Source organism: Pleomorphomonas sp. T1.2MG-36 (genome assembly GCF_950100655.1).
In the GTDB taxonomy this organism is placed as follows: Bacteria; Pseudomonadota; Alphaproteobacteria; order Rhizobiales; family Pleomorphomonadaceae; genus Pleomorphomonas.
In genome coordinates this window covers 113,838-1,022,254 of record NZ_CATNLY010000001.1, presented here as the reverse complement: position 1 = coordinate 1,022,254, position 908,417 = coordinate 113,838, and the positions used below count along the sequence as shown (strand labels likewise).

Genomic DNA, 908,417 nt, shown 5'->3' with positions numbered 1-908,417 from the left:
CATCGCCATCATCCGCGTGAACCGCGAGGTGCCGCTCAAGACCGATACCCGCGCCATGCTGTCCTACCAGGGGCTGACCGGCGCGGCGACGCTTCAGCTGGAGGGCGGCTCGCGCAACGCGCCAGGGGTGTTCGATGTGGCGCCCGACGGCATGCCGACCATGCTGGGCGAGATTTCGCCGTTCCAGGACATTCTCGAAAGTGCCCGCAACGTGCTGACGCGCGCCGACAGCGCCATGGCGGCGATCGACGATTTCGTGACCGAGAACGGCCCCGCCTTCAATCGTACCGTCAACAACGTCGAGAAGTTCTCGGCGGCGCTCGCCGACAATTCCGACAACATTTCCAAGGCGATGGGGTCGATCTCGTCGGCGGCCGACTCCATCGGCGACATCTCGCGCGACCTCAAGGGCGCGGCGGCGCAGGTGACGCGTATCCTCAACGCCGTCGACCCCACCCGGGTGACGGAGATTACCGAACGGCTTACCGATTCGTCCGAACGGCTGACCGCCGTTCTGGAGCGCGCCAAGGTCATCGCCGACGGCATCGATCCGGCGGCCGTCAACAGCGTGGTCAACAACATCGCCGACGCCGCAAAGACGCTCGACGAGACGGTGGCCCAGGCCAAGGCCATCCTGACGGCGGTCGATCCGCAGGAGGTCGACCGTCTGGTGGCAAGCATCACCGCCACGTCCGACGAGTTGCGCGCCACCGCCGCGCGGGCCGACGAACTGCTGGCGGCGGTCGATACCGAGAAGGTGCGCTCGGTGGTGTCGGCGGTCGACACGGCGTCGCAGAACATCGCGGCGGCGTCCGGCTCGCTCGGCATGGTGGTCGACGACGCGCGCCAGACGCTGGGCGCGGCACGAGGCGTCGTCGAGGCGGTCGATCCGGCGAAGGTGCGCTCGACGGTGACCGACGTCAGCGACTTCGCCGCCATGCTCAAGGGCTACAAGCCGCAGCTCGATGCCATCATGGCCGATGTCAACCGCGCGTCGGCCAGCCTTGCCAATCTCGGCAATACCATCGATGCCCGCACGCCCGACGTCGATCGCATCGTCCGTGATACACGCACGCTTGCCGAGCAACTGAACGGCATCGCCGCGCGCGCCGACGGCGTTCTCCAGAAGGTGGACGGCTACGTCACCGGCGACGGGCAAGGGCTGGTCGCCGAGGCGACGGCGGCGGCGAAGTCGATCCGCGAAATTGCCGACAAGCTGAATGAGCAGGTGGGGCCGATCACCGCCAATGTGTCGAGGTTCTCCAGCCGAGGGCTCGACAGCGTGGTGGCGCTGGCCGATCAGGGACGACAGGCGCTGGCGAGGCTTGACCGGGTGCTGCAAGGCGTCGAAAAGAATCCGCAGCAGTTCATCTTCGGCGGGCCGGGCGTGCCCCAGTACGCACCGCGCCGGTAGAAAAGGATCTTGGTTCGCAACGGCTTTCGCTCTTGCGCGTTGTTTCTCACGCTTATGGCTTCTCCGAAAAGGCCGTAGCGTATCGGGCAGATGCTCTAGGAGGCTATGTTGGTTTCAGCTCATCCGGGACGGCGAATGGTTTCCGCCGCGGCGCTCTGCCTGGCGTTCGCGCTCGCCGGCTGTTCGACGCTTGGCCTGGCAAGCACGCCCAAGCCCGACGACATCTATGATCTTGCCGCGCCCACGGCCTTCGACGGCGCGACCAAGCGGTCTTCGGCCCAGCTTCTCGTGCCGCTGCCGAGCGCCAGCGATGCGCTCGCCTCGGAGCAAATTGCCGTGCGTTCCCATGGCGGATCGATCTCGTACCTGCCGGGCGTGTCCTGGTCGGACGAGCTGCCGCCGCTGGTTCAGACGATCATGGTCCGGGCCTTCGAGAACTCCGGCCGGATCAAGGCGGTCGGCAAGCCGGGCGAGAGCCTGGCCATCGACGATCAGGTGATCGTCGACATTCGCGCCTTCGAGCTGGACGTCACCGGCTCGCCGATGGCGCGCGTCACCCTGGGCGTCAAGCTGCTGGACGAGCGGACCGGCAAGGTGCGGGCGAACCGCGTCTTCGACGTCACCCGTCCCGCGTCCTCCGACCGCCCGAAGGACGCCATCGCGGCGATCGATCAGGCCACTTCCGCGGCTGTGGCCGACGTGGTGGTCTGGACGGCGTCGGCGCTGTAGTCCGGTTCTTCTGTCTCTTCACCAGCGCAAAACGCGTCGGCCGAGCAGGAAGCCCGTCGCCGTCACCATGGATATGGCGATGGTGTACCAGGTCGCCACGAACAGCGGGCTGTCGTCGGGGCAGTGCCAGGCATAGATGGCGGCCGCGATGCCGCCGGCCGAAAGGCCCGCCAACGCGCCGGCCAGCCCAGGGTTTTCCGGAGCGCCCTGGCGGACGGAGTAGAGCAGGGCGGCGAGGGGTGCCGCTGCAAGGGTGGGCACGAAGACGAGGCAGAAACTCCAGTGCTGCCCTTTCAGGCTCGGCTCCCAGGCGCCTTGCGGCAGGACGATCAGCTCGGTCGCGATGCCGCCCAGCAGGAGCAGGAGCGGCCAGAGAAGCGAAAGGCCCGCCGAGCGCAGGGAGATCCCCGGCTTGCCGATCAGGAAGGCCAGGCGCGTCGAGGTGAGCGCCAGCAGCAGGGTGAGGCCGAGCTTGAACTGGACGCGCGGCGTCCCGATGGCGTCGGCCATGTTGTCCCGAACGCCATAGGTCGATAGCAGCAAGCCGGTGGAGACCGCCAAGCCGATCGCCAGCGCGATCAGGAACACGTGTGCGAAGCGGACGCGTACCTTCGCATCCTTCGCCAGCAGTTCGATCAGGTCATCCGTTTGCACGTCCGTCGCTCCGATAGAGGGCGGCCAGCCCTTTCAACGCCCGATGCAGTGCCACCCGTACGGCGCCTTCCGTCATTTGCAGTCGCTCGGCCGTTTCGCGAATGCCGGCACCGCCGAGCGAGATGGATCGCACGATCTCGCGCTGTGGGTTCCGCAGGCCGTCGACCAGGCGATCGACATCGATCTGCTCGGTCGCTTCTGCCTGGGGTATGGATTCAAGGGTTTCCATCACGTCATCGATCGGAATGCTGACGTGGCGGCCGCGCCGACGCAGGCTGTCGATCAGCTTGTTGCGCACGATGGACGACAACCATGGACCGACGGGGCGTGAGACGTCCCAGGTTCCGCGCTTCAGGTGAACGGCCAGCAGGACCTCCTGCACCACGTCTTCAACCTCGCTCGGCGGGGCGCCGTACTGATCGCATCGGCGTCGGGCGACCGACCGGAGATAGGGCGTCACGGCCTTCAGGAAGCGGTGATAGGCCAGCGTGTCGCCGGCCATCGCCGCACTCATCCAGGCCGCCCATTCCTCTTCCCGGGCCGAATGGTTCATCCGCCATGTTCCCCCGCGCGGACCGGTATCGTCTTTGTCGACGTCTTCTGGCCGCCTTTGGACCGACACGGAGATACCGGGGCCAGATGAACGCATCGGCGGGCAAAAGGCAAGGGAACCGGGGCGTTGTCCTTGCCCTGTCGAGCCGGAGGGAGAAAGCGGCAAGACGGGGTCGGCTCCGGTCACGATCGACGAGCGCTCAGGCGGGCGATCCTCGCGATCGCCCTGTCGAGCGAGAGGCGTCCGGGTCCGTGGCGCATGAGGGCAAGCGCCATCGCAGCCCAGGTGAGATGGATCGGCCAGCCATCGGGAACCGTGGCCTGGATGACGGCCGTCATCAACATGAGGCCGAGAGCGGCGAAGCGAGTGCCCAGCCCAAGAACGAGCAGCACCGGAAGGACGACCTCGCCGCCGCCGGACAGGAACGCCATCGCTTCCGGCGCCGGGAAGGGGTAGGGACCTCCCGGCAGGTGCAACATGAACTCCTGGCCGAACAGATAGACCGCCGTTTCGTTCAGTTGCAGGAAGCCCTCCCATTTCAGAATGCCGGACCGCCAGAAGGGCACGGCGAGAGCGAGGCGGAGGATGGCCGGCACGATATCCGGCTGCGCCATCCTGCCGACGACACCATCGGCCGATGCCACGAGCGTCGCGAAGGAAAAACGGGCGTCTTGGCGCGGCATTGATTCAGGCAGGCTCGACATCGGAGACCTCCGTCTCGGCGCGGGAGAAGGCGCCGGCGGCGATCATCTCGCAGATGGCGCCGGACAGATCGAAGGCGGGGTCGGCTGCGAGGGCCGCGTCGGCGGCGGCTGCCAGGCTCTCTCCACCCAGCAGCGCGTTGAGGAACGCGAGATTGCCGGAGGGGAGGAGACGAATGGTCACCTCGTCGTCGAGCCGCGTGATCAACCCGCCCTCGGGCCGATCCTCCACACGACAGACGGGGCCGGCGCTCCGATTTGCCGCGAAGATGGTGACGGCCGGATGGACCGAGGAGATCAGCCGCGTCGCCGGATGCGGGGTGAAGACCAGCCCGTCCAGCTTCTCGGGCGGCACGTTCGACAGCGTCTCGGCCTTGAGGGTGGGGGCGTCGGCGGCGTGATAGCTGTCGAGCCACAAACGCTCGATCCGCGCCACGTCCGAAAGCCAGGGCATGTCCGCCGCATGGTCGTAGCAGTCGATGAAATCCGGAAAGGCTCGCCCGTATTCGAACAGCAGCGGTGAGGCGGGAGGTGTCTCCCGCACATGGAAGCGGGCCATGGCGCGGAAGAAATCCGACCCCGTGATGCGCTCGACCGCCGGAAAGATCGAGGCCAGGGCGTCGATCAGGCTGACGGTGACGTTGTTGCGATAGACGTTGTAGCGCGCCTCGGCTCGTTTGCCGCGTGGTCCCGTTACCAGTGTGGGAACAGACCTGCCGGGGGCAAGCAGCGCGGCCGAGAACGGCCCGGCGTAGTCGATCCCGAAGTCGGGCCCGTTGGGCTGGAGTGGGAGGATGTCAGCCGAACGCATGGGACGGCTCTCCTTGGGCATGGCGATCAAGGATGGCTTGCGCGGCACTCGCCTCGGCGCGCAGTACGGGCCACGCGGGAATCTGGCTGTCCCACTCGATCAGCGTGGGGATTGGACCCCGGCGGGCAATCACGAGCTCGTAGAGGCGCCAGACGGCGTCGGCGACCGGTCCGTCGTGGCTGTCGATCAGCAGCAGGTCGCCCTCGTCGTCTTCCTGCTCGGCATGACCGGCCAGATGGATTTCGCCGACCTGCGACAGCGGGAAGTCGCCGAGGTAGTTGAGTGCCGAAAAGCCGTGGTTGGTGGCCGAGACGAAGACGTTGTTGATGTCGAGGAGCAGACCGCAGCCGGTTCGCCGCGAGATCTCCCGGATGAACTCGGTTTCGCTCATCGAGGAGGCCGCGAACAGCACGTAGGTCGAAGGGTTCTCCAAGAGGATCGTACGGCCGATCGCGGTCTGCATTTCATCGACATGGTCGCAGACGCGGGACAGCGTCGCGCTTGTGTAGGGCAGCGGCAGCAGGTCGTTCAGATAGGTGCCGAGGTGGGTAGACCAGGCCAGATGCTCGGAGACCAGCGCCGGCTCGTATCGGTCGACGAGGCGCCGGAAGCGGGCGAGGTGCTCCCTGTCGAGCGGCTGCGGCCCGCCGAGCGACATGCAGACGCCGTGCAGCGAGAGGGGATGATCCCGTCGTACCCTTTCGAGCGCCCGATGCGGAGGCCCGCCGCTACCCATGTAGTTCTCGGCATGCACTTCGAAGAAGCCTTGGGAGGCGGTCTCCGCGATGATGACCGGGAGGTGTTCCGGCTTGAAGCTCGTTCCTGCCTGTCCGGCCGGAGAAAATGCCGGAAAGCGGAGCGGGGCATCAGCCTTTGTGGAAGAGCCGGTCATCCTTTCGATCGTGGCCATTGCCATCTCCGCTTTCCGGAATCTCGTGCCGGGCGGCGGGCAAATGCCGCCGCCTTGTCGTGTCTGCGGAGGCTAGATGTCGCGGTCGAGCGGCATGAGCGAGCCGTGGCGGCCGCCCGGCAGCTCCAGCGAGGCGCAGGTGCCGCCCTGCACGAACTTCCAGGCGTTGCCCTGGAAGTCCATCATCGACGTTCCCTGGCAGGTGGTTCCCGGACCGGCGGCGCAGTCATTCTGGCCCTTGAGCGCCACGCCGTAGCACTTCTCCTTGTGGGCGGCGGTCGCAGCGTCGGCCTCGGCCTGGGTCAGGGGACTTGCGCTCGCCAGGGTGGCGAGGGCCGAGGTGATCGCGCCGGCAAGAAGGGTCGTGGTGATCGAAGCCTTCAGCATCCGTGTTCTCCGTAGTTCGACGTGCGCCATTGTCGGGGCACATCCGGTACTCGGAGGCGGAGGGCGTTTTGTTACAGAGGACGCGATCACGAACGCGTGATCGATCGTTGGGCCGGCCGGAAATGGAAAAGGGCGCCGCGTGGCGCCCTTTCGCATGTTGCTCTGTCCTCAGGCTCAGGCGAGCTTGCCGCTGGCGTGGGCCAGGAGCGTGTAGACCTTGCCGGTATCGGAGTTCAGGTAGTTCTCGGCGAGGCGGCCGTTCGGGTCCTTCTGGACGGCTTCCTCGTAGAGCGCGCTGAAGTGGTCGATGTAGCGGTCGACCGCCTCGCGGAAGTCGGCCTCGCGGCCGTAGCGGCGGCGAACCTCGTCGAAGGTCTGCTGGCCCTGCAGCGTGTAGACGCGACGCGTGAACACGTTGCTGTCGCCGCGCCGGTAACGGTCCCAAAGATCCGCATAGGAGTCGGGATCGATCGACCGGGCGATGTCCGAGCTCAGCGAGCCCAGGCCATCGAGCGGGTTGCCGCTCTTGCTGCCACGATCGGACGACGGCAGGCGAGGCGAGGGGGTCTCCTCGTCGTTGACGCGACGCAGCAGGTCGGAAATCCAGCCGCTGGACCGCTCGCCACGGTCCTCGGCGGCGGGCTGCCGCGTCGGCTCCTGGCGCCGCTCGGCGACGGCCGGGCGGGGAGGCTGGTTGGCCGGCTGGCGGCTGAAGGCACGCGGCTCGGACGGCTGCTGGCTGGGCTGCGACGGCTTCTGAGCCGGCAGGCTGCGGTGCGACGACGCCTGAGCCGATGCCTGGGCACGAACCGGCATGTCGGCTGCGGCCTCACCGGGCAGCTGGCGCGAAACGATCTCGGAGAGTTCGTTCAGGGCGCGGATCTGCTCGCTGACGACGCGGCGCATGGCGGCGGTGTGCTGGCTGGTCTCCTCCGGCAGGTCGAGGACGCCGCGGCTCAGATCCTCGCGGATCTGTTCCAGCTCCCGGCCGACGGCGCGGGTGGCCTTGCGCATTTCCTCGGTGGCGCCGGCGAAGCGGTCGACCGCCGAGCCGATGGACGTGTTGATCTCGGAGATCAGCTCGCCGCGCACCCGCTCGATGGTGACCTGCGTCTTGCGGCCTTCCTCTTCGGCGTTGACCGACAACTGCTCGAGCTGCTGGGTGACGCCGTTCATGGCCGTCTCGGCATTGCGGGCCAGCTGGTAGCCGACGTCGCGGGCGCGGCGCTCGGCGTTGGACAGCGTGTCCTGGATCTGGCCGGCGATGGACTGCAGGCTTTCGGACATCGTCTCGGTCCGCTCCTGCAGCGTGGAGACCACGCCGTCGAGTGCCGAGAGGCGATCGCCGATGACGCCCTGGAGCGTACCGCCGACCGACGACAGCGCGCGGGCCGACGACTGCAGGTCGCCGGTCTGCTCGGAGAGCGAGGAGGCGATGGTGCCGATATCGGCCAGCACCGTGCGCGACACTTCGCGCAGCACCTCGGTCGTTTCGGCGACGGTGGTGCTGGAGGCCGTGGTGTCGGCGACGACGCGGTCGAGAGCCAGGCGAAGGTCGCCGGTCTGCTGTTCCAGGCCGCGCTCGATGCGCGACAGGTTGCCCGCCGCCTGATCGACGAGGCTGCGGAGGCTCCGGTTGGCGCCGTCCACCTGTTCCAGCACGGCGATGACGTCGGTCTTGACGCGCGTCGTGGTGTCGTCGAGCGACTGCAGGACGTCGCGGCCCTGGTCGTCGAAGGTGGCCATCAGCGACAGCGTCGCCTGCTTCAGCGCATCCGCCGCGTCGTTGCCGCGCTGGGTGATGGCACGGCTGACGCCCTCGCCACCCTTGGCCAGCGCCGCCAGAACGTCGCCCGCCGCGTTGCGGACCATGCTGGCAACTTCCTCGCCACGGCTGCCGACGGCCTCGTCGAGGGCGCGGGTTCCGGAGAGGAAGGCGTTGGCAAGGTCGCCGCCGCGGCCGTCCACCAGATCGGCCAGCTCGGCCATGCGGCGGGTCACGACGTCGACCACCTTCTCGGCGCGGCTGTCCATGGCGTCGGCGGCGGCCTCGGTGCGGGCATTGAGCACCGTTTCGAGATCGCGCGTCGCGTCGGTGAGGCGCTCGGTGGCGGCGGCGATGGCCGCTGCCAGGATCTCGCTCGACCGTTCGGTCTCGCCGGCGATGCGGCCGGTGACCGCTTCGGCCGAGCCGATGAGGTTGGAGCGGGCACGGGCGGTCTCTTCCGACAGACGGTCGGTGACCTCGTCGATGGCGCCGATCAGGCCGGCACGCGCCTTCTCGCTTTCCGCCGCCATGCGGCCGGTGACGTCGTCGACCGAGCCGATGATGGTGTCGCGGACGCGCTCGCTCTCGCCGACGAGGCGGCCTTCGACGGCGGTGATCGCCTCGTAGACGTTCTCGCGCGCCTTCTGGCTCTCGTTGGAGAGCACGTCGGACAGGGTGGTGATGAGCTCGTTGAGGGTGCCGTGCGTTTCGTCGCGCAGGCTGGCGAGCCGATCCTCGGCGCCGGCCAGCGACTGGCTGACGGCGAGCGAGGTGTTCTCGCCCTCGGCGGCAAGGCGCATCGCGGCGCCGTCGATGGCGGTGACCACGACGCTGCGGACCTGCTCGCTCTCGCCGGCAAGGCGCTCGGACATGCCTTCCAGCACGCCGGCAACAACGTCGCGAGCCCGAACGGAGCCGCTTTCCATCTCGTGGGCGATGGCGTCCATGGCCTCGGTGACGATGGCCTTGGCCCGGTCGGCCTCGACGCGCAGCTTGTCGGTGGCCGCTTCCACGGACCCGGTGAGGTCCTCACGGGCACGGGCGCTTTCCTTCTGCAGCACGGAGGCGGCATTGATGAGGGCGCGGGCCAGTTCCTCGCGAGCCGTCTCGGTCTGGCTGCCGAGCATGTCGACGATGGAGGCGAGGCGCTGGGTGAGCGACACTTCCAGCGAGTTGGCGCGGCTGTCGAGCGTCTCGGCAACCTCGAACACCTTGGAGCCGAGCGACACGTTGATCTCGGCCACCTTGTCGGCCAGCGTCTCGGTGAACTCCTCGGTCTTGCGCTGCAGCGAGCGACCGACGGCGTCGAGGCGGCCTTCGATGGCGTCGACCATTTCCGACTGGCCGGCCGAGAAGGCCTGGGCCAGATCGCGGGTGCGGGCCATCAGCGTTTCGGTGATCTGGCGGGCACGACCGTCGAGGGCGTGGTCGATCAGCTCGATGCGGTTGTCGAGGGTGCCGGTCAGCGAGTCCGCCTTGTCGGCGAAGGTGCGGGTGGCATCCTCAAGGCGCTTGCCGACGCTGCCGTCGAAGGCGGACAGCTGGACTTCCAGCGCGGCGCCGAAGCTGCCGGCGCGACCTTCCAGCGACGAGAGCACCGCCTGGGTACGGCCATCGAGCGTCTCGACGAGGGAGCCGGAGCGCTTGTCGAACTCGGAACCCAGCCGTTCGACGCGCTCGTCGATGAGGCTGGTGATGGCGCCGGAGCGGCCGCTGAGCGTCGTCTCAAGGGCATTGGTGCCCTCGGCGAGGGCGTTCTGGATGGTGAGGGTACGCTCGGCGAGCGCCGCTTCGATGCGGGCGATCTGCTCTTCAAGCGAGCCGTCGAGCATCGACGTGCGGCTGACGAGGCTTTCCACCAGCTCGGCGGCGCGGCCGTTGATGATCTCGTCGAGCACGCGGATGCGCTCGGCGAAGCTCACCGACATGCTGTCCGAACGGTCGTCCAGCAGGTTGGCGATCTGGCTGCCGGCGGCAAGGATGGTCTCGGCGACGCGCTCGCCACGGGCGTTGACGGCACGGGCGATCTCGGCGCCGATGGTCGACAGGCGCTCGGAGAACAGGCTGCCGCTGTCGGCGAGCAGCGTCTCCACCGACAGCGTGGCGCCGTCGATGATGCCGCGGATCGACGTGGTGCGGTCGTCCATCATGCGGGCGACTTCCTGGCCGGACGCGGCGATGCGGTCGGCAAGGTCGTAACCGTTGACGTTGATCGCCGTGTGGACGGCCTCACCGGTGGTCGCCAGCTTGTTGACGAGGTCGGTGCCGCGCTCGGTGATCGTCGTGGTGATCAGGTTGCCGGTCTGGTCGAGGCGGTCGGTGATCTCGCCGCCACGGATCGACAGGTCGAGCAGCACGCCCTCGGAAGTGGAGCGCAGCGTCTCGTTGATGGTGCTGATCTTCTCGGCCATCGCCTTGGAGGCTTCGTCCGTGGTGCGGGCAACCTGCTCGCTGACGGCGAAGGCGCGCTGGGAGATGTCCTCGGCGAAGGTCTGGCCGGAGCGGGCCAGCGTCTCGTCGATCTCGCGAGTGCGCAGCGTGAGGTTTTCCTCGAGGGCGGCGACGGTGGTGTCGATCGAGAAGATGATGGCGTCGCTGCGGTCGCGCAGCAGCGTCTCAAGCGAACCGGTGCGGCTCTCCAGGGTGGAGGCGATCTCCTGCGACCGTTCGGTCAGCACCCTGTCGAGATTGTCGGTGCGGGTGAGGAGCTGCGTTTCCATGACCGACGTCGAGGTGGCGACGGTCGAAACGAGTTCGTTGACGCGGTGGCCGATGGTGCGGTCGAAGTTGGCCGACTGCTCGGCCAGCGTGGCGCCGAACAGTTCGGCGCGCGTCGCCAGCGTCTCGGCCAGCTCGTTGGTGCGGCCGGAGATCGTCTGGTCGATCAACTGGGTCTTGTCGGTCAGCTCGGCGCTGAGTTCGCTGGTGCGCGCCTCGATGGTGCTGGCGAGCTGGGCGGAACGCAGGGCGAGCGTGCTCTCCAGGGCCTCGCTCTTTTCGGAGAGCGCGGTGGAGAACTCGGCGGTGCGGCTTTCCAGCGTGGCGCCGATCTCCTCGGCCTTCTCGCCGAGGGTCTTGCCGAGCTCGAAGGTGCGGACCGACAGCGTCGACGACAGTTCGTCGGAGCGGGCGGCGATGGAGGAGACGATTTCCTCGGTCCGGGCAGACAGCGTAAAGGCGATGTCGGCGGTACGGTCGGTGAGCGTCGACGACAGCTCCTCGGACCGGGCGGCCAGGGTCGAAACCAGCTCCTCGGTGCGCGAGGCCAGCGTGAAGGCCAGCTCGCCGGTGCCGTCGCTGAGGGCGGACGACAGATCGGCGGCGCGGGTGGCGATGGTCGAGACGAGTTCGTCGGAGCGCTTGGCGAGCTCGCTGCCGAGCTGTTCGGTTTCCTTGCCGATGGCGGAGGTAAGGCGGCCACCTTCCTCGGTGATGGTGCGCGTCAGCGCCTCGCTGCGGGTGGCGATCGCCTCGTTGATGGCGGTGCCGGTCTCGGCAAGGCCGCCGATCAGGCTCTCGCGCTCGGAGCCCAGCGTCGACAGGAAGTCGGCGCCGCGCTTGGCCACGGTCTCGGTGACGGAGTTGCCGGCGGCCTCGAAGGCCAGGGCCAGCTCTTCGGCCTTGGAGCCGAAGGTGCGCGTGACGTTGCGGCCGGTCTCGTCGATGCGGTTGGTGAGGAGATCGCCGGCGGTGCGCAGCTCCTCGGAGAGATTCTGGTGGGCGCCGGAAATGGCAACGCGCGCCTTCTCGGCATTGGCGATGACGCTTTCGCGCTGGTTGACGAGTTCCTCGACGAGGCTGCGGATGCGCAGTTCGTTCTCGGCGTAGGAGCGTTCGAGCGAGGAGACCTCGTTGTGGACCAGCACCTCAAGCTCGCTGGCGCGGGCGAGGGCGCGCTCGATGCCGTCGCCCATGGCGGCGACCTCGCGGCGGATGGCCTGACCAACGGTGACGACATTCTCCTTGGCCGACAGCTCGGGCTCGGCGAGCTTGATGGCGACTTCGGTGAGCGAACGGGCTGCGAGACGGAGATCCTGAGCGCGCCAGATCATGGTGGCGATGGCGAAGAACAGCACCACCGGCGCGACGATGCCGCCGATGAGGGCGAAGCCGTCGGGGCGGGCGAACAGGGCTGTGGGATCGGCCAGGATCGTGAAGTCGCCAAAGGCGGCGCGTGCGACGTAGAAGCCGCCGGCCACCCAGATGACCGAGGCGAGGAGAGCGATCCAGAAGGGGGCAGCCGACGGCCGGCGCTGCATCTGGTAGAGCAGCGTCGAAACAGACCGGCGGTCGTCATTGGCCGGGGCGCGGCCGGGGCGCGCAGAGGTGCGCGGCGCATCGGCCGGATCGGCAAGCGCCTGCCGCTGGGCGGCATCAGAGCTGTCGGGGAAGGTATCCTGGTCTGGCGATCTTTGTGCATCGGCCGAGACGCCGAAGTCGATCTTCAGGGCCTCCTCGACGGCGGAGAGTGCGGCATCATCCGCCGGGTTCGATGCCTTGGTGCTTTTTACCATGATACCCTCATGTCCGCATACTTGAAGCCGGACGGTATCGGAAGCGCACTCCCGGTTGCCGTCCCGGTCGAACCATGCCCTCGCCTGGCCTAGGCGAGACACATGAACTCGGGCTTTCCCGACCGCCATGTGCCTGCAGAACAGACAGCAATGGCTACGCCGGCCGAGGAATGCCTATTAAACGTAATGGCACAACAGGCCCTTCCGGACAAGGAAAGCTCCCCTGGCGGCCGGTATTGTTAACAAGCCGCTAATAGGCGTCGAACATTGTTATTCATCTTCCGGTTGTTATTTCCGAACCCGAGGGCGGATGTTCAAGAAGCCGACGATCCCTCGCCGTTGGTTCGCATGCCGGCGTCCGAAGTGGCGAAGATGCCGGGCAGACACAGTCAAGACGCTAGGCTATCGAGTTGAATATTGGCTTAAAACATATGGTTACCGACCCTGTCGCCCGCTGTCGCGATCTCGGCCATCCCTCGGGCGGGGGTCGGCTCCGGACCTCTCGGGCAAGCGACCATGCTTCACGGCGGCAACAGGCGTGGATTGCATCGGACGAATTAACCATATCTTCAGAATTCCGGCCGCTCCTCGGAGCAGGCGGGGCAACTTCGCGTCCCGCCCGGTACCCGTGCGGAGGCGCGGACGGCCCTCTTTGACGGCAATGAGGCGACAGCGATGAACGACGACGAGCGGACGGCCGGCTCTCCCATCGACCTGCGGCACCTTGCCGAACAGACCTTCGGCAACGCCGATCTCGAAGCCGAAGTGCTGCGTCTCTTCCTCAAGCAAAGTCGCGACTGCCTGGACCGGCTTTCGGCGGAACCCGACGCTCGGGTCGCGCATCTTCTGCTCGGCTCGGCGCGCGGCATCGGGGCGAGGGCGGTGGCCGAGGCGGCGTCGGCGCTTGAGGCCGCCCTGTTGCGCGGCACCGACGGCGGTTCCGATCTGGCCCGGCTGAGGGAGGCGGTTGCCGCCGCCACCGCCTTTATCGAGATGCGTCTCGGCGGCAGGGGTTGACGGCGGCCGACGCTGCTATATGTGCAGATACCAATGGAGCGAACGTGAGATCCGACCACGGGCGGGCCCTGGCCACCGATCGGGTATCGAGTTCGAATACGACGGTGAAACAGTAACTTGCCGATGGTTTCCGGTCTTTGCCTTTCGCACCCGCTGTCGCCGGGGGGCGGGGCGGCGAAGTCGGGCCATTGGCCGGAAGGGCCGCGCCCCGCAGCAACAGGTTTCCATGCCCAAGATCAGCTACATCTCCCATGACGGCAGCCGCTACGAAGTGGAGGCCGAGGTCGGCACCACGGTGATGGAAAATGCCGTCAAGAATCTCGTTCCCGGCATCGAGGCAGAGTGCGGCGGCGCCTGCTCCTGCGCCACCTGCCATGTTTATGTCGACGAGGCCTGGGTGGCCGCCACCGGCGAACCCGAGCCGATGGAGGAAGACATGCTGGACTTTGCCGCCGACCCCAGGCCGACGTCGCGCCTGTCCTGCCAGATCAAGGTGAGGGACGATCTCGACGGACTGGTGGTACATATCCCGGCGCGGCAGGCCTGAATGGCGCCGAGGCGCGCCGTTATCCTTAATTCCTAGTTTAGATTGCTTCCAGCCGGCCGCCGGCATTAAAGATGAGTTCCCCCACGGACTTTGCCCGTCGGGTTGTCGCCGCAGCGTGGCCGGACCGGTTCCGGCATGCCGGCAGCGAACTGGAGCGTCGCCATGCGCATGAAGGCACTCGACGGCTGGAGAGGAATCGGCGCGCTCGCCGTCTGTTTCATCCATCTGCAGCTCAACGGTTTCCTGACGTCGGCGCCCTCGCTCGACTCCTGGATTCTGGCGGTCGACTTCTTCTTCGTTCTCTCCGGCTTCGTCATGGCCCGCGTCTATGCCGACGATCTCATCGACGGTCAGCGGGTCGCGGTGTTCGTGGTGCGGCGCCTCGGCCGACTGTGGCCGCTGCATGTCTTCATGCTGGCGCTGTTCATCGTCGTCGAGCTGGCGAAGCTGGCGCTCCAGCGCGAAACCGGCTTCTCCTCGGAGCATGCCGCCTTCACCGGCCCCCGAAATCCCTACGATATCCTGCCGATCGCCCTGTTCCTGCAGACGGCCCGCCTGGGTCCCGAACTGACCTGGAACTTCCCGAGCTGGAGCATTTCGGCCGAAGTCTGGGCCTATGCCGTTTTCGCGCTGGTAGCCATCCGCACCGCCGGGCGTCCGGGCCGACGAGTGCTCGTCGCCGGGGCCATCGCGGTCGTCGCCTGGCTGGTCCTCTTCGTCGACGTCACCGGACGCGGCATGCTCAGCACCGACGTGTTCGGCATCGTCCGCTGCCTTCTCGGCTTCTTCACCGGCGTCGTCGCCGAATGGCTGCACCGGCGGGGAACGCTCTCTACCCTTGCCGGCGGGAAGGCCGAAATCCCGACGGTGCTGGCCGCCATCGCTTTGCTGTGGGTCGCAGCCTCGCTACCGGCCGCGCACTATGCCGCGCCGCTGGTGTTCTTTGCCCTGGTGTTCGCCCATGCCAGCGATCGCGGCCCGCTGTCGCGCCTGATGTCGACCACGCCGATGCAATGGCTCGGGCGTCTGTCCTACTCGATCTACCTGACCCACCTGTTCCTCGTCGCCTATGTCGTGCCGCGCCTGTCGCAGACGGTCAGCCAGTTCCTGCCAGACTCCGTGGCGTTGCGCGAGGCGGCGGTCGGGGCGATCTACATCGCCTGGGTGCTAGCGCTGTCGGCGGTGACGTGGCGGTTCATCGAGCTGCCCGGCCAGCGCCTGGCGGCAAGGATCGCCAAGCGCATCGGCGGGTCTCAGACGTTGAGCAGCAAGTACTCGCGCTCCCAGCTCGAAATGACCCGGTTGTAAAGCCTGAGCTCGAGCTGCTTGACGTCGATATAGGCCTCGACGAAACGGGAGCCCAGCACGGCCTTCAGCCGCTCGCACTCGCCGAGTTCGATGAGCGCGTCCGACAGGTGGATGGGTAGCGTCACACCCAGCGTCTTGGCGTCGACGGTCACCGCCTCATCAGGCTCCAGCTTGTCCTCAAGGCCGATCAGGCCGCAGGCCAGCGTCGTCGCCATGGCGATGTAGGGGTTGCTGTCGGCGCCGATCACCCGGTTCTCGACGCGGCGGGATTCCGGCCCGGAGTCCGGCACGCGCAGGCCGCATGTCCGGTTGTCGCGGCCCCAGTGGACGTTGATCGGCGCGTCGCTTTCCAGGCGAATGCGGCGGTAGCTGTTCACGTTGGGGCAGAACAGGCTCATGGACTTCGGCACGTAGCGCTGCAGGCCGCCGATATAGTGGCCCAGCTTCTCGGTGTCCGTGCCGTCGGGGTTGGCGAAGATGTTGCCGCCATCGCCGACGCGCACCACCGACTGGTGGATGTGGGTGGCCGAGCCCGGCATCTCCTGGTGCGGCATGGCCATGAAGGTGGCGACCATGCCGAACTTGCGGGCGGCGAGACGGGCGGTTCGCTTGAACAGGAAAGTCTGGTCGGCGAGCTCGATCGGATCGCCGTGGCGGAAGTTCATTTCGAGCTGGGCCGGCCCGGCCTCGTGCGCCATGGTGGCGATCTCGATGCGCGAGGCCTCGCAATAATCGTACATCTGGTTGACGACGTGGTCGTAGTCGTTGGCGTGCTCGATGCCATAGGCTTGGCTGCCGCTCTCCTTGCGGCCGGAAAGGCCGATCGGCACTTCGAGCGGCAGGTCTGGGTCGTCGTTCTGGCCGGTCAGGTAGAACTCGACCTCCGGCGCCACCACCGGGCGGATGCCATGGGCGGCATAGAGTTCGGTGACGTGGCGCAGCACCGAGCGCGGCGCGAAGTCGACGAGGCGCCCGTCGGCGAAGTAACAGTCGCAGATCACCTGGGCGGTCGGCTCGTCATACCAGGGCACGAGGCGCAGGGTGGCAAGGTCGGGAATGCAGCGGACGTCCCGGTCGAGCGGGTTGACGATCTTGCTTTCGACGGCGCTGTCGCCGGTCACCGCCTGGAAGAACACGAACTCCGGCAGGCGCACGCCGGCGTCGATGATGCGGATGAAATCCTCACGCGGCACGATCTTGCCGCGCATGATGCCGTTCATGTCCGGGATGATGCACTCGACCTCGGTGATGCGACGGTCTCGGAGCCAGTGGATGGCGTCGGCCTGGTTGGAAAATCGCGGCGCAACGTCTGAAGAGGTGGGCATGAAGCAATCCTCGACGACCCGGACCGACCGGATTCGCAGGCCCCATGGGGCAGCGGATCGTCGAGGCCGCGTCGGCAGCCCGGAATCAGGTTAGAATGATTGGACATTACGCCAAGTCCGGCGAGATGGGAGTCCCGGAGGCCGCCAATGCCACGCCTTTTTCTTCTCCGACACGCCAAGTCGCCGCCGTCCGTGCCCGGCCAGAAGGACTTCGACCGGCCGCTCGCCGCACGGGGCAGGGCGGCGGCGACGGCGGTCGGTCGCCACATGGCCGACCAGGGATACTTGCCCGACCTCGTGCTCTGCTCGCCTTCGGCACGGACGCGCGAGACGCTCGACGGGGTGAGGCCGTTCCTGCCGGGCCTCGCTGCCACCTATGTCCGCGACCTCTACGAGGCCTCGCTCGGCGCCATGCTCAAGGCGATCGCTGCCCACGCCGATGCGGCCGAGCGGCTTCTGGTGGTGGGCCACAATCCCTCGATCCACAGGCTGGCTGAGACGCTGCCGGGGGAGGGCGATCCCGCCTTGCTGGCAGGCCTCTCGGCGCGGTTTCCGACCGCCTCGCTCGCCGTGATCGAGTTCTCCGGCGCCTGGGCCGATCTTGCTGCGGGGGACGGGCGGCTGGTCTCCTTTGTCACGCCGGCCGATCTTGGTGGTCCTGACGGCGACTAAGCCATTGTTCTGGTGCGGCCCGTGCCTACATAGAGGCGCGGCGCCTTTCGCGCCGGACGAGGTTCGACGAAGTCGTGAGCTTCACCACGCTTTCCGACGAAGCGCGCATCGCGCTCGACAACATGGCCGATTTCGCCTGGAGCCTCGGCTCGCCGTCGCTGAGGCTCGGCGTCACCGGACTTTCACGCGCCGGCAAAACCGTGTTCATCACGGCGCTGATCCACAACCTGATCCACGGTGGCCGGCTGCCGATGTTCGAGCCGTGGCGGGCGGGGCGTCTTCTCGGCTCCGACATCCGGCCGCAGCTCCATCCCGACGTTCCGACCTTCGATTACCGCGGCCATGTGCGCAAGCTGACCGATGCGCGGGTCTGGCCGGACTCGACGCGCCAGATTTCCGAGCTGCGGTTGACCATCGCCTACGAGAGTGCCACTTTCCTCGGACGGTCGCTGGGGCGCGGCAAGCTCGATCTCGACATCGTCGACTATCCCGGCGAATGGCTCCTGGACCTGCCGCTGCTCTCCAAGACCTACCGGGCCTTCTGCTCCGAGACGCTGGAGCGGGCGCGCGAGCCGCGCCGCAACGCCATCGCTGCCGACTGGCTCACCCATACCTCGGGCATCGACCCCATGGGACCGGCCGACGACGAGGTCGCCGGGCGCCTGCACGAGCTGTTCTCGGCCTATCTCGGCGCGGCGCGCGGCGGCAGCCTGTCGCTATCCATGGTGCCGCCGGGCCGCTTCCTGATGCCGGGCGATCTGGCCGGCTCGCCGGCGCTGACCTTCGCACCTCTCGACCTTCCGGAGACCGGCGAGGCGCCGCGCGACAGCCTCTGGGCGCTGATGGAAAGCCGCTTCGAAGCCTACAAGGACGTGGTCGTCCGGCCGTTCTTCCGCACGCATTTCGCCCGTCTCGACCGGCAGGTGGTGCTGGTCGACGTGCTGGCGGCGCTGAACGGCGGGCGCGAGGCGCTGATCGACCTCGAAGTGGCGCTCGGTGAGATCCTGGCCTGCTTTCGTCCCGGACACTCGTCCTGGCTGGGACAGGTGCTGACGCGCCGCATCGACCGCATCCTGTTCGCCGCCACCAAGGCCGACCATCTTCACCACGCCAGCCACGACCGCCTGGAGCTGATCCTCCGCCGCCTGACCGACCGGGCAATCGCCCGCGCATCGTTTTCTGGCGCCGAGGTGGATGTGAAGGCGCTCGCCGCCGTGCGGGCGACGCGCGAGGCGACGGTGCGGCGCAACGGCGAGAGCCTGCCCTGCATTCTCGGTGTGCCGCAGGAGGGCGAGCTTCTCGACGACCATCTTTACGACGGCAAGGAAGAAATTGCCCTGTTCCCCGGCGATCTTCCGGAGAACCCGCAGGCGCTGTTCCATGCGCCGGAGCCCGACGAGCCGGCCTTCGACGCGCTGCGCTTCCTGCGCTTCCGGCCGCCGCCGGTGGAGGTGACGGCAGAGGGCGTCAGCCTGTCGCTGCCGCATATCCGCCTCGACCGCGCCCTCGATTTCCTGATCGGAGACCGCCTGGCATGACGCGCCGTCCCACCGCCTTCGATCTCGGGGCTGACGACGTCAGCCATGTCCGTCCCGGCGAGGTTCCGCCGTCGGATGCCGCCGTCATCGTCGAGGAAATGGCGGAGACCGAGGATCTGCCCGTTCCGCTGCCGCCTGTCCGTCGGCGCTTTGCCTGGTCGCGGCTGTTTTTCTGCGCCGTGGCCGGCATCCTGTCGCTGGCCATCGGTCTCTGGCTCGACCAACTGGTCCGCGACCTGTTCGCCCGTGAAGACTGGCTCGGCTGGCTGGCGATCGGCCTGATCGTGCTTGCCGGTCTCGCCGTGGTCGCCATCGCCACCCGCGAGATCTCGGGCCTGATCTGGCTGAGGCGCATCGATCGCATGCGGACGCGCGCCGACCTCGCCGCCGTCCGTGACGATCGTCCGGAGGCCGAGGCGGTGGTGGGCGAACTGATGGCGCTCTACGCCGATCGGCCCGATCTGGCGCCCGGCCGCCGGGCCACCGAGGCGCGTGTCGAGGACGTCATCGACGGCCGCGACCGGCTCGTGCTGGCCGAGGCCGACCTTCTCGCCCCGCTGGACGCGGCGGCTCGTCGGCTGGTGTCGGACGCCGCCGCCCGCGTGTCGGTGGTGACGGCGGTATCGCCGCGCGCCGCCATCGACGTCATTTTCGTGGTGGTAGCGACGCTCGGCCTGATCCGCCGGCTCGCGGCGCTCTATGGCGGCCGGCCCGGCTTCATGGGGCTGGCGCGGCTGACCCGGCTGGTCCTCACCCATCTCGCGGTGACCGGCTCGATCGCCGTGGGCGACGGTCTCGCCCAGCAACTGATCGGCCATGGCCTTGCCGCCAAGCTGTCGGCGCGCCTCGGCGAAGGGGTGATCAACGGCCTGCTCACCGCCCGCGTCGGCGTCGCCGCCATCGACGTCTGCCGTCCCTTGCCGTTCCTCGAACGGCGGCGCCCCCAGATCTCCGAGATCATGGCCGGTATCCGTGGGCCGAGTGCCAAATAATGCCGGGTGACAGGTTCGGCCCGGCAGGATTTGCCCGGTGCGCCGAACCTTGCCGGCGCGTTAACCACTCGTTCACCAAGCCCAAGCGCCTGTTTCCTGAAAACAAACGGAAAACTAGAGGAGCCCGTTTGGCACGCCCGTTGCCCTTAGGTCTGTAGCGGCCACTCGTCCGGCCGACCGCGTTGCAGATCGTAAGGAAAACGAGCATGGGTATCCTGACCGCAATGAACTCGGCCGTCGGTGGCCTCGGAGCGCAGTCCTTCGCCCTCGAGAACATCTCGGGCAATATCGCCAACGCCTCGACAACCGGCTTCAAGCGCAAGGATACAAGCTTCGGCGACCTGGTGCGTTCCAACACCTCCAACGCCGCCCGCGTCACCTCCGGCGGCGTCACCGCCACTTCGCGTTCCACCATCACGCTCGACGGCGACATCCAGGGGTCCAAGGTCGACACCCACATGGCGATCAACGGCACCGGTTTCTTCTGCGTGTCGGCCGATCCGCTCGATGGCAGCCTGGGCGCCCGTTACACCCGCGCCGGCGATTTCGAGCAGTATTACGACTCGCGCAACGGGGCGACCTATCTTCGCAACGGTTCCGGCTACTCGCTGATGGGGCAGACCATCGACCAGACGACCGGCAAGCCGATCGGCGACAAGACGGTCATCACCATCGACAAGACCTCGCAGAGCGCCAAGGCGACGGAGAAAATCACCTACAAGCTGAACCTGCCGACGGAGCCGTCGACGACGTCCAAGGCCTTGGTCTATCCGGCCGCGTCGGTGGCGAACATCGCCGGCGGTACCGTGCCGAAGTCCGAAGTCAGCACCTTCATGGACAATTCGATCGCCGGCGGATCGAGGACCATCTACGACGCGCAGGGTACGCCGTCGATCGTTCAGCTCCGCTGGGTGAAGGTCTCCGAAGCCAGCGACGGCCGTAGCGAGTGGGGCCTCTTCTACCGCACCGCCGAAAACCCCGCGCTTGCCACCGACCCTGCTTGGCAGCAGATCAAGACGTCGGCGACGCAATACGTGGCCCCGGCGCTTCCCAGCGTGCTCGCCGGCGGCGCCTTCTTCTTCGACAACAAGGGCGCGCAGATCGACAACACGTCGGCCATCAATCTCGGCACGATCCAAATCGAGGGCAAGGACTTCTCCGGCATCACCATGGACCTCGCCGCCACCGAGTACGCCGACAAGAACGGGCAGGCGACCACCAACCAGCTGACGCAGGACGGCTACGCCACCGGCGAGTTCGAGGGCGTGTCGATCGACGATAACAGCGGCGTCATGAGCTACAACTACTCGAACGGCCAGACGGTCAAGAAGTGGTCGATCCCGATCGTCGCCTTCAACGGCGCGAGCTACCTGAAGGCCGAAGACGGCAGCGCCTATACCGAGACCATTCGAAGCGGCGGCCCCATCGACATCAATGGCGCGCTGTCGAGCTCGGCTCTCGAGGCGTCCAACGTCGACATCTCCGAAGAGTTCACCAAGCTGATCGTCACCCAGCAGGCGTTCTCGGCCAACTCCAAGGTCATCACCACCGCCGACCAGATGATGCAGAGCATCTTGCAGATCATCCGCTGATGCCTTCGGCGGCCGCCGCGCTCACCGCGTGACGGCCGCTTCCCCAGTTCGCGACCATCGTCGATTGCGAGACGGTAATGGCTGTATCGAGTGCCCTTTCCACGGCTCTGTCCGGCATCAGGACGACCCAGCAGCAGCTGGGCGTGACGTCGGCCAATATCGCCAACGCCAAGAGCCCCGGCTACAGCCGCCAGACGATGTCGTCGACGGCGCAGGTCTCCAACTCGCGCGTTTACGGCGTCGAGGCGAACCAGGTCACGCGCGAGATCAACCTTCTCGTGCAGAAGCAGTGGCGGGTGTCGACGGCCAATTCCGCCTATGCCGATACGCGCGTCACCGCGCTGTCGGCGCTCGACAACTATTGGGGCGCTCCCAACAGCACGAGCTCGCTGAATTCGGTCTACAGCGGCTTCACCACCACGCTTCAGAAGTTGGCGACCACGCCCGGCGACACGGCGATCCAGGGCAGCGCGGTGTCCGCCGCACAGAACCTCGTCTCCCGCCTCAATCAACTGTCGGGCGACGTCCAGTCGCTGCGCCAGGAGGCGGAGTCCAACATCTCCGACGCCGTCAACCGCGTGAACTCGCTGCTGCAGACCATCTCAGAGCTGGACAAGCAGATCGTCGCCGTCGGCGCTGGTGGCGTGAACAGCACCGCCGGTCTGCAGGACAAGCGGGACGCCGCCATCGACGAGCTGTCCGAGTACATGGACATCCGCGTCTCCGACCAGACGGGCGGTTCCGTCACCATCTCATTGACGGACGGCACCCAGCTCTACGACGACGTGCCGGTGACGCTGAGCTTCGACCAGCAAGGCGTGGTCGATGCCTCGCGTTCCTACTCGACCGACGACAGCAAGCGTTCGCTCGGCACCGTCACCGTGAGCGCCGGTCCTGGCGCCGGCATCGATCTGTTCAAGAACGGGTCGATCCGCTCGGGCAAGATCGCCGCCTACAAGGAGCTGCGCGACGAGACTCTGGTCGACGCTCAGGCGCAGCTCGACACTATCGCCGCGACCCTGTCGAAGGCCACCTCGACGCGTCAGGCGTCGGGAACGACGGTGAGCGCCGCCGGCACGGCCGGCTACACGCTGGATGTCTCGGGCCTCACCGAGGGCAATACCGTCAAGGTCGACTATGTCGACGCCTCCGGCGCCAAGGGGTCCATCACCTTCGTCGCCTACAAGGGCGGTACGGCGCCCGGCAACGGCTTCACGCCCGACCCCAACGACACCGTCGTCGGTCTGGACCTGTCGAGCGGCACCGACATCGGCGCCCAGATCGCCTCGGCGCTCAACTTCGCGACCGGCGGCACCGATTTCTCCGGTTCGGCGCTGCCTGCGCCGCCGGCCGCCCCGACCTCGGTCACCATCAACGCGACCACGGTGCCGGCCAGCCACGGCAGCATCACCGGCGTTACCGGCGAGATCTCCTCGCCTACTGAGCAGTCGGGCTATCAGGAATTCCCGCTGTTCATCGATGGCTCCACCGGCAAGCCCTACACCGGCCTCACCAACGGCGCCGATACGATCACCGGCCTTGCCGCCCGCCTCTCGGTCAATCCCAAGGTGGTGGCCGACCCGTCGCTGACGGTGAAGTACAGCGGCAGCACGATGTCGGGCGACGGCACGCGGCCGCAGGCCATCCTCGATGCGCTCGACAGTCGCGTCTATTCCTTTTCCGCCTCGATCGGCATCGGCTCCACGTCGACCCCGTTCAGGGGAACGTTCGAAGGGCTGTTGTCGCAGGTCGTCAACACCCAGGGCGCCCTCGTCGACGATGCGCAGAATGTCGCCAACGGCCAGAAGGTCGTCACCTCCAACCTCAAGGAACGCTACGACAACAGCCGCGCCGTCGATCTCGACACCGAGCTGATGTCGCTCATTCAGCTTCAGAACTCCTATTCGGCCAACGCCCGGGTGCTCTCCGTGGCGCAGGAGCTGATGGACGTCCTGATGAACACGTTCAAGTAGTCGGCCGAACGCCGCACAAACACGGGTAGGATGCCATGTCGATCAACAGCGTGCTCGTCAGCCCCAACATGTCGCTCCTGTCGACCATGCGGGAGCAGCTCGAGGACATGCAGCGCCAGCTCGCCACCGGGCAGAAGGCCGCGACCTATGGCACGATGGGCGCCGGGCGCACGCAGTCGATCACCTTTCGCTCGAAGATTTCCGAGATCAGCGGCTACCTGCAGAACACCGACGTTCTGAACATGCGCATCTCGCTGCTCGACAAGGCGATGAGCCGCCTGGAGGACATTCCCAGCGAAGCGTCGGCCGCCATCGATCCCAACACCTACAACATCGACTCCACCGGCACCACGACGGGACAGAAAGGCGCCAAGATCGCCCTCAACGAGGTGATCGGCCTGCTGAACTCCGAAGCCGACGGCCGCTATCTGATGTCGGGCAAGACCACCGACACCAAGCCGGTGGCCAGCATGAACGAGATGCTCTACGGCACCGGCAACAAGTACGGGCTGCAGAAGGTCGTTGCCGAGCGTTACACGGCCGACATGGGCACCGGCAAGCTCGGCCGACTCGAGCTCGACAACCCTGCGGGCACGCCGGACACCGTGACGATCACCCGCCAGGGCACGCCGCCCTCCGCCGAGTTCGGCTACAAGATCGCCTCCGCGTCGGCATCGACGACCAATACCTCCCACATCGAGGTGACGAAGGCGACGGGTTTGGACAGTGCCGGCAAGACCGTCAACACCTCCTATAACGTCAAGTTCGGCACCGACCTGCAGGCCGGCGACAGCGTTTCTCTGGAGCTTGAGAACCCCGACGGCACCAAGTCGACCGTCAAGTTGACGGCGACGCTGACCAGCCCTCCCGGCGAGGGCCAGTTCACCATCGCCCAGACGGCTGGCCCGACGCCGACCGTCGATCCCGATGCGACTGCGGCCAACTTCAAGGCCCGGCTGAACGACAGCCTGACGACCGAGACGAAGACCACCTTCCAGGCGGCTTCGATGATGCGGGCGTCCGAGACCTTCTTCGACACGGCCAGCGGCGGCAAGCCGCAGCGGGTCAACGCCGACCCCACTGACAACAACCTGTTGGCCACCGCCACCGGTCTGCGCGACGGCACGGACGTCGATACGGTCGAGTGGTACACCGGCTACAACGCGACGATCGATCCCAACGACAGCGCCACCTCGCCGCGCAACGACGTGACGGCGCGCGTCGACAGCAACATCAACGTCGGTTACGGCGTCCGCGCCAACGAGGCCGCCTATGCCAACATGGTGCGCTCGCTCGCGGTGATGACCGTTGCCGAGTTCGATCCGACGGCCGGCACGTTGGGCGACACCAAGGCTGCCACCGACGCCGAGCGGCAGCAGAACCTCAAGGTGGAAAAAGCCCGATATTCGGCGCTGGCCTCGCGCGTCGACGGCGTCCTCGCCTTCGCCGACGGCAGCCAGAAGCCGACCGACATCCACACGGAAGTGGCCGTGTCCGGCAATGTCGCCAAAAGCGCGGCCGAGCGGCAGACCAACTCCAAGACGACGCTCGAGGTGATGCTGAGCGGCGTCGAAGGCATCAACAAGGAAGAGCTGACGGCGCAGATCCTGACGCTGCAGACCCGCATGAACGCCAGCTACACCACCACGATGATGCTCAACAGCCTCAGCCTGCTCAACTACATGAAGTAGGCGAAGGCGCCGGCCCGAACGACAAAGCCGCCGACCAGGTCATGACAACCTGGTCGGCGGCTTGTTTTCGAGGCCTGCTGCGGCGCGCGAACGCCTTACTTCTTTTCGTCGGCCGTCGCCGCGTTCAGCGCGGCAAAGATCTTCTTTTCGTGCTCGATCAGGGCCCGGGCTTCCTTCAGCGCCTTGTAGAGCTGGTCGGCGATGATGTGATTGCTGATCCGCGTCACGTAGGGGATGGTGCTCGGCGCCGCCTGGATGATGTCCTGGACGAGAGTGAAATAGTCGTCCTGGAACTTGGAAATCTCCTTCGACAGGTACATGAGCTGCACCGCAAGATAGATCCGCTTGGCCGGCGTGTCGGCGGAGCTGACCGTCAGGATATCCTTCTCACGCAGGATCGGGGCGTTGCCTTCGATGTAAAGGCGCGTGCGCTGGTCGTCGTTGGTGATCATCGACTCGCCGATGATGATGCGCTCGCCGGGCTTCAGTTCAACCTTGAGGGTCATCTCTTCGCAATCCTGTCAGGAGGTCAGCTGTTTCCGCCGCCGAGCAGGCGGAGAATGCCGTTGTCGGCCGTCTGGGTGATCGAGAACGAACTGATGGCCAGCTGTTGCTGCGTGCTCAGCGCCAGCAAGGTGGCCGCTTCCTCGTCCTTGTCGGAGGCGCGCATCGATTCCGCCGTGGCGCCGAGAATGCTGGAGAAGCTTCCGAGGTAGGCGGAACGGCTGTTCAGCATCGTCAGGCCGATGCCGATGTTGGTCGCGTGCTTCTCGGTGGCATGGCGCGCGTCGGTGACGGTCTGCTGCGCCGCCTCGGCGTCGGTGCGCTTCACCCACGCCGACGCCGTGCCCGTGGACAGATCGGCATAGGGCGAGGTCTTGTCGATGGCGAAGGCGGCCGACGTGGAGTCGACCTTGATGGCGCCCGACGCCTGGAGCGAAGCGCTGAGGCCGGCAGAGGGGATGTTGAAGGCGTTCGTGAGATCGTCCACCGTGGTGCCACTGGCGACCGTCAGCGAGTGGACGGTGTTGCCCTGGCGGATGGAGATGACGTCGCCCACCTTGTATTGGCCGGTCGCGGTCAATTGGGTGGAGCCGACCGCCGGCGTCATGCCCACCATCAGCGGAGCGGTCGATCCGGAGGGCGGTGAGCCGGCCGAGTTCACGGTGTCGGCGGCGCGGGTGATGTCGATCGTCATCTTGTCCGCCGCTTCGACGTTCAGCACGCCGTCGCTGCCCAGTGTGGCACGAAGTCCCTTGTCGGCCTGGGAAAAGGCGGTGACCAGATCGCCCGCGGTGGTGCTGGCCGTGACCTTCAGCATGCTGACGATATTGCCGTCCGCGTCCTTGACGGAGATCTCGTCGCCGACGGCGTAATCGGGCGACTCCACCAGCTTGCTGGTGGTGTTCAGCGGCTTGGCGGGCGATCCGCCGTCGGTCAGCTTGGTCTCGTAGGTGGCGAGCTTGCCTTCGTCGAGTTTCTTGAGACCGAGCGTATTGAGGAGATCGGTGAAGTCCACCGCCTCGATGGTGACGGACTCGTTCTGGTCGGAGGACAGATAGAGCGTGAGATCGTTGCCGTCGCCGAGCAGCAGGTTCTTGCCGTTGTAGGAAGCGTCCTTGGCGGTGTCGACGATCTTGTCGAGAAGGCCGTTGTATTCCTTGACGAGGTCGGCCCGCTCGAACGCGCTCTTGCTGGCTGCGGCCCGCGTGACCACGCCCTTCATCGTCTTGATGGTGTCGGTGATCGACGTCATGCCGTTGTCGGCGGCCTTGATGACGCCGAGGCCCTGGTCGAGGCGCTCGAGAAACTGGTCGAGCGTCGAGGCGTGCAGCGACAGGCTCTTGGCCGACATGTAGGTGCTGGGGTCGTCGAGCGCCGTCTGAACCTTGACGCCGGTGTTCAGACGCTGGCTGGCCGCGGCGGATTGGTCGTTCACCCAGTTCAGTGTCGCGACGGTGCTGCGCAGCGATTTCGTCAGGGAAATGTCGACCATGCGCGTGTCTTTCTCGGAGGCCTCAGAAGGCGGCTCGTTGCATTTTGAGAATCATACCGTCCAATTCGTTAAAAATACCTGTTCGCGAGGCGATGAAAAGACCGGAACACCCCGAAATATCGGCCAAATTCCGCATCTTGCCTCGTTAACCTTTCGGCTGGGCGGCGATGGGGCGCCCTTCCGACCAAAGTCGTGTTCGTACGGATTCCGACGGCCAAGATCGCATTTGAACCAACGCGTTAACGGCTCGGCAACACCTGTTCGCTAGGGTCGGCCCACTTCCTCAGAAAGGGGAAGATGAGTTCACCCAAGGAATGGGATGTAAAAATGTCCAATATCAACTTGACCGCCGCCGTTCGCCAGAACCTGCTCTCGCTGCAGAGCACCGCTTCGATGATGGCGAAGACGCAGAACACGCTGTCTACCGGCAACAAGGTCAACTCCGCCCTCGACAATCCCTCGAACTTCTTCACGGCGTCCTCGCTGAATTCGCGCGCCAGCGACCTCGGCAACCTGATGGACTCGATGAAGAGCGGCATCAAGACGATCGAAGCGGCTGACAATGGCCTGACCTCGATCACCAAGACTCTTGAGTCGATGCAGTCGACGCTGCGCCAGGCCCGTCAGGACAAGTCCTTCGAGACCGCCTCCTACACGCTGACCAGCACCACCGACAAGACTGCCAAGATCAGCTTCACCGGCGGCGCCTTCGGCACCGGCGCTGGCTCCATCAAGCTGGCGACCGATTCCGCGACAGCCGTGAAGGCGTCGGCAGCGTTCACGGGTACGCAGGATGCTTTGGTTAAGGCAGCAGTTACCGAAACCAAGGCTCAGCAGACCAGTGCTACCGCCATCACGGAAACCGGTGGTGTCACAGGGTACACCAACAAGTCGTTCGACATCGAGTACGGTGGCAAGAAGGTAACCATCACCACCAAGGCTTCGGATTTTGCCGACGCGACTGACGCCACCGCAGCTGAGGTGAGGACCGCGATTCAGAAGGGTATCGACGCTTCCGATCTGAAGGGAAAGATCACCGTTGGAGGCACGACTACAGCTCTTGAGCTGAATGCCACGTCTGCCGAAGACGCGACGATCAAGGTGACGGACGCGGGCAATGTGTTCTTCGCTGCGGCGGATCAACTTGCCGGTGCCGCGACCAACAAGGCAGGCTCTGATGGGAAGCTTGACTTTAACGTGAGCGGTGTCGCCGTTTCTCTGTCCGCGACTGATTTCGCCGGCGCAACGCCCAAGCTTGACGAGGCCATCAGTGCCATCAACGTTCAGCTCGGTAACGCTGGCTCAAAGTTCAAGGCGGTGGACGCACTTGACGCCTCTGGCGCCAAGACGGGCAAGCTGCAGATCCAGGCTGATAGCACGAGCGCTGGGGATCTGAAGATCACTGGCGAGGGCGCGAAGACCCTGTTCGGTGCGGCCAGCAACACGGCCATCGTCAGTGGAACTGATGATATCAACGTTCATCTTGCCAAGACGGTTGATGATCTCGTGAACGAGATCAACAACAGCTCGACCCTGTCCACGAAGGTCAAGGCGTCGAACGACAGCGGCAAGCTTCGCTTCCAGAACCTGTCGACGCAGGATCTGAAGATGGACGGCATCAGTTCGTCGGGTGTTATCGACGCTTCTTCGTCCGGTCAGGCGACGATCAAGGGCAACACCGTCCGTACCGATCTGGCCAAGCAGTTCAACGAACTGCGCGACCAGCTCGACAAGTTGGCCGATGACGCCTCGTTCAACGGTATCAACCTGCTGCGCGGCGACAAGCTGACTATCACCTTCAACGAGACCGCGACGTCGTCGATCGCCATCCTCGCCAAGGACGGCAAGTCGGTCGACTCGACCTCGCTGGGTGTGCCGACCACGGTGGAAGCCAAGGATCTGGACTCCGACGACACCATCGACGGCGTCCTCAACAAGGTGAAGGGCGCTCTGAACAGCGTTCGGTCGCAGTCTTCGGCCTTCGGCTCGAACCTGTCGGTCGTCGAGAACCGTCAGAACTTCACCACCTCTATGATGAATACCCTGCAGACGGGCGCCGGCAACCTGACGCTCGCCGACATGAACGAGGAAGCTGCGAACATGGTTTCGCTGCAGACCCGCCAGTCCCTGGCGACCTCCTCGCTCTCCATGGCAAACCAGGCCAACCAGAACGTGCTTCAGCTTCTCCGCTGAGGCCAGGTTCGGTCGAATCAGACGACAAACGTTGGGGCGGGCCAGAAGGCCCGCCCCTTCTCCATTTCCGCCGCCGTGTTGCGGCTCGGGAGAGTCCTCTCCCAATTTCTTAATGAATTGCTCCCGTCCCAAGAGCGGGACTCCGTGGTCCAACCGCCACCCCTGGCCGGATTCCTCTTCGGCGCTGAAGGTAATTTCCCCGTAAAAACATATCGATGGTCCCGTTTGCGCCCGAGCTGGTCACGCTCGGCCGCCTGAGTGCGCCATTGCAGGACATGTTAACCGCGCCTCCGCAGGTCAGTTGGCTGGCGGGCCTTGGGTTTGCGCGGATTAACAAGAGTTTATCGGGATTAATCCCGCTCTGTTGCAAAACGCCAATGAGAAACTTTTTGTTAACCATGTCGGGTGTTAACTCCCATGTGAAAGGCACCGCCGTGTCCTCCACGTATGGAAGGTCGACGGTCAGGTCCGGTTCGATTTCGGGGTGAAAGAGACCCGTAAGCCCAAGGAAGTGGGACGCAGAAATGACCGACATCAATCTGACCAAGGCAGTCCGCCAGAATCTTCTGTCTCTGCAAAACACCGCCAAGATGATGGCGACGACGCAGAATCGCCTCGCGACTGGCAACAAGGTCAACACGGCCCTCGACAACCCGACCAACTTCTTCACCGCGTCGTCGCTCAATGCGCGTGCCGGCGAACTCGACTCGCTGCTCGACTCGATGAACAACGGCGTGAAGACGCTGGAAGCGGCCGACAACGGCCTGACGTCGATCACCAAGACGCTGGAATCGATGCAGTCGACATTGCGTCAGGCGCGCCAGGACAAGTCGTTCGAGACCGCCTCGTACACGCTCGGCAACATCACGGACACAGCGGCCAAGATCAGCTTCTCCGGCGGTGCGTTCGGGACGAGCGGCGCTGGAAGCGTCAAGTTGATGACCGACTCGGCCCAGGCGCTGTCGACCTCGGACACGATGGACAATTTCAAGGGCATTCTCACCGAGTCGAAGGCGACGGTTACCGGCGGTGTCGTGCTCACGGGTGCCGACCTGACCGCCGCGCAGGGCAAGTCGGTCACCATCAAGTATGGCGACGACACCCTGACCTATACGACGGGTGCCGCGCTGGCTGACAGCCAGGCCGTCGCCGATGAAATGAATGCGAAGATCGCGGCCGATACCAAGCTGAAGGGTAAGCTTGCTGTCACTGTGACCGGCAACAAGCTTGTCGTTACCGCCGCATCGAACGAAGACAAGACGCTGACCCTGACCGGTGCCGAGGTGTTCGGAGCAACGGCAGCCCAGGATGTCACCAAGGCGCTCGGCTCGGACGGCAAGACGGCCTTCAATATCAATGGCGTCGATGTGTCCATCGGGCAGTCCGATCTCGCGAACACGACGTGGTCGTCGGCTGCCGAGATCACGGCGAACGTCGATGCGCTGGCGGCGAAGATCAACGTGCAGCTTGGCAATGCAGGCTCGAAGTTCAAGGTCAAGAATGTCGCCGACTCGCTGAAGTTCGAGGCGATCAGCACGAGCGCCGGTACGCTCAAGATCACGGGGCAGGGCGCTGTCGATCTGTTCGGTGCCTCGGCGGCATCGGTTGGTGCGACAGGTGCCGAAGATCCGTCGATCCATCTTGCCAAGACCACCGACGACCTCGTCAACGAGATCAACAGCAATTCTTCGCTGTCCTCGAAGATCAAGGCGTCCAACGATAACGGCAAGCTGCGCATTCAGAACCTGTCGACGCAGACGCTGGATATCGACGGCGTCAGCTCCTCCGGTCTGATCGACGCGGTTTCGACGACTGCCGCCTCGATCGGCGGCAACAAGGTTCGCGCCGATCTGGCGGGACAGTTCAACGAACTGCGTGACCAGCTCGACAAGATCGCCGACGACGCCTCGTTCAACGGCATCAACATCCTGCGCGGCGACAAGCTGACCATCACCTTCAACGAGACGGGTACCTCGGCGATCGACATCGTCGCCAAGGACGGCAAGTCGGTCGACTCCAACAGCCTCGGCGTGCCGACCACGGTTCTGCAAGAGGATCTCGATGCCGACACCAACATCGACGCCATTCTGGGCAAGGTGAAGGTGGCTTTGAACTCGGTTCGGTCGCAGGCGTCGACCTTCGGCTCCAACCTCTCGGTGGTGGAAAACCGTCAGAACTTCACCAAGAACATGATGAACACCCTGCAGGGTGGTGCCAGCAACCTGACTCTGGCCGACATGAACGAAGAGGCGGCCAACATGGTTGCGTTGCAGACCCGCCAGTCGCTCGCGACCTCCTCGCTCTCCATGGCCAACCAGGCCGACCAGAACGTGCTTCAGCTTCTCCGCTGATGCCAACGCCCTGAGAAGGGCACGAGTCATGCAAGGGCGGGCCGTAAGGTCCGCCTTTTTCTTTTGCTGGTTGCAACAATGCTTTCATTGCTTCTGGACAGAAGCGCATTTGAGAGTTGTTAACTTCGCTTGATTGTATTTTCCTTAAGGGAAACCAGTTGTTAACCGTGACGGGTGTCTATTCGTGACGATGGAGGACCTAGCGTTGGCCGGGTCTCCGAATATCAAAACGCGACGAACGATGCCGCCCAGCATGAAGGCCGATGGCGTTTCATGGCGGGGGGAGCGATAACAAGCTCAGGCCATTGGGTTAGGAAACACCGGGGAGTGTTTGTTCGATGAACGGTTATGGAGCGTCGGCGTACCAGCGGGTCCAGACGACATTGGGACCGCGCGAGCTGGAAGCGCACCTGCTGCTGAAAGCGGCGGCGCAGTTGCAGTCGTTCAAGGACAATTGGTCTTACGAGGAAGAGGCTGTCGCGGAGGCCTTGACGCTCAACCGCAAGCTCTGGACCATTCTCGGCACGTCGGCGACCGACGAGAGCAATCCGCTGCCGACGCAGATCAAGGAAAACGTCGCCAATCTCACCGTCTTCGTCCTGAAGCGCACGCTGGAGATCATGGAGGATCCGTCGCCCGAGAAGCTGTCGGCACTGATCTCCATCAACCGCTCGCTGGCGCAGGGGCTGCGTGGGCAGGCCGACGAGGAATAGGCGGCCAAATGGCCGTCGGAATTGAAAAAGGCGCCCTGGAGGCGCCTTTTGCCATTTGAAGGGGTGCTCGATCCCAGGTCTGCCGGAGCGCCGGTCAGGCGACGGTGCTTGCCGTCGATTTCGTCGGACCGCGTGCCGCCTCGGTCCAGGCGTTGATCATCGCCCTGAGGCGCAGGCGGCTCTCGTCGGGAATCTGGTCGACGACGTCTCCCGTCGTCTTGTCGATCTGACGATAGACGATGATGTCGGCGTCCTTGTCCCGGGTGACCGTGGAGCGCAGATTTTGAGAGTTGCCGGACGACTGGTTGGTGCCGCCGCGCGGGTCGTTGCCGACGCGAGCCGTTTCCTCGGTCCTGGCGACAGCCGATCCGACCGGTAGGTCGGTGCTTGCCGCCTGTTCCGCCGCCGCCGGCGCTCTCGGCACCGGCGCGGTCATGCCGGGTATCACCGGTCTCACGCTGCCGATATCCATGACCTACGTCCTTTCGTGCGAATCCCATGGGGTTCGCCTAGCAAGGACGCTAACATCGAAAATTAAAGGCGGCGTTTAAGAAATAGGTAAAGTTTTATCGATCCGGCGGTTTCCGCAGGTTTCAAGATGGTCAAGTTGTCTGGGAGAGTACGGGCTGTCGCTCCTCCGGCCGGTTCAGATAAGGGCCCAAGTCTTAACAAAGAGCGAAGGAACCGGAGGCGCGGCCATGGAAAGATTGACAATCCGCAACAACGCTTAGAAAGGCTCCGCCGCCCCGTCAGTGCACGGCGCACGGCGTCCTTTTCAGCGGGCCTGTGGACTGGCGCGCAAGCCCGCCAGGGTGACCGATCAGAGGCTACGGTTGATGGCAACGCCGCGTGCGCTGACGGCATAGGCGGCCTGAGCGTGGCCGCCACGGCCGTAGATCGCGGGTGTTTCGGTCCGCCCCACCTCGTTTGCCACCGTGCGCAGAATGTCCTCGGCGACGTCGCGGGCGGTGTCGAGCACGGCGAGGTTGATCTGCACCTCGGAGCGGAACAGCTCGTGGCGCTTCAGAAGCGCTGCCGTCTCGATCGGCACGTAGGCCTTGAGCGTCTCGATCTCGTCGCGGGCGGCAAGCATCAGCCGCGTGTAGAGAGCGGCCTTCTCTTCCTTGTCCATGGCGAGTTCGCCGGCTTGCCGAAGCTTGCCGTCCTTGACTAGCGCCGTTTCCTGGCGGAGCAGCACGAGCAGGTCTTCCATGGCGTTGCCGAGCTTCTCGACCAGCTTGCCGGCGATTTCCGGGCTCGTAACGAGTTTCGGGCGGTTGTCTTGCAGCGCTAGGCTCATCCGACGTGCCCTTCCTGTATCTTGATCAGTTGCGCGGCGATGCCGTCGGCAATGCCGATGCCGCCCTTCTTGACGAAATCCTTGGCGTACTGGTCGACCAGCATGTCGCGCCAGGTCTCGTTGGAGTTGTTGGAGGTGCCGGTCAGCGGATCGACGGACACGTCCTTGAACATGGCCTTGAAGGCGTCGGCGACGTAGACGGACTCGAAATCGGCAGCGACTTCGTGGGCCTTCTTGGCCACGGCGCTTCGGTCCATGCCGGCATAAGCCTTCGATGCGAAGGCGGAGGCGACGGAGGTGAGGCCATTGGTTTCCATCACATCACCTCCACGTCGGCCTGCAGCGCGCCGGCCGCCTTGATCGCCTGTAGGATGGAGATCAGGTCGCGCGGGCCGAGGCCGAGCGCGTTGAGCCCGTCGACCAGCTCCTGCAACGTCACGCCGGAGCGGACGACGGCGAGCTGATGTTCCTTGCCGTCGGCGACCTGGATCTGGGTGCTCGGCGTCACGGTGGTCTGTCCGTTCGACAGCGCGGCGGGCTGCGACACCTGCGGGCTTTCGGTGATCATCACCGTCAGGTTGCCCTGGGCGACGGCCACCGTCGACACACGCACTTCCTGTCCCATGACGATGATGCCGGTCGCCTCGTCGACCACCACCTTGGCCGGCAGGTCCGGCTCGACGATCAGCTGTTCGACGTCGGTGAGGAGATCGACGATGTTGCCGCGAAACTTCGGCGGCATCGATAGGCGAACGGTCGAAGGATCGGTGGGCTCGGCCACCGGCGCCCCATAGAGATCGTTGATGGCGAGCGCGATGCGACGCGAAGTGGTGAAGTCGGGGTTGCGCAGCGACAGGCGGACGGAGCCGAGATCGGCGAGCTTGAACGGCAGTTCGCGCTCGATGACGGCGCCGTTGCTGATGCGGCCCTGTGTCGGGACGCCGCGGGAAATCTTCGCCGCTTCCCCCTGGATGTCGAAGCCGCCGACGGCGATGGCGCCCTGGCCTATGGCGTAGACTTCTCCATCGGCGCCCATCAGGGGCGTGACGAGGAGCTGGCCGCCCTGCAGGTTCTTGGCATCGCCGAGCGCGCTGACCGACACGTCGATGGCCGTACCCTGGGCCGCGAAGGCCGGCAACTTGGCGGTGACCATGACGGCGGCCGTATTGGCGGTGCGCATGGTGGAGTCGCGCACGTTGACGCCGAGGCGTTCGAGCATCGCCTGCAGGCTTTGCTTGGTGAAGGGCGAGTTATTGAGGCTGTCGCCAGTGCCTTGAAGGCCGACGACGAGGCCGTAGCCGATCAGCTGGTTCTCGCGAACGCCCTCGACGTTGACGATATCCTTGATGCGCGAGGCGGCCATCGCCGCTTCGGCGCTCATCAGTACGAGCATGAGGGCGCCCAGTGCGCCGAGAATCTTAAACCGCATTGTCATCATCCCCGTGTTTCCCGACACGGCTTCCCGACCTTGAATTCGCAATCGCCGTGCCAAACTCGCTACGGCGAAGGCGGTTTATAACCTATTGAAAGAAGGCCTGTATTTTGGTCCGACGCGAATGGTGGGGTATGGGTGGTGTTTTCGGACCGGCATTTCTTGCCGGGTCGGCGGGGAAGCGGTAACCTTGTCGGGTCGAAACTGCCGGGTCAGCTTCAGAGGACGATCGATGCGCATTCAGGGTCCGAACCGCCTCGGGGGCGTCTCCTCGGGATCGTCGACGAAACGAACCGATGGGTCGGGGTTCGCGCTACCGTCGGAGCCCGAAGGTGGTGCGCCGAAAACGGCCACCGCCACGGCGACCCACGCGTTGGCCGGCCTCGATGCGCTGATCGCCTTGCAGGCGGTCGATGCCGACGCGCCGCGCAAGAAGCGGAAGGCGGTGAAGCGGGGGCGCGACCTCCTGGATCGGCTCGACGAGATTCGTATCGGGCTGCTTTCCGGGCAGCTCTCGGGGGAGGCGATCGCTCGCATCCTGAGCCTTCTCGACGAGACCGAGGCGACCGGCGATCCGCGTCTCGACGAGCTGATGGAGGACATCGCGCTCCGGGCCGAAGTGGAGCTCGCCAAGCTCGGTTACTTCCGCGGCTGAGGCTCGAACTGGCTGTTTCTGGCGATAAATACGGCTTAATCGATTGATATGTATTGGTAAACGCCAGCCCTACAAGGTTTGGTGATTTTCTCGCATTTGCCGTTGTCGGGCGGAGGTCGGATGGCTATATTCCGCCCGCCTTCGTGGTGTGTGAGGACCGTCGATGTCGATTGAGCTTGCGGATGACTACCGGCCGTCCGACGACGAGCCGTTCATGAATGATCGCCAGCGCGAATACTTCAGGCGCAAACTGCTTCAGTGGAAGGAGGACATCCTGCGCGAGAGCAAGGAGACCCTCCAGAACCTTCAGAACGAGAACACCAACCTTCCCGATATTGCCGACCGGGCATCGTCGGAAACAGACAGGTCGATCGAGCTCCGGGCGCGCGACCGCCAGCGCAAGCTTATCTCCAAGATCGAGGCGGCCATCAAGCGGATCGAGGATGGCTCCTATGGCTACTGCGAGGAGACCGGCGAGCCAATCTCGCTGAAACGCCTCGACGCCCGCCCGATCGCCACGCTGTCGATCGAGGCGCAGGAGCGGCACGAGCGGCGCGAAAAGGTCTATCGCGACGAGTGACGGCCGTTGGCTTCTGTGGAACATGACGAAGGGGCGTCCTCGCGGATGCCCCTTTTTCGTTTGCCGTCGCTGTCGGGACGGCATCGGTGCTTGAATGAATAGCGTCCCCTGGGCGCGACCTCCACGATGACTTGGGAAGGGAGGTCGCGCCGCTTGGGGAAAGCCGGCCCGGACTTGGGGAAGGGGCCGGCGGGATCGCCTGGGGCCAATTGGGGAGCGGCCCTTCGGCGATACGGCTCGCTTGGGATGCTTGGGGAGCGCGAGCCGATCGATGTGCCGTCAGAACGGCAGGAGGATGTCGAGGACCTGCTGGCCGGTGCGCGGCTGCTGCACGTCGGAGATCTGGCCCCGGCCACCGTAGGAAATGCGGGCCTCGGCGATCTTGGTGCTCTCGATGGTGTTGTCGGCGGCGATATCCTCGGGCCGCACGACGCCCGCCACCACCAGTTCGCGGATCTCGTAGTTGACGCGCACTTCCTGGCGTCCCTCAATGACGAGGTTGCCGTTGGGAAGGAGCTGGGTCACCACGGCGGCGACGTTGGTCGACAGCTTCTCGGAACGATCGATCGAGCCGGTTCCCTTGTAGGCGGAAGCCCCCTTGGTGGACGCGATGTCGCTGGCCGCCATGCCGGAGGGCATGACGATGTTGTCGATGGCGGTGCCGAGCGCGCCGCCGACTCCGGTGGAGTCGCTCGACGTGCGCGAGCGTTCCGACGAGTTGTCGAAGGCGGCCTTGTCGGAGATCGAGACCTTGATGGTCAGGATGTCGCCGACGTTGCGGGCGCGCTGATCCTTGAAGAAGGTGCGCGAGCCGGACTGCCACAGCGAGTTGGGGCTATAGGCGATGGGCTGCACGGTGGGCATCGGCATCTGCACGGGCTTGTAGCCGGGCTGCGCAGTGGGGTTCTCGATGGCGGTCAGCTTGGGAGTCTGGCCGACCTGGGACAGGCGGTCCATGGTGCTGCCGCAGGCGGAAAGGCCGATGCCGAGGAGGGCGGTGGCAAGGACGGTGGACAAACGCATCTGATGATCCTCGGTTTGGCTCAGTTCATGGCCGTCTTGACGGCGGCCGGGCCGCTCGACGCGGTGACCTCGACGGTGCCGGCGGCCGTGACGACGCCTTGAATGGTGCGCTTGGACTGCTCGTTGAGCACGGAGACGATGTCCCCCTTGGCGCCGTCGCCGAGGGCGCGGCCGCGTGCCGAAAGGGTCAGACCCGGGCGCGAGTACTGCAAGGTGACGAGGTCGCCGCGCAGGATGATGCGGGGCTGCTCGATGTCGGCCGTGGCGATCACCTCGCCGGCCCGGAGCGGACGCTTGGCCGCCATGTCAATGACTTCGTCGGTATCGATCACCGCCGAACCCGGAACCCGCCGCTTGTCGATGCGGACGGTCGTGACGTCGGACGCATGGATGACGGCGCGGCGATCGATCGGGCGGTTCAGCACCGGAACGGCCATGGTTTCGACGGCGCGGCCGGCCAGCGCGACCGAACGCGTGCCGTCGCCGATATCGACGGCGACGGTGGCGTTGAAGCGGCCCGATCCCGGCTGAAGGACGAAGCCGGCGAGGGTGGCGGGCGTCGTTGCGGTCGCTGCGGCGACGATCGGGGCAACGGTCTCGTCGATGGTGACGTCGACATTCTCGATGGCCGCGCCCAGGCGGGCGGCGGCGGCCTCGGCAACAAGGGTCTTGAGGGTGTCGGTCTCGACCGTGACGGCGCGGCGAAGGACGCTGACGCTCGTGAAGGTCGGCAGGCGGTCGACGGCGAGGCCGGCCGCGACGGCGGCCTTGACGGCCTCGTTGGCCGGCAGGGCGCCGGTGACGCCGAGGTCGGGCGCCCGGAACACGGCGCGCCCCGCAAGGTCGCCCGCCCCGTCGAACAGGTCGCCGAGCGTGACGATGGCGCCGTCGATCTCGACGCGCGACCGCAGTTCGGCCGCCGACGCCTGATGGGTGGCGATGAAACCGGCGGCGAGCGTCGCAAGCGCGGCGGCGAGGACGATCCGGAGGAAGAGAGCGCGCATCATGGTCCTGCCTCACTTGCCCAGGTTGGATGTCGTCTGCGACATCTCGTCGGCGGCCGAGATGATGCGGGAGTTCATTTCGTAGGCCCGCTGGGCGGAGATGAGCGAGGAAAGCTCGTTGACCGCCTCGACGTTGGAGGATTCGAGGTAGCTCTGCAGAAGGGTGCCGTAGCCGGCGTCGCCGGGATTGCCGGTCTGGGCGGCGCCACTCGATGCCGTCTCGAGGAACAGGTTGTCACCCATCGGCTCGAGGCCGTTCTTGTTGACGAAGCGGGCAAGCTCGATCTGGCCGAGCACCGTCGCGGTGGTGGCGGTGCCGATCTTGGCCTGCACCTGGCCAGTGTTGGAAATGCTGAGGTCGCTGGCGTTCTGCGGCACGGTGATGGCCGGCTGCACGGTGTAGCCGTCGGCGGTGACCAGCGTGCCGGTGGAATCGAGCTCGAAGGAGCCGTCGCGGGTGTAGGCCGTCCGGCCGTCGGGCAGGGTGATCTGGAAGAAGCCCTCGCCGCGGATGGCGAGATCCTTGTCATTGCCGGTGGCTTCGGGGTCGCCCTGGGTCATGTTGCGCGGCGTGGCGACGATGCGAACGCCCGAGCCGAGCTGCACGCCGGCCGGCACCTGCGTTCCGGCGTCCGACGTGGTGGAGCCCTGGCGGCGCAGGGTCTGATAGAGCAGATCCTGGAAGTTGGCGCGCTGGCTCTTGTAGCCGGTGGTGCGCATGTTGGCGATGTTGTTGGAGATGACCGAGACGTTGGTCTCCTGGGCCTTCATGCCGGTTGCGGCGATGGTCAGGGCTTTCATGTGCGGTCGCTCCCGGATCAGGCGTTGACGGAGCCGAGGCGTTCGATCGCCCTGGCACTGAGGTCGTTTTGCTGTTTCACCATGTTGGAGATGCGCTCGTAGGCGCGCTGGACGTCCAGCATGGCGGTGAGTTCCTCGACGCCCGAGACGTTGGACTTCTCGAGGGCGCCCTGACGGACGCGGATGAAAGCCGGAGCCTGGGGCGCCGCGCTGGCCGAGTAGAGATTGTCGCCCTCCTTGGAGAGCACCGTGGTGTCGGGGAAGGCGGCGATGCGGAGTTTGCCCTTCAGCCCGGCGCTGGAAGAGATCGTGCCGTCGCGGGCGATGGCGATATTGGTTTCCTCGCTGCCGAAGACGATCTCGCCGCCATCGCCGAGAACCGGCTTGCCGTCGGCGGTGACGAGACGACCGGTGTTGTCGACGGCGAAGTCGCCTGCGCGGGTGTAGCGCTCGCCGGCCGGCGTATTGATGACGAAAAAGCTGTTGTCGGCTTCGATCGCCACATCGAGGTCGTTGCCGGTCATCTCGATCGATCCGGCCGAGAAGTCGTGCACGGTGGCCAGCTCGCGGACGAAGCGGTTATCGCGGTCGCGGCGAGGAAAAAGCGTTGCCGACGCCTTCGGCATCGTCGTTTCCTCGAAGTCGAGCGAAACGCGCTTGAAGCCGGCGGTGTCCATGTTGGCCACGTTGTTGGCGATGACGTCCAGCTTGCGTCTCAACGCAACCTGACCCGACAGCGCCACCAGAGTTGCATTCTGCATGGCAAATCGTTCCCAAGTCCCAATCGGACGGCGTCACGCTCCCCAGCGTCGCTGCCCGAGATCTCTATCGCAGGGAACGTGCCAACTTCGTAATCATGAAATATCAACTGGTTAGGTAAAAGTTCGCGGTGGTCTCGCATGGCGTTTCTTGCCGGCCGGCAGGTCCAGGGTGGCAATTTCTGCCGAGGCGTTAACCAATTATCAACCAATCGTTAACTATCCTGAAGGTCAATGAAAGGGCTGTGGGCTCCGGCAAAGAATCGTTGTTGCTGTGAAGGGGCCGACCCATAGCTTTGAGGTGGAGGCGCTCGGCTTCCCCCGATTCCGGAGCAGGCGCCGAAGGCCATGGCCAAGACCCCGAAAGCAGATGGCGAACAGGAAGGCGGCGAGGCCAGTGGCGGCTCTTCGAAGAAGAAGCTGATCATCATTGGCGGCGCAGCCGTGGCGGTGCTTCTGGTCGGTGGCGGCGCGGCCTTCTTTCTGATGGGGGGCACGCCGGCCACGCCGGCGGTGAGCGATGTCGCCGCCGTCGAGGCCGCGTCTCAGCCGCACGCCTACTACTACGACCTGCCGATGATGATCCTCAATCTGTCGACGGCCGACGAACGGCCGACCTTCGTCAAGATGGAGATCGCGCTCGAGGTCAGCGACGACAAGATGCTGGAGGTGATCAAGCCCAACCTGCCGCGCGTGCTCGACGCCTTCCAGACCTACATGCGCGAGCTCAGGGCCTCCGATCTGCAGGGCTCGGCCGGTCTGTTCCGCCTGAAGGAAGAGCTGCAGCGGCGCGTCAACATCGCGGTCTATCCGGCCCGTGTCGACGACGTGCTCTTCAAGAACGTCATCGTGCAATAAGGATGTCGAGCATGGCTGACGACGACGATCTTTCGGCGGACTGGGGTGCGGCTCTGGCAGAACAGCGGGCCGACAGCGGCGACGACATGGACGATCTCGCGGCCGAATGGGGCGCCGCGCTCGAAGAGCAGGGCGTCGAGAACGCCGACGCCGTGGCCGCCCAGTGGGCGGCGATGATCGACGACAACGACGCCGAGCTCGATGCGTCGAGCCGTGGCGCCGACCGCGTGCTGAACCAGGAGGAAATCGACAACCTCCTCGGCTTCAACGTCGAGGATCACGTTTCCAACGACCAGAGCGGCATTCGGTCGCTGGTCAACTCCGCGCTCGTTTCCTACGAGCGCCTGCCGATGCTGGAAATCGTCTTCGACCGCTTCGTGCGGGAAACGACGACGACGCTCCGCAACTTCACGTCCGACAACGTCGAAGTGTCGCTCGACGGCATCTCGTCGGTGCGCTTCGGCGACTATCTCAATTCCATTCCGCTGCCGGCCATCCTGGCCGTGGTCAAGGCCGAGCAGTGGGACAACTACGGCCTGATGACGGTCGACTCGTCGCTCATCTACTCGATCATCGACGTGCTGCTCGGCGGTGGCCGCGGCACCTCGGCGATCCGTGTCGAGGGACGGCCGTACACGACGATCGAGATGAACCTCGTTCGCCGCATGATCGACCTCCTGCTGGCCGACTGCGAGAAGGCCTTCGCGCCGCTCACCCAGATCAACTTCACGCTGGAGCGCCTCGAGACCAATCCGCGCTTCGCGCCGATCTCGCGGCCGGCCAATGCCTGTATCCTGATCCAGTTCCGCGTCGACATGGAAGATCGCGGCGGCATTGTCGAGATGCTGCTGCCGTATGCCACCATCGAGCCCATCCGCAACCTTCTGTTGCAGATGATCATGGGCGAGAAGTTCGGCCGCGACAACATCTGGGAAGGCCACCTCGCCACCGAGATCTACAACGCCGACATTGAGGTCGACGCCGTTCTGGTCGAGGAGGAGCTGCCGCTGTCCATGGTGATGGACCTCGAAGTGGGGCAGACGCTGCTGTTCGGCGTGTCGCCGGAGGACCCGGTGGCCATCAAGTGCGGCGACGTCCATATCACCTCGGGCAATATCGGCCGGCTCGGCGACAAGGTATCGGTCAAGATCAACAGGAATCTGAGGCGCCCGCGCATGACGCTGGCCGCTTTCGAGCGCGCGGTTCAGAAGGAGATGCAAAACACATGATTTCGGGCCTCAATCTCGGCGTGGCGATTGAGATCGTCGTTGCCATCCTTCTCGCGCTCACCATCGTCTACTGCGCCATCCTCAACCGCCGCCTGACGCGTCTCAGGGCCGACGAGGAAGTGCTGCGCGCCACGATTTCCGAGCTGATCACCGCCACCGAGATTGCCGAGCGGGCCATCTTGGGTCTCAAGGCGACGGCCTCCGAGTGCGAACGGGCTGTGGGCGGGCGCATGCTGGCCGCCGAGACGCTGCTGGGCGACCTCGACCAGAGGCTTACCGCCGGCAACGAGATCGTGAAGCGCATCGGCGCCATCGTCGGCGCGGCGCGTAGCAGCACGGTGGCGCCGATGAACGAGATCGAGGTCGAGCCGATGGCGCGCGAGAGCACGGCGCGCAATCTCAAGGCGGCGGCCGAAGCGGCGGCGGAACGTTTGTCGGCGCTGCGGCGCGGCAAGCGGGAGGCAGCTGCGTGAAGAAAATCCGCCTGCTCCCGCTGGTGCTGATTGCCGTCACGGCGTTGCTCGCCGTGAAGGTGCTCGGCTTCATCATGGGGGTGGAGCCACTCGAAGTCGGACCCCGTTCGGCGGTTGCCTCCGGCGGCGAGGCACCGGCGGGGCACGGCGAGGCGGCCCCGGAGGCGAGCGCCGCGCCGGATACGTCGGCCGTCGATCGCCTGACGACGCCGATCGACCTTGCCGATGAATACAAGAAGCTGAAAGCCGAGCAGGAAAAGGGCAGTGGGCACGGCGAAGCGCCAGCGGCAGGACATGGCGAGGCGCCAGCGGCTGCCGGACATGACGCGGCCCCGGCCGATGGCGCCGCTCATGGGGATGCAGCGGCGACCGATGCCGGGCACGGAGCACCGGCCGATGCGAAGCCCGCCGACGCCGGGAAGGACACGCCTCCTCCAGCCACCGGAACTGAAGCCGCTCCCGCCGGTCACGACGCGGCACCGGCGGCCGATGCCGGCCACGGAGCGCCCGCCGCTGGCGGTGCCGATGCTGCTCCCGCCGCCGCGGCCGAGCATGGTGCGCCGGCCGCCGAACATGGGGCGCCGGCCGAGGGCGGACATGGCGGCGCCAAGGCGCCGACCGACGTCTATACCGAACGCCCCAAGGAGTACTCGCCGCCGATCGGATCGTCGGAGCGGGCCATCCTCGAAGGTCTTGCCGCCCGGCGGGATGATCTCGACAAGCGTGCGCATGACCTCGATCTCCGGGCCAAATTGCTGGAGGCGACGGAACAGCGCCTCAACGAACGGTTGAATCAGCTTCAGTCCATCGAATCCCAGCTCGGCGTGGCCGGCGGGGGTGGGGCACCGGCGGCGAATCCGGCGGCTTCCGGCCCGGCGTCGTCGCCTCCGGCCGGAGGTGCTCCGGCGTCGGGAGCCGCGCCCGGCGCGCCGGCGGCGGCCGGTGCGGCTCCTGCCATGAACGAGCAAATGGCGGCGCTCGTTTCGCTTTACGAAGGGATGAAGCCCAAGGCTGCCGCCGCCGTGTTCGACAAGCTCGACACCGGCACGCTGCTCGAACTGGCCGGCCACATGAATCCGCGCAAGCTGTCGCCGATCCTCGCCGCCATGGATCCGGACAAGGCCAGCCGGATCACCAGCCTCATGGTCGGGGCGCAACAGGCCCAGAAGCGCGTGGTCGTCCAGGTGGAGCAGGTGGCGCCGACGCTCGGCCCGGCGCCGGGCGACGGTGCCCCCGCCGACGCTTCGCAACTGCCGCAGATCATGCCGGCGCCCTGAGGGTTGCCAAGGCAGTGGAGCGAGCTCCATTTCCCTGAAAATCCGGTCGTTTTCGGGGCGGAAGTAACCGCAAATTAAGCGCATGTCTCCTAGGCTTCCCGGAGCGCCGGTGTGTTTCGGCGCCATCGGGGTGTGTTCATGCGTTGTGCCCGGTTGCTGCGTGAGGCTGCGTTGCGTATTCGGTCGTCGGTCCGTCATGTGGCCGTCGCCGCTGCGCTCTGCCTTGCGACGATCGGCGCGCCGGACATGACCATGGCGCAGGCGACGACGCCACAGACGACCGCCGAACCGGTCAACGTCGACTTCAGGTCCGGCCCCGACTTCGGCCGCATGGTTCTGACCTTTCCCAACCTCAACCTTCTGCCGCCGCACAAGGTGACGTCGGACAGCGGCGTGTTGGTGATCCAGTTCGACCAGCCGGTCTCCCTCAACGCCGAGGCGGCGGTGACGCGGCTTGCCAATTACGTGCTGATCGTGCGTACCGATCCCGACGGCCTCGGCGTCCGCATGGCGCTGGCCCGCTCGGTGAAGGTCAACGTGATGGAGGCCGGGCCGCAGCTGTTCGTGGACTTCCTGCCCGCCACCTGGAAGGGCGAGCCGCCGCGCCTGCCGGACGAGGTGGTGGCGGCGCTGGCCATGAAGGCCGACGAGATGGCCAAGGCCGCCGCGGCGGCGCAGAAGCTCATTGCGGAAACCGAAAAGCCCATTCGGGTCGATGTCACGGCTGCGAAGGCACCCACCTTCAGCCGCCTGAACTTCAAGTGGAACGTGCCGTTTGACGTCGACTTCCGGCGCACCGATCTCGGCGTAGATCTGCGGTTCAACCGGGTGGGAATGCCCGATCTTTCGATGATCCGTTCCGACCCGCCGCCGTTCGTCAACGACATCACCGCGGAGCAGGGCGAACAGGGCTTGGTCGTCCACATCCTCACCGACAGCGTTGCGGACGTCCGCGCCTACAAGGACGACGACAGCTATGTCGTCGATGTGCGCGGCCCGGACAACCCGGCCACGATGACCCCGCTCGATCGCGCCTTGCAGGCGGCGGTCGCACCGTTGCCAGCCGTTCCCGCTGGCGCCACGCAGGCCGTGAGCGCGGGCGGTCACGATGCGCCGGCTGCCGTACCTGCCGCCCCGGTTGCGGATCCCGCCGCTCCGGCGGCGTCGGTGGCCGATCATGCCGCTCCCGCTGCGGATCCTGCCGCGCCGCACGCCGATCCTTCGTCGACCATTGCAGCCCCCGATGCGCCGACCACCGCGCATGACGTCGCCGCCGTTGCCAAACCGGACGCGACTCCCGAGCATCCGGCCCCGATCGCGGAGAGTGCCATCGCCGCCCCGCAGCAGCCCGACGCCCAGCCTGCGACGGCACCGGCGCGGCCGGTGGTGGTCGCATCGGCCGACAAGCCGCGCACCGACCTTGCCGAGCTGCCGGAGAACGCGGTGGCGCGGGCTCTGGTCGATGGCGTCATCCGCGTCGAGTCCGAGCGGGTCGGCCAGGCAGTCCACATCACCTTTCCCTACAAGAAGGAAGTCGGCGCGGCGCTGTTCATGCGCGACAGCACCCTCTGGCTGGTGTTTGACGACGCGGCGCCGATCGATGCGGCCACGTTGCAGGATGCGTTCGTCGGGTTCGCCCGCAGCATCGAGCCGACCACGCTCGATGGCGCCCAGCTCATCCGCGTCGACATGATCGACCGCTACGTGTCGACCATGAGTCCCGACGGTCCCAAGTGGGTGATGACGATCGGCGAACTGGTGACCGACCCGACCCGGCCGCTGTCGATCGGCCGGCAGGTCCATCCGGATGGATCGAAGTCGCTCGACATACCCTTCGGCCCGGTCTCCCGCATTCACAGGCTGACCGATCCGAGCAGCGAGGACACGGTCATCGTGGTGACCGGCAAAGGGCAGGCGCGCGGCCTCGTCAAGCCGCACTCGTTCACCGAACTGGACGCACTCGCCTCGATCCACGGCCTTGCGCTTCTGCCCAAGGTCGACGACCTGGCAGTGACCTCCGACGGCATCCTGGTGTCCATCGGCCGGCCCGGAGGGCTGGCGGTGTCGACGCTCGCCGAGGAAAAGAAAGCGACGCTGTTCGATCTGCCGGCCGCGCTCGGTTCCTCGGTCGCCCGAAAGGCGGCCGTCATCGATTTCGGGGATGCCCGCAACGTCGATCCCGGCGGCTACTGGCAGGCTCGTCACAAGCTGATGACCGACGTCACCCAGGCGCGCGATCTGCCCGAACGCGTCGATCGCTGGTACAAGGCGGCGACCTTTGCGCTGGCCCAGGGTCTCGGACCGGAGACCACCGGCATTCTGGATCTGATCGGCAAGCTGGCGCCGGAAGAGACCGTGTCGGACCGCATGGCCGCGTTGAGGGCGGGCGGCGAGTACTTCACCTATCGGCCCGAGCAGACGCTGAAGCAGCTGGATCGCCGCGAGTTTGCCGACAGTCCTGACGCATCGGTGTGGAAGGCCATGGCGCTCAGCGATCTCGGCCGTCACGACGAGGCGGCAGCGGAGTTCGCCAAGGGCGACGCCGTGATCGGCGCCTATCCGCCGGTCATCCAGCGGCGCTACGCCTTGAGCCACATCGCGTCGGCCATCGACCTCAAGGACTACACCACGGCGCGCGACCTCCTGGCGAGGCTCGACCCGAACAGCGTCAGCGCCGGTGAGCATGCCCGCCTCGATCTTCTCAATGCCCTGGCGCGCGACGCGGCCGGCCACGCCATGGATGCCGTGACGCTGTTGTCGAACATCGTGCGGGAGGACAAGGGACCGGTTGCCGCCGAGGCCACCTATCGCCTCGTGCAGTTGCAGCGGCGCGAAGGCCTGATCACCCTGGCCCAGGCCATCGACCGGCTGGAACAGCTGGCCGTCAGCTGGCGCGGCGACGAGTTGGAGCTCAAGACGCTGCGGTTGCTCGGTCAGTACTCGATCGAGAACGGCGACTATCGCCGCGCCTTCGAGGTGATGCGCGTTGCCGAGCAGGTGAACCCGAACTCCACGACCTCCCGTCAGATGACGGAAGAGATGCAGGTGGCCTTCTCTCAAGTCTTCCTGGACAACAAGAATTCCAACCTCAGCCCGGTCCAGGCGTTGTCGCTCTATTACGACTATCGCGAGCTGACGCCGAGCGGACGGCGGGGCGACGCCATGGTGCGCAAGCTGGCCGATCGCCTCGTCGGGGTCGATCTTCTGCCGCAGGCTGCCTCGTTGCTGGAGTACCAGGTGAAGAACCGCCTGCGTGGCGCCGCCCGCGCCCAGGTGGCCGCCGATCTCGCCCTCGTCTATCTGCTCGACGATCGGCCGGACAAGGCGATGTTCACGCTGTCGACCACGCGACAGGCTTCACTCCCGGTGGCGATCGAACGGCAACGGCGCACCGTCGAGGCCAAGGCCATGGCCGAGTCGGGCAATCCCGACGGAGCACTCGAAGTGCTGGCGCCGCTTGACGGCGTCGAGATAGGACGTCTCAAGGCGGATATTCTCTGGTCGGCCGACCGCTATGCCGATGCTGGAACGGCTTACGAACGCACCTTGGGCGGCCGCTGGACCGACGCCATGCCGCTCAGCGACAGCGAGCAACTGGCCGTGCTCAAGGCGGGCATCGCCTACACTCTGGCCGGCGACCGCATGAGCGTCGACCGCCTCCGGTCGAAATACACCGAGAAGATGGCGCCAACGGCCAACGGCTCGGCGTTCGATGCGGTGACCGGCCCGATCGTGGCAAGCGGCAGCGATTTCCAGAGCATCGTCAAGTCGATCGCCGACGCCGACACCATGAAGAGCTTCCTCGCCGATTACAGAAAGCGCTATCTCGACGTCGGAAACGGCGATAAGCCGGACATGGTTACGTCTCCCGACGGCACTGCGCCGAAGCCTCCCGAGTCCAACGCGTCGGTGGACGCTGGCGGCGCGACCAGCGCAGGCTGAAGGTCAGGACGCGTGCCTCGGGTTCAGCCGACGTAACTTCGAACGAGGCTGCCGGCGAGCATCGCCCAGCCGTCGACCAGCACGAAGAAGATCAGCTTGAACGGCAGCGACACCACCTGTGGCGGCAGCATCATCATGCCCATGGCCATCAGGATCGACGCCACCACCATGTCGATGATCAGGAAGGGCAGGTAGATCAGGAAGCCGATCTCGAAGGCGCGGCGCAGCTCGGAGATCATGAAGGCGGGGATGATGATCCGGGTTTCCAAATCTTCCTGGCTTTCCGGCTGTGGCAGGCCGGCGAGGTCGACGAACAGGCGCAGGTCGGATTCACGGGCGTGAGCCAACATGAAGGCCCGCATCGGCTGCATGGTGCGGGTGAAGCCCTCGGTCAGCTCGATCTGGTTGTTCACCACCGGCTCTATGCCGTTGGTGTAGGCTTCCTGGAAGGTCGGAGCCATGATGAAGGCGGTGAGGAACAGCGCCAGCGAAATCATCACCGCGTTCGGAGGAGCGGTTTGCAGGCCGATGGCCGATCTCAGCAGAGACAGCACGACGACGATTCGCGTGAACGACGTCATCATCACGACGATCGACGGCGCAAGGCTGAGAACGGTGAGCAGACCGACGAGCTGAACCGCGCGTTCGGTCAGTGTCGATCCTTGACCGAGCGAGATGCTGACGTCCTGGGCGAGAGCCAGGCCGGACGAAAGGCCCAGCCACATGAGGCCGAGGAGAAGCGGACCAAGGAGGATGAGGACCCGCCGGACGCCGCCACGGCGGCCGCGTGCAACCGCCATCGCCTCCTGATTGTCCGTTCCGTCGTCGCCGGTCGTCATCGCGTCTATCCGAGAGGATCGGTGCAACGGCGCCCGATCACGGCCGGACGCGAATCATCCGGCTTCTCGCGACACTGTCGCCCCGGCCGGCGACCGGCTCAAGGCGACAGGCAATGAAAGCGGAGACGCGATCAGCGTTTTCCCTTGGAATCGCCGGCCAGATCGTCGAGCAGACGGGCCATCTCGTCTTCCAGCGAGGAGAACTCGGTGCTGTTGCGGACGTCCTCTTCAGGCATCTCGACCGGCTTGTCGGCCGCCCGGGGCGCGACCACCGGTTCCGGGGCCACGGACGGCTCTGGCGTCGGCTCGACCGCCCGGGGCTCGGCGACATGCGGCCTGAGCAGCGAGCGGGCGGGGGCGGCTGGCGCCAAGGGCTCGCGAACCGGCGTCGGCTCGCGGCTGATCACGGGCTCGCGCGGCACCGTCGGTTCACGGGCGACCACCGGTTCGCGCGGCGCGATCGGACGCGGCGTCTGAGTCGCCCGCGGCCGAAGCCACGCCGACGCGGCGGCGGCAACCGGCTTCGGCGGCTCGGTCCTGGGTTTCGGCTCCGGCGCGACGGGCTGCTCGGCCGCCTCGATCTTCATTTCCGCGATCTCGCTTTTCAGCGCCTCGTCGAGCTGGCGGGCGAGATCGTCGAAGCCGGGGCCTTCGTCGGTGGAGGAACTGGGCTCGTCGGCGGGAACGACGCGCAGGGGTTCAGCCTTGCGCTCCGCCTGTGGCGCCTCGTGCGCGGGTTCGGCGCGATCCGCCGTCTGAGCGTCGGACACGATGGGCGAAATGGGGGCGATGGTCGGCTCGACGCGGTGGGCTTCCGGCGGGATGTAGGGCGATGCCGGCGCGCTGCGGGCGGCCTCCGGCGTCCGGGGCTGGACGCGGTTGAGGCGGGCCTGGATCGACGTGGCCTTCGGATGCTCGCCGGCCACATGCGAGGGGAAGGCGGGACGGACGGGCTCGACGGCGGCAGGCTGCCTGGGAATCGGCACGGGACGGGCGGCGGCGGGCGCTTCGACCATTGGCGAGACGGGAGCGGTCGCCATGGCGGGCGTATCGGCGGCGGCGGGCTCGGCATCCTCGGCCGTGGTCGCTGCATGGGCCGCCGGCCGGGCGGTCCGTCCCAGGCTGCCGACCGGAACGCCCCTGATGATGGTCGGCTCGACGACGAGGTCGTTGCCGCCTCCCACCAAAATCAGGTGCTCGACGCCATCGCGGCGCACCAGCAGCAGGCGCCGGCGTTGGTCAAGGGCGATCTGCTCGACGATCGTCAGCCGGTTATGGCGGCTCCGACCGATCGACAGCTGGCCGCCAACGGCGTAGTTGCGGAGGACCCAGCGGAGCAGCAGGAGCAACCCGGCTACCACCACGAGGGCCAGGGCGTAGCGCACGACGGTTGCTCCCGTGGCACCAAACCAAGTTACCAGCAAATCCTGCATCTCACTTTTCCACTCAAGACCTGTTTCGTTGAAGGTGCCAGTTCGTCAAGTCGATAGCCGGTTTATCTCGAAATGGGAAATTATTCGGAAACGTCTTCCGTTGCCGCTCGCTTCATTCCGCTTGGCTCCGACACCTCTCCGATCACCAGGGCGTTGCAGAGCGCAACCATAGGCCCATTAGGCACTTTTTCCCAGCTATCAGCCAAATCGGGCGTTTTTCAAGTCTCTCTGAGGGTAGAAGAAAGGATTGTTAACCATTCATTAACCCTGAACTCGGCAAATATTGCCTACGGTTTTCAAGTTGCGAATCCTTGTGACGGGCCGCGACTTTCAGGGTGCCGCTCCCCATGCGGTGTATCAGGCGGCCGGCTTGGGCGCCAATTGCGGTGAGTTCTTTCGATGTCGATGACCGATCTGCCGGTCTTGCAGGCCCTGAAAGGGAAACTGCGTTTCCACGAGACGCGGCAGAAGGTGCTTGCGGAGAACGTGGCCAACGCCGAAACGCCGGGCTACAGGGCGCGCGACATCAAGGCTCCCGACTTCTTCCGCATGGCGGTGGAAGGCGAGCGGGACGAAGGCGTGTCCACCGTGCTGACCAGCCCGATGCACATCGCAGGGCCCCTGATCGACAACAGCACGCCGTTCCGGCCCGAAAAGGTCGGCGGCTACGAGGTGACGCCGGACGGAAACGCCGTGTCGCTCGAAGACCAGATGATGAAGGTCACCGGCAACCAGATGGACTTCCAGACGGTGACGTCGCTCTACCAGCGCAGCATCGGCCTGCTGAAGACCGCCGTCGGCAAGAGATGAGGTGAGGCCATGGACTTCCTGAAAACGCTGATGATCTCCTCCGCCGGCCTCAAGGTTCAGACCGGCCGGATGCGCATCATCGCCGAGAACGTCGCCAACGCCGATTCGGTCGCATCGACCCCCGGCGGCGATCCCTACCGGCGCCAGATCCCTACGGTGACCTCGAAGTTTGACAAGGAACTCGGCGCCGAGATGGTGCGCCTCGGCAAGGTGGTTCCCGACCGCTCGGACTTCGAGCTGAAATACGAGCCGAACAGCCCGGCCGCCGACACCAGCGGCAACGTCAAGTATCCCAACGTGTCGCCGCTCATCGAGATGGTCGACATGCAGAGCGCCCAGCGCACCTACGAGGCCAACCTCAACGTGGTTTCGTCGACGCGCGCCATGCTCCAGAAGACCATCGACATCCTGCGCGGCTGATCGCGGCCGCCTTTCGTTTCACCGCAAATCCCGATGCAAGGCCGCGACGCGCCTTTGCCGGAATCGTCCTAGGAGGATCATCGCCATGGCGCTCACCACCACCGCGCTCAGTGCCAGCAATGTGTATGGCGCCATGTCGAGGCTGGCGAATCGCGGTCAGGCGGGGCAGGCTAGCGACGCGGTTGCCGGGGCGGCCGGGGTGACCTCGCCCGATTTCGGGAGCATGCTGCGCGATCAGGTGCGCGACGTGGTCGATCAGGGCAACGCCTCGGAAGCCAAGCAGGCGAGCTACATGGCCGGCAAGGGCAACATCATCGATGTCGTCACGGCCGTGTCGGAAGCGGAGGTGGCGCTCGATACCATGGTGTCGGTGCGCGACAAGGTGATCTCGGCCTACGAGGAAATCATGCGCATGGCGATCTGATGCCGGCGCGGTTGGAGCGGACGAATGGGTGGCGCTGAGGTTCTGGACCTGGCCCGGACCGCCATCTGGGTGACCATCAAGATCGCGGCGCCGGTGATGTTGGCCGGCCTCGCGGTCGGTTTCGTCGTGTCGCTGTTCCAGGCCCTGACGCAGATCCAGGAACAGACGCTGGCCTTCATTCCGAAGATTCTGTCCATCTTCATCGTGCTGATGCTGACGCTGCCCTTCATGGCGGATTCGCTCAACAGCTTCATGGCGACGATCAGCGAGTGGATCATCCGGGGATGATCATCCGCATCCTCCCAGACGTGACGGTGCTGTTCCTCCTGCTGTTCGCCCGCATCGGCGCGCTGTGCATGCTGATGCCCGGAATCGGCGAACCGACGATCTCCTCGCGTGCCCGTCTCACCTTCGCGCTGCTTCTCACGGCCGTCTTCTACCCGATCCTGTCGAACCGGCTGCCCGCCGGCCTGGCCAACGACATGAACCGGCTGATCTTCGCGCTCATCGCCGAGGTGATCATCGGCGTCGCCATCGGACTGACCGCCCGTCTACTGATGAGCGTGATCCAGACGGCCGGCACCGCCATCGCCTCCGACATCGGCCTCGGCTTTGCCCAGAGCATCGATCCCACCATGGGCCAGCAGGGCGCCATCATCTCGTCCTTCCTGTCGGTGACGGCGGTGACGATCATCTTCGTCACCGACCTTCACCACGTAGCGCTCGCCGGCATCGCCGGCAGCTACACCATGTTTCCGCCCGGCGAGATGGTGCCGGTCGGCGACTTCAAGGATGCCGCCATCCTGACCATCGCCGAGTCCTTCAAGACGGCGTTGCAGATCGCCGCGCCCTTCATGGTGTTTGCGTTGGTCTACAACCTCGGTCTCGGCGTGCTGCAGAAGCTGATGCCGCAGTTCCAGGTCTATTTCCTGGCAATGCCTCTCACCATCATGATCGGCCTTGCCATCCTCGCTTCGCTGGTCGTCACCATCCTCGGCCTCTACCGCTCCTTCATGGAGACCGGTCTGATGCGCCTCGTTCCCACCTGAGGGCAGCGCCATGGCCGGTTCGGACGACGACAGCGACAAAACAGAAGAACCAACACAACGAAAACTCGAGCAGGCGCACGAGCAGGGCGACGTCATCAAGAGCACGGAGGTGGGCACGTTCTTCGGGCTCGTCGCCGTGACCGCCGTCATCGGGCTCACCGGAACCGCGATGACCGGCGCGCTGCTGTCGCCCTTGCGCGGGCTGATCGAGCATGCCGCCGAGATTGCGGTCGACGGCGGCGGTCTCCGCCGGCTCTATCTTGCGATCGTCGGCGGCTTTCTGCTGGCACTGGCCTTTCCGCTGGTGCTGATGGCGCTCGGCGGCATCATCGGCAATCTCGCCCAGCATCGCATGGTCGTCTCGTGGAAATCGCTGGAGCCACGGCTCGACAAGGTGTCGCCGCTCGGCGGTCTGAAACGGATGTTCTCGCCGGAGAGTCTCGCCAACTTCGTCAAGGGCCTTCTTAAGGTGGCGGTGCTCGGCACGGTGATGACCATGGTGCTGTGGCCGGAGCGCGATCGGCTCGACGCGCTCGTTACCATCGACATCGCCCGCACGCTGTCGGTGGCGAAATCGCTGGCGCTCCGCATGCTCGGCTTCATGCTGGCGCTGATGTTCCTGATCGCCGCCGCCGACTATTTCTGGTCGCGCTACCGCTACATGCATCGCCAGCGCATGTCGTTGCAGGAGGTCAAGGACGAGCACAAGCAGACCGAAGGCGATCCGCACATCAAGGGTCGCATCCGCTCGTTGCGCATGCAGCGGGCGCGGCAGCGCATGATGCAGAAGGTGCCGGACGCGACGGTGGTCGTCACCAACCCGACGCACTATGCCGTGGCGCTCAAGTATGACGACACGACACCGGCGCCGATCTGCGTCGCCAAGGGCGTCGACGAGGTGGCGCTGCGCATCCGCGAGATGGCGAAGACGGCCGAGGTGCCGATCGTCGAGAACCCGCCGCTCGCCCGCGCGCTCTACGCCAGCGTCGACCTCGACGAGGCCATCCCCGAGCAGCATTACAAGGCCGTGGCGCAGGTGGTGGGTTACGTGCTGAATCTCAAGAAGAAGCCGAGTTGGCGGTCCTGATGGTGGCAAGCGTGGCGCGGGTGGGCCTCAAAAGCTGGTATCATCGGCCCGGATTGGCGAAAAGGCGCAAGTCGGCGTTTGCCTCGTCACGGGCGATTGCTAAAGATCATGGCGTGAACAGACGATTCCCGGCGGTCGCGGCGACCCATTCGGCGCGGTACTGGCAGGCGGGCAGGGCAAGAGCAGCATGAACGAAACCGAGTCGTCGGCACCTTCCGTCGAAACGCCGATCGTCGACCGTTCCGAGCGCGGCGGCAACGTTGGGCTGGTGATCGCGCTGGCGCTGGCGCTGGTGGCCGCCGCGGCGGTGTTCGCGGTGCTCGACCGGGCGGCGGCCGAACCCTACGTGCTGGGCCTTCTCGGGCTCTTGGCGGTGATCGGCGTCTTCTCGCTGTTCGCCATCGCCATCGGCCTCGTGCGCCTCTCCTCGCGCAACGACGGGCAGGTGCAGCTCGCCAAGCGCTTCCTCGACACCATGACCGACGGCGTCTGCGTCACCGACGGCGACGGCCGCATCGTCTATGCCAACGCCACCTATGGCCGGCTGATCCGCGCCGAATCGGCCATCGACGTCCGCACCGTCGAGCGGGTGTTCTCGGGCGATCCCGACACCGCCGACGTGATCTTCCGTCTGGCCCAGGCCTCGCGAGAGGGGCGGCGGGCGATGGAGGAACTGCGCGTCGCCCATCCGCTCGGCCGCATCGATGGCCCGGCCCGCTGGTACCGCATCCGCGTGCGGCCGCTCAACGGCCTGTCCCAACCGCTCAATGTCTGGCAGGTGGCCGACATCACGCGCGACCGCGACGAGCAGGAGAACAGCTTCCAGGCGCTGCAGCGGGCGGTGAACTTCCTCGACCACGCGCCGGCGGGCTTCCTGTCGGCCAACGCGCTCGGCCGCGTCGTCTACATGAACGCCACGCTGACCGACTGGCTCGGCTACGACCTCACCGAGTTCGAGGCGGGCGCCATGCAGCTCAAGGAAATCGTCGTCGGCGACGGCGTGGCTCTGCTCGACGGCATTCGCGGCGCCTCCGGCGAGGTGAAGACGGGCATCGTCGACCTCGACATGGTCAAGCGCAACGGCCAGATCCTGCCGGTCCGCATCATCCACCGCGTGCCGGTGGGCAGCGACGGCGCGGTGGGCGACAGCCGCACGCTGGTGCTGAACCGGTCGCCCGGCGAGGACGTGTCGGAATCTTTGCGTGCCGCCGAGGTGCGCTTCACCCGCTTCTTCAACAACACGCCGGCCGCCATCGCCTCCATCGACAAGGAAGGCCGCATCGGCCGCAACAACGCGCCGTTCATGCGCCTGTTTGGGTCTTCGGTCCGGCCGGATCCGTCGGCGCCACGCGGCCGCCTGACTGATGTCATCGCCGAACGCGACCGCAAGGCGATTTCCGAGGCGATCGTTTCGGCCGTGAACGGGCAGGGCAACATCTCGGGCATCGACGTGTCGCTGGCCGGCGAGGGCGAGCGCTCCGCCCGCTTCTACGTGTCGACGGTCGAGGAGGGCGCCGGCGACGGCGAGGTGGCCATCGTCTATGCGCTGGAGACCACCGAGCAGCGGGCGCTGGAGGCGCAGTTCGCGCAAGGCCAGAAGATGCAGGCGGTCGGTCAGCTGGCCGGCGGCGTGGCGCACGACTTCAACAACGTGCTGACCGCCATCATCGGCTTCTCCGATCTGTTGCTCAACAACCACCGCCCCACCGATCCGTCCTTCCAGGACATCATGAACATCAAGCAGAACGCCAACCGCGCCGCCGGTCTCGTCCGGCAGCTCCTGGCCTTCTCGCGCCGACAGACTCTCCGGCCGCAGGTGCTCGTGCTGTCCGACGTCCTGGCCGAGCTGTCGAACCTGCTGAGCCGCCTGCTCGGCGAGAAGGTGCAGCTCAAGGTCAACAACGGCCGCGACGTGTGGCCGGTGATGGCCGACCTCAACCAGTTCGAGCAGGTGGTCATCAACCTCGCGGTCAACGCCCGCGACGCCATGACCAGGGCCGGCAAACTGGAGATCCGCACCTCCAACGTCACGGCCGACGAGTGCGCCCGGTCCTATCCCTTCAAGGGCATGCCGGCTGCCGACTACGTGCACATCGAGGTGGAAGACAACGGCTCGGGCATGACGCCGGAGATCATGGAAAAGATCTTCGATCCGTTCTTCTCGACCAAGGAAGTGGGCAAGGGCACCGGCCTTGGCCTCTCCACCGTCTACGGCATCGTCAAGCAGACAGGCGGCTACATCTATCCGGTGTCGGAAGTGGGCGTCGGCACCACCTTCCACATCTTCCTGCCGCGCCACGAGGCGCCGGCCGATGCGGTGCCGAAGAAGAACGTCGAAGCGACGCCGATCGCCGATCTCACCGGCAGCGCGACGATCCTGCTGGTCGAGGACGAGGAGGCGGTGCGCGCCTTCGCCGCTCGCGCGCTGGCCTCGCGCGGCTACACCGTGCACGAGGCGTCGACCGGCGCCGAGGCGCTGGAGGTGATGGCCGACGTCGGCGGCAAGATCGATCTGGTGGTGTCCGACGTGGTGATGCCGGAGATGGACGGGCCGTCCCTGCTCCGGGAGCTGCGCAAGACCCAGCCCGATCTCAAGATCATCTTCGTGTCGGGCTATGCCGAGGACGCCTTCAAGAAGAACCTGCCGGAAAACGAGCAGTTCAACTTCCTGCCCAAGCCGTTCTCGCTGAAGCAGTTGGCGACGACGGTGAAGGAAACGCTGGCCGAGTAATCCAGGCGGGGCTCCGCCTGATCTTGACGATGCAGTGTCTCCGGGGCTGGGCGAACCAGCCCCGAAGCGTTTCCTAGAGCATCATCCGACCGGAGTGAAACGAGGATCGACAAGATGATGCTTCACAAACAAGAGCTTGTAGCGCCGATCTGATTCAATCAGATCGAATGGCGCGTCCAAAGGTCAGCTCTTCAGCGCCTTGGCGATGTCGGCGGCGAGGCGGACGTTGTTCATGACCAGAGCGATGTTGGTCTTGAGCGACGAACCGGCGGTGCGCTCGAACATGTCGGCGAGCAGGTAGGGCGTCACTTCCTTGGCGGCTATGCCGGCTGCCTTGGCCGAGGCCAGGGACGCGGCGATGAAGCCCTGCATGCGAACGGCCGGGATCTCGTCGGTCTCCGGCACCGGGTTGGCGATCAGCATGCCGCCGTCGATGCCGATCAGTTTGCGCGCCTTCTGGAAGGCGGCGATCTCGGCGGCCGAGTCGAGCCGGAGCGGAGCCTTGAGGCCCGAGCCGCGCGACCAGAAGGCCGGGAACTCGTCGGTGCCATAGCCGACCACCGGAACGCCCTTGGTTTCAAGAACTTCCAGCGTCTTCGGCAGGTCGAGGATGGCCTTTGCGCCGGCAGCGACGACGATCACCGACGTGCGGCCGAGTTCCTCGAGGTCGGCGGAGATGTCGAAGCTCTCCTCGGCGCCCTGGTGGACGCCGCCGATGCCGCCGGTGCCGAACACCTCGATGCCGGCCAACTGGGCGCAGATCATCGTGGCGGCGACGGTGGTCGAACCGGGACGGCCGGTGGAGATCGCGAAGGCTAGGTCGGCGCGGGACAGCTTCATGACGCCGGTCATGCTGCCCAGCTTGTCGAGCGTTTCGGCGTCGAGGCCGATGCGGATCTTGCCATCCAGAACGGCAATGGTGGCCGGCGTGGCGCCGCGGCTGCGGATCTCGGCCTCAACGGCGCGCGCCGTCTCCACGTTGTCCGGATAGGGCATGCCGTGGGTGATGATGGTGGACTCGAGCGCGACGACCGGCTTGCCGGATGCGATCGCAGCTTCGACTTCAGGCGAATAGACGAGTGGCAGGGATGCCATCATGCCTCCGAATGTGGCCGCACGACTAGGCCACGGAGCGGGCACGCACGTCGGCGGCGAGTGATGGATCTCCGAGCCGAACTCTATACGACAAGAGGGCCGTCTTGCGAAAGAGGGAAGACGCAACATCCGGCAAAAAGCGGAAATCGCCCTGATCTTTCAAAGGGGAGTCTCGCGCGCACGCCTTTCCGAGGTCGCGCGTCGTCGCATTTTCCGGGCTTTCTGAGGGGCGCGCTCCGTCGCGCGGTTCGACATCGGTGGGCTACAGGGCCAATCCCTCGTCGTCGAACAGTCTGAGACGAGAGGCGTCGCAGCCGAGCGTCAACCGGGATCCGAGGCTGGCGGGGTGCGCGGCGTCCACCCGGGCGACCACGAGATGGCCGGAGGCCGTTTCGAGCTCGAGGAACGATTGGTCGCCCAGCCGTTCGACCAGGCGGACGGTCGCGGAAATCCTGAACTCCCCGTCATCCACCGCAAGGTGTTCGGGCCGGAATCCCAGCGTCGCTCGCGAGCCCATCCGTGTCGATGCCGTTGCAACCACCGGAACCTTGACGTCGCCGGTGTCGGGGCTCGAAAACAGCGCATAGTCCGTTTCGACGGCCGCGATCTCGCCCTCGATGAAGTTCATCTTCGGCGACCCGATGAAGCCGGCGACGAACAGATTGCGCGGGCGCTCGTAGAGTTCGATGGGGGTGCCGATCTGCTGCACGACGCCGCCGTTGAGCACGACGATCCGGTCGGCGAGCGTCATGGCTTCCACCTGGTCGTGCGTCACGTAGATCATGGTCGAGCCCAACTGGCTGTGCAGCTTGGCGATCTCGCGGCGCATGGAGACGCGCAGCGCGGCGTCGAGGTTGCTGAGCGGCTCGTCGAACAGGAACACCTTGGGGTGGCGGACGATGGCACGGCCGATCGCGACCCGCTGGCGTTGCCCGCCGGAGAGCTGGTAGGGGCGGCGTTCGAGCAGCTCTTCCATCTTCAGGATGCGTGCCGCCTCGTGGATGCGGACGTCGATCTCGCTCTTTCCCATGCCGGACAGCTTGAGGCCGAAAGCCATGTTGCCGTATGCGGTCTTGTGGGGATAGAGCGCGTAGGACTGGAACACCATGGCAATGCCGCGCTCCCGGGGCGCGTCGTCATTGCAGCGCGTTCCGTCGATCAGGATGTCGCCGGCGGATATCTCCTCAAGGCCGGCTATCATCCGCAGAAGCGTCGACTTGCCGCAGCCGGACGGCCCGACGAAGACAACGAACTCGCCATCGGCGATTGAAAGATCGATCCCCCGGATCACACCGACTGCGCCATAGGACTTGGTCACGTCCTTCAGTTCGACAGTTGCCATCGTCATTCCCGCTCTTTGGCTTGTTTTGGACGGTCCCAGCCGGCAGAACCGGCTGGGGCCATGTCGTGATCCTGGATTCACTTGCTGGAGCGGCCGCTTGTCGCCAAGGCCGCTCCAACCCGATCACTGGAGTGCTTCAGGCCTTGCCGCTCATGCGGTCCTTGAAGAAGTCCAGGTGCTTTTCCTGAGCCTTCAGCATCTTCTCGCGGTAGACGCCGTAGATGATGTCCGTGTCGAGCAGCGTGACGCCGGCGATGGTCGGTGAGGCGAAGGTCGGCAGCTCGATGCCCTTGTCGGCAAGCTTGACGGCGGTGCGCGAAACCAGCTCGTGCATCATCATCATGGCCAGGACCGTGGAGGAGCCGGACACCGGCCGCGACCAGCCCTTCACCTGAACGATGGCGTCCTCGATCGGCGCGCCGGTGTCGATGACGATGTCCGCGGCGTCGGCAAGGCGCTTGCCGGACGAGTGGGTCGCCGGCTTGTCGAGGTTCTGCTTGGCGGTGATAGCCACCACCGTGAGACCGCGCTTTTTGGCGTAAAGGGCGGTGTCGATGCCGGAGGAGTTGCGGCCGCTGTGACCGAAAATGACGATGGAGTCACCGGGGTTGAGCGGCTGGTGGTCGAGGAACTTCTCGGCATAGTTTTCGGTGCGCTCAAGCCAGAGCAGTTCGCGAACGCCGCCAGCGCCGAGCACGTTGTGCCACATCACGCGTGGGTCCGTCAGCGGGTTGAAGCCGACGTAGGAGCCGTAGCGCGGGAAGGTTTCCTGGCAGGGGAGCACCGAGTGGCCGGAACCGAACAGGTGAACGAGACCCTCCTTGGCGAGAGAGGTGGACAGCGCGGTCGCGGCGGCCTCGAAGGCCGGCTCGTTGGTGGCGGCGGTTTCCTCGGCGATTTTGACCAGGCGGGAGATATAGAGGCTCGACATGGTTGACCTTTCCTTGGGGTACTGAGTTGTGGACGGCAGGTGCCGGCCGTGGGGTGCTAGAGATAGAGTTTGGACCGGATCTCGTAGCGGTCGCCGCGCATGGTGGAGACGGCGAATTCAAAGGGGCCGTTGACGTCATAGGTGACGCGCTCGACGACAAAGGCGGGACTGCCGGACGGGACGCCCAGAAGCTCGGCGTCGCCTTCGAGCACGCTGCCGACGCGGTAGGCTTCCCGTGCTTCCTTGGGCAGGATGCCGTAGCGGCTGCGCAACGCCTCGTAGAGCGAGGTGAGTTGCGGCGAGAGCTCGACCAGTCCGGGCACCAGAGATGTCGGCAGGTGTGCCGTCTGGATGCCGATCGGTGCCCCGTTGCCGAGGCGCAGGCGACGAAGCCGCACCACCGGTTCGCCGAGCTTGATCTCGAGGGCGTCGGCGATCGTCTCGTCGGCCTCGGTGGTGTCGGCTTCCAGAAGGCGCGAGCTGCCGGCCAGGCCGAGCGAGGCCATTTCCTGCGTGAAGCTCGTCAGGCCCCGCACCCCGGCGATGACCGTGGATGACCGGACGAAGGTCCCACGGCCATGCTCGCGGCGCAGCAGGCCGGATTCTTCGATGTTTCTCAGCGCATGCCGGACGGTGATGCGGCTGACACCGAGCATCGACGACAATCGCTCCTCGTTCGGAAGCTGCGTCTCTTCCGGCCAGGTGCCATTGGCGATGAGGGCCCGCAAGGCCTGTTCGGCCTGATGCCAGAGCGGCTCGGGTCGATTGCGGTCGGGCAGAGTGACGAGGCCAAGATTAGACATGGTCGATTTTCCAAAGGGGGCTGCCAGCCGCCGCGACGGCGGCACCGGCAAGGACGGCGCCGGGTCCGAAGTGACCGACGGCGATAGGGATGGAACGAAGATGCGGCGGCAACTGACGCGTCAGGGCGGCGCGAGTCAGGGGAGCGAGAACATCGAAGGCCGACGCGACGCCGCCGGTGATCAATATCACGGCGGGGTCGAGCAGGGCGACGGCGCCGACAAGGCAGGTGCCGAGCGCGGCGGCGGGTTCTTCGAGCCGCTTGAGCGCATCGGCTTGCCCGGCCCGGGCGGCGGCAATCAGCTCCGCACCCGTTTTGAGACCCACGGAGCAAGCGAGACGGTCGAGGGCGCGGCCGGCGGCATGGCGTTCCAGCCAGCCGCTGCGGTCGTCGCCTGCGTCGTCCCGGTCGGCCGACGCCCAGCCGAAGGAGGCGGCGCTGCCGCCGCTGCCGCGCAGCACCCGGCCGCCGGAGAGCACGGCCGAACCGATGCCGGTGCCGATGGCGATCAGTATGGCATCGGAGAGGCCGGCGGCGGCGCCGGCCGTGGCTTCGGCGACTAGGGCCATATGGGCGTCGTTGCCGAGCGCGACCGGTTGCCCTGGGAAGAGCGCGGCAAGGTCTTGGCCGTCGAGATAGGGCAGGTTGGGCACCCAACGGCAGAGCGTGCCGTTGGCAAGGCCCGGGATGGCGATCCCCAGACCGTCGGGGCGGTAAGCCTCGATCTGCGTATCGACGAAGGCTCGGAACGCGCGGAGGTCGGACGGCGCGGCGCCACTGGCCACCACTTCCGTCTCGCAGGGGCGATCGGCGTCGGCAATGCCGACGCGGATGTTGGTGCCGCCGATATCGATGGCGAGAACGCGGCTCATCCCTTCACCCCCGACGAGACGATGCTGTCGACGAAGAAGCGTTGCAACAGCAGGAACATGACGAGGGGAGGCAGCACCGCCATCGTCGCCCCGGCCATGACGAGACCGGTGTTCATCGCACCCCGGTTGTAGCTCAAGAGGCGTGAGAGCGAGAGGACGATCGGGTAGTTGTCGACCTGCCCCTGCAGGACCGTGAGCGGCCACAGGTAGGTGTTCCAGTGATAGACGAAAGCGAACAGGGCGAGGGCGGCGATGGCCGGAACCACGGCCGGGGCCACCACCGTGAAGACGATTCTGAGTTCGGACGCGCCATCGACGCGGGCGGCATCGATCAAATCGTCGGGCACGCCGGCAATGAACTGCCGCATCAGGAAGACGCCGAAGGCGTTGGCGAGATTGGGGACGATGACGCCGGCGAGGCTTGCGTTGAGCCCGATGGAGCCCACGAGCCGGTAAAGCGGAATGAGCGTGACGATCGGCGGCAGGAACATGGTGGCGATCACCGCCGCGAATAGCAGGTCGCGCCCCTTGAAGCGGTACTTGGCGAAGGCGTAGCCCGCCATCAGCGACGTGATCAGGATGCCGAGCGTGGCGGTGGTGGCGATGACTGCCGAGTTCCAGAAGGATCGGCCGGCGTTGATGACGTCCGCCACCTCGCCATAGGCCTGGAAGTTCACCGATCCCGGGATCCAGACCGGCGGCACCTGCATGCTCTCGGCCGGCGTCTTGAAGCTCGACAACACCATCCAGACCAGAGGGAAGGCGGAGACCGCGGCCACCAGGACGATGCCGGCGACGAGCAGCGCGTCGAGCGGTTTGGCCTTGGATGTCCGGAAGAGTCGGCCCTTGCGAACGCTGCTCATTTGTCGTCGTCTCCCCTGCGTGCGAAGGCGAACAGCGCGACGATCACCACGATCAGCGCCAGCATCAGCATGACGGCCATGGCGGAGCCGAGCCCCCCTTGCGCCCGTTCGATGCCGACGCGACGAATGTAGTAGGTGAGCACGTTGGTGGAGTTCGCCGGTCCTCCCTGGGTGATGAGCGCGACCGGCTCGAACACCTGCACGGCGTTGATGACGGCGATGACCGCGCTGAACAACAGCGTGCGGCGCAGGAGAGGCAGCGTCACGCCGAAGAAGGACTGCACCGGATTGGCGCCGTCGATGCGCGCCGCCTCGTAAAGCGAGGTGGGAATCTGGGTGAGACCGGCGATGACGAGCACGGTGAAGTAGCCGACCTGCTGCCAGACATTGAGCAAAACGATGGAGCCGAGCGCGGTATCGGGCGACGACAGCCACAGCTGGCGGTCGAAACCGAACCAGCCCAGTATCTGGTTGAGCGGCCCTTCGTTGGGCGAGTAGAGCTTCGACCATACGAGGGCAACGGCGATCATCGGCACCATGTAGGTCGAGAAGAGAATGGTCCGGAGCACATGGCCGCCGGCAACCCGGGTCTGGTAGACCATCAGGCCGAGCGCGACCGACAGCGGCAGGATCACGATCACCGACAAGCCCGTGTAGAAAGCGGTGTTCCAGAAGGCTTGGCGGAAATCCCGGCCGACCGACAGTGGGCCGAGAAGGTCGGTGTAGTTCTGAAAGCCGACGAATCTGGCGGAGCCGAACCCGGTCTGGGTCGACCAGGCCTGAAACGACAGCCAGATCGTCAGCAGCATCGGCAGGAAAATGAAGACGCCGACGAGACTGACGGCTGGGGCCAGCATCACAAGTATCGGGGTGCGAGGCGAATGGGTCATGGCCGACTTGATCTGGAGGGGCAGCAGGGTCCGGATCCGGCGGGCTTGGAGCCCGCCGGACCTGAATGCGGACGAGCGGTCGTTGTTTTTATTGGGCGGCGCGTTCCAGGATCGATACGCTGTCAGCCTGGGCGTTGGCCTGCGCCTCCTCGGCGGAAAGGCGGCCGTACTGAATGCCTTCGATGACCTGCTGCAGCGCTTCGGAGAACTCCTGGCCGCCAAGGACCACCGGGAATGCCTTGGCATCCGCCAACGTCTTGACGTATCCGGACAGGAACTCGCGATCGAGGTCCTTGGCGTGAGCGGCGACATCCGAGGTGCGCGACGGCAGGATTCCCATCGAGAGCAGGATATCCGACATGGCCGAGGCGCCATCCTTGCCGGAGGCCGGACCATTCAGCCAGGACAGGAACTTCCAGGCGGCTTCCCGCTGCTCGGCCGAGGCGCCGGTGTTGACCACGGTCAGCCAGGAGTAGGAGATCGAGCGGGCCTTGTCGCCATCCGGGCCGACGGGAATCGGCGCGGTGCCGATGTCGGAGAACTTGTCGCCGAGGCCACCCTTCAGCGCGCTCTCCCACCAGTTGGCCATGATGATCATGCCGGTGTTGCCGGAAACGAAGTTGTCGAGGAACGGGCCGGTGGTATTTGCATCGGCGGTGCCCATCGCCGGATCGGTGTAGCCCTTCTTGATGAAGTCCTCGTACAGTTTGAACGTGTTGGCGGCCGCCTTGCTGTCGAGGGTCGGCTTGCCGTCGACGATGAGGTCGCCGCCATTGGACACCAGCAGCGACGCGAACGGATGAACGACACCCGCCGCCCAGGAATTGATCATGCCGAAGCCTTGCCGGCTGATGCGGTTCCCGTCCTTCTTGGTCAGTTTCGCAGCCGCTGCCTCGAACTCGGCCCATGTCGCCGGCGGCGCGGTGATGCCGGCCTCGGCGAGCAGCTTCTTGTTGTAGTTGAGGGCGTAGACGTCGATCTCGTTGGGGTAGCCGAAGTACTTGCCGCCGACCGAGGCGGCCGAGGCGACGCCCGCCGGCCAGTCGCTGCCAATTTCCTTGGCATTGGCTTCGGGGGCCGGCTCGATGAGCTTGTCGCGCGCCAGCTCGGGCAGCCACAGATCATAGATCGAGGCGATGGTCGGGCTTTCCGCCGAGCTGCCCTGGGACCGGATGGTCGTCAGAAGGTCGCCGAACGGAACGGCGCGCACGGTGATGGTGACATCGGGATTGGCCGCCGTGAACTCCTTGGCGGCGGCCTCCAGTTTTGCGACGGTCTCCGGCGACCAATGGGTCAGGTAGGAGATGGCGGTCGGCGCCGCCAGGGCCGAACCGCTCAGAAGCGCGGTGGCGATCAGTGCCGAAACGAAAGAGATACCATGAGACGTTTTCATTTTTTGCCCTCCGGAAAGCTCGTCTCCGGCCCCACGCCCTCTGGGCGCTTCTTCGTTTCAGGCTTCGGAATGGCAACCACCGGGCTGGTGCCGCGTGCGTCGATTCCGCTGAAAACGAAGTGAACGCTTGCTTTTCGTGGAGGTCGGTACGAGACCCCTTGGCTCTTTGGCCTCGAAAAGGTTATAACAACATAATCACAAATGCAATGGAGACCGTTGATGATCAATTCCGGCGAGTTGGCAGGGCAGATTCTGACGCCCGGCGGCTTTGTGAGCGGCCGCATTCTCTGGCGCGACGGGCTCGTCGAGCGGATCGAGAAAATGCACGGAGCGCCTGAGGCTTACGTGTTGCCGGGCTTCGTCGATCTCCATTGCCACGGCGGCGGCGGCGCGGATGTGATGAACGGTGGCGAGGCTGTCCGAACCGTGGCGGCCACGCACGCGGCGACCGGTACGACGTCGTTCCTGGCCACCACGATGACGGCGCCTGTTCCCGATATCGAGTTGGCTCTCGCGGCTGCGGAGAGGGTGAGGAAGGCTCCGGCGCGGGGCGAGGCGACGGTTCTGGGCGTCCACCTCGAAGGACCGTTCATTTCGCCGCAGCGGCTCGGCGCCCAGCCGGCCAATGCCATACCCGGCAGCATCGAGCTGATGCGGCGCTTCCTGGATCTGGCGGCCATCCGGGTCGTGACCGTCGCCACCGAGGCCGATCGGGATGGCGCGTTCATCCGCTACCTTGTCGAGGCCGGCGTCAGGGCTCAGCTCGGCCATTCCCTGGCCGACTACGAGACCGCGGCCGAGGCGATCCGCTGCGGTTGCCGCTCGGTCACCCATCTCTTCAACGCCATGAGCCCCTTGCTGCACCGCGCGCCCGGCATCGTCGGAGCGGCGCTCGCTCATCTCGACTACGCGGAGCTGATTCCCGATCTGCTGCACGTCCATCCCGGTGCGATCCGGGCCGCGTTGCGCGCCATCCCCAACGTCTATGCGGTGACCGATGCGACACCGGCCACGGGAATGCCCGACGGCGCCTACAAGCTGGGATCCCAACCCGTCTTCAAGTGCGATAACGGCGTTCGTCTGGCCGACGGCACCCTTGCCGGCTCATGCCTGACCATGGTCGAGGCTTTTCGGAATCTGGTGTCTATCGGGCTGACGATCGAAGAGGCGTCCCGCCGCACATCGACCTTCGCTGCCGACTACATTGGGGAAGCCAGCCGGGGCAGGTTGGTCCCGGGGGGCGCTGCCGACATGGTCGTGATCGAAACGAACCTGTCCTTGGCCGATGTGTTTGTGGGCGGGGCCGCCATTTCGTGACGCGGGCCCGCGCGTGAGTCTAGGCCCCGGCCGTCGCCACGGCCGAGGCGACTACGTCCTCCGGCAGGCTGCGCAAGGCGCCGGCGGTGGCCAGCGCGGCGCGGGCTGCCGCCATGCCGACTTCGACGGCGGCAAAGAGCGGAGCTCCTGCGGCCAGCGCCAGCAGGATGCCGGCTGTCTGGGCGTCGCCGACGCCGGTGACGTCGACCACCTCGGTCGGCCGAGGCATTATCTCGGTGATGCGGCCTTCGTCGAGGATGGCGAGCGGCTTCGAGCCGCCGGTGATCACGGCCCGCCGTGCGCCGGCCTTGGCGAGCCGCTCGGCCGCCTCGATCGGCCGGCTCACCGGATGGCCGACCAGAAGCTCCGCCGACGGGAGATTGCAGATGAAGAGCGCGCCGGAGGCGACGAGAGGCTTGAGGCGCGGTGCCTTGGCCCTCGATATGGCATCCATCACCAGCCTCTCGCCATGGGTGTCGGCGAGCCGCCGAAGTTCGGCCGGAGCAAGGTTGGCATCGGCGAAAACCAGGGCGCTGTCGTTGCCGAACGCCGCGGGTGGCAGGATGAAGCCGTCGTAAAGGCCCAGATCGGAGATGGCCGAGACGAGCTCGCCGGTTTCGTCGTGGATGGCGAGGTAGGTGCCCGTTCGGCCCGCTCCGTCGACCACCATCGCGCCGGTATCGATTTCGGCCAAGGCGAGTTCGGCTATGAGTTCGCGGCCGGCCGAGTCGTCGCCGACCACCGACACGAAGCGACAGGGCGCGCCGGCCCTCCCGAGCAGCACCGCCACATTGCGCGCCACGCCGCCGGGGCGACGGGTTACGATGCCTGGGCATGAGGTTGCCGGTTCGTAGACGACGCCGGCGCGGCCGAGCACATCCTGATGGCAGCCGCCGATCACCAGAAGCGGTCGGAAGGTCGTGTTTCGATTCCCCGTACCCAGCGTTTTTCTCCCTGTTTTCCGACACCTTGGCTCCGCCGGAACACGAGGGGAACGAAATCAGACTTGTTTTTTTCTGTCAAGGACATATATGGCGCTTGTTCGTGAGAACAAATCATGTACATTACCGGTGAATTTGAAATCTAGGTACGGCCGTGAAATAAGGAGCGGAGCTAGTGTCGCAGAATTCACTTCGCCTCGTGGAAGGAACCTCCATGGACAAGACCAAGGCGCTTGACGCCGCCCTGTCGCAGATCGAACGGGCCTTCGGCAAGGGATCCATCATGCGCCTCGGCAAGGGCCAGGTGGTGGAAGTGGAGACCGTGCCGACCGGCTCGCTCGGCCTCGATATCGCGCTCGGTATCGGCGGCCTGCCGAAGGGCCGTATCGTCGAGATCTACGGACCCGAATCGTCGGGCAAGACGACGCTGGCGCTGCACACGGTGGCCGAAGCTCAGAAGCGCGGCGGCGTCTGCGCCTTCATCGACGCCGAGCACGCGCTCGATCCGGTCTATGCCCGCAAGCTGGGCGTCAACCTCGACGACCTTCTGATCTCGCAGCCCGATGCCGGCGAGCAGGCGCTCGAGATTACCGATACGCTGGTTCGCTCCGGCGCCATCGACGTGCTGGTGATCGACTCGGTGGCGGCGCTGACGCCGCGTGCCGAACTCGAGGGCGAGATGGGCGATCAGTTGCCGGGCCTGCAAGCCCGCCTGATGAGCCAGGCGCTGCGCAAGCTGACGGCGTCGGTTTCCAAGTCGAAGACCATGGTGATCTTCATCAACCAGATCCGCATGAAGATCGGCGTGATGTTTGGCAGCCCGGAAACGACGACCGGCGGCAACGCCCTGAAGTTCTATTCCTCGGTGCGTCTCGACATTCGCCGCATCGGCGCGCTGAAGAACCGCGAGGAGATCGTCGGCAACCAGACCCGCGTCAAGGTGGTCAAGAACAAGCTGGCGCCGCCGTTCCGCGAGGTCGAGTTCGACATTCTCTACGGCGAAGGCGTTTCCAAGGTCGGCGAACTGGTCGACCTGGGCGTCAAGGCCGGCATTGTCGAGAAGTCCGGCGCCTGGTTCTCCTACAACAGCCAGCGCCTCGGCCAGGGCCGCGAGAACGCCAAGCAGTTCCTGCGCGACAACGAAGCCCTCGCCACGGAGATCGAGGCGGCCATCCGTCAGAATGCCGGCGTCATCGCCGACTCCATCCTGAAGGGTGCGCCTGAGGATGACGCCGAGGGAACGGCGCCTGACGCCGAGTGATGCCGAAAGGCCCGGCCTTGCTCCCTGTTCGGGCGTGAGGCCGGTGGCCGTTCGGCGCAGGTACCAGAGGTCCTCCATGCAACTTCGCAATCCGGCCGGCGTGCATGCGCCGGTCGCCGCCTATAGCCATCAGATCGAAGTCTCGCCGGGTGCTCGCTGGCTGGTTCTGTCCGGCCAGATCGGCCTCGGCCCCGATGGCGTGCCGCCATCCGATCCGGTGGGGCAGATCGAGGTGGCGCTCGACAACGTTCGTCGCAATCTCGAAGCGGCCGGCATGGGCGTGGGCGATCTCGTCAAGCTGACGTTCTTCCTTGTCGGCGACATTGACGCCGAGCGTCGGAAGCGGGCGCTGGATGCATTCCTCGGTGATCATCGCCCCTGCATGACGCTGCTTTACGTGTCGGCGCTGGCCGCGCCCGCTCTCAAGGTGGAGATCGACGCCTGGGCGGCGCGGGAAGCTCCGGCGGGCTGACGGGGCCGGCGGCTGGAAAGCAGCGCGCCACGGCGGAATATCCTTGTCGTCCACGGGGCGCCGCCGCTGGACAGGCGCATGGCCGGCGGCTAAATAACGCTTTGCCTTGCTTGGAACCGATGACGTCGGAGCCGGTCTGGCCTGCGCGTCCTTCCCTCCGAAAGGCTGCCCCCTGAGCCGCCATCCGGATTGCCGAGACGAAACCCGCCGGCCGGTCCCCTTTTCGCTGTCATTCGATGCAGGGCTTTGGTTGCGGGAGCGTGCGAGCGGCTCGCGGAGATGGGGTTCGGGCGGATCGGCTGCGCGTGTTGCGCGGTGCCGCCCTAGCGCAGGCAGGCGGATCGTCATGAGTGGTGTGAACGAGATCAGGAAGACCTTCGTCGACTATTTCGGCAGGAACGGTCACGAGGTGGTGTCGTCGAGCCCGCTGGTGCCGCGCAACGATCCAACCCTGATGTTCACCAACGCCGGCATGGTGCAGTTCAAGAACGTCTTCACCGGCCTGGAGAAGCGCCCCTACAGCCGCGCCACCACTTCGCAGAAGTGCGTCCGCGCCGGCGGCAAGCACAACGACCTCGACAACGTCGGCTATACCGCCCGCCATCACACCTTCTTCGAGATGCTGGGCAACTTCTCGTTCGGCGACTACTTCAAGGACCGGGCGATCGAGCTGGCCTGGAACCTCATCACCAAGGAATTCGGGCTGCCGAAGGACAAGCTTCTGGTCACCGTCTATTCCGAGGACGAGGAAGCTGCGACCTACTGGAAGAAGATTGCCGGTCTTTCCGAGGATCGCATCATTCGCATTCCCACCTCGGACAACTTCTGGGCCATGGGCGACACCGGTCCTTGCGGCCCCTGCTCGGAAATCTTCTACGATCACGGCGACCATGTCTGGGGCGGCCCTCCGGGCTCGGCCGAGGAAGACGGCGACCGCTTCATCGAGATCTGGAACCTCGTGTTCATGCAATACGAGCAGATCTCCAAGGACGAGCGCGTCAATCTGCCGCGGCCGTCGATCGACACCGGCATGGGACTCGAGCGCATCGCGGCCGTGCTGCAGGGCGTTCACAACAACTATGACATCGATCTGTTCCAGGCGCTGATCCGCGCTTCGGTCGAGGCGACCGGCGTTGCCGCCGAAGGCGGCCAGCTCGCCTCGCATCGAATCATCGCCGACCACTTGCGCGCCTCCAGCTTCCTGGTGGCCGATGGCGTGCTGCCGTCCAACGAAGGGCGCGGCTACGTGCTCCGACGCATCATGCGCCGGGCCATGCGTCATGCCCATCTGCTCGGCGCCCAGGATCCGCTGCTGCACCGCCTGGTTCCGGCGCTGGTGCGCGAGATGGGCCAGGCCTATCCCGAGCTCGTTCGTGCCGAGGCGCTGATCACCGAGACGCTGAAGCTCGAGGAAAGCCGCTTCCGTCGTACACTGGCGCGCGGCCTGGGGTTGCTTGACGAGGCGACCGGCGGTCTGGCGCAGGGCGGCAGCCTCGACGGTGAGACGGCCTTCAAGCTCTACGACACCTACGGCTTCCCGCTGGACCTGACGCAGGATGCGCTGAAAGCGCGGGGTATCTCGGTGGATACCGACGGCTTCGCCGCCGCCATGGAGCGCCAGAAGGCCGAAGCGCGCGCCAACTGGGCGGGCTCGGGCGAAGCGGCGACGGAAACGGTCTGGTTCGGACTTCGCGAGAAGGTCGGCGCCACCGAGTTCCTCGGATACGACACCGAGAAGGCCGAGGGCGTGGTGATGGCTCTCGTCAAGGACGGCAAGGAGGTCGCCGACCTCAAGGCCGGCGAGACGGGCTCGCTCATCGTCAACCAGACGCCGTTCTACGGCGAGTCGGGCGGTCAGGTCGGCGATTCCGGCGTGATCTCAGGTGCGGGCTTCCGTCTGGCCGTGACCGACGTGCTGAAGAAGGCCGACGGCCTGTTCGTGCATCAGGTGAGGGTCGAGGAAGGCACGGTGAAGGTTGGCGAGCCGGTCGAGCTGACGGTCGACCATGGCCGTCGGTCGCGCATCCGTGCCAATCATTCGGCGACCCATCTCCTGCACGCGGCGCTTCGCTCCGTGCTGGGCAAGCACGCGGCGCAGAAGGGCTCGCTGGTATCGCCCGATCGCCTGCGCTTCGACTTCTCGCATCCGAAGCCGATGGACGAGAAAGAGCTGGCCGAGGTCAGCCGTCTCGCCAATGCCATCGTGTTGCAGGACGACCCGGTGACGACCCGCCTGATGGGGCAGGAAGAGGCGATCGCCGAGGGCGCCATGGCGCTGTTCGGCGAGAAATACGGCGACGAAGTGCGTGTGGTCACCATGGGCACGGCGATCGAGGGCGAGAGGGCCGGCAAGACCTACTCGACCGAGCTCTGCGGCGGCACGCATGTGTCGCGCACCGGCGAGATCGGTCTCGTCCACATCGTGGCTGAAAGCGCGGTGGCGTCCGGCGTCCGGCGTATCGAGGCGCTGACCGGCGATGGCGCCCGCGCCTATTTCGAGGATCAGGAAAAGACGGTCCGCAACGTTGCCCGCGAGCTGAAGGTGCCCGTCGGCGACGTCGTCGATCGCGTGGCGGCGCTGGTCGAGGAACGGCGCAAGCTGGAGCGCGAACTCTCCGAGGTTCGGCGCAAGCTTGCCATGGGTGGTGGGGCCGCGTCCGACGAGGTGGTCGAGATCGCCGGCATCAAGTTCCTGGGTCGCGTGGCCGAGGGTGTCAGCCCGAAGGACCTGAAGGGCCTCGTCGACGAGGGCAAGGCCAAGCTCGGTTCGGGCGTGGTGGCGCTGGTCGGCGTGTCCGAGGACGGCAAGGCGGGCGTGGTGGTCGGCGTGACGGCGGATCTCACGGCGCGCTTCTCGGCCGTCGATCTGGTTCGCGTGGCGTCCGAGACCCTTGGCGGAAAGGGCGGCGGTGGTCGTCCCGACATGGCGCAGGCCGGTGGTCCGGATGGCGCCAAGGCGGCCGAGGCGCTCGATGCCGTCAAGAAGGCGCTGGCCGGCTGAAACCAGCCGATAGTCCGATAGAAAGCACGCCCGTCCGAGCTGTGGCTCGGGCGGGCGTTCGTCATGGCGGGGACCGCTTCAGATCTGTTCGATCTTGCGGGCCGTCTCGTCGAGCAGTTCGGCCAGCGCATCGATCTGCTCGGGCGTCAGCGCGGCGCTCTGCATTTTCAGGCGCATGGCCAGGCGCATGTTCTCGACGGCGCGGAAGAGGCGCGGATCGCGCTCGTGGCGGCGGTCCGCATTGGCTTCGGCAAAGCGGGCGAGCACGGCGTCGATGGCGGCGCGGTTCTCTTCCACCGTGGCGCGACCGGCGTCGGTGACCGCGTAGAGCTTCTTGTTGCCCTCCGAGCTCGCGACTTCGATCTGACCGGTCTCCTCGAGCAGCGTCAGCGTCGGGTAGATGACGCCGGCGCTCGGCGCATAGGCGCCGCCGGTGCGGTCCTCGATCTCCTTGATGATCTCATAGCCGTGTCGCGGCTGTTCGGCGATCAACGCCAGGACGACGAGACGCAGCACGCCGTTGTCGAAGAAGCGTCCGCGGCCGAACGGGCCACCACGATGACCGGGACCGGGGCGCTCGGGCCGTTCGCCGCGCTCGCCCCAGAGAGACCGACCGAAGGGACCGCGGCCGCCGGTGGGGCGATGATCGTCATGGTCGGGGATGTCGTCGTGGAAATGGAATTTGTGATGCATAGATAGCTCCTGTTATCTCTCGATGCGTTTAGATATATCTAAAACAGGTCGAATTACAAGAGGCCATGCGTGCGATTTCGGCATTGCCCGTGAGTTTCCGGCCCGAGACGGTCTTCATCCGCCGGAGAGTTAGCTGTAAGTAACTGAAAATATTCTGTATTTAAGGAAATGTCGGGTGAGGTAAGGCGTCGGATGATGCGCGGCGGTCTTAACGCACCTGCGCCCTCGGCCCGGATTGGGCTATATCTAATCGGTCTCTGACTGTGGCATCGGCGATGCGCCGACCCACCGACAGCATATGGCTGGAGGAAGCAAAGTGAGTGTTGGTTCGGCCTTGGTCATCGATGAAATGGACGGCGCGGAACGCGAAGCGATCATCTCGCTTTGGGAGCGTTGCGGCCTGACGCGGCCGTGGAATGATCCGATCGCGGATGTGGCATTGGCGGAGAGGACCGAGAGCGCCACCGTTCTCGTGGCGCGGCGGGATGGACGCATCGTCGGTGCGGCGATGACCGGCCACGACGGCCATCGCGGCGCGCTCTATTATCTCGGTGTCGATCCCGACGAGAGGCGCGGCGGCGTCGGTCGAGCCCTGGTGGAAGCGGCGGAGGCTTGGTGTCGCGTGCGCGGCGCTCCGAAGCTCAATCTCCTTGTCCGCAACGAGAACCAAGCGGTTCTCGCCTTCTACAAGGCGCTGGGTTATCTGCCGACCGACAGCATCTCGCTTTATCGCACGCTCGATCCGGAACGTGCCGAACGCGAGCGGGCGGAGAAGGCGGCTTGGGCGGCAAGCCGCTGACGGTGGGAATAAGTTGCCGTGCCGACTAAAGTCTAATCGAGGCGATATTCTTTTCAAGTCTTTGAAGTGAACTGGACATTTGCATTTGTGACAGAACTTCCAGCTTCGCTACCAGCAGAATTGAAAAGGTTTCACGTGTTACTACGACTAAGTAGAAATAGACTGAGTTGCAAGATTTAAACATGATAGATTCGTACTGGAATAAAAACACAGCGTGACGGTTCGTTCCGGCCCCGCGGCGGGGGAGGGCGAGTCGAGTGTCGGAGGCCGATACATGCTTGCGCTTGAGTTGGTGCTCGTGCTGGTCGTGGCCGGCCTGATCGTCGGAACGCAGTTCCGGCTGATTGCCATGGCCCCGCTGGCCTTTGCCGCCTGTGTCTGCGCCTTCCTGGAGGCCATGACCCTGGGCGCCTCCGGCTCGCGCGTGGCTCTCCATATCGCCGAGGCCGCCATCTTCTTCGAGATCGCCTACGCCGTCGGTGCCACGCTGGTTCACCTCCGGCTGCCGTCGCTCTTCCTGCGCCGCCGCGTCTGAGACGCTTTCCGGGGGCTGTTGGAAGACTACAGGCTCTGCGTTGATGCTGCCAAATATTGGCAGCATGATGTCGTATGCGTGCTCTATCGCAATCGTGCGAGGAGACACCCATGGTCACGCCCACCTATTATCTGCTGCATGTCGCCGATCCGGAAACGAGCGGCGGCTTCTATCGCGAGCTGTTCGGAACGGCTCCGGTCGAGTCGTCGCCGACCTTCGTGCTGTTCGTTCTTGAGGGGGGAATCAAGGTCGGCCTATGGTCCAAGGACACGGTGGAGCCGGCCACGGGAGGGGCGCCGGGCGCCCTTGAGATCGGCATTGCCATGAAGGCGCCCGCCGACGTCGATGCGTTTCACGAGCGTTGGGTTGCGCGCGGGCTGCCGGTTTTCCAATCGCCCGTCGATCTGGACTTCGGTCGCAGTGTCATGCTGGCCGATCCCGATGGGCATCGCATCCGCATATTCGCCGTGACGGCCTGACAAGGGCAGGGTACCCGCCGGTTCCGGCCGGCGGGCTCCATTTGCCCAGTCCCTCATGGCAATCCCGAGCATTCGCCGGGCGGCCGGATACCCGCATCCCAGCTGGCGACTACCCGGCGCTCAGCTGTTGTCTTCGGTAGGGGCGTCCGGGCCGTTCTTCTTGATGGATTCAATGGCGTTGATGGCCGAGGCCTTGGACTTGTAGCCTTCCGTCCAGAAGATGGTTTCGCCATTGTACTTGAAGTAGGCGACGTACTCGTCGGCCTTGTTCTTCTTGATTTCGAACTTGTGCGCCACGTTAGCCTCTCCAGATGGAGGGTGCCGCGCTTGGCGGCGAACCCTTGCCGAAACCCGGGGCGCGTCTCGTCGATCGGGCCGGTCCGACCCGGGCGACGGGAGCCCCGAGACGAACGCTGCCGAAGCCGTCCGGGATGACCTTGCACGCTCTCGAAGCAACGTTTGTCCGAAGTGACGGTATTTCCAGCCGGCGGGAATGTCACCGCCAACTCAAGGCGGCCGGGTTGGCCGTCCCTCATCAATAGGTCTAGTCAAACGGAAGGCGGCGGACCGTTTCCGATCCGCCGCCTCATGTTTCCCGGTCCTGATCAGCCTATCACCACTTGGCCATTTCGGCTTCGAGGTTGGAGGCGACCTTCTCAAGGAAGCCGGTGGTCGACAGCCACTTCTGGTCCGGCCCGATCAAGAGGGCGAGATCCTTGGTCATGAAGCCGCTTTCGACGGTATCGACGCAGACCTTTTCCAGCGTGTCGGCGAACTTGGCGAGGTCGGTGTTGCTGTCGAGCTTGGCGCGGTGGGCGAGGCCGCGCGTCCAGGCGAAGATCGAGGCGATGGAGTTGGTCGAGGTCTCCTTGCCCTTCTGGTGCTCGCGATAGTGACGGGTGACCGTGCCGTGGGCTGCCTCGGCTTCCACCGTCTTGCCGTCCGGCGTCAGCAGCACGGAGGTCATCAGGCCGAGCGAGCCGAAGCCCTGCGCCACGGTGTCGGACTGCACGTCGCCGTCGTAGTTCTTGCAGGCCCAGATGTAACCGCCGGACCACTTCAGCGACGAGGCGACCATGTCGTCGATCAGGCGGTGCTCGTAGGTGATGCCCAGTTTGTCGAACTCGGCCTTGAACTCGGCGTCGAACACCTCCTGGAAGAGGTCCTTGAAGCGGCCGTCATAGGCCTTGAGGATGGTGTTCTTGGTCGACAGGTAGACCGGCCACTTGCGCAGCAGGCCGTAATTGAACGAAGCGCGGGCGAAGTCGCGGATCGACTCGTCGAGATTGTACATGGCGAGCGCCACGCCGGATCCGGGGGCCTTGAACACTTCCTTCTCGATCACCGCGCCGTCTTCGCCGACGAACTTGATGGAGAGCGTACCCTTGGTGGGGAACTTGAAGTCGGTCGCCTTGTACTGGTCGCCGAAGGCGTGACGGCCGACGACGATCGGCTGCGTCCAGCCGGGCACGAGGCGCGGCACGTTCTTGCAGATGATCGGCTCGCGGAAGATGACGCCGCCAAGGATGTTGCGGATGGTGCCGTTGGGCGACTTCCACATTTCCTTGAGGTTGAACTCCGTGACGCGCGCCTCGTCGGGCGTGATGGTGGCGCACTTGATGCCGACGCCGTGCTTCTTGATGGCGTGGGCGGCGTCGATGGTCACTTGGTCGGCGGTGGCGTCACGGTTCTCGACGGAGAGGTCGTAATATTCGATGTCGATATCGAGATAGGGCAGGATCAGCTTGTCCTTGATCAACTGCCAAATGATGCGGGTCATCTCGTCGCCGTCGAGATCGACGACCGGGTTCGCAACCTTGATCTTCGCCATAGTGGGGTGACCTTCCGAACGTGTGGCCGGGCCTTGGGGCCGGTTCGTGCGCCTGCCGATACGCAAACGCACGGATGAACCGCCTGTAGCATGGCGTCGTCGCCGAGGCCAGTCCGGCCGCTTCGCTTTTGGGCGTACGCTAACGTAAACGTAAGGTCTCAGGACGGGAGGGTGACGACGACGGGGCCGTTGCGGGTCGCGACGATGGTATGCTCGAACTGCACCGTTGGCGCGCGCGGCTCGGAGTAGAGCGTCCACTCGTCGTCGCCGTCCTCGGCCCATTCGGCGCCCAGCGACAGGAAGGGCTCCACGGTGAAGACGAGGCCGTCGGTGATGATGCGCCGTTCGCGCGGATCGGGCCAGGTGGCGATGTCCGACGGTTCCTCGTGCAGCGACCGGCCGACGCCGTGGCTGCCGAGGTTGCGGACCAGCGTATAGCCGTTCTTGCGGGCGAAGGCGCCGACGGCGCGTCCGACGCCGGCCAGCGGCTTGCCGGGCGCCACGGCGCCGATGCCGGCCCACATGGCGCGACGACCGTCCCGGCAGAGCTTGTCCAGCTTGGCCGGTACGGGGGCTACGGCGAAGGAGGCGCCGCTGTCGGCGAAGAACCCGTCCTTGGAGGCGGAGACGTCGAGGTTGATGAGATCGCCGACCTTCAGCACCCGGTCGCCGGGGATGCCGTGGGCGATCTCCTCGCTGACCGAGATGCAGGCGATGCCGGGAAAGCCGTAGCTCTCCTTCGGGGCCGGGATGGCGCCGGCTTCGTCGAGAACGCGGCCGGCGATCTCGTCGAGTTCGGCCGTGGTGATGCCGGGGCGAACGGCCGTGGCCATGGCGGCGATGGCGTCGGCCACGACGCGGCCGATCGCCTTGAGGCCGTCGAGTTCGTCTTCGTTGGTGATGGTCATGTCGACTTTCTTGTCGCCCTCGGGCGCTTACTTGTGTTTGCCGATCCAGGTCGCGAAGGCGGCGAGGAAGCCGGAGAGGAAGGCCTTGGTGTCATCGTTGGTGAGCTTGCCGTCCTGGTCCAGGAGATCGCCCACCTTGGAGACATAGGCTTCGGGCTGCTGCATGACCGGCATGTCCAGGAAAACCAACGGCTGGCGAAGGTGATGGTTGGCGCCGAACGCGCCCAGCATGCCCGGCGAGACGCTGACGATGGCGGTGGGCTTGCCCTTCCATACGCTGTGTCCGTAGGGGCGGGAGCCGACGTCGAGGGCATTCTTGAGCGAGCCGGGAACCGACCGGTTGTATTCGGGTGTGACAAACAGGACGGCGTCGGCGGAAACGGCCTCGCCTCGAAATCTGGTCCAGGCGGCCGGCGGCGCATCGCCATCGAGATCCGGATTGTAGAGCGGCAGATCACCGATCTCGATGATGCGAAGCGCCAGCTTGTCTCCGGCAAGCGTCGCGAGATTGTCGGCCACCGCTCGCGAGAAAGAACCCTTGCGCAGACTGCCAACCAGAACAGCGACGTCATAGGCCATGCTTCTCTCCTTTGTCCGGGGAAACTGAGGCCCTTGTTATAGGGGATTTGCCGGAGTGCTGTCCATGCACTCGATTTTTGCGGCCAAATTGATTCTGACGTCAAAATTTCCTGTCATAATCTTATAGATCAGCAAAAAGTGTTGACATATCGGATCTTGTCGGGATTGTATGCGGCATGGATGAGATTGATCGTCAAATCGTGATGTGCCTCGGCGACGACGCGCGTCGGTCCCTGGCCGATATCGGCGGAGAGGTTGGCCTGTCGACCTCGGCCGTCAACGAACGCATTCGGCGCCTCGTCGCCGGGGGCGTGATCCGCCGCTTCACCGTCGATGCCGACGCGGGGGCGATGGGCCTGGGCATTGCCGCGTTCGTCTTCATCGGGCTGGCGGCGGACGCCGACGAAACGGTGTTCAGGGCGGTTGCCGTCGACCATCCCTCCATCGTCGAGTGCCAGCACGTCACCGGCGGTTGGAACTATCTCGTCAAGATCCGCGTGGCGTCGCTCGCCGGTGTCGAGGCCTTCCTCGACGATCTCAAGCGACGCCGGCTGATCGCCCGCAGCGAAACGATGATCGCCCTTTCGACCGTCGTCGAACCTCCCTTCCGTCCTCGTGGAGAGAGACCGTGAGCCTTCTGTTGTTTGCCGCCAAGGGGTTTGCCCTCGGTTTCGCCGTCGCCGCCCCTCTCGGTCCCATCGGGGCGCTGTGCATCAACAGGACGCTGCAACGCGGCTTCTGGGTCGGCCTGTCCGGTGGGCTCGGCACGGCGCTTGCCGATGCGGTCTATGGCGCCCTGGCCGCGCTAGGCTTTGCCGCCTTCTCGGCTTTTCTCGTCACGATCGACGGGCCGATGCGCCTTGTCGGCGGCCTCGCCATGATCTGGCTTGGCTGGCAGGGCATGCGGCCGAAGCCGCCGCGTCCAGCGGCGGAGATCGGCGCCCGCGATCTTCTCGGCACCATTGGCGCCACCTTTCTGCTCACCATCTCCAATCCGGCGACCATACTGTCCTTCGCGCTGTTCTTTGCCGGATTGGGCCTCGCTTCGACGGCCGACACCGCGTCTGCCATTGTGGTGGTCGCGGGCGTGTTCACCGGCTCGCTGGCCTGGTGGATCATCCTGACGGGCGGCGTGGCGCTGGTGCGCCACAAGGTCAGCGACCGGTTCGCCCTGTTGGTGGGGCGGCTGTCCGGCGCCCTGATCATCGTCTTCGGCCTTCTGGCGATCGGGTCCTTCGTCGCCGGTCTGCTGCGCTAATTCCTCGATCGCTCGCGCATGCTTCTGAGGCAGGCGTCGACGAAGACGCGCAGCTTCGGCTGCATCCGGCTCGACTTGGGATAATAGAGGTAGAGCGCATCCTGCGCCGGCGCGAACGTGTCGAGGCAGGTTTCAAGGCGTCCGTCGGCAAGCTCGCGACGCGCCGTCTGCGATGACGAGTAGGCAAGGCCGAGGCCGGCCACCGCCATGGCACGCAGCAGGGCGGAGTCGTCCGACGTCATCTGCCCGGGCGGGTCGATGGTGACGGCGACACCCTCCCGCTCGAACTCCCACCGATAGAGGTCGCCGCTGTCGGGCAGGCGGAAGCGCAGGCAGTCGTGATGGGCGAGGTCGTCGGGCGTCGCCGGCCGTCCGTGCGCGGCGAAATAGGCCGGCGAACCGACGACGACCCACGAGAACGGTGGCGTGACGCGAACCGTCAGCATGTCCTGATCGATGAACTCGCCGATGCGGATGCCGGCGTCGAACCCGCCGCCGACGAGGTCGTGGCGCTTGGTGTCGGTGATCACCTCGACGGCTATGTCCGGATATGCCGCCAGGAACGCCGGAAGCATCGGCGCCAGCACTTCGCGGGCGGCGATGCTGTGGACGAGCAGCCTGAGCGTTCCCGACGGCCGGGTGCTGAGATTGGCGAGCGTGTCGAGCGAGCCGGCGATGGCCTCGGCGGCTGGTCGGACCTCGGCAAGAAACCGCTCTCCGGCTTCGGTGAGGGCGACATGGCGAGTGGTGCGATGGAGAAGCGGCAGGCCGATCCGCCGCTCCAGCGTCTGTACCGCCTGGCTGACGGCGCCCGGCGTGACGCCGAGTTCGCGGGCGGCGGCGCGGAAACTGCCGCGCCGGACGACGGTGAGAAACTCGCTGATGCCGTCGAAAAGGTCGGTTCGGGCCATGGCGCCTTCCAGAATCGATGCTGCCGGCTCGCCCAAGCGTGATTTGGCGAACCCGGCCTCCGGATGCATAATAGCAGCCGTAATAGCTGGTGATTGTATAGATCAGCTAATCAGCCTGTGCCATGGGGCATGGCTATTCCGCCCGCTTGCGACACCCTATGTTTTCGGTGGGCGCCAGGGCCGCTTTCGCCGTGCCGCGTCGCCCGCCGCGCGCTTCGGCGCCGACAGTTTTTCGTTCCTCAATTCCATTCTTCAAGGTGATGACATGCGCTACAACACGCTTGGTGGCACTGGCCTCCTCGTTTCCGAGATCTGCCTGGGCACCATGACCTTCGGCGGCCAGGGCTTCTGGACCGCAATCGGTTCGCTCGACCAGTCGGTCGCCGACCGCATCGTCGCCGGCGCTCTCGACAAGGGCGTCAATTTCATCGACACCGCCGACGTCTATTCCGAAGGCCTGTCGGAACAGATCACCGGCACGGCGATCCGCAACTCCGGCCGCTCCCGTTCGGACGTGGTGCTGGCCACCAAGGTGTTCGGCTCGGTCGGCAAGGGCGTCAACGATCGCGGCGCCTCGCGCGGCCATATCATGGATGGCGTCAAGGCCAGCCTGAAGCGGCTCGGCACCGACTATATCGACCTCTACCAGATCCACGGCACCGATCCGGTGACGCCGATCGAGGAGACGGTGAGGGCGCTCGACGACCTCGTTCGTGAGGGCCTCATCCGCTATGTCGGCGTTTCCAACTGGCCGGCCTGGCGCATCATGAAGGCGCTTGGCATCGCCGATCGGCTCGGCCTCGACCGTATCGCCAGCCTGCAGGCCTATTACACCATCGCCGGCCGCGACTTGGAGCGCGAGATCGCTCCGTTGCTTCTGTCGGAAAAGGTCGGGTTGATGGTGTGGAGTCCGCTGGCCGGCGGTCTCCTGTCCGGCAAGTACAACCGCGACGGCTCGGGCGAGGGGCGCCGCGCCAACTTCGACTTCCCGCCGGTCAACAAGGACCGGGCTTTCGACGCCATCGACGTGATGGCGGAGATCGCCAGGGACAAGGGGGTGTCGGTGGCCCGGATCGCGCTTGCCTATGTGCTGCACAAGCCGTTCGTCTCCTCGGTGATCATCGGCGCCAAGTCGGTCGAGCAGCTCGACGACAACATCGCCGCCAGCGAGGTGGTGCTGTCGGCCGATGAGCTTTCCCGTCTCGATGCGGTTTCGGCGTTGCCGGCCGAGTATCCCGGCTGGATGCTGGAGCGGCAGGGCGCCGAGCGGGCAGCGACGGTCGCCAAACCGCGCTGAACGATGCCGCGGGTGGCGCGCTGAGCGCCACCTGCGTTCCGAACCGGCCCTGTTCGGGGATTTCTCCCCTTTTCTTGACCGGCGCGATATGCCAAACCCGCGCCAAAAGCGGGATAGGCGAGATCATGTCGGACGACACAGCGGCCGGTCGCGGGCCGGCCATCATCCTCTGCGAGCCGCAGATGGGCGAGAACATCGGCGCGGCGGCGCGTGCCATGGCCAACTTCGGGCTGTCCGATCTCCGGATCGTCGCCCCGCGCGACGGTTGGCCCAACGAGAAGGCCGAGGCCAACGCCGCCAAGGCGACGCACATCATCCACGCCGCGCGCGTTTATGATCGGCTGGAGGATGCCATCGCCGATCTCTCCTTCGTCTATGCCACGACGGCGCGCGATCGCGACGTCACCAAGGCGGTGCGTGGGCCGGTGTACGCAGCAAAGCACATGCGGCACCTGGAAGGGCAGGGCGCGGCGGTGGGGCTGCTGTTCGGCCGCGAGCGCTGGGGTCTCAACAACGACGAGGTGGCGCTCGCCGACGAGATCCTGACGCTGCCGGTGGTGCCGGAGTATGCGTCCCTCAACATTGCCCAGGCGGTGCTGGTGGTGGCCTACGAATGGCGCAAGGCCGGCTTCGAGGATCCCGACAGCGCGCTGCCATTTGCCGCGTCCGACCGCTCGCCGCCGGCCGGCAAGGCGGAACTGCTCGGCCTGTTCGATCATTTGGAGTCGGTGCTCGACGAGCGGCACTTCTTCCATCCGCCCGAGAAGCGGCCGACGATGATCCACAATCTCCGCGCCATCTTCCAGCGCCAGCAGCTGACGCAACAGGAGATCAGGACGCTTCGCGGCATCATCACCTGCCTCGACGGCAAGAACCATCGGCCGAAGAAGCGGATCGTCGACGACGGCGAGGTCTAGTCGCAATCCTTCGTTAACCCTGGTGGTCCGAGGATGGAGACGTTCGGCCCGATGTCGCCGCATTCGGCTGCCAAGGCTGGATGAACGGGGCAGGCTCTAGGAAAATCCATGCGCATCCTGGTGTTCGACAGTGGCGTCGGCGGTCTTTCGGTCGCCCGCGAAATCGGCAAGGCGCTGCCGGAGGCCGGCATGGATTATGTCGCCGACCTCGCCGTCTTCCCCTATGGGGCGCTGGAGCCGGATGTCCTGGTCGACCGAGTCGTGTCGTTGATGGACGAGGCGCTCTCCGTGCTCGACCCGGCAGCGCTGGTGATCGCCTGCAACACGGCCTCGACCCTGGTGTTGCCGCCGCTGCGCGCCCGATTCAAACTGCCGATCGTCGGAACGGTGCCAGCGGTGAAGCCGGCGGCGGAGCACAGCCGGTCGCGGCTGGCTTCCGTGCTGGCGACGCCGGGCACGGTGAAGCGCGACTATACGCACGACCTCATCGACACCTTCGGCGGCGACTGCCGTTTCACCCTCGTCGGTTCCAAGGTGCTGGCCGGGCTCGTCGAGCGGCAGTTCTCAGGTGAAACCGTCACCGACGCCGAGCTTCTCGCGGAAATCGGGCCCTGCTTCGTGGAGGAGGGCGGCAGGCGTACCGACGCGGTGGTGCTCGCCTGTACTCATTACCCGCTGGTGCTCGATCGGCTGAAGGCGCTGGCGCCCTGGCCCGTGGAATGGATCGATCCCGCCCCGGCCATTGCCCGGCGCGTGGCGACGGTGACGGCGGGTGCCGGCCCGTCGCGCGACGAAGGGGCGCCGCATCGTTTCTTCTCGACCGGTCGCCGGCCGGCCCAGGCCATGCTCGAGAACTTTGGCTTTGAGGAAGGCACGGGGCTTTTCGGCGCCGTGACGGAAAAAGGCGTCGATGGCGGCTTGAAAGCCGGCAAAGCCGCGCTTTCAGTTTGACAGCGGCCACCCACTCGACTATTCAGCCCTCAACCCGCCGGTTCCTTGGTAACGAGGAGCCGGCGTGGCCGTTCACGTGTCCCGTGGGGAACCTGCCGCGCGCAGTGTTTCCCTGTCGGTTTCGGGTGGTCTTCGGACCGCAACGGAACAGAGGAGGGCGCGCGTCCTGAATGAACACTGACAAAAAGCGGGATACGCGATGTCTAAGCGCCATAGTGCAAAGTACAAGATCGACCGCCGCATGGGCGAGAACCTCTGGGGTCGCCCGAAGAGCCCGGTCAACAAGCGTGAATACGGCCCCGGCCAGCATGGCCAGCGCCGCAAGGGCAAGACCTCGGACTACGGTCTGCAGCTGCGCGCCAAGCAGAAGCTGAAGGGTTACTACGGTGACCTCAGCGAGAAGCAGTTCTACAAGATTTACGAAGAGGCCGTCCGCCTGCGTGGCGACACCTCGGAAGCGCTGATCGGCCTGCTCGAGAGCCGTCTCGACGCCGTCGTCTACCGCGCCAAGTTCGTGCCGACTCCGTTCGCGGCTCGTCAGTTCGTCAACCACGGCCATGTCACCGTCAACGGCCGCAAGGTCAACGTCGGTTCGTACCGCTGCAAGATCGGCGACGTGATCGAAGTTCGCCAGAAGTCCAAGGAACTGGCTCTGGTTCTCGAGTCGGTCGAGCTCGCCGAGCGCGATACGCCCGACTATATCGAGGTCGATACCGCCAAGAAGGTCGCCAAGCTGGTCCGCGTGCCGGGCCTGGCCGACGTTCCCTACGCCGTCAAGATGGAGCCGAACCTGGTCGTCGAGTATTACTCGCGCTGATAGGGTTCCGAAGCTTCGGACATGTGGAAAGGCCGCCCCGCAGGGCGGCCTTTTTGCCGTTCAGTGGCCGAGATCCGCATAGACGGCGCGGAAGATGTCCTTCGGGAAGGCGCCGTTGCAGCCTTCGACGGCGGTGTTGGTGAAGCTGACGATCGTGAGGCCGGTTTCCGGATCGACGTACCACTGATTGCCGTAAATGCCGCCCCAGGCCCAGGTGCCGGGCTTGCATGGCATCTTCTGCAAGGAAGGGTCGCGGTAGATCGACCAGCCGTGCGAGTAGCCCTGGCCCGACGGCGCCGGATCGAGGTCCACCGTGCGCGCCTCGGTGAGGAGCGCCATGGAGGCCGCGGAGAGAATCGGCGCACCGCCCTTGCGCATGGCCTCAAGGAAGGTCAGGAAGTCCTCGGCCGAGCCGATCATGCCGGCGCCGCCGGACGGGAAGGCCGTCTCGTCGAAGGCGCGCCCGGACCAGAACTCCACGAAGCCCTCGCCATCCTTGACGCGTTCGATCTCGCCCATCCGGGTCGGTGGCGTGCCATCGGCATAGGCGACGGCGAGGCGACTCGGATCCAGCGGTCGGAAGGCCGTGTCGGCCATGCCGAGGGGATCGGTGACGTAAGCCTTGACGATCTCCTGTAACGAGCGTCCTTCGGCCGCCTCCATGACGGCGCCCAGCACGTCGATGGCGACAGAATAGCGCCAGCCCGTTCCGGGCGGGAAGGCGAGGGGGAGGGCGGAGATGCGGGCGACGTTCTCGGCAAGGTCGAAGTCGGAGGGGCCAGTGCCGCCGGACGCCGGCTTGCCGTTGCCAATGTCGAGGTCATAGCTGAGGCCCGACGTGTGGGTCATCAGATGAGAAATGGTGATGGTCGGCGCGCTGCCGTCGGCAAGACGGGGCCTGAAATCGGGCAGGTAATGCGTCACGGGATCGTCGAGGCGGAACTTGCCGGCTTCCACCATGGCCAATGCCGCCACCGAAACCATCGGCTTGCTGACGGATGCCAGGCGAAAGAGGGTGCGAGACCTCATCGGCCTGTCGGCCTCGCGATCGAGAAAGCCGGCCTGTCGGCTGTAGACGAGCTCACCCTTCAGCTTGATCAATATGTTGGCGCCGACGATGGTCCGCCCGATGGCATTGTCGACGACGGTGTCTAGCCTGGAAAACTGCCCCGTTCTGCCCACTTCGCTCTCTCCCTGGAATTGCTCGCGGCAAACGCCGCCGCCCTGCGGCTGCGGTTTGCATCCTAATTTTTCGCATGTCCGGTTTTGGCAGGAGACTGGCGAGTCGGGCTATACCTGCCATGAGGTGGTCCATCACGCTGTGATAGGTTACCATATTGACACGTTACTAAATTGGAACATATTATATCCCCATGGCTGACGTTTTCGATGCCCTCGCCAGTGCGCACCGTCGCCAACTGCTGGACGCCCTCAGGCAGCGGGACGGCCGGACGTTGGGCGAGCTCGAAGGCTGTCTGCCACTGTCACGCTTCGCGGTGATGAAGCATCTCGGCGTCCTTGAGGAAGCCGGGCTGGTGGTCACCCGCAAGGTCGGGCGCGAGAAGTTCCACTATCTCAACCCGGTTCCCATTCAGGACGTGAGCGATCGCTGGATCTCGCGCTACGCCTCGCCGTTTGCGCGCGGTCTCGCCGACCTCAAGGGCGGATTTCAGCAGGGGATAGCCAAAATGAATACTGTGACGGTCAAGCCGAAGCACGTTTACGAGCTTTTCATCGACGCCTCGCCCGAGGCGGTATGGGCGGTTCTCACCGACGATGAGAAGACGCCGCTCTGGCAGCACTTCAACATGACCTCGCGCACCGAGTGGCGTGTCGGCGGCAAGATCGAGTTCCTGTTGGGGGGACATGCGATGATCGTCGGCGAGCTGCTTGAGCTGACGCCGCCCAAGCGCCTGTCCCACAGCTTTGCCGCGCGCTGGTCGGAAGACGTGGCGGGAGACCCGCCATCGCGTGTCACCTGGGAGCTGGAGCCGGCCGGCGTCGGAGCCACGAAACTGACGCTGGTGCATGACGACTTCGGTGGCGATACGACCACCAGCCGCATGGTGTCGGCCGGCTGGGTCGAGGCGATCTCGCGCCTGAAGACGCTGGTGGAAACGGGTCGAAGCTTCGACATGCCGGGGCGGCCGGGCGCCTGAGCGACGCAAAAAGGGCCGCCCCGACTGGGACGGCCCGATGCCTTAGGGAGCAAAACGCTCCGGACTTAGTTGGCGAACACCACCGTGTTCTTGAACTGCGGCTCGTTATCGCGGGCCGCCGGGTCGAAGGTCGTTACGATCCGCGCGCCTTCCGAACCATGGGTACCGATCATGGCGCCCGAGTTCAGGTTCTGCTCGACCGCCGCGTAGCGGTCGGCGTCAGCCTTGGCGGCGGCAGCGTTGGCCGGGTTCTCGATAACCACGGCGCTCTTGAACTGCGGGTCGTTGTCACGGGCGGCCGGGTCGAAGGTCGTCACGACCCTCGCAGCTTCCGAACCATGGGTGCCGATCACGGCGCCGGACTTCAGGGTCTGCTCGGCGGCGGCGTAACGGGCAGCGTCGGCCTTGGCAGCAGCGGCGTTGGCGCCACCGTCATTGAAGAACGTGTTGAGGAACTGCGGGTCGTTGTCGCGGGCGGCCGGGTCGAAGGTCACGCCGGCGGCGCTGGCGATGGAGGGGACCAGAGCGGCGGCGAGGGCGGCGGTGAGAAGGAACTTGGTGTTCATGATGTCTACTCCAATTGGGGTGGTCTTCTGTCGAAGGCCGTCTTCCATGTCTTGGCAGCGGGGAGGTCTTGTTCGCTGCCGATGACCCTCATTTGGAGCTTGACCGTTCACGTTCAAACCGGTCGCCGCTGACGTATGCGAGCGATCCAGTTGAACGAAAGTCGCGAAAAAGTGTCTACGGAGTTGAACGTATTCGGAGGATCGGGAAAAACCCTCGGTCTCCTGCGGGAAACCGGGCCGAGATTGGTCATGTCGGGTCTCCGGCAATGTGAACATGGCCAGGGAGCGATCACGAAAGCCCCAGCGTTTTGCGCGAAAATTTCTTCGATGGACGGCTAAAAACCGGCTTTCCTGGCGCTTGAAGGCTGTCCGTGGCGGGCTTTAGGCTCTTGCGACAAACGAAAAGCCCCCGTCGACGCAGCGACGAGGGCTTTCCAAAACGCATCGGCAGTGGCCTGACCTTACTCCGCGGCCGCCTCGTTGACGGCGATACCGGCCTCCTTCAGGTGAGCCTGAAGCTCCTGCTTCTGGAACATCTCACGGACGATGTCGCAGCCGCCGACGAATTCGCCCTTCACGTAGAGCTGCGGCAGCGTCGGCCAGTTGGAATAGGCCTTGATGCCATCGCGCAGTTCGGGGTTGTCCAGCACGTTGACGCCCTTGAACGGCACGCCGAGGTAGCCGAGGATCTGCACGACCTGCCCGGAGAAGCCGCACTGTGGAAAGTCCGGCGTGCCCTTCATGAACAGGACGATATCGTTGCTCTTCACTTCGTTGTCGATGAACGACTTGATGTCAGCCATGGGTCTACCTCGGTCGATCGGATTCAAGGTCCGAATTGGAAGCATTCAAAGTTAAGGCGCGCTGGTCTGAAGTGCAAGGGCATGCAGCTCGCCACCCATTTTTCCTTTGAGTGCGTCGTAAACGAGTTGATGCTGCTTGACCCGCGACAGGCCGCGGAAGGCTTCCGATACGACGATGGCCGAATAATGATCGCCGTCTCCGGCAAGATCGCGGATTTCGACGCTGGCGTCCGGCAGCGCTTCCTTGATCATCGCCTCGATGTCTCTTGCCTGCATGGCCATGTCGAGCATCCTTCTTCTCGTTGCCGGCCGGGAGTCGCCCGGCACCCTTCGATCAGATGGCATCATCCGGTCAAAAAGGAAATGCTCCGGGCTGACACCTTCGAGCATATTCCGCAGATCCGGATCGGCCGTGCTTACGCCTTGCCGCCCATGAAGGCCGGGAACCAGCCATCATAAGCCGCCTTGAGATCGGCGATGGACGCCTTGCCGGCGGGGCCGAAGTCGACCGCGTCGCCGCCCACCGTTCCGACCCGCTCGACGCTGACGCCGGCCTTGGCGGCGTCGGCCAGGATGGCGGCGCTGTCGCCAGGCTTCACGGCGATCAGGTAGCGGGCCTGATCCTCGGCGAACGCGGCCACGTGCGGCGCTAGGCCGCCAAGCGCGACGCTGACGCCGCGCCGGCCGGCCATGGCCATTTCGGCCAGCGCCACGGCAAGGCCGCCGTCGGAAAGGTCGTGACAGGTAGAAACGCGGCCGGAGGCGATGAGACCACGCACGAAGTCGCCGTGCTTCTTTTCAAGCGCAAGGTCGACCGGCGGCGGCGTGCCTTCCTCGCGGCCGTGCAGATCGCGCAGATAGACGGATTGGCCGAGGTGGCTGCCGTGGCCGCCGATGAGAAGAACCTCGTCGCCATCGGCCTTGAAGGCGATGGTGGCCATCTTCGTCACGTCCGGCAAGAGGCCGACGCCGACGATGGTGGGGGAGGGCAGGATGCCTTCGCCGTTGGTCTCGTTGTAGAGCGACACGTTGCCCGAGACGATCGGGAAGTTCAGCGCCCGGCAGGCCTCGGCGATGCCCTGAAGCGCCCGCACGAACTGGCCCATGGCCTCGGGCTTCTCCGGGTTGCCGAAGTTGAGATTGTCGGTCAGCGCGATCGGGTCGCCGCCGACGGCGGTGACGTTGCGCCAGCTCTCGGCCACGGCCTGCTTGCCGCCCTCGAACGGATCGGCGTCGCAGTAGCGCGGCGTCACGTCGGCCGACATGGCGAGCGCCTTGTTCTTGCCTTCGATGCGGACGACACCGGCGTCGCCGCCGGGGATCTGCGCCGAGTTGCCCAGGACGAGGCAGTCGTACTGCTCGTAGACCCAGGCACGCGACGACTGGTCCGGTGCGCCCATCAGGCGGACGAGCGCGGCGCCGACGTCGTTGACGGCCGGAATGGCATCGGCCGAGAGCGGCGCCGCCTTCCTGGGCTCGACCCAGGGACGGTCGTATTCGGGGGCTTCGTCGCCCAGTTCCTTGATCGGCAGGTCGGCCACTTCCTTGCCCTGCCAGATGATGCGGAAGCGCAGGTCGTCGGTGGTCTCGCCGCAAACGGCGAAGTCGAGCTCCCACTTGCGGAAGACGGCCTCGGCCTCCTTCTCCTTGGAGGGCTCCAGCACCATCAGCATGCGCTCCTGGCTTTCGGAGAGCATCATCTCGTAGGGCGTCATGTCCTCTTCGCGCTGCGGCACGCGGTCGAGGTCGAGGCGGATGCCGAGGTTGCCCTTGGCGCCCATTTCAACGGCCGAGCAGGTGAGGCCGGCGGCGCCCATGTCCTGGATTGCGACGACGGCGCCGGTCTTCATCAGCTCGAGGCAGGCTTCCAGCAGGCGCTTCTCGGTGAAGGGGTCGCCGACCTGCACGGTCGGACGCTTCTCCTCGATGGTGTCGTCGAACTCCGCCGAGGCCATGGTGGCGCCACCGACGCCGTCGCGGCCGGTCTTGGCGCCGAGATAGACGACAGGCAGGCCGACGCCCTTGGCCTCCGAAAGGAAGATGCCGTCGCGCCGGGCGATGCCCAGGGCGAAGGCGTTGACGAGGCAGTTGCCATTGTAGCGGGCATGGAAGCGGACTTCGCCGCCGATGGTCGGAACGCCGAAGGAATTGCCGTAGCCGCCGACACCGGCGACCACACCGGCGACGAGATGGCGGGTCTTGGGATGATCCGGCTCGCCGAAGGACAGCGAGTTCATGGCGGCGATCGGCCGCGCGCCCATGGTGAACACGTCGCGCAGGATGCCGCCGACGCCCGTCGTCGCGCCCTGATAGGGCTCGATGTAGGACGGGTGGTTGTGGCTCTCCATCTTGAAGATGGCAACGTCGCCGTCGCCGATGTCGATCACGCCGGCATTCTCGCCCGGGCCGATGACGACCTTGTCGCCCTTGGTCGGCAGCGTCTTCAGCCACTTCTTGGACGACTTGTAGGAGCAGTGCTCGTTCCACATGGCCGAGAAGATGCCGAGTTCCGTCAAGGTCGGCTTGCGCCCGATCAGACGGAGGATGCGCTCATACTCGTCGGGCTTGAGCCCATGGCGGGCGATGAGGTCGGGCGTGATGTCGATATCGTTCTGGAACACGGGCAAACCCCCTGGAGACCGGGCCGGCGGTTGGGGCAGGGGATAGAACGACTGGCGCAAAACCGCAAGAAAGCGGCGGCACAAAAAACAGGGTGTCGGCTATTTTTCAGGCGCGAACGGTGGCCGTCCTCAGATTGATGCCATGGTCTTGGTGTTGACGACCCTGATGGTCTCGACCGGCGGGTCCTGCCTGGGCGGCGCAGGGCGCAGCGCGGCGGCCGGCGGCTGCGGCGGCAGGGTCGGCGAACGCAGGTCGGCAAGCCCGGTGCGCTGCACGTAAAGCGTATCGAGGGCGCAGAATTCCCGCACGAAGTCGAGTACCGCCGCCGCCGACATGGTCGTCGGGTTGATGTCGACCGTCGGGCTGTATTTCAGATAGAGGCGCTCGGCGTCGATGGTTCGGCCGGCGTAGCCGACGGCCCAGCCCTCGAACACCCGCTTGTCGATGGTGGTGATGGCGAGAACCGTCAGATCTTCGATGCGAGGGTCTTCGAACAGCAGCCGCAGGCGCTTCGAGACCTGCTCGCGCGCGCCTTCGATGGCCTCCATCATGTACTTCTCGTTGAAGACCAAGCCGCCGGTCAGTCCGGAAGCTGGGCTATACTCACTTGCCGCCGCCAGGATGCTTTTGATCATCCCGGCAGACTCACCGATTTTGACGTTGGTGCGACCGTAGAACACCAGGCGAGACAGCATGGCAGAACGCTCCGGCCAATGTTGATCCAGTTAACACAGATGCCCGTTCGTGACAGACAAATGGTTACCGAAGCCGGCCGTGCGGAAAAAACGGAACGCTATCTGCTTTTTGGGAAAAGTAGAGGTTAATCGGCTCGCAATAACTGTCAATGTGCACAATCACAACCGATGGTGCACCGACCGCGTCAGGCAGCGATGGAGGTGACGACGCTCTCGAACAGACCGCGACCGTCGAGACCGCCGTGCAGGGCTTCGATCAGATTTTCGGGGTGCGGCATCATGCCCAGCACGTTGCCGGCGTCGTTGAGGATGCCGGCGATATCGTTGATCGAGCCGTTGGGATTCGTGCCGTCGGCGTAGCGGAAGGCCACGCGGCCCTCGCCCTCGAGGCGCGCCAGGGTTTCCGGGTCGGCAAAATAGTTGCCGTCGTGATGAGCCACCGGGCAGCGGATCACCTGGCCCTTGGCGTAGGCGCGGGTGAAGTCGGTGTCGTTGTTGGTAACCTCGAGCTTCACTTCCTTGCAGACGAAGCGAAGGTGGGCGTTGCGCATCAGCGCGCCGGGCAGAAGGCCCGCCTCGGTGAGGATCTGGAAGCCGTTGCAGACGCCGAGGACGCGAACGCCCGCCTTGGCCTTCCTCGCCACGTCCAACATGGCCGGCGAGCGGGCGGCGATGGCGCCGCAACGCAGATAGTCGCCGTAGGAGAAGCCGCCGGGCAGAACGATCAGGTCGACATCCGGCAGCGTCGCGTCCTGATGCCAGACGACGGTCGGCTGGATGCCGGTGACCGAGTGCAGGGCCTTGACCATGTCGTGGTCGCGGTTGGAGCCGGGAAAGAGGACGACGGCCGAGCGCATATCGTGTTCTCCTCGAAAGGTCAGGGCATCAGGAACAGGACGGCAAGGGTGGCGGCAACGATGGGAACGCCGATGAAGATCGCCGCCTTGATCAGCATGAAACGAATGATCCGGCGCGTATCGTCGGAGCCGTCGGTCATGCTGGCTTCAGCCGAGAACGGCGATGTCGTAGTTCTCGATGACGGTGTTGGCGAGCAGCTTCTCGCACATGTCGGCGACCGTGGCGCGAGCCTTGTCCGGGTCGGTCTCGGCCAGGGCCAGATCGACGATCTTGCCCTGGCGGGCGCCGTCGATGCCGGCAAACCCGAGGCCGCGCAACGCGCCCTCGATCGCCTTGCCCTGCGGGTCGAGAACGCCCGCCTTGAGGGTGATGGTGACGCGCACTTTCATGGCCGTATCCCGAAAATGAAGAACGCCGGGGGAATAACCCGGCGTTCTCGGATTCACAAGTCGGTTTTCGCGGCGTCCCAGCCTTTGGTGGCGCCGCTTTGCGCAGCGCCTGTCTTCATTTCACCAGCGTCGGGCCGGACGGGCGCGTCTGCTCGGACTCGTTGAGGATGCCGAGGCGGCGGGCGACTTCGGTGTAGCTCTCGACGAGACCGCCCATGTCCTTGCGGAAGCGATCCTTGTCGAGGCGATCTCCGGTGGCGATGTCCCACAGGCGGCAGCTGTCGGGGCTGATCTCGTCGGCAACGACGATGCGCATCATGTCGCCTTCCCAGAGGCGGCCGCATTCCATCTTGAAGTCGACGAGACGGATGCCGACGCCGAGGAACAGACCGGCCAGGAAGTCGTTGACGCGGATGGCCAGCGCCATGATGTCGTCGATTTCCTGCGGCGAGGCCCAGCCGAAGGCGGTGATGTGCTCTTCGGAGACCATCGGGTCCTTGAGCTCGTCGCTCTTGAAATAGAACTCGATGATCGAACGCGGCAGCTGCGTGCCCTCTTCGATCCCGAGTCGCGTGGCGATCGAGCCCGCCGCGACGTTGCGCACCACCACCTCAAGCGGAATGATCTCCACCTCGCGGATCAACTGCTCGCGCATGTTGAGCCGACGGATGAAATGGGTGGGAATGCCCATGTTGTTGAGATGGGTGAAGAGATATTCCGAAATCCGGTTGTTCAGAACACCCTTGCCGTCGATGATTTCGTGCTTCTTGGCATTGAACGCCGTAGCGTCGTCCTTGAAGTGTTGAATCAACGTACCCGGCTCGGGACCTTCGTACAGGATCTTGGCCTTACCTTCGTAGATACGCCGGCGGCGGTTCATGGGGATATACCGTGGTCTGTTGATGAAATCCATGAGGCCGGGGCTCCGGGTCCGATGTACAAAATGGCCCGCTTGACGCCTCGGCGGGAATTCAGCATGCGATCCCACGACGATCGGAGCGCGACGCCCTCTCAGCGTGGAAACATTCTAAGCACAGAAAGCGGGCGAACTGACGTCCGCCCGCTCCCTCGCCTGAAGGGCACACTATCCGATCGGGTTGCGGATAACAATCCCGTCGTGCTGCAATTTCGCGTAGTGGTCATTCCTTAATTTTTGCGACCCTCTGCCGACTTCCGGCCAAGTTGATCACGGCGGTGTGAAAGCTTATATTCAATTCAAGGAGAGTGTTTGAGCTTCTCCCTGCTAGAGAAAGGAGGTTCGGATGTCCGCCACATGGAGCCGAAGCCTACCTTTGTCGGGCGAGAGCGGCCACAACGGCACCATCGCAGTCTTCGACAACCGCGAAAAAGCCTTCGAGATCAAGTTCGCTCTCGATGAGGAGCTGAGGTTCCGCGCCACGGCGCGGCGCAACAAGCTCATCGGGCTGTGGGCGGCGGGCAAATTGGGGATGGGCGAGCCGGAGGCGGCCGACTATGCTCGCTCGGTCGTCTTTGCGGATCTCACTCGGGTCGGTGGTCGCGACATCTCCGCCAAGCTGGCGGCCGACCTTGCCGATGCCGGCGTTCCCGTGACGGATGACGAGATACAGACGGCGATGCGCGATTTCATGACGCGCGCCGAACTCGAGATCAGGACCGAAGCCTGATCCGTCCGAAAGGGAGATGATGGAACGTCCATCCTTGCGCGCCGCTCTTGCCGGCGCTCGTCCGCTCAGGGTCGGCTGGTCGTGCCTGCCCGATCCGCTGGCCGCCGAGACCATGGCTCGGGCCGGTTTCGAAGCGGTGCTGATCGATCTGCAGCATGGCGTGATCGACATGGGCGTGGCGCCGGCCATGCTCGCCGCCATTCGTGCTGCCGGTGATTACGCGCTGGCGCGCATTCCCGTCGGCGAATACCAGTCGGCTTCGCGACTGCTCGACTGGGGCGCCGAGATGGTCGTGGCGCCGATGATCGAGACGGTGGAGGACGCCCGCGCCTTCGTGTCCTTCATGAAATATCCGCCGGACGGCCAGCGGTCCTACGGGCCGGCCCGTGCCGTTCAACTGTCGGGCCTGTCGGCCGATGCCTATCGGACGTCGGCCAATGGCTCGACGCTCGCCGTGGTGATGATCGAAACGCGGTCGGCGCTCGCCAACCTCGATGCCATCCTGGCGGTGCCGGGCATCGACGGCGTGTTCGTCGGCCCCTACGATCTGTCCATCGCGCTGTCGCCCGATGGCGAGCCGGGGCTCGACCGGCCGGACACGATCGCCGCCATGGAACGCGTGGTGCGGCAGGCCAAGGCCGCCAACAAGGTGTGCGGAGCGTTCGGCGCCAATGCGGCGCTGGTGCGACGCTACCTCGGGCTCGGCTTCACCTTTGCCACGCTGTCGACCGACATGGACCTCATCGCCGCCGCCACCAAGGCGGCGATCGCCGAAGTGGAAGGCAGCTGAACGGACGTCAAGCGCCGCGGCGCCGATCAGGGCGTCGCGGGCGCGCCGACCCGCTTCAGGAGCATCGCGAAGCGCGTCAGCCCCTCCGGCCACGGGCCGTAGCCGGTCTCGCCATTGATGTGGCCGGCAAATCCTGCGTCGACGAAATCAGATCCCCAGGCGGCGGCGTACTCGTCGGCCCGCTCGAAGGCGCAATAGGGATCGTCCCGGCTCGCGATCAGCATCGACGGGAAGGGCAGGGGATCGGTGGAGAGGCCGGCGAAGCTGGCAATCTCCGGAGTCTCCAGCCGGTCCACGTCGGGCAGTCCGACCAGAAAGGCGGCGGCCACCTTGCGTCCGACATAGGGGGCGGCATGGATCACCGTGGCGACGCCGAGCGAGTGGGCGACGAGCACCACCGGCCGGCTCGCCTTGCCGACGGCGATGCCGAGGGCGGACACCCAGGCGTCGCGCTCGGGCTTGGTCCAGTCGCGCTGGGCGACGCGGCGCGCTGTCGGCAGGCGCTTTTCCCAGCGGGATTGCCAATGGTCGGGGCCGGAGTTGTTCCAGCCGGGAACGATGAGGATGTCGCATTCTGAGGTCTTCATGGTGCGACCTTGAATGGCTTTCGGGCGGATTGCAAGGCAAGCCGTTTCGCCACCGTCCTGCAACTTCATCTTCTGAGTCCGCTGCCGTTCCGTGTTGAAGCTCATGTGGAGATTCAATGCGATCCTCTGTGTTTTCAATTGGTTATCAGTAGATCCTTCGTCTGGGTAAGGCTCCTGTCGCCGTTGTGACGGTGATTCATCCGGCTCCCTGATGTTCCGATTCAACTTGAGCCGAGGGCATCCCGCCGATGCTGTTGACAGTCTCGTAAGTTATGGCTTACGGTAAGTAATGGCTAACATGAACTCCGCGCTGCTCGCCCTTGCCGATCCCACCCGTCGTTCGGTGTTCGAGCGCGTTGCTCGGGCTCCCGCCGCGGTCGGCGATATCGCCAGGGGACTGCCGGTATCTCGCCCGGCCGTGTCGCAGCATCTCAAGGTGCTGAAGGAGGCCGGATTGGTGTTGGACCATGCCGATGGCGCACGGCGCATCTATCGCATCGATCCCAGGGGGCTCGGCCCGCTCAGGGCTTGGCTCGATCAGTTCTGGGGCGTGGCTCTCGACGCCTTCGCCGCCGATCTCGAAGCGCAAGCACAGGATGAGAAGGATGACGACCATGACTGACACGATCGTTGCCGCACCCGTTCGCCGCTCGGTGACCGTCAGGGCGGAGCCGGCACGCGCCTTCCAGGCCTTCGTCGGGAACATCGGCCGCTGGTGGCCGCGGAGTCACGCCATTGGCGGCAAGCCGCTCGTCGATGCCGTGTTGGAACCGAAGGCTGGCGGTCGCTGGTATGAGGTGAGCGAGGATGGGTCGACCTGCGACTGGGGCAAGGTTCTGGCCTACGAGCCGCCGGGGCGTCTCGTTCTTGCCTGGCAGATCGATGCCGACTGGAGGTACGATCCCGATCTCATTACCGAGGTCGAGGTGCTGTTCATCGCCGATGGCGCCAATACCCGCGTCGAGCTTGAGCACCGAAACATCGAGCGCTTCGGATCAAAGGCGGCGGCTGTGGCCGAAATGATCGGCTCCGACGGCGGCTGGCCGCTCATCCTCGGGCTTTATGCGGAGAGCGCCGCGGCCTGAGCTCGCTATGGAAGAAAGCCCCGGATGACCGGGGCTTTCGGTGGGGTTACTCGCCGAACACGCGGGCGAAGATCGTTTCGACGTGCTTCAAGTGATAGTCGAGGTCGAACTTGTCGCGGATCTCCTCCTCGGAGAGCGCGGCGCGCACTTCCGAGTCCTTCAGGAGTTCCGTGAGGAAGTCGACGTTGGAGCTGCCGCCGTGGTGGTAGCTTTCCCAGACCTTCATGGCGTTGCGCTGGACGAGGCGGTAGGCATCCTCGCGCGACACGCCGGCTTGCGTCAGCGCCAGCAGGATGCGCTGGGAATGCACGAGGCCGCCGAGGCGGTCCATGTTGGCGACCATCCGTTCCGGATAGACCAGGAGCTTGTCGACGACGCTGGTAAGGCGGGCGAGGGCGAAGTCGAGCGTGATGGTGGCATCCGGGCCGATGTAGCGCTCGACCGAGGAGTGGGAAATGTCGCGCTCGTGCCAGAGGGCGACGTTCTCCAGCGCGGGCGTCACGGCGGCGCGGACGACGCGGGCAAGGCCCGTGAGGTTCTCGGTCAGCACCGGGTTGCGCTTGTGCGGCATGGCCGACGAGCCCTTCTGGCCGGGCGAGAAATACTCCTCGGCTTCCAGCACCTCGGTCCGCTGCAGGTGGCGGATCTCGATGGCGAGGCGCTCGATCGACGAGGCGACGACGCCCAGCGTCGCAAAGAACATGGCGTGGCGGTCGCGCGGGATGACCTGTGTCGACACCGGCTCGGGACGCAGGCCAAGGGCCTCGGCGACGTGAATCTCGACGCGCGGATCGATATTGGCGAAGGTGCCGACGGCGCCGGAAATGGCGCAGGTGGAAATCTCCTCGCGGGCGGCGACGAGGCGGGCGCGGCAGCGGTCGAACTCGGCGTAGGCCTCAGCCATCTTGAGGCCGAAGGTGACCGGCTCGGCGTGGATGCCGTGGCTGCGGCCGATGCAGACGGTGCGCTTGTGTTCCTTGGCGCGGCGCTTCAGCGCGGCGAGCAGCGCATCGACATCGGCGATCAGCAGATCGGCGGCGCGCTTCAGCTGAATGTTGAAGCAGGTGTCGAGCACGTCCGACGAGGTCAGGCCCTGATGGACGAAGCGGCTGTCGGGCCCGACGAACTCGGCGAGATGGGTGAGAAAGGCGATGACGTCGTGCTTGGTGACACGCTCGATTTCGTCGATGCGGTCGACGTCGAATGTCGCCGCGCCGCCCTTTTCCCAGATGGTCTTGGCCGCGTCCTTCGGCACCACGCCGATGGCGGCGAGAGCGTCGGTGGCATGAGCCTCGATCTCGAACCAGATACGGAACTTGGTTTCCTGGCTCCAGATGGCGGTCATCTCGGGGCGGGCGTAGCGCGGGATCATGGCTCGACCTTTTCAACGAAGGGGATGGCGCGCGGTTTAGCAGGAAGGGCGAGGGTGCTCAACCGGCGTCGCAACTCCGGGCGCGATCCGGCATTCCGGGGACTCATGAACTGAGTCCGAACTCTGGGTTAAGTCTCTGATCTGAAATATATATCTGCCGCCGGCTCAGGCTTCGCCGTAATGCCGGTCGTGGTAGATCAGCACTTCCTTGGCGCCGGTGGAATCGCGCGGCTTGGTCAATGTGGCGACCACCGTGCCGAAGTAGACGGTATGCGAGCCGACGTCCTGGAACGACAGGAGGCGGCAATCGAGCGCCATGATGGCGTCCGTCAGGATGGGCGAGCCGGTGGAAAGCGCGGTCCAGTCGCCGTGCTTGAATCGATCGTCTAGGTGAAGGCCGGTTCGGCCGGCAAAAATGTTGGCCAGTGTCACTGCATCTTTAGGTAGCAGATTGACCGAGAACTGGGCATTCTCCTGCATCAGCCTGTTCTGAGGGCTCTTGCGGTTGAGGCAGACCAGAATGGTTGGCGGATCGTCGGACACGGACGCGACGGCGGTGGCCGTAAAACCGGCCTTTCCGGCCGGTCCTGCGGTGGTCACGATGTTGACGCCCGACGGCAGGCGCGCAATGGCATTGCGGAATGCCTCGCCGGTGGCTGGCTGCAGGGCGTCCGTGGCGCTTTCCTGCCCAGAAATGTCGCGACCGGCTGTGCTGTCGGTGGCCATCGTTGCCTCTCGCTAAGCGAATCCGTTGATCTGCCTACGCTTATCACGAACGGAGCGGCTGTCAGACCCCCATAATGCGGTCACGCCAAAAACGGCAAACTTCTTGCATGGGGTCGTCGGGGCGCGGGTGGAACTTTGAGCGAGCCTTTTCGGAGATTACGCGTAAATCACCGAGAATGGTTCGTCTTATGGTGAAATTCGCTGGTTGCCGGCGTAAAACACCGGCTTTTTCTTCGCGAAGGGGGATTCCACACGCAATGCCAAGGGGCTCGGTTGTCTTGATCGATCGATCCTGTTAATGGAATCCATAACGCCCACAAATGAAGCAGCCTGGAAAATGCTGCCACGGAGGGCGTCTGCAGGGGGTCTCAGTTTCATGGAAGTTTTCGTCCAGCAGGTGATCAATGGGATCACGATCGGATCGCTGTACGGTCTGATCGCCATTGGTTACACCATGGTTTTCGGCATCATCGGCATGGTGAATTTCGCCCATGGCGATGTGTTCATGGTGTCTGCCTTCTTCGCTCTCATCTTTCTCCTGGTGCTGACCTCGTGGTTCGGCATCGCTTCGATGACATTGGCGCTCATTCTCGTCATGGTCGTGGCGATGGTGCTCACGGGCTTGCTCGTCTGGGCGATCGAGCGGGTGGCCTATGCGCCGCTCAGGGGGTCGTTCCGCCTGGCGCCGCTCATCTCGGCCATCGGCATGTCGATCGTGCTGTCCAACTTCATCCAGGTTGCCCAGGGGCCGCGCAACAAGCCGATCCCGCCGGTCACCCGTGAGGTCTACACACTGTGGGAAGGGGCCAACGGCTATCCGGTCAACATTTCGCTGAAGCAGATCATCATCTGGGTGGTGACGGCGCTGTTGCTCGCCGCGTTCTGGTACGTGGTGCAGAAGACGGCCCTCGGCCGGGCGCAACGCGCCTGCGAGCAGGACCGCAAGATGGCGTCTCTTCTCGGCGTCAACGTCGACCGCACCATCTCGCTGACCTTCGTCATCGGCGCGGCGCTGGCCGCCGTCGCGGGCACGCTGTTCCTGATGTACTACGGCGTCGTGGTGTTTTCCGACGGCTTCACGCCGGGCGTCAAAGCCTTCACGGCGGCGGTTCTCGGCGGCATCGGCTCGCTGCCGGGCGCGGTTCTCGGCGGGCTGCTGATCGGCCTCATCGAGACGCTGTGGGGCCAGTATGTGTCGGCGGACTATCAGAACGTCGCCGCCTTCTCGATCCTGGTCATCGTGCTGATCTTCATGCCGCAGGGCCTGCTCGGGCGTCCGGAAGTCGAGAAGGTCTGATCATGAATTCAGCTGTGAAGTCTAAGGACAGGGCGGGCATCGATTTCGGCCGCGCCCTCAAGGACGGCGTGATCATCGGCATCATCGCCTTCGCCCTGCTCGGGCCTCTGGTCGGCCTCAAGACCGACCAGAACATGGCCAACGAACTGATCCTGCAGAACAGGCTCGGCCTTGCCGCCATATTGTCGGTGATCGTCGGCGTCGGCAGGTTCCTGCTGTCGGCCTTCATCTATCCGTGGATCGCCGCTCGCGGCAATCGCAGCAAGGCGGCGGTGACGCTGGCCGAACTCGAGGCGCGGGCCAGGGTCACCCGGGGGCTTTCCATCACCGGTCTGATCTTCCTGTTCGTCTACCCGATCCTGATCATCTCGCTGTTCGGCGTCCAGGGCTCGATCAAGTGGGTCGACAACTACGGCGTCCAGATCCTGATCTACGTGATGCTGGGCTGGGGCCTCAACATCGTCATCGGCCTCGCCGGCCTGCTCGATCTCGGCTACGTCGCGTTCTACGCCGTCGGCGCCTACTCCTATGCGCTGCTCGCCATCAATTTCCATCTGAGCTTCTGGGTGCTGCTGCCGGTGGCCGGCATTCTCGCCGCCTTCTGGGGCATCATCCTCGGTTTCCCGGTGCTCCGGCTCCGAGGCGACTATCTCGCCATCGTCACGCTGGCCTTCGGCGAGATCATTCGTCTGGTGCTGATCAACTGGAAGGACTTCTCCGGCGGCTCGGCGGGCATCTCGTCGATCCCGAAGGTGACGATGTTCGGCATCTACTCCTTCGACATGAGCGCCACCAACAGCTTCGTCAAGGCGTTCCATCTGGCGCCTTCGTCGGCCTACTACAAGGTGTTCCTGTACTACCTCATCCTGCTCCTGGCGCTGCTCACCGCCTTCATCACCCTCAGGCTTCGCCGCCTGCCGATCGGTCGTGCCTGGGAGGCGCTGCGCGAGGATGAGGTGGCCTGCCGGTCGCTCGGCATCAACACCACCAACACGAAGCTGACGGCGTTCGCCATCGGCGCCATGTTCGGTGGCTTCGCCGGGTCCTTCTTCGCCGCCCGCCAGGGCTTCGTCTCGCCGGAATCCTTCATCTTCATGGAATCGGCCGTCATCGTCGCCATCGTCGTGCTGGGCGGCATGGGGTCGATGATCGGCGTTGCGCTGGCGGCGGTGGCCATGATCGGCGGCACCGAGCTTTTGCGCGAACTCGACTTCCTGAAGCTGGTGTTCGGCAAGGACTTCAACCCCGACCAGTACCGCATGCTGCTGTTCGGCCTCGCCATGGTGATCATCATGGTGTGGAAACCGAGAGGCTTCGTCTCAGCCCGTCAGCCAACCGCCTTCCTGTTCAAGCGGAAATCGGTTTCAGGCGATCTCGTGAAGGAAGGCCACGGCTGACATGACCACCTCTCATCGGAACTGGGACAGCGACCCTGTCCTCACCGTCGAGCATCTGACCATGCGGTTCGGCGGTCTCGTGGCGGTGAACGACCTCAGCTTCTCCGTCGGCCGTGGCGACATCACGGCGCTGATCGGCCCCAACGGCGCCGGCAAGACGACGGTGTTCAACTGCATCACCGGCTTCTACAAGCCGACCACCGGCATGATGTCGATGCGGACGCGGGACGGATCGTTGCATCTTCTCGAGCGGCTGCCCGACTTCATCGTCGCCCGCAAGGCGAAAGTGGCTCGCACCTTCCAGAACATCCGCCTGTTCTCGGGCATGACGCTTCTGGAAAACCTGCTGGTCGCCCAGCACAATCCGCTGATGATCGCCTCGGGCATGACCATCCTCGGCGTGCTCGGCATCGGCGGCTACAAGATCAGGGAAAGGGAAGCGATCGAACGGGCTCGCTACTGGCTCGACAAGATCGGTCTGCTCTCCCGCGCCGACGATCCGGCCGGCGATCTGCCTTACGGCGCGCAACGCCGCCTGGAGATCGCCCGTGCCATGTGCACCGGTCCGGATCTTCTCTGCCTCGACGAGCCCGCCGCCGGCCTCAACCCGCGCGAGTCGGCCGAGCTCAACGCGCTGCTCCTGTCGATCCGCAAGGACGACGGCACGTCGATCCTGCTCATCGAACACGACATGTCGGTGGTGATGGGCATCTCCGACCATGTCGTCGTGCTCGAATACGGCACCAAGATCGCTGACGGTACGCCCACCGAAACGCGGAACGATCCGCGCGTCATCGCCGCCTATCTCGGCGTCGATGACGAAGAGGTGGAAGGGATCGAGCATCAGCTCGACGAAGCGACCGGCAACGAAGGGGGCAGGGCATGAGCGCCACGGAAACCAAGCCCCTGCTGACGGTCAGGGGGGTCAAGACCTACTACGGCAACATCATCGCGCTGAAGGGTGTCGACGTCGACGTTCATCAGGGCGAGATCGTCACGCTGATCGGCGCCAACGGCGCCGGCAAGTCGACGCTGATGATGACCATCTGCGGCAACCCGAGGGCGCGCGAGGGATCGATCGTCTACGACGGGCAGGACATCACCCGCCTGCCGACGCACGAGATCGCCCGCCTCCGGATCGCCCAGTCGCCCGAAGGGCGGCGCATCTTCCCGCGCATGACGGTGCTCGAGAACCTGCAGATGGGCGCGTCGATCGACAATATGGAGTTCTTCGACACCGACATCCAGTACATGTTCGACCTGTTCCCGCGCCTCAAGGAACGCCTCAACCAGCGCGGCGGCACGTTGTCGGGCGGCGAGCAGCAGATGCTGGCCATCGCCCGCGCGCTGATGGCGCGTCCGAAGCTCCTGATGCTCGACGAGCCGTCGCTCGGCCTGGCGCCGCTGATCGTCAAGCAGATCTTCGACGCCATCCGTGAGCTCAACCGGCGCGACGGCCTCACGGTGTTCCTGGTCGAGCAGAACGCCTTCCACGCGCTGAAGCTCGCCCACCGCGGCTATGTGATGGTCAATGGCGTCATCACCATGAGCGGTTCCGGCCGTGAGCTTCTGGAGAACCCCGAGGTGCGCGCCGCGTATCTCGAGGGTGGTGCCCACTGAACATGATCGAGTTTGTCGCACGGGGAAAACCGGCGTCCGCCGTCCCCTGACAAGCTTCAAGGAGAACCACAATGCAGGGCATCCTCTACGAGGAAGCATCGAGCCTCACCTTCGTCTTCGTGACGTTGCTGCTGGGCGGTCTCGGTGCCTGGATGACCGGTCGCGCCTGCGCCAAGACATGGCGACCCCGGACGATCATGGCGATCTATGTCGCCATCCTCTCCGTCGGCATCCGCTTCATCCATTTCTCGATCTTCAGCGGCACGCTTCTGTCGCTGCACTATTACGTCGTCGATGCGATCGTGCTCGAAGCCATCGCCTTCGCCGGATTCCAGTTTACGCGGGCGCGCCAAATGGCTACGCAGTACTACTGGCTGTACGAGTTGACCGGTCCTTTCTCGTGGAAGGGGCGCGGTTGAGCCGAAACGACGGGGCCGAGGTTGGTTTTCAACCAAGGCCAGGCGTTCCGGGCGGTGGCCGATCATGGAGCAGGGGTTTTCTCCGTCGGTCGCCGCTTTGATACCCAGGGGTTCGGGCTAGAACCCACCAGACTTCCAGTGACAGAATAATGGGAGACCACAACATGAAGAAGTTCCTCCTGTCCGGCGTCGTGTTTGCTGCTGGCCTCGCCTTCGCCGGCGCTGCCTCGGCCGACGTCATCATCGGCGTCGCCGGTCCGCTGACCGGTCCGAACGCCGCCTTCGGCTCGCAGCTCCAGAAGGGCGCGGAGCAGGCGGCCGCCGACATCAACGCCGCCGGCGGCATCAATGGCGAGAAGGTGGTGGTCGAGCTCGGCGACGACGTGTCGGACCCCAAGCAGGGCGTCTCGGTCGCCAACAAGTTCGTGGGTGACGGCGTCAAGTTCGTGGTCGGCCACTTCAACTCGTCGGTGTCGATCCCCGCGTCGGAAGTCTATGCCGAGAACGGCATCTTCCAGGTGACGCCGGCCTCCACCAATCCGAGCTTCACCGAGCGCGGCCTCTGGAACACCTTCCGCGTCTGCGGCCGTGACGACCAGCAGGGCGCCGTCGCCGGCAAGTACATCGCCGAGAAGCTCGCCGGCAAGAAGGTGGCCGTGCTGCACGACAAGACCACCTATGGCCAGGGCCTCGCCGACGAGACCAAGAAGGCGCTCAACGCCGCCGGCGTCACCGAAGCCCTCTATGAAGGCGTCAACGTCGGCGACAAGGACTTCTCGGCCCTCATCTCCAAGATGAAGGAAGCCGGCGTCGAGGTCATCTACTGGGGCGGCCTGCACACCGAAGGCGGCCTGATCGCCCGCCAGTCGTCGGAAGCCGGCCTCAAGGCGACCATGATGTCGGGTGACGGCATCGCCTCCGACGAGTTCGCCGCCATCGGCGGTCCGGCCGTCGAGGGGACGCTGATGACCTTCGGCCCCGACCCGCGCCAGAACCCGGCCGCCACGGAAGCCGTGAAGAAGTTCCGTGACGCTGGCTTCGAGCCCGAGGCCTACACGCTCTACAGCTACGCCGCCGTGCAGATCATCGCCGCCGGTGCCAAGGCGGCCGGCTCGACCGATCCGCAGGCTGTGGCCGATGCCGTCCACAAGGGTGAGAAGATCTCCACCGTCATCGGCGATCTCGCCTATGACGAGAAGGGCGACCGCAAGGACGCCGACTACACCGTGTACCAGTGGTACAAGGCCGACGACGGCAAGATCACCTACAAGATGCTGCCGTAAGTCGCTGTCCGGCTGCTTCGGCGGCCGGGCATGGCGATCCTTCATCGAGCGCCGCCGGATCACTCCGGCGGCGTTTCGTTTTTGCGGCCAAGCTGCTATTGCATGATGACGAGGTGGACGGCAGAGGGCGTCGGTTGGTCATGGCGGGTATCTGGGGCGGCATTTGTCGGGCGTGTCTGCCGGTCGTGGCCCTGGCGGCCTTGCTGTCGTCGGCGCGGGCCGATGTGGTGATCGGCATCGCCGGTCCGATGGGCGGCAGCTTCGCCGACGTCGGGCGCGACATCAAAGCCGGCGTCGAGATCGCCGTGGCCGCAGCCAACGCGCGCGGCGGCATTGGCGGCGAAAAGATCGTCACCGTCTCCGTCGACGACAAGTGCGAGGCGGAGACCGGTACCGCCGTCGCCAACCAGTTGATCGGCAAGGGCGTGCGGGCGGTCATCGGTCACGCCTGCACGGCGGCGGCGCTGCCGGCCGCCCGCGTCTACGCCAACGGCGGCGTACTGTTCCTGTCGCCGGTTGCCACCAACCCGCGCTTCACCGACGAGAGGGCCGGCGCCGGGGTGTTTCGTCTGGCCATCCGGTCCGACCGCGAGGGACGGGCGATCGCCGACTATCTCAAGGACAAGTTCAAGGGCAAGCGCGTCGCCTTCGTCCACGACGGCAGCGTGTACGGCCAGGGGCTCGTCGAGCAGGCGGCCAAGCTGTTCGCGGATGGCGGCGGCGCCGTTGCCATGACGGAAAGCTTCACCCCCGGCGAGAAGAGCCAGAACAACCTGATCGGCAAGATCCAGGATGCGGCGGTGTCGGCGGTGGTGATGGGCGCCCTGCAGGCCGACGCGGCGGTGATCGCCGGAGAGGTGCGCGCGCGCGGCCTCGATGCGGCGCTCATCGGCAACGAGGCGTTGGCGCTCTCGGAGTTCAAGGCGCTGGCCGGCGCGGCCGCCGAAGGCACCGTGTTCTTCCTGCCGACCGTCGACAAGTCGCGACCGGAGGCGGTGGGTCTCCTGCTGTCGCTTGAGGAACGGCAGCTGATGCCGACCGACACCGTCTTCACCGCCCATGCCGCGGCGGAAGCGGCGATCGCGGCGCTCGGCAAGAGCGACGATCTCGGCGCGGCGGCGGATTTCCTGCGCAAGAGCGGCGCCGACACCGTGCTCGGCAAGGTCACCTTCGACGACAAGGGCGACTGGAGCGCGGCGGCCTATCTGCCCCGGATCTGGCGGGGCGACGCCTTCGCGCCGCTGCCCTGACGGAGCTCTCGGCCATCGAGTCGTCTCGGGGTGGCCGGCCGCCATGCATGGCTTTCACTGGCGTTTGCCGCCGGCAACTGGTACTGTCAATCCGACGACAAACGAGCATGCGTGCCGCTCGAGCCCCCGCGTCGCTCCCTGAAAGAGAGCGTGCGGATGAGCAGCCGGATCGCCCCGAAATGGGCGCCGGCTCCTGGATCGCGGCGCGCCGGAGTACTCTCAGTGGGTGACGCGGGCGACCAAAGCGACCGCGCAGACCCCACACGAGGACGTGCCGACCCCGCGGCCAACGCGGGGGAAGGGGCGTCCGGTGTCCTGTCGAAGCGAGCGGCGCGACGCCGCCGCAAGCGTCGGTCCGGTTCGGGCTCGGCGGGCGACAGGACCTCGGTGGGACATGCGCCAACATCGGGCGACAAGCAGCCGGAGCGGGCGACCGCGCAACCGGCGCGTAGCGATTCGCCCGCCGAGAAGGTTTCTTCCCCAGACAAGCCGGACGCGCCGACCGCGCGGTCGCGCGAGGAAGGTGCCCGGCGTCGGCGTCGGCGCAGCCCCTCGAAGGGGGCCTTGCGCGGCGTGCGAAAGCCCGGCCGGGAGGATGGCCGCCCCGAAGAGGGGCGAACCCGCGAGGGCGATCGCCGGAAGGGCGGCGAGCGGCATGCCGAACCCGGTGAGGCGCGGCCAGCCATCGCCGCAGGCCACCACGGCCACGGCTCGCACGGACGCGATGGTCGCCGCGGTCTGCCGGCGACCGGGCCGCTCTATGCGGCGCTCGATCTTGGCACCAACAATTGCCGCCTCCTGGTGGCCGAACCGCAGGATCGCGGTTTCCGCGTCGTCGACGCCTATTCGCGCATCGTCCGGCTCGGCGAGGGCATCGGCCGGACCGGCCGCCTCTCCGAGGCGGCGATGGATCGCGCGGTCGAAGCGCTCGCCGTCTGCCGGGGCAAGCTGGCCGACCTCAGGGTCCGCCGCATGCGGCTGATCGCCACCGAGGCCTGCCGGCTGGCCGAGAACGGTCCGCTGTTCCTCGAACGGGTGCGCCGCGAGACCGGCCTCAACCTCGAAATCGTCAGCCGCGAAACCGAGGCTCGACTTGCCGTTGCCGGTTGCGCCACGCTGATCGACCAGCGCTCGCAGGGCGTGCTGCTGTTCGACATCGGCGGCGGTTCGTCGGAACTGGTCTGGCTCGATCTCAGGCGGCGTGGCGAAGCGCGCGGCTTCGCCCTCACGCGGTTCATCAAGAGCTGGACGTCGTTGCCGGTCGGTGTCGTGACGCTCAGCGAGCGGCATGGCGGCCACATGGTGACGCCCGAAGTCTATCGCGACATGGTCGAGGAGGTGGAGGGTCTTCTCGAAGATTTCGAGGGGATGGAAGGCGCCGCCGAACTGGTGGCCTCGGGCGCGGCTCACATGCTGGGCACATCCGGCACGGTGACGACGCTCGCCGGCATCCACCTCGGGCTCAAACGCTACGATCGCCGCCGCGTGGACGGCGTCTGGCTCGATGGCGACGAGGTGGACGACATGATCAACCGGCTGATAGGCATGGGCTACGATCAGCGCGTCGCCAACCCCTGCATCGGGTCCGATCGGGCCGATCTGGTGCTGGCCGGCTGCGCCATTCTGGAGGCTATCCGCCGCAAGTGGCCCTGCCAGCGGCTCCGCGTCGCCGATCGCGGCTTGCGCGAGGGCATTCTGGTCGAACTCATGGCTCGTGACGGCGTCTGGCGCCGCCGGCCTCAGCCCGCAAGGACGGAAGCGCATGTCTGACAAGGGAAAATCCGGTGGGGACAAGCCGGCCGGGCCGGACAAGTCCAAGGGCCCAGACAAGCCCAAAGGCAAAGGGCGAGCCGATACCGGCCTCAAGGTCAAGGTGAAGACGGCGCGCGGCCGCACCGCATCGTCGGTGCGCTGGCTGCAGCGCCAGCTCAACGATCCCTATGTGGTCAAGGCGCGCAAGGAGGGCTGGCGCTCGCGCGCCGCCTTCAAGCTGATCGAGATCGACGAGAAGTACCACCTCCTGAAGCCGGGCAACCGGGTGGTCGATCTCGGCGCCGCGCCGGGCGGCTGGTGCCAAGTGGCGGCCAAGAAGACGGGATCGACGCCGGGCAATCCGCTGGTGGTCGGCATCGACTATCTCGAAATGGATGGCGTGCCGGGCGTGGCGCTGCTGCAGAAGGACTTTCTCGACGAGGATGCGCCCGAGGCGCTGATGGCCGCTCTCGGCGGTCACACGCCCGACGTGGTGCTGTCGGACATGGCGGCGCCGACCACCGGCCACCACAAGACCGACCATCTTCGCACCACCTACCTCTGCGAGGTGGCGGTCGCCTTCGCCGTCGACGTGCTCCGGCCGGGCGGCGCCTTCGTCGCCAAGGTGTTCCGTGGCGGCACCGAGAATGAGCTCCTGGCCACGCTGAAGCAGAATTTCGCGCAGGTCTTCCATTTCAAGCCGCCATCCTCGCGGCAGGAAAGCGTGGAGATGTATGTGGTCGCCAAGGGCTTCAAGGGACGGTCTTCCGCCGAGACGGAGGTGGATGAGGACGCGCAGCCGTGAGCTGCGCCCCTCCCGGCGATGACGGCGATGGTTGGGACCGGATCCCCGACGAGCCGGATGGCTCAATCCGGGCGACGCCGACCGATCCCAGGAAATTGCGCGAGAAGCTGCGCCGCTCGGGCTTTGCCTATCTCCAGCGCTATTCGGCCTCGGAGGCGCACTTCTTCGAACTGATGGAGAAGAAGCTCCGGCGGTGGGAGGCGGCGGGCTATGTGGCGCTCGGCGAAGCCAGCGTCGCTGGCCTCGTGGGGGATCTGACCTCGGAGTTCCGCGAACTGGGCCTTCTCGACGATGCGGGGTTCGCCGCCTCGCGCGTCGCTTCGGCCCGGCGCAAGGGGGCGTCGCGCCTCAAGATCGCTCTTGGTCTTCGGGCCAAGGGCGTCGACGGCAATCTGGCGCGGACGGCCATCGAGGAAGAAGGCACCGACGAGATGGTGGCGGCTCTCCGTTTCTGCCGGCGGCGGCGGATCGGCCCGTGGCGCCGGGGCGAGCGGCCGGATCGGGACGGTCTCAACCGCGAGATCGCCATCTTGGCCCGGCAGGGTTTTGCCACTCAGCTCGGACGTGCCGTCGTGCTACTGTCGCTTGAAGAAGCCGAGGACAAGCTCGGCGCGATTTGAGACTGTCGTCGATGGAATGGGTGTCGGAAGCGCTGTTGATCGGCCTTCGCCCGCATGGGGAAACCAGCGCGGTGATCGAGGTGATGACGCCCGACTTCGGCCGTCATCTCGGCCTCGTCAAGGGCGCCCGTTCCAGACGCCTTCAGCCGGTTCTCCAGACGGGAAACTCGTTGCTGGTCAATTGGCGAGCGCGGCTCGAAACGCATCTCGGCCTGTTCTCCGTCGAGTTGTCGGAGGCGCGGGCGGCGCGGTTGATGGAAAGTGCATCCGGTGTGTTCGGCGTGCAGATCGTCGCCGGCCACTTGAGGCTCCTGGCCGAGCGCGAGGCGCATCCCGGCCTCTACCGGGCGGCGATCGCGCTGCTCGATCATCTCGACGGCCCGCTGCAATCGGCGGCGCTGATCGCCCGCTTCGAGCTGATGCTGCTCGACGAACTGGGCTTCGGGCTCGATCTCTCCTGCTGCGCCGCCACGGGGCGGACCGAGGATCTTCGCTTCGTCAGCCCCAAGTCGGCCCGCGCCGTTTCAGGTGAAGCCGGTGCGCCCTATGCCGATCGCCTGCTGAGGCTGCCCGCCTTCCTGCTGCCGGACGGGGCGGAAACGCCGGACGCCGCCGACGTGGTGGCGGCGCTGAAGCTCACGGGCTTCTTCCTCGACCGGCATGTCGCCGGCCCCCGGGCGATCGATCTGCCGTCGGCGCGAGCCCAGATGCTCGGCAAGCTCGAAGCCGAACGGCGGGAAAGCTCTCCGAATCCCGCCTGATCGGTTCAGGCTACGGCCGACAGAAACAACGCTTCGCGGCGCACCGTGCCGTCGGCGTTGCGGGGAATCTCCGGCACCGACACCAGCGCCGTCGGGCGATCGAGCTTGCCGGCTTCTTCGCCCTCGAGCCAGATCAGCAGCTCGGTCAAGGACGGCCGTTCGCCGCTTTTCGGCACCACGGCGAGGCCGAGGCGGTGGCCCACCGGGCCGGCCTCGATCGGGAAGACGGCCGCATCCTCGACGCCGGGATGGCGCGAGAACAGGGCATCGAGCCGCTTCGGCGATATGGTGATGCCGGCGACGCCGATGGTTTCGCCGAGCGTGCCGGTGATCATCAGGCGTCCGTCGCGTTCCTCGGCGGCGAGGCCGGTGCGCAGGAAGCCATCCGAGGTCACGCCGAGCAGGGCGCTGCGCCGGCCGGATTGCGGTTCGGGCCAGGGTGCGTCGGGAATGAGGGCTCCGCCGAGCAACAGTTCGCCGTCGTCCGCCTTGCGGCTGCGTGCGCCGGCCTTCGCCTTGATCCTGGCCTCGAACAGCACCGGCGCCGCGCTGAGGCCGCCCATGTGCGCCGCGCCCGCTGGGAGGGCCATCGTGCCTCCGGCAGCGTCGCGCGAACGCGGGATGAGGCAGAGACCGCCGAGCGTCAGGAGATCGACGGTGCGAGCCGTCGGGGCAGGGGCGAGACCGGGCCCGACGCCGACCGCCGAGAAGGCGAGGGGACGGTCTAGGCAGGCGGCGAGGGGGGCGGCCATCACCTCCGGCAGCACGATCCGGTCGGCGCCGACGCTTTCCACCGCCTCTGCGAGGCCGGCGAGCGACGTGCCGTGGTGGAATGCGACATGGCCGCCGGACATCAGCGCCGTGGCGATCGAGCCGGCCACCGAGGCCAGGCTGGCCGGATGCATGGTGGAGAGCACCGTTTCCGGCGCCACGACGCCCGCCTCGAGGATGTGTCCGGTGGCGACGGCCACCAGTTGGTTGTGGCTGAAGGGAACGATCAGCAGTTCGTCGTCGGGCGTCCGCGCCATGGAGAGCAGAGCCACGTGGTCGGCCGCCTCGCCGCGCCGCGCCACCTCCGGCGGCTCGCCCAGCGCATCGAGGTCGGCAAGCACTTCGGAGAGGTCGATCAACCCGTCCGGCTGGCCGTCGCCGACGGCGAAGACGAAGCGGATCGCGAAGGTGTCGGCGGCAACGTCGCGCACCAGTTCGCCCGACGGCTCGTTCTCGATCTCCGAGGCGGTGACCATGGCCTTGATCGACGCCGCCTCGATGGCCGCCTCGATCTCCGACTTGGTCCAGTAGACCGGCAGCGGCGCCACCACGAGCCCGGCCTTCAGCGCGGCGAACAAAACGATGGCCGCGTCGGCGCACGGCGGCAGATGGATGCCGAGCACCATGTCCGGCCGCAGGCCGACGGCGGCGAAAAAGGCGGCGAGACCATTGATGCGCTTTTCCGCCTCGGCGAAGCTGTATTTGGCGGACAGGCCGGGCACTGCGCCGACGCCGACATCCTCGAAGACGATCGTCTCGGGCGCCGCGACGGCGGTGCGACGCAGCAGTTCGACGAGCGTCACGTTGCTCCAGACACCGGAGGCGACGTAGGCTTCGGCTCGTTGTTCGGACGTCAGGATCATCGCGCGTTTCCCTGTAAGCGCTGGGTTCCGTTAGGTGGCGTCAGGACTTGGCGTCCGCCCACCAGGCGGACGGCTGAATGCCGGTCAGCGCCGTCGTCTCCGGCCGGTGGACACGCGTCCAGCGAGCGACCAGATCCTCGGGCAGGTGATAGAGCGGTATGCAGTAGAGGCCGGAGATCAGCAGGCGGTCGAGGGCCCGGACGGCCGCCTCGAACTCGGCGCGCCCGGTGGCGGCGAGAAGGGCGTCAATCATCGCGTCGATCGCCTGGCTCGACGCCCCGGCGTAGTTGAAGGTGCCTTCGGTGACCGCCGCCTTCTGCGACCAACGGTTCATCTGTTCGTTGCCGGGCGACAGCGACGCCGTCCAGATCATCTGCAACATGTCGAAGTCGAAGGATTTCTGACGGTCGTAATACTGCGTCGAATCGACGAGCCGCACCGACATGTCGATGCCGACCAGCTTGAGCGTCGCCTGATAGGAGAGGGCGAGACGCTCCTCGTCGGGCACCTTGGCCATGAACTCGAAGGCGAACTGCCGGCCGCCGGCGTCGACCAGCCGTCGTCCGTCGAGCTTCCAGCCAGCCTCGACGAGGAGATCGAGGGCGGCGCGCAGCGCCTTGCGGTCGCGGCCCGAACCGTCGCTGACCGGGGGCGCATAAGTGCCGGCCATGACGTCGGGCCTCACCTGGTCCTCATAGGGGGCGAGCAGCGCCTTCTCGGCGTCCGAAGCGGGAACGCCGAGCGCCGACAGGCTTGACCCCTCGAAGTAGGAGCCGCTTCTGGCGTAGGCGCCGTAATAGAGCGTCCGGTTGACCGCCTCGAAGTCGAACAGCAGCGTTAGCGCTTCGCGCACGCGGGCGTCCTTGAAGATCTCCCGGCGCGTGTTGAACACGAAACCGGTCATTCCCTTGGGCGAACCGTTGGCAATCTTCTCCAGGGCGACGCGACCATCCTTGGCGGCGGGGAAATCGTAGGCCTTGGCCCAATGGCCGGGGTCGCTGTCGATGTAGAGATCGAAGGCGCCGGACTTGAAGGCCTCGAAATAGGCGGTGCCGTCCTTGAAGTACTCGATGCGGATCTCGTCGAAGTTGTCGAGGCCGCGCTTGACGGGCAACTCCCGCCCCCAATAGTCGGGGTTGCGCTTCAGGACCACCTGGCGTCCCTCGTCGACGCCCGCCACCTGATAGGGGCCGGAGCCCAGCATCGGCTTCATCGACGACTGATCGAAGGTTTCCGGATCGATGGCGTGACGGGGCAGGATCGGGGTGTAGCCGCCGATGAGCAGCGGCAGTTCGCGGTCGGCGCCATCGGCGAAGGAGAAGCGCAGGGTGCGTTCGCCGACACGATCGACCGACACCACCTTGTCGAAGCGGCGCTTGTAGACGGGGCGCCCCTTGGTCTTCAGAAGATCGACGGTGAACAGCACGTCGTCGACGGTCACCGGCTGGCCGTCGGCAAAGGTGGCGGCCGCGTTGAGCGTGAACTCGACCCAGCTGCGGTCCGCTGGCATTTCGACGCCTTCGGCAAGAAGACCGTAGAGCGAGAAGGCCTCGTCGGCCGAACGATAGAGCAGCGTGTCCCAGACGTTGTTGCCGTAGAGCACGTCCGACAGGCCGCGAGGTGCGTTGCCCTTGACGATGAAGGGATTGAGACTGTCGAACGAGCCGGGGAAGCCGAGTGCAAAGATGCCGCCCTTCGGGGCGGCCGGGTCGGCGTAGGGAAGATGATCGAACCCGACCGGAAGAGCGGGCTCGCCGTGCATGGCGATGCCGTGGGCCGGCGCGGCGCGGGCCGGCAGCGACATGAGAAGGGCGGCGCTCGCAGTGCCAACACAGAAGACGCGGCGAGTGATGACGCCAGACATGAACCAGGCTCCGTTCGGAAGCGAATCTTTCCGAGACGTTAACACGTCCATCCTGTCCGGACCGATGATTTTTGGCCTGCGCAGTGCGCGGTCCACCGTCGAACCGCTCGGCGGAGCAGGGTTTTTTCGTCTGGAGCCGCCGGGCCACCGTGTTGCCTAAATTTGCCGTCATCGGGTTCTCCGACTTCCGGGCAGCGGGCGAGGTGCGCCCCGCGTGCCGCAGGGGAGAGACAAAGTCACCATCGGCAGGCTTCCTGGGGTTCGGATTGCGCGAAGCGCTGTTGACAAGTCGATCGAAATCAGACGATCGGTAGCGCCACAGATGTGTGCCTCCGGATCGACGCATGCAAAGGATTGGGCGAATGGCAACAGTTAACTCCTTCAGGACTCTGAGCTGCGTGGCGGCACTGCTTTTGTCGGCGACGGCCGCTCTGGCTCAAGACAAGCCGGCCGCTCCGGCCGATGCTCCCGCCGCCAGCGATGCAGCGGCTCCCGCAGCGGCTGCCGACAACCCCTGGAACAAGCTCTGTGGCGAGGATGCGCGCACCAAGAAGCAGGTCTGCTTCACCGTCCGCGAGTTGCGCACCGACAGCGGTCAGTTCCTGGCTTCCGCCGGCGTGCGTGAAGTCGACGGCGAGACGCGCAAGATCCTTCTGGTCCAGACGCCGGTTGCCATGCTGCTTCAGCCGGGTATCCGCGTTCAGGTCGATCAGAACACCCAGGTGCCGGGCAAGTACACCATCTGCATGCCCAACGCCTGCTTCGCCGAGATCCCGATCACCGACGACTTCACGGCGTCGATGAAGAAGGGCAAGGACCTGATCGTCACCACGCAGAATCAGCAGGCCAAGGCGCTGAACTTCCCGATCTCGCTCAGTGGCTTCACCGCGTCCTACGAAGGGCCGGCGATCGACACGGCGGCGCTGCAGCGCCAGCGCGAGCAGCTCGCCTCCGAGGTGCAGCGCAAGGCCAAGGAAGCCCAGCAGAAGCTGCTCGACGCGCAGAACGCCGCCTCCGGCGCCGCTACCAAGCCCTGATCAAGGCTTTCTTGAATTGAATGAAGCCCGGCGGGTCTCCCAGCCGGGCTTTTTCTTTATCTCAGTGGCGGTTTCTCAGGCGACGCGGAGCGCCTGCCGAACGCCCGCCGCGTAGGCCGGATCGACCCTTTCGAAGTGGCCGAGCTGGCGCTCGACGATTTCCAGCGGTACGCCGGCCATGGCGGCGGCGATGTTCTGGAAGAGGCGCTGCCGCTGTCCTTCGTCGAACAGACGGAACAGGGCGGCGGCCTGCGAGTAGTCGTCGTTGCCGGCACGGTGGTCGTAACGGTCGGCATCGCCGGAGATGCGGAGCGGCGGCTCGCGGTACTCCGGCGCCTCGCGCGGCCCGCCGAAGCTGTTGGGCTCGTAATAGGCGTCCGGATTCGCCTTGTTGGGCATGAAGTTCATGGCGCCGTCCTTGTGGTAGTGGTGGACGGGGCATTTCGGTGCGTTGACGGGCAGCGCCTCGTAGTGGGTGCCGAGCCGGTAACGGTGGGCGTCGGCATAGGAAAAGATGCGGGCCTGCAGCATCTTGTCGGGCGAGAAGCCGATGCCGGGCACGATGTTGGACGGCGAGAAGGCGGCCTGCTCGATTTCGGCGAAATAGTTGCCGGCGTTGCGATTGAGCTCGAAGGTGCCGACCTCGATCAGCGGGTAGTCGGCATGCGGCCACACCTTGGTGAGGTCGAACGGGTTGTAGGGCGTCGTCTCGGCGTCGAGTTCCGGCATGATCTGCACGAAGAACTTCCAGCGCGGATAGTCACCCGCCTCGATGGCGCCGAACAGGTCTTCCTGGGTCGACTCGCGCGTGCGGCCGACCACCTCGGCCGCCTCGGCGTTGGTGTAGTGGCGATGGCCCTGCATGGTCTTGAAGTGGAACTTCACCCAGAAGCGCTCGCCAGCCCCGTTGATGAAGGAGTAGGTGTGCGAGCCGAAGCCGTCGATATGGCGGACGTCTGTCGGCAGGCCGCGGTCGGAGAACAGGATCGTCACCTGGTGCAGGCTCTCCGGCGACAGCGACCAGAAGTCCCACATGGCGGTGGGCGAGCGCAGGTTGGTGCGCGGGTGCCGCTTCTGGGTGTGGATGAAGTCGGGGAACTTCAGCGGGTCGCGAACGAAGAACACAGGCGTGTTGTTGCCGACGATGTCCCAGTTGCCCTCCTCGGTGTAGAACTTCAGGGCGAAGCCGCGCACGTCGCGCTCGGCATCGGCGGCGCCGAGTTCGCCGGCCACTGTCGAGAAGCGCAGAAGCAGCGGCGTCTTCTTGCCGACGTCGGAAAACACCTTGGCGCGGGTGTAGCGCGTGATGTCGTGCGTCACCGTTAGTTCGCCGAAAGCGCCCCAACCTTTGGCATGCACGACGCGCTCGGGGATGCGCTCGCGATTCTGATGGGCGAGCTTCTCGATGAGCTGCCAGTCCTGCATCAGCACCGGGCCGCGCGAACCGGCGGTGAGCGAGTTCTGGTTGTCGGAGATGGGAGCGCCGGCGGTGGTGGTCTGGATCGGTCTGTCGGTCATGGCGGGTCTTCCTGACGGAGGTGGCATTGTGTTTCGTGCCACCGACATGACGGCATTTTCTGGAATCATTCCAATTGCTTTGTCCGGCCAGGCTGATAGGATTTTCCTATGAGGATCACCCTGCGCCAGTTGCGCTATCTCGATGCGCTCGCCGCCGAAGGTCATTTCGGCCGGGCCGCCGACCGGGTGGCGGTCAGCCAGCCGGCGCTGTCGGCGCAGATCCGCGAGCTTGAGGAGGCGCTGGGCTGCCAACTGGTCGAGCGTGCCTCCACCGGAGCCCGACTGACGGCGGCCGGTGTCACGGTCGTCGAACGCGGCCGGCGCATTCTCGCCGAGGTCGGCGACCTCGAAGCCTTTGCCCGTATCGCCGCCGATCCCAAGGCAGGCTCTTTGCGGCTCGGCATCATTCCGTCGATCGGTCCCTATCTGCTGCCAAAGCTGCTGCCGGCTCTGACCGAGGTCTTTCCTGACCTGAAGGTCAGTGTGCGCGAGACAGTGACGGCCACACTGGTGGGCGAGTTGCAGGATGGCGGTCTCGATCTCGTCATCGCCAGCCTGCCGCTTGGCGATCCGTCGTTCTCGGAAATGCCGGTGTTCACCGATGCCTTCCTGCTGGCGATGCCGGCGGCGGGACCGCTGTCGCTCGGCGTCTTCGACAGCGCCGCCGACATCCCGACCGAGGCGCTGCTGCTACTGGAAGACGGCCACTGCCTGCGCGACCAGACGCTTGCCTCCTGCGGCGCGCTCGACGCCCGGCGACTGACGCGGGCGGGCGTCACCTCGCTTGCCACCATCCTGCAACTGGTGGCGGCCGGGCAGGGGATCACGCTTCTGCCGGAACTGTTCCTCGCCGCGACGCCGCTCGACGCCGGCCGAGTGCGTCTCCGCCGTTTCCATGCCCCCGAGCCGCATCGCACCGTCGGTCTCGCCTGGCGTAAAAGCAGCCCCTTCTCGGAGCTGTGCGCTCAGATCGCCGGCCTGATTGCTGGCATGAAGCCGGCGATCGTCGGCCTGCCGAGGTGATCGGAAGCCTTCCCGGACTGACGCGCGACGAACCTTCGATTTCCTTATCGGGCAAGGATTTCCGCCGTCTCACAGCCGTTGCCGCGCTTGCCCCGATGCCGTCCCGTCGCTATAAGCGCGCCTGACCAGAGCTCCGGTACCGACCGGACCCCGGCCTTGCAGCCAACCACAGAGGGGCAGACTTCCATGGCGATCGAACGTACCTTCTCGATGATCAAGCCCGACGCGACCCGTCGCAACCTCACCGGCGCCATCACCGCCAAGCTCGAGGCGGCCGGCCTGCGCGTCGTCGCGTCCAAGCGCGTGTGGATGAGCCGCAAAGAGGCCGAAGGCTTCTATGCCGTTCACAAGGGCAAGCCCTTCTATGACGAACTCGTCGACTTCATGTCGTCGGCCCCGACCGTCGTGCAGGTGCTCGAAGGCGAGAACGCCATTGCCAAGAACCGCGAAGTGATGGGCGCCACCAACCCGGAGAAGGCTGCCGAGGGCACCATCCGCAAGGAGTTCGCGCTGTCCATGGGCGAGAACTCGGTGCATGGCTCCGACGCTCCGGAAACGGCGGCCCAGGAAATCGCCTACTGGTTCTCCGGGACCGAAATCGTCGGCTGACGCGTTTTTCGCAATCCAATCGAAAAATAAACGGGCGCCCTCATACGGCGCCCTTTTTTACGCCCGGGCATCGTTTAGAAAACGTTGCCGCCGTAAACCAAATTTTCTTCATTCCATGGCAAGCCTCAAGCTCGGAAGAGGAGTTACTACGTTCTAGCGAGTTGTTGTCGTAGGGTTTTTCGCTTCATGATCGATCCGACGGATCAAGGTACCTATGTGCGTCTCGACGCTTTACGCGTCGGAGTTGTCGACGACAGCGCCTATTTTCGCAAACTTGCGGAAACGATGCTGGGCGCTTTCGGCGTCCGCGTCATTTTGCAGGCCGCCACCGAGGCGGAGGCTTTGACCTTGGTCATGACGCAGGCGCCGGACGTCCTGTTGCTCGACTGGAACCTCGGAACGGCCGGCAATGGCGCCGCTTTGCTCGATCTTCTGCGCCGCCACCCCGACGAACGGGTCTCGACGCTCGCCGTGGTGATGGTCACCGCCTATGCCGACAAGCGCCGCATGCTGGCAGCGGTGGAGCTCGGCGCCAACGACGTGCTGGTCAAACCGCTGTCGGCGCGCCGCCTTTACGAACGGCTTGCCGAGCTGTCGTCCGCGCGGCAGCTTTATGCCCGGCGCGGCAATCGTCTGGTTCCGGCGGTGCCGCCGGCCAAGGTCATTCACGACGGTCCGAGCGAGATCATTCACGTGCGTTCGCCCCTTCGCGGCAGGACGCTTCGCTGATCCTGGTTGCCGTCGCCAGGGCTTTCTGGCTAAATCACGGGCATCATGACAAAATCCTTTCGCACCCTGAAGCTCGCGCTTGCCCAGGCCAACCCGGTGATGGGCGACATTTTCGGCAATCTCGACAAGGCGCGCCACGCCCGTGCCGAGGCGGTCCGGCTCGGCGCCGACCTTCTGGTCCTGCCCGAGCTCTACATCGTCGGCTACACGCCCGAGGATCTGGTGCTGAAGCCGGCCGTGCAGCGCGACTGCCGTCGGGCAATCGAGCAATTCGCCGCCGATACGGCCGATGGCGGACCGGCGGTACTGATCGGCACGCCCTGGCTGGACGACGAGGGAGCCCTGCGCAACGCGGCCGTCCTGCTTGACGGCGGTGCCATCGCCGCCCTGCGCTTCAAGGCCGACCTGCCCAATTATTCGGTCTTCGACGAGAAGCGGGTGTTCCAGCCGGGTCCGCTGCCGATGCCTGTGACCTTCCGCGGCATCCGCCTCGGCCTGCCGGTCTGCGAGGACATCTGGAAGCCCGAGGTCGTCGAGCACCTGTCGGAAACCGGGGCCGAGCTCCTGATCGTCATCAACGGCTCGCCCTACCGCTGGACGGTGACCGGCGAGCGCCTGGGCATCGCCACCGCGCGGGTCGTGGAGAGCGGCCTGCCCATGGTCTATCTCAATACCGTCGGCGGCCAGGACGAACTGGTGTTCGACGGCGCCAGCTTCGGTCTCAATCCCGATCGCGAGCTGGCCTGCCGCTTGCCGGCCTTCGCCGAGACGATGGCGCTGGTCACCCTTGCCGAGGGCGAGGAGGGCTGGCGGATCATGCCCGGCGATGTCGCGCCCTATCCGGACGTTCAGGCGGCCAACTGGCTCGCCTGCGTCATCGGCCTACGCGACTATGTCGAGAAGAACCGCTTCCCCGGCGTGGTGCTCGGCCTGTCCGGCGGCATCGATTCGGCCGTCGTGGCGGCCATGGCCGTCGACGCCTTCGGCGCCGACAAGGTCCGCTGCCTGATGCTGCCCTATCGCTATACGTCGGCCGACAGCCTTGAGGACGCGGCGAAATGCGCTGCCTTGCTCGGCGTCCATTACGACGTCGTCGCCATCGCCGATCCGGTCGAGGGCTTCCTCAAGTCGCTCGGGCCGCTGTTCGAGGGCACCAAGGCCGACACCACCGAGGAAAACCTTCAGTCGCGCGCGCGTGGCACCATCCTGATGGCCGTCTCCAACAAGTTCGGCTCGATGGTGCTGACCACCGGCAACAAGAGCGAGATGTCGGTTGGCTATTGCACGCTCTACGGCGACATGAACGGCGGCTTCAACCCGATCAAGGACCTCTACAAGATGCAGGTCTACGGGTTGGCCGAGTGGCGCAATGCCCATCGTCCGGACGGTCTCAAGGGGCCGGAGGGCGAGGTGATCCCCGTGCGCATCATCACTAAGGCACCGACGGCTGAACTGCGCGAGAATCAGACCGACCAGGACAGCCTGCCGCCCTATCCGGTGCTTGACGGCATCCTCAACGGCCTCGTCGAGGAGGAAAAGACGGTGGCCGAACTGATCGCCGCCGGCTTTGAGGAGGCGACGGTGCGCCGCGTCGAGCATCTGCTCTACATCGCCGAGTACAAGCGGCGGCAGGCGGCGCCCGGTGTGAAGATCACAACCAAGAACTTCGGCCGCGACCGCCGCTATCCCATCACCAACCGGTTCAGGGATCGGGGGTAGGGGGCGTTCCGGGACTCACGTCAAAGTTTACCCGGGACCCCATGTTTTGAGAGGCGCGACGGCGAGACTTGTGGCAGTCTCGCCCGGACCCACGCGCTGCCGGTAGGGGCGTGGAGGATGGCCGGGTCGACCGGCGGAAACGAGCATTGCGCGGCAGGAGCGAGCCATGCCAGAGGAGCCTATTCTCCCGATAGACGATCCGCGCCTCAAGGAGCCCTCCGCTCCGGTCGAGGCATTCGATGACGACTTGCGGGCGCTGGCCGACCGCATGTTCGGTATCATGGACCGGGCGGTCGGCGCCGGGCTCGCCGCCATCCAGATCGGCGTGCCGCTCCGGCTGATCGTCATCGACGTCGATGACGATGCCGGCGTTCGCCGGCGTTTGGCGCTTGCCAATCCCGAGATCGTCTATGCGTCGCGAGAGACGCGGGTTGGCGAGGAAGGGTGCCTGTCGATGCCCGACTATGGCATTCCGGTCGAGCGGTCCACACGCGTCCGCGTGCGCTACAGCGACCTCTTCGGTCGGGAGCGCACCATCGATGGCGATGGAAATCTCGCCGTCTGCCTGCAACACGAGGTCGACCACACCAACGGCATCATCTTCACCGACCGGGTGTCGACGCTCCGGCGCGGCCGGGCACAGTCGCGTTTCGCCAAGGTGCGCCGGCGCGTCGCCTGATCACTTGTAGGGCGGCGTCGGGATTGCCCGGTAGGCGGCGCGCAGGGCGGCGCTCCAGCGTTCGCGCAGGTCGTGGAAATAGGGCTCGCCCGGCTCGATGCGGTGCAGGATGTCGTGGGCGATGGCATCGCGCTTGACGGTGACCAGATCGATCGGCATGCCAACGCCGAGGTTCGAGCGCATGGTCGAATCCATCGAGATCAGGCCGAGCTTCACCGCTTCGATGAGGTCGGAGGCGAAGGTGATGGCGCGGTCGAGCACCGGCTTGCCGTACTTGTGCTCGCCGATCTGCAGGAAGGGCGTGTCTTCCGTCGCCTCGATGAAGTTGCCCTGCCGGTAGACCATGAACAGGCGGAGGCGCCCCTTGGCCACCTGGCCGCCCACCAGCATGGTCACCTCGAAGCCGGCGTTGGACTGTTCCAGCGCCTCGCCGTCGATGCGGTAGACCTCGCGCACGGCGCGGCCGACCAGTTGCGCCGTCTTGAACATTGAGGGCGTCGTCCAGATGGTTTCCGTCTGGCCGGTTTCCTTGTTCTCGATGCCTTCGTTGAGGAAGGACAGGACCGCCTGGGTGATGGCGAGATTGCCGGCGGTGGCCACCGCGATCATGCGGTCGCCCGGCTTCTCGAAGATGTGCAGCTTCTTGTACTGGGAGACGTTGTCGAGACCGGCGTTGGTGCGCGTGTCCGCGATCATCGTCAGGCCTTCCTTGACGAGGATGCCGACGCAGTAGGTCATCTGGATCTCCCGATGCGGACAGAATTCGGTTCTGTTTAGATCATCGGTTTGCGATTCCAAAGCGTCATTTGTGCAAGGACGCCCGGCGGCAGGCGCGGTGTCATCTGGCGGGGAGGGGAAAAGAAAAGACCGGATATCCATGGGATACCCGGCCTGAAGTCTGCGATCGCCCGCACGGACAACGCGGGAGCCGATCGTTTTGGCGGGAACCGCCGAAGCACCACCGTCGCAGGAGGAGTGACTGATCCGCGGCGACGAAGACGAACGGACGCCGCGCGACCAGCGACCGCCATCCCTTGAACAACCAAGCAAGGCCCGGAGACGATGCGATACCATCTGGAAGCGCTTCGGCGGCAGCAATTCGCGTCCGCGCATCCTTGTTGCAAATGATTATCATTTCTACCGTCCGTCCCGCTGTCGGGCAATCCGGGAAAATGCGGGGGAGGGATAGAATCTTGACATTGAATGTCCGGAAATAAAGGAGCGGGCGCGGCACCCATTTCAGGATGCCGCGCCCGCCCGATAGTCGGCCGTTTGGCTTAGCCGTAGTAGGCCGCGGTGTAGAGCGCCTTGACGTCGGTCACCGAGGGCGTGCCCGGGTTGGTCAGCGTGCACGGGTCGGCGAAGGCGTTCTCGCTCATGCGGTTCAGCACCTTCTTGAACTTGGTCTCGTCGAAGTCGACCTCGTCGCAGTCCTTGAAGGTGGTGGGGATGGCCAGCTTCTTGTTGAGGTCGCGGATCGCCTGGGCCAGATCCTTGATGCCGAGCACCCGCTCCACATAGGCGTACTTGTCGGTGAACTGCCGGTTGAAGTCGATGATGTAGGGCAGCATGATCGCGTTGGCGAGGCCATGGGTCACGCCGAACTCACCGCCGATCTTATGGGCCATCGAGTGCACGAGGCCGAGCGAGGCATTGGTGAAGGCCATGCCGGCCAGCGCCGAGGCGTTGTGCATGTTGAAGCGGGCCGTCTTGTCGGTCGGCGTGGTGAAGGCCTTCTCGAGGTTCTCCAGCACCAGCTTGATGGCTTCCACCGCATAGGGGTCGGTGAAGGACGTGGCGGCGATGGAGGCGACGGCCTCGACGGCGTGGCACATGACGTCCATGCCGGTGTTGGCGGTGACGTTGGCCGGCATGACCATCGGCAGGGCCGGGTCGAGGATGGCGATGTCAGGCACCATGTCGGCGGCGACGATCGGGTACTTGATGTGGTTCTGGGTGTCGGTGATCACCGAGAAGGCCGTGATCTCGGAGGCGGTGCCGGACGTCGAGGGAATGGCGACGAAACGCGCCTTGTTCCTGAGCGGCGGCATGGCGCCGACCGGGATGATGTCCTCGAAGGTGAGGTTCGGATGCTCGTAGAAGCACCACATCACCTTGGCGGCGTCGAGCGCCGAGCCGCCACCGATGGCGACGATCCAGTCCGGCTCGAACGCCTGCATGGCCTTGGCGCCGCGCCAGACGGTCTCGACCGACGGGTTGGGCTCGACGCCGTCGATGACGATGGATTCGATGCCGCCCTTCTTCAGGATCTCGATCGCCTGATCGAGAAAGCCGAAGCGCTTCATGGAGCTGCCGCCGGTGACCAGAGCCGCCTTCTTGCCCTTGAGGTCGGCGAGCTTGGAGAGCGAGCCCTCGCCGTAAATGATGGTGCGGGGGATGGAGAAGTTCATGACGGTCATCTCAGTCTCCTTGTCGGAACGAGGGGAGGGCTCGTCCGGACATGGGGGTCCGGTCCGTCTCCACGAGGGGGACGGTTGAGGCGGGCTCTCTGTTGCGAGGTCTGGCGCGGGGCCGGGAGGTCGACCGCCGCAGGAGGGTTATTTCCTGACGACTAGATCAGACTTTGGTCGCAGAAAGACAAGCCAACTAAAAACGTTTAAGTCTTTGGTTCGGTGATATAAACGGTTTATATGTACAATATAATCATCTTTACTGTGAGGGAAAATACGAAGTCTTTGGTGGAGACTGGACGCGCTGAAAGATGCCTGCGCCGAACGTGGTCGGTCGGTTCGCTTTTCACACAAGGAATGTAGAGACCGATTGGTGCGGACGGCGGGGATCGAACCCGCATGACCGAGGCCGAGGGATTTTAAGTCCCTTGCGTCTACCAGTTTCGCCACGTCCGCATTGCTCGGCGATATTGCTGGCCGAAGCGGACGGGTCAAGCCCTGATAGCAACGGATGGAGGCGGAGCGGCGCTTCGCGTCGGCAATCGGAAGCGCCGCTTCGGGATAAGTTTCTCAGCCGCACATCTTGACGGGCGGCTTGGTCTTGCCGTCGAGCACCGACAGACGAACGCTGGCGGTGCCGGAGCTGACCATGCCGAGTTCGGTGGCCGCGCCGCGCGCGAGGTCGATCACCCGCCCCTTGATGAACGGGCCGCGATCATTGATGCGCACCACCACGGTGCGACCGTTTCGGAGGTTTTCGACCTCCACGAGGGTACCGAAAGGCAGGGTGCGGTGGGCGGCTGTGCGAGCCCCCGGGTTCATGCGTTCGCCGCTCGCGGTGCGGCCGTGTTCGGCGTACCAGGACGCCTTGCCGCATTGAGCCAGCGCGGGCGCTGCCTGGTGAAAAAACGCGACCGCCATGGCGGCCGTGAAAAAAGCGCATCTCGCGCTTGTTTTGAATTGCATGCAGTCAATCCTGTTTGAACCGCGTTGGCAGCGCGGACAAGCCTCCATAGGGACCACCGAAGGTTACCGGCGATCAGCGACGGAGGCTCAAAACAGGGAAAAATGCGGCGAGAATCAGGCCGCGCCAATTTGGGCCGGACAACCGCAAATGGGTACATCCGACCTAAACTTTGGCGAATCAGTTATTTACATGGTGAATAAAATTTTGGCAGATCAGTCGTTGCCCTGACGGGAAATCGGCGGCTGGAAGGCAAAACCCAGGTCCCAGGGGAAGTAGATCCACGTGTCCTGGCTGACTTCGGTGATGAAGGTATCGACCAGCGGCCGGCCCTTGGGCTTAGCGTAGACGGTGGCGAAATGTGCCTTCGGCAGCATGTCGCGCACCATGCGGGCGGTCTTGCCGGTGTCGACGAGGTCGTCGATGATCAGCACACCGGCGCCTTCGCCGCCGTCGAGGCTGACGACGTCGGGGCTGACCTCCTTGATGATCTGCAGTTCGCCCTGCGACGTATAGTCGTGATAGGAGGCGATGCCGACCGTCTCGATGACGCGGATGTTGAGTTCGCGCGCCACGATGGCCGCCGGCACCAGGCCGCCGCGCGTGATGCAGACGATGGCCTTCCAGGTGCCAAGGCCGGCGAGCCGCCAGGCAAGCGCCCGGGCGTCGCGATGGAACTGATCCCAGGAGACCGGGAACGCCTTGGGAGCGAGCGGTTGGGCGTCTTGCGGAGACATGGTGCGATCCTCATCCTGATCGTGCGTAGGGCTTTCTCAAATGCCTGTTTCGCGTCCGTTTCAATAGTCTGTGAGAGTGCTATCCCCGGCTTTGTCGCGGGTGATGGTCGCCAGCATCGCTTCCACCGCCGCCGTGGCGGCTGCAAGGGCCATCGGATCGCGCGAGCGGATCACCAGCTTGGTCGAGAAGTTGCGGGCCGCCAGGATCGGATAGCTGCCGATGGAGACCAGCGGATGGGCCTTGGCCACCTCGCCGAGCGCCGAGCCGATCACGCCCTCGCCGAACGGACAGTCGACGGTGACCGACTGCACCGGGACGCCGCCGACCAGCTCCTTTTCGACGTTGAGCAGCATCGCCTGCATGATCTTGGGCACACCGGCCATGACGAACACGTTGCCGATGTGGAAGCCCGGCGCCTTGGAAACGGGGTTGTCGATCAGCGTCGCGCCCACCGGGACGCGAGCCATGCGCAGACGCGCCTCGGTCAGCTCTTCCGGCGTCACATAGTGCTGACGCAGGATCTCGACGGCGTCGGGGTGATGCTCGATGGCCACGCCGAACGCCTTGGCCACCGCGTCGGCGGTTATGTCGTCGTGGGTCGGGCCGATGCCGCCGGTGGTGAAGACGTAAGTGTAGGCCGTCCTCAGCTCGTCGAGGGCGGCCACGATGCGATCCTGCTCGTCGGGAACGACGCGGACTTCCCTGAGGTCGATGCCGATTTCGGTAAGGAAGGCGGCGATGTGGCCGGAGTTGCTGTCGCGGGTGCGGCCGGAAAGGATCTCGTCGCCGATGACGAGAACGGCGGCGGTCGGGGACTGATTTGTCATGGATGTCTGCGCCTTTGGAATCGCTGTTTCCGTTTGTCGGGGATTCCCGTCGCGGAGACAATCGCGAACATTACGCGGAATTAAAGTTTGGGCGTCGTGTTCGCCGCCGGATTGACGCAATCGAGCAAGATAAGGCGCCCATTGCAGGGCCGTCCGCCCGGCTTTTGTCCTTCTCAGGTCCATCATGCCCGCCGCATTGCCCTCGGAGTCCGCCGCCATCCCCGCCGTTCACGTCCATCGCCTTGCGCGGCTGAAGCCGTTTATCGTCGCGGTGGTCGCGCTTCTCATCGTCGGGCTGTCGGTTCTGGCGCTGTCCCGCCTGCTGTCGAACGTCGTCTACGACGATCTGATCGAAGCCATCGACGACACCCCGTGGTCGCGCATCGGGCTGGCCCTTATGTTCACGGCCGGCAGTTTTCTGGCGCTGTCCATCTACGATGTGCATGCGCTTCGGTTCGCCGGGGCTCGGCTGCCCTATCGGCTGGTGGCGCTGGCAAGCTTCTGCGCCTATGCCGTCGGCAACATCGCCGGCTTCGGCCCGCTGACCGGCGGGTCCGTCCGCTATCGCTTCTATTCGCCGTTTGGCCTTGAGCCCGAAGCGATCGCCAAGGTGGTGGCCTATGTCGCCGCCGCCTTCGGTTTCGGCCTCGCCTTCGTGGCGGGCCTCGGGCTGACCATCGCCGGGCCGGACCTCGCCTCTCTGATCGGCATGTCCGGCGCCACGGTGCGCGGCATCGGTCTTCTGGCGTTGGCCGGCGTCGGTGCGGTGCTGCTGCTTGCCGCCCTGCGACGCGGCAGGGTGACGGTGTTCGGCCGCGCCGTGGCGCTGCCCGACGTCCGCGACGTCATCTCGCAGCTCCTTGCCACGTCGGTGGATGTCATCTGCGCCGCCGCCGTGCTGTACGTTCTGCTGCCCGATGGCGACGTTTCCTTCCTGGTGGTGCTCGCCGTGTTCTCGGTGGCGGTCGGCGCCGGCGTGCTCAGCCATCTGCCGGGCGGCGTCGGCATATTCGAGACCATCGTCGTCGGTGCGCTCGGTACCCGGCTGCCGATCGATGGCGTGATCTCGGCGCTGCTCATCTACCGCATCGTCTACTATGTGGTTCCGCTCGTGGTGGCGGTGGTGGCGATGATCGTCAGCGAGGCCCGCCGGGCCACCATGGCGAGCCCCGCGCTGATGGCGGCAGTGTCCGGCATCGCCCCGGTCATGCTCGGCACCCTTGCGATGGTGCTCGGCGCCATGCTGGTGTTTTCAGGCGTGACCCCGCCGGCCGATACCCGTCTCGACCTGATGTCGTCCTTCTTTCCGCTGCCGCTGGTCGAGGGCGCCCATTTCGTTGGCTCGGTGATCGGCGTCTTCCTGCTGGTGGCTGGGCGCGGTCTCGTTCATCGGCTCGACGGTGCGTGGTGGCTGACGCTGTCGCTGACGGCCCTGTCGATCCCGCTGGGGCTTCTCAAGGCGCTGGCCGTCGGCGAAGCGATCCTGATGGCGATCCTGATCGTCGGGCTGGTGTCCAGCCGGCATCTCTACAATCGTCCGGCGTCGCTGCTGCACGACCGGCTCAGTCCGGCCTGGTGGCTCTGCATCGCCTCGATCCTGGCGCTCGCCCTTGGCATCCTGTTCTTCGTCTACAAGGAAGTGCCCTACAGCCACGATCTCTGGTGGCAGTTCGAGATGTCGGCCGCCGCGCCGCGCTCGTTGCGCGCCGCCGTCGGCATCGGGCTCGCCACCGCCGCCGTCGCCACCTGGTTGTTGATCCGGCCGCCGTCCGGCCGCATCGAGCCGGCCAACTCGGACGACCTTGCCCGCGCCGTCGCCATCCTGGCGAGTGCCGGCCATGCGTCGGCCAACCTCGTGCGGATGGGCGACAAGAACCTGATGTTCTCCGACGACGGCGCAGCCTTCCTGATGTACGCCAAGCGCGGCCGCTCATGGATATCGCTCGGCGATCCGGTCGGCCCCGAGGCGGGGCAGCGCGAGCTTGCCTGGCGCTTCATCGAGATGGCCCGCGCCCATGGCGGCCGTGCCGTGTTCTACCAGGTGCCGGCGGAAAGCCTGTCGCTTTACGCCGATGCCGGTCTTTCCGCCTTCAAGCTCGGCGAGGAAGCCGTTGTCGATCTCGCCGCCTTCGACATCAAGGGCACCCGGCGCGGCAACCTGCGCAACGCCATCAACAAGGCCGAGCGCGACGGCATCGTGTTCGAGGTGGTGCCGCCGGAGGCGGTGCCGGCGATCATGGACGAGCTCGTCGCCGTGTCGGCGAGCTGGCTGAAGGCACGCAAGGCACGCGAAAAGACCTTCTCGCTCGGTGCCTTCGAGACCGACTACGTGGCGTCGCAGCCGGTGGCGGTGCTGAAGCGGGTAGGGCGCATCTTCGCCTTTGCGACGCTGATGGTCTCCGGCGATGGCCAGGAGGCGGCCATCGACCTGATGCGGTTCACGCCGAAGTCGCCCAACGGCACCATGGAACTGCTGTTCACCCGCGTTCTCCTGCACTTCAAGGCGGCAGGTTTTCGCGATTTCAGCCTTGGCATGGCGCCGCTCGCGGGCCTGTCCGACAGCCCGATGGCGCCGCTCTGGCACAAGCTTGGCCGCGCCGCCTTCGAGCATGGCAACGCCTTCTACAACTTTCATGGCCTGCGCGCCTTCAAGACCAAGTTCGATCCGGTCTGGCGGCAGCGTTATATGGCGGTGGCCGGCGGTCTCAATCCGCTTCTGGCGCTTGCCGACGTGACGTTCATCATCTCCGGCGGCCTCAAGGGAGCCGTTTCCAAATGAAGCGACTGATATTGTTCGTCATGGTCGGCATCCTCACGGTCGCCGGCCTCGCGACGGGTGCCTTCCTCTACCTCTTCCCGCATCTGCCGGCCGAACGGACGGATACGCTCGGCATCGCCGAGGTGATCGTGCCGCGCACCGAGCCGACCGGTCTCGTCTACCTGCTGTCGGGTGGCGAGGGATATGGCTTCTGGGACCGCGTGAAGGCCCGTCGCTATGCGGCGAGCGGCGCCGTCGTCGTCGGTATCGACACGCCGGCCACCTTCGCCAAGGCGGAAAAGCTTCCCGACGACTGCGTCTACTTCGTTTCCGACATGGAGCAGGTCAGCCAGAACATCCAGCGCGTGCTGGACGTCGACAGCTACCATTCTCCGATGATTGCCGGCTCCGGCCTGGGCGGCACCTTCGCCCTGGCGCTGGCCGCCCAGTCGCCGGACGCGACGATCGGCCGCACCATCGCCGTCGATCCGCACGCTGCGCTGCCGCTGCGCAAGGAGCTGTGCAGCGAGGCACGGCACGTCAAGGCCGCCGACGGCAACGGATGGGTCTACGAGCTGCAGAAGGGGCACCTTCCCGACCCCATCGACGTCTACATGACCCGCAACGCCGATCCGGTGGGCGCCGCGCACGTGGACGAACTGATCGGCTCGGGGTTTGCCATCGCCACCGCCAAGAGCGTCAAGGGCCCCGGCCGGACGCTCGACGGCGCGCTGCTGGAGCAACTCACCAGCGCGGACGACAGCGGTTCGCCGCTTGCCGGCATTCCGATCACCCTGGTGCCCGCCGTTCCCAAGCATGACACGCTGGCGATCATTTACTCCGGCGACGGCGGCTGGCGCGACATCGACGCCGAGATCGGCGGCTATCTCGCCAAGGCGGGCGTGCCGGTCGTCGGCATCGACTCGCTGCGCTACTTCTGGAACGACGTGGATCCCGCCGACGCCGCCGGCGACCTTGCAAAGGTGATCGATACCTATGCCAAGAAGTGGAACGTCCACAAGGTGGCGCTCGTCGGCTACTCGTTCGGCGCCGATGCGCTGCCGGCGATCTATGAGGCGTTGCCCGACGACCGCAAGGCCAGCGTCGATCTCGTCTCGTTGCTCGCCTACACCGGAGCCCGCCAGTTCGAGATCCAGGTCTCCGGCATCCTCGGCGGCAAGACCGACCCGAACGGGCCATCGACGCTGCCGGACCTCCTGAAGGTCGAACCTGCCAAGGTGCAGTGCATCTACGGCAGCGAAGACGACGAGACCGCCTGCACCCGCCTGCCGAAGGACAAGGGCTTCAGCCTGCTGGTCCATCCCGGCGGTCATCACTTCAACGACGACTACAAGCCGGTGGCCAGGGACATCCTCGACCACATCGCACCGTCGGCCTCCGCGTCGACGGAGGTGGAGGCGCAGGCCGCGCCTTGACGGCGGTCTTGGGAACGGCGAACAAGGCGCCATGCTTTTTCCCGTTCCCCTGGTGCCCGGCCGCCTTGTCCGTCGTTACAAGCGCTTCCTCGCCGACTGTCGTCTCGACGACGGCGAGGAAGTGACGGCTCATGTCGCCAACTCGGGTTCGATGCTCGGGCTCGCGACACCCGGCGCCCGTGTCTATCTCGCCCGTTCGAACGATCCGAAGCGCAAGCTCGCCTGGAGCTGGCAACTCGTTGAGGTGGACGGCGTGCTGGTCGGCATCGATACCGGCCTGTCCAACCGCATCGTCGCCGAGGCGATCGTGGCGGGACAGGTGCCGGCGCTGGTCGGCTATGGGACGCTGCGGCGAGAGGTGGCCTACGGCACGCGAAGCCGCGTCGATATGCTGCTCGAAGGCGAGGGGCGCCCGCCCTGCTATGTCGAGGTGAAGTCGGTCACCCTGTCGCGCCGTTCAGGCGTCGCGGAGTTTCCCGACGCCGTCACCGCACGCGGCGCCAAGCATCTTGGCGAACTTGCCGCCATGGTCGGCGCGGGTGCCCGGGCCGTGCTTCTCTACCTGATCCAGCGCGGCGACTGCGACCGCTTCGAGATCGCCGCCGATATCGACCCCGTCTATGCCGAAGCGGCGGCCACGGCGCGCGCCGCCGGCGTGGAGATGCTTGCTGTTCATGCCGATGTCACCCCGAGGGGAATCGAAATCCGGAGCGATTTCTGACAGAATGCGCTGTGAGCATGTACTTCTCGCGGCGCTTGGGTATATGACGACGAAAACGCGAAGCCGCACGGCTTCCAATGCCAGATACAGGTTGGTTGATCCGATGATCAATTACGTCGACGCGGCGGTCGCTCCGCTGCGCAACACCGGAGACATTCGCCTTTACAACGCTGCCGACTTCGACGGCATGCGCAAGGCCTGCCAGTTGACGGCGTCCTGCCTCGACGAGCTCGTCGATTTCGTCAAGCCCGGCGTCACCACGCAGGCGATCGACGACTTCGTCTATGGCTATGGCCGCGACCATGGCGCCCTGCCGGCCACCATCTACTATCGCGGCTACACCAAGTCGGTCTGCACCTCGATCAACCACGTGGTCTGCCACGGCATTCCCGACGAGAAGCCGCTGCGCGAAGGCGAGATCGTCAACATCGACGTCACCTTCATCGTCGACGGCTGGCACGGCGATTCTTCGCGCATGTATGGCGTCGGCGCCATCAAGCGCGCCGCCGAGCGGCTGATCGAAGTGACGCATGAATCGCTCATGCGCGGCATCGCAGCCGTCCGTCCGGGCAACACCACCGGCGACATCGGCGAGGCCATCCAGCGTTATGTCGAGGGCGAGCGCTGCTCGGTGGTGCGCGACTTCTGCGGCCACGGCGTCGGCAAGTTGTTCCACGACACCCCGAACATCCTGCACTATGGCCGCAAGGGCGAGGGACCCGTGCTGAAGCCGGGCATGATCTTCACCATCGAACCGATGGTCAATCTCGGCCGGCCGCATGTGAAGGTTCTGTCCGACGGCTGGACCGCCGTGACGCGCGACCGTTCGCTGTCGGCCCAGTTCGAGCACGCCGTCGGCGTGACCGATACCGGCTGCGAGATCTTCACGCTGTCGCCGAAGGGCCTGTTCAAGCCGCCGCTGATGGTGGCCTGAGCCGCCCTAGCTACTGGCATCCCTGCAATTTCGGCCGCAAAATCGGTTCCCGTTTTTGCTGAAACTGCCTTAGAACCCGGCGGCCATCGGGCAGCCGGGGTTGGCGCAGGCCGACGGATTGCAAGCCGGCTCGGCCGCGAAGGCCGCCTTGGCGGCGCCGAGGCTGGGCGCCATCAGCGCCTTCTCCACCCGCGCGGTGCCGCAGGCGGGGCAGGCATAGTCGGCCTTTCTGGCCTCCCAGTCGGCATTGCCGCCGAACCAGTCGTCGAAGTCGTGGCCGCAGGCGGCGCAGTGCAGGTTGTAGTGGATCATGGCGGGCCGTGGTCTCTCCTGAGATTGGCGATAGGTCGCCGCGACGGGCGATCCTGTCAAGCGCAGAAGCCCGGATTGCCTTCGGAAAAGCCGCAAGGCCGCCACAGGTCGGTCTTCGCGCCATCGCAATCCTCGGGCAGGATCGCCGCCATCGGATGCAACCGTGTCTCGGGGGAGATCAACGTGAAATCGATGCCGCTTGCCGCTGTGCTTTTTGCTGGCGTGTCGCCCTTTGCCTTCGCAACGACGGCGTTTTCCGCCGACAAGGTGGGCTCCGTCCTGTTGTCGTCGGGCGGTCTTGCCGAGATCGTCCGCACCGTCGACCTTGCCGATGGAGAGAATCGTCTGACGCTGGAGATTCCGGCCGATCAGGCCGACGACGTATTGAAAAGCCTCCTCGTCAGCGACCCCGGCGGCGCCATCGTTTCGGTGACCCTGGATGGCGCCAACTCCGTGTCCGAGGCCTTCAAGCGTCTGCCGCTGAAGCGCGAGGACCTCGCGTCCACCGCGACAATTGCCGCCGCCATGACCGGCTATGCCGCGACGATCGACGACGGCGCCGGGCGCAAGGCGAGCGGTGTCATCCTGGGCGTCGGCAAGGTCCCTCGCGCCACCGAGGGACAACCGATCGAACTGCCGGCGGTGACGCTGCGCCAGGATGACGGCAGCTTTGCCGAGGTGCTGCTTGGACCGGGCGCCAGCATCGTCTTTGCCGACAAGGACTTGCAGCGTCGGATCGACGCGGCGATCTCGGCGGTCGGCGCGGCGGCCGACACCAATTTCCGGACGCTTTCCATCGAAACGATGGGGAAGGGCGCTCGCACGGTTCGGCTCTCCTACGTGGTGGCGGCGCCGGTGTGGAAAGCAGCTTATCGCATCGTTCCGGCGGAGGGCGGCAAGTCGCGCGTCCAGGGATGGGCGGTGCTTGAAAACGGCAGCGGCGATGACTGGTCCGACGTGCAGCTGACGCTGTCCTCGGCCAACCCGGTGGCGCTCCGGCAGCGGCTTGTCGACATGTACTGGCGCGAGCGGCGCGAGGTGCCGCTGCTGTTGCCCGGCGGACCGGTCGATCTGCTGGTCGACGGGGCCGCTGCCGGTGGCGCTTTCAACGCGGCGGAAACGGAGTCCATGGCGGATTTGCCGGGCGAGGCGCCGCCCGACATGATGGCGATGCGGGCGCAGGCCATGCCGGCTCCGGCCGCGCCGTCGCGTGGGCAGGAGATGGTGTCCGTCGAGGGTGATATCGGCGTCTCGTTCACGCTGCCGCAGCCGGTCACGCTGAAGGCCGGAGCGACGCTGACGGTGCCGATCATCGATGCGGATCTCGACGCCGATGTGGTCTCGCTCTGGCGCGATGGCAGTGGCAGCGCGCCGCAGGCGGCCGTGTTCCTCTCGAACACCACCGGCAAGAGCGTGCCGCCCGGCATCTTCACCGTCTATGGCAAGAACGGATATCTCGGCGATGCGCAGGTGGCCGGCATTCCGCCGGGCGAGAAGCGTTTTGCCGCCTTCGCCGCCGATCCGAAGACGCGCATCATCAGCGAGCGGGACAGCAGGGAAACCATCGTCGGCCTTTCCGCGCGCGACGGCGTGCTGAACGTGAAGAAATCGCTCGCCTGGACGACCGTCTATCATGTCGCAGCACCGAAGGAGGAAGCGCGCGCCGTGATGATCGACCACGCGCGCATCGGCGGAACCGAGGTGATGAGCGATGGCGAGGTGGTATCCAGCGAGCCCGAGCGGCTGCGTCTACGGACCGACGTCGCCGCTGGTGCGACGAAGGATATTAGGGTGACGGAGACCCGTATCGACGCGGAGGCGGTCCATCTCTCCGATGCCCCTTCCGACACGCTGCTCTTCTATGCCTCGACCCGTGGCGCCGATCCGGCGATCATGGAAAAGCTGAAGGCGATCGCCGCCATCAAGACGCGGGTCGCCGATGCCGAACGTGGTATCGAGCGTGCCGAGCGGACCGTCGCGCGTCAGGCCGACGAGCAGGAGCGCATCCGCGCCAACCTCGCGGCCCTGCCGGAGACCTCGGACAGCGCCAAGTCCTATATCGCCAAGCTCGCGCGGAGCGAAAAGGCGATCGAGGAGGCCGAAGCCGAACGGACGGCTGAGCAAGCCAAAGCGGACCGGGAGAGAAAAGCCCTCGACGCGGCGATCGCCGCCTTCTGACAACGACAAAAAGGCCCGGTCCGTCCGGGCCTTTTCTCTGTCTCGCCGCTTAGGCTTGACGGCTGATCAGGCGGCCGTCCTCGGCAAACAGGTGGCAGAGCGTCGCGTCGAGACCCAGGCGGTGCGTGTTGCCGGGCATGGTGGCGACATTGCCGGGGATGGCGATGTTGAGCGTCAGGCCGTTCTCCGTCTCGCAGTTGACGATGGTTTGATCGCCATGCCGCTCGACGAACCCGACCTTGACGACGATGCCCCCCTCGGCGACGTCGAACCGGAGATCGTTGGGCCGGATTCCGAGCTTGAGGGGTGCGCCCTTGGTCACGGCCGTGTCGTCGACGGCGACGGCCAGCGGTGGCAGGTCGGGATGGGCGAGGCTGACCAGGCCGTCCGCCGCTTCACCGGCAACGACATCGATGATGTTCATCTTCGGCGAACCGATGAAGGTGGCAACGAACAGATTGCTGGGCCGGCCGTAGACGTCCATCGGATGGCCGACCTGCTGGATGCGGCCACGGTCGAGTACGACGATCTTGTCGGCCAGCGTCATGGCCTCCACCTGATCATGCGTCACGTAGATCATGGTGGCGCCGAGGCGCTGATGCAGCCGGGCCAGTTCCATGCGCATCTCGCCGCGCAGTGCCGCGTCGAGATTGGAGAGCGGCTCGTCGAACAGGAACACGTCGGGGTCGCGGACGATGGCCCGGCCGATGGCGACGCGCTGGCGTTGGCCGCCCGACAGGCGGGCCGGTCGGCGGTCGATCAGGTGCTCGATCTTGAGAACGCGGGCCGCCGCCATCACCCGCTGCTCCCGTTCGGCGGCCGACGTACCGTCGAGGGTCAGCGCAAAGCCCATGTTGTCGCGCACGCTCATGTGCGGATAGAGGGCGTAGGACTGGAAGACCATGGCGACGCCGCGCTTTGCCGGGTCGACGTCGGTGACCTCGCGGTCGCCGATCCACAAATGACCGCCGCTGACGTCCTCGAGGCCGGCGATCATCCGGAGCAGCGTCGATTTGCCGCAACCCGAGGGGCCGACGAAGACGACGAACTCGCCCTCGTCGATTCTGAGATCGAGACCCGCGATGACGGACAGCTCGCCGAAACGCTTGCTGATCCCCTGGAGCTCCACACTGGCCATATCCGGTCCTCTCCGCTGCCTGGCTCGGGCTTACTGGCTTCGCCCGTGGCTGCCGTAGGTGCTGGCGAAACCCTTGCGGCCGACTTCCTCGATCTGGGCCTCGGACAGGATGATCGGGCCACTGATCAGCAGCGAGTTGATGTACTGGTGGGCGATGGTTTCGAGCTCGATGGCCCGCCACATGGCGTCGGCCAGCGAGCGACCGGTGGCGATGGCGCCATGGTTGGCCAAGAGACAGGCCGAGCGCCCCTCCAGCGCCTTGAGGGCGTTGATCGACAGCTCCTTGGTGCCATAGGTGGCATAGTCGGCGACCCGCACGTCGGTGCCGCCGAAGGCGGCGATCATATAGTGGCAGGCCGGGATCGGTCGGCGCGCGATCGCCAGGCTGGTGCCGTAGAGCGGATGGGAGTGGACGATCGAGTTGACGTCGGGGCGCGCACGCATGATGTCGAAATGGAAGCGCCATTCGCTGGACGGCGGCCTGGGACCCTCATAGGCGCCGTACTCGCCGTCGAACGGTAGCCGGGCGATCTCTTCCGGCTGCATGACGTCGTAGGGGATCGACGTCGGCGTGATCAGCATGGCGTTGCCGACGCGGACGCTGATGTTGCCGGCGGTGCCCTGGTTGAGGCCGTTGGCATTCATCATCTGACAATGGGCGATGATGTCGCGACGGATGTCCAAGTCTTGCATAATGCTTTTGCTCACCTTTTCGAACTGAATGGATCCGCCTACTTCACGGCGCCGGCCGTCACGCCGGCGATGAACTGACGCTGAAGCACGAAGAAAACGACCATGATGGGGACGGCTGTGATCAGCACGCCGGCGCTGATCATGGCGTAGTTGAGGGTGTAGGTGCCGCCCTGCAGGTAGAACAGCCCGAGCGTCACCGTGCGCAGCGACGGGTCGTGCAGGATGATCAGCGGCAGTAGGAAGTCGTTCCAGGAGTACATGAACTGCAACGTCGCCAGTGTCATGGCGGGCGCGGTGGCAAGCGGCAGCACGACGCGCCTCAGCACCGTCACGTCGCCTGCGCCGTCGAGCCGCGCCGCCTCGATCAGGTCCTTGGGGATGCCGAGCAGGAACGAGCGCATCATGAAGATGCCGAACGGCAGGCCGACCGCCGCCTGCGCGAGCGACAGGCCCCACAGGCTGTTGAGCAGGCCGATGTCGCCCAGGTCGTGGAACAGCGCCACGATGATCGCTTGCAACGGCACGATCAGCCCGAGCAGGATGGCGGCCAGCACGTAGCGGGCGCCCGGCAGGCGACCGAACACCAGGCCGTAGGCCGCGAGCGTCGAAGCGACGACCACCATCAGCACGGTCGGTACCGCCACCTGCAGGCTGTTGAGATAGTAGGGACCGAAACGACCGTCGGTCCAGGCTTTGCCGATCTGGTCCCAGCGCCATGTGCCTGGCAGGGCCAGAGGATTGGCGAAGATCTCCGGATTGGTCTTGAAGGCCATCAGGGCGATCAAGCCGAGCGGAAAGACGGTGAGCAGGGCACCGGCGATCAGGACGCCGTGCAGGATCAGCGTGTTGCGTGTCTTCTGGCGTCGCATCACTCGCGCTCCCTCAGGGCCATCATGGCGAGCGAGGCGCCGGCAACGACCGTCGTCAGCATGACGGCAAGCGCCGCGCCGTAGCCGAGACTGCCGTTCATGAACGACTGCCAGTACATGTAGGTGGCGATCACCTCGCTGGCGTGGTCGGGGCCGCCCTTGGTCATGACGTAGACGATGTCGAACACCTTGAACGAGCCGATGATGCTCATCACCACGAGGAGCGTCACCTGGTCGGACAGGGCCGGCACGATGATCTTGCGGAAGCGGCGGAACGGTCCGGCGCCGTCGATGGTGGCCGCCTCGATCTGTTCGCGGTCGAGCGTCCTGAGGCCTTGCAGGAAGATGACGGCGCAGAAGCCGAAGAAGGTCCAGGCACCGGCCACCATGATGGCGGGCGTCACCGCATAGCGGTCTCCGAGCCAGCCGATGGCCAGCGAGCCGAGGCCGACGCTGCGCAGCAGGCGATTGAGGGGACCGATCAGCGGATTGTAGATGATGCCCCAGACCAGGCCGACGATGATCAGATTGAGCACCACCGGCGTGAAGAAGATGCCGGAGTAGATGCGCTGTCCGCGCTTGATGGCGGACAGCAGCACGGCAATGACGAGGCCGGTGGCCATCGGCAGCACGATCGAGGTCGCCACCCAGAAGAGATTGTTTCTGAGCGATATCCAAAAGATCGGATCGCCGAGAGCCTGTTTGTAGTTGGCCAGGCCGACGAAGACCTTTTCGGTCGATACGCCGTTCCAGGCGAACAGCGACAGACCGAACGTTTCGAAGAGCGGCTTCAGGACGAACGGTACGTAGAGCAAGGCTGCCGGTCCGAGAAAGATCAGGTATCGGATCGTCACTGCGAGCAGCCGGCCATTGCCCCGCCGCCGCGCCGTCGAAGCCGACTTTTGGTCGAGCCGTTCGGTCATCTGCCTCATCCGGTGTTGAAGTGCCGGCCGTTCGGGTCGGCTTCTGGTTTATGGCGCGCCGGCAGAGGAGTTGCCGGCGCGCCTGGTCGGCTCATCTCGGGGGGAGATGTCAATGAGCCTTCCAGATGCGGCCTTCCGCCTTGGCCTTCTCCCAAGCCTGTTCCATCTTGGCGGCGACGTCTTCGGGCGTCGATGATCCGTCGAGCAGCGACTGGGTGCCCGTCTTCATGGCGTCGTTCCACTCGGCGGGCATGACCACGTCGAGGTTGTAGGACAGCGGCAGGGTGGCGCCTTCGACCACGCGCTGCATCATCGGCGGCAGGTCGAGACCCTTGATGTCGATATCCTTGATCGGCGGTACGATGCTGGCTTCCTTCAGCCAGCGCTTGCCGGCGTCCTTGCTCATGATGAAGTCGAGGAAGTCCAAGGCCAGCTTCTTGTTGGCCGACTTCTCGGCAACGGCGAAGGTCGAACCGATGCCGGCCGCGGCACTGAGCGGCAGATCCGGCGAGGCCGACGGCAGCATGAAGAAGTCGATCTTCGAGGGATCGGCCACCTGGCCCATGATGTCGCCGACAAGCCAGGTCCCGGTGATGTTGGTGGTGGCGGCGCCATTGAAGAACAGGGCGTTGCCTTCGTCATAGGAAATGGCGTTGGGCGACGGCGGATAATAGCCGGCGGTGGCGTAGTCCTTGTAGAGCTTCCAGGCGTCGATGACCTTGGGGTCGTCCCAGCGGCCGTCGCCGAACAGAATCGTGTCGACCAGGTCCTTGCCGGCCGTCAGCGTCAGGAAATAGGAGAACAGATGGCCGCCGCGGCCCGGGTCGCGATTGCCGAAGGCGATCGGCACGATGCCCTTGGCCTTTGACGCCTCAAGGATGGCCTTGAAATCGTCGAGCGACTTGAGCGTCAGCAGTTCCGGGTGGTCCTTGTCGGCCACCAGCTTGTCCTTCATGCCGAGCTGGTCGAGCACGGCGAGATCGACGTAGACGTTGGTGTATTCGATCTCGTTGGGGACACCCCAGATCTTGTTGGCATAGGTGACGCGCTCGACCGGCCAGGCGACCAGCGACTTGTCCCAGCCACGCGCTGCGTATTCCTGGGTGAGATCGGCGACCAGGCCGGCCTCGATCAGTGGGCCGAGAAACGCCGGGCCGGCATCATAGTAGAACAGATCCGGTCCCTGGCCGGCGGCCAGCGCCGAAGGCAGCGTGGCGCGGATGGAATCCGTGTCGAGCACGTTGCGCTTGATCTCGACGCCGGGGTGGGCCTTCTCGAACTCGGCGACGAACTCGTTCATCAGCTTGTTCGGCTCTTCCGAAAAGAACTGATCCCATACATTGAGCACGGTGTTGCCGGCCAGCGATGGTCCTGCGGTCAGCGCGACGGAGAGCAGCGAAGAAGCCAGCAAGCCCGTCTTGAAAAGCGAAATTCCCATTGTTTCCTCCCTCGACCCGTTGGCGACAACGGCCTGACCGCCTCCCAACGGTTGATGAAACTTACGTACCGCATATCGTATCGTCAATACGATTCTTTGGGGGATTGCGAGAGCCACATAACCGAAGGAAAGTGCGCCTATGGTCGAGTAACCATCGTTGACTGCGGAATTGTGGTATCACTGATCTTTACATCGGTACGTTGTATCGGCATGTTGCGTGCCGCTACGACCGGAGCCTTCACGTCCATGAACACCAGCCATTCCGCCGACGACCCGATCAGCCGGCTACAGACCATCAGCAGCTTCTCCTCGACCGCCATCGAGCGACTCGCCCAGTTCGCCATCGAGCGGCGGGAAGACGTGCCGTCGATGGCCATCGGCGAGTTCGCGGAAGCGGCCGGCGCCAGCCAGACGACGGTGGTGCGCCTCTGCAAGGAGCTCGGCTACGCCGGCTACAAGGAATTCAGAATGGCCATGGCCGAAAGCCGTGGCACGCGGCGCAACGCCGACCTGCTCGGTCTCGACGTGCCGCTCGAAGCGTCCAGCGCCGACGACATCGACGTGCTGGCCATGCAGGTCATTCGCATCAACGCCGACATACTGGCCGATACTCTGAAGCTGATCGACACCGAGGCCATCCGCCGGGCCATCGACCTGATGCTGTCGTCGACCCAAATTCATCTGGTCGGCTTCGGCAGTTCTGCGCCGCTCGCCCTCGACATCTACCAGCGCCTGCTGCGTCTCGGCATCGCGGCTTCCTACGATTTCGATCCGCATATCGTCGCCACGATTGCTGCCACCGCCCCGCCTGGCTCGCTTCTGTTCGGCATCTCCTATTCCGGCACCACGCGCGATCTCGTGGAGACGCTGGAGATCGCCAAGGCCCATAAACTCAGGACGATCGTGCTGACCTCGTTCGCGGCCTCGCCGGCCGCCCATGTGGCCGACGTGACGCTTCTGTCGGCGTTGCGCAGCGCCGGCCGACCGACCGAGACCATTTCCTCGCGCATTTCGCAGTTGGCCATCGTCGACGTGTTGTTCGTCAGCCTGGCGCTGCGCCATCCGTGGAAGGCCGAGATGGTGGAGGCTGCCGAGCGGGCGCTCGACAGGAAGCGCATCAGTCGGTCGGAGATGTGAGGGCCGGCATAGGAAAGAGGGAGGATAGGACATGTCGCTGCTCGGGATCGACGTCGGCACCACCGGCTGCAAGGCGGTCGTGTTCGACGCCGCTGGCCGGCCGCTCGCCACGGCGCGGCGGGAATACGCCCTCGCCAACCCGCACGAGGGCTTCTGGGAGCTCGATCCGGAGCAGGTCTGGCAGCAGGTGTTATCGGCGATCCGCGAGATCACGGCGATTGCCGGCGCCAACGTGACGGCGCTGGCCATATCGGCTCTCGGCGAAGCGGTGCTGCCGGTCGATCGCGACGGTGTGCCGCTGGCCGGTGGCGCCATCAGCGCCGATCTGCGCGCCGCCGCCGAAATCGACGAACTGCGCGACAATCTCGGCGCCGCGACCATCTATGCCATCACCGGCCAGCCGGCCACCGCCTACTATAGCCTGCCCAAGATGATGTGGTGGCGCCGCAATGCCCCCGACCTCTACGCCCATACCTACAAGTTCGCCTGCTTCGGCGACTATGTGCTGATGCGTCTCGGCCTTGAGTCGACCATCGACGCCACGATGGCGGCGCGCACTCTCGCCTATGACATCAACCGCAACGACTGGTCCGAGGTGATGCTCGAAGCGGCCGGCATTGACGCCGACAAGTTGCCGACGGTGGTGGTGAGCGGCAGTTCCATTGGCCGGCTCGGCCGACGCGGCGCGGCGTTGACGGGGCTGTCGGCGGATGTCGAAGTGGTGGCCGGCGGCTTTGACCAGGCTTGCGCTGCTCTGGCGGCCGGCGTCGTCGCCGAGGGAAGCGGCTTCTACGGTCTCGGTACCACCGAGGCTCTGGCCTTGGCGATGCGGCATCCCAACCCTGCGCTCAGCCGGCTCAACGTCGCAGTCATTCCGCATGCCGTTCCTGGTGTTCTTCTGGGCATGAGCGGCAGCCAGACCGGCGGTCGCCTGCTGCGGTGGTGCCGTGACGAGCTGTGCGCCGAAGAACGACTGGCCGCCACGGCGCGCGGCATCGATGCCTATGACCTGATGCTGGCTGGCCTGACGGCGGACCCGGGTCCTCTGATGATTCTGCCGCATTTTGCCGGCAGCGGCAGCCTCGACAGTGACGCCGATGCGCTCGGCGCCATCCTTGGCCTGTCGTTCGACACCCGGCGCGCCGACATCGTCAAGGCCGTGCTCGAAGGCGTCACCTACGAGCAGGCGCTCAGTCTCTTGCATCTCGATGCCGAGGGGGTGAGTCCCGCCCGCCTCGCCGTGGTCGGAGGAGGCGCCCGCTCCGATCTCTGGATGCAGATCAAAGCCGATATCATTGGACGGCCCTTGGTTCGTCAGGAGATCTTCGACGCCTCCTGTCTGGGCGCCGCCCTGCTGGCCGGCATCGCTACTGGCGTCTATGCCTCGCCGCAGGCGGCGGTTGATGCGGTCAAGCGCCCGGCCAGCGTGTTCAAGCCGGACGAGCGGCGCCATGCATTGCACCAGCGGCGTCTCGCCGCCTACGGGAGGCTGCATGCCGATCTCGCCGAGCTCAACGCCCTGCTGAGAGCAACGACGGTGGCCTGAGGAGGCCCCATCTTCGGCGTTGGTCTGTCGTATCGATGAGCCGAGCCGCAGACATCGCCGCATTCCCATACCGACAGAAAAGACCCGGACGAGCCGGGCCTTTTCCTTGATGCTTCCGGAAAGGCGATTACCAGTTGCGGGTCAGCTTCAGCATGCCCGACCAGGAGTCGTCGAAGCCGGTGCCGGTGCCATTGCCGAAGTCGGCGCCGGAAACGCCGCCATCGCTGGTGTAGTTCACTTCCGCCGTCAGGATGAGATCCTTGGTGAAGGCGTAGTCGGCGCCGATCTGGGCCTTGTAGGCGGTGTCGGCCTTGTCCCAGAAGGCGCTGCCGATGCCGGCGTAGACGGCCAGGGCGTCGGTCGCCTGATACTTCAGGGCGGCGGCGGCGCCGAAGTAGCTGTCGTTATAGCGATCGAAGTCTTCGTACACACCGACCAGACGAGCGCTCAGCTTGTCGACGAGCTTGAGGTCGGCGGTGGCTTTGACGCCCCAGACGTCGTTGTTGGCGGCATCGAACGCCTGGTAGAAGGCCGACACGTCGGCTTTGCCCCAGGACTGATCGGCAATGCCGACGCGGCCGATGTACATCAGCTCCGCGCTGGTTCCGGTCGACCAGACGTTCGAGTTCCACTTGTCCTTGGCGGCCGTGTTGTCCCAGGTCGCGTCGGTGTGTGAGCTCTGGACGCCGGCGCCGACGTAGAAGCCGCCACCGAGCTTGTCGACCATGACGAGAGCGCCGGTCGTGCTCTGGTCGAAGGCGCCGTAGATCGCGCCGGTGTCGCCGTAGAACACATCGCCGTAGGCGTTGCCGAACTTGCCAACCGTCAGATAACCGACCTGAATGAAGGCGTCATCGGCGGTGATGGTGCCGTCGGCGCTGTCGAGCTTGACGCGGAAGAACGAACGGACGGTGCCGAGGTCCGAAGCCGTGCGGGCGTCGAAGGCGACGCGGGCATCGGTCTTGAAGCTGAGGCTATCCGCGCCGTTGGTGGTGGTGGCCTGGGAGTAGGCGATGCGAGCGCGAACGCGGCCGGACATCTGCAGGCAGGTTTCGGTGCCGGGGATGTAGAAGAAGCCGGCGCCGTAGGCGTCGCAAACCTTCACGTAGTCAACGGCGGTCGGAGCGGCTTCGCCGGGCAGGTCGGCGGCGTAGGCGCCGGAGGCAACCATCAGGCCGGCGGCGGTGCCGAGCAGCGTCTTCATATTCATTTCGCGGTCTCCAAAAAGATCGGAGGGAACCTTTCGTGCCGGTGACGACGGGAGTTCGTCACCGGCGGAGGCCGGTTCCCATGTTGTACCGCGGTGCCTCCGGCCACCCCAGCCCGATTGCATCCACGCGGCAGTGGGGCCGTGTTTCGGCAATCCCACGGCGCCGTGATGGACGACCTCGATATGACATTCAATGTCATAATTACTGACTCGCGGGGGATGATCTTGAATGGAAATCCATGTTGCATAATTGCAACTTCAAAAACAATATCCGGCTAAATATAAGATTTAATTAGTCGATTTCGGGATGTATGTTTGTAGTAATGCGTATTTCTGGTGTGTTACGTGGCTAAATAATACATGGATTATATGATTGGTGTGCGGCCACCATGAGGGGCGTGCATAGCCGCTCGGGATCGGTGGCGGCTGCGGGGCCGAAGCGTGCATGTCGCTGCCGGACGGCCTCGGGAGACGGAGCCACAACCCGGCGATCGGCATCCACCGCAGCGTCCCGTTGCTCCAGAGGTGGAGCTCCTTGGTCCGGCTGCGCCCGCTCGCGCCGCTCGCAAGGAGCCGCGCCACCGACGCTCGAGGCGTTGGCCGCCTGGAAATGACGATCCGCCCCGTGGATGGCGGGACACTGTCAGATCTACGTAACAGTTATGTTGCAGCTGTCCGGCCCGGACCATCTGGACCATGCGCTGCCTGCTGCGGGGCTCGTCAAATCTGTTAGGCTGGTCGCCGTTCACAACGGAATCGGCCATGGGCGAATCTCAGGACGGCAAACTCACTCAGCCGCATTACACGGGGCACCGGGAGCGGCTGCGCGAACGCTTCCGCGCTGGCGGGGATGAGGCGATCGCCGATTACGAGCTTCTGGAGCTCGTGTTGTTCCGGTCCATCCCGCGTCAGGACGTCAAGCCGCTCGCCAAGGCCCTGTTGGCTGCGTTCGGCTCGTTCGCCGAGGTCATCGGGGCATCTGAAGCCCGTCTCAGGACGGTGAAGGGGATCGGCGAGGCCACCATCCTCGACTTCAAGGTGGTGCATGCGGCTTCGCGGCGAATCGCCCGTTCGAGTGTGATGAACCGCCCGGTCCTGTCATCGTGGTCGGCTGTGATCGACTATTGCCGAACGGCCATGGCCTACGAGGATCGGGAGCAGTTCCGCATTCTGTTCCTCGACAAGAAGAACCAGATGATCGCCGACGAGGTACAGCAGACCGGCACGGTCGACCACACACCGGTCTACCCGCGCGAGGTGGTGAAGAGGGCGCTGGAACTTTCCGCCACTGCGGTGATTCTCGTCCACAACCACCCGTCCGGCGATCCTACGCCCTCGCGGGCCGACATCACCATGACAAAACAGGTGATCGACGCTGCGACGCCGCTCGGTATCGCCGTGCATGACCACATCATCATTGGCCGCGATGGGCACGCCAGCATGAAGGGTTTGCAACTGATCTGAGTTCTGCGCCCTGGTTTGAATGAAAATCGGCCCCCGCACGACTGGTCATGCGGGGGCCGTTTTGTCAGTTCAGAGCGTCATGTCAGGGCTGGGTTGCCGCCCGGACACCCTCGAACGCGGGCGCCTGTTCCAGCTGCTCGCGCGTCACGTTGAGGATGATGCGATCCGGAAGGCCGTCGTCGCCGATCGACGCGCCGCTTGCGGCGTTGTTAGCGGCCATGTCGCCGGTCGTCTGGTTGGTCGTGGTGCCATCCATGCCGGTCGTCGGAGCGGGGGCTGCGTCACCCGACACTGCGCCGGTGGCGCCCGTCGGATCGGGCAGGGCGCTCGAAGCGGCGTTGGCCTGGGCCTGCGTATCGCCCGGGCCAAGCTGCAGGGCGCCCATGTTGACGGCGACGTCCTTCTCGCCGATGCCCAGGAAACCGCCGACACCGATGATGACGGCGTTGACGCTACCATCCTGGCTGACGAGCACGTCCTTGATGTCGCCGATGCTCGCGCCATCCGAGCCATAGACGGCCTTGCCCTGGAGGTCGCTGACGCGCCAGGCGCCGGATTCGGGGACGGTCACGAAAGTCTCGGCCGAGGCCATCGATCCGGTGGTCGACTGGCCCGGAACCGTCGCGTTGCCGCTGTCCATGGCAGAGCTGCCGCTGTCCATGGTCGACCCGCTGTCGCTCGGCGAAGTCGGGCTGACGGAAGGAGTGGTCGAGTCCTGCTGGGTGGTGGAGGCGCCGCTGTTGTCGTTCGTGCCGGTGCCCGTGGTGGAGTTCATGTCATCGGCCGGCTGCATCTGGGATGTTCCCGTGGTGCCGTCGGAACTCGTACCCGTATCCTGGGCGACCGCGGCGAGCGGGAACGCGGCGGTGAGCAGAAGGACGGAGAGAAGACGTGTTTTCATGATCGAATCCCTTTCTGGGGTGGTTAAGGGACCGTTCAACCTGTGGGACCGGCGAAAGTTCCAGACTTTGTTGAGGTGATCTGAGAAAGCCGTCATTCGCTGCGCCTTCGCCGGTGTGGATCTCGATGCCCAATCTATAGGCAAATGCTACCCATCTTTGCTCCATGATGTTTCTTGCCCTTCCCGGTGGTTTGCCGCTTAATTCATCAACGGCAGCGATGCCGAGGAAACGGCGGAGGAACGGGATTGCCGGCTTTCGACGAGATGAACGGGTTCGGGCAAGGCGTCCGGCCCGCCTACAAGACCATCCAGGCCTGGCTCGACAGCTCCGACCCGGAAAACCTCAAACGCCTTCAAAAAGAAGCGGAGTTCCTGTTTCGGCGGATCGGCATCACCTTCGCCGTCTATGGCGACGCCGAGGCCGAGGAGCGCATCATTCCCTTCGACATCGTGCCAAGGGTGCTGACGGGGCGGGAGTGGACGACGCTTTCCAAGGGATTGACCCAGCGCGTGACCGCGCTCAACCGCTTCCTTGCCGATGTCTACGGTGCCGGCGAGATCATCAGGGCCGGCGTCGTGCCGGCCGATCTCGTCTACCAGAATCCCGCCTTCCGGCCGGAGATGGTCGGCCTCAAGCTGCCGCACGACGTCTACGTGCAGATCGCCGGCATCGACGTCATCAGGACCGACGACAAGGACTTCTACGTCCTGGAAGACAACGCCCGCACGCCATCCGGCGTCTCCTACATGCTGGAGAACCGCGACGTGCAGATGCGCCTCTTCCCCGACCTGTTCGCCGAGACGCGCATCCAGCCGGTCGACAACTACCCCGACGAGCTTCTCGCCTCGCTGCGGTCGCTGGCCCCCGCCTCGGCGCCGACCGAGCCGACGGTGGTGCTGATGACGCCGGGGCCCCTCAACTCGGCCTACTACGAGCACTCGTTCCTGGCCGACAAGCTGGGCGTGGAACTGGTGGAGGGGCGCGACCTGTTCGTGCTCGACGAGGTGGTCTACATGCGCACGACGCGCGGGCCGAAACGCGTCGACGTCATCTATCGCCGCATCGACGACGATTTTATCGACCCCATGGTGTTCCGGCCGGATTCGGTGCTCGGCATCCCCGGCCTCATCTCGGCCTATCGCGCCGGCAACGTGACGCTGGCCAATGCCGTCGGCACCGGCGTCGCCGACGACAAGGCCATCTACACCTACATGCCGGAGATCGTGCGCTTCTATCTTGGGGAAGAGCCTATTCTGAAGAACGTGCCGACCTGGCGCTGCCGCGAGCCCGACAGCCTTCGCTATGTGCTCGATCACCTGCCGGAACTGGTGGTCAAGGAAGTGCAGGGTTCGGGCGGCTACGGCATGCTGGTCGGTCCCAAGTCGACCAAGGAGCAGATCGAGACCTTCCGCGCCCGGCTTGTCGCCGATCCCGACGGCTTCATCGCCCAGCCGACGCTGGCCCTCTCCACCTCGCCGACTTTCGTTGGCGACGGCATTGCCCCGCGCCATATCGATCTCAGGCCGTTCGTGCTGACCGGCGCCGACAAGGTTCGCATCGTGCCCGGCGGGCTTACCCGCGTGGCGCTCAAGGAGGGATCGCTGGTGGTCAACTCCAGCCAGGGCGGCGGCACCAAGGATACCTGGATCATCGAGGATCCAGCCGACGGCGCGCCGTTGCCCGTCGGACAGAACCAATCGCAATCGCAGGCGGAGGGCTGATCATGCTGAGCCGTCACGCCGACAGTCTCTATTGGCTCGCCCGCTACGTCGAGCGCGCCGAAAACACCGCCCGTCTTCTTGAAGCCGCGACACGCCTGTCCGCCACGCCGATCATCGCCGAAGGCGGCCGCAACGAATGGGAAATGGCCGTCGACGGCACCGGCACGCTCGACCTCTTCCACCAGCAGCATGCCGAGGCGACGCAGCGGACCGCCGTCGACTATCTCGCCTTCTCGCACGCCAACCCGTCGTCGATCCGCAATTGCCTCGACATTGCCCGCGCCAACGCGCGGTCGGTCCGCACCGCGCTGACCATGGACATGTGGGAGACCATAAACTCCGGCTGGATGGAGACGCGCGGCGTCAACAGCCCCAACCTGACCCGGCAGGAGCTGTCGGACTTCCTGTCGCGGGTGAAGGAGCTGTCGCTGCGCTTCGACGGTTCGGCCTACCGGACGATGCTCAGGAACGACGCCTACTACTTCCTGCGCCTCGGCACCTTCATCGAGCGCGCCGACTTCACCGCCCGCGTGCTGGCGCTGAAGGCCGATGTGCTCGACCCGAACCGGCCATCGCTCGGCGGCAGTGCCGATTATTTCCAGTGGTCGTGGATATTGCGCTCGGTCTCGGCGTTGACCTCCTACCATTGGGTCTACCGCGACAACCTGAAGCCCAACCTCGTTGCCGAGTTCCTGATCCTCAAGGCGGAAATGCCGCGCTCGCTGGTCTCCTGCTACGAGAACGTCACGCTCAACCTCGACAGCCTGTCGCGCGATTACGGGCGCCAGGGCGCAAGCCAGCGCAAGGCGCGCATGCTGCTGAGCCAATTGCAGGACACCACGCTGCCGGGGCTGTTCGCCATCGGCCTCAAAGAGTTCCTCGAGCGCTTCATCCTCGACAACGCCAACCTCGGCAACACCATCGCCGAGCAGTATCTGGGGTAATCTGATGCGGATGCGCATCCGTCACGACATCGTCGCCCGCTACGACGAGCCGGTCACCTTGGCCAGCCGGTCGCTTCACCTTTGTCCACGCACCTTCGATGGGCAGTATGTGCGGGCCTGGCATCTCGACATCACCGGCGACTGCCGGCAGGCCCGCTCGTCGGATGCCTTCGGCAACATCGTCCACGACTGCGCCGTCGAGGGGCCGCTCGACGAGATCGCCATCGCCGCCGAGGGCGAGGTGGAAGTGGACGACACCACCGGCATCTTGCAGGGCGCGCCGCTCGATCGCATTCCGTCGGCCGTCTTCCTGCGTGAGACGCGCGTCACCATGCGGACGCCAGTCGTCCGGTCGTTTGCCGACAAGGCGAAGGTGCTGTCCGATGGCGCACCGCTCGATCTCTGCCACACGCTGATGCATCTCATTCATGAGGAGGTCGAGGCGCTTGCCGCCGATCCGGCCGAACTCTGCGGGGTGCGCGAGGTCGCCGCCGAGAGTGTGCTGGCCGAGGCGCGCGGCACGCCGACCGATCTCGCTCATCTCTTCATCGCCGCCGCGCGCTGCCTGTCGCTGCCGGCCCGCTTCGTTTCCGGCTACAGGTGGCAGGAGGAAGAGACCGCGACCGGCGCACTCGCCGCCTGGGCCGAAGCGCTGATCCCCGGCCTCGGCTGGGTGGGGTTCGACGCGGTGAACGACAGCTGTCCCACCGACGCCTACGTTCGTGTCGCCTCGGCACTCGACCAGTCGGGCGCCGCCTGGGTTCGCGCCGCCGATCGCGGCGGCATTCCAGCCGTGGTAATGGTGACGGCGGCCGCCGACCGGCTGGGTTGAGGGCGCGGTAGCGGCAAGTTCTCGCCGCGCGTCTATGCTCCGGCCGGCCCCGTCGAGCCACGGACGATCAGTTCCGCTTCAAAGGCGTCTTGCGGCACGATGGGCTGCTGGCTGAGCCGGTTGAGCAGATAGTCGGCCGCCGCCTTTCCGATGGCGACATTGTCCACCCGCATCGTCGTCAGGGGAGGCGAAGTGAACTCGGCGATCGGTAGATCGTCGAACCCGGTGATGGACAGGGCGCCGGGCACGTCGATGCCCATGGCGCGTGCTTCGATCAGTGCGCCGATCGCCAACGTGTCGTTGCCGCAGATGATGGCGGTGGGATGGGGGGCGGGGCCGTCGAGGCATTTTCGGAGGCTTTCCCGGCCGAACTCGAACGTCGCCTGTCCCTCGAAAACGTGCTGCGGGCGCAGAGCCAATCCCTCGCTCGCCAGGGCATCCCGTATGCCGGCCAGACGCGCCAGCACGCGGTCGTTGTCGAGCGACGGCTGGTGAATGACGGCAAAGCTGCGATGCCCGAGATCGAGCAGATAGCGCGTCAGCTTGGAGAACGCCGCCTGATTGTCGAAGCCGACACAGGGATGGGCCGACTTCGGCGGGTGCGAATACATCACCACGTAGGGAACACCGCGCGCCGAAATCATCTCGAACAGTTCCGGGCGTTGCAGTTCGCCGACCACGGCCAGGGCCTCGATGCCGCGTGCCAGCATGACTCTGACCTGTTCGGTCGCCTCGTCGAGATCGTAGTTCGAGCAGCCGATCAGCACGGTGATGCCGCTGGCCGACAGCCGGGCCTGCAGGGCATTCACCTGCGCGGCGAAGACATCGTGATCGAGCGTGGGGATCAGCACGCCGGCCAGCCAGGTTCGGCGGCTCGCCAGGGCGGCGCCGGCGGCATTGGGCAGCCAGCCAAGCTCGGCTGCCACCGCGAATATCTTGTCGCGGACTTCCGGCAGCACCTTTTCAGGGGCGTTGAAGGCACGAGAAACGGTCGCCGTCGACACTCCGGCGGCAGCGGCTACATCGATGGCCCGCGGGGGGCGCGACGTCCTGGATTCTCGCATTCCACACCATGACAAGAGAGCGCAAGTATGCGCGTACATATCATTCAAGAGTGTCACAACCTAGTAAAACTGGTTAGTTGACAGGTTTTGCAGGAGATGTGATGTAAGCGCATACATCGTGGCTTCCAACGTGCCTGGAGGGGTGCGCTTCGGAACGAGTCCCGGGAGGGCGCTATGGATACCGTTCGGAAATACCTCATTCGGCCGATCGAGGTGATCATTGCCGCGATGCTGGCGGTCATGCTGGTCATGATCCTTCTCAACGTTGTGCTGCGCTACGCCTTCAACAGCGGCATCACGGTTACCGAGGAACTGTCGCGGCTGCTGTTCGTCTGGCTGGTGTTTCTTGGCGCGGCCGTGGCGCTGTTCGAGCGGTCCCATCTCGGCGTCGATACTCTGCTTCACATTCTGCCGCGCCCGGCCAAGATCGTCTGCTTCGTGCTGTCGAATGCGTTCATGCTCTATCTCAGCTGGCTGATCTTTTCCGGCAGTTGGACTCAGGCGGCGATCAACTACGGCTCCACCACGCCCGTGCTCGGCCTCTCCCAGTCGCTCTATTTCGTTCCGGTTCTGGTCTTCACGGCGATGGCGATGTTCTGGTTCAGCGCCATGCTGCTGAAATCCTTGCGCGGCCGTTTGAGCGACAATGACCTCGTCGGCCTGAAGGACGAAGCCGCCGAAGCCATCGCCGAGGCAAGGTCGGCCGACCAGCGCTGATCCCATTGTCCGGCCAGCCGCGTCTGGTGCCATCTTTCCACGAATGCCGGCCTTGCGGCCGATGCCAGGATTACAGCCCATGACCATCGTGATCTTCGTGGCAACCCTGTTTGCCGCCATGGCAATCGGCCTGCCGATCGCTTACGCCCTCATCCTGTCGGCCGCGGCCCTGATGGTGCATCTCGATCTGTTCGATCCGCAGATCCTTGCCCAGAATCTCGTGGGCGGCGCGGACAGTTTCACTCTGCTGGCCGTACCCTTCTTCATGCTCGCCGGCGAGATCATGAACACCGGCGGCCTGTCAAAGCGCATCGTCAACTTCGCACTGGCCATGATGGGCCACATCCGCGGTGGCCTCGGCTACGTGACGATCATCGCAGCGTGCATTCTGGCCGCGCTGTCCGGTTCGGCCGCCGCCGACGCTGCCGCGCTCGGCGCTCTGCTCGTGCCGATGATGGTCAAGACCGGCCACGAGAAGGGGCGCTCGGTCGGTCTGGTTGCCGCCAGCTCCATCATCGGGCCGATCATCCCGCCTTCCATCGGCTTCATCCTGCTCGGCGTGGCCGCCAATCTGTCCATCTCTAAGCTGTTCCTGGCCGGCATTGCGCCCGGGCTAATGATCGGCATGGCGCTGGCCGTGACGTGGTATTTCCTGTCCGGCAGGGAGAAGATCGAAGTCCGTCCGCGCGCTACCGGCGCCGAGAGGGTCAAGGCTCTGCGCGAGGGCGCTTGGGCGCTCGGCCTGCCGGTGATCATCATCTTCGGACTGAAGTTCGGTCTGTTCACGCCGACGGAAGCGGCGGTGGTCGCCGCCGCCTATGCTCTCTTCGTGTCGTCGGTGATCTATCGCGAAATGACGCTGCCGCTGCTGCTGCGCGTGTTCGTTTCGTCGGCCAAGGTGACGGCGACGGTGATCTTCATGGTCGCCTCGGCCCTGGTGGCTGCATGGCTGATCACCATTGCCGATCTGCCCGGCCAGATGGTCGAGCTGCTCGAGCCCTTCATGCATAGCCCGCGCTTGCTGATGCTGATCATCATGCTGATCATCGTCGCCATCGGCATGGCCATGGATATGGCGCCGACCATTCTGATCCTAGGGCCGATCCTGGTGCCCGTGGTGGTGCAGGCCGGCATCGATCCGATCTACTTCGGCGTCATGCTGATCATCAACACGTCGATCGGGTTGATCACGCCGCCGGTCGGCACCGTTCTCAACGTGACGGCGGGCGTCACGCGCTCGAGCATGGCCACCGTGATCCGTGGCGTGTGGCCCTTCATTGCCGTCGAACTGCTCGTCTTGCTGGCCATGGTTGCCTTCCCGGAACTCATCACCATTCCGGCGGCCTGGCTGAACCGTTGACCCTTCGCATCGCAGACCAACAAGGAGGAGAATATGCGAAATCTCACGAAAATGCTGCTGGCCGGCGCGGTCGCGGCGCTGATGCTTCCCATGGCCGCCCAAGCCGAAATCCACGAACAGACCCTTCGCTTCGCCAGCGCCGGCTCCGAGGGATCGCCGCTGGTCCAGGGACAGCGGAAGTTTGCCGAGATCGTCAAGGAGAAGAGCGGCGGCAAGATTGAGGTCAAGGTGTTTCCGGCCGGTCAGCTTGGCGGCGACATGCAGGCCGTATCGTCGCTGCAAGGCGGTGTCCTGCAGATGTCGGTGATGAACGCCGGTCTGATGGCGTCGCTGGCGCCCGACTTTGCGCTGCTCGATCTGCCTTTCCTGTTTGAAAACCCGAAGGAAGCCGATGCCGTGATGGACGGCGAGGTCGGCAAGATCTTCGCCCAGCAGCTCGATGCCAAGAACCTCGTCGTGCTGTCCTACTGGGAGCTGGGCTTCCGCCAGCTGACCAACAGCCGTCACGCCGTCGAGACGGTCGACGACATCGCCGGCCTCAAGATCCGCGTCGTGCAGTCGCCGATCTACCTCGACATGTTCAACGCGCTTGGCGCCAACGCCGTGCCGATGCCGTTCCCGGAGGTCTACACGGCGCTCGAAACCGGCACCGTGGACGGCCAGGAAAACCCGGCTCCGAGCATCCTGACGGCCAAGCTCAACGAAGTGCAGAAGTTCATGACGCTGACGCGGCACACCTACAACCCGATGGTGATGCTGTATTCGAAGCCGCTGTGGAACAAGCTCGACCCCGAAGAACAGCAGCTGCTGAGCGAAGCGGCGCTGGAGGCGGCCCTGTTCCAGCGACAGCTGTCGCGCGACTCCGACGCCAAGGCGATCGAGGAAATCGCCGCCGCCGGCACCACGGTCACCACCCTGGCGCCGGAAGAAGTGGCCCGGTTCCGCGAGAAGACCAAGGGCGTCGCCGAGGCCTATGCGGCCAAGGCCGATCCGGCCGTGGTCAAGCTGCTCAACGAGACCCTCGCGAAGGCACGCGAAGCCAAGTGATCCAGGCGGAATGACGGTGCCGATGGTTCCTCACGGGATCATCGGCATCCATCCCGCCTCGATGAAAGCGCCGGTCCGGCGCGCAATACCTCTCATGTTCCTGAAGGTCATTTCCCGATGTACAAGCCCAACCGTCTGAAGTCACATCTCTTGTCCGGCAAGACCGCTTTCGGTTGCTGGATCGGTGGCGGCTCGCCCACCAATGCCGAGATACTCGGGCACATCGGATTCGATTATCTTCTGGTCGACCACGAGCATGGCATCGGCGAGACGCGCGAGATCATGGAGACGCTGCGGGCCGTGGAAACGACGCCGACCCCGGCTCTCGTGCGCGTGCCCTGGAACGACCACGTGTTCCTGAAGCGGGTTCTCGACGCGGGCGTCCAGTCGGTCATGATTCCGTCGGTCGACACGCCCGAAGCAGCGGAAGCCGCCGTTCGCGCCTGCCTTTATCCGCCTGAGGGCATTCGCGGTTATGCCGCCGGCGTGGTGCGGGCGTCGACCTTCGGCCTGGAGCCCGACTATATCGTCAAGGCCAACCGGGAAATGCTGATCGTCGTTCAGCTCGAGTCCCATATCGCCGTCGACAATGCCGAGGCCATTGCCGCCATTCCCGGTATCGATGTGGTCTTCATCGGCGTCAACGATCTGGCAGGGTCGATCGGCCGGTTGGAGCAGACCGGCCACGCCGAAGTCCAAGCTCTGGTCCGCCGCGCCGAGAAGGCGATCCTGGACGCCGGCAAGGTGCTGGGCACCGTGCCGAACGGTGGCGCTTCGGTTGCCGATCTCATCGACCGGGGATACCGCGTCATTGCCGGCCCGCATGACGTCGCGCTGTTGCGCGATGCCGGCAAGCTGGCCTTGGCCGACTATCAGGCGATCGCCACGGCAAAGGCCCAGGGCGTCACGCCGGCGACGTCCGGACTGTCGCGTTCCTATTGATGGACACGGCCGGCGTCGATCGACAGGCGATCATGAGGCCCGATAGAGCACTGGGCGCCACGGTCGACGCCGGCGAACTGGATGGGACCTCATGATAACCGTCTTTGGCTCGGTCAACATCGATCTCGTCGCAACCGCGCAGCGTCTGCCCCATCCCGGGGAGACGGTGGCGGGTAACGGCTTTGTCACAACGCCCGGTGGCAAGGGCGCCAATCAGGCCCTGGCCGCCCGGCGGGCCGGCGCCGAGGTGCGCTTTGCCGGCGCGGTGGGCAATGATGGCTTCGCCGGACAGGCCCTTGCGCTTCTCGGGGATAGCGGCGTCGACCTGTCGCTCGTCCGCACCGTGGCCGGACCGACGGGAACCGCCATCATCCTGGTGGATGCCGGCGGCGAGAACATGATCACCGTCATTCCCGGCGCCAACGGCGCGCTGACGCCAGCCGATGCCGAGGCGGCGGTCATGGGACGCGGGCCGCGCGACCTCATGATGATGCAGCTGGAGATTCCTGAGGCCAGCGTCGAGGCCGCACTTGCGGCGGCACGGCGGACCGGGGTCCGCACGCTGCTCAACCTGGCGCCGCTTACCGCCGAGGCGGCGCGGCTTGGTCGCCTTGCGGACATCGTCGTCGCCAACGAGACCGAGTTCGACTGCCTTGTCGGGTCGAAGCTGGAAGGCGACGAGGCTCGCATCGACGCCTTGCGTCGCCTTCATGGAGAAAATGGCCGCACCGTCGTCGTCACCCTTGGCGAACGGGGAGCTATCGCCATCTCGGACGGCGAGATCATCCGGGTGGACAGCCCACGGATCGTTCCTGTCGACGCGGTCGGCGCAGGCGACACCTTCTGCGGCTATCTGGCAGCCGGCCTCGATGCCGGCGACGATTTCGTCGTCTCCCTACAGCGGGCAGCTGTGGCGGGCGCGCTCGCCTGTCTTTCCCCCGGCGCCCAGGCCGCCATTCCCGCTCGAAGCGCCGTCGATGCCAAGAGCGCCGTTCGATCCGATTGAGTCAGATCGGCGTTCCAGCCTCCTGTTTGCCAAGCATCGTCCTCTCCGACCAATGAAAAGGCCGGGACCCTGCGAAGGGTTCCGGCCTTGCCTTGTGCCGACGGTGGAGGGTGCTGTCAGTAGATGCGCTTGCCATCGGCGCCGAACAGCAGCGCGCCGGACGACGGGAAGCGGGCGGTCAGCGTGTCGCCGATCTGAAGGTTCGGGCGGGTCGGACTGGCGATGGTCACCAGATCGGACGATGCCGAGCGGGCGTAGATCAGCGTTTCGGCGCCAAGGTGCTCCATCATGTCGACGGTGACCGGCAGCGCCGCGTCGCCGCCCTCGGCAAACTGCGACGGACGGATGCCCAGGGTGACCGGCGTACCGGCGGCCGGAGCGTCGCCCTTCAGCGCCACCGGCACCACGGCACCGCCGAAGTCGGGCAGGCGAACATCGGCGCGGCCGGCGCCGCCACCTTCGATCACGCCCTTCAGGAAGTTCATCTTCGGCGAACCGATGAAGCCGGCGACGAACAGGTTGGCGGGGTTGTCGTAGAGCTCGAGCGGCGCGCCGACCTGCTCGACGATGCCGGACCTCAGCACGACGATCTTGTCTGCCAGCGTCATGGCTTCGACCTGGTCGTGCGTCACGTAGACGATGGTGGCGCCGAGATCGCGGTGCAGCTTGGCGATCTCGATGCGCATGTGCACGCGCAGCTCGGCGTCGAGGTTGGAAAGCGGCTCGTCGAACAGGAACACCTTCGGATGGCGAACGATGGCGCGGCCGATGGCGACGCGCTGGCGCTGGCCGCCCGAGAGCGCCTTCGGCTTGCGGTCCATCAGCGGTTCGAGTTCGAGGATGCGCGCGGCTTCGTCGACCTGCTTGCGGATCTCCTCCTTGGACAGCTTGGCGAAGCGAAGCGCGAAGCCCATGTTCTCGCGCACGGTCATGTGCGGATAGAGCGCATAGGACTGGAACACCATGGCGATGCCGCGCTGCGACGGATCGACATCGTTCATCCTCTCGCCACCGATGTCGAGCTCGCCGGAGCTGATGGTCTCCAGGCCGGCGATCATGCGCAGCAGCGTGGATTTGCCGCAGCCCGACGGACCGACGAAGACCACGAACTCGCCCGACTTGATGTCGAGGTCGACGCCCTTGATGATCTCGACCGCGCCGAAGGACTTCCTCACGTCCCTGAGGGTAACCTCGCTCATGATGTTGTTTTCCGCTTCGATCGGTTGTGCCGTCAGCCGGCCTTGAGGGTGAGGGTGGTTTCGCCGAACCGATGGCAGGCGACCTTGACGACGACGTCGCCGGCGCCGCCGGTCGTCTCAAGCCAGAAGCCGATGGCGCCGCCCTTCAGCACCATCTCCGACGGACCGAGCAGCTTTGCCTGCCCGCTGACCGTGACATGAACCGCCTCGTCGAGGAAGGGCATGAGGTTGCCAAGCTGGTCGAGCGCGCGGACGATGACGCGGACCGAGTCCTTGGGTTCGGCCGAAAGCTCGGTCCAGTCGGGCTGGACTTCCAGCGTGGTCGGCACCGGGTCGCAGGCGAACCGGACGGTCTTGACCGGCTTGCCGCCGACAAAGCCGGTGACGGTCGCCTCTTCCCACTTCATGCCCCAAAGACCGAGTTCCTCGGCCGAGAAGGCGCGATGGTCGATCACGACGGGGGCGTGCGGCAGATGCGGGTAGATCTCGCGGTCGGGCTTGACGCGCTTGACGATGTCCGGGCCGTACTGGAGTTCCACCTCGTCGCAGTTGGTCAGCACGATCAGCGGCAGGATGCCACCGATGTTGCGCTCGCCACGGGCGTAGTAGGTGACGGGTTTCAGCACCACCTCGTCGGACGGATCGCACTGGCTGGTGTAGACCCAGGCGGCGAACTTGGGCTCGCGCCAGGCGTCCATCACGCCATGATGGCAGATGCGGTCGCCGGAGCCGAAGTCCTTGTGCGTGTTGTAGTCGAACATGCACCAGCCGGTGGAGCCGGAGATGTTCGGGTCGCCATAGACGGCGTTGAGGATGGAGAGATAGCGGGTGACGTGCTCGGCCTGACGCTGCTCCTGATCATAGCGCTTGGTCGGGTACATGTGGCCGTTGAACTCGGTCACCATGTAGGGCACCGGCTTCTTGAGGCCGGTGATCTCCCCGACGGGGCGGAGCGCGGTGCGCGGCCGGTTGGCGCCGGGCAGTTCCTCGTTGCCCTGGATGAAGTCGTTCATCGTGTAGACGTCTTCCAGGAACTCGCTGTCGGTGATGTAGCGGACGCCGCCGGTCTGGCGCGTCGGGTCGAGTTCGTGGGCAAGCTTGTTGGTCGCCGAATAGAAGTCGTGGAAATCCTGCGACTCGTTGATGCGGACGCCCCAGATGATGATCGACGGATGGTTCCAGTCGCGCTCGATCATGGCGCGCACGTTGTCGATGGCCAGCGCCTGCCACTTCTCGTCGCCGACATGCTGCCAGCCGGGGATTTCCTCGAACACCAAGAGGCCGAGGCGGTCGCAGGCATCGAGGAACCAGGGCGACTGCGGGTAGTGCGAGGTGCGGACGACGTTGACCTTCAGCTCGTTCTTCAGGATCTCGGCGTCGAGTTCCTGGGCGCGGCGACCCATGGCGTAGCCGACGTAGGGGTAGGCCTGATGGCGGTTGAGGCCGCGCAGCTTGAGGGGCTTGCCGTTGAGGCGGAAGCCCTCGGGCGTGAACTCGACGGAGCGGAAGCCGAAGTTGACGCAGCAGGCATCGTCGCCGCTCTCGTGGACGAGATCGACCGCCGCCTCGTAGAGGTTCGGATTGTCGATGTCCCAGAGGGCGATGCCATCGAGATTCTTGATCTCCAGCGTCACGCTGTCATTGGCATAGGAGGCGTCGGCGCTGCCGATGGTCTTGCCAGCGGCATCCTTCAGCGTCACCGACACCCGGCCGGCCAGCTTCAGCCCGCGCGGATTGGCGATGTCGACGCGGACCTTTACCGTCTTCTTCGACGCGAGCGCGTCGGGCGTCTCGATCTTGACGTTGCCGATATAGACCGGGGCCGTCACGTGCAGCCAGACGTCGCGATAGATGCCGGCGTAGGTGAGATAGTCGATCTGGCCGCCGAAGGGCGGAATGGCCGGGTTCTCGGAGCCGTCGATCTTCACCGTGACGAGGTTGTCGCCCTCGACCAGGCGTTCGGTCAGTCGGGCGGTGAACGGCGTGTAGCCGTCGGGATGGGCCACCACCTCTTCGCCGTTGACGTAGACGACGCTGTCGGCCATGGCGCCGTCGAACACCAGGGCCACTTCGCGGCCCTCGAACTCGGGCCGCCAGGCAATGACCTTCTGGTAGGTGAACGGCCGCTGGTAGCAGGTTTCGTCAAAGTAGTTGTACGGCAGGTCGACCGCGTTGTGCGGTAGGTTGACCGCCTCGCCCTTGCGGAAGGCGGCAGCGAAATCGGCGGAGAAGCCCTCGTGGAACGTCCAGCCGGTGTTGCAGTTGATGGTCTTGCGCATTTTGAACCTGTTACTTGACCGAGCCGAGCATGCCTTCGACGAACTGGCGCTGCATGGCAAAGAAGACGAAGAGGGTGGGAATGGTCGCGAGGACCGTGCCGATCATCACGGCGCCGTAGTCGGGATAGTAGGCCGAGCCGAGCGAGGAGATGACGAGCGTGATGGTCTTGGTTTCGTTGGACTGCAGCACGACCAGCGGCCACAGGTAGCTGTTCCAGGCCGTCATGAAGACGATGATGAAGGCCGCCGCGTAGGTCGAGCGCATCACCGGCATGTAGATCAGAAAGAAGATCTGCCATTCCTTCAAGCCGTCTACGCGCGCCGCGTCTCGCAGCTCGTGCGGGAACGCCTTGGTCGACTGGCGAAAGTAGAAGATGATGAACGCCGAGGCGATGGTGGGCAGCACAACCGCGATATGGGTGTTGATGAGGCCGAACTTGCCCATCAGCATGAACAGCGGGATCAGCAACGCCGCGAAGGGGATCATCAGCGTCAACAGCATCAGCGTGTAGAGCCTCTCGCGAAAGCGCGACGCGAAGATCTCGAAGCCATAGCCGGCGAGCGAGGAGATCAGCAGCGTCAGCACCGTGGCGATGATGGTGATCTTGGCGGAGTTCCAGAAGATCAGCGGCACGTTGACCTGGGTGAAGAAGGTCGTCGCGTTGAGGAGCAGCGCTTCGCCGAAGCTCATCTTGCCCTTGATGATGTCGGACGTGGTGTTGGTGGCGCCGATGACCATCCACAGGAACGGGAAGACGGACAGGAAAGCCATCACCCCCAGAAAGACGTAGACGACGACGGACGAGAACCGCTGCTTGAAGCCGTAGCTGATCATGCCTTTCGCTCCCGGGCGGCATAGAATTGCAGGAAGGACAGGATCGCCACCAGGATGACGATGACGTAGGAGACGGTGGCGGCGTAGCCGAAGTTCGGCGCGAACTTGAAGGTCAGGTTGTAGATGTAGAGCGACAGGGTCAGCGCCGAGTTGCCGGGGCCCGCCGCGCCGCCGGCCGAACCGCCGCCGGTGATGGTCGACACTTCGTCGAACAGCTGAAGCGTGCCGATGGTGGAGGTGACCGTGGTGAACAGGATCACCGGCTTCAGCATGGGAATGGTGAGGTGCAGGAAGCGGGCCCAGGTCGGCACGCCGTCGATGCGGGCGGCCTCATAGACCGACCGGTCGATGTTCTGCATGGCCGCGAGGTAGAAGATCATGTTGTAGCCGGTCCACCGCCAGGTGATGGCGATGATGATCATGGTCCGGCACCAGAACGGATCGGTCATCCAGGGAATGCCGGTGTCGACGATGCCGAGGTTGATCAGCGTCGTGTTGATCAGCCCATTGGCGACGAACATCGACTTGAACAGCACCGTGTAGGCGACCAGCGAGGTGACGCAGGGCAGGAAGATGGCCGTGCGCAGGATGCCGCGAAACTTGAGATCGGGATTGTTGAGCAGCGACGCCGTGACCAGCGCCAGCGTCAGCATCACCGGCACCTGCACCAGGAAGAAGATGAAGGTGTTTTTCAGCGCCATGAAAAACAGCGGGTCGTTGAACAGCCGGTTGACGTTCTTGAGACCGGCGAAGGACAGGCGCAAGCCGAGGCCGGACTGAAAGGACATCCACAGCGAGTGCAGCACCGGAAAGATCATGAAGGTGGCGATCAACGCCAGCGCGGGGCCGACGAACAGCCAGCCGTTGACGTCGAAGCGCGGCCTCATTCGCCGCGGGGAGATTGCTGACATGGGTCACCGTTCCGGTAGAGCGGGGCTCTCGGGCATCCTCCGGCGGGCGTATCGGCCCGGACGGGGAGGCGCCGATTATTCGGGTATGTTTGAGGCGCTGCGATTGGCCGGCTCTTCGCCCGTCATGGCGTGAGAAGAGCGGTGGCGGCCGCCATCGTGCGTGGCGTTCGTCACCGGCGGTGCCGGCGATGACGCAAACCGGGGCAAAGTGGCGGGCGGCGTGGGCCGCCCGCCACCAGATCATTACTGAACGAGGGTCTGGGCCTGCTCGTTGATCGCCTTGATCACGTCGTCGACCGACGTGCCCTTGGCGAGCTCGGGCTGGTGGGCGGCAACCACGGAGTCGACTTCGTTGGTGAAGGTGCCGTAGTTGACCGACGGGACCTTGGACAGCCAGTCGGAGAAGGTCTGCCAGATGGGCTCGCCGCCGAAGAAGGCGTCGGACGACTTGTAGGCTTCGCCATCGCGGGCCGCCAGCAGCGAACCGACGGCGCCCCGGTCGACGAGGATCTTCTGGTAGAAATTGACGTCCTTGGCGTAGACTTCATTCAGGAAATCGATCGCCTCGTCCTTGGCGGCGGAGGCCGACAGGACGTACCAGCTCGAACCGCCGAGGTTCGAGTAGTGGGTGGCGCCGTCGATGGTCAGCTTGGGAATCGGAGCGATGCCCCAGTTGCCGGACTGCTCGGGCTGCGACTTGACGGTGCCGGTGATCCACACGCCGGTGGTGACGGACGCTACTTCGCCGCCGGTGAAGGCGCCGACCCAGTCGGCCCAGCCGGCGGCCGGGCGGAAGATGTTGGCGGTCTGGATCTTCTGGATGACCTCGAGCGCGGCCTTGAGGGCGGGGTTGCCTTCGATCGACAGGTTGCCGTCCTTGTCGAAGTACCAGCCACCGGCCGACTGCATGATGATGCGGGTCAGACCGGCATCATTCGGATCGTAGGCCATCATCTTCTTGCCGGTCTTCTCTTCGACGACCTTGGCGATCTCGATGAACTTGTCCCAGGTCAGGTCCTGGAGGTCGGCGGGCTGGAAGCCGGCCTGCGACAGCAGGTCCTTGCGATAGTAGAAGCCGGTCACGCCCGAGTCGAAGGGCATGGAGTAGACTTTGTCGTCGAGGGTGGCGAGGGCGACCTTGTAGGGGGCGAAGCCCTTGTAGTCGACCTTGTCGCTGAGCGGGGCGAAGGAATCGGGGAAGGACTGCAGATACTTCTGGGCGCCGTAATCCTCGATGAGGACGATGTCGGGCATGCCGTCGGCAACGCCGGAGGCGAGGCCAGTCTGCAGCTTCTGCTCAAGGTCGGCCTTGGCGAAATCGACGACGTTGAGTTTGAAGTCCGGATGGCTCTTGGCGTAGATCTCGCCGGCCTGCTTCATGATGGCGACGTTGAAATTCGGGTCCCAGCACCACACGGTGATCTCGGCGGCCTGGGCGGCCGTGATGGCAAACAGGCTGGCGCCCGCAAAGGCGAGCGCGACGGTTTTGCGGTTCATGCAGTTTTCCTCCACACACGTGTCCGAGGCGTCCTCAGCCTCTCGGGGGCACTATCTGATACTCGCTCACCCGACGCAAGATATTATTTAGTAAATTTTACCAGCTTTTCGTCGCGGGGATGTCGGGTTCGGAGGTAAATAGTTTACTAGCCCCGAAGGCAAAAGCCAATCGCAGCGGGATGACCAATTAGGATAGGTACGGACGGCCGCGCGGCACTGCGGCCATGTTCGGGCGCGGTCGATAAGGCTCGCAGCGGCCCTGCTTCTCACGCCTCGCCGTCGGGGCGGCGGCAGCTGTCGCGCCAGATGAGTTCGGTGGCGATGGTGACGCGCTTAACGTAGTCGCGGCCGTTGAGTTGCTCCATCAGGAGGTCGAAGGCGTTCTCGCCGATGCGCTCGGCGGGGATGCGAACGGTGGTCAGCGGCGGCGCCAGGAACTGGGCGGCCGGAATGTCGTTGAAGCTTGCCACGGCAATGTCGGTGGGGATGCGCAGGCCGCGCTCCTGGATGGCGCGATAGGCACCGATCGCAACGTTGTCGTTGGACGTGACGACGATCTCCGGCAGGTCGGTCTTGGCCATCAGCTCGCAGGCGAGGCGATAGCCGCTTTCGAAGCGGAGCCGTTCGGCGAGCATGTAGTGGGCCGGATTGAACAGGCCCTTCTTCTCTGTCCATTCCCGGAAGGTCCTGGCACGCTCCTCGTTGGACGGATAGAGCACGTTCCCAGAGGGGCGGTCGTCGCCAAGAAAGCCGAAGCGCCGGTATCCGGCGGCGTGGAGCCGATCGAGAAGGCGCGCCATGGCGAAGGACAGGTCGCAGGCGACGATATCGAACAGGTCGATGTTCGGCGCGAAATCGGCCAGCACCAGATTGGCGTTGATGTGCCGTACCCAGTCGATTTCGGCGTCGGTATGCATGCCCAGCGCGATGATGCCGGCAGCCCCCTGGAGATCCTCGGCCGGCGGAAGTTCGGTGGAACGGTAGATGACCTGAACCTCGACGCGATTGGCGCGGGCTCTCGCCTCGATGCCCATGCGGACGCCGATGTAGTAGGGGTCGGCCAACTCCTCTTCGGGGCGAAGGAAGTGCACGATGCCGATGCGGGCGCCGGCGTGGTCGCTTGACGCCTGCGGACGGTGCGGACGCGGCCGATTGCGCGGCGTCAGGTAATTGAGCGCCTCGGCGGTTTCGATGATCGCCTGCCGCTTCGCCTCGGTGATCGACAGCGTGGCGTCGTAGTTGAGGACGCGAGAGACGGTGGCGGAGGAAACTCCGACCGCCTTGGCGATTTCCTTGATCGTGACCATCGGTGCACTCTCACCCAGTTGCCCAAACGCCGATCAACCGATCCAGTCTACGGCCAAATGACCATCCCGGGTAGTAAAATTTTACTAAATCATCCGAAAGGAGGATGCCGCCCCGTCGGCGCCGGTCAAGTCTCCACCGGAGAATCCGGCAGAGAAGCGGGCTTTCTGTTACTCGCAATTGTCAGTCAGTGTAAAGGCTTGGCTGCCGAGGGCGCAGACCGCCGGCAAACCCCTCATTGCCAGGCGACCAGCACGGCGCCGGCGGCGATCAGTGCGACGCCGGCGGTTGCCTGCGGCGACAGGCGTTCGCCGAGAAACAGGGCGGCCAAAATGGCGATGAACACCACCGACAGTTTGTCGACGGGCGCGACGCGCGATGCCTCGCCGAGTTTGAGCGCGCGGAAATAGCAGAGCCAGGACGCGCCGGTGGCAAGGCCCGACAGGACCAGAAACAGCCAGGCGCGGCCGGGAACGGTGGCGATTTGCGACAAGCCGCCGCTGACGGAGACCACGGCTGCGGCGAGCGCCAGCACCACGGCGGTGCGAATGAGCGTGGCGAGGTCGGAACTTATCGCCCCGACGCCCACTTTAGCGAGTATGGCCGTGGCCGCCGCGCAGATGGCCGACAGGATGGCCCAGGTCTGCCAGAGCTGGAGAAGGCTTTTCATGACGACGCATTCCTTTTCCGGATGGCTGGACGGTAGCACGGCTGGCACGGTTGCGAGCGGCTTTCCTCCGAGAGCGAGCGGCGCCGATTGCCAAACATCGGCGAAGGTTCCACAGTGCCGGGCAAACTGGAGCGCTCTGTCATGCTGACCATTTACGGCGTCTATAATTCGCGCGCGTCGCGTCTCTACTGGCTTTGCGAGGAACTTGGGCTGGCGTTCCACAAGGAGCCGGTGCTTCAGGCCCGGAAGGTGCCCGATCCGTTGGCCGCCGATGCGCCGGTCAACACCTGGACGCCGTCATTCCTCGCCATCAATCCGATGGGACAGGTTCCGGCGATCGATGATGACGGCCTCGTGCTGACCGAATCCCTCGCCATCCTGCTTTATCTCGCAAAGAAGCAGGGAGGCGGGCTGGCGCCGGCCGATCTCGCCGAGGAAGGGCGCATGCTACAGTGGCTGTTCTGGGGGGCTACGGCGGTGGAGCCGATCACCGTGGTCGTCACCCAGGGCGACGCGAGCGGCGAGTGGAAGACCGAGGCTGGCAAGAAGCGGCTCGTCGGCATCGGGGAATCGCTGAAGCGGCCGCTGTCGGCCTTCGAGAAGCATCTGGCCGGCGGGGACTATGTCGTCGGCAATCGCTTCACGGTTGTCGACCTGGGGCTCGCCGAGATCGTCCGTTACGCGCAGGGCCATCCCGAACTGCTTGAGGGCTATCCGAAGGTGAAGGCCTGGCTGGAGCGCTGCCAGGCTCGTCCGGCATTCAAGGCGATGTGGGCGAAGCGCAACGCCGAGTGATAGCGGCATCGATTGACACGTCCGGCCCGCACTGCCACATGCGGGCCACGATTCACCGTGGCCCGGAGCGCCCATGACCATCGCCAGCCCGCGACTGCTAGATGGCCTGATCGCCGCTTCGATCGAGGCCGGACGGATCATCCTCGACGTTTACTCCCGGCCGATCGACGTTGCCTTCAAGGCCGATGCATCGCCGGTGACCGAAGCCGACGGATTGGCCGAGGCCGTACTGCTCGCCGCGCTCGAACGGCTTGCGCCGGAGGTGCCGGTGGTGGCCGAGGAGAGCGTGTCGGCCGGCCGGGTGCCGCCCGCCGCCGATCGTTTCTTCCTGGTCGATCCGCTCGACGGCACCAAGGAGTTCATCCGCCGCAACGGCGATTTCACCGTCAACGTCGCGTTGATCGAGCATGGCCAGCCGGTCATGGGCGTGGTCTACGCGCCGGCGGTCGGGCGCCTGTTCGCGGGTGGTCCCGACGGGGCCTGGGAAATGGCGGTCGAGGGCAATGCACCCGGCGAGCGAAAGTCGCTTCGGGTGCGGGCGCTCCCGGCCGAGGGGGCGACGCTGCTCGTCTCGCGCAGCCACGCCACGGCGGCAACCGACGCCTTCAGGCCGACCGTTGCGGTGGCCGGCCGGCGTGTGGTCGGATCGTCGCTGAAGTTTTGCCTGATCGCCGCCGGGGAGGCCGACGTCTACCCGCGTTTCGGTCCCACCATGGAGTGGGACACGGCGGCCGGCGACGCCGTGCTGAGGGCGGCCGGCGGCGTCATGATGTTGCCGGACGGCGCGCCGTTCCCCTACGGCAAGCGGGGGCGTCCCGGGCTTGCCGATTTTGCCAATCCGTCGTTCATTGCCGCATCCGATCGGCGCCTTGCCGCGTTTAGTCGTGACCGGGTGTGATCCGTTTTCTTAAGGAGATTGCCATGAGTCATTCCGAAGCCCATCGCGAACTTGCCGCCGTTACCGAGGAGCTGAGATCGTGGCTGATGACCGAGGCGCTGCCGATCTGGTGGGCCTTCGGCGTCGATCACGTCAATGGCGGCTTCCACGAGGTGCTGGGGCTCAGATGCGAGATCACGCCGGCGCCACGCCGTGTGCGCGTGACGGCGCGGCAGATCTTCACCTTCGCCCTGGCCGGTCGGCTCGGCTGGACCGGACCCTGGGAGCGTACGGTGGAGGAGGGGCTCGATTACTTCCTTGAGAAGTGCGTGCTGCCGAACGGCGCCGTGCGCATAGTGACCAATGCCGACGGTTCACCCAAGGACGATACCTTCTGTCTCTACGATCAGGCTTTCGCCTTGTTCGCGATGGCCGCTGCGGCGTCGGCGGTGAAGGACCGCACGGCGGTCGAGGCGGCGGCGGTGAAGCTGCGGACGCTCCTGATGACGGACTACAAGAATTCGATCGCCGGCTTCGAGGAGTCCATTCCGCGTTCCCTGCCGCTCAAGGCCAATCCGCACATGCACATGTTCGAAGCCTGCCTCGCCTGGGAAGAGGTGGGCGGCGACGAGACGTGGAGCCGGCTCGCCGACGAGATCGCCGAGCTCTGCCTCTCCAAGTTCCTCGACCCCAAGGAGGGCTGGCTCAAGGAGTTCTTCAACGCCGACTGGTCCGTCGTCGGTGGGATCGAGGGGCGTATCTGCGAGCCGGGCCATCAGTTCGAATGGGCCTGGCTGCTCACCCGTTGGGGCACGTCGCGCAAGCGTCCGGACGCCGTTGCCGCGGCGCGGCGCCTCTGCGAGCTGGGCGAGGCGCATGGCATCAACGTGCCGCAGCAGGTGGCCATCATGGGCCTTCTCGACGATCTCACCATTCACGACGGCACGGCGCGCATGTGGTCGCAGACCGAGCGGATGAAGGGGAACGTGGCGTTGGCCGCCGTTGCGACCGACGAGGCGGACCGCGAGGATCATCTCAGGAAGGTGGCGGTGGCCGCGCGTTCGCTGCAGCGCTATTTCGATGTCGACACGCCGGGCCTCTGGCGCGATCGCATGAATCCTGACGGTTCGTTCGTGATCGAGCCGGCACCCGCTTCGACGTTCTATCACATCATCTGCGCTATCGACGAAGTTGGGAAATACGTGTCATCCAATTGATATAGCTCGTATTTTTGTAGTTTGTTGAAGTTCTGAATCATGTCGGCCGCTCCGCTGCCACTTTCAGTGGCCGGGGCGGCCTTCTCATGTTGAGAATCCGATTCAGGTGTTTCCTTGTCGCGAAGAGTCCGGTGGATCGCCCAAGTGTCTGATCTCCGGTGCTTGCACGCGAAACGATTGTGAGTTCAAGTGCGCCGGGAGGATGGCGTAACGAAGAGGTAACCATGGGAGGAGTGGTGGACGGTCGCCTGTTTGGGCAGTCGATGGCGGAGTCGGGGCTCGATGCGGCCTTCATAGAACGGTCGCTGTTCGATGCCTTGATCGACATCGCGGAGGCCGATCCGGACCTTGCGGCCATCGAGGACCAGAACCGGCAACCGGTGACCCGCCGGAACCTGCTGCTCGCCGCCTGCGTGCTGGGGCGCCGTCTTGCGTCCTTCAGCCGGAAAGGCGAGCGCGTCGGTCTGCTGCTGCCCAATGTCAACGGCGTTGCCATCGCCTTCTTTGCGCTTCTCGCCTATGGGCGGACGCCGGCACTGCTCAACTTCACCGCCGGCAGCCACGGCCTCGGCGGCGCCATCCGGGTCGGCGCCATCCGAACGGTCATCACCTCAAGCGCCTTCGTGAAGACGGCCAAGCTTGAACCAGTGATCGACGACCTCAAGGACAAGGTACGGATCGTCTATCTCGAAGACGTACGGGCCGGTCTGTCGCTGTTCGACAAGGCGGTTGGAGCCACCTATGCGCGTTGGGCGAGGGCGCTGCATCGTCCCTATCGGCGGGCACCGCGCGACATCGCCGCCGTGCTGTTCACCTCGGGCACCGAGGGCGCGCCGAAGGGGGTGGGGCTCACCGCGACCAACTTCCTGTCCAACGTCGCCCAGATCCTGGCGCTCTACAGGTTCCATCCCGAGGACACGCTGTTCAACGCCCTGCCGGTGTTTCACTCCTACGGACTCACCGCCGGTTTGTTCCTGCCAGTCTTCGGTCGCTTCAAGTCCTTTCTCTATTCCTCGCCGCTTCACTACAAGATCATCCCCGGTCTTGTGCGTGACAGCGGATCGACCGTGTTGCTCTCCACCGATACCTTCGCCGCTGGCTGGGCCCGGTCGGCCGAGGACGGAGATTTCAACTCGGTGCGCCTCACCATCCTCGGTGCCGAACGCGTCAAGGAACAGACGCGGGCCCTATGGATGGACCGCTTCGGCGTGGTGCTCAACGAAGGCTACGGGGCGACCGAGTGTGCTCCGGTTCTGTCGGTGAACTATCCGGGCAGCTTCCGTGACGGCACGGTCGGGCGCTTGCTACCGGGTATCGAGGCGCGGCTCGATCCCGTGCCGGGGCTTGAGATCGGCGGCCGTCTCCATGTGCGCGCGCCCAACATCATGGCTGGGTATTATCTTCCAGATCGGCCCGGCGAACTCGTGCGCAACGACCCGGATGGCTGGTACGATACGGGCGACATCGTCTCCATCGACGACGATGGCTTCGTCACGTTGCTCGGGCGGGCCAGACGCTTTGCCAAGGTCGGAGGTGAGATGATCTCGCTTGCCGCCGTCGAAGCCTTCGCCGCTTCGCTCTGGCCCAACTCGTCGCACGCCGTGGTCGCCATAGCGGATCCACGCAAGGGCGAAGCGCTGGTGCTGGTCACCGACGCGGGCGACGCCAGTGTCGAAGCCCTCGGCGCCTATGCGCGCGAGCACGGTGTGCCTGAGCTCCAGGTGCCGCGAAAAATCGTCAAAACATATGCTTTGCCCGTGCTGGGCACCGGCAAAATGGACCTCGCCGCCATCGAACAGATGGCCCGTTCCTGAGACGATGTCCTCGCCTGATCGCCGAAGTGCCTGATGGGATTCGACTCCCGAGCGGGCTGGGTTGTGTCGAAGGTGACCGATTCACCGATCGGTAACTCTTCCATGAGACTCTTCATGCGAGCCAAATGCCATCCACTACAACCAAGAGTCTTCATCTCAAGTTGGTTGAGGTCATTCAAAGAGTGGATGAAGAGGGCGCGATTATGTATGGTTAACAAAGGCTTGATGATCTTTGTTAACGTAATTTCTAAAACATGACGACGAGTTAGGCTTCGCAATTGCCTCGGCACTTGCGAAAGATCATTAATATCACGCAATATCAAGAGGATGGATAGTCATACTCAGATATTGGCAGCGATGTTTGAGGCTTGTTTCAGTTTGAAAAAGGGCGCGGCAATTCAGCCCTGTAAAGTCTGAAATGTCTTGTTTTCAATCTCCTCCAGGCACGGCCGGGTCTCCTTCTGCGAGAAGATAACCGTCGATGCCAAGCTTCAATTTCCTGCGTCGGCTGCAACTTCCGGGAGTCCGGTGCGCCGCCGCTTGAGACAATGAATCAAAACCGGTGGGTTCGATCAAGCCTAAATGGGAGTCATTTCAGGCCGTTGGTCGGGATGGCTTGCCCAACTTCGAGTCAGGTCATCTTGGCGCTGTGAATCGGCTTTTCGGGACAAGTGCTTGTGACGCGCCGACATGTGGCTGATCTCTCCGTGCAAGGGTTTCGTGGCTCTGGGCGGCGCTGCAACGCGCCCCAGGAAGGGCTGTATCTTCGGTCGAGGGCGGTCCGGGAGAACCCGTTTGCCTTTCGCTTGTCTCCTGCGCAACAAAAGCATCGTCTCCGGCCTTTTCCCAGGACGGCCGTCCGATTATCATGAGCCATAAATCCTGGACGTGCGGCCCCTTGGCGGGCAGGCCGGCCTTTGCCAAGGGAAGCCGTCTTTGCCCCTCAGCCCCCAATCCGTGAGCCGTCCGCTTGACGCCATCGACCCTGTGTGGGCGCGCGTCCGGCGCGAAGCGACCGCCGTCGTCGAGAACGAGCCGGCGCTCGGTGGCTTCATGCACCTCACCGTGCTCGATCACGTGAGACTGGAGGACGCGGTCATCCAGCGGGTGGCCGATCGGCTCGGCAACACCACCGTCCTGTCGGCCATGATCGCGCAGGCTTTCCGCGAGGCTGTCGCCGACGACGCCGGCATCGCCGCCGCCTTCCGGTCGGATATCGTCGCCTTCGAGGATCGCGATCCGGCCTGCGACCGCTTCATTGAGCCGTTGCTCTACTTCAAGGGCTATCACGCCATCGAGGCGCACCGGCTTGCCCACTGGCTTTGGAACCATGGCCGGCGCGATCTGGCGCTCTACCTGCAGAGCCGGTCGTCGGAGGTCTTCCAGGTCGACATCAATCCAGGCGCGCGGCTCGGGCGCGGCCTGTTCTTCGATCATGCGACCGGCATCGTCATCGGCGAGACCGCGGTGGTGGAGGACGACGTGTCGCTGTTGCAGAACGTGACGCTCGGCGGCACCGGCAAGGAGACCGGCGATCGCCATCCGAAGATCCGCCACGGCGTGATGATCGGTGCCGGCTCGAAGATCCTCGGCAATATCGAGGTGGGCTGTTGCTCACGCGTCGCTGCCGGCTCGGTGGTGCTGAAGCCGGTGCCGCGCGGCACGACGGTGGCCGGCGTGCCGGCGCGCGTCATCGGCGAAGCCGGTTGCAGCGATCCTTCCCATTCCATGGAGCAGCGCCTGCCGGAGGGCGGCGAAGGCTGAGATGAGCGGGACCTATGAAACCGCCCCGCCTTTCACGGGTTTCCTTGCCAGCCCGTCCGTGTCAGAACACGCCCACGCCGGCGACTCGTCGCCGCCCGGCTCGCCGCCCTTCGCTAGCGACAGTCGGCAATCAGACTGGAGAACCAAGGTGACCAAAGACGAAATCGCCCGCATCGAGAAGTTCCTGCGCAAGACGATGCAGTCGCCGACGATCAGCGTGCGGGTGCGGCCGCGCAAGACCGACTCGGCGGAGGTCTATGTCGGCGAGGAGTTCATTGGCGTCGTCTATGAAGATGACGAGGACGACGAGAAGTCTTTCAATTTCCAGATGGCGATCCTGGCCGAGGATATTGCCGACTGATTGCCGGTCCATCGACGCAAGCGCCCATGGAGCGTTCCCCGTTTCAAGCACGGGGGACGCTTCTTTTTTAGGGCCGCTCCATTTTGTTCTCAGGCGGTGACGCCGAAGGACAGGAGCAGGACGCGGACGCCGCTCTTGATGCCGTCCCAGTTGGCGAGCAGTCCCTTGCGAAAGCGGATCTGGACCGAAAGGTCGGTGCCGGCGTGAATCTCGGTGATGCACGAGGCGGGATACTCGCTGTCGTCGGGCGCCGTGCAGTGCGTGGTGAACGGATTGGTCGAGCCCGCCTCGAAGAACACCTCCTCGCCGCTCAGGCCCGACTCCTCGGACATCTGGTGGCCGACGAGGCCGGCCGGCGCCGGAATGGTCCCCTCCGCGAAGAAGTGCTGGTAGACGTTGATCAGGCGTCCGACGCTGTCGGTCGGCGTGTCGCGCGTGCGGATGGTCAGGTAGACGATGGGCGCATTGGCGCCGAGATCGAGGAAGTCCTTGCGAAAGGCACGCGTGTAGCCGGCCATCTCCGGGAAGTGGACGGCAAGATCGATCCGGTCGTGCGGCCCGACGTTCCTCTGATCGGGGAAGCGGAACATGTTGGCCGGAATCATCAGGCGCTGCTGACCGATGAACAGCGTCACCGGCGCCGGATCGGTCGAGCGGCCGTCGCGGCTGTCGAAGCTGTCCGACAGGCCGATCAGCAGGTTGACCAGCATCACGCCGCCGGCAAGCAGGAAAGACGTCAGGATGGCCCGCAGGAACCACGCCGTCGCGCTGGTGCGGCGGCGGGCCGGGCGCCGGACGGGGCGCAGAAGGCTTTCGTCCTGATATGCCGCGTAGTGGGTCACGACCGCCTCCCGAATTGAAACAGGTTACCCGGACCGTCGTCATCGACCGTCCGGATGCGCCGCTGAACTCCGCCCGTTTCGCCATCTGGACCGGTGCGCGCCATCGCGGCCCGCGCCTTGCCACGTTGCAGACAGATCAGTGCTTATTGTTTCATTTCGGATCAGGGTTAAGGCGGGGTTAACAGCAATGGATGTCGAGATTCTGGTGACCTGTTTTTCGATCGCTCTGGGCTTTGTCCTGGCCGGTGTTCTGTCGTCGCTCTATCAGCTGGTGACGTCCAAGCCGGCCCGTTTCGAGATGCAGGCGGAGACCATTCTGCTTGGTATTGCCCAGACTTTTCTGATCATGTTCGCCGGCCCGGCCATCCTGATGCGCAACGCCATCCGCGGCCGGCGGATCGAACATCGCAATCTCGGCTGGCTGGTGGCATCGACGGCGATCGCCGGGGCCTGGAGTCTTTGTTCGGGCGTAATGCTGCTGCCGTTTTTCATCGTGGTTGCCCAGTCGATCAGCTGAGCGTCACAAGTTAGACGATTGGATAACGCCCTCCGCTAAATGTCCTATCAAGGAAAGACTTCTGAAACGGTTCGCCCCTAGAGTTGCTCTTCATGCTTGTGGACGGGGCGTGAGGACATGTCGCGGTTCGGCTGGGAGGAGACAGCAAGACAAGGCAAGCGCCGCCGAGAGGTGGCGGCATGAACCTGCTTGCGTTCCTGCGTATCCGCAAAGCCGAAGTCCTGCGACGGGTAGCGAATCTGCTGCCGATCATCTTTACCGCCGTCTTGCTTGTTTTCGCCGAAAACTCCGCCCTTGAGGCCTATCGCACCTTTGAACGCATCGAGGCGTCGAACGCCAGCGAGGCCATTCAGGCCGGCCGCGACATCGGCGATCAGGCCAAGCTCGTGGAAATGTCGCGCCGAAAGCTCGGCAACCGCCTGATCCTCGGCTTTACCGCCGAAGACGCCGACGATATCCGCGAGGCGCTCGGACGACTGCTCGCCACCATCGAGAACGCGCGTCCTTCCTTCATCATGCCGGGCGATGCCGCGCTGATCACCCAGATCGACAGCATCGCCGAACTGGCTTCCGGACTGAGCATTGCATTTGCGAGCGTCGGCCCCGACGATTCCGCCATCCTGAATGCGCTCGACGGCGACCTCAGGCGCCTGTCGGAAAAGTTCCGCCTGCTTCAGGAGAACATGTCGGAGCAGGGGACGCGCTACATCGCCTTGCAGGGCGAGACGCTGGCGGCGAGCTACTCGGCCATGCTGAAGCTCTCCATCGCGCTGGTGGGGGCCATCGTCTCGATGCTTGCGCTACTCGTGCTCAACCGTCGGGCCACCTGGCAGGCCAACTATCGCGCCGACCACGACGTCACCACGGGCGTGCTCAACCGCCGGGCCTTCGAACGCTGGATCGAAGGCATCCATTTCGATCCGCAGGCCACCAAGGCGGTCATGGTCTTCGACCTCGACAACTTCAAGGAGGTCAACGACGAACTGGGCCACATGGCCGGCGATCATGTGCTGAAGGTCTTCGTGCGCAATCTCGTCGCGTCCTTCGGCCAGGATGCGCTGGTGGTGCGCTGGGGTGGCGACGAGTTCGTGGTCGTGGTCTCCACCGATGGCTTCGTCGAGGCGGGCGCGGTGACGCTGCTGCGCGCGTCGTTCCAGCGCCTGCAATCGGTCGTGCGCTTCGGCGATACCGACATCGACGTCCGTTGCTCGGGCGGCGCCGCCGTCTGGCCTTCGGACAGCCGCGATTTTCACGAGGTGCTGCAGCTCGCCGACCTCGCGCTCTACAAGGCGAAGTCGCGCGGCAAATCGCGTCTCCAGTTCTACGACACCGACATCCTCAACGAACGCCACAAGGTTCTGGCATTGCGCGAGCGGCTGCGGGCAGCTCTCCGCGACGGCGAGCTCACCCTTTACTGGCAGCCGCAGGTCGATGTGGAGCGCGGCTATGTTCCGTCGGCCGAGGCGCTGATCCGGTGGACGGACAAGGAGACCGGCCGGCAGGTGCCGCCGGGCGAGTTCATTCCAGCGGCCGAAGCGTCCGACCTCATCATCGAGATCGACAACTTCGTCATCGAAGAGGCGGTCAGTACCGCCGCCAGATGGGCGACGATCTGGCAGTATCCGCCGATCGCCGCCGTCAATGTCTCGGCAATGCATTTCCAGCGGCGCGAGTTCGTCGGACAGGTCCGCGACATCCTTCGCCGTCACAACGTCAGCCCCGATCGGCTCGAACTCGAGATCACCGAAGGCGTCATCCTGGGCAACAACATCGAGGTGACGCGCAACCTGAAGGGGCTTGAGGCGCTCGGCGTGCATGTCGCACTGGATGACTTCGGCACCGGCTATTCCAACATCGCCTATCTGTCCCAGCTGAAGCCCGACCGCTTGAAGATCGACCAGACCTTCATCGCCGCGCTGGCGGGCAACTGCCAGATGGAATCCCTGGTGTCGGCGATCATCGGCATCGGCAAGGCCATCGATTGCGAGGTGGTGGCCGAAGGCGTCGAGACGGCCGATCAGTTGGACCTGGTGCGGCGTCTCGGCTGCTGTCTGGTGCAGGGCTATCACTTCGCCAAGCCGATGCCCGAGGAGGAGTTCCAGGTCTGGCGCGACGCCAATTATCCGGATGCCGTCGCTTCGGTCAAACATCTCCGCCGGCTCGGAGATCGGCTGGCGAACGCCGTCAACGACGACACCGGCTGGCGTCGCGGCCACGACACTCCCTAGGCCGCGCCGGCATACGGGCCGCGGCTGTGGGCCTGCGTGGTGCCGTCTTGAGCTCCATTTTGTAGGCTTGGCTCCGTCGATCGCCGTTTCGCTCCGGCCGGATATGCCCTTACGGCGCTTGGTGCCGGCGCGTACCGGCGCTATGTATGCACCGATCCCGGTTCCCTTACGTTCGATCGGAGTGCGTCATGGCCGTTTGGCCCACCGAAATCCGCCTTTCCGCCGACAAGCGTTCGCTGGCGGTGTCTTTCGAGGACGGCAAGTCCTTTGTCATTCCTGCCGAACTGCTGAGGGTGAACTCGCCCTCGGCCGAGGTTCAGGGCCATGCGCCAAGCCAGCGCGTCACAGTCACCGGCAAGCAGAACGTCACGATTACCGCCGTCGAGCCGGTCGGCTCCTATGCCGTTCGTCTGGTGTTCGACGACGGCCATGACAGCGGCCTCTATACATGGACCATCCTCTACGAGACCGGTCGCGACAGGGAGGCCTTGTTCGCGGCCTATCTCGCCGAGCTCGAAGCCAAGGGTCTCACGCGCTGACGTCTCCGACCGGATGTGAAAACGCCGCCGCGGGCCTGCCGCGACGGCGTTTTGAATTACGTCACCAATAGTGTCAGCGAACGACGACGACCTTGGTGCCGACGCCGACGCGCTCGTAGAGATCGGCGACATCGTCGTTGGTCATGCGGATGCAGCCCGACGACACGGCCTGACCGATGGTCCACGGCTCAGCGGTCCCGTGAATGCGATAAATGGTCGAGCCGATGTACATGGCGCGGGCGCCCAGCGGATTGTCGGGGCCGCCCGGCATGAAATAGGGCAGCTTGGGCTGGCGCTTGCGCATGGCCGGCGGCGGGGTCCAGCCGGGCCATTCGGCCTTGCGGGTGATGTGGTGCGTGCCCTGCCAGGTGAAGCCGGGGCGGCCGACGCCGATGCCGTACTTCATCGCCGTGCCGTCGCCAAACACGTAGTAGAGGCGACGCTCGGTCGTGTTGACGATGATCGTTCCGTTGCCGTAGGGACCGGCGTAGTCGATCAGTTCCTTCTTGACCGGGCTTTCCATCGAACGGGCAGAAGGCTTGCGCGTGATCGTCTGGAAACCGCCCGAGGCGGGATCCCAGAAGCGAACGGTTGCCTCTTCGGCACGAGCGGCACCCATATGGAGCGGCACGGCCACTAGTGTAGCCGCCGCCAGGAGAAGTATCTTTCTCATCATCGTGAAAGAACCGAATCCGAAGGTTTGAGGGGAGGGGCACAACAAAACTGGGGTTCGACTCGGAATTCCGCGCCGAACACGAAACTGACAAAAGAACGATGCAGAGTGCGTCGTGGACCTTCAAGCGCTTATACGCGGAATTCCGGCATTGGTTCCGCCTTCCCGCCGCTTTGTTGCCACAATGCAACGGTCGCGCTCAGGTTTCGAAATTGGCGGCCACGCCCAATGGAGGCAACCGTCAAACCGTGAGTTGCTGTCCGAGCTCGATCACTCGGTTGGAGGGCAGGCGATAGAAGTCGGTGGCGTTGGCCGCCACGCGCGTCAGCGAGATGAACAGCCGGTTCTGCCACATCGGCATCGGCGACTGCGGGCTCGGCTTGAAGGAGCGACGGTTGAGGAAGAACGACGTCGCCATGATGTCGAACTTGATGCCTTGCTTGCGGCATTGAGCCAGCGCGCGCGGCACGTTCGGCGTCTCCATATAGCCGAAGGTCAGCTCGACGAGGAGGAAGTCTTCCGACAGCGGCTCGATCTTCACACGCTGGTCGTCCGGATAGCGCGGCGTCGTCACCACATGCACGGTCATGATGATGTTCTTGGCGTGCAGGACGTTGTTGTGCTTGAGATTGTGCAGCAGCGCGCTGGGAGCGATGTCCGGGTCGGAAGTCAGGAACACGGCGGTGCCGCCGACCCGCACCGGGTGCGACTTGCCGAGCATCTTGATCAGGTCGTTGAGCGGAATGTTCTCGCGGTGGGACTTCTCGAACACCAACTCGCTGCCGCGCACCCAGGTCCACATGCAGGTCGCGACGCAGAGCGCCAGGGTCAGCGGCAGGTAGCCGCCGTCGAATACCTTGAGCAGGTTGGCCGACAGGAAGATGATCTCCATCGACAGGAAGGGCGCGACGATGGCGACGGCCACCCAGATCGACCATTTCCAGACCTTCCAGACCACGATGAAGGCCAGCATAGACGACATCACCATTTCGCCGGTCACGGAGATGCCGTAGGCGGACGCCAGGGCACTCGACGACCGGAAGAAGACGACCAGCGCGAGGATGCCGGCGAGCAGCAGCCAGTTGATGCGCGGCAGGTAGATCTGGCCGGCCTGCGTCTCGGAGGTGTGACGGCTCTCGATGCGGGGAATGAGGCCGAGCTGGACCGCCTGCTGGGTGAGCGAGAAAGCGCCGGTGATGACGGCCTGGCTGGCGATGATGGTGGCGATGGTGGCCAGCAGGATGAAGGGAATGAGGATCGGCTGCGGCACCATCAGGAAGAACGGGTTTTCCAGCGCCTCGGGGCGAGAAAGCACCAGCGCCCCCTGGCCGAGGTAGTTCAGCGTCAGGGCTGGGAACACCAGCACCAGCCAGGCGAGCTGGATCGGTCTCCGGCCGAAGTGGCCCATGTCGGCGTAAAGCGCTTCGGCGCCGGTGACGGCCAGAAAGACCGAGCCAATGACGACGAGGGCGAGAAAGCCGTGGCTGATGACGAAGGCGACCGCCGATGTCGGCAACAGCGCGTAGAGGATCGTCGGGTCGTCGCTGACGTGCATCAGGCCCAGACCGCCCAGGCAGAGAAACCACAGCGCGGTGATCGGTCCGAACCAAATCGCGACGCGGCCGGTGCCGAAACTCTGGATGGTGAACAGCGCGATGAGGATCACGATCGTCAGCGGGACGACGTAATGTGAGAAGCCCGGCGCCACGACCTTGAGGCCTTCGACGGCCGACAGGACCGAGATGGCGGGCGTGATGACGGCGTCGCCGAAGAACATCGAGGCGCCGAGGATGCCGATGACCAGGGCGAAGCCGCCGCGCTTGCCGAGCGCGCCGCGCACCAGCGCCACCAGAGACAGCGTGCCGCCTTCGCCCTTGTTGTCGGCATACATCAAGAAAAGGACGTATTTCAGCGTCACGACCAGGGTCAGCGACCAGATAAGCAGCGACACGACGCCCGTCACCTCGGACCGAGTCAGGCCGTCGGCGGCCGTGTGGTGCAAGGCTTCGCGGAAGGCATAGAGCGGGCTCGTGCCGATGTCACCATAGACGACGCCGACCGAACCGACGGCGAGGCCCAGCATCGAGCCGTTGGCGTGGGGATGCTCTCCGTGACCGTTCGCGTCCACGGTCGGGGAGGGCGCGCCGGGGGCGGCCGTCTGCGGGGCTTTTGATTTTGCGTCGTTCATGGAGAACCGTCACAGGGATCGGACGTCGGTGACGTCGGCTCGATCCGGCGGCGTGGAAATAGCGGAATATGCACAAATCCGCAAGCGCGCCTCCTTGGCGGGATTGCCCGCAATCCGGGCATTTTCGCCGACGTTGCCGTGTCTGTCATCCACTGTACCACGATTGGGGAGCCGTTGCCGGCCGGTCGGCCATTTGATCTGCTCTACGAACGCCAGGCGGCGATTGAGGTTCCAATTTGACGGGCGATGATCTAGAAAGCGCGGAATTGCCGCTTGCCGTCATCGCTGATGTCGATCCGGCTCCTTTTCGGCCGAGTTGTCGTCCATGTCGTTTGTCTCCGTGCTCCTCGTCGCCCTGGGCGGCGCCCTCGGCTCGGTCTGCCGCTATCTGGTAGGCGTCGGCACCGGTCGGCTCCTCGGGCCGGACTTTCCCTTTGGCACGATGATCGTCAACATCGTCGGATCCTTCGTCATGGGACTGTTCATCGAGCTCCTGGCCGTCAGATTCGACGGATCCGAGTCCCTTCGCCTGTTCGTGGCGGTGGGCATTCTCGGCGGTTTCACCACGCTGTCCTCCTTCTCGCTCGACAGCGTCGTATTGTTCGAACGTGGCGCGATCGGCGCCGCCGCCCTCTATGTCGGCGGCTCGATCGTCCTGTCGTTGGCCGCGCTGGTTGCCGGTCTCCACTTCGTGAGGGCCTTTGCATGACCCATGGAACGCCCGGCGGGCCGCGCGTCGAGACGATCATCGTGGCAAAGGACGAGGCTGGCATGCGCCTCGACCGGTGGTTCAAGGACCACTTCCCCGGCCTCGGCTTCGGGCATTTGCAGAAGCTGATCCGATCGGGTCAGGTGCGCGTCGACGGCGGGCGCTGCAAGACCGACCAGCGCCTCGGCGCCGGCCAGACCGTTCGGGTGCCGCCGGTGCAATATGGCGACGCGGCGCAAAGCGGCGCATCCTTCTACGATGGCGAAGGTGGTGCGCCGATGGCGCGCCCGAAGCAGGTGGCCTCCGCCAACGAGGCCGAGTACCTGCGCTCCTTGCTGCTTTATGAGGACGAGCATGTCTTCGTCTTCAACAAGCCGGCAGGGCTGGCAGTGCAGGGCGGATCCGGCATGACGCGCCACATCGACGGCATGCTGGAAGCCTTGCGTGACCGCAAGGGCGTCAAGCCGCGCCTCGTCCATCGCCTCGATCGCGAGACCTCCGGCTGCCTGCTGGTCGCCCGCTCGCGCCTCGCGGCGGCGACGCTGGCCCGCACGTTCCAGACCCGTTCGGCGCGCAAGATCTATTGGGCTCTGGTGTTCGGCCAGCCCAAGCCGGCCCAGGGCAAGATCTCAAGCTGGCTGAAGCGCGTTTCGGGGCCGGACGGCGACATGATGACGGTGGCCAAGCATGGCGAGCCCGATGCCCAGCACGCCGTCACCTTTTACTCGATCGTCGAGCATTCGGCCGGCCGCCTGTCGTGGCTGACCATGAAGCCGACGACGGGGCGCACCCATCAGTTGCGCGTCCATTGTCAGGCGATAGGCCACCCGATCATCGGCGACCCTCGCTATTTCGACATCGAGAACTGGCAGCTTCCCGGCGGTATCCAGAACAGGCTGCATCTCCTCGCCCGTCGTCTCACCATCCCGCACCCGGCGGGTGGCCAACCGATCGACGTCACCGCGCCGCTGCCGCCGCACATGCTGCAGTCCTGGAACCTTCTCGGTTTCGAGGTGACCGACAAGGATGAGGAAAATCCATCATTTCCGGAAGACTGATCGGCGAGACGCCGGCTCGACCTATGGTAGAAGGGGGGTGTAACGAATCACAGGTTTGATGACGTAGACGTGGCGACGGCGCTCATGCCGTGCCGGGAGGAAGAATGACCGCCAAGCTGGACCGGATGCGCATGATCCCATTGATCGGCGCCATTCTCGCCATCGGCTTCCTGATCACCAACATGGTCAGCTATCTCGTCGCCGTCGACACCGTGAGACAATCGATCGTCGAAACCGAGTTGCCGCTCACCGGCTCCAACATCTACTCCGAGATCCAGACCGATCTGGTGCGGCCGATCCTGGTCTCCTCGCTGATGGCCAACGATACCTTCGTGCAGGACTGGCTGCATTCTGGTGAGCTCGATCTCGGGGCGATCACCCGCTATCTCAAGCGCATTCAAAGCCGGTACAACACCTTCACCGCCTTCCTGGTCTCGCGCGACACGCAGGCCTACTATCATTTCCAGTCGCCGCCCCGTCACCTCAAGCGCGACGATCCGGCCGATAACTGGTTCTTCCGGTCGATCGACGCGGTGGCCCCTTATGAGGTCAACGTCGACATCAACAAGCAGCAGAACGACGCTCTGACCGTTTTCATCAACTATCGGGTCGTCGATCATGACGGCAAGATGATCGGGCTTGCCGGCGTCGGTCTGGATTTCCGCACGGTGCGCAACGTCGTCGCGCGCTATCGCGAACAGTTCGATCGCAACATCTACTTCGTCAACGCGCGCGGCGAGATCGTGGTGGCCACCGACGCCGATACGCCGGTGGGGGCCTCCATTCGGACGTCCGAGGGGCTTGACGCGATCGCCGACCGAATTCTTCGGGAAGAGAGCGGTCAGTACTCATTCCAACGCAATGGGCGGACCATTCTCCTGTCGCATCGGCTCGTCCCCGATCTTGGCTGGCGGGTGATGGTCGAGCAGGACGAAGCGGCGGCGATGCGGCCTTTGTGGCTCGGCTTCCTCTTCAACCTCGCCGTCGGCTTTGTCGTCATCGTCGTTTCGCTCGCTCTTATCTCGGTGGCGTTCGGCATCTACAAGAAGCGCGTCGGCGACGTTGCGTTTCGAGACGTGCTGACCGGCCTGCTCAACCGGTCCGGCTTCGAGGCGGAGTTCGACGCGCGGGCGTCCTCCCGCCGCGCTCCGTCCGGCCCATTCAGCCTGATCATGATCGATCTGGATGCCTTCGGCGCCTTCAACGATCGGTTCGGTCGCGCTGCCGGCGATGCCGCCCTCGGCAAGGTCGGCCGGATCGTGGCCGATGTCGCCAGTGGTGACGGCGTGATGGCCCGCCTCGACGGCGACGATTTTGTGATCATTCGGGAAGGCGGTCCCGACGCCGCCGTCCGCTTTGCCGACAGCCTCGTGAAGATCATCGGCGCCGAGACCTTCGGGGACAGCGTTCTTGCCCAGTTGACGGCCAGCGTCGGCGTCACCCCGCTGTCGGCCGGGGAGGAACGCAGTTCCGCCATTGATCGGGTCGATCGGGCGTTGCGTAAGGCGAAAGCGGCCGGCGGCGATCGCGTCTGTCTCGCCTGACGCTCGATAAGCCCATGGCTCGGCACCTCTTCTAGTGGGGTGCTTGGCCGAGGTTCGGCACTTGCCCCGGGACTGCCTAAGCCGGAAATCGGCATGAACGGCCGGTGGCTCGTTTGGCGTGTACTTTCGGCCAGAGAGCGATAAATAGTTGAGTTTCCTATCCTTTTTCGGACTAGAAATTTTCCTGGCTAGTCCGGGAACACGTCACGTGTTCGTGAGTTTATAGAACTGGCAGACGCACTGCACGCAATGTAAAATTGGTAAGTAAACATTACCTGATGATATCCCGGCTCCGATTACTGCGGGAATTAGATGGATTTAGGGATAAGTACGTATGATTTTAAGTATGATTTATGGACCTATGACGAGGTTGCATAGCAATTGTGGGTGATGTTCCCTTGATCTTCTTCATGCGAGTGTTATCTTCTGCTGGCAGTGTTGCGTCGAACATATTTTGGGAGGATGTGTCATGAACGTCACCGAAGTGTCTTTCGTCGCAGCGGCCGCTGCTGCGGCGAGCGGAAAGGCTTTGCCGGCCATTGGCCAGACGCCCGCCCGCTATGCCGGCCATGCCTTCGAAACGGGGGCTGATGCGCCCGACCGGCCGGGTGTCTTCGTACTGACGACGGAGCTGTCCGGGCGCGCCCATCCGATCTATGTCGGGGAAAGCGAATCCGTGATCGTCGCGGTTTCGGCCGTTCTGGCCGCCAACCCGGTCCTGAAGCGGCTTACCGCCGGTGTGTTCTGGAGGGCATCACCCTTTACCCTCGACCGCCGGCATCTCGTCGAGGAGCTGGTCGAGGAATATCAGCCTCATTTCAACGCGGCCGCCGAGGTGGATAAGCGCGATCATTCGTCCGACCGGGATGACTGGGTGCGCGATCCGATCGAGTTGATCGCTCGTTTCTAGTGCAGGCGTCTTAACGTCGATGACAAAAGGGCCTCGAACCGGCGGTTCGAGGCCCTTCCAATTATGTTCCGTCTGTCGAGAGGGGACGGGTCAGCCTTCGTTCGGCTGAGCCGCGAGACGCATGTCGAGGTAGCGGCCGCAGTGCTCGATCAGCTCTTCGATCTTCTGGTCGAAGAAGTGGTTGGCGCCTTCGATGATCTTCTGATCGATGACGATGCCCTTCTGGGCTTTCAGCTTGTCCACCAGCGCCTGCACGTCCTTCTGCGGCACCACCTTGTCGATGTCGCCGTGAATGATCAGGCCCGAGGAGGGGCAGGGCGCGAGGAAGGAGAAATCGTTGAGGTTGGCCGGCGGGGCGATCGAAATGAAGCCCTCGATCTCCGGGCGGCGCATCAGGAGCTGCATGCCGATCCAGGCACCGAAGTCAAAGCCCGCAACCCAGCAGAAGCGCGCCTCAGGATGGATCGACTGCACCCAGTCCAGCGCCGAGGCGGCGTCCGACAGTTCGCCCGAACCGTGGTCGAACTGGCCCTGGCTGCGGCCGACGCCGCGGAAGTTGAAGCGCAGCACGGCAAAGCCGCGTTCCTTGAACATGTAGAACAGCCGGTAGGCGATCTGGTTGTTCATGGTGCCGCCGAATTCCGGATGCGGATGCAGGATCATGGCGATCGGCGCGTTTCGCACCGCAGCCGGCTGGTAGCGGCCTTCGATGCGTCCGGCAGGGCCGTTGAAGATCACTTCGGGCATGTTGTCCTCGATCTCGACTCGTCCCCCGGGGACCGTTGCCGTTATCGGCAGAGGCTCGTCATATTGACGCAGGGAGGGTCTGGTCCTAGATTTAGAATTACTCAAAACTGATGCGGACAGCGCATCGTTTCGGCTCGTGCGCTTGCACTGGACCGCCGGCCGGTCCGGCGTCAAGAAAAATCGCATCCTCAGGGGGGGTTGGGCGTTTGCCCGCCGCTCTGGCGGGCAAAAAGCGGATGGTATAGTGAACGCGCAAGTCGGCCGGTCGTTCCGGCCGTGTTCGCGAATGGGGTAGGTTATGGCGGAGGCGCGCCTTTATTTCGACTGGAATGCCGGCGCGCCGATGAAGGCGGCCGCCCGGCAGCGTCTGGTCGAACTGCTCGGCCGGCCCGGCAACGGTTCGTCCGTGCATGCCGAAGGACGCGCCGCTCGCGCCGTCGTCGAAGGTGCCCGCCGCTCGGTGGCGCGGCTCTGCGGGGCGGAGGCTAAAGGCGTCACCTTTTGTTCCGGTGGCACCGAGGCCGCCAACACGGTGCTGACGCCGGACTGGACCTTGTTCGGCAAGCCGTATCGGCTGGACCGGTTGCTGATATCGGCGGTCGAGCATCCGGCCGTGGCGCGTGGCGGCCGTTTTCCATCGCAGAGCATCGAGGTCATCCCGGTCGATGGCAACGGGGTGGTCGATCTCGGCGTTCTGGAGCGGCGTCTTGCCGAACTCAGTGCGGCGGGCGAGCGGGCTCTCGTTTCGGTCATGATGGCCAACAACGAGACCGGCGTCGTCGAGCCCATCGCCGACGTGGCGCGGATCGCCAGGGCGCATGGCGCGCTGGTTCATTCGGATGCCGTGCAGGCGGCCGGCAAATTGCCGGTCGACATGGGAGCGCTGGGGCTCGACGTGCTGACGCTCTCCGCCCACAAGGTCGGCGGAGGGCAGGGGGTGGGCGCCATCGTGCGCGGCCGCAATGGTTTCGCCTTCACCCCGCTCGTCACGGGCGGCGGCCAGGAGTCCTGGGCACGGGCCGGCACCGAGAATGTGGCGGCCATTGGCGCTTTCGGCGTCGCCGCCGAAGCGTCGCTTGCCGAGCTTGAGGCCATGGCGGGCGTCGCCGCGCGTCGCGACCGCGTCGCGGCTCTGATCCGCGCCATTGCGCCGGACGCCGTGGTGTTCGCGGAGGGGGCGGCGCGACTGGCGAACACGCTCTGCTTCGCCGTGCCGGGCATCGCCGCGGAAACGGCGGTGATCGCTTTCGACCTCGCCGGCGTGGCGCTGTCGTCCGGTTCGGCCTGCTCGTCGGGCAAGGTGACGGCGAGCCCCGTGCTGACGGCGATGGGGGTCGATCCGACGCTGGTCAAGAGCGGCCTGCGCGTGTCGATCGGGGCGGAAACCACTGACGAGGAGATCGCGACCTTCGGTTTGCGGGCGCGCAACGTCTTCGCCGCTATGAAGAAACAACATGGGACCGCCGCAGCCTGAGTGACTACCGGCTGCGAGAAAAAGCGACTACATTGAGGACAGATTTCCCACGGTCCTTGAAACCGCGTGGAAGGAGCAAGAGATGGCAGCAGTTAAGGAGACGGTCGATCAGGTTCTGTCGATCGACGTCGACAAGTACAAATATGGCTTCGTCAGCGACATCGAGTCGGAGCTGGCGCCCAAGGGCCTCAACGAGGATATCGTCCGCTTCATTTCGGCCAAGAAGGACGAGCCGGAATGGCTGACCGAATGGCGCCTCGAAGCGTTTCGCCGCTGGAAGACCATGGAAGAGCCGACCTGGGCGCGCGTCGATTACCCGCCCATCGACTTCCAGGACCTTCACTATTACGCCGCCCCCAAGAAGACGGCCGGCCCGAAGAGCCTCGACGAGGTCGATCCGGCACTGCTCGACACCTACAAGAAGCTGGGCATTCCGCTGAAGGAGCAGGAAATCCTGGCCGGCGTCGAGAAGGGCGAGCGGCTCGTTGCCGTCGATGCGGTGTTCGACAGCGTGTCGGTGGTCACTACCTTCAAGGCCGAGCTCGCCAAGCACGGCGTCATCTTCTGCCCGATCTCGGAAGCGGTGAAGACGCATCCGGAACTGGTGAAGAAGTATCTCGGCTCGGTCGTGCCGGTGACCGACAACTTCTACGCCACGCTGAATTCGGCGGTGTTCTCCGACGGCTCCTTCGTCTACGTGCCGAAGGGCGTCCGCTGCCCGATGGAACTGTCGACCTACTTCCGCATCAACGAGAAGAAGACCGGTCAGTTCGAGCGGACGCTGATCATCGCCGATGAAGGAGCTTACGTCTCCTATCTTGAGGGATGCACGGCGCCCTCCCGCGACGAGAACCAGCTTCACGCCGCCGTGGTCGAGCTGATCGCCCTCGACGATGCGGAGATCAAGTATTCCACCGTCCAGAACTGGTACCCGGGCGACTCGGACGGCAAGGGCGGCGTCTTCAACTTCGTGACCAAGCGCGGCGATTGCCGGGGCAAGAACTCGAAGATCTCCTGGACGCAGGTGGAGACCGGCTCGGCCATCACCTGGAAGTACCCGAGCTGCATCCTGCGTGGCGACAACTCGCGCGGCGAGTTCTACTCGATCGCCATTTCCAATGGCCGCCAGCAGGTCGACAGCGGCACCAAGATGATCCACCTCGGCAAGAACACCTCGTCGAAGATCATCTCCAAGGGCATTTCGGCCGGCCGGTCAAGCAACACCTACCGCGGCCTCGTTTCGATCGGCCGAAAGGCGTCCGGCGCCCGCAACTTCACCAATTGCGACAGCTTGCTCATCGGCAACAAGTGCGGTGCCCATACCGTGCCCTACATCGAGAGCAAGAACGCCTCGGCCATTGTCGAGCATGAAGCCACCACGTCGAAGATCTCCGACGATCAGATGTTCTACTGCCTGCAGCGTGGATTGCCGCAGGAAGAAGCCATCGCCCTGATCGTCAACGGCTTCGTGAAAGACGTGCTGCAACAGCTGCCGATGGAATTCATGGTGGAGACGCAGAAGCTGATCGGCATCAGCCTCGAGGGCAGCGTCGGCTGATCCGGCCGGGCGCACCGCGACACGCGCCTTTTTTCGTGACCAACGACAACGAGCCTCCGCCATGCGCGTCGAGGCCAAACGGACGACAGGACAGAACCATGCTCGAGATCAAGAACCTTCACGCACGGATTGGCGACCGCGAGATCCTGAAGGGTCTCACCCTGACGGTGAAGCCCGGCGAAGTGCACGCCATCATGGGGCCGAACGGCGCCGGCAAGTCGACGCTCTCCTACATTCTCGCCGGCAAGGACGATTACGAGGTCACCGAGGGTGAGGTGCTGCTGAACGGCGCATCGATCCTCGACCTGGAGCCGAACGAGCGTTCGGTGGCGGGCCTGTTCCTCGCCTTCCAGTATCCGATCGAGATCCCCGGCGTCGCCACCATGACCTTCCTCAAGGCGGCGCTCAACGCGCATCGCAAGGCGAAGGGTGAGGGCGAGCTGACGACGCCCGAGTTCATGAAGCTGGTGAAGGGCGTCGCCGAGAAGCTCAACATCACCTCGGACATGCTGAAGCGGCCGGTCAACGTCGGCTTCTCCGGCGGCGAGAAGAAGCGCGCCGAGATAATGCAGATGGCGCTGCTGCAGCCGTCGATCTGCATTCTCGACGAGACCGATTCCGGCCTCGACATCGACGCGCTGAAGGTGGTGTCGGAGGGCGTCAACGCGTTGCGTTCGCCCGATCGTGCCTTCGTGGTGATCACCCACTACCAGCGCCTTCTCGATCATATCGTGCCGGACATCGTGCACGTGCTGTCCGATGGGCGAATCGTCCGCACCGGCGGGCCTGAGCTTGCGCTCGACCTTGAGAAGAACGGCTATGCTGCCTACGTGGCCGAAGCGGCCGCCTGAGGGGGATGACCATGGTTGCCACCCCCGTTCGCACGCCGGCAGAACAGGCGCTTGCCGCCCGCTACCCGGCCGAGAGGACGTCGCTGCCCGGAACGGCCGACGTCATCGCCATCCGTGATGCCGCCTTTGGCGGCGTCGACAAGAGCGGCCTGCCGCACCGCCGCGTCGAAGACTGGAAATACACCGACCTGCGCGCCCGGCTGAAGACGTTTCCGCCCGCCGCCGGTCCCGGCGACGTGGCGCGCGTGCTGATTGCCGCGCCAGCGGTGGAGGGCGACAAGGCACGCCGTCTCGTCATCGCCAACGGTCGCTACCGGCCCGAACTGTCCGATCTCGAGGATCTTGAGCCCGGCCTGTCGATTTTCTCGCTGGCCAAGGCATTGGAAGCGGGCGACGCGGCGGTGGTTGCCGCGCTGAAGCTTGACGATGTCATTGCCTCGAACACCGCAGTGGCACTCAATACGGCCTTCATGACCGACGGTCTCGTCATCGGCGTGGCCGAAGGGGCCGAGATCGCGCGGCCGGTGGAGCTCGTCCACATCGCCGAGGGCGAGCCTGCGGCCTCGACGGCGGTGCGTCACTTGGTCACCGTCGACAAGGGCGCCCGCTTGACGCTGATCGAGACCATCGAGTCGCTCGACACCGTCGCTCACCATTCCAACGTCATGACGGTGGTCGAGGTGGGCGAAGGGGCGAAGGTCGACCATATCCGCCTGCAACTGGAGCCGGACGAGGCGGTCAGCATGACCACTCTGGTGGCCAGGATCGGCCGCGAGGCGAACTTCGACACCTTCAACGCGGCGTTGGGCGCCGGTCTCGCCCGCGCGCAGATCTTCGCCGAGTTCGCCGGTCGCGATGCCCAGGCCGGCTTCCGAGGGATCACCATGCTCAGCGGGCGGCGTCATGCCGACACGACGCTCTCGCTGATCCACGGTGCCGAGAACTGCAACAGCCGGGAGCTCTACAAGGCGGTCATCGACGGCGAGGCGCGTTCGGCCTTCGCCGGCCGCATCGCCGTTCCGGCCCACGCCCAGAAGACCGACGCGCGCATGATGACGGCGTCGCTTCTGCTCTCCGAGGATGCCGAGGCGGATGCCAAACCGGAACTGGAAATCTTCGCCGACGACGTTCAGTGCGGCCATGGGGCAACCTGCGGCGCCATCGATGAGGATCTTCTGTTCTATCTCCTGTCGCGCGGCATTCCCAAGGCCGAGGCCGAGAGCATGCTGATCCTCGCCTTCCTCGGCGAGGCGATCGACGAGATCCAGAATCAGGCGGTTCACGACGCCCTCATCCACCGCGTCGAGGGCTGGCTGAAGGCCAGGGCGGCGTAAGCCGGCATCGCCGCCCGGCATGCCGGGCGGCCAAGACAAGAGACGATGATGATGTCCGTTCCGTCCTATGACGTCGAGACCGTGCGCGGGGATTTCCCGATCCTCGCCGAGAAGGTCTACGGCAAGCCGCTGGTCTATCTCGACAACGGCGCCTCGGCGCAGAAGCCGCTCGCCGTGCTCGACCGCATGCGCCATGCCTACACCCACGAATACGCCAACGTGCATCGTGGACTGCACTACCTGTCGAACGCCGCCACGGAGGCCTACGAGGACGCTCGCGAGGCGGTGCGCGCCTTCCTCAACGCGCCGTCGATGGAGCAGGTGATCTTCACCCGTTCCTCGACCGAGGCGATCAACCTGGTCGCGGCAAGCTACGGCGGCATGGTGCTCAGTGAGGGCGACGAGGTCATCCTCTCCATCCTGGAGCATCACTCCAACATCGTGCCGTGGAACTTCCATCGAGAGAAGAAGGGCGTCGTCATCAAGTGGGCGCCGGTCCGCGACGACGGCAGCTTCGATCTCGAAGCCTTCGAGGCGCTCTTCACGCCGCGTACCAAGATCGTCGCCATCACGCAGATGTCCAACGTCACGGGCACCATCGTGCCGATCAAGGACGTGACGCGCATCGCCCATGCCCATGGCGCGGTGGTGCTTGTCGACGGCAGCCAGGGCGCGGTGCATCTGCCGGTCGACGTGCAGGATCTCGATGCCGATTTCTATGTGCTGACGGGACACAAGGTCTACGGCCCGACCGGCATCGGCGTTCTCTACGGCAAGCGGCACCTTCTGGAAGCCATGCCGCCCTGGCAGGGCGGCGGCGAGATGATCGAGACGGTGACCACCGAGGGAGTGACCTACAACGCGCCGCCGCATCGCTTCGAGGCCGGCACGCCGCCGATCGTCCAGGCCATCGGGCTGGGCGCGGCCTTGCGCTACATGGAAAGCCTCGGCCGGGAAGCGATTCTCGCCCATGAGACCGACCTGCGCGATTATGCCATGCAGCGACTCGGCGAGATGAACTCCGTCCGCATCTACGGCACCACCAAGGAGAAGGGCGCCATCGTCGCCTTCTCGATGAACGGGGCGCATGCCCATGACGTCGCCACCGTCATCGACCATTCCGGCGTTGCCGTTCGTGCCGGCACGCATTGCGCCATGCCGCTGCTCGCCCGTTTCGGGGTGACCTCGACCTGCCGTGCCTCCTTCGCCCTCTACAACACGCGCGCCGAAGTGGACGCGCTGGTCACGGCCCTCAGAAAGGCCGAGGCCCTGTTCGGATGACCGACATGACCGACATGACCAACCACAGCGATCCGTCGCCCAATCAGCCAGAAACTGCCGGCGGCTCGGCCATTTCGCCGGTCGAGCTCGAACGCATCACCGACGATATCGTCGCTGCGCTGAAGACCGTCTACGACCCGGAGATTCCGGCCGACATCTATGAGCTCGGCCTCGTCTACCGGATCGACATCGACGATGACCGCCTCGTCACCATCGACATGACGCTGACCGCGCCGGGCTGCCCGGTGGCCGGCGAAATGCCGGGCTGGGTCGAGAATGCCGTTGGCGTGGTGCCCGGCGTTTATGGCGTCAAGGTGAACATGGTGTTCGATCCGCCGTGGACGCCCGACCGGATGAGCGAGGAAGCCCAGGTCGCCACCGACTGGTACTGAGTGCCAGATCCGAGGCCCATCCCGGTGTCGCCTCGCTCGGCGGTCTTCGGGGTGCAACGCGGCCATGCGGGCAAGATGCTTGCCGGCAATGCGTTTGCTTCCTATTTTCAGTCGTATCGCTTCGGCCTTGAACCGAGGCGGTTTGGGAGAGTGATGACATGGCTGTCGCCAAGTTTGCCGTGATGACGCTGACCGAAGCCGCCGCCGAGCGCGTGCGGGAAATCGTCGGCAACGCCGACGATGCCGTGGGTATCCGTCTGGGTATCAAGAATGGCGGCTGCGCCGGCATGTCCTACACGCTCGATCTCGCACGCGAGGCCCAGCCGGCCGACGAACGCGTCGAGGCGCATGGCGCCACCGTGTTTGTCGAGGCCAAGGCCGTGCTGTTCCTTCTGGGCACGGAGATGGATTTCGAGCAGACGCCGCTCCGCACCGGTTTCGTCTTCCGCAACCCCAACCAGGTCGGCTCTTGTGGTTGTGGCGAAAGCGTCAGTCTGAAGCCGGCCGAACCGGCCGAGGCCTGATCCGCTCCGCCTCACGCAGTCGCAGTCGGCGTGGACTTGTCGTAGGCGCGGTCCGCCGCGAGTCGGCTGGCTGCGCTGGCTGTCCCGCTTCCGGCCGTCGCCTCGGCGTGCTTGGCGAACCAGTCTTCGAGAACGCGCTGTGACCAGCGGCTCTGCTTCGGTCCCGTCTCGTTGTTCACCGAGAACAGCGATTGCATGCGCTGAATGAGATCCGCGCCCGAAGAATCGCCGCTGGTGGATGCGGAGGATGGTGTGCCGTCGGGATAAACCCATTGCGGCCTCCACGCCGATGGATCGCCATCGGCAAAGCGGACACCGATCAGTGTAATCCCGTCGTCCCTTGAGGTGCTGGACGAGTATGGGTCTTCGGCCGTCCCGTAGAGAGCTTCCGCCTGCTTCTTGTAGGTTTCGAAATCCGCCAGCATGTCGCGCGTCAGGTCGACCGCCTTGATGCGGCCGTTTGCCATCGATCCTATTCTCGTCAGATCGGTTACCTTGAGTCCGTCGCTGGAACTGATCATCGTTTCCTCTCCTGCGCGCCTGTGGCTAGCTTGAGGAGCTGGAAGCAAGTTCCATTCCGATGGTGTAACCTAGATTTCTCAACGGGATAGCGGCGGGCTTCCCCAGTCTTTGCCCTGCAGATTCTGCCGTACCGGGAAACGCCTGCCGGCTCTGCGCCCATGCAAAAGGGGAGCAGAACGGCTGTCCTGCTCCCCTTCAATGTTCGATGTACCGGCTTACCAGTTGTGCTGGTGAGCGCCGATCTGCTCGAGAATGCGGTCGACGTCCGCCTTCTGGCAAAGCTGCGTTCCGGGACTCGTCACCGAGGCCGTTCCGGAAGCGACGCCGAGACGGAAGGCATCTTCCGGAATGAGGCCCGAGGCAAGACCATAGACCATGCCGCCCACGAAGCTGTCGCCGGCGCCCGACGCGCTCTTCACTTCGACTTCGGGTGCCTTCAGGAACAGGTGGTTTTCGGCCGTGACCAGCAAGGCGCCGTCGCCACCCATGGTGATGGCGATCATCTTCACCCTGCCGGAGCCGATGAGCTCCTTGGCGGCGGGCACCATGTCGTCAACAGTGGGGAGAGGGCGCCCGACCAGCTTGGCGAACTCGCCTTCGGACGGCTTGAACAGCGTGATGCCGCCGCGCTCCAGCGCCAGCTCGAGCGGCTTGCCCGAGGTGTCGAGCACCAGGTTGCCGCCGCGCTCGATCACCAAGTCGGTGAGCTGGACGTAGAAGTTCTCCGGCATGCCGCGCGGCAGCGAACCCGAGCCGACGCACCAATCCCACTCAAGGTCCTTGAGTGCATAGAGGCAGCGCTTCCATTCGATCTCGCTCACCTCGGGACCTTCCGGGATGAAGCGGTACTCGAGGCCGGTCGACCGCTCGTAGACGAGATGGGCGACGCGGGTCGACTGGGCGATCGGAATCCGCCTGCGCGGAATGTTGCGCGCAGCCAAAAGCTCGTCGAACATCTGGCCCGTCGTACCGCCCGACATGTAGAGGGCGATCGAGCTGCCACCGAGTTCCTGGATCACGCGCGTGACGTTGATGCCGCCGCCGCCCGGATCGTGCTGCTCGTTGGTGATGCGAATCTTATGGGTGTGCTTGACGACTTCGGCTTCGGCCGTGTCGTCAATGGATGGATTGAGTGTGAGCGTGACGATCGGTTTCATTGGTCGCTATTTCATCGCCCGTTCGTTGTTTCGTAACGGCCCAGTTCCAGACGCTTCCTGCTTTCCACCGGTCTCGCGCCGTGATCGGCGTCTTTTTCCGGTCCATGGGCGCAGCGGGTTTGCCACTACGCCTTTTGGATCGGTTGTCGGTTTAGCGCGGTTTCGCTACAAAAGCCATGTCGTAGATCAACTACACTGCGGTGGAGTGTATATATCTCCGCGGCCATCCTTTTGGCGCAAGAATATATGCAACCAGAAGTTACCTGGATACTGGCTGCACGTCGGTCCTGGATCGATCCCCGCCTATTTTGTCCTGGCTCCATCCGCCGGAAAGGTGTTCCGGAAAAGCGGCCAGTCCAGCCTCAAACTCCCAGCTCCGGCGCGCCGTGACGCACAGTCTCCCCCCGTGCACCAGGTCGCCTTGAAAGTGGCATGCTGAAATCGTTCTGTTTCAAGCAAGCCCTTTCAGCATAGGTCTTGGCACAGCTAAGCCTTTTGTGCAAGCACCGAGGCACTACGAAAGGCCAATCGAACGCTCATCTCCCAGGTGTTCATCGAACTGAACCGAGGGGCATGTGTGGGCCGCCGTATCGTTGCCGGCAAGAAGCGCCGGGAATCAAGGTTTTCCGGCTGCTCCGGCAGCACCCGGCGGCCTCGTCGACCGAATGGGCGGGCGACGCGTTTTTCGGCATCGATGGCTCAAGAAAAAGCAGCCCCGCTCCGGAGGGCTTCTTGCCCGGGCCGTCACGGCCCTGATATCTCACTTGGGGTTCGTTCGAGTGACGCGGAATCGCCGGCTGCGGGAAGGTGCCTCTTTCCGATCTGCGGCGGCCGGTCCGGGGCGTGGGTGCACCAATCGACGGGGCGACATGGAACAGCAGCAAGATCCGGTCATCGTTCGCCATCGAGAACTCGAGCGCATCGCCAACATGGCGCTTCGGGCAGGGCGCATCATGATGGAGTGCGGCGCGTCGGTTTCCGTTGTCCACGGGGGGGTGGCCATGATCGCGCGTGGATTCGGCGTCGAGGATGTCGGCATGCGCTCGGGCTATGCTTCGCTGGAGGTCACCGTCCATGCCGGTGGCAACACGATCACGCGCATGATGCAGGTTGGCCGGCTTGGCGTGAATCATCGTCTCGATCAGGCCGTCCGTCGTCTGGCGGTACGGGTTTCGCAGGGCGGCATGAGTGTCGACGAGGTGGAAGCGGAAATCGGACGGCTGGTTCGCGAAACGCCGCGTCATCCGGCCTGGGTGGTGGCGCTGGCCGTCGGGATCGCCTGTGCCTCATTCGGCCGTCTGCTCGGTGTCGACTGGCCGGCGTTCGTCGCCATTCTGGTCGCCGGCACGGTGGGGCAGTACATCCGTCACCAACTGCTGCATCACGGCGTCAACGTGTTCATCGTGGCCGGTCTCATCGCTTTTCTCTCCGCGACCTTGGGCGGAATCGGGTCGATTCTCCTGAACAGCGGCACGGTCAGCCTCGCCATGATGGCGTCGATCCTGCTCCTGGTGCCCGGCGTGCCTTCCACCAATGCCCAGACCGATATCATGGACGGCTACCCCACCATGGGAAGCGCCCGGGCCGTCTGGGTGCTGATGATCATGGTGTTCGCCTCCGTCGGTGTCTGGTTCGCCGAAGCCCTGCTCGGTCTGAGGTCGCTCTGATGCTCGAACTCCTGCCGCACCTCTTTCATCAGGCCCTGTTCGGGGCGCTCGCAGCCGCCGGCTTCGGCGTGCTGTTCAACTTCGGCTTCAGGGCGCTGCCCTGGTGCGCGGCGGCCGGCGCCCTGGCGCTTGCCGTACGGACGATAGGGCAGGATCTCGCCTGGAGCCTCGAAGGCGCTTCCTTCGCGGCTGCCATCGTTACGAGCTGTTCGGTGTCGGCGCTCAGGAAGCAGCTCGGACCGGCCTGCAACGCGGTCGCTCTTGCCGGCTGCATCCCAATGGTGCCGGGAGCCTTCTTCGGGCAAGCCCTCCTCGGCTTCCTGTCCGTCACGGCGCCCAACCTCGTCGATGCCGAGGCGACCTTGATCGTCGCCGTCCAGTCGCTTCTGCGGGTGATCTTCACCCTCGGGGCGATCGGTGCCGGTCTGCTCATCCCGGCGCACCTGCTCAGGAACCAGGACTTCTAGCGGCGACTCCAACTCCTGTGTGGGTCGGCGTGCGGAGCGAGCTTGCAAACAGCTTCGGATCGTAGCATCGGCGCGCCGCGCACTGGACAAACCGGCGTTCGAGCCGGTAAAGCCTTTGCCATTCAAGCAAGCCGCTTACCCGCGTCGTCTGCGGGAGTGAGCGAGAAAAGGACCGACCATGATCCACGTGACTTTCCCCGATGGTTCGCTGCGCGAATATGCTCCGGGGACTACCGGCGCCGAGATCGCCGCCCAGATTTCCAAATCGCTGTCGAAAAAGGCCGTCGCCATGGCGCTCGACGGCGTGCTGTCCGACCTCAACGATCCGATCGTCACCGATGCCCGGCTCGAGATCGTGACGCGCGATGATCCGCGTGCCCTCGAACTGATCCGCCACGATGCGGCGCACGTGATGGCCGAAGCGGTGCAGGAGCTGTTTCCCGGCACGCAGGTGACCATCGGCCCGGTGATCGAAAACGGCTTCTACTACGACTTCTTCCGTCCGGAAGGGCCGTTCACCACCGACGATCTGCCGAAGATCGAAGCCAAGATGCGGGAGATCATCGCCCGCGACAAGCCATTCACCAAGCAGGTCTGGAGCCGCGACGAGGCCAAGGACTGGTTTGAGAAGAAGGGCGAGGCCTTCAAGGTCGAACTGGTCGACGCCATTCCGGCCGACCAGAAGATCAAGATGTACGCGCAAGGGCAGTGGATGGACCTCTGCCGTGGTCCGCACATGACCTCGACCGGCAAGATCGGCAACGCCTTCAAGCTGATGAAGGTGGCCGGCGCCTACTGGCGCGGCGATTCCGACCGCGACATGTTGACCCGCATCTATGCCACCGCCTGGCATACCGAGGAAGACCTCAAGGCCTACCTCACCATGCTCGAGGAAGCCGAGAAGCGCGACCATCGCCGTCTCGGCCGCGAGATGGATCTCTTCCACTTCCAGGAAGAGGGCCCGGGTGTCGTGTTCTGGCACCAGAAGGGCTGGGCGCTGTTCCAGGAGCTGACCGCCTATATGCGGCGGCGGCTCAAGGGCGACTACCAGGAAGTCAACGCGCCGCAGATCCTCGACAAGGTGCTGTGGGAGACTTCCGGCCACTGGGGCTGGTACAAGGAGAACATGTTCGCCGTGCAGTCGGCTGGCGACGAGGCCGAGGACAAGCGCATCTTCGCGCTGAAGCCGATGAACTGCCCCGGCCACATCCAGATCTTCAAGCACGGCCTGAAGAGCTATCGCGACCTGCCGATGCGCCTTGCCGAGTTCGGTGCGGTGCATCGCTACGAGCCGTCGGGCGCCATGCACGGGCTGATGCGCGTGCGCGGCTTCACCCAGGACGATGCGCATATCTTCTGCACCGAGGCCGACATGGCCGCCGAGTGCCTGAAGATCAACGAGCTCATCCTGTCGGTCTATGAGGATTTCGGCTTCAACGAGATCACGGTGAAGCTGTCGACCCGACCGGAAAAGCGCGTCGGCTCGGACGCCCTCTGGGATCACGCCGAAGAGGTGATGACGCGCGTGCTTGGCGAGATCGCCGAACGGTCGGGCGGCCGCATCAAAACTGGCATCAACCCGGGCGAGGGCGCTTTCTACGGCCCGAAGTTCGAGTACACGCTGCGTGATGCCATCGGCCGCGAGTGGCAGTGCGGCACCACGCAGGTGGACTTCAACCTGCCGGAGCGTTTCGGCGCCTTCTACGTCGACGCCGACGGCAGCAAGAAGACGCCGGTGATGATCCACCGCGCCATCTGCGGCTCGATGGAGCGCTTCCTCGGCATCCTGATTGAGAACTTCGCCGGCCACTTCCCGCTGTGGTTCGCCCCGGCGCAGGTGATGGTCACCACCATCACCTCGGAAGCCGACGATTATGCCAAGGAAGTCTACCAGAAGCTCCTGAAGGCCGGCGTGCGGGTCGACATCGATCTGCGCAATGAGAAGATCAACTACAAGGTCCGCGAGCATTCGCTGGCCAAGATCCCGCTGATCTTCGTCTGCGGCCGCAAGGAAGCCGAGGAAAAGTCGGTCAACGTCCGCACCCTCGGCTCGCAGCATCCGAAGTCGATGTCGCTCGACGAAGCGCTGTCGATGGTGAAGGCGGAGATCGTGCCGCCGGACGTCAAGCGGGCGCTTGCCGAGGCCTGAACGGCCTTGCATGATCCATGACGCAAAAGGTCCGGAGCGATCCGGGCCTTTTGTTATCATGGCAAGCCCTGCGCAAGGCGCATGGGCTAGGTTTACACCGCAACCCGTTGCAGGAACTCGTCGATCGCCGCTTCGAGATCGCGGGTCTGGCTGAGAACCAGACCGGCAGCCGCTTCGACGTGCCGGGCGGTGTCGGAGGTTCTGCCGATCGCCTCGACCACGTGCCCGACGCTTTCGGACACCGTGACCGTGTTACCGGAGGCTTCGCTGACGTTGCGGCTGATCTCGTTGGTGGAGGCTTCCTGCTGTTCCACGGCCGAGGCAATGCCGAGCGTGGCGCGGTTCACTTCCTCCATGGTGGCGGCGATGGCGCGGATCGATTCGACCGCTTCGGCGGTCGACGCCTGCATTTCCGAGATCTGAGCCGCGATCTGCTCGGTGGCGCGGGAGGTCTGGTCGGACAGCCCCTTCACCTCGGCGGCGACGACGGCGAAGCCCTTGCCCGCCTCACCGGCGCGTGCCGCCTCGATGGTGGCGTTGAGTGCCAGCAGGTTGGTCTGCTCGGCGATCGACCGGATCAGCGTGACCACCTGTCCCACCCGACTCGCGGCTTCGGCGAGGCCGGCCACCTGGTCGTTGGTACGCCGGGCGCCTTCGGTGGCGCTGCCGATGACGGTGGTGGTGCGGCCGACGTGGCTGACCACCTCGCTGATCGACGAGGCGAGCTCCTCGGCGGCGCCGGCCACGACCGTGACCTTCTCCGAGGCGCCTCGCGAGGCGGTCGATGCGCTTTCGGCTTGTGTCCGGGTGCGTCCCGCCTCGTCGAGCAGACCGTCGGCGGCGCTTTGCATGCCGGCCATGGTGTCGGTGACGGCGCGGGTCAGCTCGCCGGCCACAGAGCGGAAGTCGCGCACTGCCGCCTCGAAGGCTTGCTGACGGCGAAGGCGCTCCCCCGCGTCGGCGCGCTGTCCGTCTTCGAGGCGGGCCTTCTCGGTCTGGTTGGCTTGGAAAACGGCCAGCGTGCGGGCCATGGCGCCGATCTCGTCGGCCCGGTCGGTATCGGCGACGGTTGCCGCCTCGCCGCGCGACAATACATCCATGGTCGTGCGAATGCGGCCGAGCGGTGCGGTGATCGAGCGGCTGATCTGCCAACTGATCAGGCCACCGGCGAGCAGCGTCAGCGGCACGACGAGGTAGATGAGGCGCAGCGCGAACTGGGTTCCGTCGGTGAAGGCCTGGGTCGTCGAGGCGTTGAGATTGGCGGCGGCGCCCTTGATGGCGCTGGTCAGAGGCTCGGCGAGATCGAAGGAGAGAGACGTCTGGTCGGCGACCTTCACCCAGGACGCGTAGAGATCGACATAGGAGGTAAAGGCGGCGGAATAGGCGGCAAGGCGGGCCTTGAGCGCATCCTTTGCTTCCGCGCCGAGCTGGGTCTTGTCGAGTTCGCGGATAAAGCGTCCGCCGGCGGCATCGAAGGCGCCGGAACTTGGTCCGTCATGGCGCAGCATGAACTCGGCGCGCGCCTGATTGAGCTGGGCAAACGCCTGCACGACGCGCACGGTATCGGGATTCTGGCCGCTCTTGGTGGCCTTGTTCACGTCGGTCCGCAGGGCCTGGAAGGCGGCTTCCATCTCGCCCTGAATGCCGCTGTCGTTGCCGAAGCCGAGCTTGGTCTGTCCGCTCTTCACTTCGGCGAACTGCCCGGCGATCTTGTCGAAAAGCGCGGCGAGCTGGTCGGCTTCGGTTGTCGCGGCACCGACGGCGCCGGCCGCGTCTTCAAGGCGCCGGATGGTGTTTTGCGTCTCGCCGAGGAGGCTGTCGATCTCCGTCGCGCGCTCGGAGGTCGGGGCGACCATGAACAGTCGCTCCTTGGCGGCGAGCTTGTTGGCGAGGCTCTGTGTCTGTTCGGAAAGAAGCGACAGGCCGGTGGCAGCGGAGGAGGTTTCTTCCAGCGCGCGCATGGACACGACGGCATAGCCACCTGTGCCCGAGACGACGGTCAGTCCGGCGAGCCAGACGAGCGAGAGCGATGCGACCTTGACGCGGATGGACAGCCCGCCACGTGAGCGACGCGAGCCAGCCGGCTTTGAGCGAAACAACATGCCAAGTCCCCTGTTTCTTTTGGCTCTATTAGACTTTTGGTTGCTTAACGGCATGCTAATCGCGCGTTGTAAGTCGATTGTGTGCCTGATCTAAGTTTAACTTCAGTTAATCTGCCAAATTTGCATGCAAACCTAGCAGATCCGTGCCGATTTAGTTGTCATTTATCCCTATTTGGGTGGTTCAATAGGAGGGGTGCCTCCTCCGAATGCCTTCGTTTAGAGCATAAAGTGCAGCAGGAATGAGCACACTTAACGTGCGCAGTACTGCCGCTGTGAAGCGGCAGGTTGCGCTACGTATTCTCGCATAGTGTCGAGACGTCACACCGTCCACCTCATGGGGCGAACCTTCACGCCGATGGTCGCCATTTCCATGCGAGCGCCAACCGGCCCCACATGAGGGCGAGCCTCAAAAAAGGCGCGACCTTCGACGCCGGAGCCTGTAACGTGGCCGTCCGCTTTCACCGGAATGCCCGTCGATGAACGTTACGCTTCGCCCTGGTTTCGCCCACTCCGCCTGTCCGCACGACTGTCCGTCGACCTGCGCGCTCGATGTCGAAGTAACGCCCGAGGGGCGCATCGGTCGGCTGCGTGGCTCGCCGGACAACAGCTATACGGCCGGCGTCATCTGCGCCAAGGTCGGCCGCTACGCCGAGCGTCTCTACCATCCCGACAGACTCATGAAGCCGCTCCTCAACGTCGGCGCTAAGGGGGAAGGGAAGTTCCGGGAAATCTCCTGGGACGAGGCGCTTGATCGCGTCGTGGACGCCTTTCTCACCGCCGAGCGCCAGTTCGGCGCCGAAAGCGTCTGGCCGTACAAATATGCCGGAACGATGGGGCTGGTGCAGCGCGACAGCATCCAGCGGCTGAGGCATGCCAAGAAGTATTCCCGCAGCTACGAAACCATCTGCGTGACGCCGGCCTGGACGGGTTGGATCGCAGGAACCGGTCTGTTGGCCGGCCCGGATCCGCGCGAGATGGCGGTCTCCGACTGCATCGTCATCTGGGGGACCAACGCCGTCACGACGCAGGTCAACGTGATGACCCACGCCGTCCGCGCTCGCAAGACGCGCGGTGCGAAGATCGTCGCCGTCGACGTCTACGAGACCGAGACCGTGCGGCAGGCCGATCTCGGCCTTGTGCTGAGGCCCGGCTCCGATGCCGCGCTGGCCTGCGCGGTCATGCACATCGCCTTCCGGGATGGCTATGCCGACCGCGCCTACATGGAAAAATATGCCGACGCGCCGGCCGAACTCGAAGCCCACCTGAAATCCAGAACGCCGGAGTGGGCCGCCGCCATCACCGGACTTTCGGTCGCCGAGATCGAGGCGTTCGGCAAGCTGGTCGGCACGACGCCGCGTACGTTCTTCCGCCTCGGCTATGGATTCACGCGGTCGCGCAACGGCGTCGTGTCCATGCATGCGGCGCAGTCCATCGCCACCGTGCTCGGTCTCTGGCAGCGCGAGGGGGCAGGGGCCTTCCACAACAATGGTGCCCTCTACCGTCTCAACAAGGCCATGGTCGAAGGGAACGAGATGGAGGATGACAGCATTCGTCATCTCGACCACTCGCGCATCGGTCCCGTGCTGGTCGGCGAAGCGGATGCCCTCAGGGGCGGGCCGCCGGTCAAGGCGATGCTCATTCAGAACTGCAACCCGATGACGGTGACGCCGGAGCAGGACAAGGCGCGGCGCGGCTTTTTGCGCGACGATCTGTTCGTCTGCGTGCACGAGCAGTTCATGACCGACACGGCCAAGGTTGCCGACATCGTGCTGCCGGCCACCATGTTCCTGGAGCACGACGACATCTATAAGGCTGGTGGCCAGCAGAGCCTGCTGTTCGGACCGAAGGTCGTCCAGCCGCCCGAAGGCCCTCGCGAGAACATCTACGTCATCAACGAGCTGGCCAAGCGCCTTGGCGCCGACCAGCATCCCGGCTTCCACATGACGGCGCGCGAGCACGTCGACTGGATGTTGCAGCACTCCGGGCTCGGCACTCTGACCGACCTCGAGGAGAAGCGATTCTTCGACATGCAGCCGGACTTCGAGACGGCGCATTATGTGAAGGGATTCGCCTACCCCGACGGCAAGTTCCGCTTCAAGCCGGACTGGACCAAGGTCAAGACGTCGAACATCGGGCCGATGGGGCCGTGGCAGGAGATGCCGTCGCTGCCCGATTACTGGCCGGTGGTCGAGGAAGCCGACGAAACGCATCCCTTCCGCCTGGTAACCGCTCCGGCACGCAACTTCCTCAACAGCTCGTTTGGCGAGACGCCGACCTCCGTGACGCGCGAAGGCCGTCCGACCCTGAAGGTGCGGCCCGATGACGCCGGCCGGCTTGGCATCGCCGACGGGGATGCGGTGGTGATCGGCAACCATCGCGGTCGGGTCGAGCTTCATGCCGAGTTGTTCGAGGGCTTGCAGGCTGGCGTGGTGGTGGCCGAGGGCATCTGGGCGAATCGTGCCCATGGCGGCAAGGTGGGCATCAACACGCTGACCGGCTCGGACGAGATCGCTCCGTTCGGCGGTGTCGCCTTTCACGACACCAAGGTCTGGCTCAGGAAACTGTGATGCTTGGGGTGTGCCGGGTTCGGCGCGTGGTCGGGATGGGTGCCGCGGCCGGCAGCTCGCCCTGAGTCATGCCCAAGATTTTGAATCCGGGGCATTTCCTTTGCATTGAGATGATTTCATCCGGCTGGGAAATGCTCTATGAAACCGCCGTTTCAGGGCCGCAGGGCGCGGTCCGGCGATTCTTTCGGAATGAGGCCATGATGCGGGTTGTTTCCGGTACTGTAGCCGCCGTTGCGCTTGCCGTCGGTGTGGTGAGCGCGTTGCCGGCAAGCGCCGACACGATTTCCCGCGACACCCTGTCGCGCAAGTTTCTCGATTACTGCGTCAACACCCAGTATCGGGTTGAGGGCATCGACCGGAACTCGATGATCGACAGGTGCCGCAAGGCGTCCGCCGAAGCGCTGGCCCAGTTCGAGGGCGACAGCTTCGACGCGCCGTCGCGCGCGAAGTTCTCGGCCGAGCAGGACAAGGCCATTCGCGCCGCCGTCGCTGCCGCCTTCGCAAAGAAGTAAGGCTCTCTTCTCCGTCGTTTGAGCGCTCTCCCGTCGGGCTCGGCTTCCCGACGGAGGGGACGAGTGCGCCGTTACGCCATGATCGCCTTGATGCCGTCTGCGACGAACTGCACGGCGAGCGAGGCGAGCAGGACGCCGAGAAGTCGCGTCAGAACGTTGCGGCCGGTATCGCCGAGGTAGCGGTCGATGCGGTCGGCGGCGATGAAGATGGCGAAGGACAGGGCGATGATCGCGGCGATGATCAGTACCAGCGTCGCCATGATCAGCGGATCGTGCGCGTCGGCGGCCAACAGGATGGTCGCCGATATGGCGCCGGGGCCGGCCAGGAAGGGAATGGCGATCGGGAAGACGGCGAGGTGACGGATGTCCTCGCCGATCGGCTGCGGATGACCGACGGAAACGTCGGCGTGGCCACTCTTGTCTGAGCCGCCGGACTTGGGCTTCTCGAACACCATCTCGAAGGCGATCCAGAACAGCAGAAGACCGCCGGCGATGCGGAAGGCCGGCATCGAAATGCCGAGGAACGTCAGGATGCCGGCGCCGACGAAGGCGAAGGCGATCAGCACCAGAAAGGCGATGACCGAGGCGCGCACGGCCATGGCGCGACGCATCTCGGGGCGCGCGCCGGCCGTCAGCGCCAGCACGAGCGGCGCGAGGCCCACCGGGTCGATGGTGACAAAAAGTGTCGCGAAGGCATTGAGGATATAGTCGATCGGCATGGCCCGTCCGCCGTTTCGGAAGTTGCCCGCTGCTCTGCCAGAAAACCGATAGCGCCGATAGGGGCGGGTGACCTATTGGCTGCGATTATGAGGAAAAGTCGTGGCTGTTCCCACAAACAAGGCCGAACTCGCCGAAGCCATTCGCGGCAACTACTTGAAACTCCGTACCGATCTGGATGGTGTACCGGAGGCGCTCAGCCGCGAGCAGACGCTCGAAGGGCATGCCAAGGACACGGTCATGAGCGTGCACGATCTGGTCGCCTACCTCGTCGGCTGGGGGGAACTGGTGCTGAAATGGCATGCCGGCCGAAACGCGGGCCAACAGGTGGATTTCCCGGAGACCGGCTACAAGTGGAACGAGCTCGGCCGGCTGGCCCAGAAATTCTATGCCGACTACGCGGATCTGTCCTATCCGGCTCTGCTCGACCGCTTCGCCGCGACCAAGGATCGCATCCTCGCCGTCATTGACGAGACCGGTAACGAGGATCTCTACGGCAAGCCCTGGTACGAGACCTACACGCTCGGCCGCATGATCCAGTTCAACACGGCATCGCCCTTCGACAACGCCCGCAAGCGGCTTCGGCGGTGGAAGAAGGAAAAGGGACTCGCCTGAAGTCGAGGGGGAGGGAAGTGCCGTTTTCCGCTGGACAAACCGGTCGTTCCGTGGTCTTTGCCCCGCCACAGCTTGATCAGGACCAGCCGCCAACCGGCGGCGCCGTACGCGCCGCTCTTCTCGGAGCGCGGCGGCGTTTCGAAACGACGATTCAGTGCGGATGGAGCCCGGAGGCAATGCCGGTCGATCCATTCGCCTGGGAGACATTGGGACCATGAACGACGACCGATCCGGCGCCAGATCCGAGCCGCGTCCGGCTAATCAGCGCGGCGCCGCCCGCCTTGCCGCCGTGCAGGCGCTCTACCAGCTCGAGATCGGTGGCGGCGACCTCATGGAAGTGGTGCATGAGTTCGAGGCCTTCCGTCTGGGCAAGGAGATCGATGGCTTCGAGTATCGGCAGGCCGATGCCGGCTGGTTCCGCGACATCGTCGGCGGTGTGGTTGCCGATCAGCGGACGATCGATCCCATGGTGCATACGGCGCTGGTCGAGGATTGGCCCCTGAAGCGGGTCGATGCCACGCTGCGCGCCATCTTGCGTTGCGGCGCCTACGAGCTCCTAAAGCGTGGCGACGTGCCGGGCCGGGTCATCATCTCCGAATACATCGACGTTGCCCGCGCCTTCTTCGAGGACGACGAGCCGCGTCTCGTCAACGGCGTGCTCGACCGCATCGCCCATGAAATCCGCCCCGACGAGTTCCCCAAAGAGGGCGCGTGAGATGGCGGCGGGCGGCATCGGTGAGTTCGAGCTGATCGCCCGCGTCTTTGCGCCATTGGCAGCCGATGGCGCCTTGGGGCTCACCGACGATGCCGCTTTCTATCGCCCGCGCCCCGGTCGCGATCTCGTGCTGACCAAGGACGAGGTGGTGAGCGGCGTGCATTTCTTCGCCGACGATCCCTGGGATGCCGTGGCGTGCAAGGCATTGCGCGTCAATCTGTCCGATCTCGCGGCAAAGGGAGCCACGCCGGTCGGTTATCTTCTGGCCCTCGGCCTTCCCAAGGACTTCACCGCCGAACAAGTCGACGCCCTGGGCGCCGGCCTCGCCGCCGATCAGGCGACCTACGGCATCTCACTCTATGGCGGCGATACGGTGCGCTCCCCGGCCGGCCTGACGCTGTCGGTGACGGCGATCGGCGAAGTCAAGGAAGGCGGAATGGTCAGGCGCGGCGGCGCGCAGGCCGGTGAGGTCATTGTCGTCACCGGCACCATCGGAGACGCAGCGCTGGGCCTTTCCTTGCGGCTCGATCCGGCGCTATCCGGCCGCCTGGGTCTTTCCGCCGAACATCGCGATCATCTTCTCGACCGCTATCTGCTGCCGCGGCCGCGCGGTGCGCTGGCGTCGGCGGTGGCCGACTGTGCCTCGGGCGGCATGGATATCTCCGACGGTCTCGTCGGCGATCTCGGCAAGATGGCCGCTGCCTCCGGTGTGGCCATCGAGATCGACGCTGACAGCGTGCCGCTGTCGGCCGCCACCCGCGCCGCTGTCGTGGCCGATCCGCACCTGTTCGCCGTGGCTCTGACCGGTGGCGACGACTACGAACTGGCGCTGTCCATTCCCGAGGCGAAGGTTGCCACCTTCCTCGCAACTGCCGCTTCGTTGGGCATCGATGCAACCGTGATCGGCCGGGTCCGGCCGGGGGAGGGCATCGATGTGCAGGGCGATCATCCGGCGCTGGCCGAGCTCGGGTCGGGATCTTACCGGCACTTCTAGAGCAGACCCAGTAAAAATGGGAAGCGGTGTTGCGTCCGAAGTTGCGTGAAAACAACGGGATAGAGCATAGGTCCCGGCCCGGAAGTTGCTAGGTTCCGTATCAAGCGGACGCGCGAACGCCTGTCCGGCTTGCGTCGTCAGGGGCGAGTCGCTAGACCTCCGCGGGGCTCCGCTTGGGTGGCCGCGCATTGTTTTATCGAATCGTTGCTTTCTTTGCATTTCCCGGAGGGCCGATGTTCCGCAAGCTCTACGATTGGACTATGTCGCTGGCCGGCAGCCGCAAGGCGGGCACATGGCTCGCCGCCGTTTCCTTCGCGGAAAGCTCGTTCTTCCCCATTCCGCCCGACGTGATGCTGGTGCCGATGGTGCTGGCTCGACGCGACAAGGCCTTCACCTACGCTTTGATTTGCACCGTTTCCTCGGTGCTCGGCGGCATGCTCGGCTATGCCATCGGTCTTTTCCTGTTCGACAGCCTCGGAGGCTGGCTGATCCGCGTCTATGGCTATGGCCAGAGTTTCGACGAGTTCCGGGCCGCCTACGCCCACTACGGCGCCTGGATCATCCTGATCAAGGGGATGACGCCCATCCCCTTCAAGCTGGTCACCATCGCCTCCGGCTTTGCCGCTTACAACTTCCCTCTGTTCGTGCTGCTCTGCGTCATCACGCGCGGTGCCCGGTTCTTCCTCGTCGCCTTCCTGTTGCGGCTGTTCGGAGAGCCGGTGCGCGAGTTCATCGAGCGGCGACTCGACGCGGTGATGTGGGGACTGCTGATCATCATCATCGGTGGCTTCGTCGCGGCACGCTACGTCGTCTAAGTGTTTGGTCCTGGCATCTGCCGGGCATATCGAACATCTGACCGACCAGGAAATGCTCCAGACTCGTCTGCCGGGGAGCCGGTTTTGGATAGGTTTGATTCAGCCCGATCGGCAGGTGCTCCAGGGCGCTTCGGCGCCGGTTTTCGGCGCCAAGCGAAGCTGAGCGGCCACCGGTTCGCCCCGAATGGGGACAAATCCATAAAATCGTAGGCTTCGGGCTTTCACGGCCTTGACGCCACCAAACCAGACTATATCGGTAATCCCGCCCTCGTATCTGTCCGCAGAACGGGATTGACGCTGCATGCCAGCGCCTCCCGCCAGGCGGAAGAAAAGAGGGTCGCTCCCAAGGCGAACGGGCACGGGAACCGTCAGGCTCCCAAGGGGCGTTCGCCTTCGGTTCGTGGCGCCAAGGCCGGGTTCTCGAGAGTCCGGCACTGCGGAGGGATCATGCACGTTCTATACATCGCGATCATTTGCGGACTTTTGTCCCTCGCCTACGGCGTGTGGGCAATCAAGTCCGTCATGGCATCGGACGCGGGCAGCGCCCGCATGCAGGAAATTTCAGGGGCTGTCGCTGAGGGCGCCAAGGCCTACCTCAAGCGTCAGTACACCACGATCGGCATCGTCGGCGTCGTGATCCTGGTTTTGATCGCGTGGCTGCTCGGCCTGCCGGTTGCCATCGGTTTCGTCGTCGGCGCCGTTCTGTCGGGTCTCGCCGGTTTCATTGGCATGAACGTTTCGGTTCGCGCCAACGTCCGCACCGCCGCCGCTGCCATGCAGTCGCTGGCGGGTGGCCTCAACATCGCTTTCAAGGCAGGCGCCGTCACCGGCATGCTGGTGGCTGGTCTCGCGCTGCTCGGTGTCTCCGTTTATTTCTGGGTTCTGACCGGGCCGATGGGGCATGCAGTCAATGACCGTGTCGTCATCGACTCTCTCGTCGCCCTGGGCTTCGGCGCCTCGCTGATCTCCATCTTCGCCCGTCTCGGCGGCGGCATCTTCACCAAGGGTGCCGACGTCGGTGCCGACCTCGTCGGCAAGGTCGAGGCCGGTATTCCGGAAGATGACCCGCGCAATCCGGCCACCATCGCCGACAACGTCGGTGACAACGTCGGCGACTGCGCCGGCATGGCCGCCGACCTGTTCGAGACCTACGCCGTGACCGTGGTTGCCACCATGGTGCTGGCCTCGATCTTCTTCGCCGGAAATGCCGACCTGCTGCCCAAGGCGATGCTCTATCCGCTGCTGATCTGCGGCGCCTGCATCATCACCTCGATCATCGGCACCTTCTTCGTGAAGCTTGGCGCCAACAACTCGATCATGGGCGCCCTCTACAAGGGGCTCTGGGCTTCGTCGCTGCTGTCGATCGTCGGCCTTGGCGGCGCCACCTCGCTGACCATCGGCTGGGGTGATGTCGGCGTTGTCGATGGCATCATGCTCACCGGCACCAAGCTGTTCGTCTGCGGCATCCTGGGCCTCGTGGTCACTGGCCTGATCGTCTGGATCACCGAGTACTACACCGGTACCGGCAAGCGCCCGGTGGTGTCGATCGCCCAGGCGTCGGTCACCGGTCACGGCACCAACGTCATCCAGGGTCTTGCCGTCTCGCTCGAGTCGACGGCCCTCCCGGCGCTGGTCATCGTCGCCGGCATCATCGCCACCTACCAGCTGGGCGGTCTGTTCGGCACGGCCATCGCCGTCACCACCATGCTCGGCCTCGCCGGCATGATCGTGGCGCTCGACGCCTTCGGCCCGGTCACCGACAACGCCGGTGGCATCGCCGAAATGGCTGGCCTGCCCAAGGACGTTCGTCACACCACCGACGCGCTCGACGCCGTCGGCAACACCACCAAGGCCGTCACCAAGGGCTATGCCATCGGCTCGGCCGGCCTCGGCGCCCTGGTGTTGTTCGCCGCCTACACGAACGACATCAAGCACTTCGCTGAAAGCGGCGTGCCTTACTTCCAGGGCATCGGCAACATCGACCTGTCGCTGTCGAATCCCTATGTCGTCGCCGGCCTGATCTTCGGCGGCCTCATCCCCTACCTGTTCGGCGGTATCGCCATGACCGCCGTCGGCCGCGCTGCCGGCTCGGTGGTTGAGGAAGTCCGTCGTCAGTTCAAGGAAAAGCCGGGCATCATGGCCGGCACGGAGCGTCCCGATTACGGCCGGGCCGTCGACATGCTGACCAAGGCGGCGATCAAGGAAATGATCATCCCGTCGCTTCTGCCGGTGCTGTCGCCGCTGATCGTCTACTTCGGCGTGCTGGCCGCCTCGGGCTCGAAGGCCAACGCTTTCGCCGCCCTCGGCGCCTCGCTGCTTGGCGTGATCGTCAACGGCCTGTTCGTCGCCATCTCGATGACCTCGGGTGGTGGCGCCTGGGACAACGCCAAGAAGAGCTTCGAAGACGGTTTCGTCGACAAGGACGGCGTCAAGCACTTCAAGGGTTCCGATGCCCACAAGGCCTCGGTGACCGGTGATACCGTCGGCGATCCCTACAAGGACACCGCCGGTCCGGCCGTCAATCCGGCCATCAAGATCACCAACATCGTCGCTCTGCTGCTGCTGGCGGTTCTCGCCCATAGCTGATAGATCACGTTGGTATTGCGACTGAACGAAGCGGCGGTCGGGCAACCGGCCGCCGCTTTGGCATTTCGGGTGGTGCCATTCGGCTCCGCCGGCCATTGTCCGGAATCATGACCATGACATCCGCCCAAGCCGCCGCGCCGGCTGGCCTCGGCCGTTATCGCGGCTTCGCCTTCGCCTTCTCGGCCTACCTTCTTTGGGGGTTCCTGCCTTTCTACATGAAGGCCGTCGCCCATATCTCGCCATACGAAGTGGTGGCCCACCGCGTGCTGTGGTCGGTGCCGATCACGGCGGCGATTCTCTTGGCGCTGGGTGGCTTTTCCAGTTTCCTCGCGGTGTTCCGTCAGCCGCGCATGCTTGCCATGGGCTTTCTCACGGCCAGTCTCATCTCGGTGAACTGGGCGATCTACGTCTGGGCGATCGGTTCGGGCAGGGCGCTCGAGTCGGCTCTCGGCTATTTCATCAACCCGTTGGTCAACGTCGCGCTTGGCACGCTCTTTCTGGGCGAACGGTTGAGCCGTGCTCAGATGTTCGCCGTCGCGCTCGCCGTCTTCGGTGTCGGCCTGATGACCGTCGAGAGCGGTGGCCTTCCCTGGGTGTCGCTGGCTCTGGCGCTGACATTCGGCATCTACGGCTATCTCAAGAAGACGCTGCCGATCGGCCCGACGCAGGGGTTCCTTCTTGAAGTCGTTCTGATCTCGCCACTGGCGTTGGCATATATCGGCTGGCTGGCGGCAACGGGCAGCGGCCACTTCATTGGAACCGGGATGGTGACCACCATCTCCGACACGGTGCTGCTGGCGGTTTCGGGTCTCGTAACGGCGGTGCCGCTCATCCTGTTCGTCTATGGCGCGCGATTGCTGCGCTACTCGACCATCGGCCTCATGCAATACATCGCGCCGTCGATGATTTTCCTGACCGCCGTCTTCGTGTTCCACGAGCCGTTCTCGGCCGGCAAGCTTGTCGCCTTCATGTTCATCTGGGCGGCGCTGGTGGTCTACACGGCGACGATGTTCTCCGGCCGCAAGGCATGAAAAAGGGCGCGGCTGGTGCCGCGCCCTGAAATCGCGAGCCTTGGTCGGCTCTGCCTAGAGGCCGCCGAGCGGATTGACGCGGCCGACACCCTTGAAGATCTGGCTGATGAGGTTGAGGTCGGCGCCGCCGGTGCGCGTCTTGCGTTCGATGAAGTCGAACACCTTGCCGTCCTTCAGGCCGTAATTGGCGATCTGCTTGACCAGACCCTTCTCGTCGAAATAGATGGCGAGCACCCGCTGGTCGGTGATCGAACGCCCCATGAGCGGGTTTTCATCGATGGTCTGGGAAATGTAGTAGAAGGTGTCGCCGGCCACCGCCGAGGTGGTCGAGGGCGAGCCGAGAACCAGAAGCACCTGCTCGCGCGAAGAGCCGACCGGTACCTGGGTCAGCGCCTCTTCGGAAAGCACATAGCCATGCTGGATTGGCGGCGTGCCGCACGCCGACACCGAGACGGCCGTCAGCAGGGCGATAGCGGCGCCCTTCAGACCAAACATCATGCCCGACGGGCGTTCACTCCGGCTGAACTTCACATGAGCCTCCCGGCACTCATAACCACACCCCGGATGGTCGGCTGAAAGCGATCCATCCGCTTTGATTCCTGCCTCAGTCGCCGACGGGCCTGCGGCCCTCGGCTTTCGCTCCGCTTGACGCAATTCGGGGCTGTGCCTCGAACTACGCGCTCCGCGCGGCACTGCTTGGCGCCGGAAGCCGCACAAGGCGGCTTCGAGTATTGTCCTGACTCCACGCTTGGCAACTTGGTTACCTTGCGCTAGGTCACGAGGCAACGTCAATTCGTGCGCCCGGCGCGGTTTCCTATCGATCACCGGGTTGGAATCGGTCTTCGGAGAAGGAAACGGCAAAACTATGGTGTTCGGCCTCATTCGGCGGAAGAGATCATCTGGCGTTGCGTCGCTATACGAGGCCTTGGTGCAAGCCTCGCGTCGCCAAGTGTTCTACGCCGAGCTCGGGGTTGCCGACAGCACCGAAGGGCGGCTCGAGATGCTGATGCTGCATGTCGGCCTTGCCGTTCATCGCCTGTCCCTCGAGGCCGCCGGGAGAGAGACGGCGCGCCGGCTCAGCGAGCTCTTCATCGACGACATGGAACGGTCGATGCGCGAGATCGGTTATGATGACAGCGGTCTCAAGCGTCGGCTCAAGAAGGTGGTCGGCGCCTTCTACGGTCGCGCGGAAGCGACGGCGGCGGCGCTTGCCTCCGAACGGCCGGAAGCACTTGCCGAGGCGCTCGTCCGCAACGTCTATGGAAGCGCGGCGACCGACCCGTCGCATATCGCCCGTCTCGCCGCCCATGTGCGCGGATTCGCGCGAGGCCTTGCCGACACACCGGTGGATGAACTTGCCTCGGCGGGCTTGCCTTCCTCGCTGCGATCATCCATCTCCGCCGATGAACCGGCACTCTCGGATATCAAGCCATCATGACTGCAAAAGCCGACATCCCCTTTTCCCGCGTCTTCGCATGGAGCGGAGTGCAGCCGCGCGGCACGCCCGTGGCTTTTGAGGCCAGTCCGTCAGAGTGCGAGGCCATCGCCGATGCGCTGGGCATTGTGAAGGTGGCGAGCGCGTCGGCTGAATACACCATATCGCCGTTTCGCAAGACCGGCTTCAAGGTGGTGGGCGAGGTGCGGGCGGAGGTGGAACAGGCCTGCGTCGTCACCCTCGACCCGGTGCCCGAGAGCATCCGCGAGACCGTCGATCTGCGTTACCTGCCGGAAAGCGAGATCGAGCCGGTCAACGAGGAGATCGAAGTCGACGTCGATGCCGAGGACCCGCCGGAACCTATTCTTGGCTCCACGGTCGATCTCGGCGTGTTGACCATCGAATTCATCGCGGTCGGTCTGGACCCGTATCCGCGCAAGCCGGGTGTCGAGTTCACGCCATTCATCGAGGATGATGGCAGCGAAGACGAGGTCGAGTCGCCGTTCGCCGGTCTCGCCTCGCTGAAGGACAAGCGCCCGTGACAACCGCAGCCGCGCCGCCCGGGCGGCGGCCGGCACGTATTTTGGTGTTGTTTCCTGGGGGGGAATGTTTATCTTCCCGCCCGATCAATTTCGGCGGTTGCCGCGCTTCCGAGGATTTATGGCCGAACCCCTAATCATATCCATCGACGTCATGGGCGGCGACTTCGGGCCGTCGGTGACGCTCGCCGGCGCTGACCTCGAGCTGACGCGGCGTCCGGATCTCCGATACGAGCTGTTTGGCGACGAGGCCGTGGTCCTGCCGGTTCTGGAGCAGTATCCGAGGGTCAAGGCCGCCTCTCGCTTTCACCACTGCGAAGTCACGGTGGCCATGGACGAAAAGCCGTCCAGCGCCTTGCGTCACGGTCGGTGGAAGTCTTCCATGTGGCGGGCGATCGAGGCGGTGAAGAAGGGCGAAGCGCATTTCGCCGTCTCCGCCGGCAATACCGGCGCACTGATGGCCATGTCGAAGTTTTGCCTCCGGACGATGGCCAACATCGAGCGGCCGGCGCTCGCGGCGCTTTGGCCGAACCTGAAATCGGAATCGATCGTGCTCGACGTTGGCGCGTCGATCGGTGCCGATGCGCAACAGCTGATCGGTTTCGCCGTGATGGGTGCGGCTATGGCCCGTGCGCTGTTTCACACCGAGATTGCCTCGGTGGGCCTGCTCAATGTCGGCGTCGAGGACGTCAAGGGCAACGAGGAGGTGAGGGCGGCCGGCCAGATTCTCAAGGAAACGGCTCTCGCCAACCTTCAGTACATGGGATTCGTCGAGGGAGACGACATCGGCCGCGGCCGGGTGGACGTCATCGTGACGGAGGGCTTCGCCGGCAACATCGCGCTCAAGACGGCCGAAGGCACCGCCAAGCAGCTCATGAGCTACCTGCGCACGGCGCTTGGCCGCACCTGGCTGACCCGCATCGGCTATTTGCTGGCGCGCGGCGCGTTCCAGGGGCTCAGGGAGAAGATGGACCCCCGCAAGTATAACGGCGGCGTCTTCCTCGGGCTGAACGGCATCGTCATCAAGAGCCATGGCGGCACCGACGCCTTCGGCTTCGCGGCCGCGCTCGATCTTGGCTACGACATGGCCCGCAACGGCCTGATGAGCAAGATCGAGACCGACCTTGCACACTATTACCGGGAGCAGGCGGCGATCAGCCTTGCCGCCGGCGAGAAAGGAAGCTGAGCGTGATCCGCAGCGTCATTCTAGGCACGGGAAGCTACCTGCCCGACAGGATTCTGACCAACGAGGACCTTGCCAAGCTGGTCGACACGTCGGACGAGTGGATCGTTCAGCGCACCGGTATTCGCGAGCGCCACGTTGCCGCCGATGGCGAGATGACCTCCGATCTGGCGACCGCCGCCGCCGCCAGGGCGCTGGCGGCTGCCGGCGTCAACGTCGACGAGATCGATCTGGTGCTGCTGGCGACGGCGACGCCCGACCGCACCTTTCCGTCGTCGGCTGTCGAGGTCCAGCGCAAGCTCGGCGTCACCCATGGCTTTGCCTTCGATCTGCAAGCCGTGTGTTCCGGTTTCGTCTACGCGCTCACCGTTGCCGACAGTCTGCTGCGCACCGGTCTTGCCCGCAAGGCACTGGTGATCGGTGCCGACACCTTCTCGCGCATTCTCGACTGGAACGACCGCACGACCTGCGTGCTGTTCGGCGATGGGGCCGGCGCGGTGGTGCTGGGTACCGAGGAGGGTGAGGGGACGTCGGCCGATCGCGGCCTGCTCGCCGCCAGTCTGCGGGCCGATGGCCGGCATGTCGACAAGCTCTGCACCGATGGCGGGCCGTCGATGACCGGCGCTCCCGGCCATGTGCGCATGCATGGCCAGGAAGTGTTCAAGTTTGCCGTCGGCGGAGTTGGCGACGTCATCAAGTCCGTGTTCGAGGCGACTGGATTCGATGGCGCCAGCATAGACTGGTTCATTCCCCATCAGGCCAATCGTCGCATCATCGAGGGCTCGGCGAAGAAGCTCGGCATCCCCTTGGATAAGACGATCATCACCGTCGAGGGCCATGCCAACACCTCGGCGGCGACCATTCCGCTCGCGTTGGATTTCGCTGTGCGCGCGGACAAGGTCAAGTGCGGCGACGTTGTGCTGTTCGAGGCGGTCGGCGGCGGCCTTACCTGGGGAGCAGTTATCCTCCGTTGGTAGCATGCCACGGTTTTTTGTTTGTTTGGAAAGACTTGCGCGAAAAATGGATTGACCGTATCCGTATCTGGCACTACGTTCGTGCGCTATGTCTTTGGATCTCGACCGTCGGCCAGATCCACGGTCGACTGGAACAACGGGAGCTTGCGATCCATGGGGGGCAAAACCGTAACCCGCGCCGATCTTTGCGAGGCCGTGTACCAGAAGGTTGGTTTGTCGAGGAGCGAATCGGCCGAACTCGTCGAATCGGTTCTGCGCGAGATCGCCGACTGTCTGGTAACGGGCGAGACCGTGAAGCTCTCTTCCTTCGGTACGTTTTCTGTCCGTTCTAAGACGGAACGCATCGGTCGAAACCCGAAAACGGGTGAGGAAGTTCCGATTCTTCCCCGGCGCGTGCTGGTGTTCAAGCCCAGCAACGTGCTGAAGACGGAAATCAACGGCGGTGACGCTTCGGCCGTTGACGGCGACGATTGAACAAGGGCCGGCGTGTGGCCGGCCATTTCGAAATTTCATTGAAATACAGATTGCTAGCTGCCGATCTTCGTGTTGATGCGATATCGGGCTTGGCTTCTTTCGCCTGTCGCTTCTATATTAGGGCGCTTTGCGAATCCGGTCTTTTGGGACCGAGTACGGCATCAGGTCGGGCGGCGGCGTGGAAAAGGCAACGGACGCGTTCAGGACAATCAGCGAGGTTGCGGAGGAGCTCGATCTTCCGCAGCACGTTTTGCGATTCTGGGAAACCAAGTTCAGCCAGATCCGGCCGATGAAGCGTGGCGGCGGGCGTCGCTACTATCGCCCCGATGATGTCGAGCTTCTCCGTGGCATCCAGTATCTGCTCTATGGCGAAGGCTACACGATCAAGGGCGTTCAGCGCATCCTGAAAGAGCAGGGCGCCCGCTTCGTCATGGAAGTCTGGCGCCACCCTGGCGAACCGATTCCCGTGGCTCCGAGCGACGACGTTTCGGATGAGGGCGATTCTTCGATGGATGAGGCCGCTTTCGAAGCGGACGAGCCGGAGATGGAGCCCGCCCCCCAACAGCGTCCCGCGCAACGCTCCGAGCCTCGGGTGGAACCGCCCCTGGTCCGCGCTGCCGAGGCGGAGGAAGAGCCGCTGCCGGCCGGCATTCTGCCGGAGAACACCAACCGCGGCGGCTTTCGCTTCATGGAACGCTTCCGCGCCACGCCGGAGCATGCGGCATCGTCCGGCTCTGGCGGGCTGTCGCGAGAGGACATCCGCCGCCTGCAGTCGACGCTGTTCGAGCTGCTGGAGTGCAAGCGCCTGCTGGATCAGACGCGCTGACGAGCCGTCCGGTGGGGACGGGGTGAAATTAGCACTTGTCCCGCCGGGGCGAACCGGCTACATCCCTCCCGTCCGACGGTCGACGCCGGACGATTGATGGGACGGGCAGTAGCGCAGCCTGGTTAGCGCACGTGTCTGGGGGACACGGGGTCGGAGGTTCAAATCCTCTCTGCCCGACCATCCATTCCCCCTAAGATCGCAAACGATGGTTTCCGATGCCGATGGCTTGGATCAAGCCCGGCCATCGTTCGTGCGACTGGGTGCTTTCCCTCGGGGTGTGGATATCGGCCGGCTCGTCGCCATCGCGACAGGTGCCAGATCAGGCCTTGATCGCCCGGCATTGTTCGTTCCGAAGCTCGATCTCGCCTTTTCATACTCGTTCCGCTTGATCTGGACTCATCCTGCTCAAGCGGGTTTCGGCCTGATTGGCCGGCGCCCGGCTGGGCGCTTCCACTTCCGTCAGGTTCCGCCCGAAAGCTCAAAACCCGACGGAATCGGTATCAGGTGGTGCCCTGCGCAACCACCCTTCACGCCGGACGGTCCTCAACACAGGCCGCCGAAGCGTCGGGCCACTCGTCATGGTTCGTCAAGCGTGACAGCCGGGTTACTACGTATCTTCCAAACCGGTTCGGATTTCTTTATTTCTTCCTTCGAATTAATCTGCATGATCGGTGACATGAGCGGCCGTTTCGTTGAAAAATCGGCTGATCGGTTGCAGGACCGGGATTCAAACCGGTTCGAGGCTTATCGGCGGAGCCTCATCCGACCGCAGTTCGGAGGACCATCGGTGAATCTCAGGGAGCTTGCTCAGCATCTAGGACTGTCGAAGACGACCGTCAGCCGGGCTCTCAATGGCTTCTCCGAGGTCAACGAGGAGACGCGCCTGCGCGTCGTCGAAGCGGCGCGGCGCTTCAACTACACGCCCAACGTCAGCGCCAAGCGTCTCGCCACAGGAGAGTCCGGAGCGTTCGGGGTGGTTCTACCGGGCGCTTCCTCGGAGATGGCCGATCCGGTGTTCGCCGAATTCCTGGCCGGCCTTGCCGACGGGGCAGGGCGCTGTGGCCGCGATCTCTACGTCAATGCCACGTTCGACGGCGAGGAGGCGGGCTATCGCCGTCTCGCCCGCGCCAAGGCGGTCGACGTGATGATCCTCGCCAACCTCAAGGTCGACGACCTTCGCATTCGCCTGCTGTCGCACCTCGGCCTGCAAACGGTCACCTGTGGCCGCACCGCCGGCTCGCTAGTCTATCCCCATCTCGATATCGACCATGAGGATGGTGTGCGCCGGGCCGTCGACCTTCTGGCCGGGCTCGGCCACCGGATCATCGCGCTGGTCAGCGGGCCGGCCGATCTGTCGGCGTCGGAGCAGCGCATGGTCGGCTGGCATGCCGCTCTCGGTCATCGCGGCCTCAACCCGGCGGCGGGGTTGTTTGCTGCCGGTCCCGCCACCGAAGACCATGGCTATCGCGCAACGCGAGCGTTGCTGGGCCTGCCGGCGGCCCCCACGGCCTTCCTGTGCGCTTCGATGTTCCTGGCCTCCGGCTGCTGCCGGGCCATCGGCGATTGCGGTCTCAAGGTCGGCCGCGACGTGTCGGTCATCGCCCATGACGACGGTCTGGCGACCGTGCGGCCAGAGGCCTTCGATCCTCCGCTCACCACCACCTTTTCGTCGATCCGCGCCGCCGGAACGCGAGTTGCCGAGCTGGCCGCCGCGCTGATCGGCGGCGCCGATCCGGCCACTCTTTCGGAAGTCCGGCCGGTCGACCTGATCTTTCGCGACAGCGCCCAGGCGCCGCCGCGACGATGATCGACCTTGCGGCCGGAGCCGCAGGGCATGCGCACGAGTTGAACGAGACAGGGCGATATCGTCGCCTCACGGAGAAACCCAAGATCTGACGGAGTCTTGACGTGGTTGATCATTCAAAGGACGCGTCCGGCGGCGGCAAGCCGCTCGACGCGAAGGACAGGCTTTACCTCAGAGCTCCGATCGGCGGCTGGCTCGGCTCCATCGCCGACGTTCCGGACCCGGTGTTCAGCGGCAGGATTCTGGGCGACGGCTTTGCCATCGACCCGACCGACGCGACGCTGCGCGCGCCGTTCGCCGGCGTGGTCACCTCGCTCCACCGCGCCCACCATGCGGTGACGCTGAGGGCGGACGACGGCGCCGAGGTTCTGATGCACATCGGCCTCGATACAGTGGCGCTCAAGGGCGATGGCTTCACGCCTCATGTCGCCGAAGGCGATCGGGTCAAGACCGGCGATCCCCTGATCAGCTTCGACATGGACGTCATCTCGCAACTGGTCCGCAGTCTGGTGGTTCCGGTGGTGCTGACCAACGGCGAGCGATTCACGCTGGCCGTTTCCGGCGTCGATCGGGAGATCGCCGCTGGTGATGAGGTTGCCACCATCGTTCCGCAGGGCGAAGCGGCACCGTCCCCGGTGAGCGCATCGGATGGCGATGCGGTCGTCGTGAAGGTCCGTATCGCCGATCCGCACGGCATCCACGCCCGCCCCGCCGGACTCATCGCCGAGGCCGCCAAGTCCGGCACCGCCGAGGTGATCATCCGTCTCGGCGACCGCAAGGCCAGCGCGGCAAGTCCCGTCGGACTGATGCTGCTCGGCGCCCAGCACAACGACGAGCTGACCATCGAGGCCAGGGGAGCCGATGGCGCCGAGGTTGCGAACCGCATCGCGGCGTTGTTGGGCGGACCGGAAGCGCCTGCCACGACCGCTCCCGCGTCCACGCCGGAAGTCGTCGCGGCGGCGGAGCCCGTTGCGCCGGCCGCCGCCGACGCACCCGAGCTTTGGGGACCGGGCGTTGCCAAGACCATTGAGGGTACAACGGCCTCGCCGGGGCTCGCTGCCGGCGTGTCGGTGCGGATCACCTCGGAGGACTTCGAGGTTTCCGAAGCCGGGGCCGACGTCGAACAGGAAATCAAGGAACTGCGCGCCGCGCTGAAGACGGCGGCGGCCGACATCGGCGCCAAGATCGCCGCCAGCAAGGGGCAGCAGGCGGAAATCCTCACCGCGCATCTGTCCTTCGTCGAAGATCCCGATCTGCGCGATGCCGCCTGGACGATGATCCGCGACGGCAAGAGCGCTGCGTTTGCCTGGAAGACGGCCATCGACCGCCAGGTCGCCGCGCTGCGCAAGCTCGGCAACCCGGTGCTTGCCGAGCGGGCCTCCGATCTCGAGGACGTCCTCCGCCGCGTGCTGGCGATTCTCCTGGGTGTTTCCGGGGCCGCAACAGTGCTGCCCGACGATGCGATCATCTTCGCGGCCGACCTGTTGCCGTCGCAGTTCGCCGACCTCGACCTCACCAAGGTCGCCGGCATCGTGCTGGCCTATGCCGGGCCCACGGCGCACGTGTCGATCCTCGCGGCGTCGAAGGGCATTCCGGCCGTCGTCGCCGCCGGTGTCGGCGTGCTGTGCGTGCCCGACGGGCAGCCGGTCGTCCTCGACGCCGACCTCGCGGCCGTGCGGATCAATCCGCCGGCGGACGAGCTGGCTGGCGTCCGTGCCGCCGTGGTTCGTCGTCGCGAACGCCTTGCCGCCAATCGCGCCGCGACGCAGGACGACTGCTACATGGCCGACGGCAAGCGGATCGAGGTTGTCGCCAATCTCGGCGGTCCCGCCGACGTCGCCGTGGCGCTCGAGAGCGGTGCCGAAGGCTGCGGCCTGATGCGGTCGGAATTTCTGTTCCTCAACCGCACCTCGGCGCCGAGCGAAGACGAGCAGTATGCCCAGTATCAGGCGATCGCCGATGGCCTGAAGGGACGGCCGCTGATCATCCGCACCCTCGATGCCGGCGCCGACAAGGACGTGCCCTACGCCAACCTGCCGAAGGAGGAAAATCCTGCCCTCGGTCTGCGCGGCGTCCGCATGAGCCTCTGGCAGCCCGAGCTTCTCAGGACCCAGATCCGCGCCATCCTCAGGGTGAAGCCCTTTGGCCAGTGCAAGATTCTGCTGCCGATGATCGCCACGCTCGCCGACCTTAGGGACGTGCGCAAGGTGATCGACGAGGAGATGAAGGCGCTCGCACGCTCTGCGCCGATCGAGGTGGGCATCATGGTCGAGGTTCCCTCGGCGGCGCTCATTTCCAAGACCCTGGCCGCCGAAGCCGACTTCCTGTCGGTCGGCACCAACGATCTCGCCCAGTACACGCTGGCCATCGATCGGGTGAACGCCCGCCTCGCCAAGCAGCTCGATCCCTTCCACCCGGCGGTGCTCAGGCTGATCCAACTGGCAGCCGAGGGTGCGAAGGCGCATGGCCGCTGGGTCGGCGTCTGCGGTTCGCTCGCCTCCTTCCCGCTGGCGGCGCCGGTCCTGATCGGCCTCGGCGTCACCGAGCTGTCGGCGACAGCCGGCTCGATCGCCGGGATCAAGGCAATGGTGCGTACCCTCGACATGAACACCTGCAAGGCGGCCGCCGAAGCGGCGCTCGCCCTCGAATCCGGCGAGGCGGTGCGCCGAATGCTCGCCAAGTCCTGGCCCGAAGCTTAATCCCAGAGGTTTCCAACCATGTTCAAATCAGCCTTCGGAGTGCTGCAGCAGATCGGCAAGGCGCTGATGTTGCCCGTAGCCGTGCTGCCCGTCGCCGGCCTTCTGCTCGGCATCGGCGCGTCCAACTTCTCCTTCCTGCCCGAGATCGTGTCGCAGGTGATGGCCAAGGGTGGCGATGCCATCTTTGGCAATCTGCCGATCATCTTCGCCGTCGGCGTCGCCCTCGGCCTCGCCAAGAATGACGGCGTCGCCGCCATCGCCGCCGTCGTCGGCTACTTCGTCATGACGGCGACGCTCAGCGCCATGGCCGTGTTCCTGCACGTGCCGGTGCTGGCCGGCAAGACGGTGCCGACCATCGACACCGGCGTGTTCGGCGGAATCATCATCGGCGCCATCGCGGCGTCGCTGTTCAACCGCTACTTCCGCATCCAGCTGCCGTCCTATCTCGGCTTCTTCGCCGGCAAGCGCTTCGTGCCGATCATCACCGGTGTGGCGGCCATCGTCGCCGGCGTGGTGCTGTCCTTCGTCTGGCAGCCCGTCCAGTCCGGCATCGACATCTTCTCGCACTGGGCGGCGGAGAACGATCCGCGCCTTGCCGCCACGGTCTACGGCTTCGTCGAGCGCCTGCTGATCCCGTTCGGCCTGCACCACATCTGGAACGTGCCGTTCTTCTTCGAGATCGGCTCCTACACCGACGCCGCCGGCAAGGTGGTGCACGGCGACATCAACCGCTTCTTCGCGGGCGATTCCACGGCCGGCATCCTGTCGGGCGCCTTCCTATTCAAGATGTGGGGCCTGCCGGCCGCCGCAATCGCCATCGCCCACACGGCCAAGCCGGAGAACCGCCTGAAGGTCATGGGCATGATGGTTTCGGCCGCCCTGACCTCGTTCCTGACCGGCATCACCGAGCCGATCGAGTTCTCCTTCCTGTTCGTCGCCCCGGCCCTTTACGCCGTGCATGCCGTGCTCGCCGCCACCACTCAGTTCGTGGCCAACACGCTCGACATTCACATGGGCTTCACGTTCTCGCAGGGCGGCATCGACTTCCTGCTGTTCAACGTCTTCGGTTCCAATGCCCATAACTGGTGGATGACGCTGATCCTCGGGCCGATCTACGCGGCCATCTATTACGGGGTGTTCCGCTTCGCCATCCAGAAGTTCGACCTCAAGACGCCCGGCCGCGAGGATGATGCCGTCGCCACTGTCGAGACCGCCGACGAGGCGCTCGACGGCAACGATCGCTTCGCCACCGCCCGCAAGCTGGTCACCGCTTTTGGCGGGGCGCAGAACATCACCAACCTCGATGCCTGCATCACCCGTCTGCGCGTCGGCGTCGCCGACATCGCCAAGGTGAATCAGGCGACGTTCAAGGAAATGGGCGCCGCGGGCGTCATGGTGGTCGGCCAGGGCCTGCAGGTGATCTTCGGCACCCAGTCGGAGAACATGAAGACCGACATGGACGAGTACCTGCGCACCCAGCCCGCCGGTGGCATCGCTCCGGCCGCCGCGGCTGCGCCGGTTGCCAGCAAGCCCGCCGTCGGCGTGCCGTCGATCGGTGCCCGACTGAAGGCCGACCAGATGATCGATGCCCTCGGCGGACGCTCCAACATCGTCTCCGTCGAGGCCGTGTCGGGAACCCGCGTTCGTGTCGAGGTGGCCGATCCCAAGCGGTTCGATCAGTCGCTGGTCAAGAAGGCGGGCGTGCGCGCGGTCGCCACGCTGGGCGCCGCGAACTATCACCTGATCGTCGGCGACGATGCCGGCGAAGTGGCGCAGGCCCTGTCCGCCTGACGTTTCCTCGGCCGCAGGTCACAAGCCACCGGCACCGAGTCGCAGAGATGACGCCGCCTTCCCGCAGGGGAGGGCGGCGTTGTCGCTTTCAGGAGGGTGCTCCGAGCCCATGCCGCTCGAATGCCTCAGTTCGGTCGGTGTGGGCTAGGCGTTCATACCGATCCGAAACCGTCGTCTGAAATGATACGAAAGTGAAAGCGAACTAAAACGAAGATCAATCGAACTTCGTCGGTGTCGACAAGGCATCGCCTTTCCCGGTGAAGGGAGCAGAGCATGGCAGGCAGTTTCGGAGCGGCGCCTCTTCCGGACAGCGCCGACGTTGTCGTCATCGGCGGCGGCGTGGTGGGATGCGCCATTGCCCGCGCGCTGTCGCGCTATGAGCTGTCGGTGGTGGTGCTCGAACGGTCGCCCGATGTCGCCACCGGTACTTCCAAGGCCAACAGCGGCATCCTGCACGCCGGCTTCGATGCCGAACCCGGCACCTGGAAGGCGCGTCTCAACGTGCGCGGCGCCCAGCTCTATGCCGAGCTTTCCGAGGGGCTCGGCATTCCGCGCAAGGCGACGGGGTCGCTGGTGGTGGCCAAGGATGCCGCCCAGATGGAGACCGTGGCGGATCTCCGCCATCGCGGTATCGACAACGGCGTGCCGGGTCTCGAAATCTGGTCGCGGGAGCAGGTCCTCGCCCACGAGCCGAACATCTCGCCAGACGTGGCCGGCGCACTCTGGGCGCCCACCGGCGCCATCGTCTGTCCGTTTCTCGCCACCGTCGGCTTTGCCGAGAATGCCATTCGCAACGGCGTGCGCATCATCACCGAATGCGACGTGACCGGGCTCGATGTCGAGGACCGGCAGATCGTGGCGGTGCGCACGTCAGGCGGCCGCATCGCCACCCGATTCGTGGTCAACGCCGCCGGTCTTCATTCCGGTGAGATAGCCCGTCTTGCCGGGGATGACAGTTTCACCATCAAGCCGCGCCGAGGCGAGTACATCCTGTTCGACCGCAGCGTCGGCCAACTGGTCAACACGGTGCTGTTCCCGACGCCCGACAAGGTGTCGAAGGGCATCCTGGTGTCGCCCACCGTGCATGGCAACGTGTTCATCGGCCCCGACGCCGCCGAGATCGACGATCCGGAGGACAAGGAGACCACGGCGGGCGGTCTTGCCGGCATCATTGCCGGCGCTCGTCGCATCATGCCGACCCTGCCGCTCGGCACGGCGATCACCGAGTTCGCCGGCTTGCGCGCCGCCGCCGGCAAGGACTTCGTCATAGGTCCGTCGCCGGCCGCCCGTGGTCTCGTCCATGCCGCAGGCATCCAGTCGCCCGGCCTCACCTCGGCGCCGGCCATCGGCGAGGTCATGATCGAGCTGTTGCAGGACGTCGGCCTGCGACTGAGGCCGAAGGCGAGCTTCGTGCCGGTCAACCCGGCAAAGCCGCGCTTTCACGAACTCGACCGTCAGTCGCAAGCCGAATTGATCGCCGCCGATCCGTTGTTCGGCCGCGTCATCTGCCGGTGCGAGACCATCACCGAGGCGGAGATCGTCGCGGCCATCCTGTCGCCTTGCGGCGCCAGAACCGTCGACGGCGTCAAGCGGCGCGTCCGTGCCGGGGCCGGTCGGTGCCAGGGCGGCTTCTGCGGGCCGCGCGTCACGGCCATCCTTGCTCGGGAACTCGGCATTCCCATCACGGCCGTTCGCAAGGACACAGTGAAATCATGGCTGTTCCTGTCGCGTGCCGATCTGGAAGCCGGGGAGAGTGTCCATGCGTGAGATGTCCTACGACGTGGTGACCATCGGTGGCGGCCCCGCCGGCATGGCGGCGGCGTTGGCCGCGCGCGAGGCCGGCGCGGAACACGTGCTGATCATCGAGCGCGACCGCGAACTGGGCGGCATCCTGCAGCAATGCATTCACAACGGCTTCGGTTTGAGGCGCTTCGAGGAGGAGCTGACCGGACCAGGCTATGCCCACCGCTACATCGACATGGTCAAGGCGACGGACATCGACGTCTGGCTCGATACCACCGTGCTCGCCGCCGAGCCGGGCGGGGTCATCACCTCCGTCAGCCCGCATGCCGGGATGACGGTGGTCCGGGCGAAGTCGGTGGTCTACGCCATGGGTTGTCGCGAGCGAACGCGCGGCGCCATTCGCACGCCGGGCAGCCGGCCGGCCGGCGTGTTCACGGCCGGCGCCGCCCAGCGCATGGTCAACATGGAGGGCTACCTGCCGGGCAAGGAAGTAGTGATCGTCGGCTCCGGCGACATCGGCCTGATCATGGCCCGCCGCATGACCTTCGAGGGCGCCAAGGTGAAGGCCGTCTTCGAGATCATGCCGTATTCCAACGGGCTGACGCGCAACATCGTCCAGTGCCTGGAAGACTTCGGCATCCCGCTCTATCTCGGCCATTCAGTGACGGCGATCCACGGCAAGGACCGGGTGACTGGCATCACCGTGTCGCAGGTCAACGACAGGCTGGAGGTGATCGAGGGCACGGCCTTCGACGTGTCGTGCGACTGCGTGCTGCTCTCCGTCGGCCTCATTCCCGAAAACGAACTCGGACGGGCGGCAGGCCTGGCCCTCGATCCGATCACCAGCGGCGCCCGCGTCGATCAGTTCCGGCAGACTTCGATTCCCGGCTTCTTCGCCGCCGGCAACGTGCTGCACGTTCATGATCTCGTCGACTGGGTGTCGGAAGAGGCGGCCATCGCCGGCCGGTCGGCGGCGCGCCATGCAAGGGGCGAGCTCCCCGCACTTAGCTCCGAACGATCCGTCATGGCGGGGGAGGGACTGCGCACCGTCGTACCGCAACGGCTTTCCGCCTTCGAACCCGGCAAGATGAGCACCCGCTTCTATTTCCGGGCGGCCAAGCCGGCGGGTGCGTCGCTGTTGCAGTTCTGGGCCGACGGCGCACTCGCCTTCGAGCGCAAGCTGAGGGTGGTGAAACCGAGCGAGATGATCGTCGCCGACATTCCCGTCCGCAAGATCGGCGACGCCCAGAAGCTGGAGTTCCGTGTCGTGCCGGCGCCCGAGAAGATCGAGGCGGACGACGAGATCGAGGAGGAGGCATGATGGAACGCGTGGTCCATGCCATCCAGTGCATCGGGTGTCCGATCGGTTGCGGCGGCGAGGTGATCGTCGAGAACGGCACCGTCTCGGAGATGACCGGCTTCACCTGCAACAAGGGGCTCGCCTATGCCGCCGAGGAGGTGGTTGCTCCCAAGCGTATGGTGACGACGACGGTGCGGGTGTCTGGCGGCGGTCTCGCGCTGTTGCCGGTGGTGTCGGTGACGCCGGTGCCGAAGGACCGCATCTTCGACTGTCTGCGCCTTTTGCGCGACGTGTCGGTCGCCGCGCCGATCGCCGAGGGAACGATCGTCGTGTCCGACGCGCTGGGGCTGGGGGTCGACTTCCGCGCCGCCCGCGACATCGCGTCGGTTCAGTAGGCGTTTTCCTGGTTGAGGATGCGGATCGGCGTCAGCATGAGAATGTAGAGGTCGAACAGCACCGACCAGTTCTCGATGTAGTAGAGGTCGTGCTCGACGCGGGCCTGGATCTTGTCGGGCGTATCGACTTCGCCGCGCCAGCCGTTGATCTGCGCCCAGCCGGTGACGCCGGGCTTCACCTTGTGGCGGGCGAAGTAGCCATCGACCACCTCTTCCCAGAGCTTGTGTTCGGTGTGGGCATTGACGGCGTGCGGGCGCGGTCCAACCAGCGACAGGTCGCCCTTCAGCACGTTGAAGAGCTGCGGCAACTCGTCGATCGAAGTCTTGCGGATGAAGCGGCCGACCGGCGTCACTCGCGGGTCACCGCGCGTCACCACCTTCTCCGCCTTAATGTCCGCCTGGTCGGCATACATGGAGCGGAACTTCATCACCGAGATCACTTCGTTGTTGAAGCCGTAGCGCGGCTGGCGGAACAGAATCGGCCCCTTAGAAGTCGCCTTGACGGCGATGGCCGCGCCGATCATCAGCGGCGACAGCGCGACGATGGCGAGGCTGGCGATGGCGACGTCGAACACGCGCTTCGACACTTGCGACCAGCCGGTGATCGGGCGGTCGAACAGGTCGAGGAAGGGCACGCGCCCGATGTAGGAATAGGAACGGGGGCGAAGGCGCAGCTTGCTCGAATGGGCCGAGAGGCGGATGTCGACGGGCAGGACCCAGAGCTTCTTCAGAAGTTGCAGGATGCGGACTTCGGCGGTCGCGGGCAGGGCGACGATCACGAGGTCGACGGCGGCGAGACGGGCGAAGTCGACGAGGTCGGAGGTGTTGCCGAGCTTGGGAAAGCCTTGCTGGTTCTCCGGACTGCGGTCGTCATTGCGATCGTCGAAGACGCCGAGAATGGCCAGTTCGTTGCCCCCGGTCTCCTCCAGCGCGGTGATCAGCGATTCGGCCATGGTGCCGCCGCCGAGGATGACGGCTCGCTTTTGCAGGCGGCCGGCGCGGGTGAGGCGGCGCGTCGCCAGTGACGTCATCGCCGACGCGAGGCCGAGCGTCATCACGCCGGCCAGATACCAGACCAGGAACCACAGGCGGGCGACGTCGGGCAGACCATCGCCGATGATCAGCAGCACCGAGACAAAGCCGAAGACGCTCGACCAGGCGACCAGGAGCTTAGCGAAGCGCTGGGAGTGACGGCGCAGCAGCGACAAGTCGTTGGCGCCGAGAATCTGGGCGACGAACAGCGTCAGGATGGCGGCGCCGACAGGAATTGCCAGCGTCAGGCCAGCGAGCGACACCGAAAACAATGGCAGCAGGCCGACGCCGACGACGGACAGGCAGACCCCTTCGAAAGCGGCGGCGATGCCGCTCACCAGCGAGGGGGCGATGGAAGCGTCCCGATAGTTTCGAGCGACGGCTTCGGCTGTCGTCGGGAGGTTGGAAACGGGCCCGGTGGCCGGTTCGGTGGCGCTCATCGCAACTCATCCCCGATGATCAAGGCGAACGAAGCCGCCATGATGGGTGAAAAATCCTGAAGTGGAGTAAAGCGGCGAGACCGGTCGCTCTTTTTCGGCAACACCGACGTCAGAACAGCCGCTGAGCGACTCGCAGGACGTCGCCGGGGCGAACCAGAGCGCTCGGCAGCAGTGTACCGGTGTAGACCTTGCCGTTCAGCCGGCGTGATACGGAAATGCCGCCCTCGTTGGCGCGCGATGTGAAGCCGCCGGCGATGGCGACGGCCGTTTCGACGGTCATCGCGTTCACATAGCTGTATTGGCCGGGATTGCGGACCTCGCCCATGATGAAGAAGGGGCGATAGGTATCGACCTCGACGGTCACGTCGGGATTGTTCAGGTAGCCCTTCTTGAGGCCGCGCGTCAGCGCGCCGGCCAATTCCTGCGTGGTCAGGCCGCGCGCTGTGACGTTGCCGACCAGGGGGTAGGCGATGTAGCCCGCCTGATCGACGGAAAAGCTGCCCGATAGGGCCGTCTGTTCAAAGACGGTGACCCGCAGCTTGTCGCCGCTGTCGAGACGATAGGGACCATCGAGTCCATCGGGGATCGAAGGAGAGGCGCCGGCCGGCCGCCGCCGGGGCACGGTCGTGCAGGCGCCGAGGCCGAGCAAAGCCAGACCGAGAAAGGCGCGTCGCCGCATGCGAATGTCCCCATGAAATCAGCGCGAATACGATGAGCGAGCCTAGTCCGGCATGGTTAAGGAAAGGGAAATGCCGCTTAACAATTCTTTATGAAGTCTTGCCGGGGGCGAGAAGCTGGGGACGTCGGTAACATTTTTGCGATGCTTAACGGGCTGGTTACCATACCCGACCATGCTTTTCGCATGGAAAGGCAGGCTCGACCCTTGAACGTGTTCGGTGCGCCCCCCGCCGGTGAGGCGGGCGCTGGCGTGCGTCAGGTCGCTTTTCAGTCCGTTTTGCGCCGGAAGGCCCTGATGGTCGTTCTGGCCGCCTCGGTGGCTTTGGCGACTCATGGCCTTCTTTCCGCCTTGCCGCAGGGCGTCGAGGTTCATGCCCGTCTTGCCGTCGATCGGACGGGCGCAACCGAAAACCTCATCGATGCCGAGTTTCTGGCTTCGCAGGCCAAGCTCATCACCTCGCGCGACGCACTCCGCCGGGCGGCGGCCGAACTCGGCGTGACCGATGCCGGCACTCTCTCAAAACCGCCGCTTCATCAGCGCATTCTGGCTGCGATGGGCATGGGTGGCGCCGGCAAGCTGGTCTCGCCCGAAGAAAAGCTGACCGATGCGCTCGCGGCGGGGGTCTCGGCGGCGCCGTCGGGGTTCGGTCGGTCGATCGATGTCCGCTTCTTGTCCGAAAATCCCGAGTTTGCCGCTCGCTTCGTCGATCGGGTGATCGGCGATTATCTTCAGCTGCAGGGCACCAGCGGTGGTGTCGGCGCCAGGCTGGTGTCGGGCGCGGTACCGGTGGAACGAGCCGAGAGCATTCCGCCTTGGGTGGGTGGCGCGCTGGCCGGTTTGGCCGTGCTGATCCTCGGTGCCCTGGGGGGCGCCGTTGGCCGTTGGCGCCATCGCGACGCGGGTGAGCAGGTGGAAGACGCGCCTGTCACCGTCGGGGCCTTCGAACCCGTCGATCTGACGCCCGTCGACCACAAGATAGTGTCGGGGAAGCCGGATGACGCCAAACCCGGCGCCGCCTCGGCTACCCCGCCTGCCGCCGCTCCCTTTGCCGATCTTGCCGCGCGCCGTCGGGTCGCAGTCGCGAGCTTTGGCGAGGGCGGCGAGAATCATCGCCTCATCGGCGAGCTCGTTCGTGACGGCGGCTTCAATGGCGCGCGAGTCGTGGTCGTCGATGCAAGCCGGCGCGCCGGCGACAAGCCGGGCCTTGCCGAACTGCTGGCCGGCGATGCCGACTTCGCCGATGTCATCCAGCGCAACGCCAGTTCACGCGCCCACGAAATCGGGCCGGGTCTCCGGCCACTGGTGGCGCTCGCCGATGACAGCGAGTCGGCGGCGATTCTGCTCGAAACGCTGGAGCAGACCTACGACCTCGTGCTGATCGATCTCGGCCGGTTGCGCACCGATCCGGCGTTCACGCTGTTTGCCCGGCTGGCGGGACAGCTCATGTTGACCGGCGACGCCGAGCCCGGCGCCGTCGATACGCTTCTGGCCGCGCTCGGGCGGCGGGGCGTCACCGGAATCACGCGTGTGCCTACGCCGGCCGGTGAAATTGCCGCCTAGGCTCCGATGCCTCGGTCGGCTTTCGCCATCCAGGCGATGAGCATGCCGGCCGGAGGCACCCAGAGCAGGCCCGCCACCACATAGTAGACGAGCTGCCACCAGACATTCACGCCCGGGAGAATCGCCACGGCGATGACCATGGCGATGAGGGCGTAGACCGGCACGGTGATCACGAGTATGACGGTGCCGATCAGCTTCCTGAGACTTGAGGACAAGCGCGCCTCCGCCGTTCAGTGGGGCAAGTTCGGCGTCCGATCCCGGTTAGCGTCGGGTGCTCGATCGAATGCCGATTCGAAAGTCAACGAACCCAGCAGCCCGACATCGGGCCTGCGGTCCGGCATCCGTCTCGGGACGATGCCGGTCGGCCGCAGGTCCTGCCGGAAGCGGACGTCAGTCGATGCGTCCAAGCGCCTGATCCAGATCGGCGATGATGTCGGCGACGTCCTCGATGCCGATCGACAGCCGCACCACGTCCGGTCCGGCGCCGGCCGCCACCTTCTGGGCGTCGGTCAGCTGCTTGTGGGTGGTCGAGGCGGGGTGGATGACCAGCGAACGGGTATCGCCGACGTTGGCAAGGTGTGAGAAGAGTTCGACGCTCTTCACGAGAGTCACGCCGGCGTCATAGCCGCCCTTGAGACCGAAGGTGAAGACGGCGCCCGCGCCCTTCGGGGCGTATTTCTGCTGCAGACCGTGATAGCGGTCGCCCGGCAGGCCAGCATAGGACACCCAGGCCACCTTCGGGTGATCGGACAGGAACTCGGCCACCATCTTGGCGTTGTCGGTGTGGCGCTGCATGCGCAACGGTAGCGTCTCGATTCCCGTCAGGATCTGGAAGGCGTTGAACGGCGAAATGCAGGGGCCGAGGTCGCGCAGGCCAAGCGCCCGGCAGGCGACGGCGAAGGCGAAGTTGCCGAAGTTCTGATGGAAGACGAGGCCGTTGTACTCGGGTCTCGGCTCGCACAGCATCGGATAACGGTTCTCGCGCGACCAGTCGAAATTGCCGGCATCGACGATGATGCCGCCGAGCGAATTGCCGTGGCCGGCCAGGAACTTGGTCAGCGAATGAACGACGATGTCGGCGCCGTGTTCGATCGGACGGCAGAGGTACGGGGTGGCCAGCGTATTGTCGACGATGAGCGGCACGCCGGCCCGCTTCGCCACGTGGGCGACGGCGGCGATGTCGGTGACGATGCCGCCGGGATTGGCGATCGATTCGATGAAGATCGCCTTGGTCCGCGGCGTGACGGCCTTTTCAAAGGACGAGGGATCGGCCGGATCGGCCCAGACGACGTTCCAGCCGAAGTTCTTGAAGGCATTGGCGAACTGGTTGATCGATCCGCCATAGAGCTTCCTCGATGCAATGAACTCGTCGCCGGGCTGCAAGAGGGTGTGGAAGACGATCAGCTGCGCGGCGTGGCCGGATGCCACGGCGAGCGCCGCGACGCCACCTTCCAGCGCCGCCACGCGCTCCTCCAGCACCGCCTGGGTCGGGTTGGTCAGGCGGCCGTAGATGTTGCCGAAGGTTTCGAGGCCGAACAGCTTGGCGGCCTGATCGACATCCTCGAAGACGTAGGAGGCCGTCTGGTAGATGGGGGTGATCCGAGCGCCGGTGGTCGGGTCCGGAGCGGCGCCGGCATGGATGGCAAGCGTCGAGAATCCGGGGGTCTGTTCGGTCATCTGTCTCTCCCTCATCGCCTCAGAGGCCTTGGCCGCCCTGGAAAGGCGCACGGCCGAAACCGGCATTGCGGATCGGCGGGCGCGGCGGCCGGCATTCGGGCCGACACCCTAATCCCTCGACTGGCGGGGATACAAGGGCGGCGTCAGCCTCGGCGGGCGCGTCCGGCGAAGCGGTTGGCCGCCAGCATGGCAGCGGCGAGAAGAAGGCAGAGGAGGGCGCCGACCAGCGAGGGATGCGGCCGCCCGACCATCGCGGCAAGGAAGGTCAGCGGCGGCACCTCCACCCTGAGCCGGGCCTTGCCGCTCTCGACGGCAGCCTCGTCGCCCAGCCAAAAGCGCTCGAGGAAGTAAAGGCGGGCGTCGCCGATCGGGCTCCCCCCGAGTTCGACGCCGAGAAGATGCCGCGGGCCATTCAGCCCGTCGCCGAAGGCGCAGCGCAGCCGGCCGGACGAGGTGCCGGCGGCGTCGATCCGCCGATAGCCGATTTCGACCACGTCGAAGACGTCGCCCGACCGCTTGAGGCTGTCGACGACGAGATCGCCGTTCTCCTCAAGAGCGGGCAGGGCGTTGAGGCAAGCGCGTGCATCGCGGTAGCCGTTTGCCAGCCACCACGCTTCGGTCGCGACAACCGCACCGATGGCGGCGGCCGCGACGATCTTGAGAAGGCGGGACAGCCGCACGTCAGCCCTTCAGCTTGCGGGCGACGTCACGGGCGAAGTAGGTGAGGATGCCGTCGGCGCCGGCGCGCTTGAAGGCGACGAGGCTTTCCATCATCGCCCGTTCGCCATCCAGCCAGCCGTTGCGCGTGGCGGCCATGATCATCGCGTACTCGCCGCTGACCTGATAGGCGAAGGTCGGCACCTGGAACTCGTCCTTGAGACGACGGAGGATGTCGAGATACGGCATGCCCGGCTTGACCATGATCATGTCGGCGCCCTCGGCGAGGTCGAGTTCGGCCTCCTGGATCGCTTCGTCGGAGTTGGCCGGATCCATCTGATAGGTGCGCTTGTCGCCGCGCAAAGTCTTGCTGGTACCGATGGCGTCGCGGAACGGGCCGTAGAAGGCCGACGCATATTTGGCCGAATAGGCCATGATCTGCACGTGCTCGAACCCGGCGTCGTCCAGTGCGGCGCGAATGGCGCCGACGCGTCCGTCCATCATGTCGGAGGGACCGATGATGTCGGCGCCGGCCCGCGCCTGATTGAGCGCCTGCTCGCAAAGCACGGCCACCGTCTCGTCGTTGAGAATGACGTCGCCTTCGAGAAGGCCGTCGTGGCCGTGGCTGGTGTAGGGATCGAGCGCCACGTCGGTCATCAGCCCGATGTCCGGAACGGCCGTCTTGATGGCCCTGAGCGCGCGGCAGATCAGGTTGTCCGGCGACAGCGCCTCGCTGCCGTTTTCGTCGCGCTTCACGGGATCGGTATAGGGAAAGAGTGCGATGGCCGGAATGCCGAGCGCGGCCGCCTCGGCTGCGTCGCGCACCGCCTCGTCGACCGAAAGGCGTTCGACGCCGGGCATGGAGGCGATGGGCGTGCGCACGCCGACGCCGTCGATGACGAAGATCGGCCAGATCAGGTCGTCGACGGTGATGTTGGTTTCGCGCACGAGGCGGCGCGACCAGTCGGTCTGGCGCAGCCGGCGCATGCGTCGGCCGCTCAGAATGGCGCGCATGTCAGGCGCGGCGGCGCCTTTGGAGAATGGGGTGTTCGCGGTCATGATGGGAAGTCCTGCCAGCGGAAAGCGGTGCCGCTGTAGCACGGCTCAGCCTGCGGCTCTATACGCGGGTCATGATTTGATCGATACTTCGGCGCAAAATTGAGGCAGCCGGACAGACTGAAAGGATCATCGGATGAGCGGCAACGGCGACACGCGGCAGTCCGAGGGGCTTGAAACGGGCCTCTGGAGCAGGTTCGACGCCCGCCTGACCCTGGTGATCTACGTTCGCTTCCTGTCGACCGTGTTCCTGGTCGCCGGGCTTTTGCGCTGGGCGACGATTCTCGGCTTCGGTATTCCGAGCGGCAATTTCCTGGCGCTGTCCTCGCCCGTCATCGTGGCGACGCTGTTCTTCGCCGTTGCCGATCTCGTGGCGGCGGTCGGCCTCTGGTTGCTTGCCTCATGGGGAACCGTAGTGTGGATGATCAGCGCGCTGACCGAGACGGCTCTCTATAGCGCCTACAATCCGCAGTTCGGCCGCAACTATCCCCTGATGATCTTCCACATCGGCACCGTGACGCTCTACGCCGTGCTCTCCGCCTATTACGAACGGACGCGCGATCGTTTGTGAGGGTCAACAAAGAGTTATTACGTAAAATTTGGCAATTCGTCTCAACCGCCTTTCCGGGGCGGAGTCGGATTGATGAAAACTAGGTCGAATTTTGCGGAATCTGGCCGAAATTCCTGCGTTGGCTTGTCTTTTGGGCGCGTAAAGTACTGCTTTACCAAAGCGAAGACTCGGGTGGGTTTGGAATCGCGTTAAACTTATATTCAGCCTGCCCCTTAAGCCGTTTTTCAAAGCTCTCGGCTACTGTCGTGATCAAGGCGGACAAAGAGCCGCTCCCAAAAGTACGACAGAGAGGCTTTCCACCATGGCCAACGCCAAGCGCGCCTATGATCTTTATGCCAACGAGCCCGAAGAAGAGCAGGGCCTCCAGCCGCTTTATCTCGAGGCGCTTCGCCTCGTCGAGCGTCTGCATCGCCGCCTGCTCGACGTCATCAAGGACGAGTTCGACCGTTCCGGTCGCACCGACGTCAACGCCGTCCAGGCGCTCCTGCTGTTCAATATCGGCGACAGCGAACTGACGGCCGGCGAGCTCCGGACCCGCGGTTACTATCTCGGTTCCAATGTGTCCTACAATCTCAAGAAGCTGGTTGAGATGGGATACATTCACCATCAGCGGTCCCGCATGGATCGTCGTTCGGTCCGCGTCAAGCTGACGGAAAAGGGCCAGGCGATCGCTGACATCGTCGGCAAGCTCTACAATCGCCACATCATCTCGATCGAGACGGTTGGCGGCATCAACCGCGACGACTTCAAGGTGCTCAACAAGTCGCTGCAGCGGCTGGAGCGCTTCTGGACCGACCAGATCCTCTATCGGCTGTAAGCTTAAGGACGTTGTCCTGAAGCCCAGGTTGGAAGCCGCCGCTTCCAAGTACTTCCGAATAGATCCGATCCTGCCCCAAAGTGGCTGCCGTTACCCACGGCGGCCGCTTTTCTTTTTGGGGAACCGAATGCCTCATGTGTCCGGTGCGACCAAGAGCCAAGTCGACATGTGGTTTAGCGTTTGCTGTTTCGCTGTCAAAACTGACAGTGACATTTTCGAAATGAGAGTATTGGTCCGCGATAAGAGACAGGGTGAACGTCGATACAGTGCTTTTTCTGCCTCGTTAACCATTCTTTAACAATTTGATGTCAGATGTTAAGTGTATCGAGCATGTCGGTTGGAACGCTTCCTCCCCTTTCCAGACACCGGATGCATCGAACGTCTCAACTCCTCCCGAGACGCGCAACTTGGCCCTGAGCGCCCTCCCTGCGCCCAGGGTCTTTTCACGTCCGCATGTTGCCATGCCGTTTGGTCCGATCAGGCCTGCGCGGACGAGGGAGGCTTTCATAGTCCTCGATTTCGCCATGAATTGTCGATAAACGGCGAACCATCGGAGCCGCCCTGCGAGTCCTTCGTAGGCGCTTCATTTATGCGGGAATTTGCCGGAAGGGCTTCGTTAACCAAGACCATTGTCCACTGGGCGAGGTTTTGGCGCCTTGTCCGACTTCCGGCGTCCGAAGGGTTCAATCTGGAGTGCGGTCGTGAAGGGATCTTTTTTGTCGATGGCGGCGAGCCGCCGCGGGGTGCTCAAGGCTGGCGTTGCCGGAGTGACGGCGCTTGCGGCCTCTGCCTCGAAGGCCCAGACGCTGTTGGCTCAGACGGAATGGACTGAAGGTTTCGACGTCTCCGCTCCCTCCGACGTGACGGCCCAGCCGACCCGGCCGTCCATCTCCGGTCAGTCGGGTTTTTATACCGAACAGGCGATCAATCAGTACTCCACCATTGCCATGCAGGGTGGCTGGCCGCAGGTTCCGGCTGGCGGCAAGCTTCGGCTCGGCATGGAAAACCCGGCTGTCGGAGTGTTGCGCCAGCGGCTTATGATCACCGGCGATCTCGATCAGAGCGCCGGTAATTCCACTGCCTACGACACCTTCGTCGATGGAGCCGTCCGCCATTTCCAGGAGCGTCATGGCATCATCGCCAACGGCGTGGTCGACGATGCGACGCTGCGCCAGCTCAATGTTCCGGTCGAGACGCGCATCCAGCAGCTTCAGCTCAACCTCGTTCGCCTCCAGACGCTGCCGAACCCGCTCGGCGGAAGCAGCGATCGTTACGTGATGGTCAATGTGCCCGGCGCCGAGATCGAGACCATCGATGGCGATACCGTTCACTCGCGGCACAGGGGCGTGGTCGGCAAGATCGACCGGCAAACGCCGCTGCTCAACTCGAAGATCACCATCATCCGCTTCTTCCCCTACTGGACGGTTCCCAAGAGCATCATCCTCAAGGATCTGATCCCGCAGATGCAGAAGGACCCGTCCTATCTCGACCGGCAGAAGATCCATGTCTTCGATCCGCGCTCGGGAACCGAGGTGTCCTGGCAGTCGATCGACTGGAAGACCGATCAGGCGGTCAGCTACATGTTCCGTCAGGAGCCGGGCGACCTCAACTCCATGGGTACGGTGAAGATCGATTTCCCGTCGCCGGAAGGCGTCTATATGCACGACACGCCGAGCAAGGGTTTGTTCGGCGGCAACGATCGCTTCCATTCCTCGGGCTGCATTCGCGTTCAGAACGTTCGCGAGTACGTCTACTGGATCCTCAAGAATACGCCGGACTGGCCGAAGGACCGCATCACCGAGGCCCTGACCTCCGGCGAACGCATCGATGCGCCCGTGGCCGATCCCGTGCCCCTCTACTTCCAGTACATCACCGCGTGGGCGACGCCGAACAACACCGTCGAGTTCCGCGACGATATCTACCAGCGCGACGGTCTGGGCGTGCCGATGTCGCCCGAGGCACAGAGCCAGGCGCAGGCCGGCTGATTTTCCGCACGCGTCATGCTAGTTTCGGCCCGTCCGGTGTTTCCGGGCGGGCTTTTCTTTGAGGGGACTGCATGACCGGGAACGCGGAAGAGCGGGAAGTGTATTTCGAGTTCGTCGCTCTCGGCAACGTCGTGCGCGTCTCGGCCATCTGCTCGGTGACTGGCGTCGAAGTGCAGGTGATCGGTCCGGCTGGCGCAGCCCGCCGCGATCTGGAGCGCTTGGCGTTGCGAAAGCTGGAGCGGCGGCTTGCCGAGACAAAAGCGCTGCCGCTGCCCGTCGCCGGCGGTAAGGGGTTCACGGTCTAGATGCGGCCCGAGCTTTCCGAAACGCTTGCCTTTCTCGCCGGTATCGCCGAACGGGCCGGGGTGGAGCCCGTGCTCTTCGGCACCGGTGTTCTGGAACTCCGCGGCATCGGCGATTTTCACGCGACCGACCTCGACGTCATCCTTGGCGTGGAGGAGGCGAGGGCAATGGCGGCGGCGGCCGGCGTCGACCCTGGCGAAGAAAGTGGCAACGACCGGTTTCGCTCTCGCGTACATGTCCACCTCGGCGGCGCTCCGCTCGTCATCGACGTGATGGCCGACATGAGCATTCGCGCGCCCGATGGCTGGGTGCTCTACGAACTCGCGGAGATCGCCGACATCGATGCGGTCGGCCGACGGTTTCGCGCGGCGTCGCTGGCCGATCTCCGGCGATTCTATCGCCTCGCCGGACGAGCCAAGGATGCGGCCAAGATCGCCGCACTCGACGCCGCAATGGCCTGAAAGGGCCGTATATTCGATTTATGCGGGGCTGCCGGCCACGGTGCGGGCGGCCTTCAGGTTGATGGCACCCCCCCGCCCGTGATAAGCGACCCCCGTCACGGGCGCGCGTGGCGCCGGGGCATTTCGTCCCGGTCAGTCCGGCCCAAGAAACGTCCCTTGACGGAATGGAAACCCAAATGTCCAACACGACCAGCGCAGAGCTTGCCAACTTCTTCCATAGCTCCCTCGCTGAGGTTGATCCCGCGATCGCCTCCGCCGTGGCGAAGGAGCTCGGTCGTCAGCAGCATGAAATCGAACTGATCGCTTCGGAGAACATTGTCTCCAAAGCGGTTCTCGAGGCGCAGGGTTCCGTTCTGACCAACAAGTATGCCGAGGGTTATCCAGGTAAACGCTATTATGGTGGTTGTCAGTACGTGGACATCGCCGAGAACCTGGCCATCGAGCGCGCCAATGCGCTGTTCGGCAGCAAGTTTGCCAACGTGCAGCCGAACTCCGGCAGCCAGGCCAATCAGGCGGTGTTCCTGGCGCTCGCGCAGCCGGGCGACACGGTGCTCGGCCTCGACCTAGCCTCCGGCGGACACCTGACGCACGGCGCCAAGCCCAACATGTCGGGCAAGTGGTTCAACGCGGTTACCTACGGCGTCCGCGCGCAGGATCATCGCATCGACATGGATCAGCTCGTGGCGCTGGCCAAGCAGCACAAGCCGAAGATCATCATTGCCGGCGGCTCGGCCTACAGTCGCGTCTGGGACTTCGCGGCCTTCCGTGCCATCGCCGACGAGGTGGGCGCCTACCTGATGGTCGACATGGCCCATTTCGCGGGTCTGGTCGCGGCCGGCGAACATCCTTCGCCGTTCCCGCATGCCCATGTCGTCACCACCACCACCCACAAGACGCTGCGCGGGCCGCGCGGCGGCATGGTGCTGACCAATGACGAGGACATCGCCAAGAAGATCAACTCGGCGGTGTTCCCGGGGCTGCAGGGCGGTCCGCTGATGCATGTCATCGCCGGTAAGGCGGTGGCCCTGCTCGAGGCGGCCCAGCCGGCCTACAAGACCTACATCAAGGCGGTGGTGGAGAATGCCCGCGTGCTGTCGGACGAGCTGAAGCGCGGTGGCGTCGACATCGTCTCGGGCGGCACCGACAATCACCTAATGCTGGTTGATCTTCGTCCCAAGGGACTTACCGGCAAGCTGGTCGAGGCCGCGCTCGGCCGGGCCAACATCACCTGCAACAAGAACGGCGTGCCGTTCGACCCGGAGAAGCCGACCATCACGTCGGGTATCCGTCTCGGTTCGCCGGCCGCCACCTCGCGTGGCTTCGGCGCCGGCGAGTTCAAGGAAATCGCCAACCTGATCCTGCAGGTGCTCGACGGCCTGAAGGTCAACGGCGAGGACAAGAACGACGGCGTCGAGGCGGCGGTGAAGCTGCGCGTCAAGGCGCTGACCGACGCCTTCCCGATCTACAGCTGATCCGGCCGCAAGTCTGAAACAGCCGCCGCGTGGAGACATCCGCGCGGCGGTTTTTCGTTGGCTATGCCTGGCTGTTGGGCACGGACGCATCGGAAATGTCGATTTGCCTGGGTGCTGCCGGGGGTATGGCGTTTACTCGGGGGCGCGTGCCGTGCCAATGCAGATGCCGAAAGACGACAGATCTTGTCGGCAAGGGCGGAAGACGGGGGATCTGATGAATCGATTGCCGACGAGCGGCGCCAAGCTGGCCTGTTATCTCATCAATCTCGAACGCGCGCCGGATCGTCGCGCCCTGATGGCGGATCGCTTTCGGGCCATCGGGCTGGATCATGACGTCGTCAAGGCGGTGGACGGAAAGCTGCTGCAGTTTCCCGCTCCCGAAGTCAGCGAGCTTGCGTTCAAGCTCCTGCACGGACGCCGGATCATCCCAGCCGAGGTGGGCTGCTATCTCAGCCACATCGAATGCGCGAGGCAGTTTCTGGCGTCGGATGCCGACTATGCGCTGATCGTGGAGGACGATGTCACCTTCGCTTCCGACTTCGTCGAAGCGATCGATCTCGCCTGTGCCGAGGGGCGGCATTGGGACCTCTTGCGCCTGACGACCGTCAATCGAGAGGGGGGCATCAAGTTCAAGTCTCTCTCCGCGATGCGGTCGCTCGCTGTCGCCCTGACGCGAAAGAAAGGGTCGGGGGCCTATATCGTCAATCGCCGGGCCGCGACGTGGATGACCGAGTCCCTGCTGCCGATGCGCCTTTCCTACGACATTGCCTACGATCTCGAGTATCTGAGCGGCCTCAGGGCGTGTTGGGTCCTGCCGCAGCCGGCCAGCCAGCTGAATGACATGGAGACCCAGGTTCAGATCAACATCCGAGCCTACAAGCTGCCTCGCTACAGGTACTTTACGGTGCTCCCGTATCGCGCCTTCCTGGAAACGACTAGAGTTCTATTCAGAGGGTTTCAACTTGGACGCTCGCTGTTGCGGCCGTGAACGTCTGCTGGTCGCCTGAAGCGGGGCTGGGAAGTACTGGAAGATGAGAGTTTCCGGTCGACTGGTCAAAGCCTGCCTGATCGTTGTGTCGGTGGCCGCCATCTCCGGCGTGGCCGCCGTCATGCAGTTCCGCGCCCTGGTCGACGCGACGCCGCCGGTCGATCTCTTTGCCCCGACCTCGCAGGTCGTGACCGCGCGAAACGGCGATATTCTGCGAGCCTATACGGTCGATGACGGGCTCTGGCGCCTGCCGGTCGATCCGGCGCGCGTCGATCCCGGCTATGTGGCGTTGCTGTTGGCCACAGAGGATGGCCGCTTCCGCGATCACAATGGCGTCGATCCGCGAGCTCTGCTCCGCGCCGGCTTGCAGTTGGTGATCCATGGCCGCATCGTCTCCGGTGGATCGACGCTGACCATGCAGGTGGTGCGCCTGTCGGAGCGCCTGCATACGCGCTCGCCGAGCGGCAAGTTCGGGCAGATCGTCAAGGCGCTGGCGCTCGAACGCTTCGCCGGCAAGGACGACATTCTCGCCGCCTATCTCAGCCTCGCGCCATTTGGCGGCAACCTGGAAGGGGTGCGCTCGGCGTCGCTCGCCTGGTTCGGCAAGGAGCCGCTGCGCCTCACGCCGGCTGAGGCGGCTTTCCTGGTGGCCCTGCCGCAGGCGCCCGAGGCGCGGCGGCCGGACCGCGATCCGGTGGTCGCCAAGGCCGCGCGGGACAGGATCCTGAGACGGGCCGTCGAACGCGGCGTTCTGGCGCGCGCCGACGCGGAGGCCGCCATTGCCGAGCCGGTGCCGACCCGGCGGCGCGATTTTCCGCTGCTTGCAGCCCATACCGCCGATCGGGCGGCGGCGGCCGATCCCAAGCGGGGCGAGATCAGACTGACCATCGACGGCAAGCTGCAAGCTTCGCTCGAGGGGCTTTCCGCCGAGCGGGCGAGCGCCATCGGCCCGAACGTCTCGGTTGCCATCATGGTGGCCGAAGAGGCGAGCGGCGACGTGGTGGCGTCGGTCGGATCGGCCGGGCTGTTCGACCAGAAGCGGGCCGGCTCGATCGACATGACCAGGGCGATCCGCTCGCCCGGTTCGACGCTGAAGCCTTTCATCTACGGTCTCGCCTTCGAGGCCGGCATCGCTCACCCCGAGACGCTGGTCGAGGACCGGCCGACCGCATTTGCCGGCTACACGCCGAACAACTTCGACAAGACCTTCCGGGGCACGGTGACGGTGCGGCAGGCGCTCGCCGACAGTCTCAATGTGCCGGCCATCCAGACGCTGGAACTGGTGGGGCCGGCGCGGCTGGTCACCCGGTTTCGCCGGGCCGGCGTCGAAGCCAAGCTGCCGGACATGGCGCCGGCCAACCTCGCGGTCGGACTGGGCGGCGTCGGCCTCACCCTCAACGATCTGACGACGCTCTACATGGCTCTTGCCCGTGGTGGTCGCCCCATCGCGTTGCGCGAGCGCGTCGATGCCTTGGGGCCGGCCGAGCCGCCCAAGCCGCTGATGGACGAACGCGCCGCCGCCTATGTCACCGACATTCTGGCGGGGCAGCTCGGCGCCGCCAAGGGCGACGTGCGCGTCGCCATCAAGACGGGCACGTCCTACGGCTATCGAGACGCCTGGGCGATGGGCTACGACGGCCGGTATGTGGTCGGCGTGTGGGTCGGTCGGCCGGATGGCGCGCCGATGCCCGGGCTGATGGGCGTTGACGTGGCGGTGCCAATCCTGGCCGATACCTTCGTCCGGGCCGGAGGCACGACACGCCTGCCGCCCGAGCCCCCCGGTCTCATCAAGGCGTCCAATGCCGAGCTGCCGCCGCCGCTGCAGCGGCTGCGCGGCGCGCGGGCGGCGGTCGCTCTGAAGGATGCCGGGCCGGAGATCGCCTATCCGCCGGCTGGCGCACGGGTCGATCTCGGCTTCCGGGCCGGTTCGCCGCAGCCGCTCGCGCTCAAGGTCAGGAACGGCAAGGGGCCGTTCACGTGGCTGGCCGACGGAGCACCGGTGGCGCGGGAGCCTTGGGCTCGACAGTTCAGCTATTTCCCGAAGGGAGCCGGATTCGTGACGCTGTCGGTGATCGATGGCGAGGGCAGGGCCGACCGGGTGACCGTTTTCGTGGAATGATCGCTGTGGGCCGGCTGGTGCGCTTGCCTTTTGCGCGTCGGGGAGGCATGCCCGTCTCCGTCAATTTACGGAAGGGTGGGTTGCGATGACCAGGAAGGAACGCGTTGCGCTGGTGTCGCTGGTCGCCAGCCTCAGCCTCACCGTCGCCAAGCTCACCATCGGCCTGATGATCGGTTCGCTGGCGCTCATCACGGACGCGCTGCATTCGGGCACCGACGCCATCGCGACGCTGGTCACCTTTCTTGCGGTACGCTTTGCCGATCGGCCGGCGGACGACGACCATCCCTATGGCCATGGCAAGTTCGAGGATCTCGCCGCGCTGGGGGAGGGCACGCTGCTTCTGGTGCTGGCGGGCGGTGTTGCCGTGGAAGCCTGGAACCGCTTCGCCGGCGCGGCGGCGGCGCCGTCGGTCAGCGCGATCGCCTTCGCCGTGCTGGGAGTGGAAATCGTCATCAACCTCTGGCGCGCCTCGGCCCTGAGCAAGGCTGCCAAGGAGACCGGCAGCCGGGCGCTTGCCGCCGACGCCATGCACTTCCTGTCCGACGTCGCGTCGTCGGTGATCGTCATCGTGGGTTTCATCGCCACCCTCTATGGCGCCGAGTGGGCCGATCCGGTGACGGCGGCGGCCATTGCGGTGTTCATTGGCTGGCTCGGTCTCAGGATGATCCGCCGCACGGCCGACGAGCTGACCGACCGCGTATCGCCATCCATCGCGCGGACGTTGCGCCGGTTGCTGCTCGACCTGCCCGGTGTCGTCGCCATCGATCAGCTCCGGGTGCGCACAGTCGGCCCCAGGCACTTCGTCGACATATCGGCCGGCGTGCCGCGCACGTTCAGCCTGGGCGAGACGGCAACGGTCAAGGGGGCGATGGTGGCCGCCATCATGGCGGAGATCGACGATGCCGAGGCTACGGTCAGCCTGATACCCGTGCCGATCAACGACGAGAGCGTCAGGGAACGGGTGTTCCTTGCCGCTTCGCGCGAACGCATCCCCGTTCATCACATCACCATCCAGCATCTCGGCGACCGTCTGTCGGTGTCGCTCGATTGCGAGGTGGATGGCGCCATGCCACTCGGGGAAGCCCACGAGGTGGCGAGTCGTCTCGAGGCGGCCATTCGGGCCGAGATTGGCGCGGAGATCGAGGTGGAGACGCATCTCGAACCGCTCTATCCCGACCTTATTCAAGGTGAGCGGCTCCCCGACGAGCGGGTGGCGGCCTACGCGGCCACTCTCCGCATGGCGGCGGAAACGCATGGCGTCTCGGACGTTCACAACGTGCGCGCCCGCGAGATCTACGAAGGCGTGTTCGTGGCTTTCCATTGCCGCTTCCCGGCGGCGCTTCCCGCCGCCGAGGTGCACCGGCGTGCCGACGCGGTGGAGCGCTCGGCGCGCATCGCCTTCCCCGAGATCCGTCGCATCGTCAGCCATCCGGAACCCATCAGGGAGTGACGGCCGCAACGCGGCGGGCCGGCGGTCAGGCGGTCAGGCCACGCCGATGCGCAGTAGGTCGAGGGTGTGCAGAATGCCGGTCGGCTTCCGGTCCTCGACGACGAACAGCACGGAAATCTTGCGGTTCTGCAGAAGATCGAGCGCCTCGGCGGCGAATATCTGCGGCGCGACGGTGACCGGATTGCGCGTCATGACCTCGGCCACGGGCGTTTCCAGCTTGCTCGCGCTCAACTGCGGCCCTAGGTCGGAGTGCACGAAGCGCCGGAGGTCGCCGTCGGTGACGACGCCGACCAACTGGCCGCGATCGTCGACGACTCCGACCACGCCGAAGCCTCCCGAGCTGATCGCCAGGATGGCGTCCGTCATCCGACTGCCGGCATCGATCAGCGGAAGCCGTTCGGTGTGCATGATCTCCGACACGCGGCGGAGCTGCGAGCCGAGCTTGCCGCCGGGGTGGACGATGTGGAAATCGCTTTCCGAGAACCCCTTCCGCACCATGACGCCCATGGCGATGGCGTCGCCGATGGCGAGCTGCAGAACCGTCGAGGTGGTCGGGGCGAGATTGTGGGGGCAGGCTTCCCTGACGCGCGGCAGGATCAGCGCCACGTCGGCGGCGGCGGCCAGCGTCGACTCGGCTCCGGCGGTGAGCGCGATCACCGGCACGTCGAAGCGTTTGGCGAAGGCCAAGACGACGGCGAGCTCGGTGGTCTCGCCCGACCAGGACAGCGCCATGATGACGTCGGAACCGTCGACCATGCCGAGATCGCCGTGGCCGGCCTCGGTCGGATGGACGTAATAGGCGGGCGTACCGGTGGAGGAAAAGGTGGCGGCGAGCTTGCGGGCGATATGGCCGCTCTTGCCGATGCCAGTGACGATGAGCCGTCCCTTGCTCTCGGCGATGATGCCGATCGCCGTGTCGATGTCGCCGCCCAGAGAGCCGTGGAGCGCCGCATCCTCAAGGGCGGTGACGCCCGTGCGTGTGATTTCGATGGCGTGCAACGCCGCCGCGAGGGCGGGCTTCGGAAGCGGGGTGTCGGTCATGTCGGCGTGGATCCGCGATTCTTGGCAAGTGGTTCCATCCGACGTTTGCCTTCGTTCGATACAAACCGTGGAGCAGACATCGGGCTCGTGAGAACCGTTTGCAACTTCTGTTTCCCGCGAAGCTTGGGGCTTTGGCATTGATCGGGACGCCGATGTCAGCCGGGTCTCGAACGTCAAAATCGCTCCGCGAGCCGCCTTGTTAGTTCATTGCGGCCGGATGTAAAGCGGACCTTGTGGCGGCAGAGGGGCAGAAAAGGTCGAAGAGTCCGCTTTTGCACGTTGTTTTCGTCAAGAAGCCGCAATCGTGATAGACGGCTCGCGTGGTGCAAGGAGGCGGACGATGGCGGATTTGTCGGCAGGACAGGTTGAGGTTGCCGCACAGCCGATGGCGATGAAGGACGTTTATGCCGAGGGACGGGGGCGTCGGTTGCTCGGCCTTGTGCTGGTAGCGGTCGCCACGCTGTTCTCGCTGACCACCTTCGCGCTGATCTCCAACCTGCTGCCCATTCCACCGACCACCGACCTCATTCGCGGATCGCTGGTGATCGACGGCCTTCTTCTGCTCGCCATTGTGTTCATGGTGGGGCAGGAGGTCTGGAAGCTCGGCCGCGCCTGGCTGGAAGGGCGAGCGGCGGCCAGGCTTCATTTGCGCGTGGTGGCGCTGTTCGCCTTCATTGCCGCCTTGCCGGCGGTGATGGTGGCTGTGGCCTTCACCGTCTCGCTCAACCAGGGCTTCGATCACTGGTTCGAATCGCGGACGCGGCAGGTCGTCGACAACGTGCTGACCGTGGCGAGCGCCTACATGCAGGAGCATGCCCGCGTTCTCCGTTCCGACCTGATCAGCATCGCCAGTTCGCTCGACGCGGCCAAGTCGCTCTACGACTACGAGCCGACCCGTTTCGAGAGCCTGATTCGGTTGCAGGCTTCGCTGCATGGCTTGCAGAGCGCCTATCTGCTGGACAAGAACGGCAATGTGATCGTGCGCTCCGAAGTCGATCCGACCGTGAAGACGGTGATGCCGTCACCGGCGGCGATCGACGAGGCGCGCAAGGAAGCAGCCGTGCTGCTGCAGCCGGGTCAGTCCAATCAGGTGGGAGGACTCCTGAAGCTCAGGACCTATGACGAGACCTACCTCTACATCGTCCGTCTCCTCGACAAGCAGGTGCTCGACAATCTGAAGCTGGCCCGCGACAGCGCCATGGAATATCGCGAGCTGGAGAACAACCGCTCCGACGTTCAGATGGGGTTCGCCATCATCTTCGGCGGCATGTCGATCGTCTTCCTGCTCGGCGCCATGTGGGTCGGCCTGTCGTTCGCCAACTATCTCGTCGCGCCGATCCGTCATCTGATCAATGCCGCCGACCGAGTGGCGCACGGCGACCTCAGTGCCGCCGTTCCCGTCGGAGCCACGTCGGACGACATTTCCAGCCTGGGCGCTTCCTTCAACAAGATGACGGTGGAGCTCAGGAGCCAGCGGCAGGAGCTGATCTCGGCTTCGGAGGAAGCCGAGAGGCGGCGCCGGTTCACCGAGGCGGTGCTGTCGGGCGTATCGGCCGGCGTCGTCGGCATATCCAACGACGGCCACGTCACCATCGCCAATGCGTCGGCGCTGTCGCTGCTGGGCGTCGACCTGTTCGATTTCGTCGGTCGCCTGCTGGTCGACGAGGTGCCGGAACTGGCTCACCTCCTGTCGGCCGCCCTGCGCGATGAGGACGAGGGGCGGTCGCATCAGGCGACCATCGCGCTGGTGCGCAACGGTCACAAGAGCACGGTTTCGGTCAAGGTGACGCCCGACCGTTCGCCGGATCGCGAGCACGGCTACGTGGTGACGCTCGACGACATTTCCGAGCTGGTGTCGGCGCAGCGCACCTCGGCCTGGGCCGATGTCGCCCGGCGCATCGCCCACGAGATCAAGAACCCGCTGACGCCGATCCAGCTCAGCGCCGAGCGCATCCGGCGGCGGTTCGGCAAGCTGGTGGTCGACGAAGACCGCCGGGTGTTCGACCAGTGCGTCGACACCATCGTCAGGCAGGTCGGCGATATCGGCCGCATGGTTGACGAGTTCTCGCAGTTCGCGCGCATGCCCAAACCCTCCTTCGAGGAAAGGGACCTCGGGGAGTGCGTGCGCGAGGCGGTGTTCCTTCTCGGCGTTGGACATCCGGAAATCGCTTTCGAGGCGCATTTGCCACAGACGCCTCTCAAGGGGCGGTTCGACCACCGGCTGATCAGCCAGGCGGTTGCCAACCTCGTCAAGAACGCGGTCGAGGCGATCGAAGGCCTGCCGGAGGACCAAAGGACCGGCGCGCGGGTCGACGTCTATGGCCGCGAGGCCGGCGAGTTCAACATCGTCGAGGTGGTCGATACCGGCGTCGGCTTGCCGACTGCCGAGCGACACCAGTTGCTGGAGCCCTACATGACGACGCGAGAGAAGGGGACCGGTCTCGGGCTGGCCATCGTGCGCAAGATCGTCGAGGAGCATGGCGGAAGCATCGACCTTCTGGACGCGCCGACGGTCGCCGAGGGCGGCCATGGAGCCATGGTCAGGATCAGCCTGCCGGTCGATCCAAACAGAACGGGCTGATTGTCTGGGGTTAACGACCGATAGGGCTTCAGATCGTGTGACATTTATGTTACTGCCGAAGCGGCCGGGGCATTTGGCGGCCGCTCGGCGGCGGAACGGATACGCAGGAAACAATGGCGACCGATATTCTGATCGTTGACGATGAGGCCGATATTCGTGACCTCGTGGCAGGTATCCTTGAGGACGAGGGCCATGGCACCCGGACGGCCGGTGACTGCGACAAGGCCCTCCAGGCCATTGCCGAACGGCGTCCGCAGCTGATCTTTCTCGATATCTGGCTGCAAGGCAGCCGCATGGACGGGCTGCAGCTTCTCGACGAGATCAAGTCCAGCAATCCGGACGTCCCGGTGGTGATGATCTCCGGCCATGGCAACGTGGAGACGGCCGTCTCGGCGATCAAGCGTGGCGCCTACGACTATATCGAGAAGCCGTTCAAGGCCGACCGCCTGGTGCTGATTGCCGACAGGGCATTGGAATCGTCGCGTCTCAAGCGCGAGATCCGCGAGTTGCAGATCCGCTCCGACCGTCAGGAAGGCATCGTCGGCGGCTCGTCTGTGGTCAACCAGTTGCGCAACACCATCGATCGCGTCGCGCCCACCAACAGCCGCGTGCTGATTTCCGGTCCGTCCGGATCCGGCAAGGAATCGGTGGCGCGCGCCATCCACGAACGTTCGCACCGGGCGGCCGGTCCGTTCGTCGTGCTGAACGCCGGCGCCTTCTCGCCGGACCGGATGGAAATCGAGCTGTTCGGCAGCGAGTCCGACGACGATGGCAAGCGCAAGGTCGGCGCCCTGGAAGAGGCGCATGGCGGAACGCTCTATCTCGACGAGATCGGCGACATGCCGCGCGACATGCAGAACCGCATGGTGCGCGTTCTCGTCGAACAGGCTTTCGAGCGGGTCGGTGGAACGCAGAAGGTACACGTCGACGTGCGTTATGTGTCGTCGACGGCGCGTGACCTCGAGCGCGAGATCGCCGAGGGGCATTTCCGCGAGGACCTGTTCCATCGCCTTGCCGTCGTGCCGGTGCGCGTGCCGGGCCTTTCGGAACGGCGCGAGGATATTCCCTTCCTCATCGAGCAGATGATGCACCAGATATCCCGGGCCACCGGCCTGCCGGTGCGGCGCATCGGCGAGGACGCCATGGCCGTGCTGCAGTCGCACGACTGGCCGGGCAACCTTCGTCAGCTCCGCAACAACGTCGAGCGACTGATGATCCTGACGCGCGGCGATCCGGAGGCCGTGATCACGGCCGACCTGCTGCCGTCGGAGATCGGGACGATGCTGCCGTCGCTGCCGTCCGGTTCGGGTGGCGAGCACCTGATGGCGCTGCCGCTCAGGGAAGCGCGCGAGATTTTCGAGCGGGAGTATCTCAAGGCCCAGCTCAACCGCTTTGGCGGCAACATTTCGCGAACCGCCGAGTTCGTCGGCATGGAGCGTTCGGCGTTGCACCGCAAGCTGAAGAGCCTCGCCATCGCCGGGTAGGGGCGGACTCAGTCCGTCGGCTCGCCCTCGACCAGCTCCGGCAGGGAGTTCTGCTCCCATTCCCGTTGGGGAATGGGGCGGCCGAGCGTGAAGGCGAAGGACGCGACGCGACTGAGATCGGTCGTCGCGCCGCAACTGAACGACAGCCGGTACCATTTCCCGTCGGCGTGGACGGCGGCGCCCTTCGCTTCCATGGATGTGGCGCCCAGCACGGGGTCGGCCATCGCATAGGGAACGACGCTGTTGGGAACGAAGCCGGCTTTCCAGCGCTTCAACTGTTCCATCGCTTCGATATTGCAGATCTGGATCAGCCGCTCGTCGACGGTGAGCGTGGATAGCGTTTCCCTGGTTTGCCTGTTGCGCGGATCGTCGAGGACGGCGCCGGCAAAATAGTCCGTCGCGGTCACACGTCCACCCGTGGAGGGGCGGGCAGGGCGGGCCGGCGACGGCGAAGGCCGTCCGGTCACTTCCGGCTGGGCGGCGGTCGGCGGGAGATTGGCCGGCGGCGCCGGATACGCCGCGGACGGGGCGACCATGACCACCTCGACCGCCACGGGGCGTTGCTCGACGGTGAGCTGTCTCGGTGTTTCGATCACCAGGAGGACAAGGATCGTAGCGTGACCAAGCACGGACAGCATCGTTGCCATCCGCGGCCAAGGCTGCGCGGTCCTCACTGCGTGTGTCCTCCCTTTTTCACATCCATTGCCGGCCTTCATGGCCTTTTTGGGGGACTGGGAACGGACACGATATCGTGATCTTGCGGATGCCGGGGAGAACTTGCCACTTTTTGCCTATTGCCGACCTTGCAAGACTCAATTTGCGCCGAAGCGGCTGCCGTTCACCCTCCCTTTACCACGATGGTCCAGATTCCTGGGCGAGGGGGTAGGATGCTCCCGCCGGTCCCGCGTGAGTTCGTTGCGTATGATTACCCGCCAGTACCGCCCGTCTTGGCTCCGCCGCCTGATCCTTCCCGCCGTAACGGCGGTTTTCCTCGGCTATTTCGGCTATCATGCCGTCAATGGCGAGTATGGCATGGTGGGACGCGCCCGCTTCGAGAGCCGCACCCAGGAACTCAACGCCGAACTGGCGCGCCTCAATGCCGAAAAGGCGGCGTTGGAGGCCCATGTCAGGCTGCTGCGCCCCTCCAGCCTCGATCAGGACATGGTCGACGAACGCGCCCGCGTCCAGCTGTCGGTGGTCAATCCGAATGAAGTTGTCATTATGGATTTCGACAAGTTGGCGCAGGCAAAAAGTAATTGATATTACTTCATTTTTGTTGAATTAACTTGATATCGGTTAATTTCATCGGCCAGCGATGCGGCTTTCGCATGATTGACATGCGCTGCAAACCTTGACTTGCTCCCCGGAAAGGGGTTCCGTCGGCGCCTCTACGGAATAATCCCGATACGGGAGGAACAAGCAATGGCTGTACGACCGGCGACCGAGAAGCGCGCACGCGCTTCGGCCCCGACCTCCGCAACGAAGAAAACCGGCAGGACTTCCAGTTCTGCCATCAACTATCAGGTCGCTGAGTTCGACAAGGACGACGAGTTCAAGGCCTACCACGACATGCTGCTGATCCGCCGCTTCGAAGAGAAGGCGGGCCAGCTCTACGGCATGGGCCTGATCGGCGGCTTCTGCCACCTCTATATCGGCCAGGAAGCGGTGGTGGTCGGCATCCAGAAAGCCCTGCGCGAGGGCGAGGACCAGGTCACCACCTCCTACCGCGACCACGGCCACATGCTGGCCTGCGGCATGGACCCCAAGGGCGTCATGGCCGAACTGACCGGCCGCCAGGGCGGATATTCGCGCGGCAAGGGCGGCTCGATGCACATGTTCAGCCGCGAGAAGCAGTTCTTCGGCGGCCATGGCATCGTCGGCGCCCAGGTGCCGATCGGCGCCGGTCTGGCCTTCGCCGACAAGTATCGCGGCACCGACAACGTGTCGGTGGTCTACTTCGGCGATGGCGCGGCCAACCAGGGCCAGGTCTACGAGACCTTCAACATGGCGCAGCTGTGGAAGCTGCCGGTGATCTTCGTCATCGAGAACAACCGCTATGCCATGGGCACCTCGGTCAGCCGTTCGTCGGCGCAGACCGATTTCGCCAAGCGCGGCGAGAGCTTCAACATCCCCGGCGAGCAGGTGGACGGCATGGACGTCCGCGCCGTCAAGGCGGCGGCCGATCGGGCCGTCGAGTGGGCGCGGGCCGGCAATGGCCCCTACATCCTGGAAATGCAGACCTACCGCTATCGCGGCCACTCCATGTCCGACCCGGCCAAGTACCGGACCAAGGACGAAGTGCAGAAGATGCGCGACGAGCGCGATCCGATCGAGCAGGTTCGCAAGCGTCTGGTCGACAAGGGCTGGGCCAGCGAGGACGATCTCAAGGAGATCGACAAGAAGGTCCGCGCCGTGGTGACCGAGGCGGCCGACTTCGCTTCCGCCGACTCCGAGCCGGATCCGTCCGAACTCTGGACCGACATTCTTCGCTGACAGCGCCGAGAGGTTTATCAAAATGGCAATCGACATCCTGATGCCGGCGCTGTCGCCGACCATGGAAGAGGGTACGCTCACCAAGTGGCTGAAAAAGGTGGGCGACGACGTGAAATCCGGCGATGTGATCGCCGAGATCGAAACCGACAAGGCAACGATGGAAATCGAGGCCGTCGATGAGGGCAAGCTGCTCGAAATCCTGGTTGCCGACGGCACCGAGGGTGTGAAGGTCAACGCGGTAATCGCCCGCGTCGGCGAGGAAGGCGAATCTGCTGCTCCCAAGCCGGTGACGGGCGAGGATCCCAAGCCCGCCGCCCAGGCGGCCCCCGCCGAAAAGCCGCAGCCGATGGCGCAGGCATCGAGCACGGTGCCGGCGGCTCCTGCCGTGAAGGCCGAAGCCGATCCGGACATCCCCGCCGGTACCGAGTTCGAGAGCAAGACGGTGCGCGAGGCGCTGCGCGAGGCGATGGCCGAGGAAATGCGCCGCGATGGCGACGTGTTCCTAATGGGCGAGGAAGTTGCCGAATATCAGGGTGCCTACAAGATCTCCCAGGGGCTCCTGGACGAGTTCGGTGCCCGGCGCGTCATCGACACGCCGATCACCGAGCACGGCTTTGCCGGCATTGGCGTCGGCGCCGCCTTCGCCGGCCTGAAGCCGATCGTCGAGTTCATGACCTTCAACTTCGCCATGCAGGCGATCGACCAGATCATCAACTCGGCGGCCAAGACGCTTTACATGTCCGGCGGTCAGATGGGCTGCCCGATCGTGTTCCGCGGGCCGAACGGCGCCGCCGCTCGCGTCGGCGCCCAGCACAGCCAGGACTATGCTGCCTGGTACGGCATGATCCCCGGCCTCAAGGTAGTGATGCCGTATACGGCCGCCGACGCCAAGGGCCTGCTCAAGGCGGCGATCCGCGACCCCAACCCGGTGATCTTCCTGGAGAACGAAGTCCTCTATGGCCATCACTTCGATGTGCCGAAGCTCGACGATTACGTGTTGCCGATCGGCAAGGCGCGTATTCACAAGGCGGGCAAGGATGTCACCATCGTCTCCTTCGGCATGGGCATGTCCTATGCGATCAAGGCGGCGGAAGAACTGGCCGGTCTCGGCATCGACGCCGAGGTGATCGATCTGCGAACCATCCGTCCGATGGACATCGAGACGGTGGTCAACTCGGTGAAGAAGACCGGCCGTTGCGTGACTGTGGAAGAGGGCTGGCCGCAGGGCTCGGTGGGGTCGGAAATCGCCTACCAGATCCAGGCCAACGTTTTCGACTATCTTGACGCGCCCGTCGGCCGCATCACCGGCAAGGACGTGCCGATGCCTTACGCGGCCAACCTCGAAAAGCTTGCCCTGCCGACCGTCGGCGAGGTGATCGAGGCCGTGCGCGCCGTCACCTATCGCTGAGGAGAGCTGAAATGCCGATCAAGATTCTGATGCCGGCGCTCTCTCCCACCATGGAGACGGGCAACCTGACCAAGTGGAACGTCAAGGTGGGCGATGCCGTGAAGTCCGGCATGGTTCTCGCCGAGATCGAAACCGACAAGGCGACCATGGAGGTCGAAGCGGTCGACGAGGGCACCGTCGCCAAGCTGGTGGTGGCCGAAGGCACGGCCGACGTGCCGGTCAACGCGGTGATCGCCATCCTGGCCGAAGAGGGCGAGGACGTCGAAGCCGCTGCCTCGGCGGCGGAAGGGGCCGCTCCGGCCCCGGCCAAGGCCGAGGACAAGGCGAAGCCCGAGGCGTCGAACGAAGCACCCAAGGCCGAAGCGCCGAAGCCGGACGCTCCGAAGGCGGAAGCTGCCAAGGCCGGCGAGGGCGAGCGGGTCTTCGCATCGCCCTTGGCTCGCCGCGTCGCCAAGGAGAAGGGGCTCGACCTCAAGTCCGTCAAGGGCTCGGGGCCGAAGGGCCGCATCATCCTGCGCGACGTCGAGAGTGCCGAGGCTGCACCGAAGCCGGCGGCTCCCGCTCCGCAGGCTCAGGCCGCAGCACCTGCTCCGAAGCCGGCCGGTGCCAGCGACGAGATGACGCTGAAGCTGTTCGATCCGGACAGCTACGAGCTCATTCCGCATGACGGCATGCGCAAGACGATCGCGCGCCGCCTCACCGAGTCCAAGCAGACGGTGCCGCATTTCTATGTCACCGTCGACGTGGAGCTCGATGCGCTGCTCGCCCTGCGCAAGGACATCAACGACGCCGCGCCGACCATCGACGGCAAGCCGACCTACAAGGTGTCGGTCAACGATATGGTCATCAAGGCTTACGCCCTGGCCCTGAAGTCCGTGCCGGACGCCCATGTGTCCTGGACCGATGGCGGCATGTTGAAGCACAAGCACGCCGATGTCGGCGTCGCCGTGTCGATCCCCGGCGGCCTGATCACGCCGATCGTCCGCAAAGCCGACGAGAAGAGCCTGTCCGCCATCTCCAACGAGGTGAAGGATCTGGCCAGACGCGCCAAGGACCGCAAGCTGAAGCCCGAAGAATACCAGGGCGGCACCACCTCGGTGTCCAACCTCGGCATGTTCGGCGTCAAGGACTTCGCCGCCGTCATCAACCCGCCGCATGCCACCATCCTGGCCGTCGGCGCCGGTGAGCAGCGGGCGGTGGTGAAGGGCGGTCAGCTGGCCGTCGCAACCGTGATGAGCGTCACGCTCTCCACCGATCACCGCGCCGTCGACGGCGCGCTCGGCGCCGAGCTTCTGAAGGCGTTCAAGGGCTTCATCGAGAAGCCGATGTCGATGCTGGTGTGACGGAACACCTCCGTCGTGCGTTTCGGGAGGCGGCTGCCGGTTGAGCCGGCGCCGCCTGCTTCCGGCGCGAGGCCAGTCCCGCGCCGAACCCAGATTGAAGGCAGAGACCCATGTCCCAGTATGACATCCTGATCATCGGCTCCGGCCCCGGCGGCTACGTGGCCGCCATCCGTGCCGCCCAGCTCGGCCTCAAGGTCGGCGTTGTCGAGCGCGCCTACGTTGGCGGCATTTGTCCCAATTGGGGCTGCATTCCCGCCAAGGCGCTGCTGCGCTCGGCCGAGATCTTCCACTACATCGAGCATGCCGCCGATTACGGCATCAAGGCCGAGAAGCCCGGCGCCGATGTCGCCGCCATCGTCAAGCGGTCGCGCGGCATCGCCCAGCAGATGAGCCAGGGCGTCGGCTTCCTCCTGAAGAAGAACAAGGTCGACCTGATTTGGGGCGAGGCGAACATTGCCGCGCCCGGTAAGGTCAAGGTGAAGGCGGTGGACGGCGCGCCCAAGGGCTGGTTGCCGGCCGGCGACTACGAGGCCAAGCACATCATCGTGGCCACCGGTGCGCGTCCGCGCGTGCTGCCGGGTCTCGAACCGGACAAGAAGCTGGTCTGGACCTATTTTGAGTCCATGGTGCCGGAGGCGCTGCCGAAGCGCCTTCTGGTGGTGGGCTCGGGCGCCATCGGCATCGAGTTCGCAAGCTTCTACCGGGCGCTCGGCTCGGAAGTGACTGTCGTCGAGGTGATGAGCCAGGTGATGCCGGTCGAGGATCACGAGATCGCCGACCTCGCCAAGAAGCGCTTCGAGAAGGCCGGCATGAAGATCCTTCTGGAGGCCAAGGTCGCCTCGCTGAAGAAGGGCGCCAATGAGGTGACGGCCACCGTCGAACTGAAGGACGGCTCCAAGCAGGAGATCGTCGCCGATCGCGTCATCTCGGCGGTAGGTGTCGTCGGCAACGTCGAAAACCTCGGTCTCGAGGCGCTGGGCGTCAAGATCGAGCGCGGCACCGTGGTGACCGACGGTCTCGGCCGCACTAACGTGCCGGGCATCTATGCCATCGGCGACGTCGCCGGTCCGCCGATGCTCGCCCACAAGGCCGAGCACGAGGGGACGCTGTGCGTCGAGGCGATCGCCGGCCTGCATCCGCATCCCATGGACAAGTTGCAGATTCCGGGCTGCACCTATTGCCACCCGCAGGTGGCCTCCGTCGGCCTCACTGAGAAGAAAGCCAAGGAGGCCGGCTTCGAACTGAAGGTCGGTCGCTTCCCGTTCATCGGCAACGGCAAGGCGGTGGCGCTCGGCGAGCCGGAAGGCCTCGTCAAGACCATCTTCGACGCCAAGACCGGCCGCCTGCTCGGCGCTCATCTGGTTGGCGCCGAGGTGACCGAGATGATCCAGGGCTTCGTCGTCGCCATGCAGCTGGAGACCACCGAGGAAGAGCTGATGCACACGGTGTTCCCGCACCCGACCGTCAGCGAAACCATGCACGAGAGCGTGCTTGCTGCCTATGGCCGGGCCATCCATATTTAAGCCGCGAGTCGCAACTTAATGTAGGGCCGGCGGCAATCCCGCCGGCCTTTTCATTGCCAGGAGATATCCGATGCAGGGTCACGCCTTTCTCGTCTGGGGCGCCATCGGCCTTCTTGCCGGCTGGCTCGCGAGCTTCGTGGTGGGCGGCGGCGGCCTCATCCGCTATCTCGTCTCCGGTCTGATCGGCTCGTTCGTCGGCGGGCTGGTGTTGCAGTGGACGGGCATCAGTCTTCCCATCGCCAGTCCCTTCCTGCATGAAGTTGCCGTCGCGACGATTGGCGCGATCATCTTTGTTTTCCTGGCCCGTATGGTTGTCTGAGCAATAGATAAGCGCCGAGACTGTCTCGTGGGGGTCTTCTGCAAATAAAAGCAGCAGTCCTGTCCGTAGTTCTTCCGTCGTTGTTTTTACTTTGTTAACGAGGTGAATGCGACGCTTCGCAAAGTGCAATTGCGATCGTCCGGGGGATAGGATGACAGCTTCGGTTGTGTCCATTCGCGACATCTCGTCAAAATCCGAGTCCGTCCAGGAAATCGCCTTCAACAAGGTCGGCCAGATCAGGGCGATCAATCGCCGCATGCGCATTCTCGCCCTAAACGCATTGATCGAGGCCGAGAGGGCCGGGGAGGCCGGCCGCGGCTTCGCGGTGGTCAGCCAGGAAGTGCGTGGCATCTCCGAAGAGGTGGAGAAGCTCTCGACCGCCCTTGAAGCCGAGCTTGCCTCGGAGATCGGCGAGATTTCCTCGCTGGTGCAGGAGATGAGCCAGTCATCGCAGGGGCAGCGGCTGGTCGATCTGGCGCTCAACGCCATCGAGATCGTCGATCGCAACCTTTACGAACGCACCTGTGACGTGCGCTGGTGGGCGACCGACTCCGCCTTCGTCGACGCGATGACCGAACCCGGCGAAGGTGCCTTCGCCTATGCTGCGCGGCGCCTCAACGTCATTCTGCGTGCCTACACCGTCTATCTCGACATCTGGCTCTGCGACACCCAAGGCAGGGTCGTGGCCAGCGGTCGCGGCGATCGCTTTCCGGTCGCAGGTGCCGACGTTTCGTCGCGTGCGTGGTTCCGTACCGGCATGGGGCTGAAGACCGGCGACGACTTTCACGCCGAGGATATCGCTCGCGAGCCGCTTCTGGCCGATACCCTGGTCGCAACCTTCGTCACGCCGGTGCGAACCGGTGGCGAGGCCGGCGGCCGGCCTATCGGTCTCCTGGCCATCCACTTCGATTGGGAACCGCAATCGCGCACCATTGTCGAGGGCGTCCGTCTGACCGACGAGGAGCGGGCCATGAGCCGCGTGCTGATCGTCGATCGCGACAACCGGGTCATCGCCTCGTCCGATGGCGCCGGTCTGTTGACGGAGCGGCTTCCGCCCTTTGGAGGCTCGGCGGCTGGTTGGCAACTCAACGATGGCCGGATCGTTGCCCAGCATGCGACGCCCGGCTATGAGACCTATCGTGGCCTCGGCTGGCGCGGGGTGATCGAACAACGGCTCGTTGCCGACAAGCCCTCGGCAACGGTGACGCCGCTCAAGAGGCGCCGCTAGTCTTTCTCAATGACGGCAGCGTTTTCAATCCTCTCTCCAGGCGATAAGATCGTCCGGAGGTAGGGCGGCGGCGTGCCTGCCCTCCGTTGGAGGATGGCGTCATGCCGGCCGAGCTCAATTTCCTCAGCCTTCTCACGGGCTGTTTCGCGACACCGGTGGCGGAGAACCCGACGGTCGCCATGGTCGAGGCGGCCTATCGTGCCATGGGTCTCGACGCCCGCTACATCAACTGCGATGTGGCACCGGCCGACCTCGGCAATGCGGTGCGCGGTGCACGCGCCATGGGCTGGCGCGGCTTCAATTGCTCGTTGCCGCACAAGGTGGCGGTGATCGATTTCATCGACGAGTTCGCCCCCTCGGCGGAGATCATCGGCGCCGTCAACTGCGTCATCAACGATGACGGCAAGCTGATCGGCGAGAACACCGATGGCAAGGGGTTCCTCACATCGCTGGAGACGGTGATAGATCCCCGCGGCAAGCGCGTTGTGGTGCTCGGCGCCGGCGGTGCCTCACGGGCGATCGCGATCGAGACGGCGCTGGCCGGCGCGGCGTCGATCGCCGTCGTCAACCGCGACGAGGCGCGCGGCAAGGCGGTGGTGCAACTCGTGGCGGCGCATACCTCGGCGGCGGCCGAATTCGTGCCGTGGACGGGGAGTTACATTATTCCCGAGGAGACCGACATCCTCATCAATGCGACGTCGATCGGCCTTTTCCCGGGTGTCGGCGATCTGCCGGCCGTCGATTTCACTTCCGTCCGGCCTGGACTGGTGGTGGCCGACGTCATCCCCAATCCGCCGCACACGGCGTTCCTCAGGATGGCCGAGACGCATGGCGCGATAACGCTCGACGGTCTCGGCATGCTGGTCAACCAGGGTGTCATTGGCATTCGCCTCTGGACGGGCCGCGAGCCTGACGCCAAGGTGATGCGTGGTGCGCTCGAAGCTGTCTTCGGCGCTTGAATTTTCGCTGAACGTCTGCTTGCGGCGGCTTGAGGGAATACTACATTTCCCGCGACGCCCCGCGGACGTTTATCCGCGCTTCCGGTGACTGGGGGAAACGGCCTTGACCACGACCGACATTGTGAAAACGCCCATGCAGTATCTCGACAAGGCGATGGGTGGATTGCGCGACCTCGGCCTATTGCCGGCCCGAACCGAGGAGGCGCCGATCGTCGGCCTTCTCGAGCGGATCACCGATCTCGACCCCGACAAGATCGCCGTCATCACCCGCACGCTCAGCCAGATGAGCGTGTTCAACGAGGTGGTGCGCGAGCAGATCTCCGAAATGTCGATCGGCGAGCGCTACGAGAAGATCACGCAGGGCTTCAACTCGATCCGCGACGATGCCAAGGCGATGGTCGACCAGATTTCCGACGGAAAGCTCGACCTGTTCGAGCGGGCGACCAACACCTGGATGAAGATTTCGCGCGGCGACATCGCCAGCCGGTTCGATAGCATTCGCGACACCTACATCGAGGTGGCTCGCGACACCAAGACCAATATCGAACGCGAGCGGGTTATTCTCGAAGCCTATCGTGACTTCCGTGGTGCGCTGAAGCAGGCCGAGGTGGCGGCGCTGGAGGTGCTGAAGGCGGGTGAGGCCAAGCTCGCCGCCGCCAAGGACGAACTTGGCAATGCGTCGGAGGCGGTGGCCGGTTTTGCCGGCACGGACGCTTCGGAACGGGCGAAGCTGGAACTCATCCGCGACGAAAAGCTCAGGAGCATGCAGAACGAGGAAGGGCGCTACCAGATCGCCAAGGATCTCGCCGACAACCTCACTATTGGCTACAACACGTCCGAAGTGATCATGGCACGCCTCCTCCAGACGACGTCTGCCAAGGAGCGCGTCTATCAGCAGTCCGTTTCGTTCTTCACCACCAATGATTCCGTGCTGACGGCGCTGAAGGCGTCGTTCACCGGCGTGTTCGGCCTGCACGAGTCGACGCAGACGCTCAACTCCATGAAGGAGGGCGTGTCCAAGTCGCTTGAGGTGCTGGCCGATATCGGCGGCAAGGTGCAGGAGGAGGCGCTGAAGGCCGGTTATGGCCCGACGGTGCGCGCCGACGCAGTGAAGAAGCTGGTCGACAGCGTGGTCAACTATCAGGAGCGCTCGACCGAGATCATCGCAGAGATGCGGACGCTGGCCACCAAGAACTCCGAAGAGATCCGAGCCGCCGTCGAAGACGGCAAGCGGCGGATGGCCCGCCTTGCCGAGCAGGGCAATGCGCTGGTGTTGAATGGCTGACATCGCTCAGGGCGCCGCCGTCGCCCCCAAACTCGACGAGCTCATGCTGGCGATGGACGTGGTCGACACGCTCCGTCACCAGGAGGGGCTGGTCGAGAAGGCACTCGGCGAGGACAATCGCGACGCCACGCTGAAAGAGCGGCTTCGGGCGCTCTACGAGGGACAGGGGCTCAAGGTCTCCGACCGCATCCTGGATGACGGTATCCGGGCGCTGAAGGAGAGTCGTTTCACCTATGATCCGGCGCCGTCGTCCTTTGCGCGGACGATGGCGCTCTTCTGGGTGGGGCGCGCCATGGTGGCCAAGGTGATGGCGGCGGCGCTCCTCGCCATCGTCGTTCTCGGCGGCGTCACCTATTGGCGCGTGGCCTCGACGGAGCGGGCGACGGAGGCGGCGCGGATCGAGATGACCGTGACGCTGCCCGAAGCCGTCGATACGGCCGAGGCCGCACTGGCGGCCGAGGCGCTGACCTCCGACGCCAGGACCGAGGCCGATCGGCGCGTCGCCGGTGCGCGCGCGGCGATTGCCGGGGGGAATGCCGATGCGGCGCGCCAGGCGGTGGCGGCGCTTGCCGATCTCCGGGCAACGCTTGCCCGAACCTATGAACTCAGGATCGTGTCGCGCCCCGGCGAGCGGACGGGCGTGTTCCGGGTCCCCGACGTCAACACCAAGGCGCGCAACTATTACCTGATCGTCGAGGCGGTGACGCCGGACGGCGACGCCCTCAAGCTGCCGATTGCCAGCGAAGAGGATGGCACGGTCAAGACGGTCGACAAATGGGGCATGCGCGTTCCCAAGGCGACCTATGACAAGGTCGCGGCGGACAAGAGCGACGATGGCATCGTCGAGGATAACATTCTCGGTGAGAAGCCACGCGGCAGTATCGAGCCCGTCTACGAGATGGACGTCCTCCCGGGCGCCATCACCAGTTGGTAAAGCCCTCTGAACCCAGGGAAGCAACATGATTTCCGCGCAGCAGGCGCTCAACCACATCGAACGGGCGATCCTTGGGGTCAGACGTGACGAGGATCGTCTCGTCGCCATGCTGGCCGACACCAAGGCCGAGGGCGACCGCCTGAGAGCCGAGCAGGCTGACGCCTTTCGCGCTCTGGCCCGCCTCAGGCTCGATGCCATCGCTCGCGACGAGGTGGTCGGCGAACTGGACAGCGTCGAGCGGCGAGCCCGCGCGGCCCTCGACAAGCGCCGAGATCGGCTGACGGAACTGAAGGCCAGTCGCGAGGGTGCGTCGCAGAAGCTCGACGAACTCGAAGACAAGCGCGAAGCGGCCGCCAAACTGCGCGACGCGGCGATCGACGCGGTCGAGGCGAAGACGGACGCCGTGGAGGCGCGTCTCGCGACCGAGGACGAGTGGCGACGCCTGACCGCGGCCATCGAGGCGGCCGAGGCAATGGCGACGGCGGCCGAGGAGAAGAGACGCCAGGCCGAGGAGGATCGCGCGGTCAAGGGCAAGCCTTACGAAGACGATCGACTGTTCTTCTATCTCTGGCGGCGCGGCTACGGCACGTCCGCCTACCGGGCGGGGCCGCTCACGCGCTATTTCGATGGCAAGGTGGCAAGGCTTGCCGGCTATGACGCGGCGCGCGTCAACTATTTCATGCTCACCGAGATTCCCTTGCGCCTTGCCGAGCACGCCGACCGCCTGAAGGCCGAGGTGGCGGCCGCCACCGAAGCTCGCCAGGCTTACGAGCGGGCGGCGCTGGAGGCCGACGGCATCGTGCCGCTGGAGACCGCGGTGGCCGACGCCGACCGTGCGCTCGCCAAGGTGGAGACCGATATCGCGCGCGTGAGGTCCGACGTCGACAGCATCGACAAGGAGACGGCGGCGGCGCTCGACGACAACGGCGATCCGGCGGTGCGCGGAGTGATCGACGATCTGGCCGGAACGCTGGCGCGCGCCGACATGGTGGATTTGGTCCGACGCGCCGAAGCGACGCCGACGCCGGAGGACGACCGCATCGTCAAGCGGTTGCGCCAGATCGAACGCGATCTGATCCGTGTCGACGCGCAGGCCGACGAACTGCGGCGCACGTCGATCGATATCGCCAACAAGCGGCAGGAGCTTGAGCATTCGCGCGATACCTTCCGCAGCAATGGCTACGACCGGCCCAACGGCAGTTTCTCCAACGGCGAGACGATCGGCAACCTGATCGGCGGCATCATTTCCGGCGCCATCACGGCGGCCGTGCTGGAAGGCGCCTTCCGCGACGGTTATCGGCGCGGTGAGTCCCGACGACGCGACGATTTCGGCGGTGGCCATTGGGGCGGCGGCGGCTCGTGGGGCGGCGGCTCGGGCGGCGGTGGCTTTGGAACCGGTGGCGGCTCGGGCGGTGGCGGGTTCAAGACCGGCGGCGGTTTCTAGCAGGCCGCATGACGACGACGCAGGCCAGATGTGAGCGGACTGGCATGGCCGTGTCTCCGTAGTTTTGCTAGGAAGTAGATCATAGAAGACCGGCAGAGGGCCGGCCAAAACGGGCAGAAAGCGACGGACAATGGTCACCATTCTCGACACCGTGAAGACCGCGCCGAAGGCGCGCCATCCCGAGAAGGCCAACCGTCCGGACAATCCGATCCAGCGCAAGCCCGAGTGGATCCGCGTCAAGGCGCCGGGCTCGCCGGTCTACAAGGAAACGCAGGGTATCGTGAAGGAGAACGGCCTCTTCACGGTCTGCGAGGAGGCGGGCTGCCCCAACATCGGCGAATGCTGGTCGAAGAAGCACGCCACCATGATGATCATGGGCGACACCTGCACGCGCGCCTGTGCCTTCTGCAACGTCAAGACCGGCCTGCCGGCGCCGCTCGATCCCAGCGAGCCGGAGAACGTGGCGCTGGCCGTCGAAAAGCTGGGGCTCCTTCACGTCGTCATCACGTCGGTGGATCGCGACGATCTCAAGGATGGCGGCGCCGAGCATTTCGCGCAGGTGATCCGCGCCATCCGCGCCCGGTCTCCGTCGACCACCATCGAGGTGCTGACGCCCGACTTCCTCAGGAAGGAAGGCGCCCTGGAAGTCGTGGTGGCCGCCAAGCCCGACGTTTTCAACCACAATCTCGAAACGGTGCCGTCGAACTATCTCACCGTCCGTCCTGGCGCCCGTTATTTCCACTCCATCCGCCTCTTGCAGCGGGTGAAGGAGCTCGACCCCACCATCTTCACCAAGTCCGGCATCATGGTCGGCCTCGGCGAGGAGCGGAACGAGGTACTGCAGCTGATGGACGACCTGCGCTCGGCCGACGTGGATTTCCTGACCATCGGTCAATATCTGCAGCCGACGTCCAAGCATCACCCCATCATCCGCTTCGTGCCGCCGGATGAGTTCAAGTCCTACGAAACCATTGCCTACACCAAGGGTTTCCTCATGGTGTCGTCGAGCCCGCTGACGCGCTCGTCGCATCACGCTGGTGAAGATTTCGCGCAGCTTCGGGCCAATCGCGAGAAGAAACTCGCTGAGGCGCGGGGCTGAGAGGCGGCAGGATTGCCTTTCGGTGCGAAGTCTGAAAAAGCGTAAGGCGGCCTGATGGGCCGCCTTGTTTCATGCCGCATACAGGACGCTACCGGACAATGCCGACCTTCGAGACCGTGCGCCACGTCACCCACAGCCCGGAGCGGATGTTCGATCTGGTGGCCGATGTCGAGAAATATCCCGAGTTCGTGCCGCTCTGCGAGCGCCTGATCGTCCGGCAGCGGCAGGTCGACGAGGCGGGGCGCGAGGTGCTGATCGCTGACCTCACCGCCGGCTACGGGCCGGTCCGCGAGACCTTCACCTCAATGGTGACACTCGATCGCGTCGCCCTTGCCATCAAGGTCGAATATATTGATGGCCCGTTTCGCTTCCTCGACAACAGGTGGAGCTTCACGCCGCGCTCCGAGCAGGGCGCCGACGTTCATTTCTGGATCTCCTACGAGTTTCGCAGCCGGATGCTCGGCGCTCTCATGGGATCGATGTTCGACCGAGCCTTCCGCAAGTTCGCCGAAGCCTTCGAACAGCGCGCCAATGCCATTTACGGCGCCAGCGTCTAGAGTTTCTCCGGTGAACTCGAGTTCGCCGGAAAACTCTATCTTATCGTTGAGACGCAGTTCCGGACGCAAAAACGGTACCCACTTTTGCTGGAACTACTCTGGCCGAAACGGGAGGTGTAGTTGGGGCTCGCCGTCAATCTTCCGATCATCCTGTCCGCCGCCTTCATCGCCACCGCCAGTCCGGGACCGGCGACGCTCGGCATAGCATCGATGTCCATGGGCGCCGGCCGCCGTCGTGGCGTCGCCATGGCGCTCGGTGTCGTGACCGGCTCGCTTGCATGGTCGGCCGCCGCCGCGCTCGGCCTTGGTGCGATCATGCTGGCCAATGCCTGGATGCTCGAAGCGATCCGCTACATTGGCGCCGGCTATCTTCTTTATCTCGCCATCAAGTCGGCATGGAGCGCGCTTCATCCCCAGGCGCTGGCACTCGGCGCAACGGGCGTCGTGACACCGGGCGAGGCCTATCGCAAGGGCTTGCTGCTCCACCTCACCAATCCCAAGGCCATCCTGTTCTTCGGCGCCCTCTATTCGGTCGGCGTTCCGCCGGATGCCCCGTCCGCTACGCTTCTCGTGGTCATCCTGGCCGTCGGCCTGCAGAGCACGCTGATCTTTCTGACCTATGCCCTGATCTTCTCGTCAGGGACGGTCGCGCGCGGCTTTGCCCGCGTCCGCCGCCTGTTCGATGGCTTGCTTGCCGTCGCCTTCGGATATGCCGGTTTTAAAGTTCTGACGGCGCATCTCAGGTGAAACGGGCGAAGGCTTTCGGTCGCCTCCATTTACCCCCTTTCCGACCATGGGGGCGCACCCTACATTGACCCCCATGATCGCTCATGGAGGATCGAAATGGCGGGTGTCGGCATCATCGGAACCATCATCATCGGGTTGTTGGCCGGCTGGCTGGCCGAGCGCTTCACCCGCTCCGACCATGGTCTGCTGACCAATCTCATCCTGGGCGTGATCGGCGCCGTCGCGTTTGGCTGGGTGGCCGGTCAGCTCGGCTTCTTTCCGCACGGCTGGATCGCCAACCTGATCGGCGGCACCATCGGCGCCGTCGTCATCATCTCGCTCTATCGCCAGTTCAGGCGGTGAGGCGCGGCAGTCCCGCAGCCTCACCGTTTCCGTCAGGCCTTGCCGATGGCGTCCAGCTCCTCGATCGTCGCGTCGTCGAGGTCGATTGCCGCCACGGCAAGGTTCTCCTTGAGGTGGCCCAGCGAGGATGTGCCGGGGATCAGCAGGATGTTGGGCGAGCGCCTTAGCAGCCAGGCGAGCGCCAGTTGCATCGGTGTGAAGCCGAGCCTCTGCGCCAGCGCACTGAGCGTGTCGGACTGCAACGGCGAGAAGCCGCCCAGCGGGAAGTAGGGCACGTAGGCGATGCCCTCGGCGGCGAGCTCGTCGATCAGCGCGTCGTCGTCGCGGTGGACCAGATTGTAGAGATTCTGGACGCAGACGATATCGACGATGCGGCGGGCCGCCTTAATCTGGGCCGCCGTCACGTGGCTGACGCCGATATGGCGGATGAGCCCCTGCCGCTGCAGCTCCGCCAGTGCCTCGATCTGCGGTTCGACCGGACCTTCGGCCGGGTGATGCGGGTTGAACATGAAGCGCATGTTGACGACGTCGAGCGCTTCGAGCCCGAGATTGCGAAGGTTGTCGTGAACTGCCGAGCGCAGTTCGTCGGGCGCGTCAGCCTTGAGCCAGGACCCGTCGGCACCGCGCTTGCCGCCGACCTTGGTGACGATGGTGAGATCATCAGGGTAGGGGTGCAGCGCCTCGCGGATGATCTCGTTGGTGACGTGCGGGCCGTAGAAGTCACTGGTGTCGATGTGGTCCACACCGGCGGCGATGGCCGCCCTGAGCACGGCCACGGCCTGCGCCCGGTCCTTCGGCGGACCGAAGACGCCGGGGCCGGCCAGTTGCATGGCGCCATAGCCGAGCCGCTTCACGCTGCGGTCGCCGAGGCGGTAGGTTCCGGATTGATCGATCGAGGACATGAGGTCTCTCCTGCGCTGATGGGACCTAGAGATAAACCCTGGTTGCTGTGCGGAGAACGGGCTACAGTCGGTACAAGCTGTACGGACATCCGAACAATGGGCGTGGATTTCGGCGACATCTCGGCGTTTCTGGCGGTCGTCAAGGCCGGCGGCTTTCGCGACGCGGCGCGGGCGACCGGCGACAGTGCCTCGCGGCTCAGCGAGGCGGTGCGGCGGCTTGAAGCGCGGCTGGGCGTGCGGCTTCTTCACCGCACGACGCGCAGTGTCGAGCTGACGGCCGTTGGCCGGGAACTGGCCGATCGCCTGACGCCGGCGGTGACCGAAGTGGATCTGGCCCTCGACGTCGTCAACGGCTATCGCGAACGGATCGCCGGGCGGCTCAAGCTCAACGTGCCCATCAGCGCGGCACGGCTGGTGCTGCCGGACATCCTGCCGCCCTTCCTGGCCGCCTATCCCGACATTCACCTCGAAATCGTCGCCGAGGACACCTTCGTCGATCTGGTCGCATCCGGCTGCGATGCCGGCATCCGTTATGACGAACGGCTCGAGCAGGACATGATCGCCGTGCCGATCGGCCCCCGGCTCCAGCGCTATGCGCTCGCCGCATCGTCCGCCTATCTCGATCGGTGTGGCCGCCCGGACCATCCGCGCGATCTCATCGCCCACAACTGCATCCGCGGCCGTTTTGCCAGCGGCGCCATTGCCCCCTGGGAGTTCGAGAGGGACGGAGAGGTGGTCAATGTCGAACCCACCGGGCAACTGATCGTCGCCACCGGCGGTGCGGCCGAGCTCATGGTTGCCGCGGCGATCGGCGGCGTGGGAATCATGGGGCTGTTCGAGGACTGGATCCGGCCGCACTTCTCCAGCGGCGCGCTGGAGCCGGTCCTGGAGCAATGGTGGCCGAGCTTTTCCGGTCCCTTCCTGTACTATCCCGGCCGCCGTCTGGTGCCGGCACCGCTCCGCGCCTTCGTCGACTTCGTGAAGGCGCGCGGTCATGCCGTCAGCGACCACTCGGCGATCGCGTCTTCCAGCATGGCGAGCGCCTGAACCACCGCTGCGTAACGTACGCCGGCACGATCGAGGCTGCCGAAGCGCCGCTCGGCATGAACCGTCGGACGACCAGTGGTGGCGCAGGCGAAGTGAACGAGACCGACCGGTTTCTCGGCCGTCCCGCCGCCAGGACCGGCGATGCCGGTGATGGAGACGGCGAAGGCGGCGCGCGAGTGGGCGAGCGCTCCTTCCGCCATGGCGCGAGCCGTCGCTTCGGAAACGGCGCCGTGGGCGATCAGCGTCGCCTCCGGCACCCCGAGCATCTCTATCTTGGCCTCATTGGAATAGGTGACGAAGCCGCGTTCGACGACATCCGACGAGCCGGCGATTTCGGTGAGCAGGCCGGCGACGAGGCCGCCGGTGCAGCTCTCGGCGGTGGCGATGGTCACGCCCTTGGCGCGCGCTTTTTCGAGGAGGTGCTGGGCGCGAGGGTGAAGGGGTGAAAGGTCGGTCATGGCGATCTCCTTATCGGCAGCGGCCTTACCGCGTGGACATGAAGGACATATAGGTCGCCATTGGCTTTTCCGAAGGTCGGCTCGATCTCATCGATCGAGCGGCAGCCTGATCGTGGCGGAGGCGATGGCGGCGATGCCTTCGCGCCGGCCGGCGAACCCGAGTCCCTCGTTGGTGGTCGCCTTGACGCCGACACGATCGACGGCAATGCCGCAGGTTTCGGCGATCGCCGCCCGCATGGCCTCGCGGTGGGGACCTACCTTCGGCGCCTCTGCGATGATCGTGACGTCGCAATGGGCAAGAAGGCCGCCGCGTTCGGCGAGGCGGCGAACCGCGTCTTTCAGAAACAGCGTGGAAGCGGCCCCGCGCCAACGCTCGTCGGAGGGCGGGAAGTGCTTGCCGATGTCGCCATCTCCGAGAGCGCCAAGGATGGCGTCGGTCAGGGCATGCAGGGCGACGTCGGCGTCGGAGTGGCCCTTGAGGCGCTGATCGTGCGGAATGAAAACGCCGCAGAGCGTGACGCCGTCGCCCGGTTCCAGCACGTGGACGTCATAGCCGGTGCCGACGCGGACGTCGGGGCAGGCCAGGAAAGCCTCGGCGGCAAGACGCTGTTCGGCCATGTCGAAGTCCTCCTTGGTGGTCAGCTTGACGTTGTCGGCGCCGCCATCGACCAGCAATACCCGATGGCCGGCAAGCTCGGCGACGGCTGCATCGTCGGTCACGCCGGTGATGCCGCGAGCCACCAGTGACTTGTGAGCGGCGGCGATTTCGGCATAGCGGAACCCCTGTGGGGTCGCGGCGCGCCACAGACCCTCGCGCGGTACCGTTTCGCCCACGTAGCCGGCCGCATCGGCGCGCTTTACCGTGTCGATCACCGGCGTGCCGCAGAGCACGGCCACCTCGCGCCCGAGCGCCTCGATCACCCGGTCGATGGCCTCGCGGCGGATGAACGGCCGCACGGCATCATGGATCAGGACAAGGTCGGGCGCGTCAGTCTCAAGCGCCGCCAGTCCGGCAAGGCAGCTGGCCTGTCGATCGGCTCCGCCGGGAACGGGTGGCGAAAGACGCGAGTCGTCGAGCCCGGCGACCGAGGCGATGTAAAGATCGCGGTCCTCGGGGTGAATCACCGTCAACACCCGATCAATACCGGGATGGGAGAGAAAGGCGTCGATCGTCCTGGCGATGACCGGCCGCCCTGCAAGCTGCCGGTATTGCTTGGGAGGCGCACCGGCGCTGGCGGCGCGACTGCCGCGCCCGGCGGCGACCAGAATCACCGCCACGGTGGGGCGTGCGGCGGGGGAGGCGGGGGTGGTCGTGCTGGATGGCATCGCCGTTCGCAGGGCTCCGCTGGCGACCGAGTGGCGGTCGCGGCAAAAATGTGCATTCTCGTTACGTTATTGGCCTGATGCCCCGCAAGACGCTTGCGTCATTTCTTCCGAACAGCTATCAATTGCGTAATTTGTAAGCATCTACGGTTCGTGCACAAGGTGTAAGCATGGTGGTTTCCAAGCCGGATCGCGAGGCGACGACTGCCCCGGCGTCGGAACTTTGCGTCGGCGGAATGATGGTGCCTGCACCGGTGTTTCTCGCGCCGATGGCCGGCATCACCGACCTGCCGTTCCGGCGTGTGGCGCGCCGCTATGGCGCCGGCCTGACCGTGTCCGAAATGGTGGCATCCGAAACCCTGCTCGATGGTCATCCGGAAACGACGACTCGCGCCGAGGCGGACGACGAGGGTTTGCACGTCGTGCAGCTTGCCGGTCGCGAGGCGCGCTGGATGGGCGAGGGCGCCCGGGCGGCGGAAGCCGGCGGCGCTGACATCATCGACATCAACATGGGCTGTCCGGCCAAGAAGGTCGTATCGGGCTACTCGGGTTCGGCGCTGATGCGCGATCTCGACCATGCGCTGACGCTGGTCGAGGCCGTGGTCGGCGCCGTCAGCGTTCCGGTGACGCTGAAGATGAGGCTCGGCTGGGATGATACCTGCCTCAACGCGCCGGAACTGGCGCGGCGGGCCGAGGCGGCCGGCGTCTCCATGGTCACCGTGCATGCTCGCACGCGCAACCAGTTCTACAAGGGTTCGGCCGATTGGTCGAAGGTGAGGGCGGTGCGCGAGGCCGTTTCCATCCCTTTGGTGGTCAACGGCGATATCGTTGACGCCGCGACGGCGCGCGAGGCGCTCCGCCAGTCGGGTGCCGACGCGGTGATGATCGGCCGGGGCGCCTATGGTCGTCCCTGGCTGCCGGGCCGGATCGCCGCCGCGCTGGCGTCCGGTGGCGAGGCGGAGGCGCCCGACCGGGACGAGATCCTGCGCTCGCTCCGGGCGCAATATCGGCACATGCTCGCCCATTACGGCGAGGGTCTGGGCCTCAGGATGGCCCGCAAGCACGTCGGTTGGACGTTTGAAGCGGTGCCGCGCGATGATGCGTCGGCGGCCGACATCCGCCGCCGGGCGCTGACGGCGGAAACGCCGGAGGCGGTGATGGAAGCCGTTGACGAGTGGTTCGCCGACGGCGCGAGTTTCGAGAGGGTTGCCGCATGACGACGTCTTCATCCGCACCGGGCGCGGAGGTTCCGTCGGAGCGGGATCTCGGAGTGTCGATCCTCAACGCCTTGCCGCATCCGGTGATCATGCTCGATTCCGAGGGGCGGGTCTGCTCGGCCAACGACGCGGCACAGAATTTCTTCCAGTCGAGCGCCGCCGTGCTTGGCCGGCATTCGCTCAGGCATTTCGTGCCCTTCGGCAGCCCGCTGCTGCAACTGGTCGAGCAGGTGCGCGAGCGCGGCTCCTCGGTCAACGAATACCGCGTCGACGTCGGCACGCCACGCAACGGCGGCGAGCGCGTCGTCGACATCTATGCCGCGCCGGCCTCCGACCGCCCCGGTCACGTGGTGATCATGCTGCAAGAGCGCACCATGGCCGACAAGATGGACAAGCAGCTCACCCATCGCGGGGCTGCCCGTTCGGTCACCGGCCTTGCCGCCATGCTGGCGCACGAGATCAAGAACCCGCTCTCCGGCATCCGTGGCGCGGCACAGCTGCTGGAGCAGTCGGCCGACGATGGCGACAGGGCGCTGACCCAGCTGATCACCGATGAAGCCGACCGCATCGTCAAGCTGGTCGACCGCATGGAGGTGTTCTCCGACGAGCGGCCGATCGAGCGCGAGCCGGTCAACATCCACGCCGTGCTCGAACACGTGAAGCGTCTGGCGCTCTCCGGCTTTGCTCGCGATATCCGCATCGTCGAGGAATACGATCCGTCGTTGCCGCCGGTCTACGCCAATCGCGACCAGTTGGTGCAGGTGTTCCTCAACCTCGTCAAGAACGCCGCCGAGGCGCTGACCGACACGCCGGATGCCGAGATCGCGCTGACCACGGCTTTCAGGCCGGGTGTGCGCCTGTCGGTACCCGGTACGCGCGAGCGCGTCAGTCTGCCGCTTGAGTTCTGCGTGCGCGACAACGGCCCCGGCGTTCCGGAAGAAATCCAGGGGCACATGTTCGATCCCTTCGTCACCACCAAGACCAACGGCACTGGCCTCGGCCTCGCCCTGGTCGCCAAGATCGTCGGCGACCATGGCGGTGTCATCGAATGCGAAAGCCAGCCGCGCCGCACCACCTTCCGCCTCCTCCTTCCCGCCTACGTCGACAAGACCGCGGACTGAAAGGGTCTTCTCAGATGCCTACCGGCAGCATACTCGTCGCCGACGATGACTCCGCAATCCGCACGGTGCTGAATCAGGCTCTGTCGCGAGCGGGCTATGAAGTGCGTCTCACCTCCAACGCGGCGACGCTGTGGCGCTGGGTGAGCCAGGGCGATGGCGATCTCGTCATCACCGACGTGGTCATGCCCGACGAGAACGCCTTCGACCTGCTGCCGCGCATCAAGAAGGCACGCCCCGATCTACCCGTGATCGTGATGAGCGCGCAAAACACCTTCATGACGGCGATCCGCGCCTCCGAGAAGGGCGCCTACGAGTATCTGCCCAAGCCGTTCGACCTCAAGGAACTGATCTCCATCGTCGGCCGGGCACTCGCCGAGCCCAAGGGCAAGCAGCGGCTCGAGGTTGGCGAAGATGGTTCGGAAAACATGCCGCTGGTCGGCCGCTCGCCGGCCATGCAGGAGATCTACCGCGTTCTCGCCCGTCTGATGCAGACGGACCTGACCGTGATGATCACCGGCGAGAGCGGCACCGGCAAGGAACTGGTGGCGCGGGCGCTGCACGATTACGGCAAGCGCCGCACCGGACCGTTCGTGCCCATCAACATGGCGGCCATCCCGCGCGACCTGATCGAAAGCGAGCTGTTCGGCCATGAGAAGGGCGCCTTCACCGGCGCGCAGGCTCGCTCGGCAGGGCGGTTCGAGCAGGCCGAGGGCGGCACCCTGTTCCTCGACGAGATCGGCGACATGCCGATGGACGCCCAGACGCGCCTTCTGCGCGTGCTGCAGCAGGGCGAATACACCACGGTTGGCGGCCGTACACCGATCAAGACCGACGTGCGCATCGTCGCGGCCACCAACAAGGACCTCAGGATCCTGATCAACCAGGGCCTGTTCCGCGAGGATTTGTTCTTCCGCCTCAACGTGGTGCCGATCCGCCTGCCGCCGCTTCGCGAGCGCATCGAAGACATTCCCGATCTGGTGCGCCACTTCTTTACCGTCGCCGAGAAGGAAGGTCTGCCGTCCAAGCAGATCGAGCCGGCGGCGGTGGAGCGGCTCAAGCGCTACCGCTGGCCGGGCAACATTCGCGAGCTGGAAAACCTCGTACGCCGTCTTGCCGCGCTCTATCCGCAGGACACCATCACGGCCAACCTGATCGAGGCGGAGCTGGCGACGCCGACGGTGACATTGGTGGAAGAGGAGACGCCGGCCGACGAGGATCTGTCGGAATCGGTGGAGCGCTTCCTGGCCAAGTATTTCGCCGAGTTCGGCGACAACTTGCCGCCGCCGGGGCTTTATCACCGCATTCTCAAGGAAGTGGAATATCCGCTGATCGGTGCGGCGCTGGCGGCGACGCGCGGCAACCAGATCAAGGCGGCCGAACTCCTCGGCGTCAATCGCAACACGCTGCGCAAGAAGATCCGCGATCTCGACGTTCAGGTCATCCGCAACTCGCGGTAACCGCGGGCTGGCCTGAGTGGATGAACGGGGCAGACGGGGATGTCCATCTCCATCTGCGAGAGCCCTTTCGCGTCGATCAGCGGCAGGGACGTGGCGATGTGTCCGGCTGGAGAGTATCCAGAGGCCCGCTTAACCCAGTTGTGCGCGCCGGGCAGGGCGCGTGCGACCAGATCAAGCTTTTCATCGAAGACCAGGACGTCGCGCGGAACTTGGCGCTGGGCGGGCGGTTGTTGGGCGGGCGCGGAGATGCCTGAATACCTTCGCATACCCCGCGCGAGAAATCGACGCCGGGGCGGGCTGGACACGACGGCGCGAATGGTGGCGTCATGGCAAGTCCGAGTCCAGTTCATGCGGTCCCAGGGCATAGGAAGCTCAAGTTCCCGCCCGCCCGGAGGAGCTTCGTGGCAAATCGGGAAAGGCGCCGACCGGGGTCGACGCCTTTTGCAGTTTCTATCGCCGTGTTTGGCCAACGCGGCGCATTTTTAGAGTTTTCACGGCAAGTTGGCGGCTCTAGTGCATTAGTCCGATAATATAGCGAACCGTCCGCTTGACGATGCTGGTTCTCTGGCAGGGGTCGATCAGGTCCAGTTCGTAGTCATATTGACTTTGGTCTGGAAATGACCTTCTCTTCGGCTTGGGCTGCATGAAAAGATGGACGTATTGGTCAGGGGTCATGGCATTTCTCCCTTGTTTCACCATCTAGATACGGCGACCGATGAATCGGTTCAATCCTTCAAGATTGCAACTTGGCATGCAGAAATGAAACACATCCCCTGGGACTCCTACCAAATCTTCCTTGCCGTCGCCCGCAGCGGCAGCCTCAGCGCAGCGGCGGAGCGCATAGGCCTTTCCAGTGCCACCATCGGCCGGCGCATGCTGGAGTTGGAGCGGCAAATGGAGTGCGGGCTGTTCCTCCGCAGTCAGGCCGGCTATTCGCTGACGGGCGGGGGGCAGGCGCTGCTCGATCATCTCGTCGGCATGGAAGCGGCGGGCCGCGAAGTGGAAATCTGGAACGCCGGCCTGTGCGGCGCCGTGCGCGTGCGCATCTGCGCCGGTAGCTGGTGCGCCCGCTTTCTGGCCCGCAATCTCGGTGTGCTCGTCCAGCCGGGCGACCGGCACGGCATCGACCTCGGCATCGGCGAGGAGAGGGCGTCGCTCGCTCACCGCAGCGCCGATATCGGCATTCGCGCCTTCGAGCCGGAGGAGAGCAACCTTGCCGCCGTGCGCCTGCCGGAGGTTGCCTATGCCGTTTACGCTGCGCTCGACATGCCGGAGGACGGCGCCGATCGCTGGATCGCGGTGTCGGAGGAAGCGGCCGTCTCCTGCTATTTGCGCTATCCGCATGAGAAGTGGCCGAACAACCTGATCGCCACGGTCAGCCGAGCCGAGGGGCTTCGCAATTCGATCCTGTCCGGTGCTGGCGTGGGGGTGTTGCCTTGCTTTGTCGGCGACGCTGATCCGGATCTTCGCCGGGTCGGCGGAGAGATCGAAGAGCTTCGACACAAGAGCTGGCTGGTCATGAACAACGAGGACCGGCACCGGCCCGAGATCCGCGCGGTGGTCGATCGCATGACCGCATTGTTCCGCCGTCACGCCGCCTTGTTCGAAGGGCGCGGCGCGCTCGGCGGAGTGGCCTTGTCAAACGTGCTCGGTGTGGCCACATAGGGCTCCGGTTTTTTGGAGCAAGGCATGAGCGAGGCACCGCAGCAATTCGACGTGGCCGTGGTGGGGGGAGGGCCGGCAGGGCTCGCCGCCGCCGCGGCGGTTGCCGATGCCGGCGCGCGCGTGGCGCTGATCGCGCCGCGCCCGGGCGTCGACGACTGGCGCACCACGGCGCTGTTGGGCGGCTCTGTCGAGTTTCTCGAACGGCATGGTGTCTGGCGTGACCTCGGCGCGGTTGCCGCTCCGCTCAGGCGAATGCGTCTCGTCGATGCTTCGGCTCGCCTGTTCCGGGCACCCGACGTGACGTTCGAGGCTCGGGAGATCGGTCGAGACCTATTTGGTTACAATGTTGCCAACGGCCCATTGGTCGCGGCTCTGTCGGACGCAGTGGCAGCGCGGGCCGATCGCATCGTTCGGTTCGAGGCGCTGTTCCAGACGCTTGATCAGGGAGGGGAGGTCGCTCTCCTGGGGCTTTCGTCGGGCGAGACCGTCGCTGCCTCGTTGGTCGTTGCCGCCGATGGCCGCAACTCCGCTCTGCGCAAGGCCGCCGGCATCGACGTGAAGTCCTGGAGCTACCCTCAGGAGGCGCTGGTGTTGGCGCTCTCGCACAGCCAGCCGCACCATGACACCTCGGTCGAGTTCCATACGGAGGCCGGCCCGTTCACCCTGGTTCCGCACGGGCCGGGGCGTTCTTCGCTTGTCTGGATGGATCGGCCCGAAGTGATCGCGCATGCCGCCGGCCTCGACGATGCCGCGCTTGCCTTGGACATCGAACGCAGATCCGGTTCCGCCCTGGGTGTGGTCTCGGTGGCAAGCCCCCGTCAACGCTGGCCGATCTCCGGCTTCCAGGCGCGACGGCTGGCGTCCGGCCGCGTCGTTCTGGTGGGAGAAGCGGCGCATGGCTTCCCGCCGATCGGCGCCCAAGGCTTCAATCTGACGCTGCGCGACATCGAAAGCGTGGCGAATATCGTCCGGGATACGATGCGCCTGTCGTCCGTCAAGGGCCTCGATGGCGCGGCAGCGGCCCGCGAATACGGCAAGGCGCGCCGTCTCGACGTTTCCGGTCGGGTGACCGGCGTCGACCTTCTGAACCGCTCGCTGCTGAGCGGCTTCCTGCCCATGCAGCTCGCCCGCGCCACCGGATTGCTGCTGGCGCGGGAGGTAGGACCTTTTCGGCGGATTCTGATGCGGGCCGGCCTTGGCGCGCGCTGAGGGTCGGGCTCCGCGTTGGGTCAGGTGCGCTGAAAGTAGGCCGATGGCGTGACGCCCAGCGTGCGCTTGAACAGGGCGATGAAGGCGCTGACGCTGTCGTAGCCGAGATCGAGCGCCACGACGGTCACGGCTTGCCCTTCGGCCAGCGTTTCGAGGGCTCGCACGCAGGACGACCGGCTCGGCATGCTGTTCCTGTTCCCGGCCTCGATGTCTTGCGGATCAGCGGACATGGCCGCGTCACCACGGATCCGGAGATTTGCGAGAGTTTGGCGGAGGGTGCCAAGGTTGCCAAGACGGCCATCGTCGTGACGGTGGGCGAGGTGTTGCATCACTGCGGAAAGGCAGTCAATCGGGCGCGACGCTGGGCTCCGGCGATCCTTGATCGATCGCAGGAGCCTTTCGACCCCAGGGCAAATTCTGGCCGCCATGACCCAACAGGACGCCGGGGTCGCAGAGGCGATCGACGCGCACTACGATCAGGCCGTCCGAACCGATCTCTATAGCTGACGCGAGGGAGCCAGAGCTTGGCTGCCGCGCCTCACTCCGGCTTGGGCTGCGGCAACACCGGCTGGGACGGATCGCGCGGCTTGGCGCCATCCAGCAGGTCGTTGGGGTCGGCGGCGGCTTTGGCGTCGGGGGCATCGCCGTCGGCGTCTGGCGGAAGGTCGATGGCGTCCGGGTCCTTGGTGTCCACGTCCGCCTTGCCCGCGGCGGCCTTCGCCCGCTCAAGCTTGCGCCACTTGACGACGTTGCGGTTGTGCTCGGCAAGACTGGCGGCGAAGATGTGTCCGCCGGTGCCGTCGGCAACGAAATAGAGATCCTTGGTGTTGGACGGATTGGCGACCGCCTCAAGAGCGGCGCGGCCCGGGTTGGCGATCGGTCCGGGCGGCAGGCCGTTGACGTGATAGGTGTTGTAGGGGGTCGGCTTGTCGATGTCGGCGCGGCTGATCGGACGGCCGAGCGTGCCGGCGCCACCGACCAGGCCATAGATGATCGTCGGATCGGATTGCAGGCGCATGTTGCGGCCGAGTCGGTTGAGGAAGACCGAGGCGACGTGGGGGCGCTCATCGGCCTTGCCCGTTTCCTTCTCGACGATGGAAGCCAACGTGACGAGCTGTTTGGGCTCTGAGAATGGCAAGTCGCGGGTGCGGCCGGCCCAGATCTCTTCGAGCGCCTTGGCGTGGGCTGTCCGCATCTGTTCGAGAATCTGGCTGCGGGACGCACCGCGCGTGAAGCTGTAGGTCTCCGGCAGCAGCGTGCCTTCGTCCGGGACGGCGGTCACGTCACCGGTGAGAAACTCGTTCTGCTTGAGCCGGTTGACGATCTGCTGCGAGGTAAGGCCCTCGGGGAATGTGATCTGATGCAGGATGGCCTTGCCCGACACCAGCATGTTCATCGCGCCGCGCATGCTGATGCCGGCCGGGAAGGCATACTCGCCGGCCTTGAGGCGACCCTGCTGCTGATAGGCCCGCACGCCGCCGATGAAGATGTAGTGGCCGAACATGTCGTAGGGGCTTTCGATGACCCCTTCCGTTTCCAGGATATCGGCAATGCGGGCGACACCCGAGTCGGCCGGGATGATGACGACCTTCTCCTCGGCGAGCGGACCGGGCCTTTCGAACTCGGACTTGCCCCAATAGAGAAGCGCGCCGGCGGCGATGATGCCGAGCAGCAGCAGCGTCACGAGGGCGTTCATGACGACGACGATCGGGTTGCGGGCCCGGCGCGAACGCGGCAAGGGCGGCGCCTGCTCGGGTGCCAACGCCTCGCGTGGGCTCTTGGGGCTCAGCCGCGTTTTCATCCCCTGCGTGGTGTCGGTTGCGTCCTGCCTGTCGTCCATGGGCCAAAGTCTCTTCATGGGGCGCGATCCGTCACTTCCGCCCATGATTGTGGCAGCAGCACGGAACGGCGGCCGTCGAGGCGCTTATGCCAAAGGCGAGTGCGTCTTCCCGGCCCGTTCGGGCGAGCCTCCAAGCAACACGCCACCTCCTGCCTTGGCAAGCGCCGCTTTGGCGATTGCCACAGATTTCACCAAACGAATCAAAAGGCCCGCCGGACCAGTCAATCCCGCGGGCCTAATTTCTCGGCTGCCTCGAACGCTTGCGGGCCTCCGGCCAGCAGCTCGGGCAACGTGGACTTCGTCTCAGCCCTCGAAGGCCTTGACGATCAGCGACGCATTGGTCCCGCCGAAGCCGAAGGAGTTGGAGAGCGCGTAGCGCAGCTTCTTCTCCTTGGCCTTGTGCGGCACGAGGTCGATCGGCGTCTCGACGTTGGGATTGTCGAGGTTGATGGTCGGCGGCAGAATGCCGTCGCGCACGGCGAGCGTGGAGTAGATCGCCTCGATGGCACCGGCGGCGCCGAGGAGGTGGCCGGTCATCGACTTGGTCGACGACATGGCAAGGTTCTTGGCGGCATCGCCGAACACGCGCTCGACCGCACCGACTTCGATGCCGTCGGCCATGGTCGAGGTACCATGGGCGTTGACGTAGCCGATCTCGTCCGGCGAGATCTTGGCGTGGCGCAGGGCGGCCTTCATGCAGCGGAAGGCACCATCGCCGTCCTCGGAGGGGGCGGTGATGTGATAGGCGTCGCCCGACATGCCGTAACCGACGATTTCGCCATAGATGGTGGCGCCGCGCTTCTTGGCGTGCTCCAGCTCCTCGACGACGACCACACCGGCGCCTTCGCCCATGACGAAGCCGTCGCGGTCGCGGTCATAGGGGCGCGAGCCCTGTTCCGGCCTGTCGTTGAAGGTGAAGCAGAGCGCCTTCATCGAAGCGAAGCCGGCCAGCGAGATGCGGCAGACCGGGCTTTCCGAGCCGCCGGCGATCATCACGTCCGCCTCGTCGTTGGCGATCAGTCGCGCCGCGTCGCCGATGGCGTGCGAACCGGTCGAACACGCAGTGACCACCGACGAGTTCGGGCCCTTGTAGCCGTGGGCGATGGAGATGTAGCCGGCGGTGAGATTGATCAGACGGCCGGGAATGAAGAACGGAGAAACGCGGCGCGGGCCTTTGTCGCGCAGCGTGTAGCCCGCCTCGACGATGCCGTTGATGCCGCCGATGCCCGAACCGACCAGAACGCCGGAACGCGCCTGGTCGTCATACTCTGTCGGCTTCCAGCCACTGTCCTCGACCGCCTGACGGGCGGCTTCCAGTGCGAAGATGATGAAATCGTCGACCTTGCGCTGGTCCTTCGGATCCATGGCGAGGTCGGGATTGAACGTACCGTTGGTGCCGTCGCCGCGCGGAATGAGGCCGGCGATCTGGCAGGCGATATCATCGACGGGGAAGGTATCGATGCGGCGGATGCCGCTTTTGCCTGCCTTGATGGCAGTCCAGTTGTGCTCGACACCGCAGCCGAGCGGCGTGACCATGCCGAGACCGGTGATGACGACTCGTCTCATCGGACGAGAGCCTCCCTGTTGGTCGTCTCCGCCGGGTCCGTCGCCGACATGGGGAGGACACGTGCGAGCGGGACGCAAATTGACGGAGCGGGGGACCGTTCAACTGGCCGGGGCCGGCCGAGAAGACTGTCGGCCTTGCGACCGACACCGGTCCCGCACACGCGCTGCCAAGCAAAGAAAGCAGTTCCTCAAGGAGGAACTGCTTCCCAGCCGAACGCGTCCGGAAATCAGGCCGTCGCCTTCTCGAGGAACTTGACGGCGTCGCCGACCGTCAGGATCGTCTCGGCGGCATCGTCGGGAATCTCGACGCCAAAGGCTTCTTCGAAGGCCATGACCAGCTCGACGGTGTCGAGGGAGTCGGCACCCAGGTCTTCGATGAAGGAGGCTTCGAGAACCACCTTGTCGGCGTCAACGCCGAGATGGTCGATGACGATGTTCTTCACCTTTTCAGCGACTTCGCTCATGTTCACGGATCCTTGTTAGTCCAAATCCATTGCCGAACGGGACGTCGGCCGCTCGCCGCCTGCCTCGCATCAGCGAAGCCCTGGCGACGGAGACCGGCTACCGAAGGTGTCGAGCATGCCAGTGCCTGACGGCACTCCCCCGGTTGGTCCGATCGCCCGCCCCCGGGGCCGAACAAGTCCGAACCCCTCGGAAATCGTGGCGATCTCAGCCTATGCTCGTGCTCACGACCTTCGGGCGGGTCCTCGGACAGTTCCCGATCAGATCGCGGGCTTGGTAACACACTTCGCCCCTGATGACTAGCGGCCCCCGGAGCATTTCCCGTTCGGATGAAATCGTCCGATCGGGAAGGAAATGCACCGGAGTCAATCGTTTGGACATACTCCGCTGGCTCGCATCATTTCAATTCGAACCGAATATGTCCGGCGAAACCGCCGATGATCGCGAACGGTTTGCTTACCATTCGCGAAACCCTAAAACGGCAGGCCGGGCTTGGCCGGCCTGCCAGTCAGATCAGATCATCGCCATGCCGCCGTTGACGTGCAGCGTCTGGCCGGTGACGTAAGCCGCCTCGCGGCTCGCAAGATAGACGCAGGCGGCGGCGATCTCGTCGGACGTGCCAAGCCGGCCCATCGGCACCGCGGCCAGCGTGCCTTCCTTCTGCTTGTCGTTGAGAGCGTCGGTCATCGCCGTCTCGATGAAGCCGGGCGCCACGCAGTTGGCCGTGATGCCACGCGTCGCCACCTCGGCGGCGAGCGCCTTGGTCATGCCGATCATGCCAGCCTTGGCGGCGGCATAGTTGCCCTGGCCGGGGTTGCCGGTGACGCCGACGATGGAGGTGATGCCGATGATGCGGCCGAAGCGGCGCTTCATCATGCCCTTGATCGCCGCCCGGGAGAGACGGAAGCCCGAGGTGAGATTGACCTCGATCACCTGGTCCCAGTCCTCGTCCTTCATGCGCATGAACAACCCGTCGCGGGTGATGCCGGCATTGTTGATCAGAATGTCGACCTGACCGAGGGCAGCCTCGGCGTCGGCGAACAGACGGTCGACATCCGCCCGGTCGGACAGGTTGGCGGTGACGATGTGGGTGCGCTCGCCCAGCCGGCCAGCCAGCTCTTCAAGGGGGGCGAGGCGGGTGCCCGAGAGCGCCACTTTCGCACCTTGGGCATGCAGCGCAGTGGCGATCGCGCCGCCGATGCCGCCGGAGGCACCGGTGACCAGTGCCGTCATTCCAGTCAAGTCGAACATGGCTTTCCACCTCGTTCTTGCGTCCGGCCGGTTGTCGCCGACGGCTCGCTTGACGGCCTGACACCACGTCGGCCGCGCCGAGTCAAGCGCCAACGGCTTGTTTTCCCGCGTTTGCCGTTCACTTCGCCTCACATCCATCCAAAGACTGCTGACGGGGATTGGGGCGTGTAAGCTTAGCCTAGTGTGGCAGACAAGGAGAAGGTCATGACCGCGGAGACGCACTTTTCAACCGTATCGATCATTGCCCTCGGCGTTGCCGATCTTGGCCGTTCGCGCGCTTTTTACGAGGCGCTCGGTTTCGAGGTCGGACCGGGCTCTGGCGAGCACATCGTCTTCTTCCAGCTCGGTGGGCTCGTGTTCTCGCTTTACCCGAGGGCGCTGCTTGCCGAGGACGCCGAAGTGGAAAATGACGGCCAGGGCTTCGACGGCATGACGCTCGCCCACAACTATCCGTCCGAAGCGGCGGTGGACGCCGCTATGGCCCATGCACTTGCGTCGGGGGCGACGCTGAAGAAAAAGCCGCAGAAAGTCTTCTGGGGCGGTTATTCGGGCTATTTCGCCGATCCCGACGGTCATCTCTGGGAGGTGGCCCACAATCCCTTCGTGAAGGTCGACGATCGTGGCATAGTGACGCTTTGAACGAACAAGAAGGAGTGTCACCGATGGCCATGGACGGGAAGACCGACGACGATATCACCCGCATCCTCGAGGAGACGCGGACCATCGCCGTGGTCGGCGCCAGCCAGAATCCGTCGCGCCCCGTCTACGGCGTCATGGGGTTCCTGATCGGGCGCGGCTATGAGGTGTACCCAATCAATCCTGGCCTTGCCGGGCAGGAGCTGCAGGGGCGGACGGTTTACGCCAGCCTCGCCGACGTGCCGGCCGAGATCGACATGGTGGACGTGTTCCGCAACTCCGAAGCGGCCGGCGACACCATCGACGAGGCTTTGGCCCTGCCGGTGCCGCCAAAGACCATCTGGCTGCAACTGGGCGTCATCAACGAGGCGGGTTTCGAGCGGGCCGAAGCGAAGGGCGTCAAGGTCGTCATGGACCGCTGTCCGGCCATCGAGGGGCCGCGACTCGGCGTGTAAAATCGATGAGCCGGTGACTGGTAATCATCGGCTCATAACCCACTCAGTTGTGGTGAAGGCGCCCTCCGTCGGTCGGTACGGATGGAGAGAGTGTCGCGGGCCTCTATCGGCCGCGCCTCACCTTGCTTACACGGTCCTTGCGCTCGCGGTCCTTGCGCGCCTTGGCGGCGCGCATGGCAGCGGCGCGTCCGAGCGGCCGTCCGGCGCTGCCCTCCGATATCATCTCGAAGCGCAGGGCGCCGGCAAACGGCGCGGCTTCGATGAGGCGCACCTCGACCGTGTCGCCGAGGCGATAGGTTTCGCCGCTCCGCGATCCGATCAGCGAATGCCGGGCTTCGTCGAAGGCGAAATAGTCGGCGCCGAGCGTCGATATGGGAATGAAGCCGTCGGCCCCCGTCTCGTCGAGGCGGATGAACAGTCCTGCCTTCGTGACGCCGGAAATCCGCCCCCGAAACACGGCGCCCACCCGGTCGGCGAGCCAGCCGGCGATCAGCCGATCGATCGTCTCGCGTTCGGCCTGCATCGCGCGCCGTTCGGCAGCCGAGATCTCCTCGGCGATACGCGGCAGCGTGTCTTCCGCGCCGTCGGGCAGCCCATCGTCGCCGAAGCCGAGCGCGGTGATCAGCCCGCGATGAACCACGAGGTCGGCGTAGCGGCGGATCGGCGAGGTGAAATGGGCGTACTTCCGGAGATTGAGGCCGAAGTGGCCGATGTTGACCGGCGAGTACTCGGCCTGGCTCTGCGAGCGCAGCACCACCTCATGCACGAGATAGGCTTGTGGCGTGCCATCCACCCGCTCCAGGATGCGGTTGAACAGATCCGGCTCGATGTTGCCCTGCTTGGCAAGCTTCATGTCGAGCGTCGCCAGGAACTCGCGCAGGGATTCGAGCTTGGCGAGCGATGGCTGGTCGTGCACGCGGTAGAGCAGCGGTGTCCGGCGCTTTTCCAACGTTTCGGCGGCGGCCACGTTGGCCTGAATCATGAACTCCTCGATCAGCCGGTGAGCGGCGAGGCGTTCCGGCGTGACGATGCGGTCGACTGTACCGTCGGGCTTCAGCAGAACCTTGCGCTCGGGCAGGTCGAGTTCGAGCGGCCCCCGCGCATCGCGGGCGGCGGACAGGCTTTCGTAGGCCGCCCAGAGGGGCCTCAATACGCCGTCGAGAATCGGTCCGGTACGATCGTTCGGCGAGCCGTCGATCGCCGCTTGCGCCTCGATGTAGGACAGCTTGGCCGCCGAGCGCATCATGATGCGGTGGAAGGTGTGGCTTTTCTTGCGGCCGTCGGCGCCAAACACCATGCGCACGGCGAGAGCGGGGCGGTCGACGCCCTCCTTCAGCGAGCACAGGTCGTTGGAAATGCGTTCCGGCAGCATCGGGATGACGCGATCGGGGAAATAGACGGAGTTGCCGCGCTTCAACGCCTCACGGTCGAGATTGGCGCCGGTGCGGACGTAGGCGGCGACATCCGCGATGGCGACGGTGACGACATGGCCGCCGACATTCGCCGGATCCTCGTCGGCGACCGCGTGGACGGCGTCGTCATGATCCTTGGCGTCCGGGGGGTCGATGGTGACGAGGGGGAGGGTGCGCCAGTCCTCTCGGTTCGTCATGGTGGCGGGCTTGGCCGCCTCCGCCTCGCGGATCACGGCATCGGGGAAAACGTAAGGAATGTCGTTGGCGTGGATGGCAATCGTCGACACCGCTTTTTCCGAGCGGAGATTGCCGACGGTCTCGCGCACCCGGGCGCGGCTGAGGCCGAAGCGGCCGGATCGGATGATGTCGACCGAAACGAGGTCGCCATCCTGTGCCGTGCCGAGATCGGCGGCGTCGATGACCAGTTCCTCGTGCTGCTTCTTGGAAATCGGCAGCAGGCGGGCGCCACCGTCGGTCACCCGCAGGATGCCGAGCACGCCTTCCGGCTTCTTCTCCAGTACCTTCATGACGCGAAGGCCGGCCTTTGCCTGGCCCTCGTAGCCCTCCGGCAGGTCGACGACCCGCGCGAGCACCCGATCGCCGAGGCCGGCAGCCGGACCGCGCTCGTCGCGCCGGCGGCGCGCCGCGATGACCACGAAGCGGGGCCTCGGTCCCCGGTCGGCATCCCATTCGGCGGGCTCGGCATAAAGATCGCCGTCGCGGTCGCGACTGACGATATCGCAGGCCAGCACGGCGGGCAGCGAGCCGGGTTCCGCGAAGCGGCGCTGTCGGCGCTCGATGAGTCCTTCGCCCTCGAGCTCTTTCAGGATGCGCTTCAGAACGACGCGGCCTTCGCCATGCACCTCGAAGGCGCGGGCAATGTCGCGCTTCGTTCCCTTGCCGGGATGTTCGGAGACGAAGCGGAGGATTGCCTCGCGGGTCGGTGTGGCGGGTTCGTCGGTCGGACGGGGCTTGCGGGCCAAGCGGATCTTCCCTGCGGCTTGAGGACGGAGCGACATAGACCACAGATGGAGATGCAAGGCCAGCCTCGCAATCGGGCGGCGGTCTCACGCGATCCGGTCGGACGGTGTCAGGAGCGACGGGCTCGTCCGCGCTTTGGCGGGGATGGCAGATCGGAACTCCAAACAACCTCCTCGCCCTCGACGATGCCGGGCGATACCGGTTCCGAGGCCACGCAGACGCGGCTTCGACCCGTGGCCTTGGCGGTTTCGAGCGCGGCGTCGGCGGCGGCGAAAGCCTGCGTGAAGGTTGTCGTGGCAGGTACCTCGGCGATGCCGGCGGAGGCCGTCAGAGAAACCGGCTTTTCCAACGTGCCGAAGTTGCTGGCCTCGAACCGCGCCAGCAGCGCTAGGACCTGGGATTTGGCTTCCGCAGGCGTGCCGCGGGTGGCGAGTACGATGAACTCGGTGCCATCGGTGCGATAGATATTGCCGAGGTTGCCGAGTTCCTCGGCGATCACACGGGCGGCGCGGATCAGAACGCGGTCGCCAATCACGTGACCGTAGCGTTCGTTCACCGCCTTGAAACGGTCGAGCGACAGAAGGATCAGGAGATGGCTTCCCTCCAGCACGGCATCGTAGTCGATGGGCAGAGAGGCGCGGTTCCTGAGACCGGTGAGGCTGTCGGCAAGGCTCTTCTCGTTCAGTTTTGCCTTGGTGCGATGATGATCGAGGCGCGCCGTCCCGATGTAGACCCCGATCGGATAGGCGGCCAGGGCCACGACGACCACGGTGATTACCCAGCCGCGCAGCAAACTGAGCCAGCCATGGAAGGCGATCAGTTGCGCGGCGGAATCGACCGTCAAGGCGATGACGAAGCAGATCGCGGCGAAGCGGAGGGCAAAGATCCTGACGTCACGTTCGGATTGGACGGGCCTGTTGAGGAGCGTCCGCAGGATCTCACCATACATTGTCGTTCTTCTAGACCATTGAACGAAGCGAAGCCGTCATCGTTCAACAGTATAGGGGGAATGTAAGGATTTAGCCAACCAAAACGATAAAATTGTAAATGATCGCCGGCCGTATGGTTACTCCGAACAACTCCGCCTGACGAGTCTCAGGCGGATTTCGCTTTCGTTGCCTTGGGCTTGGCGGCGGCCTTCTTGGCGGTTCCCGCCGCTGCCTTGGCCTTCGACGGAGCTTTCTTCTTGCCCTCGTCATCGCTTCCGGGGGCGGCTTTCGCGCTCGACTTCGACGTCTTTGCAGGCTTGGCTTTCGGTGCCTTGCCGGCCTTGTCGGCGATCAGGGCCACCGCTTCTTCCAGCGTGACCGACTGCGGATCCTTTCCGCGCGGCAGCGTGGCGTTGATCTTGCCCCAAGCGACATACGGCCCGTAGCGCCCATCGCGCACGGTGATCTCGCCGCCGGAGGCCGGATGCTCGCCGAGGCTCTTGAGAGCGGCCGGAGTGGCGCGCGTCCGGCCGCCACGTTCCTTCTTCTCGGCGAGAACGGCGACGGCCCGATTGAGGCCGACGTCGAATACCTCGTCGACCGAGGAGAGGTTGGCGTAGGTCCCGTCATGGCTGACATAGGGGCCGTAGCGGCCGATATTGGCCTCGATCGGCTTGCCGGTTTCCGGATGGTCGCCGACGAGGCGTGGCAGCGACAGCAGGCGGCAGGCGCGTTCAAGGTCGACGTTCTCGACGGTCCAGTCCTTCGGCAGCGAGGCGCGTTTCGGCTTGCCCTCCTCGCCGAGCTGGACATAGGGGCCGAAGCGGCCCGAGCGCAGCGTGACGTCGAGGCCGGATTCGGGATCGGAACCGAGTAGCTTCACGCCGCCCTCGCCGAGGGCGGCATCCGCCTCGCCGTCGCCGCCGAGCTGGCGGGTGTAGCGGCATTCCGGATAGTTCGAGCAGCCGACGAACGAGCCGAAGCGACCAAGCTTCAGCGACAGTCGGCCGGTACCGCAGGTCGGGCAGGAGCGCGGGTCGGAACCGTCGCCGCGATCGGGGAAGATGTGCGCGGCGAGGTCTTCGTTGAGGGCGTCGATCACCTCGGCGACCCGGAGTTCCTTCACCTCGCCGACGCGGGTGTTGAAGTCCGTCCAGAAGCGACGCAGCACTTCGCGCCATTCCGCCTCGCCGGCCGAGATGCGGTCGAGATCTTCCTCGAGGCTGGCCGTGAAGTCATACTCGACGTAGCGCGTGAAGAAGCTTTCGAGGAAGGCCGTGACGATCCGGCCCTTGTCGGAGGGCACGAGCCGTTTCTTGTCGATCGTCACATAATCGCGGTCGCGTAGCGTGGCGAGCGTCGCAGCGTAGGTGGAAGGGCGGCCGATGCCGAGCTCTTCCATTTTCTTGACCAGCGTCGCCTCGGTGTAGCGCGGCGGCGGCTCGGTGAAGTGCTGGCTGGCCGACACGGACTTGCGCGCCAGCGCGTCACCGACGGAGAGCGGCGGCAGGCGGGAGCCCTCCTCGTCTTCCTCGTCGTCGCGGCTTTCCTGGTAGAGCGCCAGGAAACCGTCGAACTTCAGGACCGAGCCGGTAGCCCGAAGACCGGTGGAGGCACCGCCGCTCTTGGCGGTGATGTCGACGGTGGTGCGCTCGAAGTCGGCGCTCTGCATCTGGCTGGCGATGGTGCGCTTCCAGACGAGTTCGTAAAGGCGCGCTTCGTCGGCTTGGAGGTAGCGGGTCACCGTGTTGGGCAAGCGGGCAAGATCGGTCGGACGGATGGCCTCGTGCGCTTCCTGGGCGTTCTTGGCCTTGGTGGAATAGAAGCGCGGCTTTTCCGGCAGGTAGCGCTCGCCGTATTCCTGGGCGATCACGTGCCGGGCGGCGTTGACCGCTTCCGGCGCGATCTGGACGCCGTCGGTACGCATGTAGGTGATGAGGCCGACCGTCTCGCCGCCGATGTCTGCGCCCTCGTAGAGGCGCTGGGCCACCTGCATGGTGCGCTGGGCCGAGAAACCGAGCTTGCGCGAGGCCTCCTGCTGCAGCGTTGAGGTGGTGAAGGGCGCGAAGGGGTGGCGTTTCTGCGGCTTCTGTTCGGCGTCGGTCACCGAGAAGGTGGCGCTGTTCAGAAAGGCGCGGATCTCGTTGGCCGTCACGCCATCGGCGACGTCGAGGCGGCCGATTTTCTTGCCCTTCCACTCGGACAGGCGGGCGTCGAACTCGTCGCCGGCCGGATTGGCGAGGCGGGCGAGGACCGACCAGTATTCCTGAGGCTGGAAGACCTCGATCTCGTTCTCGCGGTCGCAGACGAGGCGTAGCGCCACCGACTGCACGCGGCCGGCCGAACGGGCACCGGGAAGCTTGCGCCAGAGAACGGGCGACAGCGTGAAGCCGACGAGATAGTCGAGCGCACGGCGGGCGAGATAGGCTTCGACCAGTGGCTGATCGACGTCGCGCGGCTTGGCCATGGCGTCGAGCACGGCCTGCTTGGTGATGGCGTTGAAAACGACGCGCTGGATGGTCTTGCCCTTGAGGGCGCCGCGCCGGGCGCCGAGAACCTCAAGCACATGCCAGGAAATCGCCTCGCCCTCACGGTCGGGGTCGGTGGCCAGAATGAGTCTGTCGGCGGTCTTCAAGGCGGCGGCGATGTCGGCCATGCGCTTGCCGGATTTGCCGTCGACTTCCCAGCTCATGGCGAAATCGTCGTCGGGCAGGACGGAGCCGTCCTTGGCCGGCAGGTCGCGGATGTGGCCGTAGGATGCCAGCACCGTGTAATCGCGGCCGAGGTATTTGTTGATGGTTTTCGCCTTGGCAGGCGACTCCACGATCACGATGTTCATTCAGGTGCGCCGGACAATTTCAGGAAAAAAGCTCCGCCCTCTTTAAGTGCGACCTCCGGATTAAGCAAGGGTCGAGCCCACGAAGCCGTCAGCAGGATGCGGCCGGTTGCTCGGCGCCGATCGGCGACGAGGACGTTAGACCGGGCGTTTCTCCGACCTTTTCGAGTTTTACCGCCGCCTCTTCTCCTGATGTACGTCTTTTCGTCATTGCGACCCTGGGGTGCGTCGAGGCGCGGACACTGAGGAGGCCGACTCCAGTGCCGACACCCGTCAGCCCCAAAGCAGGACGTGAGCTCGACTGCCGTGGGGTCAACCGGCGGGATAGGCTGCCGGTCAGCGAACGAGGGAGACGAGTTGGCTGCCGTGCCGCTCGACGCGCCCGGCAAGGTCGAGCTCCAGCAGGATCACCGACACGACAGAGGGCGTCAGCCCGGTGTGCAGGATGATGTCATCGATTGCGACGGGCGCGGGGCCGAGCGCGCCGATCACGGCAGCGCGGCTTTCCGAGCCGATGCTGTCGGCGCGCGCGTCGTCCTGGTCGCGCTCTCGTAGCTCGAGAAACGAGGGGGCGTCATGTTCCAGCATCGGCCGGAGCACGGTGATGACGTCCTCGGCGGAACGGGTCAGTGTGGCACCGTCGCGGATCAGGCGATTGGTGCCTTCGGCACGCGGGTCCATCGGCGATCCGGGGACGGCGAACACCTCGCGCCCCTGATCGAGCGCGTAGCGGGCGGTGTGGAGCGTGCCGGAGCGAGCGGCGGCCTCCACGACCACCACGCCAAGGCTCATGCCCGAGACGATGCGGTTGCGGCGCGGGAAATCCTTGGCGCGTGGGTTCCAGCCGAACGGCATCTCGGTCAGGATCGCGCCGCCCTTGCCGACGATCTCCTCCATCAGCGGGCCGTGCTCTTCAGGATAGACGTGGTCGATGCCGCCGGCGATCACCGCCACGGTGCCCGTGTCGATAGCCGCCCGATGGGCGGCGCCGTCAATGCCGCGCGCCAGCCCGGAGACCACCACGAAACCGGCCTCGCCGAGGCCCCGACCGAGGCGCTCGGCCATCTTGTGACCGATCAGGGAGGCGTTGCGCGAGCCGACGATCGCCGCAGTCGGCCTGCCGAACAGCTCGGGAGACCCGCCGCGTATGGTGACGAGCGGCGGCGGCGCGGCGATCTGGCGCAGATAGGCTGGATAGAGAGGCTCGGAAATGGCGACGAGCCGGGCGCCATGGTCAAGCGTCCGTTCGATCTCGGCTTCGGCCTGAGCGATTGAGGGGACCGATATCGCGGTCGATCCGCCGCGCCGGGCGAGCGCCGGCAGAGCGTCGAGCGCTGCTTCGGCCGAACCGAAATGGTTGATGAGGCTTCGAAACGTCGCCGGTCCGACGTTTTCGGAGCGGATGAGGCGCAGCCAGCAGATGCGTTGGAGGGCGGAAAGCTCAACCGCGCGTCCCTGCCCGGTCATCCCTTGTGTCCGATCTTGCCTTCGGTGCCCGAAAGCAGGCGGCGGATGTTGGCGTGATGCTTGATCCATACGATGACGGTGAGCAGGGCGAGTACGGCGGCCAGCAGGTTTTCTCCGAGACCCCAGAGGGAAAGCGGGACCACCACCGTGGCGATGAGGGCGGCGAGCGAGGAGTAGCGGCTGAAGTAGGCGACGGCGATCCAGACACCGGCAAAGATCAGAACCGCCGGCCAGAACAGGCCGAGCAGCACGCCGATATAGGTGGCGACGCCCTTGCCGCCCTTGAAGCCGAGCCAGACCGGAAAGAGATGGCCGATGAACGCGGCGACGCCGGCAAGCGTGTCGGCGTCCAGTACGGTCGGCATCAGCTGGCGCACGATGAGGACCGCTGCCGTTCCCTTGAGGAGATCGAGAAGCAGCGTGGCGGCGGCCAGCTTCTTGTTGCCGGTTCTCAGAACGTTGGTCGCGCCGATGTTGCCAGAGCCGATAGCCCGCACGTCGCCGAGCCCGGCGGCCCGCGTCAGCAACAAGCCGAAGGGAATTGAGCCGAGGCCATAGCCAACCAGCGCGGCAACGAGATAGGCGACCCAGGGAGAGGCTGACCAGAACATGATGCCCTCGGCGATCTTGAATGAAGGTAACCGGTTACGGGGTGTGCGTCACTGCTTGGACCTCAGCGCTCGAACACCAGCGCGCCGCCGACATAGGTGCGGCGCACCCGCCCGGTGAACCGGGCGCCGTCGTAGGGCGTGTTCTTGGCCTTGGAGAGGATGTCCTTGGCGTTGAGCACCCAGGGCTCCTCCGGGTCGAACACGACGACATCGGCGGGCGCTCCCTTCCGCAGCGTTCCGGCGTCGAGGCCGGCGATTTCAGCCGGGCGCGTCGACATGGCATCGATCAGACGCAGGAGCGTCAGCGAGCCGTCATGCACCAGCCTGAGACCGGCCGACAGGAACGTTTCGAGGCCGATGGCACCGTCGGCGGCCTCCGCGAAGGGCAGGCGCTTGGTTTCGACATCCTGCGGATCGTGGTTGGAGACGATGACGTCGATGGCGCCGGTCTTCACGGCGTCGACGAGGGCGAGCCGATCGGCTTCGGCGCGCAGCGGCGGCGACAGCTTGAAGAAGGTGCGGTAGGCGCCGATGTCCATCTCGTTGAGGGTCAAGTGGGCGGCCGAGATGGAGGCGGTGGCGGCGATCCCCCGATCCTTGGCCCAGGCCATCAGTTCGGGCGACTCGGCGGTCGACAGCAGCGACGCGTGATAGCGGCCGCCGGCAAGGCGGGCGAGACGGAGGTCGCGGGCGAGCATGATGGTTTCGGCCTCGGCCGGAATGCCCTGCAGGCCGAGCCGTACGGCGGTCTCCGACAGGTTCATGACGGCGGAGCCCTTCAGCGTCGCGTCTTCCGGCCGATTGCAGACGAGTGCGCCGAAGTCCCGCGCATAGGTCAGCGCACGGCGCAAGACCTGAGCGTTGGCGATGGCGCCGCGCCCGGACGTGAAGCCGACGGCGCCGGCCTCGCCCAAAAGGCCGAACTCGGTGAGCTCGCTGCCAGCCTGGCCCTTGGTCAGCGCCGCCATGACGCGCACGCGCACCGCCGATGTTCGGCGAGCCCGCGTCGCCACGAAATCGACCAGGGCAGGGTCGTCGATGCAGGGATCGGTGTCCGGCATGGCGACGAGCGTGGTGATGCCGCCGGCGGCCGCCGCCCGACCGGCGGAGGCGAATGTCTCGCGGTGCTCGTGGCCGGGTTCGCCGACGTGGGCATGAAGATCGACGAGGCCGGGCGCGACGACGAGGCCCCGGCAGTCGACGACCTCGCTGTCCTCCGGCGCGCCGTTATTATTGACCGAGGGGCCGGCGGCGGCGATGCGGCCGTCGACCATCAGGACGGCGCCAGGGCCATCGATGCCTTGCGAGGGATCGACGACGCGGGCGTTTGCCAGCAGCAGCGGGCGGGTTTGGGCCATTCTGCTCATCGGAACGCCTCTCCGCCATTGCCGCGTGCATTCACGACCGCATCCAGCACCGCCATGCGGATGGCGACGCCCATCTCCACCTGCTCTCTGATGAGGCTTTGAGGGCCATCGGCGACGGCCGGATCGATCTCCACGCCCCGGTTCATCGGGCCGGGATGCATGACGAGGGCGTCGGGCTTGGCATAGGACAGCTTCTCCTCGTCGAGGCCCCAGTAGTGAAAGTATTCGCGCACCGACGGTACGAACGACCCCTGCATGCGCTCGCGCTGGAGACGCAGCATCATGACGATGTCGGCATCTCTCAGCCCCTCGCGCATCGAGGTGAAGGTTTCGAGGCCCATCTCGCGGAAGGCGCCTGGCACCAGGGTCGACGGTCCCACCAGGCGGACGCGGGCGCCAAGCGCGGTCAGCAGCAGCACGTTGGAACGGGCGACGCGGCTGTGGGCCACGTCGCCGCAGATGGCGACGACAAGGCCGTCGATGCGCTGCTTGTGGCGGCGGATGGTCAGAGCGTCGAGAAGGGCCTGGGTCGGGTGCTCGTGGCTGCCGTCACCGGCATTGACCACCGAGCAGTCGACCTTCTGGGCCAGCAGGGCCACCGCACCCGATGCATTGTGCCGCACGACGATGACGTCGGGGTTCATGGCGTTGAGCGTCATCGCAGTGTCGATCAGGGTCTCGCCCTTCTTCACCGACGATTGGCCGACCGCCATGTTCATCACGTCGGCGCCGAGCCTTTTGCCGGCCAGCTCGAAAGACGACTGCGTGCGCGTCGAGTTTTCGAAGAAGAGGTTGATCTGCGTGCGACCAAGAAGGCTGTCGCGCTTCTTGGAGGGTTGCCGGCCGAGTTCTATGTTGTCTTCGGCGCGATCGAGGAGGTCGACGATCTCCGGGGGGGAAAGGCCCTCGATCCCGAGGAGATGCGGGCGGCTGAATCCGTAGGGATTGGCGGCTTTCGTTGTCATAAGCCCCCCTGATAGAGGCGTTTTATGCCCTCGGCAAGGGTGCGAAATTCGAGTGAACAGGAGAATCCCCGTCATTGATCGCAGGGCTGCCTTGCTGAAGCAAAAAGCCCGACCGTTATGAGCGGCCGGGCTTAAGGTTCGTGAGAGGCAAATGCCTCAGGCGGCGTCGATCTCCGCAAGGAAGCGTTCCACCTTGCGGCCGAGATCGACCGAAGAGGCCTTCAGCGAGGTGACGGCGTCGAGCACCGTTCGCGCTTCGGCACGGGTGGTGGCCGCGCCGCTGCTGAGGTCCACGATGGTGCGCGACAGATCGCTGTTGCCGCGCGCCGCTTCCTGCATGTTGCGGGTGATCTCGCCGGTGGCGCCGGTCTGTTGGGTGACCGCCGACGTGATACTTGTCGAGACGGCGTTCACCTCCTCGATGATGGCGCCGATTTCCGAGATGGCGCTGACGGTGTTGTCGGACACCAGCTTGATCTCACTGATCTTGTGCGAGATGTCGTCGGTGGCCTTGGCCGTCTGGTTGGCGAGCGACTTCACTTCGGCGGCGACAACCGCGAATCCCTTGCCGGCCTCACCAGCGCGTGCCGCCTCGATCGTGGCGTTGAGGGCGAGCAGGTTGGTCTGCTCGGCGATGGCGGTGATCAGGCCGACCACCTGGTTGATCTGGTCGGTGGCGGCGAGCAACTGGCCGACGGTCTCGCGCGTCTCGTGCGCCGAGGTGCGCGCCTTGCCGGCGACGGCCTGCGATGCTCCGACCTGACGGGCGATCTCGTTGGTCGACGCTTCAAGTTCCTCGCAGGTGGCGGCGACGGAGCGAACATTGCCGGAGGCCTGCTCGGCCGCTGCCGCTGCCACGCCACTGCTGCGCTCGCTGCCCTCGGCGGTGGCCATCAGCTGCTGCGCCGAGGCTTCGAGACGCTGCGCCGCCTGCACCACGGCGCCAATTGTCGCGGTCGCTTCGGCACGGAAGTCTTCGATCAGGGATTCGGCGCGGGTGGCGCGCCGCTCGCGCTCTTCCATGGTTGCGCGCTGGTTCTGTTCGAGACGACCCCGCTCTTCGGCGTTGGCGCGGAACACGGCGACTGCGGCGGCCATCTGGCCTATCTCGTCCTGGCGCTCAAGACCGGGGATATCCGTTTGGAGATTGCCATCGGCCAGCGATCGCATGGCGGCCGTCATGGTGGTGATCGGTCGCGCGACCACCCGCCTCAGCACCAGCCCAAGCGCGAACAGCATCAAAGCGGTGGCTGCCAGGGTGGCAACGATAGCCGTGATCCGGAGCTTGTTGAGGCTGGCATAGGCCATGTCGCTGTCGAGGGCGATGCCGACGTACCACCTGGCCGGAACGCCGTCGATCGCCACGAAGTTGGCGACCTGGGCGCGACCGGCAAAGGCCGTGTTCAGCACAGCGTCGGCTAGCGGCGTGGACAGTCCACTGAAAGCGTCCGACAAGGGCTTGCCGATTAGGCTGGCGTCCGGATGAACCAGGATCTTGCCATCCGAGGACGCCAGGAAGGTCTGGCCGATACCGCCGAAGTTGGCGGCCTTGATGCGCTCGATCAGGGCATCGAGCGCGAAGTCGCCCCCGAACACCCCGGCGAACTTGCCGTTGGCCATGACGGGAACGCCGGCCGAAATGACCAGTTTCTTGGTGCCGTTGTCGAGATAGGGCTCGGTCAACTGCGTCGACATCGCCTTGGCCGGGTTGGTGTACCAGGGGCGTTGGCGCGGATCGAAACCCTTCGGAATTTCGGCCTTGGGCAGCACGGTGAAAGCGCCGCTCTCCTCGCCGAGATAGACCGAGAGGAATTCCGAGCTCAGCGTTTTCCCCTCCAGGATGAGATCCAGGCTGTTCCTGGAAGAGCCGATGGCGTCGGCGGCCTGTTCGGCGAGCAGCAGATGTCCCTGGAGCCAGTTGCCCGTGCCGGAGGCGACACTGGCTCCCGCCGTTGCAAGCGTGCGGGCGACGTTGTCCTCGAGATCCTGCTTCTCGAGCATGTAGATGGTGGTGGAGAACAGCGCGAAGCTGGCGACCACAATGAGCGAAGCGGTGAGAATGATGCGGTGCAGCAGCTTGCCGCGAATGTTGAGTAGGGTCATGTCGGCTCGACTCTTTGCAATGGGCTGCTAAGAGTTAGGTCTCAATAGATTTATGAATAGTAACCTTTTGGTTGCTCTCAGATTTACTTATCGAAGGGAACTTGTTCTACTGTAAGATCTGTTAGGTGATATGTAGATAGTTTATCTGATGCGCATGTTGCATAAGTTGCTCGGGCCGGGTTTCCCGTTTTGTTTTATTGCGGGTGTCGTTGCGCGTTTGTTGTTTTGTTACTCCCCGGCCAAAAGAAAAACCCGGCCGTCTGGGACGACCGGGCGCCAAATCTCGCGCCTGTCCGAAGGCTCAGGCGGCGTCGATCTCGGCGAGGAAGCGCTCGACCTTGTGGCCGAGATCGACCGACCACCTAGTTGATCTGGTCGGTGGCGGCGAGCAACTGGCCGACGGTCTCATGAGCCGAGGTGCGCGCCTTGCTGGCGACACTTGGGTTGCGGAACCGTGCGGCGATCGGGTCGTCCGCAGGGCTGTCATTCGAAAACACCTCTGGCCGAGAGCCTTGCCGAGGGTGTAGCGCTAACCGGCCGGACACTTTCCCGTTCAGGCTGCGGCCAGCCGCGATCCTTCCATGATCGGTGTTGTCGATGTTCCTCCCGCCGCCGGGCTCCGGCTTCCGCGCCAATGCGATCCGTTGGGCCATACTGCTCTCGGTGTCGGTGGCGGTCAGCCTGGCCTTCGAGATGGCCCACCTGCCGGCGGCGCTGTTGCTCGGCCCGATGCTCGCGGCGATCCTGCTGGGTATCAATGATCGGGCCGTTGCGATGCCCCGGTCCGCCTTCATGATGGCTCAGGGCGTTGTCGGCACGATGATGGCGCGGGCGATGCCTCCAAACGTGCTGGGCGAGATCCTCTCGGCCTGGCCGGTCATTCTGATCGGCGTGGTGTCGGTGGTGCTGACGGCCAATGTGATCGGCTACGCGCTCGCCCGTTTTCGCGTGCTCCCCGGCACGACCGCCGTCTGGGGCGCTTCGCCGGGGGCGGCCACGGCCATGGTGATCATGGCCGAAGCCTATGGCGGCGACACGCGGCTTGTGGCGGTCATGCAATATCTGCGCGTGCTGATCGTCGCCACGATGGCCTCGCTGGCCGCGCGTCTCTATCTCGACACGACGCTTACCGGTGGTACGGCGGCCGACTGGTTTCCGTCGGTTCATTGGGTGAACTTCGCCGGCACTCTGGCGGTCATCGCCGCCGGGCTCGTCCTGTCGCGCGTCTTCAAGCTGACGACCGGCGCCATGATCCTGCCGATGCTGTTCGCCATCGGCCTGCAGGGCACCGGCCTGCTCACCGTCGAGTTGCCGCCGGCGCTGCTCGCGATTTCCTATGCGGTCTGCGGTTGGGCGATCGGAAGCCGCTTCAACAGGGAGATCATCGCCTACGCGGCAAGAGCGTTGCCGACCATTCTTCTGGCCATCGTGACGCTCGTTGCCATTTGCGCCGTCTATGCGGTTGTCCTGGCGTCCGCGACCGGCGTCGACTTCCTGACGGCCTATCTCGCCACATCGCCCGGCGGTGCCGACTCGGTCGCCATCATCGCCGCTTCGAGCAATGTCGACATGTCCTTCGTCATGGCCATGCAGACCATGCGCTTCTTCATGGTGCTGTTCACCGGGCCGGCGACGGCGCGCTTCATCGCGGGCCGCGTCAGTCGTCGAGATGGTCCTTTCGCCCGATGATCACGGCCCGTGCCGCCGCGAGGCGGGCAATCGGCATGCGGAAGGGCGAACAGGATACGTAGGCGAGGCCGGCTTCCTCGCAGAAGGCGATGGAGGCCGGGTCGCCACCGTGCTCGCCGCACATGCCGAGACCGATGTCCGGACGCGACTTCCGCCCGCGCTCGATGGCGATGCGGATCAGTTCGCCGACGCCGTCGCGATCGATGCTGACGAAGGGGTCGCGGGCAAGCACGCCCTTCTGCAGATAGGTCGGCAAGAAGGACGCGGCGTCGTCGCGACTGATGCCGAATGTGGTCTGCGTGAGGTCGTTGGTGCCGAAGGAGAAGAAGGCCGCCGATTGAGCGATGTCCTCGGCCATCAGCGCGGCGCGCGGCAGCTCGATCATCGTTCCGACCTTGTAATTCACCGGTCGCCCGACCGTCTCCGACACTTCGACGGCAGTACGGGCGATGATCGCCTTGACGTAGTCGAGTTCCTTGCGGGCGGCGACGAGCGGCACCATAATTTCCGGAACGACCGGCTTGCCGAGCTTGTCGGATGCGGCAATGGCGGCCTCGAATATGGCACGGGCCTGCACCTCGGCGATCTCCGGGAAGGAGACGGCGAGGCGGCAGCCACGATGGCCGAGCATCGGGTTGTACTCTTCCAGATTGGCGATGCGGCGGCGCAGCACGTCCGGCGCCACGCCAGCCGTCTCGGCCAGCTCCGCAACTTCCCGTTCGGTGCGGGGCAGGAACTCGTGCAAGGGCGGATCGAGCAGCCGAATGCAGACCGGCTGCCCTTCCATGATCTCGAAAAGCTCGGCAAAATCCTGTCGTTGCATCGGCAGGATCTTTTCAAGCGCCGCCCGGCGGCTCTCTGGCGTCTCGGCGAGGATCATCTCGCGCACGGCGGAAATGCGCGAGTTCTCGAAGAACATGTGTTCGGTGCGGCAGAGGCCGATGCCCTGGGCGCCGAACTGGCGGGCGATGCGCGCTTCGAGCGGTGTTTCGGCGTTGGCGCGCACTTCGAGACGGCGGACGGCGTCGGCCCAGGCCATGATCTCGGCGAAGGGACCGGACAGTTCGGGCTCCTTCATCGGCACGCGGCCGGCCATGACCTGTCCGGACGAGCCATCGATGGTGATGACGTCGCCGGCCCTAAGCTCGCGCTTGCCGACGGTCACGATGCCCTTCACCGGGTCGGCCTTGAGGGCGCTGACACCGACCACGCAGGGCTTGCCGAGGCCGCGGGCGATGACGGCGGCGTGCGAGGTCATGCCGCCACGCGCGGTGACGACGCCGACTGCCGAATGCATGCCGTGCACGTCGTCGGGGCTGGTCTCCGCCCGCACCAGGATGACCTTGATGCCGCGCTGACGGGCCTTCTCGGCCTGTTCGGAGTTGAAGGCGATCTCGCCGACGGCGGCGCCGGGGGAGGCGGGAAGGCCGGTGGCGAGAATGTCGCGCGGCGCGTCCGCCTCGATGGTCGGGTGCAGAAGTTGCTCCAACGACGAGGGGTCGATGCGCTCGATCGCCTCCTCGCGGGTGATCAAGCCCTCGTTGGCCATGTCGACGGCGACCCTGAGCGCCGCCTCGACGGTCCTGCGGCCGGACCGGGTCTGTAGCATCCACAATTTGCCGCGTTCGATGGTGAACTCGAGATCCTGGATGTCCTTGAAGTGGCGCTCGAGCTTTTGGCAGTAGCCGATGAACTCGCGATAGGTGTCGGGCATCAGCTCTTCGAGGGAAGGCCGATCGGAGCGGCTGGCGAGGCGGGCCGCCTCGGTAATGTCCTGCGGCGTCCTGAGGCCGGTCACCACTTCCTCGCCCTGAGCGTTGAGCAGGAACTCGCCGTAGAGCTGGCGTTCGCCGGTCGAGGGGTTGCGCGTGAAGGCGACGCCGGTTGCCGAGCGCTCGTCCATGTTGCCGAACACCATGGCCTGGACGTTGACGGCGGTACCGGAGTTCGAGGAAATGCCGTGCAGCTTGCGGAAGGTGGCGGCACGCCTGTTGCTCCAGGAGCCGAACACCGCGCCGATGGCGCCCCAGAGCTGTTCCAACGGGTCGAGCGGGAAAGGCTTGCCGGTCTCGTCGGCGACCAGATCCTTGAAGCTGGCGATGACCTTGCGCCATTCGTCGGCGGTCAGCTCGGTGTCGTTGAAATGGCCTTCGCGTTCCTTGAGATCGTCGAGGATTTCCTCGAAGGCCTGGCTGTCGACGCCCATTACCACGTCGCCGAACATCTGGATGAAGCGGCGGTAGCTGTCGAGCGCGAAGCGGGCGTCGCCGGATTCGGCCGCCAGCGCCTCGACGGTGACGTCGTTGAGGCCGAGGTTGAGCACCGTGTCCATCATGCCGGGCATGGCGGCCAGCGCGCCGGAGCGGACCGATACCAGAAGCGGCCGCTCGGGATCGCCGAATGTACGCCCCGTGCGCCGGCTGAGAAGACCCAGCGCCGCGTTCACCTGACGCTCCAGATCGAGCGGATAGTGGTGATCGTTGGCGTAATAGTGCCGGCAGACCTCGGTGGTGATGGTGAAGCCGGGCGGGACGGGCAGGCCGAGACTGGCCATTTCCGCGAGGTTGGCGCCCTTGGTCCCGAGAAGGTGGCGAAGCCGGATGCCGCCGTCCGCCACGCCGTCACCGAAGCTATAAACCCACGTCGGCATGGTGCCGCTTTCCAGTTGCGTGTCGCGAGTATCCATGAACTGCCTATAACACGGAAAACCGGGGCGCGCGTCCGTTGAGACGCTCAATCGTTTCGCCGGAGCGGCCTACGGTGCCGCCTCGATTTCAAGGGCGAAAGGCGTGCCCTCGAAGGCGTCGGCGCCGCGCCCGATGGCGTCGATCGCGGCCACCATCCGGCCATCGCGGCCGAGCAGACGGTCGGCGATCTCGACGATGCGGCGGTTGGGGGTGGCCGAGGGTGCCCTCTGGCGCAGCAAGGCGGCGAGGGTGGCCTCGTCGCGCCAGGGATTGAGCGCGGAGACCAGCGTGTAGGCGGCGGCGGTAGAGCGGGAGATGCCGGCGAAGCAGTGAACGACGAGGGGCGTGGTCCGGTCCCAATCCTTCACCCATTCCAGCATCTGCGCGACGTGGATCTCTCCGGGCGGCGTCATGCCGTCGACCGTCTCGACGATGTCGTGCATGGCGAGAAAAAGATGGTTCTGGTGGCTGATCGTCACCGGCAGGCGCATGGGCGTGCCGGCGTTGATCAGCGTGATGACATGGCGGGCACCGGTGAGCGCCACCGTCTCCTCAAGCTTGGTGAGAGAGCAGACGTGGATGGTCGTTGCGGTCATCGCTGGCTTTCGAGTTGTTGGAAGCGGTTGAGGAAGGCCTCCTCCGCCGAGACGGTCGGCAGCGGGTCGAGGCCGAGCGTCGGCCCGGCCGGTGTCTGGCGGCCGATGCCGCGCGGCACACCGAAGATGCGCTTGGCTTCCTCGGCGGTGAAGCCGGCAAGTTCCACCGCCTCGAAATAGGCCGAGATGAGATCGGCTTTCTTGGCGAGCTTCTTCAGCCGGTCGGTATCGTATTTCTCAAGCCCGAAGCGACGATGAATGGCGTCGGCAAGACGCTTCTCGACGGTCTTGTAGTCGCCGCCCATCACCGCCTTGAACGGCGAGATCATGTCGCCGATCACATACTCCGGGGCGTCGTGCAGCAAGACGACGAGGCGCTGGCAGACGGTCAGCTCCGGCTCCAGCAGGCCGGCGATATCCTCGACGACAAGGCAGTGCTGGGCCACGGAGAACGCGTGGTCTCCGAAGGTCTGGCCGTTCCAGCGGGCGACGCGGGCAAGGCCGTGGGCGATGTCGGTTATCTCGACGTCGAGCGGGGATGGATCGAGAAGATCGAGCCGCCGTCCCGACAGCATGCGCTGCCATGCACGGGTTGGAGAGCCGGCTTTATCGGCCATGTATGTCAGTCGTCCGGTTTGGATGCGTCGGGCTTTTGAGTGTCCGGCCAGCCGTAGTCGGCCCAGGCCGGAAGCGCAACCGAAACCGGCCGGCCGTCCACGGTGATGGCCTCGTCCGACGTCTGCGCGTCCCGGACCCGGTCGAGTCTCAGAATGGCAACTCCTCGCTTGCCGCTCGCCGAGCCGAGGTACCCGGCGACGCGGCCGCCGATCAGGATTTCCGCGCCCACCGGCGGCAGCTCCTCGTCGGTCGACAGCACGACGGGCCGACGGCGAGCGGTGCCGCGATAGCGCATTCGGCTGACAATCTCCTGACCCACGTAGCACCCCTTGTCGAAGTCGATACCGTTGAGGCTGTCCATGGCAAGATCGTGGGGGAAGGCGTCGAGAAGCGGCAGGTCGGCGCCGGCCTCCGGGATGCCGAGCGCGACGCGATGCGCCTGCCAGACGGCTTCGTCGGCATTGGTGGCGATGGCTCCCTCGGCCGCGTAGAGGCGCCAGCCGAGATCTGGATGGCGCGGATCGACGGCAACGAGGCCGGCAGCCGGCGGCGTGCCGCGGCCGGCGTAGACGACGAGCGGCGAAGCGTCGATCGTCACGTCGGCACGAAGCTTGAACATCGTCAGGCGCTTTCGAAGATCGGCGGCGCCGGCTGCCGGGGTATCGAGCAGAAATCCGCCATTATCCTGCCGGACAACCAGAAAATCCGAGATGATCTTGCCTTGTGGAGTCAGAAGCGCACCGAAGGCAGCGCTTCGTCCGTCGGCGGCCTCGGTGTTCTGTGTGATCATCCGGTCGAGAAAAGCGGAGGCCTCTGGACCGGTGACGTCAACGAGGCTACGGCTTTCGAGGCGGCATAGGAAGGAATCGGACATCGGATCTTTCCGGGGCGCGGCGGCGCGTGATCGCTACGTAGTTTCCGATTGGTAGCCGGCTGCCGGGGGCGAGGCAAGCCTGCAGCCGTCATCGATGAAGTTTACGGCCGTTCCGGCGTTGCGCTGGTCAGGCTTGTTCAGGGAGGACGCCGACATAGCGGGGATCGGCAGCGACGGACAAAAACCGAAGCGGCGAACGCGCTGGTGGGTACGTGCCCTCCGGTTCGCTGTGATTCTGTTCGTCTTGGCCGGGGTTGCCGGCGCGTTCCTCGTTTGGCGTTTGTCGCAAGGACCGCTTTTCCTGCCGTTTCTCGCCAGCCGGATCGGGGCGGCCGTCACCGCTGCGGTGCCAGACGTCCGTATCGACGTCGGCCTTGCCGGCATCGAACTCGGCGACGATCTCAATCCCGAATTGATCGTCCGCGACATTCGGCTCGAACGCCCGAACGATATCGTGGTTTCGATCAATGAGATGCGTATTACCGGCCGATGGCCGAGGCCGACCGCCAGCGAGATTCCCCTCGACGGCGTGGTGTTGGACCACGTTCTGGTCAGCGATATCGGTCCTCAGACGAATCTGCCGCCGATCGACAGGGTGATTCTGGCCGTGCGGCGGGCGATCGCCGAAAATGGCCTTCGTTTCTTCGAGATCCGCTCCTTCGGCTTCGGTGTCGAGCGGCCGGGGAAAGCGCGGCGCGACATCGTGTCCGACGTCTCGGTGACCGGCAGCGTCCGGGAGGGCCGCTCCGTCGAGGCACAGGCGATCGGTCTCGGAGCGAACGGTGCCGTGTCGCTGCGTCTCACGTCCGACTTGTCGCCGCCCGACAATCCCCTTGTCGTCAAGCTTGAGACGCGTGGCTTCGATCTGGCCGACATCGCTTCGACGACGGGTCGAGACGATCTCGATCTGTCCGGTTCGATCAGCCTGTCCGGTGCGGTCACCGTGGGGGCACAAGGGGGGATCGCGGCCGCCGGCTGGCAGGTGGTGCTCGGTTCGTCGCTTCGTTTCGGCGACACCGAGCTGGATGCCCTTGCGGGTCCGGTCCGCCTTGACTTCGAATGGAACGCCGACAAGCAGCAGATATCGCTCAACCCGTCGCCCGTCGTACTGAGCAGCGGTTATCTGCTCGCCCACGGTGAAGTCGTCCCACCTCGGCAGGACAAGCTCTGGACCTTCGATCTCAAGTTCGAAGGGCAGGATATATTGAGCGGCATAAGGACCAGCGATGGGAGGATCGCCGGCAGCTACGATCAGGCTTCCGCGCTGCTCGTCATGGACGACATGCATGTCGAAGGCGCCGGCATCAGCTTCACCGCGGCCGCGCGCGCGTCGCATCGGGACGGCGGCACCTTCGCCGTTCTGTCGGGCGTATCGCCACGCCTGCCCGCCGCCGCCCTCAAGGCTCTCTGGCCGGTCACGCTCGCTCCCGACGTCCGCGACTGGGTCGGCACCCATATCCACTCCGGCCAGATCTCCAACGCGACGGTCGACCTCGCGATGCGAGGCGATGCAAAGGCGGGCGGCGGCATCATCGCGCCGGAAGCGGCGCTGGCCTTTGATTTCTCCGAAGCGTCGTTCACGCCCTTCGAAGACGCCCCGTTGATCCGCGACGCGGTCGGGCACGGCAAGCTGTCGGGCAATCGCTTCGAGATCACCGTCGACAGCGGATGGGTCGATCTGGGGGCGGGGCGGCGGCTCGACATGGGGGAGTCGACATTCGTGGTGCCGGTCGTGGATGCCAAGGTGCCGGATGGAGAGGTCGCCTTGCGCCTTTCCGGCTCGGCCTCGGCCGGTGTCGCCCTCTGGAATCGCCTGCCACTGGCCGAGGATGCCGATTTTTCGCCCGATCCGGCCAAGGCCGCCGGCGACCTGACGGCCGACCTTTCGATTCGCCTGCCGCTTGCCGAAGAGATTGCCGATACCGACATCGTCTATGGTGGCCGGATCGATCTGGCCGGCTTCACGCCCGGCGCGCCGATCAACGGTCGCTCGGTGACGCGTGGCAACCTTGGGATCGAACTCCGCGACGGCGCCGCGCATCTGAGCGGAAAAGCGCTGATCGACGGCGCACCGGCAGACGTGTTTCTGACGTTGCCGCTGTCGGGCGATGGCGAGACGAAGTCGGTCGTGAAGCTCGATCTCGACGCCGCCGCGGCCAAGAGCTACGGGCTCGACCTCGGAGACATGCTCGACGGCAGCGTTTCGGTGGAAATGACCGATACCGGCGTGTCGCGCCGGGTATCGGTCAACCTGGCCAAGGCGGAGATCAGTCTGCCGCTGGTCGGTTTCCGCAAGCCGGCCGGCAAACCCGGCACGCTGGTGTTCGATCTGGTGACCGGCTCGTCGGGTACGAGCATCAACAATATCGCTTTGAAGGCCGGTTCGGCCGAGGTGGAGGGGCAGATCAGCCTCGATGGCGACGGCGATTTCGTCGGTGCCAATCTCAGCAAGTTCAACTTCTCGCCAGCCGACCGCCTGACCCTGAAGGCCTCGACCGGCGCCAATGGCCTCAAGGTCGCGGTGAGCGGATCGCGTCTCGATGCGCGCGCATTGGTCGGCAGCCTTCTGCGCCGAACGACCGGAACCGGCATTCCCGGCGACATGGTTCTGACCTTGTCGGCTGCCGTCGCCAACGTGACCGGTGAAGGCGGCGAGCAGCTCGACGGGCTCAACCTCACGGCCGCCATCGCCGCAGGGCGGATCAACGAGTTGTCGCTGACGGTGCAAACGTCCGGCGGGGGCTCTGCGTCCGCAACGGTGCGACCGGATGCGGCCGGACGGAAGATCAAGGTGGAAGCCGGCGAGGTGGGCCGCCTCCTGCGCTTCCTCGGCGTCTACAGGCGCGTCTACGGTGGGCGGGCGACGCTCGTGGGCGCCATCGACGACAGTGGCATTCTGGCGGCACGAATCGACGGCAATCGCTGGAAGGTGGTGGAGGAGCCGGCGCTGGCGCAGCTCTCGACCGCTTCGCGAGATGGCCCAACCGAAGGGCTTTCGACGACGGACATCAGCCGGCTGGTCTTCGATCTCAGGTTCGGCAACGGCATGCTGTCGATCGGCGAGGGATTCATCCGGACCGGAACGGCCGGGCTCACCATGGCCGGCGACGTCGATTTCTCCAAGAATGCCCTGCGCCTTGCCGGCAGCTATCTGCCGGCCAACCAGCTCGACAGCGTGTTGGCGTCCATTCCGTTGCTCGGGCAGACGATCTTCGCTGGCGGCGGGCGTTCGGGTCTTCTGGGCGTCTCCTATCGCCTCAGCGGACCGATCGACGCGCCCTCGCTGTCGGTCAATCCGCTGTCGGCCATCGCACCGGGCATCTTCCGCCGCCTGTTCGAGCTGAAATGACGGCGACCGGATGAAGGGCCGGCGCGGGCCCCTCAGGCTCGCTTTGGCCGTTCATCTCCTCCATCGGCCGATTTCGATCGAGTGGTTTCGACGCAGGGCGCCGCCGCTAGACTTTCTGATAGTCGGCACCGCCAATAGTCCGGATGAGAACGCATGCGCCTGATGCTAAGCTTCCCATCATCGTTTCGATGCCGACGGGGAGGCGAGCGGGACATTCCCATGCTTCGGGGGCATCATTCGATCATGAAGGAACGGGGTGCGACCCTGCCGATCCCCTGAGGACGCTCGGATCGGAAGGATACCTGCGAACGCTCGGACGGGGTCGAACATGGCGCGGCATATCGTGCTGAGTGACCCAACCACGGATTGGCTATCATGTTCGTTCTGCTGATTTTTCAGATAGCCGCCTTCTCCATGTTCCCGCTTTATTTCACAACGCTTTCAGGTCCGATACGGCAGGTCCATTTCTACGTCTACATATCCCTCGTTCTGCTGATCGGTGGCTTCTGGGGCAACATCTACTCTCTCCAGATTGCCGATGGCATCGTCGTATCCGGCGGAAATCTGTGCTACGGCGCCTTCATGATGACGGCCGTGATGTTCGTCTGGATAGAGAGAAATGCTTTCATCCTGCGTCACCTGGTTCGGCTGGTCTTCGTCGTCGACCTCTTCAACATCGTCATTTCCTTCCTGACGCAGTCGATCCTGAAGGCGGACGGCGTCGTCAACCCATACAACGTTCCCCCGGCGTTGTTTGAGGTCTCGACGGCTTTGATCGCGCTCGGGGGCGTTCTTATCGTCGCCGAGCTTCTGCTGCTTCTGTACATCTTCGAACTGACGAAGAAGAGAAAACCGCCGCTTCCCGTCACCGCTGCGATCTATATTTTCTCCTTCATCCTCGTCCTTGTGCTGGACGGCATTGCATTTCCCTTCATCGCCTTCGGAATCAATGCTCAGATCGCCGCGATCGTCTTCGGAGGTCTTGCGGGAAAGGTCCTGATAGCCGCTGCCTTTGGCGTTCCGCTGGCGCTGTTCGTGGTTTGGAAGCGACAGGCATTCGCCGACTATCTCGAAGCCGACACGGTTCGCTGGCGCCTTTTGGCGTCCAGCAGCGCCGCGTTGATCAAGGAGATGGCGCGTAAGGATCGGGACGTCCGGCGCGGCGACGTCGTTTTCAAGAACTCGACGGAGGGGCTCGCCATCGTCGACCACGCAGGCTCCATGCTGAAGGCCAACGCGGCCTTCGAGCGGATGCTGGGTGTCGGCGGCGGCCAGGATGGTCGCCACACCGGCCTGAAGGACGCATTCCGGAGCGATGGCAAGCCGGTGGTTCTTCCGGACGGCCTGAAGGACACATGGCGCCGCGAGGTCATGTTTGGGCCGGACGGAAGCCGGCCCGGCATCCTGTCGATAACGCCCGCCGGGGAGGACGCGGAGGGTGGGGAAACCTATGTCTATTCGCTGATCGACATCTCCGAGCAGAAGAATGCGCAGGAAAGACTGGAGTATCTCGCCTCGCGCGACCAACTGACCGGTTTGGTCAACCGCCGCGCCCTCGATCAACGTCTTGCGGGGCTGCGTGACGTTCCCTTTGCCCTCATCATCGTCGATCTCGATCACTTCAAGGACGTCAACGACAGTTACGGGCATGGTGCCGGCGATCGCGTTTTGCAGACCGTTGCCAGCCGCCTCGATGCCATTCGGCGCGACCACCTGAAACCGGATGATATCCTCTGCCGGATCGGCGGAGACGAGTTCGCGCTTCTCATCCATTCCGGCGACGGCGGCTTCATCGAAAGCATCATCGAGAAGATTCAGCGGGCCCTCGGGCAAACCGTCCGCATCGACGATGGACTGGAAGTGTTTTCCTCGGCGACGTTCGGCGTGAGCTACAAGCCACAGGATGGGGACCGCGACGCGCTTCTGGAGGCGGATGCGGCCCTCTACGAGGCGAAGCGCAACCGGCGAGGTTCGGTCGGTGTCTACGAGGACAGGCTGACCGCCGAGAGCCAGAAGAAGATGAAGCTGGGCGTGAAACTGAAAAACGCTTTGGCGAACAACGTACTCGAAGTTCACTATCAGCCGCAGTTCGATGCCGTCAGTCATCGATTGTGCGGCGTCGAGGCCCTCGCACGATGGACGGATCCGGACCTCGGCGTTGTGCCGCCGTGCGATTTCATTCCGGTGGCGGAGGGAACCAGCCTCATCGAAGCCGTCGGCGAGTATGTTCTCGAAAGGGCCTGTCGCGACGGGCAGGAGTGGCTTGAGAGTGGCTATGCGCCCATCACCGTGTCGGTGAACATATCGGCCAGCCAGGTTCGGTTCGGCAGTTTCATATCCGTTCTGTCGAAGACATTGGCCGAGACCGGGTTCCCTGCCCACAATCTCCAAATCGAAATAACGGAATCGTCCTACATCGAGCGCGAGAACGAGGTCACTCCCATTCTCAATGAATTGAAGGACATGGGGATCAGTATCGCGATCGACGACTTCGGTACCGGGTACTCTTCGTTTTCCTATCTGAGGGAGATGCCGTGGGACTGCATCAAGATCGATCGCAGCTTCATCACCGGCATTCCTCGCGACGCCCAACAGTGTGGATTGGTCTCGACGATCATCAAGCTCGCGGAGGTGATGTCGTTCAAGGTGGTGGCGGAAGGCGTGGAGACCCGGGAGCAGCTGGATTCCCTGACCGATTGGGGCTGCGATCTGATCCAGGGCTATTACTTCTCAAGGCCCCTTCCGAAGACAGGCCTTGTTTCCATGTTGCCGCGCCGTAGCGAGACCGTCGCTCTTTAGGGAGTCATCCGACCTGTGTGGCACACGGACCGGAAAGGTGACGCTGGGCCACAAGACGTTGGAGCGCCGATCCGGTTTAATCGGATCGGCGCTCCAAGGCGTTTGTTCGGCGCGCGTCGGCTAAGAGCCGGGGGCGCTTGATGCGTCGGCGACTGCTCTTGCCGATCAGACCGGCTTCAACAGGATGTGCTTCTTCTTGCCGAGCGACAGCTTGATGACGCCGTCGTCGTTGAGGCTCTGGAGCGACAGGACCTCCTTGGGATCGGTGACCGCGCGGTCGTTGACCTTGAGGCCGCCGCCCTGGGCCGAACGGCGGGCATCGCCATTGGATGCGGCGAGGCCGGCCTGCACGAAGGCAGTGAGTACGCCGACGCCGGCTTCAAGATCGGCCTTCGGCACTTCGACGGTCGGCAGGTCGTCGGTGTGGACGCCTTCCTCGAAGGTCAGGCGCGCGGTTTCGGCGGCCGCTTCGGCTGCTTCCCGGCCATGGACGACGGCGGTCGCCTCGGTGGCGAGGATCTTCTTGGCCTCGTTGATCTCGGCTCCACCGAGTGCGCCGAGCCGGGCGATCTCGGAAAGCGGCAGACGGGTGAAGATCTTCAGGAAGCGGACGACGTCGGCATCCTCGGTGTTGCGGAAATACTGCCAGAAGTCATAGGGGCTGAAGAGGTCGCCGTTGAGCCAGACGGCGCCATTGGCGGTCTTGCCCATCTTCTGGCCTGACGAGGTGGTCAGAAGCGGCGTCGTCAGCGCGTAGAGCTGCGGGCCGTTCATGCGGTGGCTGAGATCGACGCCGTTGACGATGTTGCCCCACTGATCGGAGCCGCCCATCTGAAGGACGGTGCCGTAGCGGCGGTTGAGCTCGACGAAGTCGTAGCCCTGCATGATCATGTAGTTGAATTCGAGGAAGGACAGCGACTGCTCGCGGTCGAGGCGCAGTTTGACGCTGTCGAAGGACAGCATGCGGTTGACCGAGAAGAAGCGGCCGACGTCGCGCAGGAACTCGACGTAGTTGAGCTTCATCAGCCAGTCGGCATTGTTGGCCATGATGGCGTCGGTCGGGCCGTCGCCATAGCGCAGGATGCGCGAGTAGACCTTCTTGATGCTCTCGATGTTGTTGGCGATCGTTTCCGGCGTCAGCAGCTTGCGCTGGTCATCACGGAAGGAGGGGTCGCCCACCATCGATGTACCGCCGCCCATCAGGCTGATCGGCCGGTGGCCGGTCTCCTGCAGCCAATAGAGCATGGTAACGGTGATGAGGTTGCCGATGTGGATGGAGGTGGCAGTGGCGTCATAGCCCACATAGGCGGTGATCGGACCCTTCATGCACGCCGCGTCGAGCCCTTCGGGGTCCGAGATCTGGTGGATGAAACCGCGCTCGTCGAGCGTGCGCAGGAAATCCGACTTGTAGCCGCTCATCTTTCTGTACCTTTGGTTTGTCCACGGACCCGAATTGACGTATCAGTCCGCTGGGCTTCCTATCAGGATCGAAAGCGGATTTCACGGGGTATGAGGTCAAAAATGTCTGGCGATTCGGCCATGTGGGCACTCGGTCTGATGAGCGGCACGTCGATGGACGGCGTCGATGCGGCTCTGATTCGCACCGACGGGGAGGGGATCGCCGAGTTCGGGCCAACGCTTTTCCAGCCTTATGGCGACGAGGAACGGTCTGTTCTGAGGGCGGCGTTGAAGGATGCGGTCGGCATGACCGCTCGCGAAGATCGCTTCGGCCGGCTCGCCGAGGCCGAGAGCGTCGTCACCGACGCGCACGCGCACGTGGTGGCCGTGCTGTTGATCGCGGCCGAGAAGAAGGGCATCCGTCCCGAGGTGATCGGCTTCCATGGCCAGACAGTGCATCATGCTCCGGACCGGGGTTTCACCGCCCAGATCGGCGATGCAAGCGTTCTCGCCGAGCGCTTCAACCTGCCGGTGGTCCATGATTTTCGGTCGGCCGATATTCGCCAGGGTGGGCAGGGGGCACCGCTGGTGCCGGTCTATCACCGGGCGCTCGCCCGCAAGGCCGGGCTCGCGCCGCCGGTCGCCTTCCTCAACATTGGCGGCGTCGCCAACGTCACGCTGATCGGCGGGGATGGCGACCTGATCGCCTTCGATACCGGACCCGGCAATGCGCTGATCGACGATCTGGTGTTCAACGCCACCGGTGCCCGCTTCGACGTCGACGGCGCCATCGCCGCCCAGGGGCGTGTCGATGCCGATGTGCTGGGCCAACTGATGGACCATCCGCACTTCGAGACGCCGGCGCCCAAATCGCTCGATCGCAACACGTTCCGGGCCGATGCCGCCGCTCGCCTGCCGTTTGCCGATCGGGTGGCGACGCTGACCGCGTTCACCGCCGAGGGAGTGGCCGCCGGTCTGCGCCTCGCCGGTGCGCCGATCCGGACGGTCATCGTGTCCGGCGGCGGCGCGCGCAATCCGGTCATGGTCCGGATGATCGCCGAGCGGTCCGGCGTCGAGGTGGTTCCGGCCGGCAACGTCGGCTTTGATGCCGACTTCGTCGAGGCGCAGGCCTTCGCCTATCTCGCGGCGCGGCGCCTGAAGGGGCTGCCGTCGTCTTTCCCGGCCACAACTGGCACACCGGTGCCTGTGGTTTGTGGCGAGATCGCTTGATGGTTCGGGCGGCAGGCGCTTTTCGCAAGCCGCCCCCAGTGTTGTCGCAAGGCTTTGGCGGAACCCATTCCGCGTGAAGAACCAGCCGGATACCCGCGCATGCTCGCCGATGCCCTCCTGTTCGTCGTCACTCGCCTGATCTCGCCCAAAAGCCGTTCCGGCTCCGTCCGGGATGCCATCGGGCTCAGGGGCAGGGCCGCGCGCCACCGTGCCGCCTGGTCTGAGCATGAAGCGCGGACGCGTGCGGCGATCGACCGGGCCATCGACGGCGTGGCCGTTCGCCGCACGGTCGTGGTGCTGGGGTCCGGGCTGCTTCGCGACGTGCCGATCGATCGGCTGTCGAGCATGTTCAACAAGGTGGTGCTGGTCGATATCGTCCATCTGCCGACGGTCCGGCTGAAAGTTCTTCTTCGCCGCTACCCCAACGTCACCTTTCTCACGCGCGACATCTCCGGCTACGACCGGCTCGCGGAGCAATCGCGGATCAAGCTTGCCACCGGACAGGACGACCTCGGCGTTCGCCTCGATCCCCTCGGCTTCCTTCGCAAGATCGACGATGTCGATCTGGTGATCTCGGCCAACGTGCTGTCGCAGATCGCCGTTGGCGCGGTTGCCCGCTTGCAGGCCAAGGACGGTCAGGCGCGGATCATGCCTGACGACGCGGTGGCGCAACTTGTCGCCGGTCATCTCGACGGACTGGCTCAGCTGCCCTGCAAGACGGTTATCGTCACCGACGTCTCCTACGTTCGGCGGCGGCGCGACGGCGTCGTGGTGGAGACCTGCGACCTTCTGCACGGCGTCACGCCGCCGTTCCCGTCCGATACGTGGGAGTGGCCGGTGGCGCCGTTCGGTGAGGAGACGGCGGACGAGGAGCGCGTCCACCGGGTGATCTCCGCCGAGGACGTTGCCGTCGATCTCTAGGCTGATCAGGCAAATCGCCCTAAAAGGCGGCCGTTGCCGGTTCGATCCACCAGCCGGGGTGGTCGGCCATTAGCCGTTCGCCGGCTCTGGCTGCTGCCGCCATGTCGCCAAACAGGCCGAAGCAGGTGGCTCCCGATCCCGACATGCGAGCAAGCTTGGTCTCCGGCTGTCTTGCGAGGGCTTCGAGCACGTCGCCGATGACCGGAGAGATATCCCGCGCGGGGGCTTCTAGGTCGTTTCGTGTCGCGTCGGTGAGAAAGGCGGAGAGACGTTCCACGTCATCGAAAGCGGGCAGGGACGGGAGCGGCGGATTGTCGCGCCGCGCGAGTGCCTTGAAGACGGCCGGGGTCGACACGCCGACGCCGGGATTGACCAGAAGCAGGCCGAAGGACAGTTGGCCCCTGGTCGGTGCTATGCGTTCTCCAATGCCGGCAACGCGCGCGGGACGGCCGGCAAGACACATGGGCACGTCGGCGCCCAGAGACAAAGCAAGCTCGGCGAGGGCAGGGTCGTTCGCCGAGAGAGCGTAGAGCCGACAGAGGCCCCGCAAGGTGGCCGCCGCGTCGGCGGAGCCCCCGCCGATGCCGGAGGCAACCGGCAGACGCTTGGTCAGCCGAATGGAGAGCGGTTCCGTTCGACCGGTCAGCTCGCGGAATCCTCGCAAGGCGCGCAATACGAGATTGTCGGCGTCGGCGGAAAGCCCGCCCGCCATCGGGCCGTCGATAACGAAACCGTCCGTATCGCTCGCCGCCAGCGTCACACTATCGCCGATGTCGGCGAAGGCGACGAGCATGTCCAGGTCGTGATAGCCATCGGGCCGGAGTCCGATGACATGCAGCGCCAGATTGACCTTGGCGCGTGCCTCTTCGACGATCGGCATTGCCATCGATCCCCGGCGCGTATCAAGGCGTCGCCCTGTCCGGCTTCGGTGCTGCGGCCTCCGCGGCCTTTCCGGCGTTCTCCTCGACGAGGCCGTGCTCGATCTTGGCGTCGATCTTGGCGAGGTCATCGGGCTCGGGCTTGCTGGCCTTCGCGTGGTTCCACTGGAAGCGCGCCTCGACGCGGCGACCGACTTGCCAGTAGGCATCGCCGAGATGGTCGTTGATGGTGGGATCGGACGGCATCAGCGAAACCGCCCGTTCGAGCTCTTCGACGGCCTGCTCGTACTCGCCGAGCTTGTAGTGCGCCCAGCCGAGGCTGTCGACGATGTAGCCGTCGGTCGGGGCGAGGCTGACGGCCTTTTCGATCAGCGCCATGCCCTCCTTGAGGTTCATGCCCTTGTCGATCCAGGAGTAGCCGAGATAGTTGAGGACCAATGGCTGGTCCGGCCGAAGCTCCAGGGCCTTCTTGAAGTCGGCTTCGGCTTCCGGCCAGCGGTCGGTGCGCTCGTAGGCGATGCCGCGGTTGTAGAACACCTGCCAGTCCTCGGCCTGCGGCTTGTCGCCGACGGCCCGGAGAGTGCGCGTGTAGACATCCGCCGCCTCGGCGAACATCTTTCGCGTCCTCAGGATGTTGCCGAGGCCGTTCAGCGCCTCCTTGTCCTTCGGATTGTTGCGGATGACGCGCTTCAGCGTGGCGCGCGCCTCGTCCACCTGATCCATGGCGTTGTAGTCGAAGGCGATCATGATGTCGGCGTTGCGCCTGAGGGGCGAGCGGGTCGGCACCTTGTCGAGAATGGCGATCGCGTCGGCTGGACGGTTCAGGCGTTCGAAGTTCTCGGCGAGCGTGATGCGGCTCATGTCATCGCCGGGATCGAGCGCCAGCGCCAGCTGCAGGAAGATGACGCCGAAATCGTTGGTGTCCTCGCGGACCACGGCAGAGCCGAGGCCCGACAGGATCTCCGCCGCTCCTTCATTGACGTTGCGGGCGCGCGCGGCGGGGCGACGCTTGGCGTCGACGATGGCGGCAATGTCCTTGAGTAGCGGGTGTCCCGGCGCCGAGGCCAGGGCCTTGTCGATGGTGGCCTTGGCGGCCTCGAAGTCGCCGTTGCGGGCGAAGGCGCGCGTTGCCGCGTCAATGACCGACACCGGGCCATCGTCGATGGCAAGGGCTGCCTTGAACTCCTGGGCAGCCAGCTCGCCGCGTCCGGCGACCGAAGCGATGAGGCCGGCGTGATAGTGACGGAAGAAAAGGTACCATTTCTCGCCGTCGAGCTTGGCGAGGCGGGCGAGCGCCTCGTCGGTCTTGCCGGCGCCTTGCTCGGCCCAGGCCGAGAGAATTTCCACCGCCAGCGTCAGCAGCGGCCCGGAGCGCGCATGCTGGAACGACGCGACCGCCTCGTCCCAACGGCCGGACTGGAAGTCGTCGAGACCGATGGTCATCGCGGCGATCGGACTGTCGGCGTCAAGGTCGCGCAGCCGCTCGGCAAAGGTACGGACTTCCGTCAGATCGCCCGCGGCGATGTAGAGCGACAGCGCCCGCTCGAGGAGGAACTTGTCGTCGGGCGCGTCGAGCAGCGCCGAGGCGAAGTAGTCGGCGGATGCGCGATAATCGGCGATACTGCCGGCGAAGCGACCGGCGAGATAGTTGCCCTCGAGCGACGAGGCGACAGGCAGGCCGCTGTCCGGCTGCGCCGTCGCCGTACCGCGTGCCGTCGCCGGAAGCGGGCCGACGAAGGTGAGGGTGACCAGCGCCGCTCCGAGAAGGGATCTCATGGCGAAGCGTCGGAGGGTCGGCTGGCGTAGCATCATGTGCGAAGCATCCCGTCGTCGTTTTGTGGCAGCGCGCAAACAATCGCGGCGTTCGAATGCCTCGCCCGCCGACTCCACTCAAAGGCAAAATGGCGGCAAAGGCATGGCGCTTCAAGCGCGGCGTGGCCTTCCACGGCAATAAAGTCCGGCGGGGGGCATTGCCATTGCATTCCAGCCGTCAAAGTTCGAAATGAAGCATCGAACACCCCGAACGCCGGACGCGCCTTCCCATGAATGTGGCCTTCACGTTGGTTCTGCTTCTCGCCTTGGGCGCCTGGCTGGTTCGCTGGCGCGGCGCTCGCCTTCGGAGCGACATCGACGCCATCGTCGGCAACTACGCTCTGCTGGCCGGGCTCGGGACCATCGCGGCGCTCGCGGTCACGGGGCGGGTGGCACTCGCAGCGGCCGGCGTGGCCGGACTGATCGCACTCCATCGGTCGGGGCTGCTTCGGTCCCGGCGGGGCGGACGACGCGGGCAGCCGGTGTTTCGATCGTCGATGGTCGAGGTTGTGGTCGACGGCGAGGCCATCGGCGGTCGGGTGACATCGGGCTCATATCGCGGGCGAGATCTCAACCGCCTGACGGCGGCGGATCTGACCGGCCTTTATGCGGAAACGGCTGGGGATCGCCACAGCCGGGCCACTCTAGAGATTTACCTCGACCGCAGAATGCCCGGATGGCGTGAGAACATGCAAGGTGAGGCCGCATCGCGGAGCCGTCGAGCGACGAATGCGAGCGCCATGAGCGAGCAGGAGGCGTACGAGATCCTTGGGCTTCAGCAAGGCGCCGGAGAGGCCGATATCCGGGCCGCCCACCGCAGGCTGATGAAGCGGGTGCATCCCGACCAGGGCGGCTCCACTTTCCTGGCGGTACGTATCAACCAGGCCAAGGACCGGCTTTTGTCCAAACATGTCTAGCTCCCGTTACGCAAAACAGTGGGTGCCGTTGACTAACTGTGCTTGCCGCGCCGCGTGAAAGGCGGAAACGAACCTTAAGGATCGGGCGCGGGGTGCTCCGACCGCCGAGAGGGCGGTCAGAGCCTGATCGTGAAACAGGCGAAGTCGTTCTTCTTCAGGGCCGCACAGGCCCGGTTGGCTGCCTTCTCGTTTTCGAAACCGCCGAAGCGGGCCCTCACCACGGTCGAGCCACCCTTGCTCACCGGTTCGGCCAGAGGGCTGGCGGCGGCAAGCTGCGGGGCGGCCGACTTGGCCTTGTCGAGAAGATCCATGGCGGCGGCCTTGGAACCGACGGCACCGATCTGGATGAACCAGCCGCTCTGGCGGGCGGTGGCTGACGGTGCCGGTGCGTCGGTCATCACGTTGGCAGGCGCGGCGGAGGCGACCTCGACGTTCTTGGCAGACCGGCGGGAATGGGCGTCGACGCGGGCGACCAGGTCGGCCATCGGGTCGCCCTGAGGCGCCGGACCGATGTCGGCGAAGGCCTCGGCGGCCGAAGAGGGCAAGTGCGCGTTGGCAAGGCTCGCCGGCAGGGTCGCCGTTGCCAGACTGGCCGGCTCGGGCGAGGGGGCGGTTGCCGGGGCAGGCGCTTCCGCGACCTCTTCGGGCATGGCGGCGGGAGCCATCGGCGGCATCGGTGCCGCGGCGGCGGGAGCGACAGAGGCGGTGACGACGGCCGGATCCGGATCGGCGGCGGTGTCCATGCTGGCCATCATCGGACGGGGCATCGGCGCGGGATGCGGGGGCAAAGCCGCCGTCACCACGGGGGCAGCCGGTTCGGCCGGTGCGGGGACGCTGGCGGCAGCCACCTTCGGCGCGCTCATAACATCGGCCACGAGCTGGTCGTCATAGCCACGGGAACGCGAGGCCCTGGGCAGGTAGGTGTTGATCAGCTGCACCATGTGGGCGTCGCGCTGGGCGGCGGTCTTGCCGCCCATGACGACGGCGACGACCTTGCGTCCGTCTCGCTTCACCGAGGTGACCAGATTGAAGCCGGAGGCGTTGACGTAGCCGGTCTTGATGCCGTCGACGCCGTTGACGCGGCCGAGCAGGTTGTTGTGGTTGCCGATCGTCCGGCCACGGAAGGTGTAGGAGCGGATGGAGAACAGCGGATAGTACTGCGGAAAGCGAACCTGCAGCGCCACGCCGAGCTTCATCATGTCGCGCGCCGACGTGTACTGGCCGGGGTCCGGCAGGCCGTTGGCGTTGCGGAAACGGGTGTTGGTCATGCCGATGGCGCGGGCCGTGCGCGTCATGCGGTCGGCGAAGGCCGGCACGGAGCCCGCGACATTCTCGGCGATGACGGCCGCGGCATCATTTGCCGAGCGGGTGATGAGGCCCTTGATGGCGTCTTCGACGGTAATCGTGTCGCCGGCGCGCAAACCGAGCTTGGTTGGCGACTGCCGCTGGGCGAGCGCGGAAACGCGCAACGGCGTCGAAAGTTTGAAGCGCCCCCGGTTGAGCTCTTCGAAAAGAACGTAGAGCGTCATCATCTTGGTGAGTGACGCGGGGTAGCGCCGTGCATCCGGATTGGCCTGGTACAGAACCTTGCCGGTGGCGGTATCGACGACGATTGCCGCATATTTCGAAGGAACGACCTGGCTTGGCACCCCATTCGCCGCGACTGCGGCGGTAGAGACGCTCGCCGCGATGACGGCGGCCGCCGCGGGGGCCGCCATGTGGTGAAGAACCTTTGAGACCAGACTACGCAAACTCGACAATGGACCGCCCTCGCAACGCCAACTCACGGGTTCGCTCCTGGCTCTTCGGCCGGATACGAAGCCCATTCGACCTGTTCTCCAATCCCATGCGCCCAACGGGCAACGGTCGCAAAATTAGCGGCAACGCGGTTACGGAAGCGTAAAGTTTGAATCGACTTTTCGGGATTTGCACCGTCCCGAAATTGGACTCCGCATTTTTCGGGAGCCTTGGGGCGGGGGAGACGCCGTCATGCGAAAAGCGGTTGGCTGCCAGCAAGTCAGCATATTGCATCGCGTCTTGACCTAAGCGAAACTCCCTACCAGATACAGATCTGCAGGGTGATCGGCTCTCACAAGTGCGTGGAGTGTCGGCCTTGAGTCCAGATTGGAATTGCGCCTCCGTTGTCCCTGATTCAATATGATCCCAAGGCCCGCAAGATCGGGGCAAGCAATCGGAGGGATAAGGTGGTCGAGGCGGTTCAGGCTGGCGTGACGGGAATGGCCCCGGGGGATCTATCTTTCGGTCTGCCCGACAGGCGCCGCGTGACCGGCCTATGGACCGAGGGGAGGCTGAAAGACGAGACGCGCCGTTCGGTCATGTCGGCCGACGACAATGACGGGGAAAGTGGGAACGGGTCTGACTCGGGAGCCGGGGTAGAATCCAAGGTTCTGACCAAGACCAAACGACCGAGCATGTATCGCGTTCTGATCCTGAACGACGACTACACGCCGATGGAATTCGTGGTGCACATCCTGGAGCGTTTCTTCAACAAGGGGCGTGAAGAGGCAACCCAGATCATGTTGCACGTCCACCATCATGGGGTGGGGGAGTGCGGTGTCTACACCTACGAAGTCGCCGAGACCAAGGTGACGCAGGTTATGGATTTCGCGCGCCGTCATCAGCATCCGCTTCAGTGCGTCATGGAAAAAAAGTGAGGGTCCATCGTGCCATCCTTCTCGCGCAGTCTCGAAAAAGCCCTTCACCAGGCCCTCGCATTCGCCAATGAGCGCCGCCAGGAATATGCGACGCTCGAACACCTTCTCCTGTCGCTGGTCGAAGATCCCGACGCGGCCGCTGTCATGCGCGCCTGCTCGGTGGATCTCGACGTCCTGAAGCGCAACCTCGTCGAATACATCGATACCGAGCTCGACAATCTGGTCACGGAACTGGGCGAGGAGGCGAAGCCGACCGCCGGTTTCCAGCGCGTCATCCAGCGCGCGGTGATCCACGTCCAGTCGTCCGGGCGCGACGAGGTGACCGGCGCCAACGTGCTGGTCGCGATCTTCGCCGAGCGCGAAAGCCATGCTGCCTACTTCCTGCAAGAGCAGGACATGACGCGCTATGACGCCGTCAACTACATCAGTCATGGCATAGCCAAGCGCGCCGGCATGAGCGAAAACCGGGCGACGCGCGGCGTCGACGAGGAAACGCCCTCGCAGGAGACGCCGCCGAACGGCGGGCAGACGGCCGAGAAGAAGAAGGCCGACGCGCTCGATGCCTACTGCGTCAACCTCAACGAGAAGGCCCTGAAGGGCAAGATCGATCCGCTGATCGGTCGGGCGGACGAGATCGCCCGCACCATTCAGGTGCTGTGCCGTCGGTCCAAGAACAATCCGCTCTATGTCGGCGACCCGGGCGTCGGCAAGACGGCGATCGCCGAAGGCCTCGCCCGCCGCATCGTCGACGGCGACGTGCCGGGCGTCCTGAAGGACTCGACCATCTTCGCGCTCGACATGGGCGCGCTCTTGGCCGGGACGCGCTATCGCGGCGATTTTGAAGAGCGGCTGAAGCAGGTGGTGAAGGAGATCGAGAACTATCCCGGCGCCATCATGTTCATCGACGAGATCCACACGGTAATCGGTGCCGGCGCAACGTCGGGCGGCGCGATGGACGCGTCCAACCTGCTGAAGCCGGCGCTGTCCAGCGGCACCGTCCGCTGCATCGGCTCGACCACCTACAAGGAATACCGCCAGTTCTTCGAGAAGGACCGGGCTCTCGTGCGGCGCTTCCAGAAGATCGACGTCAACGAGCCGACCGTTACCGACGCCATCGAGATCCTGAAGGGCCTCAAGCCCTATTTCGAGGAGTTCCACAAGGTCCGCTACACCCAGGACGCCATCAAGTCGGCCGTCGAGCTCAGCGCCCGCTACATCAACGACCGCAAGCTTCCCGACAAGGCGATCGACGTCATCGACGAGACCGGCGCCAGCCAGATGCTGCTGCCGGAGGGCAAGCGCAAGAAGGTGATCGGCGTCAAGGAGATCGAGGCGACCATCGCCACCATGGCTCGCATTCCGCCGAAGTCGGTGTCCAAGGACGACGCGGAAGTGCTGGAAAGCCTGGAGACCAACCTCAAGCGTGTGGTCTACGGCCAGGACAAGGCGATTGCCGCGCTTTCCTCGGCCATCAAGCTGGCCCGCGCCGGCCTCAGGGAGCCGGAGAAGCCGATCGGCAACTACCTGTTCTCCGGCCCGACCGGCGTCGGCAAGACCGAAGTGGCCCGCCAGCTCGCCTCGATTCTGGGCGTGCCGATCCTGCGCTTCGACATGTCGGAGTATATGGAGCGGCATACCGTGAGCCGGTTGATCGGCGCGCCTCCGGGCTACGTCGGCTTCGATCAGGGCGGTCTTCTGACCGATGGCGTCGACCAGCATCCGCACTGCGTGCTGCTGCTCGACGAGATCGAGAAGGCGCATCAGGACCTGTTCAACATCCTGCTGCAGGTGATGGATCACGGCAAGCTGACCGATCACAACGGCAAGCAGGTCGACTTCCGCAACGTCATCCTGATCATGACGACCAATGCCGGCGCCGCCGACATGTCCCGCGAGCCGATCGGCTTCAACCGGTCGCGTCGTGAGGGGGACGACACCGAGGCGATCAACCGCATGTTCACGCCGGAGTTCCGCAACCGTCTCGATGCGATCATTCCGTTCGGCGCGCTGCCGCCGGAGGTGGTTCGCTCGGTGGTGCAGAAGTTCGTCATGCAGCTCGAGGCCCAGCTCGCCGACCGCAATGTCACCTTCGAACTGGACGACGCGGCGATCGAATGGCTGGCCACCAAGGGCTACGACGAGCACATGGGTGCCCGCCCGCTTGGCCGCGTCATTCAGGAGCACATCAAGCGCCCGCTCGCCGACGCGGTTCTGTTCGGCGTGCTCAAGAAGGGCGGTACCGTCAAGGTGTCGGTCGAAACCAACGAGGCCGGCGAAGTCGGTCTCAAGCTCGACTGCCTTCCCGATCCGGCGCTGAAGCGCAAGGTGGAGGAGGTCGATGCCAAGGTCGCCGATGCGCCCGTGCCGCCAAAGCCGCGCAAGCGCAGCCCGAAGCAGAGCGCCAAGGCCGAGTAAGGGATCGCGGCCCAAGGCCGCATCATGATGAACAAGGCGGTGCGACCGAGAGGCCGCGCCGCCTTTTAGTATCTATCGGGCGAAGAAGGCCGTGACGCCTTCCTTGAACACCTTGTCGCCGGTGGCCCGCATGTGGTCCCGGTTGGGGATGTCGAGCACCTCCGCGCCGGGAATCATCGCGGCCAGTTCCGTGGCCGATCCGGCGACCGCGTCCTTGGTGCCCACGGCAACCAGTGTCGGTACGGTGATGCGGTCGGTCTCGGCGGTTTCGACGGGACGGCCGTAGCCTCGAATGCAGGCGGCAAGCGCCTGACGGTCGGAGCGGGTCTGGTCGGCGAACAAGCGATAGCCGCGACCGACGGGATCGTCGACATCGTCCAGCGTCGGAGCGAGGAGGGCCGCCGCGATATGCTCCCTGTCGAGGCCGGCCTTCGCCATGGTGCCGCCGATGCCGCCGAGCACCAACCGTTCGAGGCGGTCGGAATGGCGGCTGGCGAAGTCCAGCAGGATGCGGGCGCCCATCGAATAGCCGATGGCGCGGATGCGGGGCAGCTTGAGGTGATCGACGAGCGAGAGGACGTCGTCGCTCATCTTGTCGAGACGATAGTCCTCGACATGGTGCAGTTTGACCGAGTCGCCGTGTCCGCGGTTGTCGAGGGCGATCGCCCGGTATCCAGCCTGGACGAGCCAGTCCATCCAGCCCGTATCGAGCCAGTTGACGCGGGCACTCGACGCGAAGCCGTGGACGAGCACGACGGGCTGGCCATCACCCTTGTCGAGATAGGCGAACTCGCCGTCGGCGGTCGAAAAGCTCGGCACGGACGAACCTCCTTGGCGCCGTCGGCGCCGTTGAGCAAAGTCCCGCTGCTTTCGCCGCAAAGGGACTGTTCTTGCTGTCATCTTGCCGGTATGCTTCCTGAAGTCAGAGATTTAAACAAGGGTATCGTGCATGGCCGACGCTTTCGTTCCTCATTTCGCCAACGACGCCGGGGTGACGACCATCCGGATTGGCGCGAAGGAATTCATGTGCATCGGCGCCAAGCCGCCCTTCGACCATCCGCATATCTTCCTGGAAATGGGAGACGATGCAGAGGTCGTTTGTTCCTATTGCTCGACCGTCTATCGCTACGATCCCTCGCTCAAGGCGACCGAATCGGAACCTAAGGACGCCGCGTGGCAGCCCAAAGCGGCCTGATCCACGCCAAGGATGGAGCTATGCCGGATCACTTACCGGTAGTGGTGGTCGGGGCCGGAATAGCCGGCCTCACGTTATCGTTGTGTCTTGCGCGGGCCGGCGTGCGAGTCACGGTGATCGACAAGGCGCCAGAGCTGAGGGAGGTCGGAGCCGGCCTGCAGCTTTCGCCCAACGCGTCATCGATTCTCTTTCACCTCGGGCTGGGGTCGGCGCTTGATGCCACGGGCATGCGTCCGGAGGCGGTGACCATTCGCGATGGGGCGAGCGGTCGCCTCATCCTGCGCATGCCGCTTGGCGAGGCGATGGTCGAACGCTACGGTGCGCCCTACATCGTCATCCATCGCGCCGACCTGCAGGGAACCCTGCTTGCCGCCGTCGAGCAGGAACCACGTGTCGCGCTGCATCTCGGCGTTCGCATCACCTCCATCGCCGAAGATGCGGCGGGTGTCGTGGTCGAAGGCATGGAGGCCGATCAACAGGTTCGATTTGAAGGTAGCGTGCTGGTCGGCGCCGACGGCGTCCGTTCGATGGTGCGCGAGACGGTGACCGGGGGAGGCCCCGCGCGCTACACTGGGCGCACCGCGTGGCGGGCTACCTTCGAAGCCGAGGGGTTCTTTGCCCAGTCCTTCCGCCACAACGAGACCGGACTCTGGCTCGGTCGGCATGCCCATCTCGTCCACTATGCCATCGATGCCGGCCGGGAGATCAACCTGGTCGCGGCCATCGACGACGCATGGAACGAAGACGGCTGGGATGTTCCCGGCGATCCGGCCCAGATCCAGGCCGCGTTCAGGGACTGGCCGGAGCCGGTGAGGAAGCTGATCGCCATGCCGGACAGCTGGCGGAAGTGGGCTCTTTGCGAGGCGCCGCGCGATACGCCGTGGACCAAGGGGCGGACGGTACTGATCGGAGATGCCGTGCACGGCATGCCGCCCTTCGTGGCGCAAGGCGCGGCCATGGCCATCGAGGATGCCCGCGTTCTGGCGGGAGTGCTGGCGGCCGATTCGGGTGATGACATCGAGGAACGGCTTGGCCTCTTCGCCGAGGGGCGCAAGGCCCGGACCGACAAGGTGGCCTCCGCCGCCCGGCGCAATGGCCTCATCTATCATCTGGGCGGGGTGCCGGCGAAGGCGCGCAATCTGGGGATGCGCATGCTGGGTGCCGAGCGGCTGGCCGACAACATGGATTGGATTTACGGCTGGCGTCCGCTAGAAGGCTAGTCCCTCTCACGGATTGTCGCCATGACCTCACTTGATGTCGACCGTTTCGACCGGCGCCGTCTTGCCGGTCTTGCCGCCGCGATCGGAGCGATTTCGGCAGTTGGCACCTCGCTTTCGCTCGGCATGCCCCTTCTCGCCGTCATCATGGAGCAGCGGGGACATTCGAGTGCGGTGATTGGCTTGGTGACGACGGCCGCCGGCGTCGCCGCGCTTCTCAGCACACCGTTCGTGCCCATGCTGACGCGCCGGTTCGGCGCTGCCTGGGTGCTGCTGATCGCCGTGGTTCTGGGGACCCTTACCTTCCCCCTGTTCTACGTTTTCGATTCGATCGCCGTCTGGTTCGTGTTGCGGTTCGTCTTCTCGCTCTGTCTCAACACCGCCTTCATCGTCTCGGAATTCTGGATCAACGCCTTGGCCCCAGCCGAGAAGCGCGGCTTCGTGATGGGCCTCTACGCCACCATTCTGTCCGTCGGTTTCGCGGTGGGGCCGGCGATCCTGAGCTTCATCGGGTCGGAAGGGTGGCTGCCGTTTGCCATCGGGACCGGACTGATGGCCGTTTCCATCCTGCCGATCATCGCCGGCTTCCGGGCCGATCCGCCGATGCACGAGGGCAAGGGCGGAAACTTCCTGCACTTCCTCACCGTCGTGCCGCTTGCCACCTTCGCTGCCTTCACCGTCGGCGCCGTCGAATCGTCTGTGATGAGCTTCTCGCCGGTCTACGGCCTGCGCCTCGGTTACAGCGAACAGGTGGCGGCGCTGCTCGTCATGGCCGTGGCGGTCGGCAACATCGTCGCGCAACTGCCGCTGGGCATGTTGTCGGATCGCATGGATCGGCGGCGACTGCTGCTCTACGTCGCCTTTGGCGGCATCGTGTCGGGCGGGCTGGTCGCGGCCGTGTCGTCGAATCCGTTCTTTCTCATGGCCACCATCGGGCTATGGGGCGGGCTCGTGACCGGTCTTTACGCGGTGGGATTGACCCATTTGGGCGCACGTTTGTCCGGCAGCGACCTTGCCTCGGCCAATGCCGCGTTCATCTTCATGTACTCGGTCGGCATGCTGGTCGGCCCGGCGGCGACCGGTGCCGGCATGGACGCCATGGGGCCGCAGGGGCTGGTCGTGGTGACCGCCGTGATCCTTGCCGGCTATGCCGGGTTTGCCTTTCGCCGCATTCGCAAGGTGCCCGAACCGAACATGGAAGGTTCATCAAGCTCGTCTTGACTTTCAGGCGCTTTCGACTAGGGTGCGCGCCGAACGAACGACGCTTCCCGCGTGAGGCGTCCAGCCGCTTTGGCTGTCACCGTCAACAAGCACAAGGAATCGGATGCCATGGCCAAGGCAACGACCATCAAGATCCGGCTCGTCTCGACCGCCGACACCGGGTACTTCTACGTCACCAAGAAGAACTCGCGCACGATGACCGAGAAGATGACCAAGACCAAGTACGATCCGGTCGCGCGCAAGCACGTCGAGTTCAAGGAATCCAAGATCAAGTGATCCGGTTCGGCCGGACGCGCCGCAGGGCGCCCGGCCTGGACGAAGATCCACGCAAGAGGCACCCGCTCGGGTGCCTTTTTTGCGTTCAGGCGCATGGAAGGAGAAAGGCGGGCGCCAGGGCCGCTGCGGACATGTTCTGACGTCGGGCTACCTATAGTCCGCCGCTCCAAGTCCAAGGATGCCGCAGATGAGTGCCCCCTCTCGTTCTATCCCCATCACCGCCCCTCAAGCGCGCCGGGCCACGGTGTTCGCTTTGGTGGCCGTATTTCTCGATGTCGTCGGTTTCGGTCTGATCATTCCGGTGCTGCCGCGGCTCATCGAAGAGGTGGGGCATACCGGCCTTGACGATGCGGCCCGCATCGGCGGCTGGTTGTTTGCCGCGTTCAGCTTGGCGCAGTTCGTGTTTGCGCCGCTGGCCGGCACGCTGTCCGACCGCTTCGGCCGACGCCCGCTCTTGCTCCTGGCCATTTCCGGGCTCGCCGTCGATTACGTCGTGCAGGCCCTGGCTCCCACGGTGCTCTGGCTGTTTGTCGGGCGGCTGATCGCCGGTGTCTGCGGGTCGTCGCACGTCATTGCCGGCGCTTGCCTTGCCGACGTCAGCTCTCCCGAGAATCGCGCCCGCTCCTTTGGCCGGATGACGGCTGCCTTCGGCCTCGGCTTCGTGCTGGGGCCGGCGATCGGCGGGTTGCTCGGGGAGTTTGGTACCCGCGTGCCCTTCTGGTGCGCGGCGGTGCTGGCCAGTGTCAACTTTCTGTTCGGTGTCTTTGCGCTGCCCGAAACCCTTCCCCGCGAGAAACGCCGCGCCTTCCACTGGCGCGAAGCCAACCCGCTCGGCGTGCTGGCGGTGTTTGGCCGCTATGCCGGCGTTCTGCCTTACGCCTGGGTGCTGACGGTCTTCTTCTTCGGCACCTCGATCTACGCGGCGATATGGCCGTTCTGGGGCATGGCGAAATTCGGCTGGTCCGGCACCACGGTCGGGCTGACGCTTGCCGCTTCCGGTCTCACGGTGGCGCTTCTGCAGGGATTCGGCACCGGACCGGCCGTGGCCCGCTGGGGTGAACAGCGGATGGCGGCGGTCGGCCTTGCCGGCGCGGCGGCAACCTGCATCGGGTTCGCCCTGTCGCCGACGACCGCCGTCGTCATCGTGATGCTGGTGATCAACGCCGTGGAAGGCTTCGCGCATCCGATGCTGTCGGCGCTGATGTCGAAGGCCGTGCCGGAGGATACGCAGGGCGCATTGCAGGGCGGAATTTCCGCCCTGATGAACCTTGCCATGCTGGCCGGCGCGATCTTCTACACCCAGGCCTTCGGTTATTTCCTGTCGGAAGCCGCGCCCATCCACAGCCCCGACGTGTCGTTCTTCATCGCCGCCACCCTGATGCTGATTGCTCTGGGTCTATTCCTGCGGCACTCGAGACGGACGGCCGGATAGGCATCACTCTCCGGTCTTCGGCTCGGGGGCGGCGGGCGCCGTCGGAGCCTTGTCGACAGGGGGAGCATCGGTCGCTGCCGGGGCGTCGCTTTTCGGCTGCTCGGCGGCACGGCCGTCGCTCTCCGGCTTCGAAGGAGCGGTGGCAGGTTGGTTCTCGGCCGGCGGTGTCGTGGCCGTGGGCGCCACGGTGGGTGTCGGCTCTTTGGTGCACGGAGTCTCGGGCAGCAGTTCCAGGTGGACGATCTTGCCGTTGAGAACGAAGTCGCCGTAGTCGAGCCGCATCTTGGAGGAAACGCCGTTCTCCCAGAGATCGAAGGAAATCGAGTAATCCGGCGGCTGGTCGCCGCCGGCCTCGGCCCCGAAGTAGGAGACCGTCACCGGCCAGCGTCGGAAGTTGCCGATCGGCTTCTCGCTGTCATCCGGCGGCGTGGTTCGGGGAGAGCCGATGACCGTCGACGTATGGAAGACGTGCTGGCCGCCGTCCGAGCCATCGTAGATGTCGTCGGAAAAGACGGTCGTGCCTTTTTCGGCCTCGGTGATCGTCTTGAGGAGTTGGGCGGTTGGGAAGATGACCGGCTTGTCGATTGTGAACTCGGTATCTTCCGTCAGCTTCAGCTTGACGTTGACCTTGTCGCCATCGCGGATGGCCGTCCCGTTGACGTCCTCGGTCTGAACCTCGTTGACGAAAGTCTGCGAGCGAAACTCGAAGCTCCGGCTGTCCGCGCTCTCGAAGTTCCGGTTGCGGAGATCGGTGATCGCCGAGTTGCCCTCGCCATCGCCGGTTTCCAGCACGAAGCGGAAGTTGACCGTGTAGCCCTGGCAGGCGTCGCCGGTGAACTCGTAGACCATTCGCCCTTTCATGTTGATGGGAGCGTCGCTCATCTGGGAGTTGCTCTCGAGAGCGAGATCGTAGGCAACGCGGTGCGGCACCAGACCGCCGGCCAGCGTCGGCCCGACCAGCGCCGAAAAGGCGCAGGCGATCGCCGCCGATCGGAAAAGCGAGTTCATCATGGGAGTCCCCGGAGTCTCTAAATGGCTTCGTTGAGTATCAGTATATGGAAAGGCCTCACAGGATATCACGTAATCCTGCCCGATAAATTCAAACTCCGGAAGACAGTCCCGAGGGAAATGCCGGGATCGTGCGCCTTCCGTGCGGAAGAAATGTTGCGCGAGTTAGGTGAACTGGCCGTTAACGCTTCTTGGAAGGCCCCGTACCTCTACCGCCTCGGTTTTTTGCGTGGATGAGATGGCGGATGCAGGGCATTCCGTGCGCTTGCCTGCGAGTTGCGCCGACTGCCGCGATGGGGCATGACTCCGCCACCTGGAGCACTCGCCAATCCGAACGAAACACCCGGTTGCAAGGCGAAGGCTCCGGATTGATGTGTTGAAGCGGCCGCTTTTAGATCGGGTTGGTCCATCGTCGGCGGCGCGCCGAATGTCTTTCCGGCGAGTTCCCGTTTGCCGGAAAAGTTCTATTTCATTGTTGTGACGCAGTTCCGGACGTAAAACCGGTATCCACTTTTGCTGGAGCTGCTCAGGTTGGAGGTTTTCCGAAAATGACCAGTTCCGTCGAATCCGCGCTCAATGGTCTCGGCCTGACGCTGCCGGAGGCGATTGCCCCCGTCGCCAACTATGTGCCTTACGTTCGTACCGGCAATCTGCTGTTCGTCTCGGGGCAGATTTCCAAGACGGCGGCCGGCGCTGCGGTGACCGGCAAGCTCGGCGTCGATGTGGACGTGGCTGGCGGGCAGAAGGCGGCCGAGCTATGCGCCCTGAATATCCTGGCGCAGGTGAAGGCCGCGGTCGGCGATCTCGATCGCATTGCGCGGGTCGTCCGCCTGAACGCCTTCGTCAATTCCGCTCCCGAATTCACCGATCAGCCCCAGGTCGTCAACGGAGCGTCAAATCTCATCGCTAACGTGCTGGGCGAAAAGGGCAAGCACAGCCGCACGGCTGTCGGCGTCGCTGCCCTGCCGCTCGGCGTCGCGGTGGAAATCGACGCCATCATCGAGGTTTCCTGAGGCAAATGACGGATTTTTCCTGGCTCACCGCTCGCCCCATCGCCCACCGTGGGCTGCATGACTCCAAGCTCGGGCGCATCGAGAACACGCTTTCGGCGTTCGATGCCGCCGCGCGCGCGGGTTTTCCGATGGAGATGGATGTCCATCTCTCCGCCGACGGCGTCGTCTACGTCTTCCACGACGACGTTCTCGACCGCCTGACCACGGGGGCTGGGCCGGTGGCGGGCCGGACGATGGCCGAGCTCAAGGCAATCCCGATGGTCGGTACGGAAGACCGCATTCCGACGTTGAGGGAGGTGCTCGACCTCGTCGGCGGGCGGACCGGCCTCGTCATCGAGATCAAGAGCTATTTTGCCGAGCGGCAGCGCGAGCTCGTCGAAGCGACCGCGCGCGAGCTTGCCACCTATGGCGGGCCGGTGGTGGTCGAGTCGTTCGATCCGCGCCAGATTCAGGATCTGGCCGAGATCGCGCCCGACCTGCCACGCGGCATTGTCGCCGACGACGCGGCGAGCGCCGCGGACTACAACGACTACCGCTTCCTGACGCGTGAGGAGCTTGCGACGCTCTCCCACCGCTCCTGGTCGCAGTTCCAGTTCGTCAGCTATTGGGTGAAGCTACTCGGCAATGACGTCAGCCTGCGTGCGCGTGACGAGTGGAACCTGCCGGTCACCGCCTGGACCATCCGCAAGCCGGAGGACCGCAAGATGGCCGAGGACTTCGGTGCCCAGCTGGTGTTCGAGGGATTCGATCCCGGCGCCTGATCGATATCCGAAGAGGGAAGGGCGCCATGGTCGGCGCCCTTTCTGCTTTTACGCCGTCAAGGCAGCTTTATTCGCCTCGAAGAAGGAGGCGAGCGGACGCGGCTTGCGTCCCGTCAGCTCTTCCACGGCCCCGGACGTTTTCGACAGCAAGCCGGCGCTATTCGTCGCGTCCATCGACAGCATGAGCGTGATCACGAACTCCGGCACGCCCGCCGATTTGAGATTGCTGGCCAGCACGTCGGGCGACAGCCTCACGACGCTGATCGGCTTGCCGAGTATCTTGGTGGCCAGACCGGCAACGTCCTCGGTGGAGAAGGTCTCGTCGCTGGTGATGTCGTAGATGGCTTTGTCGTCGCTCCAAGGCTTGGTGAGGGCGGCGGCTGCGGCACGCGCGCAATCGTCGTGAGCGACGTAGCTGACCTTGGTGCCCGGCTTGTCCGACGTGTACCAGGTGCCTTGCTTCAATATGCCCGGCAGACCCATGAAAAAGTTCTCGTGGTACCAGTAGTTTCGCAGGATGCGGTAGGGAAGGCCGCTCTCGAAAATGGCGGTCTCTGTGCCGGCATGGTCGCCCGCAAAGAACAGGGGGTGGTTGTCGCCGTGCGGGTTGGGGGCGGAGGTGTAGACGATGCCCTTGACGCCCGCCGATTTCGCCGCCTTCACGGCGGCCTGCTGGCCGGCGAGCCGGGCGCCGATGGTGTCGGTCGACACGATGAGCAGACGATCGACGCCGGCAAATGCGGCGGGCAGCGTTTCGGGAAGGTTGAAGTCGACGGCTCGCACGATCACACCGCGTGCGGAGAGGTCGGCGAGCTTGCCGGGGTCGCGGGTGCCGGCGACGAGATTGCCGGGCGCAATGCCGAACTCGTCGAGAAGGAGGTTGACCACGCTACGGCCGAGCTTGCCGGCGGCGCCGGTGACCATCAGTTTCTCGCTCATGAACGCTCCTTGATCTAGTTTGGCGACATTGTCTCTTTTTGAGATCGCCTCTAAGATAAAGACCTCGTTCCAGCGGGCAAGACGGCAGTTTGCCCTGCGTTAGTTACTTGGAGGGAACCGGTGACGACGGCAGTTTCCGGAGAAGTGGGCGCCATGCTCGATGGCTTTCAGCGGGCGATCGGTGTCGAGCCGAATTTCGACAGTTGCCCCGTGCGTGGCGTTCTCGACCGCATCGGCGACAAGTGGAGCACGCTGATGGTGCTGACGCTGGCGCTCGGGCCGCACCGCTTCGGCGAACTGAAGCGCGCCATTCCCGACATATCCCAGCGCATGCTGACGCAGACTCTGCGCGATCTTCAGCGCGATGGCTATGTGGCGCGACAGGTGTTTCCAACCACCCCACCGGCGGTCGAATACAGGCTGACCGACCTCGGCCGGTCGCTGATGGTGCCGCTGGCGGGACTGGTGGACTGGGCGGTGCGGACGCGCGGGGAGATCGAGGCGGCGCGTACGGAATTCGACCGCGAGAACGTCTGAGAGCCCGCGCCAAACCTGTGTTGGGGCGGGCTCCGAGGTCTGCCTCACTCGGCCAACGCGGCCTTGAGCTTTTCGGCTTGGCCGGCGAGCAGCGAACCATCGGCCATCTTGCCGGTGTGCGGGCGGAGCGGAACGCCGAGATACCGCGGCACGACGTGGAAATGCAGGTGGAACACGGTCTGGCCGGCCGGCGCTTCGTTGTATTGCATGACGACCGCGCCGTCGGCCTCGAAGGCCTTCACCGCCGCCTTGGCGATCTTCTGCGTGACCTTGATGACCTTGGCGAGAACCTCGGGATCGACGTCCAGAATGTTGCGGGAGGGCGTCTTGGGCAGGATCAGCGTGTGGCCGTCCGACTGCGGCATGACATCCATGAAGGCGAGGGTGTCGTCGTCCTCGTAGACCTTGTGCGAGGGAATATCGCCGCTCAGGATCTTGGCGAAGATGTTGTCGGCATCGTAGGCGGTCATCGTGCTCTCCCGATAGGATCTGTCGGAGCGCAAAGTGGTCTCTCGCGCCCGGTCGGTCAATCCTGTTCCTGCAGCGGACCGCGCCGGAAGGGGCCGAGGCTTTCCAGTTCCGTTTCGGCGTTGAGAACGGCGCGCCTTTCGCGAACGAGGAAGTCGGCCACCGCCCGGCGGAAGCCGGCGTCGGCGATGTAATGGGCCGAGCGGGTCGTCTCGGGCAGGTAGCCGCGCGATAGCTTGTGTTCGCCCTGGGCGCCGGCCTCCACCACCGCCAGGCGGTGCTCGATGGCGTAATCGATGGCCTGGTGGTAGCAAACCTCGAAATGCAGGAAAGGATGGTCCTCGATGGCGCCCCAGTTGCGGCCATAGAGGCGGTCGGATCCTATGAGATTGAGCGCACCGGCGATGTAGCGTCCGGCCCGCCGCGCCATGACGAGCAGGACGCGGTCGGCCATCTTCTCGGACAAGAGAGAGAAGAAGCGGCGGTTGAGATAGGGCGTGCCCCACTTGCGGCTTCCGGTGTCCGTGTAAAACTCGAAGAAGGCGTCCCAGTGGGTCTCGGTCAGATCGCCGCCGGTCACCCATTCGATGGTGATGCCGTCCTGAAGCGCCTCCCGACGCTCGCGTTTCAGCGCCTTGCGCTTGCGGGAGGCCAGCCGGTTCAGGAAGTCGTCATAGCTTGCATAGCCGTCGTTGCGAAAATGGAACTGCTGGTCCACCCGTTCGAGCCAGCCCTCGGCAGCGAGCGCGGCCGCGCCTTTGTCGTCGACGAAGGTGACATGCGCCGACGACAGCTCGTATCGATCGGCGACCAGCTTCAAGCCGCGCGCGAGCGCCTGCCGCGTTGCTTCGTCGATGGCGAAAAGGCGAGGGCCGCTCACCGGCGTGAAGGGGACGGATGACTGGAGTTTGGGATAATACCGTCCGCCGGCGCGTTCCCAGGCGTCCGCCCAGCCGTGGTCGAATACATACTCGCCGTAGGAATGCCCCTTGAGATAGGCAGGTGCGGCGCCAATCAGGCGGCCGGTCTCGTCCTCGAGCAGCAGGTGGCTGGGCAGCCAGCCGGTTTCGGCGGTGGCGCATCCCGATTCCTCGCAAGCGAGCAGGAAATCGTGGCTGGCGAAAGGGTTGTAGGAAGACGGCGAGCCGGCGCCGATCCAGCGAATGGAACCGTGCGGTCCGGTCTCCCAGCCGGGATTGGCAAGGCCATCCCACGCGGACTTGTCGACGGCTGCGAGTGTGTCGACGGTACGCAGCGAAAGCGAATGGGACATGGAGAGGTGAGGTCGCGGCTCGATAAGGGTTTGTCCCGAGGATAGCCCCCAGTTGCCCGTCGACGCAAATCCCTCGATCTCCGAGGGGGCTGGGTCGGAGCGTTCGGACAGCGAAACCTGTCATTAAGGGGAAAGGCACTATTTAAAATTGTTGCTTTATGCGGGTATGCGGACGTGCACAGAAGCCAGAAGTTGTCGAAGCGGGACATGGCGGAACTCATCGCCCGTCTACGCAACCCCAACGTCAGGGTCGGCGAACAGCGGCGGGCCGAGCGACTAAACTGTCATTGGCCGGCTCTCGTTCACTCCGACCCGCGCGATGTTGCCTGCGTCGTCGAGAATATCAGCCATAGCGGCTGCCGCGTTCGCACCGTCGGGATGCTGTTTGAGCCGGGGGCTTCGGTGATCGTGCGCATTCCCTCGCAGAAGATGGTGCTGGATGGCGTGGTCGCCTGGGCACGCGCCGAGGAAGCCGGCATCCGGTTCAGCTTTGGCGAGGAAAGCCACAATCTGACTGTCTGAGACGTCACCTCAAACGCGGGTGCGGGAGCCGGCGGCGGGCGTGATCGCCCGCCACCGACGACCGACCGTCAGTGAACCATGCCGGGCATTGCCGCCATCGGATCGGTACCGGTCAGAATGGTCGGGTCGAGCATGCCGAAGATCATGGCTACATGGGCGACGATCAGGAACAGTGCCACGAAGCCGGCGTGCAGGCCGAGCCGTGCCTCCGGGCTGCGATCCTTCCAAAGAAGGCCGAGGTCGATCAGCGCGATGCCGCCGAGCGGGATGACGCCGGTGAGATAGAAGCCCACGGCGATGATGTCGGCCGGGCCGCGCCAGGCGCCTCCCGATGTCAGCGGCACCACCGCGGTGAAGACCAGATAGAGGAAGACGCCGAGGAAATAGATGCCGGCGATCGAGCCGGCGATCCGGCTCAGCTGCCGCACGGCGCCGTCAAGGCGGCGCGTATAGAGCAGATAGAGTTCGGCGATGGCGATGGTCTCGGCGAGAATCACCGGTACGGCCATGAAGATGATGAGGTTCCAGGGCTGGTTGGTGGCCAGAAGTTCCATGTAGTGGGTCATGGGCATGATCGTCTGTCTCCGTGCGGCAGGCGCGGCGCATCGGCCGGCGGCTGCGGCGAAGTTCAAGAAAAGAGATTGAGGCGCGGACGATCAGGCGCGGGGCGGTGGCGTTGGCGGCGGAGCCGAGGTTGCCGACAGGCGACGCACATCAGCGGGCATGCCGGCCGACGTTTCGGCCGCAACGGGTGGCGCAGCGACGGCGAGGCCGAACAGGCCGGCGCAGGCCGCGGGGCAGGTGCAGCCGGACAGTTTGCCGTGACTGTGACGAGCTTCGCCGGTTTCCGAACAGGCGGACGGCTTGCGGAGCGGCGGTCGGCCCAAGACAAGCTGGGGTGTGTCCGTCGTCGCGAGCGTAACGGTGGGGTGACCCGCCGCCGCCTCGACGGGCGCCATCATGTGGCGCTGCCCCATGCCGTGCTCATGCGCGACCGCCGCCGACATCAAGGCCAGCGTAAGCAGCGCGAAGAGGGCGAGGAGCCGGCGGATCATGCCATCATAATGCTTGAGCGATGAGAGCAAGATCATTGATGGCGGCCGAGCTCGGCGTCAACCACGGGAAAACGCGGCCGGCAGGTGACGCTGGTCAGTGCTTGTGACCGTAGACCTCAGCCGGGTCGAAGCGGCGCTCGCCGCCCACCTGTTCAAGCCGCACCGGTCCGTCCGCCGCCTTCTGGCCGAGCGGCGCGCGCCGGTAGAAGCAGGACACCTGACCTGTGTGACAGGTGGCGCCGGCGCCGTCCACACGCACGCGCAGGACCAGCGCGTCCTGGTCGCAGTCCGTCAAAAGCTCCACCACCCTTTGTACGTTTCCGGATGTGGCGCCCTTGTGCCAGAGCTCGCCGCGCGATCGGCTCCAGTACCAGCCCTCGCCGGTTTCGATGGTCAGGGCGAGGCTTTCGGCGTTCATGTAGGCAACCATCAGCACCTGGCCGCTGTCGGCGTCGACGGTGACGCAGGCGATGGTGCCGTCCGCGCCGAAGCGCGGGGTCAGCACGTCGCCGGCCTCAAGCGACGCCTTGGCGCCGGGGGAGGGGAACAGTCTCGTCTCGGAGGTCATATCGTCACTTGCCTTCGGCGCGCACCATCATCATGAAGCGGGCCTGTTCGGTGGGATCGGTCTTGAAGCAGCCGGTGAAACGGGCGGTTACCGTCGAGGCGCCGGGCTTCTGCACGCCACGCATGGTCATGCAGAGATGTTCGGCCTCGATCAGCACGGCCGCGCCGCGCGGCTTGAGGACTTTTTCGATAGCGTTGCTAACCTGGGCGGTCATCGTTTCCTGCGTCTGCAGGCGGCGGGCATACATCTCGACGATACGGGCGAGCTTGGACAGGCCGACGACGCCGGTGGTGGGATAGTAGGCGATGTGCGCCTTGCCGATGAACGGCACCATGTGGTGCTCGCAATGCGAATAGAAGGGAATGTCGCGCACGAGGATCAGCTCCTCGTAGCCGGCAACCTCGGTGAAGATGCGATCCAGCACTTCCTCGTCGGTCTGGCCGTAGCCGGAAAACAGTTCGCCATAGGCCTTCACGACGCGCTTCGGCGTATCGCGCAGCCCTTCACGCTCGGGGTCCTCGCCCGCGAAGGCTATCAGCGTCCGCACGGCGGCCTCGGCTTCCTCGCGACTGGGACGGCGGATCTTGCGAGCGCCTGCGGTGAAGATGGCATCGTCCATGCTTGATCCTTCCTGAGGTCCGCCGCCCGTGGCGGCGCCCTCGACAGTCCGATATGCCAACCGCGCTTGGCGGCGGGGCCGTCTCAGGCCTATATACGCGCCACGGACTGGAGTTCAAAGTGGCAGGCGTTCCAAGCGACAATAAGCCCGCCCGGCCGGCCGAAGGTGTCAGCATGCTCGACGAGATCTACAATGCGCGCATTCTCGATCTGGCCGGCAATATCGGCCGTGTCGGTCGGCTCGCCGCGCCGGAGGCCACCGCGACGCGCCATTCCCGCTTGTGCGGATCGAAGATCACGGTCGACATCCGCATGGATGGCGACGTTGTCGCCGACTATGCCCACGAGGTGAAGGCCTGCGCGCTCGGTCAGGCGGCGGCGGCGGTGATGGCGAAAAATGTCGTCGGCGCAACGACGGCCGAGCTCAGACAGGCGCGCGACGAGATGTTCGCCATGCTGAAGGACGGCGCTCTACCGCCGGCCGGCCGTTTTGCCGAGTTGAGCGCTTTGGAGCCCGTTCGCGATTTCAAGGCGCGGCATGCCTCGACCATGTTGGTGTTCGAGGCCGTGGTCGCCTGCCTCGACGATATCGCCGCGACGCGCGCCGCCGGTTGAGGGGCTGACCATGTGCGGATGCGGAAAGCGGCATGCGGACGAAGCGCGCGGCACTGATCCCGGTTTGGCTCCTCGCAGGGTGACGCCGGGCCGGCTTGTCGGCCGCGCGCTGATCCGCGTCTACCAGGTGGCTCTGTCACCGTTCATGGGGCAGCAGTGCCGCCACCTTCCCTCCTGCTCAAGCTACACCGACGAGGCCATTGGCCGCTTCGGCCTGTGGGCGGGCGGCTGGATGGGGCTCGCCCGCATCCTCCGCTGCAACCCATGGGGCTCGTCGGGATTCGATCCGGTGCCGGAGACCATCGATCCGCGCTATCGATGGTGGCGTCCCTGGGTGGGAGCTCGTTGGACGGGTGCCCATATCGATCCGACGACTCGGCTAAACTGACGGCTCCCCGGCGGCTTCGGCGCGATGGCCAGAGACTTCCGAGCCGGCGTTCGGCGACATGCGGGCATAGATGGGGATGCAGAGAAGGCCGATGACCGCCAGCGCGAGGAAGGCCGGTATGAAGTCGCCGGGCAGGACGGCCATGTCGCCGCGCATCGACCGGGTGATTTCGAGAGCGGCGGCGCCGACCGCGACGCCGAGCGCCGCCGAGATCTGCTGACCGACCGATGAAATCGACGTGGCGTGGCTCATCCGCCGGTTGTCGATCTCGGCGAAGGCCAGGCCGTTGAGCGCGGTGAACTGCAGGGAGCGGAAGAAGCCGCCGATCAGCAACACCGCGAAGATGGCGGCATGCGAAGTCTCCTTGGTGAAGGAGAGGATGGCGAGCAGGAAGGCGGTGGTGAACAGCGTGTTGACCATCAGCACCATTCGGAAGCCCCAGGCGCGCACGATGCGTGGCGCCGTGAACTTCATCAGCACGGCGCCAGCGGCGGTGGCGAAGGTGAGCATGCCGCTTTCGAAGGGCGACATGCCGAAGCCGAGCTGCAGGAGCAGGGGCAGCAGGAAGGGAATGGCGCCGACGCCGATGCGGAACAGCAGGCCGCCGAGCACCGACACGCGGAACGTGGGCAGCCGGAAGAGGGAGAGATCCATCAGGGGCTCGGGCGTGCGCAGAGCGTGGCGGGCGTAGGCATAGAGCGAGGCGGCGCCGACGATGATGAGGACGATGTCGATCCATGACGGCAGCACGCCGATGCCGCTCGCGGCAATGCCGAACACGAAGCCGGCAAGGCCGATGCCGGACAGCACGAAGCCGCGCGTGTCGAGCGGAGGCAGGTTCTCTTCCTTGTAGTTCTTGATGAAGATGCTGACCAGGATGAGGCCGACGACGCTGATCGGCACGTTGATCCAGAAGATCCAGCGCCATTCGAAATAGGTGGTGATGAAGCCGCCGAGCGGCGGTCCGAGCACCGGTCCGATCATCGCGGGAACCGTCAGCCAGCTCATGGCGCGCAGATAGTCCGATTTTTTCACCGAGCGCAGCATCACCAGCCGGCCGACGGGGACCATCATGGCACCGCCAGCGCCCTGCACGACGCGGGCGGCGACGAACCCCTCGAGCGACGAGGACAGGCCGCAGAAGACCGACCCCGTCACGAACACCAGGATGGCCAGGCGAAAGATCGTGCGGGCGCCGAAGCGGTCGGCCATCCAGCCCGAGATCGGCAGGAAGACGGCGACGGATATGAGATAGCTGGTGAAGGCCAGCTTCAGGGAGATCGGGTCGACTCCCAGATCGATGGCGATCTGCGGCAGCGAGGTGGAAACCACCGAGCTGTCCAGGTTTTCCATGAAGAGCGCGCAGGCGACGATGAGTGGAATAAGCATGGTTTTCTCGTATGTGCCCGGTTTATGGCCGATACGGGACCACGGGTCGAGGGGGCGGCGTTCACATGTCGGCGAACATGACTGTCATGCACGTGGAAACGATGTGTCGCCTTTGATTTCGGGGGCTTCCTGCATTAATATCCATCCTGTCGGCGCGGTTCCCCGCGTCGGCACCATTCTCGGGGCGGGGCGAAATTCCCCACCGGCGGTAATGGCGGTGCAAGCCGTCTAGCCCGCGAGCGCTCCAGCCTCACGGCGGGAGGTCAGCAGATCCGGTGTGATTCCGGAGCCGACGGTACAGTCCGGATGAAAGAGAAGGGTGTGCTGAAAATCCCGCTCGCGGCCGGCTTCCGCCGATCGCGACCGATTGTCTCCATGTCCCGATCGCCCTGATTCCGCGTCGTTCCTTTTCGCAAGGACCCGTACCTTGAATCAGAGCCCGAACAAGACCGGTTCGTTTCCCGTGCTGGGAGCGACCTACATGGTATCGGCCGGCGTCATCTTCGCCGCCATCAATGTGCTCACCCAGTGGGTGACCGGCACCTATCACTTCTCATCGCAGGCACTCGCCTTCTGGCAGTACGGCTTGTCGCTGATCTTCTTCGTGCCCACGCTGCTGAAGCTGGGCGCCGGAGCCTTCCGTACCGCCCATCCCGTCGCCCACATCGTCCGCGTCGTCTTTGCGACCCTCGGCGTGCAGTTCTTCGTCGGCGCACTGGCCGCCGGCGTGCCGATCGCCCAGGTGGTGGCCATCGACATGACCTCGCCGTTCATCGTCATCGTGGCCGCCCGGCTCATTCTCGGCGAGCGCATCGGTCCGCATCGGGCGCTTGCCACCATCGTCGGCTTTGTCGGCGGCATGCTGATCCTGGCGCCCTGGTCGGACAACTTCTCGGTCTACAGCCTGTTGCCGCTCGGTGCGGCGGCGATGTGGGCGGGGTCGTCTGTCATGACCAAGCAACTCGCCGCGGTCGAGCGGCCGGCATCGGTCACGGTCTACCTTCTGGCCCTGCTCACGCCGATCAACGCCGCCTTCCTGCTCACCTCGTCCGGTTTCGATGTCGGAGCCGCCTTCGCGCTGCCGGGAGGCACGGTGCTCTGGGTGATCTTGGCGCTCGCCGCGCTGACGGCCGCGGCGCAGTATCTCCTGACGCTCGCCTATGCGCGCGCCGACGCCTCCTACCTCCAGACCTTCGACAACGTGCGCCTGCCGCTCAACACGCTGGCCGGTTGGCTGGTGTTCGCCTATGCGCCCGATGGCTACCTCTGGATCGGGGCGCTGATGATCATTGGAGCGTCGCTTTACCTCCTGCGCACGGAGGGCGGAAAGCCGATCGGCACCGATCCGCTGCCCGCCTGATCCGGCGCTGATCGACGGAAAGCGTCCGTCTTCCAATTCTGTCCATATGGCCGACGGAGCGGCGGTTCCGTCGGCCATCTTTTTATTGAAAGCGGTGTGAACAACCGGCGTGCAGTGGCAACCGGCTTTGCATGTGTCGCCCTTTCGTGCGAAAAGTCCGTTTCTCTCAGCGGGTTTCCCCGCAATTCTACGGGCTGAATATCATGTCGGTGCTCAAGTCGATCCAGAACGCCGTGCCGCCGATCCACCCGGAAGGGCACAAGTTCATCCTGGTTTTCCTGGCGGGCACCGTGCTGCTCGGCTGGCTGTTCGAGCCGCTGTTCTGGATCGGGCTCGCGCTCACCATCTGGTGCGCGCTGTTCTTCCGCGATCCCGTGCGGGTGACGCCTGTTTCGAATTCGCTGGTCATCTCGCCGGCCGATGGGCGCATTTCCGCCGTGGGGCTTGCCGTGCCGCCGCGCGAGCTTGGCCTCGGTCCCGAGCCGCTGTTGCGCATCTGCGTGTTCATGAACGTGTTCGACGTGCACGTGAACCGCGCACCGGTTACGGGGCGTGTGGTGCGGATCGCCTACAAGGCGGGCAAGTTCCTCAATGCCGAGCTCGACAAGGCCAGCGAGGACAACGAGCGCAACGGGCTGGTCATCGAGCGGCCGGATGGACGCGTTGTCGGCGTGGTGCAGATCGCCGGCCTCATCGCCCGCCGCATCCTGTCCTTCACCCGCGAGGGTGAAAGCCTGACCGTCGGCGACCGTTTCGGCCTCATCCGCTTCGGCTCGCGTGTCGATGTCTACCTGCCGGCGACGGCCACGGCGCTGGTGTCCGAGGGGGCGAGGGCGATCGCCGGCGAGACGGTACTCGCCGACATCGACGGCGCGACCAAGACGCCGTTCGTGCGCGTGTCCTGAGGCGGACGAAGATGCCCGGACTTTTCCCGCCATTCGATCCTGAGCCGGAAGCCGTCGAGCGGCCGAGGCGGCTGCGTCGCATCCCGATCCGCAGCGTGATCCCCAACCTCGTGACGCTGCTGTCGCTGTGTGCCGGCCTGACCTCGATCCGCATGAGCTTCGAAGGCCGTTTCGAGATGGCCGTCTATGCCATCCTGATCGCCGCCGTGCTGGACGGTCTGGACGGCCGGCTCGCCCGCTACCTGCACGTCACCTCGAAGTTCGGGGCGGAGCTCGATTCCCTCAGCGACTTCCTGAGCTTCGGCGTGGCGCCGCCCCTGTTGCTCTTCGTCTGGAACTTCCACGACATCAACTCCTTCGGTTGGGTGGCCGTGGTGCTGTTCGCCATCGCCGGCGCCCTGCGTCTTGCCCGCTTCAACACCATGCTGGGCGAGGACAAGCCAACCTGGCAGGCCAACTTCTTCACCGGCGTGCCCATTCCGGCTGGCGCGCTCGCGGTTCTCCTGCCGGTTTACGTCGACCGCGTCGGTATCGACGTGCCTCAGGCGGCGGCACCGGCGGTGGTTGCCTACGTGGTGCTGATCGCAGCCCTGATGGTCAGCCGCGTGCCGACCTTCTCGGGCAAGAAATACGGTGGAATCCAGCGGGAGTGGGTCGTGCCGATCCTGATCGGCGTGGTCATCCTGGCCATGCTGCTGGTCAGCTATCCGTTCCACGTGCTGAGCATCCTGACCATTCTCTATCTCGCCTACATCCCATTCGGCTGGCGCGCCTGGAATCGGCTGGCGCGCACTCACGGCACCAAGGAAGACGAGCTGACGCTGGACGTCGGCGGTCCCTTTCCCGACGACGAGACCACGCCCTGAACCGGTCTTGCCGCCGATCCGCTTTTCCGGCGCCTGCCGCCGGCCGGCCGGCAACCAGACGAGGTGATGCGACATGATCGACAAGACCTATCCCCGCGACATGGTCGGTTACGGCCGCACCCCTCCCGACGCGGCCTGGCCCGACGGCGCCCGCATCGCCGTGCAGTTCGTCGTCAACTACGAGGAAGGCGGCGAGAACTGCATTCTTCACGGCGACGCGGCTTCCGAGGCGTTCCTGTCGGAGATCGTCGGCGCCCAGCCCTGGCCCGGCCAGCGGCATGCCAACATGGAGTCGATCTACGAGTATGGCTCGCGCGCCGGCTTCTGGCGGCTGCATCGCCTGTTCACCTCGCGCGCCGTGCCCGTGACGGTCTATGGCGTCGCCACGGCGCTGGCCCGCGTTCCGGAGGTGGTGGCCGCCATGAAGGAGGCCGACTGGGAGATCGCCAGCCACGGCCTCAAGTGGATCGACTACAAGGACTATACCAAGGAAGCCGAGCGCGAGCACATGCTCGAGGCGATCCGGATCCACGAGGAGGTCACGGGATCGCGCCCTCTCGGCTGGTACACCGGCCGTGCCTCGATCCACTCGACCGAGCTCGCCATGGAAGAGGGGGGCTTCCTCTACTCATCGGACTCCTATGCCGACGATCTGCCCTACTGGATCGAAGGGCCGAACGGACCGCACCTCATCATTCCGTATACGCTCGATACCAACGATATGCGGTTTGCGACAAATCAAGGCTTCAACTCGGGCGATCAGTTTTACACCTACCTCAAGGACGCGTTCGACGTGCTCTACGAGGAGGGGCAGAACGGCAGCCCGAAAATGCTGAACGTCGGCCTGCACTGCCGCCTCGTCGGCCGGCCGGCCCGTATGGCCGCGCTTCAGCGCTTTCTGGACTACGTGCTGTCGCATGATAAGGTCTGGGTTCCACGCCGGATCGACATCGCATGGCACTGGATCGCCCAGCATCGGCCCGGCGGCTGAAGGCTGGCTGAGGACAAGGAAACGACCGGCGTTGCCGGGCAACAAAGGCGCCTTTGGATCACTGGCAAGCAAACCAACGAAAACAAAGCCCTTTCGGCGACCGGCGGTCAAGCGTGCGGTGGCCGCAACTATAGGCAGGAGGCTCGAGAGATGAACACCCCCCGTGTATTTCGCGCATTGTCGGCGACGTTGATCGCCGGTTCGATGCTCGCCGTGCTGGCGACGCCGTCGCTCGCCGAAGTGGTCATTCGCCGCGGCAACGGCGGCGAGCCGCAGACGCTCGATCAGGCGCATATTTCGATCGACGTCGAAGGCTTCATTGTCCGCGACATGTTCGAGGGGCTCACCATTTATGATCCGCATGGCAAGGTGATCCCGGGCGTTGCCGAGAGCTGGACGCTGTCGGACGACGGAACGGTCTATACGTTCAAGCTGCGCGCCGACGCCAACTGGTCGGACGGAAAGCCGGTTACCGCCAATGATTTCGTGTTCGCCTACCGCCGGATGGAGGATCCGAAGGAAGCGGCCGAATACGCCAACATTCTCTATCCGATCAAGAACGCCGAAGCGGTCAACGGCGGCAAGGCCGCAATCGACACGCTGGGCGTGAAGGCTATCGACGACAAGACGCTGGAAATCACCCTCGAGCGTCCGACCCCTTATTTCATCGAGCTGCTGGCTCACTATGCCGCGCTGCCGGTCCCGAGCTGGGCCATCGAGAAGTTCGGCGGCGAGTGGATCAAGCCGGGCAATATCGTCTGTAACGGCGCCTTCTGCCTGACCGAGAACGTCCCGAACGATCACATTACCACGGTCAAGAATGCCCAGTATTGGGATGCGACCAACGTCAAGATCGACAAGGTCATCTACAACCCGTCGGAAGATCAGGCGACGACCGAGCGCATGTTCGAAGCCGGCGAGCTGGATGTTGTCTATAATTTCCAGGCCGACCAGAAGAAGTTCCTCGAAGGCAAGCTCGGCAAGGATCAGGTTCTGGCTGCGCCGGACCTTTCTTCCTACTATTACGTGCTCGATACGCGTAAGCCGCCGTTCGACGACGTGCGCGTCCGTCAGGCCTTCTCGATGGCTGTCGATCGCGACTTCCTGTCGGAGAAGATCTTCTCCGGCACTCAGATGCCGGCCTATTCCTTCGTGCCGGACGGCATCGTCGGCTACACGCCGGCCAAGCCCGAGTGGTCCGAACTCGATCAGCTCGACCGCGAAGACAAGGCCAAGGAACTCTTGAAGGAAGCCGGCTACGGCGATGGCGGCAAGCCGCTCAAGGTCGATATCCGGTTCAATACCAACGAGAATCACAAGAAGGTGGCTACCGCCGTTGCCGATATGTGGAAGTCGCTGGGCGCCGAGGTGACCATCCAGAACCTCGATGTGAAGTCGCACTATGCTTATCTTCAGGAAGGTGGCTCGTTCGACGCGGCGCGTTGCGGCTGGCAGGCCGACTACGCCGATCCTGAGAACTTCCTCAACCTGATGATCAGCACCAACAAGACCTTCAACTACGGCCATTACACGAACGCCAAGTTCGATGACCTGATGAAGGGCTCTTACTCGGAGCGCGATCCCGCCAAGCGCCTGCAGATGCTGCATGATGCCGAGCAGATCGCCATGGATGAGCAGGGCGTCGTACCGCTGATGGTGCATGCCTCCACCTGGCTCGTGTCCAACAAGGTCCAGGGCTTCGCCATGAACGGCGTCAACGAGCACCTGACCAAGTTCCTGTCGCTCAAGTGAGATGATGCGAGGCGTTCGCCCTTTTCCCATTCGGGAAAAGGGCGGCGTTCCTAAGGGCGGCGCATTCCCGTAAAGGGGAGGCGGCGCCCGTCGGCTTGTTCGGAAGTTTGTCTTCGGGCGCCAGGCCGGCGTGTCTTTCTCGCCTTCCGTGACCAATCCAACGGGGACGGGTCCATGTTACGTTTTGTCCTGCGACGGCTGATGTCGGCAATTCCGACCATCTTCATCGTCGTCACCTTGTCGTTTTTCCTGATGCGCGTTGCACCGGGTGGCCCGTTCAATCTCGAACGGCCGCTGGAGCCGCAGACGCTTGAGAATTTGAAGCGCGCCTTTCTGCTGGACCGGCCTCTGGTGGTTCAGTACGGCCACTATCTGTGGAACCTTCTCCATGGCGATCTTGGTCCGAGCTTCATCTATCGCGACTTCACGGTTGCCCAGTTGATCGCCAACAGCCTGCCATACTCGCTGACGCTTGGCGCCTGGGCGCTGCTCGTCGCCGTGCTGGGCGGCATCACCATCGGTTCCTATGCTGCGCTTCGGCAGAATTCCGTCGTCGACTATGCCGTGATGACAGTCGCAAGCTTTGGCATCACAGTGCCGAACTTCGTGCTGGCGCCGATCCTGTCCTTCGTGTTTGCCGTGGTGCTGCGCTGGCTGCCGGCTGGCGGTTGGGGCGACGGCGGCGTGGCCAATCTCCTGCTGCCTGTGATCTCACTGGCGCTGCCGCAGCTTGCCGTCTTTGCGCGTATCACGCGCGGTTCGATGATCGAGACGTTGCGCGCCGATCATATCCGCACCGCCCGCGCCTATGGCCTGCCGACTCGGGTGGTGGTGATCGTCCACGCCATGCGTGCAGCCCTCGTTCCCGCCGTCAGTTATCTCGGGCCTGTTGCCGCCGCCGTTTTGACCGGTTCGGTGGTGGTCGAGACCGTTTTTGGCTTGCCTGGCGTCGGCCGCTATTTCGTCCTCGGCGCTCTCAACCGCGACTACACGCTGGTGATGGGCACCGTGGTGCTGATCTCGGTGTTCATCGTGGTGTTCAATCTTCTCGTCGACATTCTCTATGCCGTTCTCGATCCGAGGGTCCGTTATGAGTGAGATGACGCAAACCCTCAACGAGCCGACGGTCGCTGTTCGCGGCACCAGCCTCTGGGCCATGGCGCGGCATCGTTTCCTGCGCAACAAGGCGGCCATGGCCAGCCTCGTCGTGCTGATCGTCGTGGCGGTGTTCAGCTTTGGCGGCACCTGGGTGTATCCGCACAAGTACGACCAGATTTTCCCCTCCTACGTGGCCGTGCCGCCGTCGCTCGATCCCTATCCGCTCGAGGATACGCTGCAGCAGGTGATGCAGACGGCCGTCGAACGAGCTCGTCTGCGGCTCGATGCCTTCGATGCCGACGGTACGAGCTACACGGCGCGCATCAGCTCCGACAAGCCGATCGATCCGCGCGCCACGCGTTACCTCGACCGGCCCGACGAGTTCGACAGCGCCGAGATCGTCTCCACGCTCGATGACGGCAAGACCGTCGAGGTCAAGGGCAGGATCAACGGGCAGTATTTCCCGGTCGGTACCGACCGCAACGGCCGCGATCTCCTGCCGCGCATCATGGTGGGCGGACAGGTGTCGATCACCGTCGGCCTGCTCGCCACCTTCGTGTCGCTGATCATCGGCGTGACCTACGGTGCCGTGTCGGGATATATCGGCGGCCGCGTCGACAACGTGATGATGCGCTTCGTCGAAATCCTCTACTCGCTGCCGTTCATGTTCTTCGTGATCATGCTCGTGGTGTTCTTCGGCCGGCACTTCGTGCTGATCTTCGCAGCGATCGGCGCCATCGAGTGGCTGGACATGGCGCGTATCGTGCGCGGCCAGACGCTGTCTCTCAAGCGGCGGGAGTTCGTCGAGGCGGCGCATGCCATGGGCCTCAGCAACTGGCAGATCATCCGCCGGCACGTCATTCCCAACACCATCGGGCCGGTCGTGGTGTTCGTCACCGTGCTGGTGCCGAAGGTCATTCTGCTTGAGAGCTTCCTCAGCTTCTTGGGCCTCGGCGTACAGGAGCCGATGACCTCCTGGGGGTCGCTGATCGCCGAAGGAACAACAGGCATGCAGGCGGTTCCGTGGCTGCTGATCTACCCGGCCATCTTCTTTGTGGTGACGTTGTTCGCCCTCAACTTCATCGGCGACGGCCTGCGCGACGCCCTTGATCCGAAGGACCGCTGACATGCCCGATTCGCTTCTCGATATTCGTGGACTCAATGTCCGCTTTTCGACGCCGACCGGTGACGTCCACGCGGTGAAGGGCATCGATCTCCAGGTCAACAAGGGCGAGACGCTGGCCATCGTCGGTGAGAGCGGCTCTGGCAAGAGCCAGACCATGATGGCAATCATGGGCCTCCTGGCCAGCAACGGCCGCGCCGAGGGCTCGGCCAAGTTCCAGGGCCAGGAGATGATCGGCCTGCCGCTCGGCAAGCTGAACCGCATACGCGGCGCCAAGATCACCATGATCTTCCAGGAGCCGATGACCTCGCTCGATCCGCTCTACAAGATCGGCAAGCAGCTTGCCGAGCCGATGATGCAGCACCGTGGCCTGACGGCCAAGGCCGCGCGTATCAGGGCGATCGAGCTCTTGAAGCTCGTCAAGATCCCCGACCCGGAGCGACGCGTCGACAGCTACCCTTACGAGATGTCGGGTGGCCAGCGCCAGCGCGTGATGATCGCCATGGCGCTGGCCAACGATCCGGAGCTGCTGATTGCCGACGAGCCGACAACCGCGCTCGACGTGACCATCCAGGCGCAGATCCTGGAACTGCTCGCCGAGCTCAAGCAACGGATCGGCCTTGCCATCGTGTTCATCAGCCACGATCTTGCCATCGTGCGCCGCTTCTCGGATCGAGTGGCGGTGATGCGTACCGGCGAGGTGGTGGAGACCGGCACGGTGGCCGATATCTTCGCCAACCCGCAGCATCCCTACACCAAGATGCTGTTGGCTGCAGAGCCGACCGGCCGCAAGGCGCCACCGGCCGACAACGCGCCGATCCTGCTTGAGGGGAGGGACGTCGATGTTCGCTTCTCCATGGGCGGCGGGTTCATGGGCGGCAAGAAGCTCGACATTCACGCCGTCGATCATGTCGACATCCGCCTCAAGGAAGGCCAGACGATCGGCATCGTCGGCGAAAGCGGCTCGGGCAAATCGACGCTGGGGCGGGCGCTCTTGCGCCTCAACCACGGCACGGGCGCCATCCGCTTCGGCTTGGACGACATTTCCGAGGCGAGTCGCCAGGAGATGCGCCGTCACCGCCGGCAGATGCAGTTGGTCTTCCAGGACCCGTTCGGATCGCTCAGCCCGCGCATGACCGCCGGCCAGATCGTCACCGAGGGACTGCTGGTTCACGAGCCGCAGCTCAGCAAGTCGGATCGCGACCTCAGGGCCATCAAGGCCTTCCTGGAGGTCGGTCTCGATCCCGCGACGCGCAATCGCTATCCGCACGAGTTCTCGGGCGGTCAGCGCCAGCGCATCGCCATTGCGCGGGCGATCATCCTGAAGCCGCAGGTGGTGGTGCTGGACGAGCCGACGTCGGCGCTCGATCGTTCGGTGCAGAAGCAGATCGTCGAGCTTCTGCGCGATCTGCAGGCCAAGCATGGCCTCAGCTACCTGTTCATCAGCCACGACCTCGCGGTCGTCAGGGCGCTGTCGGACTACATCGTCGTGATGAAGGCCGGCAAGATCGTCGAGGAAGGGTCGACCGACCAGATCTTCGATGCGCCGCGCGAGAGCTATACCCGTGAGCTGATGGCCGCAGCCTTCGGCAAGTGACGTCGGGCAAGGGACCGTAAAAGAGCAAAGGCCGGGCTTGATACCCGGCCTTCTGCATTTCCTGGTTCAAGCGGCAGCGTCACGCTTCAATCGCCCGCGCCTGCGTTTCCTTGATGTCAGTGAACGTAATTTTCGGCCACTTCTCTTTGATGTAGTTGAAGGCGTAGCCGGAGGTGGCGAGCAGCACCGGATCGCCATCGACATCCTCGGCCATGCCCGAACGATTGCCGTTCTGGAAGTCGAGCACATCCTGACGTTCGCCGGCCAGCCAGCGGGCCATGTTGTACTGGCTCACTTCAAAGCCGACTTCGAGCCCATACTCCTGCTCAAGGCGCCCCTGAAGCACGTCGAGCTGCAGGGCGCCGACGAAGCCGACCAGCGCCGGTGAACCGTCGACGGGGCGGAACACCTGCACGACGCCTTCCTCGGCGAGCTCTTGCAGTGCATGCCTCAGCTTCTTGGCCTTCATCGCGTCTTCAAGGCGAACGCGACGCAGGATTTCCGGCGCGAAGCTTGGCACACCGACAAACGCAAGGTTCTCGCCCTCGGTCAGCGTGTCGCCGATCCTGAGAGTGCCATGGTTGGGGATGCCGACGACGTCGCCCGCCCACGCCTCATCGGCGATCTGGCGGTCCTGGGCGAAGAAGAACTGCGGTGCGGTGAGCCCGATCGTCTTCTGCGTCCGGACGTGCTTGACCTTCATGCCGCGATTGAGCTTGCCCGAGCACAGGCGGACGAAGGCGATGCGGTCGCGATGGTTGGGATCCATGTTTGCCTGGATCTTGAAGACGAAGGCGCTCATTTTCGGCTCGTCCGCCTTGACGATGCGGCTCGACGCTGCCTGGTCGCGCGGGGAGGGGGCGTAGGCGGCGAGGCCGTCCAGAATGTCCTTGATGCCGAAATTTCGCAGCGCCGATCCCCAGAACACCGGCGTCAGGTGCCCCTCACGGAAGGACTGAAGATCGAAGGCGTTGGTGCCCTCGGCGGCCAGATCGATTCCTTCGCGAAGCTCGGTGAGATAGCGCTGCTCAAGAAGCTCGTTGAGCTTGTCGTCGCCGATCTCGTCGCGGTGGTCATCGCCCTTTTCGTTCATCAGGCGGGTCTGGCGTCGCTTCAGGTCGTAGGTGCCGATGAAGTCCTTGCCCGAGCCGACAGGCCAGGTGATCGGCGCCGTGTCGAGGGCAAGGGTCTTCTCGATCTCGTCCAGTGTTTCGAACGGGTCGCGTGCCTCACGGTCGAGCTTGTTGACGAAGGTGACGATGGGGATGTCGCGCATGCGGCAAACTTCGAACAGTTTGCGCGTGCGATCCTCGATGCCCTTGGCCGCGTCGATCACCATGATGGCGCTGTCGACGGCGGTCAGCGTGCGGTAGGTGTCTTCGGAAAAGTCTTCGTGGCCCGGCGTATCCAAGAGGTTGAAGACGTTACCGCCATACTCGAAGGTCATGACAGAGGTGACGACCGAGATGCCGCGATCGCGCTCGATCTTCATCCAGTCGGAGCGGGTGCGTCGGTTCTCGCCGCGGGCGCGCACCTGGCCGGCCATCTGGATGGCGCCGCCGAACAGCAGCAGCTTTTCCGTCAGCGTCGTCTTGCCGGCGTCCGGGTGGGAGATGATGGCGAAGGTGCGCCGCCGCTCGATCTCGCGGTGAAGCCGCGCTTCGGCGGAGGTGGATTCAAGGCTGCTCATCTCATGGTTCTCGCGGCGGTCCCGGAAAGGCCGCCAAACCACAACGCGGCGGCCCGTTTGTCAACCGTTTCGGGCGATTTCTTCGCCATCTTCCGCCGCGCGAGGCTTCTCGAGAGCGGTTTTGAGAAAAGCGTGAATGTCAGCCGTGTCGAGCAGGGCCTCGACATCCTTGCGCGCGCGATCGCCAACCTTGTCGAGCAGCAAGCCGCGCGCCGTGTCGACGCGCCATACGAGGTCGCGAAGCGCCATGGTGGCGGTGCGGCTGGCCGAGGTCCAATCGGTTGCTTCGCCCACCAGGGCGCGGGCCACGCTGACGATGGCCGAATCACGCGTGAGTCGGCAGCCCTCGCTCCCCGACGCGTCGACCCCGGCCAGCACGAGCTGCATCAGGCGCAGCAGCGCACCGCTGTCGTCGGGCGCTCCCGGCTCTTTCGGCGGGAGATCTTGGGCAAAGTCCATCCACGGCATCGGGGTGCAGCGTAGTCCATCATCGGCGACTGAGGGGCGTCGCTATCGTTGTTCTGGGCCGGGGGAACCTTGCGGCGTCCGGTATCTTGGCGCGATCGCGTAGCCGCCATAGTGGCACGGAAAGGCCGGATGCGTCAGGCCGCGGCGCGACTTTTGGCGATGGCCTTCTTAATATACCCTAAAGCCTATGGTCATTTGTGACATACGTAGTAAGTGCTAGGGATTGCATGCATCTCATGGAGACGCGTCGATTGTTCCTATTTCTTGGTGTCGCACGGTCTCCAGCAAGAACCTTTGCCGGCGCCTTGACACGGTGTTTTCGATCGGGTACCAGAACGCCGCAGCCGACGAAGCGATGCTTCGCCGCCGCCTCCGAAACCGTCGGAGTCCCGCTGGGGGATAATTTAACGGTAGAATGACGGACTCTGACTCCGTTCGTCTTGGTTCGAATCCAGGTCCCCCAGCCAATCTTCCTTTCATCGGATATGATGCTCGCCTGCGGGCGGCTGTTGGCTTGTTAGTGCTTGAGCTGACTGCAGCTTTCGTCTGAAAGCGTGTCGAGCGTCAGCGGCTTGTCCGACAGCCTGAGCCGATTCCCGTATCGGTTTCCGAACGGCGATATCTCCGGCAAATGGCCCGAAACCACGAAGACGACAACGTCGGGATCCCGGTTGAGGGCCTGTTCGGCAACCTGCCAGCCCGCCGTTTCGGTGCCAAGATGCAGGTCGGTGATCACCGCTTCGAAGCGCCGTTCGCCGGCCAGGCAATCGAATGCCGCGTCCGCGGTCGAACAGAGCTGGACGGTGGCGCCGGCCTTGGACAATAGGTCCAGCGACTGCCTGGCATCGGCCGGATCGTCTTCCACCAGCAGTATGCTGCGCCAGGGGAGGGACGGCGCCGGAAGGCCGGCCGCCGGCTCGCTACGCGGCAGGATGAGTCGCACTGTGGTGCCCACCCCCTCCTGCGACTCGATCTGGACGTCGCCGTTGGACTGCCTGATGAAGCCGTAGACCATCGCCAGACCCAGGCCGGTTCCCTTTCCGTCGGCTCTGGCGCTGAAAAACGGCTCCATGGCATGGGCCAGCACGTTCGGCGTCATGCCGAGGCCGGTATCTTCTATTGTCAGAATGGCGTGTCCGTCCTCCGAGGGCGCGAGCGCGATGGTGATGTGGCCGCTGCCCGGAATTGCCTGGGCGGCGTTGAGGCAGATGTTGATAATGGCGCTCTCGAGTTGGCCGGCGTCGACGCGAACGACAAGATCTTCGTCGGCCGGCTGGACGCTCAGACCGATATTCTCCCGCAATGTCAGATAGATCAGGTCCGTCAGCCCCTCGACCAGCTCGTTCAGTTCGATGAGTTCGGGTTCGAGATGCTGCCGCCGGGCGAAGGCGAGCAGCCTTTGGGTCAGCGACGTGCCAACCTCGACGGCGCTGGCGACCGAGCGGCGAAGTTCGCGGCCGCGCTCGGGAGAGGCGGCTTCCAGCATGTGCATGCTGCTGGAAATGGTCGAGAGAATGTTGCCGAAGTCGTGCGCTACCTCGCCGGAAATCTTGGCGAGTCCTTCGATGCGTTGGATCTGCTGCATCCTGTCCTGAAGCTGCCGGCGCTCCGTCGCGTCGGAGAAAAGGGCCACGGCGCCGCCGGCCGGCAAGGCTCGGTCGCGGCGCTCGATCGTACGCCCTTCGGGATCGGTCAATTCGGCATAACCGGCCGCCGTAGCGGTTGAACGCCATCCCTTCGCCCTGAGCAGCCGGTCGAGATCGATCGGTCCGGTCAAGCTGGAAAGGGGCAGGTCGAGCACCTCGGCCAAGCGGTCGTTGGCGGCGGTGATGCCGCCGCCGGAGGCAAAGACGGCAACTCCGTCCGACATGCCGCGCACCATGGTTTCCAGAAGGGCCGTCTGACGGATCCTCTGGCGATGCGCCCGATCGAGCCGGATGGCATTGGCGCGAAACACTCGAAAGGCCCGGAGCAACTTGCCGATCTCATCGCTCTTGCCGTAGCTGCGCGGCAGCGAACTGGTGCGATCGCCGGCCGCAAGGCGCATCATGCCATCGGCGATGGCCGAAAGGTTGGCTGTGACGTAACGGGCAACGAACTGGGCCGTGAACAGTGCGATGGCCGTACCGATCAGCATGACGACCAGAATCGTGCTCTTGGCGACCGAGATCATGGTGGTTGTGCTGGTCAGTTCGCTGGCGATTTCCTTTTGTGCGGTGGCGGTGACGGCCGCGGCGTAGGAGCTGACGATCTCCGCGCCGATGCGGATGCGCACCAAGGCGTTGGCCGCCGCGACGCGGTGGGCGAGTTCCCGCCGCCGGAGTTCGAACAACCCATCGTCCCCCTCGGCGAACGCCGCCAGCCGGTCACGGGCCTCGCGGCCGCTCTCGGTGGCAACCGGCGGCAATCTGCGGGTGAGACCGTAGAACTCGCGCTGGAACTCGCCGAGGCCGATCAGGTTCTCGGCGCGGCCTGCTCCGAGCAGGGCGGAAGCGACGCGTTGAAGCGTCAGCCACTCGCCGCTCTCGTCGAGGGACTGTCCGCCGGTTGCCGACAGCAGCGCAAGGCGACGTTCCTCGCGGGCGACCTCGGCGTTGAGGCGCAGGATGCGATCGAGCAATGCCGATCGGGACTGGGTCGCCGAGAGAAGGTCGAACACCGCCAGGCGCATTCTCATGAGATCGGCGGCGATTCCCGGCTGGAGGTCGGGGCGATTCTCGATGTTGGCGATCAGGCCGAGGATATGCTCGCCTTCCTGATGAACGCGGAAGGGGCTGTCGAGGGCCAGGAGGAACGGCATGCGGGTGGCGAGGTCGGCCGCGTCGCTGGACAGGCGAAGCGCATCGTCGACCTCCGCCAGCGTACCGGTGTTCAACGTCTTGAGGCGGTTTTGCCCGCCCTCGAGCGTGATCCAGGCTATTGCACCGGCAAAGCAGGTCAGCAGGGCCAGGATCGCCAACGCCGATTGCAGGCGGACACGGACCGACAGGGTGGCGGGTGTGCTCACGGCTGGCTCCGGTCGTCGGTCACGAAGATGTAGCCCTGGCCGCGGCGGGTTTGCAGGTACATGGGTTTGGAAGGAACGGTCTCGATCTTGCGGCGCAGCCTCAGGATCAGGACGTCGATGGTTCGGTCGACGTAGGTGGAGAGGTCGCTGCCGAGCTCCTTGAGGAGTTCGACGCGCGGAATGATCCGGTCCCGGTTCCGCACCAGATACTCCAACAGCCTGTACTCGCCGTTGGTGAGGGGAATCTCGCCACCGTCCGATGCGAGGAGCTCGCGCCGTGTCAGGTCGAGCGTCATGTTGCCGAATGTCTCGATCTGGTGGCCGGAGCGGTCGGTTGCCGGCGCCTTCCATCCGGAACGCCGAAGGACGGCCCTCAGCCGGGCCAGCAGTTCGCGCGGGTTGAACGGCTTCATCAGGTAGTCGTCGGCACCGGTTTCCAAGCCCTCGATGCGGTCGGTTTCGGTTCCCCAGCCGGTCAGCATAACGATGGGGATTCCGAGCCGGGCTCGGATCTCCATCGCCAGATCCAGCCCCGACTCGCCGCCGAGGTTGAGATCGATGAGCGCGAGATCGAGTCTCGGCGGCGGGTCGAGCCGGCGGTAGGCAGCCACATCGGGCAGGGACAGTGTCGCAAAGCCGTTCTCGCCGAGCAGGGCCGTCATCGTGCCACGCAACTCGTCGTCGTCGTCGATGATCGCTACGGTGGCTCCACCGGAAGAGGTGCGGTCATGGTCATGGGTCATGGACCATCAATCGCCGATGTGGGGCGTCTCGGAAATTCGCCGTCAGTCGCGGTGACGCGCTTTGAAGGACGTTTTGGCCGGGCTTGAAACATTGTTCATACAAAACCGGGCGATCCCGGCCGTTTCCCGACCATTGGGGTCTGGTCTCGGAACCGGCCTGCGTGCCACGTTTCGTCAGCCCCGGACGAGGACCGGGGGAATGGGAGGAAAACATGATCCGTCTTTGCACTGTCAGCGCCATCGCGCTGGCGGCCGGTATTTCCGTATCCGCAGCCGGGGCCGCCACACTGAACGTCGTCTGTTCCAACGAGCAGGCGTGGTGCGATCTGATGGCTCAGAACTTCAAGATCGATACCGGCATCGACGTCGCCATGGTTCGCAAGAGCACCGGCGAGGTGCTGGCGCAGATCCGCGCGGAAGCCGGCAATCCCAAGATCGACGTGTGGTGGGGCGGCACCGGCGACCCGCACATGATCGCCGCGGCCGAGGATTTGACCGAGGCGTCCGGCGTCGATACGTCGCAGTTGCTCGGCTGGGCGCGCAACATGGCGGACATGACCGACGGCAAGGCCATCGGGGTCCACGTCGGCCTGCTCGGCTTCATCTACAATACGGAAGTCGTGGCGGCGAAGAAGCTCGATGCGCCGGCCTGTTGGCGCGACCTTGCCAAGCCGCAATACAAGGGCGAGATTCAGGTGGCCAATCCGAAGTCATCGGGTACGGCCTACACCGAGCTTGCCACGCTGGTGCAGTTGTTCGGCGAGGATGAAGGCTTCAAGCTGCTGGCCGAAATCGGTGCCAACATCAATCAGTACACCAAGTCCGGTTCGGCGCCGGGCAAGGCGGTGGCGCGTGGCGAGACCACGATCGGCATCGGCTTCATGCACGACATGGTGAATCTGAAAAAGCAGGGCTTCCCGGTTCAGATCGTCGCGCCCTGCGAGGGTACGGGGTATGAGACCGGCGCCGTCAGCGTCGTCAAGGGCACGCCGCACAAGGAAGAGGCCAAGAAGTGGGTCGAGTACGTCATCTCGGCCGATGCCCAGTCGGCAGGCCTTGAAGTCGGCGTCTACAACATTCCCTCGAACCCCGGCGCCAAGACCGATCCGGATGCGCCCGACATGGCCTCGCTCAAGCTGATCGACTACGACTACAAGACCTACGGTTCGTCCGAAACCCGCACCCGGCTGCTCGAACGCTGGGACGCGGAGGTGAAGAACGCCGGCGGTCAGATTCAGGAATAATCCGTCGTACACCGGCCCGTTCCCATCGTGGAGCGGGCCGAATTTCCTTCAGGATGAATGGCATGAAACGCACGGCGGGGCTCTGGCTCCTGATCGGCCTCATTGGCTATGCCCTGTTGCCCTGGTATCTCGTGGGCGATCCCGGCTTCTGGCGGTTCGGTTGGCTGGCCGACCCGCTGCACCTCGGGCCATCGGCTCTCGTGTCGATGCTGGAAGGGCGGTGGTGGCTCGCGGCCCCGCTCGTCGGTTTTGCCGCCGCGGCGGTAGCCCTGGGGCTCGGCGGGCGACAGCTCTCGGTGGCTCGCGGTCTCGTGGCGTCCGGCGTGCTGGGCCTCTTTCTCATGGCGGCGCAGGGGCTTCTGATACTTGGTCATGGCCCACGCCTTGGCATACCGGAAGGCGCCAGCCAGCCCGGCATGGGCGCTGGCGCGCTGGTTGTGGCCGCCGCGCTGCTGTTCGTGCTGACGACGGGTGTTTCCGGGCTCGGCAGAGGGCGGGGCGATGCCTTCATCACCGGGCTGGTCGGCGCCATCGTGGCGCTCGTCGGCCTGTTCGTCTTCTATCCGATGGCCTTCGTGCTGGTGCGGGCCTTCGAGCTTCGCAATGGTGCCGGCTTCGGCGTCAGCGAGTTCTTTCCGCGGCTGTTCTCGCCGGAAATCTGGAGTGGCGCCTGCATGGTCGGCGCGGGCTGGTGCGGCCCCGCCGTGAACTCGGTCATTCTGGCGCTGGCAACCGCCGCCGGAACGACCTTGCTGGGACTCGCCTTCGCGCTGATCGCCACGCGAACCGAGTTCCGCGCCAAGAAGCTACTCCGCATTCTCTCCATCCTGCCGATCATCACACCGCCCTTCGTGATCGGTCTTGCGCTGATCCTGCTCTTCGGCCGTGCCGGTACGATCACCGTCGGTCTCTATGAGATCTTCGGGATAGAGCAAAGCCGCTGGCTCTACGGCTTCTGGGGGGTCTGGCTGTCGCAGATGCTGTCCTTCACGCCGATCGCCTTCCTGGTGCTGATCGGCGTTGTCGAGGGCGTCAGCCCGTCGATGGAGGAGGCGAGCCAGACGCTCGACGCCGATCGTTGGCAGACCTTCCGCTATGTGACGTGGCCATTGATGCGCCCGGGGCTGGCCAACGCCTTCCTGCTCGCCTTCATCGAAAGCCTCGCAGATTTCGGCAATCCTCTGGTGCTCGGCGGCAATTTCGACGTGCTGTCGACGGAGATCTACTTCTCGATCGTCGGCACCGTTGCCGATCCGGCCCAGGCGGCCATCCTGTCGGTGACGCTGCTCGCGCTGATGCTGACGGTCTTCCTCATCCAGCGGCAGTGGGTCGGCAAGAAGAACTACGCGACGGTCACCGGCAAGGCCGACTCGGGACGCAACGCGGCACTGAATCCCGTCCTGCGCTGGACCTGTTACGGCGTTGCCATTCCCTGGGCGATCTTCACTGCGATGATCTACGTGCTCATCATCTTCGGCAGCTTCGTGAAGCTATGGGGCTACGATCACAGCTTCACGTTCGAGCACTATGTGCGCGCCTTCAAGATCGTCTTCCGCAACGGCATTCATTTTGTCGGCTCGGCCTGGGACAGCTATTTCACCACGCTGTGGATCGCCGGCATCTCGGCGCCGCTGACGGCGGCGGTGGGCCTTGCCACGGCCTATCTGCTGGTCCGGCAGAAGTTCGCTTTCAAGAACGCGTTCGAATTCTCGACCATGCTGTCTTTCGCCATTCCCGGTACGGTGATCGGCGTCGCCTATGTGATGGCCTTCAACTTCCCGCCCGTCGAGCTCACGGGAACGGCAATTATTCTGGTCATCGTCTTCGTCTTCCGCAACATGCCGGTGGGCGTGCGTGGCGGGATCGCCGCCATGAGCCAGCTCGACAAGTCGCTCGATGAGGCGTCGATCATGCTGGGGGCCAACAGCTTCACCACGCTGCGCCGGGTCATCATGCCGTTGATGGGACCCGCCATTCTCGCGGCGCTGACCTATAGCTTCGTGCGGGCCATCACCTCGGTGTCGGCGGTCATCTTCCTCGTCTCGGCGCAGTACAACATGGCGACGGCCTTCATCGTCGGCCGGGTCGAGAATGGCGAATACGGCATCTCCATCGCCTACGCATCGGTGCTCATCGTCACCATGCTGGCCTGTATCCTCTTGATGCAACTGTTGATCGGGCGCCGTCGTCTGCGCCGCGCCGATCGCGTTGAAGCCCATTGATCCGGGAGCGAACTCCGATGTCTGAAAAAGGTTCCGTCCAGTTCCAAGGCGTCACGAAGCGCTTCGGCGAAGTGGTGGCCCTGAAGCCGCTGGATCTCGACATCCAGCCGGGTACGCTGGTGACGCTGCTCGGTCCGTCCGGCTGCGGCAAGACCACGACCTTGCGCCTGATCGCGGGTCTCGAGAGCGCGTCCGAGGGGCGCATTCTGATCGGCGGCGCCGACGTGACGCACCTGTCCGCCACCTATCGGCGCGTGTCGATGGTCTTCCAGTCCTACGCGCTGTTTCCCCACATGACCGTTCTGGAGAACGTCGCTTATGGCCTCACCGTCAAGCGGGTGCCGAAGGCCGAGGCCCAGGCACGGGCGGAGGAGGGCCTGGCCATGGTCGGCCTCGCCGGCTTCGGCAAGCGCTTGCCATCTGAGCTCTCCGGCGGCCAGCAGCAGCGCGTCGCCGTGGCCCGCGCCGTGGTTCTGGAGCCCGAGGTGCTGCTGCTCGACGAGCCGCTCAGCAACCTCGACGCCAAGCTGAGGCGTCGGGTGCGCGAGGAGATTCGCCAGATCCAGCAGCGGCTTGGATTGACGGCCGTCTACGTGACGCACGACCAGGAAGAAGCGATGGCCGTTTCCGATCGGATCATCGTCATGAAGAATGCCGAGATCGCCCAGGAGGGAACGCCGGAAGACCTGTACGAGCGGCCCGCCTCGGCCTTCATCGCCGACTTCATCGGTGACGCCAACCTGATCGACGTCGAGGTGGCGCCTGATGGTGCGACCACCGGCGTGGAACTGCTCGGGCGTCGGATCGAACTGCCGCTTGCAACGTCGATCCGGGGCGCGGGCAAGCTGGTGCTGCGGCCGCATCAGATGACGATCTCCGCCGAGCCCACTGCTCATTCCCTGCCGGCCGATGTCACCTACGCCGCCTATCTCGGAAATCAGATCCAGTATTCGTTGGAGACCCGGGCCGGGCCGCTGTTCGCGTCGGTGGCGCCGCGTGCGAGGCCCTTTGCGGTCGGCGAGCATGTCCACGTGGGCTTCGACCCGACGGACCTCAGGATCGTTCCCGCATAGGACGGCTGCCAGCAGCACCCCGACCGTTCGGGGCGCGAGCTTCCGGCTTGACTCCGAGTCTTCATGACCACGCCCTGACATCGCAACGGACCGGCAGCGGTCCGTTGCGATGTCGCTGTTCGTCAAGAGTTGCGGCCTGGATTCATCTGACCTTTAGATTCAGCCTGTTACACAGGTACGAGAGGAGTCCCCGATATCGTCGGATCGGAGCGACGCGTCCTGCGCGGATTGTGTTGCCGCGTTGGGCTTTGCGCGGGGAGTTGGAGAGCGACGTGGTCGGCCTCAGCGAGTTTCTCGATATCCCAACCCTCCTCTTCACGGTGGCGGCTGCAAGCTTCTGCATCTTCGTCAGCCTGGTCCTGACCTGGTCGTCCGTCCGCGGCGAGACCTGCATCCTGTCATGGGCGGCCGCCTTTGGCCTTGCCATCCTGACCATGCTCCTGGTCGCTCTGCGCGGCCTCGTGCCGCATGGCCTGTCCGTGACCGTCGCCGACACCGTCCTGATGGCGTCCTTCGGTTTGCTCTGGCTGGGCTACCGTCAGTTCGTCGGCCTCGACAACGGTCGGGGGCGTTGGATCGCCGGCATGGGCGCGCTGATCTGGATGGTCATGGCGGCGGGAACGCCTCTTCTCGACGACATGAATGCCCGCATGGCCGTCCTGTCGGGCATGGAGCTCGTGTATTTCCTTTTCATCATCGCCGATCTCGTTCGCCACCATCGGAAAGAGCCCTTGCCATCGGTGGCCCTGACGACGGTGGTCGTCGGCGTTCACGCCGCGATGCAGGTCTACTGGGTCGTCTCGGCGATCGTCGCCCCGATCGAGCCCGCCACGATCGTCCTGCCCAACAGTCTGGTCATGGGACTCAGGTTCACCGAGTCGTCGATCTTCGTGGTCTTTCTCGGCCTTTTGCAGTTGGTCGTGATCGGGCAGAGATCGGAGCGGCGCTACCGTATCGCCGCGGAAACCGACTCTCTGACCGGCCTTGCCAATCGGGGGCGCTATTTCGATCGTACCGAGGAGGCTCTGGTCAGGGGTGCCGCGCGCGGCGCTCTGATCCTGTTCGATATCGATCACTTCAAGTCAATCAACGATACCTATGGGCACCCTGCCGGGGATCGGGTGCTGATCGAGTTTGCGGCCATCGTCGAAGCAACGGCTTCGGCCGATGACATCGCCGCCCGCATAGGGGGAGAGGAGTTCGCTCTCTTCCTGACGCATGCAACCACAGACGAAGCGGTCAAGATAGCCGATCGCGTCCGTCTGGCGACCGCCGGCCTTCGCGTCGTCGCCGCCACCGGCCTCGTGAACCTGACCGTCAGTTGTGGCGTTGCCGGCATCAGCGAGACCGGAGCGGACTATCAAGCCCTGCACGTGGCTGCCGATCGCGCGCTCTATGTCGCCAAGGGAGCGGGGCGCGATAAGGTCGCGGCCCACCGGCCGTCGGCCTCGGGGGCAGGAGCGTGCCCTGGTCCTGCGGTCATACCCGCCCGCTGAAAACGTCGGCTACCCTGACCATGGCTTCCGGCTGGCGTTTCCCAAGCGACTTGGCCGATAATGCCTTCGGATTTCCCAGGAATCGCGCGCGAGGGCGTTCCATGATCGAGTTACATATCCGGGGGCGAATGGGCGCCGACACGCACATCGATCCGGGCAGGTTCTCGCCTCTGGAGGCGAGGTGATGGTGCAGTTGAGTTCGGACGCCTTCGCTGTCGGCGGCGAGCTGATGTCGGTCGAGGGTGCCCTTGCCCTGATCGCCAGCCGGGTCCCACCTCTCAGCGAGACGGAGAGGGTGAGCCTCGTCGATGCGGACGGGCGCTTTCTCGCCTCCGACCTGATCGCTCCGATCGACCTGCCGATATTCGACAACTCGGCCGTCGACGGCTACGCCGTGGCCCATGCGGATCTTGCGACCGAGGGGCCGACCGTGCTGCCGGTCGGAGCCAGGATCGCGGCGGGCCAGGCGCCGCTCGACGCTGTCGTCCGGAAAAGGGCGGCTCGCATCTTCACCGGCGCGCCCATGCCGCTTGGTGCCGATACCGTCTTCATGCAGGAAGACGTGACCGTCGGCCGGGATGGCCAGGTCGAACTGCCCCCAGGGCTCCACAAGGGTGCCAACTGCCGCCCGCGAGGGGAGGATATCGCGCGCGGAAGCGTGGCCCTCTCGGCTGGCCGGCGACTTGAACCGCGCGATGTTGCGCTCATTGCCGCGCTCGGCGTTCCCACCGTCGAGGTCTGCCGACGGCCTCGCGTCGCCGTGTTCTCGACCGGCGATGAACTGCGCGATCCCGGACAGGCGCTCGGCGCCGCGGCGATCTACGATTCCAACCGCTTTTCCCTTCAGGTCATGCTGAAGCGGGCCGGATGCGAGGTGACCGACCTCGGCATACTCCCCGACGATCGCGGCATCACCGTCGAGCGCCTCGATGATGCCTCCCGCTCATACGATCTCATCGTGACGTCGGGTGGCGTTTCCGCCGGTGAAGAGGATCACGTGCGGGCCGCCATCGCCGCCAACGGCTCGCTCGTCTTCTGGCGTCTCGGCATCAAGCCGGGGCGGCCGCTGGCCATGGGAATCATGAACGGCACGCCGCTGGTTGGCCTGCCTGGCAACCCGGTCGCGGTTTTCGTCACCTTCGCGCACGTTCTGCGGCCGCTGGTGACCGTGATGGCGGGCGGAAGGCCGTCGCCGCTTGTCGCCATGACCGTTGTTTCCGGTTTCGACTACACCAAGAAAGCCGGCCGGCGGGAATATGTTCGCGTGTCCCTCGACCATTCGGAGGGGGCGGTAGTGGCAAGGAAGTATCCGGTCGACGGTGCCGGCGTTCTCACCTCGCTGACCAGAACGGACGGAATGGTCGAGCTTCCCGAAGCCTGTACGGACGTCCGGGTCGGCGATCCGGTGTCCTTTCATGCCTATGCTCAGCTCGATTGACTGCAGTCTCCGAGCCGTGGCGCATGACCGAATCTCTGGAAGAAAACCTACCGATCCGGATTTGTCACTTGGGTGACAGCCTTTCCGCTTGAGCCGGGATAGATGGCTGACGTGGGAGAGCGTCGGCCGGATCGAGAGGTTCATTCGGTCGGACGGCGTTGCGGCGGACCGAGTGCCCGTTTTGCGGCCGCGACGATAGGGAGGCCTCTGTCGTGCGGTTCGGATGAAGGAGCGCTTGGGGCGTGCTGACGCGGGGAGCGATGCCCGGCGTCCGTTGGAGTGGCAAGACCTGTAGAGAGTGAAGCATGCAGCCCAGACTCGTTGACGACTTCGGTCGAACGATCACCTATCTCCGGGTCTCCGTGACCGATCGGTGCAACTTGCGTTGCGGCTACTGCATGGCGGGAGAGGTTTCGTTTTCGCCGCGACGGGATGTCCTGACCATCGAGGAACTGGAGTTCCTGACGTCGGTCTTCATTGAACGCGGCATACGCAAGGTCAGGGTGACTGGCGGCGAGCCGCTGGTGCGCAAGGGCGTCATGCACCTGTTCCGGGGACTGTCGCGCCATCTCCGGAGTGGCGACCTCGACGAACTGTGTCTGACGACCAACGGCATTCTCCTGTCCAAATACGCGGGCGAGCTCGCAGACTGCGGTGTTCGTCGGGTGAACGTGTCGCTCGACACCCTCGACCGCCGACGGTTCGCCGAGATCACGAGCGGCGGTGACCTCGACGAGGTCCTCGCGGGGATCGAGGCTGCCCGCGACGCCGGGCTGGCGATCAAGCTCAATGCCGTCGCCCAGAAGGGCTACATCGAGCGAGACGTCCATAGCCTCGTGCAGTTTGCCCAGGATCGCCATTTCGACATCTCGTTCATCGAGACCATGCCGCTTGGCGAGGTCAAAACCAGCTGCGCGGACCGCTATCTTCCGCTCTCGGAATTGCGCCAACTCATCGAGCGTCGCTGGATGCTCGCCGACATCGACGCGTCGACGGGCGGCCCCGCGCGCTACGCTCGCGTGGAAGAGACCGGCGGCCGGATCGGCTTCATCACCGCGCTGAGCGATTGCTTCTGCGAAACCTGCAACCGCCTTCGCCTGAGCGCCACCGGAGCGCTCTATACCTGTCTTGGTCACGACGACTTCACCGACCTCAGGGCGATCATTCGTCGGGAGGACGGGGCGGTCGGTCTTGAGGATGCCATCCACGCCGCCGTCGCGGGCAAGCCGAAATCCCACGAGTTCGGCAACAGCCCTGGCCGAGAGCCGGTGCTGAAAAGATACATGTCGGCCCTGGGCGGATGACATCGCAAAAGGGCGGGCACCGGATCGCCGTGGCGAGCGAGGGCTGATACGGACTGTCTATACGACAGGTCCGCGACTATCGCGTATGACATCAGCAACCGGCATCCCTGTAGGTTCGCCGTCGCAGGGGCTTTTGACGATGACCGACACCGCCCTCGATCTTCGGGAAATGGTCGTGTTTCTCGCGGCGACCGGTGTCGTGCTCCCCTTCATGCATCGTCTCCGGATCAGTCCGATCATCGGCTTTGTCGGCATCGGGCTGCTGCTTGGTCCCGGCGGTCTCGGGCGAGTTTCCGGCATCGTGCCCGGCATCGAATATCTGCTGATTACCGACAGGGCCGGGATCGCCGTCCTTTCGGAGCTCGGGCTGGTCTTCCTGTTGTTCATGATCGGCCTCGAGCTGTCGCTCGACCGTCTCTGGGCGATGCGCATACGCGTCTTCGGTCTGGGCGGTGCGCAAATGGTCGTCACCTCCGGCGTCATGGTCGGCCTGCTGGTGATGATCGGCCTGTCGCTTCCGGCGGCCCTGGTGGTCGGTTCGGCGCTGTCGATGTCGTCGACGGCCATCGTCATGCAGCTCCTGGCCGAACGCGGCGCCGTCGGCAGCCGTCTCGGCCGTTCGGCGCTGGCGATCCTGCTGTTCCAGGATATCGCGGTCATCCCCGTTCTCGTCATGGCCCAGGCTTTCGGCAGCGCGGGCGAGCAGTCCGTCGGTCTTGGTCTCGCGCTTGCCGCCATCAAGGCATCAGTCGCCGTCGCCGTGATCATGGTGCTGGGGCGCCTCTTGCTTCGCCGTCTGTTTCGACTGGTGATCGCAACCGGCATCCGGGAGCTGTTCCTCGCCCTGGTTCTCGTCACCGCGATCGGCACGGCGGTGCTTACCGAGACGATTGGCCTGTCGCTGGCTCTCGGCGCCTTTCTTGCTGGCCTGCTCGTTTCCGAAACCGAGTATCGCCATCAGATCGCCGTCGATCTCGAACCGGTGAAAGGCTTGCTCCTCGGCGTTTTCTTCGTGTCGGTCGGTCTCGGCATCGATCTCGATCGCGTGGTCGCAGCGCCGTTTCTCCATTTCGGAGCCTTGATCGGCTTCCTCGCGGTCAAAGTCGCCATGCTGCTGGTCGTTTGCCAGGCGATCGGGCTTCCGAAATCCGTGATGGCGGAACTGTCGCTGCTTCTTGCCGGCGGCAGCGAGTTCGTTTTCGTCGTGGTCGGTCTGGCCGCCGGCTTCGGCTTACTGACGAGCGAGGTCAGCAGCCTGATCGTGGTGGTCGTCGGTCTGTCCATGCTGTCGGCGCCGACGGCCGGTGTCATCACGCGGCGCCTTGTGCCGCACCTCCTGCGCAACGAGACGCCGGTTCCGGATCTGCCGCCGGAAGAGGAGGACGGTCATGTGGTGATCGCCGGCTACGGACGCGTCGGCCGCGCGGTGGGTGGCGTGCTGACCGAAGCCGGGATCCCCATTGCCGCCGTCGACTCGGATGCGCTTACCGTTGGCGCCTTGCGCAAGGGCGGCATTCCCATTCATTGGGGCAACGCCATCCACCGCCCCTTGCTGAAGCGGCTGGGAGCGGGAAGGGCGGCGGCCCTCGTCGTCACCATGAACGACACGGCCGCCGTGGCCGATGTCGTGCGCGTCGCACGGGCGGAGTGGCCGGAGTTACCCATCTTCGCCCGGGCCTACGACGCCGCCCATGCCAGGCTTCTGCTGGAATCGGGCGCGTCCAAGGTGGTGCTGCTGCCGCTCGAGGCAAGTCTGCAACTCTCCGAGGCCGTTCTGTCCGCCGTTGGCATCTCCGACGATGTGGCTCATGCCATCACGGGTGCCGAACGCGATCGTCAGCTATCGGCTCTGCTGCCGCCCGTGCCGTTGTGATGGCGGTACCGCCGTGGGTGCCAAGTCTCGGACACGCGCGGTTACCCGGCTGAACCGGTATCGCATACGCCCTTATGCCTAATCCGCCCCTTTTGCACAGAATGCGCCGAGGTGGTGAAGGCCCTTATCTTGCGCCTTCTTCAACGGTGGACGATAGCATTGCGCAACAAACACAATCGGGCAGGGGCCAAGCGAACATGTCTCAGGGTCGCGACGGGTTTACCACGACATTCGGCGCACTGATGGCCACCCTCGGGTCGGCCGTGGGGCTTGGCAACATCTGGAAATTTCCATCGTTGACTGGCACCAATGGCGGTGCCGGTTTTCTTTTGGTCTATCTCGCCGCGACCATTCTGGTCGGCCTGCCGGTGATGATCTCCGAGATCATGCTGGGTCGCAGCGCAAGGGCGGACGCGATCACCAGCTTCGAGAAGCTGGCGCCGAAAGGGCAGTGGTGGTGGAAGGTGATCGGCTGGATGGGCTTTGCCGCCGCGCTGCTGATCATGGCCTTCTATTCCGAGGTGGCCGGTTGGGTTTATGCCTACATCTTCAAGTCGCTGACCGGTGAAATCGCCACCACCGATCCGAAGGCGGCCGAGGTGGTGTTCGGCCAGATGGTGTCCAATCCGCTGTCCTCGCTCCTCTGGCAGTGGGTGGTGCTCGGCGTCACCGGCTTCATCATCGCCTTCGGTGTCTCGAAGGGTATCGAGGCCGTGACGCGTCGGCTGATGCCGCTGCTGTTCATCCTGCTTATCGTGCTCTGCGTGCGCAGCCTGACGCTCTCCGGGGCGGGGCAGGGGCTCGCCTTCCTGTTCGAGCCCGATTTTACCAAGATCACTCCGGCGGTCATGCTGACCGCGCTCGGACTCGCCTTCTTCAAGCTGTCCCTTGGCATGGGCACCATGCTGACCTACGGCAGCTACTTCCGCGAAAATCAGAACATCGCCGCCACGGCGACGCGCGTGATGTTCGCCGACCTTTCGGTGTCGCTGCTCGCCGGCATTGCCATCTTCCCGGCGGTGTTCGCGTTCGGCTTCGAACCGGCGGCCGGCCCGTCGCTTGTGTTCATGACCATCCCCGCCGTGTTCACGTCGATGCCGGGCGGCGTTGTGTTCATGACACTGTTCTTCGTCTTGACGGCCATCGCCAGCGTCGGCGCCATCCTGTCCCTGCTCGAGGTGGTGGTGGCCATTCTGTCGGAGCGCTTCGGCCTGCCGAGGAAAGTGGCGGCGATCAGCACCATTGCCATGATCGCCATGCTCGGCGTGCCGGCGGCCCTGTCGCAGAGCCTGACGGCCGACTTCAAGCTGTTCGGCCTCAATCCGTTCGATCTGTTCGACTTCCTGAGCTCGAACATCCTGCTGCCCCTGGGCGGCATCCTGATCTGCCTGTTCGTCGGCTGGGTCTATGGCCTCGCGGCTCCGGAGAAGCGGCTCGCCGAAGCCGGCACGCCGGTTCAGCGCGTTGCCATCCGGGGTGTGTTCTTCCTCGTTCGTTTCGTGGCGCCGGTCGCCATCGCCATCGTGCTGCTGAATGGCCTCGGGGTCATCTGAGGCCAACGGCAGCCGCTCGCGGTTCGTTAAGCATGTTGTGCTGATGCCGGTTTCTTCAGGTTGTGTCCTGGCCATCCTCGTCTAGTTTGGTTGCGTAACGAGTCGGGGGGTGACGATGAGGATAACGGGAAGGCTGGCCTCTGTGCTGGCGGTTGCGACGGTTTTGGGAGGCTGTTCCATGACGCTGCCGGTCACGGGACAGATGACGACTGGTGACGAGACTTTCGCGGGCAAGGCCACCGGATATCTTGACGGTGCCGGTACCCTGGAATTGACCAGCACGCGCGGAAAGCAGTGCAAGGGCACCTTCGTCTATGTGACGCATCGCAACGGAGCGGGCACCTTCACTTGCACGAATGGCCAAAGCGGCTCTTTTGATTTTGTCTCCACGGGAACCTATGGAACGGGAACCGGCCGGATCGGCAAGCAGGAGTTCACCTTCACGTTCGGCTAGCGACCTTTCCCTCTTCGGTATCCGACGCGTCTCATGAGAGAGATGACGGCGCTATTGTCGTAGGGCGTTTTCGGCCAGGGTACGCTTCGTCGTTTGCGATGAAGCGTACCGTTTGCCCATTGATTTGGCTTGTCGATCCGGTTTTCGGAGAGTAGGAGCGCACCCGTCACCGTTGAGGCGCCGACGGTCGGGGACGGGCGTCTTGGCCTGCGCAACCGTCACCTCCGGAAAGCAATACCATGCACACGAACAAGCTGGTCGTCATCGGCGTCGGCCACGTCGGCTCCTATGTTCTCGCCGATGCGATGAAGACGGGGTTGTTCGCCAGGATCGGTGTCATCGACATCCTGAAGAATGTCGCTTTCGGCGAGGCGCTGGACCAGTCGCAGGCGACCGCGCTGACCTACATGAACAACGTCGACGTCACCGACGGCGGCTACGAACAATGTGCCGATGCCGACGTGATCATCGTCGCGGCGGGAGGCAGCGTCGTGCCGGACCCCGCCAATCCCAAGGCCGAGCCGGATCGGGCCCAACTGACCAAGGCCAACCGCGGCGTCATCCGCGAAGTGATGGCCGGCATCGCCCGATATACCCGCGACGCCATCGTCATCCTGATCACCAATCCGCTGGATACGATGGTCTACATCGCCGAGAACGAGTTCGGCTATCCGCGCGGGCGGGTGTTCGGCACGGGCACCATGCTCGACTCGGCCCGGCTGCGCAAACTGATCGCCAACACCTACGGCATCGACCCGAAGTCGGTGACCGGATTCATGATGGGCGAGCATGGCCGGACGGCGTTTCCTGTTCTCAGCCACGTCAACGTCAGCGGCATCCCCTTCGATGAGTTGGGCCGGCATTTCGAGGCCAGGGAAGACATTCGCGATCCCGATGTCGTCAAGGCACGGATCGTCTCCGCCGCCTATGAAGTCCTGAACGGCAAGGGTTGGACCAACGCCGGCGTCGCCCAGGCGGCCATCACCATGGCCAAGGCGGTTCTGCTGGACGAGCGCAGCGTCTATCCCGCCTCCACGACGCTTCGGGGCCAGTATGGCTACGATGGCGACGTGGCGCTGAGCATGCCGTGCCTGATCGGCCGCGAGGGCATCGTGAGACAGTTGCCGATCGAGCTGAACGACTGGGAAAAGAAGAAGTTGGTTGAATCGGCCGACTATATCCAGGCGACGATGAGGGACGCCGAGACCGGCCCGACACGCTGAGCGTTGCCCGGCGGCGCCTCGAAACGCCCCATCTCCGATGACCTCGGCGATGGGGCCGCGCGGGCGCTTCAGCCGGTGCTGAGCTTGCGCCCCAATCGATCTTCGACCGATGCGACCTTGCTGGCAAGGCGACTCGCCTCTCCCTCGCGATAGTCGACCTTCAGCGCCACCTCGACGCGCGGACAGTCGGCCCGCATGGCCTCGAAGCACTGGGTCACCACGGCCATCACCTCGTTCCACTCGCCCTCGAGGATGGTCCCCATGGGCGTGAGTTGGTAGGCGACGCCGCTCCTGTCGATGATGTCGAGCGACCGGGCAACATAGGGGCTGAGGCTTTCGCCCTTGCCGACGGGGTACATCGCAAATTCCAAGAGGACCATCTCGATTCCTTTCGCGGTCGGTCGCTGGCTCGATCTCATGCCGCCTGGTGCATGAAGCGGCGGGGCGGTTGTCCGACATGCCGGCTGAAAGCCGTGCTGAACGTGCTGGCCGACCCATAGCCGATCCGTCTTGCCACCTCGTCAAGCGCCATGCCACCGCCGCGCAGCAGGGTCTTGGCGAGAGCCATGCGCCAGGACAACAGGTATTCCATCGGGCGAACCCCGACCAGACGGACGAAGCGGTCGAAAAAGGCAGAGCGCGACATGCCGGCCTCGCGCGCCAGTTCCGGCACCGTCCAGGGGCGCTCGACGTCGCCATGCATCTGGCGGAGCGCGATGGCGATGCGGGGATCGGCCAGCCCGCGCAGCAGGCCTGGCCCCGCATCCTGCGGCGGCGCGGCGCGAAGCGCCTCGACCAGCAGGATTTCCACCAGACGCGCGAGAATGAGGTCGCGGCCGATATCGTCGCGCGCCGCTTCCTCGCCGACGAGGTTGACCAGTTGCGCCAGTCGCGGGACGCCACGAATGTGGATCATGCGCGGCAGCAGCGAGACGAGCAGGGCGGCGTCGGGCGAGGCAAACGTGAAATAGCCGCCGAACTGCCGCACGTCCGGCGGCCCTTCGGCGCGACCATGCCGGACTTCTCCTTCAGGCGGCGGACCGCTCTTCGGATCCATGCGCACGACGGGCGCCGGCTCCAATCCCGACATGGTGAAGGCCGGCGTGGCCGGCAGGAGGACGAAGTCCCCTTCCTCCAAAATGACCGGTGCTTCGCCGTCGACGGCGAGGCGACATCGGCCTTCCGTCACCGCGCAGAAGCCGGGTTGACCGAACTCGGCGTAGCGCACTGCCCATCGGCCGGCTCCGCTGATCCCCTTGGAGTAGATGGCCTTCGGGTTGAGGAGCCGGATTACGTCGGAGAGCGGGTCGGTCAGTTTGGACTCCTGCCAATGAAATCTGGACTTCCAGTCGGCGATAATCCTGATGATGCCCGTTACAACGGTCCTGTCAACGGCAAACACAGGAGACCGACATGAAGACCGCGCTCATCACCGGATGTTCGTCCGGCTATGGACTGGAGATCGCCCGTCACTTCCATGCCCAAGGCTGGACCGTCATCGCCACCATGCGCAAGCCACGCGAAGATGTGCTTCCGAGGTCGGATCGCCTTCGCGTCCTTCCGCTCGACGTCACCGCACCCGCCAGCATCGCCGATGCCGTGGAGGCCGCGGGGCCGATCGATGTCCTGGTGAACAATGCGGGTATCGGCGTGGTCGGCGCCTTCGAGGCAACCCCAATGGCGCATGTGCGCAAGGTGTTCGAGACCAACACGTTCGGGGTGATGGCGATGACGCAGGCAGTCATCCCGCAGATGCGCGAGCGTCGATCCGGCGTGATCGTCAACGTGACCTCCAGCGTGACGCTGGCGCCGATGCCGCTCGCCGCGGCCTATACCGCCAGCAAGCAGGCCATAGAAGGCTTCACCGGTTCGCTGGCCCATGAACTCGCGGAGTTCGGCGTGCGAACGAAGCTGGTGGAGCCCGGTTACGCCCCAACCACGCGCTTTGCCGCAAATACCGACATTCCCGTCATGGATCTCATTCCTGAGACCTATGCGGACTATGCAGGCCCCATCTTCGCCGCCTTCGCCAATCCGCCGATGACGACCAAGGAAAGCGACGTCGCCGAGGCGGTGTGGATGGCCGCAAATGACACCACGGCCCGGCTGCGCTACCCGGCAGGAGCGGACGCCGTCGCACTCGCGTCGAACGCCTGACTGGGGCGGCCATCCCTGCCGGATCGACGAGTGTCTGCCACGAAGCGCGAATTTCATGGCAAAGCGAAGGGTGTTTCGCCTCCCGACGGTCCGGGAGGCGAGGCGTTCGCAGGGCTCAGTCCAGCTTGATGACGGCGCAGCCGTAGGGCCCCAGTGCAAGCGGGCCTTTGACCGGCCGGCCCGTCAGAAGATCGGTGCCGGAGGCAACGCCGGGAACGGTTGCCGGTTCGGCATCCGTGTTGAGGACGAAGAGAAGCTGGCGATCCTCCGCTTCGCGCATCGTCACCTCGACCTTTGACGGCAGGTCGGAAATGAGCGGGGCGACGTTGGCAGCCGGAAACAGTTGGTCGGCGAGGCCTTCGACCAAAGCGTCGGTCAGGTAGGTGCCGACGTAGATCGCTCGTCCGGCACCGACCTTGCGACTGGTGACGGCTGCGCGGCCTGCAGCGAAGCGGTTGCTCCAACGGCCGATGGCCTCGACGTCGCCATCGATCTCAAGCAGTTCGTAGAGGTGGGCGGCTTCGTACTCGCGATTGCCGAGGGTGAAGGTGTAGCGGCGTTCGGTCGATCCGGCCGGAAGCGTCTTCGCCGGCTTGTACGATCCTCCTTCGCCCCCCTGAAGCAAGAACAATCCGTCGGCACCCGGCTCGGCAACGCGCCCGAACTCCTCGACGCGAACGCCGCACAGTCCGGCAAGTTCCGGCCCTGGGGCCATGGTGCGGATGACGTGGTTGTTGGTGTCCCGCGTTCCGGTCATGGCGCCGACGACCAGCGTGCCTCCGTTCCTGACGAAGGCCTCCACCGGCTCGTGCCACTCCGGCTTCCACATCACCCAGTGGGGGATGTAGAGCAGCTTGAGGCGCGAGAGATCGTCCTCGGGATGGATGAAGCCACAGGCGATGCCGTTGTCGTAGCAGTAGCGATGCAGCCGCGTCGCATCTTCGAACGGGCTCGGCAGGCCGATCGGGTAGGTCTTGTGGGCTTCCTGGTTGTCGAAGTCGGCGCCGGCGATGCCGACGTCCATGCGCACCGACGTGCCGAGAAGATCCTGCTTGATCCGGGCGATATCCGAGGCAAAGCGGCGTGCCTCCTCATAGCGGCGGCGGGGCACGTCGTCGTGGTCAAGGATGCCCATCCAGTAGATCTCGGCACCGAAATGCGCCGGGCGCCAGCGGAAGAACATCAGGCCGTCGGCGCCGCGCGCCACCGAACTCATCGCCATGCGACGCATCTCACCCGGCTCGGGCGTCATGGTCGAGAAGGTTGGCTGACTGCCGAAGCCCGAAGCCTGCTCGGGGACGATGAAGTTGCCGGTGAAGCCGCGGCAGACATCGAGGTGCAAGGCCTGGGTTGCCGCGTGACCACCTGTCCTCTGCATCTCGTCGTAGAGCATCGGGTAGATGTCGAAGCCGAGAAAGTCGAGATCCTCACCGAACTGTCCGCGGAAGTCGATGTCGACCAGACGGCCGAGGTTGTGGAAGACGAACCAGTTGCCGTTGGTGGCACGCAGGATCTCGACCTGATCGTGCTGGAAGTCCGCCGTGGCTGTCGCCAGGAAGCGGTGGAAGTCCTGAACGTGGCCGGGCGAGGGATGGCCGGGAGCCCCGGAAAGCGGCAGCACCACCTGGTCGAAGCTGTCGTAGGCCAGTGCCCAGAAAACGCCGCCCCAGGCGTGATTGAGGTCGGCGATGGTCTTGTAGCGTCCGCGCAGATAGCGGCGGAACTCGCGGGCGGTCGCTTCCGAATAGGAGGTCGAGACCGTGGTGTTGAGCTCGTTGTCGGTCTGCCAGCCGATCACGTGCGGATTGTCGCGATAGTGCTCGGCCAAAGCCCGGGTGATGCGCCGGCTGTGCAGCCGGTAGACCGGGCTGGCGGTGTCGGCGTGCTGGCGTGAGCCATGGCTGGCGGTGCGGCCGTGCTCGTCGACGCGCAGCACTTCCGGGTAGGTGGCCGTCAACCAGCGTGGCGGCGTCGCCGTCGGCGTGCAAAATATGGTGCCGACGCCATGCTGCCCCAGGATGGCGATCGCCCGGTCGAACAGCGAGAAGTCGAAAACGCCTTCGCGCGGTTCGAGGATATGCCAGGCGAACTCGCCCATGCGGACCGCGTTGAAGCCGGCGGCCGCCATACGCTTGGCGTCGCGCTGCCAGTAGCTTTCGTCGACATGCTCGGGGTAGTGCGGGGCACCAACAAGGAAATCGTCGAGGGCGAGCGGGCGCCAAACCGACAGCGGCGCCGGAGATGCGAGTTTCATGGGCTGAAGTCCTTGTCAGATCTTGGTGACGGGCTTGGTTGGGACGGCGTCTTCCCGTTGAAATCGAAGAGGTATACGGTTGTATATCGCCGATCTGGACGGTGAACACGCCGGTAAGCGCTATCCGATCCGAAGGTCGAAAGGGTGCCGGCGCCAGGAATGCCAATGCGGAGCTTCTCGGGCCGGATCCCGACCGTCACGCTTGAGCCGACGTGCGGCGTCCTGTCAATCTGGTCAATCCGTTCGATAAGGCAGTTTCGAGCGGTCGCCAAGCGGCTGAGCCGGACGGACAAAGAAAACCCCGCGTGTCCGGTGGTCCGGAACGACGCGGGGGAGAGTTGGCCGAGGCAGGCGCCCTAAGGCGGGGATCGAGGAGCCTCGGCGGGGCGTCAGGCCTGATAGCCGATCAGGGCGGCCATTTCGGTGATACGGGGATCGCAGCGGTCGCCGCCGAGGCGTCCTTCAGGGTCGGCGCGGTCCTCGTTGCGGCTCACGAAATCCTGGGCAGTGAAGCGAAGGATGTCCGGCGGAGCGTCGCCACTTTCGATGAGATAGTCGCGATACTCGTCTTCAAGCTCCTGCAGACGGGTGGTCATGGCTTCTCTCCATGGTGGTGAGCGATTTCAATCGAGCAACCCGCGAGAGGGCTTCGCGGTTCCATGGGATCTTGACGTCATCGCCAGCTCTCCAGCACTTCGTCGACGGTGGTGACTTCGAGCTGTTCGGTGAAGCGGGTGAGGTAGAGCTCCATCAGGGCGTCGTGCGTCTCGTCGATGAAGCTGCACAGAGCGTCGCCGACCAGCACCACCCGATAACCGCGGTCGATGCCGCCAAGCGCCGAGGCGAGAACGCAGACGTCGGTCTCGCCGCCGGTGATCACCAGCGTATCGATATCGGAACCGGACAGAAGCGCATCGAGCCCTCCTTCGGTCCAGGGCGAATAGACGTGCTTGTCCAGTATCCTGGCCGGCGGAGCGAACCGCTCCAGGGCCGGAACCAGTCGCACGGCGTCGGCCTCCAGATTTTCGAGCGTTATATCGGCCCAGCGCTGGTAGTAGCGCCTCCAGGTGCCGCGTCCTTCCCCTGGCCTTGCCGCCGGAATGAAGCGGGTGAACAGCGTGCGTTCGGCGTGCCGGTCGCACAACCGCTCGATCGCCGGCGTCACCCGCTCCATCCACGGCATCGCCCAGGGATAGCCGGGTCCGAAGATGCGCTGCATGTCGACGCAGACGTGCAGCGCACCTGCTCCCAACGGACCATGGATCAGACCCTGTCCGGCCATTTGCAGGTCCTAGAGCTTCACGGCCGCTTCGCGAGCCCACAATCGGAGCTTGCGACAGCTCGCAAGGAAGGTGGACACCGACGCAGCGCCCTCAAGCGGGATAAGCCCTTCATCGGCATCCGGCGCAACGCCGGCTTTCTCGAACAGGGGAGCGGCTTCGGCGGTGAAGGCGATGAACTTGCAGTGGGCGAACGCGTCGGCCACGAAGTCGCGGGCGGTCGATTCCTTGGCCAACATCTGGGCACCTTCGGCCGAGAGGACGAGCGCGACGGCGTCGAACAGCACCGACGGTCCGCCGTCGATCATGTACTGCGCCGGCAGGTGGCTGCCGTCAGCTGTCACGACGCCGCCGACCTTGGGCGCGATCAGCTCGACCATCGCCCCTTCCTTTTCGATGGCGCTCTGCAACGCCTTGAGAAGCTTGCCGTCGCAGCCGTTGGAGACCAGCACGCCAACCTTGCGGCCGACAAAGCTGTCGGGACCGTTCTCGATGATGCTGAGGGCGGGGGAGGCCGGCAGATCGTCGCGTGGCGGCACGGCTGCGTCGGCCGGCTTCGGCAGCTTTTCGATGCCGAGCTTGTCGGCCACGGTGGCGCCGAGTGCCTCGTCGATGTTGAGCAGGTGCGCGACCATGCGCTCGCGAATGACCGGGTTCTCGCATCGGCTGAGCTCGAAGGTGAGCGCCATGGCGATGTGCTTCTGTTCGACCGTCGTCTGGCTGTTGAAGAACTGCCGCGCCTGACTGTAGTGGTCGGCAAAGCTCTCCGGCCGCAACCTTGCCTTTGTTCCGTCGATCGGCTCGCGGAAGGACCGCGTGCCGCGCGCGGGATCTTCGCGCGGTCCTTCGCCCCACGAGTTCGGCTGGTAGTTGGCGCGCCCCACCGGATTGCGCATCGCCATATGTCCGTCCTGCTGGAAGTGGGCGAACGGGCACTTGGGCGCGTTGATGGGAAGGTGGGTGAAGTTGGGACTACCGAGGCGCTTCAGCTGCGTATCGAGATAGGAGAAGTTCCGGCCCTGCAGCAGCGGATCGTTGGAGAAGTCGATGCCGGGCGGTACGTTCTGCGTCATGAACGCCACCTGCTCGGTCTCGAAGAAGAAGTTGTCCGGCATCCGGTCGAGCACAAGGCGGCCGACCGGCCGCGGCGGCAGGATTTCCTCCGGGATGAGCTTGGTGGGATCGAGCACGTCGAAGTCGAACTTGTCGGCGAACTCCTGGTCGAACAGCTGAACGCACAGCTCCCACTCCGGGAAGTTGCCCGCCTGTATGGCGTTCCAGAGATCGCGGCGGTGAAAGTCGGGGTCGGCGCCGTTGATCTTCACCGCCTCGTTCCACATCACCGACTGCAAGCCGAGCTTGGGCTTCCAGATGAACTTGACGAAGGTGGACTCGTCGCGGGCGTCGAGGAAGCGGAAGGTGTGGACGCCGAAGCCTTCCATGAAGCGGAAGGAGCGAGGAATGGCCCGGTCGGACATGATCCACATGATCATGTGCATCGACTCCGGCGTCAGCGAAATGAAGTCCCAGAAGTTGTCATGCGCCGATTGCGCCTGGGGGAAGGCCCGGTCGGGCTCCGGTTTCACCGAGTGGATGACGTCGGGGAACTTGATGGCGTCCTGGATGAAGAACACGGGGATGTTGTTGCCGACGAGGTCCCAGTTGCCCTCCTTGGTGTAGAGCTTGACGGCAAAGCCGCGCACGTCGCGCGCGAGATCGAACGATCCCTTGGAGCCGGCAACGGTCGAGAAACGGACGAATGCCGGCGTCTTCTCGCCGGCCCGCTGGAAGATGTCGGCGCGAGTGAACTCGGCCAGCGACTCGTAGGTTTCGAAATAGCCGTGCGCGCCGTAACCGCGCGCATGGACGACGCGCTCGGGAATGCGCTCGTGGTCGAAATGAAAGATTTTCTCGCGGAAATGGAAGTCTTCGATGAGGGATGGACCGCGTGCGCCCACCTTCAGGGTGTTCTGGTCGTCCGCCACCGGCGCGCCCTGGGCGGTCGTCAAGGTGGGGGCATCGCCGGACTGCGTCTGATGCAGCTCGCCGCCGTTGCCCCGCAACAGCGTCTGGTCGTGGATCGTTGCTGCCGGGGCTGTGCGGTCTTGCGTTTGCTTGGCCATGCTTGTGGCTCCTTCGGATCTGTAGAGGATTGCGACTTGCTTCAAAGCTCGGGTTTCATGACCACCTTGACGCAGCCGTCCTGCTTGTCGTGGTCGTCTTCGATGCTCGGGTCGGCGAGGCGCTTACAGCGGATGTTGCCCTTGCCATGCCAGGCTCAGCGCCTTCATGCCTTGCTCCTGAGAGTGTCGCGATGGGGCGAAGGAACCTCGGATACCGCCCTTTGTTCCCGTGGGACGGGTTTGCCCGGCGGAAGATCGCATTGGCCGCGCTGGTGGAGCGCGAAGCGGGGAGTTGGCTCCGCGCCGCTCCATGTCACGGCAGGGCATAGGCGATCACGTAATCGCCGGCCTTGGTCCCGATCGATCCATGCCCGCCGGCGACGATCAACACCATCTGGCGGCCGTCAGCGAGGGCGTAGGTCATCGGCGTCGCCTGTCCGCCGGCCGGCAGGCGAGCCTTCCAAAGCTCTCTGCCGGTCGTGAGGTCGTAGGCCCTCAAATAGTTGTCGACCGCCGCGGCCAGGAAGGCGACGCCACCCTTGGTGACGATCGGGCCGCCGATGCCGGGCACGCCCAGCTTGATCGGCAGGGGCAGGGCGGTCATGTCGTAGACCGTGCCGTTGCGGTGCCTGTAGGCGATCTTTCCGGTGTTGAGGTCGGCGCCGGCCACATAGCCCCACGGCGGAGCCTGGCAGGGAATGCCGAGCGGCCCCAGGAAGGGTCCCATCACCACGCCGTAAGGCGCGCCATCGTTTCGGTTGAGGCCCTGTTCGCTGCCTTTCTCGTTCTCGCCCGGGGGCGGAATGTCCGCTCTCGGTACGAGGCGCGAGGTGAAGGCGAGATAGGTGGGCATGCCGAACATCACCTGTCGCTCGGGATCGACGGCGACGCTGCCCCAGTTGAAGACGCCGAAGTTGCCGGGGTAGACCAGCGTTCCGTTCAACGACGGTGGGGTGTATCGCCCCTCGTAGTTGAGCTGGTGGAAGCGGACGCGACAGGCCAGCTGGTCGAACATGGTCACGCCCCACATGTCCTTCTCCTGAAGCGGAGGAGGCTCGAAGGACAGCGCCGAGATCGGCTGGGTCGGCGCCGTGAAGTCCTCGGCAATCGCGCCGCCGGGAGCCGGTACCTCGGTGACCGGCAGGATCGGCTCGCCGGTGCGGCGGTCGAGCACGTAGACGTCGCCCTGCTTGGTGGGGCCGACGAGCGCGGGAACGGTGGTCCCGTCGGGTCTGGTCAGATCGAGGAGAACCGGCTGCGCCGGCACGTCCATGTCCCAGAGGTCGTGGTGGACGGTCTGGCGTACCCAGCGATCGCGTCCGGTCTCCACATCCAGGGCGACGATCGACGAGGAGTATTTCTCGACGTTGTCGCTGCGGCCCATGCCGAGCTGGTCGGGCACCTGGTTGCCGAGAGGCACGTAGACGAGCCCGAGCGCCTCGTCGACGCTGAATACGGACCAACTGTTCGGCGAGTTGGTCGTGTAAGTCTGCCCAGGAGGTAGCGGCGTGGTGTCGGCGGGGTTGCCGGAATCCCAGTTCCAGATCAGGGTGCCGGTATCGACGTCGAAGGCGCGGATGACGCCCGACTGTTCCTCCGTCGAATAGTTGTCGTTGACGGCGCCGCCGATGATGATTTTTCGCCCGGCGATGACCGGTGGCGAGGTGGAATAGTAATAGCCCTCCGGGGTGTGCTGCATGCCGGTTTCAAGGTGCAACGCGCCCTGGTCGGCAAAGCTGGTGCAAACGCTGCCCGTGCGGGCGTCCAGTGCGATCAGGCGCGCGTCGGAGGTCGGAAGATAGACGCGCTCGGCGCAGGCCGCACCGGTCGTCGCGGCGGCGTCGCGATAGTAGGAAACGCCTCGGCAGGTCTGGTGCTGACGGTTGGGATTGAGCCCGGCCTGCGGATCGTACTTCCACTTTTCCTTGCCGGTCGCCGCGTCGAGCGCGATCGCCCAGTTGTGCGGCGTGCAGAGATAGAGGGTGTCGCCGACCTTGAGGGGCGTCACCTGATAGGTCGTCTCGCCCACGTCCTCCGGCCGTTTCACGTCGCCGGTCTGATAACGCCAGGCTTCCTTGAGGTCGCCGACGTTGTCCACCTTGATCTGCGCGAGCGGCGAATAGCGCTGCCCGAGTGGTGTCCGGCCATATTGCCACCAATCGCCGTCGGGTACGCCGCGCTGATCGGCGGCCGACTGGTTCTGCTTCTCCGGCAACCGGCCGTCGAGATCATGGGGATCGACGAACATCGACCAGCCGGCAACGCCGGCCGACAGGATGCACGCCACCGCCAGAGCCAACGCGGGCGGTCTGCGAAAGGTGGGAGATATCGGGGCTCGATTGAGCCGCGACCGCACGAACGGCAACAGCAGCCAGAGGCCGATGAGCACCGGAAGGCCACCGCGCGGACCGAGTTGCCACCAGTCGAAGCCAACTTCCCAGAGAGCCCAGACCAACGTGCCGAACAGAACGGCGGCATAGACGGTGAGGGCATGGGCGCTGCGTCGATAGAGAAGCAGGGCGGTGATCAGCATGCCGCCGCCGGCGAGAAAGTAGTAGGCGCTTCCGCCGAGGACGACGAGATAGATGCCGCCGCCCAGGAGAAGCAGACCGAACAGGCCCACCAGAAGAACGCTTAAAATGACCATCGCGCGCCGTCCCTGTTGAATCGTCAACTACTGAAGCGCTCAGACGGAGATTGGTTCCCCAAAACGCCACTTTCAGCCGACGACGGGGAACTAGTTGGCTGGTGCCGGGTTGGGCGAGAGAACCAATGCAGCATAAGGATCCGAAGATGCGCGCCAATCCGCTGATGCTCGTCCTGGGGCTGCTGCTTCTCGTCATCGTGGTCTTCGCGGCGATCCGCCTTGGTGGAAATCTCGGTCGCGGCGAGGATCAGAAGGAGTTTCCGCCGCACGCGGTCCAGCAGTAGGTGCCGCCCCGATATCCAGGGAGAGCCAACCTCTTGGAGCCTTGTTCGATGGCGTGGGGTGGCCTCGGACATGCGCCCCAAAGCGGTGGGTGAACAGGCGCTCGCGCTTCGGGCCGCTTTCGGCGAACAACGGGTCGGGCGGATCCTCGGCAAGGGAGGGAGCGCGCCTGATACTCGAAAATCCGGATCCCCCGTTGCGCGCGCCGGTGCTCATTCCCTTCATCCAGACCTATATTGCCCATGCCGGCAGGCTGTTCCGCGACAAGGCACGTCCTGGAGACGGCTACAATGATGAATTGGCGGCAGGACCGATGATCTGAGTTGTTTCGAGTTGAAGCGCGCCGTCACTTATGGTCCAGCGTTGGCGCGCCATGATCGCGAACGAGACGTCGGTAGAGACAGGCGTAGCGCTCGGCGCTGCGCGCCCAACCGAAGCTGGTCCTCATGGCTTGCGTCTGCAGTCGGGACCAGGTGTCGGAACTGTCGTAGGCGGTCAGCGCGCGGTCGATGGCCTGGTAGAGGTCCTCGACCGAGCCGGGGTGGAACTGGAAACCCGTCGCCGCACCGGCCGCCGTTGCCGCTTCGTTGGCGTCGATCACCGTTTCCGCCAGCCCCCCTGTGCGCGCGACGACCGGAATGGCGCCATACCTCAAGGCATAGAGCTGCGTCAGTCCGCAGGGTTCGAAGCGGGATGGCTGGACGACGATGTCGCTTCCGGCATGAAGCAGGTGGGCCGATTCCTCGCTGAAACCGACGTGCACGACCACGCGACCGGAGTGCTTCCGCGCCTGTTCGGCAAGCCCGCAGACGATGTCGGGATCGCCCTCGCCGATGACGATGAGACGTGCACCCCGGTCGACGATGCCCTGCACCACGGGTGCCAGAAGATCGATTCCCTTCTGCCAGGTCAGCCGGCTGATGACGCTGAGGATCGCGCCGTCCCCCGGTATCAGGCCAAAGGTCTGTTCGACTGCCTCGCGGTTGGCGCGGCGGCGCTCGATGGAATGAAGATCGTAGTTCTCGCTAATGTACGGGTCGGTGAGCGGGTTCCAGACGTCTTCGTCGATCCCGTTGACGATGCCGGAGAGCACCGACCGCCGGCTTTGCAACACGCCGGACATCCCCATTCCCTGCTCTTCGGTCAGGATTTCGCGGGCGTAGGTCGGCGACACGGTGGTCACCGCGTCACTGAGCCGGATGCCGGCCTTCAGGAAGCTGATGTCGCCATAATACTCGAGCCCGTCGACATGGAAGAAATGGTCGGGCAGGCCGAGCGACGGGAACACGCTTGCCGGGAACTGGCCCTGGAAGGCCAGATTGTGAATGGTGACGACCCTGGGAACGTCAACGCCCGCCGCCCGCATGTAGGCGGCCGTGAGCCCGGCCTGCCAATCGTGAAGATGAACGAGGTCGGGGCGCCAGTCGTCCACGCCTTCCGCGGCAATTCTCGCCCCGACGGCCGACAAGAGCGCGAAGCGGCGCCAGTTGTCGGGATAGTTCCGGCCCTGATCGTCGAGATAGGGGCCTCCGCGGCGGTCGAACAGCGCGGGGCAGTCGACCAGCAGCAGCTCCAGCTCGTGGCAGTGGCTGGCCCACAGGGTGACCTCCTCGCCGAGCACCGACATGTGCCCCACGACCTCGCGGTCGTCGCAGTTGGCGAGCGCCATCGGGTAGGCCGGAATGAGGGTCCTGGTGGCAATGCCTTGTGACAGCAATGCCTTCGGCAGCGAACCGATGACGTCGGCGAGACCGCCCGTCTTGACGACCGGAAAGGCTTCCGAGGCCACGGCCAGGACGGCAAGCGGCTCGTAGCGCCTGATCAGATGGGCCTCCGGAAGTTCGTCAGGGATTGTCCTGTCCGACACCTGTTCACCGTTGTCGGCGGGGGCGATTGCGAACTTTCGGGTCACTTGCGTCACCTCTTGTGCCGGATGGCGGCCGGACGCCTCAGATGTCTTTGGAACCAAACCGTCATGCATTAGTTCCCCCCGAAACGGGAGAAAGCGGCCACAAGGGAACAATCGTCTGACGCAACGGTTCGATCGGTCGAACGCACGCACGCTCAGGCTGGCGAGTCGAAACATGCCGGGAAATCAGAACAAGCCGGACAGATCTTGGGGACTCGGAAAACGGCAACGGCCGGGCGCGATACAACCAAAAGGAAATCGGGCCGGCCACCATCATAGCGCATTGAGTCCTCTACTGGAAGACGGCAACCACCGTGGCGAAGGCCTTGTCGGAACGACCGGGACGGTGGGTGCCTGCAACCTAGAGGTACGAGTGGATCACAAGGTCGGTTCAGGAGAATGACATGTCGAACAAGAAAGTTGCTCTGATTACGGGTGCGGGATCGGGCATCGGACGGGCGTCCGCCATCGAACTGGCCCGGAACGGATTTGCCGTCGGCCTGCTGGGGCGTACGCCATCGGAGCTGGAGGAGGTGGCGGAGCTACTTCGCAGGTCCGGCGCCGAGGTGGAACGGCTGGATGCCGACATCTCCATCGAGGACCAGATGAGCGCGGCGGTCTCCCGTCTCGTCGAGCGCTTCGGTCGCCTGGATGCCGTCGTCGCCAACGCCAGCATCAATGGGACCTGGGCACCGATCGAGGATATCAAAGCTGACGAGTGGGACCAGACGATCGCCGTCAACCTGCGCGGCACCTACCTGACCTTGCGCTTCGCCGTGCCTCATCTCAAGAATGGCGGTGGCGGCTCCATCGTCGTCGTCTCTTCCATCAACGGCACGCGCACGTTCACCTCTCCCGGTGCGACCGCCTACGCGGCCACCAAGGCCGCCCAGTTGGCCATGGTGCAGCAACTGGCCCTGGAACTCGGGCGTCACCGCATCCGCGTCAATGCCGTCTGCCCCGGTGCGATCGAAACCAATATCGACGACAGCACGACGAAGCGCGCCGAGGAGGAAACGGCCATCCCCGTGGTGTGGCCGGAAGGGCAGGTTCCGCTTACCGGCGGCAGGCCGGGGCGGGCGGAAGACGTCGCGCATCTCATCACCTTCCTGGTGAGTGACGCGTCCTCGCACATCACCGGCACGCCGGTCTGGATCGATGGCGGGCAGGGGCTGTTGCGCTGACGCGAGCCGGGTGCGCGTCACCCGTCAGGCGCCCGTGCCCGAGAGAAGCCCATGAAGGGAGGCTGGAGATCGGGCCAGCCTTACGGCGTCCAGCCAGGTGGCCGATCGGGCATTTCTCGCGATGCAGGCGAGCAGACCGAGATGCGACGCCCCCCTATGCGCGGGGGACAGCGTCAGGAAGACGATGTCGACCGGCGCCTCGTCGATCGCCTCGAAGTCGATGGGCTGTCTCAGGCGGACCAGCAACGTGAAAGGGGCGCTGAGTTCGGGCACATTGGCATGGGGAATGGCGATGCCGTTGCCTATGCCCGTGGAGCCCAGGCGCTCGCGGCCGGTCAACAGGTCCAGAATGACGGTCTCGTCGATGCCGGTTCGTCCGGCCGCGAGGTGCGCCAGGTCACGCAGGAGTTCCGCCTTGGAGGCGGCCCGATGGTCGACGAGCACATCCTGGGGGTCGATCATATCGGCGAGTTCCATGGTCTTCTCACATTAAGCGTCAAGGGGCGGCGCAAGCGCGGATGGTTTGGCAATCTCAGTCGGCGGCGCGGAGGCGGTATCCGACCCCGGTCTCGGTGAGGATGTACTGGGGTTGATCGGGGCTCAGCTCGATCTTCTGGCGAAGCTGGCGCACGTAGACGCGGAGGTATTGAACGTCCGCAGATCCGCCCCAGACCTGCCGAAGAATATGCTGGTGGGTCAGCACCTTGCCGGCATGCTGCACCATCAGGCGGAGGATGTCGTACTCCTTGGGCGAAAGGGCCACGTCCCGCCCTCCCATCTTGACGATGCGCTTGACGAGATCGACGGACAGGTCGCCGGCCTGAAAGATCGGCCGCTCGCCCTGCTGTTGCAGTCGATGGCGCAAGGCGACGCGGATACGCGCCGCCAGTTCGGCAACCCCGAAGGGCTTGGTGACGTAATCGTCGGCGCCCGCTTCGAGTGCCTGGACGATGCCTGTTTCGTCGGTCCGGCTCGACAGGATGATGACGGGGAGTTCCAGGCCGGATGCCCGCCAGCCGGTGAGAAGGTCGTGCCCCTGCACATCGGGCAGGCCAAGGTCGAGAATGATGACGTCCGGCTTCTCCTCGGCAAGGCTCGCCACGGCGGCGGCGGCATCGGCGGCCTCGCGAACGACATAACCCTCCGTGGTCAGCCCGACGCGCAGAAGACGACGGATGGGGGCCTCGTCATCCACGACCAGTATCTTGATCGCCGGCGCTGTCATGATGGCTCTTTCACGGGTTCGGTTTGCGGGGGAATGGGAAGGCGGATGGTGAAGATCGCCCCTGAGCGGTCGGCGCGATTCGTTGCCGAGATGGTTCCGCCCATCGCCTCGACGAAGCCGCGGCAGATGGCAAGGCCGAGGCCGGTGCCGGCCGGGACGTGGTCTGTCTTGCGCACGCGGTAGAAGCTGTCGAAGATGCGTTCGAGATCCTCCGGTGGAATGCCGGGGCCTTCATCGACGAGGCGCAGCATGACGTGGTTGCCGTCCTGCCATCCCTGGATGGCGATGGTGGTGGCCGGCGGCGCGTATTTGGCGGCATTGTCGAGCAAGTTGAAGACGACCTGCTCGAACAGCACGGCGTCGATCTTGAGCATCGGCAGGTCGGGCGGCAGCGCGACTTCGACCGTGTGGCGAGCAAGGAGCCGACCGGCCCGGCGCAGTGCGCTGCCGACGATGTCGCCCGGGAAATGCAGCGAGGCGTTCGGCTGCATGGCGCCGGATTCCAGCCGCGTCATGTCGAGCAGGTTGCCGATGAAGCGGTGCAGGCGTTCCGATTCCTCGATGATGGTCGAAACGAGCTCGGCCCGGTCGGCGTCGGGCAGCGAAGCATCGTAATCCTTGAGGGTGCCGGCGGCCCCGAGAATGCCGGCCAGGGGCGTCTTGAGGTCGTGAGAGATCGACGACAGCAGCGCCGTCCGCAGCCGGTCGGCCTCTGCGGCCAGTCGGGCGCGCTCGACGTCGGCGACGAGCTGAATGCGCTCGATGGCGACGGCGGCCTGATCGGCGAGCGCGTCGAACAGCCGCTGTTCCTCGGGCGTCAGCAATGGGCCGGGCTTGTCGTTGTCGAGGCCAATGACGCCGATCGGCGTCCGGCCCGTTCGCAGCGGCATGTAGAGCCGCTTGGCGCCGGGCAGCGTGTAGGCGCCGCGTCCGGCCGGCTGCTCGTGTTCCCAGGCCCAGCGGGCGGCGGCGATGTCGGCATCGACCAGCGTGTCATCAGGCGGATAGCCGACCTTGACCGCGAGCGTATCGCCATCGGGCATCAGCACGACCACGCGCAGCCGCAACATGGCGGCGATCTGGTAGGCGGTGGCCCAGAGCACGTCGTCCAGCGTGCCGGTGCCGGCCAGTTTGCGCGAGAACTGATAGAGGTTCTCGGTCATCCGCGCCCGCTGTCGGGCTGCTGCGGCCTGCCGGTGCAGTCGCGCGGCGAGGTTGCTGGCCGTCACGGCTACGATGAGGAAGATCACCAGCGCGACCACGCTTTCCGGGTCGCTGATGGTCAGGGTATGGCGGGGCTCGAGGAAGAAGAAGTTGAAGGCGAGAGCGCTGGCAAAACAGGCATAGAGAGCCGGCCACAGGCCCGATGTGATGGCCGAGGCCAGCACCGCCATGAGGAAGACGAGGCCGAGATTGCGGACATCGAGGAAGCTGTTGAGGGCGCCGCTGACGGCAAGCGCACCGGCGACGTAGAGGGTCGAGACGAGATAAGGCTTGATCCGGACGGTTTGGGCGGGCGGCGCGGTGCGGATGCCCTTCGCTTGTCCGGCTGTACGATCGGCGCCTGAAATGACGTGGATGCTGATGTCGCCGGCGCGGCGGATCAGGTCGTGCGAAACCGACCCCTCGAACAGCTCCCGCCACCGTTCCTTGTTCGGCGTGCCGACGACGACATGGGTGAAGTTGTTGGCCTTGGCGTGGCGGATGATGTCACGGGCGATGTCCTGACCGGGAATGGTCACCGCTTCGCCGCCGAGCTGTTCGGCGAGGCGCAGGTGATCGGCCAGTCTCCCCTTGTCGGCTTCCGCCAGCACCACCGAACGGGCGGTTTCCACGTGGATGGCCGCCCACGGCGCCCTGAGGCGATCGGCCTGCCGGCGCGCGTAACGCACCAGAGCGGCGGAGCGGGGTTGCTCGTCGACGCAAACCAGAACCCTGTCGCCGGCCTCCCACGGTCCGGCGATGGCATGGGCCTGCATATGGCTGACGAGCTGATCGTCGACGCGCTGGGCCGTGCGCCTCAACGCCAGCTCGCGCAGGGCGGTGAGATTGCCGGGCGAGAAATAGTTGGCCGTGGCGCGGGCGGCGGTCTTCGGCAGGTAGACCTTGCCCTCGTGGAGCCGCTTGATGAGATCGTCCGGCGTCAGGTCGATGATCTCGATGTCGTCGGCCCGATCGATGATCGAATCCGGGACGGTCTCGCGCACGCGAATGCGGGTGATGCGGGCGACGACGTCGTTGAGGCTTTCGACATGCTGGATGTTGAGGGTGGTGTAGACGTCGATGCCACGGTCGAGCAGTTCCTCGACGTCGAGGTAACGCTTCGGATGCCGGCTGCCCTCGACGTTGCTGTGGGCGAGTTCGTCGACCAGCACGAGCTGGGGGCGGCGAGCGATGATGGCGTCGAGATCCATCTCGTCGAGCTCTCGGCCCCGGTAGCCGAGCCTGAGGCGGGGGACGATCTCGAAGCCGTCGAGCAACGCTTCGGTCTCCGGCCGTCCATGGGTTTCGACGATGCCGAGGACCACGTCGGCTCCGTCGGCCCGGCGGGCCCGTCCGGCCAATAGCATCTCGTAGGTCTTGCCGACTCCTGGCGCGGCGCCAAGGAAGATCTTGAGGCGGCCACGGGCCTCCCGCTCGGCGCTTTCGAGAAGCGCGTCGGGCGAGGGCCTGTCGTCGGCGTTCCTGGCATACTGAAGCGACATGTCGTCCTCGTAGGGGGTCGGAGCCGCCGGGCGGCTCCGACAGGATTCGATCACTTCTTCGACAGGCCGTCGAGAGCGAGGTTGAGTTTCAACACGTTGACGGTGGGTTCGCCCATGAAACCCAGTTCCCGCCCGCCGATCCCGGCATCGACAAGCCGCTTGAGTGCGGCCGGGTCGAGACCGCGTGCCTTGGCGACGCGCGGTATCTGGAAATAGGCCGCTTCGGGCGAGATCTGCGGGTCGAGGCCGCTGCCGGATGTGGTGACGAGATCGATCGGCACCGGCACGCCGGGATTCTCGCTTTTCAGCTTCTCTGCGTCGGCGCGGATGCGATCGATCAGCTTCGGATTGGCCGGGCCGAGGTTGGAGCCGCTCGAACTCGACGCGTCATATCCGCTGCCGGCGGCGGAGGGACGGCCGTGGAAATAGGCTTCGCCCGAGAAGGTCTGCCCGATCAGTTCCGAGCCGATGACGACGCCGGTCCGCTCGATCAGGCTGCCGGCGGCCTGATGGGGGAACACGGCGCCGGCAATGCCGGTCATGGCCAGCGGATAGGCGAGCCCGGTCAGAGCCGCCATGGCGAGGAGGGTGACGGCCGCGGGCCTCAGATGGTTCAGCATGGATGTATCCTTCAAACGAGGCCGAGAGCGGTGACGGCGAGATCGATAGCCTTGATGCCGACGAAGGGCACGATGATGCCGCCGAGGCCGTAGATCAGGAGGTTGCGGGTGAGCAGAGCGCCGGCGCCGACCGGCCGGTAGCGAACGCCTTTCAGCGCCAGCGGGATCAAGGCCACGATGATCAGGGCGTTGAAGATGATCGCCGACAGGATGGCGCTTTGCGGCGTGGCGAGGCCCATGATGTTGAGCGCGCCGAGCTGCGGGTAGAAGGCCAGGAACATCGCCGGGATGATGGCGAAGTACTTGGCGACGTCGTTGGCGATCGAGAAGGTGGTGAGTGCGCCGCGCGTCATCAGCAGCTGCTTGCCGATCTCGACGATCTCGATCAGCTTCGTCGGGTCGCTGTCGAGGTCCACCATGTTGCCGGCCTCGCGGGCGGCGACGGTGCCGGTGTTCATGGCGACGCCGACATCCGACTGGGCCAGCGCTGGCGCGTCGTTGGTGCCGTCGCCGCACATGGCCACCAGCTTGCCCTTGGCCTGCTCGGCACGGATGAGGTTCAGCTTGTCCTCCGGCGTCGCCTGGGCGAGGAAGTCGTCGACGCCGGCTTCGGCGGCGATGGCGGCGGCGGTCATCGGGTTGTCGCCTGTGATCATCACCGTGCGGATGCCCATGCGGCGCAGTTCGGCGAAGCGCTCGCGAATGCCGCCCTTGACGACGTCCTTGAGCTCGACGACGCCGAGAAGGCGGCCGTTCCTCATCACCGCCAACGGCGTGCCGCCGGTCCTGGCGATACCGTCGGCGAGCGACCGCACCTCGCGCAACGTCACTGGCGCCGCCGGATCGGCCTGGGCAAGGATGGCGTCCACGGCGCCCTTGCGGATGCTGAGGCCGTCGTGGTCGACGCCGCTCATCCGGGTCTGGGCGGTGAATGGCACGAAAGTGGCGTGCAGGCTCTTCATCTCCCGTCCCCTGAGGCCGTACGTCTCCTTGGCGAGCACGACGATCGACCGGCCCTCGGGCGTTTCGTCGGCCAGGGATGCGAGCTGCGCCGCGTCGGCCAGCTCCTGTGCGGTGACGCCTTCCACCGGATGGAAGGCCGTGGCCTGACGATTGCCGAGCGTGATGGTGCCGGTCTTGTCGAGCAGCAGGGTATCGACGTCGCCGGCCGCCTCGACCGCGCGGCCGGACATGGCCAGCACGTTGAAGCGGACGAGGCGGTCCATGCCGGCGATACCGATAGCCGAGAGCAGCGCGCCGATGGTCGTGGGAATCAGCGTGACGAACAGGGCGACCAGCACGACGACCGGGATGGAGCCGCCGGCATAGGTGGCAAAACTCGGGATCGTCACCGTGGCCAGAACGAAGATCAGCGTCATGCCGGCCAGGAGGATGTTGAGCGCGATTTCGTTGGGCGTCTTCTGGCGCTCGGCGCCTTCCACCAGTCCGATCATGCGGTCGATGAAGGTGGAGCCGGCCGCGGCCGTGATGCGCACGCGGATCCAGTCGGACAGCACTTCGGTGCCGCCGGTCACCGCCGAGCGGTCGCCGCCCGACTCCCGGATCACCGGGGCCGACTCGCCGGTGATCGCCGCCTCGTTGACCGAGGCAACGCCCTCGATCACCTCGCCGTCGGAAGGAATGATGTCGCCCGCCTCGACCAGCACGACGTCGCCGACCTTGAGGCTGTGGCCGGGAACCGTCCGATAGGCATTGTCGGCGCCGGTCAGCAGCTTAGCCTGGGTTTCGGTTCGAGTGCGGCGAAGGGCGTCGGCCTGCGCCTTGCCGCGCCCCTCCGCCACCGCTTCGGCGAAGTTGGCGAACAGCAGCGTGAACCACAGCCAGATCACGATCTGGAAGGAAAAGCCGAGTTCGCCACTGCCGGTGATGGCGTCCTTGACGAGAAGCACGGTGGTGAGCGCCGAAACGGTGGCGACGACGAACATCACCGGGTTGCGGATCAGGCTGCGCGGGTCGAGCTTGCGAAAGGCGCCGCCGATGGCCGGAAGCAGGATGCGAGTGTCGAGAAGGCTCGCGGATTTGGTCTTGCTCATGAATAACTCCTGTCCGTCCGACGCTCAGAAGGTCTCACCGGCGGTGATCGCCAGGTGTTCGACCACTGGACCGAGCGCCAGTGCCGGGAAGAAGGTGAGGCCGCCGACGATGACGATGACGCCGGTGAGCAGACCGACGAACAGCACGCCGTCGGTGGGGAAGGTGCCGGCCGATGCGGGAACGGTCTTCTTGGCGGCGATGGAGCCGGCAATCGCCAGCGCCGGAACGATCACCAGGAAGCGCCCCATCAGCATGGCGATGCCGAGGGTGACGTTGTACCAGGGCGTGTTGCCGGAAAGGCCGCCGAAGGCCGAGCCGTTGTTGGCCGCCGCCGAGGTGTAGGCGTAGAGGATTTCCGAGAACCCGTGCGGTCCCGCGTTGGCGATGGACCCGACGCCGGTCGGCAGCACCACCGCTACGGCGGCAAAGCCGAGCATTGCGAGCGGCAGGCAGAGAACGGCCAGCATGGCCATCTTGACTTCCTTGGCCTCGATCTTCTTGCCGAGGTACTCGGGCGTGCGGCCGACCATCAGCCCCGCGACGAAGATGGCGATCACCACGAACATCAGGATGCCGTAGAAGCCGGCGCCGACGCCGCCGATGATGATCTCGCCGAGCATCATGTTGATCATCGGGATCATGCCGCCGAGCGCCATGAAGCTGTCATGCATGGCGTTCACCGCGCCGCAGGAGGCGGCGGTGGTGACGACTGCGAACAGCGCCGAAAGGGCGGTGCCGAAGCGGGCTTCCTTGCCTTCCATGTTGCCGCCGTCGATGCCGAGGGCATGGACCAGCGGATTGCCGGCCGCTTCGGCCCAGTAGCAGACGGCGACGCCGACGAGGAACAGCGTGCCCATGGCCGCGAAGATCGCCCAGCCCTGCCGCTCGTTGCCGACCATGCGGCCGAAGACGTTGGTGAGCGCCGCGCCGATGGCGAAGATCGCCACCATCTGGATCAGGTTGGAGAGCGCGCCAGGGTTTTCGAACGGGTGGGCGGAGTTGACGTTGAAGAAGCCGCCGCCATTGGTGCCGAGCATCTTGATGGCGAGCTGGGAGGCGACCGGACCGACGGCGATGGTCTGCCTCGCGCCTTCCAGCGTGGTCGCTTCAACGGAGCCTCCGAGCGTCTGAGGAACGCCGAGCGCGACGAAGACAATCGTCAGGACGATGCAGAGCGGCAGCAGCAGGTAGAGCGTCGCCTGGGTCATGTCGACCCAGAAGTTGCCCACCGTTCGCGCCGACTTGCGGGCGAAGGCGCGGATCAGCGCCACGGCCAGCGCGATGCCGGTGGCCGCCGACAGGAAATTCTGCACCGTCAGTCCAAGCATCTGCGACAGGTAGGACATGGTGGTTTCGCCGCCGTAGTTCTGCCAGTTGGTGTTGGTCACGAAGCTGACGGCGGTGTTGAAGGCGAGCTCCGGCGGCACGCTGGCCATGCCGGTTGGGTTGAGCGGCAGGGAGCCCTGGAGGCGCAGCAGCGCGTAGAGAAGCAGGAAGCCGAAGAGATTGAACAGCAGCAGCGACAGCGCGTAGCCGGTCCAGTGCTGCTCTTCCCGCTCGGTTGTGCCGGCGAGCCGGTAGAGGCCGCGCTCGAGCGGCCCGAGAACGAACGACAGCGGCGTCCGCTCGCCGGTGAAGACCGCCGTCATATAGCCGCCCAGCGGCCTGACGAGCAGAAAGATGATCCCGCAGAAGACGAGGATCTGTATCCATCCATTGATGGTCATTGGGAAATTCCTGATCGGCTGAGGTCAGAAGCGTTCGGGGCGAACGAGGGCGTAAATCAGGTAGCCTGTGAGGAACGCCGCCGTGGCGCCGCCGAGGATGTATTCAAAAAGCATGGTGGGCACTCCAGCGCTCAGAGCCGGTCGCAGGTTCGGACGTAGCCGAACATCAGTGCGAAAAAGCCGATGCCTGTCAGCGAGAGGACGATATCCATCTTCGGACTCCAAAATTCATTCCAGACGGGGATTCGGCCGCGCCAGATGCCCGTCTGCGTGCGAACTCGTCGTCCCGCCGGGGGGCTTGCGCGAGATTGCCGAGTTCCGAACTCAGGATAGGTCCGACCCGCATAGGGGTTCGAGACGGAGCCACGGGCAAAGATATAAAAAAGTCATAGGGATCGAGGCCGCGAGCCGCTCCGGGCAATTGCCTCTCACAGTGTTAAGTGATCTAGATTCCGCCATCGGTCATGCGTCAGGGGGCGGGGATGAAGATCACGGTCATCGGCATGGGGGCGGTGGGCACCGAGGTTGTCGGCCATCTGCTCGATAGCGGCGTCGCATCGGAAATCGTGGTCATCGACCAGGCGGCGGCCAAGGCCCAGGCGGAACTCTGGGACTTCTCGCACACGACATCCTTCATCTACGCACAGAACCCGCGCCTGACGGCGGGCGACTACGCGGACTCCTCCGCCAGCGACATCGTGGTGATCACGGCGGGCGCCCAGATCAAGCCGGGGCAGACGCGCGACGCTCTCGCGCAGATCAACAGCGCCATCATGAAGTCGATCATCGCCGATGTTGAGCGGACGTCGCCGGGCGCCATCGTGCTGATGGTCACCAATCCCGTCGACATCCTGGTGCAGGTGGTGCTGCGGCACTCGTCCTTCCCGAAGGAGCGGGTGATCAGTCTCGGCACCATCATCGACACCGCCCGCTTCATGCGCATCGTCAGCGAGCACGTGGCGATCGACCCGAAGAACATCTTCGGCTGGGTGCTTGGCGACCACAGCGAGACAGGATTCATTCCCTGGAGCCTCTGCAACGTCTGCGGTCTGGATGTCGACACCTACTGCGAATTGAACGGCCTGCCACCGATCGATCGTACCGAGGTGCGGCGGCGCGTGCTGCAGATCGGCCTCGATATCTTCGCGGGCAAGGGCAACACCAACCACGGCATTGCCGCCTCGGTGTTCCGGATCATCCGGGCGATCGCCGGCAACGAACGGTCCGTGCTGCCGGTCGGCACGCTTCTGCAAGGCGAGTATGGCGTTTCCGACGTGGTGATGAGCGTGCCCTGCGTGATCGGCCGCGCCGGCCGCGAGGCCATCGTTGCCTGCCGGTTCACCGAAGAGGAGCAGGCGGCCTTCGAGGCCTCGCACGCGCACGTGCTGGCGCTTCTTGCGCAGGCCGAGGCGCAGGCGACGGGGTAGGCCGCCCGCGCCGTCCCTCAGATATCGACGCGCGTCAGCCGCAATGCACGGCCGTCCGTGGCGACGAGATCGTCCATCGCCGTCTCCAGCGCGTCGCGATCCTCGACACCGCGCAGCATGCGTCCGGCCAGCCTGTCGAAGCGCCCGGCGGCGATGTCGGCGATGAGGGCGGCGGCCCGGGTCGGCGGAATGTTCACGCCTTCGTCGAACAGTCGCTCGATGTCGGGCAGGTGCCTCTTGCCCTCGTCCGAGTGGAGCTGCAGTTCGGTCATGGCGGTGCGCACCAGCCCCGGATCGACGGCGAAGGCAAGGACGCCGGCGTCCTTTACCGTGTCGTTGAAGCACTCGGTGAAGCGCATGATCGCGGCCTTGCTGGAGGCGTAGCCGGAGCCGTTGGGGAAGCTGGTTCCGGTGCCGCCGCCGACCAGATTGACGATGCGTCCGGCTCCCCGGTCGCGCATGGCCGGCGCCACGGCGCGGCAGGTGTGGAAAGTGCCGCGCAGGTTGATCTCGACGTCGGCCCACCACGCCTCGGGGTCGCAGTCCCAGATCGGCCCGAAGGCCCGGAACGAACCATGGTTGTTGACGAGGGTGTCGATGGGGCCGAGTTCGGCGGAAACGTGGGCAACGGCCGCTTCGACGGCGGCCCGGTCGACGAGATCGACGGGGAGGGCGATCGCCTTGCCGCCTTCGGCGGCGATCAGGGCGGCGGTCTCCTCGATTTCCCGTGCGGTGCGGGCAAGGGCCGCCACCTTGGCGCCGGCGCGGGCCTGATGAAGGGCGATCTCCCGCCCGATGCCCCTGCCGGCACCGGTGACGATTGCGACGGTTCCTGCGAGACGTGCCATGGCGGTTCTCCCGTATTGGATTTTGTCGTATGATTACGTTGTCAATGCCATCCTCAGGGCAAGCTAGCCTGTGGCGCGGCCCGCATCAAGCGGGACGGCAATGGCGGGGTCATGGTCTCGCCGTCGCGGTCGGTCAGGTGCTGGCCCGATCGGCTCGCAACACCATCAGACCGGCGGCGATGATGATGGCCGCGCCGATCCAGGTGAACAGTTCGACGGACGCGCCGAACACCAGCCAGCCATTGAGCGCGCCCCAGAAGATGAGGCAGTACTGGAACGGCGCCACGAAGGACGCTGCGCCGACGCGGTAGGCGCGGACGATCAGCAGATTGCCTGCGAAGAGGCAGAAGCCGGCGAGAAGGACGAGCGCCATATCGCCGCCCGAGGGCGCCGGGAAGCCCGTGGTCATCAGGGTCACGATGCCGCTGCCGATCGCCAGGATGATCATCGGGCAGATGACCAGGGCGAGATCGGACTCGCGCGGTGGCGCGATGCGGATCATCACCAGCGTCACCGCGAAGATGAGTGCCGAGCCGGCGGCGGCGAAATGGCCGAGACCGAAGCCCATGGCGCCGGGACGGAATGCGACGAGAACGCCGACGAATCCAAGCACGACCCCTATGGCCACCAACGGGGAAGGGCGCTCTCCGAGGCCGACGATGGCGATCACCGAGACGAAGATCGGCGTGAGAAAGGTGAGAACGTAGACGTCGGCGAGCGGAACGACGGTGAAGGCATAATAGATGATCGCGGTCTCGCTCGCGAGGAGAGCGCCGCGGCCGAGCGTGAAGGCGGGCGTTACCGGAACAAGGGCGCGTCCCTGACCGATGCCGAAGCCGTAAAGAGCGATCAGCACCGTTGCAACGCCGGTGATCATCGCCGTCACGGCGGCGACGGGCATGAACTGGCTCTCGTATTTGACGATGGTGTCGGCGACCGAGAAGATCCCGAATGCGCAGACGGCAAGCAGGGCGCCCCTGAGGTTGTCGCTGAGGATCATGACGGATCTCCGGAGGTGGCGGCCGCCTTCAGCGTCCGGATCCGGTCGGCATCGGTCAGGCGCCGCTCGTCCGGTCCGAAGCCGAAGTGGCGGATATCCTCGCCGTTGGCTTCGGTGCGACCGCAGGAGGAGTGCAGCCAGTGGGCGCGCGTATCCCTATGGATGGCCGCCGCGTTTTCCGGACGAACACCGCTGCCCGCCATGATGTCGATCCGGCCGGCGGCGCGTTCGACCATGGCGGCAATGACGGCTGCGCCCGCCTCGGCGGAGAGCGCGCCGCCGGAGGTCAGGATGCAGTCGAAGCCGAGGTGGATGGTGATGTCGACGGCGGTAACCGGATCGGGCAGCAGATCGACGGCACGGTGCAGCGTCTTGCCGAGGTGACCGGCAGCGTCGACGAGGCGGGCGAGCGCCGCGATGTCGAGTTCGTTTTCGGCGGTCGTCGCCCCGAGAACGACGCCTGCGAGCCCCGCCGCCCGCACCGCCGCGATGTCGGCGAGCATGACGTCCATCTCGGCGTCGGTAAAGACAAAGTCGCCGGCGCGCGGCCGGATCATGGCGCGCACCGGCACCGTGGACTTCGAGGCGGCGGATATGAGGCCCGGCGAGGGGGTCAGGCCGCCGAGATCGAGCGCCGAACAGAGTTCGATGCGGTCGGCTCCGCCTGCGGCGCAGGCCGCGAGGCCGGATACGTCGTCCATGCAGACTTCGAGGCGAATGGTCATGGCGCGGGCGCCTCCGAAACGTGGATCGCGGCGCCGACGAGACCTTTCTCCGGCCCTGTCTCGGTGGGCACGCAGAGCGCTTGGGCGCGCTGGCCGAGCGTGCGGGAGCGCACTTCGGCATCGATGGCGGCGATGAGGGCGGCGTTGCGGGCCAGGCCGCCGCCGATCGGGACGATGTCGGGGTCAAGAATGTTGACCGTATTGGCGAGTGCGCCGCCGACCACGTCGAGGTAGACGTCTAGCGTCCGGACCGCGTCCGGCTCGCCCTGCTGCCAGGCGGCGAGAATGGCCGGGCTGTCCGCTTCGATGCTGGTGAGGTGGCGGTGCAGCCGCTCGAGACCGCGCGCGCCGCCCAGCGTATCGACACAGCCGGGCCGGCCGCAGCCGCAGCGGACGATGGGCAGCGTGGCGCCGGTGCGTGTCGCCGCAGCCGGACCGTGCCCCCACTCGCCGGCGCTGCCGGTCGAACCCATGACGAGCCGGCCGTTCAGCACGAACGCGCCGCCGACGCCCGTGCCGATGATCACGGCAAGGACCGACGCGTGCCCCTTGCCGAGGCCGACGTTGGCTTCGGCGAGGGCGAAGGCCTTGGCATCGTTGAGTACGCTCACCCGACGGTTCAGGCGGTCCTCAAGGTCGGCGGCAAGCGGCTTGCCGTCGGCGCAGGGAATGTTGGCAACGATAAGCCGGCCGTCGCGCGGATCGACGACACCGGCTATGGAGATTCCAATCGGCTCGTCACCTTGTCCTGCAAGATCGGCAATGGCGGCGCAGAACGCATCGTAGTCGCGAATGGGGGTCGGAACACGGCCGATTTCACTGGCCGCCAGATCGGCGCCGACTCGTGCTGCCGCGATTTTCGTTCCACCGATGTCGAAGGCAATGGCCATACGTTCCTCTCCGAGATTCGGGGCCGGAGGCTATCATCAAACCGGCGGGAAAAGCGATCGAAGTTGACCGCCGCGGCTGCCCTGTGACGAGCCTTCCCCGTGGCGTTCGCGAGATGGCTCCTGTCCAGTTATCATGATGAAATAACTATACAAATCATCCACTTTGCCTCCGGATGGATGATTGACGGCGACGTCTTGTTGATCCAGCCTGCCCTGGACGCTGGCGCTGCATGGCCATCCGGCGCCGGCAGTGTTCCGAGGAGGGCGCAGAAGCGCTTGCATCTTTGGTGCGTTTCTGTATATGAGTATATTATAATATAACTCTTGACGGAGATGACCGATGACCCTTGATCGCGCCGTTCTCGCTTTTGCCGGCAGCGTGCTGCTGGTCTCGCTGCTGCTCACCTATTTTGTCTCGCCGTACTTCGTGTGGCTTTCGGCGTTCGTCGGCTTCAACCTCATCCAGTCGGCCTTCACGGGGTTCTGTCCGGCGGCAATCGTGTTCCGCAAGCTGGGCGTCAAGTCCGGCACTGCCTTCTGATCGGGAGTTCGTGATGCGCCTCTTCCTCACCGGGCTCGCTTCGCTCTGCCTCGTCTCGTTGGCGGAGGCGGGGACTCTGGTCGTCCAGCCGGTCGCCATCCCGGAGTGGAAGGCGGTCTATGGCCGCGTCGAGGCGCGCGACACTCTCGCCGCACGCGCTCGCGTCGGCGGCACCCTGGTGTCGCTCGACGTTTCCGAAGGCGACGCGGTGAAGGGCGGGCAACGCATCGCCGTCGTGCGCGACGACAAGATCGACTTTCAGGTGTCGGCTCTCGATGCCCAGTTGAAGGCGCTCGTGGCGCAGTTGCAGAACGCTGAGTCCGAACTTGCCCGTGGCCAGACGCTGGTCGAGAAGGGCGTCAGCACCAGTCAGCGACTGGATCAGTTGCGCACCCAGGTCGACGTGTTCCGCAACCAGATCGCCGCCGCCGAGGCGCAGCGGCAGGTCGTGGTGCAACAGGGTGCGGAAGGCGATGTGCTGGCGCCCAATGATGGCAAGGTTCTGACGGTGCCGGTAACCAAGGGATCGGTGGTGATGGCCGGCGAAACCGTCGCCACGCTGGGCGGCGGCGGCTTTTTCCTGCGCCTGTCGATTCCCGAGCGCCATGCCGACCTGCTTGAAATGGGCGCCTCGCTCGCGGTGGAGACGGCAAACGGCGCCCTGGAGGGGCGGCTCGCCAAGATCTACCCGCAGATCGAAGGTGGCCGCGTGACCGCCGACGTGGAAGTGGCGGACCTGCCGACCGATTTCGTCGATGCCCGTCTTCTCGTCCGCGTGCCGGTCGGCAAGCGCCAGGCCATTCTGGTGCCCGCCTCCGCCGTCGCCAGCCGGTCCGGCATCGACACCCTGCGCATCTCCTCGGAAGGCGTGGAGAGCGACCGTACCGTGGTGCTCGGCGAGCGACACGGCGATGATGTGGAGATCCTGTCCGGCCTTTCCGCCGGCGATGCGGTGGTGCTGCCATGAAACTCGGTATAGCCGGCCATCTCACCCGCGCCTTCATCGGCTCGGCACTGACGCCGCTGTTTCTGTTGGCCGCCTTCGCGGTCGGTCTCGTTGCGCTGGTCACGTTGCCACGCGAGGAAGAGCCGCAGATCTCCGTGCCGATGGTCGACATTCACGTGTCGGCGCCGGGCCTCAAGGCCGAGGACGCCGAGAAGCTGATCACCGAACCGCTCGAGACCATCGTCAAGGCCATAAACGGGGTCGAGCACGTCTACTCGCAGACCTATGACGAGCAGGTTCTCGTCACCGCCCGCTTCCTGGTCGGCACCTCGGCCGACGCGGCCGTGCTGCGCGTGCACGACCGGATTCGGGCCAACATGGACCGTATTCCCGTCGGCATCGCCGAGCCGAGAATTGTCGGGCGCGGCATCGACGACGTCGCTATCGTCACCTTGACCCTGTCGCCGAAGCCCGAGGCGGCCGCCTCGGTGACCGCCGCCGATCTGACGCGAGTCGCCCGTGAGTTGCGCAGCGAGATCGCCAAGGTCGAGAATGTCGGGCTCACCTATCTCGTGGGTGAGACCGGGGATGCCATTCGCGTCGCGCCGGATCCCGATCGTCTCGCCCTCTATGGCGTGACGCTGCAGCAACTGGCAGCCAAGGTTACGGCCGCCAACAGGTCGTTTCCGGCCGGGACCGTTCGCCAGGGCGGTGAGGAAATCCAGCTGGTGGCCGGCGAAACCCTGCAATCGCCCGCCGAAATCGCCAATCTTCTGCTGACGACCCGTGACGGCCGGCCCGTCTACGTGCGCGACGTCGCCGACGTCTCGTTCGTTCAGGATACTGCCGATCTCTACGTTTCCACCGTCCGCAAGACCGAAGGCGGATCGCTTGAGCGGCTTCCCTCGGTGACGCTGGCGGTCGCCAAGCGAGCGGGCGCCAATGCCGTCACCGTCGCCCATGACATTCTCGCCCGAGTCGAAGGCCTCAAGGGCAACCTGATTCCCGACAGCCTCGCCGTCGAGGTGACGCGAGACTATGGCGAGACCGCCAACGAGAAGGCCAACGAGCTTCTGTTCCACCTGGGTCTTGCAACGCTGTCGATCATTGTCCTGGTCTGGGTGGCCATCGGCTTCCGCGAGGCCGTGGTCGTGGCCGTCGTGATCCCGGTGACCATCCTGCTCACCTTGTTCGCCGCCAAGGTGATGGGCTACACGCTCAACCGCGTGTCGCTGTTCGCGCTGATCTTTTCCATCGGAATCCTGGTGGACGACGCCATCGTCGTCATCGAGAACATTGCCCGTCACGCGGCGATGGGCAAGGGCATAAGCCGGCGGGAAAGCGCGGTCGAAGCCGTGGCCGAGGTTGGCAACCCGACCATCGTCGCGACGCTGACCGTCGTCGCGGCGCTGCTGCCGATGCTGTTCGTTTCCGGCATGATGGGCCCCTACATGAGCCCGATCCCGGCCAACGCTTCGGCGGCGATGATCTTTTCCTTCTTTGTGGCGGTCATGGTGACGCCTTGGCTGATGCTGAAGGTGACCGGCGGCGGATCGGCGCATCACCATCAGGGCGACAGTGCCGGCGGCGTGCTCGGCAAGGCCTACGCGGCCGTGGCGCGGCCGATCCTCCAGAGCAAGGGGCGGAGTCTCGCCTTCCTACTGGCGGTGGGTGTGCTGACGCTCAGCTCGCTGACCCTCTTCTACACCAAGCACGTCACCGTGAAGCTGTTGCCCTTCGACAACAAGGCGGAACTCGCCGTGACCATCGATTTGCCGGAAGGCTCGTCGGTGGAGGCCACGGACGCCGTGGCGCAGGCGGTGGCAAAGGCGGCTCTCGGTCTGCCCGAGGTGGTCTCCGTCCAGACCCACGCCGGTGCCGCCGCGCCGTTCAACTTCAACGGCCTCGTGCGCCACTCCTATCTGCGCGCCCAGCCGCAGCTCGGCGATGTCCAGGTCAACCTGACGCCCAAGGGCGAGCGTGACAGGGCCTCGCACGACATTGCCCTGGAGCTGCGCCAACGCGTCATGGCGCTGCCGGTTCCGACGGGTACCTCGCTCAAGGTGGTCGAGCCTCCGCCGGGACCGCCGGTGATGGCGACATTGCTGGCGGAGATCTACGGTCCGACGGCCGACACGCGACGCCGGACGGCCGAGAAGGTCGAGGCCGCTTTCCGGGAGGTTCCCTTCATCGTCGACGTCGATAACTCGTTCGGCGAGCCGGCGCGGCGGCTTCGCGCCACCATTTCCACCGACGATCTCGATTTCTTCCACGTGGAGGAGAGCGACGTGTTCGACACGCTGGCCATCCTGGGCGGCTCGTCGACGGTGGGCTATTCGCACCGTGGCAATGGGCGGGCGGCCATACCGATCGTCGTCGAGCGACCGAAGGGCAAGAAGGTGCTCGACGAGACGGCGCTGACGACGCCCATTCCCGCCAACGTGCTGCCGGGCGATCGCGGTGTCGTCGAACTCGGGGACGTCGTGCGGGTCAAGGAGGAGAAGGCATCCTTCCCGATCTTCCGCCACAACGGTCGCTTTGCCGAGATGGTGACGGCCGAGCTGGCCGGCGCCTACGAGGCGCCTCTCTACGGCATGCTCGCCGTCCAGGAAGCGCTCGACCGCCAGGACTGGACGGGCCTCGAAAAGCCGGTCGTCGCCCTGCATGGCCAGCCGGCCGACGAAGGCAAGTCGACCTTGCTTTGGGATGGCGAATGGGAAGTGACGTGGGTGACCTTCCGCGACATGGGGGCCGCCTTCGCCATCGCCGTGCTCGGCATCTACATCCTCGTCGTGGCGCAGTTCGGCTCGTTCAAGCTGCCGCTGGTGATCCTGACGCCAATTCCGCTGACCTTCATCGGCATCCTCGGCGGGCACTGGCTGTTCCATGCGCCGTTCACGGCGACGTCGATGATCGGCTTCATCGCGCTCGCGGGCATCATCGTGCGCAACTCGATCCTGCTCGTCGATTTCATACGGCATGCGCCGCGCGAGATGACTGTCAAGGACGAGGAGGGCGTGCCGCATACCATGCACCGGCCACTCGCCGACATCCTGATCGAGGCCGGGTCGATCCGCTTCAAGCCGATCCTCTTGACGGCGCTTGCCGCCATGATCGGCGCGGCGGTGATCCTGACCGATCCGATCTTTCAGGGGCTCGCCATCTCGCTCCTGTTCGGTCTCGCGTCCTCGACGCTGCTCACCGTGCTGGTCATTCCGGCCATCTACCGGCTGCTCAGGAGCTGAGAGGCGTTGTTGCCGGCGGTATTTTTCGCTATTGGCGGGCGGCGCTCCCGATCTTGTTGAAACGGGGGCGCCATTCTCCGGAAAGCGATGCCGATGACCCAGCCCTTTTCCTTCCGCCTCATTGCGACCGATGGTCGGGCGCGTCGCGGCGAGATCGTCACGCCGCATGGCGTCGTCCGCACGCCGGCCTTCATGCCGGTGGGCACGCTCGGAACGGTGAAGGCGATGTTCATGGACGACGTCAAGGCGACCGGCGCCGACGTCGTGCTCGGCAACACCTATCACCTGATGCTGAGGCCCGGCGCCGAACGGGTGGCAGCTCTCGGCGGCCTGCACACGTTTTCCACCTGGGACAAGACCATCCTCACCGACAGCGGCGGCTTCCAGGTGATGTCGCTCGCCAAGCTCAGGAAGATGGATGAGCATGGCGTGACCTTCCAGAGTCACATCGATGGCAGCCGGCACGAGCTGACGCCGGAACGCTCCATCGAGATCCAGGGGCTTCTCGGCTCCGACATCCAGATGCAGCTCGACGAGTGCGTCCGCCTGCCGGCCGAGCCCAAGGAGGTCGAACGCGGCATGCGATTGAGCCTCAGGTGGGCCGAGCGGTCGCGCCGGCAGTTCGAGGCGATGGGCGGGCCGCAAAAGGGGCAGGGGCTCTACGGCATCGTGCAGGGTGGCGACGTTCCGTCGCTGCGCGAGGCGAGCGCCCGCGAACTCTCCGCCATGCCCTTCGAAGGTTTCTCGGTGGGCGGTCTCGCCGTCGGCGAGCCGCAGGCGGTCATGCTGCAGATGATCGACGTCGTCGATCCGATCCTGCCGCGCGACAAGCCGCGCTATCTGATGGGGGTCGGTACGCCCGACGACATCATCGAGAGCGTGGCGCGCGGCATCGACCAGTTCGACTGCGTGATGCCGACGCGCGCCGGCCGCCATGGCCTCGCCTATACCCGCTTCGGCAAGCTCAATTTCAAGAACGCCCGCCATATGGACGATCCCCGGCCGATCGACCCGACGTCGGACTGTCCGGCCGCGCGCGACTACTCGCGCGCCTATATCCACCATCTGGTCCGCACAGGCGAGGCGCTGGGTGCCATGCTGCTGACCTGGGTCAACGTCGCTTACTACCAGTCGCTGATGCAGGGCATCCGCGACGCCATCGAAGCAGGCCGCTTCGAGGCGTTCAAAGCCGAGACCAAGGCGGCCTGGGCACGTGGAGAGAACGGATGAAGCTTTACGACCGCCTCGTCGAAGCCTGCGCCGACGACTGGCGTGCCTACGTCGAGCACCCCTTCGTGGAGATGATGGCCACCGGCAAGCTGCCGGAGGCGGCCTTCCGGCACTATCTCGTCCAGGACTATCTGTTCCTGATCCAGTTCGCCCGCGCCTATGCGCTCGCCGCCTACAAGGGGCGGACGATGGAGGAGATGCACTATGGGCTCGATGGTCTCCACGCCATCCTCGACGGCGAGATGGCGTTGCACGTCAAGTATTGCGCCGGCTGGGGCCTGACGCCGGCCGATCTCGAAGCCGCCGACGAGGACATGCCGACCACGGCCTACACCCGCTTCGTGCTCGACTGGGGTGTGCGGGGCGATCTTCTCGATCTCCACGTGGCGCTCGCCCCCTGCATGATCGGCTACGCGGTCATCGGCCGCCGGCTCGCGTCCATTCCGGGAGCGTTGGCCGAGAGCAACCGCTACGCGCCGTGGATCGCCGAATACTCCGCCGATGGCTATCAGCAGGTGGCGGCCTCGACCATCGATCGTCTCGACGCGCTGTCAGGCGGTGCGATGGGAGAGGCGCGCTTTGGCCAGATCGCCCGCATCTTCCAGCAGGCGAGCCGGCTCGAAGCCGCTTTCTGGCAAATGGGTCTCGACAGGGCCTGAGGTCCTATTTGGCCGTGGCGAGTTGGGTGGCCGCCCTGGCGAACAGGCCGGCCGCCGCAATCTCGTCGATCACTTTATCCCCGTTCAGCGTCACGGACAGGCAGTGCGTGCGGCCGTCCTTGCCGATCAGCGCGGCGGTCAGGTTGAGAACGCCGGTCTCGCTGCCGCCCTTGTAGGCGATGCGTTGCCACGAACCGGGGCGAACCGGACCGGGATTGATCGTGAAAACGTCGATATCGGACACTGCGGCGGCGAGGCGACATAGCTGCCGCACGGGAATCATCCATTCGAGACCGGACGTGTAGAGGCTGGAAGCGGCGGCGACCGACGGCAGCTCCCGCTTGGATAGCTGTTTCAGGAGGGCGGCTCGATCGGAGGCTGTGCCTGAGAGATAGGCGTCGGCCAGGGTCTTGTTCGCTTTCAGCTGGAACAGCGCCCGGGTGGTCAGCAGCGTCTCGATGCCGAGGCCAGCGGCGATCCGGTCGGCCCCGATGGTTCGGATCAGCGTGTCGGTTGCCGTGTTGTCGCTGTGGGCGATCATTTCAGCGGCCAATGTATGCAGCGTCAGAGGCGATCCGGCAGGATAGAGGCGCAACTCGCCGGTTGGCAGCGATCGATCGGTCGCTTCCAGTCGCACCACGTCGTCCCACCGGCGACGTCCCGCGTCGATGTCGTCCCAGAGGGCCTTCAGCACGCCGAGCTTGAAAGCAGATCCGACGGCCAGTGGCAGATCGGCGTCGCGTTCGAAGCGAACCGCTCCATCCTCTTCGACAATGTAGGAGACAGTTTTGGCGAGGCTGGCGAGCTTTTCCAGCGTTTCGGAGAGCGAGGCCGTCAGAGCCATCGGCGGCTCAAACAGCAGCCCGGCGATCAGGCCGTCGGCATCCAGCGTTATCTTGGTCGGAATCGAGTGGGTCTTGGTCTCGACCGCGTAGTCGTCTCCGTCCTGGACGATCGCCTGCGGCGTCCCGAGCGAGCCGACCAATTGGTTGACGATCTTGGATATCTGCTCGGCTGGCACCGCAGCCAGAAAAGACTTCGAGAACTGGGTCCCGGCCTGTTCGGGCGCACGGAAAACTTGTTCGAGGCGGGCGATTTCCGCCTCGCCGGCCCTGGCGTCGATCATGGGGTTCATCAGCGCGGCCATCTGAACAAGCAGCGAGACCGCAAGTGCTCGTATGAGGATAGTCGTCAGGACAAATAATGCCCGTGTCGAGAAAGGGCAAGAAGCGCACGTGTGCGCTGCCGACGCTGGACGGGGCTGTTTGTTCATATTATGTTCCGGTGCGATCTACGGACTGGGGAATGGCGATGGCAGATGATGGCTTCAGGGAGTTTCTGCGCGAGCTGACGGAGCCGCTTGGCGGCGTCACGTTCCGAAGGATGTTCGGCGGGCTTTCCATCTACCAGGATGGCATGGTGTTCGCCCTGGAGATCGACGGCAGTCTCTACTTCAAGGTGGATGGCGAGACGCGGGGACGTTTCGTCGCCGAGGATTGTCCACAGTTCGAGTATACCACCAAGGATGGCCGGACGGCTCAGATGCCTTACTGGCGGGCGCCGGAGCGGCTTTACGACGAGCCCGACGAGTTCCTCGACTGGTGCCGGGCCGCGGTTGCCGTCGCGCGCCGCAGCGAGGCGGCCAAGGCCGAGGAAAAGGCGCGCAAGGCGAGCCGAAAGCGCAAGGGAACGGCCGATACCCTTTGATACACTTCGCGACCTCGCTGAGAGGATCGGAAGCTGAGGGAGTGCTAGGAGAAAAGGGAGCCCAAGGCTCTCGTTTCCCAGCTTTTCTTCCTTTGCCGAGTTCATCTCATGTCCGCCAAAGATATCCTGTTTCTCTACGCCACCCCCCTGACCACCTGGCTGTTCCTCATCTCTCTGGTCTCAGGCGTCGCGCTCTTTCTCGGTGTCGGGGCGCAGTATTTCCGCGAGATGCACGAAATACTGTCCCTGCTGCTGATCGTGCCCTTCGGACTGCACGTCTGGCGCAACTGGCGGACGCTGGCGAACTATTTCCGGCGGTCGGCCATGTGGGTCTCGACCGTCGTGTGTCTCGCCGCCGCGGGAGCCTTTGCCTATGAGGGCGCGGGCGTCTCGGCAAACAATCCGCGCGCCGTGGTGTTCGGCGCACTCAACAATGCCTCGGTGACGGCGTTGGCCGCGCTCGCCCGCACCGACGAGGCGACGGTGACCGATCGGCTCAAGGCGATCGGTGTCGAGGTCAAGTCGGCCGAGGATACAGTGGCAGGGCTTGCCCAGGCGTCCGGACACGACAGTTTCGAACTGTTGGGCGCCGCGTTGGCGGCTGCGGCGGCGAGCGGCCAGCCCGCGCTCTGAGCCCGCCAAAGCCGGCAAACTCGACCAAAGGGGAGGTTCGTCGCGAATCCTCCCCTTTTTGCTTTGTGCCTGCTGGGAAGTTTGCTATGGAGACCCCGCTTCGAGCATCGGAGGCGATGGTCGGCGCGGTTGGATCGCGGGCGTGGTGGAATTGGTAGACACGCTGGATTTAGGTTCCAGTGGCGAAAGCCGTGGGGGTTCAAGTCCCTTCGCCCGCACCAGATCGACCCGCCGAAATCGAGGGTGATGCTGTCGGTGTCAGGTACGCCTCCGTGGCGTCCCGCCGGTGGTGAAGACAGAATTGAGCCGCTTCTTCGGGCTGGATCGGCTGGGAAAACCGCCGGAACGGTCTCTGGGGCGTTCTCGGGATCAGAGACGAAAGAAAACATCCATGCAGGTGACTGAAACCTCGACCGAAGGCCTGAAGCGCGAGCTCAAGATCGTCGTCACGGCCTCCGAACTCGCTGAAAAGCTCGACGCCCGTCTCGAGGAAATGAAGGCGCAAGCCCGGCTCCCCGGCTTCCGTCCGGGCAAGGTTCCCAAGGCTCACCTCAAGAGGCTCTATGGCAAGTCAACCATGGCCGAGATCGTCAACAACGTGATCGGCGAGACCTCGAACAAGGCTCTCGAGGAGCGCTCCGAGAAGGCGGCCATGCAGCCGCAGATCAAGCTCTCCGACGAGGATGCCGAGAAGATTCTCTCGGGTGACCTCGACCTCGCCTACGACATCTCTTACGAGATCGTGCCGGAGTTCGAGCTGGCTCCGCTCGACGGCATCGCCATCGAGCGTCCGGTCGTCGAAGTGGCCGATTCGGAAGTCGATGAGCGTCTGACCCAGATCGCCGAGGGTGCTCGTTCCTATGTCGCCCGTGAGGAAGGTGCCGCCGCCGAGAACGGCGACCGCCTGACCACCTCCTATCTCGGCAAGATCGACGGCGAACCCTTCGACGGTGGTGCCGACGACCGTGCCGCCATCTTCCTCGGCCAGGGCCGTTTCATCCCCGGCTTCGAAGAGCAGTTGATCGGCGCCAAGGTCGGCGACAAGAAGGTCATCGAAGTGACCTTCCCCGAGGACTATCAGGCCAAGCATCTGGCCGGTAAGCCCGCCACCTTCGACATCGAGGTGTTCGAGGTTGCCGCTCCGGGCGAGCTGAAGCTCGACGACGATTGGGCCAAGACGCTCGGCATGGACAGCCTCGATGCGCTGAAGGACATCGTCAAGCAGCAGGTCGAATCCCAGAACGGTGGCCAGACCCGCCAGAAGGTGAAGCGCCAGCTGCTCGATGCCCTCGACGCACAGTATTCCTTCGAGCTGCCGGCGACGCTGGTGGAGCAGGAATTCAATGCCATCTGGGGGCAGGTCGAAGCCGAGATGAAGTCCGCCGGCAAGACCTTCGAAGATGAAGAGACCACCGAAGAAAAGGCCCGCGCCGACTATCGCAAGATCGCCGAGCGCCGCGTCCGTCTCGGTCTCGTGCTGTCGAAGTTCGGCGAGCGCGAGAAGGTGCAGGTCAACGAGCAGGAGCTGCAGCGCGCCCTGATCGAACGGGCCCGCCAGTTCCCCGGTCAGGAACAGGCCGTGTTCGAGTTCTACCGCCGCGACCCCAACGCGCTTGCCTCGCTTCAGGCGCCGGTGTTCGAGGAGAAGGTGGTCGATGTCCTTCTCGGGCTCATCAAGGTCACCGACAAGACGGTCACCAAGGAAGAGCTGTTCAAGGACGACGAGGAGCCGGCCGTCTGATCGACGCAGCGCAATCCTAGCGAGAACTTCCGCGGCCGGGGCGGTAACGCCCCGGCCCGTTGCGTTTTGAGGCGAGCAGCTCTGCGTGTGGCTTCGGCCGCTTGCAGAGTTTGCCAGCGATACATAAGTGGCCTTAGAGGGGAGTTTCCCCTGGGATAGACGGGGCATGAAAAGCCGTACACCATGCACCGAAAATTCAGAGGCTTTGGAGTAGCCAAGCGTCTGCTTGGGATGTAACGATCACGGTACGAGTGATTTGCAGGCGACGCCACCGCCGCTCCGCGAGGCCCCGATAGGGGCGGGAAGGGCGGTTCGTCCGTCGAACGCCGAGGGAACGTATGAAGGATCCTGTCGATTTCACCATGAGCACGCTGGTCCCGATGGTCGTCGAGCAGACGAACCGTGGCGAGCGCGCCTATGACATTTTCTCGCGCCTCCTCAAGGAGCGGATCATCTTCATCACCGGCGGTATCGACGATGGTGTCGCGACGCTGGTCAGCGCTCAGCTTCTGTTCCTGGAGTCGGAGAATCCCAACAAGGAGATCTCCCTCTACATCAACTCTCCAGGCGGCTATGTGACGGCGGGTCTCGCGATCTACGACACCATGCAGTTCATCCGTCCGAAGGTGGCGACGCTCTGCATCGGTCAGGCGGCGTCCATGGGATCGCTTCTGCTCTGCGCCGGCGAGCCCGGCATGCGCTTCTCGCTGCCCAACGCGCGCATCATGGTGCACCAGCCGTCGGGTGGCTTCCGTGGCCAGGCGGCGGACATCATGCTGCATGCTCAGGAGATCCTGAAGCTGAAGCGTCGCCTCAACCAGATTTACGTCCAGCACACTGGCCGCGATCTTGCAGCGGTCGAGGAGGCGCTGGAGCGTGACAACTTCATGGATGCCGAAGCCGCCAAGGCTTTCGGGCTCGTGGACGACGTCATCATGAAGCGGGCTGTTCCCGAACAGTCTTGATAAAAGAGGTTTGCCGACGCCGGAGGCGGCGGTGCGTTGAGGTCGGTACGTTAAAGCTATCTTGAGTCCTTTTGGCGCAGCATGCGCAAGTGGCGGTTCCGGCGGATTCGGCCGCTAAAGAGGGTTCGAGAGGGAAGGTTCGGTTCGATACTCGCCCGAGGCGGGGAGCGGATCGTCCGTCAACCGAGCGGGAATGATTGGATGACTAAGGTTAGCGGCGAGTCGAAGAACACCCTCTACTGTTCGTTCTGCGGCAAGAGCCAGCACGAAGTCCGCAAGCTCATCGCGGGACCAACGGTGTTCATCTGTGATGAATGCGTGGAACTCTGCATGGACATCATCCGTGAGGAGTCGAAGTCCAATCTCGTGAAGTCGCGCGACGGCGTGCCGACGCCTTCGGAAATCCGCAAGGTGCTCGACGATTACGTCATCGGCCAGGACAAGGCCAAGAAGGTGCTGTCGGTGGCTGTCCATAACCACTACAAGCGCCTCAACCACGCGACGAAGAACAACGACGTCGAGCTGGCCAAGTCGAACATCATGCTGATCGGCCCGACCGGTTCGGGCAAGACGCTGCTGGCCCAGACTCTCGCCCGCATCATCGACGTGCCGTTCACGATGTCCGACGCGACGACCCTGACCGAAGCCGGCTACGTCGGCGAGGACGTCGAGAACATCATCCTGAAGCTTCTGCAGGCCGCCGACTACAATGTCGAGCGTGCCCAGCGCGGCATCGTTTACATCGACGAGGTCGACAAGATCAGCCGCAAGTCCGACAATCCGTCGATCACCCGCGACGTGTCGGGCGAGGGCGTGCAGCAGGCGCTCCTGAAGATCATGGAAGGCACGGTGGCCTCCGTTCCGCCGCAGGGCGGACGCAAGCATCCGCAGCAGGAGTTCCTGCAGGTGGATACCACCAACATCCTGTTCATCTGCGGCGGCGCCTTCGCCGGCCTCGAAAAGATCATCTCGGCGCGCGGCAAGTCGACCTCCATCGGCTTCCAGGCGCAGGTGACGGCCCCCGAGGATCGGCGTACCGGCGAGTTGTTCGCCCAGGTGGAGCCGGAAGACCTCCTGAAGTTCGGCCTGATCCCCGAGTTCGTCGGTCGTCTGCCGGTGCTCGCCACTTTGGAAGATCTCGACGAAGCGGCACTGGTCATCATTCTGACCGAGCCGAAGAACGCTCTGGTCAAGCAGTACCAGCGCCTGTTCGAGATGGAGAACGTCAAGCTCTCATTCCAGGACGATGCGCTGTCCGCCATTGCCCGCAAGGCGATCGATCGCAAGACGGGCGCCCGCGGTCTCCGCTCGATCATGGAAGGCATTCTGCTTGAGACCATGTACGAGCTGCCCAACCTTGAGGACGTGACGGAAGTCGTCATTTCCGCCGACGTCATCGTCGGCAAGGCCAAGCCGATCTACGTCTATGGCGAGCGCCTCGACGATACGGGTACGGGCGCCTGACAAGTTTCTACGGGCGGCGACGGATCGTTCGCCGCCTTCTTCCCGGCCCCTGGGCCGGGAGCGTCGTGCGTCGGGTCAATGACGCTTTCGTGTCAAGGCCTTGAAAGCACAGTCGCCGCGATCCATGTATCCGCTTACGCGGCGGCAACGGAAACGGGAACGGCGTCCGGCCTTGCGCCCATCAAGGGGCGGACCAGGCGGCCACGTAGCGGATCATACAATCCGATCCTCTCACCCGTTGCCGAACTCGGACCTCCGATCTTCGGGTCGGCTGTCCTTGCCGAAAACCGCGTGCGACGGACGCCGGTGCCGACAGGCCTAGCCGGCGGGCCACCAGAAAGGAAACCACTCCATGGCCGCATCCACTCCCGCGACCGGCGCCGAACGGGACGTCTTTCCTGTCCTGCCGCTTCGTGACATCGTCGTTTTCCCGCACATGATCGTGCCGCTCTTTGTGGGTCGCGAGAAGTCCATCCGCGCTCTTGAAGAAGTGATGACGGCCGACAAGCAGATTCTGCTCGCCACCCAGCGCAATGCCTCCGACGACGATCCGGCCGCCGGTGACATCTACACGGTCGGTACGCTGGCGACGGTGCTTCAGCTTCTCAAGTTGCCCGATGGCACGGTGAAGGTGCTGGTGGAAGGCGCGCGCCGGGCCGAGGTGATCAATTTCATCGACCGCACCGACTATTTCGAGGCCGAGGTTCGCCCGCTCGAAGAGGTTGAGAGCGACCCCGTCGAGGTCGAAGCGCTCGCCCGCTCCGTGCTGGTCGAGTTCGACAACTACGTCAAGCTGAACAAGAAGGTCTCTCCCGAGGTGCTTGGCACCATCAAGGAGATCGACGACTATGCCAAGCTGGCCGACACCATCGCCAGCCATCTCGCCGTCAAGATCTCCGAAAAGCAGGACGTTCTGTCGCTGAAGTCGGTGGTTGAGCGGCTTGAGCGCGTGCTCGGGCTGATGGAAAGCGAGATTTCCGTTCTGCAGGTGGAAAAGCGCATCCGCAGCCGCGTCAAGCGGCAGATGGAGAAGACGCAGCGCGAGTACTACCTCAACGAGCAGATGAAGGCGATCCAGAAGGAGCTCGGTGACGGCGAGGAGGGCAAGGACGAGCTTGCCGAACTCGAAGACCGCATCAAGCGCACCAAGCTCTCCAAGGAAGCTCGGGAGAAGGCGACGGCCGAGCTGAAGAAGCTCCGGCAGATGTCGCCGATGTCGGCCGAAGCCACGGTTGTCCGCAACTACCTCGACTGGATCCTGGGTATTCCCTGGAAGAGCCGCTCCAAGACCCGCGACGACCTCGCCTATGCCGAGGCAGTGTTGAACGAGGACCATTTCGGCCTCGACAAGGTCAAGGAACGCATCGTCGAGTATCTGGCCGTGCAGAGCCGGGCCAACAAGCTGAAGGGACCTATCATCTGTCTCGTCGGTCCGCCGGGCGTCGGCAAGACGTCGCTCGCCAAGTCGATCGCCAAGGCGACCGGCCGTGAGTACGTGCGCATGTCGCTTGGCGGCGTGCGCGACGAGGCCGAGATCCGTGGCCACCGCCGCACCTACATTGGCTCGATGCCCGGCAAGGTCATCCAGTCGATGAAGAAGGCCAAGAAGTCCAACCCGCTGTTCCTGCTCGACGAGATCGACAAGATGGGCATGGATTTCCGCGGGGATCCGTCGTCAGCGCTGCTGGAGGTCCTCGACCCCGAGCAGAACCACACCTTCATGGATCACTATCTGGAGGTGGAGTACGACCTCTCGGATGTGATGTTCGTGACGACGGCCAACACGCTGAACATTCCCGGCCCGCTGATGGACCGCATGGAGATCATTCGCATCGCCGGTTACACCGAGGATGAGAAGGTCGAAATCGCCAAGAGGCACCTGCTGCCCAAGTCGATCGCCGACCATGGCCTTCGTGCCGGCGAGTACGTGATCACCGACGACGCCATTCGCTCGGTGATCCGCCAGTACACGCGGGAAGCCGGCGTGCGTAACCTCGATCGCGAGATGATGTCGCTTGCCCGCAAGGCGGTGACTGAACTTCAGAAGTCGAAGGGCTCCTTGAAGTCGATCACGGTAACGCCGGAGAAGGTCGAGCAGTATCTCGGCGTGCCGCGTTTCCGGCATGGCGAAGCGGAAGGCACCGATCAGGTCGGCGTAGTCACCGGTCTCGCCTGGACCGAAGTCGGCGGCGAGCTGCTCACCATCGAAAGCGTGCGTCTGCCCGGCAAGGGCCGCATGACGGTGACCGGCAACCTGAAGGACGTGATGAAGGAATCGATCTCGGCCGCGGCGTCCTACGTCCGTTCGCGCGCCATCGATTTCGGCATCGAGCCACCGCTGTTCGACAAGCGCGACATCCACGTCCACGTGCCGGAAGGCGCGACCCCGAAGGATGGCCCGTCGGCCGGTATCGCCATGGTCACTTCGATCGTCTCGGTGATGACCGGTGTGCCGGTGCGCCATGACGTCGCCATGACCGGCGAAATCACGTTGCGTGGCCGCGTGCTGCCGATCGGTGGACTCAAGGAGAAGCTGCTCGCCGCTCACCGCGGCGGCATCAAGACGGTGCTGATCCCCGACGAGAACGCCAAGGATCTTGCGGATATTCCCGAGAACGTCCGGAACGGCATGGAAGTCATTCCCGTCGCTCACATGGACGACGTGCTCAAGGTGGCGCTGGTGCGACCGCTCGAGCCGATCGCCTGGGACGAATCGAAGGAAAGCACTCCTGCACCGGTCGCCGAGGGTGAAGCCGGCGATTTGGGTTCCTTCACCGCGCACTGAACCAACGCGGGACACTTGTCCAGCAAATTACCGGCCCGGGCCTTCAAAGCCCGGGTCTTTTTTGTCTTCGGTCAAAAAATCGCGCATAAGCGGTCTTTCCGCACTTGATTTTCCCCGGAAATCCGGGAAACGTGCCGCCGGGGTGACGGACAAGTTCCGCTACCGACAGAGTCAGACAAAGGGACACGACATGAACAAGAACGATCTGGTCACGCAGGTCGCCGAGAAGGCGTCGCTCAACAAGGCGCAGGCCGGTGCGGCTGTCGACGCGGTCTTCGCGACGATCACCGAAGCGCTCAAGGCGGGCGATGAAGTTCGCATCGTCGGCTTCGGCAACTTCGTTGTGACCGAGCGCGCCGCCTCCGAGGGCCGCAACCCGCAGACGGGCGAGCCGCTCAAGATCGCTGCCTCCAAGCAGCCGAAGTTCCGCGTGGGCAAGGGCCTCAAGGACGCCGTCAACGGCTGACGTCCCGAATCGGCCCGGTCCGCAACCGGGTTGGGCCGACGTGACTTTGAACGGCGCGGCCGGTGACGGTCGCGCCCTTTTTTTGCTCTGCTCATCATCTCCATCGCGATCCGGCCGATGATCTTGCATTCGGCTGCCCGAGTGGGTAGAGCAGGGGCCGTCCGCCTTCGCAGGCGGACGCGGGGCGGTTAGCTCAGTTGGTAGAGCGCCAGTTTTACACACTGGATGTCGGCGGTTCGAGACCGTCACCGCCCACCATTTCCAATGATCAGCATATTCGCGGTTTGGGCTCCGCGGGTCCGATCGGGCTGTCGATGGGCTCGCATTCTGGGCGAGCGCTGGCCGACAAGCGTGCGGCAAGCTGTCACGTCGACGCTTGGGATTTCCTCAGGCGCTCCTGGCCCGATGGCGACGGCGCTTGGGGATGCCCTAAGGCCGTGCATCTTTCGGATCCCTGATGGATATCCGTTCGTCATCTGTTCTAAGATCCGGATCTGGCCGAGCCCGACTCGACATCCTTCGTTCACACAGGGGGATTCATGCCATCCGTTGCTTATCGCATCGCCACTCCCGCCGATCTGCCCTCTCTTACGGAGGTCATGACGCGAGCCTTTGACGATGATGCGCGTCGCTATCTGGGGCGCGATCGGGGCGGACCGCCCGGGTACGACAACGGCGACTTCTTTCGCCGCTGGCTGTTCAGCGACGTTCCGACCGAAGGTCATGTCATCGAACTCGACGGAATTGTTGTCGGAGGGATGATCGTTTGGGTCTTGCCGGAACGGGAATTCCGACTGGGTACCTTGTTCGTTGACGTCGATGTTCAAGACCGAGGTATCGGGACCGGTGCCTGGGAGTTTCTGAGGAGAACGTATCCTCAGGCCCGCCACTGGGTTCTGGACACGCCGGTTTGGTCCATTCGCAACCATCGCTTCTATGAGAAATGCGGGTTTTCAAGAACTCGCCAAGATGGCGATGGAGTTGAGTTCCGTCGCGACATGGAGGTTCAGGCCTAGGCAGCTTCAGCCGAAGCGGGCACCGATTTGGCGTCCGAAGTTGCGTGGAAGCAGGGAGGTGGAGCGGGTCGTCGTGGCTTCGCCCTGACCTTGTCACGCCGCCGAGATGGCCGAGCCGCCGCTTTCCTCGAACATGCGGGTGACATCCTCGGCGGGAACCGGCCTGCCAAGCAGGAACCCCTGTACGGTATCGCAACCCTCGGCGTGCAGGCGTTCGAACTGCTGCTCGCTCTCCACGCCCTCGGCGGTGGTTGCGATGTTGAGGTTGGACGACAGGCTGGCGACGGCCCGGACGATGGCCAGGGATTCCTGATCGCCTTCGCCGAGATCGGCGACGAAGGAGCGGTCTATCTTGATCCGATCGAAGTGGAACTGGCGCAGATAGCCGAGGCTCGAATAGCCGGTGCCGAAGTCGTCCATGGCGATGCGGACGCCGATCTCATGGAGGCGTTGCAGGATGGCGAGCGTCATCGACGTATCGGCGATCAAAACGTGTTCGGTGATCTCGATTTCCAGCCGATGCGCTTCCAGGCCAGAGGCGGCGAGGGCCGCCACCACCTGTTCCGCGAAGCTTCGGTCGCGGAACTGCACCGGCGATACGTTGACGGCGATGCTGATGTGGTTGGGCCAGGTTATCGCGTCGCGGCAGGCCTGCTCCAACACCCACTGGCCCATCGGGACGATCAGGCCGACTTCTTCGGCCAGCCAGATGAACTCGTTGGGCGGAACGATGCCGCGCGTCGGGTGGTTCCAGCGCAGCAGCGCCTCGAAACCGATGATCTCCCGGTTGTTCATGCTGAACATCGGCTGGTAATGGAGGCAGAGCTCTTCGGAGACCAGGGCGCGCCGAAGCTCCAGTTCCAGCAGGCGTCGCGTCTGGGAGCGCAGGCTCATCTCGTCGCGGAAGAAACGATAGACGCCTCGGCCGTCGGCCTTCGCCGTGTAGAGCGCCATGTCGGCATTCTTGAGCAAGGTGTCGGCGTTGGTTCCGTCCAGCGGAGCGACGGCTATGCCGACGCTGGCCCCGATGATGATCTGCTGGCCATCGATTTCGTAGGGCTCGCCGACGATTCGGACGATGCGCCGGGCGAGATCGGAGGCAGCCTCGGGCTGCTGTACCGGGCCAAGCTGGATGATGGCGAACTCGTCACCGCCAAAGCGCGCGGCAATGTCGTTCTGGCTGATGCACGATCTCAAGCGGTCGGCAACCGCCTGCAGAAGCGCATCGCCGACCGGATGGCCGAGCGTGTCGTTGACGTTCTTGAAACGGTCGAGATCGATGCAGAGAACGGCGACGCTTTCCTTGCCGACCAGTTCCGACAGCGCGTCTTCGAGGCTGTCGCGGAACAGGAGTCGATTGCCAAGGTCGGTCAACGCGTCGTGGCGCGCCATGTGGCGGATCTTTTCCTCGACGCGGCGCCGGGCGGTGATGTCCTCGTGGATGGCGACCCAGCCGCCACCGCCGATGCTCTGGATACCCAGTGCGAGAATGCGGTCGTCGCTGGTCTCGTAAACGAAATGGGTCGTTCCGCTGAGATTGGACCGTGCCTCCGAGAGGACCTCGGAAAGGGGGGCGTAGGTGCCGCCATCCCGCAGGGCGTCGGCGAAAATCTCGTGGTAGGTCCGGCCGCGCAGCGTGTCTTCGGGCGCCAAGCCGTACATGTCGCAGTAGATTCGATTGCAGATGATGAGCCGGTCCGAAGCGTCGAACATCGACAGGCCGACGGGCATGTTGGCCACCGCGGCCCTGAGCCGCTCCCATTCCCGCTCGGCATTGCGGGCGAAATCCCTGCTGTGGATCAGCGCTTCGCGATAGCCGGCAAGCGCGCGGACAAGCACGCCGATCTCATCGCGCCTCGGGGTCTGTTCCGGAATGGGGGTGGTGTGATCGCCGATGGTCAATCGGCGCATGGCGTGGGCGATGCTGCGGAGCGGACCCGACACGTTGCGCTGAACCCACAAGATCGCCCCCAGCGCCGCCAGGCTGGCGATCACCAGGGCAATCAGCGACTGGGTGACGGCCCGCGATACCGCCGTCGAGGCTCGCGCGGCCGCGTCCTGCGACAAGGTCTTGGCGTAGGCGATGAGGTTCTCAAGCTCGCTGACCGCCGCCTGGTATTGGAGGCGCGTCGTTCCGTTGGCGTACTCCGTCGCCTGTTCCAGTTCACCGCTTTCAATGGCGTCGTTCACCTGATCGAGCGACGCGAGATAGATTCCCCAGGCTTCGGAGAAGATGGCGAACAGCCGCTCTTCCTCGGGCGAACTGATGGTTGCCTTGAAGTCGGCCGCGGCCTGGTTGAGCTCGTGCCGCGTTTCGGTGAGGTTGGCGTCGATCTCGGCGAGGTTGCGATAGTCGATCACCTGCAGGCGGCGCATGACGACCAGATTGTGCTGCAGGGCGAGGCGGCGGAGCTTCTCGAGGAGTTCCACCTGCGGAAGCCTGACCTCGCGGATTTCCGTGGTGACCTTGTTGACCGAGATCACCTGCACGACGCCCAGCGCGCTGACGGCTGCGATCAGCAAAAGGACAAAGATGACCGCTCCGGACAACTTGGCCCGGATGCTTGCGTTCCCCACGCTGCCGATCGACTCGTCATGCCAGCTCATAGGTCTCGGCTTCTCCTTTTGAGTGCCTCGACGAACTCAGTGAAGATAACTGAAACGCTTCCAGAACCCATATTGGTTCCGAAACCGGACGTAAGATTCGTAAATCTGCCTGAATCTCGGATTTGCAGCCATTTCCTCCTCGGCGACCTTTTCCCAAGTCGCTTCGAAAGTGAGGAGAAGATCTGGCGACCAACGGCGGAGCTTGATGCCGCTTCTCTTGATCTTTTCCAGGGCTTCGGACTGCATGATCTCCGCCCGACCGATGCTGTCCCGCATGACCGCTGCGCAGACGGTTTCGATCGTTTCCTGCTGCTTTTCCGTCAGCCCGCGCCATGTCGCTTCGTTGAAGTAAAGCTCATAAAGCGTCGAGGGCTGATGCCAGCCTGGAAAATAGTAATACTTTGCGACGTTCTGAAGGCCAAGGGTCAGATCCATGGACGGCAGAGAGTACTCGGCCGCGTCGATCTCGCCTCTCTTCATGGCGTCGACGATCTCGCCCGGAGGCTTCTCTATGATATCGGCGCCCAGCCGCGCGAGCACCCGGCCACCAAGACCAAAGAACCGTATGCGCAGGCCCTTCAGGTCGTCGACGCTTCGAATTTCCTTGGAAAACCAGCCCGCGCCTTCAGGCGGAAGGACCATGCAAGGCACATTGTGGACATTATGCTTGGCAAACAGGTCGCGCGACAGCGTCAGGCCGCCTCCTTCAAGGAACCAGGCCATGTATTCGATGGTATTTGGTCCGAAGGGAATGGAGCTCAAAAGTTCGAATGCGCTGTCATGGCCGGCGAACTGGCCCGCGGTAGACCAAGCGGCGGCGATTTCGCCGGTGGTGACCCTGCTAACCGTGCTGGAGGCCGGCGCCAGGTTGCCCGGCACGTGAAACACGAGCTGAACCTCGCCGCCGGTCAGGCTGTCGACCTGTTCGCTCAAGCGGCCCGTGGCTTCCGAAAACAGCGGCAACGACAAAGGGAAAGTGCTGGCGACATGAATCACCTTTGCGTCGCCTGCCAATGCAGACGCCGCAAGGCTGGCAATGAATGCCAGTCCGGCGATCGCCGACAGCCTGTTCATCCGTCCCCCCGAAGCGCACAACCACCCGCAACCTTACAGATCAATATATGCAAACAACGCTAGATAAAAGTTAATCCGCGGAGCGTGGGGCGTGGCCTGTTCCGAATGACACGAGGAGACGCTGCTTTGCCCCGAAAAGCAACTCCCTTCATCTTCCTCCCCACAGGGTATCGTGCTTCTCGTCGAGATGCGCACAGCTAGTTTCAAGGTCTGCGAGTCCAGGTGGCGGCGACGATTTCTGGATGTTGAACTATTTCCGTATGCCAGACTTGTCTGTTCAGGGGCTAATTCTCGTCACGAGGTCTGTGCGGATCGGTACCTAAGCTTGAGCGGTGGGACCCGTCCCGGCAATGTGATGGATCGGAGGAAAACCTGCCTCGCATGCGTCGTGGAAATCGAGTATCAGTCGGTTGCCCGCCTTGCAGAGGCCATATGGACGCGAACGTAACACTGATTGCAGCTTTTGGCGCCGGATTGCTCTCCTTCGTGAGCCCCTGCGTGCTGCCGCTCGTTCCGCCGTATCTCGGCTTCCTGACCGGCGCGTCGATCGAGGAACTGACCGGCGAGGAAATGAGCCGAATGGCCGCGAAGCGGCGGGCGGCCCAGGTTTCGCTTTGCTTCATCCTCGGGTTTACCTGCGTCTTCGTGACGCTCGGTGCCACCGCGTCGGTCTTCGGCCAGCTTCTTCGCCAGTGGTCCGAGGTTCTTGGCATTCTGGCCGGTGTGTTCATCATCGTCATGGGCCTGCATTTCCTCGGCCTGTTCCGGGTGGCGCTCTTCTATCGCGAGGCCCGATTCAACCAGCTACGGGTCAAGGCTGGCCTTGGCGGAGCGTTTCTGCTCGGCCTCGCCTTTGCTTTCGGCTGGACGCCCTGCATCGGTCCGGTGCTCGCCACCATCCTGTCGGTGGCCGGAAGTCGCGATACCGTCGGAGACGGAGCACTGCTGCTCGCCGTCTACTCCCTCGGCCTAGGCGTCCCATTTCTGATCGCCGCGCTGTTCGCGGCCCGTTTCGTGCTGTTCATGCGCCGTTTTCGACGGCATTTTCCGCTTGTCGAGCGAGCTATGGGCGGCGTGCTGGTTCTTACCGGCGCGCTGTTCCTGTCAGGCGGCATGCAGCGCGCGTCGTTCTGGCTTCTGGAAAACTTTCCGGCCCTCTCCACAATCGGCTGATTCCGTGGTGGGCCGGGTAGGGCGGCCACAACGGCGGCTTTTTGGAGAGTTCGGTCGACGACCGGCCAAAAGCCACTTCCCCCTCCGCCCGGAATTGATCTAGAAGCACAGACCCGCCTGCCGGCGCGGGGCGAAAACCGCCGGCTTCCAAGACCACACTGAGGTCAAGTCCATGAGCAACAACGAGTTCCACAAGATCAAGCGCCTCCCGCCGTACGTCTTCGAGCAGGTCAACCGGCTCAAGGCTGCAGCGCGAGCTTCGGGCGCAGATATTGTCGATCTTGGCATGGGCAATCCCGACCTGCCAACGGCGCGCTATGTGGTCGACAAGCTGATCGAGACGGTACAGCGGCCCGATACGCACGGCTATTCGGCCTCGCGTGGCATCAACGGCCTTCGCAAGGCGCAGGCCGCCTATTACGCCCGCCGATTCGGCGTGAAGCTCAATCCCGACACGCAGATCGTGGCGACGCTCGGTTCCAAGGAAGGCTTCGCCAACATGGCGCAGGCCATCACCGCGCCGGGCGACGTGATCCTCTGCCCAAATCCGTCCTACCCGATCCACGCCTTCGGCTTCCTGATGGTCGGCGGCGTCATCCGTTCAGTTCCGGTCACGCCGGGGCCGGAGTTCTTCCACGCTCTTGAGCGCGCTGTCACCCATTCCATTCCGAAGCCGCTCGCCCTCATCCTTTGCTATCCGTCGAACCCGACCGCCGAGGTGGTCGAACTCGATTTCTACAAGGACGTGGTGGCCTTTGCCCGCAAGCACGAGGTGTTCGTGCTGTCCGATCTCGCCTACTCGGAGATCTATTTCGACGGCGTTCCGCCGCCCTCCGTGCTGCAGGTGCCGGGCGCGATGGACGTTTGCGTCGAGTTCACCTCGATGTCCAAGACGTTCTCCATGGCCGGCTGGCGCATGGGGTTCGCGGTGGGCAACGAGCGACTGATCGCCGCGCTGTCGCGCGTCAAATCCTACCTCGACTACGGTGCGTTCACCCCCATCCAGGTGGCCGCGACGGCTGCGCTCAACGACCCCGAGGCGGATGTCCACATCGAGGAGGTCCGCCAGACCTACAAGCGCCGCCGTGACGTCATGGTCGAGAGCTTCGGCCGGGCCGGCTGGGAGATTCCGGTTCCGCGCGCCTCCATGTTCGCCTGGGCACCGTTGCCGGAGCGCTTCAAGACGCTCGGCAGCCTTGAGTTTTCCAAGCTGTTGATCGAGAAGGCCGAGGTTGCCGTCGCTCCAGGCGTCGGCTTCGGCGAGCAGGGGGACGATTACGTCCGCATCGCTCTGGTGGAGAACGAGCAGCGTATTCGGCAGGCGGCGCGCGGCCTTCGTCGATTCTTCGACACGGCCGACGAAACCATGCATAACTACGCTCCGGCCGAGCGGAGCCGCTGATCGGCGTTTCCGCTCCCCACGCAGTCCTGCGAAAGCGCCCAGCGACTTTCCGCCGGGCTGCGTGAGACCAAACAATCAAGGCATTTCCGGCGGCCCGTTCGTCGGAAACGCCCAGGCAGACAGAGAGTTTCGGAAGAGCACCATGGGTAAACCGCTTCGCCTCGGCATCGCCGGTCTCGGGACCGTCGGCGCGTCCGTCGTTCGCATCGTCCAGTCCAACCTCAGCTCGCTGACGCTGAGAGCGGGGCGGCCGGTGACGATCACGGCCGTCTCGGCGCGCAACCGCAACCGCGACCGGGGCATCAACGTGAGCGGCTTTGCTTGGTACGACGATCCCGTTGCCATGGTCGCCGACCCGAACGTCGATGTCGTGATCGAACTGATCGGTGGCGCGTCCGGCGCCGCCGAGAGCGTGGTGCGCGCTGCGATCGCCGCCGGCAAGCCGGTGATCACCGCCAACAAGGCGTTGCTCGCCCTCCATGGCGTCGAACTCGCCCGCCTCGCCGAAGAGGCCGGTCTGTCGATCGGCTTCGAGGCCGCAGTCGCCGGCGGCATTCCGGTGATCAAGACCTTGAAGGAAAGCCTTGCCGGCAACACGGTCACCGGTATCGTCGGCATTCTGAATGGCACCTGCAACTACATCCTGACGCGGATGGAGAAGGAGCAGCTCTCTTTCGAAACCTGCCTCTCCGAAGCACAGCGGCTCGGCTACGCCGAGGCGGATCCGACCTTCGACGTCGGCGGCTTCGACACGGCGCACAAGCTCGCCATCCTGACCAGCCTTGCCTTCGGCACGGAGATCGACGCCGACGCGATCTATGTGGAAGGCATCACCTCGATCTCGCTCGAGGACATCAAGGCTGCCGACGAACTTGGCTATCGCATCAAGCTTCTTGGCGTCGCCCGGCGCACCGATACGGGTATTGAGGCGCGGGTCAATCCGGCCATGGTGCCGAAGAAGTCGGTGGTGGCGCAGACCTCCGGCGTGCTCAACGCGGTCTCCTTCGATGGTGACGCGCTGGGCGAGGTGGTCCTGGTCGGCCCCGGCGCCGGTGGCAGCGCCACGGCCTCGTCGGTCATCGCCGACATCGTCGACGCCGCACGCGGTCACCGTACGCCGGTGTTCGGCCTGCCGGTGAACGAGCTCGCGCTCTACCAGAAGGCCGAGATCCAGGCCCACAAGGGCGGCTATTACGTGCGTCTTTCCGTATACGATCGGCCGGGCGCCTTCGCCGGCATTGCCAAAAGCATGGCCGATCGCGACATATCGCTCGAATCCATCGTTCAGCACCGCCGCTCGAACGACGACGCGGCGCCCGGCCATACCGGCGCGCCGCAGCCCGTGGTCCTGATCACCTACGCTACACGCGAGACGGAGATCCGGGCAGCGCTCGCAGCGATCGAGGCGGCCGGCCACATTGCCGAGAAGCCGACGCTGATCCGTATCGAGAGCTTGTAAGACCCTGTCGGGCCTGTGTTCATTTCCAGGCCCGAGTTAGGGAATGCTGCTATCGACTTTTTGCATGTCTAGTGGTCGAACGGGCGAGAAGTGCTGGTAAATGGCGGTATTTCGCCAAGTATCCGAGGTGGCGCGACCTCGCGGCATGGTTAATTCATCCGCGGAACATCCGTATTGCGTCCTATGGCGCATTGACCTCCATCGCCCGTTCTTCCTACCTCGCTAAGGTATCGACTGGGTTTCCTCCCCGTTCGCGCGTGGCCGCAAGACCTCCCTGAGCCGCAGCGACGAACTTGGCCGACTGTCCGAACCGCGGGTTGTTTCATGTCGCAAAAATTCTCCAATTCTCTCGACCGTATTCTAACCCTCGAAGTTGTTCGGGTTACCGAACGCACGGCCATGGCCGCTGCCCGCCAGCGTGGCCACGGCGACGAGCGTGCCGCCGATCAGGCGGCCGTGGATGCCATGCGTGCCGAGCTTAACCAGTTGCCGGTTCATGGCACGATCATGATCGGCGAGGGCGAGCGCGACGAAGCGCCGATGCTCTACATCGGCGAGGAAGTCGGCAGCGGCAAAGGGCCGCGCGTCGACATCGCCGTCGACCCGCTCGAAGGCACGACGATGTGTGCCAAGAACCAGACCAACTCGCTAGCCTGCATCGCGATCGCCGAGCAGGGCGGGCTTCTGAACGCCCCCGACGTCTACATGGACAAGATCGCCATCGGTCCCGGATTCGCACCCGGCATTGTCGATCTAGACGCGACGCCGACCGACAATATCCGCGCGCTGGCCAAGGCAAAGGGTGTGCCGGTGTCGGCGATCACCGCCTGCATCCTCGACCGGCCGCGTCATGCCAGGCTGATCGACGAGGTGCGGGGTCTCGGAGCTTCCATCCGCCTGATCGGCGACGGCGACATTGCCGGCATCATTCAGACGACCGACCCGGAGGAGACCGGCATCGATGTCTATCTCGGCGTCGGTGGGGCGCCGGAAGGCGTGCTGGCGGCGGCTGCGCTGCGCTGCCTCGGCGGGCAGATGCAAGGCCGGTTGATGATCAATCGCCCGGACCAGATCGAGCGCGCCCGGCGCATGGGGATCGAGGACGTCACCAAGAAATACACCATGGAAGACATGGCCCAGGGCGACGTTCTGTTCGCCGCTACCGGCGTCACCAAGGGTAACCTGCTCGACGGCGTGCGTTTCAAGGGCGGCAAGATCATCACCGACACCGTGGTGATGCGCTCGTGGACGGGTACCGTTCGTCGGATCAAGGCCGAGCATATCGATCGCGACAGGATCGACGCCATCTGACGGATCGAGTCATTGTCGAAAGGGGCGCCCGGATGGACGCCCCTTTTCTTGTCAGGCCTTCGTCGCGTCCAGTTCGGAGGCGATCCGGCGCAAAGCGTCGACCAGAACCTCCGATGTCTGGGCACCGGAGATGGCGAACTTGTTCTCGACGATGACGGTGGGCACGCCGGTGATGCCGATGCGGCCGGCGTGTGCGATGTCGGCCTTCACCGCATCGAGGTCGACGCCGTCCTCCAGCTTCATCGTGATCTCGTCCTCGTCAAGACCGACCTCTTCGGCGGCGGCAATGAGCGTTTCCGCTTTGGTGAGATCGGCGCCTTCCTCGAAGAAAAGGGAAAACAGCCGTTCGAGCATGGGATCGCCGAGGCCTTCCGCCGCCGCCCAGCGAACGAGGCGATGAGCGTCGAGCGTATTGGGGCTCTTCTCGATGAGGTCAAAGGCATAGGTGATGCCGACATCGGCCCCCAGGCTGAAGAGGCGGGCGTGCGCTTCGTCCAGTGCATCGGCGCTGCCGAACTTGCCGATGACGTATTCCTCGCGCTCGATGCCCTCCTGGGGAATGGTCGGGTCGAGCTGGAACGGCCGGTAGCGGACCTCGATGTCGAGGTCGTCGAGCTCGGCGATGGCTGCGTCGAGTCGCCGTTTGCCGAGGAAGCACCAGGGACAGACGACATCGACGATGACGTCGAGATGGAGCTTGGCTTTCTGCATGAGTACTCCCGGTGATTGCCTTCATGGGCAGCTTTTCAGCCACTCTACCATCGATTACGGACGAGGGCGGACACGGACTCGACCATTGTTCCATGGCAGAGGGATGCTTTGCCCCTTTACATAACGGCAGGTTATAGAGGACCCGACGTGATCGAGAACCGTATCAAACATAGGCATCTGAGTTCGTTTGTGGAAGTCGCCCGCCTGAAAAGCATCGGCAAGGCGGCGGTATCGCTGTCGATCAGCCAGCCGGCGGTGTCGAAAACCATCCGCGAGCTGGAAGAGATCCTGGGTGTCGAGCTGTTCGACCGTAGCCACCGGTCCGTCGTCCTGTCCTATTACGGCGAGGTGTTCCTTCGCTTTGCCGGCGCTTCCATCGCAGCACTGCGCCAGGGCGTGGAGTCGGTCGAACTGGCGCTGAAGCAGGGTGCGTCCATCGTCCGGGTCGGTGCGCTCGCCTCGGCGTCCTCGCGAGTCCTGCCGGAAGCGGTGACGCGGTTTCTCGGAACCAGTGTCGGAACGACGCCGCAAATCATAACCGCCGATAATGTCTCCATCCTCAACCAGCTGAAGGCTGGCGAACTTGATTTCGCCCTGGGGCGCATGGGATCGCCCGCGAACATGGTCGGGCTTGCCTTCGAGCACCTCTATACCGAGCGCGTGGCGGTGGTGGCGCGCCCGGAGCATCCGCTGTTCGCGCAAGGCGGAGGGCTCGGTCGCCTGTCCGACTATGTTGCGCTGGTGCCGCCGCCGGGATCGATCATTCATGACCACGCCGTGGAGCTGTTGATCCGGCTTGCCGTCGGCCCGCAACTGCGGCGCATCGACACGGTCTCGACCGTGTTCGGCCGAGCCTTCGCCACCACCACGGACGCCATCTGGATCGCCCATTACGGCGAGGTGGCCGGCGACCTCGCCGCCGGCACGCTGCGCGAACTGCCGGTCGATACCTCCGACACCTTCGGACCGCTCGGTCTCATCGTCAGGTCGGGCGTGTCGCTGTCGCTGGGCGCCGAGCTGATGATGGCGGCCCTTCGAGAGGTGGCCGCCGAGGTGAGGGCGGAAGGCGAGCGCTGAGCGTTTCGTCAGCCGGCACGGATGAGCCGCACCGCTTCGTCGCGGCCGAACAGATAGAGCAGGAGCCGCAGCGCTTCCCCGCGCGGACCGGCGAGGCCGGCGTCGCGGGCCAGCAGCAGGGAGGCGTCGTCGCGCGCCGTTTCCATCAATGCGCCATGATGCTCGGCGCGCACGAAGCGGAAGCCGGGCATGCCGCTCTGGCGCGTCCCCAGCAGTTCGCCGCCGCCTCTCAACTTCAGATCCTCCTCGGCGATGCGGAAGCCGTCCTCGGTGTCGCGCATCACCTTCAGCCGCGCCTTGGCCGTTTCGCCAAGCGGCCCCTTGTATAGAAGCACGCAAGCCGAGGATTTGTCGCCGCGCCCGACTCGGCCGCGTAGCTGGTGTAGCTGCGCAAGGCCAAAGCGCTCGGCATGCTCGATGACGATGATCGTCGCATCCGGCACGTCGACCCCGACCTCGATGACGGTGGTGGCCACCAGGATATGCGCTTCGCCATCCTTGAAGCGTTGCATGGCGGCGTCCTTCTCCGCCGCCTTCATGCGGCCGTGAACGAGGGCCACATCGTCTCCGAAATGCTGCCGGAGATCGGCGTAGCGTTCCTCGGCGGCGGCAAGGTCGATGCTCTCGCTTTCCTCGACCAGCGGACAGACCCAGTAGACCTTGGCGCCTTCCAGGCGAATGGCCGAGCCGATACGTTCGACGATCTCGCCAATGCGGTCCTGCGGCACGGTGACGGTGGCGATCGGCTTGCGCCCGGCCGGCTTCTCGGTGAGGCGGGAGACGTCCATGTCGCCGAAATAGGCCAGCATCAGGGTGCGCGGAATGGGCGTCGCCGTCATGACGAGAAGGTCGGTGGTCGGTCCCTTGGCGGATAGCGCCAGCCGCTGGTGGACGCCGAAGCGGTGTTGCTCGTCGACGACGGCAAGCGTCAGGTTGCGGAACTCGACCGCCGTCTGGAACAGGGCATGGGTGCCGACGACGATGTCGACCTCTCCGGCGGCAACCCGTTCCAGCGTTTCCCGGCGTCCTTTCGCCCTGTCGGCGCCCGTGAGCAGCGCGAGCCGCAGGCCGGCCGCCTCTGCGAGGCTCGACATCGAGTGCGCGTGCTGGCGGGCGAGCAGCTCGGTCGGCGCCATCACCGCCACTTGACCGCCGGCTTCCACGGCGGCGGCCGCCGCGAACAGCGCCACCATGGTCTTTCCCGAGCCGACATCGCCCTGGATGAGCCGTACCATGCGCGAGGGCGCCGACAGGTCGGCAACTGCGTCGGCAATGGCCGCGTCCTGCGATGCCGTCAGGCGAAAGGGCAGGGCGGCGCGGAGGCGGCTTGCGATGTCGCCGGTCGGCAGGCGCGGACGGCTTGCGACCCCCTTGAGCTGCCGACGAACCAGGGCGAGGGCCAACTGATTGGCCAGCAGTTCGTCATAGGCAAGGCGCGTCAAGGCGGGGCTCGGTTGGTCGGCGGTCTCCGGCTCCTCGGGCCTGTGGAGGTGCCACAGGGCCTCGGCAAAGGGCGGCCAAGCCTCGCGGCGGAGATGGGCTTCGTCGAGCCATTCGGGCAGGGCCGGGATGCGGGCGAGGGCCGCTTCGGCAAGGCGGGCTATCAGTCGCCCACCGATGCCTTCGGTCAAGGGATAGACCGGTTCGAGGCGGGGCAGCTTGTCGGCCTCGGCTTCCAGTACCACGTGGTCCGGATGGCTCATCTGGAGCGCGCCGTTGAAGCGTTCGACTCGCCCCGAGACGAGTACGGTTTCGCCCGGCGGGTAGAGCTTTTCGAGCCAGCCCTTGTCGGCACGGAAATAGGTGATCGAAAGCTCGCCGCTGTCGTCGTGGACCGCAATCCTGTAGGGCGCGCGCGACTGCGGCGGCGTGGGACGATGACGGTCGACATGCACGCGCAGTGTGACGATCGTTCCTTCCGGCGCCGATTCGATCAGTGCCTCGTGGCTGCGATCGATGAGGCCAGTCGGAATGTGGAAGAGAAGGTCGAGCACCACGGCGCCACGGGCGGTCTCGCCGGCGGGACCGACCAACTTCTCGAGTTTCGGCGCGGTGCGTGGCCCGACGCCGGGCAGTGAGGTGAGCGGCTGGAACAGCGGATTGAGGAGATCTGGACGCATGGAGGGATGTTAGGGCATCCGCCCGAAAAATTGCAGACTTTTCGGGCGGGCGGATGCCTCAAGAGTGCTTCCATCCGCCCGAGAAGTTGCAGACTTTTCGGATGGGCGGATGCCACAAGAGTGCTTCCATCCGCCCGAAAAGTTGCAGACTTTTCGGATGGGCGGACGCGGAGGGCTCTTCCGGCAGGCCACAAAAAAAAGCGGACGCCCGAGGGCGCCCGATATGTGGCCGGCCCAAGAAGCCGGCCGCGTCAAATGCCGTAGACAATATTTACGGTTGCATGGCCGAATACATGCCGCAACCAGAGCTCTTCTAGTTGCTCAAGATGAGGGTTTTGTGACGATCGGCGCGGGACGCTTATCTGCTCGACGATCACCGCTGCTCGACAGCGACGGCGCGAGCGGCTATGTCGGAACAATTCCTCGTCTTTTTGCGTTCAGATCCGATGATTGTCGACAGTCACTGCCATCTTGATTTCCCCGATTTCGCCGACGAGGCGGATGCACTCATTGCCCGCGCGGCGGCAGCCGACGTGCGGATGATGGTGACGATCGGCACGCGTGTCCGCGATTTCGCCACGGTGCGGGCGATCGCCGAAGCGCACCCGGAAGTCTACTGCACGGTGGGCACCCATCCGCATGAGGCGGAGAAGGAAGCCAGCGTCGGGGTCGACGAACTGGTGGGGCTCGCATCCCATCCCAAGGTCATCGGCATAGGCGAGGCGGGGCTCGACTACTTCTATGATTCCTCGCCGCGCGATGTGCAGGCCGAGGTCTTCCGCAGGCATATCGCGGCGTCGCGGATCACCGGTCTGCCGCTCTGCATTCACTCGCGGGATGCCGACGCCGACATGATCGCCATCCTGGAGGAGGAGACCGGGAAGGGGGGCTTCCCGATCCTGCTGCATTGCTTTTCGTCCGGTCGCGAGCTGATGGAACGGGCGGTCGCGCTCGGCGCCTTCATATCGTTCTCCGGCATCCTGACGTTCAAGCGGTCCGACGAACTCAGGGCTATCGCCCGCGACGTGCCGGCCGATCGATTGCTGGTTGAGACCGACGCGCCCTATCTGGCGCCGCTGCCGTGGCGTGGCAAGCGCAACGAACCCGCCTACGTGGCGCACACTGCGAAGGTACTGGCCGAGGTCAAGGACGTCTCGCCCGCCGAGATGGCCGCCACGACGACGGCAAATTTCGCCCGGCTTTTCGCCAAGGTGCCGCGCGAGGTCTTTGAATCATGACCGCCCGCATGCGCTTCACCATGCTCGGCTGCGGCGCCTCGCCCGGCGTGCCGCGCATCGGCAATGATTGGGGTGCTTGCGATCCCAACGAGCCGCGCAATCGCCGCCTCCGGTCGTCGCTGTTGGTCGAGCGGTTCGGAGAGGGCGGCGGTGTTACCCGCGTCATCGTCGACACCGGCCCGGACTTCCGCGAGCAGGTTCTGCGGGCGGGCGTGGGCGAGGCCGACGCGGTGCTCTACACTCACTCCCACGCCGATCATATCCACGGTATCGACGAACTTCGGCAGTTCTTTCACAACAGCGGCCACCGTGTGCCGGTCTACGCCGACGAAGCGACGGCCGCGCGGCTGAAGGAAGCTTTCGGCTATTGCTTCGAAACGCCCTTGGGCTCCGGTTATCCGCCCATCGTCGCCGAACACCGGGTCGACGCCGGTGTAGCCTTCTCCATTGAAGGCAAGGGTGGGACGATCGATGTCGTGCCCTACGAACAGACGCATGGCGATATCGTCAGCATCGGTTATCGGTTCGGTTCGCTCGCCTATTCTTCCGATGTCAGTGCCATTCCCGAGGAAAGCTGGGCGCTGATCGAGGGTGTCGAGGTGTTCATCGTCGATGCGCTCCGCTACAGGCCTCACGTCAGCCATTTCTCGGTGGATCAGGCGATCGAGGCCGGCCGTCGCGTCGGTGCGAAGCTGATCGTTCTCACCCATATGCACCACGACCTGGATTACCGGACGTTGGTGGCCGACCTGCCGGCTGGAGTCGTGCCGGCGTTCGACGGCATGGTGATTGAGAATGATGCGGTGCTCGACGCTGCCGGCTGAGACGAGTTTTGCGACGTTACGGAAAGTTGCGTCTGACGCTACGCTTTCGTGGCGCCATTGGATTGCCTTTACGAATCATGAAGAAAATATGTCGTGATTCCAGTCTCTCGCATGGCTGGCTTGCGCGATTGCGTCTGGCATCGCTACGACGAAAGTCTATATGAAAGGACGAGGCGATGATGACGCGTCACTCGTTGGTGACATGAATCCTTCGCCGTTCCGTATCGTTGAGAGAAGTGAAAGCCATGTTTGGTCCGCTGAAGAAGGTTGCCCGTGCCTTGCGTGTTCCCTCCACCGAGGAGCGTGAGATGCACTACCTCAGCGCCGCTGGCGACCGCATCGAGCTCGAGTATCGCCAGCGCGAGATTGATCGCGGTCTGTTTCGGCGCGGCCCCTACGGTCTGTGATGGAATGCGGCCGCCCCTGAGCGGGCGGCAGTGGGTGAGCACGACACGCCAAGCGCTCCGGAATGGAAAGACCGGGGCGCTTTGCCGTATCCGAATGATGATCAGCCGTTGCTTACGCGCTCAAAGTTTATCTGAATCCAGCCTATAGTTATTCTTCAACCCGGGTTTCATCAGGTGCATGGCGGCGTTGCGGTATCCGCGCTGGTACGATCAGCAAAAATAGCTATGTTGTGACTTGTAAGAGCAAGAAACGAACGCCGGAACAATGATGATCCCGGCGGCACCCAAGAAAGGATGCAGCTATGTTTGCCAACCTGAAGAAAGCCCTCCGCTCCATCAGCGCGTCCGAACGCGAAGTGGCGTATCTCAACGATGCCGGTGACCGCATCGATCTCGAGCTTCGCCAGCGCGAAGTGGACCGTGGCCTGTTTCGCCGGAATCGGAACCTCGGTATCTGAGGTAAATTGCTGAAAGAAAAAGCCAAACGCTGGCGTTTGCCTGCGTTGGCGGAAGGTGGAGGGAAGATCCTCAGGCAAGCCCCAGGGCCTGAATCTTCCCGGACGCAGTTTCTGACCCCAAGACGAGCGCCCGTATGGCTTGATTGCCTGGGCGCTTTTTTCTTTTTGTCTCTGCCATCCCGTCATGCCGAAACGCTTGCTCGGGGCGCTCGCCGCGGTCGGCCGGCACAGGCGCCTTCCGGGTTAAGAAGCTGTTAATTTTTCTTTCGCAGGGGCCTAGTGAAATGAAGATCCCCTGAAACCCGGAGAAAGAAAAACTGTTGATACCAATTCGCAGGATGCATGCGCGTCATGCAACATTCGATCTGGTCCAAATAATAGAATGCACTATCTTCATGAGCGTCAGGACAGAGGAACGGATCGCTGGGTCCTGAAGATAAACCGGCGGTTCGTGGATCGAAAGGAAGATAAAATGTTCACCCAGCTTCGCAAGGCCGCCCGCGCCCTTCGCCCTGCTACCGCCGCCGAACGCGAGGTCGCCTACCTCAACGAGGCCACCGATCGCATCGACCTCGAGTACCGCCAGCGCGCCGTCGACCGTGGGATGTTCCGCAATGCCGGCTTCTGAGCGTCGCCACATCGACCCCGTCATCGGGATCGCCCGCCAGCTACCCCGGACCACGAGCCGCAGGCTCGACGACGGTCCGGCCCCGAGAGGCTTGTGAAACCCGGCCACCGCGCCGGGTTTCTCTTTATCTGAGCATGGCTGCCGTCAGCCTTCGCTTTTGGCTTCCTGCCACAGCGCTTCCATTTCATCGAGCGTCGCTTCTGCCGGCCGCCGTCCGGCTTCTTCAAGCTTCCGTTCGATATAGGAGAAGCGCTTCCTGAACTTCTCGTTGGTCGCTCGCACCGCCGCTTCCGGATCGATGTCGAGATGACGGCCAAGGTTGGCAAGGGCGAACAGCACGTCGCCGAGTTCAGCCTCGATCGAAGCCCGCGCTTCGGCTCCCTCCCGCTTCTCGCTGTCGGCCCGATCCATTTCGGCCTCCAGCTCGTCGAGTTCCTCGCGTATCTTCGCGAGCACGGCGCGCGGATCGTTCCAATCGAAGCCGACCGTTCCGGCCTTATGCTGCAGCTTGACGGCCCTCAACATCGGCGGCATAGCAACCGACACGGCATCGAGCAGGCTTTGCGGCGCCTCACCGCCTTGGCGGGCCGCCTTTTCAGCCTTTTCCTCGGCCTTGATCTTCTCCCACAGTCCCTTGACCAGGTGCGGCGTACGCGCCTCTTCAGGTCCGAACACGTGCGGATGGCGGCGGATCATCTTGCTCGTCACCGCTTCCACCACGTCGGGAAAGGCGAAGGCGCCTTCCTCCTCGGCGATACGGGCGTGGAACACCACCTGCAACAGCAGGTCTCCCAGCTCGTCGCAGATGTCATGCCGGTCTCCACGGGCGATCGCCTCCGCCACCTCATAGGCTTCTTCGATGGTGTAGGGCGCGATGGTCTCGAACGTCTGCTCAAGATCCCAGGCGCAGCCGGCTTTCGGATCGCGCAGCCGAGCCATGATGTCGATGAGGACGGATATGTCGCGTCCGGGCTGCATGGCAGGGACTCCTTGGCTGTGCGGGAAGGGCGGCGCGAGACTTCGCGCGGCAGGACATGCGAGTCAACGCCAAACTCGTGACGCCGCCGCCACGTCAGTTGTTGATATGTGACGCAAGGAAAGCCGGAAGCTCGCCGATGTCCGGAAGACAGGCGTCGGCAATCGGCTTGAGCGTTGCCGCATCACCGGTTCCACTCAGGACGCCGATGACAAGGCCGGCGCCGGCGCTGCGTCCCATGTCGATGTCATGGCTGTTGTCGCCGACAACGGCGATCTCCGACGGTTCCAAGCCGAGCGCCTCGGCAAAGGCGAGGGCCATGCCCGGCCCCGGCTTCACGCCATGTCCACTGTCGTAGCCGGTGACGAAAGCGATGTGATGGGCAAGGCCGAGATGGTCCAGCATCAGGCGGATGGATGCCTCGTTGTCCGACGAGGCGATGCCTAGCGTCAGCCCCGCCGTCCTTAGGGCGGAAAAGCAGGCGTCGAGATCGCCGATCGGGACCGAACCGGTTGCCGAGGCGGTGAACAGCGCGTCGAGCCGCCCGGCCAGATCCGCGAGGGGGAGGGGGCTGCCCGCGTCCACCCAGGCGGCCGCGATCTCGATGGTGTGGGCGGCGGCGAGCAGGCTGCCGGGGCGGGTGATCATGCTCGCCCGATCCATGCCGCCCAGGGCGAGCAGGCGAGCGGCCAACAGGTCGTCGCCATCCGCCGCGATCCCGGCGGCGGCAAGATTGATGGGCCCCCAGGTCCGGTGGTAGTCGAGAAGGGTGCCGTCCTTGTCGAACAGCACGGCGCGGATTGGCATCGAATGCTCCCGTGGTCGGCTTCCTATAGGCTGGCGGCCTTCGGCGAGGCAAATCGAAATGGCGGGTTGGTGCGAGTTTCCCTTCCAAGTGCCGCATGGCTTCCAATCCAGATCGTTCTCCTTTTCGGCTGTTCCGCCCCAACCGCTTGGACGGGCTCGTCTTGCGACGCAATCCGCGTGAGCGCGGCCTTGTTGTCCAGCTCCCCCTGTGTCGGCGGCTCCTTGCTGACGGGCATCTCTCAAGTTGAACATGTGATTTGTGACGGACCAACTTTCCCGCGCCGACAAACGTGCTGCCGAGGAGGCGCAAAAGAAAGCGTCGGAAGAGTGGGCGGCGAGAAACGGTTTCGACATCGTTGTTTAGGCGATCTAGTCGGCGCCGACTTGCGCCGGTGCGATGGTTTCGCTAGTCCGGAAAGTCGTCGCCTTCCTGGAGGGGCGCTTCATGACTGACCGGATCGTCACCACTCTCGGCTTCGATGCCGACGACACGCTTTGGCAGAACGAGCGTTTCTTCCGCGACACCGAGGGACGCTTTCTCGATCTGCTCGGCGACTTCGGTGACCGGGCGACGCTGGCGAGCCGGTTGTTTGCCATCGAGAAGCGCAACATCCCGATCTATGGCTTCGGCATCAAGGGCTTCGTGCTGTCGATGATGGAGACCGCCATCGAAGTCAGCGACGGCCGGCTGGATCCGTCGGTCGTCGCCGGTGTCCTGGCCATGGGGCGCGAGATGCTGAATCATCCGGTGGAACTGCTGCCGGAGGTGCGCGAGACGCTTGAGGCGCTTTCGGGCCGTTATCCGCTGATCCTGATCACCAAGGGCGATCTGTTCGACCAGGAGCGCAAACTCGCCGCCTCCGGCCTCGCCGGGTTGTTTCACGCGGTTGAAATCGTCTCCGACAAGTCGGCTTCCACCTATGCCCGCGTGTTCGCGATGCGCGGCGACGGACCGGACAGCGGCCTGATGGTCGGCAATTCCTTGCGTTCCGACATTCTGCCGGCGCTTGAGGCGGGAGCCTTTGCGGTCCACATTCCGCATGACCTGACATGGCTTTATGAGCAGGTCGACGAACCCGTGGACCATCCTCGCCTGTTCATCGAGAACCACATTCGAAAGGTTGCGGATGTCGTTGAAAAGATTAATGAAGATATCACTTATCGAAAGTTCTGAATCCGGTCGGTCGCAAGTCCGGCCCGGAGCTTTCCGCTGTTGATTTTTGGCTCAGAGCATTGATTCAAGCGGCTCGACCCTTCGTCAGCGGTTTCGCGTAAGTATACCAAAGTCGCGCTTTTGCCTTTGCCAAACGCCGCACGCGTGGTAGAGACCACCGCCAACTTCATTCGGTGATGAATGCTTGCCCCGAGTCGCGAAACGCGATTTCGGACAGGCTTATTTTCATTTCGTCGCCTGCGAGCCCAAGGAGTTGGTCATGGCCTCATTCTTCGTTCCCTCCGCCGGTGGCGATCACGCATTGACGTTCGACGACGTGCTGCTGATGCCTGGCCACTCGGAAGTCCTGCCGGCCGACACCGATGTCCGTACCCGCCTGACCCGCACCATCGAGCTGAATATCCCGCTGCTGTCGTCGGCCATGGACACGGTGACCGAGTCGCGCCTGGCCATCGCCATGGCGCAGGCCGGCGGCATCGGCGTCATTCATCGCAATCTCGACGTCGAGACGCAGGCCGAGCATGTCCGGCAGGTGAAGAAATTCGAGAGCGGCATGGTGGTCAACCCGGTGGTCATCGGCCCCGAGGCGACGCTGAAGGAAGCGCTCGACCTCATGAAGTCGTATAACATCTCGGGTATTCCGGTGGTCGAGAATGCAGGAGACGGTGGCCGCGGCCATGGGCGCCTCGTCGGCATCCTGACCAACCGCGACGTCCGCTTTGCTTCCGATCCGAACCAGAGGGTCTACGAGTTGATGACGCGGGAGAACCTCATCACGGTTCGCGAGGGCGTCAGCCACGACGAAGCCAAGCGCCTGCTGCACCAGCACCGCATCGAGAAGCTGCTTGTGGTGGATTCGGCCTATCAGTGCGTCGGCCTGATCACCGTCAAGGATATCGAGAAGGCCCGCCTCAACCCCAACGCCGCCAAGGACGACCAGGGCCGCCTGCGCGTCGCTGCCGCCACCACCGTCGGCGACAAGGGGCATGAGCGGTCGCAGGCGCTGATCGATGCCGGTGTCGACGTGCTGGTGGTGGATACCGCGCACGGGCACTCCGAATACGTGCTGAAAGCCGTCACCAAGGTGAAGAAGCTTTCCAACCATGTGCAGGTGATCGCGGGCAACGTGGCCACCGCCGATGGCACCAAGGCGCTGATCGACGCCGGCGCCGACGCGATCAAGGTCGGCATCGGTCCGGGCTCGATCTGCACCACCCGCATCGTCGCCGGTGTCGGCGTGCCGCAGCTTACGGCCATCATGGAGGGGGTCTCCGCCGCTCGCGATGCCGGCGTGCCGGTGATCGCCGACGGTGGCATCCGCTTCTCTGGCGACTGCGCCAAGGCGCTGGCGGCCGGCGCCACGGCCTGCATGATCGGCTCCCTGCTGGCCGGCACCGACGAGAGCCCGGGCGAGGTCTATCTCTACCAGGGCCGCAGCTACAAGAGCTACCGCGGCATGGGCTCGGTGGGCGCCATGTCGCGCGGTTCGGCCGACCGCTATTTCCAGGCGGAAGTGCGCGACCAGCTGAAGCTTGTGCCGGAGGGAATCGAGGGGCAGGTGCCCTACAAGGGGCCGCTTGGATCGGTTGTCCACCAGTTGGTGGGCGGCGTAAGGGCCGCCATGGGCTATGTCGGCGCGAAGACCATTCCGGACCTGCAGGAGAAAGCCCAGTTCGTGCGCATCTCCTCGGCCGGCATGCGGGAGAGCCACGCTCATGACGTGACGATCACCCGTGAAAGCCCGAATTATCCCGGCGCTGCCTGAGACATCGTCTTATAGTCGACTGACAACATCATCTGACGACCGCCGGGCTTGCTCCCGGCGGTCGTCTCATTCATATCTCGCCACGAGACTAGACGGGCAACCGAAGGATATTGAGATGAGAGACGGCGGCAGGATCGCAGCGGCGATCGAAGTGCTGGGCGATGTCGAGCGCACGCGGCGACCGGTGCAGGACGCGCTGAAGGATTGGGGGCTCACCCATCGTTTCGCGGGGTCAAAGGATCGCAGCGCCATTGGCAATCTGGTGTTCGACGTGCTGCGCCGTAGGGCATCGCTTGCCGCCATCATGGGGTCCGACAGCCCGCGCGCGCTGGCGCTTGCCGCTGCCGTTCGTCTGTGGGGACGCGGAGTCGGGTCGCTCGAAACGCTCTTTGCCGAAGACAAGTTTGCGCCGCCGTCCCTTACCGAGGATGAACGCAGTGCGCTTTCCAGCGGGACCGTTCCGGCCGATGCGCCCGATTGGGTGAAGGGTGATTACCCGGAGTGGCTGGCCGCTTCCCTGGCCCGCGCTTTTGGCGATCGGGTGGTGGAAGAGGGCGAGGCGCTCGCCGGACGCGCCGACGTCGATCTTCGCGTCAATACGCTGAAGAGCGAGCGGGAGCAGGTACTTGCCGGGCTCACCCATCTCAAGGCGGAGCCCTGCCGCTGGTCGCCGGTCGGCATCAGGATCCCGGCGGTGGACGGCGATCTCCGGCCCGGCCACGTCTCTTCGGATCTCGCCTACAAGAGGGGCTGGTTCGAAGTGCAGGACGAGGGCAGCCAACTGGCGGCGCTGATCGCCGCGGCGGGCGGTGGTCGGCAGGTGGTCGATCTCTGTGCCGGCGCCGGCGGCAAGACGTTGGCGCTATCGGCGGCGCTCGGCAACCATGGCCAGATCTATGCCTATGACAGCGACAAGCGACGCTTCGGCGACATCCTCGACCGCATAGATCGCTCGGGCAGCCGCAATATCCAGATCCGCGAGCCACGTCGCGATCAGGACGTGCTCGGCGATCTCGCCGGCAAGAGCGATCTCGTGCTGGTCGATGCGCCTTGCACCGGTTCCGGCACGTGGCGGCGGCGGCCGGACGCCAAGTGGCGCCTGGCGCCGGGTGCGCTGGATATCCGTCTCAAGGAACAAGCGGCGGTGCTCGACAACGCGGTGCGGCTGGTGAGAGCCGGTGGACGCATTGTCTACATCACCTGCTCTGTGCTGCCGGAGGAAAACGAGGCGCAGATCGCAGCCTTCCTTGCGCGCACGCCGGACTTCTCGCTGGGCGACGCGGCCGCGGCCTTCGCCACGGTGACCGGCAGGGACGCGCCGGATCTCACGCGCCTCCGTCTTGAAGACGGTGAGGGATCCATGCTTCGCCTCACGCCGGCCCTGACCGGTACCGACGGCTTCTTCGTGGCCATCCTGAACCGGGCGGCCTGATCGGCTCAGGCGCTTGCCGGTTCGGCCTCTCCCGGCGCGGTCTTGCGATCGCCCGGGCGGAGCGAACCGGTGAGCAGCAGGCTGATGAACAGAACCGGGATGAGGAACATCAGGCCGACACGAATGCCGAGGAACTCGGCCAGACCGCCGATCACCAACGGGCCGGCCAGGAAGCCGAGCACGTAGATCGCCGAGAGAATGGCGACATTGCCCGCCGCCGTGCCCGGTATCGACGTGACGGCGGTGACCGCCATCGGGAAGGCGGTGGAGATGCCAAGGCCGATCATGCCGAAGGCGATGGCGCCCATCCAGAAATTGCTGGCGATGAACAGAAGCAAGGCGCCACAGAGGGCGATGGACACGAACAGGCGCCCCAACGCGACCATGCCGAGGCGTTGGCGCAGAGTGTCGCCCATGAACCGTCCGGCTGACAGCAGAGCCGCGAACACGGCGTAGCCGTAGCCGAGCATGGCGGTGGGCGTTCCCGTCTCGTCGCGCAGGAAGATGCCCGACCAGTCGCCCATCGCTCCCTCGGTGACCGCGAACCCGATGCTGAAGATGCAGACCAGGAGCAGGGCCTTCGGGGGAATGTTGAAGAATGAAGGCTTGGGTGCGTCACTGGCGGTTGCGGTCTTGGCCGGTTCCGCTGGCAACTGAAGCCCGACCCAGACGGCGGTCGGCAGCACGACCGCCACGGACAGCGCCAGCGCTTCGGTAACCGTCAGCCCGAAGGTCGCCAGCGTGGCGCCGACGAAACTGCCCACGCCGATGCCGACGCTCCAGCAGCCGTGGCATGTGCTCATGATCAGCCGACCGGCCTCTTCCTCGATGCGTGCCGCCTCGACGTTCATGGCCAGCTCCGCCAGTGCGAGCAGGGCGCCGCAGGAGGCAAGGATCAGAAACAGCGACGGAATGTTGAAGGCGAGTCCCGGCAGGGTGAGGATCAGCAGCATGCCGGAAAAGGTGCAGATCAGGAGATTGCGGGCGCCGACGGCGTTGCAGATCCGGCCAGCGAACGGCAGGATCAGCAAGTTGGAGATCGGCATGCCCAGGAGGGCGAGCGCCAGTTGCGCCGGGCTGAGGCCGAGGCCAGCCTGCACCTCGGGAATGCGCGACAGCCAGTTCCCGAAGACGAGCGGCTCCAGGAAGAAAAGCAACATGATCAGGCGGACTTGGGTCATCGCATCACCGGGCGAAAAGGAACGGAATTAGAATCGATTCAAACGGACATTTAGCGCCAATTCCGGGCTTATGCCAGATGGCAAAGAGCGGTGGTCGGTTTCAGGGGCGATACCGACCAATCGTCAAGGCCGGATGTGCCGGCAAGTGCCGTCACAGGGCTGTTCTGGCCATCAGTCGATGGCGATGACGACGTGTCCGGCGTCGAACAGGGCAAAGGCGGGATTGCCCTCCTTGAGGGACAGCGCCTCGGCGGAGCGGGCGGTGATCGATGCCGCGAGGGACTTGCCGCCTCCGACGTCGAGAACGACCTCGGCATTGACCGTGCCGACCTCGATGCGAGCGACGCGGCCGGCGATGCGGTTGGCGACCGAGACGGCCGGTGGCTCGGTTCCCGGTGCGATCATCACGAAGGGCGCCTTGATGAGCACGATGGCCTCTCGACCGACAACCAGCCCCAGGTCCCTGAGGCTGCCGGCGGTGACGGTGGCATGGATGGTCGTCTTGCTCGAGACGGCCACCGCGATATCGGCGTTGAGGGTGTCGGCGTCGATGGAGACGATGGTGCCCCGGAGAACGTTGCGTGCCGAAGTCCGCATGAAATACCCCGAAAAGAGGTTGAGAGGAGAAATGCCGGTGCCGGCGAGGTCGGGTTCGATGAGGCGGACCACGCGCGCCATTTCGGCTTCCATGCGGCGATAGGCCTCGATCACCTTGGCCCCGGCCGGCGTGAGCGTGGCGCCGCCGCCGGCCCTGCCGCCGGTTCGAGTCTCCAGCATCGGTTGGCCGAACAGGTTGGCGAGGGCATCGAGCCAGTCCCAGGCGGCCTTGTAGGTGATGCCGACCGCCTTCGCGCCGGCCGAAATGCTGCCCTCGCGAGCAACGGCCTCCAGCAGGCGAATGCGATCGCCACTGACCGACGAGCCGTCGCGCTTGAGGGTGATCGAGGCGTTGATCGGCATCGCGGACCGTTCCTTCGTGCAGGGCGCTTGACCGGCCGCGCACAGGCGCCGGTCATCCGCTTCCTTCTATCCCCGAGCGACGGCGAGGGGCAATCAATCGCCTCATTCGGCGGCAAGCGCGTCCCTGAGCCGACGGATGACCTTGGCGCGCGCCCTCTCGTCGGCCGCCTTGCCGATTTCCGCCAGGATGTCGAGAAGAAGTCCCTGGAAATCGTTGTGCCAATCGGTACGTCCGAGCTGTCTCGGCTCGAGGCGCGGCTTCCTCGTGGTATCCACGATCTCGACGGCGGCGGCGTGATCGAGCCGATAGGAGGCGTCAAGGCGCGGGTCGACGAGGCGCTCGTTGGGCAGGCTGTCGGCGAGCCGGGCCCTGAGGCCTTCGATCGCCTTCTCCTCGCCATGCACCATGAACACGGTGCCACCGATCGGCAGGCGCTTCTTGAGCCAGGCGGCGAGTTCCGGCCCGTCGGCGTGGCCACTGTAGAGGTCGAGCTTCCGGATGCGGGCGCGGACCTCGATCTGCTCGCCTCTCATGCGGACTATCGGGGCGCCGTCGGAGAGCAGGCGCCCCAACGTGCCGGCCGCCTGGTAGCCGACCAGCAACACCGTCGCCTCCGGGCGCCACAGCCAATTGCGCAGACGATGGCGAATGCGGCCGGCTTCGCACATGCCGGATGCCGATATGACGATATGAAAACCGTGCATCTGGTCGAGCGCCATCGACTGCTCGACGCTTTCAGTGAAGCGGACGTATGGCGAGGCGAATGCGCGCAGCAGGAGACCGCCGTTGTCGAGGCTTCTGGCGTAGGAGCGGAAGATCTGGCTCGCCCGGTTGGCAAGCGGCGAGTCGATGATGACGGGGCAGGGCGGCAGTTCGCCGGTCTCGAACAGATGCACCAGGTCGGCCAGAAGCTCCTGAGTGCGTTCGACGGCGAAGGAAGGGATCAGCAGGACGCCATCGGGATTGATGGCCGCCTTGACCTCGGCCTTGAGCGCCGCCCGGCGACGGGTCTCCGTTACCTCCTGCCGGTCGGTGTCGCCATAGGTCGATTCCATCACCACGTGATCCCAACCGGTCGGCGCTTCCGGACTTGGTTGCAGCAGCTTGTTGTCCGGGCCGAGATCGCCCGAGAACAGGATCCGCATCGGTTTTCCGTTGCCGGTCGTTTCCAGCTCGACCGACGCCGAACCGAGCAGATGGCCGGCGTTCCACAGGCGAAAGCGGATGCCCGGCGCCGTTTCGCACCAGTCGCCAAGCCGCGTCGGCCGCATCTGTTTCACGGCCTCCAGGGCGTCTAGCAGCGCGTATATCGGCGTCACTTCCTGTCGCCCCCGGCGCTTGTTGCGTCGGTTGAGCTGCTCCACTTCCATTTCCTGGATGTGTGCGGAATCGGGCAGCATCACCTTGCAAAGGTCGACTGTCGGCGCCGACGCGAAGATGGGGCCGGTGAAGCCATCCTTCACGAGCTTCGGGACAAGGCCGGAATGGTCGATATGGGCGTGAGTCAGAATCAGCGCATCTATAGTGCGGGGATCGAACGGGAAGGCGCGATAGTTGAGTTCCTTTTCGGTCTTGGAGCCCTGGAACATGCCGCAATCGATCAACACGCGATGCCCGCCGGATTCGATCATGTGACAGGATCCGGTGACGGTCTCGGCGGCACCATGGAATGTGATGACGGGCAGGGTGGACATTGGAACACCTCGAAGGAAACGACCGGATCGCTTGCCGGCGCTTCCCTGATACTGGGGTGTTCGTGCGGCTTGGCAAGGGCGGCCGGCTGCTCCTTAAGGCCAACCCCGGCTCGTTAGGCTTTACGGAGCCTTAGCCTCCGTGTGGGAAAATAGGAACATGTCGCGGAAGTTCTCACCTGCGACAGGAGGACGACATGGCGACCGCTCCAAGAATCGACCGCGACGAAGCGGAGCCCACGGCCGTGCCGGCACGGCCGAGCCGCATTGCGCACCTGCCTTTTCCGCTGTTCTCGGCGCCGATGGGAATTGGCGGCCTCGGTCTCGCTTGGCGCGAGGCGACAGCCTATTTCGGGGTGCCGGCCTTCCCGGGCGAGGCGCTGCTCGCGGTGGCGGCCCTGGTATGGACGCTACTTACCCTTCTGCACATCTGGCGCGAGATCCGCCATCCGCGCGCCCTCTTCGCCGACCTCGCTCATCCGGCCCGCGCCGCCTTTGCCGGTGCCTTCACCATCGGCCTGATGATGATTTCCGCCATGCTGATCCCGATTCAGCCCGGCGTCGCCTTCTGGGCTTGGGTTGTCGCCGTGACGCTGCATCTGCTCGTGGCGCTGATGACCGTACGGGGCCTGATGCTGACGCCCCGCAACGACCCGATGTCCCTGATGCCGCCAACGCTGATCCCGCTGGTCGGCATGCTGCTGGCTCCGGTGTTCGGCGTGCGGCTTGGTCTCATCATGCCGTCGTGGCTTCTGTTCGGCATAGGCATGATCTTCTGGCTGACCGTGCAGCCGCTGTTGTTCCAGCGCATAGCTGCCGGGCCGGCCTTTCCGGAGAAGCTGAAGCCGACGCTCGTCATTTTCCTGGCGCCGCCGTCCGTAGGCTTCCTGTCGCTCGTGGCGCTCGAAGGAAAGGTCGACTGGCCGGCGCTGGCGCTGTTCGGCTACGCCGCCTTCCTGGCGGTCGTGTTCCTCACCATCCTGCCGCGCTTCCTGAGGGCGCCGCTTGCGCTGTCGTGGTGGAGCTACACTTTTCCGGCTGCGGCTTTCACGGTGGCACTGTTCACGCTGGTGCGGGCCTATCCCTTCCCCTTCGCCGACTGGCTATTGTGGGCGCAGCTTTCGATCGCCTCGCTCCTTGTTCTCGTGGTGGTGCTGGCGACGCTGCTCGGCCTTGCCAACGGCAAGCTGTTCGTTTCCGACTGAGCGGCCACATGGGCGAGATTTGGTCGTTGCTTATAGGTAATTGAACGGATATGGCTGCGAGAGCCGACAGGCTTTCTCGGAGCCCTCCATGGTCAAGTCCATCATCATCGATACCGATCCGTCGCCGGACGATGCCGTCGCCTTCCTTATGGCGCTCGGCTCGCCCGACGAGCTTGAGCTTCTCGCCATCACCACCGTTGGCGGCAACGTGCCGCTTTACCACACGACGCGCAACGCCTTGAAAGCGCTGGAACTGGTGGGGCGGCAGGCCGATGTGCCCGTCTATGCCGGTGCCGCCGGACCGATGGTGCGGACACTCGAGACGGCCGAATACGTGCATGGCGAGACCGGTTTCGAGGGTTATGACCTGCCCGAGCCGGTCGCGACGGCTTCCGACGGATTTGCACCCGACAAGATCGTGGACCTCGTCATGTCCCGGCCGGAAAAGACGGTGACGCTCTGCTGTCTCGCCCCTCTCACCAACATCGCGCTCGCCATGGCGCGGGAGCCGAGGCTGGCGGCTCGTCTCGAAGGCATCGTGCTGATGGGCGGCGCGCGCTCGGAAGGCGGCAACGTCACCCCGGCAGCCGAGTACAACATCTACGTCGACCCCGAGGCGGCAAGGAAAGTGTTCGAATGCGGCGCGCCGATCGTCATGATCCCGCTCGACTGCACGCACACGGCGCTCACCAAGAAGCCGCGCCTCGACAAGCTGCGCGCCATGGGCGGGCCGCACATGGAGGCTTTCTATCACCTTCTTGAGTGGAACAAGCGGTTCGACGAGAAAGCCTGGGGCATGGACGGTGGGCCGCTGCACGACCCCACGGTCACTGCCTACCTCTTGAAGCCGGATCTGTTCAGGGGGCGTCTGGTCAATGTTGAAATCTCCTGCGACGAGCTGACGCGTGGCATGACCGTCGTCGATTGGCATTCGGTAACAAGTCGGCCGAAGAACGCGCTGGTGCTGACCGAGATCGACGCCGACGGCTATTTCGATCTGGTGATCGAGCGACTGCACGCCGCGCGCAAGGGCTGAAGACGCGTCTTCGACCGACCGCCGTCAGGCCGAGGTGCGGGCGGCGATCCGACGGATCAGCGCCAGCGCCTCGCCCGGCGGTTTTCGCTCGACGCGGCGGTATTCCCGCCCGTCCAGCGTGCGTGTGATGAGCCCGACGTCGATCATGGCGCGGCGGATCAGGGCATGGTCGCCGAAACGATGGTTGTTGCGGATGACCAGACTGACGTCGAACTCGCTATAGACGGCCCCCGCCTGGAGGCGCGACCAGAGCACCCAAAGCGCGAGGCTCTGATGGCTGTAGCGCGAGGGCCAGCGCAGGAATTGCCCCTCGGCGTCGAAGTGCCCGGCCACGCGCTCCACCAGGGCGTGATCCACCGGTTCCGGTGCCGAGAGTGGCTCGCCAAGGCGCGTCTCCGCCGCGGTCACGGCGCGGAAATGCTGGAAATTGCGATAGCCGACCGCGCGGGCCAGCATGTTGAGAAGCTGGACATGGCCGGGTTTGCCGTCGATCAGGGTCAGTTCGCGACCGAGCGCTTTGGCAAGGGCCGATATGTCGGGTATGGTCAGCGGTAGGATGTCTCTGGGCATGGCTTATCCTCGCACGTGCCGATCATCGCTGATTGTCGCTGGTCGCTGACTTGCGGCGGGGCACGAGAGGAGTGTCCGTCGACTTCCGATGGGAACTGGCAGGTTTAGCTTCCCTTGAGGGACAGCGACGCCTCGGTGAACTGCCGACCGAGGCTTTCCTTAGCTCTGATCGTCGTCGGAAACAAGCAACCCGCCGTTCGCCTCCGGACGAAAGACCTGACCTTGAAGGCGCATCAGGGAAGCCAGCCGGCCGGCGTCCATCGGTCGGCCAAGCGCGAAGCCCTGCAAGATCTGGCAGCCGAGATCCCGTAGGATATCCGCCTGTTCCATGGTTTCGACGCCCTCGGCGACGACGCCGATGCCCTGCGTGCGTCCGATCTCGACGATCGACTGAATGAGCTGGCGTTGCGCGACGGAAGACGACACCGCGGCGGTCAGTTGGCGGGCGATCTTGAGACGCTTCGGCTGCAGGCGCATCAGACTGACGATGGAGGCGTAGCCCGTCCCGAAGTCGTCGATCTCTATCTCGATCCCGAGTTCCTTGAGGCCGCGAATGTTTCCCGAAACGACCTCGTCGCTGTCGTCCAGATAGATCGCCTCGGTCAGCTCGAAGGCCAGCGCTCCCGGTTCGATCGTCATCGCCTCGATCGTCTCGATCAGGCGTTCGTTGCGAAGTCGGCCCATCGACACGTTGACGGCGATTCTCGGCACTCTCAGGCCGGCGGCCACCCAGCGTCGCCGGTCGACGAGGGCCGTCTCCAACACGAGATGGTCGAGAACGGGCAGGGCGCCGATGTCTTCCGCCACTTCGAGGAAGCGGGCAGGCGCGATCAAACCTTCCGTCGGATGATTCCAGCGGATCAGGGCTTCGAGACCGACGATCTCGCGCGTCGACGCGTCGAACTGTTGCTGGTAGTGGGCGGTAAACTGGCTTTCCTCGATGCCCGTCAGAACCTCGTCGGCCAAACGCTTGGCACTGACCACTTCGGCTTCAAGTGCCCTGGTGAAGAACTCGAGGCGATTGCGACCGAGCTTCTTCGCCCGATAAAGAGCGATGTCGGCATCGATCAGGAGTTTGTGCGACTGGCTCTTTCGAGGGGCGGAGCAGGCGATGCCGATCGAGAGCCCGCTGCGGCATCGAATCTCGCCGAGATCGATCGGATGGCGGAAGCCGGCAATCAGCTCGTCGGCCAGCGCTCGGGCCAGCTCTTCCGGTTCGTCGGCGATGCAAACGGCCACGAATTCATCGCCGCCGATGCGGGCCACGATATCGTCGGGCCGGAACACGACGCGCATGAGGTCGGCGGCATGCTGGAGAAGGCGGTCGCCGGCCGCATGTCCATAGGCGTCGTTGACCTGCTTGAAGCGGTCGAGATCCATATGAAGGATGGCGATCCGATCCGTCGTTGCCCCAATTTCGGAATCGAGACGGCCGAGGTGGTCCATGAGGTAGCGGCGATTGGGCAGTCCGGTCAGTTCGTCGTGCAGCGAAGTGTGCCGGACACGCCGGTTGGCTTCTTCGAGCTGGGCGTTGCGGGCCTCGGCAAGCCTCTTGGCTTCGCTGAGTTCGTCGAGGTTACGGCGACGCTCGGCATAGAGATGGCCGGTAATCAGGATGGGCAATACGACGAGCGCGCCGATCAAGGCGATCATCAGTCGGAAGGCCGCCGTGTTTGGCGGCTCGGGCCAGCCTCCCTTCGGTGTTGCGGCAAGCTGCCAGGTGCCGCCGGGAATGCTGACCGTCGTGACAAGCGGATTGCGCGTCAGCACGTCTTCCGAGCCGAAGAAGACCTCGCCGTCGGCGCCCTTTCCGTCACGGCCGCGTATGGTGAGATCGAGATCGAAATCGGCGGCGGTTATTCCACTGTTGGCATAAAGATGGTCGACATCGATCACCGCCGAGACAATGCCCCAGAATGCCGGCGGTCCGCTTGGCTGATCGACCAGGACGGGGAAACGCCCGACGATGCCCACGCCTCCCTGAACCAGCTCAAGCGGGCCGGCCAGCACGAGGTTGCCGGTCGCCTTGGCCCGGAGGACGTTGTCACGTTGGCCGGGCGTTTTCATGTAGTCGAGGCCCATCACCTTCTCGTTGCCGAGGAGTGGATGGACCATGCCGACAACCATGTCCGGGGCGGCGGCGATCAGGCGAAGATCGGACCCGGTTTCGAGGAGATGCTCGATGAGAACGGTGAACTCGTTCTTGTCCAGAGTGGGACGAGTGGCGAAGGCGGCAACAACCCCTCGGCCGATCTGGATGTCTCGGCTGATGTTGCCCTCAAGGCGCGCGCGAATGACGGACAGGCGATCGGCGACGGTCGCCCGTGCGTGTTGTTCGAACAACTGATGGTTCTGGTAGTCGGCGAGCAGTCCGAGCAGTCCGACGGCGACGAGGGCGATCAGGGCTGGCAAGCTCGCGGGCCGGAGAACCAATCCGTTCACGCGGCGCAAAACCCGAAGCAACCCGCCAGCAGCCATCGTCTGCATTCCAAAAGGAGACGCTAGTTCTGTATAAGCCAGATTTTCCTTTTGTAATTATTACTAGCGCAGCAAATGCTTCTTCTGGTTGAAGAATCTCCAAGAGTGCCCGGACTTTTCGTCTTCAGCCGAGCCAGCCGGCCAGGTCGACCAACGCGCGGCGGCAGATCGCCTGTCGTTTGGCTATGGTCTTCTCGTTGCCGCGTAACCGCTGGCCGGGCTCCTTGGGCACCTCGACGGGTGGGAAGAGCCCGAAATTGATGTTCATCGGCTGGAAGGAGCGCGGTGCGCCCTCTGCCTCCGCGGAGATATGGCCACCGGTGATGTGGCCGAGAAGCGCGCCGAGCGCGGTGGTCGGCGGCGGCGGGACGGCCGTCGTGCCGAGCCGCTCGGCGGCTGCGAAGCGACCGGCCAGAAGGCCGATCGAAGCCGATTCGACATAGCCCTCGCATCCGGTGACCTGGCCCGCGAATCTGAGACGCGGGGCGGCCTTGAGGCGAAGCACCGGATCGAGCAGGCGCGGGCTGTCGAGATAGGTGTTGCGGTGGAGACCGCCGAGCCGAGCGAACTCGGCTTTCTCAAGCCCCGGGATCATCCTGAAGACGTCGGCCTGAACGCCATACTTGAGCTTCGTCTGGAAGCCGACCATGTTGTAAAGCGTGCCGAGCGCATTGTCCTGGCGAAGCTGGACGATGGCATAGGCCTTCACCGTGGGATTGCGCGGATTGGTGAGGCCGACCGGCTTCATCGGGCCGTGACGCAACGTCTCCCGGCCGCGTTCGGCCATGACCTCGATCGGCAGGCAGCCATCGAAATAGGGCGTCTTCTCGAAATCCTTGAACTCGGTCTTGTCGCCGGCGAGCAGCCCATCGACGAAGGCTTCGTACTGTTCGCGGTCCAGTGGGCAGTTGATATAGTCGGCGCCGGTGCCGCCGGGTCCCGGCTTGTCGTAACGCGATTGGAACCAGGCCTTGTCCATGTCGATGCTGTCGAAATGGACGATCGGGGCGATCGCGTCGAAGAAGGCGAGCGAAGCGGCTCCGGTGGTGGCGCGAATGGCGTCGGCCAGCGCCGGTGACGTGAGTGGCCCGGTGGCCACGATCACATCGCCCCAGCTCTCGGGGGGCAGTCCGTCCACCTCTCCCTCGGCGACGGTGACGAGTGGGTGGGTGCGCAGCGAAGCGGTGATCTTTTCGGAGAATCCGTCCCGGTCGACCGCCAGCGCGCCCCCCGCCGGAACCTTGTTGGTGTCGGCCGAGGCCATGATCAACGAACCGGCGCGGCGCATTTCCTCGTGAAGCAGACCGACGGCGTTGTTCTCGTGGTCATCGGAGCGGAAGGAGTTGGAGCAAACCAGTTCGGCAAAGCCACCGGTCTTGTGCGCTTCGGTCTCGCGATGCGGCCGCATCTCGTGGAGGACGACTGGAATGCCGCGGGAAACGAGTTGCCAGGCGGCTTCCGAACCGGCGAGGCCGGCGCCGACGATATGAATGGGGGCATGGGGCTGATTGGTCATGGCGGGGGATTAGCACGTCCGCCGGGCATATGCAGCGCTTTTCCTGATGCTCGGGGCACGACTCGGATCTGCGGAATGCCTCAAAATGCAAACGCCCACCGGGGGAGGAGATCCGGTGGGCGCTGCAATTTTCTGTAGACGGCATGGGAGGAGGTATGCCGCTACAGCTAACCTGCGATGCGGGAGGAGGAGCATCGCAGGACGGTCGTAGCAAGGGAGGAGGATTGCCACGACCAAACCGACGTTGCCCAGGGAGGAGGAAGGGCAGGTCGGTACTCACAAAACCGGCGAAATGGTCCAGGGAGGAGGAGGGGACCATCATCGCCTAAGAGAAAGATGGGGGAGGAGGACCATCTTTCCAAGACACCGGCCGGAGGGAGGAGGAACCGGCAGGGTGTCTATCAGGGTCGCCGCGGAACTGGGAGGAGGATAGTTCGGCTGGCGAGCCTAATTTCGTGGGATCAGAGCGTGGCCTTGCGGGCGACGTTCGAGATTTCACCGCGGGAGATGCCAAGGTCGGCAAGCTCGCGGGTGCTCAGACGAGACAGCTCGCGGTAGGTCTCCTGGTACTTGCGGTAGGAGCGGAGCTTGTTGACAACGGTGTCCAGCATTTCATCATCCATTCGGGTTGTGAGGCGCTGCGCTCTTCAGTCTGTCGTCTGCTGCGCTTCGCTCTCGACACCCCGATAATTAGGCGAACGAGGCATGCAGGGCTAGAGGGGGACTTGCATGTCAGGAATGCAGTTTTCGCGCAGCAGCATTCAGGGGTGACGGAGATCGTCCTCCACAGCTTCGAATGCGGCCGAAATACGACTTTCGACGGAGCCATGGCCGCATGTTTGCCGTCTTTTGGCTTGTATGAGGTGAAATTTGAGGTAATGCGCTCAAAAAACGGTCTATGCTGCACCGCAGCATAAACCTTGCCTAAAACCCACCGAAAGAATTTTTGAATGTCGGTGACGGTTATGGAAGCGGAAGCGGGCTTTGGAGAGTTTCAAAACTCTCTACGCAAATGCCCTGATGAACCTGAATCGGTTTTATTGGCAACGAGCCAACCTGCCATTCCAGCTTGAATCGTTTTCGCTCGACCCTCAGTCCGTGCATGGACGATTGCTTGTCTATGACACCGTTGTCATGGACGATTCTGCAGAGGACGTCAGGAATGCCCTTGAAGAAGGCTCGCTCGCCAACTGTCGGGCTCGGGGTTCGGAATTGCGCGAGGGGTCACTGCTCGACGGAGATGCGCACCGCCGATGGGCCGTACTGCCTCACCAAGGCGAACAGTGCCTTGGCATTGTCAGGATGCAAGCGAACGCAGCCATGCGAGGCCGGCTTGCCGAGGCGCTTGACGTATGGCGTCGCGTGGATCGCATACCCTTCATGAAAGAATATGGAGTGCGGCATCGGCGCGTTGTCGTATTTGCGGGAGTGCCACATGGTGTGCATGCGATAGGGCGTCCAGAACCCGGTGGGCGTGACGTAGCCGCGGCCTGCCGTCGATACCTTCCAGGTGTGGGCGACCTTGCCTCGGACCAGAACGGTCATGGTCTGCGAGGAGATGTCGACGCGGACCAAAACCTTCGGACCGAGGGCTTGCCGGGTCGCCGGGCCGGAACCGAGCGCCTCGGCGATGTCCGCGGCGGGCAGTACCGTCATTGCCAACTGGTCGGCACGGTCGTTCGATGCCAGAGACGGTCGCATCGGAACGTTGTCAAAGCCGGGATGATCGTCCGTCGCGGCCAATGCGGGCGCCGCTACAGTCAGACATACGGACAATCCCAACAGGGCGAAGGCGCGATACATGACATCCCCCGTAAAGATGCCGACCACTATTGCACGCAAGCGTTAATTGATTATGGTCAGGAAGGTCTATGCGGAATTCATTGCTTTTTAGCCATTTCCCGTGGGGTCGCGGCCTGATCCGAGCCACGGGGCTGAAGAGCAAATGCGCATCGGGCGTTCAAGGAGCCGGGAATGTCCATTTTCCTCGTTGGCCTCGTTCTTTTCGTCGGAATCCATTCTGTCTACATCGTTGCGCCCAGGGTTCGAGAGGCGGCGATCGCCCGCATCGGCTACAATCCCTGGCGCGGCATCTACTCTCTGGTCTCTCTCGCCGGGCTCGTTCTCTTGATCTACGGCTACGGCCTCGCCCGGCAGGATCCCGTGCAGTTGTTCGAACCGCCGCCGTGGGCCCGCGATTTCGCTTTCGTGGTGATGGCGGTGGCGTTGCCTTTGCTCGTGGCTTCCTTCTTTCCGGTTGCGACGCGCATCGGCCGCTTCGTGCGTCACCCGATGCTGATGTCGGTGACGCTCTGGTCGGTCGCTCATGCGCTGGCGATCGGAACGCTTGCCGGAGTGCTGCTCAGCGCGGTCTTCTTCATATGGACTCTGGCGGCTCGGTTCTCCCTAATCGCGCGGCCGATGACGGCGTCGTCGACCGCGCCGCCCGAGCCGATGAACGACTGGATCGCGGTGGCAATCGGCCTTGCCGTTTGGGCGGCGCTGCTGTTCGTGCTGCACGACTGGCTGATCGGCATGCCTTTGCTGTGAGGGGGCTCGGCCCTGTCCGCATGAAGAGGTGGCGTTGCCGCGAAAAAGGCTGTAAACGGCGTCGATGAGTTGCGCTGGCTGGGGTTGGCGCAGGCCGTGTATGGGTAGCGACCGCGAGGGCCGCGAGCCGATAGTTGGGTAGAAGATGTCTGATATTTTCGACGAAGTCGGCGAAGACCTGCGCCGCGATCGGCTGACGGGCCTGTGGAAGCGTTACGGCTGGGTTCTTTACGTGGTGGCCGGACTTATCGTCGCGGGTACCGCTGCCTGGCGTGGCTATGATTACTGGGCGACCAGCCGTGCCAACGCGGCCGGCGACGCCTATTCGCAGGTGCTGGCCTCGGTAAAGGCCGGAGATCACAAGGCGCTCGCCGAGTCGCTCGCGGTCTATGGCTCTGGTGCGCCGAAGCAATATCAGGTGTTGGCACGCTTCCGCGCCGCTTCGGAACACGCGGCGATGGGTGAGATGGACAACGCGCTTGCCGCTTTCGAGGATCTGTCAAAGACTTCGGGCGTCGACCAGCCGTTGCGTGATCTCGCCGCCGTCCGCGCTGCGTTGATCGCCGTCGATCGGGAAAGCCTCGACCAGATCAAGGCGCGGGTCGACAGCTACAACAACGATATCTCCCCCTGGCGCCATGCTGCGCGCGAGATCGTCGCCCTCGCGGCCGTTCGCGCCGAGGATTGGAAGTTGGCCGGCGAGGAAGCCCGGAAGCTCATCGACGATCCGACGACACCGTCGGGTACCCGTAACCGGGCGCGCGTGCTGAGCGATCTTGCAGCCTCGGAGGCCGGAAACGGCGATAGCGGAGCGGCTGGATGATGGTTTCTCCGCGCCTTTCCTCGGTGGCTTTCGCATTGGTCGTCACCATGACGCTCGGCGGGTGCGGCTCGGATTCGGCGATGGACTCGCTGTCTTCGCTCAACCCGTTCAAGAAGGACCAGCCGGTCGCCGAGGGCAATCGCACCTCGATTCTGGCCGTGTCCGACCCGACTCGGGGCGTGACCAACGGTCGAGCGACCATTGGCGCGGCGACGGCGCTCGCCGCATGGTCGCAGCCCGGCGGTACCGCGACCAACGACCCCGGCAATGTCGTCGGTGCCCTGCAAGGCGTGCACTATTGGTCGATCAAGGGTGGCAAGTCCGGCTTCGGCAACGGCATGATGGGGCTTTCCACCAGCAAGGGACGCGGCATCTCGGCGCGTCCGGTGGCCGCCGATGGCATCGTCTATGTTTATGACTCCGCTGGCGTTGTCTCGGGGTTCAAGGTGGCCAACAGTGGCGCGACCTGGCACGTCGGCGTTTACCCGTCCGGCGCGCGCGATCCGGTCGGCGGTGGCGGTCTGGCCGTTGCGGGTGGTCGCGTCTACGCGGCGACCGGATACGGCGAGCTTCTTTCGATCGATGCCGCGACCAGCTCGATCCTGTGGCGCGTGAAGCTCGATGCGCCGGCTCGTTCGGCGCCCGCGGTGGGTGGCGGCAAAGTAGTGGTCACCGCCCAGTCGGGTGTGGTCCAGGCCTTCGATGCGGCGACCGGCGCATCCGGTTGGCGCGCCTCGACCGAGGTTTCGGGCGCCGCGCTCGCCGGTGCCGGCAGCGCCGCGATTTCCGCCGACACTGTCGTGGTCGCCGGATCGACCGGCCAGATCCAGGCTTTCGACCTCGCCACCGGCAACGTCAAGTGGCAAGCCTCCATCACCGGCAGCGGCTCGATTTCGGCGATCACCGGACTGCGGGATGCTTCGGCGAGCCCGGTGATCCATGGCGACGCCGTCTACGCCACCGGCATCGGCGGCGCTCTGGTCGCTCTCGATCTCAAGACCGGCGACGTTCGCTGGCAGCAGCCGATTGGCAGCGCCGAGACGCCGGTCGTTTCCGGCAGCAGTCTGTTCCTGATCGATCTCGAGAACAGAATGATCGCCATCGACCTCAAGACCGGCAAGGTGGTCTGGGCGCAAACGCTGCCGCTCAAGCCGTCCTCGAGCCGCAAGGGCTCGTGGGCCGGACCGGTGATGGCAGCTGGCAAGCTGTGGGCCACGTCCAACGATGGCCGCATCGCTTCGGTGGATGCCGTTACCGGCGCGCTCGGCGTCACCACCGAGATTGGATTCAGCGGTGCGATTGCACCGATCCTGAGCTCTGGCAAGATGATGGTTCTTGCCGGAGACGGTACGCTCATCGCCGTGAATTGATCGCGGCGCCATAGGACAAAAAGACGGGCGGCGGCGGATCGGTTTGGTCCGGCGCCGCAATGTCTATTGAAGGAAGTCTCGACCATGCCCGCGCAACCGACCGTCGCTCTCGTCGGCCGTCCGAATGTCGGCAAATCAACCTTGTTCAATCGCCTCGTCGGCAAGAAGCTGGCGCTGGTCGACGACACGCCGGGCGTGACGCGCGACCGCCGCGTCGGTAGCGGCCGGCTTGGCGATCTGACATTTCAGGTGATCGATACCGCCGGCCTAGAGGAAGCCGATCCGGATTCGCTCGCGGGGCGCATGCGCGCCCAGACAGAGACGGCGATCCGCGAAGCCGACGCCATCCTGTTCCTCTATGACGCGCGGGCCGGCATCACGCCGCTCGACAAGCATTTCTCCGACGTGATCCGCCGCATGGACCGCGAAGTGATCCTGGTGGCCAACAAGGCCGAAGGACGCGGCGTCCAGCCGGGATTGATGGAGGCCTATGAGCTTGGTCTCGGCGAGGCAATCGCCATCTCGGCCGAGCATGGCGAGGGCATGGCAGATCTCTACGACGTATTGCGCGACGCGTTCGAGGGCCGTCTCGGCTTTGCCGAGCCGGAGAGCGAGGAGGCGGTGGTCAACCTCGACGTCGACGAGGAGGGCAATCTCGTCCGTCCGCAGGAACAGCGGCCGTTGCGCGTCACCGTCACCGGACGACCGAACGCCGGCAAGTCGACGCTGATCAACAGAATGATCGGCGAGGATCGTCTGCTCACCGGGCCGGAGGCCGGTATCACCCGCGACTCCATTTCGGTCGATTGGGTGTGGCGCGACCGCGAGGTGAAGCTGTTCGACACTGCCGGTCTGCGCCGCAAGGCGCGCGTGCAGGAAAAGCTGGAGAAGCTGTCGGTGGCCGATGCGCTTCGGGCCATCAAGTTCGCCGAGGTGGTGGTCGTTCTGCTCGACGCCACCATTCCCTTCGAGAAGCAGGACCTTCACATCGTCGACCTGATCGTTCGCGAGGGCCGGGCCTTGGTGATCGGTCTCAACAAGTGGGATCTGGTCGAGGATCGCGCCAGCAAGCTCAAGGAGTTGCGGGAGGAATGCGAGCGGCTTCTGCCGCAGGTGCGTGGCGTGGAACTGGTGCCGCTCTCCGGTCTCAACGGCCAAGGCATCGACAAGCTGATGCAGGCGGTGGTGCGCTCCTATGACGTCTGGAACACGCGCATTTCCACCGGACGCCTCAATCGCTGGCTGACCAGTCTCATCGAGCATCATCCGCCGCCGGCAGTCGCCGGCCGCCGCCTGAAAATCCGCTATATCACCCAGGCCAAGACGCGGCCGCCGATGTTCGTCATCTTCGGCTCCCGGCCGGAGGCCATGCCCGAGAGCTACATGCGCTATCTCGCCAACGGGCTCAGGGAAACCTTCAGCATGCCCGGGACGCCGATCCGCGTCCAGATGCGCTCCGGTGGTGACAATCCTTACGACAAGAAGGACTGATCGGGGAGGGAAGCTCACTTCTCGGTGACAACGGCGCGAGGTCGTTGCGCCTCCTGGGTGGCGGGACGAGTGTCATCCAGCCTTCCGGTGGGGGCGTCGCGCCGATTGCACGTGCTCCCCCGGCCTGTTCTTCTCTATCCTGGGAATTGCCTTCATGCTTCTCGACAAACTCAACTGGCGCTACGCCACCAAGAAGTTCGACCCGACGCGCACGGTCCCGCAGGACAAGGTCGACCGGATCGTGGAGGCTGCCCGCCTCGCGCCGACGTCGAGCGGACTGCAACCCTACGAACTGCTGGTCATCACCAATCCCGACATCAAGGCGAAGATCCTGCCGATCGCCAGCGGTCAGGCGCAGGTCGTCGAAGCTTCGCACCTGCTGGTCTTTGCCGCCTGGGATACCTACACGGCCGATCGCATCAACGAAGCCTTCGACTTCGTCGTCGAGGAGCGCAAGCTCGATGGCGAGCGGCTCGCCAACTGGAACGCCTACCGGCAGCGGCTGCTGTCCGCCTATGTGCCGCGCGACGCCCGAACCAACTTCGAGCATGCGGCACGCCAGGCCTATATCGGCTTCGGCCTCGCCATCGCCGAAGCGGCGATGCTGGAAGTGGATGCAACGCCGATGGAAGGGTTCGATGCCGAGGCGCTCGATGAGTTGCTCGGCCTCGGAGCGCGCGGTCTTCGCTCGGTCACGATCCTGCCGCTTGGATATCGCCAAGCCGACAAGGACTGGCTCGTGAACCTCAAGAAGGTGCGTTGGCCGAAGGAAAAGTTCGTCACCGAGATCAACTGAGGCGAGTTTCGGAACGGTTCGGGGCGTCCTTTGTGCCTTTCGGAGGCATGGACGCCCCGTATCCGTGGCGAAGTTTAGGCAAGGTTTTCCACCGGTTGATCGCAGCCACTAAAAAGCCCGAATAATGTGTTGATGTGAAAGGGTAAATTTACCCGTGCCGATGGCTGTTGACGGGGGCGTGTCGCCATGGATTCCGCCGTCAGAATCGGCTAGAACGAAGCATATCCGGCAGTTCCGGTCGCAAATGACGAAGCCTTGTCCGACCGGGCGGTAAAGCCGTAAAGACAATCCCTGCCTCCTTCAGGTCTTTTGACTGGACGGCGGAGTAGTTCAGGAAGTTGAAGCCATTGGCTGAAGAGACGAAGACACCCGACGGCGCCGAGCCGACCGACATCAAGCCGGTGTCGATCATCGAGGAAATGAAGCGCAGTTATCTCGATTACGCCATGAGCGTGATCGTGTCCCGCGCCCTGCCGGACGTGCGCGACGGCTTGAAGCCGGTGCATCGCCGCATCCTCTATTCGATGAGCGAGAACGGCTACGACTGGAACAAGCCGTACCGCAAGTCGGCGCGTGTGGTCGGTGACGTCATCGGTAAATACCATCCGCATGGCGACAGCTCGATCTACGACGCCCTGGTGCGCATGGCGCAGCCGTTCTCCATGCGTTTGCCATTGGTGGATGGGCAGGGCAACTTCGGCTCCATCGACGGCGACAGCGCCGCCGCCATGCGTTACACCGAGGTCCGCCTCGAGAAGGTGGCGCAGGCGCTGACGGACGACCTCGACAAGGACACCGTCGACTTCAACCCGAATTACGACGGGTCCGAGCGTGAGCCGTCGGTGCTGCCGGCGCGATTCCCCAACCTGCTGGTCAACGGTTCCGGCGGTATCGCCGTCGGCATGGCGACCAACATTCCGTCGCACAATCTCGGCGAAGTGGTCGACGCCACCATCCGTCTGATGGACAATCCGGACGCCGACATCGAAGAGCTGATGGAAGTGCTGCCGGGGCCGGACTTCCCGACCGGCGCCATGATCCTCGGCCGTTCGGGCATCCGGCAGGCTTTCATGACCGGCCGCGGTTCGGTCGTCATGCGCAGCCGCGTCGCCATCGAGCAGATCCGCAAGGACCGTGAAGCGCTGATCGTCACCGAGATTCCCTATCAGGTGAACAAGTCGGTGATGGTCGAGAAGATCGCCGAACTGGTGCGCGAGAAGCGTGTCGAAGGCATTGCCGACCTGCGCGACGAGAGCTCGCGCGACGGCATCCGCGTCGTCATCGAGTTGAAGCGCGACGCTGTCGCCGACGTGGTGCTCAACCAGCTCTACCGTTTCTCCCAGCTGCAAACGTCGTTTGGCGTCAACATGGTGGCCCTCAACGGCGGCCGACCGCAGTTGATGAACCTCAAGGACGTGCTGTCTGCCTTCATCGCCTTCCGCGAGGTGGTGGTGACGCGGCGTACCCGCTTCCTGCTGGGCAAGGCGCGCGACAGGGCTCACGTGTTGGTCGGTCTTGCCATCGCCGTCGCAAACATCGACGAGGTGATCTCGGTCATCCGCAACGCGCCTGACCCGAGCTTTGCCCGCGAGCAGTTGATGACCCGCCGCTGGCCGGCGGCCGATGTCGAGGCGCTGATCCGTCTGATCGACGATCCGCGCCACGAGATGAACGACGACGGCACCTACAATCTCTCGGAAGAGCAGGCGCGAGCCATCCTCGATCTTCGCCTGCAGCGCCTGACCGCGCTCGGCCGGGACGAGATTTCCGAAGAGCTCAATCAGCTCGCCGAGGAGATCAAGGGCTATCTCGAAATCCTTGCCTCGCGCGAGCGGGTGCAGGAGATCATCCGCAACGAGCTCATCGAGATCAAGGCAGCCTACGCGACGCCGCGCCGCACCGAGATCGTCGAGTCCGACGCCGACATGGAGGACGAAGACCTCATCGCCCGCGAGGAGATGGTGGTCACCGTTTCTCACGAGGGCTACATCAAGCGGGTGCCGCTGTCGCAGTACCGGGCGCAGAACCGTGGTGGCAAGGGCCGTTCCGGCATGGCGACCAAGGAAGAGGATTTCGTCACCCGCCTGTTCATCGCCTCGACGCATGCGCCGGTGCTGTTCTTCTCCTCGCGCGGCATCGCCTACAAGCTGAAGGTTTGGCGGCTGCCGCTCGGCACGCCACAGTCGCGCGGCAAGTTCATCAAGAACATCCTCCCGCTGCAGGATGGCGAGCGCATCACGTCGATTCTGGCGCTGCCGGAGGACGAGCGGACCTGGTCGGATCTGGACGTGGTGTTCGCCACCCGTCTCGGTACCGTTCGCCGCAACAAGCTCAGCGACTTCACGCAGGTCAACCGCAACGGCAAGATCGCGATGAAGTTCGACGACGAGACCGATGGCATCGTCGGCGTCGAGACCTGCACCGAGGATGACGACTTCCTGCTGGTGTCGGCTCTCGGCCAGTGCATCCGCTTCCCGGTCGGCGACGTGCGCGTCTTCAAGGGGCGCGATTCCACTGGCGTGCGCGGCATTTCGCTCGCCGACGGTGACGAGCTGATCTCGATGACCATCCTGCGCCATTTCGATGCCAATCCGGCCGAACGGACCGCATTCCAGAAGCAGTGGGCGGCCGAGCAGCGCGTGGCTGGAGACGAGGAGACCGACGTCGAGGATGTGATCGCCGACGAAGCCGAGGAGGAGGTCAACAGCATCGATGCCCTCACTCCCGATCGTTATGCCGAGATGATGCTCGCCCAGCAGTTCGTGCTGACGGTCAACGAGCAAGGCTATGGCAAGCGCTCGTCGTCCTACGAGTTCCGTATTTCGGGACGCGGTGGCAAGGGCATCAAGGCGACCGATCAGAGCAAGCTCGACGAGATCGGCAAGCTGGTTGCCGGCTTCCCGGTGGAGCCGACCGATCAGATCATGCTCGTGTCCGATGGCGGTCAGTTGATTCGCGTGCCGGTTGGGCAGATTCGCATCGTCTCGCGCGCCTCGAAGGGCGTCCGTATCTTCAATACGGGCGAGGGCGAGAAGGTCGTGTCCGTGGAGCACATCTCCGACATCGGTGAGGAGGCCGGCGCCGAGGAGTGACCTCGGCGCTCTTGCCGCACCATCGGAAAAAAGTCAGGGCGCAAGACGGTGGCCAACGTCTTGCGCCCTTGCCGCATTCTGAGCGAGGCGCGAAAGCGTCTCGCTTGGTTCCTTGTCTATCAATCGACGATGGTCAGGCCGGCGGCCACGGTGGTGACCGTGACGCCGACGCTGGCCCGCGCCTCCCTGGCGCAAACCTTCAGGCCATCGATTGTCTCGACGGCGCAATTGGCAATGTTCGAGATCTGGTCGCCCCGGCCGACTTCCGGATAGATGGGCTCCGTTGCGCCGATCGAAAGAACGGCGGCCGAAAGCCCAGCCATGACGAGGGCCATCTTCCTCAAACGCGGTACACGATGCTTCGTCATGTCAGTCCGCCTTCCTATGCGAGACCTACTTTAGAGGTAGAGTTTCGGGCGGGATCGTTACGCGTCAGTTAATGTGATCAGAACGATTGGATGCATTGGGGCTAATGCTTAATGAATGGTAAACGCGACCAATTGTCCAGGGCCTCGCGAACCGAGCGGATGAGCATCTCGCCAACGGTGGCGCAGTTGTGAACGGGCGCCGAAACCGCTATTCAGAAGGCCATGACGACCGCTCTTTATGCCGGGTCCTTCGATCCGGTCACCTACGGACACCTCGACGTGATCGAGCGCGCTTCGCGCCTGTTCGACAGGCTCGTGGTGGCTGTCGGCATTCACCATGAGAAGAAGGGCGAGTTCGATGCCGCCGAACGCGAGGCCATGCTGCGCGAACTGGTGGCCGCGATCGCCTATCGGACCGGTGGGCTGATCGAGGTGGTCACCTTCGACTGTCTCGTCGTCGACATTGCCCGGCGGCATCAGGCGCGCGTGATCGTTCGCGGCATTCGCAACAGCTCGGATCTCGACGTCGAGGTGGGCATGGCGGGGATGAACGCGGCCATGGCGCCGGAGATCGACACGGTTTACTTCGGGGCTTCCTCGGGCGTTCGTCACGTCGCATCGAGCCTCGTCAAGCAGATTGCCCGGTTGGGCGGCGACGTTACCGCCTTTGTTCCGCCGCAGGTGGCGGAGAAACTCCGCGCCCGCTACCCGGCCGGCTGAACGGCCACAACAGCATACAGGGAGATCGATGTGATCCGCAGGACCTTTCTCGCGGCGCTCGCCGCCACCGGCATCGTGCTGGCAAGCGGAGTTTTGTCCACCGGTGCCTGGGCCGCCTCGCCGGATAACACGCTGATTCTGGAAACCAGCAAGGGCAAGGTGACCATCGAACTTCGGCCAGATCTCGCCCCCAAGCACGTCGCGCAGATCAAGACGCTGGTCGGCAAGCACTTCTACGACGGCATCATCTTTCACCGGGTGATCGAGGGGTTCATGGCCCAGACCGGTGATCCCACGGGGACCGGAATGGGCGGTTCCGACCTGCCCGACATTCCGGCCGAGTTCTCCAAGGCGCACTTTGGGCGCGGTGCCGTCGGCATGGCGCGTTCCCAAGACCCCAACAGCGCCAACTCGCAGTTCTTCATCATGTTCGATGACGGCGGCTTCCTCGACGGCCAGTACACCGTCTGGGGGCAGGTAACCGACGGCATGGACGTGGTCGACAAGATCAATCGCGGTGAACCCCCGGCCGATCCCGACAAGATCGTCAAGGCGCGTCTCGCTTCCAATCCCAACTGATCGATCGTACTTCCCGTCCGTCCGTGCTAAGAGCGCTGCCGGCAAACAGACCGAAAGGAGGCCCGCGTGGCCGATATCAAGGATCCCGAGAACACCCTCGTCATGGAAACCAGCAAGGGCACCGTCGTCATCGAGATGCGGCCGGATCTTGCGCCCAACCATGTGGCCCATATCAAGAAGCTGGTACGCGAGAAGTTCTACGATGGCATCGTGTTCCATCGGGTGATCGAGGGCTTCATGGCTCAGACCGGTTGCCCGCACGGCACCGGTACCGGCGGTTCGAAGTATCCCGACCTCAATCAGGAGTTCAATGCCGAGCCGCACGTGCGCGGCACGGTGTCCATGGCTCGCGCCATGAACCCCAACTCCGCCAACTCGCAGTTCTTCATCTGCTTCGACGACGCCCGCTTCCTGGACAAGCAGTACACGGTGTGGGGCAAGGTCATCGAGGGCATGGAGAACGTCGACAAGATCAAGCGTGGCGAACCCGTGCGCGATCCCGACAAGATCATTTCGGTCGTCGTGGCGGCCGACGCGGCCTGACGCCTGCTCATTTCGAGTTTGCGCCGACGGAGAGACCTCTTCGTCGGCGTTTTTATGTCGGAGGCAGCCATTCTTCCTGCGTCGGAGCACGCAACCGGCCCACTGCTGGAGCCGCTTCGTCTGGCCTTGAGGCGCCTTCTGGCGCGTCTGCCGTTACCGATCGCGGAGTTTGTGCTGTTCGGCCTGAAGCAGGCTTGGGCCTGCCTGTTCGGCGGGGTGATGCTGGCGGCGCTGATCGCCACGAAATATCTCTGGTCGGCGGAGTGGCCGATCCATCGCTACGATGCCCTTTTTGCCTTTGCGCTGACGGTCCAGATTCTGATGCTGGCATTTCGCCTCGAGAGCCTTTCCGAGGTGAAGGTCATCACCGTCTACCATGTCGTCGGCACCGCCATGGAGATCTTCAAGGTCCATATGGGATCATGGAACTATCCCGAGCCGGCCGAGGTGGCCATGGCCGGCGTTCCGTTGTTTTCGGGCTTCATGTACGGTTCGGTCGGCAGCTACATGGCGCGTGCGATCCGGGTTTTCGACATGCGCTTCACCCGTTTCCCGCCGCTCTCCCTGACCATTGCCCTCGCGCTGGCAATCTATGCCAACTTCTTTGGGCATCACTTCTTTTTCGATACCCGCTGGTTTCTGTTCGCGGCAACGCTGCTTCTCTACGGGCGGGTGAGGATCTACTACACGGTCGATCGGACACCGCGCTGGATGCCGCTCGTTGTCGCCGCCGTTCTGACCAGCTTCTTCATGTGGGTGGCCGAGAACGTAGGAACCTTCACCGGCACCTGGCTCTATCCCGGACAGCGGGCCTGGCACCTCGTGTCGCTCGGCAAGATGGGATCGTGGTACCTGCTGCTGTTCGTCAGCTTCACCCTGGTCACGCTTGTTTTGCCACCCCGTCCGCCGGACGCGCGGCGGACGGAGGAGGCCGATGCCGATCAGACGAACAGGTCGACCAGCCAGTAGGAGCAGGCAGCGATGGCGGCGCCGGCCGGCATCGTGATGATCCAGGCGATGACGATGTTGCCGGCGATGCCCCAACGGACGGCCGACACGCGACGGGCGGCGCCGACGCCGACGATGGCGCCGGTGATCGTGTGGGTCGTCGACACGGGGATGCCGAAATGCGTGGCGATGAACAGCGTGATGGCGCCGCCGGTTTCGGCGCAGAAGCCCTGCATCGGGTTCAGGCGGGTGATCTTCGAGCCCATGGTGTGTACGATGCGCCAGCCGCCCATCAGCGTTCCGAGCGCCATGGCCGACTGGCAGGCGATCACCACCCAGAACGGCACGTAGAACTCGCCGCCGAGATAGCCCTGCGAGTAGAGCAGCACGGCGATGATGCCCATGGTCTTCTGCGCGTCGTTACCGCCGTGGCCCAGGGAGTAGAGCGAGGCGGAAACGAACTGCAGGTGCCGGAAGGTTTTGTCGACGGCAAAGGGCGTCCGTTTGACGAAGGTCCAGGACACGGCCAGCACCAGCATCAACGCAAGGAAGAAGCCGAAGGCCGGCGACAGGAAAATGGCGCCCGCCGTCTTGAGAAGCCCCCCCCAGACGATCGCGCTGAAGCCGGTCTTGGCAAGGCCGGCGCCGACGAGTCCGCCGACGAGGGCGTGCGAAGACGACGAAGGAATGCCGGCCAGCCAGGTGACGACATTCCAGATGATCGCTCCCATCAGCGCTGCGAACACAACGTGCGGCGTGACGATCGACGGGTCGATGATGCCCTTGCCCAGCGTCGTTGCGACATGCAGGCCGAAGAACAGGAAGGCGATGAAGTTGAAGAACGCCGCCCAGAACACGGCGTACTGCGGTCTGAGCACGCGGGTCGACACGATGGTGGCGATCGAGTTGGCGGCATCGTGCAGGCCGTTCAGGAAGTCGAACAGCAGCGCGATGCCGATCAGGCCGACCAGCAGCGGAAGGGCCAGCGTCTCCATCAGACGTTCTCGATCACGATGCCGCTGATTTCCTTGGCAACATCCTCGAAGCGGTCGAGCACCTTCTCGAGCTCGCCATAGATCTTGCTGCCGATGATGTAGCCCATGGCGTTACCGGTGCCGTGGCGGCGGTAGAGGTCCTTGAGGCCGTTGTCATGCAGAAAGTCGGAATGGCCTTCGACCCTCGTCACCTCTTCCGACAATGCCGTCAGACGCGGGGCATTGGAGCCGACGTTCTTCAGGAGCGGGATGGCCTCGGAGACCAGCTTGGACGCTTGCACGATGTCGAGGCCCATGTCGCGCATGCCTGGATCGAAGGCGTGCTGCTCGAACAGCAGGATCGTCTTTACCACGCGATGCATGGTGTCGATGGTGTCGTCCATCGACTGTATGAGATCCTTGATGTCGTTGCGGTCGAACGGCGTGATGAAGCTCCGCCGGACAGCCAGAAGCACTTCACGGGTAATGCCGTCGGCCTTGTCTTCCAGGGCGACGATCTCGGCGATGCGGGCATCGCGATCATCGCCGGACAGAAGGGCGTTGAGCGAGTGGGCGGCGCTGACGACGGTTTCGGAGTGCTGGGCGAACAGATCGAAGAATTGCTCTTCGTGCGGGAGGAGCTTGCGGAACCACTCGAGCATGGTCGGTCCTTGTTTTCTGGACTTTTCGGCACGCGGTTTAGCTGATGACTCTTTCCGGCGCTAGTCGCAGTTCCCCAAAAGGTCGTTTTTTAGGCGGATATCCTTTCAGCCCTGCGTGCGAGGACGGGCAGGGCTGCATTCTTTAGCTCAGTCGGACGAGCAATTGGCAACAATATTCGAAAAAGCCCTTAGAAGCGTCGGGTCCAGCTTGCCGTCCATCGTCTGGAGGATTGCGTAAGCCTGTCTTGCCGTCTTCGGTTCCTTGTAGCTTCGTCGCTCGATCAGGGCGGCGAAGATGTCGCAAATGGTGATGATCCGCGTGAGGTCGGAGATCTCGCGGCGGCCGATGCCCCGGGGATAGCCCGTTCCGTCGAGATACTCGTGGTGATCTCGCGCGACCTCCGCGATCTCGGCGGCGATTGCGTCGCTGCCGGCAAGGATCTCGTGGCCGGCTTTGGCATGGCTCTCCATGGTCGCCCGTTCCATTTGATCCAGCGCGCCCGGCTTGTCGAGGATGGCGAGCGGTATGTGTACCTTTCCGACGTCGTGAAAATGAGCGGCTTCGAACAGGCGGCGCTGGTCGCCCCCGGAGAAGCCAAGCCCCCGTGCGAACAGCATGGCGACAGCCGAAACCAGGCTGCAATGCTGGGCCGTTCCGTCGTGGTACCGTTGAATGACCGACAGCCAGCCGGCGGCGCCGGTGCTGTCCAGCAGGGCCTCGAAATGACCGAAAGCGCGCCTTGCTTCGCCGACGGCGGCGCCGAGATTGCCGGTCCGGATATGTTCGAACAGCTTGCCCGAGCCATCCTCGATCGCCATGCCGGCGGCCGTGCTTTGCGCCGAGTGCCACCGACGAGCGGCAAACATCGGCAGTGCCTCGGCTATGAAGTCGGCGAGACGCTCCGGGGAGGGGAGCGACTTGACGATGAATGGAAATCCGGCGCCATCCAGCGCGGTCAGCGTGCGAAAGCCAATCCTGGTGCCGAACAGGATCGTTCGTTCCAGTTGCCTCATCCATGGGCCGGTCAGCACCCGGTTGAGAAAATCGGGCGCGAAAGCCTCACCGGCGATCAGCGTGAGCGCCCCACCGTCCTGCCCGTCGCTGTCAACGCCCCCGGAGAGTGCGAATCCCAGCTCCGAAACCATCGTTGCCGTCGTCGCATGGAGTGCGTGACTCTCGGAGACGATGTGGATGGAAACGGGGTGGCGTTCCTGGAGGCTTCGGGGTGTGCCGCCCAGCCGTCCATTCGAGGCTACCATGGAAGAGGTGACAACGTTGTCAGCCTCTGGCGGAGAAAATCGCGTGTTGTCCACGATCCGGGAGCTCCAAGGTGAGGCATCAGAATGGGGTGCGTTGCGGACCGGTTCGAGGCCTGTCACGAATGTTGGACGGGTTCTAACATGCGGGCCGGGCGCCGTTAAGAAGCCTACGGGGACGAGTGCGAAGCGTCGTAAAATTCTAGATAAAGTGGATCTATCCAAAACGTTTCGACGGACCATCCTTCGGGCGGGCAACCACTCGGACGCATCTCTGGGGCTCTGATCCGGGTAATCGATCGGATCGCGCTGTTGGTTGACCGTTGCCTTTCGCGATGGCCGTGCCTATGCAGGGTCATGCAAGTTTCAGCCTTCGATTTCGATCTGCCACCCGAGCGAATTGCCCTTCGCCCCGCCGTTCCGCGCGACGCATCGCGCCTTCTCGTGGTGAAGCCGGGTGAACCTCTCGAGGATCGGCATGCGCGCGATCTTGCCGATCTTCTGCGGCCGGGCGACGCGTTGGTGTTCAACGACACCAAGGTCATCCCAGCCCAGCTCGAGGGGCGTCGCGATCGCGAGGGGGGCGAGCCCGTTCGTCTGTCGGCCACGTTGCACATGCGTGAGGCTCCCGATCGCTGGCGGGCGTTCGTCAAAGGTGCGCGCAAGCTGCGTGCGGGCGACCGCGTGGTGTTCTCCGGCTCCCATCCGGACGCATCTCCTCTAGGCGCGGTCGTTGCGGAGAAGGGCGGGGACGGAGAGGTTACCCTGGCCTTCGATCGCTCCGGACCGGATCTCGACTTGGCGCTGATAACGGTCGGCCACATTCCATTACCGCCCTATATCGCCGCGCGCCGGGCCGAGGATGAGCATGATCGGGCGGACTACCAGACCGTCTATGCGCGTGAGAGCGGGGCGGTCGCCGCGCCGACGGCCGGGCTGCATTTCACCCCGGAGCTTCTAGATCGTCTCACGGCACGCGGCATCGACCGGCATTTCGTGACGCTGCATGTCGGCGCCGGCACCTTCCTTCCCATGAAGGTGGACGATACCGAGGACCACAAGATGCATGCCGAAATCGGTCACGTCTCGGCGGAGACCGCAGACGCGCTCAATGCCGTTCGCGAGCGCGGGGGCAGGGTGGTGGCCGTCGGCACGACCTCGCTGCGCCTGCTGGAGAGCGCGGCCGGCGAAGATGGACAGGTCAAACCGTTTGCCGGAGCGACCGACATCTTCATCACGCCGGGATATCGCTTTCGCGCTGTCGATCTGCTGATGACGAACTTTCATCTGCCGAAATCGACGCTGTTCATGCTGGTGTCGGCGTTCTCCGGTCTAGAGACCATGCGCGCCGCCTACGCCCACGCCATTGCCGACGGTTACCGGTTCTATTCCTACGGAGACACGTCGCTGCTGCACCCGTCGCAGGAAAGCCGGTTGCTCAAGTAGGCAGATGGGCGCGCAACTCAGCAGGGGGATTCGACGACCTCTTCAGTCGTCGACGGCGGGCGCGGTTGCCTGCGCCAGTCCCCTACCATCAGCGAACGGTCAATAGCGACGCATCAGTGCCACGAGACGGCCCTGGATGCGCACGCGATCGGGTCCGAAAATGCGCGTCTCATAGGCTGGATTGGCGGCTTCAAGGGCCACGGAGGCGCCCTTGCGCCTCAGCCGCTTCAGCGTGGCTTCTTCATCGTCCACCAGCGCCACAATAATGTCGCCGGAGTCCGCTGTGTCGGACTTCTTGATGACGACGGTATCGCCATCGAGGATGCCGGCCTCGATCATCGAGTCGCCACGAACCTCAAGGGCGTAGTGCTCGCCGCCGGTCACAAGATCGATCGGTACATGCAGGATATGCGACTGGTTCTGTATGGCGGCGATCGGCACACCGGCGGCGATGCGCCCCATGACCGGCACGGGCACGGTGTCGCGACTGTCGAGCGCGGGCGAGGCGGCGCTGGCCGGCGGAGCCTTGCGGCCGCCGTCGCCTTCGATCACCGCCGGCGCAAAGCCCTTGCGGGCGCGGCCGATCCCCGGCTGCATGGTTTCGGGCAGCTTGATGACTTCGAGTGCCCGCGCTCGGTTTGGCAGGCGGCGGATGAAGCCGCGCTCTTCGAGGGCCGTGATGAGACGGTGGATGCCGGATTTCGACTTGAGATCCAGCGCGTCCTTCATCTCGTCGAAGGATGGCGGCACGCCCGACTCTTTCAGACGCTCATGAATGAACATCAGGAGTTCGAGCTGTTTGCGCGTGAGCATCGTCTGGTCCCCGCTGGTCGGCCGGCGCATCGGTTGCGCCGAAACGCGATTCGGTACAAATCACGAACAGAGTTAACATGTTCCGTGTGTGTTCCGCAATGGGGATTGCCGGTCGGGGTTCCGGCGAGGCCGGAAAAGCAAGGAAAATGGACGCGCAATAAATAAATGTCGTTGGACTCCGATAATTAAATGTCGGAGTTTGGAGATAAGCGATTGATTTTATTTATGAATTCGGGTCCGCAATTGGTAACCATTCGAAACCCTATACCAAACTCCGACACGTATTTATTAAGTGTTTGTTTTTGCAATTGTTATTGGTAAACCACCGGTGAGCGACGGAACCTTGGTTGAGCGGTGTTGTAACCCTATTTGTCACCGCCTTCAGTGGCGGCTTCTTCCCGAGCGCGCTTCTCTTCCCAAAAAGTGACCCAATACGAAAAGTCTGGATCAAAACCTTCCTGGAAGTATCGCCTCTTTAGAACATCCTCAAGCTGTTCTACGTATCCCATTCCCCAAAAAACGGGTGCTCCCGAGAATTCAACCTCAGTTTGTATTGCTTCTTTTGCCTTTTTCAGGATGTATTCGACAATATCGAGACCATTATCATAGATATATACCAATCGGAAAAGAGAAATAAGGGCTATCTCGTCATCTGATATTTGAAATCGTGGAATGAACCCTGGTCGTTTTTGTGATTTCTCCATTATTAGTTGATTTATGTCTCTTTTGTATTCTTCAAATGGAGTTATTGTGTTTCCGAATAAAATGTACGGCGCTGATTTGCCTGAGACCTCACTGATCTTGCGTAGAACAATATCATTGGGCAATCGCCGTCCCGCTTCATAGTTGGTCAGCGCCGAACGTGTGACGCCAATCATTGCTGCGAAGACCTCCTGGGTGGTCTCGCCTCTCGCCTCGCGAATGCGGGTTCCGATTGCGCGCAATGTTTCAGTATCGAAAATTTTGCGGTTTGGTTGACTTGACATGACACATTACCGTGACATTATGATTCCATGTTTCGATAATGAAGCATGGATTATAGAAAATGCCAAATGCCACGGCCCTAGTCATGTCGCAGATGGAGCGAGAGGGCGTCTCGCTTGCCGAGTGGGCGCGTTTGCGCGGCTACAACGTACGAACCGTGAGAGCGGTAGCCCCAGCTTCCATCCGCACCGATCGCGGGCACCGTCACCTATTCAGAGCGAGTTTCCGAGATTGCCGAGAAATTGCGGGAAACGCCGCAAGGGCGGCTCGATCGAGAGATCGAGGAGCAGCGCACGAAGCATCGGCAGGCCGAGGACATAAACACGCGGATGATCGCAGCCATGGGGCAAAAAGTATGAACCTCAAGCGACCGGAGCGCCCCGAGAAATTCGCGCCAACATCGATCTCCAGGCGGATCCATGAAGCTATGCAGCTTCTTCCGGCAGTCGGCACCATCCTTATTGTCGGCCCCGCCGGCATCGGCAAATCGGCAGCAATCGCCGATCACTGCCAATCCAATGAAAAAGCGATGTCCGTTGAACTTCTTCAAACACACAAGTCTACGGCGTTGATGGCGCCGCAGCTTATGAGGCGCTGGTTGCCTTTGGGCTCAAGAAATCTATCCGCCAAACCGTTCGCCTTCTCCAAGACGCACGCAAGCTTGCCGGCGAAATAGGCCCGATACGTCTGCCAAATCTCAGGGACGCAGCCACGTTTAGAAACGCGGACGCTGGCGACACGATGAGACTGCTTTCAGATCGTTGAAGTAGAGAGGAGAAAATACCATGGACAATAGAAGGAAGGTTGGCGAGTTGCTGGACGAGATCGACAAGGCGACAAGCTGTCTATCGGCGATGGCCGTTCTTCTGGAACGGACCATTCGTGATGGTGAGGACGTGAATTTCATCTCCACTGGTGTCGAATTGCTGATTTCCGGACAGACTAACATTCTTCGGGACACGAGTGACGCTTTAGGCGAAGAGATTGCGAACATCCGTGCCGAGAAGTTCGAGCTGCGAAACCTTGACGAGGTTGCCGCCATGCATGGCGTGCGGCGGGATCTGGTGAAGCACATCGTATCGTCTGCCGTTGGCATAGGGAGCGGCCATTTGGAGCGTGTGGCGACGGGAGTCGGCAATGCCGCAGCCTGAAGCCCCGGTTCATCGCATCGGTCGGAAGCAGCTCGCTGTCATCCACATGGCGGTGGCAGAGCTGAAGCTCGACGACGCCACCTATCGCGACGTGCTCGCCCGCTTTGCGGGCGTCACCAGCGCCAAGGGCTTGGACCAGCGCGGTTTCAACGCCGTCATGGCCTATTTCACGGCGCTCGGTTTCCGTTCGACCTGGACGCAGCGCACCTTCGGGCGCCGGCCGGGCATGGCGACCTCGAAACAGATCGACCTCATCCGCAAGCTCTGGCGCGGCTGGTCGGGAGCAGATGACGAAGCTGCTCTCGGTCGTTGGCTCGATCACAGTTTCCACGTCTCGGCGCTTCGCTTCCTTGACAAGGCCGGCGCCGACAAGGCGGTGAACGGTCTTCGAGCCATGATCTGCCGCAAGTCGTCGGGTGGCTGACTTTAAGCCTGGAATGCCATCTATCTAGGCCGACGTTTGTGGTCTCGATCTGCGGTTTCGGATGGTCGGTTTTTGTTTCCGCAAGTTTGCGGAGTTGATCCTCCGCAATTGGTCGGACAGTTGAATCTCGGCATTGGAAATAGTGTCTGGGTGGGGTTGCGACTTGGTGCGCAGGGCGTAATTGTCGGGGCGGGGTATGGTCCAATGCCTGCAGTTACGCTCGGCGATCTTTTTAGGTGTACTTCGGATGGCCTCGTCGTATTCGCCCTCGACGCGGATGAACGACCAGTTCACGTCGATAATGTCCCAAATGGCAAGGCGTGTGGGTGTCATTGTCCCGAATGCGGCCGTCCGTTGATTGCTCGGCAAGGTTCGCTGGCTCACTCATTCGCTCACGAGTCAAACTCTGCGAATCCTGCATGTGCTTCGGCGGGTGAGACAGTTCTACACAAAGTTGCCAAGGAGCACTTGGCTGATGCGCTTGTATTAACACTGCCAGAACGCTTGCTTACCAAAGGTTCATTGTCGGTTTTGGTTGTAAAAGAGGGCGATTATCACTTCGATCGCGCGGAAATTGAGTACAAATTGCCCGGCATGAGGCCGGATGTTTTGGTACACAAGGGCGACCGTCCCCTTTTGGTAGAGTTCAAAGTCACTCACGCCTGCGGCGATGAAAAGATCGCCCGAATTCGGGAGCAAGAGCTTGCCGCTATCGAGATCGATCTAGCGCCTTACCGAGACAGGAAACTCGACGAAATCGGCCCGATCATTCTCCACGAAGCCAAGCGAATTTGGCTCAATAATCCGAAGGATATGAACGCGGAGCTGAAGCTGGACAATCAGCTTCGAAAGATCGAGGAAGACAACCGGACGGAAGCAAAGCGACGGCTCGCGGCCTATCGGGTTCGAAGACCGAATATGAGCTCGATCAGGAAGTGCGGGCGGGCCGGATCACAGAGCTTGAGAAGGTCGAAACGCTCCGCCAGTTGACACAAGCCGCCTATGCGGAGGCCGAGAAGCAGCTCGACAACGAGCTGAACCGCCTTTCCGAGGGGTCGCGCGCCTGGGAAAAGGCGAGCCAGGAGAAGCTCCTGCTCAAGCAGCAAGAAGCAACCGCCATGGCCCGCTTGGACGATCAGATGTCACGGGCGAGCGAACGGGCGGCCCAGCAATCGGCGAGCGCTTGGGAAAGCGCCACGGCGCCCATGGTGGGTTCGTTTACTGGCGCTTTGCGCTCGATGGCGAGTGGTCAGGAAAGCTTCAAGAACGCCACCCTCAGAGCTATCGGCGATATGCTGCTAGCCGAGATGGAGAAGGATGTAGCGGCCTTTTCCCATCACGCGCTTTATGCGGCCTTGGGAGTGAAGACAGACGAGAAGGCCGCTCAAGGCGGTCTCCTCTGGACGATATTCTCCCAAGCCGAGAAGACGGCGGCGACGGCGACTGGATCGACGGTACGTGCTGGCCTCGAAGCGGGCGAGAATATCATGGCGAGTGGCGCCAAGACTGCGGAGGTGTCGGTCCATTTGGCGGGCGAAGCGGCCAAGACAGGCGCCACTGCCGTTGGCGCGTCGGCGAGGACGTCAATCGAAGTCGGCGCGAGCGTTGCGTCGGCTGCTGCCAATGCCGCCACGATGAAGACCGGCATTTTCAACCACGCCGCCAGCGCTGCCGCAGCCACCTTCGATTCGGTGGCTCAAATCCCACTTGTTGGCTACATCCTGGCTCCGGCTGCCGCTGCTGTCGCCTTTGCCGGTACCGCCGCTTTCGGCAGTCTCTTGAGCTTCGACGTCGGTGCCTGGAACTTGCCCACGGACACGATCGCCAAAGTCCACAAGGGCGAAACCATTGTACCGGCAACCTTTGCCGACGGTCTACGATCGGCACTGACCGGGCAGTCGCAGGCGTCCGCGATACCCGTTCGGCAGGGCGACACGATCACCAACAATCACTTCCATGGGGCAGTAATGGATGCCGACAGCATCGCAAGAGTGGTCGCGCGGAAGATGAATGCAAACCCCTCTCTGAAGCCCGCCTACAAGTGAGCTAAAAGGCGGGTTTTTTGGGAAGGGCAGCGAGGGCCGTGAGCCCCAAGAACAGAGGGCCGAGAGCCCCGAGCAGTCGCCTATGGCGGCATAAATTGCCGTTTGAAGTGAGTTCGAACTGGCTTGAAACGCCTCCTGCGGTAGGTTGTTGGTGCCAGGTGATCTTGCGTAACACACCATCTGTGGAGCAAGCTGAACATGAATGAAGCTGTATCAGCCCAGTTTCCGCTGCACGCGATCATCGCGGGCGTCCCAGTGGTTACCATTCCTCTCGCCGATTACGCCTCTTTGCTGGAGAACAGCGCGAAGCTATCGAAACTTGGCAAGGCTGAACGCTTCCCGGTTCCTCCGCGATCCCCAATCGAGATTGACAGCGAAGTGAAGGCGTTCTTTGTCGAGCGCCTGGGAAAGCTCAACATGATCGATCTGCTACGGGATTGCAGCTCGCGTTTCGGTGCCTCTCGCACGCCGTCGAGGACTGCCGCATATCGGTTTTGGCAACGCTTGCGAAGAACGGGTAGCGCAGAACCGACATAGCGTGGCAAATCGTCCCATCTCGCGAGAACCCGGCTAAACCCGCGAAATCCCGGAATTCGCCGCCAGATAGCTCCTTATTCCGTCAGATAATTATTAGGTATCCAAAAAGCCGCTGTTCGCCAGGGTGACGGCGCTGGGACAAGTCTGGAATACTGGCTGTCGAGGTCGGACGAAGTAGCGAACTCCGCCGGTGTCAGGCGAGGGTCTTCCTGACGGCATCGACCACGTCGGCCGCGTAGAGCTTGCATGCGCCGCGCTTGCCGACCGGCTCGATCTTCAGCGCCTCGATCGCCTTCTTCACCTTCGCATCGGAAATGCCGATTTCCTTGGCGATGACACCAACGGTAACGGTGGGTTGGTCGGACAAGATGTGTTCTCCGCGCGGCATAATCCTGTCGGAAAGGGTAGGTAGTCGCGTTGGCCGGGTCAACGACTAGAAACGAAACGGCCTTCCGGGCAAATGCGTAGGGTCGTTTTGGCGCCGCGCGTGGCGAGCGCCTGCTTCATCCGGCCGCCAATTAGGTCTCCACGTCATTTCGCAAGGGATGGCAGTCCGCTGCCGCTTCAGGCCTATGTTTGCTTTGTTGACTAGGAAACCACTTCGCGTTAGTTTCCTAGTCAACAAAGAGATGGCCATGAACGAGGTTTCCGATCTGACCGCCCATACCGGCTACTGGCTTAGAATGGTCTCCAACGCCGTATCCCAGGAGTTCGCCCGCAAGGTCGCGGCGGAGGGGGTGACGGTCGCGGAGTGGACATTCCTGAGGGCGCTTTACGATGCGGAGGCGATGACGCCTTCCGCTTTGGCCGACCGGATGGGCATGTCGCGCGGAGCCATCAGTAAGCTGGCCGACCGCTTGGTCGACAAGACGCTGATTTCAAGGGACGGTCACGCCAACGACCGGCGGATGCAGACCCTGTCGCTGACGGCCGCCGGCCGGGACAAGGTGCCGGCTCTGGCAGCGCTCGCCGATCGCAATGACGCCGAGTATTTTGGCGTTCTCGGCGACGAAGAGCGCGCTGCCCTCGGTCGGTTGCTGCGAACCCTCGCCGACCGGCGAGGGCTGAAGACGGTTCCGGTGGACTGATCCACCGGCCACCAGCTCACATCCAGCTTGAAAGGATCTGCGCATGGACGCGGAACGAATTGCCATTGCCCGGCGCTGCCTGGACGCCGCCCACGCCGGCGGTCGGAGTTTTCCCGAGATCGTCGGCGAGTTGATCGCTGCCGGTTTCGAAGCCTATTCGGTCGACTATCGGCGCAATACCCAGACCTACTATCTGCCGGATGGCGATAGCCTGGTGCTCGACATGCCGCAATCGGCCGGGGGCGTTGCGAGTGCCTTCGATGCGTCCGCGGTTGGCTCGCTGGTACGATGGGCGCAGGCGAACGGCCCGGATTATAGCTACAAAGCCTTCTGCGAGCGGGTGAAGGCCGCGGGCTGCGCCGGCTATGTCGTGTCCTTCCTGGGACGGCGGGTCGTGTATCTTGGCCGTACCGCCGAAACACATGTGGAGCTTTTTCCCTGACGTGACAGTCCTCCGGAACCGATTGTCGGTTTACTTTTCGCGTTTCTTGCGACATGGCTGGATGATGAGCTCGCTGATCGCGCATATGGCCAACAATAACGGCCCCTCCGGGGTCGTTGGTGTCGCGCGCGCTTAACAAAGCTAGCTCATGGATCACCACAGCCCCGCCGGTTTCGGACGGGCTGGGTGTTTTGGCTTCTCCGATCCGGTTTCCGTTTCAGGGAGAGAGTCATGTCATTCCACGCAGAACTGCCGCGTTCCCTTGTATCCGGGTTGCCCCGGCTGATCGGGCAACGCGTGAAGCTATGCGGCTTCGTTGCCTCCATTCGCGACCAGAAGCGGATGCGCTTCATCGTGCTCCGCGACCCAAGCGGCACCGTCCAGCTCGTTCATAGCAAGGACGACGGTGGGCTGAGCGCCACGCTCGACGATCTGACGCTCGAAAGCGCGGTGAAGGTCACCGGCGTGGTCGCCGCCGCCCCAAGCGTCAAGCTCGGTGGTCTGGAGATCGCCCTCGACGGGGTGGAAATCTCCGGCCTGGCCCAATCCCCGTTGCCAATCGCCGAAGGGTCAGGCCTCGAAAAGTGGATCGACCATCGCCAGGTCAGCCTGCGCTACCCGGCACAGCAGCTGGTGTTCGAGGTCCAGACCACCCTTGAGCAAGCCATGCGTACGTTCTGGCAGGACCACGGGTTTCGCGAGATACACTCGCCGAAGCTGATGGGTACCTTCAGCGAGTCCGGGGCGGAGGTGTTCTCCGTAAAGTACTTCGGCACCACCGCCTATCTCGCCCAGTCGCCGCAGTTCTACAAGCAGATGGCCGTTGCCGGCGGACTGGAGCGGGTGTTTGAGATCGGCCCCGCCTTCCGCGCCGAACCGTCGTTCACGGCCCGTCACGAGACGGAGTTCACCTCTATCGACATGGAGGTCGGTTGGATCGACGATCATCACGATCTCATGGCATTGGAGGAGCGATGGCTCGTCCATGCCATTTCCGCCGTCGCCGAAGCGCACGGTGATGATATCCGCCGGCTTTTCGGCGTCGAGGTGGTGCCGCCAACCCTGCCGTTTCCCAAAGTCACTTTCGAAGAAGCGCGCGACCTTTTGCGAAAGCTCGGCCATGTTCTGCCCAAGGACGACGATCTCGACAGCGATGGCGAGCGGCTCCTCGCCGAATACATGGCCGGCGAGACCAAGCACGAGTTCCTGTTCCTCACCGACTATCCGGCGAGCGGCAGGGCTTTCTATCACATGCGCCAGGAAGACCGACCCCATCTCACCAAAGGCTTCGATCTGCTGTGGCACGGCCTCGAAGTGACGACGGGCGCCCAACGAGAGCATCGGCACGAGCGGCTGCTCGCCCAGGCTGCCGAACGCGGATATGAGCTGGAGGCGCTTGCAGACTACCTCGATTTCTTCCGCTTCGGCTGCCCGCCGCATGGCGGAATGGGTATCGGTCTTGCCCGTCTTCTGATGCGTCTGCTCAGCACGGCCAGCATACGCGAGGTGACGCTGCTGAGCCGAACCCCGAAGCGTCTTCGACCCTGATGCTGTTGCTACAGACGGGAAGCGGCAGGCTTGGCAGCCTTGCCGCTTCCCGCATTTCGTCTTGCATCGAAAACGCTCGTGGTCAGCGTGCGGGCGAGAGAGCCCGCATTTGCATGCTCACACCGTAAGAGCCGCTACGCGGCGCCCAAACAGGCTCAGGCAGGCGGCGCCGAGCAGGCCGGATACCACCGAACCCAGAAGGATGCCGATCTTGACGTGGTCCTGCACGGCCGGATCGTCGAAGGCGAGCAGACCGATAAAGAGCGACATCGTGAAGCCGATGCCGCACAGGAATGCCGTTCCGGTCATTTGGCCCCAGCTCGCTTGCGCCGGCAGATGGGCAAGGCCGAGCTTGACCAACAAGGCCACTGTGCCGACGACGCCGACCAGCTTGCCAAGCAGCAGGCCGGCAGCGACGCCCATGGTCAGCGGTTCGGCAAACACGCCCAGCGAAAGGCCGGCCAGGGAAACGCCGGCATTGGCGAAGCCGAATATCGGCACGATGACAAAGGCGACCGGCTTGTGCAGGGCATGCTCCAGCCGGTGGAGCGGGGACTCGCCGTGGGCTGCCTCCGGTGCGCCCGGCGTCACCTTCAGCGGGATCATCAGCGCAAGCATGACGCCGGCGAGCGTGGCATGAACGCCGGAAATGAACACCAGCACCCACAGAACGGCGCCCAGAGCCAGATAGGGCCAGATCGCGACCACCTTCGCCCGGTTCATGCCGTAGAGCAGGGCGACGACCACGGCCGTGCCGCCCAAGGCCAGCATGTTGAGATCGCTGGTATAGAACACGGCGATGACGATGACGGCGCCGAGGTCGTCGATGATGGCGAGCGCCGCCAGAAAGATCTTGAGCGAGCTCGGAACGCGGGAGCCGAACAGCGAAATCACGCCGAGGGCGAAGGCAATGTCGGTCGCCGTCGGTATCGCCCATCCCCTCAGGGCGGCTGGATTGCTCCAGTTCAGCGCCACGTAGAACAGGGCCGGAAACAACATGCCGCCGGCGGCCGCCGCACCCGGAAGGATGCGACGGCTCCAGCTCGAAAGCTGCCCGTCCAGCATCTCGCGTTTGATTTCCAGCCCGACGAGCAGGAAAAAGACGGCCATCAGGGCGTCGTTGATCCAGTGCTGGATGCTGAGTGGACCGAGATAAACGTGGAGGCCGTGGAAATAGGCTTCGGCCAGCGGTGAGTTGGCGACGAGTATCGCCAGCACGGCGACGGCCATCAGCACGAGGCCACCCGAAGCCTCGTTGTTGAGAAACTGGCGAAGGGTGGACTGGATGCGCCCCGGCGTGATCGGCAAAGACATAGATTTTCGCTCCCATGGTCGGAAGGTTGGTCGAAGTCTCCGTCGATTTCGGTCACCCGTAGCGCACGCAGCACACGCTATCGACTGCCAAAGTAGTGCAGTGCTCGCAATATTTCCACGTTGATGGTCAGACTTTCGGAGGGAATCTCACCCAAATGATTCATCAGGGCCGGGCGTAGCTACAGGTTCGAGGCGATCGCCATCGCTTCGAACTCGGCTCGGCCTTCTGTCTGTCCTTCGCTAAAGCTCGCGACGGTCACCGGATGAACGCGGTCGGGGAAGTGATAGACTGCATTCGTGCAGAACGGTCCTCCTCCCGAATGGCCGAGGGCGGCGCCGATAGGCCCCATGCGCCCCATCATCAAGCCGAGCCCGTAACCGCAGTCCGTCCAGGGGCGTCCTTCCAGGGCACCGCCGAGGGGAATGCGCTTTTGCATCCCGTCCAGCGTGGCGGCATTTAACAGCCTTCCATCAATGAGGCCGTGAAGGAGCCGCGCAGCGTCCTCGGCAGTGCCGATCAGGCAGCCGTGGTAGACCCACCCCGGATGGTATGTTGCCCCGCCGCGCCAATGAACGCGCCGGAACTGCTCGCGGGTCGTCGCCAGCTCGACGCTGTTCAAGCCGAGGGGGTGGCAGACGATGTCGCCGACAAGCGTCGCAAAGCTCAGCTCCGTAGCCCCCTCGATCCGCTCGCGCGCCAGCATGTAACCGACGTTGGAGTAGGACCAGCCTTGACCGGGCTTGAAGAGAGGGCCTTTTTCCAACGCCGCATCGAGCAGCTTGTGGCGCGGCCAGGGGTCTTCATCGGCGGCAACGGCCCTGTGGTAGTCGGGGAGGGCGGAATAGTCCGGCAAACCGGACGTGTGGTTCAGCAGTTGCCGAAGCGTGAAGCGCTGATCGTCCAGGCGCTCATCCAGATCGACCAACCGGCGCTCCTGGAGCTTCAAGGCGCAGATGGCGATGACGGTCTTGGTGAAGCTCCAATAGGGAAACAGCAGGGCAGCGTCGCCATGCGCGCCCTCGTTTCCGTCGGTCGAAATCCAGAAGGAGTGGATAGCCGTTGCCTGCATGGCAGATCTGTATCACCAGCTCGGTGGGCGGGACAGGTAGGCCGCCGGTCTCAGGCAACCGGCACCGCGACGCGTCGAGGACGAGGCGACCTCAAGGCTTTCGCCGGACCGCAATGATCTCAAGTCCGGCGACGCTCGTCCGAGGCGCGGCACGCTGATGTCTGACCTCCTCAGCGATTGGGAAGATCGCCGAGGAGGTCGGCTGCGAGCGCATGGTTGGGGTCCAGCTTCAGGGCTGCCTGAAGATGCTCGCGGCCGGTTGCGGGATCGCCAAGGCCTATGGCGGCTTCGGCGAGCATGACGTGGGAGGAGACGCGCCGGCGAAGCTGAAGATCGTCTTCGAACAGCAGCATGGTCGGCAGCGAGGTGGCGAAATAGTCGATCCTGGCCGGGCTCGTCATCGCCTCTTGGGCGTAGGCGCGGAGTTCGCCGAGCAGCTTTTCCGCTTCCGCCTTGCGGCCGAGCGCAAGGAGAGACAGGGCCGAGAAGAAGGTCTTCTCCGAGTAGGCGCGCACTTCCATGCCGAGGAAGTCGCCGGCAAACCCGGCCGCCAGCGTCAGCCATCGCTTCGCGTCCTCAGGGCGACCGGCCGAGGCGAGCGCCTTGCCTAGCCAATAATGGAGATCGCTCTGGTTGGCGAGGAGGTGGCGCGCTTCGCCAAGGGAGTGCGGCGGGTTGAGAGCCGCCTCGAACTCCGCGATCGCGGCAACGGCGTTTCCCTCGGCAAGCGCCCGGCGGCCGAGACCGAGGTGGCCGCGCACCCACTGATCGAGGGCAAGGCCTTCGCCCCCTTCCCAAGGCTGGAAGGCGCGGCCGCAAATCAGTGGTACCGACTTCTCCGGCTGTCCGAGCTGGTTGTAGAGCGAGGACAGTTCGACGCTGAGATCGTCGCGGCTTGCCACGAGGTCGAGCCGGCTTTCCAGTTCGGCCAGGCGTTCGGCCGGCGAGCGGCCGATGCGCTTCCAGAGCTGGTCGCGTTCGTAGACGAGACGAGCGTCGCGCGAGTTGGCGGCGAGCGCCTTGTCATAGGCTGCGACGGCCTTCGGCTCCGAACGTTCGATGTTGAAATATGCGATGCCGAGGTTGCGCCAGGGGATCGACCAAGACGGATCGATGGCGACGGATCTCTCCCACATGGCGATCGCGTCGGCGTGGCGACGCCGATCATAGAGAAGGTTGCCAAGGTAGCAGGGCGCGCGGCCGTCGGTGGGGTTCGCTTCGATCGCCGCTTGCAGCGCGGCGATGTCTTCAAGGCGGGCCGGGAAGCAGTAGTCGGGCAACACCATGGCGGCCGCTGCGAGGTAGGGCTCCACCGACTTGCCCAGGCGATCCGCCAGGATGGCGGCGTGGTAGTGAAGCAGCGGCGAGGCGGCATGGCCGGCGGCCGTTACGCGTGCGTCCAGGATCGCGAGGGCGTCGGCGACGAAGCCGCCGCGAGCCGTCTCGATGGCGACGTCGAGGTGAAGCTGGTCGTCGCCGTCGAACGGCAGACCCTTCAGGGCGCGCGCGCGGGCATCGAGTGGGTCGCGGGCCAGCGTCTCGGCGAGAAGCGCCTCGGCCTCCCTCGTCCGGCCGAGCTTCAGGAGCAATGCTGCCCGGAGATTGCAGGCGAGCGAATTCTCGACATCATGGCGAAGCGACTCCTCGACATGGTCGAGGGCGTCGGCGAGGGAGCCCCGCGTTCCATCGATCTCTGCCAGGGCCAGATGCGCCGGGCCCCGCCATGCCGCATTCCAGGTTGCCTTGTAGAGCGCGTCGTAGGCGGCATCGATCTGGCCGAGGTGGCGGAGGGCGAGCCCGAGGTGATAGTGCGCCTCGCCGGTCGAGGGATTTGGGTTGCGCCGGGTCAGTCGTTCGATGGCCTTGCGCAAGCAGGCTTCGGCCGCCGCGAACTCGCCGCGCCGAAGGTGCCAGATGCCGAGGGCCGTGTTGCACCTGATATCGCCTGGATCGCGACGGAGCGCCTCGCGCCAATAGATGTCGGCCGGTCGCGTCGCGTGGCGATACTGGTCGAGATGAACGCCGGTCATCCAGAGTTCGTCGGCGCTCTCGATCTCCTCGGGCGGTGGCGGCTCGGTGGCCGGTGGCGGCACGGTCACCGCGCTGCGGTCGACCGGACGGCGTTCGACCAGCACCGCGCCACCGTGCCCAACGACGACGCGGACGTCATCGCCATCGACGTCGTCGGGGAGGGGCACGGCGAGGAGGGTCGGCTTGGCCGGGGTGAGGTCCGCCACGTGATCGGCAAGTGGTTTCTCGCCAACGGAGACGGTGATCCGTGCGCCGACGAAAGCTTCCGTCGCCTGAACGCCGACCGTCAATCTGGAGCCGTCGTGCTTCAGGCCGATGGCGGCGGCAAGCGTCGCGGCAGCGGCGGCGCCGATCTTCCGGATCGGGTACCAGTATTGCGAGAAGGTCTTGGTCTCGCCGGGCGCGAGGAACGAAAAGTCCGGCTGGTTGTCGGTGTAGACGCCGGCCATGATCTCGATATAGGGCCAGTAAACGCCGTTCTCGTCGGGCTCGGTCAGGTTCCGGTCCCAGGCATAGCCAAAATCATGGTTGCCCCACGTCCACTGCTTCTTGCCGGGGGAAATGTGATGGTTGGCGACATGGACGATTCCAGCATCGATGGCGTGGTCGTAGCCGCCGAAGAAATCGTCGCGCGAGCCGAGGCACATGTAGCTGGTCGGCACGGGAATGTTGGAGTACCAGCGCAGGTCGTTGGGAGCATAGCCACGCTTCGGCACGAACCGCGCCGGCGTCTCCTCGAGTGGAACGCCATCCCTGGCGCGGCCGGCATAGTCGACGCCATAGTAGCTCCCCTCACAGCCGGGGAAGGCGGATGTGGCGCGCTTGGCGTGGTCGGCGATGAAACGGACGTCCTCGGGGAAGAAGCTCTGGTAATCTTCGTGTACTTCGGTGGCGACGTTCGCCCACCACAGGAAGGTCTGGGTCAGCTCGGTTCGGTTGTGCAGACGCACCGCCAGCTCGAGGCGGGCCTTGCCGGGGCTGAGGCGAACGCCGTGCATGCCCTTCATCCGGTTCATCGGCTCGTTTTCGGATAGCCAGATGACGCGCGAGCCGTCGGATTCCTCTGTGATTTCCCAAGCTGTTGGCATGTAGGTGCTGGGGCGGTGATGCTGCGGCCAGTTGAACTCGATGCCACCGGACAGCCAGGGACCGGCCAGGCCCACCAGGGCCGGCTTGATGACGCGGTTGCGGTAGACGAGGTCGTAACCGGTCGTCTTGTCGACCACGGCATAGATGCGGCCACCCAGTTCGGGGAGGACGGTAACGCGCAGATACTCGTTTTCGATATGCAGCGCCGTCCAGCTCTTGTCATGCAGCTCCGGGCCGATGCGGTCGAAGAACGGCAGCGGATAGACGCGCCCGCTCGATCCCTGGAAGACGCGCTTTTCGAGGAACATCGGGTTGCGGTCGGCCGGGGCCGGTTCGTAGGTGGGGATGACCAGTGGCGCCGACCATGCCTTGACCGACCCGTGAAGCGCCGTGGGCGCAGCGGGGAGTTCGACTTGTTTCATGGCGCAGTCCTTCCTGACCCGGAACCGGGATTGTCGTTGCCGGAACGCTAGGTGCCGTCCTCCCTTGGGTGAATAGCGGGAACGATGGACATCATGGAGGATCCTCTGATATTGTCGCTGCATGACAGAGGGTGGAGAACAGCGGATCAAGGAGGGCTTTCCGGGGCAGCGTATGGTTGTGCTGCCTCGGCCCGTGGTGTCAGGTTGGCTGGACGGTCAACCGCTGATCGAGCTTGTGCCGAGCGATGTCGGGCATTATCCGCGTGCCCAATGGCACTTCGTTGAGCGGCCGGAGGGCATTTCCCAGTCCGTTCTGATCTATTGCACCGACGGTTGCGGCTGGGCACGGGTTGGCGATGTCAGTCTTCGCATTCGGCCGGGTCAGGCGCTGTTGGCGCCGGCCGGCGTGCCGCACAGCTATGGTGCCGCGTCAGACGATCCATGGACGATCTACTGGGTGCATCTTGAGGGGGACAAGGTGGCGCTGCTGCCGGATCTGCTCGAGCTCGACCCGGAGGAGCCCTTGCTGCATCCCGGCCGCGACCCGGCCATCCCGACGCTGTTCGAGAAGATGTTGTCGATCCTCGGTCGCGGCTACACGTCCGACAACTTGTTGTCGGCCTCGATGGCCCTCGGTCAGCTCGTGACCCATCTGGTGGTGCTGCGACACCGTTCGCCCAACCGGGACGACAATCTCGACCAGCGCATTCGCCGGGTGATCGACGTGATGCAGGGCAATCTCGGCCGGTCGCTGAAGGTCGACGAGCTGGCGCGCGAAGCCAACCTGTCGTCGTCGCACCTGGCGGCGGTGTTCAAGAAGCGCACCGGTTTCACGGTACTCGACTTCTTCATCCGTCTGAAGATTCAGCGCGCTTGCTTTCTGCTCGACACCACCGATCAGTCTGTGAAGGCGATCGCCGCCGACCTCGGCTTTGACGATCCCCTGTATTTCTCTCGCTGCTTCCGGCGGGTGCACGACAGCTCGCCGACGCAATACCGGGCGCTCCGCAAGGGCTGAGAGCCGGACGAGCCTCGCTGCGTCTCAGGAGGCAAAATGCAGCTTCAGGAAGGCGGCCAGCTCTCCGACGAACAGGGAGAGGAGGCGGGACTGCGCCCGGCTGACCGGATGGATGGCGTAGAAGGAGGCGGGATCCGGCTCGAAGGCGTCGAGCACGGTGACGAGGCGCCCCTCGTCGAGATGGTCCCGGACCTCCCAGTGGGATTTCTGCGTCAACCCGAGCCCAGCAACGGCCCACGTGACCGGCAATTCGGAGCTGGTGGTCGCCAGACGCGCCGACACGCGAACGACCCGGCTGTCGTCACCGCGCCCGAACCGCCAATCCGCGTGGAAATGGCCGCCGCCGTTGAACACCAGACAGGCATGCGCCGCCAGATCCTCAGGGGTTTCCGGGGCGCCGTGCGTTTCGAGATAGTCGGGACTTGCGACGGTGACGCGGCGCGTGGAGCAGAGCAGGCGGCCGGTGAACTCCGATTCCACGGCAGGGCCGCCCCGAATGGCGATGTCGAAGCCCTCTCCGACGATGTCGACATAACGGTCTTCAAGCGCCAACTGGAGGCGAATGTCCGGGTAACGGGCGACGAATTCGCCGACGAAGGGGGCGATCCAGCGTCGGCCAATCGGGAAGGGCGCAGATATCCGCAGCGTTCCTTTCGGAACGGACGACAGGTCGCGAACGCGCGTTTCGAGGGCGTCGATGGCGGCGAGGATCGGCTGCATTTCCCCAAGATACAGCCGGCCGGCTTCGGTCAGCGATTGGCGTCGCGTGGTTCGGGCGATCAGCCGTGCGCCGAGCCGGTTTTCAAGGCTGGTCAGCCGGTCCGAGACCACGGATACCGCCAGCCCGAGGTGCCGCGCCGCAGCCGACAGGCTGCCATGTCGTACGATGGCGGCCAGCGCTGCCATCTCCAGATCTGTCCGCATCTCTATTTCCGGTTTTTCCGAAAGGTCCTTCCGAGATCATAGGTTTATCGGCGCTGAAATCAAACCTAGTTTGGCGCGCTCCAGATCGATTCCGGGGACGTCCCGCGACATCGCCAGCCCGAATGGTCCCGATGCAGACTTCCGCCAAATCCACCCTGTTTTCCGCTGCGACGATCGCCGAGTTCGCACTGGCCATCGGCGCTTTTGCCATCGGCACCGGCGAGTTCGCCGCCATGGGCTTTCTGCCCGATGTCGCGGACGGCTGGCAGGTCACCGTGCCGGCGGCCGGTCGGATCATCAGCGCCTATGCGCTCGGCGTGGTCGTCGGCGCGCCGCTGATCGCCGTTGTCGGCGCCCGGCTGTCGCGGCGCGTTTTGCTGCTCATCCTGATGGGGATCTTTGCCCTCGGAAATCTCGCCAGCGCACTGGCGCCGAGCTTCGGCGGTCTCGTGGCCTTGAGGTTTGTAACCGCGTTGCCGCATGGCGCTTACTTTGGTGTCGCCGCGCTGGTGGTGGCAGGAATGGCCGCGCCGGATGGTCGTGCCCGCGCCATCGGTCGCGTCATGCTCGGACTGACGGTCGCGACGCTTGCCGGCACGCCGCTCGCCACATGGGCTGGGCAGGTGCTTGGCTGGCGCGTCGCCTTCGCCTTTGTCGGTGTCCTTGGACTGACGACGGTGGCGCTGGTCGCCGTTTGCGTTCCGCGCGATCGGCCGCAACCCGGTGCCAGTCCGTTGCGGGAACTGGGCGCGCTGCGCGAGGTGCAGGTGTGGCTGACGCTGGCCATCGGTGCCACGGGCTTCGGCGGCATGTTCGCCGTCTTCAGCTACATTACCCCGACGCTGGTCAACGTGTCGCATATTCCGGAAAGCGCCGTGCCCTTCGTGCTCAGCGTATTCGGAGCCGGCATGATCGCCGGCAACATCGTCGGGCCGAAACTGGCCGATCGCGCGCTGTTGCCGACGATTGCCGGCCTGCTCGCCTGGAACGTTCTGGTCCTCGTGCTGTTCACCGTGGCGGTGCGACAGCCGGTGACGGCCGTGGCCGTAGTCTTCCTCATCGGTACCGGATTTGCCGTGGTGCCCACCCTTCAGACCCGCTTGATGGACGTGGGCAAGGACGCGCAGACCCTGGCCGCTGCGCTCAACCACTCCGCCTTCAACATCGCCAACGCGCTTGGCGCCTGGCTCGGCGGTGTCTCGATCGCCGCCGGCTACGGCTGGGCGTCTACGGGCTGGGTTGGTGCGGCGCTCGGTCTGGTCGGCGCGGTCGTTTTCGTCGTCTCGTTGCTTCTCGACAGGAAAGGGCGCTCCGCCGCGTCTCCCGCGTCCGGATCGTAGCCCACCCAGGCTGGTCGACTTTTTATCCCCTTGAAGACGCTGCGATCTTGCGTCTTGGTCGACAGTACGGGCAACTTTGGCTCCGGCGAACTTTCGACGCGGCGTGCGGGCCAGGGCTCGGACGCGGGGAGGACTTCCGATGACCGACCAGCAACGGGCGCCCGGCGTTCCCGATCAAACCCGCTTTCATCTCGATTGCCTGTGGCAACCATTGGAGGACGATCCCGCCGGCCGTCTGGTTTTCGAGCTCCGCAATACCGGCGACGACCCGATCGCCGGATTCCGTCTCGTCTTCACCACGCTGCGCTTTGTCGAGCGCGATCCGCTTGCCGACAATGTGCGCCTCATTGATCGAAAGGGTTACTTCCACGAGGTTGCGCCGCCGGATGGCTTCCACCTCGTGCCGGGCGGTGCATGGCGCTTCTCGCTCGGTGGCATCACCGGCGAACCGCAGCACCGCAGCGAGGGGATCGTCTCTGCCTATGTGACAGAGGCCGACGGTGAGCGACGGGCGGTGGTCGTCGGCGATCTCCGGCGCAAGGCATCCGGAGAGAGACGCGCCTCCGGAGCCGTGGCAGCTCAGCCGTTCGCACTGATGCCCTGGCCGGCCGAAGTGGCGATTGCTCCATCGGACGTCTTGCCTGGGTACCTGGTGCCAGCCGAGGGCGTAACCGCCGACGAGCTGTCGGCCGTGTCGACGGTGACCGCGCTGTTCCGCCGCCTGTTTCCCATCGAGCCTGCACCTTTCTCGCTGATGGCTCTGCCGGATGACCGGCTGCTGCGCTTTGCCACCGATACGTCGCTCGGACGGGAAGGCTATCGCCTGGAGTTTCGCGCCGACGATATCCTGGTCGCGGCAGCCGACGCCGCCGGCCGGCAATATGCCCTGACGGCGCTTGGACAGCTTTTGCGCGGCGCCCGGGCAGGCGGCGGATTCCGCTTCCCGGCAGATGGTCACATCATCGACCACCCACGCTTCGGCTGGCGCGGTTGCCATCTCGATACCGCACGCCGTTTCTTCCCCGTCGGCGATATCGCCCGCTTCCTCGACTGCCTCGCCTATCTCCGGCTCAACGTCTTCCACTGGCACCTGACCGACGATGAGGCTTGGCGGCTGGAAATCCGCGGCTATCCGCAGCTGACGTCCGTCGGCTCCGTGCGGGGACCGGAGGCGGCGCTGCGACCGCAGCTCGGCGACGGTCCTGAGGCGAGCGGCGGCTTCTACAGCCACGCCGACGTGCGGGCGCTGGTGGCCCACGCCGGTCGCCTCAACATCGAGATCGTGCCGGAGGTGGACATTCCCGGCCACAGCACCGCCGCGCTCGCTGCGCTGCCGGCGCTCGCCGACCCCGATGAACCCGCCGGTGCCTATGCATCCGTTCAGGGGTTTGCCAACAACGCCCTCAACCCGGCGATCGACCTTACGTGGACGATGCTCGAGGCCGTGGTCGACGATCTCGCGGCCCTGTTCCCGTCGCCTCACCTGCATGTCGGTGGTGACGAGGTGCCGCATGGGGCATGGCAATCCTCGCCGTTGGCAGTCCGGCTGATGGCCGATCTCGGCATCAATGATCCCGAGGCGCTGCAGTCGCACTTCATGCGGCGGGTGCAGACGATGCTTCGGAAGCGCGGTCGCCAGCTCGCTGGCTGGAACGAGGTTGGTAACGGCGCCGGCGTCGAAACCGAGGGAACGCTGCTCACCGTCTGGCAGAAGGCGACGATCGGGGCCGGCCTTGCCGAACGGGGCTATGACATCGTCATGGCGCCGGCCGAGGCCTACTATCTCGACATCGCCCATTCCCAGGCCTGGGACGAGATCGGCATGAGTTGGGCCGGGGCCACCTCGCTGGAAGCCGCCTATGCCTATGAGGTGGGGAACGACATTCCCGCCGATCTGCTGCCGCGCCTCAAGGGCATCCAGGCCTGCCTCTGGACCGAGCTGATCGACAGCCGGGCCCACTTCAACCACCTGGTGTTCCCGCGCCTTGCCGCTGTCGCCGAGGCGGGCTGGACGCCGGCCCCACGCAAGGATTGGTCACGGTTTCAGCAGCTGACCCGCTTCTGCCCGAGCCTGTGACGATCTATTCGGCCGGCGCGTGGACCAGCGGGGCGAGCATGCCCTTGTAGACGCTGCCGTCCGAGCCCGTGATCGGGATAGCGCCGACGGCGCGGGCATAGAAATCCACCGGTCCGGCCCAGCCGATGGCTGCGTAGCCGTAGCCACGCTCGCGCATGGCCAGAAGCGTCCTGATGAGCAGGGCCTTGCCGATGCCAAGGCCCCGCGCCGCCTCGTCGACGCCGGTCGGACCGAAGAAGCCGAGGGCGATGGCGTCGTAGCAAGCAAAGCCCAGGAGCTTGCCGTCTTGCACCGCGATCAGGCAGGCGTTGGGGTCGCGCGAAAAGGCGACTTGCGCCTCGCTGACCCAGCCAGCGCTGAAGCGGGATGCGATCCAGGCGCGGATGGTGTCGAGCTCGGGCGCCAGCGCCCGGCGGATGACGATACCCTTGTCGATGAGCTGCCTGTCGAGGTCAGCGTCGGCGACGACATCGTAGAGCTTCACCAAAAGATCCATGGTTGCATTCCCGGCGGCCGACGATGGCCTTGTGACGGCTGTATCAGCGGGGAGAGCCTGGCGTCCAGAGCCATCCGTGCCTAGCCTTGCAGGAAGGTGCGGGGCGGCTCGCCGAACGCCTCCCGGAAGCTCGCTGTGAAGGCGCTTGGCGACGAAAAGCCGAGCGTCAGGGCAACCTCGGTGGCGCTTTCGCCGCGCTCGAGGCGCTCGATGGCGGCAAGCAGCCGAAGCCGCGCCCGCCAGCGGCGGTAGGTAAGCCCGGTTTCGGCGACGAACAGGCGTTCCAATGTTCGCGTGCTGGCGCCCACGAAGCTGGCCAGTTCGGCGAGCGGGCGCCTGTCTTCGGGGTGTTCGCCCAGGTGGCGCGTGAGGCGGACCAGGCGAGGATCGCGGCCACCCGGCAGACTCAGCGGCGCCTCGGCGAGGCGGTCCAACTCGTCGATCATCACGTCGCAGAAGCGCAGGCGGCGCGCTTCATCGAGCTCTTCCACGAGCAGGGTTTCCAGCCGCAGCGTCAACTCGCGCATCAGCGGGGTCACAGCGAGCACGGCGCAGCGGTCGGGGCGCTGGGAGCCGGTTCGGACGGCGCGCGACGGGTCGACGAAGACATGCCGTACTTCCGCCGGCGTCTCGCTCACCACCTGATGGCGGGTACCGCCTGGTATCCAGACGGCATGTGTTGGAGGAACGATCCAGACGCAGTGATCGCTGACGATGCGCAGCACGCCTTTCTTCGCCCAGGCATATTGGCCGCGCGGATGAGCATGCGGCCGCACGATGCGACCGGCGATCAGCGTCTGGCTGCGGATCAGCAGTGGGCGAGCGGGATCGATGATGTAGGAGACCGGTGACGGTTCGAAGAATGGCGTGTCAGCGACATTTCTTGGCATAATGACATCTTAACGCCAATACCCTGTTTCCGATAGGGTGCCGTTCGACCATATGCTTCGAAGGATATCCTCATGATCACGCTCGGCCAGTTGACCCTCCGGCATTTCATCCTCGCCGCTGTGATCCTGATCGCCGCCACTCTCGTGTTCCTGTCGCCGGCGGAGTTTGGTCGCTCGGGCAGCCTTACGCTTGCCATCGTTCTCGTCACGCTCGGGCTTTGGGCGACGGCGCTGGTGCCGGGTTACTTTGCCAGTCTCCTCCTCTTCGCGTCGGTATTGATCGCCGGTCTGCAACCGGCGCCCCTGGTGTTCTCGGGCTTCGCTTCGGCGGCGGTATGGCTGATCATTTCCGGCTTCGTCATCGGCGCGGCCATCAATGCGACCGGGCTCGACAGCCGGCTTGCCGGCATCATCGCGCCGCTTCTGACGCGCAGCTATCCGCGCCTCATCGGGGGGCTGATGGTTGCGTCGATGCTGCTCGGGTTCCTCATGCCGTCGTCTGTCGGGCGCGCGGTGGTGATGGTGCCGATCGGCATGGCGCTGGCCGATCGGTGCGGCTTCGCAAAGGGCTCGAACGGCCGCATCGGCATTGCCGCCATTCTCGCCATCGGCTGCAACATGCCAAGCTTTGCCATCCTGCCGTCCAACATCCCGAACATGGTGCTGGCCGGTTCGGCGGAAACCATTCTCGGCGTCCACTTCGGATACACCGACTATCTGTTCCTGCACTATCCGGTGCTCGGTATCCTCAAGTCGGCCGTCACCGTCGCTCTGGTCCTCGCGTTGTTCCCGGCCAAGGTCGGAGAGCCGCTCGGCACGACTGCGTCGGCCGCGGCAACCGGCAAGAGCGGGCAGGGCAAGGTCATCGCCATCCTGCTGTTGACGCTCGTGCTCTGGATGACCGACAGCCTGCATGGCATCAACGCCGCCTGGGTCGGTCTCGGCGCCGCCGTTCTGCTGCTGTCGCCCGGCATCGGCGTGGTCAGCCCGCCGGCATTCAAGCAGTCGATCGATTTCGGCCTGCTGCTGTTCGTGGCCGGCGCGTTGGCGCTCGGCGCGGTGGTTGGCGCCTCCGGCCTCGGCGGCAAGCTCGGCGCCTTCCTGACGTCGGTGTTGCCGCTTGCCCCGGGGCACCACGCTGCCAACTTCTTCTCGCTGACCTTCATGTCCTTCTTTACCGGCATGTTCACGACGGTGCCAAGCGCGCCGGCCGTGCTGACGCCAATGGCCGGCGATCTCGCGGCGCTGACCGGCTATGGTGTCATGACCGTGCTGATGACTCAGGTAGTCGGCTTCTCGACGGTGCTGTTCCCCTATCAGGTGGGACCACTCGTGGTCGCCATGCAGCTGTCCGGCGAGAAGCTCGATCATCTCGTCAAGGTCACGGTGCCCCTGGCGCTGATCACTCTGGTCGTGCTGGTGCCGATCGACTTCCTGTGGTGGAAATTACTCGGCTGGCTTTAGCGTCGCTCTCTTGAGAATGGCTCGCCATTCCCCAAATCTCCCTGAAGGAGCCGGGGTGGCTGACATACTCAGGGAGACGCCGACATGCGCACCACTCTCGGAGCGGCTCTGCTCGCCGCAACGACAATCGCCACGCTGGCAGCGAATGTGGCCAATGCCGCGCCAGAGAATGCTGGGCCGAACAAGGCAACGGCGCAGCTGCCGTTTCAAATGCAGACGGTGGCGCGGTTCGATCTGCCCTGGGCGATCGCCGTCATCGATGCTGATCGGCTGATCGTCACCACCAAGCCGGGCAAGATGTTCCTGGCCGACCGTGCGGGGGGCGAGCCTGTCGAGGTATCCGGTCTGCCGAAGGTCGAACATGCCGGACAGAACGGCTTGCTCGACGTGGCATTGGCGCCTGATTTTTCCGACAGCCGGCGCATCTACTTCACCTATGTCGAACCGGGCGGCGGTGGCAGCTCACTGGCGCTGGCACGCGCGACGCTGACCGAGCAACAGGGCAAGGCACGGCTCGACGGGCTTGAGGTGATCTGGCGCCAGATGCCAAAGGGCAAGGGCGGCCAGCCCGGCGGCATCATAGCCTTCGCGCCGGATGGCAAGTCGCTGTTCCTCAGCTCCGGCGATCGGATGCGCCCGAAGACGGCGCAAGATCCAGACCTCGCCCTCGGCAAGGTGTTGCACCTGACGCTCGACGGCAAGCCCGCGCCGGGTAACCCGGAGGCGAGTGCAGGCGGCGTCCGCGCCGAGACGTGGTCGACCGGTCATCGTAACCCCTACGGTCTGGCGTTCGCCCCTGACGGCCGTCTCTGGCTGCACGAGATGGGACCGAAGGGCGGCGATGAGCTGAACCTGATCGAGCCGGGCATCAATTATGGCTGGCCTGAAGTCTCTTACGGCGACAACTACAACGGTACGCCGATCCCCAGGCCGCCGACGCGGCCGGAGTTTCGGGAGCCAGCTCTTTACTGGACGCCGGTGATCGCGCCGGCCGGGCTTGCCTTCTACGAGGGCGACCTGTTCCCCGCCTGGAAGGGGGCGGCACTGATCGGTGGACTGAAGACCCAGACGCTGTCGCGGGTGACCATCACCGGCAACGCAGCCCACGAAGACGAGCGCTTCGCCATGGAGGGGCGTATCCGTGACGTCGCCGTCGCCCCGGATGGCGCCGTGTGGGTGATCGAGGACGAGAGCCCCGGACGGCTTCTGCGGCTCAGTCCGCGCTGAGGCGTCGGCCGCTCTCGGCATCGAAGAGATGCAGCGCCTCCGTGTCGAGCGCGAGAGAGACGTCGGTACCGGGCGTCGCCCGCGTGCGCGGCGGTAGAGCCGCGACGAGGCGCTGGCTGCCGATGCTGCCCGACAGGATCAGTTCCGGACCGGTGAGTTCCACCACTTCGCAGCGGAGCGTCAGCGGAAGGCCCCCTTCGGCATCGGCGCGGAAGCTCTCTGGTCGGATGCCCAGCTTGATGTTCCTGTCTTGCGGCACCCTGGCAAGCAGGGCAGGCGGCAGCGGGATCACGGTGTCGCTGCCGGCGATCAGGAGACCGTTGGCGGTGGCGAGAACATCGAGCAGGTTCATCGGCGGGGCGCCGACGAAAGTCGCCACGTAGAGGGTGGCCGGCCGGTTGTAGATCTCCTCGGGCGTGCCGAGCTGCTCGATCTGGCCGTTGCGCATCACGGCGATGCGGGTGGCGAGCGTCATCGCCTCGATCTGGTCGTGGGTGACGTAGACCACGGTGGTCTTCATCATCTGGTGCAGGCGCTTCAGCTCGGTGCGCATTTCCATGCGGAGCTTGGCGTCGAGGTTGCTGAGCGGCTCGTCGAACAGAAACAGCTTGGGATGGCGTACCAGCGCCCGGCCGATGGCGACGCGTTGCCGCTGGCCGCCGGAGAGCTGGCTCGGCCGGCGGTCGAGAAGGGGCTCGATCTGCAACAGGCGTGCCGCCTCCAGCACGGCCTTCTCGCGCTCCGCCGCCGGCACCTTTCGCATTTCGAGGCCGAAGCCGATGTTCCGCCGCACCGACAGGTTCGGATAGAGCGCGTAGGACTGGAACACCATGGCGATGTCGCGGTCCTTCGGATGGACTCCGATCAGCGAGCGATCATTGAGGCGGATGTCGCCGCCGGTCGGTTCGGCGAGACCGGCGATGATGTTGAGCAGCGTTGACTTGCCGCAGCCGGACGCCCCGAGCAACACCAGGAACTCGCCGCTTTCGAGCGAGATGTCGATGCCTTTCAGCGTTTCGACGTCACCGAAGGACTTGCGGATGTGGTCGACGACGAGAGCGCTCATGAACGGGACTCCGGCGGTGCATAGCGACGCGGATAGGTGGATACGGCGAGCGAGGCGGTGGCCGTTCCCGCCGCGAGACTGTCTTCGAGCGATTTGCCGGCGGCCAGAGCCGCCAGGAAGCCGGCGTTGAACACGTCGCCCGCTCCGATGGTATCGATGACCTTGACCGCAGGGGCCGCCACCTCGACGAGGCCGGCGCCGGATGCGGCCAGGGCGCCATGCGGGCCGCGTTTGACCACGGCCATCGCCCCTTCGGGCATCAGGTCGAGCATGGCGCGGGCGGCATCGCGCACGTCGCTTCGACCGGTGATCGAGGTGGTCTCGACCTCGTTGAAGAGGGCGATCGACGAGCGGGCAAGCCATCCCTTGGCGGCCTCGACGACCTCGGGCTTCCAGCCGGCCGGCGGCCAGCCGGTGTCGAGGGCGACGCGAATGCCGAACCGGTCGGCCCAATCGTAGAGCTGACCGTACTCGCCGGCCAGACGCGGCATCAGGAAGGGTCCGGCGAACAGCGCGTAGCCGTCGCGATGGGCCTCGCCGTCGAGAGCGGCCAGCACGTCGGCGGCACCATAGTGCGGCAGGTGGCCGAGCGTGGTGAAGAAGGTCCGCTCGCCGTCGGGGTGGGTGATGCCGACGGAAATGGTGGTGTTCTCCGGGTGCATCCGCCAGCGTTTTGACTGTTCACCGAACTCCTCGGCCAGCCATGCGCCGAAACGGTCGCTGCCGATGCTGGCGGCCAAGGCGAACGGAACGCCAAGCGCCTTCAGCGTCAGCGCCGAATTGCCGGCGCAGCCGCCGACGCGCAGTTCGTCGTGGTCGACGATGATCTCGGTTCCCGGCTGGGGCCAGGGCGCTGCCGGGCCGAGGATCAGGTCGACGTTGACGTTTCCGATGACGGCGATCGGCTTCACTTATTCGCTCCGGGTGATCTTGTTCGAGCGGACGGGGGTGCCGGCATTCTCGACGCGCTCGGCAGCGAAGGCGACCATCAGCGTCTGGGCGGCCGGCAACAATGCGAACGCGGCAGCCATGCCGGCGGCCGGTTTGACGGCAACGGTGACTGCACCGGGCACCGGCGCCTCGCCCGAGGCGTCGAAGATGACGACCGGCGTTCCGGCGGCGAGGATTTCGCCGGCCATGCCGGCCATCAGCGGCGACGTCGGATCCTTGGCACGGAACAGCACGGCGCCGATCTCCGGCGACAGCATCTCCATCGGTCCGTGGCGGAGCTGGCCGCCCTCATGCGAGAAGCAGGGGCGGCGCGACAGCTCGGTGAAGCCCAAGGCGATGGCCTCGGCGACACCCTGCAGGCTCCGGCCGGAGGTGACCACGTTGCGGACGTTCTTGAGGGCGGCAAGTGCGGCGGAGACGTCGGGCGTCTCCGGCGCCTTCAGCACGGCGAGGGCCGGCGCCGCATCGGCGCCGAGCGCGGCGAGAACGGCGAGATGCAGCGCGAAGGTCAGCGTCAGGCTGCGCGTCGCGGCAAAGGCCAACTCCGATCCGCCGGCGGCGACGAGCGCCGGGGCGGCCTTGCCAAGGAAGGAGCCGCCTTCGAGCGTCAGTGCGTAGGTGTCGGCGCTGCCTCCGGTTTCCTTGAACCAGCGAACGACCTCTGCGCTCTCGCCCGACTGCGAGGTAACGAAGATGGTACGGCCGTGGAGCGGCAGGGGTGAGGCGAGCTGTTCGGATACCGGCAGCGATACCGCGTCGATGCCGAGGGCGCGGTAGTAGGGTTCGACGGCGCGGGCGACGGCGTGCGAGCCGCCCATGCCGAGCATGAGCAGGCGCCCGGTTCTTTTCAGGGACGCGGCGGCGCGGGCGGCCACCTCGCGGTTCTGCTCGAAGGAGGCGAGGGCGTCGGCGTGCTGGCGCGCCATTTCGCGATCGATGGCGAGGAGACTTTCGGAGCGGGGAGCGGTCATGTCGTAGTCCTTTCGGTTCAGCCTTTGACGCCGCCGGAGGTCAGGCCGGAGATCAGCGCCCGCTGCATGACGATGCCGACCAGCATCGGCGGCAGCGCGGCTAGCACGCCGGCCGTGGCGATCAGGCCGTAGTCGGAAACGCGGCCGCCGGCCAGATCGGCAATGGCGACGGTGAGCGTCTTGGCCCGCTGGTCGGAGGTGAACAGCAGGGCATAGAAGAACTCGTCCCAGCCGAGCAGGAAGGCGAACAGGGCCGAGGTCGCCACCACCGGCAGGGCGAGCGGCAGGGTGATGATGCGCAGCGTTTGCCAGAGGCTGGCGCCGTCGATCACCGCCGCCTGCTCGATCTCGCGCGGAATTCCGTCGAAGCCGGACTTCATCAGCCATGTGGTGAAGGGGGCGAGAATGGTGAGATAGACGAGAGCCAGCCCGAACACGTTGTTGAGCAGGCCGAAGTTCGCGAGCGCCATGTAGAGCGGCACGGCCAGCGCCACCGGCGGCAACATGTAGGTGGCGATGACCAGCGACAGCGACCAGCCGACGGACGGCGTGCGCGACACGGCCCAACCGGCCGGCACGGCCAGCGTCACGGCTGCCACGGTTGCCATGCTGGCGACCATCAGCGAATTGCGGAGGCTGGCCATGAAGGCGGCGCCCGCGCTGTTCTCCACGGTGGAGAGGAGCGTGGCGTAGCGCGAGAAGTCCATGGTTTCCGGCCACCACTTGAGCGGTTTGGCGGCGAGGTCGGCGGCCGGTGAGATGCTCATCACGAACAGCCAGAGCAGCGGCGCCAGAATGACGGCGGAAAGGATAAGCGCCGCCACGTGCAGGAACAGGCGGAAGAAGGGGTTCTGGCGTTCCATCAGGCAGTGCTCCCCGCGACCTTCTTCACGGCGGTGCCGTAGGCGATGGCGAGCACCGTGATGATCAGCGTGACGATCAGGGCAAGCGAGGCGCCCGAGCCGGCTCGCTGGAAGGAGAAGGCTTCCTGGTAGACGAGGATCGACATGGTGCGTGTCGAGTTGGCCGGCCCGCCGCGCGTCATGACCCAGATGATGTCGAACACCTTGAAGGCTTCGATGGTGCGGAGCACCAGCGCCACCATCAGCGGTCCCGCGAGATAGGGCAGCGTCACGAAGCGGAAACGGGCGAAAGCGCTGGCGCCGTCGACAAAGGACGCGGCGATGACGTCGCGCGGCACCGCCTGCAAGGCTGCGAGCGCAATCATCGCAACAAGCGGGAAGTTCTTCCAGCAGTCGGCGACGATCAGCGCCGTCAGGGCGGTGCCGGGTTCGCCGAGCCAGGAGCGATAGTCGGAGAGAATGCCGAGCTGGGTGAGCGCCGCGTTGAGGGCACCGTATTCGGGATTGTAGATGAGCCGCCACAGGGTGGCGTTGACGACCGTCGGCAGCGCCCAGGGCAGGATCAGCAGGGCGCGCAGCAGCGTACGGCCGTAAAACTGCTGGTTCAGCAACAGCGCGGCAAGTACGCCGAGAAGCATCTCCGTCGTCACCACCACCACGGCAAAGAAGGTCGTGGTGAACAACGTGCGACCGAAGGCATTGCCGGAGATGAGGCGGGCGTAGTTGTCGAAGCCGACATAGCTGCCGGATGTGCCCACCAGCTTCGCATCGGTGAAGGAGAGATGCACGGTGTCGGCCAGCGGCCAGCCGATGACGGCCACCATGACAATGAGGAGCGGCAGCATGAGTAGCCACGCCCGGGTTGTGATCCAGGTGCCGGACATGCGGTGTCCTCGTCGGATACTTGAAGGGGCGGTGGACCGGGCGCCGTGGGGCGCCCGGTGCGATCATGCGCTCAGAGGCCGCTGTTGTCGGCGGCGGTCTTCAGCGCGTCCTCGGGGCTCGACTGGCCGAGCAGGGCCTCCTGGATCGCCTGCTGCAGGGCGACGGAGATCTCCTGGTACTTCGGCGTGGTCGGGCGCGGATACATGGCGGCGAGACCGACCTTGGCGGCGGCGATCAGCTCTTCCTGGCCCTTGGTGACGGCCGGATCCTCGTAGGAAGAGGCCCAGATCGGCAGGCTGAGCTTGGCATAGGCGTTCTGCGTCGCCTGCGAGGTCATGAAGACGACGTACTTCCACGCCTCATCCTGGTGCTTGCTGACCGTGGTGACGCCGAGACCCATCGAACCGTTGACGGCCGATGCCTCGCTCTTGCCGGCCACGCCCGGCGCCGGCACGACGCCGACCTTGCCGGCGACCTTCGAGTCCTTCGGGTCGTTGGCCATGTTGTACATGTAGGTCCAGTTGAGGGCGAAGGCGGCATCGCCGTTCTCGAACACCTTGCGGACGTCTTCCTCCAGGAACTCCTTGGAGTTCGGATTGGTGATGCCGGACGTGTAGCTGTCGACCATGTACTTCAGTGCGTCGAGACCGCCGCCCGACTGGAAGGCCGGCTTGCCGTCCTTCAGGAAGTCGCCGCCGAAGGCGCTGACCAGCGTGGTGTAGTCGCAGATGGCGGCTTCCGCCTGCGCCCAGCTCCAGGCGATCGGCGAGGCGAGGATGCCCTTGTCCTTGATGATCTTGGCGTCGGCGGCCAGCTCTTCCCAGGTCTTGGGCGGATTGGCAATGCCGGCCTTTGCCAGGATTTCCTTGTTGTAGAACAGATACTTGGTGTCGAGGATCCAGGGCATGCCGTAGAACTTGCCGTCATATTTGACGGTGGTCCAGGCGCCGGGCAGCACGCCGGTCTTCATGTCGTCGGTGATCTTGGAGGTGACGTCGACCAGCACGTTGTTGGCGGCGAACTCGGCCGGCCAGATCACGTCGAACAGGACGACGTCGTAGGCGTTGCCGGCACCCTGGGCGAGCACGGTCTTGTCGTGCAGGCCTTCGTAGGGAACGAACTCCAGATTGACCTTGATATCGGGGTTGGCCTTGGTGAAGGCCTCGGTCATGGCACGAACGTCGGCCTCGCTATAGGCGGCCTGGGCCATGAACAGCGCATTGATCTGCGTCTCGGCGAAAGCCGGAAGGGAAAGCGGCGCCGTCAGAAGCGTCGCGGAGAGGAGTGTCCTGCCGAAAAACCTGTTCATTGTGGGCTCCCTTTGGTCGGTGACTACGCGGAAGGGATCGCGGCGGTAATGTGCCGCCACGACCGGTCGTGTGATGGCCCGACGGGCCGATGGCATGGAGCGTCGTCACACCATTTCGGGCGGACTAGCGTTCCCCGGAACTCTTCGGTTCCTTATTAAGTCAAATTGCTTGACTAATTCGTGGGCGAAATATCAACTGCTGTCAAGATGGATTTGGGCATGAACGAACAGCGGCCGATCCGCGCCAAGAGTGGCGCCAATCACGAGGGAACCAGCGCTCACAACCGGCGCGTCATCATCGACGCGCTCCGGGTGAACGGTGCCCTGTCACGCGCCGATCTTGCCCGTGCCACCGGCCTCACCAAGCAGGCGGTGTCCAATCTCGTCGAGACGCTGGAGAACGAAGGCCTCGTCGCGTCCGAGGAACTGGTGCGCAAGGGGCGAGGGCAGCCGTCGACGCCTTATCGCCTTGTCGCCGACGGCGCCTACTCTATCGGCCTTCAGATCGATCGTCACATCAGCCGCGCCATCGTCGTCGATCTCGTCGGCAATATCCTGGCCCGCGCCACCGCCAAGGTGCCACCGCGCGCACCGGAGGAGGGCGTCGGGGTGCTGCTCGATCTGCTCTCCGAGGTGAGGGGCAGGTTCGCGGCCGGGAGGCCGGAGGCCGAGGCGCGTATCGCCGGTATCGGCGTGGCGATGCCCGGCCCGTTCGGCGTCGCCATCGCCGACGACAGCCTGTGGCTCATGCAGGCCTGGCAGAGCTTTCCTCTGGTGGATCGGCTGGCGGCTGGCACCGGCCTTGCCGTCAGCCTGCAGAACGACGCGGCAGCCTGCGCCACCGCCGAGCGCATGGTGGGAGCCGCGCACGGCCTCGATCACGTCGTCTGCATCTATGTCGGCTACGGCATCGGCGCCGGGCTGATCCTTGGCGGCGAACTCTACAGTGGTGCCAACGGCAACGCCGGCGAAATCGGCATGGTGCTGTTCGGCAAGCCGGATAACCTCGTTCCGTTGGAGCATCGCGCCTCCATCGCTTCTCTTTACGCGCAGGTCGACATCGATCCGGCCGATCCGCAGCAGTTCGACAAGCTGGAACGGCTGGTGCTGGCGGGTGACCGGCGCGTCGGCGACTGGATCGAACGGGCTGGGTACGATCTGCGGCTGGCCGTTCATACGGCAGAGACGTTGTTCGACCCGCAAACCGTCGTCCTGTCGAGTGGCGTTTCCGGCTCGTTGATGCATCGGTTGATCGCCGCGATCGAACCGTTGCGCCCGTCCTTGGTGCCGACGGCCGGGCGCGCCGTGCCACGCCTTCGGCTGGGCATGACCGACCCCTGGGCTGTCGCCATCGGCGCCGCCGCCGATCCCATCCGCCGCGCCTTCGACCCCAGTTTTTCCGCGATTCTGAAACGACAGGGAGAATGATGGGGCAATGGACCAACAAATTTCCTGACAGAGAATTGTCATCCCCTGCGATTTGCCGCTAATCTTTCAGCGCTACGGGCAAAGACAATAAACGGCCCGCGCCTTACCAGGGGAACAGTCACAATGACCAGAAGCATCATTCGCGGGTTTGCCGCCGCCGCGCTACTCGCTGCCTCGGCTCTCGCCGTCCACGCCGAGGAGACGCTGAAGATCGGCACCGAGGGCGCCTATCCGCCCTTCAACTATGTGGACACCGACGGCTCCATCAAGGGGTTCGATGTCGAGATCGGTCTCGCCCTCTGCGAGAAGATGAAGGTCAAGTGCGAGGTGGTGGCGCAGGATTGGGATGGCATCATTCCCGCGCTGCTCGCCAAGAAATACGACATGATCATCGCCTCGATGTTCATCACCGAGGAACGCAAGAAGGTCGTCGACTTCACCAAGCCCTACTACAAGGCGGCGATGACCCACGTCGTGCCAAAGGACAGCGACATCACCGAGTTCTCCGACGCGGCGCTGTCGGGCAAGATCATCGGCGCGCAGGCCGGCACCACGCAGGCCGAGTACATCGAGAAGACCTATCCGAGCGCCACGCTGAAGACCTATCCCACCCAGGACGAGGCCAATCTCGACCTTGCGGCCGGCCGTCTCGACATGCAGGTCGGCGACTTCCTGCCGATGTTCGACTGGGTGGACAAGGAAGCCGGCGCTTGCTGCAAGCTGGCCGGCGAGCCGATCACCGATCCGGCCTTCGTCGGCGAGGGCGTCGGCATCGCCGTCCGCAAGGAAGATGGCACGCTCAAGGAGGCCATCAACAAGGCCATCGACGAAGTGGTCGCCGATGGCACTTACAAGACGATCAACGACAAGTATTTCAAGATCAACCTCTACTCGCTGAAGTGAGACATCGGGGGCGGCAGTCCTGCCGCTTCCGCCAGTTCCGTGGCCGGCCGGACGCACGTTCGGCCGGCATCCGTCTTCTCACGAAGGACAATGCCCTTTCCGGTTGTTGCACCCTGACGGACGGTTCGTCTATGACAGCGCTTTCCATCAAGGTGTCCGAATGGCCAGCACTCTTCCCGTCTATCGTTTCGATTCCTTCATCGTCCGCACGCCGTCCTCGTCGGTGGTGAACGGCCTCCGCGCCGATGATCGCGGCAATCCCACCTATGCCGGCGTTCTCGCCGAGCATGCCGCCTACATTCATGCGGTGAGCCTGGCCGGCGTCGAAGTGACGGTGCTGCCGCCGCTCGAAGCCTTCCCCGACTCGATCTTCGTCGAGGATCCCGCGCTGGTATTCCCGGAAGGGGCCATTCTGCTGAGGCCGGGCGCCCCGACTCGCGCTGGCGAGACAGCCGAGATCGCACCGGTGCTGAAGCGCCTGTTCTCGACCGTCGTCGACCTGCCGCGCGGATTTGCCGATGGTGGCGACGTTCTGACGACGCAGAAAAGCGTCATGATCGGCCTGTCCGCCCGCACAAACCGGGAAGGCGCCGAGGCGCTAATCGAATGCCTGGCCAAACTCGGCCGCAAAGGCGAGATCGTCGAGACGCCCAAGGACGTGCTGCATTTCAAGACCGACTGTTCGCTCCTTGACGAGGAGACGGTGCTGACCACCGGTCGCCTCGAGCGGTCCGGCGTGTTCAAGGGCTTCAAGACGCTTCTGGTGCCGGCCGGCGAGGAAGCCGCCGCCAACGCCCTGCGCGTCAACGACGTGGTGTTCGTCGGTTCCGACTATCCGCGCACCGCCGAGCTCCTGGCCGCCAACGGCTACAAGGTGGTGCCGCTCAAGACCACCGAGATCGGCAAGATCGATGCCGGCCTTTCCTGCATGTCGCTGCGGTGGCGGCGGGGCTGAACCGGCGGGTTGAGCGAAGAGATTGATGTCGAAGAAAAGGGGAACGTCCCAAATGTCCAATATCGTTGTCAAAACGGCGCTGGCGCTTGCCGTCGCCTCGTCGGTGGCCTTGCCGGCTTTCGCCGAGGACGTGATCAGGATCGGCATGACGCCGGAGCCCTATCTGCCGTTCGGTCAGGTCAATGCCGCCGGCGAGTGGGAAGGCATCGAGGCCGATATCACCCATGCCCTCTGCGAGCGCATGAAAGTGAAGTGCGAGATTTCCGCCATGGCCTTCGACGGCCTGTTGCCGGCCCTCAAGGAAAACAAGCTCGACGTGGCAGTCGGCGCCTTCTCGATCACCGACGAGCGTCGCGAGACGGTTGATTTCAGCGCCTCCTACTACACCGAGGGCACGTCGCTGGTCGGCCCGAAGTCGGAAGTGGTCACGATCGGCACCGTCGACGCGCCGGATGGTGCCAAGATCCTCGATCCCAAGGCATTCGAGGGCAAGATCCTCGGCGTGCAGGCATCGACCGTGCAGCACCAGTACGTGACCAAGTACTATCCCGAGATCGAGGTGAAGGCCTACGACACCGCCGACAACTCGATGGCCGACCTCGCCGCCGGCCGTATCGATTTCGTGCTGTCGCCCGATCTCTATCTCCACACCTTCCTGGCGACGCCGCAGGGCGCCGAGTTCGACATCAAGGCCGCCGCGCCCGAGAACAAGGTGCTCGGCGAAGGCGTCGGCTACGTCGTCAAGAAGGGCGATGCGGCCACCCTCAAGAAGGTTGACGACGCGCTGGCTTCGATCAAGGCCGATGGCACGCTCGACAAGAGCATTGCCCACTGGGTCGACGGCAAAAAATAAGCTCCGACTTCAGCCGCCGCCGGTCCTCATGGAGGCCGGCGGTGGTTTCTCTTTCGGATGGCGCGATGGACGGAACTCTTTCACTGCTCAGCTGGGGTGACACGGGCTGGAGCGACGATCTCTTCTGGGGCATCGTCACCACGCTCAAGGTGTCCATATCGGCCTACCTGATCGCCCTGGTGTTCGGCACGGTCTGCGCCGTCGGAAAACAATCGTCCTGGCGTGCCGTCCGCTTCATCGCCGGGGTCTACACCACGGTGGTGCGGGCACTGCCGGAACTCCTCGTCATCCTGCTGCTCTATTTCTCCATCGCCTCGGGCATCGAGCGGCTGGTGAAGGGATTTGGCCTTGCCGACGACACCTTCCAGGTCAGTCCGTTCTGGGCGGCCGTCGTGGCGCTGGCCTTCGTGTCCGGTGCCTTCATGGCGGAGGTGTTGCGGGCCGCCTATCTTGCGGTGCCGCTCGGACAGATCGAGGCAGGCCTGGCGCTCGGCATGCACCGGGGGCTCATCCTCGTCCGCATCGTCGCGCCGCAGATGATCCGCCATGCCATCCCCGGCATGGGCAATCTCTGGCTGGAGATGACCAAGGAAAGCGCCATCATCTCGGTTCTCGGCGCCTTCAACGATCTTCTCTACGTCGGCTATCGGGCGGCGGCGGGCACGCGGCAGTACATCTTTTTCTACGGCATCACCGCCGTGCTGTTCCTGATGATCACGGCGGTATCCGTCTGGGCGATCTCCCGTATCGAGCGGCGCTTCTCGCGGGGTTACCGCTGATGGACGCCCTCGCTCACGTCGTGTCGTTTCTGCCGCCGCTCATTGCGGCCATGCCGCTCACGCTGTTCCTGACGGTGACGGGCGTCGTCTTCGGCCTGCTGATGGGGACGCTCATCGCGGTGGCCATGGTCTATGGCAGGCGCACGTCCGCCTGGCCGGCCAAGGCATTCACCTTCGCCTTTCGTGGCACGCCGCTTCTGGTCCAGCTCTACCTGATCTATTACGGGCTCGGCCAGGTGCTGCCCGGCACCTTCATCCGCCATTCCTTCCTGTGGCCCTACTTGCGCGACGGACTCTGGTACGCGGTGTTCGCACTGTCGCTCAATCAGGCCGCCTATAATGCCGAGGTCATCCGGGGCGCCATCCTCGCCGTTCCCAAAGGGCAGATCGAGGCGGCGGTGGCAGTGGGCATGCGCCCGCTAACGATCCTCAGGCGCGTCACGCTGCCGCAGGCGCTGCGGCTCTGCCTGCCGGTCCTGACCTCCGACGTCATCATCCTCCTGAAGTCGACGTCGCTCGCCTCGACCATCACCATCATGGAAATGATGGGCACGGCGCGCATGATGCAGCGCCAATCGCTGCTGATCTTCGAACCGTTGATCGCCGCCGGACTTCTCTATTTCGCCGTGGTCGTGGTGCTGACGCGCGTCATGGCCGAGGTCGAGCGCCGCATGACGCTCTATCGCCAGCCGGCGCGACCGCAACAGGGCTGACATCATGGACGAATCCGTCTTCCAGGCTTTTCTGCCGGAGCTTGTCGATATTCGCCGCCGCCTGCACCAGATGCCGGAGACCGGCTACGAGGAGAGACAGACCTCCGCCTTCGTCGCCGACCTGCTGGAAGGCTGGGGGCTGACCGTGACGCGCGGTCTTGCCGCCACGGGCTTCGTGGCGGCGCTCGATCGAGGTGGCGACAGGGCAATCGGCCTCAGGGCCGACATGGATGGCCTGCCTATCGTCGAGGAGACGGGAGCAGTCTATGCGAGCCGGATACCGGGCATGATGCATGCCTGTGGTCACGATGGCCATACGACCATGCTGATCGGCGCCGCCTTTCGCCTCATTCACGACGACGATTTTCGCGGCAAGGTGCATTTCATCTTCCAGCCGGCCGAGGAAACGGCCGGTGGCGCCGCGCGCATGATCGAAGAGGGGCTGTTCGATCGCTTCCCATGCGAGGCGGTCTTCGCGCTTCACAATTATCCGGGCCTTGCCGCCGGTCGCTTCTCGGCGCGGACGGGCGCCATGATGGCGGCAATCGACGCGGCGACGCTGACGGTGCGGGGCAGGGGCGGCCATGGCGCTCGTCCTGAGGATACGGTCGATCCGGTGGTCGCAGCGTCCAGCATCGTCATGGCGCTGCAGTCAGTGATATCGCGTAACGTGCCGCCGCAGGAAGCCGGCGTGATCACTGTCGGTGCCTTCCATGCCGGTTCGGCCTGCAACGTCATACCCGATGAAGCGGTGCTGGAGATCAGCCTGCGCGCCACGGATCCGGATGTCCGGTCTCGTCTCTGCCGGCGGTTCGAGGATATCGCCCGTCTCCAGGCCGAGAGCTTTGGCGCCGAGGTGCGCATCGACTGGCAGGTCGGGTATCCCGTCACCATCAACGACGCCGCCGCGGTCGGTCTGGCGATCGAGGTCATCCGCGACACCTTCGGCGATGACGCCTTCGAACCGCTCGATCGACCGATGATGGGCAGCGAGGATTTCGCCTTCATGCTTGAGAAGGTGAAGGGGGCCTATCTGTTCCTCGGCAACGGCGACAGCGCGGGGCTGCACAACAGCCGCTACGACTTCGACGACGCGCTGCTCGAGCGTGGCCCCATCTTTTTGCATGCTCTGGCGCGGCGTTTCCTCGCCTGACCCTATTTCAGCAAGGCGATAAGCTGTTCGGTGGTGCCGGTTTCGGCGATCCATGGAAACGTCAGTTCGACGCTGCGCCGATGCGCCTCCGGATTGGCGTCGGTCATGGCGTCGACGGGCAGGGCGACGTTGTACCCGAGTTCATGGGCGAAACGGGCCGTCGATTCCACGCCTCGGCTGGTGGCGATTCCGCAAACGACGATACCGGTGACGCCGAGATTGCGCAGGCGATCATCGAGGTCGGTCCCGGTGAAGGCACCCCAGGTCTTCTTGCTGATACGGATGTCGTCGGGCGCCTGACCGAGCTCGGGGAGAAGCTCGGCCCAATCGGCCGGTCTGTCGGCGTTCGGCTTCTTGTCGGTTCGGCCGGGCGCGCCGCCGACAACGTTGACCAGAACCACGGGCCGTTTGGAGACACGAAAGGCTTCGATCAGCCGGACGGCGTTGGCGATCGCCGGGCGCGCGAGGTCCTGTGGCGGTAGCGCGGCGATCCCCTTCTGCAGATCGATGACGACAAGGGCCGTGCGAGTGTCGATAGTGGTAAATGGCATGGTTGGAGTTTCCTCCTCAAACGATCATTGTGCGAATGAACAATGTACCAGCAATTGCGGCGTGTCGATGACGATCGTTGCTGGAAAGTGCATATGGTCAAATCGCGACGAAATGCGTAGATGTAGCCTCGATCGAGCTTTCGTTTCTCTACGGACTGGAAACTTTTCGCAGATAAACTAGTTAAGCTGGATCGAGTCGGGTTCCGACTCGTCTGCGTTCGTCATTGGGATATCATGGGCAAGGCAGTCGCCAAGGAGAAGGTTCAGCATCAGGTCGCAGCCCTGCCGTTTCGGCGGACGGCGGATGGCGACGTGTCGGTGCTGCTCGTCTCCTCCCGCGAGACGCATCGCCCTCTGATCCCCAAGGGATGGCGCATGAAGGGCAAGAGCGATCGCAAGGCCGCCGCGATCGAGGCAATGGAAGAGGCCGGCGTGCTCGGCAAGCCTTCCAAGGCGCCCATTGGCCGCTACCGCTACTGGAAGCGCCTCGACGACTGTTTCACGCTCGTCGACGTGGACGTCTACAGTCTTGAGGTGACTGAACATCTCGCCGACTGGCCGGAGCGCCAGGAGCGACATCGCAAGTGGATGAGCCCCGAGGACGCCGCCATCGTCGTCGACGAGCCGGGTCTTGCCTTCATCCTGCAGTCTTTCCGCGCCTAGGCAAGTTCCCGTTCGCCGGCCCGGCCATTATTTCCCAGCTGGATTTGACGCGTTCGGCCGGCTCGCTTTGGCCCGCCGGCATCGATTGCCGGCCGATGCTCGCTCTCCCGTAGGCATGGGTAATAAGTGCCGACCGCCGTTGCTGACTGCAACTATATGTAACTCATTGTAAAAACTGATAAAAACTAGAAAAGTAGCACAGGGTTTGCAGCGTCCTTTCACCAAGTCAGCGTTGATGTTGGCCTCAATTGCATTTTGAAAGCGATCTTGTGGAGAAAGGGCGGAAAACTCGGGTTCGATGGTGTTGGCGATGGGCAATAGCTACCCGGCAGATTTTTCCTCGCGGAACAACTTGCCGAACCTTCCAGGAAGTATTTGCCTATACTTATAATTCTCCACGAATTCTCGTTTTTGTGCGCCTGAATTTCTTCCCTGCTTCGTACAAAGTCCAAGAGGGGCGTTTCAACCGGATGCGGTGTAAGGGGTAGGGGTGTGCGATGATGGCTGCAGCAAGTTCGTTCGGCGCTACGGTTCCGTTGCCGTTGGTGTCTCGGGACATGGCGAGAAGCGCTCCGGCGGCGTCGCCTCGAAGCGAGGACGATCTCCTGCTTGAGCGGATCGCCGCCGACGATCGCGAGGCGTTCGCTCTCCTGGTGGAGCGTCACGCCGATCGCGGCTTCGCGTTGGCCTTGCGTATCCTGAAGAACTCCGACGATGCCGAGGATGTGGTTCAAGACAGTTTCCTGAAGCTTTGGACGCACAGGAAGCGGATGGAGATCGGGCGGGCCAAGTTTTCTACCTGGCTTTATCGGGTGATCACCAACCGCTGCATCGATCTCAGGCGCAAGCCGGCGATGGACGATATCGAAACCGCGCCGGAAGTGGCCGACGAGACCGAGGACGCACTGACGCGCCTGCACCGCGCGTCCATGACCAGCCTGCTGGAAACCGCGCTTTCCCGCCTTCCGGATCAGCAGCGCGTCGCCGTCATCCTCAGCTATCACGAGTCCATGTCGAACGCGGAAATCGCCGAGGTGATGGAGACGACGATCATGGCCGTCGAGTCCCTTCTGAAGCGTGGCCGGCAGCAGCTTCGCAAGCATCTCGCGCGGGCGGAAGACGATATCCGTCAGTCGTTTACCCAGAATTAACCATAAAATCAGCGTGCGGAGAACAAAAAGCGCCGGGTTGGCTCCCGCTCATCCGTTGAAGACACGAAGCGAGGGGCGATGACGCCTCGCGCCGGCGTCCTCCCAACAGGAGGAAACGTCATCCATCGATGAGGACCAGAGCGCCATGCCCGTCATTTCCACGAACACCGCCGCCAACTCCGCCGTCCGCTACCTCAACCTCAATGCCGCCGAGCAGTCGTCGTCGCTGTCCAAGCTGGCCTCCGGCTCCCGCATCACCCAGGCGTCCGACGATGCCGCCGGCCTCGCCATCTCCACTCGCATCTCGTCGGACGTGGCCACGCTGAATCAAGCGGCGACCAACGCCACGCAGGCCGTGTCAGTGCTGCAGACAGCCGACGGCGGCGCGTCCAACATTTCCGATATCCTCGAGCGTATGAAGACGCTGGCCACCCAGTCGGCATCGGGCACCGTAACCGACAGCGAGCGCACCTACATCGATGCGGAATTCCAGGAACTGACCGAGCAGATCGATACCATTGCCTCGGGCACCCGTTTCAACGGGGAGAGCCTTCTCGACGGCTCCTCCGCCTTTGCTTCGTCCACGGGCGGCACCAGCATCGTGGTCGGCTCTTCGGCTTCCGACACCATCAAGGTGACGATCGACGATTTGACGTCGTCGACCTTGGGGCTTTCCACCTCGGAAGCCAACGACATCACCGCCAACCTCAGCAATGTCTCCATCGGTATCGGCCAGGGCACCGACGCCAAGTCGGTCGTGCTCAGCGTCAGCGTCGATGGCGGCACCGCTGTGGATGTCACCCTCGACAGCGCTGCCGACTCCGACGGTGACGGTGTGCTGTCCGGCAATGAGATCGGCGCTGCCTTCGAGGCCGCTTCGGTGACGGGCGCTTCCTTCTCCTACGCCAACGGCCAGCTCAGCATCTCCAACACCTCGACCAGCACGGGCAGTGCGAGCTCGCTCAGCATCTCGGTCAACACCACCGATACGGACTATACGGCCGCGACCGGCTCTTCGATCCTGAAGGACCTCGGCTTCACCAGCGATGCTTCGGCCACCACGATCTCGACGACCGGCTCCGGCACGCAGCAGCTCAGTGTATCCACCCAGGACAACGCGACCAGCGCGCTCGACACCATCGACGCGGCTATCGACAAGGTGTCGGCGGCTCGCGCCAGCATCGGCGCTCAGGAAAGCCGCTTCGAGTTCTCCTCGGAATCGATCGCCACATCCATCGAAAACCTCGAGGCGGCCAACTCTGCGATCACCGATGTCGACGTTGCGTCCGAGGAGGCGAAGCTCGCTTCCGCCGAAGTCAAGGTCCAGGCCGCCGTGGCCGCCGCGTCGTCGGCGAATGACATGACGCAGAACCTCTTGAAGTTGCTGCAGTAAGTTTCGGCAAGCCTGAAGAGCGGAAGGCGCAAAATACGCGCCTTCCTTCAATCATGCCGCCCCGGTTCGGGGCGGCGGAGGAGGTCTCATGTCCTCGGTCACCAGCGCCACTGCCAGTTCGACCGCGTCGACAACGGCGAGCAGTACCTCTACGTCGAGTAGTGGCTCGACCTCGACCAACTATGCCTCCACCGACACGTCATCGATCGATTGGGACGGCCTCGTCGAGGAGCTCTATCAGGCCAAGCTGGCCAAGGCCGATACCTACGAAACCAAGATTACCAACAATGAGACCAAGATCGCCGCCTACCAGGGCGCTGCCAGTCTTCTCTCGACGTTGCAGGACACGGCGTCGGCTCTGAGAGTGGCGACCGACTCTTCAGGAGGCAGCGACGACGTCTTCAACGAACGGACAGCCTATCTCACGTCCGTCGGTAACGTCGATACCGACTCCACCCTGTCCGTCTCTGCCGAGGCCGGCGCGGAAACCGGCAGCTACTCGATAACCGTCAAGCAACTGGCGATGGCCCACAAGGTCGCCAGCAGCAGCTACGCGTCTTCCAGCAGCGACCTGTCTCTGTCGGGCAGCATCAAACTCGGCGTCGAAGGCGGGACGGCGGTGACCATCGACGTCACGGAGGACATGTCGCTCTCCGAGATCGCAACCGCCATCAACAAGCAAAACGCCACCAGCGGCATCAAGGCCACCGTGCTCAAGGTGTCCGACTCCTCCTACGAACTCATCCTCACGACTTCCGAGACCGGTCAGACCATCAGCGTCGGCGATCCGGACGGCGTCTTGCAAAGCCTGGGGGTGATCGACGAGGAGGGCGCTTTTGCCGACGAACTGCAAGCCGCCCAAAATGCCATCTTCACCGTCGATGGAGTTACGATCACGCGATCGACCAACGACATCAGCGACGTCATCGATGGCGTGACGTTCTATCTCTATTCGACGACGACAGACAATCAGTCCATCACCGTCGAGATCGGCCAGAATCTATCCGACATAAAGAGTGCGGTCGTTGCGTTCGTGGATGCCTACAACGCTTATCGCGAATGGGCCATCTCACAGCAACAGGTGGCGACGGGCGGCGGAGCATCGGCGGACTCCGTGCTGTTCGGCGATGCGAGCATCCGCAGCATCAATCAGCAGGTCGCCTCGGCTTTGAACTTCTCGCTCGACGAAGCGTCCATATCGGCGATCGGCCTCAGCTTCGACGAAAACAACTACCTCGAGTATGACGAGGATACGCTCGACGACATACTCCTCGAAGATCCTGAACGTGTTCAGCAGTTGTTCGGCTATACTTTCGAGAGCTCCTCGAGCGATGTCGGCGTGCTGTATCGCGGCACAAGCGCGCCATCGACGTTCCAGCTCGACATCACCGTGGACGAGAGCGGCGCGCTCTCCTCGGTAACGGTCAACGGCGAGTCCGGACTGTTCACGGTGTCCGGTAGCCGCATCAAGGGCGTCGCCGGCACCGCCTATGAGGGGTACACGCTGGTTTTTACCGGCTCCACGTCGCAAACGGTGACCATCAATCAGGCCTCCGGAATCGCCGAGCAAATCTACAATCTTGTGGACAGCTCCATAAACTCGGACGACGGCACGCTCACGACCATCGTGACCAATCTCACCGAGAAGAATGACGACTATCAGGATCAGATCGACACCATCACGTCGCGGGCCGAGACCTACCGGGACAATCTGACCACCCGTTATGCCCGTCTTCAGGCCTCAATCAGCACAGCGCAATCGACCCTCGCTTACCTTCAAGCCCTGCTCGACGCCAAGAGCAGCAGCTGACCGTGGATATCAGGAGTTCCAGGACATGAATTCTCGCATGGGCCAGGCTGCGGCCGCCTACCGGCAGGCGGCTGCTTCCGTTCATCCGACCGTCGCCGTCGTCAAGCTCTACGATGCCACCTTGCTGGCGATCTCCCAAGCCATTCGGGCGCGCGAGGCGGGGCAGTTCGAGGAATGCTTCGTCAAGGTCATGCGGGCCGCCACCATCCTGCGTGGACTGGACCATGCGCTCGACTATGCGAAGGGTGGGGCAGTGGCCGAGCGGCTGCACCGCGTCTACAAAGGGTACATCATCGCCCTTCACGTCTCCTACGGCAAACCGGACGTGGTCAGGCGTTACCGCAAACTCCACGACAGCCTGATCGACCTGCGCGACGCCTGGGCGGGCATTGCCGGGATGGCTGCGTTCGTCCGCCAGGACGCCGCCGAAGCGGCGATGCAGCAGAACGTCGCGGTGTCGCGGCCACGCCTTGCGATGGAGGCGGGTACGGATCCGGCGATGTTCTTCGGCCTGACCGGCTCTCGTCCGTGATCTTTCTGGCAACCGACCGCGCGCGGATGCGATCGGTCTGCCTGCGGCTCGGTTGCCATGTCGGGCGTCAAATCACGCGGCCTCCGATGTTTCCGAACGCTATTCGGCAGTGGCCCATTTGACGGGGCACGGGGGGCGGACGCCACGTATCGCCGGAGCGCAGGTGTCGAAATCGTTCCGCTGGGCGTAACAGCGTGTATCGACCGTTTCTCTATTGATCCCAATCCATTGCCGGTAGATACTCCGAGGCAATCTGTTACGAATGAACGGGTTGCACTGATGGACGAAGCGCAGTTTCAGGACCTCGTCGATCGTCATGGCGAGGACTTGACGCTTTGGCCGGCGGCCGTTCGTGTCGCGGCCGAAGCGTTGCTGCTGCAATCCGAGCGGGCGCGGTCTATCCTCGAAACCGCCGTGCGGCTTCGCGAGGCGCTCGCAGCCGGTCCTTCCGTTCGTGCGCCGGCCGGACTTGCCGCCCGCATCGTGGCACTTGCCGAGGATGATGCCGACAAGCCGTCTCCGACGGGCAAGCCCTCGTCCTCCTTGCGCCCCGGCTCCTGATCTTTTTGCAAAACGCATCGCTTGTCTGTGTCGGCGCGTTCGGCCGGGCGGCCCGCTGGCGAGTTCGTTGCCGCGGACATCGGGCGGAGTGCTCTCATTGCGTATCAAGCAAATCTCGAAGTATTAATTTGCGTTAACGAATTTCGTTGCTAACTCTCATTAAGTTTTCGCGCCTGGTTTGGCGACCTGGCCCGTCTAAAGACTGAAGCCAATCAACAACGGCACCGATCAGTCTCTTGGTCCGGTCTTCTTAAGTGAAGACTGGAGACGGGCGAGGTTTATCATGTCCTCTATCTCTTCGGCGACTACCGCTACGACAACTACGGCATCGACGACAACTTCAACTTCGACCACGTCCGTAGATACCTCGCAGTTCCTGCAGCTTCTTGTTCAGGAAGTTCAGAACCAGAACCCGCTGAACCCGACGGATACGTCCGACTTCCTCAACCAGATGATGTCCTACGCGAGCTATTCGCAGCTCAGCGAGATGAACACGACGCTTCTGTCCCTTCAGGAGGCGGTCGATACGATCTCCTCCGGTCTCACTACCACGTCGGCCTGAGGAGAAACGCCATGTCTCTCACGGGCGCAATGAACTCCGCCGTTTCGGCGATGCAGGCTCAGTCGACGGCGTTGTCGATCATTTCCAACAACCTCGCCAACGTCTCGACGACTGGCTACAAGGCGAGCTCGGCCAGCTTTTCCTCGTTGTTGACATCCGGCGATGCCAATAGTTCCAGCGGCGGCGTCACCGTGGCGAAGTCGCAGAACATCCTGGCCAGCGGTACGCTCGTTTCGTCATCGATCAGTACCAATATCGCCATCGATGGCGATGGCTTTTTCGCCGTGACGACCGGCGATGGCAGCGACATCTACTACACCCGCAACGGCAGCTTCACGGTTGACGACGACACCGGCTATCTCACCAGCAACGGTTATACGCTGCTCGGCTGGCCGACCGACGCCGATGGCAATGTGGTCGGCGGCACCACGGAGACCAATCTCGAGCAGATCGACACCGACGTCCTGACCGGTTATGCGGCGGCGACGACCAGCATGACGATGAAGGGCAGCCTGCCGGCCGACGCCGAGGTTGGGGATAGCTACACCAGCCAGATCGAACTGTTCGACAGCCTGGGCACCGCCTACACCATGGATGTGACCTGGGAAAAGACGGGCCAGAACACCTGGGACATGTCGTTCGCCGACCCGTCGTCGACCGGCGGCTCCACGGGTACCGCTCAAACCACGACCATCGAGATCGAGTTCAACGAAGACGGCACCTTGAAGACGCCGGATTCCGCGACGCTGTCGATCACCGGCCTTAGCGACGGTGCGTCCGACATGTCGATCGTTCTCGACTTCGGCACGGTCAATGGGTCGGATGGCCTGTCGCAATACACGCCCGACAACAGCAGCGACGCCGCGGTCGACATCGCCGGCATCGGGAACGGCTGTGCCTACGGCACGCTCTCCGGCGTCACCATCGACGAGGATGGCACCGTTACCGCCAACTACAGCAACGGCGAAGCCGTGCCGATCTACAAGATCCCGCTCGCCACCTTTTCCAATGCCAACGGCCTTATTGAAATGAGCAACTCGGTCTACTCGGCTTCGAACACCTCGTCTGGCGCCACCTATCACTTTGCCGATTCCGATGGTGTCGGCTCCATACAGGACTACGAGCTCGAGTTATCCACGACCGATACGAACACCGAGTTCTCGTCGATGATCGCCGCCCAGCAAGCCTATTCGGCGGCCTCACAGGTGATCTCGACCGCCAAGGACATGTTCGACTCCCTTCTGTCAGCGGTGCGCTGAGATGACGGCGCAGTCGGAACGGGATGAGACGCAGGCGGCGATCGATCTTCTGGTCGGGCGGCTGGAGAAAATCCGCCGGGATATCAAACGCGAGGGCGGGGCGGGGGACGCCCGCAACGTCGGCTTGTTCAAGGGCGACGTGACGGAGGTGCTTGCCGAGCTGGAGCGACACCTCGACGAAACGGCCGCCGCCCTAGCCAGCGCAAATGCCGGCTACGCCGTCAGTCACGCCTACCTGAGCGTCGGCAAGCTGATCTCGGCGCCTGCCGGGGAAACCGGGGTTGTCGTCCCTCTCGATCAATTCAGGAGATCAAACCATGCCAGGCGCAAAAGCTGCCGCTGAGACCAAGTCCCCGGACATGGGACGCTTTGCCGAGCTGGACGGCATGATCGACGAGCTGATCGCGATCATCGACGATGAGAATGCGCTTCTCGCGAGCGGCGTGCCGGCGTCGCTCGCGGCGACCACTGGCGCCAAGAGCAATCTCGCCGGCCGGATCGAGGAGTATCTGAGGACGCTCGGTGCCGGGAGCATCACGCCGGACGAACGCACCTATCTCGATGGACGGATTGGTCTGGTGCAGAGCAAGGCGCGCGACAACCTCTCCCGCCTCGCCGGAGCCATCGGCGCGTCGCGAAGGCGGATTGCGGCGGTGGTGGAGGCGGTTCGAGAGGCCGGAACGGCGACGGCCCCCGCCTACGGGCGCAACGGCAGCCGCGCTGGCGATGCGCAGCCCGGCCGCTCTTCGCTGCTGCCCGACCGGCTGGCCTGAGGCGGCCGGATCTTCGAGGGGAACGCCATGTCACTCTCCGTTGCCAGCACCATCGCCCTTTCCGCCATGCGGGCCGCGCAGGTGGGTGTCAGCGTCTCCTCGTCCAATATCGCCAATGCCGATGTCGACGGCTACACCGTCAAGACCGCCAACCAGGTGTCGACGGTGTCGGCCTCGACGGGATCCGGAACCGCTGTCGCCTCCATCACCGGCGGCGTCGACAAATATGTGTTCGCGTCCCTGATCTCCGCCAACGCCGATGTCGGGGGCGCCGCCGCGACGGCGAGCTATACCGATCGGCTTCAGGCCCTGATGGGCGCCACGACAGGCAGCGAGGATGGTGGCACATCCCTGGCAACGCAGGTGAGCGACCTTCAAACGGCAATCAACTCGCTTGCCTCCTCCCCGGAAGACGACACGGTACAAAGCCAAGTCATCTCCGCCGCCGACAGTCTCGCGAGCTCTTTGCGCGAGACCTCGTCTTCGATCCAGGAGCTCAGAGCCGACGCCGATCAGCAGATCGCCGACGATATCGACACCATCAATGATGCTCTCGGGACCATCGACGATCTGAACGACGCCATTCTGGCCGCGAAGGCAAAGGGAGCGTCGACCGCCGATCTCGAAGACCAGCGAAACACGGCCATCGAGACTATTTCCAGCCTGATCGGCATCAAGACGACGACCACGTCCAGCGGGTCGATCTACATCTCCACCACCGGCGGCACTGCGCTGCTCACCAGCTCGGTGCATGCCCTGAGTTTCAGCGCATCGGCGACCGTAAAGGCGGGAACGGTGCTGAGTGGGGTTTCCGTCGACGGGAAGGATATCACGAACGAGTTGACCAGCGGCGAGGTCGGCGCCCTTTTGACGCTTCGCGACGGTACGCTCGTCGAGGCGCAGGATGAACTCGATGCCCTGGCAACGGCGCTGATCGATACGCTGAACGGCGTGACCGCGGACGGGTCGGCCGTACCGGCACCGGAGAGCCTCACCGGGACGGCCAAGGTTTCGTCGGACAGTGCGCTTTCCGCTTCCGGCAGCGTCGGCATCGCCCAGGTTGACGATAACGGCGCGCTCGTCGGCTACACCGATCTCGATCTTTCCAGCTACGATACGGTTGGCGATCTGGTTTCGGCGCTCGATGCGATCGATGGCATCGCTGCCTCGCTGGATAGCAGCGGCAAGCTCACGATTGCCGCGACGACGTCGGGGAGCGGGGTGGCCATCGGCGCGCTCGATGGCGACATGACCGGTGACGGTACCAGCTTCTCAAGCTATTTCGGCCTCAATCCGCTGCTCACCGGTAGCGGGGCGGCGAACATCTCGCTTTCTTCGGCCATTTCCACCGATTCGAGTGCGCTTGCCATCGGAACGCTGGCAACGTCGACGACGATCGGGGCGACCGTCCTCACCTCCGGGTCGGCAACGGTGGCCAACGGACTGCTGGATGCCATGACCGGCACGCAAACCTTCGCGGCCGTCGGCGGCATCGGGTCGACGACGGTGACGCTTGGCGATTATGCGGCCCGCATCGTGACCGATTTCGCCAGTCGCGCATCGGATGCGGAAGCCGCCGAAACCAGAGCCGAGACGCTGGCAACCTCGCTCTCCGATACCATCGCCTCGCAGTCGGGCGTCAACATCGACGAGGAGACTTCCAAGATCTCCGACTATCAGGCGCTGTACGCCGCCGCCGCGCAGATCATCCAGGCGGCCAACGAAATGTTCGAGGCACTGTTGTCGGCTGCCAAGTCGGCCTGAAACCGGGAGAACCGCCGATGGGAATGCGTGTTGCCACCTTTGCGGCGTCCGACCGCCTTTTGCAGGCGGCGCTGAAGGTCCAGGCAAAGCAGGCGGAAGCGACGCTTCAGCAGGCATCCGGCCAGATTTCCGACAACTATGGCGGTCTGGGCAACAAGGCAGGCTCGGTCGTGTCGCTGCAGTCGTCGGTGTCGATGTCGAAGTCCTACGCCGAGGCGGCGAACACGGCCAGCACCCGCGTGGAAGCCATGTATGATGCCGTCGACAGCATCATCGATCAGATCACCAGCATGAAGGCGACGCTGTCGTCCTTCTCGGCGACTTCAAGCGGCACGGACGAACTGCAAGTCACCGCCGAGGAGATGCTGGAGAGTCTCGCCTCGCTGATGAACACGCAGCTTGGTGGCCGCTATCTCTTCGCGGGCAGTGCCGTCGATCGGCCGCCCATCGATCTGGACAGTCTTGCGTCGGCGACTTCGCCGTCCTCCGCCGATACCAGCTACTATCAAGGCGACGATGCGGTGACCGCGGTGAAGGTCTCCTCCGAGCAGACGGTGTCCTACGGCGTCACGGCCGACAACGAGAACTTCGAGAAGGCGCTGAGGGCCTTGTCGCTGGTCGCCTCCGGCGCCACCGATAGCGATGCGCTCACCGAGGCGAGCGGCCTGCTCGACGAAGCGATCAGCGGCCTTGCCACCGTGCAGACCCGCCTTTCCCTCAACGCCTCAGCCCTTAAGACGGCGATCAGCGACCAGGAAAACTATCAGGATTTTGCCGGCGATCTCGCCACCAGCCTCAGCGGCGTGGATGTCGCGGTCGTGGCCGCGAAAATGTCGGCCTACGAGACTCAGTTGCAAGCGGCCTATGCCGCCATCGGCAACATCGCCAGCTTGAAGCTTTCGAGCTACTTGTCCTGATCGACGCGTTGCATATTCATTCGCCGAGGGTAGGCCGGGTGAGTTTCTCCAACTGCTCTCGTTTACCGCGCATTCATGCCGTTTCGCCACAACCAAGAATTTTTTGTCGTACTTTTCGACGCCGCCTTGTCTTTGCCTCAAAATCGTTTCATCCAAAGGTCGGCGACTGAGCCAACCCGAGCCGGTTTCGCCTATCCGCCGGCTCTCATTTCAGGCAGATCAAGGTGACCTCCCAGACCATGTCCCCGCCGGTTGACGTCGGGTTGTCGCGCGTCAACGAGCAGATCCTGCTCGCCATCGCCCTGATCGTTGTATCGACGCTGCTGTTTGCGGCCTGCGACGTTGGCGCCAAGTTCATCCAGCATGAGGCGAGCGCCGAGAAGATCGCCTGGTGGCGCAACCTCACCTATGCCCTTGTCGCCGTACCGTTCGCCTTGCGTCGCGAGGGGAGGGCCGTGTTCCGGCCCATCCATCCCTGGCTCAACATTTTGCGCGGGTTGACGGCGATCTGCGGCACCATTTTGTTCCTGCTCGGTCTTCAGCATCAGAACATTCCAGACGCGACGGCGATCGCCTTCGTTTCGCCGGTGTTCGTGATGGCGCTGTCGATCGTCTTTCTCGGCGAGGTCGTCGGCGCACGGCGCTGGCTGGCCGCGCTCGTCGGGTTCCTGGGCGTGTTGGTCATCGTCCAGCCGGGAACGTCGAGTTTTCACTACGCGTCCATTTTCACGCTGGTCGCCGCCTTCGTCGGCGCCTTCTCGACCATTCTGACGCGCAAGGCCGTTCGCGACAGCGCCGAAACGATGATGGTCTGGACGTCGCTGATCGGCGTTACCGTGACGACGGCGCTGGTCTGGCCGGAGATCGGGGATACGTCCTGGCACGAGGTCATCTTCGGCCTTGCCGGTGGTCTGTTCTTCGCCTTGGGGCAGATCTGCTGCGTGTTCGCCTATCGCATGGCCGCAGCCTCGCTGCTTGCCCCCTTCAGCTACGTGCAAATGATTTCGGCCACCGCCGTCTCCTATATGGTCTGGAACATCATTCCTGGACTGACCACCACCATCGGCGCGTCGTTGATCGTGGCGAGCGGGCTCTACTCGCTACATCGCGAGCGTCTGCGCGCGCGGCAGCGGTTGGTGGGGCTGGATTTGTAAATAGCCGGTTCTGGCTGGTTGCGTGCATGGATCTCCCCGGCCACAATGGCCTTGCCGAACGACGGTTTCGGCAACCGCCTTGCGGGAGACGCCTGGATGGACATGTCGACACCGGCGGCACAGTTGACTGCCGCCGACGATCACGGGCTGGCGGGATTCGGCCCCGTGCCTGAGGCGAGGCTCGTTCGCTTCCGACTTTGGGCGCCTGAGCAGAAGGCCATGGTCCTGGCGATCGAGGGCCGCAAGCCCTTGCCTATGACGAGGGGATCGGGTGGCTGGTTCACGCTGACGACCGCCGCTCCGGCCGGGACGCGCTATCGCTTCCAGTTGCCGGGTGGTGCCTTCGTGCCCGATCCGGCCAGCCGCTTTCAGCCGGAGGACGTGCACGGGCCAAGCGAGATCGTCATCCCGGATACCTTTCGCTGGTCCGATACTCGTTGGCGCGGTCTTTCATGGCACGAAGCGGTCGTCTACGAGCTGCATGTCGGCACCTTCACGCCCGAGGGCAGCTTTCGTGCCGCCGCCGCTCGGCTTCCCTACCTGAAATCGCTCGGCGTCACGGTCGTCGAGATCATGCCGATCGGCGACTTCCCCGGCCGTTGGAGCTGGGGATATGACGGGGTGTTGCTGTTTGCGCCGGACAGCCGCTACGGCCGGCCGGAGGATCTCAAGTCCTTCGTCGACCAGGCGCACGCGCTCGGTCTCGCCGTGCTGCTCGACGTCGTCTACAACCACTTCGGCCCCGAGGGGAATTACCTGCCGCTTCTGGCCCCCGCCCATACCGATCGGCATGCGACGCCCTGGGGCGAAGCCATCGACTATGATCAGCGCGAGGGCACGTCCATGCGCGATCTCGTGCTCGCCAATGTCCGCATGTGGATCGGCGAGTTTCACCTCGATGGACTTCGCATCGACGCCGCGCACGAAATCCGCGACACGGATCCGGACCATATGCTCACCGCCATCGCGGAAACGGCGCGGGTTGCGGCAGGCGATCGGAAGATCCATCTCGTTTTGGAGAGTGCCCGACTGGAAGCCGATCGGATGTCGCCGGCAGGCTTGTTCGACGGCCAGTGGAACGACGATCTTCATCACGCGCTGCACGCCGCCATCACCGGCGAGGCCGACAAGGACTATGCCGACTACGCGGAGCGACCGGACATTCTCGCCCGGGCTCTTGCCGAAGGGGGGCTGTCCTGCGACGAAGAGGAGACGACGGTTTCCGTTTCGCCGACAGCCTTCGTTTCGTTCCTGCAGAACCACGACCAAGTGGGAAACCGTGCGCGCGGCGACCGCATCGGCACGTTGGCGCCACCGGCAGCCGTGCGGGCCGCCGCGGCGGCGTTCCTTTTGGCGCCGCAGATTCCGATGCTGTTCCAGGGCGAGGAATGGGCGGCTGGAACGCCGTTTCCGTTCTTCTCCGACCTGGGACCGGCGTTCGCTTCGGCTGTGCAGGAAGGCCGGATTGCCGCTTTCGCGGTCGATCCGAAGGTTCTGCTCGACCCTTTCGATCCCGCCACGTTCGATGCCGCCCGGCTCGACTGGGACGAGCAACGCCAGTCCCGTCACGCCCGTATGCTCGATTGGTATCGAGCCATCCTGCGCGTCCGCCGACGGGAGATCGTGCCACTCATTCCCGGCATTCGGCGCGCCGGTGAGTGGCATGTGGACGACGGTGTCGTCCGTGTCACGTGGGAAGGGGAGGCAAGGGATCTTCTGCTGACGCTGAACCTTGCCCCGCGTCAGGCGCCGCTGCCGGCTCCCCTGAGGGGCAAGCCGATATGGCAGGCGGGGCGGATTGCCGGCGGTCTCTGTTCGCCCTGGTTCGTTGCCTGGTCGGTGCGGCGACGGGGAGGATAGCTCCCCGCCGCCGGAAGCTCATCGGGCGAGGCGCAGGATGTCCGCGACGGCGCGGCTGTCGAGCTTGACGAAGTTGCCAAGCGTGCGGCGATCGTCGTTAGTGCCCTTCTTCGCCATCTCCTCGATGCGGTCGTCGTGGATGCCGAGCGAGGCGAGCGTCGTGCCGAGGCCGATCTTGTGGAAGAACGCTTCGAGACGGGCAATGCCCTCGCGGGCGGTCGCCTCTTTGTCGAAGACGTCGAGCTCCACGTTCCAGACGCGCACCGCCCACTGCACGAAGCGTTCGACGTCATGATGGAGGACGTGCTTCATCCAGGCTGGGAAGACGACGGCAAGGCCGGCGCCGTGGGCGACATCGTAGATGCCGGACACTTCATGTTCGATGTCGTGTGAGGCCCAGTCGCCGATGCGGCCGGTGTTGAGCAGGTTGTTGTGGGCGATGGTGCCGGCCCACATCAGTTCCGACCAGGCGTCATAGTCGTCCGGATTGGCCAGCACCTTCGGCGCCTGGGCGATCACCGTCTTCATGGTCGCCTCGATCAGACGATCGGTGAAGGCGACGTTCGTCACGTTGGTGAAGTAGCGCTCCATCAGGTGCGCCATGATGTCGGCCGCGCCGCAAGCCACCTGGAAGGGCGGCAGGGTAACGCAGAGGGCAGGGTTGAGGATCGAAAAACGCGGGTAGAGGAAGGGACCGCCCACGGCGCGCTTCAACCAGCCGTCCTCGTTGGTGATCACGGTCCCGTCGCTCGATTCCGAACCGGCGGCCGGAATGGTCAATACCGTGCCGATGGGGAGCGCGTTCGTGGGCGTGCCCTTGCCGACGTAGAAGTCCCAGACGTCGCCGTCGATGACGGCGCCCATGGCGATCGCCTTGGCCGAATCGATGGCGCTGCCGCCACCGACCGCCAGGATGAAGCCCAGCCCGTGCTGCTTGCACAGGCGAACGCCCTCGTGGACCAGGGAGAGCCGGGGATTGGGCTTGACGCCGCCGAGCTCGACCCACTCGACGCCGGCCGCCTTGAGCGAAGCGCAGACGCGATCGTAGAGGCCGGACGCCTTGATTGATCCGCCGCCGTAGTGCAGCAGGATCTTTCGGCTAAAGCGCGCGGTTTCAACGCCGACCGACGTTTCGCTGTCGCGGCCGAAGACGATTTTCGTCGGGTTGAGGAAGGTGAAGTTTTCCATTGCGTTTCTCCCGTCTGCCGGCGGTCCTTGTGGCGGACGCGCGGCCTTGGGCGCAACCTAAGCGCCAGCGCCAGCCGACACAACGGGAAAGGACGGAGAGTGGGGCGGGCTCGACGACGATCGCCGAGGCGGCCCTTACGGTTTCTACATCGTCCGCCTCTCTTGCGGGCCGGTGCAAGACGCGATCAATGAAGATCGTCTTGTTTGCTTGCTCGTGGCGGAAGCGGAGAGGCAACGCTACGACATTCACGCCGTCTGGCCGAGGGCGCTCCATCAGCCGGCACGCGTTTGGGCTTCCATCGACGCCTTGGTTGCAGGGCAGTCGGGGAGGACGCTTGCCTGAACACTCAGGTCGTGCTGGCCGGCGCCAAGCTGTCGACGACCTTGCTGTAGACCTGGATCGGAGCCGGTCGACCGATAATGTAGCCTTGGATTTCCGTGCAGTGTTCCTGGGCAAGGAAGCTTCTCTGCTCCTCGGTCTCGACCCCTTCGGCGATGACTGGGATGCCGAGGCCCCGGCATAGGCCAATGACGGCTCTGATGATCGTCGTCGCCTGTTCCGTGCGCCCGATGGACTGAACGAAGCTCTTGTCGATCTTGATCTTGTCGAAGGGGAAGGCCTGCAGGTAGGAGAGCGACGAGTAGCCAGTACCGAAGTCGTCCATGGCGATGCGCACGCCCATCGCCTTGATACGTCTCAACAAACCGACGATGTGGGCAAAGTCGCCGAGCAGGATGCCCTCGGTGATCTCCAGTTCGAGCCGGGACGGTGGAAGGCCGGTGTCGATCAGCGTCTGCTGGATGAGGAGCGGCAGTTCGCCGTGCTGGAACTGGATCGGCGACAGGTTGACGGCGACGGTGAGCGGGTGTGTCCAACCGGCCGCCGTGCGGCAGGCTTCCTTGAGCACCCAGGCGGACATGTCGAGGATGAGATTGGATTCCTCGGCCAGCGGAATGAAGGCATCGGGCGAGATGGCGCCGCGGGTCGGATGCGTCCAGCGCATCAGCGCCTCGAAACCGAAGATGCGTCCGTTGATCTCCGCCTGCGGCTGGAAGTGCAGGGACAGTTCGCCGTTGCGCAAGGCATGGCCTAGGTCGGCTTGCAGCACCCAGCGGTCGCGAATGACCTGGTCGGCCTTGGATTCGTAGACGCGGATCTGGCCGCGCGCCTCGGACTTGACGTGATAGAGGGCGGCGCCCGCATTGGCGAGCAGAAGGGACCCGCTGTCGCCGTCGAGCGGATAGGTGGCGATCCCGACGCTGATGCCGACGCGGATGGCCTTGTCGTCGATGACGATGTCGGATGAGAAGACGGTTTGGGCCAGTGCGGCCAGTCGGCGCGACGCGTTTGGCTGGTCGGGATCGTTGGAGATCAGCACGAACTCGTTGCCACCCGGCCTGAACACCAGGCCATCGCCAGCGATATCGACGAGGCGCCGCGCCGCCTCCTGCAACACCTGATCGGCCACGGCATGGCCGTAGAGGTCGTTGAGTGTCTTGAAGCGGTCGATGTCGATGCAAAGCAAGCCGAAGCGCGCCTGTGTTGCCGTGGCGGCAAAGATGCCGTCGGCGAGACGAACCATCATCGCGTCACGGTTGGGCAAGCCGGTCAGGCCGTCATGTTGTGAGAGATAGGCTATGCGCTCCTCCGCGCGCCGCTTCTCGGTCACGTCCATCGTCACGCCGACGATGAAGCGCGGCGAGCCGTCGGGGTTGCGGACCACCATGCGCGTGACCGTCAGCAGCCGCGTTCCATTGGGTGTCGAGATGGTTTCGGAGGCGGTCAGCTGCCTGACGCTGCCGGACAGAAGCTCGTCTTCCTCCGCTTCGGCCGCGGCGGCCACCCGTTCCCCAAAAATCTGGCGGGCATTCTTGCCGACGAAGGCATCGCGCGGACAGCCGAACAGCAGCTCGCCCGCCCGGTTGAGCAGGATGTAGTTCCGGCTGAACGGGTCCTTGGCGAACACCGCCGCCGGCACGTTCTCGATGATCGTATCGAGAAACTCCCGCGTCGCTTCCAGCTCGTCGGTCGCCCGCTTGCGTTCCGTGACGTCGATCGCCGTCACCAGGACCGCCTGGCGGCCGTTGTGGATCTGCCGTCGGGTGAAAACCTCGACGTCGATCTCCGTGCCGTCGGCCTTGACGTGCCGGAACAGCCGGTCGCCGCTTTGCGTGTCGATCCAGTTGCGGATCGACACGAGCGCCTCGGCCCTGACCCGTTGCGGGCGGATGTCCAGCACGCCCATGTTCATGAACTGGTGGACCGTATAGCCGTAATGGGCGATGGCGGCGCGGTTGACGGCCAGAAAGCGCAAGGTCTCGAAGTCGAACAGATACATGGGAACCGGGCTGTCCTCGAACAGCAGCCGGGATGCCGCTTCCCTTCGCTTGAAATCGCTCACGTCGATGCGAATGCCGACCCGTCCGCCATCCGCCGTCCGCCGTTCCTCGACGCGGATCCAGCGTCCGTCTGCTCGGTGCTGCTCCTCGGCGCTGTTGGAGAGCGCATGTCGCTCGAGGCGGGCCTTGAGCCACTCCTCCTCGCGACCGCGCGCGTCTATGTAGGCGCCGCGCTCCAGGCCGTGGCGCAACATGGATTCGAATGTGCGTCCTTCGACGAGGAAGCCGTCGAGTTCGGGGTAGAACTCGACATAGCGACGATTCCAGAGAATGACCCGATCCTCGGCATCGAAGACGGCAATGCCTTCCGTCGCGGCGTCGAGTGCGGCGTTCACGCGGGAACTCTTGTCGGTTGGCTGGACATCCAACGTACCGGTTGCGCCGGCCGCCTGGTGGAGAGCCGCCTGATAGTTTTCGTAGGTCGAACCGACGACCTTCAGCAGCGCTGCGATGTCGACTTGTCCGTCCGGGTGCGTGGCGTCGGCAAGCTGGCGAGCCAAAAGCCCGCTTGTTCTGTCAGTGCTACCCGATGCTACATATCCGGCATCCGGGTCCTGGCATGCGTCACTCTCCCGATCGGATGTCAAGATCGAGTGCTCCCTCGGAAACAATGGGCTATCCGATGGATCCGGCGAATTGCCAGTCCGCCACGGAACCTGCATCCGGCGGCTGCAAATGTCGGAATCGAACCACCATTATTTCTCCCATATCGCGATCATTCGTCTCAAATTGCCGGGTGCGCCGCCTTTCGTCGAGTTGAATGCTGGCGACCGACACGTTTTACTATGCCCCGCAATTCCGCTGTGTGAAGGGTCTTGAACGATTCGACTGCAACCTTTCCTCGCATCAAAGCATTTCAGATTTTCACACTACAACCAATCCAACATTTTCATCTGTATTGCAAGGTTCATTTGTGCGATGGTGCGTGTATAGCTTAGTACGTATTCTCCATTCGGAATATGTTAACAGAGAAAATACGTTTGTCGAGCCCGAACATCCGCGATTTTTGTTTTCAAAGACAATGAAACTGTGTTTCTGACGGGCTCTTTACGATCAGTTCCTGTACTCGGATCTTCGGATGCGTCGCAGATTGCCGATTTGACCGTGTCTCCTTGCGGGCTCTCTCTGTCGGAAGCTGTTGCATGGGGCGCTGGAAAGACCCTCCCGAAATGAACCCGTTCGAGGATGGATATTGCCTTTCTTGGCTGCGCAAAGAAATTCCAGAACTGTCGTCATTCGCCGGGACGTGGTGGAATGATTTTCGACGGCGGGGCAGGGAGTGAGAAAACCTTCTCCAGGCTGTCCTAGGCGCCGAGGCGAGCGCCGGATGATCGAGCTGGGAGCCAATATCATGAGCAAGTCGCTGCACCCCGAAACCCTTGCCCTTCACGGCGGCAGTTTTCGCGCCGATCCCTCTACTGGCTCCGTCGCGGTGCCGATCCATCAGACAACGTCCTATCAATTCCAGGACGCGGGCCATGCGGCCCGCCTGTTCGGTCTGCAGGAGCTCGGCTTCATCTACACCCGGCTGGGCAATCCGACACAGGACGCGCTCGAAACCCGCATCGCCGCTCTCGAAGGCGGCGCAGCGGCCGTTGCCGTATCCTCGGGGCAGGCGGCCACCACTTTCGCCATCCTCAATCTGGCTTCGGCCGGCGACAACATCGTTTCCTCGACCGATCTCTATGGGGGCACATGGGCGCTTCTCGCCGACACGCTCAGCCAGTTCGGCATTGAAGTCCGCTTCGTCGATCCGACGGATCCGGAGAATTTCCGCAAGGCCACCGATGATCGGACCCGGGCCTACTACGCCGAACTGTTGCCCAACCCGAAACTCAACGTCTTCCCGGTGAAAGAGGTCGCCGACATCGGTCGGCCCCTGGGCATCCCGCTGATCATCGACAATACGGCGGCGCCTTTGTTGTCCAAGCCGTTCAAGCACGGTGCCGCTGTCGTGGTCTACTCGGCCACCAAGTACATCGGCGGCCATGGCACCTCGATCGGCGGTCTGGTCGTCGATGGCGGCAATTTCGAGTGGGACAAGTTCCCGGAGCGTCAACCGCTGCTCAACACGCCCGATCCGGCCTATCACGGCGCCGTCTGGGCCGAGGCGGCCAAGCCGCTCGGACCGATCGCCTTTGCGCTGCGCGTCCGCGTCAAGCTGCTGCGCGACATCGGCGCGGCGCTGTCGCCATTCAACGCTTTCCAGCTGATCCAGGGACTTGAGACGCTGCCGCTTCGAATCCGCCAGCACGTGGCGAATGCCGAGAAGGTGGCCGACTATCTGGCGAACCACCCGGGTGTGACGCGCGTCATCTATCCGAAGCTGCAGGACGGCGAGTTCCGGCGCCGCGCCGATACCTATCTCGAGGGCGGTTACGGTGCGCTGGTCGGATTCGAGCTGAAGGGCGGCGTCGAGGCCGGCCGCAAGTTCATCGATGCGCTGGAACTGCTCTACCATGTCGCCAACATCGGCGACGCCCGTTCGCTGGCCATTCATCCGGCTTCGACGACGCACTCGCAGTTGACCGCCGAGGAACAGCTGAAGACTGGCGTCACGCCCGGCTACGTGCGTCTGTCGATCGGCATCGAGCATCCCGACGACATCATCGCCGACCTCGATCAGGCCCTCATCGCCGCGTCTGCTCCGGTGGCAGCCGCTGCCGAGTGATCGTATCCGAACGAGAACGTGGGTCGGCGCCGCGCTTCGCGGCGCCGACCTTTCGGTGCTCTACACGAAATAGTGGCTTTTCATTCCAGCCGGCTCATTCGAGAATGCCTCCAAAGTGCAGCATCCGCGAGCCGCCGGAGGAATGCCATGCCGACCTATCGCCCGCCCTCCATTCCAGCGTCCGAGATCACGCCGCGTTCGGTCTATCTTCGCCGTCGAGAGTTCATGGGGCTTATGGCCGGGGCGGGGCTGGCGCTCGGCGCCGGTGGGGCTCGCGCCGAGGCGCCGGCCACCATGCCGCTGAAGACGGTACCCGGTGCCTACAAGGTGGACGAACCGCTGACGCCGCGCGAGGATGTCACCACCTACAACAACTTCTATGAGTTCGGCACTGACAAGGCCGATCCGTCGCGCCAGTCCGGCGACTTCAAGCCGAGGCCCTGGACGATCACCGTCGACGGTTTGGTCGGCAAGCCGCAGACCTTCGATGTCGACAAGCTGATCGCCGAGCTGCCCATTGAGGAGCGGATCTATCGCATGCGCTGCGTCGAGGCGTGGTCGATGGTGATCCCCTGGAACGGCTTTCCCCTGAAAGCGCTCCTCGACAAGGTGGAGCCGCTGGGCTCGGCCAAGTTCGTGGCCTTCGAGACGGTGGTTCGGCCCGAGGAAATGCCGGGACAAGCTGGTTATTTCCAGCCCATGCCGTGGCCCTATGTCGAGGGCCTGCGCCTCGACGAAGCGCAGCACCCCCTCGCCATTCTGGCAGTCGGTCTCTATGGCGAAACGCTTCCCAACCAGAATGGGGCGCCCATCCGCCTCGTGGTGCCCTGGAAGTATGGCTTCAAGGGCATCAAGTCGATCGTCCGCATTTCGCTCGTCGAAAAGCAACCGCCCAACTCCTGGAACTCGCTTCAGGGGAGCGAGTACGGCTTCTACGCCAACGTCAATCCCGAGGTGGACCACCCGCGCTGGAGCCAGGCGACCGAACGGCGCATCGGCCAAGGCGGCTTCTTCGGCTCGGGCCGGCGCCCGACATTGATGTTCAACGGCTACGCCGACGAGGTGGCGAGCCTCTATGCCGGCATGGACCTCAGGGCCAACTACTGATGGCGACGGGACGATCGGCCGTTGTCGACAAGATCGCTGGCTGGGGCATCTACGTCGTCGGGCTTATTCCGGCGGTGTCAAGCTTCTGGCTCGGGGCGACGGGGGGGCTCGGGGCCGATCCGGTCCGTGCCTTCGAACAGACGCTCGGCCTGTGGGCGCTGCGCTTTCTCATCCTGACGCTTGCCATCACGCCGCTTCGTCAGCTGGCAGGCGTCAATCTCCTGCGCTTCCGGCGTGCCCTCGGTCTCCTCGCCTTCTGGTACGCGGCGATGCACTTCAGCGTTTACCTGACGCTCGATCGTGGCCTCATCTGGAGTACGATCGTTCCCGACATCGTGCGGCGGCCGTTCATCACCTTGGGCTTTGCCGCATTGGTGCTGCTGGTGCCGCTGGCGGCGACCTCCAACCGGCTGTCGATCCGCCGATTGGGCAAGAACTGGCGGCGGTTGCACCGTCTCGTCTACGTGGCCGTATCGCTCGCGGCCGTTCACTACCTGTTGGCGACCAAGGTGCTCGATCCCACGCAGGCCGTTCACATCGGGCTGGTGGTCGTGCTGCTTGGCTATCGCCTGGTTCGAATGCTGATCCGGCGTCCCGAACGGCGGCCGGCGTGAACGCATCCGGATGCAAGAAGGGCGTTCGGACGCGAGGTCCGAACGCCCTTGTCTCCTCCCGGCCGGCCGCCAATCGGGAGAACGGCGGCCACGCCCTATCAGCAGACCGAATGGCCCGCTTCAAGCTCGGAAATCATGCCGACGCGGCGCGCGTGGCGCCCGCCTTCGAACTCGGCGTTGAGGAACTCGTCGACGATCATCAACGCGAGATCCTGGCCGACCACGCGGGCACCGAAGGCCAGCATGTTGGCGTTGTTGTGCTGGCGCGACAGCTTGGCGGTGTAAGGCTCCGAGCAGACGACGCAGCGGATGCCCTTCAGTTTGTTGGCCGCAAGCGAAATGCCGAAGCCGGTGCCGCAGATGGCGATACCGAGCTGCGCACCGCCGGCGAGCACCACCCGTGCCGCCTTCTCACCCCACTTGGGGTAGTCGGTGCTCTCGGTCGACGTCGGGCCGACGTCCTCCACCGCAAATCCACGCGCCTCAAGATGAGCGACAACGGCCTTTCTGAGGTCGATACCGGTGTGGTCGGAGGTGATGACGATCTTGGTCTTGTCGCTCATGGCTCGGCGCCCGTGCTGTTGTCGAACTGTCCGGTGCCGGAACACCGCTGAAGTCAGCTTCCCCTAACACTCATGTATGACAAATTCCAGCATCCATGCCGCGAGTAACGTCTTCGTGCCAATACGCATGGCGCCCGGTCATTTGTCCGGCATTGCCGCCCCGTCGATACGGCGGAGGCAAACCGCCAGGACGGTTGTCGGATCATCGGCTTCCACGTGCGCTGGCTCGGTTTTCCAGCATTCGATCAGCTCGCCCGTTTCGGCGCGGACGGTCCTGTCGCCGGCAGTGACCGTGACGCTGCCACGCCCAGCGTAGACGTAGGCGAGCTCGGCAGGGGGAAGCTCGGTCCCTATGATTTCGATCTCGGCGGCGAGCTTGCCGCGCGCCGTCATCACGTTGAAATCGCGCGAGGGGCCGTGAACGGCGGTCGCGGTCGTCTGCCAGTCGCCGGAGAAGGCCAGCGGCTCGAACGGCCGCAGCGCCACGCCCGGCCGCGCTCCGCCGAAATCGAGGTCGAAGCCGTCGCCGTCGATCAAGGTGATCACCCTGTCTATGCCGGGAAGCGGCGAGAAGGGGCCGGGCTCGACGACGTCGGCGACCGACAGGCGCCAGAGCAGGGCGCCCGTCGCATCGTCATGGCGGACAAGCTCCAGCGTCGTGCCTCGACCGTTCTGCCAGGGCAGGCGGCGAAAGTCGGCCGCCGTCAGGAGCCGCAGGCTCATTTGCCGAGCATCGGCAGGTCGAGTTCCTTTTCACGGGCGCACTCGATGGCAATGTCGTAGCCGGCGTCGGCATGGCGCATGACGCCGGTTGCCGGGTCGTTGTGAAGCACGCGGGCGATGCGCCGGTCGGCATCCTCGCTGCCGTCGCAGACGATGACCATGCCTGCGTGCTGCGAGAAGCCCATGCCGACACCGCCGCCGTGATGCAGAGACACCCAGGTGGCGCCGGAGGCCGTGTTGAGCAGCGCGTTGAGCAGCGGCCAGTCGGAGACGGCGTCGGAGCCATCTCGCATCGCTTCTGTCTCGCGGTTGGGAGATGCGACCGAGCCGCTGTCGAGGTGATCGCGGCCGATGACGATGGGTGCCTTGACGACGCCCTGCCGGACCATCTCGTTGAAGGCGAGGCCGAGGCGGGCGCGAGCGCCGAGGCCGACCCAGCAGATACGGGCGGGCAGGCCCTGGAAGGCGATGCGTTCGGCGGCCATGTCGAGCCAGTTGTGGAGATGCGGATTGTCGGGCAGCAGCTCCTTCACCTTGACGTCGGTCGCGGCGATGTCGGCCGGATCGCCGGACAGCGCCGCCCAGCGGAACGGGCCGATGCCCCGGCAGAACAGCGGCCGGATGTAAGCCGGCACGAAGCCGGGGAAGGCGAAGGCGTTCTTTTCGCCGGCGTCGAAGGCGCGCTGACGGATGTTGTTGCCATAGTCGAAGACGGGCACACCAAGCGTCTGAAAGTCGAGCATGGCGCGGACATGTTCTCGCATCGACGCGGTGGCGGCGGCGATCACCACATCTGGCTCGACCTTGGCGCGGGTGCGATACTCATCCCAGGTCCAGCCGGATGGCAGGTAGCCGTTGAGCGGATCGTGGGCCGAGGTCTGGTCGGTGACGAGATCGGGCCGCACGCCGCGCCGAACCAGCTCCGGCAGCACGTCGGCGGCATTGCCGAGCAGGGCGATGGAGACGGCCTCGCCCTTTCCCGTGTGGTCGGCGATGAGCCGCAACGCGTCGTCGAGGTCCTTGGCCTGCTTGTCGATGTAGCGGGTCCGCAGGCGGAAATCGATGCGCGACTGCTGGCATTCGACCACCAGCGCACAGGCGCCGGCCATGACGGCGGCGAGCGGCTGGGCGCCGCCCATGCCGCCGAGGCCCGATGTCAGCACCCACCGCCCTCTGAGGTTGCCGTCATAATGCTGGCGCCCGGCTTCCACGAAGGTTTCGTAGGTGCCCTGCACGATGCCCTGCGCCCCGATGTAGATCCACGAGCCGGCCGTCATCTGGCCGTACATCATCAATCCCTCGGCATCGAGCTTATTGAAGTGTTGCCAGTTCGCCCAGTTGGGGACCAGATTCGAGTTGGCGATCAGGACGCGCGGGGCGTCCTTGTGCGTCCGGAACACGCCGACCGGCTTGCCCGACTGGACGAGCAGGGTCTCGTCATCCTCAAGGCGTTCGAGGGTGCGAACGATGGTGTCGAAGCACTCCCAGTCGCGAGCGGCGCGGCCGATGCCACCATAGACAACCAGCTCCTTGGGGTTCTCTGCGACGTCCGGATCGAGGTTGTTCATCAACATGCGGAGCGGCGCCTCGGTCTGCCAGCTCTTGGCTCGAAGCGTCGTGCCCCGGGGGGCGCGGATTTCCACGTCACGATATCGCGTGTTGCTCGGCATGATGATCCCCTATCTTGTCTATACAAGATAGAAGCACCGCGGCGGGCGGGTGTCAATGCTGCGAGGTCATCTCTGGTTTGTTGCGCGCGCCGTGCCGGTGCCACGCCGCAAGAATGGCTGCCTTGCCAGGTCGTTCGACGCGATAGTAGCTCAAGGCGGCGATCACAAGGCATAGAGGGACGGCGATATAGCCCGGGAAGCCGCTCTCATAGGCGTATTTGAACAACTGCTGCCAGATGTAAAGCGAATAGGAAATGGTTCCGAGAAAGACGAGCGGCCGACTCTCGAGGATGCGGCGCGCCTTCGTCGCCGACCGTTCCGCGGTTGCGCCGACCAACGCCAGCAGCAGGCCGTTTGCCGTTGCGGTGATCCATGGTTCCGCGGAAATGAGCATGAGGACGGCGGCAGCCGTGAACGCAATTGGCGACGTCCACGAAGGCAGACGCGCGTCTTTCGTGATCAAGCGCAGAAAGGCCGCCGCAAAGACCGTCGCGGCAGCAACGTCCGGCCGCCAGTAAACGAGAAAGCCATTCTGATGCAGGAGGTAGGTTCGTATCACCCCGTTGCCGAAGCAGAAAAGAGCGCCGCCGAGCAATACGGTAGGCCGCAATCGCGCGGGGGCACTCACCGAGATCAAGGCCAGCGCGATGTAGGCCTGAACTTCCACGCTTACGGACCACAGATGATCGAAAGGTGGAAACCTGTTTGCCAGGATCACCACTAGGTTCACGCTGAAGGTGGGATAGCTCCACCAGTCGGACAGAATGTCGGTGCGACCGAGCGGCATGGCGATAACAAACATGCTGCCGAGAAAGAACAGCAGGGCAGGGTAAAGTCTCGCCAAGCGCCGTATGGCGAACTCGCGCCAATTCATGCCGCCGATGAAAAGGACGTCGGACATCAGCCGGCCGGAGAGCGCAAAGAAAAGCAACACGCCGAATGGCCCCGCGCCGCTCAGTATCTCCGGGCCGAAATGGCCGAGCATCACGCAGGCGATCGCTGTGCCCCGCAGGCCGTCCAGCGCGACGATTCGTTGATCCGGCACGATCCGGTCGATCCTTGCTTCATGCCCGCTCCACCGCAGGCCATCCGGACCGTATCTTCATGGTTGTTAATTTATGTTTCATGCAACGAAACAGAAGCAGTGTGGAAACCTACCCCTTTCATCTCCTGCGTGCAATCTGGCGCAGCGATCCGGGCGAGGGGCGGCAAACGGCCGAGCCTGCGTCATGGTCGACGTGTGGAGGCAGGCAATCAGGATCCGGCGGTCTGTCGGCTCTCGATGCGACTGCGCCCGCCGGGCATCAGCAAGCGGACCGAGGTGACGACCCGCTCGCCGGAAAAGGTGCGACGGCGGATCAACAGGCAAGGGTCGCCTCGGGCGATGGCCAGCAGCTTGGCCTCCCAAGAGGCGGGCAGAACGGCTTCGACGGTATGTTCGACCGTCGTCCAAGGCGCCACGGCGCTCAGATAGCTGTTGGGCGTGCGGGCGGAGAAATCTTGCGTAAGGTAGTCGGGCGCGAGGGCCGGATTGACATATCTGTCTTCGAGCTGGACCGGGATGTCGTTCTCGAGGTGGATGACCAGCGAGTGGAACACGGGTGTGCCGAGCTCGACACCCAGTTCGTCGGCCAGCTCCGGCGTCGCTTTCACCTCGTCCTTCATCACCGTTTGTGCCGCGTGGGCGTGGCCGCGCTCGCGAATCTCATCGGCGATGTTGCGCACCTTGAACACCGAGGTCTGGCTCTTGCCTTCGGCGACGAAGGTTCCAAGTCCCTGGATGCGAAGAAGGACGCCATCCGCCGCGAGTTCGCGCAGTGCCCGGTTTATGGTCATCCGGCTGAGGCCGAGCGTGGCGACCAGCTCATTTTCTGAGGGAATGCGATGGCGGGCCGGCCATTCGCCGCTGCCGATCCGGCTGAGAATCATCTGCTTGACCATGGCATAATGCGGGGGAGTCCCACCTTGACGTTCGTCGACGTCGCTCATTTTCTAGGCACTCCCCAAAAATAGTCAGAGGCAAATGGATTCGGCTTGCGGCCTAAGAAATTTCCTCTACAGTGCTTGTATGTACAAGCGTGAGGTTTCGCGAACAAGATGGTAGCAGATAACCATCAATTGCTTTTCGCCGAAAGAGCCTTGCTGGCGGACGGTTGGGCCGAGAACGTCATCCTCGCCGTTGGTGCCGACGGACGGATCTCGTCCATCGAGCGCGGCGCCGGTGCGAGTGGCGCCAGGCGGCTCGGCGGGCCGGTCATTCCGGCTCTCGCCAATCTTCATTCGCATGCCTTCCAGCGGGCCATGGCCGGATTGACCGACGTTGCCGGGCAGGGTGACGACAGCTTCTGGACCTGGCGCGAGGAGATGTATCGGCTGGTATCGCTGCTGACGCCCGATGACGTGGTGGCGATTGCGGCCAAGCTTCAGGTGGAGCTGCTGAAGGGCGGCTTCGGACGCGTTGCCGAGTTCCATTACCTCCATCATGGTCCGGATGGACGCCCCTATGCCGAGCCGGCGGAAATGTCGCTGGCCATGCTGCGGGCGGCGGACCTTTCCGGCATCGGCTTGACTCTGCTGCCGGTGTTCTACGCGCATTCGGACTTCGGTGGCGCGGCGCCGACCGCCGGCCAGCGCCGGTTCATCCATGACGTCGACGGCTTCCTGACCTTGCTGCACGGCCTTGTCGAGCCGTGCCGGGTGGCCGGCGCACGGCTCGGTCTCGCCTTTCATTCGCTCCGGGCGGTGACCGGCGACGAGATCGCGGCCATCGTGAAAGCGGTGCCGGAACACGCGCCCATCCACATTCATGTGGCCGAGCAGGAGCGCGAGGTGTCGGCTTCCATCGCCCATTCGGGACGGCGCCCGGTGGAACGCCTCTATGACATGGCCGATGTCGACGAGCGTTGGTGTCTCGTTCATGCGACCCATGTCACCGACCTAGAGGTTGCCATGATTGCCGGCTCGGGCGCCGTTGTCGGCCTTTGCCCGACGACGGAAGCGGATCTCGGGGATGGCCTCTTTCCGGCTACGGACTTCCTTGCCGCGGACGGGCGGTTCGGTATCGGCACCGACAGCCACGTCGCCACCTCGGTCGCCGACGAGTTGCGGCTTCTTGAATATGGTCAGCGGTTGCGCGATCGTCGGCGGAATCGGATGGCCAGCCGGCCGGGAGCCTCGGTCGGCCGCACGCTGTTCGACGGTGCGCTCGCCGGTGGCGCCCAGGCGTCCGGCGTGGCCGGGGCGGGACTGGTCGTGGATGCGCCTGCGGATCTGGTGGTGCTGGACGGGCGGTCGCCCTATCTGGCCGCCGTGCAGGGCGACGCGATCCTCGACCGTTGGATTTTCGGCGGCCTGGGATCGGTCGTGCGCGACGTGATGATTGGCGGCCGCTGGCTGGTCGAGGATGGCCGCCATCCGGAGGAAGAAGCGATCGACCGGGCGTTTGCCGCCGCGCTTGCCCGCCTCAGGGCGTGATGTAAGTTCTGGCGCGCATGCAGCGAAAGACATTCAAAAGAAGCCGGAGTGCTTCGCAAAACCAGAGGAGAACACCATGAGCCTTCGCAGTGTTGTTGCCGCATCCGCCCTGTTCGCCGTGCTGGCCGTGCCGGCATCGGCCAAGGAGTGGACGGACGTCACCATCGCGCTTGAGGGCGCCTATGCGCCTTGGAACCTGACCGACGCCAACGGCAAGATCGTCGGTTTCGAGCCCGATCTCACCGAGTATCTATGCGCCCACGCCAAGCTGAAGTGCACGCTCATTTCGCAGGACTGGGACGGCATGATCACCGCTCTCAACGCCGGCAAGTTCGACGTCATCATGGACGCCTTGTCGATCACGCCGGAGCGGAAGGAAGTGATCGACTTCACCGTTCCCTATGCCGCGACGCCGGCCGTTTTCGCAGCGCCCAAGGACGGCGAGCTCGCCAAGCTTGCCGGCACCGGTTCGGTGATCAAGCTCGCCAACACCAAGGATGGCGCCGAGGCGATCGAACCGCTGAAGAAGGCGCTGACCGGCAAGATCATCGGCATCCAGGCGTCGACCGTCTATGCCGGCTTCATCTACGACAACTTCAAGGATGTGGCCGAGATCAAGGAATACAAGACGTCGGCCGAGCGCGATCTCGACCTGTCGGCCGGCCGCATCGACGCCGGCTTCGATGATGCGACCTATTTCCTTGGTGCCTTCGCGAGCGCCGACAATGCCGATCTGGCCTTCACCGGCCCGGAAATCACCGGTTCGATCTGGGGCGAGGGCGAGGGACTCGGGATTCGCAAGTCCGATCCGGAGCTGAAGGCGCTGTTCGACGAGGCGATCAAGGCCGCCGTCGCCGACGGTACCGTGAAGAAGCTGTCGGAGAAGTGGCTCAAGGTCGACGTCACCCCCTGATGCGACAGGAAGCTCCCGGACTGGTGATGGCGGAGACGATCCGCTAAAGGGTCCGGGAGCGCCCGACGGAGAGCCTTGATGTCGTGGATTGACCTGATCGGCTTCGGCGAGCATGGCCGGGGTGGCATCCTTTTGTGGGCCATGGGCATGACGCTGGCGGTCACGGCCGCCTCGCTGTGCATCGGGGCTCTGCTCGGCGCCATCATCGCGGCGGCCAAGCTGTCGTCTTCGCGACCGGCGCGCTGGCTCGGCGACGCCTACACGACCATATTTCGCGGCGCGCCTGAGCTTCTGATCATCTATCTGGTCTATTTTGGCGGTTCCCAGGCCGTCACAGCCGTCGGGCAATGGCTCAACTACGAGGGGTTTCTCGGGCTGCCCTCGTTTCTGGCCGGTGCCATAGCGGTCGGCCTGATCTCCGGTGCCTATCAGGCAGAAGTTTATCGCGGCGCCTATCAGGCCGTCTCCCGTGGCGAACTCGACGCGGCCCGCTCGATCGGCATGGGAACCATGCTGCGCTTCCGCCGTATCCTGGTACCGCAGATCCTGCGCTTCTCGCTGCCGGGCCTCGGTAACGTCTGGCAGCTCAGCCTCAAGGATTCGACCCTGGTGTCGGTGACCGGGCTCGCCGAGCTGATGCGGACCTCCCAGATCGCCGCTGGCTCCACCAAGCAGTATTTCCTGTTCTTCATCGTCGGCGGGGCGCTCTATCTGGTGCTGACGACGCTGTCCGACCGTGTCTTCGGCTTCGCCGAACGGCGCGTCGCCAGAAGCTTCCGTCACAGTCTCGGCCGGCGCTAGGGAGGAGGGCATCATGGATTTCGACGTCGCCTTCCTCATCTCCACCTTCGTCAAGCTGGTCGCCGCGGTGCCGATGACACTGGGACTGTTCGCCTGCTCGGTCAGCCTCGGCGCGTTTTTTGCGCTCGGCATCACCTATTGCCGGGTGTCCGGCGGGCTGGTCCTGTCGGCCTTTGCTCGCGCCTACGTCTTCGTGTTTCGCGGCTCGCCGCTGCTCATCCAGATGTTCCTGATCTACTACGGTCTCGGCCAGTTCCCGGCCGTTCGTCACAGCCTGTTCTGGCCAGTGCTGCGCGATCCCTTCTCCTGTGCCGTGCTGGCGCTGGCCCTCTGTACCGCCGGCTATCAGGCCGAGATCATGCGCGGCGGCCTGCAGGCCGTGCCGTCCCGCGAGATCGAGGCGGGCAGGGCCGCCGGCATGTCCGGCCTCTTGCTGTTCCGGCGCATCATTGCGCCGATCGCCATCCGGCAGGCGCTGCCGGCCTATTCGACCGAGATCATCCTGATGGTGAAATCGACGGCGCTCGCCAGCCTCGTCACCGTTTGGGAGGTGACCGGCACGGCACAGCGGCTGATTTCGCAGACCTATCGCACCATGGAGGTATTCCTGGTCGCGACGCTGATCTATCTTCTCATCAATTTCATCATTGTCCGCCTGATGGCTCTTGTCGAATACCGACTGTCGCCGCACCTCAGGGAGCGGCCGGTTCCGGCAAGCGGCGGCGGACGCCAGGGAGAGGTTCATGGCTGACGTCCCGGTACCGGCAATTTCGGTCCGCAACATCCGCAAGTCCTTCGGTCAGCATGAGGTGTTGCGCGGCATCTCGCTCGACGCCCAAGATGGCGACGTGATTTCGATCCTCGGCGCTTCCGGATCGGGCAAGAGCACCTTCCTGCGCTGCATCAACCTGCTGGAGACGCCGGACGAGGGCGAAATCACGGTGGCGGGCGAGGCCATTGCCATGAAGCGCAACCGGGCGGGATCGCTGGTGCCGGCCGACCGCAAGCAGGTCGACCGCATCCGCTCCGAGCTCGCCATGGTATTCCAGAGCTTCAATCTCTGGTCCCACATGACCGTGCTGCAGAACCTGATCGAAGGGCCGGTGCACGTCCTGAAGCGCCCCAAGGCGGAGTGCATCGCCGAGGCGGAGGCACTGCTCGAGAAGGTCGGTCTCGCCGAGCGGCGGAACTATTACCCCGCCCACCTGTCCGGCGGCCAGCAGCAGCGCGCCGCCATCGCCCGGGCGCTGGCCATGCAGCCGAAGGCGCTGCTGTTCGACGAGCCGACCTCGGCACTCGATCCGGAACTGGTCGGCGAGGTGCTGAAGGTCATGCGGTCGCTGGCCGAAGAGGGGCGGACCATGCTGGTGGTCACCCACGAAATGGCGTTCGCCCGCAATGTCTCCGACAGGGTGATGTTCCTGCACGAGGGCGTCGTCGAGGCCGAGGGCGCGCCGGAGGAGATCTTCACCAACTCCGACTCCGAACGCTTCCGTCAGTTCATCGGCAACTTCCAGGCCTGAGGGCAGAATGACCGCCATCGTCGTCGATACCCATCTCGGCTGGCGCGAGGTTGCCGCCGTTGGCGAGGGAGCGCGCCTTCTTCTCGGAGATGCGGCGAAGCGGCGCGTCACGGAGGCCCGCGCGATCGTCGAGGCAATCGTCGATCGGGGCATTCGCGCCTATGGGGTCAACACCGGCGTCGGCGCCCTGTGCGATGTGGTCGTGGACAGGCCATTGCAACGGCAACTGTCGCACAACATCCTGATGAGTCATGCTACCGGCATCGGCGCCCCGCTCGGCATCGTCGAGACGCGCGCGATCATGGCGACGGCGGTCAGCAATTACGCGCTCGGGCATTCCGGTGTGAGGCTCCAGGTGGTCGAAGCCCTGGTGCGCCTTCTCAATGCCGATGTCACACCGGTGGTGCCGGCCAAGGGGTCGGTGGGCTATCTCAGCCACATGGCTCACATCGCGCTGGTGCTGGTCGGCTCCGGCCGAGCGCGGGTGGGCGACAGGATCGTCACCGGGGCCGAGGCGCTGGCCGTAGCGGGTCTCGTTCCGCTTGAGCTCGGCGCCAAGGAGGGATTGTCGCTGGTCAATGGCATTCCCTGCGCGACGGGTCTGGCGTCGCTGGCTCTGAAACGCGCCGAGCGGCTGTTGGGCTGGGCCGATGCCATCGCCGCGCTGACGATCGAAGCGCTGATGGGAAATCCGGCGGCCTTCGATCCGGCTGCGCTGTCCTTGCGGGTGTCGCCCGCTCTTCAGGCTGTTGGCGCAACCCTGCGCGACCGGCTCGCCGGCAGCGGTATCGTCGCGGCCGGTGCCGGTCGCAAGACGCAGGATGCGCTGTCGATGCGCGCCGTGCCACATGTTCACGGGGCGGCGCGCGATGCCTTCGCCGTCGCCGCCGACGTCGTCGAGCGGGAACTTGCGTCAGTATCCGACAACCCTGCCATCGTCGGCACGCCGGATGAGCCCGGCGTTCATTCGGAAGCACACGCGGTCGGAGCGGCCGTGGGGTTGGCCCTCGATCACCTGGCGATTGCCGTGGCCGAGGTCGCCGCCATGGCCGAGCGTCGTCTCGACCGTCTCGTCAATCCACTGGTGAGCGGGTTGCCGGCTTTTCTTGCCGCCGACAGTGGCGTCGGTTCCGGTTTCATGATCGCCCAGTATGCGGCCGTGTCGCTGGTCAACGAAAATCGGCGCCTGTCGCTGCCGGCGAGTCTCGATGGCGGCATCACGTCCGCGCTGCAGGAAGACCATCTCAGCCACGCCACGCCAGCTTCACTGAAGGCGCTTTCGATCATCGAGAATGCCGAGGCCATTCTCGGTATCGAGCTTCTGGCGGCCGGCCAGGCCCATGAGTTTCGCCCGGAAGGGCGGGCGGCGGGCACCGATCGCCTTTACCGCCAGCTGCGTCTTGTCGTCGGTTCTTATGGCGACGACCGTCCGCTCGCCGACGACATGGCTGTTGCGGCCGATCTCATACGAACGGAACGTCCGGCCTGAGTGTGCCATTTCCTGGGGGCAGTCCAACCGGTGGCTGCTATCCTTTCTTATGTTTCAGATTATAAAATTAATGTAATTCATTGATATTATTGTTATTTATTTGATTTGTTAATGCTGTGATTCCGGTCCGCGTGCCCGTAACCTCAGACGTTGATTCATGTCGGTGCCAAGGCGATTCATGCTTCTTCATGTTGTGAATCAAGGCAGTCCCGCTGACGGAACGGCTACGCATCTTTGCGAATGACTCGCAAAAACACTGACCGCGCTATTGACAGGCCCTTCCTAAAAGTTGAAACCAACCATCATCTTATTGGTCGGCAGGAGGTGGGATTGCTGGCGCCGTTTCTCATCATGTTGCGCGAGGGCATAGAGGCTGCGCTGGTGACGGGCATCATCGCGAGCTATCTCAAGCAGACGGGGCGCGGCGCGTTCCTGCCGGTGGTCTGGGTCGGGGTGCTGTTGGCCGTGGCACTGTCGCTGTTCGCAGGCGCTGCATTGCAACTGATGGCGGCGGAGTTTCCCCAGAAGGCGCAAGAGCTGTTCGAGGCGATCGTCGGCTTCGTAGCGGTGATCGTGCTGGTCAGCATGGTGTTCTGGATGCGTCGAGCCGCGCGCTCGATCAAGGGCGAGTTGCACGGTGCGATCGACGCCGCCATGCAGGCGCCGAAGGGCGCCACGTGGGCATTGATCGGCATGACCTTCTTCGCCGTTGGGCGCGAAGGTCTCGAGTCGGTGTTCTTCCTGCTCGCGGTGTTCCAGCAAAGCCCCGGCGCGGCTGCGCCGCTTGGTGCCCTGCTCGGACTGCTGGTCGCGGCCGTCCTCGGCTATGCGCTTTATCGCGGCGGCATTCGCCTCGATCTCAGGCGGTTCTTCCGCTGGACGGGCGTCTTCATCCTGATCGTTGCCGCCGGGCTCGCGGCGGCCAGTCTGCGTAGTCTGCACGAGGCGGGCGTGTGGAACCTCCTCCAGGCGCGCGTCTACGATTTGTCCAGCACGCTGCCGGTGTCGAGCGTTCTCGGGACGGTTCTATCCGGCGTGTTCAACTATCAGGAGGCTCCGACGATCGGCGAGGCGGGACTTTATGTCATTTTCCTCGCGGTGACGCTGGTGCTGTTCCTGAAGCCCGACCGACCGACCCTTTTCAGGGCTCCGGTCACCGGGACCGAAAAGGGGTAAGGATGTCTTCGCCTGATCCGAAACGCGCCGGCGTCCCGTCGTCGCGACTGATGACTATTGCCCTGGTCGGGGCCGGCGTGCTGGCCTTGGCCGGTGGCGGCGCCTTCTACCTGGCCTCGCAGAGGACGGTGCGTCCGAGCGAGCCGGGCACGATCGCCGTTCGCGTCGGTGACAAGAGCTGCGAGCCGATGGACCTGACGGTCCCGGCCGGCCGTAGCGTCTTCGAGATCGAGAATGCCTCGAACCGGCCGATCGAGTGGGAGATTCTCGATGGCGTGATGGTGGTCGAGGAGCGCGAGAACATCGCTCCCGGCTTCCGGTCGCAGTTGGCTGCGCGCCTCAAGCCGGGTGTCTACGACATCACCTGCGGTCTTCTGTCCAATCCGCGCGGCAAGCTGACGGTGACGGCCTCGGCCCATTCGGAGGCGGAGAAGGTCAAGCCGCCGCTGAAGGCCTTCATCGGTCCGCTGTCCGAGTACAAGGTCTTTCTCGCCGTCCAGTCGGGCAGGATGGTTCAGGCCGTCGAGTCGCTTTCGACGGCGATCGGCGCCGGCGACATGGACGCGGCGAAGTCCGCCTATGCGACCGCCCGAACTGCCTACAGGCACGTCGAGGCGGTCAGCGGTCGCATCGCCGATCTCGAAAACGCCATCGATCCCGTCGCGACCTATCTTGCCGGTCGTGAACAGGACCCGGGTTTCACCGGCTTCCACAGGATCGAGTTCGGCCTCTGGCGGGACGCGTCGACCGCCGGTCTCAAGCCCGTCGCCGACAAGCTGGTCGCCGATGTGATGGCCCTCAGGGACCGTCTGAAGGCGGTGAAGTTCGAGCCGGCCGATCTTGCCGGCAACGCGGCGCGCGAGGCGCGGCGGCTTGCCGAGGGGCCGGTGATCTCCGGCGACAACCTCTACGCAAATGACGATCTCGCCGAATTGGCCGCTGCCGTCGAAGGCCTCGAAAAACCGGCGTCTCTGCTGTTGCCGCTGGCAAGCGAGGCGTCGCCCGATGTGGCGAAGGCGACGACCGACGCTTTTGCGGCGGTGCGCGCCGAACTCGGCAAGCTGGGTGGGGCGGAATCTTCACCGATTGCCTATGGCGAGGTGTCGACGGACGCCCGCAAGGCCCTGGCCGCCACCTTCGTCGCCCTTGCCGATGCGATAGACCGGATCAATCCGGCGCTTGGTCTGGAGTAAGAAACATGGTCGATCCGAAAGATCTTCGGCGCTCTGCGCATGTCCTTGATCGCCGCCGGCTTTTGGCCGGGCTCGGCGCGACGGCGGTGGGCGGTTCGCTTGCCGGCACCGCTCGCTCCGAGACGATGCATCACTCGGTCGCCGATGCACCGGTGGCCAACGCGGCGAGCCCGCTCGACAGCGTTCCGTATCTTGGCGTCCATCAGGCCGGTGTCGTCAATGCCCGCCCGGCCAACGGCATGGTGGCGAGTTTCGACGTCCTGGCAAGGGATGCAGACGAACTTGAGGCGCTGTTTCGGACCCTCACGGCGCGCATCGCCTTCCTGACCGTGGGCGGGCCCGTGCCGGTGCTCGATCCGAAGCTGCCGCCCGCCGACTCCGGGCTGCTCGGGCCCGTGGTGCGGCCGGACAACCTGACCATCACCCTATCGCTCGGCGCGTCGCTCTTCGACGACAGGCCGTGGCTAGCGCCCTTCAAGCCAAAGCATCTCGAGCGGATGATGCGCTTTCCAAACGACGCGCTCGATGCCGATCTCTGTCACGGCGATCTGTCGATCCAGATTTGCGCCAACACGCAGGACACGACGATCCACGCGCTGAGGGACATCATCAAGGCGTCGAGCCGGCAGATGATCCTGAAGTGGAAGCAGGAAGGCAACGTGCCGGTGATCACGCCGGGGCCGGACGGTCGAGCCGAGAGCGCCCGCAACTTCCTCGGTTTCCGCGACGGATCGGCCAATCCGGACTCCTCGGATGCCACCGAGATGGATCGCGTTGTCTGGGTGGGCCAGGAGGAGGGCGAGCCGGCCTGGGCAGCCGGCGGCAGCTACCAGGTCGTCCGCATCATCCGCAATTTCGTCGAGCGCTGGGATCGCACGCCCTTCGGCGAGCAGGAGCGGATCATGGGCCGCACCAAGCTGGCCGGCGCGCCGCTCGATCGTCGGGAGGGCAGCGAGTTCGACGTGCCCGACTATGTCCGCGATCCCGATGGCACGGCGACGCCGATGGACGCCCATATCCGTCTCGCCAATGCACGCGACGAGGCGGCGAAGGCCAACATCATTCTCAGGCGGCCGTTCAACTATTCGAACGGCGTCACCCGCTCCGGTCAGCTCGACCAGGGCCTCCTGTTCATCTGCTATCAGGCGGATCTCCAGCGAGGCTTCGTCACCGTCCAGCGGAAGCTCAACGGCGAACCGCTTGAGGAATACATCAAGCCGGTCGGCGGCGGCTTCTTCTTCACGCTTCCCGGAATTCGCGACGCTGCCGATTACGTCGGCAGTTCGCTGATCGCCGCCGCGCGCGGTGCCTGATCCCGCATCCATTTCATGAAGGGAGACCGAAACATGCGTATTTCCGGCCTAATCGGCGCTTCGGCGCTGGCGTTCATTCTTTCGTCCGGCGCCTTCGCACAGGAAGCCAGTCTCGATCTTGTCGAGCCGATCGCCGAGTACAAGATCTACGTCACCGAAAAGGTGGCCAAGCTCGTCGAGGATACCACGGCCTTCACCGCCGCCGTGAAGGCCGGCGAAGTGGACAAGGCCAAGGCGCTGTTCGCGCCGACACGCCTTTCCTATGAGGCGATCGAGCCGATCGCCGAGCTGTTCTCCGACCTCGACGTGTCCATCGACTCGCGCGCCGACGACTACGAGAAGGCCGAGGCCGATCCGGAGTTCCCCGGCTTCCATCGCATCGAATACGGCCTGTGGGAGAAGAACTCCACCGAGGGCCTCGCACCGGTGGCCGACAAGCTCCTCGCCGACGTCAAGGAACTCGAGGGGCGCATCGCTTCGCTGACCTTCCCGCCCGAGAAGGTGGTCGGCGGTGCTGCCGTGCTGATGGAAGAGGTGGCGGCCACCAAGATTTCCGGCGAGGAGGACCGCTATAGCCACACCGACCTCTGGGACTTCCGCGGCAATTTTGACGGCGCGCGCAAGATCGTCGAGCTGGTGCGTCCGCTGATCGCGGACAAGGAAGCCGATTTCCTGAAGACGGTGGACGCCAACTTCGACACCGTCGACACGACGCTTCTCAAGTACAAGGACGGCGACGGCTACGTCACCTACGACAAGCTGACCGAGGACGACCGCAAGGTCCTGGCGGCGGCGGTAAACACGCTGGCCGAGGATCTGTCGACCCTGCGCGGCAAGCTCGGTCTCGACTGAGATCTGCGGCATGGCCATGACGGAAGGCGGCGGTCCGGTTGGACCGCCGCTTTCGTTTTGGGGCCGTCAGGCGGCCTTGATTTTCTCGAGCGTCGCCAGCGCCTCGATGCAGGCGGCAGCTGCTTCCCGACCTTTGTTGGCGGCATCATCGCGGCTGCGGACGAGTGCCTGCTCGTCGGTGTAGGTGGTGAGAATGCCGAAGGTGATCGGCACGCCGGTGGCAAGCGTTGCCTGCATCAGCCCGGTGGCGGCGCCGAGGCTGATGAACTCGAAATGCGCCGTGTCGCCCTTGATGACGCAGCCCAGGCAGATCACGCCGGCGTAGCGGCCGCTTTGGGCTAGGGTCTGCGCGAGAAGCGGTATCTCGAAGGCGCCGGGAGCGGAGAAAACATCGGCGTCGAGCAGTGGGATACCGCGCTCTCCGAGTTCATGGCGGGTGCCGGCCAGGAGGCCGCCGGTCACCTCCGGATTGAACTGGCTGACGACGACGGCGAGACGCGGCGGGGTGGGGGAAGATGTCATTGTTTCCTCAGGAGTCATGCTGGCAAAGGCTGTGGCCGAAGCGTTCGCCCTTGGTCGCGAGATAGCGACGGTTGAACGGGTTGGGCGGAATGACCAGCGGCACCCGCCCGGCGACGTCGAGGCCATAGCCGGCAAGCGCGTCGGCTTTGGCGGGGTTGTTGGAGAGAAGACGGAGCCGCTCGACGCCGAGCGCCTTCAGGATCTGGGCGGCAATGCCGTAGTGGCGGGCATCGGCCGGCAGGCCGAGGGCGGTGTTGGCGTCAAGCGTGTCGAGGCCGCCGTCCTGCAGCGCATAGGCGCGGATCTTGTTGGCAAGGCCGATGCCGCGCCCCTCCTGGCCGCGCAGGTAGATCACCACACCGCCTTCGGGATCCTCGGAGACCAGCCGTTGCGCCTCATGGAGCTGCGGGCCGCAGTCGCAGCGAAGCGAACCGAGCGCGTCGCCGGTCAGGCATTCGGAGTGAACGCGCACCAATGGCGTCTTGCCCAGCGGACGGCGGACGATGGCGAGATGCTCCTCGCCGTCGACCTGGCTGCGGAAGGCATGCACCCGCAACACGCCATCGGCGTAGGCCGTCGGAAGATCGGCGCTCGCCACCTCCTCGACCAGTTGCTCGGTCGCCCAGCGGTGTTCAACCAACTCGGCGATGGTGAGCACGGGGATGTCGTGCTCCCTGGCGAACCGGTCCAGTTCCGGCCGACGGGCCATGTGGCCGCTCTCGCCCATCACCTCGCAGATGACGGCAGCGGGCTGGAGCCCGGCGAGACGAACGAGATCGATCGCGCCCTCGGTGTGGCCGTTGCGGGCGAGCACGCCGCCGTCAGCCGCCCGAAGCGGGAAGACGTGCCCGGGCGAGACGATGGCGCCCGGCGCCACAGCCGGATCGGCGGCGACGGCGATGGTATGCGCGCGGTCAAAGGCCGATATGCCGGTGGTGATGCCGTCGCGCGCCTCGATGGAAACGGTGAAGGCGGTGGAACGGCGGGCGCGGTTCATCGCCACCATCGGGTTGAGTCCGAGCCGGTCGATCTGCTGGCCGGTCAGCGCCAGGCAGATCAGGCCGCAGGCTTTCTTGGCCATGAAGGCGATGGCTTCGGGCGTGGCGAACTCGGCGGCGACGACGAGGTCGCCCTCGTTCTCCCGATCCTCGTCATCGACGAGCAGGACCATGCCGCCGGCCTTCAGCCGGGTCAGCGCGCGAGATAGGGCTTGCATAGAGCCTCCACGTATTTGGCGATGACGTCGACCTCGACATTGATCTCGTCGCCGAGGGCGGCGGCCGACAGGTTGGTGTTGTCCCAGGTGTGGGGAATGATGGTGATGCCGATGCGGGCGCCATTGTCCGCCGGCTCGATGCTGTTGATGGTCAGGCTGATGCCGTTGAGCGAGATCGAACCTTTCTCGACGCAGTAGCGGGCAAGCTCCGAGGGCAGGTCGAACTCCAGGCGGCGGGCGTCACTATCGGGCGTCACCGCGACGAGCGTCGCCTTGCCGTCGACGTGGCCCTGGACCATGTGGCCGGACAGCCGGTCGGCGAGCGCCACCGAGCGTTCGAGGTTGACCACCGAACCGGTCGCAAGACGACCAAGGTTGGAGCGGGACAGCGTCTCCGGCGACAGGAAGAAGCGCGCGGTGCCGGCCTCGTCCATTTCGGTGACTGTGAGACAGACGCCGTTGACGGCGATGCTTTCGCCGAGTTCGAGATCGGACCAGCCGGTGGGGATGGTGACGACCAGCGACCCGCCGGTTGCGTTGGCCGTCCGGACGGCGACGGTCCGGGCAATGATGCCGGAAAACATGGTGTTTCAGCCTTTCTTGTTTTGGTTGCGGGAAATGGTGACGTGATCGGGCATGCCGGCCCCGATCTTTCGGATGGCGACGTGCTCGTCCCAGATGCCGGCGGAGAGGATGGCGGCGGTCAGGGTCGGCCCCGCCTCGACCAGCACTTCGTGGACGCCTTCGGCGCCGAGGCGGACCAGCGCCTCGCCGATGTCGGCGAACAGCAAGGGGCGCAGGCCGCGTTGGGCGGCTTCGGCGAGATAGTCGGCCGGCACGCGCCCGCCACGGTCGAGAATGGCGAGGATCCGACTCCTGCCCGGATGATCGGGTACGTGGCGGACGGTGAACTCTGGGCGGTCGGCCAGTATGGTTCCGCTGCCGGTCAGGATGGCGTCGGCGCGGCGGCGCATGCGGTGGGCAAGCGTCAGCGACGCTTCGGATGTGAATGTCTTGCGGCCGAGCGGCGGGATCATCGAACCTGTTTCGTCGAGCGCCTGCTTGACGGTGACGAACGGACGGCCGGTGGTGACCCACGTGACGAAGGGGGCGACGAGGCGCTCGGCCTTGGCTGCGAGGCGCGCGGTATCGGGATGGTCGAGTTCGGTGAGAAGGCGAACTGTGAGACCGGCCGCCGCGAGGCGCGCGGCACCGCCGCCCTCCACACGCGGATTGGGATCGGTCTCGGCGATCCAGATCTCGCGAGCCGGCGTCGACAGGATCGCTTCGGCGCACGGCGGCGTCCGACCGTGGTGGTTGCACGGTTCCAGTGTGACGACGATCGTGTGGATGCGTTCGATCGTGCCCGCTGCCCGGCAGGCGGCAATGGCGCGCGCCTCGGCATGGGCCTCGCCGGCCTTGCGGTGCGCCTCGACGGCGAGAAGATTGCCGGCGGCATCAAGGATGGCGCAGCCGACCGGCGGGTTGGGAGAGGTGGCGCCGGCATAGTCCGTCGCAGCGGCAATGGCGCGCGCAAAGGCATCGGCGATGATGCCGAGAGGCAGGGAATTGGTTGAGCTCGATGCGCCCATGCGATCCTCGATCCGGTGACCGAACGCACTGGGGGCGCAAGCAAACGCAAACGCGCGCACCTCCCGACGGGAAGGCGCACGTGTGGCGTCAGCCGTTCTCTACCATCCGGACTATACCGTCGGCCCCGGAATCACACCGGGTCTGCTGACCCTGCTCCCAGAGGGAACAGGCGCTCGCGGGCTGACGCGCTTTCGCACGATTACCGCCGGTGGGGAATTTCACCCCGCCCCGAGAACGTTCGCCGCCATGAAAGGCGGCATCCGAAAGCATAGGCAGCACGATCCGGATGTACAAGGTCGGATCGTTTACGAAGGACGACGCGCACGCGATCGTGTTCGTCGTCGCGCCGTCGCGTTACAACGAGGCCGGTCGAGGGGCGGCGGGCCGACGTGGCGGCAGACGGTCCAGAGTCTCGGCGGTGGAGCGACATGGGGTTGGGTTGGGCATGCAAATCGCAAACGGCGTCAGTTGCTTGTGATAAGCGTTATGGCTTAGGAAGTCCGCCGTCATGCGCATAGGCCAGATGATCGTCACCGCTCTCGACTGTTCCGATCCGATGATCCTCGCCGGGCGGCTTCGCCCGCTGCGGCGCTTTGCCTTTCTCGACAGCGCACTCGTCGGTGGTGCGATCGGCCGCCACGCCTTCCTCGCTGCCGACCCCTTCGGCACGCTGCGTGTGACCGGTGGGCGAACGTTCTGGAATGACGAGGAAATCCTGGCTGGGCCGGATGATATCCGGTCGCCCGGCCGCCGGGCGCTGGACGAGCTTGGTCGCCGTCTGGCGATCTATCGTCTGGACCCGGTGGCCGGATTGCCTCCGTTCCAAGGTGGCGCCATTGGCCATGTGGCGTATGAGTTCGGCCGTCTGCTCGAACGCTTGCCATCAGCCCCTGGACCGTCCGTCGGGATCGCCGAACTGGAGATGCACTTCTACGACGTGGTCGTTGTCTGCGATCTGGAAGCCGGCCAGGCCTTTCTCATCTCGACCGGTTGGCCGGAGCTGGAGCCGGACAGGCGAGAGGCAAGGGCGCGGGAGCGGGCCGAGCAGTTCATGGCCGTCCTCAAGGGGGCTTCGCCGGTCGAGCCTTCATTCGCCGGCCTCGATGGTTTTGCGTTCGAGGCAAGTCTCGATCGCTCAGGTTACGAGACGGCCGTCGCACGGACGCGAGACTACATTCTTGCCGGAGACATTTTCCAGGCCAACATCGCTCGCCGCATCGAAGTGAATCTGCCGACCGGTTTCGACGCCTGGGGCTACTATCGAAGGCTGCGGGCGACCAATCCCGCTCCCTTCGCAGCTTTCCTCGATCACGGCGATATACAGATCGCGTCGTCATCGCCGGAGCGGCTGATCGAGGTGCGAGATCGTAGGGTCGAGGCGCGACCGATCAAGGGTACGGCGCCGCGTTCGGCCGATCCGCGAGAGGACGGACTTCGTGCTGCGGCGCTGGCCGCTTCGGAGAAGGACAGGGCGGAAAACGTGATGATCGTGGATCTCCTTCGCTCCGATCTCTCCGCCGTCTGCAAGCCGCATACGGTGAAGGTGCCCAATCTTTGCGGCATCGAAACCTACGCCTCGCTGCATCACCTCGTGTCCGTCGTGACGGGAGAGCTGAGGGACGGCTGTACGGCGGTGGATGCGCTTGCGTCCGTCTTCCCCGGAGGATCGATCACCGGCGCGCCGAAGATCCGCGCCATGGAGATTATCGCCGAGCTGGAGCGGGTGCCGCGTGACGTCTACTGCGGAGCGATCGGCTATTTCGGGTTCGACGGTTCGGCCGATTTCAACATCGCCATCCGCACCACGACCTTTACCGAAGGGCGAGCTTCGCTCGGTGCCGGGTGCGGCATCACGCTGCTGTCCGATCCGGCGGCCGAGTTCGAGGAAGCTGAACTCAAGGCGGCGCGGCTGATCGACGCGTTCGGGAGGTCGACGTGATCGTCGTCCTCGACAACTACGACAGCTTCGTCGGCAATGTCGCCCGCTATCTTGTCGAGCTGGGCGAAGAGGTGACCGTTCTGCGCAACGATGCGCTCGCCGTGGCGGACCTCGCCACGCTGGGTGCGGAGGCTCTGGTGATAAGCCCTGGCCCTTGCGGCCCCGGCGAGGCGGGTATTTCGACCGATGCGGTGCGCATGCTGTCCGGTCAGCTGCCAATCCTCGGCATCTGCCTCGGGCATCAGTGCATCGGGGAGGCATTCGGCGGTAGGACCGTTCGCGCCCGCGAGCCGATGCACGGGCGGTCATCTCCGATCACCCACGACCGAACCGGCCTTTTTTCGGGGCTACCCAATCCGCTCCGGGTCGGGCGCTACCATTCGCTGGCCGTCGAGGTGCCGGCGGGCACGCCGCTCCGCGTCACGGCGCGGAGCGAAGGCGGCGATGTCATGGCCATCGAGCATGCGGACCACCCGACGTTCGGCGTGCAGTTCCATCCGGAAAGCGTGCTCACGGAAGGCGGCTATCGAGTGTTCGCCAACTTCCTGTCCTGCCTGCCGGGGCGGGCAGGGCGGCATGCCGCCATCCCGCCCAGCCCGTTCTGATCACTCCATCGTCGGCATGATGAAGTCGGCGCCGGTGCGAATGCCGGTGGGCCAGCGGCTCGTCACCGTCTTGAGGCGGGTATAGAAGCGCACGCCCTCCGAGCCATGCATGTGGTGATCGCCGAACAGCGAGGCCTTCCAGCCGCCGAAGGAGTGGAAGGCCATTGGGACGGGAATCGGCACGTTGACGCCCACCATGCCGGCCTGGATGCGGGTGGTGAACTCGCGGGCGCTATCGCCGTCGCGGGTGAAGATGGCGGCGCCGTTGCCGAACTCGTGCTCGTTGATCAGCCGTAAGGCGGCATCGAAGTCGTCCACGCGGACGATGCCGAGCACCGGCCCGAAGATCTCCTCGCGGTAGATCTTCATCTCGGTGGTCACGTTGTCGAAAAGCGTGGCACCGATGAAATAGCCGTTCTCCCCGCCGGGGCTGACGAAGCCGCGGCCATCGAGCACCAGGGTGGCGCCTTCATCGACACCGCTGTCGACATAGCCGCGCACCTTTTCAAGGTGTGGCCTCGACACCAGCGGCCCCATCTCCGAGGCCTTGTCGGTACCGGCGCCGATGACGAGCTTCCTTGCCCGCTCGGCGAGCTTGTCAACGAGAGCGTCGGCGGTGGCCTTGCCGACCGGCAGGGCGATGGAAATGGCCATGCAACGCTCGCCGGCGGAGCCGTAGGCGGCGCCCATCAGCGCATCGGCCGCCTGGTCGAGGTCGGCGTCGGGCATGATCACCATGTGGTTCTTGGCGCCGCCGAGCGCCTGGCAGCGCTTGCCGTTCTTCGTTGCCGTCTCGTAGATGTAGCGGGCGACCGGCGTCGAGCCGACGAAGCTGACGGCGGCGACGTCGCGATCGTGGAGCAGGGCGTCGACGGCGACCTTGTCTCCGTGCACCACCTGGAAGACGCCCTTGGGCAGGCCCGCCTCGGTCAGCCAGTCGGCGATCAGCAGCGACGCACTCGGGCAGCGCTCCGACGGCTTGAGAATGAAAGCATTGCCGCAGGCGAGCGCCACCGGGAACATCCACATCGGCACCATGGCCGGGAAGTTGAACGGCGTGATGCCGGCGACGACGCCGAGCGGCTGGCGCAGCGAATGACTGTCGACACCAGTGCCGACGTTTTCTGAAAACTCGCCCTTCAGAAGCTCCGGGGCGGCGATGGCAAACTCGACCACCTCGATGCCGCGCTGGATCTCGCCGCGTGCATCGCTCAGCACCTTGCCGTGCTCGGCGGTGATGACGGCAGCGAGTTCGCCGGCCCGTTGCTCCATGATGCCGAGGAAACGGTTGAGGATGCGGGCGCGGCGCAGTGGTGTGGTGGCCGCCCAACGCGGCTGTGCCGCCTTGGCGGCCTCGACGGCAACGCGCACCTCCGCCTCGCTCGCCATGGCAACGCGCCCGGTTTCCGCCCCGCTTGCGGGATTGAACACCGGGGTCGAACGGCCCGAACCGGGAGAGACGTGACTGCCGTCGATGAAGTGGCCGATGGTTGTCGTCATTTTCCTTATTTCCCTCTGGTTGAGCTTGCGTGTGCTGCCCGTTTGAGGTGATGAAACACCAAGTGGCCGTTGCGCAGCAATATGCTGGCTCGGAAAACCATTGTGCAATAATGTGAAGGCATGGATTGGGATCACTTCCGCGTATTTCTGGCCGTTGCGCGCGGCGGACAGCTCTCCGCCGCGGCGCGGCGCCTCGGTGTCAACCACACCACCGTGGCCCGTCGTCTCGATGCGCTGGAGGCCGAACTCGGTTCCGCTCTGTTCGAAAGGCGGCCGACGGGATGTGTGCTGACCGAGGCCGGCGAACGGCTGATACCCCTGGCGGAGCGCATCGAGATCGAGACGCGAGCGGCGCTCGCGGCGGTATCGTCGGGTGAAACCGAAGTTACCGGTACGGTCCGTGTCGGTGCGCCCGATGGTCTCGGCAACAGCTTTCTCGCCCGCGAGTTGGGGCTGTTCGCCGCGCAGCATCCGGGGATCACTGTCGAGTTGGTTCCGCTGCCGGTGAAGTTCTCAGTGTCGCGGCGCGAGGCCGATCTTGTCGTCGAGCTGTCTCGGCCGACAACGGGCCGCCTCGTCGCCACGCGGCTGGTCGACTATTCGCTCGGCGTCTATGCGTCCGAGGACTATCTCGCCGACCATGGTCAGCCCGCGAGCCTCGACGACCTCGCCGGACATCGCCTCGTCACCGGCATCGACGACTATACTTTCTCGTCGGCACTCGATTATGCGGCAACCTTGCAGGTCTATTCGAAGCGTCTCTACCGCTGCGCCGGTGCGACGAGCCAGTTCGAGGCGATCCGTGCCGGCGCCGGCATCGGCGTGCTCCACGACTTCATGACCCTCGACGCGGAGGGGCTTGTCCGCGTGCTGCCGGATGTCAGCTTTTCCCGAACCTATTGGCTGGTCGGCCACCCTGGCGCGACATCGATTGCCGCCATCGCCGCCTGTCGACGCTACCTTGTCGAGACATTTCGTCGACAGCGCCGGCACTTTCAGCCGTTTGGGCCGCCCAAGGTATCAACGTCTCCGGAATGAGCTCTTGTTGGTAAGCATTTCCCAAGAAAGTTGACCCTATCGGAACAAATTTCCAATCCTTGCCGCCGGAACGATAGTCCCATGCTTTGGCGTCGGTGCGACTTTCGTATAAAATTCCCCGAGACGGTCAAGTTATCGCGTGCGAGTGAAAACCATGGACAGGGCGCCGAGACTTTGGACGGGCGAGGTTGCGACCGGCCGGTCGGCGGCCATCGACCTCTATTGGCATCGCCTCAAGGGTGAAGCGGAAGCCGCCATGGCGCGCGAGCCGACGCTGACCTCACTCCTCGTCTCCACCATTCTCGAGCAACCCGATCTCGCCACAGCGCTGGCGAGCCGGCTCGGCCAGCGGCTCGCCGGTGACGAGCTTTCGTCCGAGATGATCGCGCGGACCATCCTGAAAGTGATCGATGCCGAGCCGACCATCCTCGACGGTGTCCATGCCGATCTCAAGGCGGTGGTCGAGCGCGATCCGGCGTCTGGCCGACTGATCGAGCCCTTCCTGTTCTTCAAGGGTTTTTCTGCCATCCAGACGCACCGCATCGCCCATCACCTGTGGCGAGCCGGCCGCCGCGACATGGCGTTGATATTGCAAAGCCGGTCGTCGTCGGTGTTTCAGACCGACATCCATCCAGGCGCGACGATCGGGCAGGGCATCTTCATCGACCATGCGACCGGCGTGGTGATCGGCGAGACAGCCGAAATCGAGGACGAGGTGTCCATCCTGCAGGATGTGACGCTCGGCGGAACTGGCACGCACACCGGCAAGCGTCATCCGACGATCCGAACCGGCGTTATGATCGGCGCCGGCGCGCAGATCTTCGGGCCGGTCGAGATCGGCGCCTATTCCAAGATCGCCGCCGGCTCTCTGGTGACGACCACCGTGCCCGCCCATTCGACGGCGGTCGGCACGCCGGCCCGCGTCATCCTGGGCGATGCGCCGGCTAACCCGGCCCGTAACATGGACCAGATGCTCACCGAGCGCGACTACTCCGCCTTCACCTGGGTGATCTGACGGCTTCTGTCCACGACAGAGATGACCGAAGCAAGGCCGCGACCCGTCCGAGACGGGCCGCGTGGATTTCCTATGCCTAGTGAAACAGGCGTGGCAGCCAGAGCGAAGCCGCTGGAATGTAGGTCACGATCATCAGCACCACGAAGGCCGCGAAGTAGAACGGCCAAATGGTGCGGACGGCCTGCAGGATGGGAATCCGGGCGATGGCGCAGGTGACGAACAGCACCGAACCCACCGGCGGGGTGCAGAGGCCGATGCCGAGGTTGAGGATCAGGATGGCGCCGAACTGCACGGGGTCCATGCCGAAGGCGGTGACCACCGGCAGGAAGATCGGCGTCGTTATGATGATCAGCGGCGCCATGTCCATGAAGCAGCCGAGCACCAGCAGAATGAGGTTCAGCAGCAGGAAGATGACGATCGGGTTCTCCGATACCGCGTGCATCGCCGTCACCATCGCGGCCGGCACTTGCAGTAGGGCCAACAGCCAGGCAAACGAGGCGGCCGAGCCGATGACCATCAGCACCATGGCCGTGGTGCGAACGGCGCCGAGCGTTGCCTCGCGGAAGTCGGCCCAGCTCATCGAACGATAGACCAGCAGGGTGACCAGCAGCGCGTAGATCAGCGCGATGCAGGAGCTTTCCGTCGCCGTGAAGACGCCCGAGCGGACGCCGCCGAAGATGATGGCGATCAGCAGGATGCCGGGAATGGCATTGAGCATGATTGGGCCGATGTTGCGCCAGCCGGGGAACACCTCGGCCGGATAGCCGCGGCGTCGGGCCACCCAGTATCCGGCGACCATCAGCGAGGCGGCCAGCATCAGGCCGGGAATGACGCCGGCCGTGAACAGATCGGCGATGGAAATGACGCCGCCGGCCGAGATCGAATAGATGATCATGTTGTGCGATGGCGGGATCAGCAGCGCGATGATGGCGCCGACCGACGTGATGTTCACGGCGTAGTCGACGTCGTAGCCGCGCTTTTTCATCTGCGGGATCATCAGGCCGCCCACCGCCGAGGCATCGGCGACGGCCGAGCCGGAGACGCCACCGAACATGGTGGAGGCGACGATGTTGACCTGTCCCAGGCCACCGCGCATGTGACCGACCATGGACGCGGCCAGTCGCACCAGCTTCTCCGCTATGCCGCCCCGCACCATGACGTCGCCGGCATAGATGAAGAAGGGAATGGCCAGGAGCGCAAAGGCGCTGATGCCGGAGTTGAGGCGCTGCACGACGATGACCGGGGGCATGCCCATGTAGAGAATGGTGAACAGCGACGAGATCGCCAGACAGAAGGCGATGGGGGTGCCGAGCACCAGGAGCCCCACGAAGGAGCCGAACAGAATCCAGAGTTCCATCAGACGGCATCCTTTGGCAGCGCGGTTTCCGAAACGTCCGCCACGGGGGGCTCTGCCCCGAAATGCATGCGAATGATCCGCTCGATGGCGAACAGCGTGAACAGCAATCCCGAACAGGTCAGCGGCAGGAAATCGGTGGCGCCAGTGATGCCGAGGCCCGGGATCAGCGTGTCCCAGGTGCGGGCCGCGAGCTGGAAGCCGTACCAGGAGATGAACAGGCCGAAGATGGCAATGAGCGACAGGGAAACGGTGTCCAGCAGGCGATTGACCGATGGTGGCGCCAGATAGCGCAGGAGGTCCAGCCCGAGGTGGAAGTTCTCCCGGACGCCGACTGCCGCCCCCAGAAAGATGAACCAGCCCATCAGCTGGATTGCCATCGGCTCGGCGAAGGTCAGGGAGAAGTTGAGAACGTAGCGGCTGAACACCTGGGCGCCGACGACGACGGTCATCAGCACGAGGGCGGTTCCCGCCGCCGCCAGGGCCGCTCCGGCCAGCCTGTCGATGAGGCGGAAAAGAAGAGTCTGTCTGGTTTTCATGACACCACCGCGATCCTGACGAGCCGGGCACCGCCCGGTTTGCGGCCGGGCGGCGACTGGGTGTCGGGCCGGACTGGCCGGCCCTTTTTCGGAATCACTCGGTCGCCTGGATGCGGGCGACGAGGTCCTTGAGCTTCGGATCGGTGATGAACTTGTCGTAGACCGGCTTCATCGCCTCGATGAAAGGCCCCTTGTCGATCTTGGCGATAATGGAGCCTGCTTCGCGCACCTTGGCTTCGGACGCCTTCTCGCGTGCGGCCCAGAGCTCGCGCATCTTGGGAACGCTGTCCTTCGCCGCTTGGCGGATGATCGCCTGGTCTTCCGCCGAAAGCTTGTCGTAGCTCGACTTGGCCATGACCAGCACTTCCGGCTGCAACGAGTGCTCGGTCAGCGTGTAATGCTTGGCAACCTCGAAATGACGCGAGGATTCGTAGGACGGCCAGTTGTTCTCGGCGCCGTCGATGACGCCGGTCTGTAGGCCGGAATAGACCTCGCCGAACGGCATCGGAGTCGGATTGGTTCCCATGGCCTCGGCTGTGGCGACCCACATGTCCGATTGCTGAACGCGCAGTTTCAGCCCCTTGAGGTCGTCGAGCGAGGCGATGGGCTTCTTGGTGTAGATCGAGCGGGCGCCGGAGTCGTAATAGGCCAGAGCAATCAGGCCCTTGGCCTCGAAGGCCTTTAGAATTTCGTCGCCGATCGGGCCGTCGACCACGTGGTGCATGTGATCGACCGACTTGAACACGAAGGGCAGGCCGAGCACCGATGTCTCGGGTACCACGTTGTTGAACTGGGCGGTGGAGACGCGATTGAAGTCGATGACGCCGAACTGCGTCTGCTCGATGGTGTCTTTCTCCGAGCCGAGAACGCCGTTGTTGAACTCCTGGATCTTGATGCGCCCACCGGTCCTCTCCTCGACCAGCTTGCCCATGTAGATCACCGCCTCGACGGTGGGATATCCATCCGGATGGATATCGGCAGCTCTGAATGTGACCGTGTCGGCCATGGCGGTGCTTGCGAGCCCGAAGGCTCCGACGACACCGAGAATGCAGGTGACTCCTCGCTTCATGCCTTCCTCCCTTGGCGGCGCAAACCGCCGCGTCGCCCGCTATGGCAGCTGGCGGGCACAGCCCCTCGAACCGATCGCCGTGGCTCCTCAACCGAGCGGCGGGTCCGTTTCACAAAGCAAACGACCGGTCAGAGACCGGTCGGAGTGGCGCCGAGAACCTCAATGTCGCAGGCGGGGGCGCTCGAAAACTCGATCCGCCCCCGATCGCCGGGGACGACTTGGTGAATTCCGGTCGTCATACCGGTCAGCACGATGTCGCCCGCACGCAGATGTCGGCCGCGGGTCGCCAGATGCTCGGCCAGGAACTGCAGGGCAGCGACCGGGCCACCCATGACATTGGCGGCCGAGCCTTCGCCGACGACGCTGCCGTTGATCGACATGCGCGACGTGAGCGCTCCGAGGTCCGCCTCGCGCCAACCGGCCACTTCCGGCCCAACGACCGCACCGGCGTTGTTGCCATGGTCGGATACGACGGCGGTCGGCCCGAGATCGTTCAGGGTGGCGAGCGGGCTGGAGGCGATTTCCGCGCCGGCGTGCAGGCCGGACAGCGCCGCCGCGATGGACTCGGCGGTGAAGGCGCCATCGACGGGCCGGAGGTCATGGGCAAAGACCGCGACGAACTCGGCTTCCAGCGCCGCGAAGCCGCCGGCAAATACTGGCGCCTGCGCCGTCCCGCCGTTCGGCAGGCGCAAGACGCTGCCAGCCAGGATCGGACCGGCGAGCCGGTTGGCGCCGAGGCTGTCTCGGAGGTCCGGACGGATGCCGGCCACCTTCCAACCCGCTACGGCGCGGCCCGATAGAGCTATGGCCCGCTCCTGCACGCGATAGGCGTCGGTCAGCGTCGCAGGCAAGGCACCGGGGAAGGCATCGAGCGCCTTGGCGGCGCGGCGCGCCTCGACGAACTGCGTGGCGATACGGTCGACGTCGGCTTCCTGAAGCCCCATGCTTGTCATTCCCCTGGCGGCCGGTGATCCTCGAGTCCGGCGTTGAGTTGTCGTTCTTATCGGGCCGAAGGATGGCGTTTCGTGTACCATACCGATGTGGTATGGCAGATGTCGAGCAAGAAAATCGGATACAGACTTTTTGACTGCCGATGTAGAAAGCGGGTGCCAGAAGATGACGGTCGTTCTCCCGGACAGTTCCGAGGACTCGGCGGCGCGGCGCGTGGAGCGCGAGCTGCGCAAGGCAATCATCACGCTCGAAATCCAGCCGGGAGCGTCGCTGTCGGAAAAGGAGCTCGCCGATCGCTATGGCGTGTCGCGCCAGCCGGTCCGCGAGGCTCTGATCAATCTGGGTAAGGCCGGTCTCGTGGGCATTCAGCCGAGACGGGGAACCTTCGTCGTCAAGATCTCCCTCGATCTGATGCGGCAAGCCCGCTTCGTTCGCGAGTCTCTGGAGGTGGCGGTGGTGCGCCGCGCCTGCGTTTCGTTCGATCCGGCGGTCCGGCTGCGGATCGACGGCATTCTCGACCGGCAGGCGGATCTCGCCGCCGAGCAGTCCCACTATGCCTTCCAGCGCGAAGACGAAGCCTTCCACGCGGCACTTTCGGAAGGCGCCGGTTTCCCAACCGCCTGGGAAACCCTTGAAACCATCAAGGCGCACATGGATCGGGTGTGCCACCTCACTTTGCCCTTGCCCGAGACCTTGCCGAAGCTGGTCGGCGAGCACCGGCGGATCGTTGACGCCATCGACTGCCATGATGCCGACCGCGCGGAGGTGGCGCTGAAGGTCCATCTCGACGGGATTCTGAAGGCCTTGCCTAAGATTCGCGATCAGTTCGGGTTCCTGTTTGCCTGATCTGGTTGTGGTTGCGAATGAGCAGTCCTGAAAAATATTGATACTTTCTGCCGAAAAACGACAAGGTCGATTGACGGCATGGCTGCCTCGAACCTAGGCTCGCCTCGGTTGGGAGGAAGCCGTCATGTTGGGTGAAAGAGAGCGAGTGCATGTCGCCGCGGTTGACGTCGGCGCCGGCAGCGGTCGGGTCATGCTGGCCTCGTTCGACGGCGAGCGGCTCGATCTGACGGAGGCGCATCGCTTCGAGACGCCGCTCGGCATCGACCCGGTGACCGGCTACGATTGCTGGGACAGCGAGGCGATCGTCAGGGAAATCGGCATCGGCATAGATCGCGCCGATGCGATGGCTCCGATCGATAGCGTCGGCTGCGATACCTGGGGCGTCGACTACGTGTTGCTGGACGAGGATTTGCGTCAGGTCGGCGTTTCCGTCGCCTATCGCGACGACCGCACCACGGGTCTGATCGACGAAGTAACGGCCATCCTGCCGGCTGCCGAAATCTATCGGCGCACGGGTATCCAGTTCCAACCGTACAACACCCTCTATCAGTTGCGCGCCACGGCGAAGGCGCATCCCGATTGGCTCGCCGCCGCACGGCATATTCTGTTCACGCCGGACTATCTCCACTTTCGCCTTTCGGGAGTGGTCTCCAACGAATATTCGATTTCCACCACCTCCCAGCTTCTGTCGCTCGAAACGCGCGACTGGGATACCGATCTCCTGGCATTGGCTGGCATACGGCCTGGAACGCTGAAAAAACCGATCGAGCCGGGAACGGTGCTCGGCCCGATGGTCGGACGCGAGGGCAGGCGGCCGGTGATGGTCATCGCGCCCGGCGGGCACGATACCGCGTCGGCGGTGGCGGCGGCTCCCCTTGGTGGCCCCGACGAGGCTTTTCTCTCGTCGGGCACATGGTCGCTGATGGGGCTGGAGAGCCCGGTTCCATACGTCGACGAGCGGGCGCTCGGCTTCAACATCGGCAATGAGGGCGGCGTCTGCGGTCGCTATCGGGTTCTCAAGAACCTGATGGGTCTCTGGCTGATCCAGCGGGTGCGCAAGGAGTTCGGCGAACCGGCTTTCGGAGATCTCGTGGCTGCCGCCGCGGCGGCTCCGGCTTGGGCCAGCCTGATCAATCCCGACGATCCGCGCTTTCTCAACCCGGCCTCAATGACCGGCACCATCCAGGCGCTTGCCGCCGAACACGGCGAGCCGGTTCCCGATGGGCTCGGCGCGGTAGCGCGAACGGTGTTCGACAGCCTCGCTCTCGACTATGCCCGCGTGAAGGACGAGCTGGAACTGCTGGCCGGTCGGCCGCTGACCCATGTTCGCATCATCGGGGGTGGCTCCAAGAACGGCCTTCTCAACCAACTGACGGCGGATGCCTGCGGCATCCCGGTCAGCGCCGGGCCGGTCGAAACCTCCGCTCTCGGCAACGCCGCGCTCCAGTTGATGGGGCTCGGGGTGATCGGCTCCCTTGAGGAGGCAAGGGGCATCGTGCGTCGCTCGTTCGGCGTGACCGAGATTGCACCGACGACCGTCGTTCCGAAGGACGTCCGCGACCGCTTCCGGTTGATCGTTCAGGCGACGCCTGCTGCCCATTGACCCCGGGGCTTGCTCTTTGCCTGGACGCAATGCCCGGAAAAGCGGGGCTTGATCATCCTATTTGCTAAGGGAAACAGCGCGCGTTAAGCGTTTCTTCACCTTGTCGTGAAGAAGGGGATACAATAATCCAGTCTTGTTCGCATCGTTACAATGAAGCGGAAGGCTGCCTTGGGAGTGGGGGCCGACGCTGTTCGACCGGTTCGGATTCCTGGGGAGGAGGATGGCCGGTCGGTATGGCGACGACCTGGTGGAATCAGACGCAGACTCAATCCGTTCGGTGCCCGGCGTGTCTCGCCGGGGCGATGGTTTGGCTTGCCCGACGGTTCGCCTCCCTCGGCCGGGATTCCGTCGGGAGGACAAGATGTCAGCAGTCGCCAAGATGCCCCGTTCGCCGGGCGAGTGGCTCGTCTGGATACTGATCGCCGTCGTTGGCGCCGGGGCGCTCGGCGTCGTGGCCCTCAGCCGCGGCGAAACCATCAACGCGCTATGGCTGGTGGTCGCGGCCGTTGCCACCTACCTCGTCGCGTTCCGCTTTTACGCGCTCTACATCGTCAGCCGCGTTCTCGGTGCGGACCCTTCCCGCCGGACTCCGGCGGTGCGGCACAATGACGGCCTCGACTATGTTCCGACCGACAAATACGTGCTGTTCGGGCACCACTTCGCCGCCATCGCCGGGGCAGGCCCGCTGGTCGGCCCGGTGCTCGCCGCGCAGATGGGCTATCTTCCGGGGACCATGTGGCTGATCGTCGGCGTGATCTTTGCCGGCGCCGTCCAGGACCTCCTCATCCTGTTTGCCTCGACCCGTCGTGACGGTCGGTCGCTTGGCGACATGATCAAGACCGAACTGGGGGCGGTGCCCGGCATCGTCGCCTCCATCGGCATTCTGATGATCATGATCATTCTGCTCGCCGTGCTGGCGCTGATCGTCGTCAAGGCGCTGGCTGGCAGCCCGTGGGGCACCTTCACGGTGTTCGCCACCATTCCCATCGCCATCCTGATGGGCCTCTACAGCCGGTTCTTCAGGCCCGGCCGCATCGGCGAGATGAGCGCCATCGGCGTCGTCCTTCTCCTGCTCGCCATCATCTTCGGCCGCACCGTGGCCGAGAGCGAAACGCTGGCGCCGCTGTTCACCTACAAGGGCGAGGCGCTGGCGCTCATCCTGATCGGCTATGGCTTCGTCGCCTCGGTGCTGCCGGTGTGGCTGCTGCTCGCCCCGCGCGACTACCTGTCGACCTTCCTGAAGATCGGCACCATCATGGCGCTGGCCATCGGCATCGTCTTCGTGATGCCGGAGATGAAGATGCCGGCGGTGACCAAGTTCGTCGACGGCACCGGACCGGTGTTCTCTGGCAACCTGTTCCCGTTCCTGTTCATCACCATCGCCTGCGGCGCTATTTCGGGCTTCCACTCGCTGATCGCCTCGGGCACCACGCCCAAGATGATCGAGAACGAGAGCCAGTTCCGCTTCATCGGCTATGGCGCGATGCTGATGGAGAGCTTCGTCGGCATCATGGCGCTGATCGCCGCCTCGGTGATCGAACCCGGCGTCTACTTCGCCATGAACACGGCGCCCGGTGTCATCGGCACCACGGCCGACCAGGCGGCCCAGGTGATCTCGAGCTGGGATCCGCTGTTCACCGTCACGCCGGACATGCTGACGGAGATGGCAAAGAACGTCGGCGAGGCGACCATCCTGTCGCGGGCCGGCGGTGCGCCGACACTCGCCGTAGGCATGGCGCACATCCTGTCGGGCGTGATCGGCGGCGTGGCGCTGATGCCGTTCTGGTATCACTTCGCCATCCTGTTCGAAGCACTGTTCATTCTGACGACGGTCGATGCCGGCACGCGCGTCGCCCGCTTCATGATCCAGGATCTGCTCGGCACGGCGGTTCCCGCCTTCCGGCAGACCCATAGCTGGACGGCCAACCTTGTGGCCACGGCGCTTGCCGTCGCGGCCTGGGGATACTTCCTCTACCAGGGCGTGGTCGATCCGCTTGGCGGCATCAATACGCTGTGGCCGCTGTTCGGCATCGCCAACCAGATGCTGGCGGCCATCGCGCTCGCCTTCGCAGCGGTGATGCTGTTCAAGATGAAGCGGCAGGCCTATGCCTGGGTCGCTCTGGTTCCGTTGACCTGGCTTTCCATCTGCACGCTGACGGCCGGCTGGCAGAAGCTGTTCGACGGGCGTCCGGCGGTCGGGTTCATCGCCCAGGCCAATCGCTTCTCCAAGGCCATCGCCGAAGGCACCATACTCGCCCCGGCCAAGACAGTGGAGGACATGCAACGGGTCGTGTTCAACCAGTGGGTCGACGCGGCGCTCACCGCCGTGTTCATGGTCATCGTCGTCGGCATGCTGGTGTTCGGCGTGCAGGCGATGCTCAGGGCCCTGCGCGAGCAGAAGCCAACAGCCAGCGAGGTGGGCGATGACATGCCAGGTGTGCGGCCTCAGGCTACCTGACCCGAAAGAGGTGGGCCGGAAGCTCGCCCAGACGGCGCGCCTGATGGTCGGCGTTCCCGATTACGACACCTATGTCGCGCATCGGGAGGCCAACCATCCGGACGAGCCGGTCATGACCAAGGAAGACTTTTTCCGCAACAGCCAGGAGCGCCGCTACGGCGGGGGCTCTAACGGCGGCGTGTTCCGCTGCTGCTGACGGCGAAACCCTCAATCGCGGCGCCGGTTTCTCTGACGGGAGAGACCGGCGCCGTTATTTCGTCAATCGGTCTTGCCATCGTCCTGTCGCAGCCCCCATTTGTTGTCCGGAGGGCCAGGAGGAGGTGACTCATGCGGCTTGCAACGTGGGCGTTTCTCGGCGGCTTGATATCGTCTCTCGCCGGCTCGGCTCTGGCGGGCGAGATCTTCAGCTTCGATCAGGTGCGGGCGGGGCTGAACTCGAACCGCATCCATCTCGTCGACGTTCGAGAGGCCGAAGAGTTCGCGGTCGGCCACTTGCCGGGCGCCGTCAACCTGCCGCTTTCGACCTTCAAGGCCGAACAGCTGCCGCCACCGTCCGATATCCCGGTGGTTCTGATGTGCCGTTCCGGCCGGCGCGCCGGCGAAGCGATGACGATCGCCGAAGCGGCCGGCCGTTCGGATGTCAGCGTCTATACCGGCAGCATGATCGAGTGGACGGAGAAGAACGGCCCGATCGTCACCGGGCCGTAAGGTCTCTCCATCCGCCTCGCGTCAGCGGACGCGGTGAACCCGCGCCTCCCAGCCGGCCAGTCGGGTTCCTTCCGAAGGCGTGGCCAGGTTGCCGAGCAGTCGTTCGCCGACCGCGACGCCGGCCGGAAGCTCGATCTCGACAGGTTCGCGCGAGAAGTTGAGCAGGACGAGCAAGGTCTCGTCGCCCAGCGTGCGGGTGTAGGCGAACAGCTGGGGATGGTGCGGCGCGAGGTCGGTAAAATCGCCGTAGACCAGAGCCGGGTGCGACCGCCGCAACGCGGCGAGCCTTGCGTAGTGGTGATAGACCGAACCGGGATCGGCAAGCGCCGCCTCGGCGTTGATCTCGCCGTAGTTGGGATTGACGGCGAGCCACGCCTTTTCGGCGGTGGTGAAGCCGCCGTTCGGCTCGGCGCTCCATTGTATCGGCGTCCGCGCGTGATCGCGACTGGTGCGCGCCATGCCCTTGAGGAAGTCCGCCGCGGCCACACGCCCGGTCAGCACGTCGGCTTTCCAGGCGTTCCGGACGGCAATGTCATCGTATTGTTCGATCGACGTGAAGGGATAGTTGGTCATAGCCAACTCGTCGCCCTGATAGATGAACGGCGTGCCATGCAGCGTCATCAGCATCGTGGCCAGCAGCTTGGCCGACGGCACGCGCCACGGCTCGGCGTCGTCGCCGAAGCTGCTGACGAGACGGGCGTTGTCGTGGTTGGCCAGGAACACGGTGTTCCAGCCATAAGGGCCGACATTCTCCTCAAGCCGGCGATAGATGGCTTTCAGCTCCGGCAGCGTCCACTCCCTGTAACGATGCCCATCGCTGCATAGACGGACGGCGTCGAAGGTGAAGATCATGTTCAGCTCGCCGCGCCGCTCGTCGACAATGTCGATCGTCTGTTCGGGCGTGACGCCGAAGGCTTCGCCCACCGTCATCACGTCGTATTTCGAGAGGACTTCCCGGTTCATCTCCTGGAGAAATTCGTGCAGGCGCGGCCCCACCGCATGATAGTACTCGGTGCGCTCACGGTGTTCCGGCGGATAGTCAGGGAAGGTCTGCTCCTTGGAGATCATCGGAATGACATCCATTCGGAAGCCGTCGACTCCCTTGTCCAGCCAGAAGCGCATGAGGTCGTAGACCTCCGACCGCACCTTGTCGTTCTCCCAGTTGAGATCGGGCTGCTTGTCGGCGAACAGATGCAGATAGTATTCGCCCGTGGCCGGGTCGAGCGTCCATGCCGAGCCGGAGAAGTAGGAGCGCCAGTCGTTCGGCGGGCCTTCGCCGCGGCCCGGGCGCCAGATGTAGTAGTCGCGATACGAGTTGTCCTTCGACTTGCGGCTCTCGACGAACCAGACGTGTTCGTCTGAGGAGTGGTTCACCACAAGGTCGACGATGAGGCGCATGCCGCGCGTCTTGAGGCCGGCCAGCAAGGCGTCGAAGTCGGCCATGGTGCCGAACTCGGCCATCACCTTGCGATAGTCGCGAATGTCGTAGCCGTTGTCGGCATTGGGCGAATCGTAATGCGGGCTCAGCCACACCACGTCGACCCCGAGGTCCTTGAGGTAGTCGAGGCGTGAGATGATACCGGGAATGTCGCCGATGCCATCGCCATTCGAGTCCTGAAAGGACCGGGGATAGATCTGGTAGACGACGGACTCCTTCCACCAGCGACGGCTGACGGGGGCTTGTTGTTCCGACATGGCTTTCTCCCTTTGCGGGCCTCTCGGACCTGCTTCATATGGCCGACGTTAGCAAAAACGATTCATCGCAACGAGGACGAAGTGGCGTTCCCGGCTGTCGCACGAGGACGAAAAGCCGCGAACGTGACATCCAAAGCGCATTGGAAGGTGCTTTGTTTCAGGAACTGCGATCAATCTTATCTCGACAATCCATTTGACGGATCAAAGCGGCGGCGATTGACTGTCGCAACGAAGAGAGACGCGTGGGACGCCGACGATCGGGTCATCGGCGTCGGCTGGGAGGAAATCGTCATGCAATACGCCCGTTTCGGAAAGTCGGGTCTCGAAGTCAGCCGCATCTGCTTCGGCTGCATGTCGTTCGGCAAAGTCATGGAGGAGCGTCCCTGGGTGCTCGGTCTCGATGACGCGCGGCCGCTGTTCCGCCGCGCCTGGGAAGCCGGCATCAACTTCTTCGACACGGCCAACGTCTATGCGGCCGGCACCAGCGAGGAGATCACCGGCACGATCCTGAAGGAACTGGCGCCGCGCGAGGAGATCGTCCTCGCCACCAAGGTGTTCTTCCCGATGCGGCCGGGGCCGAACGGCCGGGGCCTGTCGCGCAAGGCCATCCTCGGCGAGATCGACAACAGCCTGAAGCGGCTGGGCACCGATTACGTCGACCTCTATCAGATCCATCGCTTCGATCCCTTCACACCGGTGGAGGAGACCATGGAGGCGCTGCACGATGTGGTGAAGGCCGGCAAGGCCCGCTACATCGGCGCCTCCTCGATGTTTGCCTGGCAGTTCGCCAAGATGCAGCACGTCGCCGAGCTGAATGGCTGGACCAAGTTCGCCTCGATGCAGAACCAGTTGAGCCTCGTCTATCGCGAAGAAGAGCGGGAGATGATGCCGCTGTGCCGCGATCAGGGCGTCGCCGTCATCCCATGGAGCCCGCTCGGCGGCGGCAAGCTGACGCGCCCCTGGGGTACCGAGACCAAGCGCAACACCACCGATCGCCATAACAAGGGCATGTACGACCGCACCGAGGGCAACGCGCCCGAGGTGGTGGCGGCCGTCGAGAAGGTGGCGAAGACGCGCGGACGCTCCATGGCCGAGGTGGCTCTTGCCTGGGTGCTGCAGGTGAACGGCGTGACGTCGCCGATCATCGGCGTCAGCCGGATGGGGCACCTCGACGACGCCATCGCCGCCCTCGATCTCGTCCTCGATGCCGAGGAAGTCGTCGCCCTCGAAGCGCCGTACCAGACCTTCATGGTCACGTCGCTTTAGGAGCCGCATAGCCGGCTTGCCGATGGACAGCGGGAACGGGACGGGCTTTGCTTGTCCGGTTCCCGCGATGCGACCGTCAGGCGCTCAGCGCGACGAAGGAGGCCCCTTATGACGAAGCCGCTCAGCATTCCCGATCTCGCCGGCAAGGCCGTGCTCATCACCGGCGCCTCTTCCGGCATTGGCGCCGCTCTGGCGCGTGCCTTTGCCGAGCAGGGTGCTTCCGTGGGCGTTCACTATAACGCGTCGGCCGCTGCCGCCGAGGCGCTCTGCGCCGATATCCGCGCCGCAGGCGGCAAGGCGACGGCCGTGCGTGGCGACGTTACCAAGCCGGCCGAGGTTGCCCGCGTGGTCGAGGAGACGGCCATGGCGCTCGGCCGGCTCGACGGTCTTGTCAACAACGCCGGCGGCATGGTGGCGCGCATGCCCTACGCCGCCTTCGATGGGGCGGTGTTCGATGAGGTGGTCGACCTCAACGTCCGCTCCGTGCTGGTGGCCTCTCACGCAGCGCTGCCTTTCCTCAAGGCGCAGCAGGGCTTCATTATCAACACGACGTCGATCGCCGCCCGCACCGGAGCCAGCCTCGGCGCCGGTCCCTACGGTTCGGCCAAGGCATTCATCGAGAACGTGACGCGCGGTATGGCCAAGGAGTTTGCGCCGTTTGGCGTCCGCGTCAACGCTGTGGCTCCGGGGATCGTCGAAACGCCGTTCCACGAGCGCTATTCCGATCAGGCTTACCTCGACGCGATGCGCGTCACCATTCCGTTGCAGCGCCTCGCCAAGCCGGAGGACATGGTCGGTCCATACCTGTTTCTCGCCTCCGAACTCCTGTCCGGCTACATGATCGGTCAGGTCCTCGAGGCGAATGGCGGCCAACTGATGACCTGACGATGCATCGCGACGTCAGGCGCCTGAAATCTCGGAGACAATGATGGGAAGCAAGATCGTCTTTACCGGCGGCTCGGGCAAGGCCGGCCGCCATGTGGTGCCCTACCTCAAGGACAAGGGGCACGATGTCTTCAATCTCGACCTCAAGCCGCTCGACTGCCCCGGCGTGACGACGCTTGCCTGCGACCTGACCGACGCCGGGCAGGTCTATAGCGCTCTGTCGATGCACTTCGATTTCGACAGCCTCGCCAGCGGATCTCGACCGGTGTTGCCCGATGCCGTGGTGCATTTCGCGGCGGTGCCGCGCATTCTCCTGACGCCGGACAACCACACCTTCGAAACCAACGTGCTGTCGACCTACAACGTCATCGAGGCGGCGATGAAGCTCGGCATTCGCAAGGTGATCATCGCGTCGAGCGAGACGACCTTCGGCGTGTGCTTTGCCGAGGGCGACAAGGACTTCCATGAGTTCCCGCTGACCGAGGAGTACGACACCGACCCGATGGACAGCTACGGTCTGTCCAAGGTGGTGAACGAGAAGACGGCGCGCGCCTTCGCCATGCGCTACAACGCCGACATCTACGCGCTCAGGATCGGCAACGTCATCGAGCCGCACGAATACGTCAACTTCCCCGGCTTCATGGAAGATCCGCTGACGCGCAAGCGCAACGCCTGGAGCTATATCGACGCCAGGGATCTCGGCGAGATCGTTCACCTCGCCATCGGCAAGAACGGGCTGGGATTCCAGGTGTTCAACGCCGTCAACGACACGATCACCGCCCGCGAGCCGACCGAGGCCTTTCTCAAAAAGGCTTGCCCGAACACGCCGCACAGTCGACCGCTCGTCGGCAATGAAGCGCCGATTTCCAATGAGAAGATCCGCACCGTGCTGGGCTTCAAGGAGCAGCACGACTGGCGGACCTACGTAAGCTGATCGTTCCGTCGAAGGGGAGGGCGGCCGTCAGGCCGCCGCTTCCCGCTCGTCCTCGACGCCGCGGGCGGCGATCAGCAGGTCCATGAAGGCTTTCGGCGCGCCATCGATAATGATCTCGTCGCCGCCGCCAGCCAGCGTGGCAACCGCCAGTTCCCAGCACATCTGCGGCTCGGCGAGACGAACGACGCCGAGCGTCTCGGCTTCCGCCTCGGCAATCGCTTCCGGCACCAGCGCCATGCCGAGACCGCGCGACACCAGTTCGATCAGCGTGCCGAGATCGTTGACCTCGAAGGCCACGCGGCGATCGACGCCGGCATGGCGGAAGCCCGTGTCGACCAACTGTCGCGTGCCCCAGGCCTGCTCGAAATCGACGAAGGGCTCGTCGCGGAAGGCCGACAGCGGAACGTCGGTGCGGCCGGCCAACGGATGATTTTTCGAGCAGATGGCGACGAGGTATTCGCAGGCGATCATCTTGGTGGCGATGCCACGCGGCGCCTCGATCAGCGGCACGATGGCGAGATCGATCGCACCGGACCGGATTTTGTCGACGAGGTGGTCGGCATTGCCCTGGCAGAGACGCACCTCGATGCCCGGATAGAGCTCGTGGAACGAAGCGAGCAGGGCAGGCAGATCGACGAAGGCCGGCAAGCTCTGCACCGTGCCGATGGCGAGGCGACCGCGCGTCAACCCCTGCACGGCGGCAACCGCATCGCGTGCCTCCCGTACCGCCTCGAGGGCGAGCCGCGCCTTGTCGAGGAAGACCCGGCCGGCGGCGGTGAGCTGCACCTGGCGGGTATTGCGCATGAACAGCTTGGCCGCCAGTTCGTCCTCAAGGGCGCGGATCGACGTCGACAGTGCCGATTGCACGATGTGGACGCGACGGGCGGCGCGGGTGAAGTGCATCTCCTCGGCGACGGCGACGAAATGCTGCAGTTGGCGTAGTTCCATGTCGGTCCGCTTTATTGTGCTTATGCGGAGATCAATACATATCACCCGTTCGGAATGGAAGATTAAAAGTCCGGCAGTCAGGCCTGCCAAATCGGCGCCGCGCGGCTGGACCCGCCGGGGTGTGCGGTGTATGCAAAACCGCCTCAAAAAGCGCTTCCGAGACCGGAGTCCCCCGCCGATGTTTTCACGTGCCCTGCTGTTCGACATGGATGGAACGCTGACCGACAGCGACCGTTTCCATCACGAAGCTTTCGTGGAGTTCGGCAAGGCCTATGGCGTCGACATCGACGAGCCGACGTTTCTGAAGTACGTTTCCGGGCAAGCCAATTCGCTGATTTTCAAGAATCTTTTCCCGCATGTCGCGGCAGCGGAACACCCCCGTCTGGCCGACGAGAAGGAAGCGCTGTTCCGGCGGCTGATCGTTGGTCGGCTCAAGCCGATCGACGGATTGATCGACGTGCTGAACTGGGCGGTCGAGCGCAAGATCGGGTTGGCTGTGGTCTCCAATGCGCCGCGCCCGAACGTGATCGATATGCTGGCCCAGCTCGGCGTCGCCGAGTACTTCCATACCATCGTCATCGGCACGGAGCTGGAGCGGGGCAAGCCCGATCCGCTGCCTTATCTTACCGGCCTTGAGCGGCTCGGCGTCACGGCCGATAGGGCGATCGCCTTTGAAGACGCGCCCCCGGGCCTGCGGGCGGCGCACGCCGCGAAGATTGCCACGGTGGGACTGACCACGACCCTGGACGAGGCGACGGTGAAGCAGAACGGCGCTGATATCGCCGTAGCCGACTACCGGGATCCTGCCTTGTGGGAGCTGATCGGCCGCATCATCGGGTAGAGGAGGGCGGCGCTGCCGCCCTCAGGTCATTCGGCGATCAGCAGCTCGTCGTCATCGAGAGTCTGGCCACGAACGCGGCGGAACATGTCGATGAGGTCCTCGACGTCGAGGTTGCGGCGGTTGTTGCCTTCCACGTCGAGCACGATCTCGCCGCCATGCAGCATGATGGTCCGGTCGCCATAATCGAGCGCCTGCCGCATCGAATGCGTCACCATCAGCGTCGTCAGCTTGTTGGCGCCGACGATCTTTTCGGTAAGCCGCATCACGAACTCGGCCATGCCCGGATCGAGGGCGGCGGTGTGCTCGTCGAGCAGCAGCACGTCGCAACGGGCCATCATGGCCATCACCAGCGACACGGCCTGGCGCTGGCCGCCGGACAGCATGGCCATGCGGTCGGTCATGCGGTTTTCAAGACCGAGGTCGAGTTCGGCGATCCGCTCGCGGAACAGCTTGCGGCGTTGGTGGCCGAGCGCCAGCCTGAGGCCGCGACGCTGGCCCCGCTTGTAGGCGAGCGCGAGATTTTCCTCGATCGACAGTGCACCGCAGGAGCCGGCGAGCGGATCCTGGAAGACGCGCGCCACGCGGCCGGCGCGGGCGGCCGTGGGGAGCTTGGTGACGTCGGCGTTGCCGATGCGCACGCTGCCTTCGACGGGGATGACGTCGCCGGCCAGTACGCCGAGCAGCGTCGACTTGCCGGCACCGTTGGAGCCGATGACGGTGGTGAAGGCGCCTTCCTTGATGGTCAGCGACACACCGGCCAGCGCTTTCTTCTCGAGCGGCGTACCGCGCCCGAACACGACGTGGATGTTGTCGAGGACGATCATGACGAAAGCACTCCCCGCTTGAGGCGCGGCAGCACCAGGGCGAAGGTGACGAGAACAGCCGTGACGAGGTTGAGGTCCGAGGCCTGCAGGCCGAGCGAGTCGCTCGATAGCGCAAGCTGGATGGCAATGCGGTAGACGATGGAGCCGACGACGCATCCGATCAGGGCGATCAGAATGCGGCGCGTGCCGAACAGCGTCTCGCCGATGATCACCGCGGCAAGGCCGACGACGATGGTACCGACGCCCGAGGTGACGTCGGCGAAGCCGTTGGTCTGGGCGAACAGCGCGCCGCCGAGCGCCACCAGGGCGTTCGAAAGGGCAATACCCATGTAGATCTGGCGATCGGTGTTGATGCCCTGGGCGCGGGCCATGCGGGCATTGGCGCCCGTGGCGCGCATGGCAAGGCCGGCGTCGCTTTCAAGATACCGCCAGACGACGATCAACGCCACGATGGCCAGTACCAGCAGGAACATCGGCCGCACCATGAAGTCCCGGAGGCCGTTGCCGTAGAACGGGGTCAGCATGGTGTCGACGGAGAGCAGCGCCACGTTCGGCCGGCCCATCACCCGTAGGTTGACCGAGAACAGGGCGATCATGGTCAGGATCGAGGCGAGCAGGTTCAGGATCTTGAAACGGACGTTGAGCGCCGCTGTCACCAGCCCGGCAAGCGCGCCGGCCAGCATGGCGACGACGGCGGCGAGCCACGGGTTGACGCCGGCCATGATCAGCACGGCCGTCACGGCGGCACCGAGCGGGAACGTACCGTCGACGGTGAGGTCGGGAAAGTCGAGGACGCGGAAGGCGAGATAGACGCCGAGCGCGACGAAGGCATAGACGAGGCCGAGTTCGACGGCCCCCCAAAGGGCGATTTGACTCACGCGCAACGATCCTTGTGCTGGGCATCCCGGAACGGCCTCACCTGGCCTGGCAAGCGGGATATCCCGGCCGGCGAACCGGCCTTTCTTGTGGAGACGCGCCCCGCCGTTCGTGACGACGGGGCGCGGCGTCCTTGTTACTCGATCACCTTGGTGGCGCGGGCGACCAAGGCCTCGGGCAGGGTCACGCCCATCTTGGCGGCGGCGGCCTTGTTGACCACGAGGTCGGTGCCCTTGGCGACGGTGGCGGGAATGTCGCCGACGGTCTCGCCCTTCAGCACGCGAACGACGATGTCGCCGGTCTGCTTGCCGACGTCATAATAGTTGAAGCCGAGGGCCGCGACGGCACCGCGCGCCACGCTGTCGGTATCGGCGGTGAACAGGGGCAGCTTCGACTCCTCGGCGACGCCGACGGCCGATTCCAGCGCGGAGATGATGGTGTTGTCGGTTGGGACGTAGACCGCATCGGCCTTGCCGACCAGCGCGCGCATCGCGCCCTGCACCTCGGCCGTCTTGGTGGCGGCGGACTCGATCACCTCGATGCCGGCCTTCTCGGCTTCGGCCTTGAGAGCAGCCAGCAGCGACACCGAGTTGGCCTCGCCCGAATTGTAGAGGAAGCCAAGCTTCTTCACGTTCGGCAGGATTTCCTTGATGAGCGCCACATGCTCGGCCACCGGCGACATGTCGGAAAGGCCGGTGATGTTGCCGCCCGGCTTGTCCATGCTCTTCACGAGCTGGGCGCCGACGGGGTCGGACACGGCGGAGAAGACGATCGGAATGTCGCGGGTGGCGGCGGCGACGGCCTGGGCCGACGGGGTCGAGATCGGGACGATCACGGTCGGGCCTTCGCCGGCGAACTGGCGGGCGATCTGGGCGGCGGTCGCGGCATTGCCTTGGGCCGACTTGTAGACGAAGGTCAGGTTCTCGCCTTCCTTGTATCCGGCAGCCGCCAGGGCATCCTTGACGCCGTCACGCACGGCATCGAGCGCCGGGTGTTCGACGATGGCGGTCACGTCGACCGTCACGTTTTCGGCATGGACCGGCAGGGCCGCCGCAACGCTGGCGGCGAGAGCAAACAACAAGGCACGCATCGAACTTCCTCCGTCAGGGTCTTCGGCCGATCTCTGGCCGGGGTTTTGGACGGTCTTAGGTAATCCCGATGAGTGAATCAAGCACGGGAAATGCCGAGTGCGCACAAATTGATCGTCACCCATGGTGTTTGCGACGAAAAGCGCCATCCGGTGCCGTTATCTTGGGCTATTTGCCGGTGCTGCCGGCATTGGACGCCGGGTTGAGAAATATTGCGCGTAAATGACGTGTTTTGCATAAGTTTGCGATCGGCCGATTGACGCTTCGCCGGTCGCGGACATATGGTTCCGGCATGCTGAAGGAAGAGCGTTTCAACTTGATCCTGAAGGCCGTCGAAGGGCGCGACGCCGTGTCCTACGAGGAGCTTCTGACCATGGTCGACGCGTCGGGCGCGACGCTGCGCCGCGACGTCGACCAGCTTTGCGAAGCCGGCCGCATCCGCAAGGTGCGCGGGGGCGTGGCGCCGCTGATGGCGGCCGGTCGGCCGCTTGCCTCTTATTTCTTCGGGGTGCAGGCGCAACGCGCCGCCGCCGCGAAGGAGGCGATCGCCCGCCGCGCGGTGGAACTGGTCTCGACGCCCGACACATTGATCCTCTACGGCGGCTCGACCGTGGCTCGCTTTGCCGAGATGTTGCCGGCGGTGGGATTGACGGTACTGACCGACTCCCTGCCGGTGGCCAACCACCTTGCCTTCAAGACCGACAACCGGGTGTTCCTGACCGGTGGCGAGGTGCTGGCCCAGCAGGGCATCGTGCTCAGCCCCTTCGATGATCCTCCCGCCTTCCATGTCGCCGCCAGCACCTTCTTCATCGGCTGCCATGCCGTCGGTCCGGCCGGCATCATGGAAGACGATCCGCTACCGCTCAGGGCGGCGCGGGCACTGCGCCGGCAAGCGGCGCGCCTCGTCGTGCTGGCCGACAGCACCAAGTTCGGGGAGGCGCGCAGTCTGGTGGTCTTCCCGCTTTCCGAGGTCGACGTGTTCGTGACCGACGAAGGGATATCCGACAGCGATCGGCGCATGCTGGAGGACGCCGGCGTGGACGTGCTGATCGCGCCACTCGACCGAGACATCCGGGACGAAGCTCCGGCGGAAGGGGCGGCCGTTCCGTCCGTGCCTCAGGAGGCAACCGACAAATGACTGATCATCTCGACCTGCGCGAGGAAATGATCGCAACCTGCCTCAGGATGAACGCGTCCGGGCTGAACACCGGCGCGGCTGGCAACCTCAGCGTCAGAGTGGAGGGCGGGTTGCTGATCACCCCGTCCGGGATCGCCTACGACAGGATGCGGCCGGAGCAGATCGTCGAGATGGATTGGGACGGGCGCTATTACGGCGACTTCGTTCCCTCGTCGGAGTGGCGCTTTCACTACGATATTCTGAAGGCGAGGCCCGATGTCGACTCGGTGTTGCACAGCCATGCCATCAACTGCTCGATCCTCGCCTGTTGCCGGCTCGACATTCCGCCGGTCCACTACATGATCGGCGTATCCGGCGGCGACGTGGTGAAGTGTTCGGGATATGCGCCCTTCGGTACGGCGGAACTGTCGGTGGAGGCGCTGTCGGCGCTGGAGGACCGGATGGCTTGCCTCTTGGGCAACCATGGCGTCATCGCGCTGGGCAAGACGCCGGCCAAGGCCTTTGCCGTTCTCGAGGAGGTCGAGAACTTGGCGCGGGTGTACATCGGCACACGCATGCTGGGCGGCGGTGTGATCCTCGGCAAGGAGGAGATGACCGTCGTGCTGGAGCGCTTCAAGAGCTACGGAAAGCAGGCCGGCGAGGCCATAGACACCACCCTCAAGAATAGGGTCGAGCCACCGCCGCATGGTGGAGCGAGGCGCCACTGAAGCCTGGCTGAACAAAGATATCGGGAGGAAGGGAGAGAGACATGAACGGCGTTTTCAAGAATCTGCCGAAGCTCGGCATCCGCCCGGCCATCGACGGCCGGCGCAACGGCGTGCGCGAGAGCCTCGAAGACCAGACGATGGGCATGGCCAAGGCCGTTGCCGAACTGGTGACGGCGACGCTGCGCCATCCTACCGGCGAGCCCGTGGAATGCGTGATCGCCGACACCACGATCGGCGGCGTATCCGAAGCGGCCGCCTGTGCCGAGAAGTTCGCCCGCGAGAACGTCGGCGTATCGCTCACCGTGACGCCTTGCTGGTGCTATGGCTCCGAGACCATGGACATGGATCCGGTGATGCCCAAGGCCGTCTGGGGCTTCAATGGCACCGAGCGCCCCGGCGCCGTCTATCTCGCCGCCGTCCTGGCCGCGCACAATCAGAAGGGGCTGCCGGCCTTCGGCATCTACGGCTCGGAAGTTCAGGACGGATCGGATCGCGCCATCCCCGACGACGTGCGCGAGAAGATCCTTCGCTTCGTGCGGGCCGGCATCGCCGTTGCCACCATGCGCGGCCGCAGCTACCTCTCCATGGGCGCCGTGTCGATGGGCATCGCCGGCTCGATCGTCGATGCCGATTTCTTCCAGCGCTATCTTGGCATGCGCACCGAGTACATCGACATGAGCGAGTTCCAGCGCCGGCTGCAGCTCTCCATCTACGATCCTGTCGAATACGAGAAGGCGCTGGCCTGGACGCTTGAAAACTGCAGGGAGGGCTACGACCCCAACGGCGACAAGGCGTCGGATGCGGCGCGCAAGCGCTGGGAGTGGGAGACGTCGGTCAAGATGTGCCTGATCGCCCACGACCTGATGGTGGGCAATCCGCGTCTGGCCGAGCTCGGCTATGTCGAGGAGGCGCAGGGCCATCATGCCATCGCCGCAGGCTTCCAGGGGCAGCGGCAGTGGACCGACTTCATGCCGAACGGCGACTTCATGGAGACCATGCTGAACACGTCGTTCGACTGGAACGGGCCGCGTCAGCCGAAAATTCTCGCCACCGAGAACGACTGTCTCAATGGCGTCGGCATGCTGTTCGGCAACCTCCTGACGGCACGGGCGCAGATCTTCTCCGACGTTCGCACCTACTGGAGCCCGGATGCCATCAAACGGGTCTCTGGGCACACGGTCGAGGGCGCGGCGGCGGGTGGTCTCATCCACCTGATCAACTCCGGCGCCACATGCCTCGACGGCGCCGGCGAGATGGTCGTCGACAACAAGCCCGGCATCAAACCCTTCTGGGAAGTGACCGAGGAAGACCAGCGGCGTTCGCTCGAGGCGACGCGCTTCTGCCAGGCCAACCATGGCTACTTCCGCGGCGGCGGCTGGTCGACCGACTTTGCGACGCGCGGCGGCATGCCGATCACCATGACGCGGCTCAGCCTCGTTGCCGGTGTCGGTCCGGTGCTTCAGATCGCCGAGGGCGAGACGGTGGCGTTGCCGGAACGTGTCCATGACATCCTGGACAAGCGGACCGATCCGACCTGGCCGACCACCTGGTTTGCGCCGCGGCTGACCGGCGAAGGCCCCTTCAAGTCGGTGTATAAGGTGATGGCCGCTTGGGGCGCCAACCATGGGGCTATCTCCTACGGCCATATCGGCGCCGACCTGATCGCACTGGCGGCCATGCTGCGTATCCCGGTCGCCATGCACAACGTCGACGAGGAGGCCATCTTCCGTCCAAGCGCCTGGGCAATGTTCGGCATGGATCCGGAAGGCGCCGACTTCCGTGCCTGCGGCAATTTCGGACCGCTTTACGGCTGACACTGCACCAAGATGACGGAGGTCGCGGCGGATGTTCGCCGCGGCCTGCCGCTCGTGTCCACGGAGCCATCGGGACAATGACAAATCCGTTCGACGAAAATCCGGTCTATCGCTTCGGTTTCGGGGCGTCGGGCCTCGGCACGCTGTCCTGGGATGTGCCGGATGACGTGGCCGATTCCATTCTGGCCGAGGCTTGGGCGGAAGGATTCCGCTACTACGACACGTCGCCGCTTTACGGTTACGGTCTCAGCGAGCTGAGGCTCGGCCGATTCTTGCGCAACAAGCCCCGCGAGGACTATCTCCTGTCCACCAAGGTCGGCCGCTACTTCGTGCCCTACCGGCGCGGCGAGACGCCGGACCGGGGTGGCTGGGTGCGACCGCTGCCGTTGCGACCCGTCCTCGACTATACCTATGACGGTTTCATGCGGTCGCTCGAGCAGTCCTACAACCGGCTCGGGGCGCAGACGATCGATATCGTCTACATCCACGATCTCGACCGACGGAACCTCAAGGCCGGCTTTGATCAGCACTATCGCGAGACGCTGGACAGCGGCTACCGCGCGCTCGACGAACTCAGGCGCAGTGGCGATCTCAAGGCCATCGGCATCGGCGTCAACGAGGCCGACGTGGCTGCCGACCTCGTCTCCAAGCTCGACCTCGATGTCGTGATGCTGGCGGGGCGTTATACGCTTCTGGAGCAGCCGGGCCTTGCCGACTTCCTGCCGCTCGCCGAGAAGAAGGGCGTTGGCGTGGTGGCCGTGGGTATCTTCAATTCCGGCATCCTCGTGAAGCCGCCGGAGGCGGGTGGCAATTACGACTATGGCGCCGCGCCGCCGGAAATCATCGACAAGGCGAGGCGAATCGCCGCCGTCTGCACCGAGGTCGGCGTCGAGATGCCGGCCGCCGCGGTGCATTTCCCGCTGGCCCATCCCGCCGTCAAGGCTGTCGTCGTCGGTATGAGCAGGCTCGGAGCGGTCAAGCAGAACTTCGACTGGTACCGGGCATCGATCCCGCCGGCCCTGTGGGATCGGCTTAGGGAAGAGGGATTGCTGTCGGCCGGCGCTCCCACCCCTTGATGTATCATGGCGATCAGGTTGAGACAGCCTGGTCGTCCGTGTTCTGAAGACCCATCCCGCTTTTTGACATGATGCCCTGCCGTGGCCATTCGCCACGGCGGGGCTTTTATTGACTCCTGCCGGATGGACCATTCGTCGATGTTGGCCGGATTGGCTCTTGCCAAGGTTGGGTGATGAGTATAATTTGAGGGTCGAAATTTACCGGTGCCACGGAGGGCTTCCGGAAAATACGTCAGGGACTTGGAGGGACTGTCCTTGATGTAATCACATCAGATTTGACGGCTATCCGACAGGAGGCGTACGTCAGGAACTGTTTTTACTCGCGCGAGAGATTGCGCGGGTTTGTGCGCGTCGTAGGAGAACCTTTTGGCGAAGAGGAGAAATTTCTTCGTCAAATGGATGATGGTCACAACGCATCTACGCAATCAAAATGAGTTGCGTCCATCATTGCTTTGAGGCATCTATCCTCGCGTGAGGTACATCCCGAACCAACGGTGAAGCCCATGACGGGCATTGCTGGGGGAAGTGACCGGAGGATCAACCGTCCGGTCGTGGTTCGGGTGCAAGGAGGCCGCCGGGGAGGCGGCCGGGCCCGTGGGGCCTTCAGGAGGAGTGACAATGAAACTCTCTACCATTCTCTCGAGCACGATCCTGGCTGCTGCCGTTGCGTTGCCCATGGCCGCTCAGGCGTCTGCCGACAAGCCGGTTCTCGGCTTCTCGATCGACGACCTGCGCGTTGAGCGCTGGGCTCGCGACCGCGACTATTTCATTGCCGCCGCCAAGGAACTGGGCGCCGAAGTGATCGTGACCTCCGCCGACGCCAACGAGCAGAAGCAGGTCAATCAGGTCGAGAACCTGATCTCCCAGAAGGTCGACGCCATCGCCATCGTGCCGATGAACTCACAGGTGTTCGGCGAAGTCATCGACGAGGCTCACAAGGCCGGTATCAAGATCCTCTCCTACGACCGTCTGATCCTGAACGCCGACGAAGACGCCTACATCTCCTTCGACAACGAGCGCGTCGGTTTCCTGCAGGCTGAGGCCGTTCTCAAGGCCGTGCCGGAAGGCAACTACTACATGCTCGGCGGCGCCCCGACCGACAACAACGCCAAGCTGCTCCGCGCTGGCCAGGAAAAGGCCCTCAAGGCCGCCATCGATGCCGGCAAGGTGAAGGTCGTCGGTTCGCAGTGGGTCAAGGAGTGGAGCCCGACCGAAGCGCTGTCGATCATGGAAAACGCCCTGACGGCCGCCAACAACAAGATCGACGCCGTTGTCGCATCGAACGACGGCACGGCCGGTGGTGCCATCCAGGCTCTCGCCGCCCAGGGTCTTGCCGGCAAGGTAGCGATCTCGGGCCAGGACGCCGACCTTGCCGCCATCAAGCGGGTCGTCGAAGGCACGCAGACGGTTACCGTCTACAAGCCGCTGCAGCTGATCGCTTCGGAAGCCGCCAAGCTGTCCGTCAAGCTCGTCAAGGGTGAGAAGGTCGAGTACTCGGCCAAGCTCGACAACGGCACGAAGCAGGTCGACTCCGTCCTGCTGACGCCGATCCCGCTGACCAAGGAAAACGTGATGAAGGTCGTCGAAGACGGCTTCTACACGAAGGAACAGGTCGAGGGTAAGTGATCCTCTGACACTATCAACCGGGGCGGGCAAAACCCGCCCCGGCATGCTGTTTACCGATCGGGTCGGGAAGATCCGTCGGTCTGCCTGTCGACTGGTGATTGCCTTGAGCCGCCGCTTCGGCGTGTCGCGCGTGCGTCGCCTGAGGATTTGCGTATCGAGGCAGTTTCCGAGCGCATCGGGCGGGCGAATGTCGGCCGACTCTTCTGGCTCGGTCTTCACGCAGAGAACAGCGAAACGCGTCGCGGCCTCCTGCAAGGATGCCGTGCCGGGTCGGCAAGTCGCGGGGGCGGCGTGTTGACTCGTATTCGGCAAAAAGCCGGTTTTGGGAAGCGACGGGCCTTCGAGGCCTTTGGCTCCGATTGGAGATGGATGGCGCGCGAGGCCTGACCGAGGCCGTTCGCGCCGTCGAAGGGAGTGCGGTCCATGTCAGACTATCTCTTGGAGATGCACGACATCACCAAGGACTTTAATGGCGTCAAGGCGATCGATGGGATTCATCTCCAGGTTCGCCGTGGCGAATGCGTGGGGCTTTGTGGCGAGAACGGCGCCGGCAAGTCGACGCTGATGAAGGTTCTTTCGGCGGTTTACCCCTATGGGACCTGGTCGGGCCAGATTCTCTGGGAAGGCAAGGAACTCAAGGCGCGCAACATCCGCGAAACCGAGGAAGCGGGTATCGTCATCATCCATCAGGAACTGATGATGGTGCCGCATCTGACCGTGGCCGAGAACATCTTCCTCGGTTCCGAGCCACGCAACAAGGCGGGCTTCATCGACTACGACCTGATGAATGCCCAAGCCGAGAAGCTGATGGCCCGCCTCAAGATGAGCGACATCAACGTTGCGCTGCCGGTCTACAACTATTCGGGTGGCAAGCAGCAACTGGTTGAGATCGCCAAGGCGCTCAATAAGAACGCAAAGCTTTTGATTCTGGACGAGCCGACCTCGGCTCTGACGACCTCCGAAACCAAGACGCTGCTCGACCTCATCAAGGAGTTCAAGGCCAACGGCATGGCCTGCGTCTACATCTCGCACAAGCTCGATGAGGTTGCCGAGATCGCCGATACGGTAACCGTCATCCGAGACGGCACCCATATCGGAACCCTGCCGATGGCCGAGCTCGACACCAACAAGATCATCACCATGATGGTCGGCCGCGAGATGAAGAACCTCTTCCCGCGTGAGGCCCATACCATCGGCGACGTGGTGTTCGAGGCGAAGAACGTCTCCTGCTGGGACGTCACCAACCGCGAACGCAAGGTGGTGGACAACGTTTCCTTCGAGATTCGCAAGGGTGAGATCCTCGGCGTGGCCGGACTGGTCGGAGCCGGGCGAACCGAGCTCGCGTGCAAGCTGTTCGGCTGCTGGAACGGCGACAACGAGGGCAAGATCTTCCTCGAGGGCAAGGAAATCAGCGTTCGCGCGCCGCGAGATGCGGTGAGGCTCGGCATCTGCATGGTGCCGGAGGATCGCAAGCGGCATGGCATCGTGCCGCTGATGGGCGTCGGCTACAACATCACCATGTCGGTGCTGAAGCGCTATACCAGCGGCGGATTCATCCAGTCCGAGGCCGAACTGGCCGAGATCCAGAACCAGATCATTCGCATGAAGGTCAAGACGGCGGAGCCTCTGCTGCCGATCGCCTCGCTGTCGGGTGGCAACCAGCAGAAGGCGGTCGTCGCCAAGATGCTGCTGCCCGAGCCGAAGGTGCTCATCCTGGACGAACCGACGCGCGGCATCGACGTCGGCGCCAAGTACGAGATCTACAAGCTGATCTTCGAACTGGCCAAGCAGGGTGTCGCGGTTCTGATGATTTCATCGGAAATGCCCGAAGTACTCGGCATCAGCGATCGCGTTCTGGTCATGGGTGAGGGCAAGCTGCGGGGCAACTTCGTAAACGAAGGGCTTTCGCAGGAGAAGGTTCTCGCCGCCGCCATTGGACAACCGACCACGGAAGCCGCCTGAGGCGCCCCTTTCATAAGAATACCGGTGTACGACCATGACACTTACCAAAAAAGACGTCAGGAAGTTCCTGTCCGAGTACAAGATCGTCGCCCTCCTGATCGTCATCGCGATCATCTGGGCCTTCTTCGGCTACCTCACCTATGATTCCGAACTGGGCGGCTCGCAGTTTCTGACGCCGCGCAACTTCTCCAACCTGCTCCGCCAGATGGCGATCACCGGCATGTTGGCATCGGCGATGGTGTTCGTCATCGTCGCCGGCGAGATCGACCTGTCGGTCGGCTCGCTGCTCGGCCTTCTCGGCGGCATAGCCGCGGTGCTCGATGTCACCTACTCCTGGCCGCTATGGGCCACGATCGTACTGGTCATCGCCATGGGCCTGTTCTTCGGCCTGATGGTCGGCTGGCTCACTGCCTATCTCGGCATTCCTTCCTTCATCGTGACGCTGGGCGGCCAGCTTGCCTTCCGCGGCATGGTGCTCGGTCTGACGGGCGGCATCACCATCGCCCCGGTGAGTCCCGATCTGAAGTTCATCGGCCAGGGCTACCTGCCGGAGTTGGTCGGCGACGCCGGTGGCGTGCTGCTGTTCCTCGTGCTGGTATTCCTCGCCCTTCGTACCCGCATGAACCGCCAGAAGCATAATCTGACCGTTGCGACGATGCCGGCCGAGGTTGGGCGGCTGCTGTTTGCCGGCCTCATCATCCTGGGCTTCGTGTTGACGCTCAACGATTATCAGGGCGTTCCGGTGCCTGTGCTGGTCCTCCTGGTCATCCTCGCCGTGTTCACCATCATCGGCAACAAGACCACCTTCGGTCGCCACATCTACGCCGTCGGCTCCAATATGGAGGCAACGCGCCTGTCGGGTGTGAATGTCGCCTATGTGAAGATGATGGTGTTCGCGCTGATGGGCCTGATGTGTGCCTTCGCCGGTCTGACCACCACGGCCCGTCTGGCGGCCGGTACGCCGTCAGCCGGCTTTGGCAACGAGCTTGACGCCATCGCCTCCTGCTTCATCGGTGGCACGTCGATGCGCGGCGGCGTCGGCTCGGTGTCGGGTGCGCTGGTCGGCGCGGTCATCATGGCCAGTCTCGACAACGGCATGTCCATGATGGGTATCGACACCTTCTGGCAGCAGATCGTGAAAGGCATCATCCTGGTCGCCGCCGTCTACATGGACATCGTGTCCTCGGGCAACCAGCGCGGTTGACGGTCTCGGTTCGCGCCTCGCAAGGCGCGGCCAGCCATACGACAATGAAAAACCCCGGTCGCCGACGCGGCCGGGGTTTCTTGTGTCCGAGGCCCAGCGCAGAGCCGGGTAGGGCAATGGTGTCGCCGTCTCCGAAGGGACAGAGGCTTTCCGCCTCACTCCCTCCAGGTTTGCGCCAGCACCCGCAACCAGTTGTCGCGAGATAGCTTGATGAGCTCGGCCTCGTCGTAGCCGGCCTGTCGCAACGCACCGACCAGAGCCTGCTGGCCGGCGGCGTCGCCGATCTCCGAGGGAATGGTGGCGCCGTCGTAGTCGGACCCGAGGCCGACGCCGTCGATGCCGAGGTGTTCCACCAAATGGTCGACGTGGCGCACCATGTCTGTGAGCGGCGTCGCCGCGTTCTCCTGGCCGTCCGGCCGCAGGAAGGAGGTGGCATAGTTGAGGCCGACCATGCCGCCGGTCTCGCGGATGGCGGCGAGCTGCCGGTCGGTGAGGTTGCGCGTCACCGGGGTAATGGCATGCACGTTCGAATGGGTGGCAACGAGCGGCATCTCCGATGTCTTGGCGACATCCCAGAAGCCTTGTTCGGTGATGTGCGACAGATCGATCATGATGCCGAGGCGGTTGCAGGCCTTTACCAGGCGCACGCCGGCCTCGGTGAGGCCGGGCCCGGTATCGGGCGAACTCGGATAGGCGAAGGGGACGCCGTGGCCGAAGACGTTGGTCCGGCTCCACACCGGACCGAGCGACCTGAGACCGGCTGCGTAGAAGAGGTCGAGCGCATAGAGGTCTGCGTCGATGGGTTCGCAGCCCTCCATGTGCAGCACGGCGGCGAACACGCCATCGTTGATCGCCTGGCGAATCGCAGATGTTGACGTGCAGAGCCGCCAAACCCGCTCGCGATCGAGCCGACGCGCGATACCGGCCATGGCGACGGCTGCCGCAAGCGCTGCCGGTTGGTCGAGCGACTCGGCCAGCGGTGACACATAGCGGCCTTGCTCGAAGGTCGGGCGCGGCCCTTGCCTGGACGGCACGAAGATGGCGCATAGGCCGCCGACGAGCCCGCCGGCCTGGGCGCGCGGCCCATCGATATGACCCGCGGCGATGCCGTCACGGAACTCGGCGACCGGATCGCCGCCTTTGCCGGACGTTTCCCACAGACGCATCAGAACGTCATTATGTCCATCGAATACAGGCTGCATTGCACATCGCTCGGTCAGAAGAGTGGGGCGCCCCATGGGAGACAGGGCTGGAAGGTGTGGGGATGGATCCCGGCGGCTACGCCGGCCCCATCGCATCCGTAGGGATACCAAGTCGTAGGAGTCGCACCGCTGGAGGTCAACCTATGTCAGTGGTGCTTTCCCGTTGCGACACATCTCGGTTGATCGAGAGGGTCCTATTCGGCTTGGCGGATAGGAGAGAAATTTACTCCGGTTTGCGCCGGAGCAAAGTGCCGGGGCTGCGCCATGCCTATGATTAGGCCACAGACCAAGCGGAGAAAAAGCATGACCGACATTGCCACCCGGGATCTCGAACTCGATGTGCGCGGACTGCCTTGCGTGAATCGTCGCGCCATCATCTTCGGTAGCTTCGACAGGCTGGCCGATGGCGAGTCGCTCGTGGTGATCAACGATCACGAGCCGGTCGGCTTGCGTGGCCACTTCGAGGACATCGTGCCGGGCCGTTATCGCTGGGAGGCGCTGCCGCGCGTCGACGAGGCCTTCCGCGTACGCATCACCCGTTCGGCGTTCGATCCGGAGCTCGCTCGCGAAGGTGCGGCGGCGCTTGCGGCGCTGGCTCGTCACAGCTGCGATCACTGACAATCGTTCTTCCGCTCGGGGCGGAAAAACGGAACGGGCGGCGAGGCTTATGCCACGCCGCCCGTTTTGTCATTTCGATAGACGGTCTCAGAAGCGCGGCTCGACGCCCCAGACGTCCTTGGAATAGCCGCGGATGGTGCGATCCGAGGAGAACCAGCCCACCTTGGTGGTGTTGAGGATCGACCGTTCCGTCCAGCGGGCCCTGTCGCGGTAATCGACGTCAATGGTCCGCTGGGTCTGGAAATAGGACTGGAAGTCGGCGGTCACCAGGAACCAGTCCGTGTGCCAGAGACGGTCGGCCACCTCGTTGAAGCGACCATGGTCATCCGGCGAGAAGGTGCCGTTGACCATGGCGTCGATGGCACCCTTCAGCGTCGGGTCGCTGTCGATGGTGGCGTTGGGATTGTAGCCGCGCTGACGCAGGCCGGCGACATCGTCGGCGGTCAGGCCGAAGATGTAGATGTTGTCAGGACCGACCCGTTCGGCAATTTCGACGTTGGCTCCGTCGAGCGTGCCGATGGTCAGCGCGCCGTTGAGCGCCAGCTTCATGTTGCCGGTGCCGGAAGCTTCCATGCCGGCCGTCGAAATCTGCTCAGAGAGATCGGCGGCTGGAATGATGATCTCAGCCAACGACACGTTGTAGTTGGGTAGCACTGCCACTTTCAGGCGGTCGCCGATGATCGGGTCGTTGTTGACGATCCGGGCGACGTCGTTGGCCAGCTTGATGATGCGCTTGGCGATCTGGTAGCCCGGCGCCGCCTTGCCGCCAAAGATCTTGACGCGCGGCGTCCACTCGGCACCCGGGCCGCGACGGATGGCCTGGTAAAGGGCGATGGTCTCCAGAATATTCAGGAGCTGGCGCTTGTACTCATGCATGCGCTTGATCTGCACGTCGAACAGCGCGGTGGGATCGACGCGCAGGCCGATGCGCCGCTCGATTTCGGCCGCGAGACGCACCTTGTTGGCCTGCTTGGCGGCGGCAAACTTTTCGCGGAAGCTGGCATCGGTTGCGAACTTGGCCGCTTCCTCGATCTTGTCGAGATTGTCCACCCAGCCGTCGCCGATCGACTCGAGCAACAGGGCGCGCAGGCCCGGATTGCACTCGTAAAGCCAGCGGCGCGGCGTGATGCCGTTGGTTTCGTTGACGATGCGGTCGGGATAAAGGACGTGATAATCCTTGAATACCGTCTGCTTCATCAGCTCGGTATGCAGGGCTGACACGCCATTGACCCGGTGCGAGCCGACAAAGGCGAGGTTGCCCATCTTGATCTCGCTGCCCCACTCGATGATGCGAATGGCATCGAGCGAAACAGGCAGGTTGCGCCCCTGCACCTCGGCGAGGTGATGGTAGTCGATCCACTCGATGATCTGCATGTGGCGCGGCAGCACCTTGCGGAACAGGTTGGTGTTCCAGCGCTCAAGCGCCTCTGGCATCAGCGTGTGGTTGGTGTAGCTGAGGCACTGGCGGGTAATGTCGAAGGCTTCCGGGAAGGTCAGCCGGTAGTCGTCGGCAAGGATGCGCATCAGTTCGGCGACGGCGATCGCCGGATGCGTATCGTTCATCTGGATCGCGACCTGATCGGGCAGCTTGCGGATGTCATCGTTGTCTTCGAGGTAACGACGAATGATGTCCTGCAGCGAGGCGGAGGTGAAGAAATACTCCTGCTTGAGGCGGAGTTCCTTGCCTTCGGCGGTCGTGTCGTCGGGGTATAGAACGCGGGAGATGGTTTCGGCGCGGATGGTCTTTTCGGCGGCCGACATGTAGTCGCCATGGTTGAAGCGACCGAGGTCGAGCACCTCGACCGGGCGGGACGCCCAGAGGCGCAGCGTGTTGACGTGGCGCCCCTTCCAGCCGGCGATCGGCGTGTCATAGGCGACGGCCTTCACCGTTTCGTCGGCGCGCCAGTAGGTGGCGCCATGGCCGTCGAAAGAAATCTGGCCGCCGAACTTGACGAGATAGGCCATCTCGGCGCGCTCGAACTCCCAGGCGCGTCCCGAGACCAGCCAATCCTCCGGCTCTTCCACCTGCCAGCCGTCATGGAAGCGCTGGCGGAACAGGCCATGATCGTAGCGGATGCCGTAGCCGTGGGCCGGAATGCCCAGCGTCGACATGGAATCGAGGAAGCAGGCGGCGAGACGGCCGAGGCCACCGTTGCCGAGGGCGGCGTCGCTCTCCTGTTCGAGCTGGGCCTGATAGTCGATACCGAGCTCGGCGCATGCGCTGCGAACCTGAGCTTCAATGCCGAGATTGCAGACCGCGTCGTTGAGAAGGCGACCGATCAGAAACTCCATGGACAGGTAGTAGACGTGCTTCTTCTGTCCGGCATGCGAGGCCTTCGTGGACTCGAACCAACGTTCCACGACCTTGTCGCGTACGGCGAGCGACAGAGCCATGCTCCAGTCCTTGGCCGTCGCGCGGGACGGATCCTTGCCGACGGCGTAGGCTAGCTTGGCGCGGACGGCGTCCCTGAAGGCTGCTGCCGTGAGCGCAAGCGGCTGGCCGGCGGAGCCGCCAACTTCATCGATCCTGGAGGTGTCGTTCATCGGTGATCCCTGCGGTTTCGATCGATTATCGCCGATGATGGTTACGAGGTGGTGACCGAAATCTTCGGCAACACCGTAAAGCCAAGTACCGCCACCAGATAATCGTCGCCAAGACTACACGGCCGGCAGCCGTGTCCTCTTGTGCTGGACACTGGCGAGCACCGTCGCGCCTGTCTAGGTCTCGGGGACCACACTCGCGAAAAAACGCGAGGAAATGCGGTTTTGTTGGTCTATTTTTGCATATCTCGACCAAATTTTAGTTTGAGATATGCAAAAACTGCAAGTCTAGGCGTCGTCCGTCACGCCCAGATCCTCGGCGGAGAGCCAGAAGACCTCGCCCTCGGACTCGGCCGTGTCGAGCCAGACAAAGGGTAGGTCGGGGTAGGTCATCTCAAGGATTTCCCGATCGCTTCCGACCTCGCAGAGAAGGCCCCCTCCCGGATTGAGATGGTCGGGCGCCGCTTCGATGATGCGACGGACGATATCCAGGCCATCGAGGCCGCCGGCAAGCGCCATCTCCGGCTCGTGCCTGTACTCGTCGGGCAATTCGGCCATGGCTTCATCATCGACGTAAGGCGGGTTGGTGATGATGAGATCGTAGCGTCGGTCCTCCAGCGGAGCGAACAGGTCACCGTGATGGAGGCCGACCCTGCCGTCGCCGAGGCGGTCGATGTTGATCGCGGCCACGTCCAGCGCGTCCTCGGACAGGTCGACGGCGTCGACCGCGGCGTTCGGAAAGACCATGGCCGCGAGGATGGCGAGGCATCCCGAACCGGTGCAGATGTCGGCGACCGACAGGACATCGTCGGGATCGCGGATCAACGACTCTTCGCCCTCTCCGGAGAAGGCTTCCGAAAACAGCAGTTCGCCGATGAACGAGCGCGGCACGATGACGCGCGGATCGACGACAAAGGGCACACCCTGAATATAGGCCTTGCCCACCAGGTAGGGCGTCGGAACGCGTTCGTCGATACGACGGTCGATACGCTCGACGATGAGCTGGCGTTCGGCGCGCGTCAGGCGGGCATCGAGCCAGGGATTGATGTCGTCGATCGGAAGATGCAGCGACTCGAGGATCAGGAACACCGCATCGTCGATCGCCTCGCTCGTGCCGTGGCCGATGCCGATCTCGGCGGCGCCGTAGCGGCTCATGGCATAGCGCAGGAGATCCCGTACGGTGAGAAGGTCTTCGGCAATGTCGGTCACGGCAATGTTCCGGATGAAAGAGGCGCGGCTGCTATGGCACGGCGCGGAGCAGGCCGCAATCCGGCATGTGGACGCGCGGTCTGGGCCGTCTCGAAAACGTGTCTTGATTTTGCCGCTTTGGTGGGCCATGCCCCCGAGCGACGCCGACGGCGTCCTTCGTCACCGAACCCCCGAGGGGTCATGCCTAGCAACGATCACAGTCGATTGACCATGCCGCCCGAGGCCGTTGCACTGACCTGATCCCTTGATCGGCTCACCTGCGACCGGCCTCTGGCGGCCGGCCAACAGAGAGGTGAGCCATGAACACCACCATCCGCTTTTTTGCAAAGCAGCTTCGCCGGGTGACCGCTTCGCGCGATCCCAACGAGCTTTTCGCCGAGCGCCTCACGTTTGGTGAGCGCTTGGCCGACCGGGTCGCAACCGTCGGCGGTTCCTGGTCCTTCATCATGGGCTTTGGGGCCTTCCTGGTCGTATGGACGGTGATCAACACCGTGGTGCTGGCCGCGCGCGCCTTCGACCCGTTCCCCTTCATCTTCCTCAACCTGATGCTGTCGATGCTCGCCGCTTTGCAGGCGCCGATCATCATGATGAGCCAGAACCGCCAAGCGTCGAAGGATCGCTTCGAGGCGCGTCTCGATTATGAGACCAACCTGCGCTCGGAAGCGGAGATCGCCGGGCTGCACGCCAAGATCGACGCGCTCACCGTTCAGATCGACCGCCTCGTCGCTCTGCAACTGCCCGTGCTGGATGACGAGGACGCTCCCGTCTTGTCGCAGCGCGTGCCAACGGCGTGGAGAGAGTGACAGTCGGCGAGCAATCGCAGACACAGATGGTGGGACAGCAGATCGTACCCGGGCCTTGGTGCCGAGGCGTTGCAGTCAATGCCGACGCGCCCAGGAACCGGGCGGCGTATTCGACGTCGCTCGAGCTGCCGACGGCATCGCAGATCGCTTCGGCAGGGGGCGGCCCCACCGTCCTTTTCGATCCGCGTTATGACCTCGACTTGCTGTCCGGCGCCCGTCTCTAAAACGTCAACACCGACGCGACGCTGGGCATTCTGGGGCTTGGCATCACCAAGTCCGGCGGCACCAGCGTGACCTGAGTCGATCCGATGAACGGGACCCGGTTCAGCGCCAGTTGTCAGACAGCCTGTACCTGACCTCCTGGGCCTTCGCGGGTGGTTTCGACGTCGGGTCGAAGTTCTCGTGGACCTGTTTGCCGGCCTCGGATGCAAACTCGACGACAAGTACGCGATGATCCTCGGCTATCGCGGGCTGGCCGTGGATTACGAGCATGGCGACCACAAGTACCCCATCGCCGGCCTGAAGATACGTTTCTAGATCATCGATCGACCAGAGTGCGGATCTGCTCCCTCAGGTCGAATGATCCTCCACCAACCGCCCCCAAAAGTACCATGGCCCGCCAGTCCGATCGGATTGGCGGGGCATGGTGTATTCGGCATCATCCGCGTGGGTTGACGCGGGTCAGCCCATCGGGAATTGTGCCTGCAGCTTGGCGACCATCTCCGGGCTCAGTTGCTTAGCCAGCTTGGCATTGTAGGAGGCCGATGGCATCGGCGCGATGGTCGGGTCGTTCGTCGGGTTGAACGTCCGGATGTCAGGCTTGATCAACTGCAGCGCCGCCACGGCGTACTGGCGCGAGATCGCCGCCGGCGTACCTTCCTTGACGGCGGGATCGACGTTGATCGTCTCGATCGACACCGAGTAGTCGCTGTTCAGGAAGATGCCGAAGGTGCGCAGTTGCTGCGGGAAGTCGCGCAACGAACAGGTCTCGACGTGCCAGAACCCCTTTTCTGGAGCGTTGACCGGATCGGGCGAAACGAAGGCCTTGACGGTGTTGAGGTGGCGATGCCCGGCAAGCCACATTAGGAGGTTCGGGTGGCTGTGCAGTTCGGTCAGCAGGCCTTCGATCGTCACCGCGTTCTGCGGGTCGAGCCACCAACTCATTTCGGAAGTCGGCTCGCTCGGCTCGACGCCGATCGGGATGTGGGTGGCGATGATCATCAACTGGCCGGCGGCGTCGCCGTCCGCCAGCTCCTTCTTCAGCCAGGCCCAGCGCGCCTCGTCGAGGAAGCCGTGACCGTGGATGTCGAGGGACTTGTCGTCGTCCTTCTGGGTGTCGTCGAGGGAGATCACCTTGATCGGCACGTCGGCCTTGGGCACGAAGCTGAAGCAGCCGAAGCCCTTTTCCGCATCGGCCAGATCAAAGCCGTGTCCGACCGGGTTCGATGTGGTGTTGAAGAACTCCTTCAGCCATTCGGCGGTCCGCAGGGAGTGGCGATCCGGATCGGCGGCAACCTTGGGCGGCGTCGGGAAGTCCTTGACTTCACCTGCGAATTTCACGTCGCCGTACGGCTTTGAGCCGTCGAAGACGCCCATGTAGTAGGTCCGTTCCGCGATCTTGCGCGGATCGCCCAACACGTCGCCGGCCGCGAACATCTCGTCGGCGACGTAGGACTGCCTGAGGTCGGCGCGAGGACCATGATCGACAGAGACCGAGCCGAGCCAGAAATGGTCATGATTGCCGAGGACCTGATACCAGGGAATCGACTTGTCCAGTCCGACGGCCTTGAACGGCTTCTGGAAGTCGACGTCGTCGGCGCCGAGATGGTCGCCGGAACTCGGGTGGATCATCTTGCCGTCGAGGACGTCGATGTACCACCTGAGCTCGTTGTACTGCGTGCTGTTGGCGGCGTCGCCGAGCGAGATGCCGAAGTCGAACGGCTGCGTCTTGTGCATCAGATTGATGGTCTGCACCGCCGCATCGAGCACGTGCGTCGTGTAGAGCATCACGCCGGAGCACAGCGACGTCGTCACCGAGATTTCCGGATGCAGGCGCTGGATGTAGATGCCCTGGTTCGGGGCTTCCTTGTCGGTGATGTGAATGTCGCTGATGGCGAAGAACGTCAGGAGACGGTGCTTCTGGTCGACGCTTGCAGCCTCATAGGCCTGGGGCATGAGATCGGTGCGGGTGACCGGTGCCTCGCCCTTGCCATACGTCCAGGTGCCGATCCCGGCCTCCTGATACCTGGCGATCTCGTAAACCGCGACCTTGCTCTCGGACAACTGCGCCGGAACGATCGTTCGGTCGGCGGTCGTCAACGCCTCGGGCTCGATCGGATACTCTCCGGCCGCGTTCTGGGTCTTGGGGTCGAAGGTCGCCGCGCTGAGCTTGCTCATCCCCCAAGCCGTGACGGTTATCGCCAGCACTCCCGCTCCGAAGCTGCGGCGTGTCATCGTGTTCAAATGAGTATCTCCATGTTTCGCAACTGCAGGGCGACGACCGTCGCTTCTCCCGATCCGTATCCAGATCATGAGACTGATAATGCTGTTGAATTAGAGGGTGTGGAGTGCCTGCTATTGCCGACTGGAAGGCGCCTTTCCCGGTGCATCGCAAGATGCGATCGCCAGAGACGCCGCCGCTTTGGAAAGTATCCAATTTGTAACGGCCGCCCTTCCGGGACTCCAATAGTTGGCATAGAAAGTCATCTTATTTGGTATTATTATGAATTTCTAAGGCCAAGACTAGGGCTAGGCACTTTACGAACTGTTTCGACTGCCGGATTTGATGGTTAGTAGAAGTCGTTATGCTCGGTCCAGCTTGAAGGGCTTGGTTCAAGCCAAGGACGCACGGGCGTGACCGCGCATGAGGGCGATGTCGCTTATGGTAGGGGCGGCGGTCTGCGGCCTTCGCTTCTGTTGGCACTATCGGAGACACGATAGCCCATAAGCGCCCGAAGGGGCGTCCGCACCGGCTAACTCGCGGGTGGCAGCCGCTCCGCTGACCGCATCCGGATGTTGCTCGGAAGGGCGCTGATGACGAGAACAGAGACATCCTGTTCCGAACGGTTCGGTCTGGGGCTTAGGATCCGGGACCCGTGTCGCAACCGACGGATTGAAGGTTGCGCACCGACGGGCACTTATGGCGAATCTGTGTCGATACCGGCGGTACTGCCGGTGCCGATTATCAAGATGAGCCAGGACCGTCAGGCGGCGAAGGAAGGCTTCGAGGGCGGTCTCGATTCCGAGACCAACTGCGCTCTGCACATCAAGGCCGATCTGCTCAATGCTCTGATCGAATGGCCCGTCGTTCTGCAACTCCATTGATCGGCGAGCGGGAGAACGGTGTTGAGTACCGGGCTGCCTGCATGAAGCCATTCGGCCGACGGCCGCTAATCAGGTGCCATCCTACGTGTCTTAATCCGTCTCTGAACGAGGGATGTGGAGCAGCCAGTTTTCAGGAGGAGTGAACGCAACTCCGGGGTTGTGTTCCAACGCTTGATCACATTATGTTCCGGTGGTGGCTGGCGCAGACGCGGTCCATCTGATGTGCTCCGGGGAGGACACTGTGGGCTTTTTTACCAAGCAGTTCGTGGATGTCATCCAGTGGACCGAAACTGATCCGGGCATTCTGGCCTATCGCTATCCAATGGAAGGCATGGAGATCCAGAATGGGGCACAGCTTGTGGTACGGGAGTCCCAGCAAGCGCTCTTTTTCAACGAGGGGACTTTCGCCGACCATTTCGGGCCAGGCACGTATACGCTGAACACTCAGACTTTGCCGATACTGACGTATCTTCAAAACTGGGACAAAGCATTCGAGTCACCGTTCAAGTCGGATGTCTACTATTTCAATTTACGCGAACAGATCGATCAGAAGTGGGGCACCCCGCAACCGCTGACCGTTCGTGACAGAGAGTTTGGTCCGCTCCGCATTCGTGCCTTTGGCAACTACGCATATCGCATCCACGACATTGAGACCTTCTGGCAGAAACTATGTGGAACAGCCGAAAAACGTCTTTCTTCGGAAATAGATGGGCAGCTCAGAGCGTCGATTATCACTGCCTTGGCCTCTGGAATCGGGACAGGCGATATCGCCTTCGTCGATATGGCCCGACATCAGGAAGAACTGGCCCGGAGGATGGGCGAAGCCATAGCCCCTGCCTTCGCCAATTATGGCTTGGAGCTTACCAACTTCGCGCTCCTCAGCCTGACCCTGCCGGAAGAGCTTGAGAAGCACTTGGATCGCGCCACTTCAATGCGAATGGTCGGCGATCTCGGCAAGTACACCCAGTTCCAGGTTGCCGACTCTGTTTCTCAGTTCGCCGCCGGTAGCGATGGGACGGCGGCGGCGGGCGCCGGCATTGGTGCGGGACTCGCCCTTGGTCAAGCGATGGCCCAGGGATTAGGCGTTGCAAAACCAGAGCAGCCGACTGATGGGACCGCAGCCGATGATGTGATCACCCTGATCGACAGGCTTGGTGATCTTTTCCAGAAAGGTATACTCACGCAGGAAGAGTTCAATGCCAAGAAGGCCGAACTGCTGGCAAAGTTGAAGTGACCATGCGCCAATACGCCTGTCCTTCGTGTGGCGCGCCAATCTACTTTCGATCTGTACAGTCGGTCTTTGCCACCTGCGGCTATTGTCGAAGCACCGTCGTCCGTCGAGACGTCGACATCGAAGCTATCGGCAAAGTGGCGCAGCTCACCGAAGACATGAGCCCGCTTCAAGTAGGAACCGTCGGCCAGATCGATGGCTGCGGGTTCACGGTCTGTGGCCGCGCCAGAATGGCATGGGACGATGGAACCTGGAATGAATGGTACCTACTCTTCGACGATGGCAATGATGGTTGGCTTGCTGAAGCTCAGGGCTTTTATGCCGTCAACGTCGCAACGGACCTCGCATCCCAATCCTTGGTGTCGCAGAAATCTGGCCGATCCAAGCTCGACCTCAGTCCGGGGCAGTCGATTTCGGTGGCCAATCGTTGGCTGACGGTCGTGGACATCAAGCGTGCGGTCTGCGTTGGCACAGAAGGCGAGTTGCCGCGAGTCACCCAATCCAACAGCTCATTTACCTCGGCTGATCTCATGGGAAAGGATGGTGGTTACGCCTGCATCGAGCTGCACAACTCGCAAGCATATGCCTTCATTGGTCGTTACGTTGAATGGGACGAGATCAAGGCGGCCAACTATAGACAATTTGAGGGCTGGTCGTGAGCGTATCTGAAGCTGCTTTCTCTCAAGCTCCCATCGAGCCTAGCGTGTCGTCCCGGATTCCTCTTCCCCCGAGGACATTCGACTGCCCGTCTTGCGGCGGTACGGTTGTCCTGCGTGCCATCGGTCGCGCGGTAACTGCGATCTGTCCAAATTGTTCATCTGTCATCGATGTAAACAACGAGAACTTCAGGATCGTCGAGACGGCTCAATCGTCTACTTGGCCTACGCTTCTTGCGATGGGCGCACGCGGTAAACTAGATGGGATTTTCTGGGAGATCATAGGCTACACACGAAAAACCGATGCTACCGGAGCTTATCCTTGGGACGAATACCTTCTGTTCAACCCTTACTATGGCTTCCGATTCCTGTCGCATGAGGCGGGGCATTGGACTTTATCGCATGTCATAAAGAAGAATCTTTCTGTCCGTCGCTCTGACACTCGCATTGCTTTCGAGGGGCGCGAGTACAAGATATTTCTCCGAGGTGCCTCGGTCGTGCATCACGTGCAGGGCGAGTTTTACTGGCGTGTGAAAGTTGGAGAGCGTTGGGCGACTGCGGAGTATATCTGTCCGCCTTATTTGCTGAGCGTCGAGGAGAACGACTCCGAAATCAACTTCTCTTTGGGTCGGTATGTCTCTCGCACAGAAATCATCGAGGCGTTTAAGTCCGAGGGATTTCTGCCATTGCCGTCCGGTGTCGGTGCCAACCAACCGTCCCCCTTCGAGGGGCGGAACGGGAGACTCTGGAAGCAAGCGATTGGTGCGGTTATTGCCGCTTGCCTTGTGCATTTTTTCTTCTTTGCTGGAAGCAACAACAGAGCTGTGTTCCAAGAGACCATTAATGTTCAAGCGACGTCTAAAGGCATACCGGTTACGACGAAGCCGTTCGTATTGCGCTATGGTGGCATTGTTGAAGTTACAGGCTATGCTCCGGTCCGTAACGATTGGGTTGAACTGAGCCTTACGCTGGTCGAAGAGGGGACGGGTACAGAGCACACATCGGTTATGCCGATCGAATATTACTTCGGTTCGGATAGCGATGGACCTTGGTCGGAAGGTCGGCAAGTGGAGGAAACCTATTTCTCTGGTGTTTCCAAGGGAACTTACAGACTGATGGTTGACGCAGACGGCGGGGCCCTGTCGCTGGGTTCCTCACAGTCCGTGAGGCTCACCGTCGTAGACGGAGTCGTTGATTCCACCAACCTGTTGGCGGCGCTTGCGCTCCTTTTGATCGTCCCTGTCATCCAACTGTGGCGACAGATCGCCTTTGAGGGGCGACGTTGGGGGGGGAGCGATTTTAATCCAGACGGCTCACAAGGTGACGATGATGACTAAAGTCTACATGGGCTTCGCAACCGTCGTTTTGATCATGCTCGCCGTAGCGGACCAATTCGGACTTGGCGTGTCGAGTATCTATAAGGGGAACTATTCTCTTTCTTCGCGATCGACTATGGGCCAGTTTCACAAGTAATTCTTAATTCTAACTGATGGAATCCGAAATGGATGTGGGAGACGTTCTTCAGCTGCAGTATATAGTCGCTGCGCTTGTCTATTCAGCCGTTGGGGTGGCTGTGTTCTTTGTCAGCTTCCTTCTGCTCGATCTCTTAACGCCCAAGGTTTCGGTGTGGAGAGAGCTCGTGGAGAAGCAGAATTTGGCGTTCGGAGTTTTCCTCGCCGGAGCCACTCTTGGAATAGCGATCATCATCGCGTCTGCCATTCACTGACGAATAGTATATCGGCGATGTCGACAAGTTTCCTCGGATCGTCTGGTCATCGCTGGCAAGCAAGGTTCTGTTCGTCTTGGCTCCACTTCTCCTAGTTTCCGTCTTCGTCATTGCTACATGTGGCCTGATCTATGAGTTGATTGCTGGGACACTGGCCAGTTATCTGCTTGGTGACTCCGTTACGCAGTTTTCGACCATCATCGGATGCTACCTGTTCGCAATGGGCATCGGCTCATGGCTTTCCCGCTATGTGCACAGGAACCTGCTCGGGGTCTTCGTGCAGGTGGAGATCTTGATTGGGTTGATCGGCGGCTCTTCGGCGGCGCTGCTCTTCGTGCTTTTCGAGCATGTTCATTCGTTTCACTTCCTTCTCTATTTTGTCGTAACGACTATCGGCATTCTTGTCGGGCTCGAGATACCGCTGCTGCTGCGCATTCTTCAGGATCGCTACGAATTCAGAGACTTGGTCTCCAAGGTTTTCTCCCTGGACTATGTAGGGGCGCTATTCGCTTCGGTGCTGTTTCCGCTGGTGCTCATTCCATACATGGGGCTGGTACGCACCGCATTCGCCTTTGGAGCCGGAAATACGCTCGTCGCGGTTTGGATGTTGGTGGCGCAAAGAGAGCGCATTCCGGGTTACATATTGCATCTGATCATGGCCGTGGCGGTATTAGTCGGGCTGTTGGCGGGGTTCGTCTATTCTGAGCGCATACTGACTTTTGCGGAGACCAGCACCTATTCAGGCAAAGTTATCTTTGCAGAATCAACACCTTACCAGCGCATCGTCATTACTCAGCAATCGGGTGACCTGCGTCTGTTTCTCAACGCAAATCTTCAGTTCTCTTCAGTGGATGAGTATCGTTATCACGAAGCACTGGTGCATCCTGCCCTGTCGGCTCATCCGCTACCCAGAGATATTCTAATCATTGGTGGAGGCGATGGTCTCGCTCTGCGCGAGGTTCTCAAGTACCCCTCCATCAACAGGGTTACGATGGTGGATCTCGATCCCGAGATGACGCGGTTGTTCTCGACCAATGCATTGCTCACCAACCTCAACGAACGAGCATTGTTGTCGGATAAGCTGAAGGTAATCAATAAAGATGCGTTCACCTGGCTTAAAGAAGAGAGAGATTTGGGAAAGACCACGACCTACGATGTGATCCTGATCGATGTTCCCGATCCATCGAATTTTTCCATTGGCAAGCTTTACTCCCTGACCTTCTACAAGCTGCTGAGAACTGTGACGAGTGCCAACTCCATCATCGTAGTGCAGAGCACCTCGCCGTTGGTGGCCCGAAAGTCATTTTGGTGTATAACCAACACCCTAGAGGCTGCGGGATTCCAGACTGCTGCCTACCATACCTTCGTGCCGTCTTTCGGCGAATGGGGGTTCACGATCGCTGTCAACAAACCGTACGTCAGGCCGACCGCTTATCCGGCCGGGCTGCGATATGTGGATGTCGAGACAGCGAACGAGATGTTTCACTTTCCGCCCGACATGGCGCGAGTCGACACCAAGATCCAGCGGCTCGACGATCAGGCGCTCATTAGGTACTTCGACGAGGAATGGTCGAAGTACTTGATTTATTGACCCTAGGCGGCACAGCGACCATGAAGCTGACAAGGGGACAGTTCATCAATGGCGGTCTGATTGCGAGCGCTGCGGGCGCTCTGTCGCTCGGTGCACTTGGTGCCCGGTGGCAAGCCCGCAGACCGCCAGTTTACCCCGGCCGAATGGTTGGTGCCTCCCGCGACCTTGGTCATCTGCTGCGTCAGGCCGAGCTGCCTCACGCATCCAACGAACTCTACACGCGAGTGGTGGTTGTTGGGGGCGGGGTGGCGGGCCTTGGCGCGGCGCGGCGCTTGTTTAAAGCGGGCGTCAACGACATCCTTCTCCTTGATCTTGAAGAGGGGCTTGGTGGCAATTCGCGCGGTGGCGCCAATGAGGTATCCGCTTATCCGCTGGGGGCCCACTATGTGCCGATTCTGACACAAGAAGCGCGGGCCGTGCGCCGGCTGTTTGAGGAGCTTGGCGTGATCGTTGGAGCGGATGCCCGAGGACAGCCGATCTACGACGAGTATATGCTTGGCTTTGAACCCAAGGAGCGCCTGTTACGTTTCGGACGCTGGCAGGAAGGGATGGTGCCGGCCATTGGGGCGACGCCGGAAGATGAAGCGCAATATCGGCGTTTCTTCGCCTTGATGAATGAACTCAAGGAGCGCCGTGGCTCCGACGGGCGCCGTTTATTTGCGATTCCGATCGATGAGAGCTCCGTCGATCCGGTTTGGCGGGAGCTTGACCTCATGACCATGGCGAGCTGGATGGACAGTCAGGGATTCACGTCCCAGCTGCTGCGTTGGTATGTCAACTACGCCTGCCGTGACGATTATGGCACGACCTATAATGAGACATCCGCATGGGCAGGTGTCCACTATTTCGCATCTCGCAACGGGCGGTCGGCCAATGCCGAAAGCGACGATGTGGTGACTTGGCCGCAGGGCAATGGCTGGTTGGTGGAGAGAATGGCCGCGCCACTTGGGTCATGCATCCGTACCCGATGGCTGACGACACAGGTCGTGACTTCGGATACGGAGGTCAATCTCTACGTATGGGACGCCAATGAGCGGGTCATGAGACTGATCAGGGCGGAAGCCGCAGTTTTGGCGACCCCTCGCTTTGTGACCAGCCGGTTGCTGCCCGAGACAGCTAAGGATGCCGGCGCCTTCTCGTATGCGCCGTGGGTGGTCGCCAACATCACGGTTGATAGAATGCCCGAAGGAAATGGGGCTGCTCTCAGTTGGGACAACGTTGCTTTTGACGGTCGGACATTGGGCTATGTTGTCGCCACCAACCAGCAACTTGACGCAAAGCCACTCTCTACGGTGCTGACGGCCTACTGGCCCCTCAGCCACGCGACTCCTGCCGACGCTAGGCAGGAGGCTCTCGGACGTAATCTGGATGAATGGCAGCACCTTTTCGCAGACGACCTCATCTCCATTCATCCCGAACTGTCTGGGCACATTCGCTCGATCGACGTTTGCATTTGGGGACATGCGATGATCAGACCGGTACCCGGTTTCATTTGGGGAGACGCTCGGAAACGTGCGCAGCAGCCGCTTGGCCGCGTGGCGTTCGCTCATTCGGATCTCAGCGGTATTTCCATTTTTGAGGAAGCCTATACGCGTGGTGTTCATGCTGCAGAGCATATCCTTACGCTGCTGGAAGTAGATCATGAAAGTGAACTCTGACAGCGCCCTGGAAGCTGCCGTTGTCAGTGGCTCTGCGGCGGTCGGGTGGCATCTGCTGGTCGACTTCTATGAAGCTTCCAATCTCGATAGCATCACAGTCATAGATGATGCGTTGCGTCGGGCGGCCAGTTCCTGCGGGGCCACCATCCTTGACGTGCGACTGCACTCGTTTGGTGAGGGCGCGGGAATCACGGGCGTCGCGCTACTGGCCGAATCTCACATCAGCATCCACACGTGGCCCGAGGCTGCCTACGCGGCGGTCGACGTGTTCATGTGCGGCAAGCTGGATCCGCGCCTTGCGTTGCCCACTTTACGCGCCGCCTTCCGGGCTCAATCGGAGCACGTCAAAGAGGTTCGTCGCGGTGGCGGGCAAACGTCATCCACTGCTTGGCGTTCTTGATCCAGTCGTCGGCGAAGCGCGCCCTTTATTCCCCATTCAAAGGAACGGCGGCGGCTGTCTTCATCGAACGCGCAGAGTGCCGCCGATCATCCGGACCTTTGCCGAGAAGGAATCAAAGGAACCAGGTGACACTTCACGGCACCGCAACTTCGCTTCGCCGCAACAATTTGAATTTAGGGAGAAGTGTTGGGTGGTACGGCCTACGGGACGACGTACCATCAATTACTACAAGTCGTTGACTGACAACCGAAATATACTGTTTTTAGGGTGCGATGAGGCGTCAACGGTATACATTTTGGTATACATTGCCGCCCGGAAACCGCCTCGTCAACGCCGAAAATCGGGCATGCCCATGACGAGTTATGGTGACGGGCAGGGGTTGGTAATACTACCAATATGAACGAGTGAAAGGCGATGGCACGCTGATTATGTCGATGACGACATAGACTGTTTCGGTCCCCCACGAGGGGTTAGAATAAAGCCAGAGCCAAGCTCAATGGCCTCAAGTTTTCATTCCCCTTGAGGGGTAAAAAAGAGCGGCCCGTTTGGACCGCTTTTTTGCATTCGGCACCGGCGCCCCCTATGCTTCGCGAACGATTTCCTGGGCAATTGCCATGGCAATAAGTTGCGCCTCGGTCGCGGCTCCGAACCGTTCGGATAGCCGATCGAAGATGGCATCGATCGTCCGCATGGATAGCCGGAGATGGGCGGCGATGGCGTTCCGGGAATGGCCTTGGGCGAGCAAAGACAGAACCGTCGAGTCCTCGCCCGAGAGCGGTTGAAACCGTGGCGAAAGCGGGATGACCAGCCGAGTCTTCGTGAAGGACAGCAGGAATTCAGCCCGTTTCTTGTTGCCGCCACATGGCAGTAGCAAGCGGTCGTAGACTGCGAAAACATCCTGGATTCTCGTCCGGACGGTATCCATTGCCGGAGCCGCACTCTCACGGGCGTCGAGATAAAACGGCACTAGCGAGGACTGCACGTAGGTCGCGTCGGCGTACTCGCCGAGGCGTGTCCATTTCGCCCGCATATCGACATTATGACGCCGGGCTTCAAGACGAAAATCGTAGGGGTCAGACTCCGCAACATTGTAGACTGTTATGTTCGTCGAGGAGTCGGCAATCCGCTCGCATCGGTCGAAGAGACCGAAAACCGATTGGACATCGTTCGGCTTTGCCGAAGACCACGCGCTGATTGCACAATCGAACGCATCGAGCATCGAAGCCACCCATTTTTTGAATGTATCTATGAGTAGCGCTCTTTAGTGAAATTACAGCCGCAAATATACATACAACCGGATGTTCACCCTTAAAATTCAATCGCCCATCGTCCCAGTTCCACCGTCATCATCCGATGGCTGCGACGACGGGATGATGACGGCTCGATATCGCCAGATGTAGATTGCCGAATCCGTATTCGCGGTCGCAGAGGCGGCCGAAATCAGAGTTGCGAATCCGATGGCGATGAGAGCGGCAATGATGATGCGCATGTCGGACTCGATTTCTGAGTTGCTGCGGGTTTCGGGCCGGATGTCGAGCGATCCGGCGTGATCAGTTTGAGCAATGATCGCCGTCCGGTGCCACGCTCCCGGAACAGGCTCGATGCGGGGGAAGCGGGGCCGCGTCGGTTTCGGGTCGCGGCGGCGATCAGGCGGGCACCCGCAGCATGCCATGCGGCGGCGGCCTGTCGCTGCGAACGACGAACGGCGATGGCCAGCCGAGGCCATTCGTCGTCAGGAACGGTTGCGAAAAACGCCTGCAGCTCGATGTCGTCGGCCACGGTCATATTCGGACCTAACCAGTCGTCCCAGCGCTGCGCCGGCGTTCGACGGCATCGAACGAGTTCATCGGGATCGGCCTGTTTTGCCTCGGTCTCGGTGATCGTCGTCCAGCCGATCCAGTTGCCGGGGAGAAACAAAACCGCCTTTTCCCAGCCGGGAACGGGCCGACCGCTCGCGCGGCGGCCGACGTAGATCCGCACCATGTCGTCGCTGGCCCGAGCGTTTTTCATTTCGGCCTCCACGCCTGGTCCGGCGCGGGGGTGGGGGCGGAAACACTCGGGAATGGAACATCGAATCCCTCGTCGCGGGCATCGTAAATGTTCTGAAGCTCCTCCCGCCCGACTTTACCCCAATATTCGATATCATCAACGATATCAATCGGTTGCATCTGCGCGAGTTTGGCACGCTGCTTGTCGTCGAGATACGAGCCAACGAATGCCTGCAATCCTACATCCAGTTTTTTAAAGGCCTCCTGGTTGCCTCTTGCGGCGTTGACGAGCAAATCGGCGTCTTTTGAGAGTTCCTTGACATTGGCAAGAAACTCTTCTTCGCTCTCATACCAGTCCATGTCAAATTGTGTCATTTCTTCCTCCATTTTTTGCAGTTCAACCATTGTTTTCGTGACGAACGAAATACGGATCACGTCGGCCGCTGTTCGTCCGGCGTCGGGGCTTCGACGGTTGGTTTGGCGATCGAGCCAAGGGCATCGGGATCGTGATCGGCTTCGGCACTGCCTTTAGCGCGCCAGTTATCCAGCTCGGCGACGATGTCGAGCGGACGCTGTTTAGCGAGTTCGGCTCGCTGGTTGTCGTCGAGATATGAGCTGACGAATTTTTTCAAATCCGGATCGAGCTTTTCGACGGATTCGAGGTCGCCTGTGGCGGCGGCGATCAGGAGATCGGCCTCGGACGCGACCCGACGGACGCCAGCGAGGACCTGTTCGTCGGCCTGCTTTTGAGCAACCTCGGCTTCCCATTTTTGTCTGAGGTCGTCGGATGCGGTGTAGCCGATGACGGTCACGCCCTGACGCTGCGCTTCGAGCCAGAGATTTTCGCGGAATTTTTCTGGACCGTGCGATTCAAGCTGCCCGCCCCATTCGTCCGCCGCTTTTTCTACAAGGGCACGAACGGCCTCGTCGCTGAGAGCGCCATGGACGGCTACATAGTCGCCGATATCACGGAGACGACTCTCGCCGACCGCGATCCAAGCCCCGTCGGGACCCTCGGTAACGTCGTGGTAGCCTCTCTCTCGCCATGCATCCGCGAGGGTGGTAACGGCGAATTCGGTGAGGGGCACCGGGCGACCGTCTCGGCGCCCGACAGCGGCGGTTTTTTCGAGATGAGTGACGACACCCCTGGACCCGATGACGGTTTCGGAAAGTGCACTGGCGAGCATCGTCGCCGATCCGGTCGGCCCCCAAACGGAGACCCGGCTGCCACGCACCTCGACCCAGCCTCCATCACTAGTCTGGATGCGGGTGCGATCGCGGCGGCGAACATCAACAAGGTTGATGTCGGCTGCGAAGGGCAACGGATCGAAGTCGGGGAATCGCTGGCGGAGTAGGCCCGTCTTGTAGTCTGTCTTCGCCTCCGACGACGAGAGCCGTGGGAATCCTCGTTTCATCTGGGACATTTCACCCTCCGTTTTTTGTAGTTCTGACAATGTTTCTCGATGTTGACGCATGGCACCAACAGCGGCCGTCCGCCGATCATGCAGCCGTCGGCGGCGAACCGACGCCATTCGACGCTCGCCGATTTGCGGTTCGGGCTCGCGTGGGTCGTTGCGCGCGGCGTAGCTCCGAGCATCGGCACGGCGTTGAGAACCGGCATCGCGGAGAAGGCCGTTGACGATGTCGGCCACACGGGACCGTTCGATTTTGAGCGCCTGGCCACGCTCACCGCCCTGCCGGCCGCCGGATTCGAATAAGCGGGCAAGGTCAGCGTTCCGGGTCGCCGCGAATCCGGTTTCGGTCGCGGAATCGAGCCGCCTCGGGGTGAGCATAATGTGGGCGTGGGGCTGTTCCTGGCCGTCAGCGGCACGGGGACAATGGATGGCAACATCGGCGACGGCACCGGCATCGATATACGGCGCGACAACGGCCTCGACGAATTCACGCCATCCCTCGCGAGGGAGGTCGCGAGGGATGCTCAGTTCGACTTCGCGGGCGCAGACGGCATCGCGACGACGCTCGGCCGCCTCAACCCGATTCCAGAGTTCCGCGCGATCCAAGGACCACGCGGGAGCGTTTTCGGGGGCAAGGACGAAACTCTCGACGACATGGCGCTTGCGGCTGAAATCGAATTCCTTGCCGGTCCGGGAGTCGACGATCACGCTCGCGGAACGGTATGCGGCGGCGGCCGTGGTGCTACGGCCTTTCGACCGCTGAATCACTTTTGCACTGAGGTGAAACAGGGCTTCGGATGCGGGGAGCGATGTCATGGGCGGGCTCTTAAGCGTCGGTCCATGATAGCCGATGACGGATTCGAGAGGTCCTGAGACCTCGAAAATCCGTTGTTCGAGGGGCAGTCGGAACGGTTTTCGACTGCGGGGAAAACATCGGGGCACTTAAGCGTCGGCTCAAATTCAGGGGCGAAATCAATGCACGGGTTTTCGAGTATAAAACGGCCTTGAAAACGGACTCCGGCCGTATCACTCGCGCCGAATGTAGAGTTTAAGCGCCGTCCGAACATGTAATCCACCTCCAGAAGTCTCCAGACAGGCAAGCTGCGTCACTTGTGACGCTTAAGCGCGCCTTTCAGGAATGTCTTCATGGGTTTCATCTTCCTACCGTACTTGTGCCGGCGCAATATCAGGTGAATTATAATCTCAAACGGAAAGGCAACTTTGGAGGGATTACATGGTCGATTTGTCGGCGCTGAAACAGCGAAAGGCCGAACTCGAAAGCCGCCTGGCTCACACCGAAACCGCATTGAAATCGGCGAAGCGGGCCGACGACTCTCGCCGGAAAATCATCATCGGCGGAGCTGTTTTGGCGGCGATGCGGGCGGGGGAAATCGACGGATCGACGGTGCGCGGAATCCTCGGCCGACATGTCGCCGATCGCGACAAGCGGCTCTTCGATGGCTCGTCGCTCGCGATCGGGGAGCCGGGACAATGAGCTCGATCGACATAACCGCCGCTCCGGACCTATTCAGATCGCTCCCCGCATCGGACTGGTCAGGTCGGATGATCGATGCGATTTTCGGCACGGCCACGGAGGCATCGTCGGTATCTGCGCTGCTCGGAATCATTGCATCCGGCCTGGTGATCATCGGCGCTCTGTGGATGGGCTATGGCATCCTCAGCGAGATCGTGGGCGCTGCGAGAACCGGACGGCCGATATCGGATTCATCGTCCGGCGCTTGGATGGCGCTCCGACCCGTCATCGGATTCGGAATGCTCGTTCCGATCAGCGCGGTAGGTCTCTCCGGCGTCCACTATCTTGTCAAAGAAGTGGCAACGATTAGCGCCAATCTGGGAAACGCGGTCGCTCTGCAATATGTTGAAAACGCAACGGTTTCAGGCAATTCATCGTTACCGATTTCAGGCTCCGGGCAATCGCTCGTTTATGGGTTGGTGCGCGCCGAGGTCTGCTTGGCCGTGCGATTGCGGGCTGGGCGGACGCTCGGGGAGGAGACCACTCCAGCGGCGCGGATTCCGGCCGCATCTGGGATAGCGATCCAGAGCGGTGAACGGCGGAGTTGGTGGACCAACGAGGTCACGGAGGCAGGGCGAGTCAGCGGATACGCATGGGACTATGGTCCGGCGTGCGGCTCCTTGACAGTTTCGAACCCTGAAAATTTCGGAGATTTCGGAACGACGCGGAGGCAGGCGGTTGCGGCTGCGGTAACGGCCATCCGAGATATGAGCATCGGAGAGTCGATTGCACCCGTGTTTGACGCGCCCGGCTCTTCTCCGAGGTCATCGGGAGACACCGACACACTGAATAAATCGATCGTCGCGTCGTGGCGAAACAGCGGCGCTTTAGTTGGCCGGCTCGTTGTGCGTCTTAACGATATTGCTAGTGATTATGACCGCACGATTTCACTCGCCGCGCGGTCGACGGCAACAGCATCGGACACGGGGCTCAGGGAAAAACTCGTTGAGCATGTCAGAGCATGCGGCTGGCCCTGCGTTGGCGGATACTATCGCATACTCGGCACGTTGAATCTGGCGGCGGCGTCGGCGGCGGCTGAAAAGCCGACGATAACCCGACCCGATTCGGCCGCATGGGGGCTATATGGATCGAGCATCGGAGAGGCGCTGAGACTCATTGACAATCAAATACTTGTGGAAGGCGAGGATGTCAGGTTGGAGGCTGATGATCTCCGGACGCAGGCTGATGACGATGCGGAATCAACGTTCTCGAAAATAACTCAAAGCATTACTCAGCCGCTCAAAGACTATTTTACACAGTATAACGGGTTTTCGGCAGATCCGATTTCAGATCTCATGAATACCGGAAATCACTTACTGGTGGCGTCAGAAACGGCGTTTGGGGTCGGAGCGGCGGCGTCGGGAGGTGCACACTTTTTCGGGTCTGCGGCGGGCTCGGTGTTCGATTTTCTGATGCGCGCGGGATGGCCTGCGATCGCGGCAGCATATGGTGCCGGGGTCATGCTGCAATATATTAACCCAATGATTCCATGGATTTATGTTACTTTCGCATATCTCACATGGGGCTTAGAGCAACTAGTCGCTTCGATCGCGGTCCTTGTCTGGGCGTTCGGGCATCTGAGGCTTGATGGTGGGAGCTTCGTCGATCGCGCACAGGTATATGGATATGGATCGCTGTTCATCTCGATTTTACTCCGCCCGGCGATCATCGTGGTGGCATATGTAGCGGCAATATCCGTCAGCATTGTTGGACTGAATTTTCTGAAATACTCTTTTTCATTCGCCTCTGACGCAGCGATAGTCGGTTATACGCTCGGGGTATCAGGTGTTTTGGTCTATGGAATACTTGTCGTCGTGGTCCAATTTGTCGCGTTCCATTTCATTTTCCGGTCGATCCTGACCGCTCCAGAACGCGTCGGGCAGTGGCTCGGATTGCAGATATCGTCCTGGCGTGAGGGCGAGGGCGGCGCGGTGATCATGGGTGCGATCGGCGGGCGGCTCGGCGGCATGGGTCGCGGAGGGCTACCGGGAGTCAAAGGGGGCGGCACGAAATCGGCGTCGGCAACACCGATCCATGGAGATGGGGCTGGGGCGTCGGCGGGGCCGGGAGTATCACGGCCGAATTGATAAAGAAAAGAGGCGGTTCATTTGTGCCGCCCCTTTTGTTTTCAGTCACGACCCACGTCAATCTGTCTTCATGATCGCGGCGGCGAAAGCACGGCGATATTCTGGCGGTAAGCAGCTAATTCTCCATAGGACATTGTGGCGTCCGCCGACTGCCTCGGCGGCATCGACATCGCCGGCGGCCATGAGAGCGGCAGCGACCACAAAGCGCGGGAAGTCGCCCATCTCCAGCATTTCAGGCACTCCGACCACTTGGGAGTACCAGTCCGCCGCGCGGCCTTCGGCGTTCCACGCTATCCGTTTGGCAATGACCGCGTCCTGGAGGCCGGCCCAGGTCTCGATGGTGTCGATCGGGATCATCGGCAAGACGCGACGCAGCAGCTCGCCTCCGATACCATCGCGAAATGCTTTGAAGCTCAAGTCACTGTTTTTCATCCGGCTTCCTTTCTTGTTCAGTGAGCGTAGAACGCGGGCACTGGTCCACGAGGGGCGAGATTCACAGTCACGAGATCGCCTACGATTTCGGCCTCAATGTCGTCGTCGTCTGGGCAGTGACCGCAGATCGTCAGCCCCGCGACCTCGACGGCGTCGATGATCTCAGCATCCGTCGCGCCCTCGGCCCGCATTTGCACAGCAATCGCGGCGGCGGCCTCGGCGACTGTCTTTATGAGCGGGCAAATGCTGCATGCCAGGAGTCCACAAGCAACTGATTTCATTGAAATATATCCAGAAGAGCGAGCGCTATAAAGCGCCCGCGAGGTGAAGGGCAATCAAAGTGGTGATCGGCGTCAGGATCGGCAGGAGGGCTGCGATTTCGGCCCAGTGATCGCGGATGCGGTAGTGCATGGCGGCCTCCTCAGTGACCGAGCCACGCGACGAACGCCAGGATCGCGAGGAACCATGCGAGGGTTATCGCGGGTGCGAGGGCGTAGAGAACGGCGGCGAGGGCGCGGCGAAGGCGGTAGGACATCGAACTTGCTCCTGTTCCCGACCGCCTGTGGCGGTCATCATGGCCTCCGATATCGTCGATCCGGGCGGGTAGCTGCCTGTCGCACGGCGACACGCTGGCGCTTGGGCATGAGCGTCAACCCGATCCGGACTCGATGTAAGGAAAAAGCCTGATGACTGCTGGCGGTCAGGTTAGGAGACCAGATTTCGAGATCCAGCCGGCCGCGACGATGACAACACAGAACGCCACGCCGAGCGCGATTTTGTCGGATTTAGTTGCAGCGGCGAACGCGTAGATTACGGCAATGACCGCGAAAACAGCATTGCTAATGCCGATCATCTCAGTGATCAGCCACCCGACCGCGATCATGATGCCGCTGTCGCCAATAGCTTGATTTGCAAGCGATTTCAGTTTGTTAATCATGGCGCACCTCCTCTTTGGCCTCGGCGTCAGCATAGTGCCGCACCCAATCTCGAATTTCTGAATCAAAGAGGTTCCAATCCTCACCACTCGGGTTTCGCCCGGCGAGTTCACGAAAGTCAGCCGTAAAAGCCTCGGTGAAAAACTCTCCGTAGTCAGCATTGGGATCGAGCGCGCCGTTGATGATCGCATCCCCGGTTTTATCGGTCTGGATGCGAAACTCTTCGACGGCATCGGTAGCAGCGCCCGAATCCTCGGTCATGTAGCGAGCGGCGAGGTAGAAGGAGACCTCCGCCGCATCCGCGAACACGACCTTCAGCGCGTATCCTTCGTTATGTGCGCTGGACATTAAGTCGCTGATATCAAGATTGATTTTTGTCATGTTGCAGTCCTTTTCGTCTTGTTCGCCGTGGGGAGTTTCATGACGGGAGGCTGGCCCTCCTAGTCGCCGTCCGCATCGCGGGCGGCGATTGAGCAGGGTCAGTGTCACGCGTCGATGATGAGATCGCCGAAGAGCGTCGTGAAGCGATCGGCGTCGAGCTCGGCCTCCTCGGCGAACGCCATCGCGTCGGCCGTATCGATCGGCCGGATGCCCCCGCCCCCGGCTTTACCGCCTTCGACACGGCCCCCCCACCGGCTCAGGGCGCCACCCTCGCCAGCGAGAAAAAACGCGCCCTTCTGCGTCCGGTAGAGCGTCGTATCCTCGTATCGAAAATCAGACCGCGACCCGATATCGATGCCGCACACGCGATCGGCCGTGTCGGTATCGTACATCCGGCCGTCAACAACTCTTTTCATATCAAACCCTCCGTTGATCAGGCATTTCCGAGAAACGCGCGGGCGATTTCGAGGGCCTTCGGATCAGCGGCCTCCGGGTCGAAAAAATAACCACGCGCAGCGGCATCGCAGATGCGCCGGGCCTCGCTCATCTGCCCCTTCGTGGCCTCCGCGACCAGAGCATCGATCGTGGCCCGCTGCTCGGCGGTGCGGGAGTTATAGAGTCGGTCCATATGTGGTTTCCTTGTTCTGTTGTCCGCCTGTGTGCGGGGAGGCTGGCCCTCCTAGTCGCCGTCCGCTGATCGGGCGGCGATTGAGCAGGGTCAGAGCGGGCGTCGGTTGTCGCTCTGGGGCACGTTTGATGCTGAAGAGGAAGCCCGCCCGCAGCGGGGCGGTATAGGCGTCATGCGTCAGACGATAGCCTCTTCGCCGTCGTCGGGGAGCGGCGTCGCCATGCCGGCAATCGCCACAGCGGAAGCCGCGCGGAGGGCTTCACGAGCCGCGCGGAGGGCCTTCGCGGGGGTCGGGTATTCGTCGAAAAAGATCACATCGACATCAAAATCGATCTTGATGATGTGCCAGTACTCGCGATCCGGGACCCGTCGTCCACTTCCGGTGGTGTAGTCGCCACCGAATTCAATTACATCGTTGGCCTTGACGGTGGTCAGATCGACGATGCGACCGCGCTGCGGCAAGTACGTACGAGTCATCCTGGCCGCGTTCGGACCCGCCAACACCGCACACCAGTTGCCCCCGCGCTTGTGGGTGCAAAAGCACGGCGACTCGACCGATCCGCCGTCCATAGGCCATCCGCTGTGCTCTTCGCCGCCGGTCATCTCGTCCGCCGCGTCGGCGGTCTGGATCTCACTCATTACACTCTCCATCTTTGCTCGGCCTCGCCAATACCTGGCATCGCCGTTCACGTTGCCACCGTAGCAACACAACCATTGGAACACGTCTACGTCGTCGGCGCAACAGTTCAGGATAAGTTGATGTGGTCATAGTTAACGTGCATTTTCGGACATACACCTTATGTCGTCTTGTCATCTATTTCGTGTGCATGAAATTAGTACTGCAAGTTAACCGTATATTGAGGCGACGAATCCGTTACGGTGTTTTTTTATTTCGCGCTCATCGGATTCACAATTTCATTTATTTCGCGCTCATCGGATTCAAAATTTCATTTATTTCGTGCTTCGGATGGGAATTAACCAACTGCGAATCCGCTGCGGAACGGATTCCCTTCTCAAGGATCACGAGACTGAGAGCGTCGTGCGTTCGCTGAGCGAGGCGGTCAGCGATGGGGTTGACGGCATCGACGGCGGCATAGGCTGGCTTTGGTCCTGCCCCCATGGGGGTGGGACCCAGCATCGAAGATGCGTGAGACAGCCGCCGACCAGGCCGTCACCATCGGGCCGGCTCCGGCGACTATGCGGGAGGAGCGGTCGGCGGTACGCCGATCAGGGCGGGACACGTGGCCCGCCCGGAAGCGAGGGAGCATCGTCGTTGGAAGCCAGATGGGGAACCCCGAGCGGGGAAAATTTGGGTAGGGAATCATACAGGCCAAACGGCCGAAGGCCTCTGGCGGCCTCGCAGGACGGTTTTAGAATCGCGTTAAACGGGTGGAATGGCGGAAATGGTTGGATTTACGACTATGGCGGGAAAATGAAGGTTTGGGGATTCCGATCCCCCTCCGGGCCTATCGGTCCGGCTGCGGTCCCCCAAGGGACCTCACGCCCCACGCGGGGGCGACTTCGGTTCTCCGCCATCGGATCGGGTTAACCCGATCCTCGGCGTTGCGGATTGGGCTAAGCGGCAACGGGCAACGAGTCGTCCCACGGCGGCGGTTCGGACGGTGCACGATCCTGCGACGACAGCCACGACTCATATTCGATCAACGCGATTACGTCCTCATCATCCTCATCATCGCCGAGGGACGGCCGGGCAGCATGAGACCACCATTGAGCACCATCCGACGATGATGGCGGGGTGAAGTCGGATGGGACAGGACGGAAAGGCAAGATTGTGGCTGACGGGACAGTTGCCGGGGCATCGTCACGGTCCGAGCCACCATCCTGAACCGTGGTGTGATGTGATGATGGAGCGCCGGAACAAACCCGTGCTATTTTTCTAAGACTGTCTGTCGTACGCATTTTAACAGATGTTTTCGGGGCCTTAGAAACAACGGTCGCCGCCTCGCCCCAAAGCCGCAAAACCGTTCTGTACGCGACTCCGGCGCGATCCGCGACGGCGGCCTTGGTGATCTTCAAGCCTTCGGCACGAAGGGCTTCTATGGCCTGCCGGATCGCGTCTATGGAAGCATCCCGACGGGTGCCCGCAGCGTGCCGCCCGCCAGCCGCCTGGCGGTCATGAAGCGACAGACCGGTGAGAGTGCCGCGAAGGACACCCGGGTGTGCCGTCCGACGGCGGGCGGACGGGTCGAAGTGCCGCGCTGCCCACCGACAAACGGAACCTAACATCGCCATCGCCTTGCGCGGAGGAACGCCTTGCATTGCATGGCGGGCGTCGTGCCCCAGCGCGGCGACGAACGCCTCGGCGAGGTCGTCGCCCGTCAACGCGCCGCGTTCGTCTCCGTCTGCGCCCCACTGACGAGCGAGTGCCCAACACGCCGCCGTCGCATCGCGGAAAAACTGATTGCTCTGGCATTCATCGATGCCGACGGCGCGCGCTCGGACGGCAACCTGTCGCTCGGCCATGGTTATGTCGTCCTCGCCGATCCACTGCTCCAAGCGAACGAACATGTCGCGTAGCGTCATGGGATCGCGCTCATTCAAAATTGCGACCGACCAATGAGGGCAAAGTGGATTTTTGACACGCATCGGATTCGACAAACCACCCAAGTCGGAACCGACGTCGATCATGGCCGCCGTCAACGCCCGCGCGACCGCATGGTATAAGCGCTGGGGGGCTGGAAATGCCTTGGAATCGAAGCGAACTCGGCTCTTCTCTGGGAGCAGCCAAATGAAGTGCGGGCGCACGATTCTGCCGTCACTGAGTTCGTCGCCGACGACGATGTGTGGCAGCAAGTCGATGCTGTCGAGCACGTCAATTAGCGCCAGCCGGAGCGCATCCCACGATGCAAAGACGCCATCACAATCGATCCGGATAAAGCCCCTCACGCTCTTTTGGCCTTCGACGTAGGGCTCGTCGAGCCCAAGCAACTTGCTGCCGATCGCCCTGGTGAACTCCTTGGTTCCGACCATAAGTGACTGTTTCAGCACGGTTTCATCGGTATTGCGCGCGGCGGGGCGGGCTTTCGGCAGGCAGCTAGCGAACAATTTCAAAAGCGGGTGTTCATCGCTCCGGAGACCTAGGTAGGTGAATGCCGACCGCTCCCGCCCCGTGGCGGGGTCCTCGCCGCCCGCCCAACGGTAACCGGCGACCAGACGGTCGATGATGGCCTCGCGCCGATTCCTCATCGCGTCGCGGATATCGAGCTCTTTCACAACGCGGCGGCGGATGCCTTCTTCAGTGGCATGCGGGAACTTCTGCCGAGCCTTCTCGGCTAGGTCGGCTTTCAGGAGATCGTCGCTGGCAACGTGCCACGCGTCCGAGATCGACCCGACGGCTCCCGACGCGAGCATCTCGCGCGCCGCCTCGCGTATGAGAGCTTCCCGGATCGACCGTTCGGCATCGCGCACAAGGCGAGCATTTTGGCGGCGGGCGCGGCGAAGGTCGACTTTTTTGACATGCGCGGCCTCGGCGGCGGAAGCGAAGGTGATAGTGCTCGGACCTATGGAGCCCGCAGCACCATCCGCCCATGTTTTCACAGAACGGGGCAAATTTTGTTGACAAGTTTGGTTAGAAGGGGGCGTCGGCTGGCTGGGTGCGTATCCCAGCGCCGCGCTCACCGATTAACGGCGCGGGGCTTGACTGCAATGCGGCTCGGGATCAGCATGATCTTGTCCTTGCAAAGACCCCCGCGAGTGGTTCCAGCCACGATGACCGGGGGTCTTTCTATTGGACCCACCGTCGGATTTTGGCGTCAAGCCGCCGACATGGCCGTTCCGCATCCGAAACAAATGTCTTCGAGGAAATCAGCAGCGTATAAGCCATAGGGCATCGCCCGGAGGCCATTCGCGACCCCGCCGACGGACCCTTGGGCAGCATAAAGAGGGAGGGAGCCGAAAGGTGCCCGGACGGGACATTCTGCGCCCGTCAGAGGGGACACCATCGTGACCTTACCCTTATCGTCGCTCCCACAGCTTGCACATGGCCTGAAAGGCTATCTGCTTATGGCATGCTCGTATGATAAGCGGACTCATTCCCTTCCGCAGGAGACATATTTTGGTCGCTGCATCCACTCTCCTCGGCGCTGCCGGCGAGCACTATGTCATGTCGGTATTGCTGCGCCACGGCTTCATCGCGGCACTGGCGCCGGTCGGTGTACCGAACTGCGACATCGTAGTGACGGACGATATAGGTGACCGGCTCTGCGCCGTGCAAGTCAAGACACGCATCGATAAGGGCAGCGATGGCGGCTGGCACATGAGCAAGAAGCACGAGTCGATCAGTTCCCCGAGGCTATTCTATTCGTTTCTCGATTTTGGGATATCGCTGACGTCACCGCCAGCATGCTTCGTTGTGCCAAGCGAAGTGGTCGCTGATGTAATCAAGCGATCGCACCAAGCCTGGTTGAAGGCCCCTGGAGCAAAAGGACAAGAACGCAACGACACCGATTTTCGTCGCTTCCTGCCCGACTTTGAACGCAAGGGGTTGATGATCGGCTGCGGTCCGGGCTGGCTTGAACCATATCGCGAAGCGTGGGGTATCCTCGCAGCGCGAACATAAGGACCGCATGTCAATCGTAATGAACTTTTTCGTTACGCCTTCCGGGTACGAATTCCCTCTACGATTGAGGATTCGCAGGAGGGAAGAGGGTGCGGGTGGTCGATCTTTTTTGCGGCGCTGGCGGCCTGTCGCTAGGCCTTCGTAGAGTCGGATTCGATGTCGTCGGAGCATTCGATTTTTGGGATGCGGCGGTCGATGTCTATCGACGCAATGTGGGCGACCATGTTCACCTCGCCGACATCCGGGATGTCGTCACACTCGCCCCGACGGTCTTGGACCTGCAGCCAGACATCATTGTTGGCGGGCCACCGTGCCAAGATTTCTCGCCCGCTGGCCCGCGAATCGAAGGCGAACGCGCGGAGTTAATGATTGCTTTCGCGATGACGATCGTGATTGCCCGGCCTCATTGGTTCCTGATGGAGAATGTAGCGCGGGCGCAGAAATCCGCGACTTGGGCACGCTCGCGGGAAATTCTCAAAAGAGCGGGATACGGGCTGACTGAAATCGTCGTCGATGCCTCCTGGCTTGGTGTCGCGCAAACCCGCCGACGGCTGATCGTCGTCGGACGTCTCGGGGAAGCCGACGACTTCCTCACGTCTGAAATCGGTGCAGCACGGCGATCACGACAGACGACGATCCGCGACGTGCTCGGCGACGATGTCGGGGGACAGGTCTACATCCCCCCCCGCCGATACGGATGCGCTGCGGTTTGGCCGACGGATGCACCTGATCCCACGCTGCGGACCGCATCGCGAAGCCCAGGGGCGAGCGGCGGGCAATACATATTCGTTCGCCCATTCGGCGGCGGTCGCGGCGTAAGGTCGATCGACGAGCCGGCGCCGGCACTGGTGCGGACATCACGCGAGCCGCCTGCGTCTGGATATCTGTCGAATCCTTCGCCGTTGGATCCCGTGCCAGCGAACAAGGTGCCGCATCTCAGCCAGCAGCAGACATCGCATTTGCAGGGATTCCCCGAGGATTGGGATTGGAGTCCCGCTCGGCGTGTCCGGGACATTGATCAGATGATTGCGAATGCGGTCCCGGCGCCGCTGGCGGAGGCCATCGGTCGCCTGATCCTCGCAAGACACAGGGGGGAAAGCGTGCCGGCGACCGACGGCGGATTTTCGGATTGGCTCCAGGCTCAAGGCGTGACGGGACAGGTACTGAGGAACCGGCGTCACGCTCTAGGACGAGCGCGACGTCTTCTCGGCGGCCGCGTCTTCGCCGAAATTGGCGAAGAGCTGCAAGCGCTCGGTGACGCAGACGGATTCTCAGATTTGCCTGCGTCGACGAGGTCCGACCTCCGAAGCGTGCTCCGGGCGCATGCCGAATGGCGGGCAACGACCAAAGCATCACACGCCAAGTTATTCAAATAACTTCGCAATATGGGATGTACCAAGTAGCGTTCCAAGGAAAGTAGTCGTCTAGACAGAGCGTCAATTGCTGACTCTCGACGGCAACTGACTCGCACCTGTCAGGATTGACGACACTTCAGATCAAGAACATAACGCGAACATTCACCCAGGCATGCGAGTCTAAAATGAGACAGCCGGAAACCATTGAGAGGTTGTACCTAGACTTCGACGGCTTTTTCGCGAGCGTCGAACAGGCGGCGAACCGCAAACTCCGTGGCCGTCCAGTGGGTGTCGTCCCGTATGAAGGCGGCGGCGACCGGGCGATGCTGATCGCGGTTTCGAGGGAGGCCAAGAACGCCGGCATCACGTCGCTGATGAGTGTTGGAGAGGCGTTAGCCAAATGCTGCGATCTCGTGACCGTCCCTCAGAAACCAGACTTGTACCGCCGGGCTCATAACGCGCTCCTGTCGGAAATCGAGACGATCATTCCGATTGATACCGCGAAGTCGATCGACGAGCTGACATGTGTCTTGGCCGAGGACGGGAGACAACACCCCGAAGATCTGGCTTGGCGGGTGAAGACGACAATCCGTGATCATGTGACGCCGGTCATAACCTCGACGATTGGCTTTGCGGCCAATAGGCAGCTGTCAAAAATGGCCTGCAAAGCGGGGAAGCGGAGCCGAGGGAGCTATGGGGACGGGATGGCCGTCTGGCATCCCAAGGATATGCCCGCCCCGTTGTTCAAGGTTGGCTTGGACGACATCCCTGGCGTCGGCTCGCGTTTGGCTTTCCGCTTAAAAGGCATGGGCATCTATACGGCTGAGGATCTCTATAACCTCCAGCCGAAACACATGAGGAAAATCTGGCGAAGCGTCGTCGGTGAGCGGATGTGGTATGCGCTCCATGGGTACGACATCCAAGCCCCAACGAGCCAACGCGGCATGTTCGGTCATGGTCGCGTTCTGCCTCCAGAATCTCGCACGAGGACAGGAGCTAAGGACATCAGCCGCTTGTTGCTGACGAAAGCGGCCAGACGTCTCCGGCGGGAAAGCTACTATGCCGGGGCCTTATCGCTCTGGCTTTCCCTACGCGAGGGATCGTGGTTTAGGCAGCTTCCGCTTCCCGTGGTCCACGATGATCAGGCCATCCTTTCCGCTCTCGCATTGCTTTGGCAGGCCTTCGATTCCGAGCACCCAGAGCGGCTGTCTGTTTTTCGGATTGGTGTGACGCTTCTCGAACTGACGCCCGCGAATGAACGGCAATTGGACTTTCTCCTTGCGGACGATACTAGGCGAAAGTGCTGGGAGGCAGCATCCGTCGCCGTAGATGCCTTGAACGCCAAATACGCCGGAACCGTTGTGAGCCTTGGCACATGGAAGCCACCCAAAGGCGGAAATGTGGGCGGTAAAATCTCTTACACACGCGTTCCGACGTCAGAGGATTTTTGGTGATGGCGAAGCACAAAGGTGGATGGCAATCTCAGATCCAAGTCCAGGATCTTTCAGAGGCTCAGAAGCTCGAATGCACATGCAAGGTGTGCGGCCATGTGCATTACCTGTTTAGGGCGTCTCTGGCGGGCCGAGAGCAGGATTACCTCGATGAGGTGCAAGCTACCGAAAAATGTTGGGCAAGGGGCTGCGGTGGCCCAGTGCGTTTGGCGTTTGTCAGGACTGACGAACTGAGTGGTTTCGTCGGAGGCATGGCCTAAATTCAGGGGCACCAAGGATGGCGCCATTGGTCAGCAAATCGGAGGTGGGTGGAGCTGAGGGTTAGGGCGTTTCATGCGACGATCCTTCCTTCAGCGTGGGCAATGGCGGCATATACCGACAACCTGCCAACGGCGACGAAGTGCCGATCTCTCTCGACAGGGAGACCAAGGCGGCCGCGTAGCGATGCAATGTCGGATAGCCGCACGGAGCCCAATTCGGGTGAGCCGAGACCTAGGTCACAAAGGCCGAAGGCGAGATCGTTGTCTACAGGATCAATCTCAGACAGCAACCATGTGGCGGAGCCATCGGGCGTGAACAATTTCACGACAGGGAAATGATCTATGGTCTGACCGTCCTTTGAAATCCTAACTGCGTTTTCACGGCCGTTTTGGGCTAGGCGTTCGAAATGAAGTTTCGTTATGAGTGCCATGGTCTAGTCTCCGCGCTTGGTAATCGCCCCCAAAGGACGCATGCACGAAGACGGGTCGGGAAAATCGTCAAGCACAGGGAGAACACGGCCACAAAGGGGGTGGAGCGGGCGTCCCTTGCTTTATCGATGCGAGCCGTCAGGAAAAGCGATCCTCACCTGAGGGCGTATCTACGCGGACACGACATGGCACCACACATGACCACATCAGCTTCGTCCTTAGTCCGACCGAACAAGTGACGCTGACGCAGGGTCATAGACATAATCTATGATTGAGCCGTCTCGAATTCGGGCCACGACCTCCTCGACAACGAACAATGGCACTAGAAACCACTCCCGGGGCATGATCGGCTGGCCGAAGCGATCCTTGATTTCGACATCCAAGCGGGCGGCGCCAAAGACCTTGTGGATCAAGGTTTCGAGCTTGGCGCGGTTGATGTTGTAGAGCTCATAAGTCGCGACGATCTCGACATCGGCCATGAGGTAAGTCGGATCGAGGCGAGCGTTGGCGATACGCCGCTCGACGCTGCCACCCGTTACACCGATCTTGTGCAAGATTTGACGGTTGGCGATGACCAGTGGATGGTCGGATTTGCTCCGCAACACATAGATCGTGCCGCTGGACCGATCGTCATCGCCAGTCTGGTCGTCAAACAATGGTCCGGCACTTGGCTCGGTGATCCGCCGTCCAGCCTCATCCTTGTAAAGTGCACGCTGTAGCGACCGCAGAAGTAAGTCGCTCTCGGTGCCGTTGGAATAGATCACACGGAGGCGTGCATCCGTTTCGCCGTTCGGCGCCTTGATCGGCTCTCCGACCTCGGCGACATAGGCGGTCTGGCCACCAAGGATAAAAAACTGACCAGCCTGGATATCCGACTTTAGGAAGCCGGCATCCTTGACGAACGGCCTCGTAATCCGAATTCCGCCAGCAAGATCGTTCTGCACCTGCTGGAATAAGGGCTTGAAGGTATCGAAATCGAGGCACTTTTCTCGGCTCGCGATCTCCTCTGCCTCGCGCTTTTCCGCGCTGGTCCGCACATGGCGCAGCTTGGTGATGTCGGATGAACCCGCCGCGCCCTCCAGCTCGGCGAGCAGTTCATCCTCGTCCATAGTGTCAGCAGGCGCGGCTGAGGTCACAAGCGGTCCGGTTAGCAATCCCTGATGATCAAACGGCGAAAGAAGAGTCCGGCAATCGTCCAGTGCGCGCAAACGGTCAAGCCGCACAGCGTAAAGCCTCTCAAAGATGTCGCCGTCCTCGCCATGTCTTGGTGCATGGCCGTGCTTTTCGACAAACCTCTGGATCTCCTCGAAACCTGCGATGATGCGTTCATCGCGAGGTGAACGACCGCCGCTCTTATCCGGTTGGGCAAAATCCGCCAATTCGTCGCGCAATTCGTCCAGATCGAAGTCACTCATAGCGGCCCTCATCCTTGAAGCGGACGAATGCGGCGGCGCCTTCCGCGAGGTGCTTCTCCCAGGCATCGGACGAACCGATCGATGGCAGCCGACCACGCTCGCGCTTGAATTCGACTGCGCGCTTGGCGATCACCTTGGCCTCGTCTGGCGTGAGGCTGGTTCGCTTGGCGGCGATAGCTGCGGCGACCTGCTTCAGGCTCTCCTCGCTCATCGTCTTGGCGAGGATGGCATAGGCTTCGCCAAACGGATTGACCCTGTCGATCAAGTCGATGTCCAACTCCTTCACATCCATCGCGAACTTGCGCACGCCATCGACGAAGGCGGTGTTGCCCTTTCCCTCGCCGAGCGAACTTCCGGCCGCGAACTCTTTCGCTTTCTGGGTCAGGTTCAGTGCCGCCACAGCATGCTGGCGCACGGCTTCCTGGTCCTCGGCGTCGAGATGTGGGAACTTGTCCTTGATGATCTTGCCCATGCGTACCTGAGTGAGTTCCTCAGGCACCAGTTCCTCGTCGAACAGGCCCCGCTCGATCGTCGTCTTGTCCTGCACGAAGGCAGCGATCACCTCGTTCAGGTCCTCTTGGCAGATCCGCGTTGCCTCCTCGCTCTTGGGCGTGGCAAGGCCTTTGATCTCAATTTGGAACTTGCCGGATTCCTCGTTGAAGCCGACATTGCACTTATTCGGATCGTAGCCACCCTCGCCATAGTCAAAACCCGGCGTCGGCTCGTTTTGCGGATTCTTCGGCTTGAACTCGAAGCGAGGTGCCAACACCTGCTCCATCAGCAGGCTCGCCGCGATCGCTTTCAGTGTGTCGTTCACCGCTTCGGTCACGATGTCGTCGGCGGCGGCAGGCTCGGCAATAAGGTTCGAAAAGCGCGCCCGGGTCTTACCCGGTGCATCACGGGTGGCGCGACCGATGATCTGCACGATCTCGGTCAGGCTGGAGCGGTAGCCAACCGTCAGTGCGTGTTCGCACCAGATCCAGTCGAAGCCTTCCTTCGCCATGCCGAGGGCAATGATGATGTCGACATGATCGCGGTTGTTCTTCTGCGCGGGGTCTTTCAGCGCGGCGGATACGCGGTCGCGCTTGGAAGCATCATCATCGACCAGATCGGCGATGTGCAGAATCCTGCCTTCCACAGTTTTGACCAATTGAAAGCCGGTGGCGGGATCGGTTCCCTGCCAGGCGCCAAGCTCCTCAATGATGTGCTCCACCTCCTTGATCTTGTCCTTCGTGCTCTCGCGCGAATTGACATTCGGGATGTGGATAATTGTCTTCTCGGCTGGGTTCAGAACCTTCAGAATGTCGTCGACATACGAGTCCGAATAGAAGAAATAGCCGATGTCGAGCTGCTTCAAATATTGATAGCCGTTGAGCTGCTCATAATAGGTGTAGGTGACACTCTCGAACCTGCCTTCATCCTGTGGCGCCAGCACCGCCTCGGCATCGCCCCGGAAGTAGGATCCGGTCATCGCGACGATATGCACGCGGTCGCGGGTGATGAAATCGCCCAGATGCAGGCCGAGCTTGTTATCGGGATTAGCCGAGACGTGGTGGAACTCATCGACTGCGATCAGCCGGTCATCAAAGGCTCCAACTCCGAATTTATCGACGGCGAAACGGAAGGTTGCATGGGTGCAGACCAGCACCTTGTCGCCACTTTCAAGGAACGCGCCGAGTGCATTGACCTTCCCGCCATTATCGTTGCCCGGCGCGTCGCAGAGGTTCCACTTCGGCTCGACATGCCAGTCGGCCCAGAAGCCGTATTTGCTCAGCGGCTCGTCGTGGAAGCTGGAGCCGATAGACTTTTCTGGAACGACGATGATCGCCTGTTTGACGTTCTGATGGGTCAGCTTGTCGAGGGCTATGAACATCAGCGCGCGGCTCTTGCCCGAAGCTGGCGGCGACTTGATCAGCAGATATTGCTCTCCGCGCTTTTCGAACGCACGCTCCTGCATCGGGCGCATGCCAAACTCGTTCGCTTTGGCCGAACTGCCGTTGGTGGCGTATCGCACCGAGACAGAAGGGACCGATTTTGGCGTGTTGAAGGTCATTTCGTCTTCCCCTGTGGTTGGCCGGTGCGGTCTTTCAACAAAGCCTTCCCAAACCAGTCGGGCACGTCCTTGACCTGTGACTCTAGTATATTCTCCGGCACCGCTTGCCAGAACGCGACAATAGCGTCAGAAAATGCCTGAAACTGATCCTTGGTCACCTTCAAATGGGTGTGGTCACGATGCTTCACATCTGAGAAAGCGCCACCCGATCCGCTGAATGGGTCTTCAAGGTAATCGGGAAATTTCTGCTTCAGATCCTCCAGGGACTTGCCCTTGCCGTGCTTATAGACGTTGACCACAAGACGGCAGGCATCAAGCTGGCGAAAGTAGTCAGTGGTGGAAATAGTCCAGCCAAGGCTTTCTAAGAGTTCTGCAATCTGACAGAAGTCAGCCGACCAGACCTTTAGCTCTGCAACATCGCCACGATGCCAGTGCTGAATCTCACGCACCAGCCAGTCACGAAACTGCTTGTCCCATTCGTGAAACATCCCGGCGACCACACTCAAAATTGTCTGGTCACGCATACCGCTCAGAAGGCCGTAGAACTCGATCCCGGCATCATTGGCAGCCTCATAGAAATCACCGGGGTCGTGCCGATCGGGGTCAAACCAACCACTGCTTTTCTCAAGCCAGTCGTCGGCAGCCTTATCGGCTTCGGAGCTGATATCTTCAAACTGGGAGAGCAAGCGCTTTTGTGCCTGTTCAACATAGAATGCGTGTCCGTCAATCAAGGACTGTCGAAATGGCCCCCACATCTGAAACAGCACATAATCGCTCATGCTGACGTTCCCTGCCTCGCCTTGGAGGTCTTGTTTGGATTGGCAGTCATCTTGGTGTACAGCTCGAACAGCTTTTCGAGCCGCTCGGTGTCGTTCTTGAATCGGCGGCCGATGTAGATGCGCTCCAGCACCTCATCGTTGCGCTCATGGGCCTCGCGCAGATCGGCGGGCATGGCGTCGGGATCGTAGAGATCGGCGATAGTCGCAGGAAAATGCGCCTCGCGTGTTAGCAGGATGTCTTCGGCGCAGTGGGTGAGGTCAGCTTTGTTCTTTTCGGTCAATGTCGGCACTGGAAAAGTGTTCCACCCGAGGGTGTTGGAGTACCGAAAATCTGTTTTCATCTTTCCGCAGACCGTAGCGATCCACATCAGATGCAAGCGTGATGCGATGAGGGCCATATTCCAAACGGGAGCATCGTACAGGGCGAAGGCCAGATTCGATATCAACGCTCCGGGGGGGAGATAACCGACCGGAAGATATTCTCGCGTCTCGGATGAGACACTCGGAACAACGATAGCGGTTTCATCGCCACGTTGGCGAACCTCGCCAAAGCGATAAGGCACTTTTGCAAGCTGTTTGGTTGTAGAACGGTTTGAAGCAGCCCTCTGCGCTCGAACAGATTCAAATCTGTCGGCAAGCCAGTCGTTCTTCTTTGCTTCAGCGTATTCCGCATCAGTTACCCAGATGCACCGGCGCTCTTGCCCACGAATAAACTCCTGAGAACCAAGGAATGGGCGGATGAAACAGCGCCTCACTCCATGCCGTGCCACTGCCTCCTCTGCCTCAGCTTGGTTTAGGAGAAGGTATCCTCCTTCATTCGGCATGTTGCCGAAGCTCATGTCGTTGAGATCGGACAAAGGCTTTGGTGAGGGCTGCACCATGATATTCGGCCCACCAACCAAGTACGGATTTATGTTTTCCAGCTCGCGCAAGATCGTTTCTTCACGTCCGCCCGTAGAATAAAGGCGACGAAAGGCGGGGAGATCTCTGGCTATGCCGACAATCACAACCGTTACACCAGCGTTATGGCTCGCTAAATTTGCCCATTTGAAACTCGTATGAGCAAACGCGATCTCGTGCATAGTTGCAAAGATAAGCGACCACAGCGTATCAACTTGCCGACCCTGGCAAATTGAATTGGTCGAGACGAAGGCGGAAGCAGCAGTAGTTTTGGTGCCATAGTCTGCGGCCTTCATGAACCACCCAGACACGTAGTCCAATGATTTCCAATTAGCGGTGCGACTATCAAATATTGCTTTGAGATCTGATTTTTGGTCGTCCGTTTGTCCCTGGCTGCCCTTGTAAGGGGGGTTGCCGCAAATATATGTTTCTCCGCCTTCGTTCTCGAAGTCGATCTGCGCCTGATTGAGCGGTGTATGAAACAGATCGTCGGCGTGGTGCTTCACGCCCGTTCCGGTCGGTGGGCAGATGCTGAGCCAATCGAGCCGCAGGGCGTTGCCGCAGGTGATCCAATTCTGCGCGTCGAGCGGCAGGAAGTCGCGCAGCGCCTCCTTCTGGCCGCGATAGAGCACGTCGCATTGATATTCGGCGATGATGAGCGCGAGGCGCGCTATCTCGGCAGGAAAATCGCGCAGTTCGATGCCGCGAAAATTCGTCAGCGGGATCTCGCTGCGCCGGTCGGCTTCGTCGCGCCGGCGATTGATCTCCGCCTCGATGGCCCGCATTTCCTTGTAGGCGATGACGAGGAAATTGCCCGAGCCGCAAGCCGGGTCGAACACTCGGATCTTCGACATGCGCTTGCGCAGATTGAGCAACATGCGCGCATTGTCGCCAGCTTCATCCAGCTTCTCACTCAGGTCGTCGAGGAAGAGCGGGTTCAACACCTTCAGGATGTTTGGCACGCTGGTGTAGTGCATGCCGAGCGCACCGCGTTCGTCGTCGTCTGCCACGGCCTGGATCATTGACCCAAAAATATCCGGGTTGATCTTCTTCCAGTCGAGGCTGCCGATATGCAGCAGGTAGGACCGCGCGATGCGGCTGAAGCGCGGCACATCGGTGCTGCCGGAAAACAGCCCGCCATTCACATAGGGGAAGCGGCCGGCCCAGCGCGGAACCCCGGCAGCGGCGTGCGCTTCCGCTTTGGTGTTCATGGCGCGGAACAGTTCGCTGATCACCTCATGGGTGTTTGACGAATCCTTGGCGCTCATGGTCTCGATCGCCGAAGTGAACGCGGCACTGCTGTCGAAAATCTCGGTGTCTTCAGCGAAGAAGCAGAAGATCAACCGCGCCATGAAATGGTTCACGTCGTGCCGGCGCTGCGCCGTGCCCCATTCGGGGTTGTCTTTCAACAGTTCGACATAGAGCCTGTTCAAGCGGCTGGTCGCCCGGATGTCGAACGAGCTTTCACGGACCTGCTTGACCGTGGTGATGCCCGCCAGCGGCAGAAAGAAGCCGAAGTGGTTTGGAAAGTCTGAATAGGTGCACGAGATCGGCGCGTCGTCCGTCGTGCGGTCTTCGGCCTCGAACAAGTCGCCATCCGTCGCCAGAACGAATCGCGCCTTCGCCCGCTCTGTAGCCGGGCTCGCCTTCAACGCCCCCAGTGTGCGCGTCACATCGCCGGGCTTGCAGGTTGCGATATGGATGTTGTTCGTCTGAAGCACGCCGCCAAGATCGGACTTGTTGGACTCACCCTTGCGCAGGCGCCTGAGCGTCGTCTCCTTGTTCCCAAAGGCTTCAAGGAACGCATAGGGAAACTCCTCGGCGTCGAAAGGCTGTTCGGCCAGCGCGGAGATGGCCTCCTCGATTTCGACAGGGTTCAAGACAACTCCCCCAAAACGCAAACTCAGCAATGTTCGCGATTCGCGAGCATCACTTTGAAATCGGCTGCAATCCGCCCAATGGGCGCTGTCTGGACGAGTATAGCCTACCAGCAGTCTTCGGCATGCTGCCCAACGTTACCATTTCCATATTTCAACAGGGAGGTGCGATATTCGAATGAAACCGATAGCGGCAACATACGGATTCTGAGGGCCAAACGGCGTTCGGACTCTCCGAAATAGGAGCAGCGTTCGGATATCCGTCATGGCAGCCGCCCCCTTTGGGAGGGCGTCCGCGCTTTTTCGGACGGGCCTCGGGAGGAGTTTCGTTCGTCACGAAATTCACTCCCTGACACGACGGACGATTTATCCGCGTGATGAGACTCGCCGCTTCGAGGGTGCCGCCGGGGTCTGCATGGCCGGGAGAAAGGGCGAGAAATCCACACCGTCCGGGAGTGGAGCCTCGTAGATGTCTTTGGCTTGGTATTCTTTGAGAGACTTGGCGCCGTACTTTCCAGAAACCCCTTTGACCGCGTGGCCATTGTAGATGTCGGCCGTTCTGTCGGTGCAGTACTGGCGGATCCAGTCCTTGTTGTTGTGCCGCAGCGAATGGAACACTTGGACGGTTTTCTGATGGATGCCTAGCCGCTGCATCCATGCATTCAGGCGCTTTGAAGCCTCGTGGGCCGGATCGGCGGATTTTTGGTGCCATCCTGCGAGAATGAATGGTCCGGGTTGAGCCTTCGCCCAAGCGACGAAACCGCATTCAACGAGGAATTTCGGTAATACCACCACGCGTTTGGATGTTTTGGTTTTCAGCTCGCGAGCGACTTCCTTGCCGTCAATTGTGAGATCCGGCCATAGGGTAACGGCAGGTAACCCATTCTCCTCAATGAAGTCCGTCGGCTGGAGATAAACAATTTCCGCAAGGCGCATCCCGGTGAGGAGGCCAACCAACGGCAGCCAACGCATATGCTGCAGCCGGACGCGGGAAGCGTCGGCAAGCCATTTTGTAATGGCGTTGGGGGGGAGGGGATCACGGTCTTTCGGGGACGCGGCACTGTCCGGCATTGTGATTCCGTAGCCCGAAAGGTCCCGCACCCCAACAATGTCTGCTGCAACACGCTTCCACAAACCAGAAACAATGTTCCGGTGGTCCCGGACCGTAGTCTCCGACATGGTCGGATGGCTGCACTTAAGGGACTTGTTCCTTTCGATGGCCACTTTGTAAGTCAGCCCTCGAAATTCCTTTTTCTCGCTTACTTTTATCGGTAGCTCGGCGAGACCGTTTACAAACCTCTGCATGTCACTTGGCTTGTATTGGCAGAGAGGTTTGTCGCCGACAATATTAAGGAAAATGCGGGCTGCGGTTTCCATCTTGTCGGCATAACGCGATGGCTTCCCGCCTTTCTTCAGCGCTTCGGCTCGCGTTGAAAGAATGTCTGCCCAGGCCACGGAAAGGAGCTGCTGGGCCTCCTTTGTTGCGGCGGCGGAACTTGCAGGCTCAGGAGCATCGGCTCCGTACAAGGCCCGATATTGCGTCTCTATGCGGTCATTGACCATTTGCTCGATAGCGTCAGTCGCGCGGAGACAGTCCTGTGTTGTGGGGGCTCTGTGCCCTGCAGCTTGAAGCGCCGCCGACCCCTCGTCATACCGTGCATCAAAGATGCCGACCTCATCGTCCCACTCGCCCGATTCCTCATGAAAATGAGGGACGGCGAAGCGTTCAACGAGGTCTTTTGCCAACGTCTGACGGGCATCCCGGATTTCGGCGGGGAGCATGTCGTCGATATTTCGGAGCAGGCCGTTCCACGGCTCCTGTCGGAGCCACCAACGGCAGGCCGCAATAAGATCCTCGTCGGAGATTGGGCCTTTCGAGGGAGATGAGAGCTTGACCACCAGGATCTCCAGTAGGCCCGAGGCCAGCATGGAAGCCCGACGATGAGCCTCCGCAGCTGGGAGCACTCCCAGCCGTTTCCTGAAGTGAGTAACTCCGAGGCGCTTTACGAAAGGTTGAGGAATACGAATCTGGAAATAATAAGTTGAGTCGCGACGGAAGGCATACATGGCGAGGTATACATCCTGGTATACATCGCGCCCTAAACGGCGATTCGGCTGCAATAATATCAAAGACTTGAAGGGGTGGTACGGCCTACGGGAATCGAACCCGTCTCTCCAGCGTGAAAGGCTAGTGTCCTAACCGATAGACGAAGGCCGCCCAACGAGGGGGGCTTATAGTGAGCTTCTTTCGGTTGGGCAAGAGCCAATCGGCATTTGTTGCGGCTTTTTTACAGCTTCGCCTATGAGCTTGAACGACAAGCGTTATCCGCGCCCCCGGCAAGACCAGCGCCATTCGCGCCGCCGGCCGGTGTCCACATGGATCGACTTGGTGTGGCAATAGAGCCCAAGGCCGCCGCGCGAGGGGTGGCCATAGAGATATCGCGCCAGGTCGTCGCGGGAGATGCCGGGCATGTAGAGGTCGAGCGCGTTGCAATAGAGATGCTGCGAATGCAGGGCGCCACGGACGCGCCGGTTGTGCGACGGCGACCGATAGCCGGAGGTGACGATGACCTTGCGGCTGAAGTGCCGTTCCGCGTCACGGATCATTCCGAGCAGCGCCGGCTTGACGCAGGACACGTTGATCGCCGAATGGGCGAGCAGCAAGCCGTTGGCGGCCTGGACGACCTCGCGCGGCAGGCCGGGCACGTAGTGGGCATAGGGCTGGACCTCGCCGTCGAACAGGCCGCGCGGGTCGCCGTCGGGGCCACGCGAGGCAAGCACGAGGTTGCCCTGCCATGCGACGCCCGGCAGCCCTTCGAACAGGTCCTGCTGCCGCTCCGGGCGGGATGTGTAGACGTTGACGAAGTCGTGATCGAGACCATCGTCGACCGGCGGCTTGGGTACCGCGATCTTGTTGGGATCGGCCTCGTCTTCGCCGGCAAGATCGGCTTCCGAAATCTCGTCGGTATCTTCCGGAGACGCCTGGACTGTCGGGCCGGACGCGGGCAGGGCGGTCGGTTCGACTTTGGCCACCGTCGTTTCCGGTGATGCCGGCTCAGTGTCGGCGGGTTTGTCGGTGGCTGCGGATTCGGCGGGCGGCGGGGTTGCCGGCTCGGTCTTCGGCTCCGAGGCGCCGAACAGCGAGGCGAAGAGACCCGTTGCCTTCGGTTTTTCCGCCGGGGCAACGGCAACCGCCATCGGCACCGCCGGCGTGTTGCCGGCGGCTGGCTTGGCTGTCTCTTCGGATGGTGCCGCAGGGGTATCGGCCGGCTTTTCTCCGGCGGCTTTCGCGCTCGTCTCGGCGTCGACCGTCGCCTTGACCTCGGCGATTTCGACTGGCGTGAGGGGCTTGAAGTCGGAACGGTCGAGCACCGCGCCGCAACCGGTCACGGCAAACGCCGCCAACAGGAGCAGTCCCGACCGAGGCGTCATGGTCGCCCTTCCTTTTCCGTCAGCCGTCGTCAAGGACGCCTTACCACTTGCCGGTGTTCGGCATCGAGACCCAGGGCTCGGCCGGCGGCAGGGCATCGCCCTTTTGCAGCAGCTCGATGGAAATGTTGTCCGGCGAACGAACGAAAGCCATCCGGCCGTCGCGAGGCGGTCGGTTGATGGTGACGCCACCCTTCATCAGTCGGTCACAGGTGGCGTAGATGTCGTCCACCTCGTAGGCGAGATGGCCGAAGTTCCGGCCTTCGCCGTAGGCTTCCGGGTCCCAGTTGTAGGTCAGCTCGACGAGCGGCGCGCTGTGGGCCCGGCCGGCTTCGACGTCGTCGGACGATGCCAGGAAGATCAGGGTGAATCGGCCGGCTTCACTTTCCGTCCGCCGGATTTCGGTCATGCCGAGGAGACCGCAGAAGAAGGCGAGCGACTTGTCGACGTCGGTTACCCGCACCATGGTGTGAAGATAGCGCATGTCGTTTCCCTCCGCTTTGGCCGTTGAAAGGCCGATTTAGGTTTCAGTCCGGCGGCGTAGTTATCCTCGGTACCGGGATGGATGCAAGACTTGGCGGCTTCCCCAGACGCGGCCTGTTTGACAGTGCTGTCAGGTCGTTTGCCGGAAGAGGTGTGAGAATACCCGCGATAACCGTGGCCCGCCGCGAGAAACGCGCGCAAAACCGTTAACAGCGGTTAACGAGGGGCTTGCGGAAGGGTGGCCTTCAGGTGGTATTTTAGCAGAAGAATCACGAATAGTCGGGGCGCGGAGTCATCCGCGCTTCTAGTAAGTGCCATCGTGGAGACTGGCTCATGGCCAAGGCTCAGTTTGTGTCGGAAGACAATAACGTCGACGAAGACGTCGGCGTGGAAGTCATTGAGGTCGCGGGCGTCATCAAATGGTTTGACGTCGCGAAAGGATTTGGCTTCGTCGTGCCGGATGAACCGGGCTTGCCGGATGTGCTGCTCCACGTCACCTGCTTGCGGCGCGACGGCTTCCAGACGGCCTACGAAGGCTCTCGCCTCGTCTGTGAGGCGGTGCGTCGGCAGAAGGGGCTGCAGGCGATGCGGGTGCTGTCGATGGACGAGTCGACCGCGGTGCACCCCTCGCAGTTGCCGCCGTCGCGCACCCATGTGCAGGTCACGCCCTCGAGCGGTCTCGAGCAGGTCGAGGTGAAGTGGTTCAACCGTGTCCGCGGGTTCGGCTTCCTGACGCGCGGCGACGGTAGCGAGGACATTTTCGTCCACATGGAGACGTTGCGCCGCTTTGGCATCACCGAGCTCCGGCCCGGCCAGCGGGTGCTGGTGCGCTATGGAGACGGCCCCAAGGGCAAGATGGTTGCCGAAATCCGTCCGGTTCAGCCTGGCGGCATACCTTCGTCACATTGATGCCCTAATGGGGCGACGCGCGGCGCCGGGCCCGCCCGGTGAGGCGTGTCTTTTCGTGTGAAAACGCCGAACAGTCAGGGATCGAAGGCTAAAATGTCGGAAGTCACCTCGTGGCGCCTGTTGATACGGGCGCTCGCCGCAGGTCTTGTAGCTGCAATCGCCATTCTCTACTTTTTCGGAAACGGCTCCAGTGCCAGCCAGGGTGACAATCCCGTCGGCGCGCGTTCCAGCCTCAGTGTGGAAACATCGACCGGCGTCTACCCCTATCAGGTCGAGGTTGCCGACAACGACGAGAGCCGGTCGCGCGGCCTGATGTTCCGTCGATCCATCGAACCGGAAACCGGCATGCTTTTCGACATGGGCGTCACCCGCGACGTCGCCTTCTGGATGCACAACACCTTCGTGCCGCTCGACATCATTTTCATCTCGGACGCTGGCAAGGTTGTTTCCGTGACCCACGGAGCCAAGCCGCAGTCGGACGCCCGCATCCCCTCCGGTTCCCCCGTTCGCTTCGTACTTGAAATCGCCTCTCCGGAGGCGAAGCGCATCGGTGTTTCGGTTGGCGACGTGGTGCGTCATCCGGTCATCGACGCCGTTTCCGGACGATAACCGGACGAGATTGCCCAAGCCAAGGTGCCGTCATTTCGTCGGGTCGGCCGGCTTTCCGGTATTCGAGAAGCGACGCTGAAGCCGGCTGTAGATGCGACGGACCAGCGTCTGCCGCGGCAGTTGCGGCGACCGCATGGAAAGATCGACCACATCCTCCAGACGCAAGCTTGCCTTGAGGACCTGTCCGTCCTCGACGACGCGCGCCACGACCTCGGCGTAGTTGGCGAGCGTCAACCGGCTTCCCGTGTGTAGCCGGGTGCCGTGACGGGCCAAGAAGGCCTCGGCGACGGTCAGGCCGGCGAGCTTCTGCGGAACCTGGATTTCATAGAAGGTGGCGAGGTCCGACAGGGGGGCGTCCGGCGACACTGCGAACTCGCCGAAGGCCGTGCGCTTGGCGGCCGCCACGGCTTCGGCGGACAGGGGCGCGAACAGCCTGTCGAGACGGTTGACGCGATCCTGGGGCGAGACGAAGTAGGCATAGTCGCCGCTCTTGATCTGGCCCGCCTCGGCGGCGTTCTTGACGACGCCGTCGCGCACCACGAGGATCGGTTTCAGCCAGGCGGGAAGGGAGGCCGGTCGCAACGCGGCATAACTGTCGGGCCTGACCGGATAGCCGACCATCTCGTTGTCGGTCTGGCCGGGAAGATCGATTTCGACACGGCTGGTGCTGGCCGCGGTCCGCTTGAGCGCCATGCCGAAGAAGCGGGCCGCCGGTGCGATGGTCCAGCCCTGAACGAGAAGCGATATCAGCACCACGAAAAACGCCACGTTGAAGTACATCGGCGCGTTGGGCACGCCGGCCAGTGTCGGCACGGTGGCGAGAAAAATGGAGACGGCGCCGCGCAGGCCGACCCAGGAGACGAAGTTGGTCTCCGGTGGCGTGAAACCGAACGGCTTCAAACAGATCCAGACTGCTGCCGGCCGACCGATGATCATAAGGAACAGGGAGATGGTCAGGCCCTGCGGCGCATACGTGATCAGATTGCTCGGGGTGACCAACAGGCCCAGCATCAGGAACATCACGATCTGGCAGAGCCAGGTGGCGCTTTCGAGGAACTTGCTGATGGTGGGGTAGGCACGAATGCCGCTGTTGCCCACGACGAGGCCGGCCACGTAGACGGCGAGGAACCCCGACCCGTCGAAATAGGAGGTGGCGCCGAACATGCTGACGGTCAAAGCGATGACGAATAGCGGGTGCAACCCTCCGGGCAGCGTCAGCCGGTTGATCGCCACGGTCGCCAAGGTTCCGCCGGCAACTCCCATGGCGCCGCCGAGCACCGCCTGTTTGGCGAGTTCGGTTAACGTGCCGAGGCCCGGCGACGAGTGGGCGACGGCGAGTTCGACGAGGACGAGGGTGAGAAAGACGGCCACCGGGTCGTTGGAGCCGGATTCGATCTCCAGCATCGAACCGATACGCGGCTTGAGTTGCAAGCCGCCCGTCTTGAGCAGGAAAAACACAGCCGCCGCATCGGTCGAGGCAACGATCGAGCCGAGCAGCAATCCTTCGGTCAGGCCGAAACCCAGAACGAGGTAGCTGAAGACGCCGATCAGAACGGCCGTCAGGGCGACGCCTACCGTCGCCAACGCGAGCGAGGGCGCCAAGGCCTCACGCGTTTCGGCGAGCCGCGTTCTGAGCCCGCCGTCGAACAGGATGATGGCGAGCGCACAGGACCCGATCAGGTAGGTGAGTCGGTAGTTGCTGAACTCGATCCCACCGGGGCCGTCGACCCCGGCCAGCATGCCGACCACCAGGAAGACGAGGAGCAGGGGGGTGCCGAAGCGCGAGGCCAGGAGGCTGGAGAGGATGCCGAGAAGGATCAGCGTCGCGCCCAAGGCCAAGACGAGGTTGGCGACCGCGATCTGATGCATAAGAACCTCGGGTACTTGCAAAATCCAGGGAGTCCGACCCTAGCATCCGAGTCCAGACCATTATGTGGCGCGGATGCCGGTTTCCGAAAACTCCATTCGGAGCGATGGGTTGTCATGGTTCGTCGATGCCCGTCATTCGCTCCGAAGACAGCGTCGGAGATGGGCAGACGACGGAGTCGAACCACGGATCGACATGCTTCCACATTGAGACGTCTTTGGGAACCGGTTCATGAAGGCCGCGTGATTTTTTCGTTTCAACGGACGGCCGGTCGGCCATTGCGTCATCAGGTTGCGCAAGTGTGATGCCCAGGCGTGGTTTTCCATGATAAGAGGCGCGCGTATTTTCCCCTTGGCGGGGTTCTCTGCGGGTTTCGATGCATGGACAGTGAGAGCGACAAAGAGACAAGCGAAGGCGAGGGGGCGGCTGCGGCGCCCGTGCCGGGCAAGGCAAGGCCGTTTGTTCGCCCCCATCTCGTCAATCTCCTCATCCTGGCTTTCGTCACCCTTGCGCTGCTCGCGCCGGGCATCTCCTTGCTGCCGCTCACCGACCGCGACGAAGCGCTTTACGTCCAGGCTTCCCATCAGATGCTGGAAACTGGCAACTGGGTGGACATCCGCTTTCAGGAGGAGCCGCGCTACAAGAAGCCGGTCGGCATCTACTGGATTCAAGCCGCGACCGCCGAACTGTCCGGTTACGCCGCGAACGCGCCGCTTTGGGTCTATCGGTTGCCTTCGCTGCTTGGTGCGGTGCTGACCGTGCTCTTCACCTACGGCATCGGCGCCACGCTCGGCACGAAACGGGCGGGACTGTTCGCCGGTCTCCTTGCCGCCTCGACGATGCTGCTGGGATTCGAGGCGCGCATCGCCAAAACCGACGCCATGCTCTGCGCCACGGTGCTTGCCGCCGAGTTCGCGTTGGCGCGCGCCTACGTCGATCCGGCGCGGGAGAGGTCGTTTCCCCGCAACGCCCTGTTCTGGACGGCCATGGGTATCGGCATCCTGATCAAGGGGCCGATCACGGTGCTGGTGGCTGGCCTTACGATTCTTGCCATTTCGGCCAAGGAGCGTTCGACGACGCTCTGGCAGTCGCTGTCGCCCGTCAAGGGCATCGTCTGGATGCTGCTTCTCGCTCTGCCGTGGCTTATCGCCATTGGCTGGATTTCGGGCGGCTCGTTCTTCACCCAGGCCGTTGGACGCGACATGCTCGGCAAGGTCGCTTCGGGGCAGGAGTCTCACGGGGCGCCGCCAGGCATGCATCTGCTTGTGGCGCTCGGCACCTTCTGGCCGTTGTCGGTGCTGGCGCCGCTGGCGGTCGTTCAGGCCTGGAAGTCCCGCCGCGAACCGGCGATCTTCTTTCTGATCGCCTGGGCGTTGCCCGGCTGGATCGTGTTCGAGGCGGTCGCCACCAAGCTGCCCAACTACGTGCTGCCTTTCATGCCGGCGTTGGCGGTGCTGATCGCCCTGCTTCTCGATCGTGGAACCCTTGGCCCGACGCGGCGGGGATGGCGCGTTTCGGTTGCCTTCATCGCGGTGGGCTCTCTTCTGGTTGGCTTCGGGCTGAACATCGCCTTTCTGATCTACCAGGGATATGCCAGCTGGCAGGGTCTGGTCGGCGCCGTGGTCGTTGCCTGCCTTGGCTTGATGGCAAGCCGGCTTTTGTCGTCCGGGCGTTTGCGGTCCGGTCTGGCGGCGACGATCGCCGCTTCCGGCGGCCTGATGCTGCTCGGTTATGTGATCCTTCTGCCGGCAGCGCGGCAGCTCTGGCTCAGTGACGATTTGGCCGAAGCCGTGGCCTCGGTTCGGCACTGCGAGGCGCCCGCGATCTCGGTGGTGGGCTATGGGGAGCCGAGTACGGTGTTCAGGCTCGGAACCACCCTTCTTCGGACGAGCGCGCCTGTCGCCGCCGAGGCCTTCCGGACCAATGAGTGCGCCGTCGCCATCGTTGCAGAGGACGCAAGGGACGAGTTCATGGCGGCCCTCGGTGAGGCCGAAAGGCCGGCGGAGCCCGCTGCCACCGTGTCCGGCCGCAACCTCAACGGCATGAAGCTCCGCACCATGCTGCTGTTCTCGAAGCCGTAGGGAGCCGGCCATGCTGATCAACAGGCGGCCGGCCCGCTGGCGCGACCCCGATGTCGTCAAGACGACTCTTTGGTTGGCCGGTCTCGTGACGGTGCTGGCCATCATCGTGTCGAGCCGGTTCGATGAGGAGGCTCGCGCCTGGGTCATGGCCGGTGGGCCGCCGGCCCCCATCTGGCCGCTGCTGTCGCGTATTGGGCAATCGGACTGGATGCTGATCCCCTCCGGGCTCGCGGTGATCGTTCTTCACTATCTCAACCGACCGAAGTTCGGCCCGAGGGGTGAATTTGAAGCCCTCTACGGCATGGTGCTGTTCTTCTTCACCGCCATCGCCGCCACCGGCATCGCCGTGTTGATCGTCAAGTATTCGCTCGGCTTTTCTCGCCCGTCGGTCGAGGGCGAGCGGGTGATACGGCTTTTCGCCTTCCGTCCGTCCTACGCGTCCTTTCCGTCGGGGCATTCGACCACGGCGGCGGCTTTCGCGCTGTCTCTCACGCTGCTGTGGCGGCCACTGGCCGTCGTTGTCTGGCCGCTTGCCATTGCCATCGGCGTGTCCCGGGTGATGGTGAACGCCCATCGAGTTTCCGACGTGGTGGCCGGCCTTTCCTTCGGCGCCTGGGGCACGCTGTTCGTCGCCGTATGGTTCGCCAGACGCGGCCGAGTGTTTCGTCTGTCGGAAAGTGGATTGCCGCTGCCGCTTCGCCATCGGATCGACACGATCTCCAGCGAGGGCAGAGCCTTGTTGACGCGGCTTCGGCTTGACATAAGCAGGCAGAGCATCGTTCCCGATATCTATCCCTCAGGAGCCGGGTTGCCGGACGCCGCGACGAGCGCGCATCCGGCCGGAGTGACCAGCATGATCGTACCGAAGCCTTCCGAGACGGGATTTGTCTCGGTCGTCATTCCTGCCCGCAATGAGGCGGACAACCTCGCGGTCATCGTGCCGGAGATTCTCGCGGCCATGGCCGGCCGGGCCTTCGAGGTGATCGTCGTCGACGACGGATCGACCGATGGCACGGGCGCGGCCCTTGCCACCTGGAAAGCCGAGGGCAAGCCGGTTCGCCACATTCGCCATGTCGAGGCTTGCGGGCAGTCGGCGGCGGTCCGCTCTGGAGTGCTCGCGGCGCGCGGCGAAATCGTCGCGACGATCGATGGCGACGGTCAGAACGACCCGGCCTACATCCCCAAGCTCATCGATGCGCTCGTTGCGGCCGGCCCCTCGGTGGGCATCGCCGCCGGGCAGCGCCTGAAGCGGACCGACGGTCTGGCCAAGCGCTACGCCTCGCGCTTCGCCAACTGGCTGCGCAACGCCATTCTGAAGGACGCGACGCGAGACACCGGCTGCGGCCTCAAGGCGGTCAGGCGCGATCTGTTCCTGCTGTTGCCCTTTTTCCACGGTTGGCATCGCTACCTTCCGGCGCTGGTGCTGCGCGAGGGGTATGGCGTTACCCATCTCGATGTCGTCGACCGTTCGCGCATGCACGGCGCATCCAACTACGGCATCTTCGATCGCGGACTGCAGGGCATACTCGACCTGTTCGGCGTCTGGTGGCTCAAGCGGCGCATCAAGCGTCTTCCCGTCGCCTCGGAAATCGGAAACGATCATGACTGATCTTCTCGCGCAATTCGCCGGTTGGCTTCACGACGTATTCGTCAAACAGCTCGATTTCTGGGTCATCCTGGGCTTTGTCGCCCAGTTCCTGTTCACCATGCGCTTCGTGGTGCAGTGGCTGGCCTCGGAGAAGGCCAAGGCCTCGGTGATCCCGGTCGCCTTCTGGATCTTTTCGCTGGGGGGCGGCTTCCTCCTGCTGGTCTATTCGATCGCGCGGCAGGATCCGGTGTTCATCGCCGGGCAGGGGCTCGGCCTTCTCATCTACATCCGGAACCTGATGCTGATCCGCAAGTCGACGAAACGGGCACCCGACTGATCCGGCGCCTAAAGCCGGCGAGGGTCATCGGCACGCGCGGCGAGATGCAGGCGGTCGAGAAACCCTTGCAGAATGAAGCTCGCCGCGAGCTTGTCGACCACTTCGTCGCGCCGACGGCGCGAAGCATCCGCCTCCAGAAGGGTGCGGGTGACGGCTGCCGTCGACAGTCGCTCATCCCAGAAAAAGAGCGGGCGCCGATCGAGCGGGGCGAGGTTGCGGGCAAAGGCGCGCGTCGACTGGGCCCGCGGTCCCTCGCTGCCGTCCATGTTGATCGGAAGGCCCATGACATAGGCGCCGACGCCATGTTTGTCGGCGAGCTCGATCAGCGCGGCGGCATCCTTGCCGAACTTGACGCGGGAAAGGGTCACCAGCGGCGTCGCGATCAGAAACCGCTCGTCGGACAGGGCGATGCCGATGGTCTTGGTACCGAGGTCGAGGCCGAACAGCCGCCGGCCCGGTTCCAGGTTGGCCACGAAGGTAACGGGGTCTTCGGCGTCGTTCATCGGTTCTGCCTCGTCATGCGGGGGAGGCCCTCCCTATCACGCTCCGGCGCCGACGTCAGGAGACGATTTCCGGCGAGGTGGCCGACACGCGGTCGCGACCGGTGTTCTTTGCCTGGTAGAGCGCGGAATCGGCGCGTCGGTACAGGTCATTGACCGTGTCGCCGGGGCGAAACTCGGCGACGCCGAAACTGGCGGTGATCCTTATGGTGTCGTCGCCGCGTTCTATGGCGAGCGCGTTGACCTGCTCGCGCAAGTATTCGGCGACCGAGACGCTGCCGTCGATGGGGATGCTGGGCAGGATCACGGCGAACTCTTCGCCGCCGATGCGGGAGAAATGCGAGTCCGGCGGCACCCGCAGCGTTCCGACCGAACGGATCACCTCGTCGCCGACGTCGTGCCCATAGATGTCGTTGATATGCTTGAAGTGGTCGATGTCGAACAGAATGAGCGAGAAGGTTCCGCCCAACTCGGCACCGGCGATTTCCGCGTCGAACCGCTGACGGAAGGCGCCGCGATTGAAAAGGCCGGAGAGCGGATCGACGGTCGCCATTTCGATCAGCCGACGCTGCATGATCAGCGTTCGCTCGGCAACCCTCAATCGGGCATTGAGTTCGTCCTGGCGCGGCGGCTTGGACATGAAGTCGTCGGCGCCTGCGTCGAGCACGCCGATCGAATGTTGCGCGTCGTTGGAGGCGGACATGCCGATGACGTAAAGCGGCCGACCGGTATCGGCGAGGAGGCGCGCTTCCCAACACAGCTCGGTGCCGGAAACGCCGCCGATCTCGAAACTGGTAATCAGCACCTCGGCTTGCGGCGTCGACTGAATGTAGTGAAGCGCCTCGCGACCGTCGGTGAAATAAGCGACGTCGTCACCACGAGGTTCAAGCATCCTCTGCAGGATCATCAGTCCGGTTCGACTGCCGTCGACGAGCACGATGTGCATGATACGCTTGGTATACCTGAAAAGAGGCAAGGTCGCCTTGAAAAGCCGGGAACTCATAGACCGCTTTTGTCGAATTCATCAATGAAAAAACAACGGATTCCCGCCAATCGCAGTTCAGAAAGCAGAACTTTGCAAAGACGGGTCAGGATAAAAGAACTGCCCTCGCAGGTGGCAGTTTAAAATATTCGTATGGATCAATATGTTAAGCGAGCGGTCGCGTATAAGGGACGTCGCACCGGGTTGCCAGGCTTCCAGAGAGGTCCGAAGGGCTTCATCGCACATGGCGACCTCTCTTCGAGGTTGTGGCGCGCCGGGCGGTGCGACTCACTTACGGATTGGCACCAAATTGCCCGTCGCGACATCGGAGGCATGAGGAAGCGGGTGGCTCCGGGGCGCGACCGGTGCTATACGCGGGACATTCCAGTCTGTTCGAGGGAATCTACATGTCCGTGGATACGGCTACCGTGCGCCGCGTTGCGCGTCTCGCCAGGATCAAGGTCACAAATGACGAGGCGGAGCGCATGACCAATGAGCTCAATTCCATTCTCGGATTCGTAGAGCAATTGAACGAGGTCGACGTTGCCGGCGTCGAGCCGATGACCTCCGTAGTGTCGGTGAAGATGCGCCGCAGACAGGATGTCGTCACCGATGGGGAGGATGCCGTGGCCATCACGGCCAACGCCCCCGTCTCCGAGGACAACTTCTTCCTGGTGCCCAAGGTGGTCGAGTAACTCCCGCCAGACACCGGTTTCTCACGATTTTTCGGGATTTCCGCAGTGACCGATCTCACCTCACTTACCCTTGCCGAGGCGCGCGATGCGCTGAAGGCCAAGTCCTTCACCGCCGTCGAGCTGACGGACGCCTATGTCGCCGCCATGGAAGAGGCGCGCGTGCTCAATGCCTACGTCGCCGAGACGCCGGAGATGGCGCGCGACATGGCCAAGGCGTCCGATGCGCGGATCGTGGCCGGAAAGGCCGGGCCGCTCGAGGGTCTGCCGCTTGGCATCAAGGACCTCTACGCCACCAAGGGCGTTCACACCCAGGCCTGCAGCCACATTCTCGACGGCTTCAAGCCGCCGTACGAGAGCACGGTCAGCGCCAATCTGTGGGCCGACGGCGCCGTCATGCTGGGCAAGCTCAACATGGACGAGTTCGCCATGGGCTCGTCCAACGAAACCAGCCATTACGGTTCGGTGGTCAATCCCTGGCGGCGCAATGGCTCCGACGTCAATCTGGTGCCCGGCGGATCCTCGGGCGGTTCGGCCGCGGCCGTTGCCGCGCGCCTCTGCCTTGGCGCGACGGCGACCGACACGGGCGGCTCGATCCGTCAGCCGGCGGCGTTCACCGGCACCGCCGGCATCAAGCCGACCTACGGGCGCTGCTCGCGCTGGGGGCTCGTCGCCTTCGCATCGTCGCTCGATCAGGCCGGCCCGATTGCCCGTGACGTGCGCGACGCGGCGATCTTGCTGAAGTCGATGGCTTCGGTCGATCCCAAGGACACGACCTCGGTCGACGTCCCCGTTCCCGACTACGAGGCTGCCGTCGGCAAGTCGGTGAAGGGCCTCAGGATCGGAATTCCCAGGGAATACCGCCTGGAGGGCATGTCGGCCGAGATCGACGCGCTTTGGCAGAAGGGTATCGACATTCTGCGCGAGGCAGGAGCCGAGATCGTCGACATTTCGCTGCCACATACCAAGTACGCTCTTCCGGCCTACTATATCGTGGCGCCGGCCGAGGCTTCGTCGAACCTCGCCCGTTACGATGGCGTCCGCTACGGCCTGCGCGTGCCGGGTTCCGATATCATCGACATGTACGAGAATACCCGGGCCGCCGGTTTCGGTGACGAAGTGAAGCGCCGCATTCTGATCGGTACCTACGTGCTGTCGGCCGGTTACTACGACGCCTACTATCTGCGCGCCCAGAAGGTGCGCACGCTGATCAAACGCGATTTCGAGCAGGTCTACGCCGCTGGCGTCGACGCGATCCTGACGCCGGCCACGCCCTCGGCCGCCTTTGGCATCGGAGAGAAGGCCGACGCCGATCCGGTGGAGATGTACCTCAACGACGTATTCACGGTGACGGTCAACATGGCCGGCTTGCCGGGCCTCGCCGTACCGGCCGGATTGTCCGCCGAAGGACTGCCGCTCGGCCTGCAGCTGATCGGCCGGCCGTTCGACGAGGAGACGCTGTTCACCTTGGGGTCGGCGATCGAGAAGGCCGTCGGTACCTTCAGCCCGGCGCAGTGGTGGTAAGGGGAGAGAAGAACATGAACATGGCTGTCCGCACCCCCGACCCCAAAAAACTCATCAAGGGCGCCACCGGCGACTGGGAGGTCATCATCGGCCTCGAAGTGCATGCGCAGGTCACCTCCAACGCCAAGCTGTTTTCCGGCGCGTCGGCGGTCTTTGGCGCCGAGCCGAACATGCACGTCTCGCTCGTCGACGCGGCGATGCCCGGCATGCTGCCGGTGATCAACGAGGAATGTATCGCTCAGGCGGTCCGTACCGGCCTCGGCCTCAAGGCCGCGATCAATCTCTACTCCGTGTTCGACCGGAAGAACTATTTCTACCCGGATCTGCCGCAGGGCTACCAGATCAGCCAGTACAAGCAGCCGATCGTGGGCGAGGGCAAGGTTCTGCTCGACATGCCGGAAGGCGTGGTGGAGATCGGCATCGAACGGCTGCATCTTGAGCAGGATGCCGGCAAGTCGATCCACGACCAGCATCCGACCATGTCCTTCGTCGACCTCAACCGGTCCGGCGTGGCGCTGATGGAGATCGTCTCCAAGCCGGACCTCCGCTCGTCGGAGGAGGTGAAGGCCTATCTCGCCAAGCTTCGCACCATCCTGCGGTATCTCGGCACCTGTGACGGCAACATGGAAGAAGGCTCCATGCGGGCCGATATCAACGTTTCCGTGCGTAAGCCCGGCGACCCGCTCGGTACGCGTTGCGAGATCAAGAACGTCAATTCGATGCGTTTCGCCGCGCAAGCGGTGGAGTTCGAGGCGCGCCGGCAGATCGGCATCCTCGAGGACGGTGGCAAGATTGACCAGGAGACCCGGCTCTACGATCCGGGCAAGGGCGAAACGCGCTCGATGCGCTCCAAGGAAGAGGCGCACGACTACCGCTACTTCCCCGATCCGGATCTTCTGCCGCTCGAACTCGACCCGGTCTGGGTGGAGACCCTGAAGGCCGGCCTGCCCGAACTGCCGGACGAAAAGAAGTCGCGTTTCGTCGCCGATTACGGCATCACGCCCTACGATGCCATGGTGCTGACGCTGGAGCGCGCTTCGGCTGACTATTATGAGCAGGTCGCCAAGAACCGCGATGGCAAGGCCGTCGCCAATTTCATGATCAACGAGCTGTTCGGTCGCCTCAACAAGGACGGCAAGGGCATCGAGGAGTCGCCGGTTGCTCCCGACCAGCTCGGCGCCATCGTCGACCTGATCGGTGACGGTACGATCTCCGGCAAGATCGCCAAGGACCTGTTCGAGATCGTCTACACCGAAGGCGGCGATCCGAAGAAGCTGGTCGAGGAGCGTGGCCTGAAGCAGGTTACCGACACGGGCGCCATCGAGAAGGCGGTCGACGAGGTGATCGCCGCCAATCCCGACAAGGCCGAACAGGCCAAGGCCAAGCCGACGCTCAGCGGCTGGTTCGTCGGGCAGGTGATGAAGGCCACCGGTGGCAAGGCCAATCCGCAGGCCGTCAACGATCTCGTCAAGCGGAAGCTCGGCATCGAGTGATCTGGGAAGGGGCGGCACAAGCTGCCGTTCTTCAAAGGCAATTTGCGGCTGGGCGGCCTTCGGGCCGCCCATTTGCTATGCGGCGGAAGGTTTGGTTAACCCTGTTCGTTAAGCCTGCCTTATCCCCATCATCCTTAATGTCGGCAGGCCGGGGCTCAGCAGCGCAAGCTGCCATGTATGTCTCATTCCCCCCGGTCTGAGCGACCGATGGATATTGCAACCCTTCTCGGTGTTTTCGGCGGCTTCGGCGTGCTTTACATGGCCGTTGTGCTTGAAGGTTCGAACATCATGATGTTCATGAACCTTCTGGCGACCAACGTCGTGATCGTCGGTGCTCTGGTGGCCGTTCTAGGCCGCTACACGCTGAAGACCTTCCCCGGGGCGGTGTTCGGCGGCTTCAAGGAAGCCGTCATGTACAAGACCCACGACACTTTCCATCTGCTCGACCAATTGACCGAGATCGCCGAAGTGGCGCGCAAGCAGGGGCCGCTCGGCCTTGAAAAGCTGGAAATCGACGAGCCGTTTCTCCAGAAGGCGATCCAGATGATCGCCGACGGCTATTCGGGCGAGACCATTCAGCACGTGTTGGAACGGGAACGCGACTTGCAGCACGAGCGTCTGCATATGGGGCACGTGGCGTGGGCCAAGATCGGTGAGGCAGCTCCTGGCATGGGCATGGTGGGCACGATCATCGGCCTCGTTTCGCTGTTCGCCCATATGTCCGACCCCAAGCAGATCGGCCCGGCCATGTCGATCGCCTTGTTGACGACTCTCTATGGAGCGGTGGTTGCCAACGTCATGGCCTGTCCGATTTCGGACAAGCTCGCCAACCGCGCCAACCACGAGGCGGAAATTCAGTCGATGATCATCGACGCGGTTCTGCTGATCCGCGAGAACAAGAGCCCGAAGCAGGTGCACGAGGAACTGCTTTCCTACCTGCCGCTCAAGCATCGCGCCAAGGCCGAGGCCGAGAAGGAAGCGGCCTGACGGGCCTGGGTGAGCGCAGAAACGGAAGGGCGGCAGCATGAGCGGCAAGAAGAAGGGGGGCGGCGGTGGCGGGCATGGCGGCGCGCCATGGGTCATCACGTTTGCCGATCTGATGAGCCTTCTCATGGCGCTCTTCGTGATGATCGTCTCCTTCTCCAGCCAGGACGAGCAGAAGCTGCACGAAGCGGCCGGGTCGATGCGCGACGCCTTCGGCTACCAGTCGGTGCAGCGGCCTGCCGGCATGATCGAACAAAACGGCATGCCGGAGAGAAAGTACCTGCGCAACGTTCAGCCGATGTCGCTGTCGGACGCGGTGGAGTTCGCCACCGACTTCAACGATCAGTACGAGAAGCAGGGACCGGAGGTGAACACCAACCGGTTCGAGAAAGCCGCCGAGAGCAAGCCGCGCGAATACCTCACCGCGTCCGAGTCGCTGCGGCAGGCTTTGCAGGATTTGCCCGACTACGCGGAGCTTTCCAAGCAGATCATCCTCAACGTTGCCGAGGATGGCCTTCACATCTCGATCATCGACCAGGATGGTCGACCGATGTTCGCCTCACAGTCGAGCGAGCCGACCGACCGCATGAAGATCTTGCTGTCGCGCATCGCGCCGGTCATCCAGCAGATGCCGGGCCGCCTGCAGATCATCGGCCATACCGAATCGACCGGAGATATGGCCGTTCCCGGTGCCGCCGCCTGGCAGTTGTCCACCGAGCGAGCCCTTGCCACGGCGGGAATCCTCGGCAGCTTCGGCCTCGGTCCGGGCAGCCTCGCCCAGGTGATCGGCGTCGCTGACAAGGACCCGATGTTCCCGGACGATCCCTTCCTCTCCGGCAATCGCCGCGTCGAGCTGGTGCTCCTCAAGGAAGCCCCCGCGCTTCCGAGCGAGAGCCCGTTCTGATCCCGCAAGGCTGGGACAAGCGATCGGATCGAGGCTCCGCCGGATGTAATCCGACGGGGCCGCCCAATGACCGATTCATCTCAATCCGATACCGGCGACCGCCGCCGGGAAGATCGCCACAGGACGCGCCTCAGGGGCGGCATCCTGAGGAGTCGCGAGGGGCGGCGGCTCGCCGACTGCCTGATCCGCGACCGCTCGGCGAGAGGCGCCAAGCTGGTTCTGGCCGAGACACGACCGCTGCCGCTCGACCTTGAGCTCGAGGACGAAGCGGACCATCGGCGCTACCACATCCGGATCATCCGACGCGATGGATTGGAAATCGGGGTCGTGATCGAAGGGGAGACGGCCGTCCCCTCCGCCTGAACACGCCAAGTTCATCTGTGGCCTCTTTTCGTCGTCAAGGGCAACCAATATGCTGCCCATTCTCAAACCGACTTCGGAAACGGGCGAGGAGAAGCCGATGACCGTGACCCAGACCAAGCCGATCGATCTCTACTATTGGCCGACGCCGAATGGCCACAAGATCACCATCCTGCTTGAGGAACTCGGCGTTCCCTACAATCTGCATTTCGTCAACATCGGCAAGGGCGACCAGTTCCTGCCGGATTTCCTGGCGATCTCGCCCAACAACAAGATGCCGGCCATCGTTGATCCCGAAGGGCCGGACGGCAAGCCGATCTCGGTGTTCGAGTCCGGTGCCATCCTTCTCTATCTCGGCCGCAAGTTCGGCAAGTTCTATCCGCAAGACGAGCGCAGCCGTGTCGAGGTGGAGCAGTGGCTGATGTGGCAGATGGCCGGCTTCGGCCCGATGCTCGGTCAGAACCATCATTTTGCGATCTACGCGCCAGAGAAGCTTCCCTACGCCATCAAGCGCTATCGGGACGAGACGCACCGTCTTTATGGCGTGCTCGAAAAGCAGCTCGCCGGCAAGGAGTATGTCTGTGGCGACTACTCCATTGTCGACATGGCTTGCGTCGGCTGGGCGCGCGGCTGGGAGCGGCAGGACATTAAGTCGGCCGAGTTCCCGAACGTAATGGCGTGGATCGATCGGGTGTCAAGCCGGCCTGCCGCTGCGAAGGCCCAGGCCATCACCGCGCCGACGCCGCCGAGCAATCTCGCCGACGACAAGGAAGCGCAGAAGGTGCTGTTCAACCAGCGCGCCCGCTGATCCCACCAAGTTATCAGGCTCTTTCATGACCGCTCCGACCGTTTCGGCCGGGGCGGTTTTGCTTTTCGTAGTCCAGAGATTTTTATGGCGAGCTCTATCCATGGTGAATCCATGGTTTCCACGGGTGAAGCAACGCTCGGGATGTGTTCGCCCCGAAATGGCGAAAGTCCGGAGAATCCATGGTTGATGGACGTTAAAGGTAACGTTCGATTCAGCTGTTGTTGTCCTCTCGTTAAGTCTGCAATTTAATCTGCTTTTTAATCAATTGGCGCAGCATGATCACATCTTCGGAAGACGAAGAAACGAGGCAGAAGACATCAGGTATACAGAACAGGGAATATGATCATGGCTCGTCTTGAACTGAACTCGATCGATCAACTTGCCGGCGGCGCCGGTGCCACCAGCGACATTCTTTACGAACTCGGCGTGATGTATGCCGTGGGGCGTGACGTCGAGCAGAACCTCATCGAAGCGCACAAGTGGTTCAACATCGCCGCCTTCCGTGGTTCCGAGAGTGCCGCCCGCTATCGCCGTGAACTCGCCGACGAAATGTCGTCGCTCGAGGTCGCGGCTGCCCAGCGCCAGGCGCGCGAGTGGATTTCGTTGCATTGATCGACGCGGCCGGCCCCGGAACGGGCCCCGCGGAACGATCTGGATATTGCATGCCCGAAGCAATGGGCAACTGACGGCGGTTCTTCCTGGGGGAAGGGCCGCCGTTTCGCATTGTCGTTCGGTGAAAGGCGGGACAGGGCGGGCAAGCTGTGCTATGGCCGGGCAAATCAGCTAGGGGACCCGTCTATGGACAAGTCGTTCATCGCCCGCGAGACCGCCCGCCTTCTGCTGGAGGTCGAGGCGATCCAGTTCAATCCGGAAAAGCCGTATATCTTCACCTCCGGCTGGGCGAGCCCGGTCTACACCGACTGCCGCAAGCTCATTTCCTTCCCGCGCCTGCGCAAGCGGCTGATGTCATTTGCCGAGGAGATCATTCTCTCGGAAATCGGCGCCGAGTCGCTCGATGCCGTGGCCGGTGGCGAGACGGCGGGCATTCCCTTTGCCGCCTGGCTGTCCGACCGGCTGGAATTGCCGATGCTCTATGTCCGCAAGAAGCCGAAGGGCTTCGGCCGCAACGCCCAGATCGAAGGTGACGTCAAGGAAGGCGCCCGCGCCATCCTGGTCGAGGATCTCGCCTCCGATGGTCGCTCCAAGCTGATCTTCACCAAGGCGATGCGCGATGCCGGCCTCCAGGTGAGCCACGCCTTCGTCGTGTTCCACTACGGCATCTTCCCGTCCTCGACCGAGGTGCTGGCCGCCGACGGCATCACGCTGCATGCGCTGGCCACCTGGTGGGACGTGTTGGCCGAAGCCAAGGCCTCGAACCGCTTCCCGGCGGCGATGCTGGCGGAAGTCGAGACGTTCCTGCACGCCCCGGCCGAGTGGTCGGCAGCCCATGGGGGCAGGGCGTCCTTCGAGGGGTAAGGGAAATGCCAGGGCAGGAGGATGCCTCGCCCTGGCCCATCATGCGCCAGCTGTAGCGGGCCAAAAGCGGATGGAGCGGGGACCGGCTATCCGGCCTGTCCCGCGCGCTTGCCCGAGGCGTCGATCACCAGTTCGCCGTCCTCCTTGGCAAAAGGGCCAGGCGGCAGGCGATCGAGAAGATCGATCACCAGTTCGCTCGGGCGGCAAAGCGCGGTGCCCTTGGCCGTCACCACGATCGGGCGCTCGACGAGGATCGGGTGCGCGATCATCGCCTCGATGATGTCTTCGTCGGCCACAGAAGGATCGGTCAGGCCGAGTTCGGCGGCTGGCGATTTCTTGACGCGCAGTGCGTCGCGCGGCTTGACCCCGGCGGCGGCGAACAGGGCCAGCAACTGCGGCTTGGTCCAGCCGGTCTTGAGATACTCCACGATGACAGGCGTGTAGCCTGCCGCCTCGACAATGCGGACGACATTGCGCGATGTGCCGCAGTCGGGGTTATGAAAGATGACGACGTCGGTGAAGGGCATGTCGGAGCCTCCTGAGGTTTGCCCCCTTATAGCCGCTGAGCGCCCCAACCAAAACGATTTGCCTCCCGTCGCACGCTTTTGAACTCGGCTGTCCCTCGTCTTTTTGAGACTTTTGGCTTATGGGAGCGGAAACCCGAGCCACAAGGATCCGATGACCCACTACACCGCCCCCGTTTTCGCCGTTGCACCTATGCTCGATTGGACGGACCGCAATTGCCGGCTGTTCCACCGGCAACTGAGTGGGCGCGCGTTGCTCTATACGGAGATGGTTACGACCGCGGCGATCCGCTTCGGCGATCGCGAGCGGCTGCTGGGATTCAATCCGGAGGAGCACCCGGTTGCCCTGCAGCTCGGCGGCTCCGATCCGGCCGAGTTGGCGTTTGCGGCCAAGGTGGGCGAAGAGTGGGGGTATGACGAGATCAACCTCAACGTAGGCTGCCCGTCGGATCGCGTGCAGTCGGGCCGTTTCGGCGCCTGCCTGATGCTGGAGCCGGCGCTGGTCGCCGATTGCGTCGCGGCGATGAGGTCGGCGGTCGGCGTGCCGGTCACCGTCAAGTGCCGCATTGGCGTCGACGACCAGGATCCCGAGGAAGCGCTCGACAGGATGGCCGATGCCGTCATCGGCGCCGGCGTCTCGGCGCTGTGGGTGCATGCGCGCAAAGCTTGGCTGAAGGGGCTGAGCCCCAAGGAAAACCGTGACATTCCGCCGCTCGATTACGATCGCGTGCGTCGCCTCAAGGCGCGCTATCCCGATGTGTTCATCGGCATCAACGGTGGCATCAACGACCTTGATGCGGCTGTCGATCTCCTGAAGACGCTCGACGGGGTGATGCTGGGGCGCGCCGCCTATCAGGAGCCGGCGCTGCTCGGCTCGGTCGACCGTCTCATCTATGGCGCCGCCTCCGGCGATGCCGATCCGTTCGCCGTGGTGGAGCGGATGCGTCCCCATATCGCCGCTCATCTGGCCGCCGGCGGTCGTCTCTCCGCCTTCACCCGCCACATGCTCGGCCTGTTCCACAAGGTTCCCGGCGCTCGCGCCTGGCGCCGCATCCTGACCGAGGGAGGCGTCAAGGAAGGCGCCGGTCTCGAGGTGATCGATGCGGCCCTTGACGCGCTCGCCCGCCGCAAGGCTGCCTGATACTCGAAAGTGCCTGCCCGTGTCCTTCCGCCTGCCCAAGTTCGATTACTTCCTCGTCGGCCTCGTCCTGATGGTGGCGCTGGCGCTCGTCTGGCCGACGCCCGGCATGAGCGGTGGGCCGCTGCACTTCGAGTATGTCACCACCTACGGCGTTTCGGTGGTGTTCTTCCTTTACGGATTGATGCTGTCGCCGGAGCGGATGAAGGCGGGCGTGCTGCATTGGCGGCTGCACATCTGCGTGCAGTTCGCCACCTTCGTGCTGTTCCCGGTCCTGCTTCTGGTTGCCCGGGCGCTGATGCCGGGCATGTTTTCCGACGATCTCTGGCTTGGCTTCTTCTACGTGGCCGCATTGCCGTCCACCGTGTCGTCCTCGGTGGCGATGACAAACATCGCGCGTGGCAACGTGCCGGCGGCCGTGTTCAACGCCTCGCTGTCGAGCCTCCTCGGCGTCTTCATCACGCCGCTCCTGATGAGCTGGTACATGAAGAGCAACGGCATCGACATGCCGCTGTTGCCGGTGATCTTCAAGGTGGTGATGCTAGTGCTGGTGCCCATCGTGCTCGGCCAGATCGCTCGCCGCTGGCTTGGCGGCTGGGCGCAGCGGAACGCTTTCTGGGTGAAGCTCGCGGACCGCTCCACCATTCTTGCCATCGTCTACAATTCCTTTTGCGATTCCGTCGCGGCCGGCGTGTGGAGCGCCAACGATCTCGACGTGGTGCTGGAGATCGCCGTTGCCTCGGTGGCGCTATTCGTCCTGGTCTATCTCATCATGAACGGCGTCTGCGCCCTCATGGGCTTCAGCGTTCGCGATCGCATCGCCTGCCAGTTCTGCGGCTCCAAGAAGTCGCTGGCAACCGGCGTGCCGCTCGCGCCGGTAATGTTCGGCCATAGCGCCGCCATCGGCCTGATCGTGGCGCCGATCATGGTGTTTCATTTCCTGCAGTTGGTGATCGTCAGCGTGCTTGCGGCGCGCTTTGCGAAGCGAACCGGCGATTGATCAGATCGACGTGGAGCGCGCACCTTCGTCCGGCACGAAGATCGTCGGCGGCTGATTGAACCAGCGGTAGCCGGCGGCGAGCGCCAGGAAAACGGCCAGCCAAACCGCGATGTGCCATAGTCGCGCGTTGATGCGGTGCCGCCCGAGGGCGAGCGAAGCCCCGATGAGCAGGGCGAAGATCGACAGATAGGCGGCGTTGGCGAACTCCGCCGGGGCAAGGCCGGCGATGTCGCCAGATCCGCCGAAGATCAACAGGATGCCGGTTGTCACGACGAGGATCGCAACGGCGATGTAGAGCACGGGTTGCCGCATCGTCTCAGGCCTCCGATCGGGATTCAGTGCCCTGAATGTCGGCCCGCCTGAGCCGCTCCGCAAGGCCGGCCATGATCGTTCGCCGTTCTTCGGGGCTCATCGACGTCCAGCGAGCAATCTCATCGAGCGTGCGGCCGCAGCCATGGCAGAGATTGCCACCTTCGAGAATGCGGCAGACCTTGATGCAGGGCGTTTCCACCATGGTCGTTACTTCCCGAACAGAAGGCCGATGAGAAACGCCATCTCCGCGAGCACCTGCGTTGCGCCGAGAATGTCGCCGGTTTGCCCGCCGATCTTCTCGCGCGCCAAGGCGCCGAAGGCGAGGGCGGCGAGGCCGGCAAAGGCGATGCCGAGGAGCACGGCCGGTGCGCCGACGAGAGCCGGCAACGGCGACAAGAGCAGCAGCGTGACGCCGGCGCCAATCGCCACTGAGCGGTTGTCCGGCTGGCCGAGCCTCGCCGCGAGACCATCCGGCCTGGCATTGGGCAGCGCTGCCCAGAGCGCGGTCATGGACAGGCGGCTCAAGGCGCCGCCACCCAGCACGGCGAAGACACCCGCCGCCGGATGGAAGAACAGTGCACCGTAGGCGCTCGCCCGTAAAAGCGTTGAGAGAACCAGCGCGAGGCCGGCGAAGGTGCCGATCCGGCTATCCTTCATGATGAGAAGCCGCTTCTCCGCCGTGGTGCCACCCACAAGACCGTCGGCACTGTCGGCGAGGCCGTCTTCGTGCAGCGCGCCGGTGGGGACCACCAGCGCCGCGACGACCAGAAGGCCGACGACAAGATCGGGCAAGCTCGCCGCGCTGGCGCCGAGACCGATGAGGGCTGCCGGCAGGGCGATCAGGAAACCGGCAAACGGAATCGTTGCGGCTGCCCGTGGTAACTGCGGCAGCGCGCCGGTATCGTCCTTCCGGCCGAGCTGCGGCACGGGCAGACGCGAGAAAAAGCGAAGTGAGGCGCCGAGATCGGCAAGGCGGTGGAGGAGTTCGTCACGCAGCATTCTTCGTTTGTAGGCCGCCATGCGAGTCATGTATAGCGTGACCCCGCTAAATGTTGTGTCGTTTCGCGGCGTTGCGACGATTGTGACACTAAATCCAGACCAGTCATTTCAAGTTCACTCAGAAAGACGAAGATATGATCCCCTCGATGTCCGGCCTGCCGTTCGACGATTTTCGCGAACTGATCCGTTCGATGCCGGGGCCGGACGAGGCTTCTGTCGATGCTGTCCGCGCCCGCAATGCCCAGCTGACCAAGCCGCAAGGCTCGCTCGGCCGGCTTGAAGAGCTCGCCGAGTGGCTGGCCGCCTGGCAACGGATGGAACGGCCGGCGGTACGCCATCCGATGGTGTCGATCTTCGCGGCCAGCCATGGCGTGGCGGCGAAGGGCGTGTCGGCCTTTCCGGTCGAGGTGAACTTCCAGATGGTGGCGAATTTCACGGCCGGTGGCGCCGCCATCAACCAGCTTTGCAAAAGCTATAACTACGGGCTGAAGGTGTTTGAGCTGGCGCTTGAGGTGCCGACGCCGGACATCACCGAAGAGGATGCCTTCGACGAGGCCGGCTGTGCCGCGACCATGGCCTTCGGCATGGAATCGGTAGCCGGCGGCACGGATCTGTTGATGCTTGGCGAGATGGGCATCGGCAACACCACGGTGGCAGCGGCCATCTATCATGCGCTCTACGGCGGTGAGGCCGCCGACTGGATCGGTCGCGGAACCGGCGTCGATGATGCCGGCCTGACGCGCAAGCGCGATGCGGTGGCGGCCGCCGTGGCGCGTCTCGGCAAGGGTGAGCGCGACGGTTTGGAGGTTCTGCGCCGGGTCGGCGGGCGGGAGATCGCCGCCATGGCCGGCGCCATCATCGCTGCCCGCCATCAGAACATCCCGGTGGTCGTCGACGGCTATGTCGTCACCGCCGCCGCGGCGGTGCTGCACGCGCTGGACCCGCACTCCATCGATCATGTCCAGATCGCCCACGCTTCGGTGGAAGGCGCCCATCGCGACGTCATCGCCCGTCTCGGCAAGGAAGCCATCGTCGACCTGGGGTTCCGCCTCGGCGAGGGGACGGGCGCTGCCATCGCCGGATCGATCATCCGCGCGGCGGCCGACGTGCACGGCGGCATGGCGACCTTCGCGGAAGCCGGCGTGGCCAACAAAGGCTGAGCGAACAAAACAAAAATCCGGACAACGTGTTGCCCGGATTTTCTCACCTGATTTCTTAGGGATCAGCTCACGCGGCTGACACAGAAATACACCACGTCTTCGAGGGCTGCCCGATAGGGCCCTTCTTCGAGTACGTCGAGCGCCGCGATCGCCTTGTCGCCATAGGCGCGAGCGCGCTCGACAGTGGCGGCGATGGCCTGATGTTTCGCCAGCAACTCGATGGCGTGATCGAGGTCGGCATCCTCGATCTCGCCGCGCTCGATGGTGCGCTGCCAGAACTCGCGATCGGCGTCGCCGCCACGGGCGGCGGCGATCAGGATCGGTAGCGTCACCTTGCCCTCGCGGAAGTCGTCGCCGACCTTCTTGCCGAGAGTCATCGACGAGCCGCCGTAGTCGAGCGCGTCGTCGACGAGCTGGAAGGCGAGGCCGAGCTGGGTGCCATATTCGGCGAGCCCGGAGCGCACTTTGCCACTGCTGCCGGCGATGATCGGCCCAACCTCGGTCGCTGCCGAGAACAATGCCGCCGTCTTGGCGTTGATCACTTGCAGATACTGGTCTTCGCTGGTCGAAAGGTGCTTGGCGGCAACGAGCTGCAGCACCTCGCCCTCGGCGATCACGGCGGCAGCGCGTGACAGAACGGCGAGCGCGTCGAGCGAGCCGACCTCGACCATGGTCCTGAATGCCTGACCGAGCAGATAATCGCCGACAAGGACGCTCGCCTGATTGCCCCAGACCATGCGCGCCGACGGCTTGCCGCGCCGAAGCTCGCTCTCGTCCACCACATCGTCGTGCAGCAGCGTCGCCGTGTGCATGAACTCCACGGTGGCCGCCAGCTTGACGTGGCCGTCGCCCCGGTATCCACACGCAAGCGCTGCGGCCAGCGTCAGCATGGGTCTCAGGCGCTTGCCGCCGGAATCGATAAGGTGGCGGGCGATCTCCGGGATCATCTCGGCATTGGCGGCTGCCATGTCGAGGATCATCTGGTTGACCCGCTGCATGTCGGCATCGACGAGCTGCATCAGTGGCGCGATCGACGTCTCGCGCGGTACCGCCGGAGCGTTGCTGTGCTGAGGTGCGACCGAGCTCAAACCTTCACTCCCGAAACCGTCCTTCCGGCTTGCCGCCGGTTGTACCCACAACGCTTCCCGCCACGAGTCGGTGCCCCGCGCAGGAAAGATTAATTGGGTGACCATTAGGCCGCCAAGCGGATAATGTCCAATCTTGTCGGGGAAGGCCACCGGCAATTCCGGAGGTTTCATGGAAGAATTGATCCGAACCAACGATCTGGTGATCATCTCCTTCGTCGAAGCGCTGCTGAAGGAGGCCGATATCGACTATTTCGTCGCCGATCAGGCGATGAGCGCCCTCGAAGGCATGGTCGGGGCGTTTCCTCGCCGAGTGCTGATCGATGCCGACGATGCCGATCGGGCGCGACGCCTGATCGCCGATGCCGGACTCGGTCACGAGCTGCGCCCGGCGCCGAAAGCGGGGCGCGAAGCATGAGCCTTGCCGGCGGCGTCAGCCGCGACGGTTTTCTCGACAATCAGCTCGTGGTCGATCAGCCCTTGTCCGGCGCGCACCGGGCCGGTCTCGATGCCATATTGCTCGCTGCCGCGCTATCACAGGGAACGACCGGACATGTTGTCGACCTCGGCGCCGGAGTCGGGGTCGCCGGCCTTGCCGTTGCCCGGCGGCTGCCCGAGACGACCGTCACGCTGGTGGAAATCGACCCGGACCTGGTTCGGCTTGCCGTGGGCAATGCCGCGCTGAACGCGGGTATGGCCGGTCGCGTCCGCGCCATCGTTGCCGATGTGCTGGCGCCGGCGGCCGAACGGCGAGCTGCCGGGCTGGTCGACGACATGGCCGATCATCTCGTCATGAACCCGCCGTTTCATCTCGCCGATCGTGGCCGTGCATCGCCGGCACCGTCGCGAGCGCGGGCGCATGCACTGGCGGCCGACGACATGGACGGCTGGGTGCGCACCGCCGCCGCCGTGCTGAAGCCGTCGGGAACGCTGACGGTGATTTTCCGGGCGGATGAGCTGCAGAGGCTGCTGGCCGCGATCGGCAATCGCTTTGGCTCGTTGACGCTGCTGCCGGTCCACGCGCATGAGGGAGAACCGGCCCACCGGTTGATCCTGCGCGGCCGGCCACAGGGGCGGGCACCGCTTCGCATTCTTCCAGGGCTCGTGTTGCACGCGCCTGACGGCAGCTTCCGCCCGGATATCGATGCGGTGCTGCGAGGGGCGGCCCTGCCGGTCGTCTGGTGGTAGCTCAGGGCAGCCGCAGGTCGGCGAAAACAGGAAAGTGGTCGGAGCCGATGTCCGGACCGACTTCGAAGCGCTTCACCTCGATGTCTCGCGACACCAGAATGTGGTCGACCGGCGATCCGAAGTGGACGAGCTTGGCAAAGCGCCTGGAAAAGCGGGTGGTGGCCGGCCAACCGGTGCCCGATGCGTCGATCAAGCCCGATGTCTTCAGAAACGACTGAAAGAACGGCGACCACGTGGGCGTGTTGAAATCGCCCATGGCCACGACCGGCATTCCTGGGGGCTCGGCGGCGATCGCCTTGGCAACGACCTCAAGATAGGCGTTGCGGTCGATCCATTGATCGAAGCTGCGCGGTGTCGTGGGGTGCAGCACGTAGACGACGAGGGCTGGTTTCCCGCCGGCGTCCAACTCGCCGGGCGCGGCCAGTTCCAGTCTGAGTGGGGCGCCGCCCCAGCCGAAAACCGGCAGGATGGGGACGTTCTTGACATGCTCGGCCTTGAGGATCTTCCACCCGGACCAAGCCATCACCTCCGGATGACGGCCGAGGAGGTCGGCGGGGGGAGTGTAGGGGAAGTTGGTGCGCAGGGCATCGAAGTACCTGAGCGCGTAGCCGCTCACCTCCTGCTGGCCGAGAACGTCGATGCCCGATTTTGTGCTCCAGGCAATCAGGTCGCCGTAGTCGCTTCGGTTTCCAAGAATGTTGCTCGAGGCGACGCGCAGCTCTCGCCCGCTGGTCGCCGCAGCGGCTCGTTCGATCGGCTGGACCAGCGGAAAGCCGTTGAGCAGGGTAAGGATGACCGCTGCAGCCGCCAGTATCCGGTGACGGGCAATGAGCGCGACGACGGCGGTAACGAGGCAAATGCCGAACAAGGCCGGCAGGAAGAAGGTGAGAAGGTCGCCGTAGTAGAGAGTGTCGGCATTGAGCCGAGCCAGCGTGGCTATCGCCATGGCCGTCAACACGGCGACCGTGACCGAACCCGAAAGCTTGCGCCGGGTGGGAGTCGCGCTGAACTCGAATGCCGTCATGCCAACTCCCGAAGCCTCGGCGAACCGCCATTCTGTCCATCGTCGAGGATGTCTAGGACATTCTTGTGAATGCCACCGTAAACCTGCCCGTCCCGTACAGGAAAAGCAAGGAGTGGGCCAGGCATTGACGGCCGTTCAAAAAAGGCTGCCCTGCAGTTGGTCGGGGTGGCCGCCGGTTTCGTGCGCCAGCAGCCAACGCTTGGTGTCTATGCCGCCGCCGAAACCGGTGAGGGCTCCGGACGCACCGATCACCCGGTGGCAGGGCACGACAATGGGAATGGGATTGGCGCCATTGGCGGCGCCGACGGCGCGGCTTGCCGAGGGGCGGCCAAGACGTGAGGCGAGCTCGCCATAGGAGATGGTGACGCCGAAGGGAATGCCCGCAAGCGCCTGCCAGACGGCGAGCTGGAACGGCGTGCCTGCCGGCGACAGCTCGAGATCGAAGTCACGCAGCTCGCCTGCGAAATAGGCCGCAAGCTGTGTGCGCGCTTCCACAAACTGGCCGTCGTCGCGCCGCCAGTCGTCGTGCGGCGCCACGCGTCCCTTGCCATTGGGAAAGCCGACTTTCGCCAGTCGCACGCCGTCGCCTGCTAGAAGCAGCGGTCCGATGGGGCTTTCGAGGTAGGTGTAGACGACGTCGAGCATGGGCGCCTCACGTGGCTGGAGCACGTCTGAACATGGAGAAGATTCGGCCGTCGATCGACAGGAGACCGAGCCCGATCAGCGCCATGCCCAGGACATGGTTGGCTGACAGTCGCTCGCCGAGTATCAGGCTGCCGAGCAGAATGGCCGAAACGGGGATCAGCAGCGTCACCAGCGATGAGTTGGTGGCGCCGCCGACCGAGAGGAGATGGAAGTAGATGATGTAGGCCAACGCCGTCGAAATCAGCGCCAGGGCGAGAAGCGCTCCAATGGTGACGGCGTGCGGTGCTGCGAGGTTCCACGGCGTGTCGACGAAGGCGACGAGCGGCAGCATCATCAATGCGCTGGTCGTCGTCTGTCCGAAAGCCCCGACGGCCGGCGCAATGCCCATGCGGCGGAACCGGCGCCCGAATGTACCGGCGAAACCGTAGGAGAGGGCGGCGCCGAGACAGGCGAGCAGTGCCCAGAGCGGCGGGCCGTTGCCGGCAAAGGCGCTGCCGCTCATCAGTACGACAACACCGAGGATCCCGAGCAGTACGCCGGCGATCTTTTGCGGCGTCATCTTCTCATCGGCCGTCAGCAGATGGGCAACGAGAATCGAGAAGATCGGCGTGGTGGCATTGAGAATGGAGGCGAGGCCGGAGGCGATGGCCGTCTGCCCCCAGAAGATCAGGCTGAAGGGGATGAGGTTGTTGATCAGCCCCATGGCGAAGAAGGCGCGCCACACCTCGCCGCTTACAGGGATTGCCCGGCCAGTTACTCGAAGATAGGCGTAAAGCGCCATTGCGGCGATTGCCACGCGGCCGAGCACTACGGTGAAGGGCGGCAACTCGGCGAGCGCCACCTTCGAAAAGAAGAACGACCCGCCCCAGAGGACGGAGAGGAAAACAAGAAGGCTCCAGTCAAGGAGGCTCATCTGAGGCGCTTTGGTCAAGGAAACCTCCTCGGGGTGCGTACCAAACCATGGCCGAACGGGCGATGGCCGGCTCGCCGGAATCGGACTCGGTTCGTCGACCTTGCGCAGATTGAGTGTACAGTTCTTGTCATGAGCTTCGACATCACCCTCTGCGAAACGGCCTGGACGGCCCGGGACCCTGCCTATGACGGGGCCTTTTTCGTTTGCGTACGGACGACCGGCATCTATTGCCGCTGCGTCTGCCCGGTGAAGCAACCGCTCCGCCGCAATGTCGAGTTCCTGCCCAGCGCGGCGGCGGCGGAGCTGGCAGGGTACCGCCCCTGCCTGCGCTGTCGGCCGGAGACGGCGCCTTTCTGCCCTGCCTGGAAGGGTACGCTGACCATCGTCGAGAAAGCGGCGCGACTGATCCGGGATGAGGGAGTGCTCGACGGTGATGGCAGTGTCGAGACACTGGCGGAGCGGGTTGGCGTTGGCAGTCGGCACCTGACCCGGCTCTTCCGCCGCCATCTCGGCGCCAGCCCGATCGAAGTGGCAAAGACGGCGCGTGTGCAACGTGCCAAGCGCCTCATTACAGATACCGACTTGCCGATGACCGACGTCGCGCTTCAAGCGGGATTCGGCAGTTTGCGGCGGTTCAATGCCGTGTTTCAGGAGGTTTACAAACGAGCACCGAGTGAGATGCGGCGGGGGCGAACAGCTCCAGTTACTTGCTCGCACAACTCACATACACGCTACCGAAAAGGACTGAGGCAGGATCACTTTGTTCCTGGATCGACATAGGGGCGCAAACATCCCTCATGAGGCTGATGAAGGCCTTGCGCAAATCTCCCACAGTGTCTTTTCCAATCGCCTGTGGCTCGCGAAACGAATGGATCTGCATTCCACTTTGACCCGAAACTGGTCCGCCGATGGTGGTCCTTGTCTCCCAGTCCAGGGCTACGCCCCAATCGCGCTTGTCGCCGATCAGCTCGAATCCGCTGTCCTCAGTACCGTCGGCCAGCTCGGCCCACCAAGTGCTGCCTGTTTCAAGGCTAAATCTAAACTGCAGTGTTTGCTGAAAGGCTATCCCTGACCTAACCTGGGAATTCCATTTCTTTAGAATGAGGTAGCTGACCTCACTCCCGTTTCCTTCCTCGTTACGGAAGTTGTCTAGTCGCTTTGTTGCAATGGCATTTTCAAAAATGCCGTTTTTGTCGATAGCTTTCCCAATACGAGAACCGAACTCCTTCTCAAGCGCGTGCCGCGATTCCAGTATTTGTTTCTTGGCATCGTGATTTCCAAAGCCGTCTCCTGTTTTCAGGTCCGACATGTAGCGGGGGACAGAGCTTGCTCCATCCTGTCCGGCTTCGAAACCTATGGAAGACAGTAAGAATTTCCTGTTCTCGCTACGAAATGCGAGGAGGACACACAGGTCTGGGGCGGCCGTCTTTTGATCGAGAACTGGCACAGCACACAGCGCGATCGCATCTGTCGCCTTTGTTGACGGAACAGCAGCGCGAACAACGCGATATTGCGTCTCAAAGCCGGCCCCGGAAAAATTGAGGTTCCAGTGGGTCCAAAGCCGCTCGGCCGAAGGACCGGTTTGGCCGACCGTCTGCTGAAGGCGGTCGTAGTCCTCTTCACCGTGCTCGATATACGGCGCCTCAACAAAGGCAAACAGATTGGCTCTGTGGACCGGTGCTTTGGGATAGCGAAATATGCTCTGGGCTAGTTTGAATGGTCGGAAGTCTTTCGTAACAAAAGTCGCCCAGTCGGGCCGGCAAGGCAAATCCAGCCCTTTACATGTGGCAGCAACAATCGGAGTCGCAGCGGGCTGCGGGAAATCGACTTCGTAGGCATCCATGGCACTGTGAGCCTCGGAGGCCAATAGAACCCCTGCCGCAAATATCAGTGCCCAGTACATTTCGCTGCCTCCTCGAAATCCCCTCGTTTCGCTGGCCGTTCTCTCCCGCATCCTAAACCGGATAGCCCACCGCCTTCAGGAACGCGCGGGCGATAATCATGTGACCGGTGAGTGTCGGGTGGACTCGGTCGGTGGCGATGCCCATCGGGTGGATCTCGGTCATCACATCGTCGAAGGCGGCCTGGGTGTCGGCGAAGACGGCGCCATGCTTTTCGGCGAGCCTTTTTACCACCGCGCCGTAGTCGTCGATCATCTTGCGCATGGGGTCGGCGCGGTTGAACTCGACGAAATAGGGCGCCATCAGCACGAGGCCCTTGAGACGAGGCTTGCTACGCAGGATGAGGCGTTCGAGCGTTGCTTCGTATTCGCCGATCAGCACATGGTTCTCGGTCTGGAGGCGGGCGTCGAACTGCCGCCAGACGTCGTTGATGCCGATCATGATCGAAAGCCAGTCGGGATTCAGGTCTTCGACGTCGGTCGACCAGCGCGCTTCGAGGTCGCGCACGGTATTGGCGCTGACGCCCATGTTGACGACGCGGATGCGGTGGGCAGCATGCGTCACGTTGAGGAGGGCGTTGACGAGACCGACGTAGCCGGTACCGAGCGAGTCGAACAGCGCCTCGCCGATCGGCCTGGCGCGGCTCCAGTCGGTGATCGAGTCGCCGATGAACAACAGCTTGCTGCCCTCGTGGATCTTCATTCCTCCAACCTCCCTCTGGCCGGCCTCACCACACCCGGTTGAGCCAGGTCCTGACGCGATTCTCATAGGCGTAAAACGACAGAAAGCCGATCGCCACCGACAGCAGCATACCGATCAGCGCATGGCCCGGCAGGCTATCGAACAGGTATTTTTTGTATTGGTAGAAAGGTTGTTGCCAAAGATAGATCGAAAACGAGGCTATCCCGAGCAGTCTGAGCGGCGCCAGCGACAGCGTCGATCTGACCCAGCGCGGCGCCTCGGCCAGATGATTGACGGTGAACGCGAGGAAGAAGGGAGCAACCGTCATGGTCAACATCCACGGAAACACCGAGCCGATATAGAGCGCCGATCCCAGACCAAAGGCGGCAACGGGCATCCATGGACGGACGTAGGGTGCGGTCCGATCTCTCAGGAGGGAATAGCCGGCCGATAGCAGAAGGTTGGTGGCCGCCACCTCGCTTCGCACCCAGTATTCCTTGGGCGGGGCGATGTCGGGGAAGGCGTAGTAGCTCAGGTGGATCGCGATGGTGACAAAGCCGAAGGCGATCAACGCCCAGCCTTCGCGGCCGCGCAGGAATGGGAGGAGGGTCAGCAGCGACAGGAAGATATAGGAGTGTTCCTCCACGTTCAGCGACCACAGGTGACCGATCGGGTAGGGGCTCGCGAACATATGAAAGTCGGCCGGCAGGTAGGAGCGGAGGAACAGCACCGTCGGCACCACTTCCTCGGCAGGGGCCGGCTTGCCGATCAGCGCGGCGATGCCGAAGACGATCAGCAGAAAAAGCATAAAGGCCGGAATGATGCGCGATATTCTGCGTTTGTAGAACGTGGTGAGCGGCACGCGTCGCTGGAACAGGATGCGGCTCATCAGCAAGCCGGACAGGCAGAAGAAGACATCGACGCCCATTCGGCCGCTATGCCAGCCCTGTATCGCGAAGAAATGGCCCTGCAGCACCAGACAGATCGCCAGGCCACGCCAGCCGTCCAGATAGTCGACGCGTTGCAACTCGCTGCTGCCGTGCTGCGCCGAGGAAAGTGCCACTTTATCGATGGTCATGATTGGGCTCGAAACGAACCGTCGCGCGACTGGCGGCCGGGGTGCGGCAGTCATTCAAGAAAATCGTGATTAAATGGTGGCCGTCGCTAGTGAATACCCCAGATACGACAAAGCGCCCGGCATCCCCTGGGGGACTGGGCGCTCACGTCGTACGTGACCAGCCGTTTTGGCTTGTCAGAGGCCGAAGCCCTTCAGAAAGCCACGCTTCGGTGCGCGGGCCTTGCTGCCGGCGGTCTCTTCGTAGTTGGCGATCGCTTCGGCGATCTCGCGTTCGGCGGTGCTCTGGCTGTGGCGCTTCTTGTTGGCACCCAGCATGGCGAACATCATGGCGTCCATCGTTGTTCTCCGTTTCTCTTCTCTGTCTCTCTTCTTGCAGCCTCAATATAAGTGTGATGCCCAATGGGGACAAATCGTATCTTCTGAAAGGCGCTTTCAGTTTTCCTGCAACCAACAGACGGGATCCGCCGCCGCCGTTTGAAACCGTCCTGCCTGCTTCCTACATGCGAGGGCAACGAACCTTCTGCAAAGGAAACTGCCCTTGGTCGATCTCAGGTCCTGGCTGCCGCGACGGTTTCGCGGCGATGTGCCCGTCGTGCCGCTCGTCCGCTTGTCGGGAGCCATCGGCATGCCCGCCGCGCTGGGGCGAGGATCGCTATCGCTTTCCTCCATCGACGCAACGCTCAAGAAGGCCTTTTCGGTCAGTGGGGCAAAGGCGGTGGCCCTTGCCATCAACTCGCCCGGCGGCTCGCCCGTTCAGTCTCACTTGATTTTTCGCCGTATCCGCCAGCTTGCCGCTGAAAAGAAGCTGCCGGTGATCGCCTACGTCGAGGATATCGCAGCGTCGGGCGGCTACATGCTGGCCTGTGCCGCCGACGAGATCGTTGTCGATCGGTCTTCAATCCTCGGGTCGATAGGCGTGGTCTCGGCCACCTTCGGTCTCGACAAGGCCATTGCCCGCCTCGGCATCGACCGCCGCGTCTACACCGCCGGCACGCGCAAGGTGACGCTCGATCCCTTCCAGCCGGAGAACGGCGAGGACGTCGAGCACCTCAAGACGCTGCAGCGCGACATCCATGCCTTCTTCATCGAGCTGGTGAAGGACCGGCGCGGCGCGCGCTTGGCCGAAGGCGCAGATCTGTTCTCCGGCCTCTATTGGGCTGGCGAGCGGTCGATGGCGCTCGGCCTCGCCGACCGCATCGGTACGGCTCACGACGACCTAGCCGCCCGCTACGGCGACAAGGTCGACATCCGCCTGTTCGAACCGGGCCGAAGCGGCTTCCTGCGCCGCCGTCTGTTCGGCACTGCGACCGACGAGGCCGGCAGTCTTGTCGATTTCGACAATGTTCTCGCAGCGATCGAGCGACGCAGTCTGTTCTCACGCTACGGTTTGTGAACCTTTCACAGGAATTTGCGCTTGCCAGGAAACAGAGACGGTGGTCTCATGGTTTCGTCAGCAAAGGAGACAGGCCCATGTCCCATTTGGTTGGATTTGCTCTCATCGGAGCCGGCGTCTATGTCGTCGTTCAGGTGCTGAAGCGCGAGATGACGCGTGTGGGCGAGATTCTCCGTGAAGCCAACGCCAAACCGGTACGAGTCGAGATCCGCATGGAGCGGGACCCGACAACCGGCATCTATCGCGATCGCCGCTAAGCGCTGCCGATCCTCTCGGGCGTCATCCGCCCTTGTCGTGGAAGGCCGAGGCCATTGCTTCGGCCTTTTTCATGCTGACGTCACAATGGCGGCAGGCTGCGGATCGCGCCACAATCGCGTGCTCTGATTTGCCTTGCGCCGCGTTCCGGTTTCCGTTCCGAACAGACCACCTTCCACGTCAGCCGCCCCACCGAGTTTCTCTCGTGGACCGTGCGGCAATAGCATAGCTTTCCTTCGGCCGCCGGGGTCGCGTTCTCTTGCTGCCGTCGGTCCGGCTGTATGGGCTCGATGAACTGGTGGCGTCTTTCGGCGGTGGATGCCGGCGAGGCGATGGCCAGCGTAGCGAGGGCTATTGCAAGGCGAAGAAGTCCGGCGGTCATCGTTCCATCCTTTGGCGACGCTCGAACGGGGAAGAGGGCTGCCTCTTGAACGTCGCCGGCCGCTTTTCCGGGCGGTGGTCCACGCGGTTTTTGCGGTTGACGGGGCGAGGGGGCGCACCTAATTTCGCGCCCGATCCCGCCCGGCATCCGCCGGGGTTCCAGCCGCTTTCAGGTAGCTCCCGATGACCCAGCCCGCACACGTCAACGATCCCCGCCGTTCCTTCCAGGGGCTGATCCTGACCCTGCAGCGCTTCTGGGCGGACAAGGGTTGCGTCATCCTGCAGCCATACGACATGGAAGTCGGCGCCGGTACCTTCCATCCGGCAACCACGCTGCGCTCGCTGGGGCCGAAGCCCTGGAAGGCGGCTTACGTTCAGCCGTCCCGCCGGCCCAAGGACGGTCGCTACGGCGAGAATCCCAACCGCTTCCAGCACTATTACCAGTTCCAGGTGATCCTGAAGCCGTCGCCGGAGAACCTGCAGGATCTCTATCTCGAAAGCCTCGAGGCGATCGGCATCGATCTCAAGTTGCACGATGTGCGTTTCGTCGAGGACGACTGGGAGAGCCCGACGCTCGGCGCCTGGGGCCTTGGCTGGGAGTGCTGGTGCGACGGCATGGAAGTCAGCCAGTTCACCTATTTTCAGCAGGTGGCGGGCATCGAGTGCTCGCCGGTGTCGGGTGAGCTGACCTACGGCCTCGAGCGCCTCGCCATGTATCTGCAAGGCGTCGACAACGGCTACGAGCTGAACTTCAACGGTCAGGAAGGCGCGGACAAGGTCACCTACGGCGACGTGTTCCACCAAGCCGAGGAAGAGTATTCCCGCCATAACTTCGAATATGCCGACACCGACATGCTGATGCAGCATTTCAAGGACGCCGAGGCGGAGTGCAAGGCGCTGCTCGAAAAGGGCGCGGCGGCGGGTACCAACGGTCTCCACAAGTGCGTTTTGCCGGCCTACGACCAGTGCATCAAGGCCAGTCACCGCTTCAATCTGCTCGATGCCCGTGGCGTCATCTCGGTGCAGGAGCGGCAGAGCTACATCCTGCGTGTGCGTGAGCTGGCGAAAGCCTGTGGCGAAGCCTGGCTGAAAACGGCCGGCGGCGGTGCGCTGGCGTGAGCGCGGCGGGAAGTCGGCCGATGGCGCCGAAGCTTGTCCTGTTCGATTGCGACGGCACGCTGGTGGACAGCCAACATATGATCGTGGCCACCATGACCGAGGCTTTCGCCAAGGTCGGACATGCGCCGCCCGACCGGGACGGCGTCCTCTCAATCATCGGCCTGTCGCTGCCGGAAGCGATCGGTCGCCTCGATCCCAGTCTGGATGAAGTCGCCGTCGGCCTGGTGTCGGAGGCCTATCGCGATACCTATCAGTCGATGAGGTTTCGCCTCGCCGAGACCGCGCCGCTCTACCCCGGTGCGCTCGACGCCTTGAAGGCACTGCGGAATCGGGACGACGTGCTGTTGGGTGTCGTGACCGGCAAGTCGCGGCGTGGGCTCGACGCCATCCTGGAAACGCATGGGCTTTCGACCATGTTCTCGGTCCTGCGCACGGCCGACGACGGTCCGTCGAAACCGCATCCGTTCATGGTCGTCGACGCCGTGGCGGCGCTCGGCGGCGAGGTATCGCACACCGTCGTGGTGGGCGATACCGGCTATGACATGCTGATGGCCCGGGCGGCGGGCGCCTTCGCGCTCGGGGTTACCTGGGGTTATAACGGCCGAGACGAGCTCACAGAGGCCGGCGCTCAAGTGCTTGCCGACGGCTTTGCCGAAGTGCCGACGCTGGCGATGGGACTCCTCGGCGCCAAGGAGTAGGGCGATGGCCGATCTCTTCGAAGAACTCGCCGCATCCTTCGATCCGGTGCTGGCCACCGAACGCGCGCGCGCCAACGTGCAGCGCGTTTTGCCCAAGCGATTCTACAAGGTGGTGTCGGTGGAGCCCGTCGACGGGCTCCACCGGGTGCTGCTCGACGGCAAGCCGGTGCGGACGCCGGCGCGCCATCAGCTTGCCGTGGCTTCGCTGCGGGCCGCCTGTGCCCTGGAGGCCGAATGGGCCGCGCAGGGCGAGTTCGTCGACCCGATGACCATGCCGCTGACGCGCCTCGTCAACTCGGCGATCGATGGCGTGTCGAGCGAGATCGAGGCGGTGAAGGACACGGTTGCCGCCTACGCCGGTTCCGACCTCACCTGTTACCGGGCAGGAGAGCCGCCGCGCCTCGATGAACGCCAGCGCCTCGCCTGGGAGCCGGTGCTCGATTGGATCAGGGGGCGGTTCGGCGTCCGCCCGGTGGCGACGATCGGTGTCATGGCGATCGCCCAACCGCCCGAGCTCGTCACGGCAATCCGCGCGGCTCTGCCCGATGATCCGATCTGCCTTGCCGCCATCGAGCTGATCACCACGCTGACCGGCTCCGTGTTCCTCGCTTTGGCTCTTTTCGAAAGACGTCTTCTTCCCGACGACGTCTGGCTTGCCGCCCATGTCGACGAAGACTGGAATGCCGAGCTTTGGGGTGTCGACAGCGAAGCCCGATTGCGTCGCGATTTTCGACGCGCCGACTTCGACGCGGCTGTCCTGCTTCTTCTGGACTAGAGCACTGTGCGGAAAGGTGGAAACCGGTTTCCCGCATAAGCAATGCGACAACAAGGAACTAGAACGTGTTGGCGAACCAGGGTTCGCCGAACATGCCCTATCGATCAGCGCCGGAAGTCGTCTTGCTTCAGCCGGTACAACACATGCGGCCTCAAAGGGTGGTCCTCCGGCAGGAGCGGATGCAGGAAATCATCGGCCGGATCGCGTGTCATGCCGAGGCTGGCCATGACGGCTTGTGACGGCAGGTTGGGAACCGCCGTGAACGCGACGATTTCGGCAAGGCCCAGGACATCGAAGCCGTGGGCAAGGGCGGCCCGCGCCGCCTCACCGGCATATCCCTGCCGCCAGAACGCCTTGGCCAGCCGCCAACCAACCTCGACGGCTGGCGCGAACGGGTAGGCGGGGTTCAACACCTTCTGAATGCCGACCATGCCGACGAAGGCGTCGTCCTCGCGCCGACGCACTGCTGCGAGACCGTAGCCGTGGTCCGCCCACATGCCGCGAAGGCGGTCGACGAGAGCGTTGCTTTCCTCGGTCGTCATGGTTTTCGGGAAGTAGCGCATCACCTCTGGATCGGCATTCAGCGCGGCAAACGGCGCCAGATCATGCTCCGTCCAGGGAGCCAGCAGAAGGCGCGGTGTGGCGAGGATCATGATCGACTTCCTTTTTCCTGATGGCGAGGGCTTGTGATAGGGCGTCGGCTTTCCAAAATAAACGCCATAGAAAGGTGGAAAGGCTGCCGGCCTTCGTGTACAACGCCGCGGACTCGGGCCGCATGTGCGGTCGGTGTGCCCTTTGGCGCGTCCCCCGGGATGCCCGACAAGAGTTTTTGGGGTTACATGCAAACCGTTCTTCTCGTCATCCACCTGATGGTGGTCGCAGCCCTGGTGGGCGTCGTGCTCCTGCAGCGTTCCGAAGGCGGAGCGCTCGGTATTGGTGGCGGCGGCGGCTTCATGACCAGCCGCGGTACCGCCAACGTGCTGACCCGTACCACTGCCATCCTGGCGGCGGTGTTCTTCCTGACTTCGATCGGGCTGTCGATTCTGCCGCGCTTCACCGGCTCGCAGGGCTCGATCCTCGACCGCGTGCAGACGGCTCCTTCCGCGCCGGCTGGCGACCAGCCGATCGGCAGCGGCAAGGGTGGCGTTCTCGACCAGCTCAACCAGATCAGCAAGCCCGCTGCCCAGCCGGGCAATGCGCCGGTTGCTCCGGCGGTTGAAATACCGGCCGCGCCGGCTGCCGAGGCTCCCGCCGCGCCTGCGGCAGAGGCTCCGGCCGCACCGGCGACGCAGGCTCCGGCTGCACCGGTGACTGATTCGGCCCCGTCGGCGCCGGCCAATCCCGCGCCGGCTCCTTAAGGACGAACCCCGTCCGGCATAAAGCGGATAAAGACGGTCGCGGGCTTCCGCGGCCGTTTTCGTGAGATAGAACAACGGATTGAAGCGAAATGTCGACTGGAGAGGTTACACTTTCCGGAGCGACCTTTTCGTTTTGTTTTGGATAAACCGGTCGGACCACTCCCCAACGGGTCCGCAAAGAGATAGGTTGAAGGCCCATGGCGCGGTACATTTTCATTACTGGCGGCGTGGTTTCGTCCTTGGGCAAGGGGCTCGCGGCAGCGGCTCTGGCGTCTCTCCTGCAGGCGCGTGGCTACAAGGTTCGTCTCCGTAAGCTCGATCCCTATCTGAACGTCGATCCGGGGACGATGTCTCCGTATCAGCATGGCGAAGTTTTCGTGACCGATGACGGCGCGGAGACCGACCTCGACCTCGGCCATTACGAGCGCTTCACCGGGCGCCCGGCCAACAAGCAGGACAACATCACCACCGGTCGCATCTACCAGGAGATCATCGCCCGCGAGCGGCACGGTGATTATCTCGGCGGTACGGTTCAGGTGATTCCGCACGTGACCGACGCGATCAAGGCGTTCATCCTTGACGGCAACGAGAACTACGATTTCGTGCTGTGCGAGATCGGCGGCACGGTGGGCGACATCGAGGCGATGCCCTTCCTCGAGGCGATCCGTCAGCTCGGCAACGAGCTGCCGCGCCGGCATTGCGTCTACATCCACCTGACGCTGATGCCCTACATTCCCTCGGCGGGCGAACTCAAGACCAAGCCGACGCAGCATTCGGTCAAGGAGCTGCGTTCCATCGGCATCCAGCCGGACATCCTGCTCGTCCGTTGCGACCGACCGATTCCCGAAGGCGAGCGCAAGAAGCTGTCGCTGTTCTGCAACGTCCGCCAGTCGGCGGTCATTCCCGGTCTCGACGTCGGCACCATCTACGAGGTGCCGCTCGCCTACCACAAGGAAGGCTTCGACGACGAGGTACTGGCGGCCTTCGGCATCGACGCGGCCCCGGCCCCCAAGCTCGACCGCTGGGAAGGCATCGTCAATCGCATCAAGAACCCCGAGGGTGAGGTGAACATCGCCGTCGTCGGCAAGTACACGGTGCTGAAGGATGCCTACAAGTCGCTGATCGAAGCGCTGGTTCATGGCGGCATCGCCAACAACGTGCGCGTCAAGATCGAATGGATCGAGAGCGAAGTGTTCGAGAAGGAGGATCCCACTCCCTATCTCGACCACGTGCACGGCATCCTGGTGCCGGGCGGCTTTGGCGAGCGTGGTTCGGAGGGCAAGATCCTGGCCGCTCGTTTCGCGCGCCAGCACAAGGTGCCGTATTTCGGCATCTGCTTCGGCATGCAGATGGCGGTGATCGAAGCGGCTCGTGCCCTGGCCGGCGTGACCGAGGCCTCCTCGTCGGAGTTTGGTCCCACCAGCGAGCCGGTGGTCGGCCTCATGACCGAGTGGCTGAAGGGCAACGCTCTCGAGAAGCGCAGGGCCGGCGGCGACATGGGTGGCACGTTGCGCCTCGGCTCCTACGAGGCGCATCTCGCCAAGGGCTCCAAGATCGCCGAGATCTATGGCTCCGAGATCATTCACGAGCGCCATCGCCATCGCTACGAAGTCAACATCGACTATCGTGACCGGCTTGAGGCCTGCGGCCTTTCGTTCGCGGGCATGTCGCCGGACGGCGTGCTGCCGGAGACGGTGGAGATTCCCGACCATCCCTGGTTCATCGGCGTTCAGTATCATCCGGAGCTGAAGAGCCGGCCGTTCGAGCCGCATCCGCTGTTCGCGAGCTTCATCGAGGCGGCCGTGGAGCAGAGCCGCCTGGTTTGATGCAAGGCATCGTTCGACGTGGAAGCCGGCCGCCGCAAGGCGCGCCGGCTTTTTTGTCTGGCGCTACAGGGCGGCGAGGGCCTTGATCCGCTCGATGCCTCCGACCTTGGGCGCCAGCGACGTCCATACGTCCTCGGCCCCCTTCACCCAGGCGGCGCGGTCTTCCGGGGCTATCATCTGGCCGCCTGCCGCCTTCGCCGCCTCCATGGAGGTGATTTCGTCGGCCTCCATGAGCGTGTCGAAATAGGCTGAGGCTTCGGTGATCGCCGCGGCGAACACCGCCTTTTCGTCATCGGCGAGGCTGTTCCAGAAACCGGCCGACAGATAGACGGCACCGGTTGCCCAGATATGGGCGGTCTCGATGAGATAGGGTACCACTTCGTACAGACGGAAGCCGGCATAGGCCGACTTGGTGAGATCCATCATGTCGACGACGCCCGTCTTCAGGGCGTTATAGGTCTCGGTGATCGGGATGGGCGTCGGCAGCGCGCCGTAAGCCTTCCAGAGTTCGACATGCAGTGGGCTCTGGATGACGCGGATGCGCTTGCCGGCGACACCGCCCGGTGTCGTCACCGCCTCCTTGGCGAGCAGGTGACGGGCGCCGTAGTTGACGAAGCCCAGGGTGACGAAGCCCTGATCGGTCAGTTTGGCCTTGAACTCGTCGCCGATCGGGCCCGTGGTGGCGCGGCGGACGTGGTCGCGGTCGCGAAAGACGAAGGGCAGGTCGAAGAGCTGGGTTTCCGGCACCCAGGTCGACAGGGCCGACAGGGTGGACAGGCTGGCCTGGACCGAATCAAGACGGATGCCCTCGGCGACTTCCTTCTCGCCGCCCAGCGCCGCGTTGCCGACGATGCGAAAATCGAAACGGCCGGGAAGCCTGGCTTCGACGAGATCGCGCACCTTCACCCAGATCTTGGTCTCGGGCTTGTCGTCGCCAAGCAGCGAGGCGACCGTCAGCGCCCTGGGCGCGGCGCGAGCCGGCCGGATGACGGCGGGAAGGGCGAGAGTGGCGAGGCCGGCGGCAAAGACGCGACGCGTGAGGATAGGCACAGGAGTTTCTCCGCTTATCGAGGTCAAAGAAGAGCCCAGAGGGCGACGGCGATCGCCATCGCCGAGGTGGCGGCGATGAGGGTGAGGGTGAGTGGCAGCACGGCGCGGAACACTGCGCTGGCAGAGAGACCGGTGACCCCGGAGGCCACGAAGACGAGAACGCCGATGGGGGGCGTCAGGCCGCCGATCATCAGGTTGACGGTGAGAAGGACGCCGAAGGCCACCGGGTCGATGCCCGATGCGACGACCGAGGGCAGCAGCAGCGGCGCGAACAGCAGGATGCCGGGGCCGACATCCAGCGGCCCGCCGACGGCGAGCAGGATCAGGTTGGCGGCGAGCATCACGGCGAGCGGATTGCCGCCGAAACTCGTCACCCAACCGGCCAGGGCCTGAGGCAAGCCATCGATGGCCAGCAGGAACACCAGAGGCGCCGACGAGGCGACGAGGAGACCGATCGCCGCCGTCTCGCGTCCCGCTTGCAGGAAGGCCCGGAACGTGGCTTTGCCGCCATTCGGCCCGCTCAAGGCTGCGACCAGCGCATAGGCGCAGGCGACGGCGGCAGCCTCGGTGGGCGTGGCGATCCCGAGGCGGATGCCGAAGAAGACGACCAGTGCCAATCCGAACACGGGAACGGCCGCGAGGAAAGCGGCGACACGTTCATGCCGGTCGGCGGCGGGGCGGGGCGAGGTATCGGCCGAGACGTGCAGCATCGCCGCCATGGCCGCAGCCAGGATCAGCCCGGCCACCAGACCGCCTTCGAACAGCGCCCCGACCGACAGGTTGGTGGCCGAGGCAAGCAGCAGGAAGGCGATCGATGGCGGGATGATGTTGGGCAAGACGGCCGTGGCGGCGACAATTGCCGCCGCTTTCTCGGGCTTGACGCCATCGGCGACGAGAGCCGGCGCCAGGACTTTGGCGCCGAAGGCGGCGTCGGCGATCGACGAGCCGGAGACGCCCGAGAACATCAGATTGGTGACGAGCGTTGCCTGGGCCATGCCGCCGCGCCGGTGTCCGACCAGCGTCGATGCGAACCGGACGAGGCGGTGGGCCAAGCCTCCGACGCTCATCAGCATGCCGGCGAGGAGGAAGAAGGGGATGGCGAGCAACAGGAACTTGCCCAAGCCCGACACGGTCTGCTGCACGATAGCCGCCTCGGGCAGACGGGCGCCGAAGGGCACGGCGAAGGCGAGTCCGACGATCAGCGAGTGTACGAAGGGCGCGCCGACGAGGAGAGCGGCACAGGCGGCGGCGCAAGCGACGAGGCTGGGCAGGGCGACCGGTATGAACGGGGGCAGGTGCGGTAGGGCTGCGAGGCTCGTTCCACCGGCGACAACGGCAAGGATGAACAACCATGTCCGCCCCTGGGATAGGGAGCCGAGAATCAGGTGTGCCGCTGCCAGTGCGCCGCCGATCGCCACCGGCCAGAATCGCCAGCTCTCGGCTATGCCTAGCGTGGGGGAGGTGCCGCCGATCAGCACTGCCACCTTGCCGGCACCGTGCATCAGGACGAGGCTCGCGGCGAGCGTGACGGCGTCGGAGGCGCCATCGGCCAAATTCCGTCCCGTGGGACCGAGGTGGCGCGTCACCACATCGATGCGCATGGCGAGCGATCCGCTGGCACAGAGTGGCAGCCCGAGAAAGACCAGCGCCGTGTGCAGGAGAATGCCGAGATCCTCCGTGGCGACAAAGCCGGTCGAGAAGACGTAGCGCAGCAGCGTGGCGCCGAACACCAGCACCAGCAGGACCGCAAGAATGACTGAAAGCAGACCTGCGAGCAGGCGGTCGATCGCCTGGTGAAGTTGCGCGGCGATGGTCGTCATGGTCGCAGTCCGGCGCCGCCAAGCGGCGAAAACCACGTCGGTTTGAGAATGCGGCTCTTCATCGTCTGCACGTAGGGGGCCGCCTTGGCGCGGAAGGCCTGCCAGGCGGGGTCGGCCTCCATGGCGGCGCGGCGGCGCTCGCGATCGGCGAGGTCGTCGTACTGCCAGATGTGGACGACGTCGTTGACCGTGCCGATGTCCTGGGTGAACCAGCCGATCAGCTTGCCGAGGTGGCCGGTCTGGATCGCCATGCCCTCGCGGACATAGAGGTCGAGATAGGTGCCGACATGCGCCGGCGCGATGGTGTAGGTGCGTTCGTCGAGAATCATGGTCGTTCGGCCGTCGTTGGAATTGCGGGCGGCGGAACGCGTCAGGCGACTGTCTGCATGGCTCTATCCCTCCGCCGGCATGACCCGGATCAGGTTCGTCGGGTTGGAGAAACTCCTCTCAGCCCCGAATGGGGCACCCCGTGAGATGTGACGAGCTTAGCTGGATGATCCCCATCGCGCCAGAGGCGATGGCCTCGATCCGTGACATCGAGCTATGCGCGCGGGGAGGACGTCGCGGCCGCAAACGGCTTGTGGGGGCGCTGGCGGTCCACTAGGGTCGGCGGGTTTTGCAACGATCGATCGACAATGAAACCGACCAATCCCATCTTCACCGGCCTTCCCACCACCATCTTCGAAGTCATGTCCGGCCTTGCCCGTGACACAGGCGCCATCAATCTCGGCCAGGGCTTTCCCGACGTCGACGGTCCGGAGGAGGTGCGCCGCGTCGCCGCCGAGGCTTTCCTTGCCGGTCCCAACCAATACCCGCCGATGATGGGACTGCCGGCGCTGCGACAGGCGGTCGCGGCGATCAACCGACGCTTCTACGGTCTCGATGTCGATTGGCAGACAGAGGTGATGGTGACGTCCGGCGCCACCGAGGCGCTCGCCGATGCGATTCTCGGTCTCGTCCGTCCCGGCGACGAGGTGGTGCTGATCGAGCCGCTCTACGACAGCTATCTGCCCATCGTCCGGCAGGCCGGCGGCATCGCCAAGACGGTTCGCATCGCTCCGCCCAACTGGGAGGTCGACCCGCAAGCACTTGCGGCCGCCTTCTCGGACCGCACCAAGGCGATCCTGATCAACACGCCGATGAATCCGGCGGGCAAGGTGTTCTCGCGTGAGGAGCTGGACCTGATTGCCGGCCTCTGCCTGAAGCACGACGCGGTGGTGATCTCGGACGAGGTCTATGAACACCTCGTATTCGATGGCAAACGGCACATCTCGCCGATGCAGATTCCCGGCATGCGCGATCGCGTCGTCCGCATCGGGTCGGCCGGCAAGACCTTTTCGCTGACCGGTTGGAAGGTGGGCTACGTCACCGCCTCGCCGGCGCTGATGGAGCCGATCGCCAAGGCGCACCAGTTCGTCACCTTTACGACGCCTCCCGCTCTCCAGACGGCCGTGGCGCACGGGCTGTCATTTGGGGACGACTATTTCGATGGCTTCGCCGCCGGCTTGCAAGCCAAGCGCGACCGTCTCTCGAAGGGGCTTGCGACGCTCGGGTTTTCCGTGCTGGCTTCGGCCGGCACGTATTTCGTGGTGACCGACACCGGACCGCTCGGCATTGACGACGACGCCGAAGCCTGCCTCAGAATGACGCGAGAGGCCGGCGTCGCCGCCGTGCCGGTTTCCGCCTTCTATGCTTCGGAACCGCCAAAGCGGTTCATACGCTTCTGCTTTTCCAAGCGCGACGAGGTGCTCGACGAGGCCATTGCCCGTCTCTCCGCCTGGATCGACAAACAGGGACGATGAGTTCGATGGAAAATCCGGTTCTGGTCGAAGTCACGCGCGGCTCCATCGTCGAGAGCTTTCACCGGGGGGCGGTCGCGATCGTCGATGGCGACGGCCGACTGGTCTCCGGTGTCGGCGACATCGAGAGGCCCAGCTTTCCCCGCTCGGCGGTGAAGCCATTCCAGGCGCTTCCCTTTCTTGAAAGCGGGGCCGCCGACCGCTTCGGCTTCGGCGACGCGGAGCTGGCGCTTTCCATGGCGTCCCACAATGCCGAGCCCCGGCATGTGGAAACCGCCCGGGCGATGCTTGCCGCCGCCGGCCTCGACGAAACCTGTCTTGCCTGTGGCCCACACTGGCCGGGACGACATGACGATCAGGGCGAGTTGCATCGGCGCGGTGAAAAGCCGGGTCGTATCCACAACAACTGCTCGGGCAAGCACACAGGGTTTCTCTGCACCTGCGTCGTCACGGGGACCGACCCCAGAGGATATGAACAGGCGGAGCATCCAGTGATGCGCGAGGTGATCGCAGCTGGTGCCTCGATGACCGGCACGCCGCATGCGACCGATATTTGCGGCACCGACGGCTGCTCCATTCCAACCTTCGCCGTGGCCCCAAGGGCGCTCGCCCATGGGTTCGCCCGTTTCGTGACGGGTGTCGGCCTGACGGCGACGCGAGCACGCGCCGCCGAGCGCCTGAGGCTGGCCGCCGCTGCCGAACCGTTCATGATCGCGGGGACCGGGCGCTTCTGCACGCGGGTAATGACAGCTCTTGGCAATCGCGTACTGGTGAAAACCGGCGCCGAGGGCGTGTTCATCGGGGCGATCAAGGAACTCGGACTTGGTATTGCGCTGAAGATAGACGATGGTGCCGGACGGGCCTCGGAGGTGGCGATGGCCCGAATTCTGTTCGATCTTTTGAAACTCACCCCCGATGATCCGGGTTATGCCGAGATGAGGGCCCTCGTCAGCCCTCCGGTCAAGACCTGGGCGGGCGACACGGTCGGCGAAATCCGCGTCACCGCGGCGCTTGACGGCGTTACCGGCTGAGAGGCGGCATCAAGGCAAACGGAGGACAGCATGGGTGAGGTCGTCAAACTCGACAAGAAGGCGCGCGAAGCGCGCAAGAAGGCCGAGGCCGCCCGCGCGGCGGGTAGTGGCGCGTCATCCGGCACCCGTTCATCGCCCGGAGGGCGGCCGATCGCCGCCATCGCCGGCGGTGCGATCCTCGTTCTGATGATCGTCGTGACCTTCTTCCTGTAGCGGCGCTCAGGCCGCTTGCGGCTGTGGCTCCGCCGGTTCGCGCTTGCGATCGATGGTGAGACAGAGGGCCGCCGCCACGAGGCAGAAGCCGCCGGCCACCACGAGAGCCGGCACGTAGCTTTCAAGGTCGGTGCGGCTCCAGCCCGCGCCGTAGGCGGCGGTGGCCGCGCCGAGCTGGTGACCGGCAAACACCCAGCCGAAGACGAGCCCGGCCTTCTCGGCACCGAAACGCTCGGCCGAGATCTTCACGGTCGGCGGCACCGTCGCCACCCAGTCGAGGCCGTAGAAGACGGCAAAGCCGGCGAGCAGAAGCGGGTCGAATCCGGTCAGCGGCAGATAGAGCAGCGAAAGCCCGCGCAGGCCATAATACCAGAACAGAAGCCAGCGATTGTCGTAGCGGTCGGACAGCCAGCCGGACAGCAGCGTGCCGGCGAAATCGAACAGGCCGACGAAGGCCAGGAACCCCGCTGCGCTGACCGGGCGGATGCCATAGTCGCCACAGATGGATACCCAGTGCGTCTGGATCAGGCCATTGGTCGACAGGCCGCAGACGAAGAAGGTCACGAACAGCACCCAGAAGACATAGGAGCGCGAGGCGTCGCGCAGGCCAAGTAGTGGCGCCGACACGAGCGTCAACAGGCCGGCCGTGCGGGGTGGGGCGGCTTGGTATGCACCTCCCATGGGCGCAAGACCGACATCGGCCGGCCGATCGCGCATCAACACCAGCACGCCGACCAGCGCGACGGCGAGGAGGGCAACAACCAGGCCCAGGGCGACCCGCCACCCCCACGCCTCGGTGGCCGCGGCGATCACCGGCAGGAAGATGAGCTGCCCGGTGGCGTTGGACGCGGTGAGCAGGCCGACCACCAAGCCGCGCCGGCTGACGAACCAGCGGGTCGCCACCGTTGCGCCGAGCACCTGCGCCGTCATGCCCGTGCCGAAGCCGATGATAAGCCCCCAGAACAGCATCAGCTGCCAGAGTTCGGTCATGGTGACCGAAAATCCGAAGCCGGCGATGATCAGGAAAAGGGCAGTGACGACCACCCGGCGGACGCCAAAGCGGTTCATCAGCGCTGCCGAGAAGGGCCCCATCAGACCGAACAGGACCAGGCGGACGGCGAAGGCGGTGGAAATATCGGAGTTCTTCCAGCCGAACTCGGCCTCGAGCGGCCGCAGCATGACGCCCGGTGCACCAAGGGCTCCTGCCGTTGCCAGCATGGTGACGAAGGTGACGGCGGCGACCACCCAGCCATAGTGAACGTTGCGACGGGCAAAGAAGGCCGGGAGGGCGGACGTCGTCATCGGCGGGCTTTCGTGAGAAGGAGCGACGGGGACTTAAAGAGCGCCGGAAATCGCGGTGATCGCCCTGATCTGGTCGGGGCCGAGCATGGCCTCGATCTCGGCCTGCGCCGTTTGCCAGAGCGGCGCGGCGGCGGCGAGACGGTGTCGGCCCGTCTCGGTGAGCGTCAACATGCAGCGCCTGCCGTCGCCACAACTGGTTTCCTCGACGAGCTCGTGCTTTCCCAGAACCTGGGCGTTACGACCGATGGTGGATCGGTCGAGGTCGCAGGCGGCCGCGAGCTCGGAAATCGAAAGCTCTCCGGCACGATCAATCTTCTTCAAGAGCTTGTATTGGGCAAGCGTTAGCCCGACCTCGCCAAGGTGCCGGTCGTAGATGGCAGTCGTCTTGCGCGCCGCAGTTCTGAGGAGGTCGCAATAGCACGGTGAATCCATGACGCGGGTATATACCCCTATTTTGTTGCCTTCAAGTGGCCCCCAAGGCGATTGCGGATACGGACGAGAAGAAGGAAAGAAAATGCGCCGAAGGGTGCAATGGCGGAATTCTGTTCCTTAGGACGCTCCGGCGGCGGGGCTAATGTGCGGACAACTGTGCCGCACCAACCGGGAGAAGATTCATGAAGATCGAGACCCAGTCCATCCACGCCGGCCTGCCGGCCGCCCAGTCCGGCGAACCGGTTCTCAGCCCGCTGGTTCCGGCTTCGAGCTTCTATGCTCATCCCGACGACATCGGCTTTTCGGCCAATGATCTCAACGACCGGGCTCCCCATTTCTACACGCGGTGGAGCAATCCGACCGCCGCCGCCCTAGAAGCGAGGCTTGCCGCCCTCGACGGCGGGGAGGCGGCACTGACATTCGCAAGCGGCATGTCGGCGATAACCGGGTTGTTTTTCAATCGGCTGAAGGCCGGTGACCATCTCGTCCTCTCCAACGTCTGCTATGCCGGCGTCGCCGAGTTCGCCCATGACAGCTTGCCCAACCTCGGCATCGCGGTGAGCGCCGTCGATACCTCCAACCCCGCGAAGGTGGCGGCGGCGATCCGTCCCGAGACGAAGCTCGTTCACATCGAGACGCCGGCTAACCCGATTCTCCGTCTGTCCGACATTTCGGCCATTGCCGGAATCGTCCATGCCGCCGGCGCCCAACTCTCGGTCGATTCCACCATGGCGACGCCAGTTGCTACGCGGCCGCTGGAGTTTGGTGCCGATTTCGTCGTTCATTCGCTGACCAAATACGCCTGCGGCCATGGAGATGCGCTGGGCGGCGCGGTGATCGGCAAGGCCGATGCCATCGCCGATTTCAGGAAAACGTCGCTGATCCATCTCGGAGCCGCGCTCAATCCCTTCGCAGCCTGGCTGATCCTGCGGGGCCTTGAGACCTTGCCGATCCGCATGAAGGCGCACGAGGAGAATGCTCGTGCCGTATCGAGCTTCCTTGAGACCCATCGGCGCGTGAAGCGCGTTTACTGGCCTGGTGCCTTGAGCCACCCGCAACATGACCTCGCCGTCCGCCAGATGCGGAACTTCTCGGGCATGGTGTCCTTCGTTGCGGATGACGGTCCGGCATTGGCCCGGCGGTTCGCCGACCGGCTCAAGACGGTGGCCTATGCCGTTTCGCTCGGCAAGACGCGCAGCCTGCTGTTCCACATTCCAGCCGACGATCTGATCGCCTCGTCCTTCCACCTCGAGGGGGACGATGCGGCTGCCTATCGCGACTGGACCGGCGAGGGGACTTTCCGCCTTTCCGTCGGGCTTGAGAACGCAGCCGACATCATCGCAGATCTCGACGCGGCACTCGGCTGAGCGGCGCGCAGAAACCTCTGCTTCCCAAGGTTGTCAGGCGCCCAGACTATAGGCGAAAGGACCTATTGACGACCAATGTAACCGGTTACATCATGCCTGCCGGGCAGTGAGGGCCCATGGGATCGTTTCGCCGCGGGCAGATGCCGGCGAGCGAAGGTCCCTGAGGAAACGACAGCAAACGACATGGCCGGCGGACCGGAAAACCGGTTTGCGGCGCGTCAGGGAGGCGACAATGAAATCAGTTCTGTTGGCGGCGGGCATCGCCGTGGCCGCGGTTGGCGCGGCATCGGCGGCCGATACGTTCACCATCGGCCTGTCGAATGGCTGGGTCGGCAGCGAGTGGCGCACCCAGATGATCGAGGAGGCGCAGGCTGCCGCCAAGGCATGGGCCGACAAGGGCGTCACCGTAAACGTCGTCGTGCAGTCGGCCAACGTCGACGTGCAAGGCCAGATCGGCAACGTCCGCAACTTCATCAATCAGGGCGTCGACGCCATCATCATCAATCCGAACAGCCCGACGGCGTTCGATCCGATCTTCGCCCAGGCCAAGGCCAAGGGCATTCTGGTGGTCGCCACCGATGCCGAGGTGTCGTCGAAGGACGCCATCTACGTCGGTATCGACCAGAAGGGCTGGGCGATGAAGTCGGCCGAGTGGCTGGCCAACACGCTGGGCGGCAAGGGCAATGTCGTCACCATCAACGGCGTTGCCGGCCATCCGGCCAACCAGATGCGCGTCGAGGGCTACACGGAAGTCTTCAAGAAGTTCCCCGACATCAAGATCCTCAACGAGGCCAACGCGAACTGGGACCAGGCGCAGGGTCAGCAGACGGCGCAGACGCTGCTCGCCACTTATCCCGACATCAATGGCATCTGGGTGCAGGACGGCATGGCCGCCGGTACGTGGCGCGCGATCATGGCGGCCGGCAAGCAGAAGTCGATCGTTGCCACCGGCGAGATCCGCAAGGACTTCATGGATCTCTGGTCGAAGGAAGGCCTGACGTCCGGCGCCTCCGTCAATCCTCCGGGCGTGATGGCCTCGGCGCTCAACGTCGCGGTCCTGAAGCTGCAGGGCAAGGAGTTCAAGGACGGCGTCTTCGCCGGTGTCTATGGCAATGCCATATACATCCCGATTCCGTTCGTCTCCAACGACAACCTGGCTGAGAAGCTGAAGGAATCCGAAGGCAAGCCGGGCTACTGGTCAGTGACCGACGTCGTGTCGATCGACGACGCGGCCAAGTTCTTCAAGTAAACTCCTGAGCGGGCCGGTCCTTCTTCCTCCCGGATCGGCCCGTCTTTTTCGCTTCGTCCGACGTGCGCGGTTCGCGCGTGCGACGGTTCTCTGTTGCCGATCCGAATCCGGATGCTCCGATGCAACCAGTTCTTCGTGCCAGCGACATATCCAAAAGCTTCGGCGCCGTGCACGCGCTCGACCAGGCCCGTCTGACGGTGGAGCGCGGCGAGATTCATGCGCTGCTCGGTGCCAACGGCTGCGGCAAGTCGACGCTCTGCAAGATCATCGCCGGCACGGTCGGCCTCGATGCCGGTGAGGTATTGATCGACGGACAGGCGGCGGCCCTCGGTTCGCCGCGTCTCGCCGAAGAGCAGGGCGTGGCGCTGTTCTACCAGGAGCTTTCGCTGGTGCCGCAGCTGTCGGTCGGCGAGAATGTCTTCCTCGGCCGCGAGCCGCGCGATCGCCTTGGCTTCACGGACCGCGCCGCCATCCAGCGCGAGACCGAGGCGCTGATCGCTCGTGTCGCAGCGGTGGCCGGCAAGGGATTCACGCCGGACGCCCGTGTTTCGGACCTGTCTCCGGATCAGCGCCAACTGGCCGAAATCCTGAAGGTTCTGGCGCGCAAGCCCAAGATCATCATCTTCGACGAGGCGACGGCGACGCTCGATCGCCGACAGGTCGAGGTGTTCTTCGAAATCCTGCGCGAGCTCAAGGCCGAAGGCGTCTCCTCCATTTTCATCTCGCACCGCATGGACGAGGTGTTCGCCATCGCCGACCGCATCACGGTGATGCGCAACGGCCAGACGGTGGCCGAGTTCGCCGCGGCCGAGACCGACCGCTACGCCGTGGTCTACGCCATGGTCGGCGAAACCGGCGCCATCGCCGCGTCTGTTCGCGATCACAAGCCGCTTGAAGGCGATGCTCGCCTCGCGGTGAAGGATGTGCGTGCGGCCCGTCTGGGGCCGGTCTCGTTCACGGCTCGGCGCGGGGAAATCCTCGGACTTGGCGGGCTGCAAGGGCAGGGGCAGAAGGCTCTGCTTGCCGGCCTCTTCGGCGCCGAACCGTTTCAGAGCGGCTCCGTCAGCCTCGATGGCGTCGACGTCACGGCGCATCGGCCAGCCGACGCGATGGCCCACCGCATCGCCTATGTTTCCGGTGATCGTGGCCGAGACAGTGCGTTGCCCGGCCGCTCGATCTTCGAGAACACCGCGATAGCGAGTCTGGTGCGCGAGAGACGGCATGTCGTGCCCGGCGCGGTTTTCCGCGGGCGCTTCGCCGAGGTGCTGGCCGGGCTCAACACCCGTTACTCCGGTCTCGACGCGCCAATCGGTTCGCTCAGCGGCGGCAACCAGCAGAAGGTGTTCATCTCGCGCTGGCTGTCACCGGCGCCGGGTCTCCTGTTGCTGGACGACCCCACCAAGGGGATCGATCTTGGCGCCAAGGGCGATTTCTATCTCCTCGCGCGCAAGCTCGCCGACGAAGGGGCGACCGTGATCATCTACTCTTCCGAGGACAGCGAACTCCTTTCCCTCTGCGATCGGGTGCTGGTGTTGAACGGTGGCAGCATCACCGCCGATCTGACCGGCGACCGGCTGACGCCCTTCGAGCTGACACGCGCTTCCTACGGAGACGCGGCATGACGGGGCTCAGAAAACTCGGCGGTCGCACCTGGATCGTGACGGCGGCGGCGCTCGTCGTTCTTCTCATCGTCAATACGGTGCTGCAGTCCAATTTCCTGGAACCGTCGGTCGTCCAGTCGAACCTCACCACGTTCCTGCCGTTGGTTCTGGTGGCGATCGGCCAGACCTACGTCATCCTGGGCGGCGATATCGACCTGTCGGTCGGGGCCATCGTGGCGCTCGTCAACGTCGTTACCGTCACGGTAATCGCCGCGTTCGGCGGTGATGGCACGGCCGTCGTTGTCGGCCTTCTGGTCGGCATGGGCGTCGGGGCCGGGTGCGGTCTCGTCAATGGCCTGATCATCGCCGGTCTGCGCTTCCAGCCGATCGTGACCACATTTGCGACGTCGATCGTCTTCTCCGGTCTTGCCCTCTGGGTATTGCCGCAGGCGGGCATGCCGGTGCCCGAACCCTATTGGCGTACCTATGCCGGAACGATTGCCGGCGTGCCGACGGTCTACGTGATCTATCTCCTGGCTTTCCTGATCGCCGCCTTCCTGGCTTCGCGGCCGTTCATGACGCGCCTCAAGGCGGTTGGCGGCCTCAGGACCGCCGCCTTTCAGACCGGCCTCGAACTCGGGCGGCTGCGAGTTTCGGCTTTCATGCTGTCGGGCCTGTTCGGCGCCTTTGCCAGCCTCTGCCTCACCGGCGAGACGGCGAGCGGCGATCCTCTCATGGGGCAGACGCTGGCGATGTCGGCGATCTCGGCGGTGGTGCTCGGCGGGACGGCGCTTGCCGGCGGCGTCGGCGGCACGCTGGGCTCGGTCCTCGGCGCCTGGGTGGTCGGCATGATCGGCTCGGTCATCTTCTTTGCCGGCCTGCCGTTCGAGTACCAGACCCTGGTCCAGGGCCTGATCATTCTCGCCGCGCTGGCCGGCGGCGTCCTCGTCACCCGGCGCTGAGGAGGGAGAGCCATGAACCGCTTCGTCGACCTCGCGAAGAACCCGCTGCTGATCTCCTCCGTCGCCATCCTGGCCCTGCTCGTCATCGGCGAACTGGTGTCGCCCGGCTTTGCGCGCGGCGACCAGATCGTCCGCCTCCTGACCGTGTCAGCCATCCTCGGCATCGCCGCGGCCGGGCAGAACCTCGTCATTCTCGGCGGGCGCGAGGGCATCGACCTTTCCATCGGTGCCGTCATCTCGCTCGGCGCCGTCATCGCCGGCAATGTGATGAACGGCTCCGATGCCGCCATACCCATGGCGTTTGCCGCAGCTTGCTTTGCCGGCTTCATGATCGGCATCGTCAACGGCCTCGGCGTTACATACCTGCGCATTCCCCCCCTCGTCATGACGCTGGGCATGATGGGCGTCATCCAGGGCGGCCTCGTCGTGTTGTCGCGCGGCGTACCATCCGGCAATGCGGCGCCGGCGCTGATGGCCTTCGTCAATCGTTCGGCTTTCCTCGGCATCCCCGGCATCCTGTTCGTCTGGGCGGCGATCATCGTGCTGATGGCGCTCATGCTGAAGCGGACGCGCTTCGGCTGGTCGATCTACGCCGTCGGGTCCAACGAGAACGCGGCCATTCTCACCGGTCTTCCGGCTCGTCGCATCCGCGTGCTGCTCTACGGCCTTGCCGGCCTGTTCGGCGGCTTCACCGGCGTCTGCGTCATTGGCTACACCGGCAACTCGTTCATCAGCGTCGGCGACCAGTACGTGCTGCCGTCGGTAATTGCCGTGGTGATCGGCGGCACGTCCCTGGCAGGCGGCGCCGGCTCCTATACCGGCACGGCGCTTGGCGCCATCGCACTCATCCTGCTTCAGAGCGTGCTCACCACGCTCAACCTGGAGTTCTGGGGGCGGCAGGTGATCTTCGGCGTGACGCTGCTGCTCCTGATGCTGCTCTACGGGCGGCAGGCACGGTTGAGGGTGTGATCGCCATGTCGCCTTCCGCAAACATTCGAGACGTCGCCGCCATGGCGGGCGTGTCGGTGGCGACCGTGTCGCGCACGCTCAAGAACCCGGACCTCGTGCGGCCGGAGACGCGCGAGACCGTGCTGCGCTGCGTGGCCGCGCTCGGCTTCGTTCCGAACGCTCAGGCGCGCCATTTCCGGCGGCAGGCCACCGACACGGTCATCCTGCTGGTGCGCGACATTTCCAACCCGTTCTATCTCGACGTCTTCAAGGGGGTGGAGGATGTCGCCTCGTCGGCTGGATACAAAGTGCTGATGGGCGATGCCCGTTCCGACCCGGCCCGAGTTCACCACTATATCGACATGGTGCGAGAGCGGCACGCCGATGGGCTGATCCTGATGACCGGATCGATGCCCGTGGAGCTTGAGGATGCGGGACTGCCGCCTATGGTGGTGGCGCTCGAGTATCTGCCGACACGCAAGCTGCCGACCGTGCAAATCGACAACGAAGGCGCCGCCGCCATGGCGACACGGCATCTTCTGGATCTCGGACACACGGCGATCGCCCATCTCAGCGGTCCGGTGCCGGAGGTGATGAGCGTCGCCCGCGTCGCCGGCTGGCGCAGGACGCTGACCGAAGCCGGATTTCCCCCCGACGAGCGACTGGCGGTTCGTGGCGACTACAGCCTCGCCTCAGGCGAGGCGGCCATCGACGAGCTCTACGGACGGGGCGTGTCCTTCTCGGCCCTCTTCGCCTCAAACGACGAAATGGCGGTCGGCGCCATCAACCGGTTGAGGGAGCGGGGCATTTCGGTGCCCGATGACGTTTCCGTGGTCGGCTTCGACGACACCATCTTCGCCGTGGCCTGCAATCCGCCGCTGACCACCGTCCGCCAGCCGCAACGCGACATCGGCGTCGAAGTCATGCGGCTGATGATCGAGCGGCTGGCAGGTCGCCTTCCGCCGGACGCCAAGGTGGTCATGCCGACCGAACTCGTCGTTCGCTCGTCGACCGCACTCGCCAAGCCGGAGGGCCGGACGGCCGCCGGAACCCGATAAGGCAATAACGACAAGAAACCTGGGAGGACCAGAGATGACGACCGACTTTCCGCGCCAGACCCTCCGCATCGGCTTCATTGGCAGCGGCTTCATCGCCCATTTCCATCTGAAGTCGCTCGTCGGCGTCCGCAATGTCGAGGTGACCGGCGTCTATTCGCCGACCGAAGGCAAGCGCCGGGCATTTGCCGAGGCCGTGAGCGATCTCGATCTCGGGACATGTACCGCCCACCCGACGCTGGAAGCGCTGCTGACGGCGCCCGACGTCGATGCCATCTGGGTGCTGTCTCCCAACTACACCCGCCTCGACGTGATGCGGGCTCTGCATGATCTCAAGACGGCCGGCCGCTCGACCATCTACGCCGTCGCCTGCGAAAAGCCGCTGGCCCGGACGCTGCGTGAGGCGCGCGAAATGTTGCGGCTCGTTGAGGACGCCAAGCTCATCCACGGCTACCTCGAAAATCAGGTGTTCTCCACCGCGGTCATGCGCGGCAAGGACATCATCTGGCGGCGGGCGGTCCCGGCCGCAGGCCGTCCCTATCTGGCGCGCGCAGCCGAAGAGCATGCCGGCCCGCACGAGCCCTGGTTCTGGAAGGGCGATCAGCAGGGCGGCGGCGTGCTGCTCGACATGATGTGCCACTCCGTCGAGGTGGCGCGCTTCCTGCTGACTCGACCGGGCGCGCCTCGCTCGTCGCTTAAGCTGAAGTCGGCCACCGGCGCCATCGCCTGTCTCAAGTGGACGCGACCGAACTACGCGGCCGAACTCAAGGAGCGCATGGGGCCGACTGTCGATTACGGCCGGCGGGCCAGCGAGGATTTCGCGCGCGGCATGATCACGCTGGAGGATGATCTCGGACAGGAAGTGATCATCGAGGCGACCACTTCCTGGGCCTATGTCGGCGCCGGCTTGCGTATCCAGCTTGAGCTGCTCGGACCGGAATACGCGCTGGAGTTCTCCTCGCTCAACACCGGTCTCAAGGTGTTCATGTCGCGCCGGGTCAGCGGCAGCGAAGGCGAAGACCTGGTCGAGAAGCAGAATGCCGAGCAGGGGCTGATGCCGGTGCTGGAGGATGAGGCCGGCGTCTATGGCTACACCGACGAGAACCGTCACATGGTCGAGCGCTTCCGCAAGGGACAGGCGCCCGACGAAACCTTTGCCGACGGCGTGGCGGTGATCGAGATGCTGATGGCCCTCTACAAGTCTGCCGAGGAGGGACGCACGGTCCATTTCGACCGGGAGGACCTGTCCGACTTCGTGCCGGCGGTCGGCCGCCCCGAATGAATGGGCGCTACGCCTTCTGCGCGAGGAACTCGTCGCGCAGGAGGCCGTAGCAAAGCGAACCGGTGATCGACCCATCGGGGTGTCGCTTGTCGGCGCGCACGTGGCCCTCTTGGCGCATGCCAAGTCGCTCGGCGATGCGCCGGCTAGCGACGTTGGTATCGTCGCACCAGAGGCCGACGCGCAAGGCGCCGCACTCGCCGAACAATGCGTCGACCGCAGCCGTCGCCGCTTCCAGAACGTACCCCTGCCTGACATGGGCCTCATCGCAGAAGTAGCCGATCAGGTAGCCCGGCAGGTCGGCATTGGTGACGCCGATGTAGATCTGCGCGACAAAAGCTCCGTCGTCACGGCGAAAGACGCCGAGAAACGCAGCCTTGCCAGCCTGCGCCTCCTCCTCGAACCCGCGAATTGCGGCCACGGCATCGGCCTCGGTGGCGATCGTCATCGCCGCGTTGTCCCGCTCATGGCGGGCAAGGTGCGCCCGGTTGCGCAGCGACATCGTCGCATACCAGGCGGCATCGTCCTGTGTATAGCGACGCAGGGTCAGGCGTTTCGTGCAAAGGCTTGAGGGAAGGGCGGGCATCGGGCACACTCGCTTACGTTGTTCAACGTTGCTGAGAACTGGCCCCCGATCGGCTGCCCGTCAACCGTCGTGTAACTCCCGACATATCGTTGCGTTATGTGTCTGAAGCTGCTGCGGGGCGGTTGCGTTCAAAAAACGGTGAGTTGCCGGCATCCGTTACACTTTTAAACCTCTTTTGATTTGCCGGCCGGCGTCGAAGCGGTCCAAATCGTAACGGTTCAAAAAGGGATAGTCAGCTCAGCCATGATTTTGCGCGCGGATACGAAGGTCAAAGGTTCCTCCTCATTCCGCCGCGCAGCGGGGATCAGTCTCCCGCTTCTCGGCTTGCTGTTGTCGGGTTGTGCCGTCGGGCCCGACTACATGGTACCGCGCCTGGCGCTGCCGGCGAGTTGGAGTTCTTCCGGCGCCGAGACGCCGGCACGTCCGGTCGAACTCGGGCGCTGGTGGGAACGTCTCGGCGACAAGGAGCTGAACGCGTTGGTCGAGGAAGCCGTTGCCGGCAATCTCGATGTTGCCGCCGCCAAGGCGAAAATCCGCACGGCGCGCGCCGCCGAGCGGCAGACGAACGCGGCGCTGGCGCCATCGGCCGATGCGTCGTCATCGGCCTCGCGGCAGAAGGCCCAGGGCGAGATACGCAACCAGTTCAAGGGTGGCTTCGACGCATCGTGGGAACTCGATCTGTTCGGCGCCAACGCACGCTCGTCAGAGGCGGCGAGCTACGGCCGTCAGGCGGCTGACGAGGATCTCAACTCGGTTCTCCTGACGCTGGTCGGCGACGTCGCCTCGAACTACGTGGCTGCACGCGGCTATCAGGCGCGCATGGCGCTGGCTCGGCAAAGCGCGGCGTCGCAACGCGAGACGGCTGGGCTGACCCGGAAGAAGTTCGAGGCGGGATCGGCCTCGGCGGTCGACGTCTCCAACGCCGAGGGACAGGCCGCGAGCACCGAAGCCAGGCTGCCCGACCTCCAGACGGCTTACTCAGAAGCCGTTCATCGCCTGGCGGTTCTGACCGGCCGCGCCCCTGCCGAACTCGACGCCCGCATGAAGAGGGGCGGAGCCATTCCGAGGCCGCGCCAGCCCGTGCCGACCGGCCTGCCGGCCGATCTCCTCGCCAATCGGCCGGACATCCGCAAGGCGGAGCGTGAGTATGCGCAGGCGACGGCCAAGATCGGCGCCGCAACTGCCGCGCGCTATCCCTCGATCAGCCTGTCCGGGGCCATTGCCACGACGGCGACGAATGTGGGCGATCTCGGGAAATCCTCGTCGATCTCATGGAGCCTGGGGCCATCCCTGTCGGTGCCGATCTTCAACGCCGGCAAGCTCGCCGCCGCGCAGGAAGTCGCCGAGGCTACCCGCGACCAGTATTTTGTCGCCTACAAGGCGTCCGTGCTCGGGGCGCTGGAAGATGTCGAGAACGCCATCGTCGCGTTCCGGCAGGAGCGCATCAAGAACGGTCGTCTGTCCGCCGCCACGCAGGCCTATCGCAAGGCGTCGGAGCTGGCGCAGTCTCTCTATCAGTCGGGCTCCTCGAGCTTCCTCGACGTGCTCGACGCGGAGCGTTCGCTCTATTCGGCCGAGGACTCACTGCTCACCAGCACGGTTGCCATCGCCGATAACTACATCGCTCTCAACAAGGCGCTCGGCGGCGGCTGGGACGGTGTGGTCGACGCCTCGAAGCCGGAAGTGGTGGATACCAAGACCGGCCCGCGTCTGCGCACCGCGGCCGCCAACTGATCCAATGGCCTTGAGCCGCGAGCCGGCGCTTCCCCGGTAAATTCGTGAAACGATGTCACCTCTTGCGTCCGTCAAACTCAACACCTTAAGCCTGACCTTCATCCTCGCCGCCCTCACGGCCTTTGCGCCGCTCTCGACCGACATGTATCTCGCGAGCTTTTCCAGCCTCGCCGAGACCTTTGGCACCGACGAGGGCAGGGTGCAGCTTTCGCTGTCGGTGTTCTTCTTCGGCCTGTCGGTCGGTCAGCTCATCTACGGTCCGCTGGTCGATCGCTTCGGCCGAAAGCCGCCTCTGATCGCCGGTCTCCTGATCTTCACCCTTGCCTCGGCTGCGATTGTCGTCGCTCCGACCGTCGAGAGCTTTATCGCCTTGCGTCTCTGCCAGGCGCTCGGCGGCTGCGCCGGCATGGTGGTGAGCCGCGCCATCGTCGCCGATCTGTTCGACGAGCGTGGAAGCGCCCGCTTCCTGTCTCAGATGATGCTTGTGCAAGGCCTCGCCCCGATCGTCGCGCCGCTTCTCGGCGGCTACATCCTGGCGGTGGCGCCGTGGGAGGCGATCTTCGTCGTCCTGACGTTGTTCGGCATCGGCTGCCTGTTAGCCGCCACGCGCGGGTTACCCGAGACGTTGCCACCCGAACGGCGCCATGCCCAGGGGATCGGTGGCGTGGTTCGGGCTTTCGGCGAAGTGTTTGCCAATCGTTCCTTCATGGCTCCGGCCTTGTCCGGTGCATTCGCGGCCGCCTGCATTTTCGCCTTCATCACCGGATCCCCCTTCGTCTACATGCATCTCCACGGCGTCGGGCAGCAGCACTACGGCTGGCTGTTCGGCCTCAACGCCTGCGGCATGATCGTCGCCTCGCAAGTCAACCGGCTATTGCTGCGCCGATTCTCGACGAGAGCAGTGATGGCCGGTGCGCTGACCTTCAACGTGACCATGGGCCTCGTCCTCGTCGTCACGGCGGCGAATGCGCCGCTGCCGTTGCTCGTTGCGCTTCTGATGCTCTGCCTCTCGACCGGGCCTTTGATCGGCGCCAACTCGACGGCGATCGCCATGAGCCATGTCGGGGCTCACCGCGGCACGGCGTCGTCGGTGCTGGGCGTCATGCAGTTCGCTGTCGCCAGCCTTGCCAGCGCTGCCGTCGGGCTGCTGCACAATGGAACCGTCTATCCGATGGTGGGTATCATCCTCGCCGGAGGGGGGCTTGCCTCCCTGGCCTACTACATGGGGCGCCGCGCATGACCGCTGCTCCGCGCAAACGCAAGAGCCGTCGCGGCCTGATCCTCTTGGTGGCTTTGGTGGCCTTGGCGGCGGCCGCATATTTCGTCAGGGGCCGCTATTACTCGGCACCGACCGTCACCATGATGACCGCCGACGTCACGCGGGGCGGCGTCGAGGAGACGGTGCTGGCCACCGGTCAGCTGCGGCCGGTGAAGCTTGTCGCCGTCGGCGCCCAGGTTTCGGGCCGCATCACCTCGCTTGAGGTCGCACTCGGCGATCGGGTGAAGGCCGGCGATCTCATCGCCGAGATCGACTCGGTGACGCAGCAGAACGATCTCAAGAAAGCGCAGGCGTCGCTGGCCAGCGTTCGCGCACAACGGTCGGAAAAGGAAGCATCGCTGACACTGGCCCGGCAGACGCTGGACCGCCAGCAAACGATGGTCAGCCAGAATGCCGTCGCGCGGGCCGATCTCGAAAGCGCAGAGGCGAGTGTCAAGACGACGGAGGCGCAGATCGCCGCCCTCGACGCGGAGATCCAGTCGTCGGAAGTGGCTGTGGAGACCGCCCAGGCCAATCTCGGCTATACCCGCATCACCGCGCCGATCGACGGCACTGTGCTAGCCGTGGTCAGCCAGGCCGGGCAGACCGTCAACGCCGCCCAGTCGGCACCGACGATCGTCGTTCTGGGACAGCTCGACACCATGAGGGTGCGGGCCGAAATATCCGAGGCCGATGTCATCCACGTGGCGCCGGGGCAGAAGGTGTATTTCACCATCATCGGCGATCCCGAGCACCGTTATGATGCGACGCTCGAAAGCATCGACCCCGCGCCGGAGTCGATCCGCACCGATGCCGACATTTCGACGGTAAGTTCGTCTTCCTCGTCATCGAACGCGTCGTCCTCGGCCATCTATTATTACGGCAACTTCACCGTCCCCAACCCCGAAGGACGTCTGAGGACCTATATGACCGCCGAGGTGAACATCGTTCTCGGTCGCGCCGAAGACGTGTTGACCGTGCCGGCCGCCGCGCTGGGGAGCCGCGCCTCCGATGGGACCTATCGGGTCAGGGTGTTGAATGCCGACGGCAGCACGGCAGAGCGACGGGTCGAGGTGGGCCTCAACGACAAGGTCACCGCAGAGGTGAAATCCGGCCTTGCCGAGGGCGACAAGGTGGTGACCGGCGAGATGACGGCCGCCCAGCGGGCGGCGGCATCCTCGTCGCTGAGGCTCGGACGGGGCGGCGGCGGCCCGCCGCCGGGGATGTGAGCCATGGCCGAGCTCATCCGGCTGGAAAAGCTGCGGCGTGAATTTCCGTCCGGCGACGACACGATCACCGTGCTGAAGGACCTCGACCTTGTGATCGAGGCGGGCGAAATGGTGGCGATCGTCGGCGCTTCCGGTTCCGGCAAGTCGACGCTGATGAACATCCTGGGTTGCCTCGATCGCGCGACCGCCGGCAGCTATCGCATCTCGGGGCGGGAAACCGCCTTGCTGGAGCCCGATGAACTCGCCGCTCTCCGTCGCGAGCACTTCGGCTTCATTTTCCAGCGCTATCACCTGCTCGGCGAACTCGACGCGCTCGCCAATGTGGAGATCCCGGCCATCTATGCCGGCATGGCGCCGCGCGACCGACGGGCAAGGGCGGAAAGTCTGCTCGACCGGCTCGGCATGAGCGACCGCACCGACCACCGTCCGGGACAGCTCTCGGGCGGTCAGCAGCAGCGCGTTTCGATCGCCCGCGCCCTGATGAACGGCGCCAACGTCATTCTCGCCGACGAGCCGACCGGGGCCCTCGACAAGCATTCCGGCGAAGAGGTGCTGCGCATCCTCGAAGAGCTGAACGCCGAGGGCAAGACGATCATCATCGTCACCCATGACATGAACGTCGCAAGCCGCGCCCACCGCATCATAGAGATTTCCGACGGCGTCATTCTCAGCGACAGGAAGAGCGAGGCGGCGGAGGAGCGCGCGCCCGTCACCGCTTCGGCGCCTCAGGGTGAACGTCCAAGAAATGGCGGCTATCTGCGGTCTGTGGTCGATCGTTTCAAGGAGGCGTTGCGCATGGCCGTGCTGGCCATGGCGGCTCATCGCCTCAGGACCTTTCTCACCATGCTCGGCATCATCATCGGCATCGCCTCGGTGGTGTCCGTCGTGGCGATCGGGCAGGGCACGCAACAGCAGGTTCTGGCCAACATCTCCAGTCTCGGCACCAACACGTTGGAGATTTTCGCCGGCCGCAGTTTTGGTGATACCCGCTCGGGGAAGATCACCACGCTGGTCGCTTCCGATGCCGAGGCGCTGGCGCGGCAGAGCTACGTCGCGGCGGTCACGCCTACGGTGTCCGCCAGCAAGACACTGCGCGTCGGCTCGTTGGAGGCGAGCGCACTCGTCAACGGCGTCGGCGAGCAGTATTTCGCCGCGCGCGGCACCAAGCTCGCCGAGGGCAGCTTTTTCGACGCGAGGTCGGTGCGCAACCGGGCAACCGATGTGGTCATCGACGAGAACACTCTCAAGACGCTGTTTGCGAACAGCCCGACCTCGCCTGTCGGCCAGGTCCTGCTGATCGGCAACGTACCGGCGCGGATCGTCGGTGTGACCCAGCCTCAACAGGGGGGCTTCGGGTCCAGCCAGAACCTGTCCGTCTATCTGCCGTACACGACGGTGCAGACCCGCTTCCTCGGCAACATGTCTTTGCGCTCGATCACCGTGCGCGTCGCCGACGACGTCGATACCAGCCTTGCCGAGCAGGACGTGACGCGTTTCCTGACCCAGCGCCATGGCAGCCAGGACTTCTTCATCCTCAATACCGACGATATCCGGCAGACGATCACCTCGACCACGCAAATGCTGACCTTGCTGATCGCGGCCATCGCCGTCATCTCGCTGGTGGTCGGCGGCATCGGGGTGATGAATATCATGCTGGTGTCGGTCTCGGAACGGGTCAGCGAGATCGGCGTGCGCATGGCCGTCGGCGCCCGTCAGGGCGACATCCTTCAGCAGTTCCTGATCGAAGCCGTTCTGGTTTGTCTTATCGGCGGGCTTTGCGGCATAGGCGCCGCCTTCGGCATCGGCCAGTTGGTGAAGCTCATTTCCAGCGATTTTGCCTTGATCTACTCGACCACCTCCATCGTCGCCGCATGCGTCTGTTCGACGCTGATCGGCGTGGTATTCGGCTTCCTTCCCGCCCGCAACGCCTCGCAACTCGACCCGGTTGTCGCATTGTCACGGGACTGACGATCCTTCCCGCTCGTTTCGGAAGCTTCGCCCGGCGTCGCCGGGCGGTTGCTCGTCATTCCTCCAACATCCGTAAATCAGTCGATTGACTGAAAACGGATGGGGTATAGATTGGCGGCATGACAAAGCCATCTTCACCCGACACCGCCCATAACGACGGTCCGCGCGAAAAGCTTCTTCTCGCCGCGCTCGAGTTGTTCGGCCAGTATGGTTTCGACGGCGTCTCGACCCGCAGACTTGCCGAGCAGGCAGACGTCAACCTTCAGGCGATCAACTACTATTTCGGCAACAAGCGGGGCCTCTACAACGCTGTCGCCGACTATCTGATCTGTCGACTGCAGGCCCGCATCGGCGAGAGACGGAAGCTGGTACTCGGCCGTTTTGCCGAGGCTCAGTCGGGTGGTCAGCCGATCGACGCAGACGAGGCGCGCGCCATCCTGACCGTGCTTGGCGAAACCATGCTGACATTGTTCGCGGACGACGAGTCGGCCGTCTGGGTCCGATACATGGTTCGCGAACAGGCCGAGCCGACCGAGGCCTATGATCGAATGTACACTGGCTTCATGCAGCCAATGTTGGTGGCCGTGCGCCATCTCGTCGGCATCCTTCTCGAATCCGATCCCAACTGCGAACGCGTGCGACTGCGGACGCTGTCGCTGGTCGGCTCGCTGATCGTCTATCGCGTCGGACGAGCCACCATCCTGCGAGAGATGGAATGGTCGGCGGTCGGACCGGCGGAAGTCGCCGCGATCCGCGGTATCGCCGCCGAACTCGTCGCCAGCATCCATCCCATCAGGGAAAGTGCAACATGAACAAGATCGTCCCCGTCGTCCTGCTCCTCGTCGCCGCAGGCGCCGGTGCCGCCTGGTACCTCGGCCTGCCGCAACGCTATGGATTTCTCGTGCCGTCGCCGCCGACCCAGGTGATCTACGGCAATGTCGACATTCGCCAGGTACCGCTCGGTTTCCGTGTCGGTGGCCGGCTTGCCGGCGTGGTGGTGGAAGAGGGTGACGCCGTGAAGGCTGGCGACCTTCTGGCCCGCCTTGATTCCGGCCCCTACGACATTGCCGTCCGGGCCGCCGAGGAGAATGTCGCGGCGCTCAAGGCGACGCTCGACAAACTCAAGGCCGGCGCCCGCCCATCCGAGATCGCGAAGGTGCGCGCCGCCTACGAGGAGCAGGTCGCCAGTCTGGCCAATGCCGAGTTGGCTCTCTCCCGCGCCGATCAACTGCGCAGCCAAGGCACCGTCGCCCAATCGAGCCTCGACACGGCGACGGCCGCCAAGGACATGGCGAGTGCCCGTGTGGCCAGCGCCAGGGCGGCGCTATCGCTCATCGAGGAGGGCAGCCGAACGGAAGATATCATGGCCGCCGAGGCACAGCTTCGCGCTGCCGAGGCACAGCTCGACGCGGCCCGCACGTCGCTTGCCGATACCGAACTGAAGGCACCGGCCGACGGCGTGATCCTGTCGCGCGTCAGCGAGCCGGGTGCCATCGTCGCGCCCTCGACCAATGTGCTGGTCTTGGCACTGACCGAGCCGGTCTGGGTCCGCGCCTACGTTTCCGAGCTCGATCTCGGCCGCGTTCATCCTGGACTGAAGGTCAAGGTCACGTCCGACAGCATGACCGGCGCGGGCTACGAGGGGCAGGTTGGCTTCATCTCGCCGGTGGCTGAGTTCACGCCGAAGGCGGTCGAGACGCCGGACCTGCGCACAGACCTCGTCTACCGGCTTCGCATCATCGTCGACCATCCTGGCAAGGATCTGAGGCAGGGCATGCCGGTCACCGTTCATCTGCCGCCTGCCCAGAGCGAGGCAAAATGAGCACCGCCGCCGAAGGCAAGCCTGTCCTTGTCAGCCTCTCGGGTATCGTCAAGCGCTTCGGCGATGGCCCGCCGGCGCTCGATGACGTGTCGGGCGATATCCACGGCGGCGAAATCACCGGTCTCGTCGGTCCCGATGGAGCGGGCAAGACGACACTGATCCGCCTGATGACCGGACTGATGCAGCCAGAGGCCGGCCGCATCGTCGTGCTTGGTCATGATGCGCGTACCGGCGCGTCGGCCATCCAGACGGCAATCGGCTACATGCCCCAGCGCTTCGGTCTTTATGAAGACCTGTCGATTCAGGAAAATCTCGATCTCTATGCCGACATGCGTGGCCTGCCACGTCGCGAACGACCGTCCGTTTTCGACGAGTTGCTGACGTTCACCGATCTCAAGCGCTTTACCGGTCGTCTCGCCGGCAAGCTGTCCGGCGGCATGAAGCAGAAGCTCGGTCTCGCCTGCGCGCTGATCCGCAAGCCGCGCCTTCTGCTGCTCGACGAGCCCGGCGTCGGCGTCGATCCGATCTCGCGGCGCGAACTGTGGAAAATGGTCGAGAACCTGACTGCCGAAGGTATCGGCGTCGTCTGGTCTACCGCCTATCTCGACGAGGCCGAAGCCTGCGACCGGGTTCTTCTCATGAACACCGGCAAGTTGCTTTATTCAGGTACGCCGTCCGGTCTCACCGATCGGGTCGAGGGCAGGGTGAAGCGCCTGACCGGTATCGAGGGAAGCCGCCGCCGGCTGCTGGCTCGCCTGCTCGACGAGGACAAGGTGGTCGATGGCGTCATCCAGGGCGAGGCCATCCGGCTGGTGTTCGACACAGGAAGCGACGCCGGCGAGGTAACCAAGGCTGTGGGTCTTGGCGCCGCCCGTCTCATTCCGGCCGTGCCACGTTTCGAGGATGCGTTCGTCGATATGCTGGGCGGCGGTCCCGGCGGTCGTTCGGTGCTGGCCGACGCGCAGGCGCCACGCGCCACCGGCGACGGCCGGCCGGTGATCGAGGCGCGCGGCCTCACCAAACGTTTCGGCGATTTCGTCGCTGCCGACCGCATCACCTTCGACATTCCGCGCGGCCAGATCTTCGGCCTGCTCGGCCCCAACGGCGCCGGCAAGTCGACGACCTTCAAGATGCTGTGCGGTCTTCTGAAGCCATCGGAGGGCGAGGGCAGGGTTGCCGGTTTCGACTTGCGCCGCGACGCGGCCGAGGCACGCAATCGGCTGGGCTACATGGCGCAGAAGTTCTCGCTTTACGGGGATCTGTCGGTTGCCCAGAACCTCGATTTCTTCGCCGGCGTCTACGGCCTTTCGCGCGCCCGACGGCGCGAGCGCATTGCCATGATGCTGGAGATCTTCGACCTGAAGCAATACGCGAGCATGTCGGCCAAGGATCTGCCGCTCGGCCTCAAGCAGCGCCTCGCGCTTGCCGCCGCCGTCATGCACGAGCCGGAGGCGCTGTTCCTCGACGAGCCGACCTCGGGCGTCGATCCCATCACCCGTCGCGAGTTCTGGACGCATATCAACGGCCTCGTAGAGAAGGGAGTGACGGTTCTCGTGACCACTCACTTCATGGACGAGGCCGAGTATTGCGACCGCATTTCGCTCATCTATCGCGGCAGGTCGATCGCCCTCGGCTCGCCCGACGAGCTCAAGGCCAAGGTGGTGCGGCCCGACCGGCCTGATCCTACCATGGAGGACGCTTTCATCGCCCTGATCGAAGCAAGCGAACGGGAGGCCGCCGCATGAACGCCTATCGCCGAGGTCGGGCCCGCCGCATTCTCGCTCTGATCCGCAAGGAGAGCTTCCAGATCGTTCGCGATCCCTCCAGCATCCTGATCGCGCTTGTTCTGCCGCTGATCCTGCTGTTTCTGTTCGGCTATGGCGTGTCGCTGGATACCACGCGCACCAGCGTCGGCCTCGTACTGGAGGAGACCACGCCCGCCACCCTCGATCTGGCGGCAAGCTTTCAGAACTCCCGCTATTTCGACGTGGCCGTTGGGCGCGACCGACGCGAATTCACCTCGGACCTCGTCCAGAGTCGGATCGGCGGCATCCTGGTCATCCCCAACGGCTTCACGGCCGATCTCACCGCCGCCCGCCACCCGGTGGTGCAGGTGATCGTCGATGGCGCCGATCCCAACACGGCCAACTTCGTGCAGAACTACGCTGCCGGAACGGTCTCGACCTGGGAAGCGCAGCGGGCGGCCGAGCGGGCGCTCACGGCGACGCCGCTCTCCATCCAGCAGCGATTCTGGTTCAATCCGGAGCTCAAGAGCCGCAACTTCCTGGTGCCGGGCTCTATCACCATCGTCATGACGCTTGTTGGCACATTGCTCACGTCGATGGTGATCGCCCGCGAATGGGAACGCGGCACCATGGAGGCGATGATGGCGACGCCGGTCACCGCCTGGGAGCTGCTGGCCGGCAAGATCGTGCCTTACTTCCTGCTCGGCCTCGGCTCGATGACTCTTTGCGTCGTTCTCGCGGTATTTCTGTTCGGCGTGCCGTTCCGAGGATCGATCCTGGCGCTCTATGCGCTGTCGGCCGCCTTCCTCATGCCGGCGCTGGGGCAGGGGTTCCTGATTTCGGCGGTCACCAAGAACCAGTTTCTTGCCTCGCAACTGGCGCTGCTGTCCGGCTTCCTGCCGAGCTTTCTGTTGTCGGGCTTCATTTTCGAGATCAACTCGATGCCGCTGGTGATCCAGTACATCTCGATGATCGTGCCGGCCCGCTACCTGATACCAAGCCTGCAGTCGGTGTTCCTGGCCGGCGACATATGGCCGATGTTTCTGCGCGCCATCCTGGTCCTGGTCGGCTTTGGCCTCGTTCTCTTCGCCATTGCCATCCGCAAGACAGCCAAGAGGATAGCCTGACATGGGACTGACGCGCCTTCTCGCCCTTGTCCGAAAGGAGTTCCTCGCCCTCTTTCGCGATCCGAAGAGCCGCATGATCCTGATCGCGCCGCCGGTTCTGCAACTGTTGGTGTTTTCCTATGCCGCGACGCTGGAGGTGCGCAACGTCGACGTGATGGTGTTCAACCTCGACGCCGGCCACTGGGGGAGCGAACTCACGAGCCGCATCGAGGCCTCGCCGCAGTTCCGTCTCGTTCAGCGAACCGACAATCCGGCCGAGCTTCGCGATGCGATCGACCGCGAGCGCGTGATCGCCGCCGTCGAGATCGGAGCGGACTTCTCCCGCAACATCGAGGCGGGCACCACAGCCGATGTCGCCATCATTCTCGATGGCCGCCGCTCCAATGCCTCGCAGATCGTCTCGGGCTACATTTCATCGATCGCGGCGGGGCTTGCCGCCGACACCCCGGCCGGCCAGCGGCTCGCATCCGTTCGGGTCGGTACTGCCGCCCGCAACTGGTTCAACCCGAACCTTGAGTTCACGTGGTTCATGGTGCCCGGCCTCGTTGCGTCGATTGCCATGCTGGTCGGCCTGCTGGTCACGGCGCTGGCCATCGCCCGGGAACGTGAGTTGGGCACCTTCGACCAGTTGATGGTGTCGCCGCTTCGGACGCACGAAATCCTGATCGGCAAGGTCATTCCGCCGATCCTGATCGGCTTCGTGCATATCAGCCTGTTCGTCCTCGCCTCCGTCTGGATTTTCGGCGTACCGCTGCGCGGGTCGGTCGTCGCTCTCTATGTCGCCGCCTTCTTCTACCTGATCTCCCTGGTTGGGTTCGGACTGTTCATATCGGCGCTGGCGGCGACGCAGCAGCAGGCGATCCTCGGCGCCTTCCTGTTTCTGGCTCCGGCCATGCTGCTGTCCGGCTTCGCAACGCCGATCGCCAACATGCCCGAGTGGCTGCAAGTGCTCACCTACATCAATCCGCTCCGCTACTTCCTGGTGATCGTCCGCGGTGTGTTCCTGAAGGACATCCCGCTTGCCGAGATCGTCGTCGAGACGGTTCCGATGGCGTTGATCGCCTGCGCAACCTTGCCGATCGCCGGCTGGCTCTTCCGGCGCCGGCTGGAGTGAGCAAAAGAAAACGGCGGCCCGAGGGACCGCCGTGAAGTTGCTGTCAGACGAAGGTTCTCAGGCGGTGCGCACCGAAGACAGGAAACGGCTGACCTCGTCGCGAAGCGTGTCCGACTGGCGGGCGAGGTCGTCGGCCGATGCCAGCACCTGGGTTGCGGCGCTGGAGGACTCGGTTGCCGCCTGGGTGATGCCGACGATGTTCTGCGACACCTGATGGGTACCCGAGGAGGCTTGGGCGACGTTGCGGGCGATCTCGTTTGTCGCCGCGCCCTGCTGGTCGACGGCCGCGGCGATCGACGAAGCGATGGCGTTGAGCTGCTCGATGATCGAGGTGATGCCGACGATCGCCTCGGCCGACGACTGCGTCGACGACTGGATCTCGCCGATCTGGCGGGAGATTTGCGACGTGGCCTTCGAGGTCTGGTCGGCGAGCTGTTTCACCTCGGCGGCGACCACCGCGAACCCCTTGCCCGCCTCGCCGGCCCGCGCTGCTTCGATGGTGGCATTCAGCGCCAGGAGGTTGGTCTGGCTGGCGATGTTGTCGATGAGGTTGACCACCTCGCCGATGCGATTGGCGCTGTCTGCCAGTTCGCGGACGCGGTTGGCCGTCGCCTGCGCATCGCTGGCGGCACGCGATGCGACGCGGGTGCTTTCATCCGCCTGCCGCTTGATCTCGCCGATGGACGAGGCGAGTTCTTCGGCCGAGGCCGCCACGGTCTCGACGTTGGTGGACGCTTCCTCGGCGGCGCTCGCGACGGTGATCGACTGCCCCGACACCTCCTCGGTGGCCGAGGTCATCGACCGGGCAGCCAGCTGCAACTGGGATGATGCGCTGACCACCGACTGGACGACCCCGCCCACGGCCATTTCGAACGCGTCGGCAAGCTGGCTCATCTCCCCGCGCCGGCGTTCCTCCGTCACGGCCTTGGCATGGTCCTGCTCGACGCGCAGGCGCTCGTTCTCGACCAGCCCTTCCTTGAAGACGTTGAGCGTCGCCGCCATGGTGCCGACTTCGTCGGTCCGGCCGAGGCCGGGAACGGTCACGGCCAGCTCACCGGCGGACAGGCGCTGCATGGCGCTGGTGATCGATACGATCGGCCGGGAAATGCCGCGACCGAGAAGGAGGGCGAGAACGATGCCGACGACGAGACCGCCAGCCGAGATGCCCCACAGCATGGTCTCCGACGAGGCCAGCATCTGCTCCGATTTGGCCTGAAGGGCGGACTGGCTCTTGTTGGCGACACCCATGAAGGCGTCTAGCGTGTTGATGATGCCGGTGACCTTGTCGCTGAGCGCCGCGACATCCTTGATGTTCTGGAGGCTCGATGCCTGGATGACGGTGAAGTCGGACTCGTATTGCTGTGCCTTGTCGCGCAATTCGGCGAAGGTCGACCGCAACTCCTTGGGGCCGGACTTGGCCGAGGAGTCGATCCAGCTGTCGGCGGTGGTCAGCGTGTCGAGCGCTGCCTGGAGGGACTCGTCGTCGAGATTGGCGAGGGCGACGTTGACCTGGTTCTGCACCAGCAGCACCAGCCGCAGGATCTCGTTGACCGTGTCGCGCGTCGAGGCGTCGCTGGTGGCCAGTGCGATGGCGGCGACGTCTTCGAGGCCCTTCTGCACGGCGGCAATGGCGGGCTCCATGGACTGGACCCGCATCGTGGCGAGCTTGGCCTTTTCCGTGCCGATGCGGGCAAGCTCGGTCGCATAGGACTCGAACTCCAGGCTCAGCTCCTTCAGAGTGTCGCGCTGTCCGAAATCAGAGACCTTGCTGACACCCTCGGTGATGGCGGCGCGCAGAAGCTCGGCCTGTTGTTCTGTGGCTTGAGCCGTGCCGGGAAGCGAGGTGTAGATGAGCTCGCGGCTGAGACGCCGATACTCGAGGAACTTCGCCTGGACATCATTGGCGATGCCGACCTCGACGTTGCGGGTGGCGAGATCGGTGACCACGCTGTTCGACTGGGAGAAGGTCCGGAGCGCGACCCCGGCGACGATAGCCATCAACGCGAGCGCTATCAGAAAGCCGGAAACGATCTTGCCCAATATGCCGAGTCGCCAGGCCTTCAACCTGGGTTTGCCAACAGTCCAGCGCATCTCTCTCTCCCAAAAGCAATCGCTCAGCCAATTGTCTTGTCTAAGCCGCGCATTCGCATGTGTGGGGCGCATTTCAGGACATGCGGAGTTAAGCTGTCGTTTATTCGATCGGCAAACTTCGCAAGCCGGTGCGGACATCTGAACATATGTCGCGATAATTATCGTTGTGCTTCGTTTTGTCTTAAGGTGAAACGATACAATCGAAACTCGATATTGCTGAATAAAGGGGTATAGAATCTACTTTCGTAAGTTTATTATGGTGTTCCGCTAGAAATATTGATGCGTGCGACGTGGAAAGCACTGCGTTTGACGGCGCGCCTTGCGTCTCGCTCTCGGCACAGTTCCAAGTTGTCTGATGTGGACCGGACCGGATATTTGGCGCGGCTGCTTCAGTGTGAGTCGCTGGTCAGATTTTCTTGTTCCGGAGCGAGGCGAAGTCCGCCTCTCCGAATACCTAGGCAAAAGTGCGCATATACGAAAGACTTAGCCGCTTATGCGGTTCATCGCGACACGCAGCCGATGTCCAGGTGATGCGCACCTCAGACTGGGTCTCTGATTTTGGCAGGTTTTCCAGCGCCTTGGTTCCGGCTCTCATGACGGCGGGATGAGTCGCCCCATCCGTTCGCGCTCGTCACCGAACGGTCACAAGGAGGCAATGCCTCTGTCACATGCCGCCCCTACTGCTTGCCGTCACCGACAACATCGAACGTAGGATGACGCCATGCTGACGCGGTCCCTCATCGCCGGACTAGCCTTGACCCTCATGTCCGGTTCCGCCTTTGCCGCTACCGAAATCACCTGGTGGCACGCCATGGGCGGCGAGCTCGGCAAGAAGCTCGACGAAATCGTCGCCAAGTACAATGCCTCGCAGGACGAGTACAAGGTAACGGCCGTCTACAAGGGCTCCTATCCCGAGACCATGACGGCCGCCATCGCCGCTTTCCGCGCCAAGCAGCAGCCCGACATCGTTCAGGTGTTCGAAGTGGGAACGGGTACGATGATGGCGGCAAAGGGCGCCGTCTATCCCGTTTACCAGCTGATGAAGGATACCGGTGCCGCCTTCGATCCCAAGGCGTTCCTGTCGGCCGTGGTCGGCTACTACACCGACGCCGACGGCAACATGCTGTCGATGCCGTTCAACTCCTCGACGCCGATCCTCTACTACAACAAGGATGTCTTCAAGAAGGCTGGGCTCGACCCCGAGCAGCCGCCGAAAACTTGGGAAGACGTCGAAGCCTATTCGAAGAAGATCATGTCGTCGGGTGCCGCCAAGTGCGGCTTCACCACCGGCTGGATCTCCTGGCTGCAGCTCGAGAACCTGTCGGCCTGGCACAACAAGCCGATCGGCACCCTCCAGAACGGTATCGGCGGCGCGGACGCCGAGCTGACCGTCAACGGCGACCTGCAGGTCCGTCACTGGACCAATCTCAAGAAGTGGCAGGACGAGGGACTGTTCCAGTATGGCGGTCCGGCCGGCGGCAACGACGCGCCGCCGAAGTTCTACAGCCAGGAATGCGCGATCTACATGAACTCGTCGGCCTCGCGCGCCGGCGTGATCGCCAACTCCAAGGATTTCCAGGTCGGTTTCGGCATGCTGCCCTATTACTCCGACGTGCAGGGCGCGCCGCAGAACTCGATCATCGGCGGCGCTACGCTGTGGGTGCTGAAGGGGCATAACGACGCCGAGTACAAGGGCGTCGCCAATTTCTTCACCTTCCTGTCGTCGCCGGAAGTGCAGGCCGACTGGCACCAGTATTCCGGTTATCTGCCGATCACCGCGGCGGCCTACAAGCTCGGCCAGGAGCAGGGCTTCTATGCCAAGAACCCCGGCTCCGACGTCGCCATCAAGCAGATCACCCTCAATCCGCCGACCGACAACTCCAAGGGTCTGCGCTTCGGCAACTACGTGCAGATTCGTGACGTGATCGACGAGGAGTTCCAGAATCTGCTGGCCGGCAAGAAGGCTCCGAAGGAGGCGCTCGACTCCGTCGTGACGCGCGGCAACAAGCTGATCGCCGACTTCCGCGCCGCGAACGGCTGACCCCGCCTTTTCCCCGTTAAATCCGGCGCTGACGGGCTTCCCGTTCGGCGCCGGCCTTCTTGCGGATGGCGGCAGGATATGCCGCATCCGCGCTTCTCGATCCGGTTTCCTTCATGCAGACCAAGCGCACCGTTTTCGGCAACCGCCTGCTGCCCTATGCGCTCCTTTTGCCGCAAATCGCAGTGACCGTCGTCTTCTTCCTGTGGCCGGCGGCCCAGGCTGTTCTTCAGTCCTTCCAGCGCGAAGATGCCTTCGGTCTGTCCACGACATGGGTCGGTCTCACCAATTATGCCGACCTTATTCAGGAGCCGACCTATCTCAACTCGTTGAAGGTGACGGCCATCTTCGCGCCGGCGGTAACGCTGCTGTCCGTGGGGCTCGGTCTTGTCTTCGCCGTCAGTCTCGACCGGCTCGTTCGCGGCGGCCGCGTCTACGCCGCGCTCCTGGTCTGGCCCTATGCGGTCGCGCCCGCCGTCGCCGGCATCCTGTGGTGGTTTCTGTTCAATCCGACCATCGGTCTGCTGCCTTATCTGCTTGCCGCGGTCGGCTATCGCTGGGATCACGCGCTGCAGCCCACCGACGCCATGATCCTGGTCGTCATCGCCGCCAGCTGGAAGCAGGTTTCCTACAACTTCCTGTTCTTCACAGCGGGCTTGCAGGCGATCCCGAAGTCGATGATCGAGGCGGCGGCCATTGATGGCGCCGGGCCGGTGAAGCGTTTCTTCACCATCGTCTTCCCGCTCCTGTCACCCACCACCTTCTTCCTCGCCGTCATCAACCTCGTCTACGCGATGTTCGACACCTTCCCGGTGATCCACGCCACCACCGGCGGCAATCCGGCCCAGTCGACCAACATCCTCGTCTACAAGGTGTTCGTCGACGGCTTCATAGGCCTCAACCTCGGCTCTTCCGCCGCGCAGTCGGTGGTGCTGATGGCCATCGTCGTTGCGCTGACGGTGATCCAGTTCAAATGGGTCGAGCGCAAGGTAACCTATTGAGGATCCGGCCATGATCGATCGCCATCCCTGGCTCGACGCGCTTGCCCATGCTGTGCTGATCGCCGGCATCCTGATCGTCGCCTTTCCCGTCTATGTCGCCGTGATCGCCTCGACGCATGGCCCCAACGATTTCATGTCGGGCTTGGTGCCTCTGCTGCCCGGCGGCGAAATGGTAGCCAACTATCGCTCGATGCTGACGGACGGCCTTTCCAGTTCGGGCGCGCCGCCGCTCGGCGGCATGTTGTGGAACTCGCTGGTGATGGCTCTCTCGATCGCCTTCGGCAAGATCGTCATCTCGATCCTGTCGGCCTACGCTATCGTCTATTTCCGGTTTCCTTTCCGGGCGGTCGCCTTCTGGATGATCTTCGTCACGCTGATGCTGCCGGTCGAGGTGCGCATCGTGCCGACGTTCAAGGTGGTGGCCGACCTCGGTTTGCTCGACAGCTACGCGGGCCTCACAATTCCTCTGATCGCCTCGGCAACCGCCACTTTCCTGTTTCGGCAGTTCTTCCTGACGGTGCCGGACGAACTGATGGAGGCGGCGCGCATCGACGGGGCAGGGCCGCTCAAGTTCTTCCGCGACATACTGCTGCCGCTCAGCCGCACCAACATCGCCGCGCTGTTCGTCATCCTCTTCATCTACGGCTGGAACCAGTATCTCTGGCCGCTGATGGTCACCACAACATCGGACCACTACACCATCGTCATGGGCATCAAGCGCATGTCGGACGTGGCCGACGCCTTGCCCCAATGGAACGTCGTCATGACCACCGTCGTGCTCGCCATGCTGCCGCCGGTCATCGTGGTGGTTGGCATGCAGCGGCTGTTCGTCAAGGGCCTGATCGAAACGGAGAAGTGAGCATGTCCGCCATTGAAATCGCCGCCGTAAGCAAGCTCTACGCCGGCGGCGTCCGGGCCGTCTCCGACGTCAGCCTGTCGATCGCCGATGGCGAGTTCATCGTGCTGGTGGGGCCGTCCGGCTGCGGCAAGTCGACGCTGCTCAGGATGATCGCAGGCCTTGAGACGATCACCTCGGGGACCGTCTCCATCGGCAGCCGGGTGGTCAACGAGATCGACCCGGCGGCCCGCAACATCGCTATGGTGTTCCAGAACTATGCGCTCTATCCACACATGAGCGTCTACGACAACCTTGCCTATGGCCTCAGGAACCGCGGCGTACCCAAGGCGGACATCGACACCCGGGTAGCCGAGGCGGCGCGCATGCTGGAAATCGAGCCCTTCCTCCAGCGCAAGCCGAAGCAGCTTTCAGGCGGTCAGCGGCAGCGCGTCGCCATGGGGCGCGCCATCGTGCGCAAGCCGGATGCCTTCCTGTTCGACGAGCCGCTCTCCAACCTCGACGCCAAGCTGCGCGTCTCGATGCGTGGCGAGATTCGCCAGTTGCAGCGCCGGCTCGGCGTCACCTCGGTTTACGTGACGCACGACCAGCTTGAGGCGATGACGCTGGCCGATCGGATCGTGGTGCTGAACGGCGGGCGCATCGAGCAGGTCGGCCGACCGCTCGATGTCTATCACAACCCAGCATCGACCTTCGTAGCGAGCTTCATCGGCTCGCCGGCCATGAACCTTGCCGATGCCAAGGTGACCGGAGGCGCCGTGGCCATCGGCGGGCAGATGATCGCGAGCGGGGTGGCCGGCATCAAGGACGGCCGGCTGACCATCGGTTTGCGGGCCGAGGATATTCATCCGGCGGCCTCCGGTACCGGCGTGCCTTTCTCCGTCCGCTATGTCGAGGAACTCGGAGCGCAGCGGCTGGTTCACGGCTCGGTCGAGGGGATGCACCTCACCATGGCACTGTCGCCGGACCTGCCGCTTGCCGACGAGATGCGTGTGGTGGTCGCCGCCGACCGGCTGCATTTCTTCGACGGAGAAAGCGGCAGGCGGCTCTCCCGATGATTGAGCCGCCGGTCGCGCTCAGGCCGGCAGGTAGCCGATCACCTCGTCGCTGCTCATCACCGAGCAGTAGATCATGTTCATGATTTCCAGCTCTCGGTCGTGCATGTCCATAGTGCCGGCCGCGCAAGCATCCTCGGCGACGATGACGTCGAAGCTCTCGTCGGCAAGGCTGCGCACCGTCGAGGCGACGCACTGGTCGGTGAAGATGCCGCAACAGACGACGTGGGTGATGCCGAGGTTGGCAAGCACCAGACGGAGATTGGTGCCCGTCAGCGCGCTGTCGGTAGTCTTGGTGACGACGATTTCGTCGCCTTCGGGGGCGATCGCCGGCACGATCTGCGACGGCAGTTCGTCCTTGGGCAGCAAAAGGTCGTTCCAGCCTGGCTTTTTCTGGCTCAGCGATCGATCGCGTCCATCGTGGCGCAACGCGGCGATGCGGGCATAGAGCACGTCGAGACCGCGACCGCGGAAGCTTTGAAGCAGCTTTGCGATCGACGGGATCACCGTGCCATGCATGCGCTCATGAAATGGCGTCCAGGCGTGATAGCGGGCGAGGTCCTCGCCGGTCAGCGTCGAAGGATCGGGGCGGTCGAGATAGACGTTCTGCACGTCGATGACGAGCAGCGCCACCTTGCCGGCGATGAGCACGGGGTCCAGCGGTTCCGGGGCACCGTCGTAGTAAAAGGAGCGGCGGGCTGTCTTCCAGGTCATGGTCGGTCCTCGAACGTTGGCGGCGACTCGCCGGCGGAGAGGCCGGATTGCCCATTCTACACATGGATCCGCCCTCGCTTCCGCTGCGGCATTGCGAAAGGCGAGGGCGGTATAGCCCTCCGGGTGGCTGGCTCCACTTTTGCGGAGGGCGAAAGCGCTGGTGTGTCAGCCCTCCACCGACTTCAGGAAGTCCGACACGGTCGCGAGGCATTTCGCCTCTTCCTCGACGTGCGGCATATGGCTCGAATGCTCGAACAGCACCCAGCGGATACCGGGCACTTTCTCGACGTAGGGACGGACCACCTCGGGCGTCGCCTCGTCGTATTTGCCGGAGATCAGCAGGGACGGCACGTTGATCAGCGGCAGGCGATCTTCGATCGTCCAGTCCTTCATCGTGCCGATGACGTGGAATTCGGTGGGGCCGTTCATGTTGATGTAAACGGTATTGTCGAGGTCCATCAGCTCGAAGGTGCGGCTCACCTCCTTCGGCCAGGGTTCGAGGCGGCAGACGTGCCGGTTGTAGAACACCCTGGATGCCGCGACGTAATCGGGGTGGGTGATGGTTCCGGCCGCTTCGTGTTTCAACAACGTGGCTTGCACCTCGGGCGGCAGTTGCTCCCGCAGCCGATTGGCCTCGCTCACCCAGGTGTGCATGTTGGCCGGCGAGTTGGCGATGATCAGCGCCTTGAGGCCCGTTGGCCGGCGCACGGCGTGCTCAGCGCCGAGCATGCCGCCCCAGGACTGGCCGAGATAGGCGTAGCGGTCGGCGATGCCGAGATGGGACAGAAGGGCGTCGAGTTGGTCGAGGAACAGCTCGATCGTCCAGAAGTCCTTGCCCTTGTCGGGCAGATGGGTCGAGTTGCCCGAGCCGAGCTGGTCGTAGTGAATGACGGCGCGGCCATCGAGATCGGCGATGCGCTTGAAGCTGTCGACGTAATCGTGCGTGCAGCCCGGACCGCCATGGGCGACGATCAGCGGCAGACGAGGAGACGACAGGGAGCCGCTGACGCGAAACCACGTTTCATAAGCGCCAAAGGGCGCAAATCCTTCCACGACGTCCACCACTCTTCACCCTCCGCTGCATATGCGTTGGGCAAAAACATAGCGCGGCGAAAAGCTGAGCAGCAGCTATCAGAAGTTATAGGTCTGGGGTCCGTCGAGCAGCCGATAATGGATGGCGCGCACCACGGCCTGGGTGCGGTTGCGGGCGCCGAGCTTGCGGATCGCCGAGTTGAGATGCATCACCACCGTCGGTACCGATCGGTCGATGATGCGCGAGATCTCCTTGGCGGAAAGTCCCTCGGCGGAATGGCGCAGGCACTCTCGCTCCCGGTCGGTCAGGCGCGGGATGGCGCCGATGCGGGCCGGCGCGTCGAAGGCCGAATAGGCCGTCTCGTGGAACAGGTGGGCGAGAAGGCCGAAGTCGGCGATGGCGCCTTCGGCGGTTTGCTGGAAATCTGCATCGGCGCCGAAGCGAACGCCCGTCACGGTCGCGTAGTCCCCGCGCGGCAAGTGTACCGGCACCGTGACGCCCGACGTCAGGCCGCGATCCCTGAGATAGCTTTCCACCGGGCGGCTATCGTCGCAGAGATAGCGGCGGATCGCCGTGTCGGCGTCGCGGTCGTAGTTCCAGAAGAAGGGCGTCGATGTCCGCAATGCCAGTTGCTGAACCGGATCGAACCGGAAGTAGCCTCGTCCGCACCAATATTCATGCATGTCCTCGGGCACGTTCCTGAGCTTCAGGAGCGAGGGAATGTTCATGCTGCCGTCGACGTCGTAGGGCACCGGCGTGTAGTCGTAGATGAGCGCGTCGAAGCCAAAGCCCTTCATCATGTCGAAGGCTTGGTCGATACATCCTTCCAGGCCGGTCTTGATAGCGAGCCGCTCTCTCACGGCGGCGATGTCGACGGGCATCTATAGCTACTCCGGAGTGAAAGCCCCTCGGACGGCGGCTTTAGGCTCCTCCATCGGCCAGACCCTATCACTTCTAATAGCTGGTGTTGAGCGTCAATTCAGCCAAAATTTGATCACGCTCAAATCGTGGGCTTTGAATCGGATCGCGGAGATCGACCATGTGGCGGGAAATCGCCCCGGATGCCAAGCATGTGGTGAAGGTGGATGGCCACGACGTCGTCGCCTATGAGTTCGGCACCGGCGACGAGGTGGTTTTTCTCGCCAACGGCGGCCCGGGCCTTCCCTGCGACTACCTCCGCGACGCCCACTCGTGTTTGATCGATCACGGCTTTCGGGTCGTCGCCTTCGATCAGCTCGGCACCGGTGCATCCGACCGGCCCACCGATCCCGGCCTTTGGACGATCGGCCGCTATGTCGAGGAAACCGAGACGGTGCGCAAGGCGCTCGGCCTCGGCAAGGTGCATTTCCTCGGCCACTCATGGGGTGGCTGGCTGGCCATCGATTATGCGCTGACCTATCCGGATGCGCTCAAGACGCTGATCCTCGAGGACACCGTCGCCGACATGCCGCACCTCATCACCGAGCTCGAACGCCTGCGCGGCGCGCTCGGCTCCGAGACGGTGGCGATGATGCAGGCGCACGAGGCAGCCGGAACCATCGATCATCCCGAGTATATGGCGGCGATCACGCTGCTCAACTATCGCCACGTCTGTCGCCTGAAGGACTGGCCGGCGCCCGTCACGCGGTCGCTATCGGACTGGAACATGGGGCCATACGGCACCATGCAAGGTCCCAACGAGTTCCTCTACACCGGCAACCTCAAGGACTGGAATCGCGTTCCCGACCTCTGCAAGATCACGGCGCCGACGCTGATCACCTGCGGCGAGCATGACGAGCTGACCCCGGCCTGTGCGCTTCGCATGAAGCTGCATCTGCCCGATGCCGACCTCAAGGTGTTCGCCAACTCCAGCCATATGCCGTTCTACGAGAACCCGGGGGATTACTATCCGGCGCTCCTTGCTTTCCTCGGGAAACACAGCCAGCGATGACGCCTGTCCCGCCAATGACACTCATTCCCCAGTCCGGAAGCCGCAATGCACCGGTATAAGTTCGTCCTCTATCGCCCCTTGCAGTTCCTGCCGGTGCTGTTCGGCATCAGCGTCATCACCTTCGTCCTGGTGCGTCTCATCCCAGGCGATCCGGCGCGCGTGCTGCTCGGCACCAAGTCGACGCCGACGGCCATCGCGGCCATTCGTGCCCAGTACGGGCTCGATCAGCCGATCTGGCTGCAATACTTCTACTTTCTCCAGAACCTCGCCCACGGCGAGATGGGCAAGTCGATCTTGTACAAGATCGACGTCCTGAGGCTGATCACGACGCGCATCGAGCCGACGCTGGCGCTGGTGCTTTCGGCGGTGCTGCTGTCGCTGATCATCGCCGTGCCGCTCGCCTCGCTGGCGGCGCGATCGAACGGTGGGCCGGCCGACCACATCGTGCGCTTCATTTCGACGTTTGGCATCGGATTCCCGCCGTTCTGGCTGGCGCTGATGCTGATCATCTTCTTCTCGGTGCGGCTCGACCTCTTCCCGGTCTCCGGCTACGGCGAGAATCTTGCCGACAAGCTCTATCATCTGATCCTGCCATCGCTGACCATCGCGCTGTCGCTGTCGACCGTGCTGATCCGTTCCCTTCGGACGGCGATGATCGCCGAGCTGAAGGGCGACCTCGCCACGGCGGCACGGGCGCGCGGCATGCCGGAGAGCATCGTCTTCTGGCGACATGTCGTGCCCAACTCGCTGGTGCCGACAGTCAATCTCTTGGCCGTCAACATCGGCTGGCTGATCGGCGGCACCGTCGTCGTCGAAAGCGTGTTCGCGCTGCCGGGCATGGGCCAACTGCTCGTCCGCGCCATCTTCTCGCGCGACTACATGGTGGTGCAGGGCGTTGCCATGGTGTTCGCCTGCGCCACGGTGCTGGTGAACTTCATCGCCGACATCGTCACCGTCGCCATCGACCCGAGGGTGAAGCAATGACCGCCGCGTTCGCTCCGGCCTGGAAGGCGGTCCGCCAGCGGCCCACACTGCTGGCCGGCCTGATCCTGCTCGCCCTGTTCGTCGTCATCGCACTGCTGGCGCCGATCGTCGCACCCTACGATCCGATCCTGCAAAATGGCGACCTGCGTCTCCAGGCGCCATCCTGGGCGCATCCGTTCGGTACCGACAACTTCGGCCGCGATATCTTCTCCCGCGTCATCTGGGGCACGCGCGTCGACTTGCAGATCGCGGTGATCGGTGTCCTCTTTCCCTTTCTGATCGGGACGACGGTCGGCACGATCGCCGGTTATCTCGGCGGCAAGGTCGACATCGTCTTCATGCGCATCATCGACATCATCCTCGCCTTTCCCTTCCTGGTGCTGATGCTGTCCATCATCGCCATTCTTGGGCCGGGGCTTCAGAGCTTCTACATCGCCATGGCACTGGTCGGCTGGGTGTCCTACGCCCGGCTGATCCGGGCGCAGATGCTGGTCTTGAAGACGGTCGACTACGCCACGGCGGCGCTCAGTCTCGGCTTCTCAGGGCCGCGCATCATGTTCCGCCACCTCTTGCCCAACGCCATTGCCGGTTCGGTGGTGTTCTCGATGTCCGACTGCGTGCTGGTGCTGCTGTCCGGCGCGGCCATCAGTTACCTCGGCCTTGGTGTGCAACCGCCGATCGCCGAGTGGGGCGTGATGGTGGCGGAAGGGCAGAGCTTCATCACCACGGCCTGGTGGATCACACTGTTTCCGGGGCTCTCCATCGTGACGCTGGCCTTCGGCTTCTCTCTGACCGGCGATGGTCTTGGCGATCTCCTGGGGGTACGCGAATGAGCGAGACGCTGCTCTCCGTCCGCGACCTCAGCGTCGTCTTCTCCGGCGAGGATGGTCCGCGCACGCTGATCGACACCGTGTCCTTCGACCTCGGCAAGGGCGAGATCCTCGGCCTCGTCGGCGAAAGCGGCTCGGGCAAGAGCTTGACCTGTCGGTCGCTGGTGCGGCTGATGCCGTCGCCCAAGCTGGCGATCACCTCTGGCTCGGTGACGCTCGACGGCCGCGATCTTACCAAGGCGTCGGAAGCCGAGATCCGCGCGGTGCGTGGCCGCGACATCGGCATGATCTTCCAGAATCCGACCAGCCATCTCGATCCGCTGATGCGCATCGGCGACCAGATCGCCGAGGGCATCCGCGTCCATCGCGGCGTCGACGGCAAGGAGGCGAGGGCGGCGGCGCTGGAGATCCTGGAACAGGTGGGGTTTCCGCACCCGACCCGGCAGTACAATGGCTATCCGCACGAGTTCTCTGGCGGCATGCGCCAAAGAGCGATGATCGGCGTGGCGCTATCCTGCGATCCGCGCATCCTGATCGCCGACGAGCCGACTACGGCGCTCGACGTCACCATCCAGGCGCAGATCCTGAAGCTGCTGATGGACCTCCGGGAAAGCCGAGGCCTGTCGGTGATCATGATCACCCACGACCTTGGCATCGTCGCCCAGACCTGCGACCGCATCGCCGTGCTCCGGCAAGGGCGGCTGCTGGAGACCGGCGACAAGCGCGATGTGCTGGGTCGGCCGCAGCATCCCTACACCCAAAACCTGATCGCCTCTCATCCGTCGATGCCGGCAAGGCAGGCAGCGCCCATCGTCGTCCAAGATCATGCCGCCTCCAAGGCGCGGCCGCTCGTCGAGATCGACGATCTTCATGTCCGCTTTCCGGTCACCGGTCGAGCCCTGTTCGCCGGTGGTCCGCGTGAGTTTTCGGCCGTGAAGGGCGTCAGCCTGCAGGTGATGCCCGGTGAGACGGTGGGCATCGTCGGCGAGAGCGGTTCCGGCAAGTCGACGCTGGCGCGAGCGCTGCTCGGCCTGACGCCGATTTCCGACGGACACGTCGCCTTCGATGGGGCCGACATCGTCACCGAGCGGGCAAAGGCGCTGAGGAAGCTACGCCGCGAGACGGCCATGGTGTTCCAGGACCCCTACAACGCGCTCAATCCGCGTCTCACCATCGGCGCCATGTTGGCCGAAGTGCTGGCCGTGCAGGAAAGCGTGCCGAAGGAGCGGATACCCGAACGCATCGGCGAACTGCTCGATCTCGTCGGCCTGGAGCGTGAGTTCGCGCACCGTAAGCCGCTGTCGATGAGCGGCGGCCAGTGCCAGCGCGCCGGTATCGCGCGGGCTCTGGCGGTCAATCCCAAGCTGATCGTTGCCGACGAGTGCGTCGCGGCGCTCGACGTCACCATCCAGGCGCAGATCGTCGACCTCTTCCGCGATCTCAAGCGGCAACTCAATCTGACGCTGCTGTTCATCGCCCATGATCTCGCCATCGTCCGCAGCCTCTGCGAACGGGTGGTGGTGATGTACCACGGCGAGATCGTCGAAGAGGGGCCGACCGACAAGGTTTTCGCCGCGCCGCGAGAGGCCTACACGCGGGCGCTGATCGGCGCCATTCCGGATATCGATCCGGACAAGCCGCTCTTGTCTCCAAGGGCTGGGGACGCTTTGGCCGAAGGAACGTCCGGACTGATCACGGACGAAGCATCATAAGATAACCAGAAGGGAACTCGACATGACCGCAAAGTGGACCAAACTCAGCGTGGCGACCGTTCTCGCCACACTTATTTTCGGGGCTTCGATCGCCGAGGCTGCCGGCGTCCTCACCATTGGCCGCCGCGAGGACGGCACGACCTTCGACCCGATCAAGACCGCTCAGAACGTCGACAACTGGGTGTTCTCCAACGTGTTCGACGTGCTGGTCCGCGTCGACAAGACCGGTACCAAGCTGATCCCCGGCCTTGCCGAAAGCTGGACCATTTCCGACGACGGCCTGACCTATACCTTCAAGCTGCGCGACGCCAAGTTCTCCAACGGCGACCCGGTGACGGCGGATGACGCCGCTTTCTCGATCCTGCGCATCCGCGACAACCCCGGCTCACTGTGGGCCGACAGCTACAAGATCGTCGATACGGCCACGGCCGCTGATCCGAAGACGCTGGTCGTCAAGCTGACCGGACCGTCGGCGCCCTTCCTGTCGTCGCTGGCCCTGCCCAACGTGTCGGTGCTGCCGAAGAAGGCGCTCGAGGAAATGGGTGAAGAAGCCTTCGGCGAGACGCCGATCGGCTCGGGCGCCTTTGCCGTCAAGGAGTGGCGGCGCGGCGATCGCGTCATCCTGGTCAAGAACCCGGAATACTGGGACGCCGCCAATGTCAGCCTCGATGGCGTCGAGTGGATCTCCATTCCCGACGACAACACGCGCATGCTGAAGGTGCAGGCCGGCGAGATCGACACGGCGATCTTCGTGCCGTTCTCCCGCATCGCCGAGCTTCAGAAGGATCCCAACCTCAAGATCCATCTGGACACTTCGACGCGTGAGGATCACCTCCTCATCAACCACGAGCACGGCGCGCTCGCCAAGAAGGAAGTGCGTCAGGCGCTGGATATGGCGATCGACAAGAAGGCGATCGTCGATGCCGTGACCTTCGGTCTCGGCCAGGTGGCCTACTCCTATATTCCGAAGGGTGCCCTCTACCACTACGCCGACAATCTCCAGCGGCCTTACGATCCGGAGAAGGCGAAGGCCATGCTGGCCGACGCCGGCGCGGCCAATCTCAAGCTCAACTATGTGGTCAATGCCGGCGACGAGGTCGACGAGCAGATCGCCGTTCTCCTGCAGCAGCAGCTTGCCAAGGCCGGCGTCACGGTCGATCTCCAGAAGGTCGATCCGAGCCAGAGCTGGAACATGCTGATCGACGGCGACTACGACATATCCGTCATGTACTGGACCAACGACGTGCTCGACCCGGACCAGAAGACCACCTTCGTGCTCGGCCACGACAGCAACATGAACTACATGACCCGCTACAACAATCCGGCGGTCAAGGATCTGGTTGCCGCCGCCCGCGTCGAGATGGATCCCAAGAAGCGCGAGCAGATGTACGTCGATCTCCAGAAGATGGCGAAGGACGACGTCAACTGGGTGGATCTCTACTACAGCCCCTACCGCAACGTGTCTCGCTCGAACATCGAGAACTTCGACCAGAACCCGCTCGGCCGCTTCTTCCTGGAAGAAACCAAGAAGAACTAAGCCTTCTCGGGAGCGCCGCCGAAAGCAGCGGCACCACGATCATCGGCGCCCGGCAACTGCCGGGCGTCTTCGCATTCGAGCGTCGGATGCATCATCGAAGCGTCATGGCGATGTCAATTCACTGACACCTGCACTTCTTACCAAGGTCGGGCTTTCTCCAATCCTTTTCAGGTGAGCCCGATGAAGACTTTGCTCTTGGCGTCCGTCGCCCTTGTGGTTTCCTCCGCTTTCGCCGTCGCCGACGAAACGGCTTTCAAGGCGACGCTGGTGTCCCAGGCCATTCTGCCGGCAAACACCGTCATTTCCGCCCCGGCGGATGCGCCGTCGTTCCTCAAGCAGGCGGGCAAGTTCTCGACGCCGGACCGCAAGCGCGCGACGACGCTCGGCTCTGTGCCCGGCCTCGACGGCGTTCGCAAGACCGGCCTCGGTCTGCCGTTCGACGGCCAGGCCGTGCAAGGATTCTCGGGCATCAAGACCATGGCCGACGGCACGTTCTGGAGCCTCAGCGACAATGGATTCGGCAGCAAGTCCAACTCGTCCGACGCCATGCTGATGCTGCATCACATCAAGCCGGACTGGCAGGCCGGCAAGATCGATCGCCTCGATACGCTGTTCCTGAGCGATCCCGACAAGGTGGCGCCGTTCCCGATCGTCATGGAAGGCGCCGACGCGCGCTATCTCACCGGCGCCGACTTCGACATCGAGTCGATCCAGCCGGTTGGCGACGGCTTCTGGATCGGCGAGGAACTCGGCCCCTATCTTCTCCACGTCACCGCCGAGGGCAAGCTGACCGACGTCATCCCGACGCTCGTCGACGGCAAGCCGGTGCTATCGCCGGACAATCCGACCTTGGCTCTGACGGCCGACCCCACCAAGCCGCTGCCGGCCTTCAATCTCCGCCGTTCCAACGGCTTCGAGGGGCTGGCCCAGTCGAAGGATGGCAGCAAGCTCTATGCGCTGCTTGAGGGGCCGCTCTATCTTGGGGACGGCAAGTTCGAGCAGGCCGACGGTGCGACCGCCACCCGCATCATCGAGTTCGACGTTGCCAAGAAGGCCTGGACCGGCCGCTCCTGGCTCTATCCCTTCTCGGGCGCCGGCACCAACATCGGCGACTTCAACATGGTCGACGAGGGCACGGCGCTAGTGATCGAGCGCGACGGTGGCGCCGGCCTCGCCGACAAGGCGTGTGCCGATCCGGCCAAGCCCGAGCCAACCTGCTTCGACAAGCCGGCCAAGCACAAGCGCATCTACAAGATAGCCTTCGGTGACGACAACGTCGGCAAGGCGGTGCGCAAGGTCGGCTATATCGATCTGTTGAACATTGCCGATCCGGACGGCAAGGCCAGGCAGGGCGCCGTGAACGGTGTCTACACGATGCCCTTCGTCACCATCGAGAACGTCGATGTCGTCGATGCCACGCATATCATTGTCGGCAACGACAACAACCTGCCGTACTCGGCCGGACGCGCCGTGGACAAGGCGGATGACAACGAGTTCGTGTTGCTCGAAGTGGGCGATTTCCTCGCTGCCAAGTAAGTGCATCGACCAAAAAGCGAAGGCCCCGGAGCTTAACGCCGCCGGGGCCTTTGTCATTTCAAGAACCGACCGTCATTCGAAGCGCTCGGGCAGATAGTCGTCCTTGGCAAGATCGGAGAAGCGGGTGACCGAAGCGTCGAAGGCGAGCTGCACGGTACCCGTGGGGCCGTGGCGCTGCTTGCCGATGATCACCTCGGCCTTGCCGGTGACGCGGTCCATCTCGGTCTGCCACTTGAAGAAGTCCTCGGTGCCTTCCTTGGGCATGCGCGATTGCAGGTAATACTCGTCGCGGTAGATGAACATCACCACGTCGGCGTCCTGTTCGATCGAGCCGGATTCGCGCAAGTCGGAAAGCTGGGGCCGCTTGTCGTCGCGGCTTTCCACCTGACGCGACAGCTGCGACAGGGCGATGATCGGCACTGCCAGTTCCTTGGCCAGCGCCTTGAGACCGGTGGTGATCTCGGTGATTTCCTGAACGCGGCCGCCTTGGGCGGACTTCGAGGAGCCAGATAGCAGTTGCAGGTAGTCGACGATGACCACGTCGAGGCCGCGCTGGCGTTTCAGGCGCCGGGCACGCGCTGCGAGCTGGGCAATGGAGATGCCGCCGGTGTGGTCGATGTAGAGCGGCAGCGTCTGCATGCGCTGGGCGACGGCGGCCAGCTTGGCGAACTGATTCTCGTCGATGTTGCCGCGGCGGATGTCGGACGACGACACTTCCGACTGCTCGGCAAGGATACGCGTCGCCAGCTGCTCGGACGACATTTCAAGGCTGAAGAAGCCGACGATACCGCCGTTGACGGTCTTCAGCGAGCCATCCGGCTGCTCGGCCGCCTCGTAGGCATTGGCGACGTTGAAGGCGATGTTGGTGACCAGCGACGTCTTGCCCATGGCGGGACGCGCGGCAAGGATGATCAGGTCTGACCGCTGCAAACCGCCCATGGTCCGATCGAGATCGGCAAGACCGGTAGCGATGCCCGACAGATGCCCGTCGCGCTGGTAGGCGGCGGCGGCCATGTCGATCGCCTCGCGCAGCGCGTCGGAGAAGGTATGGAATCCGCCCTCGTAGCGGCCGCTCTCGGCGATGCCGAACAGCCGCCGCTCGGCATCCTCGATCTGGGCGCGCGGCGGCATGTCGATCGGCGCGTCATAGGCGATGTTGACCATGTCCTCGCCGATGCGGATCAGGTCGCGGCGGACGGCGAGGTCGTGGATGATGCGGCCGTAGTCCTCGGCGTTGATGATGGTGGTCGCCTCGGAGGCGAGCCGCAGCAGATACTGCGTCACCGGCATCTCGGCGATCTGATAATCGGCGGGATAGAAGGTTTTCAGGGTGATCGGCGAGGCGACCTTGCCGCCGCGAATGAGCTGGCCGATCTTCTCGTAGATCGCCTTGTGCTGCTCGATGAAGAAATGCGGCGGCTCGAGGAAGTCGGAGACGCGGAAGAACGTCTCGTTGTTCATCAGCATGGCACCCAGCAACTGCCGCTCCGCCTCGACATTGTGCGGCGCGCTGCGGGTGAGCGCGGTAGTCTGATCTTCGACACGGCGGACGGTTGACATGGGACGAACGTGTTCCTGCTGACGGATGAAGGAGGGACAGTATCAAGCCTCGCCCTGCCGGGATGCGGCAGTTGTCATCGGTTCCCGTAATTCACACGGGAATCGAATTTGCGATGATACCCATTGACTCTCGTCTCGCGGCAACGCTGAACGAAAGAATCGTCATGCCATTGTTTCGACAACAAAAACCCCGGGATGCGAATCCCGGGGCTTGTTGGCTTTCGCAGACTCAGAACCGAAGTCGGCTCAGAGTTCCTCGCGGTCCATGCCCTCGTCGTCGAGCACCGAGCCGACTTCGCGCACGAAGGTGTCCTCGCGGGCGCCAGCGGTGACATCTTCACCCTTGGCCTGGCGCAGGGCCTCTTCCTCGGAGCGGGCGATGTTGAGGGTGATGGTGGCGCGAACGTCGGCGTGCAGGACGATCTCGACGCTGTGGACGCCGAGGTTCTTGATCGGCGTGTTGATGTCCACCTGCGAGCGGGTGACGGTCTCACCGGCGGCGGCCAGGATGTCGACGATGTCGCGGGCGGCGACGGAACCGTAGAGCTGGCCGGTCTCGGCAGCCTGGCGGACCACGACGAAGGAGCGCTGGTCGAGGCCGACCTTGACCTGCTCGGCAGAGGACTTGCGCTCGGCGTTGCGGACCTCGAGAGCGGCGCGCTCGCGGTCGAAGCGGGCCTGGTTTTCCTTGGTGGCGCGCAGCGCCTTGCCCTGCGGCAGCAGGTAGTTGCGGGCGAAGCCGTCGCGGACCCTGATGGTCTCGCCGAGGGTGCCGTGCTTGCCGATGCGCTCGAGAAGGATGACCTTCATTTTGTTTACTCCGTTCTGTTTGTTGCGGCGTCGCCGCCGTTGTGCGGATCGAGGCCGTCAGGCACCCGGTCGTTTGCCAAGTCGCTTGGCCCTGAGGCCAAGCGGACCGTCGAGAATGCCGGCGATGGCCAGCGGAATGAGAGGAATGGAGAGCACGAACGTGGCGCCGTAGGTGACGCCAAGAATGAGTGGGGCCGTCGGGTTCCCGCGCATGAAAACGTGGAGAACGGCGAAGCCGACCATCGCGAAGCCCATGCCGGCAGCCCCTGCGACGACGCCGGCAACGAGGCCGAGCGGACCATCGAGACCGGCAAGCAGGGCAGCGGCCACGAACACGCCCGCCATCCACATCGGCAGCGACAGCGTCTCGGCTATGGAGTCCTCGCCGCGCTTCATGCGCCCCGAAAGACGTACGACGCGGCCACCCAGCCACAGATTGATAGCGGTCAGGACCAGCCAGAACATGCCAAGCGCAAAGGGCATCAGGCGCATGTAGAGAAGCAGAGCCGGCAGCAGGTCTTCTCGGGTCGGCGCGCCGAGTTCACCCGAAGCCTGGCCCATGGCTACCAGCATGTCGGCAACATCGCCAGCGGTCGCTTCGATATCGAAGCCGATCACCATGCCGACACCGACGATGGTCGCGGCAGTGATCAGCACCATGGCGGTGAAGACGCGACCGAGAGGATACCACTCGAAACTCCGCCCCTCGGCATCGAGCGGCCGGCCTAGGCCGACGAGATAGGCATAGAAGGCCATCGGGCCGGCGACGACCAGTGCGTGCAGCAGAGCGGCCTTCCAGGACACGAAAGCCCAAAGGCCGACAAGGCCGGCGAGCACGGCGGCGATGCCGGCGAACGTGCCCCAACCGATGGTGACGATGGCGATGGGAAGCGCGGACATGAAGAACAGCGGCGTGCCAAGGGCACCGCCACTTGTGACGGCCGCGAAAAGCAGAGCGGAGGCGGCACCAGCTGCGATGCCGAGAAGAGGTCCGTTCACTTTGGTCTCGCTGTCCCGCGCGATCGCTGAAGAACGATCGATGCTGTGATCGACGGCCGGTGCCGCCGGGCGGTTAGGGGTGCCGAGCCGAACGGCCGCATCCCAACTTTGCAGGAACGGCGCCACGATCGTGACCGCGACGCCGGATGTCTCAATGCGCCGTCAGGCGCCCGTCATCACTTGATGATGAACGGCAGCAGGCCGAGGATACGGGCGCGCTTGATCGCCTGGGCGAGTTCGCGCTGCTTCTTGGCCGATACCGCAGTGATGCGGGAAGGAACGATCTTGCCACGCTCGGAGATGTAGCGCTGCAGCAGACGCACGTCCTTGTAGTCGATCTTCGGGGCGTTGGCACCGGAGAACGGGCAGGTCTTCCGGCGACGGAAGAACGGACGACGGGCGGCCGGGAGGGAGGTGATTTCCATGATTATTCCATATCCCCAGCTTCGGTTTCACGACGGGGGGCACGGTCGCGGCGCGGGCCACGATCGCCACCGCGGAAGCCACCACGGTCGCCACGGCCAGCCGGCGCGCCATCGCGCTCGTCACGGTCGCGCTTCTGGAGCATGGCCGACGGGCCTTCTTCCAGCTCGTCGACGCGAATGGTCATCGTGCGGAGGATGTCTTCGCTGAGGCTCTCCTGGCGCTCCATCTCGGCGACGGCCGCGTGCGGCGCATCGAGATTGAACAGGACGTAGTGAGCCTTGCGGTTTTTCTTGACGCGGTAGGCGAGGGCGCGCAGGCCCCAGTTCTCCACCTTCTTCACCGCGCCGCCATTGCTTTCAATGACGGCCTTATACTGGTCAGCGATCGCTTCCACCTGCTGGGCGGAAACGTCCTGGCGGACCAGGAACACGTGCTCGTAGAGCGCCATGTCGGTACAGCCTTTCTCGGTTCATTGACCACCCGGCGCCAAGCCTCTGCGAACCCTCCGAAAGGCTCCACAGATACGAGATCGAGAGCGGAGACACGGGAAGACGATCCTTGTTCGAGGATCAGAGACCTTGCCTTGCGACGCGGTCACCTTCCGTTCAGCCCCCAGCCGGGTACCGTCCATCTTGAACGATGGCGCGCTCATTACAGGAAACACGCCGGTGCGGCAAGCAAAATCGGCCCGCGGCGGCGCTTGGGCCGCCCTTCCGGCGATTGTTGCACGGCACAGGGATTTGCCCGGATGGTCAAGGCCGTCCGGCCATGCTTGGCTGAACTCCTTGGGGTGAAACGGCGAGGAGGCCGACATGGACGTGATGCTCGTCGTCGATATGCAGGTCGGCCTTAGGGAAGGCGCTCCGAAGTACGATCTCCTCGGTGTCGTCGGTCGCATCAATGCCCTTGGTGGTGCCATTCGGAAGCGGGGCGGCCGGGTGTTGTTCATCCAGCACTGCGGCGACAAGGGAGACCGGTTCGAGCTGGGCACGCCCGGTTGGCGGTTTCTGCCGGAGTTGCGACGAGCGCCCGAGGATATTGTGGTCGCCAAGACGCTCAACGATCCGTTCCATGACAGTCCGCTATCCGAGATCCTCGGCGATCTTGGCGCCGAGCGGCTGTTCGTCACCGGCTGGGCAACCGACTTTTGCGTCGACGCCACCGTACGGCAGGCCGTCACCCTCGGCCGGTCTGTGGTTCCCGTCGCCGACGCTCATACAGTGTCCGATCGGCCGCATCTGACGGCCCGGGCCATCATCGAGCATCATAACTGGGTCTGGGGCGGATTGATCGCACCCGGCGGCGTCGAAGTGTTGCCGACGCATGCCATCCTGAACGGCGAAGGATGATCTTCGCCCAGGACGCATTCGCCAATGCGGTTTGGGTGCGCGGACCGCTTTACCGGACGGAGTTCAGGCTCTGACCCTCTACCGCTCGGCTGGGCAACCTTGTTTCCGACGGGGTGGAATTGGGTTACCCGGCATGCCGCGAACCGCCGACGAGATGGAACCGAGGCTCAACACGTCAGGCGCAGAGAGGCTCAGAGCCTTCAGCCGTGACCTGAAGCCAAAAATGAAGAACATCGCCCAAGGCGATGACTTCTATATCTATTTTGTGAAAATGGCGGGAGTGACGGGGCTCGAACCCGCGACCTCCGGCGTGACAGGCCGGCACTCTAACCAACTGAGCTACACCCCCGCTGGGCCGTATCGTTCCGCTCGCTGTCTTGTCGGCAGCGCCGCGTTCCGTGTTGGTGAGCGGTGAATTAGGGGATGCCTCCGGGGAAGTCAAGCGACCTTTTCCGACTTTTTGTCGGACGGGCGCGGCGTGTATGAAAAATTGGCGGAATCCTCCTGAATTCCCTCGCATATTTCCTTCAACATGTCGCTGTGGGAACGGCCATTTCGGAGCGAAGGACGAGGCCGGCGAGACTTTGCCGGCGAATCCGGATTTGAAGTCTCGCCCCCCAAGGCAAACGAGTGCCTCGTGGCCCTGCACCGTGGATGAAAAGCGTTCGATCGACGATAGGCCTCGTCGGTGGCGGTTCGCGGATCGTCGGCGCCGGATGGCATATGGTGCCTCTTTCAAGCGCGGCGCTTTGTTGCCCTATCCGGAAGCAGACGATCGGTCGCTTCATCGAAGCCGGCAGCAAGGGTGCATTCAACCTGACAAAAGGCTCGATAAACTGCCGCTTACTTAGCAATGTGTGTCATTTTCGCCGATCCGCAACACAACTCGCTATGCCGCAACGATGTCGCGGGTTGTGAATCGATTCTGCTGGCTTGACCGTTTTCAGGCGGAACGATTTCGTCGCCTTGCCGTGGGGCGATGGGACACAGGGATTTCCATCGACGGGACGGTCCAACAGAGTCGGCTCGTGCCGGTCTGGGAGAAATGATGATAGCGCGTCTTGTGAAAGTTCTCATGCTGTCGGCCGCGGTCCTGGCGGGCGGGCCACTCGCTGTCACGGAGGGGGCACGGGCCTTTGCCGCCGCGCAGAATGCCCCGGTCAGGCTCACCGCGGCGCAAATGCTAGGCCGACAACAGGTTGCCGTCACGGTCATTGCCAAGAGCTACACTGCCTTGCCCAAGGAAGCGCGCGGCAGGTCGGCACCGTTTCTGAAGGGCTTGATCGATGTCGCCAACGCCTATCGGGACGTCGCCGCGGCCAGCAGGGCGCACGACAACCGCAAAATGGGGGCTGCGCTGCCCAAGGTCTCGACCTCGCTCGCCAAGCTCAACAGCGCCTATCAGCTGTCGGGGATTCGTGATCCTAAAATCGCCAGTTCCCTGAAGTCCCTCAACGGACTCTGGAAAACCTATCTCAAGGCCGTCAATGTCGGCACGCCACACTGGTCGCAAAAGCAAGCCACGGCCAGTGCGCGCAAGATCAGCCGCATGCGCCGCGAGTTGATGGCGCGTAGCGTAAGCCAGAGAGGCGATCGCCGGGCGGCAGCGCAAGCGGCGGCGCAACGAGCCCACCTTCTGGCCCTTCTGAGAGAGGCCGACGCAGCCAGCCGTCAGGCCGACCAGCTATGGTATGCGTCCATGCTGATGGCCGAGATATACGGCTATTACGCCGGCGCTTACGAGTACTACTCGGCCTACGAACCTGCGTATGCCGTCGACTACCGGGAATCCTGGCAGACAATTTCAACCGAGACGCAATATTTCTATCGGGAATCGGTGACCTATTACGAAGAGTATACCTGGACGTCCTACGAGCAGACGGTCGAGGTTTCCGAGAGCTACGAATTCGGTCTGAGCGAGACGGAGTTCACCGCTGCCGAAACGACGGTGGAGACCTCGGGCGCCAGCGTCAGCGAAGTCGAAGGCCTCTATCAGTCCTCCGAGGAGCGGCAGACCCTCGATAGCGTCGAGACCCAGATCGACACGGAAGAGGCGACCGCCGCCGAGCCGGCCCAACCGGACGCGGCCGTGCCGGATGCCCAAGACGATCAACCCGCCAACACTGAAGAGGCGCCGCCCCAGCCCGATGAAGGCGCCGTCGATCAGCGGGATGATGCTGCCGGAGCTCAAACCGACGAACCCACTCCTGACGGGGACGTCTGCGCGGGCGAGAACCCGCCTGAGAGTTGCGCCGGAGCTGTCGACAATGGCGATGGGCAAGATGCGGTAGCGCCCGGCGACCAGGACGGACAGGCTCCGGATGAGGCGGCTCCCGAAGATCAGAATCAGGACCAAGTGGCGCCTGACGATGGCGGCGCTACGGACGACGGCGCGGCAGACGACGGTAGCGCCACGCAAGATGATGGTGGCGCAGTACAGGACAATGGCGCGGTACAAGACGATGGTGCCGCGCAAGACGACGGCGCCGCGGTCCAAGATGATGGCGGCGCAGTGCAGGACGATAGCGCCGGTCAATCGGACGAAGGCGGCGACGTCTGCGCCGGTGACAACCCGCCAGCGGATTGTTTTTCCAACGACGAGGGTGCCACGGGCGACGAGGGCGCGTCCGGCCAGGACAGCGGCGGAGACGATCAGTCCTACGACGAACCTGCCGGAGATGACTCCGCCGCGCAGGACGACTCCGGCGGCGGAGAGGACTATTCGGGCGGGGACGACTCCGGCAGCGTTGACGATTCGTCGGGTGGAGACGATTCGGGTGGTGGCGAAAGCTCCGACGAAGAATAGGTCTCGTTCTGGCTTCGGCGCGGCTCAACTGCCGCGCCGAAGATCCTCGGAGATGGCGAGACGGGCTCCGTCAAGGCGCTCGCGATAGACCTGGATATTCTCCAGCACGCGCTGCACGTAGTTGCGCGTCTCCCCATAGGGAATGCTCTCGATCCAGTCGACCGGATCGACACCTGGGTTGCGCGGATCCCCGAAGCGCCGCACCCACTCCCGGACGCGGCTTTTGCCGGCGTTGTAGGCGGCAAAGGTCAGGATGTAGGAGCCGCCGAACTCGTCGAGCAGCTCGCGCAGATGGGCAGCGCCCAGCGTGGCGTTGTAGCCGGGATCGCTGGTCAGGCGATCCTTGGAGTATTTGACGCCGATCGCCTTGGCCGTATTGGCGGCCGTCGACGGAATCAGCTGCAGAAGACCGAGTGCGCCGGCTGACGAACGAGCGCGAGGATCGAAGGCGCTTTCCTGGCGGGCGATGCCGTAGACCATCGCCGTTTCCACGAGCTTCTGATGGCGGGCGCTTTCGGGGATGGCGTCGAGCGGGAAGGCGAGCCGTTCCGCCCCAAGGCCGCGGTCGGCGGCGAGCTTGCCGATCTGAAGGGCAAGGCGATGGTCGCCCTGGCTTTCGGCAAAGCTAGCGAGCAGTGCGACCTGTCCGCCCGTGGGCAGCGTCTTGGCCAGTTCGAGATAGAGCAGGTTGGCGTCGCTCTCCCGGCCGGTCCTGAGCAGTTGCACCAGGACGCGGGCCAGCTCGGTGCGCGCGAATGCGGCGCGATCGGCCTCGGTCGGCTTGGGCGCCGGCGGCAGGCCGAGGTTGGAAAGGCCGAGCTTCACGCGCGATAGCTGGCCGTAGAAGGTGAACTCGTCGGCCGCCGCGCGACCGTAGCGCTCCCGCGCGTTGCCCGTGCGTCCCGCTGCCTCCTCGGCGCGCGCCATCCAGTAGTTGGCGCGGGCGCGGGAAATCGGCTTTTGCGACACCTTTTCCAGTTGGCCGAAGTGCTTCAGTGCCGATTGCGGATCCTTGAGGAAGCGCAGGGCGTACCAGCCGGCATGGAAGTAGGCTTCCTGCAGCGTCGTCTCACCGCCCCCCGCGTGGTTGGCTACCACCTTGTAGGCAAGGCGATGGTTGTTCTGTTCCATGAGGTCGCGGGAAACGATGCGGCGCTCCACCCACCACTCGTCGCCGTGCAGCGCGGTGGCCTTGGCATCGACCGAGAGAATGGCCTTGGCCGCTTGATCCGGCCGATCGGCGCGGCGATGCCACTCAGCCAGCGTGAAGGCGTAGAGCGGGTCCTTGCGGGCCGCCTTTGGCACGGCATCGAGCTTGCGGCCGGCATCGGCTCCACCGCGCAGCACGGCGGTGCGCGCGGTGGCGAGGTCGGCGAAGCCGTTCGGCAGGTAGGGCGTCAGCGCGGCCGCCTGGGTGACGCGATCGGCATACATCAGCATGTCGTAGCGCGCCTTGTGCTGGGCGCGCGTCAGCACCTTGCCGAACTCGGCGATCACCGCCTTGTCTTCGGCGGGCGACAGGCGCTCACGCGCCCACCAGGCGCCGAGCAGGGCCGAGGCGTCGGAATTGCGACCGGCGGCGATCAAGGCGCGGGCGAGCGATTTCGTTCCCTTGTCGGAGATCGGGGCCGAGCCGGCATAAGCGGCGATCTCGTCGGCCGGCGAGAGATTCATGTCCGACAGCGCCTGCTCGGCACGGCGGCGCATCAGCTCCACCGACGGCCAGTCGGGCCGACGGCGGGCGAAGTCGGTGATGCTGGCCGGCGTCAGGCCCTCGACACCTCGCCGAATGGCCATCCATGTCACGATGTCACGATCGATCACGGGCAGGTTGGCCGCAATCGAGAGGGCGCCGGAAAGGTTCTTGGAATCAAGTGCGTTGAGGGCCGAGCGCAGGCCGTCGATGTTGCTTTGCGACACGTTCGGCAGAGCGCCCGTAATGTCGGCCGAGGGGGCGGCAAGGGCCGGCAACGGCTCCGACAGCAGGGCCGGCAGGGCGATCAGCAGTGCGGCAACGAGCGAAGGCGTCTTGAGCATGGCAACCCTCATCAAGTGAAAATTAACTTCAAGATGTCGCCACTTTGTTGAGGAAACCTTGACGCTGCCGACGGGGAGGGGGTGAAGCCGATTTGTGACACGGCTTTGTGGCAAATTTCCACAAAGGCGGGCGGAGCAGTTGTTCTTCGCCCATCCTCGCCTTATTGTCCGCCGGCTGCGGACCGGGGTGCACTTTCGCACCTTGCCCAGTCCATCATGAAGAGGGATCATGTTCAAGGGATCGATCACCGCGCTCGTCACGCCTTTTCGCGACGGCGCCATCGACTGGAAGGCCTTCGAGGCTTTCGTCGATTGGCAAGTCACGGAAGGTAGTCATGGCCTGGTTCCGGTGGGAACCACGGGCGAAAGCCCGACGCTGAGCCATGACGAGCACAAACGGGTGGTCGAGGCCTGCGTCAAGGTCGCATCGGGGCGCGTGCCGGTGATAGCCGGTGCCGGCTCGAACAACACGGCCGAGGCGATCGATCTCGCCCAGTTTGCCGAAAAGGCCGGGGCGAACGCGCTTCTCGTCGTCACGCCCTACTACAACAAGCCGAACCAGGAGGGCCTTTACCGGCACTTCAAGGCGATCAACGACGCCGTCGGCCTGCCGATCTTCATCTACAACATCCCCGGCCGGTCGGTGATCGACATGTCGGTGGAGACGATGGCCCGACTCAACGAGCTCAGGAACATCGTCGGCGTCAAGGATGCCACGGCGAAAGTCGAGCGCGTGTCCGCGCAGCGGCAGGCGATGGGCCCCGGCTTCATCCAGTTGTCCGGCGAGGACGGCACCGCGCTGGCGTTCATGGCGCACGGCGGCCATGGCTGCATTTCGGTGACGGCCAACATAGCGCCGCGTCTCTGCGCGGAGTTCCAGAACGCCTGTCTGGCGGGCGACTTCGCCAAGGCGCTGTCGATCCAGGACAAGCTCTATCCGCTGCACCATGCGCTGTTCATCGAGCCGAATCCGCAGGGCGCCAAATACGCCTTGTCGCTGATCGGCAAGATGCAGAATGAGCTGCGTCTGCCGCTGGTGCCGGTGGCGCCGTCGACAGAAACGGCGCTGCGCAAGGCGCTCGAGCATGCCGGCCTCTTGAGCTGATGGGCACCAGGTGATGGCGCAGAAGAAGAAAAAGGCCGATCCGAACCGGAAGGTCGTCGCCGATAACAGGGCGGCGCGCTATCACTATGCGCTCGGCGAAAAGCTGGAGGCGGGAATCATGCTGCTCGGCACGGAGGTGAAAAGCCTGCGTGCCGGGCGCATCAATCTCGGCGAAGCCTATGTCGGCGTCGCGGGCAGCGAGGTCTACCTCTACAACGCCCATATCCCGGAATATCTTCAGGGCAACCGATTCAATCACGAGCTGCGCCGCCCCCGGAAGCTTCTGCTGCATCGCAAGCAGATCGACCGGCTGATCGTCTCGATCCAGCGCCAGGGCATGACCATCGTGCCGCTTCGCCTCTATTTCAACGAGCGCGGCATGGCCAAGTGCGAGATTTCGGTGGCCGAAGGCAAGAAGCTGCACGACAAGCGGCAGGCGACCAAGGAACGCGACTGGAACCGGGAAAAGGCAAGGCTTCTTCGCTCGCGAGAGTGAGCGAACCCCTTGCCAAGACGGTGAAAAGTCGACATGGTCGCGCGCCGGCATGGACGGATGGCCGAGTGGTTTAAGGCAGCGGTCTTGAAAACCGCCGAGGGTGTAAGCCCTCCGTGAGTTCGAATCTCACTCCGTCCGCCAAATCCAACTGACGTTGTGATGGGAGCTGTGTTTTCGACGCGGCTTGTTGGATTTCAGGGCGGTGGTCTCTGACAAACCGCTCGCGCTACAACCGCCGGAGTTGCAGCGAGATGGTTTACTGACCGGAGTTTCCCAGGCGGCAGCGTAGATGCTACCAAGCATTCGGCTTTAGCCGGTCAACTTTGGTCAACTTCCTTATTCGATTTGTCTCCTTTTCTCCCGAAAAACCAAAATAGAAGGAATAGCGTTGGGGCTAGAACAATACCCGTCAAGCCAAATTCAATTCCGGACTCCAGCAAATAATCTCGCCCCCCTTCAGGATCATTAAAGAATAGATCTATTGCTCGACCGTTGGTGAACACTATCATATACGCAGCAGTGGTTATCGTGCTGATAAGGACCATCAAAGGAAGGGCAATTAGCAGGCTCGCAAGGATGTGGTAACTTGCAATCAATGCCAGACAGAGCACACCGATCGTAAATACGATCATGTTGAACATAAAGTAGTTTTCGAAAATATAGCCCCTGAAATCCATCACGTTGACCTCCACGGCGAGGATTTAGGGGTACAATCTTAAGGTTGTATTTTCTACAGTATATTTGCGGATGGTTTCAGTCGACGCACGAGAATCAGGCAAGGCAACAACTACAGCCGAGAGGTTGTAGAGGTGAGGGCGCATGCCAATCGCGTTGCCGATTGTGACATCAAGCCCGTACGAAACTGGGCGTTATGTCCTCTCGCATCCGTAAAGCCCGAAAACTCGCTCGGCACTACGGTATTGGCGAACCGACAATCCGCCTGCGTGTGAGGCAGTAGCTGGTTGGCGACGATCGTCGCCTTACTCTATCGCCCAGGTGTCGAGACGTTCGACGGCGGCGCGGGCCTCGGCTTCCCGAACAGGCAACAGCCCGGCCATTCGCTGGCGATAGGCGGCAAGGATCGCGGCCGGTGCACGATCCGGGTGACCGGCGTCAAACGGCGGCGCCGGCGCATACTCAAGCCCGAGCTGGACCATTTGGGCTACGTCTGCGCCGGCGATCTCGGCCAATACGGTGAGCGCGAAATCGATGCCCGCCGTTACTCCTCCGCCGGTGATCACGTTCCCGTCGCGGACAACGCGGCCTTCGTCGGCGATCGCGCCATACAGCGGCAGCAAATGCCGCCATGCCCAATGGCAAGCTGCGCTCCGCCCCTTCAGTAATCCAGCCGCGCCGAGGATCAGAGATCCCGTACATACCGACGTGACGTAACGCGCTCCGAGCGCCAAGCGCCTGACATCGCGGATGAACGCGTCATCCAACGCAACGGTCGTGGCGTTGACGCCCCCGGGCACACAGATCAGATCGCAGGATGGAATGTCGGCAAGCGGTCGGGTCGCCGCAAAGATCAGCCCTTCGCTCGGCACATCTCCGCCCGCAGGGCTGCCGATGACCACCTCGCTGCCTGGCAGGCGCGAGAGAAACTGATGCGGTCCGGTAAAATCGAGCTGGGTCATGCCGGGATAGACGGCGAAGACGATCCGAAACGACGACGCGGCCATGGGTGACTCCCCTTTTCTGCTTGCTCCATCATGCCCAAGCGAGCAACTTGCAGAAATGACAAGGATCCCTCGTTTTCAGCCATGACCAGAAACATCGGCATCTTTCTCTACGAGGACTTTCAGCTTCTCGATGCCGCCGGGCCGATCACCGCGTTCGAAATTGCCGCGCGGGTGAAGCCGGACGTCTATCGACTGACGCTCCTGTCGATCAAGGGCGGGCCGGTCGCGAGCTCGTCCGGCGCCGCGATGGGCAGTGTGGCCGTGGCCGAGGGCCCGCCGCTGGATACGCTGATCGTTTCCGGCGGCAATGGCTGCCGCGACGCGATGCGCTGTCCCGAGACGATCGCTTTCCTGCGGGCCTGCGCTGCGGAAGCTCGGCGGATGTGCAGCGTATGCTCCGGTGCATTTCCGCTGGCCGCGGCGGGGTTGCTCAATGGCAAGCGCGTGACGACCCATTGGCGTCGGGCCCAACTGCTTCAGCAGCTCTTTCCTGCCGTCGATGTCGAGGTTGATCGCATTCACATTCGCGATGGCGATATCTGGACATCGGCCGGAATCAGCGCCGGCATCGATCTTGCCCTCGCACTGATCGCCGACGATCTGGGCGAAAAGGTCGCCCGCCAGGTGGCTCGGGAAATGGTGGTCTACTATCGTCGCCCCGGAGGGCAATCACAGTTCTCGGCACTCGCAGATTTGGGCGGCGATACCACCGCTTTCTCGCCGCTGCTCGACTGGATTCGGGCCAACCTCTCGGAGAGGCTGACGGTGGAGCAACTCGCCGAACGCATGGCCATGAGCCCGCGCAACTTCTCTCGCGCCTTTCTGGACGTGGTTGGGACCAGTCCCGCAAAGGCGGTCGAACGTCTCAGATTGGAAGCCGCACGGGAGCGGGTCGAAAGCTCGTCCGAACCGATCGAGCAGATAGCTATGACCGTGGGCTTTCGAGATCCGGAACGGATGCGCAGGGCCTTCGTGAGACGTTTCGGGCAGCCACCGCAGGCGATCAGGCGTTCCCAAGCATAACCCGAGCGTTCATGCGCTCGCGGGCCATCGAGCGGATGGAGATTATGCTCAGGCTGATCGTGTGTCGTGATTGTTCAAGACGCGAGGCCTCTCTGACGTCAGATAATCCTCTGAGACCTGCTTTCGGAGAGTCGACATGATCCTGAGATACACAATCCTCTACGTCGCCGACGTTGCCGCCACGCTGGCTTTTTACGAGCGCGCCTTCGCACTGAAGCGACTATTCCTGCACGAGTCCGGCGATTATGGCGAGCTCGCGACTGGCGAGACTAAGCTCGCCTTCTCCTCGGTCACACTGATGACCCAACTCGGCAAGACGCCCGGCAAGCCGTCCGCCCAAGCGCCCGTCTTCGAGATCGCTTTCGAAACCGACGACGTGAGTGCCGCTTTCGACCGGGCGGTAGCGGCTGGGGCAAAGCCAGTACAGGAGGTTCGCAACGAGCCTTGGGGACAGACGACGTCCTATGTCTCGGACCCCAATGGCTATCTCGTCGAGATTTGCTCGCCGGTCCAGTTGCCCAGCGCCGGCTGACTCAAGACGTTCAGCAATGGCGCACTTCCGCGCACCTGCGCCGGCGTAAGCCCGAACCACCGCATGAAATCGCGCGTCATGTGGGCCTGATCACTGAAGCCGCATTCGGCGGCGACCTCGGCAAGCGGCGATGCGACATCAAGCAATCTCGCCGCTTGACGAGACCGCGCCAACAACCGCCAGAAATCGGGTGGAGGCAGGCTTCGGGACAGAAAGTGCCTCTGCATCGTTCGGATCGAGACGCCAAGGTCTCGAGACACCGCCGCCACCGTTGCTCCCGGCAGGGTGAGTGCAGCGATGGCGTCGTCGAGGTCGTTCCACCCACCGCACGCCTCGCCAAGGATCGCCTCGACCAGGTCGGGGTTGGCGGCGACCGCCTCGACAACGCGTCGGGACACATCGGCGCCGGGCCTCAAGCGATAGCCGACGATCTCGGTTCCCGGGCGCAACTTGGCTGGACGGGGTCCGAAGTCGAACTCCGTGAGAACGACGTCTCTGGTTCCCTCGGGCCCGCGCAGGATCAGCACGTCTCGACAGCCGTCGGGGAACACGACGTGTTGCTCCGCGTCACGCACCCGATGGTGCCACCTGTGAAATCCGCGACAGTTACTCATACCGCGAGACTTAGCAGATCCCCGTAGAGGCACAACAAAGGGGATTACGGGGTATGGGAGTGTAGGGCCTTCCCGACCCGACGGAATCGTAAGGACGACGAGAAAACCCACTGGATCAATACGTTGAGCACCCTCCGATCAGGCTGAACCAGCAGGAGCGGAGGGTGCTCTAAGATCCATTCGCTGTGGCGGCGGCGATCCGTTGCGAACCGCCGCCACTTTTTTTGGGTTCGCTTAGCCGTTTTCGAGCATGTAGCCGACGTAACGCTTGGAATCGATGGGATCGAAGCCCAGGCGTGCCCGCAGCTTCTTGCGAAGCTTGCTGATGTGACTCTCGATAACGCTCTCTTCGACCTCTTCGTTGCAGAAGCCGTAGACGAAGCCGAAGATCTTCTCCTTGGTGACGCGTTTATTTTGGTTTCGCACCAAGTACTCAAGAATTCGGCGCTCGCGGCGCGGCAGCACGAAGGGTTCGCCGTTCACTTCCGGGTCGCGTCCGTCGAAGAAGACGCGCATCGACCCGATGATCCGGCAATCGTCGGTCTGGCCGCCGGCCCGGCGCTGGATGGCGCCGGCCCGGGCGATGATTTCGCGGACGTGCACCGGCTGCCGAACGACGTCATCGACGCCGACGGCAAACAGATTCAACGTCTGCTCGAGGCTGGGAACGTCGCTGAAGGCAATCAGAGGAGCGCCGCATCTCTCACGGATGATTTTCGGCACCGACTGACGATCTTCGCAACTGCCCAGCAAAAAGCCCTCAATGGTTAACAGGTCGCTGTCAGGCGCGGCCCCCATCCAGTCTCGGAACTCCGGCGATCGAAACCCGATCGAGGAAACCCCTTCTCGTTCAAACCCTGACGCATAGCCGGAAGTTACAATCTTCCGGTCATCAATGATGACGAACATAGCTCACATTCCCCGTCAATCGACCTGGTGGTAAAGATCAACGTCGGGGATAAGCTAGGTTGAGAAGTGGAGATTGGTCAACAATTTGCTATATGTGTCTAATGCGCTTCTGGAAATGTGTTTATGTATATGGAAACGCTACCAATCGATTTGTATGACAAAGAGCGCTATTAAATATCGAAAAATTCCATAAAATTATGCAGTATTGTCGATGAAGTTCATTTTCTATTCACAATGGGATTCATGTATACGCCGATTGGCTTGTTGGTCAAGCCCCGAGAAGCTTGAGATCTGTATATTTGCATATATAGAGGATGTTCTGGACTAACTGGCCTTGTGGCCGCAAAAGGCCGCCGAGTTCGGTGTCCACGCACCGAAGCCGCTTCTCACCATGTTGCCGATGACCAGGCAGACGTAGCGCTTCTGCGCCGGATTGTTGTTCGGGCCGGCGTGGTAGCGGGCAACGGCCATCGTCCACGTGTCGTGGCGGGCCCGCAGCTCGTTGAGGAAGCGGGCGGCATATTGAACGTTCTTGTGCGGATCGAACATCTCGGCCACCGAGGCGAAGCGTTCGCCGTGATAGTGGTGGTTGATCTGCATGCAGCCGAGGTCGATGAGCTTGACGCCGCGTGCCCGCTCCTGCTCGAAGCGGGCAAGGCCCTCGGCGAGGCTGGGCGCCACATAAGGTTTGCCGGCAATGTTCATCGCCAGCGGCTGCAACCCTTTTTTGCCACCGCTCTCCGTCATGCCGACTGCGTAGAGCACCCCGAGCGGGATGCCATACTCGTCGGCCGCCGCCCGCATCTCACGCTCGCAGATGGTCAGTTCCTCGGCCGGCGCGCGACCGACGGAGCTAAAGGTAGAGATCGCCGCCAGAATGGCCAGCGCCGCTTTCTTCATGGGCCGCTCCTTGCGTCGGTTGCGGACGAGATGATGGCCGCTGGCCGCCACCTTCGGCATTGTTCTGGTTCCGATTGTCGCCGGCCTGTGCCCCGGCATGGCCGGATGGCGTCTGGCCGCCGGACCGATCGCCGGCCATCTGACCGCCATCCGGCGCCGTCGAGGTGGTGATGGCCACGACGTCGGCGGTGTAGCCCGAACCGCGCAGCGCCCGGGTGAGCATATCCCTGTCCTTGGCGAGGAGGTCGGCGGTCTCTTGGCGGGATGCGACCACCTCCAGCTCCAGCGATTTGTCGACAAGCCGCATCTTGAGGACGACGGCGCCAAGATCCTCCGGCTCGAGCTTGACGTGCAACACCTTGAGCGGCCCAGCGGAATGGCGGCTCGGCTCGGTCGGTTGCGATGCAACGTCTCCCTTGGGGGGCTCGGCGAGGGTTGCGAGATCGTCGCCGATCGCGGTTGCGATCTGCTGCACCGGAGATAGGCGCGCCACCGGTTCGAAATGCGTTTCGCGCGTGACCACCGACATCTTTATGGGAGCGACATCTGGGGTTTCGGGATCGGCAGATGTGTCGGTCGCCCGGTCGAGCAGAGACGACAGCGCGGCAAATGGATCGCTCCCTTCGGCCGGCGCCGGACTGGCCGTATCCACAAGGGCAAGGTTGAGGGCCGTATTCGAAGGCAGCGCCACGCCTGACTGGCGATCAGTGCGATCGGTCGCATGGGATGGCCTTCCCGATGGTGTGGCCGGAACCTCCGTTTCCGGCGCGCGGGAGGCAACCAATACCGAGAGATCCACAGCCACGGGGGATTGTCCTTGTCGTTCGCCGGTGCCGAGAATGGCCTGCCAGTCGAGCGCCGGCTCGTCGGTCGTGGTCGGTTCGACAGCGGGCATGGCTGCAACGGCGTCCGCCGACGCGGCCGTCGTCTTGTCTTCCTTGGATGGGGTGCGGTGGCGAAGAGGCGAAGGCGCGCGCAAAGCAGTACCCGGAGCGGGCTTCGCTTCCTTGCCCGCGTCGCCGTTTGAGGCGTCAGTCTGGCCGCCGAGTTGTCGCAGCAGCGATCGGAAGGCGGCCTGTCGACCGTCTCCGTCTTTTGCCGGGGTCTTGCCCATGGGCTTGTCGACCAGCTTGTCCGCGGCGGGCTGGGCGAGCGGCGTATCGATCCTGGTCATGGGCTGTTCGCCTTATCAAGGAGGGCATCGGCGGTGGAAAGGCCAGCTTCTGCGGCGCGCATGGTCCCGGTCACCCACGCGTCGCCGCGTTTGGTGTCGGCGGCAACGACGGAAACAGGTTCGAGAGGCGCGGTTGTTGCCGGCAGGTCGCCAACGGCATCGGCAACCGCGATGGCGGCGTCGAGAAGGTCGACGTCCCGGCGGCCGAGTTGGCGGCGGTTGAGAGCGGCGAGGCGCTTTCGCACCACACCAATGTCCTTGCCGGGGCCGATCGAGGCGGCGGAATCGTATAGGCCGGCGCGCATGGCATCGCCGCCGCCGAGGGGAGCGAGCGCTGCCGCGTCGGCTGCTGCCGACCGGGCCGTGGAGAGCTTGCCATGCACGACGGCCGCCTGGGCGAGCTGCAGGAACAGCGCTCGCTGGTTCTCCGGATCGGAGGATTTCAGGATGGCTTCCAGGCGGGGGAAGCGATCGTCGCCGTCGGCGATGCCGAGCCGGGCAATGGCGGTCGCAAAGCGCTGCCGGAAGTCCTCGGCATAGATCGAGGTGCCGAAGCGGCGGAGATACTGCTGCGAAAGGAACTCGAAGCGATCGAGATTGCCGGTCTGGGCGACGAGAAACACCTCGCGCCGCAAGGCCGCCTCTTCGACTAGCGTACCCGGCATCAACAGGCGGGCATCGTCGAGCAAGCGAATGGCCTTGGGAAGATCCTCCCGGGCAACGAGACCAGCCTGGACCAGCGCCACCTGTCCGCCGAGCGACATCGGCAGCGCGCGGGCGTCGAGGGGCGACAGGCGCTTGCGGGCCTCGTCTTCCCGGTTTTCGATGTAGGCCAGCGCTCCCGTGGCCAGATCGGCATCCACGGCAATGGGCGGATTGAGCGCGAGGAGGCTTCGCATCAACCGCGGGCTTCCGCCGGAAAGCGTATACGTGACGGCGGCGCGTGCATTGCGCCCATCCTGCCAGACGGCGGGACCGGCAGCGAGAAACGTTTTCCCCATGACCGCGAGCAGCTCGCGCTGCGCGGCGACGGCGGCGGCATTACCCCCGGCGATCTGCGCCTGCAAGGTTTGCAGCGTGCGCACCATCTCGAACGGCGGTATGCCATCGGGCCTCGCCTCGGCGGCAATAAGCGGTTCAGCTGCCAGCAGTGCGACGAGAAGGAGAATGCGGCGGATCACGTCGGCATCTCCCGGATCAGGATTTCGATGCGGCGGTTCTCCGGCGCCTCGGGATCGCTGGCGTTCTTGAGCCAGTGGTCGGCATAGCCTTCGATCTTTTCGAAACGGGTTTCCGGAACGCCGCCACGCACCAGCATGTAGTAGGCCATATGGGCGCGGGCGGTGGACAGGCGCCAGTTGTCGTAGTCCTTGCTGCGGAACGGGCGTGCGTCGGTGTGACCACGCACAACGATCTTGCCGGGGCGCTCGCCGATCAGCTTGCCGATGGCGTCGATGGTCCGGATCAGTTCGGGCTCGGGCTCGGCGGAACCGACGGCGAACATGCCGAACTTGCGTTCGTCCATCAGCGTTACCAGCAAGCCTTCTGGCGCCTCGGTCACCTCGATGTCGGGCGTGGGGCCGATGTTGCTGACGGCCGTGTGAATATCGCGGTCGAGCGCCTTGGCATCTACGGCCGTCTTGGCCTGTGCGATCTCGGCCGACCTGCCAGGTCTGGCGACGACCTGCTTCTGAGGATCCGCAGCGATCGACGGTTCGGGTCCGCCGGTAGTGGTCTTTTCCGGTCCGCTGACGGTTTGGGGGGGCTTCTGGTCCGGGGCCGCTGGTGCCACGATCAATGGAGCATTATTGGCGGTTTCGGTTGTGGGCGGCGGAGCGGCGGGTGAAGCCGACGCTGCGGTCGCGACGCCGGGGCTTTGGACCGGTTTATCGACCGGCGGCTTGCCGGCGGGCAGGGGGGCAGTGGCGTTCTTGATATCCGCCTTTGCCGCGGTTTCAGGGATGGTCACGCCGGATTGGGCCGTGATCGGCTCGCCTTGGACTTTGTCGCCGACGATATCGGTGCCGCCGGTTTCCTCACCCTCTCCGGGCGCCGGTGTGCGCGACATTTTCCAGTAGACCGGATCGAAGGGATCGCGCTGGGCGTCGCCACCGTTGAGACCGGGCTCTCCCGACTGGCCGAGCGTCTCGAAGGCGCCGACATTATCGGCGGACTGATCGGGTTCCGAACCGGCCACCAGCGCGGCGAGAACGGCGTAGGGGTCTTCAAACAGCGCGGCTTCCGAGTAGCGAGGTTTGCGCTCCTGGGGCTTGTCGAGCGTCTGGCTGTAGCCTTCCAAGCTTTCATCGACGCTTTCCGTCGCCGACCGCTGGTCCTTGCCGTCGGGGGCGCCTTCCTTCTCCGTTTCGAGCGGATCGCGCAGCCCCTTCTTGTCGACGGTGGCCTCGGCGAGCTTGATCGGGTTGAAATAGCTGGCAACCGCCTCATGCGTCTTCTGGTCGGTTGCGTTCAGCAGCCACATGACCAGGAAAAAGGCCATCATGGCCGTCATGAAATCGGCATAGGCGATCTTCCAGACCCCGTGCTGAGGCGCCTCGGTTCTTCGATGCAGCGACCGGCGAACAAAGATGATTTCCGGGGGCTCGGCACTCATGGCGCTCACTCTTCACTGTGCAAGAGGCGGGCGACCCATTCCCGAAGGCGGGTCTCGATCAGGGTTTCGCCCGCCGTCACGACGATGTCGGCCTGGTCGCCTGGATGAAAGGATATGGCGGCGGCGTGCCCGCCGAGCTTTTCGGCAAGCCGATCGAGCAGATCGACAGGCCCGCTGATCTCGATGGGGGGAGCGGTGCCGTCGGTCATGAGCCGCCCGACGCAGTTGGCGAGATCCTCGACCGACCGGTCGACGAGGCGCTCGACGAGGAACGGCCTGAGCGCGCGGGCGGCCGCGACGCCGAGCCGCTCGCCAAGCTCGGCAAATCGCGCATCGATCGCCGTGGCGATCCGGTCGGCCTCATCCTCGACCCACGCCTTGCGCGCGGCCTCGTGCTCGGCACGGAGCGATCTTGCCTGTTCGGCCAGGGCTTCGGTCAATTGCCACTCGGCATCCGCGCGCTCCTCGGCGCGCACGGTCGCTATAGCCTCGGCTACATGGCGCTCGATCTCCTCGGCCACGGAATAGCCAAGCGGTTCGATCGGGGGTTCCGCCTCCAGTGCCACGGGGGGAGGATCGGGCCGGTCGAGATCAAAAACGGCGAGCACGTCGATGGCGGAGCGAAGCATCAGGCGGCCTCCTCTTCATCCATCCATTGCCGCAGAATGCTGGCGGCCTGCTCCTCGTCCATCTCGACCAGTTGTTCGAGCACCTTGAGCGGCGAGTTGCGCATGCGGGCGTTCATATCCTCGATCAGGTGCTGCATAGCCCCGGCGCCTTCGCCGGTCGGCAGCGCCGTCTGACCGACGCCGGGCAGGGCGGTGGCGGCTTCGGCCGTGGCATCGGCCAGCGCGATGGTCGCCTCCTTATCCTCGGCCTTCGCTTCGAGGCGCGGCAGCAGGGCGTTCATCGCAGGTCTGAGACCGAACCAGATGAGAAGCAGGGCGACCGTTAGGATGACCACGGCGTTGACCACGGTGCCGGCCTGGCGCAGCAGCACGTCTTTGAGGGTCAACGGGGGGACCGGCTGCATGTTGGCATAGGTGTCGGAGAAATCGACGGCGGTCACCTGGATGCGATCGCCGCGCCCCTCATTGAGGCCGGCGGCCGAGGCGGCGAGGTTGCGCATTTCCGTCACCCGCGCCTCGATCGCCTCTGCGGTGGGATTCTCGCCAAGCGACTGGGCGATGCGCGCGCGGTTGACGATGAGCGCGACCGACATCGACTTCACCTGATAGCCGTCGCTGATCACCTCCTTGGTGGTGGTCGATATCTCGTAGTTGGTCAGCTCTTCGCGGCGCTGGTTCTCCTCGCTGGAGCGCTCTCCGGCATCGGCCGACTGCACCGTCTCCTCCGGCAGGTTCTGCTCGACCGTGGTCGGCGCGTCCTGGCTGGAATTCTGCGAGTTGCCGCTTTCGCGCACGGTACGTATCGACCGCTCGACACGGGAATCCGGGTCGAACAGCGTCTGATTGGTGCGGGTCCGGTCGGTGTTGAGTTCGGCGGCAACGCTGATCTGGAAGTTCTCGGAGCCGAGATACGGCGTCAGCGCGTGGCGGATGTTGGCCTCGATGCCGGTGGCCACGGTCCGCTCGAGGCGGTTGGTCTTGCTGCCCGGCAGCGTGGTTGCGTCCTCGCCCGATGCCAAGACGGTGCCTTCCGTATCGAGAACCGTGATGCGGTCGACACCGAGGCCCGGCACGCCGCCGGCGACCAGCTGGCGGATCGCCTCGGCCATGCGAACATCCTCCGGCACGTCGGTGCGGATGATCACCGAGGCCGATGGCGGCTGCTGGTCGCGGCGGAACGAGCCTCGATCGGGCAGAACGATATGGACGCGCGCCGCCTTGACGCCCTTCATGGTCTGGATGGTGCGGGCAAGCTCGCCTTCGAGGGCGCGCACCCGTGTCACTTCCTGCATGAAGGAGGTGAGGCCGAGCGAACCGAGTTCGTTGAAGAGCTCGTAGCCCGCCGCCGCGCTGCGCGGCAGCCCCTTTTCGGCCAGCAGCATGCGCGCCTGCGCGGTCTGGGCCGGGGTTACGTAGACGGTGGCGCCGTCGGCGCTGACGTCGAAGGAGATGCCCGCATCCGTCAGCGCGGAGCCGATGCGCGAGGCGTCGCCGTTCTCGAGGCCGGTATAGAGCACCGTGTATTGCGGGCGGCTGAGGTAATAGGCCGAGCCGGCGATCAGCGCCATCATGGTGACGGCGACCATGGCCAGGGCGGCTAGCCGCCGCGGACCGAGGTCGAGAAGATTGAGCCATAGGGTTTCGGCATGTTCGCGAGCGGTCATCTGTCGATCTCGATGCGGTCCGTTGCGTCAGGGTCGGAGCCGGCGGGCGGTCCGGGTGCGTCTTGCCGCCAAGTGTCGGTCGGGAAACTTGTGCGAGCATTGCCGCCAGCGAGGCGGGCACCGCCGCCAAGAAAAAAACCACGCCCCGGAGGGCGTGGCTTCCATACGGCTTCGAGCGGGTGGTGTTCGCTCAGCCGCGGAACAGCGACAGGATGTTCTGGCTGTTGGAGTTGGCGATCGACAGCGCCTGAATGCCGAGCTGCTGCTGGGTCTGCAGGGCCTGGAGGCGGGTCGACTCGGCGTTCATGTCGGCATCGACGAGCTGGCCGATACCGCGGCCGATGGCATCGGTCAGCGCCTGGACGAAGTCCTTCTGCGTGTCGATGCGGTTCTTGACGGCACCGAGGTTCGAGGCGCCGTCGGTCAGCTTGCTGAGGGCGGCATCGACGATCTCGATGTAGGACGACAGTGTCGCCTGATGGTCGGCGGAGTCGGTCAGGGACGAAATATCGAGATCCTTGATCGACAGGGAAACGACGCCCGGCGTGGCGAGATTGTCGTTCCAGACCTGCCAACTGGCGTCGAACAGGCCGCGACCGTCCATCTTGACGGCACCGGGGGCTGCAGCCGTCGGCGCGGTGGCCGGCGTCGGAAGCGCCGCAGCGGTGTTGGCGTCGTAGAGCTTGATCTCGTTCACGTCGACCTTGATCGTCTCGATCGAGATCGCGTCGCCGACGCGCGAGAAGGAGGCGACGACCGACTTGTCCTTGTTGAAGTCACCGGCGGCGGAGTCGATCGACAGCCAGTTCTCGCTATTGAACACCGACGACGAGGCGATGGAGCTCATCTGGCCGAGACGGGCCTTGATGTCTTCCTGGATCTGGCCGCGGTTGACACCCGGGGTCTTGGCACTGACGAGCAGCTTGCCGATCTCGGTGAGCTCTTTGACGGTCGCTTCGAGGGCGGTGTACTGCACGTCCACCGTGGCGGCGCCGAGACCAAGGCTGTCCTGCACGGCGGACAGCGACTTGTTGTCGGAGCGCATGGTGGTGGCGATCGACCAGTAGGCGGCACCGTCGGAAGCCGTCGAGATGCGCATGCCCGTCGAAATGCGGTTCTGCGTCGTGTCGAGCGACTTGTTGGTGGACGCGAGGGTCTGGAGGGCGGTCATTGCCGCGGCGTTGGTCAGAAGGCTGGCCATTTTCGTATGTCCCTTTTGGATGAGTGAGATGGGACATTCCGGATTTTCACCGGGATGGCAGGAGCGGCATCATGCCCTTGGATCCTCCTCGTTGGCTGAGCGATCCAACCTGCCATGGCCTTACCTTGTCAGACGAGGCTTGCGCGAAGCTGACCTGCCAAGAAGGCTCCCAAAAGCTCGATTTTGCGGGCCGATCTTCGGCAAGAGGACATGCAAAAGCCCGCTCCGATGAGGAAGCGGGCTTTTGCAGGCAGTATTGAGTGGTGGCTAGAAGAACGAGCGCACCAGGCCGCCGACCAGCATGTTCCAGCCGTCGATCAGCACGAAGAACAATACCTTGAAGGGCAGCGACAGCACGGTCGGGGGCAGCATCATCATGCCCATGGACATGGTGAGCGTCGCCACGATCATGTCGATGACCAGGAAGGGCAGTGCGATCAGGAAGCCGATCTCGAAGCCGCGCCGCAGTTCCGAGATCATGAAGGCCGGTATGAGGACACGCAGCGGCGTCGCTCCGCTCTCGGTCTTGATGCCGAGATGTTCGGCGGCGAGATCGTCGAACAGCTTCAGGTCCTTGTCGCGGACGCGCTGGGCCATGAAGTCCCGGAACGGATCGGAGATCTTCTCGAAGGCCACTTCCTCGGAGATTTCATTGCGGGTCAACGGCAACACGCCATCGTTCCAGGCCCGGTCGAAGGTTGGCGCCATGACGTAGAAGGTCATGAACAGCGCCAGACTGATCAGGATGAGATTGGCCGGCGTCGTCTGCAGGCCGATTCCGGACCGCAGGAAGGACAAGGCCACGACGATGCGCGTGAAGCTCGTCACCATGATCAGCAGGCCAGGCGCCACCGACAGCACCGTCAGGAGTGCCACCAGTTGGACGATGCGGCCGGAGGCCGATCCTTCGCCGGCGGGGATCAGCGAGCCGAGATCGGGGATGCTGCCGCCAAGACCGGGAATCTGCGCGAGGGCCGGCGTGCCCATGGCAGCCAACAACAGGATGGCGAGCAGGATTTTTTTCACTGGACGACCAGACTTTCGATGATGAGATCGCGTACGTCGCCGCCCGAACGGATGGCGACCCGGTCCCGGAGGTCTTCGCGGAGGTGCTGGAGCTGGGTGGCGCCCTCGAGCTGCCCGACCTTCAACGTCTTCAGGAAGGCAAGCAGGTCTTCGGATATTTCAGCCGAGACGATTTCGGAGTTGGGCATCTCGTCTTCGAAGACGATCGCGGCGTCGAGACGCAGCCAGACATCGGCGGGCTCCGTCAGATTGGTCACGATCGGCTTCAGGCGATAGAGCCGCGACGTCAGGGGATCGTGCTCGCCACCGGCGGCGGCGTCCTGCTGCTGGCCAGCGTCGGCGATCTGCGCATAGCGGACGAGATGGACGCCGAGGCCGAGGCCGGCGGCGACCGCCAGGACCGTGAGGAAGAACGCCGGCTTCAGCACGCCCCCGCGTTCGGGCAGCGGCGACCGGCGCATCTCCGTGTCGGCCTCGGTGGGCGTCGCCTCGCGGGCGGCTGGAAGCGGGAGCTTGGCCATGCTGCCTCTCAGAATGGAGCCACGCGATCGTAAATCTGGTGCAGCACGCCGGGCTGCTGCACCTCGGTCAATCGGCCGCGACCGCCGTAGGAAATGCGCGCCTCGGCGATCTTCTCGTAGGGCACGACGTTGGTGCCGGAAATGTCGCGCTGGCGAACGATGCCCTGGATGTTGACCACCCTCATCTCGTAGTTGACGCGCATTTCCTGCGAACCGGAGATGATCAGATTTCCATTGGGCAGAACGCTGGTGACGACCGCCGCCAAGGTGACCTTGATCGCCTCGGAGCGCTCGACGGCGCCTGCGCCCTTCGAGCGCGAGGAGGAATTGACGCTGCCGTCGAGGCTGGCGTCCGACCCTTCGCCGGCAACCGAGAAACCGAAACCGGCACCGAACCCGGCAGTGGAAACGCGGGAGCGTTCCGACGAGTTGTCGAGAGCGGCCTTGTCGTTCATCTGGATCAGAACGGTGAGGACGTCGCCGACCTGACGGGCACGGGAATCCCGGAACAGTCCCTCGCCACCGTGGACGTAGGTGGAGTTGGGATCCCGGAACATGGTGGGCGCGGGGGTGAGCGCATTGAGGGGCAGCGCCGCGCCAACCTGCGACATAGCCGGTTCGGTGTTGAGATCGTTGGACGTGTTGCAGCCGACGAGGGCGAAGCCGGCGATGAGAAGCAGGGCGTGCCTCAAGGAGTTTCTCCTTTTGCGGACAGTTCGGTCATGCCGGCGAGCGTGCTGGCGAGCTGAGAGGCGCGGGCAGGGTCCATTTCGTTGAGAATGGCGCTGGACGCGCGCGCGTTGAGCCGTGCCAGCACTGCGGCCGCCATCTCGTCATCGAGGGCGGTGAGCTGGCCGGCTGCGGCTTCGGGCCGCATCTTGGCGTAGATGGCCACGATGTCGTCGCGGGCAGCGGCGAGGAAATCCTCGCGCTTCTTGAGCCAGCTCTCGTATTCGGCGCGCTTTTCCTCGAGCGCGGCGATCCGTTCCTCCACGCGCTTGTCGAGCTCTTCCAACGTCGACTTCTGCCAGGCGTAACGGGCATCGGCGGCGACGTCGCGAATGTTGACGCAATATTGGCGCGCCTCTTCGGTCAGTGCCCGCATTTCGAGGCCGGAGTGACTGGTGGCGGCGGTTTCGACCGGCGACACCGTCTTCGCTTCCGTTTCCGCCGCCTGCGTCAGGATCGGGCAAAACAGAACCGCCACGACGGTCGCGAGCAGGCGAACCGGAAGGCGCCGTCGGATCGACGTCATGCCGAAAACCTCTTCAGTCGTTGAACTCATGCCGAGAAGGATCGCACCGCAGACTTGCGCGGGGCTGATCCCGTGCAGGGACATGATTCATTGCACCACGAGATCGGCCTGGAGCGCGCCGGCGGTCTTCATGGCCTGGACGATGGCGATGACGCCGGTCGGCTTGAGGCCGATCTGGTTGAGGCCGCGAACCAGGGTCTGAAGGTCGGTCCCGCCGATGATGGCGAGGTTGCCGCCGCTTTCGCTGGCATCGACCATGGTGCGGGGCAGCACCACCGTTTCGCCGTTCGAGAACGGTGCCGGCTGGGAGGCGACCGGCGCCTCGGAGACACGGATGCTGAGGTTGCCATGAGTGATGGCGACGGTCGATATGCGGACGTCGGCGCCCATCACCACCGTTCCCGAGCGCTCGTCGATGACGACGCGAGCCGGCGAATCCGGCCGCACCGGCAGTCCCTCGATCTCGGCGATGAAGCGAGCCGCCGACATGCCGCGAGGCTTGATCAGTGCCACGGTGCGATAGTCGCGCTCCTCGGCGACCGCGGCACCGTAGCGGCGGCGGCTGTAGCTGTTGATGGCGTCGGTGATGCGGATGGCGGTGCGGAAATCGGGGTTACGCAGTTTGAAGGTCAATGCGCCGAGCCCGTCGAGATTTGTCTGCAGCTCGCGCTCGATAAGCGCCCCGTTCGGAATGCGCCCGGCCGTCGGCGTACCCTTCTGGACGCTCTCGGCCATGCCGGCGGCGCTGTAGCCGGTGACGGCGATCGGCCCTTGCGCCACGGCATAGACCTCGCCATCGGCGCCGGCCAACTGGGTGATGATCAGGGTGCCGCCCTGCAGCGAGCTGGCATCGCCAAGTGAAGCGACATTGACGTCGATGCGCGAGCCGGCACCGGCAAAGGCGGGCAGTTCCGCAGTGGCGATCACCGCGGCGATGTTGCGTGTCCGAAGCGCGCTGTCGCGGACGTTGACGCCGAGGCGCTCCAGCATCGACTGAAGCGACTGCTCGGAAAAGGCGGCGTTGCGCAACGTGTCACCGGTGCCCTGGAGACCGACGACGAGGCCGTAGCCGACGAGCTGGTTCTCGCGGACACCTTCGATCGCGGCGATGTCCTTGATGCGCACGTCCCCCGGCGCCAAGGAATGGACCATGGTGTCCGGCGTGCTCGGCGCCTTGGGTTCCGGTCCGGTTCGCGGCACCACGGAGGTGACGGTGGGCGGGGGCGGCAGAGGCGAGTTCGGCGCCATGTCGGCGGCCAGAAGCGTCGGACCGTCCTGGCCGGCGAAGGGCAGGGGCCCGTCGACGACGCTCATCACCTCGCCGGTCTGCGGGTTGAGGGTGATCGGCATCCGCGAACCGTCCTGGGCGGCGGCTGGCTGGAAGGCAACGAGACCGGCGACGAGGCCGGCGATAAGGACGCGCATCAGCTCTTTCCTACGACGATACTGCCATCGGCCTGGACGACGCCGACGATGACGGTGCCGGACTCGGTGTTGCGCACGCGGATCACCTCGCCGACGCTGCCCGACTGCATCGGCTCGGCGTAGGTGATGATGGTCAGTCCGCCTTCGACGAACACGAGACGTACCGGGACGCCGCGCCGTACCAACTTGGCGCTCTCGACCGCGTTGACGGTAATCGGTTGCCCTGGAAGCAGGGTGCGCCGTGCCACCTTGCCGACCAGCATTTCGCGACCGGCGACGACAGCTTCGAGGGACGCCCGCGTCAGGCGGAAGCGGCGTTCGGTCAGCATGTCATCGGTGATCGGATCGCCGGGATAGATTGTGATGCCGGGCACCGGCAGCGTCGACACCATCTGGGCGTCGGCCGGCCGGAGCGCGAGGAGGCCGGTAGCCAGGAAGGCAAGGGCGGCAATGAGCAGCAGGCGTTTCATGGCAACGGCCTTTCCGGCGTCAGCGCAGCCCGTTTGAGATGGTGCCGGCCATGGAGTCGGCCGCCTGGATGACCTTGGAGTTCATCTCGTAGGCGCGCTGGGCCGAGATGAGCTCGGTGATCTCGGAGACGGGATCGACGTTGGAGGCTTCGAGATACTTCTGGCGGATCTTGCCGAAGCCCGGGTCGGTGGGGATGCCGGCTACCGGTGTGCCCGAGGCGAGCGTTTCGCGGTAAAGGTTGCCGCCGATCGGTTCGAGGCCGACGTCGTTGGTGAAGTTGGCGAGCGAGAGTTGGCCGAGCGACTGCGGCGCCGCCTGTCCGGGAACGGTGGCGAAGATCTCGCCGGATTCGTTGACCGTCAGGTCGGTGGCGTCCGTCGGCACGATGATCGCCGGCTGCACCGCGTAGCCGTCCAGCGTCACGAGCTGGCCGTCGGCATTCTTGTTGAAGGCCCCGGCTCGGGTATAGAGCGTTTCGCCGTTCGGCCCGTCGACCTGGAACCAACCGCGACCGTCGATCGCCATGTCGTAGGTGTTGCCGGTCAGGGTCAGGCCGCCCTGCAGATGCAGGTTGCGGATGGCGGCGGCGCGGACGCCGAGCCCTTGCCGAACCCCTTCGGGAATGACCGACTGACCGCCCTGGTTGGGCACGCCCTGCATGCGCTGGGTCTGGTACAGCAGGTCGGTGAACTCGGCACGCGAACGCTTGAAGGCGGTCGTGTTGATGTTGGCGATGTTGTGGGCGATGACCTCGACGTTGAGCTGTTGGGCGGTCATGCCGGTGGCGGCGATGGCGAGCGCTTTCATCTCTGGCTCCTCAAATGGCCATGCGGCCGATTTCCTGATAGGCGGACACGACCTTGTCGCGAACGGCGAGGGCGGTCTGTAGCGACTTCTCGGCGGACATCACCGCCTCGACGACCTGCTGCACGCTCATCTTGCCCTCCATGCCGGCAAGGGAGGCGGCTTCGCCCGCCCTGAGGTCGGCAATGGCCGAGCCTGAGACTTCGGCGAGCACATCCATGAAATCGACCGGCTTGGCGACCGCCGAGGCAGCGGTTTCGGTGGGCATCGGGGTACGAACGGCCGGGGCGGCGGTCGGCGGCGACAACCGATCAAGGTTGAAATCGAGCGAGGAGATGGGGTTCAGCATCACGAGTTCCTCAGGAGGTCGATGTTCATCGTCAACATCGAGCGGGCCTGACTGATCGCCTCGACGTTGGCCGAGTAGGACCGATTGGCCTGGCGAAGGTCGCTGAGCTCGATGAGCACGTTGACGTTGGGCATTTTGACGTTGCCGTCGGTGTCGGCGGCCGGGTTGCCGGGGTCGTGGCTCACCGAGAAGGGGCTGCGATCGGACCCGATGTCCTTGACGACGACCGTCGGCGCGCCCATGGCGCGATCCATTTCCTCGGCGAAGGTCACCGTCTTGCGGCGATAGGGGTCGGCGCCCGGGGTCCGTCCGGTCGATTGGGCATTGGCGAGGTTCTCGGAGACGACGCGCATGCGCGTCGACTGGGCCTGCATGCCCGATCCGGAAATCCTGAGCGCGGCGGCTAGCTGGTCCATCGGTCAGCCCTTCACGGCAGAGGTCAGCATGCGGCCGAAGGCGGCGACGATGCTGCGGTTGAGGGAGAAGGTGGTGTGGATGTCGCCGGCCTTGATCATCTCCTGTTCGAGACTGACCGAGTTGCCGGAATGGGTGATCTCCCACGCATCCTCGCGGCGGACGTCCGCCTTGGCCGCGTCGAGACCGCTGGGCGCCATGTGCGCCGGGTTGGTCGCGGCGAGCTGAAGCCGGGTCTGGGAAAGGACGTCGCCAAATGGTTCTACGTCGACGGCCCGATATTTCGGCGTATCGGCGTTGGCGACGTTCTGCGCGACGGTCGCCTGGCGGATGGATAGCCAGTCGGCTTGCCGGGAAGCGACAGAAAAGAGATGGATGGGCTGCAAGACGATCCCTCCGAATGTTCGAGAGGGATCATGGGGGCGAAATCTTGCCCGAGGCTGGCCTCGTCGACCGGCCTCGAACGATCAGCCGGTCGGAACCAGGCGCGCGTCGACGATCGCCTCGACGAGGCGGCGGGTGTTCTCTTCCGGATCGCCCGAGGAATCCGAGACGGCGAAATAGTGAATCTCGATGCCTGCGTTCAACGGGCCCAGGATCAGGCTGAAGAACACCGTCACGCCCTGGTTCTGGAACTCCATGTCGAGCGTCACCGTGGTCGGGCCGGACCAGTCCGTATCGACGGCGGCGCGCCAGCCATAGCGGAGCGTATCGGGCTTGAAGTAGAGCTCGACCGAGGAGGCCACGAGATCGTCGAGGTTGCCGTGCTTCTCAAGCTGGATGTAGACGACCAGATTGACGATGTCGATCAGGCGCAACTCGGCCGCGACGTCCTTGACGCCTTCGGCGATCGCCTTCTCGCGGGCAACTGAACGGTGGTCGTGTCGCGTATCCGTCATGGGTGGCCGTTGACGATGGCAGGCAGGTTACTGTCAGTCGACCGAGCCTGAAGCAGATAAATGATTTCCGCCACCGCCCGGTAGAACTCGACGGGGATCATCTGGTCGAGTTCTACCTTACCGTACATGGCCCTGGTTAGCAATTTATCCTCGACCACCGGGATTCCGTTCTCTTCGGCGATCTCGCGGATTTTCAGGGCGACGAGGTCCTGCCCCTTGGCGAGCACCACCGGCGCGCCGCCCTCCTCGTAGACGTAGCGGAGCGCAATGGCATAGTGGGTGGGGTTGGCAAGCACCAGCGTTGCCTGTGGCACGCTGGCCATCATGCGATGGCGGATGCGGTCGCGGGCGAGCGACCGCATTCTCGCTTTGACGAGTGGATCGCCCTCGGTGTTCTTGAACTCGTCCTTCACTTCCTGCTTGGTCATGCGCAGGTTGCGCCGCCACTGGATGCGCGCCCAGATCAGATCGGCGGCCACCAGAAGCACCGTGGCGATGCAGACGGCGGAGAGCAGGTGGATGGCGATGCCGACCGTGGAGTCGACCAGAGCGCCGGGGTCGGAGAACATGGCGTTCACCATCCGATGCTGTTCGGTTTTGAGGATGATAGACACCACGAGGGCCGTGGCGCCGAACTTGAAGAGTGCTTTGCCGAACTCGACGAGGCTCTGCACACCGAAGAGACGCTTCCACCCCTTGGCGATGGAAAGACGGCTGAGTTCGGGCTTGATGCGATCGAACACCACCTGCGGCACGTTCTGAACGAAGGAACCGGCCAACCCGGCGACCGCGAAGATGACGATGGTCGGAACCAGGAAGGTACCCATTTCGAGACCGACCGCGTCGAGCAGCAGAACGGCATCCTGTCCTTGTTCAAGGCGGACGTCTCCGGGGTTGTCGAGGAAGCCACGCAGGGTCGCAGCCAGTCGGCCGACACCGCTGCCGATCACCCAAACCATGACGATCAGCATGGCGCCGAGGGAGAACAGCATGGGCAGTTCTCGCGACTGGGCGATGTTGCCCTTTTCGATGGCATCCTGGGTTTTCTTGGGGGTTGCTTCCTCGGTTTTGCTGTCTTGATCCGGCTCGTCGCTCATGACGCACCTCAGCGTATGTAGGTGTCGTCATCCTGATCGGAATTGAGCTCGATCTCGCCGCGACCGGCCATGTCGAGGGCGAGGTCGGCGATGACCCGGCGCGCTTCGAGCACGTCGCGTTGCGGCGAGGGTTCGCTGGTGGCCAGCTCGTTCTCGACGATGCGGCGCGCACGCGTTGCCAGGGACGACAGGATGGCGTCGCGGAAGTCGAGATCCGTTCCCTTGAGCGCGAGCACCACCCGCTCGGTCGGGATCTGATCGAAGATCGTCTGACGGGCACGCGGCGCCAGGTTGATGATGTCGTCGAAAGTGAACAGCAGGCCCTTCAGCATCTCCGCCGATTCCGGCTTCACCTTCTTGATGCCTTCGAGCGCATCCTCCATGTCGTGCCGCTCCATCTTGTTGAGGATGTCGGCCATGCGGGCATGGGTGTCGGCGCCCATGTTGCGCGAGAAGTTCAGCATGAAGTCCTCGTGCAGGGTGCGTTCGGCGATGGCCACCGTGTCCTCGACGATCGGCTTGAGGTTCAGCATGCGGCGCATCAATTCGTGGCGCAGCGGCTGGGGCAGGTGGCTCATCGTGCGGGCGGCGAACGTCGGGCGGACCTTCGACAGGATGAGCGCGGCCGTTTGCGGGTGCTCCTTCTGGAGATAGTTGGCGAAGATCGCCTCGGAGACCGAGGAGATCCGATCCCAGATGGAACGATTGGCGTAGCCGAGCACGTCCGACATGATGTCGGACACCTGGTCGGGCGGCAGGATGCCCGTCAGCATCTTCTCGACGTCGCTGACCGTGCCGAGGAGATTGCCGCCGGTGAACCGGGTGGCGAACTCTTCGACGATGTCGGAAATCTGCTTGGCCGACACGGCCCCTAGGTCGGCGATCGAGCGAGTGACCTGCTTGATTTCGCCGGTGTCGAAGTGGGAGAGCAATCGGCCCGACAGCGGCTGGCCGAGCGCCAGCAGCAGCACCGCCGCCTTGTCGGGACCCTGGAGTGGGCGGTTGCCCTTGTTCTTTTTCGCCGAAGCCGAGGCTGCCATGATCTCCCGTCCGCTGTTCAGGCGTTGGAGGCGTTGCCGCCGACGATCTCGGTGAGCGAGATGCCGAAGCGGGACGTATCGTCTTCGACCACAACCACTTCGCCACGGGCGACGGTGCGGCCGTTGACCACGACGTCGACCGGCTCGCCGACCCGATGGTCGAGCGGAATGGCCGAGCCGCGCCGGAGCTTCATCAGATTGGCCACCGGCATGATCGCCGAGCCCAGAACAACCTGGATGGTGACGGGGATTCGCATGACCGCCTCGAGATTGCGCACGGCGCCGAAACTGTCTTCGAGGCTGGGGCCGCTTTCTTCGCGGGGCTCGTCTTCACCGCCCCGGTCGATGATGGTTTCGACGGCTACCGCCTCCAGAACGTCGCCGGCCGGCGTCGGAGCGGCCGGGCCGTCCATCTCTGCCATGATCTCGTCGATGTCGCGCTGGGTTTTGGAACTGCGGGCCATGATCCTGTCCTTTTGCTGAAGTTCTGGGGAACCGGGCCGTCCGTCAGCGGCCGGCGCGGGCGCCGCTTCTGAGCGGCTCGGTCGCGGGGATGCCGGCGGCCTTCTCCAGCTCGTCGAGCATGGTTCGGGCTCGTTCGATCTCGACGATCAGGTTCTGGAGCGTCGTCAGGCCCTGCATGTTGATTTCACGGATGGCATTGCCGACCGTCATCAGGGCAACGCCGGTCTCGTCGAGCGAGGTGGCGTAGGTCGCCTGGTTGGACTTGAGCTCACGAAGCTCGCGCCGGAAGACGAGCAAGCCGGCGATGGTGCCGATCAGGGCGATCAGCAAGATGCTTTCAACGAGAAAGGATGTCATTGAGGAACTCCTGATCGGCATCGACGTGTTCGTCGATCTTGATGGTGTAGACGCCGTTGCTCTGCCCGAGCTGGCACCAGAAGAGCGGTTCGCCGCGGCAGGTCAGCTTGACGCGGCTGCGCGGCGTCGCCTGCAGCTCGATGACTTGGCCGACCTCGAAGTTGGTCACGTCGGACAGGTCGATGAACCGTTCCTCGAGGATGGCGTCGACGCGCATCTCGGTGCGTTGCACCTCGCTCTGGATCTGGCGGGCCCAGCGCGGGTCGCGCGGCGCCGCCTCGCCGGCCATGGTGTTGGCCAGCGTTTCGCGCACGGGATTCAGTGCCGACTGCGGCAGGATGACGAACATCTCGCCACCGCGGTTGAGCGCCTGCAGAAGAAACTTGGCCACCAGAGCCTGGCTGTTGCGCCGCCCGATGATCGCAAAGTCCATCCGGGTTTCGATGCGCTCGAACTTGAAGGTGGTATCGTGGGGAGCGCCGAAAGCGAGCGGCAACACCTTGGCCATCCGCTCGAAGATCGCCTGGGCGATGTTGATCTCGATGTTGGAGAACGGACGCTCGACGTCGATCGGCGGTTCGCTGCCGTCGGCGCCGAACAGGACCTCGACCATCGAGAACACGAAGTCGCGGTCAAAGCCGACGAGAATGCGCGAGTCCCAGGCGGGAACGTGGAAGACGCCGGCGATGGCGTTGGCCTCGTAGTCGTCCAGCACGTCGTCGATGCGCGACGGCGAGATATTGGACAGCGAGAAATAGGCCGGAGACGACGACATCTGGCGCAGGCTGTCGGCGCAGTGCGTCGCCAGACGGTCGAAGGCCACGTGCAGCATCGGAATGCGGTCGACGGAAATGCCGCTCGCATCGAGAAGCTTGTCGGAAACGGGACGGGTGGCGGTATGCAGGCTTGCCATCAGGCGGCACTCCGCTGGGCAGTTTCACCGGCCTTGGCGGCGGCCTGAGCGGGCGAGGAGATCACTTCGTCCTCGACGTCGTCGATGGTCGGCCGCTGGTGGGCAGGGATGGTCTTGCGCCCGTATTCGAGGGCGATCTGGGGCACGGCGCCGTTCATGGAGGCGATCAGCGTCTGCTTGATCAGGATGTAGGGGGCGAGCTGGCGTTCGCGCGTCACCTTGATCTTGCCGGCGATCGGGGCGACCACGCCGTAGGAGAGGAAAATGCCGCCGAAGGTGCCGACCAGGGCGGCGCCGATCAGCGCGCCGAGGATCTGGGGCGACTGGTCGATGGCGCCCATCGCCTTGATGACGCCGAGCACGGCGGCGACGATACCGAGCGCCGGCAGCGCCTCTGCGATGGCGCCGAGGGCGAGATAGGGCATCAGCCGCTCGTGGGCGATGGTCTGGATCTCCTCGTCCATCAACTGCTCGACCTCGTGCGGCCGCGCATTTCCGACGATGATCAGGCGAAAGTAATCGCAGATGAAGGCCCGCATTTCCTTGTCTTTGGCGACAAAGGGAACCTTGCGGAAAATCTCGGAGTTCTCCGGATCCTCGATGTGCTTCTCGACATCGCTGCGGCCCTTCGACCGAAGCTCGCGCATCAAGGCATAGAGAACTTCGAGCACACCGAGATAGTGCTCCCGCCGGGGCGCGTTGCCCAACACCGCATCGAGCACGCCTCGCCCCGTATCGCGTACGGTGCGCAGCGTATTGCCGACGATGAATATGCCCAGGGCCGTGCCGCCGATGATCACGAACTCCCACGGCTGCCATAGCACGGTGAGATGCCCGCCAAGCGCCGCGTAGCCGCCGAGCAAGGAGCCGATCGCGATAATGAAGCCGATCAAACTACCCAAGTCCCTGCTCCTTCTCGTGGTTGCCTGCCGCCCGGTCTAGGCGGCGAGGCTTGTGCGAGGCTTGGGGACGCTCTCGCCAGCCACGAGCAAGGTTCGGCGGGCATTCCTCAAGGCAAGATAAGGAGAGAGGTCATGCTGTCGGCACCGCTGAGCTACCAGATGATCACGCGCGACATGTCGGCGACGCTGAAGCGCACGGCGGCGCAGCCGGACGTCAAGCGGGCATCCGAATATTACCGCGAGAATATCGGCAAGGTGACCAGCCTTGAGGAGTTCTTCGACGATCACCGTCTCTACTCATACGCCATGAAGGCCTTTGGCCTTGAGGACATGACGTATGCCAAGGCGTTCATGCGCAAGGTTCTGGAGAGCGACCTCACCGACTCCAAGAGCTTTGCCAACAAGCTGGTCGACAAGCGCTACCAGGAGTTTGCCAAGGCCTTTTCCTTCCTGAACCCGTCGGCGCAAAGCCCGGATGCGCTGTCCGACATCAAGACGAGATATGCCGAGAAGGCTGCGGAGCAGGGCGATTCTGAATCGCTGATCAAGTTCGGCACGCTCGCCTACGAGCAGTCCCTGCCGGCCGTGAAGACGGTGGACGACTTCCTGGCCGATGACAGTCTCGTTGGTTACGCCACGACGGCGTTCGGCGTCGAACCGCCTGGCACAGGGGCCAGTGCCAAGTCGTTTCTCCGGCGCATCCTCACCTCAGATCCCAACGATGCCGACAGCTTCGCCGCCCGCCAGACCAAGTCGGCATGGCGGGATTTCGCCGCCGCCTTCAACTTTTCAGCGGACGGGACCGTCCGGGTCCAGACGAGCGGGCAGGTGGAGAGCACGATCTCGAGCTATCTTCGACAGACGATCGAAACTCAGGCCGGCAAGGAGAACGAGGGGGTGCGCCTTGCCCTCTACTTCGAGCGCAAAGTGCCGACCATCACCTCGGCCTACAGCATTCTTGCCGATCCCGCTCTGCTCAAGGTGGCGCAAACGGTGCTCGGGCTGTCGTCCCAGACCGGCAACGCCGATATCGACGTCCAGGCGAAGTACATCGAAAGCCGGATCGATATCGAAAGTCTTTCGAAGCCCGAGGACCTCAAGAAGTTCATCACCCGCTTTACCGCCATGTGGGAGGCCGCCAACCCCAGCGCCACGGCGACGACCTCCGTCGCCACGCTGATCAGGGGCCAGAGCAGCGCGGTGATGAGCGCCGATACATTGATGAGCCTGCAAGGGCTGAAGCTTGGAGGCCGTTGAACCGTGCAGAGTTCGCTTTACGTCTCGCTGTCGGCGCAGGTCGCGCTGGCCAACCGTCTGGACACACTGGCCAGCAACGTCGCCAACCTTTCCACGGCCGCCTATCGCGCGGACGAGGTGAAGTTCGATACCTATCTGTCGCGGGCGGGCACCGATCCCGTCGCCTATTCCTCGATGGGCGAGACCTTTATCTCTAGCGACAAGGGCGGGCTGCGCGAAACCGGCAACGACCTCGACGTTGCGGTGGACGGCGACGGCTGGCTGGCGGTTCAAACCCCCGCCGGCAACGTCTACACGCGCGACGGCCGCCTGCAGGTGTCAGCCGACGGCGTTTTGCAGACCGTCGCGGGCAATCCCATCCTCGATCCGGGCGGGGCCTCGATCCTTGTCGATCCCGATTCCGGCCGTCTATCGATCGGCCGGGACGGAATGATCTCCCAGAACGGCCGGGCGATCGGTGCCCTCGGTCTGTTCTCCATCCCCGACGAGGCGAAGCTGGCGCGTGGCACCAACTCCGGCGTGATCCCCGACAGGCCCGCCGTTCCCGTGGTCGACTTCGTCGGCCAGGGCGTCGCGCAAGGCTTTGTGGAAGAGGCGAATGTCAATCCCGTGCTGGAGATGACGCGCCTCATCGAGGTGACGCGGGCCTTCGAACAGGTCACCGCCGCGTCGAACAAGTCGGAACAGTCCATGCAGGACGCCATCAAGAGACTGGGTCAGGTCACGTGACGAAATCCCCCGGCCTGGAAACTCTCGCCGATCGTGTCGCAACCGCTGCCCACGAGCTCGGCTACATCCGCGTCGGCGGGCGCGTGTCGGAGGTCGCTCCCGATGCGTTCCGTCTTCGGGGGCTGTCGCGCCACGTTCGCCTTGGCGATCGCGTAGAGATCGCCGCCTCGGATGGGGCGCGGCTTGCCGAGGTGCTGCGCATCGATGGTGACGGCGTCACCGTCAAGCCGTTCGCGCCTCGTCTCGATGTCGGCCTCGGTGCATCTGCCTGGCACGCCGGGCCGGTGGTTCTGGCCCCGCATCCGTCATGGAAGGGGCGGGTCATCGACGCCATGGCCGCGCCGGTCGACGGGCTTGGCCCGCTGATGCCCGGCATGGCGGCCGTGCCTGTGGACGGTCGCCCGCCCAATGCGCTTCGCCGCGCCCGCGTCAAGAAGCCGATCCGCACCGGCGTACGCGCCTTCGATCTTTTCACGCCGATCTGCGCCGGACAGCGCATCGGCATCTTTGCCGGCTCGGGTGTGGGCAAGTCGACGACGCTGTCGATGATTGCCCGCTCCCGCGCCTTCGATACGGTTGTCATCGCCCTGGTCGGCGAACGCGGCCGCGAGGTGCGCGAGTTTCTCGACGACTCCCTCGGCGACAACCGCGCCCGCTCGGTGACGGTGGTGGCAACCGGGGACGAGAGCCCGATGATGCGCCGGCTCGCGCCGCGCACCGCCATGGCGGTCGCCGAGTATTTCCGCGACCGGGGCGAAGAAGTGCTGCTGATCGTGGACTCGGTGACCAGATATGCCCATGCGGCTCGTGACGTGGCGCTCGCAGCTGGCGAGCCGGCCGTGGCGCGCGGCTATGCGCCGAGTGTCTTCACCACTCTGCCCGAGCTTCTGGAACGGGCTGGCCCCGGAGAGGAGGGCGGCGGTTCGATCACCGGGGTGTTCGCCGTTCTCGTTGACGGCGACGACCATAACGATCCCGTGGCCGACAACATTCGCGGCACCCTCGACGGCCATATCGTGCTGGACCGGGCAATCGCCGATCAAGGCCGCTATCCCGCTGTCAACGTGCTTGGATCGATCTCCCGCCTTGCCCAGCACGTCTGGAGCCGCGAGGAGCGCGATCTGGTGCTGCGGCTCCGGAGCCTGATCGCCCGCTTCGAGGACACCCGCGACCTGCGCCTCATGGGGGGCTATCAGGCCGGGCAGGACCCCGAGCTCGATCAGGCCGTGTCGCTGGTGCCGCGCATCTACGATGGCCTCCGCCAAAACCCGACGGATCCGCTCAGCCAGGATGCCTTCCGGGAACTCGCCGAGAAAATGCAGCCGGCGCCGGCCACGGGTTGATCGGCCAGTCATAACCTCGAAAAAGGCGGCCTCCGACATGGAGAGCCGCCTTTTTATGTGGACCGTTGCGGGGCGCGCAGGATTACTGCTTCAACGCATCGCGGGAGAAGTAGCTGATCTGATCGACAAGCACGTCCTGGACGATGTCGCTCTTCAGGCGAACGTTGACCTTCTGGCGAATGTCGTCGGCGAACGCCTTGAGGTCGTAACGCTGGACATGATCGAGATCGACGCTGTCGTCGCCGTAGATCGTGCGGAACGCCTCGTCGGTGACGAACAGCTCCGGCGGCACCGGAGCTTCCTTGAGACGGGTACTGTCGGCGGTGAACACCAGCTCCAGGACGCTATAGCCCATCAGCTTGCCGCCCCGGATCATCGGTACGTTGATCGGCTCGGTCTTGACGTATTGCAGCCCCTCCCAAGTCGGCTCCGACGCCGACTTGGCCAGACTGCCGTTCACCAGCCACCAGGCCGCGCAATAGGCCGACAGGAGCGTGACGACGCAGACCCAAAGGCCCGTGAAAAACAGGCGGCTCATTGCGGCAACGTCCAAAGGCGCTGCGGCGGTGCGTAGGTGCCGTCTGACTCGGCATCGCGGATGGCTGCGGTCAGGATGGCCGAAATCTCGCGCGTGGCGTCGAGATGGGTCTTGAGCAGCATTCTGTTGCGTTCGAGCTGATCGCGGAAGCTTTCCAGCCGATCGCGAAGATCGTCGCCGATGCTCAGGGGATCGACGAGGCGCATGGCGCGCGTCAGTTCCAGGAGACCATGGCTCTTGCGGTAGTTGAGGTCCTCGAAGGCAGGCGTCTCGCCGGCCCTGAGCGACTGTGTCTCCTGATCCACCACCTGTTCCAGGCGGGCGATGGCCTTGAGAAGGGCAAGAACCTCGATCGGCGTGCTGCCGTCGGGATTGCTCCAGGTGTCGGGATTGGCGGACAGCGCCGTCGAGGCGGCGGGTTCGAATGGGGTGGCGACGGCGGCGAGCGGTTCGTCCATCAGGAAACTCCGAAATGGGGTCGGACGTCAGATACGTGGGACGGTTGAGAGAAGGGCGGCGAGACGGAGCGGCGAGGGGCCGGCCGAGGCAGGCTCGAGGTTGGCGACATGTCCGGCGGCGAGGCGGTCGGCGATGCCGATGCCACCGGCCCTGGCCATCTGCCGACCGAGCTGGTCGGACAACATGGATTTCCAGACGTCGCCGGCGGTGCCGGAGCCATAGACATCCTCAGCGCCTTCCGGCAGCATCGAACCGATGAAGGTGCTCAGCACCATCGCCTCGAAGCTCTCCAGCGTCTTGGCTCGGCGATCGCCGACGGCAGCGGCTGTTCGGTCCATACCGGCGGTCATGGCCGTTTCGTTCTGGAGACGCAGGCGGGCGCGATGAAGGTCGAACGGCGCCGAGGGAGCGGGATCGATCGCGGTCGTGGCGCTCGCCAGCCCGACAAGGGCGTTGCCCGCATCGGATGCGGCTGGCAACAGGCTGGCGAAGGCCGTGCTGGCAGTCTCCGCCAACCGATCAAGCTTGGCGGTGGCGACCTTGAGCCGCTCTGGGTCGGCGGCGCGGGCGACGTCGAGAATGATATCCGACGGGGGAGAGATGGCCATCAGCGTCCTCCGGAAACGTTGCGAAACAAATTAGCCGGCCGAGCTTAAGCGAGGCTGGCGTGATTGCGCCGGGCAAGCGCGCCTTCGACGAGGCTTTCGAGCTGGCGCTTCTCCTCCTCGGCCGCGACGCCAGTCTCCAGCCGACCGATCATCGTCTCGGCGAAGCGCGTATGGCGGGCCTCGGTCATCACCGCGGCGATCTGTTGCGCCTTCAGCGGTTCGAGCAGCGTCCGCCGCTCGGTGAGACGCTTGAGGCGGCCGGCCATATGACCGGCGAACAGACCGTGCAGAGGCGTATCGTCGTTGAGCGTGGCGATCAGCGCGACGCATTTCTCGTCGATCTCGGCCTCCTCTCGCATCACGCGGGCAAGGCGCAGCTCCTCGATCTGCTTGAGCTGCCGGCGAAGCTCGGCGATGCGGCGCATGGCATCGAGGCGTTTCCTGGCGGGTGCGGTCATTGCGAGGCCAGCCAGTCCGCAAAGCCCAGTACGAACAGCTGCTGGAACTCGACAGCGGTAAAGTAGAACAGCATCAGGCCCCCAAACAGCACGAAGGGCATCGAGATGAAGTAGACGGGAATGGAAGGCGTCATCTTGTTGACGAGGCCGAGGGTGAAGTTGATCACCAGGCCGTAGATGATGAAGGGGTTGGCAAGGCGCAGCGCCAGCCAGAAGGCGGCCGAAAGCGTATCCGTCACTTCGATGAGGCTGCCCTGCGGATCGAAGGCGCCGGTGATCGGAAGCACGCGGTAGGAGGAAATGACCGCTTCCAGCACCTTCACGTGCTGATCGGTCAGGAAGAACATCAGCGTCGCCGTCAGCATGATCAGGGTGGTCATGGCCGGCAGCGCCTCCTGATCCTCGACGGCGGTGTCGGGCATCGAGAAGCCGACGGTCATCGCCATGGCGTGGGACAGCATCTGCAAGGCCAGAAAGAACAGGCGTCCGAGAAAGCCGATGAAGAGGCCGGTGAAGGTCTCGGCAACGATGAGACGCAGCAATGTCACCGGAGCATCGTCGGTGATGGCTGCCGACGCCTGGCCAAGAAGAAGCGGAGCGACCGCAAGCGTCAGGCCGAAGGCGAGGAACAGGCGGACCTGCATCGGCACGCGGGCGCTCGACACGCCGACCATCAGCATCAGCACGCCGCCGATGCGGCAGAACAGCAGGCAGACGGCCAGAACGGTGGTCGAACCGATAGCGGTCATGAGATGGTTCCGAGCGCTTCCACTTCGACGCCGCGCGCGATTTCCACGTGGCTCAGTACCGGCAGCGACGGGAACAGCCGTTCGACGATGAGCCGGACGTAGGGTCGCGCCTCGGGCGCGGTGACCACCGCGAAGCTGTGGCCTTGCGACAGGCGGCTGCGCACCGCTTCCGATACCTCGGTGCCGAACTGCTCGACGAGGCGCGGATCGATGTCGAACTCGATGACGTCGCCCTTGCCGTCGCGCTTCAGGCCCTGATGGAATGTGAGATCCCAGCGGTTGCCGAGGCGCAGCACCTTGAGCGTGCCGCCATCGGCGAGGTCGCCGCAGATCTGCTGGGCGATGCGCATGCGGACGTGTTCGGCGATCTGCTCGGCACGGCGAACGTGGGGGGCGATCTCGGCGACCGCTTCCAGGATGAGGTGAAGATTGCGGATCGATACGCGCTCGGCGAGCAAGAGTTTCAGCACCGCCTGAAGACCGGAAAAGGAAATCTGCGACGGGCAGATGTCGTCGACGAGACGCTTGTACTCGGGATCGAGGCGGTCGATCAGGATGCGCATGTCCTTGTAGGAGAGGAGCTGCGGCAGGTTGTTGCGCAGCACTTCCGAAAGGTGGGTGAGCATCACCGACATGCTGTCGATCGGCGTGTAGCCTTCGCGCGTCACTTCGTTCACGTAATCCTGCGACACCCACATGGCCTTCATGCCGAAAGCGGGCTCGCGCGTCTCGTCGCCGGGAACGTCCGGGCCGGCCGTGTCGCCGGTGATCACCATCACCTCGCCGAGCCGCATTTCCTGGGCGGCGATGACGGTGCCGTGGATCTTGATGCGGTACTCCTTCTGCGGCATGGCCACGCTGTCGCCGAGCTTGATGTCGGGAACCACGAAGCCGTACTGCTGGGCGAACTTGCGCCGCATCTTGCCGACGCGATGGGCCAGTTCTCCATGATTGTTCATCATGCGCGCGGCGATCTGCTTGCCCAGGCAAAGCTCGATCTCGTTGGTGCGGAGCTGCTCCTTGACCGAGTCCTTGGTTTCCGACTTGGTCGCCTGCTCGAGACGCGTCTTTTCGGCGGCCTCGGCGGCGGCGCGCTCGGCGCGGCGCTTGGGGATGGCCCGGGCGACGAAGCCCATCAGGACAGCCGGAATGAGGAAGGGCAGGAGGGGCAGGCCGGGCACCAGCGACAAGCCGGCCAGCAGACCGGCCGCCACGACGAGTGCGCGAGGATAGCCACCCAGCTGGCCCATGACCGCCTGCTCGGCCGAGCCCCGGGTGCCGCCCTTGGACACCAGAAGACCGGCGGCCAGCGAGACGATCAGAGCGGGAATCTGGGTGACCAGGCCGTCGCCGACCGCGAGCTTGACGAAGGCGTCGGCGGCTTCCGATACCGGCAGGCCGTGGCGCGTGGAGCCGATGACGATGCCGCCGAAGATGTTGACGGCGGTGATGATGATGCCGGCGATGGCGTCGCCGCGCACGAACTTCGATGCCCCGTCCATCGAGCCGAAGAAGGTGCTTTCCTCCTCAAGCTCGCGCCGGCGCAGCTGGGCTTCCTTGTCGGTGATCAGGCCTGCCGACAGGTCGGCATCGATGGCCATCTGCTTGCCGGGGATGGCATCCAGCGTGAAGCGGGCCCCCACCTCGGCGATGCGGGTGGCGCCCTTGGTGATGACCACGAAGTTGACGATGATCAGGATGGCGAAGATGACGAGGCCGATGACGAAGTCGCCGCTCATCACCAGGCGCGAAAAGCCCTGGATGATGTGGCCGGCCGCCCCGTCGCCGACATGACCGCCCGACAGGATCTGTCGCGTCGTCGCCACGTTGAGGGCGAGACGCAGCAGCGTGGCGATCAAGAGGATCGTCGGAAAGGAGGAGAAATCGAGCGGGCGCTGGATCCACAGCGCCACCATCAGGATCAGCACCGACAGGGCGATCGACAGCGCGAGGCCGGTGTCGATCAGGATCGGCGGGATCGGCAGGAACAGCACGGCCAGAATGGCGACGATGCCGATGGCGAAGCCGATGTCGCGGGAGCCGGAGGCGCTCTTGGCTCCGGCGGGGGGCGACAGGCTGAGGTTCGACATGCGGTGCGCTCCTGAATGCATCCGGGATCAAGGCAAGACCGATAGAAGGCACGGGGCATCGGCCCCGTTGCCTTATCGCTAGAACCCGCTCTCGATCCGGCCGTAGACGATTTCCGTGAAAGCGTAGATCTGGGCGCCGATGAACGGGCCGGTGGCGACGATGGTCAGCAGGATGGCGACGATCTTCGGAATGAAGGTCAGCGTTATTTCCTGCACCTGCGTCAGCGCCTGAAGAAGCGCGATGACCACGCCCACCGTCATGGCGGCGAGGACGGCCGGTCCTGAGCCGATGATGATGGTCCAGATGGCATCGCGAACCAGGTCGAGAGCGTCGAACTCGTTCATCAGGTGATGATCACGCCGGGGCCGAGCACCACCGACTTGCCGGAGTCGAGATCGGCGAGCGCGCCGCCGTTGACGATGCGGACCGCGGTGACCTTGCCGGAAACGCTGCCGTCCTCCGAGGTCAAGGTGCGGCCGATGATGCCGTCGGCCTGCGACAGCGCGAGCGAGGACAGGAGACCATCGAGCTTGGTGTTCGTCTGCATCGACTGCTCGACCTGCGAGAAGGTGGCGAACTGCGCGATGTATTCGGTCGAACTGGTGGGAGCCGTCGGGTCCTGGTTCTTCATCTCGGCCATGAACAGCTTCAGGAAGGAGTCATAGTCGAGGGAGCCGCCCGAACCGGACGTTTTCGAGGTCGAAGGCGATCCCGAGTTCTGGCTGTTTGCGGTGTTGACTTGCATGGTGCGTCTCCCGGTCAGGCGGCGATGAGCCCGCCCAGCACGCCGGCCTCGACCGGAAACAGCGAGCGGATGGTTTTGAGGGCGTCGAAGGGGCGTTCGGCGGCGAGTTGAGCCTCCACGGCCCGCAGGCCGGTGCGGATGTCAGGGTTGATCAGCGTCCGGTCGAGCGAGGCGATCAGGCCGGCGGCGATAGAGCGGGCGCTGCGGTTGTCGGCTCCGTCGATCATGATCATCTGAACCGCGAAGTAGAGCTGGCGCAGCGGCGTCGTCGTCTCTTCGGGCTGCATGACGTGGGCTTCGAGAAGGAAGCTCACGTCGTTCAGGAGTTCGATGGAGACCTTGCGGTCGACGCGGATCACCGCGCCGTTGATGTAGAGGCGCTCACGGGCGCGAAGACCGATGTGCATGGAACGGCTGCTCATGCGAGACCCGCCCGGATGATGCCGTTGATCTCGATCAGCCCGTCGAAGTTCTCGGACTCGTTGCGGCGGATCTGTTCCGCTTCCTTGATGATCCACAGACCGATCGAGATGAGATCGGCGCGCAGCCTGTCCGGCAGATCGTTGTCGGGACTGGCGAGATCTTCGATGAGATAGCTCCAGAGGCGACGGAGATAGAGGATGGCGTCGGTGGCCTCCCGCGAGCGGCTGCCCTTGGCCTTGGCCCGTTGGAGCAGTTCGACGGCATGGTCCATGGCCTCGGCCTCGTGCTGGCGCGCGAGGTTGACGGCATCGCCGACGATGTCGGCGTAGGAAAACTGATGCATGAAACACCCTGCGGGTTGACGTGGGACGAGCGACCCCGGCGAACCGGATGGGTCAGAGATAGTTGAGCAGGCTGAGCTGCTGCATGCGGCTGGTCAGGGCAAACGCCATGTCGAGCTGGGTCTCCAGCGCGGATATGCGCGTCTGAGCCTCCATGGGATCGACCTGCTCGAAATTGTTGATGTTGCGGTTGAGGATATCCATCTGCGCCTTGATGCGGCCGTTGGCATTGCTGAGCCGTTCCTGGGCGGTGCCCAGGCGGGCCTTGACGACGGTGACGTCCACGGTGGCGTCGCCGACGATCTGCGCGGTCTTGTCGATCAGGGTCTGATAGGCCTTCTCGGACAGGCCGGAGTCGGCGAGTTCGCTGATCATCGTGTAGGCCATGGCCAGCTTGCGGAAGGCCGCGTCGTTGGCGTTGGCCGAGGTTTCGATCAGTTCGGAGGTCGAAATGCGGCTCTTGACGTTCTGGCTCGAGGCCGACGACCAGCCGGTCGCCGGATCGGACCAGCTCGCGGCGTCGAACAGGCCGGCGAGGTTGACGTCGATGAACGCCTCAAGATCGCTGGCCGAAAGGTCGCCCGGCGTCGCGGCTCCGACGCTGGTGCAGTAGCTGGCGAGCTCGCTGTCGAAGGCCGCCTTTGTCGTCGAGGTCGGCGTTGCGTAATAGTCGGCAACCGGACGAACGTCGGTGTTGATGCCGGCAAACAGATACTCGCCATTGATCGATGTGTTGAGCGAGGCGATCAGCGATTGCAGATTGTTCTTGGCGTCGTCGGCGATCACTTCGGCTCCGACCTTGCCGGAGCGGACCGCGATCAGCGAGGCCGCGAAGTCCTGAGCGTTCTTCAGTACGCCATCGAGCGCCGCCTGGCTGGTATCGAGACGGGAGGCGACCAGTCCGTTAGTGTCGCGGATCGCATCGAGCCTCTGGTAGTCCTGGCGCAGAGAAATGGTGCGCCCCGTCTTGTTGCCAAGTTCGAGGCCGACATCGGCCCACCGACCGGAGCTCAACTCCTTGGTGTTCTTGGCAAGCTCGGTCTGCATCTTCAGGATGGAAAGGCGGGACGCCGTGGACGCCGCCTGGGTCGAGATGTAGGTGGTTTTCATGTCTCACTCCTCTCTCAGACGGCGTTGAGCAGGTCTTGAAGCATTTTGTCGACCGCAGCGATGAGCTTGGCGGACGCCGCGAAGGTGCGCTCGATTTCGAGCTGCTTCGACAACTCGTCGTCGAGGTTGACGCCGGTGGTGTTGGACAGCGCTTGGGAGGCGCGCTGCAGCATGGTCGACTGGTAGGTCGATGCGGTATCGACCTGCTGTCGGTTGAACTCGAGCCAGCTCGCCGAAGAGGCAGCGTAGTCGGCCAGCGTGTTGGTGGGATCGGCACCGGAGTTGGGGTCGAAGACACGCGCTTCGCCGAGTTCGGTGACCAGGGTGTTCAGCCGCTCGGTGAAGCCGGCCTCGTTGGTCGTGTTGTAGTCGTAGGTGATGCCGTCGCGGATGAGGTCGAGGCTACCGCCAGTCGACGGGTCGACGGCCGAGTTGACCTTGATAACACCGGCGAGGCCTGTCTCGATGGTGGCGCCGGCCGGTATGGTTCCCGCCGGCCATGTGAACAGTCCGGGGACGTCCGGCCCGGTGCCGGATGGGTCGCTTTCCGTGAAGGCTTCGATCAAGCCGCGGGCGATCTCGTCGAGCTGGTTCTGATAGGTGGTGCCCACTTCGTCGCGCAGGGTGGCAAGGCCGGCGAGGCGGCCGGTGCTGCTGGGCATCGATGATGGGCCGCCGACCACGGCCACACCGTCGACGTAGACGGCGTTGCCCACGGTGGAAGCGTTGAAAATGTTGGTCGCCTGGAACGTGACCTCGCGTGGATGGGTCTCGAACAGCGCGACGCCGCCGTCGGTGTAAATGGCGACGTCGTTGTTGTCGCGCGTCACGACGGAAATGCCGATTTCCTCGGAGAGCTGGGAGATCAGGTTGTCGCGGCTGTCCAGGCTGTCGGTGATGTCGGCGCCCGACACGGTGCCATGAACGATGCTGGTGTTGAGCGTGTCTATCTTGGCGAGAAGGTCGTTGATGCGTTGCACCGACGTGCCCATGTCGGCGTCAGCGAGCGCCCGGGTGGCCTGCACCGTCGTTGTCGCCTGGTTGAGCGTGGTCGTCAGCGTGGCGGCCGAACTCAGCACGGCCTGGGCGAGGATGGTGTTGCTGGGGTTGGCGGCGTATTGCTGCAGCTTGTCATTGAGATCGCCAAGCTTGGCCGCCGGGCTCTGGTCGAGCTCGGGATCGCCGATGGTCTGGGACAGCTTGGTGAGACCGTCGAGCAACGCGTCCTGCGTGGCCGAGGCCGACGTGGCCTTCAGCATGGTCTTGTAGAGGGCCGTATCGGTGGCGCGCTGGATGGACACCACCTGGACCGTTCCGCCGATGCCGGTGATGACGGTCGCCGTCTTGCGCGAGTAGGAATCCTCCCTGCCGCCGGCGATGTTGCGCGACGTCGTCGCCGTCTGCACGCCGGAGGTCTGCAGAGAGGAATTGGCGACGTTGAGGGCCATCGAGAGGGACATTGGAGGGATCCACCAGTGGTTTGAGGTCAGCGCTTCAGGTTGACGAGCACGTCGAGCAGGTCGGAGCCGGTCTGGAAAACCTTGGAATTGGCCGTGTAGCCGCGTTGTGCTTCGATCATGGCCGTGAGCTCGCTCGCCATGTCGGCATTGGACTGCTCCAGCGAGCCGGACTTGATGACGCCGAAGCTCGACGAGCCGGCGAAGCCGACGCTGGGATCGCCCGAGTCCATGGAGATCGAGTAGGCGTTGCCGGCGACGGGCGTCAGATTGTCCGGGCTCGGCACGTTGGCGAGCGGGATCTGGAAGGTGGCCTTGCGGGTGCCGTCGCCAAAGATGGCGTAGACGATACCCTTGTCGCTGATCTCGATGCTGTCGACCGCCTGGGCCGCGTTGCCGTCGGTGTCGCCGGTCGGGTTGAACTCCTGGGTTCCGAGCTGGGTCATGGCGGATAGATCCAGCGTCATCGTCTGCGATGAGCCATTGTTCGGCACGGAGAAGGAGGCGATCGCAGGTGTCGTGAGCTTGCCGTTGGTGGCGTCGAAGGTGAGGGTGCCAGAGGCGAGAAGCGGACCGGCGGCCGGGGTGCCGGTTGCGGCGTAGGGGAAGCCGCCGGCAGTGGCTCCGGCGCGGTCGAACACCGCATACTCCCACTCGTTGGAACCGGTCTTGGTGAAGTAGACGTCCAGCATCACCTCGTTGCCGAGGTTGTCATAGGTCGTCAGCGACGTCTTGTTGGTGTAGACGGAAGCTGCGGTATTGGCGCTGGCCGGCGCCCCCGGGGGCGCGGTGGCCGTGACGTCGGTCGCATTGGAGTTGAGCGTGGCGGTGATGTAGCCACTGGTCGTCGGCGAGGCCGTCATTCCCAGGGCGTTGATGTTGACCGGAACCAGTCCCGTCAGGCTGTTGGCCGAGGGGGAGGGCGTGCCGGCCGACAGATCGTAACCGAGCAGGGTGAACCCGCCGGCATTCTTCAATGTGCCGTCGGTCTGCTCCACGAAGGAACCGGCTCTCGTCAGATACGGCGTGCCACCGGCATCCTGCACGACGAAGAAGCCGGAACCGGTCACCGAAAGGTCCAGGCCGCTGGTGGTCGACAGATAGGATCCCGCCTCGCCGATGGCATAGCGTGTCTGGGTGGTGACGCCGGCCGGCTGGTAGGCGCCCGAGCGGCTATTGCCGATGACCATCGACGAGAACTCGGTGGAGGCGCGCTTGTAGCCGACGGTATTGGCATTGGCGATATTGTCGGCGGTGGTGGCCAACCGGCTGCCCTGGGCGTTCATTCCGGAAACGCCGCTGCGCAAGACACCGTAAAGACTCATCGCTGATCTCCTGAAGCACTGTCATTGCTTGCAGGAAACACCGCCACCCTTGCGCGAAGCTTGTGGTTTGAAAGATAAAATTGAAAGTAAAAAGCTATTAAACCAGATGTTATTTCAGCTTCTTCTGCCAGCATAGCTGGCGTTAACACGATGTTTGCGTTCTTTGATGTCCTCGTTAAAAATGCTTAGGGCGTTGAGCCGGCGTTTACGACATTCGGGCCGGAGGGCGCTCGCGGAAGCGTTCTGGTGATCATTTACCCAACAAGTGTGCCGAACTGGTGCAAGTCTTCCTCGCATCCGGACATCTACTGCGATCACAACCATTGATTGATTTCATCGCCGGCTCGATCCGCCCCTGAGCCGACCTCCGGAGGCAAGGATTTGCCGCGACGCAAGGCTGCGACGCGCCGCACAAAAAAGCGGACCATGTCACATCCCGTTGGTCTGTCCTGTCATGACATGTGCAACACCCGCACAGGAGATGCAGATGCCCCGCGGACCAATCGCGACGATCGACGCCGAAACCCAATGCCTGACGCTGATCAATCTTTATGAGGTCGAGCCAACCAACCAGGCGGATCTCGCCCGGTTGCTGTCCGAGATCACCGACAGCGCCATTCGCAAGGAACCGGGCTTCCTGTCCGTCAGCGTCCACAGCAGTGTCGATGGCACGAAGGTTGTGAACTATGCCCAATGGGCTTCGAAAGAGCATTTTGAAGCCTTCATGAAAAAGCCGGAGACCAGGGAGCTCTTGCAGCGATTTTCGGCGCTGGCCAAATCGGTCTCGCCCGCGCTCTATAGGGTGAACTCGGTCCATGCCGACAGGTGACGCGGAGGCGTCCTCATCATGAGCGAAGAGTCTCCCGAGCGTATCTTGTCGAGCCTGCGTCCAGGCCTGATACGGATTGCCTATCGCATGCTGGGATCGCTGGCGGAGGCGGAGGACATCGTTCAGGAGACAGCCATTCGCTGGCTTGCCGCCGATCGTCAGTCGGTGCGCGAGCCGGCGGCCTTCCTGCGGCAGATCGTCACGCGGCTTTGTCTGAACGAGCTGCAATCGGCCCGCCGCCGGCGCGAGACCTATATCGGTCCCTGGTTGCCCGAGCCGATCTTCGATCCGGAGGATCGCGACGCGGCGGACGACATCACCTTGCCCTTGATGATCGCCCTCGAACGGCTATCGCCGCTGGAGCGGGCGGCGTTTCTATTGCACGACATCTTCGGAATGCCGTTCGACCAAGTGTCCGATATCGTGGGGCGCGAAGCCCCCGCCTGCCGAAAACTGGCCAGTCGTGCGCGCGCCCATATCCAAGAGGCTCGCCCGCGGTTCGCCGTCGACAAGGATCGCGGTCTTGAGTTGGCGCGGGCGTTCTTCACCGCGTCGAGAAGTGGCGACATGACCGCTCTCCGCGCACTCCTGACTGAGGATGTCGTGGCGATCGCCGATGGCGGTGGCAAAGTCGAGGCCTCGCTGGCGCCGCTGATCGGCCTCAAGGCTGTGATCGCCCGGCATGCCGAGATGGCCCGTGGCTTTGCCGTCCAGCCTTCACACCTCGTCCGCTATGCGATGATCGATGGTTTGCCCGGCTTCGTCACCATCGAGGCCGGCGGCGTCTTGCAGACCACCGCTCTGCACCTCGTGGACGGGCGGGTTGTCGCCATCTACGTGACGCGCAATCCCGACAAGCTGCGGCATTTGTCCGAAGCTCGTGCCCAGTGACGGACGGGAGGGTTTGCGGGGTCAAGTTGGATGGAGGACTTCAATCATCCGCCGCGCCCGGTCCGGCGCTTCGATCGGCGGCGTGGCGTCGGTGATCTGATCTATCGAGCCGATAACGGGCCGTCCGCGAAGAATCGGATCGGCAATATCGGTGGCGAGACCGTTGCTTATGTCCTCCGCGTTGATCGTCAGGAAGGGGCGGCCGAAAAAGGGGCCGATCCTGGGTGTGACGGAAAGCGGGAAGCCGGCCGGTCCGTGCATTTCGGCTACGGCGAGGTAGGCCTGCGCCAGGGGCATCTGTCGTTGATCCCACGTTTCGGCCTTGATCGTCGCATCGAGCAGGGGCGCCAGCGCCCTGGCTCCGGCGAGGCGGGCGAAGGCGGAACCGAACCACTTGGGATAGGGCGCGTATCGCCGTTCCAACAGGAAGCACAGGCGCATGACGTCGCGCACGAGCCGGGCGGCGATCACACGGGATCCCAGGTCGTCACCGGCATGGCCGGCTCGTCCGACGAAGGCTTGCTCGTCGGCGATGCGCCGCCATTGGGCCGCGAGCTTGTAGAGACTGACATCGTGCGGGCAGTTGGCGAAGGTTTCCCTGAGGAGAGAGAGCTCTCCAAGCCCGCTGTGGAAGACCTCCCCGGCGGTCAGCTCCAGCAGCCTTTGCTCGGGCAGGGATAGCCATGTCAGGGTGTCGAGCGACGAAAGCCGGTCGAGGGACAGGCGCGTTCTCAGGATGCCGGCGGCGGTGAAGACCTCGACTCCGTGCTCGGAGCGCCCCAAGGCATCGCCGGCGACGATCGGCGGATGGGGACGCGAGCGGTAGCCGATCGGTTCGCCGAGGAACACCGCCGGCTTGATCGCGTCGAAACCGTCGACAATCGCCGGAGCAAGGGCCGCAAAGTCGGCTTCAGCGACCACGATCTGGACGCGGGGACCCCAGTTGTGGTCACGCGACATGTCGTCGTCGAAGCCGAGGAGTTCCGAGCCGTAACCGAAGAGTCCCGCATCGTGCCTGAGGCCCGGAAACGCCTTGTCCAGCCAGGGACGGACGAGATCGCGGTAGAACAGCCTCGAAAGCTCTATGCCTTTCATCGCTGTCTCCGGCTCAATGGGTGAGATGCGTTTCGTTCACCACATTGGCGAACAACTGGGTAAGAACGGCGCTGACGTCGCCGGATGGCGCGACTTCGGCGTAGAGACCGGTGGAAGCGCAGGTTTTCATGTTGGTCGCGATCTTCGACTGGAACGGGGCGATCCATGTCGTGTACCAGGTGTTGCTCGGGATCTTCTGATACGTGGTGTAGAGGCTGGCGAGTTTCACGGCGTTGGCCTTGATCGAGGCGCAGGGCGTGGTGTCGAGCGGCTGCTGACAACGGTTCCCCGTGAGCTTTTCCTTGCAGTTCTTCGGCCGTTCCGCGTCCTCGACGCCATCGCTGATCAGAAACAGGACCTTGATCGGATCCGAGGCCGACAGCCCGCTACCGCTTGTGCCTATGATGCTCTTGATATCGGTGAGAGCGGTGAGCAGATCGGTTTGCTGGTCGTTGTTGTAGTTCTGATAGGGAATCGTCATCAGGTCGACGCTGGCCGCCGCCGTGGCGACGGACGAAAGCGACGACGACATCGCGGCAACCGTGGTGAGTTTTGTCGCCTGCGCATCGGCTCCCAGCGAATAGACAGCCATCTTGTACTGGTTCGAGACGAGCTGGCTTGCCGCAGCGTTGGTGATCATCGATTGCACGGCGCGCGACACCACCTGATAGCGCAGGGTGATGCCCCGCTGCTTGGCAAGCGCGTAGGTGTCGTAGCTTGCGCCCGTGATATGGCAGGCAAAGGCGCAACCGCCGTTCACGGCTTCGAGGGCGGAAATGTCGGCCGCCGTGGCACCGAGCCCCATCGAGGGGCTGTTGTCGATCAGAACGTAGAAATTGTAGTAATAGACTGGCTTGTTCTGCGCAGTGGCTCGCACCGAAACCGTGACGCTGTCCACGCCGAACAGGCGCACAAAATACGTTGGAACCATCGACGTCAGCGTCACGTCGGAGCTGAATATGTTTCCGACGTATTGCACTGAAATCTGCGACGAGGTGATGCCTGAAAACCTCGATCCGCTGAAGTTGGTGTTGGCAATGTTCAGGGCGTCGGCTTCCGCCACCTTGATCTCGCCGGATACGCCGCTCTGAATGACCTGCTTTACGGCAGTCGAACTCATGGATATGGCGCCAACCGCCGCGGCGTCGGCGGCTGCCTGGAGCATCTCCTTGGTTCGCGCCGCGATGGCATAGTCGACCGCAGCGCCCACGGCGATCATCAGCGGCAGAATGACAAGGGCAAAGATGACGCTTACGGCGCCGGACCTGTCGGGTCCCATCCGCTTCTGAATGCTCTGCAACCATCTGTATTGTCTGGCCACTGGCATCGCGAAGAGCACCTATCCCCCGTATCGATGGAGCTCCTTTTCGGCAGCTCATGATGGCGGCGCGCTTCGGTTCCCGTCCGACAGGACGCGGCCACACCAACGATGAGTGCATAAGTCGGTGAAATATTCGCTAATAACGTGCAGAAACTTGCGATACCCCTGCCCGCAGTAGCAACCGCCAGCCAACCGGAAGGCGACTCCTCCCGCACATGATCTAGGCGATCAGGATGGCCCGGAAGTCGTTGACGTTGGTCAGCGTCGGCCCAGTGACGACAGCGTCGCCGAGTGCGCCGAAAAAGCCGTGCCCGTCATTGTTGTCGAGTGCGGCCTGCGGATTGATGCCGAGCGCCCAGGCACGGGAGAGACTGTCTGGCGCCAGGAAGCCGCCGGCGATCTCCTCGACGCCGTCGACGCCATCGGTATCGCCGGCCAGTGCCCAGATGTTCGGAGCCCTACCCAGATGCAGGCCGAGCGACAGGAGGAACTCCACGTTCCGTCCCCCGCGTCCGTTGCCGCGCAACGTCACGGTGGTTTCGCCGCCCGACAGCAACACGCAAGGCGCCGTGAACGGCTGGCCATGTCGCGCGACCTGACCGGCAATGCCGCCGATCACCGCGCCAACGTCACGTGCCTCGCCTTCAAGGGCATCGCCGAGAATATGCACGGCAAAGCCGGCATCACGGGCCACCGCGGCCGCGGCTTCAAGCGAGGCCTGCGGGGCGGCAACGATATGCGTTTCGTTGCGCGACAGACGCGGGTCGTCCGGCTTGACGGTCTCTCCGCCACCAGCCTCGAGCAGCGCCTTGGCGGCCACTGGCAGGTCCATGCGATAGCGGCGGACGATGGCGAGCGCATCGGCCGACGTGGTCGGGTCGCCGACGGTGGGGCCGGACGCGATGTCGATCGGGTTGTCGCCGGGCACGTCGGAAATCAGCAGCGTCACCACCTTCGCCGGATGGGCGAGGGCGGCGAGGCGGCCGCCCTTCACCGCTGACAGATGACGGCGGACGCAGTTCATCTCCGATATCGGCGCTCCGGAGGCCAGCAGGGCCTTGTTGATCGCCTGCTTGTCTTCAAGGCCGATGCCGTCAAGCGGCTGCGTCAGCAGGGCCGACCCGCCGCCCGATATCAGGCAGAGCACCGTATCGTCCGCGCCTGCGCTCGCGGCGAGGTCGCATATGCGCTGCGCCGCCCGCAGGCCGGCGGCGTCGGGCACCGGATGGGCCGCCTCGACGATCTCGATGCGCTCCGTCGGCACGGCATAGCCGTAGCGCGTTACGACCAGCCCCTCGACAGGCCCGTCCCAATGCCGCTCCACGGCCCTCGCCATGGCAGCCGATGCCTTGCCGGCGCCGAGCACGATCAATCGCCCCTTCGGGCGGGACGGCAGAAAGGGCGGCACGCAACGATCTGGCTGGGCGGCGGCAACGGCCGCATCGAACATGGAGCGGAGGAGCACGCGTGGATCCAGGGACATGGGCTTATCCTCAGCCGAGCGAGCGAATGGCGGACTTGTAGCTCTCGACGATGCCCGCGTAGTCGGCGTCCGCGGCGACCAGTTTGGATGGGTGTCCGTCCCATGCATTGGGACCGAACGTGTGCCCATCGAGCTTCTGAATGGACTGGCCGATGGCGATGCCCTCGGTCAGGACGCGCACCGCCCCCGAGCGGAGCTTGAACAGCTCCGGCGCCACCAGATACGCGGCCGCCGCCACATCGTGCAGGCAGCAACCGTCCACCTGATTATAGTGACGATAGACCGCTTCATAACCGCGGGAGATATCCCAGAGGAAGCGGCCAGCCTCGCCGCAGGACGCCAACTGGGCCGCGTCGTCGTGGGACGCCACGCAATGACTGGTGACATCGAGGCCGATGGCCGTCACCGGCCAGGCGGCGGTGAAGACGATATCGGCGGCGTGTGGATCGTTGTGAATGTTGGCTTCGGCCACTGGGGTGGCGTTGCCGCGCCGCCCACCCCAGGCGAAGGCGCCGCCCATGATCACCACGTCCTTCACCAAGGCGGCGATGCCCGGATCGCGCTTGAGAGCCAGAGCGAGATTGGTCAGTGGCGCCACGGCGAGTATCGTCACCTGACCGGGGTTGGCCTTGATGATCTCGACCATCCGGTCCGCCGCATGGCCATCGGCCGGTCGGGCGGAGAAACCCTGGGCAACGGCGGTGTCTCCCAGTCCGTCCTCGCCGTGAATGAACGTTGGCGCCGGCCGGCGACCGATGGTCAACGGCGCGGTCGCTCCGGCATAGACCGGCACGTCGATGCCGAAGCGTTGGGCAAGATAAAGGGCGTTGCGGGTGGTGACGTCGGTTTCGGCGTTCCCGAATACCGTGGTGATGGCGGCAAGTTTCAGACTTGTCTGGGCCTTCAGGAACAAAAGCGCCATGGCGTCGTCAATCCCCGGATCGGTGTCGAAGATGACGAGGTTGTTATCCGTGTCGACCATTCCCATTCCTTCTGGCGCAAACTGACGTGTCCGCCGATCAAGCCGGTTTCGACCTGATCGGCGGATGCTCATGAAATCGGTTCATCCGAGCCGATCTTGTTTGTGCCGCAACAGTTCGGCGAACAATGGCGGTCAACCGATCTCGGTCCAGACGTTGCCGGCCGCATTGGACTTCAGGCAGGCCTCGACGAACTTCGAGCCGCTGACGCCGTCGAGGGCTGTCGGCACCACGGTGCTGGCGGCTTTGCCCGAGAGGACATCGGCGGCGTCGCGGTAGAGATTGGCGAACGCTTCGAGATAGCCCTCGGGGTGGGCGGCCGGTACGCGGCTGCCGGCGATGGCGGCGCTGGTTGCGCCTGCGCCGTTGCGGCGGATCATCTGGCGCGGTTCGCCGAGCCGGGTGAACCACAGCTCCTCCGGCTTTTCCTGCCACCATTCGAGGCCGGCCTTGTCGCCGTAGATGCGGAACGATACGTTGTTGCCATTGCCGGGCAGCACCTGGCTCGCCAGGATCGATCCCTTGGCGCCGGACGCGTAGCGCAGGAGGATGGCGGCGTCGTCGTCGACCCGGCGCCCCTCGACCAGGGTCGACAGTTCGGCAAGAAGGTGGGTCGGCTCTTCGCCGGCGACGAAGGCGGCAAGATTCCAGGCGTGGGTGCCGACATCGCCGATGGCGCCGCCGACGCCAGCCTTCTTGGGGTCGGTGCGCCACACGGCGCCCTCGGCACCGGTGTTCTCGACCGGCGCGGCCAGCCAGTCCTGAAGGTACTCCACCTCGACGCGGCGAAGCTTGCCGATCTCCCCGGCGGCGATCATCTCGCGGGCCTGTCGCACCATCGGATAGCCGGTATAGGTATGGGTCAGGAAGAAGCGGCGGCCGGTCGACTGAACCAGCGCCGCCAGAGCCTTCGCATCGTCCAGCGTCGTGGTCATCGGCTTTTCGCAGATCACGTCGAACCCAGCTTCCAGCGCCGCCTTGGCGATGGGGTAATGCAGGAAGTTGGGCGTGACGATCACCACCGCGTCGACGCGGTCCGGACGCAACGCCTCCTTGTCGATCAGCTCCTGGTAGGTGGCGTAGGCGCGATCCGGGGCAATGCCCAGCGTGGCAGCAAAGGCGCGCCCCCGCTCGGCGTCGACGTCGAGGGCGCCGGCCACCAGCTCGAAGCGGTCGTCCAAGCGCATGGCGATGCGATGCACCGCGCCGATGAAGGCCGTGGCGCCGCCGCCGACCATGGCGAGTTTGATGCGGGTTTGACTCATGTCCTGTCCTCAACCGATGCCGAGCAGCCGGCGGTTTGTGGCAGCATCGGCGCCACTCTGGGCGAAATCGTCAAAGGCGTGTTCGGTGACGCGGATGATGTGGTTGGCAATGAACGGAGCTCCTTCGGCCGCGCCATCCTCGGGATGCTTCAGCGCGCACTCCCACTCGAGCACCGCCCAACCGGGAAAGTCGTACTGGGCCATCTTGGAGAAGATCGACGAGAAGTCCACCTGGCCGTCGCCGAGCGAACGGAAGCGGCCGGGACGGTCCACCCACGATTGATAGCCGCCATAGACGCCAGACCGACCGGAGGGGTTGAGCTCGGCATCCTTGACGTGAAAGGCCTTGACGCGCTCGTGATAGATGTCGAGGAAGGCAAGGTAGTCGAGCGCCTGCAGCACGAAATGCGACGGGTCGTAGAGGATGTTGGCGCGGGGATGGTTGCCGACGGCGGTTAGAAACCGCTCGAAGGTCACACCGTCGTGCAGGTCCTCGCCCGGGTGCAGCTCGAAACATGCATCGACGCCGGCATCTTCAAACGCGTTCAGAATAGGTTTCCAGCGGCGGGCAAGCTCGGCGAAGGCCTCCTCGACGAGACCGGCCGGCCGCTGCGGCCATGGATAGACATAGGGCCAGGCGAGGGCGCCGGAGAAGGTCGCATGGGCTGAAAGGCCGAGACGGCGAGACGCCTCGGCGGCGAGCTTCAGCTCGCGGGTCGCCCATGCGGTACGGGCAGAGGGATTGCCCCGCACCGCCTCGGGCGCGAATCCGTCGAACAGTTGGTCGTAGGCGGGATGGACGGCGACGAGCTGCCCCTGGATATGGGTTGAGAGCTCGGTGATTTCGACGCCGGCCTCTCCCAACCGGCCTTTCAGCTCGTCGGCATAGGTCTGAGACGTCGCGGCCTTCTCCAGATCGAAAAGTCCGGCCGTCGTCGGCAACTGCAACCCGACGTACCCGAGGCCGCTCGCCCAGCGCGCCAATCCGTCGAGGCTGTCGAAGGGCGGCGCGGCGCTCACGAACTGCGCGAGGAATATGCCCGGTCCCTTGATCGTCTTCATGGCGGTCCCTTATCTCCCGAAGGCCTCGATCCGTTCGGCCGGCGGTTTGCGCCAGCTTACATATCGTTTCAAGAGGAGGTAAGTCCCCTGAGGGGCATCGGACGGGCTTCGCGTTGGAGAGGCCGTCGAAAACTTCAACAAAATCAGTTGTATCACTTATATGGCCCGCTCAGGATCGTGCGGATTTCCGGACGGTCGACCGAGGCTCGTGTCCGGAAATCCGGACCACCCGCCCTCTCTCCCCCAAAATTAAATCGATGGAACAGGCGTTTAGCCGGCAGCGCGAATTGGCACGCCTGATGCCATTCATTTCTCATGCGACGATCGCCTTCCGAGGAGGGAACGAGGACGGAGGGTCGGGGCATATCGGCTGGCGGATGCGGGCTTTGGAAGCCGCAAACCTCGGACCGAAGCCATTCCGGCGCCGGAGATATCGGACCGCCGGACAGTCCCAGACAAGGCCCCGCCACAGACCGATATGCGCCGGGGCAGGAGGAATGAACATGACGGACATCACTCAGAACGACGCGATCGCGGCGGAGACGGGCGGCAGCCTTCTGTCCCGCATCGCCGCCTACAAGGTCGGCCCGGTACCGCTTCCGCTCTATCTTGCGATTGCCAGCGTCGTCTTCGGCGCCTCGGTGATCGGCAAGCTGCCGGCCGATATGATCGGCGGCTTTGCCGCCATCATGGTGCTGGGCTTCCTGCTTGGAGAAATCGGCGGCCGCATTCCCTATCTGAAGAGCATCGGCGGCTCGGCCATCCTTTGCCTGTTCGTGCCGTCGGCCATGCTCGGCTATCAGGTCATGAACCCGGCGACGTCGGACGCCATCAAGGCGGTGATGAAGACGTCGAACTTCCTCTACCTCTACATTGCCTGTCTGGTGACCGGCTCCATGCTCGGCATGAACCGCAAGGTGCTCATCCAGGGCTTTCTCAAGATGTTCGTGCCACTCGCCGTCGGCACGTTCGGCGCCGTCCTGGCCGGCGGGCTCGTCGGCATGGCCTTTGGCTACGAGTTCAAGCACACCTTCTTCTTCATCGTCATGCCGATCGTCGCCGGCGGCATCGGCGAGGGCATCCTGCCGTTGTCGCTCGCCTATGCCGACATTCTCGGCACGGCCCAACCGGAACTGATCGCCTCGCTGATCCCGGCGGCCCTGATCGGCAATGTGGTGGCCATCATCTCCTCGGGCGTCCTGAAGCGCATCGGCGAGAAGAAGCCGCAGTATTCCGGCAACGGCCTTCTGGTCCGCACCGGCGACGACAACGAACTTCTGCAGGAGATGGCCGTCGAGAAGAAGATCGAGCTGCCGCTGATGGGCGCCGGCCTCCTGATGGCCTGCACCATGTTCATCCTCGGCGCTTTCCTGTCGCCGTTCACCGGCATTCCCGGTCCGATCCTGATGATCATCGGCGCAGCCCTGCTCAAGGTGTCGGCGCTCATCCCCGAGCGGATGGAGACCGGCGCCCACCAGATGTACAAGTTCATGACCACCAACATGACCTTCCCGCTCTTGGTCGGCCTCGGCACGCTCTACGTTCCTTGGAACGATCTGATCGCCGCCTTCACGCCGGCCTATTTCGCCATCTGTGCCGCCACGGTCCTGGCCATGGTGTCGTCGGGCTGGTTCGTCGGCAAGCTGCTCAAGATGTATGAAGTCGAGGCGGCCATCGTCACCTGCTGTCATTCGGGTCTCGGCGGTACCGGCGACGTCGCCATCCTCTCGGCGTCGAACCGCATGGGCCTGATGCCCTTCGCCCAGATCTCCACCCGTATCGGCGGCGCCGCCATGGTGGTGCTGGCGGTCTTCCTCCTGAAGATCCTCGGCTGATCCCGAGTTCTTGCCAGCCATGGCCGTCCGGCTTTTCCGCCGGGCGGCCTTGCGCTATCGATGGAATGTGGAAGACGGCGGGAGGAGCCGTATTGGCCGAGAAGACCGAGAGCATCATACCGAAACGCCGCCGGTTCCGCCTCGCGGCGATCTTGCCGTTGGCAGGTGCCCTTGCCATTGCGGCCGTCGTCGCTTTCGTCGCCTACCGTGTCGTCTTCGAACTGTCGCTTTCGGCGACCCGCGCCAGTGCCGGCCACCGGCTCGATCTCTATGCGGCGAGTTTCGAGCGCGAGATCGGCAAGTATGCGAGCTATCCGTATGTGATGGCGCTCGACGGCACAATCCTCGCGCTGCTCGACAACCCCAAGGACTCGACGCAGCGTTATCGCGTCGACAGCTATCTCGAGGCGCTCAACGACCGCATCGGCACGCTCGACGTGTTTCTGCTCGACAAGACCGGCCGGGTGATCGCATCGAGCAACTGGAACAAGTGGGACAGCTTCGTCGGCCGCGATCTCTCCTACCGCCCCTACTATCAGAATGCCGGCGTCGGTCGGGTGTCGCGCTTTTACGGCATCGGCACCACCAACCTTCAGCCTGGCTATTTTCTGGCGACGGCCATTGTTCGGGGCAACAACACACTTGGCATCGGCGTGGTGAAGGTCAGCCTTGAACAGCTCGAACGCTCCTGGGCGTCGGCGGAGTCGCCGGCCATCCTCAGCGACGAGCACGGCGTCGTCGTGCTCTCCTCGGTGCCGGCCTGGAAATATGGCACCTTGGTGGCGCTCGACGAGAAGGCCCGCAAGGAGATCGCGGAGGCCCAGCAGTACAACGACCGATCGCTCGCGCCGATCGGCCTCTCCACCTTGCGCGATCTCGACAGCGGCACGCGCATCGTGCGTCTGCCGGGCGTCACCGGTTCGGACAGCGGCTTCTCGACGGAGGGCCTTTTTCTCGCCGAGAGCCGTGCGATGCCCGAGACGCCCTGGACCCTGACGGTCTTCACCAATCTCTCGGAAATGGACGATCTCGCACGACTTTGGGCGGCGCTGGCCGGTCTTGGCAGTCTGCTGTGCCTTGGTCTTCTGGCGGTCTACCGCCAGCGCCGCCGGCATCTTCGCGAGATCCTGGCAGCGCGCGCCGCGTTGCAACAGGCCCACGACCATCTTGAGAGCGAGGTGGCGGATAGGACGGCGGCGCTGTCGGCCACCAACGAGCGTTTGCTGCGCGAGGTGGAGGAGCGCGAACGTGCCGAGCGTACTTTGCGCGACGCCCAATCCGGCCTCGTGCAGGCCAGCAAGCTCGCAAGCCTTGGCCAGCTTTCGGCCGGGATCGCCCACGAACTCAACCAGCCGCTCGCAGCGCTGGTGACGCTATCCGGCAATGCCGTGAAATTCCTGGAGCGTGGCGAGTTCGGCACCGTGCGCAGCAATCTCGAACGTGTCCGTCCGCTTGTCGAGCGCATGGGACACCTGACCGGAGAGCTCAAGACGTTTGCCCGCAAGTCGTCGGGCGAACCGCAGCTCATCGGGCTGCGCAAGCTCGTTGACGACGTGCTGTTCCTGCTCAACCATCGCCTGACGCGTGGGGGCGTGGCGGTGACAATCGACATCGAAGGCGGCGATATCGACCTCTGGTGCGACGCCAACCGCTTCGAGCAGGTGCTGCTCAACCTCATCGGCAATGCGGTCGATGCCATGGAAGGCGAAGAGGATCAGCGGATCGTTCTCTCGGCCCGGCGCGAGGGCGATTTTGCTCGGATCGATATCCGCGACAGTGGACCGGGCCTGCCACCGGAACGGCTCACCCATATGTTCGAGCCTTTTTTCACCACCAAGGCGCCTGGCGTCGGTCTCGGCCTGGGTCTGACGATCTCGGCCGGCATCATTCGCGACTTCGGCGGCGAGCTCGTCGCCTCCAACGCGGAGGGGCGGGGCGCCGTGTTCTCGATGACAGTTCCGGCGGGCGCCAGGGAGGCGACATGACGAAGGCTACGATCGACGACCTGCGGGTTCTGATTGTCGAGGATGACCCGGACGTGCTGCTCGGCTGCGAGCAGGCTCTTCAGCTGGAGGGAGTGCCGACCATCGGCACGGGGTCGGTCGAGGAGGCGTTGCGGCGGATTGCCGAGGCGCGACCGGGCGTCATCGTCTCGGACGTGCGTCTGCCCGGCCGCGATGGCCTGTCGCTCCTCAAGGACATGCAGGCGGCCGACGTCGACTTGCCCGTCATTCTGATCACCGGCCACGGGGATGTCTCGCTCGCCGTTCAGGCGATGCGCGCGGGCGCCTATGATTTCATAGAGAAGCCCTTTTCTCCCGAGCATCTGGTCGACGTGGTCCGCCGGGCGCGCGAGAAACGGGCGCTGGCGCTCGAAGTTCGCCGCCTCCGCCACAAGCTCACCGATGGCGGTCGCCTCGAGTGGCGCATCATCGGCCGCTCTCCCGCCATGGTGAAGCTTCGCCGGGTCATCGCCGATATCGCCAGCACCAACGCGTCGGTGCTGATCAGCGGCGACACCGGCACCGGCAAGGAGTTGGTCGCCCGCTGTCTGCATGACGAGAGCCCCCGCCGCAAGGGCCACTTCGTGGCGATCAATTGCGGCGGCTTGCCAGAGCATCTCGTCGAAAGCGAGCTGTTCGGCCACGAGGCCGGCGCCTTCACCGGCGCGACGAAGCGCCGCATCGGCAAGATCGAGCATGCCAGTGGCGGCACGCTGTTTCTCGACGAGGTCGAGACCACGCCGGCCAGCGTTCAGATCAAGCTCCTGCGCGTCTTGCAGGAGCGGACGCTGGAACGGCTTGGCTCCAATACCTCCGTTCCCGTCGACTGCCGCATCGTCGCGGCCGTCAAGGGCGACCTTGGCAAGATGTCGGCCGAAGGGCGCTTCCGGTCCGACCTCTACTACCGGCTCGCCGTCGCGTCGCTGGCGCTGCCGGCCCTCCGGGATCGGCGCGAGGACATCCCGCTGCTGTTCGCCCATTTCGCCGAACAGGCCTCTGTCGTGCACGGCCGGCCGGTACCGGCGCTCGACGACGCCCGCCTGCGCACGCTGATGGCCTACGACTGGCCCGGCAATGTTCGCGAGTTGCGCAATGTGGCCGACCGCTGCGTCCTCGGTATCGAGGCGGGCTTCCCGCCGTTTGCCGAGGCGCCCGCCGTGGAACCATTGTCGCTGACCGAGGCAGTGGCGGCGTTCGAACGGGCGATGATCGTCGATGCGCTTGGTCGCAGTGGCGGCAGCCTCGGGCCGACCGCCCAGGCTCTGCGAGTTCCGAAATCGACCCTCTACGACAAGATGACGCGCCTCGGTCTCGTCGACGGCGACCGGGACGCGCAGTAACCAGACGTCAAGCGAACTCAGGCAGGCGCGGGGTGCTTTCGAGTAGGCGCTGCGTGTAGGGATGCTTTGGCGCCGACAGGATGTCGCGGGCCGGCCCCTGCTCGACGATGCGCCCCTTTTCCAGGATGACGAGATCCTGACAGAGGAGGGCCACGAAGCCGATGTCGTGCGAGACCAGCACCAGGGTCGTCTTTGCCGACAGGGCCTTCAGAAGCTCGACGATGCGGATGCGCGTCGTCAGGTCGAGTGCACTGACCACCTCGTCGGCCAGCACCAGCTCGGGTTGCGAGACGATGGCGCGAGCGATAGCGATGCGCTGACGCTGACCGCCGGAGAACTCGTGCGGATAACGGCCGGCGGCGTCGAGCGGCAGATCGACGGAGGCCAGGGCCTCGGCGACCGCAGCGTCGACATCGGTGGCTATTTTCAACGACCGCAGGGGCTCGGCGACGATGTCGGCGATCTTCTGGCGTGGGTCGAGCGACGAATAGGGATCCTGGAACACGGCCTGGACGGCCCGCCGGAAGCCGCGCATGAACGAGCGGTCGCCGGGATCGAGCGCAGCGTCGCGAAAGGCGATCCGGCCGGAGGACGGTCGGGCGAGGCCGAGCAGCAGGCGGAGGAGAGTGGTCTTGCCCGATCCGCTCTCGCCGACGATGCCCAGGTTTCGGCCGGCCTCTATGCGAAGGTCGACGCCGTCGAGCACGGTGCGGCCGCGCCCATAGGCGAAGGATACGGCGGTAAGGTCGACGAGGCTCATAGCGCCGCTCCTATGGCTTGGTCGAAGGCGCGCGCCGCCTCGACGAGACCGACGGTGTAGGGGTGGCTCGGCCGACGGAACACCTCGGCGACAGGCCCTTCCTCGACCAGTTCGCCGGCTCGCAGAACCAGCACGCGATCGACGGCGGTGCCCACTACCGGCAGGTCGTGGCTGATGAACAGGAGCCCCATGTTCTCCTCGCGCACCAGCCTTTCCAATAGCTTCAGCACTTCGGCCTGTGTCGTGACATCGAGTGCGGTGGTCGGCTCGTCGGCGATGAGCAGGTGCGGCCGACAGGCCAGTGCCATGGCGATGGCCGCCCTCTGGCGCTGACCGCCGGACATCTCGTGCGGATAGGCGCGCGCAAGACGAGCGGGATCGGGCAGGGCGACGCGAGCCATCAGCCCCGTTACCTCGGTAAAGACGTCGGCTCGCGAGAGGGAACGCCCGTCGTGGCGGGCACGTCGACGCACGACTTCGGCAATCTGACCGCCGATCCGCATCAGCGGATCGAGAGCGGTCAGCGGTTCCTGGAATATGGTGGCGACGGCCGTGCCGCGCAGGCCGACGACCTCACGGTCGGTGGCGCCGATCACCTGACGGCCAGCGAGTCTTACCGACCCCGAAGCGGTCATTCCCTCGGGAAGGAGCCCGATGGCCGCGAGTGCCGTCAGCGACTTGCCGGACCCGCTTTCGCCAATCAACCCGACGCGCTCTCCGGCGGCGACGGATAGCGACACGCCGGAGACCAGAGAGCGACCGGCATGACGGATCGAGAGACTTTCGATTGAGAGGAGGTCGTCCATCAGCGCCTCCGCCGCGTCGGATCGGCGACGTCGCGGAGACCGTCGGCAAAAAGGTTGAGGCCGATCACTAGAGAGACCAGAGCCAGGCCGGGTGCGATGGCGCCGAAGGGGGCGGTGTAGACCGTCGCCTGCGCCTCCTGCAGAAGCCGTCCCCATGACGCATTGGGCGGCGGAGCGCCAAGCCCGAGATAGGACAGGGACGCCTCGGCAATGACAGCCAATCCGAACTGCAGGGCAAAGTTGACGATCAGCGTCGGCCAGATGTTGGGCAGCACGTGGATGCGAACGATGCCGAGCCAGCCGGTTCCCGACACGCGGGCCGCCGTGATGTAGTCCATGGCGAGAACGCGCCGCGCCAGAATGCGGGTGAGGCGGGCGACGATGGACGAAGAGGCGATGCCGATGGCGAGGATGGCGGTGCCGAGGCTCGCGCCGTCGCTTGCCGCCACGATCAGCATGGCGAGCAGCAGCGTCGGAAAGGCGATCAGGATATCGAGCGTCGCGGCCAGCACGTCATCTACGGCTCGGGATGCGAAAGCCGCCAGAAGTCCGACCGTGACGCCAATGGCCGCGGCGATCGCCACGGCACCGGTTCCAACGGCGAGAGCGATGCGGGCGCCAACCATGATTTCCGTGAAGAGATCGCGGCCGAGCCGGTCGGTACCGGCCCAGTGGGCAAGAGATGGCGGGGCGAGGCGGCCACCCGTCATCGCCGTCGGATCGTACGGCGTCCAGACGAGCGTCAGCAGTCCGACGACGACATGAAGGCCGACCAATGTCGCGCCGATCAGGAACGTCGGCGTGACCCGCATGGAGGTGGGAGGAGCGAGGACGGGCACCGTGGCGGTCATGACCGGCCTCCGCTTGGCCCGCGCAGGCGAGGATCGACCAGACGCTGCGCGAGATCGGCCGCGAAGCCGACGAGAAGGACCAGGAGCGTCGAGATGAACAGAACGCCCTGAACGCTCGGATAGTCGCGCTGCTCGATGCCGCTGAGCAGCATGGAGCCGAGGCCGGGCAGCGAGAAGACGCGCTCGACCACGACTGCGCCGAGCAGCGTCGAGGCGAGTTCGATGCCGAGAATGGAGATGACGGGCACCGCGCCATTGCGAATGCCGTGACGGATCAGCGCTTCGCCGTAGCCGGCACCCAGCGCCCTGGCGGTCCGAAGATAGTCGGAGCCGATGACGTCGAGAGTTGCCGAGCGAACGTAGCGGATGAGCGATGCCGACATCACCAGGGCAATGGTGAGGATGGGCAGGGCAAGCTGGTGCAGGGCCGCGAGCGGATCGCGCCAGCCTGATGTGGGAAAGCCGCTCGACGGAAAGAGGCGCAGCTTCACGGCGAACGCCGTGACCAGGAGGATGCCGATCCAGAACACCGGCACGGCCACGCCAAACTGCGAGATCACCGAGATGAGGTTGCCGTACCAGCGGTCGCGCTTGACCGCAGCGAGAATGCCGAGCGGCAGGGCAAGAAGTATGGCGCAGCTGAAGGCGAGGGCGGTGAGCGGCAGCGTCAGGGTCAGGCGGCGGCCGATTTCCTCAAGGACAGGCACGCCGGACACGAAGGAGGCTCCGAGATCGAAGCTGCCGAGCTGACCGATATAGCGGACGAATTGCGCCGCGATCGGCAAGTCGGATCCGACCTGACGACGGGCGGCCTCGATCTGCTCGGGATCGGCCCCGACGGAGACGAGCGCATTGGCCGGGTCTCCCGGCAAAAGGCGCAGCAGCAGGAACAGGACAGCGGCGGCGATCAGCACCGAAACGAGGAGGATCGCCGTCCGACGGACGAGATAGGCGAGAATGGCGGCACCTTTGGAACAGCGTCAAACGCCGCCCGACATTAGGTCGGGCGGCGATGGGTGTCGAGCGACTGAACGAAGCCGCGTCAGCGGATTCCGGCGCCGACCGGCGCCTGAGGCCCGAAGAGAAGGGTCAATCCGCCTTCTTGATGCCGTAGGCGAAGAACTGCGAGTTGAGACCGTTGAGGGGATAGCCGCTGACAGACTTCTTGGACACCACGATCTGCGGATAGAGGTAGAGCCAGTTGCTGGCCGCGTCCTCGGCGATCTGGATGTTGGCCTCCTTCAGCTTCTCGGTCTGCTCGTCGACCGTCTTGGCCTCTTCGGACGCCTTGATCAGATCGACGACCTTGGGGTTGTTGTACCCCCAGTAGAAGTCCGGATTGCCGTAGAAGACGATGTCCCGGTGGTTCACATGCTCCTGCAAGGTCGCCTGGAAATCGTGCGCCTTGTAGATCTTGGTGTACCACTCGTTGGCGGTGATAACGTTGATGTTCACCTTGACGCCAATCTTGGCAAGCTCACCCTGCAGGAACTGCGCGGCGAGCGGATGCGGGTCGTAGTTGGGCGTATCGATGGTGAAGGTGAAGCCATCGGGGTAGCCGGCCTCGGCGAGGAGCGCCTTGGCGCCTTCGGGATCGTAGGCATCGACCTTGGTTAGATCGACGTACCAAGGATCGGTCGGCGGCACGAAGGAGCCGATCAGGGAACCGTACTCGCCCCATACCGCTTCCAGCAGCTTCTTGTCATCGACGGCGCGGGCCAGCGCCTTGCGCACCTTGACGTTGTCGAATGGGGCGACGCGGTCGTTGTAGGCCAACAGCAGCTTGGTGGTCGACTTGCCCTCGGCCACGGTGAAGTCCGGATTGTCCTTGAACTGGGCCAGCGAGTCCGGGCTCTGCACGGACGTTATGACGTCCACGGCGCCGGTCAGCAGGGCGTTGTTGAGGGCGGTCGCTTCGGTGAAGTACTTGAAGACCACCTCGCCGTTTTCCGGCTTCGGGCCCCAGTATTTGTCGAAGCGCTTGACGGCAAGCTGGGAACCGCGCTGCCAGCCATCGAGCGCATAGGGCCCGGTGCCGTCCTCGGTGGATTGCAGGTCCTTGGCCGCGTCGTTGATCACCCAGACATAGGAGAGATTGTAGGGCAGGGAGATCGAACGCGAGGAAAGCTTGATCACCACGGTCGCGTCGTCGGGCGTCTCGATGGAGGCGATCGGCTTCAGAGAGTTCTTGCGCGAGCTCTTGCTGTCGGCCGACGTCACGCGCTCGATCGACCACTTGACGTCGGCCGACGTCAGGGGATCGCCGGAATGGAAGGTGACGCCTGGCTGGAGCGTGAAGGTGTAGGTGAGGCCATCGTCGGACACCTTGTAGTCCTTGACGAGGCTGGGCGACACGGAACCGTCGTCGTTGAGGCGGAACAGCGCTTCGTAGACGTTGCCGTTGAAGGCTTCGTTGATGCCCTGGCCGGCGCCGGCCGTGTTGTCGAGGTTCTGCGGCTCGTAGAGCGAGCCGATGCTGATGGTGGCGTCAGGCCCGCCCTCGGCGGACAGCGCCGGCGCAACGCCCATGAGGAGCAGCATGGCAGCCGTTGTGGCTTTCAAGACCGAACGATGGGTTCGGTTGGCGCGGGCGGACAAAGCGGTCATGTTTCTCTCCTCGGATGACGGCCGACTGGGCGACCTTGTTGGCGGCCAGTCTAGCCGAGGCAGGGGAAATGAGAATGTCGGCATCGTCTCTAGTGGCCGGCAGTCAGGAAACAGGTTTGCGCAAAGCGAGCTATAATCGAATTAACTTACTCGTACAGCCTTCCATAGACAAGCGGGCTCAATCGCCCGCGCTCAAGCGAGCGGCTCGCCGTCAATGATGTCTATCGAAGCATGATAGCTGTTGCCGATGGTGCAGACCTTATGCGCCTCCTCGATGAGGGACCGCCGCTCCGCGTCGTTGAAGTCGCCCTCGATAGAAAAGCGGCAGGCTTGGCGGGCAATGCGGGACGGCGGTTCGCTGGCCTTGGCGCCGATCACTTCCACCGAGACCGACCCCAGGCGCTCGTTGAAGCCCAGGTTGCGGGCGGCAATGCGGACGCTGAGCGCCAGACAGCCGGCCAACGAGGCGTCCAGCAGTTCCAACGGGTTGAAGCCCTCCATCGACGGCGAGCCCGCCAGCGTCAGGCTGGCGCCCGAGCGAGCGACGACGCCGCCGTGGCCGTTGCGATCGAGACTGGCGGTAGCACCCATCGGGCGAACCCGGACCTGCGACATGAAAAATCTCCTTCTCGGGCACCGGCCCGCCATTCAAGAATAGCCACATTGCCGGTGGGTGGCGAGAAACGAATGCCTCAACAAGAAGCGGCGGCGAACCGTTGCCGATGCGCCGCCGTCAGTTTGTGGGGGAGGTGTCGTTTCTTGGGGAGGATCAGATGTCGAACTGAGCCGGCAGGATCACCAGATCGCGGACGATGACGTTGCGCGGGCGCGTCAGCATGAACATGACGGCATCGGCAACTTCCTCGGGCTCGATGAGACCGCCGGCGGCCTTCAGGGCGGCGAGCCGCTCCGGTACCCAGTCCTTGAGGAGGGCTGTGATGACAGGACCAGGCTGAACCGCGCCGACGCGCACGTCGTGCTTGGCCACCTGGCGCCGCACCGTGTGAACGAAGGCCTGAACGGCATGCTTGGAGGCGGTGTAGATCGGCTCGACCATCACCGGAACCACGCCGGCAACAGAGCTGGTCATCAGAATGTCGCCGTGCTTGCGTTCGATCATGTAGGGCAGAACGGCGTGAACGGTGCGGAAGGCGGCGTTGATGTTGAGGTTCAGCATGCGATCCCAGGCGTCGGGATCGCCGGTGGCGGCGTCACCGCCGATATAGGCACCGGCGTTGGCATGCAGGATGTCGAGCTTGCCGGCCTTGTCGATGATCTGCGGCAGCATGGTGGCGACGCTCTTGGGGTCCAGGAGGTCGATGCGAACCGGGAACGCCTTGGCGCCGATCTCGGCGCAGGCCTTGGCGAGACCTTCCTCGTCGCGGTCGACAACGGCGACACGGGCACCCGCCTCGGCCATGGCCTTGGCGCATGCCAAGCCGATGCCTGACGCGCCACCGGTAATGGCGGCAACCTTACCTTCGATACTCACAGCCATTTCAGTCTCCTTTCGTCCGTCTCCGACGGACATTCACTTTGTTTGTTGGGCGTTTCCTCAAATCGTCTCATGCGGCTTGGAGCAGGCCGCCGAGGCGCATCTGCTCGATCATCCAGCGTCGTGCCGTGGCGATTTCCACCACCGGCTCGTCGGACTTTTCCGTCCACATCTCCATCAGGAAGGGGCCGCGGTAGCCGAGGTCGGCCAGCGTGGCGAAGCAGGCCTTGAAATCGACGCAGCCGTCGCCGAAGGGCACGTCACGGAACTGGCCGGGGAAGTCGCCCGTGACCTTGCGCGTGTCCTTGAGGTGAATGGCGACGATGCGGTCGATGCCGGCCCTGAGTTCCGCGTCGACGTCATTGCCCCAGGCCGTCAGGTTGCCGAGGTCGGGGTAGACGCAGAAATAGGGCGAGTGGATGAGCTGGTCGTACTCGCGCCAACGGGTGATCGAGTTGATGAAGGCGGTGTCCATGATCTCGACCGCCAGCATCACCTGCGCCTTGGCCGCCTCGCGCACCGACCACTGGAGCCCTTCGATGAACCGCTCCTTGGTGCCGACGTCGGCTTCCTCGTAGTAGACGTCGTAGCCGGCCACCTGAATGGTTCGGATGCCAAGGTCGACGCAGAGATCGATCGCCCGGCGCATGATGTCGCGTGCCTTGACGCGCGTCGCAGGATCGCGGCTGCCGAACGGGAACCGGCGATGCGCCGACAAGCAGACGCTCGGCACGGCGACGTTCAGATCGCGTACCGACGCGCAAAAGGCGGCGCGTTCGGCTTTCGACCAGCTCAGGCGCGTCATGCGCTCGTCGGTTTCGTCGATCGACATTTCGACGAAATCGAAATCCAGCGCCTTGGCGAGGGCCAGCCTCGCCGGCCAGTCGAGGTCCTTCGGCAGCGCCTTCTCGTAGATGCCCAGCGGGTTGGGCAACGCCTCTCGGGTCACGTCGTCCTCCAGATCTTGTTGGCTTTCAGCGTCCGGCCGGCAGGGCGGACAGGGTTTCGGCCAGGCGGCGGAAAGCCGCGTATTTCTCGCGATAGGCGGGGAAGCTCTTGGCGTCGGGCTCGATCAGCGCGCCGGACGGGCACATGGCGGCCATGGCCTCCTCGAACCCCTTGTGGGCGCCGGTCCCGACCGCCGCCGCGATAGCCGCGCCAAGACAGCCGGACTGCTCGACGTGCATCACCTCGACCGGCATCTCCGAGATGTCGGCGACCATCTGCATCCACGGCTTGGACCGGGTCGGTCCTCCGGTCAGGCGCAGCGTCTTGTCGCGTCCGGACAGCTTGACGATCCGTTCCAGGTGAACGTGCTGGGAGAAGCAGATGCCCTCGTAGACCGCCTGCAGAACCTGACCGAGACCATGGGCATTGGCGAGGCCATGCAGGCCGGCCGACAGGTCGTCGCCAAGGTTCGAGGCGAAGAGATAGGGCAGGAACTGGATATCGGTTCCGGCCTTCGGCAGCGCCGAGATCATCAGGTCGGCCTGACGATAGCAGTCGGGCATGCCGCCAAGGAACGTGCGGACGAACCACTCGAGATTGCCGGCCGAGGTCGGGCTGCCTTCGTGGACGAAGTAGCGATCGGGCATGCAATAGCGGCCCCAGATGTAGGGCCAGGCGTCGCCTTCCGGCTTCAGGATGCGATCGGTCGTCCAGGTGACGATGGTCCAAGTGCCCATTACCACGTTGACGAAGCTTGGATCGGCGAGACCGGCGCAGACCGCCGCCGACACGACGTCGAAGAAACCGCCGAACACCGGCGTGCCAGTCTTGAGACCGGTTTCCTCGGCCGCCTTGGCATTCAAGCCGGCAACGCACTCCTCGGACCCGACGACCGGCGGCAGGCAGCCTTCCATCTCGTCGATGCCGAACATCTTGAACAGGGCGGAGTCATAGGCGCCCTTCTCGACGTTGTAGAGGTTGCTGCCGGAGATGTTGGTGACCTCGGCGGCGAAAACGCCCGTCAGCTTGTAGCGGATGAAGTCATGCGCCATCAGCACGTGGCGCGTCCGGCTGTAGTTGTCCGGTTCGTTCGCCTTCATCCAGGCGAGCAGGGACACCGGATGGCCTGTCCAGAGCTGCTGATAGCCGAAGGGGTAGCTCGCCGCGTCGAGCCCCTTTGCCTTCCAGTCCTTGACGATCGACAGCGAACGGTTGTCCGAGGAAATGATGCCGTTGCGCACCGGCTCGCCATCGGCGTCGAGCGCGTAAAGTCCCTTGCCATGGGCGGAGAAGCTGACGCCGGCGACCTCGTCGGCGGAAACTCCGGACTCGGCGATGACACGGCGAATGGTTCCGACGACGATCCGCCACATGGCGTTCATGTCGCGCTCGGACCAGCCAAGGTGGGCGGCAACGCCGTTGTCGACCTCGGAGGCTACGGCCTTTTCGTGTCCCTCGGCGTCATAGAGGCCGCTCTTGATGACGGTTCCGCCGATGTCGATTCCGAGAAAGTAGGTCACGGCTCTTGGTCCTCTGGAGAAACGCGAGACTGGTCCGGCTGGCGCCGGGCAAGGAGAGGGCGTTCACCGGACAGGCGGTCCGGCGCTGGGGTGTTTTCGTTCGGTTCAGGCGGCTTGGTTGGCGGTCAGCCGACGTCAGATGGGGCTGGGACGCGCGACTGACTGGCCGCTTTGTCCGACCGGGCCGGAGCCCGGTCGGGTGGTCGTGAATGCCGGATCAGCGCGAGTTCTGCTTGCGGAGATAGCCGATGAGGACGGCGACCAGCAGGATCACGCCCTTGACGACGCGCTGGCTGTAAGGCGACAGGCCGATCATGTTGAGGCTGTTGTTGAGCACGCCGAGCAACAGGGCGCCGATCAGGGTGCCGACGATGTGTCCGCGACCGCCGGTGATCGCCGTTCCGCCGAGCACGACGGCGGCGATGGCATCGAGTTCCACGCCGATAGCCGAGTTGGGCTGGCCGGACAGGAGACGCGAGGTCTGGATCATGCCGGCGATGGCGGCGGTGAAGCCGGAGATGGCGTAGACCATCAGCTTGATGCGGGCGGTGCGGATACCCGACAGGATGGCCGCGTCTTCATTGCCGCCGACGGCGTAGACGTAGCGGCCGATCGGCAGGCGGTTCAGCACGAAATAGGCAGCCGCGAAGACGATCAGCATGATCAGCGTCGGGATCGGCAGGCCAAGGACGTACTCCCGGCCCAGGAAGCCAAACTCGCGGTCGATCGGCAGCGGGTAGCCGTTGGTGTAGATGAGGCCGAGGCCACGCGGGATTTCCATCATCGCCAGCGTGACGATGATCGGGGGCAGGGCAAAGCGGGCAATGAAGAAGCCCGACACGGCTCCCGTCAGCGCGCCGCCGAAGATGGCCACCAGGGCCGCCGCCCAGAAGGGAAATCCCATGTTGGCGATCATGCCGGCCATCAGCGTCGAGGCAAGCGCCACGATGGCGCCGACGGAGAGGTCGATGCCGCCCGTCAGGATGACGAAAGTCATGCCGACGGCGATGATGCCGGTGGTGGAGACCTGACGCGTGATGTTCATCAGGTTGTCGACCGTGAAGAAGTTCTCGTTCATCGTCGCGGTCAGAACCATCAGGACGATCAGCGCCACGAAGGACACGAACTCCGGCCGGCCGACGACGGTCTTGGCGAGGCCGACCAGTCCGGCGGGCTCTTCGCGCGGCGTTGCGCCGGTGGCAGCAGCTTCACCCATTTTCACCTCCCGAGGCGTAAGTCATTATTTTTTCTGAGTTGATGTCGGCGCCGGTCAGCGTGGCGCGGATTGAGCCGTAGCGCATGACGAGCACGCGATCGCAAAGACCGATCACTTCCGGCAGGTCTGACGAAATCACGACGACGCCAAGGCCTTGAGCTGCCAGCTCCTGCAGCATGATGTAGATCTCAGCCTTCGCGCCCACGTCGATGCCACGGGTCGGTTCGTCGAAGATCAGAAGTTTGCAGTTGCTCGCCAGCCAGCGGGCGATGATGACCTTCTGCTGGTTGCCGCCGGACAGCTCCGATACCGTCTTCAGATCGGAGGTGGTGCGGATGCGCATGCGTTCGATGAAGCGATCGCTGAGCGCCTTCTCCTCGCGCGGCAGCACCATGCCGAGCTTGTTGGTGAGCCGGGTCAGCGTGCTAATGACGATATTAGAGCGAATGGAGAACGGCAGGAACAGGCCCGTCCGCTTGCGATCCTCGGGCAGGTAGCCGATGCCATGGCTCAGCGCCTCGTGCGGTGAACGCAGATCGATCGGTTGCCCCTGGAACAGCACCTCTTTCTCGATGGAGGCGTCGCGGCCGATCAGGGCCAGGAAGCTCTCGGTGCGCTTGGCACCCACCAAGCCCGCCACGCCGAGAATTTCGCCACGACGCACCTCGAACGAGATGGTCTCCGAGCCCGGGAAGCGCAACTTGCGCACTTCCATGATCGGCGGCTCGGCGGCGTCGGCTACGCCGCGCTTGGCCGGGAAGGCCTGCGTCACCTCGCGGCCGACCATCTTGGAGATCAGCTCGTCCTGGGTGCATCCGTCGACGGGACCGGTGTAGACGTGGCAGCCGTCACGCAGCACCGACACGGTGTCGGCGATCTCGAAAATTTCCTCGAGATGGTGCGAGATGAAGAAGCAGCCGACGCCCAGCGCCTTGAGACGCTCGATCACCTCGAACAGCTTTTTGACTTCGCGCGGTGTCAGGGTCGCCGTCGGCTCGTCGAGCACAAGGAAGTTGCACTTGAAGATGGTTGCCTTGACGATTTCCACCGATTGCTGCTCGGCAACCGTCAGCTCGGCCACTGGGCAGTCGAGCGGGAAATGCATGTCGAGCCGGCCGAGAGCCTCGCGGGCCATGCGGCGCATTGTGCGACGGTCAAGCGTGCCGAGCTTCGTGCGGATCTCACGGCCGAGAAAGATGTTCTCGAAGGCGTTGAGATCGGGAACCAGGCTGAATTCCTGGAAGATGATGTTGATGCCGAGCTTTTCCGACTCCCTCGTCCGTGTCGGATGTACCGCCGCCCCGTCGATCAGCAGCTCGCCCTCGTCGGCCTGGTAGACGCCCGACAGGATCTTCATCAGTGTCGACTTGCCGGCACCGTTCTCGCCGACCAGCGCATGAACTTCGCCGCGTTTCAGCGAGAGGGAGACATCGTTGAGGGCGACGATGCCGGGGAACCTCTTGGTGATGTGTTTCATTTCGAGCATGGCGAAACCCTCGGAACGCGCCGTCCGGGACGGCGGTGCTGATCGGACTGTCCGGGAAGCGGGTTCGCCGCGGGGAGGGCACTGACCTTCCCCGCGGCGGATCGATTACCAGGCGAAGGTTTCCGCGTTGGACTTGTCGACGAGCTCGACGTCGATCGGGATCACGGCCGGAACATGGGCGCCCATGTACTTGGCAAGCGCGATGGAGAGACCGATGCGCATCTGGTCGCGCGGGAACTGGGCGGCCGTCGCCTTGAAGGCGGAACCGGCGGCGATGGCCTTGACGGCCTCCGGAGCGCCGTCGACCGACGTCAGGATCACGTCCTTGCCCGAACCCTCGATGGCGGCGAGAACGCCCATGGCGCCACCGTCGTTGACCGAGAAGATGCCCTTCAGGTTCGGATGCGACTGCATCATGTTCTCGGCGACGCCGACGGAGATGTCGCGCTCCTGACGGCCGTTCTGGATGTCGACCAGCTTGACGTCCGGCGCCTTGGCGAGGGCGTCCTTGCAGCCGCGTACGCGTTCCAGGATAGGAACCACGGCGATGCCGTCGAGAATGGCGACTTCTCCCTTGCCGCCGATTTCCTTGATCATCGCGTCGCAGGCGAGCACGCCGGCGTCGTAGTTCTTGGAGCCGACGAAAGCGTCGACGCCGGCGGCCTGCGCGTCGACGGACACCACCGTCACGCCCTTGGCCTTGGCGGCTTCGACGGCGCTGCGCACGCCCTCGGAGTCAGTCGGGTTCACCACGAGGATGTTGACACCCTTGGAGACCATGTCCTCGATATCGCTGAGCTGCTTGGAAACGTCATGACGAGCGTCGGCAACGTAAACTTCAGTATTATCGCCGAGCAGCTTGGCGAAGGCCGTGACTTCCTCGTTCATGACGATGAAGTAAGGGTTGTTCATTTCCTGAAAGGAAACACCAATCTTGGGAGCGTCCTTGGCGAGAGCTGCGCCTGCCGACAGGGCAAGCGTCGCCGAAGCGGCGAGTAGCACCGCTTTTGCATTGATATTCATAACGTCTCCTCCGTAATTATTGCCTTTCGGCGAATTCGTTCTAGCTGAGCGCGACGTCGCCCCCTAGACGATTTTCCTGATTTGTCTTGTACTTTTTCCACCCATCCCTTGAGTCATCTACGAAATCCGCTCCGCCGATTAGCCTTTGGTCTCAGTGGATGCCGGCAGTGATGCGGTCGTCTTGACAGCCGCGCCGGTGGCTTCCGATCATTGGCGTCGGACGAGCCGGGACCGGCCGAAGGTGAAGGACAGACCATGCCGGAGATGAAGCCGTCGCTCGTGGTGAACGACAACAACCTCGGGAACTCCTTCCGCTTCGAGCGCTGCGGATGGCCGAACGACAGCGACAGGTGGCACTTTCATCCCGAATACGAACTGCATCAGATCGTCAGAACCAGCGGCAAGCTGTTCATCGGCGACAACGTGCTGAGCTTCCGCCCCGGCAGTCTGTTCCTGATCGGGCCCTACACGCCGCACAACTTCGTCAGCGACGCCCGCAGCGGAACCATGGTTCCCGAACGCGACCTGATCCTGCAGTTCCGAAAGGAGTGGATCGAGGCCAGCGCCAACGTGCTGACGGAGATGCGCCTTCTTCGCCCCGCCTTCGATGAGGCGGTGTTCGGCGTCGAGTATGGAGGAGAGACGCAGCGGGCGGTCTACGGGCTGATGAACACCATCGACACGCAGGAGCCGTTGGAGCGATTGATCTCGTTCATGCGCATCATCGACCAGTTGAAACAATGCCGCCGCAAGACGGTGCTCGGCACGTCGCGCTACTTCATCGACATGCGCACCGCGTCACTGAGGCGCTTCAACAAAGTAGTCGACTATATCCGCGAGCACATCGAGGAGGACGTGTCGATGGAGACGGCGGCCGACCTCGTCGGCATGAGCTACAAGATGTTCTCGCGCTGGTTCATCGAATGCACGGGCATCGGATTCCGCCGCTACGTGATCAAGACGAGAATCAACAAGTCCTGCGAGTACCTGTTCTCAACGTCTCGCTCCATCCAGGAGATCTGCTACCTCGTGGGCTTCAACAACGTGTCCAACTACAACCGGCTGTTCCGTCAGGTCATTGGCGTCACGCCCAGCGAGTTCCGCCACAAGTCGCAGGAAGCGCAGGAATACGAGTTTCCGCTCGAAGGCTTCGCCGCCGCCTGAGGCGGCGTCAGGTCTCGGTTGCCGTCGGGAAGTAGGACTTCATGTGCTCGTAGAGCCGCTTGAAGTTCTCGAAGCTGCGCTCGTAGACGACGTTCGCGGCGGCATCGGGCGTCAGCACCCGCGCCGGCTGGACGGTGAGCCAGTCGCCCATCTGTTGCCGGTCGATCATGCCGATGCCGTAGGCGGCGATCACCGCTGCGCCATAGGCCGCCTTGCCGCTGTTGGGCAGAACGCGCACCGGCCGGCCGGTGACGTTGGTGATGATTTCCACCCAGAGATCGGATTTCGAAACGTCTCCGACGACGGTCAGCTGATCCTCCAGGCCTCGAAAGGCGGCGCTGCCGTAGTCGATGTTGTTCTTGAGCGCATAGGCCACGCTTTCCAGCATCGCCCGATAAAGGTGCGACTTGGTATGGTTGAGCGTCAACCCGGTGATAGTGCCGCGCGCGTCGACGTCCCAGATCGGACTGCGCTCGCCCATGAAATAGGGCAGTACCATCAAGCCATTGGAACCGGGCTGAATGGTCGAGGCATGTTCGTCCAAAAGATCGAACGCCGAGATGCGCCGCTTGCCGCCGCTGGTGAGAGACTCCACCAAGCGCTCGTTGTCGGCAAAATTGTCGCGGAACCACTGGACGACCGAGCCCGATGTCGCCGAACCGCCGTAGGAATAGGTGAGCGTCTCGCTGTCGATCACGTAGGGCATCGAGACAAGGCCGGGGAGGCGGCCGGCGCTGGAATGGATGAACCCCCAACAGGTCGACGAACTCAGCATGGCGGCGTGCTGGCCTTCCCGCACGACGCCGGCCCTGAGCGTGGCGACTGCGGCATCGACGCCGCCGGCGCAGACCGGCATCCCCTCCACCAGCCCCAGCATGCGGGCTCCGGCCTTGTGTAGCCGCCCGACGACTTCCTGCGATCCGACAAGCCGCTCCGGAAAGAAATAGGGTGGGATGTCCAGGATATCGGCCATTTCCTCGGACCAGGCTCGTTTGCCGAGATCATAGACCCCGCCAATATTACAGGCCTGCGAGTGGTCGATGGCGATTTCACCGGTCAGGCGGTAAATGATGTCGGCATTTGGCGGCAGGAAATAGTTGATGCGCGACCAGACCTCGGGCTCGTGGTTCTTGATCCAGAGGATCTTGGTGAAGCCGAAATAGGAGTCGGCGCCGTTGCCGGTGATGGCGTAGAGATCCTCCTCGCTGATCATCTGGCGGACGCGCTCGCTCTCGATCTTGGCGCGGCGATCGAGCCAGAGCAGGCAGGGACGGATCGGCTGCATGCCGACGTCGACAGGTATGCCGGTGCCGCCGCCGATCGCCGACACCGCCATGCCCTTTACATTTTGCGCAGATACGCCGGAGCGGAGAAGCGTCTCCCGCACCGCTTCCGTAAAGGCGTGCAGCCAGACGTCCGACGACTGTTCAGCCCAAAGGCTATGAAGGCTGACGAAACCATACTCGGCTCGGCCCTGGCTGAGAATGCGACCGTCCCGGTCGACAAGCACGGCCTTCACCGATGACGTGCCCAAGTCCACGCCCAATACGCAATCGGCCCCGGTCATTTCGTACCAGGCCTCCTTTTTCGCTTCTTCCCTACGGCGACGGGATTCTTGCGCCCGCCTGCCTCAAGTCCAGTGATAGTAGTCCATTCCGTCGCGTCGGGGCAATGAAGGGATTCAAACAATTGGGCGATTGGCAAAGCTAAAATTTGGTTCCACGTTCCTTTTTCTGACTCGGTACAAATTACAAGCCTGCCTCAACATCGAATATCAGTGCGTTCTTGCTACTTTATTTTGTGCGCCTCATCAAATACACTAATTTGTGGTGTGGCTCACTCGGCCTGTTTCCCAAGCTCCCTTGATCGCCGCGAGTCCCGTCGACCATCGCCAAGCTGGAGGCCCCAATGACCGTCAAGTCGCCTAATCCGATCGACATCCACGTTGGTGCGCGCGTACGGATGCGCCGGTTTCTCTTGGGAATGAGCCAGAGCAAGCTGGCAGAGCAGTTGGGGGTTACGTTCCAGCAGGTGCAGAAGTACGAAAAGGGGATGAGCCGGATCAGCGCGTCCCGCCTTCAGGCGATCGCCAACGTCTTGGGCGTTCCCGTGGGCTTCTTCTTCGAGGCTATCGTCGATCATGCCCACCAGGAGACCGATCCCCTGTCGGATGTCCTCGACGCGTCGCTGCTGACGCAGGACGGTGTAGCGCTCAACAAAGCTTTCGTTCGCATCAGGAGCGCAAAAGTCAGGCGGTCCATCGTCGAACTCGTGAAGCTGCTCGCCGATGATGGCGAGACATCATTCGCGAGCCGTTCGATCGATGCGGATTTCCGTGGATTGCGCTCCAACTGAGCCTCGAAGCGTTTTCAAGCCAAGGAGAGGGCCGGCGTGCCGTTCGGACTGAAAACCTTCGGCGAACTGCGGTTGACGGGGAGCGACGGTCAGCCGGCCACGTTCCCTGACAAAGGACTCATTGCAAGCGTCTTTCTCGGATTCCGTCCATCCGGTCGGGTTTCCCGAGCCGAACTGGCCTCGTTCCTTTGGGGGGAAGGCGAAGACGGCGGAGCCAAGGCGCTTGGCAACCTCCGCCAGCTTCTGTCGCGGGTCAGGATCCGCCAGCGCGAGTTGGGGGCAACCTTTCTCGACATCGAGTCCGCCGACATCGTGCTCTGCCGAGATGACATCAGATTCGATTTCGAGGAGTTGCAGCCGAAGCCTGTCCCGGATTCGGTCGCGCGCCTCGAGACCTTTCTGCGCAACATGTCGGGCCAGTTCCTCGCCGACTTCGATATCCCTTCGGAAACGGGCCAGCTCTGGCTTCTCGAACGGCGCGATTTCTGGCTGGCCGAGTTCGCTTCCGCTCTGGAAGAGGCGGCGGGCGTGCTGTCGCGTCAGAACGCAGCGTCGATCAAGGCCGCCGCCGCGCGGCTCATCGAGCTCGATCCCTATAGCGATGTCGCCCATCAGGTTCTGATGCGGGTTTACGCCAAGGACCGGAGATTGTCGCAGGCTCGCCTCATCTACGATCGCTATCGGCAGCAACTGTGGTCCGAGCTCAACACCCAGCCTTCGGAAGACATGCTTCGGTTCGCCCGTCTGCTTTTCAACGACGAGGAAAAGAGGGTCGCCACCGTCAGCGTGGCGCCGGAGCGAACGGACCAGCGCGAACCGGAGCCGGCGACATCGCGGCCGCATCTGCCGCGCCTCTTGCTGCTGCCGCCGAGGCGACCCGACGAACAGCGCAACTGGGCACTCATATCCAGCCTGATCGAAGACGTAACAATCGGTCTCTGCCGAATCCGCACGATGGCCATCGTGGCTCCCTATACCGCGAGGCGGATCGCCGCCATGGCGGCGGAGGAGATCGACCTTCTGAGACAGTACGATGTTTCCTACGTTCTGGAGACGCGCTTTCAGGAGCGGACCGGCGAGGCGGCGCTCTACGCGACCCTCGTCCATGTTGCAGGCGACGAGGTTCTCTGGTCGGAGAGTTTCGCGGCCACCCGGACGATTTCCCCAACACCTATGGCGAGCTGGTCGCCCGCATCGTGCTGGAGACCGCCGGTTCGATCGAAAGGAAGGAACTGGCCAAGATCCATACGGTGTCGAAGCCGACCGCCTACCAGAACTATCTTCTCGGCCAGCACAGCCTTTCCGTCGCCGATCTGCCCGGCATTCGCCGCGCCAGGAAGTTCTTCCGCGCCGCCCTTCACGACACGTCGGAATACGCCTCCGCCATCGCCGGACTTGCGCGGACCGAGCATCTCGAATGGCTCCTGACGGCACGTGGCGATGAGGAACTGCTTCTGTCGGCGGAAGCTCATGCGCGGGACGCGATCCGGATCGGCGCCGACGATGCCGGCGGCTATCACCAGCTCGGCGTCGCCAAGCTTTATCAAGGGCAGTTCTTCGAAAGCATGGAAGCCTTTCTGGAGGCGGAAAGCCGCGCGCCATCGCACGCCGACCTGATGGCCGACCACGCCGACACGCTGGTCCACGCGGCCGATCCCATCCTTGCCCTCGACAAGATCAAGCGGGCGATCGAGCTCAATCCGCTGTGCCCGGATCTCTATTGGTGGACGGCGGCCGGAGCGAACTTTTTCCTGGAAGAGTTTGGAGAGGCCATCGCCTGCATCGGCCGCATGGCGGATCAGGCGAAAGCGGGGCGGCTGGCGGCTGCGGCCTACGCCATGCTCGGCGATCAGCGCAATGCCAAGAGGGAAATGCGCCGGACGCTCGCTATCTATCCCGACTTTACCGTCGACGATTGGCTGAAGAAGGTGCCCATCCGCGAAAAGTGGAAGATGGACATGTTTCGAGACGGCCTGCGCAGATCGGGCTTCAGGTGACGCCCGTTTTTGAGGAGAGACGAACATGGCTAAGTTGGCAGTTCTGGGTATCTCTGGTGAGTCCGGCTATTGGCTTGTCGATTTCGAGAACGGAACGGTGTCCGCTCTGCCGGATACCGCCAAGGAGCCGTTCGATTTTTCCAAGACCGCCCGTGACAAGGGCGCAAAGCTCGTGGCCGGCGTCGATCTGGCCGTGGCGCTCGACAGCGGCGATGAGGCATTCGCAGGAAACGGCGAGGCGTTCTCCGGTCGTCTCAGTGCCTATTCGGGCCGTCTCAACGGCTAAACGCGCCTGCGGTCCGACCTAAGTGACATCCAACGGACATACCTATTCGGACCGCATGTGCCGTCCGGAAGAAACCTTGGCACGCGTGACGCCCGCTCTTGCCGAGCATGGAGTCACGCGTATCGCCAAGGTGACCGGCCTGGACCGGATCGGCGTTCCGGTCTGGAACGCCTTGCGCCCGAATGCCCGTGCGCTTTCCGTTCATCAGGGCAAGGGCATCACCGACATCGACGCCAAGGCTTCGGCCGTCATGGAAGCCCTCGAGCGGGCTTGCGCGGAGCGGCCGCGCCTGCCGGCTCGGGCGGCTTCAGCCGATGAGCTTCTCAGGGCCGGCGAGCACTGCGATCCGCTCGATGACCTCATCGCGATCGGCCATCAGCCGATGGATCGTGCTTGCCGGTTGAACTGGGTCGCAGGACGAGACCTGATGGACGGCGCGGTCGTCTGGGTTCCGTTCGATGCCGTTCTGCTCGACTTCACTCGCCCCTCGCATTTCTGGCAGTCGTCCGACGGGCTCGCATCCGGCAACACGGAGACCGAGGCGATCTTCCATGGCTTGCTGGAACGCATAGAGCGCGATGCCGACACTCTCTGGTCGCTGGGGCGCGTGGAGCAGCAAGCCGAGACCTGCGTATCCGCCAACGATTTCGGCGACACTGTCGTTAGCGCGCTCACCGACCGGATAGAGCGCGCCGGATTTCGACTCCAGCTCTTCGACATGACCAGCGATCTGGGCGTGCCGACCTTTTCGGTCCTGATGTCGCCGGCCGAGGCGCTGGAGCGCCGATCCCTGCGCTATATCGATGTGACGATGGGCAGCGGAACTCATCCCGTTGCCTATCGCGCTGCGCTCCGCGCCATCACGGAAGCCGTCCAGTCGCGCCTGACCCTGATCACCGGCACGCGCGATGATGTCGAGGATGACGTCTACCTGAGCCAGGCGTCGGACTATCTCCGCCAGAAGCTGCGCCTCGGTCCTCGTGGGCGCATTTCCAGCAACTTGTGTCCTCCCGGCGACGACGTGGAGACGATGCTGGCGTACGTTCTCGACCGGCTGCGGGACAGGCGGATAGGCCGCGTCATTGCCGTTCGCATGAACCCCGAGGAAGATCGTTTCGCGGTGGTGAAGATGATCGTGTCGGGTCTCGAACATCCCGAGGGCCGGCGGCAGCGCCGGTTCGGTGCAAGGGCTCTCTCGCGTCTTCTGGTGTTTCGATGAAGCTGATATTCGCTGGTCCCTCGTTCCATGGCGCCGATGTCCGCATGTCCCAGGGTACGCAACTGCGTCCTCCCGCGGCGAAAGGAGACATCCTTCTGGCCGTGGAGGAGGGCGCCAACGTCATCGGGCTTGTCGACGGCTATTTCGAAACGACGGCGGCGGTCTGGCACAAAGAAATCTTGCACGCCCTGTCTTGTGGTGTGCGTCTGTTCGGAGCTGCGAGCATCGGCGCGCTACGCGCCGCCGAATGCGCCGCTTTCGGCATGACGGGCATTGGTGCGATCTATGAAGCATATGCCGCAGGTCTGGTCGAGGACGACGCGGAGGTGGCGCTTCTGCACGCGCCGCGGGAGCTCGGCTATGCGCCGCTGTCGGAACCCTTGGTCAACATCCGGGCGACGCTCGACCGCCTGCTTGGAGCCGGTCAGATCGGTGACCACCAACGAGAGGCGCTGTTGGAAGCGGCGTCTTCCATTTTCTACAAGGAACGGACCTGGAGAGCGATCCTCGCCACGGCGATGCTCTCTCCGGACGAGCGCGTTGACATCGGCGTCCTGGTGCGGCGCTTTCGTGTCGACCAGAAAGCCATCGACGCGGCGGCGCTTGTGAAGGCAGTGGAAAAGGCCGATGACGTGCGCTCTGTTGGGGCGCCGACGTGGGAGTTCTCGCATACGTCATATTTCGACATGCTTGCTACCCAGAGGTAGCCCCATGTATCTCGCCTGTAACGGCCCTGTCACGGTCGGCTTGGTTATGTCCCCTCCGTTGTCGCAGTTTCGTGGGCAAGGAAGGGTACTGAGATGCTGGATAGAACCGCCGACAAGGCCATCTTGGCCGATACAGAAGAATTTGCCGCCCTTGCGCGCCTGATCATCTATGCCCGGCAGACGTCGAAGAGTTTGAACGCGGAGTTCACCTCCTATTGCCTCGACCTCGCTCTGGCCGCCGTCATCGACGAGATGGAAAAGGCCGGTCTCGACACGTCCATCATGGCACCGAACGCGGAGGCCGTGATCGGCGAGTTGCACTGAGCCCACGCGTCCGGCATTTTGCGTCCGCGCCGACATTGTCTCCGTCTTGAGATCGACGCGGCCAGGATGCTCCGGGACGAGGTCTGTCGTTTTACTTCCTGGCGCCGGGGCGAAAGTTTCCGGCGCCTTCGTTTTGGGTCCAAACCGACATCCGCCGGCAAGGCGGCTCTCGCTCAGCGCGACGCCGCCTCGACGTTGAGCCGTTGGCCGCTATCGGCGTCGAAAAGATGTGCCTGTCCGTCCTCGAAGACGACGGGAAGCCTGTCGCCCACCGATATCGACATTCGACGGCGGATGAGGGCGACCAGCTTTTCGCCACCGGCGTCGATAACGACATGCGTTTCCGAGCCGGTCGGCTCGACCACCTCGACTTGGGCATCGAAGCCGGCGGCAGCGGCGATCTGGATGTGCTCCGGACGGATGCCGACTTCCACTTCCCGTCCCGCAAACTCCGACGGATAGGCCCCGACGGCCATGACAGCCCCCGAGGCGATCTTCAGACCGGCCTGGCCAGCCTGGAGCGTACCGCGAATGAAGTTCATGGCCGGCGATCCGATGAACCCGGCAACGAAGCGGTTGACGGGACGGTCGTAGAGTTCGAGCGGAGTCCCGATCTGCTCGACGCGTCCGGCATTCAGCACCACGATCTTGTCGGCCATGGTCATGGCTTCGATCTGGTCGTGGGTGACGTAGACGACCGTCGTACCCAGCCGCTGGTGCAACCCCTTGATCTCGGCGCGCATGGCAACGCGCAGCTTGGCGTCGAGATTGCTGAGCGGCTCGTCGAACAGGAAAACCTTGGGATTGCGGACGATAGCCCGTCCCATGGCAACGCGCTGGCGCTGGCCGCCGGACAGCTGTGCGGGCTTGCGGCCGAGCAACGGCTCCAGGCCGAGGATGGCGGCGGCGGCATCCACCTTCTTCCGGATCGTCGCCTTGTCGACCTTTGCAAGCTCCAGCGCGAAGCTCATGTTCTGGGCGACGGTCATCTGCGGGTAAAGGGCGTAGTTCTGGAACACCATGGCGATGTCCCTGTCCTTGGGCTCCAGATGGTTCACGACCCTGTCGTCGATGGCGATGGTGCCGGCGGAGATATTCTCCAGGCCGGCTATCATGCGCAGGAGCGTCGACTTGCCGCACCCCGATGGGCCAACGAGCACAACGAACTCGCCGTGACGGATGTCGATGTCGACGCCGTGGATGACGGAGACGGCGCCATAGTTCTTGCGAACGTTGCTGATCGTTACGCTGGCCATTGCTTTCTCCTCAACGGCGTCGACGAACGCGGATGGCGAGATGCGGCTTGCCGGGCAGTTCGACGGCAAACACCGCGTCCGGCCGCCTCGGCCGCGTCTGCGCACCATGCCGGGTGGGATGGTTGGCCGGCGCATCGACGATCTTGGCCGGAATGACCGTCATGTTCCAGGTGTCGATCACATCCACCTCGTAGTCGCCGGGCTCGGTCGGCAGCCCCGGCGCCCAGATGACCGGCTGATGCTCGCCGAGATAGATGTAGACGACGTCGCCGTCGCTGGCGCCGGAAACGCGGCTCCACGGCCAGTTGTCGGATGGGGCGAGAGGCGTGAGGCCTTTCTTCACGTCCTGCTCCAGAAGATCGCGCAGGAAGCCGATCCGCGTCCAGGCCTCCCCGTGCAGCACGCCGCCCTTGGCCCACCACAGGATGTCCTCCGGGTGCATGAAGGTTTCGCCGTGGCCCGCGTAACCGCCGCGCAACAGCGTGATCCAGTAGCGGTGGACGAGCTCCTCTGCCGAAATGTTGCCCCAGGACAGAAGGATGTTGCCCTCGTACTCCGGCTCGTCATTGACCACCGGCTTGCCATAGGCATCGCGCCACTCCTGGGTGCGCTTGACGTCCCAGTTCTGGATGCAGACATGGCTCACCCAGGGCTTGCGATGGTCGTAGTTGGCCTTGACGTCGCCGTTGTGGATCGACTTGAGATGCCGGTAGGGGTCGTTTTCCTCGATAATCTGGAAATAGCGGTCCCACTGCGACATCGGCTTCGAGTTGAGCAGGAAGTCGTATTCGTTGGCGAGCGACCACCAGACGTTCCGGTAGGCGGCAAGGCGTGCGGTGAGGTAGGCGACGAAGCGATAATCCTGTTCGGCCGACATCTCGCAATACCCCCAACGATCGTAGGGGTGGAAGATGATGATATCGGCTTCAATGCCGAGATCACAAAGGGCGGCTACCTGCGTTTCGAAATGACGGAAGGCGAGCGGGTTCGGCCGATCGAAATCGAGTTCGCCCTCTTCGTCGCGCTCGAAAATGTCGAACAGCGGTTCGTTGACGTTGAACGGATAGTCCTTCGGGAAGACGGTCATGCGCATCTTGTTGAACCGCGTGCCGGCCAGCGTTTTCAACGTTTCGGCCTGCAATTCCAGAGGCTGATGCGTCCAGGCGTAGCTCGTCGTGCCGAACGGGAGATAAGGCGTGCCGTCGACGTAGGCGAAATGAAACTGATTGGCGACATGGACGGGACCGTGACACCCCGCCGCCGGCGCCTTGACGCTGAAGGCGCCAGTCTGCCCGTCGAGTGCGGCAACGTTGGAAATGGTGGTGTAGGTCCATTCGCCTTCGTTGTCGGGCATGAAGCGCACCTTGTAGGTGCCAGCCCCGTCGTAGAAGCCAGGCACCCGCACGACGCGGCTGTTCTGTTTGAAAAACGCCTCGAAGCTGACGCCGAGGTAAGGGTTCCCGGCCTCGGGGCCGCTGAAGCTGGCCTCAAAGAGATCCCACTTGGACACGTTCTGCTTGGACATACTCTTGTTTTCCCGGTTGAGGCTTCAGCCCTTGACGGCGCCGGACGTCAGGCCGGACACGAAATAGCGCTGGAAGATCAGGTAGACGATGGTGGCGGGCAGCACGGTCATGACGATCGCCGCGTTGAGCTGGCCGTAGTCGCGCGAGAACTGCCCCTGGAAGGCGGAAAGGCCGAGCGGCAAGGTCCACATCTCCCGATCCTGCAGCAGGACGAGCGCCATGGCGAACTCGTTCCAGGTAGCAACGAAGTCGAGGATGAACAGAGCCGCCATTACCGGCAGGGATACCGGCAGGAACACGCGCCGGAAGGTCACGAAGTGAGAGGCGCCGTCGATGCGAGCCGCTTCGCTGAGTTCCTGCGGGATGTTCCGGAAAAAGCCGTGCAGGATGAACACCTGGTAGGGTATGCCGAAGGCCAGATAGGGCAGGATGACGCCGGGATAGGTATCGATCAGCCCCAGGCCGTTCACCAGCGTGAAGATCGGCGCCAGCATTACCTGGAACGGGATCATGGTTCCGAACAGGATCAGCAGCAGGATCAGTTTTCCGAAACGCATCGGTATCTTGGCCAGTGCATAGGCAGCCATGGCCGACAGAAAGAGACCGAGCGGTACCTTGATGGCGGTGATGATCGCCGAGTTGACGAAGGTGATATCGAAGCGACCACGCGCCCAGGCCTTGGCGTAGTTGACAAACTGCGGGTCCGCCGGCGGCGCGAAGGCGCTGGTCGTCGTCACCTGCGCCGTCGATTTGAGCGAAGTGAAGACGATGAAGACGAAGGGGGCGATCCAGATCGCCGCGACGACGACCAGCGAGATCCACAGGCCGACCAGCACCCAGTCGCGCGGCGGCTTGATGATGGTCTCGTCGGCGAAGGGGGCCGGGTTGGACGTCATTGCGCGGCCTCCTCGCGCTTCTGGCTCCAGCGCATGTATGGAATGACGACGGCGAGCGTTACGGCGAGCAGGACGACGGAGATGGCACTGCCGCGACCGAAATCGAAGATCTGCATCGACTGGGTGAAAGCCCAGAGTGCCAGCATCTGCGTCGACTGCGCGGGGCCGCCGCCGGTAAGGCCATAGACGATATCGAAGGCCTTGAGCGAAGAGATGATGGCGAGCACCAGCACGATGGTCAGCGTCGTACGCAGCGCAGGCAGCGTCACGTAGCGGAACACGGCCCAACGGCCGGCACCGTCGATGCGCGCAGCTTCGACCAGCGACCTGTTGACCTCTTGCAGGCCGGCGAGGAAAAGCACCATCGAGAAGCCGACCGACTGCCAGACGTGGGCGGCAAAGGCCGAGTAGAGCGCCACGTCGCGGCTGCCGAGCCAGTCCGGCACATAGGCGCCAAGGCCGAGCAAGGTCATGATCTGGCCGAACAGGCCGAAGAATGGATTGTACATCCAACGTCACATGGTCGCGACGGCGATCGGGGCGATGATGACCGGGAGATAGTAGACGGCGCGAAGCGAATTGCGGCCGAAGATCGGCTGGTTGAGGCCCAGCGCCAGCGCGAGCCCGACCATCGGCGGAATGGAAACCGACAGGACGGTCCAGATGACGGTGTTCCTGAAGGCCACCCAGAACACCGGATCCTTGGTGAAGATGTCGACGTAATTGGTCGCGCCGACATACTCCTTCACCGGGTCGAGGCCGTTCCACTTGAAGGCGCTCAGCCAGATGACGTCAAGCATCGGAAAAACGGCGAAGACGACATAGATGATCAGGGCCGGCCCCAGGAGAAGCGCGGTATGGATGCGGGTATCTGACAGGATGGCTCTATTGGCCACGGCACACCTCCTCGCCGCGTCGTGAACGAAGAGCGGCCGGCACAACTGGGGCCGGCCGCATCGGGCTGTGGAGGGAGGATCAGCCCTTGTTGTCGATGAACGTCTGCATCGCCTTGACGGCATCGGCGGGCGTCATGTTGCCGCTCACCACCTCGTTGATGACGCGGAAATACTCCGTCGTCACATCGAGCGGGAAGGCCTGGTCGCCGTTGAGGTAGACCTCACTGTAGGTGTTGAAGACGTCGAGCCACTTCTTGTCGAGCGGCCGCATTTCGCCGTAGACGACATTCTTGTTCACCGACGTCGTGCCGAACGAGCCCAGCGCTTCCTGCTGGACCGGCGTCGAAGCGAGGTAGTCGAGGAACTTCGCGGCAAGGTCAGGATTCTTGCTCTTCGAACTCACGTAGTTGTAGTCGGCGAAGCCATAGAGGCGGTTGGTTCCGGTCGGGAAGGGGAAGAAGTCGATATCGTCAAGCTTGCCGGCCTCGTCCAGCATGCCCACCAGCCAGTCGCCTTCAAGAACCATCGCGGCGCGATCGGCAACGAACAGGTTGAACGCCTGAGAGTCGTCGATGCCCATGAACGGCGACAGGATGTAGTTCTCGCCCCACTTCTCGAGTTCCGTGAAGGAGGCCGCCGCGCAGGCCTCTTCGGACCATTTGGCAGTCATTTCCTTCAGCGCGTCGTGCTTTTCGGCGCCGCATTTCGATTCGAGTATGACGTCCATCAGGCGCATGACGTGCCAGTTGACGGTGCCGCCAAAAGTAATTGCCGGGATGCCTGCCGCTTTCAGCTTCTCGGCGCTGGCGACCATCTCATCATAGTTCGCCGGGAGCGAGGTGATGCCGGCCTTCTCGAACAGCGCCTTGTTGTAATAGAGCGCCTCACCGCGGAAGGTCGACGGTACTCCGTGGCGGCCGCCGGCGTACATGCGCGAGAACGAAAGTGCCGCCGGCATCAGCTCATCGTCCCACTTGTACTTCTCGTAGTACTTGTCGAGCGGCAGGCTGAGGCCAGCCTTCACATACTCGCCTCCGAGGCCCAGACCGGCCCACATGAAATAGATATCCGGGCCCTTGTCGGTACCGGCAGCGACGCGGATGGCCGTCTTGTGGTCGTCGGTGCCGCGGTTGACGATAGTGACCTTGGTGCCAGGGTTGGCAGCCTCGAAGTCGGATACGAGCTTGGCCCAGATATCGGCTGAAGCTTGAGAGCTATAGTTCAGCATCCAGAACGTGAGGGTCTCAGCCGAGGCCAGGCTGGTCCCGGTCAGCAGCAGCCCGCCGACCAGTGCGGCGCGCGCGGCAGCAGATTTCATTGTCATGGCATTCCTCCCAGTCGTTTCTAACGCGACTGATTACGGAGTATGGCTCGCCTTTACCCTCTGTCAAGGATCATTTTGTCGTTTATGACATAATTAGCAGTCATTCAGGGCGGCATTTACGCCGAATTTAGGGGTCATATGATTGAGTTCACCCATATGCCCGTGGGAAATAAGATTTTTCGGACTCGGAATGCCCCTATTATGTGATTGACGGCAAAAAGGCACGGCACTACCGTTTTGTCACAGAGGACGTTAAATCGTCGGCGAACAGTATCCCTTAAGTTCGGTGGAGACGAAATTGGCCAACATGCTCACCAGCGAACTCGAGGGGCTGCTCTATGGCCGCGAGCTGGACTCGCCGGTTGTGAAAGTGGTGAGAGCCCTAAGCGGACATGGGGCAGTGAGCACCTCGCAGATCGCCCGCAACACGGGCCTTGCCCGATCGACCGTGTCCACCATTCTTGCCGACCTGAAGCGGTCGAATCTCGTGGTGGAAATGGAGGTTCGCAACCCCGGTCCCGGCCGGCCGGCCGTCGCCCACTCCCTCAACCCCGAAGCGGGTACCTGTGTCGGCGCCTTGCTGGACGTGGACGAGATCAGGGTGATCGTGGCGGACGTGGCGCACAACGTGGTGGCCGACCTCGCCATGCCGGTCGAGCGGGAGTATTCGCCCACCAAGGCCGCCCGCGTCGTCAAGCACGCCGTCGACACGCTCTACAAGGAGCACAGCCTTGCCTATGCCAGCCTGATCGGCATCGGGTTCGCCCTTTCGGCACCGCTGGCCCCCGATGGCCGCGTCATGCGCTCTTCTGCTTTGCCCGGTTGGCAAGGCACCGATTTTCGAGACGCCTTTCAGCCGGTTCTGGAAAAGCCGATCTTCGCCGACAGCGAGAGCAACTGTGCGGCGTTGGCCGAGATGATGTGGGGCGCCGCCAGCGGGTGTAGCGACTTCGTGTTGCTGAAGCTGAACCAGGCCGTCAGCGGCGCTGTCGTCATCGACGGTAAGGGGCTCGTCGGCGCCTCCGGTTCGGCTGGCGAAATGGGGCACATCGTCGTCGATCCCCATGGGCCGCTTTGTCGGTGCGGCAACCGGGGATGCCTCGAGCTTTACTGTGGGGCCGGTTTCGTTTCGAAAATGGCCGCCGATTGGCTTGGCCGATCCATACCGGTCACTGAGATCGTCGCACGAGCCGTACAGGGGGATACGGGGTTCCGGCGCCTCCTCGCCGATGCCGGCGAGGCGGCCGGCCGGGGGCTCAGCATGGTCGGCGCCATGATCAATCCGCCACTGTTCATCATATCGGGCATCCTGGCCAGCGCCGGCGAACTGCTGCTGGCGCCGCTGCGCGCCAGCTACGAGAAGCACTCCTTCGTCAAGCGCGACGACGTGGACGAGATCCACTATCCGGTGTTCAAGGCTGGCAGGTTCCTCGACAACGACAACTGCCTCGGCGCGGCGGGTCTTGTCCTGCGCCACAGCAGCCGCCTGAAATGACCTGACCTATCCTGGTCGGTGGCATCCGCGATCGGCTTGCGCGACTCCGCTCGTTGCCTGAAAGTGGCCGGAACCGTTCCGCCGTGAGCGGGACGCTTGCGCCGATGGCGCAGGTCAGCAACGCCCTTTCGAAGTGCCAGCCATGAACATTCTGTCCATCCAGTCCCACGTCGCCTATGGCCATGTCGGCAATGCTTCGGCAGCGTTCGCCATGCAGCGTCTCGGACATGAGGTTTGGCCGATCCATACCGTCCAGTTTTCCAACCATACCGGTTACGGTTCGTGGAAAGGGCAGGTGTTCGACAGTTCGCTGATCGACGATTGCGTCGACGGCATTTCCGAGCGCGGCGTGCTGGGCAACTGCGACGGCGTCCTGTCGGGCTATGTCGGCGCACCCGGCATCGGCGACTCGATCCTGAGGGCCGTCAAACTGGTGCGAGACGCCAATCCAAGGGCGGCCTACGCTTGCGATCCGGTGATCGGCGACGTCGGGCGAGGCGTTTTCGTGCGTCCCGGCGTCCCCGAGTTTTTCCGCGACCAAGCGGTCCCCGCGGCGGACCTCGTCACTCCCAACCACTTCGAACTGGAGTTTCTGGTCGGCCGGCCATCGACGACCATGGACGCGGTGAAGGCATCGGTCGCCAACCTGCATGCGCTCGGCCCCAAGGTGGCGCTGGTCACGTCGCTGATCGTCGACAGCACGCCGGATGATGCGCTCGATATCGTGGCGTCCGACGGCAGCAACTTATGGCTTGCCCGCTCGCAGCGACTGCCGCTCTCGATCAATGGCGCAGGAGATGCCATCGCGGCGTTGTTCTACGTGCACTGGCTGGCGACGCGCTCGGTACCGGAGGCATTGTCCCGCTCGGTATCCTCGGTGTTTGGGCTGCTCAGCCGGACCGTCGAGGCCGGCAGCCGCGAGATCGTGCTGATTGCCGCCCAGGACGAGATCGTTCGTCCGTCGACCGTCATTCCCGCGATTCAGATCTGAGCTCATCTCGCACAACGAACGTTATGCCCTTCGCCCAATCCTCGACAGCACGACGACAGGCAATATGCCGACGGCGACGATGGCCAGCGCCGCGATCGAGGCTTCTTCGTAGGTGCCGCGTGCCGCTTCGCCGTAAAGATGAGTGGCGAACGTCTCGAAGTTGAGCGGGCGCAGCAGCAAGGTCGCCGGCAGCTCCTTGACGCAGTCGACGAAGACCAGGAGCGCGCCGGCAGAGAGGGAGGCGCGCGTCAACGGCAGATGCACGGCGCGCAACGCGCCGCCTGCCGTGCAGCCGAGCGTGCGCGCCGCGTCATCGAGAGATCGCGGTACGCGGGCAAGGCCGGCATCGGCACTGCCGGCGGTGATGGCCAGGAAGCGAACGGCGTAGGCATAGACCAGCGCCGCGCCCGATCCGATGAAGAGCAGCCCGGTGGACATGCCGAACCATTGCTTCGATGTGCCGTCGATAAAGCGGTCGACCGGAGCCACGACGAGCAGCACGCCGATGGCGACCACCGTGCCCGGCATGGCATAGCCGATCGTCGACAGACGGTAGAGCAGGGGAGATAGCCGCCCCGACGACAGGCGCAATGCGAAAGCGGCCGTAACACCAGCGATGAGGGTCAGCACCGTTGCTCCGCCCGCGTAAAGAACGGTGTTCAGCGCTTCATAGACGAGGCGCGGCGACAGACCGGCAAATTGCCAGCGCTTGAAGGCCTCCAGGGCGAGGTAACCGGCGGGTACCGCGAACCCGAGACACACCGGCAGCGAGCCCAACACGAGAAGCCCAGCCCCCCGAACGCCTCGATACTCGACGGGCGCCATCGGCCGACTGCGCGCGCTCGCCGCATAGCCTTGCCGACGTCGCGCCCAGCGCTCGAACGAGACGAGCGCAACGACGATGACAAGAAGCAGAAGGGCGATCTGCGCGGCCCCGGCGAGGTCATTGCGGGTGACCCAGGTCGTGTAGATCGACACCGTCAGCGTCCGGACGCCGAGGAACTCCGAGGCGCCAACGTCATTGAGCGCTTCCATCAACGCCAGACTGACGCCGATGGCGATGGCCGGACGGGCGAGCGGTAGCGCCACGCGCCGGAACAATTGATGGCGCGGCACGCCGAGGGTGCGCGCGGCGTCGCAGAGATTGGCCGACTGCGTGAGAAACATCGCCCGCGTGGTCAGATAGACGTAAGGATAGAGCACCAGCGACAACAGCAGCACGCAGCCGGTGAGCGAGCGGATATCGGGCAGTCGAAACTCGCGCGGCCCGGCGTAGCCGAGGAACCAGCGGATCGCGCCCTGAACCGCTCCGATCGGATGCAGGATGTCGAGATAAGTGTAGGCGACGATGTAGGTCGGCACGGCCAGCGGCAGCAGAAGCGCCCATTCAAGCAGGCGACGGCCGGGAAAATCGTAAGCCGTGACAAGCCAGGCGAGGGCCACGCCCAGGCAACCTGCAATCAGAGCGACGCCGGTGAGCAACACCATGGTATCGGCGAGTGCCGAGAGAAGGACCGTGCCGGCCAGATGCGACCATAGCCCGGCCGAACCTCGTGCCGCTTCGGCGCCAAGCGCCAGTACCGGCAGCAGGGCAAGAAAGGACGTCAGTCCGGCCGTGACATGCCAGCCCGTCCACGCACGGCGCGGGATAGCCTCGGATAGGGACGTTTCTGCGAGAGCGCTCATTTGCGGGGAAGGGCGGAACGCATATGCGTCCCGCCCGCTCCAATCAGCTGTCGAAGCCGACCTTGTCGACCAGCTCACTGGCCGTCTTGCGATGCTTGACGATCTCGCTCAGCGGCGTCTTGTCGACAACCAGCTCGCCGAAGGAGGCGACGATCGGGTCGGCCGCCACGCCGGCCTTCACGGGGTACTCGTAGTTGGCCTTGGCATAGATTTCCTGTGCTTCGTCGGAGACGAGATACTCCAGGAACTTCACGGCCTCTTCCTTGTTGGGAGCATGCTTGGCGACGGCGGCGCCCGAGATGTTCACCTGCGTGCCACCGTCACGGAAGGTCGGCAGGATCACCTTGATCGCCTCGCCCCACTGCACCTGCTCTTCCCCGCCTTTGCCCGACCGCATCAGGCCGACGTAGTAGGAGTTGGCAACGGCGATGTCGCAGATGCCGCCGAGGATATCACGGGCGCCGTCGCGGTCGCCACCAGCCGCCTTGCGGGCGAGATTGGCCTTGAGACCGGTGAGCCAGGTTTCGGTGGCCTCGGCGCCGTAATGGACGATATGGCTGGCAAACAGGGCGGTGTTGTAGGGGTGCTGGCCAGACCGGATGCACACCTTGCCCTTCCACTTGGGGTCGGACAGGTCCTCGTAATTGAAGGTCGAGATGTCGATATCCTTGGCCGCGTAAATGACGCGAGCGCGGTAGGAGAGGCCGAACCAGTGATCGTTCTCGTCGCGGAGCTGGGCCGGCACCGCGTCCTTGAGGACCTGAGAATCGATCGGCTGGGTTACGCCCTTGTCGACGAGGTCGACAAGATTGCCGGCATCGACGGCCATCAGGATGTCTGCCGGCGAACTCTCGCCTTCGGTGGCGACGCGTTCGGCGAGGCCGTCCTTCAGAAAGACGGTGTTGACGGTGACGCCCGTGGTCTTGCTGAAGCTGTCGATGAGCGGCTGGATCAACCCCGGTTCGCGCGTCGTGTAAATGTTGACGTCGGCGGCAGCTTGACCGGCTGCTGCGAAGGTGGCGAGCGCCGTCAGGCCGAGGAGCATCTGTCGCATGTTTGGTTCTCCCAATATCAGACGACCGGGAGGCAATCATACTTGCAAATGATAGTCAAATTCAGAATCCAGGCTACCCTTTCGAATTCACCCAAGAACTGTCGCTCACAAACGGGGCAAATCGTCAGACGATGAGAGCCTTTCCTGGGGTTTCCGCGCCAACGGAACCTTCTCACCTAGGCCTGAAGCTCACTCGACAGGGAGAGAAGGAGAAAACAGCTCATATTATTAGAATTATTCTTATTACAAAGAGCGGCTTTTATTGGCATATCGAGTGAATGCGTGGCAGCTCGCCAATCGGCGAAGACCGCCCGGGGACCGCTGGGAGCGTCGTCCGGGTGCTGCCGGATTCGGCATCGCGGCGCGTCTCACGCCCTGAAGATCATGGCCTGTTCCGGCACCATCTGAATGGCAACGTGGCGCACGCCGGCCGGCAGTCGGCGCGTGGAGCGGATCTCCAGCGGCGCCTCGAGACCCGGCACGGAGATCCAAAGGGCTTCCGTCTCGCCCCGCATCTGGCGCGCCATCACTTCGCAGGCCTGACGCTCGCCCTCGCAGGCTGGAACGACTTCGATGGCCGACGGACGCACCAGCACGGCGACGCGGTCGCCATCGGGAAGGCGGTCCCGGAGGGGGAGGACGCCGATCGCCGTTTCGATCGTTCCATTGCGGACGAGACCGGGCAGGTTGTTGCAGGCCGCGAAAAAGCTGGCCGCATATGTTCCATTCGGCCGATCGTAAAGATCGTAGGCGGTTCCGGTTTGGACGATCTCGCCGGCCCGCATCAGCACGACCCTGTCGCCCAAGGACAAGGCTTCTTCCGGATCATGGCTGACGATGATCGCGGTGATGCCGAGCTCGCGGATCAGCGACAACGTGTCGCTCCGGACGCCTTCCCTAAGCGCGCGATCGAGGTTGGAGAACGGCTCGTCCATCAGAATCAGGCGAGGGGAGGGTGCCAATGCCCGCGCCAAGGCTACCCGTTGCTGTTCTCCACCGGACAGCTCGTGCGGGTAGCGATCGGCATGGCCACCAAGCCCGACGCGGTCGAGCATATCTCCCACCCGGCGGTTGCCTTCGTTTTTCGTCATGCCCCTCAGGCCGAACCGGACGTTTTCCTGAACGGTCAGGTGAGGAAACAGCGCGTAGTCCTGGAACACGAACCCGACGCGCCGCCGTTCCGGCTCGACGAACCGCCTGGCTCCCGCCACTTCCTCGCCGTCGATTCGGATGATGCCCGCGTCGGGCACGTCGACGCCGGCAACGAGGCGCAGAAGCGACGACTTGCCGCAGCCGGAATGCCCGGCAAGACAAACCAGCGTTCCTCGCTCGATCGAAAGACTGACATTCCACACAGCAGCCGTCTCGCCGAAACGGCGGCTGAGTGACTCGATCTCAAGTGCGGGCGCTGTCAACAATCGACCTCATGAACGATGGGCGCTGTTGCCAATACATCCGAATTGCAAATGAGCAGCAAGCTGAAAGCTTCGGCCCGTCGCATCGTAAAGCGATCGTGACACCGAGAAACGCCGGAAACAGTCGCATCCGGAGCGAAGTTGAACGAGATAATATCGATAAATCAGGTGTTTATGGCGGAGCCGGAGGGATTCGAACCCTCGGTACGGGTTTAAGCCCGTACGCCGGTTTAGCAAACCAGTGCCTTCAGCCTCTCGGCCACAGCTCCGTTGCGAAGTTGTCTAGAGATTCTGCGGCACTGGGTCAAGCCCCGGCGGTGCCTGTCCGGTCGATGTTCTGTGCAGGATCGCCCGTTTAAGTGCGGCATCGCCAAACCGATGGAACCCAAAGGCAAGCGGCGGAAATCGCGTGTCTTTCCGCCGCAAGCCAAAGTGTCGCCGAAGCCGTTACCAACGCTGGTGAACGTGGGGAGCAACGAGCCGGGCATAGATGTCCCGCGTCGCCGCCATGACGTCGGCAGGTATGGCGCGAAGGTCGGAAGCGGCAGCGTTGCCACGGGCCTGGGCGGCGTTGCGGGCGCCGGGGATGACGACGCTGACGGCGTCGGACATCAGGATCCAGCGCAGCGCAAAGGCGGCCATGCTCTGGCCAACCGGAACCAGCTGCCGAATCTCCTCGACGGCCTGCAGCCCGACCTCGAAGGGCACGCCGCCAAAGGTTTCGCCGACGTCGAAAGCTTCGCCATGCCGGTTGAACAGGCGATGATCGTCGGCGGCGAACTTCGTGTCGGCCGTGATCTTGCCCGAGAGCAGACCGGACGCGAGGGGCACGCGCACGATGACGGCGACGCCGCGCTTCTTGGCTTCCTCGAAGAACAGGCGATCCGGCCGCTGGCGGAAGATGTTGTAGATGATCTGGATCGAGACGACGCCGGGGTACTCGATCGCCTTCAGCGCTTCCTCGACTTTCTCGACCGATACGCCGTAGTTTCGAATCTTGCCCTTGGCCTTGATTGCCTCCAGCCCGTGGAACAGGGCGGGGGTGTAGAGCACCTCGGTCGGCGGACAGTGGAGCTGCACGAGGTCGAGCGTCTCGACGCCGAGATTGACCAGGCTGCGATCGATGAAGGCCTCGATATTCTCCGGCGTGTAGCCGGAGGCGACGTGTGGATTGAGGCGGCGGCCGGCCTTGGTGGCCACATAGGGGCGCTTGCCCGTCCACTCCTTCAGCACCGAGGCGATGATGCGCTCGGATCGGCCGTCGCCATAGACGTCGGCCGTATCTATGAAGGTGACACCAGCTTCAAGGGCGGCCTCAAGGGCCGCCCGTCCGTCGGCCTCCGTCACCTCGCCCCAGGCGCCGCCGATCTGCCAAGCGCCAAAGCCGATGTCGGATACCTCGACCGGCAGACGTCCGAACGTGCGGTACTGCATGACTTCTCTCCCCGAGTAATTGGCCTTTCGGCTTTAATTTCAGGGGGAGATTAATGCCGTTCGGACACGCGAGCGCAAATGGATTCTGGCGATGGCCGGCATCGGTGACGGAGATCACCGGCTAGCCTTTGGGCCAAACAAAAGGGCCGGCTTTCGCCGGCCCAGTTCCGCTTGCTTGGGAGGAGCGGGGATCAGACCTCGACGTACTGAATGCCGACGAGATCGCAATAGGCCTTCCACTTGGCGCGGGTGTCGCCGAGATGCAGGACCTGGTGGTGCGTGCCGCCGTTCTTCAGCCAGCCGTTGAGGCACTCCTTCACGCCGGTGGCCGGCTTGAAGAAGAAGTAGGGCATCTCGACGGTGGGCAGTTCCTCGGTGTCGAGGATTTCACCCTGCGACACGACGAGGCGGTACTTGTCGGCGCCGAGCGAGACGAGGCTGACCAGCGTGGCCGGGCCGGGCTCGCCCTGGAACAGGACGGTCGGCGGATTGTCGAGGCCACCGATGCCGAGCGGACGGTCGATGAGGCGCGGCTTCTTGTCCTTGCGGGCGACCTTCCAGTTGCCTTCACCCATGTGGCTCTGGAGAGCCGCATCGAGCTCGAAGTCCATGGCGTACATTTCGGTGAACTGGGGATCGGCCTGAAGCGCGCGGGCGGCGACCATCAGCGAGGCGCAGTTGGTGTCGCCCTCGGCGGCATAGCCGTAGCCGTCGGCCATCAGGTTCGAGGCGGCCATCATGTGGGTCTGCTTGAAGCGACCGTCGAGACCGATCTCGTTGAAGTAGAGCGAGAAGGCGTCATAACCGCCGGCCTCGAGCACCTTGGTGATCGCGACCTGAATCTTGGCGGCTTCCTCAAGCTGCGGCTGGGTCAGCTTCGGATCCATGTCGAAGTTCGCCTTGCAGTAGGCGATAACGGCCTGGATGTCCTGAGTGTTGACCTTGTCCATCTCGGCGGCGATCGAGCCCATGCCGATATGGTCGACCTGCGGGCCGATGACGCGCATGAAGGTGTGCGGGTCGGTCAGGATGTCGCCCATGCCAGGCATGCGGCCGAAGACGGCGACCTTGGTCTCCTTCATCACGGCGACGGCGTGGGCCGCGGAGGCGAACACGTCGAAGGCCTTGACGAACTCGTCGTCCTTCCAGTCGCCCGACCAGACAGAGAACTGCTTGCCGAGGTGGATCAGCGAGTTGGCCGTGTCCTGCACGCCATGGACACCCTGATTGTAGGTCAGGTCGTCCATGTTCCACGCCTTGGTGACGCGCGGCTCGGGCTGAATGTTGGCAAGGAACAGCGGCAGCGACACGTCACGGAAAGCGTTGACGAGGCGCAGGCCCGGACCATAGGTCAGGTTGACGATCATGATGCCGTCGACGTCTTCGGCGGCGAAGATCTTCAGCACTTCCTCAATGTCTTCACGGCAACGAGCAGCCTTGGGGAACAGCACGTCGGCAACGCCGGTGAGCCGGGCCGAAACCTCGCGGGCATAGCCTTCCTGCCGCTTGGTGATGTTCGGCAGCGTGTTGTCGTAGAGTTCCTGCATGATGCCGAGAAAGCCGATCTTGGGCTTCCGCGTGATATCCTTGAGCGACATTTCCTTGCCTCCTAGAAAATTGTTGTCCTTGCCTCGTTTCCGGTGCCCGGAAACAGGGGGAATGATCAGGCCTTCTTCTGGCCGTACCATGCTCCAGGGCCATGCTTGCGCTGGTAGTGGTATTCCGAGACGTATTCCTCGACCGGGGCGGCATTGGGCGCGAGCATCACGGTGGTGGTGGCGATGCGGGCGATCTCTTCAAGGAACACGGCGTTGAGCACCGAGTCGGGAGCATTCTTGCCCCAGGTGAACGGACCGTGGCCGGCCACGAGCACCATGGGCTTGGCAAGCGGGTTCTCGTTGCCGAGACGGCGGACGATGGCCTCGCCGGTGTTGGCTTCGTAGTCTGCCGTCACTTCTTCCGCCGTAAGCGGAGCCGTCAGCGGAACGGCGCCGTGGCAGTAGTCCGCATGCGTGGTGCCGAAGCAGGGGATTTCCTTGCGCGCCTGCGCCCAGGCAACGGCGTAAGGGGAATGCGTGTGGGTGACGCCACCGATGGTCGGGAAGGCGCGGTAGAGCACCAGATGCGTCTTGGTATCGGTGGAGGGATTGAGATCGCCCTCCAGCACCTTGCCGTCGGCAAGGTTCACAACCACCAGCTTGTCAGGCGTCAGCTTGTCGTAGGAGACGCCCGACGGCTTGATGACGATGTAGCCCTTCTCGCGGTCCACGCCCGAGACATTGCCCCAGGTGTGAACGACAATCTTGCGACGGTCGAGTTCCAGATTGGCCTCGCAGACCTGTTCGCGGAGTTCCTTGAGTTTCATGGATGGCTGCCTTCAGCATGATTTACTTGCCGGCCGCGACTCGTAACGACCAACAGCGCTAGATAACCCAACGATGGGCGCGGGTCTCGACAGAAGCGCCGAGCCGCAGGACCGTTGCGTTCGCGTCTGATCCTATCGCTTCGCATCTTGCCGGCAAAACTGAACGAACGACGCGCCGAGAAACGCCACGTGGTTTCGCTTATGCGTCAGCCGTGATGCGGACGAATTTCGCCCTCCAAGCGAAACGTCCAGCCTCTTCCTCCTTGTCGGCGATCGAATTCAAGCCGCTGTTATTGCTCATTTTGATTGAGAGGATTATAGTGCGCCCCATCTGCTTCCCAAAGGGCTAATCCAGCTTTTTACATGGACGATACTGCCGCCCCCCTTTCCGCACCGGCTCAGGTCGAGAGCGTCATTCGCCGTTTGTCGCTCTTGCAGGCAGGAGGGGAGACGACGGCCGACCCCTTCGTCGCTCCGCTGTTCCCCGGTTTCCACTTCGATACACGTCTCGTCGCCGGCATCACGCCGATCGAACGGGGTGGTCCGCTCGATTTCCGCATCGAGCGGCCGGACGGCATGCGCGGCTGGATCATCAACCTGACGGTCAAGGGCAGCGGCGAAGTCTTCGACGGAGAGAACCGCTTCACGGTGGAGCCGGGTGATCTCGTGCTGTTTCCGCCGGGGGCCATTCACGACTACGGGCGCGCGCCGGGGGCATCGGAATGGTGGCACCGCTGGATCTATTTCCAGCCCCGCGCCTTCTGGAGCGGCTGGCTGTCCTGGCGGGGAGCGCGCGGCGCATTCTTCGTGCAGCGGGTGGACGACAAGTCGCTGGTGGCAACGCTGGAAGCGCTGTTCGGGGAAGTGGCAAGCTGGTCGGCCAACACCGATCTGCTTTCCATGGAACTCGCCATGAACCTCCTGGAGCGGGTGATACTGCTCTGCGCCAAGAATGATCGGGCGACGGCACCGCCGGGGCACTTCGATCAGCGTCTGCTGATGGCCTGCAAGTTCGTCACCGACAATCTGCACAGGCCACTTTCGGTGGCGGAAATCGCCCAGGCGGTTTGCCTGTCGCCGTCGCGCCTGGCCCATCTGTTCACGCAGACCCTCGGCCGGTCGATCCTGAAATGGCGCGAAGAGCAGGTGATCCAGTTCGCCTGTCATCTGCTTCTGGTGACGCCGAGCCCGGTGAAGCAGATCGCCGCCCAGGTCGGCTACGAAGACCCGCTCTATTTCAGTCGCGTCTTCCGCCGCTACACCGGGTGCAGCCCCAAGGCCTTCCGGGCCGAACATGGCCGCACCCAAGGCTTGCCGTAAGTAAAATCGAGCTCGCCGTCACCCGGTCCGCTTTCCCCATGGAGAGCGGAATCGCGGGGGTGTACGCAAAGGCGCGCAAGCGGCCAGTGCTTGCCGGGTTGTTTTATGCTGTCTATAAAGGAGTGTCGCCTCGCTGCGTGAGCCCGAAGCGGCGCGATCGATACAGCGCATTCATCCATGCCGGCAACCGTTTCGGAGGGGCGCCGGTCGTGATCTTCGGGAGGCGAGAAGCCAACATGTTCAGCGTCGACGAGCTCAAGGCAGGATTCAGGGATATCTTCGGAAGCGAGCCGTTTCTCATCAGGGCCCCCGGGCGCGTCAACCTGATCGGCGAGCATACCGACTACAATGACGGCTTCATCATGCCGGCGGCGCTGGAATACGAGACCCGTGCCGCCGTTGCGCCTCGTCCGGACAGAATCCTCCGTGTCCACTCGGCCAAGATTGGTGAGACTCGGGAGTTCGATCTGGACGATCCTGCTCCCCAGCCGAAGCGCGACTGGACAGATTACGTGTTCGGTGTGGCCGTGGCGCTGGCTGGCGCCGGAAAGGCGCTCAAGGGTGCCGACATCCTGGTCGCCTCGTCGGTTCCGGTCGGTTCCGGCCTGTCGTCCTCGGCAGCGCTCGAGGTGTCGATCGGCTATAGCCTTCTGACCGTTGCCGGGCTGCCTATCGACACGGTCGAACTCGCCAAGCTCTGCCAGAAGGCCGAGAACGAGTTCGTCGGCATGCGCTGCGGCATCATGGACCAGTTCATTTCCTGCAACGGCCAGCACGATCATGCGTTGATGATCGACTGTCGCAGCCTTGAAAAGCGGCCTGTGCCGATCGATCCGCGGGCCCGCATCGTCGTCGCCAACTCGATGGTCCACCATGAACTGGCCTCGGGCGAATACAACAAGCGCCGCGCGTCCTGCGAGGAGGCGGTCCGCCTTCTCTCCCCGGTGCTCGGACCGATCAAGGCGCTGCGCGATGTGACGCCCGCCGACCTCGAAGCGAACAAGGCGCTGGTCTCGGACGTCACCTATCGTCGTGCCCGCCACATCGTCACGGAGAACGAGCGAGTGCTTGAAGCGGCCGATGCGCTGGCCGCGGGAAATCTGGCCCGTTGCGGCGCGTTGATGAACCAGTCGCACGCCTCGATGCGCGACGACTACGAGATCTCATGCGAAGAGGTCGACGTGCTGGTCGACATCGCCCAGAAGCAGCCCGGTGTGTTCGGCTCTCGCATGACCGGCGGCGGCTTCGGCGGTTGCACGGTGAGCCTTGTCGAAGCCGGCGCCGCCGATGCTTTCATGGAAAACGTGAAGGCGGCCTACGAGAAGGCGACCGGTCTCAAGTCGACCATCTTTGCCTGTTCGCCGCAGCAGGGAGTGGGCCCGCTCGCGGGCTGAGTGCACCGGCGGAGCGGTAGCCGGACGGTCCGCTCCGTTCCCTTTCCGGGACGCGCAGGCGTTCCAGCCGGTTGCCGACCGATCCATCGGCCAGGACGGAACAATCATGAACGCATTCGCCGATCATCCTCACCGCCGGTTCAACCCACTTACGGGGGAGTGGGTGTTGGTATCGCCGCACCGGGCCAAGCGTCCGTGGCAGGGGCAGGTGGAGAAGTTGCCGCCCGTCGCGGGTATCGCGCACGACCCGAAATGCAATCTCTGCACCGGCAATCTGCGCATGAACGGCGAGCGCAACCCTGACTACAAGCATACCTTCGTTTTCACCAACGACTTCGCAGCGCTGACGCCGGATGCGCCCTCCGATTATCAGAACGACGATGGGCTGATGATCGCCGAAGGCGAATCCGGTCTTTGCCGGGTGCTGTGCTTCTCACCGCGCCACGACCAGACGCTGTCGCGCATGTCGGTCGAAGAGATCACCTATGTCGTCGATGCCTGGATCGAGCAGTTCGTCGACCTCGGCTCGAAACCCGACATCGGTTCGGTGCTGATCTTCGAGAATCGCGGCGAGGCGATGGGATGCTCGCAACCGCATCCGCATGGGCAGATCTGGTCGAGCCGACATATGCCCAACGAGACCGCCAAGGAAACCGATCGTCAGCTCGCCTATTTCAAGGAAAAGGGAAGGGCGATGCTCCTCGACTACGTCGAAAAGGAGCTGAAGCTCGGCGAGCGCATCATCCATCAGAACGACCACTTCGTCGTCCTGATGCCTTACTGGGCGATCTGGCCGTTCGAGACCATGGTGCTGCCCAAGCGCCGCATGGGCGGTTTCGACGAGTTCACGACCGGCGAGCGCGCCTCGCTGGCCGACGCGCTGTCCAATATCGCCATCCGCTACGACAACCTGTTCGAGACGTCCTTCCCCTACTCGATGGGGTTCCATCAGAAGCCGACCGATGGAGAGGCGCATGAGGAGTGGATGTTCCACGCCCACTTCTACCCGCCGCTCCTGCGCTCGGCGACGGTGAAGAAGTTCATGGTCGGCTTCGAGATGCTCGGTTCGCCTCAGCGCGACCTGACGCCGGAGACGGCCGCGCAGCGACTGCGCGATCTGCCCACCATCCATTACCTCGATCGGTAATCGATCCGCTTCAATGCCTGCCCGAAATGGAACCGCCGCCGGATCGCTCCGGCGGCGGTTCCACTTTGGCTAGGGCCGTTCGATCAGGCGCTTGTCGGCTGGGCGGCCGAGGCGTGGCGCATGTTGCGGGCGCTGCGCTCGGACATCCACATCAGGCCGCGCTGGAGAGCGATGAAGCCGAACAGCAGAAGACCGATGACGATCTTGGTCCACCAGCTCGACAGCGTACCATCGAACACGATGTAGGTCTGGATCAGCCCCTGGATGCAGATGCCCAGGAAAGTACCGGCGACAAAGCCGTAGCCGCCGGTCAGCAGCGTACCGCCGATCACCACGGCGGCGATGGCGTCGAGCTCGACACCGACGGCCGCCAGCGAATAGCCGGCCGAGGTGTAGAGCGAGAAGACGATGCCCGAGAGGCCGGCAAGGAAGCCCGAAAGGGCGTAGATGCCGATCGTCGTCTTTGCCACAGGCACGCCCATGAGCTGGGCGGACGTGAGGTTGCCGCCCAGGGCGTAGACATAGGTGCCGAAGCGGGTGCGCTGGGCGATGATGATGCCGAGGGCGAATACGGCCAGCATGACCATGGCGATCAGCGTCAACCGTCCACCGCCGGGCATCCTGATGTAGATGTCCTGCAGGGTCGAATAGAACGGATGGGTGATGGGCACCGATTCCGTCGTCAGCAGATAGGAAATGCCGCGGGCGAGGAACATGCCGGCCAGCGTCACGATGAACGGCGGCATGTCCAGGAAGAAGATGACGCCCCCCATCGCCGCCCCGAAGGCGGTGGTCAGCACCAGCACGATGGCAAAGGCCGCCAGCGGATGGATGGAGGTATCCCGCAGGACCACCGACAGGAACACGCCGGTGAAGGCGATCACCGATCCAACCGACAGGTCGATGCCGCCGGACAGGATCACGAAGGTCATGCCGACCGCAGTGATGCCGAGAAAGGCGTTGTCGGTCAGCAGGTTGCCGGCGACGCGCGTCGAGAGCATGTTCGGAAACACCGAGATGCAAATGACGTAGGCCAGCACGAAGACCACAAAGGTGGCCATCAGCGGCAGGTACTTGGAGTTTTTCATCGCGCCGCGTGCTCCCTGCTTTCGGTCTTGACCGCCACCGGCTGCCGGTTGGCCCGGAAGTTGGCGATGGCCGCCTGGCTGGCAGGCGATTGGACGATCAGAATGATCAGGATGATCGCCGCCTTGATGATGAGGTTGAACTCCGGCGGGAAGCCCGCCAGGAGAATGCCGGTATTGAGCGACTGGATGATCATGGCGCCCATCAGCGAGCCGACAAGCGAGAAGCGACCACCGAGCAGCGACGTTCCGCCGATCACCACCGCCAGGATGGCATCCATCTCAAGCCAGAGACCGGCGTTGTTGGCGTCGGCGCCCTTGATATCGGCGGCGGCGATAACGCCGGCGACGGCCGCGCAGAGCCCGGACACCGCGTAGACGGCGAGTAGGATGACGCGGGAATTGACACCCGACAGCGTGGAGGCGCGCCGGTTGACGCCGATCGCCTCGATCAGCAGCCCGAGCGCCGAGCGCCGAATGACCAGGATCGCCAGGATCGCAATGACGATCCAGATGATGACCGGCATCGGCAGGTTCAGGAACGAGCCGGAACCGACGAAGATCAGTTCGGGCTTGTCGTTGAAAGTCAGAATGACGCCTTCGGTGATGAGCTGGGCGATGCCTCGGCCGGCCACCATCAGGATCAGCGTGGCGATGATCGGCTGAATGTCCAGCAGGGCGACCAGAGCGCCGTTCCAGATGCCGCAGACGAGGCCGACGAACAGCGCTCCGGCGAGCGTCGCAGGAAGCGAGTAGCCGGAGGTGATCAGCGACGCCGCGACGGCGCCGACGATGGCCATTACGGCACCGACGGAAAGATCGATGCCCTTGGTCGCGATCACCAGCGTCATGCCGATGGCCAGAAGGGTGACCGGCGCGCCGCGGTTGAGCACGTCGATCAGCGAACCGTAGAGGCGGCCGTTCTGGATCTCGATGGAAAAGAAGCCCGGCGAAATGATCGCGTTGAGCGCAAGGATCACCGCCAGGACGATAATCTGGGGTGTCCGCTCACGGACGATGGTAGGAACGGCCATTACGCTGCCTCCCCGGTCGCGCCATGCGAAGCGATGGCCTTCATGATTTGGTCGGTGGAAATCTCCTCGCCGGTCAGCTCGCTGACCATCTTGCGGTCTCTCAGCACGATGATGCGGGAGGAATAGCCGACGAGTTCGCCGAGTTCCGACGAGATGACCAGAAGGGCCATCCCGCGCTCGCAGAGATCGATGATCAGGCGAATGATCTCGGCATGGGCGCCGACGTCGATGCCGCGGGTCGGCTCATCGAGGATGAGGAAGCGCGGATTGGTTGCGAGCCAGCGGGCCAGCAGGACCTTTTGCTGATTGCCGCCGGACAGGAACTTGATCGGCTTCTCGCGGTCGGACGTGCGGATGTCCAGGGCGGCGATGTAGCGATCGGCAAGCGCCTCCTGCTCGGAGCGGGAGAGGGGACGCATCCAGCCGCGCTGAGCCTGAAGCGCGAAGATGATGTTCTCGCGCACCGACAGGTCGCCGACGATGCCGTCGGTCTTGCGGTCCTCCGGACAGAAGGCGAAGCCCTGAGCGATTGCCTTGCGCGGCGAGGACATGTTGACCGGCGTGCCGGCGACGCTGATGGTGCCGCTGTCGGCGCGCTCGATGCCGAACACGAGCTGTGCCGTTTCCGTGCGGCCGGAGCCGAGGAGACCGGCGATGCCGACCACTTCGCCCTGGCGGATGTCGAGGTCGATCGGATCGACGTTTCCGCGCTTGCCAAGCCCGCGTAGCGAGACCAGCGGTTCGGTCTTGGCCGTGTTGGGGTCGATCGTACGCTTGATGTCGGCTTCGAGCTGGCGGCCCAGCATCATGGAGACCAGCTTCAAGCGATCGAGACCGGCTACAGGCACGGTATCGATCAGCCGGCCGTTGCGCAGCACCGTAATGGTGTCAGCGATCTCGTAGACCTGATCGAGGAAATGGCTGATGAAGATGATGCCCATGCCGCGCGCACGAAGCTGGCGGACCACGGCGAACAGCATTTCCACTTCGTGGGCGTCGAGGCTGGCGGTCGGTTCGTCCAGCACGAGCACCTTGCCGGAAATGTCGACCGCGCGGGCGATGGCGACAACCTGCTGGATGGCGACCGAGAAGTTGGCGAGCGGTGCTGTGACGTCGATACCGAGGCCATAGGTGTCGAGGATGGCGCGCGAGCGGCGGTTCATCTCACGCACATCGGTCAGGCCGAAACGCTTGGGCTCGCGTCCAAGGAAAAGGTTCTCGGCCACCGTGAGGTTGGTCAGAAGGTTGACCTCCTGATAGACGGTGCCGATGCCAAGCTTCTGGGCGTCGACGACGTCGCGCGGATAGATGGGCGTTCCTTCGAGCAGGACCTCGCCCTCGTCGCGGCGGTAGGCACCCGTGATGATCTTGATAAGCGTCGATTTGCCCGCGCCGTTCTCGCCGAGAAGAGCGTGCACTTCACCGGCCTGAAGCGTGAAGTCGACATTTTCGAGCGCGGATACGCCAAGAAAGGCCTTGCTGACTCCGCGCACGGATAGCAGGGGCTGAGCGTTCGCCATGATAGCTGGTCCAACTATTGCCGATCAAAGAAACGGGCCGCCCTCCGATGCGACGGCCTCACCCCGAGGGACAAGCCCGCCGACAGCCGGAAAAAGCGGCCCGGCAATAAAGGGGAACGCCGCCCATTACGAAAAGGGGCGGCGCTCCGGGACGGTATCAGTAACCGAGGCCCTTCTTCTCGTCGTAGACCTTCTGCGGGTCATCAGCCGGCGTGTAGAGCTTGGACTCGGTCTGGATCCACTTGGCGGGCTCCTTCTTGTCCTTGAGATAGGCGTCAAGGGCATCGAAGGCCGGGCCGGCCATGTTCGGGGTCAGTTCGACGGTGGCGTTGGCTTCACCGGCGACGAAGGCCTGGAAGATATCCGGAACGGCGTCGACGGAGACGACGAGGATGTCTTTGCCCGGCTTCAGGCCAGCTTCCTTGATCGCCTGGATGGCGCCGACGGCCATGTCGTCATTGTGGGCGTAAAGAGCGCAGATGTTCTTGCCGCCGCCTTCAGCCTTGATGAAGCTTTCCATGACTTCCTTACCCTTGGTGCGGGTGAAGTCACCGGTCTGGCTGCGGATGATCTTCAGGTTGGCGTGGCTGGCGATAGCCTCGTCAAAGCCCTTCTTGCGGTTGATGGCCGGCGACGAGCCCGTCGTGCCCTGGAGCTCGACGATGTTGCACGGCTTGTCGCCGACTTCCTTCACGAGCCAATCGCCGGCAACCTTGCCTTCGAAGACCGTGTCGGACGTGACGGCGGTGAGATAGAGGTCCTGGGGAGCATCGACGGTACGGTCGAGCAGGATCACCGGAATATTGGCTTCCTTGGCTTCCTTGAGGACGGCATCCCAACCGGTGGCGACCACCGGAGCGATCAGGATCGCGTCAACGCCCTGGGCGATGAACGAACGAACGGCCTTGATCTGGTTTTCCTGCTTCTGCTGGGCGTCGGCGAACTTCAGGTCGATGCCGCGCTTCTGAGCTTCGAGCTTGGTAACGCTCGTCTCGGCAGCGCGCCAGCCGGATTCCGAACCGATCTGCGAGAAGCCAACGGTCAGCGCAAAGGCAGACGAAACGGAAAGAGCCGTCGCAAAGGCGGTCGCGGCGAGCAAGTTAAGAGTGCGCATTCTCTCCTCCACATTTTATCCGGGAGCGGCCGAAGGCCTTATCACTCCCCGGACGCCGGCCTCCACACCGGCTAGGGACAAGTTAACCCAGTGGGCATTTTAGCAAAAGAGACAAATCAGTCTCCTTCATGGAAGATTCTGCTGATCCGCATGAATTTGAGACCTATACTAAGGTATAATATCCGGGTCTGGATTTGGGTTTTTAAGGGCTCTTCTGGCAAAATACCGGCGATATGATCGTCCAATCCAATGATGATCGACTTGTTCCGCTTTTCAACTTTTGATGTTGAATCGATTTCTTAAGTATGACAAATAAATCGAGATACGACCAATTGTCTTGAAAAGTCTGGGGCATTGCCATCAGGGAGCAAGCGGCGCCCGATCTCAGATTCGATTCTTCGCGGTCCGACAGACGAGACGACCCCATATTCTCACCGCATATGATGCCGTCTTGTGGAAACGGGCACTGTCGATGGATTTGGTTCCCGCAGGCGAGGCCTTGCGCCTTTCGGCCAAGGTTTCCGTCCATGTCGTCCGACCGGATGAGCCGTCGTCGCTCGGCGCTCAGCCCGCCCATGGCCCGCAAGCCCCGAACACCTCGATGAAGCCGGCCTTCAATGCCGTGTCCGCATCTTCCATGGTCACTGGAAGCCCCAGATCGACAAGGCTCGTCACGCCATGCCCCCGGATGCCGCAAGGTACGATTCCGGCGAAATGGCTGAGGTCCGGTTCGACGTTGAGGCTTATCCCGTGGAAGGTGACCCAGCGACGGACGCGGATGCCGATGGCGGCGATCTTGTCCTCCGCGCCGTCTCCCTTGTCCGGGCGGCGAACCCAGACCCCGACCCGGTCCTCGCGCGTTTCGCCCCGAACGTTGAACGCGGCCAACGCGCCGATGATCCAGCGTTCCAGCGCCGCGACGAAGGCCCTCACATCCTTGCCGCGACGATCGAGGTCGAGCATCACGTAGGCCACCCGCTGACCTGGGCCATGATAGGTGTACTGTCCGCCGCGCCCGGTCTGATGGACCGGAAACAGGTCGGGCTCGACAAGGTCGCTCGGGTCGGCGCTGGTTCCGGCGGTGTAGAGGGGAGGGTGTTCGACCAGCCAGACGAGTTCGGCGGCCCGTCCCTCGGCAATGGCGGCGACACGCTCTTCCATGAAGGCGACGCCGGCCTCGTAATCGACGAGCCCAGGCTCGATACGCCACTCGACTGAGGGGGAACCGGGGGCGGAGCGCATGTCCGTCCTGATTTCGGATCGTTCGTTAACCATTCGGTAACCTTATGCCGCAAACACTCACTTGACGGATGATACGTCGGTTTGCCGCTTCGTGCTCGAGGTGACGCCGGTGGTCGTCGAAGCACCCGCCGACGGCGAGACGGAAGATAGGACCGATGGCCAGTTTGGAGAAGATCAAAGTCGAGATCTCTGTCGTGCTTGGTGGGCAGACCATGCCGATTCACCAGCTGTTGCGCATGGGGCGCGGCGCGGTGATCGAGCTGGACCATTCCGCCGACGACGACGTCGATATCCTCGCCAACAATCTACCGGTTGCGAAGGGGCAGGTGGTACTGAAGGGCGACCGCGTGACTGTTTCGATCACGGAGGTGCTGGCGCGCCCCGCCTCCTATCGCCGCCTCGACGACGTCGTGAAGATCTGAGTATTTTTCCCGGAATCTCGCGGTTTTTCCGATGCTGGCAAAATTCTTCTTGCCTCCCTCTTGTGCCCCGGAGAATCTCTTGCTAGATACCCGGCGCCGGCCCGGAAGGGGTGGCAACTACCAAGATGCGGTCGTGGCGGAATTGGTAGACGCGCAGCGTTGAGGTCGCTGTGTCGCAAGACGTGGAAGTTCGAGTCTTCTCGACCGCACCAAACAAATAAGCCAGGCTCGTAAGTGCCTGGTTTTTTTGTATCTTTCTTCAAGGTGCGGGGCACTTCCGAGAGGGTGCGGGGATAGACTATTCCCGATCCGTTCCCGTGAGTTTGTCGATGGCTCCTTTGGCCAGCCTGCGCCTATCTGCCGACCTCGTATAGAGGGACGCCATAGCGCCTCCCTGCCAGCCGAAAAGGGCTTCCAGCTCCGCCACAGTAGCCCCTGCGTTAGCCGCCCTGGTGGCCCCGATCTTCCGCACCCCGTGGGCCGATTTGGACACCTTGGCCGCATTGCAGGCCTCGCGGAACATGTTGCCGAAGCTCTCCTTGGTAAGCGGGTTGCCTCTGTCGCCGCAGATGAACGTGAGCTCGCCGCAGGGTCCGGCGTCGAGCGTCGTTTGCAACACCGGCAGAATCGGGATTGTGACCTCGGTGTTGTAGCGGCTCTTTTCGGTCCTCAGACTGGCGACCCCATCTCTCACATGCTGCCTGCCGAGTCGCACGGCGTCGCCTCGGCGCAAGCCGGTGTAGAGCAGGACATCGAGCCAAACGCGCTCCTTGGTGCCGATCGGCCACTTGGCCTGATATCGGGCGACGTCGTCCTCATCCCAGACAGCGAATCCTTGCCCCTTGGGGCGCTTCGGATAGCTGATCCCGGCGGTCGGATCGTTTTCCAATAGACCGATGTCTACGGCCCAACGGAACAGCCCGCGCATAGCGTCCAGGAAGTTTCTTGCCTGGGATGTCCAAGGGTGTTCATGGCCAGTATCCGCGAACACGGCTTGGAAGGGAAAACCGCGCTCCAACGCCAAAAGATAGGTCGCTGTTGAGTCCCTACCGCCGGAGACGGACACAACGGATGCGATACTCATGGCTCCCTCCCGTGGAAGGTAACGCCGTGGTTGGAGCCGAACGCTTCGATGAGCGCCATGAAGTCGCCCATCTCACCTTTCGAGAGGTCCGACGAGGAACGGCCGAGGTTGACGAACCCTTTGCCTTCGATGTTCGGGACGAAGCGGATTTCGGAGTTCAGGGCGTCGAGGAAGAGAAGCTTCCAGTCGTCGGGCGAAAGCTTCTGGCCGTGCCAGGGGAGCTGTTGGGCAACATCGGTGAGCATGGCCCACATGCGGGCGTTCTGGTCGAGCGTCCGTTGAGGCGCCTTGAACTCCACGCGGGTTTCCGGCGGGGCCTTCTTGATCCACTCGATTGCCCTGAGGCGGATCACGTCGTTAGCCAGGACGAGGAGGGCGCGCGACATCACGCCTCCTCGGTCAGCCAGTTCGCATCGAACCGGCGGGCGATGGCGAGCGCGACAGCCCGGTCCTCGGTGTCGGCGCAAATGCGATCTACATCGAAGTCGGCCCACACTTGGGCGACTTCGCCGTCTTGCATCGCGGCTTCAAGCAGCTCGAACCATGTGACCGGCGGACGCGGCGCTTCAGGTGTCGGCTCGGGCTTGGCATCGATGACCGGCGCGGGTGGTGCCGGCGGGGCCTTGATGGCCGTCTCGTCGGCTTTCTCGGGGGAGCGGTCCCATTCGTCAGGATCGATGATGCCGGCGAAGCCGAAGGCGTAGCGGGCCGCCTGGATCATCGCCTTGTGGCGGAGCATGCGCCGGGGCCACTGGCGCCACGTATCGGTGTTCCGTACGCACTCGGCCATCCTCGAAAACGGGCGCCTCAGTTCATGAGAAGGAGTTATATCCTTTTTACGGGATATAGCAATACCAAATATCCTTTTTTGGAGATAATTTCTGATCCCTAGATGGTATGCCTACCGCTTGGGAATCTGCACAGGAATGATGGGCGCTCCGGCTGGTTCCATTGAGCGTACTGCTTGTACAGCAGGTATGTTCGCGTTACGTTCCATATCCACATACACGAAATGAGGACGGAATGCTCGCTAGAGAGGTTGTTTTTGTCTTGAGGAGTCTCTCTAGAAACGAGCTTCTAGCGTTGGCTGAGGCCCTCAAGGCCGCTGCAATCCGCGCAGAAGAGAGATCATTCCCGCACGCGCTTCCGGCGACGCGTTTTCCAGAAGCTTCAGAATCTCCTCCTGTTCGGCAGAAATATCAAAGCCATACAGGATATAAGACACGCTAACCCCCAGCTCTTGGCAGATGCCAATGAGGTTGTCGATCGTTGGGTCGCGCCCTTCCGATAAAATGGAGTGAACATATCCGGGGCCGTTTCCCGCCTTCAGAGAAACGTCCCGCTTGGTTCGATCCTTGTCTTTGATCACCTGGGCGAGTCGGTCTCGCCAATCCGTTTCGTTCATGTTGGCAATATGGGCTAAACTCAGAGGATATGCACGGCTGCAAAAAAGGACGTTGATTATATCCTTGATAAAGGATATTCCGATCTTATGTCCCAAGAACGAACCGACATCCTCTCGGACATTGAGGAATTCCTGTCCGAAACGAACATGGGCGCCTCCTACTTTGGCAAGGCCTCGATGGGGTCCTCGGAGTTGGTCAAGCGACTCCGGAGAGGCGGGCGAATGTGGCCAGAAAACGAGGCCAAGGTTCGCGCCTTTATGGAGCTGCGGAGAAGCCACGAACGCACAGCACGAACTGCCAATCTAGCGCCTCGCGCGGCAGCACCTTCTGACGAGAACATGCCCGAAGTGTTAGTGCGCGGAAACAGGAAAGCCGCGTCCGATTTCCCACATGCATCGGAACCATCATGAACGACATCCAAGTCCTGATGATCTTTGGTGCCTTTCACTTGGCCGTGCTCGTCATCGGGACAATAGCAGCTATCGAAACCTCTCTTCGCTTAAGGGCCTTGGCCGAGTTGGTCGATGTTGTTCTCACGCACACTGCTGTGATTTGCGCAGAACTGGCTGTTGTACGCAGCCAACACTCAAACTGTGAAGCATTTGTGCCTATGGGGCCACACATTACTCCGACAGGTAGAGAAGAGGCGGCCCCAACCTCATCCGGCATGGCTATGCCGCCCACAAGCACAACAACCTCACTTCGCTCAGAGGGGGCATAAATGCTTGTTGTTAATGCGCTTTCTTTTCTATCAACCCGGATATCCTGTATCCAAAAGCCTTCCATGCCGGATGGCATGAAGCGAATAGTCAAGGCGGTCCAGCCGTTCGATTGGCCTGTGGCTTCGACAATCATTCTTGGCCGCGTGGCGCGTTCATTTTCTCTCTTATCAAGAATTCTATCGACACGACTCCACACCCCGAGAGCAGTGCCGATCAATCCAAATACAAGACCGGCTCCCGCCGTAACTGTGGTGAGATCTAGAGTCACTTGGGCCCCCCCTTTCTGCTCTCCGCCGATCTGGTTCCACGTCGGCGTCGCTCACCTGATTTCGGTGCCAGCGCTTTCCTAGAGCACCCATCAAAAGTTGCGGCGACACACATACACCCCTCTTTCTGCCACGGAATCATGATGAACGACATCCCGATCAAGTCAGCCCTCAAACGCCAGATCGCGGCTCTCGGGGGACTGGAAGCCGCCGCCGAGCTGACAGGCATCAGCAAGAGCCATATTCAGCGCCTCGCCGACATCAACGCTCGCGATCGCGTCACACTCGCTGATGCCGCCAAGATCGATGAGATTGCAGGCGATCCGGTGATCCTTCGCGTGGTCGCCGCCGCGCTTGGTTACAGACTCGACGCATTGGCGACCGACGAACGCGGAACCAACCTTCGCCGTGATGCGAACACCTTGATTATCAAGACGGCCGAGCTCGGCTCCGCAGTGAGTGAGGCACTTGAGGACGGCATCATTTCCGACAACGAGGTCGTGCTGCTCACCAAGATGCTCATCGACCTGCAGGCCCGCAATTCCGAGCTGCTCAAAGCGTTGCAGGGAAGGCGGACCGGATGAAACACGCGTGGCTAGCCATGCCCGTAATCGCTCCCCGAAACGACGGCACTACCAACGCGACCACGTCGCTTAGGGCAAACGGTAACGCTGTCGTTTCGGGGAATGCGACCCGACGAGGGCAGGGCAAGGCCATCGCAGCCGCAATAGAGCCGAGATTGACCCGGTGATCTCCTCGGTCGCCGCCCACATGGATCTGGTTCGGCTCCTCTACATCGAGGAGCGCGATCACATCCAGAACATCCGCTCGGCCGCTGCCCGACACGGCAACAGCCTTGAGGTGAGGGCAGCGCGGGCAAGCCTCGGAACGATCTCGGTCAAAGAACACCGGCTCGAAGCACTGGCGAGCCTGGGCAAATTCCTTTCGGAACTGGAGGCGGATGTGAAGACGCGGCCAAGCGAGGGCGACCAATGAGCATCGCCCGCCTGATCGAAGACATGGCCGCCGCTGGTGCTCCCATCAGTGCCATCGTCATGGCCGTTCGCGAGATCGAGGAAAGAGACGCGGTCGACGCCGAGCGCCGCGCCAAAGCGGCCGAACGCAAGCGCCGGGAGCGTGACCGTAGGCGTGACAGTCACGCGACAGTCACAGGACAGTCACGCGACACCCCCCATTCCCCCCCGCTTTCCCCCACACCCCCTAACACCCCCCCTATATCCCCCCAGACTACACCGGACGAGACGCGCGACGCGGCGCCCGAGCCTGAGCCGATCTCGGAACCGGATTACGAAACGCTCGGTCGGGAACTGGCAAATGCCGGGGGTAGGGCGCTGGTCAATCCAGCCGCGGCGCCGGGGCTCCTCGTCCTGTCCGATCCGATGAACTGGATCCGCAACGGCTGCGACCTCCAGGCCGACATTCTCCCAGCCATCCGAGCCCGATGTAGCAGGGCGCGACCGTCGAGCATCCGTTCCTGGAACTACTTCACCGAAGCCGTCTACCAAGCCCGCGACAACCGCCTGAAGCCCGCGCCGGAGCCGAACAATGTCCAACCGTCCCGCACTTCCCACCCCGCAGCTGCTTCACCCCACGACGTTCTCGTTGCCGCCCTCGCTGGTCGAGCTGGAACGCACCTTGAGGCCCGAAGACGCGGCGAGCCGGACCCCGACGCTGAGCCGGGCGCTTACGACGGCCGAACGATCGATCTTGTCGCGGTTGGTCGATGAGGTCGCGCCGCTTGCCGAAGCCAAGCCCGATCCGGTCACCGCGCTTCGAGAGGTCGCCCGGCTCCTCATGGCATTCCCTGCATCGAACATAAGCGTACCGGCGGAGTTGCGGTTCTCAGTAGTAGTGATCAGTCGCCCGTCGATGGTGGTCTGTCGCGTTTCGACCTGATCGAACGTGCCATCGCCGTTGACATCGCGCTCATACTTCACAAGCCGCTTGTCGTCCGACGTCGTGGTCGTCGTCGCCTCGATCAGCAGGCCCGCAGTGTTGCGAACCTCGTTCCGCTCGATGGTCGAACCGTCGGCCAGCGTCCGGGTCGTTCGGGTGGCCTTGCGGCCATCGACGCCAGCAATGGCCGAAGTGTCCTCGATCGTCACGGTACGTCCGTCGGCGCTGGTCGTCGTGACGGTGCTGGAAAGAGCCGCCGTGCCGACCTTGCTGATGCTGGTTACCGTGGTGGAACCGTCGGCATTCAGCACCTTGGTGGTCTGCGTGGTCTGGTCCGTCGTGCCGTCGCCGTTATTGTCGAGCGACAGTGTCGACGTCAGGCGATTTGCCGATTCGACGAGCGTCGACGATCTGGTAACCGCCGAACCCGACTTCCAGGTGTCAGTCGTCCTGCGGGTGCCATCGGCGTCGAGCGTCACCTTGTTCTCGTGCGTCAGACCATAGGTACCGCCGCCGGTATCGTCGAAGGATGTCGTCCGGGAAAGACCGTTGCCCGACGTCACGTCTTGCGTCCGCGACTTGACCTGCCAGGAGCCGTTCATGACGCTCTCGACCGTGGTCGCGGTCGTGCTGCCGTCGGCGTTGAGGACGGTCGTCTCCACGAGCTGCTTTTCGGCGGCACCATTGCCGTCGGCATCGAACAGAGTGGTCTTCACCAAGCGATTGGCGCTGAGCGTCACCGTTTTGCGGCTCGCCAGCGTCGTGCCATTGGCCTGGAACTGCGAGGACACTTCTGTGGCCGTCCCGTCGTCGGCCAGCGCGGTGACGACCGTCTGGTCCGTCTTACCGTCTCCGTTGACGTCGCGCACCACCGACACCGTGTTGCCGTTGCCCGACGTGGTCGTCGTCACCTTGCTCTCGACCGAGGAATCGGCCTTGCGGTAGGTGCTGGTTTCCGTCTTGTCGCCGTTCGCGGCGATCACCGTTGCCTGCTCGACGCTGCCGAGCCGGGCGCCAGCCCCATCCGTCCAGATGATCGACGAGGTCAACCCGTTGGCGCTGACGGTGCTCGTCGACCTTTCCGTCAGAGTGGATGTCCCCGAGTATTCGGAAGATGTGGTTGTTTTGGCCCCATCGGCGCCGATGGCCGTCACCTGACTGCGCGTTCGATCCACCGTGCCATCGTTGTTGGAATCGATGCTGGTCGTCACCGTCAGCCCATCGGCCGATGTGAGCGTGACGACACTGCTCTGCGGAGAACCGGCCGCGTTGAACTCCTTGACTGTCACCTTGGCTGAGCCGTCGACCAATATCTCCTTGACGCTCGACAGGTCGGTCTGGCCGTTGCCATCGAGGTCGACTGTCGTGGTCGCGGTCAACGCGTTGGCGGTCGTCGTCGTAACATACGAGCCGATCAAGGTGTTGTTGGCCGACTTGACGGTCTTTGTCACCACCGTTGAGCCATCTGCATTCAGCGACGTGGTCTCCGCCGTCGTCCGGTCGGTGGTCGTGTTTCCATCGATGTCGTCAACGATGGTCTTGGACAATCCGTTGCCACTGACTGTCACCGTCGACTTCGACACCAGCGACGTGCCGTTGTTCGCCGAAGTCACGGTCTTCGTTGAACCGTCGGCGGAGAAGGTCGTGTCGGAGGTGACCGTTTCGTCGGCCGTACCGTCACCGTTTCTGTCTCGCGACCCGGTTGTGGTGAAGCCGTCGCCGGCCACCCACGTCTTTTCGGAGACCAGCAGCGCGCCGGAGCGAGCATAACTGGACACGGTGCGCGTGGAGCTGCCGTCCGTGGACAGGCTGGTCGAATCCGTCACCTTGCGATCGATGGTGCCATCGCCGTCGGCATCCGTCTCGGTGGTCACGACGAGGCCATTGGCGCTCGTTTTGGCCGTCACGCGGCTCTGGAGCACGCCCGTGTCGGTTAGGTCACGCTGCTCGACAGTGGTGCTGCCGTCGGTCGCGACCGTCGTCGTCTGCTTGCCATCGAGCTTGCCGTCACCGTCAGCGTCGATGTCGGTGATGACGCTGCGGCGGTCGGCGCTGATGGTCGTGGTGGACTTGGAGAGCAGCGTATTGTTGCCGCTCCGCGCTTCCACCGTCTTCACTTGGCTCGCATCGGCGTTGACCACCGTGACAGAGGAAGCCGAGGCATCCACCGCGCCGTCGCCGTTGATGTCGCGGGTCACCGACTGTGTCAATCCGTTGGCGCTGATGTTGGTGACCGTGCGGTCGATAAGCGCATTGTTGCGCGCGCGTCGTTCCACCGTCTCGGTTGAAGAGCCGTCCGAGTTCTTGACAGTCGTGTCGATGCCGACCTCGGCGATTTCGAATGCACCGGATACGAATCGACCGGTTTCGGTTCGCGTCGATCGCCCATCGGCCGAAGTGGTCTTGACGGCCCTGAGCACACTCGTGCCATTGCTGGCATAATCGGTCGTCGTCTCGATGACCTGACTCGAAGCGGATTTGGCCACAGTCACCGTCCGATCGGTCGCCCCGTCGCCGTTGGCATCGGTCGTTGTGGTGCGCGTCAGCCCGTCCGCATTACGCACCGTCGTGGTCTTCGACAGAAGCGTGCCGTTGGCGCTTTTCGTCGAGAACACCTGCGTGCGCGTACCGTCGGCCGCGACCGTGGTGACATCCGAACTGGTCCGGTCAAAAGCGCTATCCGAGTTGAGGTCCGATGAGGAGGTTTTCGTCAGGCCATCGCGGCTGGTCGTCGTTACCGTCTTGCCAATGGCACCGCCGCTGCGGGCCGTCCTGGTTTCCGTCACGGTCGCCGTTCCCGCCGTGTCCCGTACCGTCGACGATGCGACGTTGAGATCGACAAGGCCGTCGCCATCGCTGTCGATCGTCTCTGTCCGCGACTGTCCGTCGGCGGAAATGCTCGTCACCGTCTTGGCCAGCAGCGCGCCCGTCCCAGCGTTGACGCTTTCGGTCTCGACGCGGCTGCCATTGCTGTTGATCACCGTCTGATCGCTTGTCGTGCGCTCCGTCGTGCCGTTGCCGTCCAGATCGAAGGCAACGGACCGGAGCAGACGGTCGGCGCTCATGGTCGTCGTGGTCTTGGCAATGGTCGAGGCACTCGGCGCCAAGGCAGCCAGCGTGACGACCAGCGAGTTGTCGGTGCCGGTCACCTGCGTCTCGCGCTCGGTGGTCCAGCCGCCGCCGCGCTTGTCGCGATCGATGGTGATGGTCTTGCGGTCGGCGCTGGTCGCGGTGGTGATCTTGTCGATCAGCACGCCGGCCGCCGTCTTGTTGGTCTCGACGCGCTGGCGCGAGCCGTCGGCATTCACCGTCGTCACGTCCGTCAGCACGCGATCGATGACACCATCTCCATTGGAATCAAACCTGGTCGTCACGCCGAGGCCATCGGCCGTCGTCGTCCGCACGATCTCCTCGGCGAGCGAACCGTCACTGGTCAGCGCCTTGCTGGTCACTGTGACCGCGCCGGCCCCGTCCGTCGAGGATGTGGTGCTGACGGCATAGCCGCGACTATCGACCATCAGCGTTGCCGTCGCTGCCTGCCCGGTGCTGCCGTCCGTCTTGGTGTAGCTCGTCACGCCGTCGATCGAGGAACCATCGGAGAGAGCGATGCGCGTTTCGTCGGTCGTCAGCTTGATCGAGCGGATGCCCAGCTCGGCCATGGTCTTCGCCACCGTCGTGCCGTCGGGGCGCGTCACCATCACCTTGAACTTCGACCAGTCGGCGTCGGAGGCATCGAGCACACCGTTCTTGTCGGTGTCGAACACCTGCCTCAGCGCCTCAATGTCACTGTCGGCGGTGGGGTCCCAGTCGGTAAAGATCACTTCCTTGCGGTTCGAGATGACGCCGTCGCCGTCGGCGTCGACCATCAGCACGCCGTCACCGGCTCCAGCCCAGGCAGTGCGATGCTTGTAGCCATCGCCGCCGATGTCGAAGTAGACGCTCGACTGGTCGAGCCGCGTCACGTCAAAGCCGTCGCCATCGAGATCAAGCAAGACGGGATGGCCCTTGCCGGAACTGCCGCCGGATGAGCCACTGCCAGATGAACTTGGAGATGAGGAGCTATTGGAGCCGGAGCCGCCGCTGCCCTTACCGGACGAGCCGCTGCTGGAGGAGCCACTACCGGAGGTCTGACCGGAAGGCGCAGTGTTGGCACTGGAGCCACTACCCTTGCCGGATGAGCCGGAGGTCGAGGACGACTGGGTTTTCTGCTGCTTGGCGGCCGCCTCTTTGGCGGCATTATAAGCATTCTCGGCCGTGCGGCTCGTTGACCAATCGGAGGTCCCGAGGCCTGCTGCGCGGGCCTCACCCATGCCGGCCGCCATCGCGTCTTTGTACGACTTGCCGGCAGCAACCGCGGCCGTCACCGCCGCTTCCACGCGACTATTCGCAGTGGCCCTGTCGCCACCATGCGACGAAATGTAACTGTCATAGGTCTGGCGATCGAGCGAGATCGCGCGGCCCGAGGTCGAGTAGGAGACCAAGCCGCCGCCACTGGTGCTACTATTTGAGCCTTTGGTGACGCCCGAGCCGCTGGACCCGCCAAGCTCCTCAACACCAAGCGATCCCTTGCCAAGCGCAATGGCGTAGTCTTCCGGGACGCCATGCCGAATTGCCGCTTCGGTCACGGCGACATCCTTCTTTTCCTTGGTGGACTCATGTGTCCACGGATTAGAGGTGTTGTGAACGCGGACGCCACCAGCCACGTAGGTGTGTAGATCCTCGACTTCGAAGTTGTAGGTGGCCCAGCCTTCAACGACGATGGGCGACAGGGCGAGGCCGCCAACGACTGGCGTCTCAAGCTTGCTGGCGCGCTCGTATAGGTGGGCGGTCTCGGCGGAATAGACGATGCGCCGGGCGGAAACGCGTTGCAGCTGACCGTCCGCAAGCACGATGGTCGCCTCATCGCCACCGCTGCGCTTAAGAATGTCTGCGATGGTGGGGAAGTTGCCGAACTCGTCCAGGAAGTGGTGGCCGGGTGTACAGGTTAACTCGCGGGAGGAGTCGTTCTCCTGCCAAGTTAGGACTACCCATTCAGTAGTGATGTTGTTAAATAAATGAGTGACTCGACGAGGAACTAGACTATTATATCTGTTTTCATTTCTTGAATCATACGCCAGAACTATATCTCCTGGCCTAATATCTCTAATATAGCATGTATTCCCGCCTTCAAGTTGAATAGATGTATCACCAGTGAAGCACTTGAGGAGGTCAGGCTGACTTGAATACATAACATCGGTATCGTGCGGAACAACATTAAGAATCCGTTTCATCTCTATTAAGCCGTCATACCAAGATGCGTAATGAGGGTCATTCGGCCCTGCGGTGCCGGGAACCGTCACATGCCTAAACTCATGAAGAAAAGAATATGGGTATTGTTTTACTTCGCCATAAAGCGGAGGAACTGCGATATATATCTTGTTTCCGACGGTCAGTCCACCAAGACGTGGATTTTCATAAAGCGCCTTTCCTGTTATTTTGTCGACTTCAACTAATCTAGGGGAGTTGGCCCTCATCGGGTCGGACGTTATTTCTACAGTTCTAGGTATTACATTTGAGATAGAATAAAGATCGACTATATGTTGGTTAATTCTATTAATAGGGTCCTGTAGTTGCTCCCTGACGTAAGATGGGACACTATCGTCAAACTTGAATTCGATCTGACTGACTTTATCTTTCCCAGTCATCGACTAAACTCCTCTACATAAACCTTAATCAAGCTATCTTCGCCAGATTTAAGAAAAAATAGACTAAGAAGAGTTTCGCCCATATCTGGCTGTCCGCTCTTATCGGACAAGTATGAATTTAGTTTTGATCTTCCTATATGAGGTTCATAATGTATTGAAACCCTGTATTTTTCGGAAAACATACTGTATATATCAGTACTTCCGATTTTTCTTCTGCAGAATGACGACGGTTTATTGTCTGTATTTATTACTCGATTGCCGTTTACAGAGATATAGTTGTCTCCAACATCTAAAATATACGGCAAAGAATCTGCGGTCGGGGTGGATGAGCAGTTTCCATAGTTGATATTTTTGTGCGATATGCACGCAGACAGAGTTATGCCTACCACCAATATAATTAGTAACTTTGATGGGAATTTCTCACAAACTTCGGCGCGTCGGGGAGCGTGCTTCTCTATATAGCCTGAGAGGCCTTTCGTTTTAGCTCTAGGGAACCACATATGCTCCTCCAATGAACTGCGCGCCCGAAGCTCTCATGAGCCTGTCCGTCGCCTTGAGATTCGATCCAGTGGTGACATGCACAAACGTGTGGCTAGCCCCCATCGACGCCGCCCATTGCTTCAATCCCGCTACCAGCGCGAGGAACACTTTCGCCCTACGCAGCGGCGGGCGTTCAAGATCCACGGCGATCACCTCGACGGTCGAGAACAGCGGCCCGTCGCTCAGCATGTAGCTATCGGCGCTGGCCCAGGCGACGCCTAGGACTTCGTCGTTCCAGACGGCGACAAGGCAGGCCATGCGCGGCGGGCGCGACAGGATCAACTGGAAATGCCGGTCGAGCTTCCAGTCGGAGAAGGGCTGGTTGCGAAACACCGTGGTGGCGTGGTGCTGCTTGAGGATGCGGCCGATGCTGTCGCGGTCGCGCGATTCGAGCAGCCGCACCCGGAGGCCCACTTCGTCGGGCGTTGGCCCCGACGGCGCGATATCGCCATCGACCGGCAGCCCGCCGACTGCCGTTTCCTTGTTGATGTCGTCCAAAATAGTCCCCTATCGCGGAGAGCATTTCATAATGCTGCGAAGGCAAACGCCGCTGGCGTTCTCATCCCCATGGTCACGCGATTGCCTGGACGGTATCGTAAAAATTGTGTATGTCAACGGTTGCCATATACAATTAGAAACGTACCAATGTGACGCATAATTCGCATATTAGTAGTGCGGCTCAACCTGAAGGCACGGCCCAACGCGTCAATTCTCCGAGTGCGCAAAGGCTTGGCGATTTAGCCGCCAAACGTGCCGGAGCGGCATCTTGAACGCGCCCGAACCGCGCCTCAACCCCGACAGCGGCATGGCGGCGCTTGCCGCCCTGGCCAGCCACCACCGTCTGCCATTCGACGAAGCCGGGTTGCGGCATCGGCTGGCTCTCGGCCGTGAACCGGTCGGGGATCGCGACCTGCTGCGTTCGGCGAAAATGACCGGCCTCAAGGCACGGCGTTTTACCATCAAGACCGGTGAGGACCTGATCAAGGCGCCGAGACCCTCCATCGTCGGCCTCGCCGACGGCAGTTATCGCATCCTGGTCGCCATTGAGGCGAGCCGCCTAAAACTGTTCGACCCGGCGACCCGCGCCCTGACAGAGATGGAGTCGGAGCGCTTTCTGGAAGAGACCTCCGGTAGCCTGATTCTCGTGACGCGGCGCCTCGCCAGCGTCGAGGAGCGGCTGGGGTTCGCGTGGCTGTGGGCATCACTGAAGAAGCACCGGATGGAGCTTTCATTCGTGCTGGCCGCCTCGCTGGTGATCCAACTGTTCGCGCTGGCGACGCCGCTGCTGTTCCAGATCGTCATCGACAAGGTGCTGGTCCACTATAGCCGGGCGACGCTGGTGACCGTCGTCGTCGCCATGGTGCTGCTGGTCGTCTTCCAGACGGTGACCGAATATCTCCGCACCCATCTTCTCACCCACACGGCGAGCCGCATCGACGTTGAGCTCGGCGCCGGGGTATTCAGCCATCTCATCAAGCTGCCCGTCTCCTACTTCGAAACGCGGGCAGCCGGGCAGACGGTGGCGCGGGTGCGCGAGCTCGACCGCATCCGTCAGTTCATCACCGGGCAAGCGTTGACCGCAGGGCTCGACGTGGTGTTCGCGCTGCTTCTGATCGCCTGCCTCTATCTCTATTCGACCACGCTGGCCATCATCGTCACGTTGACCGTGCCCGCCTACATCATCGTCGCGCTGGTCTTGCAGCCGATGCTGCACGCCAACACCGAGGAGCGCTTCCAGAAGGGCGCGCTCAGCCAACAGCACCTCGTCGAGACGGTGCTGGGCGTACAGACTTTGAAGTCAACGGCGTCCGAGCCGCAGAGCCAAGCCGACTGGGAGGACAGGCTCGCCGCCTTCGTCCATGCCTCTTTCCGGGGCGTACTGCTCTCCACCGTCGGCCAGTCGGCGATCCAGTGGATCAGTCGCAGCCTGTCGGCGCTGGTGCTGCTGTTCGGCGCCTGGGAGGTGATGGAAGGGCGGATGACGGTCGGCGGCCTCGTCGCCTTCAACATGATCATGTCTCAGGTGTCGGCGCCGGTGCTGCGCCTCTCCCAGCTTTGGCAGGAGTTCCAGCAGGTACGCGTCGCCGTCGATCGGCTGGGCGACGTGCTATCGCACCCCACCGAGCCCCGCCTTGGCGCCCTCGGCGCCCTGCCGCCGGCGCGCGGTCACATCCGCCTCTCCGAGGTCACCTTCCGCTATCGCGCCGACACCGCGCCGGTGATCGAGAATCTCTCCCTCGACATCGCGGCCGGCACGTCGATCGGCATCATCGGCCCGTCCGGTTCGGGCAAGTCGACGCTGTCCAAGCTCGTCCAGCGCCTCTACGTGCCGGAGCGCGGGCAGGTGCTGGTGGACGGCATCGACATCTCCCAGGTCGACCCGACTTGGCTGAGGCGGCAGGTCGGCGTGGTGCTGCAAGAGAACTTCCTGTTCAACCGCTCCATCCACGACAACATCGCGCTCGCCAATCCGGCCATGACGCGCCGTCAGGTGATGCGCGCCGCCGAGTTGGCCGGCGCCAGCGGCTTCATCGCCGAGTTGTCGGCGGGCTATGACACCATTCTTGAAGAGCGAGGCGCCAACCTCTCCGGCGGCCAGAGGCAGCGGCTCGCCATCGCGCGGGCGCTTGCCACCAATCCGCGCATTCTCATCCTCGACGAAGCGACCAGCGCCCTCGACTATGAGAGCGAAGAGGCCATCCAGGCCAACATGCGCGAGATCGCCAAGGGGCGCACGGTGATCATCATCGCCCACCGCCTTGCTGCCGTGACGCGCTGCGACCGCATCGTCACGCTGGCTCGTGGCAAGATCGCCGAGGACGGCGCGCCGCAGGACCTCGTCCGGACGAGCGAGGGCTTCTTTGCCCGCATGTTGCAGCACCAGAACCGGCAGGTGTTCCAGTCATGACCAGCCCGTCAGACGGGGCGCCGGGCGCGCCAACCTCTGCGCTGCCCAAGGTGTCGGCTCGCTATGTCGAGTTCCTGCCGGCCGCCGTAGAGATCGCGGCGCGGCCAACGCCCAAGGCGGTGGTCGGGCTGATCGCCATCATTGTCGCGGCGACCGGCGCCGCCATCGCCTGGAGTGCGTTCGCCCGCCTCGACGAGTTCACCAACGCGGTGGGACGAGTGCGCACCTCGGCGCCCGCTGCCTTGCTTCAGCCGATGGAGGCGGGCAGCGTGACGGAGATCACCGTCGAGAACGGCCAACGGGTAAAGGCTGGGCAGACGCTGGTGGTGCTCGACGACAAGGCGGTGCGAACGGAGCACGATGCCACCATGCTGGCACTGACCGCCTGGCGGGCCGAGCGCATCAGGCGGAAGGCGGCCATCGAGGCGGCGGTTTCCGGGAAACGTCCGGTCGACATCACCTTCGATCCCTCGGTCCCGACTGACGTCGCCGAACGCGAGCGAGCGAGCCTCAGAGCGTCGCTATCCGCCCTCGACGCCGCCACCGCCGCCAAGACGGCCGAGACGCAGGAGGCATCGGCGCGACGCGTCCGGGCCGAGGGTGTCAAGGCGGTACGCGAGAAGCTGATGGCGGTGCTGACCGAGCGGCAGGGCATGCAGGAAAAGCTGCTCGATTCCGCCGTCGGGTCGCGGGCAGCTGTGCTCGGCATCAACGATCAACTATTCCGGGTGGAGGCCGATCTCGTCGACACCGCCACCCAGCTCGCCGAGATCGATGCTGCCGTCGAGCGCATCACGCGCGAGAAAAAGCAACTGGTCGAGCAGTTCCTCGATGAGGAGACGCGTGGCATCCAGGCGGCAGAGCGGCAGATCGAACAACTCGACAAGCAGGCCGAAGGGCTGGCCGATCGCCTCAGCCACTTCGTGATCAAGGCGCCGATCGATGGCGTCGTCCAGCAGCTCGCGGTGACCTCGCCGGGACAGGTGGTGGCGGCCGGCCAGTCGATCGCGGTGGTGGTCCCCGAGGGCGGTCCGCTCCAGGTGGAGGCGCTGCTGCCTTCGGCCGACGTCGGCTTCGTGGCGATCGGCGATGAGGCCGTCATCAAGGCCGATGCCTTCCCGTTCATCCGACAGCGGATCGACCCTGCTTGAGCGGATCAACGGCGTGGTGCCGGCGCTGGTGACCAACCACAAAGGACCGGCGCGACCCGGTTACGTTCAGCCGGGCATGATGTGGATCGACGATTCCGGCTCGGAGTGGCAGCTCAACCTCTATGACGGTGCGAGCGACGTGGCGATTGCCGCGATCGACCCGGCCACCCATCAAGCCTTGAGCCAATGGGTGCCGGAGACGCGGACGATCGCCAGCGGCCTCGGCGTCAAGATCAACGGAGGTGAGAGCGCGACGCTTGCCGGGACCGTCACGGTGGGGCTCGACCTCGCTACACCGACGGAGACCATTGCCGGCGAGATCGGCAACAAACCGGTTGCGCCGGATGGCGTTCACGCTGCCATCGCGGCGGCTCTCGCGGGCTTCTCGGCGGGGGGCGTAAAAAATATCCGCCTGATCACGGCATCCGGAAACGTGACGCCATCGGCGGGCGTGACCAAGTGGGTCGCGTTTTTTGTCGATGGTGGGCAGGGCTGGGGGGCAATGGGCGCGGCCGGGGGCATGCTGACCCTCCGAAATGGCGCGGCCGGCGGTGCAGGCGGCATCCATGTCCTCAGCGTGAACGACGGAACATCCTACCCCGCAACCATCGGGGCGAGCGGCGGGGCGACGTCGCTCAGCGTTGGCGGAGTCTCAAAGACCACGAGCAACGGAGCCGTAGCCATACCAGCGGCCCCCGGCACGCAATCGTACAGCCCCGGGGTCTCCTACTCTGGCATGTCCGGTAGCGGAGGTGCCGGGCCTTTCGGCCTTGGCGCCGGTGGCGCCGGTGGGTCGGTTAATGGTGGCGGTCAGACGGGACCCGGAAATCCAGGCGTTGGCTACGGCAGCGGCGCAGGTGGTCAGGCCGCCGCCTCGGGCACATCATCCACCGCCCCTGCGGTCCTTGGTGGCCCTGGTTGCATCCTGATCTGGGAGTTCTGATCATGAAAACCGGATACATCATTGAGGCCGGCGTGGTGGTCAACGCCATCGTGCTGGATGACGATGCCGACCCGATCGAGTTCGGAGCAGTTCTCGGTCCGGAAGGGGTCGGCATCGGATGGACGGTCGATGGCGAGAGCTGGGCGCCGCAAGCCGGTCCGTCAGTGCCGCTCGAAGATCTCCGCGGTTCGGCGAAGGCCGCCGTGGATGCCTCCGCCGAGGCTTACCGCCTGACCTACATCACGCCGGGTGCCGGGCAAGCCATGGCCTACCAGCAGAAGCTCACGGAGGCGAAAGCCTATCTCGCCGACGCCAGCCTGACGGCCGCCGAGTGCCCGCACATCTTCGCGGAGGTCGGCATCACCGGGGCGACCGCCGAGGCCGTCGCCCGTGTGGTGACCGAGATGCATGCGGCTTGGCAGATCAAGAGTGCCGAGATCGAACGTCTTCGCCTCGAAGCCAAGGCGGCGATCGACGCGGCGGAGAGCGCCGAAGCCATCAGCGCGGCAGCGGTGATCGTCTGGCCGGAATAGCCCGCCACAACACCACCGAATGACCGATGCCCGCCGGTTGAGGTGGTTTTTGTGGGCATGGGGTTCGCCCCCTCGCGTCGGCTCGATGCAAAGGGCTCAGCTCCTCGTGCCCACATACATTCCCGTGTAGCCAAGTCCGTCACATAGGGACGCCGCGAACTCTACTGCTTCGCCATATGAGCTGAAGCTGTCGACCTTCTGCCCGGTGAATGAGACCAAGTATGTTCTGCGGCCTTGAACAATGCGACCGTAGCCAATCATCACCATCGTAAACACCATCCTTCTGCCCGTGTAGCTGCGGACGAGCCGATGATTCCACACCAAGGTTTCTGACACGCCCCGTTAACGGGAGAATTTCGCCATCAACCACCCTTCGGGGTGGTTTTTTTGTGAGGAGACAGCCCGTGACTATTGCTGAATTCGACCGCGCACTCGCCAAGGAACTCATCCTTGAGGGCGGCTTCGTAAACCACCCCAAAGACCCCGGCCGCGCCACCATGAAGGGCGTTACCCAAGCCGTCTATGACACCTATCGGAAATCGGTCGGCGCCGCCCGGCAGAGTGTCCGTTGCATCTCCGATGACGAGGTGAGGGCGATCTATCGAAGCCGCTACTGGAACCTCATCAAGGGCGACAGCCTGCCGCCTGGCGTCGGCTTCGTCGTCTTCGATGGCGCGGTCAACTCCGGCCCGGCGCAATCGGTGAAGTGGCTCCAGCGCGCGCTCGGCCTCGATCGTGTCGATGGCCTGATCGGGCCGCAGACGCTGCAAGCAGTCGCCGCCGTCAATGACCATGACGCGCTGATCGATCGCATCCTCAAGCTTCGCGACGCCTTCCTGAAGGCGCTCAAGACGTGGTCGACCTTCGGCAAGGGCTGGACGAACCGCCTCCGGCAGGTGCTCGCCGTGGGGCAGGCCTGGGCGCGCGGCTCGGTCGGTCCGGAAGTTGTCTATGACGCGGCCGGTGCTGCCAAGGCGCTTCCCTCCGACGCCAAGGCGGCGCCCTCGGCGGCGCTTGCCGATGCGGTGACCGGTGGCGGCGCGATCGGCGGCAGCGCCATCGTCGGCGCACTCCAGACGGCGCAAACGCAACTCACCCCGCTTGCCGCCGGCAGCGCGACCATCGGCAACATCGTCGCCGGCATCGTCGTGGTCTCGGCCGTGCTGACGATCGGCGGCGCCGTCTACGGCTGGTGGGCGCGTCGGCGCCGGGCTGAACTCGCCGAGGCCCTGGCGTGACCGGCCTTCTCGGCGCCGCCTTCGCCTTCGTCAAGAGCGACTGGCGGCTTCTCCTCCTCCTCGCGCTGGCGGCCGGGCTCGGCTTGGCCGCTTGGCGCATCTACGCGGCCGGCGCCGCGTCCGAGGTTGCCCGGCAGAATGCCAACGCCCTCGAAGCTCACCGGGAAAGGGTGGTGATTGATGAAAAGCTCGATCGGGCGACGATTGAGGATCTGTGTCGCCGTGCCGGCGGCGGCGCTGGCTGTCTCAGCCTGCAATCCGGCAACCAGCCGGCTCGGTGACGGGCTGAAGCTCGTCACGCCTCTTCAGCCGGCGGCGGCCGTCTGTCTCGCCGAGACCGACCCGGCCGCACTACGGCGAATCCTTGGCAATGACGAGATGATCAAGCGGTCGCGGTGACCGCTCGATCCTGGCGGCGGGGCAGGGCGCCCTGCCGTCCACTCACACAAAGCAGGGGGCTGACGTGGACGATACCCGCGACAAGGTGATCGCGCTTGAAGTGAAGGTCGAACAGATGGGGGAGGATATCCGGCGGCTCGCCGATGCAGTCGAACACCTCAATAGCCTGCTCGATCAGGCGAAAGGGGCAAAGCTGCTGCTCGGCCTTCTGCTGTTCATTGGTGGAGCGGTTTCGACCTACGCTCCAACACTGATCAAGTGGGCGATGGCGAGCAAGTGAGGCGCTGTCAGCCGAGAGACACGCTTCGTTCCCTGAGCCAAGCTGCCAAATTGCTCTCGCTGATTTCTCCTGCGGCAAGTTGCAGCCATGTGCTCAGAAGCTCGGCGTCGCCGACCTCCAGCTCTATGCCGTTGAGAAGCATGAAGGTTTCTGCGACGACAAGCGAGGTTCGCTTGTTGCCATCGGTGAACGGATGATCTCGCGCGATGCCGAAGGCATAGGAAGCGGCTAGAGCCGGAATGTCGGGCTCGGGTTCTGTGTAGGCAAGGAGGTGCTTCGGGCGCGCCAAAGCGGATTCCAGTAGCCCGTCATCCCTAAGCCCCACGGCGCCGCCATGTTCGGAAAGCTGCTCTTCATGAGCCGCGAGCACGACGGCCTTGCTCAACCAGATCACTGTCGACTTGGTTGCGTCGGTCACTTCGCCAACTCGCGGAGTACGTTGCGGCGCTTCTTCATCACCCGCCGGGCCGCTTCCATCTGCTCCTCGAACTCCGGCTCGTAGGGCGTGATCCGAAAGCCTCCTGGCGCTTCAGTTAAGTAGAGCGTGTCCCCCTGCTCGACATGAAGCCGCGTCATCACCTCCTTGGGGAATACGCTGCCGACCGAGTTGCCGACCTTGGTCAGCTTCAGAGCGAGAACCATAGAGTTCGAGCCTCATGTTATAACGATTGTTATTACAAGTAGCGAAACGAACTGCCGCTTGCAAGATCTGACCTACAGCGTGGCAACGTCCTGTTGCCCTGCCTCCGGCGCAATCCTTTCCAGCCACTGCCAGCCCGCCCACTGGTCGCCGAGCTGGCGCAAGTGCGTGTAGCGCCGGAGCGAGTTCCTGGAGTGATGCCCGGACACCGCGGCTACGTGGAGCACATTCATCCGCAACTCGAACAACCGGGACACGCCAACTCCGCTCTGCCGCAGGCCCTTCTGTCACTGAGGCCTGCCCAGCCCAACCGCAGATGACTCGCAGGCACTTTATCCTCTCCATCAACGACCGCCCGGAGGTGTTCGCAGGCTTCGAGATGGAGCGTGTGGGACTCCCCTTTTCATTGAGCAGCAAGGGGCAGACGGACGCAAAGCAGCTGATCATTACCGGCTAAATTGCGAGTCCATTTTGATGGCAAAAACTCGGAAAAGCGGGGAGGGGCAGGTCTAAATTCTCCCTTATGAATCAAAGCCTGATTTTTCCCCGCACTTTGAGATAAGTCCTTATGCCGTAATACATTTGGCACAATTCTCGACCGCACCATCTAAAAAAGCCAGACACTCGGTGTCTGGCTTTTTTGATTCAAAGATAAGCGGAGACGCTAGCTCGCCCGCAGCCCCGCCAGAACTTCCGAGACTTCCATCTTCAACTGGTCGATCTGCTCGCTCAGGCTCGACGCCGATCCCTTGACCTCGGTAGAGGCTTGCGAGGTTTCCCGTGCGGCCAAGGCCACTCCGGCGATATTGGAGTCGACCTCTCGCGTCGACTGGAAGGCAACGGCCACAGCTCTCGCGACCTCGGACGTAGCGGCTTCCTGCTCGGCCACGGCGGCGGCGATGCCGGTCGAGGTGCGCCCGATGTCGCGGACCTGGGCGGCGATCGTGCCGATTGCGTCGGCAGAGGTTCGGGTCGCCGACTGGATGGTCGCCGCTTGAGAGGATATCTCCGATGTGGCGCGGGCGGTCTGCTCGGCAAGCTGCTTCACTTCCTGCGCCACGACCGCGAAGCCTCGACCGGCCTCGCCGGCCCGAGCTGCCTCGATCGTCGCATTGAGAGCCAGCAAGTTGGTCCGGGCGGCGATATCGCTGATGAGAGTGACGACGTTTCCGATCTGGGCGGCGGATTCGGCAAGGCCAAGCACCCCTTTTGCCGTCGTATCGGCCATGGCCACCGCAGCGGTCGCTGCGTCCGTCGACACTTCCACCTGTCGCCCGATCTCCCGAACCGAGGCCGCGAGCTCTTCGGCGGCTCCAGCTGCCGATTGCACGCCGGAAGCCGCGAATCCGGCGGCCCGAACGACGGCCGCCGACTGACTGGACGTTTCCTCCGCTCCGGTCGCGAGCGTGTTGGCAGCCACTTCCAACTGCTGCCCCGCCGTGCCGAGCGCCGCCACGACGACGCCAATCGTCGCTTCGAACTTGTCGGCCAGATGAAGCATGTCGCGCGTCTTCTTCTCCGCCACCAGCCGCTTGGTCTGTTCCTGTTCGGCGCGCAGCAGACTGGCGTCCAGAAGGGCTGTCCGGAACTCGGATGTCGCCTGAAACAGCTCGCCGATTTCATCGTGTCGTTTCGGAACGACAATTTCATTTTCGAGATGGCCGCCCGCCAGCGACCGCGTGATGGCGGTCAATCTGGCCATTGGTTTTGCCAAGCCGAAATGGATCACCGCAGCCGTGACGCCTACAACGGCGAGGGTGGCGAACAGGGCCGTCAGTGCCAAGGCCAGCGACCAGTCTGCTTCTGCCAGTCGCTCCGCCGTCTGCGAGGAGATGTGTTCACCCAATGCGGACTGCACGCCGGCCAGCGCGTTGACCGCCTCGGTCGCTTGCGAGAACCAATCCGACGCGGGCAGGGGGGCGGGGGCGCCGCTCGTCAATGCGGAATAAACCGTCTGGCGCGTCGCCTCGAACCGGCCGAAGACAACCCCGTTGGCGTCTTCCGCGCGAGTCCGAACAGGCCCGCCGATCATCTCGAGACGGGAGAAGGCCGCATTCCAGGCCGACATCACGTGACCGCGGTATTCGGCCAGCTCGGCCAACTCCGCAGGGCTGGCTGCGCGGCCGGCCGAGAGTATGCCGTTGAGCTTGCCGCGTTCCCGGGCAACGTACTCGCTGGCTTCCCATATCTGGCGGCGCGCCTCCGTGGCGCGGGCAAGGGCCAGGCTTGTCGTTCCGTCTCCATCGGCCGCCACGCGCATGGCAAGATCGTCGACCGCCTCGATGGCGCGGGATTGAGCGGAAAACCAGCGCGCACCGAGATCGCCAGGCGCCTTCGCACCGGAGGAAGCCGCAGCGTAAACCTGACGGCGCAAATCCTCCGCCGCCGAAACGAGGGCGTTCAGGCCATCGGCTTGATCTCCGCTCGCCTTGCCAAGAAGCTTGTCGAGAGCCCCCCGAGCCTCAAGACGGGACTTTTCCAGCTTGTCAGCAACCTCCGGCGAGAGCTGCTTTCCGCTGGCAACACCGCTCGTCTGCCCTCGGTCGAGTGCAAATGTCGTCGTGATCGCAAGCGCTTGGTCTTGCACCAACTGCGATTGAAGGATGGCATTTGCGCTTGACTTCGCCTCAAGGGCGGCAACAAGCGTTTCCTTTACCTCAATGGCCAGGAAAGCAGCCATCGCGGCAAACGTCAAATAGAGCTTCCAGCGGATTTGCATCCTATGGCCTTTTCATCGCAGGGAGATTGAAAGCCACAGTCGCTCGGAAATGCCGCAAATCATCTTCGATCTGCTTGCCCGAACTGTGCGCTCGCAATACTTAATTGCATGAAGTTGTTAATCGCACGTTTATAGGTAGAGAACTGCAGATCGTTACTTATAAATATTTATATCACTGATAATTTTTACATATATCATGTAGTAAATTACTATATCCAACTAACTGGAGAGCCCCATCATTTTACTCCGAAATTGAACATCAAGCGCTTGCGATCGTCTTGTTTTTCTTCCTCTCCCTGTTCCAGAGGTCGTGATAACAAGGGCTCTCATTCCACGTGGTACTCGACGAACTCTAGCGGCGTTGCCCCTTGCGAAATTCACTGAACCGGATTGGAAAATATTAATTAAACATGCATCTGAGTACAAAGTATGCTTGTTGGGGTTGCAGTTTCTTGTATTCATCGATCGAAAAGCGGCGCATTGCAGTTCGCGAAGCGTAGCAAGAGGTGAGCAAATGCGACTCATGAGGGCGGGACGAGCGGCCCGAGATGCAGCAGCCCTCGTTGTCGTCGGCATCGTGCTTTTCGCTACTTTCGAGTGGTTTAATTTTTACGAGACGTTTGGCGCCTTCCTGAGAGAGCACGAGTTCATTCAACTTGATGAACTGCTCACGGCGATTCTGACCCTAGGGCTATTGGGATTCATCTTCGGCTATCGCCGACTGCGCGACCTGCAGGATGAGGTGGCCCATCGCAGCCGGGCCGAGCGCGATGTGTCCTGGATCGCGGCACATGACCCGCTCACCCGCCTGCCCAATCGCGTCGGCCTCAAACAGGAAATCGAGCGCCTGAGGGGGAGCGACAAGGCCAAACTGCCGCATATGGCCATGGTGATCGACGTCCAGGGGTTTCGCTACATCAACGACATCTACGGCAACGAGACGAGCGACGAAATTCTGGTGAACATCGCGGACCGGCTGCGCGAGGTCTTTGTCGGGTGCTTCCTGTTCAGGCTTGGAGGCGACCAGTTCTACGCGGCGCAGGAAGGCTCCCAGACCAAGGATTGGGAGAAATTGGCCCGGAGGGCCATCAAGCAGATCTCCGTTCCCATTCTGGTCAACGAACGCCATTACGAGGTGTCGGCCTATATCGGAATGGCGCGGTATCCGGATGACGCCGCGAATATCAAATACCTTCTGCGATGCGCGCTTTCTGCGGTCTCCTCGGCAAAGCGCGAGCATTCCAGCGAGCCGAAATGGTTCGATCCGGCCATCGACGAGGCGACGGCGAAATATGCGGAGCTCGACAAACAGTTGCGAGCGGCGCTGAAGGCGGGCGACGTGAGGCCCTACTATCAGCCCATGATCGACCTGACGTCCGGCCGCATTGTCGGCTTCGAAGCTCTCGCACGTTGGCGCCGGCCGGACGGCACCTTCGTTCCGCCGTCCGAGTTCATAACGCTGGCCGAAGAAACCGGCATGATCGGCGAGCTGTCGGACGTCCTGTTCCGCCAGGCCTGTTTGGATGCGGCCAAGTGGCCGCGTACGATCCGGTTGTCCTTCAACGTTTCGCCGGCCCAGTTCAGCAATCGCAGCTTCGGGCGGAAAATGCTGGAAACGCTGGCAGAGACAGGACTTTCGCCGCAGCAGCTCGAGGTCGAACTGACCGAATCGATGTTCGTGAAGGACGTCCAACTGGTATCCGCCATGCTCGAGGAGCTTCGCGGGGCCGGCGTTCACGTTGCCATCGACGATTTCGGCACCGGCTATTCCAGCCTGTCGCAACTGTCGCGCCTGAGATTCGACAAACTCAAGATCGATCGCAGCTTCGTGTCCTCCTTCCTGGACGACGCGCGACAGGCCATGATCATTCGGGCAATGATCGGCCTCGGGCGCGGGCTGGGCATGAAGACCATTGCTGAAGGGATCGAGGAGACGTCCCAAGCCGAGACGCTTCAACTTCTGGGCTGCCATCAGGGACAGGGGTTCCTCTTCAGCCGTGCCGTGCCGGCAGAGCAGGCGTCCGCCATGCTCCAGATGACATGGCCCACGCGCCCCGAAGACAACACCGCCGTCAGTTAGAACGCCGACAATCGAACCGGCATGCGGTTTGCGGATCGGCCGCGCGTCGGTTCTGCACCACCGCCCCGACCAGGCGGGAATTTCTCCCTTGCGCCATCCGGTTTGTCGGACTTAACTCCCGCGCGACGGCGCCGACCGTCGCCGTCGATTCAACCTGTTCGCCACCTTGAGATTCACGGGAGACGCGCCATGGCCGAAACCGAGCCCAACGCGCCTGAAACGCTGAGCCTGGACGGGCTGCCGCCGCTCAGAGCGGAGGATGGTGAACTCGCCCCGCTGTTTCTCGACGCCATCAGGGCGGCGATCGAAGCGGCGGACACGTCCACCCTTGAGGCACTCGCCGCCGATCTCCACGAGGCCGACGTCGGCGACATCATCGAAGCTCTGTCGCCCGACGAGCGCGCGCCCTTCATCCAACTGCTCGGTGAGCATTTCGACTTCGCGGCACTGACAGAAGTCGATGAGACCGTCCGCGTCCAGCTGATCGAGGAACTGCCCCCCGAGGCGGTGGCCGAAGGCGTTCGCGATCTCGATTCGGACGATGCAGTCTACATTCTGGAAGACCTCGACGACGAGGATCAGGAGGAGATCCTCGCCAAGCTGCCGGCGGTCGATCGCATGGCGTTGCGTCGCAGCCTCGATTTTCCGGAGGAAACGGCGGGGCGTCGGATGCAGACCGACTTCATCGCCGTACCGCCGTTCTGGACCGCCGGACAGACCATCGATTACCTCAGGGATCAGAAGGACCTGCCGGACGAGTTCTACGAAGTGTTCGTCATCGATCCCGGTTTTCGGTTCCTCGGCGCCGTGGCGCTCAATCGGCTTTTGCGAGCCCCACGCCCCACCCTCATGTCCGACATCATGAACGACGAGCGGCAGCGGGTGCTCGCCACCGACGACCAGGAGGACGTGGCGCGCATGTTCGAGCGCTACAATCTGGTCTCGGCGGCCGTGGTCGATGAATCGGAGCGGCTGGTGGGCGTCATTACCGTCGACGACGTGGTGGACGTCATCCAGGCCGAGGCCGAGGAGGACATCCGCGCGCTGGCCGGCGTCGGCGACGAAGAGATTTCAGACTCCGTGTTCTACACGTTGCGAACCCGATGGGTCTGGCTGCTGTTCAACATGCTGACCGCCTTCCTGGCTTCGTCGGTGATCGGCGTGTTCTCCGGGTCGATCTCCAAGATGGTGGCACTTGCCGTGCTGATGCCGATCGTTGCCTCCATGGGTGGGAACGCGGCGACGCAGACCATGACCGTGACGGTGCGCGCCCTGGCGACCCGGGATCTCGATGCACACAATGTTTGGAGGATTTTCGGTCGAGAATTAAGCGTTGGTTTACTCAACGGCGGCAGTTTCGCATTGATCGTCGGCTCGGCCGCCGCGCTCTGGTTCCAAGACCTTCTCCTTGGAAGCGTGATCGGCGCCGCGATGATCGTCAACCTGTTGTCTGCGGCAACGGCCGGCATTCTCATACCCCTGGCGTTCGAACGGTTCGACATCGATCCGGCAGTCGCTTCGGGGGTGTTCGTGACGATGGTGACCGATGTCGTGGGGTTTCTGGCGTTCCTCGGGCTCGCGTCATGGATATTGCTTGGGTAAAGAAGGCATTTCGAACGAAGCGGCGACGCGGCGGCAGAACGCCCGCGATTGCCGGCCGTTGGGCAAGCCTCGCAGCCCGCCTGGTAAATCCGCTCGCTCTCGGCTCGCTTGCCGTCGGTCTGTCCGCCTGCGCGCTGTTCGATTTCGGCCCTCCGGGGCCTGACGACTACCCCGTGAAGGGTATCGACGTCTCCTATTACCAGGAGGATATCAACTGGCGCTCCGTCGTGGCCGACAACACCGCCTTTGCCTGGCTGAAGGCGACCGAGGGGGGAGACTGGTCCGATCCGAAGTTTGCGCAGAACTGGTACGGCGCCGCCATGGCCGGCTTGCCGCGCGGCGCCTACCATTTCTGGTATTTCTGCCGCCCTGCCATGGAGCAGGTGAGCTGGTTCATGCAGAACGTGCCCTATGATCCCTATGCGCTGCCGCCGGTGCTCGACATAGAATGGGTCGACTCCAAGACGTGTCCCGGCCATCCGCCGCGGGAAGCGATCATTCCAGAGGTCAAGACGTGGCTTGACGCCATCGAGCGCTACTACGGCAAGCGGCCGATCATCTACACGTCGATCAGCTTCTATAACGACCGGCTGCGCGGCGCCTTCCCCGGCTACTTCGTGTGGATCGCCTCCTACAAGGGGCACCCCGTGGTACGAGATCCAAGCCTGCGCTGGAATTTCTGGCAACACACGGAAGCCGGACGAGTGGCCGGTATCCGGGGGAGGGTGGATCGCAACGTCTTCAACGGATCGGCCCGTGAATGGCGGGCATTCCTCGAAGGACGGCTCAATCCCGACGGATGAGGCGAATCCAGCACAAATGTGTAGCGGTTTGCGCTGGAATTTGCCTGAAAACAAAGAGATAAAGAAGTGCCGGTGAGCTCTCCTCGCCGGCATTTCTGTTGGAGGCGCGGATGCGCGGTATCGTCGCTTTCTGTTTTGCAATGGCTATTGGCAGCGCGGCCCAGGCCCAGGACGGCAATCCGGCCGAGCCGACCGATGCCGACCGACAGGTGATCGCCGAGTGCGTGGCAAACGCCCCGCACGAAAATGTCAGCCCGCTTGGCTGTATCGGCATGGTCTCCGATCCCTGCCTCGCGGCTCCCGACAACGACAACACGCCGATGATGGCCGCCTGCCTCGAACGGGAAGGAGCCATCTGGGACGAGCGTCTCAACGACGACTATCAGGCGCTGATGGACGGTCTCGACAAGGCCGAGGCGAGCAAGCTGCGCGACAGTCAGCGGGCCTGGCTGACGGTGCGCGACGCCACCTGCGACATCGAGGGTTCGTTCTGGCAAGGCGGCACGGGTTACGGCGGCGCCATCGCAGGCTGCATGATGCGCGAAACTGGTGCCCGCGATATTTCACTCGTCGCTCTTCGTACCTATCTCGATCAATGAGCGAGCCGTTCACCCTGTCCATCCGGTCGGGTTGCCGTCCGCTCCCCTGATGAGATACGAATGGACTCCATCAGGATTTGCGAGTCCCGAGGCCCGACTCCTTTGTCGCGGCCGCCACCCACGAGAAGGTCCACATGATTTCCAAGGATCAGAAATACGTCCGCCTCGACGACGAGGAAGAGGAGAAGGACGAGAAGGCCAAGGATGCTGCGCCGGCCCCACAGGTCGACAAGTACCTCTTCAAGTCGCGTACGGTTCTGATCACCGGCCAGGTGACCCAGGAGATGGCAAAGGAAGTGACCTCCCGCCTCCTGGCGCTGGCGGAAGCGAGCGCCACCGATCCGATCACCGTCATCGTGTCGTCGCCCGGCGGCCATGTCGAATCCGGTGACATGATTCACGACATGATCGGCTTCGTGGCGGCCCCGGTGAACATCATCGGAACCGGTTGGGTGGCAAGCGCCGGCGCGCTCATCTACGTGTCGGTGCCCAAGGAACGCCGTTTCTGCACCCCGAACACCCGCTTCCTGCTGCATCAACCGTCCGGCGGAACGGGTGGCATGGCCACGGACATCGAGATCCAGGCCCGCGAGATCATCAAGATGCGCGACCGCCTCAATCGGATCTTTGCCCAAGCTACCGGCCAGCCGGTCGAGCGCATTGAGAAGGATACCGACCGCGACTACTGGATGAGTGCCGAAGAGGGCATCGCCTACGGTCTGGTCGGCCGGGTGGTTCGGACCGCCGCGGACATTTGACGCCATCCGGAGTGGGGCGGCCCGACCGTCCCGCTCCGTCGGCCTGTAGACCGTTGATCCGGTCGCGGGAAAGAGTGGTGGACGCACCGGGCTCGATTACCGACGTTTGTTCGCCATTCTGCGAATTTGTTGAGGGATACGAACACCCTAGGCCGATCAACGGATTGACCGCCCTATGTTCGTCGGGTCTTCTCCATGCCGGGAAGGCAGCGGGCCGGGCGACGGCCGGGAGGACGAGATTGAACGCCTTGAGAATGATGGCTCTCTCGATCGGCTTCGGCCTTGTGGCAGGAGCCGCGCAGGCTCAGTCGCCCAGCCCTTACGACATGACCTACGCGCTGCGAGATGGCAAACCATCGCCGCTTTACTCCGACATGAGCGAGAAGGCGGCAAAGAAGGGCTCCATTCCCGGTGACGCCAAGGGAATCGTACTGCGCTGGTGTCGCGATGAGATTCCCTTCGGCTCCTGGCAGTTCGGCAGCCGCAAGGCCCAACTGGCCTTGCTCGACGCGCGATGGTGCGAAGTTTCCTACGGCGGCGTTGTCGGCAACGTGCCCGGCACGGTCCTGACGCCCCAATAATCGAACCATCCCAGTCGTTTCGAGAAGGGAGGGCAAGCGGCGTGTTCTATGTGCTCTCCAAGGTTGGGTTCCTCTTTCTGCGTCCCTCCAACGCCCTTCTCCTGGCGTTGCTGCTTGGGGCCGGCATGCGATTGCTGGGGTGGCGACGGCGCGGCGCGGAGTTGATTGGCATCGCGCTTACATTGCTGGTCGTGTGCGCATGGACGGGCGCTCCAACCTTGCTGCTGCGGCCACTTGAGCAGCGCTTCTCGGTACCGACAAATCCCGACCGGCTCACTCCAGCGGGCATTCTGGTGCTGGGGGGTGTCGTCGACACCGGCCTGTCGACCGAACGGCGGTCGGTCGAGCTGATCGACGGCGCCGAACGACTGATCGCCGCCGCAGAACTGGCCCGGCAGTATCCCAGCGCGCGTATCCTGCTCTCCGGCGGTTCCAATGGCGCGTTTGAGAATGACGAACTCGCCGAATCGGCCATTGCCCGCGATCTGCTTGTGGAGTTAGGCGTGTCGGCCGAGCGGATCACCATCGAGGACCGCTCTCGCAACACCCGCGAGAATGCCATCGACAGCTTCGCCACGGTCGAGCCGAAGCCTCAGGAGCAGTGGTTGCTGGTGACGTCTGCCTTCCACATGCCGCGCGCCATGGGGACTTTCCGCGCCGCCGGCTGGAGCGGCGTGGTTGCATGGCCGGTCGACTACCGCAACGGCGCGTCGACCGACTGGCTGGGCGGACGCACCGCCGCCGAGGGGCTGACGATGACCGACATGGCCGTCCGCGAATGGATCGGACTCATCGCTTATCGCTTCGCCGGCTACACCGATGCGCTGCTGCCGCGGCCGTGAGACGGACGGTTATGCCTCGTCGTCACCGTCAAGAAGAAAGTCATCGTCAAGCAGATCCTCGTCCGGCTTCGACGCCTCGTAAACCGGCATAGGCTCTCCCTCGGCCCTGAGACGGATACGGTAGAGCCCCCGCACTCGGTCGGGGTCGACTGGCTTGCCTTTTCTTAGGAGGATGACCTTGCCCTCCTTGGCGAGACGTATCGCCTCGTCCTTGATTGGCTTCATCAGCCGGCGCCAGACCTTCTCGTCCTTGCCGGCGACGGCACGAGCGACGGCGTCCGGGCCGATCGGTTTTCCGGAGGGCGACTCGGCAGCCATCAGCAACAGAACGTCGCGGATCTGGCCGGCCTTCACGCGGTGCGGGTCGACGTCGGTCACTCGTATCTCCTCATGGCCTTGACGGCGTTGGAGGTGAACTGGCGGCGGGCAAGCACCACCGCGATGAAGGTCGAACTGGCGATCAGCGGTATCGGCCCGAGAAAACAACCGAGATAGCCGATCGACATGAAGAAGGCACGCAGACCGCGATTGAAGTTGGTACCGGCCACCACGATGATCGATGATGCCCGCGCCACGGCCTTGTCCATTTCGGTGGTTTCCGCCTCGACCGGCGGCGGCAGCGCGCCGAGCAGGATGGAGCCGAAATTGAACATGCGGTAGGCCCAGCCGAACTTGAAGAAGGCATAGGCGTAGATACCGAGCAGTCCGACTACCTTGTACTCGAACGCGGTGCGATTGGTGGCCGTGAGGTCGGACAACGCCGAGACGACGCCGACAGCATGATCGACCGAGTTCAACAACGTGAACCCGCCGCCAATGGCGAGAAGCGACGTCGAGGCGAAGAAGGCCGTGCCATTCTGCAGCCCGGCGACGATGGCGGTATCGACCATGCGCAAGTCGCGCTTCGCCGTCTGCCGCACCCAGCCATGACGGCCAATGTTGATGAAGTGGGTCAGCGAGTGCTCGGCCCAGGGGCTTTTTTCGGTCAGCCAAGCCTGCCCGAACCACATGGCCAGGAACCAGACGAAGGCGGCGATATCGAAAGGCGTGAAGGCGGTCGTCATGGCTGGCTTCCGAAGAGACGGACGTATCGACGATACAGGCTCGCGATCCAACGCAAAAGCGGCTAGGCGGCAATCAGCTGTCCGCCGCCTCGGCCTCTTCGTATTCGGACGACAGCGTCAGCCATTCCTCCTCGGACGTATCGAGGCTGCGGACGGCGTCGGCCCGTTCCTTGGACAGCCTGGCTCCCTTGGCCGGGTCGCTGGTGAACAGGGCGGGGTCGGCGAGGGCGGCATCGATGCGGGCAATCAGCTTTCTTGCCTTGTCCATTTCCGCCTCGATGCCCTGAATGCGCTTCCTGAGCGGCGCCAGCTGGGCGCGCCGCTCGGCGGCAAGGCGGCGTCGATCGGCGTTGGTGACCCTCTGCTCTTCGCCCTTCGCCGCCCGGTCGGCATCGGTCGGGCCGGACAGGATAAAGCGCTTGTAGTCGTCCATGTCGCCATCAAACGGGGTAATCGTGCCTTTGTCCACCAGCCAGAGACGATCCATGGTCGCCTCCACCAGATGGCGGTCGTGGCTGACCAGGATGACGGCGCCTTCGAAGTCGTTGAGCGCCTGGATGAGGCTTTCACGGCTGTCGATGTCGAGGTGGTTGGTCGGCTCGTCGAGAATCAGCAGATTCGGCCCATGGAAGGTGGCAAGGCCGAGAAGAAGGCGTGCCTTCTCGCCACCGGAGAGCTCACGCGCCGGCGTGTCCATCTTGTTGGTGTCGAGGCCCATTTGTGCAACCCGCGAGCGCACGCGAGCGTCGGGCGCATCGGGCATTAGGCGACGCACGTGGGCGACGGCCGACTCGTCGGGGTGCAGCTCGTCCAGCTGGTGCTGGGCAAAGAAGGCGACTTCCAGCTTGCCGGCCTTGACGATATTGCCCGAGAACGGGACCAATCGATCGGCCAGGGCCTTGGCAAAGGTCGACTTGCCGTTGCCGTTCTTGCCGAGGAGGGCGATGCGGTCATCGTCGTCGATGCGCAGGGTCAGGCGCTTCAACACCGGCTTGTCCGGAACATAGCCAAGGTCGACCTTGTCGTAGGTGACGATGGGCGGCGCCAGCTTGGCCCTGGGATTGGGAAAGCTGATCTGCTGGACGTGCTCTTCCACCACCTCGGCGATGATATCGAGCTTTTCCAGCATCTTGATGCGAGACTGTGCCTGCGTCGCCTTGCTGGCCTTGTAGCGAAAGCGGTCGACAAACGCCTGAAGGTGCTTGCGCCGCACCTCGATCTTCTCGCGCGCCTTTTCCTGCAGCAGCATCTTCTCCTGCCGCTGGCGCGCGAATGACGTGTAGCCGCCCTTCCACAGCGTCAGCTTGCCCTCCGACAGATGGCAGATGTGATCGACGGCACTGTCGAGAAGGTCGCGATCGTGGCTGATCAGCACCACCGTGTAGGGGTAGCGCTGGACGTAGTTGGTGAGCCAGAGCGTGCCTTCGAGATCCAGGTAGTTGGTCGGCTCGTCGAGCAGCAGCAGATCCGGCTCGGTGAACAGCACGGCGGCCAAGGCGACGCGCATGCGCCAACCACCCGAGAAATCCGCGCAGGGGCGGCGCTGGTCGGCGGCATCGAACCCGAGACCGGACAGGATGGTGGCGGCGCGCGCCTCGGCCGAATGCGCCTCGATGTCGGCAAGCCTGACCTGAATTTCGGCGATACGGTGCGGATCGGAGGCCGTCTCGGCTTCGGCCATCAAAGCCGTTCGTTCGGTGTCGGCGGCCAGCACGAAGTCGATCAACGAAATGTCGGATCCCGGCGCCTCCTGGGCGACGCGGCCGATGCGAGCGCCGCGCTTGAGATCGATCGAGCCGCTCTCGGCCGCAAGATCGCCGGTGACGAGATTGAACAGCGTCGTCTTGCCCGTGCCGTTGCGGCCAACGAGACCGACCTTGGCGCCGTCGTGAATGGTGACGGAGGCGCCCTCGATGAGGATGCGGCCGGCGATACGGTAGGTGAGATCGGATATGATCAACATGGCCCGGCGATTTCGCCCGAACCGACGCGAAAGGCAAGACGGCTGGCGCGGATTTCCGCTTCCCTGTCGCCTTTTCGCCCTTGCCGGATGGGGCGGTCGGTGTAGCGTCGGCGCCGCTGACATCCGATTGACCGGAAACGCCCATGAAAACCGTGTACTCGCCTCGCCATCGCCTCCACGCCGACAACCAGGAACTCAACGCCGGTGTCATCACGCCCGCCTTCGAGCTGCCGGCGCGCGTCGACTTCATCCTCAAGCGGATCGCGACGGTCGGTCTTGGCGATGTGATCGAAGCGCGCGCCATCGACGTCGTTGCGGCAGCCGCCAAGGTGCACGATGCCGGCTACCTCCGGTTCATGGCGGACTTCTGGAAAATGTGGCTCGCCGAAGGGCGTACCGGGCCGACGATGCCCTACGTCTGGCCGGCGCGAGGCCAGCGCGATATCCGCCCCGAGCACGTCAACGGCTTGATGGGCTACTACTCCTTCGATGGTGGCGCCTCCTTCGTGGAGGGAACCTGGGACGCCGTGCAATCGGCCGTCTGGTCCGCAGTGGGCGCCGCCGAGCTAATCCACGGCGGCGAGAAGGCCGCCTATGCGCTCTGCCGGCCGCCGGGCCACCACGCGGGATTCTCGACCATGGGCGGGTACTGCTTCATCAACAACGCCGCCGTCGCGGCGCAGTGGTTTCTCGATCATGGCGCCAAGCGCGTCACCATCCTCGACGTCGACTATCACCACGGCAACGGCACGCAGGAGATTTTCTACCGGCGCGGCGACGTGCAGATGGTCAACCTCCATGCGGACACCGCCGTTGCCTACCCATTCTTTTCGGGCCGTGCCGACGAGATCGGCGAAGGGGAGGGTGAGGGCTTCACGCTCAATTTGCCCATGCCGTTCGGCACTGCCTGGGACACATGGGGCGCCGCCCTCGACCATGCCTGCCGGGCGATCGAGGTCTTCGGCCCTGATGTCGTCGTGGTGTCGCTCGGCCTCGACACCTTCGAGGGCGATCCCATCTCCAAGTTCAAGCTGAAGCGCGAGGACTACCCGAAAATCGGCGCCCGCGTTGCCGCCCTCGGACGGCCGACGCTGTTCGTACAGGAGGGGGGCTATGCGGTCGAGGATATCGGCGACAACGCCGTCGGCGTGCTCGCCGGCTTTGAGGGCGCGTGACGAGTTGTGTCAGTAGGCACTCCTGACAAGGTCTGGCGGGGCCACCAGCTATGACCGGCGCCATCAACACTGGAGGCGAAAATGCTGGATCACATGGGCTTTCCTGCCGTCGATTACGAAAAGTCGAAGGCGTTCTACGACACGGCTTTGGCGCCGCTTGGCGTCAAGGTCGTGATGTCCGTCTCGGCCGAGGAGACGGGCGGCGACGCTTTTGCCGGCTACGGCAGCGACGGCAAGCCGGACTTCTGGGTGTCGACCGGCCGCCCCGCCGGCGAGGTGATGCATTTTCACGTCGCCTTCGTTGCAAAGGACCGGGCAACCGTCGACGCGTTCTATGCGGCAGCGATGGCCGCGGGCGGGCGCGACAACGGCGGGCCGGGGCTTCGCCCGCACTACCACCCCAATTACTACGCCGCCTTTGTTCTGGATCCCGATGGCAATAACATCGAGGCGGTCTGCCACAAGCCGGAATGAGAAAAGGGGGAGGGGCCGCGGCACATTCGTCGCGGCTCGTCCCGAGCCATCATGTTCGATCATATCGACTGTCCGGTGACCGATATCGGCCGCTCCGTTGCCTTTTACGACGCCTTGCTCGCACCGCTCGGCATTTCCAGACTGATCACGCGCATCGCCCCGAGTTCCGGCGCAGCCTCCAATGCTGGCTATGGCCGGGATGGCCACGCCGGCTTCTGGCTGTCGGACGCCAGCCGCAAGGGACGCCTTCACGTCGGCTTTTCGGCCATGACGCGCGAGGCGGTGGCAGCCTTTCATGCCGCAGGGTTGGCGGCGGGTGGCGAGGACAATGGTGGGCCGGGTTTGCGCCCCTATGCGGCGAACTATTTCGCCGCCTACATCATCGATCCCGACGGCCACAACATCGAGGCCGTGTGCCGCGCAGCCGGTTGATTTCAGAAGATGCTGCCAAGCTGCGCGTAGCCACGAGCCGGCCGCTCGAAATGGAGTGTCCGGCCGCTCGCGTTCGCCAAGCGGGCCATTTCCGCTTCCAGATCGGCGCGCGGCGCGACGTGAAAAAGGGTCAGCCAGCCGTGCAGAAGCCTGCGGGCCGGAGCCCCCAGCCCTTCGCAGAAGCCGAAATCGACCACCGACAGACGGCCACCATCCTTGACCAAGGTGAGGCCGTGGGCCAGAGCCGCCGTCCAGTCGGGGATCATGGACAGGGTATAGGAAAAATAGACGCGGTCGAAGCCGGCTATGCCGAAGGCCGCTTCCGGATCGAAAAGGCAGGCGTCACCCTCGGCAAGACGAATATCGAGACCAGACCGATCGACGTTGAGGCGGGCCGACTTCAACATCTCGCTGGAGATATCGAAGCCGTAGAGACGGATACCCGGATGACGGCGGCCTGCCGCGACCAGATTGCGGCCCGTGCCGCATCCCATCTCCAGCACGCTGCCGCCCGGAGGAACCTCAAGTCCGGCGATCATCCGATCCCGGCCGAGGAGATAGGGCTTGCGCGTCGCATCGTAGACGTGCCGGGTCAGGCGGTACATACGGTCCATGGCCGCCTTCTGGCCGGCCGACGACCGAGGCGTGAACGCGCTCACGCGACATCTCTCACATAAAGATGGAAGCCTCCGTAGATAGAAGACCGATCGCGAGCGACATAGTCCGGCACCGTCGAGGGATCGTAGCTCCAGCGAGAGCGGATCGCCGCCGGCAGGGCCGCCTCCAACGGGCTGTCGAGCCCGGCGGTCCGGAATATGACGCGGGCTCCCGGACGAGCCGTTCGGCCGATCTCGGTCCATAAGGCGACCATCTGTGCCGGCGTCATCCAGTCCTGGGCATCCAGCAGCACGTAACCGTCGAGGCTCTCCGCCGGCATGGTCGCGAGCCGGTCTGTCATCGAAGCCTGAACGGCGGTGACGCGACCGGCGTTGGCGCGGATGGCATCGTAGGCGCCATGGGTGAGGTAGGGAGGTACGGCGCGGCGGCTCTCGCGGTCGTAACGGCGGCCGAAAGCCTGCCAGGCGAAATAGTTGTCTTCGAGCGGGAAATCGCAAGCCAGGCGCGCCAGACGCTGCCGGAGCAGACCGGCAAGATCGCCGCCGGCATCGGCGGAAAGATAGGCGAACTGGGCGGGCGGGATACCGAGGCCGTAGAGCGACACCGGCATGCGACAGAGCCAGCGGACGAGCCGGGAGTCGAAGACCGGCGCCAGATTCTCCTCGAACAGCCGCCGCTGTTCGTCGAGCCCCTGGGCCGTCAGCATGAGGCGAGGATTCTTGCCGTAGGCGCGGGCCAGCAGGTGCATGATCCCGATGAACCGACCGAGCAAACCGTAGCGATAGATGTCGCGGGTGAAGATGGATATCTGCCGGCGGCCGGTCAGCCCACGCTTTTCCCAGTAGGCGCGAGCATCGTCCGGAAGATGGTCGCGCAGGAAGCGATCGTAGCGAGCGGTATTCTCCCGCTCGTCGGCATGACCGAAGAAGCGGAAGAAGCTCTCGTGGTTCGGCAGATGGCGCGCCGCGGTCAGCTTCAGCTTGAGCAGGGCGATATGGGCCGGATTGAGATCGACGGCGACGATCTCGGCCGGCGAGGCCATCAGGTAGTTCATGACATTGCAGCCGCCGGAGGCGATGGTGATGATGCGCTTGTCCGGTCCGAGCTCGAGCGCCGCCATGTCGACGGCCGGATCTTCCCATATCTGCGGATAGACAAGGCCGGAAAAGGCGAATGTGAACAGGCGTTCGAGCATACCTTGCCTGCTGGCCAGCTTGTTCGCATGCACCGCGTTCGCCAGAAGATCCTTGGTCTTTTGCTTGCTCATGGAAAAATCCCTGTCAGACGGCGAGGGTGCCACCCGTGAGTCGCCATGCGGCCTGCCGTCTGAGCGAAGGCTTTTCCCACAATCGAATGACACTATTCCGACGAAGCCGGCAAAGCGCGAAACATGTGCCTTGAAAAACGCGGGCGACGGAAATTCCTTTCGCCGACACCGGGCCGGTTTCCCGGCTTGATCCGTAAGGCCCGCAAGCCGGCGAAGCGTGCAATCGGCCGTCAGAATTCTTGACAAATCCGCCCCGCCGTGCGCTTGTCGCGCCCACAGATCCGGCCTCCCCAGGGTGGGAATCCGGAGCCGTTCCCAACGGATTCAACGAGACAGGACGATAACCATGCACGCCTATCGCACCCACACCTGCGGCCAGCTTCGAGCCAGCGACGTCGGGCAGAATGTGCGGTTGTCCGGCTGGGTGCATCGTGTGCGCGATCACGGCGGCCTGTTGTTCATCGACCTTCGCGACCACTACGGCATGACGCAGGTGGTGGTCGATCCCGACAGCGGCTCTTTCAAGCTGGCCGAGACGTTGCGCGCCGAATGGGTGATCCGGGTCGATTGCCTCGTCCGCGCCCGCACGCCCGAGACCGTCAACACGAACCTTTCCACCGGCGAAATCGAGGTGTTTGCCAACGAGATCGCCGTGCTGGGTCAGGCCAAGGACCTGCCGCTGCCGGTGTTCGGCGAGCCGGACTATCCGGAGGACGTACGCCTCAAGTATCGCTTCCTCGATCTGCGCCGCGAAACGCTGCACGGCAACATCGTCAAGCGGACGAAGGTCATCCGTTCCATGCGCCACCGCATGGAGGACGCCGGATTCACCGAGTATTCGACGCCGATTCTGACCGCCTCTTCGCCGGAGGGCGCGCGCGACTTCCTGGTGCCGAGCCGCATTCACGCCGGCAAGTTCTACGCGCTGCCGCAGGCGCCGCAGCAGTACAAGCAGTTGCTGATGGTTGCCGGTTTCGACCGCTACTTCCAGATCGCGCCCTGCTTCCGCGACGAGGATCCGCGCGCCGACCGCCTGCCCGGCGAGTTCTACCAGCTCGACCTGGAAATGAGCTTCGTGACGCAGGACGACGTCTTCAACACCATGGAGCCGGTGATCCGTGGCGTCTTCGAGGAGTTCGCGGAAGGAAAGCCGGTCACCCAGCAGTTCCGACGCATCAAGTACGATGACTCCATCCGCCTCTATGGCTCCGACAAGCCGGACCTCCGCAACCCGATCGAGATGCAGGCGGTGACCGAGCATTTCGCCGGCTCCGGCTTCAAGGTGTTCGCCCGCATGATCGAGGCCGATCCCAAGACGGAAGTCTGGGCCATCCCGGCCAAAACCGGCGGCAGCCGCGCCTTCTGCGACCGCATGAACTCCTGGGCACAGGGGCAGGGTCAGCCGGGCCTCGGCTACATCTTCTGGCGGTCGGAAAACGGCGCGCTGGAAGGCGCCGGTCCGCTGGCCAAGAACATCGGGCCGGAACGCACCGAAGCGATCCGGGCGCAGCTCGGCCTCGCGGAGGGCGATGCCGTGTTCTTCGTCGCCGGCGATCCCCAGAAGTTCTACAAGTTTGCCGGCGAGGCGCGCAATCGTGTCGGTTTCGATCTGAACCTCGTCGATACCGAGCGCTTCGAACTCTGCTGGATCGTCGACTTCCCGTTCTACGAGTGGAACGACGACGAGAAGAAGCTCGATTTCGCCCACAATCCCTTCTCGATGCCGCAGGGCGGCCTCGACGCGCTGAACAATCAGGACCCGTTGACCATCAAGGCGTTCCAGTACGACATGGTCTGCAACGGCTATGAGATGGCCTCCGGCTCGATCCGCAACCAGTCGCCGGAGACCATGGTCAAGGCGTTCGAACTGGTCGGCACGTCCAAGGCCGAGGTCGAGGAACGCTTCGGTGGCATGTACCGCGCCTTCCAGTATGGCGCGCCGCCGCATGGCGGCATGGCGGCCGGCGTCGACCGCGTGGTGATGCTGCTGTGCGGCGCGCAGAACCTGCGCGAGATCACGCTGTTCCCGATGAACCAGCGCGCCGAGGATCCGCTGATGGGCGCTCCGTCGGAAGCCTCGACCAAGCAGCTGCGTGAACTGCATCTCAAACTGAACCTGCCGAACTGATCGGCGAGATTTCGAAAAGAAGAAGGCCGGGGAGGCGACTCCCCGGCCTTTATTTCATGTGGTCCATGTTGCCGATTAGGTGTCACTCGTTGGCGGTCACACCGACGTTCAGCACTCGAATGAGGTCGTTCGGCTTGTCGGTATTGACCTTCTCCAGCTCGGCGAAGGGAACCGGCTTCTCCGGTGCCACGCTGAGGGTGATCGACTTGGGATCCCGAATGAAGTCGGAGATCGGCTTCTCGAACTTGGCCTGCAGCTTGGGGTCTTCAAGGAAGTTCAGCATGAGCGGCAGGGCGCTGGCGGTGTTCTCGCGGAACTTGTCGCCGTCCTGATCGAGCTTCTTCGCCTGGGCCTCGAAGGCCTTTTCGACGATGCCGCCATTGCCGTAGGTGATCGATGCGGAAACGAGGGCAGCGTCCTTCATCCGCGCCTCGATTTCGGCCGGCTTTTCCAGGAGAGACAGGGGCAGGCCGCTCAGATGGAAGTCACTTGAGATGACGCCCATGTCGGCCGCCTTGAGGGTTAGATCCTCAAGGTGGAGATCGCCCTTGTCGGCATCCCAGGACACGGTCAGGCCACCCGACAGGTCGAGGGTTTCGTATCCCATGCCAGTCAGTTCGGAGACGACCGCCTCATCGGACAGCAGCGCCACCGGAAGAGACAGGGAAGTGAAGGTGAAATCGCCGCGTTGGGCCAGGGTGCCGAGATAGCTGCCGCTGGTCAGGGCCATCGAGTCAAGCCCAACCGATCCGAGCGGCGACTCGACCGACAGCGTGCTGAGTTCGACGAAGCCAAAGGACGTACCGCCATTGACGATAGCCTCGCGCATCGCTTTTCCGGATGGCTGGTCGCCCTCGGACGCGCTTTTGCCGAGCTCCATGAGAGCGGCAAGCGAGCCGAACCGGATATCCTGGAGGGTCAGGAGAGAGAGGCCGACCTTCGTGGACGCATCCTTGGACGCAGCCGTGATGTCGCGCAAAGTGAAGGCCCCGATGCCGTTTCCATTGATGTCGTTGCCATCGAAGCTGTTGACCGCGAGTTCGAAGCTATCTCCGGCGGTTTTCACCTCAAGCTTGCTGGCCCGAATGAGGTCCACGCCCATCAGCTGCGTGTAATTGGGCAAGACGTTGGAAATGAAGGAGAACGGGTCGGCCTCGATTTGCTTGGGATCGGCGAGCGCCTCCACGATGAGCTTCACCACCGGCCGTTCGGTCTGACGCAGGTAGATATTGTTGGCCTCGATGTTTCCGATACTCGCTGTCGCGCCATCGAAGGTGAGAACGAGGTTGTTGATGCCATATTGCGAGTAGACGGTGCGTGCCTTGCCGTCCCCGACACCGCCGACATACTTCGCCGGGTCGAGCGCCTCGAGAGCCTTGCCGAAGTCGGCGCCGATGACATAGGTGCTGTCGATGGTCATGGCCTTCAGAGGCGACGTCTCGTCTTTCGGCTTCTGCTCGACCGAGTTGACGCCGGCTCTTTCGACGCGACCGTCATGCATGCCCGACAGATACGACAACGAGTAGGTCGTAATGGTGTCGCCTTCCTTCATGCCGGTCGTCTCGACCTGGATGCTGTTCATCTCCGCCCAATCGGCTCGGATCCCGTTCATCCATTCGGCATAACGGAAGATACTCTCGTAGATGGGCCGACCGGACGGCAGGTTCTTCGGTGGCTGCGGGAATACCAGCCGCTCGATAAGCAGGGTTTCGCCGGAGAGCGCGTAATCCACCACCGGCGGCTTCGAACTCTCCTCCGCGACCTTGGCGTCGGTCTCGGGTGCAGTCGCTTCGCCGTCGTCCGCCTTGTCGGCGTTTTGGCTTTCCTGCATCTTCTTGACGGGCTTCTGTTTCGAAGCCGGCGGCGTCACCTTGTCGAGCTCTTTGCTCGCTCCGCTCTCCACGGCGGCCAGCCCGGGGAACCATTTGCCGACGTCGAAGTGGATATCGACCGTATAGTTCGAAGCTCGGACCGCATGGGCGGCAAAGGCCTCGCCGGGCGCCATGCGCGGATCCTCGACGGAAACCTCGTCGAAATGGACGGCGACCAGATCATCCTCAAGATCGCCGATGCTGACGTCCGACAGCACGACGGTCTGCGTCGCCGGATCGAAAGTGCTGGCGCCAACGGTCACCGGCAGCCCGAAAGACGCGGAGGTCAGCCATTGCCGTACCAAGGTTTCCCGTGGCGTCTCGGCCTGTGCGAGCGAAGGACAAGTAAACGCGGCGAACGCGAAAGCCACGCCGAGCGAAGCGCTGGTTCTCATCGACGATCCTCCTGGATGCGCAGTGTCTGGGGCCGGCGGGCCGGCCCCTGGTGTTCGCTAAAGATAAGGACAAGTCGCCGATGTCGGCGCGCGATCTTGAAAGGCAGCCCACCCCGCAGGGGATGGGCCAGGCCTTGGTCAGTTCGCGTCCGTGTCTTCGCCCGTTTCGTCGTCTTCCGTTTCCGGCTGATTGACGACGACGTCTGCCTTGAGAACATCCGGCAGGGTCTGCGGAGCGGTCTGCGAGGTGGCGAGGATCTCCATCAAGGCGATCGGGTTGGCCGGCTTGGCCGTGATCGTCAGATTCTTGGGATCCTTCAGGAAGGTCGTCAGCCCTTGAGCCAACTTGTCCTGGAACGGCTGATTGCCGACCGCCGACAAGAGCAGGGGCAGGGCGCCGGTGATCTGGCTCACGAAGGCAGCCGGCTCCTGTCCCATCTGCTTGGCCTGCTCGGCAATGATCCGACCGGCGAGCGAGGCGTCGCCATAGTAGACCGAAGCCTGCTTCAGCGTGACCTTGCCGAGAGCGTCCTGCGGCGGGTTGGGCTGCTTGAGCTCCTTGATGACGTCGGTGGTCAGGCCGCCGAAGGTTCCAGCCACCGTGATCGTGCCAAGGTCGGTTCCCGAGATGGTGATTTCGTTGAGGGCGAGATCACCGCTCGCTTCGTCGAGAGAACCGGAGCCGTAGAAGCCGAGGGTCAGCTTATCGTACCCCATGGCCTTCAACTGAGTGGCCAATTGTCCGTCCGCATCCACGGCCGCCGGGTCGACCTCGATCCCTTCGACGGAGATGTCGATGGCATGCGGCACATCGGCGGCAAAGTCGGACAGGTCGAGGTTGGCGCTATCGATCGTGACCGGCGCCTTGCCGTCCTGGGTCATCGAAATACCGGTGATGGAGACGGCGTCCATGCGATTGCCCTCCTCCTTGCCGGTGAAAACGGGGGAGGTGAGCTCGAGAGAGGAAGCGGCAAAGATGTCGCCCTTGTTGGTGCCGCTGATGTTCTCGGCCAACATGGAATCGGCGCTCAGCGTGTCGCCTTCAACCGTCGGATTGGCGAGGGTCAGCACCTCAACCTTGGTCTCGCCGCCATCGGAAGACTTGATCGAGACGTTGTTGTAGACGACTCCCGCGTCCGACTGGGTCGGCGCTCCCAACGTGAAGGTCGCCCCCTTGTCTTCCGACAGCAGTTTGGTCAGCGCCGCTGTCACCTGCTCGGGCGTCGCCGCCGAGAAGGCGGGCCCCGCGAGGCCGGCGGTCAATGCAACAACAGCCACGGTAAGGGACCAGCGACTGGAAATCGTCATTTGATACTCCCAATAAGTCTTTATCGCAAAAGAGAGATAAGGCACGCCTTTCGAGACCGGCATTGTGGCTAAATGACGGTCGGCGCACAAGCCATGCCTCCGACCAATTTTGGCGATTGTGCTGGTGATTTCATTCTTTCCAAAGAAAAGGGGGACCCGCTCGGTTTGGGAAACCATTTCTTCATCCGGCCCAAACAAAGATAAATTATCGAAACGGCGGCATCTGTTTCCACGAACGAAGATGTGGCGCCGTCATGTGGCCGGGCTGAAGACCGAATGGATGTGTCGTGAAGTTCAGGTGGTTGAAATGGCTCAGGCTTCTGGCTCTATCGGCAGTCGTCACGACCGTTCCGATCGCCGCTGCGGATTACGTTCTTTCTCAGCACGCCATTTCCGTTGGGCAGGCCGAAGCTGATTCGATGGCCGCGCGCTATCTGGCGCGCGCCGAGACGACCGTCGCGGAAGCGCTCAGGGTGCTCGCCGACCTCAGGGCCAGCGGCCATGTGACGTGCAGCCTTGCCGATCGTACCGATTTCGGAATGACCGCCTTCAACTCGGAGTTCATCGTACAGATCGGCCTGACCGACGAGGCCGGGACGCTGATCTGCGGGGAACCGATGGGTGCGCTCGCCGCTCCCGCTCGGTTGCCGGTGGCCGAGAAGGGCGATCCATCGGTCATGCTGTCGGTGTTGAGCGACGGCAAGGACAAGCGGCAAGCCGTGGTCACCCTGCGCGTGGACGACCATCTGCGTCTGGTGGCCCGCCTTGCTTCGCGATCGCTCGATATCGAGGCCGGCGCCAGCTATTTCGAGGATTCCAGCGCCACGTCCGTCTATCTCGACGATGGCTCCGAATGGAGCAAGTTCGCCGGGAAATGGTCGGAGAGCGATCAGTCGTCGGCGCTGGTCTCGACGGTTTCTTCCGAGCGCTACCCGATCAAGGTGCGCGTCGCCGTGGACGAGACGGCCGCCCAGAAGTCGATCGCCGGCCTTCGTGCCATCACCATCATCCTGTCGACGCTTGCCGGCCTCGGCGTATTCATCATAGTGACGTGGTCGATGTGGCGCCAGTCCGATGGCGACAGCTTCTCGCGCGCCGTCGACAATCACGAATTCTTTCCCTACTACCAGCCCGTTTTCGATCTGATGACCGGCGAGATCCGCGGCTGCGAGGTGCTGGTCCGCTGGTTGCGTCCGGACGGAACGATGGTGGCGCCGGGCCAGTTCCTGCCGTATGCCGAGGCAACCGGCGCCATCCGCGACATAACCCGCCAGCTCATGACGCAGACGGTGGCCGACGTCTCGGACATCTATGACAAGAATCCCGGCCTCAAGCTGGCAATCAACCTGACCGCCATGCATTTCAACGACCTTGAGATCATGGACGACATCAAGCGGATCTACGGCAACTCGAAGATTCGTTACGAACAGCTCTGCTTCGAGGTCACCGAGCAGCACCCCCTCAAGGACCTCGCGCTGTCGCGCGCCATCATCGGCCGCATCCAGGCGCTTGGCGCCTCTGTCGCGCTCGACGACGTCGGCACAGGCCATGGCGGTCTGGCCTATCTTCAGAAGCTCGGCGTCGACATCATCAAGATCGACAAGATGTTCATCGATCACATCGGCACCGACCATTCGTCACAGACGATCGTCGACACCCTGGTCGAACTCGGCCATCAGTTGGGCCTCGGCATCGTCGCCGAAGGCGTCGAACGCCCCGATCAGGTCGAGCATCTCAAATCGATCGGCGTGGTCCAGGCGCAGGGCTACATCTACTCGCCGCCGATCCCCGTGAAGGCCTTCAGAGAGTTCGCCCTGAAGTCTCTTGAACGCACGAGGTCCGGTCTCGGAACTCGGACCGACAAGCCGGTCGAAGTGTCCGACAGCTTCGCCTCGTTGACCGTCTCGGTCGATGAGGATGGCGACGACGAGGCCGACGCCGCCTGAGATGGGTTAGATCCCGTTGCCGGGATGCGGTCAGAAGGATGAGTTGGCAGCGTCGTTGCTGATCTCTTCGAAGAGATCGGCGTTCCGGCAGAACTTGGGCGGATGCACGGCGCCCCGGATTGCCGTGATGTCGAGCCAGACCTTGCAGGCTTCGAGTTCCGTGCACTCATGGCAACGGTCCGCAGCCAGCTTGCGCTCGACGCCTTGCAGAAACTGGTCCGAATCCAGTGTCATTGCCATGCGACGCATGAGCTCCGGCTCCCGATCGCAGTCGCAACCGTCGCCACCCGCCTTGGAGGACGATTTATCGATCATTTAAACCTCCACGTTCACGCTGTCCGATGCGTCATGATTAGCCCTAAGTCTAGTTCCGGCGATGATATGGATCAAAACTACGTGGATGTGATTGCTCCGGCGCGTTGCGAACAAGTCGAACGCCGGCCCGAATGGTTTCAATCGAAGGAAAGAACGACCCTGCCGATCGTGTTGATACTCAATACCATCTTCAAATCCGCGAAAATACTACAGGGAGATTGAACAAGAATTAGGCAGGGGAGGGCGAAAGCACGAGGCCCCATTCAAACCGACCCGCCGTACTCCCCGATGGACGGCGGGTCGGAGCGGCTCAAGTCGTCAGGGTTCGCTTCACGGCATCGGCCCAGCCGGCAAGCTTCCGTTGCCGCATCGCATCGTCCATTTGCGGAGTGAAGCGTCGGTTGCGTTTCCAACTGGCCGAGAAGCCCTGCATGTCAGGCCAGACGCCCGCCTTGTGACCCGCCAGCCAGGCGGCACCGAGGGCGGTCGTTTCCAGGACCAGCGGCCGATCGACCGGCGCATTCAGAAGATCGGCGAGGCGTTGCATGGTCCAGTCGCTCGCCACCATGCCGCCGTCGACACGCAGCACGGTCTCCGACGAGCCCGGCCAGTCACGACGCATCGCCTCAAGCAGATCGTGCGTCTGATAGCAGACCGCCTCCAGGGCCGCTCGGGCGATTTCGGCGGGCCCGGTGTTGCGCGTCATGCCAAACAGGGCGCCGCGCGCCTCGGCATCCCACCAGGGTGCGCCAAGCCCGGTAAAGGCTGGCACGAGATAGACGTTCTGGCTGGGGTCGGCGTGGTCGGCCAACGCGCCGGCCTGGTCCGACCGTTCGAAGAAGCGCAAACCGTCGCGCAACCATTGCACGGTGGCACCGGCCATGAAGATCGAGCCCTCCAAGGCGTAGGTGACGTGGCCGTCGAGACGGTAGGCGATGGTCGACAGCAGCCGGTTGGACGAGCGAACGATCTCGGTTCCCGTGTTCAGCAGCGCAAAGCAGCCGGTACCATAGGTCGACTTCAACATGCCGGGCGAGAAGCAGGACTGACCGACCGTGGCGGCGTGCTGGTCGCCGGCGATGCCTCGGATGGGGATGGCAACGCCGAAAAGGTCGGGGTGGGTTTCCCCGAAGTCTGCGGCGCTGTCGCGCACGTCGGGAAGAACGGCCCGCGGCACGCCGAAGAGGCGCAAAAGATCGTCGTCCCAATCCCCGGCGGCGATGTCATACAGGAGGGTGCGCGAGGCATTGGTGGCGTCGGTGGCGTGAACTCGTCCACCGGTCAGGCGCCAGAGCAGGAAGGTGTCGACGGTGCCGAACGCCAATCGCCCGGCTTCGGCCGCCGCGCGGGCGCCCTCGACGTTGTCGAGCAGCCAGGCGATCTTGGTGCCGGAGAAGTAGGGATCTAGCAACAGGCCGGTCTTTTCGCGCACCATGCCCTCGGCGCCGTCGTCCCGCAGCGCGGCGCAGCGGTCGGACGTGCGGCGATCCTGCCAGACGATGGCGCGATGAATGGGCTTGCCGGTGTCGCGGTCCCAGATCAGCGTCGTCTCTCGCTGGTTGGTGATGCCGATGGCGGCGATATCCTGTGGCGACACCGCGGCTCTCGCCAGGGCGTATTGCATGGTCTCCAGCGTGGTGTGCCAAATGTCCTCCGGCTCATGCTCCACCCAGCCCGAATTCGGGAAATGCTGGGGAAACTCCTGCTTGCCAACGCCTTTGACGCGGTATTCATCATCGAAAACGATGGCTCGCGTCGAGGTGGTGCCCTGATCGATCGCGAGTACGAATGCGGCCATGGTCGGTCTCCTCCCGTCCCTTGGTTTGCTTGAGTTTTAGTTGTCCGGCGAGGCGGTGCAAGCGCCGACCTCCGGCTTCTCCCCGGTTCAGCGCAGATTGGCGATGAAGGCGTCGATTTCCGCCGGGGCGGTCTCGGTCATGCGCAGTCCGAGCTTGGTGCGCCGCCACAAGATGTCCTCGGCGCGCCTTACCCATTCGTTTCGAGCGAGATAGCGCACTTCCGCCTCAGTCAGGCCGGCCCCAAAGTCGCGGCCGAGATCGGCGGTGACCGCCGCTCCCGCAAGGATCGTCTCGGTTCCGGTGCCATAGGTATGCACCAAACGCTCGATCAGGCCGGGATCGATGCCGGGCCGGTTGGCGACGATATGCGCCTGATAGGCGACAAGGTCGCCTGCCGGAATGTTGCCGCCCGGCAGTATCGCCCCCTTTGTCCAGGGCGAGCCTCGCACGCCAATCGCGTCTCCGATCAACGTCAGCGCACTCTCGGCGAGACGGCGGTACGTGGTGATCTTGCCACCGAACACATTGAGCAGCTTGGGCTCGCCTTCCTCGCCGGCGAGCTTCAGCACATAGTCGCGCGTCGCTTCCTGCGCCTTCGAGGCGCCGTCGTCGTAAAGCGGGCGGATGCCCGAATAGGTCCAGACGACGTCGGCATCGGCAATCGGCTTTTCGAAGTACTCCGACGCGGCAGCCTTGAGATAGGCGACTTCCTCGACAGTTATCCGCACATCGGCCGGGTCGGCGGAATAGTCGCGATCGGTGGTTCCGATCAGGGTGAAATCACCCTCATAGGGGATCGCAAAGATGATGCGACCATCGGCGTTCTGGAAGATGTAGGCGCGGTCGTGATCGTAGAGCTTCCGGACGACGATATGGGAGCCTTGCACCAGGCGGACGTGGCGCGCATCCGGCATGCCAGCGGTCGAGCGCAACACATCGTCGATCCAAGGCCCGGCGGCATTGACCACCAGACGGGCGGATACGGTCGTCTCGTTGCCGGTTTCCGCATCGCGGAGTGTAACGATCCAACGCCCCTCCGCCCGGATGGCCGACGTGACGCGCGTGCGTGTCAGGATGGTGGCGCCACGGTCCGCGGCATCGGCGGCATTCAGGACGACGAGGCGGGCATCCTGGACCCAGCAGTCCGAATACTCGAACCCTCGGCCATATCCCGCCTTCAGCGGCCCTCCCGCGACATCGGTGCGAAGATCGAGCGAACGGGTGGCGGGCAGGCGACGACGGCCCCCGAGATGGTCGTAAAGGTAAAGACCGAGCCTGAGCAGCCATGCCGGCCTGAGGCCAGCATGGTGTGGCAACACGAAACGCAGTGGCCAGATGATGTGAGGCGCCATGGCCCAAAGCACTTCCCGCTCCGTCAGGGCCTCCCGGACAAGACGAAACTCGTAGTGCTCAAGGTAGCGGAGGCCACCGTGAATCAGCTTGGTGGAAGCGGAAGAGGTGCCGGACGCGAGGTCCGCCATCTCCGCGAGCAGCACCGAGTAACCGCGCCCCACCGCATCTCGGGCAATGCCGCAACCGTTGATGCCGCCGCCGATTACCAGGATGTCCACGTCCGCCATCGCAGTCTCCACACTTGCCGCACCATTATCGTCGGCGCTTGCAGGCGATTGCGAAGCTAGCAAAGAAACGAAATTAAATGAAGATGAAACGAAAGTTCGCGCCGATTTTCATAGGCCGAGCGTGCGGCATGCGGCGCAAGCACCGGCATGCCCTTTGCAACATCCCGGGCACAGCCAGCGCATCATGTTCAAGGTCGGCTATGACGCATGAGCCGAGCGGGGCATCACGCGCGGATGGGCACCGCCGTCGTGCGTTTGATCGCCTTCAGAGCGACAAAGGAGCGAAGCGAAGCGAAGCCGCCGACCGCGGTGATCAGACGCTCGATAAGGCTGGCGAGTTCTCCCAGATCCTTCACCATGATCTTCAGAAGATAATCGGCGTCGCCCGTCTGCGACCAGCACTCCACCACCTCGTCGGCGGTATCGACGAACGCACGGAAGGCCTTGCCCGTTTCGTCGTCGTGATTGCGAAGCCCCACCAAAGTGTGTGCGATGATGTTGATGCCGAGTCGCTCCGGATCGAGGATGGCGACGATGTCGCGAACGTAGCCATCGGACCGGAGACGTTGCAGACGGCGGGCACACTGAGTGGGGGACAGGTGCACGATTTCAGACAGTTCCGCCTGAGTCATGTCGCCTTTCGTCTGGATGGCGGCGAGAAGACGCAGGTCGAACACATCCAACTCTTCCAAGGCGGCAACTCCGAAAGCAAAGACGCAAGAAACATGCGTAAGCGGGCGGCATAGTGCTGAAAATCTTCGCCATGAGCAATTGCCTTTCAGGAAATCGCAGAGAAATTTCCACCGAACCCCGATAAGGTGGACTCATTCACCGCCATCCGGATACGCCGCACATGTTTGACACCCTTCCCGAACAGCCTGCCGACGCTCTGCTCGCCCTCATCGGCCTCTACCGTGCCGATCCTCGTCCTCAGAAGCTCGACCTCGGCGTCGGGGTCTACCGCGACGACAATGGCGTCACGCCGATCATGGCGGCCGTGAAGGCGGCCGAGAAGGTGCTTCTCGAAACGCGAACCACCAAGGCTTATCTCGGGCCCGAAGGCGACCCGGTCTACACCGATCTCCTGAAGCCGATCGTGTTCGGCAAGGATCCCGGCGGCCGTATCGCCGGGATTCAGACGCCGGGCGGCACCGGCGCCGTGCGGCTCGCCGCCGACCTCGTGGCGTTGGCGCGCCCCGATGCGAAGATCCTCTATGGTGCGCCGACATGGCCGAACCATCTGCAGATTCTGAATGCCACCCGTCTCAAGGCGGTGGCGCATCCCTATTTCGACGTGAAGACACAGACGGTGAACGTGGCCTCGCTGGTGGCGGCGATCGAAGGCGCGTCAGCCGGCGACATCGTTCTGCTGCATGGTTGTTGTCATAACCCGACCGGCGGCGAGCTGGAGCCGGAAGACTGGCGGACGGTGCTGAAGGCACTCCAGGAGACCGGCGTCGTCCCGCTGATCGACTTCGCCTACCACGGCCTTGGCAAGGGGCTCGAAGGCGACGCCTACGGCGTGCGTCTTCTGACCGACAGCCTCGACGAGGTCATGGTCGCCTACTCTTGCGACAAGAATTTCGGCCTTTATCGCGAGCGCGTCGGCGCTCTCTATGTCAAGGCGCGCGACGAAAAAACGGCCTCAGTGGTGATGTCCAACCTCGCCGCCTTCAGCCGGGTGTCCTGGTCGATGCCGCCGGACCACGGCGCCGCCATCGTGCGGACCATTCTCGAAGATCCCGAGCTCACGCGCGTCTGGCGCGAGGAAATCGACCGCATGGGTGCCCGCGTTCGCGGTGTGCGCTCGGCACTCGCGGCAGCCGGCCCAGGCCTCAAGGCCCACGAAGCGCAAACCGGCATGTTCTCGACGCTGGCGCTCAGCCCGGAGCAGGTTCTAGCCCTGCGAAAGGACCACGCCGTCTACATGGCGGGTTCGGGCCGGATCAATGTCGCCGGTCTCCATGTCCGCGACATTCCGGCGTTCGTGACGGCGCTCAAGGCCGTGGGATACCCCGTCGGCTGACCAAAAGACTCTTTCGGGAGGAAGATCATGCTGCAAGTCCGTGACGCCGTCTCCGGCGGTCGCGCGATCGTCGACGCGCTTATAGCAAATGGCGTCGACACCGTGTTTGGCCTGCCGGGCGCACAAACCTACCCATTTTTCGATGCGCTTGCGCTCTCCACGGATCGCATCCGCACCTATGGCGCCCGTCATGAACAGGCCTCGGGCTACATGGCCTTCGGCTATGCCCGATCCACCGGCCGGCCAGGCGTGTTTTCCGTCGTTCCGGGACCCGGCGTTCTGAATGCCGGCGCAGCGCTGATTACGGCCCTCGGTTGCTGCGCGCCCGTCCTGTTGATCACCGGCAACGTTCCGTCGACCTTCGAGGGGAGGGGACGCGGACATCTTCACGAGATTCCCGACCAGCTTGGCCTTCTGCGGCGCATGACCAAATGGTCGGCTCGCATCGAGCGGGTTGAGGACGCTCCCGCCCTCGTCAATCAGGCATTCCGAGAGATGTTGACCGGCCGGCCCGGCCCGGTTGCGCTGGAGATGGCGTGGGACACCATGGCCGCAACGGCCGTGGCGGAGCCTCTCGCCGCCGCCACATTGCCCCCTCCGACGGAACCCGAGGCGGCCGCGATCGAAGCGGCGGCGAGGCTGCTCGTTGCGGCTCGACGGCCGATGATCATGACCGGCAGCGGCGCCCAGCATGCCGCGGACGAGGTGAGGGCGCTCGCCGCCCTCCTCGACGCGCCAGTCACGGCTCTGCGCGGCGGTCGGGGCATCGTGTCCGAAAGCGAGCCGCTCGGTCTGTCGTCGGCCGTCGCGCATCACCTTTATCCGGATACGGATGTCGTGCTGGGTATCGGTACGCGGCTGGAACTGCCCACCATGCGCTGGGCCGGCATGATGGCTTACCACGACCATCTGCCGGGAGGCCGGAAGCTCGTCCGTATCGACATCGATCCGGAGGAAATGGTTCGCCTCAAGGCCGATGCGCCCATCGTGGCCGATGCGAGGGGCGGCGCCCGCGCGCTGATCGATGCAATCCGACGCCTGGCGGCGGACGGGCCCAAACGTGACGGAAACGCCATTCGCGACGAAATCCGCGCCGCCAAAGCTGCAGTGGAGGCCGAGATCGCCAAGGTTCAGCCGGAGGTGGACTATCTCCGGGCAATCCGTGCGGCCTTGCCGGACGACGGTTTCTTCCTGACCGAGCTTTGTCAGGCGGGTTTTGCTTCCTATTTCGCCTGGGATGCCCGGCAGCCCCGAACCTACGTCAGCGAAGGCTATCAGGGCACGCTCGGCTACGGTTTCCCGACGGCGCTCGGCGTCAAGGTCGCCAACCCGAATCGCAAGGTCGTGGCTGTCTGCGGGGACGGCGGCTTCATGTTCGGCGTTCAGGAACTGGCCACCGCGGTCCAGGAGGGCATTGGCGTGGTGGTGGTGGTGTTCGACAACGGTGCCTATGGCAACGTCCGCCGAGACCAGAGGACCCGTTTCGAAGGGCGCTTCATCGCCTCGGAGCTCCGCAACCCGGACTTCCTCAAGCTTGCCAGCGCCTTCGGCATCGAGGCGCACTCGGTGAGGTCGCCGACCGAGCTGTCTTCCGTGCTGCCGGCGGCACTCGCCGCCGAGCAAACCGTGATCGTTCATGTCGCTGTACCGCCAGACAGCGAAGCGTCGCCTTGGCCGTTCATCCATCCCGCGCCGTGAAAGGCGGCTGCCGTCGCCTTGTTGACCCGCCGTTAACACCTCCCTGGTTTAGTGGCCGCCGTCCCCGCGACAAGGCGGCCACTTCCAGTGGCGATGACACTGACGTTGCACATCGTTAAAAATTTAGCGATGGCAAGAACACTCCTTTCAGGTCCTGCGCGTAGAGTTCTTTCGATGATCCGGATCATCCGCTATCCGGCGCGAAAGGACAGATCATGGATATCGGGAGCGTAAAACCGGTCCTTACCGGTGTGACCTCGCCGGTGCCGAAAACGCCGACCGAGCAGAACCAGTCGACAACAACCGACCTTCGTGCCGAGAAGGCCGTCAAGGTTGCCGAGAAGACCAACGGGAACGCCGTCGACACGGCAACGGACAAGTCTCAAGGGCACGGCACGGGTTCGACATCCAGCTCGCTGACCAAGGCGAATACCGTGAAGGCGAGCCCACTCGATCAGGTCTCGGGCTTCGAGGTCTTCATGTCGGATCAAAGCAAGGCGTCGGAACACCCCGCCGACTCGTCCGGCAATGCGGCCGTTGTGCAGGACGGCCAGGAATTCGCCATGCGCATGCAGGCGATGATCGAAGCCTGGGAAGGTACGGGCGGCACCGCGCGCAGCTCGGCTCTGGATCGCAAGCTCTGATCTTTCCGCCATCAATGCAAAATCGGCGCCCCAAATAGGGCGCCGATTGCTTTTGTGCTGGTAGGGGAAACCTTGGCTCGACTGCTCGCCGAGCCAAGGCTCCAAGACGCTCGTCAGGGCGTCGTAGCCGGAGGCGTTGCAGGAGCCGCAGGAGCGTCCGGCGTGGTCGGGGCCGGGGTAGCCGGCGCGGCAGGAGCCGCTGGTTCGGCGGGAGCGGCAGGGGTTGCAGGCGCAGGCGCAGCGGGCGCAGACGGGGTAGCGGGCGCTGTCGACGTCGCGGGCGGCGGTGGCGGCGTGGTCGTGCCGGTTTTGCCCGAGAAGTAGACAATGGCGCCGATCACCACGATGACCGCAATGACGACCCAAATAATTGAAGATCTCTTCATAGGGTGTTCTCCTATCGCTTGCTGAATTCTGAAAGCACCGAAGAACAAGAGTCCGCCAGCGCCGCATACAACAAACGAAGATTGCGCGTTATGGTTCCGCCCAGACAAGAGGGGCGCGGACCGCTATTGCACGGGAGGGACCGGCATCGCAGGTATTCTCTGCCGAACCCGCTCGCGATGGGCCGAATAAAGGCCCGAGCCAGCAATCAATGCTGACCCCAACAATGTATAATAGCTCGGGAAAACGCCAAAGAACAGATAGGAGAGAAGACCGGCCGATACCAACTGTACGTAGGTAATCGGTGCCAGCAGCGACAGCGGGGCCAATTTCAATCCCGAAATGAACAGCATGTGGGCCAGCGTAAAACTCAACGAGCCACCGATTCCATAGGCGAGCTCCCGGCCGGTCGGAATGTGGAACACCGGCAGGACCAGAAGCGTCGAGATGCCGAGGCCGATCATGCCGGTCCACATGAAAGTGACCTCTGTTGGCTCGTTTTTCATAAGGCGCGTGAAGAGCGCTCCCAATGCCCAGGCCGTCGCCGATCCGAGCGGAAACAGGGCTGCCAGTTGGAAACTGTCGGTACCGGGCCGAACGATCAGAATCACACCGGCAAACCCGACCGTCGCCGCCAGCCAACGGCGGATTCCGACCGTTTCTCCGAGAACGAAGACGGAAAGCACCATGACGATGATCGGCGAAATGAAGTGGATTGCCGTGTTGGAGGGCACGTCGAGGTAAGCCAGGCCCAGGATGAAGAAGCTGGTCGAGGCGACGGCGGCAAGGCCGCGGCCTATCTGCAGGCGGTAGCTGGCAGGCCGGAAGACCGACAGGCCTTTGGAGGAAAGGGCCCAGGGAAGTGCCACAAGGAAAAACACGAAATAGCGGAACCAAGTGGCAAGCTGTGCCGGCGCCGTTTCCTTCATCAGCTTGGCGCCGACGTCGCCCCCGGCGAAGAAGATCGTCGAGCCGACGACCAGCAGGATGGCGAGCAAGGTGCGCTCCGAATTCCGGGGCGGCAGCGACGGCGCCTCTCCGGACGCTTCGGGAAGGGTTGGCATTTGCGGCTCCGGGGCTCCAGCCAATGAGTCTACCGGATCGGTCACCCCTTTGGCGGGACGAGAAAGGCGAGGCGGCAAGGAACAGGACTTGTCGACAATTGAGCGGTTTGTGCAAGGAGTCGTTCATAGGCGCAAGCGAATTTCCCCTTTACATAGAGCATTGTCGCGCAACGGATGCGATTTTTTGTACATATCCACGTGTCGCCACTGATGGCCGGTTTTCCCGCACGTCGTAAAGCTTGTCACCGATGACAATTCGATGAGGGCGGGCAATGGTCCGTGAGGAAACTAAAGAGACGGCCGCATCTCCCCGCGCGGTTGCCGTTCCGTCGCTGCGAAAAGCGGTCCTGATTCTCGATCTGCTCGGACGTCGTGGCAGACTGACATTCTCAACGATCCAGAAGACGCTCGACCTTCCCAAGAGCACGACGCATCAACTCCTGAAGGCGCTGGCGGATATCAGCGCCGTTCAGGTCCATGCTGACGGTCGCTTCGTGCTGGGGCCGAAGATCTGCGAACTCGGGGTTCTCGGCATTCGTCAGAGAACGATCGACAACCTGTCGCTCAAGCACTTGGAATCTCTGGCTGTTCAATCCGGCTTTTCCAGCGAGATCGCCACTTTCGAAGGACGGAACGCCGTGGTCCTTGCCAGCGCCCGGCCCGGCGACGGTGCGCGAAGCGCGGGTTGCGAAGGACGGCGTTGGCCGCTGAACCGGGTCGCGACGGGAAAGGCACTGCTGGCTTTCCTCGACGAAGCGGACAGAAAGCGGCTGCTCGCCGACCTCGACTGGACGAAGACGACGCCGCGATCCATTGGGTCGCCGGACGCCATGCGGCGCGAACTCGAGCTCGTTCGCCAGCGCGGCTGGGCTCTCGACGAGCGCGAAGCGCTTGACGATACATCATGCATCGCCGCGCCGGTGTTCGATCGGCGCAACCGTGTGGTGGCTGCCATCGCTACCGTCTGTCAGGCGGACCTGATCAGGCCGGAACGCTACGAGGCGCTGGCGGAGATGGTCCTCACGACGGCGAGTGCCGTGTCGCAGGCAGTCCGGGAGGCTTGAGCTCAGCCGCGTTCGGCGATGCGAGCGCGCACCCACGCATGGATTTCCGCGTCGACGAAGGCGATGCGGCTTTCGCCAAGACGTACCGGCTTCGGAAAGGTGCCCGCGGCCATCATGCGCTTGATCGACGATACCGAAAGCGTGGTCATGGCCGACGCCTGCTTCATCGACAGGAGCGTCGGCGTCGCCGACGTCGCAGGCTTGGCTTTCCGGCCAGGGGCCGGGGCTGGCTCGCTGTCGGCCGGTGCGGCGGCAAACGCCGCTTCCGTGGTCGCCTGCAAGGCGTGAACGGGGTTTCCGGTGGCGATGGTATGGGCCGGTTCGGGCTTGCGCAGCACCGACGTCAGTTTCTCCAGGGTGTCGAGCGCTTTCTTCAAGCCTGGATTATCATCGAGCGGAGCGGCTCCGCTGGCGATCAGCCCCATAATTCTGCCCCCAACCCCAGTGTCGTAACGGCAGCCCAAGCCGTATTCTCTCAACCTTGACAGTAGTATAAACCGAGATTGGTTCACAGGAGGTTGCTGGTTGGCCACCTCCGTCCTTGTCGCCTTATGGGGGCGACAGGCTATCGGTTGAAGTAGGGAGCGAGGTTCGCTCGCACTCGCTCGAGCGGGGTACTGCCGGACAGGTCGGGCACGAAGGTCTCGCCGGTAATCGCCTCGAATGCGTCGATATAGACCTGCGACGTCTCGGCGATCAGGCTTTCCGGAATCTCGGGGATCGGATCCTTGTAGGGATCGCAGCGCGCGCCCACCCAGGCACGGATGAAGTCCTTGTCGAAGCTCTTCGGGCGTCGGCCAGCGGCGAAATCCTCGGCGTAGGAGGCGGCGATCCAGTAGCGACTCGAGTCGGGGGTATGGATTTCGTCGGCAAGCACGATGGTGCCATCGCCGTCGAGGCCGAACTCATACTTGGTATCGGCCAGAATGAGACCATGCGCGGCGGCGATCTCGGCGCCACGCGCATAGAGCTTCAGCGCATAGTCGGACACGGTGGCCCATTGCTCCGGCGTCAGAAGCTTCTTCGCCACAATCTCGTCGCCGCTCAGCGGTTCGTCGTGCCCCCCGTCGAAGGCCTTGCTGGTTGGCGTCAGGATCGGGGAGGGGAGTTTTTCGTTGTCGTGGAGGCCGTCGGGCAGCGTCAGTCCGTACATGTGCCGCTCGCCGGCCCTATATTTCGTCAAGACCGAGGTGCTGGTGGTGCCGGCCAGATAGCCGCGCACGATCACCTCTACCGGCAGAATGTCCAGCCGCTTGCCGACCACCACATTGGGGTCGGGATAGGCGATGACGTGATTGGGGCAGATGTCGCCCGTCGCATTGAACCAGAAGCGCGCCGTTTGAGTCAGCACCTGTCCCTTGAAAGGGATGGCCGCCAACACGCGATCGAAGGCGCTGATGCGGTCCGTGGCGATGATGACGCGGCTGCCGTCCGGCAGATCGTAATTCTCGCGCACCTTGCCCTTGTAGTAGTTGGGCAGCTCGGGAATGAAGGCTTCGGAAAGAATACGGTCGAGGGCCATCGGTGCCTCCTTGACGGACTGGGCCGCGGAGCGGCTGCCTGTTGGCCGCTCAATAGAACATCGCGACGGAAACTTTAAGCCGAACTTGCGCGCCCGAGCTTGCTGGGCCTAGTTTGATTCGATTCATACGCTAAGTCACCCGGGAGAGAGATCTTGAGTCGTATTCGCGTCGCCGTGGACATGGACGAGGTCATCGCGGACACCTATGGCGCCATGCTGGGCTGGCTGGTCGGCCGACATGGCGCGCAATGGAGCCCCACCTCGCTGCAGGGCCGACAGATCTTCGATGTGCTCACCCCGGAGATCGCCGAAACACTCCGAGAGGCCATGCACGACGGCGCCTTCTTTGCCGACCTGCCGATCGTCGAGGGCAGCCAATCGGCGCTTGCGGCGATCGCGTCTCGCTGCGAGCTGTTCATCACGTCGGCAGCCATGGAGTTCCCCAACTCGCTTGGCCCGAAGTTTCTCTGGCTGCAGCGGCATTTCCCCTTCGTCGACCCGCTCAATGTCGTGTTCTGCGGCGACAAGAGCATCATCGCCGCCGATTGCCTGATCGACGATAACGCGCGCCATTTCCAGCGGTTCGGCGGGCAGGGGATCGTCTTCTCGTCACCTCACAACGTGAACGTCACCGACTATCCGCGCATTCGCCATTGGAGCGAGGCCATGGGAGTCCTGGCGGAGGCCTTTCCCGGCGCGCTGTGAGAAGCGCATCTCACTCCTGCGACGGGGCGCCGTAGACGCCACCCTCCGCCTGCCACGCGGAGATGGCTTTGCTCGGTACGAGCAACTGCACGACGTTGAGCGTCAGATTGTCGCGGATCATCACGCCCGTAAACAGCTCGGCCGCCAGCGCGAGGGTAATGCTGGCACGGACGGGCAGGCGAGTCGCCATCCAGAACCCGACCAGCATCGCCAGGGTGTCGGACACCGAGTTCAGGATGCTGTCGCCAGAGTAGCCCTGCGCCAGGGCCTGTTCGCGATAGCGTTCAATCACCAGCGGGGAGTTCTCGACGAGTTCCCAGGCGATCTCGATGCCGAGCGCCAAGGCCAATGCGAGGACCGGGGACCAATGCCCTCGAAACACCAGACGGCCGAGCGCGAAGAAGAGCATGCCGTGGATGACATGCGAAGGGGTGTACCAATCGGTGAGCTGCTGCGAGTTTTCCGGGCTGAGAACGGTACCGGCCCAAAGACGTACGGTGCCACAGGCGCAGATCGGCGGTTGCCCCATGACATACAAAACGGCAGCCTGTGTAACGAGGGCGGCAGCGATAACGAAGATAGCATACCTGATGGTCGGCGCCATGAACGTCTCCGGATCCAAGCCCCGGCGTCTCCAGGCATAAGACCAGGAGTTGCGCGGCGTGTTGTCTTGCATATCTCAAGAAAATCAAATAATCTATTGAAATAACATCACTATTGCCGAGCGCCTGCATGCCCGATAACGAGATTCTCGTTCGCCCGCTGTCAATTGAAGATGCAGCCGACTTCAATCATGTGGTCGGTGTTGTGGCGCGCGAGCGTCGTTATCTGCGCTTTACCGATGCACCTCCGATGGAAAGTACCGTCGAGTTTCTCGAAAAGAGCCTTGGCTCCGGAAATCCGCACCTCGTGGCCGTTGCGGCTGGAAAGCTCGTCGGTTGGTGCGATGTCTGTCGCCACTCGTTCGAGATCGAGGCCCATGTCGGTACGCTGGGCATCGGGCTTCTGCCGGAGTTTCGCGGCAAAGGCATTGGCAAGGCGTTGCTCGACATGACCATCGCCGCCGCCGAGCGGCTGGATTTCCACCGGATCGAGCTTACGGCGTTCTCGGACAATCTTCGAGCGCTCGCGCTTTATGAGACGCGCGGGTTCGTTCGCGAGGGCGTCCTACGCATGGCGGCGCGGTTCGGAGACGAGTATCGCGACATCGTGCAAATGGCGAGGCTTGACCCGGAACTCGCGAACCGAGACCGGCGCATAGCCTGAAGCCGCAGGCCGTACGATGCCAAGGCGGATTTGCCAGCACATTTAGGTTCCATAATATCTATTATGCGAATCACAGATCCAGGCGCGGGATCTAGGATATGGCGATCCGGACGGCCTCGAAGGTCGCCCTGCTCGAAGTCCATCACCATCAGTGGAATGGGTCTGTGGCCTTCGATAGTGGCGACGTTGCCTTCGCGCCAACTCCGCGGCGACCAGAACGCACCCCGATCTCGACACCAGCGCCGTGTCTCTCCAAGGACCAGCGATGACGCACAAGCCAGATGAATCGGGCGACTCGGAGTTGGACAGGTCGAAATACGAAGCATTCTCCAGATCGGCACCGGCGGTCATGTCTGCGCAAGCCCAAGCCGCCGGTGTCAAGCGTCAAGCCAGCATGAACGAGCGCATGGAAATCGAGCCGAGGTCTATGCCCTCGTTGAAGAAGCTGAGTTCGTCGGCCTTGTCGGCAACGGCCAGCGGATAGAGTGCCGGGAAGAAATGCTCGAATGTCGGATGCGACAGCTGGGCGATGCGGCCGAGCTTTGGCGCATCGACGACGGACTTGTAGTCGCCCTTGGCGATCGCGTCGGCCATGCGGGCATCGAACGCCTCGGCCCAGTCGTAGGCCGGTCCACCACCCCAGGCCACGGCTCGGAGATTGTGGACCAGATTGCCAGAGCCGATGATCATGACTCCGCGCTCACGCAGGGCCTTCAGCTCCTCAGCCAGCGCGAAATGCTCCTCTGGCGATCGGCTGAGATCGACCGACAGCTGAAACACTGGAATGTCCGCCTTCGGGAACATCTGGATCAGCACCGACCAGGCTCCGTGATCGAGCCCCCAGCGCTCATCGGGCTCGATGTGATGGTTCTTCACGAGGTCGATGGTCGCCTCGGCATATCCCGGCGCTCCCGGTGCCGGATAGCGCTGGGCGAACAGTTCGTCCGGGAACCCGCCGAAATCATGGATGGTGACCGGGTGATCCTTCACATGCACCAGCGTGACGCCGCGCGTCATCCAGTGGGCTGAAACAACAAGGATCGCCTTGGGCACGGGCAGACGGGTGCCGAGTTCACGCCAGCCGCGGCTATACGGGGTATCCTCGATGGCGTTCATCGGGCTGCCGTGGCCGACGAAAAGCGTCGGCATGCGGGGGGTGGTGGGAAGATCTGCAAAATGACGACCGAGACCAGCCATGATCGAATTTTCCTTCCGGAGGACATTTTGCCCCGCGGCCCTGCCGCGAGGCTTATCATCCCCTCACCGCGCAAGGCGCGGCCATGTTCGGCTAGAATCTAGAAAGGCATCGGTCGCGAAACAAGATAGCCATCCGTGACCATATTGTCCCTCATGGATGAACAATATCTCGGCACCCTTCCCTCTCGGTCGCAGCTGGCAGTTTAATCGCCTGTCCAACGATCCCAACGCCGGTCCATGCGCCGATGGACCCTATAGTCGATCCGTGCGTCGCGGCGCGCCTCCATGCGCGGAGGCAAACCGGGGCCGACGCCGTAATAGGGCTGACCAGCGTAGTAGGCGTTGTGGTATATGACCGGGTCGTAGACGACCACCGGATAGGCGGCGACAGGCCCAAGATAAGCCGCTGCCAGCCAGCCCCGATAACCGGCCCATCCGATGTCGCACCATCCCGGACCGGCCGTGCACCCGAAGACGGTGACAGCCTGTCGAGGCGGAACGGTGGCGATCACCGGATAGGCGGTGGCTGGCCCGGTTCGCAGATTGAGGGCCGTTGTGGTGACCGACGTCTGGGCGTCGGCGCCCGTGACGAACAGGAAGCTGGCGACGCCGGCCGCGATGGTCGTGAGTGCGCGATGCATGTGTGGACTCCGTCGTTTCAGTCGTCCGAGTGATCTGGCGCGCCAGCTCTCGGAGTGTTGCTGGTACGGAGCCGGTCCGAGGCGACTGACGCAGCCGGTGTGTTTTTCCCGGTACTTTTTTGTTGGATCCCGCGTCAGCCGCCGATCCTTCTCGCCGTAACAGGACCGTTCCAACCAGACGGAGCACTGAGATGCGATCACTGACCAAAATCTTCATTGCCGGCACCCTTGCGGTTCTGTCGGTACCTGCCACCGCCGCCGATCGCCTTGCCGGCATCGCCTTCACTCGCCTGGACGCCGACGGAGACGGCCAGTTGGATGCGACTGAGTTGCGGCAAGCCCGCACCCAGCGGTTCGAGCGGCTCGACATCAACCGGGATGGCGTCGTCACGGCGGCCGAACAGGCGGAAGCAAGCAACCGCATGTTCCGCAAGGCCGAAGCGCTCGAAGGCGCGATGGCGATCCGGTTCGAGGCGCTCGATGCGGACGGCAATGGCAAGCTATCTCGCGAGGAGTTCGTGGACTCCCCCGGGGGCGGCCTTGCAGCCCGGCTCGACAAGGATGGCGACGGAAAGGTCTCGAAAGCCGAGTTCATGGCCGGAATCGAAGCGGCGCGCGCCGCGCGTTGATGCCGATCTGAGCTGGGAGCAGTGTGTTGGAGCAATCGGACGGCGATCTGATGCGGGCCGTGGCGGCCGGAGACGAGCGGGCTTTCCGCCGGCTCGTCGGCCGCCATGGCCCGAAACTCAGGGCGATCGCCGGTCAGTTCCTTGACGCAGGCGAAGCCGACGACGCCGTGCAGGATGCCTTGATCGGCGTCTGGCGCCATGCCAGCCGCTTCGACCCGACCAAGGCGGCGCTTTCCACCTGGCTTTATCGCATCGTCGTCAATCGCTGCATCGACATCCGTCGACAGCGCTTCCGATGGCCATGGAGCCCCATCGACGAGGCGGACGATGTGCCCTCGGGCGACATCGCGGCGGATCGTGCCCTTGCAGGGGCGGAGGCGCTCAGGGATGTGGGGGCCGTTATCGCCTCTCTGCCGCCACGGCAGCGGATGGCGTTGATGCTGGCCACAGTCGGCGATCGCACGGCCGAGGAGATTGCCGCGCTTCTCGGCGTATCGCGCCCCGCGGCGGAACAATTGATTGCCCGCGCCCGACGAACCATCAGGGCCGCGATGAGGGAGCCAGCCGATGGATCGGACTGAGTTCGAAGACAAGCTGATGATTTTGGGAAGCGATCTAGTCCGCTGGCCGCCGGCGGAAGCCGAAACCGCCAGACAGTTGCTCGCCGCCGACAAGGACAGCCGCGCCCTCCTCGAGGAGGTGCAGGCGGTCGACAATGCCATTCGGTTGGCAACGGAAGTGCCTGTCGCGGCGTTGGCGGGGCGGATCATGGCGGCGACGCAAAAGCCCACTTCGCACAGCATCTTGGCGCGGCATTGGCGGCGGTCGATTCCGGCGGGCGCACTGGCCATCGTTCTCGTGGCCTCCATCGGCTTCAAGACCGGCTACGACGGCGGCATTGGGCTTGCCGAAGACCTTGAACTCGCCACGGCCATCGCCGGCGATGCTTTTAGCCTGGATACCATGCCATGACCGCCTCGCGACCCATTCTTCTGCTGCTCGTTGGATTGCTGGGCCTGTCGCTGCTCGGCAATGTCTATGCGGTCAGTCGCTTCGCTGGCGATCGCGTCGGACAAGCCGCCTTCGCCGAACTGTCCACGCGACGGTTTGAGCCGGATTTCGGCCGCTTGGTACGCCGAGAGATCGTCGGCCGTGCCGGTGAGCTGAGGTCGGCGATAGCCGATCTGCGTCAGGCGCGCGAACGGATGTTCCATCTGGCAGCTGCGAGCCCCCCCGATCCGGAGGCCTTGGTGGAGGCGACGGCCGACGTGCGCGCGGCCTTTGGCAGAGCACAGACGATCTTTCATGAAAGCATCGTCGATGCTGCCCGCCAAGCCAACCACCCCGTCAAGTAAGCGTGGTCTTGCCGTTGGCTAGAGGTGCCGACAGGACTGCCGCTCTATCAGAGGGCAAGGCACCAACACCTGCGGAGGAACCGGTCCTTCGGATTCTCCATTGATCCGGGCAAGCAAGTCCACCGCGGTGCGGCCTATCTCGAAATAGGGCAGCGCCACGGATGTCAGCATGGGCTTCAGCGCGCGGGTTATGATCGTCATGTCGTCGAATCCCATGACCGAAAGATCCTCGGGCACGGACAGTCCAAGCGATGCGGCCGCAGCGTAGACCTGCACGGCGATCTGGTCGTTGCCGCAGATGATGGCCGTCGGCCGTTCGGCGCGCCGCAGCAAAGCATGCGCGGCGTCATAGGCGACAAGATCCTCTCCTCCGTCGGGCCGAGTGACGAAGCCGGGCACCTCCAGGTTCGAATCGTAGAAAAGGCCACTTTCGGCAAATGCAGTGCGATAGCCCGCGCCCCTCAGCACTGTGGCACGCAGCACCGGGCTGAGCGACACGATGCCGATGCGCCGATGGCCCAGCTCGATCAGATGGCGAGCCTGCGTGTAGCCGCCCCCTTCGTCGTCGGGCACGACCGAGCAATGACTGCGCCGGGCCGAGTAGCAGTTGGCAAGCACGATGCCGCGCTCGAAATCCGGCGTGCCCAGATCGACGGGGCGATGATAGGTGGTGGCGTAGACCGCTCCGGCAACCTTGTGAGCTCGGAATACCCGCCAGTACTCCTGCTCCTGTTTCGGGTCGCCGTCCGTGTTGGCGATCAGCATGGTGCGCGCCTGTTCCTTCAAGCCGGACTGCGCGCCACGGATGATATCGACCGAGTAAGGCGTGGTGGCCACTGCGTTCGTCATGACGCCGACCACGGTGGAATGCGCCATCCGCATCATCCGCGCCGCGTGGTCGGGCACGTAATGCATGCGTCGGATGATCTCGGCTACGGCCTCGCGTGTTTTGACATTGACGGCGGGATCGTCGTTGACGACGCGCGATACGGTCTTCGGCGACACGCCGGCCTCGCGAGCAACGTCTTTGAGCGTAACCAATGATCCCTCCCCCGGCCATCGACATCGCTGTCAGTTGCATCAGAAAATCAGGTTGTGACACCGATGTCAATCAGTTGCTAAAACATAACGTTCAATTACCGCGCAGAGATGCACAGAACTGGGTTTGACGTGCTGTCCTAAGAGACAGACATGACAACGATTTCAGCGACTGTCGGAGACAAGCTAAGACAAAGCTTGGCGGAGCGGCCCGCCAAGCTCAGGGAGCGCCCAAAGAGACGCGCCGTGCCTTCCGGTTAGTGCCTGGGGAAGCTCAAGCCCATTTCGCGATACCGTTCGGGATCATCGGCCCAGTTCTCGCGCACCTTGACATAAATGAAGAGGTGGACAGGCCGTTCCAGGATCTCGGTCAGTTCCTTGCGCGCGGCGATCGAGATGGACTTGACGGTCTCGCCTCCTTTGCCGAGCACGATCTTCTTCTGGCTCTCGCGCTCGACGAAAATGGTCTGCTCGATACGAGCCGAACCGTCTTTCTGATCCTTCCACTGATCGGTTTCGACCGTCGACGAATACGGCAACTCGTCGTGGAGGCGCATGAAGACCTTCTCGCGCGTGATCTCGGCAGCCAGCATTCGCATCGGCAGATCGGACAGTTGGTCTTCCGGGTAGAGCCAGGGACCTTCCGGCAGGTGCGCCGCCAGATGGGCGAGGAGGTCCTCGGTGCCCGAGCCGTTCAGCGCCGACACCATGAAGGTCGCCTCAAACCCGACGCGAGCGTTGAGATCCGCGGCCAAGGCCAGCAGAGAGTCACGTTTCACGGTATCGATCTTGTTGAGAATCAACACCTTGGGATGCCGGAGCTCGCCGAGCTTCTCGACGACCTGAGTGACCTCCTCCACCAGGCCGCGCTTTGCATCGATGAGCAGGCAAACGACGTCGGCGTCGGCCGCTCCCGACCAAGCGGTGTCGACCATGGCCCGATCGAGCCGGCGCTTCGGCGCAAAGATGCCGGGCGTGTCGACGAAGACCACCTGCGACGAGCCGTGCATGGCGATACCGCGCATGATCGCCCGCGTCGTCTGTACCTTGTGGCTGACAATCGACACCTTGGCGCCGACCAAGCGGTTGAGAAGCGTCGACTTGCCGGCGTTGGGAGCACCGATCAGCGCCACGAAGCCGGCGCGAGTTGGGGTGTCGACGGACGGGGCGGCATCATCGGTCATCGCGTCTCTCTCCGGAGGCGGAAGGGTAGCCAAGATTATGTCATTCCTTTTCAACTGAATAGCGGGCGTATAGGCGGATCGACCTCAACCGGCACAAGGGCGGTCAATATGGCCGCCTCACCCCGCCCGCTTGGCAAGCGCCTCGGCGGCGGCTGCTTGTTCGGCCTCGCGCTTCGACTTGCCCTGCCCCTCGCCCGCGGCTTCGCCGTCGATGGTGACCAGGACGCGAAACATCGGCGCATGGTCGGGACCGGAACGCTCAACAATGGAATAGCCCGGAAGCCCCTGCCCGCGCCCCTGCGCCCACTCCTGCAGGAGCGTTTTGGAGTCGCGCAACGGGCCGCTGAGGCTCTCCATGCGGGGTTTCCAGTTGCGCAGGACAAAATCCTTCGCCGCGTCGAATCCGCCATCGAGATAGATGGCGGCGATCACCGCCTCGGCCACATCGCCAAGAATCGCTTCTTTGCGCCGGCCACCCGACTGGCGCTCGCCGGCTCCAAGCCGCAGCACCGAGCCGAGATCGAGGTCACTGGCCACCTCGGCGCAGGTCTCGCGGCGAACCAACTGGTTGAGCCGACGGGCGAGATCGCCCTCCTCCTCGCGCGGATAGGTGGAAAACAGCATTTCCGCCACCACCAAAGCCAGCACGCGATCGCCCAGGAACTCGTGGCGTTGATAGCTTTCGTGTGCGACCTGATCGCCGGGCACGGCGCTGCGATGAGTGAGCGCCCGAAGAAGCCCCGTACGATCCTTGAAATGATACTGGAGGCGCCCTTCGAGCGCCTCCAGGACTTGTGCCTGATGATTGTTCATGGATCAGTTCAGCATGGAAAGCATGCGGTCGACGCGTACCGTCCAGGGCCAGGTCCAGAACATCCAGGGCTTGGCGCTTTCGTCGATCGAGAAGAAGATGACCTGAGCCTTGCCGACCAGATGGTCGAATGGCACGTAGCCGACGCCGGACCCGTCGATGCGACTGTCAGCGGAATTGTCGCGATTGTCGCCCATCATGAAGTAATGCCCCGGCGGCACCTCGAACTCGCGCGTGTCGTCGCCAGCCGTGGTGCCCATGTCGAGCGTGTCGTAGGAGACGCCGTTGGGCAGTGTTTCGCGCCAGATCTGCGCCTTGATCTCGTTGCCGAACGGCCCTTTCTCCGCGAACTCGCCGGTGTTCTCGCGCTTAACCGGCTGGCCGTTGATGTAAAGGACGCCCGACCTCATCTGAATCTTGTCGCCCGGCAGGCCGATGACCCGCTTGATGTAGTCCGTCGAATGATCGGCAGGCAGCTTGAACACGACGATGTCGCCGGCCTTGGGGGCGCTTGCCCAGATGCGGCCTTCAAACGGAGCAAGTCCGAAGGGGAACGAGTACTTGCTGTAGCCATAGGAGTATTTCGAAACGAACAGATAGTCGCCGATGAGCAACGTGTGCATCATCGAGCCCGACGGAATCGAAAAGGGCTGAAACAGGAAGGTGCGCACCACGAGTGCGAGAAGCAGTGCCTCGACGATCACCTTGACCGTCTCCCAAAAGCCGTCCTTGGATTCCGCGCGCTGTTTGGTCGCCGACATATGGCTGCCCTTCATTCGGAGTCACGTCCCGAACCCCGCGTCGGCGCCAAGGGCAGCCGATCCGCGGCGGCCCGGACCTTGGCGCCTTTTATCGGAGCGGCACCGGCGACGCAACGAAAAGCCGAAAAGCGAGCCGAATTGTGGCGCCTCACCCGCCGCCTATGGTCGGCCAGTCGGATGGCCAGGCCGAGATCACCACGAAGGCCTGCGCCAGCGGGTAGTCGTCGGTGATGGTCACGTCGATGCGGGGAACCAGCCCTTTCGGCGTCAGCGCCGCGAGTCGCATCGCCGCCGAGCCTTCGAGCCGCATGGTCGGCTGACCGGTCGGAAGATTGACGACCCCCATCTCGCGCCAGTTGACGCCCATGCGAATTCCGGTGCCCAGCGCCTTCGAGCAGGCCTCCTTGGCGGCGAAGCGCTTGGCATAGGAGGCGGCGCGATTGGCCCGGCGATCGGAGCGCTCGCGTTCGACATCGGTGAACACGCGCTTCACGAAGCGCTCGCCGAAGCGCTCGAGCGTCTTCTCGACACGGCGGATATCGATGAGGTCTGATCCGATGCCGATGATCATGGGCTACCCGTTGACGCGCTCGACCTTGCTGACGTTGGGCAGGACGCGCAACTCGTTCAAGATCTGCGTCAGATGCTTGATGTCCCACACCTCGAGGTCGACGACGATCTCGTGAAAGTCCGGGGTGCGGCGCGCCATGCCGATGTTGTCGATGTTGCCGTCACTATCGGAGATCGCCTTGGCGATGCGGGCCAGCGAGCCGGGCTCGTTGAACGACTGGATGGATATGCGCGCCGGAAAGCGGATCGGGTCCTCGCTGTCGATGTCCCAGCGGACGTCGAGCCAGCGATCGGGCTTGTCCTCGAACACGACCAGAGCGGGCGACTGGATCGGATAGATTGTGATGCCGACATCCGGCTCGACGATGCCGACGATGCGATCGCCGGGCACGGCACCGCCGTCAGGGGCGAACCGGACCGGCAGATCGGCCGCCACGGTACGAATGGGCAGGCCATGGGCACGGATCGAGTCGGAATCGCCGTGGAACTTGATGCCAGCCTGCGCGGCAAAGGAGAACCACCCGCCCTCCTGGCGTTGCGTGGCTGTCTGCCGCGCCGCCCGTTCCTCGCGATAGTCCGGGAAACATGCCTTGAGCACGTCGGTCGACGGCACTTCGGCGCGACCGACGGCAGCGAGCAGATCCGGCACGGTCGGCTGCGACAGGCGAGGCAAAGCCTGCTCCAGAAGGGTGTCGGTGAGTTCCCTGCCCTCACGGGAGAACACGGTCTCCAACACCTGCCGGCCAAGCGAGGCGAACTGCTTTCGCGTCGCCTCGCGCGTCGCCCGCCGAATGGCGGCGCGCGCCTTGCCGGTCACCGCGATGGTCTCCCAGGTGGGCGGCGGCACTTGCGCCTTGGAGCGGATGATCTCCACCTCGTCGCCGTTCTTCAGTTCGGTGACCAGCGGGGTGATGCGCCCGTTGATCTTGCAGCCGACACAGGTGTTGCCGATGTTGGTGTGAACCGCATAGGCGAAGTCGATGGGTGTCGCACCTCGCGGCAAGGCGATCAGGAGCCCCTTCGGCGTGAAACAGAACACCTGATCCTGGAAGAGCTCCAGCTTGGTGTTCTCCAGGAACTCCTCGGGACTCGCCCCTTCCGACAGCGCCTCGACCGTCTGGCGAAGCCAGGCATAAGCCGCCGTGTCGTCGGCGAGCTGCGGCAGATGGCCGCTCTCGCTGATCTTGTCTTTGTAAAGCGCGTGGGCGGCGATGCCGTACTCGTTGACCTGCTGCATGTCGTGCGTTCGGAACTGCAGCTCGACGCGCTGTCGATGAGGTCCCACGACCGTGGTGTGCAGCGACTTGTAGCCGTTGGGCTTCGGGGTCGAAATGTAGTCCTTGAAGCGCCCGGGCACCGTCCGCCATAGCTGGTGGACGACACCCAGGGCGCGATAGCACGTGTCGACATCATCGACGAGCACGCGGAATCCGTAGATGTCGCTCAGCTGCTCGAAGCCGAGCTGCTTGTCGATCATCTTGCGGAAGATCGAGTAAGGCTGCTTGCGCCGGCCTTTCACGGTGGCGACGATGCCGCGCACCTCCAGGTTCTCGCGGAGTTCCTTCTCGATGTCGGCGATGAGGTCCTTCTGCAACGCCTCCATCTCGTCGAGGCGGGCCTGGATGGCGCTGAAGGCGTCGGGATGCAACGTCTTGAAGGCGATGTCCTCAAGCTCGTCGCGCATGTCCTGCATGCCCATGCGGCCGGCAAGCGGCGCATAGATCTCCATCGTCTCCTCAGCGATGCGGCCCCGCTTGCTCTCGGGCGCAAAATGCAGCGTCCGCATGTTGTGGAGGCGGTCGGCGAGCTTCACGAGCAGGACGCGCAAGTCCTCGGCGATGGCGAGCAGCAGCTTCCTCAGATTTTCCGCCTGCGCCGTGCGCTTGGAAACCAGATCGAGCTTCTGAAGCTTGGTGAGGCCCTCGACGAGCTGGCCGATCTCGACGCCGAACAGTTGGTCGATCTCCTGCCGGGTCGCGTCGGTGTCCTCGATCGTATCATGCAGAAGCGCGATGACGATGGTGGCGTCGTCTACCTTGAGGTCAGTCAGGATGGCGGCGACTTCGAGCGGATGCGAGAAGTAGGGGTCGCCCGAGTCGCGCTTCTGCGTGCCATGTTTCTGCATCGCATAGACGTAGGCGCGGTTGAGCAGACCCTCGTCGCAATTGGGGTTATAACGTTGCACCCTCTCGACGAGTTCATACTGCCGCATCATCGGGGACGGTCACTCCTCACGTAGCCGGACGTGCGAATCCACGCGCGTCGGCGTCGAAAATAAAGCTATAGCAACACCAATCCGGAAAGTAGCTCATTCGCGCGGGCCGCTGCGGAAAAGCACGGCGAGCGTTTTCAATCCGTTGCAGACAAACGAAAACGGGCGAACCGAAGCCGGTCCGCCCGCCAAAGAGCCGCCAAGAACGGCGATCAGATCTCTTCGACCTTCTCGGGCGGAACCATGCTCTCGAGGCCGCGCAGCAGATCCTCCTCGGACATCTGATCGAAGGCGATCTCGTCGTCGTCCGCGCTATCGCCCGGCCCACCGAGAAGACCGGCCACCGGCTCCTGCTCAGGCTCGTCCACTTCGACATACTTCTGCAGCGAGTGGATCAGGTCTTCCTTGAGATCCTGTGGGGAAATCGAGGATTCCGCCACTTCGCGCAAAGCGACGACCGGATTCTTATCGTTATCGCGATCGACCGTAAGAGGCGAACCGGATGAAATCATGCGGGCGCGATGGCTGGCCAACAGCACCAGTTCGAAGCGGTTATCCACCTTGTCGATGCAGTCCTCGACCGTGACGCGTGCCATAGTCCAACTCCAGATCCAGAAACAAATTTCGCTCGCGCGAACGGCATCCCGTCCGGCAAGCGTCCAGAGAGCGCGATTTCCGCGACCAGCAGTCCCACCCCAACGGCGCTTGAGGTAATGCTGCCGAACTCACGGTGTAAATATGCGGAGGACGGCCGAAAAGCAAGCGGAGATGCACGCCAACACTCCATGGCAACGATGACAGCGAGCATTCACGGCGACCTCAAAATTCGGTGAACCAATCTTTCTCGCTGCAAAACCGTTCGACCAATGCATCCGTCCTTGGTCGATCTGGCAGCCTTTTCTGCCATTTTCCGTGGGAATCCATCGATTCAATTCGTTTTAACTTGGTTGTTTCGCCAAAACTTGATAACAGGCGGACTAATGTGCGAAATTTAGCGGATCGAAACGATGGCTGCTGACGTCGCTTCATGAAAAATTTCTTCGGACGAACATACAATAGCTCAGCGGGACGAAGAGTTGTAAACGACCGCCGGTTGCGAGGTAAGCAAAGAACTAATGTTTGACGAACGCGAAAAAATAGCCCTCTTCATCGATGGTGCAAATCTTTACGCGACTGCCAAGGCTCTCGGATTTGATATTGACTACCGTAGGTTGCTAAAAGAGTTCAGCGCCAAGGGATATCTTCTGAGGGCACTGTATTACACGGCACTCGCTGAAGACCAAGAGTATTCTTCTATCCGTCCATTGATCGACTGGCTCGATTACAATGGATATAAAGTCGTGACCAAGCCGACCAAGGAGTTTTTCGACTCCACCGGCCGGCGCAAGGTCAAGGGCTCGATGGACATCGAGCTGGCGGTCGACGCCATGGAACTCTCCGAGCACGTCGACCATATCGTGCTGTTCTCAGGCGACGGCGATTTCCGTTCGCTGGTAGAGGCCATTCAGCGCAAGGGGCGCAAGGTTTCGGTCGTCTCGACGCTGCAGACTCAGCCGGCGATGGTTGCCGACGAGTTGCGTCGCCAGGCCGACCACTTCATCGACCTTGCCAATCTCTCGGGACGCATCAGCCGGGATCCGAACGAACGGCCGATACGCGCCAACGACCGGACCAGCGCGGCCGACGAAGCCTGACATCGGCCGGAGGACGCTGGGACCGCAGCGGTTTTAGGCGCTTTCTGGGCGGGTTTTATCTCGCCCAGCGGCCGGCTGGTCGTTGAGCGCAAGTCCAGTTCGGCCCCAAGACAATTCACGACCTCCTGACGGGATTTGGTCCCCGACTTTTCTCGGCCGCCATCCCGGAAGCTGCGGTTCTGGCCGCGACCCTGAAGGCCTAGACATTCCCGCCGTCCCGGCAGCCGCAGGGGATTTGCATGTCAAACAGAAGCGTCGTGGCCGAATTCGCCGGACATCCGGTCGAACCCGACCGAAACTGTGGCCTCTGCCCGCGCCTCGTGGCTTTTCGGCACGCGCAGCGCGAGGCGCATCCGGACTGGCACAATGCGCCCGTCCCGACCTTTGGAACCTCGGATGCGCGTCTGCTGATCGCCGGCCTGGCTCCCGGTCTCCGCGGAGCCAACCGCACCGGACGGGCCTTCACGGGCGACTACGCCGGTGACCTTCTCTACGAAACCATGAGCGAGTTCGGCTTTGCGCGCGGCGTCTATCGCGCCGATCCCAATGACGGTTTCGAGTTGGTCGATGCCGCCATCAGCAACTCCGTGCGCTGCGTACCGCCCGAAAACAAACCAACCAACGACGAGATCAACAATTGCCGGCGCTTCTTTGCCGCGACGCTGGCGACATTTTCACGCCTTTCGGCAATCATCGCGCTCGGCAAGATCGCTCACGACCAGTTGCTGAAGACGCTCAAGGTGCCGCTTGTCCGTCATAAGTTCGCCCACGGGGCCGTGCATACGCTGGATTGTCTGCCAGGCATCCGGCTCTACGACAGCTATCATTGCTCTCGCTACAACACGAATACGGGCGTGCTGACGCCGGAGATGTTTCGAGCCGTTTTCGCCGCCGTGCGCCGGGATATCGACAGCCGCTAAGTCGTCGTGCGTCCTGCCGGACGCAGACGACAAATCCGGTCTCCTGTCGGATCCCGCCTGGGTCCGGTGTTTCAGACGACTTGGCAACTTAGGCCAATTCGACATCCACGACGCCATCGACCGCCCGAAGAGCGCCTGCGAGCTGGGGAGACACGCGGTAGCCGCCGGGCAGCTTCACCTCCACCTCCCCCCGCCCGCCGTCGCCGAGCACGATCAGCGACACGTCGCCCTCCCCGCCCGGCTTCAGCACGTCGCGAAGAGCCGGCAGCGGTTCCGCGCCTCGAAGGAAAATGCGAAGCGCGTTCTGCAGCTTGCCGGCTGCCTGATCGAGCGGTTCCACAGAATCGATCCGCACGGAGATGCCCTCGGGCTTGTCCTCGGCATTGACCAGCAGGATCACCGACTGACCCGCCTCCAGCAGGCTACGGAAATGGGCAAGCCCTTCCGAGAAAATCACCGCCTCATACTGGCCGGTGGGATCGGAAACGCCGATGATTCCCATCTTGTTGCCGGTGCGCGTCTTGCGCTCCTGCTTGGCAACGATGGTGCCGGCGAGCCGTCCGGCCGAGGCTCCCCGCTTCACCGACGCCGAGAACTGCGCCCAGGTCTGCACCCTCAGGCGGCCGAGCAGCGCTTCGTAGGCGTCGAGAGGGTGGGCGGACAGATAGAAGCCGATAGCCGTGTGCTCGCGCTGCAGCTTCTCTTCAGGCAGCCAGTTGGGAACCGACGGCAGGCGGACCGGCTCCGGCTCGCCTCCGCCGCCAAACAGCTCGTTCTGCCCGCTTTGTTGCTGCTCCAGCCGATGGGCCGCGGCGGCCATCACCGCGTCGAGCCCTTGGAAAAGCCGATTCCTGTTCGGCTCCAGGCAATCGAACGCTCCGGCCGAGGTGAGCGCCTCCAGAATGCGCTTGTTCATCGCCTTGGGATTGATGCGACTGGCAAAATCGGAGATCGACCGGAACAGCTTGTCACCCCGCTGCTCGACGATATGCTCGACAGCCGCCTGGCCGACGCCCTTCACGGCAGCAAGCGCATAGAGGATGTGCTTGCCGTCCACCTCGAACACCACGTCGGAGCGGTTGACCGACGGCGGCTCGACGGTGATCCCGAGGCGGATCGCCTCGCGTCGGAAGTCGTTGAGCTTGTCGGTATTGGTGAGCTCGAGCGTCATCGACGCCGCCATGAACTCCACGGGGTGATTGGCCTTGAGATAGGCCGTCTGATAGGCGACCAGCGCATAAGCGGCGGCATGGCTCTTGTTGAACCCATAGTCGGCGAACTTGGCCAAGAGGTCGAAGATGGTGTCGGCGAGCGCCTTGCCGACACCGCGCTCAACGGCACCGTCGACGAAACGGACCCGTTGCTTGTCCATTTCTGCCTTGATCTTCTTGCCCATGGCTCGGCGCAACAAGTCGGCTTCGCCGAGCGAGTAGCCCGAAAGGATCTGGGCGATCTGCATCACCTGTTCCTGGTAGACGATGATGCCGTAGGTTTCCTTCAGCACCGGTTCGATGGAGTCATGCAGGTAGTCGGGCTTCTCAAGACCGAACTTGCGGGCGCCGTAAACAGGAATATTGGCCATCGGACCGGGCCGGTACAGCGCGACGAGGGCGATGATGTCCTCGAAGCGGTCCGGCTTGATGTCGGAAATGGCCTTGCGCATGCCCATGCTTTCCAGCTGGAACACGCCGACCGTCTCGCCATGGGTCAGCAACTCGTAGGTCTTCGGGTCGTCGAGCGGTAGCGCCGACAGGTCGATCTTCACGCCCTTTCGCTCGATGAGATCGACGGCACGCCTCAGCACCGTCAAGGTCTTGAGGCCGAGGAAGTCGAACTTGATGAGACCGGTGCTCTCCACCCACTTCATGTTGTACTGGGTAACCGGCATGTCGGAGCGCGGGTCTCGGTAGAGCGGCACCAACTGGTCGAGTGGCCGGTCTCCGATGACGATGCCGGCGGCATGCGTCGACGCATGCCGGTAAAGCCCCTCAAGCTTGATCGAAATGTCGATCAGGCGGTCGACAACCGGGTCTTCGCGCGCCTCCTTGAGCCTCGGCTCGTCCTCCAGCGCCTGGACCAGGGTCACCGGATGGGCCGGATTCTGCGGCACCAGCTTGCAGAGCTTGTCGACCTGGCCGTAGGACATCTGCAGAACACGACCGACGTCGCGCAGCACGGCGCGCGCCTGCAACGAACCGAAGGTGATGATCTGGGCCACCTGGGCACGGCCGTACTTCCCCTGGACGTAGCGGATCACCTCTTCGCGACGGTCCTGGCAGAAGTCGATGTCGAAGTCAGGCATCGACACGCGTTCGGGATTGAGGAAGCGCTCGAAAAGCAGGGCGAACCGAAGGGGGTCGAGGTCGGTGATGGTGAGCGAGAAGGCGACCAGCGAACCGGCGCCCGAACCTCGGCCGGGGCCGACGGGAATGCCGTGCGCCTTGGCCCATTTGATGAAGTCGGCCACGATCAGGAAGTAGCCGGGGAACTTCATCCGGGTGATGATGCCGAGCTCGAACTCCAAGCGCTTGTGGTAATCTTCAAGCGTCAGTCCAGGAGCGAGGCCGTGGCTCTCGATGCGTCGGGCAAGCCCTTCCAAGGCCTGGCTCGCAAGTTCGGCAGCTTCTGCCGCTTCCGCCGCGGCAACATCATCGACGTCGGCGCCGGCGAAACGAGGCAGCAGTGGTTTGCGCTTCGGCGCCCGGACCGTGCAACGACGGGCGATCTCAATCGTATTCTCAAGCGCTTCCGGCAGGTCGGCAAACAACGTCTGCATTTCGGCGCGAGACTTGAAATAGTGCTCTTCGGTCAAACGTCGCCGGTCGTCCTCGGCGACCATCCGTCCTTCCGAAATGGCAATCAGAGCGTCGTGGGCCTCATAGTCGGAGCGGGTCGGGAAATAGCACTCGTTGGTGGCGACGAGAGGCAGACCACGCGCGTAGGCGAGTTCGACGAGATGCGGCTCGACCATCACCTCTTCGGGGGTGCCGTGCCGCTGCAACTCGACATAGAGACGGTCGCCGAACAGCTCTTCGAGCAAAGCGAGGCGACTTTCTGCCTGGGGCATCAGGCCGGCGGAGATGGCCTTGTCCACCGGACCGCTGGGGCCGCCCGTCAGCGCGATGATGCCGCCTGTCAGCCCCTCGAACCGGCCGATCGGCAGACTGGCCGGAGCGCCCGGCTCCGATTCCAGAAAGGAACGGGACATCAGTACCGTCAGGTTGGCAAAGCCTTCCGATGTCGCCGCTATGAGCACGATGGATGGCAAGGCCGGCGGCAGCCCGCCGGGACGCCGACGATCAGGGCTGTCATCGCCGAAATCAACCGACATCTGGCAGCCGATGATCGGTTGCAATCCCTTCTCGATGGCCTTTTCGGAAAACTCCAGGGCGCAAAACAGATTGCCGGTGTCGGTAATGGCAAGCGCTGGCTGATTGTCGGCCACGGCCAGCTTCAGCGCCTTGACCAGCGGCAGCGCGCCCTCGAGCAGCGAATAGGCGCTATGAACGCGCAGGTGAATGAAGCCGACGTCGCCAATCATCGCATGTTCCGGTTGGAGGCCGATCCTCGAGACGGACGGATCGACGCCGACAAGCTATCCCATCCGGCCTGACGATCGGAGCGTTTTCCTGCCGAAAGCGGCCCGCTTGTGGAAAACCCCCTACCCCGTCGATAGCTCAGACCAGCATATCGGCCGAACTCAGCACCAGCACGAGCATGGTGCCGAACAGCACCAGAGCTCCGAGGGCAGCGACGTCGCGAACGATTGCCGCCGAGGTGATCGCCGAAGCGAGACGCTCGCGCGGCGACAGAGTGAAATCGCGCACTGTCGGCGTCTCCTCATCGGAAAAACCGGGCAAAACCCAACCGGCTCGCGGAAATGATCCCTGTTTGTTCCTTTCGTGCGACACATGGTTGTAGCGGACACCGACCACGCACTCGATTTCGCCAATGGAAACCCTGGCACTTATCACAGTCATCCCCACCTCCATGTTCCGCGTTAGAACCCATAATGTTCTATCTTTGTTCGTTCGTCAAGCATGCCCTTAACCTAGATCAAAATACAATAGTTCTTGTAACGTTCACGGGCGTATGAGAAGGATTTCCAAGGGCGCAGCGGCGGAGTCGGCGGCGCCAAAACGGCGGCCGGAGGGGTTTGCATGCGCGTTGCCACATGGAACATCAACGGGGTCCGGGCACGGATCGAAACGGCATCGGCCTGGCTGGAGAGAAGCCGACCCGACATCGTCTGCTTCCAGGAGATCAAGTGCATCGACGAGGCGTTCCCGGCGGAGGCATTCGAGCGACTCGGCTACAACGTGGCCTTGCACGGCCAAAAAGGGTTCAACGGCGTGGCCCTTCTGTCGCTCCTGCCGCTCGATGAGGTTCGGCGCGGTTTGCCGGGTGACGACAGCGACGTTCAGTCGCGCTACATCGAGGCGGTCGTATCCGTCCCAACCGGCAGCCTGCGCGTCGCCTCGATCTATCTGCCCAACGGCAATCCCCCCGATACCGACAAGTATGTCTACAAGCTTGCCTGGATGGAGCGCCTCCGCCGTCACTCGGCCGAACTGCTCTCACTCGAGGAACTCACCCTGCTCTGCGGAGACTACAACATCATTCCCGAGCCGAGAGACTGCCACGACCCGGCGGTCTGGGCCGGCGATGCGCTGTTCCTGCCGCAGAGTCGCGCCGCCTTCAGGTCGATCACCAACCTAGGCTGGACCGATGCCCTACGGGCGGTCGACGACAGGGACGGCCGCTACACGTTCTGGGATTATCAGGCAGGTGCCCGCCAAAGGAACTGGGGCATAAGGATCGACCATGTCCTCGCCTCTCCCCAAGCGGCCGACCGGATCGCCGGCGTGGAGATCGAAGACGACGTTCGCGATTGGGACAAGCCGTCCGACCACGTGCCGGTCGTCGTAGAACTCAGGCTCTGACGCAGGCCTGTCGACCGGCGCACCGCGCGAGATAAGCGGCCGATCGGCTCGAAACTATGGGATCGTCACTTGTGATGCGGTCGATATCGCCACATTGGGGAGCGAACCGCATTCAGCGCGTCGCCGAAGCCTCGATGGGACGCTCCGACGGCGCCGCATAGGCCTGGGCAAAGGCCGCATCGTTATCCATCAGCCACTGATCGGCCAGCCCGATGGCTTTGCGGCGTTCATCCTCGCTGGCCAGCGAGAAGGCTTCCTCATGGGAGGCCCGGATTGCTGCATCGTCATGGTGCATGAGTTCGGCGCGCTTCAAGGCGATGGTCAGCCACATCAGGCCATGCACCGGATTGGGTTCGATCTGGTCGCCCCTGACCAGCATTTCGCCGAGCTTGGCCTGAGCGTCCACCTGTCCTTTGCGTGCGGCAAGCAGGAACCACCGGGCGGCCTGGCGCGGATCACGGTCGACGCCGACGCCGTCGAGATACATCGTGCCGAGCTTGAGCTGGGCGAGCGCATCGCCGAAATAGGAAGCAGCGTAGGTGAAGATCTCACGAGCGCGATTGACGTTCGGCACGATGGCCGTGTCGGCTATGCCCGTCAGATAATAGGAGCCGACCTCGACAAAGGCGCTTGAGACGAAGGGGGCATCCGGGGAGGAAGGCGAATCTTCGCCATGAGCGGAAATCAGCTGGCTGAAGAACTCGAAGGCCTTCATGTCGTCTTCGGCGACACCGTCACCCTTGGCGTACATGCGGCCGAGTTTCCATTGCGCGGCCGGATGGCCACTCTGGGCGGCGGCTAGCAGCCCCGTAACCGCCTCGCGTTTGTCACCCGAGTAGTAGGCACGGGTGGCCTCGCGGAGCGTGGACATGGTTGCGGCGTCGCAACACGCATCCTGCCTAGCGGCGGACTGCGGATCGAAGGCCAAGGCCTGCGAGCCGAACATCACGCCCAGAGACAGGGCGACGGAAACCTTGCAGACGTTTCTGACACAGACACCCGACATGTTCACTCTCGGCGTTCCGCCCCGCCCGCTTTCCGGTCGGCGATGCCGAAGCATCGCGCCCATCCCACGAACCTTCGTGGGATGAAGGCGCTTGGCAACGACCACCGCCAAGCTTTCCCACGCTTGTTTTACAGCGATAAAGTCAGGTTCGTTTATGGCTGAATAGGGGCAATTTATGCCTAACGATTTCTGTTTTCGCGAGATTGACCGCCCTGTTGCGGATTCAACACAGCCATAGGTGTCCTAAGATAGCGGCGACGCGCAACCGGCTCCTCCGGCAGATCGACGCCTTTGATTGGACGACCCCGAGGATTCGCGGCGACTGTGGTCAGCTAACGGCGATTCTCGTCGAAAGGCTTCTTGAGGCCCTGCCGAACGATCGAGACGGAGACACAGAATCGGTAGGAGCATTTGTCGAGGGACTCGGCTGCGACGATTGTTTGGGGCAATCCAATTGGAGTTTTCAACCAACAACCCGGCGGCATCCTCCCGCGGTTAGATCAAACTGCTATTTGTTATATTTTTCAATGAAATACAAAGAATTCTTCAACAAATTTGTCAAAAACGCCCGAGCTTGGAATTTGAAGTTTTAGTTTCAGAATTTTACGTAATATCTTGACTTGTAATAGTTTATTCGAACACCGAGCCTCCCAGCGTGCCATCCGTGCATATCCGGGCTGGCCCTTGCAGTGGATGATCTAGAACTCTACGTAGAATGCCTATGAGCCGGCCAAGTGTCCGGTAACCGCCCCACGTTGCCAAGACCGTTCCACCGGTCCGGATTCGAGGAGCCGTTCTTGCCGCTCGCAATCGCTTTCGACAACAGCTACGCCCGCCTGCCGCCCCGCTTCTACGAGCGTGTACGTCCCGAACCGGCGCCGTCGCCGGGATTGCTGGTGCTCAATACGACGCTGGCGGCAGAGCTCGGCCTCGATGCCGAGGCGCTTGCTTCGCCGGAAGGTGTCGCCGCGTTGTCGGGAGCTGCCGTGCCGGAAGGGGCCGAACCGATCGCCCTCGCCTATGCCGGTCATCAGTTCGGCCATTTCGTGCCGGCGCTCGGCGATGGCCGGGCCGTGTTGCTTGGCGAAGTGATCGCCAGGGATGGCCGTCGCCTCGATCTGCAATTGAAGGGATCGGGCCGCACGGCCTTCTCGCGACGCGGCGACGGCAAGGCGGCGGTCGGACCGGTCCTCCGGGAGTATCTGATCAGCGAAGCGATGGCTGCGTTCGGCATCCCGACGACCCGATCGCTGGCAGCCGTCGCAACCGGCGAAACCGTTTTGCGCGAGCGGCCCCTTCCAGGCGCCGTTCTGACCCGTGTCGCGGCAAGTCATGTCCGAGTCGGCACCTTCCAGTATTTTGCCCACCGCTCCGACGTGGATGGCATCCGCCGCCTCGCCGACTACGTGATCGAGCGGCTTTATCCCGACATTGCCGGCAGTGACGCCCCTTACGCGGCGCTCTTCGAGGCAGTCGTCCAGCGGCAAGCCCGGTTGATCGCCCTCTGGCTATCCGTCGGTTTCATCCATGGGGTGATGAATACCGACAACATGGCGATCTCCGGCGAAACCATCGATTACGGCCCATGCGCCTTCCTGGACGCCTATGAGCCGAGCATGGTGCTCAGCTCCATCGACAGACAGGGGCGTTATGCCTATGGCCGGCAGCCGCAGATCGCCCAATGGAACCTTGCCCGACTAGGAGAGTGTCTGCTGCCGCTCCTCTCCGACGATCGCGACAAGGCGGTGGAGATGGTGGTGGAGCGCCTGAGCGGTTTCGCTGGTCATTTCGAGGCGGCCTACTTCGGGCGCTTTCTTGCAAAGCTCGGCATTGCCGAGGAGCGCGCCGGAGACCGAGAGTTGGTCACCGGGTTGCTCTCCCTGATGCAGATGGGCAAGGCCGACTTCACACTTGCCTTCCGTCGCCTCGCCGACCTGACGGATCCCGACGCGGATACCGAGGCCCTCCTGTCGCTCTTCGGCGGCAATGCCGGCCTTGAACCCTGGCTGGCGTCCTGGCGGGCGCGACTCGCGACAGGCAACCGATCCCCGGCCGAGTCTGCCGCGGACATGCGGGCGATCAACCCGGCTATCATTCCCCGCAACCATCAGGTGGAAAAGGCACTCGACGCCATCATCGACGGGAGCGACGGCTCGTCCTACGTCCGCCTGCTGCAGGCGGTGACGCGCCCCTTCGAGGACCGCCCCGAAGACGCCGATCTAGCCCTGCCGCCACACCCGGAAGACCGGGTGATGGCGACCTTCTGCGGCACCTGACGGCCTTTGCCCAGCCTACGGCGCAGGGTTGGACGGATCGAAGCTCGCCGTAAATGACTCCTCCGAAAAGCCGATGATCAACTTGCCGCCATCAGCCTCGATGATCGGGCGGCGGATCATGCTCGGCTTTTCGACCATCAGGGCGATGGCACGCTGGTCGTCGAGGCTCGCCTTAGTGGTTTCGGGCAAGCCTCGAAACGTGAGGCCGCTCTTGTTGGTCACGTGCTCCCAGCCCCCGGCACGCGATACCCAGGTCGCGAGCTTGTCGGCGGCGATGCCAGACTTCTTGTAGTCGTGAAAACTGTAGACGACGCCATGCTGATCGAGCCAGGCAAAGGCCTTTTTCATGGTGTCGCAGTTCTTGATTCCATAGACGGTAATGGGCATCGCTTTACCTCTTGGTTGTATTCGGCCCGCCATTTTGAAACCGGAAGCGGGCATGGCTTCATACGAGATGACACGTATCCTCTCCGCTCAACTTCAAACTATGCCTTTATTTCAACGACGAAAACCCGGCTCGCGTAGTCATCACTACGATTTGTGATCTGGACCCATTCTGAACTGAAGACTAAGCTGCATGAGCGATTGCTAATGTTCGCGAGTCGTGGCGCAAGCCGTCGTTTCCGACGCTTGAGCGCCCGGTCTTTGGCATTGGTTCGCTATTCGGGGGAACAGCATGGGTTCGGCGACCGAGACCTTTTACGACGTGATCCGGAGACAGGGGATCACGCGGCGGAGCTTTGTCAAATTCTGCAATCTGACCGCGGCGAGTCTCGGGCTCGGCCCGGTGGCCGCCACCGAGATGGCCCATGCGCTGGAGACCAAGCCGCGCATCCCCGTCATTTGGATGCACGGCCTCGAATGCACCTGCTGCTCGGAGAGCTTCATCCGTTCGGCGCACCCGCTGGCCAAGGACGTCATCCTGTCGATGATCTCGCTCGACTATGACGACACGCTGATGGCCGCCGCCGGCCATCAGGCCGACGAGATCCTCCAGGAAACCCGCGAGAAGTACAAAGGCGGCTACATCCTCGCCGTGGAGGGCAATCCGCCGCTCAACGAAGACGGCATGTACTGCATCGACGGCGGCCGACCGTTCGTCGAGAAACTGAAGGAGATGGCCGGCGACGCCATGGCGGTGATCGCCTGGGGCGCATGCGCCTCCTGGGGCTGCGTACAGGCGGCCAAGCCCAATCCGACGCAGGCGGTACCGATTGACAAGGTGATCCGCGACAAGCCGATCATCAAGGTGCCCGGCTGTCCGCCGATCGCCGAGGTCATGACCGGCGTCATCAGCTATATCCTGACCTTCGGCAAGATGCCCGAGCTCGACCGCCAGGGGCGGCCGAAGATGTTCTATTCGCAGCGCATTCACGACAAGTGCTATCGCCGGCCGCATTTTGACGCCGGCCAGTTCGTGGAGAGCTGGGACGACGAGAGCGCCCGCAAGGGCTATTGCCTCTACAAGGTGGGCTGCAAGGGGCCGACCACCTACAACGCCTGTTCGACGGTCCGCTGGAACGGCGGTGTCTCCTTCCCCATCCAGTCGGGTCATGGCTGCATCGGCTGTTCGGAAGAGGGCTTCTGGGACAAGGGGTCATTCTACGACCGCTTGACCACCATCCGGCAGTTCGGCGTCGAGGCGACAGCCGACAAGATCGGCCTCACCGCAGCCGGCGTCGTGGTGGCTGGCGTGGCGGTGCACACGGCGGCGACCGCCGTCAAGCGGCTGACCAGCAAGCACGATCATCACCGTCGCCACGAGCAGCAGTAACAGCCCGGCGCGCGGGCGTCCTGCGCCCCGCCGGCCTTCTCACGAACGGGACAGTTTTCCATGGGTATCGAAACCCCCAACGGCTTCAAGCTCGACAATGCCGGCCGTCGCATCGTCGTCGATCCGGTCACGCGCATCGAGGGCCACATGCGCGTCGAGGTGAACGTCGACGCCGACAACGTCATCCGCAACGCCGTCTCCACCGGCACCATGTGGCGGGGCATCGAGGTTATCCTGAAAGGTCGGGATCCGCGCGACGCCTGGGCCTTCACCGAGCGCATCTGCGGCGTCTGCACAGGCACGCATGCCCTGACATCGGTACGAGCCGTCGAAAACGCGCTCGGCATCACCATCCCCGAAAACGCCAACTCGATCCGCAACATCATGCAGCTGACGCTGCAGGTGCACGACCATCTCGTCCACTTCTACCACCTGCACGCCCTCGACTGGGTGGACGTGGTATCGGCGCTGTCCGCCGATCCCAAGGCGACCAGCGCGCTTGCCCAATCGATCTCCGATTGGCCGCTGTCCTCGCCCGGCTATTTCCGTGACCTGCAGGGACGCCTCAAGAAGTTCGTGGAAAGCGGGCAGCTCGGTCCGTTCAAGAACGGCTACTGGGGGCATGCGGCTTACAAGCTGCCGCCGGAAGCCAACCTGATGGCGGTCGCCCACTATCTGGAAGCGCTCGATTTCCAGAAGGAGATCGTCAAGATCCACACCGTCTATGGCGGCAAGAACCCGCATCCCAACTGGCTGGTGGGTGGCGTTCCGTCGCCGATCAACGTGGACGGCACTGGCGCCGTCGGTGCCATCAACATGGAGCGGCTCAACCTCGTCTCGTCGATCATCGATCAGGCCATCGCCTTCACGGAACAGGTCTATCTGCCGGACCTCAAGGCCATCGGCTCCTTCTACAAGGACTGGCTGCATGGCGGTGGCCTGTCGTCGACCTCGGTGATGAGCTACGGCGACATCCCCGAGCATGCCAACGACTATTCCGAAGCGTCGCTGAAGCTGCCGCGCGGCGTCATCCTCAACGGCAAGCTCGACGAGATCCACCCGATCGACCTCGGCAACCCGGACGAAGTGCAGGAGTTCGTCACCCACTCCTGGTACAAGTATCCCGACGAGACCAAGGGGCTGCATCCCTGGGACGGCATCACCGAGCCGCACTTCGAGCTTGGCCCCAACGCGCGCGGGACCAAGACCAACATCGAGGCTCTGGACGAGGCGGCGAAATACTCCTTCATCAAGTCACCGCGCTGGAAGGGTCATGCGGTCGAGGTGGGCCCGCTCGCCCGCTACGTCATCGGCTACGCCCAGGGCAAACCCGAATTCAAGGAGCCGGTCGACAAGCTGCTCACCGACCTCGGCCTGCCGCTCACCGCGCTGTTCTCGACGCTCGGCCGCACCGCGGCGCGGGCGCTCGAATGCCAATGGGCCGCCCGTCAGCTGCGCTATTTCCAGGACAAGCTGGTCGCCACGATCAAAGCCGGCGACCTTTCGACCGCCAACACCGACAAGTGGACGCCGGATACCTGGCCGAAGGAGGCGAAGGGCGTCGGCTTCACCGAAGCGCCGCGCGGCGCGCTCGGCCACTGGATCAAGATCAAGGATGGCAAGATCGACAACTATCAGGCCGTTGTGCCCACCACCTGGAACGGCTCGCCGCGCGACCCCGAGGGGAACATCGGTGCCTTCGAAGCGGCGCTGCTCGACACGCCGATGGCCGATCCCGAAAAGCCGTTGGAGATCCTGAGGACGCTGCATTCCTTCGATCCATGCCTCGCCTGCTCGACCCACGTGATGAGCGAAGACGGCCAGGACATGGCAACCGTCACCGTCCGCTGAGGGCAACGCCATGGCACATGACGCGAAGATGCTCACCGGCGTGATGGACGCCACCGACGACGTCATCGTCGCCGGCCCGTCCATCTATGTCTACGAGGCGCCGGTGCGCCTCTGGCATTGGGGCAACGCCCTCTGCATCACCATTCTGGCGGTGACCGGCTATTTCATCGGTTCGCCGCCACCGACCATGCCGGGCGAAGCCTCGGGCAGCTTCCTGTTCGGCTACATCCGCTTCGCCCATTTCGCCGCCGGACAGGTGCTGGCCGTCGCCTTCCTCGCCCGCATCCTGTGGACGTTCTGGGGCAACAAATACTCCCGCCAGATCTTCTACTTGCCGGTATGGGAGAAGGCATGGTGGAAGGGGGTCATCCGCGAGGCGCGCTGGTACCTGTTCCTCGAAAAGGAGCCCTACAAGTACATTGGCCATAACCCGCTTGCCCACACGGCCATGTTTGCGATGTTCACGCTGTTCAACCTCGGCATGATCATCACCGGGTTTGCGCTCTACTCCGAGGGGGCCGGTCGCGATAGCTGGCAGGCCAAGGTGTTCGGCTGGGTGTTCGACATCTGGCCGAACTCTCAGGATGTCCACACGCTGCACCATCTCGGCATGTGGGTGATCGTCATCTTTGCCATCGTCCATATCTACGCGGCGGTGCGCGAGGACATCATGAGCCGTCAGACCATGATCTCCACCATGATCTCCGGCGAGCGGCAGTTCCGCGACGAGCGCGAGGGCTGAGCGGCATGAGCGTACTGGTCTTGGGAATCGGCAACATCCTCTGGGCCGACGAGGGTTTCGGCGTTCGCGCGGTCGAAGCCTTTCACCGGCTCTATTCCATGGCCGACGGCGTCGAGCTGCTCGACGGAGGCACACAAGGTCTCTACCTCGTCAATCGCGTCACGGAGGTGGAGCGCCTTCTGGTATTCGACGCCATCGACTATGGCCTTGCCCCCGGCACGCTGAAGGTGGTGCGCGGCGACGAGGTGCCGAAATTTACCGGCGCCAAGAAGATGAGCCTGCATCAGACCGGCTTTCAGGAAGTTCTTTCCGCCGCCGACCTGATGGGGCACTATCCCGGCGATATCGCCCTGATCGGCTGTCAGCCGCTCGACCTTGAGGACTGGGGTGGGCCACTGACCGCTCCGGTCGCCGCCAGCATCGAGCCGGCGATCGCCCGTGCGGTCGACATACTCTCGGACTGGGGCGTGCCTCCGGTCCGGCGCGCGGTTTCCCTTCCTCCGGAGGGCGGCCTGCTCGCCAACGACATCGATCGGGCCGCCTACGAACGGCCGCGTGCCGCTGGCTGAGGGAGCCGAACCATGTGCCTTGGCCTGCCCATGACCGTCGTCGATGGCGACGACTTTTCCGCTCTCTGCGAATGGCACGGCGAGACGCGGCGGGTCTCGACGCTGCTGGTCGGCAGGCAGGCGCCCGGAGCCCGGTTGCTCGTGCACCTCGACAGCGCCATTCGCGTGCTTGACGACGCGGAGGCCGAGGCGATCAGCCTGGCGCTCGATGGCCTCGCGGCGGCTGCCGAGGGGCGCCCCTTCGAGCATCTTTTCGCCGATCTCATGGACCGCGAACCGGAACTGCCTGTTCATCTCAGGAAGTGAGATCGCCAGTCGAGAAGTCGTACGATAGCAAGGGCACCGGCCGGGCAAACCGTCCCGTCCAGTATCTGCGAAGCACCGAGGACGAGTCAGTATGAGTGCCAGGATCAAGCATGTTTTCCTAACACGCTTCAACGTGCCTTCGCCGGGGCGGGAACTCTACCTCCGCTCGCAACCGGGATGGTTGGCCGATCGGTTTCGCCTGTTCCGCGACTACTGCCTGCCGAGCGTCGCACGGCAGACGGAAACGGATTTCGACTGGGTGATCTTCTTCGATCGGGAGACGCCCGCCGAGTTCAAGCAGGTGATCGTCGACCTTCAGAAGGTGTTTCCATTTCACGCCGAGTTCACCGATCTCTTCATGATGCCGGAGATCATTCCGGCCGTTCTGCCTCGATATGCCGACTGCGACTGGCTGCTGACCACCCGCCTCGACAGTGACGACATTCTGGCCGTCGACCATGTCGCCCGGCTCCGCGAAGCGGCGCGAGCTGGGACCGCCCAGGTTTTCAACTTTCCAAACGGCGCAATCCTGTCGGCGGCCGGCACCGCGCCGAGCCTCTATCGGATTGTCGATCGCAAAAATCCCTTCGCCTCGCTCCTGGAGCCGATGGCGCTCGACGCCCGGACCATTTGGGGCGAGATTCACGTCAACATCGCCCGATTGGCGCCGGTCCGACAGCTCGAAGGACGTCCGGCCTGGTTGCAGGTGGTCCACGGCGGCAACGTATCCAACCGGATCAAGGGGACGCGGGTTCGCCTCGAGTCCATGGCCGACCTGTTTCCGACGATTCCGGCACTTCGCAACGCCGAAGGTGAAAGCGACTTTGGAATCGCCGCCGAGAACTATCTCCTTACGCCGTGGCGTCAGGCGCGCGGCGTCGGTCGTTACATCATCGCTCGCTTGAAGGGGCTGTGAGGCCAAATCCATGTCCGCATTGATCGCCGCTCTCGCAAGCCGCCACGGCTTGCCGACCATCGACGTCGATACATTCGACGCCTTCCTGGCGCCTGCTGCCGGCGAGCCGGACCATGCGCTGCTGTTCTTCACTGGCGACCCCGACCAGCGGAGCGACAGCGGCGACGTTGCCGTGGTGCTGCCGGAACTGCTGTCCGCCTTCCATGGTCGCTTTCGGGCGGGCGTGATCGACCGCTCGGCCGAGGCGGCGCTGAAGGCTCGCTGTCGAGTCGAGGTTTTTCCATCGTTGGTCGTACTGCGGGGCCAAACGGTACTCGATGTATTGCCTCGCATTCGCGACTGGGTCGAATATCTCGACCGTCTCGAAGCAGCGCTCAGGGAGGACGCACCGGCATTTGCCGCTCCGAGCCGCATCGCGATCACTGCAAATGCCCGGAGGGACGAGGCATGACGACGGATCTTCCGACAACCGGCCGAACCACGGGTACCGGTACCCTCGCCTTCCTGGCGACGTCCGACGCCGAGGTGCTGATTGCCCGCTGCCCCAGTGTCGCACGTCTTCTTCCGGACATGGCGGCAGCGCTTGAACGGCAGACCGCGACAGCGCCCGGCCTGCTGTTCGACCTCGCCCCTCTGAGCGACGACGAGAAGCTGCTGCTCAACGAGATCCTCGGCGAGGGCGAAGTGGCAGCCACGGTGGCCCTGCCGGACGGCGTGGTGGCCGAGATCGTCGAGAGCGTCTTTGCCGGCCTCTGGCGCGTCCGCTTCCTGGGCGCCGATCACGCGATCATCGCCGACTATGCCGAAGTATCGGCCGTGCCGCAGGCGGTGCGCCGCGCCGCGGCGATGACACTGCCGAGCCTCGATCTCGAAGCCCTGCCGGACGGGGTGATGAATGCGCCGGCGGTGTTGGCGGAAATCGCCGACCGCGCCGAGGCCTACCGGCCGGGCGAGCCTAACCATGTCATCTCCCTGACGCTGATGCCGATGCTGGCGGAAGATCTCGACCTCCTGGTCGATCGGCTTGGAACCGGCCCGGTCAAAATCGTGTCACGAGGCTACGGCAGTTGCCGCGTTCAGGCGACGGCCATCCACAACGTCTGGTCGGTGCAGTTCTTCAATGCCATGGACGCCATCCTGCTCGACACCGTCGAGATTGGAGACGTGCCGGCCGCAGCGCAGGCAGCCGTGGAGGACTTTCGCGACTCGGCTATCCGTCTCCGCGAGATCGGCGAGGCTTATTTCCAATGACTTTTCGCCCGGAAGATCGTTGGGAGTGCGGTGTCTGCTGGACGGTGTATGATCCGGCCGAGGGTGACGACGTGGCGCAGGTGCCGCCCGGCACGCCCTTTCAGGCATTGCCGGAGGACTGGCACTGTCCGAACTGCGATGGATCCAAGCTCAGGTTCATGAGGATCGACGATGATCGCTGATGCGCTCCTGTCCGACCTCGACGACGAGGAACTTGTCCGCCGTCTCGAAGACTTCTGGCGAGCGGCCGACAACCGCATGTCCGCCCTTCCCGTTCACAATCCGGCGCTTGCCGTCATGGTGACGCCGATCCGGCGCTTCGGCCGTTTCCGCTTCGCGGCCGTGGTCACGCCTTGGTGCATGGCCGTCGTCGCCGTGCCCGATACCGGCATCAAGCTGCCCCCCGACGGTGTCACGCTGCGGCTTGATCTGCCTGCCGGCGAGGTCGATTTCGTGGTGGCGTCGATGGAGGACGGAGGCCGTTACGGCACGGCGTCTCTGTTCTCGCCGATGGACGAGTTCGACGATCAGGTGATTGCCGAAGAGGTCGCCATGGCCGCGCTGGACGAGCTGTTGGGGGAGACAGAGCCATCCGAAACGGCGTCCCTCTCCATCAACCTCGACCGTCGGCGTCTTCTGGGATTCGGGCGCGGCACCTCGGACGGCGGGTCATGAGCGGAATCGATCCGGGCCGGGTAACCGTCGGCTTTTCCTTGACGAACGGCGTGGTTACCGCAGCATCGATCCGCTCGGCACGACCGTTGTCGCTGGCCTCGCGCTTCGCCGGCCGACCGGTCGAGCAGGCGGTCGAGGCGGTCGGTCTCGTCAACGCCGTCTGTGGCGTGTCGCATGCCGCCGCGCTGACTTTCGCCGCCGCACTGGCCGGCCATCGTGTGATTCCGGTGGAGTTGGTGGAGCATTGGCACATTCGGCTGGCCGCGGAACGGGTTGCCGAGCACCTGCGCGAGCTGGTCCGTCTTGCGCCGGTCGCGGCCTTCCCCATCGTACGGGACGCTCTTGAGGCGGCACGAAAGGCGGCGAGAACGGGCGTCGTCGACGATGACATCAGGACGATCGGCGCAGCCTTCGGTCTGGTGCCCGACTGGCTGCCGGCCCTGCCGGAACATCCGGCCCCGCCCGATGCGTTGACTTCGGCCGACGATGAGCCCGTCGTGGCCGCGCTCTTGGCCGATACCGAGTTTTCGGCCCGTCCCTTCCTCCCCGACCGCCATCCCGAAACCGGCCCGGCGGCCCGCCTCGGCTGGTCCGCTTCGGTTCGAGGCGCGACCGACGCCGCCCGTCTCGTCGAGGCGGAAGAAGCGCTCGGCATTCTTCTTGGCGGAGCCAGTAGCGACGGAGATTTCGGCAACTGGCTTACTGCAAATCGGACGCAGAACCATACGGGATACGCCTCAGTGGAAAGTCCACGCGGCAGGTTATATTATTCTGCCGTGGTGCAAGGAGATGGACGGCTCCGAGACGCCCGCGTCGTCGCTCCCACGGAATGGAACTTCCATCCCGATGGACCGTTTGCGCGCGCCCTCGTGGGGTTCCGGCCGGAAGGCGATGCCGTGCCGGCGATCGCTCGGTTGGCGGCGCAGTTCTCTCCCTGTGTTGCCGTTGACGTCGTCCCCGAAGGGGCAGCCGATGCATGAAATGTCGCTTTGCGAGGCGGCGGTGGAGATCGCCGTCGACGAGGCGAAAAGAAACGGTGCCAAGCGCATTCGGTCGCTGGTTCTGGAGGTGGGCGTACTTGGCCATGTCGATCCCGACGCCTTGGCTTTCTGCTTTTCGGCCGTCAGCCACGGAACCCTTGCGGAGAACGCAAGGCTGGTCATCGAGCGCATTCCCGGCAGTGGCTGGTGCCTCGACTGTGCTAAGACCGTGCCGATGACCGAACGCTTCGGCGCCTGCCCGGACTGCGGGCGCCGGCACGTGCAGATGAGCAGCGGTGACGAGCTCAGACTGCGCGAATTGGAGGTGGAGTGATGTGCAAGGATTGCGGCTGCGGGTCGGGCGGCACCGGCTACAGGATCAACGGTAAGACGCCGGCGGAGCTTCACGGCCATTCGCACGATCATCCCCACGATCACGAGCATGGCCACGATCATCACCATCACGCCCATTCGCATGAGCACGACCATGGCCATGATCATGACCACCATCATCACGACCACTCGCATGAACATGATCACGGACACACCCATCATGTGCATGCGGCACCGCTCGTCGCCGTTCACCAGCCCGATATCGACAGCGAACGGGTGATCCGCATCGAGCGCGACATCCTCGCCAAGAACAATGACGCAGCCCGGCAAAATCGCAGCCGCCTCGCGGCCACCGGCACGCTGGCGCTCAACCTGATGTCGTCGCCCGGCTCGGGCAAGACGACGCTTCTGGTGCGCACCATCGAGGATCTGAAGGCAAAGTTTCCGATTGCCGTCATCGAAGGCGACCAGCAGACGGACAATGACGCGGAGCGCATCCGGGCGACCGGCGCCCGCGCGGTTCAGATCAACACCGGGAAAGGCTGTCACCTCGAGGCGAGCATGATTGGCGCCGCGCTCGACGACATCAAGGCCGAGCCGGGCGGACTGCTGTTCATCGAGAATGTCGGCAACCTCGTCTGTCCGGCCGGCTTCGACCTCGGGGAAGCGCACAAGGTTGTCGTGCTCTCCGTCACCGAGGGAGAGGACAAGCCGTTGAAATATCCCGACATGTTCGCCGTGGCCGATCTCCTTCTCCTCAACAAGGCGGATCTGCTGCCTCACCTGAAGTTCGACGTCGGCAAGTGCCTTGCGGCGGCGCTCACGGTCAACCCGCACCTCCAGACTCTGGTGGTTTCGGCCGAAACCGGTGAGGGCATGGCCGCTTTCTATGCCTGGATCGAAGCGCGTGCGAGCCTGTCTCGCGCCGCTGCCGTCGCGCGGGCCTGACGAGACGATGACCGCCGTGCCCACTCCCGACGCCTTTGCCTCTGCTGCACGCCTTTTCATCAAGGTGAACGGCGCCGTGCAGGGCGTGGGCATGCGGCCTTTCGTGCATCGGCTGGCGACGGAGTGCGGCCTGACCGGGTATGTCCGCAATGGGGCGGATGGCGTCACCATCGAAGTGGAGGGTGCGCGCGTCGAGGAGTTTGCGCGGCGCCTGAGTTCGGAAGCGCCGCCGCTTGCCCGCATCGACACGGTCCATCGTGAGACCATGCCGGTGACGGGCGGCACCGAGTTCGTCATCAGGGAGAGCCTCGACGGCGAGACGATGACGCGTATCGTGGCCGACGCGGCCACCTGCGACGCTTGCCTTGCCGAACTCTTCGACCCGACGAGCCGCTACTTCGCCTACCCCTTCGTCAACTGCACCCACTGCGGGCCGCGCTACACCATCACCCGCCGCCTGCCCTACGACCGTCGGCAGACGTCGATGGCCCCTTTCCCGATGTGCCCGGATTGCGCGACTGCCTACACGGATGTGCGCGACAGGCGGTTTCATGCCGAACCGGTCGCCTGTCCGGCCTGCGGACCGAAGCTCAGCCATTCCTTTGCCGAGATCGCCTCGGCCATCCGCGCCGGCCGCATCGTGGCGCTGAAGGGCATCGGCGGGTTCCATCTCGTCTGCGACGGCCGAAATGCCGAAGCGGTAGTGGCGCTTCGGGCCAGGAAGGCGCGCGAGTTCAAGCCGTTCGCGCTGATGGTAGCCAATGTCGCCTCCATCCCGGCCGTCGCCGAAGCTTCAGCCGAAGAACTGGCACTCTGTTCGTCGACCGCCCGGCCGATCGTGCTGATGCGCGCGAAACCCGACGTATTGGCGCCGGCCGTCTCGCCCGGGCTGTCCCGCGTCGGCGTCATGCTGGCCTACGCACCGGTGCACCACCTGCTGTTCGCAGCGCTGGCCGGTCACGAGTTCGCCGGACACGATCCGCACGCTGCCAACGACGTCGTGCTGGTCGCCACCTCGGCCAATCCCGGCGGAGAACCGCTGGTGGTGGACGACGAGGACGCAACGCGACGTCTTGCCGGCATCGCCGACCTGATCGTCACCCACGACCGCGCCATCGTCGTGCGCGCCGACGACAGCGTAACCCAGATCATCGCCGGGGCTTCGTCGTTCCTGCGCCGCGCGCGCGGCTATGTCCCCGAACCAATTCCGCTCAGTGAAGACGGGCCGGCAACACTGGCCCTTGGCGCGCACCTCAAGTCCACGGTGACGCTGACGCGCGGCCGCGAGGCTTTCGTCTCCCAGCATGTCGGCGACCTCGACACCGCCGAGACGTTGAAGTTCTACCGCGAGACCATCGCCCACCTCACCGACATCGTCGGCGTTAAGCCGGAGCTGATCGCTTCGGATCTCCATCCCGACTACCGCTCCAGCCAGATGGCCGAGGAGTTCGGGTTGCCCGTCATCCGCGTGCAGCACCACGCAGCGCATGTGGTGGCCGTGGCAGCCGAAGCCGGACTTGCCAAGGCTTCGCTCGGCCTTGCCCTCGATGGCCATGGCCTTGGGGATGATGGCGGGGCCTGGGGCGGCGAGTTGCTCGCGGTCGATGGTGCGGCGCACCGCCGCCTCGGCCATCTCGCCCCGCTGCCGCTGCCCGGCGGCGATCGGGCCGCCCGCGAGCCGTGGCGGATGGGGGCCGGTGCCCTGGCCACTCTCGGGCGGGCCGACCTCGCGCCGATTCTTTTCCCGGATCGACCGCTCGCCGGTCCCGTTGCCGATCGCGTCGCCTCAGGCGCCGACCGTCTTTCAACGACTTCGCTCGGCCGGTTGTTCGATGCGGCGGCGGCGCTGCTCGGCGTCCGGTCCGTGCAGGACTACGAGGGACAGGCGGCGATGGAACTGGAGGCGCTGGTCGACGAGCCGGTCGCCCTGGCCGGCGGTTTCACCCTGAACGACGGTGTCCTGTCCTTCTCGCCGCTTCTTGCCCATTTTGTTCATGCACGCCCCGATGCCCGCGCCGGAGCATCGCTGTTCCACGGCACCCTGATCGAAGGCTTCGCCGCCCTCGCCTGCCATGGCGCTGCCGCCACCGGCCTCACGGCGATCGCGCTCGGCGGCGGCTGTCTGATGAACCGCATTTTGGCCGAAGGTCTTTCGGCAGCGCTCACCCAATCCAACCTCACCCCCCTCCTCGCCCGGCGCCTGCCGGCCAACGATGGCGGCCTTTCCTTCGGGCAGGCCGTTCTCGCCCGCCGAGCCTTCTCGGAGATCTGACCCATGTGCCTTGCCGTTCCCGCCCTCGTCACCGAGCTTCTGCCCGACAACATGGCCAAGATCAGCCTCGATGGCGTGTCGATGCCCATCTCCACGGCGCTGGTGAAGAACGTCGCCGTCGGCGACTACGTCATTGTTCACGTCGGCTACGCGCTGTCCAAGGTCGACCCCGACGAGGCGCGGCGCACCCTCGATCTGCTCGATGAGGCGCGTGGCGTGGCGCTCGCCGCCGGAGGTGTCCGATGAAATACGTCGACGAATATCGCGACGGCGACAAGGCGCGCGACATCGCGGCGGCCATCGCCGCCGAAGTGCGACCGAACCGCTCCTACGCCTTGATGGAGTTTTGCGGCGGCCATACCCACGCCATCTCGCGCTACGGCATCGAGGATCTGCTGCCGGCCAACGTGCGCATGATCCATGGTCCGGGTTGCCCCGTGTGCGTGTTGCCGATCGGCCGCATCGACGACGCCATCCGTCTCGCCAAGCGGCCGGAGGTGACGCTCTGCACCTATGCCGACCTGATGCGCGTGCCGGCCTCCGGCGGCCTCAGCCTGATGAAGGCCAAGGCGGCGGGCGCCGACATCCGCATGGTCTACTCCTCGCTCGACGCCATCCGCATCGCCGAGGCCAATCCCGAGCGGCAGGTGGTGTTCTTCGCCATCGGCTTCGAGACGACCACGCCGCCGACGGCGGTGGCGCTGAAGACCGCCGAGGCCAAGGGCCTCAAGAACTTCTCGATCTATTGCAATCACGTGCTGACGCCGGTCGCCATGCGGGCCATTCTCGACATGCCGCCGACGCCGGATGAACCGCCGATCGCCATCGAAGGCTTCGTCGGCCCATCGCATGTCTCGACCATCATCGGCATGGATCCCTACCAAGTGTTTGCGCGGGACTATCGCAAACCGGTGGTCATCGCCGGGTTCGAACCGCTTGATGTCATGTACGCGATCCTGATGCTGGTCCGTCAGGTCAACGAGCAGCGGGCCGAGGTGGAGAACCAATATATCCGCGCCGTCCGCGCGGACGGCAACCGCGTCGCCATCGACCTCTGCGACAAAGTGTTCGAGCTGCGCGATAGCTTCGAATGGCGCGGGCTCGGCGCGGTGCCGAGGAGCGCGCTGAAGCTGCGCGACGCCTTCGCCTTCTACGATGCCGAAAAGCGCTTCGCCATCGAGACGCAGCCGGCCGAGGACAATCCGGCCTGCGAATGCGGCGCCATCCTGCGCGGGCAGAAGAAGCCGGCGGACTGCCGCCTGTTCGGTACCGTCTGCACCCCGGAAACGCCAACCGGCGCCTGCATGGTGTCGTCGGAGGGCGCCTGCGCCGCCCATTGGACCTATGGACGCTTCCGCACGCGCCAGACCGATGCGGACCTCCGGAGAAGCGCATGACCAAGACCTTCCGCCGCAAACTCGACCTGAAGGCAGGTCGGGTCGACATGAGCCACGGCGCCGGCGGCCGAGCCATGGCCGAGCTGATTTCCTCGATCTTCAAGGATGCCTTCGGCAACAAGCTGCTCGACCAGGGCAACGATCAGGCAAGCTTCCCGACGCCGTCGGGCGGTCGCATGGTGATGACGACCGACGGCTATGTGGTGTCGCCGATCTTCTTCCCCGGTGGCGACATCGGTTCGCTGGCCGTCCACGGCACCGTCAACGACCTGGCGATGGCTGGCGCGAAACCGCTCTACCTCTCTGCGAGCTACATCATCGAGGAAGGCTTCCCCCTCGGCGATCTGAAGCGCATCGCCGAATCCATGGGCGCGGCAGCCAAGGCGGCCGGCGTGATGATCGTCACCGGCGACACCAAGGTGGTGGAGCGCGGCAAGGCGGACGGCGTCTTCATCTCGACGGCCGGCGTCGGCGCAGTACCTGATGGTCTCGTGCTGTCCGGAGACCGGGCCAGACCGGGCGACAAGGTGATCGTTTCCGGTTCGATGGGCGATCACGGCGTCGCCATCATGTCGAGCCGCGAAAACCTTACCTTCGAAACGGAAATCCTGTCGGACAGCGCGGCGCTCAACGGCCTTGTCGAGACGATGGTCGCAGCAGCCGGGCCTCAGCTTCGATTGATGCGAGACCCGACGCGCGGCGGCCTCGCCGCGACGCTCAACGAGCTGGCCCACCAGTCGGGTGTCGGCTTCCGCATCGTCGAGGATCGCATTCCGATCAAGCGGCAGGTCGCCGCCGTCTGCGAACTGTTGGGGCTCGACCCGCTCAACGTCGCCAACGAGGGCAAGCTCGTTGCCGTGGTGGCGGCCGAAGCCGCCGAAAGGCTGGTGGAAGCGATGCGGGCACACCCGCTCGGCGTGGACGCGGCCATCATCGGCGAGACGGTGGAGGACGATCAGCGCTTCGTGCAGATGACCACGGGTTTCGGCGGAGGCCGCATCGTCGACTGGCTGGCCGGAGAACAGCTGCCGCGCATTTGCTGAGACGCGGCGTCGCGACATCCGTGCAACAGCCCGGAGGCATCGGCCCAACTGAATGGATTGAATACCAACAAACAATTCCCGCGGCGTCGGCGACCCGATATGCTCTCCGTCATCCTTTGAGTCTTCAATGACCGCCGCCTCTTCCGTTGCCGATACCGATCGGGGCGGGAATGCGGTTCCCGCATCATTTGGAGCGGGTTCGCCGGCGTCGACAGGCGCCTCGACGAGCAGGTGCGCAAGCACTCTGGCACGTTGATCTCACGGAGCCGCCAAAGGCGGCCGGAAACCCGTTCGGGGAACGAAAGTAACCATGCCGATCGTAGCGGCCCTTTTGAGTGTCGCCGGTCTAGCCGGCGTCGCCGTGGTTGCGCCGGTCATCATCGCCCGGCGCATGTCCTGGGCGACCCCCATCGTCTACGGCGCGAGTTTCGTTCTCGCCGCCGTCTTGCTTGTATGCGGCCTTCTGGCCCTCCTCGGCGGCAGCGCCTTCCAAGGTTCTGTCCATCTGCCGGTCGGCCTGCCGTGGATCGGCGCGCATTTCGCCCTCGATCCGCTCAGTGCCGCCTTCCTGGTCATCGTCGACTTCGGCGCCTTGGTCGCCTCGTTCTATGCCATCGGCTACGGCGCCCACGAGGCGGAGCCGGGCCGCGTGCTGCCCTTCTATCCGGCCTTCCTCGCCGGCATGAACCTCGTGGTGCTCTCGGCGGATGCCTTCGGTTTCCTGGTGGCTTGGGAGTTCATGTCGCTCAGTTCATGGGCGCTGGTCATGGCGCATCATCACGATGCGGAGAACCGCCGGGCCGGCTATGTCTACCTGCTCATGGCGTCATTCGGCACGCTGATGCTGTTGCTCGCGTTCGGCCTCTTGGCCGGCCCGGACGGCGACTATGTCTTCTCGGCCATGCGTAGCGCCGAGCATGTCCCCTGGCTTTCCGGGCTGGTGCTGGTGCTGATGTTGCTGGGAGCCGGCTCCAAGGCCGGCCTCGTTCCGTTGCATGTCTGGCTTCCGCTCGCCCATCCGGCCGCACCGAGTCATGTGTCGGCGCTGATGTCGGGCGTCATGACCAAGGTGGCCATCTACGGCTTCATCCGCGTCGTGTTCGACCTTGCCGGCGAGCCGGCTTGGTGGTGGGCAGTGATCGTGCTGATCCTGGGGGCGGGGTCGGCCGTGCTCGGCGTGCTGCACGCCGTCTTGCAGCGTGATCTCAAACGACTTCTCGCCTACTCGACGGTCGAAAACATCGGCATCATCTTCATCGGCCTGGGGCTGGGGCTGGCTTTCAAGACCAACGACATGGATGGCGCGGCGGCGCTTGCCGTGACGGCCTCGATCTTCCATGCTTTCAATCACTCGCTATTCAAGAGCCTGCTGTTCTTCGGAGCCGGCAACGTGCTGACCGGCGCCGGTGAGCGCGACATCGAAAAGCTGGGCGGCCTCGTTCATCGCATGCCGGAGACGGCCTATCTTTTTCTCGGCGGCTGCCTCGCCATTTCGGCCCTGCCGCCGCTCAACGGCTTCGTCTCGGAATGGCTGATCCTGCAGGCGATCCTGCTCAGTCCCGATCTGCCGCAATGGGCGCTGCGCTTTCTGGTTCCCGCCTCGGGCGCCATGCTGGCGCTCGCCGCCGCACTTGCCGCCGCCTGCTTCGTGCGCGCCTTTGGCATAACCTTCCTGAGCCGACCGCGTTCGCCGGCTGCCGAAACGGCCCACGAGGTCGGCCGCTGGCAGATCCGGGCGATGTATGCGCTGATGGCCCTCTGTCTTGTCGCCGGCGTCTTCCCGGGCCCGTTCCTGGATGCCCTCTCGCCGGTGTCGCAGTTTCTGGTGGGCGGCGCCATGCCGAAGCAGCCCATCCTGCCTCACTTCTCGATCATTCCGATTTCCGAGAGCCGCAGCTCGTACTCCGGTTTCCTGGTGTTCTTCTTCATCCTGATGGCGAGCTGGGCGGCGATCCGCGTCATCCACAACTTCGCCTCGCGCGCCGTACGCCGGGCGCCACCTTGGGACTGCGGCTTTCCCGATCCGTCACCGGTGACGCAATACACGGCCGACAGTTTCGCCCAACCGATCCGCAGGGTGTTCGGCCCGATCGCCTTCCGGGCCAAGACCGATCTGTCCATGCCTCTGCCGGGCGACA

830 protein-coding genes, 10 tRNA genes, 6 pseudogenes and 3 riboswitches (2 of these 849 cut by a window edge) are annotated in these 908,417 nt (G+C 64.1%); of the genes and pseudogenes, 469 read left to right on the top strand and 377 right to left on the bottom strand.

The features are described 5' to 3' along the window. Positions 1-1,414 carry the 3' portion of an MlaD family protein gene (locus QQZ18_RS04770; protein WP_284538404.1) on the top strand. It extends 239 nt beyond the left edge of the window, so only the last 1,414 of its 1,653 coding nucleotides appear in the window; the start codon falls outside the window, past its left edge; the stop codon is at positions 1,412-1,414. Positions 1,415-1,549: 135 nt separating this feature from the next. Then, positions 1,550-2,143, top strand: a complete 594-nt coding sequence (locus QQZ18_RS04765) for an ABC-type transport auxiliary lipoprotein family protein (RefSeq protein ID WP_284538402.1) — start codon at positions 1,550-1,552, stop codon at positions 2,141-2,143. 18 nt (positions 2,144-2,161) lie between these two features. On the opposite strand, the gene QQZ18_RS04760 is transcribed toward QQZ18_RS04765, so the two are convergent. From QQZ18_RS04760 to QQZ18_RS04730, 7 genes are all read right to left on the bottom strand, one after another. Further along, positions 2,162-2,797 (bottom strand): DUF1109 domain-containing protein, encoded by a 636-nt coding sequence (locus QQZ18_RS04760; RefSeq protein WP_284538400.1) that lies wholly within the window; start codon positions 2,795-2,797, stop codon positions 2,162-2,164. Beyond that, entirely contained in the window at positions 2,784-3,350 is a 567-nt protein-coding gene (locus QQZ18_RS04755) for a sigma-70 family RNA polymerase sigma factor (protein WP_284538398.1), read from the bottom strand. Before QQZ18_RS04755 ends, QQZ18_RS04760 begins: the two co-directional genes overlap by 14 nt. A gap of 182 nt (positions 3,351-3,532) precedes the next feature. Further along, positions 3,533-4,054, bottom strand: a complete 522-nt coding sequence (locus QQZ18_RS04750) for a DoxX family protein (RefSeq protein WP_284538396.1) — start codon at positions 4,052-4,054, stop codon at positions 3,533-3,535. Continuing rightward, on the bottom strand, positions 4,038-4,862 hold the full coding sequence (locus QQZ18_RS04745) for an HvfC/BufC N-terminal domain-containing protein (protein WP_284538394.1): 825 nt from the start codon (positions 4,860-4,862) through the stop codon (positions 4,038-4,040). The genes QQZ18_RS04750 and QQZ18_RS04745 overlap by 17 nt, the downstream gene beginning before the upstream one ends. Beyond that, the gene (bufB, locus tag QQZ18_RS04740) at positions 4,849-5,772 is read right to left on the bottom strand and encodes an MNIO family bufferin maturase (RefSeq protein ID WP_446728596.1); all 924 of its coding nucleotides are present in this window, start codon (positions 5,770-5,772) and stop codon (positions 4,849-4,851) included. Before bufB ends, QQZ18_RS04745 begins: the two co-directional genes overlap by 14 nt. A gap of 72 nt (positions 5,773-5,844) precedes the next feature. Next, positions 5,845-6,159 (bottom strand): BufA1 family periplasmic bufferin-type metallophore, encoded by a 315-nt coding sequence (locus QQZ18_RS04735; RefSeq protein WP_284538392.1) that lies wholly within the window; start codon positions 6,157-6,159, stop codon positions 5,845-5,847. Between the two features lie 174 nt (positions 6,160-6,333). Further along, positions 6,334-12,441 carry an apolipoprotein A-IV repeat region-like domain-containing protein gene (locus tag QQZ18_RS04730; RefSeq protein WP_284538390.1) on the bottom strand — a complete coding sequence of 2,036 codons (6,108 nt, stop codon included), beginning with the start codon at positions 12,439-12,441 and terminating at the stop codon, positions 6,334-6,336. A 675-nt stretch (positions 12,442-13,116) separates the two neighbouring features. Between QQZ18_RS04730 and QQZ18_RS04725 the strand changes: the two genes are divergently transcribed. The 3 genes from QQZ18_RS04725 (at position 13,117) to QQZ18_RS04715 (ending at position 15,313) form a co-directional block, all read left to right on the top strand. Then, on the top strand, positions 13,117-13,458 hold the full coding sequence (locus tag QQZ18_RS04725) for an Hpt domain-containing protein (RefSeq protein WP_284538388.1): 342 nt from the start codon (positions 13,117-13,119) through the stop codon (positions 13,456-13,458). Positions 13,459-13,684: 226 nt separating this feature from the next. Then, positions 13,685-14,005, top strand: a complete 321-nt coding sequence (locus tag QQZ18_RS04720; RefSeq protein WP_284538386.1) for a 2Fe-2S iron-sulfur cluster-binding protein — start codon at positions 13,685-13,687, stop codon at positions 14,003-14,005. Positions 14,006-14,140: 135 nt separating this feature from the next. Next, on the top strand, positions 14,141-15,313 hold the full coding sequence (locus QQZ18_RS04715; RefSeq protein WP_284538384.1) for an acyltransferase family protein: 1,173 nt from the start codon (positions 14,141-14,143) through the stop codon (positions 15,311-15,313). Here QQZ18_RS04715 and QQZ18_RS04710 read toward each other — a convergent pair. Then, positions 15,259-16,638, bottom strand: a complete 1,380-nt coding sequence (locus QQZ18_RS04710; protein ID WP_284538382.1) for a glutamine synthetase family protein — start codon at positions 16,636-16,638, stop codon at positions 15,259-15,261. The genes QQZ18_RS04715 and QQZ18_RS04710 overlap by 55 nt on opposite strands. 147 nt (positions 16,639-16,785) lie before the next feature. On the opposite strand from QQZ18_RS04710, the gene QQZ18_RS04705 reads away from it, so the two are divergent. The 6 genes from QQZ18_RS04705 (at position 16,786) to QQZ18_RS04680 (ending at position 25,096) form a co-directional block, all read left to right on the top strand. Continuing rightward, positions 16,786-17,310, top strand: coding sequence for a SixA phosphatase family protein (locus QQZ18_RS04705; RefSeq protein ID WP_284538381.1), 525 nt, complete (start codon positions 16,786-16,788; stop codon positions 17,308-17,310). Positions 17,311-17,432: 122 nt separating this feature from the next. Then, positions 17,433-18,848, top strand: a complete 1,416-nt coding sequence (locus tag QQZ18_RS04700) for a YcjX family protein (protein WP_284538850.1) — start codon at positions 17,433-17,435, stop codon at positions 18,846-18,848. Continuing rightward, the gene (locus QQZ18_RS04695; RefSeq protein WP_284538379.1) at positions 18,845-19,840 is read left to right on the top strand and encodes a YcjF family protein; all 996 of its coding nucleotides are present in this window, start codon (positions 18,845-18,847) and stop codon (positions 19,838-19,840) included. Before QQZ18_RS04700 ends, QQZ18_RS04695 begins: the two co-directional genes overlap by 4 nt. 206 nt (positions 19,841-20,046) lie before the next feature. Then, positions 20,047-21,432: a flagellar hook protein FlgE gene (locus tag QQZ18_RS04690; RefSeq protein WP_284538377.1), complete on the top strand. Its 1,386-nt coding sequence runs from the start codon at positions 20,047-20,049 to the stop codon at positions 21,430-21,432. A gap of 77 nt (positions 21,433-21,509) precedes the next feature. Further along, positions 21,510-23,405: a flagellar hook-associated protein FlgK gene (gene flgK, locus QQZ18_RS04685; RefSeq protein WP_284538375.1), complete on the top strand. Its 1,896-nt coding sequence runs from the start codon at positions 21,510-21,512 to the stop codon at positions 23,403-23,405. 35 nt (positions 23,406-23,440) lie between these two features. Continuing rightward, on the top strand, positions 23,441-25,096 hold the full coding sequence (locus QQZ18_RS04680) for a hypothetical protein (RefSeq protein ID WP_284538373.1): 1,656 nt from the start codon (positions 23,441-23,443) through the stop codon (positions 25,094-25,096). Positions 25,097-25,191: 95 nt separating this feature from the next. Here the strand turns inward: QQZ18_RS04680 and flbT (QQZ18_RS04675) are convergent, their stop codons facing one another. Then, positions 25,192-25,602, bottom strand: coding sequence for a flagellar biosynthesis repressor FlbT (flbT, locus tag QQZ18_RS04675; protein WP_284538371.1), 411 nt, complete (start codon positions 25,600-25,602; stop codon positions 25,192-25,194). A 23-nt stretch (positions 25,603-25,625) separates the two neighbouring features. Beyond that, positions 25,626-27,092: a flagellin gene (locus tag QQZ18_RS04670; RefSeq protein WP_284538369.1), complete on the bottom strand. Its 1,467-nt coding sequence runs from the start codon at positions 27,090-27,092 to the stop codon at positions 25,626-25,628. Between the two features lie 327 nt (positions 27,093-27,419). Between QQZ18_RS04670 and QQZ18_RS04665 the strand changes: the two genes are divergently transcribed. The 3 genes from QQZ18_RS04665 (at position 27,420) to flaF (QQZ18_RS04655) (ending at position 32,349) form a co-directional block, all read left to right on the top strand. After that, the gene (locus tag QQZ18_RS04665) at positions 27,420-29,285 is read left to right on the top strand and encodes a flagellin N-terminal helical domain-containing protein (protein ID WP_284538367.1); all 1,866 of its coding nucleotides are present in this window, start codon (positions 27,420-27,422) and stop codon (positions 29,283-29,285) included. A 524-nt stretch (positions 29,286-29,809) separates the two neighbouring features. Next, positions 29,810-31,636 (top strand): flagellin N-terminal helical domain-containing protein, encoded by a 1,827-nt coding sequence (locus QQZ18_RS04660; protein ID WP_284538365.1) that lies wholly within the window; start codon positions 29,810-29,812, stop codon positions 31,634-31,636. A gap of 338 nt (positions 31,637-31,974) precedes the next feature. Then, on the top strand, positions 31,975-32,349 hold the full coding sequence (gene flaF / locus QQZ18_RS04655) for a flagellar biosynthesis regulator FlaF (RefSeq protein WP_284538363.1): 375 nt from the start codon (positions 31,975-31,977) through the stop codon (positions 32,347-32,349). 94 nt (positions 32,350-32,443) lie between these two features. Here the strand turns inward: flaF (QQZ18_RS04655) and QQZ18_RS04650 are convergent, their stop codons facing one another. The 4 genes from QQZ18_RS04650 to QQZ18_RS04635 all read right to left on the bottom strand — a co-directional run bounded on the left by QQZ18_RS04650 (position 32,444) and on the right by QQZ18_RS04635 (position 35,087). After that, positions 32,444-32,821, bottom strand: a complete 378-nt coding sequence (locus QQZ18_RS04650) for a hypothetical protein (protein ID WP_284538361.1) — start codon at positions 32,819-32,821, stop codon at positions 32,444-32,446. A 348-nt stretch (positions 32,822-33,169) separates the two neighbouring features. Beyond that, a complete protein-coding gene (locus QQZ18_RS04645) occupies positions 33,170-33,649 on the bottom strand; it encodes a flagellar protein FlgN (RefSeq protein ID WP_284538360.1) in 480 nt (159 codons plus the stop codon). After that, positions 33,646-33,966: a rod-binding protein gene (locus QQZ18_RS04640; RefSeq protein WP_284538358.1), complete on the bottom strand. Its 321-nt coding sequence runs from the start codon at positions 33,964-33,966 to the stop codon at positions 33,646-33,648. The genes QQZ18_RS04645 and QQZ18_RS04640 overlap by 4 nt, the downstream gene beginning before the upstream one ends. Next, positions 33,966-35,087, bottom strand: a complete 1,122-nt coding sequence (locus QQZ18_RS04635; protein ID WP_284538356.1) for a flagellar basal body P-ring protein FlgI — start codon at positions 35,085-35,087, stop codon at positions 33,966-33,968. Before QQZ18_RS04635 ends, QQZ18_RS04640 begins: the two co-directional genes overlap by 1 nt. A gap of 226 nt (positions 35,088-35,313) precedes the next feature. Between QQZ18_RS04635 and QQZ18_RS04630 the strand changes: the two genes are divergently transcribed. Then, positions 35,314-35,736: a flagellar assembly protein FliX gene (locus QQZ18_RS04630; protein ID WP_284538354.1), complete on the top strand. Its 423-nt coding sequence runs from the start codon at positions 35,314-35,316 to the stop codon at positions 35,734-35,736. A 163-nt stretch (positions 35,737-35,899) separates the two neighbouring features. Then, the gene (dksA, locus tag QQZ18_RS04625) at positions 35,900-36,316 is read left to right on the top strand and encodes an RNA polymerase-binding protein DksA (protein WP_100078724.1); all 417 of its coding nucleotides are present in this window, start codon (positions 35,900-35,902) and stop codon (positions 36,314-36,316) included. A 279-nt stretch (positions 36,317-36,595) separates the two neighbouring features. Here dksA and flgH read toward each other — a convergent pair whose 3' ends face one another. The 4 genes from flgH to flgF (QQZ18_RS04605) are packed head-to-tail and all read right to left on the bottom strand — an operon-like array spanning position 36,596 to position 39,905. Further along, positions 36,596-37,339: a flagellar basal body L-ring protein FlgH gene (gene flgH, locus QQZ18_RS04620; RefSeq protein ID WP_284538351.1), complete on the bottom strand. Its 744-nt coding sequence runs from the start codon at positions 37,337-37,339 to the stop codon at positions 36,596-36,598. Between the two features lie 20 nt (positions 37,340-37,359). After that, entirely contained in the window at positions 37,360-38,346 is a 987-nt protein-coding gene (gene flgA / locus QQZ18_RS04615; protein WP_284538348.1) for a flagellar basal body P-ring formation chaperone FlgA, read from the bottom strand. 9 nt (positions 38,347-38,355) lie between these two features. Beyond that, complete coding sequence (gene flgG / locus QQZ18_RS04610; protein WP_284538346.1) at positions 38,356-39,144, bottom strand: flagellar basal-body rod protein FlgG; 789 nt, start codon at positions 39,142-39,144, stop codon at positions 38,356-38,358. A gap of 17 nt (positions 39,145-39,161) precedes the next feature. Beyond that, the gene (gene flgF / locus QQZ18_RS04605; RefSeq protein WP_284538344.1) at positions 39,162-39,905 is read right to left on the bottom strand and encodes a flagellar basal-body rod protein FlgF; all 744 of its coding nucleotides are present in this window, start codon (positions 39,903-39,905) and stop codon (positions 39,162-39,164) included. Positions 39,906-40,250: 345 nt separating this feature from the next. Between flgF (QQZ18_RS04605) and QQZ18_RS04600 the strand changes: the two genes are divergently transcribed. From QQZ18_RS04600 to QQZ18_RS04580, 5 genes are all read left to right on the top strand, one after another. Further along, on the top strand, positions 40,251-40,760 hold the full coding sequence (locus QQZ18_RS04600; protein WP_284538342.1) for a flagellar basal body-associated FliL family protein: 510 nt from the start codon (positions 40,251-40,253) through the stop codon (positions 40,758-40,760). Between the two features lie 11 nt (positions 40,761-40,771). Continuing rightward, positions 40,772-41,989, top strand: a complete 1,218-nt coding sequence (fliM, locus tag QQZ18_RS04595; RefSeq protein WP_284538340.1) for a flagellar motor switch protein FliM — start codon at positions 40,772-40,774, stop codon at positions 41,987-41,989. Further along, a complete protein-coding gene (locus tag QQZ18_RS04590) occupies positions 41,986-42,462 on the top strand; it encodes a DUF6468 domain-containing protein (protein WP_284538338.1) in 477 nt (158 codons plus the stop codon). Before fliM ends, QQZ18_RS04590 begins: the two co-directional genes overlap by 4 nt. After that, complete coding sequence (locus QQZ18_RS04585) at positions 42,459-43,739, top strand: MotE family protein (protein ID WP_284538336.1); 1,281 nt, start codon at positions 42,459-42,461, stop codon at positions 43,737-43,739. The genes QQZ18_RS04590 and QQZ18_RS04585 overlap by 4 nt, the downstream gene beginning before the upstream one ends. A gap of 171 nt (positions 43,740-43,910) precedes the next feature. Beyond that, entirely contained in the window at positions 43,911-47,681 is a 3,771-nt protein-coding gene (locus tag QQZ18_RS04580) for a tetratricopeptide repeat protein (protein WP_284538334.1), read from the top strand. Between the two features lie 23 nt (positions 47,682-47,704). Here the strand turns inward: QQZ18_RS04580 and fliP (QQZ18_RS04575) are convergent, their stop codons facing one another. After that, positions 47,705-48,406, bottom strand: coding sequence for a flagellar type III secretion system pore protein FliP (fliP, locus tag QQZ18_RS04575; RefSeq protein WP_284538848.1), 702 nt, complete (start codon positions 48,404-48,406; stop codon positions 47,705-47,707). A 245-nt stretch (positions 48,407-48,651) separates the two neighbouring features. Next, positions 48,652-49,953, bottom strand: coding sequence for a flagellar biosynthetic protein FliO (locus QQZ18_RS04570; protein WP_284538332.1), 1,302 nt, complete (start codon positions 49,951-49,953; stop codon positions 48,652-48,654). Between the two features lie 399 nt (positions 49,954-50,352). On the opposite strand from QQZ18_RS04570, the gene flgB (QQZ18_RS04565) reads away from it, so the two are divergent. From flgB (QQZ18_RS04565) to cckA, 7 genes are all read left to right on the top strand, one after another. Then, entirely contained in the window at positions 50,353-50,763 is a 411-nt protein-coding gene (flgB, locus tag QQZ18_RS04565; protein ID WP_284538330.1) for a flagellar basal body rod protein FlgB, read from the top strand. A gap of 9 nt (positions 50,764-50,772) precedes the next feature. Further along, positions 50,773-51,183, top strand: coding sequence for a flagellar basal body rod protein FlgC (gene flgC, locus QQZ18_RS04560; protein ID WP_284538328.1), 411 nt, complete (start codon positions 50,773-50,775; stop codon positions 51,181-51,183). An 85-nt stretch (positions 51,184-51,268) separates the two neighbouring features. After that, entirely contained in the window at positions 51,269-51,607 is a 339-nt protein-coding gene (locus QQZ18_RS04555; protein ID WP_284538326.1) for a flagellar hook-basal body complex protein FliE, read from the top strand. Between the two features lie 24 nt (positions 51,608-51,631). After that, on the top strand, positions 51,632-51,895 hold the full coding sequence (gene fliQ / locus QQZ18_RS04550) for a flagellar biosynthesis protein FliQ (protein ID WP_284538324.1): 264 nt from the start codon (positions 51,632-51,634) through the stop codon (positions 51,893-51,895). Further along, the gene (gene fliR, locus QQZ18_RS04545) at positions 51,892-52,656 is read left to right on the top strand and encodes a flagellar biosynthetic protein FliR (protein WP_284538322.1); all 765 of its coding nucleotides are present in this window, start codon (positions 51,892-51,894) and stop codon (positions 52,654-52,656) included. Before fliQ (QQZ18_RS04550) ends, fliR begins: the two co-directional genes overlap by 4 nt. Positions 52,657-52,666: 10 nt before the next feature. Further along, entirely contained in the window at positions 52,667-53,743 is a 1,077-nt protein-coding gene (gene flhB, locus QQZ18_RS04540; protein ID WP_284538321.1) for a flagellar biosynthesis protein FlhB, read from the top strand. 187 nt (positions 53,744-53,930) lie between these two features. Beyond that, positions 53,931-56,474 (top strand): cell cycle histidine kinase CckA, encoded by a 2,544-nt coding sequence (gene cckA / locus QQZ18_RS04535; protein ID WP_284538319.1) that lies wholly within the window; start codon positions 53,931-53,933, stop codon positions 56,472-56,474. 183 nt (positions 56,475-56,657) lie between these two features. Here cckA and QQZ18_RS04530 read toward each other — a convergent pair whose 3' ends face one another. From QQZ18_RS04530 to QQZ18_RS04495, 8 genes are all read right to left on the bottom strand, one after another. Further along, positions 56,658-57,572: a pseudouridine-5'-phosphate glycosidase gene (locus QQZ18_RS04530; protein ID WP_284538317.1), complete on the bottom strand. Its 915-nt coding sequence runs from the start codon at positions 57,570-57,572 to the stop codon at positions 56,658-56,660. A 259-nt stretch (positions 57,573-57,831) separates the two neighbouring features. Continuing rightward, complete coding sequence (locus QQZ18_RS04525) at positions 57,832-58,911, bottom strand: ABC transporter ATP-binding protein (protein ID WP_284538315.1); 1,080 nt, start codon at positions 58,909-58,911, stop codon at positions 57,832-57,834. A gap of 136 nt (positions 58,912-59,047) precedes the next feature. Then, positions 59,048-59,842, bottom strand: coding sequence for a sugar isomerase domain-containing protein (locus QQZ18_RS04520; protein ID WP_284538313.1), 795 nt, complete (start codon positions 59,840-59,842; stop codon positions 59,048-59,050). 56 nt (positions 59,843-59,898) lie between these two features. Next, positions 59,899-60,645: a GntR family transcriptional regulator gene (locus QQZ18_RS04515; protein WP_284538311.1), complete on the bottom strand. Its 747-nt coding sequence runs from the start codon at positions 60,643-60,645 to the stop codon at positions 59,899-59,901. Next, a complete protein-coding gene (locus tag QQZ18_RS04510) occupies positions 60,638-61,516 on the bottom strand; it encodes an ROK family protein (RefSeq protein ID WP_284538309.1) in 879 nt (292 codons plus the stop codon). The genes QQZ18_RS04515 and QQZ18_RS04510 overlap by 8 nt, the downstream gene beginning before the upstream one ends. Continuing rightward, positions 61,513-62,379, bottom strand: a complete 867-nt coding sequence (locus tag QQZ18_RS04505) for a carbohydrate ABC transporter permease (protein ID WP_284538307.1) — start codon at positions 62,377-62,379, stop codon at positions 61,513-61,515. The genes QQZ18_RS04510 and QQZ18_RS04505 overlap by 4 nt, the downstream gene beginning before the upstream one ends. Next, positions 62,376-63,236 carry a carbohydrate ABC transporter permease gene (locus tag QQZ18_RS04500; RefSeq protein WP_284538305.1) on the bottom strand — a complete coding sequence of 287 codons (861 nt, stop codon included), beginning with the start codon at positions 63,234-63,236 and terminating at the stop codon, positions 62,376-62,378. Before QQZ18_RS04500 ends, QQZ18_RS04505 begins: the two co-directional genes overlap by 4 nt. Before the next feature lie 121 nt (positions 63,237-63,357). Beyond that, positions 63,358-64,662: an ABC transporter substrate-binding protein gene (locus tag QQZ18_RS04495; protein WP_284538303.1), complete on the bottom strand. Its 1,305-nt coding sequence runs from the start codon at positions 64,660-64,662 to the stop codon at positions 63,358-63,360. Between the two features lie 219 nt (positions 64,663-64,881). Here QQZ18_RS04495 and nagA point away from each other — a divergent pair, with 219 nt between their 5' ends. Continuing rightward, entirely contained in the window at positions 64,882-65,979 is a 1,098-nt protein-coding gene (nagA, locus tag QQZ18_RS04490; RefSeq protein WP_284538301.1) for an N-acetylglucosamine-6-phosphate deacetylase, read from the top strand. A gap of 19 nt (positions 65,980-65,998) precedes the next feature. Here nagA and QQZ18_RS04485 read toward each other — a convergent pair whose 3' ends face one another. Then, positions 65,999-66,880 (bottom strand): PfkB family carbohydrate kinase, encoded by an 882-nt coding sequence (locus tag QQZ18_RS04485; RefSeq protein ID WP_284538298.1) that lies wholly within the window; start codon positions 66,878-66,880, stop codon positions 65,999-66,001. A 215-nt stretch (positions 66,881-67,095) separates the two neighbouring features. Here QQZ18_RS04485 and recA point away from each other — a divergent pair, with 215 nt between their 5' ends. The 3 genes from recA (at position 67,096) to alaS (ending at position 71,654) form a co-directional block, all read left to right on the top strand. Then, positions 67,096-68,181 (top strand): recombinase RecA, encoded by a 1,086-nt coding sequence (recA, locus tag QQZ18_RS04480; RefSeq protein ID WP_284538296.1) that lies wholly within the window; start codon positions 67,096-67,098, stop codon positions 68,179-68,181. 76 nt (positions 68,182-68,257) lie between these two features. Further along, entirely contained in the window at positions 68,258-68,653 is a 396-nt protein-coding gene (locus QQZ18_RS04475; protein WP_284538294.1) for a RidA family protein, read from the top strand. Between the two features lie 346 nt (positions 68,654-68,999). After that, positions 69,000-71,654, top strand: a complete 2,655-nt coding sequence (gene alaS / locus QQZ18_RS04470; RefSeq protein WP_284538292.1) for an alanine--tRNA ligase — start codon at positions 69,000-69,002, stop codon at positions 71,652-71,654. Between the two features lie 78 nt (positions 71,655-71,732). Here the strand turns inward: alaS and QQZ18_RS04465 are convergent, their stop codons facing one another. Next, positions 71,733-72,347 carry a PadR family transcriptional regulator gene (locus tag QQZ18_RS04465; RefSeq protein WP_284538290.1) on the bottom strand — a complete coding sequence of 205 codons (615 nt, stop codon included), beginning with the start codon at positions 72,345-72,347 and terminating at the stop codon, positions 71,733-71,735. Between the two features lie 316 nt (positions 72,348-72,663). On the opposite strand from QQZ18_RS04465, the gene QQZ18_RS04460 reads away from it, so the two are divergent. From QQZ18_RS04460 to QQZ18_RS04450, 3 genes are all read left to right on the top strand, one after another. Then, complete coding sequence (locus tag QQZ18_RS04460) at positions 72,664-73,146, top strand: GNAT family acetyltransferase (protein WP_284538288.1); 483 nt, start codon at positions 72,664-72,666, stop codon at positions 73,144-73,146. Positions 73,147-73,420: 274 nt separating this feature from the next. Then, entirely contained in the window at positions 73,421-73,681 is a 261-nt protein-coding gene (locus QQZ18_RS04455; protein ID WP_284538286.1) for a hypothetical protein, read from the top strand. A 110-nt stretch (positions 73,682-73,791) separates the two neighbouring features. Further along, positions 73,792-74,160 (top strand): VOC family protein, encoded by a 369-nt coding sequence (locus QQZ18_RS04450; RefSeq protein ID WP_284538284.1) that lies wholly within the window; start codon positions 73,792-73,794, stop codon positions 74,158-74,160. Positions 74,161-74,280: 120 nt separating this feature from the next. Here the strand turns inward: QQZ18_RS04450 and QQZ18_RS04445 are convergent, their stop codons facing one another. The 4 genes from QQZ18_RS04445 to QQZ18_RS04430 form a co-directional block, all read right to left on the bottom strand. Beyond that, on the bottom strand, positions 74,281-74,457 hold the full coding sequence (locus QQZ18_RS04445; protein ID WP_284538282.1) for a YegP family protein: 177 nt from the start codon (positions 74,455-74,457) through the stop codon (positions 74,281-74,283). Between the two features lie 316 nt (positions 74,458-74,773). Beyond that, positions 74,774-75,991 (bottom strand): NADP-dependent isocitrate dehydrogenase, encoded by a 1,218-nt coding sequence (locus tag QQZ18_RS04440; RefSeq protein WP_284538280.1) that lies wholly within the window; start codon positions 75,989-75,991, stop codon positions 74,774-74,776. Between the two features lie 158 nt (positions 75,992-76,149). Beyond that, positions 76,150-76,899, bottom strand: a complete 750-nt coding sequence (map, locus tag QQZ18_RS04435; RefSeq protein WP_284538278.1) for a type I methionyl aminopeptidase — start codon at positions 76,897-76,899, stop codon at positions 76,150-76,152. Between the two features lie 27 nt (positions 76,900-76,926). Further along, positions 76,927-77,478, bottom strand: coding sequence for an NADPH-dependent FMN reductase (locus QQZ18_RS04430; protein WP_284538276.1), 552 nt, complete (start codon positions 77,476-77,478; stop codon positions 76,927-76,929). 176 nt (positions 77,479-77,654) lie between these two features. On the opposite strand from QQZ18_RS04430, the gene QQZ18_RS04425 reads away from it, so the two are divergent. Both QQZ18_RS04425 and QQZ18_RS04420 read left to right on the top strand, forming a co-directional pair. Further along, on the top strand, positions 77,655-78,110 hold the full coding sequence (locus tag QQZ18_RS04425; protein WP_284538274.1) for an Lrp/AsnC family transcriptional regulator: 456 nt from the start codon (positions 77,655-77,657) through the stop codon (positions 78,108-78,110). Then, entirely contained in the window at positions 78,107-78,736 is a 630-nt protein-coding gene (locus QQZ18_RS04420; protein WP_284538272.1) for a LysE family translocator, read from the top strand. Before QQZ18_RS04425 ends, QQZ18_RS04420 begins: the two co-directional genes overlap by 4 nt. On the opposite strand, the gene QQZ18_RS04415 is transcribed toward QQZ18_RS04420, so the two are convergent. Continuing rightward, complete coding sequence (locus tag QQZ18_RS04415; protein WP_284538270.1) at positions 78,733-79,647, bottom strand: LysR family transcriptional regulator; 915 nt, start codon at positions 79,645-79,647, stop codon at positions 78,733-78,735. The genes QQZ18_RS04420 and QQZ18_RS04415 overlap by 4 nt on opposite strands. A 265-nt stretch (positions 79,648-79,912) precedes the next feature. Between QQZ18_RS04415 and QQZ18_RS04410 the strand changes: the two genes are divergently transcribed. The 4 genes from QQZ18_RS04410 to rpsD all read left to right on the top strand — a co-directional run bounded on the left by QQZ18_RS04410 (position 79,913) and on the right by rpsD (position 83,629). Then, the gene (locus tag QQZ18_RS04410) at positions 79,913-80,944 is read left to right on the top strand and encodes an aldo/keto reductase (RefSeq protein ID WP_284538268.1); all 1,032 of its coding nucleotides are present in this window, start codon (positions 79,913-79,915) and stop codon (positions 80,942-80,944) included. 125 nt (positions 80,945-81,069) lie between these two features. Further along, positions 81,070-81,861 carry an RNA methyltransferase gene (locus QQZ18_RS04405; protein WP_284538266.1) on the top strand — a complete coding sequence of 264 codons (792 nt, stop codon included), beginning with the start codon at positions 81,070-81,072 and terminating at the stop codon, positions 81,859-81,861. A 108-nt stretch (positions 81,862-81,969) separates the two neighbouring features. Beyond that, entirely contained in the window at positions 81,970-82,812 is an 843-nt protein-coding gene (murI, locus tag QQZ18_RS04400; RefSeq protein ID WP_284538264.1) for a glutamate racemase, read from the top strand. A 199-nt stretch (positions 82,813-83,011) separates the two neighbouring features. Next, a complete protein-coding gene (gene rpsD, locus QQZ18_RS04395; protein WP_284538262.1) occupies positions 83,012-83,629 on the top strand; it encodes a 30S ribosomal protein S4 in 618 nt (205 codons plus the stop codon). Positions 83,630-83,689: 60 nt separating this feature from the next. On the opposite strand, the gene QQZ18_RS04390 is transcribed toward rpsD, so the two are convergent. Further along, entirely contained in the window at positions 83,690-84,811 is a 1,122-nt protein-coding gene (locus tag QQZ18_RS04390) for a serine hydrolase domain-containing protein (protein ID WP_284538260.1), read from the bottom strand. A gap of 191 nt (positions 84,812-85,002) precedes the next feature. Here QQZ18_RS04390 and QQZ18_RS04385 point away from each other — a divergent pair, with 191 nt between their 5' ends. Beyond that, positions 85,003-85,788, top strand: a complete 786-nt coding sequence (locus QQZ18_RS04385; protein ID WP_284538258.1) for an ArsR/SmtB family transcription factor — start codon at positions 85,003-85,005, stop codon at positions 85,786-85,788. Positions 85,789-85,853: 65 nt separating this feature from the next. Here QQZ18_RS04385 and QQZ18_RS04380 read toward each other — a convergent pair whose 3' ends face one another. The 9 genes from QQZ18_RS04380 to purC form a co-directional block, all read right to left on the bottom strand. After that, positions 85,854-86,354 carry a hypothetical protein gene (locus QQZ18_RS04380; protein WP_284538256.1) on the bottom strand — a complete coding sequence of 167 codons (501 nt, stop codon included), beginning with the start codon at positions 86,352-86,354 and terminating at the stop codon, positions 85,854-85,856. Positions 86,355-86,815: 461 nt separating this feature from the next. Then, a complete protein-coding gene (gene grxD, locus QQZ18_RS04375) occupies positions 86,816-87,157 on the bottom strand; it encodes a Grx4 family monothiol glutaredoxin (protein WP_284538255.1) in 342 nt (113 codons plus the stop codon). A gap of 51 nt (positions 87,158-87,208) precedes the next feature. After that, a complete protein-coding gene (locus tag QQZ18_RS04370; protein WP_284538846.1) occupies positions 87,209-87,439 on the bottom strand; it encodes a BolA family protein in 231 nt (76 codons plus the stop codon). Between the two features lie 134 nt (positions 87,440-87,573). Beyond that, positions 87,574-89,817, bottom strand: coding sequence for a phosphoribosylformylglycinamidine synthase subunit PurL (gene purL, locus QQZ18_RS04365; protein ID WP_446728610.1), 2,244 nt, complete (start codon positions 89,815-89,817; stop codon positions 87,574-87,576). A 90-nt stretch (positions 89,818-89,907) separates the two neighbouring features. After that, entirely contained in the window at positions 89,908-90,474 is a 567-nt protein-coding gene (locus QQZ18_RS04360; RefSeq protein WP_284538251.1) for a BLUF domain-containing protein, read from the bottom strand. 185 nt (positions 90,475-90,659) lie between these two features. Further along, positions 90,660-91,331, bottom strand: a complete 672-nt coding sequence (gene purQ / locus QQZ18_RS04355) for a phosphoribosylformylglycinamidine synthase subunit PurQ (protein ID WP_284538249.1) — start codon at positions 91,329-91,331, stop codon at positions 90,660-90,662. A gap of 20 nt (positions 91,332-91,351) precedes the next feature. Next, positions 91,352-91,471 (bottom strand): phosphoribosylformylglycinamidine synthase-associated small membrane protein, encoded by a 120-nt coding sequence (locus QQZ18_RS04350; RefSeq protein ID WP_284538247.1) that lies wholly within the window; start codon positions 91,469-91,471, stop codon positions 91,352-91,354. A 7-nt stretch (positions 91,472-91,478) separates the two neighbouring features. Next, a complete protein-coding gene (gene purS, locus QQZ18_RS04345; protein ID WP_100078764.1) occupies positions 91,479-91,721 on the bottom strand; it encodes a phosphoribosylformylglycinamidine synthase subunit PurS in 243 nt (80 codons plus the stop codon). A 115-nt stretch (positions 91,722-91,836) separates the two neighbouring features. Next, positions 91,837-92,634: a phosphoribosylaminoimidazolesuccinocarboxamide synthase gene (gene purC / locus QQZ18_RS04340; RefSeq protein ID WP_026782764.1), complete on the bottom strand. Its 798-nt coding sequence runs from the start codon at positions 92,632-92,634 to the stop codon at positions 91,837-91,839. A 409-nt stretch (positions 92,635-93,043) separates the two neighbouring features. Between purC and QQZ18_RS04335 the strand changes: the two genes are divergently transcribed. Together QQZ18_RS04335 and QQZ18_RS04330 are read left to right on the top strand one after the other, a co-directional pair. Continuing rightward, a complete protein-coding gene (locus QQZ18_RS04335) occupies positions 93,044-93,367 on the top strand; it encodes a DUF1476 domain-containing protein (protein ID WP_446728609.1) in 324 nt (107 codons plus the stop codon). 16 nt (positions 93,368-93,383) lie between these two features. Beyond that, the gene (locus QQZ18_RS04330) at positions 93,384-94,157 is read left to right on the top strand and encodes an HpcH/HpaI aldolase family protein (protein WP_284538238.1); all 774 of its coding nucleotides are present in this window, start codon (positions 93,384-93,386) and stop codon (positions 94,155-94,157) included. A 26-nt stretch (positions 94,158-94,183) separates the two neighbouring features. Here the strand turns inward: QQZ18_RS04330 and QQZ18_RS04325 are convergent, their stop codons facing one another. Continuing rightward, positions 94,184-94,744 carry an RBBP9/YdeN family alpha/beta hydrolase gene (locus tag QQZ18_RS04325; RefSeq protein WP_284538236.1) on the bottom strand — a complete coding sequence of 187 codons (561 nt, stop codon included), beginning with the start codon at positions 94,742-94,744 and terminating at the stop codon, positions 94,184-94,186. Positions 94,745-95,033: 289 nt separating this feature from the next. Between QQZ18_RS04325 and QQZ18_RS04320 the strand changes: the two genes are divergently transcribed. Next, positions 95,034-95,366 carry an ArsR/SmtB family transcription factor gene (locus tag QQZ18_RS04320; protein WP_284538234.1) on the top strand — a complete coding sequence of 111 codons (333 nt, stop codon included), beginning with the start codon at positions 95,034-95,036 and terminating at the stop codon, positions 95,364-95,366. Next, positions 95,359-95,829 (top strand): SRPBCC family protein, encoded by a 471-nt coding sequence (locus QQZ18_RS04315; RefSeq protein ID WP_284538232.1) that lies wholly within the window; start codon positions 95,359-95,361, stop codon positions 95,827-95,829. The genes QQZ18_RS04320 and QQZ18_RS04315 overlap by 8 nt, the downstream gene beginning before the upstream one ends. 46 nt (positions 95,830-95,875) lie before the next feature. Here the strand turns inward: QQZ18_RS04315 and purB are convergent, their stop codons facing one another. After that, entirely contained in the window at positions 95,876-97,201 is a 1,326-nt protein-coding gene (gene purB / locus QQZ18_RS04310; protein ID WP_284538230.1) for an adenylosuccinate lyase, read from the bottom strand. 165 nt (positions 97,202-97,366) lie between these two features. After that, positions 97,367-97,927: a flavin reductase gene (locus QQZ18_RS04305; protein WP_284538228.1), complete on the bottom strand. Its 561-nt coding sequence runs from the start codon at positions 97,925-97,927 to the stop codon at positions 97,367-97,369. Positions 97,928-98,303: 376 nt separating this feature from the next. On the opposite strand from QQZ18_RS04305, the gene QQZ18_RS04300 reads away from it, so the two are divergent. The 11 genes and pseudogenes from QQZ18_RS04300 to recO all read left to right on the top strand — a co-directional run bounded on the left by QQZ18_RS04300 (position 98,304) and on the right by recO (position 109,131). Then, a complete protein-coding gene (locus QQZ18_RS04300; RefSeq protein ID WP_284538226.1) occupies positions 98,304-99,224 on the top strand; it encodes a branched-chain amino acid ABC transporter permease in 921 nt (306 codons plus the stop codon). 2 nt (positions 99,225-99,226) lie between these two features. Then, positions 99,227-100,621, top strand: a complete 1,395-nt coding sequence (gene livM, locus QQZ18_RS04295) for a high-affinity branched-chain amino acid ABC transporter permease LivM (RefSeq protein ID WP_284538224.1) — start codon at positions 99,227-99,229, stop codon at positions 100,619-100,621. 1 nt (position 100,622) lies between these two features. Then, positions 100,623-101,477 (top strand): annotated as a pseudogene (locus QQZ18_RS04290) (ABC transporter ATP-binding protein); the annotation flags it as partial. A gap of 26 nt (positions 101,478-101,503) precedes the next feature. Then, positions 101,504-102,241, top strand: a complete 738-nt coding sequence (locus QQZ18_RS04285) for an ABC transporter ATP-binding protein (protein WP_284538219.1) — start codon at positions 101,504-101,506, stop codon at positions 102,239-102,241. Positions 102,242-102,312: 71 nt separating this feature from the next. Further along, the gene (locus QQZ18_RS04280; RefSeq protein WP_284538217.1) at positions 102,313-102,660 is read left to right on the top strand and encodes a DUF6867 family protein; all 348 of its coding nucleotides are present in this window, start codon (positions 102,313-102,315) and stop codon (positions 102,658-102,660) included. 164 nt (positions 102,661-102,824) lie between these two features. Beyond that, the gene (locus tag QQZ18_RS04275) at positions 102,825-103,943 is read left to right on the top strand and encodes a branched-chain amino acid ABC transporter substrate-binding protein (protein ID WP_284538215.1); all 1,119 of its coding nucleotides are present in this window, start codon (positions 102,825-102,827) and stop codon (positions 103,941-103,943) included. Between the two features lie 140 nt (positions 103,944-104,083). Further along, positions 104,084-105,193 carry a branched-chain amino acid ABC transporter substrate-binding protein gene (locus QQZ18_RS04270; protein ID WP_284538213.1) on the top strand — a complete coding sequence of 370 codons (1,110 nt, stop codon included), beginning with the start codon at positions 104,084-104,086 and terminating at the stop codon, positions 105,191-105,193. A 573-nt stretch (positions 105,194-105,766) separates the two neighbouring features. Further along, complete coding sequence (locus QQZ18_RS04265; RefSeq protein WP_446728608.1) at positions 105,767-106,963, top strand: Ppx/GppA phosphatase family protein; 1,197 nt, start codon at positions 105,767-105,769, stop codon at positions 106,961-106,963. Further along, entirely contained in the window at positions 106,956-107,750 is a 795-nt protein-coding gene (locus tag QQZ18_RS04260) for an RlmE family RNA methyltransferase (RefSeq protein WP_284538208.1), read from the top strand. The genes QQZ18_RS04265 and QQZ18_RS04260 overlap by 8 nt, the downstream gene beginning before the upstream one ends. Next, a complete protein-coding gene (locus QQZ18_RS04255) occupies positions 107,747-108,370 on the top strand; it encodes a RecX family transcriptional regulator (protein ID WP_284538206.1) in 624 nt (207 codons plus the stop codon). The genes QQZ18_RS04260 and QQZ18_RS04255 overlap by 4 nt, the downstream gene beginning before the upstream one ends. 11 nt (positions 108,371-108,381) lie before the next feature. Further along, entirely contained in the window at positions 108,382-109,131 is a 750-nt protein-coding gene (gene recO / locus QQZ18_RS04250) for a DNA repair protein RecO (RefSeq protein WP_284538204.1), read from the top strand. A gap of 5 nt (positions 109,132-109,136) precedes the next feature. On the opposite strand, the gene QQZ18_RS04245 is transcribed toward recO, so the two are convergent. Both QQZ18_RS04245 and QQZ18_RS04240 read right to left on the bottom strand, forming a co-directional pair. Continuing rightward, a complete protein-coding gene (locus tag QQZ18_RS04245) occupies positions 109,137-110,765 on the bottom strand; it encodes an AMP-binding protein (protein ID WP_284538202.1) in 1,629 nt (542 codons plus the stop codon). A gap of 40 nt (positions 110,766-110,805) precedes the next feature. Beyond that, positions 110,806-112,629 (bottom strand): extracellular solute-binding protein, encoded by a 1,824-nt coding sequence (locus QQZ18_RS04240; protein WP_284538200.1) that lies wholly within the window; start codon positions 112,627-112,629, stop codon positions 110,806-110,808. 398 nt (positions 112,630-113,027) lie between these two features. Between QQZ18_RS04240 and QQZ18_RS04235 the strand changes: the two genes are divergently transcribed. Beyond that, entirely contained in the window at positions 113,028-113,666 is a 639-nt protein-coding gene (locus tag QQZ18_RS04235; RefSeq protein ID WP_284538198.1) for an invasion associated locus B family protein, read from the top strand. 75 nt (positions 113,667-113,741) lie between these two features. Here QQZ18_RS04235 and QQZ18_RS04230 read toward each other — a convergent pair whose 3' ends face one another. Beyond that, entirely contained in the window at positions 113,742-115,184 is a 1,443-nt protein-coding gene (locus QQZ18_RS04230; RefSeq protein WP_284538196.1) for a catalase, read from the bottom strand. 108 nt (positions 115,185-115,292) lie between these two features. Here QQZ18_RS04230 and QQZ18_RS04225 point away from each other — a divergent pair, with 108 nt between their 5' ends. The 5 genes from QQZ18_RS04225 (at position 115,293) to def (ending at position 119,943) form a co-directional block, all read left to right on the top strand. Next, the gene (locus QQZ18_RS04225; RefSeq protein WP_284538193.1) at positions 115,293-116,207 is read left to right on the top strand and encodes a LysR substrate-binding domain-containing protein; all 915 of its coding nucleotides are present in this window, start codon (positions 115,293-115,295) and stop codon (positions 116,205-116,207) included. Between the two features lie 186 nt (positions 116,208-116,393). Next, complete coding sequence (ndk, locus tag QQZ18_RS04220; RefSeq protein ID WP_284538191.1) at positions 116,394-116,816, top strand: nucleoside-diphosphate kinase; 423 nt, start codon at positions 116,394-116,396, stop codon at positions 116,814-116,816. Positions 116,817-117,002: 186 nt separating this feature from the next. After that, a complete protein-coding gene (locus tag QQZ18_RS04215) occupies positions 117,003-117,545 on the top strand; it encodes a response regulator (protein ID WP_284538189.1) in 543 nt (180 codons plus the stop codon). 45 nt (positions 117,546-117,590) lie between these two features. Further along, a complete protein-coding gene (locus QQZ18_RS04210) occupies positions 117,591-119,264 on the top strand; it encodes an NAD+ synthase (protein WP_284538187.1) in 1,674 nt (557 codons plus the stop codon). A 166-nt stretch (positions 119,265-119,430) separates the two neighbouring features. Further along, positions 119,431-119,943 carry a peptide deformylase gene (def, locus tag QQZ18_RS04205; protein ID WP_284538185.1) on the top strand — a complete coding sequence of 171 codons (513 nt, stop codon included), beginning with the start codon at positions 119,431-119,433 and terminating at the stop codon, positions 119,941-119,943. Here def and QQZ18_RS04200 read toward each other — a convergent pair whose 3' ends face one another. The 4 genes from QQZ18_RS04200 to QQZ18_RS04185 all read right to left on the bottom strand — a co-directional run bounded on the left by QQZ18_RS04200 (position 119,944) and on the right by QQZ18_RS04185 (position 123,275). Beyond that, complete coding sequence (locus QQZ18_RS04200) at positions 119,944-120,681, bottom strand: peptidase (protein WP_284538183.1); 738 nt, start codon at positions 120,679-120,681, stop codon at positions 119,944-119,946. Positions 120,682-121,220: 539 nt separating this feature from the next. Next, entirely contained in the window at positions 121,221-122,363 is a 1,143-nt protein-coding gene (locus QQZ18_RS04195) for an iron-containing alcohol dehydrogenase (RefSeq protein ID WP_284538181.1), read from the bottom strand. A gap of 362 nt (positions 122,364-122,725) precedes the next feature. Continuing rightward, positions 122,726-122,810, bottom strand: a tRNA-Leu gene (locus QQZ18_RS04190). A 114-nt stretch (positions 122,811-122,924) separates the two neighbouring features. Then, the gene (locus tag QQZ18_RS04185; protein ID WP_284538179.1) at positions 122,925-123,275 is read right to left on the bottom strand and encodes a septal ring lytic transglycosylase RlpA family protein; all 351 of its coding nucleotides are present in this window, start codon (positions 123,273-123,275) and stop codon (positions 122,925-122,927) included. Here QQZ18_RS04185 and QQZ18_RS04180 point away from each other — a divergent pair. Then, complete coding sequence (locus QQZ18_RS04180; RefSeq protein WP_284538177.1) at positions 123,274-123,549, top strand: hypothetical protein; 276 nt, start codon at positions 123,274-123,276, stop codon at positions 123,547-123,549. The genes QQZ18_RS04185 and QQZ18_RS04180 overlap by 2 nt on opposite strands. Here QQZ18_RS04180 and gpt read toward each other — a convergent pair. Further along, positions 123,534-124,055 (bottom strand): xanthine phosphoribosyltransferase, encoded by a 522-nt coding sequence (gene gpt / locus QQZ18_RS04175; RefSeq protein ID WP_284538175.1) that lies wholly within the window; start codon positions 124,053-124,055, stop codon positions 123,534-123,536. The genes QQZ18_RS04180 and gpt overlap by 16 nt on opposite strands. A 60-nt stretch (positions 124,056-124,115) precedes the next feature. Further along, positions 124,116-124,883, bottom strand: a complete 768-nt coding sequence (locus QQZ18_RS04170; RefSeq protein WP_284538173.1) for a competence/damage-inducible protein A — start codon at positions 124,881-124,883, stop codon at positions 124,116-124,118. Positions 124,884-125,067: 184 nt separating this feature from the next. Here QQZ18_RS04170 and mprF point away from each other — a divergent pair, with 184 nt between their 5' ends. From mprF to map (QQZ18_RS04150), 4 genes are all read left to right on the top strand, one after another. Further along, positions 125,068-127,662 (top strand): bifunctional lysylphosphatidylglycerol flippase/synthetase MprF, encoded by a 2,595-nt coding sequence (gene mprF, locus QQZ18_RS04165; protein WP_284538171.1) that lies wholly within the window; start codon positions 125,068-125,070, stop codon positions 127,660-127,662. After that, positions 127,659-129,077, top strand: a complete 1,419-nt coding sequence (locus QQZ18_RS04160; protein WP_284538169.1) for an AcvB/VirJ family lysyl-phosphatidylglycerol hydrolase — start codon at positions 127,659-127,661, stop codon at positions 129,075-129,077. The genes mprF and QQZ18_RS04160 overlap by 4 nt, the downstream gene beginning before the upstream one ends. A gap of 31 nt (positions 129,078-129,108) precedes the next feature. Beyond that, complete coding sequence (gene sfsA / locus QQZ18_RS04155) at positions 129,109-129,798, top strand: DNA/RNA nuclease SfsA (RefSeq protein WP_284538168.1); 690 nt, start codon at positions 129,109-129,111, stop codon at positions 129,796-129,798. Positions 129,799-129,901: 103 nt separating this feature from the next. Next, positions 129,902-130,732, top strand: coding sequence for a type I methionyl aminopeptidase (map, locus tag QQZ18_RS04150; protein ID WP_284538166.1), 831 nt, complete (start codon positions 129,902-129,904; stop codon positions 130,730-130,732). A gap of 69 nt (positions 130,733-130,801) precedes the next feature. On the opposite strand, the gene QQZ18_RS04145 is transcribed toward map (QQZ18_RS04150), so the two are convergent. Beyond that, complete coding sequence (locus tag QQZ18_RS04145; protein WP_284538164.1) at positions 130,802-131,044, bottom strand: DUF1178 family protein; 243 nt, start codon at positions 131,042-131,044, stop codon at positions 130,802-130,804. Between the two features lie 192 nt (positions 131,045-131,236). On the opposite strand from QQZ18_RS04145, the gene QQZ18_RS04140 reads away from it, so the two are divergent. Beyond that, a complete protein-coding gene (locus tag QQZ18_RS04140) occupies positions 131,237-133,222 on the top strand; it encodes a DUF4139 domain-containing protein (protein WP_284538844.1) in 1,986 nt (661 codons plus the stop codon). Positions 133,223-133,271: 49 nt separating this feature from the next. Here the strand turns inward: QQZ18_RS04140 and QQZ18_RS04135 are convergent, their stop codons facing one another. The 5 genes from QQZ18_RS04135 to QQZ18_RS04115 form a co-directional block, all read right to left on the bottom strand. Further along, complete coding sequence (locus tag QQZ18_RS04135) at positions 133,272-134,360, bottom strand: ABC transporter ATP-binding protein (protein WP_284538162.1); 1,089 nt, start codon at positions 134,358-134,360, stop codon at positions 133,272-133,274. Positions 134,361-134,390: 30 nt separating this feature from the next. After that, a complete protein-coding gene (locus tag QQZ18_RS04130; RefSeq protein WP_284538160.1) occupies positions 134,391-135,053 on the bottom strand; it encodes a class II aldolase/adducin family protein in 663 nt (220 codons plus the stop codon). A gap of 38 nt (positions 135,054-135,091) precedes the next feature. Continuing rightward, positions 135,092-135,922 carry a carbohydrate ABC transporter permease gene (locus tag QQZ18_RS04125; protein WP_284538158.1) on the bottom strand — a complete coding sequence of 277 codons (831 nt, stop codon included), beginning with the start codon at positions 135,920-135,922 and terminating at the stop codon, positions 135,092-135,094. After that, entirely contained in the window at positions 135,922-136,845 is a 924-nt protein-coding gene (locus QQZ18_RS04120) for a carbohydrate ABC transporter permease (RefSeq protein WP_284538156.1), read from the bottom strand. The genes QQZ18_RS04125 and QQZ18_RS04120 overlap by 1 nt, the downstream gene beginning before the upstream one ends. Before the next feature lie 109 nt (positions 136,846-136,954). Then, positions 136,955-138,283, bottom strand: a complete 1,329-nt coding sequence (locus tag QQZ18_RS04115; RefSeq protein ID WP_284538154.1) for an ABC transporter substrate-binding protein — start codon at positions 138,281-138,283, stop codon at positions 136,955-136,957. A gap of 246 nt (positions 138,284-138,529) precedes the next feature. On the opposite strand from QQZ18_RS04115, the gene QQZ18_RS04110 reads away from it, so the two are divergent. Together QQZ18_RS04110 and QQZ18_RS04105 are read left to right on the top strand one after the other, a co-directional pair. Then, positions 138,530-139,420 (top strand): MurR/RpiR family transcriptional regulator, encoded by an 891-nt coding sequence (locus tag QQZ18_RS04110; protein WP_284538152.1) that lies wholly within the window; start codon positions 138,530-138,532, stop codon positions 139,418-139,420. 31 nt (positions 139,421-139,451) lie between these two features. After that, on the top strand, positions 139,452-140,966 hold the full coding sequence (locus QQZ18_RS04105) for an FGGY-family carbohydrate kinase (RefSeq protein ID WP_284538150.1): 1,515 nt from the start codon (positions 139,452-139,454) through the stop codon (positions 140,964-140,966). A 127-nt stretch (positions 140,967-141,093) separates the two neighbouring features. Here QQZ18_RS04105 and QQZ18_RS04100 read toward each other — a convergent pair whose 3' ends face one another. Beyond that, positions 141,094-142,176, bottom strand: coding sequence for a porin (locus QQZ18_RS04100; RefSeq protein ID WP_284538148.1), 1,083 nt, complete (start codon positions 142,174-142,176; stop codon positions 141,094-141,096). Positions 142,177-142,938: 762 nt separating this feature from the next. Here QQZ18_RS04100 and radC point away from each other — a divergent pair. Further along, a complete protein-coding gene (gene radC, locus QQZ18_RS04095) occupies positions 142,939-143,640 on the top strand; it encodes a RadC family protein (protein WP_284538842.1) in 702 nt (233 codons plus the stop codon). Between the two features lie 82 nt (positions 143,641-143,722). Here the strand turns inward: radC and QQZ18_RS04090 are convergent, their stop codons facing one another. Beyond that, positions 143,723-144,541 (bottom strand): PRC-barrel domain-containing protein, encoded by an 819-nt coding sequence (locus tag QQZ18_RS04090; RefSeq protein ID WP_284538146.1) that lies wholly within the window; start codon positions 144,539-144,541, stop codon positions 143,723-143,725. A gap of 264 nt (positions 144,542-144,805) precedes the next feature. On the opposite strand from QQZ18_RS04090, the gene QQZ18_RS04085 reads away from it, so the two are divergent. Genes QQZ18_RS04085 through QQZ18_RS04075 form a run of 3 tightly spaced genes read left to right on the top strand, consistent with a single transcriptional unit; the run spans position 144,806 to position 148,039 of the window. After that, a complete protein-coding gene (locus tag QQZ18_RS04085) occupies positions 144,806-146,263 on the top strand; it encodes a circularly permuted type 2 ATP-grasp protein (protein ID WP_284538840.1) in 1,458 nt (485 codons plus the stop codon). A 2-nt stretch (positions 146,264-146,265) separates the two neighbouring features. Next, positions 146,266-147,207 (top strand): alpha-E domain-containing protein, encoded by a 942-nt coding sequence (locus tag QQZ18_RS04080; protein ID WP_284538144.1) that lies wholly within the window; start codon positions 146,266-146,268, stop codon positions 147,205-147,207. A 4-nt stretch (positions 147,208-147,211) separates the two neighbouring features. Beyond that, positions 147,212-148,039, top strand: coding sequence for a transglutaminase family protein (locus QQZ18_RS04075; protein ID WP_284538142.1), 828 nt, complete (start codon positions 147,212-147,214; stop codon positions 148,037-148,039). Between the two features lie 32 nt (positions 148,040-148,071). On the opposite strand, the gene QQZ18_RS04070 is transcribed toward QQZ18_RS04075, so the two are convergent. Further along, positions 148,072-149,103, bottom strand: coding sequence for a LacI family DNA-binding transcriptional regulator (locus QQZ18_RS04070; RefSeq protein WP_284538140.1), 1,032 nt, complete (start codon positions 149,101-149,103; stop codon positions 148,072-148,074). Positions 149,104-149,277: 174 nt separating this feature from the next. On the opposite strand from QQZ18_RS04070, the gene QQZ18_RS04065 reads away from it, so the two are divergent. The 5 genes from QQZ18_RS04065 (at position 149,278) to QQZ18_RS04045 (ending at position 154,175) form a co-directional block, all read left to right on the top strand. Beyond that, a complete protein-coding gene (locus tag QQZ18_RS04065; protein ID WP_284538138.1) occupies positions 149,278-149,820 on the top strand; it encodes a TRAP transporter small permease in 543 nt (180 codons plus the stop codon). Positions 149,821-149,899: 79 nt separating this feature from the next. Then, positions 149,900-151,180, top strand: a complete 1,281-nt coding sequence (locus QQZ18_RS04060) for a TRAP transporter large permease subunit (RefSeq protein WP_284538136.1) — start codon at positions 149,900-149,902, stop codon at positions 151,178-151,180. A 33-nt stretch (positions 151,181-151,213) separates the two neighbouring features. After that, complete coding sequence (locus QQZ18_RS04055; RefSeq protein ID WP_284538134.1) at positions 151,214-152,227, top strand: TRAP transporter substrate-binding protein; 1,014 nt, start codon at positions 151,214-151,216, stop codon at positions 152,225-152,227. A 117-nt stretch (positions 152,228-152,344) separates the two neighbouring features. Then, positions 152,345-153,169, top strand: coding sequence for an HpcH/HpaI aldolase family protein (locus QQZ18_RS04050; protein ID WP_284538132.1), 825 nt, complete (start codon positions 152,345-152,347; stop codon positions 153,167-153,169). A 91-nt stretch (positions 153,170-153,260) separates the two neighbouring features. Next, a complete protein-coding gene (locus QQZ18_RS04045) occupies positions 153,261-154,175 on the top strand; it encodes a ribokinase (RefSeq protein WP_284538130.1) in 915 nt (304 codons plus the stop codon). A gap of 116 nt (positions 154,176-154,291) precedes the next feature. On the opposite strand, the gene QQZ18_RS04040 is transcribed toward QQZ18_RS04045, so the two are convergent. The 7 genes from QQZ18_RS04040 to QQZ18_RS04010 all read right to left on the bottom strand — a co-directional run bounded on the left by QQZ18_RS04040 (position 154,292) and on the right by QQZ18_RS04010 (position 162,871). Then, entirely contained in the window at positions 154,292-155,374 is a 1,083-nt protein-coding gene (locus tag QQZ18_RS04040; RefSeq protein WP_284538128.1) for an ABC transporter ATP-binding protein, read from the bottom strand. 32 nt (positions 155,375-155,406) lie between these two features. Next, positions 155,407-157,653: a glycoside hydrolase family 2 protein gene (locus QQZ18_RS04035; RefSeq protein ID WP_284538126.1), complete on the bottom strand. Its 2,247-nt coding sequence runs from the start codon at positions 157,651-157,653 to the stop codon at positions 155,407-155,409. 10 nt (positions 157,654-157,663) lie between these two features. Further along, positions 157,664-158,488, bottom strand: coding sequence for a carbohydrate ABC transporter permease (locus QQZ18_RS04030; RefSeq protein WP_284538124.1), 825 nt, complete (start codon positions 158,486-158,488; stop codon positions 157,664-157,666). Then, positions 158,485-159,399, bottom strand: a complete 915-nt coding sequence (locus QQZ18_RS04025) for a carbohydrate ABC transporter permease (protein ID WP_284538122.1) — start codon at positions 159,397-159,399, stop codon at positions 158,485-158,487. Before QQZ18_RS04025 ends, QQZ18_RS04030 begins: the two co-directional genes overlap by 4 nt. 243 nt (positions 159,400-159,642) lie before the next feature. Then, on the bottom strand, positions 159,643-160,896 hold the full coding sequence (locus tag QQZ18_RS04020; RefSeq protein ID WP_284538121.1) for an ABC transporter substrate-binding protein: 1,254 nt from the start codon (positions 160,894-160,896) through the stop codon (positions 159,643-159,645). Between the two features lie 266 nt (positions 160,897-161,162). Next, entirely contained in the window at positions 161,163-162,203 is a 1,041-nt protein-coding gene (locus QQZ18_RS04015; RefSeq protein ID WP_284538119.1) for a LacI family DNA-binding transcriptional regulator, read from the bottom strand. Positions 162,204-162,436: 233 nt separating this feature from the next. Further along, a complete protein-coding gene (locus QQZ18_RS04010; RefSeq protein ID WP_284538117.1) occupies positions 162,437-162,871 on the bottom strand; it encodes an EamA family transporter in 435 nt (144 codons plus the stop codon). A 141-nt stretch (positions 162,872-163,012) separates the two neighbouring features. Between QQZ18_RS04010 and QQZ18_RS04005 the strand changes: the two genes are divergently transcribed. From QQZ18_RS04005 to QQZ18_RS03980, 6 genes are all read left to right on the top strand, one after another. Continuing rightward, complete coding sequence (locus tag QQZ18_RS04005; protein WP_284538115.1) at positions 163,013-163,666, top strand: glutathione S-transferase family protein; 654 nt, start codon at positions 163,013-163,015, stop codon at positions 163,664-163,666. A 73-nt stretch (positions 163,667-163,739) separates the two neighbouring features. After that, positions 163,740-164,564: a 3'(2'),5'-bisphosphate nucleotidase CysQ gene (cysQ, locus tag QQZ18_RS04000; RefSeq protein WP_284538113.1), complete on the top strand. Its 825-nt coding sequence runs from the start codon at positions 163,740-163,742 to the stop codon at positions 164,562-164,564. A gap of 23 nt (positions 164,565-164,587) precedes the next feature. Beyond that, complete coding sequence (locus QQZ18_RS03995; protein WP_284538111.1) at positions 164,588-165,760, top strand: AGE family epimerase/isomerase; 1,173 nt, start codon at positions 164,588-164,590, stop codon at positions 165,758-165,760. A gap of 224 nt (positions 165,761-165,984) precedes the next feature. After that, positions 165,985-167,574 carry an AMP-binding protein gene (locus QQZ18_RS03990; protein ID WP_284538109.1) on the top strand — a complete coding sequence of 530 codons (1,590 nt, stop codon included), beginning with the start codon at positions 165,985-165,987 and terminating at the stop codon, positions 167,572-167,574. 957 nt (positions 167,575-168,531) lie between these two features. After that, positions 168,532-169,338: a serine O-acetyltransferase gene (gene cysE, locus QQZ18_RS03985; protein WP_284538107.1), complete on the top strand. Its 807-nt coding sequence runs from the start codon at positions 168,532-168,534 to the stop codon at positions 169,336-169,338. Between the two features lie 148 nt (positions 169,339-169,486). Beyond that, positions 169,487-169,699, top strand: a complete 213-nt coding sequence (locus tag QQZ18_RS03980) for a DUF3126 family protein (RefSeq protein ID WP_284538105.1) — start codon at positions 169,487-169,489, stop codon at positions 169,697-169,699. Positions 169,700-169,788: 89 nt separating this feature from the next. Here the strand turns inward: QQZ18_RS03980 and QQZ18_RS03975 are convergent, their stop codons facing one another. Beyond that, positions 169,789-170,541 (bottom strand): hypothetical protein, encoded by a 753-nt coding sequence (locus tag QQZ18_RS03975; protein ID WP_284538103.1) that lies wholly within the window; start codon positions 170,539-170,541, stop codon positions 169,789-169,791. A gap of 187 nt (positions 170,542-170,728) precedes the next feature. On the opposite strand from QQZ18_RS03975, the gene QQZ18_RS03970 reads away from it, so the two are divergent. From QQZ18_RS03970 to QQZ18_RS03960, 3 genes are all read left to right on the top strand, one after another. After that, positions 170,729-171,058, top strand: a complete 330-nt coding sequence (locus QQZ18_RS03970; protein ID WP_284538101.1) for a DUF6949 family protein — start codon at positions 170,729-170,731, stop codon at positions 171,056-171,058. A gap of 179 nt (positions 171,059-171,237) precedes the next feature. Then, the gene (locus tag QQZ18_RS03965) at positions 171,238-173,286 is read left to right on the top strand and encodes a putative bifunctional diguanylate cyclase/phosphodiesterase (protein WP_284538099.1); all 2,049 of its coding nucleotides are present in this window, start codon (positions 171,238-171,240) and stop codon (positions 173,284-173,286) included. A 188-nt stretch (positions 173,287-173,474) separates the two neighbouring features. Then, positions 173,475-173,825, top strand: coding sequence for a DUF971 domain-containing protein (locus QQZ18_RS03960; protein WP_284538097.1), 351 nt, complete (start codon positions 173,475-173,477; stop codon positions 173,823-173,825). A gap of 73 nt (positions 173,826-173,898) precedes the next feature. Here the strand turns inward: QQZ18_RS03960 and QQZ18_RS03955 are convergent, their stop codons facing one another. Both QQZ18_RS03955 and QQZ18_RS03950 read right to left on the bottom strand, forming a co-directional pair. Next, positions 173,899-174,498, bottom strand: a complete 600-nt coding sequence (locus tag QQZ18_RS03955) for a L,D-transpeptidase (protein WP_446728607.1) — start codon at positions 174,496-174,498, stop codon at positions 173,899-173,901. A gap of 241 nt (positions 174,499-174,739) precedes the next feature. Beyond that, on the bottom strand, positions 174,740-176,686 hold the full coding sequence (locus tag QQZ18_RS03950) for a potassium transporter Kup (protein ID WP_284538093.1): 1,947 nt from the start codon (positions 176,684-176,686) through the stop codon (positions 174,740-174,742). 325 nt (positions 176,687-177,011) lie between these two features. Between QQZ18_RS03950 and crcB the strand changes: the two genes are divergently transcribed. The 4 genes from crcB (at position 177,012) to QQZ18_RS03930 (ending at position 180,907) form a co-directional block, all read left to right on the top strand. Beyond that, positions 177,012-177,395, top strand: coding sequence for a fluoride efflux transporter CrcB (gene crcB / locus QQZ18_RS03945; protein ID WP_284538090.1), 384 nt, complete (start codon positions 177,012-177,014; stop codon positions 177,393-177,395). After that, complete coding sequence (locus QQZ18_RS03940) at positions 177,392-178,453, top strand: RluA family pseudouridine synthase (RefSeq protein WP_284538088.1); 1,062 nt, start codon at positions 177,392-177,394, stop codon at positions 178,451-178,453. The genes crcB and QQZ18_RS03940 overlap by 4 nt, the downstream gene beginning before the upstream one ends. A 104-nt stretch (positions 178,454-178,557) precedes the next feature. Further along, the gene (locus tag QQZ18_RS03935; RefSeq protein ID WP_284538086.1) at positions 178,558-179,997 is read left to right on the top strand and encodes a sensor domain-containing diguanylate cyclase; all 1,440 of its coding nucleotides are present in this window, start codon (positions 178,558-178,560) and stop codon (positions 179,995-179,997) included. A gap of 469 nt (positions 179,998-180,466) precedes the next feature. Further along, on the top strand, positions 180,467-180,907 hold the full coding sequence (locus tag QQZ18_RS03930) for a hypothetical protein (protein ID WP_284538084.1): 441 nt from the start codon (positions 180,467-180,469) through the stop codon (positions 180,905-180,907). A gap of 90 nt (positions 180,908-180,997) precedes the next feature. Here the strand turns inward: QQZ18_RS03930 and QQZ18_RS03925 are convergent, their stop codons facing one another. Then, positions 180,998-181,654 carry an alpha/beta hydrolase gene (locus QQZ18_RS03925; protein ID WP_284538082.1) on the bottom strand — a complete coding sequence of 219 codons (657 nt, stop codon included), beginning with the start codon at positions 181,652-181,654 and terminating at the stop codon, positions 180,998-181,000. A 298-nt stretch (positions 181,655-181,952) separates the two neighbouring features. Between QQZ18_RS03925 and QQZ18_RS03920 the strand changes: the two genes are divergently transcribed. The 7 genes from QQZ18_RS03920 to sufA all read left to right on the top strand — a co-directional run bounded on the left by QQZ18_RS03920 (position 181,953) and on the right by sufA (position 189,068). Further along, on the top strand, positions 181,953-183,128 hold the full coding sequence (locus tag QQZ18_RS03920) for a cysteine desulfurase family protein (protein ID WP_284538080.1): 1,176 nt from the start codon (positions 181,953-181,955) through the stop codon (positions 183,126-183,128). Between the two features lie 82 nt (positions 183,129-183,210). Further along, positions 183,211-184,686, top strand: coding sequence for a Fe-S cluster assembly protein SufB (gene sufB, locus QQZ18_RS03915; protein WP_284538078.1), 1,476 nt, complete (start codon positions 183,211-183,213; stop codon positions 184,684-184,686). A gap of 98 nt (positions 184,687-184,784) precedes the next feature. Further along, positions 184,785-185,537, top strand: a complete 753-nt coding sequence (gene sufC / locus QQZ18_RS03910) for a Fe-S cluster assembly ATPase SufC (protein WP_284538076.1) — start codon at positions 184,785-184,787, stop codon at positions 185,535-185,537. Between the two features lie 11 nt (positions 185,538-185,548). Beyond that, on the top strand, positions 185,549-186,871 hold the full coding sequence (gene sufD / locus QQZ18_RS03905) for a Fe-S cluster assembly protein SufD (RefSeq protein WP_284538074.1): 1,323 nt from the start codon (positions 185,549-185,551) through the stop codon (positions 186,869-186,871). Positions 186,872-186,919: 48 nt separating this feature from the next. After that, positions 186,920-188,152, top strand: a complete 1,233-nt coding sequence (locus tag QQZ18_RS03900) for a cysteine desulfurase (RefSeq protein ID WP_284538072.1) — start codon at positions 186,920-186,922, stop codon at positions 188,150-188,152. A 5-nt stretch (positions 188,153-188,157) separates the two neighbouring features. Beyond that, the gene (locus QQZ18_RS03895; protein WP_446728595.1) at positions 188,158-188,544 is read left to right on the top strand and encodes an SUF system Fe-S cluster assembly protein; all 387 of its coding nucleotides are present in this window, start codon (positions 188,158-188,160) and stop codon (positions 188,542-188,544) included. Positions 188,545-188,702: 158 nt separating this feature from the next. Then, positions 188,703-189,068 carry a Fe-S cluster assembly scaffold SufA gene (gene sufA, locus QQZ18_RS03890; protein ID WP_284538070.1) on the top strand — a complete coding sequence of 122 codons (366 nt, stop codon included), beginning with the start codon at positions 188,703-188,705 and terminating at the stop codon, positions 189,066-189,068. A gap of 11 nt (positions 189,069-189,079) precedes the next feature. Here the strand turns inward: sufA and QQZ18_RS03885 are convergent, their stop codons facing one another. Next, on the bottom strand, positions 189,080-189,589 hold the full coding sequence (locus QQZ18_RS03885) for a hypothetical protein (RefSeq protein ID WP_284538068.1): 510 nt from the start codon (positions 189,587-189,589) through the stop codon (positions 189,080-189,082). 216 nt (positions 189,590-189,805) lie between these two features. Beyond that, entirely contained in the window at positions 189,806-190,747 is a 942-nt protein-coding gene (locus QQZ18_RS03880; protein WP_284538066.1) for a 1-phosphofructokinase family hexose kinase, read from the bottom strand. 869 nt (positions 190,748-191,616) lie between these two features. Here QQZ18_RS03880 and QQZ18_RS03875 point away from each other — a divergent pair. The 3 genes from QQZ18_RS03875 (at position 191,617) to thrS (ending at position 195,030) form a co-directional block, all read left to right on the top strand. Next, positions 191,617-192,414, top strand: a complete 798-nt coding sequence (locus QQZ18_RS03875; RefSeq protein WP_284538064.1) for a threonine/serine exporter family protein — start codon at positions 191,617-191,619, stop codon at positions 192,412-192,414. Further along, positions 192,414-192,881 (top strand): threonine/serine exporter family protein, encoded by a 468-nt coding sequence (locus tag QQZ18_RS03870; RefSeq protein WP_284538062.1) that lies wholly within the window; start codon positions 192,414-192,416, stop codon positions 192,879-192,881. Before QQZ18_RS03875 ends, QQZ18_RS03870 begins: the two co-directional genes overlap by 1 nt. 178 nt (positions 192,882-193,059) lie before the next feature. Next, positions 193,060-195,030 carry a threonine--tRNA ligase gene (thrS, locus tag QQZ18_RS03865; RefSeq protein WP_284538060.1) on the top strand — a complete coding sequence of 657 codons (1,971 nt, stop codon included), beginning with the start codon at positions 193,060-193,062 and terminating at the stop codon, positions 195,028-195,030. 92 nt (positions 195,031-195,122) lie between these two features. Here thrS and QQZ18_RS03860 read toward each other — a convergent pair whose 3' ends face one another. Then, on the bottom strand, positions 195,123-197,132 hold the full coding sequence (locus QQZ18_RS03860; RefSeq protein ID WP_284538058.1) for a methyl-accepting chemotaxis protein: 2,010 nt from the start codon (positions 197,130-197,132) through the stop codon (positions 195,123-195,125). Positions 197,133-197,608: 476 nt separating this feature from the next. On the opposite strand from QQZ18_RS03860, the gene QQZ18_RS03855 reads away from it, so the two are divergent. Together QQZ18_RS03855 and QQZ18_RS03850 are read left to right on the top strand one after the other, a co-directional pair. Next, the gene (locus QQZ18_RS03855) at positions 197,609-199,699 is read left to right on the top strand and encodes a molybdopterin-containing oxidoreductase family protein (RefSeq protein ID WP_284538056.1); all 2,091 of its coding nucleotides are present in this window, start codon (positions 197,609-197,611) and stop codon (positions 199,697-199,699) included. 197 nt (positions 199,700-199,896) lie between these two features. Next, positions 199,897-200,211, top strand: coding sequence for a hypothetical protein (locus QQZ18_RS03850; protein ID WP_284538054.1), 315 nt, complete (start codon positions 199,897-199,899; stop codon positions 200,209-200,211). 71 nt (positions 200,212-200,282) lie between these two features. On the opposite strand, the gene QQZ18_RS03845 is transcribed toward QQZ18_RS03850, so the two are convergent. Further along, on the bottom strand, positions 200,283-200,930 hold the full coding sequence (locus tag QQZ18_RS03845) for a MarC family protein (protein ID WP_284538052.1): 648 nt from the start codon (positions 200,928-200,930) through the stop codon (positions 200,283-200,285). 100 nt (positions 200,931-201,030) lie between these two features. Here QQZ18_RS03845 and QQZ18_RS03840 point away from each other — a divergent pair, with 100 nt between their 5' ends. The 6 genes from QQZ18_RS03840 (at position 201,031) to rarD (ending at position 207,684) form a co-directional block, all read left to right on the top strand. Beyond that, the gene (locus QQZ18_RS03840) at positions 201,031-201,543 is read left to right on the top strand and encodes a ClbS/DfsB family four-helix bundle protein (RefSeq protein WP_284538050.1); all 513 of its coding nucleotides are present in this window, start codon (positions 201,031-201,033) and stop codon (positions 201,541-201,543) included. A gap of 214 nt (positions 201,544-201,757) precedes the next feature. Further along, positions 201,758-202,258 carry a transcription antitermination factor NusB gene (nusB, locus tag QQZ18_RS03835; protein WP_284538049.1) on the top strand — a complete coding sequence of 167 codons (501 nt, stop codon included), beginning with the start codon at positions 201,758-201,760 and terminating at the stop codon, positions 202,256-202,258. A gap of 1 nt (position 202,259) precedes the next feature. Further along, positions 202,260-203,252, top strand: coding sequence for a thiamine-phosphate kinase (gene thiL / locus QQZ18_RS03830; protein WP_284538047.1), 993 nt, complete (start codon positions 202,260-202,262; stop codon positions 203,250-203,252). 233 nt (positions 203,253-203,485) lie between these two features. Continuing rightward, a complete protein-coding gene (locus QQZ18_RS03825; protein ID WP_284538045.1) occupies positions 203,486-204,067 on the top strand; it encodes a YqaA family protein in 582 nt (193 codons plus the stop codon). 447 nt (positions 204,068-204,514) lie between these two features. Then, a complete protein-coding gene (locus QQZ18_RS03820) occupies positions 204,515-206,653 on the top strand; it encodes a sodium-translocating pyrophosphatase (RefSeq protein ID WP_284538042.1) in 2,139 nt (712 codons plus the stop codon). A 113-nt stretch (positions 206,654-206,766) separates the two neighbouring features. After that, positions 206,767-207,684 carry an EamA family transporter RarD gene (rarD, locus tag QQZ18_RS03815; protein ID WP_284538041.1) on the top strand — a complete coding sequence of 306 codons (918 nt, stop codon included), beginning with the start codon at positions 206,767-206,769 and terminating at the stop codon, positions 207,682-207,684. A gap of 54 nt (positions 207,685-207,738) precedes the next feature. On the opposite strand, the gene QQZ18_RS03810 is transcribed toward rarD, so the two are convergent. Continuing rightward, entirely contained in the window at positions 207,739-208,215 is a 477-nt protein-coding gene (locus QQZ18_RS03810; RefSeq protein WP_284538039.1) for an outer membrane protein assembly factor BamE, read from the bottom strand. 397 nt (positions 208,216-208,612) lie between these two features. Here QQZ18_RS03810 and QQZ18_RS03805 point away from each other — a divergent pair, with 397 nt between their 5' ends. The 13 genes from QQZ18_RS03805 (at position 208,613) to QQZ18_RS03745 (ending at position 222,847) form a co-directional block, all read left to right on the top strand. Beyond that, entirely contained in the window at positions 208,613-209,122 is a 510-nt protein-coding gene (locus tag QQZ18_RS03805) for a ubiquinol-cytochrome C chaperone family protein (protein WP_284538037.1), read from the top strand. Next, positions 209,119-209,661, top strand: coding sequence for a YceD family protein (locus tag QQZ18_RS03800; RefSeq protein ID WP_284538035.1), 543 nt, complete (start codon positions 209,119-209,121; stop codon positions 209,659-209,661). The genes QQZ18_RS03805 and QQZ18_RS03800 overlap by 4 nt, the downstream gene beginning before the upstream one ends. Before the next feature lie 118 nt (positions 209,662-209,779). Further along, complete coding sequence (plsX, locus tag QQZ18_RS03795) at positions 209,780-210,844, top strand: phosphate acyltransferase PlsX (RefSeq protein ID WP_284538033.1); 1,065 nt, start codon at positions 209,780-209,782, stop codon at positions 210,842-210,844. Positions 210,845-210,846: 2 nt separating this feature from the next. Then, complete coding sequence (locus QQZ18_RS03790; protein WP_284538030.1) at positions 210,847-211,818, top strand: beta-ketoacyl-ACP synthase III; 972 nt, start codon at positions 210,847-210,849, stop codon at positions 211,816-211,818. A 78-nt stretch (positions 211,819-211,896) separates the two neighbouring features. After that, a complete protein-coding gene (locus QQZ18_RS03785) occupies positions 211,897-212,289 on the top strand; it encodes an integration host factor subunit alpha (RefSeq protein ID WP_284538836.1) in 393 nt (130 codons plus the stop codon). Between the two features lie 178 nt (positions 212,290-212,467). Further along, positions 212,468-213,115, top strand: a complete 648-nt coding sequence (locus tag QQZ18_RS03780) for a MerR family transcriptional regulator (RefSeq protein WP_284538028.1) — start codon at positions 212,468-212,470, stop codon at positions 213,113-213,115. Positions 213,116-213,217: 102 nt separating this feature from the next. Further along, positions 213,218-213,295: transfer RNA gene (locus QQZ18_RS03775), tRNA-Pro, on the top strand. Between the two features lie 607 nt (positions 213,296-213,902). Continuing rightward, positions 213,903-214,922 carry a LacI family DNA-binding transcriptional regulator gene (locus QQZ18_RS03770; RefSeq protein WP_284538026.1) on the top strand — a complete coding sequence of 340 codons (1,020 nt, stop codon included), beginning with the start codon at positions 213,903-213,905 and terminating at the stop codon, positions 214,920-214,922. 101 nt (positions 214,923-215,023) lie between these two features. Next, positions 215,024-217,618, top strand: a complete 2,595-nt coding sequence (gene ptsP / locus QQZ18_RS03765) for a phosphoenolpyruvate--protein phosphotransferase (protein WP_284538024.1) — start codon at positions 215,024-215,026, stop codon at positions 217,616-217,618. Between the two features lie 18 nt (positions 217,619-217,636). Next, on the top strand, positions 217,637-219,409 hold the full coding sequence (gene ptsG, locus QQZ18_RS03760; RefSeq protein ID WP_284538023.1) for a PTS glucose transporter subunit IIBC: 1,773 nt from the start codon (positions 217,637-217,639) through the stop codon (positions 219,407-219,409). Between the two features lie 273 nt (positions 219,410-219,682). Then, positions 219,683-221,176 carry an NAD(P)/FAD-dependent oxidoreductase gene (locus QQZ18_RS03755; RefSeq protein ID WP_284538020.1) on the top strand — a complete coding sequence of 498 codons (1,494 nt, stop codon included), beginning with the start codon at positions 219,683-219,685 and terminating at the stop codon, positions 221,174-221,176. Then, positions 221,169-222,473 (top strand): NAD(P)/FAD-dependent oxidoreductase, encoded by a 1,305-nt coding sequence (locus QQZ18_RS03750; protein ID WP_284538018.1) that lies wholly within the window; start codon positions 221,169-221,171, stop codon positions 222,471-222,473. The genes QQZ18_RS03755 and QQZ18_RS03750 overlap by 8 nt, the downstream gene beginning before the upstream one ends. Continuing rightward, a complete protein-coding gene (locus QQZ18_RS03745) occupies positions 222,470-222,847 on the top strand; it encodes a DUF1667 domain-containing protein (RefSeq protein ID WP_284538017.1) in 378 nt (125 codons plus the stop codon). Before QQZ18_RS03750 ends, QQZ18_RS03745 begins: the two co-directional genes overlap by 4 nt. Here QQZ18_RS03745 and QQZ18_RS03740 read toward each other — a convergent pair. Both QQZ18_RS03740 and QQZ18_RS03735 read right to left on the bottom strand, forming a co-directional pair. Beyond that, positions 222,841-224,319, bottom strand: a complete 1,479-nt coding sequence (locus QQZ18_RS03740) for an undecaprenyl-phosphate glucose phosphotransferase (RefSeq protein ID WP_284538015.1) — start codon at positions 224,317-224,319, stop codon at positions 222,841-222,843. The genes QQZ18_RS03745 and QQZ18_RS03740 overlap by 7 nt on opposite strands. Positions 224,320-224,428: 109 nt before the next feature. After that, positions 224,429-224,998 carry a polysaccharide biosynthesis/export family protein gene (locus QQZ18_RS03735; protein WP_284538012.1) on the bottom strand — a complete coding sequence of 190 codons (570 nt, stop codon included), beginning with the start codon at positions 224,996-224,998 and terminating at the stop codon, positions 224,429-224,431. Between the two features lie 294 nt (positions 224,999-225,292). Here QQZ18_RS03735 and QQZ18_RS03730 point away from each other — a divergent pair, with 294 nt between their 5' ends. Next, positions 225,293-226,558, top strand: a complete 1,266-nt coding sequence (locus tag QQZ18_RS03730) for a hypothetical protein (protein WP_284538011.1) — start codon at positions 225,293-225,295, stop codon at positions 226,556-226,558. Here QQZ18_RS03730 and QQZ18_RS03725 read toward each other — a convergent pair. The 4 genes from QQZ18_RS03725 to hemB form a co-directional block, all read right to left on the bottom strand. Then, a complete protein-coding gene (locus tag QQZ18_RS03725) occupies positions 226,555-226,773 on the bottom strand; it encodes a DUF2842 domain-containing protein (RefSeq protein WP_284538008.1) in 219 nt (72 codons plus the stop codon). The genes QQZ18_RS03730 and QQZ18_RS03725 overlap by 4 nt on opposite strands. Positions 226,774-226,948: 175 nt before the next feature. Further along, a complete protein-coding gene (locus QQZ18_RS03720; RefSeq protein ID WP_284538006.1) occupies positions 226,949-228,235 on the bottom strand; it encodes an O-acetylhomoserine aminocarboxypropyltransferase in 1,287 nt (428 codons plus the stop codon). A 143-nt stretch (positions 228,236-228,378) separates the two neighbouring features. Beyond that, positions 228,379-228,915 (bottom strand): hypothetical protein, encoded by a 537-nt coding sequence (locus tag QQZ18_RS03715; protein WP_284538004.1) that lies wholly within the window; start codon positions 228,913-228,915, stop codon positions 228,379-228,381. A gap of 1 nt (position 228,916) precedes the next feature. Beyond that, the gene (gene hemB, locus QQZ18_RS03710; RefSeq protein ID WP_284538835.1) at positions 228,917-229,906 is read right to left on the bottom strand and encodes a porphobilinogen synthase; all 990 of its coding nucleotides are present in this window, start codon (positions 229,904-229,906) and stop codon (positions 228,917-228,919) included. Positions 229,907-230,084: 178 nt separating this feature from the next. Here hemB and QQZ18_RS03705 point away from each other — a divergent pair, with 178 nt between their 5' ends. From QQZ18_RS03705 to QQZ18_RS03665, 9 genes are all read left to right on the top strand, one after another. Beyond that, entirely contained in the window at positions 230,085-230,519 is a 435-nt protein-coding gene (locus QQZ18_RS03705) for a DUF6163 family protein (RefSeq protein WP_284538001.1), read from the top strand. A gap of 301 nt (positions 230,520-230,820) precedes the next feature. Continuing rightward, the gene (gene ldtR, locus QQZ18_RS03700) at positions 230,821-231,336 is read left to right on the top strand and encodes a transcriptional regulator LdtR (protein WP_284537999.1); all 516 of its coding nucleotides are present in this window, start codon (positions 230,821-230,823) and stop codon (positions 231,334-231,336) included. Positions 231,337-232,037: 701 nt separating this feature from the next. After that, complete coding sequence (locus QQZ18_RS03695) at positions 232,038-233,321, top strand: L,D-transpeptidase family protein (RefSeq protein ID WP_284537997.1); 1,284 nt, start codon at positions 232,038-232,040, stop codon at positions 233,319-233,321. A gap of 71 nt (positions 233,322-233,392) precedes the next feature. Beyond that, the gene (locus tag QQZ18_RS03690; RefSeq protein WP_284537995.1) at positions 233,393-233,626 is read left to right on the top strand and encodes a DUF6898 family protein; all 234 of its coding nucleotides are present in this window, start codon (positions 233,393-233,395) and stop codon (positions 233,624-233,626) included. Next, positions 233,627-234,085, top strand: a complete 459-nt coding sequence (locus QQZ18_RS03685; protein ID WP_284537993.1) for a hypothetical protein — start codon at positions 233,627-233,629, stop codon at positions 234,083-234,085. Between the two features lie 176 nt (positions 234,086-234,261). Further along, positions 234,262-235,557, top strand: coding sequence for a serine hydroxymethyltransferase (gene glyA, locus QQZ18_RS03680; protein WP_284537991.1), 1,296 nt, complete (start codon positions 234,262-234,264; stop codon positions 235,555-235,557). Between the two features lie 214 nt (positions 235,558-235,771). Further along, positions 235,772-236,545, top strand: coding sequence for a glycosyltransferase family 25 protein (locus tag QQZ18_RS03675; protein WP_284537989.1), 774 nt, complete (start codon positions 235,772-235,774; stop codon positions 236,543-236,545). A gap of 43 nt (positions 236,546-236,588) precedes the next feature. Further along, positions 236,589-238,664: a penicillin-binding protein 1C gene (gene pbpC / locus QQZ18_RS03670; RefSeq protein WP_284537987.1), complete on the top strand. Its 2,076-nt coding sequence runs from the start codon at positions 236,589-236,591 to the stop codon at positions 238,662-238,664. Between the two features lie 85 nt (positions 238,665-238,749). Further along, positions 238,750-240,114: a cation-efflux pump gene (locus QQZ18_RS03665; protein ID WP_284537986.1), complete on the top strand. Its 1,365-nt coding sequence runs from the start codon at positions 238,750-238,752 to the stop codon at positions 240,112-240,114. A gap of 33 nt (positions 240,115-240,147) precedes the next feature. On the opposite strand, the gene QQZ18_RS03660 is transcribed toward QQZ18_RS03665, so the two are convergent. Continuing rightward, positions 240,148-241,155 carry a KpsF/GutQ family sugar-phosphate isomerase gene (locus QQZ18_RS03660; RefSeq protein WP_284537983.1) on the bottom strand — a complete coding sequence of 336 codons (1,008 nt, stop codon included), beginning with the start codon at positions 241,153-241,155 and terminating at the stop codon, positions 240,148-240,150. A gap of 340 nt (positions 241,156-241,495) precedes the next feature. Between QQZ18_RS03660 and QQZ18_RS03655 the strand changes: the two genes are divergently transcribed. Together QQZ18_RS03655 and ntrX are read left to right on the top strand one after the other, a co-directional pair. Further along, positions 241,496-243,736 (top strand): sensor histidine kinase NtrY-like, encoded by a 2,241-nt coding sequence (locus QQZ18_RS03655; protein ID WP_284537981.1) that lies wholly within the window; start codon positions 241,496-241,498, stop codon positions 243,734-243,736. 113 nt (positions 243,737-243,849) lie between these two features. Next, a complete protein-coding gene (gene ntrX / locus QQZ18_RS03650; protein WP_284537979.1) occupies positions 243,850-245,220 on the top strand; it encodes a nitrogen assimilation response regulator NtrX in 1,371 nt (456 codons plus the stop codon). Positions 245,221-245,228: 8 nt separating this feature from the next. Here the strand turns inward: ntrX and QQZ18_RS03645 are convergent, their stop codons facing one another. Then, positions 245,229-245,858 (bottom strand): DUF930 domain-containing protein, encoded by a 630-nt coding sequence (locus tag QQZ18_RS03645; protein WP_284537977.1) that lies wholly within the window; start codon positions 245,856-245,858, stop codon positions 245,229-245,231. A 139-nt stretch (positions 245,859-245,997) separates the two neighbouring features. Here QQZ18_RS03645 and QQZ18_RS03640 point away from each other — a divergent pair, with 139 nt between their 5' ends. The 15 genes from QQZ18_RS03640 (at position 245,998) to QQZ18_RS03570 (ending at position 260,901) form a co-directional block, all read left to right on the top strand. Further along, a complete protein-coding gene (locus QQZ18_RS03640; RefSeq protein WP_284537975.1) occupies positions 245,998-246,480 on the top strand; it encodes an FtsB family cell division protein in 483 nt (160 codons plus the stop codon). A gap of 162 nt (positions 246,481-246,642) precedes the next feature. Next, a complete protein-coding gene (pdhA, locus tag QQZ18_RS03635) occupies positions 246,643-247,713 on the top strand; it encodes a pyruvate dehydrogenase (acetyl-transferring) E1 component subunit alpha (RefSeq protein WP_284537973.1) in 1,071 nt (356 codons plus the stop codon). A gap of 22 nt (positions 247,714-247,735) precedes the next feature. Next, a complete protein-coding gene (locus QQZ18_RS03630; protein ID WP_284537971.1) occupies positions 247,736-249,121 on the top strand; it encodes a pyruvate dehydrogenase complex E1 component subunit beta in 1,386 nt (461 codons plus the stop codon). Positions 249,122-249,132: 11 nt separating this feature from the next. Beyond that, positions 249,133-250,464 carry a pyruvate dehydrogenase complex dihydrolipoamide acetyltransferase gene (locus QQZ18_RS03625; RefSeq protein ID WP_284537969.1) on the top strand — a complete coding sequence of 444 codons (1,332 nt, stop codon included), beginning with the start codon at positions 249,133-249,135 and terminating at the stop codon, positions 250,462-250,464. Positions 250,465-250,574: 110 nt separating this feature from the next. Further along, positions 250,575-251,987 carry a dihydrolipoyl dehydrogenase gene (gene lpdA / locus QQZ18_RS03620; protein ID WP_284537967.1) on the top strand — a complete coding sequence of 471 codons (1,413 nt, stop codon included), beginning with the start codon at positions 250,575-250,577 and terminating at the stop codon, positions 251,985-251,987. Between the two features lie 70 nt (positions 251,988-252,057). Then, the gene (locus QQZ18_RS03615; protein ID WP_101287430.1) at positions 252,058-252,306 is read left to right on the top strand and encodes a GlsB/YeaQ/YmgE family stress response membrane protein; all 249 of its coding nucleotides are present in this window, start codon (positions 252,058-252,060) and stop codon (positions 252,304-252,306) included. A gap of 106 nt (positions 252,307-252,412) precedes the next feature. Continuing rightward, positions 252,413-253,534 carry a methyl-accepting chemotaxis protein gene (locus tag QQZ18_RS03610; protein ID WP_284537964.1) on the top strand — a complete coding sequence of 374 codons (1,122 nt, stop codon included), beginning with the start codon at positions 252,413-252,415 and terminating at the stop codon, positions 253,532-253,534. A gap of 101 nt (positions 253,535-253,635) precedes the next feature. Further along, positions 253,636-254,493, top strand: coding sequence for a shikimate dehydrogenase (aroE, locus tag QQZ18_RS03605; RefSeq protein WP_284537962.1), 858 nt, complete (start codon positions 253,636-253,638; stop codon positions 254,491-254,493). A 133-nt stretch (positions 254,494-254,626) separates the two neighbouring features. After that, the gene (locus QQZ18_RS03600; protein ID WP_284538833.1) at positions 254,627-255,778 is read left to right on the top strand and encodes a cell surface protein; all 1,152 of its coding nucleotides are present in this window, start codon (positions 254,627-254,629) and stop codon (positions 255,776-255,778) included. Then, positions 255,771-256,712 (top strand): DUF6384 family protein, encoded by a 942-nt coding sequence (locus QQZ18_RS03595; RefSeq protein WP_284537960.1) that lies wholly within the window; start codon positions 255,771-255,773, stop codon positions 256,710-256,712. The genes QQZ18_RS03600 and QQZ18_RS03595 overlap by 8 nt, the downstream gene beginning before the upstream one ends. A gap of 25 nt (positions 256,713-256,737) precedes the next feature. After that, the gene (locus QQZ18_RS03590) at positions 256,738-258,156 is read left to right on the top strand and encodes a hypothetical protein (protein WP_284537958.1); all 1,419 of its coding nucleotides are present in this window, start codon (positions 256,738-256,740) and stop codon (positions 258,154-258,156) included. A 130-nt stretch (positions 258,157-258,286) separates the two neighbouring features. Further along, complete coding sequence (gene lipA, locus QQZ18_RS03585) at positions 258,287-259,255, top strand: lipoyl synthase (RefSeq protein WP_284537956.1); 969 nt, start codon at positions 258,287-258,289, stop codon at positions 259,253-259,255. A 98-nt stretch (positions 259,256-259,353) separates the two neighbouring features. Further along, positions 259,354-259,812 carry a type II toxin-antitoxin system RatA family toxin gene (locus QQZ18_RS03580; RefSeq protein WP_284537953.1) on the top strand — a complete coding sequence of 153 codons (459 nt, stop codon included), beginning with the start codon at positions 259,354-259,356 and terminating at the stop codon, positions 259,810-259,812. Positions 259,813-259,932: 120 nt separating this feature from the next. Next, positions 259,933-260,559 (top strand): LysE family translocator, encoded by a 627-nt coding sequence (locus QQZ18_RS03575; RefSeq protein WP_284537951.1) that lies wholly within the window; start codon positions 259,933-259,935, stop codon positions 260,557-260,559. A gap of 90 nt (positions 260,560-260,649) precedes the next feature. Then, a complete protein-coding gene (locus QQZ18_RS03570) occupies positions 260,650-260,901 on the top strand; it encodes a GlsB/YeaQ/YmgE family stress response membrane protein (RefSeq protein ID WP_284538831.1) in 252 nt (83 codons plus the stop codon). Positions 260,902-260,933: 32 nt separating this feature from the next. On the opposite strand, the gene QQZ18_RS03565 is transcribed toward QQZ18_RS03570, so the two are convergent. After that, the gene (locus tag QQZ18_RS03565; RefSeq protein WP_284537949.1) at positions 260,934-261,803 is read right to left on the bottom strand and encodes an aldo/keto reductase family oxidoreductase; all 870 of its coding nucleotides are present in this window, start codon (positions 261,801-261,803) and stop codon (positions 260,934-260,936) included. Positions 261,804-261,899: 96 nt separating this feature from the next. Here QQZ18_RS03565 and QQZ18_RS03560 point away from each other — a divergent pair, with 96 nt between their 5' ends. Then, complete coding sequence (locus QQZ18_RS03560) at positions 261,900-262,850, top strand: LysR family transcriptional regulator (protein WP_284537947.1); 951 nt, start codon at positions 261,900-261,902, stop codon at positions 262,848-262,850. Here the strand turns inward: QQZ18_RS03560 and QQZ18_RS03555 are convergent. Continuing rightward, entirely contained in the window at positions 262,796-263,308 is a 513-nt protein-coding gene (locus QQZ18_RS03555; protein ID WP_284537945.1) for a CinA family protein, read from the bottom strand. The two genes, QQZ18_RS03560 and QQZ18_RS03555, sit on opposite strands and share 55 nt — an antisense overlap. A gap of 87 nt (positions 263,309-263,395) precedes the next feature. After that, entirely contained in the window at positions 263,396-264,634 is a 1,239-nt protein-coding gene (locus QQZ18_RS03550) for a bifunctional 2-C-methyl-D-erythritol 4-phosphate cytidylyltransferase/2-C-methyl-D-erythritol 2,4-cyclodiphosphate synthase (protein ID WP_284537943.1), read from the bottom strand. Positions 264,635-264,801: 167 nt separating this feature from the next. Between QQZ18_RS03550 and dusB the strand changes: the two genes are divergently transcribed. From dusB to QQZ18_RS03525, 5 genes are all read left to right on the top strand, one after another. After that, positions 264,802-265,848: a tRNA dihydrouridine synthase DusB gene (gene dusB / locus QQZ18_RS03545; protein ID WP_284537941.1), complete on the top strand. Its 1,047-nt coding sequence runs from the start codon at positions 264,802-264,804 to the stop codon at positions 265,846-265,848. Continuing rightward, positions 265,845-266,969: a two-component system sensor histidine kinase NtrB gene (locus QQZ18_RS03540; protein WP_284537939.1), complete on the top strand. Its 1,125-nt coding sequence runs from the start codon at positions 265,845-265,847 to the stop codon at positions 266,967-266,969. Before dusB ends, QQZ18_RS03540 begins: the two co-directional genes overlap by 4 nt. 14 nt (positions 266,970-266,983) lie before the next feature. Next, positions 266,984-268,426 (top strand): nitrogen regulation protein NR(I), encoded by a 1,443-nt coding sequence (gene ntrC, locus QQZ18_RS03535; protein WP_284537937.1) that lies wholly within the window; start codon positions 266,984-266,986, stop codon positions 268,424-268,426. Between the two features lie 759 nt (positions 268,427-269,185). After that, complete coding sequence (locus QQZ18_RS03530; protein ID WP_284537935.1) at positions 269,186-270,091, top strand: LysR family transcriptional regulator; 906 nt, start codon at positions 269,186-269,188, stop codon at positions 270,089-270,091. A 24-nt stretch (positions 270,092-270,115) separates the two neighbouring features. Continuing rightward, positions 270,116-271,300 (top strand): UbiH/UbiF family hydroxylase, encoded by a 1,185-nt coding sequence (locus QQZ18_RS03525; protein ID WP_284537933.1) that lies wholly within the window; start codon positions 270,116-270,118, stop codon positions 271,298-271,300. 20 nt (positions 271,301-271,320) lie between these two features. On the opposite strand, the gene QQZ18_RS03520 is transcribed toward QQZ18_RS03525, so the two are convergent. From QQZ18_RS03520 to fabG, 5 genes are all read right to left on the bottom strand, one after another. Then, a complete protein-coding gene (locus QQZ18_RS03520; RefSeq protein ID WP_284537931.1) occupies positions 271,321-271,530 on the bottom strand; it encodes a helix-turn-helix domain-containing protein in 210 nt (69 codons plus the stop codon). Positions 271,531-271,838: 308 nt separating this feature from the next. Then, positions 271,839-273,158, bottom strand: a complete 1,320-nt coding sequence (gene mltG / locus QQZ18_RS03515) for an endolytic transglycosylase MltG (RefSeq protein ID WP_284537929.1) — start codon at positions 273,156-273,158, stop codon at positions 271,839-271,841. Positions 273,159-273,443: 285 nt separating this feature from the next. Next, a complete protein-coding gene (gene fabF / locus QQZ18_RS03510) occupies positions 273,444-274,706 on the bottom strand; it encodes a beta-ketoacyl-ACP synthase II (protein WP_284537927.1) in 1,263 nt (420 codons plus the stop codon). 227 nt (positions 274,707-274,933) lie between these two features. Then, positions 274,934-275,170, bottom strand: a complete 237-nt coding sequence (locus tag QQZ18_RS03505; RefSeq protein ID WP_026792810.1) for an acyl carrier protein — start codon at positions 275,168-275,170, stop codon at positions 274,934-274,936. A gap of 511 nt (positions 275,171-275,681) precedes the next feature. Next, the gene (gene fabG, locus QQZ18_RS03500; protein WP_284537922.1) at positions 275,682-276,419 is read right to left on the bottom strand and encodes a 3-oxoacyl-[acyl-carrier-protein] reductase; all 738 of its coding nucleotides are present in this window, start codon (positions 276,417-276,419) and stop codon (positions 275,682-275,684) included. A 204-nt stretch (positions 276,420-276,623) separates the two neighbouring features. On the opposite strand from fabG, the gene QQZ18_RS03495 reads away from it, so the two are divergent. Both QQZ18_RS03495 and QQZ18_RS03490 read left to right on the top strand, forming a co-directional pair. Further along, complete coding sequence (locus QQZ18_RS03495; protein WP_284537920.1) at positions 276,624-277,058, top strand: VOC family protein; 435 nt, start codon at positions 276,624-276,626, stop codon at positions 277,056-277,058. Positions 277,059-277,081: 23 nt separating this feature from the next. Then, positions 277,082-277,510 carry a CoA-binding protein gene (locus QQZ18_RS03490; protein WP_284537918.1) on the top strand — a complete coding sequence of 143 codons (429 nt, stop codon included), beginning with the start codon at positions 277,082-277,084 and terminating at the stop codon, positions 277,508-277,510. Between the two features lie 103 nt (positions 277,511-277,613). On the opposite strand, the gene rnr is transcribed toward QQZ18_RS03490, so the two are convergent. The 8 genes from rnr to QQZ18_RS03450 form a co-directional block, all read right to left on the bottom strand. Further along, positions 277,614-279,941, bottom strand: coding sequence for a ribonuclease R (gene rnr / locus QQZ18_RS03485; RefSeq protein WP_446728606.1), 2,328 nt, complete (start codon positions 279,939-279,941; stop codon positions 277,614-277,616). Between the two features lie 71 nt (positions 279,942-280,012). Continuing rightward, on the bottom strand, positions 280,013-280,852 hold the full coding sequence (locus tag QQZ18_RS03480; protein ID WP_284537914.1) for a GGDEF domain-containing protein: 840 nt from the start codon (positions 280,850-280,852) through the stop codon (positions 280,013-280,015). Positions 280,853-280,998: 146 nt separating this feature from the next. Further along, complete coding sequence (topA, locus tag QQZ18_RS03475; RefSeq protein ID WP_284537912.1) at positions 280,999-283,671, bottom strand: type I DNA topoisomerase; 2,673 nt, start codon at positions 283,669-283,671, stop codon at positions 280,999-281,001. Positions 283,672-284,004: 333 nt separating this feature from the next. Continuing rightward, entirely contained in the window at positions 284,005-285,135 is a 1,131-nt protein-coding gene (gene dprA, locus QQZ18_RS03470) for a DNA-processing protein DprA (RefSeq protein ID WP_284537910.1), read from the bottom strand. Then, the gene (gene plsY, locus QQZ18_RS03465; protein ID WP_284537908.1) at positions 285,132-285,746 is read right to left on the bottom strand and encodes a glycerol-3-phosphate 1-O-acyltransferase PlsY; all 615 of its coding nucleotides are present in this window, start codon (positions 285,744-285,746) and stop codon (positions 285,132-285,134) included. Before plsY ends, dprA begins: the two co-directional genes overlap by 4 nt. A gap of 62 nt (positions 285,747-285,808) precedes the next feature. Continuing rightward, positions 285,809-287,113, bottom strand: a complete 1,305-nt coding sequence (locus QQZ18_RS03460; RefSeq protein WP_446728594.1) for a dihydroorotase — start codon at positions 287,111-287,113, stop codon at positions 285,809-285,811. After that, complete coding sequence (locus QQZ18_RS03455) at positions 287,110-288,078, bottom strand: aspartate carbamoyltransferase catalytic subunit (RefSeq protein ID WP_284537906.1); 969 nt, start codon at positions 288,076-288,078, stop codon at positions 287,110-287,112. Before QQZ18_RS03455 ends, QQZ18_RS03460 begins: the two co-directional genes overlap by 4 nt. A gap of 156 nt (positions 288,079-288,234) precedes the next feature. After that, the gene (locus tag QQZ18_RS03450) at positions 288,235-290,181 is read right to left on the bottom strand and encodes a methyl-accepting chemotaxis protein (protein ID WP_284537904.1); all 1,947 of its coding nucleotides are present in this window, start codon (positions 290,179-290,181) and stop codon (positions 288,235-288,237) included. A gap of 597 nt (positions 290,182-290,778) precedes the next feature. Between QQZ18_RS03450 and QQZ18_RS03445 the strand changes: the two genes are divergently transcribed. Further along, positions 290,779-291,870 (top strand): AbrB family transcriptional regulator, encoded by a 1,092-nt coding sequence (locus QQZ18_RS03445; RefSeq protein WP_284537902.1) that lies wholly within the window; start codon positions 290,779-290,781, stop codon positions 291,868-291,870. Here the strand turns inward: QQZ18_RS03445 and ppdK are convergent. The 4 genes from ppdK to ygfZ form a co-directional block, all read right to left on the bottom strand. Next, positions 291,839-294,520 (bottom strand): pyruvate, phosphate dikinase, encoded by a 2,682-nt coding sequence (ppdK, locus tag QQZ18_RS03440; RefSeq protein WP_284537900.1) that lies wholly within the window; start codon positions 294,518-294,520, stop codon positions 291,839-291,841. The two genes, QQZ18_RS03445 and ppdK, sit on opposite strands and share 32 nt — an antisense overlap. Positions 294,521-294,625: 105 nt before the next feature. Then, a complete protein-coding gene (locus tag QQZ18_RS03435; RefSeq protein ID WP_284537898.1) occupies positions 294,626-295,153 on the bottom strand; it encodes a tyrosine phosphatase family protein in 528 nt (175 codons plus the stop codon). Continuing rightward, complete coding sequence (locus QQZ18_RS03430) at positions 295,150-295,770, bottom strand: HD family hydrolase (protein ID WP_284537896.1); 621 nt, start codon at positions 295,768-295,770, stop codon at positions 295,150-295,152. The genes QQZ18_RS03435 and QQZ18_RS03430 overlap by 4 nt, the downstream gene beginning before the upstream one ends. Positions 295,771-295,775: 5 nt before the next feature. Continuing rightward, the gene (ygfZ, locus tag QQZ18_RS03425) at positions 295,776-296,645 is read right to left on the bottom strand and encodes a CAF17-like 4Fe-4S cluster assembly/insertion protein YgfZ (protein ID WP_284537894.1); all 870 of its coding nucleotides are present in this window, start codon (positions 296,643-296,645) and stop codon (positions 295,776-295,778) included. A 244-nt stretch (positions 296,646-296,889) separates the two neighbouring features. Between ygfZ and QQZ18_RS03420 the strand changes: the two genes are divergently transcribed. Together QQZ18_RS03420 and QQZ18_RS03415 are read left to right on the top strand one after the other, a co-directional pair. After that, on the top strand, positions 296,890-299,994 hold the full coding sequence (locus QQZ18_RS03420) for an AsmA-like C-terminal region-containing protein (protein WP_284537892.1): 3,105 nt from the start codon (positions 296,890-296,892) through the stop codon (positions 299,992-299,994). Between the two features lie 375 nt (positions 299,995-300,369). Then, positions 300,370-302,793 (top strand): putative bifunctional diguanylate cyclase/phosphodiesterase, encoded by a 2,424-nt coding sequence (locus QQZ18_RS03415; protein WP_284537890.1) that lies wholly within the window; start codon positions 300,370-300,372, stop codon positions 302,791-302,793. A gap of 165 nt (positions 302,794-302,958) precedes the next feature. Here QQZ18_RS03415 and tyrS read toward each other — a convergent pair whose 3' ends face one another. Beyond that, on the bottom strand, positions 302,959-304,212 hold the full coding sequence (tyrS, locus tag QQZ18_RS03410; RefSeq protein ID WP_284537888.1) for a tyrosine--tRNA ligase: 1,254 nt from the start codon (positions 304,210-304,212) through the stop codon (positions 302,959-302,961). Between the two features lie 102 nt (positions 304,213-304,314). Between tyrS and QQZ18_RS03405 the strand changes: the two genes are divergently transcribed. Then, positions 304,315-305,421, top strand: a complete 1,107-nt coding sequence (locus QQZ18_RS03405; protein WP_284537887.1) for an anhydro-N-acetylmuramic acid kinase — start codon at positions 304,315-304,317, stop codon at positions 305,419-305,421. A gap of 99 nt (positions 305,422-305,520) precedes the next feature. Further along, positions 305,521-306,342 carry a hypothetical protein gene (locus QQZ18_RS03400; RefSeq protein ID WP_284537886.1) on the top strand — a complete coding sequence of 274 codons (822 nt, stop codon included), beginning with the start codon at positions 305,521-305,523 and terminating at the stop codon, positions 306,340-306,342. A gap of 19 nt (positions 306,343-306,361) precedes the next feature. Here QQZ18_RS03400 and QQZ18_RS03395 read toward each other — a convergent pair whose 3' ends face one another. Together QQZ18_RS03395 and QQZ18_RS03390 are read right to left on the bottom strand one after the other, a co-directional pair. Beyond that, a complete protein-coding gene (locus tag QQZ18_RS03395) occupies positions 306,362-307,222 on the bottom strand; it encodes a 4-(cytidine 5'-diphospho)-2-C-methyl-D-erythritol kinase (protein ID WP_342398906.1) in 861 nt (286 codons plus the stop codon). Between the two features lie 22 nt (positions 307,223-307,244). Next, positions 307,245-308,996: a tetratricopeptide repeat protein gene (locus tag QQZ18_RS03390; protein ID WP_284537884.1), complete on the bottom strand. Its 1,752-nt coding sequence runs from the start codon at positions 308,994-308,996 to the stop codon at positions 307,245-307,247. 266 nt (positions 308,997-309,262) lie between these two features. Here QQZ18_RS03390 and QQZ18_RS03385 point away from each other — a divergent pair, with 266 nt between their 5' ends. Next, positions 309,263-309,949, top strand: a complete 687-nt coding sequence (locus QQZ18_RS03385) for a DnaJ domain-containing protein (RefSeq protein WP_284537883.1) — start codon at positions 309,263-309,265, stop codon at positions 309,947-309,949. Between the two features lie 116 nt (positions 309,950-310,065). Here QQZ18_RS03385 and QQZ18_RS03380 read toward each other — a convergent pair whose 3' ends face one another. Beyond that, positions 310,066-311,667, bottom strand: coding sequence for a D-alanyl-D-alanine carboxypeptidase (locus tag QQZ18_RS03380; protein WP_284537882.1), 1,602 nt, complete (start codon positions 311,665-311,667; stop codon positions 310,066-310,068). Between the two features lie 618 nt (positions 311,668-312,285). Here QQZ18_RS03380 and clpS point away from each other — a divergent pair. After that, positions 312,286-312,624: an ATP-dependent Clp protease adapter ClpS gene (clpS, locus tag QQZ18_RS03375; RefSeq protein ID WP_284538827.1), complete on the top strand. Its 339-nt coding sequence runs from the start codon at positions 312,286-312,288 to the stop codon at positions 312,622-312,624. A gap of 9 nt (positions 312,625-312,633) precedes the next feature. Continuing rightward, positions 312,634-315,039: an ATP-dependent Clp protease ATP-binding subunit ClpA gene (gene clpA / locus QQZ18_RS03370; RefSeq protein ID WP_284537881.1), complete on the top strand. Its 2,406-nt coding sequence runs from the start codon at positions 312,634-312,636 to the stop codon at positions 315,037-315,039. Positions 315,040-315,111: 72 nt separating this feature from the next. On the opposite strand, the gene QQZ18_RS03365 is transcribed toward clpA, so the two are convergent. Then, entirely contained in the window at positions 315,112-315,858 is a 747-nt protein-coding gene (locus QQZ18_RS03365; protein WP_284537880.1) for an alpha/beta fold hydrolase, read from the bottom strand. Positions 315,859-315,988: 130 nt separating this feature from the next. On the opposite strand from QQZ18_RS03365, the gene QQZ18_RS03360 reads away from it, so the two are divergent. The 5 genes from QQZ18_RS03360 (at position 315,989) to QQZ18_RS03340 (ending at position 320,380) form a co-directional block, all read left to right on the top strand. Then, positions 315,989-316,234, top strand: coding sequence for a zinc-finger domain-containing protein (locus tag QQZ18_RS03360; protein ID WP_284537879.1), 246 nt, complete (start codon positions 315,989-315,991; stop codon positions 316,232-316,234). Positions 316,235-316,254: 20 nt separating this feature from the next. Next, positions 316,255-317,454, top strand: coding sequence for an FAD-dependent oxidoreductase (locus QQZ18_RS03355; RefSeq protein WP_284537878.1), 1,200 nt, complete (start codon positions 316,255-316,257; stop codon positions 317,452-317,454). Between the two features lie 21 nt (positions 317,455-317,475). Then, positions 317,476-318,672: an MFS transporter gene (locus tag QQZ18_RS03350; protein WP_284537877.1), complete on the top strand. Its 1,197-nt coding sequence runs from the start codon at positions 317,476-317,478 to the stop codon at positions 318,670-318,672. Positions 318,673-318,780: 108 nt separating this feature from the next. Further along, positions 318,781-318,948: a 50S ribosomal protein L33 gene (rpmG, locus tag QQZ18_RS03345; RefSeq protein ID WP_026782960.1), complete on the top strand. Its 168-nt coding sequence runs from the start codon at positions 318,781-318,783 to the stop codon at positions 318,946-318,948. Positions 318,949-319,135: 187 nt separating this feature from the next. Continuing rightward, positions 319,136-320,380, top strand: a complete 1,245-nt coding sequence (locus QQZ18_RS03340; protein ID WP_284537876.1) for a TCR/Tet family MFS transporter — start codon at positions 319,136-319,138, stop codon at positions 320,378-320,380. Positions 320,381-320,383: 3 nt separating this feature from the next. On the opposite strand, the gene QQZ18_RS03335 is transcribed toward QQZ18_RS03340, so the two are convergent. Continuing rightward, a complete protein-coding gene (locus QQZ18_RS03335; protein WP_284537875.1) occupies positions 320,384-321,391 on the bottom strand; it encodes a cell envelope integrity EipB family protein in 1,008 nt (335 codons plus the stop codon). Between the two features lie 545 nt (positions 321,392-321,936). Here QQZ18_RS03335 and QQZ18_RS03330 point away from each other — a divergent pair. Then, entirely contained in the window at positions 321,937-322,401 is a 465-nt protein-coding gene (locus tag QQZ18_RS03330) for a RidA family protein (protein WP_284537874.1), read from the top strand. 5 nt (positions 322,402-322,406) lie between these two features. Further along, positions 322,407-323,162, top strand: a complete 756-nt coding sequence (locus tag QQZ18_RS03325) for a glycerophosphodiester phosphodiesterase family protein (RefSeq protein ID WP_284537873.1) — start codon at positions 322,407-322,409, stop codon at positions 323,160-323,162. A 48-nt stretch (positions 323,163-323,210) separates the two neighbouring features. Here QQZ18_RS03325 and QQZ18_RS03320 read toward each other — a convergent pair whose 3' ends face one another. Beyond that, positions 323,211-324,101, bottom strand: a complete 891-nt coding sequence (locus QQZ18_RS03320; protein ID WP_284537872.1) for an SDR family oxidoreductase — start codon at positions 324,099-324,101, stop codon at positions 323,211-323,213. Between the two features lie 153 nt (positions 324,102-324,254). On the opposite strand from QQZ18_RS03320, the gene QQZ18_RS03315 reads away from it, so the two are divergent. Continuing rightward, positions 324,255-324,638: a winged helix-turn-helix transcriptional regulator gene (locus tag QQZ18_RS03315; RefSeq protein ID WP_284538825.1), complete on the top strand. Its 384-nt coding sequence runs from the start codon at positions 324,255-324,257 to the stop codon at positions 324,636-324,638. A 44-nt stretch (positions 324,639-324,682) separates the two neighbouring features. Here the strand turns inward: QQZ18_RS03315 and QQZ18_RS03310 are convergent, their stop codons facing one another. After that, on the bottom strand, positions 324,683-325,108 hold the full coding sequence (locus QQZ18_RS03310) for an HIT family protein (RefSeq protein WP_284537871.1): 426 nt from the start codon (positions 325,106-325,108) through the stop codon (positions 324,683-324,685). A 56-nt stretch (positions 325,109-325,164) separates the two neighbouring features. Beyond that, on the bottom strand, positions 325,165-326,379 hold the full coding sequence (locus tag QQZ18_RS03305; RefSeq protein ID WP_284537870.1) for a GNAT family N-acetyltransferase: 1,215 nt from the start codon (positions 326,377-326,379) through the stop codon (positions 325,165-325,167). Positions 326,380-326,586: 207 nt separating this feature from the next. On the opposite strand from QQZ18_RS03305, the gene QQZ18_RS03300 reads away from it, so the two are divergent. Beyond that, the gene (locus tag QQZ18_RS03300; RefSeq protein ID WP_284537869.1) at positions 326,587-326,901 is read left to right on the top strand and encodes a PilZ domain-containing protein; all 315 of its coding nucleotides are present in this window, start codon (positions 326,587-326,589) and stop codon (positions 326,899-326,901) included. Positions 326,902-326,969: 68 nt separating this feature from the next. Here the strand turns inward: QQZ18_RS03300 and QQZ18_RS03295 are convergent, their stop codons facing one another. The 4 genes from QQZ18_RS03295 to folE form a co-directional block, all read right to left on the bottom strand. After that, on the bottom strand, positions 326,970-327,473 hold the full coding sequence (locus QQZ18_RS03295) for a DUF6803 family protein (protein WP_284537868.1): 504 nt from the start codon (positions 327,471-327,473) through the stop codon (positions 326,970-326,972). Between the two features lie 84 nt (positions 327,474-327,557). Further along, on the bottom strand, positions 327,558-327,992 hold the full coding sequence (locus QQZ18_RS03290) for a hypothetical protein (protein ID WP_284537867.1): 435 nt from the start codon (positions 327,990-327,992) through the stop codon (positions 327,558-327,560). A gap of 58 nt (positions 327,993-328,050) precedes the next feature. Then, on the bottom strand, positions 328,051-328,524 hold the full coding sequence (hisI, locus tag QQZ18_RS03285) for a phosphoribosyl-AMP cyclohydrolase (RefSeq protein WP_284537866.1): 474 nt from the start codon (positions 328,522-328,524) through the stop codon (positions 328,051-328,053). 4 nt (positions 328,525-328,528) lie between these two features. Then, positions 328,529-329,143 (bottom strand): GTP cyclohydrolase I FolE, encoded by a 615-nt coding sequence (gene folE, locus QQZ18_RS03280; RefSeq protein WP_284537865.1) that lies wholly within the window; start codon positions 329,141-329,143, stop codon positions 328,529-328,531. A gap of 173 nt (positions 329,144-329,316) precedes the next feature. On the opposite strand from folE, the gene QQZ18_RS03275 reads away from it, so the two are divergent. Together QQZ18_RS03275 and yidD are read left to right on the top strand one after the other, a co-directional pair. Continuing rightward, positions 329,317-329,757 (top strand): iron-sulfur cluster assembly scaffold protein, encoded by a 441-nt coding sequence (locus tag QQZ18_RS03275; protein ID WP_284538822.1) that lies wholly within the window; start codon positions 329,317-329,319, stop codon positions 329,755-329,757. Between the two features lie 10 nt (positions 329,758-329,767). After that, on the top strand, positions 329,768-330,145 hold the full coding sequence (gene yidD / locus QQZ18_RS03270) for a membrane protein insertion efficiency factor YidD (RefSeq protein WP_284537864.1): 378 nt from the start codon (positions 329,768-329,770) through the stop codon (positions 330,143-330,145). Here yidD and QQZ18_RS03265 read toward each other — a convergent pair. Next, positions 330,137-331,534: a DHA2 family efflux MFS transporter permease subunit gene (locus QQZ18_RS03265; protein ID WP_284537863.1), complete on the bottom strand. Its 1,398-nt coding sequence runs from the start codon at positions 331,532-331,534 to the stop codon at positions 330,137-330,139. The two genes, yidD and QQZ18_RS03265, sit on opposite strands and share 9 nt — an antisense overlap. A gap of 171 nt (positions 331,535-331,705) precedes the next feature. Next, a riboswitch (FMN riboswitch) is annotated at positions 331,706-331,856 on the top strand. A 105-nt stretch (positions 331,857-331,961) separates the two neighbouring features. On the opposite strand from QQZ18_RS03265, the gene QQZ18_RS03260 reads away from it, so the two are divergent. The 8 genes from QQZ18_RS03260 (at position 331,962) to QQZ18_RS03225 (ending at position 341,226) form a co-directional block, all read left to right on the top strand. Then, positions 331,962-332,894 carry a DMT family transporter gene (locus QQZ18_RS03260; protein WP_284537861.1) on the top strand — a complete coding sequence of 311 codons (933 nt, stop codon included), beginning with the start codon at positions 331,962-331,964 and terminating at the stop codon, positions 332,892-332,894. A gap of 203 nt (positions 332,895-333,097) precedes the next feature. Further along, positions 333,098-333,799: a phosphatidylserine decarboxylase gene (locus tag QQZ18_RS03255; RefSeq protein ID WP_284537859.1), complete on the top strand. Its 702-nt coding sequence runs from the start codon at positions 333,098-333,100 to the stop codon at positions 333,797-333,799. A gap of 11 nt (positions 333,800-333,810) precedes the next feature. After that, positions 333,811-334,665, top strand: a complete 855-nt coding sequence (gene pssA, locus QQZ18_RS03250) for a CDP-diacylglycerol--serine O-phosphatidyltransferase (protein WP_284537857.1) — start codon at positions 333,811-333,813, stop codon at positions 334,663-334,665. 73 nt (positions 334,666-334,738) lie between these two features. Continuing rightward, positions 334,739-335,656, top strand: coding sequence for an allantoinase PuuE (gene puuE, locus QQZ18_RS03245; protein WP_284537855.1), 918 nt, complete (start codon positions 334,739-334,741; stop codon positions 335,654-335,656). 150 nt (positions 335,657-335,806) lie between these two features. Then, positions 335,807-337,408, top strand: a complete 1,602-nt coding sequence (locus QQZ18_RS03240; RefSeq protein ID WP_284537852.1) for a peptide ABC transporter substrate-binding protein — start codon at positions 335,807-335,809, stop codon at positions 337,406-337,408. A 174-nt stretch (positions 337,409-337,582) separates the two neighbouring features. After that, positions 337,583-338,506: an oligopeptide ABC transporter permease OppB gene (gene oppB, locus QQZ18_RS03235; RefSeq protein WP_284537850.1), complete on the top strand. Its 924-nt coding sequence runs from the start codon at positions 337,583-337,585 to the stop codon at positions 338,504-338,506. A 1-nt stretch (position 338,507) separates the two neighbouring features. Beyond that, a complete protein-coding gene (locus QQZ18_RS03230; protein WP_446728605.1) occupies positions 338,508-339,632 on the top strand; it encodes an ABC transporter permease subunit in 1,125 nt (374 codons plus the stop codon). A gap of 1 nt (position 339,633) precedes the next feature. Then, on the top strand, positions 339,634-341,226 hold the full coding sequence (locus tag QQZ18_RS03225; protein WP_284537847.1) for an ABC transporter ATP-binding protein: 1,593 nt from the start codon (positions 339,634-339,636) through the stop codon (positions 341,224-341,226). A 79-nt stretch (positions 341,227-341,305) separates the two neighbouring features. On the opposite strand, the gene QQZ18_RS03220 is transcribed toward QQZ18_RS03225, so the two are convergent. Beyond that, positions 341,306-342,916 carry a peptide chain release factor 3 gene (locus QQZ18_RS03220; protein WP_284537845.1) on the bottom strand — a complete coding sequence of 537 codons (1,611 nt, stop codon included), beginning with the start codon at positions 342,914-342,916 and terminating at the stop codon, positions 341,306-341,308. Positions 342,917-342,976: 60 nt separating this feature from the next. Beyond that, positions 342,977-343,375 (bottom strand): hypothetical protein, encoded by a 399-nt coding sequence (locus QQZ18_RS03215; RefSeq protein WP_284537843.1) that lies wholly within the window; start codon positions 343,373-343,375, stop codon positions 342,977-342,979. Between the two features lie 402 nt (positions 343,376-343,777). Here QQZ18_RS03215 and QQZ18_RS03210 point away from each other — a divergent pair. Continuing rightward, positions 343,778-343,851: transfer RNA gene (locus QQZ18_RS03210), tRNA-Gln, on the top strand. A 50-nt stretch (positions 343,852-343,901) separates the two neighbouring features. Here QQZ18_RS03210 and QQZ18_RS03205 read toward each other — a convergent pair. Both QQZ18_RS03205 and QQZ18_RS03200 read right to left on the bottom strand, forming a co-directional pair. Continuing rightward, on the bottom strand, positions 343,902-346,391 hold the full coding sequence (locus tag QQZ18_RS03205; RefSeq protein ID WP_284537842.1) for a sensor histidine kinase: 2,490 nt from the start codon (positions 346,389-346,391) through the stop codon (positions 343,902-343,904). Next, positions 346,388-347,134 carry a response regulator gene (locus QQZ18_RS03200; protein ID WP_284537840.1) on the bottom strand — a complete coding sequence of 249 codons (747 nt, stop codon included), beginning with the start codon at positions 347,132-347,134 and terminating at the stop codon, positions 346,388-346,390. Before QQZ18_RS03200 ends, QQZ18_RS03205 begins: the two co-directional genes overlap by 4 nt. Before the next feature lie 212 nt (positions 347,135-347,346). On the opposite strand from QQZ18_RS03200, the gene QQZ18_RS03195 reads away from it, so the two are divergent. The 10 genes from QQZ18_RS03195 to QQZ18_RS03150 all read left to right on the top strand — a co-directional run bounded on the left by QQZ18_RS03195 (position 347,347) and on the right by QQZ18_RS03150 (position 361,014). Continuing rightward, positions 347,347-348,378, top strand: a complete 1,032-nt coding sequence (locus QQZ18_RS03195) for an ABC transporter substrate-binding protein (protein ID WP_284537838.1) — start codon at positions 347,347-347,349, stop codon at positions 348,376-348,378. Positions 348,379-348,431: 53 nt separating this feature from the next. Continuing rightward, on the top strand, positions 348,432-350,600 hold the full coding sequence (locus QQZ18_RS03190; RefSeq protein ID WP_446728593.1) for an ABC transporter permease: 2,169 nt from the start codon (positions 348,432-348,434) through the stop codon (positions 350,598-350,600). Positions 350,601-350,617: 17 nt separating this feature from the next. Beyond that, positions 350,618-351,673, top strand: a complete 1,056-nt coding sequence (locus tag QQZ18_RS03185; protein ID WP_284537834.1) for an ABC transporter ATP-binding protein — start codon at positions 350,618-350,620, stop codon at positions 351,671-351,673. 272 nt (positions 351,674-351,945) lie between these two features. Continuing rightward, positions 351,946-353,169 carry a GGDEF domain-containing protein gene (locus tag QQZ18_RS03180; protein ID WP_284537832.1) on the top strand — a complete coding sequence of 408 codons (1,224 nt, stop codon included), beginning with the start codon at positions 351,946-351,948 and terminating at the stop codon, positions 353,167-353,169. Between the two features lie 184 nt (positions 353,170-353,353). After that, positions 353,354-354,607 (top strand): molybdopterin molybdotransferase MoeA, encoded by a 1,254-nt coding sequence (locus QQZ18_RS03175; RefSeq protein ID WP_284537830.1) that lies wholly within the window; start codon positions 353,354-353,356, stop codon positions 354,605-354,607. Between the two features lie 305 nt (positions 354,608-354,912). After that, a complete protein-coding gene (moaA, locus tag QQZ18_RS03170) occupies positions 354,913-355,911 on the top strand; it encodes a GTP 3',8-cyclase MoaA (protein WP_284537828.1) in 999 nt (332 codons plus the stop codon). A 139-nt stretch (positions 355,912-356,050) separates the two neighbouring features. Further along, positions 356,051-357,784, top strand: a complete 1,734-nt coding sequence (locus QQZ18_RS03165) for a cation:proton antiporter domain-containing protein (RefSeq protein WP_284537826.1) — start codon at positions 356,051-356,053, stop codon at positions 357,782-357,784. 197 nt (positions 357,785-357,981) lie between these two features. After that, entirely contained in the window at positions 357,982-359,337 is a 1,356-nt protein-coding gene (locus QQZ18_RS03160) for a sodium-dependent transporter (protein WP_284537824.1), read from the top strand. Positions 359,338-359,515: 178 nt separating this feature from the next. After that, a complete protein-coding gene (locus QQZ18_RS03155; RefSeq protein ID WP_284537822.1) occupies positions 359,516-359,791 on the top strand; it encodes a hypothetical protein in 276 nt (91 codons plus the stop codon). A 239-nt stretch (positions 359,792-360,030) separates the two neighbouring features. After that, a complete protein-coding gene (locus QQZ18_RS03150; RefSeq protein ID WP_284537820.1) occupies positions 360,031-361,014 on the top strand; it encodes a lactate/malate family dehydrogenase in 984 nt (327 codons plus the stop codon). 68 nt (positions 361,015-361,082) lie between these two features. Here QQZ18_RS03150 and QQZ18_RS03145 read toward each other — a convergent pair whose 3' ends face one another. After that, on the bottom strand, positions 361,083-361,394 hold the full coding sequence (locus QQZ18_RS03145) for an MTH1187 family thiamine-binding protein (RefSeq protein ID WP_284537818.1): 312 nt from the start codon (positions 361,392-361,394) through the stop codon (positions 361,083-361,085). 35 nt (positions 361,395-361,429) lie between these two features. After that, positions 361,430-362,329 carry an AraC family transcriptional regulator gene (locus tag QQZ18_RS03140; protein ID WP_284538820.1) on the bottom strand — a complete coding sequence of 300 codons (900 nt, stop codon included), beginning with the start codon at positions 362,327-362,329 and terminating at the stop codon, positions 361,430-361,432. Positions 362,330-362,427: 98 nt separating this feature from the next. Between QQZ18_RS03140 and QQZ18_RS03135 the strand changes: the two genes are divergently transcribed. Next, a complete protein-coding gene (locus tag QQZ18_RS03135) occupies positions 362,428-363,171 on the top strand; it encodes an SDR family oxidoreductase (RefSeq protein ID WP_284537816.1) in 744 nt (247 codons plus the stop codon). A 115-nt stretch (positions 363,172-363,286) separates the two neighbouring features. Here QQZ18_RS03135 and QQZ18_RS03130 read toward each other — a convergent pair whose 3' ends face one another. From QQZ18_RS03130 to QQZ18_RS03110, 5 genes are all read right to left on the bottom strand, one after another. After that, positions 363,287-365,425 carry a beta-galactosidase gene (locus QQZ18_RS03130; RefSeq protein WP_284537815.1) on the bottom strand — a complete coding sequence of 713 codons (2,139 nt, stop codon included), beginning with the start codon at positions 365,423-365,425 and terminating at the stop codon, positions 363,287-363,289. Between the two features lie 389 nt (positions 365,426-365,814). Further along, the gene (locus QQZ18_RS03125; RefSeq protein WP_284537813.1) at positions 365,815-366,021 is read right to left on the bottom strand and encodes a hypothetical protein; all 207 of its coding nucleotides are present in this window, start codon (positions 366,019-366,021) and stop codon (positions 365,815-365,817) included. A 77-nt stretch (positions 366,022-366,098) separates the two neighbouring features. Continuing rightward, entirely contained in the window at positions 366,099-366,707 is a 609-nt protein-coding gene (locus tag QQZ18_RS03120) for a cysteine hydrolase family protein (RefSeq protein WP_284537810.1), read from the bottom strand. Positions 366,708-366,716: 9 nt separating this feature from the next. Further along, on the bottom strand, positions 366,717-368,828 hold the full coding sequence (gene katE, locus QQZ18_RS03115) for a catalase (RefSeq protein WP_284537809.1): 2,112 nt from the start codon (positions 368,826-368,828) through the stop codon (positions 366,717-366,719). A 313-nt stretch (positions 368,829-369,141) separates the two neighbouring features. Beyond that, the gene (locus tag QQZ18_RS03110) at positions 369,142-371,475 is read right to left on the bottom strand and encodes a glucose/quinate/shikimate family membrane-bound PQQ-dependent dehydrogenase (protein ID WP_284537806.1); all 2,334 of its coding nucleotides are present in this window, start codon (positions 371,473-371,475) and stop codon (positions 369,142-369,144) included. 125 nt (positions 371,476-371,600) lie between these two features. On the opposite strand from QQZ18_RS03110, the gene QQZ18_RS03105 reads away from it, so the two are divergent. Together QQZ18_RS03105 and QQZ18_RS03100 are read left to right on the top strand one after the other, a co-directional pair. After that, on the top strand, positions 371,601-371,759 hold the full coding sequence (locus QQZ18_RS03105; protein WP_284537805.1) for a hypothetical protein: 159 nt from the start codon (positions 371,601-371,603) through the stop codon (positions 371,757-371,759). Positions 371,760-371,953: 194 nt separating this feature from the next. Further along, positions 371,954-372,079 (top strand): hypothetical protein, encoded by a 126-nt coding sequence (locus tag QQZ18_RS03100; protein ID WP_284537803.1) that lies wholly within the window; start codon positions 371,954-371,956, stop codon positions 372,077-372,079. A gap of 24 nt (positions 372,080-372,103) precedes the next feature. On the opposite strand, the gene glgA is transcribed toward QQZ18_RS03100, so the two are convergent. Further along, the gene (gene glgA / locus QQZ18_RS03095; RefSeq protein ID WP_284537801.1) at positions 372,104-373,669 is read right to left on the bottom strand and encodes a glycogen synthase GlgA; all 1,566 of its coding nucleotides are present in this window, start codon (positions 373,667-373,669) and stop codon (positions 372,104-372,106) included. A 401-nt stretch (positions 373,670-374,070) separates the two neighbouring features. On the opposite strand from glgA, the gene QQZ18_RS03090 reads away from it, so the two are divergent. After that, a complete protein-coding gene (locus QQZ18_RS03090) occupies positions 374,071-374,850 on the top strand; it encodes an SDR family oxidoreductase (protein ID WP_284537799.1) in 780 nt (259 codons plus the stop codon). 24 nt (positions 374,851-374,874) lie between these two features. Here the strand turns inward: QQZ18_RS03090 and QQZ18_RS03085 are convergent, their stop codons facing one another. Genes QQZ18_RS03085 through kdpF form a run of 7 tightly spaced genes read right to left on the bottom strand, consistent with a single transcriptional unit; the run spans position 374,875 to position 383,296 of the window. Continuing rightward, positions 374,875-375,327: a PTS sugar transporter subunit IIA gene (locus QQZ18_RS03085; protein WP_284537796.1), complete on the bottom strand. Its 453-nt coding sequence runs from the start codon at positions 375,325-375,327 to the stop codon at positions 374,875-374,877. 55 nt (positions 375,328-375,382) lie between these two features. Then, complete coding sequence (locus QQZ18_RS03080) at positions 375,383-376,075, bottom strand: response regulator (protein ID WP_284537795.1); 693 nt, start codon at positions 376,073-376,075, stop codon at positions 375,383-375,385. Beyond that, the gene (locus QQZ18_RS03075; protein ID WP_284537792.1) at positions 376,072-378,780 is read right to left on the bottom strand and encodes a sensor histidine kinase; all 2,709 of its coding nucleotides are present in this window, start codon (positions 378,778-378,780) and stop codon (positions 376,072-376,074) included. Before QQZ18_RS03075 ends, QQZ18_RS03080 begins: the two co-directional genes overlap by 4 nt. Positions 378,781-378,830: 50 nt before the next feature. Next, the gene (gene kdpC / locus QQZ18_RS03070; protein WP_284537791.1) at positions 378,831-379,400 is read right to left on the bottom strand and encodes a potassium-transporting ATPase subunit KdpC; all 570 of its coding nucleotides are present in this window, start codon (positions 379,398-379,400) and stop codon (positions 378,831-378,833) included. An 11-nt stretch (positions 379,401-379,411) separates the two neighbouring features. Beyond that, on the bottom strand, positions 379,412-381,454 hold the full coding sequence (gene kdpB, locus QQZ18_RS03065; protein WP_284537789.1) for a potassium-transporting ATPase subunit KdpB: 2,043 nt from the start codon (positions 381,452-381,454) through the stop codon (positions 379,412-379,414). A 24-nt stretch (positions 381,455-381,478) separates the two neighbouring features. After that, entirely contained in the window at positions 381,479-383,182 is a 1,704-nt protein-coding gene (gene kdpA / locus QQZ18_RS03060; protein WP_284537786.1) for a potassium-transporting ATPase subunit KdpA, read from the bottom strand. Between the two features lie 24 nt (positions 383,183-383,206). Next, positions 383,207-383,296, bottom strand: a complete 90-nt coding sequence (gene kdpF / locus QQZ18_RS03055) for a K(+)-transporting ATPase subunit F (RefSeq protein WP_284537784.1) — start codon at positions 383,294-383,296, stop codon at positions 383,207-383,209. 368 nt (positions 383,297-383,664) lie between these two features. On the opposite strand from kdpF, the gene QQZ18_RS03050 reads away from it, so the two are divergent. Then, complete coding sequence (locus tag QQZ18_RS03050; protein WP_284537782.1) at positions 383,665-384,609, top strand: lactate/malate family dehydrogenase; 945 nt, start codon at positions 383,665-383,667, stop codon at positions 384,607-384,609. 17 nt (positions 384,610-384,626) lie between these two features. Here the strand turns inward: QQZ18_RS03050 and QQZ18_RS03045 are convergent, their stop codons facing one another. The 4 genes from QQZ18_RS03045 to QQZ18_RS03030 all read right to left on the bottom strand — a co-directional run bounded on the left by QQZ18_RS03045 (position 384,627) and on the right by QQZ18_RS03030 (position 388,072). Further along, positions 384,627-385,457 (bottom strand): SDR family NAD(P)-dependent oxidoreductase, encoded by an 831-nt coding sequence (locus QQZ18_RS03045; RefSeq protein ID WP_284537781.1) that lies wholly within the window; start codon positions 385,455-385,457, stop codon positions 384,627-384,629. A 133-nt stretch (positions 385,458-385,590) separates the two neighbouring features. Further along, positions 385,591-386,457, bottom strand: coding sequence for a DMT family transporter (locus QQZ18_RS03040; RefSeq protein ID WP_284537780.1), 867 nt, complete (start codon positions 386,455-386,457; stop codon positions 385,591-385,593). After that, entirely contained in the window at positions 386,454-387,182 is a 729-nt protein-coding gene (locus QQZ18_RS03035; RefSeq protein ID WP_284537779.1) for a copper homeostasis protein CutC, read from the bottom strand. Before QQZ18_RS03035 ends, QQZ18_RS03040 begins: the two co-directional genes overlap by 4 nt. Beyond that, complete coding sequence (locus QQZ18_RS03030) at positions 387,179-388,072, bottom strand: ROK family protein (RefSeq protein WP_284537778.1); 894 nt, start codon at positions 388,070-388,072, stop codon at positions 387,179-387,181. The genes QQZ18_RS03035 and QQZ18_RS03030 overlap by 4 nt, the downstream gene beginning before the upstream one ends. Before the next feature lie 340 nt (positions 388,073-388,412). Here QQZ18_RS03030 and QQZ18_RS03025 point away from each other — a divergent pair, with 340 nt between their 5' ends. The 5 genes from QQZ18_RS03025 to tenA all read left to right on the top strand — a co-directional run bounded on the left by QQZ18_RS03025 (position 388,413) and on the right by tenA (position 394,693). Further along, a complete protein-coding gene (locus QQZ18_RS03025; protein WP_284537777.1) occupies positions 388,413-388,613 on the top strand; it encodes a YgaP family membrane protein in 201 nt (66 codons plus the stop codon). 13 nt (positions 388,614-388,626) lie between these two features. Then, positions 388,627-389,580 (top strand): efflux RND transporter periplasmic adaptor subunit, encoded by a 954-nt coding sequence (locus QQZ18_RS03020; RefSeq protein WP_284537776.1) that lies wholly within the window; start codon positions 388,627-388,629, stop codon positions 389,578-389,580. Continuing rightward, the gene (locus QQZ18_RS03015; protein WP_284537775.1) at positions 389,577-392,804 is read left to right on the top strand and encodes an efflux RND transporter permease subunit; all 3,228 of its coding nucleotides are present in this window, start codon (positions 389,577-389,579) and stop codon (positions 392,802-392,804) included. Before QQZ18_RS03020 ends, QQZ18_RS03015 begins: the two co-directional genes overlap by 4 nt. Positions 392,805-392,897: 93 nt before the next feature. Beyond that, positions 392,898-394,034 (top strand): tRNA guanosine(34) transglycosylase Tgt, encoded by a 1,137-nt coding sequence (gene tgt, locus QQZ18_RS03010; protein ID WP_284537774.1) that lies wholly within the window; start codon positions 392,898-392,900, stop codon positions 394,032-394,034. Further along, the gene (tenA, locus tag QQZ18_RS03005) at positions 394,031-394,693 is read left to right on the top strand and encodes a thiaminase II (RefSeq protein ID WP_284537773.1); all 663 of its coding nucleotides are present in this window, start codon (positions 394,031-394,033) and stop codon (positions 394,691-394,693) included. The genes tgt and tenA overlap by 4 nt, the downstream gene beginning before the upstream one ends. 4 nt (positions 394,694-394,697) lie before the next feature. On the opposite strand, the gene QQZ18_RS03000 is transcribed toward tenA, so the two are convergent. Then, positions 394,698-395,828 (bottom strand): serine hydrolase, encoded by a 1,131-nt coding sequence (locus tag QQZ18_RS03000; protein WP_284537772.1) that lies wholly within the window; start codon positions 395,826-395,828, stop codon positions 394,698-394,700. Positions 395,829-395,998: 170 nt separating this feature from the next. On the opposite strand from QQZ18_RS03000, the gene QQZ18_RS02995 reads away from it, so the two are divergent. The 10 genes from QQZ18_RS02995 to QQZ18_RS02950 all read left to right on the top strand — a co-directional run bounded on the left by QQZ18_RS02995 (position 395,999) and on the right by QQZ18_RS02950 (position 405,470). After that, positions 395,999-396,400 (top strand): TfoX/Sxy family protein, encoded by a 402-nt coding sequence (locus QQZ18_RS02995; RefSeq protein ID WP_284537771.1) that lies wholly within the window; start codon positions 395,999-396,001, stop codon positions 396,398-396,400. A 108-nt stretch (positions 396,401-396,508) separates the two neighbouring features. Then, positions 396,509-397,033 carry a DUF4405 domain-containing protein gene (locus tag QQZ18_RS02990; protein ID WP_284537770.1) on the top strand — a complete coding sequence of 175 codons (525 nt, stop codon included), beginning with the start codon at positions 396,509-396,511 and terminating at the stop codon, positions 397,031-397,033. 136 nt (positions 397,034-397,169) lie between these two features. Further along, positions 397,170-397,254, top strand: a tRNA-Leu gene (locus QQZ18_RS02985). Between the two features lie 170 nt (positions 397,255-397,424). Further along, positions 397,425-398,774 carry a trigger factor gene (gene tig / locus QQZ18_RS02980; RefSeq protein WP_284537769.1) on the top strand — a complete coding sequence of 450 codons (1,350 nt, stop codon included), beginning with the start codon at positions 397,425-397,427 and terminating at the stop codon, positions 398,772-398,774. Between the two features lie 338 nt (positions 398,775-399,112). After that, positions 399,113-399,739, top strand: coding sequence for an ATP-dependent Clp protease proteolytic subunit (locus tag QQZ18_RS02975; protein WP_284537768.1), 627 nt, complete (start codon positions 399,113-399,115; stop codon positions 399,737-399,739). Positions 399,740-399,940: 201 nt separating this feature from the next. Continuing rightward, positions 399,941-401,203: an ATP-dependent Clp protease ATP-binding subunit ClpX gene (gene clpX, locus QQZ18_RS02970; protein ID WP_284537767.1), complete on the top strand. Its 1,263-nt coding sequence runs from the start codon at positions 399,941-399,943 to the stop codon at positions 401,201-401,203. 352 nt (positions 401,204-401,555) lie between these two features. Then, the gene (lon, locus tag QQZ18_RS02965; protein WP_284537766.1) at positions 401,556-403,988 is read left to right on the top strand and encodes an endopeptidase La; all 2,433 of its coding nucleotides are present in this window, start codon (positions 401,556-401,558) and stop codon (positions 403,986-403,988) included. A 190-nt stretch (positions 403,989-404,178) separates the two neighbouring features. Beyond that, positions 404,179-404,454 (top strand): HU family DNA-binding protein, encoded by a 276-nt coding sequence (locus QQZ18_RS02960; protein ID WP_026782895.1) that lies wholly within the window; start codon positions 404,179-404,181, stop codon positions 404,452-404,454. A gap of 182 nt (positions 404,455-404,636) precedes the next feature. Then, a tRNA-Val gene (locus QQZ18_RS02955) sits at positions 404,637-404,712 on the top strand. Between the two features lie 281 nt (positions 404,713-404,993). Next, positions 404,994-405,470: a GNAT family N-acetyltransferase gene (locus QQZ18_RS02950; RefSeq protein ID WP_284537765.1), complete on the top strand. Its 477-nt coding sequence runs from the start codon at positions 404,994-404,996 to the stop codon at positions 405,468-405,470. A gap of 93 nt (positions 405,471-405,563) precedes the next feature. Here the strand turns inward: QQZ18_RS02950 and QQZ18_RS02945 are convergent, their stop codons facing one another. Together QQZ18_RS02945 and QQZ18_RS02940 are read right to left on the bottom strand one after the other, a co-directional pair. Further along, a complete protein-coding gene (locus QQZ18_RS02945) occupies positions 405,564-408,077 on the bottom strand; it encodes an EAL domain-containing protein (protein ID WP_284537764.1) in 2,514 nt (837 codons plus the stop codon). Positions 408,078-408,113: 36 nt separating this feature from the next. After that, on the bottom strand, positions 408,114-409,151 hold the full coding sequence (locus QQZ18_RS02940) for a TRAP transporter substrate-binding protein (protein ID WP_284537763.1): 1,038 nt from the start codon (positions 409,149-409,151) through the stop codon (positions 408,114-408,116). A gap of 432 nt (positions 409,152-409,583) precedes the next feature. On the opposite strand from QQZ18_RS02940, the gene QQZ18_RS02935 reads away from it, so the two are divergent. The 4 genes from QQZ18_RS02935 to glpX all read left to right on the top strand — a co-directional run bounded on the left by QQZ18_RS02935 (position 409,584) and on the right by glpX (position 414,496). Next, positions 409,584-410,324, top strand: coding sequence for a cytochrome c biogenesis CcdA family protein (locus QQZ18_RS02935; protein ID WP_284537762.1), 741 nt, complete (start codon positions 409,584-409,586; stop codon positions 410,322-410,324). 172 nt (positions 410,325-410,496) lie between these two features. Continuing rightward, positions 410,497-411,726: an LL-diaminopimelate aminotransferase gene (locus QQZ18_RS02930; RefSeq protein ID WP_284537761.1), complete on the top strand. Its 1,230-nt coding sequence runs from the start codon at positions 410,497-410,499 to the stop codon at positions 411,724-411,726. Between the two features lie 142 nt (positions 411,727-411,868). After that, positions 411,869-413,185: a homoserine dehydrogenase gene (locus tag QQZ18_RS02925; RefSeq protein WP_284537760.1), complete on the top strand. Its 1,317-nt coding sequence runs from the start codon at positions 411,869-411,871 to the stop codon at positions 413,183-413,185. Positions 413,186-413,509: 324 nt separating this feature from the next. Continuing rightward, entirely contained in the window at positions 413,510-414,496 is a 987-nt protein-coding gene (gene glpX, locus QQZ18_RS02920; protein ID WP_284537759.1) for a class II fructose-bisphosphatase, read from the top strand. Between the two features lie 51 nt (positions 414,497-414,547). Here glpX and QQZ18_RS02915 read toward each other — a convergent pair whose 3' ends face one another. Then, positions 414,548-415,207: a DsbA family oxidoreductase gene (locus QQZ18_RS02915; RefSeq protein WP_284537758.1), complete on the bottom strand. Its 660-nt coding sequence runs from the start codon at positions 415,205-415,207 to the stop codon at positions 414,548-414,550. A gap of 147 nt (positions 415,208-415,354) precedes the next feature. On the opposite strand from QQZ18_RS02915, the gene pcaQ reads away from it, so the two are divergent. Then, positions 415,355-416,284, top strand: a complete 930-nt coding sequence (gene pcaQ, locus QQZ18_RS02910) for a pca operon transcription factor PcaQ (protein ID WP_284537757.1) — start codon at positions 415,355-415,357, stop codon at positions 416,282-416,284. A gap of 8 nt (positions 416,285-416,292) precedes the next feature. Here pcaQ and recG read toward each other — a convergent pair whose 3' ends face one another. Further along, positions 416,293-418,404, bottom strand: a complete 2,112-nt coding sequence (recG, locus tag QQZ18_RS02905; RefSeq protein WP_284537756.1) for an ATP-dependent DNA helicase RecG — start codon at positions 418,402-418,404, stop codon at positions 416,293-416,295. Between the two features lie 446 nt (positions 418,405-418,850). Between recG and QQZ18_RS02900 the strand changes: the two genes are divergently transcribed. The 5 genes from QQZ18_RS02900 to QQZ18_RS02880 all read left to right on the top strand — a co-directional run bounded on the left by QQZ18_RS02900 (position 418,851) and on the right by QQZ18_RS02880 (position 421,959). Further along, positions 418,851-419,642, top strand: a complete 792-nt coding sequence (locus QQZ18_RS02900) for a TatD family hydrolase (RefSeq protein WP_284537755.1) — start codon at positions 418,851-418,853, stop codon at positions 419,640-419,642. Next, positions 419,639-420,466 carry an MBL fold metallo-hydrolase gene (locus tag QQZ18_RS02895; RefSeq protein WP_284537754.1) on the top strand — a complete coding sequence of 276 codons (828 nt, stop codon included), beginning with the start codon at positions 419,639-419,641 and terminating at the stop codon, positions 420,464-420,466. The genes QQZ18_RS02900 and QQZ18_RS02895 overlap by 4 nt, the downstream gene beginning before the upstream one ends. A 245-nt stretch (positions 420,467-420,711) precedes the next feature. Continuing rightward, on the top strand, positions 420,712-420,873 hold the full coding sequence (locus QQZ18_RS02890) for a DUF3563 domain-containing protein (protein ID WP_284537753.1): 162 nt from the start codon (positions 420,712-420,714) through the stop codon (positions 420,871-420,873). 302 nt (positions 420,874-421,175) lie between these two features. Further along, positions 421,176-421,331 (top strand): DUF3563 family protein, encoded by a 156-nt coding sequence (locus tag QQZ18_RS02885; RefSeq protein WP_284537752.1) that lies wholly within the window; start codon positions 421,176-421,178, stop codon positions 421,329-421,331. A gap of 472 nt (positions 421,332-421,803) precedes the next feature. After that, positions 421,804-421,959 (top strand): DUF3563 family protein, encoded by a 156-nt coding sequence (locus QQZ18_RS02880; protein ID WP_101287565.1) that lies wholly within the window; start codon positions 421,804-421,806, stop codon positions 421,957-421,959. Positions 421,960-422,103: 144 nt separating this feature from the next. Here the strand turns inward: QQZ18_RS02880 and mazG are convergent, their stop codons facing one another. Together mazG and QQZ18_RS02870 are read right to left on the bottom strand one after the other, a co-directional pair. Continuing rightward, positions 422,104-422,937, bottom strand: coding sequence for a nucleoside triphosphate pyrophosphohydrolase (gene mazG / locus QQZ18_RS02875; RefSeq protein WP_284537751.1), 834 nt, complete (start codon positions 422,935-422,937; stop codon positions 422,104-422,106). Positions 422,938-423,031: 94 nt separating this feature from the next. Then, positions 423,032-423,742: an HAD family hydrolase gene (locus tag QQZ18_RS02870; protein ID WP_284537750.1), complete on the bottom strand. Its 711-nt coding sequence runs from the start codon at positions 423,740-423,742 to the stop codon at positions 423,032-423,034. 445 nt (positions 423,743-424,187) lie between these two features. Here QQZ18_RS02870 and QQZ18_RS02865 point away from each other — a divergent pair, with 445 nt between their 5' ends. The 3 genes from QQZ18_RS02865 to QQZ18_RS02855 all read left to right on the top strand — a co-directional run bounded on the left by QQZ18_RS02865 (position 424,188) and on the right by QQZ18_RS02855 (position 428,113). Then, positions 424,188-424,916 (top strand): HAD family hydrolase, encoded by a 729-nt coding sequence (locus QQZ18_RS02865; protein WP_284537749.1) that lies wholly within the window; start codon positions 424,188-424,190, stop codon positions 424,914-424,916. A 259-nt stretch (positions 424,917-425,175) separates the two neighbouring features. Then, positions 425,176-426,681: an IMP dehydrogenase gene (gene guaB / locus QQZ18_RS02860; protein WP_284537748.1), complete on the top strand. Its 1,506-nt coding sequence runs from the start codon at positions 425,176-425,178 to the stop codon at positions 426,679-426,681. 115 nt (positions 426,682-426,796) lie between these two features. Next, positions 426,797-428,113 (top strand): RsmB/NOP family class I SAM-dependent RNA methyltransferase, encoded by a 1,317-nt coding sequence (locus QQZ18_RS02855; protein WP_284537747.1) that lies wholly within the window; start codon positions 426,797-426,799, stop codon positions 428,111-428,113. Between the two features lie 5 nt (positions 428,114-428,118). Here QQZ18_RS02855 and QQZ18_RS02850 read toward each other — a convergent pair whose 3' ends face one another. From QQZ18_RS02850 to QQZ18_RS02840, 3 genes are all read right to left on the bottom strand, one after another. Continuing rightward, positions 428,119-429,294, bottom strand: coding sequence for an MFS transporter (locus QQZ18_RS02850; RefSeq protein ID WP_284537746.1), 1,176 nt, complete (start codon positions 429,292-429,294; stop codon positions 428,119-428,121). Positions 429,295-429,465: 171 nt separating this feature from the next. Next, positions 429,466-430,254: a TOBE domain-containing protein gene (locus tag QQZ18_RS02845; protein ID WP_284537745.1), complete on the bottom strand. Its 789-nt coding sequence runs from the start codon at positions 430,252-430,254 to the stop codon at positions 429,466-429,468. 102 nt (positions 430,255-430,356) lie between these two features. After that, complete coding sequence (locus QQZ18_RS02840; RefSeq protein ID WP_284537744.1) at positions 430,357-431,949, bottom strand: MBL fold metallo-hydrolase; 1,593 nt, start codon at positions 431,947-431,949, stop codon at positions 430,357-430,359. Between the two features lie 194 nt (positions 431,950-432,143). Between QQZ18_RS02840 and QQZ18_RS02835 the strand changes: the two genes are divergently transcribed. Together QQZ18_RS02835 and QQZ18_RS02830 are read left to right on the top strand one after the other, a co-directional pair. Beyond that, complete coding sequence (locus QQZ18_RS02835) at positions 432,144-433,151, top strand: SLAC1 anion channel family protein (RefSeq protein ID WP_284537743.1); 1,008 nt, start codon at positions 432,144-432,146, stop codon at positions 433,149-433,151. An 88-nt stretch (positions 433,152-433,239) separates the two neighbouring features. Then, positions 433,240-434,187 carry a nucleoside hydrolase gene (locus QQZ18_RS02830; protein WP_284537742.1) on the top strand — a complete coding sequence of 316 codons (948 nt, stop codon included), beginning with the start codon at positions 433,240-433,242 and terminating at the stop codon, positions 434,185-434,187. Between the two features lie 24 nt (positions 434,188-434,211). On the opposite strand, the gene QQZ18_RS02825 is transcribed toward QQZ18_RS02830, so the two are convergent. The 5 genes from QQZ18_RS02825 to QQZ18_RS02805 all read right to left on the bottom strand — a co-directional run bounded on the left by QQZ18_RS02825 (position 434,212) and on the right by QQZ18_RS02805 (position 440,554). Then, positions 434,212-434,757, bottom strand: a complete 546-nt coding sequence (locus tag QQZ18_RS02825) for a DUF2087 domain-containing protein (protein WP_284537741.1) — start codon at positions 434,755-434,757, stop codon at positions 434,212-434,214. A 159-nt stretch (positions 434,758-434,916) separates the two neighbouring features. Next, positions 434,917-437,169 carry a bifunctional diguanylate cyclase/phosphodiesterase gene (locus QQZ18_RS02820; RefSeq protein ID WP_284537740.1) on the bottom strand — a complete coding sequence of 751 codons (2,253 nt, stop codon included), beginning with the start codon at positions 437,167-437,169 and terminating at the stop codon, positions 434,917-434,919. Positions 437,170-437,359: 190 nt separating this feature from the next. Further along, positions 437,360-438,751, bottom strand: a complete 1,392-nt coding sequence (gene trmFO, locus QQZ18_RS02815; RefSeq protein WP_284537739.1) for a methylenetetrahydrofolate--tRNA-(uracil(54)-C(5))-methyltransferase (FADH(2)-oxidizing) TrmFO — start codon at positions 438,749-438,751, stop codon at positions 437,360-437,362. Positions 438,752-439,212: 461 nt separating this feature from the next. After that, positions 439,213-439,362, bottom strand: coding sequence for a DUF1127 domain-containing protein (locus QQZ18_RS02810; RefSeq protein WP_084633142.1), 150 nt, complete (start codon positions 439,360-439,362; stop codon positions 439,213-439,215). Between the two features lie 613 nt (positions 439,363-439,975). Next, positions 439,976-440,554: a L,D-transpeptidase gene (locus QQZ18_RS02805; RefSeq protein ID WP_342398905.1), complete on the bottom strand. Its 579-nt coding sequence runs from the start codon at positions 440,552-440,554 to the stop codon at positions 439,976-439,978. A gap of 171 nt (positions 440,555-440,725) precedes the next feature. On the opposite strand from QQZ18_RS02805, the gene QQZ18_RS02800 reads away from it, so the two are divergent. The 6 genes from QQZ18_RS02800 (at position 440,726) to gyrA (ending at position 448,873) form a co-directional block, all read left to right on the top strand. Continuing rightward, a complete protein-coding gene (locus QQZ18_RS02800; RefSeq protein ID WP_284537738.1) occupies positions 440,726-441,301 on the top strand; it encodes an NnrU family protein in 576 nt (191 codons plus the stop codon). Positions 441,302-441,446: 145 nt separating this feature from the next. Further along, complete coding sequence (locus QQZ18_RS02795) at positions 441,447-442,124, top strand: tetratricopeptide repeat protein (RefSeq protein ID WP_284537737.1); 678 nt, start codon at positions 441,447-441,449, stop codon at positions 442,122-442,124. Next, complete coding sequence (locus QQZ18_RS02790; RefSeq protein WP_284537736.1) at positions 442,121-443,494, top strand: outer membrane protein assembly factor BamB family protein; 1,374 nt, start codon at positions 442,121-442,123, stop codon at positions 443,492-443,494. The genes QQZ18_RS02795 and QQZ18_RS02790 overlap by 4 nt, the downstream gene beginning before the upstream one ends. Positions 443,495-443,578: 84 nt before the next feature. Next, on the top strand, positions 443,579-444,985 hold the full coding sequence (gene der / locus QQZ18_RS02785; RefSeq protein ID WP_284537735.1) for a ribosome biogenesis GTPase Der: 1,407 nt from the start codon (positions 443,579-443,581) through the stop codon (positions 444,983-444,985). A 154-nt stretch (positions 444,986-445,139) separates the two neighbouring features. After that, the gene (locus tag QQZ18_RS02780) at positions 445,140-445,781 is read left to right on the top strand and encodes an NAD(P)H-dependent oxidoreductase (RefSeq protein WP_284537734.1); all 642 of its coding nucleotides are present in this window, start codon (positions 445,140-445,142) and stop codon (positions 445,779-445,781) included. Between the two features lie 419 nt (positions 445,782-446,200). Continuing rightward, complete coding sequence (gene gyrA, locus QQZ18_RS02775; protein WP_446728604.1) at positions 446,201-448,873, top strand: DNA gyrase subunit A; 2,673 nt, start codon at positions 446,201-446,203, stop codon at positions 448,871-448,873. A 119-nt stretch (positions 448,874-448,992) separates the two neighbouring features. Here the strand turns inward: gyrA and QQZ18_RS02770 are convergent, their stop codons facing one another. Further along, a complete protein-coding gene (locus tag QQZ18_RS02770) occupies positions 448,993-449,241 on the bottom strand; it encodes a hypothetical protein (RefSeq protein WP_284537733.1) in 249 nt (82 codons plus the stop codon). 222 nt (positions 449,242-449,463) lie between these two features. On the opposite strand from QQZ18_RS02770, the gene coaD reads away from it, so the two are divergent. From coaD to QQZ18_RS02750, 4 genes are all read left to right on the top strand, one after another. Continuing rightward, on the top strand, positions 449,464-449,961 hold the full coding sequence (gene coaD, locus QQZ18_RS02765) for a pantetheine-phosphate adenylyltransferase (RefSeq protein WP_284537732.1): 498 nt from the start codon (positions 449,464-449,466) through the stop codon (positions 449,959-449,961). Positions 449,962-449,985: 24 nt separating this feature from the next. Further along, positions 449,986-450,540: a peptidylprolyl isomerase gene (locus QQZ18_RS02760; protein WP_446728603.1), complete on the top strand. Its 555-nt coding sequence runs from the start codon at positions 449,986-449,988 to the stop codon at positions 450,538-450,540. 75 nt (positions 450,541-450,615) lie between these two features. Continuing rightward, positions 450,616-451,083: a peptidylprolyl isomerase gene (locus QQZ18_RS02755; protein WP_284538814.1), complete on the top strand. Its 468-nt coding sequence runs from the start codon at positions 450,616-450,618 to the stop codon at positions 451,081-451,083. A gap of 54 nt (positions 451,084-451,137) precedes the next feature. Continuing rightward, a complete protein-coding gene (locus QQZ18_RS02750) occupies positions 451,138-452,052 on the top strand; it encodes a DUF817 domain-containing protein (RefSeq protein WP_284537731.1) in 915 nt (304 codons plus the stop codon). Here the strand turns inward: QQZ18_RS02750 and QQZ18_RS02745 are convergent. The 3 genes from QQZ18_RS02745 to QQZ18_RS02735 all read right to left on the bottom strand — a co-directional run bounded on the left by QQZ18_RS02745 (position 452,025) and on the right by QQZ18_RS02735 (position 455,149). Then, complete coding sequence (locus tag QQZ18_RS02745) at positions 452,025-453,029, bottom strand: inorganic phosphate transporter (RefSeq protein ID WP_284538812.1); 1,005 nt, start codon at positions 453,027-453,029, stop codon at positions 452,025-452,027. The two genes, QQZ18_RS02750 and QQZ18_RS02745, sit on opposite strands and share 28 nt — an antisense overlap. After that, complete coding sequence (locus tag QQZ18_RS02740) at positions 453,026-453,667, bottom strand: DUF47 domain-containing protein (protein ID WP_284537730.1); 642 nt, start codon at positions 453,665-453,667, stop codon at positions 453,026-453,028. The genes QQZ18_RS02745 and QQZ18_RS02740 overlap by 4 nt, the downstream gene beginning before the upstream one ends. A 147-nt stretch (positions 453,668-453,814) precedes the next feature. Next, on the bottom strand, positions 453,815-455,149 hold the full coding sequence (locus QQZ18_RS02735) for an HD-GYP domain-containing protein (RefSeq protein ID WP_284537729.1): 1,335 nt from the start codon (positions 455,147-455,149) through the stop codon (positions 453,815-453,817). A gap of 132 nt (positions 455,150-455,281) precedes the next feature. On the opposite strand from QQZ18_RS02735, the gene queA reads away from it, so the two are divergent. Further along, on the top strand, positions 455,282-456,370 hold the full coding sequence (queA, locus tag QQZ18_RS02730; RefSeq protein ID WP_284537728.1) for a tRNA preQ1(34) S-adenosylmethionine ribosyltransferase-isomerase QueA: 1,089 nt from the start codon (positions 455,282-455,284) through the stop codon (positions 456,368-456,370). Between the two features lie 99 nt (positions 456,371-456,469). Here queA and lexA read toward each other — a convergent pair whose 3' ends face one another. Both lexA and QQZ18_RS02720 read right to left on the bottom strand, forming a co-directional pair. Beyond that, positions 456,470-457,183, bottom strand: coding sequence for a transcriptional repressor LexA (gene lexA, locus QQZ18_RS02725; protein WP_284537727.1), 714 nt, complete (start codon positions 457,181-457,183; stop codon positions 456,470-456,472). A 365-nt stretch (positions 457,184-457,548) separates the two neighbouring features. Continuing rightward, complete coding sequence (locus tag QQZ18_RS02720; RefSeq protein ID WP_284537726.1) at positions 457,549-458,169, bottom strand: helix-turn-helix domain-containing protein; 621 nt, start codon at positions 458,167-458,169, stop codon at positions 457,549-457,551. A gap of 353 nt (positions 458,170-458,522) precedes the next feature. Here QQZ18_RS02720 and QQZ18_RS02715 point away from each other — a divergent pair, with 353 nt between their 5' ends. The 6 genes from QQZ18_RS02715 (at position 458,523) to QQZ18_RS02690 (ending at position 462,324) form a co-directional block, all read left to right on the top strand. Next, positions 458,523-458,843 carry a hypothetical protein gene (locus tag QQZ18_RS02715; RefSeq protein ID WP_284537725.1) on the top strand — a complete coding sequence of 107 codons (321 nt, stop codon included), beginning with the start codon at positions 458,523-458,525 and terminating at the stop codon, positions 458,841-458,843. Between the two features lie 109 nt (positions 458,844-458,952). Next, positions 458,953-459,318, top strand: a complete 366-nt coding sequence (locus QQZ18_RS02710) for a hypothetical protein (protein ID WP_284537724.1) — start codon at positions 458,953-458,955, stop codon at positions 459,316-459,318. Beyond that, positions 459,305-459,742, top strand: coding sequence for a regulatory protein GemA (locus QQZ18_RS02705; RefSeq protein WP_284537723.1), 438 nt, complete (start codon positions 459,305-459,307; stop codon positions 459,740-459,742). The genes QQZ18_RS02710 and QQZ18_RS02705 overlap by 14 nt, the downstream gene beginning before the upstream one ends. Before the next feature lie 468 nt (positions 459,743-460,210). Further along, a complete protein-coding gene (locus QQZ18_RS02700) occupies positions 460,211-460,732 on the top strand; it encodes a hypothetical protein (RefSeq protein ID WP_284537722.1) in 522 nt (173 codons plus the stop codon). Between the two features lie 215 nt (positions 460,733-460,947). Continuing rightward, the gene (locus QQZ18_RS02695; RefSeq protein ID WP_284537721.1) at positions 460,948-461,787 is read left to right on the top strand and encodes a hypothetical protein; all 840 of its coding nucleotides are present in this window, start codon (positions 460,948-460,950) and stop codon (positions 461,785-461,787) included. Between the two features lie 198 nt (positions 461,788-461,985). Next, positions 461,986-462,324, top strand: coding sequence for a hypothetical protein (locus QQZ18_RS02690; RefSeq protein WP_284537720.1), 339 nt, complete (start codon positions 461,986-461,988; stop codon positions 462,322-462,324). Positions 462,325-462,517: 193 nt separating this feature from the next. On the opposite strand, the gene QQZ18_RS02685 is transcribed toward QQZ18_RS02690, so the two are convergent. Further along, positions 462,518-462,691, bottom strand: a complete 174-nt coding sequence (locus tag QQZ18_RS02685; protein WP_284537719.1) for a hypothetical protein — start codon at positions 462,689-462,691, stop codon at positions 462,518-462,520. 268 nt (positions 462,692-462,959) lie between these two features. Between QQZ18_RS02685 and QQZ18_RS02680 the strand changes: the two genes are divergently transcribed. The 3 genes from QQZ18_RS02680 to aspS (QQZ18_RS02670) all read left to right on the top strand — a co-directional run bounded on the left by QQZ18_RS02680 (position 462,960) and on the right by aspS (QQZ18_RS02670) (position 465,402). Continuing rightward, positions 462,960-463,412 (top strand): MarR family winged helix-turn-helix transcriptional regulator, encoded by a 453-nt coding sequence (locus QQZ18_RS02680; protein WP_284537718.1) that lies wholly within the window; start codon positions 462,960-462,962, stop codon positions 463,410-463,412. Between the two features lie 43 nt (positions 463,413-463,455). After that, positions 463,456-463,854, top strand: coding sequence for a DUF1398 domain-containing protein (locus QQZ18_RS02675; RefSeq protein ID WP_284537717.1), 399 nt, complete (start codon positions 463,456-463,458; stop codon positions 463,852-463,854). A 231-nt stretch (positions 463,855-464,085) separates the two neighbouring features. Next, positions 464,086-465,402: an aspartate--tRNA(Asn) ligase gene (gene aspS / locus QQZ18_RS02670; RefSeq protein WP_284537716.1), complete on the top strand. Its 1,317-nt coding sequence runs from the start codon at positions 464,086-464,088 to the stop codon at positions 465,400-465,402. 117 nt (positions 465,403-465,519) lie between these two features. Here the strand turns inward: aspS (QQZ18_RS02670) and nhaA are convergent, their stop codons facing one another. The 3 genes from nhaA to QQZ18_RS02655 all read right to left on the bottom strand — a co-directional run bounded on the left by nhaA (position 465,520) and on the right by QQZ18_RS02655 (position 471,328). Then, positions 465,520-466,716 carry a Na+/H+ antiporter NhaA gene (gene nhaA, locus QQZ18_RS02665; protein ID WP_284537715.1) on the bottom strand — a complete coding sequence of 399 codons (1,197 nt, stop codon included), beginning with the start codon at positions 466,714-466,716 and terminating at the stop codon, positions 465,520-465,522. A 179-nt stretch (positions 466,717-466,895) separates the two neighbouring features. Then, on the bottom strand, positions 466,896-467,786 hold the full coding sequence (locus tag QQZ18_RS02660; protein ID WP_284537714.1) for a serine hydrolase domain-containing protein: 891 nt from the start codon (positions 467,784-467,786) through the stop codon (positions 466,896-466,898). A 170-nt stretch (positions 467,787-467,956) separates the two neighbouring features. Next, the gene (locus QQZ18_RS02655) at positions 467,957-471,328 is read right to left on the bottom strand and encodes a DUF5107 domain-containing protein (protein WP_284537713.1); all 3,372 of its coding nucleotides are present in this window, start codon (positions 471,326-471,328) and stop codon (positions 467,957-467,959) included. 172 nt (positions 471,329-471,500) lie between these two features. On the opposite strand from QQZ18_RS02655, the gene QQZ18_RS02650 reads away from it, so the two are divergent. Then, complete coding sequence (locus tag QQZ18_RS02650) at positions 471,501-472,346, top strand: helix-turn-helix domain-containing protein (protein ID WP_284537712.1); 846 nt, start codon at positions 471,501-471,503, stop codon at positions 472,344-472,346. Between the two features lie 24 nt (positions 472,347-472,370). Here the strand turns inward: QQZ18_RS02650 and QQZ18_RS02645 are convergent, their stop codons facing one another. Further along, a complete protein-coding gene (locus QQZ18_RS02645) occupies positions 472,371-473,270 on the bottom strand; it encodes a LysR family transcriptional regulator (protein ID WP_284537711.1) in 900 nt (299 codons plus the stop codon). A gap of 131 nt (positions 473,271-473,401) precedes the next feature. On the opposite strand from QQZ18_RS02645, the gene QQZ18_RS02640 reads away from it, so the two are divergent. Then, positions 473,402-474,610, top strand: a complete 1,209-nt coding sequence (locus QQZ18_RS02640) for an MFS transporter (protein WP_284537710.1) — start codon at positions 473,402-473,404, stop codon at positions 474,608-474,610. 139 nt (positions 474,611-474,749) lie between these two features. Continuing rightward, positions 474,750-476,687, top strand: coding sequence for a beta-N-acetylhexosaminidase (locus QQZ18_RS02635; RefSeq protein WP_284537709.1), 1,938 nt, complete (start codon positions 474,750-474,752; stop codon positions 476,685-476,687). 4 nt (positions 476,688-476,691) lie between these two features. On the opposite strand, the gene QQZ18_RS02630 is transcribed toward QQZ18_RS02635, so the two are convergent. Further along, complete coding sequence (locus QQZ18_RS02630; RefSeq protein ID WP_284537708.1) at positions 476,692-477,183, bottom strand: GNAT family N-acetyltransferase; 492 nt, start codon at positions 477,181-477,183, stop codon at positions 476,692-476,694. Between the two features lie 80 nt (positions 477,184-477,263). After that, complete coding sequence (locus QQZ18_RS02625) at positions 477,264-478,073, bottom strand: AraC family transcriptional regulator (RefSeq protein ID WP_284537707.1); 810 nt, start codon at positions 478,071-478,073, stop codon at positions 477,264-477,266. A gap of 72 nt (positions 478,074-478,145) precedes the next feature. On the opposite strand from QQZ18_RS02625, the gene QQZ18_RS02620 reads away from it, so the two are divergent. Both QQZ18_RS02620 and QQZ18_RS02615 read left to right on the top strand, forming a co-directional pair. Then, positions 478,146-479,537, top strand: coding sequence for an SLC13 family permease (locus tag QQZ18_RS02620; RefSeq protein WP_284537706.1), 1,392 nt, complete (start codon positions 478,146-478,148; stop codon positions 479,535-479,537). An 84-nt stretch (positions 479,538-479,621) separates the two neighbouring features. Continuing rightward, on the top strand, positions 479,622-480,764 hold the full coding sequence (locus tag QQZ18_RS02615) for a PQQ-dependent sugar dehydrogenase (RefSeq protein ID WP_284537705.1): 1,143 nt from the start codon (positions 479,622-479,624) through the stop codon (positions 480,762-480,764). On the opposite strand, the gene QQZ18_RS02610 is transcribed toward QQZ18_RS02615, so the two are convergent. The 6 genes from QQZ18_RS02610 to QQZ18_RS02585 form a co-directional block, all read right to left on the bottom strand. After that, entirely contained in the window at positions 480,751-481,830 is a 1,080-nt protein-coding gene (locus QQZ18_RS02610; protein ID WP_284537704.1) for an ABC transporter ATP-binding protein, read from the bottom strand. The genes QQZ18_RS02615 and QQZ18_RS02610 overlap by 14 nt on opposite strands. After that, a complete protein-coding gene (locus tag QQZ18_RS02605) occupies positions 481,827-482,741 on the bottom strand; it encodes a carbohydrate kinase family protein (protein ID WP_284537703.1) in 915 nt (304 codons plus the stop codon). Before QQZ18_RS02605 ends, QQZ18_RS02610 begins: the two co-directional genes overlap by 4 nt. Continuing rightward, a complete protein-coding gene (locus QQZ18_RS02600; RefSeq protein WP_284537702.1) occupies positions 482,742-483,752 on the bottom strand; it encodes an SIS domain-containing protein in 1,011 nt (336 codons plus the stop codon). 17 nt (positions 483,753-483,769) lie between these two features. After that, positions 483,770-484,615 carry a carbohydrate ABC transporter permease gene (locus QQZ18_RS02595; protein WP_284537701.1) on the bottom strand — a complete coding sequence of 282 codons (846 nt, stop codon included), beginning with the start codon at positions 484,613-484,615 and terminating at the stop codon, positions 483,770-483,772. Then, positions 484,615-485,499 carry a carbohydrate ABC transporter permease gene (locus QQZ18_RS02590; RefSeq protein WP_284537700.1) on the bottom strand — a complete coding sequence of 295 codons (885 nt, stop codon included), beginning with the start codon at positions 485,497-485,499 and terminating at the stop codon, positions 484,615-484,617. Before QQZ18_RS02590 ends, QQZ18_RS02595 begins: the two co-directional genes overlap by 1 nt. A 71-nt stretch (positions 485,500-485,570) precedes the next feature. Then, entirely contained in the window at positions 485,571-486,809 is a 1,239-nt protein-coding gene (locus QQZ18_RS02585; RefSeq protein WP_284537699.1) for an extracellular solute-binding protein, read from the bottom strand. 219 nt (positions 486,810-487,028) lie between these two features. Between QQZ18_RS02585 and QQZ18_RS02580 the strand changes: the two genes are divergently transcribed. From QQZ18_RS02580 to QQZ18_RS02550, 7 genes are all read left to right on the top strand, one after another. Beyond that, positions 487,029-488,237, top strand: coding sequence for an ROK family transcriptional regulator (locus QQZ18_RS02580; protein ID WP_284537698.1), 1,209 nt, complete (start codon positions 487,029-487,031; stop codon positions 488,235-488,237). A gap of 123 nt (positions 488,238-488,360) precedes the next feature. Next, positions 488,361-489,140: an ABC transporter substrate-binding protein gene (locus QQZ18_RS02575; protein WP_284537697.1), complete on the top strand. Its 780-nt coding sequence runs from the start codon at positions 488,361-488,363 to the stop codon at positions 489,138-489,140. 160 nt (positions 489,141-489,300) lie between these two features. Beyond that, positions 489,301-490,095, top strand: coding sequence for a dimethylarginine dimethylaminohydrolase family protein (locus QQZ18_RS02570; RefSeq protein ID WP_284537696.1), 795 nt, complete (start codon positions 489,301-489,303; stop codon positions 490,093-490,095). A gap of 52 nt (positions 490,096-490,147) precedes the next feature. Next, positions 490,148-490,948: a transporter substrate-binding domain-containing protein gene (locus tag QQZ18_RS02565; protein WP_284537695.1), complete on the top strand. Its 801-nt coding sequence runs from the start codon at positions 490,148-490,150 to the stop codon at positions 490,946-490,948. A 65-nt stretch (positions 490,949-491,013) separates the two neighbouring features. Beyond that, on the top strand, positions 491,014-491,727 hold the full coding sequence (locus QQZ18_RS02560) for an ABC transporter permease (RefSeq protein ID WP_284537694.1): 714 nt from the start codon (positions 491,014-491,016) through the stop codon (positions 491,725-491,727). After that, complete coding sequence (locus QQZ18_RS02555) at positions 491,727-492,440, top strand: ABC transporter permease (RefSeq protein WP_284537693.1); 714 nt, start codon at positions 491,727-491,729, stop codon at positions 492,438-492,440. Before QQZ18_RS02560 ends, QQZ18_RS02555 begins: the two co-directional genes overlap by 1 nt. A gap of 4 nt (positions 492,441-492,444) precedes the next feature. Beyond that, complete coding sequence (locus tag QQZ18_RS02550) at positions 492,445-493,593, top strand: M20 aminoacylase family protein (RefSeq protein ID WP_284537692.1); 1,149 nt, start codon at positions 492,445-492,447, stop codon at positions 493,591-493,593. Between the two features lie 2 nt (positions 493,594-493,595). Here the strand turns inward: QQZ18_RS02550 and QQZ18_RS02545 are convergent, their stop codons facing one another. Then, on the bottom strand, positions 493,596-494,144 hold the full coding sequence (locus QQZ18_RS02545) for a cysteine hydrolase family protein (RefSeq protein ID WP_284537691.1): 549 nt from the start codon (positions 494,142-494,144) through the stop codon (positions 493,596-493,598). 234 nt (positions 494,145-494,378) lie between these two features. Between QQZ18_RS02545 and QQZ18_RS02540 the strand changes: the two genes are divergently transcribed. The 15 genes and pseudogenes from QQZ18_RS02540 (at position 494,379) to treZ (ending at position 508,543) form a co-directional block, all read left to right on the top strand. Beyond that, the gene (locus tag QQZ18_RS02540; protein WP_284537690.1) at positions 494,379-494,807 is read left to right on the top strand and encodes an NUDIX hydrolase; all 429 of its coding nucleotides are present in this window, start codon (positions 494,379-494,381) and stop codon (positions 494,805-494,807) included. 557 nt (positions 494,808-495,364) lie between these two features. Further along, positions 495,365-495,958, top strand: a complete 594-nt coding sequence (locus tag QQZ18_RS02535; protein WP_284537689.1) for a sigma-70 family RNA polymerase sigma factor — start codon at positions 495,365-495,367, stop codon at positions 495,956-495,958. Between the two features lie 145 nt (positions 495,959-496,103). After that, positions 496,104-496,649: pseudogene (locus QQZ18_RS23745) on the top strand (flagellin); the annotation flags it as partial. A gap of 402 nt (positions 496,650-497,051) precedes the next feature. Continuing rightward, positions 497,052-497,351 (top strand): annotated as a pseudogene (locus QQZ18_RS23740) (flagellin); the annotation flags it as partial. Between the two features lie 88 nt (positions 497,352-497,439). Then, a complete protein-coding gene (gene fliD, locus QQZ18_RS02525; protein ID WP_284537687.1) occupies positions 497,440-499,161 on the top strand; it encodes a flagellar filament capping protein FliD in 1,722 nt (573 codons plus the stop codon). Positions 499,162-499,186: 25 nt separating this feature from the next. Further along, positions 499,187-499,693: a flagellar export chaperone FliS gene (locus QQZ18_RS02520; protein ID WP_284537686.1), complete on the top strand. Its 507-nt coding sequence runs from the start codon at positions 499,187-499,189 to the stop codon at positions 499,691-499,693. A 279-nt stretch (positions 499,694-499,972) separates the two neighbouring features. Beyond that, on the top strand, positions 499,973-500,254 hold the full coding sequence (locus QQZ18_RS02515) for a hypothetical protein (protein WP_284537685.1): 282 nt from the start codon (positions 499,973-499,975) through the stop codon (positions 500,252-500,254). 283 nt (positions 500,255-500,537) lie between these two features. Beyond that, entirely contained in the window at positions 500,538-500,816 is a 279-nt protein-coding gene (locus tag QQZ18_RS02510; RefSeq protein ID WP_284537684.1) for a flagellar hook capping FlgD N-terminal domain-containing protein, read from the top strand. An 11-nt stretch (positions 500,817-500,827) separates the two neighbouring features. Further along, positions 500,828-502,075: a flagellar hook protein FlgE gene (flgE, locus tag QQZ18_RS02505; RefSeq protein WP_284537683.1), complete on the top strand. Its 1,248-nt coding sequence runs from the start codon at positions 500,828-500,830 to the stop codon at positions 502,073-502,075. A gap of 1 nt (position 502,076) precedes the next feature. Continuing rightward, positions 502,077-502,418: a hypothetical protein gene (locus QQZ18_RS02500; RefSeq protein ID WP_284537682.1), complete on the top strand. Its 342-nt coding sequence runs from the start codon at positions 502,077-502,079 to the stop codon at positions 502,416-502,418. Beyond that, positions 502,393-502,848: a flagellar protein FlgN gene (locus QQZ18_RS02495; RefSeq protein ID WP_284537681.1), complete on the top strand. Its 456-nt coding sequence runs from the start codon at positions 502,393-502,395 to the stop codon at positions 502,846-502,848. Before QQZ18_RS02500 ends, QQZ18_RS02495 begins: the two co-directional genes overlap by 26 nt. A gap of 27 nt (positions 502,849-502,875) precedes the next feature. Next, positions 502,876-504,612: a flagellar hook-associated protein FlgK gene (gene flgK / locus QQZ18_RS02490; protein ID WP_284537680.1), complete on the top strand. Its 1,737-nt coding sequence runs from the start codon at positions 502,876-502,878 to the stop codon at positions 504,610-504,612. A 17-nt stretch (positions 504,613-504,629) separates the two neighbouring features. Continuing rightward, entirely contained in the window at positions 504,630-505,529 is a 900-nt protein-coding gene (locus QQZ18_RS02485) for a flagellin (RefSeq protein ID WP_284537679.1), read from the top strand. Between the two features lie 239 nt (positions 505,530-505,768). Beyond that, the gene (locus tag QQZ18_RS02480) at positions 505,769-506,683 is read left to right on the top strand and encodes a DMT family transporter (RefSeq protein ID WP_284537678.1); all 915 of its coding nucleotides are present in this window, start codon (positions 505,769-505,771) and stop codon (positions 506,681-506,683) included. A 96-nt stretch (positions 506,684-506,779) separates the two neighbouring features. Next, positions 506,780-508,543, top strand: a complete 1,764-nt coding sequence (treZ, locus tag QQZ18_RS02475) for a malto-oligosyltrehalose trehalohydrolase (protein WP_284537677.1) — start codon at positions 506,780-506,782, stop codon at positions 508,541-508,543. Between the two features lie 18 nt (positions 508,544-508,561). Here the strand turns inward: treZ and QQZ18_RS02470 are convergent, their stop codons facing one another. Both QQZ18_RS02470 and QQZ18_RS02465 read right to left on the bottom strand, forming a co-directional pair. Beyond that, positions 508,562-509,731, bottom strand: coding sequence for an iron-containing alcohol dehydrogenase (locus QQZ18_RS02470; RefSeq protein WP_284537676.1), 1,170 nt, complete (start codon positions 509,729-509,731; stop codon positions 508,562-508,564). Between the two features lie 347 nt (positions 509,732-510,078). Next, positions 510,079-512,631 (bottom strand): EAL domain-containing protein, encoded by a 2,553-nt coding sequence (locus QQZ18_RS02465; RefSeq protein WP_284537675.1) that lies wholly within the window; start codon positions 512,629-512,631, stop codon positions 510,079-510,081. A gap of 851 nt (positions 512,632-513,482) precedes the next feature. On the opposite strand from QQZ18_RS02465, the gene QQZ18_RS02460 reads away from it, so the two are divergent. The 3 genes from QQZ18_RS02460 (at position 513,483) to msrQ (ending at position 516,523) form a co-directional block, all read left to right on the top strand. Next, complete coding sequence (locus tag QQZ18_RS02460) at positions 513,483-514,802, top strand: O-acetylhomoserine aminocarboxypropyltransferase/cysteine synthase family protein (RefSeq protein WP_284537674.1); 1,320 nt, start codon at positions 513,483-513,485, stop codon at positions 514,800-514,802. A gap of 147 nt (positions 514,803-514,949) precedes the next feature. After that, positions 514,950-515,909, top strand: coding sequence for a protein-methionine-sulfoxide reductase catalytic subunit MsrP (msrP, locus tag QQZ18_RS02455; RefSeq protein ID WP_284537673.1), 960 nt, complete (start codon positions 514,950-514,952; stop codon positions 515,907-515,909). Continuing rightward, positions 515,909-516,523, top strand: a complete 615-nt coding sequence (msrQ, locus tag QQZ18_RS02450) for a protein-methionine-sulfoxide reductase heme-binding subunit MsrQ (RefSeq protein ID WP_284537672.1) — start codon at positions 515,909-515,911, stop codon at positions 516,521-516,523. Before msrP ends, msrQ begins: the two co-directional genes overlap by 1 nt. A gap of 98 nt (positions 516,524-516,621) precedes the next feature. Here msrQ and rpiB read toward each other — a convergent pair whose 3' ends face one another. The 5 genes from rpiB to hutC all read right to left on the bottom strand — a co-directional run bounded on the left by rpiB (position 516,622) and on the right by hutC (position 521,468). Then, the gene (gene rpiB / locus QQZ18_RS02445) at positions 516,622-517,086 is read right to left on the bottom strand and encodes a ribose 5-phosphate isomerase B (RefSeq protein ID WP_284537671.1); all 465 of its coding nucleotides are present in this window, start codon (positions 517,084-517,086) and stop codon (positions 516,622-516,624) included. Between the two features lie 138 nt (positions 517,087-517,224). Then, a complete protein-coding gene (locus QQZ18_RS02440) occupies positions 517,225-517,809 on the bottom strand; it encodes a HutD/Ves family protein (protein ID WP_284537670.1) in 585 nt (194 codons plus the stop codon). Continuing rightward, the gene (gene hutU, locus QQZ18_RS02435; protein WP_284537669.1) at positions 517,806-519,479 is read right to left on the bottom strand and encodes a urocanate hydratase; all 1,674 of its coding nucleotides are present in this window, start codon (positions 519,477-519,479) and stop codon (positions 517,806-517,808) included. The genes QQZ18_RS02440 and hutU overlap by 4 nt, the downstream gene beginning before the upstream one ends. Positions 519,480-519,531: 52 nt before the next feature. Beyond that, positions 519,532-520,524 carry an acyltransferase family protein gene (locus QQZ18_RS02430; RefSeq protein ID WP_284537668.1) on the bottom strand — a complete coding sequence of 331 codons (993 nt, stop codon included), beginning with the start codon at positions 520,522-520,524 and terminating at the stop codon, positions 519,532-519,534. A gap of 209 nt (positions 520,525-520,733) precedes the next feature. After that, on the bottom strand, positions 520,734-521,468 hold the full coding sequence (gene hutC / locus QQZ18_RS02425) for a histidine utilization repressor (RefSeq protein ID WP_284537667.1): 735 nt from the start codon (positions 521,466-521,468) through the stop codon (positions 520,734-520,736). Positions 521,469-521,576: 108 nt separating this feature from the next. Here hutC and hutF point away from each other — a divergent pair, with 108 nt between their 5' ends. From hutF to efeO (QQZ18_RS02375), 10 genes are all read left to right on the top strand, one after another. Then, positions 521,577-522,953: a formimidoylglutamate deiminase gene (gene hutF, locus QQZ18_RS02420; protein WP_284537666.1), complete on the top strand. Its 1,377-nt coding sequence runs from the start codon at positions 521,577-521,579 to the stop codon at positions 522,951-522,953. A gap of 76 nt (positions 522,954-523,029) precedes the next feature. Then, positions 523,030-523,866: a transporter substrate-binding domain-containing protein gene (locus QQZ18_RS02415; RefSeq protein WP_284537665.1), complete on the top strand. Its 837-nt coding sequence runs from the start codon at positions 523,030-523,032 to the stop codon at positions 523,864-523,866. A gap of 78 nt (positions 523,867-523,944) precedes the next feature. Next, on the top strand, positions 523,945-524,667 hold the full coding sequence (locus tag QQZ18_RS02410; protein WP_284537664.1) for an ABC transporter permease: 723 nt from the start codon (positions 523,945-523,947) through the stop codon (positions 524,665-524,667). A gap of 13 nt (positions 524,668-524,680) precedes the next feature. Further along, complete coding sequence (locus QQZ18_RS02405; RefSeq protein ID WP_284537663.1) at positions 524,681-525,418, top strand: ABC transporter permease; 738 nt, start codon at positions 524,681-524,683, stop codon at positions 525,416-525,418. Beyond that, positions 525,411-526,190: an ABC transporter ATP-binding protein gene (locus QQZ18_RS02400; protein ID WP_284537662.1), complete on the top strand. Its 780-nt coding sequence runs from the start codon at positions 525,411-525,413 to the stop codon at positions 526,188-526,190. Before QQZ18_RS02405 ends, QQZ18_RS02400 begins: the two co-directional genes overlap by 8 nt. A gap of 7 nt (positions 526,191-526,197) precedes the next feature. Next, positions 526,198-527,679 (top strand): HAL/PAL/TAL family ammonia-lyase, encoded by a 1,482-nt coding sequence (locus QQZ18_RS02395; RefSeq protein ID WP_284537661.1) that lies wholly within the window; start codon positions 526,198-526,200, stop codon positions 527,677-527,679. Between the two features lie 330 nt (positions 527,680-528,009). Continuing rightward, positions 528,010-528,855 (top strand): iron uptake transporter permease EfeU, encoded by an 846-nt coding sequence (efeU, locus tag QQZ18_RS02390; protein ID WP_284537660.1) that lies wholly within the window; start codon positions 528,010-528,012, stop codon positions 528,853-528,855. A 50-nt stretch (positions 528,856-528,905) separates the two neighbouring features. Continuing rightward, the gene (gene efeO, locus QQZ18_RS02385) at positions 528,906-530,048 is read left to right on the top strand and encodes an iron uptake system protein EfeO (protein WP_284537659.1); all 1,143 of its coding nucleotides are present in this window, start codon (positions 528,906-528,908) and stop codon (positions 530,046-530,048) included. Positions 530,049-530,053: 5 nt separating this feature from the next. Continuing rightward, on the top strand, positions 530,054-531,361 hold the full coding sequence (gene efeB, locus QQZ18_RS02380; RefSeq protein WP_284537658.1) for an iron uptake transporter deferrochelatase/peroxidase subunit: 1,308 nt from the start codon (positions 530,054-530,056) through the stop codon (positions 531,359-531,361). A gap of 33 nt (positions 531,362-531,394) precedes the next feature. Then, the gene (gene efeO / locus QQZ18_RS02375; RefSeq protein ID WP_284537657.1) at positions 531,395-532,213 is read left to right on the top strand and encodes an iron uptake system protein EfeO; all 819 of its coding nucleotides are present in this window, start codon (positions 531,395-531,397) and stop codon (positions 532,211-532,213) included. Between the two features lie 66 nt (positions 532,214-532,279). Here efeO (QQZ18_RS02375) and ribH read toward each other — a convergent pair whose 3' ends face one another. From ribH to ribD, 4 genes are read right to left on the bottom strand one after another with little or no spacing between them, the layout of a single operon-like run. Beyond that, a complete protein-coding gene (ribH, locus tag QQZ18_RS02370) occupies positions 532,280-532,735 on the bottom strand; it encodes a 6,7-dimethyl-8-ribityllumazine synthase (RefSeq protein ID WP_284537656.1) in 456 nt (151 codons plus the stop codon). A 7-nt stretch (positions 532,736-532,742) separates the two neighbouring features. Next, positions 532,743-533,951, bottom strand: a complete 1,209-nt coding sequence (gene ribB, locus QQZ18_RS02365) for a 3,4-dihydroxy-2-butanone-4-phosphate synthase (protein WP_284537655.1) — start codon at positions 533,949-533,951, stop codon at positions 532,743-532,745. Next, positions 533,927-534,535, bottom strand: coding sequence for a riboflavin synthase (locus tag QQZ18_RS02360; protein WP_284537654.1), 609 nt, complete (start codon positions 534,533-534,535; stop codon positions 533,927-533,929). The genes ribB and QQZ18_RS02360 overlap by 25 nt, the downstream gene beginning before the upstream one ends. 6 nt (positions 534,536-534,541) lie before the next feature. Then, positions 534,542-535,543 carry a bifunctional diaminohydroxyphosphoribosylaminopyrimidine deaminase/5-amino-6-(5-phosphoribosylamino)uracil reductase RibD gene (gene ribD / locus QQZ18_RS02355; RefSeq protein ID WP_284537653.1) on the bottom strand — a complete coding sequence of 334 codons (1,002 nt, stop codon included), beginning with the start codon at positions 535,541-535,543 and terminating at the stop codon, positions 534,542-534,544. A gap of 90 nt (positions 535,544-535,633) precedes the next feature. Continuing rightward, positions 535,634-535,784: riboswitch (FMN riboswitch) on the bottom strand. Between the two features lie 268 nt (positions 535,785-536,052). On the opposite strand from ribD, the gene pabB reads away from it, so the two are divergent. Both pabB and QQZ18_RS02345 read left to right on the top strand, forming a co-directional pair. Then, positions 536,053-537,483 carry an aminodeoxychorismate synthase component I gene (gene pabB, locus QQZ18_RS02350; protein WP_284537652.1) on the top strand — a complete coding sequence of 477 codons (1,431 nt, stop codon included), beginning with the start codon at positions 536,053-536,055 and terminating at the stop codon, positions 537,481-537,483. Then, on the top strand, positions 537,480-538,088 hold the full coding sequence (locus tag QQZ18_RS02345) for an anthranilate synthase component II (RefSeq protein WP_284537651.1): 609 nt from the start codon (positions 537,480-537,482) through the stop codon (positions 538,086-538,088). Before pabB ends, QQZ18_RS02345 begins: the two co-directional genes overlap by 4 nt. On the opposite strand, the gene QQZ18_RS02340 is transcribed toward QQZ18_RS02345, so the two are convergent. Continuing rightward, on the bottom strand, positions 538,089-539,588 hold the full coding sequence (locus tag QQZ18_RS02340) for a CoA-acylating methylmalonate-semialdehyde dehydrogenase (protein ID WP_284537650.1): 1,500 nt from the start codon (positions 539,586-539,588) through the stop codon (positions 538,089-538,091). A 120-nt stretch (positions 539,589-539,708) separates the two neighbouring features. On the opposite strand from QQZ18_RS02340, the gene QQZ18_RS02335 reads away from it, so the two are divergent. After that, complete coding sequence (locus QQZ18_RS02335; RefSeq protein ID WP_284537649.1) at positions 539,709-540,626, top strand: LysR family transcriptional regulator; 918 nt, start codon at positions 539,709-539,711, stop codon at positions 540,624-540,626. 154 nt (positions 540,627-540,780) lie between these two features. Beyond that, positions 540,781-541,641 carry a serine O-acetyltransferase gene (gene cysE / locus QQZ18_RS02330; protein WP_284537648.1) on the top strand — a complete coding sequence of 287 codons (861 nt, stop codon included), beginning with the start codon at positions 540,781-540,783 and terminating at the stop codon, positions 541,639-541,641. Between the two features lie 76 nt (positions 541,642-541,717). On the opposite strand, the gene QQZ18_RS02325 is transcribed toward cysE (QQZ18_RS02330), so the two are convergent. The 4 genes from QQZ18_RS02325 to QQZ18_RS02310 all read right to left on the bottom strand — a co-directional run bounded on the left by QQZ18_RS02325 (position 541,718) and on the right by QQZ18_RS02310 (position 545,547). Further along, positions 541,718-542,998: a TRAP transporter large permease gene (locus QQZ18_RS02325; RefSeq protein ID WP_284537647.1), complete on the bottom strand. Its 1,281-nt coding sequence runs from the start codon at positions 542,996-542,998 to the stop codon at positions 541,718-541,720. Next, positions 542,998-543,534 carry a TRAP transporter small permease gene (locus QQZ18_RS02320; protein ID WP_284537646.1) on the bottom strand — a complete coding sequence of 179 codons (537 nt, stop codon included), beginning with the start codon at positions 543,532-543,534 and terminating at the stop codon, positions 542,998-543,000. The genes QQZ18_RS02325 and QQZ18_RS02320 overlap by 1 nt, the downstream gene beginning before the upstream one ends. 94 nt (positions 543,535-543,628) lie before the next feature. Beyond that, positions 543,629-544,540 (bottom strand): TRAP transporter substrate-binding protein, encoded by a 912-nt coding sequence (locus QQZ18_RS02315; protein WP_446728602.1) that lies wholly within the window; start codon positions 544,538-544,540, stop codon positions 543,629-543,631. A gap of 191 nt (positions 544,541-544,731) precedes the next feature. Then, positions 544,732-545,547 carry a 2-keto-4-pentenoate hydratase gene (locus tag QQZ18_RS02310; protein ID WP_284537644.1) on the bottom strand — a complete coding sequence of 272 codons (816 nt, stop codon included), beginning with the start codon at positions 545,545-545,547 and terminating at the stop codon, positions 544,732-544,734. A 172-nt stretch (positions 545,548-545,719) separates the two neighbouring features. Here QQZ18_RS02310 and QQZ18_RS02305 point away from each other — a divergent pair, with 172 nt between their 5' ends. The 5 genes from QQZ18_RS02305 to QQZ18_RS02285 all read left to right on the top strand — a co-directional run bounded on the left by QQZ18_RS02305 (position 545,720) and on the right by QQZ18_RS02285 (position 551,169). Beyond that, the gene (locus tag QQZ18_RS02305; RefSeq protein ID WP_284537643.1) at positions 545,720-546,400 is read left to right on the top strand and encodes a GntR family transcriptional regulator; all 681 of its coding nucleotides are present in this window, start codon (positions 545,720-545,722) and stop codon (positions 546,398-546,400) included. A 124-nt stretch (positions 546,401-546,524) separates the two neighbouring features. Continuing rightward, entirely contained in the window at positions 546,525-548,003 is a 1,479-nt protein-coding gene (gene rhaB / locus QQZ18_RS02300; RefSeq protein WP_284537642.1) for a rhamnulokinase, read from the top strand. A gap of 361 nt (positions 548,004-548,364) precedes the next feature. Beyond that, positions 548,365-550,461, top strand: coding sequence for a carbon starvation CstA family protein (locus QQZ18_RS02295; protein ID WP_284537641.1), 2,097 nt, complete (start codon positions 548,365-548,367; stop codon positions 550,459-550,461). Further along, positions 550,427-550,657 carry a YbdD/YjiX family protein gene (locus tag QQZ18_RS02290; RefSeq protein WP_284537640.1) on the top strand — a complete coding sequence of 77 codons (231 nt, stop codon included), beginning with the start codon at positions 550,427-550,429 and terminating at the stop codon, positions 550,655-550,657. The genes QQZ18_RS02295 and QQZ18_RS02290 overlap by 35 nt, the downstream gene beginning before the upstream one ends. Before the next feature lie 131 nt (positions 550,658-550,788). Further along, entirely contained in the window at positions 550,789-551,169 is a 381-nt protein-coding gene (locus QQZ18_RS02285) for a rhodanese-like domain-containing protein (RefSeq protein WP_284537639.1), read from the top strand. 21 nt (positions 551,170-551,190) lie between these two features. Here the strand turns inward: QQZ18_RS02285 and QQZ18_RS02280 are convergent, their stop codons facing one another. Next, positions 551,191-552,864 (bottom strand): glycoside hydrolase family 13 protein, encoded by a 1,674-nt coding sequence (locus QQZ18_RS02280; RefSeq protein ID WP_284537638.1) that lies wholly within the window; start codon positions 552,862-552,864, stop codon positions 551,191-551,193. A gap of 291 nt (positions 552,865-553,155) precedes the next feature. Between QQZ18_RS02280 and QQZ18_RS02275 the strand changes: the two genes are divergently transcribed. From QQZ18_RS02275 to QQZ18_RS02265, 3 genes are all read left to right on the top strand, one after another. Continuing rightward, positions 553,156-554,130: an aldo/keto reductase gene (locus tag QQZ18_RS02275; protein ID WP_284538810.1), complete on the top strand. Its 975-nt coding sequence runs from the start codon at positions 553,156-553,158 to the stop codon at positions 554,128-554,130. Positions 554,131-554,238: 108 nt separating this feature from the next. Further along, positions 554,239-555,015 (top strand): SDR family NAD(P)-dependent oxidoreductase, encoded by a 777-nt coding sequence (locus tag QQZ18_RS02270; RefSeq protein ID WP_284537637.1) that lies wholly within the window; start codon positions 554,239-554,241, stop codon positions 555,013-555,015. 43 nt (positions 555,016-555,058) lie between these two features. Then, positions 555,059-555,949, top strand: coding sequence for an NAD-dependent epimerase/dehydratase family protein (locus tag QQZ18_RS02265; protein ID WP_284538808.1), 891 nt, complete (start codon positions 555,059-555,061; stop codon positions 555,947-555,949). A gap of 27 nt (positions 555,950-555,976) precedes the next feature. Here the strand turns inward: QQZ18_RS02265 and QQZ18_RS02260 are convergent, their stop codons facing one another. After that, positions 555,977-556,897 carry a LysR family transcriptional regulator gene (locus tag QQZ18_RS02260; RefSeq protein WP_284537636.1) on the bottom strand — a complete coding sequence of 307 codons (921 nt, stop codon included), beginning with the start codon at positions 556,895-556,897 and terminating at the stop codon, positions 555,977-555,979. 178 nt (positions 556,898-557,075) lie between these two features. Between QQZ18_RS02260 and QQZ18_RS02255 the strand changes: the two genes are divergently transcribed. Beyond that, a complete protein-coding gene (locus tag QQZ18_RS02255) occupies positions 557,076-557,738 on the top strand; it encodes an HAD family hydrolase (protein ID WP_284537635.1) in 663 nt (220 codons plus the stop codon). 26 nt (positions 557,739-557,764) lie between these two features. Here QQZ18_RS02255 and QQZ18_RS02250 read toward each other — a convergent pair whose 3' ends face one another. The 3 genes from QQZ18_RS02250 to QQZ18_RS02240 all read right to left on the bottom strand — a co-directional run bounded on the left by QQZ18_RS02250 (position 557,765) and on the right by QQZ18_RS02240 (position 560,528). Continuing rightward, positions 557,765-558,562 (bottom strand): ABC transporter ATP-binding protein, encoded by a 798-nt coding sequence (locus QQZ18_RS02250; protein WP_284537634.1) that lies wholly within the window; start codon positions 558,560-558,562, stop codon positions 557,765-557,767. Continuing rightward, positions 558,559-559,440 (bottom strand): ABC transporter permease, encoded by an 882-nt coding sequence (locus tag QQZ18_RS02245; RefSeq protein WP_284537633.1) that lies wholly within the window; start codon positions 559,438-559,440, stop codon positions 558,559-558,561. Before QQZ18_RS02245 ends, QQZ18_RS02250 begins: the two co-directional genes overlap by 4 nt. A gap of 134 nt (positions 559,441-559,574) precedes the next feature. Further along, positions 559,575-560,528, bottom strand: a complete 954-nt coding sequence (locus QQZ18_RS02240; protein WP_284537632.1) for an ABC transporter substrate-binding protein — start codon at positions 560,526-560,528, stop codon at positions 559,575-559,577. Between the two features lie 290 nt (positions 560,529-560,818). Here QQZ18_RS02240 and QQZ18_RS02235 point away from each other — a divergent pair, with 290 nt between their 5' ends. The 7 genes from QQZ18_RS02235 to QQZ18_RS02205 all read left to right on the top strand — a co-directional run bounded on the left by QQZ18_RS02235 (position 560,819) and on the right by QQZ18_RS02205 (position 570,053). Then, the gene (locus tag QQZ18_RS02235; protein WP_284537631.1) at positions 560,819-561,664 is read left to right on the top strand and encodes a DeoR/GlpR family DNA-binding transcription regulator; all 846 of its coding nucleotides are present in this window, start codon (positions 560,819-560,821) and stop codon (positions 561,662-561,664) included. Further along, positions 561,661-562,371, top strand: coding sequence for a class II aldolase/adducin family protein (locus QQZ18_RS02230; protein ID WP_284537630.1), 711 nt, complete (start codon positions 561,661-561,663; stop codon positions 562,369-562,371). The genes QQZ18_RS02235 and QQZ18_RS02230 overlap by 4 nt, the downstream gene beginning before the upstream one ends. Positions 562,372-562,412: 41 nt before the next feature. Next, positions 562,413-564,185 (top strand): L-fucose isomerase, encoded by a 1,773-nt coding sequence (locus QQZ18_RS02225; protein WP_284537629.1) that lies wholly within the window; start codon positions 562,413-562,415, stop codon positions 564,183-564,185. Between the two features lie 77 nt (positions 564,186-564,262). Next, on the top strand, positions 564,263-565,261 hold the full coding sequence (locus QQZ18_RS02220) for an aldo/keto reductase (RefSeq protein WP_284537628.1): 999 nt from the start codon (positions 564,263-564,265) through the stop codon (positions 565,259-565,261). 618 nt (positions 565,262-565,879) lie between these two features. Further along, complete coding sequence (gene xylF, locus QQZ18_RS02215; RefSeq protein ID WP_284537627.1) at positions 565,880-566,887, top strand: D-xylose ABC transporter substrate-binding protein; 1,008 nt, start codon at positions 565,880-565,882, stop codon at positions 566,885-566,887. A 423-nt stretch (positions 566,888-567,310) separates the two neighbouring features. Next, positions 567,311-568,849, top strand: coding sequence for a xylose ABC transporter ATP-binding protein (locus tag QQZ18_RS02210; RefSeq protein ID WP_284537626.1), 1,539 nt, complete (start codon positions 567,311-567,313; stop codon positions 568,847-568,849). A 34-nt stretch (positions 568,850-568,883) separates the two neighbouring features. Beyond that, positions 568,884-570,053 carry a sugar ABC transporter permease gene (locus tag QQZ18_RS02205; RefSeq protein ID WP_284537625.1) on the top strand — a complete coding sequence of 390 codons (1,170 nt, stop codon included), beginning with the start codon at positions 568,884-568,886 and terminating at the stop codon, positions 570,051-570,053. A gap of 155 nt (positions 570,054-570,208) precedes the next feature. Here the strand turns inward: QQZ18_RS02205 and QQZ18_RS02200 are convergent, their stop codons facing one another. Further along, positions 570,209-571,255, bottom strand: coding sequence for a dipeptidase (locus QQZ18_RS02200; RefSeq protein ID WP_284537624.1), 1,047 nt, complete (start codon positions 571,253-571,255; stop codon positions 570,209-570,211). A gap of 303 nt (positions 571,256-571,558) precedes the next feature. Here QQZ18_RS02200 and QQZ18_RS02195 point away from each other — a divergent pair, with 303 nt between their 5' ends. Beyond that, a complete protein-coding gene (locus tag QQZ18_RS02195) occupies positions 571,559-571,873 on the top strand; it encodes a DUF2249 domain-containing protein (RefSeq protein ID WP_284537623.1) in 315 nt (104 codons plus the stop codon). Between the two features lie 87 nt (positions 571,874-571,960). Here QQZ18_RS02195 and QQZ18_RS02190 read toward each other — a convergent pair whose 3' ends face one another. Together QQZ18_RS02190 and prmB are read right to left on the bottom strand one after the other, a co-directional pair. Further along, the gene (locus QQZ18_RS02190) at positions 571,961-574,417 is read right to left on the bottom strand and encodes a glycogen/starch/alpha-glucan phosphorylase (protein ID WP_284537622.1); all 2,457 of its coding nucleotides are present in this window, start codon (positions 574,415-574,417) and stop codon (positions 571,961-571,963) included. Positions 574,418-574,702: 285 nt separating this feature from the next. After that, positions 574,703-575,623 carry a 50S ribosomal protein L3 N(5)-glutamine methyltransferase gene (prmB, locus tag QQZ18_RS02185; protein ID WP_284537621.1) on the bottom strand — a complete coding sequence of 307 codons (921 nt, stop codon included), beginning with the start codon at positions 575,621-575,623 and terminating at the stop codon, positions 574,703-574,705. A 299-nt stretch (positions 575,624-575,922) separates the two neighbouring features. Between prmB and QQZ18_RS02180 the strand changes: the two genes are divergently transcribed. Next, positions 575,923-576,426, top strand: coding sequence for a DUF1003 domain-containing protein (locus QQZ18_RS02180; protein WP_284537620.1), 504 nt, complete (start codon positions 575,923-575,925; stop codon positions 576,424-576,426). Between the two features lie 402 nt (positions 576,427-576,828). Next, the gene (locus QQZ18_RS02175; RefSeq protein WP_284537619.1) at positions 576,829-576,963 is read left to right on the top strand and encodes a hypothetical protein; all 135 of its coding nucleotides are present in this window, start codon (positions 576,829-576,831) and stop codon (positions 576,961-576,963) included. A 144-nt stretch (positions 576,964-577,107) separates the two neighbouring features. Here the strand turns inward: QQZ18_RS02175 and QQZ18_RS02170 are convergent, their stop codons facing one another. Next, a complete protein-coding gene (locus QQZ18_RS02170) occupies positions 577,108-578,880 on the bottom strand; it encodes a TIGR03768 family metallophosphoesterase (protein ID WP_284538806.1) in 1,773 nt (590 codons plus the stop codon). Between the two features lie 735 nt (positions 578,881-579,615). On the opposite strand from QQZ18_RS02170, the gene QQZ18_RS02165 reads away from it, so the two are divergent. The 8 genes from QQZ18_RS02165 to speD all read left to right on the top strand — a co-directional run bounded on the left by QQZ18_RS02165 (position 579,616) and on the right by speD (position 587,012). Next, on the top strand, positions 579,616-579,750 hold the full coding sequence (locus QQZ18_RS02165; RefSeq protein ID WP_284537618.1) for a hypothetical protein: 135 nt from the start codon (positions 579,616-579,618) through the stop codon (positions 579,748-579,750). Positions 579,751-579,991: 241 nt separating this feature from the next. Beyond that, positions 579,992-580,984 carry an SPFH domain-containing protein gene (locus QQZ18_RS02160; protein ID WP_284537617.1) on the top strand — a complete coding sequence of 331 codons (993 nt, stop codon included), beginning with the start codon at positions 579,992-579,994 and terminating at the stop codon, positions 580,982-580,984. Positions 580,985-580,986: 2 nt separating this feature from the next. Beyond that, positions 580,987-581,640, top strand: coding sequence for a DUF4178 domain-containing protein (locus QQZ18_RS02155; RefSeq protein WP_284537616.1), 654 nt, complete (start codon positions 580,987-580,989; stop codon positions 581,638-581,640). After that, positions 581,637-582,974: a DUF4178 domain-containing protein gene (locus QQZ18_RS02150; RefSeq protein WP_284537615.1), complete on the top strand. Its 1,338-nt coding sequence runs from the start codon at positions 581,637-581,639 to the stop codon at positions 582,972-582,974. The genes QQZ18_RS02155 and QQZ18_RS02150 overlap by 4 nt, the downstream gene beginning before the upstream one ends. A 164-nt stretch (positions 582,975-583,138) precedes the next feature. Next, complete coding sequence (locus QQZ18_RS02145) at positions 583,139-583,363, top strand: DUF350 domain-containing protein (RefSeq protein WP_284537614.1); 225 nt, start codon at positions 583,139-583,141, stop codon at positions 583,361-583,363. A gap of 76 nt (positions 583,364-583,439) precedes the next feature. Then, positions 583,440-584,954 carry a polyamine aminopropyltransferase gene (locus QQZ18_RS02140; protein ID WP_284537613.1) on the top strand — a complete coding sequence of 505 codons (1,515 nt, stop codon included), beginning with the start codon at positions 583,440-583,442 and terminating at the stop codon, positions 584,952-584,954. After that, the gene (locus QQZ18_RS02135; RefSeq protein WP_284537612.1) at positions 584,930-586,612 is read left to right on the top strand and encodes an FAD-dependent oxidoreductase; all 1,683 of its coding nucleotides are present in this window, start codon (positions 584,930-584,932) and stop codon (positions 586,610-586,612) included. The genes QQZ18_RS02140 and QQZ18_RS02135 overlap by 25 nt, the downstream gene beginning before the upstream one ends. Beyond that, positions 586,596-587,012 carry an adenosylmethionine decarboxylase gene (gene speD / locus QQZ18_RS02130; RefSeq protein ID WP_284537611.1) on the top strand — a complete coding sequence of 139 codons (417 nt, stop codon included), beginning with the start codon at positions 586,596-586,598 and terminating at the stop codon, positions 587,010-587,012. Before QQZ18_RS02135 ends, speD begins: the two co-directional genes overlap by 17 nt. 580 nt (positions 587,013-587,592) lie before the next feature. On the opposite strand, the gene QQZ18_RS02125 is transcribed toward speD, so the two are convergent. The 4 genes from QQZ18_RS02125 to QQZ18_RS02110 all read right to left on the bottom strand — a co-directional run bounded on the left by QQZ18_RS02125 (position 587,593) and on the right by QQZ18_RS02110 (position 591,231). Further along, on the bottom strand, positions 587,593-588,231 hold the full coding sequence (locus QQZ18_RS02125; protein ID WP_284537610.1) for a helix-turn-helix transcriptional regulator: 639 nt from the start codon (positions 588,229-588,231) through the stop codon (positions 587,593-587,595). A 221-nt stretch (positions 588,232-588,452) separates the two neighbouring features. Next, positions 588,453-589,022 (bottom strand): hypothetical protein, encoded by a 570-nt coding sequence (locus QQZ18_RS02120; RefSeq protein ID WP_284537609.1) that lies wholly within the window; start codon positions 589,020-589,022, stop codon positions 588,453-588,455. Beyond that, complete coding sequence (locus tag QQZ18_RS02115) at positions 589,019-589,435, bottom strand: hypothetical protein (protein ID WP_284537608.1); 417 nt, start codon at positions 589,433-589,435, stop codon at positions 589,019-589,021. Before QQZ18_RS02115 ends, QQZ18_RS02120 begins: the two co-directional genes overlap by 4 nt. Further along, entirely contained in the window at positions 589,432-591,231 is a 1,800-nt protein-coding gene (locus QQZ18_RS02110) for a MobA/MobL family protein (protein ID WP_284537607.1), read from the bottom strand. The genes QQZ18_RS02115 and QQZ18_RS02110 overlap by 4 nt, the downstream gene beginning before the upstream one ends. A gap of 418 nt (positions 591,232-591,649) precedes the next feature. Here QQZ18_RS02110 and QQZ18_RS02105 point away from each other — a divergent pair, with 418 nt between their 5' ends. Further along, a complete protein-coding gene (locus QQZ18_RS02105; RefSeq protein WP_284537606.1) occupies positions 591,650-591,910 on the top strand; it encodes a hypothetical protein in 261 nt (86 codons plus the stop codon). Then, entirely contained in the window at positions 591,907-594,036 is a 2,130-nt protein-coding gene (locus QQZ18_RS02100) for a DotA/TraY family protein (protein ID WP_284537605.1), read from the top strand. The genes QQZ18_RS02105 and QQZ18_RS02100 overlap by 4 nt, the downstream gene beginning before the upstream one ends. Before the next feature lie 57 nt (positions 594,037-594,093). Here the strand turns inward: QQZ18_RS02100 and QQZ18_RS02095 are convergent, their stop codons facing one another. The 8 genes from QQZ18_RS02095 to QQZ18_RS02060 all read right to left on the bottom strand — a co-directional run bounded on the left by QQZ18_RS02095 (position 594,094) and on the right by QQZ18_RS02060 (position 599,970). Continuing rightward, positions 594,094-594,468: a hypothetical protein gene (locus QQZ18_RS02095; RefSeq protein WP_284537604.1), complete on the bottom strand. Its 375-nt coding sequence runs from the start codon at positions 594,466-594,468 to the stop codon at positions 594,094-594,096. Positions 594,469-594,485: 17 nt separating this feature from the next. Beyond that, positions 594,486-594,749: a hypothetical protein gene (locus tag QQZ18_RS02090; RefSeq protein WP_284537603.1), complete on the bottom strand. Its 264-nt coding sequence runs from the start codon at positions 594,747-594,749 to the stop codon at positions 594,486-594,488. A 419-nt stretch (positions 594,750-595,168) separates the two neighbouring features. Continuing rightward, the gene (locus QQZ18_RS02085) at positions 595,169-595,405 is read right to left on the bottom strand and encodes a hypothetical protein (RefSeq protein ID WP_284537602.1); all 237 of its coding nucleotides are present in this window, start codon (positions 595,403-595,405) and stop codon (positions 595,169-595,171) included. Next, positions 595,398-595,784 (bottom strand): hypothetical protein, encoded by a 387-nt coding sequence (locus QQZ18_RS02080; protein WP_284537601.1) that lies wholly within the window; start codon positions 595,782-595,784, stop codon positions 595,398-595,400. The genes QQZ18_RS02085 and QQZ18_RS02080 overlap by 8 nt, the downstream gene beginning before the upstream one ends. 104 nt (positions 595,785-595,888) lie before the next feature. Beyond that, positions 595,889-596,176 carry a hypothetical protein gene (locus QQZ18_RS02075; RefSeq protein ID WP_284537600.1) on the bottom strand — a complete coding sequence of 96 codons (288 nt, stop codon included), beginning with the start codon at positions 596,174-596,176 and terminating at the stop codon, positions 595,889-595,891. Positions 596,177-596,217: 41 nt separating this feature from the next. Beyond that, positions 596,218-596,412: a hypothetical protein gene (locus QQZ18_RS02070; RefSeq protein WP_284537599.1), complete on the bottom strand. Its 195-nt coding sequence runs from the start codon at positions 596,410-596,412 to the stop codon at positions 596,218-596,220. Between the two features lie 177 nt (positions 596,413-596,589). Then, a complete protein-coding gene (locus QQZ18_RS02065; protein WP_284537598.1) occupies positions 596,590-597,051 on the bottom strand; it encodes a hypothetical protein in 462 nt (153 codons plus the stop codon). A gap of 936 nt (positions 597,052-597,987) precedes the next feature. After that, positions 597,988-599,970, bottom strand: a complete 1,983-nt coding sequence (locus QQZ18_RS02060) for a hypothetical protein (RefSeq protein ID WP_284537597.1) — start codon at positions 599,968-599,970, stop codon at positions 597,988-597,990. A 517-nt stretch (positions 599,971-600,487) separates the two neighbouring features. On the opposite strand from QQZ18_RS02060, the gene QQZ18_RS02055 reads away from it, so the two are divergent. The 3 genes from QQZ18_RS02055 to QQZ18_RS02045 all read left to right on the top strand — a co-directional run bounded on the left by QQZ18_RS02055 (position 600,488) and on the right by QQZ18_RS02045 (position 603,800). Then, complete coding sequence (locus QQZ18_RS02055; protein ID WP_284537596.1) at positions 600,488-600,991, top strand: hypothetical protein; 504 nt, start codon at positions 600,488-600,490, stop codon at positions 600,989-600,991. A gap of 95 nt (positions 600,992-601,086) precedes the next feature. After that, positions 601,087-602,367: a DNA cytosine methyltransferase gene (locus QQZ18_RS02050; RefSeq protein ID WP_284537595.1), complete on the top strand. Its 1,281-nt coding sequence runs from the start codon at positions 601,087-601,089 to the stop codon at positions 602,365-602,367. 164 nt (positions 602,368-602,531) lie between these two features. Continuing rightward, a complete protein-coding gene (locus tag QQZ18_RS02045; protein WP_284537594.1) occupies positions 602,532-603,800 on the top strand; it encodes a Y-family DNA polymerase in 1,269 nt (422 codons plus the stop codon). A 328-nt stretch (positions 603,801-604,128) separates the two neighbouring features. Here QQZ18_RS02045 and QQZ18_RS02040 read toward each other — a convergent pair whose 3' ends face one another. From QQZ18_RS02040 to QQZ18_RS02000, 9 genes are all read right to left on the bottom strand, one after another. Further along, positions 604,129-604,488 carry a DUF2958 domain-containing protein gene (locus QQZ18_RS02040; protein WP_284537593.1) on the bottom strand — a complete coding sequence of 120 codons (360 nt, stop codon included), beginning with the start codon at positions 604,486-604,488 and terminating at the stop codon, positions 604,129-604,131. 216 nt (positions 604,489-604,704) lie between these two features. Further along, positions 604,705-605,901 (bottom strand): GIY-YIG nuclease family protein, encoded by a 1,197-nt coding sequence (locus tag QQZ18_RS02035; RefSeq protein ID WP_284537592.1) that lies wholly within the window; start codon positions 605,899-605,901, stop codon positions 604,705-604,707. Continuing rightward, complete coding sequence (locus QQZ18_RS02030) at positions 605,894-607,954, bottom strand: DEAD/DEAH box helicase (protein WP_284537591.1); 2,061 nt, start codon at positions 607,952-607,954, stop codon at positions 605,894-605,896. The genes QQZ18_RS02035 and QQZ18_RS02030 overlap by 8 nt, the downstream gene beginning before the upstream one ends. Continuing rightward, positions 607,951-608,733: a hypothetical protein gene (locus QQZ18_RS02025; protein WP_284537590.1), complete on the bottom strand. Its 783-nt coding sequence runs from the start codon at positions 608,731-608,733 to the stop codon at positions 607,951-607,953. Before QQZ18_RS02025 ends, QQZ18_RS02030 begins: the two co-directional genes overlap by 4 nt. Then, positions 608,730-611,513 carry a class I SAM-dependent DNA methyltransferase gene (locus tag QQZ18_RS02020; RefSeq protein WP_284537589.1) on the bottom strand — a complete coding sequence of 928 codons (2,784 nt, stop codon included), beginning with the start codon at positions 611,511-611,513 and terminating at the stop codon, positions 608,730-608,732. Before QQZ18_RS02020 ends, QQZ18_RS02025 begins: the two co-directional genes overlap by 4 nt. A 363-nt stretch (positions 611,514-611,876) precedes the next feature. Next, a complete protein-coding gene (locus QQZ18_RS02015) occupies positions 611,877-613,409 on the bottom strand; it encodes a hypothetical protein (RefSeq protein ID WP_284537588.1) in 1,533 nt (510 codons plus the stop codon). A gap of 244 nt (positions 613,410-613,653) precedes the next feature. Continuing rightward, positions 613,654-613,728: transfer RNA gene (locus QQZ18_RS02010), tRNA-Glu, on the bottom strand. Positions 613,729-613,832: 104 nt separating this feature from the next. Then, positions 613,833-614,942 carry a D-Ala-D-Ala carboxypeptidase family metallohydrolase gene (locus tag QQZ18_RS02005; RefSeq protein WP_284537587.1) on the bottom strand — a complete coding sequence of 370 codons (1,110 nt, stop codon included), beginning with the start codon at positions 614,940-614,942 and terminating at the stop codon, positions 613,833-613,835. Between the two features lie 40 nt (positions 614,943-614,982). Beyond that, positions 614,983-615,423 (bottom strand): VOC family protein, encoded by a 441-nt coding sequence (locus tag QQZ18_RS02000; RefSeq protein ID WP_284537586.1) that lies wholly within the window; start codon positions 615,421-615,423, stop codon positions 614,983-614,985. A 332-nt stretch (positions 615,424-615,755) separates the two neighbouring features. Between QQZ18_RS02000 and QQZ18_RS01995 the strand changes: the two genes are divergently transcribed. Continuing rightward, complete coding sequence (locus QQZ18_RS01995) at positions 615,756-616,331, top strand: cold-shock protein (protein ID WP_284537585.1); 576 nt, start codon at positions 615,756-615,758, stop codon at positions 616,329-616,331. 93 nt (positions 616,332-616,424) lie between these two features. Next, positions 616,425-616,940 (top strand): DUF192 domain-containing protein, encoded by a 516-nt coding sequence (locus QQZ18_RS01990; protein WP_284537584.1) that lies wholly within the window; start codon positions 616,425-616,427, stop codon positions 616,938-616,940. A 30-nt stretch (positions 616,941-616,970) separates the two neighbouring features. Here QQZ18_RS01990 and QQZ18_RS01985 read toward each other — a convergent pair whose 3' ends face one another. After that, positions 616,971-618,809, bottom strand: a complete 1,839-nt coding sequence (locus QQZ18_RS01985; protein WP_284537583.1) for a potassium/proton antiporter — start codon at positions 618,807-618,809, stop codon at positions 616,971-616,973. 378 nt (positions 618,810-619,187) lie between these two features. Between QQZ18_RS01985 and QQZ18_RS01980 the strand changes: the two genes are divergently transcribed. The 4 genes and pseudogenes from QQZ18_RS01980 to QQZ18_RS01965 all read left to right on the top strand — a co-directional run bounded on the left by QQZ18_RS01980 (position 619,188) and on the right by QQZ18_RS01965 (position 622,813). Further along, complete coding sequence (locus tag QQZ18_RS01980; RefSeq protein WP_284537582.1) at positions 619,188-620,888, top strand: ArnT family glycosyltransferase; 1,701 nt, start codon at positions 619,188-619,190, stop codon at positions 620,886-620,888. A 10-nt stretch (positions 620,889-620,898) separates the two neighbouring features. After that, positions 620,899-621,531: pseudogene (locus tag QQZ18_RS23700) on the top strand (phosphatase PAP2 family protein); the annotation flags it as partial. A gap of 210 nt (positions 621,532-621,741) precedes the next feature. Next, positions 621,742-622,497: a glycosyltransferase family 2 protein gene (locus QQZ18_RS01970; RefSeq protein ID WP_284538804.1), complete on the top strand. Its 756-nt coding sequence runs from the start codon at positions 621,742-621,744 to the stop codon at positions 622,495-622,497. After that, the gene (locus QQZ18_RS01965; protein WP_284537581.1) at positions 622,490-622,813 is read left to right on the top strand and encodes a lipid-A-disaccharide synthase N-terminal domain-containing protein; all 324 of its coding nucleotides are present in this window, start codon (positions 622,490-622,492) and stop codon (positions 622,811-622,813) included. The genes QQZ18_RS01970 and QQZ18_RS01965 overlap by 8 nt, the downstream gene beginning before the upstream one ends. 8 nt (positions 622,814-622,821) lie before the next feature. On the opposite strand, the gene ruvX is transcribed toward QQZ18_RS01965, so the two are convergent. After that, complete coding sequence (ruvX, locus tag QQZ18_RS01960; protein WP_284537580.1) at positions 622,822-623,316, bottom strand: Holliday junction resolvase RuvX; 495 nt, start codon at positions 623,314-623,316, stop codon at positions 622,822-622,824. A gap of 55 nt (positions 623,317-623,371) precedes the next feature. Then, positions 623,372-624,259, bottom strand: a complete 888-nt coding sequence (locus QQZ18_RS01955) for a GGDEF domain-containing response regulator (RefSeq protein ID WP_284537579.1) — start codon at positions 624,257-624,259, stop codon at positions 623,372-623,374. Positions 624,260-624,702: 443 nt separating this feature from the next. On the opposite strand from QQZ18_RS01955, the gene gatC reads away from it, so the two are divergent. From gatC to QQZ18_RS01910, 9 genes are all read left to right on the top strand, one after another. Further along, positions 624,703-624,990 (top strand): Asp-tRNA(Asn)/Glu-tRNA(Gln) amidotransferase subunit GatC, encoded by a 288-nt coding sequence (gene gatC / locus QQZ18_RS01950; RefSeq protein ID WP_284537578.1) that lies wholly within the window; start codon positions 624,703-624,705, stop codon positions 624,988-624,990. Positions 624,991-625,035: 45 nt separating this feature from the next. Continuing rightward, positions 625,036-626,511: an Asp-tRNA(Asn)/Glu-tRNA(Gln) amidotransferase subunit GatA gene (gene gatA / locus QQZ18_RS01945; RefSeq protein WP_284537577.1), complete on the top strand. Its 1,476-nt coding sequence runs from the start codon at positions 625,036-625,038 to the stop codon at positions 626,509-626,511. Positions 626,512-626,525: 14 nt separating this feature from the next. Next, the gene (gatB, locus tag QQZ18_RS01940) at positions 626,526-628,004 is read left to right on the top strand and encodes an Asp-tRNA(Asn)/Glu-tRNA(Gln) amidotransferase subunit GatB (RefSeq protein ID WP_446728592.1); all 1,479 of its coding nucleotides are present in this window, start codon (positions 626,526-626,528) and stop codon (positions 628,002-628,004) included. Between the two features lie 207 nt (positions 628,005-628,211). Next, positions 628,212-628,991 (top strand): MotA/TolQ/ExbB proton channel family protein, encoded by a 780-nt coding sequence (locus QQZ18_RS01935; protein ID WP_284537576.1) that lies wholly within the window; start codon positions 628,212-628,214, stop codon positions 628,989-628,991. A gap of 37 nt (positions 628,992-629,028) precedes the next feature. Further along, entirely contained in the window at positions 629,029-629,892 is an 864-nt protein-coding gene (locus QQZ18_RS01930; protein ID WP_284537575.1) for an OmpA/MotB family protein, read from the top strand. A 66-nt stretch (positions 629,893-629,958) separates the two neighbouring features. Then, positions 629,959-630,255 carry a hypothetical protein gene (locus QQZ18_RS01925; RefSeq protein WP_284537574.1) on the top strand — a complete coding sequence of 99 codons (297 nt, stop codon included), beginning with the start codon at positions 629,959-629,961 and terminating at the stop codon, positions 630,253-630,255. Positions 630,256-630,352: 97 nt separating this feature from the next. Then, entirely contained in the window at positions 630,353-631,060 is a 708-nt protein-coding gene (locus QQZ18_RS01920) for a glutathione S-transferase N-terminal domain-containing protein (protein WP_284537573.1), read from the top strand. A 345-nt stretch (positions 631,061-631,405) separates the two neighbouring features. Further along, positions 631,406-631,672 (top strand): SEL1-like repeat protein, encoded by a 267-nt coding sequence (locus tag QQZ18_RS01915; RefSeq protein WP_284537572.1) that lies wholly within the window; start codon positions 631,406-631,408, stop codon positions 631,670-631,672. A 186-nt stretch (positions 631,673-631,858) separates the two neighbouring features. Beyond that, positions 631,859-632,536, top strand: coding sequence for an orotate phosphoribosyltransferase (locus QQZ18_RS01910; RefSeq protein WP_284537571.1), 678 nt, complete (start codon positions 631,859-631,861; stop codon positions 632,534-632,536). Positions 632,537-632,622: 86 nt separating this feature from the next. Here the strand turns inward: QQZ18_RS01910 and arsC are convergent, their stop codons facing one another. Next, complete coding sequence (gene arsC, locus QQZ18_RS01905; protein ID WP_284537570.1) at positions 632,623-633,063, bottom strand: arsenate reductase (glutaredoxin); 441 nt, start codon at positions 633,061-633,063, stop codon at positions 632,623-632,625. Positions 633,064-633,214: 151 nt separating this feature from the next. Here arsC and dusA point away from each other — a divergent pair, with 151 nt between their 5' ends. Further along, entirely contained in the window at positions 633,215-634,201 is a 987-nt protein-coding gene (gene dusA / locus QQZ18_RS01900) for a tRNA dihydrouridine(20/20a) synthase DusA (protein ID WP_284537569.1), read from the top strand. Next, on the top strand, positions 634,161-635,198 hold the full coding sequence (locus QQZ18_RS01895) for a bile acid:sodium symporter family protein (RefSeq protein WP_284537568.1): 1,038 nt from the start codon (positions 634,161-634,163) through the stop codon (positions 635,196-635,198). Before dusA ends, QQZ18_RS01895 begins: the two co-directional genes overlap by 41 nt. On the opposite strand, the gene QQZ18_RS01890 is transcribed toward QQZ18_RS01895, so the two are convergent. The 3 genes from QQZ18_RS01890 to QQZ18_RS01880 are packed head-to-tail and all read right to left on the bottom strand — an operon-like array spanning position 635,199 to position 636,509. Next, a complete protein-coding gene (locus QQZ18_RS01890; RefSeq protein ID WP_284537567.1) occupies positions 635,199-635,510 on the bottom strand; it encodes a hypothetical protein in 312 nt (103 codons plus the stop codon). A 4-nt stretch (positions 635,511-635,514) separates the two neighbouring features. After that, positions 635,515-635,712 carry a DUF1289 domain-containing protein gene (locus tag QQZ18_RS01885; protein WP_284537566.1) on the bottom strand — a complete coding sequence of 66 codons (198 nt, stop codon included), beginning with the start codon at positions 635,710-635,712 and terminating at the stop codon, positions 635,515-635,517. A 5-nt stretch (positions 635,713-635,717) separates the two neighbouring features. Further along, positions 635,718-636,509, bottom strand: coding sequence for an adenosylcobinamide-GDP ribazoletransferase (locus tag QQZ18_RS01880; protein ID WP_284537565.1), 792 nt, complete (start codon positions 636,507-636,509; stop codon positions 635,718-635,720). A 134-nt stretch (positions 636,510-636,643) separates the two neighbouring features. On the opposite strand from QQZ18_RS01880, the gene cobT reads away from it, so the two are divergent. Then, entirely contained in the window at positions 636,644-637,669 is a 1,026-nt protein-coding gene (cobT, locus tag QQZ18_RS01875) for a nicotinate-nucleotide--dimethylbenzimidazole phosphoribosyltransferase (RefSeq protein WP_284537564.1), read from the top strand. Between the two features lie 62 nt (positions 637,670-637,731). Here the strand turns inward: cobT and QQZ18_RS01870 are convergent, their stop codons facing one another. After that, complete coding sequence (locus tag QQZ18_RS01870) at positions 637,732-638,688, bottom strand: polyprenyl synthetase family protein (RefSeq protein ID WP_284538801.1); 957 nt, start codon at positions 638,686-638,688, stop codon at positions 637,732-637,734. Positions 638,689-638,926: 238 nt separating this feature from the next. Here QQZ18_RS01870 and QQZ18_RS01865 point away from each other — a divergent pair, with 238 nt between their 5' ends. Both QQZ18_RS01865 and QQZ18_RS01860 read left to right on the top strand, forming a co-directional pair. Then, the gene (locus QQZ18_RS01865; protein WP_284537563.1) at positions 638,927-639,172 is read left to right on the top strand and encodes a putative signal transducing protein; all 246 of its coding nucleotides are present in this window, start codon (positions 638,927-638,929) and stop codon (positions 639,170-639,172) included. Beyond that, entirely contained in the window at positions 639,169-639,942 is a 774-nt protein-coding gene (locus QQZ18_RS01860; protein WP_284537562.1) for a tRNA1(Val) (adenine(37)-N6)-methyltransferase, read from the top strand. Before QQZ18_RS01865 ends, QQZ18_RS01860 begins: the two co-directional genes overlap by 4 nt. 1 nt (position 639,943) lies before the next feature. On the opposite strand, the gene QQZ18_RS01855 is transcribed toward QQZ18_RS01860, so the two are convergent. From QQZ18_RS01855 to QQZ18_RS01845, 3 genes are all read right to left on the bottom strand, one after another. Then, entirely contained in the window at positions 639,944-640,966 is a 1,023-nt protein-coding gene (locus tag QQZ18_RS01855) for an endonuclease/exonuclease/phosphatase family protein (protein ID WP_284537561.1), read from the bottom strand. 135 nt (positions 640,967-641,101) lie between these two features. Then, a complete protein-coding gene (locus QQZ18_RS01850; RefSeq protein ID WP_284537560.1) occupies positions 641,102-641,611 on the bottom strand; it encodes a methylated-DNA--[protein]-cysteine S-methyltransferase in 510 nt (169 codons plus the stop codon). Between the two features lie 7 nt (positions 641,612-641,618). Further along, a complete protein-coding gene (locus QQZ18_RS01845) occupies positions 641,619-642,524 on the bottom strand; it encodes a DMT family transporter (RefSeq protein WP_284538799.1) in 906 nt (301 codons plus the stop codon). A gap of 129 nt (positions 642,525-642,653) precedes the next feature. Between QQZ18_RS01845 and QQZ18_RS01840 the strand changes: the two genes are divergently transcribed. Then, entirely contained in the window at positions 642,654-643,304 is a 651-nt protein-coding gene (locus QQZ18_RS01840; RefSeq protein ID WP_284537559.1) for a bifunctional transcriptional activator/DNA repair enzyme AdaA, read from the top strand. On the opposite strand, the gene QQZ18_RS01835 is transcribed toward QQZ18_RS01840, so the two are convergent. The 4 genes from QQZ18_RS01835 to QQZ18_RS01820 all read right to left on the bottom strand — a co-directional run bounded on the left by QQZ18_RS01835 (position 643,228) and on the right by QQZ18_RS01820 (position 646,520). Then, positions 643,228-644,427 carry a hypothetical protein gene (locus QQZ18_RS01835; RefSeq protein ID WP_284537558.1) on the bottom strand — a complete coding sequence of 400 codons (1,200 nt, stop codon included), beginning with the start codon at positions 644,425-644,427 and terminating at the stop codon, positions 643,228-643,230. The genes QQZ18_RS01840 and QQZ18_RS01835 overlap by 77 nt on opposite strands. Positions 644,428-644,479: 52 nt before the next feature. Next, positions 644,480-645,127, bottom strand: a complete 648-nt coding sequence (locus QQZ18_RS01830; protein WP_284537557.1) for an SGNH/GDSL hydrolase family protein — start codon at positions 645,125-645,127, stop codon at positions 644,480-644,482. A gap of 25 nt (positions 645,128-645,152) precedes the next feature. Beyond that, a complete protein-coding gene (locus tag QQZ18_RS01825) occupies positions 645,153-646,184 on the bottom strand; it encodes an acyltransferase family protein (protein ID WP_284537556.1) in 1,032 nt (343 codons plus the stop codon). Positions 646,185-646,358: 174 nt separating this feature from the next. Then, a complete protein-coding gene (locus QQZ18_RS01820; protein WP_284537555.1) occupies positions 646,359-646,520 on the bottom strand; it encodes a hypothetical protein in 162 nt (53 codons plus the stop codon). 202 nt (positions 646,521-646,722) lie between these two features. Here QQZ18_RS01820 and QQZ18_RS01815 point away from each other — a divergent pair, with 202 nt between their 5' ends. Further along, positions 646,723-647,577 (top strand): S49 family peptidase, encoded by an 855-nt coding sequence (locus QQZ18_RS01815; protein ID WP_284537554.1) that lies wholly within the window; start codon positions 646,723-646,725, stop codon positions 647,575-647,577. 77 nt (positions 647,578-647,654) lie between these two features. Further along, the gene (locus QQZ18_RS01810; RefSeq protein ID WP_284537553.1) at positions 647,655-647,834 is read left to right on the top strand and encodes a hypothetical protein; all 180 of its coding nucleotides are present in this window, start codon (positions 647,655-647,657) and stop codon (positions 647,832-647,834) included. Between the two features lie 80 nt (positions 647,835-647,914). Here the strand turns inward: QQZ18_RS01810 and QQZ18_RS01805 are convergent, their stop codons facing one another. Continuing rightward, positions 647,915-648,214: a hypothetical protein gene (locus QQZ18_RS01805; RefSeq protein WP_284537552.1), complete on the bottom strand. Its 300-nt coding sequence runs from the start codon at positions 648,212-648,214 to the stop codon at positions 647,915-647,917. Between the two features lie 182 nt (positions 648,215-648,396). Between QQZ18_RS01805 and QQZ18_RS01800 the strand changes: the two genes are divergently transcribed. Genes QQZ18_RS01800 through QQZ18_RS01790 form a run of 3 tightly spaced genes read left to right on the top strand, consistent with a single transcriptional unit; the run spans position 648,397 to position 650,805 of the window. Then, positions 648,397-649,332, top strand: coding sequence for a glycine--tRNA ligase subunit alpha (locus QQZ18_RS01800; RefSeq protein ID WP_284537551.1), 936 nt, complete (start codon positions 648,397-648,399; stop codon positions 649,330-649,332). Positions 649,333-649,352: 20 nt separating this feature from the next. Then, positions 649,353-650,030 (top strand): HAD-IA family hydrolase, encoded by a 678-nt coding sequence (locus QQZ18_RS01795; protein ID WP_284537550.1) that lies wholly within the window; start codon positions 649,353-649,355, stop codon positions 650,028-650,030. A 4-nt stretch (positions 650,031-650,034) separates the two neighbouring features. Further along, positions 650,035-650,805 (top strand): ATP12 family chaperone protein, encoded by a 771-nt coding sequence (locus tag QQZ18_RS01790; RefSeq protein WP_284537549.1) that lies wholly within the window; start codon positions 650,035-650,037, stop codon positions 650,803-650,805. A 104-nt stretch (positions 650,806-650,909) separates the two neighbouring features. Here QQZ18_RS01790 and QQZ18_RS01785 read toward each other — a convergent pair whose 3' ends face one another. Beyond that, positions 650,910-651,458, bottom strand: a complete 549-nt coding sequence (locus QQZ18_RS01785) for a GNAT family N-acetyltransferase (protein ID WP_284537548.1) — start codon at positions 651,456-651,458, stop codon at positions 650,910-650,912. A gap of 186 nt (positions 651,459-651,644) precedes the next feature. Between QQZ18_RS01785 and secG the strand changes: the two genes are divergently transcribed. Both secG and QQZ18_RS01775 read left to right on the top strand, forming a co-directional pair. Further along, on the top strand, positions 651,645-652,163 hold the full coding sequence (secG, locus tag QQZ18_RS01780; protein WP_284537547.1) for a preprotein translocase subunit SecG: 519 nt from the start codon (positions 651,645-651,647) through the stop codon (positions 652,161-652,163). A gap of 197 nt (positions 652,164-652,360) precedes the next feature. After that, positions 652,361-653,989 carry a CTP synthase gene (locus QQZ18_RS01775; protein ID WP_284537546.1) on the top strand — a complete coding sequence of 543 codons (1,629 nt, stop codon included), beginning with the start codon at positions 652,361-652,363 and terminating at the stop codon, positions 653,987-653,989. Positions 653,990-654,052: 63 nt separating this feature from the next. Here the strand turns inward: QQZ18_RS01775 and QQZ18_RS01770 are convergent, their stop codons facing one another. From QQZ18_RS01770 to QQZ18_RS01760, 3 genes are read right to left on the bottom strand one after another with little or no spacing between them, the layout of a single operon-like run. Continuing rightward, positions 654,053-655,039, bottom strand: a complete 987-nt coding sequence (locus QQZ18_RS01770; protein WP_284537545.1) for a TRAP transporter substrate-binding protein — start codon at positions 655,037-655,039, stop codon at positions 654,053-654,055. Positions 655,040-655,062: 23 nt separating this feature from the next. Next, complete coding sequence (locus tag QQZ18_RS01765; RefSeq protein WP_284537544.1) at positions 655,063-656,859, bottom strand: TRAP transporter large permease; 1,797 nt, start codon at positions 656,857-656,859, stop codon at positions 655,063-655,065. Then, a complete protein-coding gene (locus QQZ18_RS01760) occupies positions 656,856-657,188 on the bottom strand; it encodes an NIPSNAP family protein (RefSeq protein ID WP_284537543.1) in 333 nt (110 codons plus the stop codon). Before QQZ18_RS01760 ends, QQZ18_RS01765 begins: the two co-directional genes overlap by 4 nt. Before the next feature lie 48 nt (positions 657,189-657,236). Next, positions 657,237-657,339: riboswitch (TPP riboswitch) on the bottom strand. Between the two features lie 155 nt (positions 657,340-657,494). Here QQZ18_RS01760 and QQZ18_RS01755 point away from each other — a divergent pair. From QQZ18_RS01755 to QQZ18_RS01745, 3 genes are read left to right on the top strand one after another with little or no spacing between them, the layout of a single operon-like run. After that, positions 657,495-658,661 carry an aminotransferase gene (locus QQZ18_RS01755; RefSeq protein ID WP_284537542.1) on the top strand — a complete coding sequence of 389 codons (1,167 nt, stop codon included), beginning with the start codon at positions 657,495-657,497 and terminating at the stop codon, positions 658,659-658,661. A 5-nt stretch (positions 658,662-658,666) separates the two neighbouring features. After that, entirely contained in the window at positions 658,667-659,689 is a 1,023-nt protein-coding gene (locus QQZ18_RS01750) for an asparaginase (RefSeq protein WP_284537541.1), read from the top strand. Positions 659,690-659,719: 30 nt separating this feature from the next. Beyond that, positions 659,720-659,902 (top strand): hypothetical protein, encoded by a 183-nt coding sequence (locus tag QQZ18_RS01745; protein ID WP_284537540.1) that lies wholly within the window; start codon positions 659,720-659,722, stop codon positions 659,900-659,902. Between the two features lie 6 nt (positions 659,903-659,908). On the opposite strand, the gene QQZ18_RS01740 is transcribed toward QQZ18_RS01745, so the two are convergent. Both QQZ18_RS01740 and QQZ18_RS01735 read right to left on the bottom strand, forming a co-directional pair. Continuing rightward, positions 659,909-661,204, bottom strand: a complete 1,296-nt coding sequence (locus tag QQZ18_RS01740) for an MFS transporter (RefSeq protein WP_284537539.1) — start codon at positions 661,202-661,204, stop codon at positions 659,909-659,911. A 33-nt stretch (positions 661,205-661,237) separates the two neighbouring features. Continuing rightward, the gene (locus tag QQZ18_RS01735; protein ID WP_284537538.1) at positions 661,238-661,636 is read right to left on the bottom strand and encodes a MarR family winged helix-turn-helix transcriptional regulator; all 399 of its coding nucleotides are present in this window, start codon (positions 661,634-661,636) and stop codon (positions 661,238-661,240) included. Positions 661,637-661,818: 182 nt separating this feature from the next. Here QQZ18_RS01735 and QQZ18_RS01730 point away from each other — a divergent pair, with 182 nt between their 5' ends. The 7 genes from QQZ18_RS01730 to QQZ18_RS01700 all read left to right on the top strand — a co-directional run bounded on the left by QQZ18_RS01730 (position 661,819) and on the right by QQZ18_RS01700 (position 670,100). Continuing rightward, a complete protein-coding gene (locus QQZ18_RS01730; protein WP_284537537.1) occupies positions 661,819-663,003 on the top strand; it encodes a trans-sulfuration enzyme family protein in 1,185 nt (394 codons plus the stop codon). Positions 663,004-663,235: 232 nt separating this feature from the next. Further along, positions 663,236-664,252, top strand: a complete 1,017-nt coding sequence (locus QQZ18_RS01725) for a substrate-binding domain-containing protein (protein ID WP_284537536.1) — start codon at positions 663,236-663,238, stop codon at positions 664,250-664,252. A gap of 119 nt (positions 664,253-664,371) precedes the next feature. Next, complete coding sequence (locus tag QQZ18_RS01720; RefSeq protein ID WP_284537535.1) at positions 664,372-665,874, top strand: sugar ABC transporter ATP-binding protein; 1,503 nt, start codon at positions 664,372-664,374, stop codon at positions 665,872-665,874. Further along, positions 665,871-666,815: an ABC transporter permease gene (locus QQZ18_RS01715; RefSeq protein ID WP_284537534.1), complete on the top strand. Its 945-nt coding sequence runs from the start codon at positions 665,871-665,873 to the stop codon at positions 666,813-666,815. The genes QQZ18_RS01720 and QQZ18_RS01715 overlap by 4 nt, the downstream gene beginning before the upstream one ends. A 12-nt stretch (positions 666,816-666,827) precedes the next feature. Further along, on the top strand, positions 666,828-667,784 hold the full coding sequence (locus tag QQZ18_RS01710; RefSeq protein ID WP_284537533.1) for an ABC transporter permease: 957 nt from the start codon (positions 666,828-666,830) through the stop codon (positions 667,782-667,784). 5 nt (positions 667,785-667,789) lie between these two features. Further along, positions 667,790-668,821, top strand: a complete 1,032-nt coding sequence (locus QQZ18_RS01705; RefSeq protein WP_284537532.1) for a LacI family DNA-binding transcriptional regulator — start codon at positions 667,790-667,792, stop codon at positions 668,819-668,821. Positions 668,822-668,855: 34 nt separating this feature from the next. Next, entirely contained in the window at positions 668,856-670,100 is a 1,245-nt protein-coding gene (locus QQZ18_RS01700; protein WP_284537531.1) for a Gfo/Idh/MocA family protein, read from the top strand. A gap of 7 nt (positions 670,101-670,107) precedes the next feature. On the opposite strand, the gene QQZ18_RS01695 is transcribed toward QQZ18_RS01700, so the two are convergent. After that, entirely contained in the window at positions 670,108-670,683 is a 576-nt protein-coding gene (locus tag QQZ18_RS01695) for a GNAT family N-acetyltransferase (RefSeq protein WP_284537530.1), read from the bottom strand. 243 nt (positions 670,684-670,926) lie between these two features. On the opposite strand from QQZ18_RS01695, the gene QQZ18_RS01690 reads away from it, so the two are divergent. The 9 genes from QQZ18_RS01690 to QQZ18_RS01650 all read left to right on the top strand — a co-directional run bounded on the left by QQZ18_RS01690 (position 670,927) and on the right by QQZ18_RS01650 (position 682,680). Further along, positions 670,927-672,417 carry an efflux transporter outer membrane subunit gene (locus QQZ18_RS01690; RefSeq protein WP_284537529.1) on the top strand — a complete coding sequence of 497 codons (1,491 nt, stop codon included), beginning with the start codon at positions 670,927-670,929 and terminating at the stop codon, positions 672,415-672,417. 52 nt (positions 672,418-672,469) lie between these two features. After that, the gene (locus QQZ18_RS01685) at positions 672,470-673,657 is read left to right on the top strand and encodes a multidrug effflux MFS transporter (RefSeq protein ID WP_284537528.1); all 1,188 of its coding nucleotides are present in this window, start codon (positions 672,470-672,472) and stop codon (positions 673,655-673,657) included. Continuing rightward, on the top strand, positions 673,654-674,904 hold the full coding sequence (locus tag QQZ18_RS01680; protein ID WP_284537527.1) for an efflux RND transporter periplasmic adaptor subunit: 1,251 nt from the start codon (positions 673,654-673,656) through the stop codon (positions 674,902-674,904). The genes QQZ18_RS01685 and QQZ18_RS01680 overlap by 4 nt, the downstream gene beginning before the upstream one ends. Positions 674,905-674,907: 3 nt before the next feature. Then, positions 674,908-676,872: a MacB family efflux pump subunit gene (locus tag QQZ18_RS01675; protein ID WP_284537526.1), complete on the top strand. Its 1,965-nt coding sequence runs from the start codon at positions 674,908-674,910 to the stop codon at positions 676,870-676,872. 119 nt (positions 676,873-676,991) lie between these two features. Further along, positions 676,992-677,684, top strand: coding sequence for a CerR family C-terminal domain-containing protein (locus tag QQZ18_RS01670; RefSeq protein ID WP_284537525.1), 693 nt, complete (start codon positions 676,992-676,994; stop codon positions 677,682-677,684). Next, entirely contained in the window at positions 677,681-678,694 is a 1,014-nt protein-coding gene (hlyD, locus tag QQZ18_RS01665; protein ID WP_284537524.1) for a secretion protein HlyD, read from the top strand. Before QQZ18_RS01670 ends, hlyD begins: the two co-directional genes overlap by 4 nt. Further along, complete coding sequence (locus QQZ18_RS01660; protein WP_284537523.1) at positions 678,691-680,439, top strand: ATP-binding cassette domain-containing protein; 1,749 nt, start codon at positions 678,691-678,693, stop codon at positions 680,437-680,439. The genes hlyD and QQZ18_RS01660 overlap by 4 nt, the downstream gene beginning before the upstream one ends. Then, positions 680,436-681,566, top strand: coding sequence for an ABC transporter permease (locus QQZ18_RS01655; protein ID WP_284537522.1), 1,131 nt, complete (start codon positions 680,436-680,438; stop codon positions 681,564-681,566). Before QQZ18_RS01660 ends, QQZ18_RS01655 begins: the two co-directional genes overlap by 4 nt. Before the next feature lies 1 nt (position 681,567). After that, a complete protein-coding gene (locus tag QQZ18_RS01650; RefSeq protein WP_284537521.1) occupies positions 681,568-682,680 on the top strand; it encodes an ABC transporter permease in 1,113 nt (370 codons plus the stop codon). Between the two features lie 57 nt (positions 682,681-682,737). Here QQZ18_RS01650 and QQZ18_RS01645 read toward each other — a convergent pair whose 3' ends face one another. Beyond that, complete coding sequence (locus tag QQZ18_RS01645) at positions 682,738-684,771, bottom strand: HAMP domain-containing methyl-accepting chemotaxis protein (protein ID WP_284537520.1); 2,034 nt, start codon at positions 684,769-684,771, stop codon at positions 682,738-682,740. A 721-nt stretch (positions 684,772-685,492) separates the two neighbouring features. Between QQZ18_RS01645 and ugpB the strand changes: the two genes are divergently transcribed. The 4 genes from ugpB (at position 685,493) to ugpC (ending at position 689,724) form a co-directional block, all read left to right on the top strand. After that, the gene (ugpB, locus tag QQZ18_RS01640) at positions 685,493-686,812 is read left to right on the top strand and encodes a sn-glycerol-3-phosphate ABC transporter substrate-binding protein UgpB (RefSeq protein WP_284537519.1); all 1,320 of its coding nucleotides are present in this window, start codon (positions 685,493-685,495) and stop codon (positions 686,810-686,812) included. 113 nt (positions 686,813-686,925) lie between these two features. After that, a complete protein-coding gene (ugpA, locus tag QQZ18_RS01635) occupies positions 686,926-687,810 on the top strand; it encodes a sn-glycerol-3-phosphate ABC transporter permease UgpA (protein WP_284537518.1) in 885 nt (294 codons plus the stop codon). Positions 687,811-687,820: 10 nt separating this feature from the next. After that, complete coding sequence (ugpE, locus tag QQZ18_RS01630; protein WP_284537517.1) at positions 687,821-688,669, top strand: sn-glycerol-3-phosphate ABC transporter permease UgpE; 849 nt, start codon at positions 687,821-687,823, stop codon at positions 688,667-688,669. Positions 688,670-688,671: 2 nt separating this feature from the next. Continuing rightward, the gene (gene ugpC / locus QQZ18_RS01625) at positions 688,672-689,724 is read left to right on the top strand and encodes a sn-glycerol-3-phosphate ABC transporter ATP-binding protein UgpC (protein WP_284537516.1); all 1,053 of its coding nucleotides are present in this window, start codon (positions 688,672-688,674) and stop codon (positions 689,722-689,724) included. Positions 689,725-689,742: 18 nt separating this feature from the next. Here ugpC and QQZ18_RS01620 read toward each other — a convergent pair whose 3' ends face one another. The 3 genes from QQZ18_RS01620 to QQZ18_RS01610 all read right to left on the bottom strand — a co-directional run bounded on the left by QQZ18_RS01620 (position 689,743) and on the right by QQZ18_RS01610 (position 692,349). After that, positions 689,743-690,435: a cysteine hydrolase family protein gene (locus QQZ18_RS01620; RefSeq protein ID WP_284537515.1), complete on the bottom strand. Its 693-nt coding sequence runs from the start codon at positions 690,433-690,435 to the stop codon at positions 689,743-689,745. Between the two features lie 165 nt (positions 690,436-690,600). Continuing rightward, a complete protein-coding gene (locus tag QQZ18_RS01615; RefSeq protein ID WP_284537514.1) occupies positions 690,601-691,500 on the bottom strand; it encodes a proline iminopeptidase-family hydrolase in 900 nt (299 codons plus the stop codon). Positions 691,501-691,566: 66 nt separating this feature from the next. Beyond that, positions 691,567-692,349, bottom strand: a complete 783-nt coding sequence (locus QQZ18_RS01610; protein ID WP_284537513.1) for a helix-turn-helix transcriptional regulator — start codon at positions 692,347-692,349, stop codon at positions 691,567-691,569. Between the two features lie 158 nt (positions 692,350-692,507). Here QQZ18_RS01610 and QQZ18_RS01605 point away from each other — a divergent pair, with 158 nt between their 5' ends. The 6 genes from QQZ18_RS01605 (at position 692,508) to QQZ18_RS01580 (ending at position 699,997) form a co-directional block, all read left to right on the top strand. Further along, positions 692,508-693,398, top strand: a complete 891-nt coding sequence (locus QQZ18_RS01605) for a proline iminopeptidase-family hydrolase (RefSeq protein WP_284537512.1) — start codon at positions 692,508-692,510, stop codon at positions 693,396-693,398. Between the two features lie 45 nt (positions 693,399-693,443). Further along, positions 693,444-694,382 carry an ABC transporter permease gene (locus QQZ18_RS01600; protein WP_284537511.1) on the top strand — a complete coding sequence of 313 codons (939 nt, stop codon included), beginning with the start codon at positions 693,444-693,446 and terminating at the stop codon, positions 694,380-694,382. Continuing rightward, positions 694,379-695,215 (top strand): ABC transporter permease, encoded by an 837-nt coding sequence (locus tag QQZ18_RS01595; RefSeq protein WP_284537510.1) that lies wholly within the window; start codon positions 694,379-694,381, stop codon positions 695,213-695,215. Before QQZ18_RS01600 ends, QQZ18_RS01595 begins: the two co-directional genes overlap by 4 nt. Next, positions 695,212-696,924 carry an ABC transporter ATP-binding protein gene (locus tag QQZ18_RS01590; protein WP_284537509.1) on the top strand — a complete coding sequence of 571 codons (1,713 nt, stop codon included), beginning with the start codon at positions 695,212-695,214 and terminating at the stop codon, positions 696,922-696,924. The genes QQZ18_RS01595 and QQZ18_RS01590 overlap by 4 nt, the downstream gene beginning before the upstream one ends. Positions 696,925-696,946: 22 nt before the next feature. Then, complete coding sequence (locus QQZ18_RS01585; protein WP_284537508.1) at positions 696,947-698,461, top strand: ABC transporter substrate-binding protein; 1,515 nt, start codon at positions 696,947-696,949, stop codon at positions 698,459-698,461. A 180-nt stretch (positions 698,462-698,641) separates the two neighbouring features. After that, the gene (locus QQZ18_RS01580) at positions 698,642-699,997 is read left to right on the top strand and encodes an esterase-like activity of phytase family protein (RefSeq protein WP_284537507.1); all 1,356 of its coding nucleotides are present in this window, start codon (positions 698,642-698,644) and stop codon (positions 699,995-699,997) included. Between the two features lie 72 nt (positions 699,998-700,069). Here QQZ18_RS01580 and QQZ18_RS01575 read toward each other — a convergent pair whose 3' ends face one another. The 5 genes from QQZ18_RS01575 to rpsF all read right to left on the bottom strand — a co-directional run bounded on the left by QQZ18_RS01575 (position 700,070) and on the right by rpsF (position 704,240). Further along, a complete protein-coding gene (locus QQZ18_RS01575) occupies positions 700,070-701,557 on the bottom strand; it encodes a replicative DNA helicase (RefSeq protein WP_284537506.1) in 1,488 nt (495 codons plus the stop codon). A 246-nt stretch (positions 701,558-701,803) separates the two neighbouring features. Next, positions 701,804-702,367, bottom strand: a complete 564-nt coding sequence (gene rplI / locus QQZ18_RS01570; RefSeq protein WP_284537505.1) for a 50S ribosomal protein L9 — start codon at positions 702,365-702,367, stop codon at positions 701,804-701,806. Between the two features lie 57 nt (positions 702,368-702,424). Continuing rightward, on the bottom strand, positions 702,425-703,366 hold the full coding sequence (locus QQZ18_RS01565) for a hypothetical protein (RefSeq protein WP_284537504.1): 942 nt from the start codon (positions 703,364-703,366) through the stop codon (positions 702,425-702,427). A 176-nt stretch (positions 703,367-703,542) separates the two neighbouring features. After that, positions 703,543-703,791 (bottom strand): 30S ribosomal protein S18, encoded by a 249-nt coding sequence (gene rpsR / locus QQZ18_RS01560; RefSeq protein WP_084632951.1) that lies wholly within the window; start codon positions 703,789-703,791, stop codon positions 703,543-703,545. Between the two features lie 2 nt (positions 703,792-703,793). After that, positions 703,794-704,240, bottom strand: coding sequence for a 30S ribosomal protein S6 (gene rpsF / locus QQZ18_RS01555; RefSeq protein WP_101287919.1), 447 nt, complete (start codon positions 704,238-704,240; stop codon positions 703,794-703,796). A 364-nt stretch (positions 704,241-704,604) separates the two neighbouring features. Between rpsF and QQZ18_RS01550 the strand changes: the two genes are divergently transcribed. Next, positions 704,605-705,141: an isochorismatase family protein gene (locus tag QQZ18_RS01550; protein ID WP_284537503.1), complete on the top strand. Its 537-nt coding sequence runs from the start codon at positions 704,605-704,607 to the stop codon at positions 705,139-705,141. Between the two features lie 272 nt (positions 705,142-705,413). On the opposite strand, the gene QQZ18_RS01545 is transcribed toward QQZ18_RS01550, so the two are convergent. Next, positions 705,414-705,490: transfer RNA gene (locus tag QQZ18_RS01545), tRNA-Asp, on the bottom strand. A 696-nt stretch (positions 705,491-706,186) separates the two neighbouring features. Between QQZ18_RS01545 and QQZ18_RS01540 the strand changes: the two genes are divergently transcribed. Then, entirely contained in the window at positions 706,187-707,947 is a 1,761-nt protein-coding gene (locus tag QQZ18_RS01540; protein ID WP_284537502.1) for a hypothetical protein, read from the top strand. A 24-nt stretch (positions 707,948-707,971) separates the two neighbouring features. On the opposite strand, the gene QQZ18_RS01535 is transcribed toward QQZ18_RS01540, so the two are convergent. Beyond that, positions 707,972-709,984 carry a lytic transglycosylase domain-containing protein gene (locus tag QQZ18_RS01535; RefSeq protein WP_284537501.1) on the bottom strand — a complete coding sequence of 671 codons (2,013 nt, stop codon included), beginning with the start codon at positions 709,982-709,984 and terminating at the stop codon, positions 707,972-707,974. A 229-nt stretch (positions 709,985-710,213) separates the two neighbouring features. On the opposite strand from QQZ18_RS01535, the gene dapA reads away from it, so the two are divergent. The 3 genes from dapA (at position 710,214) to QQZ18_RS01520 (ending at position 711,726) form a co-directional block, all read left to right on the top strand. Continuing rightward, on the top strand, positions 710,214-711,089 hold the full coding sequence (gene dapA, locus QQZ18_RS01530) for a 4-hydroxy-tetrahydrodipicolinate synthase (protein WP_284537500.1): 876 nt from the start codon (positions 710,214-710,216) through the stop codon (positions 711,087-711,089). A gap of 13 nt (positions 711,090-711,102) precedes the next feature. Further along, a complete protein-coding gene (gene smpB / locus QQZ18_RS01525) occupies positions 711,103-711,585 on the top strand; it encodes an SsrA-binding protein SmpB (protein WP_284537499.1) in 483 nt (160 codons plus the stop codon). A 51-nt stretch (positions 711,586-711,636) separates the two neighbouring features. Continuing rightward, positions 711,637-711,726 (top strand) — tRNA-Ser (locus tag QQZ18_RS01520). Between the two features lie 176 nt (positions 711,727-711,902). Here QQZ18_RS01520 and QQZ18_RS01515 read toward each other — a convergent pair. Continuing rightward, complete coding sequence (locus tag QQZ18_RS01515) at positions 711,903-712,265, bottom strand: hypothetical protein (RefSeq protein WP_284537498.1); 363 nt, start codon at positions 712,263-712,265, stop codon at positions 711,903-711,905. A 300-nt stretch (positions 712,266-712,565) separates the two neighbouring features. Beyond that, positions 712,566-713,267, bottom strand: coding sequence for a DJ-1/PfpI family protein (locus tag QQZ18_RS01510; RefSeq protein WP_284537497.1), 702 nt, complete (start codon positions 713,265-713,267; stop codon positions 712,566-712,568). 81 nt (positions 713,268-713,348) lie between these two features. On the opposite strand from QQZ18_RS01510, the gene QQZ18_RS01505 reads away from it, so the two are divergent. Then, entirely contained in the window at positions 713,349-714,290 is a 942-nt protein-coding gene (locus QQZ18_RS01505; protein WP_284537496.1) for a GlxA family transcriptional regulator, read from the top strand. Positions 714,291-714,426: 136 nt separating this feature from the next. Continuing rightward, positions 714,427-714,822, top strand: a complete 396-nt coding sequence (locus QQZ18_RS01500) for a VOC family protein (RefSeq protein ID WP_284537495.1) — start codon at positions 714,427-714,429, stop codon at positions 714,820-714,822. Here the strand turns inward: QQZ18_RS01500 and QQZ18_RS01495 are convergent. The 26 genes from QQZ18_RS01495 to motA form a co-directional block, all read right to left on the bottom strand. After that, positions 714,774-715,373, bottom strand: a complete 600-nt coding sequence (locus QQZ18_RS01495) for a helix-turn-helix domain-containing protein (protein WP_284537494.1) — start codon at positions 715,371-715,373, stop codon at positions 714,774-714,776. The two genes, QQZ18_RS01500 and QQZ18_RS01495, sit on opposite strands and share 49 nt — an antisense overlap. A 297-nt stretch (positions 715,374-715,670) precedes the next feature. Next, positions 715,671-716,345 (bottom strand): response regulator transcription factor, encoded by a 675-nt coding sequence (locus QQZ18_RS01490; RefSeq protein WP_284537493.1) that lies wholly within the window; start codon positions 716,343-716,345, stop codon positions 715,671-715,673. A gap of 324 nt (positions 716,346-716,669) precedes the next feature. After that, on the bottom strand, positions 716,670-717,245 hold the full coding sequence (locus QQZ18_RS01485; protein ID WP_284537492.1) for a transglycosylase SLT domain-containing protein: 576 nt from the start codon (positions 717,243-717,245) through the stop codon (positions 716,670-716,672). Further along, entirely contained in the window at positions 717,199-718,419 is a 1,221-nt protein-coding gene (locus QQZ18_RS01480) for a flagellar hook-length control protein FliK (RefSeq protein WP_284537491.1), read from the bottom strand. Before QQZ18_RS01480 ends, QQZ18_RS01485 begins: the two co-directional genes overlap by 47 nt. After that, complete coding sequence (locus QQZ18_RS01475; RefSeq protein WP_284537490.1) at positions 718,416-719,600, bottom strand: chemotaxis protein; 1,185 nt, start codon at positions 719,598-719,600, stop codon at positions 718,416-718,418. Before QQZ18_RS01475 ends, QQZ18_RS01480 begins: the two co-directional genes overlap by 4 nt. Beyond that, positions 719,597-721,033: a MotB family protein gene (locus QQZ18_RS01470; protein ID WP_284537489.1), complete on the bottom strand. Its 1,437-nt coding sequence runs from the start codon at positions 721,031-721,033 to the stop codon at positions 719,597-719,599. The genes QQZ18_RS01475 and QQZ18_RS01470 overlap by 4 nt, the downstream gene beginning before the upstream one ends. 5 nt (positions 721,034-721,038) lie before the next feature. Beyond that, on the bottom strand, positions 721,039-721,662 hold the full coding sequence (locus tag QQZ18_RS01465; protein WP_284537488.1) for a hypothetical protein: 624 nt from the start codon (positions 721,660-721,662) through the stop codon (positions 721,039-721,041). After that, the gene (gene fliF / locus QQZ18_RS01460; protein ID WP_284537487.1) at positions 721,662-723,326 is read right to left on the bottom strand and encodes a flagellar basal-body MS-ring/collar protein FliF; all 1,665 of its coding nucleotides are present in this window, start codon (positions 723,324-723,326) and stop codon (positions 721,662-721,664) included. The genes QQZ18_RS01465 and fliF overlap by 1 nt, the downstream gene beginning before the upstream one ends. A 190-nt stretch (positions 723,327-723,516) precedes the next feature. Beyond that, the gene (locus tag QQZ18_RS01455) at positions 723,517-724,527 is read right to left on the bottom strand and encodes a flagellin N-terminal helical domain-containing protein (RefSeq protein ID WP_284537486.1); all 1,011 of its coding nucleotides are present in this window, start codon (positions 724,525-724,527) and stop codon (positions 723,517-723,519) included. A 267-nt stretch (positions 724,528-724,794) separates the two neighbouring features. After that, positions 724,795-725,514, bottom strand: coding sequence for a flagellar type III secretion system pore protein FliP (gene fliP / locus QQZ18_RS01450; RefSeq protein WP_284538797.1), 720 nt, complete (start codon positions 725,512-725,514; stop codon positions 724,795-724,797). 35 nt (positions 725,515-725,549) lie between these two features. Then, positions 725,550-726,074, bottom strand: coding sequence for a flagellar basal body-associated FliL family protein (locus QQZ18_RS01445; RefSeq protein WP_284537485.1), 525 nt, complete (start codon positions 726,072-726,074; stop codon positions 725,550-725,552). 8 nt (positions 726,075-726,082) lie between these two features. After that, positions 726,083-726,766, bottom strand: coding sequence for a flagellar basal body L-ring protein FlgH (locus QQZ18_RS01440; RefSeq protein ID WP_284537484.1), 684 nt, complete (start codon positions 726,764-726,766; stop codon positions 726,083-726,085). Then, positions 726,763-727,329 (bottom strand): MotE family protein, encoded by a 567-nt coding sequence (locus QQZ18_RS01435; protein ID WP_284537483.1) that lies wholly within the window; start codon positions 727,327-727,329, stop codon positions 726,763-726,765. The genes QQZ18_RS01440 and QQZ18_RS01435 overlap by 4 nt, the downstream gene beginning before the upstream one ends. Before the next feature lie 87 nt (positions 727,330-727,416). Further along, the gene (flgI, locus tag QQZ18_RS01430; RefSeq protein ID WP_284538795.1) at positions 727,417-728,481 is read right to left on the bottom strand and encodes a flagellar basal body P-ring protein FlgI; all 1,065 of its coding nucleotides are present in this window, start codon (positions 728,479-728,481) and stop codon (positions 727,417-727,419) included. Between the two features lie 272 nt (positions 728,482-728,753). Then, complete coding sequence (flgA, locus tag QQZ18_RS01425; RefSeq protein WP_284537482.1) at positions 728,754-729,224, bottom strand: flagellar basal body P-ring formation chaperone FlgA; 471 nt, start codon at positions 729,222-729,224, stop codon at positions 728,754-728,756. 19 nt (positions 729,225-729,243) lie between these two features. After that, positions 729,244-730,032: a flagellar basal-body rod protein FlgG gene (gene flgG / locus QQZ18_RS01420; protein ID WP_284537481.1), complete on the bottom strand. Its 789-nt coding sequence runs from the start codon at positions 730,030-730,032 to the stop codon at positions 729,244-729,246. Between the two features lie 10 nt (positions 730,033-730,042). Continuing rightward, entirely contained in the window at positions 730,043-730,378 is a 336-nt protein-coding gene (locus QQZ18_RS01415) for a flagellar hook-basal body complex protein FliE (RefSeq protein ID WP_446728591.1), read from the bottom strand. Next, a complete protein-coding gene (gene flgC, locus QQZ18_RS01410; protein WP_284537480.1) occupies positions 730,378-730,794 on the bottom strand; it encodes a flagellar basal body rod protein FlgC in 417 nt (138 codons plus the stop codon). The genes QQZ18_RS01415 and flgC (QQZ18_RS01410) overlap by 1 nt, the downstream gene beginning before the upstream one ends. A 3-nt stretch (positions 730,795-730,797) precedes the next feature. Next, complete coding sequence (flgB, locus tag QQZ18_RS01405; RefSeq protein WP_284537479.1) at positions 730,798-731,178, bottom strand: flagellar basal body rod protein FlgB; 381 nt, start codon at positions 731,176-731,178, stop codon at positions 730,798-730,800. Between the two features lie 81 nt (positions 731,179-731,259). After that, positions 731,260-731,691: a hypothetical protein gene (locus tag QQZ18_RS01400; protein WP_284537478.1), complete on the bottom strand. Its 432-nt coding sequence runs from the start codon at positions 731,689-731,691 to the stop codon at positions 731,260-731,262. Further along, complete coding sequence (flhB, locus tag QQZ18_RS01395; RefSeq protein WP_284537477.1) at positions 731,688-732,788, bottom strand: flagellar biosynthesis protein FlhB; 1,101 nt, start codon at positions 732,786-732,788, stop codon at positions 731,688-731,690. The genes QQZ18_RS01400 and flhB (QQZ18_RS01395) overlap by 4 nt, the downstream gene beginning before the upstream one ends. 8 nt (positions 732,789-732,796) lie before the next feature. After that, positions 732,797-733,828 (bottom strand): flagellar motor switch protein FliG, encoded by a 1,032-nt coding sequence (locus QQZ18_RS01390; RefSeq protein ID WP_284537476.1) that lies wholly within the window; start codon positions 733,826-733,828, stop codon positions 732,797-732,799. A gap of 17 nt (positions 733,829-733,845) precedes the next feature. Continuing rightward, positions 733,846-734,250, bottom strand: a complete 405-nt coding sequence (fliN, locus tag QQZ18_RS01385; protein ID WP_446728601.1) for a flagellar motor switch protein FliN — start codon at positions 734,248-734,250, stop codon at positions 733,846-733,848. An 85-nt stretch (positions 734,251-734,335) separates the two neighbouring features. Then, positions 734,336-734,650, bottom strand: a complete 315-nt coding sequence (locus QQZ18_RS01380; protein WP_284537475.1) for a hypothetical protein — start codon at positions 734,648-734,650, stop codon at positions 734,336-734,338. After that, entirely contained in the window at positions 734,631-735,563 is a 933-nt protein-coding gene (locus QQZ18_RS01375; protein WP_284537474.1) for a flagellar motor switch protein FliM, read from the bottom strand. Before QQZ18_RS01375 ends, QQZ18_RS01380 begins: the two co-directional genes overlap by 20 nt. Next, positions 735,563-736,465, bottom strand: a complete 903-nt coding sequence (motA, locus tag QQZ18_RS01370; protein WP_284537473.1) for a flagellar motor stator protein MotA — start codon at positions 736,463-736,465, stop codon at positions 735,563-735,565. Before motA ends, QQZ18_RS01375 begins: the two co-directional genes overlap by 1 nt. 132 nt (positions 736,466-736,597) lie before the next feature. Here motA and QQZ18_RS01365 point away from each other — a divergent pair, with 132 nt between their 5' ends. From QQZ18_RS01365 to fliI, 3 genes are read left to right on the top strand one after another with little or no spacing between them, the layout of a single operon-like run. Continuing rightward, entirely contained in the window at positions 736,598-737,722 is a 1,125-nt protein-coding gene (locus QQZ18_RS01365; protein WP_284537472.1) for a DUF1217 domain-containing protein, read from the top strand. A 3-nt stretch (positions 737,723-737,725) separates the two neighbouring features. Beyond that, positions 737,726-738,451: a flagellar basal-body rod protein FlgF gene (flgF, locus tag QQZ18_RS01360; protein ID WP_284537471.1), complete on the top strand. Its 726-nt coding sequence runs from the start codon at positions 737,726-737,728 to the stop codon at positions 738,449-738,451. A 14-nt stretch (positions 738,452-738,465) separates the two neighbouring features. Beyond that, a complete protein-coding gene (fliI, locus tag QQZ18_RS01355) occupies positions 738,466-739,794 on the top strand; it encodes a flagellar protein export ATPase FliI (protein WP_284538789.1) in 1,329 nt (442 codons plus the stop codon). Positions 739,795-739,876: 82 nt separating this feature from the next. On the opposite strand, the gene QQZ18_RS01350 is transcribed toward fliI, so the two are convergent. The 13 genes from QQZ18_RS01350 to QQZ18_RS01290 all read right to left on the bottom strand — a co-directional run bounded on the left by QQZ18_RS01350 (position 739,877) and on the right by QQZ18_RS01290 (position 750,098). Further along, complete coding sequence (locus QQZ18_RS01350; protein ID WP_284537470.1) at positions 739,877-740,332, bottom strand: hypothetical protein; 456 nt, start codon at positions 740,330-740,332, stop codon at positions 739,877-739,879. After that, positions 740,329-740,790 carry a flagellar biosynthesis protein FlgN gene (locus tag QQZ18_RS01345; RefSeq protein WP_284537469.1) on the bottom strand — a complete coding sequence of 154 codons (462 nt, stop codon included), beginning with the start codon at positions 740,788-740,790 and terminating at the stop codon, positions 740,329-740,331. The genes QQZ18_RS01350 and QQZ18_RS01345 overlap by 4 nt, the downstream gene beginning before the upstream one ends. 27 nt (positions 740,791-740,817) lie before the next feature. Next, positions 740,818-741,399: a rod-binding protein gene (locus QQZ18_RS01340; RefSeq protein WP_284537468.1), complete on the bottom strand. Its 582-nt coding sequence runs from the start codon at positions 741,397-741,399 to the stop codon at positions 740,818-740,820. A 44-nt stretch (positions 741,400-741,443) separates the two neighbouring features. Beyond that, entirely contained in the window at positions 741,444-741,857 is a 414-nt protein-coding gene (locus QQZ18_RS01335; protein WP_284537467.1) for a hypothetical protein, read from the bottom strand. Further along, positions 741,854-742,606, bottom strand: a complete 753-nt coding sequence (locus tag QQZ18_RS01330; RefSeq protein ID WP_284537466.1) for a flagellar biosynthetic protein FliR — start codon at positions 742,604-742,606, stop codon at positions 741,854-741,856. Before QQZ18_RS01330 ends, QQZ18_RS01335 begins: the two co-directional genes overlap by 4 nt. Further along, positions 742,603-744,696 carry a flagellar biosynthesis protein FlhA gene (gene flhA, locus QQZ18_RS01325; protein WP_284537465.1) on the bottom strand — a complete coding sequence of 698 codons (2,094 nt, stop codon included), beginning with the start codon at positions 744,694-744,696 and terminating at the stop codon, positions 742,603-742,605. Before flhA ends, QQZ18_RS01330 begins: the two co-directional genes overlap by 4 nt. Positions 744,697-744,774: 78 nt before the next feature. Then, the gene (gene fliQ / locus QQZ18_RS01320; RefSeq protein ID WP_100079153.1) at positions 744,775-745,041 is read right to left on the bottom strand and encodes a flagellar biosynthesis protein FliQ; all 267 of its coding nucleotides are present in this window, start codon (positions 745,039-745,041) and stop codon (positions 744,775-744,777) included. Further along, positions 745,041-745,442 carry a flagellar hook assembly protein FlgD gene (flgD, locus tag QQZ18_RS01315; RefSeq protein WP_284537464.1) on the bottom strand — a complete coding sequence of 134 codons (402 nt, stop codon included), beginning with the start codon at positions 745,440-745,442 and terminating at the stop codon, positions 745,041-745,043. Before flgD ends, fliQ (QQZ18_RS01320) begins: the two co-directional genes overlap by 1 nt. A gap of 14 nt (positions 745,443-745,456) precedes the next feature. Further along, on the bottom strand, positions 745,457-745,864 hold the full coding sequence (flbT, locus tag QQZ18_RS01310; RefSeq protein WP_244617072.1) for a flagellar biosynthesis repressor FlbT: 408 nt from the start codon (positions 745,862-745,864) through the stop codon (positions 745,457-745,459). After that, on the bottom strand, positions 745,861-746,208 hold the full coding sequence (flaF, locus tag QQZ18_RS01305; protein WP_100079155.1) for a flagellar biosynthesis regulator FlaF: 348 nt from the start codon (positions 746,206-746,208) through the stop codon (positions 745,861-745,863). The genes flbT (QQZ18_RS01310) and flaF (QQZ18_RS01305) overlap by 4 nt, the downstream gene beginning before the upstream one ends. 52 nt (positions 746,209-746,260) lie before the next feature. Continuing rightward, entirely contained in the window at positions 746,261-747,316 is a 1,056-nt protein-coding gene (locus QQZ18_RS01300; RefSeq protein WP_284537463.1) for a flagellar hook-associated family protein, read from the bottom strand. 14 nt (positions 747,317-747,330) lie between these two features. Beyond that, on the bottom strand, positions 747,331-748,776 hold the full coding sequence (flgK, locus tag QQZ18_RS01295) for a flagellar hook-associated protein FlgK (protein WP_284537462.1): 1,446 nt from the start codon (positions 748,774-748,776) through the stop codon (positions 747,331-747,333). Between the two features lie 26 nt (positions 748,777-748,802). Continuing rightward, positions 748,803-750,098 (bottom strand): flagellar hook protein FlgE, encoded by a 1,296-nt coding sequence (locus QQZ18_RS01290; protein ID WP_284537461.1) that lies wholly within the window; start codon positions 750,096-750,098, stop codon positions 748,803-748,805. A gap of 481 nt (positions 750,099-750,579) precedes the next feature. Between QQZ18_RS01290 and QQZ18_RS01285 the strand changes: the two genes are divergently transcribed. Further along, on the top strand, positions 750,580-750,927 hold the full coding sequence (locus tag QQZ18_RS01285; RefSeq protein WP_284537460.1) for an antibiotic biosynthesis monooxygenase family protein: 348 nt from the start codon (positions 750,580-750,582) through the stop codon (positions 750,925-750,927). Positions 750,928-750,945: 18 nt separating this feature from the next. Next, positions 750,946-751,818: a sigma-70 family RNA polymerase sigma factor gene (locus QQZ18_RS01280; RefSeq protein ID WP_284537459.1), complete on the top strand. Its 873-nt coding sequence runs from the start codon at positions 750,946-750,948 to the stop codon at positions 751,816-751,818. A 21-nt stretch (positions 751,819-751,839) separates the two neighbouring features. Here the strand turns inward: QQZ18_RS01280 and QQZ18_RS01275 are convergent, their stop codons facing one another. The 6 genes from QQZ18_RS01275 to QQZ18_RS01250 form a co-directional block, all read right to left on the bottom strand. Further along, a complete protein-coding gene (locus QQZ18_RS01275; RefSeq protein WP_284537458.1) occupies positions 751,840-752,913 on the bottom strand; it encodes a DUF4037 domain-containing protein in 1,074 nt (357 codons plus the stop codon). A gap of 13 nt (positions 752,914-752,926) precedes the next feature. Beyond that, positions 752,927-754,192, bottom strand: a complete 1,266-nt coding sequence (locus QQZ18_RS01270; RefSeq protein WP_284537457.1) for a pilus assembly protein TadG-related protein — start codon at positions 754,190-754,192, stop codon at positions 752,927-752,929. A gap of 262 nt (positions 754,193-754,454) precedes the next feature. Then, complete coding sequence (locus QQZ18_RS01265; protein WP_284537456.1) at positions 754,455-755,717, bottom strand: glycerate kinase type-2 family protein; 1,263 nt, start codon at positions 755,715-755,717, stop codon at positions 754,455-754,457. 10 nt (positions 755,718-755,727) lie between these two features. Further along, the gene (locus tag QQZ18_RS01260; RefSeq protein WP_284537455.1) at positions 755,728-756,699 is read right to left on the bottom strand and encodes a nucleoside hydrolase; all 972 of its coding nucleotides are present in this window, start codon (positions 756,697-756,699) and stop codon (positions 755,728-755,730) included. A 132-nt stretch (positions 756,700-756,831) separates the two neighbouring features. Next, on the bottom strand, positions 756,832-757,962 hold the full coding sequence (locus tag QQZ18_RS01255; protein ID WP_284537454.1) for a Gfo/Idh/MocA family protein: 1,131 nt from the start codon (positions 757,960-757,962) through the stop codon (positions 756,832-756,834). 9 nt (positions 757,963-757,971) lie between these two features. Then, positions 757,972-759,024 carry a sugar phosphate isomerase/epimerase family protein gene (locus QQZ18_RS01250; protein WP_284537453.1) on the bottom strand — a complete coding sequence of 351 codons (1,053 nt, stop codon included), beginning with the start codon at positions 759,022-759,024 and terminating at the stop codon, positions 757,972-757,974. A 503-nt stretch (positions 759,025-759,527) separates the two neighbouring features. On the opposite strand from QQZ18_RS01250, the gene QQZ18_RS01245 reads away from it, so the two are divergent. From QQZ18_RS01245 to QQZ18_RS01235, 3 genes are all read left to right on the top strand, one after another. Next, positions 759,528-760,859, top strand: a complete 1,332-nt coding sequence (locus QQZ18_RS01245) for a 2-hydroxycarboxylate transporter family protein (protein ID WP_284537452.1) — start codon at positions 759,528-759,530, stop codon at positions 760,857-760,859. 92 nt (positions 760,860-760,951) lie between these two features. Then, positions 760,952-762,844 (top strand): sensor histidine kinase, encoded by a 1,893-nt coding sequence (locus QQZ18_RS01240; protein WP_284537451.1) that lies wholly within the window; start codon positions 760,952-760,954, stop codon positions 762,842-762,844. Then, a complete protein-coding gene (locus QQZ18_RS01235; RefSeq protein WP_284537450.1) occupies positions 762,841-764,202 on the top strand; it encodes a sigma-54-dependent transcriptional regulator in 1,362 nt (453 codons plus the stop codon). The genes QQZ18_RS01240 and QQZ18_RS01235 overlap by 4 nt, the downstream gene beginning before the upstream one ends. A gap of 7 nt (positions 764,203-764,209) precedes the next feature. Here QQZ18_RS01235 and QQZ18_RS01230 read toward each other — a convergent pair whose 3' ends face one another. From QQZ18_RS01230 to QQZ18_RS01175, 12 genes are all read right to left on the bottom strand, one after another. Further along, complete coding sequence (locus tag QQZ18_RS01230) at positions 764,210-764,962, bottom strand: ATP-binding cassette domain-containing protein (RefSeq protein ID WP_284537449.1); 753 nt, start codon at positions 764,960-764,962, stop codon at positions 764,210-764,212. Further along, positions 764,959-765,768, bottom strand: a complete 810-nt coding sequence (locus tag QQZ18_RS01225) for an ATP-binding cassette domain-containing protein (protein ID WP_284537448.1) — start codon at positions 765,766-765,768, stop codon at positions 764,959-764,961. The genes QQZ18_RS01230 and QQZ18_RS01225 overlap by 4 nt, the downstream gene beginning before the upstream one ends. Continuing rightward, a complete protein-coding gene (locus tag QQZ18_RS01220) occupies positions 765,768-766,580 on the bottom strand; it encodes an ABC transporter permease (protein WP_284538787.1) in 813 nt (270 codons plus the stop codon). The genes QQZ18_RS01225 and QQZ18_RS01220 overlap by 1 nt, the downstream gene beginning before the upstream one ends. Positions 766,581-766,615: 35 nt before the next feature. Next, on the bottom strand, positions 766,616-767,578 hold the full coding sequence (locus QQZ18_RS01215; protein ID WP_284538785.1) for an ABC transporter permease: 963 nt from the start codon (positions 767,576-767,578) through the stop codon (positions 766,616-766,618). A 130-nt stretch (positions 767,579-767,708) separates the two neighbouring features. Then, positions 767,709-769,160: an ABC transporter substrate-binding protein gene (locus QQZ18_RS01210; RefSeq protein ID WP_284538783.1), complete on the bottom strand. Its 1,452-nt coding sequence runs from the start codon at positions 769,158-769,160 to the stop codon at positions 767,709-767,711. Between the two features lie 258 nt (positions 769,161-769,418). After that, positions 769,419-769,841 carry an OsmC family protein gene (locus QQZ18_RS01205; RefSeq protein ID WP_284537447.1) on the bottom strand — a complete coding sequence of 141 codons (423 nt, stop codon included), beginning with the start codon at positions 769,839-769,841 and terminating at the stop codon, positions 769,419-769,421. A gap of 154 nt (positions 769,842-769,995) precedes the next feature. Further along, positions 769,996-770,724, bottom strand: a complete 729-nt coding sequence (locus QQZ18_RS01200; protein WP_284537446.1) for an SDR family oxidoreductase — start codon at positions 770,722-770,724, stop codon at positions 769,996-769,998. A gap of 67 nt (positions 770,725-770,791) precedes the next feature. Further along, on the bottom strand, positions 770,792-771,670 hold the full coding sequence (locus QQZ18_RS01195; RefSeq protein WP_284537445.1) for an L-ribulose-5-phosphate 3-epimerase: 879 nt from the start codon (positions 771,668-771,670) through the stop codon (positions 770,792-770,794). A gap of 25 nt (positions 771,671-771,695) precedes the next feature. Then, positions 771,696-773,189, bottom strand: a complete 1,494-nt coding sequence (locus QQZ18_RS01190; protein WP_284537444.1) for an FGGY-family carbohydrate kinase — start codon at positions 773,187-773,189, stop codon at positions 771,696-771,698. Positions 773,190-773,406: 217 nt separating this feature from the next. Continuing rightward, complete coding sequence (locus tag QQZ18_RS01185) at positions 773,407-774,405, bottom strand: ABC transporter permease (RefSeq protein WP_284537443.1); 999 nt, start codon at positions 774,403-774,405, stop codon at positions 773,407-773,409. Next, positions 774,398-775,891 (bottom strand): sugar ABC transporter ATP-binding protein, encoded by a 1,494-nt coding sequence (locus QQZ18_RS01180; protein ID WP_284537442.1) that lies wholly within the window; start codon positions 775,889-775,891, stop codon positions 774,398-774,400. Before QQZ18_RS01180 ends, QQZ18_RS01185 begins: the two co-directional genes overlap by 8 nt. A gap of 105 nt (positions 775,892-775,996) precedes the next feature. Then, positions 775,997-776,908, bottom strand: coding sequence for a substrate-binding domain-containing protein (locus QQZ18_RS01175; RefSeq protein ID WP_342398910.1), 912 nt, complete (start codon positions 776,906-776,908; stop codon positions 775,997-775,999). Between the two features lie 261 nt (positions 776,909-777,169). Here QQZ18_RS01175 and QQZ18_RS01170 point away from each other — a divergent pair, with 261 nt between their 5' ends. After that, positions 777,170-778,078 (top strand): AraC family transcriptional regulator, encoded by a 909-nt coding sequence (locus tag QQZ18_RS01170; RefSeq protein ID WP_284537440.1) that lies wholly within the window; start codon positions 777,170-777,172, stop codon positions 778,076-778,078. 7 nt (positions 778,079-778,085) lie between these two features. Here QQZ18_RS01170 and QQZ18_RS01165 read toward each other — a convergent pair whose 3' ends face one another. Continuing rightward, the gene (locus QQZ18_RS01165) at positions 778,086-779,645 is read right to left on the bottom strand and encodes an FGGY-family carbohydrate kinase (protein ID WP_284537439.1); all 1,560 of its coding nucleotides are present in this window, start codon (positions 779,643-779,645) and stop codon (positions 778,086-778,088) included. 341 nt (positions 779,646-779,986) lie between these two features. Between QQZ18_RS01165 and QQZ18_RS01160 the strand changes: the two genes are divergently transcribed. The 7 genes and pseudogenes from QQZ18_RS01160 to QQZ18_RS01130 all read left to right on the top strand — a co-directional run bounded on the left by QQZ18_RS01160 (position 779,987) and on the right by QQZ18_RS01130 (position 784,966). Beyond that, positions 779,987-780,433, top strand: a complete 447-nt coding sequence (locus QQZ18_RS01160; RefSeq protein WP_284537438.1) for a helix-turn-helix domain-containing protein — start codon at positions 779,987-779,989, stop codon at positions 780,431-780,433. A gap of 408 nt (positions 780,434-780,841) precedes the next feature. Further along, a pseudogene (locus tag QQZ18_RS23735) lies at positions 780,842-781,108 on the top strand (hypothetical protein); the annotation flags it as partial. 521 nt (positions 781,109-781,629) lie between these two features. After that, positions 781,630-782,430, top strand: coding sequence for a tetratricopeptide repeat protein (locus QQZ18_RS01150; RefSeq protein ID WP_284537436.1), 801 nt, complete (start codon positions 781,630-781,632; stop codon positions 782,428-782,430). Between the two features lie 25 nt (positions 782,431-782,455). Then, complete coding sequence (locus QQZ18_RS01145; RefSeq protein WP_143741474.1) at positions 782,456-782,716, top strand: hypothetical protein; 261 nt, start codon at positions 782,456-782,458, stop codon at positions 782,714-782,716. Between the two features lie 55 nt (positions 782,717-782,771). Further along, complete coding sequence (locus QQZ18_RS01140; protein ID WP_284537435.1) at positions 782,772-783,935, top strand: YcaO-like family protein; 1,164 nt, start codon at positions 782,772-782,774, stop codon at positions 783,933-783,935. Further along, complete coding sequence (locus tag QQZ18_RS01135; RefSeq protein ID WP_446728590.1) at positions 783,932-784,642, top strand: TfuA-like protein; 711 nt, start codon at positions 783,932-783,934, stop codon at positions 784,640-784,642. The genes QQZ18_RS01140 and QQZ18_RS01135 overlap by 4 nt, the downstream gene beginning before the upstream one ends. A 93-nt stretch (positions 784,643-784,735) precedes the next feature. Continuing rightward, positions 784,736-784,966 carry a hypothetical protein gene (locus tag QQZ18_RS01130; protein WP_284537433.1) on the top strand — a complete coding sequence of 77 codons (231 nt, stop codon included), beginning with the start codon at positions 784,736-784,738 and terminating at the stop codon, positions 784,964-784,966. Between the two features lie 173 nt (positions 784,967-785,139). Here QQZ18_RS01130 and QQZ18_RS01125 read toward each other — a convergent pair whose 3' ends face one another. The 5 genes and pseudogenes from QQZ18_RS01125 to QQZ18_RS01105 form a co-directional block, all read right to left on the bottom strand. Next, the gene (locus tag QQZ18_RS01125; protein ID WP_284537432.1) at positions 785,140-786,222 is read right to left on the bottom strand and encodes an ABC transporter ATP-binding protein; all 1,083 of its coding nucleotides are present in this window, start codon (positions 786,220-786,222) and stop codon (positions 785,140-785,142) included. A gap of 10 nt (positions 786,223-786,232) precedes the next feature. After that, the gene (locus QQZ18_RS01120) at positions 786,233-787,747 is read right to left on the bottom strand and encodes a DUF5060 domain-containing protein (protein ID WP_284537431.1); all 1,515 of its coding nucleotides are present in this window, start codon (positions 787,745-787,747) and stop codon (positions 786,233-786,235) included. A 24-nt stretch (positions 787,748-787,771) separates the two neighbouring features. Then, positions 787,772-788,644: a carbohydrate ABC transporter permease gene (locus tag QQZ18_RS01115; RefSeq protein ID WP_284537430.1), complete on the bottom strand. Its 873-nt coding sequence runs from the start codon at positions 788,642-788,644 to the stop codon at positions 787,772-787,774. Further along, a pseudogene (locus QQZ18_RS01110) lies at positions 788,641-789,540 on the bottom strand (carbohydrate ABC transporter permease). The gene QQZ18_RS01115 and the pseudogene QQZ18_RS01110 overlap by 4 nt, the downstream one beginning before the upstream one ends. A gap of 79 nt (positions 789,541-789,619) precedes the next feature. Further along, positions 789,620-790,864: an ABC transporter substrate-binding protein gene (locus QQZ18_RS01105; RefSeq protein WP_446728589.1), complete on the bottom strand. Its 1,245-nt coding sequence runs from the start codon at positions 790,862-790,864 to the stop codon at positions 789,620-789,622. Between the two features lie 307 nt (positions 790,865-791,171). Here QQZ18_RS01105 and QQZ18_RS01100 point away from each other — a divergent pair, with 307 nt between their 5' ends. Both QQZ18_RS01100 and pdxY read left to right on the top strand, forming a co-directional pair. Then, positions 791,172-792,359: an ROK family transcriptional regulator gene (locus tag QQZ18_RS01100; protein WP_284538779.1), complete on the top strand. Its 1,188-nt coding sequence runs from the start codon at positions 791,172-791,174 to the stop codon at positions 792,357-792,359. A gap of 142 nt (positions 792,360-792,501) precedes the next feature. Next, on the top strand, positions 792,502-793,350 hold the full coding sequence (pdxY, locus tag QQZ18_RS01095; RefSeq protein WP_284537429.1) for a pyridoxal kinase PdxY: 849 nt from the start codon (positions 792,502-792,504) through the stop codon (positions 793,348-793,350). A gap of 21 nt (positions 793,351-793,371) precedes the next feature. Here pdxY and QQZ18_RS01090 read toward each other — a convergent pair whose 3' ends face one another. From QQZ18_RS01090 to araD, 7 genes are all read right to left on the bottom strand, one after another. Further along, positions 793,372-795,036: an ABC transporter permease gene (locus QQZ18_RS01090; RefSeq protein WP_284537428.1), complete on the bottom strand. Its 1,665-nt coding sequence runs from the start codon at positions 795,034-795,036 to the stop codon at positions 793,372-793,374. A 43-nt stretch (positions 795,037-795,079) separates the two neighbouring features. Beyond that, positions 795,080-796,090, bottom strand: a complete 1,011-nt coding sequence (locus QQZ18_RS01085) for a Fe(3+) ABC transporter substrate-binding protein (protein WP_446728588.1) — start codon at positions 796,088-796,090, stop codon at positions 795,080-795,082. Between the two features lie 368 nt (positions 796,091-796,458). Beyond that, positions 796,459-797,505, bottom strand: a complete 1,047-nt coding sequence (locus QQZ18_RS01080) for an ABC transporter ATP-binding protein (protein WP_284537427.1) — start codon at positions 797,503-797,505, stop codon at positions 796,459-796,461. Between the two features lie 175 nt (positions 797,506-797,680). After that, a tRNA-Ser gene (locus tag QQZ18_RS01075) sits at positions 797,681-797,774 on the bottom strand. A gap of 178 nt (positions 797,775-797,952) precedes the next feature. Continuing rightward, complete coding sequence (locus QQZ18_RS01070) at positions 797,953-798,939, bottom strand: aldo/keto reductase (RefSeq protein ID WP_284537426.1); 987 nt, start codon at positions 798,937-798,939, stop codon at positions 797,953-797,955. A 191-nt stretch (positions 798,940-799,130) separates the two neighbouring features. Beyond that, positions 799,131-800,537: an L-fucose/L-arabinose isomerase family protein gene (locus tag QQZ18_RS01065; protein WP_284537425.1), complete on the bottom strand. Its 1,407-nt coding sequence runs from the start codon at positions 800,535-800,537 to the stop codon at positions 799,131-799,133. A gap of 65 nt (positions 800,538-800,602) precedes the next feature. After that, positions 800,603-801,304: an L-ribulose-5-phosphate 4-epimerase AraD gene (araD, locus tag QQZ18_RS01060; RefSeq protein WP_284537424.1), complete on the bottom strand. Its 702-nt coding sequence runs from the start codon at positions 801,302-801,304 to the stop codon at positions 800,603-800,605. A gap of 363 nt (positions 801,305-801,667) precedes the next feature. Between araD and araC the strand changes: the two genes are divergently transcribed. The 3 genes from araC to QQZ18_RS01045 all read left to right on the top strand — a co-directional run bounded on the left by araC (position 801,668) and on the right by QQZ18_RS01045 (position 805,165). After that, positions 801,668-802,624 (top strand): arabinose operon transcriptional regulator AraC, encoded by a 957-nt coding sequence (araC, locus tag QQZ18_RS01055; RefSeq protein WP_284537423.1) that lies wholly within the window; start codon positions 801,668-801,670, stop codon positions 802,622-802,624. 236 nt (positions 802,625-802,860) lie between these two features. After that, on the top strand, positions 802,861-804,018 hold the full coding sequence (locus QQZ18_RS01050) for a galactokinase (protein ID WP_284537422.1): 1,158 nt from the start codon (positions 802,861-802,863) through the stop codon (positions 804,016-804,018). Between the two features lie 106 nt (positions 804,019-804,124). Next, positions 804,125-805,165 carry a UDP-glucose--hexose-1-phosphate uridylyltransferase gene (locus QQZ18_RS01045; protein ID WP_284537421.1) on the top strand — a complete coding sequence of 347 codons (1,041 nt, stop codon included), beginning with the start codon at positions 804,125-804,127 and terminating at the stop codon, positions 805,163-805,165. Between the two features lie 83 nt (positions 805,166-805,248). Here the strand turns inward: QQZ18_RS01045 and yjfF are convergent, their stop codons facing one another. From yjfF to lipB, 5 genes are all read right to left on the bottom strand, one after another. Further along, entirely contained in the window at positions 805,249-806,253 is a 1,005-nt protein-coding gene (gene yjfF / locus QQZ18_RS01040) for a galactofuranose ABC transporter, permease protein YjfF (RefSeq protein WP_284537420.1), read from the bottom strand. Then, complete coding sequence (locus QQZ18_RS01035; RefSeq protein ID WP_284537419.1) at positions 806,250-807,284, bottom strand: ABC transporter permease; 1,035 nt, start codon at positions 807,282-807,284, stop codon at positions 806,250-806,252. The genes yjfF and QQZ18_RS01035 overlap by 4 nt, the downstream gene beginning before the upstream one ends. Next, positions 807,284-808,804: a galactofuranose ABC transporter, ATP-binding protein YtfR gene (gene ytfR / locus QQZ18_RS01030; RefSeq protein ID WP_446728587.1), complete on the bottom strand. Its 1,521-nt coding sequence runs from the start codon at positions 808,802-808,804 to the stop codon at positions 807,284-807,286. The genes QQZ18_RS01035 and ytfR overlap by 1 nt, the downstream gene beginning before the upstream one ends. Before the next feature lie 157 nt (positions 808,805-808,961). Beyond that, a complete protein-coding gene (gene ytfQ / locus QQZ18_RS01025; protein ID WP_284537418.1) occupies positions 808,962-809,918 on the bottom strand; it encodes a galactofuranose ABC transporter, galactofuranose-binding protein YtfQ in 957 nt (318 codons plus the stop codon). Between the two features lie 564 nt (positions 809,919-810,482). After that, positions 810,483-811,160: a lipoyl(octanoyl) transferase LipB gene (lipB, locus tag QQZ18_RS01020; protein WP_284537417.1), complete on the bottom strand. Its 678-nt coding sequence runs from the start codon at positions 811,158-811,160 to the stop codon at positions 810,483-810,485. 155 nt (positions 811,161-811,315) lie between these two features. Between lipB and QQZ18_RS01015 the strand changes: the two genes are divergently transcribed. Both QQZ18_RS01015 and QQZ18_RS01010 read left to right on the top strand, forming a co-directional pair. Next, entirely contained in the window at positions 811,316-811,582 is a 267-nt protein-coding gene (locus QQZ18_RS01015) for a FliM/FliN family flagellar motor switch protein (protein WP_101288026.1), read from the top strand. Between the two features lie 127 nt (positions 811,583-811,709). Further along, positions 811,710-811,794, top strand: a tRNA-Leu gene (locus QQZ18_RS01010). 86 nt (positions 811,795-811,880) lie between these two features. Here the strand turns inward: QQZ18_RS01010 and QQZ18_RS01005 are convergent. The 5 genes from QQZ18_RS01005 to QQZ18_RS00985 form a co-directional block, all read right to left on the bottom strand. Then, entirely contained in the window at positions 811,881-812,666 is a 786-nt protein-coding gene (locus tag QQZ18_RS01005) for a tyrosine-type recombinase/integrase (RefSeq protein WP_284537416.1), read from the bottom strand. Then, the gene (locus QQZ18_RS01000; protein ID WP_284537415.1) at positions 812,663-813,052 is read right to left on the bottom strand and encodes a recombination protein NinB; all 390 of its coding nucleotides are present in this window, start codon (positions 813,050-813,052) and stop codon (positions 812,663-812,665) included. Before QQZ18_RS01000 ends, QQZ18_RS01005 begins: the two co-directional genes overlap by 4 nt. Then, entirely contained in the window at positions 813,052-813,456 is a 405-nt protein-coding gene (locus QQZ18_RS00995; RefSeq protein ID WP_446728586.1) for a recombinase RecT, read from the bottom strand. The genes QQZ18_RS01000 and QQZ18_RS00995 overlap by 1 nt, the downstream gene beginning before the upstream one ends. 306 nt (positions 813,457-813,762) lie before the next feature. Next, positions 813,763-814,167, bottom strand: a complete 405-nt coding sequence (locus tag QQZ18_RS00990) for a helix-turn-helix domain-containing protein (RefSeq protein WP_284537414.1) — start codon at positions 814,165-814,167, stop codon at positions 813,763-813,765. Positions 814,168-814,516: 349 nt separating this feature from the next. Then, positions 814,517-815,062 (bottom strand): hypothetical protein, encoded by a 546-nt coding sequence (locus QQZ18_RS00985; protein WP_284537413.1) that lies wholly within the window; start codon positions 815,060-815,062, stop codon positions 814,517-814,519. 138 nt (positions 815,063-815,200) lie between these two features. Here QQZ18_RS00985 and QQZ18_RS00980 point away from each other — a divergent pair, with 138 nt between their 5' ends. Together QQZ18_RS00980 and QQZ18_RS00975 are read left to right on the top strand one after the other, a co-directional pair. Beyond that, positions 815,201-815,644 carry a phage regulatory CII family protein gene (locus QQZ18_RS00980; protein ID WP_284537412.1) on the top strand — a complete coding sequence of 148 codons (444 nt, stop codon included), beginning with the start codon at positions 815,201-815,203 and terminating at the stop codon, positions 815,642-815,644. Between the two features lie 163 nt (positions 815,645-815,807). Continuing rightward, positions 815,808-816,056 carry a hypothetical protein gene (locus QQZ18_RS00975; protein WP_284537411.1) on the top strand — a complete coding sequence of 83 codons (249 nt, stop codon included), beginning with the start codon at positions 815,808-815,810 and terminating at the stop codon, positions 816,054-816,056. A gap of 608 nt (positions 816,057-816,664) precedes the next feature. On the opposite strand, the gene QQZ18_RS00970 is transcribed toward QQZ18_RS00975, so the two are convergent. Beyond that, complete coding sequence (locus QQZ18_RS00970) at positions 816,665-821,866, bottom strand: beta strand repeat-containing protein (protein ID WP_284537410.1); 5,202 nt, start codon at positions 821,864-821,866, stop codon at positions 816,665-816,667. Between the two features lie 1,281 nt (positions 821,867-823,147). Continuing rightward, the gene (locus tag QQZ18_RS00965) at positions 823,148-823,699 is read right to left on the bottom strand and encodes a GNAT family N-acetyltransferase (RefSeq protein ID WP_284537409.1); all 552 of its coding nucleotides are present in this window, start codon (positions 823,697-823,699) and stop codon (positions 823,148-823,150) included. A 268-nt stretch (positions 823,700-823,967) separates the two neighbouring features. On the opposite strand from QQZ18_RS00965, the gene QQZ18_RS00960 reads away from it, so the two are divergent. The 7 genes from QQZ18_RS00960 to QQZ18_RS00930 all read left to right on the top strand — a co-directional run bounded on the left by QQZ18_RS00960 (position 823,968) and on the right by QQZ18_RS00930 (position 830,653). Then, positions 823,968-826,109, top strand: a complete 2,142-nt coding sequence (locus QQZ18_RS00960) for a type I secretion system permease/ATPase (RefSeq protein WP_284537408.1) — start codon at positions 823,968-823,970, stop codon at positions 826,107-826,109. Further along, positions 826,106-827,260 (top strand): HlyD family efflux transporter periplasmic adaptor subunit, encoded by a 1,155-nt coding sequence (locus QQZ18_RS00955; protein WP_284537407.1) that lies wholly within the window; start codon positions 826,106-826,108, stop codon positions 827,258-827,260. The genes QQZ18_RS00960 and QQZ18_RS00955 overlap by 4 nt, the downstream gene beginning before the upstream one ends. Beyond that, positions 827,220-828,203, top strand: a complete 984-nt coding sequence (locus tag QQZ18_RS00950) for a hypothetical protein (RefSeq protein WP_284537406.1) — start codon at positions 827,220-827,222, stop codon at positions 828,201-828,203. Before QQZ18_RS00955 ends, QQZ18_RS00950 begins: the two co-directional genes overlap by 41 nt. Before the next feature lie 2 nt (positions 828,204-828,205). Next, complete coding sequence (locus QQZ18_RS00945; RefSeq protein ID WP_284537405.1) at positions 828,206-828,736, top strand: hypothetical protein; 531 nt, start codon at positions 828,206-828,208, stop codon at positions 828,734-828,736. A 404-nt stretch (positions 828,737-829,140) separates the two neighbouring features. Continuing rightward, a complete protein-coding gene (locus tag QQZ18_RS00940; protein WP_284537404.1) occupies positions 829,141-829,974 on the top strand; it encodes a glycoside hydrolase family 108 protein in 834 nt (277 codons plus the stop codon). Further along, on the top strand, positions 829,971-830,255 hold the full coding sequence (locus QQZ18_RS00935; protein WP_284537403.1) for a hypothetical protein: 285 nt from the start codon (positions 829,971-829,973) through the stop codon (positions 830,253-830,255). The genes QQZ18_RS00940 and QQZ18_RS00935 overlap by 4 nt, the downstream gene beginning before the upstream one ends. Before the next feature lie 182 nt (positions 830,256-830,437). Then, positions 830,438-830,653, top strand: a complete 216-nt coding sequence (locus QQZ18_RS00930; RefSeq protein ID WP_284537402.1) for a hypothetical protein — start codon at positions 830,438-830,440, stop codon at positions 830,651-830,653. A gap of 7 nt (positions 830,654-830,660) precedes the next feature. On the opposite strand, the gene QQZ18_RS00925 is transcribed toward QQZ18_RS00930, so the two are convergent. From QQZ18_RS00925 to QQZ18_RS00910, 3 genes are all read right to left on the bottom strand, one after another. Further along, positions 830,661-831,071, bottom strand: coding sequence for a type II toxin-antitoxin system death-on-curing family toxin (locus QQZ18_RS00925; protein ID WP_284537401.1), 411 nt, complete (start codon positions 831,069-831,071; stop codon positions 830,661-830,663). After that, positions 831,068-831,295 carry an AbrB/MazE/SpoVT family DNA-binding domain-containing protein gene (locus QQZ18_RS00920; RefSeq protein WP_284537400.1) on the bottom strand — a complete coding sequence of 76 codons (228 nt, stop codon included), beginning with the start codon at positions 831,293-831,295 and terminating at the stop codon, positions 831,068-831,070. Before QQZ18_RS00920 ends, QQZ18_RS00925 begins: the two co-directional genes overlap by 4 nt. Before the next feature lie 662 nt (positions 831,296-831,957). Then, positions 831,958-833,973, bottom strand: coding sequence for a methyl-accepting chemotaxis protein (locus tag QQZ18_RS00910; RefSeq protein ID WP_284538741.1), 2,016 nt, complete (start codon positions 833,971-833,973; stop codon positions 831,958-831,960). Between the two features lie 472 nt (positions 833,974-834,445). Between QQZ18_RS00910 and QQZ18_RS00905 the strand changes: the two genes are divergently transcribed. The 7 genes from QQZ18_RS00905 to QQZ18_RS00875 all read left to right on the top strand — a co-directional run bounded on the left by QQZ18_RS00905 (position 834,446) and on the right by QQZ18_RS00875 (position 841,277). Beyond that, on the top strand, positions 834,446-836,092 hold the full coding sequence (locus QQZ18_RS00905; protein WP_284537399.1) for a putative bifunctional diguanylate cyclase/phosphodiesterase: 1,647 nt from the start codon (positions 834,446-834,448) through the stop codon (positions 836,090-836,092). Positions 836,093-836,281: 189 nt separating this feature from the next. Then, a complete protein-coding gene (gene mgtE / locus QQZ18_RS00900; protein ID WP_284537398.1) occupies positions 836,282-837,694 on the top strand; it encodes a magnesium transporter in 1,413 nt (470 codons plus the stop codon). After that, positions 837,676-838,497: a glycoside hydrolase family 25 protein gene (locus QQZ18_RS00895; RefSeq protein WP_284537397.1), complete on the top strand. Its 822-nt coding sequence runs from the start codon at positions 837,676-837,678 to the stop codon at positions 838,495-838,497. Before mgtE ends, QQZ18_RS00895 begins: the two co-directional genes overlap by 19 nt. Before the next feature lie 110 nt (positions 838,498-838,607). Beyond that, positions 838,608-839,096 carry a lysozyme inhibitor LprI family protein gene (locus QQZ18_RS00890; protein ID WP_284537396.1) on the top strand — a complete coding sequence of 163 codons (489 nt, stop codon included), beginning with the start codon at positions 838,608-838,610 and terminating at the stop codon, positions 839,094-839,096. A 134-nt stretch (positions 839,097-839,230) separates the two neighbouring features. Next, positions 839,231-839,854, top strand: coding sequence for an ATP-dependent Clp protease proteolytic subunit (locus QQZ18_RS00885; protein ID WP_284537395.1), 624 nt, complete (start codon positions 839,231-839,233; stop codon positions 839,852-839,854). 239 nt (positions 839,855-840,093) lie between these two features. Further along, the gene (locus tag QQZ18_RS00880; RefSeq protein WP_284537394.1) at positions 840,094-840,435 is read left to right on the top strand and encodes a hypothetical protein; all 342 of its coding nucleotides are present in this window, start codon (positions 840,094-840,096) and stop codon (positions 840,433-840,435) included. A 41-nt stretch (positions 840,436-840,476) separates the two neighbouring features. Next, positions 840,477-841,277 (top strand): YdcF family protein, encoded by an 801-nt coding sequence (locus QQZ18_RS00875; RefSeq protein ID WP_284537393.1) that lies wholly within the window; start codon positions 840,477-840,479, stop codon positions 841,275-841,277. 9 nt (positions 841,278-841,286) lie between these two features. Here QQZ18_RS00875 and QQZ18_RS00870 read toward each other — a convergent pair whose 3' ends face one another. From QQZ18_RS00870 to QQZ18_RS00860, 3 genes are all read right to left on the bottom strand, one after another. Next, a complete protein-coding gene (locus QQZ18_RS00870) occupies positions 841,287-841,655 on the bottom strand; it encodes a DUF3253 domain-containing protein (RefSeq protein WP_284537392.1) in 369 nt (122 codons plus the stop codon). Further along, positions 841,652-842,341 (bottom strand): DUF599 domain-containing protein, encoded by a 690-nt coding sequence (locus QQZ18_RS00865; RefSeq protein ID WP_284537391.1) that lies wholly within the window; start codon positions 842,339-842,341, stop codon positions 841,652-841,654. The genes QQZ18_RS00870 and QQZ18_RS00865 overlap by 4 nt, the downstream gene beginning before the upstream one ends. Before the next feature lie 73 nt (positions 842,342-842,414). After that, positions 842,415-844,304 carry an ABC-F family ATP-binding cassette domain-containing protein gene (locus tag QQZ18_RS00860; protein WP_284537390.1) on the bottom strand — a complete coding sequence of 630 codons (1,890 nt, stop codon included), beginning with the start codon at positions 844,302-844,304 and terminating at the stop codon, positions 842,415-842,417. A 143-nt stretch (positions 844,305-844,447) separates the two neighbouring features. On the opposite strand from QQZ18_RS00860, the gene QQZ18_RS00855 reads away from it, so the two are divergent. From QQZ18_RS00855 to QQZ18_RS00845, 3 genes are all read left to right on the top strand, one after another. Further along, positions 844,448-845,479: a histone deacetylase family protein gene (locus tag QQZ18_RS00855; protein ID WP_284537389.1), complete on the top strand. Its 1,032-nt coding sequence runs from the start codon at positions 844,448-844,450 to the stop codon at positions 845,477-845,479. 81 nt (positions 845,480-845,560) lie between these two features. After that, positions 845,561-845,953: a VOC family protein gene (locus QQZ18_RS00850; RefSeq protein ID WP_284537388.1), complete on the top strand. Its 393-nt coding sequence runs from the start codon at positions 845,561-845,563 to the stop codon at positions 845,951-845,953. Positions 845,954-846,004: 51 nt separating this feature from the next. After that, the gene (locus QQZ18_RS00845) at positions 846,005-846,385 is read left to right on the top strand and encodes a VOC family protein (RefSeq protein WP_284537387.1); all 381 of its coding nucleotides are present in this window, start codon (positions 846,005-846,007) and stop codon (positions 846,383-846,385) included. Positions 846,386-846,387: 2 nt separating this feature from the next. On the opposite strand, the gene QQZ18_RS00840 is transcribed toward QQZ18_RS00845, so the two are convergent. Together QQZ18_RS00840 and QQZ18_RS00835 are read right to left on the bottom strand one after the other, a co-directional pair. Further along, entirely contained in the window at positions 846,388-847,044 is a 657-nt protein-coding gene (locus QQZ18_RS00840) for a class I SAM-dependent methyltransferase (protein ID WP_284537386.1), read from the bottom strand. Next, a complete protein-coding gene (locus tag QQZ18_RS00835) occupies positions 847,041-848,270 on the bottom strand; it encodes a DUF3419 family protein (protein WP_284537385.1) in 1,230 nt (409 codons plus the stop codon). The genes QQZ18_RS00840 and QQZ18_RS00835 overlap by 4 nt, the downstream gene beginning before the upstream one ends. Positions 848,271-848,616: 346 nt before the next feature. On the opposite strand from QQZ18_RS00835, the gene aspS (QQZ18_RS00830) reads away from it, so the two are divergent. After that, positions 848,617-850,398, top strand: coding sequence for an aspartate--tRNA ligase (gene aspS / locus QQZ18_RS00830; protein WP_284537384.1), 1,782 nt, complete (start codon positions 848,617-848,619; stop codon positions 850,396-850,398). A gap of 82 nt (positions 850,399-850,480) precedes the next feature. Here aspS (QQZ18_RS00830) and QQZ18_RS00825 read toward each other — a convergent pair whose 3' ends face one another. Together QQZ18_RS00825 and QQZ18_RS00820 are read right to left on the bottom strand one after the other, a co-directional pair. Continuing rightward, the gene (locus QQZ18_RS00825) at positions 850,481-852,664 is read right to left on the bottom strand and encodes a hypothetical protein (RefSeq protein WP_284537383.1); all 2,184 of its coding nucleotides are present in this window, start codon (positions 852,662-852,664) and stop codon (positions 850,481-850,483) included. A gap of 138 nt (positions 852,665-852,802) precedes the next feature. Then, the gene (locus tag QQZ18_RS00820) at positions 852,803-853,972 is read right to left on the bottom strand and encodes a hypothetical protein (protein WP_284537382.1); all 1,170 of its coding nucleotides are present in this window, start codon (positions 853,970-853,972) and stop codon (positions 852,803-852,805) included. 287 nt (positions 853,973-854,259) lie between these two features. Between QQZ18_RS00820 and QQZ18_RS00815 the strand changes: the two genes are divergently transcribed. Beyond that, the gene (locus QQZ18_RS00815; RefSeq protein ID WP_284537381.1) at positions 854,260-855,918 is read left to right on the top strand and encodes an EAL domain-containing protein; all 1,659 of its coding nucleotides are present in this window, start codon (positions 854,260-854,262) and stop codon (positions 855,916-855,918) included. 30 nt (positions 855,919-855,948) lie between these two features. Here QQZ18_RS00815 and QQZ18_RS00810 read toward each other — a convergent pair whose 3' ends face one another. From QQZ18_RS00810 to glpD, 3 genes are all read right to left on the bottom strand, one after another. Beyond that, the gene (locus tag QQZ18_RS00810) at positions 855,949-856,233 is read right to left on the bottom strand and encodes a DUF6455 family protein (protein WP_284537380.1); all 285 of its coding nucleotides are present in this window, start codon (positions 856,231-856,233) and stop codon (positions 855,949-855,951) included. A gap of 310 nt (positions 856,234-856,543) precedes the next feature. Continuing rightward, the gene (gene glpK / locus QQZ18_RS00805; protein WP_284537379.1) at positions 856,544-858,031 is read right to left on the bottom strand and encodes a glycerol kinase GlpK; all 1,488 of its coding nucleotides are present in this window, start codon (positions 858,029-858,031) and stop codon (positions 856,544-856,546) included. A gap of 87 nt (positions 858,032-858,118) precedes the next feature. Then, complete coding sequence (gene glpD, locus QQZ18_RS00800; RefSeq protein ID WP_284537378.1) at positions 858,119-859,612, bottom strand: glycerol-3-phosphate dehydrogenase; 1,494 nt, start codon at positions 859,610-859,612, stop codon at positions 858,119-858,121. On the opposite strand from glpD, the gene QQZ18_RS00795 reads away from it, so the two are divergent. After that, positions 859,596-859,823, top strand: a complete 228-nt coding sequence (locus QQZ18_RS00795) for a hypothetical protein (protein WP_284537377.1) — start codon at positions 859,596-859,598, stop codon at positions 859,821-859,823. The genes glpD and QQZ18_RS00795 overlap by 17 nt on opposite strands. Positions 859,824-859,836: 13 nt before the next feature. Here the strand turns inward: QQZ18_RS00795 and QQZ18_RS00790 are convergent, their stop codons facing one another. Beyond that, the gene (locus tag QQZ18_RS00790) at positions 859,837-860,304 is read right to left on the bottom strand and encodes an Lrp/AsnC family transcriptional regulator (protein ID WP_284537376.1); all 468 of its coding nucleotides are present in this window, start codon (positions 860,302-860,304) and stop codon (positions 859,837-859,839) included. A 161-nt stretch (positions 860,305-860,465) separates the two neighbouring features. Between QQZ18_RS00790 and QQZ18_RS00785 the strand changes: the two genes are divergently transcribed. The 3 genes from QQZ18_RS00785 (at position 860,466) to QQZ18_RS00775 (ending at position 863,980) form a co-directional block, all read left to right on the top strand. After that, a complete protein-coding gene (locus QQZ18_RS00785; RefSeq protein WP_284537375.1) occupies positions 860,466-861,638 on the top strand; it encodes an amino acid aminotransferase in 1,173 nt (390 codons plus the stop codon). A gap of 27 nt (positions 861,639-861,665) precedes the next feature. Then, positions 861,666-863,336 (top strand): thiamine pyrophosphate-dependent enzyme, encoded by a 1,671-nt coding sequence (locus QQZ18_RS00780; RefSeq protein WP_284537374.1) that lies wholly within the window; start codon positions 861,666-861,668, stop codon positions 863,334-863,336. Between the two features lie 215 nt (positions 863,337-863,551). Further along, complete coding sequence (locus tag QQZ18_RS00775) at positions 863,552-863,980, top strand: hypothetical protein (protein ID WP_284537373.1); 429 nt, start codon at positions 863,552-863,554, stop codon at positions 863,978-863,980. 509 nt (positions 863,981-864,489) lie between these two features. Here QQZ18_RS00775 and QQZ18_RS00770 read toward each other — a convergent pair. Next, a complete protein-coding gene (locus tag QQZ18_RS00770; protein ID WP_284537372.1) occupies positions 864,490-865,506 on the bottom strand; it encodes a DMT family transporter in 1,017 nt (338 codons plus the stop codon). Positions 865,507-865,700: 194 nt separating this feature from the next. Between QQZ18_RS00770 and QQZ18_RS00765 the strand changes: the two genes are divergently transcribed. Further along, on the top strand, positions 865,701-866,492 hold the full coding sequence (locus tag QQZ18_RS00765; RefSeq protein ID WP_284537371.1) for an IclR family transcriptional regulator: 792 nt from the start codon (positions 865,701-865,703) through the stop codon (positions 866,490-866,492). A gap of 2 nt (positions 866,493-866,494) precedes the next feature. Here QQZ18_RS00765 and QQZ18_RS00760 read toward each other — a convergent pair whose 3' ends face one another. Both QQZ18_RS00760 and QQZ18_RS00755 read right to left on the bottom strand, forming a co-directional pair. Further along, complete coding sequence (locus QQZ18_RS00760; protein ID WP_284537370.1) at positions 866,495-866,869, bottom strand: helix-turn-helix transcriptional regulator; 375 nt, start codon at positions 866,867-866,869, stop codon at positions 866,495-866,497. Positions 866,870-867,057: 188 nt separating this feature from the next. Beyond that, positions 867,058-868,014 (bottom strand): phosphoribosylaminoimidazolesuccinocarboxamide synthase, encoded by a 957-nt coding sequence (locus tag QQZ18_RS00755; RefSeq protein ID WP_284537369.1) that lies wholly within the window; start codon positions 868,012-868,014, stop codon positions 867,058-867,060. Between the two features lie 153 nt (positions 868,015-868,167). Between QQZ18_RS00755 and QQZ18_RS00750 the strand changes: the two genes are divergently transcribed. Beyond that, positions 868,168-868,719, top strand: a complete 552-nt coding sequence (locus tag QQZ18_RS00750; protein ID WP_284537368.1) for a 5' nucleotidase, NT5C type — start codon at positions 868,168-868,170, stop codon at positions 868,717-868,719. A gap of 10 nt (positions 868,720-868,729) precedes the next feature. On the opposite strand, the gene QQZ18_RS00745 is transcribed toward QQZ18_RS00750, so the two are convergent. After that, positions 868,730-869,323: a DUF2585 family protein gene (locus QQZ18_RS00745; RefSeq protein ID WP_284537367.1), complete on the bottom strand. Its 594-nt coding sequence runs from the start codon at positions 869,321-869,323 to the stop codon at positions 868,730-868,732. Positions 869,324-869,451: 128 nt separating this feature from the next. On the opposite strand from QQZ18_RS00745, the gene QQZ18_RS00740 reads away from it, so the two are divergent. After that, a complete protein-coding gene (locus tag QQZ18_RS00740) occupies positions 869,452-869,985 on the top strand; it encodes a GNAT family N-acetyltransferase (RefSeq protein ID WP_284537366.1) in 534 nt (177 codons plus the stop codon). 384 nt (positions 869,986-870,369) lie between these two features. Here the strand turns inward: QQZ18_RS00740 and ygiD are convergent, their stop codons facing one another. Both ygiD and QQZ18_RS00730 read right to left on the bottom strand, forming a co-directional pair. Then, positions 870,370-871,182 carry a 4,5-DOPA-extradiol-dioxygenase gene (gene ygiD / locus QQZ18_RS00735; protein WP_284537365.1) on the bottom strand — a complete coding sequence of 271 codons (813 nt, stop codon included), beginning with the start codon at positions 871,180-871,182 and terminating at the stop codon, positions 870,370-870,372. Between the two features lie 203 nt (positions 871,183-871,385). Further along, entirely contained in the window at positions 871,386-871,823 is a 438-nt protein-coding gene (locus tag QQZ18_RS00730) for an SH3 domain-containing protein (protein WP_284537364.1), read from the bottom strand. A gap of 191 nt (positions 871,824-872,014) precedes the next feature. Between QQZ18_RS00730 and QQZ18_RS00725 the strand changes: the two genes are divergently transcribed. From QQZ18_RS00725 to QQZ18_RS00710, 4 genes are read left to right on the top strand one after another with little or no spacing between them, the layout of a single operon-like run. Continuing rightward, entirely contained in the window at positions 872,015-872,452 is a 438-nt protein-coding gene (locus QQZ18_RS00725) for an EF-hand domain-containing protein (RefSeq protein WP_284537363.1), read from the top strand. 26 nt (positions 872,453-872,478) lie between these two features. Beyond that, positions 872,479-873,033, top strand: a complete 555-nt coding sequence (locus QQZ18_RS00720) for an RNA polymerase sigma factor (protein ID WP_284537362.1) — start codon at positions 872,479-872,481, stop codon at positions 873,031-873,033. Continuing rightward, positions 873,020-873,424: a hypothetical protein gene (locus tag QQZ18_RS00715; protein WP_284537361.1), complete on the top strand. Its 405-nt coding sequence runs from the start codon at positions 873,020-873,022 to the stop codon at positions 873,422-873,424. The genes QQZ18_RS00720 and QQZ18_RS00715 overlap by 14 nt, the downstream gene beginning before the upstream one ends. After that, on the top strand, positions 873,421-873,807 hold the full coding sequence (locus QQZ18_RS00710; RefSeq protein WP_284537360.1) for a periplasmic heavy metal sensor: 387 nt from the start codon (positions 873,421-873,423) through the stop codon (positions 873,805-873,807). The genes QQZ18_RS00715 and QQZ18_RS00710 overlap by 4 nt, the downstream gene beginning before the upstream one ends. 18 nt (positions 873,808-873,825) lie before the next feature. Here QQZ18_RS00710 and QQZ18_RS00705 read toward each other — a convergent pair whose 3' ends face one another. The 7 genes from QQZ18_RS00705 to rpoZ all read right to left on the bottom strand — a co-directional run bounded on the left by QQZ18_RS00705 (position 873,826) and on the right by rpoZ (position 880,979). Continuing rightward, positions 873,826-874,848 (bottom strand): LacI family DNA-binding transcriptional regulator, encoded by a 1,023-nt coding sequence (locus QQZ18_RS00705; protein ID WP_284537359.1) that lies wholly within the window; start codon positions 874,846-874,848, stop codon positions 873,826-873,828. A gap of 254 nt (positions 874,849-875,102) precedes the next feature. Then, positions 875,103-876,029 carry a GTPase Era gene (era, locus tag QQZ18_RS00700; protein WP_284537358.1) on the bottom strand — a complete coding sequence of 309 codons (927 nt, stop codon included), beginning with the start codon at positions 876,027-876,029 and terminating at the stop codon, positions 875,103-875,105. A 117-nt stretch (positions 876,030-876,146) separates the two neighbouring features. Further along, complete coding sequence (gene rnc / locus QQZ18_RS00695; RefSeq protein WP_284537357.1) at positions 876,147-876,842, bottom strand: ribonuclease III; 696 nt, start codon at positions 876,840-876,842, stop codon at positions 876,147-876,149. 3 nt (positions 876,843-876,845) lie between these two features. Beyond that, complete coding sequence (lepB, locus tag QQZ18_RS00690; RefSeq protein WP_284537356.1) at positions 876,846-877,601, bottom strand: signal peptidase I; 756 nt, start codon at positions 877,599-877,601, stop codon at positions 876,846-876,848. A gap of 148 nt (positions 877,602-877,749) precedes the next feature. Next, positions 877,750-878,172: a holo-ACP synthase gene (gene acpS, locus QQZ18_RS00685; RefSeq protein WP_284537355.1), complete on the bottom strand. Its 423-nt coding sequence runs from the start codon at positions 878,170-878,172 to the stop codon at positions 877,750-877,752. A 3-nt stretch (positions 878,173-878,175) separates the two neighbouring features. Next, the gene (locus QQZ18_RS00680) at positions 878,176-880,386 is read right to left on the bottom strand and encodes a RelA/SpoT family protein (protein WP_284537354.1); all 2,211 of its coding nucleotides are present in this window, start codon (positions 880,384-880,386) and stop codon (positions 878,176-878,178) included. A 209-nt stretch (positions 880,387-880,595) separates the two neighbouring features. Next, positions 880,596-880,979 carry a DNA-directed RNA polymerase subunit omega gene (gene rpoZ / locus QQZ18_RS00675; protein WP_284537353.1) on the bottom strand — a complete coding sequence of 128 codons (384 nt, stop codon included), beginning with the start codon at positions 880,977-880,979 and terminating at the stop codon, positions 880,596-880,598. A 519-nt stretch (positions 880,980-881,498) separates the two neighbouring features. Here rpoZ and QQZ18_RS00670 point away from each other — a divergent pair. Further along, positions 881,499-882,077: a LabA-like NYN domain-containing protein gene (locus tag QQZ18_RS00670; RefSeq protein WP_284537352.1), complete on the top strand. Its 579-nt coding sequence runs from the start codon at positions 881,499-881,501 to the stop codon at positions 882,075-882,077. A 239-nt stretch (positions 882,078-882,316) separates the two neighbouring features. Then, positions 882,317-882,997, top strand: a complete 681-nt coding sequence (locus QQZ18_RS00665; protein WP_284537351.1) for a uracil-DNA glycosylase — start codon at positions 882,317-882,319, stop codon at positions 882,995-882,997. Positions 882,998-883,085: 88 nt separating this feature from the next. Here the strand turns inward: QQZ18_RS00665 and dnaE are convergent, their stop codons facing one another. Both dnaE and QQZ18_RS00655 read right to left on the bottom strand, forming a co-directional pair. Next, positions 883,086-886,538 (bottom strand): DNA polymerase III subunit alpha, encoded by a 3,453-nt coding sequence (dnaE, locus tag QQZ18_RS00660; RefSeq protein WP_284537350.1) that lies wholly within the window; start codon positions 886,536-886,538, stop codon positions 883,086-883,088. A gap of 136 nt (positions 886,539-886,674) precedes the next feature. Beyond that, positions 886,675-886,824 (bottom strand): hypothetical protein, encoded by a 150-nt coding sequence (locus QQZ18_RS00655; protein WP_284537349.1) that lies wholly within the window; start codon positions 886,822-886,824, stop codon positions 886,675-886,677. A 333-nt stretch (positions 886,825-887,157) separates the two neighbouring features. Between QQZ18_RS00655 and xth the strand changes: the two genes are divergently transcribed. Continuing rightward, entirely contained in the window at positions 887,158-887,940 is a 783-nt protein-coding gene (xth, locus tag QQZ18_RS00650; protein ID WP_284537348.1) for an exodeoxyribonuclease III, read from the top strand. Between the two features lie 112 nt (positions 887,941-888,052). Here the strand turns inward: xth and QQZ18_RS00645 are convergent, their stop codons facing one another. Next, on the bottom strand, positions 888,053-888,946 hold the full coding sequence (locus tag QQZ18_RS00645) for a tetratricopeptide repeat protein (RefSeq protein ID WP_284537347.1): 894 nt from the start codon (positions 888,944-888,946) through the stop codon (positions 888,053-888,055). Positions 888,947-889,743: 797 nt separating this feature from the next. Here QQZ18_RS00645 and QQZ18_RS00640 point away from each other — a divergent pair. Further along, complete coding sequence (locus QQZ18_RS00640; RefSeq protein ID WP_284537346.1) at positions 889,744-891,222, top strand: protein adenylyltransferase SelO; 1,479 nt, start codon at positions 889,744-889,746, stop codon at positions 891,220-891,222. Positions 891,223-891,237: 15 nt separating this feature from the next. On the opposite strand, the gene QQZ18_RS00635 is transcribed toward QQZ18_RS00640, so the two are convergent. After that, the gene (locus QQZ18_RS00635) at positions 891,238-891,609 is read right to left on the bottom strand and encodes an arsenate reductase (RefSeq protein WP_284538739.1); all 372 of its coding nucleotides are present in this window, start codon (positions 891,607-891,609) and stop codon (positions 891,238-891,240) included. A 289-nt stretch (positions 891,610-891,898) separates the two neighbouring features. Between QQZ18_RS00635 and QQZ18_RS00630 the strand changes: the two genes are divergently transcribed. From QQZ18_RS00630 to hyfB, 18 genes are all read left to right on the top strand, one after another. Next, positions 891,899-892,996: a hydrogenase small subunit gene (locus tag QQZ18_RS00630; RefSeq protein ID WP_284537345.1), complete on the top strand. Its 1,098-nt coding sequence runs from the start codon at positions 891,899-891,901 to the stop codon at positions 892,994-892,996. A gap of 60 nt (positions 892,997-893,056) precedes the next feature. Then, complete coding sequence (locus QQZ18_RS00625) at positions 893,057-894,847, top strand: nickel-dependent hydrogenase large subunit (protein WP_284537344.1); 1,791 nt, start codon at positions 893,057-893,059, stop codon at positions 894,845-894,847. A gap of 28 nt (positions 894,848-894,875) precedes the next feature. After that, complete coding sequence (gene cybH, locus QQZ18_RS00620; protein ID WP_284538737.1) at positions 894,876-895,589, top strand: Ni/Fe-hydrogenase, b-type cytochrome subunit; 714 nt, start codon at positions 894,876-894,878, stop codon at positions 895,587-895,589. A 5-nt stretch (positions 895,590-895,594) separates the two neighbouring features. Continuing rightward, on the top strand, positions 895,595-896,158 hold the full coding sequence (locus QQZ18_RS00615) for a HyaD/HybD family hydrogenase maturation endopeptidase (protein WP_284537343.1): 564 nt from the start codon (positions 895,595-895,597) through the stop codon (positions 896,156-896,158). Between the two features lie 12 nt (positions 896,159-896,170). Beyond that, entirely contained in the window at positions 896,171-896,464 is a 294-nt protein-coding gene (hypC, locus tag QQZ18_RS00610) for a HypC/HybG/HupF family hydrogenase formation chaperone (protein WP_284537342.1), read from the top strand. A 91-nt stretch (positions 896,465-896,555) separates the two neighbouring features. Next, the gene (locus tag QQZ18_RS00605) at positions 896,556-897,380 is read left to right on the top strand and encodes a glycosyltransferase (protein ID WP_284537341.1); all 825 of its coding nucleotides are present in this window, start codon (positions 896,556-896,558) and stop codon (positions 897,378-897,380) included. A 10-nt stretch (positions 897,381-897,390) separates the two neighbouring features. Then, complete coding sequence (locus QQZ18_RS00600) at positions 897,391-897,831, top strand: hydrogenase accessory protein (RefSeq protein WP_284537340.1); 441 nt, start codon at positions 897,391-897,393, stop codon at positions 897,829-897,831. Then, positions 897,828-898,631 (top strand): hydrogenase expression/formation protein, encoded by an 804-nt coding sequence (locus tag QQZ18_RS00595; RefSeq protein ID WP_284537339.1) that lies wholly within the window; start codon positions 897,828-897,830, stop codon positions 898,629-898,631. The genes QQZ18_RS00600 and QQZ18_RS00595 overlap by 4 nt, the downstream gene beginning before the upstream one ends. Further along, positions 898,628-898,813 carry a rubredoxin gene (locus QQZ18_RS00590; protein WP_284537338.1) on the top strand — a complete coding sequence of 62 codons (186 nt, stop codon included), beginning with the start codon at positions 898,628-898,630 and terminating at the stop codon, positions 898,811-898,813. The genes QQZ18_RS00595 and QQZ18_RS00590 overlap by 4 nt, the downstream gene beginning before the upstream one ends. Further along, positions 898,803-899,306, top strand: coding sequence for a [NiFe]-hydrogenase assembly chaperone HybE (hybE, locus tag QQZ18_RS00585; RefSeq protein ID WP_284537337.1), 504 nt, complete (start codon positions 898,803-898,805; stop codon positions 899,304-899,306). Before QQZ18_RS00590 ends, hybE begins: the two co-directional genes overlap by 11 nt. Continuing rightward, complete coding sequence (locus QQZ18_RS00580; RefSeq protein ID WP_284537336.1) at positions 899,303-900,286, top strand: hypothetical protein; 984 nt, start codon at positions 899,303-899,305, stop codon at positions 900,284-900,286. The genes hybE and QQZ18_RS00580 overlap by 4 nt, the downstream gene beginning before the upstream one ends. Next, positions 900,279-900,620 carry a hydrogenase maturation nickel metallochaperone HypA gene (gene hypA / locus QQZ18_RS00575; RefSeq protein ID WP_284537335.1) on the top strand — a complete coding sequence of 114 codons (342 nt, stop codon included), beginning with the start codon at positions 900,279-900,281 and terminating at the stop codon, positions 900,618-900,620. Before QQZ18_RS00580 ends, hypA begins: the two co-directional genes overlap by 8 nt. Beyond that, positions 900,620-901,567, top strand: coding sequence for a hydrogenase nickel incorporation protein HypB (gene hypB / locus QQZ18_RS00570; protein WP_284537334.1), 948 nt, complete (start codon positions 900,620-900,622; stop codon positions 901,565-901,567). Before hypA ends, hypB begins: the two co-directional genes overlap by 1 nt. A 7-nt stretch (positions 901,568-901,574) precedes the next feature. Beyond that, on the top strand, positions 901,575-903,839 hold the full coding sequence (gene hypF, locus QQZ18_RS00565) for a carbamoyltransferase HypF (protein WP_284538736.1): 2,265 nt from the start codon (positions 901,575-901,577) through the stop codon (positions 903,837-903,839). A gap of 3 nt (positions 903,840-903,842) precedes the next feature. Next, the gene (locus QQZ18_RS00560; RefSeq protein WP_284537333.1) at positions 903,843-904,085 is read left to right on the top strand and encodes a HypC/HybG/HupF family hydrogenase formation chaperone; all 243 of its coding nucleotides are present in this window, start codon (positions 903,843-903,845) and stop codon (positions 904,083-904,085) included. Continuing rightward, a complete protein-coding gene (hypD, locus tag QQZ18_RS00555; RefSeq protein WP_284537332.1) occupies positions 904,082-905,236 on the top strand; it encodes a hydrogenase formation protein HypD in 1,155 nt (384 codons plus the stop codon). Before QQZ18_RS00560 ends, hypD begins: the two co-directional genes overlap by 4 nt. After that, positions 905,233-906,279 (top strand): hydrogenase expression/formation protein HypE, encoded by a 1,047-nt coding sequence (hypE, locus tag QQZ18_RS00550; protein ID WP_284537331.1) that lies wholly within the window; start codon positions 905,233-905,235, stop codon positions 906,277-906,279. Before hypD ends, hypE begins: the two co-directional genes overlap by 4 nt. Before the next feature lie 310 nt (positions 906,280-906,589). Continuing rightward, a protein-coding gene (gene hyfB / locus QQZ18_RS00545; RefSeq protein WP_284537330.1) for a hydrogenase 4 subunit B crosses the window boundary here: on the top strand, positions 906,590-908,417 show its 5' portion. 191 nt of this gene lie beyond the right edge of the window; the window shows 1,828 of its 2,019 coding nt (coding positions 1-1,828); the start codon lies at positions 906,590-906,592; its stop codon lies off the right edge, out of view.

What these genes read in the sequence shown, in the direction of transcription:
- QQZ18_RS02495 (WP_284537681.1), top strand. Translation starts at nt 502,393, where the DNA reads ATGCCAGGCGCAAAAGCTGCCGCTGAGACCAAGTCCCCGGACATGGGA.
- pdxY (WP_284537429.1), top strand. Translation starts at nt 792,502, where the DNA reads ATGAACATTCTGTCCATCCAGTCCCACGTCGCCTATGGCCATGTCGGC.
- rpsR (WP_084632951.1), bottom strand. Translation starts at nt 703,791, where the DNA reads ATGGAAATCACCTCCCTCCCGGCCGCCCGTCGTCCGTTCTTCCGTCGC.
- coaD (WP_284537732.1), top strand. Translation starts at nt 449,464, where the DNA reads ATGACGACCGCTCTTTATGCCGGGTCCTTCGATCCGGTCACCTACGGA.
- fabF (WP_284537927.1), bottom strand. Translation starts at nt 274,706, where the DNA reads ATGAGACGAGTCGTCATCACCGGTCTCGGCATGGTCACGCCGCTCGGC.
- QQZ18_RS02180 (WP_284537620.1), top strand. Translation starts at nt 575,923, where the DNA reads ATGAACACCACCATCCGCTTTTTTGCAAAGCAGCTTCGCCGGGTGACC.
- QQZ18_RS01655 (WP_284537522.1), top strand. Translation starts at nt 680,436, where the DNA reads ATGAACGCCTATCGCCGAGGTCGGGCCCGCCGCATTCTCGCTCTGATC.
- mazG (WP_284537751.1), bottom strand. Translation starts at nt 422,937, where the DNA reads ATGCAGCCCGGACGCGACATATCCGTCCTCATCGACATCATGGCTCGG.
- QQZ18_RS04025 (WP_284538122.1), bottom strand. Translation starts at nt 159,399, where the DNA reads ATGTCAGCAATCTCCCCGCGGCGAATGAGGCCGCGCTTCGACGTCAAC.
- QQZ18_RS00820 (WP_284537382.1), bottom strand. Translation starts at nt 853,972, where the DNA reads ATGACGATTTCCAGTCGCTGGTCCCTTACCGTGGCTGTTGTTGCATTG.
- QQZ18_RS00860 (WP_284537390.1), bottom strand. Translation starts at nt 844,304, where the DNA reads ATGTTGATCATATCCGATCTCACCTACCGTATCGCCGGCCGCATCCTC.
- QQZ18_RS04725 (WP_284538388.1), top strand. Translation starts at nt 13,117, where the DNA reads ATGAACGACGACGAGCGGACGGCCGGCTCTCCCATCGACCTGCGGCAC.
- QQZ18_RS03825 (WP_284538045.1), top strand. Translation starts at nt 203,486, where the DNA reads ATGTTCCGCAAGCTCTACGATTGGACTATGTCGCTGGCCGGCAGCCGC.
- QQZ18_RS04210 (WP_284538187.1), top strand. Translation starts at nt 117,591, where the DNA reads ATGACAAAATCCTTTCGCACCCTGAAGCTCGCGCTTGCCCAGGCCAAC.
- QQZ18_RS01165 (WP_284537439.1), bottom strand. Translation starts at nt 779,645, where the DNA reads ATGACCGGGGCCGATTGCGTATTGGGCGTGGACTTGGGCACGTCATCG.
- aspS (WP_284537716.1), top strand. Translation starts at nt 464,086, where the DNA reads ATGTCATTCCACGCAGAACTGCCGCGTTCCCTTGTATCCGGGTTGCCC.
- QQZ18_RS03995 (WP_284538111.1), top strand. Translation starts at nt 164,588, where the DNA reads ATGAGTCATTCCGAAGCCCATCGCGAACTTGCCGCCGTTACCGAGGAG.
- QQZ18_RS04465 (WP_284538290.1), bottom strand. Translation starts at nt 72,347, where the DNA reads ATGCATCACAAATTCCATTTCCACGACGACATCCCCGACCATGACGAT.
- QQZ18_RS02260 (WP_284537636.1), bottom strand. Translation starts at nt 556,897, where the DNA reads ATGGAACTACGCCAACTGCAGCATTTCGTCGCCGTCGCCGAGGAGATG.
- QQZ18_RS00635 (WP_284538739.1), bottom strand. Translation starts at nt 891,609, where the DNA reads ATGCCCATTACCGTCTATGGAATCAAGAACTGCGACACCATGAAAAAG.
- QQZ18_RS02655 (WP_284537713.1), bottom strand. Translation starts at nt 471,328, where the DNA reads ATGAAACAAGTCGAACTCCCCGCTGCGCCCACGGCGCTTCACGGGTCG.
- ldtR (WP_284537999.1), top strand. Translation starts at nt 230,821, where the DNA reads ATGGCCAACGCCAAGCGCGCCTATGATCTTTATGCCAACGAGCCCGAA.
- treZ (WP_284537677.1), top strand. Translation starts at nt 506,780, where the DNA reads ATGGACATGTCGACACCGGCGGCACAGTTGACTGCCGCCGACGATCAC.
- QQZ18_RS01705 (WP_284537532.1), top strand. Translation starts at nt 667,790, where the DNA reads ATGTCGCCTTCCGCAAACATTCGAGACGTCGCCGCCATGGCGGGCGTG.
- QQZ18_RS01140 (WP_284537435.1), top strand. Translation starts at nt 782,772, where the DNA reads ATGTGCCGTCCGGAAGAAACCTTGGCACGCGTGACGCCCGCTCTTGCC.
- QQZ18_RS01490 (WP_284537493.1), bottom strand. Translation starts at nt 716,345, where the DNA reads ATGTTCGTCATCATTGATGACCGGAAGATTGTAACTTCCGGCTATGCG.
- QQZ18_RS04160 (WP_284538169.1), top strand. Translation starts at nt 127,659, where the DNA reads ATGAAGCGACTGATATTGTTCGTCATGGTCGGCATCCTCACGGTCGCC.
- fliP (WP_284538797.1), bottom strand. Translation starts at nt 725,514, where the DNA reads ATGGGCACGCCGGCCCTCGCGCAGATTCCCGGTCTTGGCGGCAGCATC.
- QQZ18_RS04215 (WP_284538189.1), top strand. Translation starts at nt 117,003, where the DNA reads ATGATCGATCCGACGGATCAAGGTACCTATGTGCGTCTCGACGCTTTA.
- QQZ18_RS01785 (WP_284537548.1), bottom strand. Translation starts at nt 651,458, where the DNA reads ATGATCCTCGCCACACCGCGCCTTCTGCTGGCTCCCTGGACGGAGCAT.
- QQZ18_RS02045 (WP_284537594.1), top strand. Translation starts at nt 602,532, where the DNA reads ATGAGACAGCCGGAAACCATTGAGAGGTTGTACCTAGACTTCGACGGC.
- QQZ18_RS04035 (WP_284538126.1), bottom strand. Translation starts at nt 157,653, where the DNA reads ATGCGCAAGACCATCAACTGCAACACCGGCTGGACGTTCCACGAGGGC.
- QQZ18_RS03230 (WP_446728605.1), top strand. Translation starts at nt 338,508, where the DNA reads ATGACGCAAACCCTCAACGAGCCGACGGTCGCTGTTCGCGGCACCAGC.
- QQZ18_RS03195 (WP_284537838.1), top strand. Translation starts at nt 347,347, where the DNA reads ATGATCCGTCTTTGCACTGTCAGCGCCATCGCGCTGGCGGCCGGTATT.
- QQZ18_RS02485 (WP_284537679.1), top strand. Translation starts at nt 504,630, where the DNA reads ATGGGAATGCGTGTTGCCACCTTTGCGGCGTCCGACCGCCTTTTGCAG.
- QQZ18_RS01470 (WP_284537489.1), bottom strand. Translation starts at nt 721,033, where the DNA reads ATGAGTGCCGAGCCCCCGGAAATCATCTTTGTTCGCCGGTCGCTGCAT.
- QQZ18_RS01375 (WP_284537474.1), bottom strand. Translation starts at nt 735,563, where the DNA reads ATGGCAAGCCTGCATACCGCCACCCGTCCCGTTTCCGACAAGCTTCTC.
- QQZ18_RS01955 (WP_284537579.1), bottom strand. Translation starts at nt 624,259, where the DNA reads ATGCACATCGTGCTCGTCGACGGCAGTCGAACCGGACTGATGATCCTG.
- fliR (WP_284538322.1), top strand. Translation starts at nt 51,892, where the DNA reads ATGATCATCCGCATCCTCCCAGACGTGACGGTGCTGTTCCTCCTGCTG.
- QQZ18_RS02660 (WP_284537714.1), bottom strand. Translation starts at nt 467,786, where the DNA reads ATGCAGGCAACGGCTATCCACTCCTTCTGGATTTCGACCGACGGAAAC.
- QQZ18_RS03655 (WP_284537981.1), top strand. Translation starts at nt 241,496, where the DNA reads ATGGCGGATTTGTCGGCAGGACAGGTTGAGGTTGCCGCACAGCCGATG.
- QQZ18_RS01130 (WP_284537433.1), top strand. Translation starts at nt 784,736, where the DNA reads ATGCTGGATAGAACCGCCGACAAGGCCATCTTGGCCGATACAGAAGAA.
- QQZ18_RS01400 (WP_284537478.1), bottom strand. Translation starts at nt 731,691, where the DNA reads ATGACGGATACGCGACACGACCACCGTTCAGTTGCCCGCGAGAAGGCG.
- QQZ18_RS03390 (WP_284537884.1), bottom strand. Translation starts at nt 308,996, where the DNA reads ATGAGATCCCTTCTCGGAGCGGCGCTGGTCACCCTCACCTTCGTCGGC.
- QQZ18_RS04140 (WP_284538844.1), top strand. Translation starts at nt 131,237, where the DNA reads ATGCCGCTTGCCGCTGTGCTTTTTGCTGGCGTGTCGCCCTTTGCCTTC.
- grxD (WP_284538255.1), bottom strand. Translation starts at nt 87,157, where the DNA reads ATGGCTGACATCAAGTCGTTCATCGACAACGAAGTGAAGAGCAACGAT.
- plsY (WP_284537908.1), bottom strand. Translation starts at nt 285,746, where the DNA reads ATGTTCTGGTCAGCCTCTCCCTGGGTCGCCTATCTCGTTGCCGCGCTG.
- QQZ18_RS02220 (WP_284537628.1), top strand. Translation starts at nt 564,263, where the DNA reads ATGACAAATCCGTTCGACGAAAATCCGGTCTATCGCTTCGGTTTCGGG.
- dapA (WP_284537500.1), top strand. Translation starts at nt 710,214, where the DNA reads ATGTTCAAGGGATCGATCACCGCGCTCGTCACGCCTTTTCGCGACGGC.
- bufB (WP_446728596.1), bottom strand. Translation starts at nt 5,772, where the DNA reads ATGGCCACGATCGAAAGGATGACCGGCTCTTCCACAAAGGCTGATGCC.
- QQZ18_RS02100 (WP_284537605.1), top strand. Translation starts at nt 591,907, where the DNA reads ATGAGCTCGATCGACATAACCGCCGCTCCGGACCTATTCAGATCGCTC.
- QQZ18_RS01270 (WP_284537457.1), bottom strand. Translation starts at nt 754,192, where the DNA reads ATGGGACCCGACAGGTCCGGCGCCGTAAGCGTCATCTTTGCCCTTGTC.
- QQZ18_RS01160 (WP_284537438.1), top strand. Translation starts at nt 779,987, where the DNA reads ATGACCGTCAAGTCGCCTAATCCGATCGACATCCACGTTGGTGCGCGC.
- QQZ18_RS00605 (WP_284537341.1), top strand. Translation starts at nt 896,556, where the DNA reads ATGAGTGCCAGGATCAAGCATGTTTTCCTAACACGCTTCAACGTGCCT.
- rpiB (WP_284537671.1), bottom strand. Translation starts at nt 517,086, where the DNA reads ATGAGCGACAAGACCAAGATCGTCATCACCTCCGACCACACCGGTATC.
- QQZ18_RS03505 (WP_026792810.1), bottom strand. Translation starts at nt 275,170, where the DNA reads ATGAGCGAAGTCGCTGAAAAGGTGAAGAACATCGTCATCGACCATCTC.
- hypC (WP_284537342.1), top strand. Translation starts at nt 896,171, where the DNA reads ATGTGCCTTGGCCTGCCCATGACCGTCGTCGATGGCGACGACTTTTCC.
- QQZ18_RS02005 (WP_284537587.1), bottom strand. Translation starts at nt 614,942, where the DNA reads ATGACGCCTCGGTCGGGACTGCTCCTGTTGGCGGCGTTTGCCGTGACC.
- QQZ18_RS00755 (WP_284537369.1), bottom strand. Translation starts at nt 868,014, where the DNA reads ATGGCCCTCGACCGTATTCTTTCCGAAGCCTTCATTCCCGAGCTGCCC.
- QQZ18_RS04520 (WP_284538313.1), bottom strand. Translation starts at nt 59,842, where the DNA reads ATGTCGAGCCTCTATATCTCCCGCCTGGTCAAAATCGCCGAGGAAACC.
- QQZ18_RS03645 (WP_284537977.1), bottom strand. Translation starts at nt 245,858, where the DNA reads ATGCTGTCCGTGCTTGGTCACGCTACGATCCTTGTCCTCCTGGTGATC.
- QQZ18_RS04440 (WP_284538280.1), bottom strand. Translation starts at nt 75,991, where the DNA reads ATGGCGAAGATCAAGGTTGCGAACCCGGTCGTCGATCTCGACGGCGAC.
- QQZ18_RS01870 (WP_284538801.1), bottom strand. Translation starts at nt 638,688, where the DNA reads ATGCAGCTCGTCGATGCCGACATGCAGCGGGTCAACCAGATGATCCTC.
- QQZ18_RS02310 (WP_284537644.1), bottom strand. Translation starts at nt 545,547, where the DNA reads ATGGGGCTTCAGGAAGCCGACGTCGACCGTATCGCCACGCAGTTCGTC.
- flgG (WP_284537481.1), bottom strand. Translation starts at nt 730,032, where the DNA reads ATGAAAGCGCTCGCCATCGCCGCCACCGGCATGACCGCCCAACAGCTC.
- QQZ18_RS02845 (WP_284537745.1), bottom strand. Translation starts at nt 430,254, where the DNA reads ATGCCGATCAACGCCTCGATCACCCTCAAGCGCGACGGCTCGTCGGTC.
- QQZ18_RS02950 (WP_284537765.1), top strand. Translation starts at nt 404,994, where the DNA reads ATGCCATCCGTTGCTTATCGCATCGCCACTCCCGCCGATCTGCCCTCT.
- flgG (WP_284538346.1), bottom strand. Translation starts at nt 39,144, where the DNA reads ATGAAAGCCCTGACCATCGCCGCAACCGGCATGAAGGCCCAGGAGACC.
- QQZ18_RS03225 (WP_284537847.1), top strand. Translation starts at nt 339,634, where the DNA reads ATGCCCGATTCGCTTCTCGATATTCGTGGACTCAATGTCCGCTTTTCG.
- QQZ18_RS03920 (WP_284538080.1), top strand. Translation starts at nt 181,953, where the DNA reads ATGGCGGAGGCGCGCCTTTATTTCGACTGGAATGCCGGCGCGCCGATG.
- QQZ18_RS03220 (WP_284537845.1), bottom strand. Translation starts at nt 342,916, where the DNA reads ATGAGCAGCCTTGAATCCACCTCCGCCGAAGCGCGGCTTCACCGCGAG.
- QQZ18_RS01485 (WP_284537492.1), bottom strand. Translation starts at nt 717,245, where the DNA reads ATGAAGAAAGCGGCGCTGGCCATTCTGGCGGCGATCTCTACCTTTAGC.
- QQZ18_RS02770 (WP_284537733.1), bottom strand. Translation starts at nt 449,241, where the DNA reads ATGACGAAGCATCGTGTACCGCGTTTGAGGAAGATGGCCCTCGTCATG.
- QQZ18_RS01380 (WP_284537475.1), bottom strand. Translation starts at nt 734,650, where the DNA reads ATGACATCCTTTCTCGTTGAAAGCATCTTGCTGATCGCCCTGATCGGC.
- QQZ18_RS03000 (WP_284537772.1), bottom strand. Translation starts at nt 395,828, where the DNA reads ATGAACCCCATGATCGACGCCAGGGCCGGCGAGGCGGAAATCGCCCGC.
- QQZ18_RS01845 (WP_284538799.1), bottom strand. Translation starts at nt 642,524, where the DNA reads ATGAGCCTCCTTGACTGGAGCCTTCTTGTTTTCCTCTCCGTCCTCTGG.
- QQZ18_RS03445 (WP_284537902.1), top strand. Translation starts at nt 290,779, where the DNA reads ATGTTCCTCCCGCCGCCGGGCTCCGGCTTCCGCGCCAATGCGATCCGT.
- QQZ18_RS02480 (WP_284537678.1), top strand. Translation starts at nt 505,769, where the DNA reads ATGTCCCCGCCGGTTGACGTCGGGTTGTCGCGCGTCAACGAGCAGATC.
- QQZ18_RS04530 (WP_284538317.1), bottom strand. Translation starts at nt 57,572, where the DNA reads ATGATGGCATCCCTGCCACTCGTCTATTCGCCTGAAGTCGAAGCTGCG.
- QQZ18_RS02070 (WP_284537599.1), bottom strand. Translation starts at nt 596,412, where the DNA reads ATGGACCGACTCTATAACTCCCGCACCGCCGAGCAGCGGGCCACGATC.
- QQZ18_RS03335 (WP_284537875.1), bottom strand. Translation starts at nt 321,391, where the DNA reads ATGATGAACTCGCTTTTCCGATCGGCGGCGATCGCCTGCGCCTTTTCG.
- QQZ18_RS04195 (WP_284538181.1), bottom strand. Translation starts at nt 122,363, where the DNA reads ATGACCGTCATGAACTTCTCCATCCCCCGCACCATCATTTACGGCGAG.
- QQZ18_RS04630 (WP_284538354.1), top strand. Translation starts at nt 35,314, where the DNA reads ATGCGCATTCAGGGTCCGAACCGCCTCGGGGGCGTCTCCTCGGGATCG.
- QQZ18_RS02740 (WP_284537730.1), bottom strand. Translation starts at nt 453,667, where the DNA reads ATGCTCGAGTGGTTCCGCAAGCTCCTCCCGCACGAAGAGCAATTCTTC.
- QQZ18_RS04125 (WP_284538158.1), bottom strand. Translation starts at nt 135,922, where the DNA reads ATGCGACGCCAGAAGACACGCAACACGCTGATCCTGCACGGCGTCCTG.
- QQZ18_RS03550 (WP_284537943.1), bottom strand. Translation starts at nt 264,634, where the DNA reads ATGCCATCCAGCACGACCACCCCCGCCTCCCCCGCCGCACGCCCCACC.
- QQZ18_RS00670 (WP_284537352.1), top strand. Translation starts at nt 881,499, where the DNA reads ATGTTTGACGAACGCGAAAAAATAGCCCTCTTCATCGATGGTGCAAAT.
- era (WP_284537358.1), bottom strand. Translation starts at nt 876,029, where the DNA reads ATGACCGATGATGCCGCCCCGTCCGTCGACACCCCAACTCGCGCCGGC.
- QQZ18_RS03360 (WP_284537879.1), top strand. Translation starts at nt 315,989, where the DNA reads ATGGCCGACGCTTTCGTTCCTCATTTCGCCAACGACGCCGGGGTGACG.
- QQZ18_RS00715 (WP_284537361.1), top strand. Translation starts at nt 873,020, where the DNA reads ATGGATCGGACTGAGTTCGAAGACAAGCTGATGATTTTGGGAAGCGAT.
- QQZ18_RS02270 (WP_284537637.1), top strand. Translation starts at nt 554,239, where the DNA reads ATGACGAAGCCGCTCAGCATTCCCGATCTCGCCGGCAAGGCCGTGCTC.
- QQZ18_RS02540 (WP_284537690.1), top strand. Translation starts at nt 494,379, where the DNA reads ATGGGCAAGGCAGTCGCCAAGGAGAAGGTTCAGCATCAGGTCGCAGCC.
- QQZ18_RS02335 (WP_284537649.1), top strand. Translation starts at nt 539,709, where the DNA reads ATGGATTGGGATCACTTCCGCGTATTTCTGGCCGTTGCGCGCGGCGGA.
- flgC (WP_284538328.1), top strand. Translation starts at nt 50,773, where the DNA reads ATGGACTTCCTGAAAACGCTGATGATCTCCTCCGCCGGCCTCAAGGTT.
- QQZ18_RS03035 (WP_284537779.1), bottom strand. Translation starts at nt 387,182, where the DNA reads ATGACCATTCGCCTCGAAGTCTGCATGGACGACGTATCCGGCCTCGCG.
- QQZ18_RS04200 (WP_284538183.1), bottom strand. Translation starts at nt 120,681, where the DNA reads ATGACCTACTGCGTCGGCATCCTCGTCAAGGAAGGCCTGACGATGATC.
- QQZ18_RS02610 (WP_284537704.1), bottom strand. Translation starts at nt 481,830, where the DNA reads ATGAGCGCTCTCGTCGTCGACCACATCCGCAAGTCCTTCGGTGACGTC.
- QQZ18_RS02635 (WP_284537709.1), top strand. Translation starts at nt 474,750, where the DNA reads ATGACCGACCAGCAACGGGCGCCCGGCGTTCCCGATCAAACCCGCTTT.
- QQZ18_RS04280 (WP_284538217.1), top strand. Translation starts at nt 102,313, where the DNA reads ATGCAGGGCATCCTCTACGAGGAAGCATCGAGCCTCACCTTCGTCTTC.
- ntrC (WP_284537937.1), top strand. Translation starts at nt 266,984, where the DNA reads ATGCCTACCGGCAGCATACTCGTCGCCGACGATGACTCCGCAATCCGC.
- QQZ18_RS02570 (WP_284537696.1), top strand. Translation starts at nt 489,301, where the DNA reads ATGGCCAGCACTCTTCCCGTCTATCGTTTCGATTCCTTCATCGTCCGC.
- queA (WP_284537728.1), top strand. Translation starts at nt 455,282, where the DNA reads ATGCAAGTTTCAGCCTTCGATTTCGATCTGCCACCCGAGCGAATTGCC.
- QQZ18_RS02145 (WP_284537614.1), top strand. Translation starts at nt 583,139, where the DNA reads ATGGATGTGGGAGACGTTCTTCAGCTGCAGTATATAGTCGCTGCGCTT.
- QQZ18_RS01585 (WP_284537508.1), top strand. Translation starts at nt 696,947, where the DNA reads ATGACCGCAAAGTGGACCAAACTCAGCGTGGCGACCGTTCTCGCCACA.
- QQZ18_RS02620 (WP_284537706.1), top strand. Translation starts at nt 478,146, where the DNA reads ATGATCACGCTCGGCCAGTTGACCCTCCGGCATTTCATCCTCGCCGCT.
- QQZ18_RS00910 (WP_284538741.1), bottom strand. Translation starts at nt 833,973, where the DNA reads ATGGCTGCTTTCCTGGCCATTGAGGTAAAGGAAACGCTTGTTGCCGCC.
- QQZ18_RS03215 (WP_284537843.1), bottom strand. Translation starts at nt 343,375, where the DNA reads ATGGACTTTGCCCAAGATCTCCCGCCGAAAGAGCCGGGAGCGCCCGAC.
- QQZ18_RS04495 (WP_284538303.1), bottom strand. Translation starts at nt 64,662, where the DNA reads ATGAAAACGTCTCATGGTATCTCTTTCGTTTCGGCACTGATCGCCACC.
- puuE (WP_284537855.1), top strand. Translation starts at nt 334,739, where the DNA reads ATGATCGACAAGACCTATCCCCGCGACATGGTCGGTTACGGCCGCACC.
- QQZ18_RS01805 (WP_284537552.1), bottom strand. Translation starts at nt 648,214, where the DNA reads ATGACCGCCGGACTTCTTCGCCTTGCAATAGCCCTCGCTACGCTGGCC.
- QQZ18_RS04410 (WP_284538268.1), top strand. Translation starts at nt 79,913, where the DNA reads ATGCGCTACAACACGCTTGGTGGCACTGGCCTCCTCGTTTCCGAGATC.
- QQZ18_RS01575 (WP_284537506.1), bottom strand. Translation starts at nt 701,557, where the DNA reads ATGTCAACCGTCCGCCGTGTCGAAGATCAGACTACCGCGCTCACCCGC.
- QQZ18_RS02885 (WP_284537752.1), top strand. Translation starts at nt 421,176, where the DNA reads ATGTTTGCCAACCTGAAGAAAGCCCTCCGCTCCATCAGCGCGTCCGAA.
- QQZ18_RS01365 (WP_284537472.1), top strand. Translation starts at nt 736,598, where the DNA reads ATGCTGTCGGCACCGCTGAGCTACCAGATGATCACGCGCGACATGTCG.
- QQZ18_RS00680 (WP_284537354.1), bottom strand. Translation starts at nt 880,386, where the DNA reads ATGATGCGGCAGTATGAACTCGTCGAGAGGGTGCAACGTTATAACCCC.
- rhaB (WP_284537642.1), top strand. Translation starts at nt 546,525, where the DNA reads ATGTTGGGTGAAAGAGAGCGAGTGCATGTCGCCGCGGTTGACGTCGGC.
- QQZ18_RS03435 (WP_284537898.1), bottom strand. Translation starts at nt 295,153, where the DNA reads ATGACCGCAACGACCATCCACGTCTGCTCTCTCACCAAGCTTGAGGAG.
- QQZ18_RS01035 (WP_284537419.1), bottom strand. Translation starts at nt 807,284, where the DNA reads ATGGCCGTTCCTACCATCGTCCGTGAGCGGACACCCCAGATTATCGTC.
- QQZ18_RS01200 (WP_284537446.1), bottom strand. Translation starts at nt 770,724, where the DNA reads ATGGCTGTGAGTATCGAAGGTAAGGTTGCCGCCATTACCGGTGGCGCG.
- QQZ18_RS01465 (WP_284537488.1), bottom strand. Translation starts at nt 721,662, where the DNA reads ATGCTTCGCTCCGCCATCGACGTGCTCGCCGTTTTTGATCTCGACCGG.
- QQZ18_RS01725 (WP_284537536.1), top strand. Translation starts at nt 663,236, where the DNA reads ATGAAATCAGTTCTGTTGGCGGCGGGCATCGCCGTGGCCGCGGTTGGC.
- QQZ18_RS02340 (WP_284537650.1), bottom strand. Translation starts at nt 539,588, where the DNA reads ATGACGACAACCATCGGCCACTTCATCGACGGCAGTCACGTCTCTCCC.
- QQZ18_RS02650 (WP_284537712.1), top strand. Translation starts at nt 471,501, where the DNA reads ATGGTTGTGCTGCCTCGGCCCGTGGTGTCAGGTTGGCTGGACGGTCAA.
- rpsD (WP_284538262.1), top strand. Translation starts at nt 83,012, where the DNA reads ATGTCTAAGCGCCATAGTGCAAAGTACAAGATCGACCGCCGCATGGGC.
- QQZ18_RS02990 (WP_284537770.1), top strand. Translation starts at nt 396,509, where the DNA reads ATGTCCGCCAAAGATATCCTGTTTCTCTACGCCACCCCCCTGACCACC.
- ribD (WP_284537653.1), bottom strand. Translation starts at nt 535,543, where the DNA reads ATGGGCGCATCGAGCTCAACCAATTCCCTGCCTCTCGGCATCATCGCC.
- QQZ18_RS02305 (WP_284537643.1), top strand. Translation starts at nt 545,720, where the DNA reads ATGACGGTCGTTCTCCCGGACAGTTCCGAGGACTCGGCGGCGCGGCGC.
- QQZ18_RS02290 (WP_284537640.1), top strand. Translation starts at nt 550,427, where the DNA reads ATGACATGCCAGGTGTGCGGCCTCAGGCTACCTGACCCGAAAGAGGTG.
- QQZ18_RS00765 (WP_284537371.1), top strand. Translation starts at nt 865,701, where the DNA reads ATGGTCCGTGAGGAAACTAAAGAGACGGCCGCATCTCCCCGCGCGGTT.
- QQZ18_RS01210 (WP_284538783.1), bottom strand. Translation starts at nt 769,160, where the DNA reads ATGCTGCTCCTCATGGGCGTTGCGCCGGCGCTGTCCGCCGAGGGCGGG.
- glpX (WP_284537759.1), top strand. Translation starts at nt 413,510, where the DNA reads ATGTCGCAAAAATTCTCCAATTCTCTCGACCGTATTCTAACCCTCGAA.
- QQZ18_RS01285 (WP_284537460.1), top strand. Translation starts at nt 750,580, where the DNA reads ATGCAGATGCCCCGCGGACCAATCGCGACGATCGACGCCGAAACCCAA.
- QQZ18_RS03175 (WP_284537830.1), top strand. Translation starts at nt 353,354, where the DNA reads ATGGTGCAGTTGAGTTCGGACGCCTTCGCTGTCGGCGGCGAGCTGATG.
- msrP (WP_284537673.1), top strand. Translation starts at nt 514,950, where the DNA reads ATGCCGACCTATCGCCCGCCCTCCATTCCAGCGTCCGAGATCACGCCG.
- lepB (WP_284537356.1), bottom strand. Translation starts at nt 877,601, where the DNA reads ATGTCGGCGACCAAACAGCGCGCGGAATCCAAGGACGGCTTTTGGGAG.
- flgD (WP_284537464.1), bottom strand. Translation starts at nt 745,442, where the DNA reads ATGCAAGTCAACACCGCAAACAGCCAGAACTCGGGATCGCCTTCGACC.
- QQZ18_RS01750 (WP_284537541.1), top strand. Translation starts at nt 658,667, where the DNA reads ATGGAAAATCCGGTTCTGGTCGAAGTCACGCGCGGCTCCATCGTCGAG.
- flhB (WP_284538321.1), top strand. Translation starts at nt 52,667, where the DNA reads ATGGCCGGTTCGGACGACGACAGCGACAAAACAGAAGAACCAACACAA.
- QQZ18_RS02925 (WP_284537760.1), top strand. Translation starts at nt 411,869, where the DNA reads ATGGGTAAACCGCTTCGCCTCGGCATCGCCGGTCTCGGGACCGTCGGC.
- QQZ18_RS01100 (WP_284538779.1), top strand. Translation starts at nt 791,172, where the DNA reads ATGCTCACCAGCGAACTCGAGGGGCTGCTCTATGGCCGCGAGCTGGAC.
- QQZ18_RS01930 (WP_284537575.1), top strand. Translation starts at nt 629,029, where the DNA reads ATGAGCGGCAAGAAGAAGGGGGGCGGCGGTGGCGGGCATGGCGGCGCG.
- QQZ18_RS03300 (WP_284537869.1), top strand. Translation starts at nt 326,587, where the DNA reads ATGGCGGAACTCATCGCCCGTCTACGCAACCCCAACGTCAGGGTCGGC.
- QQZ18_RS03850 (WP_284538054.1), top strand. Translation starts at nt 199,897, where the DNA reads ATGATGCGGGTTGTTTCCGGTACTGTAGCCGCCGTTGCGCTTGCCGTC.
- QQZ18_RS04060 (WP_284538136.1), top strand. Translation starts at nt 149,900, where the DNA reads ATGACCATCGTGATCTTCGTGGCAACCCTGTTTGCCGCCATGGCAATC.
- QQZ18_RS04100 (WP_284538148.1), bottom strand. Translation starts at nt 142,176, where the DNA reads ATGAATATGAAGACGCTGCTCGGCACCGCCGCCGGCCTGATGGTTGCC.
- QQZ18_RS02900 (WP_284537755.1), top strand. Translation starts at nt 418,851, where the DNA reads ATGATTGTCGACAGTCACTGCCATCTTGATTTCCCCGATTTCGCCGAC.
- sufC (WP_284538076.1), top strand. Translation starts at nt 184,785, where the DNA reads ATGCTCGAGATCAAGAACCTTCACGCACGGATTGGCGACCGCGAGATC.
- QQZ18_RS03940 (WP_284538088.1), top strand. Translation starts at nt 177,392, where the DNA reads ATGACCCATGGAACGCCCGGCGGGCCGCGCGTCGAGACGATCATCGTG.
- QQZ18_RS04305 (WP_284538228.1), bottom strand. Translation starts at nt 97,927, where the DNA reads ATGGCCACCGACAGCACAGCCGGTCGCGACATTTCTGGGCAGGAAAGC.
- kdpA (WP_284537786.1), bottom strand. Translation starts at nt 383,182, where the DNA reads ATGACCATCAATGGATGGATACAGATCCTCGTCTTCTGCGGGATCATC.
- QQZ18_RS03625 (WP_284537969.1), top strand. Translation starts at nt 249,133, where the DNA reads ATGCCGATCAAGATTCTGATGCCGGCGCTCTCTCCCACCATGGAGACG.
- fliQ (WP_100079153.1), bottom strand. Translation starts at nt 745,041, where the DNA reads ATGAACGAGTTCGACGCTCTCGACCTGGTTCGCGATGCCATCTGGACC.
- QQZ18_RS01835 (WP_284537558.1), bottom strand. Translation starts at nt 644,427, where the DNA reads ATGTACTGGGCACTGATATTTGCGGCAGGGGTTCTATTGGCCTCCGAG.
- rnr (WP_446728606.1), bottom strand. Translation starts at nt 279,941, where the DNA reads ATGTCGCTCCGTCCTCAAGCCGCAGGGAAGATCCGCTTGGCCCGCAAG.
- QQZ18_RS01180 (WP_284537442.1), bottom strand. Translation starts at nt 775,891, where the DNA reads ATGCTCGAAATGAAACACATCACCAAGAGGTTCCCCGGCATCGTCGCC.
- QQZ18_RS02780 (WP_284537734.1), top strand. Translation starts at nt 445,140, where the DNA reads ATGCTTCTCGACAAACTCAACTGGCGCTACGCCACCAAGAAGTTCGAC.
- QQZ18_RS01540 (WP_284537502.1), top strand. Translation starts at nt 706,187, where the DNA reads ATGATGATAGCGCGTCTTGTGAAAGTTCTCATGCTGTCGGCCGCGGTC.
- QQZ18_RS02205 (WP_284537625.1), top strand. Translation starts at nt 568,884, where the DNA reads ATGACACTTACCAAAAAAGACGTCAGGAAGTTCCTGTCCGAGTACAAG.
- hypB (WP_284537334.1), top strand. Translation starts at nt 900,620, where the DNA reads ATGTGCAAGGATTGCGGCTGCGGGTCGGGCGGCACCGGCTACAGGATC.
- QQZ18_RS01755 (WP_284537542.1), top strand. Translation starts at nt 657,495, where the DNA reads ATGAAACCGACCAATCCCATCTTCACCGGCCTTCCCACCACCATCTTC.
- QQZ18_RS03885 (WP_284538068.1), bottom strand. Translation starts at nt 189,589, where the DNA reads ATGATCAGTTCCAGCGACGGACTCAAGGTAACCGATCTGACGAGAATA.
- flgH (WP_284538351.1), bottom strand. Translation starts at nt 37,339, where the DNA reads ATGCGTTTGTCCACCGTCCTTGCCACCGCCCTCCTCGGCATCGGCCTT.
- QQZ18_RS02590 (WP_284537700.1), bottom strand. Translation starts at nt 485,499, where the DNA reads ATGTCCGGCACCTGGATCACAACCCGGGCGTGGCTACTCATGCTGCCG.
- QQZ18_RS01005 (WP_284537416.1), bottom strand. Translation starts at nt 812,666, where the DNA reads ATGAGTATCGCATCCGTTGTGTCCGTCTCCGGCGGTAGGGACTCAACA.
- QQZ18_RS03090 (WP_284537799.1), top strand. Translation starts at nt 374,071, where the DNA reads ATGTCGAACAAGAAAGTTGCTCTGATTACGGGTGCGGGATCGGGCATC.
- katE (WP_284537809.1), bottom strand. Translation starts at nt 368,828, where the DNA reads ATGGCCAAGCAAACGCAAGACCGCACAGCCCCGGCAGCAACGATCCAC.
- QQZ18_RS01330 (WP_284537466.1), bottom strand. Translation starts at nt 742,606, where the DNA reads ATGACCGCTATCGGTTCGACCACCGTTCTGGCCGTCTGCCTGCTGTTC.
- QQZ18_RS01970 (WP_284538804.1), top strand. Translation starts at nt 621,742, where the DNA reads ATGATCGTACCGAAGCCTTCCGAGACGGGATTTGTCTCGGTCGTCATT.
- QQZ18_RS02515 (WP_284537685.1), top strand. Translation starts at nt 499,973, where the DNA reads ATGGACGAAGCGCAGTTTCAGGACCTCGTCGATCGTCATGGCGAGGAC.
- QQZ18_RS01120 (WP_284537431.1), bottom strand. Translation starts at nt 787,747, where the DNA reads ATGTCCAAGCAGAACGTGTCCAAGTGGGATCTCTTTGAGGCCAGCTTC.
- QQZ18_RS01220 (WP_284538787.1), bottom strand. Translation starts at nt 766,580, where the DNA reads ATGCGGGTCACGCCGACGTTCCTGATCGGCGCGACATTGGTCGGCCTT.
- crcB (WP_284538090.1), top strand. Translation starts at nt 177,012, where the DNA reads ATGTCGTTTGTCTCCGTGCTCCTCGTCGCCCTGGGCGGCGCCCTCGGC.
- QQZ18_RS03165 (WP_284537826.1), top strand. Translation starts at nt 356,051, where the DNA reads ATGACCGACACCGCCCTCGATCTTCGGGAAATGGTCGTGTTTCTCGCG.
- QQZ18_RS04695 (WP_284538379.1), top strand. Translation starts at nt 18,845, where the DNA reads ATGACGCGCCGTCCCACCGCCTTCGATCTCGGGGCTGACGACGTCAGC.
- QQZ18_RS03310 (WP_284537871.1), bottom strand. Translation starts at nt 325,108, where the DNA reads ATGACCGCCTACGATGCCGACAACATCTTCGCCAAGATCCTGAGCGGC.
- QQZ18_RS02415 (WP_284537665.1), top strand. Translation starts at nt 523,030, where the DNA reads ATGAGCCTTCGCAGTGTTGTTGCCGCATCCGCCCTGTTCGCCGTGCTG.
- QQZ18_RS00945 (WP_284537405.1), top strand. Translation starts at nt 828,206, where the DNA reads ATGAAAACCGGATACATCATTGAGGCCGGCGTGGTGGTCAACGCCATC.
- tyrS (WP_284537888.1), bottom strand. Translation starts at nt 304,212, where the DNA reads ATGAGCGGCTACAAGTCGGATTTCCTGCGCACGCTCGACGAGCGCGGT.
- QQZ18_RS02940 (WP_284537763.1), bottom strand. Translation starts at nt 409,151, where the DNA reads ATGAACAGGCTGTCGGCGATCGCCGGACTGGCATTCATTGCCAGCCTT.
- QQZ18_RS01335 (WP_284537467.1), bottom strand. Translation starts at nt 741,857, where the DNA reads ATGACCGCACCCGCCAGGAAACGCCTCGATGCCATGCGCCGCATCGCC.
- QQZ18_RS00745 (WP_284537367.1), bottom strand. Translation starts at nt 869,323, where the DNA reads ATGGCGCCGACCATCAGGTATGCTATCTTCGTTATCGCTGCCGCCCTC.
- QQZ18_RS01920 (WP_284537573.1), top strand. Translation starts at nt 630,353, where the DNA reads ATGACCGTGACCCAGACCAAGCCGATCGATCTCTACTATTGGCCGACG.
- QQZ18_RS03385 (WP_284537883.1), top strand. Translation starts at nt 309,263, where the DNA reads ATGAATGTGGCCTTCACGTTGGTTCTGCTTCTCGCCTTGGGCGCCTGG.
- QQZ18_RS03150 (WP_284537820.1), top strand. Translation starts at nt 360,031, where the DNA reads ATGCACACGAACAAGCTGGTCGTCATCGGCGTCGGCCACGTCGGCTCC.
- QQZ18_RS01810 (WP_284537553.1), top strand. Translation starts at nt 647,655, where the DNA reads ATGTCCCATTTGGTTGGATTTGCTCTCATCGGAGCCGGCGTCTATGTC.
- QQZ18_RS01260 (WP_284537455.1), bottom strand. Translation starts at nt 756,699, where the DNA reads ATGGTCGACACGGATAACAACCTCGTCATCTTCGACACCGATCCGGGG.
- ygiD (WP_284537365.1), bottom strand. Translation starts at nt 871,182, where the DNA reads ATGGCTGGTCTCGGTCGTCATTTTGCAGATCTTCCCACCACCCCCCGC.
- QQZ18_RS03555 (WP_284537945.1), bottom strand. Translation starts at nt 263,308, where the DNA reads ATGACCGACCTTTCACCCCTTCACCCTCGCGCCCAGCACCTCCTCGAA.
- oppB (WP_284537850.1), top strand. Translation starts at nt 337,583, where the DNA reads ATGTTACGTTTTGTCCTGCGACGGCTGATGTCGGCAATTCCGACCATC.
- flbT (WP_284538371.1), bottom strand. Translation starts at nt 25,602, where the DNA reads ATGACCCTCAAGGTTGAACTGAAGCCCGGCGAGCGCATCATCATCGGC.
- QQZ18_RS01610 (WP_284537513.1), bottom strand. Translation starts at nt 692,349, where the DNA reads ATGCCCGTCGACATCGCCGCCGTGAGAGAGCGGCTCGCTATCAAGACC.
- glpD (WP_284537378.1), bottom strand. Translation starts at nt 859,612, where the DNA reads ATGGCGGACGTGGACATCCTGGTAATCGGCGGCGGCATCAACGGTTGC.
- mgtE (WP_284537398.1), top strand. Translation starts at nt 836,282, where the DNA reads ATGGCCGAAACCGAGCCCAACGCGCCTGAAACGCTGAGCCTGGACGGG.
- hutF (WP_284537666.1), top strand. Translation starts at nt 521,577, where the DNA reads ATGGTAGCAGATAACCATCAATTGCTTTTCGCCGAAAGAGCCTTGCTG.
- dksA (WP_100078724.1), top strand. Translation starts at nt 35,900, where the DNA reads ATGTCGATTGAGCTTGCGGATGACTACCGGCCGTCCGACGACGAGCCG.
- xth (WP_284537348.1), top strand. Translation starts at nt 887,158, where the DNA reads ATGCGCGTTGCCACATGGAACATCAACGGGGTCCGGGCACGGATCGAA.
- QQZ18_RS01125 (WP_284537432.1), bottom strand. Translation starts at nt 786,222, where the DNA reads ATGGCCAGCGTAACGATCAGCAACGTTCGCAAGAACTATGGCGCCGTC.
- QQZ18_RS00615 (WP_284537343.1), top strand. Translation starts at nt 895,595, where the DNA reads ATGAGCGTACTGGTCTTGGGAATCGGCAACATCCTCTGGGCCGACGAG.
- QQZ18_RS01280 (WP_284537459.1), top strand. Translation starts at nt 750,946, where the DNA reads ATGAGCGAAGAGTCTCCCGAGCGTATCTTGTCGAGCCTGCGTCCAGGC.
- QQZ18_RS04665 (WP_284538367.1), top strand. Translation starts at nt 27,420, where the DNA reads ATGTCCAATATCAACTTGACCGCCGCCGTTCGCCAGAACCTGCTCTCG.
- QQZ18_RS02255 (WP_284537635.1), top strand. Translation starts at nt 557,076, where the DNA reads ATGTTTTCACGTGCCCTGCTGTTCGACATGGATGGAACGCTGACCGAC.
- QQZ18_RS02840 (WP_284537744.1), bottom strand. Translation starts at nt 431,949, where the DNA reads ATGTCCACCCTGCCCGTCATCACATTCCATGGTGCCGCCGAGACCGTC.
- QQZ18_RS03875 (WP_284538064.1), top strand. Translation starts at nt 191,617, where the DNA reads ATGGAACAGCAGCAAGATCCGGTCATCGTTCGCCATCGAGAACTCGAG.
- QQZ18_RS03130 (WP_284537815.1), bottom strand. Translation starts at nt 365,425, where the DNA reads ATGAAACTCGCATCTCCGGCGCCGCTGTCGGTTTGGCGCCCGCTCGCC.
- QQZ18_RS03490 (WP_284537918.1), top strand. Translation starts at nt 277,082, where the DNA reads ATGGCCATGGACGGGAAGACCGACGACGATATCACCCGCATCCTCGAG.
- QQZ18_RS01105 (WP_446728589.1), bottom strand. Translation starts at nt 790,864, where the DNA reads ATGACAATGAAATCTGCTGCCGCGCGCGCCGCACTGGTCGGCGGGCTG.
- def (WP_284538185.1), top strand. Translation starts at nt 119,431, where the DNA reads ATGCCAGAGGAGCCTATTCTCCCGATAGACGATCCGCGCCTCAAGGAG.
- QQZ18_RS01235 (WP_284537450.1), top strand. Translation starts at nt 762,841, where the DNA reads ATGACGAAGGCTACGATCGACGACCTGCGGGTTCTGATTGTCGAGGAT.
- alaS (WP_284538292.1), top strand. Translation starts at nt 69,000, where the DNA reads ATGAGTGGTGTGAACGAGATCAGGAAGACCTTCGTCGACTATTTCGGC.
- QQZ18_RS04330 (WP_284538238.1), top strand. Translation starts at nt 93,384, where the DNA reads ATGATGGAACGTCCATCCTTGCGCGCCGCTCTTGCCGGCGCTCGTCCG.
- QQZ18_RS04730 (WP_284538390.1), bottom strand. Translation starts at nt 12,441, where the DNA reads ATGGTAAAAAGCACCAAGGCATCGAACCCGGCGGATGATGCCGCACTC.
- QQZ18_RS02915 (WP_284537758.1), bottom strand. Translation starts at nt 415,207, where the DNA reads ATGCAGAAAGCCAAGCTCCATCTCGACGTCATCGTCGATGTCGTCTGT.
- QQZ18_RS00780 (WP_284537374.1), top strand. Translation starts at nt 861,666, where the DNA reads ATGCTGCAAGTCCGTGACGCCGTCTCCGGCGGTCGCGCGATCGTCGAC.
- QQZ18_RS04135 (WP_284538162.1), bottom strand. Translation starts at nt 134,360, where the DNA reads ATGGCCAGTGTGGAGCTCCAGGGGATCAGCAAGCGTTTCGGCGAGCTG.
- QQZ18_RS02855 (WP_284537747.1), top strand. Translation starts at nt 426,797, where the DNA reads ATGAGAGACGGCGGCAGGATCGCAGCGGCGATCGAAGTGCTGGGCGAT.
- xylF (WP_284537627.1), top strand. Translation starts at nt 565,880, where the DNA reads ATGAAACTCTCTACCATTCTCTCGAGCACGATCCTGGCTGCTGCCGTT.
- QQZ18_RS03600 (WP_284538833.1), top strand. Translation starts at nt 254,627, where the DNA reads ATGCAGTATCTCGACAAGGCGATGGGTGGATTGCGCGACCTCGGCCTA.
- QQZ18_RS03895 (WP_446728595.1), top strand. Translation starts at nt 188,158, where the DNA reads ATGACCGACATGACCAACCACAGCGATCCGTCGCCCAATCAGCCAGAA.
- QQZ18_RS03965 (WP_284538099.1), top strand. Translation starts at nt 171,238, where the DNA reads ATGAACCTGCTTGCGTTCCTGCGTATCCGCAAAGCCGAAGTCCTGCGA.
- QQZ18_RS00785 (WP_284537375.1), top strand. Translation starts at nt 860,466, where the DNA reads ATGTTTGACACCCTTCCCGAACAGCCTGCCGACGCTCTGCTCGCCCTC.
- lipA (WP_284537956.1), top strand. Translation starts at nt 258,287, where the DNA reads ATGGTCACCATTCTCGACACCGTGAAGACCGCGCCGAAGGCGCGCCAT.
- QQZ18_RS04710 (WP_284538382.1), bottom strand. Translation starts at nt 16,638, where the DNA reads ATGCCCACCTCTTCAGACGTTGCGCCGCGATTTTCCAACCAGGCCGAC.
- QQZ18_RS04030 (WP_284538124.1), bottom strand. Translation starts at nt 158,488, where the DNA reads ATGATCAGCTACGGCTTCAAGCAGCGGTTCTCGTCCGTCGTCGTCTAC.
- cybH (WP_284538737.1), top strand. Translation starts at nt 894,876, where the DNA reads ATGCTCACCGGCGTGATGGACGCCACCGACGACGTCATCGTCGCCGGC.
- QQZ18_RS02170 (WP_284538806.1), bottom strand. Translation starts at nt 578,880, where the DNA reads ATGACACGCCGCAGCTTCGGAGCGGGAGTGCTGGCGATAACCGTCACG.
- QQZ18_RS01045 (WP_284537421.1), top strand. Translation starts at nt 804,125, where the DNA reads ATGAACGCATTCGCCGATCATCCTCACCGCCGGTTCAACCCACTTACG.
- QQZ18_RS02880 (WP_101287565.1), top strand. Translation starts at nt 421,804, where the DNA reads ATGTTCACCCAGCTTCGCAAGGCCGCCCGCGCCCTTCGCCCTGCTACC.
- QQZ18_RS04590 (WP_284538338.1), top strand. Translation starts at nt 41,986, where the DNA reads ATGATTTCGGGCCTCAATCTCGGCGTGGCGATTGAGATCGTCGTTGCC.
- QQZ18_RS01895 (WP_284537568.1), top strand. Translation starts at nt 634,161, where the DNA reads ATGCGGCCCTTGACGCGCTCGCCCGCCGCAAGGCTGCCTGATACTCGA.
- QQZ18_RS01700 (WP_284537531.1), top strand. Translation starts at nt 668,856, where the DNA reads ATGACGACCGACTTTCCGCGCCAGACCCTCCGCATCGGCTTCATTGGC.
- murI (WP_284538264.1), top strand. Translation starts at nt 81,970, where the DNA reads ATGCGCATCCTGGTGTTCGACAGTGGCGTCGGCGGTCTTTCGGTCGCC.
- QQZ18_RS04555 (WP_284538326.1), top strand. Translation starts at nt 51,269, where the DNA reads ATGGCGCTCACCACCACCGCGCTCAGTGCCAGCAATGTGTATGGCGCC.
- ygfZ (WP_284537894.1), bottom strand. Translation starts at nt 296,645, where the DNA reads ATGTCCGATTCCTTCCTATGCCGCCTCGAAAGCCGTAGCCTCGTTGAC.
- QQZ18_RS02795 (WP_284537737.1), top strand. Translation starts at nt 441,447, where the DNA reads ATGTCTGATATTTTCGACGAAGTCGGCGAAGACCTGCGCCGCGATCGG.
- QQZ18_RS02440 (WP_284537670.1), bottom strand. Translation starts at nt 517,809, where the DNA reads ATGAGCCTGCGGCTCCTGACGGCGGCCGACTTTCGCCGCCTGCCCTGG.
- QQZ18_RS01690 (WP_284537529.1), top strand. Translation starts at nt 670,927, where the DNA reads ATGATTTTGCGCGCGGATACGAAGGTCAAAGGTTCCTCCTCATTCCGC.
- QQZ18_RS02705 (WP_284537723.1), top strand. Translation starts at nt 459,305, where the DNA reads ATGCCGCAGCCTGAAGCCCCGGTTCATCGCATCGGTCGGAAGCAGCTC.
- QQZ18_RS02805 (WP_342398905.1), bottom strand. Translation starts at nt 440,554, where the DNA reads ATGTATCGCGCCTTCGCCCTGTTGGGATTGTCCGTATGTCTGACTGTA.
- der (WP_284537735.1), top strand. Translation starts at nt 443,579, where the DNA reads ATGCCCGCGCAACCGACCGTCGCTCTCGTCGGCCGTCCGAATGTCGGC.
- QQZ18_RS00835 (WP_284537385.1), bottom strand. Translation starts at nt 848,270, where the DNA reads ATGAGCAAGCAAAAGACCAAGGATCTTCTGGCGAACGCGGTGCATGCG.
- QQZ18_RS02250 (WP_284537634.1), bottom strand. Translation starts at nt 558,562, where the DNA reads ATGATCGTCCTCGACAACATCCACGTCGTGTTCGGGCGCGGTACGCCG.
- QQZ18_RS01595 (WP_284537510.1), top strand. Translation starts at nt 694,379, where the DNA reads ATGACCGCCGCGTTCGCTCCGGCCTGGAAGGCGGTCCGCCAGCGGCCC.
- QQZ18_RS00590 (WP_284537338.1), top strand. Translation starts at nt 898,628, where the DNA reads ATGACTTTTCGCCCGGAAGATCGTTGGGAGTGCGGTGTCTGCTGGACG.
- moaA (WP_284537828.1), top strand. Translation starts at nt 354,913, where the DNA reads ATGCAGCCCAGACTCGTTGACGACTTCGGTCGAACGATCACCTATCTC.
- QQZ18_RS04230 (WP_284538196.1), bottom strand. Translation starts at nt 115,184, where the DNA reads ATGACCGACAGACCGATCCAGACCACCACCGCCGGCGCTCCCATCTCC.
- QQZ18_RS01680 (WP_284537527.1), top strand. Translation starts at nt 673,654, where the DNA reads ATGACCGCTGCTCCGCGCAAACGCAAGAGCCGTCGCGGCCTGATCCTC.
- QQZ18_RS01670 (WP_284537525.1), top strand. Translation starts at nt 676,992, where the DNA reads ATGACAAAGCCATCTTCACCCGACACCGCCCATAACGACGGTCCGCGC.
- QQZ18_RS03540 (WP_284537939.1), top strand. Translation starts at nt 265,845, where the DNA reads ATGACGACGTCTTCATCCGCACCGGGCGCGGAGGTTCCGTCGGAGCGG.
- QQZ18_RS03730 (WP_284538011.1), top strand. Translation starts at nt 225,293, where the DNA reads ATGGTCGTTCTGGCCGCCTCGGTGGCTTTGGCGACTCATGGCCTTCTT.
- gpt (WP_284538175.1), bottom strand. Translation starts at nt 124,055, where the DNA reads ATGTCTCCGCAAGACGCCCAACCGCTCGCTCCCAAGGCGTTCCCGGTC.
- purS (WP_100078764.1), bottom strand. Translation starts at nt 91,721, where the DNA reads ATGAAAGTGCGCGTCACCATCACCCTCAAGGCGGGCGTTCTCGACCCG.
- purB (WP_284538230.1), bottom strand. Translation starts at nt 97,201, where the DNA reads ATGATCCCGCGCTACGCCCGCCCCGAGATGACCGCCATCTGGAGCCAG.
- QQZ18_RS02325 (WP_284537647.1), bottom strand. Translation starts at nt 542,998, where the DNA reads ATGGAACTCTGGATTCTGTTCGGCTCCTTCGTGGGGCTCCTGGTGCTC.
- secG (WP_284537547.1), top strand. Translation starts at nt 651,645, where the DNA reads ATGCAAACCGTTCTTCTCGTCATCCACCTGATGGTGGTCGCAGCCCTG.
- QQZ18_RS04120 (WP_284538156.1), bottom strand. Translation starts at nt 136,845, where the DNA reads ATGACCGAACGGCTCGACCAAAAGTCGGCTTCGACGGCGCGGCGGCGG.
- QQZ18_RS01455 (WP_284537486.1), bottom strand. Translation starts at nt 724,527, where the DNA reads ATGGCCAGCCTTCTGACCAACGCCGCGGCAATGACCGCCCTCCAGACC.
- QQZ18_RS03330 (WP_284537874.1), top strand. Translation starts at nt 321,937, where the DNA reads ATGACCAGTTCCGTCGAATCCGCGCTCAATGGTCTCGGCCTGACGCTG.
- QQZ18_RS01710 (WP_284537533.1), top strand. Translation starts at nt 666,828, where the DNA reads ATGAACCGCTTCGTCGACCTCGCGAAGAACCCGCTGCTGATCTCCTCC.
- QQZ18_RS03900 (WP_284538072.1), top strand. Translation starts at nt 186,920, where the DNA reads ATGATGTCCGTTCCGTCCTATGACGTCGAGACCGTGCGCGGGGATTTC.
- QQZ18_RS02320 (WP_284537646.1), bottom strand. Translation starts at nt 543,534, where the DNA reads ATGAAAACCAGACAGACTCTTCTTTTCCGCCTCATCGACAGGCTGGCC.
- QQZ18_RS00725 (WP_284537363.1), top strand. Translation starts at nt 872,015, where the DNA reads ATGCGATCACTGACCAAAATCTTCATTGCCGGCACCCTTGCGGTTCTG.
- QQZ18_RS01775 (WP_284537546.1), top strand. Translation starts at nt 652,361, where the DNA reads ATGGCGCGGTACATTTTCATTACTGGCGGCGTGGTTTCGTCCTTGGGC.
- QQZ18_RS02135 (WP_284537612.1), top strand. Translation starts at nt 584,930, where the DNA reads ATGGTCGAAGTACTTGATTTATTGACCCTAGGCGGCACAGCGACCATG.
- QQZ18_RS03880 (WP_284538066.1), bottom strand. Translation starts at nt 190,747, where the DNA reads ATGAAACCGATCGTCACGCTCACACTCAATCCATCCATTGACGACACG.
- hypE (WP_284537331.1), top strand. Translation starts at nt 905,233, where the DNA reads ATGACCAAGACCTTCCGCCGCAAACTCGACCTGAAGGCAGGTCGGGTC.
- QQZ18_RS04635 (WP_284538356.1), bottom strand. Translation starts at nt 35,087, where the DNA reads ATGATGACAATGCGGTTTAAGATTCTCGGCGCACTGGGCGCCCTCATG.
- QQZ18_RS04510 (WP_284538309.1), bottom strand. Translation starts at nt 61,516, where the DNA reads ATGAGCCGCGTTCTCGCCATCGATATCGGCGGCACCAACATCCGCGTC.
- QQZ18_RS03085 (WP_284537796.1), bottom strand. Translation starts at nt 375,327, where the DNA reads ATGGAACTCGCCGATATGATCGACCCCCAGGATGTGCTCGTCGACCAT.
- QQZ18_RS00855 (WP_284537389.1), top strand. Translation starts at nt 844,448, where the DNA reads ATGAAAACCGTGTACTCGCCTCGCCATCGCCTCCACGCCGACAACCAG.
- QQZ18_RS00885 (WP_284537395.1), top strand. Translation starts at nt 839,231, where the DNA reads ATGATTTCCAAGGATCAGAAATACGTCCGCCTCGACGACGAGGAAGAG.
- tenA (WP_284537773.1), top strand. Translation starts at nt 394,031, where the DNA reads ATGAAGCTTTACGACCGCCTCGTCGAAGCCTGCGCCGACGACTGGCGT.
- QQZ18_RS01300 (WP_284537463.1), bottom strand. Translation starts at nt 747,316, where the DNA reads ATGAAAACCACCTACATCTCGACCCAGGCGGCGTCCACGGCGTCCCGC.
- QQZ18_RS01445 (WP_284537485.1), bottom strand. Translation starts at nt 726,074, where the DNA reads ATGGCCAAGCTCCCGCTTCCAGCCGCCCGCGAGGCGACGCCCACCGAG.
- fliD (WP_284537687.1), top strand. Translation starts at nt 497,440, where the DNA reads ATGTCCTCGGTCACCAGCGCCACTGCCAGTTCGACCGCGTCGACAACG.
- plsX (WP_284538033.1), top strand. Translation starts at nt 209,780, where the DNA reads ATGGCCGAACCCCTAATCATATCCATCGACGTCATGGGCGGCGACTTC.
- hutC (WP_284537667.1), bottom strand. Translation starts at nt 521,468, where the DNA reads ATGAGCGACGTCGACGAACGTCAAGGTGGGACTCCCCCGCATTATGCC.
- cysQ (WP_284538113.1), top strand. Translation starts at nt 163,740, where the DNA reads ATGACCATCGCCAGCCCGCGACTGCTAGATGGCCTGATCGCCGCTTCG.
- QQZ18_RS01855 (WP_284537561.1), bottom strand. Translation starts at nt 640,966, where the DNA reads ATGACGGCATTCGAGTTCAGCGCGACTCCCACCCGGCGCAAGCTTTCG.
- QQZ18_RS02000 (WP_284537586.1), bottom strand. Translation starts at nt 615,423, where the DNA reads ATGCGCTATCTTCACACCATGGTGCGGGTAACCGACGTCGACAAGTCG.
- QQZ18_RS00845 (WP_284537387.1), top strand. Translation starts at nt 846,005, where the DNA reads ATGTTCGATCATATCGACTGTCCGGTGACCGATATCGGCCGCTCCGTT.
- rplI (WP_284537505.1), bottom strand. Translation starts at nt 702,367, where the DNA reads ATGAAGGTCATCCTTCTCGAGCGCATCGGCAAGCACGGCACCCTCGGC.
- QQZ18_RS01660 (WP_284537523.1), top strand. Translation starts at nt 678,691, where the DNA reads ATGAGCACCGCCGCCGAAGGCAAGCCTGTCCTTGTCAGCCTCTCGGGT.
- QQZ18_RS04385 (WP_284538258.1), top strand. Translation starts at nt 85,003, where the DNA reads ATGGCTGACGTTTTCGATGCCCTCGCCAGTGCGCACCGTCGCCAACTG.
- QQZ18_RS03240 (WP_284537852.1), top strand. Translation starts at nt 335,807, where the DNA reads ATGAACACCCCCCGTGTATTTCGCGCATTGTCGGCGACGTTGATCGCC.
- flgK (WP_284537462.1), bottom strand. Translation starts at nt 748,776, where the DNA reads ATGTCCCTCTCGATGGCCCTCAACGTCGCCAATTCCTCTCTGCAGACC.
- QQZ18_RS03665 (WP_284537986.1), top strand. Translation starts at nt 238,750, where the DNA reads ATGACCAGGAAGGAACGCGTTGCGCTGGTGTCGCTGGTCGCCAGCCTC.
- QQZ18_RS02930 (WP_284537761.1), top strand. Translation starts at nt 410,497, where the DNA reads ATGAGCAACAACGAGTTCCACAAGATCAAGCGCCTCCCGCCGTACGTC.
- QQZ18_RS04350 (WP_284538247.1), bottom strand. Translation starts at nt 91,471, where the DNA reads ATGACCGACGGCTCCGACGATACGCGCCGGATCATTCGTTTCATGCTG.
- purC (WP_026782764.1), bottom strand. Translation starts at nt 92,634, where the DNA reads ATGGATTTCATCAACAGACCACGGTATATCCCCATGAACCGCCGCCGG.
- QQZ18_RS02125 (WP_284537610.1), bottom strand. Translation starts at nt 588,231, where the DNA reads ATGCTCGATGCGTTCGATTGTGCAATCAGCGCGTGGTCTTCGGCAAAG.
- QQZ18_RS02810 (WP_084633142.1), bottom strand. Translation starts at nt 439,362, where the DNA reads ATGCTGGACACCGTTGTCAACAAGCTCCGCTCCTACCGCAAGTACCAG.
- QQZ18_RS04015 (WP_284538119.1), bottom strand. Translation starts at nt 162,203, where the DNA reads ATGGTCACGATCAAGGAAATCGCCAAGGCGGTCGGAGTTTCCTCCGCC.
- QQZ18_RS02105 (WP_284537606.1), top strand. Translation starts at nt 591,650, where the DNA reads ATGGTCGATTTGTCGGCGCTGAAACAGCGAAAGGCCGAACTCGAAAGC.
- QQZ18_RS04005 (WP_284538115.1), top strand. Translation starts at nt 163,013, where the DNA reads ATGCTGACCATTTACGGCGTCTATAATTCGCGCGCGTCGCGTCTCTAC.
- flgK (WP_284538375.1), top strand. Translation starts at nt 21,510, where the DNA reads ATGGCTGTATCGAGTGCCCTTTCCACGGCTCTGTCCGGCATCAGGACG.
- QQZ18_RS02030 (WP_284537591.1), bottom strand. Translation starts at nt 607,954, where the DNA reads ATGACCTTCAACACGCCAAAATCGGTCCCTTCTGTCTCGGTGCGATAC.
- radC (WP_284538842.1), top strand. Translation starts at nt 142,939, where the DNA reads ATGGGCGAATCTCAGGACGGCAAACTCACTCAGCCGCATTACACGGGG.
- QQZ18_RS04240 (WP_284538200.1), bottom strand. Translation starts at nt 112,629, where the DNA reads ATGTCTGGCGTCATCACTCGCCGCGTCTTCTGTGTTGGCACTGCGAGC.
- sfsA (WP_284538168.1), top strand. Translation starts at nt 129,109, where the DNA reads ATGCTTTTTCCCGTTCCCCTGGTGCCCGGCCGCCTTGTCCGTCGTTAC.
- livM (WP_284538224.1), top strand. Translation starts at nt 99,227, where the DNA reads ATGAATTCAGCTGTGAAGTCTAAGGACAGGGCGGGCATCGATTTCGGC.
- QQZ18_RS03935 (WP_284538086.1), top strand. Translation starts at nt 178,558, where the DNA reads ATGACCGCCAAGCTGGACCGGATGCGCATGATCCCATTGATCGGCGCC.
- QQZ18_RS01685 (WP_284537528.1), top strand. Translation starts at nt 672,470, where the DNA reads ATGTCACCTCTTGCGTCCGTCAAACTCAACACCTTAAGCCTGACCTTC.
- hypF (WP_284538736.1), top strand. Translation starts at nt 901,575, where the DNA reads ATGACCGCCGTGCCCACTCCCGACGCCTTTGCCTCTGCTGCACGCCTT.
- QQZ18_RS04645 (WP_284538360.1), bottom strand. Translation starts at nt 33,649, where the DNA reads ATGAGCCTAGCGCTGCAAGACAACCGCCCGAAACTCGTTACGAGCCCG.
- QQZ18_RS04325 (WP_284538236.1), bottom strand. Translation starts at nt 94,744, where the DNA reads ATGAAGACCTCAGAATGCGACATCCTCATCGTTCCCGGCTGGAACAAC.
- QQZ18_RS04270 (WP_284538213.1), top strand. Translation starts at nt 104,084, where the DNA reads ATGGCGGGTATCTGGGGCGGCATTTGTCGGGCGTGTCTGCCGGTCGTG.
- flaF (WP_100079155.1), bottom strand. Translation starts at nt 746,208, where the DNA reads ATGCATCAGTTTTCCTACGCCGACATCGTCGGCGATGCCGTCAACCTC.
- QQZ18_RS02240 (WP_284537632.1), bottom strand. Translation starts at nt 560,528, where the DNA reads ATGCGTGCCTTGTTGTTTGCTCTCGCCGCCAGCGTTGCGGCGGCCCTG.
- QQZ18_RS01065 (WP_284537425.1), bottom strand. Translation starts at nt 800,537, where the DNA reads ATGTCGCTCAAGGATATCACGCGGAAGCCCAAGATCGGCTTTCTCGGC.
- nusB (WP_284538049.1), top strand. Translation starts at nt 201,758, where the DNA reads ATGAACGACGACCGATCCGGCGCCAGATCCGAGCCGCGTCCGGCTAAT.
- QQZ18_RS00740 (WP_284537366.1), top strand. Translation starts at nt 869,452, where the DNA reads ATGCCCGATAACGAGATTCTCGTTCGCCCGCTGTCAATTGAAGATGCA.
- QQZ18_RS02090 (WP_284537603.1), bottom strand. Translation starts at nt 594,749, where the DNA reads ATGAAATCAGTTGCTTGTGGACTCCTGGCATGCAGCATTTGCCCGCTC.
- QQZ18_RS03960 (WP_284538097.1), top strand. Translation starts at nt 173,475, where the DNA reads ATGGCCGTTTGGCCCACCGAAATCCGCCTTTCCGCCGACAAGCGTTCG.
- QQZ18_RS04745 (WP_284538394.1), bottom strand. Translation starts at nt 4,862, where the DNA reads ATGCGTTCGGCTGACATCCTCCCACTCCAGCCCAACGGGCCCGACTTC.
- QQZ18_RS01340 (WP_284537468.1), bottom strand. Translation starts at nt 741,399, where the DNA reads ATGGCCATCTCTCCCCCGTCGGATATCATTCTCGACGTCGCCCGCGCC.
- QQZ18_RS01765 (WP_284537544.1), bottom strand. Translation starts at nt 656,859, where the DNA reads ATGACGACCATCGCCGCGCAACTTCACCAGGCGATCGACCGCCTGCTC.
- QQZ18_RS01170 (WP_284537440.1), top strand. Translation starts at nt 777,170, where the DNA reads ATGCCGGAGATGAAGCCGTCGCTCGTGGTGAACGACAACAACCTCGGG.
- QQZ18_RS02285 (WP_284537639.1), top strand. Translation starts at nt 550,789, where the DNA reads ATGCGGCTTGCAACGTGGGCGTTTCTCGGCGGCTTGATATCGTCTCTC.
- QQZ18_RS04425 (WP_284538274.1), top strand. Translation starts at nt 77,655, where the DNA reads ATGGATGAGATTGATCGTCAAATCGTGATGTGCCTCGGCGACGACGCG.
- QQZ18_RS02065 (WP_284537598.1), bottom strand. Translation starts at nt 597,051, where the DNA reads ATGAGTGAGATCCAGACCGCCGACGCGGCGGACGAGATGACCGGCGGC.
- QQZ18_RS01825 (WP_284537556.1), bottom strand. Translation starts at nt 646,184, where the DNA reads ATGACCATCGATAAAGTGGCACTTTCCTCGGCGCAGCACGGCAGCAGC.
- QQZ18_RS02280 (WP_284537638.1), bottom strand. Translation starts at nt 552,864, where the DNA reads ATGTCGGAACAACAAGCCCCCGTCAGCCGTCGCTGGTGGAAGGAGTCC.
- recO (WP_284538204.1), top strand. Translation starts at nt 108,382, where the DNA reads ATGGAATGGGTGTCGGAAGCGCTGTTGATCGGCCTTCGCCCGCATGGG.
- folE (WP_284537865.1), bottom strand. Translation starts at nt 329,143, where the DNA reads ATGGACGATGCCATCTTCACCGCAGGCGCTCGCAAGATCCGCCGTCCC.
- QQZ18_RS02615 (WP_284537705.1), top strand. Translation starts at nt 479,622, where the DNA reads ATGCGCACCACTCTCGGAGCGGCTCTGCTCGCCGCAACGACAATCGCC.
- flgB (WP_284538330.1), top strand. Translation starts at nt 50,353, where the DNA reads ATGTCGATGACCGATCTGCCGGTCTTGCAGGCCCTGAAAGGGAAACTG.
- QQZ18_RS04690 (WP_284538377.1), top strand. Translation starts at nt 20,047, where the DNA reads ATGGGTATCCTGACCGCAATGAACTCGGCCGTCGGTGGCCTCGGAGCG.
- QQZ18_RS01255 (WP_284537454.1), bottom strand. Translation starts at nt 757,962, where the DNA reads ATGAGTCAAACCCGCATCAAACTCGCCATGGTCGGCGGCGGCGCCACG.
- QQZ18_RS02750 (WP_284537731.1), top strand. Translation starts at nt 451,138, where the DNA reads ATGTCGGAGGCAGCCATTCTTCCTGCGTCGGAGCACGCAACCGGCCCA.
- QQZ18_RS04285 (WP_284538219.1), top strand. Translation starts at nt 101,504, where the DNA reads ATGAGCGCCACGGAAACCAAGCCCCTGCTGACGGTCAGGGGGGTCAAG.
- QQZ18_RS02040 (WP_284537593.1), bottom strand. Translation starts at nt 604,488, where the DNA reads ATGGCACTCATAACGAAACTTCATTTCGAACGCCTAGCCCAAAACGGC.
- QQZ18_RS03110 (WP_284537806.1), bottom strand. Translation starts at nt 371,475, where the DNA reads ATGGTCATTTTAAGCGTTCTTCTGGTGGGCCTGTTCGGTCTGCTTCTC.
- QQZ18_RS02085 (WP_284537602.1), bottom strand. Translation starts at nt 595,405, where the DNA reads ATGATTAACAAACTGAAATCGCTTGCAAATCAAGCTATTGGCGACAGC.
- topA (WP_284537912.1), bottom strand. Translation starts at nt 283,671, where the DNA reads ATGAACATCGTGATCGTGGAGTCGCCTGCCAAGGCGAAAACCATCAAC.
- flgE (WP_284537683.1), top strand. Translation starts at nt 500,828, where the DNA reads ATGTCTCTCACGGGCGCAATGAACTCCGCCGTTTCGGCGATGCAGGCT.
- QQZ18_RS03950 (WP_284538093.1), bottom strand. Translation starts at nt 176,686, where the DNA reads ATGAACGACGCAAAATCAAAAGCCCCGCAGACGGCCGCCCCCGGCGCG.
- QQZ18_RS02120 (WP_284537609.1), bottom strand. Translation starts at nt 589,022, where the DNA reads ATGAAAAACGCTCGGGCCAGCGACGACATGGTGCGGATCTACGTCGGC.
- QQZ18_RS03125 (WP_284537813.1), bottom strand. Translation starts at nt 366,021, where the DNA reads ATGACCACCCGTCTGCAGGAGCTTGAAGACGAGTATCGCGACTATCTC.
- QQZ18_RS02025 (WP_284537590.1), bottom strand. Translation starts at nt 608,733, where the DNA reads ATGAGCGATTATGTGCTGTTTCAGATGTGGGGGCCATTTCGACAGTCC.
- flgA (WP_284538348.1), bottom strand. Translation starts at nt 38,346, where the DNA reads ATGATGCGCGCTCTCTTCCTCCGGATCGTCCTCGCCGCCGCGCTTGCG.
- QQZ18_RS01910 (WP_284537571.1), top strand. Translation starts at nt 631,859, where the DNA reads ATGGACAAGTCGTTCATCGCCCGCGAGACCGCCCGCCTTCTGCTGGAG.
- QQZ18_RS01650 (WP_284537521.1), top strand. Translation starts at nt 681,568, where the DNA reads ATGGGACTGACGCGCCTTCTCGCCCTTGTCCGAAAGGAGTTCCTCGCC.
- QQZ18_RS03520 (WP_284537931.1), bottom strand. Translation starts at nt 271,530, where the DNA reads ATGTCCGCTGATCCGCAAGACATCGAGGCCGGGAACAGGAACAGCATG.
- QQZ18_RS03565 (WP_284537949.1), bottom strand. Translation starts at nt 261,803, where the DNA reads ATGTCCTCGATCGATCAATCCGGAACCTACCGCCTCGGCGACCGCAGC.
- QQZ18_RS00810 (WP_284537380.1), bottom strand. Translation starts at nt 856,233, where the DNA reads ATGATCGATAAATCGTCCTCCAAGGCGGGTGGCGACGGTTGCGACTGC.
- QQZ18_RS04705 (WP_284538381.1), top strand. Translation starts at nt 16,786, where the DNA reads ATGCCACGCCTTTTTCTTCTCCGACACGCCAAGTCGCCGCCGTCCGTG.
- QQZ18_RS02680 (WP_284537718.1), top strand. Translation starts at nt 462,960, where the DNA reads ATGAACGAGGTTTCCGATCTGACCGCCCATACCGGCTACTGGCTTAGA.
- QQZ18_RS02210 (WP_284537626.1), top strand. Translation starts at nt 567,311, where the DNA reads ATGTCAGACTATCTCTTGGAGATGCACGACATCACCAAGGACTTTAAT.
- QQZ18_RS03870 (WP_284538062.1), top strand. Translation starts at nt 192,414, where the DNA reads ATGCTCGAACTCCTGCCGCACCTCTTTCATCAGGCCCTGTTCGGGGCG.
- yjfF (WP_284537420.1), bottom strand. Translation starts at nt 806,253, where the DNA reads ATGAAAAACTCCAAGTACCTGCCGCTGATGGCCACCTTTGTGGTCTTC.
- QQZ18_RS04680 (WP_284538373.1), top strand. Translation starts at nt 23,441, where the DNA reads ATGTCGATCAACAGCGTGCTCGTCAGCCCCAACATGTCGCTCCTGTCG.
- QQZ18_RS03495 (WP_284537920.1), top strand. Translation starts at nt 276,624, where the DNA reads ATGACCGCGGAGACGCACTTTTCAACCGTATCGATCATTGCCCTCGGC.
- QQZ18_RS02675 (WP_284537717.1), top strand. Translation starts at nt 463,456, where the DNA reads ATGGACGCGGAACGAATTGCCATTGCCCGGCGCTGCCTGGACGCCGCC.
- QQZ18_RS03560 (WP_284537947.1), top strand. Translation starts at nt 261,900, where the DNA reads ATGGGCGTGGATTTCGGCGACATCTCGGCGTTTCTGGCGGTCGTCAAG.
- QQZ18_RS02800 (WP_284537738.1), top strand. Translation starts at nt 440,726, where the DNA reads ATGTCCATTTTCCTCGTTGGCCTCGTTCTTTTCGTCGGAATCCATTCT.
- QQZ18_RS03690 (WP_284537995.1), top strand. Translation starts at nt 233,393, where the DNA reads ATGACCGGGAACGCGGAAGAGCGGGAAGTGTATTTCGAGTTCGTCGCT.
- flhA (WP_284537465.1), bottom strand. Translation starts at nt 744,696, where the DNA reads ATGTCGAACCTCAGCCTGTCGCCCCCCGCCGGAGCCAAGAGCGCCTCC.
- QQZ18_RS01760 (WP_284537543.1), bottom strand. Translation starts at nt 657,188, where the DNA reads ATGATTCTCGACGAACGCACCTACACCATCGCGCCGGCGCATGTCGGC.
- rpsF (WP_101287919.1), bottom strand. Translation starts at nt 704,240, where the DNA reads ATGGCGCTCTACGAGCACGTGTTCCTGGTCCGCCAGGACGTTTCCGCC.
- QQZ18_RS03745 (WP_284538017.1), top strand. Translation starts at nt 222,470, where the DNA reads ATGATGGAACGCGTGGTCCATGCCATCCAGTGCATCGGGTGTCCGATC.
- QQZ18_RS01980 (WP_284537582.1), top strand. Translation starts at nt 619,188, where the DNA reads ATGGACAGTGAGAGCGACAAAGAGACAAGCGAAGGCGAGGGGGCGGCT.
- ugpC (WP_284537516.1), top strand. Translation starts at nt 688,672, where the DNA reads ATGTCCGCCATTGAAATCGCCGCCGTAAGCAAGCTCTACGCCGGCGGC.
- pdhA (WP_284537973.1), top strand. Translation starts at nt 246,643, where the DNA reads ATGGCTGTACGACCGGCGACCGAGAAGCGCGCACGCGCTTCGGCCCCG.
- guaB (WP_284537748.1), top strand. Translation starts at nt 425,176, where the DNA reads ATGGCCTCATTCTTCGTTCCCTCCGCCGGTGGCGATCACGCATTGACG.
- QQZ18_RS01675 (WP_284537526.1), top strand. Translation starts at nt 674,908, where the DNA reads ATGGCCGAGCTCATCCGGCTGGAAAAGCTGCGGCGTGAATTTCCGTCC.
- nhaA (WP_284537715.1), bottom strand. Translation starts at nt 466,716, where the DNA reads ATGTCTTTGCCGATCACGCCGGGGCGCATCCAGTCCACCCTTCGCCAG.
- QQZ18_RS00625 (WP_284537344.1), top strand. Translation starts at nt 893,057, where the DNA reads ATGGGTATCGAAACCCCCAACGGCTTCAAGCTCGACAATGCCGGCCGT.
- QQZ18_RS03820 (WP_284538042.1), top strand. Translation starts at nt 204,515, where the DNA reads ATGCACGTTCTATACATCGCGATCATTTGCGGACTTTTGTCCCTCGCC.
- hutU (WP_284537669.1), bottom strand. Translation starts at nt 519,479, where the DNA reads ATGCCGAGCAACACGCGATATCGTGACGTGGAAATCCGCGCCCCCCGG.
- QQZ18_RS00795 (WP_284537377.1), top strand. Translation starts at nt 859,596, where the DNA reads ATGTCCACGTCCGCCATCGCAGTCTCCACACTTGCCGCACCATTATCG.
- QQZ18_RS04715 (WP_284538384.1), top strand. Translation starts at nt 14,141, where the DNA reads ATGCCGGCAGCGAACTGGAGCGTCGCCATGCGCATGAAGGCACTCGAC.
- QQZ18_RS02600 (WP_284537702.1), bottom strand. Translation starts at nt 483,752, where the DNA reads ATGACCGCTCCCCGCTCCGAAAGTCTCCTCGCCATCGATCGCGAAATG.
- QQZ18_RS03290 (WP_284537867.1), bottom strand. Translation starts at nt 327,992, where the DNA reads ATGATCTTGCTCTCATCGCTCAAGCATTATGATGGCATGATCCGCCGG.
- lpdA (WP_284537967.1), top strand. Translation starts at nt 250,575, where the DNA reads ATGTCCCAGTATGACATCCTGATCATCGGCTCCGGCCCCGGCGGCTAC.
- QQZ18_RS02870 (WP_284537750.1), bottom strand. Translation starts at nt 423,742, where the DNA reads ATGCCAATCCGCGCCGTGCTGTTCGACAAGGACGGCACCCTTCTCGAC.
- QQZ18_RS03185 (WP_284537834.1), top strand. Translation starts at nt 350,618, where the DNA reads ATGTCTGAAAAAGGTTCCGTCCAGTTCCAAGGCGTCACGAAGCGCTTC.
- QQZ18_RS04055 (WP_284538134.1), top strand. Translation starts at nt 151,214, where the DNA reads ATGCGAAATCTCACGAAAATGCTGCTGGCCGGCGCGGTCGCGGCGCTG.
- QQZ18_RS04045 (WP_284538130.1), top strand. Translation starts at nt 153,261, where the DNA reads ATGATAACCGTCTTTGGCTCGGTCAACATCGATCTCGTCGCAACCGCG.
- QQZ18_RS01620 (WP_284537515.1), bottom strand. Translation starts at nt 690,435, where the DNA reads ATGACCTGGAAGACAGCCCGCCGCTCCTTTTACTACGACGGTGCCCCG.
- speD (WP_284537611.1), top strand. Translation starts at nt 586,596, where the DNA reads ATGAAAGTGAACTCTGACAGCGCCCTGGAAGCTGCCGTTGTCAGTGGC.
- QQZ18_RS03855 (WP_284538056.1), top strand. Translation starts at nt 197,609, where the DNA reads ATGAACGTTACGCTTCGCCCTGGTTTCGCCCACTCCGCCTGTCCGCAC.
- QQZ18_RS02865 (WP_284537749.1), top strand. Translation starts at nt 424,188, where the DNA reads ATGACTGACCGGATCGTCACCACTCTCGGCTTCGATGCCGACGACACG.
- QQZ18_RS04370 (WP_284538846.1), bottom strand. Translation starts at nt 87,439, where the DNA reads ATGGCCATGCAGGCAAGAGACATCGAGGCGATGATCAAGGAAGCGCTG.
- acpS (WP_284537355.1), bottom strand. Translation starts at nt 878,172, where the DNA reads ATGATCATCGGCATCGGATCAGACCTCATCGATATCCGCCGTGTCGAG.
- ugpA (WP_284537518.1), top strand. Translation starts at nt 686,926, where the DNA reads ATGCAGACCAAGCGCACCGTTTTCGGCAACCGCCTGCTGCCCTATGCG.
- QQZ18_RS02275 (WP_284538810.1), top strand. Translation starts at nt 553,156, where the DNA reads ATGCAATACGCCCGTTTCGGAAAGTCGGGTCTCGAAGTCAGCCGCATC.
- QQZ18_RS03845 (WP_284538052.1), bottom strand. Translation starts at nt 200,930, where the DNA reads ATGCCGATCGACTATATCCTCAATGCCTTCGCGACACTTTTTGTCACC.
- QQZ18_RS00890 (WP_284537396.1), top strand. Translation starts at nt 838,608, where the DNA reads ATGCGCGGTATCGTCGCTTTCTGTTTTGCAATGGCTATTGGCAGCGCG.
- flhB (WP_284537477.1), bottom strand. Translation starts at nt 732,788, where the DNA reads ATGAGCGACGAGCCGGATCAAGACAGCAAAACCGAGGAAGCAACCCCC.
- QQZ18_RS03970 (WP_284538101.1), top strand. Translation starts at nt 170,729, where the DNA reads ATGGATGTCGAGATTCTGGTGACCTGTTTTTCGATCGCTCTGGGCTTT.
- QQZ18_RS01995 (WP_284537585.1), top strand. Translation starts at nt 615,756, where the DNA reads ATGGCCAAGGCTCAGTTTGTGTCGGAAGACAATAACGTCGACGAAGAC.
- QQZ18_RS03720 (WP_284538006.1), bottom strand. Translation starts at nt 228,235, where the DNA reads ATGACCGAACAGACCCCCGGATTCTCGACGCTTGCCATCCATGCCGGC.
- nagA (WP_284538301.1), top strand. Translation starts at nt 64,882, where the DNA reads ATGATCAATTCCGGCGAGTTGGCAGGGCAGATTCTGACGCCCGGCGGC.
- QQZ18_RS02535 (WP_284537689.1), top strand. Translation starts at nt 495,365, where the DNA reads ATGGCGAGAAGCGCTCCGGCGGCGTCGCCTCGAAGCGAGGACGATCTC.
- QQZ18_RS01275 (WP_284537458.1), bottom strand. Translation starts at nt 752,913, where the DNA reads ATGAAAGGCATAGAGCTTTCGAGGCTGTTCTACCGCGATCTCGTCCGT.
- QQZ18_RS04405 (WP_284538266.1), top strand. Translation starts at nt 81,070, where the DNA reads ATGTCGGACGACACAGCGGCCGGTCGCGGGCCGGCCATCATCCTCTGC.
- QQZ18_RS02235 (WP_284537631.1), top strand. Translation starts at nt 560,819, where the DNA reads ATGCTGAAGGAAGAGCGTTTCAACTTGATCCTGAAGGCCGTCGAAGGG.
- QQZ18_RS02645 (WP_284537711.1), bottom strand. Translation starts at nt 473,270, where the DNA reads ATGCGGACAGATCTGGAGATGGCAGCGCTGGCCGCCATCGTACGACAT.
- QQZ18_RS02410 (WP_284537664.1), top strand. Translation starts at nt 523,945, where the DNA reads ATGTCGTGGATTGACCTGATCGGCTTCGGCGAGCATGGCCGGGGTGGC.
- QQZ18_RS03750 (WP_284538018.1), top strand. Translation starts at nt 221,169, where the DNA reads ATGCGTGAGATGTCCTACGACGTGGTGACCATCGGTGGCGGCCCCGCC.
- QQZ18_RS04260 (WP_284538208.1), top strand. Translation starts at nt 106,956, where the DNA reads ATGTCTGACAAGGGAAAATCCGGTGGGGACAAGCCGGCCGGGCCGGAC.
- QQZ18_RS03860 (WP_284538058.1), bottom strand. Translation starts at nt 197,132, where the DNA reads ATGTTGTTTCGCTCAAAGCCGGCTGGCTCGCGTCGCTCACGTGGCGGG.
- QQZ18_RS00630 (WP_284537345.1), top strand. Translation starts at nt 891,899, where the DNA reads ATGGGTTCGGCGACCGAGACCTTTTACGACGTGATCCGGAGACAGGGG.
- QQZ18_RS03350 (WP_284537877.1), top strand. Translation starts at nt 317,476, where the DNA reads ATGACCTCACTTGATGTCGACCGTTTCGACCGGCGCCGTCTTGCCGGT.
- hypD (WP_284537332.1), top strand. Translation starts at nt 904,082, where the DNA reads ATGAAATACGTCGACGAATATCGCGACGGCGACAAGGCGCGCGACATC.
- QQZ18_RS01085 (WP_446728588.1), bottom strand. Translation starts at nt 796,090, where the DNA reads ATGCGACAGATGCTCCTCGGCCTGACGGCGCTCGCCACCTTCGCAGCA.
- QQZ18_RS04275 (WP_284538215.1), top strand. Translation starts at nt 102,825, where the DNA reads ATGAAGAAGTTCCTCCTGTCCGGCGTCGTGTTTGCTGCTGGCCTCGCC.
- QQZ18_RS01600 (WP_284537511.1), top strand. Translation starts at nt 693,444, where the DNA reads ATGCACCGGTATAAGTTCGTCCTCTATCGCCCCTTGCAGTTCCTGCCG.
- QQZ18_RS03430 (WP_284537896.1), bottom strand. Translation starts at nt 295,770, where the DNA reads ATGGCCGATAAAGCCGGCTCTCCAACCCGTGCATGGCAGCGCATGCTG.
- QQZ18_RS02565 (WP_284537695.1), top strand. Translation starts at nt 490,148, where the DNA reads ATGTCCAATATCGTTGTCAAAACGGCGCTGGCGCTTGCCGTCGCCTCG.
- QQZ18_RS02585 (WP_284537699.1), bottom strand. Translation starts at nt 486,809, where the DNA reads ATGAACAGGTTTTTCGGCAGGACACTCCTCTCCGCGACGCTTCTGACG.
- QQZ18_RS02720 (WP_284537726.1), bottom strand. Translation starts at nt 458,169, where the DNA reads ATGTCAAGTCAACCAAACCGCAAAATTTTCGATACTGAAACATTGCGC.
- QQZ18_RS03025 (WP_284537777.1), top strand. Translation starts at nt 388,413, where the DNA reads ATGACCCTTGATCGCGCCGTTCTCGCTTTTGCCGGCAGCGTGCTGCTG.
- rarD (WP_284538041.1), top strand. Translation starts at nt 206,767, where the DNA reads ATGACATCCGCCCAAGCCGCCGCGCCGGCTGGCCTCGGCCGTTATCGC.
- QQZ18_RS03380 (WP_284537882.1), bottom strand. Translation starts at nt 311,667, where the DNA reads ATGGCGGCCCCCGCGGCGGCCGCCGTCATCGCGGCGAGCGTCTCTACC.
- QQZ18_RS02265 (WP_284538808.1), top strand. Translation starts at nt 555,059, where the DNA reads ATGGGAAGCAAGATCGTCTTTACCGGCGGCTCGGGCAAGGCCGGCCGC.
- QQZ18_RS03415 (WP_284537890.1), top strand. Translation starts at nt 300,370, where the DNA reads ATGTTCGTTCTGCTGATTTTTCAGATAGCCGCCTTCTCCATGTTCCCG.
- QQZ18_RS02225 (WP_284537629.1), top strand. Translation starts at nt 562,413, where the DNA reads ATGAACGGCGTTTTCAAGAATCTGCCGAAGCTCGGCATCCGCCCGGCC.
- QQZ18_RS01145 (WP_143741474.1), top strand. Translation starts at nt 782,456, where the DNA reads ATGGCTAAGTTGGCAGTTCTGGGTATCTCTGGTGAGTCCGGCTATTGG.
- QQZ18_RS04505 (WP_284538307.1), bottom strand. Translation starts at nt 62,379, where the DNA reads ATGAGCAGCGTTCGCAAGGGCCGACTCTTCCGGACATCCAAGGCCAAA.
- ntrX (WP_284537979.1), top strand. Translation starts at nt 243,850, where the DNA reads ATGGCGACCGATATTCTGATCGTTGACGATGAGGCCGATATTCGTGAC.
- hybE (WP_284537337.1), top strand. Translation starts at nt 898,803, where the DNA reads ATGATCGCTGATGCGCTCCTGTCCGACCTCGACGACGAGGAACTTGTC.
- QQZ18_RS04515 (WP_284538311.1), bottom strand. Translation starts at nt 60,645, where the DNA reads ATGTCTAATCTTGGCCTCGTCACTCTGCCCGACCGCAATCGACCCGAG.
- smpB (WP_284537499.1), top strand. Translation starts at nt 711,103, where the DNA reads ATGGCGCAGAAGAAGAAAAAGGCCGATCCGAACCGGAAGGTCGTCGCC.
- QQZ18_RS04065 (WP_284538138.1), top strand. Translation starts at nt 149,278, where the DNA reads ATGGATACCGTTCGGAAATACCTCATTCGGCCGATCGAGGTGATCATT.
- QQZ18_RS01225 (WP_284537448.1), bottom strand. Translation starts at nt 765,768, where the DNA reads ATGGACGACCTCCTCTCAATCGAAAGTCTCTCGATCCGTCATGCCGGT.
- QQZ18_RS03405 (WP_284537887.1), top strand. Translation starts at nt 304,315, where the DNA reads ATGTCTGGCGATTCGGCCATGTGGGCACTCGGTCTGATGAGCGGCACG.
- QQZ18_RS04070 (WP_284538140.1), bottom strand. Translation starts at nt 149,103, where the DNA reads ATGCGAGAATCCAGGACGTCGCGCCCCCCGCGGGCCATCGATGTAGCC.
- QQZ18_RS04085 (WP_284538840.1), top strand. Translation starts at nt 144,806, where the DNA reads ATGAACGGGTTCGGGCAAGGCGTCCGGCCCGCCTACAAGACCATCCAG.
- QQZ18_RS00580 (WP_284537336.1), top strand. Translation starts at nt 899,303, where the DNA reads ATGAGCGGAATCGATCCGGGCCGGGTAACCGTCGGCTTTTCCTTGACG.
- sufA (WP_284538070.1), top strand. Translation starts at nt 188,703, where the DNA reads ATGGCTGTCGCCAAGTTTGCCGTGATGACGCTGACCGAAGCCGCCGCC.
- QQZ18_RS01645 (WP_284537520.1), bottom strand. Translation starts at nt 684,771, where the DNA reads ATGCGCTGGACTGTTGGCAAACCCAGGTTGAAGGCCTGGCGACTCGGC.
- QQZ18_RS03580 (WP_284537953.1), top strand. Translation starts at nt 259,354, where the DNA reads ATGCCGACCTTCGAGACCGTGCGCCACGTCACCCACAGCCCGGAGCGG.
- lexA (WP_284537727.1), bottom strand. Translation starts at nt 457,183, where the DNA reads ATGCTCACGCGCAAACAGCTCGAACTCCTGATGTTCATTCATGAGCGT.
- QQZ18_RS03595 (WP_284537960.1), top strand. Translation starts at nt 255,771, where the DNA reads ATGGCTGACATCGCTCAGGGCGCCGCCGTCGCCCCCAAACTCGACGAG.
- QQZ18_RS01885 (WP_284537566.1), bottom strand. Translation starts at nt 635,712, where the DNA reads ATGGTGGAAACGCCCTGCATCAAGGTCTGCCGCATTCTCGAAGGTGGC.
- QQZ18_RS03295 (WP_284537868.1), bottom strand. Translation starts at nt 327,473, where the DNA reads ATGCCCATGACCCACTACATGGAACTTCTGGCCACCAACCAGCCCTGG.
- purQ (WP_284538249.1), bottom strand. Translation starts at nt 91,331, where the DNA reads ATGCGCTCGGCCGTCGTCCTCTTTCCCGGCTCCAACCGCGACCACGAC.
- clpX (WP_284537767.1), top strand. Translation starts at nt 399,941, where the DNA reads ATGACTAAGGTTAGCGGCGAGTCGAAGAACACCCTCTACTGTTCGTTC.
- tgt (WP_284537774.1), top strand. Translation starts at nt 392,898, where the DNA reads ATGACCCAGCCCTTTTCCTTCCGCCTCATTGCGACCGATGGTCGGGCG.
- QQZ18_RS04010 (WP_284538117.1), bottom strand. Translation starts at nt 162,871, where the DNA reads ATGAAAAGCCTTCTCCAGCTCTGGCAGACCTGGGCCATCCTGTCGGCC.
- QQZ18_RS03160 (WP_284537824.1), top strand. Translation starts at nt 357,982, where the DNA reads ATGTCTCAGGGTCGCGACGGGTTTACCACGACATTCGGCGCACTGATG.
- QQZ18_RS02035 (WP_284537592.1), bottom strand. Translation starts at nt 605,901, where the DNA reads ATGAGTGACTTCGATCTGGACGAATTGCGCGACGAATTGGCGGATTTT.
- QQZ18_RS02075 (WP_284537600.1), bottom strand. Translation starts at nt 596,176, where the DNA reads ATGTACGATACCGACACGGCCGATCGCGTGTGCGGCATCGATATCGGG.
- QQZ18_RS00895 (WP_284537397.1), top strand. Translation starts at nt 837,676, where the DNA reads ATGGATATTGCTTGGGTAAAGAAGGCATTTCGAACGAAGCGGCGACGC.
- sufD (WP_284538074.1), top strand. Translation starts at nt 185,549, where the DNA reads ATGGTTGCCACCCCCGTTCGCACGCCGGCAGAACAGGCGCTTGCCGCC.
- QQZ18_RS02830 (WP_284537742.1), top strand. Translation starts at nt 433,240, where the DNA reads ATGGTCAAGTCCATCATCATCGATACCGATCCGTCGCCGGACGATGCC.
- yidD (WP_284537864.1), top strand. Translation starts at nt 329,768, where the DNA reads ATGTGCGGATGCGGAAAGCGGCATGCGGACGAAGCGCGCGGCACTGAT.
- QQZ18_RS01510 (WP_284537497.1), bottom strand. Translation starts at nt 713,267, where the DNA reads ATGGCCGCGTCGTCGTTTCGGATCGTCTTCGCCGTCTATCCCGGCATG.
- QQZ18_RS02560 (WP_284537694.1), top strand. Translation starts at nt 491,014, where the DNA reads ATGGACGGAACTCTTTCACTGCTCAGCTGGGGTGACACGGGCTGGAGC.
- QQZ18_RS04525 (WP_284538315.1), bottom strand. Translation starts at nt 58,911, where the DNA reads ATGGCAACTGTCGAACTGAAGGACGTGACCAAGTCCTATGGCGCAGTC.
- QQZ18_RS01350 (WP_284537470.1), bottom strand. Translation starts at nt 740,332, where the DNA reads ATGAGCCGCCTGTTTTTCACGGGCCTTTGGGTCTGCGTCGTCACGCTC.
- QQZ18_RS01800 (WP_284537551.1), top strand. Translation starts at nt 648,397, where the DNA reads ATGACCCAGCCCGCACACGTCAACGATCCCCGCCGTTCCTTCCAGGGG.
- kdpB (WP_284537789.1), bottom strand. Translation starts at nt 381,454, where the DNA reads ATGAGCAAGACCAAATCCGCGAGCCTTCTCGACACTCGCATCCTGCTT.
- QQZ18_RS03610 (WP_284537964.1), top strand. Translation starts at nt 252,413, where the DNA reads ATGCGACGCTTCGCAAAGTGCAATTGCGATCGTCCGGGGGATAGGATG.
- QQZ18_RS03955 (WP_446728607.1), bottom strand. Translation starts at nt 174,498, where the DNA reads ATGAGAAAGATACTTCTCCTGGCGGCGGCTACACTAGTGGCCGTGCCG.
- QQZ18_RS01740 (WP_284537539.1), bottom strand. Translation starts at nt 661,204, where the DNA reads ATGACGACGTCCGCCCTCCCGGCCTTCTTTGCCCGTCGCAACGTTCAC.
- lon (WP_284537766.1), top strand. Translation starts at nt 401,556, where the DNA reads ATGGCCGCATCCACTCCCGCGACCGGCGCCGAACGGGACGTCTTTCCT.
- flgA (WP_284537482.1), bottom strand. Translation starts at nt 729,224, where the DNA reads ATGAAACGCCTGCTGCTCATTGCCGCCCTTGCCTTCCTGGCTACCGGC.
- QQZ18_RS01745 (WP_284537540.1), top strand. Translation starts at nt 659,720, where the DNA reads ATGGGTGAGGTCGTCAAACTCGACAAGAAGGCGCGCGAAGCGCGCAAG.
- QQZ18_RS04110 (WP_284538152.1), top strand. Translation starts at nt 138,530, where the DNA reads ATGAACACCAGCCATTCCGCCGACGACCCGATCAGCCGGCTACAGACC.
- QQZ18_RS01915 (WP_284537572.1), top strand. Translation starts at nt 631,406, where the DNA reads ATGGCTCGTCTTGAACTGAACTCGATCGATCAACTTGCCGGCGGCGCC.
- QQZ18_RS00645 (WP_284537347.1), bottom strand. Translation starts at nt 888,946, where the DNA reads ATGTCGGGTGTCTGTGTCAGAAACGTCTGCAAGGTTTCCGTCGCCCTG.
- ugpB (WP_284537519.1), top strand. Translation starts at nt 685,493, where the DNA reads ATGCTGACGCGGTCCCTCATCGCCGGACTAGCCTTGACCCTCATGTCC.
- QQZ18_RS03660 (WP_284537983.1), bottom strand. Translation starts at nt 241,155, where the DNA reads ATGACCGACACCCCGCTTCCGAAGCCCGCCCTCGCGGCGGCGTTGCAC.
- hemB (WP_284538835.1), bottom strand. Translation starts at nt 229,906, where the DNA reads ATGCGCGCCATTCTGAGCGGCCGACGCATGCGCCGGCTGCGCCAGACC.
- QQZ18_RS04115 (WP_284538154.1), bottom strand. Translation starts at nt 138,283, where the DNA reads ATGGGAATTTCGCTTTTCAAGACGGGCTTGCTGGCTTCTTCGCTGCTC.
- hypA (WP_284537335.1), top strand. Translation starts at nt 900,279, where the DNA reads ATGCATGAAATGTCGCTTTGCGAGGCGGCGGTGGAGATCGCCGTCGAC.
- glyA (WP_284537991.1), top strand. Translation starts at nt 234,262, where the DNA reads ATGTCCAACACGACCAGCGCAGAGCTTGCCAACTTCTTCCATAGCTCC.
- QQZ18_RS03145 (WP_284537818.1), bottom strand. Translation starts at nt 361,394, where the DNA reads ATGGTCCTCTTGGAATTTGCGATGTACCCCGTCGGCAAGGGCGAAAGC.
- QQZ18_RS01090 (WP_284537428.1), bottom strand. Translation starts at nt 795,036, where the DNA reads ATGAGCGCTCTCGCAGAAACGTCCCTATCCGAGGCTATCCCGCGCCGT.
- QQZ18_RS01865 (WP_284537563.1), top strand. Translation starts at nt 638,927, where the DNA reads ATGGAAGAATTGATCCGAACCAACGATCTGGTGATCATCTCCTTCGTC.
- flgF (WP_284538344.1), bottom strand. Translation starts at nt 39,905, where the DNA reads ATGCAGAATGCAACTCTGGTGGCGCTGTCGGGTCAGGTTGCGTTGAGA.
- QQZ18_RS03030 (WP_284537778.1), bottom strand. Translation starts at nt 388,072, where the DNA reads ATGGCCATTGCCTTCGACATCGGTGGAACGAAAATCGCGGCAGCACGA.
- QQZ18_RS00825 (WP_284537383.1), bottom strand. Translation starts at nt 852,664, where the DNA reads ATGAGAACCAGCGCTTCGCTCGGCGTGGCTTTCGCGTTCGCCGCGTTT.
- QQZ18_RS01000 (WP_284537415.1), bottom strand. Translation starts at nt 813,052, where the DNA reads ATGTCGCGCGCCCTCCTCGTCCTGGCTAACGACGTGATCCGCCTCAGG.
- glpK (WP_284537379.1), bottom strand. Translation starts at nt 858,031, where the DNA reads ATGGCCGCATTCGTACTCGCGATCGATCAGGGCACCACCTCGACGCGA.
- QQZ18_RS04020 (WP_284538121.1), bottom strand. Translation starts at nt 160,896, where the DNA reads ATGAACCGCAAAACCGTCGCGCTCGCCTTTGCGGGCGCCAGCCTGTTT.
- QQZ18_RS01965 (WP_284537581.1), top strand. Translation starts at nt 622,490, where the DNA reads ATGACTGATCTTCTCGCGCAATTCGCCGGTTGGCTTCACGACGTATTC.
- QQZ18_RS00955 (WP_284537407.1), top strand. Translation starts at nt 826,106, where the DNA reads ATGACCAGCCCGTCAGACGGGGCGCCGGGCGCGCCAACCTCTGCGCTG.
- QQZ18_RS01550 (WP_284537503.1), top strand. Translation starts at nt 704,605, where the DNA reads ATGGACGTGATGCTCGTCGTCGATATGCAGGTCGGCCTTAGGGAAGGC.
- QQZ18_RS03155 (WP_284537822.1), top strand. Translation starts at nt 359,516, where the DNA reads ATGACGCTGCCGGTCACGGGACAGATGACGACTGGTGACGAGACTTTC.
- QQZ18_RS01290 (WP_284537461.1), bottom strand. Translation starts at nt 750,098, where the DNA reads ATGAGTCTTTACGGTGTCTTGCGCAGCGGCGTTTCCGGAATGAACGCC.
- QQZ18_RS01535 (WP_284537501.1), bottom strand. Translation starts at nt 709,984, where the DNA reads ATGCTCAAGACGCCTTCGCTCGTTGCCGCACTGCTGATCGCCCTGCCG.
- QQZ18_RS03040 (WP_284537780.1), bottom strand. Translation starts at nt 386,457, where the DNA reads ATGATCCTCAGCGACAACCTCAGGGGCGCCCTGCTTGCCGTCTGCGCA.
- QQZ18_RS03925 (WP_284538082.1), bottom strand. Translation starts at nt 181,654, where the DNA reads ATGCCCGAAGTGATCTTCAACGGCCCTGCCGGACGCATCGAAGGCCGC.
- map (WP_284538166.1), top strand. Translation starts at nt 129,902, where the DNA reads ATGATCAATTACGTCGACGCGGCGGTCGCTCCGCTGCGCAACACCGGA.
- cckA (WP_284538319.1), top strand. Translation starts at nt 53,931, where the DNA reads ATGAACGAAACCGAGTCGTCGGCACCTTCCGTCGAAACGCCGATCGTC.
- QQZ18_RS02695 (WP_284537721.1), top strand. Translation starts at nt 460,948, where the DNA reads ATGGTGGGTTCGTTTACTGGCGCTTTGCGCTCGATGGCGAGTGGTCAG.
- QQZ18_RS01990 (WP_284537584.1), top strand. Translation starts at nt 616,425, where the DNA reads ATGTCGGAAGTCACCTCGTGGCGCCTGTTGATACGGGCGCTCGCCGCA.
- QQZ18_RS01015 (WP_101288026.1), top strand. Translation starts at nt 811,316, where the DNA reads ATGGCCAGTTTGGAGAAGATCAAAGTCGAGATCTCTGTCGTGCTTGGT.
- fliF (WP_284537487.1), bottom strand. Translation starts at nt 723,326, where the DNA reads ATGACCGCTCGCGAACATGCCGAAACCCTATGGCTCAATCTTCTCGAC.
- kdpF (WP_284537784.1), bottom strand. Translation starts at nt 383,296, where the DNA reads ATGCTTTTTGAATACATCCTCGGCGGCGCCACGGCGGCGTTCCTCACA.
- ndk (WP_284538191.1), top strand. Translation starts at nt 116,394, where the DNA reads ATGGCGATCGAACGTACCTTCTCGATGATCAAGCCCGACGCGACCCGT.
- QQZ18_RS02975 (WP_284537768.1), top strand. Translation starts at nt 399,113, where the DNA reads ATGAAGGATCCTGTCGATTTCACCATGAGCACGCTGGTCCCGATGGTC.
- QQZ18_RS02895 (WP_284537754.1), top strand. Translation starts at nt 419,639, where the DNA reads ATGACCGCCCGCATGCGCTTCACCATGCTCGGCTGCGGCGCCTCGCCC.
- QQZ18_RS02555 (WP_284537693.1), top strand. Translation starts at nt 491,727, where the DNA reads ATGGACGCCCTCGCTCACGTCGTGTCGTTTCTGCCGCCGCTCATTGCG.
- QQZ18_RS04765 (WP_284538402.1), top strand. Translation starts at nt 1,550, where the DNA reads ATGGTTTCCGCCGCGGCGCTCTGCCTGGCGTTCGCGCTCGCCGGCTGT.
- ptsG (WP_284538023.1), top strand. Translation starts at nt 217,637, where the DNA reads ATGTTCAAATCAGCCTTCGGAGTGCTGCAGCAGATCGGCAAGGCGCTG.
- QQZ18_RS04380 (WP_284538256.1), bottom strand. Translation starts at nt 86,354, where the DNA reads ATGAACACCAAGTTCCTTCTCACCGCCGCCCTCGCCGCCGCTCTGGTC.
- rnc (WP_284537357.1), bottom strand. Translation starts at nt 876,842, where the DNA reads ATGAACAATCATCAGGCACAAGTCCTGGAGGCGCTCGAAGGGCGCCTC.
- QQZ18_RS00595 (WP_284537339.1), top strand. Translation starts at nt 897,828, where the DNA reads ATGACGACGGATCTTCCGACAACCGGCCGAACCACGGGTACCGGTACC.
- aspS (WP_284537384.1), top strand. Translation starts at nt 848,617, where the DNA reads ATGCACGCCTATCGCACCCACACCTGCGGCCAGCTTCGAGCCAGCGAC.
- QQZ18_RS01605 (WP_284537512.1), top strand. Translation starts at nt 692,508, where the DNA reads ATGTGGCGGGAAATCGCCCCGGATGCCAAGCATGTGGTGAAGGTGGAT.
- QQZ18_RS04650 (WP_284538361.1), bottom strand. Translation starts at nt 32,821, where the DNA reads ATGGATATCGGCAGCGTGAGACCGGTGATACCCGGCATGACCGCGCCG.
- QQZ18_RS03135 (WP_284537816.1), top strand. Translation starts at nt 362,428, where the DNA reads ATGAAGACCGCGCTCATCACCGGATGTTCGTCCGGCTATGGACTGGAG.
- QQZ18_RS02190 (WP_284537622.1), bottom strand. Translation starts at nt 574,417, where the DNA reads ATGAACGACACCTCCAGGATCGATGAAGTTGGCGGCTCCGCCGGCCAG.
- fabG (WP_284537922.1), bottom strand. Translation starts at nt 276,419, where the DNA reads ATGTTCGACTTGACTGGAATGACGGCACTGGTCACCGGTGCCTCCGGC.
- QQZ18_RS04455 (WP_284538286.1), top strand. Translation starts at nt 73,421, where the DNA reads ATGCTTGCGCTTGAGTTGGTGCTCGTGCTGGTCGTGGCCGGCCTGATC.
- QQZ18_RS01790 (WP_284537549.1), top strand. Translation starts at nt 650,035, where the DNA reads ATGGCCGATCTCTTCGAAGAACTCGCCGCATCCTTCGATCCGGTGCTG.
- QQZ18_RS00560 (WP_284537333.1), top strand. Translation starts at nt 903,843, where the DNA reads ATGTGCCTTGCCGTTCCCGCCCTCGTCACCGAGCTTCTGCCCGACAAC.
- QQZ18_RS00665 (WP_284537351.1), top strand. Translation starts at nt 882,317, where the DNA reads ATGTCAAACAGAAGCGTCGTGGCCGAATTCGCCGGACATCCGGTCGAA.
- QQZ18_RS04475 (WP_284538294.1), top strand. Translation starts at nt 68,258, where the DNA reads ATGCAACTTCGCAATCCGGCCGGCGTGCATGCGCCGGTCGCCGCCTAT.
- QQZ18_RS04755 (WP_284538398.1), bottom strand. Translation starts at nt 3,350, where the DNA reads ATGAACCATTCGGCCCGGGAAGAGGAATGGGCGGCCTGGATGAGTGCG.
- flgC (WP_284537480.1), bottom strand. Translation starts at nt 730,794, where the DNA reads ATGGACCAGCTAGCCGCCGCGCTCAGGATTTCCGGATCGGGCATGCAG.
- QQZ18_RS03930 (WP_284538084.1), top strand. Translation starts at nt 180,467, where the DNA reads ATGAACGTCACCGAAGTGTCTTTCGTCGCAGCGGCCGCTGCTGCGGCG.
- QQZ18_RS03615 (WP_101287430.1), top strand. Translation starts at nt 252,058, where the DNA reads ATGCAGGGTCACGCCTTTCTCGTCTGGGGCGCCATCGGCCTTCTTGCC.
- recG (WP_284537756.1), bottom strand. Translation starts at nt 418,404, where the DNA reads ATGCGTCCAGATCTCCTCAATCCGCTGTTCCAGCCGCTCACCTCACTG.
- flaF (WP_284538363.1), top strand. Translation starts at nt 31,975, where the DNA reads ATGAACGGTTATGGAGCGTCGGCGTACCAGCGGGTCCAGACGACATTG.
- QQZ18_RS01580 (WP_284537507.1), top strand. Translation starts at nt 698,642, where the DNA reads ATGAAGACTTTGCTCTTGGCGTCCGTCGCCCTTGTGGTTTCCTCCGCT.
- QQZ18_RS01935 (WP_284537576.1), top strand. Translation starts at nt 628,212, where the DNA reads ATGGATATTGCAACCCTTCTCGGTGTTTTCGGCGGCTTCGGCGTGCTT.
- QQZ18_RS03020 (WP_284537776.1), top strand. Translation starts at nt 388,627, where the DNA reads ATGCGCCTCTTCCTCACCGGGCTCGCTTCGCTCTGCCTCGTCTCGTTG.
- QQZ18_RS00850 (WP_284537388.1), top strand. Translation starts at nt 845,561, where the DNA reads ATGCTGGATCACATGGGCTTTCCTGCCGTCGATTACGAAAAGTCGAAG.
- QQZ18_RS03190 (WP_446728593.1), top strand. Translation starts at nt 348,432, where the DNA reads ATGAATGGCATGAAACGCACGGCGGGGCTCTGGCTCCTGATCGGCCTC.
- QQZ18_RS04145 (WP_284538164.1), bottom strand. Translation starts at nt 131,044, where the DNA reads ATGATCCACTACAACCTGCACTGCGCCGCCTGCGGCCACGACTTCGAC.
- QQZ18_RS00600 (WP_284537340.1), top strand. Translation starts at nt 897,391, where the DNA reads ATGTCCGCATTGATCGCCGCTCTCGCAAGCCGCCACGGCTTGCCGACC.
- QQZ18_RS01250 (WP_284537453.1), bottom strand. Translation starts at nt 759,024, where the DNA reads ATGAAGACGATCAAGGGACCGGGCATATTCCTCGCGCAGTTCGTGAGC.
- kdpC (WP_284537791.1), bottom strand. Translation starts at nt 379,400, where the DNA reads ATGCTGAACCATCTGAGGCCCGCGGCCGTCACCCTCCTCGCCATGGCG.
- QQZ18_RS02625 (WP_284537707.1), bottom strand. Translation starts at nt 478,073, where the DNA reads ATGCCAAGAAATGTCGCTGACACGCCATTCTTCGAACCGTCACCGGTC.
- QQZ18_RS01850 (WP_284537560.1), bottom strand. Translation starts at nt 641,611, where the DNA reads ATGCTCGACGTCGTCTACACCTACCTCGAAAGCCCCATCGGACCGCTG.
- QQZ18_RS03200 (WP_284537840.1), bottom strand. Translation starts at nt 347,134, where the DNA reads ATGACCCATGACCATGACCGCACCTCTTCCGGTGGAGCCACCGTAGCG.
- QQZ18_RS03455 (WP_284537906.1), bottom strand. Translation starts at nt 288,078, where the DNA reads ATGACAACGAAAGCCGCCAATCCCTACGGATTCAGCCGCCCGCATCTC.
- QQZ18_RS01435 (WP_284537483.1), bottom strand. Translation starts at nt 727,329, where the DNA reads ATGACGTCGATCCGACGGCGCCTTCCGGTTCGCCTGCTCGCGACCGTC.
- QQZ18_RS04245 (WP_284538202.1), bottom strand. Translation starts at nt 110,765, where the DNA reads ATGATCCTGACGTCCGAACAACGAGCCGAAGCCTACGTCGCCTCCGGT.
- QQZ18_RS03325 (WP_284537873.1), top strand. Translation starts at nt 322,407, where the DNA reads ATGACGGATTTTTCCTGGCTCACCGCTCGCCCCATCGCCCACCGTGGG.
- QQZ18_RS02460 (WP_284537674.1), top strand. Translation starts at nt 513,483, where the DNA reads ATGAGCAAGTCGCTGCACCCCGAAACCCTTGCCCTTCACGGCGGCAGT.
- QQZ18_RS02550 (WP_284537692.1), top strand. Translation starts at nt 492,445, where the DNA reads ATGGACGAATCCGTCTTCCAGGCTTTTCTGCCGGAGCTTGTCGATATT.
- QQZ18_RS02315 (WP_446728602.1), bottom strand. Translation starts at nt 544,540, where the DNA reads ATGGCCGACACGGTCACATTCAGAGCTGCCGATATCCATCCGGATGGA.
- QQZ18_RS01265 (WP_284537456.1), bottom strand. Translation starts at nt 755,717, where the DNA reads ATGTCCCTGGATCCACGCGTGCTCCTCCGCTCCATGTTCGATGCGGCC.
- QQZ18_RS03075 (WP_284537792.1), bottom strand. Translation starts at nt 378,780, where the DNA reads ATGTCGCTTCAGTATGCCAGGAACGCCGACGACAGGCCCTCGCCCGAC.
- QQZ18_RS02640 (WP_284537710.1), top strand. Translation starts at nt 473,402, where the DNA reads ATGCAGACTTCCGCCAAATCCACCCTGTTTTCCGCTGCGACGATCGCC.
- QQZ18_RS03120 (WP_284537810.1), bottom strand. Translation starts at nt 366,707, where the DNA reads ATGGCCGGACAGGGTCTGATCCATGGTCCGTTGGGAGCAGGTGCGCTG.
- mltG (WP_284537929.1), bottom strand. Translation starts at nt 273,158, where the DNA reads ATGAAGAGACTTTGGCCCATGGACGACAGGCAGGACGCAACCGACACC.
- QQZ18_RS01890 (WP_284537567.1), bottom strand. Translation starts at nt 635,510, where the DNA reads ATGCGGCAACCCGTGCTCTACATCGCCGTTGCGATCCTCGTCGTGACA.
- QQZ18_RS01925 (WP_284537574.1), top strand. Translation starts at nt 629,959, where the DNA reads ATGACCGATTCATCTCAATCCGATACCGGCGACCGCCGCCGGGAAGAT.
- QQZ18_RS02395 (WP_284537661.1), top strand. Translation starts at nt 526,198, where the DNA reads ATGACCGCCATCGTCGTCGATACCCATCTCGGCTGGCGCGAGGTTGCC.
- QQZ18_RS03735 (WP_284538012.1), bottom strand. Translation starts at nt 224,998, where the DNA reads ATGCGGCGACGCGCCTTTCTCGGTCTGGCTTTGCTCGGCCTCGGCGCC.
- QQZ18_RS02295 (WP_284537641.1), top strand. Translation starts at nt 548,365, where the DNA reads ATGTCAGCAGTCGCCAAGATGCCCCGTTCGCCGGGCGAGTGGCTCGTC.
- QQZ18_RS04320 (WP_284538234.1), top strand. Translation starts at nt 95,034, where the DNA reads ATGGCTAACATGAACTCCGCGCTGCTCGCCCTTGCCGATCCCACCCGT.
- QQZ18_RS01415 (WP_446728591.1), bottom strand. Translation starts at nt 730,378, where the DNA reads ATGCTGAACCCCATCTCCTCGCTCGATTTCAACCTTGATCGGTTGTCG.
- QQZ18_RS03450 (WP_284537904.1), bottom strand. Translation starts at nt 290,181, where the DNA reads ATGACCCTACTCAACATTCGCGGCAAGCTGCTGCACCGCATCATTCTC.
- arsC (WP_284537570.1), bottom strand. Translation starts at nt 633,063, where the DNA reads ATGCCCTTCACCGACGTCGTCATCTTTCATAACCCCGACTGCGGCACA.
- rpoZ (WP_284537353.1), bottom strand. Translation starts at nt 880,979, where the DNA reads ATGGCACGCGTCACGGTCGAGGACTGCATCGACAAGGTGGATAACCGC.
- QQZ18_RS01590 (WP_284537509.1), top strand. Translation starts at nt 695,212, where the DNA reads ATGAGCGAGACGCTGCTCTCCGTCCGCGACCTCAGCGTCGTCTTCTCC.
- QQZ18_RS00730 (WP_284537364.1), bottom strand. Translation starts at nt 871,823, where the DNA reads ATGCATCGCGCACTCACGACCATCGCGGCCGGCGTCGCCAGCTTCCTG.
- QQZ18_RS01050 (WP_284537422.1), top strand. Translation starts at nt 802,861, where the DNA reads ATGTTCAGCGTCGACGAGCTCAAGGCAGGATTCAGGGATATCTTCGGA.
- sufB (WP_284538078.1), top strand. Translation starts at nt 183,211, where the DNA reads ATGGCAGCAGTTAAGGAGACGGTCGATCAGGTTCTGTCGATCGACGTC.
- QQZ18_RS02510 (WP_284537684.1), top strand. Translation starts at nt 500,538, where the DNA reads ATGTCCTCTATCTCTTCGGCGACTACCGCTACGACAACTACGGCATCG.
- ppdK (WP_284537900.1), bottom strand. Translation starts at nt 294,520, where the DNA reads ATGCCGACGTGGGTTTATAGCTTCGGTGACGGCGTGGCGGACGGCGGC.
- dusA (WP_284537569.1), top strand. Translation starts at nt 633,215, where the DNA reads ATGACCCACTACACCGCCCCCGTTTTCGCCGTTGCACCTATGCTCGAT.
- QQZ18_RS02080 (WP_284537601.1), bottom strand. Translation starts at nt 595,784, where the DNA reads ATGACAAAAATCAATCTTGATATCAGCGACTTAATGTCCAGCGCACAT.
- QQZ18_RS04180 (WP_284538177.1), top strand. Translation starts at nt 123,274, where the DNA reads ATGGCGGCCGTGAAAAAAGCGCATCTCGCGCTTGTTTTGAATTGCATG.
- QQZ18_RS03080 (WP_284537795.1), bottom strand. Translation starts at nt 376,075, where the DNA reads ATGACAGCGCCGGCGATCAAGATACTGGTCGTGGATGACGAGGCCCCC.
- QQZ18_RS04315 (WP_284538232.1), top strand. Translation starts at nt 95,359, where the DNA reads ATGACTGACACGATCGTTGCCGCACCCGTTCGCCGCTCGGTGACCGTC.
- flgK (WP_284537680.1), top strand. Translation starts at nt 502,876, where the DNA reads ATGTCACTCTCCGTTGCCAGCACCATCGCCCTTTCCGCCATGCGGGCC.
- QQZ18_RS04185 (WP_284538179.1), bottom strand. Translation starts at nt 123,275, where the DNA reads ATGGCGGTCGCGTTTTTTCACCAGGCAGCGCCCGCGCTGGCTCAATGC.
- QQZ18_RS02095 (WP_284537604.1), bottom strand. Translation starts at nt 594,468, where the DNA reads ATGAAAAACAGTGACTTGAGCTTCAAAGCATTTCGCGATGGTATCGGA.
- QQZ18_RS03525 (WP_284537933.1), top strand. Translation starts at nt 270,116, where the DNA reads ATGAGCGAGGCACCGCAGCAATTCGACGTGGCCGTGGTGGGGGGAGGG.
- flbT (WP_244617072.1), bottom strand. Translation starts at nt 745,864, where the DNA reads ATGAGCAGCCGTTCCATGCACATCGGTCTTCGCGCCCGTGAGCGCCTC.
- thrS (WP_284538060.1), top strand. Translation starts at nt 193,060, where the DNA reads ATGATCCACGTGACTTTCCCCGATGGTTCGCTGCGCGAATATGCTCCG.
- QQZ18_RS03675 (WP_284537989.1), top strand. Translation starts at nt 235,772, where the DNA reads ATGAATCGATTGCCGACGAGCGGCGCCAAGCTGGCCTGTTATCTCATC.
- ytfQ (WP_284537418.1), bottom strand. Translation starts at nt 809,918, where the DNA reads ATGCGCACTCTTAACTTGCTCGCCGCGACCGCCTTTGCGACGGCTCTT.
- QQZ18_RS03740 (WP_284538015.1), bottom strand. Translation starts at nt 224,319, where the DNA reads ATGAGCGCCACCGAACCGGCCACCGGGCCCGTTTCCAACCTCCCGACG.
- QQZ18_RS04225 (WP_284538193.1), top strand. Translation starts at nt 115,293, where the DNA reads ATGAGGATCACCCTGCGCCAGTTGCGCTATCTCGATGCGCTCGCCGCC.
- pbpC (WP_284537987.1), top strand. Translation starts at nt 236,589, where the DNA reads ATGAGAGTTTCCGGTCGACTGGTCAAAGCCTGCCTGATCGTTGTGTCG.
- QQZ18_RS03050 (WP_284537782.1), top strand. Translation starts at nt 383,665, where the DNA reads ATGAAGATCACGGTCATCGGCATGGGGGCGGTGGGCACCGAGGTTGTC.
- QQZ18_RS01985 (WP_284537583.1), bottom strand. Translation starts at nt 618,809, where the DNA reads ATGCATCAGATCGCGGTCGCCAACCTCGTCTTGGCCTTGGGCGCGACG.
- QQZ18_RS01830 (WP_284537557.1), bottom strand. Translation starts at nt 645,127, where the DNA reads ATGAAGATCCACGAGGGCAGCAAGCTGTTGTTCATCGGCGACTCGATC.
- QQZ18_RS01695 (WP_284537530.1), bottom strand. Translation starts at nt 670,683, where the DNA reads ATGCCCGCCCTTCCCTCAAGCCTTTGCACGAAACGCCTGACCCTGCGT.
- QQZ18_RS01505 (WP_284537496.1), top strand. Translation starts at nt 713,349, where the DNA reads ATGACCAGAAACATCGGCATCTTTCTCTACGAGGACTTTCAGCTTCTC.
- QQZ18_RS01720 (WP_284537535.1), top strand. Translation starts at nt 664,372, where the DNA reads ATGCAACCAGTTCTTCGTGCCAGCGACATATCCAAAAGCTTCGGCGCC.
- fliM (WP_284538340.1), top strand. Translation starts at nt 40,772, where the DNA reads ATGGCTGACGACGACGATCTTTCGGCGGACTGGGGTGCGGCTCTGGCA.
- QQZ18_RS02690 (WP_284537720.1), top strand. Translation starts at nt 461,986, where the DNA reads ATGAATGAAGCTGTATCAGCCCAGTTTCCGCTGCACGCGATCATCGCG.
- QQZ18_RS03800 (WP_284538035.1), top strand. Translation starts at nt 209,119, where the DNA reads ATGACTGCAAAAGCCGACATCCCCTTTTCCCGCGTCTTCGCATGGAGC.
- QQZ18_RS03705 (WP_284538001.1), top strand. Translation starts at nt 230,085, where the DNA reads ATGAGCGGCAACGGCGACACGCGGCAGTCCGAGGGGCTTGAAACGGGC.
- QQZ18_RS02575 (WP_284537697.1), top strand. Translation starts at nt 488,361, where the DNA reads ATGACCAGAAGCATCATTCGCGGGTTTGCCGCCGCCGCGCTACTCGCT.
- ribB (WP_284537655.1), bottom strand. Translation starts at nt 533,951, where the DNA reads ATGCAAGCCCTATCTCGCGCGCTGACCCGGCTGAAGGCCGGCGGCATG.
- QQZ18_RS04450 (WP_284538284.1), top strand. Translation starts at nt 73,792, where the DNA reads ATGGTCACGCCCACCTATTATCTGCTGCATGTCGCCGATCCGGAAACG.
- QQZ18_RS02200 (WP_284537624.1), bottom strand. Translation starts at nt 571,255, where the DNA reads ATGCAGCCTGTATTCGATGGACATAATGACGTTCTGATGCGTCTGTGG.
- QQZ18_RS02165 (WP_284537618.1), top strand. Translation starts at nt 579,616, where the DNA reads ATGAGCCAGGACCGTCAGGCGGCGAAGGAAGGCTTCGAGGGCGGTCTC.
- QQZ18_RS01230 (WP_284537449.1), bottom strand. Translation starts at nt 764,962, where the DNA reads ATGAGCCTCGTCGACCTTACCGCCGTATCCTTCGCCTATGGGCGCGGC.
- QQZ18_RS02630 (WP_284537708.1), bottom strand. Translation starts at nt 477,183, where the DNA reads ATGGATCTTTTGGTGAAGCTCTACGATGTCGTCGCCGACGCTGACCTC.
- efeO (WP_284537659.1), top strand. Translation starts at nt 528,906, where the DNA reads ATGACTATTGCCCTGGTCGGGGCCGGCGTGCTGGCCTTGGCCGGTGGC.
- rpmG (WP_026782960.1), top strand. Translation starts at nt 318,781, where the DNA reads ATGGCCAAGGCAACGACCATCAAGATCCGGCTCGTCTCGACCGCCGAC.
- QQZ18_RS03275 (WP_284538822.1), top strand. Translation starts at nt 329,317, where the DNA reads ATGCTCGACGAGATCTACAATGCGCGCATTCTCGATCTGGCCGGCAAT.
- araD (WP_284537424.1), bottom strand. Translation starts at nt 801,304, where the DNA reads ATGAAACTCAAGGAACTCCGCGAACAGGTCTGCGAGGCCAATCTGGAA.
- mprF (WP_284538171.1), top strand. Translation starts at nt 125,068, where the DNA reads ATGCCCGCCGCATTGCCCTCGGAGTCCGCCGCCATCCCCGCCGTTCAC.
- QQZ18_RS03105 (WP_284537805.1), top strand. Translation starts at nt 371,601, where the DNA reads ATGCAGCATAAGGATCCGAAGATGCGCGCCAATCCGCTGATGCTCGTC.
- pssA (WP_284537857.1), top strand. Translation starts at nt 333,811, where the DNA reads ATGCCCGGACTTTTCCCGCCATTCGATCCTGAGCCGGAAGCCGTCGAG.
- QQZ18_RS00710 (WP_284537360.1), top strand. Translation starts at nt 873,421, where the DNA reads ATGACCGCCTCGCGACCCATTCTTCTGCTGCTCGTTGGATTGCTGGGC.
- QQZ18_RS02110 (WP_284537607.1), bottom strand. Translation starts at nt 591,231, where the DNA reads ATGACATCGCTCCCCGCATCCGAAGCCCTGTTTCACCTCAGTGCAAAA.
- QQZ18_RS01185 (WP_284537443.1), bottom strand. Translation starts at nt 774,405, where the DNA reads ATGGGTGAAGCTGCTGCCACCGGCGCAACGCCGCGCGAAGAGCCCGCC.
- ugpE (WP_284537517.1), top strand. Translation starts at nt 687,821, where the DNA reads ATGATCGATCGCCATCCCTGGCTCGACGCGCTTGCCCATGCTGTGCTG.
- thiL (WP_284538047.1), top strand. Translation starts at nt 202,260, where the DNA reads ATGGCGGCGGGCGGCATCGGTGAGTTCGAGCTGATCGCCCGCGTCTTT.
- QQZ18_RS03315 (WP_284538825.1), top strand. Translation starts at nt 324,255, where the DNA reads ATGCTCGATGGCTTTCAGCGGGCGATCGGTGTCGAGCCGAATTTCGAC.
- QQZ18_RS02580 (WP_284537698.1), top strand. Translation starts at nt 487,029, where the DNA reads ATGAACGAACAGCGGCCGATCCGCGCCAAGAGTGGCGCCAATCACGAG.
- QQZ18_RS04720 (WP_284538386.1), top strand. Translation starts at nt 13,685, where the DNA reads ATGCCCAAGATCAGCTACATCTCCCATGACGGCAGCCGCTACGAAGTG.
- QQZ18_RS04640 (WP_284538358.1), bottom strand. Translation starts at nt 33,966, where the DNA reads ATGGAAACCAATGGCCTCACCTCCGTCGCCTCCGCCTTCGCATCGAAG.
- QQZ18_RS04130 (WP_284538160.1), bottom strand. Translation starts at nt 135,053, where the DNA reads ATGCAAGACTTGGACATCCGTCGCGACATCATCGCCCATTGTCAGATG.
- QQZ18_RS01735 (WP_284537538.1), bottom strand. Translation starts at nt 661,636, where the DNA reads ATGGATTCACCGTGCTATTGCGACCTCCTCAGAACTGCGGCGCGCAAG.
- QQZ18_RS02935 (WP_284537762.1), top strand. Translation starts at nt 409,584, where the DNA reads ATGGACGCGAACGTAACACTGATTGCAGCTTTTGGCGCCGGATTGCTC.
- QQZ18_RS02710 (WP_284537724.1), top strand. Translation starts at nt 458,953, where the DNA reads ATGGACAATAGAAGGAAGGTTGGCGAGTTGCTGGACGAGATCGACAAG.
- QQZ18_RS02850 (WP_284537746.1), bottom strand. Translation starts at nt 429,294, where the DNA reads ATGACCCAAGTCCGCCTGATCATGTTGCTTTTCTTCCTGGAGCCGCTC.
- QQZ18_RS01135 (WP_446728590.1), top strand. Translation starts at nt 783,932, where the DNA reads ATGAAGCTGATATTCGCTGGTCCCTCGTTCCATGGCGCCGATGTCCGC.
- QQZ18_RS01860 (WP_284537562.1), top strand. Translation starts at nt 639,169, where the DNA reads ATGAGCCTTGCCGGCGGCGTCAGCCGCGACGGTTTTCTCGACAATCAG.
- QQZ18_RS01820 (WP_284537555.1), bottom strand. Translation starts at nt 646,520, where the DNA reads ATGGACGCCATGATGTTCGCCATGCTGGGTGCCAACAAGAAGCGCCAC.
- ytfR (WP_446728587.1), bottom strand. Translation starts at nt 808,804, where the DNA reads ATGGCGAACGCTCAGCCCCTGCTATCCGTGCGCGGAGTCAGCAAGGCC.
- QQZ18_RS03460 (WP_446728594.1), bottom strand. Translation starts at nt 287,113, where the DNA reads ATGAGCAGAATGGCCCAAACCCGCCCGCTGCTGCTGGCAAACGCCCGC.
- lipB (WP_284537417.1), bottom strand. Translation starts at nt 811,160, where the DNA reads ATGCGCTCCGCCCCCGGTTCCCCCTCAGTCGAGTGGCGTATCGAGCCT.
- QQZ18_RS03340 (WP_284537876.1), top strand. Translation starts at nt 319,136, where the DNA reads ATGAGTGCCCCCTCTCGTTCTATCCCCATCACCGCCCCTCAAGCGCGC.
- QQZ18_RS02405 (WP_284537663.1), top strand. Translation starts at nt 524,681, where the DNA reads ATGGATTTCGACGTCGCCTTCCTCATCTCCACCTTCGTCAAGCTGGTC.
- QQZ18_RS02960 (WP_026782895.1), top strand. Translation starts at nt 404,179, where the DNA reads ATGAACAAGAACGATCTGGTCACGCAGGTCGCCGAGAAGGCGTCGCTC.
- QQZ18_RS04360 (WP_284538251.1), bottom strand. Translation starts at nt 90,474, where the DNA reads ATGCTGTCTCGCCTGGTGTTCTACGGTCGCACCAACGTCAAAATCGGT.
- QQZ18_RS00980 (WP_284537412.1), top strand. Translation starts at nt 815,201, where the DNA reads ATGATGAACGACATCCCGATCAAGTCAGCCCTCAAACGCCAGATCGCG.
- QQZ18_RS01730 (WP_284537537.1), top strand. Translation starts at nt 661,819, where the DNA reads ATGAAGATCGAGACCCAGTCCATCCACGCCGGCCTGCCGGCCGCCCAG.
- QQZ18_RS03045 (WP_284537781.1), bottom strand. Translation starts at nt 385,457, where the DNA reads ATGGCACGTCTCGCAGGAACCGTCGCAATCGTCACCGGTGCCGGCAGG.
- QQZ18_RS02155 (WP_284537616.1), top strand. Translation starts at nt 580,987, where the DNA reads ATGCGCCAATACGCCTGTCCTTCGTGTGGCGCGCCAATCTACTTTCGA.
- QQZ18_RS02945 (WP_284537764.1), bottom strand. Translation starts at nt 408,077, where the DNA reads ATGAGCTGGCATGACGAGTCGATCGGCAGCGTGGGGAACGCAAGCATC.
- hisI (WP_284537866.1), bottom strand. Translation starts at nt 328,524, where the DNA reads ATGACCTCCGAGACGAGACTGTTCCCCTCCCCCGGCGCCAAGGCGTCG.
- QQZ18_RS02595 (WP_284537701.1), bottom strand. Translation starts at nt 484,615, where the DNA reads ATGGAACGCCAGAACCCCTTCTTCCGCCTGTTCCTGCACGTGGCGGCG.
- QQZ18_RS02890 (WP_284537753.1), top strand. Translation starts at nt 420,712, where the DNA reads ATGTTTGGTCCGCTGAAGAAGGTTGCCCGTGCCTTGCGTGTTCCCTCC.
- QQZ18_RS01500 (WP_284537495.1), top strand. Translation starts at nt 714,427, where the DNA reads ATGATCCTGAGATACACAATCCTCTACGTCGCCGACGTTGCCGCCACG.
- QQZ18_RS04105 (WP_284538150.1), top strand. Translation starts at nt 139,452, where the DNA reads ATGTCGCTGCTCGGGATCGACGTCGGCACCACCGGCTGCAAGGCGGTC.
- QQZ18_RS03990 (WP_284538109.1), top strand. Translation starts at nt 165,985, where the DNA reads ATGGGAGGAGTGGTGGACGGTCGCCTGTTTGGGCAGTCGATGGCGGAG.
- QQZ18_RS02500 (WP_284537682.1), top strand. Translation starts at nt 502,077, where the DNA reads ATGACGGCGCAGTCGGAACGGGATGAGACGCAGGCGGCGATCGATCTT.
- QQZ18_RS01345 (WP_284537469.1), bottom strand. Translation starts at nt 740,790, where the DNA reads ATGGACGAACCGCTCGCCGCCGTCGCCACCCCATTCGAACCCGCCGCC.
- QQZ18_RS03320 (WP_284537872.1), bottom strand. Translation starts at nt 324,101, where the DNA reads ATGAGCGAGAAACTGATGGTCACCGGCGCCGCCGGCAAGCTCGGCCGT.
- map (WP_284538278.1), bottom strand. Translation starts at nt 76,899, where the DNA reads ATGACCATCACCAACGAAGACGAACTCGACGGCCTCAAGGCGATCGGC.
- QQZ18_RS04415 (WP_284538270.1), bottom strand. Translation starts at nt 79,647, where the DNA reads ATGGCCCGAACCGACCTTTTCGACGGCATCAGCGAGTTTCTCACCGTC.
- QQZ18_RS03530 (WP_284537935.1), top strand. Translation starts at nt 269,186, where the DNA reads ATGAAACACATCCCCTGGGACTCCTACCAAATCTTCCTTGCCGTCGCC.
- gyrA (WP_446728604.1), top strand. Translation starts at nt 446,201, where the DNA reads ATGAAGCGCAGTTATCTCGATTACGCCATGAGCGTGATCGTGTCCCGC.
- msrQ (WP_284537672.1), top strand. Translation starts at nt 515,909, where the DNA reads ATGGCGACGGGACGATCGGCCGTTGTCGACAAGATCGCTGGCTGGGGC.
- QQZ18_RS01880 (WP_284537565.1), bottom strand. Translation starts at nt 636,509, where the DNA reads ATGCTGCGTGACGAACTCCTCCACCGCCTTGCCGATCTCGGCGCCTCA.
- QQZ18_RS04040 (WP_284538128.1), bottom strand. Translation starts at nt 155,374, where the DNA reads ATGAGCGAGGTTACCCTCAGGGACGTGAGGAAGTCCTTCGGCGCGGTC.
- QQZ18_RS01115 (WP_284537430.1), bottom strand. Translation starts at nt 788,644, where the DNA reads ATGACGTCCAACCCGGCCCCCTTCGCCGACGAGACCATCATCAAGCCG.
- flgI (WP_284538795.1), bottom strand. Translation starts at nt 728,481, where the DNA reads ATGGTCCATTCCTTGGCGCCGGGGGACGTGCGCATCAAGGACATCGCC.
- QQZ18_RS03480 (WP_284537914.1), bottom strand. Translation starts at nt 280,852, where the DNA reads ATGTATGGTGAGATCCTGCGGACGCTCCTCAACAGGCCCGTCCAATCC.
- QQZ18_RS02790 (WP_284537736.1), top strand. Translation starts at nt 442,121, where the DNA reads ATGATGGTTTCTCCGCGCCTTTCCTCGGTGGCTTTCGCATTGGTCGTC.
- gatC (WP_284537578.1), top strand. Translation starts at nt 624,703, where the DNA reads ATGTCCGTGGATACGGCTACCGTGCGCCGCGTTGCGCGTCTCGCCAGG.
- QQZ18_RS01390 (WP_284537476.1), bottom strand. Translation starts at nt 733,828, where the DNA reads ATGGCAGCCTCGGCTTCGGCGAAAAAGAACAAGGGCAACCGCCCACTC.
- QQZ18_RS01480 (WP_284537491.1), bottom strand. Translation starts at nt 718,419, where the DNA reads ATGACCAGGATCGATACGCCGCTCGCCCAGCCCGCCGCGGACAAGCTG.
- QQZ18_RS01795 (WP_284537550.1), top strand. Translation starts at nt 649,353, where the DNA reads ATGGCGCCGAAGCTTGTCCTGTTCGATTGCGACGGCACGCTGGTGGAC.
- efeO (WP_284537657.1), top strand. Translation starts at nt 531,395, where the DNA reads ATGCGTATTTCCGGCCTAATCGGCGCTTCGGCGCTGGCGTTCATTCTT.
- QQZ18_RS01715 (WP_284537534.1), top strand. Translation starts at nt 665,871, where the DNA reads ATGACGGGGCTCAGAAAACTCGGCGGTCGCACCTGGATCGTGACGGCG.
- QQZ18_RS04500 (WP_284538305.1), bottom strand. Translation starts at nt 63,236, where the DNA reads ATGCTGGCCCCAGCCGTCAGTCTCGTCGGCGTCTTCATTTTCCTGCCG.
- QQZ18_RS03355 (WP_284537878.1), top strand. Translation starts at nt 316,255, where the DNA reads ATGCCGGATCACTTACCGGTAGTGGTGGTCGGGGCCGGAATAGCCGGC.
- QQZ18_RS02835 (WP_284537743.1), top strand. Translation starts at nt 432,144, where the DNA reads ATGGCGACCGCTCCAAGAATCGACCGCGACGAAGCGGAGCCCACGGCC.
- QQZ18_RS04075 (WP_284538142.1), top strand. Translation starts at nt 147,212, where the DNA reads ATGCGGATGCGCATCCGTCACGACATCGTCGCCCGCTACGACGAGCCG.
- ribH (WP_284537656.1), bottom strand. Translation starts at nt 532,735, where the DNA reads ATGACATCTTCCCCCACCCCGCCGCGTCTCGCCGTCGTCGTCAGCCAG.
- QQZ18_RS02545 (WP_284537691.1), bottom strand. Translation starts at nt 494,144, where the DNA reads ATGCCATTTACCACTATCGACACTCGCACGGCCCTTGTCGTCATCGAT.
- QQZ18_RS02230 (WP_284537630.1), top strand. Translation starts at nt 561,661, where the DNA reads ATGACTGATCATCTCGACCTGCGCGAGGAAATGATCGCAACCTGCCTC.
- QQZ18_RS03015 (WP_284537775.1), top strand. Translation starts at nt 389,577, where the DNA reads ATGAAACTCGGTATAGCCGGCCATCTCACCCGCGCCTTCATCGGCTCG.
- QQZ18_RS03395 (WP_342398906.1), bottom strand. Translation starts at nt 307,222, where the DNA reads ATGCCGATCGTCGAAGAGGCACGCGCCAAGGTCAATCTGGCGCTGCAT.
- QQZ18_RS02400 (WP_284537662.1), top strand. Translation starts at nt 525,411, where the DNA reads ATGGCTGACGTCCCGGTACCGGCAATTTCGGTCCGCAACATCCGCAAG.
- QQZ18_RS00775 (WP_284537373.1), top strand. Translation starts at nt 863,552, where the DNA reads ATGGATATCGGGAGCGTAAAACCGGTCCTTACCGGTGTGACCTCGCCG.
- QQZ18_RS03265 (WP_284537863.1), bottom strand. Translation starts at nt 331,534, where the DNA reads ATGCTTATTCCACTCATCGTCGCCTGCGCGCTCTTCATGGAAAACCTG.
- dprA (WP_284537910.1), bottom strand. Translation starts at nt 285,135, where the DNA reads ATGACCGGGCAGGGACGCGCGGTTGAGCTTTCCGCCCTCCAACGCATC.
- ruvX (WP_284537580.1), bottom strand. Translation starts at nt 623,316, where the DNA reads ATGAACGACGCCGAAGACCCCGTTACCTTCGTGGCCAACCTGGAACCG.
- QQZ18_RS04430 (WP_284538276.1), bottom strand. Translation starts at nt 77,478, where the DNA reads ATGGCCTATGACGTCGCTGTTCTGGTTGGCAGTCTGCGCAAGGGTTCT.
- QQZ18_RS04080 (WP_284538144.1), top strand. Translation starts at nt 146,266, where the DNA reads ATGCTGAGCCGTCACGCCGACAGTCTCTATTGGCTCGCCCGCTACGTC.
- cobT (WP_284537564.1), top strand. Translation starts at nt 636,644, where the DNA reads ATGATCCCCTCGATGTCCGGCCTGCCGTTCGACGATTTTCGCGAACTG.
- QQZ18_RS02470 (WP_284537676.1), bottom strand. Translation starts at nt 509,731, where the DNA reads ATGGAAAACTTCACCTTCCTCAACCCGACGAAAATCGTCTTCGGCCGC.
- clpS (WP_284538827.1), top strand. Translation starts at nt 312,286, where the DNA reads ATGTCGGCCGACGACAATGACGGGGAAAGTGGGAACGGGTCTGACTCG.
- QQZ18_RS00865 (WP_284537391.1), bottom strand. Translation starts at nt 842,341, where the DNA reads ATGACGACCGCCTTCACGCCTTTCGATATCGCCGCCTTCGTCTGGTTC.
- QQZ18_RS03255 (WP_284537859.1), top strand. Translation starts at nt 333,098, where the DNA reads ATGTCGGTGCTCAAGTCGATCCAGAACGCCGTGCCGCCGATCCACCCG.
- QQZ18_RS01070 (WP_284537426.1), bottom strand. Translation starts at nt 798,939, where the DNA reads ATGCAGTACCGCACGTTCGGACGTCTGCCGGTCGAGGTATCCGACATC.
- QQZ18_RS04600 (WP_284538342.1), top strand. Translation starts at nt 40,251, where the DNA reads ATGGCCAAGACCCCGAAAGCAGATGGCGAACAGGAAGGCGGCGAGGCC.
- QQZ18_RS03755 (WP_284538020.1), top strand. Translation starts at nt 219,683, where the DNA reads ATGGCAGGCAGTTTCGGAGCGGCGCCTCTTCCGGACAGCGCCGACGTT.
- QQZ18_RS02360 (WP_284537654.1), bottom strand. Translation starts at nt 534,535, where the DNA reads ATGTTTTCCGGCATCATTGCCCGGACCGTCGCCGTCCGGACGGCCAAC.
- QQZ18_RS04670 (WP_284538369.1), bottom strand. Translation starts at nt 27,092, where the DNA reads ATGGTCGACATTTCCCTGACGAAATCGCTGCGCAGCACCGTCGCGACA.
- QQZ18_RS01245 (WP_284537452.1), top strand. Translation starts at nt 759,528, where the DNA reads ATGACGGACATCACTCAGAACGACGCGATCGCGGCGGAGACGGGCGGC.
- QQZ18_RS02520 (WP_284537686.1), top strand. Translation starts at nt 499,187, where the DNA reads ATGAATTCTCGCATGGGCCAGGCTGCGGCCGCCTACCGGCAGGCGGCT.
- QQZ18_RS00995 (WP_446728586.1), bottom strand. Translation starts at nt 813,456, where the DNA reads ATGGCCGAGTGCGTACGGAACACCGATACGTGGCGCCAGTGGCCCCGG.
- efeB (WP_284537658.1), top strand. Translation starts at nt 530,054, where the DNA reads ATGGTCGATCCGAAAGATCTTCGGCGCTCTGCGCATGTCCTTGATCGC.
- araC (WP_284537423.1), top strand. Translation starts at nt 801,668, where the DNA reads ATGGACGATACTGCCGCCCCCCTTTCCGCACCGGCTCAGGTCGAGAGC.
- QQZ18_RS03305 (WP_284537870.1), bottom strand. Translation starts at nt 326,379, where the DNA reads ATGTCCCATTCGCTTTCGCTGCGTACCGTCGACACACTCGCAGCCGTC.
- QQZ18_RS02715 (WP_284537725.1), top strand. Translation starts at nt 458,523, where the DNA reads ATGAACCTCAAGCGACCGGAGCGCCCCGAGAAATTCGCGCCAACATCG.
- QQZ18_RS04750 (WP_284538396.1), bottom strand. Translation starts at nt 4,054, where the DNA reads ATGTCGAGCCTGCCTGAATCAATGCCGCGCCAAGACGCCCGTTTTTCC.
- aroE (WP_284537962.1), top strand. Translation starts at nt 253,636, where the DNA reads ATGCCGGCCGAGCTCAATTTCCTCAGCCTTCTCACGGGCTGTTTCGCG.
- dusB (WP_284537941.1), top strand. Translation starts at nt 264,802, where the DNA reads ATGGTGGTTTCCAAGCCGGATCGCGAGGCGACGACTGCCCCGGCGTCG.
- QQZ18_RS04170 (WP_284538173.1), bottom strand. Translation starts at nt 124,883, where the DNA reads ATGACAAATCAGTCCCCGACCGCCGCCGTTCTCGTCATCGGCGACGAG.
- QQZ18_RS04300 (WP_284538226.1), top strand. Translation starts at nt 98,304, where the DNA reads ATGGAAGTTTTCGTCCAGCAGGTGATCAATGGGATCACGATCGGATCG.
- dnaE (WP_284537350.1), bottom strand. Translation starts at nt 886,538, where the DNA reads ATGATTGGCGACGTCGGCTTCATTCACCTGCGCGTTCATAGCGCCTAT.
- QQZ18_RS04090 (WP_284538146.1), bottom strand. Translation starts at nt 144,541, where the DNA reads ATGAAAACACGTCTTCTCTCCGTCCTTCTGCTCACCGCCGCGTTCCCG.
- QQZ18_RS04050 (WP_284538132.1), top strand. Translation starts at nt 152,345, where the DNA reads ATGTACAAGCCCAACCGTCTGAAGTCACATCTCTTGTCCGGCAAGACC.
- QQZ18_RS03630 (WP_284537971.1), top strand. Translation starts at nt 247,736, where the DNA reads ATGGCAATCGACATCCTGATGCCGGCGCTGTCGCCGACCATGGAAGAG.
- QQZ18_RS02995 (WP_284537771.1), top strand. Translation starts at nt 395,999, where the DNA reads ATGGCGATGGCAGATGATGGCTTCAGGGAGTTTCTGCGCGAGCTGACG.
- QQZ18_RS01840 (WP_284537559.1), top strand. Translation starts at nt 642,654, where the DNA reads ATGAGCTTCGACATCACCCTCTGCGAAACGGCCTGGACGGCCCGGGAC.
- gatB (WP_446728592.1), top strand. Translation starts at nt 626,526, where the DNA reads ATGAACATGGCTGTCCGCACCCCCGACCCCAAAAAACTCATCAAGGGC.
- cysE (WP_284537648.1), top strand. Translation starts at nt 540,781, where the DNA reads ATGGACAGGGCGCCGAGACTTTGGACGGGCGAGGTTGCGACCGGCCGG.
- trmFO (WP_284537739.1), bottom strand. Translation starts at nt 438,751, where the DNA reads ATGACCAATCAGCCCCATGCCCCCATTCATATCGTCGGCGCCGGCCTC.
- QQZ18_RS01205 (WP_284537447.1), bottom strand. Translation starts at nt 769,841, where the DNA reads ATGTCGCAGGTCCGGGTTCGCCCGATGGGTGCTACCGCCAGTCTCGAT.
- QQZ18_RS04660 (WP_284538365.1), top strand. Translation starts at nt 29,810, where the DNA reads ATGACCGACATCAATCTGACCAAGGCAGTCCGCCAGAATCTTCTGTCT.
- QQZ18_RS03400 (WP_284537886.1), top strand. Translation starts at nt 305,521, where the DNA reads ATGCTCGCCGATGCCCTCCTGTTCGTCGTCACTCGCCTGATCTCGCCC.
- QQZ18_RS04700 (WP_284538850.1), top strand. Translation starts at nt 17,433, where the DNA reads ATGGCCGATTTCGCCTGGAGCCTCGGCTCGCCGTCGCTGAGGCTCGGC.
- tig (WP_284537769.1), top strand. Translation starts at nt 397,425, where the DNA reads ATGCAGGTGACTGAAACCTCGACCGAAGGCCTGAAGCGCGAGCTCAAG.
- QQZ18_RS00950 (WP_284537406.1), top strand. Translation starts at nt 827,220, where the DNA reads ATGCCTTCCCGTTCATCCGACAGCGGATCGACCCTGCTTGAGCGGATC.
- fliN (WP_446728601.1), bottom strand. Translation starts at nt 734,250, where the DNA reads ATGGCAGAGATGGACGGCCCGGCCGCTCCGACGCCGGCCGGCGACGTT.
- QQZ18_RS04735 (WP_284538392.1), bottom strand. Translation starts at nt 6,159, where the DNA reads ATGCTGAAGGCTTCGATCACCACGACCCTTCTTGCCGGCGCGATCACC.
- pabB (WP_284537652.1), top strand. Translation starts at nt 536,053, where the DNA reads ATGCGCATAGGCCAGATGATCGTCACCGCTCTCGACTGTTCCGATCCG.
- QQZ18_RS02195 (WP_284537623.1), top strand. Translation starts at nt 571,559, where the DNA reads ATGACCGACATTGCCACCCGGGATCTCGAACTCGATGTGCGCGGACTG.
- fliP (WP_284538848.1), bottom strand. Translation starts at nt 48,406, where the DNA reads ATGTGGCTGGGCCTTTCGTCCGGCCTGGCTCTCGCCCAGGACGTCAGC.
- QQZ18_RS03685 (WP_284537993.1), top strand. Translation starts at nt 233,627, where the DNA reads ATGCGGCCCGAGCTTTCCGAAACGCTTGCCTTTCTCGCCGGTATCGCC.
- fliQ (WP_284538324.1), top strand. Translation starts at nt 51,632, where the DNA reads ATGGGTGGCGCTGAGGTTCTGGACCTGGCCCGGACCGCCATCTGGGTG.
- QQZ18_RS04570 (WP_284538332.1), bottom strand. Translation starts at nt 49,953, where the DNA reads ATGCAGGATTTGCTGGTAACTTGGTTTGGTGCCACGGGAGCAACCGTC.
- QQZ18_RS03590 (WP_284537958.1), top strand. Translation starts at nt 256,738, where the DNA reads ATGATTTCCGCGCAGCAGGCGCTCAACCACATCGAACGGGCGATCCTT.
- QQZ18_RS02825 (WP_284537741.1), bottom strand. Translation starts at nt 434,757, where the DNA reads ATGCCCAGAGACATCCTACCGCTGACCATACCCGACATATCGGCCCTT.
- QQZ18_RS00920 (WP_284537400.1), bottom strand. Translation starts at nt 831,295, where the DNA reads ATGGTTCTCGCTCTGAAGCTGACCAAGGTCGGCAACTCGGTCGGCAGC.
- hlyD (WP_284537524.1), top strand. Translation starts at nt 677,681, where the DNA reads ATGAACAAGATCGTCCCCGTCGTCCTGCTCCTCGTCGCCGCAGGCGCC.